We start from the raw sequence: 828,195 nt of genomic DNA, 5'->3' as shown, positions 1-828,195 counted from the left end.
GCCTGCGTTTCTCTTTCCAAATCAACAATGTCAAAGACCCGAACCGCCTCAGCGGCCCCACCGTTTAGCGCCCGGTGTCGGCGGAGGCGGCTATCTATCCAACCTCGTTTTCCGTGTCAAATCGTTTTTTCAAACTTTTTGAACCGGACCAGCGAACCCTGGAAATCCAGGAAGCGCCAGAGTGGCGAGCTTCTAGAGAAGCCAACCAAGCCAGTCAAGCAGTTATTTCGAGAAGATCTCAAAAACTCTACTTAACTAACCCTTCATCGCGCCGCTGAATTCTTTCAAAGTCTTGGCGGCGATGATCGGAGCGGCGCTTCTAATGAGGCGACATTCCGAAGTCAACCAACTCTTTTCGACTTTTTCGCACCACCGAAACCGGGAAGCGAAGAGACAAAAAGAAGACCCTCAGGGCTGCCGAAGCCGCCCTTGCGGATCCATCATCGAGTCGATTGGAGCGCGGTATCTAGCCAAGCGTCTTGAGCGATGCAAGCTCCCTTTCGGGGGCCGCGTCGTCCGGTCGCGAAGCCGTTCCGAGCGAGGCGTTGATCTAGTCTCCGCTTCCCGCTCTGGCAACCCCCTCGCGACAATATAACGACGCTCTTTTGACGGCGTGGTTAGCGCCGCCCCTAGTGCTGGCTTTCCGGCAGGCGGACCACCAGGCCGTCCAGGGCGTCGGTCACCTTGATCTGGCACGACAGGCGGCTGTTCGGCTCGACGTTCTCGGCGAAGTCCAGCATCGACTCTTCCATGGCCGACTTGTCGCCGGTCTTGGCCAGCCAGGCTTCGTCGACATAGACGTGGCAGGTCGCGCAGGCGCAGGCGCCGCCGCAGTCGGCGTCGATGCCCGGCACGTTGTTCTTTACGGCGCCTTCCATGACCGTCAGGCCCGGCTTGACGTCCAGGGCGTGCTCGGTCCCGTCGTGTTCGATATAAGTGATCTTGGCCATGTGGCTCCCTATTCCCCTTGAGCGACCTTAGGCCGCCACCTCTTTCATGGACACCGTGGTGTCGGCGAGCTTTTCGGCGTTCACCGGCGTGCGTTTGGCGATCATTTGCTTGCCGGCCATGAACTCCGGCGGCGCATTGACCGCTTCGACGGCCTGCAGCAGGTCGCCCTTCAGGTGGAAGACCGCGAACTTGGCGGCGGCGACGTCGCCGCGCACCACCTGGCGGTCGGCCTCGAATGGCAGGCCGGCGATCTGGAGCTTCAGGTCGTACTGGTCGGACCAGAACCATGGCACTTCCGGCGCGGGGCCAGGGCGACCGAGAATCGCCGACGCCGCCTGCTTGGCCTGCTCCAGGGCGTTGGGCACGCTCTCCAGGCGGAACTGACGCTCATAAAGGGGCAACGGCCGGTGGGTGACGTCCCCGATCGCGAAGATCGCCGGATCATCCGTGCGCGCCTCGAGGTCGACGACCACGCCGTTGGCGGTCGCCAGGCCCGCGTCCTTGGCCAGCTCGTCGTTGGGAATCGCGCCGACGCCGACGAGGGCGACGTCGCACGGCAGAACGCGACCGTCCGACAGGCGCACGCCGCTGATGTGCTCGCCCGCGCCTTCGAAGGCCTCGACACCGGCGTTCAGCTCGAACGCCACGCCTCGGGCGCGGTGATAGTCTTGGAAGAAGGTCGAGAGGGTTTCGCAGGCCACGCGGGCCAGCACCCGGCTCTCGCGCTCGACCACGACGACCTCGGCGCCCAGCGCGCGGGCCGAGGCCGCGGCTTCGAGACCGACATAGCCGCCGCCGATCACGGCCAGGCGCTTGCCTGGGCCCAGGGCGTTCTTAAGCAGCTCGGCGTCGGCCGCCGTCCGCAGCGCCAGGACGCCGGCCAGGTCCGCGCCCGGAATCGGCAGCTGCCGCGCGCGCGCGCCAGTCGCCAAGATGAGGAAGTCATAGGAGATGGCCTCGCCCGAGGCGAGGGTGACGGTCTTGGCTGAGCGGTTGATGCGCTCGGCGACGCCCGAGAGGCGCAGGAAGACATTGTTCTCGCCGTACCAATCCGCCGGCTTGAGCGCGAGAGAGTCAGCGTCGGCCTCGCCCTTCAGCCAGGCCTTGGACAGCGGCGGGCGCTGATAGGGCAAAAGCGGCTCGTCGCCGATCAGCACGATCCGGCCCTCGTGGCCATACTGACGCAGGAACGCGGCGGCCGAACCGCCCGCGTGACCCGCGCCGACGATGACGACGCATGCGTTCTGATTGGCTTCAGCGCTCAATGACGCCCTCCCTTTCGTCAAAAATGACGGCGGCGTCACCTATTGGCAAGCGCCTTCGATAGAGGCGGATACATAGAGGGCGGCGGTTCGCTTCCAAACCGCCGCCCTTTGGGTCGTCTGAGGAGTGCGTCAGACGACGCGCTCGACCATCATCTTCTTGATCTCTGCGATGGCTTTCGCCGGGTTCAGGCCCTTCGGGCAGACCTGGGCGCAGTTCATGATCGTGTGGCAGCGATAGAGCTTGAAGGGGTCCTCAAGCGCATCGAGGCGGTCGCCGGTGGCCTCGTCGCGGCTGTCGATCAGCCAGCGATAGGCGTGCAGCAGGGCCGCCGGGCCCAGATACTTGTCGCCGTTCCACCAATAGCTGGGGCACGAGGTCGAGCAGCAGGCGCACAGGATGCACTCATAAAGGCCGTCCAGCTTCTCGCGGTCTTCCGGCGACTGCTTCCACTCGGTCTGCGGCTCGGGCGTGTCGGTGTGCAGCCAGGGCTCGATCGAGGCGTACTGGGCGTAGAACAGCGTCAGGTCCGGGATCAGGTCCTTGACCACCGGCATGTGCGGCAGCGGGCTGATCTGAACGGCCTTGCCCGGGACCTCGGCCCAACCGTGGGTGCAGGCCAGGGTGTTGCGGCCGCCGATGTTCATCGAGCACGAGCCACAGACGCCTTCCCGGCACGACCGGCGGAAGGCCAGGGTCGGGTCGATGGTGTTCTTGATATAGAGCAGGGCGTCCAGCACCATTGGCCCCACGGCGTCCATGTCGACGTCGTAGGTGTCCCAGCGCGGATTGCCGCCCGTTTCCGGATCGTAGCGATAGATCTTGAAGGTCTTGACCTTCTTGGCGCCCGCGGGAGCCGGCCAATGTTTGCCCGACTTGATCTGCGAGTTCTTGGGGAGTGCGAGTTCGACCATCGGACCCTCAGTAGACCCGTTGCTTCGGCGGGATGTAGGCGATGTCCTCGGACATCGTGTAGCTGTGCACCGGGCGGTAATCGATCTTTACCTTGCCCGACTGGTTATCCAGCCACGCCAGGGTGTGCTTCATCCAATCGGTGTCATTGCGGTCCGGGAAGTCTTCCCGGGCATGGGCGCCGCGGCTTTCGGTGCGGTTGGCCGCGCCGTTCACCGTGACCACCGCCTGGCCGATCAGGTTGTCGAACTCCAGGGTCTCCATCAGGTCCGTGTTCCACACGAGGCCGCGGTCAGAGACCTTGATGTCGCCCTTCTTGTCCCAGACGGTTTGCAGGCGCTTCACGCCGCTGTCCAGGCTCTCGCCGGTGCGGAACACGGCGGCGTCTTCCTGCATGGCCTTCTGCATCTCGAGACGCAGCGAGGCGGTCGGGGTCGAGCCAGAAGCGTTGCGGAAGTGGTCGAAGCGGGCCAGGTGGGCTTCGGTCTGGGCGTCCTTCAGCTCGGGCTGCTTGGCGCCCGGCTTGAGGATCTCGGCGCAGCGCAGAGCCGCGGCGCGGCCGAACACCACGAGGTCGATCAGCGAGTTGGAGCCCAGGCGGTTGGCGCCGTGCACCGACACGCAGGCGGCCTCGCCCACGGCCATCAGGCCCGGGATCACCTGGTCGGGGTTGTCGCCGTTCTTGGTGACGACCTCGCCGTGATAGTTCGTCGGGATGCCGCCCATGTTGTAGTGCACGGTCGGCAGCACCGGGATCGGCGCCTTGGTGACGTCGACGCCGGCGAAAACCTTGGCGGTCTCGGAGATGCCCGGCAGGCGCTCGTGCAGGATCTTCGGATCCAGGTGATCCAGGTGCAGGAAGATGTGGTCCTTGTTCGGGCCCACGCCGCGACCTTCGCGGATCTCGATGGTCATCGCGCGGCTGACCATGTCGCGCGGCGCCAAGTCCTTCACCGACGGGGCGTAGCGCTCCATGAAGCGCTCGCCTTCGGAGTTGGTCAGGTAGCCGCCTTCGCCGCGGGCGCCTTCGGTGATCAGGCAGCCGGCGCCGTAGATGCCGGTGGGGTGGAACTGCACGAACTCCATGTCCTGCAGCGGCAGGCCGGCGCGCAGGGCCATGGCGTTGCCGTCGCCCGTGCAGGTGTGGGCCGAGGTCGCCGAGAAGTAGGCGCGGCCGTAACCGCCGGTCGCCAGGACCACCATCTGAGCCTGGAAGCGGTGCAGGGTGCCGTCGTCGAGCTTCCACGCGGTCACGCCGCGGCAGACGCCGTCGTCCATGATCAGGTCGAGGGCGAAGTACTCGATGAAGAACTCGGTGTCGTGGGCCAGCGACTGGCCATACATCGTGTGCAGCATGGCGTGACCGGTCCGGTCGGCCGCGGCGCAGGTGCGCTGGATCGGGCCTTCGCCGTAGTTCTTGGTCATGCCGCCGAAGGCGCGCTGATAAATCTTGCCGTCGGCCGTGCGCGAGAAGGGCACGCCCCAGTGCTCGAGCTCATAGACCGCCGCCGGAGCGTTGCGGGTCAGGTACTCGATGGCGTCCTGGTCGCCCAGCCAGTCCGAACCCTTGACGGTGTCGAACATGTGCCAGCGCCAGTCGTCCTGACCCATGTTGCCCAGCGAGGCCGAGATGCCGCCCTGCGCCGCCACGGTGTGGCTGCGGGTCGGGAACACCTTGGTGATGCAGGCGGTCTTGAGGCCGGCCTGGGCGGCGCCCAGCGCGGCGCGGAGGCCCGAGCCGCCGGCGCCGACGACGACGACGTCGAACTTGTGGTCGATGAACTTGTAGGCCGACATCAATGGGCTCCGGTCACGGTCAGGGCCACCTTCAGGATCGAGAAGATCCCGACGGCGCCGGCGATCACGCAGACGAACAGGTTTCCGATCACCAGGGCGGTCTTGGTCGTGAAGCGATGGATGTAATCCTCGATCACCACCTGCATCGCGCCCTGCAGGTGCACGAGGGCGACCAGCAGCAGCAGGCTCGACAGCACCGCGTTCAGCGGCTGGCCCAGCCACAGGGCGACGGTGTGCTGGTCGGCGCCGATCAGGCGGAGCGCGGCGTAGGCGCCCCACAGCAGCAGCGGAACCAGGGCCAGGCCCGAGACGCGCTCGGTGATGAAGTGGTGGACGCCATGACGGGCGGCGCCGAGGCCCCGGGCGCGCGACAGCGGCGTGCGGAACTGCTGGGGTTGATAGATGTCGTTCTTGCTCATGATCAGAACGCTCCGTTGGCGCCGGCCAGCACCCAGGTGACGATCGTCGCCACGACCGCGAAGGCGATCGACATGGCGCCGGTCATGTCGGCGGTGCGCGGCGCGAAGCCCTTGCCCGCGTCCCAGAAGGTCTGACGGATGACGTAGGCGACGGTGTAGAAGACCGCGAAGGTCTCGCCCAGCAGCACCAGCTTGCCGATCGGCGAGCCCAGGATGCTCAGATAGCCGGCGTAGACGCTCGGCCCAGCCGCCAGAGCGGCGGCCCAACCGGCCAGGATGGCGGCGCCCACGTAGAGGGCCACCAGGCAGCCGCGGTGAAGGATCGAGCAGGCCATCGTAATGTGCCAGCGCCACACCTGCGTGTAGGGCGACATCGGGCGCTCGGGCAGCCCCCGGCTCGTGTCGGTCATGGGAGGTCCAACCTCAATAGCCCTTGTGCGTTGCGGGACGCTTTTAAGCGCGGGGACTTAGCTGTCAATTAAACGACGCTCTCTTGAGAAACGTTCGCAACGCCGTCAGCCATAAACGGAGGAACCGTCAAGGCCGAGCTTGCGTTACCGTCGGTCGATTTACGGGGCGAACGGCGCGTCAGATGAGTGATCCGATCGATTTCCGCGAGATATTCGATCGCATTCCGTCCCCCTACATGTTGCTGGACCGTGAATACCGCTATGTCGCCGCCAACGCCGCCTATCTGGCCGTCGTTCAGCGCCCGTGGGAGGAATTGGACGGCGTCTATTTGTTCGAGGCCTTCCCCTCGGAGGGCGAAAGCCGCGCGCAGCTGGAGGCGTCGCTCAGCCAGGCTCGCGACAAGGGCGAGGTGAACGAGCTCCCGCTGATCCACTACGCGATCGAGCGGCCGGCCCATTTGGGCGGCGGCTTCGAGGACCGGATCTGGAGCGCCACCCACACGCCGATCCCCGACGAGACGGGGGCGACCCGCTACATCCTGCAGCACACCCAGGACGTCACCGCGATCCAGCGCCTGAAGGAGGCCGCCCTTGGCTCGCGCTCGGCCACCATGCTCGGCGATGACGTGCTACGCCGCGCCGAGACGGTGCAGTCGCAGAGCCGGCAGCTTCGCAACCTGTTCATGCAGGCGCCCAGCTTCATGGCCGTGCTGCGCGGCCCCGACCACGTCTTCGACCTCGCCAACAACGCCTATGCCCAATTGATTGGCCATCGCGAGGTGACGGGCCTGCCGTTGCGCGCGGCCCTGCCCGAAGTGGTCGAGCAGGGGTTTGCGGATCTGCTCGATCGCGTGCTGACCACTCGCGAAGCCTTTGTCGGCCGTCGCGTGAAGGTCGCTCTTCAGCGCGCCGCCGAGGGGCCGCTTGAGGAACGCTACCTAGACTTCGTCTACCAACCGATCATCGAGCCGGACGGGACCGCCTCCGGAGTCTTCGTCGAAGGCGTCGATGTGACGGACCAGGTCCAGGCCGACGAGCGCCAGCGCCTGCTGCTCGACGAGCTGAACCATCGCGTCAAGAACACCCTCGCAACGGTCCAGGCCATCGCCCAGCAGACCCTTCGCGGCGCGCAAGGCCCCGCGGCGTTCGCGGAGGCCTTCGAGTCGCGCCTTCTGGCCTTGTCGCAAACCCACAACGCCCTGACCGACAGTCAGTGGGCCGGCGCGGGCCTAAGGCAGATCCTCAGCCAGGAACTGGGGCCCTACGGCGCCGAGCGCGTCTTGATGGACGGCGACGACGTGCACCTGCCAGCGCGCGTGGCGCTGTCCTTGGGCATGGTGTTCCACGAACTGGCGACCAACGCGGCCAAGTATGGAGCGCTGTCGACGGCGGGGCGTCTGGTGTTGAGCTGGTCGGTGACCGGCGAGGGCAGCCTCGTCTTCGAATGGCGCGAGACCGGCGGCCCGCCGACGGCTCCGCCTACCCGACGCGGCTTCGGCTCGCGGCTGATCGAGCGCAGCATCGCCGGCGAACTGCGCGGCCATATCGCCTTCGACTACGCCGCCGAGGGCCTGGTGGTGCGGTTCGACGCGCCGCTGGCGCGCGACATCGCCTAGGGCTTGGCGAACACCGTCAGGGCCAGGTGCTGCAGCAGCATGATGGTCTTGGCGTCGCGGATGCGGCCATCGGCGATCATGGCAAGAGCCTCGTCGATCGTCGGTTCCAGCACCTCGATGTCCTCGCCCTCGTCGGGATGGCCGCCGCCTTCGCCGATCCGCATCGAGGCGTCATACTCGGCCACGAAGAAGTGCAGGATCTCGGTCACCGAGCCCGGGCTCATGAAGGCCTCGAACACCTTGCGAACCTCGCCCAGGCGATAGCCCAGCTCCTCCTCGACCTCGGCGCGGATGCGAACCTCGGGCTCGGCGTCGTCAAGCAGGCCCGCCGCCGCTTCGATCAGCAGGTCGTCATAGCCGTTGACGAAGGCCGGATAGCGGAACTGCTTGACCAGCAGCACGGTCCGGTTGGCCAGGTTGTACGGCAGCAGCACCGCCCCGTTGCCGCGATCGTAGTGCTCGCGGCTCTGGGTCTGCCAGGTCCCATCGCGTCGCTTCCAGTCGAAGGTCGTGGTCTTCAGGACGTACCAGTTGTCGGACAGCAGCTTGGTCTCGCGTACGCGGACACGGTCTTTGACGGACATGGGAAGCTCCTAATCGCGAACGCGCGAGACATAGTCGGCCGAGCGCATTTCCTGCAGGCGCGAGACGGTGCGCTCGAATTCGAAGGCGCCGTCGCCCTCGGGATACAGCGCCTCGGGCTCGGCCTCGGCCAGGGCGACCAGCTTGGCGTCAGCCTCGTAGAGGGCGTCGATCAGGGTGTTGAACCGCTTGGCCGCGTCGCGCCGCGCCGGCGTCAGGCAGGGCACGTCCTCGAGGAAGATCGTGTGGAAGCGCTCGGCTAGGGCCAGATAGTCCTGCGGTCCCAGCGCCTGTTGGCACAGGCTGGCGAACGAGGCGCGAACCAGGCCGCCGGAAGCGCGCGGCAGGCGCATCTTGCGGCCTAGCACCTCCAGCGTCGCCCCGGTCTCCGGCGCGCCGTCCAGCATGTCGGCCCAAAGCCGTTCGAACTCGGCCTCGCTAGCCTTGTCGATCGGCGAGAGCCAAGTGCGGGCCGCGCGCAGGCGGTCCAGGCGGAAGTCGACCGGCCCGCGCACCGCCACAATGTCCAGCGCCGACTTCAACATGTCGATGAAGGGCAGGAAGAGCTGGCGGTTCAGCCCATCCTTGTAGAGGTCCTCCGGCGGCCGGTTCGAGGTCGCCACCAAGGTGACGCCGCGCGCGAACAGCGCCTCGAACAGGCGGCCCAGGATCATGGCGTCGGCGATGTCGGTGACCTGCAGTTCGTCGAAGCAGAGCAGGCGCGCGTTCTGGGCGATCAGTTCGGCCGTTGGGGCGATCGGGTCGTCGCCCTTCGACTGGCCAAAGCGCGCCTTGCGCGCGGCCGCGTCGCCCTTGCGCCAGGCGTCGATGTCGGCGTGGACCTCGGCCATGAAGGCGTGGAAGTGGATGCGGCGCTTCTTGGCGACCGGGGCGCTGTCGAAGAACAGGTCCATCAGCATGGACTTCCCGCGTCCGACTGGCCCCCACAGATAGACGCCCCGCTGGCTCTTGGGCTTGCGGCCGAAGAACGAGAAGTTCGGCTCGCCGGCGGAGTCCAGATCGGCTTCCAGGCGGGACAGGGCCTCGACGGCGGCGGCTTGGGCGGCGTCGGGACGGATCTCGCCCTGGGCCAGGCGCTCGCGATAGGCGGTGCGGAGGGATGTCGGCATCGAGATTGCGGTTAGCGCGTGCGCGGCGCGGGGGAAAGGGCCTTGCGCCCTCAACATCGCGCAGGCGACGCGCTATGGGATGGGCATGACCACCCTTTCCCTCGCCGATGAGGCCGCGACCCAGGCGCTGGGCCGCCAGCTGGCCGCGTGCTTGCGCCCCGGCGACGCCCTCTGCCTGACCGGCCCGCTGGGCGCCGGCAAGTCGACCCTGGCCCGCGCCCTGATCCGCGCCCTGACGACGCCGGACGAGGAGGTGCCGAGCCCCACCTTCACCCTGGTGCAGTTCTACGAGACGCCCGCGTTCCCGCTGGCCCACTTCGACCTCTATCGCCTGACCGATCCTGACGAGGCCTATGAGATCGGCCTGGACGAGGCCCTGGACGGCGGCGCGGCCTTGATCGAATGGCCGCAGCGACTGGAAGGGCGTTTGCCGCCGAATCGGCTCGATATAGACATCGCCCTCGACGGCGACGCGCGACGCGCCGTCATCACGGCGCACGGTAGTTTCGAAGGACGCTCCCTTGAGTTCTGAACGTGAAGCGGCCAAGGCCGCGTTCCTGAAAGCCCACGGCTTCGGCGACGTCCGCCGCCAGCCGCTGGGCGGCGACGCCTCGACGCGCAGCTACGAGCGTCTGCATCGGGATGGCGGCCAGACTTTCATCTTCATGGACCAGCCGCCAGCGCTGGAAAGCGTTGTGTGCCCGCCAGGCGCCACCGATGCCGAGCGCCTGGCCCTGGGCTACAACGCCGCCGCGCGCTTGGCCGCCGGCTCGGTCGCCGCCTTCGTGGCCGCCGCCGACTATCTGACCCAGCGCGGCCTCTCCGCGCCGCGCATCTTCGCCTACGATATCGCGCAAGGACTCGCGGTATTGGAAGACCTCGGCGATGGCCTCTACGCCACCTTGATCGCCGAGGGGCAGGACGAGCATCCGCTCTACGAAGCGGCCGTCGACCTGCAGGTCGCCCTGCATGCCGAAACGCCGCCCGATGTTCTGGCCGTGGGCGAGATCCGCTGGCCGCTGCTGACCTACGACACCTTGGCGCTGAAATACGCCACCGACACCTTCCTGGAATGGTGGCCGCAGTTCGCCGGCATTCCGGCGTTTGGCCCCGAGGCCGTGGCCGAGTGGGACGCGCTCTGGGCCCCCGTTTGGGTGCGCGGCGAGGCTGGCGCCAGCGTCTTCACACACCGCGACTACCACGCCCAGAATCTAGTCTGGCTGCCTGAGCGCGAGGGCGTGGCCCGTGTCGGCTTGCTGGATTTCCAGGACGCTTTGCGCGCCCACCCAGCCTGGGACCTGACCCACCTGTTGCAGGACGCCCGCCGCGATGTGTCGACGAACCTGGAAACGGCCATGCTTGACCGCTACCTCGACGCTCGTCCCCACGTCGATCGTGAAGCCTTCGTCGCTGACTACCGCGCGCTGGCGGCCTCGAACGCGGCCCGCATCCTTGGTCGGGTTTTCGCCCGCCAAGCCATGCTGGGACGTCGCCAGTACGAGGCTTACATGCCGCGCACCTGGCGTTATCTGGAGCGAAACCTCTCCGATCCCGCGCTAACGGGCCTGAAGGCCTGGTTCGATCGCCACGTCCCGGCGGAGGCCCGTCGATGAGCGGTCCCAAGGTTGCGATGGTGCTGGCCGCCGGTCTCGGCACCCGTATGCGTCCCCTGACCAACGACCGCCCCAAGGCCCTGGTCGAGGTCGGCGGCAAGGCGCTGATCGACCACATGCTGGACCGCCTGGCCGCCGCCGGGGTCGAGACGGCCGTGGTCAATGTCCACTATTTCGCCGACCTGGTCGAAGCCCACCTGAAGGCCCGCGAGGCCAAGGGCCTTGGCCCCCGCATCGTCATCTCCGACGAACGCCCGCAAGCCCTGGAGACCGGCGGCGGGATCAAGCACGCCCTGCCGCTGCTGGGCGAAGGCCCGGTGTTCGTCGCCAATATCGACTCGATCTGGATCGAGCATGGCGCCGCCGCCGTCGACGCGGTTGCCGCCGCCTGGGATCCGGCCAAGATGGATGTCTGTCTGATGCTGGCCTCGACCAGCGGTTCGCTGGGCTTCCACGACAGCGGCGATGTCTTCCTGGCGGAGGACGGCGTCGTCCGCTTCAAGGACGCCGGCGAGATGGCGCCCCTGGTCTATGTCGGCGTGCATATCTGTAAGCCCGGGATCACCGCCGACGGTCCGGACGGACCATTCTCGCTGCTGCCGCTCTGGAAGACGCTCGCCGCCGACCATCGCGTCCACGGCGTCGCCCCGGATGGCCTCTGGATGCACGTGGGCGATCCCGACGCCAAGCTGGCGGCCGAGGCGAGGCTCTCTCAGGGATGAGCAGCCAGGCGCCCTTCTTCGAACGTGAGGGGCCGCGCTGGTTCTCGATCCCCGCGCACCGGCCGTTCGTCGACGACCTGGCGCGCGGCCTGCTGAACGCCCTGGAGCCGCTGGGGCCCGAGGCCCTGCCGCGCGCCACGGTCCTGACCCCGACCCGCCGCGGCGCCCGCGCCCTGGCCGACGCCTTCCTGGCGGTCGGCGGGGGCCGCGCCCTGCTGCTGCCGCAGATCCGGCCGCTGGGCGACCTCGACGAAGGCGAGCCGCCGTTCGAGCCGGGCGAACTCTCCATCGACCTGCCGCCGGCCATCGCCTCGCGCCGCCGCCGGTTCGAACTGGCGCGGCTGGTCGTCGATCACGGCAGCCTGCTGTCCTTCAAGCCCGGCCCCGTTCAGGCGCTGGAGCTGGCCAAGGCCCTGTCCGATTTCCTCGACAGCTGCCAGATCGAGGAGATCCATTTCGAAGACAAGCTGGACGGCCTGGCCGAGGGCGACCTCGCCCAGCACTGGCAGGTCTCGGCCCGGTTCCTGAAGGCCGTGCTACGCGCCTGGCCCGAACGGCTGAAGGACCTTGGCCTGATCGACGTCTCCGAGCGCCGCGTGCGGCTGCTGCGGGCCCTTGAGAAGCAATGGTCCGAGAATCCGCCGACCGAAGTCCTGGTCGCCGCCGGCTCGACCGGCACCGCCCCAGCCACCGCCGACCTGCTGCGCGTCGTCGCCGCCGCGCCGAAGGGCGCCGTGGTCCTGCCCGGCCTCGACGAGGACTTGGCCGACAGCGCTTGGGAGCGGATCGAAGGAACCCAGGGCGAGCAGCACCCGCAGGGCGCCATGAAGCGCCTGCTGGACCGCGCCGGCGTCAGCCGCGGCGACGTCCGGGCCTGGGTCCCCGACGCCGACAGCCGCGGCCGCTGGCGCCGGCGGATCGTCAACGAGGCCCTTCGCCCGGCCGAGGCCACCGCCGACTGGCTGGCCCAGATCGCGTCCCTGCGCGCCGAGGCCCCGGACCTCGACCCCATCGCCGAGGGCCTGACCGGCTTTTCCGTCATTGCCGCCCGCGCCGAGGAAGAGGCGGCCGGCGCATGCGCGCTTCTCCTGCGCGAAGCGCTGGAGACGCCGGACAAGACCGCCGCCCTCGTCACGCCCGACCAGACCCTGGCGCGCCGGGTGATGACGCGCTTGCAGCGCTGGGGCGTGATCCCCGACAGCTCGGCCGGCGCGCCCCTGGCCGCCGCCGGTTCGGCGATCCTGGCCTTGCACTTCGCGCGCCTCGTAGAAGAGCCGCTCAATCCGGTCCGCCTGCTGGCCGTCGCCAAACATCCGCTGGTGCTGGGCGAGGACGAAGCGCCGGCCGCCGCCCTCCTGGAGCGCAAGGGCCTGCGCGGCGCCGCGCCCGGCTCGGCCGAGGTTCTGCGCGCCCGCTTGAAGGATGCGCCGGAGGCTCTGGCCCTCTGCGAGCGCGTGCTGGCCGCCGTCGATCACGCCGCCAGCGTGTATGCCGACGGCTACGCGCGTCCCTGCCACGCGGCCAAGGCCCTGGTCGAGGCGCTGGAAGGGCTGATCGCGCCGCCTCGCCTGTGGGCCGGCGGCGCGGGCGAGTGCCTGGGCGCGCTGATGGCCGCCCTGATCCAGGACGGCGAGCCGCTGCCTGACGCCTCGCCCCAGGCTTTCGCCGACATTCTCGATCGGCTCGTCAACGAGGAGACCGTCCGCGTCGGCGGCGCCACCCACCCGCGCCTGCGCATCCTGGGCGCGATCGAGGCCCGCCTCGTGCGCGCCGACCGCCTGGTGCTGGCGGGTCTGGAGGAAGGCGTCTGGCCGCAGGGCGCGCCGATCGATCCCTTCCTGTCGCGGCCGATGCGTCAGCGCCTGGGCCTGCCGCCGCCCGAGCGCCGCGTGGGCCTGACCGCCCACGACTTCGCCCAGGCCGCCAGCGCGCCCGACGTCGTGCTGGTCCACTGCGAGCGGCGCGGCGGCGCGCCGGCCGTCGAGTCGCGCTGGCTGTGGCGGCTGAAGACCCTGGCCGCCGGGGCGGGCCTCGCTTTGCCCCGCCGCGACGACGTGCTGGACTGGGTCCGCGCCCTCGACGCGCCCGAACCCTATTCGCCGATCAAGCGCCCCGAACCCCGCCCGCCGGTCGAGGACCGTCCGCGCAAGATGGCGGTGACCCGCGTCGAGGCCCTGACCCGCGATCCCTACGCCGTCTGGGCGCGCGATATCCTGAGGCTCTACCCGCTGGAGCGCCCCGACGAGCCGGTCGAGGCCCGCGCGCGCGGCACCGCCATCCACGCGGCCTTCGAAAAGTTCGCCGAGACCTATCCCGACGCCGTGCCGGCCGACGCGGCCGTCGCGTTCGAGCGCTTCTATATCGAGGCCCTGGTCGGGGCCGGCATGCCGCCGACCGCTCTCACGCGCGAGAGGGCCCTGGCCCGCGAGGCCGCCCAGTGGGTCGCCGAGTGGGAGCGCCACCGCCGCGCCGGCGCTCGCAAGATCGTGGTCGAGGCCGAGGGCAAGCTGGAGCTCTCCATCAACGGCCGCCCCTTCACCCTGACCGCCAAGGCCGACCGCATCGAGGCGACGCCGGACGGAACCGCCCACATCCTCGACTACAAGACCGGCGCCGCGCCTTCGCAGAAGCAGGTCGACACCGGCTTCTCGCCGCAGCTGACCCTGACGGCCGCCATCCTGATGAATGGCGGCTTCCCGGACCTGGGCAGCCCCGCGCCGGGCGAGCTGACCTATGTCCGCGTTACCGGGCGGCGTCCGGCCGGCGAGGAGCAGGTCCGCGCCTTGGCGAACGGCGAGAGCGAGGAGGCCGCGCGCAAGGCGATGGACGGCCTGGTCAAGCTGATCGCCCGCTACGACGACCCTGACGAGCCTTACCGCTCGCGGGTCGCCCCGCAGTTCGTCAAGGAGCACCCCGGCGACTACGCCCACCTGGCGCGGGTGTTCGAATGGTCGACCAGCGGCGACGACGGAGAGGGCGAATGAAGCCGCTCGACCAAATCCTCCCCCCAGCGGGGGAGGTGTCGGCGAAGCCGGCGGAGGGGGAAGTGGGATCGGCGGGGTCTATCCCCCCTCGGGTCCTGCGGACCACCTCCCCCACGGGGGGAGGATTGTCGTGATCGATCCTCAGCGCATCGCCGCCGATCCGACCATCTCGGCCTTCGTCACGGCTAACGCCGGCTCCGGCAAGACCAAGACCCTGATCGACCGGGTCGCGCGCCTGCTGCTGGCCAAGGTCCCGCCCGAGGCGATCCTTTGCGTCACCTACACCAAGGCCGCCGCCGCCGAGATGCAGCGCCGTCTGTTCGAGCGTCTCGGCAAGTGGTCGGTGACCAGTGACGCCGACCTGCGCGCCGAGCTGGCTAAGCTGGTCGGCGAGAGTGACGACGTCTACGACGCCCGCCGCCTGTCCGAGGCCCGCGCCCTGTTCGCCCAGGCGCTGGAGACCCCCGGCGGCCTGAAGATCCAGACCATCCACGCCTTCTGCGAGAAGCTGCTGCGGCGCTTCCCGCTGGAGGCCGGGGTCTCGCCGGGCTTCACCGTGATGGACGACCAGGCCGGCGCCGCGATCGCCCGCGCCGCTCGCCGCGCGGTCGCCAATTGGGTCGACACCCACGACGACGCGTTCGCGGAGGCCTATGCCCGCTTCTCCGTGGCCCTGGACTTCCAGAGCTTCGAGGCGATGTTCGCCGGCTTCGAGGCGCGGCGCGGTCAGATCATGGCCTATGTCCAGCGCTATGGCGGCCTTTCAGAGGCGATCGCCGACGTCTGGTCGCGCTGTGGCTTCGAGGCGCCGACCTCGGCCGAAGACCTCGCCGCCAAGGCCATGGCGCGCCTCGACCTCGGCGCCTGGCGCGCGGCCGCGACCGTGCTGTTCGACGGCGGCGGCAAGCAGGACGCCAAGTACGCGGAGGCTCTCGCCGCCGTGGCCCGCGATCCGGACGCCGCCCTGGACCTGGCTCTCCGCGCCCTGTTCACCGAGGGCGGCGAAGGCACGCCCGCGACCTGGCCCGCCAAGACCTCGGGCCTGAAGAGCCGCGAGGACCTGCGCGAGGCCTTGCTGCTGGAGCAGGCCAAGCTGGAGGCCGCCCGCGAACAGGTCCGCGCCGCCAAGGTGGCCGAGGACACCGAGAGCGCCCTTCGCCTGGCGGTGCTGTACGTGACCTCGCACCAGATCGAGAAGGACGCGCGCGGGGCGCTGGACTTCACCGACCTGATCGACAAGACCCGCGTCCTGCTGACCGAGAAGGTCGAGGCCGCCTGGGTGCTCTACAAGCTGGACGGCGGCGTCGACCACATCCTGCTGGACGAGGCCCAGGACACCGCCCCCGAGCAGTGGGAGATCCTGCGCGCCCTGACCGCCGACTTCTTCGCGGGCGAGACCTCCGAGGGCTGGAGCGGCCGACGCGCCGAGCGCACCCTGTTCATCGTCGGCGACGAGAAGCAGTCGATCTACTCGTTCCAAGGCGCGGACCCGACGCGCTTGCTGGAAGAGACCCAAGGCTACATCACGCGGATCGAGGCCGTCGGCGCGATCGGCAAGGGCGTGCCGCTGACGGTCTCGTACCGCTCGACCCACGAAGTGCTGAGCTTCGTCGACGCGCTGTTCTCCGATCCCGAGACGCGCGAAGGCGTGCCGCCGCCGGTCGGACAAGACCTGGTCCGCCACGAACTGTTCCGCCACGGGCATCCAGGCTGCGTCGACCTGTGGCCGCTGACCCGCGAGCTGCCGGGCGAGGAACGCGAGGCCTGGGAGGCGCCGCTGGACGCCGAGGGCGAGCGCAGCGCCAACCGTCGCCTTGCCGAGGCCATCGCCGCCGAGACCGCCGCCATCCTCAAGCGCGGCGACGCCGTTTTCGACAAGGAGCTGGGCCGCCATCGCGCGGCGCACGCCGGCGACATCCTCGTCCTGGTGCGCCGCCGCAAAGTTCTGTTCGAGGAGATCATCCGCGCCCTGAAGCGGCGCGGCGTGCCCGTGGCCGGGGCCGACCGCCTGTCGCTGTCCAGCCACATCGCCTTCGAGGACCTTTTGGCCCTGGGGCGCTTCGTCCTGTTCCCGGACGATGACCTGACACTGGCGGCGCTATTGAAGGCGCCGTTCTGCGGCCTCTCCGACGACGATATCTACGCCCTGGCCAAGGGCCGCCGCGCCACGCTGTGGACCGAGCTCCAAAGGCGGTCCGAAGAGCGCGCCGAATGGGGCGCGGCCCGCGCCATGCTGGACTGGGCGCTGGCCGAGGGCCGTCGCCGGCAGCCGTTCGAGTTCTACGCCGCCTGGTTCGGCCTGGCCGACGAGGCTGGCCGCTCGCACCGCGCCAAGGTGCTGACCCGGCTGGGCGCGGAGGCCGAAGAGGCGCTGGACGAGTTCCTGGCCCAGGTGATGGAGGCCGAGCAGCGCGGCGTGCGCGACCTCGAGGCCCTGGTCGCCGACTTCGCGGCGCTGGACATCATCGTCAAGCGCGAGATGGAAGGCGCCCGCCGCGAGGTGCGGGTGATGACCGCCCACGGCTCCAAGGGGCTGGAGGCGCCGATCGTCTTCCTGCCCGAGACCACGGTGAAGCGTGGCGCCGGCGGCTCGCCGCTGCTGGTGACCGAAGACGGCGCCCTCCTGTGGTGCGGCTCCAGCAAGGGCGACTGCGACGCCTCGTCCAAGGCCCGTCGCCTGCGGGAGGACAAGGAAAGCCAGGAAGCGCTGCGTCTTCTGTACGTGGCGCTGACCCGGGCGCGCGACCGGCTGATCCTGTGCGGCCGCATCGACGCGCGAACCAAGGACGACAAGGTCGGCGGCTGGTACGCGGCCGTCCGCGCGGCTTTCGCCCATCCCGACATCGCCCCGCACGTGCGGACCATCGGCGAGGACGAGACCGCCTTCCTGCGCTACGGCCCCGATCCCGCGCCCGCGTCGCGCGCCGAGGAGGACGTCCGCGTCGCCGCCGCCGCGCCGAGCTGGATGACGCACGCCGCGCCGCCGGAGCCGGCCGCCGCCCGCTACGCCGCCCCGTCGCGGATCGAGGACAACGCCCGCGTGCCCGCGCCCTCGCCGCTGGCCCGCGTCGCGGGCCTGGGCCGCTATCGTCGAGGCGAGCTGGTGCACAAGCTGCTCCAGATCCTGCCCGACCTCGCGCCCGAGGCTCGCCCCGCCGCCGCGCGCCGGCTGCTGGCGGCCGAGCGCGACCTGACCGACGATCAGCGCGAGGAGATGGCGGCGGCGGCCTTTGGCGTGCTGGACGACGCGCGGTTCTCCGCCGTGTTCGGCCCGGGCTCGCGCGCCGAGGTCGCCCTGGCCGGGACCAGCGCTCATCTTCCAAAGGGCTTGGCCGTCTCGGGCCGCGTAGACCGGCTTGTGGTGGACGAGACCCGCGTCCTGGTCGTGGACTACAAGACCAACCGCCCGTCGCCCGACCACATCGAGGACGCCGATCCCGCCTACCTGGCCCAGATGGCGGTCTATGCCGCCGTGCTGCGCGAGGTCTTCCCGGGCCGCGCGATCGAGGCGGCTCTGGTCTGGACGGATGGTCCCAAGCTGATGCCGGTTCCAGAAAAGGTGATGGCGCAGGCGCTGGCCAGGCTGGCTTAATCCCGTTGCCGGACGCGCCTGGGCCCCCTACATCTTTGAGCAACCGCCCGGAGCGACTCCGGGTAATTTGGAATTCACCGCGTCCTCCGCGCCGATCATACGCCGCGCGACGCCAGACTGGAGCAAGCCATGAGCACCGTTGCGGTGACCGACGCCACCTTCGAATCCGACGTCCTGAAGGCCAGCAAGCCCGTGCTGGTCGACTTCTGGGCCGAGTGGTGCGGCCCCTGTAAGCAGATCGCCCCGGCGCTCGAGCAGCTCTCCGAAGAGCTCGCCGATGTCGTGACCATCGCCAAGGTCAATATCGAGGACAGCCCGACGACCCCGTCGCGCTACGGCGTCCGCGGCATCCCGACCATGATGCTGTTCCGCGACGGCCAGATGACCTCGATGAAGGTCGGCGCCATGCCCAAGCAGAAGATCCTGGAATGGCTGAACGAAGCCGGCGTCCAGGCCGCCTAAGCGCCTTGCGCCGCTGAATTGAAGACGCCCGCTCCGGCTTCCGGGGCGGGCGTTTTTCGTGGCCTCTACTTCTTGGGCGTCACGATGAACGGCGAGACCGAGACCGGCGGGGCCTTCTTCTCGGCCTTCGGTTTGCGGATTTCCTTGTTCGACTTCTTCTGACCCTTGGCCATCGGCGGTTCCTGCCAGGGCGGGCGCGCTCGCCGAGGATGTCCGGCGGGCCGTGCCGCCCTATCGGCGTCCCACAGCCTTACGCGTTTAAGCCGGCCACGTCTCGGGACTCATCGCCAGCACCTCGCCGGCCAGATACAGCGAACCGCAGATCAATACGTGCGGCGTCGGCTCCATCTGGAGCGCGCGGGTCAGCGCGTCCTCGACGCTGTCGCAGGCTGCGGCGCGCAGGCCTGCCAGCTCGGCGGCGGCGGCGGTCTCGGCGGCGCTGGCGGCGGCGTGGCCTTCGAAGGTCACGGCGAAGACCTTGGTCGCCACGCCCCGGAACGGCGTGAAGAAGCCGGTGGCGTCCTTGTTGGCGAGAAAGCCCGAGATCAGCGCCACGGGCCGGCCGTCGCGAGCGGCGAGGTCGGCGACCGCGCGCGAGACCGCTCGACCGGCGTGCGGATTGTGGCCGCCGTCCAGCCAGAGGTCGGCGCCGGCCGCCTTGGCCCGCTCGGCCAGCGGGCCGGCGGTCAGGCGCTGGAATCGCGCGGGCCAGACGGCGCTGGCGATCCCTCGGCCCACGGCCGCCTCGTCGATGCGCGAATCGCCCAAAGCCAGCAGGGCGGCGACGGCGAGGCCGGCATTGGCGAACTGGTGCTCGCCCGGCAGGGAAGGCGCCGGCAGGTCCAGCAGCCGATCCTGCATCTGCACCAGCAGCCGGCCGCGCTCGTTCCAGGCGTCGAAGTCGCGGCCCATCAGGGTCAGTTCGACCCCGGCCAGGGCGGCCGTGGTCTCCAGCACGTCCTCGGCGTCGCCGTGCTGGCGGGCCGAGACCACCGGGGCGTCCGGCTTGATGATCCCGGCCTTTTCCACGGCGATCTGGGCGATCGTGTCGCCCAGGAACTCGCGGTGGTCGATGTCGATCGGGGCGATGACGCTGACCGCCGGACGCTGGATCACGTTGGTGGCGTCGAGAATGCCGCCCAGGCCCACCTCGACGATGCAGAGGTCGGCCGGGACCTCGGCGAAAGCGACGAAAGCCGCCGCGGTTGTGATCTCGAAGAAGGTGATTTCCTGGCCCGCGTTGGCCTGCTCGACCCGGTCCAGCACATCGCTCAGGTGGTCGTCGGTGATCAGCGTTCCGGCCAGCCGGATGCGTTCGGCGAAACGGACCAGGTGCGGCGAGGTGAAGACGTGGACCTTCAGACCCGCCGCCTCGGCCATGGCGCGCAGATAGGCGACGGTCGAGCCCTTGCCGTTGGTGCCGGCCACGTGGATCACCGGCGGCAGGCGGTCCTGCGGATCGCCCAAGGCGGCGCAAAGCCGCCGCATCCGCTCCAGCGACAGGTCGATCAGCTTGGGATGCAGCGCCTTCAGCCGCTCAAGCGCGGCGTCGTGAGCGCGGAGATGCTCGGCCATTTTCGTCTCCTCCTCACCCGCCTAGCGGGGGAGGTGGCGCGGCGCCAATAGGCGACGTGACGGAGGGGGCGCTTTCCTTGAAGGCGGCGTGCGCCCCCTCCACCGCTTCGCGGTCCCCCTCCCCCGTTTCACGGGTGAGGATGAGAAAACTCTACGCCGCCTTGCGGTTGCGGCCCATCATCAGGGTGCCCAGGATCGAGCCCAGGACCTGCGGCAGCTCCTTGCGGTGCGTGACGCGGTCGACCATGCCCTTCTCGACCAGATATTCCGAGCGTTGGAAGCCCGGCGGCAGGGTCTCGCGGATGGTCTGCTCGATGACGCGCGGACCGGCGAAGCCGATCAGGGCGCCCGGCTCGGCCAGGTGGACATCGCCCAGCATCGCGTAGGAGGCCGTGACGCCGCCGGTGGTCGGGTCGGTGAGGACCACGACGTACGGCAGGGCCGCGTCCTTGAGCTCGTTGATCGCCAGGGTCGTGCGGGCCATCTGCATCAGCGACAGCGCGCCTTCCTGCATCCGCGCGCCGCCGGCGGCGGTGAAGGCGATCAGCGGAACCTGGCGGTCCAGGGCGGCCTTGGCGGCGGCGATGAAGCCTTCGCCCGCGGCCATGCCCAGCGACCCGCCCATGAAGGCGAAGTCCTGGACCAGCACCACGGCGTCGACGCCGCCGACCTTGCCATAGGCGATGGCCATGGCGTCCTGCTCGCCGGTCGCCTTGCGGGCGGCGGCCAGACGGTCCTTGTACGGCTTGCCGTCCGAGAACTTCAGCGGGTCCTCGACCACCGACGGGCTGGGCAGCACCTCGTACTGGCCCTCATCGAAGGTGAACTTGAAGCGGGCCTCGGGCCCGATCCGCATGTGGCGACCGGCCGGCGTGACCCACAGGGCCGCCTCCAGGTCGGAGCGGAAGATCATCTCGCCCGTGTCCGGGCACTTGACCCAAAGGTTCTCCGGCGTCTCGCGCTTGGCGAAGGCGCCGCGCACGCCGGGAGCGATCCGCGACAGCCAGCCGCCGCCTCGGCGGTCGCCGGCTTGTTTCTTGTCGCCCTTTTTCGGGTCCTGGGGTTCAGCCATAGCCATAGCCTTAGAGCCTCACTTCGTCCCGACTCGCGCCGAACGCACAGCCTTAGCCAGCTCCGACGCTTTTAGAAGAACCTTCTCGGTCACGTTTTCGTTCAACCGAGCGGCGGATTCGATTTCATCCACAAGCGCCGAGCCCACGACGGCCGCGTCGGCCACCTTGGCGACGGCGGCGGCCTGATCCGGCGTGCGGATGCCAAAGCCCACCGCCACCGGCAGGCCCGAGGCCTTGCGCAGGCGCTCGACGGCGGGCGCGACTTCGGCCGCGTCGGCCGACTTCACGCCGGTCACGCCAGCCACCGACACGTAATAGACGAAACCCGACGTGCGGCGGACCACCATCGGCAGGCGCGCGTCGTCGGTGGTCGGCGCGGCCAAGCGGATCAGGGCGATGCCTTCGGCCTCCAGCGCGTCCGACAACGGGTCGGCCTCCTCCGGCGGGCAATCGACGATGATCAGGCCATCGACCCCGGCCTTGGCGGCGGCGGCGGCGAAGCTCTCAAAGCCCCGGTGCAGCACCGGATTGAGATAGCCCATAAGGATGATCGGGGTGTCGGCGTCGCCCTCGCGGAAGGCGGCGACCAGGTCCAGCGTCCCCTGCAGGGTCATGCCGGACTTCAGGCCGCGCTGGGCGGCGCGCTGGATGGTCGGGCCCTCGGCCATCGGGTCGGAGAACGGAAAGCCCAGCTCGATCAGGTCGGCGCCGGCGGCCGGCAGGCCCTTCAGCACCGAGAGCGTCGTGGCGGCGTCGGGATCGCCGGCCATGACATAGGTCACGAAGCCGGCCCGATTCTCGGCCTTCAGCGCCGCGAAGCGGCGGTCGATACGGTCTTTGGTCACGCGGGGTCGGTCCTAGATCTTGCGCCCGAGCGCTTCGGCCACCGTGAAGATGTCCTTGTCGCCGCGACCGCAGAGATTCATCACCACGATCTTGTCCTTGCCCAGCTCCTGGGCGATCTCGCCGACGCGAGCCAGGGCGTGGGCCGGCTCCAGCGCCGGGATGATGCCTTCGAGGGTCGAGCACAGCTGGAAGGCCGCCAGGGCTTCCTCGTCGGTGCTCGAGACATATTCGGCGCGGCCGACCTCGTGCAGGAACGAGTGCTCCGGGCCGATACCCGGATAGTCGAGACCGGCCGAGATCGAGTGGGCGTCGATGATCTGGCCGTCGTCGTCTTGCAGCAGATAGGTCTTGTTGCCGTGCAGAACGCCCGGGCGGCCGCCGGTCAGCGAGGCGGCGTGCTTGTCGGTCGAGACGCCGTGGCCGGCCGCCTCGACGCCGATCAGGCGCACGCTGGCGTCGTTCAGGAACGGGTGGAACAGGCCGATGGCGTTCGAGCCGCCGCCGATGCAGGCGACCACGGCGTCGGGCAGACGGCCTTCCATCTCCAGGATCTGCTCGCGGGCTTCGGCGCCGATCACGCTCTGGAAGTCGCGGACCATCACCGGATAGGGGTGCGGGCCGGCGGCGGTGCCGATCAGGTAATAGGTGTCGTGCACGTTGGTCACCCAATCGCGCATCGCCTCGTTCATGGCGTCCTTCAGGGTGCCCGTGCCCGAGCTGACCGGACGCACTTCGGCGCCGAGCAGGTTCATGCGGAAGACGTTGGGCTTCTGACGCTCGACGTCGGTGGCGCCCATATAGACCACGCACGGCAGGCCAAAGCGCGCGCAGACGGTGGCGGTGGCCACGCCGTGCTGGCCCGCGCCGGTCTCGGCGATGATCCGGGTCTTGCCCATGCGCATGGCCAGCAGGATCTGGCCGAGCGCGTTGTTGATCTTGTGCGAGCCGGTGTGGTTCAGCTCGTCGCGCTTGAAATAGATCTTGGCCCCGCCGAAGTGCTCGGTCAGGCGCTCGGCGAAATAGAGCGGGCTGGGCCGGCCGGCGTAGTGGGTATTGTAGCTCTTCAGCTGCGCCTGGAACTCGGGGTCGGCCTTGGCGTCGGCGTAGGCCTTGCCCAGGTCCAGCACCAGCGGCATCAGCGTCTCGGCCACATAGCGGCCGCCGAAGTCGCCGAACCGGCCGTTCGCGTCGGGGTAGGCCGAGTAGTCGTTGGGTTTCGCGGGAGCGTTCACGAGAGCTTTCCAGCAGTCAGGCGCGTTTGACGGCGTCCAGGAACGCCGAGATCAGAGCGGGGTCCTTTAGGCCGGGACCGCGCTCCACGCCAGAGGAAACGTCCACGAGCGGGGTTCCCGAGACCGTGATCGCCTCGGCCACGTTCCACGGATCAAGCCCGCCGGCCAGGAAATGCGGGCGCGAAAAGCGGCGTCCCGTCAGCAGTCCCCAGTCGAACCGGGCGCCGGTGCCCCCAGGCAGGGCCGAGCCTTCCACGGGCTTGGCGTCGAACATCAGGTGCTCGGCGACGCCGTCGAAGGCGGCGGCCTGGTCGACGTCGGCGGGGCTGGAGACCGAGAAGGCCTTGATGACCCCGACCCCGGCGCGGGCGGCGATCTCGCGGACGCGCGACGGCGCCTCCTTGCCGTGGACCTGGATCAGGTCGGGCCGCATCGTCGCCATCAAGCGGTCAACCAAGGCGTCGTCGGGATCGACGGTGACGGCCACGGTCTTCACGCCGCGACCACGCACCGGTTCGACCAGCCGCGCGGCGGTTTCGGGCGTCAGGTTGCGCGGGCTCTTCGCGAAGAAGACGAAGCCCAGATAGGCCGCGCCGCCGTCGAAGGCGGCCTTGACCGTCTCGGGCGTCGACAGTCCGCAGATCTTGGCTCCAGCGCTCATCGACCGGGGAGTTACGGTCGACGAGCGCCCGAAGCAAGCCCAGCAAACCTATTGCAGGGTGAAGACCCCGTTCACGGCCCGCCATTCGCGGGGGCCGATCAGCTTGTTGTGGGCCACCCGGACCGAGTGCAGGACCCCGTCCAGCTCCCGGCTCCAGAAGTCGAGGAAGCCCTTCAAGGTCGGGAACTTCGGGGCCAGGTCGTAGTCCTGCCAGAGGTAAAGCTGCAGCAGGCCGGGATGGTCTGGCATGTGATAGTGGATCTCGGCCGTCGTCAGGCCGTAACCCATAAGCTGCTTCTCGAACGCACTGATCGCCATTGGCAACGCTCCACGCGGACGGTGATCGAAGCTTCAGTCCACTGAGCGAGTCGCTCAAGAGTCATGATGTCGCGCCGGCGCGGCGGGCCGCATCTGCCTAAGGCGTGATCTCATCGGCCACGGCGTCGGCGGGCGTGGTCAGGATCGTACCGACCGAGGCGGCGATGATCGCGACGATGGCCAGCCATTGCGAAGCGGCGAGGTGCTCGCCCAGGATCACGAGACCCGCCAGCGCGCCAACGGCCGGCTCGGCGCTCAGCACCACGCCGAAGCTGCGCTTGGGAATGCCGCGCAGGGCGATCATCTCCAGCGAATAGGGGATGGCGCTGGACAGCACGGCGACAACCAGGCCCAGCAGCACGACCTTGGGGTAGAAGAGGCTGGCGCCAGCCGAGGCGATCCCGATCGGCGCGACGATCAGGGCCGCCGTCGTCATCCCCAAGGCCACCGAGCGTCCCGCATGCAGGTGGCCGGTCCGCTTGCCGAGGATGATGTACAGCGCCCACATCACCGCCGCGGCGCAGGCGAAGCCGACGCCGACCGGATCGAGGGGCTTGGCGCCGGGGTCGATCGGCAGCAGCAGGCCAAGACCGAGCACCGCCAGGCCGATCCAGACGAAATGGATCAGCTTGCGCGAGCTGGCGACCGCCACGGCCAGCGGCCCCATGAACTCGATCGCGATCGCCAGGCCCAGCGGCACGGTGCGGATCGCCATGTAGAAGCAAAGGTTCATCAGCCCCATCACAGCGCCGTAGGCGGCGATGCGGCCAAGGTCGGCGCGCGAGAGCGGATGGCGCCAGGGCCGCCAGACCAGCAGCAGGATCAGCGCCGAGAAGCCGACGCGATAGGCGGTCGTCCCCTGGGCGCCGATCATCGGGAACAGGCTCTTGGCGAAGGAGGTCCCCACGCACAGCACGACGATGGCGCCCATCAGGGCGGCGTAGGGGATCAGGCGGGCGCGAGTGGCGGGCATGGCGCGGTGTTTAAGCGGGTCGGGCGCTGGGAGCTAGGCCGCGCCGGTCTTCAGCGCAAAGGCGGGCTGTCGGCCAGCATGGCGGCGTTCAGCGATTGCAGGCTCGATCTGAGCGCGACGATCTCGGCGTCCGACAGAGGCAGGCGCGCGACGACGTTGCGCCGGACCTCCAGCACCCGATCGCGAAGGGCCCAGCCGGCTTCGGTGAGATCGACCCACACCCGTCGCTCGTCGGCGATGTCGCGCGTCCGCCGCAGCAGGCCCGCGGCCTCCATGCGCTTGACCAGCGGCGTCACCGCGCCGGTGTCCATGCATAGGCCTCGGCGCAGGTCGCCCATGCTGCAGCGTTCGGAGCGCTCCCAAAGGGCGATCAAGACGAGATACTGCGGATGGGTCAGGCCGAGCGGCTCCAGCAGCCCCCGATAGATCTTGGTGACCAGGCTGTCGGCGATCTGGATGGCCAGGCACAGCTGATTGTCCAGGTGCAGCTCGCGGTAGCCTGGATCATCCGCCTCCAACGGGCGGGGCTTGGCGAGCGGGGCCTTGGCGTGCGCGATATCGTCGACCATGCGCGCTAAAGTCGTCTCATTTACTTAAGACGGCGTAACCAAATAAAAGTTGAAAATATCGAACTCGATATAATCAAGCCTTAAGCATCCTGTCATAGGACGTCCCTCCAGTTTGAGAGGGTACGATCATGTTTGGCATCGAGGACAAGCGCAGCAGGGCGCTGCGCACGGAAGCGGCGGAGCTGAAGGCGACGGTCACGGCGATCCATCGCTCTCAGGCGGTGATCGAGTTCCAGCTCGACGGGACCATCATCGACGCCAACGACAACTTCCTGGCCACCATGGGCTATCGGATCGAGGAGATCCGGGGACGCCATCACAGCATGTTCGTCGATCCCGCCGACGTCGCCAGCCCCGACTACGCGCGGTTCTGGGAACGGCTGCGGGCGGGTGAGTTCTTTTCGGACGCCTTCCGCCGCATCGGCGCGGGCGGCGCCGAGATCTGGATCCGGGCCAGCTACAATCCGGTGTTCGACGCCGACGGCAAGCCCTACAAGGTCATCAAGTTCGCCACCGACATCACGGCCGTGCGCCGCGAGCAGGAAGCCAGCCGCGCCGAGCGCGAACAGGCCGCCGCCGTCCAGAACCAGGTCGTTTCGATCCTGGCCGAAAAGCTGGGGCGCCTGGCCGATGGCGACCTGACCGCCGAGATCGACACCTTTCCGGACCAGTACGACCGCATCAAGGGCGACTTCAACCGCTCGGTGGAAAGCCTGCGCGGCGCGCTGAGCGCCATCGCCGACGCGACCGACAATCTCCGCTCGGGCTCCGGCGAGATCGCCAGCGCCGCCGACGACCTTTCCCGGCGGACCGAGCAGCAGGCCGCCAGCCTGGAAGAAACCGCGGCCGCGATCGAGGAGATCGCCGCCACCGTCAAGCGCAGCGCCGACGGCGCCCTCGAAGCGTCTGCCGCGGCCGCCGAAGCGCGGAGCCATGCCGATCGCTCGGGCGAAGTCGTCCGGGAAGCCGTCGCGGCCATGGGCGAGATCGAAAGCTCTTCCAATCAGATCACCCGGATCATCGGCGTGATCGACGAGATCGCCTTCCAGACCAACCTTCTGGCCCTGAACGCGGGGGTCGAGGCCGCCCGCGCGGGCGAGGCTGGACGGGGCTTCGCGGTGGTCGCCCAGGAGGTGCGGGCGCTGGCTCAGCGCTCGGCCGACGCCGCCAAGGAGATCAAGGTCCTGATCGCCAGCAGCACCAGACAGGTCGAACGCGGCGTGCGCCTGGTGGGCGACACGGGCGAGGCCCTGGCGGGCATCGTTTCGAAGGTCAGCGAGATCGATCAGCTGATCCGCGAGATCGCCGCCTCGTCTCAGGAGCAGTCCACGGGACTGAACCAGGTCAACGCCGCCATGAACCAGATGGATCAGGTCACTCAGCAGAACGCGGCCATGGTCGAGGAGACCACAGCGGCGGTGGCGAACATGAGCACCGAGGCGCGCGCCCTGGCCCAACTGGTCGGCCGCTTCAAGACCGAGCCCGGCGCGCTCTATCACGTCCGCGCCGCGGCCTGATCACTGGCGACGCGCCGGGCGCTGAGTCCCGGCGCGCGGCCTGCGAGGCCTACTTCTTCACCCAGCCGCCATCCAGCGGCTTCCAGTATTGGCCCGGCGCCAGGCGGCTGTAGAGCTGCTTGGCGGTGGCCTGGCCGGCGGCTTCGGGGGTCACGCCGGTCTTGGCGGCGATGTCCTTGTAGGCGGCGGCTCGGCCGGTGTTGATCTCGGCCACGGCCGCGCGCAGGGCGGCGTCGCCGCCCGACACGATGCCGAGATAGCCGTCAGCCTGCTCGCCGACCGTACCGGACGCCTTGCCGGCGTCCACGGCGGCCTTGGCGGCGGCCGATTGGGCCAGGGCCAGGTTCGCGCCGGCGGCGGTCATCGCCAGGCCCAGCGCCAGAACCGTCATCGTCTTGCGGATCATGTCGGTCCTCCTTGCTTAGAACAGGTTCGGGTTTTGCTGGATCAGCGACTGGACTTCCTTGTCCAGCCGCACGCGCACGTCGGCGTCCAGCTTGGCGTAGATGTTGATCGGATCGACCTTGACCCGCACCGTCGGGGTGCAGGCGGCCGCCGCCAGGGCTCCCGTCATGGCGAGGCCCAGAAAAAGGGCGCGCTGTCTCATGCGTCTAGTCTCCAATTCTTGCGCAGGATGGACGGTCACGGTTGAACCGGACCTGAACGGGGCGGTGTCTGGGATCCCTGGCGTTCGAACCAGCTGCGCCAGTCGGCCAGAAGCTCGTCGAAGTTCAAGGACGTGTCGAGGGTCAGATCGACCGGCGTCTTGGCTGGCAGGGCGATGCGCTTGTCGAAGGCGCGACCGCGGATCAGGTCTATCAAGCCGACCTTCGCCTTCTCCGGGACCTTCGGGTCGTGCTGGCCCTTGATGTGGAACAGGATTCCCAGCCGGCCCTTGTCGGTGCTGTTCACGCCGGCCTCCAGCTGGTCGAACGCCAGGTTCTCCATGGCCTGATAAGCGAAGTCCTGGATGGCGTTGACCTGAGCGGGCGGCGACGGCGGCGCGCCTGGCGCGTCGGTCGGGCTGGCGGCGACGTTGGTCAGGGCCGCGCGCGAGATTTCCAGCCGACCCGGCTGGATGGCGCTGATCTTGCCCTGCTGGAAGCGCAGCCCTTCGGGCCCGAAGGTGAACGGCAGGCGGCCGTCGACCACCGCCTGGACCTTGACCTTCTCGGCCAGGGACGAGGCGGCGATCAGTTCGCCGAGGTCCAGGTGCTCGACCACGATCACGCCCCTGATCGTCTTGTCGGCCGCCAGGGGCACGTCGGTCGGCTCGATCGAAATCCGCCCCTTGGCCGCCTCGAACGTCGCCTTGGAGATGTGCAGGGCGTCGGCGCCCAGCTGGAACACCGACTCAACCGCCGTCAACGGCACCAGGGAGTCGATGCGCACGACCTTCAGGGACTGCCCCGGCCGCGTGGTCAGCGGCGCCAGGCTGTCGAAGTCGACAGCGCCATCGAGCGTGGCGACGAAGCCGATCGGACTGGTGAAATCGATCCGGTTGGCGACCAGGCGGCCGCGGCTGGTCGCGCCCTGGCCGTCCCAGGCGAAGACCCCGGTGAAGCTGGCCGGGCCCTTGGCCTCGCGGGCGAAGCTGGCCATCGGCGAAAGATCGCCCGGCTGCAGGCCGTCCTTGGCGAACACCAGCTTGGAGGCGTCGATATCGGCCTGCCCCCGGCCCGTCGCCACGACGTGGCGCAAACGGATCTCGCCCAGCGGCGCGCCGGTCGGAGTCGCGGCCTGGAAGGTCCCGCCCCAGACGCCGCCGGTCAGAGCCAGCTGACCCTTCGCGAGGATCGGGTTGAAGCGTCGCTCGGGCGCGGCGTCGGTCGCGGCGGCTTGCTCGACCCGCACGCTGGCGCGATCGAAGCCGCCCGTCCCGCCGAAGCTGGCCTCGCCCTTGATCCCTTGCAGTTTGGCCTGGGCCACGGCCAGGGCGCCTTCGCCGTCCTCGAACATGAGGTTCGCGCTCCAGCCGCCCGCGCCGGCCAGGACTAGCGGCGCCTTGGCCGGGCACAGCTCGGCCTTGATGTCCGTGACCGGGTTGTCGCCCAGCGCATAGGCCTTGGCGGTCAGCGGCGAGCACTTGGACGCCGTCAGGGTGAAGCGCCCGCCCGCCAGCCGCGCCTGGCCGTCAACTTGGCCCGTGACGCCCTGGATCGGCGGCAGGTCGAAATTCTCGACCGCCAGAGACAGCGGCGAGGTCAGCACGCCGCCCGCCATCCGCCATTGCGGCGCCAGCGCCTTCACGGTCGGCAGTCCGCCGCCCGTCAGCGAGACCTGCAATGCGCCCCGAGCGCCCTCGGGACCGGCGTCGAGCAGCAAGCCCTTAGGCGCGGCGATCGCGACCTTCACGCCGTTCGGAGCCGACAGGGTCGCGCCTTGGGCCAGGGTCGCGCGCGTCCGGCCGCCCTTGATGTCCAGCCCAAGGCTGGGCGCGGCCAGCTCGAACGTCCGCAAGGCGCGGGATAGCGGCTTGCCATAGGCCGGATTGGGAATCAGCGCCGCCAGGCGCTCGGCGTCGGGGGCCGAGATTCCGCTGCGACCGCGCGCCGAGCCGTTCAAGGCCAGGGTCAGGCCGCCCGGCCCCTGGTCGATCTTGCCCCTAGCCTCCAACCGCGCGTCGGAGAGCGCCACGCCGCCGTTCGCCAAGCGCTGGGCGGTCGCGTCGAGCGCCAACGGGCCGCTGACCGCAAGGCCCTGGCTGTCGAACGCCATGCCCAGGTTGGCGGAGCCGGCCGAAGCCTTCAGACCCCGCAGCGCCGTTCCACCGGCCAAGGCCTGGTCCGCGACCAGACTGGACTGCATCGCCCCCCGCACGGTCGTGCGCCCCGCCTGGCGACCGATGGTGATCCGGGGCGCGTCCAGCGACAGACTGGCCGAACGGGCCTCCAGCGTCGGCGCCGACAGTCGATCGCCCCGCACCACGCCGCGCGACCGGCCGAGGAAGGCGAAGGCGTCGAGCCCGCCATCGAAGCGCCCAGCCAAGCTCAAATCGGCGGCGAGATCACGCCCCTGCGTCTCGGCGACCCGGCCGTTCCCGGCCGTCAGCGCCAGCCGAGCCTCCAGCGGCCCGTTGGCCTTCATCGCGGCAAGATCGGGATAGGGCAGGTCCGCCGACAGCTTGGCGACCGCGCCGGCGAGATCGGCGTCCCTCGCCTCCAGGCTGTCGATCGCCAGCGAGACCTCGACGGTCAGGCGATCGCCGCGCTTGCGGGCGGTCACCGTGGCGCCCTTGGTCGTCAACGCCAGGTCGGGGACGGCGTAGCGCAGAGGGGCCAGGCGGCCATCCAGGCGCAACAGCTGGCCGTCGTCGAGGCTGGCGTCGCCGGTGACGCGGACGCGGCCGCCAGGGGTGGAAAGATCCAGGCGCGCGTCCTCGACCAGGATCGCCGGGCCGGGGACGTTGGGTTTCTTGGGCGCCTTCAGGACCTCGTCGATCAGGGGCTGAAGCGCGCCAAAGCGGACGCGGCCCTTCCGATCGACGCTGGCCAGGATTCTCGGGCGAACCAGCCGCACGGCCTTGGTCTGAACGCCAAACCGCTCGCCGGTCCAGGGCGCGGCCAGGTCGTAGGCGACCTCCAGCCGATCGGCGGCGAAAACCGGGTTGTCGCGCGATCCCAGGCGGACACGGCCGGAAAAGCCCGTGGCGTCCAGGTCGTCGATCTCGACGGCGGCCTCGATCCCGTGGTCGCGCAGCCAGCTCTCGGCCAGTTCGCGGCTGATCTCGCGCCGTCCCGACCAGACGACGAGCCCGGTGGCGATGAAGGCCAGCATCGACAAGGACACGGCCTCGAGGCCGAGATCGACCAGCCGCGCGCGGCCCCACGCCTTGCGGGGCGGCTCTTTCGATGCGGCGGCGGTGGAGGGTTCGGCCATCAGATCCCGAAGTCTGGTTCCTAAGAAGCCCCCCGGCTCAGCTTTGGATCCCTACTTCTTAAAGCCGAGCACGTCCTGCATGTCATAGAGACCCGGCGGCTTGCCCTTTGTCCAGGCCGCGGCGGCCACCGCGCCCCGGGCGAACAGGCCCCGGTCGATGGCCGAGTGCGACAAGGTCAGGGTCTCGGACTCGCCGGCGAAGATCACGCTGTGCTCGCCGACGATGCCGCCGCCGCGCACGACCGAAAAGCCGATCGCGCCTTCCTTGCGGGGGCCCGTGACGCCGTCGCGGCCGCGATCGGCGACCGCGGCCAGGTCCACGCCCCGCCCTTCGGCGGCCGCCTCGCCCAGCATCAGGGCCGTGCCCGAGGGCGCGTCGATCTTGCGCTTATGGTGGGCCTCGAAGACCTCGATGTCCCAATCCGAGGCCGGCAAGGCGGCGGCGGCCTGGCGCACCAGGCCCATCAGCATGTTGACGCCCAGCGAATAGTTGCCCGAGCGAACGATCGCCACCTTGTGGGCGGCCGCCTCGATCCGGGCCAGCTGCTCGGGCGAGAAGCCGGTCGAGCCAATGACCAGGGCCGGCGCGTGGGCATGGTGGACGGCGCGGGCGGCGGCGGCTTCGGCCAGCAACGCCGAGGCCTCGGGCAGGGTGAAGTCGATGACGACATCGGCGGCGGCCAGGGCCGCGTCGGCGCTGACCAGCAGCTCGCCCTCCGCCTCTGGGCGATCGAAGCGGGCGGCCAGCACCACGTCGTGACGGCCGTCCAGCGTCTGGATGACGGCCTGGCCCATGCGGCCGAGGGCGCCGGCGACGGCGATCTTCACGGGCTGGGTCAACGGCTTTCCTCTCGCGCTCTTCGACCCTGCCAATCGCCCATCCGCCCCCTCAAGGTCAACCTCGCCCCGGGTGACGAAAGGTCAGCGAGGTTGACGCAACGCCAATTCCAACAAGCGTTTGCTGGACTTTTCGCGAGCGTGGCCTGTTGTGACGCCGGTTCCCGGTCGCTACGCTGAGCGCGCATAAGGGCGCGTTCGCATCGATCGGCGCGTCCCACGATCAACTTGCGCAGCAGGAATGGGAAACGCCGGATGAGCGACGCGGAACGCAAGACCTTCACCGATGCGGAGGCCTTGGCCTTCCACCGCCACCCCACGCCGGGGAAGATCGCCATCGTGCCGACCAAGCCGATGGCGACCCAGCGCGACCTGTCGCTGGCCTATTCGCCTGGCGTCGCCGTCCCCGTCCACGCGATCGCCGCCGATCCGGACATGGCTTACGAGTACACCTCCAAGGGCAACCTGGTGGCGGTGATCTCGAACGGCACCGCGATCCTGGGCCTGGGCGACCTGGGGGCCCTGGCCTCCAAGCCGGTGATGGAGGGCAAGAGCGTCCTCTTCAAGCGCTTCGGCGACGTCGACTCGATCGACATCGAGGTGACCTCCAAGGACCCCGACGAGATCATCACGGTGGTCAAGAACATCGGGGTGACCTTCGGGGGCATCAATCTCGAGGACATCAAGAGCCCCGAATGCTTCCGCATCGAGACCGAGCTGCAGGAGCTGCTCGACATCCCGGTGTTCCACGACGACCAGCACGGCACGGCGATCATCTGCGCCGCCGGCCTGATCAACGCCTGCCACATCACCGGCAAGAAGATCGAGGACGTGAAGGTCGTGCTGAACGGCCCCGGCGCGGCCGGCATCGCCTCGCTGGAGCTGATCAAGGCGATGGGCGTGCGGGCCGAGAACTGCATCGCCGTCGACTCCAAGGGCGTCCTCTACCAGGGCCGCACCGAGGGCATGAACCAGTGGAAGAGCGCCCACGCGGTCAAGACCGACAAGCGCACCCTGGCCGAAGCCGTGCAGGGCGCGGACGTCCTGCTGGGCCTGTCGGCCAAGGGCGCCTTCACGCCCGAGATGATCGCCTCGATGGCTCCGAACCCGGTCATCTTCGCCATGGCCAATCCGGATCCGGAAATCACCCCGGAAGAGGTCAAGCGGGTCCGCAAAGACGCGATCATGGGCACGGGCCGCTCGGACTATCCCAACCAGGTCAACAACGTCCTGGGCTTCCCCTACATCTTCCGCGGCGCCCTGGACGTGCGGGCCCGCCGCGTGAACCACGAGATGAAGATCGCCTGCGCCCGGGCCCTTGCCATGCTGGCGCGCGAGGACGTTCCGGACGAGGTCGCCGCCGCCTATCACGGCCGTCAGCTGAAGTTCGGGCCGGACTACATCATCCCGTCGGCCTTCGATCCCCGCCTGATCTGGTACGTGCCGCCGTTCGTGGCCCAGGCGGCCATGGACACCGGCGTCGCCCGCAAGCCGATCGCCGACATGGACGCCTACCGCGCGGGCCTCGCCCAACGCCTGGATCCCACCGCCGGCTTCCTGCAGAAGATCTCGGGCTCGGTCCTGGCCAATCCCAAGCGCATCGTGTTCGCCGAGGGCGAAGATCCCAGCGTCATCCGCGCCGCCTACGCCTACCAGACCGGCGGCTACGGCAAGGCCATCCTGTGCGGCCGCGAGAACCTGGTGCACGAGAACATGAAGCTGGTCGGCCTGGATCCCGAGACCGCCGGCCTCGAGATCGTCAACGCCCGCCTGTCCGACCGCAATCCCGACTATGTCGACGCGCTCTACGCGCGGCTGCAGCGCCAGGGCTATCTGAAGCGCGACGTCCAGCGCCTGATCAACCAGGACCGCAACAGCTTCGCCGCCTCGATGGTCACCCTGGGCGAGGCCGACGGCATGGTCACCGGCGTCACCCGCAGCTTCGACCAGGCGCTGGAAGAAGTGTTGCGCGTCGTCGACCCCGCGCCGGGCGGCCGGATCATGGGCATGTCGGTGGTGCTGGCCAAGGGCCGGACCATCTTCGTGGCCGACACCAACGTCACCGAGCTGCCCGAGGCCGAGGAGCTGGTCGAGATCGCCTGCGAGGCGGCCCGCGCCGTCCGCCGCCTGGGCTTCAAGCCGCGCGTGGCCTTCATGAGCTATTCGACCTTCGGCAATCCGATGGGCCTGCGCTCGGAGAAGGTGCGCGAGGCCGTGGCCATGCTCGACGAGATGGATGTCGACTTCGAGTACGAGGGCGAGATGCCGCCCGAGCTGGCGCTCGATCCCGAAAAGCGCGCCAACTATCCGTTCATGCGCCTGACCGATAGCGCCAACATCCTGATCATGCCGGCGATCCACGCCGCCTCGATCTCGACCAAGCTGGTTCAGTCGCTGGGCGGCGCCACGGTGATCGGACCGGTGCTGCTGGGTCTGTCCAAGTCGGTGCAGATCGCGCCGCTGTCGGCCTCGGTGTCCAAGATCCTGAACATGGCGATGATGGCGGCCTACGAGCAGCCGGTCGGCGAAGAGGAGTAGGTTCCAGAAAGTCGAAAGGCGCGCGCCGGGCGGGGCGCGCGCCTTCCTGGCCGCGGCTGGGAGGGGGAGGCCGCGACCGTGGCGATTAAGCGGCCTTGGTCGTGATCGCCTCGGCGGCCGAAGCCCCGGCGGTCCAGCGGACGGCGGCCTTGGCGACGCGCTCGCCCAGCAGGCGGGCGGTCTCACGGTCGCCGGCGGGCGGGGTGATCTCGGGCGAGGCGTTGTCCGACTGGGCGGCGACGCCGATGAACGAGCCGACGCGGTTCAGCGTATCCGGGCCGCGCTCGGCCGCGGTCACGTGCGGCGAGGGGACGCCGAGGTTCACCCAGTTCATGCCGTGCTGGGCGGCCAGAATGGTCAGGCTAGCCAGGGCGTGACCCTTGTCGCCAGCGAAGCTGTGCGAATTGGTGAAGCCGGCGGCCAGCTTGTCCTTCCAGGCGCCGGTGAAGAACGCCGCCGAGGTGGCGTCGGCGAACACTTTGAACACGCCCGAGACGTCGCCCATGTAGGTCGGCGCGCCGAAGATCACGGCGTCGGCCTTGGTGATCTCCTCGATGAACGGGCCGAAGTCCTGGGCGGCGCTCTCGATCTTCAGCAGCACCGGGGTCTGGCCGGCGTCGCGGACGCCCTCGGCGACCTTCTGGGCGAGAACTTCGGTGTGGCCGTAGCCCGAGTGATAGGCGATGGCGACGGTGGTCATGGGTGATCTCTCAATTAGAAACCGAAACGGTAGCGATTACGTAATAAGCGCCAGAGCATCCGCTAGAGGGATCAGCAACAAAAGTTGGTGCAATTTTTCTATGGGTGATTTTCAGACCGGCTAAAGGCCGCCGGCAAGGCCTAGTGCGCGTTGGCGAGGAGGTCGGCGACCGTGATCTGGCCCAGGCGCGCGGCGGCCGCGGCGTCGGCGGCCTCGATGGCCGAGCGGACCGCGTCGGGGATCTTCTCGCCGACCGGGCAGCCCTTGACGCCCTTGGGCGCGACGCCGAGGTGGGCGCAGCCGTTCACGGCCTTCAGCACGACGTCGAGCGTGATCGATTCGGCCGGCTTGAGCAGCCAGGCGCCGCCATTGGCGCCGGCGCGCGCGCCGATCAGCCCCGCCTTGCCCAGCATGGCGGTGACCCGGCGGACCACGACCGGATTGGTCGGGACCGACGCGGCCAGCTCGGCGCTGGCCACGGCGCGGTCGGCGGAAAACGCCTCCTTGTGCGCCAGATAGGCCAGGGCGTGGGCCGCCACGGGGAATTTTTGACTGTCGGACATCTCTACCGGGAACGTAAGGTTGTCGCAGGCGCGTTCAACTGAAAACTGCTTAATCCTAACGCCACGGCGCGATGCGACGTTAGGGGACGATTGAACCCGCCTTCAATTGGGTGTATCGCGCCGCGCTTGATCGATATGGGTCGGCCGACAGCGTTTTGCGAGGGCGGCCCGGAGGGATTGAATGGCTTCCGAAGCCTCAGGCGCATCCGCTACCGACTGCGCCCCCGCGTCTTCCGACATTCCTTCGCAGGATGGCGGCCCGCCAAATGGGGCCGGGAATGGTCATGACCTGAAGGGTCATGGCTTCCTCGCGCTGGCCCTCGGCTCGATCGGCGTCGTCTTCGGCGACATCGGCACCAGCCCGCTGTACGCGTTCAAGGAAGCGCTGGCCGCCGCCGCGCACGACGGCGTGGTGCGTAGCGAAATCTTCGGCGTTATCTCGCTGGCGATTTGGGCGCTGATCCTGATCGTCACCCTGAAGTATGTCGTGTTCATCATGCGCGCGGACAACAAGGGCGAAGGCGGCGTGCTGTCGCTGATGGCCCTGGCGCAGCACGCGATCGGCCGGCGCACGGCGCTCGTGTTCGGCCTCGGCGTCGCCGGCGCGGCGCTGTTCTACGGCGACGCCGTGATTACACCCGCCATGTCGGTTCTGTCCGCGGTCGAGGGTCTTCGGACGATCCCGGCCCTGGAGCATGCGGTCAACACCCAGGTCGTGCTGGTGATCGCCACGGCCATGCTGCTGGGCCTGTTCTTCATCCAGAGCCGCGGCACCGCCAAGGTCGGCGCGCTGTTTGGTCCGATCTGCGCCGTCTGGTTCCTGTCGATGTTCGCCCTGGGCGCCTGGCACCTGGCGCACAAGCCCGAGATCCTCAAGGCGATCAGCCCCCACTACGCGGTGCACTTCCTGGCGCATCACGGCATGGCGGGCTTCGTCGTGCTCGGCGCGGTCTTCCTGACGGTCACCGGGGCCGAGGCGCTGTCGGCGGACATGGGCCACTTTGGCCGCTGGCCGATCCAGGCGGCCTGGAACTTCTTCGTGCTGCCCTGCCTGATCGTGAACTATCTGGGCCAAGGCGCCTTCGCCCTGTCGGTGTTCGACGCCGCCCGGCGGGCTGGACGTCCGATGCCCGAGCTCAACTGGTTCTTCGAGATGGCGCCCGAGGCGCTGCGCCTGCCGCTGGTGCTGCTGGCGGGTCTCGCGACCGTCATCGCCAGCCAGGCCGTCATCACCGGCGCCTTCTCGCTGACCCAGCAGGCGATCCAGCTGGGCCTGCTGCCGCGCCTCGACGTGCGCCGCACGTCCGAGACCCAGTCGGGCCAGATCTTCGTGCCGCAGCTCAACACCATGCTGCTGGTCGGGGTCATGGCGATCATGCTGACCTTCCAGACCTCGTCGGCCTTGGCCCACGCCTATGGCCTGGCGGTGACCGGCACCATGGTGGTGACCACCTGCATGGCCTTCATCGTCATGCGGCGCCTGTGGAACTGGAGCCTGCCGGCCTCGCTGTGCTTCCTGATCCCGTTCATGGCGCTGGACCTGACCTTCCTGAGCGCCAACGCCCTGCGCTTCTTCACGGGCGGCTGGCTGCCGGTTCTGATCGGGGCGGCGCTGTTCACGATCATGGCGACCTGGGTGCGCGGCAGCCAGATCCTCAGCGACAAGACCCGCCGCGACAGCCTGCCGGTCGCCGATCTGATGGACATCCTGCGCGCCCGCGCCCCGCACCGCGCGCCCGGCACGGCGATCTTCCTGACCTCGGACCCGGACATGACCCCGGTCGCCTTGATGCACAACCTCAAGCACAACAAGGTTCTGCACGAGCGCAACGTCATCCTGACGGTCCGCACGGCCGAAACGCCGCGCGTCAACGAGGAAGACCGCGTCAAGATCGAGAAGGTCAACGACGACTTCAAGAAGGTCATCGTCAACTACGGCTTCATGGAAAGCCCGAACATCCCCAAGGCCCTGGCCGTGTGCCGCAAGCAGGGCCTGAAGTTCGACATCATGGCCACCAGCTTCTTCTTAGGGAGGCGCTCGATCGTGCCGTCGGCCAACAGCGGCATGCCGCTATGGCAGGACCGGCTGTTCATCTATCTGATGAAGAACGCCGCCAATCCGACGGACTTCTTCAAGATCCCGCCCGGCCGCGTGGTCGAGCTGGGCGCCCAGGTGACGGTGTAGGCGGTGGAAACGACCCTCCGCGTCCTGGGCGACGGCCTGTCGATCGCGGCCTTGGCGATCATCGCCGCCACCGCCCAGGGCGCGTGGAAACGCATCCCCAAGGGCGTGGCGATCCCGATGCAGTGGGGCCTGGACGGCAAGCCGATCTGGCGCGCGCCCAAGGCCGTTGGCCTGCTGCTCATCCCTGTGATCGCGATCGCCGTGCTGCTGTCCTTCACCCTGACCCAGGCGACCTTCACGACCGATCCGGTCCGCGCCACGATCATCTTCCTGGTCCGCGCCACCATCGCCGCCAGCCTGGCGCTCTCCCAGCTGTTCCACCTGCGGTTCGTCATCAAGACGCTACAGGATGAGGGTCAGCTCTAGCGGCGCTCATTAGAGCTTGACCCGCGCGTCCTGATCCCGTTGAAGGCGCGCGACTTTGTGTTTCTCTCCGGAAGGGACCCCTCATGGCCGACAAGTCCGTGAAGAAGGTCGTGCTCGCCTATTCGGGCGGCCTCGACACCTCGATCATCCTGAAGTGGCTGCAGACCGAGTACGGCGCGGAAGTCGTGACGTTCACGGCCGACCTCGGCCAAGGCGAAGAGATCGAGCCGGCGCGCGCCAAGGCCCTGGCGGCCGGCGTGAAGCCCGAGAACATCTTCATCGAGGACGTCCGCGAGGAGTTCGTCCGCGACTACGTCTTCCCGATGTTCCGCGCCAACACGGTCTATGAGGGCCAGTACCTGCTGGGCACCTCGATCGCCCGTCCGCTGATCGCCAAGAAGCAGATCGAGATCGCCCGCAAGACCGGCGCCGACGCCGTCAGCCACGGCGCGACCGGCAAGGGCAACGATCAGGTCCGCTTCGAGCTCGGCTATTACGGTCTTGAGCCCGACATCACCGTGATCGCCCCCTGGCGCGAGTGGGACTTCAAGTCCCGCGAGGCCCTGCTGGACTTCGCCGAGAAGCACCAGATCCAGATCACCAAGGACAAGCGCGGCGAGGCGCCGTTCAGCGTCGACGCCAACCTGCTGCACTCCTCGTCGGAAGGTAAGGTCCTGGAGGACCCGGCGGTCGAGGCCCCCGAATTCGTCCACATGCGCACGATCGCGCCGGAAGACGCCCCGGACAAGCCGACAATCATCACCATCGACTTCGAGAAGGGCGACCCGGTCGCCATCGACGGCGTGGCGATGAGCCCCGCGACCCTGCTGACCAAGCTGAATGAGCTGGGCCGCGACAACGGCATCGGCCGCCTGGACCTCGTCGAGAACCGCTTCGTCGGCATGAAGTCGCGCGGCGTCTACGAGACCCCCGGCGGCACCATCCTGCTGGCCGCCCACCGCGGCATCGAGAGCATCACGCTGGACCGCGGCGCGATGCACCTGAAGGACGAGCTGATGCCGAAGTACGCCAGCTTGGTCTACAACGGCTTCTGGTTCTCGCCCGAGCGCGAGATGCTGCAGGCCGCCATCGACTACAGCCAGACCAAGGTCACCGGCCAGGTCCGCGTGAAGCTCTACAAGGGCAATGTCACGGTCATCGGCCGCACCAGCCCCTACTCGCTGTACGATCAGGACCTGGTCACCTTCGAGGAAGGCAAGGTCGCCTACGACCACCGCGACGCCGGCGGCTTCATCAAGCTGAACGCCCTGCGCCTGCGGGTCCTGGCCAAGCGCGACAAGCGCGGCTAGGGGGGTGCGGAGCTAGACGGTCAAAGGGCGTCGCGGGGAAACCCTCGCGGCGCCCTTTTTCTGTTCTAGGTCGGGCGAGCGCCAGACAGACCCCTCTCTCTTTGAGAGAGGGAGGGGCCCATGCCCAGCATGGGAGGGTGAGAGGTTTCGAGGCTGGCCAAAAAGAACCGAACAGCCGCTTTCGACCCATTGCGGACGTTCCTGAGCCTGGCCAAGCTAACGCATCATGACATCGCGCCATCTGTTAAAATCACTGACTCTTTTAACGCTCATGACCCTAAGCGCATGCGGCGCACCGTCCGGACAAAGCGCCGACCCCCACCTGAGCCGATCGATGATGATTGGCTCGTGGGTCCAGCGCGGCGAGATTTGCGAAGGTGATAGTGGCGTGACCTACCGCGCCGACGGCAGCTACGGCGCTTATGACATCTCAGGTGAGTGGACGCTGAGCGGAAACCGTTTGCTGACGACGGTCACCGAGCGGGGCGAACCTTTAGAGCCCAGTGTGCGGGTCGATCCACCCGAACGCTATGAGTCGACGGTGCTCTCCGCAGCCCCCGACAACCGCAAGGAGCGATGGTCGGATGGCTCGTTGCATGAGTACCGCAGGTGCCCCGACGCCCCCTAACCACCGCCAGTTGACATTAAGCATCCATCACGTGCCACCCGCTGCTGTCCAGGGCGAGCCAGGTCGTCCGCTTGGCCCAGCCGCCTCTGATACGCTGCTGCCATTTGCACTCGAACTCGGTCGGCTCCTCATCCGGAGCAATGCAGCGCACGGCGCGAATGTCAGACGGCGACATCCTTGTCTTCCGATAGGGCACTAGCGGAGCGTCCGCCTTGTTGATTGCGGCGGCAAATTCCTTTGGCGTCACAGTTGCACGAACGACAGCCAAGGCCGGTGTGGCTGAAAACAGTAGGACGATAATAGCGGCGATTGTTCTCATGTGCTCAAGCACTCCGACGCCAAAGTGCGAGTCAACGTCGGCGACCACCCAGAACTGACTATCGGCGCGTCCGCTCTGCGCACCAGTGCCAACGTCCGATAGCGCCTACCCTCTCACCCTCCCACCGCTTCGCGGCGGGCCCCTCCCTCTCTCCATGAGAGAGGGATTTTGACGCGCTCCGCCCTACACCCGATTGTAAGGATACCGGTCCCGGATCATCCGCTGGAAGAACCGTCCCTTGGACGGCGCGCGGAAGAACGCCTTGCTCACCCGCTCGGGCACGCCGACATAGACGTACTCGTCGCCGTCGCTGAACGTGACGAACAGCTTGCCGTGCTCGGGGGCGTAGTCGATCGCTTGGATCGCGGCAGAGTCCACATGCATGGCTTCACAAGCCTCCGCAAAGGGGATCGGTCAGTCCTAGGAGCGAACGAAACCCGGCCGGGTTCCCGGCGTGCGCGCGTCTGATAGGCCTCTGATCGGCGCGTGCAAACTCCGTGCGAATACGAATAGGGTCGCTGCGGAGCGGCGCGAAGCCGCGGGGAGGAAACCAAATGCATCAGTCCCACGCCATTGTGGCGATCGTCACCCTGCTGTCCCTGCTGGTCTATGTCTGGATGATCCTGCGGATCCCCGGCGCGCGCCGCCGGAGCGGCATCGACGCCCCGGCCATGACCGGCGATCCGGAGTTGGAACGCCACATCCGCGTCCAGGCCAACACGGTCGAGTGGCTGGTCATCTACCTCCCCGCGCTGTGGCTGTTCGCCATCTACTGGAACGACCTGTTCGCCGCCGCCATGGGCGGGATCTGGATCGTCGGACGCATCGTCTACGCCCTGGGCTACGCGGCCGATCCGAAGAAGCGGGAGCTGGGCTTCATCATCCAGGCCCTGGCGACGGCGGTTCTGGTGTTCGGCGCCCTGGGCCGGGCGATCTGGGTCTACATCACCATCGGCGCCTAAAGCGCGCTTGGATCCGCATGGCGCGGCGGCCTATATCCGCGCCATGGACCACCTGCCCGTCGATCCCGCCCGCTACGGCGCCTTCCTCGTCGCCATGTTCGTCATGGCCATCACGCCCGGGCCCGCCAACCTGTTCGCCATCGCCACGGGCATGGAGCGCGGCAAGGGCGCGGCCCTGCTGGGCGTGGTCGGCATGAACACCGCCACACTGGTCTGGTTCACCGGCTCGGCCCTGGGCCTCGGCGCCCTGATCATCGCCTTTCCCAAGGCCTTCCACGTCCTGGCGCTTGGCGGGGCGGCCTATCTGGTCTGGCTGGGCCTGAAGTCGCTGTGGGCCGGGATCAAGAACCTCGAGAGCCACGCCTCGGCCACGGTGCGGGCGGGGCGCTCGGCCTTCCTGGACGGCTTCATGGTCCAGATCGCCAATCCGAAGATCCTGCTGTTCTTCTCGGGCGTGCTGCCGCCCTTCCTGGACATCAAAAGACCCTTGGCCCCGCAGCTCGTCATGTTCGCCTGCGCGACTATCGGCATGGACCTGATCAGCATGTCCAGCTACGGCCTGGGTGGCGCGGCGCTGTCGAGCCGGATGAACGAACCCGGCTTCCGGCGCGGCTTCGCGCTGCTGGTCGGCGTGCTGCTGATCACCGCCGCGGTCCTGATCGTCTCGCGCGGATAGGTGGGGGCCGGAAAGATTTCAGCGCCGTTGCAAACTGCGCCTTGGCGAAACCACAAAGCCCGGCCAGAGTTGACTCCAAACACCGAAGGACTCCGCTTGAAGGAGCAAGTCATGTCCATGAAGAAGGTCGCCGTCGCCGCGGCTCTGGCGATCGCCGCCGGTCTGTCCGCCTGCGCCACACCCACCCCGTATCAGCCCAAGGTCACCTCGGGCGCCGTGACGGGCGGCTTCTCCGAGCAGAAGCTGGAAGGCGACCGCTATCGCGTGAGCTTCGCCGGCAACAGCCTGACCTCGCGCGAGACGGTCGAGCGCTATCTGCTCTATCGGTCGGCCGAGCTGACCGTTCAGCAGGGCTATGACTGGTTCGAGACCGCCGACCACCGCACCGATCGCACGGCGCGCACCTATGTCGAGCCCGATCCGCTGGCCCGCCCGGCCTTCGGCTGGGGCCCGTACGGCTACTGGCGTCCGGCGTGGCGTTACTACGGCCCGTCCTACGGCTGGCGCAGCTGGGACCCCTTCTGGGGCGACCCCTTCTTCGCCGATCGCGCCGAGGTTCGCACCGTCGAGAAGTTCGAGGCGGCCGCCGAGATCGTGATGCACAAGGGCCAGAAGCCGCAGGGCGACCCGCGCGCCTACGACGCCCGCGAGATCATGGCCAACCTGGCTAGCACGATCCAACGTCCGGCGCCGAAGTAGCGAGATAAGATGCTCCCCCGCTATGCGGGGGAGCTGTCACGGAGTGACTGAGGGGGCTAATGCGGCATGCATCCAGCTTGCCCCTCCGGCCCTCTGGGCCACCTCCCCCGCATCGCGGGGGAGGAACTAGCGCCGCCTACCGCGGCGCCATGCGGATGCCGCCGTCCAGGCGAACGTCCTCGCCGTTGAAGTAGCCGCAGGTGATCATCGTCAGGGCCAGCTGGGCGTATTCCTCGGGATTGCCGAGACGCTTGGGGAACGGCACCGAGGCGGCCAGACCAGCCTTCACCGCTTCCGGCGCGCCGTTCATCAGCGGGGTGTTGAAGATGCCCGGCAGGATGGTGTTGACGCGGATGCCCTCGCCCATCAGGTCGCGAGCGATCGGCAGGGTCATGCCGACCACGCCGCCCTTCGACGCCGAATAGGCCGCCTGGCCCATCTGGCCGTCCTCGGCCGCCACCGAGGCGGTGTTGACGATCGCGCCGCGCTCGCCGTCCTGCAGCGGCTCCAGGTCCAGCATGCCCTTGGCCGACTTGGCGATGCAGCGGAACGTGCCGACCAGGTTGATCTGGATGATGCGGTCGAAGGCGTCGAGCGGGAAGTGCTTGGTCTCGCCGGTGGCCTTGTCGCGGCTGGCGGTCTTGGCCGCGTTGCCGGTGCCGGCGCAGTTGACCAGGATGCGCTCCTGGCCATGGGCGGCGCGGGCCTTTTCGAAGCCGGCGTCGACGTCGGCGTCGCTGGTCACGTTGACCTTGCAGAAGACGCCGCCGATCTCCTTGGCGACCTCTTCGCCGCGCGCTTCGTTCATGTCGAAGATGGCGACCTTGACGCCTTGGGCGGCCAGGGCGCGGGCGGTGGCCTCGCCGAGGCCCGAGGCGCCCCCGGTCACGACGGCGGCGACGGTGTTGTCGAGTTTCATGGGCGTTTCCCCTTAGCTTCGCGTTTGATCGGTTCGCGTTTAGGATCGCGACTTAGAATAGAGGTTTAGACCGATGAGCGGCGACGCCAAACCGTCCCCCGACGTAAACGTCAACGACGTGCTGGACCCGGCCAAGGCGCTGGTCCCCGCCACGGTGCGCGTCAACGAAGAGCGGGTCGAGCGCGGCTTCCTGCCCAAGATCCGCAAGGTCGCGGCCAAGGTCCCGTTCGCGGCCGACGCCCTGTCGGTCTGGTGGTGCGCTCGCGACCCCGAAACGCCGACGGCCGCCAAGGGCATGATGCTGGCGGCCCTGGCCTATTTCGTCCTGCCGACCGACGCCCTGCCCGACATCCTGCCGGTCATCGGCTTCACCGACGACGCGGCGGTCTTCGCGGCCCTGATGGCGATCCTCGGCCGCACGCTGAAGCCCCGCCACAAGGAAGCCGCCCAGGCCTTCCTGCGTCGCCTCTCCGACGAGAGCTGATCGGCCATGCTCGCCCTGCTGATCGCGGCCGCGCTCCAGACCGCCGCGCCGCCGCCCGCCGATGTCGAGGACAAGGCGGTGCTGGCGACCGCCCAGGCCTTCTTCGACGCGTTCGAGAAGGGCGACGCGGCGGCCATGCGCGCGACGCTGCTGCCGAACGCCCAGCTGATGTCGCTGACCAGCCGACCTGGCGGCGAAACCGCCCTGCGCCGCTTCGGCTTCGAGGAGACCTTCGGGGCCAAGCCGCCGTCCGGGGCCAAGGAGTGGATGTGGTCGCCGGTGATCATCCGCCGCGGCGGTCTGGCGACCATCTCCGCGCCCTATGAGCTCTCGATCAACGGCAAGAGCGTCCATTGCGGACTGGACGTGTTCACCCTGGTCAAGACCGAGGGCGCCTGGAAGATCGCCAGCATCAGCTGGACCGCCGAGCCGGACGCCTGCCCCGAAATCCGGGCGATGTAGGCCTCACCAGTAGGCGGCCATGATCTCGCGCGCCCAGTCCGGCTCGCGAACCTCGCCACGGGGCGCGAAGCCGCTCATCACCGGCTTGATGTCCAGCACCGGCGTGCCGTCGATGGCGTCCAGCCCCTTCACCTCCAGCGTCCGGCCGTTGACGGCCACGATCTCGCAGACCGTGACGCCGATGCGGTTGGGCCGGTTCTTGCCGCGCTGGGCGAAGATGCCGATGCGGGGCCAGGCCTTGTTGCCGCGCGGATGGCGCGCGCCGGCGACGATCTGGTCGTCGGTAACCCTATCGAAGACATAAACGATCTCGGCGTGGCTGAAGGTGTCGAGACCCATCAGCGCCTCGTCGTCGAAACGCTCCGGGTCCAGAACGATCCGAGCGCGGCTCTCGCCCCAGTCGTCGTCCTCGGGAACATCGCGGCCGCCCTCGACCCGCCCGATCGGGATCATTTCGATCGCCATACGCCTTCCTCCGTGTGCGACAGGTTGTCGCGGGGCCAGGACCGCCTAAGTTGGTCGGATGATCGAAGCTCTTCTCGCCAAGATGATCAAGACCGGCGACCTCACGGCGCATCTGCCCGGAGGCCGCGTCGTGAAGGCGGGCGACGGCTCGGGCCCGCCCGTCGTGATCCGGATCAACAATCGCGGCCTGCGACGCCTGGCCAATCCCAGCCTGGGCCTTGGCGAAGGCTATATGGAGGGCGACGTCGTCTTCGAGCGGGGGACGATCGCCGACCTGCTGACCATCGTCGGCGAGAGCGGCGGGCGAAAGCCCAAGCGCGGCTCGGCGCTGACGCGGTTTCGCAAGGCGCTGAAGCGGCGCATCCAGCAGGTCAATGATCGCGTCGCCTCGCGTCGCAATGTCGCCCACCACTACGACCTGTCGAACGACCTCTACCGGCGATTCCTGGACGCCGACATGCAGTATTCTTGCGCCTATTTCGAGCGTCCGGACATGACGCTGGAGGAGGCCCAGGCCGCCAAGAAGGCGCTGATCGGCCGCAAGCTGCTGATCAAGCCCGGCATGAAGACGCTGGACATCGGCTCGGGCTGGGGCGGCCTCTCCATGACGCTGGCCAAGGACTTCGGCGCGCGGATGACCGGGGTGACCCTGTCGACCGAGCAGCTGGCGCTGGCGAGAGAGCGCGCCGAAAAGGCCGGCCTGGCCGACCGGATCGATTTCCGCCTGACCGACTATCGCGACCTCAACGAGCCCTTCGACCGCATCGTCTCGGTCGGTATGCTCGAGCACGTCGGCGCGCCGAACTTCCAGACCTATTTCGACACCATCGCCCGCCTGCTGGACGAGGACGGCGTGGCCGTGGTCCATTCGATCGGCAAGATGCACGGCCCCGGCGCGACCAACGCCTTCACCCAGAAATACATCTTCCCGGGCGGCTATATTCCCGGCCTGTCGGAGATCGTCGCGGCGATCGAGAAGGCGGGCCTGTGGATCACCGACATCGAGATCCTGCGGCTGCACTATGCCGAGACCTGCCGGATCTGGCGCGAGCGGTTCCTGGCCGATCCGGACATCCCGCGGATGTTCGACGAACGGTTCCGGCGGATGTGGGAGTTCTACCTGGCGGGCGCGGAGCTGGGATTCCGGCACGGCGGCCACATGGTCTTCCAGATCCAGCTGGCCAAGAAGCGCGACGCCGTTCCGCTGACCCGGGACTATTTGCTGACGGCGCGCGATTGACGGCGGCGACGGCGGCGTTCATAGGCGCCGCCTGATTTTCCGTGAAGGAGCCGCCATGGCCCCGTTCCGCGCGGCCGACCTTCTGCGCCGCAAGCCCGTCGCCCAGATCGAGGGCGAGCATCCGCCCGAGAGCCTGCACCGCTCGATCGGCCTCTTCCAGCTGACCATGCTGGGCGTCGGGGCCACGATCGGCACCGGCATCTTCGTGGCCCTGACCACCGCCGTGCCCGCCGCCGGTCCGGCCGTGATCCTGTCGTTCGTGCTGGCCGGGATCACCGCGGCCCTGACGGCGCTTTGCTACGCCGAACTGGCCTCGACCATTCCCGTGTCGGGTTCGTCCTACTCGTATGCCTATGCGACGCTGGGCGAGTTCGTGGCCTTCATCGTCGGCGCGTGCCTTTTGCTGGAATACGCCGTCTCGGCCTCGGCCATCGCCGTGGGCTGGGGGCAGTATCTGAACGAGATGCTGGTCGACCTGGCCGGCTGGCGGCTGCCCGACGCCATCGCCAAGCCCCCGGGCGCCGGCGGGGTTTTCAACCTGCCCGCCGTGGTGCTGGTCGGCGCCTGCATGGTGCTGTTGCTGCGCGGCGTGAAGGAGTCGGCGACGGCCAACGCCGTGCTGGTGGTGCTGAAGCTGCTGGTGCTGCTGTTCTTCGTCGTGATCGCCTTCAGCGGCTTCCATGCCCGCAACCTGACGCCGTTCATGCCAATGGGCGTGGCGGGCGTCGGCGCGGCGGCTTCGTCGATCTTCTTCTCATATATCGGCATCGACGCGGTCTCGACGGCGGGCGAAGAGGTCAAGGACCCGCGCCGCACCCTGCCCCTGGGCATCGTGCTGTCGCTGCTGATCGTCACGGCCATCTACATCCTGGTCGCCCTGGCCGCCGTCGGGGCCCAGCCCTGGACCGCCTTCAAGGGCCAGGAGGCCGGCCTCGCCGTGATCCTGAGGAACCTGACCGGCCAGGCCTGGACCTCGCTGGTGCTGTGCGTCGGTGCGATCGTGTCGATCTTCTCGATCACCCTGGTCGTCATGTACGGCCAGACGCGGATCCTCTACGCCATGAGCCGCGACGGCCTGCTGCCCAAGGTCTTCCAGCGCCTGCACCCCAGGACCCGCAGCCCGGACCTCAACACCTATATCGTCGCGGCCTTCATCGCCGTGCTGGCGGCCTTCGTGCCGTTGGATGTGCTGGTGAACCTGACCAGCATGGGCACGCTGATCGCCTTCGCCATCGTCTCGCTGGGCGTGATCATCCTGAGGCGCATCCAGCCGGACCTGCCGCGCGGCTATCGGGTTCCGCTCTATCCGGCGCTGCCGATCGCGAGCGTAGCCTTCTGCGCCTACCTGATCATCGGCCTGCCGCTGGATACCTGGGCGCTGTTCGCCGTCTGGGTGGCGGGCGCCTGCGCGATCTATTTCGGCTACTCGCGCAAGCACTCCGTCCTGAACGGTTAGGTCACTCCACCGTCACCGACTTGGCGAGGTTGCGGGGCTGGTCGACGTCAGCGCCCTTCACCACGGCGACGTGGTAGGCCAGGAGCTGGATCGGGGCCGACATCACCAGCGTCGAGACCAGCGGGTCCGAGGCCGGGGCCGTGACCACCACCTTCGCGCCCGCCGGCGCGTGCTTCACGCCCTCGGTGTCGGTGATGAAGATCACCTGGCCGCCGCGCGCCATCACCTCGCTCATGTTCGAGGCGGACTTCTCGAAATAGCTGTCGTGCGGGGCCAGGATGACGATCGGGGTCTGGTCGTCGACGAGGGCGATCGGGCCGTGCTTCAGCTCGCCGGCGGCGTAGCCCTCGGCGTGGATGTAGCTGATCTCCTTCAGCTTCAACGCGCCTTCCAGGGCCAGGGCCGACATCGGACCGCGACCCAGATAGAGCACGTCCCGAGCCTTGGCGACGTCGGCGGCGATCTCCTTGATGGCGTCCTCAAGGCCGATGGCCTCGGCGATCAGGCGCGGGGCCTCCAGCAGCACCTTCACCAGGCGCTGCTCCTCGGCCGCGTCGATCGTTCCGCGCGCCTTGGCGGCGGCGATGGCCAGGGCGATCATCACGCTGACCTGGGCGGTGAAGGCCTTGGTCGAGGCCACGCCGATCTCGGGGCCGCAGTGGATCGGCCAGACCACGTCGACCTCGCGGGCCATGGTCGATTCCTGGGCGTTGACCACCACCGCGCTCTTCATGCCCTTGGCCTTGCAGTAGCGCAGGGCCGCCAGGGTGTCGGCGGTCTCGCCCGACTGCGACATGGCCACGACCAGGGCGTCCTTGCGGATCGCCGGCTGGCGGTAGCGGAACTCCGAGGCGATCTCGACGTCGACGGGCAGATCGGCCAGCTGCTCGATCAGGTACTTGCCGACCACGCCGGCGATATAGGACGTGCCGCAGGCCACGACCTGGATCCGGTCCAGCTTGGCGAAGTCGATGTCGCCGGGAACCGAGGCGCGCGAGGTCAGGGTGTCGACATAGGCCGAGATGGTGCGCTGGCAGCCCTCCGGCTGGTCATGGATCTCCTTTTCCATGAAGTGCCGGTAGTTGCCCTTCTCCAGCATCACCGCCGAGGTCGGCACGACACGGACCAGTCGGTTCACCGGCGCGCCCGAGGCGTCGAAGATGCGATGGCTGTCGTGGTCGAGGGCCACGTAGTCGCCCTCCTCCAGATAGATCACCCGGTTGGTGAAGGGGCCGACGGCCAGGGCGTCCGAGCCCAGGAACATCTCGCCCTGGCCCTCGCCGACCACCAGAGGGCTGCCGCGACGAGCGCCCAGGATCAGATCCTTCTCGCCCTCGATCAGCACGGCCAGGGCGTAGGCGCCGGTCAGGCGGTCCAGCGTGGCCTTGAACGCCTCCAGGGGCGCCAGACCCGTGGCCAGTTCGGCGTCGATCAGCTGGGCGATCACTTCGGTGTCGGTGTCGCTCTCGAAGGTGCGGCCGGCGGCGGCCAGTTCGGCCTTCAGCTCGGCGAAGTTCTCGATGATGCCGTTGTGGACCAGGGTCACCCGGCCGGCCGTGTGCGGGTGGGCGTTCTTGACGTTCGGCGCGCCGTGGGTCGCCCAGCGGGTGTGGCCGATGCCGGTGGTCGCCGGCAGGGGCTCGCCCTCGAGCACCGCCTCCAGCGCCTTGATCTTGCCCTGGGCCCGACGGCGCTCGATATGGTCGCCGACCACGCCGGCGATCCCCGCCGAGTCATAGCCGCGGTACTCAAGACGCTTGAGGCTTTCGATCAGACGGTCGGCGACCGGTTGCTTGCCGACAATGCCGATAATGCCGCACATGGGCCATGATCCCTTGTAGAACGCGTCACCGGATCGTGCGCGAGCGCTCGCTTTGCGACGCCGCGTTTAGCACTCGTCCGGAAGTCGCTCTGATAAATCTGCATTTCGGATCGTTTCGCGAGCCGAATTTCAGCAAGCCAATCCCTTCTGAATGGCTCAGAATTGGGGCAATGAGCGACCTAACGACTGTACGCTCGCCAAGAGACGACGAAATCACATGAGCAAGCGCGCCTATTTCGGCACCGACGGCATCCGCGGCCAGGCCAACAAGCATCCGATGACGGCCGAGGTGGCCCTGCGCGTCGGCCTGGCGGCCGGCAAGCTGTTCCGCTCGCAGGACGAGCGCCGCCACCTGGTGGTGATCGGCAAGGACACCCGCCTGTCGGGCTACATGATCGAGCCCGCCCTGGTGGCGGGCCTGACCAGCGTGGGCCTGGACGTGCGCCTGTTCGGCCCGCTCCCCACGCCGGCCGTGGCGATGATGACGCGCTCGATGCGCGCCGACCTGGGCGTCATGATCTCGGCCAGCCACAACAACTTCGCCGACAACGGCATCAAGCTGTTCGGCCCCGACGGTTACAAGCTGTCGGACGAGCAGGAGCTGAAGATCGAGGCCCTGATGGACGAGGGCCTGCAGGAGGGCCTCGCCGCGCCGCGCGAGCTGGGCCGGGTCAAGCGGATCGACGACGCCCAGGCGCGCTATGTCGAGATCGTCAAGGCGACCTTCCCGCGCCATCGCAACCTGTCGGGCCTGCGGATCGTCATCGATTGCGCCAACGGCGCCGCGTACAAGGTCGCTCCGACCGCCCTTTATGAGCTGGGCGCCGAGGTGATCTCGCTGGGCGTGAGCCCCGACGGCACCAACATCAACGAGGAGTGCGGCTCGACCCATCCCGAGGCCATGGCCAAGATGGTTCGCGAGTACCGCGCCGACATCGGCATCGCCCTGGACGGCGACGCCGACCGCCTGGTGATCTGCGACGAGAAGGGCGTCGTCGTCGACGGCGACCAGATCATGGCGATCATCGCCGGCGCCTTCGCCAAGGCCGGCGCGCTGAAGGGCGGCGGCGTCGTCGCCACCGTCATGTCGAACCTCGGCCTCGAGCGCCATCTGAACGCCCAGGGCATGTCCTTGGAGCGCACCGCCGTGGGCGACCGTTATGTCATGCAGCGCATGCGCGAGGGCGGCTTCAATGTCGGCGGCGAGCAGTCGGGCCACCTGATCCTGTCGGACTTCTCGACCACGGGCGACGGCCTGATCGCCGCCCTGCAGGTGCTGGCGGTGATGGTCGAGAGCGGCCAGCCGATGAGCGCGCTCAGCCGCCAGTTCGAGCCGGTGCCGCAACTGCTGGAAAACGTCCGCTTCGCCGGCGGCAAGCCGCTGGAGGCCAAGACGGTGAAGGAAGCCATCGCCGACGGCGAGGCCCAGCTGAACGGCTCGGGCCGGATCGTGGTCCGCGCCTCGGGCACCGAGCCCCTGATCCGCATCATGGCCGAGGGCGACGACCCGGCCCTGGTCAAGAAGGTGGTCAAGTCGATCGCCGGCGCCGTGAAGGCGGCTTAGAGGCCTCAATCGACCTAACCATCTTTCGGTCCACAAACTGGTGTCATCCCGGAAAGCCCGCAGGACTTATCCGGGACCCAGGGCGCGTGAACGCCGAGCGCGCGGCCCCTCGGTCCCGGCGCTCCGCTACGCTTCGGCCGGGATGACACGGTTTAGGGGTCTAAAAGTCCGACCTACCCGACGTCGTCGGTGTGATCAGCGCCGCCTTGGCCGCCGCTCCAGGTCTCACCCGAGCGCTCCCACCAGTACGGCTGGCGGACGCGCTTGCCCGTCACCGTCTCGTTCAGGGTCGCCGGGTCGTAGAGCCGGCCGCCCAGCATCACGCGGAACAGCTTGTCGCTGTTGCGGATGTCGACGGTGGGATCGGCGTCGAGCACCAGCAGGTCGGCCAGCTTGCCCGCCTCCAGCGACCCGACGTCCTTGGCGTAGCCCAGCGAGCGGGCCGCGTTGATCGTGCCCGCGGCCAGGGCCTCGACCGGGCTCCAGCCGCCCCGCACGAACGACCACAGCTCCCAGTGCGGGCCAAGACCCGCCTGCTGGCCGTGCGCTCCGATCGCGACCTGGACGCCGCGATCGGCCAGCTTCTTGGCCTCGCGCGCGGTGGCGGCGTCGACATAGTCCTCTTCCGGAGCGGCCTGGCGGCGCACGTTGCGGGCCGCCAGCAGGGCCGGCGGCGCGTGCTTGGACAGCAGCGGATGGGTCCAGACGTCCATGTGCTGGCGCCAGTACGGGTCGGCCGCCAGACCGCCATAGGCCACGACCAGGGTCGGGGTGTAGTTGGTCTTGGTCTGCGACCACAGGCTGACGATGTCGTCGTAGAAGCGGTCCACCGGCAGGTTGTGCTCGACGGTGGCGTTGCCGTCCTGGACCAGGGTCACGTCCATGGCGTACAGCGACCCGCCCTCGGGCACGACCTCCATGCCCTCCTTCTGGGCCGCGACCACGACCATCTGGCGCTGCTCGCGGCGAGGCTGGTTGTAGTTCTTGACGCTGTTGGCGCCTTGCGACTTCAGCCGGCGGACATGGGCCAGGGCGTCGTCCAGGCTATTGATCTCGGCATAAACGCCAGCCGCCTTGGCGCCGTAGATGATCTCGCCCGTCGAGAAGGTGCGGGGCGCCAGGATCTTGCCGGCGCGCTGCAGCTCGGCGGCGACGAAGATCTCGGCGGCGCGGGACGAGGGATCGTGGATCGTCGTCGTCCCCATGGCCAGGTTGGCCATCGCCGACCAGTTCTGCTGCGGCACCAGGTCGTCATCGCCCTGCGGCCCGTGGGCGTGGGCGTCGACGAGGCCGGGGATGATGGTCTTGCCCGCGACGTCGACCACCTTGGCGTCGGCGGGCACGGGCGTGCCGGCCTTCGGCCCCACCGCGACGATGCGGTCGCCCTTGATGACGATCACGCCGTTGTCGATGATCCCGCCGCTCTTGTCGGCCATGGTGACGATGCGCGCGCCGGTCAGGGCCACGACGCCGGTCGGCTTGTCGGCGACCGCCTCCATCGACAGCGACAGGCCGGTCTTGACCGGCTTGAACTTGCCGTCGTCCTTGCCCGCGCCGTCGGCGGCGGGGGCGTTGGCGTAGAGCGCGTCGGTCTCGGCCGTGAACAGGGTCGGCCCCATGCTCCAATGGACCTGCTTGCCGTCCTTGGACCAGTTGATGAAGTCCGCGCCCTCGGCGCTGACCCGCGTCACCGGCAGCGGACCGCCCTTCTGATCGACCGCGACCTCCTGGGTCCCGGGCATCAGCGGCATGACGAAGGCCTCGTAGTTCTGGCGGAAGGCGACGTTCCGGCCGTCGGGCGAGACCTGATAGGCGTTGACCATGTCGCCGCTGGCGTGGACGCGCTTGGCCTGGCCGTTCAGGTCGGTGCTGACCAGCTGCCGCTTGTCCTTCTCGGACATCAGCATGAACACGCGGTCGTTGGAGGCGCCGAACTGCGGATCGCCGCCGCCGCGCGAAATCCGCACCGGAACGCCGCCAGAGGCCGCCACGCGGTACACACCCGGATCCTGCGACCAGCGGGGCGAGGTCAGGCCCCCGCCGCCCCGGCGCTCGAACACGATGGTCTTGCCGTCCGGCGAAAAGCGCGGCGCGCCGTAGTGGCCCGGCTGAGCGATCACGTCCTTGGCCGCGCCGCCGCTGGCCGCCACCGTGCGCAGGCGTCCCAGGCTCGCGTCGGTCCAGCCGACGAAGACGATGGTGCGGCCGTCGCGCGACCACGACGGGTAAAGCTCGAACTCGGCCTCGTCGCTCGAGACCAGCCGGCGCGGCTCGCCGCCCGACGTGGACTTGATCCAGAGCTTGCCCAGGGTCTCGAACACCACCGACTTGCCGTCCGGCGAGACGCTGGCCCAGCGCGGCATCTTGGTGGCGAAGCGGTCGGGAGCGACCTCGACCTGCGGATGGGTCGCGTCGACCACCACGCGGGTGTCGTCGATCTTGAACGGGATCACGCTGGACGCGCCATCCGCGACGTTGACGCGCCGGATCTTGCCGCCGGCCCAGAACACCACGCTAGCGCCGTCCGGCGTCCAGGCCATGTTCGGATAGACGCCGGTGACCGCCCAGGTCTCCTGCACGTCCTGGTCCAGGGCGTCGTAGATCTTGCGCTCCTCGCCCGAGACCAGGTCCTTCACATAGAGCTTGGACTTGGTCCGCTCGCGACGCACGAAGGCGATCTTGCTTCCGTCCGGCGACGGCGTCGGGCGCACCGAACCGCCCAGGCCCGAGACGGCGGTCGTCACCTCGCCGGTCTCCAGGTCGTAGCGCTCGATGTTGAACAGGGTGGTGTTGGAGTCCTGGGCGTATTCGAAGATCGGCCCGGGCGTGACGTTGCGGGTGTAGAAGACGCTCTTGCCGTCGGCCGCGTAGATCGGCTCGCCCAGCTCCTTCTGCAGCGCCTCGCTGGCGCGCTTGACCAGCTGGACGCCGCCGCCGCCCGAGACGTGGTAGACCCAGACCTCGCCGGTGCCCAGCGAGCGACTGGTGGTGAAGTGCTTCTTGGCCACGATGAAGCGGCCGTCCGGGCTCCAGCTGGGCTGGTTCAGAAGGCGGAAGTCCTCCTTGGTCAGCTGGCGCTTGTCGCTTCCGTCGAGGTTCATCACCCAGATGTTGTCGCCGCCGCCGCGGTCCGAGGTGAAGGCGATGCGCTTGCCGTCGGGCGAGAAGCGCGGCTGCTGGTCGTAGGCCAGGCCTTCGGCGATCCGCGTCGGCGTCCCGCCCGCGATCGGCATGACATAGATGTCGCCCAGCAGGTCGAAGGCGATCATCTTGCCGTCGCGCGAGACGTCGACATTCATCCAGGTGCCGTTGTCGACCGCGATGCGCACTTCGCGCGTGGCGACGCCCTGGGGCGCGTTGACGTTCCACTTCTCGGGCTTGTCGGGCTTGGCCGCGCTCGCGGCGCTGGGCGACGCCGTCTGCGACAGGGCCATCTGCGGCAGGGCCGAGCCCGACATCAACAACAAGGCGGCCAGCGCCGTCAGCCGACGATCCATTCGATTTCCCCCGTGCCCATCCTCAGGCTCCGGACGGAACCCTAGGGGGGAAGGCGAGCGGAGTCACGGCCGCGCTTGACGGTTGCGGCTGTGGGGCGGCGGGCGCCTAGACGCCCAGCTTGGGGGACTTCAGGCGACGCTTGTTGACGTGGTGGCTGGGGGCCTCGGCCTTGATCTCCTCGGGGTATTCGCCCTTGAAGTAGAAGCGCTGCCAGGCCTCCTTGGTGGCCTCGGGGTCGCGCTTGAAGATCAGGTTGTTGAACTCGGTGCGCTTCTCGGCCCAGACGTCGTATTGGCGGCGGAGCTCCGGATTGGAGTTCATCGAGCGGATCACCGGCTGGAAGGCCTCCATCGGCTTGTCCTGGATCAGCATGATGAAACAGAAGGTCTCGCCCTTCTCGAACCGCACCGTGCCCGGGCGGGTGAACATCCAGTTCATCGTGAAGGGGAACGGCAGCCAGTCGGTCTCGATCACCCCGGCCAGGGGCTGGATGCCGTCCTTGATGTGGTTGGGCGGCCCCATGGCCATCACCGACCAGCCCGGCGGCGTGCGGAACAGATAGCCGGTGTGGAAGGTCACGACACCTCGGGTGAAGTGCGACTTCACGAAGTCCTGGAAGCCTGGATAGGGGTGGTCGGGCTGGAACTTGATGCACTCCTGGTGCGCCCCGCCGTCCCAGGTCATCGAGAAGCCGACCGGGCAGAGGATGTCCCAGCCGGTGGTGTTGGCCATGGTCAGCGGCAGGCAGCGATAGGGGTGGCGCTCGGCGAACCGGTCCATCCAGGCGCGCTGCGGCCGGCCCGGCACGATCTCGGGCGGACGGTTCTCGGTGGGATAGCACTCCAGTTCCATGCCGGTCCTTTGCTTGGCTTCCTGCCCCTTGGAATCAGGTCTAGCGCTCGCGAGTGGAGGCCGTCTAGAGAGACCGCATGAAGACCAGAGCCGACCTGTTCGCCTTCTTCGACGCCCACGGGGTCGACCACAAGACCCTCGACCACCCGCCGGTGTTCCGCGTCGAGGAGGGGCTGGAGATCAAGGCCGCCCTGCCCGGCGGCCACACCAAGAACCTGTTTCTCAAGGACGCCAAGGGCCAGCTGTGGCTGATCTCGGCGCTGGGCGAGACCAGGATCGACCTGAAGAAGCTGCATCACGTGATCGGCTCTGGCCGGCTGTCGTTCGGCCCCGAGGCGATGATGCTGGAAACCCTGGGCGTGACGCCCGGCTCGGTCACCGCCTTTGGCCTGATCAACGATACGGACAAGCGTGTCCGCTTCGTGCTGGACAAGGCCCTGGCCGACAGCGACCCGGTCAACTTCCACCCGCTGAAGAACGACGCCACCACCGCCGTCAGCCAGGCGGGCTTCCGCAAGTTCCTGGCGGCGCTTGAGATCGAGCCGATGATCGTCGATTTCGAGGCGATGGCCGTCGTCTGATCCGCCACCTGTCAAGCGATCGCATCATTGCGCCCGCGCCCGCCAAGGACCATCTTGGCGAGTAAAGCGTTTCCTGCCCCGTACCGTACACGAGAGACCCGATGTCCCTGATCGGCGAAAAGCCCGCCGCCCCCGCCTCGGGCAAGAGCGACCACATCAAGGATGGCTCGGACGCCACCTTCATGGCCGACGTCATCGAAGCGTCGAAGACCCAGCCGGTCATCGTCGACTTCTGGGCGACGTGGTGCGGCCCGTGCCGCCAGCTGACCCCGACGATCGAGAAGGTCGTCAACGCGGCGAACGGCGCGGTGAAGCTCGTGAAGATCGACGTCGACGCCAATCCCGCCTTCGCCGGCCAGCTGCGCGTGCAGTCGATCCCGACCGTCTACGCCTTCGTCGATGGGCGCCCGGTGGACGCCTTCCAGGGCGCTCTGCCCGAGAGCCAGGTCAAGGCCTTCGTCGAGAAGCTCGCCAAGGCCGGCGGCGGCGAGAGCCCGCTCGACGAGCTGATCGCGCTCGGCAAGGAATCGCTGGAGATCGGCGACGTCGGCGGCGCGGCCCAGGCCTTCGCCCAGGCCCTGCAGACCGACCCGACCAATGTGAAGGCCCTCGGCGGCATGGCCCGCGCCTATGTGATGGGCGGCGACCTGGAGGGCGCGGCCGAGGTCGTGGCCATGGCCCCCGCAGACGCCAAGGATCCCGACCTCGACGCCGCCCGCGCCGCCCTGGCCCTGGCGCAAGAGGCTCCCTCCGAAACGGCGGCCTTCGAACAGCGCCTGGCCGCCGATCCCGACGACCACGAGGCCCGCTTCGAACTGGCCAAGGCCCTGGCCGGCGCCGGGCGCCTGCAGGCCGCCGCCGACCACCTCCTGACCATCATCGCCCGCGACCGCGCCTGGAACGACGAGGCCGCCCGCAAACAGCTGCTGACCGTGTTCGAGGCCGCCGGCCCGACCTCGGAAGTCGCCAAACAAGGGCGACGGAAGCTATCCTCGATCCTGTTTAGCTAGGACTTCAAAGCCCACGGAGAGTCCATGCCGGCCGTCTATCGAAAGCTTGGCGACCTACCCCTGGTGATCCCGGTCTTTCCCTTGGACGGCGTGCTGCTGCTGCCGGGCGGTCAGCTGCCGCTGAACATCTTCGAGCCGCGCTATCTCAACATGCTGGACGACGCCATGTCCGGCGAGCGGATCATCGGCATGATCCAGACACGGCCGGGCGGCGACCACCAGCGGCCGGCCCTGGCGCCGGTCGGCTGCGCCGGACGCGTCACCAGCTTCGCCGAGACCAGCGACGGCCGCTACCTGATCACCCTGACGGGTCTCTGCCGCTTCAAGGCCGGCGAGGAGCTGCCGGTGCGCACGCCCTACCGGCAGATGCGCGTCGACTTCACGCCCTACGAGCCGGACCTGCGCGAGGACGGCGCCGGCGAGCGCACCGCCGCCGACATCGACCGGCTGCTGGTCGCCCTGCGCCGCTATCTCGACCACCGGGGCCTGGCCATCGACTGGGGCGACGCCGAGAGCGCGCCCTCCGACGCCCTGATCAACAGCCTGGCCATGGCCCTGCCCTTCGACCCGATGGAGAAGCAGGCCCTGCTGGAGGCCGAGACCATCTTCGAGCGCAAGGCGACCCTTACGGCGTTGCTGGAGATCGACGCGGCCAGCAGCGACGATGACGAACCGACCTCTATTCAATAGCCAAGAGGGCCAGTAGACAGGCGCCATGACCCAAGCCGCCCCGCCCCCCGTCGATGTCGATCCGCGCCTGCTGGAAGTGCTGGTGTGCCCCGTGACCCGCGGCCCGCTGGAATACGACCGCGCCGCCGGCGAGCTGATCAGCCGCTCGGCCAAGCTGGCCTATCCGATCCGCGACGGCGTGCCGATCATGCTGCCCGAAGAGGCGCGGGAGCTCAGCGAGTAGGGGCTAATCATGATGCTCCCCCGCGATGCGGGGGAGCTGTCGCGGAGCGACTGAGGGGGCTAACGCGGCGCGCGTCCAGCCGGCCCCCTCCGGCCCTCTGGGCCACCTCCCCCGCATCGCGGGGGAGGAACTCAAAGCCTCTGCCCCCGCAGCAGCTTCGGCAAATCCCCGACCCCGCCGCCGGCCTCGTGCATGAAGAACCGACGCGCCGGGGCGATGCGGTTGACCACCGCCAGGCCCGCGCCGCGCGCGGCGCGCAGCAGCGGATTGTCGTTCGAGAAGATCCGCACGAAGGCGTCGAAGGCGAGAGCGTTGGTGACGGTGTCGAACCGCCGCCAGCGGGCGTAGCGCTCCAGCACAGCCTCGGCGCCGATGTCCTCGCCGTTGCGGACGGCCTCAACCAGCACTTCGGCGAGCGCCGCCGCGTCCTTCAGACCCAGGTTAAGCCCCTGCCCCGCGATCGGGTGCACCCCGTGGGCGGCGTCGCCGATCAGAGCCAGGCGCGGCGCGGTCATGCGCTCGGCCAGCAGCAGCGACAGCGGATAGACGAAGGTCGGCCCCACCACCTCGACCTGACCCAGGAAATCGCCGAACCGGCGCATCAGGTGGGCGTGGAACATCTCCGGCGAAGCGTGGCGCAGGGCCTCGCCGCGCGCGGTGCTCTCGGTCCAGACCAGGCTGGCGCGGTTCTCGGTCAAGGGCAGGATGGCGAACGGTCCGCTGGGCAGGAAATATTCGTGGGCCACCCCCTCGTGGGGACGCTCCAGCTTCACCGTGCAGACCACGCCGCTCTGGCCATAGCCCCAGCCGATGCAGCCGATGCCGGCCGCCTGGCGCAGCACCGAGCCGCGCCCCTCGGCGCTGACGGCGAGCGGCGCGGTCAGGGCCCGACCGTCCGACAGGATCAGCCGCGCCGCGCCCGCCGTGACCTCCAGGTTCTTGGCCGCCATCGGGGCGATGACCGGGATGTCCTTTTCGATCACGGCCTTGGAGAGCGCCGCGCGGATCTGGCGGTTCTCGACCAGATAGCCCAGCGGCTCGCCCTCGATGCGGCCGGAGATCTCGCTGGAATCGAAGCGCAGGAACGAGGCCGACGGCTTGCGGGCCGCCGCGCCGGGCGTGCGGCCGTCGGTGACCAGGATCTGCTCGATGCGCTGGGCGTGCGGCTCCAGGCTCTCGCCGGCGCCGATCGCCCGCCACTGTCGGAACGAGGAATAGGCGATGGCCGAGCTGCGCCCGTCGAAGCTCGGCGCCAGCTGGGCGTCGAACGGCTGGGGATCGACCAGCAAGGGCTTGAGACCGCCGGACTTCAGGGCCAGGGCCAGGGTGGCGCCGGCCATGCCGGCGCCCGCGATGATCACGTCAGCATCGTAAGCGCGCATGATGGGGATATGGGCCCCGTCCCGCGAGCCTGTCCAGACGCGCGGCTACTTCTTTTCCGCGTAAGGGGCCTTGGCGTCGGCGCGGACGAGGCCGCGCGTGGCGTCGCCCACGCCGACGATGACGAACTGCACCGCCAGGGCGCAGAGGATCAGGCCCAGCACCCGGACCACGATGCTCATGCCGATCCGGCCCAGCGCCCGGCTGATCAGCGGCGCGGCCCAGAAGGCGGCCACGACGACCAGCGAGACGGCGGCGATCACCGCCACCCCGATGCCCGCCCCGGCCAGGCCCAGGGGCCTCGCCTCGGCGGCGTAGATGATCACGGTCGAGATCGCGCCGGGCCCGATCAGCAGCGGCATGGCGAACGGCACGATCAGCCGCTCGAACCGCTTGCGGGCATAGGCGCGCGGCGACTGGTCCTCCAGCCCCTCGGCCGCGTCGGCGAACATGGTGGTGAAGTCGTCGCGCACCATGTCCAGGCCCAGAATGAACAGGATGATGCCGCCGGCGATCCGGAAGGCCGGCATCGAGATGCCGAAGAAGGCCAGGAGGCCCACGCCCGTGAAATAGAAGAAGATCAGGAACGCGGTCATGAACAGGCCGATATAGACGGCCACCATCCGCCGCCCCGCCGCGGCCGCGCCCAGGGTGGCGGCGGCGAACAGCGGCACGTTGCCGATCGGGTCGATCAGGGCGAACAGGGCGACGAAGAAGTTGACGGCGAGTTTGGCCTCGGTCATTCGACGTCCCTACCTTTCAGATCGCGCCCAAGCTTCGCCTCTTCCTAGGGTGAACGGCCGCGCGCGCCAACCCCGGGGACCAAAACATGACCGCCGACCCGCGCCTGATCGTGCCGCTCGACCTGCCCACCGTCGAGGAGGCCCGCGACATGGTCGAGCGCCTGGGCGACGCGGTCAGCTTCTACAAGATCGGCCTGGAGCTCTTGGCCAGCGACGGCATGACCCTGGCCCGTGAGCTGAAGGCCAGCGGCAAGTCGATCTTCCTCGACTGGAAGCTCCACGACATCGGCGCCACGGTCGAGCGCTCGGCCCGCGTGCTGGCCCAGAGCGGCTGTGATTTGCTGACCGTCCACGCCGAGCCCCAGGTGATGAAGTCGGCGGTTCTGGCGCGGGGTTCGTCGTCGCTGAAGATCCTGGCCGTCACCGTGCTGACCAGCCTGACCGACGCGGACCTGATCGAGATGGGCTACGCCTTCGGGGCTCGCGAACTGGTCGAGCGCCGCGTGCGCCAGGCGATCGACTGCGGCGTCGACGGCATCGTCTCCTCGCCGCACGAAGCGGGTCTCGCCCGCGAGATCGCCACGGCGGCCGGCCGCCCGGACTTCCTGATCGTCACCCCCGGCGTGCGCCCCTTCTGGGCGGCCAAGAACGACCAGGCCCGCGCCGCCACGCCCGAAGCCGCCATCCGCGCCGGCGCCAGCCATCTGGTCTGCGGCCGCCCGATCACGGCCGCCAACGACCCGCGCGAGGCGGCGCTGAAGGTGATCGCGGAGATCGCGGGGGTTTGAACCAGATGCTCCCCCGCGATGCGGGGGAGCTGTCGCGGAGCGACTGAGGGGGCTAATGCGGCGTCGCTCCAGCTCGCCCCCTCCGGCCCTCTAGGCCACCTCCCCCGCATCGCGGGGGAAGAACTATTTCACCACCAACCCCACCCCGCGCGCGCGGGGATCGGGCTCGGGAACCGGCGTGCGTCCGCGCACCTGGATCGCCGCGATGTCGCCAATCCGCGAGTGCTCGACGAACTTGTAGCCCTTGCCCTCGAGCGCGCTCTTCACCCCGGCCGCCGGCGGGGCGAACTTTTCGACGATGATGGTGTTTTCCGGCAGCAGCTGGTGGTGGAAGCGCGGCTGCTTCTGCGCGTCCTGCAGCGACAGGTCGAAGTCGTAGACGTTCGCCAGCACCTGGAACACCGAGGTGAAGATGGTCGAGCCGCCGGGCGTGCCGATCACCATGGCCACGCGGCCGTCCTTGGTCAGGATCGTGGGGGTCATCGACGATAGCGGCCGCTTCAGCGGCCCAATGGCGTTGGCGCTGCCGCCCACCACCCCGAACATGTTGGGCGCGCCGGGCTTGGCCGAGAAGTCGTCCATCTCGTCGTTGAGCAGGAAGCCCGCGCCCTGCACCACCACGCCCGAGCCGAACCAGCCGTTGATCGTGTAGGTGTTCGAGACGGCGTTACCCCACTTGTCGACGATCGAATAGTGGGTGGTCTCCAGCTTCCCGAGGCCCGGCGTCACCGCCTTGGTCGCCGAGGGCTTGTCGGGATCGATCTCCTTGGCGCGGCGGGCGACGTAAGCCGGATCGATCAGGTTCGAGACCGGGACCTTCACGAAGTCGGGGTCGCCCAGATACTCGGCGCGGTCGGCGAAGACGCGCTTCTCGATCTCCGAAACCAGGTGGACGTACTTTTCGCCGTTCAGCGCCTGGCCCTTGAACAGCGGCGCGGCGTCCTGCTTCATCAGCAGCATCTGCATCAGGGCGATCCCGCCCGAGCTGGGCGGCGGGGCGGTGATCACGTCATAGCCGCGCCACTTGGCCGTCACCGGCGCGCGCCAGACGGCCTTGTAGCCGGCCAGATCGGCCTTGGTGATCAGCCCCTTGCGCTCGCCGCGCGCCATCTGGGCCACGATCAGCTCGGCGGTCTTGCCCTCGTAGAAGCCCTTATCGCCCTGCTGGGCGATCCGCTGCAGCGTCGCGGCCAGCTCGGGCTGCTTGAACATCGTCCCGGCCTTGGTTGGCGGGAAATAGGCGCGGAAATTGGTCTTCTGGAACTCGGGCGGCACCTCGCGGCTCAGCATGCCGGCGAACTGGTCGTTCACCAGGAAGCCGTCGCGGGCGTAGCGGATCGCCGGGGCCAGCACCCGCGCCCAAGGCAGCCTGCCGAAGCGCTTGTGCGCCATGGCCAGGCCCCGCACCGTGCCCGGGGTCCCCGCCGCCAGATTGCCGAACAGCGACAGCCCCTCGATCACCTGGCCGTCGGGGCCCAGGTACATGTCGGCCGTGGCCGCCGCCGGGGCCGTCTCGCGATAGTCGAGGAAGTAGGGCTTGCCGTTCATGTACACGGTCATGAACCCGCCGCCGCCCAGATTGCCGGCCTCGGGATAGGTCACCGCCAGGGCGAAACCAGTCGCCACCGCCGCATCGATCGCGTTGCCGCCGGCCTTGAGGATTTCCTGGGCCGCCAGGGCGCCGTAGCGATCCGGCGAGGCCACGGCCCCGGCGGTCAGGGCGCGAGCGGCGACGGGCCTGGCCTTCGGCGACGCGGCATGGACCGGCGGCGCGGTCAGCAGGAACGCGGCCGCGAAACTCGCGACGAGACGGGCGAACAGGCGCAAGACGAAGACCTCCCCAGGCGAAGCCAGGAGGTTAGCGGGACTTCTCTGGCTTAGGGAAGCCGCCGGACCTCAGAAGTCGACCGCGACGCCCTTCTTCTCCCAGTCGCCGAAGCGGGTCGGCTCGGGGCCCTCGCGACCGCCCTGTTCGGGCGGCAAGGACAGCGCCTCTTCCGCCGCGCGGCGGGCGGCCGCCTCTTCCAGGGCGCGACGGGCGGCCGGGCTCAAGGCCTTGCCGGGCGCGGCGCCGGGGACTTCTGGAGTTTCGGAGGGGGCGGCGGGAAGATCAGACATGACAAAGGTTTAACATCATCGCGGTTGAAGCCGCCAGCCACATGCTGTTCAACCCCGGCTCCAAGATAACAACGTTCGAATATCGGGGTAATTTAGAGATGAGCCGCAGCCGCTGGCCGCACGCTTTCTTCGCGTCGGCCGCCTTCTACGCCATGATCGGGGTCTGCTGGGGCCTGGCCATGGGCATCACCCAGAACCACGCCACCTATTCCGCCCACGCCCACCTCAATCTTCTGGGCTGGCTGAGCCTGGCGATGATGGGGACCTTCTACGCCACCCTCGGCCAGGACGTGTCCAGCAAGGTCAAGGCCGCGAACTTCGCCATCTCGAACCTGGGCGTGCTGCTGATGATCCCGGGCGTGGGCATGTACCTGGGCCAGGCCGCCCCGCCGGCGGTCTACGGCCCGATGATCACCGCCGGCTCTCTGCTGGTCGCGCTGGGCTTCTTCGTGTTCGGCGTCACCGCGATCCGGAGCCTTTTCCGCACCGTGGCCAACGCCGTCTAGCACGCGGCCCGCGTCGAATCCGCTTGCGCTCGGGCGCGCCTCTTGGCACGGCGAGGCGGTGACTCAAGAACTGAACGACGGCCTCCCCGCCCGGGAGGCCGCCCTGACCCTGATCGACGCGGCCCTGTCGCGGCGCGGCGGCCTCGACGAAGCCGCCTCGGCCAACGGCTTCCGCTTCCTGGAACCGCGCGAGCGCGCCTTCGCCCGCGCCCTGGCCATGGCCGTGCTGCGCCACCTGGGCCCCATCGACCGCGCCCTGGCCGCGCGCCTGCAGAAGGCGCCGCCGGACCGGGTCATGAACCTGCTGCGCCTCGGCGCGGCCCAGGCCTTCCACCTGGAGGTCCCGGCCTTCGCCGCCGTGGCGACCTCGGTCGAGCTGGCCGGCGCCAACAAGACCAGCCGCCCGTTCAAGGGCCTGGTCAACGCCGTGCTGCGCGGCCTGCTGCGCGACGCCCCGCCCAGCGATGATCCCACCCTCCTGGCCCCGCCCTGGCTCTATTCCCGCTGGGTCGCCGCGTTCGGCGAGACCACGGCCCGCCAGATCGCCGCCCAGATCGCCCTGGAGCCCGCCACCGACCTGTCCCTCAAGCCCGGCGCCGACGCGGCCGCCCTGGCTGAAGCGCTGGAGGGCGAGATCCTGCCCGGCGGAACCTTGCGCCTGCGCCGCAAGGGCGACGTCGCGGCCTGGCCGGGCTTCGAGGACGGCGGCTGGTGGGTGCAGGACGCCGCCGCCGCCGTTCCCGCCCGGCTGCTGGACGTCAAGACTGGCGAGGCCGTGCTCGACCTCTGCGCCGCGCCCGGCGGCAAGACCCTGCAGCTGGCCGCCGCCGGCGCGGACGTCACGGCCCTCGACCGCTCGGCCGCGCGCCTCAAGCGCCTGGAGGAGAACCTGGTCCGCACCGGCCTTTCCGCCGAGGTCGTCGCCGCCGACGGCGCGACCTGGGAGGACACGCGGACCTTCGACGCCATCCTGCTGGACGCCCCGTGCAGCGCCACCGGCACCTTCCGCCGCCATCCGGACGTGCTGTGGGCCGCGCGGCCCAGCGACGTCGCCAGCCTGGCCAGTGTCCAGGCGCGCATCCTCGACAGCGCCGCCGGGCGCCTCAAGCCGGGCGGGCGCCTCGTCTATTGCGTCTGCTCGCTGGAGCCCGAGGAGGGCGAGGCCCAGGTCGAGGCCTTCCTGGCCCGCCGCCCCGACATGACGCTGGACCGGATCCAGCCAGGAGAGGCCGGCGCGCCCCAGGCCAGCCTGACCGCGCGCGGAACCCTGCGCCTGCTCCCACACCAGCTGGACGGCGGCCAGGACGGCTTCTTCGCCGCGCGGTTTCGCAAAGCGCGCTGAACCTAAGGTCAAGCTTCCCCATTTCTACGCTTAACGAGTCCCGCCTGGGATGACAGAGCGACTCGGGCCCGCTATCCCAGGCGCATGACCGCGCCGATCATCGCCCCGTCGATCCTCGCCTCCGACTTCGCCCGCCTGGGCGAGGAGGTCGCCGCCATCGAGGCGGCCGGCGCCGACTGGGTGCATGTCGACGTGATGGACGGCCACTTCGTGCCCAATATCACGCTGGGTCCGGACGTCGTTCGGGCCATCCGGCCGCACGCCAAGATCCCGTTCGACGCGCACCTGATGATCAGCCCGGCCGACCCCTACCTGGAGGCCTTCCGCGCCGCCGGGGCCGATATCATCAGCATCCACCCCGAGGCCGGCCCGCACCTGCACCGCTCCCTCAAGCGCATCCGCGAGCTGGGCGCCAAGGCGGGCGTGGTCTTCAACCCGTCCACCAGCATCGACCATGTCGAGTGGATCCTCGAGGACGTCGACCTGCTGCTGGTCATGTCGGTGAACCCCGGCTTCGGCGGCCAGAGCTTCATCCCCGGCCAGCTGCGTAAGGTCGAGGCCCTGCGCAAGATGATCGACAAGGCCGGTCTCGACATCATTCTGGAGGTCGACGGCGGCGTCACCCCGGTCACCGCCCCGCAATGCGTGGCCGCCGGGGCCACCGCCCTCGTCGCCGGCTCGGCGGTGTTCAAGGGCGGCCGCGAGGCCTACGCCGCCAACATCCGCGCGCTGAAGGGCGGCTGACCCCTTGGCCCCAGCCGTCAAGCGTTCCGCCAACGGCTATCGTCCTCCCGCCAGGAAGCGGGCCCGGGTCTTTTGGCGAGCCCTGAAGGCCGAGCTCTCCACCCACGTCGAGCGCGAGTGGTATGGCTGCGGCCCGCACCGCCTGATCCTCTCTGGCCGCAAGGTCGAGGCCCTGGCCGCCCATCCGCGCGATCCGCGGCCGACCAACGCCGGCGCCGGCCGCCGCGTCCTGGCCGGGACCCTGGCGCTGGACGGCGGCTCTCTGCGCATCGGCGAGGCGGGCGACCCGTTCAACACCGCCAGCCCCACGCGCCGCTTCGCCGTCAGCCTGCACCGCTTCGACTGGCTGCCCGACCTCGTTTCGGCCGGCCCCGACGGCGCGCGTCGGGCGCTTCGCCTGCTCGACGACTGGCGACGGGTGTTCGGCAAGTGGAACGCCTTCTCCTGGGGCCCCGAGTGCCTGGAGCGGCGGGTCTTCCACCTGGCCTGCGCCGCCCGCCCCCTGGCCGCCGAGGCCAGCGACGCCGAGGCCGCCGACCTGCGCCGGGACCTCGCCCGCCAGGCCCGCCATCTGGCCGAGATCACCAAGATCCCCGCCCGCGCCCTGGAGCGCGCCGTCGCCGCGACGATCGCCGGCTGCGTCCTGGCCGGCAAGCCGGGCGACGTGCTGATCGACAAGGGCCTGAAGGCTCTCGCCCGCCACATCGACCGCATCGTCCTGCCCGACGGCGGCCACGCCACCCGCTCGCCCGAGGCCGGGGTCGAGCTTTTGTTCGACCTCCTGACCCTGGACGACGCCCTGCGCCAGCGCGGCAAGCCGACGCCCGAGGCCGCCGCCCGCGCCATCGACCGCCTGTCGACCGCTGCGCGCTTCTTCACCCTGGGCGATGGCCACCTGGCGGCCTTCCACGGCGGCGAGACGGTGGGGCCCACGCGCATCGCCGCGGCCCTGGCTCATGACGACAGCGGCCCGCGCCCGCTGATGAGCGCTCCGCACAGCGGCTACCAGAAGATGGTCGGCGGCTCGCTCGAACTGATCGCCGACTGCGGTCCGCCCGCCGCCGGGTTCCTGTCGATCGCCGCCTGCGCCCAGCCGGCCGCCATCGAGATCCTGTGCGCCAAGGACCGGCTGATCACCAGCTGCGGCTGGAGCCCCGAGGCCGCCGGCGCCCACGCCTTCCGCCTGTCCGACGCCGCCTCGACCGTCTCGGTCGGCGACGGCTCGGCCGGCCGGCCGCTGTCGGGCTTCCGCGCCCGCGCGCTCGGCCCCTGGCTGGTCGACGGCGCCACCCAGGTCTCGGCCGAGCGCCACGACGACGTCGGCGGGGTGTGGCTGGACATCGTCCACGACGGCTGGCGCCATGTCGGCCTGACCCACACCCGCCGCCTGTTCCTCGACGCCGTCGCCGACGAGCTGCGCGGCGAGGACAGCCTGACGCCGCTAACCGCCCAGGACCTGGGCGCCGCGTCCGGCCCGCGCCGCTACCTGCCCTTCGCCGTGCGCTTCCACCTGCACCCCGAGGCCCGCGCCTCGATCGCCCGCGATGGCAAGAGCGTGCTGATCCGGGGGCCGAACAATATCGGCTGGTGGCTGAGGAACGACGCGGTCGATGTCGAGATCGCGCCGTCGGCGCACTTCGACCACGGCCTGGCGAGGAAGGCCGGCCAGGTGGTGCTCAAGAGCCAGGTCCGCCCGGAGGTGGGGGCGAAGATCAGGTGGAAGCTGACGCGGGCGGAGGGGTAGGGGCGTGGGCCGCTATAGGCAACAGCCTAGTCGTCGTCATCCTCATCGTCATCGGCGAGAACGGCCTGCTGAGCTTTTAGCAGCTTGATCAGCTTGCCAATCTGTTTCGGCCCCATCTCGCCGCTAACCATCAGACGAACTTTAGTTTCTCCTCCAAGCCGGTTGCGCATCCACTCGACTTCACCAGGTTCGGCTGGCACTTCACGAGGCTTTTCGTCTGGTATTACGAACCGGGGCGCCGCGGCAGCGGCTCGCTCTTCAACAATCACTTCACTCATAGGAACGCCGGTATCACTGCCTTCGACGCCGACCCATAGGCCATCGTCAGAAATAAAACGAACTCGTGCCGGCTTATCGAATTGAAGGACGCCTTGCGACTCCCATTGAACCAGATCCCCGAGGCGAGCGCCGCCGAAGGTGATATTTTGTGCCTCGCTACCTTTTACCTGCGCCAAATCCTCAGCTTTTGAGGCCGCGCCGTCACCGCCTTCGAACGCCTTTTCCTGCTCCAGAAAGCGACAAGTTTCCAGGTAGGCCTTCGTAACCGGCCCAATTGCGCGATCGAGAAAATTCTCGCGCTTAAGATAGGACTCTAAGGCACCCTCGGAGACATGAGCCCCAAAACGATCATAGATATCTTTGAATATTTGCGGACTAAACGCCGCCTGAAACAATGATTTCTTTCGATCTTCTGGCTTGTCTGGATGAATAATATCGACTGCAAGCTGACTAACTCGGACTTCCCCCTTACCAACTTTCTCTGTAAGTCCAAAGTGTGCGAGCGTTGCAATAGCCTTATCAGCTGCACCGCTCGAGCCACTGTAGCCAATATGCTTCGCCGCAACCTCTCGATCAATTGGGTTACGCCGATCAGCGTCAAAAATTTGGCGGATGCTTTGGATGGCCTTCGGAAGAGAGGCGTTCGGATAACCTGGGCTCTGAGCGCGTGCCATTTTCTGATTCCCAACAGGAAGCTTTGCGCCTGAGCTATCACAAGCAGTCACGATAAGCAATTGGAGCGGAGGCACCGCAAGCAATTGAAGCAATAGAAGTTGACGACGGCGCGCGGGGATGCGACAAAGCTCCAACAAGTTCGGAGGCGCAGATGATTCTTAGGAGGGTCGCTCTCGCCGCGTTACGCTCACGAACGCGGTAGGGGCAAACGAGAAAGACCGCCAAGTCCTTCGCGGGGACCGGCGGCCTTAGGTGAGCCAAATTAGAGAGATCCAACTGGCGGGTGTGCTTCTAGCATGCCCGCCATTTTTTTGAAAATAGCACTGCCTTCGCGACCCCGGCCTCTTAGCTAGCGTCACTTTTGGCGCGGCCACCCTCACACCTCTCGAAGGCTGGAGCGTGCTGGACTGACCGGGTTGGTCAAGGACCGCCCTCCGGGCGGCCGCCGCGCGGCGGCGCTGCGCGCCGTCCTTGAGCAACCCGGTCAGTCCAGCGATCGTCTCGCCGTGAGATGTAAGGATGGCTCCCGCCCTGGGCGCTTCCCATAAAGAACCAACACCCTCCGTCATTCCCGCCCTTGTGGCGGGAATGACGGGCGCTTTTGAGTGAAGGTCTCGGCGGTCCCCCTCCCCCGATCGGGGAGGAGAGAGGGCCCCTACCCCATCGCCAGCACGACCCCCGCCAGGCCTACGCCCAGCACCACCCCGCCCGCCAGCGCCAGAAGCAGCAGGCGCTTGTGGCGCGGCGCCAGGACCAGGCCGTGGTGGTCTCGGAGGGTGGCGTAGAGGATGGCGACGGCGGTCAGGGGCGCAATGGCGGCGGCGCCGACGATGAAGCGGGGGCCCTCGTGCTGGCTGGACAGCAGGCTGGCCATGACGACCATCGCCACGCCATAGGCCAGGCACAGGATCAGCATGGCCGACAGGGCGCGGCGGCCGCGAGGCGGCGAGCTCGTCTTCATCAGGATCGTCCCGACTGGGCTTGGAGCAAGCTTGACCGTAATCAAAAGACTCAGAGTTGCATAGCCGCGACGTTCCCGCCGCTACAGCAGCCGCAGGGCCGTCGCCAGGGCGAAGGCCATGACGGCCAGGCTGAGCGTCAGGAAGGCCAGCAGCAGGCGGCGGCGGCCGGGGGTCAGGCCCAGGGTGGCGTGGCGATCGGCCAGCCGCATCAGCGCCACGAAACCCGCCGAGGCGGCGCCGAAGGCCGCGCCGACCGGCGCCAGCAGCTTCCACTGCCCCTCGCGATACAGCAGCACCGCCACCACCAGGATCGCGCCCATGCCGGCCGCGTACAGCACGACCAGGGCTCGGCGCATCCGGGAAACGGCGTGAACGGTCATGGCGAACACCGCGTGGGGCTACTCTGACGTTAGGGTAACGACGTTCGCTTGAGTCGCAAAGGCGGGGTCGGGCGGGCGCCAAGATCCTCCACCGCGATGCGGGGGAGGTGGCCCAGAGGGCCGGAGGGGGCTAGCTCGGCCGATTTCCAGTTCGCCCCCTCCGTCGGCTCCGCCGACACCTCCCCCGTGTCACGGGGGAGGATCTTCACGAGCGTTCGCGGCGCTCTGTGATCCGCGTATCCGGACTCGAAGTGAGCGATTTCAACCACTTCCCACTTTTACACCCCGCTCCATCATCCGCGTAGAAACCGCCCTTATCCTTTACCCACCTCGTCGCGGGGAAAGGGCGCATGGCCAGCGACCATCGTGGCGGCGGGGGGCGATCGAGCGGGGACAGGTTCGAGGGGGATACTCGGACGGTCCGGGGCTGAGCTTGCTGGGCTCACCCGCCCGCCGTCGGCGTGGTTGAAGGCAAAAGGGCGTGTCTGGCTGGAAGCCCGTCCTCTTCGACCGCTGGGTCTTCTGGAAACGGAAGCGCCCAGGTCCCGGTAAGGCCTGAACAGGGCCACCCGACGGGACGCTGGTGGAAAACGGTCGCGCGGAGCGTCGGGCTTCGTCGAAACGGTATTTATCAAAGTTCACCGGACGTCGTCCGGCGCTCCGCGTCCCTTTCCATCCCTTCAGCGGCCAGCCGCGTGAAGCGGCGCCCTCGCGTCTCCGCCGGACCCGATCACCCCCGCTTATTGTCCGGATCGTCCCCTTACGTCAAAGAACGACGTTCGGCAGGTTCCCGCCCCCAACCCAAGATGGAGAACCTTATGAAGAAGTACGTGATTGAGCGCGAGATTCCGGGCGTCGACCAGATGGACGCCGAGCAGCTGAAGGGCGCGGCGGCGACGTCGAACGCCGCCCTCGCCAAGCTGGCCCCTCGCGTCCAGTGGGTGGAGTCGTTCGTGACCAAGGACAAGACCTTCTGCGTGTACCTCGCGGAGGACGAGTCGGTGATCCGTGAGCATGCGGCGCTGAGCGGCTTCCCGGCCACGCGCATCACCGAGGTGGCGGGCGTCATCAGTCCCGTGACGGCGGGCTGACGTCCGTGGCGGAGCCTCGACCCCCTGCGGGGCTCCGCATCCGACTTGAGGCCTGGGAGGCCAAGCGATGCTCGATGTGACAGTGGTCGTGCTGGACGACGGCCTGGCCTCGACGGCGGTGATGCCGATGGAGATCTTCCATTGCGCGGGCCGGCTGTGGAACGAACTGATGGGCCAGGCGACCGAGCCGGCCTTTCGGGTGCGGGTGGTCTCGCCCCGCGGCGATCCGGCCAGAAGTCCGTATGGCCTGATGCTGGGACCGCAGGACTCGATCGACGCGGTCGAGCGCACCGACATCGTCATCGTGCCGACCTCGGGCCTGGAGCTGGACGAGAAACTGATCGAGAACAGCGCGCTCCTGCCCTGGTTGCGTCGCCTTCACGCCCAGGGCGCGCACGTGGCCGGCGTCTGCATGGGCGCGGCCTATCTGGCCGAGGCGGGCCTGCTGGATGGCCGGGTGGCCACCACCCACTGGGCGGTCGCCGACCAGCTGGCCGCGCGCTGGCCCAAGGTGCGCTGGCGGCCCGAGCTGTTCGTCACCGAGGACAGCCGGGTGTTGTGCAGCGGCGGCGTCTGCGCCTCGATGGACATCAGCCTGCACCTGGTCGAGAAGTTCTGCGGCCACGCCGTGGCCCTGCAGACGGCCAAGGCCCTGCTGCTGCCGATGCCGCGCGTCCACCAGTCGGGCTACGCCATGCTGCCGGTGTCCAAGGCCCACGCCGACGAACGCATCCGGGCGATCGAGAGCTTCCTGCAGGCCAACTTCCGCCACGACGTCTCGGTCGCGACCCTGGCCGACCAGGCCGGGATGGGCGCGCGCACCTTCACCCGCCGCTTCAAGGCGGCCACCGGACGGCTGCCGGCCGACTACCTGCAGGCCCTGCGGATCGAGGCGGCCAAGGCCATGCTGGAGCGCGGCGCCGATCCGGTGCAGACGATCAGCGCGGCGGTCGGCTACGACGACGTCGCCTTCTTCCGGCGGCTGTTCAAGCGCGGCTCGGGCATGACCCCAACCGAATACCGCGCCCACTTCGCGCCGATGGCGGTGCGGGGGTACTAGGGCGTGGCGTGTCTAGAACGCCGCGCTGAGGATGGTCCCGTCCGGCAGCAGGGCGGCGCGCTTGAGGCCGCTGGAGGCGAACGGCATGGCGATGTTTCCCGAGGCGTCCACCGCGATCAGCCCGCCGTGGCCGCCGAGGTCGGCGACCTCCTGGATGGCGGCCTGGGCGGCGGCCTCCAGCGCCTCGCCGCCGAAGCGGACGCGATGGGCGATCTGGGCGGCGACGGCGGCGCGGATGAAGTACTCGCCCTGGCCGGTGCAGGAGACGGCGGCATGGCCGTCGGCATAGGTCCCCGCCCCGATCACCGGCGAGTCGCCGACCCGGCCAGGCCGCTTGCCGAACACACCGGCGGTCGAGGTGGCGGCGGCCAGGCGACCCTCGGCGTCGCGGACCACGCAGCCGACCGTGCCGGTGGGCAGAGTGTCCGGCGGGTGGTTGTCCTCGAATGCTCCGGCGCGGGTGAACCATGTGTCCGGGTCCTCGACGGGCTCGAGGTTTTGGTCGCGGGCGAAGTCGATCGCCCCCTGGCCGGCCAGCATGACGTGGGGCGTCTGTTCCATCACCGCGCGGGCGGCCAGGATCGGGCTCTTGAAGCCTTGCAGGGCGGCGACCGAACCGGCCAGGCGCGTGGCCCCGTCCATCAGGCTGGCGTCCAGCTCATACTCGCCGTCGGCGTTGGGCGAGGCGCCTCTCCCCGCGATGTAGAGGCCGCTGGCCTCGAGGGCGACGACCGTCTCGACGGCGACGTCCAGGGCGCTGGCGCCGGCGGCCAGGCGGTCGCGCGCGGCCTCGACCAGGCCGCGCATGTGGGCGATCTCGCCGGCGTAGTCGTGGCCCCGTTTCGCGCCGGCGCCGCCGTGCAGGGCGAGGCTAAAACACTTGTTTGACATTCTGCTTCCTTGGCGGCGCGTCCCGCGCTAGCGTCCCGGCCTTGATTAAAGACAATCGCAGGGAGAGGCGAGATGAAGGCGGTGCTCAGCAAGTCGGTCGGCGGCCCCGAGACCTTGGTGCTGGAGGAGCTGCCCGATCCCGTCGCCGGCCCCGGCCAGGTGCTGATCGACGTCAAGGCCTGCGGCGTCAACTATCCCGACGTGCTGATCATCGAGGACAAGTACCAGTTCAAGCCGCCGCGTCCGTTCGCGCCGGGCGGCGAGGTCTCGGGCGTGATCGCCGCCGTGGGCGAGGGCGTGACCCGCTTCAAGGTCGGCGACCGGGTGCTGGCCTCGACCGGCTGGGGCGGCTACGCCGAGAAGCTGACCCTGGAAGAGGCCCGCTGCACCCACATTCCCGACAACATGCCGTTCGACGAGGCCGCCGCCTTCGTCCTGACCTACGGCACCTCGTACTACGCCCTGAAGGATCGCGGCCACCTGAAGGCCGGCGAGACCCTGCTGGTGCTGGGCGCGGCCGGGGGCGTCGGTTTGGCGGCCGTGGAGCTGGCCAAGGCGATGGGGGCCAAGGTCGTGGCCGCCGCCTCCAGCCAGGAGAAGGTCGACCTCGCCATCAAGCACGGCGCCGACAGCGGCGTCGTCTATCCGAAGGGACCCTTCGACAAGGACGGCCAGAAGGCGCTGGCCGAGCTCTTCAAGGGCGCCTGCGGCTCGGCGGGCTGGGACGTGGCCTATGACGCGGTCGGCGGCGACTATTCCGAAGCGGCCATCCGGGCCTCGGGCTGGGAAGGGCGCTTCCTGGTGATCGGCTTCCCGTCGGGCATCCCCAAGGTGCCGCTGAACCTGACCCTGCTGAAGTCGTGCGACATCGTCGGGGTGTTCTGGGGCGCGGCCGTGGCGCGCGATCCGAAGGGCCACGCGGCCAACCTGAAGGACCTGATGGACCTCTACGCCGCCGGCAAGATCCGCCCTTACGTGTCCGAGCGCTTCCCCCTGGCGCGGGCCGGCGAGGCCATCGCCCACCTCTCCAGCCGCAAGGCGATGGGCAAGGTGGTGATCACGATCGATTAACCACGTTTCGTCGGGCTTGGTTAAGGTTCGCTAATCGTCCTTCTTAGCGAAGCAGACAGGTTGCTCGGCGATTGTGCCCCCGGTCCGGTCGCCACCGCCGAAGCTCCCCCACCGAGCCGAGGCGGCGGACGTCCGGGCCGCTCACGCCCCGACGCGGGATTTTCGCGTCGAGGCCGCCTCAGGGGGCGCAAGGTGACGCTAGGCAGGCGCGGCGACGGACAGGGGCCTTTTGGCGCCGTCGCCGCGCTTGCCGAGTTGCTATTCGCCAGCCGTCTTTCGGGTATCGGCCTCTAGCCAAGACGCCCGCGCTTCGCGAAGATGATCAATGATCACCGATCCAGGAGAGGTCGGACAGCGCGGAGGGAAAACGCCATGGTCGGACGTCTGTACGGCAAGGTCGCCGTCGTCACCGGAGGTTGCTCGGGCATTGGCCTGGGCACGGTCGAACTGTTCGCGGCGGAAGGGGCGATGGTCGTCGCCGCCGACCTGCAGGACGAGAAGGGGGCGATGCTGGAAAAGCGCTTCCCCGACCGCGTCCGCTACATCCGCTGCGACGTCACCGTCGAGGCTGACATCGCCGCCGCCCTGGCGCTGGCGGACAGCGCCTTCGGCGGGCTCGACATCCTCTTCAACAACGCCGGCCACGGCGGCACCCCGGCGGGCGTCGAGGACATGACCGTCGACGGCTGGGACAAGACCTTCGCCCTGCTGGTGCGCGGTCCGGCGATCGGCATGAAGCACGCCGTCCCGCTGATGGCCAAGCGCGGCGGCGGCTCGATCATCAACACCGCCTCGATCGCGGGGCTGCAGGCGGGCTTTGGTCCGCTGGCCTATTCGACGGCCAAGTGCGGCGTGATCCACATGAGCCGCTGCGCGGCCGCCGAGCTGTCGCCGAGGAAGATCCGCGTCAACGCCATCTGCCCCGGCCTGATCGCCACCTCGATCTTCGGGGCCTCGATGGGCCTGCCGCGCGAGGTCGCCGACCAGATGGCCGCCCAGGTGGCGCAGATCGGGCCGAAGATCCAGCCGATCCCGAAGTCCGGCCTGCCCGAGGACATCGCCCGCGCGGCGCTCTACCTGGCCAGCGACGACTCCGAGTTCGTGACCGGCACGCACATCGTGGTCGACGGCGGCATCACGGTGGGCCCGCGCAGCGCGTGGGACGTCAACACGCCCTCGCCGATCCTGGCGGCCATGGGCATCACCCCCGAGCAGGCCGAGCAGATGCGGGCGAGCCTGATCGCATCCGGCGGGGCGGGGTGAGCCTCACCCCCAACCTGCGCGGCGCGCTGTGGATGCTGGCCTCGGCCATCGGCTTCACGGTGATGACCACCCTGATCAAGTTCCTGGGTCCCGGCTATCCGGCCGCCTTGCAGACCTTCTACCGCCAGCTGGCGGGCGTTCTGATCCTGCTGCCGCTGATCGCCCGCGACTGGCGCGGCGCGTTCCGGACGACACGGCCCGGGATCCTGATCTTTCGCTCCAGCGCCGGGGTGCTGGCGCTGATCATGGGCTTCTACGCCTATCAGAAGCTGCCGCTGGCTGACGCCAACGCCCTGTCCTTCACCCGGACGCTGTGGCTGGTGCCGCTGGCGGCCTTCGTGCTGCGCGAGCCGATCGGACCGTTACGGATCGGCGCGGCGTTGGTCGGCTTCGTCGGCGTGCTGATCATGCTGCGGCCGGGCGCGGGCGGAGTCGGCGCCTGGATCGGCTGGCCGCAGGCTTGCGCCCTGGCCTCGGCCTTCCTGTTCGCCCTGACCATCACCGGCATGAAGGTCATGACCCGCGACCACAGCCCCTTCGTGCTGCTGGTCTATGCGGCGGTGCTGGGACTGATCTTCGCGATCCCGCCGGCGCTGTTCGTCTGGCGCTGGCCCAGTTGGCCGGACCTTGGCCTGCTGGCGGCGATGGGCGTGATCGGCACCCTGACCCAAGGGGCCTACATCAAGGGCATGGAGGCCGGCGAAGCCGCCGTCATGGCGCCGATCGACTATACGCGCCTGGTCTTCGCCGTCGGCGCGGGCCTCGTCCTGTTCCACGAGGTCCCGAAGCCGGCCACGCTGGTCGGGGCGGCCATCGTCGTGGCCTCGACCCTCTTCATTTCCTGGCGCGAGCATCAGTTGGCGCGGCGCGCCAAGGCTCAGCCGGCGTAGGCGCGCCGCCAGGCGACGAACTTGGCCAGCCCCTCGGCCAACTTTACCTTGGGTTTGTAGCCGCAGAGGGCGTGGAGCTTGTCGATATTGGCGAAGGTGGCGGTGACGTCGCCAGGCTGCATGGGGCGGAAGACCTTTTTGGCCTCGATCCCGAGCGCCGCCTCCAGCGTCGTGATCATGTCCATAAGGCCGACCGGATCGTTGTCGCCGATGTTGTAGACCTCGTGTCCGCCCTGCACGGGCGGGTGGTCAAGCACACCGAGGACGCCATCGACGATGTCGTCGATATAGGTGAAGTCGCGGGCCATCTTGCCCTCGCCAAAGACCTCGATCGGTTCGCCCCTCAGCATCTTCTCGGTGAAGCCGTAATAGGCCATGTCCGGCCGGCCCCAGGGTCCGTAGACCGTGAAGAACCGCAGGCCCGACTGCGGGAAACCGTAGAGCCGGGCGTAGCTCTGGCTAAGCAGCTCGCAGGAGCGCTTGGTGGCGGCGTAGAGCGACACCGGGCTCTCGGCCGGATCGCTCTCCTTGAAGCCGTCGCCGTTCAGCGGGCGGTCGCCATAGACGCTGGAGGAGCTGGCGTAGACCAGATGCTCGACGTCCGCATGGCGGCACGCTTCCAGCACCGACAAATGGCCCGCGAGATTGCTGCGTTCGTAGGCGAAGGGGTTCTCAAGCGAGTAGCGAACCCCAGCCTGGGCCGCGAGATGGACCACCCGACGCGCCCCCGAGGTTTTCACCAGAGCGGCGAGGCTCTCGTGGTCGGCGATGTCCATCCGGACCATCTCGAAGCTCTCGCGTCCGACGAGGCGAGCCGCCCGAGCCTCCTTGAGGGCCGGATCGTAGTAGGCGTTGAAGACATCGACGCCGATCACCGCCTCGCCGCGTTCAAGCAGCCGCTCGGCGACGTGGCAGCCCACGAAGCCGGCGGCGCCAGTGACGATGACGGGCGGCGTGCTCATGGTCACCCGCGACCGATGCTGGCGTAGGTGAAGCCGTGGCGGACCATCTCGGCGGGCTTGTAGACGTTGCGCAGGTCGACCACGACCGGAGCCTTCATCAAGAGCTTGACGCGGTCGAGGTCCAGAGCCCGGAACTGGTCCCATTCGGTGAGGATGACCAGGGCGTCGGCGCCCTCGGCCGCCTCATAGGCGCCGGCCTTGAAGTCGATGGCGGTGAGCAGCTTCTCGGCCTCGTGGCGGCCTTCCGGATCGAAGGCCTGGACCTTGGCGCCCAGGGCCTGCAGGGCCGGGATGATGTCCAGGCTGGGGGCGTCGCGCATGTCGTCGGTGTTGGGCTTGAAGGTCAGGCCCAGGACGCCGATCGTCTTGCCGGCGAGGTCCTTGGAGCCGATCGCCGCGGCGACCTTGTCGGCCATGGCCTTCTTGCGGGCGTCGTTGACCTCGACCGTGGTCTCGATCAGCCTGGTCGGCGCGCCATAATCCTGGGCGGTCTTGACCAGGGCGATGGTGTCCTTGGGGAAGCAGCTGCCGCCGTAGCCGGGACCGGCGTTGAGGAACTTGCTGCCGATCCGCTTGTCGAGACCAATGCCCTTGGCCACCGACTGGACGTCGGCCCCCACCTTCTCGCACAGGTCGGCCATCTCGTTGATGAAGGTGATCTTCATCGCCAGGAAGGCGTTGGCCGCGTACTTGATCAACTCGCTGGTCCGACGGCCGGTGAAGACGATCGGGGTCTCGTTCAGGCTCAGCGGCCGATAGAGGTCGCGCATCACCGCCTGGGCCCGCTCGTCCTCGGTGCCCACGACCACGCGGTCGGGGCGCTTGAAGTCCTCGATCGCCGCGCCCTCGCGCAGGAACTCGGGGTTGGAGACCACCGCGAACTGGGCGTTCGGATTGGTCTTGCGGATGATCGCCTCGACCTCGTCGCCGGTGCCCACCGGCACGGTCGACTTGGTGACCACCACGGTGAAGCCGTCGATCAGCCCGGCGATCTCCTCGGCCGCGGCGTAGACGTAGCTAAGGTCCGCGTGGCCATCGCCCCGGCGCGTGGGCGTGCCGACCGCGATGAACACCGCGTCGGCGTCCTTGATCGCCTGGGCCCCGTCCAGGGTGAAGAACAGCCGGCCCTCACGGACGTTACGCGCCACCAGGTCGTCCAGACCCGGCTCGAAGATCGGGATCTCGCCCTGCTCCAGCCGCTCGATCTTGCGCGGGTCCTTGTCGATGCACGTCACCACGTGACCGAAGTCGGCGAAACACGCCCCAGACACCAGGCCCACATAACCCGTGCCAATCATCGCTACGCGCATCGAACCACCATGATCTGGGCGCCGCCGTCGTCAGCGGCGCTTCCGCCTATTCCCGTAATCCCCGTCCGGAGGCAAGCGACACGTCGAGCCGTCGTGCGTTCAGGCTTGATGATGCACAGGCCAAACCTTGCGCGTGACCGATGGGGCCGGGCAATGTCCGCCGCGTCCAGGAGAGTTCGAGATCATGCCCGCCCCCGCCCCGCCGCCCGTCACAACCCGCAACGCCGTGGTGTTCCTGGCCGTCATCGCGGGCGGCGCGGCGCTTTACTGGATGCAGGACATTCTGACGCCGCTGGCCCTGGCCGTGTTCCTGGCCGTGATGATCGATAGCTTCGCCCGGGTGCTGACGACGCGCGTGCCTGGCTTTCCGACGCGCGTGGCCTTGCCCGCCGCCGTCGTCATCTCCGTCCTGCTGTTCGGAGCTTCGTTCTGGGTGGTCATCGAGAACGGGCGCGACTTCTTCGACCAGCTCAAGGACTACGCGCCTCGCCTGAACGGGATCATCGCCAAGGCCGCCCATGCCGTCGGCATCCATGTGGCCCCCACCGTCGGCGGCCTGATCAACGAATTGAATCCGCAACGCTACATCGGCCAGGCCGCGCAATCATTCGGCAACTTCGCCTCCAGCGCCGTGCTGGTGCTGATCTATCTGGGCTTCATCATCGCCTCGCGCCGGGGCTTCGCGCGCAAGATCGTCTCGCTTTTTCCGCAACACGCCGAACGCGAGCAGAACATGAAGCTGTTCCAGCGCATCCGCGACGGAGTCGAGCAGTATCTGTGGATCCAGACGGTCACGGGCCTGATGATCGCGGTCGCCGCCTGGGTGGTGATGATGCTGGTGCGGCTGGACAACGCCTTCTTCTGGGCCTTCCTGATCTTCCTGGCCGCCTATATTCCGATCCTAGGCGGGGCGATCGGCTGCTTCATGCCGCCCCTGTTCGCCCTGGTGCAGTTCCCGGACAGTTTCTGGCCCGCGATCATCCTTTTTGCGGCCCTGCAAGGCATCTTCTTCGTCGTCGGCAATGTCATCCTGCCGCGCATGCAAGGCGACAGCCTGAACATGGACCCGACGGTGGTGCTGCTATCGCTCGCCGTCTGGGGCGCGCTTTGGGGCGTGCCCGGGATGTTCCTGTCCACGCCGCTGACCGTGGCGGTTATGCTGATCCTGGCCCAGTTCGAGGGCTCGCGCTGGATCGCCATCCTGCTGTCCGAGGACGGCGACCCCGAAGGCGAACGTCTGGGAGCGGCCAAGCCGCGTCAGGCCTCGCGTTCGCGAAAGAAATGAACGCGCCTCTTAAACGGACGCGATGAGCCCCTATCTAGGGTTAGTCCGGCTCCCCCACCCGGACCCCCCGCCGATCGCGGCCGGCAAAGCCGCCGTCATCGAAGCGGAAAACGCCCGCATCCCCCAAGCGGGCCCGCGCCGCCGGCTCCCCCCAGCCGGCGGCGTTTCCGTTTTCATTCCGCTGTTAAAGACAAGTTTTCACCCCGGCGTTAGGGTGCGTGACCGCTCAGGACGCGGAGCGGACCTGTGAGGCTGAAAGGTGGCTTATTCTCCGCATATGCGTTGAGTTTTTACCTTTCTCCGCTAGGTAGGTCGGAAAAATTTTTGAGGAAGCGGCATGAGCGGCGTAAAGATTGACCCAAATCACAACCTGGCCGCCGCCTACGCTCAGACACGCGGGAAAACGGTCCAGGAGCTCTCCCTGGCCGAGAGGGACTTTTTGGCGCAGGTCGACGCCGATTGGGCCGTCGAGGACGCGCCTGTCCTGTCGGCGCCAGCCGCCGCCGCATCGCTCGTCGAATTCTGGGATTTCGCCGTCGGCGTGACCGGCGACCAGCCGGCCGTCCGTCTCCGTTCGGTCGGCGAAGGCGCGGCTGGGCGCGACCTGCTGGAGATCGTCCAGCTGGATCGCCCGTTCCTGGTCGATAGCGTCATGGGCGAGATCACCGAAAGCGGCTTCCGCGTCCGGGCCATGTTCCACCCCGTGGTCGAGATCGACGGGGTGGCGCGGTCGCTGATCCAGGTTCACCTTGATCCCGTCGGCGAGGACCGCGCCGAGTTCCTGCTGGAGCAGGTGCGCGAGACCCTGTTCGATGTCCGCCGCGCCGTCGGCGACTTCAAGGCCATGCGCGAGCTGATGCACCGCGCGATCGGCGAGCTGTCCGCCAGCCCCGGCGTCACCAGCGAAGAAGGCCGCCAAGAAGAGCTCGCCTTCCTGCGCTGGCTCGAAGATGACAACTTCGTCTTCCTCGGCGCGCGGGTCTACGAGTATCCCCGTTCCGCGGACGGCGGCTACGCCGCCGAAGAACCCCTCTACGAAGCGGAAGCGGGTCTTGGGGTTCTGAAGGACTCGACCCGGGCGGTGCTGCGCCGGGCGCACGAACCGGCGATCCTGTCGGCCCAACTGCGCCGACAACTCGAGACGGGAACGCCCGTCGTGGTCGCCAAGTCCAACCTGCGCTCGCGCGTCCACCGTCGCGGCTTCATGGATTATGTCGGCGTGCGTCGCTACGGCTCGGACGGCAAGCCCTCGGGCGAAGTGCGGTTCGTCGGCCTGTTCACCGCCGAGGCCTATGAGACGCCCGCCAGCGAAGTGCCGCTGATCCGGCACCGGGTGGCGCGGATCATGCGCCGGGCGGCCAAGGCGCCGGGCAGCCACAACGAGAAGCGCCTGCGCAACATCCTCGAGACCTGGCCGCGCGACGAACTGTTCCAGACCAGCGAAGACACGCTGCTGTCGATGGCGCTGGGCGTCCTGCACCTGATCGACCGGCCGCGCGTGCGGCTGTTCGCCCGCATGGACCCGTTCGATCGCTTCGCTTCGGTGCTCGTCTATATCCCGCGCGAACGCTTCGACACCGAGGTCTGCGAGCGGGCCGGCGCGATCCTGGCCGACGCCTATGACGGCAAGGTGCTGGAATACTATCCGGAGATTTCGGACGCCCCGCTGGCGCGGGCCCAGTTCATCATCGAGGTCACCCCCGGCGATCACCCCGAGCCCGACCTCGGGCGGGTGGAATCCCGCATCGCCGATACGGCGCTGACCTGGGAAGACCGTTTCGAGGCGGTGGTCCGCGCCGGCGGCGCCCCGGCCGGCGGCGTTCGCGCCCTGCTGGCCAAGTACGGCCGCGCCTTCCCGCCGGGCTATCGCGACCAGTATGACGCTCAGGAAGCGCTGCTGGACATCGACGTCATCGAGACGCTGGCGCCCGACACGCAACCGCGAGTCCGCGCCTTCCGCCGGGCCGAGGACGACGCCCGCACCTTCCGCTTCAAGCTCTATCTGCGCGGCGCCGCCGCGCCGCTGGCCGAGGTGCTGCCGATCCTGGAGCGCATGGGACTGAAGGCCCTGATCGAGGACGGCTTCCGCCTCAGCATCTACGAGCTCGACGGCCCGCACTCGGTCTGGGTCCACGAGTTCGTGCTGGACGACCCCGCCGGCGAGCACATCGTGTTCGACGAGATCCGACAGGTCTTCGAGGACGCCTTTATCGCGATCTGGACCGGCCTGGCCGAGAACGACGGCTTCAACCGCATCGTGCTCGAACTGGCCGTCGGTTGGCGCGAAGCCGCACTGATCCGCGCCCTGGCGCGCTATCGCCAGCAGTCGGGTCTCGATCCGAGCCAGCAGGTGCAGGAAGCCGCGCTGCGAGATCACCCGGCCGTCACGCGCCTGATCCTCGACCTCTTCCGCGTCAAGTTCGACCCGGCCATCGCCAGCGACCTGAAGGCGCGAGCGACCCAGGCCAAGGCCGTCGAGGCCAAGATCGTCGAGGCCCTGCAAGCCGTCGAAAGCCTGGACGCCGACCGCGTCCTGCGTCGCCTGGCCGCCCTGGTGGGCGCGATCCAGCGGACGAACTTCTACCAGCCGGCGGCCGATGGCGGTCCCAAGCCCTATATCAGCTTCAAGATCGCCTCGCGCGAGCTGGAAGACCTGCCGGCGCCCAAGCCCTTCCGCGAGATCTATGTCTCGGCGCCGCATATCGAGGGCGTGCACCTTCGCTTCGGCCCCGTGGCCCGCGGCGGCCTGCGCTGGTCCGATCGTCGCGACGACTTCCGCACCGAGGTCCTGGGCCTAGTGAAAGCCCAGCAGGTCAAGAACGCAGTGATCGTGCCGGTCGGCTCGAAGGGCGGCTTCTATCCCAAGCAGCTGCCGCGCGGCGGCGATCGCGACGCGATCCAGGCCGAGGCGATCCGCGCCTACAAGACTTTCCTGTCGGGCCTGCTGGACCTGACCGACAACATCAACGCCGACAATGAGGTGGTTCCGCCGGCCTCGGTGGTCGTGCACGACGGCCATGACCCCTATCTGGTCGTCGCCGCCGACAAGGGCACCGCGACCTTCTCCGACATCGCCAATGGCGTGGCCGAGGACTACGGCTTCTGGCTGGGCGACGCCTTCGCGTCCGGCGGCTCGGTCGGCTATGACCACAAGGTCATGGGCATCACCGCCCGCGGCGCCTGGGAAGCGGTCAAGCGCCACTTCCGCGAGCTGGGCAAGGACATCCAGGCCGAGACCTTCACCGCCGTCGGCGTCGGCGACATGTCGGGCGACGTGTTCGGCAACGGCATGCTGCTGTCCAAGCAGACCAAGCTGCTGGCCGCCTTCGACCACCGCCACATCTTCCTCGATCCCAATCCGGATCCGGCGGTCTCGTGGGCCGAACGCGATCGCATGTTCAAGCTGCCGCGGTCGTCCTGGGAGGATTACGACAAGTCCAAGATCTCGCAGGGCGGCGGCGTCTTCGCCCGCAGCCTGAAGAGCATCCCGCTGTCGCCCGAGGTCCGCGCCATGCTGGACCTGAAGGCCGAGGCGGTCTCGCCGGCCGAGCTGATGACCGCGATCCTGAAGGCGCGCGCCGAGCTGCTCTATCTCGGCGGCATCGGCACCTATGTGAAGGCCAAGGGCGAAAGCAACGCCGACGCCGGCGACAAGGCCAATGACGCCATCCGCATCAACGGCTCCGACCTGCGGGTGAAGGTCGTGGGCGAAGGCGCCAACCTGGGCCTGACCCAGGCCGGCCGCATCGAGTTCGCGCAGGCTGGCGGTCACATCAATACCGACGCCATTGACAACTCGGCCGGCGTCGACAGCTCCGACCACGAGGTCAACATCAAGATCCTCACCGGCATCCTGGAGCGTTCGGGCGAGCTGACCCGTCCCGATCGCAACGCGCTGCTGGCCTCGATGACCGACGACGTCGGCCACCACGTTCTGGAGCACAATTACGACCAGACCCTGGCCCTGACCCTGCTGGAGAGCGACGCGGCCAGCGAGGTCGACGCCCAGATCCGCTACATGGTCGACCTGGAACATCGCGGACGTCTCGACCGCCGCGTCGAGGGCCTGCCGACCAATACGGCGCTGCTGGAGCGCAAGGCCGCCGGCAAGGGCCTAACCCGGCCGGAGCTGGCGGTGCTGTTGGCCTACGGTAAGCTTGATCTGTTCGACGAGATCGTCGCCTCGTCGGCCCCGGACGATCCCTGGTTCGAAGCCACCCTGCAGGGCTACTTCCCCAAGGCGCTCGGCAAGTACGCCGACGCCATGCAGAAGCACCGCCTGAAGCGCGAGATCATCGCCACCGTGGTCGGCAACCAGATGGTCAACATGTGCGGCCCGACCTTCGCCAGCCGCCTTAAGGCCGCCGCCAGCTCGGACATCGGCGCCGTGGTCGTCGGATTCACGGCGGCTCGCGAGATCCTCGGGATCGACGCCCTGTGGGATCAGGTGGGCGCGCTCGACAATAAGGCGTCCGCCGATGGCCAGACCGCGCTCTACAAGGCCCTGGCCTACGCCCTGCGCAGCCTGAGCTTCTGGCTGGCGCGTCGCGCCTTCCGCGACAAGTCCAGCGTCAAGGCGCTGGTCGAGGCCTACGGTCCGTCGGTCGCCAAGCTGCGCGGCCAGACGCCGGCGATCCTGTCGCCGTTCGAGCAGAAGGCGGTGGCCAAGCGGACCAAAGCCTACGTCGCTGACGGGGCTCCTGAAGCGCTGGCCCAGTCGGTCGCGGCCCTGCAGCCGCTGACCACCGCCGCCGATCTCGTCGACCTGGCGAACGCCTCCAGCTGGAGCGTCGAGAACGTCGCCCGCCTGTATCACCAGGTCGGCGCGGCCTTCGGCTTCGACCGCCTGCGGGCGGCGGCCGGCGCTTTCGTCGGCGGCGACAGCTTCGAGCGCCTGGCGGTCCGCCGTCTGATCGAGGACATGCTCGGCGAGCAGGCCGCGATCACGCAGACCGTCCTCAAGTTCGCGGCCAACGCCCAGGCGGGTGAAGACGAGGCGGGAGCCAAGGCGGCGATCAGCTCTTGGGCGTCGCTGCGCGGCGACCTACCTCGAACCGTCAAGCAGACGATCGAGGAGATCGAGCAGGCTGGCGGCGGCTGGACCTTCGCCAAGCTGACGATCGCCAACGCGGCCCTGCGCGAGCTTTCGGCCGCCTAACCCCGTGATTGCATCCCACGTCGCGGCAAGGCAGGCTCGCGGCGTGGGGGCTCTTCGGGGACATCGATGACCAAGGACCGGATCGTTCTGCTGGACTCCCTGCGCGGCCTGGGCGTGCTGGGCATCCTGCTGTGCAACGCGCCCGACTTCGCCGTCCCGCCGGTGCTGGCCGAGTCCGCCGCCCACTGGCCGCACGGGACCAGCGCCGCGACCCTGTCGGTCTGGGTCGTCACCCAGTGGCTGTTCCAGCGCAAGTTCGTGACCCTGTTCGCCATGCTGTTCGGCGTCTCGATTTTCCTGGTCGGCGGCGAGCGATCGGATCTGGAGCGCGGCGCGATCCTGCGGCGGCGGCTCGGCTGGATGGTCGTGTTCGGCCTGCTGCATGGCTTCGCCGTCTGGTATGGCGACGTGCTGCTGAGCTACGCCCTGGCGGGCTTCGCGGTGATGCTGGCGCGGTCCTGGTCGGCGCGGAGGCTGATCCGGACAGGGCTCGGGATCTGGATCGCCGTGAGCCTCTTGATGCTGGTGGGCATGAGCATCGCCGCCTCCATGCCGAAGGATAGCGCGCAGCAAGCCTTGGAAACCGCCCAGGAGCTGGCCAAAGCCAAGGCCGGCGAGGCCCAATACAGCGGAACCTTCCTCCAGTCGTTGATCCAGAATGGCAAGGACCGCCTGGCGTTCCTGCCCGCCGAGCCGATCATCTTCGTGATGACCTCGGCGCTGATGATGATCGGTCTGGGCGCCTTCAAGGCCGGCGTGCTGACCGGCGAGGCGTCCGACCGGCTCTATCGCCGCCTGCTGGTCGGGGGTCTGTTGGCCTCGGCCCTGGTCGGCGGCCTGTTCATCGCCGGGGCCGTCATGGGCTTGCCAAGGGGCCTGGGCCTGGTCTCGGTGGGGATCCAGTGGGCGCTGGCCCCGCCCACAACGCTCGCCTATGTCGCCCTGATGGTGTTCGCCGCCCGCTCCAAGGTCTGGTCGGCGATCCCGCGCGCCCTGGCGCCAGTCGGCCAGATGGCCTTCACCAACTACCTGGCCCAGTCGCTGATCATGACCTTCATCTTCTACGGCGGCCGGGGCCTTGGCTTGCACGGCAAGGTCGATCGGCCCGGCCTGGCGGCGATCACGGTCGGGATCTGGATCGTCCAGATCCTGTGGTCGCGCTGGTGGCTGGACCGCTTCGAGATGGGACCGCTGGAGTGGGTCTGGCGGCGGCTCTATCGCGGTCCCAGCCCGCTGCGCCGCCCCGCGCTCGCGACGGCTTAGGAGCAGGCCTTCAGCGCCGCCGTGAAATAGGCCCGCACCTGCTCGAACAGGTCAGGCCGATAGCGCGCCCTGGGATCATTGGCCTTGTCGTCGTCAAAGGCGTGGGTGGCGTCGGGCAGGAACAGCTGGTCGACGCTCAGTCCATCGCGCGCCAGCCGATCGAGGGCCAACTTGGGCGCCTTCCAGCCAACCACCTGATCCTTGCCGGCGAGCACCGACCAGACCGGCGGCGGCGCCTCTCCCCAGCCGTGGCGCGTCGTCAGGGCCGGATAGCCGGCATAGGGATAGACCAGCAGCGTCCCCTTCACCGCCGCCCGCAGCTTGTCCGGATGCGCGTCAGGCAATCGGGTGATCGCCGCCGCCCGCTCGCCCAGCGCATAGGCGTCCATGATCGTCCAGCCGCCATGGCTCCAGCCCGCCAGGAACAGCCGCGAGGCGTCCGCCCAGGCCTGCCCTTCCAGCCAGGCCAGCACGGCGAAGACGTCGCCCGCCCGCTGCGGCCCGCGCACTCGGAGACCGGTGCAGACCGTCAGCTTGGCGTCGAGGCCGGAGACCCCGCGCGGTAGGAACGAGTCGACCACCACGGCCGCCCACCCCGCCGCCACGGCGGTCTTCGCATAGACCTCAAGGAACGGCGTCTTGCCGCCGCAGCCATGCAGGATCAACGCCACCGGGAAGGGACCGGGCCCTTCCGGCTTGAACACCCGGGAGTGGCGGGCGATCCGGTCGCCCCAGGCGGCGCTGTCCATATTCACCTCATGGGGTCTAGTGCCGGAACACGCGCACGCCGGTGAAGGCCATGGCCAGGCCCAGCTTGTCGGCCGCCTCGATCACCTCGGCGTCACGCATCGAGCCGCCCGGCTGGATGATCGCGGTCGCTCCGGCGTCGGCCGCCTGGATCAGGCCGTCGGCGAACGGGAAGAAGGCTTCCGAGGCGCAGGCGCAGCCCTTCAAGTCCAGACCAAAATCAGCCGCCCGAAGAGCGGCGATCCGGGCCGAGTCCTTGCGGTTCATCTGGCCGGCGCCGACGCCCAGGGTCTGGCCGGCGCGGGCGTAGACGATGGCGTTGGACTTGACGTGCTTGCCGACCGTGAAGGCGAACAGCATGTCGCGCACCTCTTCCTCGGTCGGCTGGCGCTTGGTCACGATCTTCAGGTCCGAGGCCTTGATGCGGGCGTCGTCACGCGACTGCACCAAGAAGCCGCCGGCCACGCTCTTGAACGTGTCGCCGGTCGACAGCGGGTCGGGCAGGCCGCCGGTCACCAGCAGGCGCAGGTTCTTCTTGGCGGCGAACACGGCCACGGCGTCCTCGTCGGCCTCGGGCGCGATCACCACCTCGGTGAAGATCTCGACCATGGCCTCGGCCGCCGCGCGCGTCAGGCGCGAGTTCACCGCCACGATGCCGCCGAAGGCCGAGGTCGGGTCGCAGGCGAGAGCCCGCTCATAGGCCTCGCGCTGGGAAGCGCCGACGGCGACGCCGCAGGGATTGGCGTGCTTGATGATCGCCACCGCCGGGCCCTGGGCCGGGTCGAACTCGGCGATCAGCTCGAAGGCCGCGTCGGTGTCGTTGATGTTGTTGTAGCTAAGCTCCTTGCCCTGCAGCTGCTTGGCCGTGGCCACGCCCGGACGCGGATTGGGGAAGGTGTAGAAGGCCGCCTTCTGGTGCGGATTCTCGCCATAGCGCATGGTCTGGCGCAGCTCGCCGGCGATGCTCTTGCGGGCCGGGAAGTCCTGGCCCAGAGCTTCCGCGAACCACGCCGAGATCGCCGCGTCGTAGGCCGCCGTGCGGGCGTAGGCGCGGGCCGCCAGGGTCTGGCGCAGAGCCAGGGTCGTTCCGCCGGCCTTCAGGGCTTCGAGCACCTCGGCCAGGTCGGCCGGATCGGTGCAGACGGCGACATAGCCGTGGTTCTTGGCCGCCGAGCGGATCATGGCTGGGCCGCCGATGTCGATGTTCTCGACGCACTCGGCATAGGACCCGCCCTTCGCGACGGTGGCCTCGAACGGATAGAGGTTCACGTACAGGATATCGATGCCGCCGATGCCGTGGTCGGCCATCGCCTTGGCGTGGTCGGCGGCGTCGCGGACGCCGAGCAGCCCGCCGTGCACAACCGGGTGCAGGGTCTTGACGCGGCCGTCCATCATCTCGGGGAAGCCCGTCAGGTCCGAGACGTCCTTGACCGGGATGCCAGCCGCGGCGATCGCGGCCTTGGTGCCGCCCGTCGAAACGAGCTCGACGCCCGCCTCGTGCAGCGTCTTGGCGGCTTCGACCAAGCCGGTCTTGTCGGAGACCGACAGCAGGGCGCGCTTGGGGGCGACGAGATCGGGGGCGGACGGATAGTCGGGGGCGGCGGGCACGGCGGACTCCAGGTTTCGTGGTCGGAAAGGGAGCCCAGGCGCGCGGCTTATGCGATCGAGCTCCCCGGTGGTTTCCCACCTTCAACGCCAGTCACTCGAACGCGGCGGAAAATACGAGGGCGAGCGGGGGAGTCAATGCGGGCGCGCCGCCGCTGCTTCATGCGGCTTGGCCGCTGAAGAGATGGAAGGGATGCGGAGCGCCGGACATTCGTCCGGAGGTTTGGAGTTTGCGCGCCGTTTCAACGAGGCCAGGTCGACAATTGAGGAGGCTCGGCACGGGGCCGAGCTGTCATCGGCGAGCGCCGACGATCTGGTGAGCGGCGTCTTCGCCGTGCTGGTCTCTGCTAAAGGAAAGCGGATACTCGCCAGGATGGAACGACCGCCAGGACCATCCTGGATTGCGCACCTCTGCAAAGCCCGTGTACATCGTTGATGGGCGGCTGCTTTTGGGGCGGGAATGACTGGGCGCTCACCAGAAAAGTCGCCAGCCACAGAGCCGCGATTGGACTGGAGCACGCGCCTTGAACGCGCCTAATCCCGGTGCCGAGCGAGACCACGCGTCGCTGGCCGCCCAGCGGCGACAGCTGACGATCCTCTTTTGCGACATGGTCGGCTCGACGCCGCTCTCCGCCCGCCTCGATCCCGAGGACATGCACGACATCATCCGCGCCTATCTGAGCTGCTGCACCGACGCGATCGATGAATGCGACGGCTTCGTCGCGCGCTACATGGGAGACGGCGTTCTCGCCTATTTCGGCTATCCCACCGCGCGCGAGGACGCGCCCCGCCTCGCGATCCACGCCGCGCTGCGGATCCGCGAGCGAGTCCCGCGCATTCCCACGCCCCATGGCGAACCCTTGGCCGTTCGGATCGGGATCGCGACCGGCGTGGTGGTCGTCGGCCACTTGATCGGCGAAGGTTTGGCGCGGGAGCTGTCGGTGGTAGGCGAAGCGCCCAACCTGGCCGCCCGTCTGCAAAGCGCAGCGGCCGCCAACACCGTGCTGGTGTCGAACGCCACGCGCCGCCTGGCGGAGACGCCTTTTCAATTTCGCGAAATCGGCGCGCTGGCGCTTAAGGGCCTGACGCTCCAGGAGCCGATCTGGGAGGCGATGGGCCTCGAGACCACCACCCGAAGAGGTGGCGCCGACCAAGCCGCCTCGACTTCTCCCGTGGTCGGTCGCGCGGACGAAATGCGCCTGGTCGCCGAGAGCTGGGCGGCGCGGCGATCCGGCCATGGTCAGATCGTCGGTCTGGTCGGGGAGCCTGGCATAGGCAAGTCGCGCCTGCTGCGCGAGGTTCATCGCGACATCGCGCGGGAACCTCATCTGTGGCTGGCGGGCGGCGGCGCCCAGATTTTCAACAACACGCCTTTCCACGCCATCGCGGAGATGATCCGCGCCCGCGTCGACCCCACCGGTCGCCTGACGCCGCGGGAGCGCCTGACCCGGCTGGAGCGCCTGTTGGAGATCACCGGCCTCGACGTGGCGGAGAGCGCGCCACTGATCGCCGAGCTGATCGGCATCGAGACGCCCGACAACCAGCCCCCGATCACCCTGGCGGGCGACGCCCGGCGGGAAAGGCTGATGTCTGTCCTGATCGACTGGCTGGCGCGTGGCGCGCAAAAATGGCCGACGGTGCTGGCCATCGAGGATATCCAATGGGTGGATCCATCGACCCTGGAATTGTTGGCTCAGCTTGTCGGTCGCGCGACGACGACGCCCTTCCTCATGATCTACACGGCCCGACCAGGCTTCACGGCGCCATGGCCGGACGGTCCAGGCCAGCGACAGATCGTCTTGAGCAGATTGGACGCCGCCGAGGTCCAAAGGATGATCAGCCTGACGGCGGGGCGCGACCTGCCTCGGGACGTCCTCGAACGGGTGATCGCCCGCGCCGACGGCGTACCGCTGTTCGTGGAGGAACTAGCCAGGCTGATCGGGCGCGACAGCGCCTCTGACCAGTTGATCCCCGCGACGCTGTCAGATCTTCTGGCGGCGCGGCTGGACCAACCGGGCCCCGCCCGCGAGTTGGCCCGGATCGCCTCGGTCCTCGGCGGCGAGTTCGGCGGCGGCTTGCTGCGCGCGGTTTCCGGCCTGGATCCTGCGGATATGATGTCGGGCCTGGAGCGGCTCCTGACCTCGAACCTGATCGTCGAGAAGGCCGGATCGGCCGAACCCACCTACGCTTTCCGCCATGCCCTGATCCAGGAGGCCGCCTATGGCAGCCTGCTGAAGAGCCAACGCAGATCGCTGCACCAACAGACCGCGCGCGTCATCGCCTCCAAGTTCCCGCACGTCGCGAGCGCGAGTCCGGAGATCATCGCTCATCACTGGGCCGGCGCAGGCGAGCCTGCTCTGGCCTTCGACGCCTGGCGCGACGCTGGGCGTCTTGCGGTGGAACGGAAGGCCTATGCCGAGGCGCAGCGCTTCCATGACCTGGCGGCGGCGATGCTGGAGGAGTTTGCGCCCTCTCCCTCGCGGGACGAGCAGGAGCTGGCGCTTCGCACAGACCAGGCGGGTGTTCTTCAAATCACGCTCGGCTATTCGGCCCCCGCGACGGTGCGCGCCACCGAGCGCGCGCGGGCCCTCGCCGAGAAGGGCGGCGATCTTAAGCAGCAGTGCGCCCAGGTCGCCGCCATGTGGATGGCGGCCAGCAGCGGCGGCGATTATCGCACCGCCATCAAGCTGGCCGATCAGTTCCTGCCGCTGGCGCACGCCGCCGGCACGCCCGAGGAGCTCGGCGGCGCGCATATGATGCTGATGACCTCCTGCTATCGCACGGGCGATCTGCGGAGCGCCGAGGAGGCGTTTATCCGCGGTCGCGCTCACTTCGCGTCACCCCTCTTTCACCAGCGCCCCGGCGCGGTCGCCCAGACATTCGGCAATGCCGCGCTTCTGGCTTGGCTGATGGGCGACAGCCGCGAAGCCGATCGCCGGATCGCCTTGGTCACGGAACATGCCCTCGTCGCCGACAATCCCTACGAGCAAGCCTTCGACCGGCACATGGGGGCGATGATGGCCGTGCTGATGTCGCGGCCGGAGCAGGGCGAGCGGTGGGCGCGGGAGGCCCTGGCGATCTCGACGGAGATAGGGTTCCCGCAGTTTGTGGCCATTTCTCGCGTCCTGCTGGGGCGCGCCGAGACACAGCTGGGGCGACCGATCAGCGGTCTTGCCGGCTTGCAAGAAGGCTTGGCGCTCACCGAAGGCGTCCACTCCCGCAATGGCCGCACGATGTACAAGACCTGGCTGGCTGAGGCCCAGGCCGCCTGCGACCTGATTGACGACGCGGTGGAGACGCTGGACGAGGCCCTGTCACTTAACCCCCAGGAACGCTTCTTCCGGCCCGAAGGCCTGCGCCTGCGGGGCTATTTCAAAGGTTTGCGCGGCGACATCGAAGGCGCGATCGCCGACGGCCTGGAGGCTGTGAAGCTCGCCAAGTCCATCGGCGCTAGGACCTTGCACGAGCGCGCGGCGGCCACGCTCGCGCCTCTGGGCGATGGCGTGACCCTATAGCGGCGGTTGCGGGGGGACGGGGGGCGGCAGCTCGCCAATCCAGACGGCTTCTCCGCTCACCACCTCGTTGGCGTCCTGGTTCTCCGTCACGTTCCTGGCCCCCGTGGAGATGATCCAGAAGTGGTCCTGCGCGCCCATGGCGACGAAATCAAAACTGGCGTCCAGCGTCTGCGCGGGCTGTCCGTCGGGAGTTCGGTCCATGGAGATGAACAGAATCGTCGCGCTCCACAGGCCGTTCGGCCCCGGGAAATACCGGCCCTCAAGTGAGAAATACGTATGCTGGAGCTTGGAGTCTTGCTCCAGCAGTTCGGTGATCGTCGAGCTGTGATGTCCCGTGATCCGTTCACCGTCGATATTCATGTGGCCCAGGCCAACGATGTGGTGCGGCCGGCCAACCTTCGCCGACGCGCCGCTGAACCGGAACGCGTACCGACCATTTCGCATTTTAGCCCCCTAGGCCGGAAACCCTTCAAAGTTGAAGCTTAACGAAGCGTTAACCATAAGGTATAGCTTGCAGGCGTATGTCACTGCAACTTTTGGGGGCTAAAATGGCTGACGGTGATTTCAGCAAGAGCGCCGCCGCGCGCGCATCTAAGATTTTCTGCATGGATCCCGAGATCCAGGCCTTTCCGGAGCGGTACAAAAATGCGCTCCACATGTGCAAACATGAAATCTTGGCCGCCGTCTACCGTCTCTACCAGGTCGTTCCGCAAGCCGACGCCGACAAGGTGCTCGACAAATTCTTCACGGATCTTCCGGAAAGCCTGCCGCGCAACGGCGGCCTTACTGATGATCCGATTGCGGGCTAGATGGACCGTCCGCGCTTAGTCGCTGCACCGCGTTCTCCAGCTTGGCTAGGTCCAGGAACTCGAGGCAGCGACGGCCGCCCTTCAGGATATTGCGCTCCACCAGGGCCCGCATCTCGCGCGTGACCGCCTCGCGGTTCGCGCCGATCCGGCTGGCGAGGGCGGCGTGGGTGGGCGCCGGGCGGATCTGAACAGCGCCCGGCTGGCCCAGCGTATTCCGCGCCAAGCGCAGCAGCTCGCAGTGCAGCCGCGCCCGCACATTGAGCGCGCTCAATTCGAAGATCCGGTCGGTCTGCGCGCGGATCTGAGCCGCGAGATGGCGGTTCAGCCATGTGGCCGCCGCCGGCGTGCTGGATACGGCCGTCGCGAACGCCGTCTGACTCACGGCCAACAGACGGGAGTCGTCCTGGGCCACAATGCTGGCCGAGCGGCTCTTGCCATCGATCGCCGCCAGTTCGCCAAACATCTCCCCGACGGCCAGATCGCGCAGCGACACCTCGCGACCGTCCGATGAATAGAGCATCACGATCAGGCTGCCTTCGAGCACGAAGAACACTTCGGTCGAATGGACGCCATGGCTGAGGACCGTCTGTCCCTTGCGCGCCCGCACGACACGGGACTGCTCCAGCGTCATTCGACGGACGTCCGCCTCCAGGGCGCGGAAAAACTCGGTCTGGTCCGTCATCGCGGCGGTTCCCCCGAACGCAAGCCTTGAGACTACACAACGCCGGGTCGCGCTTCGCAACCATCGCCATAGCCCTCGACCAGCTCTCGTCGGGCGAGTGTGAGAAATCGCACATTGCGAGCGTGACCTTGCCGACCGTCAGCCCGGCGATCGCGACCGATGATCGCACCCATGCAAGGCGGCCCGACATCAGCCGCCCGGACATGGAGGCGAGCATGCAGTTCAAGCTCAAGAAAGACACGCAGTCGATCCAGGTCATCTTCAAGGCGGGCCAGGCCTTGAACGTCGGCGACCTGGAGCTGACCCGCATCAAGAATGGCCAGCTCATCGACCAGGGCCCGGCCACCCCGACCGCGACGGACTATCGCTGGAGCGGCATCACCCTCGAAGAAGGCGACACCTCCATCCAGCTCCAGATCTACTGGCGGGTCTTCGACGCGCAGGGGCGCAACGGCCCCTACGCCGCCTCGGTGACCGTTCTGGACCAGAACGGCGGGCTTCTGCCCGGCTCCGGCAACGCCAATCCCGCGCTTTGCCCCGGCCAACTCGGCGAAGGGGATCCTGCTGGCGCCGATCGTCAGTACAAAGCCATTTCGGTGTGGTGAGCGCCATGACCCAGCACGACAAGACGCTCCGTCGAGCGGCCGTCCTGGCTTTTGGCGCCCTGGCCGCAGCAGTGGCGCAAGGCGCTCCAGGGCAGGCCTTGGCGCAGGACAAGGGTCCCGCCGCGCGGGCGCTTGAGATCGACACCACGATCCCGAGCGCGCCGGGCTTCGCCGTCATCGACCTGTCCCCGACAAGCATCATCGACCCCGGCGCCGCCCGCGTCAGCTTCGCGTCCCTACTGAGCCATGTCGACGAGAACGGTAACCTGAAGCCAGGCTTCGCTGTGGGGGGGACGCCCTATTTCTGGCTGCATCCTGGCGTGAGTCTGTTGGAGTACAAGAGCGCCTCGCGCTTCGAGCGCATCCTGGCCCGCACCGAGATCAGCCTCGGCTACGCGGGCGGCCAGGCCAGCAAGCCCAACAAGATCGGCCTCGGATTCACCACCGAGCTTCTCGAAGGCCGCCGCCAGGCCGGCGAATGGCTCGATCCGACGGACTATCGGCTAGACGCCACTCTGAGCAGCTGCGTCAACAGCGCCTATCTGACGAATATCGGCAGGCCGGCCCATAGCGGCTCGACCTTCCTGGCGCAGGCTACGAGCGAATGGAACCTGCACGCCAACGGCCTGCGCCCAGGGGAGAAGGTCACCGACCTGCCGCCCACAGCCGACGGGGAGGCCGGGACTCCGCCCCTCGAACAGGATCAGCAAAGCAACTGGATCACGTCGCGCTTCAGTTTTCTGAACCAGGGCGATGACGACCAGAGAGTCGCCAGGCTGCTGAAAGGCGAAGCCGGCAAGAACTACGAAGCCGCCGCGAAGACCTGCCGCGAAACAGCCGCCACCCGCTACGCCCATCGCGACTCCTGGATATTCGCCGGCGGTTGGGCGCTCGCCGAGGAGGGCGGAGGCCTCAAGCATGTCAATTCCACCGGCGGCTCACTGTGGACGGCCTATCGCCACCCGCTGAAGGGCAAGGGACTGCCGGTCAACTACATCGCCCTGTTCGCCCGCTACGACTTCGACCGCAAGGCCGAGGTGACCGGCGGAACCCAGGACTTCGACAAGCTCTCCGTGGCGCTGAACCTTGGCTACGAGAAGTCGAAGTTCAAAATCGCGTTCCAGCCCGGCTACCAGGACATAAGCTACGGCGTTGGCCCCCTGAAGGACGACACAAGCAGCTTCTACGCCCTGACGGCCGACATGCGGGTGATGGACGGCGTCTGGATCGAGCTGAAAGGCGGATCCAGCAGCAATCCCGAGGTTCCCGCCCTCGGCAAGGACGACAGGTTCACAGTCAGCTTCCGCTTCAGCCCTCAACAGCAGCAATAGGCCGCGCCGCCGCACGGAGGTTTTGAGCCATGGGCATTTCCCAATACATCCTGCTCGCCGAAACGGGCCTCCACCCCGAGGATCGCTTCGAAACCGGCTCGGCGATAATGCTGGGCGCGCTGGCGCTTGTGAAAAGCACCGAGCCAGCCATGATCACCAGCATCAGCGCCTTGGGCGACACAGGCGTGGCCGACAGCCCGATCACGGTGATCGACACCATCTTCGAGGACGGGCCCAGGCTGGTCGAGATGGACGACACAACGGCGGCGGCGCTGACCACCGGTCCGGCCCCTGTCCGCGCCGTGAAAGTGGTCGAGTACCCGCTTCCCGAACGCCACGCCGGGCCCAGCCTGGCCGCCCAGCCCGTCGCCGCGCCCCTCGGCAGTGGCGGCCACGGTTTCACGGTCCTGTGCCGCGACGCCGTCACGGGCGACCCGCTGCCCGACTGCCGGGTCGTGGCCTACAGCAACTTCGCGAGCAAGATCGGCGGCGAGGGCGTCACCGACATGACGGGCCACGCGCTGATCTACCTCAACACCACGATCGTCGAGCGTCTCTACGTGGTCAGCCAGCCGAGCCACTGGGGCGCGTATCGGGCGAACGTACACGTGACACCGATCATGACGGTCGACATCCAGCCGGTCGACCGAACCCAGCCCGACGCCGTGCGCCACTACTACGGCGCCTCCCGCTTCGATCCGACGACGCAAGTCGTCGTAGGCGTCATCGACACCGGCGTCGGTCCGCATCCCGACCTGAACATCGTGAGCATGGACAACACCGTGACCGGCGAGGCTCGCACCGCGGGCAACGATTGGTTCGGCCATGGCACCCATGTCGCTGGCCTGGCCGGCGCCCGGGGCGGCCTGCGCGGCCTGGCGCCCGGCGTCGCGATCCGCAGCTACCGGGTGTTCGGGTTCAACGCCAGCTCGGCGACCAACTACGCCATCATGAAGGCGATGATCCACGCCGCCGCGGACAGATGCGACATCATCAATCTCAGCCTGGGCGGCGGGCAAGCCGACCCGATCGTGGAGGAAGCCGTCCGCGACGCGTGTGAACAAGGGATGTTGGTGATCGTGGCGGCGGGTAACGGCGGCCACCAGCCCGTCGCCTATCCAGCGGCCTATCCCGGCGCCCTGGCGGTGTCGGCGCTGGGCGTGCGAAGCGGTTTCCCGCCGGGCGCCCTGCCCGAGGGCGATATCGAGCCGCCAGTCTCGGCGACCTATGCGGACGAGTTTATCGCCGGGTTCTCCAATATCGGCCAGCAGATCGCGCTAACCGCGCCTGGAGTCGGCGTGCTCTCCACCCTGCCGCAAGGGCGCTACGGGCCGATGAGCGGCACCTCTATGGCCGCGCCGGTCGCCGCGGGCGCAGCCGCATGCCTGCTCTCGCGCGCGCCAGACATCTGGAACATGCCGCGCGACCGCGCCCGTACGGACGCTATTCGCGCGCTGCTGCTCGGCGCGGCCGGCAGCAGGGGTTTTGGCCGCAACTACGAAGGCCAAGGCATGCCCGACCCGGCCATGATCTGAACGTGCCGCGCTACGTGCTCAAGCGACGCGACAGTGCGCCGGCGGACCTAGAGGCCATCGCCGCGGCGTTCACCGTCATCGACAAGGTCGGCGACGTAGCGCTGCTGGTGGATGCCTCGGAAAGCCACCTGGAAGCGATGCGCCCTCGCCTGGACGGCTGGACGATCGCGGCCCTCTCCGAACAGCCGCTACCCAGCGCTGATGCATCCGCCCCAACCCCAGACCGTGAACCCGACAATGCCTAACACCCTTAAGAGCAATCTCGTCGTGATCGCCGCCCTCACCATCATGGGCGCCGTTATCGCGAGTCCGGCCTCGGGGTCTGCAGCCGATCTAGCGATCGAGGCCACGCAGAGGCCGGCGCCGACAATCGTATCTAGCGTCGATGTGGACCAGGCTTTCACCTTCTCCAACAACACCGATCGGGCCATGACCTTGGAGCTCGGCGGCCTGGTCAATGGTGAAGCCAAGCCCAAGACGACCTGGCGCTGGACCGAGTCCGGCGTCGTGCTGAACAAACCGGTTGTCGTACCCGCGCGTGGAAAGGTGTCGCTGAGCGCAACGGCCTTTGCGCCGAAGCCGGGTCTCTATCAGATCAGGGTTGTGCAGCGCCGCCGCGAGGGTGCGATCACCACGATTTTGACCATCGACCGACGGGCCGTGGCGCCGAAGATCGGCTTGCTGGATACGCCCAGCGCGCCCTTTCAGGTCGACGGCCAAGGTCCCGCTAAACTGGATTTCACGGTCTTCAATCCGACCGACAACGCCTTGTCTCTGGACGCGCCCAGGCTGAAGACGCTTTCCCGCACGATCGACAAGCAGACACGCACGCTCTCGATGGACGCCACGGGCGACATCATCTGCGCTCAAGGCGTCCTGCAGCCGCAATCAGGATGTAAGGCCCACATCGCCGTCCCCTTGGATGGACCCGGCGCATATGTCGCCAAGGTCCGCGTATCCGGCGCCGAAGGCGGCGAGGGCGTGGCGGACATTTCGATCAATGTCCGCGCCTGCTGGGGACTGGCCGTCGCCCTGGCGCTGGCCGGCTCCGTGATCGGCTGGGCGTACACCTTCTGGCGCGAGAAGGGACGCGCCAAGGTTCTGGCCATGGAAGATGTCGCCGCCCTGCGGGAACGTCTGGGCGCCCTTCGACGGGAAGCGCGGGATCTGGGCGCCGGCGAGGCGTTCGGGGTCGCCCTTGAGAAACTCAATGAGCTTTCCGCGCTGCTCCGCCGCCTGGACGGCGACGATCGTACGACCGACCGCACGAGTCTGACTAAGAGGATTGACCGCATCGAACAATGGCTCGCCCTCGCGGCCGCTGCGGCGCGCCTGACGCCCAGTTCCGACATCGTGAACGAGGCGTCCAGCGCCGTGGACAAGCTGCTTAGCGATCCTAAAGACGCCGACAAGGACGTCGAGGCGGCCCTGGCCACGCTCAAGGCGGCCATCGACAGCGCGCAAGGAAGTCAGGCCACGCCACTGAACGGCCTCATGATGGCCGACGTGCCAACCCCCTCGGCCCTGGATGTCGACATTCCATGGCCCTGGCGTCGCGATGCGAACGCCAATCAGATCGGCAAGTGGCGGCAGCGTATCGATCTAGTCGCGAACAGCGTGTTCACCGTCGTCATCGTGCTGGCGACCGTCCAATGGGTCTGGGCGCCGAACCTGACCTGGGGCGGGATGACCGACATGCTCGGCCTAGGCCTGTCCTCCTTCGCCATCCACGCGAGCGGCAGCGAAGTGCTTACCCGGGTCCGAAGCGCGTACGGTGTCTAGATCAAGGTGCGCGCGGGCCGGGCCTCGGCGTACGCCTTTGACCTCCAACGGTCACTGGAAAGCGACAACTTGGGGCCACCCCTCACACTTGACACACCGGACAGAAGAACGTCGAGCGTCCCGCCTGGACCTCCCGGGCGATCACGCCCTTGCACCCCGGCGTCGGGCACGGCTCGCCCTCGCGGTCGTAGACGCGGAAGCGGTGCTGGAAATAGCCCAGGGCGCCGTCGGCGGCGGCGAAGTCCTTGAGGGTCGAGCCGCCGACCTCCACCGCCTCGGCCAGCACCGCCTTGATCGCCGTGGTCAGCGGCCCAAGCCGCTTCCTGGCGATACCGCCCGAAGGCTTGAACGGCGAGATGTGGGCGCGGTGCAGGGCTTCGCAGACATAGATATTGCCCAGGCCCGCGACGGTGCGCTGGTCCAGCAGCAGGGTCTTGGGGCCCTGCTTGCGGTTCGCGAACGCCTTTTCCAGGGTCTTGGCGTCGAAGGCGTCGCTCAGCGGCTCGGGACCCATGGTCGCGAACCACGGATGCTGGTCGACGCGGTCGGTCGGGATCAGGTCCATGAAGCCGAAGCGGCGCGGGTCGTAATAGGTCACCACCGCGCCGGCCTCGGTCTCAAAGACCACGTGGGCGTGCTTGTCCTCGGGCGTGACGGCCCGAGCGAAGTCGCCGGGGCGCACGGTTCCTTCCGGCGCGGCGATCTCGAAGCGGCCGGTCATGCCCAGGTGCATCACCAAGGTGTCGCCGCGGTCCAGCGGGGCCAGGATGTACTTGGCCCGGCGGTCCAGGCGCAGGATCCTCGCGCCGGTCAGGCGCTGGACGAAGCCGTCGGGCAGCGGGAAGCGCAGGTCGGGACGGTTGGCGCGCACGCGAGCGAGGCGCGCATCGGACAGGACGGGCTCGAGACCGCGTCGGACGGTCTCCACTTCAGGCAGTTCGGGCAACGATCATTCCTTAAGGCGATGACGCGGCGCGTGACGCGGGCTAATAGCGGACCATCCTATAGAGAGTTCGCCCCCGGGACGTCATGAACAACACCTCCGCCAGCTTCGGTTTCAAGGATGTCGACGCCTCGCAGAAGGCGGGCCTGGTGCGCGGCGTGTTCGACCGCGTGGCCAAGAACTACGACATCATGAACGACCTGATGAGCGGCGGAGTCCACCGTCTGTGGAAGGACGCGGTGGCCGCGCGCCTGAACCCGCAGCCGGGCGAGGTGATCATCGACTGCGCCGGCGGCACCGGCGACATGGCCCGTCGCTTCGCCAAGATGGCGCGGAACGCCCAGGAGCGGCGCGGTGGTCCGGACGCGACGATCAACATCATCGACTACAACGCCGAGATGATCGCCGCCGGCATCGAGCGCGGCGGCGAGCCGGAGATCACCTGGACCGTGGGCGACGCCCAGCGCCTGCCGCTGCCCGACGCCTACGCCAACGCCTATGTGATCAGCTTTGGCATCCGCAACGTGACCGACATCGACGCGGCCCTGCGCGAGGCGCGTCGGGTGCTCAAACCCGGCGGCCGCTTCCTGTGCCTGGAATTCTCGCGGCCGGTGACCGAGGCGCTGGCGAAAGCCTACGACGCCTACAGCTTCAAGGTCATCCCGCAGGTCGGCGAGTGGGTCGCCAAGGACCGCGACGCCTATCAGTACCTGGTCGAGAGCATCCGCCGCTTCCCCGACCAGAAGACCTTCGCCGGCATGATCGAAAACGCCGGCTTCAAGCGGGTCAGCTACACCAACTTCACCGGCGGCGTCGCGGCCCTGCACCAGGGCTGGGCGCTCTGATTGCCTATGGCCTTCTCTACTCCCGACTTCCCCGGCGAATGCCGGGGCCCAGATCACAAGGCTGAGCGGCGCCAGGATTGGTCCGCGCTCGGGCTGAAGCGGGTTCCCGGCATTCGCCGGGAGGTCGGATTAAAGACACGGGGTCTTTGAAATGACCTCCCTCTCCGCCTTCTTCCGCCTGACGGGCGCGGGCTGGGCCCTGGTGCGGGCCGACGCCCTGATCCCGCGCGAGGCCGAACCGCTGCTGCCGCCCGGCGCAAAGCTGGCCGGGCGTCTGCTGCGCCTGTTCGCCGGCGGCGCGGCCAAGCGAGGCCGGCCGGGCGAGCGCCTGGCGCGGGTGCTGGAAAGCCAAGGCCCGGCGGCGATCAAGCTGGGCCAGTTCCTGTCGACCCGCGCCGATATCTTCGGGACCGCCTTCGCCGAGGACCTGTCGCACCTGAAGGACCGGCTGCCGGCCTTCCCGCTGGCGATCGCCGAGGCCGAGATCGCCCGCAACCTGGGCAAGCCGCTCGACGAGATCTTCACCGAGATCGGCGAGCCGGTCGCCGCGGCTTCCCTGGCCCAGGCCCATCCCGCGACCCTGGTCGACGGCCGCAAGGTCGCGGTGAAGGTGCTGCGGCCCGGCGTCGAGCGGCAGGTCGCCCGCGACACCGGCGTGCTGCGTCTGGCCGCGCGCCTGGCCGAGACCCTGGCGCCCGCCTCGCGCCGCCTTCGGCCCACCGAATTCGTCGAGGTGGTGATCCGCGCCCTCGAACTGGAGATGGACCTGCGCTTCGAGGCCGCCGGCTGCGCCGAGCTGGGCGAGGCCATGGCCAAGGACCCCTATATGCGCGCGCCGACGGTGTGCTGGGAAGGCGTGGGCAAGCGCGTCCTGACCCTGACCTGGGCCGAGGGCGTTCCGCTGTCCGACCCGGCCGCCCTGGCGCTGCCAGGCCTGGACCGCAAGGCCCTGGCCGAGAACGTCACCCGGGGCTTCCTGGCCCAGGCCCTCGACCACGGCCTGTTCCACGCCGACCTGCACGAGGGCAACCTGTTCGTGGCCGCGCCCTCGACGATCACCGCCGTCGACTACGGCATCGTCGGCCGCCTGGGCCCTGGCGAGCGCCGCTACCTGGCCGAGATCCTGTACGGCTTCCTGAACCGCGACTATCCCCGCATCGCCCAGGTGCATTTCGACGCCGGCTATGTGCCCGCGCACCAGGACAAGGACGCCTTCGCCCAGGCCCTGCGCGCCGTCGGCGAGCCTGTGTTCGGCCGCAACGCCCGCGACGTCTCGATGGGCCGCCTGCTGGCGCAACTGTTCGAGATCACCGCCCTGTTCGACATGGCCCTGCGGCCGGAGCTGGTTCTGCTGCAGAAGACCATGGTCACGGTCGAGGGCGTGGCCCGCCGCATCGACCCGACCCATGACCTATGGGCCGCCGCCGATCCCGTGGTCCGCCGCTGGATCGGCCGCGAGCTGTCGCCCGCCGCCAAGGTCCGCGACTTCGCCGAAGAGGCCTTGCGCGCCCTTCGCGCCATCGCCCGCCTGGCCGAGGCCCCGCCGACGACGACCGAGGTCCACGTCGAGCGCCCGCACGTCTGGCCGCTGCTGTGGTTTCTGGTCGGCGCCGCGACGGCCGGGGCGGCCTTCGTCACCGGCCTTTTGCTGTCGCGGTAGAGGTCTCCGAGAGGGTCGCCGGCTCTAGTTGGCGTCCGACGTCGGTCCCCGCGTTCGCTCCGACGTCGGCGTCGAGACCTCGATGTTGAAGCTCTCGACGATGGCGTCCAGCAACGCGCCTTCGCCGCCCAGGCCATCGGCGCTGAGCGCATCGGCGATATGACCGGCCATGTCGGCGAGGATGATGCCCCAGGCCGCGGTCTCCGTCTCGACGCCGCCCTCGGCGTACAGCCCGCACTTCAGCGAGCAGTGCAGCCCCTGCTCTGCGATCCAGACGCGCGCCAATTCGACGGCGTCGGTATCGCGAAGCGCAGCGGGCGGTATGGCGCGGGCGTCCATCAGGACCTCGTGTGAGCGAACGAAGACGGGCGGAACCTACCCTTCCGCCTCATCCCGCTCGCGCTTCTTGGCGGCGGTGGCGCGGCGGGCTTCGCGGGTCTTCTGCTCGGTCCAGTAGGCCGCGCCTTCATCGGGCTTGAACATCGTGCGCGGCGCGCCCTCGCGGGAGACCACGGCGAAGACATTGTCCTTGGGATCGTAGATCAGCAGATCGCCATTGGCCCGCTTCAGGGTCTGGGCGCCCTTGGGCGGATCGCTGACGAAGGCGTGGACCTTGGCGACATAGTCGTCGGCGGTCTTGGCGCCGAACGTCTCCCCATTGCGCTCGAACGAGCGCTGGGCGTTCTCCTCGGCGGTGCGGGTGCGGTTGGCGGCCCAATAGGGCTTGCCGGCGACCAGCTTGACCGGCGCATCGCGCGGATCGGCCCGGCGCTGGGCGTCGGCCGAAACCTCGGTGGCGGCCCCCTCGGACGCCGCGCTGGCGCGCTCGCCGCCCTTGGGCGCCTTGACCGCCGAAGCGCCGCTGTCGCAGGCGGCCAGGGCCAGCACCCCCAGCCAAGCGACGACGCCGACAGGAACCTGTCTCACAACCTTCATGATCGTATTCGCCCCATTGCTCTACCTTGACGTTTGATGAACGAAAGCGGAACGAGAGTCGAGTCCCAATCTTCGCCGTAGGATTGTCACTGGCGCTTTGGCGCGCGGATGGGCATGTGCAGGGGACGAGACGAACGCGAGAGCGGGAGCTGGGCGTGAGCGACAAGCGGGTTCTTCTGATCGTCGGCGGCGGGGTGGCGGCCTATAAGTCGCTGCTGCTGGTGCGACTGCTGCGCAAGGCGGGGATCGCCGTGCGGCCGATCCTGACCAAGGCGGGCGAGCAGTTCGTCACGCCCTTGTCTCTGGCGGCCCTGGCCGAGGACAAGGTCTATCAGGACCTGTTCTCGCTGACCGACGAACACGAGATGGGCCATATCGAGCTGTCGCGCTCGGCCGATCTGGTCGTGGTCGCGCCGGCCACGGCCGACCTGATCGCCAAGGCCGCCAACGGCTTGGCGGGAGATCTCGCCTCCACCACCCTGCTCGCCACCGACAAGCCGGTGCTGATGGCGCCGGCGATGAACGTGCGGATGTGGCTGCACCCAGCCACACAGCGCAATGTCGCGACCTTGAAGGCCGACGGCGTCTCTTTCGTCGATCCCGCCGAGGGGGCCATGGCCTGCGGCGAGTTCGGCCCCGGCCGCCTGGCCGAGCCGGAGGAGATCTTCGCCGCCATCGTCGCCATGCTTGAAGGCCCCGCCGCGAAGCCGCTGGTCGGCAAGCGCGCCATCGTCACGGCCGGCCCGACCTTCGAGCCGATCGACCCGGTGCGCGGCATCACCAACCGCTCCAGCGGCAAGCAGGGCTTCGCGATCGCCGAGGCCCTGGCCCAGCTGGGGGCGGAGGTCACCCTGGTGGCGGGTCCGGTCTTCCTGCCCACCCCGCCGGGGGTCAAGCGGGTCGACATCGAGACCGCCCGCCAGATGCTGGCCGCCAGCCAGGCGGCCCTGCCGGCCGATGTCGGCGTCTTCGTCGCCGCCGTCGCCGACTGGCGGGTCGACGAGGCGTTCGGCGCCAAGCTGAAGAAGGAGAAGGGCGGGCCGCCGGCCCTGACCTTCGTCGAGAACCCCGACATCCTGGCGACCCTGTCAGCCTCCGGGCCGCAGAGGCCCAAGCTGGTCGTCGGCTTCGCGGCCGAGACGGACCATGTCGAGGAGCACGCCCGCGCCAAGCTGGCCCGCAAGGGCTGCGACTGGATCATCGCCAACGACGTCACCCAGCCTGGCGTGATGGGCGGCGGCGAGAACGCCGTGCTGCTGGTCACCAAGGACAGGACCGAGCGCTGGGACCGCGCCGCCAAGGACGTGGTCGCGGCGCAGATCGCGGCGCGGATCGCCCAGGCGCTGGCCTAGATCGGATCGAGACGGGCCGTCTCGCCCTGCCGCGCGATCAGGCGCATCGGCCGGCCGCGCACCCAGAGCCGGTCGACCGTGACGCCGGTCCAGCCCTTGGGCAGCGTTACCGGGCGCTGGCTCCACGCTTCCGGTTCCGACGCCGACGGCATGACCCCGCTGAAGCCGAACAGCAGCGAGATCAGGAAGCCGCCGATATTAGCGAAGAACGGCCCCGCCTTCGGCTGCTCGGGGAAGCGATCGGCGCGGTATTCCAGGGTTTGCAGGAAGCGGCCGACGACGAACTGGCCATAGCCCTCGTCCAACAGCCGCAAGGCCCTGTCGCGATCGCCCAGCCGGGCCGCCCAGGCGCCGTACAGCGCCGACAGCATCGGACTGCCGATATAGTCGTCGGCGAGATCGAGATAGAGCGAGATCGTCGCGGTCTCGGCCTCCCGCGATAGCGGATAGCCGAAGGGGAACAGTCCCATCAGCGGATCGGGCGTTCCGCCCTTCTCCTCGTTGGTCCTGTAGTCGTCATGAGAGACGACGGCCTGGCCGCGCGTGGGAATTTGCAGGCCGTCCGCGATCTCCAGCCACATCGGGTCCGCCTCGAAATCCAGTGTTCGGGCGATCCGCGCGCCTTCGCGCAGCACGACCACGGCGCCCATGTTCGAGAAGGCGGCGTTGTCGACCGGCCGCTCGCGCTCGGCGATGCCCATCGAGGCCTTGATCGCGTAGCCGCCGCGCACCTTGCAGACCCGGCTGGCGATCCAGTCGCAGACGCCCGAGACGACGGGCCAGGTCCGCGTGCGCAGGAACTCCTGGTCGCCGGTGGCGTCGGCGTAAAAGACGAACGCCCGCGCCACGTCCAGCGATACGTGATCCTCGTGCCAGGCGGCCGCGCCAGGCAGCGGCGCGGCCTCCTGGCCGCTGCGCGGGGCGCTTTCCCAGGGAAATTGCAGGCCCCGCCGACCCATCAGCTGGGCGTTGCGCCGGGCGCTGTCGAGATGGGCGAACCGGTATTCAAGCATGGCCCTGGCCGCATGAGGCTGCAGCGGGCAGAGGGCGGGGATGACGAAGGCCTCGATGTCCCACATCACGTGGCCGAAGTAGTAGTGATAGTCGTGCCAAGTGGCCAAGCCGAAGATCGACGTCGAGGCGGGCGACGAGGGATGGACCGAGCTCATCAGGTAGAAGAACCCGGCGTCGACCCTTTGCTGCCAGCGCTCATCCGCCCCCTCGAGCCGGATGCGGCTCTTCCAGAGCTCGGCCCATTCCGCGCGGTTCTGCTTGCGGAGCGAGTCGAAGCCGTCGAACCGGGCCTTGGCGACCAGGCGCTCGGCCTCCTGATCGGGCAGATCATGCAGGGCGTTCGGCACAATGCTGACGATCTGGCGCAGCCGGACGGCGCGCCCGCCCCGGGCTTGGACCGCATATTCCGAGACCAGCCGGTCGTCGCGCAGCGGCGGACGGGACGGCATGACCTCGCCCGCGCCCAGGACCTCGGTCGTCAGGGCCAGGCCGCAGGTCGAGAGCTCGCCGGCCGAAGCCCACAGGACCGATCCATCCGTGGCGGGCTCTACCTCGCCGGGCGTCTCGCGCCCGTGCCGCACGGCCCGACCATCGACCCCCGCCCCGTCAATCATGGCGCGAAGGCCCAGGGCGCAGGCCTTGTCGACGGTGACCGAAATCTCCTGGCAAACCAGCGTCGGCTCTGGGCGACTGCAAAAGGCGACGACCTCCACCTGGGCCCGCCTGCCCCCGACTTCGAAAACGAAGCGAGAGGTCAGCTCGGCCGTCGAAAAATCGTAGGCCTGCTCCAGATCGGACACCCGCTGCGACGCGTCGGAGAGCCACACGCCGTCGATCGCCAGGTCGCCGGCCAGCGGATAGGGCGCCACGGCCGCCGCCTCGATCCGGCGTTCGTAGTGCTCGCCGCTGAACCCGCTGACCAGGCACATGCCCGCCTGCAGCGGCGTCTCCCGCACCCGAAGCCCGATGAGGCCATTGGAGACATAGGCCGGCAGTTCGCGCCCTCTGTGGCCCTGTTCGGTGGGCGGATTGATCGGTTTACTCATGGAACTCCGCGCCTGATTTGAAGGTATCCCTCTCAAACCAGAAGCACCGGGTCGCGGTTTCACCGCCAAACAAGGGACGGCTAGCCGTCCTACTGGCCTCGCCCCCCGCAAATCGGCTACAGCCGTTCCGTCTCTCGGAACAGGAACCTCCCATGTCCGCCATTCCCGCCGGTCTCGCCATTCGCTTCAAGCGCTGGGAAGGCAATCCCGACCTGCCGGTTCCGGCCTACGCCACGGCGGGCGCCGCGGGCTTCGACCTGCGGGCGGCGGTCCCGGAGGACGCGCCGATCGTGCTGAAGCCGGGCGCGCGCTGCATGGCGCCGACGGGCTTCTCGGTGGCGGTTCCGGACGGCTGGGAGATGCAGGTGCGGCCGCGCTCGGGCCTGGCCTTCAAGAACGGCGTCACGGTGGTCAACGCGCCGGGCACCGTCGACAGCGACTATCGCGGCCAGGTCTGCGTGCTGCTGATCAACCTCGGCGAGGAAGACTTCACGATCCGTCGCGGCGACCGCATCGCCCAGGGCGTGATCGCCGCCGCGCCACAATGGCCGCTGGTCGAGGTCGAGGACCTGGACGCGACCGACCGAGGCGCCGGCGGTTTCGGCTCGACGGGCGTTTAGACACCCGCGGCGCGCCCGGCCACGGCCAGATAGCCGCCAAAGCCCGCCGTGAAGGCGGCGGCGGCCAGCCACAGCAGCGGACGGACCAGTTCCAGACAAGAGCGCTCGGCCAATCGCGGGGCGTTCATCGGGACCTCCTTGGCCGCCGTCTTAGGGCGCCTTTTCTCTCAACGAACCCGAGGCCATTTGGTTCGACGAGCCCCGCCTGGCGGAGCTTTCGCGCGCCGCCCGCGTTTTGGGCGCGAGGCGGGACTTTCGGCGTCTGACGTAAAAACTTCTTCGGAGCGCCGTTGATTTTTGGACGACTGCGTCCATTTATCCGCTTGCCGCGCCCGCGTGATGTGACTATCGGGCGCGTTCACGCTCTGGGGATAGGGTCTTTCCGTTCATGGCGACGCCGCAAAACAAGAAGCTGGTTCCAATGATCGCGGGCGGGGTCCTCCTGGCCGCCGTCGGGGTCGGCGGGACCCTGTGGTTCCTGGACAAGCAGCACTTCGAAAGCACCGACAACGCCTTCGTCCAGGCCGACACGGTGCAGATCAGCCCGCAGGTCTCCGGCTATGTGGCCGAGGTGCTGGTGGCCGACAACCAGCGGGTCGAGGCGGGCCAGGTGCTGGCCAAGATCGATCCGTCGACCTTCCAGGCCATCGTCGACCAGGCGATCGCCAACGCCAACGCGGCGGACGCCGCCGTTCGCGCGATCGACGACAAGAACAGCCTTGAGCAGGCGATGATCGCCCAGCGCGCGGCCGGCGTGACCAGCGCCAAGGCCGACGCCAGCCGGGCCAAGGCCGACCTCGACCGCTACAACAGCCTGGCCAGCCAGGGCTGGGTCTCGCAGCAGAAGGTCCAGACCGAGCGCGCCGCCGCCACCCAGACCGCCGCCAGCGTCGCCAGCGCCCAGGCCGCCCTGGAGGCCGAACGCCGCGCCGCCGAGTCGCTGGGTTCGGCCAAGGCCCAGGCCGTGGCGCAAGCCGCCGCCGCCCACGCCGCCGTCGAGCAGGCCAAGCTGAACCTGGAGCGGACCGTGATCCGCGCCCCGGCCGCCGGCGTGGTCGGCGCCCGCTCGGTCCGTCCGGGCCAGCTGGTCCAGCCGGGCGTGGCCCTGATGTCGGTCGTGCCGCTGGGCCAGGCCTATATCGTCGCCAACTTCAAGGAGACCCAGGTGGCCCGCATCCGCGTCGGCCAGCCGGTCGAGATCAAGGCCGACGCCTTCGGCAAGGCCAAGATTGTCGGCAAGGTCGACAGCTTCGCCCCGGCCACCGGCCAGGAGTTCGCCCTGATCCCGGTCGAGAACGCCGTGGGCAACTTCACCAAGATCACCCAGCGCCTGCCGGTGAAGATCGCCGTCGACCGCAGCCAGTTGGGCGCGGCCCTGCGTCCGGGGCTGTCGGTCGAGGTCAAGGTCGATGTCCGCGACCGCTCGGGTCCGTCCTTCGCCGAGGCGGGCCAAGCCACGCCACAGGTCGCCCGCCAGGGCGTGGACCGCTAGACGGCGGACGCGTCATGACCGACGCCGCCCTTCCCGCCTCGCGGGCCGCCGCCGCTCCCAAGCCCGAAGTGGATTGGGGCAAGCTGTTCCTCGGTTTCGGGGCCATGGTCATCGGCCAGTTCATGGCCATCCTGGACATCCAGATCGTGGCGGCGTCGCTGCCGCAGATCCAGGCGGGCGTCGGGGCCAGCACCGACCAGATCAGCTGGATCCAGACCGCCTATCTGATCCCCGAGGTCGTGATGATCCCGCTGTCGGGATATCTCTCGCGCCTGTGGGGCACCCAGCGCCTCTACCTGGCCTCGTGCACCGGCTTCATCGTCATGAGCGTGCTGACGGGCCTGTCCTCGTCGATCGACATGATGATCCTGACGCGGGCGCTGCAGGGCTTCATCGGCGGGGCCATGATCCCGACGGTGTTCGCGGTCGCCTTCACCGCCTTCCCGCCGGAGCGGCGCGTGACGGCCAGCGTGATCATGGGCCTGATCGTCACCCTGGCCCCGACCGTCGGCCCGACCCTGGGCGGCCATCTGACCGAGGCGCTGTCTTGGCGGTGGCTGTTCTTCATCAACGTGCCCACGGGTCTCTTGGTGCTGTTCGGCGTGGCGCGGTGGGGCGACTTCGACAAGGGCGACCCGAGCCTCGCCAAGGGCTTCGACTGGTTCGGCCTGGCGGTGATGGCCGTCTTCCTGATGAGCATGCAGTACGTGCTGGAGGAAGGCGCCAAGGACGACTGGTTCGACGACACCGCCATCCTGTGGCTGACCGTCACCGCCGTGATCGGCGGCGCCGTGTTCATCTGGCGTCAGCTGACCTACAACAACCCGATCGTCGAGCTGCGGGCCTTCGCCAACCGCAACTTCACCGTCGGGGTCGCCATGACCGCGGTGTCGGGCGCCAGCCTGTTCGGCGGCACCTTCCTGCTGCCGCAGTTCCTGGGCCGGGTTCGCCACTATTCGGCGTCCGAGGTCGGCACGACGATGATCGTCTCGGGCCTGTCGATGTTCCTGACCGGTCCGATCGCCGGCCGCCTGGTGCGCAGAACCGATCCGCGCGTGCCGATGTGCCTGGGCTTCATCCTGGCGGGCTGGGGCATGTACATGGCCCATGGCGTGACCAAGGACTGGGGCTTCTGGGAGTTCGCCGGGGTCCAGGCCTGCCGCGGCGTGGGCGTGATGATCGCCATGATCGCCACCCAGCAGGTCACGATGAGCACCCTGCCGCCCCACATGGTCAAGAACGCCTCGGGCCTGGTCAATCTGGCGCGCAACACCGGCGGGGCGATCGGCCTTGCTTTGCTGGCGACCTCGATCACCCAGCAGACGGCGCTCTATTACGACGACATGACCTCGAAGGTGACCCAAGGGGGCCCCACGGCCAGCATGATGGCTGGCCTGACCGAGCGGATGATGCAGCTGGGCGTCACCGATCCGGCCGGCGCGGCCCGCAAGGCCATCGGCGGCATGATGGAGCAGCAGGCCACCGTCATGGCGTTCGGCGACAGCTTCACCCTGCTGGCGATCGGCTGTTTCCTCGCCGCCGCCGTCTCCCTGTTCGCCAGTCCGGCGAAGAACGCCCCGCCGCCGCCCTCGGACGTCCACTGATGCCCCGCATTCCCGGACAGATCGACGTCGCCAAGACCGAAGCCATCCTCGACGCCGCCGTCGAGGTGATTGGCGAGCGGGGCTTGGCCGCGCCGATGGAGGCGATCGCCCGTCGGGCGGGCGTCTCCAAGCAGACGGTCTACAACCACTATGGCTCCAAGGCCGAGCTGATGCGGGCCCTGATGCAGCGTCGGGTGGAGCGGGTCACCGCGCCGCTGCGCGACCGCCAGGCCGTCGACAATCCGACGGCGGCGCTGGAGGCCTACGCCCTGTCGCTGTTGGAGACAGTGATCACCAACAAGAGCTACTCGATGATGCGGGTGGTGATGATGGGGGCGGGCGAAATGCCCGACGTCGCCCAGGAAGTCTACGAAGCCGGCCCCCTAAGCGCCCGTCGCCAACTGGCCGCGTTCCTGAAGACCGAAACGGAACTGGGTCGGATGAAGGTCGCGGACTACGATCAGGCGGCGGAGTTCTTCTCCGGCATGATCATGGGCCAGAGCCAGATGCGGGCGCTGCTGCGCCTGCCGTCCGACAAGACGCCGGAGGAATTCGGCCGCTTCGCGAAGGAAGCGGCCGAACGATTCATGCGAGCCTACGCGCCTTAGACCGCTTGGAAGAGGCTTACGCCTCGTCCTGGTCGGGCATGCCCATCATGTGGAAGCCGGCGTCGACGTGGACCACTTCGCCGGTGGTCGACTTGCCGAGGTCCGAGGCCAGCCACAGAGCACAGCCGGCGACGCCTTCCATCGAGGTGTCTTCCTTCATCGCCGAGAACGCGCGGCCCTGGGCGATCATGCTTCGGCCGCCCGAGATGCCGGCCAGGGCCAGGGTGCGCATGGCGCCGGCCGAGATGGCGTTGGCGCGGATGCCCTTGGGGCCCAGGTCCCGGGCGATGTAGCGGGTCGCCGCTTCCAGCGCCGCCTTGGCCACGCCCATGGTGTTGTAGTTCGGGATGGTCCGCTCCGACCCCAGATAGGTCATGGTGATCAGCGAGCCGCCGTTCGGCATCAGCTTCGAGGCGCGCTTGGCGACGTCCACGAAGCTGAAGGCCGAGATGTTCATGGCCATCAGGAAACCCTCGCGGGTCGTGTTGTCCACGAACGAGCCCTTCAGCTCGTTCTTGTTGGCGAAGGCCACCGAGTGGACGACGAAGTCGATCGTGCCGAACACCTTCTCGATTTCCGCGAAGGCCGCGTCCATCGAGGCGTCGTCGGTGACGTCGGCCGGGATCATCGTCTTGACGCCGATGCTCTCGGCCAGCGGGCGCACGCGGCGCTCCAGCTCTTCGCCCTGATAGGTGAAGGCCATCTCGGCGCCCTGGGCGGCCAGCTGGCTGGCGATGCCCCAGGCGATCGAATTGTGGTTGGCCACGCCCATGACGAGGCCCTTCTTGCCCCGCATCAGCTCACCCTTGGGGAACGCGTAATCGTCGGCCATGTGTCGGGCCCTCTATGGCAAATCGTTGTGCGCTGGTTAGCAGGCGGGAGGGCCGCGCGGAACCCTTCAGCGTTTGGCCATGCCCTCGAAGGCGGCCTCCAGGGACCGGGCGAAGGCGGCCGGATCGAAGACTTTCGACGTTCGGATGGCCTTCCGGACACGGTCATTCAGCGCTTTGAGCGCGGCCTGATCGGCGGCCAGGGCGAGCGCCTTGGCCGTGTAGTCGGCCGACGTCCGCGCGATCAGTTCGGGCAGGCCGAGGGCGGTCAGCAGGCTGGACCCGACCCGGCTGGCGAAGCTGTGGCCCGGCAAGGTCAGCAGCGGAACGCCCATCCGCAGCGCGTCGCTGGCGGTGGTGTGGGCGCCGTAGGGCCAGGTGTCGAGCATCAGGTCGGCCAGGACGTGGCGGGCCAGGTGCTGGTCATGGGGCGCGGGCGCGGCGAAGACCAGACGTTCGGGCCCGATTCCGGCCTTGGCCGCGTGGGCCCGCAGATTGTCGGCCGCCCCGGGCGCGCCGGCGTAGAGCCACAGAACGCTGCCCGTCGCGGCCTTCAGGATCGCCATCCAGGCCTCGAACACCTCCGGCGTGATCTTGGCCGGGTTGTTGAAGCAGCCGAAGACAAACGCGCCCTCGGGCAGCCCCGCCGCGGCGCGGGAGGGCGGCGGCGGGACGGGAACCAGAGCGTCGTTCGGCTGATAGAGCGGCAGGCGCACCACCGCCTCGGACCAGTCGCCCTCGGCGCCCGGTGGGATCGTCACGGCGTCGGCCAGCACGATGTCGGCATGGACGCCCAGCGTGCCGGGATAGCCCAGCCAGCTGACCCGGACCGGCGCGGGACGATGGGCCAGGATCCCCGGCCGGCCGTCCTGGGTATAGCCTTTCAGGTCGACGGCGATGTCGACGCCGAGCTCTCGGCACCGCGCGGCGATGGCGGCGTCGGACAGGGCGCGAGCCTCGATCCAGTGCTCGCAGGCCGCCTTCAGGCGATCGCGCATCGGGCTGGAGACCTCGGGGCCGTAGGAAACGGCGAAGATCTCGAACCTGAAGCGATCGTGCGCCTCCAGCACACCCGCCAGCAGGCGGGCGGTGGCGTGTTCGTGCAGGTCGGCCGAGAGATAGGCGACGCGGAGACGCTGGCCCCCGGGCCGCTCGGGCCATGTGGGCGCCGGGACCTCCGGCGGCGCGGCCAGGGTCGCGCAGCGGCGGTGCAGGACGGGGATGTCGAAGATCGCCAGGGCCGCGAACGGGGCGATGGCGAGGCGGCCCAGCTTCAGCTCGGCCTTGACCAGCATCTCCAGCGCCGCGTCTTCGTCCCAGTCACAGGTCTGGCGCCGCGCCCACATCAGGTCGCCGGCCAGACGCGGATGCAGCGGATCGATCTCCATCACCGCCTCGAGATCCCGCGCCGCCTGTGCCGGACGGTTCAGCAGCAGCAACAGGGCCGCGCGGCTGGTCAGCGGCTTGGCGTCGCCCGGCGAAGCCTGAACGGCGCGGTCGAGGACCGCCAGCGCTTCCTCGAATCCGCCCAGCCGCTGCAGGGACGCGGCCAGGGCCCCGAGCACCGGGGGATTGTCAGGATCGGCCGCCAGGGCGGCGCGGGCGGCGGCAACCGTCTCGGCGTCACGGCCCAGGCTATGGAGGACAAGGGTCTTCGCCGACAGTAAGCCGGGCCGTCGGGCGTCCATCGCCAGTCCGGCGTTCAAGGCCGCCAACGCCTCCCAGGCCTGACCCAGGCCCAGGCGCGAGGCGCCCAGGACGTGCCAGGCCTCGACGCTGGGCGCGTCGGTGATCAGGCGCTCGCACAGGTCGGCGGCCTCGGCCAACCGGCCGGCGCGATAGAGGTCGTAGGCTTGGCGGGCGGTCGCCAAGCGGTCCGTCAGTCGACGCGGCTGAAGATCAGCGTGCCGTTGGTGCCGCCAAAGCCGAAGCTGTTGGACATCACCGTCTCCAGCGGCTTGTCGACGCGCTGGCGCAGGATCGGCAGGTCGGCGAACTCGGGGTCCAACTCCTCGATGTGGGCGCTCTCGGCGGCGAAGCCGTTGTCGAGCATCAGGATCGAGTAGATGGCCTCCTGCGCGCCGGCGGCGCCCAGGCTGTGACCGGTCAGGGACTTGGTCGACGAGATCATCGGGGCCTTGTCGCCGAACACCTCGCGCACCGCGCCCATCTCCTTGCTGTCGCCGACCGGCGTCGAGGTGCCGTGCGGGTTCAGGTAGTCGATGGTCCGGTTCCCGGCGTCGGCCATGGCGAGCTTCATGCAGCGCGCCGCGCCCTCGCCCGACGGGGCCACCATGTCGTAGCCGTCGGAATTGGCGGCGTAGCCCACCAGCTCCCCGTAGATCTTGGCCCCGCGCGCCTTGGCGCGTTCGTACTCTTCCAGCACCACGATCCCGGCGCCGCCGGCGATCACGAAGCCGTCGCGGTTCTTGTCGTAGGCGCGGCTGGCCACGGCCGGACGGTCGTTGAAGTTGCTGCTCATGGCGCCCATGGCGTCGAACAGGTTCGACAGGGTCCAGTCCAGCTCCTCGCAGCCGCCGGCGAAAACGACGTCCTGCTTGCCCATCTGGATCTGCTCGGCGGCCGCGCCGATGCAGTGGGCGCTGGTCGCGCAGGCCGAGCTGATCGAATAGTTGATCCCGCGGATCTTGAACCAGGTCGACAGCACAGCCGACGGGCCCGAGCTCATGGCCTTGGGCACGGCGAACGGGCCGATGCGCTTGGGGCCCTTCTCCTTGGTCGTGGCCGCAGCCTCGACGATGACGCGGGTCGAAGGACCGCCCGAGCCGACGATCAGGCCGGTGCGCTCGTGGCTGATCTCCCCCTCGGAAAGGCCCGAGTCGGCGATCGCCTGCTCCATGGCGATGTGGGCGTAGGCCGTGCCGGGCGCGAGGAAGCGCGCCGCGCGGCGATCGACCAGCGACTCCCAGTCGATGTGGGGCGCGGCGTGGACCTGGCAGCGGAAGCCCAGCTCGGCATATTCCGGCGCGGCGATCACGCCCGACTTAGCCTCGCGCAGGGAGGCCAGCACCTCATGGGCGTTGTTGCCGATGGACGAGACGATCCCCAGTCCGGTGACGACGACGCGACGCATTCTTTAAATCCTCTTCTCCCCCTCCGATCCGTCAGGGGCCGGTTCTTTCGCTAAACGACCGGTCTTTAACTAACGGATCAAGCCATCTGTTCAGGCGTGAACAGGCCGACCTTCAGGTCCTTGGTTTCGTAGATCACCTTGCCGTCGGCCTCCAGCACGCCTTCGCCGATTCCCATGACGAGCTTGCGCATGATGACGCGCTTCAGGTCGATCTTGTAGACGACCTTCTTCACGTCCGGAGTCACCTGGCCGGTGAACTTGACCTCGCCGACGCCCAGGGCGCGGCCCCGGCCGGGCGCGCCCGACCAGCCCAGGAAGAAGCCGACCAGCTGCCACATGGCGTCCAGGCCCAGGCACCCCGGCATGACCGGGTCGCCGATGAAGTGGCAACCGAAGAACCAAAGGTCCGGATTGATGTCGAATTCGGCTTCGACATAGCCCTTGCCGTACTTGCCGCCTTCCGACTCGATGCGGACGATCCGGTCGAACATCAGCATCGGCGGGGCCGGCAGCTGGGCGTTGCCGGGGCCGAAAAGCTCGCCGCGGCCGCAGGCCAGAAGTTCTTCGTAGGTGTAGGCGTTCTTCTGCATGGGGCACGCCCTAGCACGGCGCCGGGCCGGGCCTCAATGTTTCCCTGTCGAAACAGATCGTGAAGGGGTCAGTCCTTGCGACACTGGACAGCCGGGTCGGCGCCCCAGATGTCGCCCTCGCGCGCCCAGCCGACCGCTCCGTCGGCGCGCAGCCGGCACCAGCCCTTCTCGCACTTGTCCAGCGCCGCCACCCCGCGCGCCTTCAGATAGGCGGTCACTTTCGCCCCGTCCTTGGGCGATTTCAGCAGCGGCAGGTTGGTCGGCTGGACGCGCATGGCCGAGCGGCGGCCGTCGACCGTGCGCTTGTGCACCCAGGCCAGGCCGCCTTCGGGATCACAGATCCGCCGCCATTCGCGGGTTTCGGCGATCACCTGCACCGGCAGGCCCTTGGCGTGGTAGATCCACAAGAGCTGATGGGCCTCGTCCGGACCCTTGCGCGCATTCACTTCGGCGTATTTCAGCGAGACGTAGCGCGGCACCTCCAGCCCCGAGGGGGTGACCCTGGGGCCCTCGGCCGCCGCCGGACCGGCCGCCACGATCGCGAATCCCAGGAAAAGTCCCGTGAAACGCATCCTGGGCAAACCTTGTTCTGTTTTCGACGGCATGTTGCTTGGCCCTTCCGGGCCCCTTTGCTACAGCTTTCAAACGCCCGTCAGTGAGAGCTTTTCAGTCCGACCATGGCCGCCCGCAAGCTCAAAGTCGTCGTCACCCGCAAACTCCCCGATCCGGTGGAGACGCGGATGTGCGAACTGTTCGACACCGAACTCAACGTCACCGACACGCCGATGACGGCGGACGAGCTGGTCGACGCCATGAGCCGCGCGGACGTCCTGGTGCCAACCATCACCGATCGTATCGACTCGCGCCTTCTGTCGCGATCCGGCGATCGGCTCAAGCTGATCGCCAACTTTGGCGCGGGCGTCGACAATATCGACGTCGCCACGGCCAATGCGCGCGGCATCATCGTCACCAACACGCCGGGCGTCCTGACAGAGGACACCGCCGACCTGACCATGACCCTGATCATGGCCGCCTCGCGCCGGATCGTCGAAGGCGCCGAAGTGGTCAAGGCTGGCGGCTTCCACGGCTGGTCTCCGACCTGGATGCTGGGCCGCCGCCTTTGGGGCAAGCGCCTGGGCATCATCGGCATGGGCCGCATCGGCCAGGCCGTGGCCCGCCGCGCCAAGGCCTTCGGCATGCAGGTGCACTACCACAACCGCAAGCCCGTCAGCCCGCGCATCGCCGAGGAGCTGGGCTGCACCTATTGGGAAAGCCTGGACCAGATGCTGGCCCGGATGGACTTCATCTCGGTCAACTGCCCGCACACCCCGGCGACCTATCATCTGCTGTCGGCCCGCCGGCTGAAGCTGCTGCGGCCGCACGCGGTCATCGTCAACACCGCGCGCGGCGAGGTGATCGACGAGGGGGCTCTCGCCAACATGCTGGCCAAGGGCGAGATCGCGGGCGCGGGCCTCGACGTCTACGAACACGAGCCGGCCATCAATCCCAAGCTGCTGAAGCTGCCCAATGTCGTGCTGCTGCCGCACATGGGCTCGGCCACGGTCGAGGGCCGCATCGACATGGGCGAAAAGGTCATCGTCAACGTGAAGACCTTCATGGACGGCCACCGACCGCCGGACCGCGTCATCCCGTCGATGCTGTAGGGGCGCTCAACACCGCTACCCCGCCAGCGGATATTCCCGCTCGAGCCGATAGACCGAGCCCGCGCTGGTCTGCCAGCTGGAATAGAGCCCGAACCGGTCGACGCGGAAGCTTGGCGACTTCAAGAGGTTGTGCGCCTGGATCCAGGCCCCGACCTCGGGGACGGCGGCGCGCTTCAGATAGGCCAGGGTCACGTGCGGCGTGTAGACCCGCGTCTCGGGCTTGAGCTCGGCCGCGCGGGCGGCGCTTTCGTTGGCCTTCTGCAGGCGGCGCAGCGGCGCGCTGTCCTCGACGCCGGCCCACACCGCGTGGATGTCGGCGCCCTCGCCGAAATGGCCGGCGCCGACGAGGGTGAGGTCGAAGGCCGGGGCGTCGATCTGCATCAAAGCCTCGTCCAGATCGTCGGCCACGTTCTCCGCGACGTCGCCGATGAAGCGCAGCGTGATGTGGAACGCCTCCAGCGGCCGCCAGCGCGCGCCCTCGATCCCGTGCTGGCGCGAGAGCAGGCCCTCGCCGATTTCCGGCGGGACGGCGATGGCGGTGAACAGGCGGATCATGTCGACCTAACGCTTACGGGCACGGATTGGGGTGGCGGGCGTGGATGGCGTTGACGGCGTCTTCCAGGTCGTCGGTCCAATCGAGGTCGAAGGCGTCGATATTGGTCTGCAGCTGGGCCATCGAGGTCGCGCCGATGATGGTGGCGGTCACGAACGGCCGCGCGTCGCAGAACTTCAGGGCCAGCTGGGCGGGATCCAGGCCATTAGCCTGGGCCAGCGCCACATAGGCGTGGAAGGCCTCCTGCGAGCCGGGCCCCTCGTAGCGCTGCATGCGGTTGTAGAGCGCCTTGCGCGAACCGGCCGGCGTCGCGCCGTCCAGGTACTTGCCGGTCAGCTGGCCCTGAGCCAGGGGCGAATAGGCCAGCAGGCCCACCTGCTCGCGCATGGCGATCTCGGCCAGGCCATATTCGAAGGTGCGATTGGCGAGGTGGTAGGCGTTCTGGATCGAGGCGATGCGGGGCAGGCCTTTCGTTTCGCTCTCGGCCAGGAAGCGCATCACGCCCCAGGGGAACTCGTTCGAGACGCCGACATGGCGGATCGAGCCCTTCTTCACATGGGCGTCCAGCGCCTCAAGGATGCTGGCGAAGCTCTCGTACTCCTGGTCGTAGTCCTTGAAGGTCTGGCCGCCGAACACCCGCACCCGGCGGTCGGGCCAGTGCAGCTGGTAGAGATCCAGATAGTCGGTCTTCAGACGGCGCAGCGAGCCCTCGACGGCCTCGTCGATCTGGGCCTTGGTCTGACGGGTGGTCGCGCCGTCCTTGCGCATCCACGAGAGACCGCCGAACGCCGCGCCCTGGCCGGCGACCTTCGAGGCCAGCACCACCTCGTGGCGCTTGCCCGTCTTCTGGAACCACGAGCCGATATATTCCTCGGTGCGACCCTGGGTCTCCGGACTGGGCGGGCTGGCGTACATCTCGGCCGTGTCCCAGAAGGTCACGCCCCGCCCCAGGGCGTAGTCCATCTGGTCGTGGGCCTCGGCCTCCGTATTCTGCGAGCCCCAGGTCATGGTGCCCAGGCAGCAGCGCGAGACCGTCACATCGGTCCGACCCAGCTTGGCGTATTCCATCGGCGCGTCCCTCGTTCTTGTTCTTCGCCTTTGTTCTTAAGGGGTCGGGCGGCGGCTTGGGAAGCGTCCGGTCGGCGCGCGAGCGCATACCATGTATACTTTTCGAACAGGGATTGCGCCGGACGCGAGGACACCCGATATTTCGAGGGCGTCCACCGTGGACGCCTAGCTCAAGGGCTTAATTCGATGAACGACTTCAACCGCGGCTACGCGCGCTCGATCCCGGCGGATCGCGCCGACATGTCGGTTGACGCCGGCCTGCGTAGTTTCATGCTCGGCGTCTACAACAAGGTGGCGCTGGGCCTCCTGCTGTCGGCTGGCCTGGCCTTCCTGACCAGCGCCTATCAGCCGGTGGCCAGCCTGCTGTACGTGCTGACCCCCGACGGCCGCCTGGCCGGCTTCACGATGCTGGGCACCATCGTCCGCTTCGCGCCGCTGGTGATGATGCTGGTCGCCATGTTCGCCATGCGCAACCCGACCGCCCGGTCGTCCGGCATCCTGTACTGGGCGCTGGTCGCCTCGATGGGCGCCGGCCTCGGCGTCTGGCTGCTGGCCTATACCGGCGCCTCGGTCGCCGCGACCTTCCTGATCACGGCCATCGCTTTCGGCGGCCTCAGCCTGTTCGGCTACACGACCAAGAAGGACCTGACCGGCTTTGGCAGCTTCCTGATCATGGGCCTGATCGGCCTGGTGCTGGCCTCGCTGGTTCAGATGTTCTTCCCGATGCCGGGTCTGGGCTTCATCATCAGCATCCTGGGCGTCTTCATCTTCGCGGGCCTGATCGCCTACGACACCCAGAACCTGAAGATGACCTACTACCAGCTGGGCGGCGACCAGCAGTCGATGGCCGTGGCCACCAACTACGGCGCGCTGAGCCTCTATCTGAACTTCATCAACCTGTTCCAATTCCTGCTCAGCATCATGGGCAACCGCCGCTAAGGCCGGCGTTCCGGAACGGACAAGACGAGCCCCGGCGGGACACCGCCGGGGCTTTTTCTTTGGCCCTCGCGCGCCCACATTGATGGCGATGGAGACGACGATGATCCGGACCCTCACTCTTACCGCCGCCTTGGCGGCCGCCGGCCTCGCCCACGCCGAGACCGCGCTTCCGGCCTATCCGCCTGCGGCCAAGACGCCCAACCTGGCCCTGCCTCTGAACCTGAAGCCGGCCGGTCCGATCGAACTGCGCTACGCCCAGGCGCCGGCGCCGCTGCCGAGGGGCCTCGCGCGCACGGCGATCGAGCGCCGCGAAGGCGGCGTCTCGGGCGGCATCGGCGTCTTGTGCGGCATCCAGCCCAGCGCCGACACCAGCGGCGTCGGTACGGCGCGAGGCTATGATAACGAAGGCCGCTTCGTCGGCGCCAAGCTCGGCTTCTCGTTCTAAGCCCTGAAGTTCAGTCGACGACCGAGAACTTGCCCTTCTCGAACACCCGCAGCACCTGAGTCAGTTCGTGGCCGCGCTTGAGGATCTGGCCGCCCTGGCCGAACACCGCCCAGGCGCCCTGCTTGCGCGCCAGGGCCGGATGCTTCTCGACCCGATAGAGCGGCGCCTCGGCCGCGTGACGGAAGATCGAGAAGACGGCGCGGTCCGAGAGACCCGCGATGCCGTAGTCGCGCCACTCGCCGGCGGCGACCATGCGGCCATAGAGGCGCATCAGCTGGTCGAGCTCTCGCCGCTCGAAAAAGACGACGCCGCCGACCGGCGTGGGCTGGGAATCCAGAGCCATGAGAAGAATCTAGCCCCAAATCAGGCGATTGGAACAGCTCCGTGTCGCGACGGTCACGCCGGGCGGAAATGACACGCCATGGACACGACGCGCCGCGAAAGGACCTTATTTCGGTCCTTCGCCCGCCTGCTTGCGGGTCGATAAAGTCAGTGTCGGCTGATCGGACACCCTGTGGTCAGGATCCTGAACAGCCCCCCCAGCCCCCAGATCGCGGGCCGGTCAGCCGACAGACTTGAAATATCCCCCTCCCCCAATGAGCCCGCGCGGATCCCCCTCCCGCGCGGGCTTTTTGCGTTCGGGCCCCGGCCTGTAACAGGTTCGAGACGTTCGTCGCATGACGGTCACGCCGCGCCCTCAAAGCACCTTGGTTTGGTCCAGCGCTCGCCCGCTTGGGGGTCGATAAGGTGACTGTCGACGAAGACGGACCGGGGTTCTGTCCAGCCCCCCCAGCCCCCTCCGGTCTTCCCCCTTCGGCGACGCTTAAAGGAACCCGCGCGGCCATTCCCCTCCCGCCGCGCGGGTTTTCCTTTGTCCGGAAAGCGGCAAATCAGCGCTCGGCGGGGGACGCCTGCAGCACGCCCAGAATGCGGCCGCCCTTGGCGCCCTGCACCAACACCACGGTCACCAGATCGGCGTCGGCGGCAGGCGGCAGGCGATAGAGCTTGGGCTTGCCCGCCCAGGGGCCGAGGCGAACCAGTTCGCGCACGACATTGCGATGGACCAGGGTCTGGCCCTTGTTGTCGCCGCGCTTGACGGCGATGTCCTGTTCACGCGGATCGTAGCGCACCAGCCAGACCTCGCCGCCGCCGCGCGGGGCGGGGCCCGAGCCGATGGCGACGCGGGTCTTGCCGACGAATTCCATGTCCGGCGGATTGGCCGGCGCCTTGGCCGCCGACTTCACGAGATCCTCGATCGCCTCGGCCTTGGTTCCCGAGGCCTGGACGCGACCGCCGACCACCATCTGGGGCGTCGGCACGTCGCGCAGGGCGAACTTCTTGGCGTAGGCGCGCTGGCGCTCGGCGAAGTCGGGCTTGGCGAAGGTGTCCTTCCAGCCCAGGTAGTCCCAGTAGTCCACCGAATAGGTCAGGGCCAGGACGCCGTCGCGCTGGGACAGCTCGGCCGCCAGCTGGTTGGCCTTGCCGCAGGACGAGCAGCCCTGGGCGGTGAACAGCTCGACCACCACGGGCGGCTTTCCCGCCCACGCGGCCGGAGCCCAAGCCAGGGACGACGCGACGCCGGACAGGGCCAGGCAGAACAGAGAGAGGGCGGCCTTACGCATTGCGGGTCACTTAAGCCAAGAACGCCCAGGATAGCCGTTCACGAGGCCGTGAATAGCGGCGGTCCATGGGGAGAAACGGTGGAGACATCGTTGTCAGCCGCCCCGAAACGAGAAGCCGGAACGAAAACGGCCGGCCCCGCGAGGAGCCGGCCGTCTCGTTGAAAGCCTCGCGGCCGTCGCTTAGTCCGCGCGCGCCAGGTTGCGCAGCACGTAGTTCAGCACGCCGCCATTCTTGAAGTATTCAAGCTCGGTCGGGGTGTCGATGCGGCAGCGGACCGGGAAGCGGGCGATGCGGCCATCGGTCGGGCGATACAGCTCGACGATCAGCTGCTTGCGCGGCGCGAGATCCGTCAGACCACGGATGGAGACGATCTCCTCGCCGGTCAGCTCCAGCTTCTGCCAGCCGTCCTGGACGAACTGCAGCGGCAGGACGCCCATGCCGACCAGGTTCGAGCGGTGGATGCGCTCGAAGCTTTCGCAGATCACCGCGCGGACGCCGAGCAGCTTGGTGCCCTTGGCGGCCCAGTCACGCGACGAACCGGTGCCGTATTCCTTGCCGCCGAAGACGACCGCCGGACGGCCTTCTTCCTGGTACTTCATGGCCGCGTCGTAGATCGACATCACTTCGCCGGTCGGGAAGTGCTTGGTCACGCCGCCTTCGATGTCCGGGGTGATCCGGTTACGGATCCGGATGTTGGCGAACGTGCCGCGCATCATCACCTGGTGGTTGCCGCGGCGGGCGCCGTAGCCGTTGAAGTCCACCGGCTGGACGCCGTGGTCGATCAGGAACTTGCCGGCGGGGCTGGAGGCCTTGATCGAGCCGGCCGGGCTGATGTGGTCGGTGGTGATCGAGTCGCCGAACACGGCCAGGATCCGGGCTTCCACGATGTCGGTCACCGGAGCCGGCGTCATCGACATGTTCGGGAAGTACGGCGGGTTCTGGACGTAGGTCGAGTCGGCTTCCCAGGCGTAGGTCTGGCCGCCGGTCACCTTGATGCCCTGCCAGTTCTTGTCGCCCTTGAAGACGTCGCCGTAGCGGGTGGCGAACATCTTCTCGTTGATCGCCTTGCGCTGCAGGGCGGCGATGTCCTCGTTCGAGGGCCAGATGTCCTTCAGGTAGACGTCGTTGCCCTTCTTGTCCTGGCCGATCGGCTGGGTGGCCAGGTCGATCTTCAGGCTGCCGGCCAGGGCGTAGGCCACCACCAGCGGCGGCGAGGCCAGGTAGTTGGCGCGCACGTCCGGGTTCACGCGGCCTTCGAAGTTGCGGTTGCCCGAGAGCACCGAGCAGGCGACCAGGTCGTTGTCGTTGATCGTCTTGCTGATGGCTTCCGGCAGCGGACCCGAATTGCCGATGCAGGTGGTGCAGCCGTAGCCGACGAGGTTGAAGCCCAGGGCGTCCAGCGACTTGGTCAGGCCGGCCTTGGCCAGGTAGTCGGTGACCACCTGCGAGCCGGGGGCCAGCGAGGTCTTCACCCACGGCTTGACCTTCAGGCCCTTGGCGACCGCGTTCTTGGCCAGCAGGCCGGCGGCGATCAGCACCGAGGGATTGCTGGTGTTGGTGCACGAGGTGATGGCCGCGATGACCACGTCGCCGTGACCGACGTCGAAGTTCTCACCCTCGACCGGGGCGCGCAGCTCGGGGTTCTCGGCCTTGCCGAACTCACCGGCCAGCGACTCGGCGAACTTGGCGGCGGCGTCGGCCAGCAGGACGCGGTCCTGCGGGCGCTTCGGGCCGGCCAGCGAGGGCTGGACCGACGACAGGTCGAGTTCCAGCGTGTCGGTGAAGGTCGGCTCGGCCACGCCGGGCTCCCACCACAGGCCCTGCTCCTTGGCGTAGGCTTCGACCAGAGCGACGCGTTCCGGCGTGCGGCCGGTGCCCTTCAGATAGGCGATGGTCGAGGCCGAGATCGGGAAGAAGCCGCAGGTGGCGCCGTATTCCGGCGCCATGTTGGCGATCGTCGCCTGGTCTTCCAGGGTCAGGTTGGCCAAGGCGTCGCCGTAGAATTCGACGAACTTGCCGACCACGCCCTTCTTGCGCAGCATCTGGGTGACGGTCAGCACCAGGTCGGTGGCCGTCGCGCCTTCCGGCAGGGCGCCGGTCAGCTTGAAGCCGATGACTTCCGGGATCAACATCGGGATCGGCTGGCCCAGCATCGCGGCCTCGGCCTCGATGCCGCCCACGCCCCAGCCCAGAACGGCCAGGCCGTTGACCATGGTCGTGTGGCTGTCGGTGCCGACGACGGTGTCGGGATAGGCGACTTCGGCGCCGTCGACGGTGTTCGTCCAGACGGTTTGCGCCAGGTATTCCAGGTTCACCTGGTGGCAGATGCCGGTGCCGGGCGGCACGACGCGGAAGTTGTTGAAGGCCGACGAGCCCCAGCGCAGGAAGCGGTAGCGCTCGATGTTGCGCTCGTACTCGCGCTTGACGTTGGCGTCATAGGCCTTGGCGTCGCCGAAGTTGTCGACCATCACCGAGTGGTCGATCACCAGGTCGACGGGGTTCAGCGGATTGATCTTGGCCGGGTCGGCGCCCAGGGCGACCATGGCGTCGCGCATGGCGGCCAGGTCGACGACGGCGGGAACGCCGGTGAAGTCCTGCATCAGCACGCGCGCGGGGCGGAAGCTGATCTCGTGCTCGACCGAGCCCTTGTTCTGCAGCCAGGCGGCGACGGCCTTCAGGTCGTCCTCGGCGACCGAGACGCCGTCTTCGTTGCGCAGCAGGTTCTCGAGAAGCACCTTCATCGAGACCGGCAGCGAGGAAGTTCCGGCAAGACCGGCTTCCTCGGCGGCGCGAAGGCTGTAATAGACGTAGGTCTTGCCGCCGACGTTAAGCTCGCGACGGGCTTTCAGGCTGTCCACAGACGCCATTTCTAAGGATCCTTCTCTGTCCACGGCCGCCCGAAAACCACTCCCGGGATCACGCGCTGATCGGAAGGGACACACAGGTTCCGCCTCCGCGCCGCGTACCACCCAAACCGACTGGAGGGGGACGACCGCGCGCTTCTTAGCGCTGCGTTGGCTCAACGTCCATGTCGCGCGCGGGGTCTTGGCGTGTTGAGAGTTGTTCTCATAAAGGATTTGGCGATTACACGCGGCGAGCGCCGCCTGTTCTCGAACCTGGACTTGACGCTGTCCGCCGGCGAAGCGTCTGTTCTGGTGGGACGAAATGGCGCGGGCAAGACCAGCCTGTTGCGCGCCGTCGCCGGGCTTCTGCGCCCGGCCGAGGGGACCATCGCCTTCGAAGGCGTCAACGGGACCATGGAGGCCGACGCCGCGCGGGCCGAGCAGTTGCACCTGCTCGGCCACCAGGACGGCCTGAAATCCAGCCGCACCGCCTGGGAGGAGCTGCGCTTCCAGACCCTGTGGACCGGCGGGACCGAGGCGAGCGCCAGAGCGGCGGCCAAGCGCTTCGACCTGATGCGCCTGCTCGACCTCGAGGTCCGGCGCCTGTCGGCTGGCCAGCGTCGGCGCCTGGCCCTGGCGCGCCTGGCGGCCAGCCCGCGCACGCTGTGGCTGCTGGACGAGCCCATGGCCCCGCTCGACGCGGGACAGCGCGCGGCGTTCGGCGAGGTGATGGCCCAGCACCTGGCCGGCGGCGGCATGATCCTGGCCTCGGTCCACGATCCGCTGCCGATCCCCACGCGTTCCGTGGAGATCGGACAATGAGAGCGTTCGGCGTCCTTCTCCGGCGCGAGCTGTCCCTGGCCTGGGGCCGGGGCGGCGGTCCTCTGCTGGCCCTGACCTTCTACGCCTGCGTCGTGGTGCTGCTGCCCATGGCGTCCGGCCGCGCGCCCGAGCGGCTGGCGGCGATCGCGCCGGGCATCGCCTGGCTGGCCCTGGCCCTGGCGGCCCTTCTCTCGCTCGAAAGGCTGTTCGAGCGCGACTACGAGGACGGGACCCTGGACCTGCTGGCGCTGGGCCCCGCGCCGCTGGAGGCCGTGGCGGTCGCCAAGTGCCTGGCTCAATGGCTGGCGACCGGCGCGCCTCTGGCCTTGGCGGCGCCCGTGGCGGCGCTGATGCTGGGCGCCGACATCAAGGTCATGCCGCTGCTGGTGCTGTGCGCCCTGGTCGGGGGCCTGGCCTTCGCGTTCCTCGGCGGCCTGGGCGCGGCCCTGGCGCTCGGGAGCAAGCGCGGCGGGCTGCTGGTCGCCGTGATCGTGCTGCCGCTGTTCGCCCCGCCGGTGATCTTCGGCGCCGGCGCGCTGGACGGCTATTCGGCCGGCCTGCCCTGGACCGGCGGCCTCATGCTGATGCTGGCCTATTGCGCCGGCGCGGTGGCGTTGTCGCCGCTGGCCATGGGCGCGGCCTGCCGCAACGCTCTGGACTAAGGCGCCAAGATCAAGGGGTGGGCGGAACCGTCGCCTGCAGGTCGCCCGGCTGCGCCTGCCGCTCGCCCAGCACCACCGCCAGGCTGCCGCCGATGATCAGCGCCCCGCCGGCGAGCAGCGGCAGGGTCAGGTGGTCGCCGAACAGCAGCACGCCGCAGGCCGCGCCCATCAGGGGCTCGATGTTGATGAACACCCCGGCGCTAGCCGCCCCGACCCGGCTGGCGCCGAACTGCCAGGCGGCGGTGGCCAGCAGGGTCGCCAAGACGCCCTGGGCGACGACGGCGGCCCAGACCGGGGCGCTGAGATCCAGCCTTGGCGCGCCGTGCATGACAAAGGCGATCGGCAGGATGGTCGCGGCGGCGATGATGATCGACACGGCCGGGATGGCCATCGCATTGGGCGGGGTCGGCGCCCGACGCAGGGTCAGCAGCCAGGCCAGGAACAGGAACAGCGCCGCGATCGAGAGCGCCACGCCCCAGGGCGAGCTGGCGCCGTCCGGCTTGCCGGCGATCAGAGCCGCGCCCAGCGTCGCCGCCGCCACCCCGCCCCAGGACAATCGCGAGACCTTTTCGCCCAGCACCCGGGCGCTGACCGCGATCAGGGCCGGCATCGCCCCCACCAGCAGGGCCGCGACCGTGACGCTGACATGGGCCAGGCCCTCGAACTGGACCAGGAACGCCACGCCGTAGATCACCCCCGAGGCCAGCACGACCGGCGAGCGGAACAGCGCTCGGACCTCGGGCCGCCTTAGGGCGAACGGCGCGGCGGCCAGGGCGGCGACCGCGAAGCGCAGCAGCACCATGTGCGCGGCCTCTGTCTGCGTCAGGATCAGCTTTCCGGTGGGAAAGCCCAGACCCCAGCAGACGCCGGCAAGGGCCAGGGCCAGGAACGCGATCGACTTCATGCGGACTCCGCGCGGAAAAAGAGCGGGGGCAGGCGGGCCGCTCGGCCGACCTCATATCGACGTGTAGCGTCGCTAGGTCCCGGAAATGTCAGTGGTGATAGCGCCGGCCGGCGGATCAGCAAACCCGACTGTCTCAGCCGGGCGTCAAGTCTGTAAAATTGTTCATCTATCCTGACATTTTCGCGCCACATGGCGATGGCCAAGCTTCTCGTCAGTTCAACGACAGGAGCTCACACCATGCGTAAAAGCCTAATTCGCCTGGCGCTCGCGGGCGCCGCCGTCACCGCCCTGGCCGCCGGCGCCGCCTCGGCCCAGATTCCCGCCCCGCCCTCGCCGCCGGCTCCCTCGGCGCCGCCCCCGCCGCCGATGGACGGCATGATGGCCATGGGGCCGGGCATGATGATGATGCACCACGGCCGCGCCCCCAATCCCGAGGCGCACGCCCAGCATCTGCGCGACGTGCTGCAACTGCGCCCCGACCAGGAAGGCGCGCTGAAGGCCTATGTGGACGCGACCTCGCCCAAGATCATGGTCCGCAAGGACAATGACGACGACAAGGACGGCCCCGACCGCGCGATCGACCGCAAGCCGCCGACCACGCTGGAGCGCCTGGACCAGATGTCCAAGGTCGCCGAGGCCATGCAGAAGCGCATCGCCGCCACGCGCGCCTTCTACACCGCCCTGTCGCCCAGCCAGCAGAAGGCCTTCGACGCCCTCGACCTGGAACGCGGCGGCGACCATGTCGTCATTCGCCGCATCGAGACCCGCGGCCCCGCCCCTTTCAAGGGCGCGCGGACCACGGTGATCCAGCGCAAGGTCGGCTGACCCCGGCCGTGCGTCCGGAGGGCGGCGCGCCTGCACGCGCCGCCCTTCTTCGGCGCCTTCCACGGCTCCGTAGCGATACGGCCATTGCCCGCGCCGCCCGGCCGCTCTAGAGCGTGATCCATGGACGCGCGCCACACGTTCGATTTCCTGACCAACCCCGAGCGGTTCATGGCCTTCTCGCGATGGGCCGCCCCGCTGCTGGGCGTTCTATCGACGATCGCGGCCGTCGCCGGTCTCGTCATGACCTTCCTGGTCCCCGAGGACTATCAGCAGGGCGACACGGTGCGGATGATGTTCATCCATATCCCGGCCGCCTCATTGTCGTTGTTCATCTATCTGTGCCTGGGCGTGGCCAGCTTTCTGGCGCTCGTCTTCCGCCAAGCCCTCGCCGACCTCGCGGCCCAGGCCTGCGCCCCGATCGGCGCGGCCTATACGGCGTTGGCCCTGATCACCGGCTCGCTGTGGGGCAAGCCGATGTGGGGCGCCTGGTGGGTTTGGGACGCGCGCCTGACCTCGGTTCTGGTGCTGCTGCTGTTCTATCTCGGCTACATGGCCCTGCGCGGGGCGCTGGAGGACGAGCAGAAGGCCGCGCGCGCCGCCGCCATCCTGGCCCTGGTCGGGCTGATCAATCTGCCGATCGTCAAGTTCTCGGTCGAGTGGTGGAACACCCTGCATCAGGGCTCCTCGACCTTCATGGCCGCCAAGGGCGACGGCCTGCCGGCGATCTACGCCTGGCCGGCCGTGCTGATGGGCCTGGCCTATCTCGGCGCGTTCGGCGCCTTGTGGCTGGTCCGCATCCGCGCGCTCGTCTGGCGGCGCAAGGCTCGCAGCCTGTCGATGAAGCTGGCGGAGGGCGCGCGATGAGCTTCGACTTCGACGCGGGCAAGTATGCGATCTACCTGTGGCCGGCCTTCGCCATATCGGCCCTGGCCTTCGCCTGGATGATCACGAGCAGCCTGCTGATGGCCCGCCGCTGGCGGCGCGAGGCCGAGCGCCTGCAGGCCGAGCTGGAGACCATCAAGTCGTGAAGCGCTGGCTGGCCTTCGTTCCGCTCTTGATCCTGCTGGCCCTGGCGGGCCTGTTCGCCGGCTACGCCTTGAAGCGCGACCCGCGCGTCCAGCCCCACGCCCTGGTCGGCAAGCCGGCTCCGGCCCTGTCCCTGCCCGAACTGACCAGCGGGACGCCGGCGGCGATCCGTACGCCAGGCCAAGGTCCCATCCTGGTCAACTTCTTCGCCTCCTGGTGCGCCCCCTGCGAGGTCGAGCACCCGCAGCTGATGGCGCTGAAGGCCCAAGGCGTGACGGTGGTCGGCGTCGCCTACAAGGACGCCCCGGCCAACACCCAGGCCTTCCTGACCCGGCTCGGCGACCCGTTCGCCCTGCATCTGGTCGATCGAGACGGCCGCGCGGGGCTGGAGTTCGGCGTGACCGGCGTGCCGGAGACCTATCTGGTCGGCACGGACGGCGTCATCCTCGCCAAGCACACCGGCCCGCTGACGCCCGACGCGGCCGAAGAGCTGCTCAAGAAGGCGAAATAGGGCCTCTCACCGAAGCCAAGGTGCGCTTACAGGTCGCGGTCCAGACGCGTTAACTTTGCGTTGACCATACTCGCGCAGCTTTCGTTAACCATGCTAGACTTCGAGTCATGAGCAACGTCCGTCCCGCCGGCTGGCCCGTCGTTCCGTCGCAGACCCCGTCGGTCCCCGCCAAGACCGGCGCGGCGACTGGCGCTTCGACGCGCGCGGCCTTCTTCCAGGCGGCCCTGACCGACGCCGCGCCGACGCGTCCGGCGGTCGCCCCCTCGACGGTGCAGCTGCAGACCCAGGCCCAGCCGCAACAGCGCACCGCGCCGCAGAAGCCGTTCGTGCAGCCCGACGCCCAGCCGCAGAAGATCCTGCGGCCCGGTTCGCTGCTGAATATCCTGGTTTAGCGTCCCTCTCCCCTTGCGGGAGAGGGTGGCCCACGCAGTGGGTCGGGTGAGGGGTCGCGCTGACCCCCGCCGTTCCTCAACCCCTCATCCGGCGCTTCGCGCCACCTTCTCCCGCGAGGGGAGAAGGACTAAGCCGCCTTCTTGGCGGCCTTGTCCTTCTTCACCTTCTTGTCCTTCTTCGGCTTGTCGGCCTTTTCGGCCTTGGCCTTCTTGGACTTCGGAGCGGCCTCTTCGGGGTGCAAGTCCGCGCCGGCGACATCGGCCAGCAGGTCGAGGAAGCCCTCGCGCTTGCTGGGCTTGAGCAGCGCCAGGATCCGGGCGTCGGCCATGGCCACCATCGGGCGGACCGCTTCCAGCGCCTCGCGGCCGGCGGCGGTCAGGCGCACGCTGTTGGCGCGCGCGTCCTCGCTGGAGCGCTGGCGCTCCAGATGGCCCTTGGTGATCATGCGCGCGACCATGTCGGCCAGGGTCGAGCGGTCGATGCCGGTGGCGCGAACCAGGGCCGTCTGGGTGACGCCCTCGTTCTCGGCCACGGCGGCCAGGACGGCGAACTGGCGCTGGGTCACGCCGGCCTCGCCGCACTCCTCGGCATAGATGTCGAGCGCCAGTTGCAGGACCCGGTGCAGAAGATGGCTGGGCGAACGCTCCAGCAGGCTGCCGACCGCTTTGTCGCCCTTACTCTTGGCCATATCTCGCGCCCCCACATCGCACGGTCTTCTCGACCGACGCAGGAACGCTATCACCGGAACACGTCGATTTGACGACAACGGTCCGTGGACGGTGGAAAGCCAGCGTGACTAGAAGCCCGCGTCCGGAGGTTCGGGCGCCGCCGGCTCGTCACCCTTGGCCATGTGCTTCATCATGAAGGGGATCTGGGTCGCGACGAACACCAGGGCCAGCGGCAGAAGGCCCAGGCGGAACTTCACCCAGGTGTCCGTGCCCTGAGTATTGCGCACGATCTCGTTCAGCGCCGCGACGAGGGCGAAATAGGCGCCGTAGCGCAGGGTCAGGGTGCGCCAGGCGGCGTCGGACAGGCGCAGGGCCTCGCCCATCAGCAGCTTCAGCGGCTGGCGGCCCATCAGCGTGCCGCCCAGCAGGAAAGCCGCCAGCGACAGGTTGATCACCGTCACCTTGATCTTCACGAAGACGTCGGAGTGGAAAATCAGGCCCAGGGTCCCGAACACCAGGGCCATGCCGCCGAAGAACAGCGGCAGCAAAGCCAGGCGGCGCTCGACCGCATATCCGATCGCCAGGGCCGCGGCCGAGGCGGCCACAAGCACCCAGGTCGCCTTTTGGAAGTCCTTGGTGACGAAATAGGCCACGCCGAACGCGATGGCCGCGCCGTAGTCGACGACCGTCCGCACCCAGCCGGCGTTCTTCTTGGGGGCCTCTGAAGGCGCTTCGCTCACGGATCAGTCCTTCAGGCCGACGAGCGAGCGCGAGAAGGCCCGGGCGTCGAAGGGTTGCAGGTCCTCGATCCCCTCGCCCACGCCGATCAGCTTGATCGGGCTGTCGGAGGCTCGCGCCACCGGCACCAGCACCCCGCCGCGCGCGGTGCCGTCCAGCTTGGTCATGACAATCCCGGAGACGCCGACCTGGTTGCCGAAGATCTTCTCCTGGGCCAGGGCGTTGCGGCCGACCGTGGCGTCGAGAACCAGAAGGGTCTCGTGCGGATAGTCGGGATCGACCTTCTTCACGACACGGATGACCTTGAGCAGCTCGTCCATCAGGCCCTGCTTGTTCTGCAGGCGGCCGGCGGTGTCGATCAGGACGACGTCGTAGTGCTCGGCCTTGGCGCGCTCGACGGCCTCATAGGCCAGGCCGGCGGCGTCGGCGCCGGTGGGCTTGGACATGAAGTCGGCCCCGGCCCGGTCGGCCCAGACCTTCAGCTGCTCGACGGCGGCGGCGCGGAAGGTGTCGCCGGCGGCGATCAGCACCCGCGCGCCCTTCTCGGTCAGGTCGGCGGCGATCTTGCCGAGCGTCGTGGTCTTGCCCGAGCCGTTGACGCCGATGAACAGCACCACATAGGGGCGCGGGCCGTGCAGCGGATCAAAGCTGCCCTGGCGATCGGCCAGCTCGGCGGCGATCAGCTCGGCCAGGGCCTCCTTGACCTCGTCGTCGGTCGACGACTTGCCAAAGCGCGCCTTGCCGAACGCCTCGGTGATCCGGGCGGCGATCTCGGGACCGAGATCGGCCTCGATCAGCATTTCTTCCAGGGCGTCCAGCTGTTCCTGGTCCAGGGGCTTCTTGGTGAAGACCCCGGTGACCTGCTCGGTCATCGCCTGCGACGTCCGGGTCAGGCCGGATGTCAGGCGTTGGAACCAGCCTTTTTTCTGCTCGGGCTTGTCGCTCATCCGCGCCCCTTTAGCCGACCCGGCGAAAGTGTAAATCGGGATTTAACCGCGCACGGTTAGCGCCGGCCCTCCAAGCGTGCGATGGAAAGGGCATGGACGTGCAACTTGACCCTTTGGGAACAGCGCTTTTCTGGCTCGACTACGCCGCGGCGGCCGTTTTTGGGGCAACCGGCGCCCTCGCGGCGGCCCGGCGCAAGCACGACATCATCACCTTCGGATTTTTCGCCGCGATCACCGGCGTCGGCGGCGGGACGCTGCGCGACCTGCTGATCGGCGCGCCGGTCTTCTGGGTGCAGCGCCCCGGCTACATCGTCGCGTGCCTGGCCGCCGCCACCGTCGTGTGGCTATTGGGCAAGCGCGGCTGGCGCTTCCGCGCCCTGCTGTGGCTGGACGCCCTGGGCATGGCCGCCTATGCCGTGGTCGGCACCGCCAAGGCGCTGGGGCTGGGCGTGCATCCGTTCAGCGCCGTGGTCATGGGCGTCTTGACCACCGCCTTCGGCGGCGTGATCCGCGACGTGCTGGCCGAGGAGCCGAACCTCTTGCTGCGCCGCGAGATCTACATCACTGCCGCCCTGCTGGGCGCCAGCGTGTTCGCGGCGCTGAAGCTGGCGGGCCTGGCGTTCTGGCCGGCGGGGATCGCGGGATTTGTCGCGGCGTTCGGCCTGCGGGCCTGCGCCATCAAGTTCGGCTGGAGCCTGCCGGGGTTCATGGGGGAAGAGAACGCCGACGGGCAATAAATCCTACCCCCAGCGGGTGAGGTGGCGCGAAGCGCCGGTGGGGAAGTCCTGCTGGCCCTGCTTCTTCCCCCTCCGTCGTCTCTTCGAGCCGACACCTCCCCCGCTAGGGGGAGGATTTTGGGTTCAAGTATCGAAATCCGGATGCTGCCGCGACACCACCGTCCCACCCGGCCCCATCGGCGGCCGGACCGGCATGTCGGCGAGGTGGTCCATCCAGGCCGGCCGGCTCTCGACGGCGAGCTGAACCATCGGCTCGACCGCCGACGGATCGTCGAAGGCGAACACCGCCAAATCGATCTTGTCCGCGCTCCATTCGAAGGTCAGCGGCGTGCCGCAGGCGGCGCAGAAGCCGCGCTGGATCGTGTCCGAGCTCTGGAAGGTCGCCCGCTGGCCCCGCGTCCAGGTCAGGTCGGCCAGGTTGACGGTCACTAGCGCCCCGAACGGTCCGCCGAACGCCTTCTGGCACATGCGGCAATGGCAGATGGAGGCCCGACCGGGATCGCCATCCACCCGAAACCGCACCGCGCCGCACTGACAGCCGCCGCTTAAGCGCATGACCTACCCCTTCGGCGTCAGCCGGAACGTCACCTTATAGCCGTCATGATCCGACAGCACCGGCTCGGAAGCGCCGTCGAAGGTCGCCTCGACGGCGACGGGCGTCACCGTGACCTGTTCCCCGTCCAGGAAGCCGATCAGGTCCTGGGTGTCCAGCCAGGGCGCGTCGCCATCATACGAGATCTGGGTGTCGCAGGCGCCCGGGCGACGATGGCACCAGCGGCTGACCACCTCGAACGGATAGTCGGCCATGACATGGTCGAAGCGATCGGCCGAATGCATGACGTTGAAGTCGCCGCCGACCAGCAGCGGCGCGCCCGGCGTGCGGTCCTCCTGCATGAAGCGCTTCAGTTCGTCGGCCTGCAGATGATGGGCCTCCGTCGCCCGGCTGCGCGGCACGCCCGAGGCGCCCTTGGAATTGAGATGGGTGTCGGCGACCTCGACCGGCGTCGGCACGCCCGGAACGTCAAGGCTGACCAGCATGACGCCCTTGTTGGCCAGGCAGTCCAGGCCCGCGCAGTAATGGTAGGCGTGCGACTTGACCCAGTTGATCGGGTGGTCGCTCAGCACCCAGAGGCCGCTGGAGCCCCACTTGCCCAGGCCCTCGCCCTTGTGACGGTATTTGACGCGCCGGAAGTCAGGCCTCTGGCCGTTGAGCATGTTGGGATCGCGCTGGCCTTTGTTGGGGCCCCTCGCCACGTAGGGGTAGCCGCTCTCGTCGATCAGGTCCCAGATCTCCGAGCGGAACCCCTCCTGGAGCAAGACCACATCGGGCTCGCGACCGGCCCTGCGCATGGCGGCCAGCTCGCGACCGATCGCCTTCAGCGCCTCGCCCCGTCCGGTGCGGACAGGCCAGGGCAGACCTTCGACATTGTAGGTCATGACGCTGAACGTCACGGGCTTGGCCAGCTCGGCGCGCGCCGGGTCCGCCGCCAGGGCGGCCAGCAGCAGGACGGCCGCGAGAATCCGCCGGATCAGGCGACCCGCTCCGCGATCACCCGGGCGCCGTCATGGCCGGTGACCTTGAAGGCCACGATCTGGCCGGCCGGCGCCTCGCCCTCGAAACGGATCTCGGTGAAGTCCTCGGCCCGCGCCAGGCCGTCGCGCTCGACCAGGCCCGACAGCACGCGGCCGACCTGCCGCTGGAGATGGCGTTCCAGGCCGCGCTGACCCGCCTCGCGCAGACGGCGGGCGCGGTCCTTGACCACCGCCCCCTTCACGGGCGGCATCCGCGCGGCGGGCGTGCCGGGGCGCGGGCTGTAGGGGAAGACGTGCAGGAAGGCCAGATCCGCCTCTTCCACGAGGCGCAGGGTGTTCTCGAACGCCGCGTCGCTCTCGGTCGGGAAGCCGGCGATCAGGTCGGCGCCGAACGCGGTGTCGGGGCGCACGCGGCGGACCTCCGAGACCAGCTTCAGCGCATCCTCGCGGCTGTGGCGGCGCTTCATGCGCTTGAGGATCAGATTGTCGCCGGCCTGTAGCGACAGATGCAGGTAGGGCATCAGGCGCGGCTCGGTCTCGAGCAGGGCGAAGAGGTCCGGGTCGATCTCGGCCGCGTCGATCGACGACAGGCGAAGCCTGGGCAGGTCCGGGACCATGCGCAGGATGCGGCCCACTAGCTGGCCCAGGGTCGGCTGCTCGGGCAGGTCCGCGCCCCACGAGGTGACGTCGACGCCGGTCAGCACGACTTCCTGGTAGCCCTCGGCGGCCAGCTTTCGGACCTGCTCGACGACCTCGGCGGCGGGCGCCGAGCGCGAGTTCCCGCGGCCATAGGGAATGATGCAGAAGGTGCAGCGGTGGTCGCAGCCGTTCTGGACCTCGACATAGGCCCGGGCGCGATCCTTCAGCCCGTCGATCAGGTGGCCGGCGGTCTCCTTGACCGACATGATGTCGTTGACCCGCACGCGGCCGGTCTCCAGCAGCGCGCCGGGCGCGGCCTTCTCGGCGTTGCCGAGCACGAGGTCGACCTCGGGCATGGCGGCGAAGGCGGCCGGATCGACTTGGGCGGCGCAGCCGGTGACGATCACCCGCGCGCCGGGCCGCTCACGGCGGGCCTTGCGGATCGCCTGGCGGGCCTGGCGCACGGCCTCGCCCGTCACGGCGCAGGTGTTGAACACCACCGCGTCGGTCACCCCGTCGGCGGCGGCGCGGGCGCGGATGGCCTCGCTCTCATAGGCGTTCAGGCGGCAGCCGAAGGTCACGACCTGGACGCCGTCCGGGCCGGAGGAAACGACGGCGGGACCGCCCTCCTCCCCGACTTCGGGTTTCGGCTTGGGCGTCGCCTTGATGACGGTGTAGGTCGCCATGGCTTTAAGCGGCGACCGCCTCGGGCAGCTTGCCGGCGAAGTCCATGCTGACCGGTCCGGTCATGATCACGTGGCCGTCGCTCTCGCGCCATTCGATGGTCAGGGCGCCGCTCTCGAACTCGACCTTGGCCTTGCGATCGGTCAGGCCGCGGCGGACGGCGGCGACCTGGGCGGCGCAGGCGCCGGTGCCGCAGGCGGCGGTCAGGCCCGCGCCCCGCTCCCAGACCTTCAGCCGGATGTGATCGCGGCTTTCGACATAAGCAAAGCCGACATTGACCCCTTCCGGGAACAGCGGGTGGTGCTCGACCAGGCTGCCGGTCTTGGTGGCGAACTCATCTGTGACCGGGGCGTCGACGAAGAAGACGACGTGCGGATTGCCCATCGAGACGCAGACCGGGGTGTGGACCCACGGGGCGTCGATCGGGCCGACCTGCAGCTCGACCCGGGCGGTGTCCATGTCCTCGGCCAGCGGGATCTGGTTCCACGCGAGGCGCGGCGGGCCCATGTCGACCGTGACCAGCTTCTCGCCGGCCGCGACGCCCGACAGGCGACCCGCGACGGTGTCGAAGGCGACCTCGGTCTTGCCGGCCGACTGCATCAGAAGCCAAGCCACGCAGCGGGTGCCGTTGCCGCAGGCGCCGGTCTCCTCGCCGTCGGAATTCCAGAACCGCACATAGGCCGACGCGCCCTCGGCCTTGGGCGGGTCGATGGCGATGACCTGGTCGCAGCCGATCCCGCCGTCCCGCTTGGCGATCGCGCGGATCTCCTCGGGCGTGGGATCGAAGCTCTGGGTCAGGGTCTGGACCACGACGAAGTCGTTGCCCAGGCCGTTCATCTTCAGGAAGGTGCGGCTCATGACGGGGCTATATAGGCGAAAAGCCCGGCCAAGTCAGGGGACGCCGCGACGCGGGGCATGAACGTCTGGGTCCGGACCGATCTCAGGGCAGGATCGGACCCGAAAAGTGGGCTGGCGCGCGGCGGATTGTTCGCTACCGTCCCGGGTCATGCTCACGCTCCGTCACGGCTCGGCGGCCGCATTCGCCATCACCCTCCTCGCCTCCGGCTCGGCCCTGGCCCAGGCGGCGGATCCCCATCTGGACCTGGAAGGCGTCGAGACGCCTTCTTCGCTGGCCTGGGTGAAGGCCCAGAACGACAAGACCTTGCCGGTCCTGTCGAGCGATCCTCGCTTCGCCGGGCTGCAGGCCGACGCGCTGAAGATCCTGGCCAGCAAGGACCGGATCGCCATGCCGAACTTCGTCGGCAAGACGGTCTTCAACTTCTGGCAGGACCAGACCCATGTGCGCGGCGTCTGGCGGCGGACGAGCCTGGAGTCCTACAAGTCTGCCGATCCCCAGTGGGAGACGGTGATCGATCTGGACGCCCTGGCCGCGGCCGAGGGCAAGAACTGGATCTGGAAGGGCGCCGACTGCCGGCCCAAGACCCACGACCGGTGCCTCGTGAACCTGTCCAACGGCGGCAAGGACGCCGTCACGGTCCGCGAGTTCGACCTGACGACCAAGACCTTCGTCGACCCGTCGGCCGGCGGCTTTGTCCTGCCCGAGAGCAAGCAGACCATCGAGTGGCTGGATCCCGACACCCTGATCCTGACCCGCGACTGGGGTCCGGGCACGACCACCGACAGCGGCTATGGCTTCGTGATCAAGACGCTGAAGCGCGGTCAGGCCCTGGACCAGGCCGTCGAGGTCTATCGCGGCCAGAAGGGCGATGTCTCCGCGCGGCCAAACGTGCTGCGCGACGCCGCCGGAAACCGGGTCGTGCTGCTGACCCGCGCCACCGACTTCTTCCACGACGAGACCTATCTGTGGGACGGCCAGACGGCGCGCCTGCTGCCGATCCCGCAAAAGGTCGGGGTGCGCGGGCTGATCGACGGCAAGCTGGTCCTCAAGATCGAGGAGCCGTGGACGCCGAAGACCGCGCCGACTCCGCTCACCTATCCGGCCGGTTCTCTGGTCGCTGTGTCACCCGACAAGCTTTTTCCGGCCCAGGCCCGCAAGCCCGGCGACGCAATCACGATCAACAACGACTGTGACCCCTGCCAGCTGCTGGCCCCCGGCCCGCGCCAGTCGATCGACCAGGTCGCCGTGACCGACCACCGCGTGCTGGCCGTCGTCTACGACAACGTGCGCGGCAGCCTGGTCAGCCTGCGGCTGCGCGGCGAGTTCGGGGTCACGGCTCAGCCCCTGCCGGTCATCGACAACGCCGCCGTCTCGCTGGGATCGCACGCGGACGAGGGCGACGACGTCTTCTACACGGTGGAAGGCTTCCTGACCCCCACCCAGCTGAAGCTGGCCGACGCCACCGGGACCACCGCCCAGACGGTGAAGGCGCTGCCCGCGTTGTTTGACGCCAACAACCTGGTCGTCGAGCAGAAGTCGGCGACCTCGAAGGACGGGACGAAGATCCCCTACTTCCTGGTCCACAAGAAGGACTGGACGCTGAACGGCCAGAACCCGACCCTGCTGCACGCCTATGGCGGCTTCAACCTGTCCAAGCTGCCGGTCTATGACCCGCTGGTCGGCAAGCTGTGGCTGGAGCGCGGCGGCGCCTACGCCGTCGCCAATATCCGCGGCGGCGGCGAGTTCGGTCCCGGCTGGCACGAGGCGGCGCTGAAGGCCAACCGCCAGCGGGCCTATGACGACTATTTCGCGGTCGCCGAAAAGCTGATCGCCGACAAGGCCACCTCGCCCCGGCATCTCGGCGCCTATGGCCGCTCGAACGGCGGCCTCTTGATGGGCGTGGCGATGACCGAGCGCCCCGACCTGTGGAACGCGGTGGTGGTCGAAAGCCCCCTGCTGGACATGATCCGCTACACCCAGCTGCCGGCCGGCGCCTCGTGGATCGGCGAATACGGCGACCCGGCCATTCCGGCCGAACGCGCCTGGATCGAGAAGTACAGCCCCTACCAGAACCTGAAGGCCGGCGTGAAATACCCGCTGGCCTACATCACCACCTCGACCAAGGACGACCGCGTCCATCCCGGCCACGCCCGAAAGTTCGCCGCGCGCCTGGACGACCTCAAGGTCGACCACCTCTATTTCGAGAACACCGACGGCGGCCACGCCAACGGCGCCGACCCCAAGGCCAACGCCCGCCGCTGGGCCCTGCACTACACCTACCTGTCGCGTCAGCTGATGGATCACTAGATGAAGCGCATCGCCCTCGCCCTCCTCGCCACCACGAGCTTGATGACCCAGACCCCCGCGACCGCCGCCGACAGCGCCAAGCCCGCCGAGGCCCGCACGCCCCTGTCCGAACTGGGCAAGAACGATCCCTATCTGTGGATGGAGGAGATCGAGGGGACTCGCGCCCTCGATTGGGCCAAGGCCCAGAACACGCGCAGCCTGGGCGTGCTGCAGGGCGACGCGCGCTACGCCGACCTGGAGGCCAAGGCCCTGGCGATCCTGAACGCCAAGGACCGGGTGCCGGGCGTCTCGTTCGCCGGCGATGGAAGCTTGCGGAACTTCTGGCAGGACGCCGACCACGTTCGCGGCCTGTGGCGCAAGACGACGCTGGAGAGCTATCGCACCGCAGAGCCCGTCTGGGAGACCATCCTCGACATCGACGCCATCTCCAAGGCCGAGAACGCCAACTGGGTGTTCAAGGGCGCCAGCTGTCTGCCGCCCGAGGAGACCCGCTGCCTCGTCACCCTGTCGAACGGCGGCAAGGACGCCGTGAGCGTCCGCGAGTTCGACACCACGACCAAGAGCTTCGTCGACGGCGGCTTCGTCCTGCCCGAGGGCAAGCAGAACTATACCTGGGTGGACAAGGACACCCTGCTGGTCGGCCGCGAATGGACGCCGGGCCAGGTCACCAAGTCGGGCTACGCTTACGTGCTGAAGACCCTGAAGCGCGGCCAGGCTCTGGATCAGGCGACCGAGGTGTTTCGCGGGACCGAGACCGACGTCTCGGTCAATCCCTTCGTGCTCCGCGACGCCGACGGCAAGGCCGTGGCGGTGATGGCCGGCCGCGGGATCAGCTTCTTCGAGGCCGAGACCTACCTGCTGGGCGGCCCCCAGCCCGTGAAGCTGGACCTGCCGCTGAAGAGCTCGATCCAGGGCTATGTCGACGGCCAGATGGTCGTGCTGATGGAGCAGGACTGGCCGGCCAAGGGCTTCAAGACCGGCGACCTGATCAGCTTCGACCTGGCCAAGCTGAAGGCCGCGCCTGACAAGGCGACCGCCACCCTGGTGATGCGCCCGACCGCGCGCCAGTCCGTGGAGTCCGTGACGACCACGCGGAACAAGCTGGTCGTCGGCCTGCTGGACAACGTCAAGGGCGCGGCCCTGGTCTTCACCCACGGCGCCCAGGGCTGGACCTCGCAAAAGCTCGACCTGCCGGCCAATTCCAGCATCGGCCTGGGCTCGGCCTCGGACAAGGACGACCGTATCTTCTTCACCGTCACCGGCTATCTGACCCCGACCACCTATTGGCTGGCCGACGCCGCCACGGGCAAGCTGGAACAGGTCAAGGCCTCGCCGGCCCGCTTCGACGCCTCCACCCACGTGGTCGAGCAGTTCGAGGCGACGTCGTCGGACGGCGTGAAGATCCCCTACTTCGTCGTGCGGCCCAAGGGCGTGAAGTACGACGGCCAGGCCCCCACCCTGCTCTACGCCTATGGCGGATTCCAGGTGCCGCTGACCCCCGGCTATTCGGGCGTCATGGGCAAGCTGTGGCTGGAGCGCGGGGGGACCTATGTGGTCGCCAACATCCGCGGCGGCGGCGAGTTCGGCCCGGCCTGGCACGAGGCGGGCCTGAAGGCCAACCGCCAGAAGGTCTATGACGACTTCTTCGCCGTCTCGCAGGACCTGATCGCCCGCAAGATCACCTCGCCCCGGCGGCTGGGCATCATGGGCGGCAGCAACGGCGGCCTGCTAATGGGCGTGGCCCTGACCCAGCGGCCCGAGCTCTATAACGCCGTGGTCGTGCAGGTGCCCTTGTTCGACATGATCCGCTACAGCCAGATCGGGGCCGGCGCCTCGTGGGTCGGGGAATATGGCGACCCGGCCATCCCGTCCGAGCGGGCGGTGATCGCCAGGTACGACCCCTATTCGAACCTGAAGGCCGGGAAGAAGTATCCCGAGGTCTTCATCGAGACCTCCACCAAGGACGACCGCGTCCATCCCGCCCACGCCCGCAAGGCGGCGGCGCGCCTGATGGAGCTGGGCTATCCGGTGCTCTATTACGAGAACATCGACGGCGGCCACGCCGCCAGCGCCAACCTGGCCGAGACGGCCCGGCGGCAGGCGCTGGAGTACGTGTACCTGACCCGTCGGCTGATGGACTGACGCCGCTGCTTAGTGGACGGCGTTGATCCGGATCGCCGCCGGATCGACGCCGCCGGCGAACCAGGCTCTCGTCCAGCCGTACTTCAGCTCGCCCTCGCGGAAGGCGAAGCGGTCGAGGTGCTTGGCCACCACATCTTCGAGACGGGTCAGGCCTTCGAGGTCGGCGGCCTCGAGCGTGATGTCGAGGCCGTCGGCGTGGGCGACCATGTGGCAGGTTCCCAGCGGCAGCGGAAACAGGGCCGAGGTCTCGTCGTAGACGACCTCGAACTTGTGGCTCCAGTGCTTGGCCAGCTGGGTCATGTAGCGGGCCGCCTTGTCGGTGGCGACGCGGGCGTGGCTTTGCATCGGCGCGTCTCCCCTCAGATCGACTCGATCGCGGTCGCGGCGTCGTCCAGCGCCTTGGCCACCGCCGCGATCTGCTCGGCCGTGAGCTGACCGCCGTGCAGCTTGAGCCGCAAAGCCGTCTTCAGGTTCTCGCGGGCCCGCAGGATCTGCGGCGAGAAGGCCGCGCTGGCGGAAGCCGCCTCGGCCATGCGCTCGAACAGCGAGCGGACCGGCGCGTCGTTGCTGGCCAAAAAGGCCTCGCCTTCGGGCGTGATCGTATAGAGCTTCTTGCCGCCGCCGGCGTCGCTGGCGGTGACGTAGCCGAGCTCCTCCAGCAGCGTCAGGGTCGGATAGACCACGCCGGGGCTGGGGCTGTAAGCGCCGCCGGCGGCGGCCTCGATGGCCTTGATCAGTTCGTAGCCGTGGCTGGGCTTCTCGGCGATCAGCTTGAGCACCACGAAGCGCAGGTCGCCGTGGTCGAAGAAGCGGCCCATGCGCCCGCCCGGTCCGCGACCAGGATGGCCTCGGCCCGGATGGCCGCCGTGGAAGCCGAAGGGGTGACGGCCGCGATGCTCGTCGCCGTGGCCGTCCCAGCGGCCGCGATGGTGATGATGATGTCGTCCAAACATGAGCTTCATGTCTCCGTTTCGTTATATCGGAATTGTAGATATATCGAAATCGGCGTCGGTCAAGAGCTATTTCGATATATCTAGATTGGTCTTGCGAATCAGTCCGACGATCGGGCCGCGAAACCGCGCGGGAACGGGGGCTCGGGAGCAACCAGTGCGACTTGTCGGCCTCAGTGGGACCCCAATCGACACCCAGGAAATGCAAGGCGACCGAAATAGTCGCCCTCAATCTTGATACGGATGACGACGTGAATACATGGCGCGTGTGAGAAGCAGGAGCATGAGCTTGAGCCACCTGGACCAGAGCGCGCGCCAAGAGGCCGCCGGCGGGCGTTTTGTCGCCGGATTGACCGTGGCCGTCGGCCTGCTGGCGCTCGCGCCCGCCGCTCACGCCGCCCGCCAGGAGCCGTCCGAGGCCGGAACCGTTTCGGCGAATGATCCCCTCGAGGGCTTCAACCGCGGCTCCTTCGCCCTGAGCATGGGCGTGGACAAGGTGCTGATAGCGCCGATCACCCACGGCTACATGGCCATCACGCCGAGGCCGGTCCGCGACCGGGTCAGTTCGGCCGTCTATAATCTGGGCGAGCCCAACACGGTCATCAAATCAGGTGCTGCAGGGCAAGCCCAAGCGCGCCATGCGGGCCACCGCGCGCTTCGTCGTCAACTCGACCGTCGGCGTGCTGGGCCTGTTCGACGTAGCCGCCAAGATGCATCTGCCGCGCCGGGATTCCGACTTCGGCCAGACCTTTGGCTATTATGGCGCGGGCCCCGGCGCCTACATCTATTTCCCGCTGATGGGACCGATGAACGTTCGCGACGGCGTCGGACGGGCGCTGGACATCGCCACCGATCCCGTCGGCGCCGTGGCGGGCGGGATCAGCACCGACTTCGGCAAGGCCCGGCTGGGCGTCACGATTTTGGACGGCCGGGCCTCGGCTGATCCGGCGTTCCATGCGTTGAAGGACTCGGCCGACCCCTATGTCACGGTCCGCTCGGCCTATGGCCAGTACCGCGAAGCCTTTATCCGGCAGGCCACCGGCGAAGCCGAGGACCTGCCCGATTTCGACGCGCCGCCGCCGGACGCTTCCGCGCCGCCGGCGACGCCAAATCCATAGCGATTGGTAAGATCATGACCCAGTTCACCACCCGGCGCGGCGCCACCGCCGCGCTTTTGGCTTTCTTCGGCGCGGTCGCGGTCGGCGCGCCCGCCATGGCCCAGGCCCGCGATCCGGGCGCCGAGGCCTTCGTCCAGACCAAGGCTCAGCGCGTCATCTCGGTGCTGGCCAACAAGGGCATGAGCGAGGCCCAGAAGAAGCAGATCTTCCACCAGGCGGTGGACGAGCTGGCCGACGTGCCGCGCATCACCAACTTCGTGCTGGGCAAGTACGCCCGCACCATCACCCCCGACCAGCGCGCCCGCTTCGCCCCGGCGTTCCGCACCTATGCCGAGAACGTCTATCAGGACCGCATCGACGACTATAAGGGCGAGGTGCTGAAGGTCACCGGCTCGGTCGTCCGCAAGCCGGGCGACGTGATCGTCAACACCACCATCTCGGGCGGCCAGATCAGCCAGCCGCTGCCGGTGGCCTGGCGGGTGCTGGGCGGCGGCCAGAGCTGGAAGGTCGTCGACGTACAGTTCAAGGGCGTCTGGCTGGCCATCACCCAGCAGCAGGACTTCGTCTCGACGATCGACAACGCTGGCGGCAACATCGACGTGCTGATCAACCAACTTCAAAAGGGGCAGAGCGCCAAGAGCCGCTAAGCGGCGGGCGTTCGAGGACGGATAAGACATGGCGTTGCGCGAACAATGGGCCGAGACGGCCATGGGCGTGGTGGTGCTGGCCCTGGCCGGCGGCTTCCTGACCTATTCCCTGAGCGTGGGCGGCGTCTCGACCAAGCGCGGCAACTACGAGATCAGCGCCAAGTTCGGCGAGGCCGGCTCGCTGGCCCCGGGCGCGGCGGTCAGCGTGGCGGGCGTCAAGGTCGGCACGGTCTCGCAGGTCACGCTGGAGCCGAAGACCTATCTGGCGGTCGCCAAGTTGAGCATCGATCCGACCGTGAAGCTGCCGGCGGATTCGACCGCCAAGATCACCAGCGACGGCCTGCTGGGCGGCGCCCACATCGCCATCGCGCCCGGCGCCTCGCTGGAGGACCTCAAGCCCGGTGGCGAGATCGAGAACACCCAAGGTGCCGTCGACATCTTCGGCCTGATCGGCTCGGTGATCCGTCCGCAAGGCGGCGGGTCCAGCGCCCCGAGCGCGCCGGCCCCATCGGCCTCGCAGCCGGCCGAGAGCTACTGAGATGACGGCGGTGGAGGCGGCCAAGAAGGTCGCCGTCAATCCGATCCAAGCGCTGGGTCGCTCGACCCTGGCCGCCGTCCGCATGGTCGGATCGGTCGGGGTGTTCGCCGCGCGCGGAACGGCCGCGGCGCTCAGCCCGCCCTGGTTCACGGGCCAGCTGCTGCGCCAGTTCATGGCGATCGGCTTCTTCTCGCTGCCGGTCGTCGGCCTGACCGCCGTCTTCACCGGCGCGGCCCTGGCGCTGAACATCTTCACCGGCGGCGGCCGCTTTAACGCCGAGCAGGTGATGCCCCAGATCGTGGCCCTGGGCATCACCCGCGAGCTGGGTCCCGTGCTGGCCGCCCTGATGCTGGCCGGCCGGGTCTCGGCCGCCATCGCCGCCGAGATCGGGGCCATGCGCGCGACCGAGCAGATCGACGCCATGCGGACCCTGTCGACCGACCCGTTCCGCTATCTGGTCGCCCCGCGCCTGCTGGCGGCGGTGCTGATGCTGCCCATCCTGACGGCGGTGGCCGACACGATTGGCGTGGCCGGCGGCTGGCTGGTCGCCACCCGGGTGCTGGAGTTCAACCCGACCGTCTACATCCGCAACACCATCAACTTCCTGGAAAGCTGGGACATCGTCTCGGGCCTGATCAAGGCCGCCGTGTTCGGCTTCATCGTGGCTTTGATGGGCTGCTACCACGGCTACAACGCCTCGGGCGGGGCGCGCGGCGTCGGCCGGGCCACGACCCACGCCGTGGTGTCCTCGGCGATCCTGATCTTCGCCTCGGACTACCTCCTGACCACCTTCTTCACCCACATGCGATGACAGACACCCCGAAACTGGCCTGGAAGGGCGTCACCAAACGTTTCGGCGACCGGGCGGTCCTGGATGGCCTGGACCTGTCGGTCGCGCCTGGGCGCTCGCTGGTGATCATCGGCGGCTCGGGGCAGGGCAAGTCGGTGACGATCAAGACCGCGCTCGGTCTCATGCGCCCCGAGGGCGGCGAAATCGAGCTGGACGGCCAGAACGTCGTCGGCCTTTCCGAGGCCAAGCGCCGCAAGCTGTTCTCGCGCGTCGGCGTGCTGTTCCAGGGCGCGGCCCTGTTCGACAGCCTGAGCATCTGGGAGAACGTCGCCTTCCGCCTGCTGAACGCCGATGGCGTGCCGCGCAAGGAGGCCCGCGCCCGCGCCATCGAGGCTCTGGAACAGGTGCGCCTGGATCCCGCCGTGGCCGATCGCTTCCCGTCGGAGCTGTCGGGCGGCATGCAGAAACGCGCCGGCCTGGCGCGCGCCGTCGTCGCGCGGCCCGAGATCCTGTTCTTCGACGAGCCGACCACGGGTCTCGACCCGATCACGGCGGCCGCGATCAACCAGCTGATTTCCGATCAGGTGCGCCGACTGGGCTCGACCGCGGTGTCGATCACCCACGACCTGGCCTCGGCCCAGACCATCGGCGACGAAATCGCCATGCTGCACGGCGGCAAAATCGTCTGGCGCGGCCCGGCCGCCGACCTGCAGACCACGGATAACCCCTATGTGCGCCAGTTCGTGGAGGGGCGCGCGGACGGACCGATCGCCCATGCGGTCTAGGCGCGTCACCGTCGCTGTGCTGGCGGGCGTACTGCTGGTCGCCGGAAGCGCCGAGGCGCAGAGCTATGTCCGGCCGGACTGCCAGGGCGTGGTTCCGACACCGGCCCGCTACGACACGCCCGAGCACGAGCGCTGGTACAAGCGCTTCTGGACCGGAACCTGCGACCACCTGACCTTGTGCGTGCCCGGCGGCCCGAACTGGAACGAGATTGTCGGCAAGCTGCTGACCAAGGGCGGGCCGGCCGAGCGCCCCGCGCTGCTGCCCAAGGCCTGCCGTCTTGGCCAGATAATCGGCTTGGAATGGTCGCGCGAGCGCAATGTCCGCAAGATCACGACGGCCGACCTCAAGGTGTTCAGCACCATGCTGGAGGCGACCGGCGACACGCTGAGGGGCGTGGATCGCGTCGACGCCGCCGCCCGCGCCAAGCTGGGCGCCAGATAAGCGCTAGACCGCCTCGCGCAGCGTCTCGGCCAGCAACCTGCCCTCGACCGAGCGGCTGGAGCCCGAGCGCCAAGCCACCACGATCTCGCGGCTGGGATGCTCGGTCGCCAGAGGCCGCACGGTGACGGCCGCCTTGTCGGTCAGCCCGGCCTGGACCGCCATGGCCGGCAGGAACGAGACGCCGAGGCCCGAACCGATCATCTGCACCAGGGTCGGCAGGGACGTGGCCGCGAAGCTTTCTTCCTCGCCGACGCCTTTCGGGGGCTCAAGCCCGCAGGCGGCCAGGGCGTGATCGCGCAGGCAGTGGCCGTCCTCCAGCAGGATCAGGTCATCCCCGCGCAGGCTGTCGGGATCGACCCGGGTCGAGGCGGCCATCGGATGGTTGGCGGGCGCGGCGGCCAGCAGCTCGTCATCCTCGACATGGGCCCAGTCCAGGCCGCTCATGTCGTAGGGCAGGGCGATCAGGGCCGCGTCCAGCGCGCCGGCCTTCAGCGCCCCGATCAGCCGCTGGGTCAGGTCCTCGCGCAGGAACAGCTTCAGCTTGGGAAAGCGGTCGCGCAGCACGGGCAGGGCGCGCGGCAGCAGGTACGGCGCTACGGTCGGGATCACGCCCAGGCGGAACCGCCCCGCCAGCGGCTGGCCCGCGCCGCGCGCGGCCTGCACCAGGTCCTCGGCGCGCGTGAGAATGTCCTCGGCGCGGCGCACGGCCTCCTGGCCGGCGGCGGTCAGGATCACGCCGGAGCGGGCCCGATCGACCACCGGCGCGCCCAGGATCTTCTCCAGCTCCTGGATGCCGGCCGACAGGGTCGGCTGGGTGACGTGGGCGTTCTCGGCGGCGCGGCTGAACGAGCCGTGCTCGGACAGCAGCTTCAGATATTGCAGTTGGCGCAGGGTCGGTAGCATCAGCGGAATATAGGTGCTCTCTATCGGAAATCAAAAAACTATCGATTGGATAACTTTGCGGACAGCGCGTACCACGTCGTCATGGCGAAAGGCTTCGGGTGTCTCCCCCACCGCCCCGAAGCGCCCCGCCTTGGTCCCGGTCCGCCCAGCCCCTCCCGGCGGACCGGGACGCCGTCCCCGGACAATGCTATGCGGCGGCCGCCACGTTCGGAGCCGCCCATGTCGATCGAAGCCTTGCGCCTGCCGGCCTATGCGCGGGACATCGCCACGAACCTCGCGGTTCTCGTCCAGGAAACCGTGCTGCCGGACCAAGCCAAGTGGGGCTGTTTCGTCGCCAGCGCCCACGCGGTCGGCGAGCCGTCGACCATCCGGGCCGTCGCGGCGGCCGCCCAGGCGGCGGGCCTCTCGCCCGAAGCCTTTGAGGCCGCCAAGACCGCCGCCGCGATCATGGCGATGAACAACGTCTACTTCCGCGCCCTGCACCTGATGGCCGCGCCGGACTATCGGGACCTGCCGTCGCGCCTGCGGATGAACCGGCTGTCGCGACCGAGTGTCCCGGCGATCGACTACGAGCTCTGGTGCGTGGCGGCGTCGGCCATCAACGGCTGCGGCGCGTGCCTCGACGCGCATGAGGCGGAGTTGCGCGAACGCGGCGTGGCGCCGGTCCAGATCCAGGCGGCGCTGAGGATCGCGGCCGTGGTGAACGCCGCCGGTCGGGTGATGGCCGCCGAGTCCGCCGCCGATCCCCAGAAATGGGGCGTTTGAGCGGGGTCCGCGACGCCCGGTCGCGGTTAGGCCTACTCGACATTCATCTTGTCCGTGAACTAAGTTGTTAACCTCTGGGTAAGAGATTCGCGGCGTTCGCCGTCGTTCCTGAGGAACGCGTCGGGGCCGCATGGGGCGAAGGTGGGCGAGATGAGACTGCTGTCGAAGAACTCTCGGGATAAGAACGCCAAGCCGGCCGTCCTCTCGGACGACCGCAGCGAGGCGATGCTTCACCAGATCGAGTCCACCCAGGCCATCGGTCAGCGCTACGAGACCATCCACGGCGGCCTCGACAGCATCGGCCGGGTCATGGAGCACCTCAAGGCCATCGAGCCGCTGATCGCCGAGATCCGCGGCCCCGTCGGCCAGGAGTTCGAGGCCCGTCGCGCCGAGCACGCCGAGCTGATCGCCCTGCGCGCCAACTTCGACCAGGCCCAACGTCAGATCGCCCAGATCCAGGCCGAGGAGCGCGAAGTCAGCGCCCGCCTCGCCGCCGCCGAGACCGCCCTCGGCGAGTCCGAAGCCCGCCGCCAAAGCCAGGACGTCACGCTCGAAGACAACGCCCTCGAGATCGACCGTCTGCGCAACGCCCTGCTGCAGTCGGACCTGAAGGTCTCCAACCTCGACGCCTCCCTGCGCGACGCCAACGCCCGCATCGAGCACCTCGTGCAGGACGTCGAAGGCCTGCGCGCCCAGGCCCAGGACATCGACGCCCGTCGCGGCGACGCCGAGGCCGCCCTGGCCCGCGCCAACCAGGACAACGCCCTGCTGGGCGAGGAAGCCGCGACGCTCAAGAAGCGCGTCGACCAGGCCGGCCTCGATCTGGCCCGCCTGTCGCGCATCGAGACCGACCTGGAAGCCCAGATCGCCGCCGAACGCGCCCGCGTCCAGGCGCTCGAGAACGCCCTGGCCGCCCACCAGACCGACAGCGGCCGCATCGTCCGCGGCCTGGAAAGCCAGGTCGAGGCCAGCCGCGCCGAAATCTCGGCTCTGCAGACCCGCCTCGAGACCGCCACGGGCCGCGCCGACAAGCTGGAAGAGATGAACACCCAGCTCTCGGCTCGCCTGGCCGAGTCCAGCGCCCACCAGAAGGCCGTGGAGCGCCGCGCCGGCGACCTCAATGTCGCCCTGGAGCGCGCCCTGGAACGCATCCGCGCGCTGGAAGAAGAGGCCGAAAGCCTGCGTCAACGCCACGCCGGCGTCGACACGGCTCGCGCCACGGCCATCGAGCGCGCCGACCAGCTGGCCAAGAGCGCGGTCGCTCAGGAAAAGGCCATGAAGCGCGCCGAGGAGCGGGCCCAGCAACTGCGCGCCCGCCTGGACGCCATGCAGGAAGCCCAGGACCAGATCCGTCGCGAGCACGAGGAGAAGGTCTCCGAACTGCAGGCCACGATCGAGCGCCTCACCTCGGAGAACGCCCTGGCCGAAGGCGCCCTGGAAGCGGCTCGCCGCGACCGCTCGCGCCTGCAGATGGCCCTGCTGGGCGCCAGCGGCGACAGCGACCTGGCCGACGTGGGGTGAGGTTGACCTCCCAAGCCCCTTCCCCCTCGCGGGGAAGGGGTTGGGGATGGGGGCGCCAGCGCCGCTGCGCCGCCGAGATCTGAGCCAACACCCCCACCCCAGGCCCCTCCCCGCAAGGGGGAGGGGTGGTTTACTTCGCTTCCACCGCCGCCTTCAGCCCCGCGACCTGCTGGCCGATCACGCCGTCGACGGGACCCGCCCACTTGTCGAGGCCGCCTTTCAGATAGCCGCCGACGTCATAGGTGACGGTTACGGTCGTCTTGCCGTCCTTTTCCGTCAGCACGAAAGCCAGAGCGCCCGTCGCGCCCGAGGTCTGCAGCGGTCCGAGGGCGCCGGAGAGCACCAGCTTCGACCCCGGCGCGGCGTTGACCGTCGTCATGTGCAGCACCGATCCGCCGTTGGGCAGGCGCTCGCAGAAGCAACCGCCGGACGCCGCCGCCAGGGACAGATTGGCGGCCGAGCCGGACCAGGTGTGCGCCGCTGACCACCATTTCGAGGGCTGCACCAGGACGCCCCAGACCGTCGCGGCCGGGGCGTTCACCACCACCTCGTGCTTGACCTCAAAGCCATTCGGCTGAGCGTCGGCCACCTCGGCCCGGGCCGCGCCGGCGGCCAAGGAGGCCAGGCCCGCGACGGCCATCATCATCATTCTCATGCCGGGTTTCCCTCCCCAAAAAGGCGGGCGGAGGCTGACGGCTTCGACGCCTGGCCGTCAAGCGGGCGATCGTCGTTATTCGACCGGAGAGGTGATCGTCGCGCCGCCTGCCTTCAGCCGGTCCAGCACGCCGTTGGCGGGCAGCAGGAAGCCGAGATCCACCACCGCCACGGTGACCCCGGGCCGCTTCAGCGCTTCCGTCATCGCATCGGTCGTCAGGCCGACGCCCTTCTCCAGCAGCTCGGCGCCGCCGGGCGCGTGGACCAGGCAGCGTTGGGCGGCGCTGGCGCGGTAACGGGCGCGGACAGAACCCAGGTCGCCGTCGGCCCAGTCCTGGCCGATCGTCGTCGAATGGGCGCCGTCATAGGAGATCTCGTCCAGCGCCACGCGCAGGCAATAGAGCTGATCTTCGGCCGAAAGCTTGGAGGCGATCGTCGTCACCGCGCTCATCCGGTACTGGCCGACAGCCTTGACCTTCAGTTTGCGAGCCTTGGCCATGCGCTGGACCGTGCTGACCGGTTTGGCTTCGGACAGACCCGCCGCCTGGCGGAAGTCCGACAGCAGCAGGAAGCCCGCCACGGCCGGCTTCCAGTTCTTGTAGTCGCCCGGCCCCTTTCGGGCCTGGGTTCGGGATTCCACGAACCGGGCCTTCAGATCCGGCGGAAGCTCATTCTCCAGCGACTTGCCCAGCGGCTGGCGCAGGCCCGCGCCGAACCGAAGCACGAATCCGGCGATCTGGGTGACGCCGACCGAGGCTTCCGGCGGCACGAGGACGAGGCTGGCCTTGTCCAGCGCCTTCTCCAGGCGGGGGCTGGACCATTTCAGCTGATGGGGCAGGGGCGGGGCCGAGCCCAGGATGTAGAGCTTGGCGCCGTCCTTCTCGACCAGCCAGACCGCCGGTCCCGGCGGCTTGGCCACCACCGTGAGCTCAGCGACCACCGCGCTCTCGTCTTGAGCCGGCGCCTGACCGAGGTCGACGGTCGGCGGAGGAGCTGTTTGGGCCAGGGCCGAGGAGGAAATCGCGAGCGCGAAGGCGAAAGGGACGAGCTTGGACGCAGCCATCGGTACTCCTTCAGCCCCCGCTTCCAGATAACCCTTCTCCCCTTGGGGGAGAAGGTGTCGCCGTAGGCGACGGATCAGGGGTCGCACAATCGGAAACGCCGCGACGGCGGCTAGGCTGTCGCGGCGGTCCTGGTCTTCGACCCCTCACCCGGCCCTTCGAGCCACCCTCTCCCGCAAGGGGAGAGGGTGAACCCACTAAGCCCCCGCCGGAACGGGGAAGCCGCGCTTGCGCATCAGGGCGCCGATCTTGACGTCGCGGCCGCGGAAGGCGCGGAACTGCTCGACCGGATCGATCGTGTTGCCCTTGGACATGATGTCTTCGTAGAGGCGCTTGGCGACGGCCTTGTCGTAGAAGCCGCCGGGCGCCTCCTGGAAGGCCTCGGCCGCGTCGGCGGTCAGGGTGTCGGCCCACAGGTAGCTGTAGTAGCCGGCAGAATAGCCGTCGCCCGAGAAGACGTGACCGAACTGCGGCGTGCGGTGCCGCATGACGATCTCCTTGGGCATGTTCAGCTTGGCCAGCTCGTCGCGCTCGAACTTATCCGGATCGATATCGGCGTCGCCAGCCAGGTGCAGCTTCATGTCGATCAGGGCCGAGGCCAGGTACTCGGTCGTGCCGAAGCCCTCGCCGAACTTGCCGGCCGCCTCGATCTTGTCGACCAGGGCCTGAGGGATCGGCTTGCCGGTCTGGTAGTGCAGGGCGAACTGGTTCAGCACCTGCGGCGTCGGCAGCCAATGCTCGTTCAGCTGGCTGGGAAACTCGACATAGTCGCGCGCCACGGCCGTGCCCGACACCGACGGATAGGTGGCGTTGGCGTTCAGGCCGTGGATGGCGTGGCCGAACTCGTGGAACAGGGTGACGGCGTCGTCCCACGAGATCAGCAGGGGCTCGCCGGGCTTGCCCTTGATGAAGTTGGAGTTGTTCGAGACGATCGTCGTGATTTCGCCCTTGAACCGCTCCTGGGTGCGATAGGCGTTCATCCAGGCGCCCGAACGCTTACCCGGACGGGCGTAGGGGTCGAAGTACCACAGGCCGACGTGCTTGCCGCCGCGGGTCACCTCGTAGACGGTGATGTCCTCGTGATAGACGGGGATGCCGGAAAGCTTCTTGAATTCAAAGCCGTAGAGCTGGCCCGAGGCCCAGAACATCCCCTCGCGCAGCTTGTCCAGCTGCAGGTAGGGCTTCACCTCGTTCATATCGAGGTCGTACTTGGCCTTACGGACCTTCTCGGCGTAGTATCGGTAGTCCCAGGGCTCCAGCTTGAACCCGCCGCCCTCCTTGTCGATGATCGCCTGCATGTCGGCGACGTCGATGGCGACCTGGGCGATGGCCGGGGTCCAGACCGCCTCCATCAGGCCCATGGCGTTCTCGGGGGTCTTGGCCATCGAGTCTTCCAGTCGCCAGTGGGCGTGGGTCTTGTAGCCCAGGAGCTTGGCGCGTTCGGCCCGCAGCTTCAGGATCCTGGCGATGATGGCGTTGTTGTCGGTGGCCCCGCCGTTGTCGCCGCGATTGACGAAGGCGCGCCAGACCTTCTCGCGCGCCGAACGGACCGGCGACTCGGTCAGGAACGGGTCGACGCTGGAGCGGGTGTTCACGACGATGAACTTGCCGGGCAGCTTGCGCGACTCCGCGTTCGAGGCGGCGGCGGCCTTCAGGCCCTCGGGCAGGCCCGCGAGATCGGCGGGCGAAAGCTCGATCCAGGTGTTCTCGTCGGCCAGCAGGTTCTGGCTGAACTTGGTGTAGAGGCCCGCCAGCTCGGTGTTGATCGCGCCGACCCGGGCCTTGGCGTCGGGGCTCAGCTTCGCGCCAGACCGCACGAAGTTGGTGTAGTAGATCCACAGCACCCGCTGCTGCTCGGGCGTCAGCTTGGCCTTGTCCGGCGAGTTGTAGACGGCCTCGATGCGGGCGAAGAGCGCGGGGTTCTGGTTGATCTTGTCGAAGTGGGCCGAGAGCTTCGGATCCATTTCCTCCTCGACCTTCTGGAACTCCGGCGTGCTCATGTTCGAGCCCCAGATGTAGTAGTAGGTCTGGACCGCGTTCAGCGTCCGGCCGGCGTCTTCCAGCGCCGCGATGGTGTTCTCGAAGGTCGGCGCGGCCTTGTTGGCGGTGATCGCGTCGATCTCGGCCAGGTTCTTGGCCATGGCCGCCTCGAGCGCCGGCTTGAACTGCTCGACCTTGACCTTGTCGAAGGCGGGCACGCCGCCATAGGGACCAGTCCATTTCTGGAGCAGGGGATTGGACGCTTGAGCCATGGACACGCTGGGGCTGAGGGCGGCGGCGACCCCGGTGGCGGCCGCTGAGGCGAGGAAGGTACGACGTTGCACGGAGGGTCTCCGAAAGAAGTTTGTCCGGGACCCTAGGACACCGTGTCGAACCCGTCACATGACAGGACCGTAACCTTTCAGCTACGGGTCCGCCCTGCGTGGACGACGCCCGTCCGGAGCGCTAAAGCTGGCCCATGATCGGCGTCTTCGACTCCGGCGTGGGCGGCCTGACGGTCCACCGCGCCCTCGTGCAGCGTCTGCCCCAGGCGGACTTCACCTATCTGGCCGACCAGGCCAACGCCCCCTATGGCGTCAGGACCGGCGAGGAGATCGTCGATCTGACCAAGGCCGGCTGCGAGCGCCTGTTCGAGCGCGGCGCCAGCCTGGTTGTCCTGGCCTGCAACACCGCCTCGGCCATCGCCCTGCGCCGCCTGCAGCAGACCTGGCTGCCGGGATATCGCAAGCAGCTTGGCCGTCCGGTCAACATTCTGGGCATCATCGTGCCGACCATCGAGAAGGCCACGGGCCTGCCGTGGGAGCACGAGGCCGAGCGGCGCGGCGAGAAGGTCGAGCAGCTGGACATCCTGGGCGTTTTCGCCACCCAGGCCACCGTGCGCTCGCGCGTCTACGAGATCGAGATCGACAAGCGAAAGCAGGACCTGGCCGTGTTCTCCGAGGCCTGTCCGGAACTGGTGCCGCTGATCGAGGGCGACGCTTCCGCCGTGGATCTGGCCAAGGCGGTCGAGGGCCACGTCCAGGCGCTGAAGACCCGCATCGGCCGCTATCCCGACCGCGTGGTGCTGGGCTGCACCCACTACGAGATCATAGCCGACATCTTCCGCGCGGCCCTGCCGGCCGGCACGCCGCTGATCCAGCAGCCCGAGGCCACCGCCGACGCGCTGGAGCTCTATCTGGAGCGCCACCCGGAATACGATCCGGGGCAGGGCGGAAGCCGCGTCTTCCTGACGACCGGCGCGCCGGGCCCACAGAACGGCCTGGTCCAGAGCTTCTGGGGCGGCCCGGTGGCGTTCGAAGCGGCCTGAAATGGGCTGGCTAAAGCGGGTTCCGGTCTTCGCCTGGATCGTGGCTCTGGCCTTCCTGATCTATTCGAACTTTTTCGCGCCGGCAGCGCTGGTGGCTCAGGACTGGTGGCTGATCCTGGGGATCGTGCTGTTCTGGGCGAGCTATTTCGGCTGGCGCTGGATCGCAGGGCTTATCGCCCGCCGGCGGTCGTAGGCCGCGCCCCTTCTGAATCAAATCCTGACGAACGTCGTAAACGCCTCTTAACCCTCTTCGGCCAAAACATGTTGGTTCGACCCATTCTGGCGGGTCGCGAGATACGTTTTGAGTTCGGAGACTTTCATGGCGCGAGCGGCGCGGCGATCCCCGACGGAGCTCCTTTGGGATGCGATCCGTTTTGGCTGGGTCCAGCCCTGGACCGCCCGGTTCCGCGGCGGGGTGGTCACCGTGCTCGGCGCGGTGCTGCTGCTGGCCATCGCCACCTACAACGCCACCGATCCCAGCTTGAACGCCGCCAGCGGCGAACCGGCGCGCAACGCGCTGGGCGGCGTCGGGGCGGCGATCTCCGACCTGTTGATGCAGTCCCTGGGCCTGGCGGCCTGGGGCGTCGCCCTGCTGATGCTGGTGTTCGGCGTCACGCGCGTGGCCCAGGCCGACCCCGACGCCGAGCGCAAGTCGATGCGCCAGCGCGCGATGGTCGGCGTCCTGGGCCTGCTGGCCTTGGCCGCCGTGCTGGCCGCCCCGCCGCCGCCGGCCATCTGGCAGCTGGAAAAGGGGCTCGGCGGCTTCTGGGGCGAGGCCCTGCTGCACGGCGTGGCGGGAACGCTGCGCTTCGCCCATATCCCCGGCGCGACGGTCATCGCGTCGGTGCTGTTCGCCATCGCCGCCGTCTTCGCCCTGGGCTTCGCGATCGGCGTCCGCGACATCGATCCCGAGGTGATCCAGGCCGCCCTGCGCCCGCGTCCGCGCCAGGAACCCGCCCCCGTCCAGGCCGCTCCGGCCAAGGCCCCGCGCGCCAAGAAGGAAAAGGCCGAGACGCCTAAGCGCGCTGGTCGCCTGCCGCCGCTGGACGACGAGGATGACGCGACCGCCATCGCCGCCGCGCCGGCCACGCCCGAACGCGCCTACACGCCGCCGCCCGCCGTCCAGGACGACGAGGACGAGTTCGAGGACTCGCTGGACGCCCGCCCGATGGCGATCGCCAAGCCGAAGGTCTCGCCCAAGGAGTCCGGCCGCGAACTACGCGAACAACAGAAGGCCTTTGATTTCGAGGGCGATGGCGGCTTCCAGCTGCCGGAGCTGGCCATGCTGGCCAAGTCCAAGCCGCGCTCCTCGGAGGTCGACGCCGCCGCCCTGCGCCAGAACGCCCGCCTGCTGGAAAGCGTGCTGGCCGAGTTCGGCGTGAAGGGCCAGATCGACCAGATCCGCCCGGGTCCGGTCGTGACCATGTACGAGCTTGTCCCCGCGCCCGGCGTGAAGACCGCGCGGGTCGTGGCCCTGGCCGACGATATCGCTCGCTCGATGAGCGTGATCTCGTGCCGCGTGGCCGTGGCCCAGGGCCGCAACGCCATCGGCATCGAAATGCCCAACTCGCGGCGCGAGACCGTCTATCTGCGCGACCTGCTCAGCAGCGCCGACTACGAGAAGGCCAGCCAGATCCTGCCCATGGCCCTGGGCGAGACGATCGGCGGCGAGCCCTACGTCGCCGACCTCGCCAAGATGCCCCACCTGCTGATCGCCGGCACCACCGGTTCGGGCAAGTCGGTCGGCGTCAACGCCATGATCCTGTCGATCCTGTACAAGCTGCCGCCCGAGAAGTGCCGCTTCATCATGGTCGATCCCAAGATGCTGGAACTGTCGGTCTATGACGGCATCCCGCACCTGTTGGCCCCCGTCGTGACCGATCCGAAGAAGGCCGTCGTGGCGCTGAAGTGGACGGTCCGCGAGATGGAGGACCGCTATCGCCGCATGTCCAAGATCGGCGTGCGCAACATCGCCGGCTACAACGAGAAGGCCAACGAGGCGCTGGCCAAGGGCGAGCACTTCGAGCGGACGGTCCAGACCGGCTTCGACGAGGCCGGACGTCCGATCTACGAGACCGAGCAGATCCGTCCCGAGGCCATGCCCTATCTGGTCGTGGTCATCGACGAGGTCGCCGACCTGATGATGGTGGCCGGCAAGGACATCGAAGGCGCCGTCCAGCGTCTGGCCCAGATGGCCCGCGCCGCCGGCATCCACCTGATCATGGCCACACAGCGTCCGTCGGTCGACGTCATCACCGGCACGATCAAGGCCAACTTCCCGACCCGGATCAGCTTCCAGGTCACCAGCAAGATCGACGCCCGCACCATCCTGGGCGAGCAGGGCGCCGAGCAGCTGCTGGGCCAGGGCGACATGCTCTACATGGCCGGCGGCGGCCGCATCACCCGCCTGCACGGCCCGTTCGTCAGCGACGGCGAGGTCGAGGCGGTGGCCAAGTTCCTCCGCGACCAGGGCACGCCGCAGTACCTGGAAGAGGTCACCGCCGGCGGCGACGAGGAACAGGAAGAGGCCATCGAGGCGGCGTTCGGCGGCGAGGGCGGCAGCAACGACCTCTACGATCACGCGGTGGCCGTGGTCACCCGCGACCGCAAGGCCTCGACCAGCTACATCCAGCGCCGCCTGCAGATCGGCTACAACCGCGCCGCCTCGCTGATGGAGCGGATGGAGAAGGAAGGCGTCGTCGGCCCGGCCAACCACGCCGGCAAGCGCGAGATCCTGGCCCCGCCGCCGCCGGCGCTATAACGGGAATGCGGGCAACCTTCGCCTTGCCCGCCGCGTTCCCTGGCCTCCCAACCTGAACGGCGCTTCATCGGAGCGCCGGAAAATGGCCTCGCGCCGGCCTTCGCGCGGGCCAAGGTTGCGGCTAAGGAGTTCGCATGACCACTCGCCGTTTCCTTCTCGCGGCCGGCCTGGCCGCCGCCATGGCGTCGCCAGCCTTGGCCCAGAACGCCGCGCCGGCGCCCGCCGTCCTGAACGCCGAGCAGAAGGCGCTGCTCGACAAGGCCACCGCCTATGTCCAGGGGCTGGGTTCCGCCAAGGGCCGCTTCGTCCAGACCGACGCGCGCGGCACGCGCACGCAAGGGACCTTCTACCTGCAGCGCCCGGGCAAGGCCCGGTTCGCCTATGACGCGCCGGCCGGCCTGCTGGTCGTGTCGAACGGCAACAACGTCAACATCTGGGACAGCCGGCTGAAGACCTATGAGAGCTATCCGCTCAGCAAGACGCCGCTGAACCTGCTGCTGGCCCGCGAGGTGCGACTGGATCGCGGCGTGGTCATCACCGACGTGCGTCGTCTGGCCGACGGCTTCACGATCGTGGCCCAGGACGCCAAGCGCCAGGCGTTGGGCAAGATCGCGCTGGATTTCTCGGACGGTCCGGTCGCCCTGATGGGCTGGACCGTCACCGACATCAAGGGCGGCCAGATTCGCGTGCGCCTGACTGACTTTGGCCCGGCGTCGGGACTCGACCCCAAGCTGTTCGTCCTGACCGACCCTCGTCCGAAGGTAGGCCGGCCCTAGGCCCATTTGTGACATTCTCACAACATGCAAGAATCAACACGCGTTTCCCTTGACTAAAAATTGGGACGTGGCATATTTAACACGCATGGCGATGAGCGACCGACCCGCTCTTCGCGAACCGTGCCGGATTCTATCCCCTCCCGGCGGCGGCATGAGAGACTAGACTTTCGTCCCCCGGACACACGGTGTCCGGGGGCGTTTTTCTTTTCAGGCTCGGACAAACACCCTAAAGCCAGCTCATGCGCCTCCGTATCGCCACCTGGAACGTCAATTCCGTCCGCCTGCGCGCCGAACAGGCCGCCCGCTTCGTCGACGAGCAGGCGCCGGACGTCCTGTGCATGCAGGAGATCAAGTGCCAGGAAGGCGAATTCCCGCGCGAGGCGTTCGAGGCCATGGGGCTGAAACACCTGAAGATCGCCGGCCAGAAGGGCTGGCACGGCGTGGCGATCGCCTCGCGCCTGCCGATCGAGGATGTCCCGACGCTGATGAACTGCCGCGAGGGCCACGCCCGCTGCGTGGCGGTGAAGGTCGCCGGGGTAGAGATCCAGAATTTCTACATCCCGGCGGGCGGCGACCTGCCGGATCGCGTGGCCAATCCGAAGTTCGACCACAAGCTCGACTTCTACGAAACCCTGACGGCGGCGCTGAAGAAGCGCGACCCCAAGGATCCGCTGATCGTCACTGGCGACCTGAACATCGCGCCCGGCGAGAATGACGTCTGGAGCCACCGCCAGATGCTGAAGATCGTCAGCCACACGCCGGCCGAGCTCCAGGCCTTCGACGCCATGATCAAGTCAATGGACCTCCTGGACCTGCCGCGCCTGGCGACGCCCGAGCCGCAGAAACTGTTCAGCTGGTGGAGCTACCGCGCGGCCGACTTCCGCAAGTCGAACCGGGGCCTGCGGCTGGACCATATCCTGGCCAGCCCCGGCCTGCGCGACGCGGCGATCGTGGACGGCAGGGTTTCGTCCCGCGTCCACGACGACGTCCGCGAATGGGAGCGGCCCAGCGACCACGCCCCGGTCACGGCGGACCTGAAGGTCTAGAAGTAGCCGGCCGTCTCGATGTCCGCGATCAGGCCCGGACCGGTCGGCGTCCAGCCCAGGGTCTCGCGGGTCCAGGCGCTGGAGGTCAGGGCGTCCATGCCGGCGAACAGAGCGAACCATCCGAAATGTTCGGCTGGGCGGCTTTCGACCGGCAGGTTCAAGCCGCGTCCGATCGCGGCGGCGATCTCTCGGAAAGCCACGCCTTCTTCGGCCACGGCGTGATAGCGCTCGCCGCCGACCCCGCGCTCCAGCGCCAGGCGATAAACCCTGGCCGCGTCCAGCCGATGCACGCCCGACCATCGGTTCTCGCCGTCGCCGATATAGGCCGAGACCCCCGTGCGGCGGGCGATGTCGATCAGCATCGGCACGAAGCCGTGGTCGCCGGCGCCGTGGGTCGAGGGCGCCAGGCGCACGGTCGAGGCGCGCACGCCCTTGGCGATCAACCCGGCGGCCGTCGCTTCCGAAACGCGCGGCAGGCCGGGTCCCTCGACCGGCAGGTCGGTTTCGACCGCGGCCCGGCCCGCCGCGAGCCGCGCCGTGCCGGAGGTGACCAGGAGGGGCTTGTCGGATCCCGCCAAGCCTTCGCCCAGCGCCTCGATCGCCCGGCGGTCCAGGTCGCAGCTCTCCGCGAAGCGCGAGAAGTCGTGGTTGAAGGCGGTGTGGATCACGCCGTCGGCCGACGCGGCGGCGCGCGAGAGCGCGTCGGCGTCCTCCAGAACGCCGCGAACGACGTCGGCGCCGGCCGACTCCAGGGCCGCCGCGCCGTCGTCCGAGCGCGCCAGCCCTAGAACCTGATGGCCGTTCGACAGCAGCTCGCGGACAACCGCCGAGCCGACAAATCCGGTGGCGCCGGTGACGAAAACACGCATGGGACTGATCTCCGATCTTTACGCGGAGATCCTGACCGCTAGGGTTATCCTGTTAAAGTAGTGATCTTATACGGGTATAGAGGCTAACAGGTTGAACGCGCTGACCACCACGGAGAACCGACTAGGCGCCTATCTGCGCGATCGCCGCGCGCGGCTGGATCCCGTCGCGCTGGGGTTCGCCGGCGCGCGGCGGCGCACGCCCGGACTGCGCCGGGAGGAGGTCGCCCAACGCGCCCACATCAGCGCCACCTGGTACACTTGGCTGGAGCAGGGACGAGGCGGCGCGCCGTCCGCCGACGTGCTGGACCGTATCGCTCGGGCCCTGATGCTCACCGACGTGGAGCGCGAGCACCTGTTCCTGCTGGGCTTGGGCCGCCCGCCCGAGCCCCGCTATCGCGAGACGCAGGACATTTCACCCCGGCTTCAGCGCGTCCTCGACGCGCTGGATCCCAGCCCGGCCATGATCAAGACCCTGACGTGGGACGTGGTGGGCTGGAACCGCGCCGCCACCCTGGTCTTTGGCGACTACGGCGCGGCGGCGCCGGAGGATCGCAACATCCTGCGCCGGATTTTCTGCAATCCACGTTCCCGCGCGGCCAATTTCGATTGGGAGGCGGTGGCCCGGTTTGTGGTGTCGGCGTTCCGGGTGGATGTGGCGCGCGCCGGCGCGGGGGCCGAGGCCGCCGCCGCCGCCCTGATCGAAGAGCTCAGCCGACGCAGCCCCGACTTCGCCGCGATGTGGGCCGCCAACGATGTCAGCGCCCACCACGAGGGGGTGAAGCGGCTGCGGCATCCGCTGCTGGGCGAGGTGGCGTTCGAATATTCCGGCTTCGCCGTCGACGGTCGACCTGATCTCGGGATGATCGTCTACAACCCGATGCAGGTCGAAACCGTCGAGCGGCTCGGCGCGCTCCTCGGCGAAGCGCGGCGCTAGGCCGCCAGGGCCCGCGCCGCGCTTTCGCTGACCTTGAACTGGCTCATCAGGCGGGCCAGGTCGTCGGCCTCGGTCGCCAGGCTGTGGCTGGCGGCGGTGGCTTCCTCGACCATGGCGGCGTTCTGTTGCGTCACCTGGTCCATCTGGTTCACCGCGACATTGACTTCGCCCAGGCCGGTGGCCTGTTCGCGGGCCGAGGCGGCGATTTCGCTGACGATCCCGCTGACGTCGATCACCTTGGCGACGATGCTTTCCAGCGCCTTGCCCGTCTGACCGACCAGCTCGACGCCCGTCGTGACCTGGTTGGTCGACAGGGTGATCAGCGACTTGATCTCCTTGGCGGCGTCGGCCGAGCGCTGGGCCAGGGCCCGGACTTCCTGGGCGACGACCGCGAAGCCGCGGCCGGCTTCACCCGCCCGCGCGGCTTCGACGCCCGCGTTCAGAGCCAGCAGGTTGGTCTGGAAGGCGATCTCGTCGATCACCCCGATGATCTGGCTGATCTGGCTGGACGAGCTTTCGATCTCGCTCATGGCGGCGACCGCGCGCTCGGCGATCTGGCCGCCGCTCTCGGCGTCGGTCTTGGCGCCGCTGACGGCCGCTCGAGCGTGGCCGGCGCCTTCCGCGGTCTTGTTGACCGTGGCGGTGATCTCTTCCAGCGCCGCGGCGGTCTCTTCCAGGCTGGCGGCCTGCTGTTCGGTGCGGCGCGACAGGTCGTCGGAGGCGGCCGAGATTTCGCGCGCCCCGCCGCTGATGGTCATGACCGCGTGGCGGACGCCCGCCATCACGCTCTCCAGCTTGGCGATCGAGGCGTTGAAGTCGTCCTTCAACTGCTCGGTCTTGGGCGAGAGCTGCTCTGTGATGCGGTGCGTCAGGTCGCCGGTCGACAGGGCGTGCAGGCCCTTGCCCAGCGCCTCGATCGCGGCGCGATCCTCGGCTGCTTCCCGGGCGCGCTGGGCCTCGGTCTTGGCGCGCTCGGCCTCGCCGGCCTCGCGCATGGCGCCGGTTTCCTGCTCGAGGCGAAGGGCCTTGAGGCTGTTTTCCTTGAAGGTCTCGAAAGCCCGCGACAGCGAACCCACCTCGTCGGCGCGGTCGCGGTCGGGCGTCTCGACCTCGAAGTCGCCGTCGGCGAGGCGCAGCATCGACTGGGTCATGCGGCCGACCGGCGCGGCGACCAGGGTCGTCAACTGCCAGCCCATGCCCACGGCGATGGCCACGAGGCCCAGGCCGCCGCCGATCAGCATGGCGACCGACGAGAAGATCGCCTTGTGCTGGGCGGCCTCGCGCACGGCCATCCGGGCCTGCTCGGCCGAGCGGATTTCTCCCAGGCGCTTGATGATATGGGTCACCCGCGCCTTTTCGCCGGCCTGAGTGAGGGTCTGACGACCCTCCTCTTGGTGGGCGGGGTCGAGACCCGCGAGGGTCAGCGGCTTGCCATAGGTGTCCATCCAGGTCTGCCAGTCAGCCTTCACCTTCTTAAGGTCAGCGGCTTCCTGATCCGTCAGGTTCTGGGTGTCCAGTTTGGCGATGGCGTCGTTGAAGCCCTTCAGGCCCTCGTCGTAGGACTTCATGTACTTGACGCTGCCCGTCAGCAGAATCCCGCGCATCTGGGAATTCACGCGCAGGGCCCCCTTCTCGGCGGTGTGGGTCTGTTCGATGATCGACTTGCTCTCATCGTTCAGCTTGATGGCCGCCTGCATGCTGTTGAGCTGCAGGAAGACGCTGACGATCATCGCCACGGCCGCGGCCAGCAGAAGACCGAACGACAGCATGATCTTGTTACGGATCGAGATGTTCTTCAGGAAAGACATCCGGGGTCTCCAGACCGCGCGAAGTTGAGGAAAGATCGACCTAGAATTCGATCTGCATGCGAGCTTGAACGACTGTCACGTCGGCGTCGTTTTCAACCGTGCCGATGCGGCGATTGTTGACCTTGGCCTTGGTGACGTTCGCCATGAAGCGGACGTTGTTGTAGGGGTACCAGTTCACGCCGGCGGTCAGACCCTTGTAGGTGCCGGCCGTCGCCAGGCCCGGCTGGCTGGCCAGGGCGGTCACCGCGTTCGGGCTCATCTTGGTCAGATCCGCATAGTCGTAGCGGCCCGCCAGCTCGAAGGCGCCCATGCCGCCCTTGTCGATCGGGTGCAGGATCTTGATCTTCCCGAATTGACCGCCCGCGCTATACGGACGGGTCTCGCCGGTCGGGAACCAGCTGGCCGAGGCGTAGCCCGTGACGATGTTGAAGTCGGGACCGCCATTGGCCGCGCTTTGGGTCGTGGTCACGCGGTTGACCTTGATGCGGGCGACCTCGCCTTGCACCGAGACGTTCTTGTGGGCCCACGCCGCTTCGGCGGCCACGGTGGTGTCGCTCTTGCCGACGGCGCCGGTCGACAACAGAACCCCGCCGGCCGAGGTCTGCGGCTTGTAGGCCGTATTGGCGGTGGCCGAATAGGTGAAGCCCGTCTCGCCGCCGGAGTCGCGGTAGCGCATCGAGGCGCCCAGGTGAATGGTGTCGGTCGGGGTCATGACCGGCGCCCAGCTGCCGCGAACCGCGAAGCCCGAGCGTTCCTTGGCGTTGTTGGCGTCATAGCCGCCCGAGACATCGGCCTTGTTGATCGAGTCGCCCTGCAGCGCGCCCCGCAGCGACCAGTTCTTGCCGATCTTGGTGACCTGGGCGGCCAGCACGAAGCCGTTGTCGTTCAGGTCGCCGAACGGGCCGCGCTCCATGAACGTCATGGTCTTGATCGAGGTGAGGTTCTCCAGGCCGGCGGTCTTCTGATTGCCGACCGTCAGCAGCACGCCGTTCTTGGTCTTGTATTCAATGACCGCGTCGTCCCAGCCCCAGGCGCCGCCGTTAGCCGCGCCGCCCTCGATGCGATAGGCCCACTGGCCGAACGTTCCCTCCGCGCCCAGGAACACCTGGCGGGCGCGGTACTGGCGCGCCTTGTACGAGGCGCCGGTGTCGCGATCGACATTGACGTTGACGCCGTCGACCATCACGCGGCCGCGCAGCTTGAAGGTCGCGCCGCTGGCGTCGGTGAAGCGGGGCGAACCTTCCCATTTGATCTGGGTGGCGGTGGCCGGCGCGGCCGCGGGCTTGGCGGCGGCCTTGGTCTCCAGCGACTGCAGACGCTCCTGCATGACCTTGATCTGCGCCTTCAGCTCTTCGAGCGAGGCGGCGTCCGACGACGGCGCCTCTTGGGCGGCGGCGACGCTGGCAAGCATGGAAGCCGCCAGCAGAGTTACGGAGAATATTTTGCGCACGAGAGACGGCCCTGTTTTCTGAGAAAACCAGAATTGTTGGGCGAAGTTGATCGGCTCGGGCGGTGAATTCGTGATTAATACATCGTGAGGCGCGACAATATGACCTATCTGGCGGTCAATATCTGAAGCAGTTCCTCACATGTCTTCTGAATATCGGTGTTCTCTCAAGGATGACCTTTGAGTTGCGCGCGCAGGGGCTGGCAACCTTCCGGACGCTCGGGCGCCGATGGTGACTGGCGAGGGCCGACGGGCTTGACGCGGCCGGGGTCAGCCTTCCGCGGCGACGACCCCGAACTTGATCCACAAGGCCTGCTCCTTGAGGTTCTTGCGAACCCAGGCGGCATGGACCTCGCGCTCGGCGTCGGTCGAGCGCGGGGCGAGGGGACGGGCGCGGGCGCCGTAGGATCCCTGGACGGCGGCCGACACGGCCAGCGTCTCGACCACATGGGTCAGCTCCAGCGCGCGCTCCTTGCCGCCCTGAAGCTCGAGATAGACCTCGGCCAGCAGGTGGGCGTCGATCAGGGCGCCGTGCTTGTCGCGGCTTTCCAGGCTGATCTTGAAGCGTTTGCACAGCGCGTCGAGCGAGTTGTACATACCCGGGAAGCGCTTCTTGGCCATCGCCAGCGTGTCGACCCAGCGATCCTCGTGGATCGGGGCGCGGCCGCACTTCTCCAGCTCGAAGTTCACGAACTGCCGGTCGAAGGCGGCGTTGTGGGCGACGACCACGCTGTCGCCGACGAACTCGACGAAGCGGTCGGCGATCTCGTGGAACTTGGGCTTGCCGGTCAGGAAGGCGCTGGAGAGGCCGTGGACCTTCTCGGCCTCGGCCGGCATGTCTCGAAGCGGGTCGCAATATTCGTGGAACGAACGGCCGGTTGGCATGAAGTCGACCACCTCGATGCAGCCGATTTCAACCAGGCGGTCGCCCGTCTTGGGATCGAAGCCGGTCGTTTCGGTGTCGAGGATGATCTCGCGGGCCATGAGCCTTCTTTGCGACCGTTCGACCCCGGCTTCAAGCGGGACCGGAAGTTCTCAACAGAGTCAGAAGGTCGCGGACCTGCGCTCGAGCGGCCTCGACGCCCTGGCCGGTGTCGATGACGAAATCCGCCCGGGCGCGCTTTTCGGCGTCGGGCAACTGGCGGGCCAGGATCGCCTCGAACTTCTCGGGGGTCATTTCGGGGCGGGCCAGGACGCGGGCGCGCTGCACCTCGGGCGGGGCCGAGACGACGACGACCTTGTGAACGCTTTTCTGGCCGCCGGTCTCGAACAGCAGCGGCACGTCCAGCACGACGATGTCGTGGCCCTCGGCCTGGGCTTTCTGGAAGAAGCCGATGCGATCCGCGCCGACCAGAGGGTGGACAATGGATTCCAGCTTGGCCAGGGCCTCGGGGTTCCCGACGACCTTGGCGCTGAGCTTGGCCCGATCGATCGCGCCGTCGGTGACGACGCCCGGGAAGGCGGCCTCGACCGGCGCGACGGCCGCGCCGCCGGCGGCGTAAAGCGCATGAACGGCGGCGTCGGAATCGTAGACGGGAACGCCCTCGGCCTCGAACATGGCCGCGGTCGTCGACTTGCCCATTCCGATCGATCCGGTCAGGCCCAGGATCAGCATGATTCACCTAGAAGTTTGAGGGCCATGCCGCGCACATCGACAGCCGGCGAGGGGGCGACGCCGTAGATCGCCTCGAAGGTCGGTATGGCCTGGCGGAGCAGCATCTCCAGGCCATCCACCGTCCGACGACCCGCCGCTTCGGCGCGGCGCAAGAACTCGGTGCGCAGGGGCTTGTAGACCATGTCCATGACCACCGCCGTCTTGGGGGTGAGCGAAAGATCCGCCGCTGGACCCTCGCCCCCGCCCAGTCCCAGCGAGGTGGCGTTGATGACCAGGCCGGCGTCGGCCAGGAGGCCGGGCAGGGTGGTCTCCTCGGCCGCCAGCACCCTAGAGCCAAACGCGTCGGCCAGCTCCTGGGCGCGGGCCAGGGTGCGATTGACGATGCGGATCTCCGGCGCGCCGGCCAGCAGCAGGGCGGCCACGGCGCCCCGGGCCGCGCCGCCGGCGCCGAGGATCACGACCGGCGCGGCCGTGACGTCGAAGCCCTGCGCCTGGGCCTCGACCGCGCCGAGCAGGCCCGGCCCGTCGGTATTGTCGGCATGGACGGAGCCGTCCGCCGCGAACAGCAGGAGGTTCGCCGCCCCAGCCATCTTGGCCAGGTCGCTGGCGGTGTCGGCCATCGCCAGGGCTCGCTCCTTGAAGGGGATCGTGACATTGACCCCGCGCACCGCGCCGCCGCGCAGGCCGTCGACGAAGGTCTCGAACCGGTCGGCCGCCGGGGCGAAGGGCACATAGGCCGCGTCGAGGCCCGCCGCCGCGATCCAGGCGTTGTGGATCACAGGGCTCATCGAATGCTTGATCGGCTGACCGCAGACGCCGCCGACGACGGCCGCGCCCGAAATTGTCGAACTCATGCGACCAGGGCTCCGTGGAGACGCAGGAAGTCCAGGAGTCCGACCAGAGGCAGACCCAGTATGGCGAAGTAGTCCCCGTCGATCTGGTCGAACAGCTGCACGCCCTCGCTCTCGAGCTCGTAGCAACCGACCGACCACAGCAGGGCCTCGCCGCGGCGCTCTATATACTGGTCGAGCCAGGCCTCGCTGAACGGGCGCACCGACAGCTTGGCGGTCTCGACGATCCGCCAGATCGGCTGGCCGTCGCGCGCCACGACCACGGCCGAGTGCAGTTTGTGGACCTGCCCGCGCAGTTCCAGCAGGCGCGAACGGGCCTCGTCCAGCGTGTCGACCTTGTCGATCAGCTTGCCGCGAAGGTCGAGCGTCTGGTCCGCGCCGATCACGAGACCAGGCCGCTTGGTCGAGACCTTGACCGCCTTCATCTCGGCCAGGGCGTCGGCGACATCGCGGGGTGTGACCGCCTCGGCCAGCAGCGCCGCCTTGGCGGCGTCCTCGTCGACGCCCGAACCGACCGCCTCGAAGGCGACGCCGGCGTTCTTCAGGATCATCTGGCGGGCCGAGCTCTTGGACGCCAGGGTTACGGGAGTCAGCGTCAACGGCGTCAGGCTCCCAGGACCTCGACCTTGCCGCGACCGCCCGACAGCAGGTTGATCACGGCGGCCGCGGTCTCCTCGACCGAGCGGCGGGTGATGTCGATCACCGGCCAGCCCTGGCGCTCGAACAAGCGGCGGGCGGCGATGATCTCCTGGCGCACGGCGTCGGCGTCGACATAGTCGCTCTCGCGGTTCTCCTTCAGGGAGAGCAGGCGGTTGCGGCGGATCTGGATCAGCCGGTCGGGCGAGGTGATCAAACCGACGATCAGGGTGTTCTTGAGCTCGAACAGCTCGGGCGGCGGCGGACGTCCCGGCACCAGCGGCACATTGGCGGCGCGCACGCCGCGATGGGCCAGATAGATGCAGGTCGGGGTCTTGGAGGTCCGCGACACGCCGACCAGGATCACGTCGGCCTGGGTCAGGTCCTGGCCGCCTTGGCCGTCATCGTGAGCGATGGCGTAATCCAGCGCCTCGATCCGATCGAAGTAGTCGTTGGTCAGGGCGTGCTGGGCGCCGACCCGCGTCGAGATCCGCGCGCCCAGATAGCGCGACATGGCGCTGACCACCGGGTCGAGCGCGGCAATGCAAGGCATCTCCAGCTTACGGCAGCCTTCCTCGAGCGCGGAACGCAGGCCCGGATCGACAATGGTGTGCATGACCACGCCCGGCGCGCCGGCGATCTCTTCAAGCGCCCGGTCGAGCTGGCGTGTCGAACGCACCAGCGCATAGATATGTTCGATCGGCAGGATGTCGGTGAACCGGGCGCACACGGCTCGCGCCATGGCGTTCAACGTCTCGCCCGTCGAGTCCGACACCAGATGGATGTGGAAGTAGGTCGCGAAGCGCGGGGGCAACCGTTCGCCCTCGCCGCCGGCGCCGTGACTCTCCTGTGGATCATCCGTTAACGGTTGTTTAACCACTTGCCCTGCCTCTGGGGACGCCTGGGCGCCGAATGGTCCGCGAGGCGTCGTGACATGGCGCCGCTGTGATCAACGGTCGCATTGCTCGCGTACCATCCCCAGGCCCGACCCGCATCCCCCGAAGTCTGAATCCCGCTTATCCAAGTCGGGGGAAGAGTCCCGTGAGGGGTCTTTCGCGCACCGCCGTTAATTAAGTTTTCATTAAGACCTTCAAGGCCCTGCAAACCCTTCCACATTATTAACAGAGCGTTAAGCACATGTGCGAGGCCTTGTGGGCAAAGGCGGATCGGGTGTGGGAGTCAGCCCTTCGCGCAGGGTTTTCCACGGTTTGCAGTTGCCCTCCCTCACCCTCTTCCAAAACCTAATTTCTTATTAAGATATGTTAGAAAGGGCTTAAGGGGACTGAGGGCTTGAGCCGAAGCCCGCGCCGGGCTTTAACCCGAGCCATGACGTCGCCTTCCGAAAATCCCGGCCAGACCCCGAAGTTTCTCTCCGCGCTGTCGGGTCAATCGCACGCCCATCCGCCCATCTGGTTCATGCGGCAGGCGGGACGGTATCTGCCGGAGTATCGGGCGGTTCGCGCCACGGCCCCCGACTTCATCAGCTTCTGCTTCGATCCGGAGAAGGCCGCCGAGGTCACGCTGCAGCCGATGCGGCGGTTCCCGTTCGACGCCGCGATCGTCTTCGCCGACATCCTGCTGATCCCCGGCGCCCTGGGCCAGAAGGTCTGGTTCGAGGCGGGCGAGGGTCCGAAGCTCGGCGACATGCCCTCGGTCGAGTCCATGGCCGAAAAGGCCGGCGAGGCGGGCAAGGCCCTCTCGCTCGTCGGGGAGACGCTGACGCGGGTTCGCTCGGCGCTCGATCCGTCAAAGGCCCTGATCGGCTTCGCCGGCGCGCCCTGGACCGTGGCGACCTACATGATCGAGAAGGGCTCCAGCGATCGCAGCGGCGCGCGGACCTTCGCCTACCAGAACCCCGAGACGACCGACGCCCTGATCCAGGTGCTGGTCGATTCGACCATCGATTACCTGGCGATGCAGGTGGACGCCGGCGCCCAGGCCGTGAAGCTGTTCGAGAGCTGGGCCGAGGGCCTGTCCGAGCCGCTGTTCGATCGTCTTGTCACCCAGCCGCACAAGAAGATCGTCGAGGGCCTGCGGGCCCGCGGCGTCACCGTGCCGATCATCGGCTTCCCGCGCGGGGCCGGCGCCCTGGTCGAGGGCTACGCCGCCCAGGTTCCGGTGCAGGGCGTCGCGCTCGACACCCAGGCCAGCGCCAAGCTCGGCCAATCGATCCAGAAGACCAAGACCATCCAGGGCGCGCTCGATCCGCTGCTGCTGCGGGCGGGCGGAGACGCGCTGCTCAAGCGGGTGGACGAGCTGCTCGAACAGTGGAACCAGGGTCCCTATATCTTCAACCTGGGGCACGGGATCCTGCCGGACACGCCGATCGCGCACGTCGAGGCGGTGCTGGAGCGGGTGACCGGACAGAAGGTGGTCAAGTGAGCAGGAAGCTCGCCGTCGTCCTGTTCAATCTCGGCGGACCCGATGGCCCGCGCGCCGTGCGGCCATTCCTGTTCAACCTGTTCCGCGACCCGGCGATCATCGGCGCGCCCGCCCTGATCCGCTATCCGCTGGCCGCGCTGATCTCGACCACGCGCGAGAAGACGGCCAAGGCCAACTACGCGATCATGGGCGGCGGCTCGCCGCTGCTGCCGGAGACGAAGAAGCAGGCCGAGGCGCTCGAGAAGGCCCTGGCCGTCGCTCTGCCCGGCGTCGAGGCCAAGTGCTTCATCGCCATGCGCTACTGGCATCCGCTGACCGGCGAGACCGCGCGCCAGGTCGCGGCCTTCGCGCCGGACGAGGTGGTGCTGCTGCCGCTCTATCCGCAATTCTCGACCACCACGACCGGCTCGTCGCTGAAGGCCTGGCGCAAGACCTACAAGGGCTCGGGCGCGGAGACGACGGTCTGCTGCTATCCGACCGAGGCCGGCCTCGTCGACGCCCACGCCCGGATGATCCGCGAGACCTGGGAGAAGGCCGGTTCGCCGACCAACATCCGGCTGCTGTTCTCAGCCCACGGCCTGCCGGAGAAGGTGATCCTGGCCGGCGACCCCTACCAGAAGCAGATCGAGGCCACGGCCGCCGCCGTCGCCGCCAAGTTGCCGGCCGGGATTGACTGGACCGTCTGCTACCAGAGCCGGGTCGGCCCGCTGAAGTGGATCGGTCCCTCGACGGACGAGGAGATCCGCCGCGCCGGCGCCGAGGGCAAGGGCGTGATGATCACCCCGATCGCCTTCGTCTCCGAGCACGTTGAGACCCTGGTGGAGCTCGATCACGAATACGCCGAGTTGGCTGAGGAGGTCGGCGCCGCGCCGTACATCCGCGTCCCGGCCCTGGGCGGCGCGCCCGAGTTCATCGACGGCCTGGCCGGCGCGGTTCGGAACGCCCTGGCTGAACGCGCCGGTTCGGTGGCCCCGGCCTGCGGCTGGCGCTGCGGCGCCGAATGGTCCAAGTGCCCGCGTCGAGAGGGAGCCGCCGCGTGATGGATTTCCTGGTGGCGCACTTCAACCTGGTGCGCGGGCTTCACATCCTGTCGGTCATCGCCTTCATGGCCGGGATGCTCTACCTGCCGCGCCTGTTCGTCTATCACAGCAAGGCGGCGCCCGGCTCGGAGATGGCCGAGACCTTCGTGGTCATGGAGCGGCGCCTGCTGCGCGGGATCATCAATCCCGCCTCGATCGCCACGGCGCTGTTCGGCCTGGGCCTGATCCTCGCCGACAGCCAGATCCGCGGCTGGAGCTTTCTCCTCGAGCCTTGGATGGCCACCAAGCTGGTCGCCCTGGTTGGCCTCTACGGCTTCCACGGCTTTCTGTCGGCCTCGCGCAAGAAGTTCGAGAAGGGCGAATATCCCCGCTCGGAGAAGTTCTGGCGGATGGTCAACGAGATCCCGTTCGTGCTGGCGATCGTGATCGTCCTCTCCGTGACGACCAAGTTCCTGAACCACTAGACCGGTCGCGGCGCTTGACCCGCCGCCCGCCGCGTGATTTGCATCGCCGATAGGTTCGCTGTCGGTGAACCGCCTCCTTTCACGGACTGGCGCCCGTCCTGGCGCGCCCCGCGAGCGATCCGCTCCAAGGTCCGTCCCCCGAACGATCCGCGTCATCGTCAATCGACGCGCATGTCCCGGTCCTACCGGGCGTGACCCATGAAGTTCTACCGGCCGGACTCCGTCGTGGAGACCGCGCCCACCCTTGAGTCTTGTCATGACCGAAGAAACCGAAAACCAAATCCCGGGCGCTGAAGAAGCGACCATCGAAGACACCGTCGCTGACACCGCCGACGTCGCCACCGAAGCCTCGGTCGAAGCCGAAGCGGAAGGCGAGGGCGACGACGAAGGCTCTGGCATCGCCGAGGCCGTCGCGGCCCTGGGCCTGAAGTCCATGTCCCTGCAGGAGCTGAAGGAGAAATCCCCGGCCGACCTGCTGGCGTTCGCCGAGACCTTCGAGGTCGAGAACGCCAACTCCATGCGAAAGCAGGACATGATGTTCGCGATCCTGAAGACCCTCGCCGAGGAAGGCGTGGAGATCTCGGGCTCGGGCACCATGGAAGTGCTGCAGGACGGCTTCGGCTTCCTGCGCTCGCCGGAAGCCAACTATCTTCCGGGCCCGGACGACATCTACGTCTCGCCCTCGCAGATCCGGAAGTACGGCCTGCGCACCGGCGACAGCGTCGAGGGCGCGATCCGCTCGCCGCGCGAAGGCGAGCGCTACTTCGCCCTGACCAGCGTCTCGAAGATCAATTTCGAGAGCCCCGAGAACGTGCGCCACAAGGTGCACTTCGACAACCTGACGCCGCTCTATCCCGAAGAGCGCCTGAACATGGAGCTGCCCGATCCGACCGTGAAGGATCGCTCGGGCCGAGTGATCGACATCGTCGCCCCGCTGGGCAAGGGCCAGCGCTGCCTGATCGTCGCCCCGCCGCGCGTCGGTAAGACGGTGATGCTGCAGAACATCGCCAAGTCGATCGAGACCAACCACCCCGAGTGCTACCTGATCGTCCTCTTGATCGACGAGCGCCCGGAAGAAGTCACCGACATGCAGCGCACGGTGAAGGGCGAGGTCATCGCCTCGACCTTTGACGAGCCGGCGACCCGTCACGTCCAGGTGGCCGAGATGGTCATCGAAAAGGCCAAGCGCCTGGTCGAGCACAAGCGCGACGTCGTCATCCTGCTGGACTCGGTCACGCGTCTGGGCCGCGCCTACAACACCACCGTCCCGTCGTCGGGCAAGGTGCTGACCGGCGGTGTCGACGCCAACGCCCTGCAGCGTCCGAAGCGTTTCTTCGGCGCCGCGCGTAATGTGGAAGAGGGCGGTTCGCTGTCGATCATCGCCACGGCCCTGATCGACACCGGCAGCCGCATGGATGAAGTCATCTTCGAAGAGTTCAAGGGCACCGGTAACTCGGAAATCGTTCTGGACCGCAAGGTGGCCGACAAGCGCATCTTCCCGGCCATCGACGTGCTCAAGTCGGGCACCCGGAAGGAAGAGCTCATCACGCCGCGCGACCAGCTGCAGAAGACCTACGTCCTGCGCCGCATCCTCAACCCGATGGGCGCCTCGGACGCGATCGAGTTCCTGCTCGACAAGCTGCGCCAGTCGAAGACGAACGGCGACTTCTTCCAGTCGATGAACACCTGAGTCCAGCCAGACTCAGTCGGATACGAGAAAGGCCCCGGAGCGATCCGGGGCCTTTTTTGCTGTCTCAAGAGATCCTCCCCCGCAATGCGGGGGAGGTGGCCCAGAGGGCCGGAGGGGGCAAGCTCGGCCTGAGCAGCACTGGCCCCCTCAGTCGCTCCGCGACAGCTCCCCCGCAACGCGGGGGAGCATCTATCCTACGGCAAAAGCAACGTCGCGCCCGTCGTCCGCCGACCCTCCAGCGCCTCATGCGCCGCCCGCGCTTCGGCGAGCGGGAAGGTCTGGCCGATGTCGATCTTGACCGCGCCCGAGCCGAGCACCGCGAATAGCGCCTGGGCGCTCTCGTCCAGTTCCTCGGTCGTGGCGATGTAGTCGAACAGGCGAGGGCGGGTGACGAACAGCGATTTCGATCCCAGCTCCAGCGGCGCGAACGGCGGGACCGGACCCGAGGCGTTGCCGAAGGTGACCATCACGCCACGACGCGCCAGGCTTTTCAGGCTGGCGGCCCAGGTGTCCTTGCCGACGCCGTCATAGACGACGGCGACGCCCTGGCCGCCGGTCAGCTCGGCGACCTTGGCGGCGACATCCTCGTGGCTGTAGTCGATCACGTGATCCACGCCGAGGTCGCGGACGATCGCGGCCTTGGACTCGGAGCCGACCGTGGCGATCACCGTCGCGCCCAGGCTCTTGCACCACTGGACCAGGATCTGGCCGACACCGCCGGCGGCCGCGTGGACCAAAACGGTGTCGCCGTGTTTCACGTGGAAACATCGCCGGACCAAGAACTCCGCCGTCATGCCCTTGAGCAAGGCGGCGGCCGCCGTCTCCAGGCTAACCCCGTCCGGGACCTTCACCGCGCGATCGGCCGGGACGACCGCCGCCTCGGCATAGGCGCCCAGGGTCCCGTTGTAGGCCACGCGGTCGCCGACCTTGAACCGCGTGACGCCCTCGCCGATTGCCTCGACCATCCCCGCTGCCTCAAGGCCGATGCCGCTCGGTAGCTTCACCGGATAGAGGCCCGAGCGGTGGTAGGTGTCGATATAGTTCAAGCCGACGGCCGCGTGGCGGACCAGGATCTGGCCGGCGGCGGGCGAGGGGACCTCCACCTCGACCGCCTCCAGAACCTCCGGCCCTCCCGTGCGGGAGAACTGGATGGCCAGCATCAGGCCAGCGCCTTCTGGAAGAAGGTCAGGCTGCGGCCATTGGCCTTGGCCGCGTCGGCGGCGTCATAGTGCGCGCCGCCCTCCCGGGCGAAGGCGTGGTCGCGGCCGGCATAGGTGTGCAGCTCGATCTGCGGGTGATCCTTCAGCGCCTGCAGGATGACCTGCTGAGCCTCGGGCGGGACGAACTGGTCCTTCTCGGCGATGTGCATCAGCAGCGGGTGGGCCAATTTCTCGGCCTCGCCGACATGCTTCTCCAGACCGACGCCGTAGTACGAGACCGAGGCGTCGACGTCGGTGCGCGTCGCCGTCAGGAAGGCCAGCAGGCCGCCCAGGCAGTAACCGACCGCGCCGACCTTGCCGTTGACGCCATCGAGCTTGCGGGCGGCGGTGATGGTCGCGGCGATATCGTTGACGCCGGCGTCGACGTCGAAGGCGTTGAACAGCTCGAAGGCCTTCTTCCATTCGGCTTCCGACTGATCGGTGATGTCGATGCCCGGCTCGATCCGCCAGAAGAGGTCGGGGCAGATGGCGACATAGCCTTGGCTGGCCAGGCCATCGCAGATATCGCGCATGACCTTGTTGACGCCGAAGATTTCCTGGATGACGACGATGGCCGGCGCCGAGGCGGCCTTCGGGCGCGCGACATAGGCGCTGAATTCGCCGTCGGGCGTGGTGATGGTGAGGGTCTCGCTCATCGGGGCTCTCCGTCGTGCAGGTCCCTTGCGGGACGAATGTGACTTTCGACCAAAGCGCTCTAACCTGCGCCGACGGGCGAGGCCCATAACAATATCGTGCCCTGACCGAAGGGAACTTTTGCGATGAAGATGACGATCGAGATCGACTGCACGCCGGTCGAAGCGCGAGCCTTTCTAGGCCTGCCGGATGTCAGTGGTTTGAACGACCATCTGGTCAAGGAGATGCAGGCCCGCATGGACGCCAACATGGCCATGCTGGCGCCCGAGGAGCTGCTGAAGAACTGGATGGCGTTCGGGACCGGCGCCCAGGAGAGCTTTCGCAAGTTGATGACCGCCGCCGCCAACGCCGCGGTCGGCAAGCCGGACTGATCATGGCTGATACGATCTTCGCCCTGGCCACGGCGGCCGGGCGGGCGGCGGTGGCCGTCGTGCGTATTTCCGGCCCCGGCACTTTACGGACGGTCGAGGCTCTGGCGGGCAGGGCGCCCTCGCCGCGCCTAGCCGCGCTGCGCAAGCTGCGGCATGACGGGGCGGAGCTGGACGAGGCCCTGGTCCTGCGGTTCGAGGGTCCGGCCAGCTATACCGGGGAAGACAGCGCCGAGTTCCACGTGCACGGCGGACGGGCCGTGGTCGAGGCCTTGCTCTCCGCCTTGAGCGACCTGGGCCTCCGCCTGGCCGAACCGGGCGAGTTCACCCGCCGCGCCTTCGAGAACGGAAAGCTCGACCTTGCCCAGGCCGAGGGCGTGGCCGACCTGATCGACGCCGAGACCGAAGCGCAGCGACGACAGGCCCTGGGCCAGGTCGGCGGTGCGCTCAGCCAGCGCTATGACCGCTGGCGTGACCTGTTGGTGCAGTCGCTGGCCATGCTGGAAGCAGCGGTCGACTTCCCCGACGAGGATCTGCCCGAGGAGGTCGCCGAGCGCGCCCGACCCGGGCTGCGCATCTTGGCCGATGAGCTGGACGCGGCCCTGGCCGATGTTTCCCGCGGACGGCGGGTCCGCGATGGCTATCGCATCGCCTTGGTCGGCGCGCCGAACGCCGGCAAGAGCACGCTGCTGAACGGCCTGGTCGAGCGCGACGCGGCGATCGTGACCGACACGCCGGGAACCACGCGAGACGTGATCGAGGTTCCGTTGGTCCTTGGCGGATACCGGGTGCTGGTCGCCGACACCGCCGGGCTACGCGAAACAGAAGATGCGATCGAGGCCGAGGGCGTCCGCCGGGCGCGGCGCTGGGCCGAGGAGGCCGATCTGCGTCTCTGGGTCGTCGATGGGTTTCACGTGGAACAGGTCGAGGCCCTGGAGGCGACGGTTCGTCCAGGAGATTGGCTGGTCCTCAACAAGGCCGACATCGCCGACGCGCGGGCGCTTTCCGCCGCCCAGGCGCGATGGTCGGGGGAGGGGCTTGTCGTCCATCCGCTCTCCGCCCGTTCGGAGGGCGCTGTCTCCGCGCTGCGCGACGACCTGGCGTCTCACGTGGCCGATGCCCTTTCCGGCGCGGAATTCCCTGCCGCCACCCGGCTTCGCCACGCCGAGCGTCTGACGGAAGCCCGGAGCTATCTGGCCCGAGCGCTCTCGGATATCGGCCTGGAGGTTGAGCTGGCGGCCGAGGATGTCCGTCTCGCCGCGCGGGCGCTTGAAAAGATCACGGGACGCGTCGACCCCGAGGATGTCCTCGGGCGCGTCTTTTCGACCTTCTGCATCGGCAAGTGATGTTTCACGTGAAACCCTCCCCATATTGTCCACAGCGCGCCCACAGCTGCTGAGGGGGTGTTTCACGTGAAACGCCGTCGACTCGGATCGACCCTCTCGGCTGATTGGCGTATATGTCGAGTCCAGCGCCCCCGCTTGTCCCGGGGGCGTTCGCATTGAGGCGAGCGTCTTGTCCAAGTCCTGGGATGTCATTGTCATCGGCGGCGGCCACGCCGGCTGTGAAGCGGCGGCCGCTTCCGCGCGCACGGGCGCGCGCACCCTGCTGCTGACCCACAAGCTGGAAACCATCGGGGAGATGTCGTGCAACCCGGCCATTGGCGGCCTGGGCAAGGGGCATTTGGTCCGTGAGATCGACGCCCTGGACGGCGTCATGGGCCGTATGGCCGACAAGGCCGGCATCCAGTTCCGGATGCTGAACCGCTCCAAGGGTCCCGCCGTTCGCGGGCCGCGTTCGCAGATCGACCGCAAGCTCTATCGCGAGGCGATGCAGGCCGAGCTGTTTTCCACGGGAAACCTCGACATCATCGCCGCCGCCGCCGAGGACCTGATCGTCGAGGACGGTCGGGTCGCCGGCGCGATCGACGGGGAAGGGCGCTCGTACCGCGCCCCCCGTGTGATCCTGACCACCGGCACCTTCCTGAAGGGCGTCATCCACCGAGGCGAAGAGCGGATCCCCGCCGGCCGCGTCGGCGACCAGCCGGCTATCGGTCTGTCGGATCGTCTCTATGGTCTCGGCTTCCAGATGGGCCGCCTGAAGACCGGCACGCCTGCGCGACTGGACGGCCGCACGATCGCCTGGGATCGCCTGGACAGTCAGGCCGCCGACGACGAGCCGGTTCCCTTCTCGTATCTGAACGACAAGATCGACGTGCCGCAGATCGCTTGCGGCGTCACCTTCACCACCGAAGAGACCCACCGGATCATCGCCGAGCGGATCGGCGAGTCCCTGGTCTATAGCGGCCGCGCCACGGGTGTCGGTCCCCGCTATTGTCCGTCGATCGAGGACAAGGTCGTCCGCTTCGCCGACAAGACCAGCCACCAGATCTTCCTGGAGCCCGAGGGCCTGGACGATCCGACGGTCTATCCGAACGGCATTTCCACGTCGGTCTCGGAAGAGACCCAGCTCTTGTTCCTGCGCACCATTCCCGGCCTCGAGACCGTGGAAGTGCTGCGCTACGGCTACGCGATCGAATACGACTATGTCGATCCGCGCGAACTCTACGCCACGCTGGAGACCAAGCGCCTGCCGGGTCTCTATCTGGCTGGCCAGATCAACGGCACCACCGGCTACGAAGAAGCTGGAGCCCAGGGCTTGGTCGCCGGCCTGAACGCCGCCCTAGCCGAGCAGGGCCGGGAGCCCGCCGTCTTCGCGCGGGACGAGGCCTATATCGGCGTGATGATCGACGACCTGGTCACCCGTGGCGTCACTGAGCCCTATCGCATGTTCACCAGCCGGGCTGAGTTCCGCCTGAGCCTGCGCGCCGACAATGCCGACCAACGCCTGACCGATCGCGGGATCGCCCTGGGCGTCGTCGGCGAACGCCGCGCCAAGGCCTGGGCCGAGAAGAAGGCGCGGCTGGAAGCGGCTCGGACCTTCGCCCGCTCGGTCAGCCTGACCCCCAATGAGGCGGTGAAGGCCGGCTTCAAGGTCAATAGCGACGGCGTCCGCCGCGATGTCTTCGCCATGCTGGCCTATCCGGACGTGACGCTCGACGACCTGGGCCGCGTGTGGCCCGAGGTTTTCACGTGGAACACCGACGTCCGCGAGCAGATCGAGATCGAGGCGGCCTATGCCGGCTACCTCGACCGCCAGCGCGCCGACGCCGAGTCGCTGCGCAAGGACGAAGACCTGCGGCTGCCGGCCGATCTGGACTACGGCGACATCGGCAGCTTGTCGAACGAGGTCCGCGAGAAGCTGGCCCGCGTTCGCCCGCTGACCCTGGGCCAGGCGGCCCGCATCGAGGGCGTGACGCCAGGAGCGCTGACGGCGCTGCTGGCCCACGTGCGGCGCACCCGTGCAGCCTGACGCCCTCCTTGCAGAACCGCCGGTCCTGGACGCGGCGGGCTACCAAGCCCTGACCGGCGCTAGCGACGCCCAGATCGCCGATCTGGCCCGCTTTCAAGAGCTGTTGGCGGAATGGAACGAGGTCATGAACCTCGTTGGCCCGTTGACCATCGCCACCTATTGGACCCGGCACGCCCTCGACAGCTCCCAGCTGCTCGATCTGGCGCCGCCGGAGGTTTCCACGTGGGCGGATCTGGGCGCCGGCGCCGGTCTGCCCGGGGTCGTTCTGGCCATACTGCTGAAGGGTAGGGCTGGCGCGAAGGTCCATCTGGTCGAGTCGATGGCCAAGCGCTGCCGCTTCCTGGAGGTGGTCGCCAAGGATCTCGACCTGCCGGTCCAGATCCACAACGCCCGGGCCGAAGACCTGAAGCTGAGGGTCGATATCGTGACGGCGCGCGCCTGCGCCCCGATGACCAAGCTGCTGGGCTTCGCCGAACCCTATCTGCGCGGCGGCGCGACCGGCCTGTTCCTGAAAGGACAGGATGTCGCGACCGAGCTTTCCGAGGCCGCCAAGGCTTGGAAGTTCGACGCCGAACTGCGACCTAGCCAAAGCGACCCTCGCGGTCGGATCGTTCAAGTGAAGGGGCTGTCACGTGTCCGCTAATCCTCTGCGCGTCCTGGCGATCGCGAACCAGAAAGGCGGCGTGGGCAAGACCACGACCGCGATCAACCTGGGCACCGCCCTGGCGGCCTGCGGCGAGCGGGTCCTGCTGATCGACGCCGATCCGCAGGGCAATTGCTCTACGGGCCTGGGCATCGGCCGCACCCAGCGCCGGACCACGCTCTATGACGTGCTGATGGGCGAGTCGCCGGTGGTGGACGCCGCGGTGAAGACCGAGCTGCCGGGCCTCGACGTCATACCGGCCGACGCCGACCTGTCCGGTATTGAAATTGAACTCGGTCAGACCGCGCGTCGGTCATACCGCCTGCGCGACGCCCTGGAAGCCATCCGCGCCAATGGCCCCTACACCTATGTGCTGATCGACTGCCCGCCGTCGCTGAACGTCCTGACGGTCAACGCCATGACCGCCGCCGACGCGGTGTTCGTGCCGCTGCAGTGCGAGTTCTTCGCCCTGGAAGGCCTGACCCAGCTGATGCGGACGATCGAGCGCGTGCGCGGCAGCCTGAACCCGCACCTGGAGATCCAGGGCGTGGTGTTGACCATGTACGACCGTCGCAACAGCCTGTCGGAGCAGGTGGCCCACGACGTCCGCGCCCACTTCGGCGACAAGGTTTATGACGCGGTGATCCCGCGCAATGTCCGCGTCTCCGAGGCCCCGTCGTTCGGCAAGCCGGTGCTGCTGTACGATCTGAAGTGCGCGGGCAGCCAGGCTTACTTGAAGCTGGCCCGCGAGGTGATCAGCCGCGAACGCGACCGCCAGGCCAAGGCCGCCTGAGACTGTTCGACCCGACCTTTTAAACTAGAACCGAAGCTTGACTGAGATAGTGATGGAGTCCGCCGTGGTGGGAGAGCCGGGTATGGCCGAGGGTCGTCGGGGACTGGGACGCGGTCTGTCCGCCCTGTTGGGCGAGGTCGAGGCCGCGCCGGCTCAGGCGCCGGGCGATCAGTCCGCGGGGTCGCGGGAAGCGCCGATCGAGCTGCTGAAACGCAATCCCGACCAGCCGCGCCGGACCTTCCGCGAGGAGGACCTCGAAGACCTTTCCAACTCGATCCGCGAGAAGGGCGTCCTGCAGCCGATCCTGGTGCGGCCGTTCCCCGGCGTTCCCGGCGAATTCCAGATCGTCGCCGGCGAGCGCCGCTGGCGCGCGGCCCAGCGCGCGGGCCTGCGCAGCGTGCCGATCATGGTGCGCGAGCTGGACGACCTGGCGGTGCTGGAGATCGGCATCATCGAGAACGTCCAGCGCGCCGACCTGAACATCCTCGAAGAAGCGCTTTCGTACAAAGTGCTTATGGAGAAGTTTGAACGGACGCAGGACGCCATCGCCCAGACGATCGGCAAGAGCCGCAGCCATGTGGCCAACACCCTGCGCCTGCTGGCCCTACCGGAGGAGGTCCAGTCATACCTGGTCAGCGGCGAGCTGTCGGCCGGTCACGCCCGCGCCATCGCCGCGGCCGCCGATCCCGTCGGCCTGGCCAAGCAGATCATCGCCGGCGGTCTGTCGGTCCGCGAGACCGAGGCCCTGGCCCGCAAGGCCCCGACCGCGCCCTCGGCCAAGAACAAGGGCGGCCGCCCGCCCAAGGTCAAGGACACCGACACTCAGGCGCTGGAAGCCGACCTTTCGTCGGTGCTGGGCCTCGACGTCACCATCGACCATCGCGGCGGCGCCGGGTCGCTGACCATCAGCTACGCGACGCTCGAGCAGCTCGACGACCTGTGCAATCGCCTGACCCGCGGGGTCTGATCTCCGATCCGTTCGAACGCACCTAAAAGCGTGCGGATGAGCGGTTTTGGGGCTCCAAAAGGCGCTTCTAAAATCGCCTCTGTCGCGCACAAAGCGGCGCCTCTCCGTACTCGGGGAGGCGCCGTTTTCGTGAGGCGAGGGCGGTACACAGCGATTTCGGCCGCAAGGGCTTGTGGCGTAAGGCTTTCTTGAAAAGCGTCCACAGCGCCGCAAACGGGGTGTTTTAGGGTGATTTTCGCTGCCTTGCACGCCAACCCACCAGAACCGCCTTCCTGGGCCTTGTGCCCAGGACCCATGCGTCCGTTCGCGAGGCGCATAAGCAGTGCGCGCCGCCATCGTGGCTGTGCGTCCCCTCAAGTTCGAGCAGGCGAACCATGGGTCCTGGGCACAAGGCCCAGGAAGGCGGGCTTAATTTGTCGCGGGAAGGGCCGGGCGCCCTCTACAGCCCCAACCGCCGCGCCCGCCCGGCGATGCCGAGGGCCAGGCGTTCGGCGATCAGCTGATCCGGCGAGCCAGAGGTCTTGCAGGCGCGGTCGGCGTTCAGCACCTCGCCCTGGACCTCGAGGATCGCTTCCAGGTTCCAGGCGCGGGCTTGGCGCAGAAACTCACGCTCCTGCTTCCAGAAGACGCCGGCGGCCTTGGCGGCGGCCTGCAGGTCGACGCCGTTCTTGTGCAGGGTCAGGACGCGCCGCAGGCGGCCCAGATAATAGCTCATGGCCCGAACAGCGGCCGGACCGCCTTCGCCCTCGGCGGCGGCGCGGCGCAGGGCCGCCTGGGCCGCGCCAACCTTGCCCCCGAAAGCGTCGGCGGCGGCGTCGCTCAGCGAGGCCTCGGGCTCGACGCCCAGGAAGTCGGTGAGATCCGCGGCGGTCGCGTTAATGCCGCTGCCGGGGCCGAGATACAGCGCCAGCCGCTCGATCTCGGCGCGGGCGACGCCGCGCTCCTTGGGTAGGCGCGAGACGAAGAGGTCCAGGGCCTCGCTATTGAGGCTGACCTTGTCATTGGCGAGCGTGTCGCGGGTCAGGCGGGCCAGATCCCCGGCTTCGTCCTCGTAGCAGGGGATGACGGCGCAGCCATTGGCCTTCTCGCCGACCTTGCGGAGCTGGGAATCCCGGCCCAGCGCCCCGGCCTCGATCAGGAAGAAGGCGTCGGGATTGAGATGGCCCCCGACGTGGCGGGTGACCGCCTCGGCGGCGGCCTTGTCCGGACCGGCCTTCTCGCCGTTCAGGCGCAGGCGCACCAGGCGGCGGCCGCCCATCAGCGACATCGCCGAGAGCTCGTCTTCCAGCTTGGCCGGATCGGCCTCGACGTCGCTTTCGGTCAGCTGGGCGGTGTCGAAGGGGTCGTCCGGGCGCTCGACCACGCGCTTGGCCAGGGCGTTGGCGCGGTCGCGCACGACGCCCCGGTCCTTGCCGTAGATGACCACGGCCCGGATGTCCGGGGTCGGCTCCTTCAGGAAGCGTTCGACGTCCGGACGCTTGGAGAGGATCATCTTTAAGCCGGCTTCTTGCCCGCCAGCCAGGTGGCGAGGTCCAGCTGGATCTTGCGGGCCGCCTCGGTCGCCGCGCGTTCCTGGCCGTCCTGCTGGGCCGCGATGGCCGCGTAGGGCTGGTCGGCGGAGTCGTAGGTCACCGAGACCTCGGTATAGCCCTTGTGGACCTCGGCGCCCGTCTTGGCGTCCAGCAGGCGCCAGGTGACGCTCATGCGCAGCTCGTAGCGGTTGGCGACGTTGTCGAGGCGAACGCCGCGGGCGAAACGCGTCTCGTTGACGCCGAAGGCCAGCTTATAGGCGGCCGGCGTCCCTTGGCGGTGGGCCAGAGCGTCGTCCAGCTGCTCGCGCAGCAGATAGCCGCCGCGTCCCTCGGCCGCGATGGTCTCGATGCCCGAGAGGCCGCTCTCGACGCCCGGTCGGGCGTAAAGGGGCGTGAAGCCGCAGGCCGACATGCCAAGGCCCGAGAGCGCCAGAAGCGATGTTCTAAGGGCGCCGATCAGCAGGAAGCGTTTCATCGGTCTCAGTTGGCCACGATGTTGACGATGCGGTCCTTCACGACGATCACCTTGCGAACCGTCAGGCCCTCAAGGTGGGCCATGACGTTGGGATCCGCCAGTGCGATTTTCTGGACCTCGTCCTCGGCCGCGCCGGCCTTGACCTTCACCTCGCCGCGACGCTTGCCGTTGATCTGGATCGGCAGGACACGCTCGTCGTCCGCGGCCAGGGCCGGGTCGGCCTTGGGCCAGGGGGCGTTGACGACCATGCCCTCGCCGCCGATGCGGGCCCAGGCCTCCTCGGCCAGGTGCGGGGTGAACGGGGCGACCAGGCGGGCCAGGATGTTCAGGGCCTCGGCGCGGGCCGCCAGGACGGCCTCCGAAGCGCCTTCGGCGGGAGCCGCCTTCAGAGCGTTCAGGAACTCGTACAGGCGCGCCACGCCGCTGTTGAAGCGGAAGCCCTCGATGCTGTCGGTGACGAAGCCGATCAGCTTGTGGGCCGCTTTGCGCAGGGCCAGGGCGGCCTCGTCGCTGTCGTCGTGGGCGAAGTCGCCGGCCGGTTGGCTGTCGAACTCGTTCCACAGGCGGTGCGTGAAGCGCCAGCTGCCCTCGACGCCCGAGTTCGTCCACTGGACGTCCCGCTCGGGCGGGCTGTCGGACATTACGAACAGGCGGGCGCTATCGACGCCGTAGGCCTCGAAGATGTCCTCGGGGGCGACGACGTTCTTCTTCGACTTCGACATCTTCTCGATGTCGCCGATGATGATTGGCGCGCCGGTCTTGGCATGCGTGGCCGAGCGGCTATTGCCTTCGACCTTGATCACCACGTCCGAGGGCTCGACCCACTCGCCGGCCTCGTTCTTGTAGGCCTCGTGGGTGACCATGCCTTGGGTGAACAGGCCCGCGAACGGCTCCTCGACCGACACCAGGCCCTCGTCCTTCAGGGCGCGGGTGATGAAGCGAGCGTACAGCAGGTGCAGGATCGCGTGCTCGACGCCGCCGATATACTGGTCGACGGGCAGCCAGTAGTCCGCCGCGGCCTTGCCGACCGGCTCGGCGGCTTTCGTGTCGGCGAAGCGGGCGAAGTACCAGCTGCTGTCGATGAAGGTGTCCAGCGTGTCGGTCTCGCGCTCGGCCTTGCCGCCGCAGGACGGGCAGGTCGTGTGACGCCAGGTCGGATGACGCAGCAGCGGGTTGCCGGGCTTGTCGAAGGTGACATCGTCGGGCAGGGCGACCGGCAGCTGGTCTTCCGGCACGGGGACGACGCCGCAGGTCTCGCAGTGGATCACCGGGATCGGGCAGCCCCAGTAGCGTTGGCGCGAGACGCCCCAGTCGCGCAGGCGATAGACGGTCGCGCCCTGGCCCTGGCCGGCGGCCTCGATGCGCGCCACGGCCTCGGCCTTGGCGGTCTCGACGTCCATGCCGTCCAGGAACTGGGAGTTGAAGATCTTGCCGGGGCCGACATAGGCCTCCTTGCCGACCTGGAAGGTCGCCGGGTCCTCGCCGTTGGGCAGCACCACCGGCTTGACCGGCAGGTCGTACTTGCGGGCGAAGTCCAGGTCGCGCTGGTCGTGGGCCGGGCAGGCGAAGATCGCGCCCGTGCCGTAGTCCATCAGGATGAAGTTGGCGATCCAGACGGGCAGGGTGATCGACGGGTCCAGCGGGTGCTTGACCCGCAGGCCGGTGTCGTAGCCCAGCTTCTCGGCGCTCTCGATCTCGGCTTCCGAGGTGCCGCCCTTGCGGCATTCGGCGATGAACGACTGGATCCGCGGGTTCTCGACCGCCAGCTGCTCGGCCAGCGGGTGCTCGGGCGCGATGCCGACGAAGCTGGCGCCGAACAGCGTGTCGGGACGGGTGGTGTAGACCTCCAGCCCCTCGGCCAGGCCGTCGGGCGCCTCGCCGTCGAACTGGAACTTGAAGCGCAGGCCCTTGGAGCGGCCGATCCAGTTCTCCTGCATCAGGCGAACCTTGTCGGGCCAGCGGTCCAGGGTCTTCAGGCCGTCGATCAGGGCGTCGGCGTAGTCGGTGATCCGCAGGAACCACTGGGTCAGCTTGCGCTTCTCGACCGTCGCGCCCGAGCGCCAGCCCTTGCCGTCGATGACCTGCTCGTTGGCCAGGACGGTCATGTCGACCGGGTCCCAGTTGACCGAGGCTTCCTTGCGATAGACCAGGCCGCGCTTCAGCAGGCGCAGGAACCAGGCCTGCTGCTTGCCGTAGTATTCCGGGTCGCAGGTGGCGAACTCGCGCGACCAGTCGACCGAGATGCCCAGCGACTTCAGCTGCTCGCGCATGGCGGCGATGTTGTCGTAGGTCCAGCCCTTGGGGTGGACGCCGCGCTCCATGGCCGCGTTCTCGGCCGGCATGCCGAACGCGTCCCAGCCCATCGGGTGCAGGACGTTGAAGCCCTGGGCGCGCTTGTAGCGGGCCACCACGTCGCCCATGGCGTAGTTGCGCACGTGGCCCATGTGGATGCGGCCCGACGGGTACGGGAACATCTCGAGCACGTAGTATTTCGGACGGCCGTCGTTGATCTCGCCGGTCTTGAAGACGTCGGCCTTCGCCCAGGCTTCACGCCACTTAGGCTCGGTGTCTTTGGGATTGTAGCGGGCCATCGGAAACCAGGTCTTGGATGCAGGAACGCGCCCCGAAGGCGACTCCGCGACAAGACTATGCGGTTTCGCGGCCGGAGCGCGCAGGAATATGGGAACTCGGAGCCCTCTTCGCCGGGAAGAGGGCCCCGCCGGGCCTTAGCCCTTGATGTTCGAAAGTCGAAGCTGACGCGCGCGGGTCAGGATCGCGTTCTCGATGTCGGTGGCGGTCTGGTCGGAGACCGGCGCGTCGATCCAGTTGCCGTTCACGTCCTTGGACTGCTTGAACACCGTGACGTTCAGGCCGTCGGCGCGCAGGCGGGTGTCCAGGATGTAGACCGTCGCCTTGAAGCGCTCGGCCGGAGTTTCCGGGTTCACGTACCAGTCGGTGATGATCACGCCGCCGTACGGATCGGCCGAGGCCAGCGGCATGAAGGCCAGGGTGTCGAGGCTGGCGCGCCACAGATAGCCGTTCACGCCGATCGAGCCTTCGCTCGCCGGACCCTTGTTCCCGCCGCCGAAGCGCTTGAACGGGTTCAGGCCGGGTTCGTCGCTTTGTGTCGAGAACGTCTTCGGGGGCTTGTTGCTGCTGCAGGCCGACACGCCCAGCATCGACAGAGCCAGGACGCCCGCGGCGACGCCGCGCATCACAGACCCACGCTCAAACGCCATAGTACCTCGCTCCAATGTCTCGCCGGCGCGACTTGCGCACTCCTGGCGCGCCCCCGCGGCCGGGAGCCGGTCTATAGCATGGCCGCGCCGCCTCAAAACAGGAATCGCGTGACCTCGCCGCCACACGAGTCGATTGAATCGTACAATACGGCCGTAAGTGCGACCAAAGGCCGGTTGACCGCGTTTCGGCCAAGCCTTTAATCGAAATTCAAAGGGGCCCTTCCTATATGGAGGGGCGGGGACAACTGAGTACAGGCGGCAAGTAGCGATGGTCGCGAAGCGTTTCTTCCTGGCGGGGACTGCCGCGCTGATCCTGACGGGATCGGCGTCGATGGCGTTCGCCCAGGCCAAGCCGCACGCGGTCGCCCCTGATTTCAGCGCCAAGAATGACTTCACCAGCGCCGCCGCCGGCGTCCAATACCCGCAGGATGACAAGCGCACCCTGCGTTGGGACGCCAAGAAGGGCCGCTGGGGCCTGAAGCTGGACCTTGACCAGCCTTCCAGCCGCGAAATGCAGATGCAGGACGTTCAGGCCGGCGCCTACTTCAAGGTCACGCCGTCGATCCGCGTCGGCGGCGCTGTCAGCCTGGGTGAATCCAACCCCGCCCTGGCCGCTCGCAAGGCCCAGCAGCCCGAGGCCGCCCCGCGCGTCCGCCTCGAGACCGCCTTCAAGTTCTAAACGGGTCTAGCCCGCGAGGGCTTCGACCGCCGCGATCCCGACGATCCCGCTGCCCGCGAGCTGGCCGACCGTGGCCGCGCGCACGCCGCCCAGCGCGTAGACGGGCAGGGGCGTCGCCTCGACCATTTCCTTCAAGCCCTCGACGCCCAAGGGCTGTCCGGCTGACGGGCTGTTGCTGGGAAAGATGGGCGAGACGACCACGGCGTCCGCCCCCGCCCGCTCGGCGGCCCGAACGGCCGCGAGGTCATGCGCGGCGACGGTGATGAGATAGCGGCTGTGTTCGGCCCGCAGCTTCGGGATTTCGCCGGCCAGGCGTTCGGGCATGTGCAGGCCGTCCGCCCGAACGCCCTCGGCCAGGCCTGGATGAGCGCCGACCAGCAGCAGAAGTCCCCGCGCGTCGGCGATGGCGCGTAGGCGGCGGCCCTGCTCGACGGCGTCCTCGGCCCCGAAGGCCCGAAAGACGATCCCCGCGCCGGCCGGCAGACGCTCGGCGACCGCCTCCGGCGCGGCGACGCGGGCGGGATCGGTGAAGAACAGCAGGTTCGGCAGGACGCGGCCGCGCACGGTCCTTGGCGGAAAGCCCGCCGCCGTCCTAGACAGGACGTCCCGTTCGCCATCGCCTCGCAAGGCCATTCCGTCCATGTCACCCAACCTCGCCGACATCCAGAGCCGCATCGCCGCCGCCGAGGCCCGCGCCGGGCGGGCGCCGGGCTCGGTCACGCTGGTGGCGGTGTCCAAGACCCAGCCCTGGGAGCATATCGCGCCCGTGCTGGAGGCGGGACAGAAAGTGTTCGGCGAAAACCGCGTCCAGGAGGCCATGGAGCGCTGGGGGGAGCGTCGCGAGGGCCTGGAGCTGCGCCTGATCGGCCCCTTGCAGACCAACAAGGCGCGCGAGGCCGTGGCCTTCTTTGACGTGATCGAGACGGTCGACCGCGAGAAGCTGGCTCGGGTGCTGGCCGAGGAAATCCAGCGCGCCGGCAAGGCCCCGCGCCTCTATGTCCAGGTCAATACCGGCGAGGAGCCGCAGAAGGCCGGGATCGCGCCGGGCGAGGCCGACGCCTTCATCGCCGCCTGTCGCCAGACCTATGACCTGGCGGTCGAGGGGCTGATGTGCATTCCCCCCTTCGACGCTGATCCCGCGCCGCATTTCGCGGCGCTGCGCGCGATCGCCGCGCGCAACGGCGTTGAAAGGCTGTCGATGGGCATGAGCGACGACTTCGAGATCGCCATCGCCGAGGGGGCGACGTCGGTGCGGGTGGGCTCGGCCCTCTTTGGGGTGCGGGGATCGGGGCGCTAGGGTTCCCCCTCCCGAAAAGCCAAAATGACGCTAGGCTAGCGTGTCGCCGCAGGGAGATTTCGTGATGAACGCCTTTCCTCAGGGGACTGTCCACGAAGCCGCTGAAGATCTCCAGACAGCGGTGCGGTCGGATCAGAAGGTCCTTGAGCTGTGGGCTGGCCTGACGCCGCTCGGGCGAAACGAGTTCATTTGCTGGGTCGATGACGCCAAACAAGCCGCAACACGCCAGCGCCGAATCCAGCGAACCCTGGAGGAACTGTTGGAGGGCAAGAAGCGGCCCTGTTGCTGGGCGGGCTGCATCCATCGCACCGACAAGGCGCCGGGACGTTGGCAGCAGGCCGTTCTGATCGACGGGAAAGGCAAAGGCGATCGATAGGTCGCCTTTAGCCCACGATCTCCACCGCATCGCCCGGCTTGGCCACCGCCAGCACCGCCTCCAGGTCCGCCCGCGCCAGGGCCACGCAGCCCTCGGTGCCGGGATAACCCTCGCGCGCCAGGTGCATGAAGATGGCCGAGCCCATGCCGGGAACCGGCGGATCGTCGTTGTGGCCCAGGATCACCACCAGGTCGTAGACGGCGTCGTCGCGCCACATGCGCTCGGCGCTGGCCGGATAGGGCAGTCTCACAGGCCTATTATAGTTCGGGTCGCCCGGGGCGTCGCACCAGCCGTCCTCGGGCCGCGTCGCGCGGACGGGCAGGGCGGTCGTGGGGCCCTGCGTATAGACGTCCGGCCGATACCAGACTTCACGAATGGCCCAGACGCCGACAGGGCTCTTGCCGTCGCCCTCGCGCTTATCTTTCGCCGAGATCGCGCCGGCCTTGCCGATCGCGCAGCGCAGGACCTTGCCATCCAGTTCGAAACGACCATCGGCGTGAGCGCGGAACAGCATGGAGACGTCGACTCCCGGACTTAAGGCCTCGCCCGGGGTTGTCCCCGAGGGCCGCAGCGGTGCATGTTTCCCCTTATGGCGCAACGCAAGACTCTTCTGCTGATCGACGACGACGACGACCTGCGCGGCGCCCTGGCCGAGCAGCTGGCCCTGCACGAGGAGTTCGCGGTCAACGAGGCCGCCAGCGCCGGCGAGGGCGTGCGGATGGCGCGCGAGATCAAGCCTGACCTGATCCTTCTGGACGTCGACCTCCCCGACATGGACGGCCGCGAGGCCTGCCGCCTGATGCGCAAGAACGGCGTCACCGCGCCGGTGATCATGCTGACGGCCGCCGCCAGCGACAGCGACACGATCCTGGGCCTGGAGTCCGGCGCCAACGACTATGTCACCAAGCCCTTCCGCTTCGGCGTGCTGCTGGCCCGCATCCGCGCCCAGCTGCGCAGCTATGAGGCCTCGGAAGACGCGCTGTTCCGCATCGGTCCGTACGAATTCCGCCCCTCGGCCAAGCTGCTGGTCGACGAAAAGCAGAAGAAGGTGCGGCTGACCGAGAAGGAAACCAACATCCTCAAGTACCTCTATCGCGCCGGCTCCAAGCCGGTGTCGCGCGAGGAGCTGCTGACCGAGGTCTGGGGCTACAACGCCGGGGTCACGACCCACACGCTGGAGACCCACGTCTACCGCCTGCGCCAGAAGATCGAGCCCGATCCGGCCGTCGCGCGGATCCTGATCACCGAGATGGGCGGCTATCGGCTGCAGCCGTAAGCCGATAAGCCAGCAAAATCCGTGTCATCCCGGGCGGCGGCGTCGACCCGGGATGACACGCGAGATTTTGGGCAAAGAAAAAGGGGCTCAGCCTCTCGGCGAGCCCCTCTTCCAAAATTCTGACGCCAAACGCTTACGCGTTGCCGACCTGCTGGCCTTCGGCCTGGGCCTTGCGCGCGGCGTAGACGCCGGCGAAGTCGATCGGGTCGATCAGGAACGGCGGGAAGCCGCCCTCGGCCGTCACGTCCGAGATCAGGCGACGGGCGTAGGGGAACAGGAAGCGCGGGCACTCGATCAGCAGCACCGGCTCCAGGTCTTCCTCGGAGACGCCGGCGATGTGGAACAGGCCGCCATAGACCACTTCGACGTGGAACACGGCTTGCTCGTCGCGCAGAGCGCGGGCCGAGAGCTTCAGGTCCACTTCGAACAGGCCGTCGGGACGACCGCGGGCGTTCATCTCGACGCCCATGTCGATGGCGGGCTGGGCGGCGCCGGCGCGCAGGCTGTCGGGGGCCAGCGGGTTCTCGAACGAGAAATCGCGGACGAACTGGGCCAGGATGCGGACGCCCGCTTGGCCGGCGGCGTCTTCCGGAGTCCCCTCGGGGGCGCCATTGGGGGCGGTGGTGTCGGTCATTAGGACAAAATCCGTGATCGGCGCCTAAAAACGCCTGGAGTAAGGTGGGCGCTGCTACCATGAGGGCCCGTCTGGCGCAACGTCAGGCGCCTGACGGGAGAGCGCGTCTCGCCTATATAGGCATGACACGGGGCGTTCGCCCGGTTCGGAAGGCCTTTCCGAAGCCGACGGACATTTCCCGACCTTTGAAATCCCCTGGGCCCAAAAGCCCGTCGCCGGACCCTGAAGTGCTCCAGATCCTGTTCCTCGCCGCGGTCGCCGCCATCGTCCTCTACCAGCTCTACGCCACCCTGGGTCGCCGGGTCGGCCGCCAGCCGGAGGATACGACCGTCAAGGCCGGCGCCGCTGGCCCCGCGCCCGTCGCCACCGACCCTCACCCCGTCCTGCGCTCGGAAGGCCTGGCCGCGCTGAAGGCCCGCCAGCCCGACTTCGATCCCGCCAAGTTCATGACCGGCGCCCGCACGGCCTACGAGCAGATCGTCACCGCTTACGCCGCCGGCGACCGGGAGACGCTCAAGCCCCTGCTGGCGCCCGAGGTGATGGCCAATTTCGAGCAGGCGATGGCCGCCCGCGAGGCCGCCGGACGCACCGAGAAGGTCGAGTTCATGGCGCCGCCGCGCCTGGATCTGGAAAGCGTCGACCTGGTCGGCGACACCGCCAAGGCGGTGGTTCGCATCCTGGCCGAGGTGCGCACCCGCACCAAGGACGAGCGTGGCGAAGGCGTCGATGACCGCCGCACCGCCGAGCTCTGGACCTTCGAGCGCGAGGTCAAGAGCGCCAATCCGAACTGGCTGCTGTCGTTCGTCGCCGCCGCCGAGGCGTGATGACTACGGCCCGGACCGCCTCGCGCGCCATCGCCCCGCTCGCGCTGGCGGCCCTGCTGCTGAGCGCTTGCGCTAGCGTCGTGACGCCCCCGCCGCCGATCGCTCCGCCCGCATCGCCGCCAGTGCAGACAACGCCTCAGACGCCAACGCCCCCGGCTCAGCCGCCGGCCGCCCAGCCAACGACCGTTCCGGTCTCGGACCTGCCAGGCTGGGCTCAAGAAGATCATCTGGCGGCTCTGAAGGCCTTCCAGGCCGGCTGCGGCGTTTCGAAAGAAGCGGCCATGATCCGCGCTTGCGGCCAGGCCCGGGCGATGAGCGCTACGGACGCCGCCTCGGCCCGCGCCTTCTTCGAAACCAACTTCCAGGCCCAGTCGGTCGGCGAAGACGGCCTGCTGACGGCCTATTTCGCGCCCCGGTACCAGGCCCGCATGTCGCGCAACGCCGAGTTCACGGCGCCGGTGCGCGGCCTACCCGATGACTTGGTAGTCCTGGACCTGGGCCCCTTCGAGCCGGCCCTGGTCGGCAAGAAGATCACCGGCCATGTCGAGGGTAAGACCTTCGTCCCCTATCCCGACCGCGCCGAGATCGAGGCGGTCCCGACCGACAAGCCCCTGGCCTGGATGCGGCCCGAGGAGCTGTTCTTCCTGCAGATCCAGGGCTCGGGCGTGCTGGTCCTGCCCGACGGCCGCCGGGTGCGCGCGGTGTTCGCCGGGACCAATGGCAAGCCGTTCGTCGGGATCGCCAGCCCCATGCGCGACAAGGGGCTGCTGCCGGACAACAACACCTCGGGCGACGCGATCCGGACCTGGCTGGCGGATCATCGCGGGCCCGAGGCCGACGCGATCATGCGGCTGAACCCGCGCTATGTGTTCTTCAAGATGGCCGAGGACGACGGCAAGGAGCCCGTGGGCTCGGCGGGCGTGTCCCTGCCACCCGGCCGCGCCATCGCCGTCGATCCCAGCCGTCACGCCTATGGCGCGCTCTACTGGCTGGACGCCAGCGCCCCGGCCCTGGCGGGCGCTTTCCCGGCCTATCGGCGCCTGGCGGTGGCGCTGGACACCGGCGGGGCGATCAAGGGCGAGGTCCGCGCCGACCTCTACATGGGGACCGGACCCGACGCGGGCGCCGAGGCCGGCCGCGTGCGCCACATGCTGCGGCTCTACCGCCTCGTCCCGAAGCCGTAAGGTGAGCAGGAAGCCGCCACCCGGACCCGAGGACGACAAGCGCCTTTGGCGGCTGGTCGCCTCGACGGTGACGCCGCGCGCGCCGGAGAGGCCCGAGAAGATGCGGTCCAAGGCGCGGATTCGGCCCTCGTTGAAGTCCGACACCGCCTTGCCGGCCGAGCCGCCCACGCGTCTGGCCTCGATCGCGCCGCTACGCCTGCATCCGGAGGACCTGAAGCCCGCGTTCGCGAAGGCGATCAAGGGCCCGGCGGGGACCATCGAGCCCAATCGCAAGCTGCGGATCGTCAAGGAGCGCGACCCGATCGGCGCGCGGCTCGACATGCACGGCCTCGACCAGGACCAAGCCCGCGCCACGCTGGAAGCCTTCATCCGCCGCTCGTTCAGCCAGGGTCACCGGGCGGTGCTGGTCATCACGGGCAAGGGCAAGGTGGGGCAGGGGGTCCTGCGCACGCGCACGCCCGAATGGCTGGCCGACCCGTCCCTGCGCGAGATGGTCGCCGGCGTCTCCACCGCCGACCGCCGCCACGGCGGCGAGGGGGCGCTGTATGTGGCGCTGAAGCGGCGGGTCTAGCCCTTCCGCGCCGCCTTCTCGGCGATGCCCGAAGTTCCCTCACGGGCTTCCAGCTTCTCGGCCACGGCGTCTAGCGAGACGCCCGAGGCGGCCATCAGCGCCAGCCAATGGTAGAGCAGGTCGGCGCTTTCCGCCGCCAAGGCGTCGGGACCCTGAGCAACAGCGGCGATCACCGTCTCGACGGCTTCCTCGCCCAGCTTTTTGGCGGCCAGGGCCGGGTCGTTCAGGAGCTTGGCCGTATAGGACACCGACGGATCGCCGCCCTTGCGGGCCTCGATCGTCGCGGCCAGGCGTTGCAGGACATCGGTCAGGCGCTGGCTCATGCCACTTCCTTCAGCTTGTCCAGGCGCACGGGGATCCCGGCGTCGGCCATGGCCTGCTTGGCCTCGCCGATCGAGATCTCGCCGAAGTGGAAGATCGAGGCGGCCAGTACGGCGGCGGCGTGACCGTCGCGGGCGGCTTCGACCAGGTGTTCGGTCTTGCCCGCGCCGCCCGAGGCGATCACCGGAACATTGACCTCGGCCGTCACCGCCTTCAGCAGCGGGATGTCGTAGCCGATCTTGGCGCCGTCGCGGTCCATCGAGGTCAGCAGGATCTCGCCCGCGCCGCGCTCGACCACCTTGGCGGCCCATTCGACCACGTCGATCCCGGTGTCCTTGCGGCCGCCATAGGTCCAGACGTTCCAGCCCGAGCCGTCCTCGCGCGCCTTGGCGTCGATCGCCACGACCACGCACTGGGCCCCGAAGGCGTCGGCGCCCCCGGCGATCAGGTCGGGGTTCTCCACGGCGGCGGTGTTGACCGAGACCTTGTCGGCGCCGGCCAGCAGCAGGCGGCGCATGTCCGAGACCTGCCGCACGCCCCCGCCCACCGACACGGGCATGAAGCAGACCTCGGCGGTGCGCGAGATGACGTCCAGGATCAGGCCCCGGCCTTCGCTCGACGCGGTGATGTCCAGGAACATCAGCTCGTCGGCGCCGGCGGCGTCATAGGCCCGGGCCTGCTCCACCGGATCGCCGGCGTCGCGCAGGGAGACGAAGTTGACCCCCTTGACCACCCGCCCGTCCTTCACGTCGAGGCAGGGAATGATCCGGGTCTTCAGCATCAGGCGGCCGCCGCGATCAGGGCTTCGGCCGGGCGGATCGTGCCGGCGTAGAGCGAGCGGCCCAGGATGGCGCCGGCGATCTCGACGCCCTCGCGGGCCTTCAGCCGCTCGATGTCGGCCACCGAGGCGACGCCGCCCGAGGCGATGACGGGAATGGAGACGGCGTCGGCCAGCTCGCCCACGCCCTCGACATTGACGCCGGTCAGGGCGCCGTCTCGGCTGATGTCGGTGACGATCAGGGCGGCGACGCCGACGTCCTCGAAGCGCTTGCCCAGGGTGATGGCGTCGAGGTCCGAGAGGCCCGTCCAGCCGTCGACGGCGACCTTGCCGTCACGCACGTCGACGGCCACGGCGATCTGCTCGGGCCACAGGCGGGCGGCCTTGCGGACCAGGTCCGGATCGTGGACGGCCACGGTGCCGAGGATCACACGGGACACGCCCGCCTCGATCCAGGCCTCGACGCCTTCCAGCGTGCGGATGCCGCCGCCCAGCTGCACCGGGATCGAGATCGACTCCAGGATCGTCTCGACGGCGGCGGTGTTGACCGACTTGCCCTCGATGGCGCCGTTCAGGTCAACGACGTGCAGCCACGAGAAGCCGTCCTTGACGAAGCGCTGGGCCTGGTCGGCGGGCGAGGTGTTGAAGACCGTGGCCTTCTCCATGTCGCCGTGCAGCAGGCGCACGCACTGGCCGTCCTTCAGGTCGATGGCGGGATAGAGGATCATGGGCGCCATTCCAGGAAGTTGGCGAGCAGGGCGAGCCCTGAGGCTTGTGACTTTTCGGGGTGAAATTGTACGCCCGCGACGTTGTCCTTGGCCACCGCGGCCGTGAACGGTCCGCCGTGGTCGGTCGTCGCGACGACGTCGGCCGGATCGGTCGGCGTCAAGGCGAAGGAGTTGGCGTAGTACATGTGGGCGCCGTCCTCGATGCCCTTGAACAGGTCATGAGCGCGCGTGAAGGCGATCGCGTTCCAGCCCATGTGCGGGATGGTCAGGCGCGGGTCGTCGGGCTCGAGCTTCCTCACCTGGCCCTTGATCCAGTCCAGGCCCGGGGTCACGCCAAACTCCAGGCCCTCGGTGGCCAGGAGCTGGTGGCCGACGCAGATGCCCATGAACGGCACGCCCCGGCCGTGGACGGCCTGGTTCATCGCCTCGTAGACGCCCGTCGCGTCCAGGCCCGCGCGGCACGAGGCGAAGGCCCCGACGCCGGGCAGGAAGACGCGATCGGCCTTGGCGACAAGGTCGGGATCGGCGGTGACGACGATGTCGGCGTCGAGCGCGCGGCGGCGGGCCGCCTCACGCAGGGCCTTTTCGGCCGAACGCAGGTTGCCCGACCCGTAATCGATCAGGGCGACGGTCTGCATGGAGTGTCCTTACAGCACGCCCTTGGTGGACGGAGCCTGGCCGCCGGTCTTCGGGTCGATCTCGACCGCCTGACGCAGCGCCCGGGCCAGGGCCTTGAAGCCGCTTTCGGCGACGTGGTGGGTGTTGTCGCCGTACAGGGTCTCAAGATGCACGCACGCCCCGCAGTTCATCGCGAACGCGTGGTGGAATTCCTTGAAGAGCTCGGTGTCCATCTCGCCGACCTTGGGCCGCTTGAAGTCGACCTTCCAGACCAGATACGGCCGGTTGGAGAGATCGATGGCGCAGCGCGTCAGGGTCTCGTCCATCGGGATATAGGCCGAGCCGAAGCGGCGGATGCCCTTGAAGCCGTCCAGCGCCTTGTTCACCGCCAGGCCCAGCACGATGCCGGTGTCCTCGACGGTGTGGTGCATGTCGATGTGCAGGTCGCCCTTGGTCTCGACCTTCAGGTCGAAGCCGCCGTGGCGCGCGAAGCTCTCCAGCATGTGGTCGTAGAAACCAATGCCGGTCGAGATCGTCGAGGCGCCGGTCCCGTCGAGATCGATCCAGACCCGGATCTGGGTCTCCTTCGTCTCGCGGACCACTTCAGCGGTGCGGGCCATCTGAATCCTAAAGTCCGTTCTTTTCGGCCAACTCGCGCAGGGACACCTGCGGACGCGGACCGTAGTGGTCGATCACCTCGGCGGCCGCCAGGCTGCCCAGCTGGCCACAGATAGGCAGCGGGCGGCCCTGGGAAAGGCCGAAGAGGAAACCCGCCGCGTATTGGTCGCCCGCGCCGGTCGTGTCCACGACTTTTTCCACCGGATAGGCCGAGATTTCGTGCAACTGCCCGCCCGAGGCCACGACCGAGCCCTTTTCGCTGCGCGTGACGGCGGCGATCTCGCAGCGGTCGGCCAGGGCCTTGACGGCCTCTTCGAAGTTCGTGGTCTCGAACAGCGAGCAGACTTCGCTCTCGTTGGCGAAGACGATGTCGCACTGGGTTTCGATGAAGCCCAGCAGGGCCGAGCGGTGGCGGTCGACCATGAAGCTGTCGCTCAGGGTCATCGAGATCTTGCGGCCGGCTCCATGGCACAGGGCGGCGGCCTTGGCGAAGGCGCGGCGGGCTTCCGGCGGATCGAACAGATAGCCTTCGAGATACGAGATCTGGGCGGCTTCGATGATCTCGGGATCGACGTCCGCCGGGTTCAGCTCCACGCAGGCGCCCAGATAGGTCGACATGGTGCGCTGGGCGTCGGGGGTGACGTTGATCAGGCTCTGGGCGGTCGCCGGGCCGTCCGCCAGCGGCGGGGTGGTGAACACACAGCCGATGGCGTTCATGTCGTGGCGGAAGACGCGGCCAAGCTGGTCGTCGGCGACCTTGCCGATGAAGGCGGCCTTGCCGCCGAAGCTGGCGACGCCGGCCACGGTGTTGGCGGCGCTGCCGCCCGAGGCCTCGATGGCCGAGGACATGACGTCGTACAGGCTGGCCGCCCGGGCCGGATCGATCAGGGCCATCGAGCCCTTCACCAGGCCTTCGCGCGCGAGGAAAGCGTCGTCGCACTGGGCGATGACGTCGACGATGGCGTTGCCAATGGCGGCGACGTCGTAGAGCGCGGTCATGGAGCGGAGCAAACCTTTGAAAGAACAGGGCGGTGGGCCCAAGTAGAAGGGCGATTAAAGGAAGTGCGGCCTCAAGGCAACGCGAGCCTTGCCTGGCGGCCTGCGACAATCTAACCGCCGATGTTGAAGCAAGCGTGAGCAAACCGATGGTCGACGTCCTGATCCTGGTTCCGGCCCGAGACGAGCCGAGGTTCGCCACGACCTGGACGCCGCTGTTCGAGCGCCTGGCCGCGCCGCTGCGCGCCCACGGCCTGCTGGTCGGCGCCCAGCCCTGGACGGATCCGATCGAGCGCGGCCGCGCGCGCCTGGTCATGCCGTCCCTGGCCTGGGGCTATCACCACCGCCAGGCCGAGTGGTTCGCCCTGCTGGACCGGCTGGAGGCCGACAGGATCCGCGTCGCCAATCCGGCCTCGGTCATGCGCTGGAACGCGACGAAGACCTATCTTCTGGAGCTGGCCGGCAAGGGCGCGCCCGTCGTTCCGACCCACGCCCATGATCGCCTGACGATGGAGGCGGTCGAGGCCGCCTTCGACGCGTTCGGGGTCGACGAGGTGGTGGTCAAGCCGCAGGTCTCGGCCGGCTCGCAGGACACCATCCGCGTCAAGCGCCACGGGTCGCTGGACGGCGGTCCCAAGGGCCCGGCGCTGATCCAGCCCTTCCTGCCGGCGGTCGGAGAGGAAGGCGAGCTCTCGCTGTTCTATTTCGACGGCCAGTTCAGCCACGCCGTGGCCAAGGTGGCGGTCGACGGCGACTTCCGCGTCCAGCCGCAGTTCGGCGGCCAGGTCAGCGAGATCGCGCCGGAGCCCGAGGCCCTGCACGCGGCGGAAATGGTGCTGAACGCCGCGCCGGGGAACCTGACCTACGCCCGCGTCGATCTGATCCGCGGCCTCGACCACACGCCCCAGCTGATGGAGCTGGAGGTCATCGAACCCGACCTCTTCCTGGAGCACGCCCACGACAAGGGCGCGGCCTTCGCGGCGGCGGTGATGCGGGCGATTGGCTAGCGAGGTGAAAGATGCTCCCCCGCGATGCGGGGGAGCTGTCGCGGAGCGACTGAGGGGGCGAACACGGCTTAGGCCCAGCTTGCCCCCTCCGGCCCTCTGGGCCACCTCCCCCGCGACGCGGGGGAGGAACTTGGCGCGCGTCACGCCCCCAAAAATAGCTCCCGCGACGGACACAGATCGCTGATCTTGCAGATCTCGCACTTCGGTTTCCGCGCCACGCACACATACCGACCGTGCAGGATCAGCCAGTGGTGCGCCCGCGTCTGATACGGCGCGGGCACGACCCGCATCAGGTCCTGCTCGACCGCGTCGGGGGTCTTGCCGGCCGACAGCTTCAGCCGGTGCGAGACGCGGAAGACGTGGGTGTCGACGGCGATGGCGGGCTCAATGTCCAGCTCGTTCAGCACCACGCTGGCGGTCTTGCGGCCGACGCCGGGCAGGCTTTCCAGCGCCTCGCGGTTCAGCGGCACCTCGCCGCCGTACTGGCTGACCAGGATGTTGGCCGTGGCGATGACGTTCTTGGCCTTGGTCCGGTAGAGGCCGATCGAGGCGATGTAGGGGATCAGGCCGGCCTCGCCGAGGTCCAGCATGGCCTGGGGCGTATTGGCGACCTTGAACAGCTTGTCGGTGGCCTTGTTGACGCTGACGTCGGTGGCCTGGGCCGAGAGGGCCACGGCCGTGACCAGCTCGTAGGGGTTGGAGTAGTTGAGCTCGGTCTTGGGCCGCAGCTCCAGGCTCTCGAACCGCTCGAACAGAATCTCGACGCGCTCGCGTTCGGCGGGAGAGATCACGGGCTTGGCTTGGGCGGGTTTGGCCATGGCGCGGACCATGCCGTGATGCGCCCCTCTCGCCAAGCGGGCCGGCCGCGCCTAAATTCTCCGCCCATGGCCTCGCCGCTCTACATGGACCGGGTGATCGCGCCGCACCGCTCGTTGACGCCGCAGGGCGCGGCGGTGCTGCTGGCCGTGGTCATGGCCTTCAACATCCTTGTCGCCATCTTCCTGCTGGTGGTCGGCGCGCCGCCGGTGCTGCCGTTCTTGGGCCTAGACGTCCTGGCGCTGTGGATCGCCTTCCGCGCCAGCGACCGGGCCGCCAAGCGCGTCGAGCGCGTCCAGGTCACCGCCGAGGCCGTGACGGTCAGCCGCGAGGATGAGAAGGGCGCGCGGACGGTCTGGACCTCGCCGACCGCCTTCACCCGGGTGGGCGTCGATCTCCCCGGCGAGCACGACGCCCGCGTGCGGCTAATGATCCACCGCAAGCGCCTGACCCTGGCGCGCTCGCTCAGCCCCGACGAGCGGATCAGCTTCGCCAACGCGCTGCAGGACGCCATCCGCGCGGCGCGGAACGAGCGATGGTCGTGAGCGGCGCAAGAACCGGGCGGACGGCGTTATCCGACGGGACTAGCGTGTCGGACATGGCATACGACGCATCACCCCTTTCGACGGGCCTTTCGGAGGCCGCCAGCCAAGAGCTGGCGCGTCTGGCCGAACGCTCGGTCGACTACCACCGCATGGCCAAGGCGCTCGACTGGCTGGCCGAGCGGTGGTCCGATCATCCCTCGCTGGACGAGGCCGCCCAGGCCGTGGGCCTGTCGCCGTTCCACTTCCAGAGGATCTTCACCCGCTGGGCGGGGGTCAGTCCCAAGACCTTCGTCTCGGCCATCGCCCACGCCGAGGCGCGGCGGTCCTTGGAAGCCGGGGGCACGGTGCTCGACGCGGCTTTCGACGCGGGGCTGTCCGGACCGTCACGGCTGCATGACCTGTTCATCGCCCAGGAGGCGGCGACGCCGGGCGAGGTCCGGCGCCGCGGCGCGGGCATGCGCCTCACCTGGGGCTGGGCCCCGACGCCGTTCGGCAAGGGCCTGTTCGTGATGGCCGAGCGGGGCCTGGCGGGTCTCGCCTTCTCCGACGGCGACGATGAGATGAGCTTCGCCGACATGCACCGCCGCTTCCCGGCCGCCGACTGGGTCCGCGACGACGCGGCCGCCCAGGCCATGGCCCTGCGCGCCTTCGCGGGCGGGGAGGGGCCCTTGCCGGTGGTGCTGATCGGCTCGCCGTTCCACATCCAGGTCTGGAAGGCCCTGCTGACCATCCCGACCGGCGCGACGGCCACCTACGGCCAGGTCGCCGCCTGGGCCGGCAAGCCCGGCGCGTTCCAGGCGACCGGCGGCGCGATCGGGGCCAACCCGATCTCGCTGCTGATCCCCTGCCACCGCGCCATCGCCAAGAGCGGCAAGCTCACCGGCTACCACTGGGGCCTGGCGCGGAAGGCGGCGATCCTGGGGATGGAGGCGGTCCAACGACACCCTCTCCCAGCGGGAGAGGGCGGGGCCCATCGCGACGCGATGGGAGGGTGAGGGGATAAGGCGTCGGCCGTCGTAATCCCTCATCCCCCCACGCCTGCGGCGCGGGTCCCGCCTTCTCCTTGAGGGAGAAGGTGTCCGTTTAAAGGATAAACCGGCTCAGATCCGCGTTCGCGGCCAGAGCCCCGACGCGCTCGTGCACATAGGCGGCATCCACCGTTACCGTCTCGCCGCCGCGATCGGCGGCCGTGAAGCTGATGTCCTCGACCACCTTTTCCAGGATGGTCTGCAGACGCCGCGCGCCGATGTTCTCGACCGAGGCGTTCACGGCCACGGCCGCGTCGGCCAGGGCGTCGATGGCCTCGTCGGTGAAGACCAGGGTGACCTCTTCGGTCGCCATCAGGGCCTGGTGCTGGCGGATCAGGTTGGCTTCCGGCTCGGTGAGGATCCGCCGCAGGTCGTCGCGGGTCAGGCCCTTCAGCTCCACGCGGATCGGCAGGCGGCCCTGCAGTTCGGGCAGCAGGTCCGAGGGCTTGGCGACGTGGAAGGCGCCGGAGGCGATGAACAGGATGTGGTCGGTCTTCACCGGCCCGTACTTGGTCGAGACCGTCGTGCCCTCGATCAGCGGCAAAAGGTCGCGCTGCACGCCCTCGCGGGAGACGTCCGCGCCCGAGCGCTGCGAGCTGCTGGCGACCTTGTCGATCTCGTCCAGGAAGACGATGCCGTGGTTCTCGGCCAGCTCCAGGGCCTCTTGCGTGAGGGCTTCCTGGTCCAGCAGCTTGTCGCTCTCCTCGGCGATCAGCGGGGCCCAGGCGCCGGCCACCGTGGTCTTGTGGGTCTTGGTTCGACCGCCGCCGAACGACTTCATCATGTCGGACAGGTTGAACACCGCCGCGCCGGGCTGGCCGGGGATCTCGAAGGTCTGGCCGCCGGTGTCGGCCAGTTGCAGCTCTATTTCCTTGTCGTCCAGCTCGCCGGCCCGGATCTTCTTGCGGAAGGCCTCGCGGGCGGCGGTCGAGCCGGGACCGGTCAGGGCGTCGAGGATGCGCTCCTCGGCCGCGCCCTCGGCCTTGGCCTTCACGGCGGCGCGGCGCTTGTCGCGGACCATGGCCAGGGCGCTCTCGACCAGGTCGCGGACGATCTGGTCGACGTCGCGGCCGACATAGCCGACCTCGGTGAACTTGGTGGCCTCGACCTTGAGGAACGGGGCCTGGGCCAGCTTGGCCAGGCGCCGGGCGATCTCGGTCTTGCCGACGCCGGTGGGGCCGATCAGCAGGATGTTCTTGGGGGTGAGCTCGTCACGGATGTCGGCCGGCGCGCGGCGCCGCCGCCAGCGATTGCGCAGGGCGACCGCGACCGCCTTCTTGGCCTCGGTATGGCCGACGATATAGCGGTCCAGTTCGGAAACGATCTCGCGGGGGGAAAACTCGGTCATCGGTCGTTGATCAGGGCCTCGAAGATCAGGCGCCACCCTTCGGGGCGCTTCTGCCAGACATGCATATAGTGAGCGTGCTCGATGATTTCCTGGTGGTCGGCCCAACCGGTTTCGCCGTGGGTCCAGACGAAGTCCCCGGCCTTGGAGGCGCCGCCGCCGCGCAGGGTCAGCGCCATCCGCTCCGGGCGCGCCGCCACCCGCTCCGTCACGGCGGCGGGGGCCAGGCCCTCGGCGCCCTTGGGCCCCAGCAACCAGGCGTCGGCGGCGAGGACCTTGCGATAGGCGCCTGGCGCGTCGCGCTCGGCCGCCGCGGCCAGGGCGGACTCGGCGGCCCTGACCTTGTCGAAGGCGATCGCCGCCGAGGCCTCGCCGGTCTTGGCGGGGGCGTCGAGCCGGGCGGGCGCCTGCGGGCCCGGCGCGGGCGCCGGATCGGCTGCCGCCCCGCCGTCATAGATCCACTTCCAGCCGCCGTTCGGCTCGCGCCGCCAGATCGTGGCATAGTAGCCGCCGCGCTTGCCGTTGATCGCCCACGGGCCGACCGAGAGAGCAAGATCCCCCGACCGCGCCGCCACGACCCTCTGCGGCCACCATTCCAGCTTGGGCTTCTTGCTGGAGGGCCGCTGTTCGTACAGCGCCCTGGCGCTGACCGGGCCCGGGGCGAAGACGATCGCGTCGTCGGCCATGTGCTTGAGGAACGAGTCCCGCACCCCCAGCGCCAGCCCGTCGGCGGCGAAGGCGCGCTCGGCGGCCTCCACCTGGGCCGCCGGGGTCTGGGCCTGGGCCGAGACAAAAAGCGTCGAAGCCAGGCCGACGCCGAGCAAGATCTTGAGCATGCGGAAATCCTCCCGGCGGGAGTAAAGCCTACAAGCTTTCGACGGTCAGGTTACCGTTCGTATAGACACAGATCTCGGCCGCGATGCCCATGGCCTTGCGGGCGATCTCCTCGGCGGTGAGGTCCTGGTCGATCAGGGCCTTGGCGGCCGCCAGGGCGTAGTTGCCGCCCGAACCGATGGCCGCCACGGCCCCGCCGCCGGCGCTCTCGCCCGGCTCCAGCACGTCGCCGACGCCGGTGACGGTGTAGATGGCGGTGTTGTCGGCCACCAGCAGCATGGCCTCCAGGCGGCGCAGGTAGCGGTCGGTCCGCCAGTCCTTGGCCAGGTCCACGCAGGCGCGGGCCAGCTGGTCGGGATACTGCTCCAGCTTGGCCTCGAGCCGCTCGATCAGCGTGAAGGCGTCGGCCGTGGCCCCGGCGAAGCCTGCGACGACCTTGCCGCCGGCCAGGCGCCGCACCTTGCGGGCGTTGCCCTTGACGACGGTTGGGCCCATTGACACCTGTCCGTCGCCGGCGATCACGGTCTGGCCGTTCTTGCGCACCGCCAGGATGGTCGTGCCGTGCCAGTCGGGGAAGTTTGAAGAATTGCCTTGCATGGCTTCGCATGTGGCGAGGCGAAGGCGGAGGGTCAAGCGCGTTGGGGTTTTCGCAAGACGAGGTCGAACGCTACGCCCGCCACCTGGTGCTGCGCGAGGTGGGCGGTCCGGGCCAGCAGAAGCTGAAGGCCGCGCGGGTGCTGATGGTCGGCGCCGGCGGCCTCGGCGCGCCCGCGGCGCTGTACCTGGCGGCCGCCGGGATCGGGACCATCGGCCTGGTCGATCCCGACGCGGTGTCGCTGTCGAACCTGCAGCGCCAGGTGCTCTACGCCGGGTCCGACGTCGGCCGGCCCAAGGTCGAGGCGGCCAAGGAACACCTGGGCGCCCTCAATCCGCACGTGACCGTCGAGACCCATCCGGTCTGGCTGGATCCCCAGAACGCCGGCGATCTTGTCCAGCAATACGACCTCGTCCTGGACGGGACCGATGACTTTTCCACCCGCTTCGCCGTCAGCGACGCCTGCCTGGCGCACGGCAAGCCGCTGGTCAGCGGGGCGCTGGGCCGTTGGACGGGGCAGGTGGGCGTGTTCCACGGCAAGCCCTGCTATCGCTGCCTGGTGCCCGAGGTCCCGCCCGACGCCGAGACCTGCGCCCTCGTGGGCGTCGTCGGCGCCCTGGCCGGGGTGATCGGTTCGATGATGGCGCTGGAGGCGATCAAGCTGATCGCCGGGGCCGGCGCGCCGCTGTCGGGCAAGCTCTTGATCTACGACGCCCTGGCGGCCGAGACGCGAACGGTCAGGATCGGGGCGGATCCCGCCTGTCCTGCTTGCGGCGCGCGCTGACAAGACGGATCGTCGCGTCCGGGCTCTTACGGAAGGGACGCGGAGCCGGCCATCGGCTAAGGCGGGCCCGCGTAATGCTGGAGTAGCAAAGCCATGAGCGCTGGACGGATCGCCCTCGCAAGCCTGCAAGCCAAGGTGATGTCGGCGGAAGACGCCGCCGCCCTGATCGATCCCGCCAGCACGGTGGGCATGAGCGGCTTCACCGGCTCGGGCTATCCCAAGGCCGTGCCGCTGGCCCTGGCCAAGCGGATCGAGGCCGAGCACGCCGCCGGAAACAAGTTCCGCCTGCGGGTCTGGACCGGCGCCTCGACGGGTCCGGAGCTGGACGGCGCCCTGGCCAAGGCCGACGGCATCGAGTTCCGCCTGCCCTACAACTCCGACCCCATCGCCCGCGACAAGATCAATCGCGGCGAGATGGACTATTTCGACATGCACCTGTCCCAGGTCGCGCCGATGGCGTGGCAGGGGTTCCTGGGGCCGCTGGACACCGCCATCATCGAGGTCAGCGGCGTCCGCGCCGACGGCTCGCTGATCCCCTCGTCCTCGGTCGGCAACAACAAGACCTGGATCGACCGCGCCTCGAAGGTGATCCTCGAGGTCAATCGCTGGCAGAACCCGGCGCTGGAGGGGATGCACGACATCTATTACGGCACCGCCCTGCCGCCGAACCGCGTGCCGATCCCGCTGACCCGCCCCGACCAACGCATCGGCGAGCCCTATTTCCGCTGCGACCCGTCCAAGGTGGTCGCGGTGGTCGAGACCGACTCCCCCGACCGCAACCTGCCGTTCGACGCGCCGGGCGAGGACCACAAGGCCATCGCCGGCCACCTCCTGGAGTTCTTCCGCCACGAGGTCGCCAAGGGTCGTCTGCCCTCGTCCTTGCTGCCGCTGCAGTCGGGCGTGGGCAACATCGCCAACGCGGTGATGTTCGGCCTGGTCGACGGGCCTTTCGACAAGATGACCGCCTATACCGAGGTGCTGCAGGACGGGATGCTGGAGCTGATGGAGTCCGGCAAGCTCTTGACCGCCTCGGCCACCGCCTTCTCGCTGAGCCCCGAGGCCGCCGCGACCCTGAACGCCGACATGCACAGGTTCCGCGACCGCCTGGTGCTGCGCCCGCAGGAGATCAGCAACCACCCGGAAGTGATCCGGCGCCTGGGCTGCATCGCCATTAACGGCATGATCGAGGCTGACATCCACGGGGCGGTGAACTCGACCCACCTGATGGGCTCGCGCATCCAGAACGGCATCGGCGGCAGCGGCGACTTCGCCCGCAACGCCTATGTCTCGATCTTCATGGCCCCCTCGACGGCCAAGGGCGGCAAGATCTCGACGATCGTGCCCAAGACCCCGCACGTCGACCACATCAACCAGGACGTCCAGATCCTGGTCACCGAGCAGGGCCTGGCCGACCTGCGCGGCCTGTCGCCCCGCCAGCGGGCCGAGGTGATCATCGAGAACTGCTCGCACCCGGACTATCGCCCGGCCCTGAAGGACTATCTGGCCCGCGCCTGCCGCGACTCCTACGGCCAGCAGTCGCCGACCCTCTTGATGGAGGCCTTCGCCTGGCACCAGCGGTTCGTCGAGACCGGGGACATGAGGCCGAAATGAGCGGCGCCGCCGAAGCTCAAGCCGCCGAGACCGCGTTCGACCAGATCGGTGGCGCGAGCCGTATCCAGGCGGTGGTCGACGCCTTTTACGACCTGATGGACACCGATCCGGCCTATGCCCGGCTGCGGACCGTCCACGCGCCGGACCTGACGCCGATGCGCGCCTCGCTGGCGGGCTTCCTCACGGGTTGGCTGGGCGGGCCGAGAGACTGGTTCGCCGCGCGGCCGGGCGTCTGCATGATGTCGCTGCACAGGTCGATGCCGATCGACGCGGAGCTTGCGCGGCAGTGGACCGACGCCATGGGCCGGGCGCTGGATCAGGTGGGCGTGGGGGCGGAGATGGCGCAGGCGCTGCGCGAGGTGTTTGGGCGGATGTCGGGGAATATGACGACGCGGTGAGGGCGGCGGGACATTTCGGGTGGTCGTTACTCGCGGCTCAACCTATCAATCATGCATGCCACGAACGACAGACACCCAGATGTTTCTATCGAAGGTCGTTGCCGAGCTTGGAAACGTGCCTCGACTCGGCCTTCTGTGCTTTTCCGCGTTAGGCCTCTTATCTGGGGCGCTGGATTTCCTGTTTTGGCTCCATAGACCAGGCCTTACAGCTTGGGATTACACGGGTTCCGCGTTTCTGATCGCGGGGTCTGTTCTGTCTACCTACTATGTTTGCACGGCGATGGTTGAGCATCGCCCGTCTTGGAGCGGACTAGGCCGCTTTTTGGCGACCCTGCTAGCGATGGCGTCGCCGGTGCTGCTTGCCATAGCTCTCATGATCTGGCGTCCCGCCAATCTTTCCGTGCTGCCGATATCGCTGATGTGCCTGCTCACGGGCTGCGCCATGCTAGCGTTCCTGCCTGGATGGCCCCTACTGCAAGCCACGTCAGCCTCGCTGGTGGGGCCGTGGAAAGCATTCAAATCGACCCGAGGGTTGCGCTGGCAGCTTTTTCTCGCGTCGTTCCTAGCTAGCGGCTTGAACAAGGCCATACCGAAAGTGTCCTCAACCGAGAGCCTGGCCGGCGCCAGTGTTCTGGCGCTCCTTGGTGGGGTGGTTACCTGTTTTAGCTTGATGCTCGCTGCCGCCATCGGGGTTTCGGCCTGGAGGCATATGACTTCCGATTGAAAGGCAACGGAGTAGCAAATCCAAAGGTCCGCTCAGGGGTCGAAAGCCGACCTCGCGAGGTCGGTGCGAACCTTACATCTCTTGGAGGCTGCAGCGTGCAGGGCTGACCGGGTTGGTCAAGGACCGCCCTCCGGGCGGCCGCTGCGCGGCGGCGAAGCCGTCCTTGAGCAACCCGGACAGCCCTGCGATCGTCTCGCCGTGAGATGTAAGGATGGCTCCCGTCGCGGGGCACGGGTTTCTGACAGCAAGGTCGCGCGTTCCAAGTTCCTCCCCCGCGATGCGGGGGAGGTGGCCCAGAGGGCCGGAGGGGGCTAGCTCGGCCGATTTCCAGTTCGCCCCCTCCGTCGGCTCCGCCGACACCTCCCCCGTGTCACGGGGGAGGAACTTTCACGAGCGTTCGCGGCGCTCTATCATCCGCGTATCCGGAATCGAACCCAACGATTTCAACCACTTCCCACTTTTGCACCCCGCTCCATCATCCGCGTTGAAACCGCCCTTATCCTTGAACCACCTCGTCGCGAGGAAAGGGCGCGTGGCCAGCGACCATCGTGGCGGCGGGGGGCGATCGAGCGGGGACAGGTTCGAGGGGGATACTCGGACGGTCCGGGGATCTGGTTGCTGGCCAGACCCGCCCGCCGTCGGCGTGGTCGGGGGAAAGGGTTCGTCCCTCTCCGATCCCCGGGCGCTTCCGGAAACGGAAACGCCCGGTTCCCGGTAAGGCCCGAACAGGGCCACCTTCCCGGGACGCTGGCGGATAACGGTCGCGCGGAGCGTCTGGCTTCGTCGAAACGGTAACCACTACTCAAACCTCCGGACGTCGTCCGGCGCTCCGCGTCCCTTTCCATCCCTTCAGCGGCAGGCCGCGTGAAGCGCTCGCCCCATGGCTAACGCGACGGCAGGGCTCCCCAACGTCGCGCGGCCCTCTATAAAAGCGCCAACCCTTCAGGAGACCCCGATGGCCGACTACCAGACCCTGATCGTCGAAGCGCCGCAAAGCGCCCCCGGCGTGGCCCTGATCCGCCTCAACCGCCCCGAGGCGCTGAACGCGCTGAACACCCAGCTGCTGGGCGAGCTGGCCCAGGCCCTTGGCGCGGCAGAGGCCGACGACGCCGTCGGCTGCATCGTGCTGACCGGCTCGGCCAAGGCCTTCGCCGCCGGCGCCGACATCAAGGAGATGTCGGACAAGACCTACGCCCAGATGTTCAAGGCCGACTTCTTCACCGCCGGCGCGCGGGCCATCGAGCAGTGCCGCAAGCCGATCATCGCCGCGGTGTCCGGCTACGCCCTGGGCGGCGGCTGCGAGCTGGCGATGATGTGCGACTTCATCCTGGCCTCCGACACGGCCAAGTTCGGCCAGCCGGAGATCAATCTGGGCGTCGCCCCCGGCATCGGCGGCACCCAGCGCCTGACCCGCCTGGTGGGCAAGTCCAAGGCCATGGACATGATCCTGACCGGCCGGATGATGGATGCGACCGAGGCCGAGCGCGCGGGCCTGGTCTCGCGCGTCTTCCCGGCCGACAGCCTGGTCGACGAGGCCCTGGCCGTCGCGGCCAAGATCGCGGCCCAGTCGCCTCTGGCCGTCGCGATGAACAAGGAGCTGGTCGAGGCCGCCTATGAAACGACCCTGACGACGGGCGTGGCGCTGGAGCGGCGCCTGTTCCACTCGCTGTTCGCCTTCGAAGATCAGAAAGAAGGCATGGCGGCCTTCGTCGAGAAGCGAAAGCCAAGCTTCAAGGGGATGTGATCGGGCCTGAAACGATTGCGTCATTCAGGTCCTCAGGAATCCGCCTGTGGACCGTTGACCCCGGGCGCCGCTTCCCGTATATCCGCGCGCTCTGTTTTCCCTGCTTCGCGGCCGCCCGCGCGGCTGTCCGTTTGAAGGTCCGATCCATGGCCAATAATCCCGGCGCCAAGAAAGCGATCCGCAAGATCGCTCGCCGCACCGAAGTCAACACCGCCCGCCGCTCGCGCGTGCGCACCTTCCTGCGCAAGTTCGAAGACGCGATCGCCAAGGGTGACGTCGCCGTCGCCAAGGCCGCTTTCGTCGAAGCGCAATCGGAACTGATGCGCGCCGTTTCGAAGGGCGTGGTTCATCCGAACACGGGTTCGCGCAAGGTGTCGCGTCTGGCGGCCCGTCTGAAGAAGCTGGATAAGGCCGCGGCCTAGTCCAGATTCTGGACGAACGCTGTTCGTTCAAGAAATTCAAGTATTTACGAAAGCCGGTCAGGTTCGCCTGGCCGGCTTTTGCTTTGAATCAAACGTTCTTTTCCTGACGTTGCAAACTGTGATCTGAGACCCCTTTACGGGTATTCCCTTGCGGGGCGAGGCCCTCTCGCGAGTCAACAGAAATATCCGCGACCGGACGCAAGTTTTCCGTTTGACCAGCCTCCGCCGCTGGCTAGTTTAAGCGTCTCAACGCTTCTCCAGTCTTGAACAAACAAGGCGGCGGCGGACCGATTGCGTTCGCCGAGTAAGAACCTGTGTGCGTTGAGGCTAACCGGTCGCGCGCCATGGGGGGCGGCGGCTGAAAGTGTGCGGCGGTTACTTTTTTGCGAGGCGGTGGACGAATGACGATGAAGGGTGGGGTGGCCAGCCAGGACTTCTCGGCGGCGATCGCGGCGGCTTGCGAGCCCGCGACGGCCGTCTGGTCTAAGGTGTGCGTGGCGTTGAAACGCGAGCTGGGCGACGCGGCCTTCGGGTCCTGGATCGCGCCCGCCGTTCTGCGCGAGGCCGCCGCCGGCGATGTCGTCCTGGTGACTCCGACGGGCATCGCCCGCGACTGGATCCGCCGCAGCGCCTGGCGTCGCATTGGCGAGCTGTGGGCCGCCAACGACGCGACGGGTCGTCGCATCGACCTGAAGTCGCGTCTGGAATTCGAGGCCCTGGCCGGCGCCTATGTCGAGGCCGCCGCCAAGCCGGCCGCCGTCGCCGAGCCTTTCGAGATCGTGCTGCCGGTGTCGACCGACGCCCCGGCCGTGGCCCCGACCAGCGCCAAGTCGCCCCGCACCCAAGGGCTGCAGGAGCGCTTCACCTTCGAGACCTTCGTCCCGGGTCCGGCCAACGAGTTCGCCCACGCCGTGGCGCGCCGGATCGCCAACTGGGCCGACGGCCACTTCAATCCCGTGCTGTTCCACGGCCCCTACGGCTTCGGCAAGACCCACCTGCTGAACGCCCTGGCCTGGGAAGCCATGCGCAACGCGCCGGAAAAGCGCGTGGTCTATCTGACCGCCGAGCGCTTCCTGTCGACCTTCGTGCGCGCCGTGATGGATCGCCAGACGGCGGCCTTCAAGGAAGAGCTGCGCGCCGCCGACCTCCTGATCATCGACGACGTCCACTTCATCGCGGGCAAGCAGTCGACCCAGGAAGAGCTGTTCCACACCCTGACCGCCCTGGTCGAGGAAGGCCGCCGCGTCGTGTTCTCGGCCGACCGTCCGCCGTCGGCCATGACCGAGATGGACGCCCACCTGCGCTCGCACTTGTCGGCGGGCCTGGTCTGCGGCCTCGAGCCGGCCGACCGCTCGCTGCGCCTGGGCATCCTGGAGCGCAAGATCCAGACCCTGTCGGCCGCCCACGGCTTCGAGCCGACCATGCGTCCGGACGTGCTGCAGTTCCTGGCCGACCGCTTCACCGACAGCGTCCGGGAGCTGGAAGGCGCCCTGAACACCCTGTCGGCCCGCGCCGGGGAAGGGCTGTCGCGCATGACCCTCGACGAGGTCCAGGCGATCCTCCGTCCGCACCTGCGGTCGGGCGAGAAGCGCATCACCATCGACGACATCCAGAAGGCCACCGCCGAGCACTACGGCATGAAGCAAGCCGACCTGCTCAGCGAGCGGCGCAACCGCGCCGTGGCTCGTCCGCGGCAGGCGGCCATGTGGCTGGCCAAGCAGCTGACCACTCGCTCGCTGCCGGACATCGGCCGTCGCTTCGGCGGTCGCGACCACACCACGGTCCTGCACGCCGTGCGCCGCATCGAGGCCCTGCGCGCCGAGGACAGCGCCTTGAACCAAGACCTGGAGACGATCACGCGCAAGCTGCGCGGCTGATCCGGGCGACGTCGGGACACCGGTTTCCGGTAACGATATCAAGAGGGCCGCTCCGGAAGGGGCGGCCCTTTCTCTTTGGCCTCAGCGCGCCCGCCTCAGGGTCAGATTGATCCGGCCGCCGCCCGGAACCAGGCTGGACGAGCCCGGCAGGATCCGGTCGACGCCATGGAACGCCAGCCGCGCGGGGCCCGAGAGACGGCAAACGTCGCCCGAGCTCAGCTTCAGGCTCCGGGTCGGGTCCTTGCGGCGGGTCCCGCCTATCCGGAACACCGCCGTGTCGCCTAGCGAGACCGACAGCACCGGAAAGCGCGGGTCGGCCTCGTCGCGGTCCTGGTGCAGGCCCATGCGGGCGTCGTCGCGATAGAGATTGACCAGGCACGAGTCCGGCGGCGTCTCCGGATCGCCCAGCCGCGCCCACAGATCGAGCAGCGCCCGCGGCATCGCCGGCCAAGGCCGGTCCGTCCCCGGATGACGGTCGGCGTAGCGATAGCCGGCCCGGTCGCTGACCCAGCCCAGCGGCCCGAACGCCGTCATGGCCGCGCTCATCGCCTTGCCCTGCGGGGTCTCGTACTGGGCGAACGGCGCGGCCTCGGCGGCCTCCAGGATGGCCGCCACCAAGGCCGTCTGGGCCTCGAGGTCCAGCAGACCGGGCCACAGGTCGAACCCGGGCGTGACGGACAGCGGCTGTAACATTACCGATAATTAACGCGCGACGCAGGGACGGAAGGTGTTGGTTTGCGCCGCCGGCTGAGGGGGCCGGATGAAAATTCCAATCTGGAAGCCAACATGCGTCGTCTCTTGTCCTCTACGGCCGCGGCCGTGATCCTTTTGGCCGCTGGAGGCGCTTCCGCCGCCGTTCCGGCCGCGTCCGCCGGTTCGAAGGGCGCGACCTTCGCGACCGTCACCACCCAGCTTCCGCGCAACGTCCGGCCCTCGCACTATGATCTGGCCTTCACGCCGGACGCCGACAAGATGAGCTTCAAGGCCCGCGTGAAGATTTCCATCGAGGTGGTCGAGCCGACCAGCACCGTGACGCTGCAAGCCGCCGACCTGACCTTCGACAAGGTCGAGATCGCCGGAATCGGTCAGGCCAAGGTCAAGGTCGACGACGAGGCCCAGACGGCCAGCTTCACGTTCGCCAAGCCGCTGGCCAAGGGCAAGTACGTCCTGTCGATCGACTACGCCGGCAAGATCTACACCCAGGCCGCGGGCCTCTTCGCCCTCGACTACGAGACCGAGGCCGGCAAGAAGCGGGCGATCTACACTCAGTTCGAGAACTCCGACGCCCGCCGCTTCATCCCGTCGTGGGATGAGCCGTTCTACAAGGCCACCTACAGCGTCCAGGCGACCATCCCGACCGGGCAGATGGCCCTGGGCAACATGCCGATCGCCTCGTCCAAGGACATCGGCGGCGGCAAGACCGTCGTGACGTTCGCGACCTCGCCGAAGATGTCGACCTATCTGCTGTTCTTCGGCCTGGGCGAGTTCGACCGCGCCTCGGTCAAGGCGGCCGGCGTCGATGTCGGCGTCGTGACCAAGAAGGGCGACACCCCCAAGGCCGAGTTCGCGCTGAAGTCGGCCGCGAAGATCCTGCCCTGGTACAACGACTATTTCGGCACCGCCTATCCGCTGCCGGCCCTGGACAACATCGCCGCTCCGGGCCGCAGCCAGTTCTTCAGCGCCATGGAGAACTGGGGCGCGATCTTCTACTTCGAATACGCCATGCTGCTGGATCCGAAGATCTCCACCGAGACGGACAAGCAGAACGTCTTCGTCACCGTGGCCCACGAAATGGCGCACCAGTGGTTCGGCGACCTGGTCACGATGGCCTGGTGGGATGACCTGTGGCTGAACGAGGGCTTCGCCTCGTGGATGGAAGGCCGGGCCACCGAGCATTTCCACCCCGAATGGAACTCGGCGCTCGCGGCGGTCGGCGGCCGGGAATACGCCATGGGTCTGGACGCCCTGTCGACCACCCACCCGGTGGTGCAGCACGTCGAGACCGTCGAGCAGGCCAGCCAGGCCTTCGACGCCATCACCTATCAGAAGGGCGAGGCCGTGATCCGCATGCTGGAAAGCTATGTGGGCCACGACGCCTGGCGCGACGGCGTGCGCGCCTACATGAAGAAGCACGCCCACGGCAACACGGTCAGCGATGATCTGTGGCAGGCCGTCGAGACGGCGGCCAAGAAGCCGATCAAGGCGATCGCCCACGACTTCACCCTGCAGCCCGGCGTGCCGCTGATCACCGTCGACAGCGCGACCTGCGCGGCGGGCAAGACGACCCTGGCCCTGACCCAGGGCGAGTTCAGCAAGGACATGCCGAACAAGAAGCCGCTCACCTGGCGCACGCCCGTGACGGTCAGGGCGCTGGGCGGCGGCGAGGCCAAGACCCTGGTGACCGGCGGCAAGGGCTCGGTGACGGTCGAGGGCTGCGGTCCGGTCGTCGTCAATGCCGGTCAGAACGGCTACTTCCGCGTCCAGTACGGCCCCGAGCGCTTCGCGGGCATCGCCAGCAACTTCGCCAAGCTGCCGGCGATCGACCAGCTGGGCGTGATGAGCGACGCCTGGTCGATGGGCTTGGCCGGCTACCAGCCCGCCACCGACTTCCTGGATCTGGCCAAGGCCGCGCCGGCCGACGCCGATCCGCAGGTGCTGTCCAAGATCGCCAGCGTCTATTCGACGATCGACGCCTACTATGAGGGCATGCCCGCCGAGCGCGCCGCGTTCCGCAAGCTGGCGATCGCCAAGCTGCGGCCGCTGCTGGCCACGGTCGGCTGGACCGCCAAGGCCGGCGAGCCGGACACGATCGCCATCCTGCGGGCCAACCTGATCGGAACCCTGGGCGGCCTGGGCGACGCCGACGTGGCGGCCGAGGCGATCCGCCGCTTCAACGCCGACAAGACCGATCCGACCGCCATTCCGGGGCCTCTGCGCAAGACGATCCTGGGCGTCGTGGCCAAGCAGGCCGACGCCGCCACCTGGGATGCGATCCACGCCCAGGCCCAGGCCGAGAAGACGCCCCTCATCAAGGCGCAGCTCTACTCGCTGCTGGCCTCGGCCGAGAACGAGGCCCTGGCCAAGAAGGCGCTGGAGCTAGCCCTGACTCCCGAGCCGGGCGAGACCCTGTCGAGCACGATGATCTCGCGCGTCGCCGGCAATTTCCCGGACATGACCTTCGACTGGGCGGTGGCCAACAAGGACGCGGTCAACGCCAAGGTCGACACCAGCTCGCGCACCCGGTTCATCCCGGGCCTGGGCTCGGGCTCGTCGAACCCGGCCATGGCCGACAAGATCAAGGCCTACGCCGCGGCCAATCTGGCCGAGGGCTCGCGCAAGGAAGCCGAAAAGGCGGCCGCCTCGGTGCTGAACCGCGCCAAGATCCGCCAGGATCGCCTGCCGGCCATCACCGCCTGGGTCGCCAAGGCTGGCTAAGGCGATAAGCGCCTAAATCTTCGAGACTTTTCGTGGCCGCGTCCTCTGGGCGCGGCCATTTTCATGTCCTGTCGGGCCAGATTCCCCCTTGTCTCGAGGGGTTATGGCCTTGCGCGCCGCTGGCTATCCCCCATATCCGGCTTCGAAGCGGGGTTGACGGGCTCGTCAACTTCGCACAACGCATTTTGCCCGTTCGACTTTCGTCGGTCGGGCAGGATGTGGAACCTAAACCCGAGAGAGTGCGAACCACGGGGACGGTACGAGAAAAACCGGGGCGCTTCTGAGAAGGCCCTTGTCACCGCCGTCCGCCTAAAGGAGCGACAGGTACGAAGATGAGCAAGATTATCGGCATCGACCTTGGCACCACGAACTCGTGCGTCGCCATCATGGACGGCAAGAACCCCAAGGTGATCGAGAACGCCGAAGGCGCTCGGACCACGCCGTCGGTTGTGGCCTTCCTGGAAGACGGCGAGCGCCTGATCGGCCAGCCCGCCAAGCGCCAGGCCGTGACCAACCCGACCAACACGCTGTTCGCGATCAAGCGCCTGATCGGCCGCACCGCCAATGACCCGGTGGTCGAGAAGGACAAGGGCATGGTGCCCTACGAGATCGTCAAGGGCCCGACCGGCGACGCCTGGGTCAAGGCGCATGGCAAGGACTACAGCCCGCAGGAAGTCTCGGCCTTCATCCTGCAGAAGATGAAGGAAGCCGCCGAAGCCCACCTGGGCGAGCCGGTGACCAAGGCGGTCATCACGGTTCCGGCCTACTTCAACGACGCCCAGCGTCAGGCGACCAAGGACGCCGGCAAGATCGCCGGCCTGGAAGTCCTGCGGATCATCAACGAGCCGACCGCCGCGGCCCTGGCCTACGGCCTGGACAAGGACAACAACAAGAAGATCGCTGTCTACGACCTGGGCGGCGGCACCTTCGACGTGTCGATCCTGGAGATCGGCGACGGCGTCTTCGAGGTGAAGTCGACCAACGGCGACACCTTCCTGGGCGGTGAAGACTTCGACCTTCGGATCGTCGACTACCTGGCCGACGAGTTCAAGAAGGAGCAGGGCGTCGACCTGCGCAAGGACAAGCTGGCCCTGCAGCGCCTGCGTGAAGAGGCCGAAAAGGCCAAGAAGGAACTGAGCTCGACGGCCCAGTACGAAGTGAACCTGCCGTTCATCAGCATGAACGCCTCGGGTCCGCTGCACCTGAACATCAAGCTGTCGCGCGCCAAGCTGGAAGCCCTGGTCGACGACCTGATCGCCCGCACCATCGGTCCGTGCGAACAGGCTCTGAAGGACGCCGGCCTGAAGAAGAGCGACATCGACGAAGTGATCCTGGTCGGCGGCATGAGCCGCATGCCCAAGGTCCAGCAGGCGGTGCAGGACTTCTTCGGTCGCGAACCCCACAAGGGCGTGAACCCCGACGAAGTCGTGGCGCTGGGCGCGGCGGTCCAAGCCGGCGTTCTGCAAGGCGACGTCAAGGACGTGCTGCTGCTGGACGTGACCCCTCTGACCCTGGGCATCGAGACCCTGGGCGGCGTGTTCACCCCGCTGATCGAACGCAACACCACGATCCCGACCAAGCGCTCGCAGACCTTCTCGACCGCCGACGACAACCAGTCGGCCGTGACGATCCGCGTGTTCCAGGGCGAACGCCCGATGGCCGCCGACAACAAGATGCTGGGCCAGTTCGACCTGGTCGGCATCCCGCCGGCGCCGCGCGGTGTGCCACAGATCGAGGTCACCTTCGACATCGACGCCAACGGCATCGTCCAGGTCCACGCCAAGGACAAGGCGACCAACAAGGAGCACTCGATCCGCATCCAGGCCAACGGCGGCCTGTCGGACGCGGACATCGAGCGCATGGTCAAGGAAGCCGAGGCCAACAAGGCCGCGGACGAGAACAAGAAGAAGCTGGTCGAGGCCAAGAACCAGGGCGAGGCGATCGTGCACTCGACCGAGAAGGCCCTGGCCGAGCATGGCGACAAGGTCGGCGCGGCCGAGAAGACCGCGATCGAGACCGGCATCGCCGATCTGAAGTCGGCCCTGGAAGGCGAGGACGTCGAGGCCATCCAGGCCAAGACTCAGGCGCTGATCCAGGCCTCGATGAAGCTGGGCGAAGCCATGTACGCCGCCCAGCAGGGCTCGGCCGAGGGCGGTGACGCCCAGGTCGCGGACGATGGCGTCGTCGACGCCGAGTTCGAAGAAGTCGACGACAACAAGCCGGCGGCTTAAGCACGCCATGCGCGCGCCGCGGAACATTCGCCAAAGGATCGTTCCGCGGCCGCGACCTTCCGCCTCAGGACCTGAGAGCGCCTTGCGCCGGGTCACGGGCCATCCCACCTCTTCCTGTATCAACGCCACTTTCGTGGGCCATTTGGGCGCCAGACGCTGACAATGCGCGACTATTACGAAATTCTCGGCGTGACCCGGACCATCGACGAGGCTGGTCTGAAGTCCGCGTTCCGCAAGCTGGCGATGGAACACCACCCCGACCGCAATGGCGGCTGCGAGAACGCGGCCGGGCGGTTCAAGGAAATCAACGAAGCCTATTCGGTCCTGTCGGACCCCCAGAAGCGCGCGGCCTATGACCGCTTCGGCCACGCCGGCGTCAATGGCCCGCAAGGCGGTCCGGGCGGGTTCGGCGGCCAGGGCTTCGACGCCAGCGACATCTTCAACGACGTCTTTGGCGACGTGTTCGGCGAAATGTTCGGCGGCGGTCGTCGCCAGTCGAACGGCCCCCAGCGCGGCCAGGACCTGCGCTACGACCTCGAAATCTCCCTCGAGCAGGCCTATGCGGGCGCCGAGGTCGAGATCACCGTCCCCGCCGCCATGACCTGCGAGGTCTGCGAGGGCTCGGGCGCCAAGCCGGGCACCAGCCCCACGGTCTGCGGCACATGCGGCGGCGCCGGCCGCGTCCGCGCGACGCAAGGTTTCTTCGCGGTCGAACGCTCCTGCCCGCGCTGCGGCGGCTCGGGCCGTCTGGTGCTGGATCCTTGCACCAGCTGCAACGGCCACGGCCAGGTGCGCCGCGAGCGCGTCCTGTCGGTCCGCATCCCGGCCGGCGTCGACGACGGCGCCCGGATCCGCCTGGCGGGCGAGGGCGACGCGGGCGCGCGCGGCGGTCCGCGCGGCGACCTCTACATCTTCCTGTCGGTGACTCCGCACGAGCTGTTCGAGCGCGACGGCCTGGACCTCCTCTGCACCGTGCCGGTGCCGATGACGACGGCGGCCCTCGGCGGCGAGATCGACGCCCCGTGCCTGCTGGGCGGCGAGAACTGCGACGGCAATTGCAAGGTCAAGGTTCAGGTGCCGGAAGGCGCCCAGACCGGCAAGACCGTGCGCCTCAAGGGGCGCGGCATGCCGTCCCTCCGCAGCCGCCAGCGCGGCGATCTGGTGGTCGAGCTGTTCGTCGAGACCCCGACCCACCTCTCCGCGCGCCAGAAGGAACTGCTCAAGGAGCTGGCCGGCCTGTGCGGCGAGAAGCAGAACCCCAAGTCCGCCAACTTCGTCGGCAAGGCCAAGCGCTTCTGGGAAGAGGTCACGGGGAATTAACCGTTCCCCGTCGACGTCCCCGATTTTTGGGCCCTCCGTCCCCGGAAAACCTTAACGCCGCCCCTTAACGGGAGTCGCGACGCTCTGTAGTTTCCCGGGCGATGAACGCCCACGCCTCTCCTCCTGCCGCCACGCTCGACCCCACCGGCGCGACGCCGGTGATGGCTCAATTCTTCGAGATGAAGGCGCGCCAGCCCGATGCGCTGATCTTCTTCCGCATGGGCGACTTCTACGAGCTGTTCTTCGACGACGCCTACAAGGCCGCCGCCGCCCTCGGCATCAGCCAGACCTTCCGGGGCACGCACAACGGCCAGCCGATCCCGATGGCGGGCGTGCCGCAGCACGCGGCAGAGGCCTATCTGTCCAAGCTGATCCGCATGGGCTTCAAGGTCGCCGTCTGCGAGCAGATGGAAGACCCCGCCGAGGCCAAGAAGCGCGGCTCCAAGTCGGTGGTCCGCCGAGACATTGTCCGGGTGGTGACGCCCGGCACCCTGACCGAGGACGGCCTGCTGGACGCTCGCGGCGCCAACCGCCTGGCGGCCGTCGCCATGCGCGCGGGGCAGGCGGCCGTGGCGTCCGTCGAGCTCTCCACCGGCGAGGTCGAGGTCTTCGCCCTGACCAAGGAGGCCGTCGCGCCGATCCTGGCGGCGCTCGCGCCGTCCGAGACCCTGGTCGCCGACCGCCTGCTGTCCGACGACAGCCTCTCACAGACCTTGAAGATCTGCGGCGGCCTGGTGCAGCCAATGCCTTCGGCCCTGTCCGAGCCGCAGGCCTCCGAGACCCGCGTGAAGCGCCTGTACGGCGTCGAGACCCTGGACGGCTTTGGCGGCCTGTCGCCGGCCGAGATCGGCGCGCTGGGCCTGATCGCCGCCCATCTGGAGATGACCCAGGCCGGCAAGCTGCCGGCCCTGCGCGCGCCGCGCCGCGCGGCCGACGCCGATGTCATGGCCATCGACCCGGCCACCCGCGGCAGCCTCGAGATCGACCGCACCCAGACCGGCGACCGCAACGGCTCGCTGCTGGCCGCCATCGACCGCACCGTCACCGCCGGCGGCGCGCGGATGCTGGCCTCGCGCCTGGCGCGTCCGCTGCTGGACCCCGCCGCCATCGACCAGCGCCTGGACGCCGTCGAATGGTTCGTCGAGCACCGCCAGCTGCGCCAGCGCCTGCGCGAGGTGCTGAAGGGCGCCGGCGACATGGCCCGCGCGCTCTCCCGTCTCGCCCTCGGCCGTGGCGGCCCGCGCGACCTCGGCTGCATCCGCGACACCCTGAAGGTCGGCGAGCGCCTGGCCGGGATGGCGGGCGGCTCGCCCGACCCTCTGTCGCCGCCGCCGTTCGAGCTGGAACACGCCTTCAAGGCCCTGACCCCGTCGCTGCACGAGGGCCTCTCGCAGTTCCTGAACACCCTGGAGCAGGGCCTCGGCCCCGACCTGCCGGCCCTGGCCCGCGACGGCGGCTTCGTGGCGGCGGGCGTGCGGCCCGAGCTCGACCAGGCCCGCACCCTGCGCGATGACAGCCGCAAGGTCATCGTCGCCATGGAGGCCCAGCTGATGGCGGAAAGCGGCGTGCCGCTGAAGATCCGCCACAACGGCGTGCTCGGCTATTTCGTCGAGGCGACGGCCGGCAAGGCCGACCCGCTCTTTCAACCCCCGCTGAATGCCATCTTCATCCACCGCCAGACCCTGGCCAATCAGGTGCGCTTCACCACGGTGGAGCTGGCCGATCTCGACGCCCGCATCGCCCAGGCCGCCGAGCGGGCGTTGGCGATGGAAGTCGCCGCCTTCGAGGACTGGCGCGAGCAGGCGCGGATGCACGCCGACGCCATCCAGATCGCCGCCGAGGCCTTGGCGCGGATCGACGTCGCTTCGGCGCTCGCCGAATGGGCCGAGGACGCCGGCGCGGTGCGGCCCATCGTCGACCGCTCCTACGCCTTTGACGCCAAGGGCGCCCGCCACCCGGTGGTCGAGGCGGCCGTCAAGCGCGCCGGCGAGCCCTACACGCCCAACGACTGCTGCCTCGATGCTTCGGGCGAGGGCGGCCCGCGCCTGTCGATCGTCACCGGCCCGAACATGGCCGGTAAGTCGACCTTCCTGCGCCAGAACGCCCTGCTGGCGATCCTGGCGCAGTCGGGCTGCTATGTGCCGGCCGCCAGCTTCCGACTGGGTGTGGTCGATCGCCTGTTCAGCCGCGTCGGCGCGGGCGATGATTTGGCGCGCGGCCGCTCGACCTTCATGATGGAGATGGTCGAGACCGCCGCCATCCTGACCCAGGCCGGGCCGCGCAGCCTGGTGATCCTGGACGAGATCGGCCGGGGCACGGCGACCTACGATGGTCTGGCCATCGCCTGGGCCTGCGCCGAGGCCCTGCACGACGTCAATCGCTGCCGGGCCCTGTTCGCCACCCACTATCACGAGCTGGCGACGCTGGAGGAGCGGATGAGCTTTGTCTCGAACCTCAGCTTGCGCGCCAAGGAATGGAACGGCGATCTCGTCTTCCTGCACGAGGCGGTGTCGGGCCCGGCCGACCGCTCCTACGGCGTCCAGGTCGCCAAGCTGGCCGGCGTGCCGATGCCGGTCGTGGCCCGCGCCCGCGAGGTGCTGGACCGCCTGGAGACCAAGGACCAGTCGCCGGCCAAGCTGGACGACCTGCCGCTGTTCGCCATGAGCCAGGCCGTCGCCTCGACGTCCATGGGGGCGCCCGCCAAGGCGGCGCCCAGCGCGGTCGAGACCACGCTGGAGGACCTCGATGTTGACGGCATGAGCCCGCGCGAGGCCTTGGAGGCGCTTTATCGTCTTAAGGGTCTGCTCAAGGCCTAGCGGGTAAACCATATAACCAACATGCCCCGTCGCCTTCGCCCCACCCGCCTGGAACACGTCGTCGACGGTCACGCCCTTCGGGCGCGCCTCTCGGCCGCCGCCCTCGACTCGATCGGCAACGAGACCGAGCAGCGGGCCCGCGCCATCGAGATCCTCAAGCAGGCGTTGTTTCGCGGCCGGATGATCGCCAAGGAGCGGCTGGAGAACGGCGCCAGCGGCGTCGAGACAGCGCGGCTGCTCAGTGGGGTCACCGACGAGGTGATCACCGCGCTCTACGACTTCACGACGGTGCACATCTTTCGGGCCCGCAACCCGACCGAGGGCGAGCGCCTGTGCCTGATGGCGGTGGGCGGCTACGGCCGAGGCACCCTGGCGCCGTTCAGCGACATCGATCTTCTCTTCCTGCGGCCCTACAAGCAGACGCCGCACGCCGAGAGCGTGATCGAGTACATGCTCTATGCGCTGTGGGATCTCGGCTTCAAGGTCGGCCACGCCTCGCGCACGATCGAGGAGTGCGTGCGCCTCTCGAAGGAAGACTACACGATCCGCACCTCGATCCTGGAGGCCCGCCGCCTGACCGGCGACGAGCGCCTGGCCGAGGATCTGAAGCGCCGCTTCCGCGACGAGGTGATGAAGGGCACGGGCGCCCAGTTCGTCGCCGCCAAGCTGAAGGAGCGTGACGACCGCCAGGCCCGCGCCGGCGCCAGCCGCTACATGGTCGAGCCCAACGTCAAGGAAGGGAAGGGCGGCCTGCGCGACCTCCACACCCTGATGTGGATCGCCGAGTACCTGCATCCGGTCGACCGACCCGAGGACGTCTTCAAGCTGGAGGTGTTCTCGACCCGCGAGACCAAGGCCTTCATCCGCGCCTTCGATTTCCTGCACGCGGTGCGCGCCCACCTGCACTTCACGACCGGTCGCCCGGAAGAGCGCCTGACCTTCGACCTGCAGCCCGAGATCGCCCGCCGCATGGGCTATGGCGACCGGGGCGACGCCCCGGCGGTCGAGCGGTTCATGCGCCGCTACTTCCTGATCGCCAAGGAGGTCGGGGCCCTGACCCGCGCCTTCTCGGCCAAGCTGGAGGCCGAGCACTTCAAGCACGAGCCCAAGGGCATTTCCCGCTTCCTGCCCGGGGCCAAGCCCAAGCGGAAAGCCTTGGAGGTCAAGGGCTTCTTCGAGGACAACGGCCGCCTGAACATCGAGGGGCCCGAGATCTTCGAGGCCGATCCGGTCAATCTGATCCGGCTGTTCAAGATCGCCGACGAGCGCGACCTCGATTTGCATCCCGACGCCTTCACGGCGGTGACGCGCGGCCTGCACCTGATCACCTCGAAGGTCCGCCGTGATCCCGAGGCGTGTCGCGCTTTCCTGGACCTCTTGGCGCGCGGCAAGCGCAGCTACCGCACCCTGACCCTGATGAACGACGCCGGCGTTTTGGGCCGGTTCATCCCGGAGTTTGGCCGCGTCGTCGCCCAGATGCAGTTCAACATGTACCACTCGTACACGGTGGACGAGCACACCCTGCGGGCGGTCGGCATCATCGGCGACATCGCCGCCGGACGCCTGGCCGACGACCACCCGCTGGCCGTCTCGATCATGCCGCTGATCGAGGACCGCGAGGCCCTGTTCCTGGCCATGCTGCTGCACGACACCGGCAAGGGCGGGGTGGGCGGGCAGGAAAAGGCCGGCGCCCGCTCGGCCCGCAGCGCCTGCGAACGCCTGGGCGTCGAGCGCAGCAAGGTCGAGCTGGTCGCCTGGCTGGTCGAGAACCATCTCGTCATGAGCGACTTCGCCCAGAAGCGCGACGTCTCCGACCCCGGCACCGTCGCCGCCTTCGCGCGCATCGTCGAGAACCCCGAGCGCCTGCGCCTGCTGCTGGTCATCACCGTCGCCGACATCCGCGCCGTGGGGCCGGGGGTCTGGAACGGCTGGAAGGGCCAGCTGCTGCGCGAGCTCTACAACGCCACCGAGGCGGTGTTCCGGGGCGGTCGCGGCAGCGACGCCGCCGCCAATGTCCAGCGTCACCAGGAGGCCGCGGCCGAGACGGCGCGCGCGGCGCTGCTGGAGGCCGACCCCGACGCCAGAAGCTGGGTCGCGGCGATGGAGAACGCCTATTTCAGCGCCTTCTCGCAGGACGACCTGCTTGAGCACGCCATCCTGGCGCGTCGGGCGGCCGCTCAGGGCGGCGCGGCGGCCGAGGGGCGGGTGCGCTCGGGCCACAACGCCTCCGAGATCGTCGTGGCGGCCAAGGACCGCCAGGGCCTGTTCGCGGACCTCGCCCTGACCATCTCGTCGCTGGGCGGCAACGTGGTGGGCGCTCGCGTCTTCACGTCTCGCCAGGGCCAGGCTCTGGACGTCTTCTATGTGCAGGACGCCACTGGCGCGCCGCTGGGCTGCGAGAACCCGCGCGCCCTACGCCGTCTGGCCGACGCGCTGGAAGCCGCCGGCCGGGGTGAGCCCATGACGGTCGAGCCGCGTCGCGGCGCCGACCAGTCACGCGCCGCGGCCTTCGCCATCGCGCCCAGCGTCACGGTCGACAACGAGGCCTCGGACGACGCGACCGTGGTCGAGGCCTCGGGCCGCGACCGTCCCGGCCTGCTGCACGCCTTGGCCAAGAGCCTGGCCGACAGCGGGCTGTCGATCCAGTCGGCCCATATCGACGGCTATGGCGAACGGGCGGTCGACGCCTTCTATGTCCAGACGGCGGACGGCCAGAAGGTCACCGACACGCGCCGGATCAATGCGCTGAAGGTCGGCCTGCTGGACGCGCTGGAGCAGAACGAGGCCGGCGCGCCCGCCGCCCGGCCGGGCCTGCGCCGCGCCCGAGCCAGCGTGGCGCGCTAGGGCGCCAGCCTACTTGCCGGCGGCTTCGATCGCCGCGTCGATCTCGGCCAGCGAGTGATAGCCCGGCTCCATCTTGCGGCCGTTGATCTCGAAGGTCGGGGTGGCGTCGACGCCATGATCCCGGGCGTTGCGCTCGACCCGTTCGTTCAGAGCCTTCAGCTGGGCCTCGTCGGTCACGCACTTGGTGAACTGGTCCTCGGTCATGCCCGACGACTTGGCGATCTCGAGCAGGGTCTCGCGGGGGGTGTCGAACACGCCCGGCTGGCTGGCGAACACCGCGTCGACGACCGGGAAGTACTTGTCCTTGCCGGCGCAGCGGGCCGTCAGAAAACCTGCCGTGGCGATCGTCAGCTCCGGACCCTGGCCGACCAGCATCTCGCGGAACACGTAATGCACCTTGCCGGTGTCGATATATTTGGCCTTGAAAGCCGGATAGACCTCCGACTGCCACTTGGCGCAGACCGGGCAGCCGACCGAGGCGTACTCGACCACCGTGACCTTGGCGTCCTTGTTCCCCAGGCTCATGTCGTCGGCCAGAGCGCCCGGCGCGGGCGTCTTGTTGCAGGCGGACAGGGCCAGGCTGGCGAGCAGGGCGGCGGCGAGGGCGAGACGGCGCATCGAGTTTCGAACCTTTGGTTTAACTGCGCGCCATCAAAAGGAGGATCGCGCGCGGGGTCAACATCCGCCACGGCAATCCTCCCCCTGTGGGGGAAGCGGCCGAAGGCCGGAGGGGGGAGGGACAAGATCAGCAGGACTTCCCCCTCCGTCCGCTTCGCGGACACCTCCCCCGCGAGGGGGAGGATTGGGCCGCCGCCCTTGACGCCTTCCCCCCAAACGCCCAGAAGCCGCTCGTGACCGACGCCGCCAATCCCGCCCCCGCCGAACAGCCAAAAGCCCCCAAGAAGGGCGGTCTGCTGAAGTCCTCGGCGATCTATTCGGGCCTGACCCTGGTCAGCCGGTTCATGGGCTTCGCGCGCGATCTGGCCGTCTCGTACCGGATGGGCGCCAGCGCCACGCCGGCGGCCGACGCCTACAACGCCGCCCTGGCGTTCCCGAACCTGTTTCGCCGCTTCTTCGCGGAGGGCGCCTTCGCCGCGGCCTTCGTGCCCGCCTACGCCAAGTCGCTGCAGCGCGACGGCGAGGAGACCGCCGACATCCTGGCCGCCGACGCCATGGCGACCCTTGCGGCCTCGACCATCGTCATCACCGTCGTCTGCCAGCTGGCCATGCCGTGGTTGATGATGCTGATCAGCCCGGGCTTTGGCTGGGGCACCGAGAAGTACAAGCTGGCGGTGCTGCTGACCCAGATCACCATGCCCTACCTGCCGTGCATGGCGATCGTGGCGCACCTGTCGGGCGTGCTGAACGCCCGCGACCGCTTCATCCTGTCGGCCGGCGCGCCGATCCTGCTGAACATCTTCACCCTGGCCTTCATCCTGCCGCAGAACACCGCGATCGACGCGGCCCGCTGGGGCTCGATCGGCGTGGTCGCAGCCGGCGTGGCGCAAGCGGCCCTGCTGACCTGGGGCGTCAACAAGTCCGGCGCCAAGGTCCACTGGCGGCTGCCGCGCCTGACGCCGGAGGTGCGCGAGCTGATCGGCAAGGCCATTCCCGGCGCCCTGGCGGCCAGCGCCACCCAGGTCAACATCTTCATCTCCGGGAACCTGGCCAGCCACGTGCCCGGCGGCCGGACCTGGCTGGCGACGGCCGATCGCCTTTACCAGCTCCCGCTGGGCCTGGTGGGCGTGGCCATCGGCGTCGCCCTGCTGCCGCGCCTGTCGCGGGCGGTGAACTCCGGCGATCGCGAGGACGCGCAGAGCGCCATGGACCAGGGCATCACCCTCGCCATGGCCCTGACGCTGCCGGCGGCCGCGGCCTTGGTCGCCATGCCGGGCTTCCTGTCGGACGGCCTCTACACCCGGGGCCAGTTCACGGCCTTCGACGCCAGCCAGACGGCGGCGGCGCTGTTCTTCTACGGCCTGGGCACGCCGGCCTTCGTGCTGCAGCAGCTCTATTCGCGGGCCTTCTTCGCGCGCGGCGACACCAAGAGCCCGATGCGTTTCGCCCTGGTCTCGGTGGCGGTGAACATCGGCTTGGGCGTCCTGCTGTTCAATCTGATCGGCGTGAAGGGCATCGCCGCCGCCACCGCGGTGGCCTCGTGGACCAATGTCGCCCAGATGGCGGTGGTTCTGGGTCGCAAAGGCCACTACGGCCCCTCGGCCCAGACCTGGTCGCGCCTGTCGCGCATCCTGCTGGCCAGCCTGGGCATGGGCGCGCTGATGGCGGCGGCCTCGCACTATCGCGACCTGATCGAGGCGCCGCTGCGGAGCCTGGGCCTGACCGGCCACGCGATCGGCGCCAAGGAGTTCGCCCTCGCGCTCACCTGCTTGGCCGGCGTGGCGGTCTATCCGCCGCTGCTGTTCCTGTTCGGCGGGGTCAAGCCGGCCGAGCTGAAGGCGGCCTTAAGGAGGGGCAAGGCTTGATCCATGCGGGCGAGGGCGCTAACCAGCGGGCCATGGCTCCGATCGGTCTCCTCGCGCCGCGATGGCGCGGCTCCCACTGACCCTGATCCCCGCGCCCTCCTTTTCGGGTTTGGCGCGCGGTTCGCGCCTCCGCGCGCCCGCCATCCTTCTCGCATTCGACAGCAAGGCTTAGAGCCATGACCGACCAAGCTCCCGTCGCCTATACGGGCCCCTCGCGCGTGCTTTCGGGCGTCCAGCCCTCCGGCGCCCTGCATCTGGGCAACTATCTCGGCGCGCTGGTGAAGTTCACCCGCCTGCAGCACGAGATCGACACCTTCATCTTCGTGGCCGACCTGCACGCCATCACCGTCTGGCAGGACCCGGCGGCCCTGGCCCAGCAGACCCGCGAGATCGCGGCGGCCTACATCGCCTCGGGCCTGGATCCCGACAAGGCGACGATCTTCCCGCAGTCGGCGGTGCGCGAGCACGCCGACCTGGCCTGGATCTTCCAGTGCGTCGCCCGCCTCGGCTGGCTCGACCGCATGACCCAGTTCAAGGAGAAGAGCGGCAAGCACAAGGAGCGCAGCTCGGTGGGCCTCTACACCTATCCGGTGCTGCAGGCGGCCGACATCCTGGTCTACAAGGCGACCCACGTGCCGGTCGGCGAGGACCAGAAGCAGCACCTGGAGCTGACCCGCGACATCGCCGGCAAGTTCAACCACGACTTCAATGCGCCGGGCTACTTCCCGCTGCCCGAGCCCCTGATCCAGGGGCCGGGCGCGCGGGTCATGAGCCTGCGCGACGGTTCGGCCAAGATGAGCAAGTCCGATCCTTCGGACTATTCGCGGATCAACCTGACCGACGACGCCGACGCGATCGCCGCCAAGATCAAGAAGGCCCGCACCGATCCGGAACCGCTGCCGGAGACGATCGAGGAGCTGGCCGCTCGCGCCGAGGCCGACAACCTGGTCGGCATCTTCGCGGCCCTGGCCGGCAAGACCAAGGCCGAGGTGCTGGCCGAGTACGCCGGCAAGGGCTTCGGGACCTTCAAGCCGGCCCTGGCCGAGCTGGCGGTCGAGAAGCTGTCGCCGGTCGGCGAGAAGATGCGCGGCCTGCTGGGCGATCCGGCGGTGCTGGACGCCATCCTGGCCAAGGGCGCGGAAAAGGCCCGCGAAGCCGCCGCCCCGACCCTGGCCGAGGTCAAGAAGCTGGTCGGCTTCTGGGGGGCGTAAGCCGCCACGCCGAGGCTAAAAGGAAAGCCCCGCGCCAGAGGTCTGGCGCGGGGCTTTTTCATGGTCGTCGCAGGGGATCAGATCCGTTCCGGGATCCGAACCATCATCCGCTCATAGCCCTTCACGAAGGTCGAGTAGACCCGCTTGGGCTCTTCCAGCACCTCGATCCTGGGGAAGCGCTTGAGGGTCTCCTCCCAGACGATGCGCAGCTGCATCTCGGCCAGGCGGTTGCCGACGCAACGGTGGATGCCGAAGCCGAACGACAGGTGGCGACGGGCGCCGGGGCGGTCGATGATGAACTTGTCGGCGTCCTCGATCACCGTGTCGTCGCGGTTGCCCGAGACGTACCACATGACGACCTTGTCGCCCTTCTTGATGGTCTGGCCGGCGAGCTCGTAGTCCTCCAGCGCCGTGCGGCGCATGTGGGCCAGCGGCGTCTGCCAGCGGATGATCTCCGAGACCATGTTCGGGATCAGGCTGGGATCGGCGCGCAGCTTGGCCTCTTCCTGCGGGTTCTTGCTCAGGGCGTAGAGGCCGCCGGTGATCGAGTTGCGGGTTGTGTCGTTGCCGCCGACGATCAGCAGGATGACATTGCCCAGATACTCCATCGGCGGCATGTCGCGCGTGGCCTCGCCGTGGGCCAGCATCGAGATCAGGTCGCTGCCGGGCTCGGTCTGGTTGACCCGCTCGTTCCACAGATTGGTGAAATAGGAGAGGCACTCCAGCAGTTCGGCCCGGCGGGCCTCCTCGCTTTCGACGATGCCGCTCTCGGGCGAGGCGGTGGCGACGTCCGACCAGCGGGTCAGCTTGCGACGCTCTTCCCAAGGGAAGTCGAACAGGGTCGCCAGCATCTGGGTGGTCAGCTCGATCGAGACGCGGTCGACCCAGTCGAACGGCTCATTGATCGGCAAGCTGTCGAGGATGCCCTGCACCCGTTCGCGAATGATCCCTTCCAGCTTGGCCAGATTCTGCGGCGAAACGATCGGGCTGACCGTCTTGCGCTGGATGTCGTGCTTGGGCGGGTCCATGGCGATGAACATCGGCAGGACGAAGTCCTCGTCGAAGTTCCGGATCGTGATGCCGCCGAGGTGCGCGTCGGACGAGAACACCTGGTGGGTCGTGTCCACCGTCATGATGTCGTTGTAGCGGGTGATCGACCAGTAGGGTCCGGTCTCCTCGTCCCCCTTCGAATAGTGGACGGGCGCCTCTTTCCGCAGGCGTTCGAAATAGGGCCACATGGCGTCGGCCTGGAACAGGGCCGGGTCGGCCACGTGCATCTCTTCCAGCGGCGTGGCGTAGGCCCTCGCTCGCGCGGCTTCCTTCAGGTCCACCGAACCGTCGCTCATCTGATCCTCCCGAAGATCATTGTTCTGCGCATCACGCCAGAAAATGACGCCTGTGTCACTTTCTTTATTGGCGGGCGGGCCGGTCTTGCGTCACGAGGCCGCGAGGTCCATTTCAGGCTCATGTTCATTCAGACCGAAACCACGCCCAACCCCGAGGTGCTGAAGTTCCTGCCTGGCCGCGAGGTCCTGGGGGAAGGCGCGCGCGAGTTCCGCACGGCCGAGGAGGGCGACGCCTCGCCCCTGGCCAAGGCTCTGTTCGACCTCGGCGACGTCACCCGCGTGTTCTTCGGGCCTGACTTTCTGACGGTGACCAAGGGCGAGGACGCCCAATGGCCGCACCTGAAGGCGCCGATCCTGGCGGCGATCATGGACCACTTCACCAGCGGCCGGCCCCTGCTGCTGGACGCGGAAGCCGCGGGCGGTCACGACGAAGGCGACTATGACGAGGAGACCTCGCAGATCGTCGCCGAGATCAAGGAGCTGCTCGACACCCGCATCCGCCCCGCCGTGGCCCAAGACGGCGGCGACATCGTCTTCTCGCGCTTCGAGCCCAAGACCGGCGTCGTCTGGCTGCACATGCGCGGCGCCTGCTCGGGCTGCCCGTCCTCGTCTGCGACCTTGAAGTCCGGCGTCGAGAACATGCTCAAGCACTATGTGCCGGAAGTGACCCGCGTCGAGCAGACGCTGGGTTGATCGCCTGCTTGCGCCGCGCCTCGGAAGCTCATATTGTAACTATAGAAGTTGCAAATTGTCTTCTTGAGGATCGCTGATGTCCAAGCTCGACACGCCCGCGCTCGCCCAACTGTTCACCGAGGCGCGCACGCGCAACGGCTGGAAGACCGATCCGCTCCCCGAGAGCCTGCTGCGCGAGCTGTATGACCTGGTGAAGTTCGGGCCGACGGCCGCCAATTCGACTCCGGCTCGCTTCCTGTTCGTCACGAGCCCGGAGGCCAAGGCCAAGCTGGCGGCTCTCTCGTCGGGCTCGAACGGCGCGAAGATCCTGCAGGCGCCGGTGACGGTTATCGTCGGCTATGACCTCGACTTCCCGGAGACGCTTCCCAAGCTGTTTCCGCACGCGCCGGGCGCCAAGGACTGGTTCCCCGATCCGGTGGCCAAGGAGTGGGGCGCGCTGCGCAACAGCTCGCTGCAGGGCGGCTATCTGATCCTCGCCGCGCGGGCCCTGGGCCTGGATGTCGGGCCGATGTCGGGCTTCGACAACGCGGGCGTGGACGCGGCCTTCTTCGCCGGCACGAACATCAAGTCCAACTTCATCGCTTCGATCGGCTATGGCACGGACGAGGGCCTGTTCCCCCGCAATCCGCGCCTCGACTTTGATGAGGCGGCGAAGATCGTCTAGCGAAACAATACAGCGTCATCCCGGACGGCCCTTGGGGTCGTCGGGGGGGGGGGCCAGGACCAGGTTCACCGCGGTTGCCCCTGGGTCCCGGCTCTCCGTTCGCCGCGGCGGGGATGGCACGCTTGTTTTGTGCATGTGACGCACATTGGCTAGAAGGAGGGTCATGACCCTCCGCGACGCCCTCCTTGCCCTGCCGCTCATCCTGCTGACCGCCTGCGGTCCGGCCAAGAAGGACGAGACCGCCTCGACGGCGAAGTCCGCCGCCAAGGCGCCGGTGGCGGTCGCGGTGGCGCCCTATGCCGGCGGTCCGCTCTCCGTGACCAAGGACGGGGTCGGTCCGATCGCCCAGGCGACCGCCTTTGATCTGCCGACCCTGAAGGCGCTGTTCCCCAAGGCCAAGGTCGAGCAGGCCTTCCTGCATTTCGGCGAGGGCCCGGCCCAGCCGATCATCAATATCGAACAGGACAACACCCCGCTCCTCGAGGTCGGCAAGACCGACGAAGGCGCGATCGCCTATGTCGCGGCGTCGGGCGGCGACATCCGCGGCCCCAAGGGCGAGCAATTGCTGGCCAAGTGGGCGGATCTGGACTTCACGGTCGAGCAATGTCGCGCCGGCCAGGGCCGCGAGATCAACCAGGTGATCTGCGTTCGGCCCGAGGCGACCGCGGTGTCCTACGTCTTCGGCGTCCCCGGCTGGACCAAGGGCGGCGTGCCGCCCGAGGCCGTGCTGAAGGCCAAGGGTCAGCTGAACGCCCTGGTCTGGCGTCCCGCAGAGGGCGCGGCGGTCGGCGCGGCCTGAGCCATGATCCTGTCGATCGACACCTGCCTCGGCGCCAGTTCGGTCGCCATCGTCGAGGGCGAGCGCGTGCTGGCCGCCCGCAGCGAGCCCATGACCCGCGGCCACCAGGAGCGGATCGGCGTCATCGCCCGTGAGGCGGCGGCCGAAGCGGGCGTCGCCTTCACCGACCTTGACCGGATCGGCGTCACCGTCGGTCCCGGCTCGTTCACCGGCCTGCGCGTGGGCCTGGCCTTCGCCAAGGGCCTGGCGACGGCGCTATCGATACCCTGTGTCGGCGTCACCACGCTGGAAGCCATGGCCTACGGTGTCGAAGGCTTCGTGGCGGCGGTGCTCGATGCGCGTATGGAACAGGTTTACATCCAGGTCTTCGCCGACGGCGCGGCCTTGATGGCGCCGGACGCCCTTGGCTTGGGAGAGGCCGCCGCGCGGCTGGCCGAGCTCTATTCGGGCGGCCCGGCGACGTTGGTCGGCTCGGGCGCTCCGTTGTTGGCTGATGTGCTGGGCGGCGCGAAGCTGCTTACCCCCGCCGCGCCCGACCCCGTCGCGATCGCCAGGCTGGCCGCGTCTCGGCCCGCGCCGACGCATTCGCCCCGGCCGCTTTATCTGCGCGCGCCCTACGCCACTCTGCCGGCGGCTTGAGCGTCATGAACCTGCGACCCGTCGGGGCCGAAGCCTCGTTCGATCTCGCCGACCTGCACGACAAGGCCTTCGACCGGCCCTGGACGGCGCTGGAATTCGAAGAACTCCTGAAATCGCCGGGCGTCTTCGCCGTGCTGGGCGAAGCGGGCGAGCCGGCGGAGGCCAAGGGTTTCATCCTGTGCCGCTCGATCGCGGGCGAGGCCGAGATCCTGACCATCGCGGTGGATCCCGCCGCCCGCCGCCGGGGCTGGGGCGCGGCCCTGGTCGAGGTCGCCGCCGGCGTCGCTTCAGAAACCGGCGCCGAGGCGCTGTTCCTGGAGGTCGCGGTCGACAACACCGCCGCGATCGCGCTCTATCAGGCGACCCGTTTCACCAAGGTCGGCCTGCGGAAAGGCTATTATCCCCATCCGGATGGCGCCAAGGACGCGGTGGTCATGCGCCGGGCGCTTAACACTTAAGGGCTGATTGCCTATCTTGCGCCGACTCAGACGGAGGCTCCGCCTTGGATCGACTCGAAAAGGCCTGCATCGAAAAGGGCATGCGCATGACGGACCAGCGCCGCGTGATCGCGCGCGTGCTGTCGTCGGCCGAGGACCATCCCGATGTCGAGGAGCTGCACCGCCGCGCCCACGCCATCGATCCGCACATCTCGATCGCCACGGTCTATCGCACCGTGCGCCTGTTCGAGGAGAGCGGCATTATCGAGCGCCACGACTTCCGCGACGGCCGTTCGCGCTATGAAGAGACCCCAACCCATCACCACGACCACCTGATCGACATGAAGACCGGCAAGGTCGTCGAGTTCGTGGACGAGGAGATCGAGGCCCTTCAGAACGCCATCGCCCGCAAGCTCGGCTACAAGCTGGTGGATCACCGGCTCGAGCTCTACGGGGTGCCGCTGGAGGAGTGATCCAGATGCTCCCCCGCGATGCGGGGGAGCTGTCACGGAGTGACTGAGGGGGCGAGCGCCGACTAGGCCGAGCTAGCCCCCTCCGGCCCTTTGGGCCACCTCCCCCGCATTGCGGGGGAGGAACCCGCCCTTGCGGAACGGGCCTCTCGACCCCATAACCTCGCCGGATGAGCGAGACCCCGCAAAAGCGCCTCTTTATCAAGACCTACGGCTGTCAGATGAACGTCTATGACAGCGAGCGCATGGCCGATGTCCTGCGCCCGCTGGGCTATGGCGTCGTCGATGATCCGGAAGGCGCCGACCTCGTGGTGCTGAACACCTGCCACATCCGCGAGAAGGCCACCGAGAAGGTCTATTCCGAGCTCGGCTACATCAAGCAGATGAAGGACCGGAAGGCCGAGGCTGGCGGCCGCATGACCATCGCCGTGGCCGGCTGCGTCGCCCAGGCCGAGGGCAAGGAGATCATGCATCGCCAGAAGGCGGTCGATCTGGTCGTAGGTCCCCAGGCCTATCACCAGCTGCCCGAGCTGATCGCCCGCGCCCACCGCGCGACCGGCGAGCGCCTGGCCGCCGACTTCGCCGCCGACGAGAAGTTCGACGCCCTGCCGGCCGAGCGCCACGTGACCGGGGTCACGGCGTTCCTGACCGTGCAGGAGGGCTGCGACAAGTTCTGCACCTTCTGCGTGGTGCCCTATACGCGCGGCGGCGAATGGTCGCGGCCGGTGAACGACATCGTCGAGGAGGCCAAGCGTCTGGCCGGCCAGGGCGTGCGCGAGGTCACCCTGCTGGGGCAGAACGTCAACGCTTATGACGGCGACGGCCAGACTCTGGCCAAGCTGGTGCGCCAGCTGGCCAAGATCGATGGCCTGGACCGCATCCGCTACACGACCAGCCACCCGCGCGACATGGGCGACGACTTGATCGAGGCGCACGGCGAGCTGCCGGAGCTGATGCCCTATCTGCACCTGCCGGTGCAGGCGGGTAGCGACAAGATCCTCAAGGCCATGAACCGCGACCACACGGCCGAGAGCTACGTCCGCTTGATCGAGCGTATCCGCGCCGCGCGGCCGGACATCGCCATGAGCGGCGACTTCATCGTCGGCTTCCCCGGCGAGCGGGACGGCGACTTCGAGAAGACCCTGGATCTCGTCCGCGAGGTCGGCTTCGCCAGCGCCTTCTCGTTCAAATATTCGCGCCGCCCGGGCACGCCGGCCTCGGCCATGCCCGGCCAGGTCGAGGAAGAGGTCAAGGCCGAGCGCCTGGAGCGTCTGAACCAGCTGCTGGACGACCAGCAGCGCGCCTTCAACGCCGCCCAGGTCGGCAAGGTGCTGCCGGTGCTGTTCGAGAAGCCCGGCCGCCACCCGGGCCAGATCGTGGGCCGCAGCCCCTATCTGCAGGCCGTCCATTGCGAGGGCGGCGAACAACTCATCGGGAAGATCGTTCCCGTCCGTATCGAGAGCGCCGCCAAGATGAGCTTGGGCGGGGCGCTCGACCCTGTCCTGGAGACCGCTTGAGCCGTACGCCTGAGTTCCTGCCGCTGTCGGATGACGCCGTCCACGCCGTCTCCGGTCCGTCCGGCCGCCACGCCGCCCTGATCGAGGACGCCTTCAAGGTGTTGATCGAAACGCCGGGCGGCGGCGTCACCATCACCGGAGACGCGCGCGGTCGCACGGGCGCCAAGCGGGTGCTCGAGGCCCTGGCCCACCGCGCCGACGCCGGCGAGGAAGTGGTCGAGGCCGATGTGCGTATCGCCCTGGGCGTTGCTCAGCAGGCCGGCGGCCAGGCCTCGCCTCGCGCTGTGCGCAAGGGCAATGTCTCGCCCAAGACCAAGGGTCAGGCCCGCTACATGGAGGCCATGGCCAGCCATCCGCTGAGCTTTGGTCTGGGTCCCGCCGGCACCGGCAAGACCTTCCTGGCCGTGGCCCACGGCGCGGGGATGCTGCTGCGCGGCGAGGTCGACCGGCTGATCGTCACCCGTCCCGCCGTCGAGGCCGGCGAGAAGCTGGGCTTCCTGCCGGGGGACCTGAACGAGAAGGTCGACCCCTACATGGCCCCGGTCTGGGAGGCCCTGACCGACATCATGGGCGCCGACCAGCTGCGGCGGCGTCGCGAGAAGCTGGAGATCGAGGTCGCCCCGATCGCCTTCATGCGCGGCCGCACGCTGAGCCACGCCTTCGTCATCGTCGACGAGGCCCAGAACTGCTCGCGCCTGCAGATGAAGATGGTGCTGACGCGTCTGGGCGAAGGCGCGCGGATGGTCGTCACCGGCGACCCGACGCAGGTTGATTTGCTGAACCCTCGCGACTCCGGTCTCGCCCACGCCGTCTCGATCCTTGAAGGGGTCGAGGGCGTCGCCGTCTCGCGCTTCACCTCGGCCGACGTCGTGCGCCATCCGCTCGTCGAGCGGATCGTAAAGGCCTATGACGCGGACGCGGCGCAGAATACACCGCGCTAAATGACCATCACCGTAGACATCGAGATCGAGGACGAGGCCTGGACGACGGCGGCCGAGGACGCCGAGGCCCTGGTCTGGCGCGCCGCCCAGGCCGTGCTGGACGCGCATGAGGACATCGAAGGGCAGGGGATCGTGATCCTGCTGACCGACGACGACAGCGTGCAGGCCCTGAACCGCGACTTCCGCCAGAAGGACTATGCGACCAACGTCCTGTCCTTCCCGTCACCGCCCAATCCGGAAGGCCAGATCGGCGACATCGCCTTGGCCTATGGCGTCTGCGCGCGCGAAGCGGCGGAGCAGGGCAAGCCGCTGGCCCATCACCTGCAACATCTGGTGGCGCATGGCGTGCTACATCTCCTAGGATATGACCACGAGCGTGACGACGAGGCGGAAGCCATGGAGGCGCTCGAACGCGAGATCCTGGCGGGGCTGGACGTTCCTGACCCCTACGCCAGTGACGAAGAGGGACGCTGACCGGGGCCATGCCCAGCGACGAGCCTAGTCAACAGCCCGCCGCGCCGGCGCGAAGAAGCCGGGGCGTGCGGGCGTTCCTGAGACGTATGCGCAAGCGGCTGACCGTCGGCGGCGGCGAGTCGCCACGCCCGCCCGAGCCGCCGCCCCAGACCGGCGAGGTCGACATCGTCGACCAGGCCGAGGCCTTCCAGACCCTTCGCGTCGCTGACGTGATGACGCCGCGCGCCGACATCGTCGCCGTCGAGCTTTCCACGCCCTTCGAGGCCCTGGTCGCCCAGTTCGTCGAGGCTGGCCATTCGCGGATGCCGATCTACCGCGAGACGTTGGACGACCCCGTGGGCGTCATCCACGTCAAGGACGTGTTCCGGCTGATGGCCGAGGACGAGAAGCGCCCCGGCGGCGCCGACCTTGTACTGAACAAGCTGCGCCGTGAGGCGTTGTACGTGCCCGCCTCGATGAAGGCCGCGGATCTCCTGCTGCGCATGCGCACCAGCCGGATTCACATGGCCCTGGTCATCGACGAGTTCGGGGGCACGGACGGCTTGGTGACCATGGAAGACCTGATCGAGGCGGTGGTCGGCGAGATCGACGACGAGCATGACGACGCCGCGGCCGCGTCGATCGTGGCGCGTCCCGGCGGGGTTTATGACGCCGACGCCCGCGCGCCCCTCGAGGAACTGGAGGCCGCCCTAGGCCGCGAGCTGGCGCCCTCCGACATGGAAGAGGACATCGACACGGTCGCGGGCCTGGTCGTCGCCCTGGCCGGCCGCGTGCCGCAAAGGGGCGAAGTGATCGCCCATCCCGACGGCTATGAGTTCGAGGTGGTCGAGGCCGATCCCCGACGCGTGCGCCGCGTACGCGTGCGCGGCGGTCCAGCGCCGCAAGCGGAGGAGGCCGAGACGGTTTCCGAGGACCTCGGCGCTTCGTGACCGCCTGGAGTCGTTTTCGTCGGCGCGCCTGGAGCGGGCCGTTGCTGGCCCTGGCCGCCGGTCTCGCGGCGGCGCTGGCGCATCCGCCGTTCGGTCTTTTGCCTGGCCTGCTGGGCTACGCGCTGCTGCTCCGCCTGTTGGATGTGGTCGACGAGGCCAAGCCGCTGCGCTCGGCCTTCTGGCGCGGGTGGCTGGCGGGCGTGGGCTATTTCGGGCTCGGCACCTGGTGGATCGGCGAGGCCTTCCTGGTCGACGCGGCGAACCAGGGCTGGATGGCCCCGTTCGCGATCGCCGCCATGGCGGCCGGCCTGGCGCTGTTCTGGGGCTTGGCGGGGCTGGTCTATAGGCTTCTGCGTCCGGCGAGCGCCTGGCGGGTCCTGACCTTCGCCGGCGCGTTGGCGGCCCTGGAATGGACGCGCGGCCATGTCCTGACCGGCTTTCCGTGGAACCTGCCGGGCGAGACTTGGCGCGCGGGCTCCGCGCCGTCCCAGGCCGCCGCCCTCGTCGGCGCCTACGGCCTGACCTGGATCACCCTGGCGATCGTCGCGGCCCCGGCGGTGTGGCGCGACAGGCGCGGCGGCCGGATCGCCCTGGCCTCGGCGGTCGTGGGGCTGGCCGGGCTCTATGGGTATGGCGTCGCGGCTCTGCACAGGCCCGAGCGCCAGGAGCCGCCGGTTTCGGTCCGGATCGTCCAGGCGGATATCCAGCAGGACGCCAAGTGGGACGCGGGCCGCTTCGCTCAGATCGTTCAGGCTTATGTCTCGCTCACCGCCCAGCCCTATGCGGGTAAGCCCGCCGACCTGGTGATCTGGCCCGAAGGCGCCCTGCCGGCGGCGGTCAACGACTATCTCGCGCCGGGAACCTGGGTGCGCCAAGCCATTCTCGACAGCGTCCAGCCCGGCCAGACCCTGCTGATCGGAGGCTATCGTTACGAAGGCCCGATCGAGAAGCCGGTCTATTACAACAGCCTGATCGTTCTGCGCCGGACCGACACCGACCTCGCGCTCGTCGGCGTCTATGACAAGCACCGGCTGGTGCCGTTCGGCGAATACTTGCCCGCGGAGGCGTTTCTTACCCAAATTGGGTTTAAGAGCTTGGCCCATCTTGGGGATGGTTTCGCCACGGGGCCGCGTCCCGCTCCGTTGCGAGTATCGCCCGACCTGCTGACGCAGCCGCTAATCTGCTACGAGAGCCTCTTTCCGGGATTGGCGAAGAAAAACAACGACGTCCGGGTGCTGATCAACATCTCGAACGACGCCTGGTTCGGCGTGACGTCCGGCCCCCTTCAGCATCTGAACCTGGCCAGCTATCGCGCGATCGAGCGCGCCACGCCCATTCTCAGGGCCACGCCGACGGGTGTTAGCGCTGTCATACGTGCAAATGGTCAAGTTGCGGACGGTGCGCGCCTCGGGCTAGGACAACACGGAGTCATCGATGCGCAAATACCAGGCCGAGGCCAGGTCACGCCCTTCGATAACTTCGGGGAATTCCCCTTTTGCGTGCTTCTACTGATATCTATGGTTGCGTCAGTTCGCCTACGAGCAGGTAAATCCTTGTGGACTATTGCGCCATCGAAAGACTCGGGCTGAATTAAAACCGCAATTTCAGCTATCAAGCGTGGGCATGAGCGATTTGTCGGGCGCCGAACGCCATCCCAATCCGGTCGATCTGCACGTGGGTGCGCGCATTCGAATGCGTCGCAAGATTCTTGGCGTGAGCCAGGAGCGTCTCGCCGAGGACCTGGGCCTCACCTTCCAGCAGATCCAGAAGTACGAGCGCGGCGCGAACCGGGTCAGCGCCAGCAAGCTCTATGAGATCGCCAAAAGCCTGCAGGCACCGGTCGCCTATTTCTTCGAGGGCTTGGAATCGACGGCCGACGGCGTGTCGGAAGGCGGAGAGCCGTTCGTTCACGATTTCCTGATGACCTCCGAGGGGCTTGAGCTGGCGACCCAATTTCCGCGCATCACGCGGTCCAGGGTTCGCCGACGGATTCTCGAACTGGTCCGGTCGATGGCCGAAGAGGAGGCCAGCGAAGACGATTGATCGTCAGGTTCGCTTGCCCGCATAAACATATCTTTATATGGTTCCGGTCTAACTGAACGCCGAAATGGCGCGCGTGCGTCCGCGCGCCTCCCATGGCCGGAGCTGTCTCTTGACCCGTTCGTCCTACATCTTCACCAGCGAGAGCGTTTCCGAAGGCCATCCCGACAAGGTCGCCGATCGCATCAGCGACACCGTCGTCGACGCCTTCCTGAGCGTGGATCCCGAGGCCCGCGTCGCCTGCGAGACCCTGGTGACCACCAACCGCATCGTGCTGGCGGGCGAAGTCCGCGCCGGCAAGCCGGGCGGCGACAAGAAGACCAACAAGCAGCTGACCAAGGACATCCTCCATTCGCTGGAGCCGAAGGTCCGCGAAGCCATCAAGGACATCGGCTACGAGCAGAAGGGCTTCCACTGGCAGAAGGCGAAGTACGCCAACTACCTGCACGGCCAGTCGGCGCACATCGCCCAGGGCGTGGACGCCACCGACAAGAAGGACGAGGGCGCCGGCGACCAGGGCATCATGTTCGGCTACGCCAGCACCGAGACCCCGGAGCTGATGCCGGCGACCCTGCAGTACAGCCACAACATCCTCAAGCGCCTGGCCGAACTGCGCCACTCGGGCGAGCTCTCCGAGCTGGAGCCGGACGCCAAGAGCCAGGTGACCCTGGAATACGACGGCGCCGGCCGCCCGCAGCGCGTCGTCTCGATCGTCGTGTCGCACCAGCACAAGAAGAAGATCGACGGCAAGGCCGCGACCTCCAAGCGTGTGCTCGACCTGATCAAGCCGCACATCTTGCCGATCTTCCCGGACGGCCTGATCACCAAGAAGACCCAGTGGCTGGTCAATCCGACCGGCCGCTTCGAGATCGGCGGTCCGGATGGCGACGCCGGCCTGACCGGCCGCAAGATCATCGTCGACACCTACGGCGGCGCGGCCCCGCACGGCGGCGGCGCCTTCTCGGGCAAGGACCCGACCAAGGTCGACCGCTCGGCCGCATACGCCTGCCGCTACCTGGCCAAGAACGTGGTGGCCGCGGGCCTGGCCGACCGCTGCACGATCCAGATCGCCTACGCCATCGGCGTGGCCCAGCCGGTCTCGTTCCACGTCGACCTGCACGGCACGGGCAAGGTGGATCCGGCTGTGCTGGAAAAGACCCTGCCGCAGCTGATCGGCGGCGCCACGCCCCGCGCCATCCGCGAGCACCTGCAGCTGAACCGTCCGATCTACGCCCGCACCGCCGCCTACGGCCACTTCGGCCGCACGCCGGACAACGAAGGCGGCTTCTCGTGGGAGAAGACCGATCTCGTCAGCGAGCTGAAGGGTCTGGCGTAAGCCTCAGCCCCATCGTCTGTGAACGGGCTCCGATCCAGCCGGGTCGGAGCCCGTTTTCATTTCGCCCTCAAAAGTTCTAAGACCCCCGCCCATGACCAATCCTCAACAACCCCACGGGCCGCTGCGCTCGTTCGGCCGGCTGAAGTCGCGCCCGGTGAAGCCGCGCCAGCAGGCGCTGCTGGACACCCTGCTGCCGAGGATCGCCGTCCCGCAGTGGCCCTTCCAACCGTTGGACCTGATGCCGGAGGCCAAGTCGGTCTGGCTGGAGATAGGCTTTGGCGGGGGCGAGCACATGGCCGCCCAGGCGGGCCGCCATCCCGAGACGCTGGTCATCGGCGCCGAGCCGTTCGTGAACGGCGTCGCCAGCGCGGTGCGCCACGTCGAGGAGCAGGCGCTGGAGAATGTCCGCATCCACGAGGGCGATGCGCGCGATGTCGTCGACTGGCTGCCCGAAGCGTGCCTGGACCGGGTCTTCATCATGTTCCCCGATCCCTGGCACAAGGCGCGGCACAACAAGCGGCGGCTGATCCAGCCAGAGTTCGTCGCGAAGCTGGCGCGGGTGATGAAGCCGGGCGCCGCCCTGCGCTTCGCCACCGACTGGGCCGACTACGCCGAATGGACGACCGAGCGGGTGCTGGCCGATCCGAACTTCCGCTTCGCCGATGAGGCGGCCGACCGCAACGCGATCCCGGCCGACCACGTCACCACGCGCTACGAGGAAAAGAAGCTGGGCGACTGCGCGCCGGTGTTCCTGGACTTCGTCAGGGCCTGAAGGAAGAAAGGCCGGCGCTGGGCGCCGGCCTTATTCGTATCAGTAGGTCTCGTTGTAACGCTTGATCGCCGCGCGGATGATGTCGGCGGTTTCGTCGATATCGGCCCAGCCGGTGATCTTGGTCGACTTGCCCTTCTCCAGGTCCTTGTAGTGCTGGAAGAAGTGGGCGATCTGCTCGGTCAGGATGGTCGGCAGGTCGCGCCAGCTGGAGACGCCCGTATAAAATGGGTGCAGCTTGTCGACCGGCACGGCCAGGATCTTCTCGTCCGAACCGGCCTCGTCGACCATCATCAGGGTGCCGATCGGGCGGCAGCGGATGATCGCGCCGGGCACCACCGGGGTCGGGCCCACGACCATGATGTCGGCCGGGTCGCCGTCATCGGCCAGGGTGTGCGGAATGAAGCCGTAGTTGGCCGGGTAGAACATCGCCGTGTGCAGGAAGCGGTCGACCATCAGGGCGCCGCTCTCCTTGTCGATCTCGTACTTCACCGGCTCGCCGCCCTGCGGGATCTCGATGATGGCGTTCAGATCGTAGGGCGGGTTCGCGCCGGTCGGAATCTTGGAGAGGTCCATTGTGACTCTTTGAATATTTGAGGTCCGCGAGGAGGCGGCCTGCGCGGACGGGCTTATAGGCCGAAATTGCTGCGGCGCGGAAGGGCCGAGCGTCGTCGGAGTCGACAAGCCTCCCCAATTCGCCTATAAACCATCCCACATCGTCCGTTAGCGCTAGATGGCGCTTTCGAGCGGCGGCCCGAAAGGCTGCCGCTTTTTGTTTGGCCGGTCGGCGACCGGCGAAGAGTTCGAGAGACACGTGCGCGGTAAGACGCAGGAAGACCGAGAGCTGATCGAAATGCTCGATCCCGTCGCCGAGAGCCTCGGCTACGAGATCGTCCGGCTGCGTCTGATGGGCGGCGCCGAGCAGCGCCGTCTGCAGATCATGGCCGAGCATCCGCTGCTGGAAGACGGCACGGGCGGCGACATGAACGTCGAGGACTGCGCCCGCCTGTCGCGCGCGATCTCGGAAGTGATGGACGCGGCCGATCCGATCGCCGGCGAATATACGCTGGAGGTGTCCAGCCCCGGCGTCGACCGCCCGCTGACCCGCCTGAAGGACTTCGAGGACTATGCCGGCCTTGAGGCCCGCATCGAGCTCGACCGCGTGGCCGAGGGCCGCAAGCGCTTCAAGGGCGAGCTGGCCGGGATCGAGGACGACCAGGTCGGTCTCAATATCGAGGGCGAGGACGACGTCACCGTCTACTTCCCCTTCGCCTGGATCATCGACGCCAAGCTCGTCATGACCGACACCCTGATGGAGCGGGGCGCCAAGCAGCGCGCCGCCCGTCTCCAATCCGACAACGACGACCTGTCCGAAAGTGAAGAGGACTGACCATGGCCATCGGCATCGCCGCCAACCGGCTTGAACTCCTGCAGATCGCCGACGCGGTCGCCCGGGAAAAGGGCATCGAAAAGGAAGTCGTCATCGAGGCCATCGAGGACGCCCTGCAGAAGGCCGCCCGCGCCCGCTACGGCGCCGAGCACGACATCCGCGTCAAGATCGACCCGCGCACGGGCGAAACGACGCAGAAGCGCGTGATCGAGGTCGTCGCCGACGACGCCGAGTTGGAAGGCGAGATCGGCAAGATGCCGCTGGCCATCGCCAAGCGCACCTGGCGCGACGCCGAGATCGGCAAGGTCTACGAAGAAGCCCTGCCGCCGTTCGAGATCGGCCGCGTCCAGACCCAGATGGCCCGCCAGGTCGTCATGCATAAGGTCCGCGAGGCCGAGCGCGAGCGCCAGTACGACGAGTACAAGGATCGCGTCGGCGAGATCGTCAACGGCAGCGTCAAGCGCGTCGAATACGGCAACGTCATCGTCGACCTGGGCCGCGGCGAAGGCATCATGCGCCGCGACCAGTCGATCCCGCGCGAGAACTTCAACGTCGGCGACCGCATCCGCGCCTACATCTACGACGTCCGTCGCGAGACCAAGGGCCCGCAGATCATGCTGAGCCGCGCGCACGGCGGCTTCATGGCCAAGCTGTTCGCCCAGGAAGTGCCGGAGGTCTACGACGGCGTCATCGAGATCCGCGCCGTGGCCCGCGACCCGGGCTCGCGCGCCAAGATGGCCGTCATCTCGAACGATTCGAGCATTGACCCCGTCGGCGCCTGCGTCGGCATGCGCGGCTCGCGCGTGCAGGCGGTCGTGGCCGAGCTGCAGGGCGAGAAGATCGACATCATCCAGTGGTCGGAAGACGAAGCCACCTTCATCGTCAACGCTCTGGCCCCGGCCGAAGTCTCCAAGGTCGTCATGGACGAGGAAGACGAGCGCGTCGAAGTCGTGGTGCCGGACGAGCAGCTGTCGCTGGCCATCGGCCGTCGCGGCCAGAACGTCCGCCTGGCTTCGCAGCTGACCGGCTGGCAGATCGACATCATGACCGAAAGCCAGGAGAGCGAGCGCCGTCAGCGCGAGTTCGCCGAGCGCACGGCCCTGTTCCAGGAAGCCCTGGACGTCGACGAAGTCATCGCCCAGCTGCTGGTCACCGAAGGCTTCGCCGCGGTGGAAGACGTCGCCTATGTCGAGCCGCACGAGATCGCCGCGATCGAGGGCTTCGACGAGGAAACCGCCGAGGAGCTGCAGGCCCGCGCTCGCGAATTCCTGGAAAAGGAAGCCGCCGAGCTTGACGCCAAGCGCAAGGCTCTGGGCGTCGAGGACGAGGTCCTGGCCATCGAGGGCGTGACCCTGGCCATGGCGGTCGCCCTGGGCGAAGGCGACGTGAAGACGGTCGAGGATCTCGCCGGCCTGGTGCCGGACGACATGCGCGGCTGGTTCGAGAGCAAGAACGGCGAGCGCGTGCGCGAGCCGGGCATCCTGGAAAGCTTCAACCTGTCGCCGGAAGACGCCGAGGCGCTGATCATGCGCGCTCGCGTCGCCATGGGCTGGGTCGAGGCGCCGCCGGAGCCGGAATACGAAGAAGCCGAGGGCGAATTCGATGGCGAGGCCGAAGAGGCTGTCGCCGAGGAAGCCGTCTCGGAAGAAGAGGCTTAAGCCTCTTCGGAGTTTGAAACGACGGCCTCGTGGAGCGATCCGCGAGGCCGTTCGCTGTTTGAGGATCATGACGGACCAACCGCCCAAGACCCACGCCGAAGCTAGCCGCCAGCGCAAGGACATCGTCCTGGGCGAGGCGACCGACGAGGCGCGCCTGATCCGCTTCGTGGCTGGGCCTGACGGGGCGGTGGTCCCGGACCTGGCGCGCAAGCTGCCGGGGCGCGGGATCTGGGTCGGCGCTGACCGCGACTCCGTTACGGCCGCCGCGAAGAAGGGCCTCTTCTCCCGCGCGGCCAAGGCCAAGCTGACCGCCGCGCCGGATCTCGCCGATCAGGTCGAGGCGCTGTTGGCCCGCCGCGTTCTGGACGGCCTGGGCCTTGCGCGGAAGGCGGGCGGCATTATCTCGGGTTACGAGAAGGTGGTCGCCGCCCTGGCTACGGGCAAGGTCGCCTGGCTGATCGAGGCGTCGGACGGCGCCGAGGACGGTCGCCGCAAGATTCTAGCCGCCGCTCGCAGGGCCGCCGTAGCGCCCCGTTTGCTGGGCGCGTTCAATTCAGACGAATTGGGTTTGGCCTTGGGCGGGGAGAATGTGATACACACCGCTCTCCTTGCCGGGCGCGGCATCGATCGCTGGACACAGGATGTCGAGCGTTTGTCAGGCTTCCGCCCGCTTTCGCCGCCCGAATGGTCGGTGAACGGACGCGGGGAAGGCTAGAGGTCTTCCGCCTTCGGCGGTCAAGAAGACCTCTAAGGACAGAGGCCAGCCTGTCGCCTTGATCGGCGCGCCGATCAAGACAGGCTCTAGGGCTTTTGCATCTCACCGGAGCTCTCCGGTGGAATGGAAAAGCTCTAGAATCTTTGAAGTCGGGCGCGGCTATTCGGGTCGCGCTCGTGAGTGAAGGGTCGGGAAACGCGCCTCCTTTTGGGGGTACGTCCAGGCCCCTTTCTCACATGGAAACATCGGTTTTTTAGCCAGGTACCGCCTGGCGGAAGTACAAGCGAGCGCATGAGCGACGAGAACGAAAACGGCCGACCCGGCGGACGAGCCCCGATCACGCTGAAGCCCCGCCAGGGCTCGGTGAGCGCCGGGGTCGTGAAGCAAAGCTTCAGCCACGGCCGGACCAAGACGGTGGTGGTGGAAACCAAGCGGACGCGTCCCCACGCGCCCGCGGGCGGCAATCTCGCCGCGCCGTCTTCGGCGGAACGTCGCCAGACAACGGACGCCCCGGCGCCGCGCTCGGCCCCGCCGCAAGGCGGTGGCGGCGGCGGTTCGACCGGCGGCCTGTCGCAGGAGGAGCTGCGCGCGCGTCAGCGCGCCATCGAGAGCGCCCAGGCCCGCGCCGCCGAGCAGGCGGCCGCCGAGGCCCGCGCTCGTCAGGCTCAGGAAGCCGCTCAACGCGAAGCGGCCGCCAAGGCCGCCGCCGAGCGCGCGGCCCAGGAAGCGGCCCGCGCCGCCTCGGCCCCGGCCCCGGCCCCGGCTCAGCCCGTTGCTCCGCCGCCGGTCGCTGCGGCCCCCGCGGCTCCGGCGCCCCAGGCTCCGGTCGCTCCGGCTCCGGCTCCGGTCAGCGCCGCGCCGACCGCGCCGCGCGCCGAAGCGCCGCGCCAGGACGCTCCGCGTCCGGCTCAGGGCCAGACCCGCACCTACGAGCCCAGCCGCGACCGTCGCGACGATCGTCCGACCACGACGACCTATCGTCCGGCTCCGCAAGGCGACCGCCCGTTCAATCAGCGCGCCCCGCGTCCCGACGCCGGCGCCAACTTCGGCCAGCGCGCGCCGCGTCCGGAAGGCGACCGCCCGCGCGGTCCGCGCCCCGACGGTGATCGTCCGCAAGGCGATCGCGGCGGCTATCGCGGCGACCGTCCGCAAGGCGATCGTCCGCAGGGCGACCGCCCGCAGCAGACTGTCCGCTACTCGGCCCTCGCGCCGCGTCCGGCGCCGGGCGCTCGCGGCCCCGGCGGTCCGCCGCGCGGTCCGCGTCCTGGCGTTCCGGCCTCGGCTCCCGCCACGCCGGAAATCCAGCGCGCCACGCGCTCGGCTCCGCGCCCCGGCGGCAGCGTCATGGATCGCCGTCCCGACGAGGACGATGATCGTCGCAAGAGCGCCGCGCCGAACAAGGCCGTCTCGCGCGTCAAGGGCGCGCCTCAGCGCCGCGAAGGCCGCCTGACCATCCAGGCCGTCGCCGGCGACGGGGATTCCGCCGACCGCATGCGTTCGCTCGCCTCGGTTCGCCGGGCCCGGGAGCGCGAAAAGGAAAAGCGCCGCGGCGGCGTGACCGAACAGGCCCGCGTTTCGCGCGAGGTCGTAATCCCGGACGTCATCACCGTGCAGGAGCTGTCCAACCGGATGGCCGTGCGTGGCGTCGACATCATCAAGTTCCTGATGCGTCAGGGCGTGATGCTGAAGATCAACGATGTCATCGACAACGACACCGCCGAGCTAGTGGCCACCGAGTTCGGCCACACCGTCAAGCGCGTGTCGGAAGCCGACGTCGAAGAGGGCTTCATCGGCGCCGACGATCACGACGACCACATGGAGCCCCGGCCCCCGGTCGTCACGATCATGGGTCACGTCGACCACGGCAAGACCAGCCTGCTTGACGCGCTGCGCTCCACGGATGTGGCGGCGGGCGAAGCCGGCGGCATCACCCAGCACATCGGCGCCTATCAGGTTCGCCTGAAGGACGGCCAGCGCGTGACGTTCCTCGACACGCCCGGCCACGCCGCCTTCTCGCAGATGCGCGCTCGCGGCGCCAACATCACCGACATCGTGGTGCTGGTGGTGGCCGGCGACGACGGCGTGATGCCCCAGACGATCGAGGCGATCAAACACGCCAAGGCCGCCGAGGTGCCGATCATCGTCGCCGTCAACAAGATGGACAAGCCGGGCGCGGACTCCACCCGCGTGGTCAACGAGCTGCTGCAGCACGAGATCGTCGTCGAAAGCCTGGGTGGCGACACCCAGCTGATCGAGGTCTCGGCCAAGGCCCGCACCGGCCTCGACGAGCTGCTGGAAGCGATCCTGCTGCAAGCCGAAGTCCTCGACCTGAAGGCCAACCCCGACCGCACCGCCGATGGCGTGGTGATCGAGGCCAAGCTGGACAAGGGCCGCGGCGCCGTCTCGACCGTCCTGGTCAACCGCGGCACGCTGAAGCGCGGCGACATCGTCGTCGCCGGCGCCCAGTTCGGTCGCGTTCGCGCGCTCCTCAACGAGCGTAACGAGCAGCTTCAGGAAGCGGGCCCCGCCACTCCGGTCGAGATCCTCGGCCTGGACGGCGTGCCCTCGCCGGGCGAAGCCTTCGCCGTGGTCGAGAACGAGGCTCGCGCTCGCGAGCTGACCGAATACCGCATCCGCCAGAAGCGCGAGAAGTCGATGGCCCCCGTGGGCGCCGGCGCCTCGATGGCCGACATGATGGCCAAGCTGCAGGACAAGAAGCTGAAAGAACTGCCGCTGGTCATCAAGGCCGACGTGCAGGGCTCGGCCGAAGCGATCATCGGTTCGCTGGACAAGATGTCGACCGACGAGGTCCGCGCGCGGATCATCCTGTCGGGCGCCGGCGCGATCAGCGAAAGCGACGTCATGCTGGCCAAGGGCGCTGGCGCGCCAGTCATCGGCTTCAACGTCCGGGCCTCGGCCCAGGCGCGCGCCCTGGCCGAACGCGAAGGGGTCGAGATCCGCTACTACGCGATCATCTACGACCTGCTGGACGACATCAAAGGCGTGCTCTCGGGCATGCTGGCCCCGATCCAGCGCGAAACCTTCCTCGGCAACGCCGAGGTCCTGCAGGCCTTCGACATCAGCAAGGTCGGCAAGGTCGCCGGCTGTAAGGTCACCGAGGGCGTGGTCCGCAAGGGCGCCAAGGTCCGGATCGTCCGTCAGGACATCGTGGTCCTGGAACTGGGCACCCTGCAGACCCTCAAGCGCTTCAAGGACGAGGTCAACGAAGTCCCCGTCGGCCAGGAATGCGGCATGATGTTCGCCGGCTTCCAGGACATCAAGGTCGGCGACGTGATCGAGTGCTTCACCGTCGAAGAGATCAAGCGCCAGCTCGACTAGAGCTGGTCGCGAGATCGGAAATGCCGAAGGGCGCGGATCGCAAGGTCCGCGCCCTTTGTTTTTGGCGGTCGTCGCAGACTGGAAATCGCCCCAATCCGGCGCTACGCCTTTGGCATGCGTATCAAGGCCCTCCTTGCTCTGACCGCCGTCGCCGTGTCCTTGACCGCCTGCGCCACGGCCGACCGCTATGACGCCGCAGGCGACGTCCACGACCTCTTGGTGGCGATCCGCGACAACGACCGGGCGCGGTTCGACGCCCATGTCGACCGCCGGGCCCTGAAGGGGCAGATCGAGGCCAGGCTGATGGACGAGGCGCGTCGGCGCGGCGGGTCCAGCGACGCCGTCGCCGCCCTGACCGCCCTGGCGGCGGGGCCGATCGCCGACGTTGCGGGCGAGGCCCTGATCCGGCCCGAGACCTTTCACGCGGCGGCGACCTATTACGGCTATACGCCCGACCGCCCGATCCCGGGTCGGGTCGCGATCGCCAGCGCCCTGCGGCCCGTGGGCGACGGTCGGGTCTGCGCGGCCAAGAAGGACGGGCCCTGCCTGCTGACCTTCACGCGCGAGGGCGCGACCTGGCGCCTGACCGGCTTTGACCCGCAGGCGGCGAACCTGCATTTGCGGCGATGATCAAGGCCGGCTGGGCCGGGGCGGCCCTGATCCTGATGTCGGCCTCGGCGGCCCACGCCGAGACGCGGATGTTCTCATACGACCCGATCTCGCCGGACGCCAAGCGGCTGACGGGCGCCGGGGTGACCATCCTGTTCAACCAGGGCCTGCTGGGCGGCGGGCGACCGATCAAGGTGCTGGCCACTGGCGTCCCGGCCGAGGCGCGGCTGAAGGATGGCCGCCAGAAGGACCTCGGTCCGGGCGGTCTCGGCGGCATTGAAGGCGTCGACACCGACGTCATGCTCTACGAGGTCGACGCCAGCGCGGCCCAGGGCAAGATCTATGTTCGGGCCTTCTGTCCCGGTTCGACGCGGCTTTGGCTGTCGTTCAGCACCATCGTGGTCCGGCGAGACCTGCGCATCCAGGCGTTCGGCGATGATCCCAAGGCGGCCGGCAAGGCGCGTCTGTGCGGCACGCTGGACTTCTCCTATCGCGGCGAGTGGCGCCTGCCCAAGGGGCGCGCCCCCGACCCGATGCAGGACTGGACCGACAACCCCCAGCATCCCGACACGTCGAACTGATCTGGCCGTCCAGGCGCATTCCAGTCTAGCCTTCGAGCGGGGCAGGGAGGGCGACACGATGCCGAACGATCCGCTGGCGGGGTTCGAGCGCTTCGACTTCGACGACGGCCGCTGGACGCGCGAGGTCTATCGCATCGGCGAGGGGCCGGCCGTGATCGTCATCCACGAGGTCCCCGGCCTGCATCCCGGCGTCCTGGCCTTCGCCCGCGACCTGGCGGACGCGGGCATGACCGCCTTCTGCCCCAGCCTGTTCGGCAAGCCTGGCAAGATCGTGACCCAGGGCTATGCGGCCCTCGAGATCCTCAAGAACATGTGCGTGCGCCGCGAGTTCAGCGTCTGGAAAGGCGGCCGCTCCAGCCCGATCGTCGACTGGCTGCGGGCCCTGGCGCGCGAGGTCCACGCCGAGTGCGGCGGCAAGGGCGTCGGGGCGGTGGGCATGTGCTTCACGGGCGGCTTCGCTCTGGCGATGATGACCGAGCCGGCCGTCGTGGCGCCGGTCATGTCCCAGCCGTCTCTGCCGTTCGCCGAGCGGGGCGGTCTCGACTGCTCGGCCGACGAACTGGCCTGCGCCAAGCGTCGGTTCAGGGACGAGGACCTGTCGCTGATCGCCATGCGCTTTAAGTCCGACAAGCTGGTGCCCGACGCCCGCATCGCCCGCCTGAAGGCCGAGTTCGGCGACAAGGTCGAGGTCATCGAGCTGGAAGACCACGACGCCGCGCCCGGCGTGCCGATGGCGCCGCACTCGGTGCTGACCCTGCACTTGCATCGCTCGATTCCCGACTGCGGAACGATGAAGGCCCGCGATCGGGTGATCGCGTTCTTCCGGGAGAGAACGGGAGCTTAATCCCCTCTCCCCCCTGCGGGAGAGGGTGGCTCGCGAAGCGAGACGGGTGAGGGGTTGAAGGGCCTGTCCGAATGAGCCGGCGCGACCCCTCATCCGGCCCTTTGGGCCACCTTCTCCCGCAGGGGGAGAAGAATGCCGTGCTGGACTTCCGCCCTCGACAGGCCTAGACACCGCGCCTTCCGATTTTCCCCGCGCACCGGCGTTCGACCCGCCGGCCGGGCCGCAAGGACGATCGCGCCATGAAGCGCCATGCCGACACCAAGAAGGGCGCCGCCGCCGGCCCCTCGCAACGCCAACTCCGCGCCGGCGAACTGATCCGCCACGCTCTCGTGGAGATCCTCCGCGAGGAGGAGCTGCAGGACGAGGCGCTGCACAACATCTCGGTCACCGTCTCCGAGGTGCGGATGAGCCCGGACCTCAAGCACGCGGTCTGCTTCGTCGAGCCGCTGGGCGCGGGCCTGACCGGCGAGGACACAACCGAGGTGATCAAGGGCCTGAACCGGGTCTCGAAGTTCCTGCGCGGCCGCCTGGGCCGCAGCATCGACATGAAGTTCACGCCGGATCTGAAGTTCATCCACGACGAGAGCTTCGGGACCGCCGCCTATATGGACAAGCTGTTCCTGGACCCGCGCGTTCAGCAGGATACGCGTCGCCTCTCGGACGTCCTCGACGAAGACGAGGACTAAGCATGGCGCGCCGCAAGAAGGGCGACGCCGTCTCGGGCTGGATCTGCCTGGACAAGCCCTACGACCTGACCTCGACCACGGCCGTCTCCCGGGTGCGCCGCGCGTTCAACGCCCAGAAGGGCGGCCACGCCGGCACGCTGGATCCGCTGGCCACCGGCATCCTGCCGATCGCGCTGGGCGAGGCGACCAAGACCGTCCCGTTCCTGATGGACGCCGACAAGGCCTATCGCTTCACGATCGCCTGGGGCCGCGACACCACCACCCTCGATCGCGAAGGCGAGACGACCGCGTCGTCAGACGTGCGCCCGACCCGCGAGCAGGTCGAGGCGGCGTTGCCGGCCTTCATCGGCGAGGTCGACCAGGTCCCGCCGAACTTCTCGGCCATCAAGGTCGACGGCGAGCGCGCCTATGACCTGGCCCGCGACGGGGTCGAGTTCGAGCTGCCGACCCGCAAGGTGACGATCTTCGACCTCAAGGTCGTGGACCAGCCGGACGCCGATCACATCACGCTGGAGATGGAGTGCGGCAAGGGCACCTACGTCCGCGCCGTGGTCCGCGACCTCGCCAAGGCGCTCGGCGCGTGCGGTCACGTGGCCGACCTGCGCCGGACCCGCGTCGGCGGCTTCTCGGAGGCCGAGGCGATATCGCTGGAAACTCTCGAGAATTTGAGCTATGAGGCCCGGCTGTCGGAGGCATTGCTTCCGGTCGAGACCGCGCTGGACGACATCCCGGCGTTGGCCGTGACCGATGAAGACGCCTTCCGGCTTGCACAGGGACGCGCCATCGTCCTGCTCCCAAGGCAGGTTGAAACGCTGAAAGCCGAGCTTCCGCCCGGCGATCGCACCGTTTCCGCCATGTCCGGCGACAGGCTGGTGGCCCTGTGCGAGATGCGCGCCGGGCGGCTCAATCCGGTGCGGGTCTTCCAACTCACCTGAGCGGAGACTAACCGATGTCGATCACTGTCGAGCGCAAGGCCGCTCTCATCGCCGAACACGCCCGCGGCGCGGGTGACACCGGCAGCGCTGAAGTCCAGGTCGCGATCCTCTCGGAACGCATCTCGAACCTGACCGAGCACTTCAAGACGCACAAGAAGGACAACCACAGCCGTCGTGGCCTGCTGAAGCTGGTTTCCCAGCGTCGCCGGCTTCTCGACCACCTGAAGAAGTCCGACGCCGGTCGCTATCAGTCCCTGATCGAAAAGCTGGGTCTGCGTCGCTAAGGCACAAGGTCCGCCGCCCCGCGAAAGCAGGGCGGCGGATCGCGTATTGGGAGCCCGGCGGCCGAGACAGGCCGTACGCCAGGCTCCAAAGGCCGCCCGCTCCAACTGGGCGTCCGATTGTCCGAGGGTTCACGTCCTCAAACCCGCCTGTCACACTGGATGAGGATCATCGGGCCGGCTTCCGTTAGCCGTCCGCCCCTGTCCGCCCCCGACGGGAATCCGCCCGCGGGAACCGAAAGAAGAAAAATGTTCGATATCAAGCGCAAGACGATCGAGTGGGGCGGCAAGACGCTGGTCCTCGAAACCGGTCGCATCGCCCGTCAAGCCGACGGCGCCGTCCTGGCCACCATGGGCGAAACCGTCGTCCTGGCCACCGCCGTGTTCGCCAAGACCCAGAAGCCGGGCCAAGACTTCTTCCCGCTGACGGTCAACTATCAGGAAAAGACCTTCGCGGCCGGCAAGATCCCCGGCGGCTATTTCAAGCGCGAAGGCCGTCCGTCGGAAAAGGAGACGCTGGTCTCCCGCCTGATCGACCGTCCGATCCGCCCGCTGTTCGTCAAGGGCTTCAAGAACGAAGTCCAGGTCGTCGTCACCGTGCTGCAGCACGACCTCGAGAACGATCCCGACGTCCTGGCCATGGTCGGCGCCTCGGCCGCCCTGTGCCTGTCGGGCGCCCCGTTCATGGGCCCGATCGGCGCCGCGCGCGTCGGCTGGATCAATGACCAGTACGTGCTGAACCCGACGCTCGACGAGCTGAAGGACAGCAAGATGGACCTCGTCGTGGCCGGCACGTCCGACGCCGTGATGATGGTCGAAAGTGAAATCCAGGAGCTCTCGGAAGAGATCGTGCTGGGCGGCGTCAACTTCGCCCACAAGGAAATGCAGCCGGTGATCGACGCGATCATCGAGCTGGCCGAGCACGCCGCCAAGGAGCCCTTCGCGTTCGAGCCGGAAGACACCGACGCGATCAAGGCCAAGATGAAGGACCTGGTGGGCGCGGACATCGCCGCCGCCTACAAGATCCAGAAGAAGCAAGACCGCTACGAAGCGGTCGGCGCGGCCAAGAAGAAGGCGGTCGAGGCCCTGGGCGTCTCGGAAGCCAATCCGACCGGCTACGACCCGCAAAAGCTGGCCGGCGTCTTCAAGGAGCTGGAAGCCGACGTCGTGCGTCGCGGCATCCTCGACACCGGCCTTCGCATCGACGGCCGCGACGTGAAGACCGTCCGTCCGATCCTGGGCGAAGTCGGCATCCTGCCGCGCACCCACGGTTCGGCTCTGTTCACCCGCGGCGAGACCCAGGCGATCGTCGTGGCGACCCTGGGCACCGGCGACGACGAGCAGTTCATCGACGCCCTGGAAGGCACCTACAAGGAATCCTTCCTGCTGCACTACAACTTCCCGCCCTACTCGGTCGGCGAGACGGGCCGCATGGGCTCGCCGGGTCGTCGCGAGATCGGTCACGGCAAGCTGGCCTGGCGCGCCGTGCGTCCGGTCCTGCCGACCAAGGAAGAGTTCCCCTACACGATCCGCCTGGTCTCCGAGATCACCGAGTCGAACGGCTCGTCCTCGATGGCCACGGTCTGCGGTTCGTCGCTGGCCATGATGGACGCTGGCGTGCCGCTGAAGCGTCCGGTTTCGGGCATCGCCATGGGCCTGATCCTGGAAAAGGATGGCTTCGCGGTCCTGTCGGACATCCTGGGCGACGAAGACCACCTCGGCGACATGGACTTCAAGGTGGCCGGCACCAGCGAAGGCATCACCTCGCTGCAGATGGACATCAAGATCGCCGGCATCACGCCCGAGATCATGAAGCAGGCCCTGGCTCAGGCCAAGGAAGGTCGCGCGCACATCCTCGGCGAAATGAACAAGGCCATGGACGCGCCGCGTGACGACGTCGGCGACTTCGCTCCGAAGATCGAGACGATCAACATCCCGACCGACAAGATCCGTGAAGTGATCGGTTCGGGCGGTAAGGTGATCCGCGAGATCGTCGCCACCACCGGCGCCAAGGTCGACATCAACGACGACGGCGTGGTCAAGGTCTCGGCCTCGGACGGCGCCAAGATCAAGGCCGCGATCGACTGGATCAAGTCGATCACGGACGAAGCGGAAGTCGGCAAGATCTACGACGGCAAGGTCGTGAAGGTCGTCGACTTCGGCGCCTTCGTGAACTTCTTTGGCGCCAAGGACGGCCTCGTCCACGTCAGCCAGATCAGCAACGAACGCGTCGCCAAGCCGTCGGACGTGCTGAAGGAAGGCCAGATGGTCAAGGTGAAGCTCCTGGGCTTCGACGACCGCGGCAAGACCAAGCTGTCGATGAAGGTCGTCGACCAGGAAACCGGCGAAGACCTGAGCAAGAAGGAAGCTCCGGCCGCTGAAGAGGCGTAAGCCTTTAAAAGCGATCGGTCTTTCCGAAGCGAACACAGGCGGGCGGCTCCGAAAGGGGCCGCCCGTTTTGCATTTCCGCCGTGACTTGTATTCCCCAATATGCAATCAATAGATGCATAGCAGGGGAGACTCGTCTAATGCGTAAGCACGCTCTCGTCGTCGCGGCGCTAGCCGCCGTCACGATCGCTTCGCCGCAGGCCCTGGCCTTCGGCACCATCCACGCCTTGGGTCAGAACGCCGAGCACGAGCGGATCACCCGCCAAGCCTTGGCGGGCCTGGGTTTCGGCGGCGACAGCCTGTCCGAACTGGCCGGCAAAACCGGAACCTTCGGCGCCGTCGGCGCGCCGGACAACCCGGCCCGCGGGCTGATGAGCAACAAGGCCGCCCATTGCGACGGCGGCGATTTCTTCAACAGCCCCGGCTACGCCCAGAGCCAGGGCGCCGCGCAGGCCCAGCTGACGGCCTGCCGCGACTGGATCATGTCCAACATCAACGCGGCGGTGAATGACGCCTCGGGACTGGTGAAGCCCAACCTGTCGCTGGACAGCACGAGCATCTTCGGCGGATGCACCTATAACGGCGTCAAGGGGCGAGCCAAGTGCAACGTCTTTGAGGACCTTGGTCTGGTCTTCCACGCCTCGCAGGACTTCTACTCGCATAGCAACTGGATCGACGCGCCGCGCCCGAACCCCAGCATCGCCAACCCAGCGGGACTGAACAACGCCGCGCCGGCCCCGTGGTTGTCGCCGGCCGGGGCGGCCTTCCCGGCCGGGCTGATCACCGGCTGCTATGACGGCTTCCCGGAGTCGGCCTACTGCAACGGCCGCATCAAGCACGCGGTGCTGAACAAGGACACCGCGGGGACAACGCGTGGCGACTATGTCAAGGCGATGAACGTCGCCGCTCAGGACACCCGCGCCAAGTGGTCTTACTTCGAAAGCCAGCTCGTGGCCCGCTACGGCCCGGCGCGGGGCCAGAAGATGATCTGCGTGATCAAGTCCGACAATCCTGGCGGCTGCTAACCGCGCCGGGCGTCTCCAGGGCCCTTCGAAGGTCCTGGAGACCGGATGGCTGGACCTGTGCAATCGGTACGCTCGCGGCTTTAGCGTGTGAAAGAATGGAAACAATGAGTTTCCATAGTTTCCGTATTCAATGTGATCTGCCGCGGGCATCTTCTGGTCATCGGAGCAACGGGACGGGCCGGAAGGCCTTCCGAACGAAGGGATCAGGATCATGAGCAGCGGCTTCTTCACCACCAACGACGGCGCGCAGATCTTCTTCAAGGACTGGGGTCCCAAGGACGCGCAGCCGGTCGTCTTCCACCATGGCTGGCCCCTGTCGTCGGACGACTGGGACGCCCAGATGATGTTCTTCCTGCTGAAGGGCTACCGGGTCATCGCGCATGACCGTCGTGGTCATGGCCGCTCCAGCCAGACCGACACCGGCAATGAGATGGACACCTACGCCGCCGACGTCATCGCCTTGGCGCGCCACCTCGACCTGAAGAACGCGGTCCACATCGGCCACTCCACCGGCGGCGGCGAAGTCGCCCGCTACGTGGCCCGCGCCGAGCCCGGCCGGGTCGCCAAGGCCGTGCTGGTTGGCGCCGTGCCGCCGATCATGCTGAAGACCGAGGCCAATCCGGGCGGCCTGCCGATGGAGGTCTTCGACGGCTTCCGCGCGGCGCTGCTGGCCAATCGCGCCCAGTTCTTCCACGACGTGGCGGCCGGCCCGTTCTACGGCTTCAACCGCGACGGCGCGAAGGTCTCGCCGGCCACCGTCGAGAACTGGTGGCGCCAGGGCATGATGGGTGGCGCCAAGGCCCACTACGACTGCATCACCGCCTTCTCGGAAACCGACTTCACCGAGGACCTGAAGGCGATCGATGTTCCGGTGCTGATCCTGCATGGTGAGGACGACCAGATCGTCCCGATCGCCGACAGCGCCGAACTGGCCATCAAGCTGGTCAAGAACGGCAAGCTGATCACCTATCCGGGCTTCCCGCACGGCATGGCCACGACCGAGGCCGAAACGATCAACCGCGACCTCTTGGCCTTCATCGAGGGCTAATCAGCCAGGATCCGTCATCCCGCGAACAGGTTGCGGGATGACGATCTTTTATGAGGGGGCGACTCTATTCCCGCTTGGGCGTCACCTTCACCACCGCCATGTCGGGGACGCCGTTCCCGCCGCGACAGGCGGCCCATTTGAACTTCAGGTCCATGCAGACCCACACCTCGGTCAGCCGTCCGTCCTTGACGCGGACATTCAGGTCCTCCGGCGCGAGCTTGCGGTTGCGATCGAGGAAGGCTTTGCGGATTTCGCCCGCGGTCATGATCCCGTCGGCGCCGGGATCCAGGTCCGGCACGTTCAGCTTCTCGCGGATCTTGCGGGCCTTCTTGAAATAGGCCTCGGGCGTGTCCCACTGGCACGTTCCATGCGCCTGCCATTCGTGCTGCAGCAGCCAGGGCGAAGGCGTCATGCAGAGATTGGCCTTCACCGTCGCCGGACTCATCGGCGGGCTGGGGCGGCAATAGCGGGGATGAACCCTGTCCGGTCCATTGGGCCACAGACCATGCACCGTGAAGCCGAAGCTGTTGGCCTGGCACTGAATGGCCTTGTCCGACTCCGGGATGCCCGCGCGACACGACTCCGGCGACCAGAACAGCGCCAGCAGATAGGCCGCGATCGGCACGTCGGTATGGATCTCGTTCGGCGGCGGGACCTCGGACGGGGCGGGCGTCACCGACACCGGAATCGCGCAGGACTTCAGGTCGGAGGCCTGGGCGCCGCCCGCCAGGACCAGGAATGCGGCGGCGGCGAGGGCGGTCTTCATGCGTGACTCCGTTGAACGCGCGATAGGAACCGCGCGTCGCCCCTTGCGTCAAGAAAACCACAGAAGCGGCGCCATTTTTCAACACGGCCGCAATTGCGAACTATTATCATTGCGACTGCGTCTCAAGGTCGCTAAGAACGCCTCGCAATTTCAGGAAGGGCGAGTGAGCGCCCTCTGGGGAAAGACCAATATGCGTAATCCGACCTTCGCCGGCATTGTGAGCCGGCCCCGCCGCGCGCTGAGCGCCGCCGCCGTCGCCGGCCTCGCGGGCCTGGGCCTGCCTCAAGCCGTCGCCGCCGCCGGGCTGGACGCCGCCGCGCCGATCGCCACCGCGCCCGCCGCCGACAGCACCGAGGTCTCGGGCGTCCGGATCGACGCCAAGCGTGTCGCGGATCCCTCGTCGAGCAAGTTCACCGCGCCGCTGGTCGACACCCCCAAGTCCGTGACGGTCATCCCGTCCAAGATCATCGAGCAGACCGCCGCCACTTCGCTGCAGGACATCCTGCGCACCTCGCCGGGCATCACCTTCGGCGCGGGCGAGGGCGGCCAGCCCCTGGCGGACCGTCCGTTCATCCGCGGCCAGAGCTCGGGCAACAACGTCTTCGTCGACGGCGTGCGTGACAGCGGCGGCCAGGTCCGCGAAGTCTTCAACCTGGAACAGGTCGAGGTCGTGAAGGGCCCGGACAGCGCCTATAGCGGCCGCGGCTCGGGCGGCGGCAGCATCAACCTGTCGTCCAAGACGCCGAAGGCCGACAGCTTCGCGCGCGGCTCGGTCGCGATTGGCACCGACGAATATGTCCGCGCCACCGCTGACGCCAACTACGCGGTCAATGACAGCGTCGCCCTGCGCATCAACGTGATGGGCTCGCAAGGCAACACGCCGGGCCGCAAGTCCGTGGACTTCGACAAGTGGGGCGTGGCGCCCTCGCTGGCGATCGGCCTGAACGGCGACACCCAGCTGACCGTCAGCTACTACCACCTCGACAGCAACCAGACGCCCGACTACGGCATCCCGCTGATCACCAAGACGACCCAGCCGCGGACGGAGTCGGGCATCCTGGCCGTCGATCGCCGCAGCTTCTACGGGGTCAAGTCGCGCGACTATCAAAAAACCAAGTCGGACATCGCGACCTTCGCCATCGATCACCGGATCAATGACGAGCTGAACGTGCGCCAGGTGGTGCGCTATTCGAAGTCGCTGAACGACTACATCGTCACCAATCCGGGCGATGGCGGCGCGGCCCAGTTCGTCCAGGGTCAATGGTGGATGAAGCGCGGCACCAAGACCCGCTGGAATCCGACCGAAAGCGTCGCGGCCGTCACCGACATGCACGGCAAGAAGACCGTCTTCGGCCTGGAGCACAGCTTCGACGTCGGTATCGAGCTGAGCCGCGAAGAAAACCGTAACGCCACCTACTCGACCTACACCACCTCGGGCTCGGCCTGCCCGACGGGCTTCACCATCGCCGCCAGCACGCTGGCCAGCCTTGGCGCGGGCGACTGCACCCTGGTCTACGCGCCGAACGACAAGGACAGCTGGACGGGCGTCATCAACCGCAGCCCCGCGTCGCGCAACGTCGCCAAGACGGTGGCGGTCTACGGCTTCGACACCATCAAGTTTGGCGACAAGTGGTTGCTGAACCTGGGCCTGCGCCACGACAGCTACGACAGCTCGGGCGTCGATGTCTCCGCCACCCAGTCGCAAGGCGTCTTCACCTCGGCGACCTACACCCCCCGCAAGGGCTCGTGGGACTTCACCAACTACCAGGCGGGCCTTGTCTACAAGCCCACCGCCAGCTCCAGCCTTTACGTCTCGTACGGCACGTCCTCGACCCCGCCGGGCATCTCGGCCGGCGACCAGAACAGCAACACCGCGACGGGCACGGGCAATCTGGCCACGACGCAGCTCGAACCCGAGGAAAGCGAAAGCTTCGAGGCCGGCGCCAAGGCCAATGTCTTCCACGACACGCTCGCCCTGTCGGCGGCGGCGTTCAAGACCACGCGCAAGAACGCCCAGATCCAGATCGACGCCAACACCTACGCCCAGGTCGGCGAGGTCGAGGTCAAGGGCTTCGAGCTCGGCTTCTCGGGCAATGTCACGCCCAAGTGGCAGGTGTTCGGCGGCTACACCTATATGGACAGCGAACTGGTCCGCGGCGCCTACACCAGCGTCAACCAGGGCGATCCGCTGGCCAACACGCCCAAGCACAGCTTCTCGACCTTCACGACCTACAAGGTCCTGCGGAACGTCTCGCTGGGCGGCGGCGCCTACTACGTCTCCAAGAGCTTCGGCGGCAACCAGGGCGGCGCCGGCGGCGGGACGAACCGGATCTACGCGCCGTCGTACTGGCGCTATGACGCCTTCGCCTCGTGGGCCATCAGCAAGACGGCCGACCTGCAGCTCAACGTCCAGAACCTGACGGACGAGCGCTACATCCTGCGGACCAACGGCGTCCACCACGCCGATCCGGCTCCGGGACGCCAGGCGCTGCTGACCCTGAACGTGAAGTACTGATCCTCCCCTTGAAGGCTTCACGCCAACGCCCCGCCCGGCTTTCGTCGGTCGGGGCGTTTTTCCTTTTGATCCGGGCGATGATCTGATGCGGATCAAGGGAAAGGCCGGCCGATCCAGCTAGGAATGGTTCGCAAATAGGATGTCTCTCATGATGCTGCAGATCCCCGAAGTGCTGACCAAGGCCCAGGTCGCCGAATGCCGCGCGATCCTCGACGCCGGTCCGTGGGTCGACGGCAATGTGACCTCCGGCTTCCAGGCCGCCATGGCCAAGAATAACGAGCAGCTGCCGCAGGAGAGCGCCGAGGCCCGCCATGTCGGGGCGATCATCGTCCAGGCGCTGGAGGCCAATCCGCTGTTCGTTTCGGCCGCTCTGCCGCGCACCATCCTGTCGCCGATGTTCAACCGCTATGGCGAGGGCATGGGCTTTCGGGACCACGTCGACAACTCGATCCGCCGCGATCCGGTGACCGGCCTGAAGCTGCGCACCGACCTGTCGTGCACCCTCTTCCTGGCCGAGCCGGAGGACTACGACGGCGGCGAGCTGGTCGTGAACGACCTCTATGGCGACCACGTCGTCAAGCTGGGGGCCGGGGACGCGATCCTCTATCCCAGCACCAGCCTGCACCACGTCACGCCGGTCACGCGCGGCGCGCGGGTCGCCAGCTTCTTCTGGATCCAGAGCCTGGTGCGCGACGACGTCAAACGCAGCCTGCTGCTGGACATGGACGTCGCCATCCAGCGCCTGTCGCGCAAGACCGGTCAGGACGAGGAGGGGATTCTCTCGCTGACGGGCGTCTATCACAACCTGCTGCGGCAATGGGCCGAGGTCTGATTTTTCGGGATGACAGCTGCAAGAACAGCGGTATCGCGAACCTAAAGTTTACGGTTGCGCCGCACGATCCGCCAAACCTTGCGGAGATTGGATGCCGGAGCCGGCGAACAAAGGGGTGGGTGTCGATACGACGGCTCAAACGTCCTCGTCTTTTGACGAGGGCGAGGCGGCGCGTTGGTTCTTCGACAACGCCAGCGACCTCTTCGCCATCGTCTCTCCGGAAGGCCGCTTTATCAGGGTGAACGGCGCCTGGACCACGCTTACCGGCTGGTCCGCCGACGAACTGGTGGGGCGTCCGACCATCAAGTTCGTGCATCCCGACAGCCACGCCGAACTGATCGGCTCCTCGCGCCGCCTGCGCGAGGTGGGCTGGGCGATCAACGAGGTTCGCTTTGTCTGCAAGGATGGTCGCTCGGTCTGGCTGCAAGGCCGCTCGCGCCTGGGGCCAAACGGCGAGATGATCGGGTTGATGCACGACGTCTCCAGTGAGGTGGAGGCGCGGACCGAGCTGGAGACCGCGCGGCGGACACGCGAGATGCTGGCCGAGGCCGCCGGGATCGGCGTCTGGACCTATGAGCCCGAGACAGGCCACGTCGATTGGACTCCGGACGCTCTGGCCCAGCTGGGCCTGACGCCCGCCGACATCGCCACGACCGCGCTGTTTTTCGAACGCGTGGCGCCCGAACAGCGCACCAAGGTGAGCGACGCCTTCAAGCGGGCCATCGCCACGGGCGAGGGCGGAACGATGGAGTACCGGCTGCGGGGCGATCACGGCCGCTGGCTGACCTTCCGCAGCACCTACCGCACCGAGCCGCGCCCGGGCGGGATCTACGCGCTCAAGGGCATTTCGCAGAACATCACCGACGTGGCGCGCAGCCGGGACAAGGCGATCTGGAGCGAGCGTCGCGCGCGCCGGCTGATCGAGGACGCGCCGTTCGCGGTCGGCGTCTACGACGTGGACATGCGTCTTCGCCTGGTCAGTCCCAAGTTCCTCGAAATCTTCAAGGCGTCCGAGGCGGACGTGATCGGCAAGTCGCTGGACGAACTGACCAACGGCAGTCGCCGCCGTTTCGTCGCTGGCGTTGCTCGGGCCTTGTTGGGCGAGACCGTGACCCGCCGCGAGGATCGCCTGCTGGACGCCGAGGGCGGCGAGCATTGCCTGCGCTGGGAGGCGCGGCCCTGGCGTGACGTGAATGGCGAGATCGTCGGCGTCATCACCTATATGGACGACGTGACGGCCCTGGCGGCGGCGCGGCGGGAGGCCCGCATCAATGCGCGGCGCCTGAAGGTCGCCCTGGGCGCGGCGCGGGCTGGCGTCTACGAGATCGACCACGAGCGAGAGAGCTTCTGGGGCTCGCCCGAGTTCCATCGCATGATGGGCCGGCGGGTGGGCTATGAGGATGTCCGCGAAGCCATCTGGCCGATGATCCACCCCGAGGATCGGGCGAGGCTCTACGCCGTCGCCGCCGAATGGCGCCTTCAGGGCGACCATGGCGCCCGCGAATACGACGTACGGCTGTCGCCGTCCGAGGGCGAAACCCGCTGGATCCGGGTGTTCCACGAGGTGCGTCGCGACCCCAGCGGACGGCCTCGCAAGGCCTTTGGCCTCGTGCTCGATATCGATGAGCACAAGCGGGCCGAACTGGCCCTGATGGCCGCCGAACGCGCGGCCCAGGCGGCCAGCGAGGCCAAGGCGCAGTTCCTGGCCAATATGAGCCATGAGATCCGCACCCCGATGAACGGCGTGCTCGGCGTCCTGCATGTGCTCAAGCGCGAACTGCCCGACGGCGAGAACGCCGAGCTGCTCGGCGAGGCCCTGGCCGCGGGCCAGATGCTGTCGACGCTGCTCGACGACGTGATCGACATTTCCCGAATCGAGGCGGGGCGGCTGGAGCTGAACCGCGAGGCGGTCGACCCCGCCGAGCTGGCGCGCGGGGTCGTGCGCCTGCTGGCGGGACCCGCGTCCGAGAAAGGGCTGCGGCTGGAGCTCGACATCGTCCAGAACCTGGGCTGGATCGAGACGGACGCGACCCGGGTGCGTCAGGCTTTGTTCAATCTGATCGGCAACGCGGTGAAGTTCACCGTGAAGGGCTCTGTCACGGTGCGGGTGCGCCGGCTGGGCGCGCCGGATGACCAGCGGCTGGTGTTCGACGTGATCGACACCGGCGTCGGCGTGCCGCTGGCGGCGCAGGCGCGTCTGTTCGACCGCTTTCAGCAGGCCGACGCCAGCACCACGCGTCGCTTTGGCGGGTCGGGTCTGGGCTTGGCGATCAGCCGCAATCTGGCGCGCATGCTGGGCGGCGACATCACCCTGCTTTCGAAGCCGGGCGTGGGCTCGACGTTCAGCCTGACCATCGCCGCGCCGCCGGCGCTCGCGCCCGTCGGGACGGGGCTCGAGACCGAGGACCTGCTGGCGGGGCTGCGGGTGCTGGTGGTCGAGGACAATGCGACGAACCAGCTTGTGGCCCGGCGCATCCTCGAGCAGCTGGGCGCGGCGGTCTCCGTGGCCGATGACGGCGCCTCCGGCGTCGCCGCGGCGCGAGACGGCGCCTTCGACCTGATCCTGATGGACGTGCAGATGCCCGGCATGGACGGGCTGGAGGCGGCGCGGCGGATCCGCGCCTTGCCGGGCGAGGCCGGGCGTGCGCCGATCATCGCCCTGACCGCCAATGTCATGGCTCACCAGCGCGCGGCCTACCAGGCCGCCGGCATGGATGGAGTCGCCGCCAAGCCGATCTCGCCGACCGCCCTCGTGACCGAGATTCTCCGCCTGTCGAATGAAGCGTCGTCTGGCGCGAGCGCCGGGCAAGGCGCTCTGGCCTAACGACGTTCCGCCTCTTTCCCCCGCGGCCGGAAGCACGCTAAAGCAGGAGAAAACCGGGGGAACATATGGCTGACCAGGGTCAGGAACGCGCCTCGATGCGCACCGTGGTGGCGGCGTCTTCGGCCGGCACGGCGTTCGAGTGGTACGACTTCTTCATCTTCGGCAGCCTGGCCCAGGTCATCTCCAAGACGTTCTTCGCCGGTCTCCCCGAGACCGCGGGCTATATCGCCGCCCTGGCGCTTTTCGGCGTTGGCTTCGCGTTCCGGCCGTTGGGCGCCTTGGTGTTCGGCAAGATCGGCGACCAGGCCGGCCGCAAGGGGGCGTTCCTGGCCACCGTGCTGCTGATGGGCGGCGCGACCTTCGCCATCGCCTTCCTGCCGACCTATCAGCAGGCGGGGATCCTCTCGCCGATCCTGCTCGTCCTGATGCGCTGCGTGCAGGGCTTCGCCTTGGGCGGCGAGTATGGCGGGGCGGCGATCTACGTCGCCGAGCATTCGCCGCCGGATCAGCGCGGCTGGTCGACCTCGTGGGTGCAGACCTCGGCCGCGTTCGGCCTGTTCGGCGCGCTGCTGGTCATCCTGCTCACCCGTTGGATCCTCGGCGTACATGTCGGACCCGAGGCTTTCGACGCCTGGGGCTGGCGCGTTCCGTTCGCCGTCTCGATCGGCCTCCTCGGCGTCTCGGTCTGGATGCGGATGAAGCTGACCGAAAGCCCAACCTTCGCGGCGATGAAGGCCGAGGGCGAGGCCTCCAAGGCCCCCTATGCCGAGGCGTTCGGCCAGTGGAAGAACCTGAAGCTCGTCCTGCTGGCCTTCTTCGCCATGATGTCGGCGCAGGGGGCGGTCTGGTACACCAGCTTCTTCTACGTCCAGACCTTCATGGAGAAGTTCCTGAAGGTCGATCCGGTCGACATCAACGGCCTGATGATGACGGCCACGGCGATCAGCGCCATCTTCTATGTCGTGTTCGGCTGGCTGTCGGACCGCATCGGCCGCAAGCCCGTGATGCTGGGCGGCATGACCCTGGCGCTGTTGTTCTACTTCCCGGGCTTCCACCTCTTGGAGAAGGCCGCCAACCCGGCCCTCGCCGAGGCCAGCGCCCGCGCGCCCGTCGTGGTGGTCGCCGACCCTCAGGACTGTTCGCTGCAGTTCGATCCGGTGGGCAAGGCGGCGTTCGTCACCGCCTGCGACATCGTCAAGGGCGCCCTAGCCAACGCCGGCGTGTCCTACGTCAACCAGAAGGCCGCCCCCGGAATGGTGGCGAGCATGAAGGTCGGCGGCGTCGAGGTGGCCTCGCAGAGCGCCAAGGGCCTGCCGAAAGCCCAGGCCAAGGCCGTGAAGACGGCGGTCGAGGCCAAGATCAAGGCCGCGCTGGCCCAGGCCGGCTATCCGGCCAAGGCCGATCCGGCGCGGATGAACCGGCCGATGATGCTGGCGGTGCTTCTGGTGTTCGTCATCGGCGCCACGGCGCTGTTTGGCCCGCTGGCGGCCTGCCTGGTCGAGCTGTTCCCGACCCGGGTGCGCTACACCGCCCTGTCGCTGCCCTATCATATCGGCACGGGCTGGGTGGGCGGCTTCGTGCCCTTCTTCGCCTTCGCCATCGTGACCGCCGTCGGCGATATCTATGCCGGTCTCTGGTACCCGGTGGCCTTCACCCTGCTGAGCGTCCTGACCACCCTGTTCTTCCTGCCCGAGACCAAGGGGCGGCCGCTGGACTAGCCTTCCGCCCGCGCCACGGGCAGGACTTCGACGGCGACGCCAGCCTCCGCCAGCGACCCTAGCAGGGCCGGCGCCACGGGCCGCGCGTGCAGCCAGACCACCTGACGCCCCTCGCGCGCCAAAATCGTCAGGTGGGCCGCGTCAGCCTCGTCGGGCGCCAGGCGTTCGACGTCGCGGCGGGCCAGCTTGACGACCTCCGGATCGGCGTCCGGATCGATCACCGCGACATCGGCGGTTCCGAGAGCGCGAACGGCGCGCAGGCTCAGGAGGTCGACCGGCCCGTCGGCCGCCAGGAGCTTCACGCCGCCGGCGCGCGCCTCGCCTCGGGCCAGGGCCTCGCGCAGCAGCGCCTCGGCCCGCGCCATGTCGCCGGCCAGGGCGGCTTCCGCCGCGGGACCCCGCACGGCCGCGCGTAGGAACGCCCGCCGCTCGTGCAGGACGGGCAGGGCGGCGCGCACCTCGTCTTGGAATCGGGCGAGCAGGGCGGCGACGCGTCCGATGCCTTCCGGGACCTGGGTCTCGATGGCGTTGCGCAGCAGGGTCGCCATCACCGGCGCCGAACCGCCCGTGCCGACCGCCGCCACCACCTGTCCCCGGTCGATGATGGCGGGGGTGTTGAAATCGCAGAGCGCCGGGCGATCGACGACGTTGAGCAGCGCGCCGGCCGCCCGCGCCGCCGCGACGGCGGCCTGGACGAAGGTCTCGTCGGCGTCACCCACGAACACCAGGATCGCGCCCTCGTAGGCGGCGGGCGAGAAGGCCTCCGGCGCCCGCAGGCGCACGACTTCGGCGGGAGAGCCCTCGAACAGCCGCGCCTTGGCCTCGGCCGGTTCGCCCGACCCGGCGATCACGACCTTGCGCCCGGCCAGCGGGAAGTAGGCGGGAAAGGAATCCACTCGGGTCCTCGCGCTATTGCGAACTGCAGTCCAGGTAGGGACCGCCCGGAAAGCCTTTGAGCGTGGCGGCGGGGCCCTTGCCCCAGATTTCGGCGTTTCCGGCCGTATAGCGCGCGCCGGAGCCCGAGCGCGCCAGTTTCAGCGTCCGGGTGACCCCGCCGGCGGTCACCACGACCCGCTTGCCGTGCAGCGCATAGGCGGCCGTGAAGCCCTTGCCCGCCTGGCAGCGATAGCGGATCGGCGCGTCGGTGGCGTCCGGCGCCAGGGTCGCGCAGCCCGCGGCCGTGAGGGCCAGCAAGGCCAGTGGGACTAGGGCGCGCCGCATGAGAGGGCCTCCGGTGGTCGAGGCGGGCAGCATAGCGGGTTTGGGTCGCGGCGATCCAGGCGATCACGATTTACTCTGGTCAAGCCGGATGTGAACGGTGTTAGCTTTTCCGCAAAGCTTTGCACGGGGAGGAAATCGGGCATGGCGACGACGCTCGACATCAATGGCAAGCCGGTGACGGCCCAGGCCGCGCCCGACACGCCGCTTCTGTGGGTCCTGCGCGACGAGCTGGGACTGACCGGAACGAAGTTCGGCTGCGGCATGGCCCAATGCGGGGCTTGCACCGTCCATCTGGACGGCCAGCCGATCCGCTCGTGCGTGACGCCGATCGCCGCGGTCGGCGCGGGCAAGATCACCACCATCGAAGGTCTGGGCGGCGCTCACCCGGTGCAGCAGGCCTGGGTGCGCCATGACGTGCCCCAGTGCGGCTACTGCCAGTCCGGCCAGATCATGTCGGCCGCCGCCTTGCTAGCCGAGAAGCCCAAGCCCTCGGACGAGGACATCGACGGCGCCATGGCCGGGAACATCTGCCGCTGCGGCGCCTATCAGCGCATCCGCGCGGCGATCAAGGACGTCGCCGAGGGAGGCGCCCAATGAACGCGCCCTTCAAACCCGAAGCGCCCAGCCGCCGCGACGTGATCGTGGCCGCCTCGCTGGTCGGCGGCTCGCTGCTGGTCGGCTGCTCGCCGGCCGATCTGATGAGCATGGGCTCCAAGGTCGAGGTCGGCGCCTTCGGTCCCTTCATCAAGATCGCGCCCGACGGCGCGGTGACCGTGATCTCCAAGCACATCGAGTTCGGCCAGGGCAATCATGCCGGCCTCTCGGCCATCGTCGCCGAGGAGCTGGACGCCGACTGGAGCCGCGTGCGGGTCGAGCAGGCCCCGGCCAACGCCAAGCTCTATGCGAACGGCGCGCTTGGGGCACAGCTGACGGGCGGCTCGTCGGCGATCTCGAACTCGTGGGAACAGCTGCGTAAAGCCGGCGCGACGGCGCGCGCCATGTTCGTCCAGGCCGCCGGCAACCGCTGGAACGTCCCGGTCGGCGAGATCACCGTCAAGGACGGCGTGCTGACCCACGCCTCGGGCAAGACCGCCGCCTTCGCCGACCTCTTGGCGGACGCCGCCAAGGTCCCGCCGCCCAAGGACGTCAAGCTGAAGGACCCCAAGGCCTTCACCCTGATCGGCACGGACCGCGTGCGCCGCAAGGACTCCCAGGCCAAGAGCGACGGGACGGCGCGCTACACCCAGGACGTCCATCTGCCGAACATGCTGACCGCCATGGTCGCGCACCCGCCGCGCTTCGGCGCCAAGGTGAAGAGCTTCGACGCCGCCGAGGCCAAGAAGGTCCCCGGCGTGGTCGACGTCTTCCAGATCCCGACCGGCGTCGCGGTGGTCGCCCAGAACACCTACGCCGCCAAGCTGGGCCGCGAGGCCCTGAACATCACCTGGGACGAGGCGGAGGCGGAAAAGCGCGGCTCGGCCGCCATCACCCAGTTGTTCAAGGACGTGGCCGCCGGCAAGGACGCCTCGGCCAAGTGGGAGCCCTTCGACCAGCGCGGCGACGCTACGTCCCTGGCGGCGGCCAAGGGCGACGGCGTGTTCGAGGCGACCTACGAGTTCCCCTACCTGGCCCACGCCACCATGGAGCCGATGAACTGCGTCGCCTCTGTGGACGGATCCAAGGTCAAGCTGACGTTCGGCTCGCAGGGCCAGACCCTGGACCAGCTGAACGCGGCCAAGATCGTGGGTTGCCTGCCTGGATCGGTCGAGATCGAGACCCTGTTCGCCGGCGGCTCGTTCGGCCGCCGCGCCAACTTCCAGTCCGACTATGTCGCCGAATGCGTCCACATCGCCAAGACGGTCGGCGACGGCCGGCCGGTGAAGCTGGTCTGGACGCGGGAGGACGACATGCGGGCGGGCTACTTCCGGCCGATCGTCGTCCACGCGGTCAAGGTCAAGCTGGACAAGGACGGCTATCCGGCCGCCTGGCGCCACCGCATCGTCACCCAGTCGATCATGAAGGGCTCGCCCATGCCGGCGGGCAAGGGGCCGGACCAGACGGCGGTCGAGGGCGCGGCGGGCTCGCCCTATCTGAAAGCGACGCCCGTGGTCGACGCCCAGGTCGCTTGCCCGGATGTCGGCGTGCCGGTGCTATGGTGGCGCTCGGTCGGCGCGACCCACACGGCCTTCGTGATGGAGCACACGATTGACCAGCTGGCGCGCCAGGCCGGCAAGGACCCGATCGACTACCGGCGGGCGCTGTATCGCAAGGCCGGGGCGGATCGGCATCTGGCGGTTCTGAACCACGCGGTCGAGAAGGCCGGCCAGGCCGTGACGCCGGGCTGGACGCGAGGCGTCGCCGTGCACGAAAGCTTCGGCTCGGTCGTGGCCCAGGTCGCCGAGGTCAAGGTGGAGAACGGGGTCCCGCGCGTCGGACGCGTCGTCACCGCCATCGACTGCGGCGTGGCGATCTCGCCCGACCAGATCGCCGCCCAGATGGAGGGTGGGACCTGTTATGGCCTGTCGGCGGCGCTGTTCGGCGAGGTGACCCTGACCGACGGCAAGGTCGACCAGGGCAATTTCGACGCCTACCGCGTGCTGCGGATCAACGAGGCGCCGACGGTCGAGACCCATGTCGTCCCCTCGGGCAATCCGCCCAGCGGCGTGGGCGAGCCAGGCACGCCGGTGATTGGGCCGGCCGTCGCCAACGCCCTGTTGGCGCTCGACCAGCGCGTCACCCACCGACTTCCCCTGATCCGGGGCGCCTGACGACGCGGCAAGCTGGACGGAATCGACCTATCCGAGCATTGTGACCCTGTTCGCCAAAGCGTGGGGTGTTCATGGCCGAGCTGTCGGGGTCCTCGGAAGACCATATCGAGGACGATATCGCGGAGTTCCGCGAAGCTCTGTCGCGCATCCGCGAGGACCATCGCAGGGTCTTGCTGATCCTGGTGCCGCGCCTGGCGGCGATGCAGGAGCGCGGCGACACCGAAGGCGCCCTGGCCCTGGTCGCCAGGATCCAGGAAATCCTCAGCGATCCCGAGCGCCCGCTTCAGTAAGGGGCTCCGCGAGTCGGGCCAGGTCCTCGGGCCGGTCGACGTCGAGCAGCACGCCCAGGTCGTCGACCTCGACGGCGACGAGGCGCGGGCCGGCCTCGACGACCAGCTTGCGCGCGCCCTCGTCGCCCGTGCGCGTCCTGAGGGCGGCCAGCCAGTTCGCGCCGAACAGGACCGGATGGCCGCGCCGCCCGTCGTGGACGGGAATGACGATGCGGTCGGGCCCATACAAGGCGGCCGTCAGGCGCGCCGGCGTCTCCGGCCGGATCGCCGGCATGTCGCCGAGGAAGACGAAGACGCCGTCCACATCCTCTGACACCGCCGCCGCGACGTCGCCCAAGGATGCTCCCATGCCGTCGGCGGCGTTGGGCGCGGGGACGAGCACAAGGCGCTCCTGGGCCTTCAGACTTGTCGCCTCGGCCCTCAACGCCGCGACCAGGCGCGGATCGTCTCCGACCGCGACCAGAACCCGTCGCGCGGGCGCGGCGAGGGCGGTTCGCAGGGCCCAGGCGACGAGCGGCGCGCCGTTCAGATCGGCGAGCAGCTTGTCGCCGCCGAACCGGGCGCCGCGCCCGGCCGCCAGGACGATCGCCTCCAAGACCGGGGTATGGCTTTGCGTCATCTGCTCTAGCGCCTATCTTCCAGTCAGACATGACGCCCTATGACGACAGCCCCGCGCAAGCGGTCTTGGCCTCGACCAGCCCGCCCGCCCTAGTGGACGGCTTCGGGCGCGCCGTCACCTATCTGCGCGTCTCCGTCACCGACCGCTGCGACCTGCGCTGCGTCTATTGCATGGCCGAGCACATGACCTTCCTGCCGAAGGCCGACGTGCTGACCCTGGAGGAGCTGGACCGCCTGGCTTCGACCTTCGTGGCGCTGGGCGTGCGCAAGCTGCGCCTGACCGGCGGCGAGCCGCTGGTGCGGAAGGGTTTCATGACCCTGGTCGAGCGCCTGTCGCGGCACCTCAAGTCCGGCGCGCTCGACGAGCTGACCCTGACCACCAACGGCGCCCAGCTCGAGCGCTACGCTAGCGAACTCGCCCAGCACGGGGTGAAGCGGATCAACGTCTCGCTCGACACCCTCGATCCGGTCGTCTTCCGCCGCTTGACCCGAGGCGGCGACGTCGCCCGCGTGATCGCCGGGATCGACGCGGCTCAAGCGGCTGGCATGATGGTCAAGATCAACGCCGTGGCGCTGAGGGACGACAACGCCAAGACGCTTCCGGACCTGATCGCCTGGGCCCACGCCCGCGGCTGCGACGTCAGCCTGATCGAGACCATGCCGCTGGGCGAGGTGGAGCAGGATCGCACCGACCAGTTCCTGTCGCTGGCCGAGGTGCGCCGGGATCTGGCCTCGTTCTGGACGCTGGAGGACATCCCGCTCGTCACCGGCGGGCCGGCCCGCTACGTGCGGATCGCCGAGACGGGCGGACGCCTCGGCTTCATCACCCCGCTCAGCCACAATTTCTGCGACGCCTGCAACCGCGTGCGCCTGACCTGCACCGGCACCCTGCACACCTGCCTGGGCCGCGAGGACGCCAGCGACCTGCGGGCCGTGCTGCGGTCGGGCGCCGACGAGGCCGGGCTGCGCCGGGCGATCTTCGCGGCCATCGGCGCCAAGCCTGAGGGCCACGACTTCCAGATCGCCGCCGCCCGGCCGGCCGTGGCGCGGCACATGTCGACGACGGGAGGCTAGCCGATGGCGCGCGTGTTGCTGTTCGGAAGGCTGGCCGACCGGGCCGGCTGGCGCGACCGCCTGATCGAGGCGGGCGATCTTTCCGCCCTGCGCGCGGCGCTCGCCGCCGAGGACGCCGATCTGGCCGAGGCCCTGGCCGGGCCCGGCGTCCAGGTCGCGGTCGACAAGGTGCTGGTCCGGGGCGAGACGGCGCTGGCCGCCGGCGCCGAGGTCGCCTTCCTGCCGCCGATGAGCGGCGGATGACGGTCGCCCTGACCGACCAGCCGTTCGAGCCGGGCGCCCTGGTCACGGCCTTCTGCGCCAATCGCGCCGAGACCGGCGCCGTGGCGACCTTCGTGGGCCTGGCTCGCGCCGAGCGGGGCGCGGCCGCGGCGTTGGAGCTCGAGGCCTATCCCGGCTTCACCGAGGCGGCGATCGGGGAGATCGCCGACCAGGCCACGGCGCGTTTCCAGCTTCAGGATGTCCAGATCGTCCATCGCATTGGCCGCATCGCGCCTGGGGAGGCGATCGTCTTTGTCGCCACCGCCGCCGGTCATCGCCGCGAGGCGTTCGAGGCCTGCGACTTCCTGATGGATTATCTGAAGAGCCGCGCGCCCTTCTGGAAGAAGGAGCACGGCCAGGACGGCGCGCGCTGGATCGAGCCGACGGACCGCGATAGGACCGACGCGCAACGCTGGGATTGAATGGAGACACGGATGTCGGACGCGGGCCTCAAGCCGGGCGGCGGAATCAAGCCGGAGCTGCCGTTCAAGCCCGTGCGCGTCGCGGTGCTGACCGTCTCGGACACCCGCGACGAGACGACCGACACCTCGGGCCAGATCCTGGTCGAGCGCATCCAGGCCGCCGGTCATGAGCTGGCCGGCCGGGTCGTGGTCCGCGACGACATCGAGAAGATCCGCGCCCAGGTCCGGGCGTGGATCAGCAGCAAGGGCGTGGACGCCATCGTCACCACCGGCGGCACCGGCCTGACGGGTCGCGACGTCACGGTCGAGGCGCTGGAGCCTCTGTTCGACAAGAAGATCGACGGCTTCTCGGTGGTGTTCCACCTGGTGTCCTACGCCTCGGTGGGCCTCTCAACCCTGCAGTCGCGCGCCACGGCCGGGCTGATCGACGGCGTCTTCGTCTTCTGCCTGCCGGGCAGCAACGGCGCGGTGAAGGACGGCTGGGACAAGCTCATTTCCGCGCAGTTGGACAGCCGTCACAAGCCTTGCAACATGGTCGAGCTGATGCCCCGGCTTCTCGAAAAATGAGGCTGTTGGAACAGTGAGCAAGCTGACCCACATCGACGACCAGGGCCGGGCCCGCATGGTCGACGTCTCGGACAAGGTCTCGACGGCGCGCGAGGCGGTCGCCGCCGGGTTTGTGCGGATGAGTCCCGAGACCCTCGCGCTGGCGGTGTCCGGCTCCGGCCGCAAGGGCGACGTGCGCGCCGTGGCCGAGCTGGCCGGGGTGATGGCCGCGAAGAAGACCTCGGACCTGATCCCGCTGTGCCATCCGCTGGCGCTGTCGAAGGTCGAGGTGTCGGTCGAGCCCGCCGACGGCGGCCTCGCGGTCACCGCCCGGGTCAAGACCACGGGCCCCACCGGCGTCGAGATGGAGGCCCTGACGGCCGCCTCGATCGCCTGCCTGACGATCTACGACATGCTGAAGGCCGCCGAGAAGGGCATGGTCATCGAGGCCGTGCGCCTGCTGGAGAAGACCGGCGGCAAGTCGGGCGACTGGTCGGCGGAAGCCTAGGGAGCGGGGTCAGGCCGCCGCCGCGCTCCGCGCCTCGGCGCTGATGCGCAGTTCGCCCATGCGCTGGGCTAGGCGGGTGGCTTCCTGGGCCAGGGCGTGGCTGGCGGCGGTGGTCTGCTCGACCATGGCCGCGTTCTGCTGGGTGACCTGGTCCATCTGGGCCACGGCGCCGTTGACCTCGACGAGGCCTCGGGCCTGCTCGGCCGCGGAGGCGGCCATGTCGCGCACCAGGCTGTCGATCTGCTGGACCTCGGCGGCGATGGCGCGCAGGACCTCGCCGGTGCGGCCGACTTGCTGGACGCCGTGATCGACCTCGGCCGAGCTGGTGTCGATCAGGTCCTTGATCTCCTTGGCGGCGTCCGCCGAGCGCTGGGCCAGGGCCCGCACTTCCTGGGCGACGACCGCGAAGCCGCGACCGGCTTCGCCCGCCCGCGCCGCCTCGACCCCGGCGTTCAGCGCCAGAAGGTTGGTCTGGAAGGCGATCTCGTCGATGACGACGATGATCTTGCCGATCTGCGACGAGGACTTCTCGATCGCCTCCATGGCCCCGACGGCCTGGTCGACGATGTCGCCGCTGGCGTTGGCGGCCTCGCGGGCCCGTTCGACCACCGAGCGCGTACGGCCGGTCGTCTCGGCGGTCTGGCGCACCTTGGCGGTGATCTGGTCCAGCGCGGCGGCGGTCTCTTCCAGGCTGGCGGCCTGCTGTTCCGTGCGCCGAGCCAGGTCGTCGGCGGCCGAGGTGATCTCGCGCGAGCCGCCGTGGATCATGTTGGAGGCCTCGAGCGAGGCGGCGATCACGGCCGACAGCTTCTCGACGGCGGCGTTGAAGTCGACGCGCAGCCGCTCGTAGCCTTCCGGGAAGCGGCGGTCGATCCGATGCGAGAGGTCGCCGTCCGACAGGTGGTCGAGCGCTTCGGCCAGGCTGCTGACGACCGCCTTCTGGACGGCGTCGGCCTCGTCGCGGCGGCGCTCGGCTTCACGACGCTCGATTTCCAGCGCCTCCCGCACGTCGGCGGCCTCGAGGTCCTTCTGGCGCGCTTGGATCGTATCGTGGAAGGCGCGCAGGGCGTGGGTCATCTCGCCGATCTCGTCGCGGCTCTTGATCACCGGCAGGACGACGTTGACGTCGCCGTTCGCCAGAGCGCGGAGCGCGCGGGTCACCGTCTTGAGCGGCAGGACCAGGCCCTGGCGGGCGGCGAAGATCAGCAAGCCGGCGAAGACGGCGGCGGTCAGAAGCAGCGCGCCCATCACCGCCTGGCCGATGAGGCCGAGGGATTTGGCGGCGTTGGCGTCATGGGTGGCGGCCGCTTCGATCTTGCCTGACGCCGCCTCCATCTTGTCTTCCAGAGCCGAGAACTGCGTCGCGAAGCCCGCCAACCGGGCGCGCGCGCCGGCGGGGTCGCTGTCGGCGATGGCGACGATGCCGTTGGCGGCGGCGATGTAGGCGGCCAGCGGCGCCTTGACCTCGGAGAGGGCCACGCTCACCGCCGGATCGTGGGCCAGTTGGCCGCCCTCGGCGATGTCCTGCTTGAAGGCGGTGGTGTGCTCGGCCAGATCAGCGCGGACGGCCTTCAGATCGACGCCGAGCGCCGGATCGCTGGACATGATCGCGCCCATCACATCGGCGCGCAGGGCGTCATGCATCATGTCGCCGTGCATGTGCAGGCGCAGGATGCGTGCCGAGCCTTCCGCGCGGACCAGGGCTAGGTCGAGGCTGTGGGCCACCCAGAGCCCCGTGCCAGCCGTCGCCGCGCACAACAGGGCCGCGCCCGCCGCCGCGCCCATGACTTTCCGCCCGAGGGACGCCATGCCGATCTCTCCGCCTTCGCTTGAACGCGAGGAGGATGCGGGATGATTTGGCTAACGGCGCTTAACCACGTCGTCCAACCGACAGTGGCATAGTGTCGCGGCGATCTCGGAATGGGTGTTGTTCAGGTAACGAAGACCTGCCCGTCGCGAACGGCGACCGGCCAGGGCGCCAGGGCCTGGTTCGGACAAGGACCAGCGACACAGGCGCCGTCCTCGATCTTGAACAGCGCGCCATGCCCCGCGCACAGGATATAGTCGTTTTCGCGCGTCAGATAGCGACCCGCGAACCCCGCCAGCGGCCAGCCGGCGTGGGGGCAGCTGTCGACATAGCCGACCAGCGTGTCGCCTTGACGCACCACGAAGCCGGCGAACAGGGCGTCGCCCTCGCGGAACCGGAAGCCCTTCGAGCCGGACGAGGGGATCTCGTCCAGCGCGCACAGCAGGGTTCCGGCCGCGGGCCGGGCGGGATTGTCGAGGTCGCCGCGCAAGCTTTGGCCTAGAGCGAGCCGATCGCCACGCGCCAGGGCCGCACCTCGACGCTCTCGAACACGCCGGCGGCGGTGAAGGGATCGTTGTCGGCCTGGGCCTGGGCGGCGGCCAGGTCCTCGGCCTCCACGATCAGCAGCGAGCCCATCGGATTGCCGTCGTCGCCCAGCAGGGCGCCGGCCAGCTTCAGGCCCTTGGACTGGTTCAGATAATCGAGGTGGGTGGGACGCGTCGCCAGGCGGGTGTCCAGCGCGCCCGGCTTGTCCTTGCAGATGATGGCGAAGAGGGCCATGCGGCGATCCTTGTTCTAGAAGCCTTCGGATTTCAGGGGACGCGCCAGCAGGGCGGCGATGGCGGCGTCCACCGCCAGCTCGCCGTCGAGGATGGCGGCGACCGCCTCGCAGATCGGGACCTCGACGCCCAGCTTGCGGGCCAGGGCGCGGACGGCGGGGGCCGAGGCGACGCCCTCGGCGACCGACAGCTTCCCGGCCAGCGCCTGCTCCAGGGTCAGGCCCTGGCCCAGGGCCAAGCCGACGCTCATGTTGCGCGACTGCGGGCTGGAGCAGGTGAGCACCAGGTCGCCCAGGCCGCACAGGCCGTTCAGCGTCTCGGCCCGGGCGCCGAGCGCCACGGCGAAGCGGGTCAGTTCGGCGAAGCCGCGCGTGATCACCGAGGCGTGGGCGCTGCGACCCAGGCCCTTGCCCTCGACGACGCCGCAGGCGATGGCCAGGACGTTCTTCACGGCGCCGCCGGCCTCGGCCCCGATCATGTCGCCGGCGACATAGGGGCGGAAGGTCGGGGTGGCGATGGCGTGGGCGATGGCGCGGGCCAAGCTCTCGTCGTCGCAGGCCAGGGTGACGGCGGTTGGCAGCCCCCGGGCCACCTCGCCCGCGAAGCTGGGGCCGGACAGCACCGCGATCGGCGCGCCGGGAATGGTCTCGGCCGCGACCTCGGTCATCAGCTTCAGCGAGCCCTGCTCGACGCCCTTGGCGCAGAGCACGACCGGGACGCCCGGCTTCAGGTGCGGCGCCAGGGCGCCCAAGGCCGAGCGCAGGTGCTGGGCCGGGGCGACGGCCAGGATCAGGTCGCAGGCGGCCAGGGCGCTCATCTCGGCGGCGGCGTGGATCGCCGGCTCCAGCGTCACGGCCGGCAGGAACAGGGCGTTCTCGTGCGCGTCGTTGATCGAGGCGACCACCTCGGCCTCGCGGGCCTGCAGGGTGACTTGAAGACCGGCGCGCGCGCAGACCTGGGCCAGGGCCGTGCCCCAGGCGCCGGCGCCGATCACGCCCGCATGGTGGAAGGTCATGCCTTGGCTCCCTTGCGGCCGTAAGCGTTGGCGGGATTGGCGAGCGCGGCGGCCTCGTCCAGCGGCCAGCGCGGACGGGCGACGGCGTCGAGATCGTCGGAAATGCCCAGGGCCAGCCGCTCGGCGCCGGCCAGGGCGATCATGGCGGCGTTGTCGGTGCAGTAGGCCAGGGGCGGGGCGGCGAACGAAAAGCCGTTCTTCTCGCAATTGGCCAGCAGGGCCGCGCGCACCGCGCCGTTGGCGGCCACGCCGCCGGCGACGACGAAGCGCAGGTCGTCCGCTCCGTGGCTTTCCTTGTAGAGCTTCATCGCCCGATCGACCCGCTCGGACAGCTGGCGGGCGATGGCGGCCTGGACGCCGGCGGCCAGGTCGCGGCGCTCCTCGCCCGTGGTCAGGGTCTCGGCGATCCGCGCGGCGGCGGTCTTCAGGCCCGAGAACGAGAAGTCGCAGTCCTTGCGGCCGAGCAGGGCGCGCGGCAGCGGATAGCGGTCGGGATTCCCGCCGACGGCCAGTTTCTCCAGCGCCGGACCGCCCGGATAGGGCAAGCCCAGGCTCTTGCCGATCTTGTCGAAGGCCTCGCCCGCCGCGTCGTCGATCGTGGTGCCCAGCCGCTTGCAGGCGCCGACCCCGGCCACCTCCAGGAGCTGGCAGTGGCCGCCAGAGACCAGCAGCAGCAGGAACGGATAGCCGACGTCCGCGCCCAGGCGGGCCGAGACCGCGTGGCCTTCCAGGTGGTTCACCGCCACCAGCGGCACGTCGCGCGCCAGCGACACCGCCTTGCCGAACGCCAGGCCGACCATTACCCCGCCGACCAGGCCGGGGCCCGCCGTGGCCGCCACGCCGTCGAGGTCTTCGAAGCCGAGACCCGCCGCCCGCATGGCCTCGGCGGCGATGGCGTCGATCGACTCGACATGGGCCCGGGCCGCCAGCTCTGGCACCACCCCGCCGAACGGCGCGTGCTGCTCGAATTGGGTCCCGATGATCGAGGACAGCACCTGGACCGTCCCGTCCTCGTCCCGGCGCACGACCGAGGCCGCGGTCTCGTCGCAGCTGGTCTCCAGGCCAAGGATCGTGAGCCCCGAGGGCTTAAGGGAGGTCATTGGTTGCGGGCCTTTCGCCGCTCCTGTAGCAGCGAGGATGAATTTCGCATCCGCAGGTAACGTTCCGACCGTGTCCCGGCAACCTCCCATCCGCATCGGCGCGCGCGGCTCCAAGCTCTCGCTGGCGCAATCTGGACTGATGCAGGCCCGTATCGCCGCCGCGCTCGGCGCCCCGGCCGGCGCCTCCAAGGACGAGATCGAGGCCGTGGCGCCCCTGATCCCGATCGTCACCAGCGGCGACCGCATCCAGGACCGCCGCCTGATGGAGATCGGCGGCAAGGGCCTCTTCACAAAGGAGATCGAGGAAGCCCTGCTGGACGGCCGCATCGACTGCGCGGTCCACTCGCTGAAGGACATGCCGGCCGAGCTGCCGCCGGGCCTCGTCCTGGCCGCGACGCCAGAGCGCGAAGACCCGCGCGACGCCTTCATCAGCCACATCTGCGAGCGGCTGGAGGACCTGCCCAAGGGCGCGCGCCTCGGCACCGCGTCCTTGCGTCGCCAGGCCCAGGCCCTGCACGTGCGGCCCGATCTCGAGATCGTCATGCTGCGCGGTAATGTCGACACCCGCCTGGCCAAGCTGGAGCGCGGCGAGGCCGACGCCATCCTGCTGGCCCAGTCGGGCCTGAACCGCCTGGGCCTTGGCCACCTGACCAAGAGCTGGATCGACCCCGACGCCTGCCCGCCCGCGCCGGGCCAGGGCGCCCTGGTCATCGAGACGCGCGCCGAGGATGTCGGCGCGCCGTGGCTGGACGCGATCCGTTGTCGCCCGACCACGATCGCCGTGGCCGCCGAGCGCGGGGCGCTGCTGGCCCTGGAAGGCTCGTGCCGCACCGCCATCGGCGCCCGCGCCACCCTGGACGGCGCGCGCCTGTCGATGATCGTCGAGGCCTTGACCCCGAACGGCGCCCAGCGCTTCCGCCGCCACGGCGAGATCACCTTGTCGGGCGCCGACGACGCGGGCGAGGCCCTGGCGCTGGGCCTGAAGCTGGGCGGCGAGGTGCGCGCCGAGGGCGGCGACGCCATCCTGCTGCCGGAATAGGGCATGGCGAAGGGCGCGCCGGTCTGGATCACCCGCGCCCGTCCCGGCGCCGAGGCGACCGCCGCCAAGGTCGCGGCCCTGGGTTTCACGTCGATTATTGACCCCCTGCTGGAGGTCGCGCCGATCGCGGCCTCGATCGACCTTGGGGGCGTTTCGGCCTTGGCCTTCACCAGCGCCAATGGCGTCCAGGCCTTCTCGGGACTCACCGACGCGCGGAGTCCGCCCGTCTTCACGGTGGGCCGCGCCACGGCGTCGGCGGCGCGGGAGGCGGGCTTCGCCCAGGTCTCCAGCGCCGACGGCGACGTCGAGGACCTGGCGCGGCTGATCAGCGAGGTTTCGCCCGGTCCCATCCTCTGGGCGGGCGCGCGAGAGCCGGCGGGCGATCTCGTCGCGGCGCTGAACCAGGTCGGCGTCGCCGCGCGCGGCGTGGCGGTTTACGAGACGGTCGAGCGTACGCCATCGGAGGCGACTCTGGCTCTTCTGGATCAGCCTTTGACCGTGCTGCTGCATTCGCCCCGCGCGGCCCGCCGTCTGGCTCAAACCCTGCATCGCCGACCGGCCCGCGCCTTGCGGGCGCTGTGCCTGTCCGAGGCCGTCGCGGCTGGGCTTCCGCGGCTGGACGACCCGAGTTCTGTGGCCTGCGCGCCGCGCCCGGACGAAACCGCGCTGCTCTCCCTGCTGACAGCTTAAGCGCAAAGTTGCGCGGCGCGGCGGCGTGGGGCACGAATGGCGTATGAACGCCGCACCCGATCCCGCTGAAATCGTCGCCCCCAGCGATCCGGCGCTGTACGCGCGCAAGAGGGTGATGGGCCCCAGCGTCTGGGTCTGGCTGTTCCTCTGCCTGCTTTGCGCGGTCCTGGGCGCCGGCGTGGCCTGGTTCGGGCCGACGCTGTTCCCGGCCAAGTCGACGCCAACCGCGCCCATCTCGGCCGCGCCCAGCCCCAAGCCGATCGCCGAGCGCCTGGCGCCCGTTCCGGCTCCGACCGTCGAGACCAGCGTCGCCGCGCCGGTCGCGCCCGCCGCCGACGTCGAGCGTCTGGATGGCCGGGTGACCGCCCTGGAGACGACCCAAAAGAGCGTCGCGGACGCCGCCGCCGCCGCCCTGGCGGTCTCGACCATGGCCGAGGCGGCCAATAGCTCGCGGCCCTTCTCGGAGGAGCTCGCCGGCCTGCAACGCGTCCTGCCCGGCTCGCCCAGCCTGCGGGCCCTTGAGCCGCTGGCCCGTCTGGGCGCGCCGACCCGCGCCGGTCTCGCCGTCCAGTTCGGCAATCTGGCGGGCCGCGCCGCCAGCGCCGCGCGCAATCCGGGCGCCGACGCCGACCTCTTCGCGCGCATCCGCTATGCGCTGTCCAGCATCGTCTCCATCCGCCACGTCGGTTCGATCAAGGGCTCGACGCCGGATGCGATCCTGGCCCGCGCCCAGGTTCTGTTGGACGAGGGCGACATCGAGGGCGCGGTCGCCGCGCTGGAAGCGCTGCCAGACCCTGCTCGCGAGGTGCTGGCGCCGTGGTTCGCCGCCGCCAACCGCCGCGTCGAGATCGACCGCCACGTGGCCTCGGTCCGCGCCGACGCCCTCGCGGCCCTGGCTCGCATCACGCAGGCCGCCCCATGACCCGCGTCGTCTTCGCCCTTTTCCTGGTGGCCGCCGTGGCGGTCAGCGTGCTGGCCCTGACCGGCGAGCCGGGCCGCGCCTCGCTGGAGTGGATGGGCTGGCGAATCGAGATGACGGCCGCCGCCGCCGCCCTGCTGACCCTGTTCTCGGCCCTGCTGTTCACCGTGCTGTGGCGCGGCGTGATCTGGATCGTCGAGGCGCCGCGCCGCGCCGCCCGCGCCCGCGCCGAGGCCAAGCGCAAGCAGGCGATCGAGGCCCTGACGCGCGGCTTCCTCGCGGTCGCGGCCGGCGATGGCTCCGAGGCTCGCCGTTTGGCTCAGAAGTCCGCCGAACTGGCCGAGGACGCGCCCGGCCTGGTCCGCGTCCTGGCCGCCCAGGCCGCCGAGGCGGCGGGGGATCGCGGCGCGGCCGCCAGCGCCTACAACGCCATGCTGGGCTTTCCCGAGATGCGGCTGGCGGGCCTGCGCGGCCTGATGCAGGCGGCCCTGGCCGACGGCGACAAGCAGGCGGCCCTGCGCTACGCCGAGACCGCCTATGGCCTGGCCCGCACCGCCCGCTGGGCCTGGCGCGCCCTGCTGGAAGCGCGGCTGGAGGCTGGCGACTGGGCCGCGGCCCTGCAACTGGTCCAGGGCGCCCTGGACCGCAAGATCGTCTCCCCGGCCGTGGCCGAGCGCAGCCGCGCCGCCCTGCTGGCCGCCTCGGCCGCCAGCCTCGAGGACTCGCCGGACCCGAAGATCCGCGCCCAGGCGCTCGATTTCGCCAACCAGTCGGTGAAGCTGAAGCCCGACTTCGCGCCGGGCGTGATCATGGCCACCCGCCTGCTGGCCGACGACGGCAAGACGGCCAAGGCCGGCCAGTTGATCGAGACCGCCTGGAAGGCCCAGCCGCACCCGGCCCTGTGGCTGGCCTATCGCGACCTGAAGACCAACGAGACGCCCAAGGCCCGGGCCCAGCGCCTGGCCGCCCTGGCCGCCCTGCGTCCCGAGGTTCGCGAGAGCCTGATCCTGCGCGTCGAGGCGGCCCTGATCGGCGGCGACCCGATCGCCGCCCGCGCCGCGGCCCGCCTGCTGGACGACGAGGCCCCGACCGCGCGTTTCGCCGGCCTCATGGCCCGCGTCGCCGCCGCCAACGGCCAGCCCGACGAGGCCCGCGCCTGGATCGCGCGCGGCATCGACGCTCCGCGCGAGCCCGACTGGTCCGACCTCGACCCCGAGGGCCGCGCCTTCGCCTATCAGCGCGAGGACTGGGCGCGCCTGGCGGTCAGCTACGCCGAGACCGGCCAGCTGATTCATCCGCGCCACGAGCGTCGCGAGCGCACGATGAGCGATTTGCCCGAGATTCCGTCGGCCTATGTCGAATCAACGCCGTTCATCCGCGCGGCCGAGACCGGCGGCGCCCTGTTGCCCATTCCGGACGATCCCGGCGTGTTCGATGCGCCGCCGCTTCCGGACCCGCCGGAACCGGCTCCCGCGCCTCGTCGCAATTCTGGTGCAAGACGGCGCTTGGCAAGCGGCTCGCGCCCCGCTAAATAGGCGCTCCCTCCGCTCCGGGATCGCTCCCGAAGCGTCCGTGGGCCGCCTTAGCTCAGCCGGTAGAGCGGCGCATTCGTAATGCGTAGGTCAGGTGTTCGAGTCACCTAGGCGGCACCACTCTCTCCTTCTTTCTGGAATTGCCGGCGCCGACCGGCGAGTTCGCCTTGACGCCTAGGTCGTCGAGCGAGCGGGACCGGCTGTCTCGGGCCACGCGGCCGGCGGCGCGGTAGCTGGGACGGCGGCAAGGCGCCAGCCGTTCACCCTGATAGGCCAAATCTTTCCAGGACTTGCCGGCCGCGCATGTCTCGCTCGCCAAGGTTGTTAACCTTACGCTCTACGTAGGGAAGATTACTATCCACAGATAAATCCTAGGTAGATTACGGCCAAATCTAGGCGCCCTGGTTTCCCTATGCGTAGCTCGACTTCTCAACCTCCGGGCGTGCGCCCGTCAGCAGGGAAGTGCGGTCATGTACGTGAAGACTCTCAGCGCGGGCGACGACACCTATGCCGGCGACGAAGGCGCGCCGGACCTGGTCGATCTGGTCAATGGCGGGGCGGGCGATGACGACCTGTCGGGCGGCCAGGGCGACGACACTCTGAACGGCCAGGACGACAACGACCTGCTGAACGGCGGGGCGGGGAACGACATCCTGGATGGCGGCGCGGGCGACGACACGGCGGCGTTTTCGGGCGCGGCCGGCGACTATGTCTGGAGCGGCGACAGCCATTCGGCCACGATCACCGGCCCCGACGGGACCGACACCCTGATCGACGTCGAGCATCTGAAGTTCGGCTCGACCGTCATCGACCTTCCCGCGCCCAACACCGCCCCGACGGCGCCGGCCGATGGCGACGCGGCGGCCAACACGGTGTCCGAGGGCGCGGCCGCCGGGACCGTGGTGGCGGGCCTGACCTTGGCCTCGACCGATCCCGACGCCGGCCAGACCCTGACCTGGTCGTTGCTGGACGACGCCGGCGGCCGGTTCGCCATCGACGCCGCCACCGGCGTCGTCACCGTGGCCGACGGCTCGAAGCTGAACTTCGAGACCGCGACCTCGCACCAGATCACGGCCCAGGTCAGCGACGGAACCGCCGTCGCCTCGGCCAGCTTCACGATCCAGGTGGCCAATGTCGCGGTCGGCGCGCCGGCGGATGGCGAGGCGGCCGCCAATACGATCTCCGAGGCCGCCGCCAACGGGACGATCGTGTCGGGTCTGACGATCACCGCGGCCGATCCGAACGGCGGGGTGACCTATAGCCTGGTCGACGACGCGGGCGGACGCTTCGCGATCAACGCGGCGACCGGCGTGGTCACGGTGGCCGACGCCAGCCTGATCGACTTCGACGCGGCGAGCTCGCACCAGATCACCGTGCGGGCGAGCGATGGAGAGGGCGCGGCCGACGCCAGCTTCACGATCGATGTGGCCAACGTCCCGCCCTCCGTCCCGAGCGACGCCGACACGACCGCCAACCTGGTCTCGGAAGACGCCGCCAACGGCGCCCTCGTCGGGATCACCGCCTCGGCCGCGGAGCCCAAGACCGGAACGGTCAGCTACAGCCTGTCCGACGACGCCGGCGGGCGCTTCGCGATCGACGCGGCGACCGGCGTGGTCACCGTGGCCGACGGCTCCAAGCTCAACTTCGAGGCCGCGTCGTCGCACCAGATCACGGTCCGGGCCACCGACGGCCAGGGGGCCTTCAGCAGCCAGACCTTCACGATCGCCGTCGCCAATGTCGCCAATGGCGCGCCGCAGGACGACAACAGCGCCGCCAACACCATCTCGGAAGGGGCGGTGAACGGCGACGCCGTCCAGGGCCTGTCGATCTCGGCGCCCGACATCAACGGCGGGCCGCTGGTCTACAGCCTGCTGGATGACGCCGGCGGGCGCTTCGCGATCAACGCCACGACGGGCGTGGTCACGGTCGCCAACGCCACCCTGCTGAACTTCGAGGCGGCGACCTCGCACCAGATCGTCGTCCGGGCCGCCAGCGGCGCGGAGAGCGCCACGGCGGCCTTCACCATCGGCGTGCTGAACGCCGCGCCCGTGACGCCCTTCGACGCCAATCCGGCCGCCACCACCGTGATCGAGGCGGCCAACAACGGCGCCGCCACCGGCCTGACCGTCTCCGCGCCGGATCCGCACGGCGGGACGGTGACCTACAGCCTGACCAACAACGCCGGCGGCCGGTTCGCGATCAACGCCACGACCGGCGTGGTCACCGTGCTGAACGGGTCCTTGCTGGACCACGACATCCAGTCCAGCCACACCATCACCGCCCAGGCCAGCGACGGCCTGCTGACGAGCAGCGCCGACTTCGTCATCACCCTGATCGACAAGATCGACAGCTACTGGACCGGCACGACGGCGGCCAACACCTACACGGTCACCGCGACCGACGTGCAGGACTGGCAGCTGGATGGCCTGGCCGGAAACGACACCCTGACGGGCGGCGCCGGCGACGACGTGATCATCGGCGGCGCGGGCGACGACATCCTGGCCGGCGCCGGCGGCAATGACACCTTCTATGTCGCGACCGGCGAGGGCAGCGACACCTTCGACGGCGGCGCGGGCTACGACACGATCAAGGCCTCGTCCGACAATGTCACCATCACCCTCAAGGCGATGACGGGAATCGAGGCCTTCGCGCTGAACGGCTTCATCAACGTCAACATCGCCGGCACCAGCGCCGCCGATACGCTGGACTTCACCAACGTGACCATCCCGTGGACGCCGACCATCAGCATGGGCGCGGGCAATGACGTGGTCTACGGGACGGCCGGCGCCGACAATATCAAGGGCGAGGCGGGCGCCGATGACCTGCGGGGCGGCGCGGGGAACGACATCCTCGACGGCGGGGCCGACATCGACAGCCTCAGCGGCGGCGACGGCAATGACACCCTGATCGGCGGCGCCGGCAACGACAGCCTGTCGGGCGGCAATGGCGACGACCTGTTCCTGATGGGCGTCGGCTCGGGCACGGACTGGGTCGAGGGCGACGCCGGCTACGACACCGTCCAGGCCAGCGCCGATAACACGATCTTCAGCTTCAGCATGCTGCGCGCCGTCGAGGTTATCTCCAGCGGCGGCTTCGCCAACGTGACCCTGCCTGGCACCAGCGGCGCCGACAACCTGGACTTCGGCGGCTACATCTTCGTCGGAACCGTCACCATCACCGGAGGGGCGGGCAACGACTGGCTTTTCGGCTCGGCCAGCGATGACAGCATCAAGGGCGAGGCGGGCGAGGACTGGATCCGCGGCCAAGCCGGAAACGACACGCTCGACGGCGGCGACGCGCTCGACAACCTCGAGGGCGGCGACGGCGCCGACACGCTGATCGGCGGCGCCGGCAACGACCTCCTGTACGGCGGCAATGGCGACGACGTCTTCCTCATCGGCCTCGGCGCCGGCTCGGACACCTTCGACGGCGGCGCGGGCTTCGACGAGATCCGCGCCACCGCCAACAACGTCGCCATCAGCTTCGCCAGCCTGTCGGGCGTCGAGTCGATCTCGGCCAACGGCTTCACCGGCGTGACCATCGCCGGCAGCTCGGGGGCGGACAATCTCAATTTCCTCGGCGTCCAGCTCAATGGCATGGCGATCAACGCCGGCGCCGGCGACGACGTGATCACCGGCACCAACAACGCCGACGTCATCAACGGCGGGACGGGCAATGACACGATCTATGGCCTGGACGGCAATGACGTGATCGATGGCGGGACGGGCGCCGACACCCTGTACGGCGGCGCGGGCGACGACACCTTCCTGGTCGCCACCGACGCGTCCGCCTACGCCGACAATTTCGACGGCGGCGCGGGCGTGGACACCGTCCAGGCCACGGCCAACAACACCGTCATTGGCGTCACCGGCATGAACGGGATCGAGGTCTTCTCCAGCGGCGCCTTCAGCAACTTCACCGTCGGCGGCACCAGCGCCGCCGACAATCTGGACTTCACCGGCAAGACCCTCCTCGGCTCGGTTGTCCTCAACGGCCTGGCCGGCAACGATGTCATCACCGGGACGGCGGGCGACGACACGATCCGGGGCGGGGACGGCGTCGACACCTTGAATGGCGGCCAGGGCGGCGACAGGCTCTACGGCGACGCCGGGGCCGACACCCTGAACGGCGGGGATGGCGCCGACATCCTGGACGGCGGCGCGGACGTCGACACGCTGAACGGCGGCGCGGGGGACGACGTCATGCTGATGTCGTCCGGCACGGGCTACGACGTCTACAACGGCGGCGATGGCTTCGACGAAATCCGCAGCAACGGCGCCACGCTCATCGCCTGGTCCAGCATCTCCGGCGTCGAGAAGATCAGCGGCGGCGGCTTCGCCAATGTGCAGATCGGGCCGCAGTTCACGGGGTTGGCCTGGACCTTCGACTTCACGTCTTACCAGCTGGAGGGGATCGCCCAGATCAGCGGCGGTCTCGTCGGCGACAACATCACCGGCACCGATGGCAACGACGTCATCTATGGCGGGCCCGGCGCGGACATCCTGAACGGCGGGTACGGCGACGACACCTTCACCTATACGGGCCCCAATGGTCAGTTCGACACGGTGGATGGCGGCGGGGGCTGGAACAAGCTGGTCGCCGCGGCCGCGAACGCCGTCATCGAGGTGGCTTCGATGACCGGCATCCTGGAAATCTCTTCGGGCGGCTTCTCCGGCGTCTCGTTCGCCAGCTCGAACCTGGCCGACACCATCGACCTCCGGAACGTCCTGGTCGTCTCCGGCATCACGCAATTCAACCTGAACGGCGGCGCCGACTTCTTCTGGGGCACGGACGGCGCCGATGTCGTCGACGGCGGAACGGGCGACGATTTCATCTACACCGCCGGCGGCGACGATATCATCCGGGTGTCGTTCAACAACGGGGTGGACGAGATCCACGGCGGCGACGGCTACGACAAGATTGTCTACGGCGGCGGCGGCAATGTGAACATCCTCTTCAACTTCGATGGGATCGAGGAGGTCCAGGGCTCGACGATTTCCTTGGTGAACATCGTCGGCACGACGGGCGGTGATTTCATCGACATGAGCAGCATCGTCCTCAAGAACATCCACTACATCGACGGCGGCGCAGGCGAGGACGTGATCCACGGCTCGGCGGGGGCTGACACGATTGTCGGCGGCGCCGGCGTCGATGAGCTCTTTGGCGGCGATGGCGACGACCACTTCCTGTTCGGCGCGGAGGATGTCGCCGATGTGGTTCATGGCGGCGCCGGATATGACACCATGATGAGCATCGCGGCCATCTCCGTCAGCGCCTTCGATGGCATCGAAGCCATCGCCTGGACGGGCACTTCGGGTTATGGCGTGAAGGTGTTCGGCGGCGATGGCGTCAACACCTTCGACCTGACCAATGTCACCGTTTCCAACGTCTATTACTTCTCCCTGCAAGGCGGCGACGACACGTTCATCGGGTCGGCCTCCGCGGATTACATCTTCAGCGGCTTGGGCGCTGACACCCTGAGCGGCGGGGGTGGCGCGGACAAGTTCGCCTACTGGTCGACTCAGGAGGCGGTCGGCGACGTGATCGTCGATTTCGTCAGCGGCCAGGACAAGATCGACGTCTCGCTGATCGACGCCGTCATAAGTGGCTCCGGCGGCGACGACGCTTTCACCTTCCTGGGGACCGGCGGCTTCACCAGCCGCCAGGGACAGCTGCGGTATGAAGCGGTGTCGGACGGCGTGGTGGTCCAGGGCGACACGAACGGCGACGGCGTGGCGGACTTCAACATAAAGGTGCTAGGCGTCTCGTCTCTGAGCGCCTCGGACTTCGTGCTGTAACGGGCTGGGGCCAGAACCGCTCGCCGGGGCGGTTCGGAACCCTCGCCTCCGCGTGTTCGTTGCTGCGAGACCACGGAGGCCGCCATGTTTGATCCCGTCGACGACGAAACCGCCCTCGAGCAAGTGCTCGCCTTCCTCAGCGCGCCGCCGGCGGCGGGGACGGCGGACGACGCGCGGTTCGGGGCGCGGTTGCGTCAGGTGATCGCCGCCTCGATTCCGGCCGCCGAGGGGGATGATCCCGAGGACGCGCCCCGGCTTTCGCTGGATGACGACCTGCGGCGTCGCCTGGACGCCTTGGCGCGCCGGCGGGCCGAGGACCATCCGTTCGGCGACCATCCCGATGGCATCGGTCCGACCCTGGGCATGGATCTTGGCGCGCCGACGACGCGTCGCGATCCTTAGGTTGAGGCCCGCGAGCGGCTCATCCGAAGCGGAAACTTGCCACTCATTTCAGGTTTGAAACGCGGGGCGCGACAATCTGTCCCGTTCCGGGACTTGGGTTGCGCGCCCGATTGATTTGGCGCGGCCATACCGACCTTGTGTACCGGCCATACCGCTGTAAAGGCTGGCTAAGCCGTAGGCGCTAGAAGAAATCGATGTGTATGCTGAAGGCGCGCCTCGTCGCCATTTCAGTTATTATATGAAATACTTAATGCATGTCGCTATTATGGATATATGATAAGCGTAAGTAGTTCCGCATAAATACATGAATTGTATTGAAAGATAGGCTGCGACAATCTGTCATTGTCCGCAGCGATTTACCTTCTATTCAGAAATAAAGCCCGATCTCCATGCGCATCAGCTCGACATAACGAGCGGGGGATAGGCTGAATGTTGAACAAGACCAAGAGTGGCGCGATTGCGCTGATCATCGCGGCGTCCATGACGCCCCTGGCGGCGCACGCGGATGCGGCCAAGGATATCGTGATCGCGGGCCGCGCCCTGACGTTCCTTGAGAATGGTCCCACGGGCAAGGTCGTGATGGGCGTCGTCTTCGATCCGTCGAAGCCGGGCTCGGTGGCCGAAAAGAACGCGGTGATGGCCGCGATCGGCGGCGGCCTCAGCGCCGGCGCCGTGACGATCACGGGCAAGCCTGTCGAAGCCGGCGACGCGGGGGCCCTCGGGGGCGTCGGCGCGCTCTACGTGACGACGGGCGCCAACGGCGCGGCCGTGGTCGGCGCCGCCAAGGGTAAGAAGATCATCACCATCGGCTCGGACGTGTCGTGCGCCACCAGCGGCGCCTGCGTGATGAGCGTGTCGGGCGATCCGAAAGTGGAAATCGTCGTGAGCCGCTCGGCGGCCGCGGCGGTCGGCGCTGTCTTCAAGGCCGCCTTCCGCATGATGATCCGTGAAGTCTGACCCTAGCGAACGAAAGAGACCCACCATGAAGACGACTCTCTTCGCCGGCGCTTCGGTCGGCCTGTGCCTGATGGCCTTCGCCGGCGCGGCCAACGCGCAATCCATCGACTACGGCGCGATGGAGCAGCTGTTCAACGAACCGGTCACCACCTCGGCCACCGGCTCGCCGCAGCGCTCCACGGAAGTGCCGGTCGACATGACCATCATCAGCGCCGCCGACATCAAGCGGTCGGGCGCCAATGATCTGCCCACGATCCTGAGCCGCGTCGCCGGCGTGGACGTGCTGAACTTCGCCGCCGGCCAGTCGGATGTCGGCATCCGCGGCTACAACCAGGCCCGCTCGCCGCGCCTGCTGGTCCTGATCAACGGCCGCCAGGTCTATCTGGACCACTTCGGCTACACCGACTGGGCCTCGCTGCCGATCCAGCTGAGCGAAATCCGCCAGATTGAAGTGGTGCGCGGCCCCAACAGCGCGATCTTCGGCTTCAACGCCGTGTCGGGCGTGGTCAACATCATCACCTTCAACCCGAAGTTCGACGACACCAACGTCATCGAACTGAAGGCCGGCACCAATTCGAGCACCAGCGTCTCGATCGTGAAGACCCTGCGTCTGGGCGAACGCCTGTCGGTCCGCCTGTCGGGCGGCGTCGACCATGAAGACGAGTGGAAGAACACCTCCACGGGTACGGGCGCCATCGTCGCCTCGCAGATCCACAACCCGTCGACGGCTCGCGCCAACATCGACGCCGTGGCCCAGCTGACCGACAAGGCCACGCTGCGGGTCGAAGGCTCGATGTCGAACGGCTCGTCGACCCAGGTGATCTCGACCTTCGCCTACGCCGCCCACCGGGTGAAGACCGACTCGATCAAGGCGACCCTGAACGCCGAGACCAAGTTCGGCCTGCTGCAGGCTCAGGCCTACCGCAACAATCTGGACGCCTTGACGCCCGGTCGTCGTTACCTGAACGACATCACTGTCTACAGCCTGGAAGACCTGTTCAAGATCGGCGCGGCCCACACGATCCGCGTCGGCCTGGAATACCGCGACAACCAGCTGGACACCGCGTCCTACGCCGGCGCCAAGGTCAGCTACACGGTGCTCGCGCCGTCGGCCATGTGGAACTGGGTCGTCAATCCGAAGCTGTCGGTGACCACGGCCGTCCGTCTGGACAAGCTGAGCCTGAAGCGCACCGGCACCTTCCCGGTTGGCGCCCCGCAGACCAACAACGCCCTGTGGGACCGCGACATCACCGAGACCAGCGTCAATGTCGGCGCGGTCTACAAGGTCACCGACCACGACACCGTGCGCGCCACCTTCGCGCGCGGCGTGCAGGCCCCGACCCTGCTGGAGCTGGGCGGCCTGCTGATCCCGCCGGCCACCACGGCTCCGACGGGCGCGCTGATCACCGGCAACCCGCAGCTGGATCCGGCCATCGTGACCAACTACGAGCTGGCCTATGACCGCAGCCTGCCGGCTCTGAAGGCCAAGATCGGCGTCAAGGTCTTCGCTCAGCAGACCAAGGACGTGAAGGGTCAGTTCAGCACCGCTCAGGTGGACTTCGCTCCGACCTCGACCACCTGGGCGACCTACACCTACAAGAACGTCTCGGACTCGAAGATGAAGGGCGTCGAGCTGTCCGCCTCGGGCAAGCTGGACGGCGGCTTCCACTGGAGCGCCGACACGACCTACACCGACGTGAAGGACACCCCGTTCACGACCGTCTCGACGATCGTGCTGCGCAAGGTCAACTTCGCGGCCACCTCGCCGAAGTACCGCAGCAACCTGGCCGCCGGCTGGGCGAACGACAAGTGGGCCGTCGACGGCTACGCCCACTTCGTCAGCAAGTTCGACTCGTACAACGGCAACGTCCTCGAGCCGGTGAAGGGCTACACCGCCATCGGCGGCCGGGTCGCCTACACCCTGGCCAAGGGCACCGATATCGCGCTGAACGGTCAGAACCTGACCACCAGCCGCCAGTCGCAAGCCAAGGGCCCCAGCGGCCTGCAGGCCGAGCGCCGGGTGATGCTGTCGCTGACCAAGACCTGGTAAGCGTCCGCACGGACTAAAGGAGAGGGCTCCGCCGCGAGGCGGGGCCCTTTTCACGTTGGGACGTCAGTCGTCCCACCCCTTGCGCTTCTTCTTCTTGCCCAGGGCGAAGATGCCGGGATAGGGCCCCTTGCCGACCCGGTAGAGACACCAGTCGTCGTCCTTCTTGCAGTCGCCGTCGAAGGCCGCCTTCTTGTCCGGATCGATCGCGGCGTACATCGGGGCGGTCAGGGCGCGTTTGCCGTCGGCCTCGGCGCAGGCGGCCTTTTCGTCGCGGGTCAGGGCCGTGACCTTCTCGTGCCGGCAGCCAAGGCTGTCGCGCAGGCTCTTGCGGGTCCCGTCGCTCTCCTCGACCAGCTTGCGGGCGGTGAAGCCGGGCGGGGCGACGATCGCGGGCGCGCCGACCGGCTCGGCGGCGGGCGCCGTCGGCGCGGCGACCGAGGGTGGAACGGCGCGTCGCGCGGCGGGGCGGGCGGAAGGTTGGGCGAGCGGCCTGGCGATCGGCGGCGCCGGCGGCGCCTCGACCAGTTCGGCCTCGATGGTCGGCGGTTCGACGAGGTTGGGCATCCAGCGCGCGCCGGCGACCAGGGCCAGCAGCGCCAGGGCGTGGGCGGCCAGCACCGCGGCCCAGGCCGCCAGGGTGCGCCGCAACGCTCGCCGCGAGGGCTCTCGCCAGGTTCCGATGGCGATCGCCGTACTCATGGTCTCTCCGGGCGCTGCGGCGCGCCGTGTGGTTAGGCCGGCGATGCGGCGCAAGCGTGGCCATGCGGGACAACAAAAAGGCCCGGCGTCGCCGCCGGGCCTTTCCGTGTTTCAAGCTTGAAGGCCAGGCTTACGCCGCGGCCTTCGCCTTGGCGCCGAAGCGACCGTAGAAGGTCTCGCCCTTCTCGGCCATCTCGCGCAGCAGGGCCGGCGGGGCGAAGCGCTTGCCGTACTTCTGGGCGAGGCCGTCGCAAGCCTCGACGAAGGCCTTGGCGCCGACCGCGTCGATCAGGCTGATCGGACCGCCGGTCCAGGGCGCGAAGCCCCAGCCCAGGATCGCGCCGACATCGGCTTCGCGCGGATCGGTGATGACGCCTTCCTCGAAGCAGCGGGCGGCTTCGACGGCCTGGCGATACAGCAGCCGGGTGCGGATCTCCTGGATCAGCGCCTGGTCGGCCTCGGCGATCTTCACCGGAGCCAGGTCCGACAGGCCCTTCCACAGGGTCTTGGGGCCGTTTTCCGGATAGTCGTAGAAGCCCTTGCCGTTCTTGCGGCCAAAGCGCTGCAGTTCGACCACCATCTTCTCGATGATCGGGGCGAACGGACGGTCCTCGAACTTGTCGCCGAGGTCCTTCTTGGTCTGCTGGGTGACCTTGTAGCCAAGGTCCAGGGCGACGTCGTCGTTCATTTCCAGCGGACCGCGCGGCATGCCGGTGGCGCGGCCGACATTGTCGATGATGGCCGGGGCGATGCCGTCGGCCAGCATCTCGAGGCCCTCCTGGACGAAGGTGCCGAAGCAGCGCGAGGTGTAGAAACCGCGGCTGTCGTTGACGACGATCGGGGTCTTCTTGATCTTCAGGACGTAGTCGATCGACTTGGCCAGGGCCTCGTCGGACGTCTCTTCGCCCATGATGATCTCGACCAGGCCCATCTTGTCGACCGGCGAGAAGAAGTGGATGCCGATGAAGTTCTTCGGACGCACGCTGGCCTTCGACAGGCCGGTGATCGGCAGGGTCGAGGTGTTGGAGCCGAAGATGGCGGTCTCGGCCAGTTGGGCTTCGGCCTTCTTGGTCACCTCGGCCTTGATCTCGCGGTTCTCGAACACCGCCTCGATGACGAGGTCGCTGCCCTTGACGTGATCATAGTCGGTGGTCGGGGTGATCAGGCCAAGGACCTTGTCGGCCTTCTCCTGGGTCATCTTCCCGCGCGACACGGCCTTCTTCAGCAGGCTTTCGGCGTAGGCCTTGCCCTTCTCGGCGGCTTCTTGCGACTGGTCGATCAGGACGGTCTCGATGCCGGCCATGGCTTGGACATAGGCGATGCCCGCGCCCATCATGCCCGCGCCCAGCACGGCGACCTTCTTGGCCTCCGACGGCGGGACGTTGGCCGGACGGCCCGAACCCTTGCCCAGCTCCTGCAGGGACAGGAACAGGGTGCGGATCATGCCCTTGGCCTGGGGCGACATCATCGTCTTCAGGAAGTAGCGGGTCTCGATGCGGATGGCCGCGTCGAACGGCACCTGCGTGCCCTCATAGACCGCCTTCAGGATGTTCAGCTGGGCCGGATAGTTGCCATAGGTCTGCTTGCGCAGCATGGCGTTGCCCATCACGAAGACCTGGCTGCCGGTCGGGGTGTAGGGACCGCCGCCGGGCAGCTTGAAGTCCTTCTTGTCCCAAGGCGCGACAGGGTCGCCCTTGGTCTTGACCCAGGTCTTGGCCGCCTCGACTTCCGCGCCCGGGGCGACCACTTCGTGGACGACCTTCAGGGCCAGGGCCTCCTGCGGCTTCATCGACTTGCCTTCCAGCAGGTACGGCGCGGCGGCCATCACGCCCATCAGACGCGGCAGGCGCTGGGTGCCGCCGGCGCCCGGCAGCAGGCCGACTTTGGCTTCCGGCAGGGCCAGCTGGGTCTTCGGATTGTCGCCGACCACGCGGTAGTGACAGGCCAGGCAGATCTCGAGACCGCCGCCCATGGCCAGGCCGTTGATCGCCGCGGCGACCGGCTTGCCGCAGGTTTCCAGGCCGCGGAAGGCCTTGTTCAGCGCGAAGCCGGCGTCGAACGCCGCCTTCAGGCCGGCTTCACCGCCGCCCGCGCCGCCGCCCAGGCCGCCCGAGCCGCCCAGTTCGCCCAGGTCGGCGCCGGCGCAGAAGCCGCTGGCCTTGCCCGAGGTGATGACCGCGCCCTTGATGGCGTCGTCGGTCTTGATGCGTTCGACGATCTCACCGATTTCCTTGATGACCGAAGCGGTCAGGGTGTTCATCGAACGGCCGGGCACGTCGAAGGTGACGAGGGCCACGCCGTCGGAATCGACCTCGATCTTGAAGTTTTCCATGTGACTAGTTCCTGATCGAGAGGGTTAGACGCGTTCGATGACCGTGGCGGTGCCCATGCCGGCGCCGACGCACAGGGTGATCAGGGCGGTTTCCTTGTCCGAGCGCTCCAGCTCGTCGACCATGGTGCCCAGGATCATCGCGCCGGTGGCGCCCAGCGGGTGGCCCATGGCGATGGCGCCGCCGTTCACGTTCATCTTGTCGTGCGGGATGTCGAGCGCCTGCATCATGCGCAGGACGACGGCGGCGAAGGCCTCGTTCAGTTCATAGAGGTCGATGTCCTTGACCTCCATGCCCAGGCGCTTGAGCAGCTTCTCGGTCACCAGCGAGGGGCCGGTCAGCATGATCGAGGGCTCCGAACCGATCGAAGCCGCGCCCTTGATCTTGGCGCGAGCCTTCAGGCCCAGGGCCTCGCCCATTTCCTTGGTGCCGATCAGCACGCCGGCGGCGCCGTCGACGATGCCCGAGCTGTTGCCGGCGTGGTGCACGTGGTTGACGCGCTCGACCTGCGGATAGCGCTGGGTCACGACGGCGTCGAAGGCCATTTCGCCCATGCCGGTGAACGACGGGTTCAGCGCGGCCAGGGTCTGCATGGTGGTCGAGCCGCGCACGGTCTCGTCATGATCCAGGATGGTCAGGCCCAGCTGGTCCTTCACCGGGATCACCGACTTCTTGAAGCGACCGTCGGCCCACGAGGCGGCGGCGCGCTTCTGGCTCTCGACGGCGTAGGCGTCGACGTCGTCGCGCGAGAAGCCATAGAGCGAGGCGATCAGGTCGGCCGACACGCCTTGCGGGGCGAAATAGGTCTTGAAGGCCGAGGACGGGTCGGTCGGCCAGGCGCCGCCGTCGCTGCCCATCGGCACGCGGCTCATGCTCTCGACGCCGCCGCCGATCGCCAGCTGGGCTTCGCCCGAGGCGACCTTGGCCGCGGCCATGTTCACGGCTTCCAGGCCCGAGGCGCAGAAGCGGTTGATCTGCACGCCGGCGACGCTTTCGGCGTAGTCGGCGGTCAAGACGGCGGTGCGGGCGATGTCGCTGCCCTGCTCGCCGACCGGGGCGACGCAGCCCAGGACGACGTCGTCGACCTTGCTGGTGTCCAGGTTGTTGCGGTCACGCAGGGCTTCCAGCACCTGGGTGGCCAGGGACAGCGAGGTGATCTCGTGCAGAGACCCGTCCTTCTTGCCCTTGCCGCGCGGGGTGCGCACGGCGTCGAAAATGTAAGCGTCAGCCATGGAATGGCTCCTTCCTGCGAAGCGTTGTTCGTGTCTTTTGGCGGCGCGCCGGCCCCGCGGGGCCAGGCGTCGTTATTGTTTCCAGTTCCCGATCGGGTACTTGCCGATCGGCTCGCACTTGAGGCCGCGCGCCGAGACCTTGGCGCGGTAGTAGAGGCGCGATCCGAACTCGGGCGGCGGCAGCTCGCACGCGGTGAAGCCCGAGGTGGTCACCTCCAGCTTCCACTCGGCGATCTTGGAGCGCAGCAGGGTCTGGCAGATGTCCTGGCCCGCCGGCTGCAGCGGCAGCTTGAAGGCGCCCGGCTGCGGCGTCTTGCCGACCAGGGCGCCGGAAAAGGTGAGCGGCCGAGGGCTTTGCACGGCGCGCACGCAGACGACGGCCGAGCGGGCGTCGTTCGCGGGGGGCGCGGCGGCTGGGCCCGCCAGCAGCGCGATCAGCGGCAGCGTGATCACAGGGTCCTCGCGATCAGCAGTTTCATGATCTCGTTGGTGCCGCCGTAGATGCGCTGGATGCGGCTGTCCTTGTACATGCGCGCGATCGGGTATTCGTTCATGAAGCCGTAGCCTCCGAACAGCTGCAGGCAGCGGTCGACGATCTTGTTCTCCAGGTCGCTGACCCAGTACTTGGCCATCGAGGCGGTGGCGGCGTCCAGCTTGCCTTCCAGGTGCTGGCCGATGCAGTGGTTGACGAAGACCTTGGCGACGGTCGCCTCGGTCTTGCACTCGGCCAGGACGAACTGGGTGTTCTGGAAGTCGAGGATCGCCTTGCCGAACGCCTTGCGGTCCTTGACGTAGGCGATGGTCAGCTCCAGCGCCCGTTCGATGGTCGCCATGCCCTGCACGGCGATGTTCAGGCGCTCCTGCGGGAGCTGGCTCATCAGCTGGAAGAAGCCCTGGCCCTCGTCGGTCCCCAGCAGGTTCTCGGTCGGCACCTTCACGTCGTTGAAGAACAGCTCCGAGGTGTCCTGGGCTTCCTGCCCCAGCTTGTCGAGGTTGCGGCCGCGTTCGAAGCCTTCCGCGCCGTCGGTCTCGACGAAGATCAAGGACGTGCCGCGCGCGCCGCCGGCGGGATCGGTCTTGGCGACCACGCAGATCAGGTTGGCGGTCTGGCCGTTGGTGATGAAGGTCTTGGAGCCATTGATGACGTACTGGTTGCCGACCTTCTTGGCGGTGGTCTTGATGCCTTGCAGGTCGGAGCCCGCGCCCGGCTCGGTCATGGCGATGGCCGAGACCAGCTCGCCGGTCGCCATGCGCGGCAGCCAGCGCCGCTTCTGCTCCTCGGTGCCGTAATGGAAGATGTACGGCATGACGATGGCGTTGTGCAGGCTGGCGCCGAAGCCGTCGACGCCCTTCTTGCCCAGCTGCTCCATCAGCACGACCTCGTGCCGGTAGTCGCCGCCGGCGCCGCCGTATTGCTCGGGCGTGGAGAGGCCGAGCAAGCCCGCCTCTCCCGCCTTGGTCCACATGTCGCGGTCGACGCAATGGTTCTTGCGCCACTTGGCGACGGTCTCTTCAGGGGCGTGCTCGTCGAAGAATTTGCCGACCGCGTCCTCGAAGATCGCGATGTCTTCCTCGGCCATGAAGGCCGGCTTTTCAACGTTGAGCACGCTCATGATCAGAAAGCCTCCGCGGGCAGCGCCATCAGGGTCGCCGAACCGGTCTTCAGCTTGGCCAGATGCGACGCAGCGTCAGGCAAGATGCGTTCGATGAAATATCGGCCGGTCGTCAGCTTGGTCGAATAGAACGGGTCCGACGAGCCGGCGGCGATCTTGGCCTGGGCGGCCTTGGCCATCAGCGCCCACATGTACGCCAGGCCCGTCAGGCCAAAGAGGTGCATGTAGTCGGTCGAGGCCGCGCCGGCGTTGTCGGGGTTCTGCAGGCCGTTCTGCATCAGCCACATCGTGCCGTCCTGCAGCTGGGCCTTCACGCCGGCCAGGGCCTCGATGAACGGCTTGATGGACTCGTCGGCGTCATTCTCGCCGATGAACTGGTCGATCTCCTGGAAGAAGGTCATCACCGCGCGGCCGCCCTTGGCCGCCAGCTTGCGGCCGACCAGGTCCAGGGCCTGCACGCCGTTGGTGCCCTCGTAGATCAGGGCGATGCGGCAGTCGCGCATGAACTGGCTGACCGGGAAGTGCTCGGTGAAGCCGCTGCCGCCGTGCACCTGCACCGCGTTCGAGCAGACCTGGAAGCCCTTGTCGGTCAGGTAGCCCTTCAGCACCGGCGTCATCAGGCCCATGTAGTCGGCCGACTTCTCGCGGACCTTCTCGTCCGGATGGACGTGCGAGAGGTCGCCGTGCAGGGCGGTCCAGAACAGGAAGGCGCGGCCGCCTTCGATCAGGGCCTTGCTCTCCAGCAGCATGCGGCGGACGTCCGGGTGGACGATGATGGGATCGGCGGGGCCGTCGGCGTTTTTCGGGCCGGTCAGCGAGCGGCCTTGCAGGCGGTCCTTGGCGAAGGCGACGGCGGCCTGGTAGGCGGCCTCGCCCTGGGCCACGCCTTGCATGCCGACGCCCAGGCGGGCCTCGTTCATCATGACGAACATGATCTTGAGGCCGGCGTTCTCCTCGCCGATCAGGTAGCCGACGGCGTCGTCATACTGCATCACGCAGGTGGCGTTGCCGTGGATGCCCATCTTCTCTTCCAGGCCGACGCACTTGACGCCCTGGTTGCGCTCGCCGACCGAGCCGTCGGCCTTGGGGAAGAACTTCGGCACGATGAACAGGCTGATGCCCTTCACGCCGGCCGGGGCGCCCTCGATGCGGGCCAGCACCAGATGGATGATGTTGTCCGACATGTCGTGTTCGCCGGCCGAGATCCAGATCTTCTGGCCGGTGATGCGATAGGTGCCGTCGGCCTGCGGGACGGCCTTGGTGCGCAGCAGACCGAGGTCCGTGCCGCAGTGCGGCTCGGTCAGGTTCATGGTGCCGGTCCATTCGCCGGTCACCATCTTGGGCAGGTAGGTCTGCTTCTGCTCGTCGGTGCCGCCGGTATGAATCGCCGAATAGGCGCCGTGGGCCAGGCCCGGATACATCGAGAACGCCATGTTGGCCGAGCTCGACATCTCGCTGAAGGCCAGGTTCACGACGTGCGGCAGGCCCTGGCCGCCATAGGCGGGATCCGAGCCCAAGCCGGTCCAGCCGCCTTCGCACAGTTGCTTGTAGGCGTCCTTGAAGCCGGGCGGGGTGGTGACGGTGTTGGTGGCCGGATCCAGGTGGCAGCCGTTCTTGTCGCCGACCGTGTTCAGCGGCGCCAGGACCTCGCCCGTGAACTGGGCGGCGGCGTCCAGGATCTGCTCGACGACGTCGAAGGGCGCGTCGGAGAAGCCGGGCAGGTCGCCATGCTGATCGATATTGAGCACGTCGCGCAGAATGAAAGCGTGATCGCGAACGGGCGGCTGGTAGGTCATGAAACGGTCCTGGGAGGAACGGAGAAGGAAAGGGATGCGGCGCCGCCCGAGAGCGACGCCAGGGTCTTACTTGCCCAGCATGGCCTCGGCGTGACCGTCGAGGCGGGCGCGCAGCACCTGCTCGTAGTCGGCCGCGCGCGGCAGCAGGTCGGGGCGGATCTCGGCGAGGCGGCGTTCGAGGCGGTCGCACGCCTCGCGCAGCTCGACCAGAGCGTTGTCGATGTCGTCGCGCTGCTGCTCCAGCGCCGTGGCGCGTTCGCGGAACTTCTTCAGCGAGCGGGCCATCTGGGCCGCGCCCTGGTCGTTCTCGTCATAGAGGTCCAGCAGCTCGCGGATTTCCGACAGCGACAGGCCCACGCGCTTGCCGCGCAGGATCAGCTGCAGGCGGACGCGGTCCTTGTGCGAATAGACGCGGTTCAGCCCTTCGCGCGCGGGGCTCAGCAGGCCCTTGTCCTCGTAGAAGCGCAAAGCGCGCGGCGTGGCTTTGAATTCGTTGCAGAGCTGGCGGATCGTGAATGTCCGCTCGGGGCGACGCAGGTCGGCCATGGTTTAAACCTCCCGGTGAAGAGGGCCTGGCTACTGCGGCCGGGCCGCTTGGTTATCGTCGATCACCCTAAACCCGATCCCGGGGCAGCGTCAACGCTTACGTAAACGTCAATCTATGCTGTCGCCATAGGTTTACTTTCCTAGGCCGGCGGGCGTATTTTCCCGTCTCGAAGGCCACGATCGTCAAAGGAGACGCCGGATGGCGACCCTCTCTCACGGCGAAATCTGGCGGGCCATCGACGCCCTGGCCGAGCGCTTCGACATGACGCCGTCAGCCATGGCCCGGATGGCGGGCCTGGATCCCACCAGCTTCAACCGCTCCAAGCGCGGCTCGACCGAGGCCGACGGCCGGGCGCGCTGGCCCTCGACCGAGAGCCTGGCCAAGCTGCTGGAAGCGACGGGGGTCAATTTCTCGGAGTTCGCGGCCCTGACCGAACAGTCCGGCGGCGCGAGCGCAAGGCGGGGCGCGCCGCTGATCGGCCTGGCCCAGGCCGGGCAGGAGGGCTTCTTCGACGCGGCGGGCATGCCCGTGGGGGCGGGCTGGGACGAAGTCGCCGCGCCGGATCTCGGCGAGGGCCTGTTCGCGCTGGAGGTGTCGGGTGACGCCCTGACGCCGGTCTATCGCGACGGCGACCGCCTCCTGGTCTCGCCCACGCTCGAGCCGCGCAAGGGCGACCGCGTGGTGGCGCGGACCCATGCGGGCGAGGTTCTGGTGCGGGAGCTGGGCCGGGTCACGGCCAGGACGATCGAGTTTTCGGCGCTCGGGCGCGAGGGCGACCGCCTGCTGTCGCGGGACGAGGTCGCCTGGATCGCGCGGATCGTCTGGGCCAGCCAGTAGCCGGCCTAGAAGACTTTACGTGCGCGGGCAGTCGCCGTGGGTGTCGAGCAGCCAGGCGATCAGGGGGCCGGCGGCCGGATCGGCGCACGACACGTCGACGCGATACGACTGCCAGGTGTCGTTGTGCGCGGCCTCGACGTGGGCGTCGGGGAACTGCTGAACGATGCCGCCGAGCAGAGAATCGAACTTCTGTCGATCGGTGGGGCGGAGGGTGAACGAAGCCATTGGTCTGACCTTGAAGACTGTCCTGGTCCTGAAGATCGGACCTTAGACTCACAAAAGTGGTCAGACCCTTAATACCGAATTCAGTCTTCGTTCATCTGCCAGGCAAGGTGTCGCTGGGCGGTTTCGTCGCACCGATACTCAGCCCAGCTTCTCCTCGATCAGCGCCACCGTGCGATCGACGCCGAAGATGGCCGCGAACGAACCGAAGCGGGGACCCTGGCTCTGGCCCAGCAGCACCTCGTAGAGGGCCTGGAACCAGGCGCGCAGCGGGTCGAAGCCGTGCGTCTTGCCCACCTCGAACACCTCGTTCTGGATCAGCTCGGCATCCTGGGTTCCGGCCGGCATGGCCTTCAACTTGGCCAGGAGGTCCAGCATGGCCACGCGTTCCTGGGCGCTGGGCGCGCGGAACACCTTCGAGGGCTTCACGAAGTCCTCGTAGTAGTTGATCGCATAGCCGGCCAGACGATCCAGCAGCGGCTGGCTTTCCGGCGTCGCGCCCGGGATGTAGCGCGACAGGAAGCCCCAGAGGATCTCCTTGGTCGAGGCGTCGGCGGCCGAGACCAGGTTCAGCATCAGGCTGAACGACACCGGCGAGCCGTGCTGCGGCGGGCGGCCCGTGTGGATGTGCCAGACGGGGTTGTCCAGCTGCTTGGCCGGCTCCTGGCGCGGATAGGCGTCCAGCTGCTGCAGGTACTCGTCCGTCGCCTTGGGGATGACGTCGAAATAGAGCTTCTTGGCCGACTTGGGGCTCTGGAACATGTAGTACGACAGGCTCTCGGGCGCGCCGTACCGCAGCCAGTCCTCCATCGAGAGGCCGTTGCCCTTGGACTTGGAGATCTTCTGGTTGTTCTCGTCCAGGAAGAGCTCGTAGTTGAAGCCCTCCGGCGGAACCCCGCCCAGCGCCTTGCAGATCGCGCCCGAGGCCTTGACCGAGTCGATCAGGTCCTTGCCCGACATCTCGTAGTCGACGCCCAGCGCGGTCCAGCGCATGGCCCAGTCGGGCTTCCACTGCATCTTCACGTGGCCGCCGGTGACCGGGACCTCGACATTGCGGCCGTCCTCGTCCTGGAAGACGATCGTGCCCTTCTCGACATTGCGCTCCAGGGTCGGGACCTGCAGCACGCGGCCGGTGGTCGGGCTGATCGGCAGGAACGGCGAATAGGTCGCGCGGCGCTCCTCGCCCAGGGTCGGCAGCATGACCTTCTGGATCGCGTCGAAGCGCTCCAGGGCCGTCAGCAGGGTCGCGTCGAACATTCCGCCCTTGTAGCAGGCGGTCGAGCTGACGAACTCGTACTCGAAACCGAAGCCGTCCAGGAACGCGCGCAAGCGGGCGTTGTTGTGGGCGCCGAAGCTGTCGTGGGTGCCGAAGGGGTCGCGGACCACGGTGAGCGGCTTGCCCAGGTCCTCGATCAGCGGCTGCTTGTTCTCGATGTTCTCGGGAACCTTGCGCAGGCCGTCCATGTCGTCGCTGAAGGCGATCAGGCGCGTCGGGATGGCTTCGTCGGTCAGGGCGCGGAAGGCGCTGCGCACCATCGTGGTGCGCGCGACCTCGCCGAACGTGCCCAGATGCGGCAGGCCCGACGGCCCGTAGCCCGTCTCGAAGATCACGGCCTTGGCCAGGGCCGGATAGGCTTTCACCGCCTCGTCGGTCTTGCCGGCGTCGATCAGGGCCTTGGCGGCCTCCTGGTCGGCGCGGTCGGGGAGGCGCACGCGCAGGACGCGGGCGATCGTGGCGCGCGCCTGCTCGAAGGGCCAGGAGCGGGCGTCACGGGCGAGGGGGGAGAGGCCTTCAAACATGGCGCGGCGTATAAACCGTGCGAAGGCGGAGGGCTACCCCGCCAGCGCGCCCGCCACCACCTCGCGCGCCTCGGCCTGCACCTGCTTCAGGTGATCCGGACCCAGGAACGACTCCGCATAGACCTTGTAAACGTCCTCGGTGCCGGACGGCCGGGCGGCGAACCAGGCGTTCTTCGTGCAGACCTTCAGGCCGCCGATCGCCTCGCCGTTGCCGGGGGCGGCGGTGAGGATGTCGGTGATCGCCTCGCCGGCCAGGGTCTTGGCCGAGACGTCGCTGGGGCTGAGCTTGGACAGGCGCGCCTTCTCCTCGCGGCTGGCCGGGGCGTCGACGCGGGCGTAGGCCGGCGCCCCATATTGTTCAGTCAGGCCGGCGTAGAGCTGGCTGGCGCTCTGGCCCGTCACCGCCTGGATCTCGGCGGCCAGCAAGGCCAGCTGGATGCCGTCCTTGTCGGTGGTCCACACCCCGCCGTCGTGGCGCAGGAAGGCGGCGCCGGCCGACTCCTCGCCGCCGAAGCCGACCGAGCCGTCCAAGAGGCCCGGCACGAAATATTTGAAGCCGACGGGCACTTCGAGCAGGCGGCGGCCGAGGCCGGCGACCACGCGGTCGATCATCGAGGACGAGACCAGGGTCTTGCCGACCGCCGTGTCCGCGGCCCAGCCGGGACGATGGCTGAACAGGTACGAGATCGCCGCGGCCAGATAGTGGTTGGGGTTCATCAGCCCGCCGTCGGGGGTGACGATCCCATGGCGGTCTGCGTCGGCGTCATTGCCGGTGGCCACATCATAGGCCGCGCCGCCCTTCATGATCCCGATCAGATTGGCCATCGCCGAGGCCGACGAGCAGTCCATGCGGATCTTGCCGTCGGTATCGAGCGGCATGAACGCCCAGCGCGGGTCGACGGCGTCGTTGACCACGGTCAGGTCCAGGCCGTGGCGCTCGGCGATCGCGCCCCAATAGGCGACGGCCGCGCCGCCCAGCGGGTCGGTGCCGATCCGCACCTTGGCCGCGCGGATGGCGGCGATGTCGATCACCGCCGGCAGGTCGTCGACATAGCGGCCCAGGAAGTCGTAGTCGCCGACGGTCTTGCGGGCGGTCTCGAACGGGACGCGCTTCACGCCCGACAGGCCCTGGGCGAGGAGCTCATTGGCGCGGGCGGCGATGGCCGAAGTGGCGTCCGAACCGGCCGGACCGCCGGAGGGCGGGTTGTACTTGATGCCGCCATCGCGCGGCGGATTGTGCGACGGCGTCAGCAGCAGGCCGTCGGCTTGCGCTCCGCCCTGACGATTGTGGGTCAGGATGGCGTGCGACACCGCCGGGGTCGGGGTGAAGCCGTCGCGGGAGTCGACCAGGGTCTCGACGCCGTTGCCCGCCAGCACTTCCAGCACCGAGCGCCAAGCGGGCTCGGACAGGCCGTGAGTGTCGCGGCCGACGAACAGCGGGCCGGTCACGCCCTGGGCGGCGCGGTATTCGACGATCGCCTGGGTGACCGCCAGGATGTGGGCTTCGTTGAAGGCGCCGTCCAGACTTGAGCCACGGTGGCCCGAAGTGCCGAACACGACCTTCTGCGCCGGGCTCGAGATGTCCGGCTTGATCTCGTAATAGGCGCCGATCAGGGCGTCGAGATCGACAAGATCTTCCGGAAGAGCGCGAAGGCCGGCGCGGTCGTGCATCAAGTCACCTGGTAGAGTTTGGACAAGGCTCGGAAGCCGAACTCCTATAAGGGGTGGAAGACAATTTCACGAACTATTCCGTGTCTGTTTTCCGCTGTTCTGGGGCGCTTGCCGCCGCCGAGGGCCCCCACGCTTTGCGTGGTCGTCCGCCCCCGGAGGGGGCAGAAGGACGCCCTGCCTTCTTCCCCCTCCGGGGGAGGAGCGCGTCAGCGCGGAGGGGGCAAGTACGGGGATTGGAGCGCCTGTATGCTCGGCATATCCGGAATCGAAGTGAGCAAAATCAATCCCTTCTCACTTTTACACGCCGCTGGATCATCCGCGTTGAAACCGCGCGCACAATCAAAGCCGTCCCCGTCGCGGGGGAGGGCGCTTGGATCCGGCCCAACGGTCTGCTCGCAGACCGGTCTCTCGCAAGGAGTCGCGGCGATGGGGATAGGTTGAGCGGGGCCGCTTTTCGGTCCCCGTCCGGCTCGGCGGGCCGCGCGGCTTACTCTTCAGGAGCGCGCGCGGGTGACGGGGCGGTTCGGGATCAAGGCCAAGAGCGGAGCGACAGGGCGGTGATCGTACAAGCCGCCTATCGCGGATCGTCGGGCTGGACACGGATGTAGCCGCTCCAGTTGGTCCGCGCCCGTCCGGGGGCTAGTGGGGTCCCGAGCTGAAACACGCTCACGCCCCCCATCCTTACGGGCAAGAACAGCCTGACGGAGCGGTCGTCCGAGCCGAAACGCAAATCACACTCACGGTCTCCAGGTTCGCCCGGCCGCTCCGTCGCCTCCCCCAGCACCTTCAGCGAGCGATCGCGTGAAGCCGAGACGCCGTGTCAGGCGGCGGCGTGATCCTTCAGCACGCCCAGCGGCGCGACGGCCAGCATCTCTTCGTGGGTCGCTTCCAGCACCACCTGGGGCGCCATGCCGGCTTCGAGGGCCTCGGTCCAGCGGCCGGCGCACAGGCACCAGCGGTCGCCGGCCTTCAGGCCCGGGAAGGCCAGGTCGGGGCGGGGCGTCGAGAGGTCGTTGCCGCGCGACTTCGAAAAGGCCAGGAACTCGTCGGTCATCACCGCGCAGACGGTGTGCAGGCCCAGGTCGTGCGGCCCGGTTTCGCAGCAGCCGTTGCGATAAAAGCCGGTCACCGGGTTCAGGGAGCAGGGGACGAGTTCGCCGCCCAGCACGTTCTTGGCGTTCTTGTCGTACCGCATGGTCATGGTCCGATCCTATCCCCAATGCGGGAGGCGCCAAGACCGTATTCCGCCGCCTACCCCAAGCGGAAGGCTTTTGCTGCGGCGCAGCAATGCTAAGCTGCGGCCAACACAGAAAACCGATCCGGGGAGCACCATGACCATCGACTTGCCGAGCCGTCCGCGCCGCAGCGCCCTCTACATGCCCGCCTCCAACGCCAAGGCGGTCGAGAAGGCCCGCACCCTGCCCGCCGACGTGATCATCCTGGACCTGGAGGACGCGGTCGCCCCGGAGTCCAAGCCGGCGGCGCGCGAGGCGGCCGTGGCGGCGGTGCGGGCAGGGGGCTTTGGCGATCGCGAGGTCGTGATCCGGGTCAACGGCCTCGACACCCCTTGGGGAGCCGAGGACCTGGCCGCCGCGGCCGAGGCTGGCCCCGACGCGGTGCTCGTTCCCAAGGTCAATGACGCCGGCGACGTGCGCCTCTACGACCAGCGCCTGCACGCCGCTCCGCCGGCCACGCGCCTGTGGACCATGATCGAGACCGCCAAGGCGGCCTTCCATCTATGGGAGATGGCCGAGGCCTCGCACGGCACGCGCCTTTCGGCCTGGGTGATGGGCGTCAATGACTTCGCCAAGGAGATGCGGGCCCGTCAGACGCCCGACCGCGCGCCGTTTCTGCCGCTGCTGACCCTGTCGGTGGCGGCGGCGCGGGCGCACGGCCTGGCGATCCTGGACGGCGTCCACAACGACATCGAGGATCTCGAGGCGCTGGAGGCGGTCTGCGTGCAGGGCGTCGACTTCGGTTTCGACGGCAAGACCCTGATCCACCCCAAGCATCTGGAGATCTGCAACCGGGTCTTTTCGCCCTCGCCCGAGGACATCGCCTGGAGCCGCGCGGTGATCGCCGCCTTCAACGCGCCGGAAAATTCTGGCAAAGGCGCCTTGCGGGTGGACGGCAAGATGGCCGAACGTCTGCATCTGGCGCAGGCCGAGCGGCTGGTGGCGGTGGCCGAGGCGATCGCCGCCAAAGGGTAGTCGGGCGGGTCATCAGAAGGTTGCGAATGCGGGCTATCGTCTTCTCCGTCGTCCTGGTCGCCAGTCCCGCGCTGGCCCAGCAGAGCCCGGCGACGACCCCGCCCGCTTCGCCCGCGCCGGCCGCGGCCGAGGTTCCCCAGGCGCTGGACCCTTTGGGCGACCTGATCTCGCAGTCCGGCCAGGACATGGACGAGGACCAGGCTGAAACGGTCGCCAGGCCCGCGCCGCGCCGCAAGCCGAACATCCTGCCGATCCCCGCTCCGGGCGAGGCCTCCCCCGCGGCTCAGGTCTACGAGCTGCGGGTGCGCGGCTCGATCGCCGCCGCCCAGAACCTGCAAGGCCCGCTGGACGGCCAGTGGCGCGTGAACGGTCCGGACGGGACGCCGCTCTACGCCCTGCAGATCGTCGACAAGGCCGGCGGCGCCGCGCCGCTGGAGGGGGCCTGGCGCGACCTGCGCCGGACGGGGGCGCCGGGCTCGACCGGCCTGATCGATGACCTACAGCGTGAGGGCGATGGCCTTTCGGCGCGATTTTTGGCCCACGAAGGCGGCCAGCCCTCCACCCTGACCCTGCGTCCCGACGCGGACGGCCGCTGGTCGGGCCAGCTGGTCGAGGAGGGCGTGACGCGGATTGTGGCCGCCGAGCACCTGCTGCCCGAGGCGCCGCCCGGCTACGAGGCGCGGGGCGCGCGGCCCTATGTCTGGCCGGCCGGCGCGGCGCCCGCCAAGGCGGCCGTCTGCTCGACGAAAGGCAAGAAGGGCAAGGCGCTGAAGGCCGCCAAGGCCAAGTGCGCGGCGGCCGCCCGCAAGGCCAAGGCGCCGGCGGTCAAAAAGAGCAAGGCCACCAAGGCCAAGGGCAAGAAGGTCTCGTCGCGCAAGAAGAAGCGCTAGTTCTCGAGGACTTCCTCGGCCGCCGTGATCGCGGCTTCCAGCGCATCCTGGCCGTACGGCATGGCTGGGCTGTGGCCCCAGACGGGACCCGGCCAGGCCGGATCATCCCGCCGTCGACCGACGACATGGACGTGCAGCTGGGCCGTGACATTGCCCAGGGCGCCGACATTCAGCTTGTCGACGTCCAGGCCGAGCGCCGCGCCGATCGCCCGGACGGCGGCTCCGGCCAGGACGATCTCCTCCATCAGCTGCAGCCGATGGCCGACGTCTAGCTGCTCGATCTCGGTCCGGCCCGCCTGGCGCGGGATCAGGACCAGCCACGGATAGCGGACGTCGTCCTGCAGTCGGACCTCGCACAGGGGAAGATCGGCGACCAGGTGCGAGGTCGCCACGAACGCCGGATCAAGAACAAAGTCAGCCACGCTTGGGAACCGCCGCCCAGTAATCGAAGTCGAGGACCACGCTGGAATCGTAGACCCCTTCGCCGCCCTTGTCCGGGAATTCCGCGCAGGGCGCGTCCTTGGTCGCCACCAGCCGCAGCCGCAGGGCGCCGGCGGATCCCAGATCGGCCTTGTCCAGCACCTCGCTCCAGGCGAACACCGTGCCGCCGGCGAAGAACGGGGCGACGTGGCGGCCGCCGTTGATCGCCAGGATCAGGCCGGCGTTCTGCAGGCCGTTGAACGACAGCGCCTTGGCCGTCGAGATCACCACCCCGCCATAGACCAGGCGTCGGCCGGACGGGTCCTTGGACCGCTCGAACTGGTTGAAATGGACCTTGGCCGTGTTCTGCCAGAGGCGGGTGGCCATCTGGTGCTCGGCCTCCTCGACCGCCATGCCGTCGACATGGTCGATCTTCTCGCCGATCTCATAGTCCTCGAAAGCGTGCGGCGCGCCGGCCAGCGCCCAGTCATAGCCGGAGAAATCGAGGCCCGGCGGCAGGACAAGGTCGGCGGGGGCGACGGCGGACGACAGGGTCGGCGTGGCCTGCTCGGCGATCTCGGCGGCCTCGTCGCGCTTGCGGACCATGACCCAGCGCACATAGCTCAGCACCGCCTCGCCGCGCTGATTGGTCCCCGTCGTGCGGACATAGACGACGCCGGTCTTGCGGTTGGAATTCTCCTTCAGCCCGATGACGTCTGAGACGGCGGTCAGGGTGTCGCCCGGGAACACCGGGGCCAGGAACCGACCCTCGGCATAGCCCAGGTTGGCGACGGCGTTCAGGCTGATGTCCGGCACGGTCTTGCCGAACACGACGTGGAAGGCGATCAGCGGATCGACCGGGGCGGACATAAGGCCGCACGCCTTCGCGAACTCATCGGACGAGAACAGCGAAAAGCGAGGACCGTAGAGGGCCGTATAAAGCGCCACGTCCCCCGCCGTGACCGTCCTCGGCGTGGCGTGGACCAGTCGCTGGCCCAGCCTGAAGTCCTCGAAGAAGTTGCCCGGATCGGTCTTGGTCGCCACGGCTTTCATCCCCTGCGCTGCTTATCATTGTTCACGCATCTTTGCCGCAGTGCAGCGAAACGGGAAAGGGGGCTTGAGGCCGGGCCGCGACAGGTCTAGACCGCGCGCGACATTTCACTGTCCACAGCCTTGATGGAGACCCCATGGCTCGCGCGAAGATCGCCCTTATCGGCGCCGGCATGATCGGCGGCACCCTGGCCCACATCGCCGCTCGCGAAGAGCTGGGCGACGTGATCCTGTTCGACATCGCCGAAGGCACCCCGCAGGGTAAGGCGCTGGACATCGCCGAAGCCTCGGCCGTGTTCGGCAAGGACGTCGCCCTGAAGGGCGCCAACGACTACGCCGACATCGCCGGCGCCGACGTCTGCATCGTGACCGCCGGCGTGCCGCGCAAGCCGGGCATGAGCCGCGATGACCTGCTCGGCATCAACCTGAAGGTCATGAAGGCCGTCGGCGAGGGCATCAAGGCTCACGCCCCGAACGCCTTCGTCATCTGCATCACCAACCCGCTCGACGCGATGGTCTGGGCCCTGCAGCAGTTCTCGGGCCTGCCGAAGGAAAAGGTCATCGGCATGGCCGGCGTCCTCGACTCGGCCCGCTTCGCCTACTTCCTGGCCGAAGCCACCGGCGTCTCGGTGGAAGACATCCACGCCTGGACCCTGGGCGGCCACGGCGACGACATGGTCCCGATGGTCCGTCACTCGACCGTCGGCGGCCTGCCTCTGCCGGAATTGGTCAAGCAAGGCTGGCTGACCCAGGAAAAGCTGGACGCCATCGTCGAGCGCACCCGCAAGGGCGGCGGCGAGATCGTCGCCCTGCTGAAGACCGGCTCGGCCTTCTACGCCCCGGCCGAGAGCGCCATCGCCATGGCCACCTCGTACCTGAAGGACAAGAAGCGCGTCCTGCCGTGCGCCACCTACCTGACCGGCCAGTACGGCCTGAAGGACCTCTATGTCGGCGTTCCGGTGGTCATCGGCGCCGGCGGCGCCGAGAAGATCGTCGAGTTCGAAACCAACGACGACGAGAAGGCCATGTTCGCCAAGTCCGTCGAGTCGGTGAAGGGCCTGATGGAAGCCTGCAAGGCGATCGACAGCTCGCTGGTCTAAGCGACTTTCGATCCTAGAACGACAAAGGGCGGCTCCTCGCGGGGCCGCCCTTTTTCGTTCCTAGTGCGCCGCGTCGCCCGGCTCCTGGGAGATTTCCTCCAGCGTCTTGCCGACCTGCTTGGCGCCATAGTCCTTGGCCACGTCGCCCAGCGAGAGAATGCCGCTGAGCGCGCCGGCGTCGTTCAGCACGACTAGGCGGCGGACTTGGTGATTGGCCATCTTGGCGGTGGCGTCGGCCAGGATGTCGTCTTCCTTCACGCTGAGCACCTCACCGTCGGACATGGCCTCGGAGACGGGGCTGTCGAAGCTGCGACCCTCGGCGACCACGCGCAGGACGATGTCGCGGTCGGTGACCAGGCCGACGACCTTGCCGTCGTCGACGACCGGCACGACGCCGCTGTCGACCTTGGCCATGGTCTCGGCGACCTGGCGGATCGTGTCGGTGGGGCGGGCGACCGAGACCTGGCTGGTCATGGCGTCGCTGACTTTCATGGCGGGACCTCGTCGGTTGCGGGCTTCGAGCCCCTAGAACCCACAGCTTCCGCCGACCGTTCCGCTTTCGGTCGTCATAGCCGCTTCCTATCTAGGCGCATCGTCCAAGCGGAGCTTTCGATGTCGATCTCGATCCACCAGGCCAGCGTTCCCGTGTTCATCCAGGGCCTGAAGGGGCTGAAAGGCGTGCTGACCAAGGCCGCCGCTCATGTCGAGGCCAAGGGCCTGGACCCCGAGGCGCTGCTGAGGGCGCGGCTCTATCCCGACATGTTCCCGTTGATCCGCCAGGTGCAGATCGCCACCGATTTCGCCAAGGGCGGCGCGGCGCGCCTGGCCCAGGCCGAGGTCCCGGCCTGGGACGACGTCGAGACCTCGTTCGCCGAACTGATCGCCCGCGTCGAGCGCGCCATCGCCTTCGTCGAAGATCTGGACCCCGCCGCCTTTGAAGGCGCTGAGGCCCGCGAGGTCACGCTGACCCGTCGGGGCGAGACCCACGTCGTCAACGCCATTGCCTATCTGCAAGGCCAGGCGATCCCGAACTTCTACTTCCACCTCGCCACCGCCTACGCGATCCTGCGCCACAACGGGGTCGAGATCGGCAAGCGCGACTTCCTGGGGACGGCGTAACCGCCCGCCTGCTGGACTCTTCCACCCTTTCCGTGCATAAGCCCCGGCTTCCGGCGCTTTATCAGCAGCGCCTCCACCGTCACGACCCCGGCCTGGTAGCCCAGGATCCATCCGGACGAGGACGGCGAGGACCCCCGTCGACGTGATCGTCCACGGGAGCTGATCGCGTTTGGAGCCGAGTTTTCAACCAGGGTTCGACATGTTCGACGGCCTTACAGAGCGACTTTCCGGCGTCTTTGAACGCCTCGGCGGTCGCGGCGTGCTGTCCGAGAAGGACATCGACGAGGCGCTGCGCGAGGTCCGCGTCGCCCTGCTTGAGGCCGACGTCGCCCTGCCGGTCGTCAAGGACTTCATCAGCAAGGCCAAGGATCTGGCGTCGGGCGAGGCGGTCATCCGCTCGGTCAAGCCGGCCGACCAGGTGGTCAAGATCGTCTATGACGGCCTGGTGGACATGCTGGGCGGCGACGTTCCGACCGGCCTGAACCTGGCGCTGAACCCGCCCAGCGTCATCCTGATGGCTGGTCTGCAGGGCTCGGGCAAGACGACGACCACGGGCAAGCTGGCCCTGCGCCTGTCCAAGTCCGAGCGTAAGAAGGTGCTGGTCGCCTCGCTCGACACCCGCCGCCCCGCCGCCATGGAGCAGCTGGCCCTGCTGGCGACCCAGGTCGGCGTCGAGAGCCTGCCGATCGTGCCGGGCCAGAGCGCCGTCGACATCGCCAAGCGCGCCGTCACCGCCGCCAAGCTGGGCGGCTATGACGTCCTGATCCTCGACACCGCCGGCCGCACCACGCTGGACGAGGCGATGATGAGCGAGGCGGCCGAGGTCGCCCGGATCGCCAATCCGTCCGAGACCATCCTGGTCGCCGACAGCCTGACCGGTCAGGACGCCGTGCGCACCGCCAAGGCGTTCCACGAGCGCCTGCCGCTGACCGGCCTGATCCTGACCCGCGCCGACGGCGACGGCCGCGGCGGCGCGGCGCTGTCGATGCGCCACGTCACCGGCCTGCCGATCAAGTTCCTCGGCGCCGGCGAGAAGATCGACCAGCTGGACGTGTTCGACGCCCGCCGCGTCGCCGGCCGCATCCTGGGCCAGGGCGACGTCGTGGCCCTGGTCGAGAAGGCCGCGGCCGACCTCGACCACGCCGAGGCCGAGCGCATGGCCAAGAAGCTGGCCAAGGGCAAGTTCGACCTCGATGACCTCTCGGCGCAGCTGAAGCAGATGCAGAAGCTGGGCGGCATGGAAGGCATCATGGGCCTCCTGCCCGGCGTCCAGAAGGTCAAGAAGCAGATCTCCGAGAGCGGGATCGACGACAGCATCTTCCGTCGCCAGCAGGCGATCATCAGCTCGATGACCAAGGAAGAGCGCAAGAAGCCCGACATCCTGGCCGCCTCGCGCAAGCGCCGCATCGCGGCCGGCGCCGGGGTCGACGTGGCCGAGGTCAACCGCTTGCTCAAGCAGCACCGCCAGATGGCCGACATGTTCAAGGCCATGTCCAAGGACGGCGGCAAGGGTCTGGCCCGCATGGCCCAGATGATGGGCGGCGGCGACATGGCGCGTCTCAAGAATTTGGGCGGGGGAAAGATGCCCCAGCCCGACCCCAATGCAGCGGGGGGCCAAGGCCTCTCGGGGCTGCCCGGCCTGCCGGGTCTCGGGAGTGGCGGCGACGCCAAGCCCAATCCTCTCTCCGGCCTGGGCCTGCCCGGCTTCAACCCGTTCAAGAAATAGAACTTTAGACCAAGGACTACCGAAATGCTGAAGATCCGTCTCGCCCGTGGCGGCGCCAAGAAGCGTCCGTACTACTCGATCGTCGTCGCTGACAGCCACTCGCCGCGCGATGGCCGCTTCATCGAGAAGGTCGGCACCTACAACCCGCTCCTCAAGAAGGACGACGCCAACCGCGTCACCCTGAAGGTCGAGTCGATTCAGGAGTGGCTCAAGAAGGGCGCCCAGCCGACCGACCGCGTCGCCCGCTTCCTGGCCGCCCAGGGCCTGACCACCTGGACCGCCGGCAACAACCCGCAAAAGGGCGCTCCGGGCAAGAAGGCTCAAGAGCGTTCGGCCGAGCGCGCTCAGCGCGAAGAAGACCGCAAGCAAGCCGAAGCCGACGCCAAGGCCGCCGCTGAAGCCGAGAAGGCCGCCGCCGCTGAAGCCGCCGCCGCCGCGGCCGCTGCTCCGGCCGTGGAAGAAGCTCCGGCTGAAGAGGCTCCGGCCGCCGAAGCCGCCGAAGCCCCGGCCGCTGAAGAAACCACCGAAGGCTAAGGGTTCCCGCGCCGCCGATCCTTGTGGGTCGGCGGCGCGACTCTGTCTGCGCGATGGCCGCCTCGAACGATGATCCGCTGATCCTGGTCGGCCGCGTGGCCGGCGGCTTTGGCGTGCGCGGCGAGGTGCGGATCTCGACCTATACCGAAGACCCGATGAGCATCGCGGCCTTCAAGAGCCTGAAGCGCCAGGACGGCTCGCCGGCCCTGACCATCGCCTCGGCCCGCAAGACCAAGGACGGCGTCGTCTGCCGCTGTCCCGGGATCGAGACCAAGGAAGCCGCCGACGCCTTGCGCGGCCTTCGTCTCTATGTCCCGCGCTCGGCCCTGCCCGAGCCTGACGAGGACGAGTTCTACCTGACCGACCTGGTGGGCCTGGCGGTCCGCCATATCCAGACCGACGTCCTGCTGGGCCGCGTCAAGAGCGTCCAGAACTTCGGCGCCGGCGACATCCTCGAGATCACCCCGGACCTGGGCGGCCCGACCTGGTACCTGCCGTTCACGCGGGCCGCTGTCCCCGAGGTCAAGATCGGCGAAGGCCTGATCCTGGCCGATCCCCCCGCCCTGGTGGGCGAGCAAGAAGGTCCTTCCGAAGAGGACTAGAAGGAGCGCCTGGTGACCTCGGACGGAAAATGGCGGGTCACCGCCTCGCGCCAGATTCACAAGGACCGCTGGATCAGCGTCCGCGCCGACGACTGCGTCACCGACGAGGGCGCGGTGATCGCGCCCTATTACATCCTGGAATATCCCGACTGGGTCGAAGTGGTCGCGCTGGACGCCGACAACAACGTCCTGCTGGTCAAGCAATACCGCCACGCCCTGGGCGACATCTCCATCGAGCTGCCCGCGGGTGGCATGGATCCGGGCGAGACCGATCCCGTCGAGGCGGGCCGGCGCGAACTGCTGGAGGAGGCGGGCTGCGCGGGCGCGTTAACGTTGGTGGGCGAGACCCGCCCCAACGCTGGCACCCATACGAACCGCACCCACATCATCCTGGCGCGCGACGTCGTGAAGGTCGCCGAGCCTCAGGACGAGCCCAGCGAGCGGATCGAGAGCGTCTGGGTTCCGCTCGCGGAGGCGATCCGCATGGCCTTGGCCGGCGAGATCACCGTCGGCATGCAGGCGGCCTCGCTGCTGCGCGGCCTCGCGGCGGCCGGCGTCGCGAAGATCGAGCCTGTCTAAAGGCCTACTTCCGCACCCGCATCAGGCATTCCTGGGCCACCGAGGCCAGGAGCTTGCCGTCCTGGCTGAACATCTGGCCGCGGACCAGGCCGCGCCCTTGCGAGGCGCTGGGGCTGTCCTGGGCGAACAGGGTCCAGTCGTTGAAGTTGAACGGGTGGTGGAACCACATGGCGTGGTCCAGGCTGGCGCCCTGCAGGCCCGGCGTCGTCCAGATCAAGCCGTGCGGGCGCAGGGCGCTCTCCATGAACGCCATGTCCGACGCGTAGGCGAGGGCGGCCTGCTGCATCTTGATATCGTCGCCCAGCGGGGCCTTGGCCCGCATCCAGACGTTCTTGGTCCCCGACTTCTGGACCGGGGAGACCGGGTTCTGGGGATCCTCCCAACGCACGTCGACCGGGCGCGGCTTCCTGGCGTGGGCCAGCATCTTCGGGTGGATCTGATCTCCCAGGCTTTCCAGGAACTCGACCTCAGTCATCAGGGTCTCGGGATCGGGCGCGTCGGGCATCTCCGACTGGTGCTCGAAGCCCTCTTCCGGCGTCTGGAAAGAGCACGCCAGGTTGAAGATCTGCTCGCCATGCTGGATCGCGGCGACGCGGCGCGTCGTGAAGGTGCCGCCGTCGCGGGCCCGCTCGACGTCGTAGAGCACAGGCGCGTTCACATCGCCGGGGCGGATGAAATAGGCGTGCAGCGAGTGGCAGACGCGTTCCGGCACCGTCCGGTAGGCCGCCAACAGCGCCTGGGCGATGACCAGGCCGCCGAAGATGCGCGGGAAGCCGTCGTTGGGGCTGGTCCCCCGGAACAGGTTCACCTCGATCGGTTCGAGGTCGAGGATGTCGGCGAGGTTCTCGGTCGTCTGCATGGCGCAGTGCGATAGGCGCAGCGGCGCCGCGCCGCAAGTCGTCTCCTTGCGTCAGGCCGTCGCGGCGCCCATCGTCTCGCGATGTCTCGCTGCCCGCCGATCGTCCATCACCCCGCCTTCCACGCCGAAATGCCGGCCGGGCATCGCTTCCCGATGGACAAGTTCTCGCGCCTGGCCAGCGTTCTGGAAGCCGAGGGCGTTCCGGGGGCCGACGGCTTCGCGCGTCCCGAACCTGCAGATATTGAGACTTTGCGGCTGGCCCACACCGAGGACTACGTCCGCGGCGTGATCGAACTCTCCCTGCCGTCCGACGTGGTGCGGCGGATCGGCATGCCCAACACCGAGAGCGTCGCGACGCGGGCGAGGGCCGCAACCGGCGGCACCCTGCTCGCGGCGCGCCTTGCTCTGGAGCACGGGATCGCCTGCAATACGGCCGGCGGCAGCCATCACGCCTCGGCCGAGGGCGGGGCGGGCTTCTGCGTCTTCAACGATGTGGCCGTGGCCGCGCGGCGGTTGCAGGCGGAGGGGGCGGTCAGCCAGGTGCTGGTCGTCGATCTCGACGTCCACCAAGGCGACGGCACGGCGCGGATCTTCGAGGGCGACCCCAGCGTCTTCACCGTCTCGATGCACGCCGAGAAGAACTTCCCGCACCGCAAGGCCGCGAGCGATCTCGACATCGAGCTGGCCGACGGAACCGGCGACGAGGCCTATCTGGCGAAACTGGGGGAGATCGTGCCGGCGCTTCTGTCCAGCGTCCGGCCGGATATCGTCTTCTTCAATGCGGGGGTCGATCCCCACGCGGACGACAAGCTGGGCCGGTTGTCGCTGACCGACGAGGGTCTGGCGCGACGGGAGGCCCTTGTCCTGGGCGCTTGTCTGTCTCTTGAGATCCCCGTGGTCGGGGTTATCGGCGGCGGCTACGACGCGGATATCGATCGTCTGGCGGGCCGCCACGCCATCCTGCATCGGACGGCCAAGTCTCTGTATTCTCGTTAGTCTTCTGGGTCGCCATCTCCGTCGAGGCGGCTCGTGTGAGCGGCCCGACGGAGGCTAAGCGGCGATCACTTACAGGCTCTGGGCGAGCGAGCCGGCGATGATGACGAGCGGCAGAACCGCGAGAACGAGCGAGGCGAGGCCGGACACGGCGGTGGTCTTCATGGTCATGGTCTTGATCCCTTTTTTCTCCGGCCGCCCCGTTGGCGTCCGGTGATCAGGGATATAGGCCCGCCCCTTGGTTACTGCACGTTACCTTTGCTTCATTACGCCGATTTTAAGAAGGTTATCGCGCTCAATTCGCATTACATGGGTGTAATTTTACGTGATCGGCACATATCGGAACAATATTTCACCGTCTCCCAGTCCTTCGCCCACTTCTTTCGCCATGTGAACGGCCGGCCGCAGGTCAAGCAGGTCTTTGACGGCAGATCACCTTTGGCGACCGCCTTTCCGCCCTTGCGGGACAGCTTCAAGCGCTTTCCTCGCTGGGCGCGACCAGAAAGAGGCCGCGCAGGGTGGCGATCGGGGCCGAGCGGGTCTCCTGCCAGGCCTCGACATGGACGTTGGCGATCCGGCGGCCCAGCTTCTTGATGCTGGCGCGGGCGTAGGTGGTCAGCGGGCGTCCCGAGCGCAGATACTCGATCGAGACGTCGATCGTGCGCGGCTGGCGCCTCATCGGCGCGGCGGCCGACAGCTGCGCCAGGGCCGTCATCTCCATGAAGGCGCCCAGAACGCCGCCGTGGATGGCGGGCAGCATGGGATTGCCGACGATGTGCTGGGCGAAGGGCAGGATGGCGGTCATCTCATCCCCGGCCAGCTCGGCGCGCACGCCCAGGAAGCGGGCGTAGGGGATGGAGTCCAGCATCGAGACCAGGCGGCTGTCGGCGTCGCTCATTGGTCGGCTCCCTTGGTCTGGGCGCGGCCGGACCGCGAGGGTTTGAGATTGGCGCCGGGCTTCTTGCCGGCGCTGGAGTCGAGCATGAAGGTCGCCTGGGCGGTCGCCACCGGATCCTCCGGATCGCGGTCGTAGGCGACGGCGCGGACGAAGGCGACCGATCGGGTCAGCTTGTAGCAGTGGGCGCGGGCCAGGATGTCCAGCCCCGGCTCGGCGGGGCGCATGTAGTCGATGCGCAGGTCCAGGGTGGCGATCGAGGTCCAGGCCTCCAACGCGGCGTGCACGGCCTGGCCGCTGGCGTGGTCCAGGAGCGTCGTCACCACGCCGCCGGCGATCACGCCCGTCTCGGGATCGCCGACGATCTCCGGACGGTAGGGGACCTTCAACAAGGCCGTGGCCTCGCCGATCTCCAGCGTCGAGAAGCCCAAAGCTCGGGCCTGGGGGCTGCCTTCGTTCATCGCCGTGGCGATCAGGCGGCTCTGTTCATTGTCGCTCATGCCGTCTCCCTCGATGGGATAGGCTTACCGCTTGATGCGTTGTCATATCCAGTCGTGATCAAGCCCGAAGATCTTCTCTGTCCCCGGCCAGGAGGCCTGTACTGCCCGCCGGGGGACTTCTACATCGATCCGGTCCGTCCCGTGGACCGGGCGGTGATCACCCATGGCCACTCGGACCACGCTCGCGCGGGCCACGGCGTCGCCGTCGCCACGCCCGAGACCCTGGCGATCATGGCCGCCCGCTACGGCGAGGATTTCGCAGGTCGGCGCGAGGCGATCGCCTACGGCCAAACCTATGCCCGTGACGGCGTCGAGGTGACCCTGGTCCCGGCCGGCCACGTGCTGGGCTCGGCCCAGGCCGTGGTGCGCTGGAAAGGCCTGACCATGGTGGTGTCGGGCGACTACAAACGCCGGCGCGACCCGACATGCGCGCGCTTCGAGCCCGTGCCCTGCGATGTCTTCATCACCGAGGCGACCTTCGGCCTGCCGGTCTTCCGCCATCCCGATGACGCCGGCGAAATCCGCAGCCTCTTGGCTTCGGTCGAGCAGTTCCCCGAGCGTTGCCACATCGTCGGGGCCTATGCGCTGGGGAAGGCCCAGCGGGTGATCCGGCTGCTGCGTGAAGCGGGCTGGGACAAGACGATCTTCGTTCATGGCGCTCTGGAGCGGCTCAACGCGCTCTACGAGGCGCATGGCGTCGAGCTGGGGCCGCTGGCGCCGGCGACCGCATCGGGACCCAAGGAGGCCTTCGCGGGCCAGATCGTCATTGCGCCGCCCAGCGCCGTGGCCGACCGCTGGTCGCGCCGCTTCCCCGATCCGGTCGACTGCTTCGCCTCGGGCTGGATGCGGGTGCGAGCCCGGGCCCGCCAGCGCGGCGTCGAACTGCCGCTGATCCTCTCCGACCACGCCGACTGGGACGAGCTGACGGGCACGCTGGCCGAGCTGCGCCCCGGCGAGGTCTGGATCACCCATGGCCGCGAGGAGGCGCTGGAGCGCTGGTGCCAACTGGAAGGCTTGCCGGCGCGGGCGCTGCGGCTAGTCGGTTACGACGAGGAAGGGGGCGAGTAGCTTTCCGGCGCGGGGCCGATGTAGCGCGCCCGAGGACGGATCAGCCGGCCGCTCTGCAATTGTTCGATCGCGTGGGCGGTCCAGCCGGCGCTTCGCGCCGTGGCGAACAGGATGAACGGCGCATCGGCGGGCAGGTTCAGAGCGTGGGCTAGGCTGACCAGGGCGAAGTCGATGTTGGGCGACAGGCCGGTGGCCGCTTCGGTCGCGGCGCGAAGCTCGGTCAGCAGGGGCGGGGGCTCGAAGGCCGCCAGCAGCGCCGCGGCGCGAGGATCGCCGTCCGGATAGAGCGGATGGTCGAACCCGGGCATCAACGCGCCGCGCGACAGGCGCGCAGCCACGGCCTGGGCGGGATCGCGACGCTCGGCTTCCTCGACAAAGGCCTCCACCCGCGCGGCCATGCCGCCGTGCAGCGGTCCGGAGAGCGCCGAGAGTCCTGCGAGGCACGCCGCCGACAGGGAGGCGCCGGTCGAGGCCGCGACCCGCGCCGCGAAGGTCGAGGCGTTCAGCTCGTGATCGGCCAGCAGCACAAGAGCGCGCCTGATGAGACCAGCGCCCCCGGCGTCTAGGCCCCAGGCGGCGGCGAAGCGCAGATGGGCCGCGCCTTCGCCGGCCTGGCCGGTCGCGGCGTCGACGATCGCTTCCAGGAGATCGGCCGCCTCCATGGCCAAGGCCAGCGGCGCGCGACCGCGGGCTGGAGGTTCGCGGCCCGCCCTTGTCGCCAGAGTCATGAAGAGCCGCTGGCGCGCGGTGTCGCCCATCAACGGCTCTGCCTGACGCGCGGCTTTCAGGGCGACGCCATGCCCTCGGCGCAGCAGGCGGGCGACGTTCTCCAGCGTCAGGCCGTGGTCCGCGAGTTGGACGGCGTCGCGGCCGCGATACCAGAGGCGTCCGCCGGCCACCGTCGTGATCGCGGACGGAAGCACCGGTTCGCCCCAGGCGATGGCCTCTGCGGCGACATCGGCGGCGCGACGACCGCGCGCCTTCTTCTGGGCCAGGGCGGCGACGTCCGAGGCGCGATAGAGGCTGCGGCGGGGGTCCTGCGGATGGGCCGTCGCCTCGATCCGACCCCGGCTGACATAGGCGTAAAGAGTCTGCGGCCGGATGCCGAGCCGTTCCAGAACCTGATCCGCGTCCATCCAATCGGCCATATAGATTGATTATATTGATCAAGATTGACGATCAAGCTGTGTAAGCGCCTTTTCGCGGTGAAAGGAGACCGCACATGTCCGATGGTCTTGAGGGCGTTATCGCCGCCCACACTGTCCTGTCCGATGTCGATGGCGCTCGGGGCCGCTTGGTGATCCGAGGCTACGCCGTCGAGGATCTTTCGGGGCGGACGCGTTACGAGGACGCCGCGCACCTGCTGTTCGACGGCTTCTTCGAGGATGCGCCCAGCGATCTTTCGCCCGCCGTGGGCCAAGCGCGGGTGCGCGCGTTCGCGGAAGTCGCCGCCCTGGACGAAGGCCTCGCGCGCCGCGACCCGGTGGAGGCGATGCGCGCTTTGCTGGCGCGCCTGCCCGATGGCGACGACCTTTCGACCGCCCTGCTGCTGATCGCCGCCCCGGCCGTCTTCACCCCCGCCGTGCTGCGCGTCGCGGCCGGCCAGAGCGCCGTCGCGCCGGACCCGTCCCTGTCCCACGCCGCCGACATCCTGCGCATGACGCGCGGCGCGCCGGCGTCGGACGCCGAGGCCGCCGCGCTGGACGCCTACCTCGTCACGGTTTGCGACCACGGCCTGAACGCCTCGACCTTCGCCGCCCGCGTCGTCGCCTCCACCCGCGCCGGCCTGACCTCGGCGGTGCTGGCGGGGCTTTCGGCGCTGAAGGGGCCTCTGCACGGCGGCGCGCCGGGTCCGGTGATCGAGATGCTCGACGCCATCGGGACGCCGGCCAATGCGCGGCCGTGGCTGGAGAAGGCTCTGGCGCGCGGAGACCGGCTTATGGGTTTCGGGCACCGCATCTACCGCGTCCGCGACCCGCGCGCCGACGCCCTGAAGGCCGCCGTGCGCAAGCTCGCCTCGGCGTCCAGCGCCCTGCCGGGACGGCTAGCCTTCGCCGAGGCGGTCGAGCAGGCCGCGCTGGAGATCCTGCGCGAGCACAAGCCGGACCGGCCGCTGGACACCAATGTCGAGTTCTATACGGCTCTGCTGCTGGAGGCCCTGGGCCTGCCGCCGTCCAGCTTCACCTGCGTCTTCGCCATGGGGCGGGTCGCCGGATGGATCGCCCACGCGCGCGAGCAGCTGGCGGGCGGACGTCTGATCCGGCCGCAGTCGGTCTATGTCGGCCCCGAGCCGCGCATCGCCGCCTGAGCGTCGCGAGTCGTTCGCGCTGGGGCTTGGCGGACCGCCTTGCTAAAAGGCGGCCATGTCGCTCTCCGCCGCCTCTCCCGAAGTTCGCGCCGCCACTCGCCGGGTCGCCCTGCTGTCCGTGGCGACGGCGTCGATCCTGATCGTGGTCAAGGCGGTCGCCTGGGTCGCCAGCGGCTCGGTCGCGATCCTGGCCTCGTTGTCGGACTCCGCGCTCGACTTGGTGGCCTCGCTGATCACCGTCTACGCCGTGCGCTACGCCGCCGAGCCGCCGGACGCCGAGCATCGCTTCGGTCATGGCAAGGCCGAAGCCTTTTCCAGTCTGATGCAGGGCGGGCTTGTGTTTTCGTCAGGCGCGCTGATCGGACGGGAGGCGATAAACGCCCTGCTGCACCCGCGCCCGGTCGAGCACGGCCTGGCGGGCGTCGCGGTGATGCTGATCTCGATCGGCCTGACCCTGGCCCTGATCACCGCCCAGACCCGCGTCGTGAAGGCCAGCGGTTCGATCGCCATTTCCGGCGACCGCGCCCACTATGCGGCTGACCTCGCCTCGAACATGGTCGCCCTAGTCGGCGTCGGCGCGGCCGCGTGGCTCGGCCTGCCCTGGCTGGACGCGGCCGCCGGCCTGCTGGTGGCGCTGTGGCTGATCTGGGGCGCGATCGGCGTGTTCCGCGAAGCCTCGGCCCAGCTGATGGACCAGGAGCTGCCCGAGGAGGAGCGCACCCGGATCGTGCAGCTGGCCACGGTCGACCCGCGAGTCCTGGGCGTCCACCAGCTGCGCACCCGCGCCTCGGGGCCTTACGTCCACATGCAGATGCACGCGGATCTGCCGTCCGACATCTCGCTGGCCGAGGCGCACACGATCATGGTCGCCGCCGAGAACCGCCTGCTGGAAGCTTTCCCATCGGCCGACATCATCATCCATCCCGACCCGCGCGGACTTGCCGAAAAGCACGGCGGCGTCTTCGCCGAGAGCGTCGAGGGTTGAGTTTTCGGGGCGGGGCGGTACGGAACTCCGCATGAACGACACCCTCGCCCATCTGCCCCGCGCCTTCGCCGGCAAGACCGTGCTGGTCCTCGGCGACGTGATGCTGGACCGTTTCGTCTATGGCGCGGTCGACCGCATCTCGCCCGAAGCGCCGGTGCCGGTGATCGCGGTCGAGAAGGAAACCGCCATGCTGGGCGGGGCGGGCAATGTCGCGCGCAACGTCGCCGCCCTCGGAGCCAAGGCGGTTCTCGTGGGTCTGGTCGGCCAGGATGACGCCGGCGCGGCCCTGCGCGGCATGATCGACGCCGAGCCGGGCCTCGAGGCCGAGCTGATCGCCGACGCCAGCCGTCGCACGACCGAGAAGGTTCGCTACATCTCAGGCTCGCACCAGATGTTGCGCGTGGATCGCGAAGACCGCGCGCCGGGCGATGGCGCGGCGCTGCTGGCGGCCTTCAAGGCCCGGCTGGCGACCACCGACGTCGTGGTGCTGTCTGATTACGCGAAAGGCGTCCTGACCGACGCGGTGGTGCGCGAAGCGATCGCCGCCGCCCGCGCCGCCGGCAAGCCGGTCATCGTCGATCCCAAGAGTCGTGACTTCGCCCGCTATGACGGCGCGACCCTGATCAAGCCCAATCGCAAGGAAGCCGCCGAGGCGACGGGCGTCGTCGACAACAGCGACGAGGCCTCGGAAGAGGCCGGCGCGGCGATCCTGGCCATGGCGCCGACGCTGGAGGCGGCCCTGATCACCCGGGGCGGGGCCGGCATGACTCTGTCGGTGCGCGGCGAGACGCCCGTCCATCTGCCGGCTACGGCGGTGGAGGTGTTCGACGTCTCGGGGGCCGGCGACACCGTCGCCGCGACGCTCGCCCTGGCCGTGGCGGCCGGCGCCAGCCTGGTCGAGGCCGCGCATCTGGCCAACCTCGCCGGCGGCCTGGTGGTCGCCAAGCTCGGCACCGACGTCGTCACCGCCGCCGAGTTGACGGCGCGGGCGGGGTCCGATCAAGGCGAGCCCGGCGAGATCAAGATCGCCGACCTCTCTCAAGCACGCGACATCGTCGAGGGCTGGCGGGCGCGGGGCCTGAAGGTCGGCTTCACCAACGGCTGCTTCGACCTTTTGCACCCCGGCCACGTCTCGCTCCTCTCGCAAGCCAAGGCCGCGTGCGACCGGCTGATCGTCGGTCTGAACACCGACGCTTCGGTCTCCAAGCTGAAGGGCCCGACGCGCCCCGTGCAGAAGGAGCAGGGCCGCGCCACGGTGTTGGCTTCGCTGTCGTCTGTCGATCTGGTCGTGCTGTTCGACGAGGACACGCCGCTGGCGTTGATCAAGGCCTTCAGGCCGGACGTGCTGGTCAAGGGCGCGGACTACACCGTCGAGACGGTGGTCGGCTCGGATGTCGTGCTGGGCTATGGCGGCAAGGTGCTTCTGGCCGACCTCAAGCAAGGCCAGAGCACCACAGCCTTGATTGGGCGAATGAACGCCAAGATCTGACCGAAATCGCCGCGCAAAAGCCTGGTTTTCCTGAGTAATCGCGGTTCAGCAATCTCTTGTTAAGCAAAACGGCGCATCGCTCTTTCGATGCAGCCTGAGCGCACCTAAGGCATGAGCGTCGAACGCACCCTTCACCATTTCCCCCTGGATCCCGCCTCGCGACAGGTGCGTCTGGCGCTGGGCGAGAAGCGTCTGCCGTTCGTCGAGGTCCAGGTCCGCTACTGGGAAATGCCGCCGGAGTTCTCGGCGCTGAACCCGTCGGGCCTGCCGCCGGTGCTGGTCGAGACGCGCAACCAGCGCACCGTGACCGCCTGCGAGACCCGCGCCATTCTCGAGCACATCGAGGAGACCGAACCGGAGCCGCCGCTGCTGGGCCGCGATCCGGCCGAACGGGCAGAGGCGCGCCGCCTGTTGCAGTGGTTCGATCGCAAGTTCGACAATGAGGTCAACGGCTTCCTGCTGCACGAGAAGATGGAGAAGCGCCTGCTGCGGATGGGCGCGCCGGACCTCGCCGCCCTGCGCCAGGGCCGCGAAGCCTTGCGCATGCATCTTGGCTATATCGAGAGCCTTCTGCAGACCCGCGACTGGCTGGCGGGCCGCCGCATGAGCCTGGCCGACTTCGCCGCCGCCGCGCACCTGTCCGTCATCGACTATTTCGGCGACGTGCCGTGGAAGGACTTCCAGGCGGCCAAGACCTGGTACATGAAGCTGAAGTCGAGGCCGGCCTTCCGGCCCATCCTGGCCGATCGCTGGCCCGGCCTCGCGCCGGCCGCGCATTATGACGACCTCGACTTCTGAGCTGACTCCTCTCGAAAGCCTTTTGGCGATCAAGGACGAAATCCGCGCCGAGGCCCTCGCGCTGGGGTTCTCGACCTGCGGCTTCGCCGACGCGGCGGCGGCCTGGCCAAACGGCGAATGGCTGCGGGAGTTCGTCGAGGCCGACCGACATGGCGCCATGGGCTGGATGGAAGAGACGCTGGACCGGCGCTCGCATCCGACGGCGATGTGGACCGAGGCGAAATCCGCCGTGGTGCTGGGCGTCAACTACGGCCCGGACATTGATCCTTTGGAGCAGCTGGCCCGGACTGATCGCGCGGCGATCTCGGTCTACGCCCAGGGCGACGACTATCACGACGTCATCAAGAAGCGGCTGAAGGTGTTGGCGGGCTGGATGCACCGTCGCTTCGGTCGCGACGTGAAGGTGTTCGTCGACACCGCGCCGTTGATGGAAAAGCCGCTGGCCCAGCGGGCGGGTCTCGGCTGGCAGGGCAAGCACACCAACCTCGTCTCGCGCGATTTCGGCTCCTGGCTCTTCCTGGGCAGCGTGCTGACCACCCTGGACCTGCCGCCGGACGCTCCGGAGACGGACCACTGCGGCCGGTGCAGCGCTTGCTTGGACGTCTGCCCGACCAACGCCTTCCCCGCGCCGCGTCAGCTGGATGCGCGACGGTGCATTTCGTACCTCACCATAGAGCTCGCGGGTCCGATCCCGGCTGAGTTCCGGCCCGCCCTTGGCAATCGTATCTACGGCTGTGACGACTGCCTGGCCGTCTGCCCGTGGAACAAGTTCGCCTCGCTGTCGAACGAGGCCAAGCTGCAGGCGCGCGAGGCCTTGAAGCAGCCTTCGCTGGCCGACCTCGCGCGGCTGGACGATGCGGAATTCCGGACGCTGTTCTCGAAGAACCCGATCAAGCGGATTGGCCGCGATCGCTTCGTGCGCAATGTACTGTACGCCATTGGCAACAGCGGCGACGCCAGCCTGATGGCGGTGGTCGAGCCGCTGCTGGCCGATCCCGCGCCCGTGGTGCGCGGCGCGGCGGTCTGGGCCGCGCGCCGGCTCCTGGGAGACGCGGCGGCGGCCTTGAAGCAGGACGAGGACGACGCAGAGGTCTTGGCGGAATGGGAAATCCTCCCCCCAGCGGGGGAGGTGGCGCCGCAGGCGACGGAGGGGGAAGAAACCGGATAGCCCGAAACTTCCCCCTCTGGCCTTCGGCCGCCTCCCCCGCTGGGGGCAGGGCTTATTCTTAAGCCTTCAGAGCCGCTTCCACCGCCGCGCGGGCCGCGGCGCCGAGGTCGGGGCGCTTCAGGGCCAGGGCGACATTGGCGCGCAGCAGGCCGATCTTGTCGCCGCAGTCGTGGGTCACGCCGTCATAGACATAGGCGTGGAACGGCTGTTGCTGCATCAGCTTGGCCATCGAGTCCGTCAGCTGGATCTCGTTGCCTGCGCCCTTCTCCTGGCTGGCCAGCAGGCCGAAGATCTCGGGCTGCAGGATGTAGCGGCCGGCGATCGACCAGTTCGAGGGGGCCGTGCCCTGCGGCGGCTTCTCGACCATGCCGGTCATGGTGGCGACGCGGCCGTCGACCTTGCCTGGCGCGACGATGCCGTACTTGTGGGTCTCGCTGGCCGGGACTTCCTCGACGCCGATGACGTTGCCGCCGCCGACCTTGTTGTAGACCTCGATCAGCTGATTCAGGGCCGAAGGCTCGGCGTCGACGATCACGTCGGGCAGCATGACCGCGAACGGCTCGTCGCCGATGATGTCGCGGGCGCACCACACGGCGTGGCCCAGACCCAGCGGAGCCATCTGACGCACGAAGCTCATCTCGCCGGGCTTCGGCAACTCGGCCCGGAGCTGATTGAGGATGTCGGTCTTGCCCTTGGCTTCCAGCTGGGCTTCCAGCTCGACCTGGTGGTCGAAATAGTCCTCGATCGCGCCTTTCGAGCGGCCGGTGACGAAGACGAAGTGCTCGATGCCGGCCTTGCGGCCTTCCTCGACGATGTAGGACAGGATCGGCCGGTCGACGACGTTCAGCAGCTCCTTCGGCGTAGTCTTGGTGCCGGGCAGAACGCGGGTGCCCAGGCCGGCGACGGGAAGGACGGCTTTACGAACGGGTTTCATGAGCGGCTCGTCTAATGTTGGGACGCCGTTTCTAGAAAAGCTGGCGGCCGAAAGCCACCACTGTTCCGTGAAATCGTTGGCGGAAAGGCTCGGAGATGGAATCCCGCGCTGTCCGTGCTAGCTGAAGGGCCAGCTTCGCCTGAGGTTTCTCCATGCTTCGTCGTTCTCTGCTTCTCACCCTCGCCGCCGCCGGCCTGACGCTCGCCGCCTGTGGCCCTAGCAAGAAGGCGCAGGAGAACCTGGCGGCCGCCGACGCCTTCATGGCCAAGAACGCCAAGGAGCCAGGCGTCGTCACCCTGCCTCAGGGTTTGCAGTACAAGGTCGTGCGCGAGGGGCCTCCGGGCGGCCTGCACCCCACGACCGCCGATGAGGTGAAGGTCCATTACGAAGGCAAGCTGCTGGACGGCACGGTGTTCGACAGCAGCTATGAGCGCGGCGTGCCGGCGGTGTTTCCGCTGGACGGCCTAGTCCCGGCGTGGGTCATCGCGCTTCAGCGCATGAAGGCCGGCGACGAGTGGATCCTCTATGTGCCGCCGGCGCTGGGCTATGGCGCCCAGGACAAGGGCCCGATCCCCGGCAACAGCGTGATGATCTTCCGGATCGAGCTCTTGGACGTGAACCGGATCGGTCCTGGCAAGCCGAAGGAATAGGACTCTAGACGGCGCGGGGCGGGTAACCGCTCTCGCGCAGGGCGTCCATGACTTCCTGGGTGTGCTGGGCGTCGCGGGTTTCGATCGTGATGTCGAACTCAGCGCCCTTGGCCGGGACGTCCAGCGCCAGGCGATTGTGGTTCACCTCGATGATATTGGCGCCCATGGCGCCGATCACGCTGGCCACGGTCGAGAGAAGCCCCGGGCGGTCGTCGCCGATGATGCGCAAACTGGCCAGGCGCTGGGCGCGGACCAGTTCGCGGGTCAGCACCGAGGCCAAGAGGCGGGTGTCGATGTTGCCGCCGCACAGGATCAGGCCGCACTTCTTGCCCCGGAAGCGTTCCGGATAGGCCAGCAGGGCGGCCAGCGAGGCGGCCCCGGCGCCCTCGGCGATGGTCTTCTCGACGTTGCAATACAGCGAGACGGCCTGCTCCAGGTGCGGCTCTTCCAGCAGCAGCACGTCGTCGATCAGCGGACGCACGACGCCGTAGGTCAGGTCGCCGACCTGCTTGACGGCCACGCCCTCGGCTATGGTCTGGCCGCCGCAGTGGGCCGCGACACCGCGCATGCGGGCGGTGAAGGACGGGTACATGGCCGGCTCGCAGCCGATGATGCGGATGTCGGGCTTGAGAGCCTTGGCCGCCGTGGCCACGCCGCTGATCAGGCCGCCGCCGCCGATCGGCACCGGCAGGACCTCCAGGTCCGGCGCGTCCTCCAGCATTTCCAGGGCGATCGTGCCCTGGCCTGCCATGATGTCGTAGTCGTCGAACGGATGGACGAAGGTCAGGCCCTGCTCCGCGCACAGCTTGCGGGCGTGGGCGTTGGCGTCGTCATAGGTCTCGCCCTCGATGACCACGGTCGCGCCGAAGTCGCGAGTGTGCTGCACCTTCACGAAGGGCGTGGTCTTGGGCATGACGATGGTGACCGGCACACCCAGGCGCGCGCCGTGATAGGCCAGGCCCTGGGCGTGGTTGCCGGCGCTGGCGGCGATGACGCCCTTGGCCTTCTCGGCCTCCGACAGCAGCATCAGCTTGTTCAGCGCGCCGCGCTCCTTGTAGGCGGCGGTGAACTGCAGGTTCTCGAACTTCACCCACACCTCGGCGCCGGTGATCTTCGACAGGGTCTTGGAGTGGCGGCACGGCGTGCGCTCGATCTGGCCCTTCAGGCGGCCGGCGGCGGCTTGGATGGCGGCGAGGTCGAGGGTCATCGGATCAGCACTCTGTCGCGGCGAAGAACGGGCCGTGGCGGGGCTCTAACACGGCCAAGCCATCCGGGCCCACCCCTTTAGGGCGCCGTTTCGAGGAGCTTTTCTATCGCCGCCCAGGCTTCCGGCTCGGTCAGCATCGGCGCATGGCCGACGCCAGGGACCTCGGCATAGGCCATGTCCGGCGCGGCGGCGCGCATCCGCTCGGCGATCGCGGGGTCGATCAGGTCGGAGATCGCGCCGCGGATCAGCAGCAGCGGGCGATCCTTCGCCAGGGCGCTGAACAGCGGGTACATGTTGGGCGGCGGCGGCGCCTGTCCCGTCTCGGCCTGGACCTTGGCGGCCGCCTCGGCCGCGGCCCGGATGGGTGCGGCGATGTCGGGATCGTAGGCGGCGACGAAGCCGCCGTCCTGGGCGTCGAAGGTCCGGCGAGCGGCGCGATCCCAGTCCTCGGGGCCATAGCCGGGAAAGGCGGCCTGGTTGATGTCGCGGACATAGGCCGCCGCCTCGTCCCAGGTCTCGAACCGTCCGGCCCGGCCCGTATAGCCGGCGATCCGCGCCAGCCCGACCGGCGAGATCTCCGGGCCAACGTCGTTCAGCACGGCCGCGGCGATGGCTTCGGGCTTGAACGAGGCCAGGACCATGGTGATCAGACCACCCATGCTGGTGCCGACGAACACCGCCTTGTCGATCTTCGCGGCGTCCAGCAGGGCCACGATATCGGCCGCGTATGTGCCGGGCTGGTAGTTCATCGGGTTCGGGTCCCGCGCCGACAGCCCCCGGCCGCGGACGTCGACCGCCAGGACACGGCGGCCCTTGGCGGCGATTTTCGGGGCGAGGTCTTCGAAGTCGCGCGCATTGCGGGTCAGACCATGGATGCAGATCACCGGCGCTTTCTGGTCCCCGCCGCGCGGCGCGTAGTCCCGGGCGTGGAGCGGCAGGCCCTCGGGCGAGGTCCAGAAGAAATCGGTGAAATCCTGCATCATCAGCCCTCGTAGACAAATGGCGAGTCGATCTCGGCCAACAGCGGCGCGGCGTTGTCGCGGTCGTTGGCGGTGATCTCCGAAACCTGGATCGGCCAGTCGATGCCGATCGCCGGATCGCTCCACCGCACCCCGCCCTCTGCCTGAGGCGCGTAGTAGTCGGTGACCTTGTAGAGCACCTCGCAGGCGTCGGTCAGGGTGACGTAGCCGTGGGCGAAGCCCTTGGGGACCAGCAGTTGCTGGCGGTTCTCGGCCGACAGCTCGGCCCCCACCCACCGGCCGTAGGTCGGCGAGCCTTTGCGGATGTCGACCGCCACGTCGAAGATCGCGCCGACCACGCAGCGCAGCAGCTTGTCCTGGGCGTGTGGCGGCTTCTGGTAGTGCAGGCCGCGCTGGATGCCGCGGGTCGTCGAACGGACATGGTTGTCCTGCACGAAGGCGGCCTTGAATCCGGCTTCCTCCAACGCCGCTTGGCGGAAGGTCTCGGAAAACCAGCCGCGCTCATCGCCATGACGCGCGGGCGTGATAAGCAGCACTTCGGGGATCGCCAGCGGCGTGATCTTCATGACGCGTACTTCGATTTGAGAAACGACTGGCCACCGATGCCGCCTGAGACGATGGAAGACAAGAGCGGCCCGGCGGTCACGGTGGTGATCGTGTCGTATCAGAGCGGCCCGACCCTGGCCGAATGCCTGTCGCGGCTGGAGGCCCAGACCTTCCGCGATTTCGAGACGATCCTGATCGACAACGCCTCGACCGACGGCGCGCCCCAGGCGGCGGCCAAGGCCCATCCGTGGGTCGATTTCGTCGAGGCCGGCGCCAATCTGGGCTTCGCGGCCGGCAACAACCTCGCCGCCCGGCGCGCCAAGGGGCGGTGGCTGGTGCTCCTGAACCCCGACGCCTATCCGGAGCCGGACTGGCTGGAGGAGCTGATGGCGGGCGTAACGCGCCACCCGTCGGTGAAGAGCTTCGCCTCGCTGCAGCTGTCCGCCGACCAACCCGGCTTGCTCGACGGGGCGGGCGACAACCTGACCAGCGCGGGCATTCCGTTCCGAGGCGGCTACGGTCGGAAAACGCCGCCGGTCCTGCCCGAGGGCGAGGTGTTTTCGGCCTGCGGCGCGGCCATGCTGATCGATCGCGCGCTGTTCCTCGAGGTCGGCGGCTTCGACGAGCGCTACTTCTGCTATTGCGAGGACGTCGACCTGGGCTATCGCCTGCGGCTTCTGGGCCAGCCGACCCTGCTGCTGCCCAAGGCCAAGGTCGCCCACGTTGGCTCGGCCAGCACGGGCGTGCGCTCTGACTTCGCCATCTTCCATGGCTCGCGCAATCGCGTCTGGACCTTCCTGAAGAACACGCCCGGCTGGCTGTTCCCGGTCACCCTGCCGCTGCACGTCGCCGTGACGGCCGGCCTTCTGCTGCTGCACTGGCGGCGCGGCGACGTCGCCCCGGCCATCCGGGGGATCAAGGCGGCGCTGAAGCGCGACGACCTTGACGCGGTCATGGCCGATCGCCGCGCGATCCAGGCCATGCGAAAGGCCTCGCCGAGCGCGATCCTGCGGGTGATGTCGATCGATCCGGCCGCCTTCATCGGCCGGCGGCTCGTGATCCGCAAAGCGCGCGGGATCTAGACCGACAGGTCCTCGATCAGGCGGCGCATGAAGGCCGCGCCGCGCTGCATCTGGCTGATCTCGACATACTCGTCGGGCTGGTGGGCCTGGTCGATAGAACCGGGGCCGCAGATCACGGTCGAGAAGCCCGCGCCCTGGAACTGCCCGGCCTCGGCGGCGTAAGGCACGACCCGTGGCGGGCCGTTGTCGCCGGCCAGCCTGCGGGCGAAGGCCTCGGCGACGCCGTCCTCCTCCGGTGCGAAGGCGGGCGTCAGGGAACGACGCTCGACCTTCACGCCGCCTTCCGGCGCCTTGGCCTTGATCTCGGCGTCCATCCGCTGGGCGGCCGCGAAGAAGTCAGCCAGCAGCGCCTCGGGGTCCATGCCGGCGGGCGTACGCAGGTCGAAGACGAAGACGCACTCGCGCGCCAGGATGTTTACGGCGGTGCCGCCATTGACCTGGCCGATGGTCAGGGTCGCGCCCTTGGGCGTGAAGGGCGAGTTGGGATCGGCCTCGCGCTCCAGCCGCTCGGACAGCAAGACCAGCATCGCCATCAGCTTGATGGCCGCCATGTTGGCCGAGACGCCCAGGTGGGTCAGGCTGGAATGGGCTTCGCGGCCGGTGACGGTGACGATGAAGCTGGCGATGCCCTTGTGCGCGCGCACCGCGACCATGTCCGTCGGTTCGCCCACGACGACAAGCGCGGGGCGGGGCGCTTCGCGGGCGATGACGTCGATCATGGCGGGCGCGCCAAGACATCCGACTTCCTCGTCGTACGAGAAGGCCAAATGGACGGGCTTCCTCAGCGTGGCCTTGGCGAGGTCCGGCGCAGCGGCCAGGGCGAGCGCGAGGAAGCCCTTCATGTCGCAGGTCCCACGGCCATAGAGCCGGCCGTCGCGCTCGGTCAGGGTCCAAGGATCGCTGGACCAGGGCTGACCATCGACGGGAACGACATCGGTATGTCCAGAGAGCACGACCCCGCCCTCGATCGCCGGGCCGATCATGGCCATCAGGTTCGACTTGGAGCCATCGGCGTTCGGAACGCGCCGCGAGGGGATGCCCAGATCGGCGAGATAGCCCTCGACCCATTGGATCAGCTCCAGGTTCGAGCGCCGCGAGGTGGTGTCGAAGGCCACCAGCTTGGCCAGGATGTCGATGGCGCGTTCGGACAAGACTTCTGAGGAGGAAATCATCGGATGAGCCTAGACCCGTTCCCCCCGCGACGACTACCCGGCTCGGTTCTTCCGCCTTCCAATGATCTTTGGCGGGGCATGGCCGTGCGCTCGGAGACGCTCCAGGGCCGTTTGACGAGCGATTTCATGCCCCCTCGCCGCCACTGCGGGCTTTTCTTGACGTGCGCGGTTCTCTAGAGGGAGCGGACCATGATCCTGACCCTCTCCTGCCCCGACCAGCGCGGCATCGTCGCCAAGGTTTCCGCCTTCCTCTTCGAGCGCGGCTGCAACATCCTGGACGCCCAGCAGTTCGACGACCAGGAGACCGGTCAGTTCTTCATGCGCGTGGTCTTCGACGCCGATGGCGCCGACCGCGCCGCGCTGCGCCAGGAGTTCGGCGCTCTGGCCGAGCCGCTGAAGATGAAGTGGACGCTTCGGAACCGCACCGACCGCTATCGCGTGCTGCTGCTGGCCAGCAAGTTCGACCATTGCCTGGCCGACCTCGTCTATCGCTGGCGCATCGGCGAGCTGCCGATGGACATTACCGGCGTGGTCTCGAACCACCCGGCGGAGACCTATGGCCACATCGACCTGTCGGATCTGCCTTTCCATCACCTGCCGGTGACCAAGGAGACCAAGTTCGAGCAGGAGGCCGAGCTCTGGAAGCTGATCCAGGAGACCAAGACCGACATCGTCGTGCTGGCCCGCTACATGCAGGTGCTGTCGGACGGGCTGTCGGCCAAGCTGCAGGGCCGCTGCATCAACATCCACCACTCGTTCCTGCCCGGCTTCAAGGGCGCAAAGCCCTACCATCAGGCCCATGCGCGGGGCGTGAAACTGATCGGGGCCAGCGCCCACTACGTCACCGGCGACCTCGACGAGGGGCCGATCATCGAGCAGGACGTCGAGCGGATCAGCCATCGCGACACGCCGGAAGACCTGGTCCGCAAGGGCCGCGATATCGAGCGCCGGGTGCTGGCGCGGGCCCTCCGCTATCGCCTGGAAGACCGGGTGCTGCTGAACGGCCGCAAGACGGTGGTGTTCACCGACTGACCGCCCGCTTCGGCCTCGACGGTTGCAAGTACACTAAAAACTGGAGTACGGGCTGGCTCTTGGATGGCCGAGGGCTTTGCAGCGCATGTCGCAACAGAATCTCCGCGTGATGGTGACCGGCGGGTCGGGCTTCATCGGCTCGGCCGTATGCCGCCATCTGGCCGGCCAGAACGATGTCGCGATCCTCAACTACGACAAGCTGACCTACGCCGCGTCGCCGGCCAGCCTGGCGATGCTGGGGGGCAAGGCCGACTATCAGTTCGTTCAGGGCGATGTCGCCGACGCCGCGGCGGTCTCGGCGACGATTAAGGCTTTCCGGCCCAACGTGATCATGCACCTGGCCGCCGAGAGCCATGTCGACCGCTCGATCACCGGGCCCGGCGAGTTCATCCAGACCAACATCGTCGGCACGTACGTCATGCTGCAGGCCGCGCTGGAGCACTGGCAGGGCCTGACCGGCGAGGACAAGGATCGCTTCCGCTTCCACCACATCTCGACCGACGAGGTGTTCGGCAGCCTGGGCGCGGACGGCCTGTTCAGCGAGACCACGCCCTATGACCCGCGCTCGCCCTATTCAGCGTCGAAGGCCTCTTCGGATCACCTGGCCCGCGCCTGGCACCACACCTACGGCCTGCCGGTCGTGGTCTCGAACTGCTCCAACAACTACGGGCCCTATCACTTCCCCGAGAAGCTGATCCCGCTGGTCACGCTGAACGCTCTCGAGGGCAAGCCGCTGCCGGTCTACGGCAAGGGCGACAACGTCCGTGACTGGCTGCACGTCGAGGACCACGCCCGCGCCCTACACCTGATCGCGACCAAGGGCGTCCCCGGCGAAAGCTACAATGTCGGCGGCCGCAACGAGCGCACCAACCTGCAGGTCGTCGAGGCGATCTGCGATGTGCTGGACGAGCTGCGTCCGCTGCCAGGTCGAACCCGCCGCGAACTCATCACCTTCGTCGCCGATCGCCCGGGTCACGACGCTCGCTACGCCATCGACGCCACCAAGCTGGAGACGGAGCTGGGCTGGAAGGCGCAGGAGACCTTCGAAACAGGCCTGCGCAAGACAATCCAGTGGTACCTCGACAACGAGGCCTGGTGGACGCCGCTGCGCGAGCGCTACGCCGGCCAGCGCCTGGGCCTGAAGACCGCCTGATGGCCGGCCCGCGAATCGCTCTTTTCGGGGCCAACGGGCAACTGGGCTCGGACATCAGAGCGCTCGCGGCCCAGCGGGGGCTCGACCTCGTCCTGGTGACGCGCGCCCAGCTCGACGCTTCCGACGCCGCCGCCAGTTTTGATGGCCTGTCCTTCGACGTCGCCATCAACTGCGTGGCGATGACGCGGGTCGATGACTGCGAGAAGGACCCCACGCCCGCAGTGGCGATCAACGCTCATTTCGCCGGCCGCCTGGCCAGGGCCTGCGCCGCCAAGCGCGCGCGGCTGATCCAGGTCTCGACCGACTATGTCTATGGCGGCCAGGCGCAACGCGAGCCCCTGTCGGAGACCGTCGGCCGGGCGCCGGTCAATGTCTACGGCGCGACCAAGGCGCTGGGCGAGGACCTGGCGCGGCTGGAGCATGACGACGTCATCGTCGCGCGCGTGGCCTCGCTGTTCGGCGTCGCCGGCGCCAGCGGCAAGGGCGGCAACTTCGTCGAGACCATGCTGCGCTTTGGCCAGGAGCGAGGCCGCCTGACCGTCGTCGCCGACCAGGTCATGTCGCCGACCGGCTCGTGGGACGCCGGCGAGGCGATCCTTGACATGATCGCGGCCGAAGCGCCTTCAGGCGACTATCACGTCGTCAATTCCGGCGTCGCCAGCTGGTGGGAGTTCGCCGCGCGGATCATCGAGCGCGCGGGAATCGCGGCGGAGGTCGCGCCAATCCCGACCAGCAATTTTCCGACGCCGGCGCGGCGTCCGCCCTACAGCGCGTTATCCAACGCCAAGCTGGCGGCCGCGATCGGCCGGCCGATGCCGCCCTGGACCGACGCCCTCGACCGCTACCTTCGCGCCAAGGGACGGCTTTGAGCGCGCCTCAAATCCTCCACGATCATCGCGTTGAACCGCCAGCCCGCGCGCGAAAGGCTTCACGCTTCGCGCAAATCCGCTCTAGGTTCGGGCGTCAGGACTGAAGAAGAAGACGTATGAAGGGTATCATCCTCGCCGGCGGGTCGGGCACGCGTCTCCACCCGGTGACCATGGCGATCAGCAAGCAACTGCTGCCGGTCTTCGACAAGCCGATGATCTACTATCCGCTGTCGGTCCTGATGATGGCCGGCGTGCGCGACGTCCTGATCATTTCCACGCCGCGAGACTTGCCATTGTTCGAGGGACTCCTCGGCGATGGCGCGCGGTGGGGGATCAACATCAGCTATGCCGTGCAGGCCAATCCGAACGGGCTGGCCGAGGCCTATCGCATCGGCGCGGACTTCGTGGGCGATGAACCCAGCGTCCTCGTGCTGGGCGACAACCTGTTCTACGGCGCGGGCCTGGGCCGGATCCTGCAGGGCGCCAAGGAGCGCTCTAAGACCGGGGCCAGCGTCTTCGCCTATTTCGTCAACGACCCGCAACGCTATGGCGTCGTCGAGTTCGACGCGGACGGCAAGGCCATCTCGATCGAGGAAAAGCCCCAGAAGCCCCGCTCGAACTGGGCGGTCACCGGCCTCTACATGTACGACAACCGCGTCGTCGACTTCGCCCGCGACCTGAAGCCCTCCGCGCGCGGCGAGCTCGAGATCACGGACATCAACCGGCTTTATCTGGAAGCCGGCGCCCTGTCGGTCGAGCGGATGGGACGCGGCTTCGCCTGGCTGGACACCGGCACCCACGACAGCCTGCTGGAGGCCTCTGAGTTCGTCCGTACGTTGGAGCACCGCCAGGGCCTGAAGATCGGCTGCGTCGAGGAAGTCGCCCACCAGAACGGATGGATCTCGAGCGAGCAGTTGCTGGGTTTGGCCCACGACCTGAAGAACTCGCCCTACGGGGCCTATCTGAAGATGATCGCCTCGCAGGGCTGATCTACGACCTCGACCGGCTGGAAAACGACCTCGGCGTCGGCGACAGTCCGCGAAAGTTCGCCGGGAGGTCCTTAGTGTTCAGGAAGATGATCCACGTCGCTTTGGCGGCGATGCTGCTGGCCGCCCCGGCGGTCCCCGCGCTTGCGCGGCAGATCTCCGCGCCGGCCCCTCAGTCCGCCGACGTGAAGATCGACAGTGCGCGGATCGACGCGGCGCTGAAGGCCATGGTCGACAGCGGCCGGGCGGTCGGCGTCTCGGCCCTGGTCTGGCAAGACGGCCGCGAGCGCTACTTCGGCGCCGCCGGCATGGCCGACCGCGAGGCTGGCAAGCCGATGCGCCGCGACACCCTGGTGCAGATCTATTCGATGACCAAGCCGGTCACGGGCGTCGCCCTGATGCAGCTGTGGGAGCAGGGCAAGTTCGGCCTGGACGATCCGCTGTCGCGCTACCTGCCTGAGTTCGCCGACATGAAGGTGATGGACACGCAAGGCCAGACGCGTCCGGCCAGCCGACCGATCGTCATCCGCGACATCCTGCGCCACACGGCGGGGTTCTCGTACGGCGGAACGGCGACGCCCGCCGACGCGGCCTTCACGGCCCTCGACCCGCTGAACCTGACCAATGACCTTTCCGAGTTCGGTCGCCGGCTCGCCAAGGCGCCTCTGCTGTTCGATCCCGGGGAGCGTTGGAGCTATAGCGCCGCCGTCGATGTCCAGGCGCTGTTGGTCGAAAGGCTGTCCGGCCAGCCTTTCGAGGCCTATGTGAAGGCGCATATCCTTGATCCGCTGGGCATGAAGGAGACCGCCTGGACCCAGCCTGAAGCGGCCTTTCCACGGCTGGCCGCCGTCTACAACAAAGGCCCTGACGGCCAGCTGACCAAGGAAGATCCCGCCGAGACGCGGCGCATGAATTTCGATCCCGCGCGTCGCATGACCATGGGCGGGGCGGGGCTTGTCGCCTCGATTGACGACTATGCCCGCTTCTCGCGGATGCTCCTGGGCGGCGGATCGCTGGAGGGGGTGAAGATTCTCAATCCCTCGACCGTGCGCCTGATGGCGACCGATCACCTGGATGCGCGCGTGACAAACCGGTCGTGGCTGCCCAGCAAGGGCTCCGTCGGCTTCGGCTTCGACTTCGCCGTGCGGGTGAAGCAGCCCCAGACCCCGGCCGAGAACCGCGGCGCGGTGGGTGAGTTCTTCTGGGACGGCCGCGACAGCACGCTGTTCTGGGTCGATCCCGTGAACCGGCTGACGGCGGTCTTCTTCGTCCAGACCTTTCCGTTCGATGGCGCGCTGCACCACGACCTGCGGGCGGCAGTCTATGGCGCGGACTATCTGGGGCCGAGGGGGGACTGAGCGGGCGCGCGGCCCTGGCGCGGCGGCGCGAACAGGCTAGTCTCCGGCCGATGACTCGCGCGCGTCCAAGCTTTCTGGAATTCTTCGCCGGCGGCGGCATGGCCCGCATCGGCCTGGGTGATGGCTGGACCTGCGCCTTCGCCAACGATTTCGATCCGGTGAAGGCGTCGACCTATCGCGCCAACTTCAGCGACGCGGACGAACACCTCCACCAGGGCGATGTCTTCGCCCTGACCGCCGAGGCCCTGCCGACGGCGGACCTCGCCTGGGCCTCCAGCCCCTGCCAGGACTTCAGCCTGGCCGGGGCTCGCGCGGGCCTGACCGGCGGCAAGTCCTCGGCCTTCTTCGGCTTCTGGACCTTGATGAAGGCGCTTTCGGCCGAGGGGCGCGCGCCGCCTGTGATCGTCATCGAGAACGTCGTCGGGCTGCTGACCTCGCACCACGGCGACGACTTCACCGCGCTCTGCGGCGCCTTGAGCGAGCAAGGCTATCGCTTCGGCGCCCTTGAGATCGACGCCGCCGCCTTTGTCCCGCAGTCCCGTCCGCGCGTCTTCGTGGTCGCCACTCGCCTGCCGACGGCCGGCTTGGAGGGGAGCAGCGCCTTCCATAGCCGCGCCATCCGTGAAGCGGCTGCTCGGTTGCCCGAGGATCTTCAGGCGCGGTGGATTTGGTGGGGCGTTCCCAAGCCGCCGGCGCGCAACACCGACCTCGCGGCCATGCTCGAGCCCGACGCGGCGGTGACTTGGCATCCTCCGGAAAAGACCGAAGCCTTGCTGGACCTTATGGCGCCGGCGCATCGTCAGGCGGTCGAGGCGCGGATGAACGCCGGCGGGCGCTCCGTGGGCGCCGTCTTCCGCCGGATGCGCGGCGGTCAGCAGCGCGCGGAGGTGCGGTTCGACGGCCTCGCCGGCTGCCTGCGTACGCCGCGCGGCGGCTCGTCCCGACAGACCCTGCTGGTGATCGACGACGGTCACGTCCGCTCGCGTCTGCTCACGCCCCGTGAAGGCGCGCGCCTGATGGGCTTGCCCGACAGCTATCAGCTTCCGACCTCGCAGACCTCGGGCCTGCAGGTGGTTGGCGACGGGGTGGCGGCGCCGGCGGTGCGATGGCTTGCCGAAACGCTTCTAGAGCCGCTCGTCTATAGCAAAACTGCAAGCCTTGCCGCCGAATGACCTCCTGACAGCGGGGGGATAGGGGGCTAGGGTGCGCCGCTTCCCGCAACCCCACGGCTCCGAGGTGTTCCGATGGACGACGCTTCCTCCCTCTATGACGCCGCCCGCTTCAAGCGCGCCGGTCGCGGCAAGATCTACGACTCGATCATCGATACGATCGGCGACACGCCGCTGGTGCGCCTGCCCCGGCTGTCGGCCGAGCTGAAGCCCAAGGCCGAGGTTCTGGCCAAGCTGGAATTCTTCAATCCGATCTCCTCGGTCAAGGACCGCATCGGCGTCTCGATGATCGAGTCGCTGGAGGCCCAGGGCATCCTGAAGCCCGGCGCGACGATCGTCGAACCCACCAGCGGCAACACCGGCATCGCCCTGGCCTTCGTGGCCGCCGCCAAGGGCTACAAGCTCACCCTGGTCATGCCTGAGAGCATGTCGATCGAGCGCCGCAAGATGCTGCTGCTGCTGGGCGCCAAGCTGGAGCTGACTCCCGCCGAGAAGGGCATGCGCGGCGCGGTCGCGCGGGCCCAGGAGCTGATCGAGGCCACGCCCGGCGCGGTCATGCCCCAGCAGTTCGAGAACAGCGCCAATCCGCTGGTCCACCGGGTCTCGACGGCCGAGGAAATCTGGAACGACACCGCCGGCGCCGTGGACGCGGTGGTCTCGGGCGTCGGCACCGGCGGCACGATCACGGGCGTCGGCCAGGTGCTGAAGGCCCGCAAGCCGTCGCTGAAGATGGTCGCGGTCGAGCCCGAGGCTTCGCCCGTCCTGTCGGGCGGCGCGCCGGGACCGCACAAGATCCAGGGTATCGGCGCCGGCTTCGTGCCGGGCGTGCTGGATCGCGGCGTGATCGACGACATCGTCCAGGTCAGCAACGACGACGCCTTCGCCATGGCCCGCCGCGCGGCGGCCGTCGAGGGCCTGCCGGTCGGCATCAGCTCCGGCGCCGCCTTGGTCGCCGCCTTCGATCTGGCCCTGCGCGACGAATATAAGGGCAAGACGATCGTCACGATCATCCCCAGCTTCGCCGAACGCTATCTGTCGACGGCCCTGTTCGACGGGCTCTAGGAGCATTTTCCGATAAGTGTGAAGCGGTTATCGGATCGGAAAATGCTCTAACCTACGAGGAGCCGGGCGGGCGCTTGACCGACGTCTACGACAAGGAAAAGCGCTCCGCCGTCATGGCGCGGGTCAAGAGCAAGGACACCTCGCCGGAAAAGGCGGTGCGCCGCATCCTGACCCGGCTGGGCGCGCGCTACCGGCTGCATCGTAAGGACCTGCCCGGTAATCCCGACATCGTCATGCCGGGAAGGAAGCTGGCCATCTTCGTTCACGGCTGCTTCTGGCACGGCCACGACTGCGCTCGAGGCGCCAGGGTGCCAAAGGCCAACCGCGACTATTGGCTGGCCAAGGTCGCGCGCAACAAGGCGCGTGACGAAGCGGCTCAGCAAGCGCTGCGCGCCGGCGGCTGGACGGTGGAGACGATCTGGGAATGCAAGCTCAAGGATGAGCCGGTCCTGACGGCGAGGTTAGCGCGGCGGCTGCAACGACCGGCCTCGGACGACAGCGCCGTGCGCTAGGCGGTGGTCCGCGCCTGGGCGTCGGGCTTGCCGGCGGATGACGCCCGCGCCAGGGCCGCATAGAGCTCGAAAGGGTCGATCGGCTTGGAGACGTGGTCGTTCATGCCCGCGGCGGCGAAGGAGTCCCAGTCCTGCGGCGCGGCGGAGGCGGTGACGGCGATCACGGGAATGTCTCGGTTAGGCCCGCCGCCAGCGCGGAGGATCTGGGTCGCGGCGCGGCCATCCATGCCGGGCATGTAGACGTCCATCAGCACCACGTCGAAGGCTTCGGTTTGCAGAAGCTCCAGGGCCTGGTCCGCGGACTCCGCGAGGGTGGCCCTGACGCCGAACGGCTGCAGCACCAGTTCCAGCGCCCTGCGATTGACCAGGTGGTCGTCGACGACCAGCACCCGAAGATCGGCAATGGGCGGCGTCTCGGGGGCGTCCGCCGGCGCTTCGGCGATCTCCAGCTTGGCGCTGAAGGTGAAGCGCGCGCCTTGGCCGGATGGGCTGCTGCTGGCCGACAGATCGCCCCCCATCAGACGCGCCAACTCCCGGCTGATCACGAGTCCAAGGCCCGATCCGCCGTGGTGCCGGGCGACCGCGTCGTTCAGCTGGTCGAAAGGCGTGAAAAGACGCGAAAGCGCGACTTCCGGGATCCCGGGGCCGGTGTCGGCGACATCGATCGACAGCCGGACCGTGGAGCCCTCGGTGTCGGAGCGCAGAACGACCGTAATCTCGCCGCGCGTCGTGAATTTCAGCGCGTTGGACAACAGGTTGTTGAGCACCTGTTGAAGCCGCATCGCGTCGCCCATGACCCAACGGGGCAGGGTCGAAGCGCCCTTGACCCGCAGGCGCAGGCCTTTGCGCATCGCTTCGGGGCGCCAGAGCCTGACCGTGTCGGCGATCGTCTGGCGCAGATTGAACGGCGCCCTCTCCACCGACATCCGCCCGGCCTCCAGCCGCGAGAAGTCGAGCAGATCGTTCAACAGGCCGCGCATCATTCCGCCTGCGTCGGCGATGAGCTGTGCTTGAACCTTCGACTTGGCGTCTGGAACGTCGCTGTGCAGCCGAGCCGCGCCCGCCAGGATCGCGCTGATCGGCGTACGCAGTTCGTGGCTGATCATCGCGACGAAGGCCGACTTGGCGGCCACGGCTTCCTCGGCCTCGTGACGCCGGCGCTCAGCCTCGTCCTTGGCCTTGGCCTCGGCCTTGAGCGCGGTGTGCAGCGTATGCGCCGCGATCGTCACCGTGGCGATCAGCAGCAAGGCGCCGAACCATAAGGCGTTGGCCAGCGGCGATCCCGGATTGGCCGCGCGCGCGACGAGCGGCACGATCAGCAGATAGAGCACGTAGGGCGTGGCGGCCGAGACGATCGCGGTCCGCCGGCTTCCGTTGATCACCACCACGTTCAGCAGCGCCCCCGCCAGCAACATGGCGCCCAGCGTGGGCGCGAACCGCGCCTTGGAGGCGAACAACGGCAGCGAGAGATAGCCAAAGACCGTCGAGGTCAGCAGGGGCAGAACGGTCACGGTGAGGCGTCGCCACACGGCCTGGACCTGCTCCGAGCGATGGCGAACCCATTCGGCCCCGCCAATTTCGACAAACTGCAAGGCCGCGTAGATCGCCGCCCAAATCCAGACCCAGCGCAGGTGGATGTAGACGCTCAGGATCAGCGCGATGGAGAAGGCCGCGACCAGGCGCAAAACCATGTTCGCGCGCCGTGAAGCGAGCACGTGGGCGGCCTGCCTTCTCTCCCTCGCCGCGCTCATCCGCGCCATTCCCTTGAAGGCCCGACTGAGGACCTCAACAGGAGATTAAGCTCGAAGGCCTAAGAGGGTGTGAAAAGAAACATGGTTGATCAATGACTTGGCCCAAAGCGGCCGCTTCCGCGCATTGAGCGCGTAACGATCAGGCGCCAAGCTCCGGCGGGCGTGGGCCGAACACGCGCTCAAGTCCGGCCTGATCGACGCCATCGAGCTCCAGCCGTTTGATCCTCGCGGTTTCGCCAGACGCGAGCCTGACGGCCGAGCGCGGGATCTTCAGGGCCTTGGCCAGGAAGGCGATGAGGGCCGCGTTGGCGGCGCCGTCCACGGGCGGGCTGGAGACGCGCACCTTCAGATAAGGTCGACCGTCCGCGTCGAGCGCCCAGCCGTCCGCGGCGTCGCGACCGCCGCGGGGCGTCAGCCGTATGGCCAGGATCTCAGCCAACGACGCCGAGAAGGCTATATTTCAGGGCGGGCAGAAGGATATTTTTCACGCCCGAGATTATGAGCAGTACGATAATCGGGCTGATGTCCACGCCGCCGATGGCTGGGATAATGCGTTGGAACGGACGCAGGATCGGGTCCGTGATCCGATCGAGCACGGTGGCGACGTTGTAGACGAACTGGTTGCGACGGTTGATCACATCGAAGGCGAAGAGCCAGCTCAGAATCGCCGACACAACTATCGCCAGCCAAAGGAGGCCCAAAAGGCTATCGGCGATAAAAAAGACAAATGTGATGATCGCGGCCATGAGTTCCCATCCAGAGGCTCAAGCTTCTTGCCCCGCCAGAACGATGCTGACAAGGCGGTGTGATAACCCCGCTTGACGTGACGGCTCAGGGGCCGTATCTCCGCCGCTCCTTGGGGCCGTAGCTCAGATGGTAGAGCGCCTCGTTCGCAATGAGGAGGTCAGGGGTTCGATTCCCCTCGGCTCCACCAAGGACCTTCCCGAAATCGTATTGTGTCGCGCTGGGACCAGCTAGCAGGCGCGATCGTGGTCAACTCGGCCCAAAGGCTTGTTCTGCCCTGGAGGTCTGCCCTGGAGGTCTGCGACGACGCGCCACACGCGCGTTTAACAGGATTGCGGCGATCGCGACCTAGCATCCTCGTCTGCGCCCAAGGGGTCGGAGCCGTGGATCGGAATGCGCCAGCACAACCATATCACGCTCGGGATAGGAGCTGTCGCCGGCGCGCTGGCGATCAGCGCGAGCGCCGGGGCGACGGAACAAGCTTCGTCCGCTGTCGCCTTCAGCGGCGGCTATACCGTGGACGTGGCGGGCGTGGTCAGCGGCGGGCTCGCCAAGCGCGGTCGGGTGCTGGATGATCTCCAGATCGGCGCCGACGTCGATCTGGAGAAGGCGATCGGCTGGAAGGGCGCCAGGGCGCACGCTCTGCTGCTGAACAACAGCGGCGGCATGCCCAACGATGACGCGGGTACGCTGCAGGGCGTGAACAACATCGAGGTGTCGCGCCAGCGCGCTCGTCTGTTCGAGGCCTGGGTCGAACAAGGCTTTGGCGACAAGGCCTCGGTGCTTGTGGGGCTCTACGACCTGAACAGCGAATTCTACGCCAACGACAGCGCCGGTCTGCTGCTGGCGCCGGCCTTTGGCATTGGCTCCGAGCTGGCGGCCACGGGGCCGAACGGACCATCCATTTTCCCATCGACGGCCCTCTCGGCGCGCGTTCGCTGGACGCCGAACGAACACGTCTATGTCCAGGCCGCGGCGATCAACGCCCATGCGGGGGTGCTTGGCGATCCAGGCGGCGTCTGCACCGAGTTCGAGCACGGTTTGCTGACCATCGCCGAGGCGGGCTGGCAGGGGCGCGGCAAGGTGGCGTTCGGCGCCTGGCGCTACACCAAGAAACAGCCAGACCTCCGAGATGTGACCGCCGCCGGCTATCCGGCCGCCAAGACGGCGCAGGGCGCCTATCTGCTGCTGGAGCGCCAGCTGAGCGGACAGGACGAAGATGCGGCGCGCAAGACGACCGCCTTCGCGCGCCTCGGCCTTTCCGATGGCGACACCACCGCCTTCCGGGGCGGCTGGCAGGCGGGTCTGCTGGTCGAGCGCGTCTTCGAAAGCCGACCGGACAGCGCCTTCTCGATCGGCGTCAACCAGGCCTTCCTGACGGGCAAGTTCCGAGCCAACACGCTCGATGAAGGGCAAGACCTGACGCGCGCGGAGAGCGCCATCGAGGTCACCTATTCCGACAAGATTGGTCCGGTCACCATCCAGCCGGACCTTCAGTACGTTCGCAATCCGGGCGCCGACCGTGGCGTCGGCCACGCCCTGGTCGCCACGGTGCGGTTCGGGGTGGCGTTCTGACGCCACCCCGTCCGGAGCTTAGCTCAGCGCGGCTTCAGCCACGGCTTCGGCGGTGATGCCGAACTTCTGGTAGAGCACCTCGAACGGCGCGGAGGCGCCGAAGCTCTTCATGCCGACGAACTTGCCATCCTCGCCGATGAAGCGCTCCCAGCCCATGCGCACGCCGGCCTCGACGGCGATGCGCACCGGGGCCTTGCCGATGACGGCCGCCTGGTAGGCGGCGTCCTGCTTGTCGAACAGCTCCCAGCAGGGGGTCGAGACGACGCGGGTCGGCTTGCCCTTGGCCTGCAGGATGTCGCGGGCGGCGACGGCGACGCCGACCTCGGTGCCCGAGGCGAAGATCGTCACCTGCGCCTCGCCGCCGTCGGCCGCCAGCAACTCGTAGGCGCCCTTTGCGGAAAGATCGCCGCCCTGGGTGCGCACGTGCGGGGTCTTCTGGCGCGACAGAGCCATGACCGACGGCGTGCGCTGTTGTTGCAGGGCGACCTTCCAGCACTCGGCGGCTTCGACCGCGTCGGCCGGGCGGAAGACCAACAGGTTCGGAATGGCGCGCAGTGAGGCGACGTGCTCGACCGGCTGGTGGGTGGGGCCGTCCTCGCCCAGGCCGATGGAGTCGTGGGTCATCACGTGGATGACGCGGGCCTCCATCAGCGCGCCCAGGCGGATGGCCGCGCGGCTGTAGTCGGCGAAGGCCAGGAAGGTGCCCGAGTAGGGGATCACGCCGCCGTGCAGCGACATGCCGTTCATGGCCGCGGCCATGCCGAACTCGCGGACGCCATAGTGGACGTAGCGACCCTTGTAGTCAGGCGTGTCGAACGCGCCCATGCCCTTGACCAGGGTGTTGTTCGAGCCGGTCAGGTCAGCCGAGCCGCCGATCATCTCGGGGATCACGGGGACCAGGTGATCCAGGGCCGAGCCCGAGTGAACGCGGGTGGCGTTGACCGGCTTGGTCTCGAGGGCCTTGGCGATGTGGGCGTCCAGCGCCTCGAAGGCGTTGGCGGGCAGCTCGCCCTTCATGGCGCGGGTGAAGTCGCTGGCATACGCCGAGGCCGAGAGTTTGGCCTCCCAGGCCTTGCGGACCTTCGCGCCGCGGCGGCCGACGCTCTTCCAGGCCTTGGCGATGTCGTCCGGCACGGTGAACGGCGCGGCGTCCCAGCCCATGGCCTCGCGGGCGGCTTTGATCTGGTCGTCGAACAGGGTGTAGCCGTGGCTGTGGGGGTCGCCTTCCTTGGGACCCGCGCCCTTCGAGATCAGCGTCTTGCACGCGATCATGGTCGGGCGGTCCTGCTTGGTGGCCCAGCGCAGGGCGGCGGCGATCTTGCCGTGGTCGTGGCCGTCGACGACCTTTACGGCCCAGCCGGCGGCCTTGAAGCGGGCGACCTGGTCGCCGGTCTCGGAGATCGTGGCCTCGCCGTCGATCGTGGTGTTGTTGTCGTCGAACAGCACCGTCAGCTTCTTCAGGCGAAGGCGGCCGGCGATGCTGATCGCCTCGTGGCTGACGCCCTCCATCAGGCAGCCGTCGCCGGCGATCACCCAGGTGCGGTGGTCGACGAGGTCATGGCCAAAGCGGGCGGCCAGATGGGCTTCGGCCATCGCCATGCCGACGGCGGTCGCCAAGCCTTGGCCCAGCGGACCCGTGGTGGTCTCGACGCCCGGGGTGTGGTGGACTTCCGGATGGCCGGGGGTCAGCGAACCCCACTGACGGAAATTCTCGATCTCCTTCATCGTCACGGCCTTGAAGCCGGTCAGGTGAAGCAGGGAATAGAGCAGCATCGAGCCGTGGCCGGCCGACAGGACGAAGCGGTCGCGGTCGGCCCAGTCGGGCTTGGACGCGTCGAACTTCAGGAACTTGCTCCAAAGCACCGTCGCCACGTCGGCCATGCCCATCGGCATGCCTTGGTGGCCGGACTTGGCCTTGTGCACGGCGTCCATGGAAAGGACGCGGATCGCGTCGGCCATCTTGATGGGCGAAACGGGCATGGAAGTTCCGTCTTTATCGTTGTTTTGCGGGGCTGCGCGATCGGCGCAGTCGCATGGGAACCCGGAGGGGTCAACCCGCGACAGGGGCTCAAGAGGGGAGCCGATCGCCCGCCGTGGGCGCTATGCAACATGCTCCGCAGGCGTTATAGCTGGAGCGCGCCTTATGCTCACTTTCAGCATAAGGCGGCCGCAAGATGGGAAAGGCCGGTCGCTTGGGTAGTCCGTCGTTCTTCTCGCCCTACCGCCACGGCTTCGTCCGGGTGGCGACCGCCGTGCCGAAGGTGAAGCTGGCCGATCCCGTCAGGAACGCCCAGAGCGTCCTGGCCCTGGCGCGCGAGGCGCACGACGCCGGCGTCGCGGTCATCGTGTTCCCCGAGCTGGGCCTGACCGGCTACACGATCGATGACCTGCTGCAGCAGGAGGTGCTGCTGGACGCCGTCGAGGCCGCGATCGCGACCTTGGCCGAGGAGAGCCGCGCGCTCTCGCCGATGATGGTCGTGGGCGCGCCGCTGCGCGATGCCGGCCGCCTCTACAATACGGCCGTCGCGATCCAAGGCGGTAAGGTGCTGGGCGTCGTCCCGAAGAGCTTTCTTCCCAACTACCGCGAGTTCTACGAGCGCCGCTGGTTCACGCCGGGCGCGGGCGTTGCCGGCAAGACCCTGAACCTCGCAGGCCAGTCTGTTCCGTTCGGGACCGACGTCCTGTTCCGCGCCAGCGGCGCCACGCCGTTCACCGTCGGCGTCGAGATCTGCGAGGACGTCTGGACGCCCAATCCGCCCAGCACGGCTCAGGCCCTGGCCGGCGCCGAGATCCTGCTGAACCTGTCCGCCAGCAACATCACCATCGGCAAGTCCGAGACCCGCCGCCTGCTGTGCGCCAGCCAGTCGTCGCGGGCGATCGCGGCCTATGTCTATTCCGCCGCTGGGGCGGGCGAGAGCTCCACGGACCTGGCCTGGGACGGCCATGTCGACATCCACGAGATGGGCCAGCTGCTGGCCGAGACCACGCGGTTCTCCACCGGGCCGGCGTGGACCTTCGCCGACGTCGACGTCGAGCGGATCCGGCAGGAGCGGATGCGGGTCGGCAGCTTCGGCGACTCCATCGCCCTGGCTCCGCCCAAGGTTCCGTTCCGAGTGATCCCGTTCGATTTCCACGCGCCCGCCGGTGACCTGACCCTGGCGCGCGGCGTCGAGCGTTTCCCGTTCACGCCGTCCGATCCCGCCAAGCTGCGCGAGAACTGCTACGAGGCCTACAACATCCAGGTCCAGGGCCTGGCGCGCCGTCTGGAGGCTTCGGGTCTCAAGAAGCTGGTGATCGGCATCTCGGGCGGCCTCGACTCCACCCAGGCGCTGCTGGTGGCCGCCAAGGCCGTCGATCAGCTCTCGCTGCCGCGCGAAAACATCCTGGCCTACACGCTGCCGGGTTTCGCGACGTCCGACCGGACAAAGTTGAACGCCTGGGCGCTGATGAAGGCCATGGGCGTGACCGCCGCCGAGCTCGACATCCGCCCGGCCGCGACCCAGATGCTGAAGGATCTAGACCACCCGTTTGGCCGGGGCGAGGCGGTCTATGACGTGACATTCGAGAACGTGCAGGCGGGTCTGCGCACCGACTACCTGTTCAGACTGGCGAACCACAACGCCGCGCTGGTCGTCGGCACGGGCGACCTGTCGGAGCTGGCCTTGGGCTGGTGCACCTATGGCGTCGGCGATCATATGAGCCACTACAACCCCAATTGCGGGGCGCCCAAGACGCTGATCCAGCACCTGATCCGCTTCGTGGCTCACTCCGGCGATGTCGACGCCAGCACGACGGCGCTGCTGGAGGACATCCTGGCCACCGAAATCTCGCCGGAGCTGGTCCCCGGTGAAGAGGTGCAGGCGACCGAGAGCTTTGTCGGTCCCTACGCCCTGCAGGACTTCAACCTCTACTATATGACGCGTTATGGCATGGCGCCGTCCAAGATCGCCTTCCTGGCCTGGAGCGCTTGGCATGACATAGACAGGGGCGGCTGGCCGGTGGGACTGCCGGAAAACGCCCGTCGCGCCTACGACCTATCCGAGATCAAGCGCTGGCTGGAACTGTTCCTGAAACGCTTCTTCGCCAATCAGTTCAAGCGTTCGGCCGTGCCGAACGGGCCTAAGATTTCATCCGGCGGCGCCCTGTCTCCGCGCGGCGATTGGCGGATGCCGTCCGACGCCACGGCCGACGCCTGGCTGGCCGAACTGCACGCTGGCGTTCCAGGCTGACGAAAACTCTTCGTTACTGGCGGCTTTCCCTTTAAGCACCCGTCGCAACAACGCCCTATCAGAGGCGAAAGACTAAGGTGTGGGGATATAAGTCTTGGCTGCGATCTATCCGGTAATCCTATGTGGCGGTTCGGGCACGCGTCTGTGGCCCGCCTCAAGAAGCGACCAACCCAAACAGTTCCTGAAGCTGGTCGGCGATCGCTCCTCGTTCCAGGAAACGGTGCTGCGGGTGAAGGATATCCCGGGCGTCGCCGAGGTGGTGGTGGTCACTGGCGAGGCCATGGTGGGCTTCGTCGCTGAACAGACGGCCGAGATCGGCGCCTGGACCACGATCCTGGTGGAGCCGGAAGCGCGGGATTCCGCGCCCGCCGTGGCCGCGGCGGCCGCCTATGTCGAGCGGCAGGATCCGGACGGCGTCGTGCTGATGCTGGCGGCCGATCACCACATTTCCGAGCCAGAGATCTTTGAGCGAGCGGCGCTGGCGGCGGCGCAGGCGGCTGAACAGGGGCTGATCGTCACGTTCGGCGTCCAGCCGACCGTCCCCGCCACCGGCTTCGGATACATTCGTCCTGGGGAGGCGCTGCTGGACGGTTCGGTCCGCGCGGTCGCCGCCTTCGTCGAGAAGCCCGATCAGGCCACCGCCGAGCGCTACCTGCTCGAGGGCTATCTGTGGAACAGCGGCAACTTCGCTTTCAAGGCCGCGACCCTTCTCGGTGAGTTCGAGGCCTTCGAGCCGACCGTCGCGGCCGCCGCCAAGGCCTGCGCCGCAGCCCTTGAGCTCGAGGCGGGCATCGGCCGGCTCGATCGGGAGGCCTTCGCTCAGGCCAAGAAGATCTCGCTGGACTACGCGGTCATGGAGCGGACCCAGAAGGCCGCCGTGGTGCCCGCCGCCTTCGCCTGGTCCGACCTCGGAGCCTGGGACGCGATCTGGGAGGCTTCGGTTCGCGACGGCGAAGGCAACGCCCGTGCTGGTGACGTGGACCTTCATGGCGCGACGGGCGTGCTCGTACGCTCGACCGGCCCCTATGTCGGCGTGATCGGCGTCAGCGACATCGTCGTGGTGGTGGAACCGGACGCCGTGCTGGTCTGTCATCGCAAGGATAGCCAGTCGGTCAAGACGCTGGTCGACGGTCTCAAGGCCAAGGGACGCTCGATCGCCTCGCGCCGCAGCGCCTCGCCGAATGGGACCGAGACCCTGGTCTCCACGGACGGCTTCGACGTCGAGCTGCGGCGCGCCTCGGCGGGCCAGACCTTCGATCTGCCCGCATCCACGGTCCAGCTGCTCGAAGGCGTTCTGGAGATGGACGGCGACGTCTACGCCGCCGGGGCCGTCATCCCGCTGGAGGCCGAGGTGCGCGCTCGCGCTATCGGGGCGGCGACCCTGCTGGTCACCCGCCCGCGATAGTCTCGCTTACGCCCGCGCGCTGATCGTCCTGTCGAGCTCCAGGATCGCCAGGACGATGTGGTAGAAGGAGCTGGCTGGCGCCGGCTCCTCCACGAAGGTCTCGTCGGGCTGGTATTTGTCACGCCATAACCCGGGGACCGGGGTGCGCAGGTAGGCCAGCAGACCCTCCGCGCCAGCGGCGGCCATGTCCCAGTACCTGGCCTCGCCGGTGATCTCGGCGGCGAGCACCGCGGCCTTGATCCGTTCGGTCTGCGGCCACAGGCGCGCGCCGTTGTCGTGGATCGAGAAGTCGTCGAGCAGGGCGTTGATCGCCACGCCGCGCGCCAGATCGACGCCCTTGGCTTCGGCGTCGTCGATCATGCGCAGCGCCGCCTTGGTCGCATCGGCCCGGCCTGCGAGCTTGCCCCAGCGCAGCAGCAGCCAGCCCCACTCGAACTGGTGCCCCGGTTCGCAGATACGACCTTCGACGCCTGGCGCCGCGCTCCAGTCCAGGTCGAAGAATTCGCGAAGCTGGCCGCTTTCGGCCTGGATGAACTTCGACAGGGCGAGTTCGGCGATCTCGTCGGCCAGCGCGCGCCAGGCCGGATCGGCGTCGACCTCGTTCCAGGCCAGCATCGCCTCGAACAGGTGCATGTGAGGGTTCGACTGCAGCGGCGAGGTCGGAGGATTGAAGTTGTGAAAGCCGGCGATCGGGTGCTTGCGCTCCGCGATCAGCTTTTCCCGCACCTCGATGGCGATCGCCCTGGCTTCGGCGGCCCGGGCTGGAAGCGCTTTCGCGACAGCCGCCAGGGCGAACATGGCGAAGGCCTGATCGTAGAGTTCCGCCGTCTCGTCCAGGCTCTCGCCGTTGGGACCGATCAGGGTCCGGAATAGGCCATCGGGGCGCCGGTAGGCGGAGAGGTAGAAGGACAGGCCGTGTTCCACCGCTTCTCGCCAGGGCCCTGTCCAGCCGAGCTCTCCGGCGATCGAGAACGAGAAGATCTGGCGCGGCAGGACCCGACCGCGACGCGGACCGTCCACCGGCGCGCCTTCGAGGTCCAGCTTCTCGAAAAAGCCGCCCTTGTCTTGGTCCGCCCCAACCGTCCACCAAAGTGGGTAGGCCGCCTCGGTCGCCCAGGTCTTGAGGCGGTCGCGCAAGCGGGCGGCGTCGGCGAAGGCGTTCGTCATCGAGGAATTCCCCTGGGAGATACGCCCTTCTAGAGCGCAATCCGTGTCGAGGCCAAGACAGTGGTCTGGCGAATTCCTCTCGCGCGCGGTACTGCTCAAGGCATGACCGGCGCCTCTGATCTTCCGCCCCTGAAGGCTGTTTTCCTGGACCGCGATGGCGTCCTGAACATCGATCACGGCTATGTCTTCGATCCGGCGCGGCTGGACTGGATCGAGGGCGCCCGGGAAGCCGTGGCGGCGATCAGCAAGGCGGGCTTGAAAGTCCTCGTCGTCACCAACCAGTCTGGCATCGGCCGCGGCTATTTCGACGAGGCGGCCATGGACCGCTTTCACGACGCCATGCAGGACCAACTGGCCGAGCTGGGCGGTCAGATCAACGCCTTCTACTATTCCCCCTTCCATGAAGCGGCGATCGTCGAGGCCTATCGCGTGGCTGACCATCCGGACCGCAAGCCTAATCCCGGCATGATCTTGCGGGGTCTGGCCGATTGGAACCTGAAGCCGGAAGAGGCCGTGATCATCGGCGATCGCCACATCGACGTGGAGGCGGGTAACCGCGCCGGCATGCCCGGCTATCTGTTCAAGGGCGGCAATCTGCGGGCCTTCGTCGCCCAGGTGCTCGGCGATCGCGTTCCAGAACTGAAATGAAGATCCTGCAGTTCGGCGGGACCGGGCAGGTCGCCACCGCCGTCCGGGCGGCTGCCCGGGATGGGGTCGAGATCATCGCCCTGTCCCGCGCCGAATGCGATCTTGAGAACGTCAGCCAGATTCGGAAGGTGATCGAGGCGGCGGACTGCGATCTCGTCCTCAATACGGCCGCCTTCACCCAGGTCGACCCCGCGGAGTCTCGGCCCGATGAAGCCTTCGCGGTCAACGCGACCGCGCCGGGCGTGATGGCGGAGGCCTGCGCGGCGCGGGGTCTGCCGTTCGTCCATCTCTCGACCGACGCGGTGTTCGATGGGCGGACCGACCGCCCCTATGTCGAGACCGACGAGGCGCGGCCGATCAATGTCTACGGGCGCTCCAAGCTGGCCGGGGAGCAGGCGGTGCGGGCCCATCCCCGCACGGTCGTGCTGCGCGTCTCCTGGGTCTTTTCCCGCTACGGCCGCAACTATGTCAGCTTCATGCTGCGGCTGGCGCGGGAGCGTGACGTTCTGAAGGTCGTCGCCGACCAGTTCGGGACGCCGACCGATGGCGAGGCCCTGGCCGCGTTCCTGGTCGCGACCGCGCCGCGCTGGGCGGCCGCGCCGTCGGGCGATCCGGCGTTCGGCCTCTTTCACTTCGCCAACGCCGGCGAGACCAGCCGTTTCGACTTCGCCAAGACGGCGATCGATCGCGATCCGCGGGCGCGCGCCCAGATCGAGCCGACGACCCAGGCGGCCTTCGCCGAGCCCGCGCCAAGGCCGCCCCGTTCACCGCTCGACACCGCCAAGTTGCGGGAGATGTTCGACTTCGAGCCGGAACCCTGGCGCGTGGCGGTCGAACGTACGGCGGATCGACTGATCGCGTCGGATCTGACCGTCTAGCGGCTGGCGTCCCGCCCGCGCGCGCGATAAACCCGAGGCGAGTTCTCCAAGAAAATCCAGCGCGAGCGACCATGCAGATCTTCCTCGACAGCACCGACACCAAGGTCATCGCCGACCTGGCCTCCACCGGCCTGATCGACGGCGTGACCACCAACCCGACCCTGATCGCCAAGTCGGGCCGGCCGATGCTGGAGGTGATCGCCGAGATCTGCGACATCGTCCCAGGCCCGATCAGCGCCGAGGTCGCCGCGACCACCGCCGACGCCATGATCGCCGAAGGCCAGAAGCTGGCGAAGATCGCCCCGAACGTCGTGGTGAAGATCCCGCTGACGCGCGACGGTCTGATCGCCTGCGCCGCCTTCGCCGACGAAGAGATCAAGACCAACGTCACCCTATGCTTCTCGCCCACTCAGGCGCTGCTGGCCGCCAAGGCCGGGGCGACCTTCGTCTCGCCGTTCATCGGTCGCCTGGACGACTACGGCTTCGACGGCATGGACCTGATCCGCGACATCCGCACGATCTATGACAACTACGGCTACGAGACCGAAATCCTGGCCGCGTCGGTGCGCAACGCCAGCCACGTCAAGGAAGCCGCCATCGTTGGCGCCGACGTGGTGACGATCCCGCCGGCCGTGTTCACGGATCTTTACAAGCACCCGCTGACCGACAAGGGCCTTGAGCAGTTCCTGAAGGACTGGGCCTCGACGGGACAGTCCATCCTGTAAGGCGTTGTGTCGCTTCCGGGCGGGCGTTTCGCTCGCCCGTGAGGCGATCAAGTGATCACAGTTTATTTCGCAATGGCGAAGCTGGTTCGCAGTGGCGAGTTCGCGCGTTAAAAGTGGTCCGCTCACAGAGGGCCACGCTCATGGTTCCCCATATCGCCGAGACCGAAGTCCGCCTTGCCGGCCCCGAAGAGGCCGATCGGTTCTCGCGCTTCCTGCACGACTTCCTGTCCGACAACGGCTTTCCGTTCGTCATCATCCACGACGCGCCCGAGCGTCTGGGACAGCTTCGGCGCGTGGTGTTCGAGGAGGCGGCCTTGAGTTTGAAGTTCGCGCGGGAATGGACCGACTGCCACGGCGCGGCCTGACGCTTAAGCCTCGCGCGGCCCGGACCGCGTCGACCGCTTCCGGCGCGTCTTGATCAGGCCCAGCAGGTGATGCTCGCCCTCGCCGGGCATGGCGGGAGAGGGGTCTGTGGCTCTGGAAGGGCGCGGGGCCGGCAGGTCGACGCGCTCGGGGTCTTCGGCCAGCAGGTGGGCCGAGAGCATCAGATCGGTCTTCACGGGACCGAAGTCGGCCGCGGAGGTCCAGACCCTGATCGCCGCCTGGGCGAAGACCTCCGAAAGGTCGGTCACCTCGATCATCGGCGCGGGCTCCTTGCGGATGCGAGGATCGTTCTCGGCGCGCTCGCGCAGACGCTTGAGCACCATCATGAGGTCGGTCTTCAGCGGCACCTTGAACAGGACATCGGCCCGGCGATGACGGTGGGTCGAATAGTTCAGGATCACATCCCCGAACACCTTGCTGTTGGGGATCATCACCTTGACGTTGTCCGGCGTGGCGATCTCGGTGAACAGCAAATCCAGCGACTTGACCGTGCCCTGGCGGGTCGCGGTCTCGATCACGTCGCCGACGCGATAGGGCCGGAACAGCAGGATCATCACGCCCGCCGCCACGTTCGACAGCGCCCCTTGCAGCGCCAGGCCGATCGCCAGAGAGGCCGCGCCCAGCACCGCCAGGATCGAGGTGGCCTGAACGCCCAGCTGCTGCAGCACGGCCACAAGGCCGACCGCGATCACCGCATAGCGCGCCAGCGAGGCGCTGAAGCTTTCCAGCGTGGGGTCCGGCGCGCTCCGGTGTACGCGGCTGAGCGTCCGTCGCATGAACCGCGCCGCCCAGCCCGCGACCCAGAAGGTGACCGCCAGGATCAGGCCGGCCACCACGAGATTGACGGCCAGCTTGCCCAGCCAATCCAGGAAGTGGCCGAACATGGTCTCGTCCGCCTTGACGTTCATCAGCGACGGCAGCGGCGTGGTGGCCGGGATCGGGCTAGGCTTGGTCTGCATGAAGGTCTCGATAGGCGCCCCCGCGCGTCCAGGTCAACGGCAGGGCTGGTCTATGGTTCCGCTTCGGAGGGGCGGGTCAAGCCAGTGGAAACAGTCGGTTACATCAATTGGCTCGAATTCGTCATGAACGAAGACTAAGAGCGCCGCCCATGAGCATGCCCTTCATCGACCTCGGCGCGCAGCAACGCCGGATCCGCGACAAGATCGACGCCGCCATCGCCAAGGTGCTGGATAGCGGCGCCTATGTCATGGGCCCGCAGGTGCGGGAGTTCGAGGCCAAGCTCGCGGAGTTCGGCCAGGCCAAACTGGCCCTGTCCTGCGCGAACGGCACCGACGCGATCGCCCTGCCGCTGATGGCGTGGAACATCGGCCCCGGCGACGCGGTGTTCTGTCCGTCCTTCACCTTCGCGGCGACGCCGGAAGTCGTGCCGTGGGTCGGAGCCACGCCGGTGTTCGTGGACGTGCTGCCCGACACCTACAACCTCGATCCGGCCAAGCTTGAAGCCGCCATCGCCGGGGTGAAGGCCGAGGGCAAGCTGACGCCCAAGGTGGTCATCGCCGTCGACCTGTTCGGTCAGCCCGCCGACTATCCGGCGATCAAGGCGATCTGCGACCGCGAGGGCCTGAAGCTGATCGCCGACAGCGCCCAGGGCTTCGGCTGCACGCTGGACGGCAAGCATCCGCTGCACTGGGCCGATGTGGCCACTACCAGCTTCTTCCCGGCCAAGCCGCTGGGCTGCTACGGCGACGGCGGCGCGGTGCTGACCAACGACGCCACGCTATGGGACCTGATGGACAGTTACCGCGTCCACGGCAAGGCGGTCGGTCCTGATCTGGCGGGCAAGACCTTCGACCACGACCCCAAGTACCTGAACACCCGCATCGGCATGAACTCGCGCCTGGATACGATCCAGGCCGCGATCCTGATCGAGAAGCTGGCCATCTTCGCCGAGGAGATCGCGCTGCGCCAGGCTGTGGCCAACCGCTACGCCGAGGGCCTGAAGGGCGCGGTGATCTCGACGCCCGCGGTGATCGAGGGCGGGGTGTCGGTCTGGGCCCAGTACGTGATCGAGCATCGCGATCGCGACGGCTTGGCCGCGCACCTGAAGGCCCACGGCGTTCCGACGGCGGTTTACTACCCCGTCCCGATGCACGTTCAGGCGCCCTACGCCGCTTTCCCGCGCGGCGCGGGCGGCCTGCCGGTCACCGAAGCCAAGGCCGAGACCGTGCTGGCCCTGCCGATGCATCCCTATCTGGGCGAGGCCGACCAGCAGAAGATCATCGACGCGATCCGGTCGTTCGGAGCCTAGGCAGCCTTCAGCGTGCGGCGGCGAGCCAGGTTGACCAGCTGAAGGACGGTCGCCGCCGCCGTCAGGCCTACGCCCAGGGCGCAGACGCCGGTCCATCCGGCGCTCTTCCAGGCGAAGGCCGCCGCCGCCGAGCCGGCCGCGCCGCCCAGGAACATGCCGCCCATGAAGACGGTGTTGATCCGCGAGCGGGCTTCGGGCCGCAGCGCGTAGACGACGTGCTGGTTGGAGACGAGGGCGCTCTGCACCGCGAAGTCCAGCAGGATGACGCCGGCGATCAGGCCCGGAATGGCGTTGCACAGGCCGAACACCAGCCATGAGATCAGCGCCAGACCCGCCCCAAGCGCGATGATCGGGCGCGGGCCCCGCTTGTCGGCGATGCGGCCCGCCAGGGGCGCGGCCAGGATCCCCACGGCGCCGATCACGCCGAACAGACCCGCCACGTCGGCGCCGAGGTGGAAGCGCGGCTCCTGCAGGTGCAAGGCCAGGGTGGTCCAGAAAGCCGTGAAGGTGGCGAAAAGCAGAGCTTGAGTGGCGACGGCCAGGCGCAGTGATCCGAATTCCCCCCAGAGCCGTCCTAGCGACGCCAGCAAGCCGCCATACGATAGGCCAGCCTGCGGATGGCTGCGAGGCAACTTCAGCGCCATCCAGCCGCCGGCGGCCAGGGCCATCGGCGCGCCAAGCCAGAACATCGCACGCCAGCCGGCGTGCTCGGCGACGAAGCCGGCCAGCGTCCGGCTCAGCAGGATGCCGCACAGCAGGCCAGCCATCACCGCGCCGACCGTGGCTCCGCGACGGTCCGGCGAGGACAGGTGGGCGGCGAACGGCACGATCTGCTGGGCCACGGTCGAGGCCGCGCCCACGAAAAGCGAGGTGACGATCATCAGGCCGGCCGTCGGCGCGATGGCCGCCGCGACGAGCGCCGCCGCCAGCGCCAGGAACTGCAACACGATCAGCCGCCGGCGCTCGATCAGGTCGCCTAGAGGCACGAGCAGGAACAGGCCCGCTGCGTAGCCCAGCTGGGTGGCGGTCGGCACCATCGCCGTCAGTCCGCTGGGAACGTCGCGCAGCATCAGACCCAGCATTGGCTGGTTGTAGTAGATGTTGGCGACGCCGATCCCGGTGGCCGCCGCCATGGCGAGGGTCAGGCCACGGCTTAGTCCGCCGGCTTCCGAAGCTTGGGTCATGCGAGACTCCCAGCGAACGCCCAAGGCTGACCGGGCTATGGGTCGAGGCGACGCTTGGCGGCCTATATAGGCGCTCGCGCCGCAACGCCTAGTCGAGCATGGCTTCCAGCGTGGCGAGCTCGTCGGCTTCGCGGGACGGCTTGTCCCAGCGGATGCGGTTGATGCGCGGAAAGCGCATGGCGACGCCCGACTTATGCCGGGTCGAGCGTTGCAGGCCTTCGAAGGCGACCTCGAAGACCAGGCCGAACTGGAGATCGGCCCGCACCGAGCGCACGGGGCCGAAGCGCTCGATCGTGTGGTCGCGGACGAACTTGTCGATCTGCTTCAGCTCCTCGTCCGTGAAGCCGAAATAGGCCTTGCCGACGGGAGTCAGGCTGCGCCGCCCCTCCTCGTCCTCGCGCCAGACGCCGAAGGTGTAGTCGGAATAGAAGCTGGAGCGCTTGCCGTGGCCGCGCTGGGCGTACATCAGCACCGCGTCGATCAGGTGCGGGTCGCGCTTCCATTTGAACCATGGCCCCTTGGGACGGCCGGGCTCGTACACGCTGTCGCGGCGCTTGAGCATCAGGCCTTCGGAGAGACGCGCGTCGCCTTCGGGCGGATCGAGGCGCAGGGCGGCCAGTTCTTCCCAGCTCGCGAACGGCTGGAGGGGAGACAGGTCGATCCGTGTGGTCTTCAGCCGGCCGACGAAGGCCTCCAGCCGGGCGCGCCGCTCGACGAAGGGCAGGGCGCGAAGGTCCTCTTCGCCGTCCAGCAGCAGGTCGTAGGCCCTAATTCCGGCTGGAAAGTTCGCCAGTTGCTTGCTGTCCACGGTCTTGCGGTTCAGACGCTGCTGCAGGTCGCCGAATGGCGCGAGAGCGCCGTCGCGCAGCACCAGCAACTCGCCGTCGATCGCACCTTCGAAGTCGAGAGCGTCGAGCACATCGGGGAAACTGGCCGAGATGTCGTCGCCGGTGCGGGTGTAGAGCCTGCGCTCGCCCCGTTCGCTGACCGCCTGGACGCGAATGCCGTCCCACTTCCATTCGGCGACATAGTCGGCCGGGTCGAGCTTGGCGAAATCGACGGCCTCGTCGATCGGCTGGGCCAGCATCACCGGCCGGAAGCGACCGGGGGCGTCGGGCGAGGGCCGTTCCGAGCGCCCTTCCAGCCAGGCGAAGAGGTCGCCATAGGGCGGCTCCATCGCGTGCCAGACCTCCTCGATCTCGCCGATCTCGACGCCGCCGAAATTGGCGCAAGCCTGCTTGGCGAGCCGCGAGGAGACGCCGACCCGCAGGCCGCCCGTCATCAGCTTGAGCAGCGCCCAGCGGCCGTCCGGATCCAGAGCGTCGAGCCAGCCCTCGATCAGCCGCTGGACCTGGGCGCGAGACGCAGAGTGCAGGGCGTCGATCACCTCGGAGAGCTCCGGCGGACGGTTGGCCCCCGGTTTCGCGGGCCAGACCAGGGCCACGGTTTCGGCCAGGTCGCCGACATAGTCGTAGGACCAGCCGAACAGCTGGGCGTCCATCCGAGCCTCGACGGCCTTGCGGATGAAGGTCGGCTTGGCGGCGTTGAACGACAGCGCCCCCGTCAGCGCCGCCAGGGCGTAGCCGCGATCCGGGTCTGGCGTCTGGCGCAGATGGTCCTCGATCAGGGTCAGCTTGGCGTTGCGCGAACTGGTCAGGGACAGCCGGTCGAGCAGGTGGGCGAAGGCGCGCATGGACATGGAATGTCGGACGGCTCCGTTCGTTCAGCTCGCCGCATAACGCGGGTTCAACGCTCCGTACGCAAGGACCTAGCTACGTCGGCCAGCGCTTGCCAGATGCTCAAGCTTGACCTGTAGTTCGCACAACATGGGTCGGAGGTCGTTATGCTCAACCTGTCCGCCTTGCCGCTGCCGTTTTTGGGAGCGGCCTTGGCCGCCGCTCTCCTGCTGTCGCAGGAAATCGGCTACCGCAGCGGTCAGCGCATAGGCGCGCGCGATGAGACCGCGGGCGCTGGGCACCTGCTGTCGGCGGCGCTGGCGCTGCTGGGCCTGCTGATCGCCTTCACCTTCTCGATGGCGTCCGATCGCTACGAGGCGCGCCGGGCGCTGGTCCTGGCCGAGGCCAACGCGCTGTCGACCACCTATCTGCGGGTCCAGGCGCTGGACGAGCCGTACCGCGGCCGGCTGAGCCAGGGCGTCGTGGCCTATGGCCAGGCGCGACAAGATTTCTTCTCGGCGGGCGAGGACGCGCGCAAGCTGGCCGCCGCCAGCGCCGAAACCGACGCTCTGCAGGCGCGGCTCTGGGCGGATCTGATTCCGGCCCTGCGCGCGGCACCGACCGCCACGATCAATCCGCCGATTCTGCAGACCACCAATGAGCTGTTCGATTTGGCCGCCTCACGCCAGGCGGCGCTGGAGGCCCACGTGCCGGACGCCATCCTCCGTTCCCTGATTGTCTACGCCTTGGTCGCGGCGGCGATGCTGGGCTACGGGATGGCCTCGGCGGGGCGGCGGCACATGGTGGCGTCGCTGGCGCTGTTTATCCTGGTCTCCCTGGCGGTCACGCTGATCATCGATCTCGACCGGCCCCGCGCGGGATCAGTGACCATCTCCCAGGCGCCGTTCGCCCGCACCCTCGAAGGCTTGAAGACGCTGGAAGCCGCCGGGCTTCGCGCGCCGCGCTGAAACGAGAACCGCCGCGAGAGCGATCAGACTCTCGCGGCGGCTCGGGTCTTCAAGTCTTCAACGATCAGGCGCGTTGGTGAACCGCCTCTTCCGCCGCCAGAGGCTGGGGTAGGCGATTGACCATCTCTTTCGGGCAGACCTGCCAGAACTGGTCGCGGACGCGGTCCCAGTCGCGCAGCAGGGTCGCGGCGAACACCGAGTCGGTCTCGCGGGCGTGCTCGGCGATCAGCGAGCGCAGCACGCCTTCCCAATAGGGCGAGGCCAGGCGCTGAACGAGGATGCTGTCCGGGTTGATGTTGGCCTGGAAGCGATCGTGCTGGTCGAGCACGAAGGCCATGCCGCCGGTCATGCCGGCCCCGAAGTTGTTCCCCGTCGGGCCCAGGATCACCACCTGGCCGCCAGTCATATACTCGCAGCCGTTGGCGCCGCAGCCCTCGACCACCGTGACGGCGCCCGAGTTACGGACCGCGAAGCGCTCACCGGCCTGACCCGCCGCGAACAGCCGGCCCGAAGTGGCGCCGAACAGCACGGTGTTGCCGATCAGGGCGTTGGTCTCCGGCGCCGCGAGGCCGCGTGCGGGCTTGATCACGATCGTCGCGCCCGACAGGCCCTTGCCGACATAGTCGTTGGCCTCGCCGGTCAGCTCGATGCGCAGGCCCTGGACGGCGAAGGCGCCCAGGCTCTGGCCGGCCGAGCCCTTGAGCTGGACCGTCAGGTGGCCCGAGGGCAGGCCCTTCATGCCGAACTTGCGGACGATGTGGCTGGAGGTGCGCGTGCCGATGGTGCGAGCGGTGCTGCGGACCGTGTAGGTCAGCTGCATCTTCTCGCCACGCTCCAGCAGCGGGGCGGCGTCGCGGACAATCTGGGCGTCCAGCGTGTCCGGCACCGCGTTGCGGCCCTCGACCGTGCAGTACGGCTTGTTCGCGCCTGGATCGGCGCGGACCAGCAGCGGGTTGAGGTCGAGGTCGTCGAGGTGCTCGCCGCCGCGGCTCACCTGGGCGAGCAGGTCCGTGCGGCCGACGATTTCCTGCAGGCTCTTGAAGCCCAGGCCGGCCAGGATCTCGCGCACCTCTTCGGCGATGAACGTGAACAGGTTGATGACCTTGTCCGGCGTGCCGGTGAACTTGGCGCGCAGGGCCTCGTCCTGGGTGCAGACGCCGACCGGGCAGGTGTTCGAGTGGCACTGGCGCACCATGATGCAGCCCATGGCCACCAGCGAGGCGGTGCCGATGCCGAACTCCTCGGCGCCCATCATGGCGGCGATGACGATGTCGCGGCCGGTGCGCATGCCGCCGTCGGCCCGCAGGACGACGGAGTGGCGCAGGTTGTTCAGGGTCAGCACCTGGTTGGCTTCCGACAGGCCCATCTCCCAAGGACCGCCGGCGTACTTCACCGAGGTCTGGGGTGAGGCGCCGGTGCCGCCGACGCCGCCGGCGACCAGGATCACGTCCGCTTTCGCCTTGGCGACGCCGGCCGCGATCGCGCCGATGCCGGTGGCGGCCACCAGCTTCACCGTGACCCGGGCGATCGGGTTGATCTGCTTCAGGTCGTAGATGAGCTGGGCCAGGTCCTCGATCGAGTAGATGTCGTGGTGCGGCGGCGGGCTGATCAGCATCACGCCCGGCGTCGAGTGACGCAGGCGGGCGATCATCTCGGTGACCTTGAAGCCGGGCAGTTGGCCGCCCTCGCCGGGCTTGGCGCCCTGGGCGACCTTGATCTCCAGCTCGACGCACTGGTTCAGGTACTCGGCCGTGACGCCGAAGCGGCCTGACGCCACCTGCTTGATGGCGCTGTTGGGGTTGTCGCCGTTGGGCAGCGGTTTGTAGCGCGCGCTGTCCTCGCCGCCCTCGCCCGAGACCGAGCGGGCGCCGATGCGGTTCATGGCGATGTTCAGGGCGCCGTGGGCCTCGGGGCTGAGGGCCCCCAGGCTCATGCCGGGCGTGACGAAGCGCTTGCGGATCTCGTTCACGCTCTCGACGTCGTCGGTCGAGATCGGGTTGCGGTCCGAGCGCCAGTCCAGGAGGTCGCGCAGCTGGATCGGCTTCTGGGTCCGCAGGCCGTTGGACCAGCGGCGATAGAGCTCGTAGTCGCCGGTGTCGCAGGCCGTCTGCAGGGTGTGCATCAGGCGGGCTTCGAAGGCGTGGGCCTCGCCCGAGCGACGGGCCTTGTAGAGACCGCCGACCGGCAGGGTGACGGCGGGCGTCCCCCAGGCCTTGCGATGCAGCTCCACCGCCTTGCTTTCGATGCCGGCTAGGCCGATGCCCGAGATGCGCGAGGGCATGCCGGGGAAGAACTCGGCGGCCAGGGCCCGCGACAGGCCGACGGCTTCGAAGTTGTAGCCGCCGCGGTACGAGGAGATGACGCTGATGCCCATCTTGGAGATGATCTTCAGCAGGCCGCCCTCGATGGCCGTCTTGAAGTTGATGCAGACGTCACGCAGCGTCTTTTCGCCGACCAGGCCCCGCTCCAGGCGGTCCTGGAAGCTTTCCTGGGCCAGGTAAGCGTTCACGGCCGTGGCGCCGACGCCGACCAGCACCGCGAAATAGTGCGTGTCCAGGCACTCGGCCGAGCGGACGATGATCGAGACGTACGAGCGCAGGCCCTTGGCGACCAGGTGAGCGTGGACGCCGCCGGTGGCCAGGATCATCGGCAGCGCCACGCGGTCGGCGGCGCTGTTCTCGTCGGTCAGCACGATGGCGCCGCAGCCGCGCAGGACGGCGTCCTCGGCTTCGGCGCGGATGCGGTCGAGGTTGGCGCGCAGGGCGTCGCCGGCGCGGGCCTCGGCGGCCGGCAGCGGCATGGTGCAGTCGATGACCGCGACGTTCTTCTCGCCGAGCAGCGCATGGACGCGCTCGTACATGCCGGTGGTCAGCACGGGGCTTTCCAGCACGTAGACGTCCGCCTGGGCCGCGTCCTGGGCGAGGATGTTGCCGAGGTTCTTGAAGCGGGTCTTCAGGCTCATGACGCCGGTCTCCCGCAGGGGGTCGATCGGCGGGTTGGTCACCTGGCTGAAGTTCTGGCGGAAATAGTGGCTGAGTGGACGGTACTTCTCCGACAGCACCGCCAGCGGCGTGTCGTCGCCCATCGAGCCGACGGCTTCCTTGCCCTCCTCGACCATGGGGGCGAGGATCATCTCCAGGTCTTCCAGGCTATAGCCGGCGGCGGCCTGGCGACGGGTCAGCTCCTCGCGGCCGTACTTGCGCGGCTCGGGGCCGGGGCCGATCTCCTTCTCGAGATCGACCATGTTGCCCAGCCACTCGGTGTAGGGGTGGCGGCCGGCCAGTTCGTCGATGATCTCGTCCTCGCCGTAGAGGCGGCCCTCGGCCAGGTCGATGGCGATCATCCGGCCCGGCGAGATCGCCAGCTTGCGGGTGATGCGGCTTTCCTCGACGCCGCACATGCCGGCTTCCGAGCCCATGATCACCAGGCCATCGTCGGTATAGGCCACGCGCAGCGGGCGCAGGCCCGAGCGGTCCTTGCCGGCCACGACCCAGCGGCCGTCGGTGGCGCACAGGGCGGCCGGACCGTCCCACGGCTCCATCACGGCGTTGCAGTAGGAATAGAGCGCCTTGTGGGCGTCCTTCATCTTCGGGTTGGAGGCCTCGGGCACCAGCAGGGCCTTGGCCATCGGCGCGTCGCGGCCGGCGCGCACCAGCACCTCGAAGGTGTTGTCGAGGTTGGCGCTGTCGGAGCCGCCCGGCTGGATCACCGGCTTCACGTCGTCCCCGAACTCGCCGAAGGCCTGGGCGGCCATCTTGATCTCGTGGGACTTCATCCAGTTGATGTTGCCCTTGATCGTGTTGATCTCGCCGTTGTGGGCGAGCATTCGGAAGGGCTGGGCCAGGCGCCACTGCGGGAAGGTGTTGGTCGAGTAGCGCTGGTGGAAGATCGCCACCGCCGCGGCGAAGCGTTCGTCCTTCAGGTCGGGATAGAACTCGTCGATGTGTTCGGCCAGGAACATGCCCTTGTAGATCAAGGACTTGGCTGAGAACGAGCAGATGTAGAAGTCGGTGATGTTCTGGCTGTGGACGCGCTTTTCGATGCGCTTGCGGCACAGGAACAGGGCGCGTTCCAGCGCCTCGCCTTCAAGGCCGGCCGGACCGGCCAGCATGATTTGCTCGATTTCCGGACGCGTGGCGTTGGCCTTCTCGCCGATCACGGCGGTGTTCACCGGCACCTGGCGCCAGCCGTAGATGTAGAAGCCGAAGCGCAGGGCTTCCGCCTCGACGATCGTGCGGCAGGTCTCCTGGGCGCCCAGGTCTGTGCGCGGCAGGAACACTTGGCCGACGGCGATCGGCCCCGGACGCAGGGCGTGGCCGGTGCGGCGCACCTGATCGACGAAGAAGTCCTGCGGGACGCTGACCAGGATGCCCGCGCCGTCGCCGGTCTTGCCGTCGGCGTCGACCGCGCCCCGGTGCCAGAGGGCCTTCAGGGCCTTGATCGCCAGCTCGACGACCTCGCGACGCGGCTGGCCGTCGATGGCGCAGACCAGGCCCACGCCGCAGGCGTCGCGCTCGGTCGACGGATCATAGGCGTGGCCGTCGATCAGGGTCTGGCGGTTCTTCAGATAGAGGTCCATCGCGGTCATGGTCTTGGTTCCTCTCTCTTATTCCGCCGCGATCAGCGCGGGCGCGCCGACCTTGGCCTGCAGGTAGCGGTGGATGGCGTCTGCGGCGTCGCGGCCGTCCTTGATCGCCCAGACGACCAGCGAGGCGCCGCGCACGATGTCGCCGGCGGCGAACACGCCGTCGAGATTGGTCATCTGGTTGCGGACGTCGGCCTTCACGGTGCCCCAGCGGGTCACCTTGAGGTCCGGCGCCGACCACAGTTCGGGCAGGTTCTCGGGCTCGAAGCCCAAGGCCTTCACGACCAGCTGGGCCGGGCGATCGAAGTCGCCGCCGGGGATTTCCTCAGGGCTCTGGCGGCCCGAGGCGTCCGGCGCGCCCAGGCGCATGCGGATGGCGCGCACGCCCGTGACGGCCTCGGCCTCGCCCGACAGGGCGCGCGGGGCGGCCAGCCATTCGAAGGTGACGCCTTCTTCCTCGGCGTTGGCCACTTCGCGCATCGAGCCGGGCATGTTGGCCTTGTCGCGGCGATAGAGGCAGGTGACCGAGGCCGCGCCCTGACGGATGGCCGTGCGCACGCAGTCCATGGCGGTGTCGCCACCGCCGACCACGACGACGTCCTTGCCCTCGGCGTTCAGCTCGCCGGAGTCGTAGGCCGGCACGCTGTCGCCCAGCGACAGCCGGTTGGAGGTGATGAGGTAGTCCAGCGCGGGCACGACGCCTTTGCTGCCGCCGCCGGGCACGGTCAGGTCGCGCGCGGCGTAGACGCCGACGGCGATCAGCACCGCGTCGTGCTTCTCGCGCAGCTCTTCCAGGGTGGCGTCCTTGCCGACCTCGAAGCCCAGCTTGAACACGACACCGCCATCGGCCAGGCGCTTCGTGCGGCGCTCGACGACGTCCTTCTCCAGCTTGAAGCCGGGGATGCCGTAGATCAGCAGGCCGCCGGCGCGGTCGTGGCGGTCATAGACGGTGACATCGTAGCCGGCTTCGCGCAGCTTCTCGGCCGCAGCCAGGCCCGCGGGGCCCGCGCCGATCACGCCGACCGACCGGCCGCGCGGCTCGCCGGCCGCGAGCGGCTTCACCCAGCCGTTCTCCCAGGCCTTGTCGGTCAGGTAGCGCTCGACCGAGCCGATCGTCACGGTGCCGTGACCCGACTGCTCTATCACGCAGTTGCCTTCGCACAGGCGATCTTGCGGGCAAATCCTGCCGCAGACTTCCGGCATGGAATTGGTCGCCTGCGACAGGGCGTAGGCTTCTTCCAGGCGGCCCTCGGCCGTCATCCGCAGCCAGTCGGGGATGTTGTTGTGCAGGGGGCAGTGGGTCTGACAGAAGGGCACGCCGCACTGCGAGCAGCGCGAGGCCTGCTCAGTCGCCTTGGCGTCGATGAAGTCGGCGTAGATCTCGTGGAAGTCGCCGGAACGTTCGGCGGCCGCGCGCTTTTCGGGCGTCTTGCGGGGCACCGTGATGAATTTCAGCATGCGCTCGGCCATGCGACTTCCCTCGTCATCCCTGGCGGGAGAAAAATTGCTCTGGCGGGCGTCTTACGGACTCTTTAGGGCAATAAGAATGTGTTGGTCAAAAATATAGACTTATATATCCCTGGGGAAGGTGGGGATTTTGAGACCAAGTCGCATCTGACCTGAAAAATAGTCTACTTTGTGGATTTACGACCTGTTTACCGTGTCGGGCGCACGCCGGACGCTTACTTGGAGCCGAAGCATGCCTGACTGGTTGAGCGCCATTATCCTGGGTCTGGTCGAAGGCCTGACGGAGTTCATTCCCGTCTCGTCGACCGGCCATCTGCTGCTGACCAAGACGGCCATGGGGCTGAAGGATCCGTCCTGGGACACCTTCATCGTCCTGATCCAGCTAGGCGCGATCCTGGCGGTCGTGGCGCTCTACTTCCAAAGGCTCTGGAACGTGGTCATCGGCCTGCCGACCCGACCCGAAGCGCGGCGGTTCGCGCTCAGCGTCATCATCGCGGTCATCCCGGCCTTCGCGGCGGGTCTGCTGCTGCACGACGTGATCAAGACGCTGCTGTTCGAGAGCCCCTTGCTGATCTGCTGGTCGCTGCTGATCGGCGGGGTGATCCTGCTGGTCATCGACAAGAAGGCCCCGCCGGCCGTCGATCACGACGCCATGGCGCTTCCGCTGCACAAGGCGCTGATCGTGGGCCTCTTCCAGTGCCTGTCGCTTGTGCCAGGCGTGTCGCGCTCGGGCTCGACGATCGTCGGGTCGATGCTGTTCGGCATCGAACGGCGCGCGGCCGCCGAATTCAGCTTCTTCATGGCGATCCCGATCATGGTCGGGGCCTTCGTCCTCGACGTCTACAAGAACCGCGACGCTCTGGACGCCGGCCACGTCAGCATCGTCGCCATCGGCTTCGTCGTCTCGTTCCTATCGGGCCTGGTGGTCGTGAAGTACATGCTGGACTTCGTCGGCAAGCGGGGCTTCGCGCCCTTCGCCTGGTGGCGGATCGTCGTCGGCCTGGGCGGCCTGGCGGTGCTTTACCTGCGCCACTAGGGCAGGCTTTTCCGGAAACAAAAAGGGCGGGCGCCGCGCGGCGCCCGCCCTTTCTTTTGTCTCGGCCTTAGAGTCTAGAACGCGCCCGCCGGGGTCTCGGCGTACTGGCCGCCCTTGCGATAGCGATAGAGATAGGTCGGGACCACGGCTTCGACGGCGGTCGCGGCGACGCCGGCCTCGGCGAGGCCCGGCAGGCCGTGGGCGGCGACGTTGTCGTTCTTCAGCATCTCGACCTGATCCGTCGTCAGCGGCGGGGCCAGCGGCAGGATCGAGGCTTGCAGGTCGCCCAGCGTTCCGATCAGGCCGGCTAGCGGCCACGGCACGGGGAGCAGCGGACGATTGCGGCCCGTCTCGGTCAGGATCAGCTCGAGGATCTCGCGCATCGTGTAGACGGTCGGACCGCCCAGCTCATAGGTCACGCCGACGGCGGCCGGGCTGGCTACGGCCTTGGCGATCACCGCGGCCACGTCGCCGACAAACACCGGCTGGAACTTCGTGTCGCCGCCGACCAGCGGCATCACCGGCGCCAGGGCGGCCATCTGGGCGAAGCGGTTGAAGAAATCGTCCTCGGGGCCGAACACGATCGAGGGGCGCACGATCGTCGCGCCCGAGAAGGCGGCGCGGACGATGGCTTCGCCCTCGCCCTTCGAGCGGGCGTACTTGGCCGCGGCGTTGATGTCCGCCCCGATCGCGCTGACGTGGACCAAGCGCTTCACCCCGGCCTTGGCGGCGGCTTCGGCGACATTGCGCGCGCCCATGGCGTGGACCGACTGGAACTTCTGGCGGCCGCTCTCCCAGAGCACGCCCACCAGGTTCACGCAGGCCTCGGCGCCGTCCAGCGCGCGCGCCACCGAGCTCGGCACGCGGACATTGGCCTGGACCACCTCGATCTGGCCGACATCGCCCAGCATGCGCATGCGATAGGCGAGGTTCGGCTGGCGCACGGCCACCCGCACCCGGTAGCCCGCCTTGGCGAGCGCCCGCACGACCTGGCCGCCCACAAAACCGGAGCCGCCGAACACCGTGACAAGACCCTGCATCTTCATTCCTCGTCGCATGCGATGACGCGGGAATTAGACGACCGAGCGCGGCGACGCAACGAAATCACGATTTGTCGTTTTTTCGCTGTTGACGCGGCCGAACGCTTTCCCTAAACGTCCCGGCCTCGCGGCGACCTAACCGGTTGCTACCGCGGGCCCAGGTGGCGGAATTGGTAGACGCGCTGGCTTCAGGTGCCAGTGACCGAAAGGTCGTGGAGGTTCGAGTCCTCTCCTGGGCACCACCCCTTGTTCAGCTTCTTCAGAGAAGCGAGGGGTGGCGCCAAAATCCTCCCATAATCGAAAATCTGGGCGGATAGATATCCCATTCATCGTGAGTATATGTAACGCGCGCCTATGTCGGGCGCGTGGTCGAACGCGTCGCGCGCGCGGCTCTCGCCGGAGATTTCTGAGACTTGGCCAATTTCGTTCACGAGGGCGACCTGCCCAATGGCGTGTTCGCGGGCGCGAGCATCGTCGCGATTGATTCGGAGACCATGGGCCTGCGCCTGGGGCGTGACCCTCTATGCGTGGTGCAACTGTCGTCCGGCGACGGCGACGCCCATGTCGTGCGCCTGAGTCGGCCGGGTTACGACTGTCCGAATCTGAAGGCCCTGCTGACCGATCCGACCGTCCTGAAGCTTTTTCACTTCGGCCGCTTTGATATCGCCATGTTCGAACTCCATCTGGGAGTCGTGACCGCGCCTGTCTATTGCACCAAGATCGCCTCGAAGCTGGCCCGCACCTACACCGATCGCCACGGCCTGAAGGACGTGACGCGCGAACTGCTGGGCGTGGAGCTTTCGAAGGCGCAGCAGTCTTCGGACTGGGGCTCGCCCTCGCTGAGCGCCGACCAGGTCGCCTATGCGGCCTCGGACGTGCTGCACCTGCATGCGTTGCGCGAGAAGCTCAACGCCATGCTCGAGCGCGAGGGCCGCATGGCCCTGGCCCAGGCCGCCTTCGATTATCTTCCCCACCGCGCTTCGCTCGATCTGGCCGGTTGGGAGGACGTCGACATCTTCGCGCACAGCTGACGGACGGACGATGCAGCCAGCCGCGGTCATGACCGGACGAGCCATCAGCGCCGATCTCGCGCGCTGGCGCCGCCGCTCGCGCCGCGTACTGATGGCGCGCATCATCCTGCCGATCGCGATTGGGGCTCTATTGCTGGTGGTGGTTTCGCAGGTCGGTTGGCGCACCTACATGGCGGCCACCCATCCGCCCGTCGAGGCCAAGACCGAAATCCGCCTGATCACGCCGCGCTTCTACGGCCAGTCGACGGACGGCCGCAGCTTCATGATCACCGCGCGCTCGGCCATACGCGACGACGCCGATCCGCGACGGATCCTGCTGGATGAGCCGGCCCTGACCCTGGATCTCGGATCCCCGACGCCCACGCGAATGACCGCCAAGAGCGGCGTTTATCGTCAGGATGACTTCGGACTGACCCTGAAGGACGATGTGCGGCTGGACGATGGCACGGGCTATCGCTTCGCCTCGGAGGAATCTTTCGTCGATACGCGCACGGGCGATGTGACCGGCGAAAGCACGCTTAACGGCGAAGGGCCCAGCGGACAGGTGCAATCGCGCGCCTACTCCGTATATGACAAGGGCGACCGCATCGTTTTCCGGGGCGGGGTTCGCGCGCGGCTAGAACGGCAGTAAAGAACGTAAATGGCGCAGGTTCGCTGACGCGGCCGCGACGGATGAGGACATGGTTCTGATGAAGCGATGGACGGCTGCTGCGGCGACCGCGTTGGTCCTGTCTGGGTTTGGAGCCGTTGCGGCTCATGCCCAACAAGGCGACTCGAGCGCGCCGATCGACGTGTCCGCTGATCAGCAGGAAACGATCAACAGCAAGTGCATCACCATCTTCCGCGGCAACGTCGAGATCCTGCAGGACCGCTCGCGGATGCGCGCTCAGCAGGTGACGGTGTACAGCGCCAAGCGCGCGGGCTCCGAGAACGGTTGCGGCAACGCCCAGCGCCTGGAAGCCGAGGGCGACGTTTATGTCGTCAGCGAGAACCAGAAGGCTCGCGGCGACCGCGCGGTCTACACGTTCAGCGACAACATCGCGGTCCTGACCGGTGACGTCATCCTGACCAAGGGCAAGGACGTGGCGCGGGGCGACCGCCTGACGGTCAACACCAAGACCAACGACGCCAAGCTGGAGTCCAGCGCCAAGGGGCGCAGCGCTCCGCGTCGGGTCCGCGCGGTGTTCTATCAGGACGACAGCAAGAAGACTGACGCGCCCGCCGCGTCCGACCAGCCGGCCCAGCGCTAGGATCGTTTCATGACCCTGACCTCCGCCGAGATGGACGGCCTCTTCGTCGATTCCGTTGGCAAGTCGTTCGGCGACCGTCCCGTCGTCAAGAACGTCTCCCTGCGCCTCAAGCGCGGTGAAGTCGCGGGCCTGCTGGGTCCGAACGGCGCCGGCAAGACGACCTGCTTCTACATGGTCACGGGCCTGATCGCCGCCGACTATGGCGCGATCTATCTGGACGGCGAGAACATCACCGCCCAGCCGATGTTCCAGCGCGCCCGCCTGGGCGTGGGCTATCTGCCGCAGGAAGCCTCGATCTTCCGCGGCATGACGGTCGAGCAGAACGTCATGGCGGTGGTCGAGATGCGCCAGAAGGACGCCCGCAAGGCGCGTGAGCAGGTGACCAGCATTCTGGAAGAGCTGCGCATCACCCATATCCGCAAGTCGCCGGCCGTCGCGCTGTCGGGCGGCGAGCGTCGTCGCGTCGAAATCGCCCGGGCCTTGGCCAGCGAGCCGTCGTTCATGCTGCTGGACGAGCCGTTCGCCGGTATCGACCCCCTGGCGATCGCCGACATCCGCGAGGTGATCGGCTATCTGAAAAGCCGTGGGATCGGCATCCTGATCACCGACCACAACGTGCGCGAGACGCTCGACATCATCGACCGGGCCTCGATCATCCACGCGGGCGAGGTGCTGTTCGAAGGCTCGCCGCGTGAGATCGTCGATAACCCGGAAGTTAAGCGGGTCTATCTGGGCGACAGCTTCTCCGAACCCAGGTTGGGCGCCTGATAGAAGCCTCGAGCGTCCAAAATGGCCTCTCAAGGGGTCCTTTGAGCGTAAGAAGCTCTTTCAAAGCAGAGCCTTACCCTCTGGCATGATATTTTCCCGAGGCGGAAGGTCGCACCGGCCCGATATTTGCAGGCGTTCGCAAGCCGTTAACCAAACCAGCCCTTCAATGACGGTCGAGATTGGTTCGTTCGTCAGGAGGGCGCATTGGCGCTCAGCCACAGACTTGAGCTCCGGCAAGGCCAGGGCCTCGTCATCACCCCCCAGCTGCAGCAGGCGATCAAGCTGCTGCAGCTGTCGAACATCGAGCTCGACGCCTTCGTCGAGGCCGAGCTCGAACGCAATCCGCTATTGCTGCGCGATGAAGGCGAGGCCGAGCCCGCCTCCGACGGGGCGGTGGAGCGCGACCCCAGCCTGACCCAAGTCGACGTCGTGGCCGACACGGCCGCCGGGCATGAGATGGACGCGCCCGCCGAGGATGTCTCACCGGGCGAGCGCGCCACCGGCGACGGCGCGGAGGCTGAGCATGCCGGCGGTCAAATCGACTGGTCGCGCGCCGGCTCCGGCGGATCCTTTGACGGCGACGAGGGCTATGAGAGCGTTCTGGTCGACGTTCCGACCCTTTCGTCCCACCTGCGGGCGCAGCTCGTGCAAGCGGCCCTGTCGCCGGCCCACAACGCCATCGCCGAGATCCTGATCGACGCGGTGGACGAGGGCGGGTACCTGCGCCTCGACGTGATCGAGCTGGCCGCTCGCCTCGGCTGCCCGCTGGATATGGTCGAGGGGGTTCTCACCGTTCTTCAAGGCTTCGAGCCGGCTGGAGTCTTCGCCCGCGACGTCCGCGAGTGCCTGGCGCTGCAACTGAAGGACCTGAACCGCTACGACCCGGCCATGGCGGCGATGCTCGACCACCTCGAGCTGCTGGCCAAGCGCGACCTGGCGGGTCTGCGGCGGGTGTGCGGCGTCGACGACGAGGACCTGCGCGAGATGATCGCCGAGGTCCGAGCGCTCAATCCTCGTCCCGGCGCGGCCTATCACAGCGAGCCGGCCGAGACCCTGGTGCCCGACGTTATGGTCCGCGAGGGTCTGGGCGGCATGTGGCATGTCGAGCTGAACACCGACACCCTGCCGCGCGTGCTGGTCGACCAGCGCTATCACGCCCGTGTCGCCAAGGGCGCGCGCAGCGACCAGGAGAAAACGTTCGTCGCCGACTGCATGGCGTCGGCGAACTGGCTAGTGAAGAGCCTGGATCAGCGCGCCAAGACGATCCTGAAAGTCTCCAGCGAGATCGTGCGCCAGCAGGACGGCTTCCTGGCCTATGGTGTCGAACACCTGCGCCCTCTGAACCTGAAGACGGTCGCCGACGCGATCGGCATGCACGAGAGCACCGTCAGCCGCGTCACCTCGAACAAGTACATCGCTACGCCCCGCGGCGTGTTCGAGCTGAAATTCTTCTTCACCTCGGCCATTCAGTCCTCGGAAGGGGGCGAGGCCCATTCCGCCGCCAGCGTCCGGCACAAGATCAAGGGCCTGGTCGATGCGGAGAAGACCGAGGCGGACGTCCATTCGGATGACCGCATCGTGGAGATCTTGAAGGCCGCTGGCGTCGACATCGCCCGCCGTACGGTCGCCAAATATCGCGAGGCCATGCGCATCCCGTCATCGGTTGAACGTCGACGCCTGATGAAGGAAATGGCCTGAGCCCTCCTATATGAGGCTTGAACACCGCCCGCGCCTGTCGGCCGCGCGGCCTGATCGGCTCCCGCGCGTTCCCGTGCGGGCGTGACGAGGATCCGATGAGCGAGAAGAGCCTGGCGGACGTGATCGAGGGGTTCGGCGAGGACCAGCGTCCGACCCTGACCGTCGGCGAGATGCTGGACGCGTTCGACAGCCGAGCCTTCGGCGCCATGCTGCTGGTCTTCGGCCTGCTGAACACCCTGCCGTTGCCGCCGGGGTCGTCGACGATCCTGTCACTGCCCATTCTCTTGCTGGCGCCGCAGATCGCCATGGGCGCCGATCATCCCTGGCTGCCGAGGAAGCTCACCGAAAAGCCCCTCAAGCGTGATGACATGCGCGGTCTCTTCCGCCGGCTGGCGCCGATCGTGCGGAGCATGGAGTTGATCACGCGTCCCAGGCTGCGGCCAATGTTCGCACCAATGGGCGAGCGCGCCATCGGCGTGGTCTGCACCTTGCTCGCCTTGGTGCTCGTCCTGCCAATCCCGTTGGGCAACCTGGCGCCCGGCGCGACGGTGGCGGTCCTGGCCCTGGCCCTGCTGCAGCGGGACGGAATCCTGGCCTTGGCGGGCTATCTGATGGCCCTGTTCAGCGGGGGACTGCTGTTCGTCAGCGCGCATGTGGTGATCATGGCCGTGCGCAAGCTCATGACCGTATTTTCGGGCCTGTTCTGACGGCTCCTTAAGGACCGTTTCGACCGCTTGACACCCGTTCGAGACAGGCGCGTTGTATCGATATGCAAGTCCAAGTTTCCGGCAAGCATGTCGACGTTGGCGAGGCTCTGCGAGCGCGAGTCTCCGACGAAATCGCCCAAAGCATCGGCAAATACTTCGACCGAGGCGGCGCCGCCGAGGTCGTGGTCAGCAAGGAGGGTTACGCCTTCCGTGTCGATTGTTCGGTCAAGCTGGCCTCTGGCCAACAACTGATCAGCCATGGTTCGGGAGGCGACGCTCACGCCGCCTTCGACGCGGCCCTGGCCAAGATCGACACGCGGATCCGACGATATAAGCGACGCCTCAAGAGCCATTCGCCGGCGGCGACGGCCAAGCAGGTCGAGAACGCGGCCATGTTCGTCCTCCGCGCGCCCGACGCCGAAGACGCTGAGGATCATGACTGGGATGTGGATGCCGACCACCCGACGGGCGCGCCCGCGGCGATGGTCATCGCGGAAACCCAGGCCGCTTTGAAGACAATGACCGTTTCCATGGCTGTCATGGAACTGGACTTGACCGGCTACCCGGCAATCGTGTTTAGGAACGCCGCCCACGGCGGATTGTCCGTGGTCTATAGGCGTCCAGACGGAAATATCGGCTGGATCGATCCCGAACGCACGAAGTCGCTGAACGGGCACGGGTCTACCGCGAGCTAACCGGACCGTGTCACGGCCGGTGGCGCCGTCGGCGGATCTGCGGCGACGGCGCCAAGGCGGTCGACAACGAGCGAGCGTTAGAAGTCCATGACCATTGGCGACCTTCTGGACCCGGGGGCGGTGGCGTTGCGCGCCGGTGCGCCTGGCAAGCGCCAAGCGCTTTCGCTCGTCGCTGACGTCGCCGCGCGCGTCCTTGGCGTCGACGCCGACGCAACGCTGGAAGGTCTCTTGGAGCGCGAGGCCGCCGGATCGACGGGCGTGGGCGAGGGCGTGGCCATTCCGCATGCCCGCGTCGAAGGCGTGGACCGGGTGCGCGCCGTGGTCGTCCGGTTAGACACGCCGGTTCCCTTTGACGCCCTCGACGACAAGCCTGTCGATCTGCTGGTGGCGCTGTTCGCTCCGCTGGACGCCAGCGCTCAGCATCTCCGCGCCCTGGCGCGCGTGGCGCGCGTCCTGCGTCAGCCGGAAACGCGCGCCGCGCTACGCCAAGCCAAGTCAGCGGACGCCATTCACGTCCTGCTGACCCAGGAAGCCGCCAGCACGGCGGCTTGATCCCTCTCGCTAGTGCACAGAGACCGGCGCCAGTTCGTGCGCCAAGGCGGCCGCGATCGCGGTGTCGCGGTCGATCATGACGGCCAAGCGCGCGCCGTCCGCGCGGCACACAGCGTATAGCGTCTGGTCAGGCGAGAGATTGAAGTCGTCCACGCCCTCCGGCGCGTCGGCGAGCACTTCGGCGGCCTTGATCGGCCGCACATAGACAAGGTCAGGGGCGCCAAGGGCCGCGAAAGCTTCGCTCGTGAAGAGCGGGCTGTGATGAGTGTTGGGCGTCATGATGACCACCTCCTTCAATGAGGGAACGCGCCTTTCTCCGGCCGGTTCAGCCCGCGCCGGGAGCCGCTCGTTCCGCGCGGCCGCTCGGCCCGCGCTAAATTGCGTTCAAGGGCGCGGTCAGCCCGCGCTGCGGATAGGGATGCGCTTGACCAGGCGCTCGGGTTCCGGACGCGCCAGATCGATGTGCAGGAGGCCGTGCTCAAGGGTTGCGGCCTGCACCTCCATGCCCTCGGCGAGGACGAAGGTGCGCACAAAGCCTCGGGCGGCGATGCCGCGGTGCAGGAAGGCTCGCTCGGCCTCGCCGCGCGCATCGGCGTCGCGCTTGCCGGCCACGATCAGTTGGCCGCCTTCGACCGTCACCTGCAGTTGCTCGGGCGAGAACCCGGCCACGGCCAGGGTGATGCGCACGCCGCCGTTCTCGGACTGCTCGACATTGTAAGGCGGATAGCTTTCGGACGCGGCCTTGGCGGCGCGCTCGATCAGGTCTCTGGTGTGCTCGAAGCCCAGCAGGAAGGGGCTGTCGAACAGGATCGTCCGGGTCATCGCGAAGTCCTCGCTTAAGCGACTTCGTTCGCGGCGACAAACCCGTGGGTCGGCGCTTGTCCCCGCGACACGTGGCTAGACATGGCGAGCACGGATGAAGGGTTCAAGAGGGAAGAGCGCGGGTCGAGCCCGCTTTAGCTCAAGCCAGGAATCTTACGCCCGGAAATGGACAAGGCCCGGACGTTTCCGTCCGGGCCTTGATGGTGGAGCTAAGCGGAGTCGAACCGCTGACCTCTTGAATGCCATTCAAGCGCTCTACCAGCTGAGCTATAGCCCCGAGTTTTCAGAGAACACCTAGCGGTAACTCTCGGAAATCCTTGGTCTCTTCGGCGTTTCGACTGGTGTCGCTCCCCGAAGAGGCGCGGAACCTAGTCCGGGATTTTCCGGGGATCAACCCTCCCTGCGAACTTTTTTCGAGAAAAATGTCGCAGGCCCGAAAACGCCTGTGGAAAGCCGGTCGCGGCAAGACCGAAACCGGCTTTCCGCTGGATCAGTCGTCGTCGCCCTCGCCGGGCAGACCTTCGATCTCCTCGTCGAGGATATCGTCGTCGTCCTCGTCCTCCAGGAACGGCACGTCGTCGGCTTCGTCTTCGGCGAGATCGTCGTCCTCGGCGAAGTCCACGCCCAGGTCCGCGTCGCCGGCGGGCGTCGCGCCGGGCTCGGCGTCTTCGTCGTCCGTTTCGACGACGTCGGCTTCGGCGGCTTCGTCGATTTCCGGAGTCTCGTCGACTTCATCCTCGAAGCCGTCCTCCTCCTTCGGGGCGACCGACTCCTTCTCATCGTCGGACTCGTAGTCCGGCGTGATGGCGCGGGCGCGGACGCGCCGCGACTTCAGGGCCTCTTCCGGGTCGAACTGCTCGCCGCATTTGGGGCAAACGGCCGGACGGCGGTTGAGGTCATAGAACTTCGATTGGCAGTTGGGGCAGATTTGTTTTGCGCCCAGGTCGGGATTGGCCAAGGTGGCGACCCTTTGATCCGGATGGGAAAAGCGGCGGGTCACTTGCCATGACGAGAGCCCGCTGTCAAAAGCAAACCCCTTCGCGAAAACCACCAAGTACTAAGGAGCCGGTTTCGGCATGTCGTCGGCTGGATTGAAGAGCGCCCCCGGAAGCGCTCTGCGAGGGATCGTGCGCGCTCCGGGAGACAAGTCCATTTCTCACCGTTCGATGATCCTGGGCGCGCTGGCGACCGGGACGACGACGGTCGAGGGCCTTCTAGAGGGCGACGACGTGCTCGCCACCGCGCGGGCCATGCAGGCCTTCGGCGCGCGGGTGGAGCAGGAGGGCGTCGGTCGCTGGCGCATCGAGGGCCAGGGAGGGTTCTCCGAGCCCTCGGACGTCATCGACTGCGGAAACGCCGGCACTGGCGTGCGCCTGATCATGGGCGCGGCGGCCGGCTTTCCAATGTGCGCCACCTTCACCGGCGACAGCTCGCTGCGCGGACGGCCGATGGGCCGGGTCCTGGATCCGCTGGCCCGCATGGGCGCGACCTGGCTGGGCCGCGACAAGGGGCGCTTGCCCCTGACCTTGAAGGGCGGCGCCCTGCGCGGCCTGAACTACACCCTGCCGATGGCTTCGGCTCAGGTGAAGTCGGCCGTGCTGCTGGCCGGCCTGCACGCCGAGGGCGGCGTCGAGGTGATCGAGCCGGAAGCCACGCGCGACCATACCGAGCGCATGCTCCGGGCTTTTGGCGCGGAAGTGATCGTCGAAGACCGCGTCGTCGGCGAAAAGACTATCCGCCACATCCGTCTGCCCGAGGGGCAGAAGCTCACCGGAACCCATATCGCCGTGCCGGGCGATCCGTCTTCGGCCGCCTTCCCGTTGGTCGCAGGCCTGATCGTCCCGGGCTCTGAGGTCACGGTCGAGGGCGTGATGCTCAACGAACTGCGCACGGGCCTTTTCACGACCCTGCAGGAGATGGGCGCGGATCTCGTGATCTCGAACCAACGCCTGTCCAGCGGCGAAGAGGTCGGCGACATCACCGCCCGTTATTCCAAGCTCAAGGGCGTGGTCGTCCCGCCCGAGCGCGCGCCGTCGATGATCGACGAATATCCGATCCTGGCGATCGCGGCGGCCTTCGCCGAGGGCGACACGGTGATGCGCGGCGTTGGCGAGATGCGGGTCAAGGAAAGCGACCGGATCGCCCTGACCGCCGCCGGCCTGGAAGCTTGCGGCGTCGATGTCGAGGAAGAGCCGGAAGGCTTCATCGTCCACGGGACGGGCCAGGCCCCGCGCGGCGGCGCGACGGTCGAGACCCATGGCGACCATCGGATCGCCATGAGCCACCTGATCCTGGGCATGGCCGCCCAGGCGCCGGTCGCCGTCGATGAGCCGGGCATGATCGCCACGAGCTTCCCGGGCTTCGCCGACCTCATGCGCGGTCTCGGCGCGACGCTGGCGGAAGCCTGAGCCATGGCGTTCGTGATCGCCGTCGATGGTCCCGCCGCGTCCGGCAAGGGCACCATCGCGGGGCGCCTGGCGGCGCTCTATGGCTATCCGCTGCTGGACACCGGCCTGCTCTACCGGGCGGTCGGCGTGGGCGTCCTGGCGGGCGCCGGCGATCTGGACGACCCGATCGCCGCCGAGGCCGTGGCGCGTACGCTCGACCTTTCGGATCTGGACCGGGCGGAAGTGCGCACGCGGGCGGCGGGCGAGGCGGCCAGTCGCGTCGCCGTGCATCCTGGCGTGCGCGCGGCCCTGTTCGACCTGCAGCGCGACTTCGCCCAGCGTCAGCCCGGCTCCGTGCTGGACGGGCGCGACATCGGCACGGTCATCGCGCCTCACGCGCCGGCCAAGCTCTATGTCACCGCCCGCCCCGAAATCCGCGCCGAGCGGCGCTGGAAGCAGCTGGTTGGCCAGGGCGAGGCGGTCGATTTTGAGGATATCCTGGCCGATATCCATAAGCGCGACGCCCGCGACGGCGGTCGCAAGGACGCCCCGATGACGCAGGCGCCCGACGCCGTCTTGCTCGATACGTCGGAAATGACTATAGAGCAGGCCTTCGATGCGGCCCGCCGTATCGTCGAGGACGCGCGCGCCCGTCACCGGCTCTAGCCGGAGGGCAAATCCACCGCCGTTCTCGCCGCGATGAAGACCATCGCGGGCCGTCTTATCAAACTCACTTCATCCGGAATCCCGAGGACCGTTTCATGACGGTGCTCGTTTCAGGGGTTCCCCCAACCTAGAGACCAAAGATCAGCATGGCTGACGATATGAGCTTCAACCCGACGCGCGACGATTTCGAAGCGCTCCTCAACGACTCGATGGGCGGCCGTGACTTCGCCGAAGGCACCGTCGTCAAGGGCAAGGTCGTCGGGATCGAAAAGGACTTCGCCATCATCGACGTCGGTCTGAAGACCGAAGGCCGCGTCCAGCTGAAGGAATTCGGCGTCGACGAAGCCGGCAAGCCGACCGTCAAGGCCGGCGACACCGTCGAAGTGTTCCTGGAACGCCTCGAAAACGCGATGGGCGAAGCGGTCATCAGCCGCGAAAAGGCCAAGCGCGAAGAAGCCTGGACCCGTCTGGAAGGCGTCTACGCCCGCAACGAACCCGTCATGGGCGCGATCGTCGGCCGCGTGAAGGGCGGCTTCACCGTCGACCTGGGCGGCGCCTCGGCCTTCCTGCCGGGCTCGCAAGTCGACATCCGTCCGGTCCGCGACGTCGGCCCGCTGATGGGCAAGGAACAGCCCTTCGCCATCCTGAAGATGGACCGTCCGCGCGGCAACATCGTCGTCTCGCGTCGCGCCATCCTGGAAGAAGCCCGCGCCGAGCAGCGCACCGAACTGGTGTCGCAGCTGCAAGAGGGTGAAATCCGCGAAGGCGTCGTCAAGAACATCACCGACTACGGCGCGTTCGTTGACCTGGGCGGCATCGACGGCCTGCTGCACGTCACCGACATGAGCTGGAAGCGCGTCAACCACCCGAGCCAAGTGCTCGCGGTCGGCGACACCGTGAAGGTCCAGATCGTCAAGATCAACCCGGACACCCAGCGCATCTCGCTCGGCATGAAGCAGCTGCAGTCGGATCCGTGGGACGGCGTGGAAGCCAAGTACCCGGTCGGCGCCAAGTTCACGGGCCGCATCACCAACATCACCGACTACGGCGCCTTCGTGGAGCTGGAAGCCGGCGTTGAAGGCCTGGTGCACGTCTCGGAAATGTCCTGGACCAAGAAGAACGTCCACCCCGGCAAGATCGTCTCGACCTCGCAAGAAGTCGACGTGGTCGTGCTGGACGTCGATCCGTCCAAGCGCCGCGTCTCGCTGGGCCTGAAGCAGGCCCTGGCCAACCCGTGGGAAGCCTTCCTGGAAGCGCACCCGGTCGGCTCGACCGTCGAAGGCGAAGTCAAGAACGCGACCGAGTTCGGTCTGTTCATCGGCCTCGACAACGACATCGACGGCATGGTGCACCTGTCGGACATCGACTGGAGCGTCCCGGGCGAAGAAGCCATGGCCCGCTACAAGAAGGGCGACATGGTCAAGGCGAAGGTTCTCGACGTCGACGTCGAGAAGGAACGCATCTCGCTGGGCATCAAGCAGCTGGCGGGCGACCCGATGTCGGGCGACACCTACCGCAAGGGCCAAACCGTGACCGTCACCGTCACGGAAGTGACCTCGGGCGGCATCGAAGTCCGCTTCGGTGAAGACGACGCTCCGATGTCGGCCTTCATCCGCAAGTCGGACCTGTCGCGCGACCGTCAAGAGCAACGTCCGGAGCGTTTCGCCGTGGGTGACCGCGTCGACGCCCAGATCACCAACATCGACAAGGCCGCGCGCCGCGTCTCGTTGTCGATCAAGTCGCTGGAAATGGCCGAAGAGAAGGAAGCCATCGAGCAGTTCGGCTCGTCGGACTCCGGCGCTTCGCTGGGCGACATCCTGGGCGCCGCTCTGCGCGAGCGCGCCAGCAAGGAATAGGCTTCCGCTCCATAGGCGTTGAAGTTGGCGGCGGCTGGAGCGATCCAGCCGCCGTTTTCTTTTGCGCGAAAGCCTGCCACAAATCCCGAGGGTTGAGTTGTGGGGGATGTTCGTGCTGTTCAGCGGGTTCCGAGGCGTCCGAGGCGCGGTGATCGCCGTCGCCTCCATCACGGTCATGGCCAGCGCCGCTCAGGCGGACGAAAAGCCCAGCTACGGGCCGCCGCCCAAGTGGGTTCAGGTTGCGGACGTTCCCCCGCCGCCCGCCGATGATCAGGCGCCATCGACCCAGCTGCTGCTGAACGACAATCAGTCCCAACACGACAATACGGGCTCGGCCTACTACAACCGCCGGATCGTCAAGGTGCTGAAACCCGAGGGGCTGCAGGGCGGGTCGCGGTCGGTGACCTGGGACCCCGTGCGCGACAAGGTCACGCTCCACACCCTCGCCATCATCCGCGACGGACAGCGGATCGACCTGCTGAAGCAAGGGCAGGACGTCCTGGTCCTGCGGCGCGAGAAGAACCTCGAGCGCGCGATGCTGGACGGGCGCATGACCGCCTCGATCCAGATCAAGGATCTCCAGGTCGGCGACATCGTCGACTGGGCCTTCACCCAGGAGCACAAGGAAGCTCTGCTGGGCGGCCGCACCAATGATTTCGAGACCATGGCGTGGAGCGGCGTCGCGGGCCGATATCGCGCCCGACTGCTGTGGCCCGATGGAACGCCCCTGACTTGGCGGATCACACCGGGCTTTCCGCAGCCCAAAGTCTCCAAGGCGGGCAAGATCAACGAGCTGCTGGTCGACGTCGCGAACGCCAAGCCGCCAAAGCCGCCGATCGGCGCGCCCATCCGGTTCCAGCGCGTAGGGATGCTCGAGGCGACGACCTACACCGGTTGGGAAGACATCTCCCGCCGCATGGCGCCGCTTTTCGCCGAGGCTTCGAAACTGTCGGCGGACTCTTCGCTGCGAGCGGAAATCGCCGCCATCGCGCAGGCGAGCGCCGATCCGAAGGCGCGGGCTTTCAAGGCTTTGCAGCTGGTCGAGGACAAGACCCGCTATCTGTTCCTGGGCATGGGCGATGGCGGCTACAAGCCCGCGCCCGTCGACGAGACCTGGTCGCGGCGCTTCGGCGACTGCAAGGGCAAGACCGCGCTGCTGCTGGCGATCCTGCGCGAACTCGGCGTCGAGGCCGAGCCGGTGCTGGTGTCGACCACCAGCGGCGACGGCATGGAAGAGCGGCTTCCATCGGCGGCGCTGTTCAACCATGTCATCGTTCGCGCTCGCATCGGCGGCAAGAGCTATTGGCTTGACGGTACGCGCTCGGGAGACGTCGGCGACATCGATGGATTGCGGCCGCCGCCGTTCCGCTGGGCTTTGCCGCTGCGGACGGATGGGGCGTCGCTGGAAGAGATCGTCCAGCCCTCGCTCAGCCGCCCCGACAGCGAGGGCGTGGTCCGTATCGATGCGTCGGGCGGCCTCGACAAGCCCGCGCCGATCATCATGACCAACGTGCTCCGCGGCGACGCCGCCCTGGGCTTGGCCCGCGCCCTGCGCACCGCGCCCCGAGCCGATATCGAACGTGGCCTAAAGCAAAACGCTTCCGCCAGCCTGAGCTGGGTGAATATCGAGACGATCGACTTCGACGTGTCCCCCAGCGGCGAGGCCAGGATCAGGATTGGCGGAACAGCCGACCTCGACTGGCGCTTGAACGACGACCTCGGGCTTCGAGAGTTCCGCATCCCGGGATCCGGTTCGGGCAAGGCGACGGCCTTCCCCCGACGCGAGCCAGGTCCGAACGCCGATGCGCCCTACGCGACCGGCTTCCCAGCCTACGCGACATCGACCACCGAAATCGTCCTGCCCAACAAGGGCGCGGGCTTCGCGGTCAAGGGGCCTAACTGGACGGGTCGCATCGCCAATCGAGAGATCGTGGCGACCGCGGAGCTGAAGGACGGCGTGGCGAGGTTCGCCGAATCCAGTCGAAGCGTCGGCCGGGAACTGCCCTACGCCGAGGCCGAAGAGGCCAACAGGACGGCTCGCCGCCTGGCCTCCGAGCCGCAGATCGTCCGCGCGCCTAAGGGTTCATAGCCGTGCGCATTAACCGAACCCCGTTCGTGAATCGCACGCAACCCCTTGAAGACTCAGCCATCGTTGGGCAAAGGTCCGGTCGCGCCTTGTTAGTCTTGGGGCGTTCCGGGGATTTCGATGATCAAGTCTGAACTCATCGCCAGGCTCGCGAATGAAAATCCGCACCTGACGCAGAAGGACGTCGAGCGCGTCGTCAGCGTGATCCTGGAACGCATGATCGGCGCTCTAGAGGACGGCGGTCGCGTGGAGCTGCGGGGCTTCGGGGCTCTGTCGGTGCGTTCGCGTCCCGCCCGAACCGGCCGCAATCCGCGCACCGGCGAGGCGGTCGAGGTCCGCGCCAAGCACGTGCCATTCTTCAAAAGCGGCAAGGAGCTCCGGGCTCGGCTGAACGCTGACGGCGACGAATAAGGCGACTAGGCCGGGGCTTGACCCGGCATCGCGAACGACGCCAGCCTCGCGGTCATTCTGAACAGGCGAGGAGGCCGTCATGAGCGTCGTCAAGGAGTTCCGCGAGTTCATAGCCCGCGGCAACGTGATCGACCTGGCCGTCGGCGTGATCATCGGCGCGGCCTTCAACAGCATCGTCAAGAGTCTGGTCGATCAGGTGGTCATGCCGCCAATCGGCCTGCTGACCGGCGGCCTTGACTTCTCGAAGCTGGAATGGGTGCTGCGATCCGAAGATCCGGCGACCGACGCGGTCGAGAAGGTGGCGATCCAGTACGGCGCCTTCATCAACACCTTGATTCAGTTCTTCATCGTCGCGGTCGTGGTGTTCCTGCTGGTCAAGCTGGTCAACGGAATCCGCCGCAAGGACGCCGAGACTCCGGCGCCGGCCGCCCCTCCCGCCCCGACGCCGGAGGAAAAGCTGCTGACCGAAATCCGCGACTTGCTCGCCAAGTCGAAGTAGCGCGCCGATCAGCCTGGAGCGCCGCGCTGATGCGACGCCCCAGGCCTTTCGTCACTTGCCCAGCGTGGGGCTGTCGAGGTCGAGCTTGGCGGCCGGGATCACCGTGGCGTTGGGCGCGACCTTGGTGAGCTCTTCGCCCATGGCCTTGGCGTCGCCCGCCACGATCACGCTCATCTGCGCGGGGTCCAGCTGCGCCTTGGCGAAGGCCTGGACCTGGTCCGGTGTCACCGCCTCGACCTTGGCGGCGTAGGTCTGGATTTCCGTCAGCGGCACGCCGTAGACGGCGAGGTTGCCCAGGATGTTGGCCAGGCCCTCGGAGGTGCCGAGATCGCGGCCGAAACCGCCCACCAGCACGGACTTGCGCGCGGTCAGCTCGTTCGCGGCGGCGGGCTCGGACGCCAGACGCGTCAGTTCCGCACGCGTCAGGGACACGACCTCGGCCGCCGACGGGTTCTTGGTCTGCACCCGCGCGGAGAAGCCGCCGAAGCGGCCCTGAGGCGTCAGGCTGGAGCCGGCGCCGTAGGAGAGGCCGCGCTTGATGCGGATCTCCTGGTTCAGGCGCGACGAGAAGCCGACGCCCAGCACCGTGTTGGCCACCAGGCCCTGATAATAGTTCGGGTCCGTGCGGGTGATCGCCGGCTTGGCCAGAACCACGGCCGCCTGGCCCGTGCCCGGAAGGTCGATAACCACGTTGCGGGGCTGGTAGCCGGTCGGGGCGGCGGGCGGCGCGGGCGGCGGCGTGGCGGGCTTCTTCCAGCCGCCGAAGGCCTTCTCCGCCAGGGCGAAGCCGGCCTCGGGCGTCAGATTGCCGGTCAGCACCAGCACGGCGTTGTCAGGACGCCAGTAGGCTGCGTGAGTCTTGGCGAGGTCAGTCCGCTTGATCTTGGGCAGCGAGCCCGGCGTTCCGCCCGCCACATGTCCATAGGCCGAGCCGGCGTACAGCACCGGCGCGGTGGCGAAGCCGGCCAGGCTGCCGGGGCGTTGGTAGGCGACCGACAGGCTGTCCAAGGTCTCGGCGCGGACCCGATCCAGTTCCGCCGTGGCGAAGGCGGGATTCTCCGCGACATCGGCCATGATGGCCATGGCCGGCGCGGCGTTGTTCTGGGTGACGCTCAGGGTCAGGGAGGCGGCTTCCCAGCCGGAGCCGGCCTCGAGATTGGCGCCCAGAGCCTCCGTCTCGCGCGCGACCTGGGTCGCCGAGCGGGTGGCCGTGCCCTCCGTCAGCAATTCGGCGGTCAGGCTGGAGACGCCCGCCAAGCCCTTGGGGTCCGAGCTCGCGCCGCCGCGCACCGTCAGGTCGGCGGTGATCAGGGGCAGGTCGCTGGACTTGGCGACGATGACGCGCAGGCCGTTGGCCAGGATCTTCTCGGCCGGTGTCGGCAGCGCCGCCGGGACAGGCGCGGCGATCGGCGGCGGCGCCTGGCGCTCGCCTTCCGGCGCGAGCGTTGTGACCGGGCCGTCGTACTTGACCGAGGCCACCTTGGGGATCGGCGGCGTTGCGTCCTTCTCGCCGGCCGGACGATCCTTCTCCGGCAGGTAGCGGATCACGGTGCGCTTGTCGTCGGCGAGGTACTTGCGGGCCACGCGCTGGACATCGGCGGCGGTGACCGCCTGCAGGGAGGCGAGGTTGGTGTTAGCCCGGGCGGCGTCGCCCTCGGTCATCAGGGCGTAGCCGATGGCGAAGCCGCGACCGTCGATCTCTTCGCGGCGGCGCACCGCGTCGGCCAGCAGGCCGGCCTTGGCTTCCGAGAGCTCGGCGGGCGTGACGAGACCGTCGCGAAGCCGCGCGACCTGGGCGCGGAGCGCCGTCTCGCCCTGCTGGACCGTCTTGCCGCCCGCCATGATCGCGCCGACGTAGAACAGGCCCGGCTGGGCGTTGTTCGGCGCGCTGGAGAACACCGACTGGGCGATCTTTTGCTCGTAGACGAGGCTGTCATAGAGCCGCGAGGACTTGCCGGCCGACAGGATGGCGTCCAGCACGGTGAGGGCCGGCGCGTCCTTGTCGGCGGCCGCCGGCGCCAGCCAGGTGATCGCCAGCGCGGGCAGCGGCACGTTCGGTCCGTAGGTGTTCACGGTCTTGGGGCCGGAGCGAGCCGGCTCGACGACGGAGACCTTCGGAATGTCGCCCGCCGGCTTGGCGATGCCCGCGAAGTACTGGTCGATCATCGCGTCCAGCTTGGCCTGGTCGAAGTTGCCCACGACGATCAGGGCCGCGTTGTCGGGCCGATAGTAGGTCTGGTGGAAGGCGCGAACGTCATCGACCGTGGCGGCGTCCAACTCCTCGATCGAGCCGATGCCAGGGCGTTGGTACGGATGGGTCGTGAACGACTGCTGGGGGATCGAGAGCGCGAAGAAGCGGCCGTACGGATCGGCCAGAACGCGCTGGCGCAGCTCTTCCTTCACGACGTCGCGCTCGGAGGCGAACACGCTCTCGTCGATCACCAGCGACTTCAGGCGATCGGACTCCGCCCAGAGCAGGCGCTCCAGGTGATTGGCCGGCGCGACCTCGTAATAGTTGGTGAAGTCGTCCCAGGTGGAAGCGTTGTTGAAGCCGCCGACATCCTCGGTCAGGCGGTCCAGCGTCTCGCTGGGCATGTTCCGCGTGGCCTTGAACATCAGGTGTTCGAAGAGGTGCGCGAAGCCCGAACGGCCACGCGGATCGTCCTTGGAGCCGACACCGTACCAGACCTGCACCGAGACATTGGGCGTCGTGGCGTCGCGCGAGGTGAAGACCTTCATGCCATTGGGCAGCACGCGCTGCTGATAGACGATCGGCGGCGCCTTGATCGCCGCGACGCTCGCGACCTTGGGCGCGGCTGGGGCGACCTTCGCCTTCGCGGGTGGGGTGGCCGCCAACGCCATCGGCGAAAGCGCCGTGGTTGAGAGGGCGGCCGCGACAAAGGCGAACTTGGCGGTGCGGATCATGCGCGAGAAACTCCTGAACAGTCGCGCCGAACCCTAGCACTCCCCGTTTCGAGATAAACCTTACCGAGCTGTCATCTGCCGGGAACAAAAACGGCCAATGGCCGTTAAAAACGCTCGTCTCGGCTCCCCGCTCGCGGGTCGCGCGCGTGGGGCCCTGATTGACTGCACCTTTGCTTCGTGACCGCCTGCGCGCGGCGACCGCTCAAGACCATGCGGCGCTGGACGCTGTCGCGGCGGCCTTCGATTTTGAGAGCATCTCTGGATATGGGCGGTTCCTCTCAGCGTCCGCCGCCGCCCTGACGCCCTTGGAGCTGGCCCTGGAGCGGGCCGGCGTCGGGACCTGGCTGGACGACTGGCCCGACCGGAGCCGACGCGCGGCGGTGTCGCGCGATCTCGCCGCCCTGGGTCTGGCGCCTCCCGCCATGGCGGCTCAGCCCACGCCGTCGCGAGGGTTCGCCGTCGGGCTCCTCTATGTTCTCGAGGGTTCAAGGCTGGGCGCGCGTTTCCTGGCGCGCCGCGTGCGCGGGGCGGCGCCCGGCTTGCCGACCAGCTACCTCAGCCATGGCGACGAGGCCGATCTCTGGCGCTCCTTCCTGGCGTGGTTGGAAGCGCAGCCGAAAGTCGGCTTGCGGACAGACGAGGCCATCGCGGGTGCGCGATATGGGTTTCAGTGTTTCTCGGCCGCGTTCGAGACCGCCGCCTCGCCTGGAGTCCCGAATGTCCGAGCCGGCGCCCATGTCCGGATTTGAGGTCGATCTGACCAACTGCGATCGCGAGCCGATCCATATGCTCGGCGCGATTCAGCCCTTCGGCTTTCTGCTCGCCGTCGACACCGACTGGCTGGTCGTCCACGCCTCGACCACCACGCTGCGGTTTCTGGGCCTGTCGGCGACGGATCTCATTGGCCGGCCCCTGACGCAGGTCATGAGCGGTCATGCCATTCACGCCATCCGCGGGCGATTGCAGATCATGCGCGGGGCCGACGCGGTCGAGCGGATGTTCGGCCAGCCGTTGGTCGATGGCGGCGAGGACTTTGACCTGGCGCTGCACTATTCCGGCCGCATGCTGATTATCGAGGGGGAGCCAAGCCAGGCCGAAGCCTTGATCGAGGCGGCCTCGGCGGTGCGCTCCATGACCATGCGGATCGCCGCGCGTCCGGGCTTCGAGGACTTCTGCCACGAGGCCGCGCGCCAGGTTCGGGCGCTGACGGAGTTCGACCGGGTCATGGTCTACCGCTTCAGCCACGACGGCGCCGGCGAGGTGATCGCCGAGTCGGTGCGCCCCGGCGTCGGATCGTTCCTGGGGCAGCGCTATCCCGCTTCCGATATCCCGGTCCAGGCGCGGGCCCTGTACGAACGCAACTGGCTGCGGATCATCGCCGACGTCGATGCCGAGGTCTCACCGATCGCGCCTCAGGTCAGCGTCACCGGCGAGCCCGTGGACCTGTCGATGAGCATGTTGCGGGCCGTCTCGCCGATCCATATCGAGTATCTGCGCAACATGGGCGTCGGAGCCTCGCTGTCGATCTCGATCCTGCGCGATGGCAAGCTTTGGGGCCTGTTCGCCTGCCATCACTACGGGCCCAAGCACATCAGCTACGAACGCCGGACCGCCGCGGAGCTGTTCGGACAGCTGTTCTCCCTGACGCTTGAAAGCCGCGAGCGGGAGATCGAGATGCGTCGCCAGGCCGAGGCGCGCGCCTTGCACGATCGGATGATGGCGGCGGTCGTGGGCGCGCCCCAGGGGACGGACACGCTCAGTCCCTACCTCGACGACCTGTGTCGCCTCATCCATTGCGACGGCTTGGCGCTGTGGCTGGACGGGCGGCTGACGCTGCGGGATTCGACGCCGGACGCCAGCAATGTGCACGCCCTGATCCGTCTGCTGCGCGAAAAGGACACCCATACGGTCTTCGCGACCAATGAGATCGCTGGGCTGTTGCCGTCGGCCGCGTCCTGGGCCGGCAAGGCGGCGGGCATGATGGCGGTGCCGTTGTCGCGGGCGCCGCGCGACTATCTGATCTTCTTCCGCAAGGAGGAGGCCCAGACCGTCGTCTGGGCAGGGCAGCCCGCGAAGCTTGTACAGGTCGGACCCCTGGGCGAGCGGCTGACGCCCCGCAAGAGCTTCGAGGCGTGGGAAGAGACCGTGCGCGGCCATAGTCGACCCTGGACGCAGGCCGAGCGCTTCCTGGCCGAGAGCATGCGGGTCAGCCTGCTGGAGATCGTCTTCCGCCTGACCGACCTCGCCGACGAGGAGCGGCAGCGCGCCAACCAGCGGCAGGAGTTGCTGATCGCGGAGCTGAACCACCGGGTCCGCAACATCCTGGGCCTGATCCGGGGGCTGATCAGCCAGAGCCGCGCGGGGGTGTCGACGGTCGAGCAGTTCGCCGAGGTGGTGGGCGGCCGCGTCCAGGCCCTGGCGCGGGCGCATGATCAAATCACCCGCCACCAATGGGGGCCGGGCGCGCTGAGCGACCTGATCACCGCCGAGGCGGAAGCCTATCTGAGCGCCAAGGCCGACCGTGTGCGCCTGACCGGCGCGCCCACGGCGCTTGCGCCTGACGCCTTCTCGCTTCTGTCGCTCGTCATCCATGAGCTGATGACGAACTCCGCCAAGTATGGAGCCCTTTGCGATCAGCGTGGGTATGTGACGGTGGACTGGATGCGTGACGCCCAAGGCGACCTGATCATCGACTGGCGCGAGCGCGACGGTCCAATGGTCAGGCCGCCCACGCGCCGAGGGTTCGGTTCGACCATCATCGAGCATTCCATTCCGCACGACCTGGATGGCGAAGTGACCCTGGACTACCGTCCCGAGGGGTTCCAGGCGCGGATTCGCATCCCGGCGCGCTACGTGACCACCGAAGGAGTCGAGGCGACGATCGCCAAGGCCAAGCGCGCGGAGACGCCCGTCCGGGCGCCGGACCGTATGCTGGTCCTTGAAGACAACATGATCATCGCGCTCGATCTTGAGGACATGCTGACGCGCCTGGGGGTCAAGCAGGTGACGGTCGTCTCCAGCGTCGGCCAAGCTCTGGAGGCGCTGGCGGAGGCTGTGCCGCCCTTCGCGATCCTGGACGTGAATCTCGGATCGGAGACCAGCTTCCCGGTAGCCCAGGCGCTGCAGGAGGCGGGCGTGCCGTTCGCGTTTGGCACCGGCTTTGGCGACAGCGCGGCCTTTCCCGACCGCTTCCGGGATACGCCGGTGCTGCAGAAGCCCTACAGCGCCGAGAGCGTCGCGGCGTTGTTCTAGGGCGCTTCGGTGATGAACCGGGCGCGCTGGTCCTCGGTCGGGACCATGCAATGCTCGCGCCGTCCAAAGAGCCGATAGCGGTTGCGAGCGATCGCGTCATAGATCTGGTCCGTGAGACCGCGCGGCAGGCGGTCGAGGATCGCCAGCCACCGCCAGGGCTGGGATGAGCGACGCAGGATCGCCGCGACCGCCGCCGTCTTGATGAGCGCCCGGCCCTGGTCAAGAAAGACGAAGCTGTCAGGCGACTCCGGGTTCAGGCCGTGCCGCGCGGCGAGCGCCTGGCCATAGGGCGACTGCAGAGGCGTGAAGCGGATGGCGCCTTCGCGGTCGATCGCCAAGACCGCCTGAACCGCGCCGTGGCACAGGTTGCACACCCCGTCGAACAGCATCAGGCCATCGGGCTCGTGGGGCGGGCGCGATGTCATGGCCGCTCGCACTCGCGACGCAGGGCCTGCAGCGCCGCTGGCGCATCACGCCGCATCATGCGCCCGACCAGATCGATGGGCAGGCCGAACGGCGCGCTGGCCCAGAAATCATAGTCCACCTGCGTCCGTCGCCCGCCGTCCAGAGGCGTCAGCCTCCAGGCGCCATCACAGGCGCGGATGTCGCCGCGGATGCAGGTGAAGCGGATCAGCCGGTTCGGCTCCAGCGTCACCCGCGAGGTCGAACGCACCGGCGGGAGGAAGAAGCTGAACCGCACCACATGCTCGCGGATTTCTCCGGCCGCGTCCTTGGATACGATCTTGCAGCGCCGGACCCCCGGCATGATCCGCGCTGCGCGGTCACAGTCGAGCAGGGTGCGATAGACCACCTCTGGCGACGCGGCGATCTCGGTGTGGGCGCGGACGACCCCGTGTCCTTGATCGTCGAGCCGCATCGACACGTCGACGCCATCGCTGCGTTCGCCATCTTCCGCGCGCATGGCCGATGAGGCCATGGCGAGAGAGAGGCTCAGGGCGAGGGCGATCGAGTGCATCACGCCGAAGCTAACGCCTCGGCGCGACTTTCGTCAGGCCTCACGCGCCGGCGCGGTTCTGGACGAGATCGTCCACGACCGACGGATCGGCCAGGGTCGAGGTGTCGCCCAGGCTCTCCAGCTCGTTCTCGGCGATCTTACGCAGGATGCGGCGCATGATCTTGCCCGAGCGGGTCTTCGGCAGGCCCGGCGCCCACTGGATGACGTCGGGGGTCGCGATCGGACCGATCTCGCGGCGGACCCAGTCGGTCAGCTCCTTGCGCAGCGGTTCGCTGGGCGCCACCCCGGCGTTCAGGGTGACGTAGCAATAGATGCCTTGGCCCTTGATCTGGTGCGGATAGCCGACGACCGCCGCCTCGGCGACGCGGGGGTGGGCGACCAGGGCGCTCTCCACCTCGGCCGTGCCCAGGCGGTGGCCCGAGACGTTCAGCACGTCGTCCACGCGCCCGGTGATCCAGTAGTAGCCGTCGGCGTCCCGGCGGCAGCCGTCGCCTGTGAAATACTTGCCGGGATAGGTCGAGAAGTAGGTCTCGAAGAAGCGGCGGTGGTCGCCATAGACCGTGCGCATCTGGCCGGGCCAGCTGTCGGTGATCACGAGGTTGCCCTCGGTCGCGCCCTCCAGCACCCCGCCTTCGGCGTCGACCAGTTCGGGGTTCACGCCGGGCATGGGCCCGCACGCCGAGCCGGGCTTCAGCGCGTCGGCGCCGGGCAGCGGCGTCATCAGCGTGCCGCCGGTTTCCGTCTGCCACCAGGTGTCGACGATCGGGCAGCGGCTCTCGCCGACCACGCGGTGGTACCAGAGCCAGGCTTCCGGGTTGATCGGCTCGCCCACGCTGCCCAGCAGGCGCAGCGAGGCGCGCGAGGTGCGCTCCACTGGAGCCTCGCCCTCGCGCATCAGGGCGCGCAGGGCGGTCGGGGCGGTGTAGAAGATCTCGACCTTGTGCTTGTCGATCACCTGCCAGAAGCGGCTGTTGCAGGGATAGTTCGGCACGCCTTCGAACATCACGCTGGTCGCGCCGTTCGCGAGCGGTCCGTAGACGATGTAGGTGTGGCCGGTGACCCAGCCCACGTCGGCCGTGCACCAATAGATTTCGCCGGGCCGGTAGTCGAACACCACCTCGTGGGTCCAGCTGGCCCAGACCAGATAGCCGCCGGTGGTGTGCAGCACGCCCTTGGGCTTACCCGTCGAGCCCGAGGTGTAGAGGATGAACAGCGGATCCTCGGCGTTCATCGGCTCGGCGGCGCAATGGATCGAGGCCTTGGCGGCGGCGTGTTCGTAGATGACGTCGCGCCCGGCGGTCAGCGGCACGCTGGCGCCGGTGCGGGTGACGACCAGGACCTTCTCGACGCCGGGGCAATGGGCGAGGGCCGCGTCGACATTGACCTTGAGCGGGATACGCTTGCCGCCCCGAACGCCTTCGTCGGCGGTGATCACCAGCTTGGAGTCGCAGTCGTTGATGCGGCCGGCCAGGCTGTCGGGCGAGAAGCCCGCGAAGACCACCGAGTGCACCGCGCCGATGCGGGCGCAGGCCAGCATGGCGTAGGCCGCCTCGGGGATCATCGGCAGGTAGATCGTGACCCGATCGCCCTTGGTCACGCCGTGCGCCTTGAACACGTTGGCCATGCGGCAAACCTGCTCGTGCAGCTCGGCATAGGTGATCTTGCGCGAGGCGGCGGGATCGTCGCCTTCCCAGATCAGCGCGACCTCGTGGGCGCGGTGGGGCAGGTGGCGGTCGATGCAGTTAGCCGAGACGTTGAGGACGCCGTCCTCGTACCAGCGGATCCGGAAGTCCTCTTCGTGGAAGGAGACATCCTTGATCTTGGTCGGCGGCGTGATCCAGTCCAGGCGGCCGGCTAGGTCTTTCCAATACCCGTGCGGGTCCTCGTTGGCGCGTCGTCGCGCGGCCGCCAGGGCTTCGGCGTTGAGGTGGGCGCGTTCGCCCCAGGCCTTCGGAACCGGAAACAGCATGCCGTCGCTCACCCGCCTAACTCCCTTGTATTATTGCCGCCGGAATAGGCGAAGCCAAGCGCCGGGCGCAAGAAGACCATTGCGGTTTCTCGCGCCCGGGCTTGTCGCCCAGAGATCAGTGTTGGATCAGAAGAAGCCCAACGCTTTCGGGCTGTAGCTGACCAGCAGGTTCTTGGTCTGCTGATAGTGGTCCAGCATCATCTTGTGGGTCTCGCGGCCCACGCCCGACTGCTTGTAGCCGCCGAAGGCTGCGTGGGCGGGATAGGCGTGGTAGCAGTTGGTCCACACCCGGCCCGCCTCGATGCCTCGACCGAAGCGGTAGCAGCGGTTGGCGTCGCGGCTCCACACGCCCGCGCCCAGGCCAAAGGCGGTGTCGTTGGCGATCGCCAACGCCTCTTCCTCGGTCTTGAAGGTGGTCACGGCCAGAACCGGACCGAAGATCTCCTCCTGGAAGATCCGCATCTTGTTATGGCCCTCGAAGACCGTGGGCTCGACATAGTAGCCGTCGGCCAACTGCCCTGGCAGGACCTTGCGGTGGCCGCCGGTCAGCAGCTTGGCGCCCTCCTGCCGGCCGATGTCCATGTAGCCGAGGATCTTGTTCAGCTGCTCCTCGGACGCCTGGGCGCCGATCATCGTCGCCGGATCCAGCGGGCTGCCCTGGACCACCGCGTTCACGCGCTTGAGGGCGCGCTCCATGAACCGCTCGTAGATCGACTCCTGCACCAGGGCGCGGCTGGGACAGGTGCAGACTTCGCCCTGGTTCAGGGCGAACATCGTGAAGCCTTCCAGGGCCTTGTCCAGATAGTCGTCGTCCTCGCGGACAACGTCGTCGAAGAAGATGTTCGGGGACTTGCCGCCCAGCTCCAGGGTTACCGGGATCAGGTTCTGGGCGGCGTACTGCATGATCAGCCGACCGGTGGATGTCTCGCCCGTGAAGGCGATCTTGGCGATGCGGGGGCTGGACGCCAGCGGCTTGCCCACCTCGATCCCGAAGCCGTTGACGATGTTGAGCACGCCGGCCGGCAGCAGGTCGCCGATCAGCTCGGCCCACACCATGATCGAGGCGGGGGTCTGCTCGGCGGGCTTCAATACCACGCAGTTGCCGGCCGCCAGGGCGGGCGCGAGCTTCCAGCAGGCCATCAGCAGCGGGAAGTTCCATGGGATGATCTGCCCCACCACGCCCAGCGGCTCGTGGAAGTGATAGGCGATGGTGTCGTGGTCAATCTCCGAGATCGAGCCTTCCTGGCTGCGCAGGCAGCCGGCGAAATAGCGGAAGTGGTCGATCGCCAGCGGAATGTCGGCGGCCAGGGTCTCGCGGATGGGCTTTCCGTTGTCCCAGGTCTCGGCCGTGGCCAGGACCGCGAGGTTCTCTTCCATCCGGTCGGCGATGCGCAGCAGGATGCGAGAGCGATCGGCCGCGCTGGTCTTTCCCCAGGCGGCCTTGGCGGCGTGGGCGGCGTCCAGGGCGCGCTCGATATCGACATCCTGCGAGCGGGCGATCTCGCAGATCTTCTGGCCGTGGATCGGCGAGCTGTTGTCGAAATAGCGTCCGTCAGCCGGAGCGACCCACTGGCCGCCGATGAAATTGTCATAGCGAGCCTTGAACGGCGGGCGCGCCAGGGACTCGATGAATTCGGGTTTGGTCATGGTTTCCTCCATGCCGCCTTCTCGGCGGGCTTCTGGAGGAAGTGTGCGACTCGGGTTCCCGCTCGGCGAAGCTGGCCCGAGGCGAGGCGGGGAGGATGTGTCTCAGATCTGAGACAGGTTCAGTGGAATTCGCGACCGCGCTCCAGGCCAAGCCGCCTGAGTTTCCGGTTCAACGTCGCGCGCGACAGGCCCAGGAGATTGGCGGCCGCCGAGACATTGCCGCCAGCCTGGGTCAGGGCGCGGCGGACGGCGGCGCGCTCGGCGTCGTCCAGATCGGTCGAGCGGTCGGGTGAAGCCAGCCCGCGCCGCAATGTCTCGTCGGTCAACCTCAGTGCCTGGCGCGCCGCGCGGGTGGCGCCAATCACCAGGTCGTCGCCATCGACCGCCAGCATCGGGACGGAGGCCCGTTCCGCCCCGGTTTCCGGCAGCAGGACGATCCGGGCCGTCGGGAAGGCCTCGCGAAAAGCCTTGGCCTCGATCCTTCGGGCCGCGTCGGTGACGATGCGCTCGACCATTCCGGTCAGGGCTTCGTGTCCCTGACGACAGGAGGAGACATCTAGGGCCCCCGCAATGCGTCCGGTCGGGTCGAACAAGGGCGCGACGGTGCAGGAGAGGCCGATGTTTCGGGTGTGGAAGTGTTGGTCGCGATGAACCGTCAGCACGCGCTGCTCGGTCAGGCAGGTGCCTATGCCATTGGTGCCCTCGCGCGCCTCGCTCCAGACCGCGCCCTGCCACAGACCCCAGCGGCGAAAGACCGCGTCGTCGCTCTCCACGCCTCGACGATCGACCGGCACGCCATCGGCGTCGGTCAGCAGAACGCAGCAGCCGGCGTCGCCGACCGCCTGGAACAGGGCGTCCAGATTGTCCTGGGCGGCGGCCAGCAAGGGGCCCATCCGCTCCTGCGCCAGACGCAGCTCCCCGCCGGTGAGCGTCTCGGGCGGCTTTCGGTTCTCCGGATCCAGGTGATGTTGGGTCAGGCAGCGCCGCCACGAGGCGGCGATCGGCGACAGGGCCGGCGCGGCGCCGTCGCGCAGCACCGAAAGAACCCTTTCGGCATGGCCGTCGGCCATAGCGTTTCCTCCGCGGATGAGTGTCCCCCCATCCAGACCCTCAGCATGACGTGACGTCAGCTGATGACGCAATACGGGATTTTACGTGTGGTCACCCCGCTTTGGGCTTAAACGGACGCGAGGTTTCTCAGGAGTTCCCCATGCTGCTCGCACTGTCCACCTGGGCCGAGATCGAGGCCTATCTGAAGACGAACCAGACGGTGGTGGTGCCGATCGGCTCCAACGAGCAGCATGGTCCGACAGGCCTTTTGGGCACCGACTGGCTGTGCCCCGAGATCATCGCCCACGAAGCGCACAAGCGCGCCGACAAGGTGCTGGTGGCGCCGACCTTCAATATCGGCATGGCCCAGCATCACCTGGCCTTTCCGGGCACCATCTTCCTGCGGCCATCGACTTTCATCGCCGCGATCGGCGACTGGGTGCGGTCGCTGGGCGCTCATGGCTTCAAGCGGATCTATTTCCTGAACGGCCATGGGGGCAATGTCGCCTCGATCGAGGCCGCCTTCTCCGAGATCTACGCTGAGTACAGCTTCCGCAAGGAGCGCGCGCCGTTCGCGCTGAAACTGAAGAACTGGTGGGACCTGGCTGGCGTCAACGCCTTGGCCAACAGCCAGTTTCCGACCGGCCACGGCAGCCATGCGACGCCGTCCGAGATCGCCGTGACCCAGTGGGCCTACCCAGAGACGATCAAGACGGTCGCCTATGAGCCCAAGATCGCGCCGACGGGACCGATCCGCGAAGCGCTGGATTTCCGCGCGCGCTACGCCGATGGCCGCATGGGCTCGGACCCGGCCCAGGCGACGCCGGAGAAGGGCGGCGCGCTGGTGGACCTGGCCGCCAGGTCGCTGATCGAGGACCTCGCGGCCTTCTCGGCCGAGGCCACCCCCGCCTAGGCGTCCGCGGGCCGTCGCGCCAGGACCGGTTGGCCGTGGCGCGCGGCCATCACCTCGCCGATCACCGCCACCGCCACCTCGAACGGCGCCTTGCCGCCCAGGTCGAGGCCGATCGGCGCGCGCAGCTTGGCGAGCTCGCGATCCGAAAGGCCTTCGGACCTGAGACGCGCGAGGCGCTCGGGGAGCCGACGCCGGGCGCCGAGCAGGCCCACATAGGGCGCATCCGAGGGCAAGGCCGCCTTCAAGGCCGCATGATCCTGTTCAGGCTCGTGGCCGCAGGCCGCGACCGCCGTCCAAGCGTCCAGGCCGATGTCGGCCAAGGCCGTCTCGACGCTGTCGCGACGATAGGCCACGCCGGCGAGCGGCGGCGGCGTGGAAGGACCTTTCGGTCTGATCAGCGTGGTCTCGAATCCCGATTGAGCGCCCAGGCTCGCGACAGCAAGGGCCGTCGGATCGGCGCCAACGACGATCAAGCGCGGCGGGGGATCGTAAGCGCGCTCGAAGGCGCCCGGCCAAATCGCTTGCGGCTCCTCGGCGCAGAGGCGGCGCGCGCCGTCGCTGACCCAAAAGGCTGGGAGCCTCCGCTGGGCCAGATCGAGGAGAGTCAGCACGGCCGGGTCATCCGGCATGATCCGTTCGATCAGGACTTCAATCCGCGCCCCGCACAGCAGGCGGATATCCGGCCAAGGACTGTCCTCGCCATAGACCAGGCGGCGAGGCTGTCCATCCAAGAGACACGCCTGTGCATGCCCTTCGACGTCGGCCTCGATGCAGCCGCCGGACAGGAAGCCGGAAACGATTTGCGCGCCAAACACCATCTGCGTCCCGATCGGACGGGGGCCGCCGCCGCCCAGCGAAACGATCGTCGCCAGGACCGCCGGGCCTCGCGAAAGCGCGTCGGACAGGGCCGGACGGGCGTCATCGGCCATGCCGTGCGTCGGCCAATCCGCATCGGAGCGATGGTTCATCATTGGGACCAACTTTAACCCCTCGGCAAGGTTCCAGAAACCTGATGTTCAAACCTTGGCGCGTAGCGTCGGTCTTCGATTAGTGATTTCCCGCACGGATGGCATGTCCATTTCGGTCTCAAAATTGGGTCTCGCGGCCGCGCAGTTCGGCCTCGACGGCAGCGGTTCCGCGCCGCGCGGCCGCTCGCCCGAAGTCGAGACCCGCGAGATTCTGAATATCGCCGCCCGCGCCCGTCTGTCCGTGCTGGACGCCTCCGGCCTGTTTGGCCGCGCCGAAACCATTCTCGGCGAGCTCCTGCCGCGTCCGACGCCGTTCCGCGTCACCCTGGCCGCCGGTCGCGCCGATCGCGGCCCGGACTATGTCGAGGCCGAGGCTCGCGCCACGCTGCGCCGCCTGGGCGTTGAGCGCGCGGACGCCATCATCGTTCATTCGCCGTCGGAACTGTTCGGCGCGCATGGTCCGGCGCTCTGGGAGCGTCTCCAGCGCATGAAGGACCAGGGCTTGTTCGCCAAGATCGGCGTCGCCGCCCACGCGTCCGACGATCCGGTCGGCGTCGCCAAGCGCTTCAAGCCCGATATCCTGCAGGCGCCCGCCAGTCTGCTTGACCAGCGCCTGCTGGCCGACGGTTCGCTGCAGCGTATCGCCGGCATGGGGGTCGAGGTGCACCTGCGCTCGATCTTCCTCAATGGCCTGCTGTTCCTGCCGCCCGATCGCGTGCCGGCCCAGCTGAAGGGCGCCTCTGGGCGTCTGTCGCGCGTGCGCCGCATGATCGCCGAAGGCCGCTCGGATCCGCTTCAGGCGGCGCTGGGCTTCGCGCTCTCGCGTCCGGAAGGCTCCGCCGTCCTGGTGGGCGTCAACTCGGCCGCCGAACTGTCGGCGGTGGTGGCCGCGGCCTCGAGCCCGCCGCCGGATCTGGATTGGGACGAGATGGCGATCGACGATCCGGTCGCGCTCGACCCGCGACGTTGGGTCGCCTGACAGAGGTCTCGCCGACGCGCCGGTTTCTCTGGCGCGTTCCTAGAATCACTTCGGACAATGATCCCGTCGAAGGTCGCGGACGCGATCTCCGGCCGAAGACCGTCAACGCCTATTAACCCTATGGTTCACTCGGATTTTAAGACTTCCAGCCTAGCTTGATCCCAACTGAGGGAGAGACGCGACATGATCCTCGCCGTGCTGCAGGCCCGCATGGGGTCCACTCGACTGCCGGGCAAGTCGATGGCCACGCTTCGCGGCGAGCCGATGATCATCCGCCAGCTGGAGCGCCTGCGCGGCGCGCGCTGCCTTTCCAAGATCATTGTCGCGACCAGCGCCGACACCGTCGATGACGCCCTGGCGGGCTTTCTGGTGTCGCGCGGCTACACGGTCCATCGCGGGGCGGGCGCGGATATCCTGGCGCGCATCGCCCGCTGCGCCGAGACGATCAGTTCGGTCAGCCACGTGGTTCGTCTGAAGGGCGATGCGCCGTTCGTGGATCCGGGCGTCATCGACGAGGCCATCCGCCTAGCCCTGGCCAGCGGCGCGGACTACACGTCCAACCGCGTCCAGCGCACCTATCCGGCCGGTCTCGAGGTCGAGGTGATCAAGGCTGGCGCACTGCAAGCGGCCGCGGCCGAGGAGCGTGATCCGATGGCGCGCATCTCGCCCACCGCTGCAATCCGCAATCAGCCCGGCCGCTGGAGCCAGGCGCACCTCACCGCACCCCGCGATTGGTCGCGCCTCGACTGGCGGGTCAAGACGGCCGCCGACCTGGCCTTCGCCCGCTCGGTCTACGACGCCCTGCATCCCGTCGATCCGGGCTTCCGGATGAACGACGTGCTGGACATGATCGGCAGCCGCCAGGACATCGCCCGCTTCGCGGCGTGATCGCTCCCCGGCCTGAGCCGGGGAGACGTTCTTCGAACTACTTCCAGGCCCCGTAGGGGTCGATCGACGTCTTGCCCAGCGCCTCGGCGACGGCCGGGTGAGTCAGCTCTCCCTTCAGCACGTTGAGGCCGCGCGCCAGGTGGACATTGGCCTTCAGCGCGTCGAGGCCCTTGTCGGCCAGCGCCAGACCGAACGGCAGGGTGGCGTTGCCCAGGGCTTCGGACGAGGTGCGCGGCGCGGCGCCCGGCATGTTGGCCACGCAGTAGTGCACGACGCCGTCGACCACATAGGTGGGCTGGGCGTGGGTCGTGGGCTTGCTGGTCTCGAAGCAGCCGCCTTGGTCGATCGAGACGTCGACCAGCACCGAGCCTGGCTTCATTTGCTTCAGGTGCTCGCGGCGCACCAGTTTCGGCGCGGCCGCGCCGGCGGTCAGCACCGCGCCGATCACGACGTCGGCCTTGAGGATCTCGTCCTCGACGGCGGCGAAGGTCGAGTAGCGGGTCAGGATGCGGCCTTGATAGAGGTCGTCCAACTCGCGCATGCGCGGGATCGAGCGCTCCAGCACCACGACCTCGGCGCCCAGGCCCGCGGCCATGCGGGCGGCGTTGCTGCCCACGACGCCGCCGCCCAGGACGGCCACGCGCGCTGGGGGCACGCCCGGTACGCCGCTGAGCAGCAGGCCCATGCCGCCATTGTGCTTCAGCAGGGTTTCGGCCGCCGAGAAGACGGCGATCCGCCCGGCGACTTCCGACATCGGCGCCAGCAGCGGCAGGCCCCCGCGCGCGTCGGTGACGGTCTCGTAGGCGATGGCCGCGCAGCCGCTGTTCAGCAGGCCCTCGGTCTGAGCCGGATCGGGCGCCAGGTGCAGGTAGGTGAAGAGGATGTGGCGCGGTTCGAGCTTTTCCCACTCGACCTTTTGCGGTTCCTTGACCTTCACGATCATGTCAGCGCCCGCGAACACCGCCGCGGCGTCGGGGGCGATGGTCGCGCCGGCCTTCACATAGGCCTCGTCGGCGTAGCCGGCGCCGAGGCCGGCGCCCGACTGGACCAGCACGGTATGGCCGTGGCCGACATATTCACGGACGGCCGTCGGCGTCAGGCCGACCCGGTGCTCGCCCGGTTTGATCTCTGATGGGACGCCAACCCGCATGATGCTTCCTCCAAAAGCGCTTTCCTGGAATTCTGCTCTTCGGACCGCGCAGTTTCCTTGGTGATTTCGTGCTTCGGCGCTATATTGATGCAGGATTCCTGCGCCGGATGGGCGAAGCATGACGAAACCCGCCGCCAATCTCGATGGTTTTGACCGGAAGCTCCTCAACCTGCTGCAGAGGCGGGGGAGAGCCAGCTATGTGGAAATGGGCGAGGCGGTGAATCTATCCGAGTCCGCCTGTCTGCGTCGGGTCAGGGCCTTGGAAGAGTCCGGGGTGATCAGTCGATACGCCGCCGTGATCGACGAGCGCGCGGTCGGCCTGCCGCTCAGCGTCTTCGTGACCGTGACGCTGTCGTCCCAGGCGGAGTCGGCGCTGAGCGCGTTCGAGAAGGCCATAGCGAGCGTGCGCGAAGTCGCCGAATGCTACCTGATGACCGGCGGGTCGGATTATCTGCTGCGGCTGGTGGTTCGGGACGTGGACGATCTTGAACGGGTCCATGCGCAGGAGCTGACCCGTATTCCCGGGGTCGTCCGGGTCAGCTCCAGCATCGCGATGCGCACGGTGGTCAAGCGCGTTGAATTGCCGCTGTAGGGCGCGGTTAACGTTCCTTAGAGCCGTTCTGGTCTAGCTGTTCTCCGACATTGATCGACGTCGGGGGACGAGATGGTTTCGAGACGACTGCTGCTGGGCGCGCTCATCGGCGTTGCGGCGCCGGCCCTGGCCTTCGCCGAGGGCGAAGGCGGCTCGCCCAGTCTCCTGACCAAAAAGGGCCGGCGCACGCGGCGCGCGATCAAGCACCAGTCGACCGACAAAGCCGCGCTGGACAAGGCGCTAGCGACGGTGAAGCCGATGGAGCCGGAGCCGGCTCACGCGCCTGCGCCCGCTGACATGGCCATCAGCCCGGACGAGGCACTCGGTCGCCTGAAACAGGGCAACGCCATCTTCGCCCGAGGCGGCGCCAACATCTCCCTGCCCTCGATGGCCCGCGTGGCCGAGCTGTCCAAGGGCCAGAAGCCGTTCGCCGTGATCATCGGATGCTCGGACAGCCGCGCCGCGCCGGAACTGATCTTCGACTGCAATCTGGGCGAACTCTTCGTGGTCCGCGTCGCCGGCTCGACCGTCAGCCGCGAAGGTCTCGGTTCGATCGTCTATGCCGTGGAACACCTGGGCGCGCCGCTGGTCGTCGTCCTGGGTCACACCAAGTGCGGGGCCGTGGGCGCGGCGGTGGACGTCGCCACCAAGCACGCCGAGCTGCATGGCGCCCTGCATGAAATGGTGCTGCCGATCCTGCCGGCGGTGATCGAAGCCGAGGAGCAGCATCCGGCCGACCTGCAGGACGCCGCGATCCGTCAGAACGTTCGCGACATCGCCCGCCGTCTGAAAGTGTCTGACGGCGTTCTGGCCGAGCGGCTGGAGGAAGGGCGCTTGAAAATCGTCTCGGCCTGCTACGATCTCAGCACGGGCACGGTCGCCTTCGACGCCTGACGTCGAAGGCCCCGCGTTCAGCCGGCCATCGACTCGGCGACGACGCGCTCATAGTCGGCCAGGCTGGCGATGCCGATGTCGAGGTCGGTGACCAAGCCGTCGTGCAGCGAATAGACCCAGCCGTGCACGGCCAGCTGCTGGCCGCGCGCCCAAGCGTCCTGCACGAAGACGTCGGCGGCGACGTTGCGGACCTGGCGGGCGACGTTCAGTTCGGTCAAACGATCCAGCATGGCGCGCTTGTCCGGGATCTGCGCCAGCTCGTGCTTGTGCTCGGCGCAGACTTCGCGGATCGGATGCAGCCAATGGTCGACGAGGCCGCGGCGCTGACCATCGATCGCCGCCGCCACGCCGCCGCAGCCGTAGTGGCCGACGACCATGATGTGCTTGACCTTCAGCACGTCGACCGCGAACTGCAGCACGCTCAGATAGTTGGCGTCCTGCGGCGGAGCCAGGTTGGCGACATTGCGGTGGACGAACAGCTCGCCGGGGTCCAGGCCGACGATCTCGTTGGCCGGCACGCGGCTGTCGCTGCAACCGATCCACAGGTATTCCGGGCTTTGCTGGCCTTCGAGGCGCTTGAAAAAGTCGGGATCGACCTGGGTCTTGCTCTTCGACCAAGCGGCGTTCTTGGCTTTCAGATCCTCAAGCATCTAGCGCTCCGGATGGTGGTCGGGGTGTGCGGCCGCGATGGCCGGGTGCCGCGCCGCGCGGGCGGCGGCGGCTTGGATCGCTGGGAAGGGCGAGAGGTCGACGTTGAAGCGGCCGGCGTTGAACACTTGCGGAACCAGAAGACAATCCACGAGACCCGGCGTGTCGCCGAAGGCGAAAGCGCCGCCATGACGGGCGACCATCGGCTCCAACGCGGAAAAGCCATCCGAGATCCATCGCGTGACCCATGCGTTGCGCTGAGCCTCGTCGATCTCCAGGGCCGTCAAAGCCCGCAGGATGCGCAGGTTGTTCAGCGGATGGATGTCGCAAGCGATGATCTCGGCCATGGCGCGCACTGCAGCCCGGTCGAAAGGATTGGTCGGCAGCAAGCGGGGCTCCGGAAACGCTTCGTCCAGCCATTCCAGAATCGCCAGGCTCTGGGTCAGCGGTCGCCCGTCGACCTCCAGCGTGGGCACCAGGGCTTGGGCGTTGAGCGTGCGGTAGGCGTCAGTCTGGTGCGCGTTCGTCACCAGATCGACCGGCCGCAGCTCGAAATCCAGGCCCTTGAGATTCAGGCCGATCCGAACCCGATAGGGCGCGCTGGCGCGCTTGGCGCTGTGCAGGACGAGCTTCATGGGGACCTCAGACGAGGATGAATTCCAGCCGGCCGACGCCGTCGATCTCGCCGACCACCCTATCGCCGCGCGTGATGGCGGCGACGCCTTCTGGCGTGCCGGTGAAGATCAGATCGCCAGCCGCCAGGGTCCAGAGCGAAGAGGCCTTGGCGATGACTTCGGCGACACTCCAGATCATATCGCCGATCTGGCCGCGCTGGCGTTCGCCGCCGTTGACGGACAGCGTGACGGCGGCTTCGGGCAATGGCTCGCCCATGACGCGGATGGCGCTGATCGGCGCGCTGGCGTCGAAGGCCTTGCCGGCTTCCCAAGGCTGGCCCTTGGCCTTGGCCGCGCCTTGCAGGTCGCGCCGCGTCAGGTCCACGCCCACGGCGTAGCCGAAGACGCAGTCCAGCGCCTGTCCCGGCGTCAGGTCTGATCCGCCGGCCTTCAGCGCCACCACCAGTTCGATCTCATGGTGCAGGTCGCTGGTCGCGGGCGGATAGGGGATTTCAGCGCGCAGCGGCGCGATCGCGTCCGCGGGCTTGGCGAAGAAGAACGGCGGATCGCGCTCGTCGCCACCCATCTCGCGCCGATGCGCGGCGTAGTTTCGGCCGACGCAAAGGATCCGGCGAACGGGAAATACCGCGTCCGATCCCTCCACCGGGACCGTCGGAAGGGCGTGCGGGGGAAAGGCGTAAGTCGTCATGGCGCTTCCTGTAGACCCAAACCGCCCCCGCAAAAACCCTCGTCGCACGTTCGGAGGCGCCAGCTCGAAAGTGAGAGCTTTCCAGAATCCCTGGGTTGAAGGTCTCGCCTAAACGTTCTTTCACTTGCCCCTATCCGCGCCGCCGAGTCATGACGGTGTGGGGATATTTGGGCGGCATTCGGGGGCGACGGAACGTTCATGCTGATCATCGAGAACCTGACCCACGTCTATGGCAACGGCGTCAAAGCCTTGGACGAGGTCAATCTGACGATCCCGCGCGGGATGTATGGCCTTCTGGGGCCGAACGGCGCGGGCAAGTCGACCTTGATGCGCACGATCGCCACCCTGCAGGCGCCGACCTCCGGCCACATCCGTTTCGGCGACATCGACGTCCTGAAGACCCCGGAACTGCTGCGCCGCACGCTGGGCTATCTGCCGCAGGACTTCGGCGTCTATCCGCGGGTGTCGGCCTACGACATGCTGGACCACATGGCCGTTCTGAAGGGGATCGCCAACGCCAAGGACCGCAAGGAGACGGTCGAGCACCTGCTCAATCAGGTGAACCTCTGGAATGTGCGCAAGAAGGCGATCGCCGGCTTCTCGGGCGGCATGCGCCAGCGGTTCGGTATCGCCCAGGCCCTGATCGGCGATCCGCGCCTGATCATCGTCGACGAGCCCACTGCTGGCCTCGACCCCGAAGAGCGCAATCGCTTCCTGAACCTGCTGGCCGAGATCGGCGAGAACGTGGTGGTGATCCTTTCCACCCACATTGTCGAGGACGTTTCCGACCTCTGCCCGGCCATGGCGATCATCTGCGATGGCCGCATCGTCAGCGAGGGCGCGCCGGCGGACCTGGTCGCCAAGCTGCAGGGCCGCATCTGGAAGAAGACCATCGAAAAGAGCGAGCTCGAGGCGGCCAAGGCTCGCTACAAGGTCATCTCGACCCGTCTCCTGGCGGGACGCACCATCATCCATATCGAGTCCGACGACAATCCGGGCGACGGCTTCACGCCGGTCGAGGGCGGGCTGGAGGATGTCTATTTCTCCACCCTCTCGACCACGCGGCGCGCGGCCTGACGGAGGGCGGCCAATGTTTCGCAAGATCGCGGGCTTCGAGCTCCGCTACCAGCTGAAGTCGCCTGTCTTCTGGGTGGTCGCGACCATCTTCTTCCTGCTGACCTTCGGGGCGGCGACGATCGACCAGATCCGCATCGGCGGCGGCGGCAACATCCACAAGAACGCCCCGTTCGCCATCGCCCAGACGCATATCATCCTGTCGATCTTCTACATGTTCGTGACCACGGCCTTCGTGGCCAATGTGGTGGTCCGCGACGACGAGACCGGCTTTGGACCGATCCTGCGGTCCACCCGCGTGCGCAAGTTCGACTACTTGTATGGCCGCTTCACCGGCGCCGTTCTGGCCGCGGCGATCTCGTTCCTGGTCGTGCCCTTCGCCATCTGGCTGGGCTCGTTCATGCCTTGGATCGATCCGGAACGGCTGGGCCCGAACGATCTCCACGCCTACCTCTTCTCCTATTTCGTCCTGGCCTTGCCGACGATCCTGCTGACTTCGGCGCTATTCTTCGCCCTGGCCACGGTCACGCGGTCGATGATGTGGACCTATGTCGGCGTCATCGCCTTCATCGTGCTCTGGATCGTCGCGGGCATCGCTCTGCGTCGGCCGGAATACGCCAAGATCGCGGCCTATTGGGAGCCGCTGGGCGCTTCGGCGTTTGGCCAGGCGACGCGCTACTGGACCGCCAGCGAACGCAACACCCTTGTGCCGCCGCTCACGGGCGCGTTGCTGTTCAACCGCATTTTCGTGAGCGCCTTGGCGGTCGGGTTCCTGACGCTGGCCTACGGCCTCTTCCGGTTCCAGTCCGCTGACCTCTCGGGTCAGCGTAAGATCAAGGCGACGAAAGGGGCGGCTGATGAGGCGCCTCCATCCGCCCTGGCCGGACCTCTGCCCACGCCCCGCTTCGATCGCCAGACCGCCTGGGCGCAGCTGGTGGTTCGCACGCGGCTGGACATGGGCCAGGTATTCAAGAGCCCGGCCTATTTCGTGCTGCTGTTTCTGGGCCTCGCCAACGCCATGGGTTCGCTGTGGTTCGCGACCGAGGCAGGGACCTATGGCGGCGTCATCTATCCCGTCACGCGCGTTCTTATCGAGCCTCTGCTGGGCTCGTTCAGCCTGATCCCGATTATCATCGCCATCTACTACTCGGGCGAGTTGGTCTGGCGCGAACGCGAGCGCAAGACCCACGAGATCATCGACGCCACCCCCGTTCCCGACTGGGCGTTCGTCGTTCCCAAAACGCTGGCGATCAGCCTAGTGCTGATCTCGACCCTGCTGATCAGCGTGCTGGCGGCGGTGCTGAGCCAAGCCCTGCACGGCTACTTCAATTTCGAGTTCGAGAAGTACCTGCTCTGGTACCTGCTGCCGCAGTCGGTGGACTGGATCCTGCTGGCGGCGCTGGCCGTCTTCCTGCAGGCGGTGAGCCCGCACAAGTTCATCGGCTGGGGGCTGATGGTGATCTATCTGATCACCACCATCACCTTCGTGAACCTGGGCTTCGAGCACAAGCTCTACAACTACGGCTCGGTCACATCGACGCCGTTCTCCGACATGAACGGCCAGGGCAAGTTCTGGATCGGCGCCTGGTGGCTGCGGGTCTACTGGAGCGCCTTCGCGCTGGTCTTGCTGGTGCTGGCGCATGCTCTGTGGCGCCGTGGGACCGAGAGCCGGCTTCTGCCGCGCCTGCGCCGCCTCCCCGAGCGCCTGAACGGCGGAGCGGGGATCCTGATGACCCTCTCGCTGGCCGTCTTCGCGGCCGCCGGCGGCTACATCTACCTGAACACCAACGTCTGGAACCCCTACCGGACCAAGATCGACAACGAGAAGTGGCAGGCCGATTACGAAAAGACCCTGCTGCCGTTCGAGAACACGCCTCAGCCCAAGATCGTGGCGATGACGCTTGACGTCGACCTGCGTCCGCACGCGCCCAGCATCGAGACCAAAGGCTCTTATGTCCTGGAGAACAAGACGGGCGCGCCGCTGAAGGAAATCCACGTCCGCTTCGATCGCGACCTGCAGGTCAAGGGCCTGTCGATCGAGGGGGCGCGGCCCAAGAAGACCTTCGAGGCCTTCAATTACCGCATCTTCGCCTTCGACACGCCGATGCGCCCGGGCGAACGCCGCAAGATGAGCTTCATCACCCTGCGCGCCCAGCGCGGCTTCCCCAACAGCGACCAGGAGCGCCGGATCGTCGACAACGGCTCGTTCGTGAACAACCTGGAGATCGCGCCGCTGCTGGGCATGTCGCGCGAAGGCCTCCTGCAGGATCGCGCCAAACGCCGGAAGTACGGCCTGCCGCCCGAACTTCGCATGGCCAAGCTGGGCGATGTCGCATCCCGCCAGTTCAATGGCCTGCGCAAGGACGCCGACTTCATCAGCTCCGACATCACCGTTTCGACCGAGGCCGATCAGACGCCGATCGCGCCGGGCTACAAGGTCTCGGATACGGTCAAGAATGGTCGCCGCATCGCGCGCTTCGTGACCGAGGCCCCGATCATGCCGTTCGTGTCGATCCAGTCGGCGCGCTATCAGGTCTCGCGCGAGACCTACAAGGGCGTCGAGCTGGCGGTCTATTACGACGCCCAGCATCCCTGGAACATCGAGCGGATGAAGACCGGCATGAAGCGGTCGCTGGACTACTTCCAGGCCAATTTCAGCCCCTACCAGTTCCGCCAGCTGCGCTTCCAGGAGTTCCCGGACTACGCCCAGTTCGCGCAGTCCTTCGCCAACACCATCCCGTGGTCGGAAGGGCTGTTCTTCATCTCCGACTATCGTGATCCGTCCAAGATCGACATGGTCACCTATGTCGGGGCGCACGAGATCGGCCACCAATGGTGGGCCCACCAGGTGATCGGCGCGGACCAGCAGGGCGGCGCCATGCTGAGCGAGACCTTCGCTCAGTATTCCGCCCTGATGGTCATGAAGCACGCCTATGGCGAGGACCAGATCCGCAAGTTCCTGAAGTTCGAGCTGGACAGCTATCTGCGGGCCCGCGGCGGCGACGTGATCGACGAGCAGCCCTTGGCCAAGGTCGAAGGCCAGCCCTACGTCTATTATCGCAAGGGTTCGCTGGTCATGTACCGCCTGCAGAACGAGGTCGGCGAGGAGGTCGTCAACCGGGCGCTCCGCAAGCTGATCGCCCAGTACGCCTTCAAGGGCGCGCCCTATCCGATCACGACCGACTTCCTGACCTTCCTCCGCGCCGAGGCGCCGGCGGACAAGCAGGCCCTGATCACCGACCTGTTCGAGAAGATCACGCTGTACGACCTGAAGGCCAAGACCGCTTCGGTGAAGGCGCGGCCTGATGGGAAGTTCGACGTCACGGTCACGGTGGACGCCCAGAAGAAGTACGCCGACGGCAAGGGCAAGGAGACCTCCGCCGCCCTGAACGAGACCATGGACGTCGGTGTCTTTACCGCCAAGCCTGGCGACAAAGGCTTCAACGCCAAGGACGTGTTGCTTTACGAGCGTCGTCCGATCCGTTCGGGCGTGCAGACCTTCACCTTCACGGTGGCCAAGAAGCCGAAATTCGCGGGGATCGATCCGTACAATACGGTGATCGACCGCAACAGCGACGACAACACGGTCGCGGTCGGCAACTGACGCGAAAAAGCCCGCCGTCTCGATGACGGCGGGCTCGTTCTCGCAAAGCGACGCAAGCCTTAGTGCTTGGCGTTATCCTTGGCGACGTCCTCGCCGGTGTCGAAGCCCTTCTTCAGGCCTTCGGCCATGTTCAGGTGCTCCTGGACCTTCGGGGCGGTGGCTGCGGCGAACGACTTGAGGGCGGGCGTGTCGCCGTCCTGGGCGTAGCGCTGCAGCAGGTTCAGGGCGGCCTGGTGGGCGTCGACCTGGCTGTCGGCGTACTTCTTGTCGAAGTCCTTGGCGTCAGCCTTGTTCAGGTCGTCCAGCTTGTCCTGCAGGTCTTGCGGCAGCATGGTCGGCGGGGTGAGCGCCGCGCCCGACGCGGCGATCGCGGCCTTCAGCTCATCGGTCGTCTTGGTGTGCGCCTTTTGCATGTCGGCGGCGAATTTCTTGACCGACGCATTGGTCGAGCGCTTGGCGGCGATCTTCGCGGCCTCGATCTCGAACATGTCGCTGGCGGCGGCCTTGGCGACGAAGACGTCCGCCTTGGTCTCGTCCGACGGCGTGGGAACCGTTGCGGCGGGATTGGCGTCCGGCGTGGCGGCTTGCTCGGCCGGCGTCGCGGCGCCCTTGGTTTCGTCGGACTTCTGGCCGCAAGCGGCGAGGCTCAGCGCCGCCACGGCGGCGCTGACGATCATCAGGTGACGGGTCATGGCTTTGTCTTTCCCTGGGTTCTTTTTTGTTAGAGAGGGATCAAACTTCGGCGCCGCGGTTCGCCGTCGTGCCAAAAGAACATCACGGGGCCGTGATCGGTTCCCGTGGAGCTGGGGAACATGTTGATGACCGAAGGCCCGCTTGCCGGATTGCGCGTGATCGAGATGGGCTCGCTGATCGCCGGTCCCTTTTGCGGACAGGTGTTGGGCGACTTCGGCGCCGAGGTGATCAAGCTCGAGGACCCCAAGGTCGGCGATCCGATGCGTCAGTGGGGGCGCTCCAAGCCCAAGGGCCTGTCGCCCTGGTGGCCGGTGATCGGCCGCAACAAGAAGTCCGTGACCATCGACCTTCGCACCGAGGAAGGCCGCGACATCGCGCGCACGCTGATCGCCAAGGCGGACGTGGTCGTCGAGAACTTCCGGCCCGGCACGCTTGAGAAGTGGGGCATGGGCTATGAGGCCCTGGCGAAGACCAATCCGGGCCTCGTCATGGCGCGCGTTTCCGGCTTCGGCCAGACCGGCCCCTATTCGAGGCGCGCCGGCTATGCGCTGGTCGGCGAGGCGATGGGCGGCCTGCGCCATATCACCGGCGAGCCCGATCGGCCGCCGGCGCGAGCGGGCATTTCGATCGGCGACAGCCTTTCCGGCCTCAATGCGGCGCTCGGCGTGATGATGGCCCTGCACGCTCGCCAGCGGACCGGCAAGGGACAGGTGGTCGACGCGGCGATCTACGAGAGCGTTCTGACGGTGATGGAGAACCTGATCACCGAATACGACCTCACCGGCTATATCCGCGAGCGCTCGGGCGCCGTGCTGCCGGGCATCGCGCCGTCGAATGTCTATCCGACCAAGTCGGGCGAGCTGGTGCTAATCGGGGCCAATCAGGACACGCTGTTCAAGCGGCTCTGCGATTTGATGGGCCGCCCCGATCTCGCCGATGACCCCCGCTATCGCGATCATGCGGCGCGCGGCGCGCATCAGGCCGAGCTCGACGCGCGCATCGCCGCATGGACAGCGGACCAGGACATTGAAGAGCTGTTGCCGAAGCTGGAAGCCGCGGGCCTCGCCACGGGGCGGATCTACCGCGCGCCGGACATGCTGAAGGACCCCCAGTTCCAGGCCCGCGAGTCCATCGTCACGGTGCCGCATCCGGTGTTCGGCGAAGTGAAGATGCAGAACGCCTTCCCTCGCCTGACCGAAACCCCTGGGACCGTGCGCTGGCCGGGCCCCACGCTCGGCGAGCACACCGACATCGTCCTGGCCGAGCTGGCGGGTCTGGACGCCGAGGCCCTGGCGGATCTGCGGGCGCGGAGCGTGATCTAGGACGCTTCAGAGCGCCTTGCGGAAATAGACCACCCGTTCGGTCTCCTCGAAGCCTATCGCTTGATGGAAGGCGTGGCTTTCGAGGTTGTCCGCCAAGGCGTCCGACGCCAGCTCCGTGCAACCGCGACGACGCGCCCAGTCAGCGACCGCTTCACACAGCGCGCGCCCGACCTGGGCGTTGCGGAACTCGGGGCGCACGTACAGTCCCTCGACGAACGCGACGGGCGAGGTTTCGCAGCCGTTGATATAGTCGTGGCGCAAGGCCGCCTCGACGAAGCCCGCGAGCCGGCCGCCCGGCGCTTCCGCCAGAAAGGCGATGATGTCCTTCTCCGAGGCGAGCGCCTCGGCGACCTCCTCGCGGTGGTCGGCGATATCATCATCCGGCCAGAGCGCGACGCGGAGCGCGGTCCAGGCGTCCAGGTCTCGCGGCGCGGCGGCGCGGATCAGCATGGCTCAGGCCCGACCCGTGACCCCGGCCACGGCGCGGGCGATCTGGTGAACGTTGTACGGCTTGCGCACGATCGGGGCGTCGAAGCCCATCGGCGCGGCCTTGTCGGCATAGCCCGTGGCGAACACGAAGGGACGACCCATGCTGCGCAGGATCTCGGCGACGGGGGCGACCGACTGACCGTTCAGGTCGGCGTCCAAGACCGCGACGTCAAAGTCCTTCTCGACCATCGACAGCGCCTCGCCCAATTCGGCGGCGCAGCCCACGACCTCGACGCCGGCGTCCTCCAGGCCCGCTTCCAGCTCCAGGGCCAGCAGCAACGAATCCTCGACGATAAGCACCTTGAGTCCGGCGATGGCGCCCGGCCTCACGGTCTCGTCGGCGGCCACCACGGTCTCGACGATCCGTTCGGGAGCGGCGCTGACCGGTTCGACCGGCGGCGCGTCGGCCAGAGCCTCGGCCGCGCCGACGATCATGGCGGTGACGCCGCTTGAGCGATAGTTGATCTTGGCCGAGCCGCCCAGCTCGCGGCCGGCGACATCCTCGATCAGCGTGGCGCCAAAACCCTTGGTCGCCGGCGCCGCCGCGGGCGGCCCGCCGGTCTCCAGCCACTCAAGGGCGAAACCGCCGTCCGGCGTCCGCCGCCAGACCACCTCGACCTTGCCGTTCTCGGTCGACAGCGAGCCGTAGCGCACGGCGTTGACCGCCAGTTCGTGCAGCGCCAGCGACAGCGCCGCGGCGGCGCGCGGCGTCAGGAACAGCTCCGGGCCGTCCCAGCGGGTCTGGGTGGGGGCGAGACCGCCGAGCTCGGCGGCGGCGATCCGCGCCAGGGTCGCGCCGCGCCAGCGGGCGGCGCTCAGCAGGTCGTGCGCCGAGCTCATCGACTTCAGGCGCGCGGCGAATGTCTTGAGGAAGACGTCAAGCGAGGCGGACTTGCGCGCCGACTGGGCGGCGACCGACTGGACGACCGCCAGCAGGTTCTTGATCCTATGATCCAGCTCGGCGACGAGGGCTTCGCGTTGCTGTTCCTCGGCCTTCCGCTCGCTGATATCCTGGACAACGCCGATCAGATAGGTCGGCTCGTGGTCCGGGCCGAACAGCATGACGCCCGACCCGTGGTACCAGACCGCTCGGCCGTCCGCGTCGGGAAGACGGCGATATTCAAGGCTGTAGCGGCCGGTCTCGGCGAGCTGCCTGTTGATTGTCTCGCGGGCGATCTCACGATCTTCGGGGTGGATGTAGGGAAACAGCGCCGCGCCGTTTTCGGACGGGATCACGCCAGGCGCAATCCCGGCGACCTTGGCTAGGCGAGGGCTGATCTTGAAGACGTCGCGCTTGATGTCCCATTCGAACTCGCCAAGCGCCGCCGCGGTGATGGCGAGGTTGAGGCGTTCGCCCTCCAGCGTTCTGTCGCCCTCGGGCTTCGCCGTCAGGACCTCGGCCGCCAGGTCCGCTAGATCCTCCAGCGCCTGAAGGTCTTCAGCGGCGGTCAGGCCATGCGCGCCCGGCCCCTCGACGACCAGCGCGCCCAGGATGTGGCCTTGGCTGTCGCGGATCGGCGCGGCCAGATCGATTGTTCTGCCGGTCGAGACCACCTTGTCGGCGAGGTCGTTGCACCGAGGGGCTTCCGGACCCGCATAGCCGACGAACGCCTTGCGCCAGATGCGGTCCTGGTCGACCAGCGCGACGGCGGCCTTAGGCGCGTCGAACAGCCGGGAGGCAAGCCGCGCGACCCGCAGGAGGCGCGGCTCATTCACCTCGCCATCCAGAATTCCAAGCGCGCGCAAAGCCTTGAGGCGGGCGGTTTCCTGGCGGTCGTCGCTGACGATTGGGGCGTCGTCCATGATTCGACCTTAAACTTGGTTCGCGTCCGGCGCGAGCGCCTTTGAATCAGGGCCCTTAAGCAGGCGGATTCGAGTGGTGAAGCTTGGGGTCCTTGAGTATCGTGGAACCGCAGCGACGAGTGCGGCGTTGTCGGGACGCCGCTTCCCGCGTCCCGGTCGGTCGCGTCGCGAACAGGAGATGACCATGCCCGCCAATTCTCTGAATCCCGCCGCCAAGGAAGCCGACAAGGCCAAGGGCGCGACGCTGGAAGCCGTGGAACACGCCGAGCGCAGCTTCGCCGAGGCCGCCAACGCCGCCCGGGTCTCGTTGACCGAGGCCGCCAAGCGCGTTGAGAAGTCGGTCGCCGAAGGCTTCGAAACCCTCCGCGCCCAAAGCCGCGCCTATACCGACACCGCCGGCCAGCAGATCGAGGAAGCCCAGCGTTACGTTTCCGAGCGCGTGCGTGAGCGCCCGATCACCGCCACCCTCGCGGGCGTGGGCGTCGGCGTCCTGATCGGCCTGCTGATCGCTGGCGGCCGTAGCAACAACCGGTAATGTTCGAGAAAACCCTCATGACCCTGGCGGCGGCCGCGGCGATCGCCGCCGCCGCCGCTGTCAGCGTCGTTTCCGCCGCCTTCGCGCTGTACGCGATCCTGCTGCCGCGGGTTGGCGCCGCCGGGGCGTCAGCCATCGTCGCCGCCGTCGCGGCCCTGATCGTCGCGATCGCCGGTATGATCGCCGCGCGCAAGGTCGAGAACCGTCGCACCAGCCAGCAGGAGATTCCGCAAGGCGGATTCGACCTGACCGGCAAGGTTGTCGATATCGTCCGGGAACGTCCCCTGATGTCGCTGGGCATCGGTCTGGCGGCCGGCATCATCGCGCTGAAGAATCCGACGCTCACGGCGTCGCTGGCGAAGGCCTTCCTGGATCCCAAGCCGCCGCAGCGCTGAAGATATTGACCCGAGCACAGCATCGCCGCCGCCGGTACCCTCTGGCGGCGGCGATGTCTTTTTGAGGCGCCGGAAACCCCAAGTTTCAAAGGGAATTTATCTCTAAAATTTGACCAAGATCATGCGTCTGGCGACTTACACTTTCGCGCCGGCGCCTCTAGATGCCTCGTCGCGTTCCCGCTCCTCCCTTCATGGGAACGCCTTCCCATGGAGTGAACATGTACAAGCTGCCGGACCTGCCCTACGCCTACGACGCGCTGGAGCCGACCATCTCCGCCAACACGCTCCACTTCCACCATGACAAGCACCATGCCGCCTATGTCACGGCCCTGAACGGCCTGCTGAACGGCGACGACCAGGGCTCGCTGGAAGCGGTGATCAAGTCCGCCGGTCCGGGCAAGGTGTTCAACAACGCCGCGCAGGCCTGGAACCACGCCTTCTTCTGGGACGGCATGAGCCCGACCAAGACCGCGCCGGGCGTGGAACTCGCCGCGGCCATCGACAGCACCTTCGGCGGCCTGGCCGAGCTGAAGGAAAAGTTCGTCGCCGAAGGTATCGGCCACTTCGGCTCGGGCTGGGTGTGGCTGGTCTCGGACGCCTCGGGCGCGCTGAAGATCATCTCGACCCACGACGCCGAGAGCCCAGTGACCCAAGGCCTCACGGCGCTGCTGGTCGCCGATGTCTGGGAGCACGCCTACTATCTGGACTATCAGAACCTGCGGAAGGCCTTCCTGGAAGCCTTCTTCGACAACCTGGTCAACTGGACTCTGGCCGACAGCCAGTACGCCGCCGCCAAGGCCGGCGCCCAGGGCTGGGCTTATCCGGCTCCGGAATAGTCGATCTCGCCGGAACGTCCGGCGCGCCGGGCGCGTTGTCAGGAAGCGAGGCCATAAGGGCTCGATGACCGACAATCCGCCCCGGCGATCCGCCGGGCCAATCCGGAGAGGCCAATGCTGAACTGGGCTCTGACCTTCCTGGTGATCGCCCTGATCGCCGCCCTGCTGGGCTTCACCAGCATCGCGGGCGCGGCGATGGGGATCGCCAAGATCCTGTTCTATGTTTTCCTGATCCTGTTCCTGGTGTCGCTGGTCAGCCACCTGTTCAGGGGACGGCGCGCTCCCTAGCGAAGACGCCTATCAAGCATTCGACCGGCGCGGCCTTCGGGTCGCGCCGTTTTGCTTTTTAGCGCCGATCGAACGCCCAGGTGCGCCAGACCTCGAAGCGGCCGCGCTCATAGGCCAGGGCCGTCACCCGGACGCAGCCCGAATCCGCGTCGATGACGTTGAAGCCCGGCGCGGCGCCGCGCTCGCGCAGGGACAGGGTGCCGGAGCCGACCAGCTGAGCCTTGCCGTCGCCGAATGGAATTGCGGTCACGAACGGCAGGTGAATGTGACCCGACAGCACGATGTCAGCGCCGGCCTCGACGAGGCGGTTGGCGGCGTCGACGCCGCCGCGGACCCTCGCCGTCATCGGTCCGCCCAGGACCTCCATCAGCGGATGATGGCAGACCACCACCTTCAAATCGTTCGAGGGGGCGGCCTTCAGGACGTCAACGACGCGGCGGATCTGGCTTCGCGAAACCGCGCCCTTGGACCAGTTCCAACGCAGCTGGGCGGCGCGCGCCGTGTTGAGGGACGTGACGGTGAGGCCGGGTCCGCGCCAGTCCACACCGTCCTCCGGTCCGAACCGATCCTTGAACCGCCGCCAGGGACGCGTGAACCGGACCCAAAGTTCGCTTGGCCCCACGAAGGGCGTGTCGTGATTGCCGGGAACGACCAGCGTCGGTCGCGGAAGGCTATCGATCCACGCCGCCGCCGCATTGAACTCCGATGTCTTGCCATCGAGCGTGAGATCGCCGGCGACGACGACCAGATCGGGCGCCTCTTCGTGGATCCGCTGCGTCGCGGCCTCCACGGCCTTGCGGTTCTCGCCGCCGAAATGGATGTCCGAGACCTGGACCAGCTTCATGCGGGAGGAACCAGAGCGCGGAACGCCTTCGGACGGAAGCGGATCGAGACCTTGGGATCGAAACGCGCCGGCTCGCCGTCCAGGATCGCCGGAATGCGCCCGCCCGCCCAGACCCGGCCGGTTCGGCAACGGCCGACGGAGACCGACGGGTCTTCGCGCCACTGGCCGCGGGCGGCGTTGAAGCCGAGGCGAAAGACGTCCAGCGCGCTTGAAGGATCCAGGGCCGCGGCTTCCAGAGCCCGTTCTTCCGCGTCCAAGGCGGTCGACACTAGCGGACACATCAAGGTGAGCGCCTCGGCCCGCTGCTTGGGGCGTCCGTCGAGTACAAAGCGCAGCCGGCCCGAAAACGCGCGCTGGAATGCTCGTCGCGCCCGGGCGACCGCCAGGTCAAAGCGGCCTTCGCGCGCGGCCTCCCGCGCCGTCGCCCACAGGGCGGGGCTGCCCAGGATGGCGGCGACAAAGAACAGACGGCCGCCGACTTCGCCGCCCGAGATCATCCGCGCCTCGCCCGCCGTCAGGCAGTCAGCCATCACATCTCGCCATGGTCGCTCGCCGTAGAGGGCGTGGGGCAGCATGTTCATGGTCCCGCCGGGCAGGGGCGCGATCATCGGTCCATCCGGCCCGGCCAACTCGGCCGCGGCGCGCGCGGTGCCGTCGCCCGCGAGGACCAGGACGGCGTCCGGCGCGGAGTCGATGACGTCCCGCAGGCACATCGCCAGCTCATGGGTCTGAGGGGCGTGGACGCGCCCGTTCACACCATGCTCGGCGAGCATGCGCTCGGCTACGGCCGGCGCGTCCGGGCCGACCGACCCCGAGGCGGTGTTGACGACGATATCGATCCGCCGCACGGGCGCCCCCTGTCTCGCGAAACTCGCCGACCCAACGGCCTGGAAGCGGCCATGGTTCCGCTTCGCACGGAACCCTCCCGGACGGTGGCCGTTTGTCGGGCAGGGGACAAGCTCGGAACGGAGAGCCAAGATGAAGACGACCATGATCGCCCTGATGGGCGTGGGTGTGCTCGCCGCGGCGTGCACCTCGACCGGCAATGTGGAGCGCAACGCCGCCGGAGGCGCGGCGCTCGGCGCGCTCGCGGGCGCGGTGATCGGCAACAATGTCGGCGGCGGCAGCGCCAGCACCGGCGCGGCCGTGGGCGCGGCCCTGGGCGGCACGGTCGGCGCGGTCAAGGGCTGCCGGGAGGACGGCGGCTGCGGCGCCAATTCGGTCAATCGCCGCCAGTATTATGACGAGCGCGCGGGGCGCTATTACTACTACGACTCCCGCAGCGGCCGTTACTATTGGGAAGACGGCGCCCCCCGCTACTAGGGCGGGGCGGCTTGGTTCATCGAAAGGCGATCGGTCCGGCCGGTCGCCTTTTTCGTGCTCGCGCATCTGGAGGAGGGAACCATGAAGACGACGAACGCCGCCATTTTGATCGCCGCCGCTCTGTCGCTGGCGGCCTGCGCCGAGACCGCTGGCCCTTGGCGGAACCTGAAGAAGCCTGTCGCGGCGGCGGGCCCGAGCTGCGCTGGCTTCACGTCATCGATCTATTTCGACCAGGACAGCGCCGCCCTGACGCCTGAGGCTAGAATGGTCCTGGCCGGCGCTCGAGCGCAGGCTCGGGGCTGTCAGGTCCGCGGCGTGAGGGTTGTCGGACTGGCCGATGCGGTGGGCGCGTCGCAAGCCAATCTGGCGCTTTCCAAGCGCCGGGCCGACACCGTGTCCAGCGCCTTGGCGGCGCATGGATTTGGCAAGGCGGATTTCGATCTCGCGGCCTTGGGCGACGTGGGCGCTGCGTCTTCGGGCGTCGCCGCGCCATTGCGCCGACGCGCTGACATCATCTTCGATCTCGCGCCGCCCACCCGCTGAGTTGAACGAAGAAGGGCGGGCCGGATAGCCGGTCCGCCTGAGTTCGCATCAACAAAGGGGGGTGCGAAGGCGGCAGGCTGGCTTGCGCCAGCCTCAAGTCGGGGGGGCGTCGCCGCCTTCGCGAAGATGAAAACGGCGCGTATCAAAAAGAGTTCCCGCTAGGCGCGATTTTTTTCGCATTCCCCCGCACGGCCGCCGCGCGGGAACAGCTGGGTAGGGGAGGCGTTGACTTTCCAGGCGGCGAGAGGGCCGTCGCATTTGGGGAGCTGCGTCGTGATCCGGACCTATCAGGCCCAGCATGGCGGAACGGTTTTTGTCCAAGCGCTCACCGAGCGTCAGCGCCGCACGCGTACGCGGCTCATGGCCCTGGCCGTGATCGCCGCCAGCGCGATCTCCGCCGCCACCGTGATGGGCTTCAATCATCGCGCCGCCGCATTGGCCCGCGCCGATATCACCACGTCCTGGGCTCCCTAGGACTTTTCAGGAGGTAGGACACCATGCCCACCGACATCCATCATCACGCCGAACAGACGTCCTCCGGTCCTCGCGTCAGCGCCACGCGGGCGCGGCAAGGGCGCTTTGGTCGCCACATCTTCTGGATCCTCATCGTGTCGACCGTGCTTGCCGCCATGGCGTTGTTCGGCGCCTGGAGTTTCCGCGCCAAGGATCTGGCCGCCGTGGACGCCAACACGGGCGCCACGACGCCGGCTGAGGCGCAGTCGGGAACGACGGCGCAGCAGCCGGCGCGCCAAACGCCATAAACGCCGGGCGATCGACCAAAGAAAAACGGCCTCCCGATCGGGAGGCCGTTATCATTTGGAAGTCTTGCGTCGTTAGGCGGCCTTTCGGGTCCGTCGCGGATGGAAGAACAGCGCCTGGCCGATCGCCGCCTTCACCGTTTCCGGCTGGAAGGGCTTGGTGATTAGGAAGGTCGGCTCCGGACGCTCCCCCGTCAGCAGGCGTTCCGGGAAGGCCGTGATGAAGATCACCGGCACGTCAAGGCGACCCAGGATGTCCTTGACCGCATCGATGCCCGATGAGCCGTCGGCCAGCTGGATGTCGGCCAGCACCAGGCCAGGGGTGCGGCGCGCGACGGCGTCGACAGCCTCGCCACGGGTGGCGGCGATGTCCGTGACGTCGTGGCCCAGCTCCCGGACCAGCGCCTCGATGTCGGCGGCGATCACCGGCTCGTCCTCGATGATCAGGACGTCGGTCGCCAGTTCGGCGTCGATCTCGGCCTGGGCGTCGGCGATGAGGCGTTCGATCTCGCCAAAGTCGCAGTCCAGGATCTGGGCGGCTTCGGTCGGGGTGAAGCCTTCCAGGGCGGTCAGCAGGAAAGCCTGGCGCGAGCGCGGGGCGATACGCATCAGACGTTGAGCGGCGTCGTCCGCCGACGAGATGCTTTCGTCACGACGGGCCTCAAGCTGGGCGCCGGAGCTCAGCCAGATGGCGTGGAACACGCGATAGAGCGCCACGCGCGGCGAAAGGTCGGCGTCCAGGGAACGCTCGCCGGCCGCGAGGGCCTCAAGCGCCACACGGACATAGTGATCGCCAGTGGTCTGGTCGCCGGTCAGGGCGCGAGCGTAACGGCGGATGTAAGGCAGATGCGGCGCCAGCCGAGCTAGAAGACTCATGACCCCTCCCGATGCGGTGTCTCGAAAACCGTAGAACGCACGGCAAAGCTGCGCCGTTCCGTCGAAGGCCCATAACGCCTCCTCAACTCACCGGTTCCGTCAGTCGAGGATTTTTGACATCTTATGCCCAAGCTTATGGAACCCGGTACGGAAAAGCACGTTGTCATCCGGCGGAAAGACATTCGGCCAAAGGGGGCGGACGCCGATGCACTTCGGTGTCGAGGACATGATCGAACACGTACCCATGGAAGACAAACGCAAGAGCGCCGCGGCGCTTGATGAGGCGCGTCTGCGCCAACAGGCCATCGGCGTGAAGCTGCGCCAGATGTTCGACGAGGTCGTCAACGAGCCCGTGCCGGACGAATTCCTCGATATTCTGCGCAAGGCAGAGCCGCCGACGGGAGGCCAATGAGCATGGCCGAAGAAAAGGTGGGGCGTTCGGCGCCCGATCCCGCGCGCGACGCGCTGTTCAAGCGCGAGCTGGTCACTCTGATCCCGCATCTGCGCGCCTTCGCCCGGACTTTGACGGGCGATCCGACCGCGGCCGACGATCTGGCGCAGGACGCCATGATGAAGGCCTGGGATGCGCGCGCCAGCTTCCAGTTGGGCACGAACATGAAGGCGTGGACCTTCATGATCCTGCGTAACCAATTCTATTCCGAGAAGCGCCGCAGCTGGCGCCAGAGCCAGCTCGACCAGGAAGCCGCTGAGCGGACCTTGGTGGCTGTCGATGACCCTGAAGCGCCGGTGGCCCTCGACGAGCTCCGCCTCGGCCTCGCCATGCTGCCCGCCGAGCAACGCGAAGCGCTGATCCTGGTGGGCGCCGGCGGGTTCGCCTACGAAGAAGCGGCCGATATCTGCGGCTGCGCGGTGGGTACGGTGAAGAGCCGTGTCAGCCGGGCTCGTCGCGCCTTGCAAGCCATCCTTGAAGCGGGCGCCTACGACCGCGACGGCGCGGCCGCCGGCGATGCGATGCACGCCATTCTGGCCGACGCGGAGCGGCTGAGCTCCCTGCGGTGAATGCGCTCGCCGGCCGCGCCACGCAGGCCGTCACATCGATCCGGGTTCGTCTCGCCATAGCCTTGTGCGTGGCGCTGCTGCCTGTGCTGCTTCTTGGCGGCCTGCAATCCGTCTTCGCGTTCCGCGCGGAGGCGGACTCGCGCCGCCAGAGCCTGGAGCTAGCCGCGGGACGCAGCGCGGCCGTCGCTCGCGCGCGGATCGAGTCGGCGGGCGTGCTGCTGCAGACCCTGGGTCCGGGCACGGTCGGGCTGGAGTGCGCCCAGCGTCTGGCCGACATGCGAGCCCGATTGCCTGGCTACGCGAACCTGATCCGCTTTGACGCTCGCGGGCGGGTCGCCTGCGCCGCCGCCACGACGCCCTATGACGCCCAGCGCGGCGCGCGAAGCTGGTTCCAGTCGCTTCGAGGCGGCGCCAATCTGGTCGTCGCCGCCGAGCCTGGCGCGGTCTACGCCAACGAACCGGCCGTTCTGGCCGCAGTTCGCGCGGGCTCGCCGGAGCGGTTTGAAGGCGCTATGGCCGCGGTGCTCACGCTGGACGATCTCAAGCTGGAGACCGCCAATCGCTTCCTGCCTGGCGGCGCCGAGGTGGCCTTGGCGGACTCGCGCGGACGGGTGTTCGCGGCGACGAATTCGGCCGCTTTCAGCGCGCCGCCCAGCGGTTGGCGCGCGGTCGCCAAGCAGCGGGGCGCCGCGCTTTGGAGCGCGCGAGACGCTCAACGTCGGGATCGAACATTCTCGGCCGCGCCCTTGGTCGATGACAATGTCTTCGTCATCCTCTCGGCGCCGGCGCCGCGGCTGTTGTCCTGGGCGTGGATCAATCCGATCTCGCGCTTGCTTCTGCCCTTGCTGGCGTTCGTCCTGGGTCTGGCGGCTGTGTGGTTCACCGCCGAGCGAGGGGTGATCCGCTGGATCGTCTATCTGCAACGCGTCGCCGCGATCTATGCGCGTGGACGCTTCACGGTGCGGCCTCTTCAGGCCGAGCGCGCGCCGCCCGAGATCCGTGAACTGGCCGCTACGCTGGACGCCATGGCCGGCGCCATCGTCGCCCGCGACGCCTCGCTGATGGACAGCCTGGCGGAGAAGGACGCGCTGATGCGCGAGATCCATCACCGGGTGAAGAACAACCTGCAGATCATCACCTCGCTGCTCAACATGCAGCAGCGCGCCCTGGCCGATCCGGCGGCGAAGGCGGCGATGAACGATACGCGGCAGCGGATCACGGCCTTGGCCCAGATCTATCGCGCGCTCTATCAAGGGCCTGATCTGAAGCGGGTGGACCTGCGTCCGTTCCTGGAAGAGCTGACCGCCCAGCTGCTGGCGAACGACATGGGGACGTCCAACCTGGTGCGGACCGAGGTCCATGCCGATCCCCTAGTGATCGATCCCGATCGTCTCGCGCCGATCGCCTTGTTCGCCGTCGAGGCCATCACAAACGCGCAGAAGCACGCCTTCGGCGCGACGGGAGGGACGCTTCGGGTCAGCTTTCATGTGCGGGGCGAGGAGGCCGAGCTTTCGATCAGCGACGATGGGCCGGGGGCCGCGGACAGCCTGGGGGGCGGCGTCGGTCGAACCTTGATGACCGCCTTCGCGCGCCAGCTTCGCGGCAAGGTGTGCTTCGAGACGCAGGATCCCCGGGGCCTCACGGTTCGGCTCATCTTCCCCACGCCGCTCGCGGTCGGATCGGCGACCTGAATCTGCGAACCTGCGCCGGAACCGAGCTTCGCCGCTCACGTTCTCTCCGGGCGATGAAGTCACAGCCTTCCCATGGTGACCTGGGGGGCAACAGCGGAGAAGAGCATGCGTAAACTGGTGATCCTGGCCGCCCTCGCCGCCAGCCTGTCGGTCGCGGCCTGCAATACGGTCGAAGGCGCCGGCAAGGACGTCTCGTCGGCCGGTCGCGCCGTCAGCGACACGGCCAAGGACGTCAAGAACAACTGACGTTCAAAGTCTTTTGAGACAGAGGCCCGCCGGCGACGGCGGGCCTTTTTCTTTCAGCTCCAAGCTAAGTGTTACGGCATCGCAAACGAGAAGCGCTCGCGAGAGATACCCCTGAAAAACAGCCGGTGAATTTTGGCCCCTCCGGAAGAGGGACCGATTGATTGTCGAACGGCGTTGTCTTTGTTCATAGCGGCTGGCGGTGTTCCAGCACGTACATCTGGCATCGCTTTCGCGCGGCGCCGAATGTTCGAGCCTATTATGAGCCTTGGCATGAGCAACTGGCCGGTGTGACGGCAGAGACGATCCGCGCCGAGACGCCCGCCAACAGCGGCCTGAGACACCCCGGCGGCAGCGAGCCCTACCTCAAGGAGTTCGAGGTTGTCCTCGACGAGAACGGCGGCGTTCAGCGCTTTGACGCCAGCTTCGCCTTGGATCGTTTCTGGATCGAACCTGAAGCCAGCGATCTGGCCCAGCAGGCCTATGTCGAGCGGCTCATCGAGGCCGCGCGGATCCGCGGCGAGACGCCAGTTCTGGCCTGTTGCCGGACGCTTGGGCGCGCGGGATGGCTCAAGAAACGATTTGGCGGCTTTCACATCGTCCTGGTGCGCGATCCCGTGCAGCAGTGGCTATCGTTCTATTCGTTGCGCCGTCGCCCCAGGCCCACCTATTTCGAGCTTTGCCACTACGTCCTGTTGTCGGAGATGGCGGTCTGGCGCGACGCCGCCAGACAGATTCTGGGGCGCGCGTTCGACGGTTCCGGAGCGTTGTCCCAGCGTCTGGCGGCGGTGCGCCGAGCGCTCAAGCGCCGGCCGGCGACGCTTTCCTTTCAAGCCTTCCTGGCCGTCTGGCTGGCGTCTCACCTCAAGGCGCTGCCCTACGCCGATCTGGTGATCGACGTGGATCGATTGGCGCGGGACCAAGCTTATGCGCGTGAGATCGAAGCCGCGATCGCCGCCGGCTGTGGCGTGCGGCCTGATTTCTCGGACTGCCGCGCGCCGGCCCCTCACGGCGTGGCGCCGCCGATCGAATGGCGCAAGGCCGCTCGCGCCGTCGTGGACGCCATGGGGCTGCATGAGGCCATCGTCGGGGTCGACGCGCACCCGATCTTGTTTCGCAAGCTCGCGCCAGCCTTCGCGGCCTTGCCGCCGGCGCGAGCCGGCGTGTTGGCCCGGGTCGGCGAGATGCTGGCCGGGGTCGCGGGCGGCGCGGCCCTCGCTCGTCTGCAGACGAAATTCCGCAGGGCTTGAAGGCGTTACGCGGCCGCGGCCGTTCCGATCGTCGGGTCGCGTAGGTAGAGGCCGGCGCCGCCAGGCGCGGCGACGAGAATGTCGCTGAGGCCCGCGACGTCGTCCTCTGGATCCAGCGCCAGCACGCCATCTGGGGCGAGCCGGCCGGCAAGGCTGCGGATGACCTTGTCGCGCAGCGCCGGCGTCATGTTGCGCAGGACATTGCGCAGCAGGATCACGTCGAACACGCCCAGCGCCGAGAGGTCGGACAGCAGATTGATCCGCCGCCAACGCACCATCTGCCGGATGCGCGGCGAGATCGTCCAGGTGTCGTCCTGGTTCTCGAAATACTTGACCAACATGCGGATCGGCAGGCCGCGCTGGACTTCGAACTGGGTGTAGAGGCCGCTTTGGGCCTTCTCCAGGCACCGTTCGGAAAGGTCGGAGCCGAAGAATTCGAACCGCGTCCCCGGCGCCAGCCCGGTCGCCTCGGCGGCGGCCATCGCCACCGAATAGACCTCTTGGCCCGTTGCGCAGGCCGCGCTCCAGATCCGCAGCGGCGCGTCGCGACGATGAGACAGGGAGGGCAGCACGCCATCGCGCAGGGCCGCGAAGGCTTCCCGTCCGCGGAAGAAGGTCGTCTCGGTTCGACAAAGCGACTCGACGACCGCCCAGATCAGCCGCTCCTCCCGCTTCGCGCGCAGTTCGTCGATCAGGGCTTCGATGCTCTCGAAGCCCTCGCGCCGCACCAGCGGCGTCAGGCGGCTTTCGATCAGGTAGGGCTTTTCGACCTCGACGCGCAGGCCGGCGCGGGCGCGCCCCAGCGCGGCCAGAAGGTCGATATGCTCAGGGGTCACAGCAGGCCCGCCTCGGCGAACTTCGCCTGGATGATGTCCCCGTCGAACGGCTTCATGATGTACTCGTCCGCGCCGGCGTCCAGCGCCTCGCGGATGCGGTCGATGCTGTTCTCGACCGTGCAGAAGATGACCTTGGGCGTGTCACCGCCTCGCTCCTTGCGCAGGTGGCGCAGGAACTCGAGGCCGTTCATGACCGGCATGTTCCAGTCGAGCAGCACCGCGTCAGGCATGGCCGCGCGACACCAGGCCAGGGCTTCCATGCCGTCGGAAGCCTCGGCGATGTCGAAGCCGATGTCCTCGAGGACTCGGCGGGCGACCTTGCGGATCACCCGGCTGTCGTCGACCACCAGGCAGGTCTTCACGGCGTGCTCCAATCCAGAGGGCCAAGATGGAGGCTTCTGGTTAAGGACCGGTTTGCCGAATTTTCCAGCGCGATGAAGGCGCTAGGCGGGCACCCAGGCCGCGATCGAGGCGCGATCCTCGCCAACCTCGCACGCAATCTGTCCGCCGGCCGCGCGGACCAGGGCGTTCAGATAGGCCGCCTGCACCCACGGACCGCCCAGGCCCTCGGCCAGGGGCTCGCCCTTCAGGCCGGCCAGCACCTCGGGGCGCAGGCGGGCGCGCGGGCCGACCGCCTCGGCGATGATGGAGAAGCGACCATCGGCCGCGACGCCCTTGACCGTCGCCACGCCGCCGGCCGGCAGGGCGCTGGCGGCGATCTGGGCGATGTTGAGCACGGCCCGCGCGGACGGCTTGTTCATGGCCTGGGGCTCGATCGCCCAGTTCAGGGTCGGGCGCACATGAGCGAAGACGCCTTGCGCCAGCTTTTCCAGTTCGCGGCTGTCGAAGTTTTCGGCCGAGGCCGAAGCGCCGAAAGCCACGCGGGTGAATTGCAGCAGGTCCGCCAGCTTGCGGGCCGACGAGGCGATCAGGTTCATGGCGTCGTCGCGCATGTCCTGGGCGGCCGGGTCTTCCAGCAGGTCCAGGCCCGAGACGATCGCGCTGGCCGGGCTGATGAAGTCATGGCACAGGCGCGCGGCCAGCATGGCGGCGAAGTCGGGGCCTTGCACGTCCGTTTGCGCTGGCGCTGGGGTCGCGGGAACGGTCTCGGGGACGATATCGGTCATAGAGCCGGACTCTGCCGTGATTTGAGGCTTTGGCAAACTGGGCCAAGCCTCTACAGGAAGGCCGTTATGGATCCGTTTCTAGAGCCGGGCGTCCTGGTGCGCCATCCCGACCAGCCCGACTGGGGTCTGGGTCAGGTTCAGTCCATGATCGGACATCGGGTCACCGTCAATTTCGAAGAGGCGGGCAAGCAGACCATCGACGGCCGGCGCGTCCGGCTGGAGTTCGTCGGCGACGATCCCCGGGGACAGGCATGAGCGAAACGACCAAGACCCTGGCCGACTGGGGCCGACCCCTGGCCCGGATCACCGAGGAGGCGGCGACGGTCATCCTGCCGTTCTGGCGGACCGAGCTGGCCGTCGCCCAGAAGGCGGACGAGAGCCCTGTCACCGAGGCCGACCGGGCGGGTGAACGCCTGATCCTGCAGCGCCTGTCCGAAGCGTTTCCCGCCGTTACCGTGATCTCAGAGGAGCACGCCAGCGAGTTCGGGACGCCCGACGCCGTCGGTTCGCGCTTTTTCCTGGTCGATCCGGTGGACGGCACGAAGGCCTTCGTGCGCGGCGACCCGAACTTCACCGTTAATATCGGCCTGATCGAGAACGGCCTGCCGGTCGCGGGCGCCGTCTGCGCGCCGGCGACCGGCGAGGTCTGGTACACGACGGCCGCCGGCGCGATGAAGCGCATGGGGCCCGATGCGCCAGAGGTTCCGGCGCGCGTGCGCCCCTGGCCGACCGGCAAGGCCTTGGGCTTGATCAGCCACACCATGCGCGAGGAGAAGGCCGCCGAACTGGCCGCCGAGTATGGCTTTGATCTGCGGGCGGCGATGGATTCCTCGATCAAGATGTGCCGCATCGCCGAGGGCTCGGCGGACATCTATCCGCGCCACGGCCCGACCTCCGAGTGGGATACCGCCGCCGCCCACGCGGTGCTGGTCGCCGCCGGAGGGACCTTCACCCAACCCGACGGCTCGCCGTTCATCTACGGCAAGGCCGACCAAGCCTTCCGTAACGGCTGGTTCGTGGCGCGCGGCGGCGCGGCTTGAACCAAATCGTCGGCCGTGCTGCTGTCCGGCGACGTTTTTTGCTTTGATCGGATGACCGCATGGCTCGTCGTCTCGCCCTGATCACCGGCGCTTCCGCCGGCATCGGCGCCGCCTCGGCCCGCATCTACGCCAGCCATGGCTATGACGTGGTGCTGACCGCGCGGCGCGCCGATCGGCTCGAGGCGCTGGCCGCCGAGATCAAGCTCCGCTCGGGCGTCGAAGCCTACGCCGTCGCCGCGGACCTCGCCGAGCCGGCGGGCGCCGATACGGTCTTGGCCGCCATCGCCGAGCAGGGGCGGGTGGTCGACGCCCTGGTCAACAACGCCGGCTACGGCCTGCCTGGGACCTATGCGACGACGAGCTGGGCCGACCAGGCGACCTTCCTGCAGGTGATGCTGACCTCGGTCTGCGAGATGACCCACAAGGTGCTGCCGGGCATGGTCGAGCGCCGGTTCGGGCGGATCACCAATGTCGCCTCGCTGGCGGGCCTGGTTCCCGGCGCGGCCGGTCACACGCTCTACGCCGCCACCAAGGGCTTCCTGGTGAAGTTCTCCCAGAGCCTGCATCTGGAAAACCTGTCGACCGGCGTGCATGTCAGCGCCCTGTGCCCCGGCTTCACCTATTCGGAATTCCACGACGTCAACGGCACCCGCGCCCAGGTCAGTCAGGGCGTGCCGGACTGGATGTGGCTGGGCGCCGACGAGGTCGCGGCCGCCGGCTACGAGGCCGCCGAAGCCAACCGCCCGATCTGCGTGCCGGGCTCGCCCAACAAGGCGATCGCCGCCGTGGCCAAGGTCCTGCCCGACGACTGGGCCCTGGCCCTGATGGCCAACCAGGGCGGGCGCTTCCGGAAGGTCTAAGGGCCCGCGGCGCCCGGCCCTTTTGGAAAACCGGCCCGGACCTGCTATATGTCCGCCTCAGCCCCGAAGATCCGGACCCCCCCTTGAGCGTCACCCTCGACCTGTCGCGCGTCTCGTCCGACGCCGCGCCCGCAACCCCCGTCACCAAGCCGCTGGTCAACCTGTCGGGCCTCACGCGCCCGCAGCTGGTCGCCGCCCTGGTCGAGAGCGGCGTGGTCGAGCACGGCAAGGCCAAGATGCGGGCGACCCAGATCTTCCGCTGGATGCACCATCGCGGCGTCACCGACTTCGCGGCGATGAGCGACGTCGCCAAGGAGACCCGCGCGCGTCTCGCCGAGGCCTTCACGATCGCCCGTCCCGAGATCGTCGAGCGCCAGGTCAGCCAGGACGGCACTCGCAAGTGGCTGATCCGCATGGCGCCCGGCATCGAGGTCGAGAGCGTCTTCATTCCAGGCGTCGGCCGCGCCGGCGCCCTGTGCGTCTCCAGCCAGGTCGGCTGCACCCTGAACTGCAGCTTCTGCCACACCGGCACCCAGCCGCTGGTCCGCAACCTGACGACCGCCGAGATCGTCGCCCAGGTGCAGGTCGCCAAGGACGACCTGGGCGAATGGCCGTCGGACAAGGAGGATCGCCAGCTCTCGAACATCGTGTTCATGGGCATGGGTGAGCCTCTGTACAATCTGGGCCAGGTCGCCGACGCGATCGAGATCATCAGCGACAACGAGGGCATCGGCATCTCGCGTCGCCGGATCACGGTCTCGACCTCGGGCGTGGTCCCCATGCTGGGCAAGTTGGGCGAGACGACCCAGGCCATGCTGGCGATCAGCCTGCACGCCACCAACGACGCCCTGCGCGACGTGCTGGTGCCGCTGAACAAGAAATATCCGATCGCCGAGCTGATGGCCGGCATCCGCGCCTATCCGGGCCTGTCGAACGCCCGCCGCGTGACCTTCGAGTACGTGATGCTCAAGGGCGTGAACGACAGCCCCGAGGAAGCGCGCGCCCTGGTCAAGCTGATCAAGGGCATTCCGGCCAAGATCAACCTCATCCCGTTCAATCCCTGGCCGGGCAGCGACTATCAATGCTCGGATTGGGCGACGATCGAGGCCTTCGCCGCGATCCTCAACAAGGCCGGCTATTCCTCGCCGATCCGCACCCCGCGCGGCCGCGACATCCTGGCCGCCTGCGGTCAGCTGAAGAGCGAGAGCGAGAAGGTTCGCGCCAGCGCCCTGCGCAAGCTGTCGCTGGCCGCGATGGCTGGCGTGCTCAGCGAGGATGACGACGAGGCGGCCTAAGCCTCCTCGCTCGCCTCCACCGTCTTCTTTAGCCGGCTCAGCATGCTCGCCGCATAGGCCGCGTAGGGGCCGATCCAGCGCTCGTGAATGGCGTGGATCGGTAGCGCGTCCAGGTGGTTCCAACGCTCGCGTCCGCGCCGCTCGGCGACGACCAGACCGGCCTCCTCGAGCACGCCCAGGTGCTGCATGACCGTGCAGCGGTCCAGGTCGGGAAACCGCGCGCACAGCATGCCGGTCGTCAGCGACTCGGCCTTCAGCAGATCCAGGATCCGCCGCCGCGCTCGGTGGCTCAGGGCCTTGAAGATCAGGTCGGCTTCGTCTTCGCTTGACATGTTATAAAATTATAACACATGGTCGCGCTCATCAAGGATGGAGAGGCTCCATGTCTCACGAATTCACCGTCAGCGGCCGGATCGCCAAGCCCGTCGCCGAGGTCTTCGAGGCCGTCGTCGATCCCAAGAAGCTGTCCGGCTATTTCACGACAGGCGGCGCCCAGGGGCGGCTCGAGACTGGAGCGACCGTGACCTGGGACTTCCATGACTTTCCCGGCGCTTTCCCGGTCGAGGTGATCGAGGTCATCTCAAACGAGAAGATCGTTCTTCGCTGGGGCGCTTCGGAGCCCGGCGCGACCTACAAGACGACGGTCACCATGACCTTCGCCGACACCGGCGACGGCCGCACCCTGGTGAAGATCCACGAGGCGGGCTGGAGCGACACTCCGGCCGGAGAGAAGGCCGCGTTCGGCAATTGCGAGGGCTGGACCGGCATGCTCTGCGCCCTGAAGGTCTTCGTCGAACACGGCCTCAATCTCAGAGAGGGCTTCTACAAGTAATTCGGTCGCGCACGCGCCCCCTACGCAAGCCTCCGCTTGCCGTGTTAGTCAGGAGATCGCACCTTTCCGGGGGTAGTTCGCGTCCATGCCGTCCCAGCTCCAGTCGCCCGAGGTCCAGGCCTTCGCCACCGGCTTTCCGATCACCCTCCTGCATGCGGGGGTGACCTTGATCATGCTGATCCTGGGCACCACGCTTTATGCGCTGATGACGCCGCACAAGGAGATCACCCTGATCCGCGAGGGCAACTCCGCGGCCGCCCTGTCGCTGGGCGGGGTGATGGTCGGCCTTGCCGTTCCTCTGGCTGTGTCGCTGAGCGCGGCGACCTCCGTGGTCGAGATCGTCATCTGGGGGGCGGCGACCACGGCTGTGCAACTGCTTGTCTTCCGTTGCACCGACATGGTCCTGAAAGGTTTGCCCGAACGCATTCAGGACGGCGAGATCTCGGCCGCGGCCCTGCTGGTCGGCGCCAAGCTCGCCACGGCCCTGATCCTCGCCGCCGCCGTGGCCGGCTGAGCGGACGCGGAGCGTCCCCGTGCATTTCCCCAAACTCCCTGACTGGCTGGTCTATGCGGCGGTGGTCAGCGCCCTGCTGATCGTCGCCGTCGGACGCCAGGAGCGATCCGACGCGCCGCCGCCGCCGCCGCCCGTCCCTGGCGAGGAAGGGCTGCCGCTGGGGCCGTCCTCGCCGTTTGATCCGTCCATCGTGGTGCAGGTGCCCGAGCGCCCCGAGCCGGGATCGGGCACCGCCTTCTCGATCGGCGACGACGGCGCCTGGCTGACGGCGCGCCACGTGGTCGATGGCTGCAAGCAGGCGGCGATCGTGGTCGCCGACGGGCGCGGGGTCGCGGCCAGGGTGCACGTGGATCCCCGCGCCGACGCGGCGCTCCTGACCACCGAGGGCGGCGCGCCCGCCGTGCCGCTGGGTATCGATCAACCGTTGAGACGCGGCGCGCGCGCCTATCATCCCGGCTTCCCGCAGGGCCATCCAGGCGAAGCGGCCTCGCGGTTGCTGGGGCGCGAGAACCTGGTGGTTCACGGCCGAGGCGCGCGCACCGAGCCGGTGCTGGTGTGGGCCGAGGTTGGCCGCACCGACACCTTGAAGGGCACGCTGTCGGGTCTGTCCGGCGCGCCGGCGCTGGACGCGGCCGGCCGGGTGATCGGCGTCACGGTGGCCGAAGCCCCGCGGCGCGGGCGCATCTACACGACCGCGCCCGAGACCCTGAAGACGCTGCTGGGCCCCCGCCGTCATCCCTCGCCATCGGAATTCGCGCCGAGCGAGCCGATCACCACCGAGAACTACGGCCGCGTGGCCGACGGCCTGCGCCGCGACCTGCGGGTCGCCCAGGTGGTGTGCCTGGCGGTCTAGGCTTAGGCTGGTGTCTCGTCTGGCTTCTGGCGCGCCGCGACCATGAACGACAGGACGATCGCCACCAGGCCGATCAACGCCGTATAGATGAAGAAGGTCGTGTAGCCCGCCGCCATGGCCTGGGCGCTGACGCCGAGCTTGGCGCCGGCGGCGGTGAAGCTCTCGGGCGGCAGGCGCGTGAACAAACCCTTCAACACGCCGATCGGACCGCCGTGCTCGGCCGCTTGTGCCGACGCCTCGACGATGCGTCCGGACTGCGAGGCGATCAGCTTGCCGGGCAGGGCGTAGAGCGACGAGAACAGCGCATATTGAGTGGCGGTGAAGCCCGCCGAGGTCAGGCTCGACATGTAGGCGATCAGGGCCGTGCCCGCGACGCCGCCGGCGATGTTGTCCAGGCAGATCGCCGTGAACAGCATCGGGATGTTGTGACCGCTCATGGCCAGCAGGGCGAACATCAGATTGCTGATCGGCTGGGCGAAGGCGCCGATGACCAGCGCCTTCATCAGGCCCAGGCGCGCCACGACCACGCCGCCCAGGAACACGCCGATCATGGAGGCGATGATGCCGAATACCTTCCGGATCTCGGCGATCTCGGTCAGAGAAAAGCCCATGTCCCGGTAGAACGGGTTCATGATGTTCAGCACGAAGTCCGAGACGCGATAGACACAGATCGCCGCCAGGATCAGGCCGGCGACGCCTTGGAAGCGGGTGAGGAATTCGCCTAGCGGCTCGCCGAACGCTTTCGACATGTAGACGCCGGGCTTGGTGCGCACCTTCGGGATCGGCCAAGCGGCGATCACGACGATGACGAGGCCAGCCGCCACGCCCAACAGCTGAAGCCAGACGCCGTTCGGCTTGGCGGTCCAGGCGTCCGCCAGCGCCTGTCCGCCGATCAGCTTGGAAAGCAGGGTGGCGTCGCCGGCGAGGCCCGACCCCAAGGCCAAGGCGCCGAGAACCAGGACCCCCAAACGGGCCAGCCATTCCAGCACTTCCAAGGCGCGGGGCTGGACGACGTCGTCGGTCGGGATCGGGCGGATGCTGTGCTCGGCCTCGCGCGGCGCCCACAGGGTGGCCAAGATGCCAATCCCGACGATCACCCCCATGGCCGCATACGAGAGGTTCCATCCGTAGCGCTCGGCGAGCAGCAGCGGCACGGCCCCTGCCGCGATCATGGCGACGCGATAGCCCCACTGGTAGGCCACGACCATCGGGCCCTGTTCCTCCTTATCGGCGACCTCGATCCGCCAGGCGTCGATGACGATGTCATGTGAAGCGGTGGCGAAGCCGACGGCGACGGCCGTGGCGGCCAGGACGCCCAGTTGATTGGCGGGGTTCATGGTCGATATGGCCCAGAGGCCCAGGACCATCGCGCTCTGGAACACCAGCATCCATGCTCGTCGATGACCCAGCAGGCGATGCAGAACGGGGACCTTGGCCCGGTCGATCAAGGGGGCCCAAAGAAACTTGAAGGAGAAGGATAGGGTCGCGAGGCTGAAGAAGCCGATCACCGCCAGCGACAGCCCCGAGTCGCGCAGCCACAGCGACAGGGTGTCGAAGATCAGCATGAAGGGCAGGCCGGACGCGAACCCCAGACCCAGCATCACCAGGCTACGGCGCTCGCCGAAGAAGGCGAGGGTTTGCAGCAGGCTCTTCTTCTCGGGCTTGGTCTTGGCGCCCTCGGTCTGCTCGGTCATGCGGCGGAATCCTCGGCGAGGGAACCGCCCCCGCTTCAGCCGGCGACCTTGGATCGCGTCGCGCTTTTCGTCCAGCCGGCGACGCCAGACGTCGTCCAGCGGGTCAGCACGTCGCGCAGGGCTTCCTGAGTCAGCGGCTTGACCAGGAAGTCGTCCATGCCGGCGGCCAGGCAGGCGCGCTTGTCCTCGTCGAAGGCGTCCGCCGTCAGCGCGGCGATCGGGGCGGCGACACCCTTGGCGCGGAGCTTGCGAGCGGCGTCGACCCCCGACATGCCGGGCATGCGCAGATCCATCAGGATCAGATCGTAGGACCCGGCCACGGCGGCCGCGATCGCCTGTTCGCCGTCGGCGACGCGGTCGACCTTGCAGCCCTCGCGTTCCAGCAGGGTGCGGGCCAGCAAGGCGTTGATCGGATTGTCCTCGGCCAGCAGCACCCGCACCCCGTGGGCCACGGCGCCGACGATGCGGTCGTCGTCATGGTGACCGTTCGGACCGGGCGCGGCCTCGGCGGTGTCGGCCTGCAGCACCTGGGCGACCAGAGAGGCGGTTCGTAGTGGCTTGATCAGATAACCGCTGAAGCCCGTGGCCTTCAGCGGATCTATGCGGTCGCGCTGCTCGGGCGTCAGCAGCACCACGGCCTTGCGGCCCGCGGGCGGCTTGAACGCGCCGCGCGATCCGGACAGGGCCGCGTCGATCAGCAGGACGGCGTCGGCGGGCGCGCCGGTCAGGGCGGCGTTGACGTCGACGGCGGCGTAGGCGCGCCCTCCGGCCGCCTCGATCTGGCGGGCCGTGGCGATGCGGACGATGGCGTTGGGCGAAATGATCGCCACGCTGCGACCGGACAGCGGCGCTTCGCGAGGCGCGGGCGTGACCGTCTCAAAAGGCGCTTCAAACCAGAACTCGGCGCCATGGCCCACTTCGCCGCCGACGCCCACTTCGCCCCCCATGGCCGAAGCCAGGCGCGAGACGATGGCGAGACCCAGGCCCGCGCCGCCAAGCTGGGTGCTGTGGGTGATGTCCGTCTGGACGAAGGCCTCGAAGATGCGAGCCCGCGCTTCGGGCGCGACGCCAGGCCCGGTGTCGGCCACCGAGAAGCGCACGCGGCCGTTCTCGCCGGCCGAGGCCGACAGCAGGACGCCGCCGGCTTCCGTGAACTTCACGGCGTTGCCTGCGAAATTGAGCAGGATCTGGCGCAGACGGCCCTCGTCGGCCTGTATCATCGGCAGCGGCGCGGTCAGGGCCCAGGCGATCTCGACGCCCTTTTCGTGCGCGCGGGGGCTCATCAGTTCGGCGACCTGGCGCAGCAGGCTTTCGATATCGACCGGGCCGAGGCTCAGCTCGATGGAGGCCGCGCCCAGCCGCGCGAAATGCAGGACGTCATTGACCAGCGAAAGCAGGTGGTCGCCGCTTTCCCGCAGGGCGGTGACATAGGCCCGCTGCTCGGCCGTCAGCTTGGTGTTCTCGAGCAGGCGCGCCATGCCCAGCACGCCGTTCAGCGGCGTGCGGAATTCATGGCTCAGGGTGGCCAGCTGCTCGGGCGTGACGCCGGGTCGCCCACTCGTCGCTTGGGGGTCGCTCATGAGACGCGACCTTAGCTGGAGCCCATTAACGGGGGGTCAACCCTGTAGCGCCGCCTCGCCGACGCTAGCCGTGCGGCGATAGGCCAACGCCTCGGCGACGTGCACGCGGCGAACGGCGTCGACGCCTTCGAGATCCGCGATTGTCCGCGCCAGGCGCAGGACGCGAGTCCAGCCTCTAGCGCTGATGCGTCCCGCCTCGGCCGCCCGCGCCAGCAGGGCCCTGCCGGACTCATCCAGGGCGGTGATCCGCTCAAGAAAGGCGCCCTCCGCACGGCCGTTCAACGCTTCGCCGCCATCCAGTTCAGCGGCGCGGTCCGTCTGCAGGCGACGGGCGCGGGCGATCCGGGCGGCGACCTCGGCCGTACCCTCAGACGGGGGCGGCAGGGAAAGGTCGGCCGCCGTCACGGCCGGCATGTCGATCGCCAGGTCGATCCGGTCCATCAGCGGGCCGGAGACGCGGCCCTGGTAGTCCTTCTGGCAACGGGGGGCCTTGCCGCACGCGCCGCGACCCGCGCCGCCATGGCCGCAGCGGCACGGGTTCATCGCCGCGACTAGCTGAACACGCGCCGGATAGCGGATGTGAGCGTTGGCCCGGGCGACCATGACCTCGCCGGTTTCCAGGGGCGCGCGCAGGCTGTCCAGCGCCTGGACGCCGAACTCGGGCAGTTCGTCCAGGAACAGCACGCCATTGTGGGCCAATGAGACTTCGCCCGGCTTGGCGCGATGGCCGCCGCCGGTCAGAGCGGCCATGCTGGCGCTATGGTGCGGCGCTCGGAAAGGCCGAGAGCGGCTCAGCGTCCCGCGCGCGATCAGCCCGGCCACCGAATGGACCATCGAGGTCTCCAGCAATTCCGCGGAGGTCAGCGGCGGCAACAGGCCGGGCAGCCTTTGCGCCAGCATCGACTTGCCAGAGCCTGGCGGGCCGCAGAACAAGAGATTGTGGCCGCCAGCCGCGGCGATCTCCAAGGCCCGCTTGGCGTGCTCCTGGCCCTTCACGTCGCGGAGGTCCTTGGGGCGTTCGCCCTCGACGATGGGGCCGGGCGTGGGCGCCGAGAGGACCTGGCTGCCCCGGAAGTGATTGATCAGCGACACCAGGGAGCGCGGCGCCAGGATTCGGGTTCCGCCGGCCCAGGCGGCTTCAGGGCCTGACGCCTCCGGGCAGATCAGGCCCAGGTCCATGGCTCCCGCCGCCATGGCGGCGGGAAGCGCGCCCGCGGCGGGGACAATGCGGCCGTCTAGCGAAAGCTCGCCCATCGCCGCCCATCCATCCAGGGCGTCCAGCGGAATGACGCCGAGCGCCGCCATCACCGCCAGGGCGATCGGGAGATCAAAATGGGTGCCCTCTTTGGGCATATCCGCCGGCGCGAGGTTGGCGACAATACGCTTGCCGGGCAAGGAAAGGCCCAGGCCCGCGAAAGCGCCGCGCACCCGCTCCCGGCTCTCGGCCACGGCCTTGTCGGCGAGACCAACGACGACGAAGGCGTGCTGCCCTGTCGTTAGTTGGACCTCGACATCAACCCTTCGCGCCTCGACCCCTTCGAACGCCACCGTGACGACTTTGGCCGCCATGCTCCTGCCTTGCGGATGATCAATTTATCCACAACTTGCAGCATAGGCCGTGGGAAGGAGCAAGAACGAAAAACGAACGTTTCAGGAAAATCCGAGAGTTGGGAAAAGTTACCCACGGACTTGGCGAATGTCCTCGATGCGCTCCCAAAGTACAGCGGCGGCGTTGACGCCGCTGAAACGCAGCAGCTGTTGGGCGCCCGTGGGCGACGTGACGTTGATTTCCGTCAGGTACTCGCCAATGACGTCGATGCCGACAAAGATCAGTCCACGGCGCTTTAGTTCGGGTCCGATGATCTTGCAGAGCTCAAGGTCGCGCGCGGTCAATTCGACCGCCTCGGCGCGACCGCCGACCCGCAGGTTGGAGCGCACCTGGCCGTCGGCGGGCACCCGGTTGATCGCGCCGACCGGCTCGCCATCGACCAGCAGGACGCGCTTGTCGCCCTTGCTGACCGCCGGCACGAATTTCTGGGCGATGACCTGCTCGCGGCCGATCATGGCGTGCAGTTCAAGCAGCGCGTCGAGGTTCGGATCGTCCTTCAAAAGGCGGGCGACCCCAGAGCCGCCGCCGCCATAAAGCGGCTTCAGCACGATATCGCCGTGGCGGGCCCGAAAGTCGTAAATGGCCTCGTGATCGCTGGTGATCAGGGTTGGCGGCTGAACGCCGGGGAAGTCGGTGACGAACAGCTTCTCGGGCGCGTTGCGCACCTCGGCGGGATTGTTCACCACCAGGGTGTGGGGGTGAACCTTCTCCAGGAAGTGGGTCGCGGTGATGTAGGCCATGTCGAACGGAGGGTCCTGGCGCATCAGCACCACGTCGACGTCGTCCTTCATGTCGAGCAGGACAGGCTCGCCCAGCTTGGCGTGGGCGCCCTTCTCCGCGAAGACCTCCAGGGGCTGGGCGCGGGCGAAGACGCGGCCGTCCTCCAGCGACAGCTTGTCCGGGGTGTAGAACCACAGCCGGTGACCCCGGCTCTGAGCCTCCATCATCATCAGGAAGGTCGTGTCGGTGTCGATGTTGATCCCCAGGACGGGATCCATCTGGACGGCGACTCGCAGCGACATGGGGGCTCCTGGGGTTCTTTCGGCGTCTGGGCGCGACGGCTTAGTTAGGCGTTCTTGCGCGCGGCTCCAACTTCGGAAGCCGACAAGTCGTCAGTTCAGGCGCATCCGCATCCGCTCGCGCGCCGCCCGGGCCGCCATCGCCGCGCCGCCATCGAGGACCTGGGCGCGGGACAAAGCCTGGAGCGCGCCGGCCAGGGCCCCCTGACCCTCGCGGGCGGCCGCGACGTCCAGCCAAGGGCGGTGGTCGTTGGGATTGAGCAAAGCGCGACGCAGGGCCGAGCGTTCGGCCCGCACCCAGTCCTTGGCCTGCTGGGCCCGAGCGAAGATGTTGTTCTGCAAGCGGATCAGCACGGCGCGATCCGAGATCGGGGCCATCAGCAGTTCCAGCCGCGCGGCGACATCCGGCATCAGGCCGGTGCGAAGCGCGCGCCGGGACAGTTCCGAGGGCAGGACCACGCGGCCTTCGCTGAAGGGATCCAGCGCCAGCGGCCCTTCGTCGGTCTCAATCCGCAACAGGAAGTGCCCCGGGAAGTCGACGCCGTGAACCTCCAGTCCGACGGCGCGAGCCGCGTGCAGGTAGAAGACGCCCAGCGCCACGGGCAGCCCCTTGCGCCGGTGGGCGATGGCGATCACGTCGGCGTTGTCCGGGTGATCGTAGGTCAGAACGTCGCCCGTCAGGCGCAGGTCGCCCGCCAGCGCCTCGGCGATCGCCTCCTCTGGCGACTCCGTTTCCAGTCGCCGGCGCAGGCGCTCGATCGCCTCGGCGGCCAGAGCCTCGGCCGGGGCGGTGTCGCGGCTGGGATCGTCGTGCACGGCGCAGGCCAGAGCCGCTTCGAACAGTGGGAAACCCTCGTCGGACCCCTGGCCGGCTCGGGTGAGGATGTCCTCGGCCTCGTCGCGCGTCATAGGCAACCGCCTTGGGAGAGCTCGGCTCCCCACGCGTCGGGCAGATGGCGCGGCGCCCGGCCGGGCGACAAGGCGATCAGGTCGAGACGTGTTTCAAGCGCGCGCAGGCCGGCCCGGTGCGCGGTTAGATGAGCGGCGGCGCGGCGTAGGCGATCGCGCTGGGTGGGCGTCACGGCGTCCAGAGCGTCCTCGATGGTGGCCCGTTGCTTGACCTCCACAACGGCCAGGACGCCGCCGCGTTGCGCCAGAAGGTCGATTTCGCCCAGAGGCGTCGCCAGGCGGAAGCCTAGGATCCGATAGCCCTTGGCCATCAGCCACAGCGCGGCCAGGACCTCGGCGCGCCGGCCGAGCTTACGCGCCGCCGCGCCCCGGATCTGGCGCGCGCTGGCCGTCATCCCGCGGCCTCCTTGAGGGCGAGCGCCTGACGATAGAGGTCCTTGCGCGACAGGCCAAAGGCCTTGGCGACCTCGGAGGCCGCCTCGCCGAGCGGGAGCCTGGAGAGCGCCTCCCGCAGGGCGGCGTCGACGTCATCCGCGCTGGCGGCCTTCTCGACCCCGGGGCCGACCAGGATGACGATCTCGCCCTTGGGCGCGTCGAACCGGGGATCAGCGGCCAGCTCCGCAAGGCTTCCGCGTACGCAGGTCTCGTATAGCTTCGTCAGCTCCCGGCACACTGCGGCCGGCCTTGGGCCGAATACGGCCGCCATGTCGGCAAGGGAGTCGGCGACCCGGGACGCGCCTTCATAGAAGATCAGGGTCGCGCGGACATTGGCGAACTCTTCCAGGAAGGTGCGGCGCGCGGCGCTCTTGGGCGGCGGGAAGCCGGCGAACAGAAAGCGGTCCGTCGGCAGGCCGGCGAGCGTCAGGGCCGCGAGCGCCGCCGAGGCGCCGGGGATCGGGATCACCGGATGGCCGGCCGCGATCGCCTCCCGGGCCAGGCGATAGCCAGGATCGGACACCATCGGCGTTCCAGCGTCGGAGACCAGCGCGACGCGCTCCCCCGCTTCGAGGCGCTCGAGGATGCCAGGAATGGCGCGCTCGGCGACATGTTCGTCATGGCGCTCCAGCCGCGTCCGGATTCCGTAGGCGGACAATAGCTTTCCGGTGACCCGGGTGTCCTCGGCCAGCAGCACGTCGCAGCCCGCCAGCACGTCCAGGGCGCGCAAGGTGATGTCGCGCAGATTGCCGATCGGCGTCGCCACCAGGTAGAGCCCCGGCGCGAGCGGCGCGTCTGACAGGGCGGGCGGGGGAGGCTGACGGCTCAAACCAGGCGTCCTTCGGATGTCGCTCAATCTTAGTTGGTAGCACTCGCCCGCGCTAAACCTTCGCGGGCCATCCTCATATCAGGTCGCAAGCAGGCCTGTCAGCCGATCCAGGACAAGACGACCCGCCCTTGTCGCGCGCAAACGATTGGGGTCGTCGACCAGCAGGCCCGCCTCTACGAGATCGCGCACCTTGGGCGTGCCTGGTCTTAGATCCAGCGGCGTCATTTCGTCGAACGAAACGCCCGCGTCGATTCGCAAGCCCAGCACCAGCCGCTCCTCGGCGGCCTCTTCTGGCGTAAGGATTTCCTTCGCAAAGCCAAGTCCCGTCCGTTCAACGGCGGCGACATAGTCGCCGATCGCGCGGTGGGCCGCGGTGGCCGCGCGTCCCTCGGGCAGGGCGAGCCGTCCGTGCGCGCCCGGGCCCACGCCGACATAGTCCACGCCCCGCCAGTAGACGAGATTGTGCCGGGAGCGGGCCGCCTCGCCCCGGGCATGGTTTGACACCTCGTAGGCGTCGAAGCCCGCGGCCTCCAGAACCTCCTGCGTCGTCTCGAACAGCGTGGCGGCGAGGTCTTCGTCCGGGACCTTCAGCGTTCCCCGACCCACGGCCCGGTCGAAGGCTGTTCCCGCCTCGATGGTCAGTTGATAGGGCGAGACGTGTTCCGGCTCCGCCGCCAGGGCCTCCGCCAGCTCGGTCCGCCAGGCGGCGTCGGATTGTCCCGGGCGCGCGTAGATCAGATCGATCGAGAGGCGCGGAAACGCGCGACGAGCCGCCGCCATGGCCCGCCGCGCGGCGCCGGCGTCGTGGTTGCGGCCCAGGGTCTTGAGCGCGGCGTCGTCAAGCGCCTGGACGCCAAGCGACAGCCGTTGGACGCCTGCGTCGGCCAGAGCGGCGAAACGGTCGGTCTCCGCGTCGGTCGGATTGGCCTCAAGACTGATCTCGAGGTCATCCGCTGGCGACCAGAGGCGCTTGGCCGTCTCGATCACCCGGGCGACCTGCGCCGGATCCATCAGCGAGGGCGTGCCCCCACCGAAAAAGATCGACAGGAGGGCCCGTTCGCCGGTCAGGGCGCGCTGGGACTCAAGGTCCGCGACGATGGCGTCGGCGAGCGCCGCCTTCTCTTCGGACCGGCCCCGGTCGCGGACGACGTTGAAGTCGCAATAGGGGCAGATGCGCGCGCAGTAGGGCCAGTGGACGTAGACGCCCAGTTCCGTCCGGTCACTCAAACAGCGCCGCCTTCAGCTTGGCGAAGGCGCGGGCGCGATGACTCATGGCGTCCTTCGCCGCGGGCTCCATCTCGCCGAAGGTCGTCTCGTGACCTTCGGGAACGAAGATCGGGTCGTAGCCGAAGCCGCGGTCGCCGCGCGGCGGGAAGGTCAGGGCGCCGTCGATGCGGCCTTCGACGACGACGGCCGGGCCGTTCGGCCACGCCACGGCCAGGGCCGAGGTGAACCAGGCCGAGCGATCGTCGGAGCTCGTCTCTTCCAGCCGCTCCTCGACCTTGCGCATGGCCGCGGCGAAGTCCTTGCCAGGGCCCGCCCATCGGGCCGAGTAGACGCCGGGAGAGCCGCCGAGCGCGGCGATCGAGAGGCCCGAGTCGTCGGCCAGGGCGACAAGGCCCGACCGGTCGGCCGCATGGCGGGCCTTCAGCAGGGCGTTGCCGACGAAGGTGCTCTCGGTCTCTTCGGGCTCGGGCAGACCCAGCTGGCCCGCCGTGACGATCTCGAAGCGGCCGTCCAGCAGGGCCATGATCTCGGGAACCTTGCCAGGATTGTGGGTGGCGGCCACAAGCTTCATTCCCATCTCAAGCTTCAGCGCCATTCGTCCCTCCGGGCAGCTAAGGAAAACAGTTCGATGCGGCTCCTTTACTCCGCCCTGTCGCCATTTGCGCGCAAGGTTCGTGTCCTGGCTCTCGAAAAAGGCCTCGCCGACCGCATCACGCTTGAGCCAGCTTCGCCGTATCAAGACGAGGCCGTCCGCGCGTTGAACCCGCTGAACAAGATCCCGACCCTGGTCACCGACGACGGCGAGGCGGTCTATGATTCCGCGGTGATCTGCGACTATCTCGATGGACTGGCCCAGCCCCGCCTGATCCCCGAACGCCAGCCCGAGCGCCACCGCGCCCTGACGCTGGAGGCCGCCGCTGACGGCATGGGCGACGCGGCCCTGCTGGTCGTCCGCGAACGCATGCGACCCGAGGGCGAGCACCGTCAGGACGTGTTCGATCGCCAGCTGAAGGCCATCGCGGCGGCGTTGGACCTGTTCGAGCGCGCGGCCCTGTCGGCTGATCGATTCTGCATCGGCGAGATCGCGGTCGCGGCCCAGCTTGGTTATCTCGACGCGCGGAAGGTCGTCGACTGGCGCCAAGGGCGGCCCGCGCTCGCGGATTGGTTCGAGGTTGTCTCGAAGCGGGGCTCGATGGTGGCCAGCGACCCCAGCGCCAGCTGATTGTGTCTCCTGGGACACGCCGCCGGGCCACGACGCAACATTACTATAGTTTAATATCGTTTTTCGATAATCGTGATTGGCGGAACGGAAATCGGGTCCTATTTGTTGATCGTGGACAGCGCCGGATCGTTCGACGCCCGTCCATCTCTTGAACCGGAAAACCCGATGTCCGCCGCCCGCCTGTTCCGCCTCGCCGACAAGGTCGTCATGACCGCCATCACCGCCGCGTTGATCGTGGCCGTGCCGGTCTCGGCCGTGGCGTTCGTGGCGCAGACGCTCTAGGGCCAAGTCCGGCGAAGGTCGCCGTTTGACGTCTTCCGCGAAGCGGGGCGTCCTGTTCAGCGTCGCTGTCGGGGAGCAGCCATGCGCGCCTTGGGGCCAGGCTCCGTTTCGAGTTTCCTGAAGATCATCCTGGACGTGATCTACGTCGGGCTTTGGATCTTCGTCAGCCTTCTGTCGCTGTTCACGCTGGTCGCCCTGCTGTTCAGTTTCAATCCAGAACTGCTGGCCTCGATGTTGCCGATCAGCGATGCGGTCGAAGCCGTCAGTCGCGACGGTCCGCTGTTCGCCGGCGCCCTGGCCGCCTGGGCGCTGCTGCTGGGCGGCTGGATGGTGATCGTCGAGCGCCTGCGCAAGATCTTCGCGACCCTGACCGCCGGCGACCCCTTCCACCCCGACAATGTCGTGCGGCTGCGCCTGATCGGCCTGGTGCTCGCGGGGCTCGAGGTCGGCCGCTACGTCTTCTCAGGCATGGCCCGCTGGCTGGCCCCCAAGACCAAGGTCATCGACGACAGCTTCACCCTGACCGCCTGGTTCTCGGTGCTGGTGGTGTTCGTGCTGGCCGAGGTGTTCCGCGAAGGCGCGCGCCTTCGTCGCGAAGCCGAACTGACGATCTGACCCGGAGCGATTTTTCTATGCCCGTCCGCGTAAACCTTGACCGCGTGCTGCTGGACCGCCGCATGTCGCTGACGGAACTGTCTGACCGGGTGGGTGTAACGATCGCCAACCTGTCGATCCTGAAGACCGGCAAGGCCCGGGCGGTGCGGTTCTCGACCCTGGACGCCCTGTGCCGAGAGCTGCAATGCCAGCCGGGAGACCTGCTGACTTTCGAAAGCGGCCCGCCCGCCGGTTATGAGGAAGACTAGTTCAGCCGTCGTTTCTTCAGCAGGCTGTTGCGGTCCATCGACCGGACTTCCACCTCGAAGGCGTCGCCCTCACGCAGAATCTTGAGGGGCACGGTCACGCCAGCTTCGCCCAGGCTCCACATGACGGCGTAGAATTCGGTCAGATCCGAGACGGGCTTGCCGTCGACAGCCAGGATCAGGTCGCCGGGCTTGATCTCGGCGCGCGCCGCGGGACCCTTGGGCGAGATGCCCACGACCACGACATGGTTCTCCATTTCCTGCGCGAAGACCCCCAGCCAAGGCCGGGGCGGGTGCGGCGAGCGTCCGCGCGCCAAGTCGTCGAGGATCGGCGGCAGCAGTTCTGCGGGCACGAACATATTGAGCGGGCGCGTGTCGCCGTTCTGGTCGCGGCCCTCCAGCGTCAGTGAACCCAGGCCAACGAGGTCTCCCTTGGGGCCGATCAGCGCCGCGCCGCTCCAGTGCGGATGCGCGGGCGCGGTGATGATCGCCTCGTCCAGCAGGTACTCCCAGTAGCCGGCGAACGGGATGCGGGCCAGGACCTTGCTGGCGGCGGCGTGGGCGCGACCGCCCGCGCCGGCGGCGATGACGGGCGCGCCCGCTTCGAGATCCTGGGCGCTTCCCAGGGTGATGACCGGCAGGTCCAGCGGCTCCAGCGCCTGAACCAGGCCAAGACCCGAACGACTGTCGAGGCCCAGCACGTGAGCCGGAACACGGCGGCCGTCATTGCGGGTCAGCACGACCTCTTCGGCCTCTGTGATCAGATAGGCCATGGTCAGCACCAGTCCCGAGGGCCCGATGACGACGCCGTTGCCGACACGCTCGGTCCCCAGGATCGCGGCGGTGTAGGCGTCGGCCGGGACCTTCGCCTCAAGCGCCACGACGCTGGCCAGCGTCTGGTCGAGGTCGAACCGATAGGCTTCGGCCGACGGACGCAGGCGCGCTTCGACTTCGTAACCTTCGAACGGGGTGGGCAAGCAGAACTCCTGATCTTCAGGATTTGAATCTGGGTCCTGGCGCCTTTCCCGACAAGAGGGGCCCGACGAGAGGGGGTTAGCCCTCGATCGCCGCGCGCTGCAGGGTGAACAGCTCGCCAATGCCCTTTTCAGCCAAGCCGTACAGCGCCTCGAACTCGGCGCGGGTGAAGCCGCGCTTCTCGCCGGTCGCCTGGATTTCGACGATGTCGCCGGCGTTGGTCAGCACGAAGTTGCTGTCGGCCTCGGCGCTGGAGTCTTCTTCGTAGTCCAGGTCGAGGACAGGCGTGTCATTGAAGACGCCGCACGAGACGGCGGCCACCTGGCCGATGATCGGGTCGGTCTTCAGCACGCCCTCGTCCAGCAGGTACTTGGTCGCCAGGCGCAGGGCGACCCAGGCGCCGGTGATCGAGGCGGTGCGGGTGCCGCCGTCGGCCTGCACGACGTCGCAGTCCAGCGTGATCTGGCGCTCGCCCAGGGCCTTGAGGTCGACGACCGCGCGCAGGGAACGGCCGATCAGGCGCTGGATTTCCTGGGTGCGGCCGCTCTGCTTGCCGGCGGCGGCCTCGCGGCGACCGCGGCTGTGGGTAGCGCGCGGCAGCATGCCGTACTCGGCGGTGACCCAGCCCTGGCCCTTGTTGCGCAGCCAGCCCGGCAGGTTCTCCTCGACCGTGGCGGTGACCAGCACCTTGGTGTGGCCAAACGAGATCAGGCATGAGCCTTCGGCGTAGCGGTTGACGCCGGTTTCCAGCGTGACGGCGCGCATCTGGTCGGGGGCGCGTTCGGACGGACGCATGGGAAACTCCGGGATTTGAATAGGTCGATGGGGCCGCTTATCCTATTGAAGGCGGAACTTGAAAGGGGCCGACTTCTTTTGTTCGCTGACCGGGTCCCAAACGACACGACTCGAGACGACACGCTCAAGATGACTTCGTCATGACGCAGCTGTTTCCAGGGGCGATCGTCCGCACGCCGGGGCTGGCCGATCTGGACGCCCGCGCCCGCGACATCTTTCGGCGGGTGGTGGAGTCTTATCTCGAGACCGGCGAGCCCGTGGGGTCGCGCACCATCTCCAAGGGCGGGGTGGCGCTGTCGCCCGCGTCGATCCGCAACACCATGCAAGACCTGGCGCAGCTCGGCTTGCTGGACGCGCCCCACACCAGCGCCGGCCGCATGCCGACCCATGCCGGGCTGCGAATGTTCGTCGACGGCTTCCTGGAGGTCGGCGACATCGCCGAGGCGGAAAAGCAGGCGATCGAGGCCCGGCTGGCTGTGAAGGGGCGATCCTTCGAGGAGGCCCTGGCCGAGGCCTCGGCCGTGCTGTCGGGCTTGGCTGGCGGCGCCGGGATCGTCGTCACCCCGGTCCGCGAGGGCGGGGTCAAGCACGTCGAGTTCGTACCGTTGGGCGGCGGCCAGGTGCTGGCGGTCATGGTGTTCGAGGACGGCCAGGTCGAGAACCGTCTCATGCGCCAGGCGCCGGGCGTGACGCCGTCGGCCCTGCAGGAGGCCGGCAATTTCCTGAACGCTCGCCTGCGCGGTCGCACTCTCAGTGAAGCGCGCGCCGAGATGGGCGCTGAACTGGACTTCGCCCGCCGCCAACTAGACGAAACGGCCGCGCGCCTCGTCGAGGATGGCCTCGCGGCCTGGAGCGGCGGCGAGGGCGACGCGCGGTCTTTGATCGTGCGGGGGCAGGCGAACCTGCTGGCCGACGCCAGGGCCCGCGAGGACATCGACCGGGTCAGGCAACTGTTCGACGACCTCGAGCAAAAGGGGCAGCTGATCGGCCTGCTCGACGATGTGCGCGACGCCGAGGGCGTGCGCATCTATATCGGTGCCGAAACGCGCCTGTTTTCGCTTTCGGGTTCCTCCGTGATCGCGGCGCCCTATATGACAGGCCGGCAGAAGGTGCTGGGCGCGATCGGCGTGATCGGGCCCGCCCGCTTGAACTACGCACGGGTCATCCCGCTGGTGGACTACACCGCCCGGGTGCTCGGACGCATGATGGATGGATAAGGACCTTAAGAGATGACCGACGAGCAAACGCCGGCTGAAGATACGCCGTTCGAGACCGAGGACCTCGCTCAAGAGGTCGAGGCGCTGAAGGCCGAGGTCGCCGCCCTGAAGGAGCAGGCCCTCCGCTACGCCGCCGAGGCCGAGAACACCAAGCGCCGCGCCGAGCGCGAGATGAACGACGCGCGCGCCTACGCGATCCAGAAGTTCGCCCGCGACCTGCTGGGCGCCGCCGACAACCTGGCCCGCGCCACGGCCCACAGCCCGCGCGACTCGGCCGATCCGGTCGTGAAGAACTTCGTCATCGGCGTCGAGATGACCGAGAAGGAGCTTCTGACGGCCTTCGAGCGCAACGGCCTGAAGAAGATCGATCCGGCCAAGGGCGAGAAGTTCGATCCGCACCTGCACCAGGCCATGATGGAGCAGCCGTCGGACGAGGTCGCCGCCGGCGGCGTCGTCGCGGTGCTGCAGGCTGGCTATGAGCTGATGGGACGTCTGGTGCGTCCGGCCATGGTCGCCGTGGCGGCCAAGGGCTCGACTGGTCCGGCCCCGTCGGACGCTTCGGTGGGCGGCAATCCCTATGCCGAGGCGGCCGCGGACGGCGATGGTTCGGGCGGCGCCTTCGACACCAAGGCCTAAGACCCGCGATTTTGCCTCTTGGGGCGCGCAAATGAGCGGCGCGCCCCCTTTCCCCCTTCGCGCTTTGCGATAATGTCGGCGGTCCATTCATCGCGGGGGTAGCGGGCGATTCTGCTGTGAGCGCCCGCACGATCTGGATCGGACTATGAAGCTTACCATCGAACGGGCGGCGCTCCTGAAGGCGCTGGGGCACGTGCAGAGCGTCGTCGAGCGGCGCAACACCATCCCGATCCTGTCGAACATCCTGTTGTCGGCCGAACGCGACCAGCTGTCGTTCTCGGCGACCGACCTGGATATGGAGATCATCGACGAGGGCCTGGCCCAGATCGACATCCCCGGCCAGATCACGGCTCCCGCCCACACGCTTTATGAGATTGTCCGCAAGCTCCCGGACGGCGCCGATGTCTCGCTGAGCTTCAGCGGCGATGATCCGCGCCTGGTGATCCAGGCGGGCCGCTCGCGCTTCAATCTACCGGTGCTGCCGGCCGGCGACTTCCCGGTGATGAGCAGCGATGGCCTGTCGGGCCGGATCGCGGTGGACACCAACGAGCTGATCCGCCTGATCGACAAGACCCGCTTCGCGATCTCGACCGAAGAGACCCGTTACTATCTGAACGGCCTCTATCTCCACACGGTCAACGACGGCGGCGAGACCAAGTTGCGCGCCGTGGCCACCGACGGTCACCGCCTGGCCCTGGCCGAGATGCCGGCGCCCGAAGGCGCGGTCGGCCTGCCGGGCGTGATCGTGCCGCGTAAGACGATCGCCGAGGCTCGCCGCCTGATGGAATCGGCCGGCGAGACGGTCGACCTGCAGGTTTCGCCCCAGAAGGTCCGCTTCGAGTTCGGCGCGGCCGCCCTGACCTCCAAGGTCATCGACGGCGCCTTCCCGGACTACATGCGCGTGATTCCGCGCGACAACGCCAAGATCCTGACGCTGGACAACGACCTGTTCGCCAAGGCCGTCGACCGCGTGGCCACCATCTCGGCCGAGAAGAGCCGCTCGGTGAAGCTGGCCGTCGAGCCGGGCCGCATCACCTTGACGGTCCGGAACATGGAAGCCGGCCAGGCCGTGGAAGAGGTCGAGGTCGACTACGACGGCGAGCCCTTCGAGATCGGCTTCAACGCCCGCTATCTGCTCGACGTCTGCGGCCAGATCGCCGGTCCGCAGGCCGAGTTCCGCTTCGCCGATCCGGCCAGCCCGACCCTGGTGGTCGATCCGGTCGATCCGGGCGTGAAGTACGTGCTGATGCCGCTGCGGGTCTGATCCGCGGCGTTTTTGGGTTCAATGAGCGGGCGCTTTGGGCGCCCGTTCTGCTGTTCGGGGTCTCGTATGAAGAAGCTGTTCGTCGCCTCCGCCGCCATCCTGGCCCTCGCCGCCGCCGCGCCGGCCTTTTCCCAGGCCGTGGAGCGCCGTGAGATCGGCAACCAGATCCTTGAGAACGTGCCCGTCGCCCCGTCTTCGATCCGCGAAGGTCTGGCGCGTTACCAGAACGCCCGCTCGGCGTCGTTCGGCGACTGGCTGCCGGGCGGCGGCATGATCATCACCACGCGCTTTGGCAACACCAACCAGCTGCACGTCGTCGCCGCGCCGGGCGCGGATCGCAGCCAGATCACCTTCTATGATGAGCCGGTGTCTTCGCCGCACGTGCTGCCGAACGGCCAGATCCTGTTCTCGAAGGACACCGGCGGCGACGAATGGTTCCAGCTCTTCCTTCGCGACGCCGACGGCAAGACCGTCCAGCTGACCGAGCCGGGCACCCGCAATGGCTCGCCGGCCTGGTCCAAGGACGGATCGACCCTGGTGTGGTCGCGGGCGGTCAAGGGATCGGCGGACTATGACGTGCTGATGCGCGACGCCTCCGGCGCGACCAAGGTCATCTTCAAGGGCGAGGGGCAGGTTTCGCCGCTTGCGGTGTCGCCCGACGGCAAGACGGTGCTGCTGGGGCGCTACTACTCGATCTCGGAATCCAAGCGCTGGCTGCTGGACGTCGCCACCGGCAAACTGACCGAACTCAATCCGCCCAAGAAGGGCGCGAGCAAGATCGCCTATGGCGGCGGGTCCTTCACGCCCGACGGCAAGTCGGTGTTGCTCCTGTCGGACGAGGGCTCGGACTTCCTGCGGCTCGTCCAGATCGACCTGGCGACCGGCGCCAAGGTCAATGTCTCGGGCGAGCGGCCGTGGGATATCGAGGACTTCGCCCTGTCCGACGATGGGCGGATCCTCGCCTATGTCGTCAACGAGGACGGCTATTCGAAGCTGGTGGTCCAGGACTTCCGCACCCGCCGCGCCTTGCCGCAGCCGGAGCTGCCGGCCGGCGTGGTCAGCGGCGTCGCCTTCTCGCCGGACGGCGGCAAGCTGGGCTTCAGCCTGGCGACCCCGACCTCGGTCAGCGACGCTTGGAGCTGGGGTGTGAACGACGGCAAGCTGGAGCGTTGGACGGCCTCGGAGTTGGGCGGCCTCGATCCCAAGGCGCTCGCGACGCCGGCGCTGATCCGCTATCCCTCGTTCGACAAGCGCTCGATCCCGGCCTTCGTCTACAAGCCCAAGCTGGCGGCCGGCCAGAAGGCGCCTGTGATCATCGACATTCACGGCGGTCCCGAGGGGCAGTCGCTGCCGACCTTCAACCCCTTCCATCAGCACAGCGTCGCCGAGCTGGGCGCGGCGGTGATCGTCACCAACGTCCGGGGCTCGACCGGATATGGCCGGACCTTCCACAACCTCGACAACGCCGAGAAGCGCGAGGACTCGGTCAAGGACATCGGCGCGCTGCTGGACTGGATCAAGACGCAGCCCGACCTCGATCCGAACCGCGTCGTCGTCTATGGCCAGTCGTACGGAGGCTATATGTCCCTGGCCGTCATGACCCACTATTCGGACCGTCTGGCCGGTGGGATCGAGCGCTACGGCATCAGCAACTTCGTCTCGTTCCTGCAGAACACCGAAGCCTACCGCCGCGACCTGCGCCGCGCCGAATATGGCGACGAGCGCGATCCCAAGATGCTGAAGGCCTTCGAGACGATTTCGCCGCTGAACAATGTCGGCAAGATCAGCAAGCCGATGCTGGTCATGCAGGGCTGGAACGATCCGCGCGTGCCCAAGTCCGAGTCCGATCAGGTCGTCGCCAAGCTGCGCGAGAAGGGCGTCGAGACCTGGTATGTCCAGTTCAAGGACGAGGGCCACGGTTTCCTGAAGAAGGCCAACAACGATCGCCGTCGCGAGGTCGAAACCCAGTTCCTGCGCAAGGTGCTCGGCCTGGGTCAGTAGCGCTGGTTGCGGTTGCGCGGCGGCCGTGCTCAGGTCCGTTTTCTAAGAAAATGGGAGGTGGCCATGGCCAAGGTGAACTACGTGACGGTTGGCTCGAACGATCTGGAGAAGGCTAAGACCTTCTACGACGCCCTATTGGGCTCGATCGGCTTCAAGCCCCTGTTCGACCACCCCTCTGGCGGCCGTCTCTATCGCGGCGACGGCTGCATGTTCGGCGTGCTGGGCCCGTATGACGGCAATCCGGCCTGCGTCGGCAACGGCATGATGGGCGGCTTCGCCTTTGATACGGTCGAGGAAGTGGACGCGTTCCACACCAAGGCGCTGGAGCTGGGCGGCAAGGACGAGGGCGCGCCTGGCGCGCGCATGCCCAAGGCCTATTTCGCCTATTTCCGCGATCTCGATGGCAACAAGCTCTGCGGGTACAAGCTAGGCTGATCCGGGTCGCCGGTCCGCTCCGCTCTCCGGGGGGAGCGGGCCGTCTTACGCCAGTAGCCGCGGCCGCCGACACCGCTTAAGAACGCCGCATGGCGTCGGCCGCACTGCTTTCCCTGACCCTGACGGATTTCAGATCCTATGAGCGCGCGCGCCTCGAGACGGGCGGGCGGAGCGTCTATCTGTTCGGCCCGAACGGCGCCGGGAAGACCAACCTCCTAGAGGCGATAAGCCTGCTGACGCCCGGCAAGGGTCTCCGGGGCGCGAGCCTTGCCGAGGTCGGCCGGCGGCTGCCGGGGGAGGCGGTCGGCAGAGCCTGGGCCGTGGCCGCGGAGGTCGAGAGCGGCCTGGACGCGCCCGTGCGGATCGGCACCGGCGTCGAGCAGGGCGGCGCCAGTCGTCGAACGGTGCGCCTCGACGGCGAGACCGTATCGCCCGGGCGCCTGGCCGATCATGTCCGGCCGATCTGGCTGACGCCCGCCCAGGATCGTCTGTTCTTGGAAGCCGCGTCCGAGCGGCGGCGCTTTTTCGATCGGCTGGTCTTCGCGGGCGAGCCATCGCACGCGGCCAACGCCAACGCCTATGACAAGGCGCAACGCGAGCGGATGCGTCTGCTGACCGAGGCCGTCGAACGCGGCGCGGCGCCGGACGCAACTTGGCTCGACGCGCTTGAGGCGCGCCTGGCCGAGAGCGGCGCGCTGCTGGCCCAAGCGCGGGCGCGGACGTTGCTGGCCCTGCAGGCCGAGATCGACGGGCGCGGCGATCGACCGTTCCCGCAAGCGCGTCTCACCCTGACGGGGGAATGGGAGGGGCTTGCTCTGGAGGCCGTTCCGTTCGCCGAGATCGAAGGGAAATTGGCCTCCGCGCTTTCCGCCGCCCGCGCTCGGGATGGCGCCGCCGGACGAGCCTTGACCGGCCCTCACCGCGGCGATCTGGCGATCTTCCATGTCGAGAAGGACCGTCCGGCGGCCGAATGCTCGACCGGAGAGCAGAAAGCTCTGATTTTGAACCTCGTTTTGGCCCAGGCCGCGCGACTTTCGCGTGCGGAATCCGCGCCGAATCCTGTAATATTGCTCGACGAAGTCGCCGCGCATCTCGATCTTGCCAGACGAGCCGCATTGGCCGACGAACTCACGGCGCTCAAGCTCCAGGCCTTCCTCACCGGCACGGACGAGTCGCTGTTCGACCATCTCAAGGGTCGGGCGCTAGGCGTTCGCGTGGGCGACGCCGGCCTGGCTACTCTGGAAGACGAATGACCGAGAACACCGAAGACCAAGTTCCCGAAGTGTCGCCCGAAATGACCACCGAGGAAGCCGCCGCCCAGTACGGCGCCGACTCGATCAAGGTGCTGAAGGGCCTGGACGCCGTTCGTAAGCGCCCCGGCATGTACATCGGCGACACCGACGACGGCTCGGGCCTGCACCACATGGTCTATGAGGTGGTCGACAACGCTATCGACGAGGCCCTCGCGGGCCACGCGACCAAGGTGCAAGTGATCCTGAACGCCGACGGTTCGGTGACGGTCACGGATGACGGCCGCGGCATTCCGGTCGACATGCACGAGGGCGAAGGCGTCTCGGCGGCCGAGGTCATCATGACCCAGCTGCACGCCGGCGGTAAGTTCGACCAGAACAGCTACAAGGTCTCGGGCGGCCTGCACGGCGTGGGCGTCTCGGTCGTCAACGCGTTGTCGGACTGGCTGGAGTTGCTGATCCACCGCAACGGCAAGGTCCACCAGATGCGCTTCGAGCGCGGCGACGCGGTGACCTCGCTGAAGGTGACCGGCGATTCTCCCGTGCGCACCGAAGGTCCCAAGGCCGGCGAGACGCTGACTGGCACGGAAGTGACCTTCTTCCCGTCCAAGGACACCTTCGCCTTCATCGAATTCGACCGGAAGACCCTGGAGCACCGCCTGCGCGAGCTGGCGTTCCTGAACTCGGGCGTGACGATCTGGTTCAAGGATCACCGCGACGCCGAGCCGTGGGAAGAAAAGCTCCACTACGAAGGCGGCATCGAGGCTTTCGTTCGCCACCTCGACAAGGCCAAGACGCCGCTGCTCAAGGCGCCGATCGTGGTTCGTGGCGTGAAGGACAAGGTCGAGGTCGACCTCGCCGTGTGGTGGAACGACAGCTATCACGAGCAGATGCTGTGCTTCACCAACAACATCCCGCAGCGGGATGGCGGCACGCACCTCTCGGCCTTCCGCGCGGCCCTGACCCGTATCATCACCAATTACGCCGAAAGCTCGGGCATCCTGAAAAAGGAGAAGGTCAACCTGGGTGGCGAGGATGCCCGCGAAGGCCTGACCTGCGTGCTGTCGGTCAAGGTGCCGGACCCCAAGTTCAGCTCCCAGACGAAGGACAAGCTGGTTTCGTCCGAAGTGCGCCCGGCCGTGGAAGGCCTAGTGTCGGAAGGGCTTTCGACCTGGTTCGAGGAGCATCCGAACGAGGCCAGGGCGATTGTCTCCAAGATCGCCGAAGCCGCCGCCGCGCGCGAAGCCGCCCGCAAGGCGCGCGAGCTGACCCGGCGCAAGAGCGCGCTCGATATCACCTCGCTGCCCGGCAAGCTGGCCGACTGCTCCGAGCGCGATCCGGCCAAGTCCGAGATCTTCATCGTCGAGGGCGACTCGGCTGGCGGGTCGGCCAAACAGGCCCGCAACCGCGACAATCAGGCGGTGCTGCCTCTGCGCGGCAAGATCCTGAACGTCGAGCGTGCCCGTTTCGACAAGATGCTGTCGTCCGACCAGATCGGCACCCTGATCACCGCCCTCGGCGCGGGCATCGGTCGCGACGACTTCAATCCGGACAAGGTGCGCTACCACAAGATCGTGCTGATGACCGACGCTGACGTCGACGGCGCGCACATCCGCACCCTGCTGCTGACCTTCTTCTATCGCCAGATGCCGGAGCTGATCGAGCGCGGCTACATCTATATCGCCCAGCCGCCGCTTTATAAGGCCAGCAAGGGCAAGTCCTCGCGCTACCTGAAGGACGACGCCGAGATGGACGCCTTCCTCGTGGACGAGGGCGTTGATGGCGCCGAGCTGGATCTGGCGTCCGGCGAGCGCCTGATCGGCCAGGATCTGCTAGCCTTGGTGCAGACCGCGCGCTCGGCCAAGGCCAATATCGACCGCTTGGCCGCGCGAGCCCCCGCCACGGCGATCGAGCAGGCCGCATTGGCGGGCCTGCTGGGTGAAAGCCCCGATCCGGCGGCCGCGGCCAAACGCTTGGATCTCTATGCCGAAGAGGGCGATGGCCCTTGGAGCGGCGAGCGCGGCGACACCGGCTTCGTCTTCAGCCGCGTGCGGCGCGGCGTTTCCGAGCGCGTGGTTCTCGACGACATTCTGATGCATGCCGCCGATGCTCGCCGCCTGGCCGAACGCGCGGTCAAGCTGGCTGAGATCTTCTCGGGCAGGGCGGTCTTCCGCCGCAAGGACAAGTCGACGACCGTTCGCGGTCCGCTCGATCTGGTGAACGCCGTGCTCGACGCCGGTCGCAAGGGGCTGACCATCCAGCGCTACAAGGGTCTTGGCGAGATGAACCCCGAGCAGTTGTGGGAGACGACGCTGGACGCCGAGGCGCGCACCCTGCTGCAGGTCCGCGTCAATCACGCCGACGACGCCGATGACATGTTCAGCCGACTGATGGGCGACCTTGTCGAGCCGCGTCGCGAGTTCATCCAGGAGAACGCGCTCGACGCGGAGGTCGACGTCTAGTCCCTGGCGGGAAATCCACCGCAAACGATTGTTTTCTGAGCGCCGGGCGCCCGTTTCGAGGGCGTTCCGGCGTTTTCACATCGTGGAGGCGACGAGAACCCCAAACGGCCCTGTCATGTCGTCGCGCGTTCATGGCGAGGGCGTCATCTTCCTGAGTGCAGGTGATTCGCTTAGGTGTGCGTGGGGGCGCGTCAGGTATGGAACAAGACTCCAGTTTTCGCCCAGAACGGATCCTGGACTTGTCTGAACGGCTTTCGAGCGTTGCGGGCGAGAAGATTGGCGAGATCGCGAGAGTCAATCGCGCGGCCAAGATGCTCTCGATCAACGCTCTGATCGTCGCCGCGCGCGCCGGAGAGGCCGGCAAGGGCTTCGCCATCGTCGCCGAGGAATTCAAGAAAATCTCCACCGAGATCGATGCGGTCGCGGCGGCGCTCGAAAGCCAAGTCCGCGCTGACCTGGACGAGCTTTCGGCGATCGGGGGGGCGATCCTTTCCCACATGCGCGGCCAAAGGCTGGCCGACCTGGCGCTCAACGCCATCGAGATCGTCGACCGCAACCTTTATGAACGGACCTGCGACGTACGCTGGTGGGCGACGGATTCGGCTGTGGTCGCCTGTCTCGGCGAAGAGGACGAGGGCGCTCGCCTTCATGCAAGCAACCGTCTGGGCGTCATTCTCGACGCCTACACCGTGTATCTGGATCTCTGGATCTGTGACGCGCGGGGGAGGGTTGTCGCCAATGGCCGACCGTCTCGCTATCCCAACGTCGTTGGGCAGTCCGTCGCCGACACGCGTTGGTTCCAGGAGGGGCTGCGCACAGCGAGCGGAGACGATTTCGTCGCCTGCGATATCGAGCGCTGCCGGGCTCTGGGCGACGCGCCCGTCGCGACCTACGCCACGGCCATTCGCGCGGGCGGGGAGGCCAGCGGCAAGCCGCTTGGCGTCCTGGGCGTACACTTCGACTGGAGGCCGCAGGCTCAGGCGGTCGTCGATGGTGTTCGCCTGACAAGCGAAGAGCGGGAACGTTCGCGGGTCATGCTGCTAGACCAGAAGGGGCGGGTTTTAGCCTCGTCCGACAATCAGGGTGTTCTCAGCGAGATCTTTCCGCTCGATACATCGGCTGGCCCAATGGGAAGCTACGCCGATGGCGAGGTGACAGTTGGCTATGCCTTGACCCCCGGATACGAGACCTATGCCGGTCTTGGCTGGTACGGCTGCCTCGTTCAGCGTCAGCAAGTTCCGGGATTAACCACGGTCGCGGCCTAATCTTAACCAAAACGCTTGCTGATTAACCGAACTATTTACCTGCTAGCAGGCGAAAACGACTAGATTCTTGGCATTTCATATGGATTTTCCAGCGACGGCGTTGCATTGCAAAGCCGCGCGTGGTTTTTTTAGGCCTAACGAGCCCGATGACGAAGTCTGATAGTTCTGCCGGGGGCGGAGAGACGCGTCATATTCTTAGTCTAAGGCTCGTTCGCGTGTTTCTTTCGCGGGGATCTGCACGAAAAGTGTGATCTCCGGGGAACGCTTCCGTCGAGAAATCGACAGGGGCGCGCGTTCTGGGCTAGAGAATTCGTTTACATTGTCCTAAAGGGACGCCGTTAATTTGGAGGGAGCAGTTATGGCTTCTCATCGCGTTCGGGCGATCGCTATCAGCTTGGCCGTTGCGCTGGCGCCGATGGGCGCTGGTCAGGTCTGGGCTCAAAACGCTCCGGCTACGGCCGCTTCGCTGCAGACCACCATCCAGGCCGCTGCTCGGGCGGCCGCCGCGCAACCCGGCTTCGCTCGCCTTTCATCCCAGGCGAAGCTGGCGGCTATCCAGGCCGCGGTCACCGCCGCTCTGGCGGCCACTGGCGCTTCGCCGACGGTAGTCGCCGCGGCGCTCGTTCAGGCGGTTGGGTCAGGCACGATCTCGGCCGGCGTCGCCATCCAGGTGGCGTCCGTGGTCGCTCCGGAAATGACCCAGACCGTGGCCTCGGCTCCGGTTGTGACTCAGCAGTTGGCCCAGACGGGCCAAGCGGCGACGGTTACCCAAACCGCTACGACCGACACTGCTGGCGCGCCGAGCGTTCTGGTCAATCTGCAAGGTGCTTCGCAGACCTCGGGCGACGCCGGCGCTGGCGCCGGCGCTGGCGCGGGTGGCACGACCACGACGACTCCTGCGCCGTACGATCCGTGCGCGGGCGTGGTCGCTGCCTACTGTGGGTAGAGAATAGCAATAAGTCTCGGGGCGGACCGACGCGTCACGACGTGCGTCGGCCGCTCCTTTCTGGTGGGGATAAACATGCGACTCCTTATGTGCTCGGCCGCTATGGCCTGCATCGCCTTGACCGCGCCTCAGGCCGTTCAGGCGCAAGACCTCGGTTCCAACTTCAAGCGTGACAAGAACGTCAGCGTCCGTCAGCGCCCGCGCCCGGACTACGAGGCGACCGGCCAGAAGGCTGGCGGCTTCACGCTGTATCCGCGCATCACCGCTGATGTTGAACGCAACGACAATATCTATGCCGTCGCGGCGGGCAAGGACAGCGACACCATCTGGCGCGTGAAGCCCGAAGTGGCCGTGCGCTCGAATTGGTCGCGTCACGCTCTGGGCCTGTTCGCCGGTGGCAACATCATCCGCTACTCGGACAACAGCTCCGAAAACGCCGAAGAATATACGGTCTCCGCGAACGGCAGGCTCGATATCGAGCGCGGCTCCAACCTGACGGGCTCCGTCCAGACCCAGCGCTTGGTCGAACCGCGTACGGCGCCGACCTCGCCGACCGCCTCGGGCAAGCCCGTGAAGTACGACCTGACGCAAGGCACGGTTTCCTACGTCAAGGAATTCAACCGTCTGCGCGTTACGGGCCGCCTGGACGACAAGGACTTCAACTACAAGGACGTGCCGAACGTCGCTGGCACGAGCATCGTCGACCAGGACTTCCGCGATCGCAACGAATTCTACTACGGCGCCAAGGCCGAGTATGCGGTCAGCCCCGACACGGCCCTCTATCTGTCGGCGACGGGCAACAAGAAGGACTATGACTCGAAGGCTGCGGCGACGAACCGTACGTCGGACGGCTATGTCGTCGGCGTCGGCGCCAACTTCGACGTCTCCGAGCTGGTGCGCGGTGACGTACAGGTCGGTTACATGTCGCAGTCCTACGACAATCCGGCTTTCGCCAAGATCGACGGCTTCAATGCCATTGGTCGCCTGGAGTGGTTCCCGACCCAGCTGACCACGGTCGGCCTGAACGGTTCGCGGACCATCGAAGAATCGACCGCGCCCGGTTCGCCTGGCTACGTCTCGAACAACCTCGGCGCGTCGATCGACCATGAGTTGATGCGGAACGTGCTTCTGTCGGCCGCCTACACGCATGGCAAGGACAACTACAAGGGTATTGATCGCGACGACAAGCGCGACAACTTCTCGGCGACGGCGACCTATCTGCTGAACCGCCGCGTGGGTCTGTTCCTGACCTATAACTACCTCAAGCAGGACTCGTCGGGCGCCGCGAAGGGCGCCTCGTTCAAGGACAACAAGGTGATCGCTTCGGTCGCGCTTCAGTTCTAAGAAAAACGTCCACGAAACGGCAAGCATTGCCGATTACTGAGAGTGGTTATGGACGGCTCCGGTTATGAAACTTCGAGCGCTCCGGTGAATGACACCGGAGCGTTGTCTTTTGACCTGAATATCGCGATCGCGACCTTCAGGCGTCGCTTCCGCTTGTTCGCGGCGGTGGCCGTGGTGGTGTTCGCCGCGGTGGTTCTGTTCACTTTGCAGCAGACGCCGCGCTATACGGCGACGGCTCAGGTTATGCTGGACGTCCGCAAGGAGCAGGTGACCGACATGAGCGCGGTTCTGTCGGGTTTGCCCGCGGACTCCGCCGTCGTCGACACCGAGGTCGAGGTTCTGAAGTCCCGCTCGCTGGCCGCGCGGGTCGTCAAGGATCTGAAGCTCGAGCAAGACCCCTACTTCAACCCGTATCTGCCGAAAGCCAAGGGCGCCACGGCCTGGTTCTCTTCGTTGAAGAAGGCGGCCGCGCCCGTGGCGGTCACCGACCCGGCGGAGCTGCAGCGACGCCGCGAGCGGATTGTCGACAATGTGCTCGGTGGGCTGAAGGTTCGTCGCGCGGGCCTGACCTATCTGATTTCGATCGAGTACACCCACACCGACCCCCGGCGTGCGGCGGACTTGGCGAATGCCTTTGCCAACCTCTACTTGACCGAGCAACTCGAGGCCAAGTTCGACGCCACGCAAAAGGCCAATGAATGGCTGGATACGCGCGTCGCCGAGCTTCGTGACCAGGTCGCGCAGGCCGACGCCGCGGTTCAGCAGTACAAGATCGCCAACAACCTGCTCAGCGCCGAAGGCGCCACTCTGACCGAGCAGGAAATCTCGGGGTTAAACCAGCAGCTGGCGCTGAGCCGCGCGGCTCAGGCCGAGACCGATGCGCGCCTCGCCATCGCGCGTCAGCAGTTGGCGCGTGGCAGCACCGGCGAGGACGTCGGCGAGTCCCTGAACTCACCGGTCGTGCAACAGCTACGCAAGCAGCGCGCCGAGAAGAGCGCCCAGGTCGCCGATCTCAGCGGCCGTTACGGCGACCGTCACCCTGACCTGCTGAAGGCCAAGCGCGAGCTGGCCGACATCGATACTCAAATCCAGGCCGAAATCCGCCGCATTATCTCGAACCTGGAAGCCCAGGCTCAGGTGGCGCGTCAGCGGACGGGCTCGGTCGCCGCGAGTGTTTCGCAGTCCAAGGGCACGCTCGCCGGCAATAACCGCGCCGCGATCGGCCTGGCTGAACTGGAACGCAAGGCGCAGTCCGTGAAGACGCTGTACGAGACCCTGCTGTCTCGTTTCAAGCAGACCACGACGCAGGAAGGTATCGAGCAGGCGGACGCGCGAGTCGTTTCGCCCGCCAAGATTCCGACCCGCGCCAGCTATCCCAAGCCGTCCTTGAACCTGGCCCTGGGCCTCGTTCTGGCGCTTGGCGCCGGTCTGGCTTCGATCGTTCTGGCCGAGATCCTGATGGCCGGCCTGTTCACCGAGGACGAGGTCGAGCGTCGCCTCGGCCTGCCCTATCTGGGCGCCGTGCCGTCGCTCGACACCACCGTTGACGACGCCAAGACCCTTCGGGGCGTGACGCCGCCGGAATACCTGATGGCCAAGCCGCTTTCGAGCTTCGCCGAAAGTCTCCGGAAGCTTCGCGCGTCGATCCTGTTCTCCAAGGTCGGCGAGACGGTCAAGGTGATCGCGGTGACCTCGTCCCTTCCGGGCGAGGGCAAGACGACGACCACCTTCTCATTGGCGCGCACCCTGGCGACGTCTGGCGCCAAGGTTATCGTCGTCGACTGCGACCTTCGTCAGAGCGCCATCAGCCAGTTCCTGAAGGAGCCGGCGCAGGTGGGCTTGCTGGAGGTCCTCAACGGCGTCTCCACTCTGGATCAGGCGCTGATCAACGACGAGAGCGGCGCGCAGATCCTGCCGCTGGCGAAATCGGCCTACACGCCGCGTGACGTGCTGGGCTCGGCCGCCATGCACCGCCTGTTGCAGGAGCTCCGTAACCGTTACGAGATCGTGCTTCTGGACACCGCGCCGCTGCTGGCGATCGCGGACACGCGCATCCTCGCGCCGCATACCGACGCGGTGGTGATGCTGGTGCGGTGGAAGAAGACGCCCGTGAAGGCGGTGCAGTCGGCCCTGGCCCTTCTGCAGGGAACGCGGGCGTTCATCGCCGGCGTCGCCCTCACCCAGATGGACCTCAAGGCCCAGTCCCGCTACGGCTACGGCGACTCCTACTACTACTACGCCAACTATCGAAAGTACTATGCGGACTAGGACCAAGTCGGGCGAGGGCACACCATCGCCCGGCGCTGCTAGAACCCGAAAGTTGCAGGCTTCCGAGGGCGCCGCGATCGGCGCCCTCGTTGCTTTGGTCATGTCGGAAGTCGTCGTGTTCGGCGCGAGCGATGTGGCCGTGGCCGCGGTCTTCGGCGTTCTGCAGTCCTTGTTCCTGCTGGTCTTGTTAAGCACGTGCGCCTGGGCGCGGCGCGTGCCGAGCATTCTGACGGCGCCTTGGCCAGGCTTGATGTTTCTGGCCGTATTGATCGCGACGGCCTGGGCGCTGACGCCCTTTGGTCCCGGCGGGCCGCATCCTGTCTGGGCCTATGTCGGCGGGGGCGGTTCGATCACCGTGGATCGTTCCTCTCTCGTCTTGAGCTTGCTGCGCCTTCTGGGACTGGCCTGCCTCTTCTATGGCGCATGGATCGTCGGCGCCTCAGAGACGCGCCGTCGAGCGTTGATCTGGTGGCTGCTGCTGGCCTTGAGCGTGTTCGCCGCGGTGGCCATCGTCGATCACGTCACACTTCGCGGCGGTCGGCGGCTTACAGCGACCTTATTGAGCCCGAATAGCGCCGCCACCCTGATGGGGATTGGCGTGGTGTTCGCCTTGGGGTTCTTCTCGCAGTCTATCCAGCGCGCGGGTGGGAAGCTGCGCATCGAAAGGCTGGGCCTGGACGCCAGTCTCGCCCTCGGCGCCGCAGCCGTCTTCGCCGTGGCCCTGGCTCTGACGGCTTCTCGGGCAGGCATTTTCTCCACCGTGGTCGCCTTGGCGGTTCTTTTGACCTGGCAGGTCTTGGCTCAAGGGCGGAAGCCGAGCGCGATCGCGATTGTTGGCGGCGCCGCGGCCCTGCTTGTCGTTGTCGGCGTCGCGATGCAAAGCGCCGATCTGACGGCCGCTCGCCTCGACAACCTGCAGAGCGACATCGTTGTGCGACGGACCATCTTCGACGCGCACTGGGAGGCGTTCGGGGGTTCGCCCTGGTTCGGGTTCGGGCTTGGCTCGTTCCCGCTCGTCAACCAACTGATCACCACTAGCGAGACCTTGGGCGCTCTGTTCGACGTGCGGGCGACCCATAACCTTTATCTTCAATGGCTTGAAGAAGGCGGGGTGGTCGGGACGATCGTCATGGCGGCCTGGGCTCTGGTCGCTCTGGGACGCGCCTCGAGGGAGGGGCTAAAGCCCGGGACGGCCGGAATGCTGGCGCGGGCCACCGTCGCCGCCGCCGTTCTGGTGCTTTTGCACGGTCTGTCGGATTTCGCTGTTCAGGTGCCGGCTCTGCAGGCCTTGTTCGCCGTCGGCCTCGGCGCCGTGACGGCTGTCGCGCCATCGCGCCGCGCGCCGCCCGCCATTAAGGCGGGCAGTTTTGCTTTCGCCGGAGGTGTTTTCTTCGCGTCGCTCCTGTTCGCGACGCCTCTGGCCGTTTCACGCTTCGGCGGCGATATGGCGTGGGCCCCGACCGCATCGGCGGAGGTCCTCGCCGTCGCCATCGAAAAGGATCTGGCGCGCGAGACCAAGGATCCCGACGTCCAGGAGCGCATGCTGGCCCGCGCCAAGCGCGAGATCGCCTTGAGGCCCGCCGCGGGCGGCGCTTGGCTACGGATGGCCGCCGTGCAGTTCCAACGTGGAGACATCGCGGCGGCGAACGCTGCGCTCGATCATTCCTTCGCGGTGGCGCCGTTGCAGACCAGCCTCTTCGAGAGTCGCGCGCGCTTGGCCTACGAGCACTGGGCGGTCCTGACTCCGGCTGTTCGCCAAGTGGTGATGTATCAAGTGCGCATCGAGTTCAGGCGTCCAAACGGCCTTGGGCGGCTGATTGCGCTGGCCAACAGCATTCGCGATCCGGCCGGTCGGGTCGGTCTGGCCCTGCTGATCGGATCCGAGCGCATTCAGCAGCAGCAGGCCGCGGCTCAATAACGCCTTCTGCGAAGGAAACCCCGTCTTCTCCATAGGAGGGGACGGTGCGCGCCGCAGGATGTTTAATTCAAGTAAACCTAGATTTTTCACAGGGCATTACCTTCGCCGCGATACTCCTTCGACAAGCAGGAGTTGTGGCCGATGGTCGACGCCGAAATCTCTTTCTCGCCTACGGATATCGCGCTGTCGCCGCAGAATCCGCGGATGGCTCCGCTGGCCGGCCTGGGTCTCGCGGTGGCGACGTCGGCGAGCCTCTGGGCCCTGCTCGCGCTGGGTCTCGCCTGGCTCCTGTAGGCTAGCGCTCTCCGCGCTTTTCGATCGCACAAACGAAACAACGCCCGCTCCGCTTGTCGGGGCGGGCGTTTCGTCTTTCTCCGCCGCCGTTTTCAACAAAGCGGCGCTAATGAGAAAAGCCCCGAACTCAGTTCGGGGCTTCTTAGGCTCTCAGCCGATCAACCTCAGGCCGCCGCGCTGGTCCACAACGCCGTGCCCGGCACTTGGCGCTCGACCCAGCGGTAGTTGAGGTCTTCCCAGGGGGTCGCCCATGGCGTCAGGTTATCCAGAACCCAGTCGCCGCTCTTCAGCGAAATCATGAGCACGGCGTGGCCTTCGCCGCGGGCGGTGACCGCCACGGCCAGGGACAGCGCGCTTTCAGGCACGCCGGCGGCGATCAGCTGGCGACGCTTCTCCAGCGCATAGTCCTCGCAGTCGCCGTAGAGCTTGCCGTCGACCATGCGCGGCAGGGCCCAGTATTCCGGCTGACCATAGAGATCGAGATCGCTGGCCTTTTTGACGTCCCGGTTGACCGCTTGGTTGATCTGGTTGAGCAGTTTCAGTTGCTCGCGTTCGCCGCGGGCCAGCCAGGCCGAGACAGTCGCCGACGCGGGCGTCTGATCGGCGGAGGCATTCACATCCGGCTGCGCCGCTACGGCGACAGCGCTTTGAGCGGCGGGCGCCGCGACTTCGGACGCGACGATCGGAGCCAGCTCGGCGGCTTGATCTTGAGATGGCGCGCTGGCGCCCAGGAAAGCATGGGCGGGCGACGCGCCGACCGACGAGGTGAGCGGCTGGACCGAAGGCGTCTCAAGACCCATCAAGGCCAGCTGGCTCTGAGGTAGGCCGCAGGTGGCGAGATCGCGGCGGCACAGCTCGGCGAAGCCCATCGGCGCGCTCATGCCCCCACCACGCGGCATGAAGGGCATCGAACCGGCGTGAGCATTAACGCCAGCCATCAGGGCGACGGCGCTGATCAAGCCGCTAACAATGTTCCGCGTGTTGAGCATGGTGTCCCCGCTGTGTTCACGAGGGCACTATTCATTTGCGCAACGAATTTGAGCTGAATTTAGATGGTATAATTCGAATTTAAGGTGAAGGTAATTTTGATATTAACTGTAATGACGTGCGTATTTATTTGGTAAATTCATTGAGAATGGGTTTGCTAAATTCAGGGTTAACCGCCACGAGCGCCGTTGAACTAGCTGGCCGCCTGGGGCAAAATTGAACGATCTTCCCGGCGCCCGTCGCCGACCTGGCGAGCCCGATGTTCAAGTCCCTCTTTCGGTCCAAACAACAACCCGAGCGCGCCGCGTCTACGGATGGACGCCTGCTCTACGCTATCGGTGACGTGCACGGCCGGCTGGATCTTCTGGATGGTCTGGTCGAGCGCATGACCGAGGACTTCCGGACGTTGGGTCGCCAGGATCAGCCAGTTCTGATCATGCTGGGTGATTACATCGACCGGGGGCCGCAGTCGGCGGCGGTGATCGATCGCCTGATCGACCTGCGTCAACAATCGGCCGAGGGGCGGTTTGAGTTTCGGGCCTTGATGGGTAACCACGAGGAGACCCTGCTGCACTTCCTCGACGACCCGATGGCCGGGCCGTCCTGGGTGGAATATGGCGGCGGCGAGACCCTGGCCTCGTACGGCGTGCGCAGGCCCGTGGGACGCGCCGAGCCCGAAGCCTGGGAGCAGACCCGCTTGGCTTTCCGCGAAGCCTTCCCGCCGACGCACGAGACCTTTTTGCGCCAGCTCGAGCTGAGCGTGGTTTACGGCGATTACGTCTTCGTCCACGCGGGCGTGCGTCCAGGCCTGCCCCTGGAGCGCCAAGTGGCTGCGGACCTCCTCTGGATCCGCAACGAGTTTCTGGACAACCCGCATGGGTTGGACGCCACGGTGGTGCATGGACACACGCCCGTAGAGCAGGTCTTCCTCGGCCGACGGCGGATCAATGTCGATACCGGCGCCTATGCGACCGGGGTCCTGACCGCCGTTAGACTTGATGGTGGCGAGCCCACGATCATTCAGTTCAGTAAAGCGCGCGCGGCGTAAGGCTTCGCCTTGTTCATCAGCCGGTCACGTGCGATGTGCAATTGCAATCTCCGCGTCCTGTAAGTCTCAAGGTGAGAAGCTTCGCAATGATCGGTGTTCCGAAACTCTCTCGCGCCCTCTCGCTGTTGGCGCTGGCGGTTTTCATGACGTTTGGCGCCATGACCGGCGCGGCGCATGCTCAGACCATCACCCCAGGGGCGCCAGCCGTCACGCCGGCTCAGTCCATGGACTATCTGCTGGGGCCGGCGGACAAGGTCCGCGTCACGGTCTATGGCGAACCCTCGCTGTCGGGTGAGTTCTTTGTCACGGGCAGCGGTCTGATGTCCCTGCCGCTGATCGGCGAGATCAAGGCGGGCGGCATGACCGTCGGCCAGTTCCAACAGGCTGTGCAGAAGGCCCTTAGCGACGGCTATCTGAAGGACCCGCGCGTCAGCGCCGAAGTCCTGACCTTCCGCCCCTTCTACATTCTTGGCGAAGTCGAGAAGCCTGGAACCTACCCCTACACCTCGGGGCTGACCGTGCTGAACGCGGTGGCCACCGCTGGCGGCTTTACCTATCGCGCGGACAAGAAGAGCGTCTGGATCAAGCACAACGGCGAAACCACCGAGAACAAGAGCGAGCTGACGCCTTCGACGGTCGTCGCTCCGGGCGACACGATCCGGATCGGCGAGCGCTTCTTCTGATCCTGGCGGAAAGCCTAGGAAACGAGGCGTGGCGAGTGATCGCCACGCCTTTTTTCTTGGTCTGCTCGCGGAACGTCGATCTCTGAAATTGAGACGCCATGTCAACAGAATGAGACGCCGCGCCGTCTCCGCCGATGGCGACGAATGGTAATGTCCAATTCGAGAGCTGTTATCGCCACCCGTCTCGGCGAGGCTCTCCAGGCTTGTCCGCCATCCCTAAGGCGCATGGCGACACGCAAGCCGAACCGGTGGCTGAGGACGGTGGATCATCACCGCCGTCCCGCCCCTCAGCCACAGGTGGGGGATTCCGTCCGTGAGCCATGGCGCTCGCGGACGGATGTCCGCCCGAGCCGCTCAAGTCTCAGAACTTACGAGAAGGCCGCTGGCGCACCCGACACGATTCGAACGTGTGACCTTTGCCTTCGGAGGGCAACGCTCTATCCAGCTGAGCTACGGGTGCATCCCTTGCGGGAAGCGGGTCTTAGCCGAAAGGCGGCCGTGGCGCAAACGGTCTTGCGGGGGGCGGCCTAGGCCGCCCCCATGTAGATGAAGCGAGCGACGAATAGCGCCGCCAGCACGAACAGCAGCCAGTCGCTCGTTTGGGCCTTGCCTCGGATCAGCTTCAGCCCAGCATAGGCGGTGATGCCGAACGCCAGGCCGTTGGCGATCGAGAAGGTGAGGGGGATGGCGATCACGGTCAGGAAGGCCGGGATGGCGACGCCCGGGTCCTCCCAGTCCACGTCGACCAGCGCTCCAATCATCATCGAGCCGACGATGATCAGGGCCGGCGCCGTGGCGGCGGCCGGAATGGCCTGGACCCACGGCGCGAAGAACAGCGTGGCGAGGAACAGCAGGCCGACCACGACCGCCGTCAGGCCCGTGCGGCCGCCGGCGGCGACGCCCGAGGCGCTCTCGATATAGCTGACCACGGTCGAGGTGCCGGCCAGGGAGCCGCCGATGGTGGCGATCGAGTCGGCGGTCAGGATGCGGTTGAGGCGTGGGATCGTGCCGTCCGGCTGGACGAGGCCGGCCTTCTTGGTCACGGCGACCAGGGTGCCGACATTGTCAAACAGGTCGACGAACAGAAAGACGAAGATCACCTCGGCCAGCGCCATGCCCATGCCGCCGTTCAGGTGCAGGGCGGCGGGGACGTCGAGCTTGAAGGCCGTGGCGGTGAGGGCCGCCAGGCCGTATTCACCAGGGACGATCTTGGCGAGGCCCAGCGCCCAGCCAGCGACCGCGGCGACCAGGATGCCGATCAGGATCGCGCCCTTGACCCGCCAGACCATCAGCCCGCCCATGACGAGAAGGCCCAGGATGGCGAGGGCGGCGTTGGGCTTGGTCAGGTCGCCGAGCGCCACGGTCGTGGCTGGATCGGCGACGATGATGCCGGCCTCCTTGAGACCAATGAAGGCGATGAACAGGCCCACGCCGGCGGCGACGGCCGAGAACAGCGGACGCGGGATCGCGCCGACGATCAGTTGCCGAATGCCCGCGACCGTCAGGACCAGGAAAGCCACGCCGGACAGGAAGACGCAGCCGAGCGCGGTCTCCCACGGCAGGCCCATGCCCTTGACGACGGTGAAGGTGAAATAGGCGTTGAGGCCCATGCCCGGCGCCAGGGCGATCGGATAGTTGGCGATCAGGCCCATCAGGATGCTGCCGAAGCCGGCGGCGAGGCAGGTGGCGGCCGCCACCGCCGCGATGGGCATGCCCGCCTGGCCCAGGATCGTCGGATTGACGATCACGATGTAGGCCATGGTCAGGAAGGTGGTGAAGCCCGCCAGCACCTCGGTGCGCACCGAGGTCCCTTGCGCCGACAGCTTGAACATCCGCTCGATCATTTCACCGTCCCCCCAATGGACGCCGCGCTAGGCGTATTGGCCTCATAGCGATCCCAGCGGCTGGTTAGCTCACGCACCACGACCGAACCGACACGGTAGGCCGAGTCGAACGCCGCCTGCGCGCCCTCGCCATGGAAGGCGCGCGGGAACTCCGGAGCGCCGGTGGGCGCGCGCGAATAGTTGCTGGCCGTCCGCAGCACCAGGACGCGCGAGAAGTCGACCTTGCCGGCCTTCGCGTAGAGGTCGAGCACGTCCATGACGCCCTGGTCCTCGCAGTCGGTCATCGTGAAGGTCCCCGCGCCGTCGGTCCAAAGGCGGACCCAGTCCTCGGCCCATTGGGTGCGACGCGCGCCATGCCAGAACCGGGTGGCGCCCAGCGCCTCGCCCTTCAGGACGAACGGTGGCTTGGTGGCGTTGACGTCGCTGGCGTAGGGCGCGCGCAAGCCCGCCAGGGCGGGATTGTCGGGGATGGGGGTCTTGGCGGTGAGGCCATAGGCCCAGTCCACGAGCCGCCAGTTCAGCGCCCAGACCATGCCGGACGACCCTTGAGCGGAGCCTTTCACGTTAGGCCTGTCGGTTTCCAGCGAGTAGAGGCCATAGGGCCAGTCGGCTGGGATCTCGCGGTCGTCGACTTCAAAGATCGGGTCGGCGTCCACGACGTAGCGCGCCCAGGCGGCGCTGCCGATCGAGGCGACCTTGGGATCGACGCCGGCGATGCCGGCCACGATCCAATAGGTCTTGGAGAAATCGAACTGCTTGGAAAGGATCAGGGCGGCGACGCTCTCCCGCGCACGCGCGCGCATGTCGGTCATCACGCCCAGCACGCCGGTCTCGGGCGACCAGCGGGCGGCGTGGCGCAGGCCGGGAACAGCGATGGTCTCCTTGAGCGGCAGGCCCTCGACCCAGGGCTGGAACTCGCCGGGCCTGTCGCCGGTCACCTCGCCGATCTCGAAGGTCGTCAGCACCACGACCTTGACGGGGATAGGCTTGGTCTCCCGCGCCTGGGCAAGGCCCGATAGGCCTAGGCACAACGCCACAACAAGTCCCAGAAGCCGCATCGCCAAACCCCTCGCGCGCAAATCGCGGCGAAGCTGGCGCGGTGCGGCAAGCCTGGCAAGCGCGTTTGTCGCCGGCGGCCAGGTGTGAGGCGAGCTGACTAGTCCTTGGTCGGGTCGGCCGCGTTCGGATCGCCATAGGTCAGAGCGACGAAGACATCTTCAAGGTCCGGATCCTCGGTGGCGATGTCCTTGATCAGAACGCCGCTGGCGCGGACGGCCGCCAGAACCTGTTCAACGCTGGATTGGCCGGTGCGATAGCTGACCGAGAAGGCGCCGCCCGCACGCAGCTTGGTGTCAAATCCCGCCAGGGCTGGTGCGGCCGTCACGGGCTGTTCCGGTGTGACCACGACGTTGCGGCTGTCCATCCGGCGCAGCAGGGTCCCGGTCGGCTCGCAGGCCACCACCTCGCCGCGATTGATGATGGCGATCTGGTCGCAGAGCTCCTGGGCTTCTTCCAGGTAGTGGGTGGTCAGAACGATGGTGACGCCCAGCTCGTTGAGGCCCGTCACGTACTGCCAGAGCTGGCGGCGCAGCTCGACGTCAACGCCGGCGGTGGGCTCGTCCAGGATCAGCACCGGGGGCTGGTGGACCATGGCCTTGGCCACCATCAGGCGACGCTTCATGCCGCCGGATAGCTGTCGGACATAGGCGCCCGCCTTGTCGCCCAGGCCCAGAGCGTTCAGCAGTTCGTCGGTGCGCCGCTCCCGCTTGGCCACGCCATAGAAGCCCGCCTGGACCTCCAGTGACTCGCGCGGTGTGAAGAAGACGTCGGCGGCCAGCTCCTGGGGCACGACGCCGATCGCCGCGCGGGCGTCGCGAGGACGCTGGTCGATGTCGCGGCCCCAGATCCGCACCGTGCCCGAGCTTTTGCGCACCAGGCCGGCCAGGATGTTGATGAAGGTCGACTTGCCCGCGCCATTGGGGCCCAGGAGGCCGAAGATCGAGCCGCGCGGGACCTTCAGGTCGATGCCGTTAAGCGCCCGCTTCTCGGGCGAGGTCTTGGTGGCGGCGTAGGTCTTGTAGAGGCCTTCGGCTTCGATGGCGTAAGCGGGCAGGTCCATGGATCGTCCAGAATGCAAACGGCGAGGCCGGAAACGCCGCGAGAAGGGCCCCCGGAGGCGCGCGTCGATTGACGGCGCCTTTCGGCGTCGCATAGGTATGCCTCGTTCGCGGCGACGCCAAGGCCGCGATCCGAATTCGAGGACTTCCGAAGATGGCCAAGGCCAAGACCCCGACCGCCAAAGCGACCGTTCCGACCGCCATGGATCCGGCGGCGATCGCCGGTCCCGCGCCGGAGACGATCATCGTCCGCTCGCACCGCATCGCCTGCGACGGCGTCGGCGGCGCTCTGGGTCATCCGCGCGTCTGGCTGGAGATGGGCGCGGCCGGCTTTGTCGACTGCCCCTACTGTGACCGTCGCTTTGTCGCGGCGACGGGCGAGGGCGACGAGGACGAGCAACTCGCGCCCGGCGTCTATGAAGGCGCCGGCGGCCACTAAGCCGTGAACGACAGCGTTCCGACGGACCAGCGGGCCGAGACCCTCGCCAAGGCCTGGGAGAAGGCCGAGTGGCCGCACGAGGCGCCGGTGCTGCGCGCCATCGCCATGCCGTCCGACACCAATCCCGAAGGCGACATCTTCGGCGGCTGGCTGCTGTCGCAGATGGACTTGGCGGCGGCGTCGATCGCCTTCCACCGCGCGGCGGGTCGCTGCGCCACGATCGCCATCGACGGCATGACCTTCATCAGCCCCGTCTTCGTGGGCGACGAGGTCAGCCTGTTCGCCAAGGTGATCCATACGGGCCGCACCTCTCTCAAGGTCGCCGTCGAGGCGTGGCGTCGCCGCCGGGACGGAGAGCAGGCGCACAAGGTGACCGAAGGCGTCTTCACCTTCGTGGCCATCGATGAGCACCGCAAGCCGCGACCCTTGCCGGTTTAAACGACCGCGCCGAACACCTTGCCGATCAGGGCCGTGGCCGCCAGGGCCAGGACTCCCCAGAAGGTCACGCGGATCACCGACTTGAGCCGCGGCGCGCCGCCTGCCCACGCGCCCAGCCAGCCGAGCACGGCCAGGGCCGCCAAGGTCGCGACCGTCACGACCGGGATCATCACCTGAAGCGGCGCGATCGCGGTGACCGCCAGGGGCATGGCCGCGCCCACCGCGAAGGTCGCCGCCGAGGTCAGGGCGGCCTGGACCGGCCGGGCGGTCAGGTGCTCGGAAATGCCCAGTTCGTCGCGCGCATGGGCGGCCAGCGCATCGCCCGCGTTCAGCTGCGCGGCGACCTGGCGGGCGAGGTCTGGCGTCAGACCGCGCGAGACATAGATCGCGGTCATCTCATCCAGCTCTTCTTCCGGCTTGGTCGCCAATTCTTGGCGTTCACGCGCCAAGTCCGCGGCCTCGCTGTCGGCCTGGGAGCTGACCGAGACGTACTCGCCAGCGGCCATCGACATCGCGCCAGCGACCAGACCTGCGCCCGCGGCCAGCAGGACCGCGCCGCGCGAGGTCTCCGCCGCCGCGACGCCGACCACCAACGCCGCCGTCGACACGATGCCGTCATTGGCGCCCAGGACGGCGGCGCGCAGCCAGCCGATCCTCGACACCGCGTGTCGTTCGACATGCGCCTTCAACCGAGCCATGGCCGTACCCCTTGATCGAATTCGACCAAAGGAGGACCCAGGCGGCTGCGTCGGGTCAAGCTTGGCGGCGGCTTACGGGGCTAGTGCGACAGGTCGAACTGGGTCGGCGCGACGTCGAGCCAGGCGCAGATATCCAGGATGACCTGGCGTTCCTCGGCCTGAAGGCCGCCGTCCGCGATCGAAACCGCCACCGCCGCCGCCGCGACCTCCACGGCCTCCGCCCGTCCTTTGAGCTGGCGGATCATCATCTCCGCCTCCGCCCGAGCCTCCTCCGGCCGTGTCTCGAACCGGGCGTCAAGGGCCTCGAAGGCTTCGAGCACATCGTCGACGCCGAACGGGATCAATCCCGCCTGACCTCGGATCCGGTCCAGCATCCGCCCACGCTCTTCGGTCGAGACCTCGCCGTCGGCGTGGGCGATCAGGGCGCAGGCCGCCACCACGGCGTCGAGCTGCTCCAGTTGGCGGGGTGTCCAGACGTCGGTCGGCGCCAGCGCCTTGCGCAGGGCGTTGTTCATGAGCGTTTCCTCGTTGTCGTTATCGTTGACGGCCTTGGACATGATCTCAGGCCCACCGCGCGGTGGCGGCGTTCAGTTCAATGGTCCACAGACGTTCCTGCAGGCTTTGCCGCCGCAGGCTCCAGATCTGGATCTTGGCCTTGTCCGGGTTGGGCTGTGCGCTCTCCTCGCGCATGGCCGTGCTCAGCCGGGCGATCTCCGCGCGAAGCTGCTGAGCGTTCATCAAGGGCATGTCCTCGCTCTCCTCTGTTCGGGGGAGTGCGCCGATGCTGGGCGATGGGGCTCAGAGGGGGGAAGCGGCCTCCAGGACCCGGCATCGAGCGCACTCGATGCGGTCCGACATCACGCCCGACGCTAAGCGTCGAAACGTCAGAGGGGCCCGGCCCGCACCTAAGACTTTGGGAGAAATGGGACGGGACACAAGAGGGGCGATGAAATTTTTCGGCGTCTATCCGGCGACGGGCGTCCAGAGGACGTCCTCGATCCGGCGCGCGCCGGTCGCCAAGAGAACCAGGCGGTCGAAGCCCAGGGCCGACCCTGACGCTTCCGGCATGTGGGCCAGGGCCGCCAGGAAGTCCTCGTCGATGGGATGGCGTTCGCCATAGACGCGAGCCTTCTCGTCCATCTCCAGCCCAAAGCGGCGGCGTTGCTCCACGGGGTCGGTGAGCTCGCCAAAGGCGTTGGCCAGCTCGACGCCGCAGGCATAGAGCTCGAAGCGCTCGGCGACGCGCGGATCGGAAGCCTTGGGGCGCGCCAGAGCCGCCTCGGGGATCGGATATTCGCAAAGGATCGTGGGGCGGCCTTCGCCCAGGCGCGGCTCGACCTTTTCGACGATGATCCGGCTGAAGATGTCGGCCCATGTGTCGTCGTCGGCTACGCGGACGCCCGCCGCGGCGGCTTCGGCGACGAGAGCGTCGCGGTCCGTGACGCCGTCGGCCGCCACGCTGGCCAGCAGATCGACGCCGGCGTGGCGGCGGAAGGCCTCGGCCACCGACAGCCGCTCGGGCGATGCGAAGGGGTTACAGACCATGCCCCGGAATTCGAAACTTTGTGTTCCCGCCGTCTCAGCCGCCAAGGCGAGCAGAGCCGCGCAGTCGTCCATCAGAGTCTCGTATGGCGCCTCGGCGCGGTACCACTCTAGCATCGTGAACTCGGGATGGTGCAGGGGGCCGCGCTCGCGATTGCGCCAGACCTTGCCCAGGCTGAAGATCCTTTCCTCGCCGGCCGCCAGCAGCTTCTTGCAGGCGAACTCGGGTGAGGTGTGCAGGTAGAGCGGCGCGGCCTCGCCGGCGGCGCTCAGCGACTCGGTGGCGAAGGCGTGCAGGTGCGCTTCGGCGCCGGGCGAGACCTGCAAGGCGGCCGTCTCGACCTCCTCGAAGCCCTGAGCCTCGAACCAGGCGCGAAAGGCCTTGGTGATGCGATTACGCGCCAGCAGGAAGGGGCGGCGGTCTTGGTGGACGTCCGTGCGCCACCAGGTCGAGGAAGAGTGCGGCAAGGGCTCTAAACCGAAGAGACTGGAGATTTCGGCCCTTTCGCTATAGGAGGGCGCTCACGGATCAATAGCACGAACGCGCCCGCGGCCTCGCGCGCGCTTTCCACCAAGGACGGTAACTACGTGAAGGTCGCAGCCAGCTCGCTCCGCAAAGGCTCCGTCGTCGATCTCGACGGCAAGCTCTATGTCGTCCTGAGCGCCGAGAACATCCACCCCGGCAAGGGCACCCCGGTGACCCAGCTGAACATGCGCCGCATCTCGGACGGCGTGAAGGTTTCGGAACGCTATCGCACGACCGAGCAGGTCGAGCGCGCCTTCGTCGACGACCGCAACCACACCTTCCTGTACCAGGACGGCGAGGGCTTCCACTTCATGAACCCCGAGACCTACGACCAACTCGTGGCGACGGAAGAGGTGATCGGCGACGCCGCCCCGTACCTGCAGGAAGGCATGACCGTCATCCTGTCGACCCACAACGACGTGCCGATCGCCATCGACCTGCCGCGCACCGTGGTGCTCGAGATCGTCGACACCGAACCGTCGGTGAAGGGCCAGACCGCCAGCTCGTCCTACAAGCCCGCCGTGCTGAGCAACGGCGTGAAGACGACGGTCCCGCCGTACATCACGTCCGGCACCAAGGTTGTGATCCTGACCGAAGACGGCTCTTACGTCGAACGCGCCAAGGACTAAGCGTTCCTCGGGCGCTGAAACAGGAAAGGCCCGGCGGGAGACCGCCGGGCCTTTTGTCTTTTGGTATGCTGGCGGACTAGAAGTCCGCCGACACCGTCACGAAGCCCATGCGCGGCGACTGCGGGAAGGCCGTGTAGCCGCCCGAGTTGCTGGTCACGCCGGCCGTCGAGACGCCCTTCTTGTCGAAGAGGTTAGTGACGTTGGCGGTGATGCGCAGGCCCTTCACGAAGCCCTTATCGGCCATGTCGAAGGTGTAGCCGGCCTGTAGGTCGACCAGCATCATCGACTTGACCGAGAGGTCATTGAGATAGGTGACGAAGCGCTTGCCGACGTAGTCGCCGCTGATCTGGGCGTCGAAGGCGCCGTAGTTGAAGCGGGCGATCGTCTTGTTCATCCACTTGGGCGTCAGCGGCACGTACTTGCCGCCGGTGGCCACCGTGACCGGGGTCGAGACGCCGTTCACCAGGGTCGTGCCGCTCTGGTAGTTCTGGTCGTACTTGGACTCGTTATACGAGACCGCGTTGTAGAGCTGGAAGTGCTCGCCGAACTTCAGCGTTCCGGCGATGTCGACGCCCTTGGTCGTCACGCCGCCGACGTTGGCCAGGATGGCTGGCGCCGGGTTGATGAAGTTGTAGGGCGCGATGTTCAGCAGGCGGTTGCTGAACTTGACGTCATAGGCGTTGACCTGGCCCTCGATCCCGGTGACCGGCCCCCAGGCCACGTCGCGACGCGAGCGCAGGCCGATTTCATAGGTCCACGAGGTTTCCGGCTTCACCGTCGACTTGAACAGCTCGAAGGCCGCCTGGGTGCCCAGGCTCCAGGCCGAGAAGCCGTAGAAGCCGCTGCCCGCGCCGTACGGGATGAACTGGCGCATGTTCTGCTGGACGTTCACGAACAGCTGGTCGCGGTCGCTGATGTCCCACAGCACGCCCACCTGCGGCAGGAACCACTTGTTCGACTCGATGCTGCCGGTCGGATACTGCACCGGCACGGCGACGGTCGGCAGGTTCTTCTGGTTGATCGGGAACTTGCCGGTGGCGTCCTGCAGGCTCGACTTGAAGCCGGCTTGCAGCAGCAGGTTCGGACGGATCCGCCACTGATCCTGCAGGTGCAGCTGGATGTCGTTGGTGAAGAACTCGGCGGCGTACTGGGTCAGCACCTTCTTGCCGCGCGGCACGTCGTACGGCGACAGGTCGTTGTTTTCCTTGGTCATCGGATACCAGGCGCGTTGCTGCGCCGGTTCGTTGTGCTCGAACCAGACGCCGCCCTTGATCTGGTGATCGCCCAGGGTCCACTCGACCGTCGACAGCGCGCCCGGGCGGTTAATTCTGTACTCGGTGGTGCGCACCGCGTAGCCGCTGCCGCCGAACAGGTTGACGATGTTGGTTAGGGTGGCGGTGCTGGTGGTCGAGCCGACGACCAGGTTCGGATAGTAGGTCGCGAACAGGCCCGGCAGGCCGGCGGTGTTGACGGGACCGGCCACGATGCCACGGCCGAAATTGTAGTGATAATAGACCTGGTTGGTCCAGGTCAGGTTCTCGGTCGGGCGCCAAGCGTACTTGATGTACGACAGGATGTCCTCGCGCTGGGCGGCGCTGAAGCAGTTCGAGAAGTTGTTGCCCTGCGACGGCGGCGGAGTGCCGGGACCGCCCGTCAGGTTGGCCTTGCAGGCATCCAGGTCCGGATAGATGAAGGCGCGGGTATAGGGCGTGAAGCCTTGCCCGGCGGCGGTCTGCTGGTTGCCAAAGGCGGTGGCGTCTTCGTTCGGCTCCACCTTCATCTGCCAGTCGGCGTAGAAGGTCAGCTCGCCCTTCTCGCCTTCGCGGATCAACTTCAGGTTCACCTGATGGCCGCGCTGGTGACCGTCGAAGTCCCAGGCTTTCGCGTCATGGCGCAGGTACGAGATGTAGCCCTTGAAGCCGCCGGCCATTTCGCCGCTGTCGAGGCGGACGAAGGTGCGGGTGGTATCGTAGCTGCCCAAGGTCTGGCGCAGGTTGAGGCCGCGCTCGGCCGACGGATCGCGGCTGAAGGTTTCGATGGCGCCGCCCAGGTTGCTGGTCGAAGCCACGCCCAGCGAGCCCGCGCCCGACGACAGGGTGACGCGCGAGACGTTCTCGCTGGTGATGGCGCGCGAGACCGACAGGCCGTTGTAGTTGCCGTACTGCTGGTCTCCCAGCGGAACGCCGTCCAGGGTATAGCCCAGCTGCTGGGTCGAGAAGCCGTGGACGAACAGCGACAGGTTCTGCTCGTTGTTGCCCCACGGGTCGGCGGTCCGATAGACGACGCCGGGCAGGAACTGGATGGCCTTCAGCGGGCTCGCGCCGGGCAGGACGCGCTGGATTTGCTGGGCTTCCATCGCCACCGCCGAGCGCGTTTCACGCTGGCTGGTGATGATCAGCTGTTCGACGGCGGTGTTGTCTTCCGTCGTCGTGGCGGCGGCCGGAGCCGGGGCGGCCGCCGTGTCGGCCGCGTTGGCGCCGGTGGCCAGCAGCGCCGCGCAGGCCGCGCCGCACCAGAGCGCGGCCTTCCGACCACTGAACGCCTGGAAAGTCTTCGATTGCATCATACCCTATCCCCCAAACGCAAATGCGATGGGGCGGGCATAGGCGCCCTCTAAGACGAGTCCGCGACAGGCGCGCGACTGGCATGTGACGATGCGCCGGCGCCACAGCCTAGAGGCCGATCGCCTCCAACTGGCCAGGCGCCATCGCGTCGAGCTGCGCGGCGGTCAGCTTGTTGATCTGCGCCCGGGACAGGCTGCTGAGCTGGCTAGGCTTGAAGGCGGCGATCTGGACGGCCGTGAAGCCAGGAATCTGGCTCGGCATGATCTGGCCGACCTGCGTGGCGTTGAGGGCTTCGATCGAAGCGGCGGGTAACTGACCCACCTGGGTGGTCGTGAGCGCGCCCAATTGCGCGCCGGAGAAGCGCGCCAGCCCGCTCGCGCCCAGGGCGGTCAACTGCTCGGCCGTGAAGCCGCGCACCTGGCTGGCGCTGAGATTGCCGAACTGGTCTTCCGACATCGCGCCGATGGCGCTCATCGACAGGGCGCCGATTTGGCTGGATGTCAGACCGGCGATCTGCGTCCGGCTCAGCTCCGCCATGTCGGTCGGGCTGAGGCCGCGCACCTGGACCGGCGTCAGCGCCGAGATCTGCGCCGCGGTCAGAGCGGCGACCTGCGTCGCCGTCAGGGCGGAGATGTCGGCCGCTGAGAAATTCTCCATCTGCTGCGGGCTCAGCCCGCCGATCTGGGTGACGGTGATTTCGCCGATGTCGGCGGCGCTGAACTGCTCGATCTGGGTGGCGGTCAGGCCGCGCACCTGACTGGCCGTCAGCCGGGCGAATTGCGTCGCGTTCAAGGCCGAGAGAATTTCTCCGCGCACCGCGCCGATCTGCGCGGCCGACAACGAGGCCACCTGGGTCTCTGACAGGCTTCCAAAGCTGCTGGCGTCGAGACTGGCGACCTGCGTCGTGGAAAGCCCGGTCACCTGGGTCGAGGTGAGGCTTGCCAGCCCGCTGGTTCCCAGCGCCCCAAGGGCCGTGGCGGAGAGCGCGCCAACCTGGCTGGCGCTGAGCGCGGCGACCTCGGTGGTCGACAGGCTGGCGATCAGTGTGGCGGAGACGCCGGCGATCTGGCTGGGGGTCAATTGTCCGATGCGCGTCTTTACGGCGCTGTCGGGCAGGGCGGCGAGCTGGGCGCTCGTCAGGCCGCCGAACTGGCTCGTCGACAATCCGGCGAGCGCCGTGGTGGAAAGCGAGGTCAGGTTCGTGACCGACAGCGCCGCGATCTGCGAAGGCGCAAGGCCGCTCACCTGTGTCGTCGAAAGCTCGGCGAAGTCGCTTGTCGACAAGGCGCTGACCTGAGTCGTGGTCAGGGTCTGAAGCTGTGTCGTCGACAGGCGTGCGACCTGCGTCGCCGTAAGCGCAGAGAAGGCTGTCGGCGTCAGCGCGGCGAGGAAGCCTCCGCTCAGCCCCCCCACTTGCGTGCTGGACAGGCCGGCGAGCTGTTCGCCTGTCAGGTTGGCCGCTTGCGTGGCGTTCAGGCCCGCCATCTGGGCGGCGGTCAGCGCGCCGACCTGCGTCGCGGTCAGAGCCGCCAAGGCGTCGGTCGTTAGCGCCCCCAACTGGACGGAGCTCAAGGCGGCCAATTGGCTGCTGGACAGGCCGCTGAGCTGGGGCGGGCGCAAGGCCGAGATCTGCGACGGCGCCATGGCCCGGATCTGGTTGGCGCCCAGGGCCGCCACCTGGCCTGAGCTCAGCGCGGCCACGTTCGTCGAAGGGAGGGCGGCCACCTGCGAAGCATTGATCGCGCTGATCTGCGTGGCGCTAAACTCGGCCATGTCCTCGGGCGAGAGGCCGCGGAGCTGCGTCGCCGTCAGAGCCGCGATCTGACCTGTCGAGAGGGCGGCGACGCGAGCGGCGTCGAGCGCCGAAAAGGCGTTGGGCGCAAGACCCGCCAGTTGGGTCGGCGTCAACTGGGCTAGGCGGTCTGCGTCGAGAGCGGCGACCGCCGTGGCGGAGAGGCCCGCGATCTGGGTCGATCGCAACGCCGTCCATTGCGTGGCGGACAGCTTTCGCAGGTCGTCGGCGTCAAGGCCCGCGAGCTGGGTCTGGGTCAGGCCCTGGGTTTGGACGGTGCTGAGGCTAGCCCACTGCGTGGCCGAAAGGTCGCCCACGACATTGGCCGACAACGCGCCGATCACGTTGGAGGTCAGCGCGGCGATTTGTGTTCCATTGAATGCGCCGAGCTGGACTGACGTCAGGCTTCGGCCTTGGGTGGGGGTGAGGCCCCTCAACTGGTTTGCGTCCAGTCGCGCCAGGCCGTCGAGAGACAGGCGGCCGAAATTGTCCGGCGAAAGGGCGCCGAGTTGCTGCGCCGTGAGCGCGGCGATCTGGGTGGCGTTGAGCGCGGAGGGGATGTCGGACGGCAGCTTGCCGATCTGATCGGCTGTCAGGGCGCGCAGCTGGGTTGGTCCGAAGGCCGCGAGCTGCGTCTGCGAGAGCGCGTCCAGCGCGGTCACGGACATCTTCGAGACCTGCGTCGCGGTGAGACCGCCGATGATCCCGGTCGACAGGTGCGGCGCCATCGCGCCGATCTGGGTTCCGTCCAGCAGCGCGATCTGGGTGGGACGCAGTTGCCCGACCTCGGTGTCGTCGAGACCGCTCAGCTGGGTGGCCGTCAACCCGCGCAACTGGTTTCCGGTCAGGCTGTCCACCTGCTCCTGGCTGAAGGCGGCGATGGCAGTCGATGTCAGGCCGCCGACCTGTTGACTGTTGAGCCCTCGGATCTCCGCCGTGCTGAGGCGGGCGATATCGGTCGGCGTGAAGGCGCGCAGCTGAGTGGCGGTGATGCCGTAGAGCTGCCCCTGGGAGAGCGGCCCGGCCTGTCGCAACGCGGCCAACTGGGTTCCCGAAAGCGCGGCGACCTGCACCGCGGTCAGCGCCTGGGCTTGTTCCGTCGACAGGGACGCGAGATCGCTACGCGACAACGCCTTCAGCTGCAGCGGCGTCAGCGCCTTGAGCTGGGAGGGCGTGAAAGTCGCGAAGGTCTCGTCGGTCAGGGCCGCTAGCCGTTCGGGAGGTAGGTCGCGGATCTGGCTGGCCGTAAAGGCCTTCAGCTGGGCGCGGGTGAATTCGTTGAAGTCGTCGCCGTTCAAAGCCTTCAGTTGCTCGCCGCGGAGGCGGGCGATCTGGCTGGCGCTGAGCGCGCTGACCTGGGTCGCGTTCAGGGCCGAGAAGGCGCTGGGCGACAACCCGCCCAGCGCCGCGGGATCCAGCGCCGCCAGCTGCGGGATGTCGAGACTGGTGATCGCGGTGATGGACAGCGCCGCGCCATGGCCGGCGCCCAGGCCCTTCAGCTGAGTTGGCGTCAAGGCGGCCAGGAACGCGGGGCCCGCGCGGCCCAGCTCTGTCGCCGAAAGGGCGCGAATCTGGGTCGCGCTGAAGGCGGCCTTGCGGTCCCCCAGGGCATTCATCTGGGTCGAGGTCAGGGACGAAAGCTGGCCGGGCGTAGCCGCGGACCACTGGCTCGCCGAGGTCAAGGCGATGGTTTCGGGCGGCATGGCCCTAATGGTCGGCGCCGAAAGACCGGCGAACTGGGTCGGGGTCAGGGCTCCGATCTGGCTGCTTGAAAGGCTTACGACCTGGGTCGGGCCCAGCATGCCAAGTTGAGCGGGGGTCAGGCTGGCGACCTGATCCACGGTGAACTCCGCCATGTCGGCGGCCGAAAGACCGCGCAGCTGAGCCGCGCTCAGCGCGCGTAGCTGAACCGCCGACAGGCTCTGGACCTGGGTCGCGTTCAGGGCCGAGACGTTCGCGGCGCTGAGGACCGCGATCTGGGTCATGCGCAGACCGTCGAGCGCCTCGGTGCTCAGCGCCTGGATCTGCGTGCGCGACAGCGACGACACCTGCGCCTGGTTCAGGACCATCAGCTGGGTGCTGCTGAAGGCCACGGCCGGCAGTCGGGGCAGCTGGGCGGCGGTCAGGCCCGCCAGCTGGCTGGCGCCGAACCGGGCGAACTGTTCGGGAGTCAGGGCGGCGATGGCGGTCGCGGAGATCGCCGCGACCTGCTGCGAAGTGAGCCTGGCGAATTCCGAGGGCGGCGCGGCGGCGATGGTCGCGCTGCTGAGGGCGGCGATCCGGCTCGGCGCCAGGCTGGACAGGGCCGACGGATCGGAGCTGACAACCGCCATCGCTACTCCAACAACTCACCGCGGCGTTGGCCGCAACCTTTGCGAATCGCTAGACGACTTTAGGTGGAGTTTTGTTTAGTTCAAACTGTATTAACCATAATTCCGCCGTCATCGCTCTGACTTCAGGAAATCCACGAACGCGCGCAGAGGCGCGGGCATGTGGCGGCGACTGGCGTAGTAGAGGTAGGGACCAGAGAACGGCGGCAGCCAGTCGTCGAGCGCCGTCTCCAGCCGACCCGCGGCCAGGGCTTCGGCGACGAAGTCCTCGAAGGTGGCCATCAGGCCGACACCGGCTTCGCAGGCCGCCAGCTCCAGATCGATATTGGTCGAGGTCAGCCGGGCCGTGGGGCTGATGCGGACCACCTCGCCGTCCTTCTCGAACTCCCAGGCATAGGATGAGCCGCTGGCGAAGCGGTGGCGGATGCAGGCGTGGTCGAGCACGTCGCGCGGATGGGCGGGGCGTCCGTGGGCGGCGAAATAGGCGGGCGAGGCGACCAGGACGAAGCGCTGCGGCCCCGACAGCGGTACGGCGATCATGTCCTTCTCAAGCCGCTCGTCGTAACGAACGCCGGCGTCGAACCCGGCCGCCAGCACGTCGATGAACGCGTCGTCGGCCACCACCTCCACTGAGACGCCCGGATGCAGCGCCAGGAAGCGCGGCAGCAGGCGCGGCAGGACGACCTTGGCCACCACGCCCGGAACATTCAGGCGCAGCGTGCCCGTCGGGCTGTCGCGGAAGGCGTTGACCTCGTCCAGCGCCAGGGCAACGTCGGCGAGGGCGGGAGAGAGGCGCTCCAGGAGCTTCTGGCCAGCCTCGGTGGGCGTGACGCTGCGCGTGGTGCGATTGAGCAGGCGCACGCCCAGCCGCGTTTCCAACCGCCGCACCGCTTCGCTGAGCGATGAAGGCGAGACGCCGCGCAAGGCCGCCGCAGCACGGAAGCCGCGGGCGCGGGCCACCGCCGTGAAAGCGTCGAGATCGGCGAAGTCGGCCTGCTGCATTGTGCGTTTATCCGAACAGGTCGTGCGAACCTTGTCGGATTATCGCACGAAATGCGCTGGCGCATAACAGCTCCGCCAACCGCATGGAGACATCAGATGAAGACGCGCCAATTGGGAAAGACGGGGCCCGTCGTCTCGGCCTTCGGCCTGGGTTGCATGGGCATGTCCGACATGTACGGCCCTGCTGACCGGACCGAGAGCCTAGCCACCTTCGACGCCGCCGTGGAGGCCGGGATCACGCTGATCGACACTGGCGACTTCTACGGCATGGGCCACAATGAGATGCTGATCGGCGAGGCGCTCAAGAGCCACAAGCGCGACCGCCTGGTGCTCAGCGTCAAGACCGGCGCCTTGCGCGATCCGATCGGCGGTTTCCTCGGCTATGACGGCCGACCCAAGGCCATCAAGAATTTCCTCGCCTATAGCCTCAAGCGCCTGGGCGTCGATCACATCGACATCTACCGGCCCTCGCGCCTGGATCCCGACGTGCCGATCGAAGACACCATCGGGGCCATCGCCGAGATGGTCCAGGCCGGCTACGTCCGCCACGTCGGCCTTTCCGAGGTCGGGGCCGAGACGATCCGCCGGGCGGCCAAGGTCGCGCCGATCGTCGACCTGCAGATCGAGTACTCGCTGGTTTCGCGGACCGTCGAGGCGGAGATCCTGCCGACGCTGCGCGAACTCGGCATCGGCATGACGGCCTATGGCGTGCTCTCGCGCGGCCTGATCAGCGGGCATTGGACGCCGCAGACCGGTCAGGGCGGACGCGACTTCCGCGCCCACAGTCCGCGCTTCCAGGGTGAGAACCTGACGGCGAACCTGAAGCTGGCCGAAGCTCTTCGCGCGGTCGCCGAAGCCAAGGGCGTGACGACGGCCCAGGCCGCCATCGCCTGGGTGGCCTCGCGGGGCGACGATATCGTCCCGCTGATCGGCGCGCGTCGTCGTGACCGCCTGTCCGAGGCCTTGGGAGCGCTGGAAGTTTCCCTGACCGCCGAGGACCTGGCGGCGATCGAGGCGGCGGTCCCGGCTGCCGCCGTGGCGGGAACGCGGTACGCGGAGGCGATGATGGCCCACCTCGACAGCGAGCGCGGTTCACACTGACGCTTGCATCCGGGGCGGAGGCGGGCGTCAGATGCCGTCATGAGCACGCCCGTCTTCGATCTCGCCCTTCTGCCGTTCGCCGCTCTGATGGGCGTCGAGATCGTCCACGCCGCCCCCGATTGCGTCGAGGGACGGCTGCTGGTCCGGCCTGATCTGTGCACCGCCGGCGGAATCCTGCATGGCGGCGCGGCCATGGCCCTGGCCGACACGCTGGGCGCCATCGGCGCGTTCCTGTCGACGCCGGAAGGCAAGCGAACCACGACGCTGGAGAGCAAGACCAACTTCATCGCTCCCGCCGCTGTCGGAACGACGGTGAAGGCCGTGGCGACGCCGTTGCATATCGGTCGGCGCTCCAGCATCTGGGTCACGCGGATCGAGGGCGAGGACGGCAAGCTGGCGGCGGTGGTCACCCAGACCCAGATGACGGTGGAGTAGGCGCGTGCTCGGAACCCGGCGCATAAGCATTCAAGGATCGACGGTCATGACGCGCGATCTGGCCGGGCTGAAGGCGTCGTTGGAAGCATGATCGCGCTGCGTCCGCCCGCGCCTGGCGACCTGGGCTGGATCGTCCAGCGGCACGGCGAGCTCTACGCCGCCGAACAGGGCTGGGACCATCGCTTCGAGGGCGTGGTGGCGGGGGTCGTGGCCGACTACGTCAAAACGTTCGACGCGAGCCGCGAGGCCTGCTGGATCGCCGAGCACGAGGGGCGCAAGGTTGGCTCGATCATGCTGGTCAAGGAGAGCGAAACGGTCGCCCGCCTGCGCCTGCTGCTGGTCGACCCATCAGCGCGAGGACTGGGCGTTGGCGAGGCCCTGATCGGCGCGTGCCTGGGGTTCGCGCGGGCGGCGGGCTACGCCGAGGTCATCCTCTGGACCCAGAGCAACCTCCTGGCGGCCCGTCGCCATTACGCCCGCTTCGGCTTCGTGTTGGAGGACAGCTGGCCCTACGACGGCTTCGGCGAAGGGCTGGTGTCCGAGAGTTGGCGTTTGAAGCTCTAGCCCCCCAAATGTCCCCGCCAGGCTTGGCGCAGCACCTTCTTGTCGATCTTGCCCGTAGCGGTCAGCGGCACCGGCGCGAAGACCACATCGTCGGGCGTCCACCACTTGACGATCCTCGGCGCCAGATAGGCCAGCACGGCGGCCTTGGTGACGGCGGCGCCCTCGTGCGGCTCGATAACCAGCAAGGGGCGTTCTTCCCACTTCGGATGCGGCACGCCGACGACCGCGGCGATCTTCACGCCGGGGCAGCCGACCGCGACGTTCTCCAGGTCGATCGAGCTGATCCACTCGCCGCCGGACTTGATCACGTCCTTCTGGCGGTCGGTGATCCGCATGAAGCCGTTGGCGTCCAGCGTGGCGATATCGCCGGTGTCGAACCAGCCGTCATCGTCGGTGGCGTCGTGGTCCTTGCGGAAGTAGCGCTTGACCACCCACGGGCCGCGCACCTTCAGCGCGCCGGAGGTCTGGCCGTCCCAGGGCGCGTCGTCGCCGTCCTCGGTCTCGACCTTGAGCTCGATGCCGAACTGCAGCCGGCCTTGGCGCGTCCAGATCGCCTCGTCCATGGCGTCCTCGCCGAGCGCGGCCAGGGCCGGTGTCGGCGTGGCGACGACGCCGATCGGGCAGGTCTCGGTCATGCCCCAGATCTGCAGCGTCTGGACGCCGTAGCGGCGCTTGAAGGTCTCGGCCATGGCGCGCGGCACGGCGCTGCCGCCGATCACGACCCGCTGGAGCGTGCTCGGCGCGGCGTGGTTCTTCTCCAGCCAGTCCAGGTACATGGTCCAGATCGTGGGCACGCCGCCGGTGAAGGTGACGCCTTCGCTCTCGATCAACTCGTGCAGCGACGCGCCGTCCATGCGGTCGGCCGGCAGCACCAGCTTCGCGCCGCAGATGGGGGCGCTGAACGGCACGCCCCAGGCGGTGGCGTGGTAGAGGCTGGAGCAGGGCATGGCGACGTCGAACGCCGTGAAGCCGAACGCGCTGTTGAGGCCGCCGGCCATGGCGTGCAGCACCACGGCGCGGTGCGAATACAGCACGCCCTTGGGGTCTCCGGTCGTGCCGGAGGTGTAGCAAAGGAAGGCGCCGGCGTTCTCGTCGAAGGATGGCCAATCGATCGTCTCGGGCTCGCCGGCGATCAGCGCCTCGTGGGAGATCGCGCCGACCGCGCCCGGCTCGGTCCGCGCCTCGTCCGACAGCATGACGAATGTGGTCACCGACGCCAGGCGCGGCGCGATGCGCTCGACCAGCGGCAGGAAGTTGCGCTCGAAGAACAGGACGCGGCTGCCGGCGTGGTCGATCGTATAGGCGATCTGCTCGTCCGAAAGGCGCGGATTGGCCGTGTGCAGAACCGCGGCGACGCCGGGAACGGCGTAGAACAGCTCGAGGTGGCGGTGGGTGTTCCAGGCCAGCGAGGTGACTCGGTCTCCCGGCGCGACGCCGAGGCGGTGCAGGGCGTGGGCGGCCTGGGCGGCGCGGCGGGCCAGCCCCGCATAGTCATAGCGCCAGATCGGCTCGTCGATCAGCCGAGAGACGATCTCGCGCGCGCCATGCGCCTGGGCCGCGTAGGCGAGAATGCCGCTGATCATCAGCGGCGCGGTCTGCATGAGCCCCGGGATCATCGGCTCCTCCCAACTCTTATCGTTGGAAGGAGCCTAGAACCTTATCGGCGTTCAGGGGAAGCGGTCAGGCCGCTCGGGCGCGCGGGGCCGCCGAAGCTTTCTCCTCGCCGACCTGGAAGCGGCCGACCAGCGTGGCCAACTCGCCGGCCTCGCCCTTCAGCGAGTGGGTGGCGGCCGTGGCTTCCTCGACCATGGCGGCGTTCTGCTGGACGACCTGGTCCATCTGGTTCACCGCGACATTGACCTGGTGCAGGCCGGTGGACTGCTCTTGAGCCGAAGCGGCGATTTCCTTGACCAGGGTGTCGATCGAGGCGACCTGATCGACGATGGCGCGCAGCGCATCGCCGGTCTGGGCCACGAGATCGACACCGGTTTCGACCTGCTCGCTGGAGGTCGAGATCAGCTGCTTGATCTCCTTGGCGGCCTCGGCCGAGCGCTGGGCCAGGGCCCGCACTTCCTGGGCGACGACCGCGAAGCCCTTGCCCGCTTCGCCCGCCCGCGCGGCTTCGACGCCGGCGTTCAGGGCCAGCAGGTTCGTCTGGAAGGCGATCTCGTCGATCACGCCGATGATCTGGCTGACCTGGCTGGACGAGGTCTCGATCTCGCTCATGGCCGAGACGGCTTGGCTGACGATCGCGCCCGACCTTTCCGCGCCGGCGCGGGCCTGGGCGACCAGGGTCGAGACTTCCAGGGCGCCGGAGGCGGTCTTGCGGACCGTGGCCGTAATCTGGTCCAGCGCCGCGGCGGTCTCTTCCAGGCTGGCCGCCTGCTGTTCGGTGCGGCGCGACAGGTCGTCGGAGGCCGAGGCGATTTCCTCCGAACCGGCGCGGATGCCGCCCGTGGCGCCGTTGATGCCGCGCAAGGCGTCGCGCAGGCGGTCGGCGGCGGTGTTGAAATCGCGCTTCAGGCCTTCGGCCTTGGGCGTCAGCTGGGCGTTGATCCGATAGGTCAGGTCGCCGGAGGCCAGGTGATCCAGCGCCTTGGCCAGGGTGCTCATGGCGAAGGCGTCGGCCTCGGCTTCCGCGGCCTTTTCGCGCTCGCGCTGCTGGCGCTCGGCCTCGACCTGGGCGCGCTGCTCGGCCGCTTCGGCTTCGAGGCGGATCTTCTCGATCGCGGCGGTCTTGAAGTGGACGACAGCGTCGGCCATGTCGCCGATCTCATCCTTGCGTCCCATCGCCGGGACCTCGACGGTGTTGTCGCCGCTGGCGAGGCGACGCATGGCGGAGGTCATCTGCGCGACGGGCGCGCCAATAGCGCGCGAGAGCAGCCAACCCATCAGCCCGGCCGTAACCAGCGACAGCGCGCCGCCGATGATCAGGGCGAGATTCGCGGTGGTCTGGGCGGACTTGGCTTCCTTCGCGCGGATCGCGACGCGTTCCTTGGCCGCCGCGACCAGTTCGCCATGGATGGCGCGGATCTTGGTCAGGCTCTTCTTGCCCAGGAGTTGCCCAGCCTGCTCTCGGCCGGCCGCCGGATCCGCCATCAAGGTCAGGGCCGGTTCGCCGATGGCGCTCCGCCAGTCAGCCATCGCGCCGCGGAGGGCGGTGATGCGAGCCTTCTGCGCGGGAACGGTGGTCTTGGCCTCGAACGCCTCAAGGCTGGCGTCGAACTTCTCCTTCGACTCCGCGTAGGTCTTGGCGAACTTTGGATCGCCCAGGATGACATAGCCGCGCAGGGCGTTCTGCTGTTCCAGGACCAGCGTCATGATCTGTTCGGCCTGGGCCACTAGCGCGAGGCTGCGCTGGGAGGACACGGAGGCGTCTTCGATCTTCTTGAGGCTTGCGAACACCGTCGCCGATGAGATCGCCGAAATGACGATTAGGGCGATGAATGCAACGCCCAGTTTTATTGATATTCTCAAATCTCGGTAACGCATGTCCCCGAATCCCGCAGCCCTGTGGAATGGACCTGCAGAATTCGGGGAGATATTTTAAAATCTTATTGCCGCTTAACCATATAACGTCGGTATTCGGCGGTCCTTATATATTGGAGATAACAGCATCTCCCATTTGAACAGTGTTAAGTGATCCGCCAAGATCCCTCGTTCTCGCGCCTTGATCTAGGGTTTTCTTGACCGAGGTCAAAAGACGATCGGCCGCCTCCACCTGGTTCAGTGACCAGCGCAGCGCCATTTCGAACGACAGGATGGCCGCCAGCGGATTAGCAACGCCCTTGCCGGCGATATCCGGCGCCGAGCCGTGGATGGGCTCGTAGAGACCCGGCTTGCCCGGCGCGCCCAGGGCGGCCGAGGGCAGCATGCCCAGCGAGCCCGTCAACATCGCGGCCGCGTCCGACAGGATGTCGCCGAACAGGTTGTCGGTGACGATCACGTCGAACTGCTTGGGCGCGCGGACCAGCTGCATGGCGCAATTGTCGGCCAGGATGTGCTCCAGCTGGACGTCCGGATATTCGCGGGCGTGAAGCTCGGTGATCACCTGCTTCCACAGCAGCCCGGACTCCATGACGTTCGACTTCTCGGCCGAGTGGACCTTGTTGGTGCGGCCGCGGGCCAGTTCGAAGGCCACGCGCCCGACGCGCTCGATCTCGCTGGTCGTGTAGACGGCCGTGTCGAAACCTTTCTTCTGGCCGTCGGCCAGGGTCTCGATGCCGCGCGGCTGGCCGAAATAGACGCCCCCGACCAGCTCCCGGACGAACATGATGTCGAGGCCCGAAACCAGTTCCGGCTTCAGGCTGGAGGCCCCGGCCAGGGCTTCGAAGCAGTAGGCCGGACGAAGGTTCGCATAGACGTCCATCGCCTTGCGCAGGTTCAGCAGGCCAGCCTCTGGGCGCAGGTGGCGCGGGGCGTCGGCCCACTTCGGCCCGCCGACGGCGCCCATCAGCACCGCGTCGCTGGCGATGGCCTGGTCGCGCACCTCGTCCAGCAGCGGCGTTCCATAGGCGTCGTAGCTCATGCCGCCATAGGGCGCTTCCTCGACCTTCAGGTCCGGGGTGAGGGCGGCGGCCACGCGGCGCACCTCGGCGCAGACTTCCGGGCCGATGCCGTCGCCGGGCAGGAGCAGCAGGGTGGACATGGAGCTTCTCTCTTGGATTTTCGCTTAGATTTGGCGGTAGGCGGAAACGTCGAAGGACTGCAGGTCGCGGCCATGCACCCCCAGCGCGGCGCAGGCGGCGCGCCAGGCGGCCATGTGCGGCGTGGCGCGATGGAATTCCAAGGCCGCTTCGTTCTCGAAATGCTCGTAGACCCGGATCAGGCCGGGGTCGAGCGGGTCCTCGGTCAGGGCGTAATCCAGGCAGCCAGGTTCGGCCCGCGTGCCCTCGACCTGGGCGCGGAGATGGGGGCGCAGGTCCGCCAGGCGCTCGGGAGCGATGCGGATCGTGCCGGCGAGGATCAGGGTCATCTCAACATTCTCCCGCTTCCCCTTGATGGGGAAGGGTTGGGGATGGGGTGACAGCCTGTCGGGGCTTGGCGCGGTTGAACCGCCGCGCTTAAGCCTCCAGCCAGGGCTGGCTGATGGCGCGCTTGCTTTCGAAGACGTCGATGTCGGTCGCGTGCTGCATCGTCTCGCCGATGGCGTCGAGACCCTTCAGCATCTTCTCCTTGCGGACCGGATCGATCTGGAAGGTGAAGGTCTTGCCCGACGGCGAGACAACGGTCTGGGCCTCGAGGTCGACGCTGACCATGTGGTTGCCGCCCTTGGCCTCGTCCATCAGGACCGCCAGCTCCTCCGGCTTCACGATCACCGGCAGCAGGCCGTTGTTGAAGCAGTTGTTGAAGAAGATGTCGGCGAAGCTGGTCGAGATCACGCACATGATCCCGTAGTCCATCAGGGCCCACGGCGCGTGCTCGCGCGAGCTGCCGCAGCCGAAGTTGTCGCCGGCGATCAGGACGCTGGCGCCCTTGTATTCCGGCTTGTTCAGCACGAAGTCGGCGATCTCGTCGCCGTTGGCGTCGAAACGGAAGTCGTAGAACAGGCCCTTGGCCAGGCCTTCGCGTTCCACGGTCTTCAGGAACTGCTTGGGGATGATCTGGTCGGTGTCGATATTGGCCAGCTCCAGCGGCGCCGCGCGGCCATCGAGGCGGGTGAAGGCCTTCATTGGGCGGTCTCCGAGAGCAGGGCGCGGACGTCGACGAGGTGGCCGGCGATCGCCGCCGCCGCCGCCATGGCGGGCGAGACGAGGTGCGTGCGGCCGGCGCGACCCTGGCGGCCCTCGAAGTTGCGGTTGCTGGTCGAGGCGCAACGCTCGCCCGGCTGCAGCTTGTCGGGGTTCATGGCTAGGCACATCGAGCAGCCGGGCTCACGCCAATCGAAGCCGGCGGCCTTGAAGATCGCGTCCAGGCCCTCGGCCTCGGCCTGCTCCTTGACCAGGCCCGAGCCAGGCACGACCATCGCCTTGACGTGCGGCGCGACGAGACGCCCGTGCAGGAAGGCCTCCTGCACCACGGCGGCGGCGGCGCGCATGTCCTCGATGCGGCTGTTGGTGCACGAGCCGATGAAGACGCGGTCGATCCTCGCCTCGGTGATCGGCTGGCCGGCGGTCAGGCCCATATAGTCGAGGGCCCGGTGGGCGGCGGCGCGCTTGTCGGGCGTGGCGAAGCTCTCCGGATCCGGCACCGTGCCGGTCACCGGGATGACGTCCTCGGGGCTGGTGCCCCAGGTGACCATCGGGACCAGGGCCGAGCCGTCGATCACGACCGTGCGGTCGAAGACGGCGTCCTCGTCGGTGAAGAAGGTCTTCCAGTGGCTCAGCGCCATGTCCCAGGCCGCGCCCTTCGGCGCGGCCGGCTTGCCCTGGATATAGGCGAAGGTCTTCTCGTCCGGCGCCACCAGGCCGGCCTTGGCGCCGCCCTCGATGGTCAGGTTGCAGAGGGTCATGCGGCCCTCCATCGACAGGCCGCGCACGGCCTCGCCGGCGAACTCGATGACGTAGCCGGTGCCGCCGGCCGTGCCGATCTCGCCGATCACGGCCAGGGCGACGTCCTTGCCGGTCACGCCGGGCGCTAGCTGGCCGTCGACGCGGACCAGCATGTTCTTGGCCTTCTTCTGGCGCAGGGTCTGGGTCGCCAGGACGTGCTCGACCTCGGACGTGCCGATGCCGTGGGCCAGCGCTCCGAAGGCGCCGTGGGTCGAGGTGTGGCTGTCGCCGCAGACGATGGTCATGCCCGGCTGGGTGCGGCCCTGTTCAGGACCCACCACGTGGACGATGCCGTTGCGGATGTCGCCCATCGGGAAGAATTCGATGCCGTTGTCGGCGACATTGCGGGCGAGGGTCTTGAGCTGGAGGCGCGCTTCCTCATCCTTGACCGCATCGACGCCGAGCGCCTGGCCCTCGGTCGGGATGTTGTGGTCGGCCACGGCCAGCGTGCGGTCGGGACGGCGCACCTTGCGGCCGGCCGCGCGAAGGCCGGCGAAGGCCTGCGGCGTGGTCACCTCGTGGATCAGGTGCAGGTCGATGTAGAGGATGGCCTCGCCGTCGGTTTCGCTGACGACGTGGGCGTCCCAGATCTTGTCGTAAAGGGTTTTACCGGACATGGCGGGGATATAGGGCGGATCGTGCGCCAAAATCCAGTGGGGCCTAGCCGGCGCGACAAATTCTTGCGTTCTGTGGCCGTGGGGCGGCTAGAAAAGCAAAGGGCGCGCCCGTCTTGCGACCTGTCGGCGCGCCCTAGCATCGTTTTCTGCCTTCGGGGGCCGATGGGCTCCGCCCGAAGAGGGCCGTCCGCTAGAAAGAAGACGGTCTGGAAGCCCGGGCGACGAGCGCCGGGGGTGAGCGGATCATCTCACGGAACGGCGGTTTGTCAATCTTAGTGCGAACGCACGCAAGCTTGGCCGTCTATTCGTTAGCGCGCGCGAGCGGCGACGCCTTCGAAGCTCCCAAGGGCTCCATCGCGGCGTATCGCGCGATCAGAGGATCAGCGGCCGCCTGGGCCAGGACCCAGTCCCGGAAGGCGGCGATCTTGCGAACTCGCGCGCGCTCGCTGGGGTAGGCCAGCCAGTAGCCGCCGGAATAGCGGGCCACCACATCGAACGGCATGATCAGGCGCCCTTCCGCCAACTCGCGGGCGAAGAAGATCGGAGAGCCCAGCGCCGCGCCCTGATCCGCCAAGGCGCTTGCGACCTCCAGCGTCTGGGCGTCCGAGGTCAGGCGCGGCGCCAGGCGGTCGGAGATCCCGGTGACGCCGGCGGCATGGAACCACTCCTCCCATTCGCGCGCCACGCCGACGCGCGGCGCATCCAGCAGATCTTCGGGACGGGAAAGCCCGCCGATGCGCTCCAGGAACCGAGGAGAGACCAGGGGCGTCTGGACCGCCGGGATCAGGAAATGAGCCGCCATGCCCGGCCACTGTCCCTGACCCCCGCGCAGCGCGACATCAAGGCCCTCGCGCGCCAGGTCGGCGACCCGGCTTGAGGCCTCCAACCGCACGGCGATGCGCGGGTGCGCGATCTGGAACTCACCCAGGCGCGGCGCCAGCCACTGGCCGCCCAGGCTCTGGACGGTCGTGATGGACAGCACCCCCTCCTCGGTCTCGACCAGATCGGAGATGGTGGAGCGCAGCAGCGACAGCGCCTCGGTCGCCGCCCGGGACAGGCGCTCGCCGGCGGGGGTCAGGGTCACCTCGCGCGGCAGGCGGTTGAACAGCGGCTGGTCCAGCCTTTGCTCCAGAGCCTTCACCTGCCAGCTGACGGCCGCCTGCGTCATGCCCAGCTCGCCTGCGGCGCGGGTGAAGCTCTTCAGGCGAGCGGCCGCCTCGAACACGCGGATCGCGCTGAGGGGCAGGCGGGCGAGGATGTCTGACATAAGCGTAGCCTATGGATAGCCAAGGAAGCCGCGTTTGTCATCCGTTCGTCGAACGGCGAAATTCCGATGCGTTTCAAGCAAAGGAAGACGGCGATGATGGACACCGCCCTTCAGACCCATAAGCAAAGCTCTTTCGGCTGGCTGGCGGCGCTGCAGGCCTTCTGGCGCGCTCTGCGAACGCCTTGCCCGGCCCGTAAGTATCCCCGCCTGATCGCGCCTCGATAAGCTTCAAGCCAAAGAAAAGGCCCCGGCGTCACCGCCGGGGCCTCGATCTTTCGCGATGCGCTGAAGATTACTCTTCGGTCGCGGCGGCCTTCGGGCCACCGGCGCGCTCGGCGATACGCGCCGACTTACCGCGGCGGTCGCGCAGGTAGTACAGCTTGGCGCGACGGACGACGCCGCGACGCTTGACTTCGATGCTTTCGATGCTCGGCGACAGCAGCGGGAACAGACGCTCCACGCCTTCGCCGAACGAAATCTTACGGACCGTGAAGCTCTCGTGGACGCCAGCGCCTTGACGGGCGATGCAGACGCCTTCGTAGGCCTGAACGCGCTCGCGCTCGCCTTCCTTGATCTTCACGTTGACGCGCAGGGTGTCGCCGGGACGGAAGTCCGGGATCGCGCGGGCGGCCAGCAGACGGGCCGATTCTTCTTGCTCGAGCTGAGCGATGATATTCGCAGCCATGATCTAGTCTCCTTGGGGCTTTCCCCCTTTGGGGGCGCCTTTTGCCTGTTGATTGGCGAGGTGGGCCTCCCAGAGATCCGGGCGCCGCTCGCGGGTCGCTTCTTCACGCATACGCTTGCGCCATTGGTCGATCTTCTTGTGATCGCCCGACAGCAGCACCTCGGGGATGTCGAGCCCTTCGAACGTCCGCGGCCTGGTGTACTGCGGATGCTCGAGGAGACCGTCCTCGAAGCTTTCTTCCAGCGTGCTCTCGATGTTCCCCAGAACCCCCGGGGCAAGTCGAACACACGCCTCGATCACGACCATCGCCGCCGCTTCGCCACCGGCGAGCACGGCGTCTCCGACCGAGACCTCCTCGAACCCTCGGGCGTCGAGCACCCGTTGGTCCACCCCCTCGAAGCGGCCGCACAGCACCACGATACCGGGGGCCTTGGACCACTCTCGAACGCGCGCCTGGGTCAGGGGCCTGCCCCGGGCGCTCATGTACAAAAGCGGCCGCCCGCCGAGGTCCACGCTGTCCAGCGCAGAGGCGATAACGTCCGCTTTGAGCACGGCTCCCGCGCCGCCACCCGCGGGGGTGTCGTCGAGGAAGCCGCGCTTATCCTTGGAAAAGGCCCGAATGTCCAGCGTTTCCAGACGCCAAAGATCCTGTTCCTTCCAGGCGGACCCGATCATCGAGACGCCAAGCGGGCCCGGAAAGGCCTCGGGGAACATGGTCAGGACGGTGGCGGTGAACGGCATGGGCGCTGTTTAGCCGCAGCGGGCGCGAGAGTCGAAGGTCCGCTTATTTACCCAAGGGGTTACCGGCTTGTTCACCAGGGGCGTTCAAGGTCGCCAGACCCTGGTTGGATTGCCTGATGTCGCGTCTTCTCCGCTTTTTCCGCCGTCTCGGGCGTGATGACCGGGGGGCGATCGCCATCCAGTTCGCGCTGCTGGCCATCCCGCTGTCGATCCTGGTCTTCGCCCTGATCGATCTTGGCCGCATCAGCCTGCAACGCCACCAGATGCAGGACGCTCTGGACGCGGCGACCTTGATCGCCGCGCGATCCACGGCGGTGACGGACGCCGAGCTGGAAGCGGTCGGCGACCCGGCCTTCCTCGCCGAAGCCGCGGGCCTGAACCTTAGCCTCTCGGCGTCGAACGCCAGCTTCAAGGCCGGGACGGGCAATCACATCCTGGGGACGGCCAGCGCCACGGTGAAGCCGATCATCGCCAACCTCTGGACCAAGGCGGACTTCAACGTCACCGCCACGTCCGACGTCATCCGGTCGTCGAAGAACCTGGAGGTCGCGGTCGTCCTGGATATCACCGGCTCGATGAGCGGGACGAGGATCGCGGACCTGAAGACCGGGGCTTCGGATCTCGTGGACATCGTGGTCAAGGACGACCAGACGCCGTTCTATTCGAAGGTCGCCATCGTCCCCTATTCGGTCGGGGTGAATGTCGGGAGCTATGCCGACGCCGTGCGCGGCGCCGTGACCGCCCGCGCCATCACCAATGTCAGCAAGGCCAACCCCGCCGTCGTCACGTCGGCCAGCCACGGGTTCATCGTGGGCGACAAGGTGACCATCAGCGGCGTTTCCGGTCCGACCATGCTGAATGGGACCACCTACAGCGTTACGTCGGCGACGACGAACAGCTTCACGATCAATGCGAACACCTCAAGCGCCCCCAGCTATGTCTCCGGCGGCGTGGCGACCTGCAACACCAGCACCAACCCGGGGTGCCTGAACTTCACCTTCACCAGCGCGAACTTCACGACGGAGACTCGGGCGCTCAGCACCTGCGTGACCGAGCGGACGGGGACCTATGCCTATGCCGATATGGCGCCGAGCGTCGCGCCGGTGGGGCGAAACTATCCTACGCCCAGCTCCAACCCCTGCCCATCGGCCACCATCACGCCGCTGTCCAGCGATCGCACGGCGCTGAAGGGCCAGATCAGCGCCCTGGCCGCCGCCGGTTCCACGGCCGGTCAGGTCGGCTTCGCCTGGGGCTGGTACATGGTCTCGCCGACCTTCGGCTATCTGTGGCCCAGCGCCCCGCAGCGTCCCGCGCCCTATGGCGCCAAGGATCTCGTGAAGGTGGTGGTGCTGATGACCGACGGCGCCTTCAACACGCCCTATTGCAAGGGCGTGATCGCCAAGGACGCAGGGTCCGGTAGCGGCTCGGCCAGCGATCACATCAATTGTACGGCCACCAACGGCGATGCGTTCACCCAGACCCGCAAGCTGTGCGACGCCATGAAGGATCCGGCGCTGAAGCTGACCATTTTCACCGTGGGCTTCGACGTCGGCGGCGACGCCAACGCCGTGAACATGCTGAAGTACTGCGCCACCGACGCCCAGCACGTCTATTTCCCGGCGACGGGCTCGGAGTTGAAGACGGCCTTCAAGTCCATCGCCCAGGAGATCTCGTCGCTGCGGATCGCCAAATAGAAAAGGCGGCGACCGGATGGCCGCCGCCCTTGATGGCTCAGCTCGGCTCGGGCCTAGGCCAGCTTGATCTCGCGCAGGCGCTGCTGGAGGAACTCGTCGGCGGTGATCGATTCCGGATAGCGGTCCGGGTTCTGCGCCGTGACGCAGTTGGGCAGCGTCTTGATCTCGTAGTCCGACGCGAAATGCAGGAAGAACGGCGTCGAATAGCGCGCGAAGCCCCGGCGCTCCGGCGGCGGATTGACCACGCGGTGCACGGTCGACGGCAGGACGTGGTTGGTCAGGCGCTCCAGCATGTCGCCGATGTTGATCACTAGGCAGCCGGGCGGCGGGTTGATCGGCAGCCACTGGCCGTCGCGGTCCAGCACTTCAAGCCCGCCTTCCTCGGCGCCCAGCAGCAGGGTGATGGTGTTGATGTCGCCATGGGCGCCGGCGCGCACGCCGGTCGCATCCATCGGGATCGGCGGATAGTGCAGCAGGCGCAGCACGCTGTTGCCGTCCTGGATGGTCGGATAGAAGAAGTCGCGGTCCAGCTTCAGGTACGCGGCGATCGCCTCCAACACCTTGCCGCCCATGCCGTCCAGAGCGTTGTACAGCCAGCTGACGTCATGCTTGAACGCGGGGATCTCGGCCGGCCAGACGTTGTCGGCCATGTGGGCGCGGAAGCGGTGGCCGGGCGGCAGCTCGCGGCCCATGTGCCAGAATTCCTTGAGGTCGTAGTGGTCGGCGCCCTTGGCGGTCTCGACCCCGAACGGGATATAGCCGCGCGCGCCGCCCTTCACGCCGGCGTAGTGCTTCTTGGTCTCGACGGGCAGGGCGAAGAAGGCCTTGGCGGCGTCGACGGCGGCGTCGATGCGCGCTTGATCCAGGTCATAGTCCGACAGGACCGCGAAGCCGTAGCGTTCGAAAGACGCGCCGAGCTCTTGGGAGAAGCGCGTGAAGTCCTTCGCATACAGCGAGAAGGAAACCGGAGCGATGGCGGAGTTGGACACGTCGACGAGCCTTGGGTCTGCAAGCTTCTGAATGAGTAAGTTCCTTCTTACTACACCGCGCGGCGACGGACGCGAAGGGCGTTCGTTTCGCCGACGGCGCGGGAGGGGAACTTGACCATAAGTCGGGCGTTTGCCCGTCGGACCTTGATCTACAACAAACCAGCGAGGGTTGCGATGACGCGCAAGTTTGCTTTGGCCGCCGTTCTTGTGGGCGCGGGCGCGCTGGCCGCCTGCACGACCACCGACCCCTATACCGGCATGCCGGTCCGCAACAACACCGGCACGGGCGCGCTGGCCGGAGCCGGCGCTGGCGCGTTGCTTGGCTATCTGACCAACACCAACAAGGGCGAGCAGGGCCGCAAGAACGCCCTGATCGGCGCGGGGATCGGCGCTCTGGCCGGCGGCGCGATCGGCAACTACATGGATCGCCAGCAGGCTGATTTCCGCCGCAGCCTGGAAGGCTCGGGCGTGATGATCCGCCGCAACGGCGACCAGATCGTGCTCGTCATGCCCAGCGACGTCACCTTCGCCGTCGATCGTTCCGACGTGCAGCCGCAGTTCACGCGCGTGCTGGACGACGTGGCGCGCACGCTGAACGCCTATCCCCAGACCACGATCGACGTCGTCGGCCACGCCGACTCCAGCGGCCCGGACGACTACAATCAGGTTCTCTCGGAGCGCCGGGCCAGCGCCGTGGCGGGCTACCTGACGAACGAAGGACGGGTGATGCCTGACCGCGTCTTCGTGGCCGGCATGGGCGAGCGCCAGCCGATCGCCGACAATTCCACCGCCGCGGGCCGCGCCCAGAACCGCCGGGTGGAGATCGTCCTGCGGCCCCTGACGCGCTAGCCTGGTCCGCTTCGGGGCCCTTACGGGCACGAAGCGGTTGCTTTTCGCCGCTGTCGTCGCCAAGTCGTCACCTTCGAGCAATGCGAGGGCGAAGTGGCCAAGACAGCGAGCGATAGCGTCAGCCTGACGCGGCAGGCCTACGCCCTGACCGATGACCTGATGACGCCGAACGCGGCCGTCTACTGGGTCGACCTACTGATCTCGGCCGCTCTGATGTGGGGCGGCTTCCTGCTGGCCGCGACCACGTCGAGCCTTCCGGTCGGCCTGGTCGCCGGCTTGATCAGCGTGCTGGCGCTTTATCGCGCGCTGAGTTTCATCCACGAACTGACTCACATCCGCGACGACGAGGCGCCAGGCTTTCGCGTGGGCTGGAACGTGCTGGTCGGCGTACCCTTGATGACGCCGTCGCTGATGTACGAGGGTGTGCACAACGTCCATCACGTCAAGGATCGCTTCGGCACGGCGCTGGATCCGGAATACCTGCCGCTGTCGCGCTACACGCCCCTGTCGCTGGCTGGCTTCCTGTTCGTCGCCCTGCTGGCGCCGATCGGCGTGCTGATCCGTTCGGCCATCGTCATCCCGCTCTCGTTCTTGGTCCCGCCGCTGCGCCGTGTCCTCAAGCAGCGCCTGTCGGCGCTGGTCATCAATCCCGACTTCGTGCGCGAGGACATGGCGAAGATGCGCCCGGCCTGGCTGGTCCAGGACATCGCCTGCTGGCTCTGGTCGTGGGGGCTGATCGCCGCGACGGTAGCCGGCGTGCTGCCGATCCGTTTCGTGCTGACGGGCCTGGCGATCTTCTCGCTGGCCACCTTCGTCAACCAGGCCCGGACCCTGGTCGCGCACCACTGGGACAATGACGGCGGCAAGATGAGCCTGGACGAGCAGTTCCTGGACTCGGTCAACGTCCCGCCGCCGAACCTGGCGTCCGAGCTCTGGGCGCCCGTGGGTTTGCGCTACCACGCCCTGCACCATCTGCTGCCCAAGCTGCCCTACCACAATCTTGGCAAGGCCCATGCTCGCCTGGCCCAAGCCCTGGCGCCAGATTCGCTCTATCATCGCGCTTCCCAGAAGGGCCTGTTCGAAGCTCTGACGGCGCTGTTCCGTCGCGTGGCGCAAAAGCCCGCCGTAGTTTCCCGAGGGCCGAGCGCCGCCGAATAGTTGTGAGCGCTCGACAAGGCCAAGTTCTAACGGCATGAGAACTCTTCGGCGGCGAGGCAATGTTTGTCCGTCGCCATCATGTTTGAGCGTCCTATGTCGCTTTCCTTGTCGCTTCCTCGGCACCAGGCTGGCACCCGATTATCGCCGGGGCGGCAAGGCGTCGCCGACTTCGCCGAGGCGATCGCCCCCGTCTTCGACACCCGCCTGAGGGACGTCGCCGCCTCCGGTCCCGATCTGTGGATCAGCAGCGTCAATGTCGGCCCGATGCTTCTGGGCTACGCTCACATGAGCGGCGGGACCTACAGCTATGGGCGCGACCACAGGAAGGTCGCCGCGACGGGGCTCGACCTCATCCTGGTGCAGATCATCGCCGAGGGCGGCGATCGCCGGGAGGCCTATCGCGGCGAGGTGGAGGCCTCGGTCGGGGACGTCTGCCTGCTGGATCTCACGCGACCGTTCCGCTCGGAAGCTCAGACTTGCGGAAATTTCAGTCTGGCCATTCCTCGCGAGGCGTTGGCGGCGCGCGATCGTGACCTCGATGACCTGCACGGTCGCGTCCTGAGGCGCGACACCGCCGCGGCTCGGCTGTTCAAGAGCCATGTCGAGACGCTGTGGAGCGTCGCCGGACAGCTCTCCGTGGCCGACGCGCCCATCGTCGGACGAACCACCATCGATCTGCTCGCCGGGCTGGCCATGCCGGCCTCGGGCGATCCAGCGGCCCGGGCGGCGATCGCGGAATCGCAGCTTGGCCGTATCCGGCGCTTCATCGACGCCAACCTGGACGATCCGTATCTGGGGGCCGAGGTGCTGTGCCGGCGGTTCGGTCTTTCGCGGGCCTCGCTCTATCGCCTTTTCGCGCCGCTGGGCGGGGTCCGCGAGCACATCCAAAACCGACGCCTGCGTCGGGCGTTCGACGCGCTGACCGACCCGTCGCTGAGCCACCTGTCGCTGAGCCAGGTTGTCGAGGGCCACGGCTTCTCGGCCTGGTCCAGCTTCGCGCGGGCGTTCAAGACCAGGTTCGGCCTTGCGCCCGGCGAGGCGCGCGAGATCGGCGCGGCGGCGGCTCTGCACGCCAGCGCCGCCGAGGCGCGAGGCCAGGGTCTGCCCGATTGGCTCCGCGCCCTGGATGGCGCAGACCTCTAGGCCCTATTCCGCGCCTTCCTGCTGGGCCCGCTCGCGCAGCTCCTCGTCGAGACTGGCGGTGTCCCACGCGCCGCCGGCGTCCCCGGGGCGCATGCGGTGCAGGTCGGCGTCCAGCAACCGATCCATGGTCTGGGCCGCGTCGCGCGAGGCCAGGATATAGGCCTCCTCCTGGCCCCACATGGGGCGCAGCTCCTCGAACATCCGGCGATCGTGGCGGCGGAAGAAGGCGGCCGCCCGATGCGCGCGGTGGGCGCGGAAGCCCAGCTTCTGCAGCGCCGTCGCGCCCAGCGCCAGAGCGGACTCGAAGGTCTCGCGCTCCACCGCGTCGGCGCCGTTGGCCAGCAGGTCGTAGGCGTGGCGGCGGTCCCAGGCCCGCGCCAGGATGATGAGGTCGGGGAAGGCCTTGCGCGCGGTCTCGACCAGTTCGACCGTCTTCTCGCGGTCGTCCAGGGCGACGATCAGCATCCGCGCGCGGTCCGCGCCCGCCTGCCTCAGCAGGTCGAGGCGCGTGGCGTCGCCATAGTGCACGCGGCGCCCAAAGCGGCGCAGCAGCTCGATCTGCTCGATATCGCTGTCCAGAACCGTCGACTTGAAGCCGTTGGCCGACAGCAGGCGACCGGTGATCTGGCCGAAGCGGCCGAAGCCGGCGATGATGATATCGGGCTCGCCCTCGTCGAAATCGCCAGTGTCGGGGACCACGTCGGGGATGGCCGCGTCCATCAGGGCGGCGACGCGCTCGTAGAGGATCATGGCGACGGGGGTCAGGGCCATCGAGACGGCCACGGCGGCGGTCAGCAGCGCCGCCAGCGACGCGCCGATCACGCCGGCGCCGACCGTGAAGCTCAGAAGAACGAAGGCGAACTCCCCGCCCTGGGCCAGCGCCGCGGCCACCGCCATGGCGCCGCGCTTGGGCGCGCCGAATAGTCGGGCCAGGCCGTAAAGCACCAGGAATTTCAGGGCCATCAGACCCAGGACCAGCCCGGCCAGCAGCAGCGGCTGGCGCGCGATCAGCGGCAGGTCGACGCCAGCCCCGACTGTGATGAAGAAGAGGCCCAGCAGCAGGCCGCGGAACGGCTCGATGTCCGTCTCCAGCTCGCGCCGGAACTCGCTTTCGGCCAGCACCACGCCGGCCAGGAAGGCGCCGAGGGCGGGCGAGAGGCCGACGATCTGCATCAAGCTGGCGACCGCCACGACGATCAGCAGAGCCGAGGCGGTGAAGATCTCGCGCAGGCGCGCCTTGGCGATGAAGCGGAACACGGGCCGCACCAGATAGCGACCGCCGCCGACCACGGCCGCGACCGCCGCGAACACCGAAAGGCCCTGGGCCCAGGCCGGCAGGTGGGCGATCAGGCTGGCGCCGCCGTGCCCGCTCGCGTCGCCATGGGTCTGGGGCGCGACCGTGGCCAGCAGCGGCAGCAGGGCGAACATCGGTATGACTGCCAGGTCCTGCAGCAGCAGGATCCCGAACGCCGCGCGGCCAACCGGTCCTTGCCGCAGCCCCTTCTCGTCAAGGGTCTGCAGCACGATGGCCGTCGAGGACATCGCCAACACCATGCCGACCGCCAGAGCCGTCTGCCAGGGCAGGCCCAGCAGCATGGCCGCGCCCGCGATCGCCAGCGAGGTGCAGACCACCTGGGTCCCGCCGAAGCCGAAGATGGCCTTGCGCATGTCCCACAGCATCGTGGGACGCACCTCGAGGCCGATCAGGAACAGCAGGATGACGACGCCGAACTCGGCGAACTTCATGACGTCGGCCTGGGCGCCGACCAGCGACAGGGCGTAGGGACCGATGACGACGCCGGCGATCAGGTAGCCCAGCACCGAACCGAGACCGAGCCGCTTGGCGATCGGCACCGAGACGACCGACGCGCCCAGATAGACCAGAGCCTGGGTGAGGAAGTTTTCCATCCGTCCTTAGGCCTCCGTGCGCCCAGAAACGCGAGAGACCGGAAGCAGCGAGGCGATCCGCGCCTTGTAGCGCTCGGCTTCCGCCTTCAGGGCCGCGTCGTCCTTGACCGACGCGCCATGCACGACGAAGGGCGTCTCCCATTCCATGCCGCACAGGTGGGCGGTCTGCTCCAGCGGGCGTAGAAACTCGTCCATGCTGAAGCGGTTGTAGCCGTGGGCGTGATAGGCCTTGGCCGAGCCGCCGGTGGTGCAGGTCACGAACAGCTTCTTGCCCTTCAGCGCCTCGCCGCCCTCGCCATAGGCGAAACCGTGCAGCCAGACGATGTCCAGCCACTCCTTCAGCAGGGACGGCGTCGAGTACCAGAACAGCGGGAACTGCAAGGCCACGACGTCGTGAGCTGTCAGGGCGGCCTGCTCGGTCTCGATATCGACCACGAAGTCAGGATAGGTCTCGTACAGGTCCTTGAAAGTGACCCCGGAGAGGCTCTTGGCCGCCTTGGCCAGGGTGCGATTGGCGCGTGAGCGTTCAAGCGCGGGGTGGGCCAGCACCAGGAGCAGGCCGGAGGTGGCGGGTGTCACCGAGCCGGTGTTAGCGTCAGGCATCTGGGGCCCTTCCGGAAAAAGAATTCATCAAGGGTTGAATTTCTTCGTGGCTCGGGCGACACGGTTCGCCAAACACCCGACTAGCAGGTTGGGACAAGGGAGACACCATGGTCGACAAGGTGAAGAAAGACGCCGTCGAGGCCCTGGCCGGGCTGCTCAAGGACGGCATGACCATCATGGCCGGCGGCTTTGGCCTCTGCGGCATCCCGGAGAACCTGATCGCGGCGATCCGCGAGGCGGGGGTGAAGGACCTCACGGTCGTCTCCAACAATTGCGGCGTCGACGGCTTCGGCCTGGGCATCCTGCTGGAAAACCGCCAGATCAAGAAGATGGTCTCGTCCTATGTGGGTGAGAACAAGCTGTTCGAACAGCTCTACCTGAGCGGTGAGCTGGAGCTGGAGTTCAATCCGCAGGGTACGCTGGCCGAACGCATCCGTGCGGGCGGGGCGGGCATCCCCGCCTTCTTCACGCGCACCGGCTACGGCACCCTGGTCGCCGAGGGCAAGGAGGTCCGCGAGTTTGACGGCGAAATGTACGTGATGGAGCGCGGCCTGACCGCCGACCTCGCGATCGTCAAGGCCTGGAAGGGCGACGCCGAGGGCAACCTGATCTACCGGAAGACCGCGCGGAACTTCAATCCGATGATGGCGACGGCTGGCCGGGCCACCGTGGTCGAGGTCGAGGAGCTGGTCGAGATCGGCGCCCTGGACAAGGACGCGATCCACACCCCCGGCATCTATGTCGACCGCATCATCAAGGGCGCGAAGTTCGAAAAGCGCATCGAGCGGGTCACCACTCGCCAGAAGGAGACCGCGTAATGGCCTGGACGCGCGACGAGATGGCGGCCCGCGCCGCCAAGGAGCTGCAGGACGGCTTCTACGTGAACCTCGGCATCGGCATTCCGACCCTGGTCGCCAACTACATCCCCGAAGGCATGCACGTGACGCTGCAGAGCGAGAACGGCATGCTGGGCATGGGCCCCTTCCCCTATGAGGGCGAGGAGGACGCCGACCTGATCAACGCCGGCAAGCAGACGATCACTGAACTCGACAGCAGCTCGTACTTCAGCTCGGCCGACAGCTTCGCCATGATCCGCGGCGGGCATATCGCTCTCTCGATCCTGGGCGGCATGCAGGTGGCGCAGAACGGCGACCTCGCCAACTGGATGGTGCCGGGCAAGATGGTCAAGGGCATGGGCGGGGCCATGGACCTCGTGGCTGGCGTCAAGCGCGTGGTGGTGGTCATGGACCACTGCGAAAAGTCCGGCGCGCCCAAGTTCCTGAAAGCCTGCACCCTGCCGCTGACCGGCGCGGGGGTGGTCGACCTGCTGATCACCGAACTCGGCGTCTTCGAGATCAATCGCGGCAAGACGCCGGTCCGGCTGATCGAGCTGGCGCCAGGCGTGACGGTCGATGAGGTCAAGGCCAAGACGGAAGCGGCGTTCGAGACGGCGCTGTAGCGCCGTCTCTTCCCAGACTACTTGCGCTTCGGCTCCGGCGGCAGGCCGGTGACCGGGTCGCGGGGCAGGGGCGCGAAGCCTTCGGCGATGAACAGGTCGATCCGGCGCGAGCGCTTCTTATCGAGGCGCACGCGCGAGATCTCCAGGCCAGACGTCGCCTTGAAGTCCTGTTCGATCTCGGGGCGATAGCCGCCCTCAAGGCTGACGATCAGGGCGCGGCGGCCATAGGCGGCGTCGAGCGGCGCCTCGGTCTCGGCCTGGTTCTGCGGCGCGATCTCGTGCACCCACATGCGCAGCGGCGGCGCGCCAGGCTGGCCGAAATAGTCGCGGCCGTAATAGGCGGCGGCGTTGTAGAGGAAGCGATCGTCCATCGCGACGGCGCTCACCCCGCCGCGCAGGGCCTGCTCCTCTCGGGTCCGGTCGATGATCGCCTGGACGGTCTGGTCCCAGCCGCGCACGCGCTTGAAGCCGTTGGCGAGCCCGACGGCGTCCGCCGCGCGCGGATTGACCATGCAGACCACGAAGAAGGCCGCGAACAGCCCTTGCAGGGCCAGGCCGCCGACCAGCCAGCGACGGGCCTTCCAGCGCAAGAGCCAGCCGGCGGCCAGCACCGAGCCCGCCACGAACGCCGCTCCGGCCCAGTTGGCGTTGGCGCGCGAGACGAAGGCCTCCCCGGCGACGATGATCAGGGGCGGCGCGCTGAAGCACAGCAGCAGAAGGTCCGGCGACTGAATCTTCTTCTTCGCGCCCAGCCAGATCGCGCCGCCCAGCAGCACGCCGAACGGAACCGGGCCGAAGACGCCGAACTGCGAGAGGACGAACTCGCTCAGCTCACGGACATTGAAGAGGTGCGCGCCCCAGTTGGCGTTCGAGGCGGTGTGCTTGACGGTCGAGAAGTGATGGCTGGCGTTCCAGGCGAAGTTCGGCGCCAGGGTCAGGACGAAGGCGAAGGCGAACAGGACGATCGCCGCCGGACACCAGCGGTGGCGCGCCTCCCGCGAGATCAGCGCGTGCAGGACGATGCTGCCCAGCGCGTAGATGGCGGCGTATTTCGACAGGAACGCCAGGCCCAAAGCGACGCCCATGCCCGCCGCCACGAAATAGCGGCGCGGCGCATAGGCATCGGCCAGGTCGACATAGGCCCAGATCGTCAGGGACAGGAAGAAGAGCAGGGGCGCATCGGTGGCGATCAGGCCCGAGGACAGCACGACGCCCGGCATCAGGCTGTAGATCATGGCCGCCACGAGGCCAGACCATCCGCCGTAGAGGCGCCGAGCGATCCGATGAACCACCAGAGCGGTCGCACCGTGCAGCAGCGGCGCCGACAGCCGCACCCAGGCCTCGGCGTCGCCGCCGATCTTGGTGGTCAGCCAGATCAGCCAGGCGATCATCGGCGGCTTGGAGAAGTAGCCGAAGGCCAGCTCCCGCGACCACAGCCAGTACTGGGCCTCGTCCGGATAGAGTTCCAGAGGCGTCGCGAACAGCGCCGCCAGACGCAGAATCGTCAGCCCCGCCACCATCAGCAGGGTCAGCCGCCAGGCGCGGATTTCGGCGGATTTCGGGGCCGAGTCGGGTCGAGGTGTCATGACGTCCGATTAAACAAGTAAGAAAAATCTGACCAATTCTTCCGCGTTTCCGGGGCTTTGTGACAGTTTCTGGGCAGGCGTGGCGTTTCCGTCACCAAACCTTCGAAAACTTTCTGTAAACGGCCGGAAACGACGCGAGACCGTGCTTTCAGGCCTGGGCGCTTCGAAGAATGAGGGGATCCTTCCGCATGAAAATGAAAAACTTCGCCCTGGCGACCACCGCCCTGGTCGGTTGTCTGATGGCCGCCGGCGCCGCGATGGCCCAATCGTCGGGTACGACGGAAGTCGACAAGGTCGTCGTCACCGCGACCGGCCAGAAGTCGATCGACGGCGCCGTCGTCGCCGAGACCGCGCCGAAGTCGCGCTCGACCATCACTCAAGAGTACATCGGCCGCCAGGCCGCCGGCCAGACGATCGTTCAGACGCTGAACAACGTGCCGGGGTTGAACTTCACCAACAACGACCCGTATGGCAACAGCGGCGGCAACATCCGTCTGCGCGGCTTCGATGGTAATCGCATCTCGCTGACCTTCGACGGCATTCCGACGAACGACACCGGCAACTATGCTCTGTATTCGAACCAGCAGCTGGATCCGGAACTGATCGAGCGCGCCAACGTCACGACCGGCCAGACCGACGTCGACACCCCGACCATCTCGGCCACCGGCGGCGTGATCAACTATACCACGCTGAAGCCGACGACCGACATGGGCGCGACCGTCGACGCCTCCTACGGCAGCTTCAACTACCGCCGCTTCTTCGGCCTGATCCAGACCGGCGAATTCGGCCCCTGGGGCACCAAGGCCTGGGCCTCGGCCTCGTACACCAAGTACGACAAGTTCAAGGGCGAGGGCGACCTCGAGAAGAAGCAGTTCAACGCTCGTATCTGGCAGGATATCGGCACGAAGGGCGACTATATCGCTCTGTCGGCCCACTGGAACGAGAACCGCAACTTCAACTACAACTACGCCCAGCTGGGCACCGCCGACGGCACGATCCTTCCTGAAACCGCCGTCTACGGCTGGGACTGGGATTACCGCAACAACACCTCGGCCACGACCGGCATCTACGACTGGATCAAGCCGACCGCCGTCGCCGGCTCGCGCGACACCGATCCGAACGGCAGCAACTGGTGGGGCGGCCGCATCAATCCGTCGAACACCGGCAACATCCGCCTCAAGTCGCGCTTCACCCTGGCCGACAGCCTGATCTTCACGTTCGACCCGTCGTTCCAGTACGTGATGGCCAACGGCGGCACCCAGCAGGTGGCGATCAACGAATACGACGCCAAGCTGGTCGGTACGGCCACCAGCTTCCCGACCTGTAAGGTGGGCGCGATCTCGTCGACCAACCGCGGCGTCGACCTGAACGGCGACGGCGACTGCATGGACTCCGTCCGTTACATGTCGCCCTCGAACACCAACACCCGTCGCTATGGCCTGAACACCTCGCTGATCTGGCGCCTGAACGACGACAACACCTTCCGCCTGGCCTACACCTTCGACCGCGGTCGTCACCGTCAGACCTCGGAAGCCGGCTACGTCGATCAGTCGACGGGCTTCATGAAGAATTGGTTCGGGGGCAAGGAAACCTGGGGCGGCGATCGCATCGTCGGCGCCGACGGCGCTCTGCTCCGCTTCCGCGACCGTTTTTCGATCGCCGAGCTGCAGCAAGTCGCGCTTGAGTATCGCGGCCGCTTCATGGACGACAAGCTGAACGTCACCATCGGCGTCCAGCACAAGGAGTTCACGCGCGAGCTGAACCAGTACTGCTACACCTCGAACGGCACCAGCACCGTGCTCTGCACCACCCAGACGCCGAACGCTGCGCTTGCCAACGGCAACGTGACCTTCGGCACGTCGTCGACCCAGTACATCCCGCCGTTCGCCTATAACGCCAAGGTCAAGAAGACCCTGCCGAACGTCGGCCTGTCGTACACGCTGGACACGCACAACACGTTCTACGCCAGCTACTCGGAGCAAATCTCGGCTCTGCGTACGGACAGCTACTACACCGTCCAGCGTCAGACCGACGGCTCGATCGCTTCGCTGAGCGCTAAGCCGGAAGCGACCAAGACCGGTGAAGTGGGTTGGCGTTTCAACGCCCAAGGCTACTACGCCACGGTCAGCGCCTATAAGACGCAGTTCAAGAACCGTGTCGTCAGCACCTATGACCCCGACTCCGACACCTACCGCGAACGCAACGTGGGTTCGGTCGACATCAAGGGTCTGGAAGGTCAAATCGGCGGCCGTATCACGCCGGAATTGTCGGTGGCCGCTTCGGCGACCTACACCGACGCCAAGTACCAAGACCCGCTCCTGGTCGTGAAGCCGAACGTCTACGCGCCGATCAACGGCAAGCAGCTGGTCGAAACCCCGAAGGTCATGTTCGGCGGCCGGATCAACTACGAAGAAGGTCCGTTCTCGTTCGGCATCCAGGGCAAGTACACCGGCAAGCGCTACGCCACGGACATGAACGACCTGGCCGTGGACGGTTACGCCCTGTTCGACCTGGACGTCCGTTACAAGCTCGACGCCGTCCTGAAGGGCTCCTACGTTCAGCTGAACGTCTGGAACATCTTCGACAAGGAATACTACGGCAGCCTGGGCACCCAGGTGACGGCCGCCTCGGCCGCCACCAAGACCCTGTACGGCATCACGAACCAGCCCTACGGCTACATCGGTGCGCCGCGCACGGCTCAGCTGACGTTCCGCGTCGACTTCTAAGCTGATCTGACTTCCCGTCAGCAAGAGAAGGGCGGCCCGCTTGGGCCGCCCTTTTTCTTTGTCACAGGGGTTTGCTAACTAGGCTCCGCTTGACCCAGGGGCCCGGAAGGGCCATCTGCGCCCCCTTTGTTTTCCACACCCTGCCATCGGGTTTTCGAATGACCGTGATCGTCCCCGCCGAGTGGGCTCCGCACCGCGCCATGTGGGTGGGTTTCCCCAGCCACGCCGAGCTGTGGCAGGAAGACCTGGAACAGGCGCAACAGGAAGTGGCCGACCTCGCGCGCGCCCTGGCCGGGCCGGGCGGCGAGCGCGTGCGCCTGATGGTGGTCGGCGACGAGGCCGAGGCCGCCGCCCGCGCCCTGCTCTCCGACACCGCGGTCGAGATCGTTCGCGGCCAGTTCGGCGACATCTGGCTGCGCGATACGGGCCCGATCTTCGTCGACGACAACGGCAAGGCCGTCGCCGCCGGCTTCCAGTTCAACGGCTGGGGCGGCAAGTACAGCCTGGAGGGCGACGACATCGTCGCCGAGCAGATCGCCGCCGCTTCGGGCGCGCCATTGGCCCGCAACGGCTTCATCCTGGAGGGCGGCGCCCTGGACCATGACGGCCTGGGCACCATCCTGACGACGCGCCAGTGCCTGCTGAACGCCAACCGCAACGCCGGCTGGGACGAGGCGTCGGCCGCCTCCGCCCTCGCGGGCGCGCTGGGCGCCAAGAAGGTGGTTTGGCTGGGCGATGGCCTGTTGAACGACCACACCGACGGCCATGTCGACAACCTGGCCCGCTTCGTGGCGCCTGGCGTCGTCGCCTGCCCGATGGCTTTCGGCGCCGATGATCCGAACGCGGAGGTCTATGCCGAGACCGCCCGCCTGCTGGCCGGCATGACCGACAGCCGCGGCTCGCCCCTGCAGGTCGCCCGCATCCCCTCGCCGGGGAGGATCCTGGACGAGGACGGCGAGCCGATCCCGGCCTCGCACATGAACTTCCTGATCGCCAACGAGGCGGTCATCGTGCCGATCTACGCCGAGGAGTCGGGCGCCTTCGCCGTCGAGGTGATCAAGGGCCTGTTCCCCGAGCGCCAGGTCATCGGCCTGCCCTCCACCGCCATTCTGACCGGCGGCGGTTCGTTCCACTGCATCAGCCAGCAGGAGCCCGCATAATGGCCCGCACGCTCAGCGTCGCCGCGATCCAGACCTCGTACGGCATGGATCTGCAGGCCAATATCAAGAAGACCGAGGGCTTCATCCGCGAGGCCGCGTCCAAGGGCGCTCAGGTCATCCTGCCGTCGGAACTGTTCCAGGGGCCGTACTTCTGCGTCGCCCAGGAGGAGCGCTGGTTCGCCGAAGCCCATCCGTGGCGCGAGCACCCGGTCGTCAAGGCGATCGCGCCGTTGGCCGGCGAGCTGGGCGTGGTGCTGCCGATCTCGATCTTCGAGCGCGAGGGCCCGCACTACTTCAACAGCCTCGTGATGGCCGACGCCGACGGCTCGCTGATGGGCGTCTATCGCAAGAGCCATATCCCCGACGGCCCGGGCTATATGGAGAAGTACTACTTCCGGCCTGGCGACACCGGCTTCAAGGTCTGGGACACGCGTTTCGGCCGCATCGGCGTCGGCATCTGCTGGGACCAGTGGTACCCGGAGGCCGCCCGCGCCATGGCGCTGATGGGCGCCGAGGCCCTGTTCTATCCGACCGCCATCGGCAGCGAGCCGCATGACCCGAGCCTGGACACCGCCCTGCCGTGGCGACGGGCCATGCAGGGCCACGCCGTCTCGAACGTGATTCCGGTGATCGGCGCCAATCGCATCGGCTTCGAGCCGTGGGACGGCTATCCGAACGGCGGCCAGACCTTCTACGGCTCGTCCTTCGTGGCCGACCATCGCGGCGACCTGGTCTCTGAGCTGGGGCGTGCGGACGAGGGCCTGGTCAGCGCGACGTTCGACCTCGATTTTCTGACGACGCACCGCGCCGCCTGGGGCTTCTTCCGCGACCGCCGGCCGGAGTTCTACACGGCCCTGTCGAGCGGCCGCCCGGCGTGATCACGACCGACCGCCTGACCCTGCGACCGGCGGTCGACGCCGACCGTGACGCCGTCGCCGCGCTGAACGCCCATCCCCGGGTGGGCGAGTGGCTGGGCGGCGTGCGCGATCGCGCCGAGAGCGACGCCTTTGTCGATCGCGTGCAGGCTCACCAGACTGAGCACGGCTTCGGCTTCTGGGTCGTCGAGCGGCAGGCCGACGCGTCCGTCGTCGGCATGACCGGCATCTGGTGGACGCCGGATGACGTAGGCCTGGGCCGCGTCGTCGAGATCGGCTGGCGTTTCCTGCCCGAGGCTTGGGGCCAGGGCTACGCCACCGAAGCGGCCAAGGCGGCCCTCGCCTACGGTTTCGAGACCGTGGGCCTGCCCGAGATCATCGCCTTTACGGCGCGCTCGAACCTGGCGTCGCAGAGCGTCATGCGTCGGATCGGCATGCGCCATGATCCGGCGCGCGACTTTGATCATCCGAAGTTGGCGGAGGATCACCCCCTCCGTCCGCATGTCGTCTACGTCGCCCGGCCCTAGGCGCCGCAACCCGCCGGCGGGCCGCTGGCCTTCGACGCCGCCACTTCCGCGCGCGCCTTGGCCAGGTCGGCCATGAAGGCGGGATCGTCGTGCAGTCGCGTGACCAAGGCCGAGCCCAGATAGCGGCCGGCCTCGACATCGCTCTGGAAATGGACTCCGCAGATGATCCGGCTGTCGCCGAACGCCTTGCCGCGCGCCAGGATCGGGCTGGCCTTCTCCGGGACCAGCTCGGCGATCACCGAGGCCCAGGCCCAGCCGATCAGGCCGTGGCCCGAGGGGTAGGACCCGTCCGTGTTGATCCAGGGCTCGCGCGGCACGCAGATCGGCGCCTTGTTGCCGACCGGCGGGCGAGGGCGCTGGTATACGCTCTTGGCGGGCTGGTAGATCTTGGCGGCGTCATCCGTCATCCGCAGCAGCATGGACGCCAAGGTCGGCGTCGCTTCCGCGCTCAGCGTTACGCCCGCGGCGCAGGAGAAGCTCCGAAGGCCGTTCTTGCCGGACAGGTCGGCGTCGGCGATGGCCTGGGTCCAGGCCGGCGTGTTCGCCAGCTTGCGGGTCTCGTCGAATTGGGCGCGCTCGGCCTTGCCGCGGGGAGAGGTCGGCGCGGGCGGCGGGCCGATGATGGCCGCCGCGTCGAGGCCGCCGTTCCCGTTCAGATAGCCTGGCGGCGGCTTGGTCCATCCGGCGGACGGCGGCGTCGTCGCGACCATTCCCGGGGGGCTCGGCGCGTCGAAGCGCGCGCAGCTGGCGAGCAGGACGGTGGTGGCGATGAGCACCAGACGGGGCATGATTTGCGTCTTGGAAGTCATCCGCTCACAGAGCGGGCGAGAAGTGGCCCGTCAAGCGTTGCAGCGCGAAAAGCGGATTGACGGTGAGATATGTTATTTCATAACAAATTCGCCTCAAGCCTCTTCTTCGGCCTGGTCGCATCTGTTCAGGACTCTCCATGCTTCGTCGCGCCGTCCTTTCCGCCGCGAGCCTCCTGGCTCTCGCCGCCGCCGTTTCCGCCCATGCCGAGACCCCGGCCGCGCCGGCGCCAAACCCGCAAGACACCGAAGTCTCCAAGGTGGTGATCACGGCCGCGCCCTACGCCATTTCGCTCGATACGGTGACCAGCAGCGTCAACATCGTGACCCGGGAAAAGCTCGATGTCGCGCCGCCCGCTGGTCTTGGCGACATGTTGAACGGCCAGCCGGGTCTGCGCTCGACCGCCTACGGTCCCGGCGCCAGCCGTCCGATCATCCGCGGCCTCTCCGGTCCCCGGGTGATGGTGCTGGAGAACGGCGTCGGTCAGGTCGACGCCTCGTCGCTGTCGCCCGATCACGCCGTGGCCTCTGACCTTGGCGAGGCCGAGCGCGTCGAGGTGCTGCGCGGCCCCTCCACCCTGGCCTATGGCGGCTCGGGTATCGGCGGGGTGGTGAACATCATCGACGATCGCGTGCCGTCCAGCCCCGCCCATAACGGCTTCGAGGGCCGTGTCGCCGGCTCGATGTCGTCGGTCGACGACGGCAAGTCGATCAACGGCTCGGCCAAGTTCGGCAAGGGGCCGCTGGTCTTCGCCATCGACGCCGATCACCGCAAGAGCAGCGACTACGACGTGCCGACCACGCCGGTCTCTCCGCGCCTCGCCGCGCGCGACGGCCTGACGCCCGATCCGGACAAGACGGTCAAGAACACCGGCGTCGAGGTGGACGCCTATGGCGCTGGCGTCTCCTACGTCCGCGACAGCGGCTATCTCGGCGTTTCGGTGAAGAAGACGGATACGACCTACGGCGTACCTTACCTTCAGATCCTGGCGCCGATCGATCCGAACGCCGAAGGCCCCGTCTCGATCCACCTGCAGCAGACCCGCTATGACCTGCGCGGCGAGCAGGACGTCGACCTTGGCCCGTTCGCCAAGATCCGTCTGTCCGCCGGTTATGCGAAGTACGAGCACGCAGAGGTCTCGGTCGACAGCGGCGAGGTCGGCACGCGCTTCCTCTCCGACGGCGCCGAAGGCCGGCTGGAGCTGGTGCAGAAGGAGCGCGACGGCTGGCAGGGCGCCGTGGGCTTCCAGGCCCTGGAGCGTCACTTCGAGGCGATCGGCGACGAGGCCTTCGTGCCGTCGACCGACATCAAGGAATATGGCGTCTTCACCCTGCAGCGCCTGGACAAGGGCGACTGGGGGATCGACGCGGGCCTGCGCTTCGACAGCCGCGAGCTGAAGACCGACTTCGCCAAGCGCTCGTTCGACAACGTCTCGGCCTCGTTGGGCGTGTTCTACAAGCCCGCCGACCACCAGTTCGTGGCCCTGACCTTGTCGCGCAACGGTCGCGCGCCGACCGAGTTCGAACTGTTCGCCGATGGTCCGCACCCGGGCACCGGCGGCTATGAGGTTGGCGACGCTGCGCTCGACTCCGAGAAGGTCACCTCGCTGGAGGCGACCTATCGCTACACCGGCGATCGGTTGCGCGTCGAAGGCCACCTCTGGGGCGCGCAATACGACGGCTTCATCGAGGAAAAGCCGACGGGCGCGGTCGAGGACAGCCTGCCCGTCTTCCAGTATTTCCAGACCGACGCCAAGTTCCACGGCGCCGAGCTGGAGACCTCCTACGTCGCCTGGCGCGGCGGCGAGAACGCCCTGAAGCTTGAAGGCGTCTATGACTGGGTGCGCGGCTCGACCGACCTCGGCATTCCGGCCCGCGTGCCGCCGTGGGCCCTGACGGGCCGCGTCGTCTGGAGCGCGCCGCGTCTGGAGGCCCAGGCCGAGGTCCGCCGCGTCGCCAGCCAGGATCGCGTGTCGACCTTCGAATTGCCGACCGACGGCTACACCCAGGTCAACGCCATGGTCACCTACAAGCCGTTCCAGGATCCGGCGCTGCGCCTGTTCGTCGATGGCCGCAACCTGACCAACGAGACCATCCGCGAGCACGCCTCGTTCCTGAAGGACTTCGCACCGGCGGCCGGCCGATCGGTCCGCGCCGGCTTCGCCTGGCGCTTCTAGCGCCGACGGAAGGCGGGCGCGCGAACAGCTCCTAGCGAGCCCGCATGCGCCGGGGCCCGGAACCCCTCGGGGCCGCAGACTCGCCTACGACGGCGGCCAGATTGCCGCATCCCGCTGGATCGGCTAGAACCGCGAGCCTTTGCGGTCGTCTTCGAAGCGTTCGAGCGTCCGTTTCCAATTTCTGTCGTAGAGCTCTTCATGACAACGACCCAGTCCGCCGGCGAACTCACCGGCAACGTTCTGTTCTACACCTCGCCCGAGCCGCTGAACCGCGAGCAACACGCCAAGCTGGCGCTGGTGCACAAGGACAAGCCGTATGCGTTCGCCGCCGCCGGCACCGCTGTCCCGCTGACCGTCTCCGAGTTCGCGCCGGCCGCCCTGACCTTCCCGGTGATCTTCGCCGGCGAAGACAAGGTTCCGCTGGCCGTGATGGGCCTGAACCAGCAGGAAAACCTGTTCATCGGCGCCGACGGTTCGGTCGAGCCGAACGTCTACATCCCGGCCTACATCCGCCGCTATCCGTTCGTGCTGGCCAATGACGACACGCAAGACCGCCTGATCGTCTGCATCGACCGCGGTTCGGACCTGCTTGCCGAGAATGGTCAGACCCCGCTGTTCGACGCCAAGGGCGAGCCGACCGAATACACCCAGAACTGCATCAAGTTCTGCGATGACTTCGAGCTGGAGCGCCGCCGCACGGACTCGTTCGTCCAACTGCTGAAGGACCTGGACCTGTTCGAGCTGAAGAAGGCCATCTTCCAGCCGCAGGACGAGACCGGCGCCGCCGCTGGCGAGCCCGTGACCGTCGCCGAATATTTCGGCGTCTCGGAAGAGAAGCTGAACAATCTGTCGGCCGACAAGCTGAAGGAGCTGCAGCAGAACGGCGCCCTGGCGCAGATCTATGCGCACCTGGTGTCGCTGCTGGGCTGGGACCGCCTGATCAACAAGACCGTGCTGAAGCAGGCCGAAGCCGCGAACCTGAACTAAGGTTCGGCGTCAGCTGAAAATGAAGAGGGCGGCGGGGCTTCGGCTCCGCCGCCTTTTTCTTATCACCGGGCGAAGATGCTGCGGGTCAGGCAGGAAAAGACAAGCCGACCGGCCTCGTCGAGCAGGTCATGCTGGGCGATGACGATGCCCTTGCCCTCGCCGACCGGGTCCTTGCCCATCACCGTCATGCGACCGCGCAGCAGCTCGCCGACGGGCGGATTGCGCATCCAGCGCAGGGCGTCGACGCCCAGACGCTTCGTCTGCGGCCAGGCGGCGGTGGCCTCGGTGTCCAGGCGGGTCCAGATCGAGAAGATCATCGCATCGGGCGCGCCATTCTCGACGGGCCAGCCGGGGGTGAACGCGGCGATGAACGCCTCCAGCGCCTTGGCGTCGACGGCCCGTGTCCCCAGCGAGACGACCTGACCGATCTCGATATCGTCGAACGCGGCGGGCATGGGCGGCTCCAGGATGATTCCTTCGCCGACTGTCAGGCGCGTCTTGACCATTGTCGAGAGCGCCTAGCCGGGCCATGTGTGCTGGCGCTGTCGTTTTCACAAAGTCCGGTCGCCGATGTTCCTCAAGAGAGCCGTCCTCGCCCTGCAAGCCTTCGTGGCGGCGACTGTGTTGGCGGGCGCCGCCTTCGCCGGACCGGTGGTCAATTCCGGCCATATCGAGTCCGAGCTTGTCCCGCAGGAGAGCGGCGTCGCGCCTGGCGGCACGATCTACGTCGCCCTGCGCCAGAAGATCCAGAAGGACTGGCACACCTATTGGCGCAATCCGGGGGACGCGGGCGAGCCGACCAAGATCGCCTGGACCTTGCCGGCCGGCTGGACCGCCGGCGACATGGTGTGGCCGACGCCGATCAAGGCCAAGCTGGGTCCGCTGCTGGACTACGCCTATGAGGGCGAGGTGCTGATCCCCGTGCCGATCAGCGCGCCGGCCAGCGCCCAGGTCGGGACGACGGTCTCCCTGACCGCGAAGGTCTCCTACCTCGTCTGCGAGCAGGTCTGCGTGCCCGAGGACGCCGAGCTGTCGCTGCTTCTGCCGGTCGTGGCGGGGGCGGCGAGCGCCGATCCGAAATGGGGCGGCAAGATCGCGGAGGTTCTGGCCAAGGCGCCCAAGCCCGCCGGCCTGAAGGCGGTCTTCAAGCTGGATGGCCAAGTCTTGAAGCTGGCGGTCACCGGCGGCCCGCTAAAGGGCGCCGACATGGCCGGCGCGTATTTCTTCCCCTATTCGTCCAAGTCGATCGAGCACGCCGCCGAGCAGACGATCGATCGCGGGCCCGAGGGCCTGACCCTGACGTTGAAGCCCGGCCGCGACTTCGCGGGCGACGGCGCGACGCCGGCCGAGTTGGCGGGCGTCCTGGCCTTGGCCGACGGCTCGGCCTGGGAGGTCGCCGCGACCCCGGGCGAGCTTCCCGCCGCGGCCGCTGGTCTGGGCGCGCCGCCCGTCGAGACCCGGGCGTCGACCGCTAGCGTTCCCGGCGGGCTGATCGGCGCGCTGGCGTTCGCCTTCCTCGGCGGCCTGATCCTGAACCTGATGCCTTGCGTCTTCCCGGTGCTGTCGATGAAGGCGGCCAGCCTGGCCGGCCACGCCCACCACGAAAGCAAGGCGCGGACCCAGGGCTTGGCCTTCCTGGCGGGCGTGCTGGCGACCTTCTTGGCGCTGGCGGGCCTGCTGCTGGCCGTGCGCGCCGGCGGCGCGGCGGTCGGCTGGGGCTTTCAGCTGCAGTCGCCGCTGGTGATCGCGGCCCTGGCCTTGCTGATGCTGCTGGTCGCGCTGAACATGTCGGGCGTCTTCGAGATCGGGACCTCGATCCAAGGCGTCGGCGCCGGCGCGTCCTCTCGCGATGGCGCGCTGGGAGCTTTCTTCACCGGAGCCCTGGCCGTGGTGGTGGCCGCGCCCTGCACCGCGCCGTTCATGGCGGGCGCGCTCGGCTACGCCCTGACCCAGCCGGCCGTGGTGGCGCTCGGCGTGTTCGCGGCGCTGGGCCTTGGCTTCGCGGCGCCGTTCGTGGCGGTGGCGTTCATTCCCGCTGTCCTGCACCGCCTGCCGCGTCCCGGCGCCTGGATGGACATCCTGAAGAAGGGCCTGGCCTTCCCGATGTACGGCGCGGCCCTGTGGCTGACCTGGGTGTTCGCCCAGCAGGCCGGTCCGATCGCACTGGGCCAGGTGCTGGGCGCGGGCGTGCTCGCCGCCTTCGGCGCGTGGGTCTACGGCCTGTCGCAAGCTCGCCGCGCGGCGGGCAAGGCGTTCCTGGGTCAGATGTTGGTCGGCCTGCTCTGCGTCGGCGCCGCTCTAGCGCTTTCCGTCTCCGCCGCCCTCGCCGCCAAGATCCCGGCCAGCGCGGACGCCGCCGCGCCGTCCTCGGGCCCGGGCCTGGTCGCTGAAGCCTGGTCGCCCGAGCGTGTCGCCGCGCTGCGGGCCGAGGGCCGTCCGGTGCTGGTCGATTTCACCGCCGCCTGGTGCGTGACCTGTCAGGTCAACGAAAAGGTCGCCCTGTCCGGCGGCAAGGTCGCCGAGGCCTTCAAGGCGACAAACGCGGTCTATCTGAAGGCGGACTGGACCAATCGCGATCCGGTCATCGCCAAGGCCCTGGCCGAATTCGGCCGGGTGGGCGTGCCGCTCTACGTCGTCTATCCGAAAGACGGCGGCGCGCCGGTGGTCCTGCCCCAGCTGCTGACCGAGGGTATGGTGATCGAGGCGATCGAGAAGGCAGGCGGCTAGGCCTGATCTACTTCTTCTTGTCGCCGCCGCCGAAGGGCAGCCTGGCCTTGACCTGGTCCAGCGGCGTCTTGGTGATCACGACAGGCGGCGGGGCCACGACCGGCGCGGTCGGCAGCGGATAGGCCCGCCACCCCGTCTGGATCAGCGCCTTGAAGCCCTGGCATTTGGGCAGGTAGCGGACCATGCCCGTGCGCGGCTTGGGGAAGGGCGCGGGCTGAGCGAAGTCCTGCCGCTTGGGGTCGACGAACCGCCAGTCGGTCGGCAGGCCGTAACCCTTCTCGCCGCCCAGCCGCACGGCCTTGTAAGCGATGTTGGCCTGGAAGGGCGGCACGCCGTATTTCAGCATCGCGCGCAGGAAGATGTTGTCGGCCTCCTCGCGCTTGCCCGGTTCGCCGATCGTGTAGAGCCAGTCGTGGACGATCGCCGCCCGCGCCGTCGGCCCTTGCGGGTCGATGAAGGCCTGACCGTACCAGGGCACGCTGGCGAAATCGGTGACATACCAGCGCGGCACGACGATCACCTTGCCTGTCTCGACGTCGCAATAGGGGAACTCGGCGTCCAGGGTGAACAGCTTGCGGCCGTCCTTGGTCTGGTTGAACAGCATGATCGGTTGCGGCGTCAGCGAGCTGGGCGGCGTCGGGGCGACGACCGGCACGAAGACGGTGGTGTTCGTCTGCGTCGCGCAGGCGGCGAGGATCAGGCTGGCGCCGGCGAGGGCGGCGAAGGTCTTGAGGCGGGACATCGGGCGGGGAGGCGGGGGTGGAGACTGTGCGCGTTCTTCTGGGCGCGAGCGGACACGGGAGCAAGCAAGAATGGCGAAGTTTCGGCGCACGCGACGATTTTGCGACCGTTTCGCATAACCACGATCTGTGGCAGCTTCAGGTCGGGGAGGAATTCATAGCTGGAGACCCGACATGTCGATCACCCGCCGTCTCGTCGCCGCCGCTCTGCCGCTGGCCGCCCTGGTTCCCGCCGTCGCCCACGCCCGTCTCGCGCCTGACTTCACCGCCGTAGACGCCGACGGCAAGACACGCTCGCTGTCCGAGTTCCGCGGCAAGACCGTGGTGCTGGAGTGGACCAACGAGGGCTGTCCCTATGTCCGCAAGCACTATTCCGGCAACATGCAGGGTCTGCAGCAGGCCGCTCGCGCCGACGGCGTGGTCTGGCTGACCATCGCCTCCTCGGCGCCGGGCAAGCAGGGCCATTTCGCCAACGGCGCCGCCGCCAAGGCCTGGATGGCCGCCAAGGGCGCCAAGCCCACGGCGCTGCTGCTGGACCCGGAGGGCAAGGTCGCCACCGCCTATAAGGCCAAGACGACGCCGCACATGTTCGTCATCGATAAGGCCGGTCAGGTCGTCTACGACGGCGCGATCGACGATCGGCCGACCAGCAAGGTCGAGGACATCGCGGGCGCCAAGAACCTGGTCGCCGCCGCCCTGTCCGACGTGAAGGCGGGCCGCAAGGTCGCCACGCCTTTCGCGACGCCCTATGGCTGCTCGGTCAAGTACAAGGACGCCTAGGAGATTTTCAGGGGGCGAACTCCTGAAAAAACGTCATTGGTCCGCCATGACGCGGCGGCGGCCGTTTGCTAAGCCCGGAAGGAAAGCTCCGACCTCTTACGCAAGGACGCCGCCTCATGGCCGATCTCGACGCCGCCTGGACCCGCCTGGAAACCGCCGCCAAGGCCGCGGGCGCCCAGCGCATCGTCGACTTCTTCAAGGACGAGCCCGGTCGCCTCGAGGCGCTGACCCTGGACGTCGCCGGCCTGCACCTGGACTTGTCCAAGCAGGCTTGGGACGAGGCCGGTCTCGAAGCCGCTCTGGATCTCGCCCACGCGGCCGACGTCGAAGGCGCCCGCGCCCGGATGTTCGGCGGCGAGGCGATCAATTCGTCCGAGGGCCGCGCCGTGCTGCACACCGCCCTCCGCGCGCCGGCCGACGCCGACGTCAAGGCGCTGGGCCAGCCGGTCATGGCCGAGGTCGAGGCGGTCCGCCAGCGGATGAAGGCCTTCGCGCAGGCTGTCCGTTCCGGCGCGATCAAGGGCGCGACGGGCAAGCCGTTCAAGGCCATCCTGCACATCGGCATCGGCGGCAGCGACCTTGGTCCCCGCCTGCTGTGGGACGCCCTGCGGCCGATCAAGCCGTCGATCGACCTGCGCTTCGTGGCCAATGTCGACGGCGCCGAGTTCGCCCTGACGACGGCCGATATGGATCCCGAGGAGACCCTGGTCATGGTGGTCTCCAAGACCTTCACGACCCAGGAGACCATGGCCAACGCCGGCGCGGCGCGGGCCTGGCTGGTCGCGGCCCTGGGCGAGCAGGGCGCCAATCAGCACCTGGCCGCCATCTCGACCGCGCTGGACAAGACCGCCGCCTTCGGCGTGCCGGACGAGCGGGTGTTCGGCTTCTGGGACTGGGTCGGCGGCCGCTATTCGCTGTGGTCGTCGGTCAGCCTGTCGGTGGCCGTCGCCGCCGGCTGGGACGCCTTCGAGGGCTTCCTGCGCGGCGGGGCGGCGATGGATGAGCACTTCAGGACCGCGCCGCTGGAGGCCAATGCGCCGGTCCTTGTCGCCCTGGCTCAGATCTTCAATCGCAATGGGCTGGACCGCCGGGCCCGCTCGGTCGTGCCGTACTCGCACCGCCTGCGCCGCCTGGCCGCGTTCCTGCAGCAGCTGGAGATGGAGAGCAACGGCAAGTCGGTCCGTCCCGACGGCAAGCCCGCCCAGCGCGGCACCGCCACCGTGGTGTTCGGCGACGAAGGCACCAATGTCCAGCACGCCTATTTCCAGTGCATGCACCAGGGGACCGACATCACGCCCATGGAGCTGATCGGCGTCGCCAAGTCCGACGAGGGCCCGGCCGGCATGCACGAGAAGCTGCTGTCGAACCTCTTGGCCCAGGCCGAGGCGTTCATGGTCGGGCGCTCCACCGAGGACGTCGTCGCCGAGCTGAAGGCCAAGGGCGTCTCGGACGCGCAGATCGCCACCCTGGCCCCGCAGCGGACCTTCGCCGGCAACCGGCCCTCGACCCTGGTGGTCCTGGACCGCCTGACGCCCGAGACCTTCGGCGCCCTGATCGCCCTCTATGAGCACAAGACCTTCGTCGAGGGCGTCATCTGGGGCATCAATTCCTTCGACCAGTGGGGCGTCGAGCTGGGCAAGGTGATGGCGAACCGCATTCTGCCCGAGCTGGAAAGCGGCGCGACGGGCGACCACGACCCGTCGACCACGGCGCTGATCCAGCGGCTGCGCAAGTAGCCGCTAGAAGGTCTTCCTCACCCGCAGCTGGACGAAGGTGCGCGGGTCGATCGCGCGGTCCTCGACGAAGGCCACGGTCCGGTCGGGCCCGCGGTTGGCGAAGACCGTGCGGCGGATCGTGAAGTCGTCCCAGATGTTCAGCTGCGCCCGGATCGCCAGGGTCGGGGTCGGCTTGTACTCGGCGAAGGCCTCGTAGTAGCGCGAGCCGCGCCAGACGCTGGTCTGGTCGACGTCATAGGTGCCCTGGCCCAAGAGCGGCAGCCAGTTGATCCCCCACTGGGTCTTCCACGAGACGATGTCTTGCTGGAAGCCGATATTGGCCTGGGTCGGGCGGACCTTGGTGATCGGCCGGTCGCGGCCGGTCGTCGGGTCCTTCACGTGGCTTTCGTTCCAGTCGTTCTTGAAGGTGAAGCGGCCGCCCTTGATCCCCAGCTTGTCGGTCGGCACCACGATGTTCAGGCTGAGGCGGTCCAGCGTGCCGTCGCCGATATTGCCGACCGCCGACAGGCCGCCCGGCAGCGGCAGGCGGTCGATCACGCCGATGATCTCGTCGTGGCGATAGCCGATCGACACCACGCCCTGGCCCCAGAAGCGGCGCTCGTAGGTCACTTCCGAGATCCAGCGCTGCTCGGGCTTCAGCTCGACATTGCCGCCATAGACGGTCCCGTCGTCCAGGTCCGATGAGGCGGCGAAGTCGTCGAAGTCCAGCTGGCCCAGCTCGCGCTCGAAGCGGAAGCGCACCTGATTGTCGGCCATCGGCGTCCAGGTCAGCAGGAAGCGCGGCTTGGCGTAGAAGAAGCTCTTCTTGTTGTCGGCGTCGCCCGACTGCTTGATCGTCGAGGTCTCCAGCCGCAGGCCGCCCTCGGCGGTCAGCTTGGGGTTCAGGCGCCAGGTGGCCTTGGCGAAGGCCTCGCCGCGCAGCTCCTCGACCTTGACCGAGGCGCTGGGCAGCGGCACGCCGACCCCGCCCACGCTGTAGGCCTGGGTCACGTCCAGCATGTTGTAGGCGCCCTCGCCGCCGGCTTCCAGCGTCAGGGCCGCCGAGAGGTCGTGGCGCAGCAGGGCGCGCAGGATCGACTCCGAGCTGTCGCCGTCGGCCACGAAGCGCTGCTGGGGCGAGGCCACGCCGTTCAGCCGGTCGTCCCCGGTCGAGACGTTGTCGAAGTCCTCGAACGAGTGGATCAGCCGCGTCTCCAGGTTCCACGTCGGCGCCAGCCGCCGGGTGTAGGTCAGGCCCAGCTCGCCCGAATGGCTCTCCTCGTCATAGGCGCTGCGGCGGAACGACGTGGGCGAGGTGAGGTCCGTCCACTCGTGCCAGTCGTTGCGGCCCACGCGCGCTGTGGCCTCCAGCTTGCCGCCCAGCAGCGGACCCGACCAGTTGCCGCGGAGCCCGCGCCCGCCGCCATAGCCGTCGTCCCGATAGGCCTCGTCGCGGGTCAGCTTGCCCGTCCCGTCATGGCGCACGCTGCGGCCCGCGCCGTTGGAGTCGCTGGTCGAGGTGCCGTCGCTGAGCAGCACGCCCCAGCTGCGGTCGCCATTGGTGGCCGTGAACTGATAGCTGCCGCCATAGACGTCGTGGCCGCCGTCGAACAGCGACGCGTTCCAGGTGGCGATCTGCTGATGGCTGACGCCCTTCTTCAGCACCACGTTCACGACGACCGAATAACCCTGCATGTCGACGCCCGGCGCCCCGCCGCGGATCAGCTCGATCCGCTCGACCCGGTTGGCCGGCGTGCGCGACAGGACGTTGCTGCCGGTGTCGTTCTTCGAGGCCGGGCGGTTGCCGTTGATCAGCACGTTGCCGACCGCGCCCTCGAAGCCCCGCGTGCCCGCGCCGTCCTGGATGGTGAAGCCCGGCACCCGGTTGACCATGTCTTGCGCCGTGTTCGGACGATTGGCGGCGAAGAAGTCCGGGGTGAAGACCAGCACGCCCTTCTGAGCCTGGTCGTCCATCGGGGCCTGCGAGGTCGGACCGGTCGGGACCGGGGTCACGGCGGCGGCCTGGTCGGCGGGCTTGGGCGTCTCGCCGGCCTGGACCGCGCCGGCGGCGGCGAGCAACACGGTGGCGGCGGTCGCCAGAAGCGCGGTCTTGGTCATGGACTTTCCCCTCACGAGGAAAGCAGTGGCCGCCGGCCCTGTTCATCTCAAGTTACAAGCCTGAAAGGTGGATTACTTCTCTGAAAGATTACATCGGCGTCATGTTTATACGGGGCGGGGCTGTGGATAAGTCTGGGCCGCCAACCGTAAAGACTTAAGGCTTCGTGTATAGGCCATGCGGCTCAGCCGTCGTTGGCGGGCGGAGGGTGGGGCTCGGGGACGGGCGGGGTCTCGTCCAGCTCCGCCCGCAGCATCTGGAGGTACTCGTATTCCTTCCGGCGCTGCAGCTCCTCGGCGACCCGCATCCGCTCGGCGCGGATGGCGTCAACCGGGCTGTCAGCGGTGACGGCGCCCGTCTGAAGCGCGGGCTGGAACGTGGCCTTGGGCGGTCTGTGCTTGGACATCGAAGGTCTCCATCGGTTTGGACATGCGGCGACGGTCTTCCGCCGGAAAAGCCGGCGGGCTGGGGAGGCGGCGGAGCTCCGGGGCGCGCCCGGAAGGATGTTGGAGTTACCGTTTCGACGAGACCCGGATGCTCCGCGCGATCGTTTGGACGAAAGCCCTCGGGGCGCGGGGTTTTAACCCGCTTCCGAAAAGAGGCCCTCGGCGGGCGGGAGGGAAAGCGACCCTCCCGGACCGCGCGGGCGATTTCAGCCCGCGCCTGGCGCGATCCCGTCAACGTCGCGAGCATGGCCCACGGCCCGGCCTGGGAGAGGGAGCCGCCCCGTCCGGAGCTGTCGCCCTTCCCCAAGGCCCGCCGGGCCCCGCGACGCCGAGCCGGACCGCATCCCGCTCGACCACCCCCGCCGCCCGTTCGGTCGCCAGCTGGACGGCCTCCCCCGCGACGGGGCGAGGACAAGTATGGGCACCGTTCCAGAGGGGGAGGACAGATTGGCGTGTAAAAATGAGAAGCCGTTGATTTGGTTGGATTCGATTCCGGATACGCGGCTGCGTATAGGGCATTTTGGAATCCCTCTCTCATGGAGAGAGGGAGGGGCCCACGCGCAGCGTGGGAGGGTGAGTGGGTAAGCCCTCTCCGGACAAGGCGGTGACTGAAAGCGGCTGATGGGCGGAGGTTTCGACGGCCAGCCCCGAAACCACTCACCCTCCCACCGCTTCGCGGCGGGCCCCGCCCTCTCTCCAAAGAGAGGGATTCTTAGAGCCCCCTGTCGGCCCGCGCCCCGCTCATCCGTCCTTGCCCAAACGGAGGGACCTCACACATGCGCGAGAAGATCACGACCTGGGCCGGGTGGATGCTGTCGGGGGCGTTTTCCCTGTTCATCGCCGCCGCCTCGGTGGGCCCTAAGCTGGCCCAGCACCCGGCGGCGACGGGGACCCTGGAAAAGCTGGGCTGGGACCCGCGCCACACCCTGACGATCGGGGTGATCGAGGCCGCGTGCCTGGCGCTCTACCTGATCCCGCGCACCCGCCTGCTGGGCGCGGTGCTGTTCACGGGCCTGCTGGGCGGCGCCCTGGCCACCCAGATGCGCGCCGAGAGCCCGCTGGTCAGCCACACCCTGTTCAGCGTTTATCTGGGCCTCTTCCTCTGGGGCGGCCTCTGGCTCCGCGACCCGGCGCTGCGGGCGCTGTTCCCGGTGCGGCTGGGGAGGTAGGGGCGTTGTCGGAAACCCTCTCCTTCAGGGAGAGGGAGGGGCCGCGCAGCGGCGGGAGGGTGAGGGGTTACGGGGTCTGACGCCGCGCCGGCCCGCCGTCGGACGCCGTACCCCCTCACCCCAACCCTTACATCTCTTGGAGGCTGCGGCGTGCTGGACACTCGCCCGCCAATGGCTGACCTTCCGATGCATGGATAAGCGTATGAAGCAGCGTCTCACGGCTCAGTACATCGCGGTCTGGTCGGTCGGTGCGCTGTTGGCGGTGGTCTTCGCGGGGAACGGGTTCGTCTTGGTCGCGCCCGCCCTGTGGCTTTGGGCGATGTTCAACATCGTCCAGACCTGGCGCGGCAAGCGCCGGAGCTTTTGGGGTTAGATCATTCTCCTCCCCCATCGGGGGAGGGGAACCGCCGAACGGCGGTGGAGGGGGCAGCCGACCGGGCCGCGCCCCCGCCCGCTCAAGACCGCGCACATTCCGCCGCCCACAGTATGTAGCCCCGCCGCACGAGGCCCCCTCCACCCGCGTTCGCGGGTCCCCCTCCCCCGATGGGGGAGGAGAGGGTCGCGTCGCGTCCAGCGATCGTCTCGCCGTGAGATGTAAGGGGAGAAGCGATCTCAGATCGTCAACTGTTTGAGCTGATCGAATAGAGCTGGGAGTGCCTCTGCGGCGCTCGGCTCTTCGGATATGATGGTGCGAATTCCCCAGCTATCAAGAACGCGTTCCTGAACGGGGTCGGGGCGCAGCATGAACATGTATAGGGGGGGCTTATGCTCCATAACGCCCGATTCTTTCCACATTTGCTTCATCTTGTACAGAATAAGTCTTATATTTATATCGGAAAGGCTGTAGCCGACAAACAAAATGCTCCTTCCAAGTGTATCTGATCTAAACTTTATATCTAGAGGAGATTCAAAATTTAATCTTTCATAATAATCGGATTCCGTTAATACGATAGATTTGTCGTCATCAAAATCTCCGTGAAATTTTACAATTTGCGTCTCGCTTCCGGTTGTTCGGGATATATCTTTCACCGATGCAATTTTGAAGAATTTCTTTCCTCTAATCCTGTGTATTTCTTCAATATTTCTGTCATAATTTGTCGTGTATATAAAAGAAAAGTCAAGATCAACTATTTGATTAAATACTTTTGAATTGCGGAGGCTGTCTTCGCTAACCGCCCAGTTTCTGTCCATCCAGCTACGTAATGGGCCAATAGAGGACATTTCCAGTCTATAAAACTCAGCCATGGTGAGGTAACTAGTGCTTGGACGTATTAATACTTCAGGGTCATACCCTAGTTGTTTTGCCATTTCATGAGTGAGTTGCTGCCATGTTGGTAGGCCAAGGGATACTGATAGGCCGGCTCCTGCAAATAGAATTACACTTCTCTCCCTAATTCTTCTGGCAAGATCTTCAATCATCGATTGTTTGTCCTCAGGTGCTTCGCGAAGGCATCAAGAGCTCTTCGTCTCATTGATATCTCGTTCTTTCGTCCTGTACCCATTTCGGCAAAAGTCTCCGTGCCTCCCTCGGGGACGAATATACAATCCCATTGAAAGCTACGATCTCCCCTGGGCGTTGGAGCAATATGGCCGCGAACTTCCCCAGAGAACGGCCAGATCTTCTTGCCGTCACAATATCCGATGTGCGTCGTTGCTGTTACGCCTGTATTGTTTCCCTGTCCAAATAGCTCTGAGACTCGGTCTGCTTCCAGTGTGTCCCAAAATATTTGCGTTAGACCGCCTGGAAAGCCGTTGATGCTATCTATAGAAAGGCTTGTGTGTTCCACAAATATTGGGCGACCAATTTGATAAAATGCCTTAAGGAGCTTGTGACGAATAAGGTCGTCGATTTTTGAGGTCTGTATCTCGGCGATAGATGTACGCGTCGGGGCTATCTCGAAACCCAGGGGTTCGAGTATCGCCTTCGACTCAGCGATCTTGTGTGGATTGCTTGAGAGGAAATGTATCTTCATCGCTAAGCGCCACCATTGGGGGAAACGTGAAACTTTGCAATCGTCAGTGATGCGGGTGCATTGAGTAGGGGTATCGAGAGCGCATTTTCACTCCCTCGTCTTTTTGATTGTGAGTTGCGTCCCCCTTTTCTCCCCCCTTCCCCCGCCGCCCCATCTCCGCTACACCGCCCCCCCAATGACCCGCACGCCGCACCATCACGGCCACCACCACCATCCGACCTCGCCTCGCGGGATCGGCCGGGTCCGCTCGCTCTAGAAGCAAGCCCCCAGCCAGAGCCCCCGCCTAGCGGATGGGGCTTGGCTCAAGCGCCATCCGTCGAAGCCTAGAAGACCTTAGGACCGACGCCGATGACCGACTCCACCGAAACGCCCGCCGACTTCCGCCCCGAGGCGCGCAGCCCGCGCGGCTTCGCCGACAAGCGCGCGCGCGACCTGCGGGCCGAGCGGGCGATCCTGGAGGCGGTGTCGGCGGTCTATGAGCGCTACGGCTTCGAGGCGCTGGACACCGGGGCGTTCGAATATGCCGACGCCCTGGGCAAGTTCCTGCCCGACAGCGACCGGCCCAACGAGGGCGTCTTCGCGCTGCAGGACGACGACGACCAGTGGATGGCGCTGCGCTATGACCTGACCGCGCCCCTGGCCCGCTTCGCCGCCCAGAACTGGGAGACCCTGCCCAAGCCGTTCCGCCGCTACGCCTTCGGGCCGGTGTGGCGCAACGAGAAGCCGGGGCCGGGGCGCTTCCGCCAGTTCATCCAGTGCGACGCCGACACGGTGGGCTCGGCCCGTCCGGAGGCCGACGCCGAGATCATCGCCATGGCCGTCGAGGGCCTGGAGGCCGCGGGCCTGCCGCGCGGGGCGGCGGTGCTGAAGATCAACAATCGCAAGCTCCTGAACGGCCTGCTGACCGCCGCGGGCGCCGACAGCGCCGGCCAGAAGCTGGCCGTGCTGCGCGCGGTCGACAAGCTGGACCGCCTGGGCGTCGACGGCGTGCGGCTGCTGCTGGGCGAGGGCCGCCTGGACGAGAGCGGCGACTTCACCAAGGGCGCCGGTCTCAAGGGTAAAGCGGTCGACCAGGTGCTGGACTTCGTCCAGGCCGGCTCGACGGGTGGTCGCGCCGCGACGCTGGACAACATCGCCAAGGTGATCGGCGGCTCGGCCGAGGGCGACGAGGGCCTTCTGGAGCTGTCGCGGATCGACGCGGCCCTGACCAGCCTGGGGATCGCCGACGACCAGGCCTTCATCGATCCCTCGATCGTGCGCGGGCTGGAATACTACACCGGCGCGGTGTTCGAGGCCGAGCTGTTGCTCTCCACCACCGACGAGAAGGGGAACAAGGTCACCTTCGGCTCGATCGGCGGCGGCGGGCGCTATGACGACCTGGTGGCGCGGTTCACCGGCAATGTGACGCCGGCGACGGGCTTCTCGTTCGGGGTGTCGCGCCTGGCGGCGGCGCTGCGGGCGGCCGGGCGCGAGCCGGGCGGGGCGGCGCGCGGGCCGGTGGTGGTCATCGCCTTCGACGACGCGCACATGCCGGAATACTTCTCCGTGGTCGGAGAATTGCGCGCGGCGGGCATCCCGGCCGAGGTCTATCTGGGGACTTCCGGCATGCGGCCGCAGATGAAGTACGCCGATCGGCGCCTGTCGCCCGCGGCCATCATGCTGGGCGGCGACGAGATCGCGGCCGGCACGGTGACGATCAAGGACCTGGACCTGGGCCGCGAGCTGGCCTCGGGCGTGGCCGACAACGCCGCCTGGAAGGCCGAGCGTCCCGGCCAGCAGACCATTCCGCGCGGCGAGCTCGTCGCCGCTGTGCGCAAGATCATTGGGGGCTAGTTCGTGAGGCTCGAGCGTTCCATTCCGGCGGAGGCGCTCGACGCCATCCGCGCTCCGCTTCTGGCCGCCGGCGCCGCGCCGACCGACGCGCCGGTGCTGCAGCCGCTGGGCCTGCTGCTGGATTTGGCCGGCGAGGCCATGCGCTCGCGATTGTTCGTCGTCTCCGGCGACGGCGGCGAGGAGGCGGCCCTGCGTCCCGACTTCACCGTCGCGGTGGCGCGCCAGCACTTCGCCGGTGGTGAAGGGGCGGGCCGTTACCGCTACGAGGGCAAGGCCTTCCGCGTGGCCCCGCGCGGGTCTGATCGCGCCGAGGAGTTCCTGCAGATCGGCATCGAGGCCTTCGAGGCCGGAGACCCGGTCGCCGCCGACGCCGAGATGGCGGCCCTGGCCTGGGCGGCCTCGGCGGCCGGCGGGCGCGGGGACCTCTCGCTGATCCTCGGCGACGTGTCGCTGTTCGCCGCCTTCGTCGACAGCCTCGATCTCGCCGCGCCCCTGGCCGCCCGCCTGAAGCGCGCCTTCGCCAAGCCGCGCCAGCTGAAGGCCGAGCTGGAAGGGGAGGGCGCCGCGCCCGACGCCGACCAGAGCCGCATCGCCGCCTTGCTGGCCGGCTTGCCCGAGGCCGAGGCCTCGGCGGTGCTGCAGGAGCTGTGGTCCCTGGCCGGCATCGAGCCCGTCGGCGGCCGCCGCCCGGCCGAGATCGCCCGCCGCCTGGTCGAGAAGGCCGAGACCGCCAAGGCCGGCCGTCTCGATGCGGAGCAAGCCGCCAAGGTCCGCGCCTTCCTGGCCGTCTCGGATCGTCCGGAGGCCGCGCTGGACGCCATCGCCGCGCTGGCGGGTCCGAACGATGGAGCGTTGAAGGCCGCCATCGCCGGCTGGCGCGCGCGCCTGTCGGGTATGGCCGCCCGAGGCGTTCCGCTGGACAAGGCGACCCTGGCCGCCGCCTTCGGCCGGGCCTTCGGCTATTACGACGGCTATCTGTTCGAGGTCCGCTCGGCGGGCCTGGGCGACGAGCGGCCGATCGCGGCCGGCGGCCGCTACGACGGACTTCCGGGCAAGCTCGGCGTCTCCACCACCAACACCGGCGCGGTCGGCTTCATGGTCCGTCCCGCGCGCGCCTATGCGGGAGGCGGCGAATGAGCTCCGCACCGATGATCTTCGCCATTCCGTCCAAGGGTCGGCTGAAGGACCAGGTCGAGGCCTGGCTGGCCGAGTGCGGCTTCAAGCTGGAAATGACCGGCGGCGCGCGCGGCTATTCGGCCGAGCTGTCGGGCCTGCCCGGCGTCTCGGTGCGCCTCTTGTCAGCCGGCGACATCGCCGCGGGCCTCGACAGCGGCGACCTGCACCTGGGCGTCACCGGCGAGGACCTGCTGCGCGAGCGCGGCGACGACATGGACAGCCGGGTCATGCTGCTGCGGGCCTTAGGGTTCGGCCGCGCCGATCTGGTGGTGACCGCGCCCAAGAGCTGGCTCGACGTCGACACCATGGCGGACGTGGACGAGGTCGGGCACGCGCATCTGGCCCGCACCGGCCGGCGCCTGCGCGTGGCGACCAAGTACGTGACCCAGACCCGCGCTTTCTTCGCTCGCCACGGCGTCGCCGACTACCGCATCGTCGAGAGCAGCGGCGCCACCGAGGGGGCCCCCGCCGCCGGCGCGGCCGAGCTGGTCGTCGACATCACCACCACCGGCGCGACCCTGGCGGCCAATGGCCTGAAGATCCTGTCCGACGGCGTGATCCTGAAGAGCCAGGCCCAGCTGACGGCCTCGCTGCTGGCCGGCTGGAACGGCGAGCAGCTGGACGCCCTGCGCCGTCTCTTGTCGGTGGTCGAGGCCAAGGGCCGGGCGGGCAAGCTCGCGACCCTGGTCTGGCCGGCCGAGCAGGACCGCGCCGCCCAGGACGCGGTGGCCGCCTTCGTGGCCCGTGGCGGCTCGCGCCGGGCCAACGGCGCCCTGCTGGCGACCGCCGACCTGTTCGACGCCGCCGCCGCCCTGGCCGAGGCCGGGGTCGAGCCGGTGACCGTGTCGCGTCCGGACTATGTGTTCGAGTCGCGCTCGGCGGTGCTGGACCGTTTCACGGCGGCGCTCGGAAAGTAAATTTTGACTGCTTCGTCAAAAATGACGCCGGAATCCGGGGGTAAAACCGACTTTTCAGTCCAAGATACGCCGCCGGCGTCAAAAATTCGTCCAAACCTTTGCAGAAAACGGCTTTGACGCGTTGACACCGTCACGAATTTGACGTTTCTACACACTGCAAGGACGAAACGAGCCCACCAGAGAGCTCCCGTTCTTCGGCGTTTCGGGGAGGAAACGCCCGCCTAGATCGAATGATCGAGAAAATAGCCAGCCCGTCGCGATTATCCCCCGCGACGGGTTTGGTGTATCTGGGCCCTGGTTTTTCTTTTTGACGAGATCGTCAAAACTTTGGTGAGAGCTGCGCGCCGCCGTCAGCGATAGCCCAGCAAGGCCCTCAGGCCCGGGGCGTGGAAGTCGACCACCTGCCGGTGGATCTCCGACAGCACTTTCGGCACCTCGGCCGTCACGCTGAGGTTCTCGCGCGCCGTGCGGCTCTCGCGCGGATCGGCGCCGGCCTCGACGCGCGCGCGCCAGTCCTGGGGCAGGGCCAGGCCGCAATCGGCCAGCAGCCGGCCAAAGAAGGCCTCGGCCCGCCTGGAGCCCAGGTCCTTGAGGTTCTCGACGATGTCCTCGTAGCGGACGATGATGGCCTTGGAGCCCATCCAGGCCACGGCGTTCATCGTGAAGATGTCCTTGAGGTCCGGGATGCGGCCGTGCGCGCCCAGGATCATCATCATGATGACGTCGTCGATCGCCGCGCCGCCGTCCTTGATGTGGTTCAGGTTCCCCTGGAACTCGTCGGAGAGGTAGAAGCGGGCCCGCGCCAGCACCCAGTCGTAGGGGTCGCGGACCAGCACGATGTGGCGCACGTCGCGCAGGGCCACCGCCGCCTCGTCCGAGAACAGCATGTGCCCCCAGCTGATCATCGGGGCGTCGGGCTGGAAGGCGTCGCGGCTGCGCGCCAGCAGGGCGTGCTGGATGTACTCGCGCCGCCAGTGCTGATCGGGAGCGACGAACATCCGCATGATGTTGCGGATCAGGTGGGTGCCGGCTTTCGGCACGCTGTTCAGGAAGACCGGCTGGTCGAGCCGCGCGCGCTCGAAACGCTCGCCGATCGCATCGAGATTGTCGGGCTTGCCGCGAATGATGGCGTTCACGCTGAGAGAGCCTCGGGACTGAAGGAGCCGGACAGAAAAACGGCGGCGGATCGCTCCGCCGCCGTGATCTTAGAGGATCGTGTGGCGCTTAGAAGTGCGCCTTGATGTTCACGAAGACGCGACGGCCCAGGTAGTCGTACTGCGAGGACTGCACCGAGGTCCCCACCGTTTCGTACTTGCCCTGGCTGAGCGTGAGCGCCGGAGGGTGTTCGTCGAACAGGTTCGAGACGCCGCCCGTGATCGACCAGTCCTCAAGGTCCCGCCGCAGCGACACGTTGTGATAGGCCGTGAACTCGGTGTGGATCTTGTAGAAGGTGGTGCCGGCGACGTTGCGGTCGCGCTCGGTCTCGGCGTCCGAGGCCTTGCCGATCATGTCGATGCCCCAGAAGCCGGTCCAGTCGCCCTTCTGGAAGCTGATGTTCAGCTGGCCGGTCCAGTCGGGGTCGCCGACGAAGCCGTTCTGATCGATGATCGTGTCGGCGAACTTGGCCTCGGTGTCCTTCAACTGCCAGGTCGACTGCAGCTCGGTCACCATCTTCACGTCCCAGGGCAGGTCTTGGCCGTAGCGGACCGTCAGGTCGATGCCGCGGTTAATCTGCTGGGCGATATTGATGTAGTTGTTGGTGATGTTGGTGATCAGGTGCGAACCCGGGTTCCGGGTGAACAGGCTGCACAGCTTGTCGTTCGGGAAGTTCAGCGACTTCAGGCACTGGCCCACGATGGTCGCCGCGCCGAGCTGGGTCACCTCGTTCTTCACGTTGATGTCGAAATAGTCGACGGCCAGCTGCAGGTCCGCGAACTTCGGTGTCCAGATGACGCCATAGGTCTTGGCCAGCGACGTCTCGGCTTCGAGCAGGCCCTTGCCGCCCGACGAGACGACGGTGACGCTGGCGCCGGCGCCCGTATAGGTGTCCGGAACGCCCGACGCTCGGCAGTTGTCGGCGACGCGCTGGGTGATGTTCCCCTGGGCCAGGTTCTGACCCCAGCGGATGCACGGATCGACCGAGCGCTGGTTCACGAACGCCGTCTGGGCGTTCTTGTACAGCTCGAACAGCGCAGGAGCGCGGAACGAGGTGCCCCGGGTGGCGCGCAGGCGCAGCGACGGGACGATCTGCCAGTTCAGGCCGATCTTGTAGGTGTCGTCCTCGCCGTAGGAATTGACCTTGGTGTGACGGCCCGACAGCGACAGCTCGACGTTCTTGGCCAGGAACATGTCGCGGAAGATCGGGATGCTGAGTTCGCCGTACACTTCGCGCGCCAGGTCGTCGCCCTTGGTGACGCCGGCGACCGACGAGTTCCAGATGTTGCCGGCCAGGGTGATCGGGCCGGGCGTGTCGTTGATCGAGTCCTTGCGATAGTGGAAGCCCAAGGCCATGCCCACGTCGCCGGCGGGCAGCTTGAACAGGTTGCCCGACACCGAGCCTTCGAAGACCAGCTGCTTGTAGACGGTCTTGCCGGTTTCGGTGTCGAACAGGAACGCCTCTTCCTCGGGCGTGTACTTGCCGGCCAGGAAGTCAGGCGACACCCAGGCGACGTCGACGCACTGCCTCTTGCTGATCGGCGTCACCGTGCCAACGCACGAACCGGTGCGGAAGGCGTTGCTCTGGACGGCGTCGTTCAGGATCACGTCCTGCGAATAGAGGCCCTTGCTGTGGCTGTACTGGGTGAAGATGTCCCAGTCCCAGCCCTTCAGGAAGTCGATGGACCCGAAGTCGCCGCGCAGGCCGCCGACATAGCGCTGGTAGTCGACGCGCTGGCCGTCGCGGGCGTGGTTGGTGACCGGGGTCGGCGACAGGATGTAGTCGCCGCTGAAGCCCACGCTGAACGGATCGGCGCCGGTGTTGGGGCCGCCGGTCTCGGTGTAGAAATAGCTCCAGAACTGACGATAGCCATTGGTCTTGGTGGCGCGGCGGTTCAGCAGCGCCTCGCCATAGGCCTCGATGCTGTCGTTGATCTTGAAGGCGCCCTGGGCGAACACCGTGTTGCGCTCGGTGCGCGGGCTCAGCGACGTCGCCAGGTTGAAGGGGCTGTTATAGTCCAGCACGCCGCGGTCCGGCGCGGACGGGTCGTCGCTGTAGCCGACCACGTAGAAGCCCGCCGGCGCGCCCGGATAGCCGCCGCCCGCCGGGGCGCGAGGGATCAGGCCGCCGATCTTGCCGGTGTAGTCGTACTGCAGCTTGCCGGCCAGGCCCGAGAAGCTGGCGTCGTACAGCCAGATCTGATCGTACAGCAGGTCCTGGCACTGGATCTGGCCGGTGCGCGGATCGATCGTGTCCTTCCGCTTGCCGTTAGAGTCGGTGATGTACTGACGGCCGCAGTTGGTGTAGCTGCGCTGGCCGCGCGTCTGCTCGGCCTTCTTGAAGTACTCGTACGACAGGCTGAAGAAGCCGCGGTCGAACGTCTTGGCGAAGCTGGCGCTGGCCGAATACTGCTCGCCGCCGTGCTTCTGCGGCTGGCTGTAGAACATCGAGGCGTCGATGCCGTCGGTGTTGCGCTTGGTGATGATGTTCACCACGCCCGCCACGGCGTCCGAACCATAGATCGACGAGGCGCCGTCCTTCAGGATGTCGACGTGGTCGATCACCGACAGCGGCAGGACGTTCAGGTCGAAGGCCGAGACGCCGCCGCGCGTGCCGGCGGGGCCGGCGCGTCGGCCGTTCAGCAGGACGAGGGTGCGGTTGGGGCCCAGGCCGCGCAGCGACACGGTCTCCGAACCGGGACCGCCGTCGGTGACGAAGGCGCTGGAGATGTCCGAAGTAACCTGCGGCGAACCCGACGCGATCGTCGAGGACTGCAGCAGGCCGGTCGCCGAGGCGATGCCGCGCAGCTGACCTTGCTCGGCGGAAATGACCTGGATGGGGTCCGGGCTGTTGAAGGCCGAGCGCTTGATGCGCGAGCCGGTCACCACCACGGCCTCGACCTCCGCGCTGTCCTGCGCAGAAGCGCCCGCGGGCGCCGCCGTCTGGGCCAGCGCCGGCAAGGCGGCGCTAGTCGCCAAGCCGGCGATGATCGTGGAGGCTAGAAGACGTCCTCGTTGGTTCAGCATGAAATGAACTGGCCCCTCAATAGTGAAGCTTGCGGTGCTGCGCGCGCAGGCGACTCAACTCGCACGCGACGTTTCGCGTTGGCCTAACGAAGCTCTTTCAAGAAGTAACCGCAATATTTTCGCCGCCAAACCGTCATATTTGCGCCGGCTGTGACATCTTCCGCGCACTCTTGGGTCAGATTGGCCGCCGGAGGGCGGTGTTCCGACCTGATCTATGATGATGTCGCCCCGGCCTGCGGCGTCGGGCCGCAGCGCGCGTCCCGGAATCTGGGGTCATTCTGCCCGGGCTTGGGGACGGCTCTGGGAGGATGGCCATGGACGAGTTCATTCGCCGCAAGAATATCGAGCTGTTCCGGGCGAAGCTGAAACGCGAATGCGATCCGGAACTGCGCGAGACGCTCGAGCAGCTTCTCAAGGAATACGAGGCCATTCCGCTGGGCGGCGGCACGCCGCCCATGGCGGCCTAACGCCAAGACCTAGTGTTGGGCGGGTTTCGTCTCCGTCCACCCGCCGCCCAGGGCCTGGTACAGCGCCACGGCGTTCTGCAGCCGGGCCTCGCGAACCTGTGACAGCGCCAGGTCCGTGGCCAGCAGGCCGCGCTGGGCGTCCAACTCCTCCAGATAAGCGACATAGCCCGCCTGATAACGCTTGCGCGCGTGGTTCAGGGCCGAGGCGGCGGCGGCGCGCTGGCGCACGGCGGCGGCTTCCTGCTCGGCCAGGCGGCCGGTGCCCTCAAGCGCGCTCTCGACCTCGCTGAACGCGGTCAGCACGGCCTTGCGATAGGCGAAGGCGGCCTGGTCGCGGCGGGCCGCGGCGGCGTCGGACTGCGCGCGCAGGCGGCCGCCGTCGAAGATCGGGGCGAGCGCGCTGGCGCCGAGGCTCCAGGCGGTGATGGAATCCACGTGCTGGACGGAAAGTCCGCCGCCTGCCGCCGACAGGCGGACCTGGGGTAGGAAGGCCGCGCGGGCGGCCGCCAGGCTGGCGTCGGAGGCGGCCAGGGTCGCCTCGGCCTGGGCGATGTCGGGGCGCCGGTTCAGCAGCGTCGACGGCAGGGGCGCGCCCGGCTGCGGGATGACGAGGGCGGCCAGCGTCCCGCGTGCGATCGGCTGCGCGGTCTGGCCGACCAGCAGGGCCAGGGCTCCCTCCTGGCGGCGGATCGCCAGCTCCAGGGCTGGTACCCGTTGGGCGGCGGCCTCCAGCTCGGCTTCGGCCTGGCGGAGCTCCAGATCGGAGGTCACGCCCCCCTGGGCGCGACGGCGAGCCCGGACGGCGGACTCTTGGCGCGAGGCCAGGGTGGCGCGGGCGGTGGTCAGCTGGGCGTCCAGCGACAGCAGCGCCACATAGGATCGCGCGACGGCGGCGGAGACCGACAAACGCGCCGCGTCGCGGGCGTCGCGGCTGGCCTGCAGGCTGGCGCGCGCGGCGGCGTCGGCCGCCCGCACCCGGCCCCAGAGATCGACCTCGTAGGCGACCTGAACCTGGGGTTGGGTCGTCAGGGTCGTGCTGGGTCGACCGAACGCGTTGATCGTATGTTGCTTCACCACCCCCGCCGAGAGGTTGACCGAGGGCAGGAGGGTGGCGCTGGCCAACAGGCTCTGCGCCTCGGCTTCGCGCACCCGCGCCTCGGCCGCGCCGAGGTCGGCGTTGTAGGCCAGGGCGGCGGCGACCAGGTCCGACAGGCGCGGATCGCCGAACGCCTTCCACCACTCGGCGGCGGCCGCGTCCTGGGACGACGGCGCATCGGCGCGCCAGGTCGCCGGCGGCGCGACGGCGGCCGAGGGCGGCGGGGCGGTCTTGGGCCCCGGCGTCGCGCAGGCGGCCAGCGCGCCAAGGCTGACCAGGCCGATCAGGGCGCGGCGCATCAGCGGCGGCCCTTGCCGGCGGTGTCGACCTCGGCCTGCACCGACATGCCCGGACGCAGGCGGGCCAGGTCCTTCTGCCCGGCGTCGAGCACAATGCGCACCGGCAGGCGCTGGGCGATCTTGGTGAAATTGCCCGTGGCGTTCTGCGGCGGCAGGATGCTGAATTCCGAGCCGGTGGCGGGCGAGACCTGCTCGACGCGCCCCGTGAAGCGCTGGTCGCCCAGGGCGTCGACGGTGACGCTGGCCGTCTGGCCCGGACTCATCCGGCCGGCCTGGCGCTCCTTGAAGTTGGCGATCACCCAACGCTGCGGCGGGACCAGCGAAACCAGCTGGCTGCCGGCGGTCACCCACTGGCCCTGGCGCACGCCGACCTGACCCAGCTGGCCGTCGGCGGGGGCGGCGACGATGGTGTTGGAAAGGTCGATCTCGGCCAGGCGCAGGGCGGCCTTGGCGGCGGCGACGGCGGCTTGCAGGCCTTCGCGCGACACGCCGACCGAACGGATGTCCTGGCGGGCGATCTCGCGGCCGGCCTTGGCGGAGGCCAGCGTCGCCTCGGCGGCGCGCAGCGCGGCGCGGGCCTGGTCGCGTTCCCGCAAGGACACCGAGCCGTCGGTGGCGAGGTCGGCGACGCGGGCCATGTCGGCGCGGGCCCGCTCGACCTGGGCCTGGGCCGAGCCGATGTCGGCCTCGCGGCTCTTGAGAGCGGCCTCGCGCGAGGCCTGGGCCTGGGTCGAGTTGGCGAGGTCCGCCTCTCGCGCGGCCAGGGTGGCGCGGGCCTGGTCGACGCGCTGGGCGTAGATGCGCTGGTCGATCTCGAACAGCGGCTGGCCCTTGCGCACGGTCTGGAAGTCCTGGGCCATGACCTTGACGACATAGCCGCTCAGTTGCGGCGCCACGACGGTGACCTGGCCGCGGACATAGGCGTTGTCGGTCCGCTCCACCGAGCCCCCGAACGGCGGAAGCTTCCACAGGAACAGGATCAGCAGGATCACGGTCAGGGTGACGGCCGCGGTGATCAGGATCGCATAGGCGCTCGGCGGCTTGGGCCGGGCCGGCGGGGCCGCGGCCGATGCGGCGCGGTCTTCGGGCTGGGGCGCGGGGCCGGGCGGCGGGGAGGTCGCGTCGGTCATGCGGTCTCTCGGGCTGGAATGGTGGAAGCTGGCGCGGCGGGCGCGGCGCCGGCCTGAGCCTTCATGCGCAAGGCCAAACGCGCGAACAGGAAGCCGGCGTAGAGAAACTGGAGCAGGGCCGCGACGCCGATCACCAGGAAGACGTCGTTGAAGGCCAGGATGCTGGCCTGCTGCTGCACCTGCTGGGTCAGCAGCACGCTGGCGTCGGCGGCGCGCAGCGCCGGGTCGGTCTGGGTCGAGGCGTAGACGCCGCCATAGGCCTGCAGCGTCGCCGCGACGGCGGGATCCGCGCCGGTCAGGCGCTCGGCCAGGCCCACGGCGTGCTGCTGGGTCCGCACGGTCTGCAGGGTGCCCAGCATGGCCGCGCCGAACAGACCGCCTAGGTTCTGCGCCACGCCGAACATCACCGAGAAGGTGATGATCGAGCCTAGGCCTCGGGTCAGCAACTGGCCGATGCCGAACATGAACGACGGGCCCAGGAACATGGTCGCGGCGAAGGCCAGCAGGGCCTGGCTGAAATAGAGCTCGGCCGGTCCCGTCTGGGGCGTCGATCGCGCGTCCAGGAAGGCGGCGATGGCGATCAGCAGGATCGAGCCCAGGAACTGCGCCGGCAGGGTCTTCTGGGTCAGGGTCGCGGCGCTGACCACCAGGCCGGCGGCGGTGGCGGCCAGGACGATGGCGTACAGCAGGCGCTGCTGCTCGGCCGCGAAGCCGAGAGCCTGCATCAGGCCCGCCGCCCCGACGGTCTGCTCCGACAGGATGACCCGCACCAGGGCGACGTTCAGGCAGAAGCGCAGGAACACTCCGGTGGCGACCCAGCGGGTGTCGATCAGCGGGTGCGCGCGGCGATGCTCGAGCGCGCCGCCCGCGACCAGCAGCAGGACGGCGGCGATCAGACACCAGCCGATCCACGGCGCCTCGAACCACCAGACGATGCGCCCCAGGCCCAGCACGGCGACGATCAGGCCCATGCCGCCGCCCAGCAGGGCGAAGCTGAGGGCGTCGACGCCCTCGAACACATGGATGCGGACGCCGATCGGCAGACGGAACAGCCAGACGGCGGCCAGGCACAGGGCCGCCAGGCTGGCCTCCAGCGCATAGAGGCCGTGCCAGTAGGCCGCGTCCAGCAGGCTGGTCGAGATCACGCGCGCGAGGGGGGAGCCCAGCTGCGAGACTCCGACGCCCAGCACCAGGGCGCCGATCCGGAACGAGGCGGGAAAGGCCTGCAGCATGTAGAACATGGCCAGGGCCGTCAGGGCCGCCGCGCCGACGCCGCTGATCGCCCGCAGGATCAGGGCCATGGCGAAGTTGTCGAGCGCCAGGTGGGCGAAGGCCGCCACCGTGTAGAGGCTGAGAAACACCAGGGCGAACCGGCGGATGCCGAACTGCTGGCGGTACTTCACCAGCAAGAGGTTCATCGAGATGTTGGTCATGATGTAGACGGTGGTCAGCCACGCGCCCTGGGTCGGGGTCAGGCCCAGCGAGCCCTGGATGGCGGGCAGGTTGACCTGGACCAGCGCCTGGCCCAGCGAGCCGGTCACCCCGATCAACAGGCTGATCAGTCCGTGGATGATCCGGAAGCGCGTCGGGAAATGCGGCGTCGACGGCGAGCCGGGCAGGAAGGGCCGCTCGTGCGGAAGCCAGTCCGGCGTCTGTCCGATCTGTTGGCCGTGCTGGGGCATGGGGCCTCGACTGTGAGCCGGTCTTTTACCGCGCGGCGCGTGCGCGGCAAGGTTTAGTCTGCGGCCATGACGTCTCAACCTTGACGGGCCGCCGAGCGTATCGGCAGCTAGGCGTCGAAAATGTACACGGGGGGAGACTGTCTTGGCGAACCCGCACGACTTTCACGCGCCAAAGGATCTCTATGACAAGGCGGATCTGCTGAAATCAGGCCTGGGCGGCTATTTCGGGCCAGGCAATGCGCAATTGCCGGCGCCGCCGATGCTGATGATGGACCGGATCACGCAGATCAGCCTGGACGGCGGCGAGTTCGGCAAGGGTTTCGTCGCCGCCGAGCTGGATATCACGCCGGATCTCTGGTTCTTCGGCTGCCACTTCATCGGCGACCCGGTGATGCCGGGGTGTCTGGGGCTGGACGCGATGTGGCAGGTGATCGGCTACTGGCTGGGCTGGTCCGGATCCCCCGGCAAGGGCCGCGCCATCGGCGTGGGCGAGGTGAAGTTTCGCGGCCACGTCACGCCCGAGGTCAAGGTGGTGCGCTACGAGATCAGCCTGCGGCAGGTCCGACGCGGCAAGCTGGCCCTGGGCCTGGCCAATGGTCGCCTCCTGGCGGATGGCGAATGCGTCTACACCGCCACCGATCTCAAGGTCGGCATGATCGCCGGATAAGAACGAAAAGGGCCGCCGGCGTCCCGGCGGCCTTGGCGTTAGTCGGTCCATCGACCGTCAGGTCTTCGGCGCGAAGACGATCGGGATCGTGACTTGGCCGCCCGCGACAGGCTTCCCGTCCAGGGTCTTGGGCCGCATCTGGAAGGTTTCGGCCAGTTGCAGGGCGGCCGCCCCGAAGCCGAGATCGCCGGGGCTCTCCTGCAGGACCTTGCACTTGGTCAGCCGGCCTTCGACGGTGACTCGGCAGTCGATGGTGGCTCGGCCGCCGGCGTTCGCCGCGACGGCGCCGGCCGGGTAGAACCGCGCCAGGTCGTCGGCGGTGGGCTTGGCCGCCCAGTCGGGCTTGACGATCGCGTGCGCCGGGCGCGCTTCCGCGGCCCAGACCGCGCCGGCGCCGGCGAGGCCGACGAGCGCGGCCAGGGCGAGGCCGGCGGCCTTCCGCGCGGGGCTTCTGGCGGGGATGTTCAGCATGACCAGTCTCTCCTTCAGGGGATGAGCGCCACCGGCCGGCCAATGGCAGCCGAACGGAACGACGCGGGGAACAAGAAGCGTGTCGAGCAGGGTTTCCGCGTACAGCCGGCGGGCTTGCGGGCGGCGGGCGAGCACGGCCTCGTCGCAAGCCATCTCCTGATCCAGGCGCAGGCGATGGGCGCCCAGGTGGACCAGCGGGTTGAACCAGGCCAGGCATTGCGCCGCCGCGACCAGGGCGTTGATCAGGGCGTCGCCGCGTTCGAGGTGGACGCGCTCATGCGCCAGGACCAGGTCGCGCGCCTCGCCCTTGAAGCGGACGTCGAAGTCCGCCGGGACGACAATGCGCGGCCAGGGACTGGCCAGCACCATGGGGCCGGACCCGACATGGCGGCCCTGCAGCAGGCTGGGATCCTGGGCGTGCGGCGTCAGCGGCCCCATCGAGCGCGTGAACCGGACCTGGCGGATCGCGAAGGCGGTCGCCATGGCGATCGCGCCGAGCGCCCACGTCAGCAAGGTCAGGGTGGTCGCGGCCTGGCTCGCCAAGGCCGCGGGGACAGCGTCGCGGATTGCCTGACTGGTCGACACGACGATCGGGGCCAGGGGCGCGGCCTTGATCGGCGCGGGCGACAGCGCCGCCAGGGCGCAGAGCGGCGGCGTCAGCCACAGCAGATAGGCGGCCAGCGCCCCCAGGCGTCGACGGACCGGTCCGCGCAGGACCATCACGCCCGCGACGCCGGTCGCCAGGGCGAGGTTGGCGCCGATGATCTCGGAAAGGACGCCGGCGCTCATTTGCCGATCCTTTCGACCAGGGCCTTCAGCTCGGCGATGTCTTGGTCGCTAAGCTTGTCGCTCTGGGAAAAATGCATGACCAGCGGAGCCAGACGCCCGTCGAACAGGCGATCCAGCAGGCCCTGGCTCTCGGCGCCGACATAGGCCTCGCGGGTCAGCAGGGGCGAGTAGTGATAACGCCGCCCCTCGGCCCGGGCGGCCAGCGCCTTCTTCTTGACGAGGCGGCTGATCAGCACCTTCACGGTGCCCTCGGTCCAGCCCTGGGGCTCGCACACCTCGGCCATGATCGCCTCGGAGGTCAGCGTTCCCCGCCGCCACAGAGCCTCCATGACCACGCTCTCGGCCGCGCTGATCTTCATACCGCATCCTCTCGATGACAGTTGTCAACGAGTCGACGTTGACACTTGTCATCGAAGTCGTCAACCGGTGTTCGACGATGTCGCCAAATCATGACCCCCGAGTCGGCATAACGATGATATGCCAGATGAATTGGCCCGAGGGGGGCCGCGCAGCGCGGGGGACATGCATGAGCACCACCGAAATCCGGACGCCGCCGAACGACCTGGCGTTCCTTCGAAACCTGATCACGGTCATGGCCGTGGTCGAGGTCGCGGGCTTTGTCCTGCAACTGGCCATGGGGCGGTCGAGCTTCGGCGCGCCGTTGATCGTGCACCTGCACGCGGTGACGTTCATGGGCTGGGTGGCGATCGTCGTCGCCCAGGCCTGGCTGGCGAGCGGCGGGGCTCTGCGCCTGCACCGGACGCTGGGCGGGCTGGCGCTGGTCTGGATGTTGGCGCTGATCGTTCTGGGACCGCTGGTGACCCTGGCGGCGGTGCGCGCCGGCCGCACGCCGTTCTTCTTCCAGCCGCAGCACTTCGTGGTCGCCAATCCGGCCACCCTGCTGGGCGCGGTCGGCCTGTTCGTCGCCGCCGTCGCCCTGCGGCGCAACCGCGACTGGCACATGCGCCTGCAGGTCGGAGCGTTCACGATGCTGATGGGGCCGGGCCTTGGCCGCATCCTGCCGCTGCCGTTCCTCAAGCCCTACGCGTTCGAGGTCGCGGCCGGGGCGGCGGTGATCTTCCCGCTGATCGGCCTGGCGCGCGATTGGCGGGTCCGGGGGCGGCCGCATCCGGCCTGGCTGTGGACGCTCGGCGTGCTGGCCGCGTCCCTGATCGGCGCGCGCGTCCTGGCCCTGTCGCCGACTGGAGACGCGATCTACGCCAATGCGGTCAAGGGCGCGCCGGCCGCCCAGGCGGACGGCCGGGCCTTCCCCAAGCCGCCCTTCTAAAGAGCCTGAAACGGAAAAGGGCCGGTGATCGCTCACCGGCCCTCTAGCGCAACGCGTCAGGCTCTGGAGACTACCAGATCTTCACGCGGTCTTCCGGCGCGACGTACAGCTTGTCGCCCGGCTTGACGTCGAAGGCCGAGTACCAGCCGGGCTGGTTCCGGATGGTGCCGTTGACGCGATAGTAGCCCGGCGAGTGCGGATCGCTGGCGATCTGCTGCTTCAGGGCGTCTTCGCGCGACTTGCCGCGCCACACCTGGGCCCAGCCCAGATAGATGCGCTGGTCGCCGGTGAAGCCGTCCAGCACCGGGGCCGGCTGGCCGTGCAGCGAGACGTGATAGGCCTCGAGCGCCAGGGTCAGGCCGGCCATGTCGCCGATGTTCTCGCCCATGGTCAGCTTGCCGTTGACGTGCACGCCCGGGAAGGGCTCGAACGCCGAGTACTGGGCGCCCAGCTTGTCGGCCTGGGCGTTGAACTTGGCGGCGTCTTCCGCCGTCCACCAGTCGCGCAGCACGCCGTCGCCGTCGGACTTGCGGCCCTGGTCGTCGAAGCCGTGGCCGATCTCGTGGCCGATCACGCCGCCGATGCCGCCGTAGTTGATGGCCGGATCGGCGTCCGGGTGGAAGAACGGCGCCTGCAGGATGGCGGCCGGGAACACGATCTCATTGTTGACCGAGTTGTAGTAGGCGTTGACCGTCTGCGGGGTCATGCCCCACTCGGTCTTGTCGACCGGCTGGTTCAGGCGCTCGACGTCGTGGCGGTAGTCCCACGCGCCGGTGCGGATCATGTTGCCGTAGGCGTCGTCTTCCTTGATCTCCAGCTTGGAGTAGTCGCGCCACTTGTCGGGATAGCCGATCTTGACGGTGAACTTGCTGAGCTTGTCCTGGGCCTTGACCTTGGTCTCGGCGCCCATCCAGTCGAGGTTGTCGATGCGGGTCTTCAGGGCGGTGCGGATGTCGCCGACCAGCGACAGCATCTTGGCCTTGGACTCCGGCGGGAAGTAGGCGGCGACATATTCCTTGCCGACCGCCTCGCCCAGCATGCCGTTGACCTGGGCGACGGCGCGCTTCCAGCGCGGACGCTGCTCGGGCTGGCCGGCCAGGGTCTTGTTGCGGAACTCGAACTGGGCGTCGGCGAAGCGCTTGGACAGCATCGGGGCGGCGCCGTCGGTCACCTTGAACGCCTGCCAGGCCTTCAGGGTCTCCAGCGGGGTTTCCGCGTAGATCTTGGCGTACTTGGGGAACGAGGTGTTGGTCGTGACGATGACGCGGTCCAGCTTCGGCAGCTCGGTTCCGACCAGGTAGCGGTTCCAGTCGTAACCCGGCGTCATCGCCTGCAGCTCGGCCAGGGTGGCGGGATTGTAGGTCTTGTCGCGGTTGCGGCGCTCGACGCGGGTCCACGAGGCCTCGGCCAGCTTGGTCTCGAAATCGACGACCGCCTTGGCGTTCTCGGCGGGCTTGGGCCAGCCGGCCAGGGTCAGCATCTTCTCGACATAGACCAGGTAGGCGGCCTTCTTGTCGGCGAACTTGGCGTCCAGATAGTAGTCACGGTCGGGCAGGCTGGTGCCGCCGGTGCCGGCGTAGACGGCGTAGCGCTGCGGGTTCTTGGCGTCGACCGAGATGCCCAGGCTGATCAGGTCGGCGTAGGGCGTGGTCGAGCTCTTGCCCATCAGGGCGGTGAACTCGTCCTTGGTCTTGACCTTCTTGACGCCGTCCAGCCACGGCTGGATCGGCTTGGAGTCCAGCTTCTCGATCGTGGCCTCGTCCATGAAGGCGCGATAGGCGGCGCCGATCTTGGCCTTCTCGCCGGTGGCGGCCTTGTCGGCGGCGGCGGACTCGATGATCGCGCGGGTGCGGAGTTCGGAGAGTTCGGCCAGCTTGTCGAAGTTGCCGTAGCGGGTCCGGTCCGAAGGGATCACCGTCTTGGCGTCCCACGTCCCATTGGCGAACTTGTAGAAGTCGTCGCCGGGCTTGGCGGTGGTGTCCATGCCCGAGATATCAAAGCCCCAGGTCCCGTAGCGCGGGGACTCCAGCGACGTCGCGTCGCCAGCGGCGGCGCCCTCGGCCGCGCCATTGGGGGCGAAGGGCAGGATGGACTGCATCACGCAGGCGTCGTCGATGCAGGCGTGCTGTTCGTGGGCCTGCGCCCCGAAAGCCGACAGAGACAGGGCCGCAATCGCCGCAGCGCCGAACAAAACTCTTTTCATGGAAATCGCATCCGTTGGTGTGAGCCGGCGGCAATCTGCAACGGGGTGAAATTTTTGCTCCCTTAAAAAAAGTTCATGTTCGGCGATAGCCGGTCTTCGCATGGATATGCGGCGCCCGCCACGCTCGCGCGGGCGTTCGCGTCGACAGGGATTCCGACGATCGTCGTTACGGAAACTTTTGCCCCTGGGCGCCCCAATCCGGGGAGAGCGTCAGGCCTTGGCGGGGCGCCGGCGGCGGGGGACGCGGACGATCGCCTCGCCGTCCATGATCAGGTCCTCGCCGACCAGGGCCTCGCAACGCAGGGTGACCCGGGCGCTGACCTCGTCGATCGCCGCGACGGTGGCGCGGGCGGTGACGACGTCGCCGATCCGCACCGGCCGATGGAAGGCCAGGGTCTGCGACAGATAGATCGAGCCGGCGCCCGGCAGGATCGTTCCGACCACGGCCGAGCCGAACGAGGCCGACAGCAGCCCGTGGGCGATCCGGCCGCGGTAGGCGGTCTTGGCGGCGTAGGCCTCGTCGATATGGACGGGGTTGAAGTCGTCCGACGCCTCGGCGAACAGGCCGATGCGCTCCTCGGTGACGGTCACGTGCTTCTCGGCCGTCATGCCGACCGACAGTTCTTCAAGGATGTAGCCGCCCGAGGCGTGTGGCTGGATCATGACGCCGCGTTAGCGGGCGAGGGGCGTCATGACCAGCAAAATTCACATCCTCAGTGGCCGCCGGCCGTGGCCGCCGCCGCTTTGCGCGGCGCTCTGGCCAGCATGCCCTTGGCGATTTCCTCCTCGCCGATCAGGGCGTGGGCGGCGCCCATCTGCTTGAGCAGGGCGACGTCGTTGTCCGTATAGGCGCGGGCGACGATCAGGGCTTTCGGATTGGCGGCGCGGGCTTGTTCGATGATCCGCGCGGCCTCGAACGGGTTGGGCACGGCGACGAACAGGTGGGTGGCCTTGTCGAGTCCCGCCTGGAGCAGAACCTCGGCCTTCACGGCGTTGCCGCCGACGGTCTCGAAGCCGGCGCGGCGCAGGTCCTCGGCGCGCTCGACGTCGTCCTCGATCACGACCAGCGGCGTGCGGCCCTTCAGGCCCTCGGCCACGGCCTTGCCGACCCGGCCGTAGCCCACCAGCACCGCGTGCGGCTGGGCGGCGGCCGAGGCCGGGGGAGCCTCGCCCCGGGCCTTGGCCTCCTTGGCGATCATGCCCGGCAAGACCTTGTCGAGGATGGCGAACAGAAGCGGGTTGACCAGGATCGACAGGATGGCGCCGGCCAGCACGAGGTCGCGGCCGGCCTCGGGCAGCAGCTTCAGCGACACGCCCAGGCCCGCCAGGATGAAGGAAAACTCGCCGATCTGGGCCAGGCTGACCGAGATGGTCAGGGCCGTGCTCATCGGCCGCTTGAAGGCGCGGACGATGATCAGGGCGGCGATCGACTTGCCCACCACGATGATCAGCAGGGTCGCCAGCACGGCCAGCGGCTCGCGCAGCAGCACCATCGGATCGAACAGCATGCCGATCGAGACGAAGAACAGCACCGCGAAGGCGTCGCGCAGCGGCAGGGTCTCGTTGGCGGCCTGCTGGGAGAGCTCGCTCTCGGCCATGATCATGCCGGCGAAGAAGGCCCCCAGCGCGAACGACACGCCGAACAGGGCCGCCGAGCCGAACGCCACGCCAAGCGCGATCGCCAGCACGCCCAGGCGGAACAGCTCGCGCGAGCCGGTGTGGGCGATGCGGTGCAGGATCCAGGGGATCACCCGCCGGCCGACGATCAGCATCAGGGCCACGAACGCTGCGACCTTGCCGATGGTCAGGGCGAAAGCGCCCAGCACCCCGCCGCCGCTGGTCGTCGCCGCCTCGCCGCCCAGCACGCCTGACAGGGCCGGCAGCAAGACGAGCGCCAGCACCATGGCCAGGTCCTCGACGATCAGCCAGCCCACCGCGATCTTGCCGCGTCCGGTCTCGATCAGCCGACGCTCCTGCAGGGCCCGCAACAGCACCACGGTCGAGGCGACCGACAGGGCCAGGCCGAACACCACGCCCGCGCCGACGCTCCAGCCTAGGGCCACCGCCAAGCCGAGGCCCATCGCCGTCGCGGCGCCGATCTGCACCACCGCGCCGGGGACGGCGATGTTTTTCACCGCCATCAGGTCCTTCATCGAAAAGTGCAGGCCAACCCCGAACATCAAGAGGATCACGCCGATCTCGGCCAACTGCGGGGCCAGCTCCTGATCGGCCACGTAGCCAGGCGTGAACGGCCCCACCAGCACCCCGGCCAGCAGATAGCCGACCAGCACCGGCAGCTTCAGCCGGTTGGCGACGGCGCCGAAGACGAAGGCCAGTCCCAGGCCCGCGACGATGGTGGCGATCAGCGAGGTATGGTGCAAACGTCCTCCTTGACGGTCATGCTTTTCGGGCGTACTCAACCAATATGGGTGACGATGCCCGAGGCCGCTAGATGCCGCACGCAAAAATTCTCCTTCCGGCGCAATGCCGGGCCGCCCGCGGTCTGATCAACTGGTCGCAGGGAGAACTCGCCGACCGGGCGGGCGTTTCGCGCAGCACGGTCAAGGACTTCGAGACCGAGCGCCACGCCTTGCATCATAGCACCGAACGGCTGCTGATCGACGCGATCGAAGCGGCCGGCGTGAGCCTGATCATGGCGGACGAGGCCGGGCCCGGCGTCCGGTTCAAACGGCCAATCTAAGAGAGGCGAGGGGCGGGCGCATGGAGCACGAGGTTTCGGCGGCGAACTACAAGGACCTGGTCCTGTTCCTGGCGACCGCCGGCATCGTCGCGCCGATCTTCAAGCGCCTGAAGATCAACACCATCCTGGGTTATCTGCTGGCGGGGGTGATCCTGGGACCGTTCGGCCTGGGCCGTTTCATCCACGCCGCGCCCTGGCTGGACTACGTCACCGTCGACAAGCCCGACGAGATCGCCCAGCTGGCCGAGTTCGGGGTCGTCTTCCTGCTGTTCATGATCGGGCTGGAGCTGTCGTGGGAGCGGCTGCGGCTGATGCGCAAGCTGGTCTTCGGCCTGGGGGCGGCCCAGGTGATCGGCTGCTCGCTGGTCCTGGCGGCCGGCGCCATGCTGCTGGGCCAGCCGCCGGCGGCGGCGCTGGCCATCGGCGCGGCCCTGACCCTGTCGTCCACCGCCATCGCCGTGCCGGTCCTGGCCGAGCGGCGGCGACTGCATTCCGAGGGCGGCCGCGCCACCTTCTCGGTGCTGCTGTTCCAGGACCTGGCCGTCGCGCCGATCCTGATCACCCTGGCGATCGTCGGACGCGGCCACGGCGACTTCAAGCTCACCGACCTGCTGTCGCTGGCGCCCGCCGCCCTGGGCCTTGGCGTGATCGTCCTGGTTGGCCGCGTGGCCCTGCGGCCGATGCTGAAGTCCGTCGCCAAGGCCAAGAGCGAAGAGATGTTCATGGCCGCCTGCCTGCTGGTGATCATCGGCGCGGGCCTGGTCAGTCAGATGTCGGGCCTGTCGATGGCGCTGGGCGCGTTCGTCGCCGGCATCCTGCTGGCCGAGACCGAGTACCGCCACGAGGTCGAGGTCAAGATCGAGCCGTTCAAGGGCCTGCTACTCAGCCTGTTCTTCGTGTCGCTGGGCATCCGCCTCGACCTGTCGCTGCTGGTGGTCAAGCCGGCGGTGATCCTGGGGACGGCGGTTGGCCTGCTGGTGGTCAAGGCGGTCGTCGTGTTCGGCATCGGGCTCTTGATGGGCCTGGGCCGCAAGGCGGCGATCGAGGCCGCGCTGATCCTGGCGGCCGGCGGCGAGTTCGCCTTCGTGCTGTTGGACAACGCCATGGGGGCCAAGGTCGTCTCGCCGGCCATCGGTCAGGCGGTCCTGGTCTCGGCGACCCTGACCATGTTCCTGATCCCGGGCCTCGCGGCCCTGGGGGCGCGCCTGGGACGCAAGGGCGCGCCGCCGCCGGTCAACGAAGCGCCGACGGGCGAGCCCGATCGCGTCGGTCCCGAGCCGGCCGGCCAGGTGCTGGTGATCGGCTATGGCCGGGTCGGCAAGCTGGTCGGCGACATGCTGGGCCGCCACGACCTGCCGTGGATCGCGATCGAGCGCGACGCGCGCCTGGTCGAGCAGGGCCGCCGCGACGACCGCCGCATCTATTATGGCGACGCCGCCCGCGTGGAGCTGCTGGAGCGCTGCGGCCTGGCCACCGCCCGCGCGGTGGTCGTGACCATGGACGCGCCCGAGGCGGCCGAGGCGGTGGTCGCCGCCGCGCGCGGCGCGCGTCCGGACCTGGCGATCGTCGCCCGCGCCCGCGACGCCCGCCACGCCGCGCGCCTCTACGAACTGGGCGCCACCGACGCGGTGCCCGAGACTATCGAGGCCTCGCTGCAGCTGTCCGAAGCCGTGCTGGTCGACATCGGCGTGCCGATGGGCCTCGTGATCGCCTCGATCCACGAACGCCGCGACGAGTACCGCAAGAAGCTCAATCGCCCCGACGCCCTGGGCGGCAAGCGCCGGCGCCTGCGGGACGCGTCGCTGCGGTAGGTCTCACACCGCTTCGGGCGCGAGGAGAAGACGATGAGCACGAGCGCCGAACGCGACATGGCGGCCTATTGGGACCGCGCCGGTCAGGTCTGGGTCGAGCATCAGGCGCTGCTGGACCGGGTGATGGCGCCGATCGCGGAGGCGGTGGTCGAGGCGGCCAAGCTGGTCAATGGCGAGTCGGTGCTGGATGTCGGCTGCGGCGCCGGCGCGACGACCTTCGCCGCCGCTTGGCGGACGGGACCGACGGGGCGCGCGGTCGGCGTCGATATCTCTGGCGCCCTGACCGAACTGGCCCGCCGGCGGGCGGGAGAGGACGGCCTTGAAGGCGTCGAGTTTCTACTGGCCGACGCCCAGACCCACGCCTTCGATCCCGTGTTCGATGCGGTCATCTCGCGGTTCGGGGTGATGTTCTTTCCTGATCCCGTCGCCGCCTTCGCCAACCTGCGTCGGGCGCTGAAGCCGGGCGGACGCCTAGCCTTCGCCGCGTGGCGCTCGCCCGAGGACAACCCGCTGGCGCTGATCCCGCTGCGGGCGGCCGCGCCATTTCTCGCCGAGCCGCCGCGCTTCCAGAAGGACGCGCCGGGCCGCTTCGCCTTCGCCGATCCAGACCGCATCCGGACGGTCCTGGCCGCCAGCGGCTGGCGAGAGGCGGCGATCACGCCGCTGGACGTCGCCAGTCCGCTGTCGTTCGACGAGCTGATGACCATGAGCCTGCGGGTCGGGCCCCTGAATCCGATCCTGAAGACGGCGGACGAGGGTTTACGGCGCCAGGTCGAGGCCGCCGTCGCGGAGGCGCTCGCTCCCCTCGCCCCGAACGGCGCGGCGACGATGGCGTCCGCCTGCTGGCTCGTGACGGCGAAGGCCTAGCGAGGGGGCGGTCCTGGCTGTTCGCATTTCCTGAGCTCGGCTCCGGCGGGGATCGCGAAGAGTGAGGATTTTGGGCGACGATTTGCGAATGCTTGGTCTTTTCCTGTCCGCGAACCTTGCGCGCAATCGTTTCACGTGCGAACCCAGCAAAAGCTGACGCTTCACATCCGTGGAGTCCGGCGGACATGCTCGGAAGCGATTCTGAGGGGCGGTCTTGTGGAGCTTTCCCTTGAAAAATCAGGGGGGGCGAAACCTGTCGAGTGTGTCTTCGCCGACACTTTCCCGTGGCGTTCGCCTTGGTATAACAGCGCTAGGCTCGGGTTACCGAGCCTGGGCAGGGCAATAGAGGGCTCTTCAAAAATGAAACTCAACCTCCTGGCGGGAGCTGCTCTGGCCGCGGTGTTCGCCGCGTCGGGCGTTTCGGCCCAAGAGACCGGCTGGTACGGCGCGGTCGACCTTGGTTATCACTCGCCGCAATCGCTGAAGACCGAGTCGGACGCGGCCGTCGTCGACGGCGTTCCCGCGCACTGGGCGTGGAAGACGGACAGCGACTGGACCGGCTTCGTGCGTCTGGGCTACCAATTCAACCCGCACTGGCGCGCCGAAGTTGAAGGCGGCTACCGTCCGGGCGACCTGAAGGGCGTCCGCGGTCCTGGCGTCCGCACGCCGACCGCCCTCTGCACGCCGGGCGTGACCCGCACCCTCCAAGCCCCGACCTGCGGCGCTCCGGATGGTTCGATCGATTCCTGGACCCTGATGGCGAACGTCCTGTACGACTTCGCGCCGGGCGCCTGGTTCAACCCGTTCGTCGGCGCTGGCGTCGGCATCAACCGTCTCGACGTCAAGACCCTGGGTCAGTTCAGCAACGTCGGCGTCGTCAGCGCGTCGAACGCCGCCGTCCAGAACCTGACGGTGGACGATGACGATCTGGCCGTCGCTTGGCAGGCCATCGCCGGCGCCTCGATCAAGGCGACCGACAAGCTGAAGATCGACTTCACCTACCGCTACATCACCGGCGCCGAGCATGCTTGGCAGTCGACCGGTTCCAGCGGCATTCAGCCGGGCGCCTTCTCTGGTCAGTACAAGGACCAGTCGGTGACCGTGGGCCTGCGCTACTCGTTCGCGTCGCCCCCGCCGCCTCCCCCGCCGCCGCCGCCGCCCCCGCCGCCGCCTCCTCCGCCCCCGCCGCCTCCCCCGCCGCCGCCGCCGCCTCCGCCGCCGCCGGCCTTCGAGGCGCGTGAGTTCATTGTGTACTTCCCGTTCGACCAATCGGTCCTGACGCCGGAAGCGCAATCGGTGGTCACGGAAGCCGCGAAGTACGCCAACGATGGTCACGCGACCAAGATCATCGTTGTCGGCCACACCGACACCTCGGGTTCGCCGAAGTACAACATCAAGCTGTCGGAACGCCGCGCCAAGGCCGTCGCCGACGCTCTGGTCTCGCAAGGCGTCGCCAAGGACGTCCTGGGCGTCGACTGGAAGGGTGAAAGCGCTCCGGCCGTCGCCACCGGCGATGGCGTGAAGGAACCGCTGAACCGTCGTTCGACGATCTCGATCAACTTCTAAGATCGACGACGACTGTAAGACTTGGGAGGGCCCGGCGGCGACGCCGGGCCCTTTCTCTTTGGCGTGATGTCTTGGGCCCAGGAAGCGGAGGCTGTAACACCGCCCCATGCTGACCGATCCGCTGTTCTACGCCGTGGCCATTCCGGCCGTGATCCTGCTGGGCCTGGCCAAGGGCGGCTTCGCGGGGATCGGCGTGGTCGCCGTGCCGCTGATGGCCCTGGCGGTCTCGCCGGTCATGGCCGCCTCGATCGTGCTGCCGATCCTGCTGATCCAGGACGTCGTCAGCGTCTGGGCCTTCCGGAAAAGCTGGGACAGGGGGCTGCTGGTCCTGATGCTGCCCGCCGCCGCGGCGGGCATCTTCCTGGGCTGGGCCCTGGCCGCTTTCGTCAAGGAGGCGGCGGTCGAGCTGGCGGTGGGGGTGATCTCGGTCGCGTTCGCCCTGCAGCGCCTGTGGGCCGAGCGAGCGGTCAAGGTCGCCGAGCAGGTCGAGGCGACCCCGGGGCGGCCCTGGTTCGGGGCTCTGTGCGGCGCGGCGGCGGGCTTCACCAGCCAGATCGCCCACGCCGGCGGTCCGCCGTTCCAGATCTACGTCCTGCCGCGCCGCCTGCCGCGCGACGCCTTCATCGGCACCAGCGCCATCTTCTTCGCCGTCGTGAACTGGATGAAGGTCCCGGCCTATGTCGCCCTGGGCCAGTTCACGCCCAAGGTCCTGGCCACCGCCGGCGTGCTGGCGCCGCTGGCGATCGCCTCGACCTGGGCCGGCGTCTGGCTGGTGCGGCGCGTGCCGGCCGAGGGCTTCTACAAGGTGATCTACGTCCTGCTGGTCGTGGTCGGCGGCAAGCTCATGTTCGACGGCGCCCGCGGCCTTTTGACCTGAAGCGCGTTTTCGTGGCCGATCGTGTCGCCGCGGCCCTTTCGCGGCCACAGTGATCGACGCTTATATGTCACGGAACGAACTTACCGTTCGGGCGTACTGCATCCGGACAGAGCGGGGCCATGGACACGACCACCCAAACGACCGACCTCGTCGCGCGCGAGCCGGCGGCGACGCATTATCCGACGCCAGGGGCCAAGTGCGCGGACCTGATCGTGCACCTGGCGGGCCTGGCTTGCGCCCTGCTGGGCGGCGGCATCCTGCTGGGCCTGGCGTTCGGGCTCGGCAACCTCAAGCAGGTCGCGGCGGTCAGCATCTACACCGTCGGCCTGATCCTGATGCTGTCGCTGTCGACGGCCTACAACTTCGCCAAAGCCCGCTGGCGCCCGCTGCTGCGCCGCTTCGACCACGCGGGCATCTTCGTGATGATCGCCGCCTCGTACACGCCCTTCACGACCCAGAACCTGCATGGCTGGTGGGCCATCGGCATGACCACGGCGGTGTGGACCGTCGCCGGCGTCGGCGTGCTGGCCAAGCTGTTCCTGCCGGGCCTGGACAAGCGCTTCTGGGTCGGCCTGTACCTGGCCCTGGGCTGGCTGGTGCTGGTCGCCATCAAGCCGATGATCGACGGGCTGTCATGGGTGGCCCTGCTGCTGCTGGCCATCGGCGGCCTCGTCTATTCGACCGGCACAATCTTCTACCTGATGCGGCGGCTGAAGTTCCGGCGCGCCATCTGGCATGGCCATGTCATCGGCGGCGCGGGGCTGCACTACGCCGCGGTGCTGGTGGGTGTCGTGCTGGCCGGCGCGCGGTAAGGCCTGGAGAGCGGCGTGGACAAGGATCTTTCCGGCAAGGCCAGCCTACAGGGCTTCTTCCGGACCGATCCTCTGCGCGGCAAGCGGCTGCCGGCTCCGCCCAACGACCGTCACGTCGAGGCCGTCGGCTTCCCGGGCGTGCGCCTCAGCGTCGACCAGGCCGACGACGCCCTGCGCCAGGCCGCCGATCGTCTGGCGCCGATGCGCTCGCTGCTCAGCCGGGACGAGTTCAACATTCTAGCGCTGTCCGGCGGCGCGGCGGGCGGCGCCTATGGCGCGGGCGTGCTGACCGGCCTTTCCAAGGCGGGACGCCGCCCCGGCTTCGCCATCGTCACCGGCGTCAGCACCGGCGCGTTGATCGCCCCGCTGGCCTTCCTGGGCTCGGCCTGGGACGAGCGCCTGACCGACGCCTATGTCGGCGGCCACGCGGCCGAGCTGCTCAGCCTGCGGCGGCTGAATTCGGCGCTTGGGCCCAGCATCTTCAAGGGCGAGTCGCTGGACCGCCTGGTCGAGACCTTCGTCGACGGCGAGATGGTCGAGGCGGTGGCGGCCGAACACCTGAAGGGCCGGCGGCTGCTGATCGCCACGACCAATCTCGACAGCCAGCGGGCCGTCGTCTGGGATCTCGGCGAGATCGCCGTCCGGGGCGGCGAGGAGGCCCTGAAGCTGTTCCGCACCCTGCTGGTCGCCTCGTCCTCGGTGCCCGGCATCTTCCCGCCCAAGCTGATCGACGTCGAGGTGGACGGCCGGCCGCACCAGGAGATGCATGTCGACGGCGGCGTCGCCGCGCCGCTGTTCCTGATGCCCGACGCCCTGCTGCACTGGCGCAACCTCGGCCCCCGTTTCCGGCGCGGCCGGGTGCATGTGATCGTCAATACGGTGCTGGATCCGGCCACCCAGTCGACCCCGCCGGGCGTGGCCTCGATCATGAGCCGCAGCTTCGACACCATGCTGCGGTTCTCGTACCGCCAGGCCCTCAGCGTGGCGGCCGGTTTCTGCACGCGTCACAACCTGCCGCTATCGGTCGCCTCGATCCCGGGCAGCTTCGAGGGCTTCAACATGATGAAGTTCGACACCGGCCTGATGAAGGGCATCTATGACGCCGGCGTCGAACAGGCCATGGCCGGAACCGCCTGGACCAGCGCGGTGGAGGAGCAGAGTCTGTGGCGCGGCCTGTTCAAGAAGCCGCTGGCCGCCTCGCCGACGGCTGGCACGGGCGTGATGATCCGCGAAGAGCCGATCAGCGCCGGAGCACAGCTCGAGCCTTAGGGCGTGCTTGGCTTGGCCGCGATACTCTCGGTGGGGGACCAGTAGAAGCGGGCGTAGTGGAACAGTCCATCCGGATCGAGGCGGACAAGCACGATGGGCGCGCCTTGTTCGTGGATGATGGGTTCCGACCCGATCAAGTCGAACCGGTAGTTCACTGTCGCGAGAAGACGCGCTGGCGACCATCCGCCTTGGGGGCGTGGGTCCGCTATAGCGATTTGAGCCTGGTTGGACGCCCCGCATCGCCAAGCTCCGATGAAGTGACCTCGTGTTTCGACGCCGCTGAGCAGCTGGCCGCCCTTGAATTCCGCTTCTGCTGCGTCGTCGGAAGGCGCATTCGCTGGAACCTGCCAGGCGCGCTCGGCGTCTTCTGGCGAGGCGGGCGGCGCGAAGGTCAGGCTCTCGATATGGCGCAGGTCGCCCCGCACCGACCAGTGGAGCACACGGCCGTTCTCCAGCCGAGCCGATTGCGTGCGCACGAGCGTCTTGATCTTCAATCCGCGCAGCGCGGGCGCATCAACGACGACGCCGTCGAGATATTGGACCGCCTTCGAGCTCTCGACGGCTAGGCCTAGTTCCGACGGCGCGATATGCCGTAGCGGTGCCGCTTGAACTAATTGTACTTCAGTCTGTGGGGCTGTAGGGGGCAGCATTGATCACCACCCGTAAGTTGGATCTTGATATACTGGAAGGCCGACATAGTTAGCGATATTGATGCCGATATTATTCACTATATGTTCTACCTGCTCGCGCCAGGGGTTTGCTGGCTCATTGTTCCAGTTTGCGACCGTATTTTGCCCCCCCCAACGCTTAGATAGGCGCCGAAGTAAGTGTTGAATGCTTGGTTGCCGGGGGGTGTCATGTGGCCAATCTCGTGCGTCAATAGGTAGTTAATCCCGCTATCGCCCGAGAAGCTTGGGCCGGCATATGTATTCAGTATATTGGGCGTTATTAGCATTGTAGGCCCGTAGGTGCCGTCTGGCTGGGTACCCCAAACCATTGCGGCATCGGCATTGGCCGTTCGTGCGATATTATCCACGATTTTGATGTTTATCTCATTCCATATGGACTGGACCTCGCCGGTCCTCACTTGGCCGTAGCTGGTATTGATTTGCTGTGTTTCGCCGATGTAGCTGATCTTGTAGCTGAGCAGCGCAACGGCGGGAGCCAGTCGAAGAAGCGTAAGAACCGCAGCCGGTGTATTGGCCGCACTCACATCAATGCTGATAATGTGGTCGTTCTGCTCTTGGTACGAGAAGTTGGGATTTGGTGTTCCATCCGGCAGCGTCCGAAAAATTCCGTAGTAGCCGTCTTCGAAAGCAATACTCCCCACCGGGAGGTTTGTGCTCGGCCACTCAGGTGGTCTTCAACCTATAATTACGATTTCTGAAACTACAGTTGATGATGTGGCTTGAGTTTCGTACTGTTCGTATGATGATTTATCGAGCCCGTTGTAATTTAGCGTGCCAATATCGATATACGTATAATCTAGGAAGACATCTAGCGCGGCTGCGGCTTTGAGCATTTTGGTCTCCCTAAGTGATTAATCGAGAGTGTCGATCAATTTTAGGTGGAGTCAATACGTAAAAAGCTCCAGATTGAGCCGGGCTCTGCTAGGCTTCCGCGCTGTAGGGGCGTCGTTCCGTAGAGTGATAGCGCATCATTGCTCCTGAGCTATCAGGAAGGGGACGCGATAGGAGTGCTTGTCGCGAAGCGAGCACCCCTTAAGCCTTTTTCAGCCAGCGCGCGCGCAGCTTGGCGACGTTCGGCGGGTCGGCGCGGAAGTCGGACGCTAGGCCCAGGCGCGCGTTGCACGAGGGGCAGCGGACATAGTCCTCGTCGGCCAGCTCGGCGGGCGGGTCGAAGCGCGTGCCGCACGGCTTGCACTTCCAGTCGCCGACGGGCGCGGGGGGCGGTGCTGGCGGCGGCGGGGCGGCCGACGGCGTGAACACGGTGGTGCGGGCCGACGGCTTGACCATGCGCTCAAGAGGCGGCGGTCCGCCGGGGGCGGCGACCGGGCTCTTGAGGCTCAGGGTCTTGCGGCGCGGGGGCTCGCTCTCGCTCATGGTCTCGCTGGGGCAGTGGACAGGTGGGGCGCTTGCTGCATGAAAGCGGCCGGAAACACAAGCCTAATAGGCGTTTTGGCCCAATAGACGCGGGTCTCTACCAGTGAGGCTTCAGGCTGAACGACAGGGCGACCACGTCGTCCTTCTGGGTCGCCAGGCCCATGATGCCTTCCTTGGCCTTGATCTCGCGGTGGATATAGCCCAGCGAGGCCTGCATCGGCCCCTTGCGCCAGGCGACGCCGGCCTGGCTGTCGCCGATCAGGCGGCTGGTCGCATCCTGGGTCAGGCCCGCGCGGCTCCAGTCGCCGTTCTGGCCGCGCAGCATGTTGAAGCCGACGGCCCGGCCGCTGGCGGCGGCGTAGATGTACCAGCGTCCGCGCGTCCCGAAGGCCGTGTCGCCTTCGCGCACGCCGAGCGCGTCCGTCACCCGGTCGCCCATGTTCTTCTTCTTGCCCAGGCGCACCGTGGCGCCGGCCTCGGCCGAGCCGCCGGCGCCGCCGAAGCCCAGGCCCGCGTGCGGCGTGACATCCAGGGCGTACTTGCCGCCCGACAGCATGACCGCCGAGGGCCAGCCGCGCGTGACGGTCACATCGACCTCGCGCAGCTCATAGGCGTCGGGGCGGGAAAGGGTCAGCGGGGCGTAGGCCGCGGTCGGCGCGGCGCCGGCCATCGAGACGCGCACCGAGTCGATCGGGCCGCCCGGCTGGGCCTGGTGGCTGAAGGCGTTCGAGCGCCAGCTGACGGGGCCGACGCCCTCGTAGTAGCGGTCGGCGTCCAGGAGGCGGACATCGCCGCCGGCGGCGCTCGGCGGCAGGGCGAAGCCGCCCTCCAGAGCCAGCTCGATCGCGTCGCTGTCGTAGGCGATGAAGCCGGCGGCGGGGTTCAGCGGGCGCAGGCTTTCGGGCTTGACCTGGAAGCTCGGCGCGGCGGCGGGGGAGGCGTACTTGTCGACGGGCGCCTTGCCAGCCTTCTGGGCCGCGCAAGCGTTTCCGGCATAAGCCAGTCCCACGGCCAGAAAGGCCGTTAGACACAGGACGGTACGCTCCCCAGCGGTCCGCATCCTCGGATTCCCCAATCCTCACGGAAGATCAGCCTACGCGCTTCCTGCGGTCTGTCCACCGTGACGAAAGCGCACGTGGTGAACCGCCGGGGGATGGTCGGGTTCCGCGCAGCGGAAATGAAAAACGGCGGCGCGATCCGCATCGCGCCGCCGTCTTGGTCTTTTGAGGAGGCCGGCTAGCCTTACTGGCAGGCCAGGCACTCGTCGTAGTCGGTCTTCTCGGGAACGTCGAAGCCCTCGGCGGTCTTCTCGGCCTTGTCCTCGGCGCCGGCGTAGGCCGCGCGCTGCACCGACTTGGAGCGCAGGTAGTACAGCGACTTCACGCCGCGCTCCCAGGCGGTCCAGTGCAGCATGTGCAGGTCCCACTTGTCGACGTCGCCCGGCAGGAAGACGTTGACCGACTGGCTCTGGCAGATTTCCGGCGTGCGGTCCGCGGCCAGTTCGATCACCCAGCGCTGATCCAGTTCGAAGGCGGTCTTGTAGACGTCCTTCTCGTCCTGGGTCAGGAAGTCCAGGTGCTGGACCGAGCCTTCGTGCTCCAGGATCGAGCCCCACACCGTGTCGGTGTTCTGGCCCTTCTCCTCGAGCAGCTTCTCCAGATAGGGGTTCTTCACCGCGAACGAGCCCGACAGGGTCTTGTGGGTGTAGATATTGGCCGGGATCGGCTCGATGCCCGCCGACGTGCCGCCGCAGATGATCGAGATCGAGGCGGTCGGGGCGATGGCCAGCTTGTGCGAGAAGCGCTCCATCGAACCGCGGTCAGCTGCGTCGGGGCAGGGGCCCTTCTCCTCGCCGATCGCGATGCTGGCCTTGTCGGCCTCGCGGCGCAGGTGCTTGAACATCCGCATGTTCCAGCTCTTGGCCAGGGCGCTCTCGAACGGCACGTTCTGGCTTTGCAGGAACGAGTGGAAGCCCATCAGGCCCAGGCCCACCGAGCGCTCGCGCATGGCGGCGTAGGCGGCCGTCGAGGCCGCGTCCGGCGCGCGATCGATGAAGTCCTGCAGGACGTTGTCGAGGAAGCGCATGACGTCCTCGATGAACGTCGGGTGGTCGCGCCACTCCAGGAAGGTCTCGGCGTTGACCGACGACAGGCAGCAGACGGCGGTGCGCTCGTTGCCCAGGTGGTCGGTGCCGGTGTGCAGCATGATCTCGCTGCACAGGTTCGACTGGCGCACCTTCAGGCCCAGCTCGCGCTGGTGGGCCGGCATGGCGCGGTTCACGCTGTCGGAGAACACCAGATAGGGCTCGCCAGTCTGCAGGCGCAGCTCAAGCACCTTCTGCCACAGGGCGCGGGCGTCGACCTCGCGCAGGACCTCGCCCGTCTTGGGCGAACGCAGGCCGAACTTCTTGCCGTCGCGCACCGCGAACATGAATTCGTCGGTGATGTTGATGCCGTGGTGCAGGTTCAGGGACTTGCGGTTGAAGTCGCCCGACGCCTTGCGGATCTCGAGGAACTCCTCGATTTCCGGGTGGTGGATGTCGAGATAGACGGCGGCCGAGCCGCGGCGCAAGCTGCCTTGGCTGATCGCCAGGGTCAGCGAGTCCATCACGCGGATGAAGGGGATGATGCCCGAGGTCTGGCCCTGGCCCTTGACCTTCTCGCCGATCGAACGGACGCCGCCCCAGTAGGTGCCGATGCCGCCGCCGTTGGCCGCCAGCCAGACGTTCTCGTTCCAGACGCTGAGAATGCCGTCGAGGCTGTCGTTCACGGCGTTCAGGAAGCAGCTGATCGGCAGGCCGCGGTCGGCGCCGCCGTTGCTCAGCACCGGCGTGGCCGGCATGAACCACAGGCGGCTCATATAGTCATAGACGCGCTGGGCGTGGTCGGCGTCGTCGGCGAAGGCCGTCGCGACGCGCGCGAACATGTCCTGATACGACTCGCCCGGCAGCAGGTAGCGGTCTTCCAGCGTGGTCTTGCCGAAGTCCGTCAACAGAGCGTCGCGCGAGCGGTCGACCTGGACCTTGCGGACCAGGGCCAGCTGCGGACGCTTGGCGGGCTTGATCGCCGCCATTTGCGCCTCTCTACGGATGGTCGTCTTCGCCGCTTCACTGCCGTTCATGACCAAATTCCATTGCTCAATCAGCGTGTTCCGGAGAAGGGGTTAACCCCGCCCAGCCGCTATATCTTGTGGCCGAGGAGCCCCCTCAGCCCAGATATGGGGCCACAGTGGTGAATGACTCGTCAACGGTGTTGGGGCCAGTTTTTCGTTAACAAGCTGTGAACGGCTGGAACTTGTGAGGCAGGATCAAGGAGTTGCACGAGCGAACTTTTTTCACCCGCGACGGACGGTCGCAAGGCGCCCCTGGAGCTCCGTCCCCGGACAACGACGTTCGCTCACAGGGGCGCCCACAAGATATGGGGTCGGGTAACGTTAACCCGTGTCATCCCGGCCGTCGGCCGGCCGGGATGACACGAGAGAGGCGTCGCTAGCCCAGCATGACCTCGGCGATCTGCACCGCGTTCAGGGCCGCGCCCTTGCGCAGGTTGTCGCCGACCACGAACAGGGCCAGGCCATGCGCGACGGTCGGGTCGGGACGCACCCGGCCGACGAAGACCGGGTCCTGGCCGGTGGCCGCCAGGGGATTGGGCACGGCGTCCACGACCACGCCCGGCGCCTGGCCCAGCAGGTCGAGCGCCTCGGCGACCGAGACCGGCCGCTCGAACTCGGCGTTGATCGACAGCGAGTGGCCGGTGAACACCGGCACGCGCACGCAGGTGCCCGAGACCGGCAGGCCTGGGATCTCGAGGATCTTGCGGCTCTCGTCGCGCAGCTTCAGCTCTTCCTCGGTGTAGCCGTCCTCGCCCAGCACGTAGTTCAGCGGCACGACGTTGTAGGCCAGGGGTACGGCCCACTTGCGCGGCTCGGGCAGAGGCGCGGCGTCGGGCGAGCGGGCCAGGCCGTCCAGGTCGCCGGCCGCGCCGGCGCGCAGCTGCTCGGCCAGGACCTCGATGCCCTCCATGCCGCCGCCCGAGGCCGCCTGGTAGGTGCTGACGGTCAGGCGCTTCAGCCCCGCCTTGTCATGCAGGGGCTTGAGCACCGGCATGGCGGCCATGGTGGTGCAGTTGGGGTTGGCGACGATGCCCTTGGGGATGGTCGCCAGGGCGTGCGGGTTCACCTCGGCCACCACCAGCGGCACGTCCGGGTCCGAGCGCCAGGCCGAGCTGTTGTCGATCACCACGGCCCCGGCCGCGGCGGCCTTGGGGGCCAGCGCGCGCGAGGTCGAGCCGCCGGCCGAGAAGAACACGATATCCAGGCCCGCGAAGTCCGCCGTCGCGGCGTCCTCGACCACGATCTCCTGGCCCTGGAACGCGACCTTGGTCCCGGCCGAGCGCGCCGAGGCGAACAGGCGCAGGCTCGCCAGCGGGAAATCCCGCTCGGCCAGCAGCTCGCGCATCATGCCGCCGACGAGGCCCGTGGCGCCGACGACGCCGACGTGGGGCGGATGGGAACGGGAAAACTTGAAGCTCACGGTCTTGCGTCTCCTGAAGATGCGGAGCGCGGGGAGCTAGAGGTCTCTGGTGATGAGAGCCGCCCCGCGCATCGGCGGGGCTGGTTGCGGGATGCTCGCTAGTGCGCGCGCACGCCCGACCACGCCCCGCCGCGGCGGGTCGTTTTCGGGGTGGTAATTTTGGTCGCGCGAACTTGCATCGGCGGCGCTTCTAGCGAGGAAGCGCCGCCGCGTAAAGTCGGTTTAGAGGAACAATGATGCCGCATTGCCGAAGTTGTGCATCAGGATCGGCAATAAAATGCTTCCGGTGCGCAGGCGGAGCCAGACGGCGATCAGCGACGGACCGGCGGTCAGGGCGAAGTACAGCGGCTCGAACGAGACCCTGCCGTGCGAGATCCCGAAGGCGTGGGCCAGGCCGAACAGGGCGCATGACAGCACCGCGCCCCAGCTCCAGTCGACGCCGAGGAACCGTGTCCGGCCGGTGAAGGCGCGGTCCAGGACCAGCAGCAGCAGGCCGCGATAGAAGGCCTCCTCCTCCAGCCCGGGCAGGGTCAGCTGGAAGGCCATCGTCTCGGGCGTGGCGGGGGCGTTTGGGAAGGCCAGGGCCAGGCCGACGAACAGCAGGGCGTAGAGGCCGGCCACGACCAGCGGCGCCTTGAGGTCCGCCTGGCGCAGGGTCAGGCCGCTGGCGCGCCAGCCGAAGGCGGGCAGGGCGGCGATGGCCAGGGTGGCGGCGAGGGCCAGGATCTTGCCCTGCCAGTTCCACTCGCCGCCGATCAGGTCGGGGAGCAGGCGGTAGGCCCGCGTCAGCAGGGCGTCGTTCAGCAGGACAAGGCCCGCCGCGACGAGCAGCCAGCGGAACGAGACCCCCTCGCCCTTGCCCAGCAGGGCGATCACCCCGCCCGCCGCCAGGAGCAGCGCGATGATCGCGCCGATGGTGAAAACGCCGTCCATGACCATAACCTCGAAACTGGAAGATCGAGGCTTGGCCTTAAGCGCCGCGCTGACAGCCCGCTCCTCAGAAGACGGCGGAGCGTTCCTCAACATCCGGCGCCAGGCGGAAGGCGCTGGGCGGCCGGCCCTCCACCGCCTGGAAGGCGCGGTTGAACGAGGCCAGGGAGGCGAAACCGCTGTCCAGGGCGATGGCGATCAGCTTGTCGTTCGTCCGGGCTGGATCGGCCAGCAGACGCCGCGCCTCGGCCACCCGGCAGGCGTTCAGGAAGGCGCGGAAGTGGTCGTGGCCCAGGCGGTGGTTGATCAGCCGGCGCACCGTCCGCTCGGGCGCGCCCATGCGGCGCACGAACTCGGCGAAGGTCAGGTCGGGTTCGAGGTGGACCTTCTCGACCTCGACCAGCACCCGCAGGCGCTCGGTCAGGCGGGCTTCCTCGCCCTGGGCGGGCAGGGCGGCGGGCGTCGCGGCGGTCGCGGGCGCGGGGACCGGCAGCAGGCGCAGGGCCAGCCAGGCGGCGAAGGCCAGCAGGGCCGTGTTCTGGACGATGGTGAAGCCCTGCGGACCCCAGTCCAGCCCCATGACGAGGTCCACCAGGAAGTCCGCGCCCAGCTGCCCGGCCAGCAGGACGACGACCAGGATCCGCGCCCGCCGCCGCTCGTCGACGAGATCGCCGGCCCGGTCGCGGACCAGCCGCCAGAAGAGGTGGCCGATCATGCAGAGGCCCAGGGCGATCAGCGCCCAGGACAGGCCCTTGCTCTCCAAGGCCGGCCCCAGCAGGCCGCGATCGGCGCTGGCGATGACCAGCCAGGCCAGGCCCGCCGCAAGGACCCCGCCGCGCGGTCGGAACGTGGGATCGAAGCTCGCCAGGCAGAACCACCACAGGAAGGGGACGGCGTAGCCGGCGGCGATCACGGCGGCGTGGCCCAGCGGTCCGCCGAGGCGCAAGGACGGCTCGGGCGTGTTGCCGGCCAGGAACCCGGCCAGGCACAGGGCCATCGGCGCGAAATAGGCCGCCAGCCGCAGCGTGCGCGGGTCCCGCGCCAGCAGCGCCGCCAGGGCCAGCAGCAGGGTGGCGCCGGCGACCCGCGTGATCACATCCAGCTGGCTGAGGTCCATGGCGCTCCCAGGCGTAGAAACCCTCTCCCGACGGGAGAGGGTGGGGCCCACGCCAACGGCGTGGGAGGGTGAGGGGTTGTAGAGCGTCCGGGGCGCGTTCCGCCAGTGTGTGGCGGGGCCTTCCCGGTTATGGCCCGTGTCTTTTCCGGCGGAGGGTGAAGTCCCTCACCCTCCCACCGCTTCGCGGCGGGCCCCGCCCTCTCCCGAGGGGGAGAGGGTTTTCGCGCGTCGACCCACTCTTCTCCCCCGGAGAAGGAGCCCTCCCTAAATCTCACGGCGAGACGATCGCGGGGCTGGGCGGGTTGGTCAAGGACGACGCTCCGCGTCGCCGCGGCGCGGCCGGCCGGAGGCCGGTCCTTGACCAACCCGCCCAGCCCTGCACGCTGCAGCCTCCAAGAGATTTAAGGATCGCACCCGACCGGGTGCGGTCGGGCGGCGGAACGATGCCTTCCATCTTTAAGTACGTTGGCGCTGAGAGCTATGCGCGTGCCTTAATCGAGAAGGGGCAGCTCTATCTTCAATCTCTAGCCCACTTCCGAGCCTACGAAGACGGCTTGGTCAGAGGCGACCCCGATGACGGAAAGCTACGCTATCAGCCAGCTGAGGGATTGACCCTAACAAAGGCTGATGGGGAGGTGGTCGTTCTACCCGCAGGGTCGCGATTTCGTTCTTCCGTCAATGCTGAGGACGTCTTCGTCTACTGCCTGAGTTCGGAACGTTCTGAGGCTCTAGCAGAGAAGTTTCGAAGCCCGTTCTGCGTTGAGATAAGGGACGCCGGAGCGCTGTTCGCCAAGATCAAAGGGAGCGTAAAGCTTAGGTCTAAGCTGGATTCTCGAAACGTGTACCGAGGGGCCGTTGAGTACCGGGCCCTGTCGGCTTTGCCCGGGGGCGATTGGGCTCTTCCCGAGAAAGTCGCGTTTATCAAGCCGCCAGATTGGTCGTGGCAGGCTGAATATCGGATCGTCATAGGACGCAAAGGGACATTTCGGGCCGAGAACGTCAGCCTTGCTTTGGAAATTGGGCCGGGCGAATCCAGCGTGGCCATGCAAAGGGAGCCACTAGTACTGAATGTGGGCAGCCTTTCACCCATAGCTCAGCTGCATCGCTTCTAGCCCTCACCCCTGCTGCCCCAACCGCTCCCACCCGTCAAAGAACGGGAACCGCTTCGCCCAGAAGTCCGCCAGCCTCGGATCGGCGTCCACCCGCTTCACCACCTCGGTCATCTTCGGCGCGGCCTCGTAGAACCGCACCCGCCTCGGCCCCCAGCGGCTGAGCACCGTGACGTAGAGGTCGAGCACCGTCAGCTCGTCGCCCAGCAGGTAGCGGCCGGGCGTGATCTGGCTGTCCATCATCCGCCAGCAGTCGACGATGCGCTCCTTGATCGCGGCCTTGACCTGGGCCTGGAGGGCTTCGTCGTCGCCGACCAGGCGCGAGGGGGCGTCGCTGATCCAGTACAGGGAATAGATCGAGGCGGGGATGAAGGTCATCCAGCGCAGGTACTGGGCGCGGACGGGGCCGTCGATGGCGGGGGCCAGGCGCGCCTTCGGATAGCGGTCGGCCAGCCACATCAGGATGGCGGCGCTTTCGGTGATCGTCTCGCCCTTGTGGGTGACCAGGGCCGGAATCTGCTTAAGGGGATTGATCGCCGCGACCTTGGCCTGCTGCGCCTCGCCCTCCCAGGTCGGAGCCTCGACCACTTCATAGGTCAGGCCGATCAAGGACATAGCGGCCTCGACGGGCACGCCGCCGGAGCCGAGCGCGCTGAACAGCGTGTACTTCTTGTCCACAGGTCCTCCTCTATCTTGTGGCTGAGGCCCATTGTCACACCAGATGTAGTGGGGCACTCTTGGGCGTGCGTCGGGCGCCGGCCTGCCGTACCTTACCTAACCCGTCCGCTCGATTCTCGCTCCGAGGCTCTGTCATGTCCGCTACGTCGTCGCTGATCCTGCCTGGCCTTATGACCCCGTCGGGCGGCTACAAGCCGTTCCGCTATCCCTGGGCCTACGACTTCTGGAAGAAGCAGCAGCAGGTCCACTGGATGCCGGAAGAGGTGCCGCTGGGCGAGGACCTCAAGGACTGGGCCGTCAAGCTGAACGACAAGGAACGGAACCTGCTGACGCAGATCTTCCGCTTCTTCACCCAGTCCGACGTCGAGGTGCAGGACAACTACATGGAGCGCTATGGTCGGGTGTTCAAACCGACCGAAGTGAAGATGATGCTGGCCTCGTTCGCGAACATGGAGACGATCCATATCGCGGCCTACGCCCTGCTCCTCGAGACCATCGGCATGCCCGAGACCGAGTTCTCGGCGTTCATGGAATACGAGGCCATGAAGGCCAAGCACGACTACATGCAGACCTTCGGCGTCGACTCGAACGCCGACATCTGCCGGACGCTCGCCATGTTCGGCGGCTTCACCGAAGGCCTGCAGCTGTTCGCCTCGTTCGCGATGCTGATGAACTTCCCGCGCTTCAACAAGATGAAGGGCATGGGCCAGATCGTCTCGTGGTCGATCCGCGACGAGAGCCTGCACTGCGACGGCATCATCAAGCTGTACCACGCGTTCAACAAGGAAACGAACGCGGTGACCAAGGCCGTGGCCGACGACATCGTCGACTGCTGCAAGCACGTGGTCGGGCTGGAAGACAAGTTCATCGACCTGGCCTTCGAGGCCGGCGACGTCCAGGGCATGACCCCCGACGACATCAAGCAGTACATTCGCTTCATCGCCGACTGGCGCCTGCGCCAGCTGCAGCTGCCGGAAGTGTACGGCGTGAAGGAAAACCCGCTGCCCTGGCTGCAGTCGCTGCTGTCGGGCGTCGAGCACGCCAACTTCTTCGAGGCCCGCGCGACCGAATACTCCAAGGCCGCCACCAAGGGCTCGTGGCACGGCGCCGAGGGCGTGTGGACCAGCTTCGACGAGATGATGAAGAAGCGCTCGGACCAGGTGCTGCCGGCGGAATAGGATCTAGACCCCCTCTCCCAACGGGAGAGGGCGGGGCCCGCCGCGTAGCGGTGGGAGGGTGAGGGTTTCCGGCGTGGGCTGACGTCCGCGCCGGCCCCGCACCTCGCAGCCTCACCGTCCTATCACCTCACCCTCCCATGCTTCGCATGGGCCCCGCCCTCTCCGTCCGGAGAGGGTGTTTTTCTGTGGAGCCTGCCATGACCAGCATCGCCGTGATCGGCCCGGGCGCCGTCGGTGGAACCGTGGCGGCTTGGCTGGCGCAGAAGGCCGAGCACGCTGTGACGGTCTGCGTCCGCACGCCGTTCGAGACCCTGGCGGTCGAGACCCCCGAGGGGACGATCACCGCGACGCCGCGCGTGGCCGCCTCGCCCCAGAGCCTTGAGGATGGGGGCCTGTCGCCCGTCGACTGGGTGCTGGTGACCACCAAGACCTACGACACCGATGGGACCATGGCCTGGCTGGACGCCCTGGTCGGTCCCGAGACTCGCGTCGCCATCCTGCGCAACGGCGTCGAGCATGCCGAGCCCTTCGCGGGCCGGATCGACGCCGAGCGGCTTGTCCCGGCGGTGGTCGACATCCCGGCCGAGCGCTCGGCCCCAGGACGGGTGCTGCAGCGGCGCAACGGCTGGATCAAGGTCCCGGCGGGCGCGGCTGGCGAAGCCTTCGCGGCCCTGTTCGCCCACACGCCGATCGCGGTCGAGACGGTCGCCGATTTCACCACCGAGGCCTGGAAGAAACTGGCGCTGAACTGCGCCGGGGCGGTCAACGCCCTGATCCTCAAGCCCGCCGGGGTCGCCCAGGACGAGGGCGCGGCCGAGGTCATGCGGACCCTGGTGCGCGAGTGCGTGGCGGTGGGCCGGGCCGAGGGGGCGGAGCTTTCCGACGACCTCCCCGACCAGGTCATCGCCGGCTATCGCGCCGCCGATCCGGGTTCGGTCAATTCGCTGCACGCCGACCGCGCCGCCGGCCGGCCGATGGAGCTGGACGCCCGCAACGGCGTGATCGTCCGCAAGGGCGCGGCCCACGGGATCGCCGCGCCCGCCAACGCCATGGTCGTGGCGCTGCTGAACGCGGCGGCCCTTTAAGCCTTACGGCTTATACTTCTTCGGGATCAGCGCGATCTGTTCCGGGGTCAGCTTGGTGATGGTCTTGGCCCGGATCGGGATCGCCATGCCAAAGCCGTCCGACACCCGCAGGTCCAGGTCCAGCGGACCGCAGACGCTGTCGACGCCTCGGACGATCGAGACCAGGTGCGTGCCCGGCCAGGTCAGCTGGTTGGAGCCATAGGCCAGGTCGACCTTGTAGACGTCCTTGCCCCGCACCTTCAGGTACAGGGTGTCCTTGTCCGGGGCGGTCCAGCCGCGCCAGTCGGACAGGTAGAAGCACTGCCGGGCGGGCTTGGCCGCCTTTTCGGCCGGGGCCGGGGTCGTGTCCTGGGCGGCCGCCGCGCCGCTCAGCGCCAGCGGGGCGGAAATGGCGAGCCCGACCAGGGCCGCGCGCGCGATGTGAGCGATCTTGCTCATTGACGTCGTCCTTCTAGTCCCTCCCGCTTGAGATTGGACCTCGGGCGGGTGGTGTCAAGTTTTTACTGTACAGTATCAACTGGACACGAAAACGGCCCGCGCCGAGCTTCGATGCGGGCCGTTCGATAGGCGTATCAAAAGGCGGCTTAGATCGTGGCCCCTTCGGCCTCGGGATCGATCTCGTCCAGCTCGCCCTCCCACTTGGCGACCACGGCGGCGGCGACGCTGTTGCCGACGACGTTGGTGGCGCTGCGGCCCATGTCCAGCAGGTGGTCGACGCCGAGCACCAGGGCGATCCAGGCTTCCGGCAGGCCAAAGTAGGTGAGGGTGGCCATGATCACGACCAGCGAGGCGCGCGGCACGCCGGCGATGCCCTTGGAGGTCACCATCAAGAGCAGCAGCATGAAGATCTGCTGTTGGACCGTCAGATGCACGCCGTGGGCCTGCATAATGAACATGGTCGCGAAGGTGCAGTACAGCATCGAGCCGTCGAGGTTGAACGAATAGCCCAACGGCAGGACGAACGAGACGATGCGGCGGCGCACGCCCACCTTGGGCAGGCTGTCGAGGATGCGCGGATAGGCGGCTTCGGAGCTCGCGGTCGAGAAGGCCAGCAGGGCCGGGTCGCGGATCACGCCGAACAGCGGCAGCACCCGCTTGCCCAGCACCGCGGCGCCGGCCAGGAACAGCAGGCCCCACAGCACGCCCATGGTGGCGTAGAAGCCCAGCACGAACTTGCCGTAGACGGCCAGCATCGAGACGCCCTGGGTGGCGATGGTCGAGGCCAGGGCCGCGAAGATGGCCAGCGGGGCCAGCTTCATGACGAAGCCGGTGACCTTCAGCATGACCTGGGCGGCCTGTTCGGCCAGCTCCAGGATCTGCGGGGCCTTGTTGTCCAGCGAGGCGACGGCGGTGCCGACGAACAGGGCGAAGACGACGATCTGCAGGATCTCGTTCTTGGCCATGGCGTCGAAGATCGAGGTCGGCACCAGGTGGGTGATGAAGCCCTTCAGGGTGAAGGCGTCGGTGGTCGCCGTGGTCTTGGCGCCCTCGATGTCCATGTGCGTCAGGTTCAGATTGGCGCCCGGATCCAGCAGGTGGACCATCAGGAGGCCCAGCAGCAGCGAGACGGCCGAGGCGGTGATGAACCAGGCCATGGTCTTGGCGCCGATCCGGCCGACGGCGGCGGCGTCTTCCATGTGGGCGATGCCGGCCACCAGGGTGGTCAGCACCAGCGGCGCGATGATCATCTTGATCAGGCGCAGGAAGATGTCGGTGACCAGTGACAGGCTGTTGGCGGCGGCCTTGGCCTGGGTCGGGTCCATCGTCTGGTTGATGGCCCAGCCCACGGCGACGCCGAGCACCATGGCCGCGACGATCAGTAAGGCGAAGCGTTTGTTCATTCAGTCCCCCTGGCGCCAGATGCGGCGTCGACGGCGTCGTCTGGTTTGCAGAAGACATGACGCGCGAGAACGCCCGCGCCGCCATCCATGCCTTCCTTGATCATTTCCGCCCTTTTGGCCGACCGGCGCGGGTTCGTCCATGCCCTTCGGTAGGGCGAGGGTGGGTCGTTTGCGGGCAAAGCGCGAAAACAGGCTCAGTCTGTAGAGACGGAAGGCGCCGAGACTTCCTCATCTCGGATAAGTAATAAATCATTCCCCTGAACAGGTCCGGTGTCTCGCCATTGTCGCGGAACGCCGCTATAAGGCGTCATGTCAAACCAAGAAAAAGCAATCGCCGTCGTCGAACGGCTCAATGACGAATACGAACGCGCCGTCGACGCTCTCCGGACCGCCCTGCGCGCCTATCTCGAAAATGGAACGCGTCCCGACCCGCAAGCGCGGTTCGACGGGACCTTCGCCTATCCCGAGCTGCGGCTGACCTACGATCCCGAGGCGCTGCCGCCCAAGCTGGCCCGCTCGTACGCCCGCGTCAGCCGTCCCGGCGTCTATTCGACGACCGTGACCAAGCCGGCCCAGTTCAAGGACTATCTGGTCGAGCAGCTGACCCTCTTGATGGACGACTTCGACGTCGAGATCGAGGTCGACCGCTCCCGCCAGGAAATCCCCTATCCCTACGTACTGGACGCCACGATCGACCTGAACCAGGCCGACGTCCGCAGCGAGGACATCGCCCGCTTCTTCCCGACCACGGACCTGGCCTTCATCGGCGACGAGATCGCCGACGGCGTCTGGAGCCCGGCGCTGGAGGAGACCCGCCCGCTGTCGCTGTTCGACGGCCTGCGCACCGACTTCTCGCTGGCGAGGCTCAAGCACTACACCGGCGCCCCGGCCGAGGACGTGCAGCAGTTCATCCTGTTCACGAACTATCACCGCTATGTCGACGAGTTCGTGCGCTGGGGCATCGCCCAGCTTAAGGCGCCCGACAGCCCCTACACGGCCCTGTCGTGCTCGGGCGGCGTGACGATCACCGCCAACACGGTCAATCCCGAGATGGCGGTGGCGGAGTCGGCCTGGCGCAAGCACCAGATGCCGGCCTATCACCTGATGGCGCCGGGCGGCTCGGGCGTGACCCTGGTCAACATCGGCGTCGGCCCTTCCAACGCCAAGACGATCTGCGATCACCTGGCGGTGCTGCGCCCTCAAGCCTGGCTGATGATCGGCCACTGCGGCGGCCTGCGCGACACCCAGACGATCGGCGACTACGTCCTGGCCCACGCCTATCTGCGCGACGACCACGTGCTGGACGCCGTGCTGCCGCCCGAGATCCCGGTCCCGTCGATCGCCGAGGTGCAGCGCGCCCTCTACGACGCGGCCAAGGCGATCAGCGGCGATAGCGGCGACCAGCTGAAAAAGCGCCTGCGCACCGGCACCGTCGTCACCACCGACGACCGCAACTGGGAGCTTCGCCACAGCCTCTCGGCCCTGCGCTTCAACCAGAGCCGCGCGGTGGCGATCGACATGGAAAGCGCGACGATCTCGGCCCAGGGCTATCGCTTCCGGGTGCCGTACGGGACGCTGCTGTGCGTGTCCGACAAGCCGCTGCACGGCGAGATCAAGCTGCCCGGCCAGGCCAACGCCTTTTACGAGCGGGCGATCAGCCAGCACCTGCAGATCGGCATCATGGCCTGCAAGCTGCTGCACGCCGAAGGTCCGAACCTGCACTCGCGCAAGCTGCGCGCGTTCGACGAGCCGCCGTTTAGGTGAGGTGAGCTCTCCACTAGATCCTCCCCCGCGATGCGGGGGAGGTGGCCCAGAGGGCCGGAGGGGGCTAACGCGGCAAACGTCCAGCTTGCCCCCTCAGTCGCTCCGCGACAGCTCCCCCGCATCGCGGGGGAGCATCTTTGGCGTCTCGCCTACCCCTCCGCCCAGGCCTTGATCAGCTGATGGGCGATGGCCAGGGCCGGCGGGGCGAAGAGGCCGCCTTCGAACTCGCCTCGCATCAGGCGCAGCGCCTCTTCCTTGGTGAACCAGCGGACTTCCTCGAGCTCGGTCTGGTCCGGCGCCGCCTCGTCGCTGTCGACGTCGGCGATCATGCCGATCATCAGCGAGCTGGGCCACGGCCAGGGCTGGCTGGAGTGGTAGCGGACGGCCGTCGCCTTCAGGCCGGCCTCCTCCTGCAGTTCGCGGGCGCAGGCCTCCTCCATGGTCTCGCCGGGCTCGATGAAGCCGGCCAGGGCCGAGAACATTCCGGGCGGCCAGGCGGCCTGGCGGCCCAGAAGGCATTTGCCGTCGTGGACGGCCAGCATGATGGCCACCGGATCGGTGCGGGGGAAGTGCTCGGCGCCGCAGGCGGTGCAGACGCGCTTCCAGCCGCCGTCGGCGACCTCGGTCTTCTGGCCGCAGGCGCTGCACCAGCGATGGCGGCGACGCCATTCGAACATCGACTTGGCCGTGGCCAGGATGCCGGCGTCGGCCGGCGGCATGCTCGCGGCCGCCCCGCGCAGCTCCTCGAAGCGGCCCAGGCCCTGCAGCGGCCCCTCGGCTGGGTCGGCGGCGCCCTCGATATCGACGGCGAAGACCGCGATGTCCTTCCAGAGGCCCATGTACAGCAGCTTCTCGTTCCCGCCCGCCAGGTCCTGAGCCATGTCGGCGCGGAGATAGGCGATCTGGACGCCCTTTGGCTTGCCGTCGGCGTCCAGGATGTCCTCGACCAGCGGCTTGCCGTTCCACAGCGCCACGGCCAGCGACTCCGGATCGGCCAACTTTTCGGCGATGAACGCCGCGTCGCCCCGACGCTCGCTGTCGCGGTTCAAGGGGTTGCCGGCGAAGGTGTTGGTGATGATCGAAAGGGCCATGCGTCACTGTTTAGCGTGAGCGGAATGACTCGTCAGCCTTGCATCCTGCGCGATGAGTCGCGATATAGGCCTCGGAGATCGGCTCGGACGAAGTCCTCGCCAACCTGGTCAGGGCCGGAAGGCAGCAGCCACAACGAGATCCCCTTCGGGTCGCTGTCCGGTCTCCACCTTCCCCCAAAATCGCGAAATCTGTCAGCAGATGGCTGGTCCGCTCCGAGCGGGTCTTTTGCCGCGCCCTTCGCCCCACTACACTGAAGGCCATGGCCGACCACGACGACCTTTCGCCTGATTCCGCGCCGCCGTGGGACGAGGCTCCCGCCGAACGCGACGAGAACACCGCCGACATCTTCGGCGAGGCCCCCGCCGCGCCGGCGGATGAGGCTCGCCCGGTCGTCCAGGATCCGCCGGCCGAGACCGGCGACGCCTACACCGTGCTGGCGCGCAAGTACCGCCCGCGCACCTTCGAGGACCTGATCGGCCAGGAAGCCATGGTCAGGACGCTCGCCAACGCCTTCTCGACCGGCCGCATCGCCCACGCCTTCATGCTCACCGGCGTCCGGGGCGTCGGCAAGACCACGACCGCGCGCCTGCTGGCTCGCGCGCTCAACTACGAGACCGACACCGTCAAGGGCCCCTCGGTCGACCTGACCACCGAGGGCTACCACTGCCGCGCCATCATCGAGGGCCGGCACATGGACGTGCTGGAGCTGGACGCCGCCTCGCGCACCAAGGTCGACGAGATGCGCGAGCTCTTGGACGGGGTGCGCTACGCCCCGGTCGAGGCGCGCTACAAGGTCTACATCATCGACGAAGTGCACATGCTGTCGACGGCGGCGTTCAACGCCCTGCTGAAGACGCTGGAAGAGCCGCCGCCGCACGCCAAGTTCATCTTCGCCACGACCGAGATCCGCAAGGTCCCGGTGACGATCCTGTCGCGCTGCCAGCGCTTCGACCTGCGCCGGGTCGAGCCGGACGTGCTGGTCAAGCACTTCGACCGCATCTCGGCCAAGGAAGGCGCGCGGATCGAGATGGACGCCCTGGCCCTGATCGCCCGCGCGGCCGAGGGCTCGGTGCGCGACGGCCTGTCGCTGCTGGACCAGGCCATCGTCCAGACCGAGCGCGGCGCGACGGTCTCGGCCACCGTGGTCCGCGACATGCTGGGCCTGGCCGATCGCGGCCAGACCATCGCGCTCTACGAGCACGTGATGGCCGGCAAGACCAAGGACGCGCTGGAAGCCTTCCGCGCCCTGTGGGGCTTCGGCGCCGATCCGGCGGTGGTGATGCTCGATGTCCTCGACCACTGCCACGCCTCGGCCGTGTCCAAGGCGCTGGGCCCCGACGCCCTGTCGATGCCCAAGGAGCAGGCCGCGCGCCTCGCGGCCATCGGCGCTCACACCTCGGCCGGCACGCTGTCGCGCCTGTGGCAGATGCTGCTGAAGGCCCATGAGGAGGTGCGCCGCGCGCCTGACGCCATGGCCGCGGCCGAGATGGCCCTGATCCGCCTGTGCTACGCCGCCGACCTGCCCGGTCCGGAAGAGGCGTTGAAGGCCCTGCGCGACGGCGCCCCCGTCGGCGGCGGTGGTCCTGGCGGCGGCGTCTCGGTCGGCGGCGGGGCGGGCGGAGCGACCGCCTCGGCCCACGCGCCCATGACCATGGCCGCGCCGGGCGCCCAGGCCATGCCGGTCCTGGCCTCGTTCGACGACGTCATGGCCCTGATCGCCGCCAAGCGGGACATCGGGCTTCGCCTGGACGTCGAGCAGTACGTCCGCCCGATCAACTTCCGGCCCGGCGCCATCACCTTCGAGGCCGCCCCGGGCGCGCCCGGAAACCTGGCCGGTCGCCTGGTCCGCTTCCTCAAGGAGCACACCGGCCAGCCCTGGCTGGTCGCGGCCGAGGGCGGCGGCGGGGCCGAGAGCATGATGGAGCGCCAGAAGCGCGAGGAGCGCGAGGCGCTGGAGCAGATCAAGAAGGATCCGTTCGTCGCCTCGGTCCTGTCGGCCTTCCCCGGCGCCGAGATCGTCGAGATCCGCAAGGTCCTCACCCCCGAGGCCGCGCCGCTGGAGCCGGACGAGGAAGAGGGATAGGAGCGGAATTCTCCCTTCCCCCTTTGATGGGGGAAGGGCGGGGATGGGGGTGACAGCGTGTCAGGACGGAGCTCGTCTTCGCCGCCGTATCACCCCCACCCCTACCCCTCCCCCATCAAGGGGGAGGGAAGTCAGATTGGAGACCAAGACCATGAAAGACCTCGGCGGCCTGATGAAGCAGGCCCAGGCCATGCAACAGAAGCTCCAGGACGCCCAGGCGCGCCTGGCCGAGAGCACGGTCGAGGGAACCTCGGGCGGCGGCATGGTGACCGTGACGCTGAAGGGTACGGGCGAGCTGGCCAAGGTCGTTCTGGACGACAGCCTGATCGAGCCCGGCGAGGGAGAGGTCATCGCCGACCTGATCGTCGCCGCCCACGCCGACGCCAAGAAGAAGCTCGACGCCAAGCAGGCCCAGTTGATGCAGGAAGCCGCCGGCCCGATGGCGGGCCTGATGGGCGGTCTGCCCGGCATGAAGTTCTAACCACCCTTTCCGCTGGAAAGGGACGAAGGAAACAGAGTGGCCGCCTCCGCCGGACCCGAGATCGAGCGCCTGATCGCCCTGCTGTCCAAGCTGCCGGGCCTGGGACCGCGCTCGGGCCGCCGGGCGGCCCTGGCCTTGCTGAAGAAGCGCGACACGCTGCTGGCGCCGCTCGCCGCCGCCATGGCCGAGGCCCAAGCGAAGGTTCGCACCTGCTCGGTCTGCGGCTCGCTGGACGTCACCGATCCCTGCGCCGTCTGCGCCGACGCCACCCGCGACGCTCGCCTGCTGTGCGTGGTCGAGGAGGTCGGCTCGGTCTGGGCCATGGAGCGCGGCGGCTCGTTCAAGGGCCGCTATCATGTGCTGGGCGGCCTGCTGTCGGCGCTGGACGGCGTCGGTCCCGACTCCTTGCGGATCGGCGAGCTGGTCGCGCGGGTCGGGGGCGGCGAGGTGGCCGAGGTGATCCTGGCCCTGCCGGCCACGGTCGACGGCCAGACGACCGCCCACTACATCGCCGACCGCCTGGGCCAGACCAACGTGCCGGTGACCATGCTGGCGCGCGGCGTGCCGGTCGGCGGCGACCTCGACTGGCTGGACGACGGCACCATCGCTCAGGCCCTGCGCGCACGGCGACCGGCCTGACGAAATCCGCGCCCTTCGTCGGAAATCCGGCTGACAGTCGCGCTTTCCCGCGCCAAGCTCCGCCAGCTCGCTCCCGGACCGCCGGGGCGATAGTGGAGGGACTGATTTCATGAGCACGCCCGAAGACAAGGCTCCGGAAGCCGAAACCGAAGCCCCGCACCCCGCCAAGGTTGGCGTGGTCGATCGCGGCCACAACGTCACCGGCTTCGGCGGCGAGCCCATCAGCGGCATGATCGCCGACCTCGCCGACGGCGACGACTGATCAAGAACGGCGGCGGCCTTTATGCCGCCGCCGACTCCCGGTAGGAACGGAGCATGAACTTCTCCGATCCTTATCCGATCCTGGCCCTGGTCTTCGCCCTGGCCGCCGCGGCCCTGGGGCTCTGGGCCGTGACGGCGCAACGCCGGGCCGCCAAGGCCGAGGCCGAGAGCTGGCTGCTGAACGAGCGCCTGGCCCAGGCCGAGGAGCGCCATCGGCTGCTTGAGGACCAGAGCGCCACCCAGATCGAGCTGATCAAGGCCCAGGCGGCCCAGAGCGCCAACGCCATCGCCGAGCAGCTGATCAAGCGCGCCGACGAGAACGCCAAGAGCCGCGAGCGCCTCGCCGAGGCCCGGCTGGAGGCCCAGCTGAAGCCGGTCGCCGAGACCCTGGCCAAGTTCGAGGCCCAGGTGAACGCGGTCGAGAAGGTCCGCGCGGAAGAGACCGGCGGCCTCAAGGCCCAGATCGCCGCCCTGTTGGAAGCCTCCACCGCCACCCAGGCCGAGGCCCGCAAGCTGTCGGCCGCCCTGCGTCGCGGGGCCGGCGTCCAGGGCCGCTGGGGCGAGCAGACCCTGCGCAACGTGCTGGAGGCCGCCGGTCTCAACAGCCGCTTCGACTTCCAGGAGCAGTTCAGCGTCGACAGCGACGAGGGCCGCCGCCGGCCCGACGTCAAGGTCACCCTGCCGGGCGGCGGGGTGTTCGTGATCGACGCCAAGTGCTCGCTGAACGCCTTTCTGGAAGCGCAGGAAGCGACCGACGAGGTCCTTCGCGAGGCCGCCATGGCCCGCCACGCCCAGAGCGTGCGCGCCCACATGCAGGGCCTGTCGTCCAAGGCCTATTGGGACCAGTTCGCGGGCGAGGGCTCGCCGGATTTCGTGGCGATGTTCGTGCCGGGCGACGGCTTCCTGGCCGCGGCGCTGGACCGCCTGCCCGAGCTGATGGCCGAGGCCATGGACCGCCGGGTGGTGCTGGTCACGCCCACGACCCTGTTCGCGCTCTGCAAGGCCGTGGCCTATGGCTGGCGGGCCGAGGACCAGGCCAAGAACGCCGCCCGCATCGTCGAGGTCGGCCGCGAGCTCTACAAGCGCGTCTCGGTGATGGGGGCCCACGCCGGCGCCATGGGTAAGGCGCTGGAGAGCGCGGTCGGCAAGTACAACCAGTTCGTCGGCTCGCTGGAGAGCCAGGTCCTGACCCAGGCCCGCCGCTTCGAGGACCTCTCGGTCGACCACGAGGGCAAGGAAATCCCCGAGCCGCCGCTGGTGGATCAGGCGGTTCGACCCCTGACCAAGCTCGCGGCGGGACAATCTCCCACCTTGACCCTCGGAAATGACGCGCCTACCTGACGAGCATCATGGCTATCCGTCGCATCCTCACCGTCGATAACGCCGCCGACCTGGCGGTGCTGAAGAAGATCTCCACGCCCGTGGAGGCCGTCACCGACGAGCTGCGCGCCCTGATGGATGACATGCTGGAGACGATGTACGACGCGCCGGGCATTGGCCTGGCCGCCGTGCAGATCGGCGAGCCGGTGCGGGTGATCACCATGGACCTGGCCCGGGAGGGCGAGGAGCCGGCCCCGCGCTACTTCGTCAATCCCGAGATCCTGGCCAGCTCCGAGGAGATGTTCGTCTACGAGGAAGGCTGCCTGTCGGTGCCGGAGTATTTCGACGAGGTCGAGCGCCCGGCCAAGGTCACCCTGCGCTACATGAACTACCAGGGCGAGACGGTCGTCGAGGAGGCCGAGGGCCTGTTCGCCGTCTGCATCCAGCACGAGATGGACCACCTGGAAGGCGTCCTGTTCATCGACCATCTCTCGCGCCTGCGCCGCGACCGCGCCATCGCCAAGGTCAAGAAGGCGCGCCGGGCGGCCTAGGGGCTGTCGCCACTTCCCAAGACCAATACCGCCGTCATCCCGCGACGTGTTCGCGGGACCCATCCGTCCGCCGCAGGTGCGGAGCAGGATGGGGCTCTCACGTGGAAGCTGAACCATGGGTCCCGCGCATAGAGCGCGGGATGATGGGGTGTGTGGCGGTGGTTTCGAGCTTCCATCCGCCCAGAAGGAAGCCCTCCTTACATCTCACGGCGAGACGATCGCAGGGCTGATCAGGTCACTCAAGGACGACGCTGCGCGTCGCCGCGCGCGGTCGCCGGAGGCGATCCTTGACTGACCTGATCAGCCCTGCACGCTGCAGCCTCCAAGAGATTTAAGGATCACACCCGCCCGGCGGTCGGCTTTCGACCCGTAGCGGACAAATCCTCTCCCTGTGGGAGAGGTGTCGGCCCGAAGGGACGACGGAGAGGGGAGCGCAGCCGAATCTCAGCTCCACGCCCCCCTCCGGTCGCTGGCGCGACCACCTCCCCCACAAGGGGAGGATTTGAAGCGCGTCTGCTCCCCACCCATCTCGGACCTTCATCCATCACCGCGTCCGCCCAGTCTCCGTCTCATACGGCGTCCCATCCCGGTGGCGGTAGCCGCTCTCGCCCTCCCGCAGCACCAGGTCGATATCCGGATAATCACACCCGTCCTCGTGCGGCCGCCGCGACCCCACCTCCAGCAGCAGCACATCCCGGTCCGAGCGGTTCTGGAAGCAGTGCCCGTTGGCCACTCCGGCCTTGAAGCCCGCGCAGTCGCCGGCCCGCAGCACCGTCTCGCCGTCGTTGTCGACCAGGACGACCTCGCCCTCGACGACCCACGCAAACTCGTCCTCGGCCGTGTGCCAGTGGCGCTGGCTGGACCACTGGCCCGGCGGCAGGCGCAGCAGGTTGACGCCGAACTGGGTGAGGCCGACCGCGTCGCCCAGCTTGGTGCGATGGCGACCCTCGCAGGGCGCGTTGAAAGGCGGCGGATAGCCCGTGCCGACACGGGTGGGGGCCGAGGCGAGATCGATCTTGGGCATGGACAGTCCGTGTAAGAAACTTGCGGGTTTGCGTCGCGACGGAGGGAAGCCTAAAGGCAAGATCATGAACAGCCCCGCGCCCGTTTCCGTCAGCATCGACCCCGTCGACCTCGCCCAGGCCCTGATCCGCCGGCCCTCGGTGACGCCGGCCGACGCCGGCGCGATGGATACGCTGCAGCGCCAGCTGGAGGCCCTGGGCTTCGCCTGCCGCCGGATGAAGTTCGGGGAAATCGAGAACCTCTACGCCCGGCGCGGGACGGCGCGGCCGAACCTCTGCTTCGCGGGTCATACCGACGTGGTGCCGGTCGGCGACGACGCGGCGTGGACCGCCGGGCCCTTCGAGGCCGAGATCAAGGACGGCGTGCTATACGGCCGCGGCGCGGTCGATATGAAGTCCGCCATCGCCGCCTTCGTCGCCGCCGTCTCCAACATCCCCGAACACCCGGGCTCGATCAGCTTCCTGATCACCGGCGACGAGGAGGGCGTGGCCGAGGACGGCACGGTCAAGGTCGTCGAGGCCCTGGCCGCCGAGGGCGAGATCATCGACCACTGCATCGTCGGCGAGCCGACCAGCGCCAATATCCTGGGCGACATGGTCAAGATCGGCCGGCGGGGCAGCATCAACGCCTGGATCGCCGTGGACGGTAAGCAGGGCCACGTGGCCTATCCGCACCGCGCCGCCAACCCGATCCCGGTGATGGTCGACATCCTCTCGCGCCTGCAGAGCCGGGTGCTGGACGAGGGCTATACCGGCTTCCAGCCGTCGAACCTGGAGGTGACCACGGTCGATGTCGGCAACACCGCCACCAACGTCATCCCGGCCTCGGCCAAGGCGCGGGTGAACATCCGCTTCAACCCCGCCCACAAGGGCAAGGACCTGGCCGCCTGGATCGAGGCCGAGTGCCGCGAGGCCGCGGAAGGCTTCTCGGGCCGGGTCGAGGTGCTGTGCAAGATCAGCGGCGAGGCCTTCCTGACCGAGCCGGGCGCCTTCACCGACGTGATCGTCGAGTCCGTGCGGGAAGCCACCGGCCGGGCGCCCGAGCTGTCGACGACCGGCGGCACCAGCGACGCCCGCTTCATCCGCGCGCTGTGCCCGGTCGTCGAGTTCGGCCTGGTCGGCTCGACCATGCACCAGGTCGACGAGCGGGTCCCGGTCGAGGAGGTCCGTCAGCTGGCGGGCGCCTACCAGGCCCTGATCAAACGCTACTTCGCGGCCTTCGCCTGAAGCCGGACGGGGACGAGGATGAAGGCGCTCTCGATCCCCGACGTCCTGGCCGAGGTGGCCGTGCTGGTGAAGCCGCACTTCGGCAAGGGCAAGCCCGCCGACTACATCCCGCAACTGGCCGAAGTGCCGGGCGACAAGTTCGGCATGGCCGTGCGCACGGTCGACGGCGGCGAGCACGTGATCGGCGACGCCGACGAGGCCTTTTCGCTGCAGAGCATCACCAAGGTCCTGGCCCTGGGTCTCGCTCTGAACCGGATTGGCGACGAGATCTGGACCCGGGTCGGCAAGGAGCCGTCGGGCACGCCGTTCAATCACCTGTCGCTGCTGGAGGCCGAGCGAGGCGTGCCACGCAATCCGTTCATCAACGCCGGCGCCCTGGCGGTGACCGACGTGCTGATGAACGTCACCCGCGACCCGGCCGCCCTGGTCCGCGACTTCGGCGGCTTTCTCTGTGGCGAGCGGCTGGAGATCGATCCGGCCGTCGCCGCGTCCGAGCTGGCCCATGCCTGGCAGAACCGCGCCATCGCCAGCCTGATGCGCGGCCAGGGCACGATCGATCACGAGCCCGAGGCGGTGGTCGCCGCCTACAGCCGCCAGTGCGCCCTGACCATGAGCTGCCGCCAGCTGGCGCGGGCCTTCCTGCCCCTGGCGGCGGGCGGCTTCTCGCCGGTGGCGCAGGAGACGATCTTCCCCGACCGCCTGACCCGGCGACTGAACGCCCTGCTGTTGACCTGCGGCATCTATGACAGCGTCGGCAGCTTCGCCTATCGCGTCGGCCTGCCGGCCAAGAGCGGCGTCGGCGGCGGCATCGTGGCGGTGGTTCCGGGTAAGGCGACGGTGGCGGTCTGGTCGCCGGAGCTGGATCGGTTCGGCACGAGCGTGGTCGGCACGGCGGCGCTGGAGGCGTTCAGCCAGATCACGAACTGTTCGGTGCTTTAGACTAAGATCCTCCCCCGCGATGCGGGGGAGGTGTCGGCGGAGCCGACGGAGGGGGCAAGCTGGAAGTCGGCCGAGCTAGCCCCCTCCGGCCCGCTGGGCCACCTCCCCCGTGTTACGGGAGAGGAACTTGGCGCTAGTCCCCATACCCCACGCCCACCAGATAAAGCCCATCCGCCGGCGCCACGGGCCCGCATTCCCGGCGATCCTTGGCCTCCAGCGCCGCCTTGACGTCGTCCACCGCCCAGCGGCCCGCGCCGACCTCGACCAGCGTCCCCGTCATCGAGCGGACCTGGCGATGCAGAAACGACCGCGCTTCGAAGTCCAGGTGGATCTCCTCGCCGACCCGGCGCACGCGGGCGACGTCCAGGGTCTTCACCGGGCTCTTGGACTGGCAGTGCATGTCGCGGAAGGTCGTGAAGTCGTGCAGGCCCACCAGGTGCTGGGCGGCGGCGTGCATGGCCTCGTGGTCGAGGTCCTTCTTCATGTGCCAGACCCGGCCCTTGTCGAGGGCCGGCGGGGCGCGCCGGTTCAGGATCCGGTAGAGGTAGCGCCGCTCGTTGGCCGAAAACCGCGCGTGCCAGCCTTCCTCCGCCACCTCGGCCGAGAGGATCGAGACCGCCTCGTGGGTCAGGTGGGCGTTGAGGGCGTTGAACACCGTCTGGGCCGGCCAGTCCTTCTCGAGGTCGACATGGACGACCTGGCCGGTGGCGTGGACCCCGGTGTCGGTGCGGCCGGCGGCGGCGATGCGCACGTCCTCGCCGCAGAAGGCCTTCACCGCCGCCTCGATGGCCCCCTGCACGCTGGGCAAGGTCGCCTGGGCCTGGAACCCCGCATAGGGGCGGCCGTCATACTCGACGAGGAGGCGGTAGCGGGGCATCAGGAAAGGACCGTCCCCGCCGGGATCGGGAAGCCGCGCGTGAAGGTCTCGGCGTCCTGGACGCCCTTGCCCTCGCGCTGGGCCTTCAGCAGGCGAATGGAGCCTTCTCCGCAGGCGATCAGCAGGGCGTCGTCCAGGGCGGTTCCGGCCGCGCCAGAGGCCGCTTCCACGCGCGACAGCAAGGCCTTCACGCGCACCGGTCCCTTGTCGGACGGGGCCTCGAACCAGGCGCCCGGGAAGGGCGAGAGGCCGCGGATGTGGCGGTCGACCTCGACGGCCGGGCGGGTCCAGTCGATGCGGGCCTCGGCCGACTTGATCTTCTTGGCGTAGGTGACGCCGTCCTCGGCCTGCGGCGTCTCGTGGACGACCTGGCGCTCGATGGCGGCCAGGGCGACGGGCAGCAGGCGGGCGCCGGTGGCAGCCAGCTTGTCGTGCAGGGTGGCGGCGGTGTCGTCGTCGGCGATGGCGACCTGCTGCGACATCAGGATCGGGCCTTCGTCGAGGCCTTCGCTCATGCGCATGACCTGGACGCCGGTGACCGGATCGCCGGCCATGATCGCCCGCTGGATCGGCGCGGCGCCCCGCCAACGCGGCAGCAGGCTGGCGTGCAGGTTGAAGCAGCCGAACTTCGGGGCGTCCAGCACGTCCTTCACCAGGATCTGGCCGAACGCCACGACGACAGCGGCGTCGAGGTCCAGGGCCTTGAAGGCCTCGATCTCTTCCGGGGTCTTCATCGACACTGGCGTGCGCACCGGCAGGCCCAAGCCTTCGGCGAAGGCGTGAACTGGCGAGGGCTTCAGTTCCTGGCCGCGACCACGTGGGGCGGGCGGCTGAGAATAGACGGCGACGATCTCGTGGCCCGAGGCGACGAGTTCGGCGAGGCACGTGACGGCGAAATCGGGGGTGCCGAGGAAGGCGATGCGCATGGCGGGGGTTTAGACGTCTCGCGGCCTTGGGGAAAGCCGGACTCGGAACCGGCGCCGTGGCGCTCCGTTATCCAGCCGACGAAAGAGGAGCCAGACCATGCGTTCCACCCTGATGCTGATCGCCGCCGGGGCCGCCGCCCTCTCGCTCGCCGCCTGTTCGCAGGAGCACGCCACGGAGGTGAAGGAAGGCGCCAAGGCCGCCGCCGCCGACGTCAAGGACGCGGCTCACAACATCGCCAACGATCCGGACGTCAAGGAAGCTGGCACGGCGATCAAGGAAAGCGCCAAGGAGACCGGCGCGGAGCTGAAGGAAGCCGCCGGAGATGCGGGGCGGGAGCTCAAGGAAGCCGGCAAGGACCTGAAGCAGGACGCCAAGGAAGGCGCGGCCGACAGCAAGCGGCAGCTGAACGAGGCGACGAAGTAGGGGGGCGGCCCTAGTTCCTCCCCCGCGATGCGGGGGAGGTGTCGGCGGAGCCGACGGAGGGGGCAAGCTGGAGATTGGGCCGAGTTGGCCCCCTCCGGCCCTCTGGGCCACCTCCCCCGTTGCACGGGGGAGGAACTACGCCGTCATCAATCCCGCAGCAGGTCGTTGATGCTCGTCTTCGACCGCGTCTGGGCGTCCACCGTCTTCACGATCACCGCGCAGTAGAGGCTCGGGCCGCCGTTCGGGTCGGGCAGGCTGCCGGGGACCACGACGCTGTAGGGCGGGACCTTGCCGATGTGGACCTGGCCGGTCTTGCGGTCGACGATCTTGGTCGAGGCGCTGATGAAGACGCCCATCGAGAGCACCGAGCCTTCGCCGACGACCACACCCTCGACCACTTCCGAGCGGGCGCCGATGAAGCAGTTGTCCTCGATGATGGTCGGATTGGCTTGCAAGGGCTCCAGCACGCCGCCGATGCCGACGCCGCCCGACAGGTGCACGTTCTTGCCGATCTGGGCGCACGAGCCGACCGTGACCCAGGTGTCGACCATCGTGCCTTCGTCGACATAGCCGCCGATGTTCACGAACGAGGGCATCAGGATCACGTTCTTGCCGATGTGGGCGCCGCGACGGACGATCGCGCCCGGGACCGCGCGGAAGCCGCCGGCCTCGAACTGCGGGGCGTCCCAGCCGTCAAACTTGTTCGGCACCTTGTCCCACCAGGGACCGACGCCGCCGCCCAGCGTGCCAGCGCGCATCACGGTGTTGGGGTTCAGGCGGAACGACAGCAGCACGGCCTTCTTCAGCCACTGGTGCGTCACCCACTCGCCATCGACCTTTTCCGAGACGCGGGCCTTGCCGCTGTCGAGCAGCAGGAGGGCTTCGTCCACGGCGGTGCGGACCGGGCCCGTGGTGGCGGCCGAGACGTCGGCGCGGGCTTCCCAGGCGGCTTCGATCTCGGTCTGGAGGTCGGCGAGGCTGACGGCGGTCATTGCGGGCTTCCTTGCAGGCGGGCCGAGCTGAGGAACTCGGCGAGGTCGGGAGTGCGGAAATGGACGTGTTCGGAGGTCGACGCCGCCGCATGCGGGCCGACCAGCACGGTGGTCATGCCCAGCCGCGCGGCCGGTACGAGGTTCTTCTCGCTGTCCTCGAAGAAGGCGGTCATCGGCGGGTCGATGGCGTGCAGCTTGGTGATCTTGTCGAAGGTCGCCAGCGCCGGCTTGGGCACATAGTCCGCCGTCTCGATCGCGAAGACCTCCGAGAAGAGATCGCGCAGCTCAAGGTGCGTCAGCACCCGCTCGGCGTGGCCCAGCGAGCCGTTGGTGAAGATCAGTCGACGGCCCGGCAAGCGGGCGATCGCCGCGCGCAGGGCCGGGTTGGGCGTCAGCCGGTCCAGCTCGACGTCGTGGACCTCATCGAGAAAGCGCTTGGGCTCGAGGCCGTGATTGATCATCAGCCCGGCCAGGGTCGTGCCGTGCTCCTTGAAGTACCCATGCTGCAGCGCCCGGGCCTCTTCGTAGGGAAGGCCGGTTTCGCGCTGGACGAAGGCCGTCATCTTGGCCTCGATCAGCCCCATGAACTCGCTTTCCAGCGGGTACAGGGTGTTGTCGAGGTCGAAGAGCCAAGTGTCGACGTGGGTAAGGTCGGCGCTCATTTCGAGATGAGCGTGCCCGCGCCGTGTTCGCTGAAGAGCTCGACCAGCATGGCGTGCGGACGGCGGCCATCCAGGATGACCACGGCCTCGACGCCTGATTCCACGGCGTGGATGGCGTTCTCGAGCTTCGGGATCATGCCGCCGGTGGCGACGCCCGTGGCGATCAGGTCGCGGGCCTCTTCGATTGTCATCTGGCGGATCAGCTCGCCATTGGCGTCGAGCACCCCCTTGATGTCGGTCAGCATCAGCATCCGCTTGGCCTTCAGGGCGCCCGCCAGGGCGCCGGCGACCGTGTCGGCGTTGATGTTGAAGGTCTCGCCCTCGGTCGAGACGCCGATCGGCGCGATGACCGGGATGTAGTCGGTCTCGGAGCTCAGCAGCGCCTGGATCAGGTGCGGATCGACCTTGGTCGGCTCGCCCACGAAGCCCAGGTCCACGACCTGCTCGATGTTGCTGTCCGGATCCTTGCGGGTGCGGGTCACCTTCTCGGCGGTGATCAGGCGGGCGTCCTTGCCCGACAGGCCCACGCCGCGCACGTCGGCCTCGGCGCCGGCCTGGGTGATCCAGTTGGCGATCTCCTTGTTGATCGCGCCGGACAGGACCATCTCGGCCACTTCCATGGTGGCTTCGTCGGTGACGCGCAGGCCGTCGACGAAGGTCGACTTGACGCCGGCCTTGTCGAGCATGCGGCTGATCTGCGGGCCGCCGCCGTGGACGACCACCGGGTGAACGCCCAGAAGCTTCAGCAGCACGGCGTCGGCGGCGAAGACCTTGGCCACCTCTTCCTGGCCCATGGCGTGGCCGCCGTATTTGATCACCACCGTCTCGCGGTCGTAGATCTGGATGTAGGGCAGGGCCTCGGCCAGGGTCTTGGCGGTGGCCCAGCCAGCTTCCTCGGCGACGTCGGTCAAGGCGGCGATCCTCGAAGGGAAAATAGGCGGGCCTCGATAGCGGACCCCGCCCCCCCTGTCATCAAAAACGCTGAGTTTAGCCGCGCTGCTCGAACCGCCACTTCATCAGCAGCACCGCGCCCGACATCAGCAGGCAGGCGATGTTGGAGGCGATGACCGGCCAGGCTTTGATCGTGATCCCGTAGACGATCCAGCAGGCGAAGCCGGTGACCGTGACGACATAGGTCCGCAGCGAGACGGCCGAGGCGTCCTTTTCCTTCCAGATCTTGAGGATCTGAGGCGCGAAGCTGGTGATCGACAGCAGGGCCGCGATCGTCCCGATCGTCGCGGCGACCGGCGTGACGGCCATCTAGGCTGTCTGTCCGACGGCCTGGTCCAGGCCCCACAGCGCGGCGTAGCTCGGCGCCAGGGTCAAGCCCACCGGCGTCGGACCCGGCGCGCGGCCTTCGCGGAGGCAATGGGCCAGATAGGACAGGGCGGTCTTCACCCCGTGCTCGGAATAGGGCTTGCCGATCACGCCGCAGGCGCCGGCAAAGTCCTCGGGCAGACGCTTGACGTTGGCGGTCATGAACAGCGCCACGCCGCCGCAGTCCTGAGAAATCTTGCGGGCCACGTCGACGCCGGTCGGGCCGTCGCTGAGGTGAACGTCGACCAGGGCCAGATCGGGATGAAGCTGCTGGGCGAGGGTGACCGCCTCGTCCGAGCTCATCGCGCAGCCCAGCGGATGGCAGCCGACCTCTTCGATGAGGTGCTCCAGCTCGATGGCCAGAAGCATCTCATCCTCGACGATCAGCACCTCGAGCGCACGACCGCTCATTGCCAAAGCCTTGTCCTTCACTCAATGCGCGCCATTCACAGGCAGCAGAACGACCACGCGGGTTCCAGGTTCCGCGTCGGTGGTCTCACACTTGGCTTTCAGCTGCTGACAGAGCAGCTGAACGATGGTCAGGCCAAAGCCGGTGGCCTGCTTCTCCATTCCAACGCCGTTGTCGGTGATTTCGATCCGGAAGTCGCCGTTCAGGCGGCTGACCCCCACGAAGATCCGGCCGCCGCGTCCTTCCGGGAAGCCGTGCTTGAGCGCGTTGGTCAGCAGCTCGTTGACCACCAGGGCGAACGGGGCGGCCTTGGCGGCGGGGATTTCGACGCGCTCCAGGTCCAGCTGCATCTCGATGTCGTCACGTCCGGCCGAACCCATCAGGTCGGCGACCATGTCCCGGATGAAGGCCGAGACGTCGAAGCGCTCGACGTCCTCGCTCTGGAACAGCCGGCGGTGAACGGTGGCGATGGCGTTGACCCGGCCCAGCATGCCCTTCAGCGAGGTCTTCAGGGCCGGATCGGGCACGCGGCGGGTCTGCAGCAGCAGCAGGCTGGAGATGAGCTGCAGGTTGTTCTTCACGCGGTGGTCGACCTCGTGAAGCAGGGCGGTCTTCTGCTCCAGGGCTTCGGTCAGTTCGCGTGTCCGATCCTCGACAACCTGCTCCAGGTCGTCGCGATGCTCGCGCACCTTGGCTTCGGCGGTCTTCTTGTCGGTGACATCCAGCTGCGAGCCGAAGAAATAGACGATCTCGCCGGCGTCGTTGCGCACGGGGGAGATGTAGAGGGCGTTCCAGAAGGTCGACCCGTCCTTGCGGTAGTTCAGCAGTTCGACCTTGGCGTCCTCGCCCGCGGCCACGGCCTTGCTCAGGATCTCGATGGCCGCGCGGTCGGTATCAGGGCCCTGCAGCATGCGACAGTTGCGGCCGATGATCTCGTCGCGCTCGTAGCCGGTGAGCTTCAGGAAAGCGTCGTTGGCGAAGATGATCGGATTGTCGGCCTGGCTGGCGTCGGTGACGATCATCGCCATTCGGGTGGCGCGGATGGCGGCCGCGAATGGGTCGTCGATGCCGTGCCCGGCGGCCAAGCGGTCGCCGGCGCGTCGCGATTCCGAATAGTCGTCCATGCCTGCAATCAGCTCCACCGCCCCGTGGACGCTCAACGTACTCGATCGTGTCGGGTTCCAAACACAGGTTCAATCCCAAAAAGGAACGGCGGGAGCCTCGCGACCCCCGCCGTGGAGCGCGCCCGGGGGAGGAAGGCTGTCCCCGCCGTCGCGCCATGAGGAGGTCCAGACCGCGCTTCCCGGTGCGGCTGGGCCTCGAAACGCCCCTACTTGGGCTGGTAGATCTTGTCGAACACGCCGCCGTCGGCGAAGTGCGTGGCCTGGGCTTTTTTCCAGCCGCCGAAGGTGTCGTCGATGGTCACCAGCGGGATCGACTTGAACTTGCTGGCGTATTTGGCGGCCGCCGCGGCGCTGCGCGGGCGGTAGTGGTTCTTGCCGATCAGGTCCTGGGCCAGGGGGCTATAGAGGAAGTTCAGATAGCCCTCGGCCACGGTGCGGGTCTTGTGGCGGTCGACGTTCTTGTCGACCAGGGCCACCGGCGGCTCGGCCAGGATCGAGATCGACGGATAGACGATGTCGAACTTGCCCGGCAGTTCCTCCTGGGCCAGGAACGCCTCGTTCTCCCAGGCCAGCAGCACATCGCCGATGCCGCGTTGGGTGAAGGTGGTGGTTGCGCCGCGCGCGCCGGTGTCCAGCACCGGCACGTGATCGAACAGGCTGCGCAGATAGGCCTCGGCCTTGGCGGGGTTGCCGCCCGGCTGCTTCAGCGCCCAGGCCCAGGCGGCCAGGTAGTTCCAGCGCGCGCCGCCCGAGGTCTTGGGGTTGGGCGTGATCACGTCGATGCCCGGCTTGATCAGGTCGCCCCAGTCCTTGATCTTCCAGGGATTGCCCTTCCGGACCAGGAACACGATCGTCGAGGTGTAGGGCGTGGAGTTCTGCGGCAGGCGCGACTGCCAGTTGGCCGGCAGCAGCTTGGCCTTGGCGGCGATCTCGTCGATGTCATAGGCCAAGGCGAGCGTGACCACGTCGGCCTGCAGGCCGTCGATCACCGACCGGGCCTGCTTGCCCGAGCCGCCGTGGCTCTGGTTGATCGTCAGGGTCTGGCCGACCTTTTCCTTCCAGTACTTGGCGTAGGCGGCGTTGATGTCCTTGTAGAGCTCGCGCGTCGGGTCATAGCTGACGTTGAGCAGGGTGACCGGCTTGGCCTGGGCGTGGGCCAGGCCCCCCGCCATCAGGGTCGCGGCCCCGGCGCCCGCGCCGGCCATCAAGCCGCGTCGGGTGGGAGCTTTGCGGGTGTCGCTCATGGGCGCGATCCTTTCTGTAGACGTGGATGACGTGAGGTGAGGGGCCGCCCGCTCCGGGCTCTTCGTCTTGCGGGGCGGGCGGCCTGTTAAGCTAGAACGCGAACTGGCTGCGGAAGTTGATCGCCTGGTAGCTCTGGCTGAGCGGCAGCAAGCCGCCGGCCGGATCCTTGCGGTCGATGTCGACATCCAGATAGTCGAGCGAGAACTTGGTGACCGAATTGGGGAACCAGTTCAGGCCGGCTGTCCAGATGGTCTGCTCGCCGCCGCGCACGCGATCGGCGGCCAGGACCGCGTTCTCGTGGTGGTTCAGGTCCAGCACCGAATAGCGCGCGGCCAGCTCCCAGGCGCCCCACTTGCCCTTCTTCGGGTCGAAGGGGTTGGCGATCGTCGGGGCGTCGAAGGCGAAATTGGCCGCGTTGTACTTGCGGGCCTCGCCCGTCAGCACCCAGCCGCCTTCCACATACCAGCCCTTGAACTTGGGATCGCTGACCCCGGCGGCCGGATTGCGGCGGTCGATCTTGTAGTCGAAGACCTCGCCCTGGATCAGCAGGTTGGACTTCTGGGCCGCCAGTTCCAGGCCGTAGTGGCGTGCGCCCTTGGCGTCGATCGCGCCCGTGCCGATCAGCTGCTGGCCGTCGACGCGGAGCTCCGGGCGATCCTGGATGGTGATCGGGTAGGCGCCGCTGAGGGCGGTGGTCTGGGCGGGGGTGGCCACGACGCTGGCGTTGGCCCCGACATGGACCAGCCAGTCCTGGCCGCGCAGCGGCGTCCCGGCGACCCGCGCCACGTAGCCCAGCTGCTCGTCGAAGGTCTGGCCGTCGCCCGCCTTGGCCCCGGTCACGGCGCCGGAGAGGATCCAGCGCTCGCCGACCGCCTGGGCCTGCAGGGCGATCCGGCGATCGGCGCCGGCCAGGCCGCGCGCGGCTTCCGCGGGCGAGGGGCGTTCGGGGAACAGCGAGCCGTTGGTCGAGGCGGCGTCTTCCAGGCCAAGGTTCGGCGCGAAGGCGCCGACGCGGACCTTGAACGGGGCGTAGTTGTACTGAAGGTAGATCTCCTGCAGCACGCCCGAGCCGTCCGTGCCCGCGCCGCCGAAGTCCAGCAGGATCGAGTAGTCGAAATTCTTGGCGAACTTGCCGTCGACGCCCAGGCGGGCGCGGCGGAAGTTCGTGCCGTTGTTCAGGTCGCGGCCGTTGCCGATCACCGCCGGCAGACCCTTGTCCTGGAAGTAGTGGGCGGTGTCGAGCTGCATGACGCCATGCAGGGTGGCGCTGTAGGCGCCGTCGCCGGACGCAATGGTCGGCTTGCCGCCGGCGATGCTGACGGTCGTGGCGGCCTGGGTCGTGCGCACGTCCTTGAAGCTGGCGGCGGTGGCGGCCTTCAGGTCGGCGACCTGCTGCTGCAGCGCAGCCAGCTGGGCCTCGAGCGCGGCGATGCGCGCGGCGGCCTCGTCCGGGCTGGGCGGCGTCGTCTGGGCGGACGCCGCGCCGGCGGTGGCCAGCAGGGAGACGCCGGCGATCAGCGCGGCGCGGAAGACGATCTGCTTTGACTTGATCATGTTAGTCCCCTCTCGGCGCCGCGGGGCGGGCCGACCTGCCGAGCTAGGGAAGACTATTATCCCTAGTTACGGAATCGAGATTTGGGAAAGCCGGCCATGAGTTTTTCTGCAAGGCGCGGCCACGCGGTGCGGAAGATCCTTCGAACCTTCCTTGGAAACCAAACGCCCAAAGACGAAAAAATCCGTTTACGGATTAAAGCGCTGCGCGTCGATCGGGCGCGGAAATGGCCCAGGTCGCGCCGGGGTTCATAAGGTTTCAAACGCCATCCATGCAAAAGGGGCCCGCGGCATGCCGCGGGCCCCTTGAAGCTGATCAGGTAAGGCGTCGACCGCCTTAGAACATCGCGCGTCCGGCCAGGCGCAGATTGTAGCGCTTTTGCTTCTTGGTGGCTTCGACGCCGCCTTCCAGGGCCAGGTAGGACATCGGCGTGCCGGCGCGCAGGGCGAAGCCCGCGGTGACCGCGCCGTCCTTGTCGTTCAGGGCCGCCAGGGTGAACGGATTGCCGCCCTTGAAGCTGGCGACGGTGTCGCCGACCGAACCGGCCAGGGTCTGGCGGTAGCCGACGCGGATTTCCGGACGCCACCACACGGTCTTGCCGTAGTCGGCGCCCAGGACCAGGCCCAGTTCGCCGCTCAGGTTGCTGGAGGTGCGCTTGTCGACGGTCAGGTCGAAGCCCGAGCCGCCGCCGCTTTCGGCGCGCTTGCCTTCACGCAGCCAGACATAGTCCACGCGGCCTTCGGGACGGGCGAAGAAGCGGCCCATCTTGGCCTCGTAGGCGACGCCGGCGTAGGCGGTCGAGGTCAGGCCATTCCAGTCGGCGTTATTCTTCAGGACCAGGTCGGCCACGCCGTCGGCGTTGACGTCCGGGGCGATGAAGCTGCGCTTGCCATTGAAGAAGCCATAGCCCACGCCGCCGCCGGCGTTGAAGCGCCAGCCGCCGACCGAACGACGCCAGTAGGCGCCGGTCTGGATGAACGAAGCGGTGGTGTGCTCGCCGACCTTGGCGACGGTGTCGTGCTCTTCGAGGCTGGCGTAGGCCAGGGTCACGCCCAGGGCGCCGCCCGCGTCGCCCATGGCCTCGTAGCCGGCGACGAAGCCGAAGGCCTGGGTGTCGGAACCCAACGTCTGGTCGGTGTCGCGACGGGTCAGCGAGGTGATTTCCTGGACCCACAGGCTGTCGGGGCCGTAGCGATCGCCTGGATCGGGGCGGAACATGGTCGCCGCCGAGATCTGCTGGTTGACCGACTGCAGGGCCGAGAACATGCCCTCGCCCTGGTCGGGCAGCATCTGATCGTAGACGTCGCGGAAGCCATCGCGCGTGCTCTGGTTCAGGAAGGCGCTGGCCAGCGTCGTGTCCTGGCCTAGAGCCGCGAACACGGCGTCATAGGCCGAGGTCTCGGCCTTGTTGAAGCCGATCTCGGCGGCCGAGCGGCGGCGCACGTCGATATAGACGTTGTTGGCGTCCGCGCGGCTGGTGGCGACATACAGGTAGGGCGATTGGGCCAGCAGGCTGTTGCCGAACGCGCCCGCGCTGATGTTCGAGCCCTGGATCACCGTGAAGGTGGTCGGCTGCTTGACCAGATTGGCCAGGCGGATGCCCAGCTCGGCGCCCGAGGCGATGGTGGTCGCGCCGGAGACGACCAGCTTCGTGCCGGTCCCGGCGCTCGGATCGGCCGAGAACAGGATCTTGCCGGTCGAGCCGATGTTCAGGCTGCTGACGTTGATCGTCTCGCTGTTCAGGATGCCCAGGCTGCCGTTGGCGACCGAGATGTCGAGCTTGCCGTCGCTGTCGGTCAGCTTGCCCAGGGCCACCGCGCCGTTGGTGATCGACAGGCGGTCTTGGCCCGCGCCGAACGACATGGCGCCCACCAGGGTGCCGCTGTTCAGGTTCAGGGTGTCATTGCCGCCGCCGAACAGCACGTCGCCGACGGTGGTCGGCGTCGACGTGACGGTGGTGGTGTCCGTGCTGGTGACGGTGTCCGTGCTCGGGAAGGTGGTCGTCGAGGTGAAGCTGGACGCTCCCGTCTGGGTGTAGGTCACGCCGACGTTGTTGGCGCGGAGGTCCAGGGCGATCGCCTGGCCGCCGGCCGTCACCGTCGCGGTCGTGCCGTCAGCCTTGAACTGGGGGGCGGTGACGGCGGCGCGGATCGCGCCCGTATTGGTGATCGTCTTGAGCGTGCCGCCCTGGTCGAGCACGGCCACGGCGTCGCCGGTCTCGCCGACGCGCGTGGCGCTGATCGTGCCGTAGTTGTTCAGCGTCGAGGCGGTGGAGCCGGCGCCCAGCACCAGGCCCCGGGCTGAGGCCGTGACGCCAGAAGCCGCGTACGACGAGGCCGTCGACAGGATCGAGCCGCGGTTCAGCAACTGGTCGGCGATCGCGCCGCTGTTGAGGATGGCGCCGGTGGCGTTGGCTTCGTACGCGCTGGCCGAGATCTGGCCGTCGTTGCGCAGGCCGCCGACCAGCGTGGTCGTACGCCCGCCGCCCGCGCCGACCGAAAGCGCCGTCGCCGCGACGCCGTTATAGACGCCGCCGGCGGTGATCGAGCCCTTGGCGATCAGGCCGAAGGCGTTGTCGCCGGTTCCCACCGCGCCCAAGGTGACGTTCTGGCTGGTCGAGCCGATCTGCAACGCCGGCGACGCGCCGAAGGCGCTGATGCTCGACGTCCCGGTGGTGCTGGAGGCGATCGTGGTGAGCACGGTGTTGCCGTCCGCGCCGACCTTGCTTGAATAGTTGGGGCCCTGCAGCAGGACGCCGCCCGTCACATCGCCCGCGACCCGCACGGCGGGCCCGCCTTGGAGCAGGTCGTCGGCGTCCAGCTTGTTGAGGGCGTCCACCGTGGTGGGGCGGGAGGTCGAGCGGTAGCCGGTGGCGCTGGTCGCGCCTTGCAGCACCAGGGCGCCGTTGATGTTGGCGTCGATATCCTGGGCGATCGCGCCGACGCCCTGGACGTTGACCGAGCCGCCGAGAGTGACCTTGCCGGTCACCGGCGCGGCGATGCGCACGCCCCGGGCGTTGTCGCCGATGATGCTGATGCTGCCCAGGTTGGTGACGTTCCCGACGACGGGACCTTCCAGCAGCACGCCCGCGGAATTGTTGCCCTCGATGGTGATCACGCCGGCCGCGTCGTTGACGATATCGCCGGTGAAGGTCCCGGCGTTGGTCAGGCGCACGCCGAAACGGTTCGAGCCCTGGGCGAAGGCGCCATCCAGATCGCCGTCATTATCGCTGTCGGTCGGGGTGTAGTCCTCGAGCAGGGAGATGGTCGCCGAATTGGTCAGGCCGCCCGTCTTGCCGCCGATGATCAGCACGCCGACGCTGTCGTTCACGTTGTTGGTCGACAGGGTCCCGGCGTTGGTCACCTTGTTGTTGCTGTCGATCGTGACGATGGCGCCCGCCGCGGTCGGCTTGATCGAGCCGTCGGCCGTGATCTTGATGTCGTCCGCCGCCGAGCCGGTGGCCGTGCTCGTGGCAATCGGCGTCGTGCGCGCGGTGGAGACCGAGGTTTCCGCCGACGCGGCGAAAGCCATGGCCAGAAGAGGAGCGGCCGCGACCGTCGCGACCAGGACCTTGCGCTGCATTACGAACGACACCTCGATAGAAACCGGCGCACCTAATTCGGGTCACGTTGCGGCGAAAATGCGGTGAGTCTCGCTCGCGACACGTACTAAGGCGCCAACCGTCTATCGCATGGCTTGGCGGGGCGCCATATCTGCTTCGTCGAATCGCTTCACGCTCTGGACCATGAGCCCCCACATGCCCCTGGCGAACACGTCCTCCGCAGGACCGGAAAGTCGCCGCTCCAGCGCCTTTTGGCCCATTCTGGTGGGGCCCGGCGCGATCCTGGGTCTGATGGTCGTCGGCGTGGCCCAACCGTTCCCCGCCGCGCTCGCGGCCGCCGGCGCGGCCGGCGCCGGCTACTGGCTGGCCAAGCGCGACCAGGCGCGGCAAGCGCCTGTGAAGCCCGGCGCGCCGCTTGCCCCCGTCGCGGCGACCGAGGAGATTCCGCCCTTCGCCGCGATTCTCGACCGCCTGCCCGATCCCCTGATGGTGATCGCGGCCGAGGAAGCCGACGACCTGACAGGCCGGCGCTTCCTGTTCGCCAACGCCGCCGCGCGCGAGCTGTTCAAGATCCAACATCCCGGCCAGCTGCTGGTCACGGCGGTGCGTAACCCGCGCGTGCTCGAGGCGGTGGACGAAGCCTTGTTCGGCGGCCTCGAGGGCGTGGTCGAGTTCGAGACGGGCGGGACCCAGGGCCGCGCCTGGCTGGCCTATGTCCGGCCGCTCAAGGACGCGCCGGGCCGCTCGCGCCTGGCCTTGCTGGCCCTGCGCGACGAAACCGACGCCCGACGCAGCGAGCGGACCCGCGCCGACTTCCTGGCCAACGCCAGCCACGAGCTGCGCACGCCGCTGGCCTCGCTGTCGGGCTTCATCGAGACCCTGCGCGGCCACGCCAAGGATGATCCGGGCGCGCGCGACAAGTTCCTGGCCATCATGCTGGCCCAGGCCGAGCGGATGTCGCGCCTGATCGACGACCTGATGAGCCTGTCGCGGATCGAGCTGAACGAGCACATCGCGCCGCTGGGACGGGTCGACCTGGCCATGGCCGCCATCGACGTGATCGACGCCCTGGCCCCGCAGGCCAAGGACAAGGCCGTGACCTTCGATCCCGTGCTGCCGCCGCGCGGCGGGGCGGTGGTCGACGGCGATCGCGACCAGATCATCCAGGTCATCCAGAACCTGGTCGACAACGCCATCAAGTACACGCCCAAGGGCGGGACGGTGCGGGTCGAGATCTTCCCGGGCCTGCCGGCCGAGGCGGCCGCCGCGCCGCGCGATTCGGCCGCCGCCCGCATGTCGCTGCTGACGCCCGACCACGACCCGGCCGAGCGCTACGCCGTCCTGCGGGTCACCGATCGCGGGCCGGGCATCGCGCGCGAGCACCTGCCGCGCCTGACCGAGCGCTTCTATCGCGTCGAGGGGCAGAAGAGCGGCGACCGGTCCGGCACGGGCCTTGGCCTGGCGATCGTCAAGCACATCATGAACCGCCACCGAGGCGGCCTCACGGTCGAGAGCGTTCAGGGCGAGGGGGCGACCTTCGGCGTCTACCTGCCCATGGCCAAGGCCGAGGCCTAGGTCAGGGCGCCGGTCCGCGGCGTCAGCTTGGCCGCGATCTTGCGAAGCCGCCGCCGGTCATCTATCTTTGGTATGCGAGCCGGGCCCCTCTGACGATCGGCGCTGACAGCGCGGTCGTGATGTCGGAACGCATCGGGTGTGCTCGATGCCGGGTCCGAGGGACGTCCCCCCACAGCCCAGCAAGCCCGACGTCGGGCCGCCCTCCCAACAGAGGAGAGCGTCGATGTTTCTGAGTTCCATTTTTTCCAAGTCCGCTCACAGTGGTCGGTCTTCGCCTGACCGTCGCGAACGACCGGCTCCGCCCGCCGGGCCAGCCGATCGGGCGCCGCCGCGGCCCTTCCTGCTTGATCTTGTCGATCGTTGGGGGCGGCGATGAGGATCGGCGCCCCCTCTGGCTCCGGGGCCTGGCTGCCGCTACGACTGACGCAGCAGACCCTTGTCCAGGCGGCGTCCCACGCCAGCCAACCGACGAGCAAGCCCGTGACGCCGCCAGACCGGATCGAGACTTCGCCAACGGCGCGATCCGCCCGTCGCAGCGTGCTCGACATCCGCGTCTGACCCTTTCGGGCTAGCCGACTTCCTTTCAACCTCAAGTCCCCCGGCGGCCGCGACCACAGCGCGGCCGCCGAAGGATGGATCGCGACCTCACCATGGATTTCCTGACCCTGCCGCTGATCGGCAAACCCCTTTGGATGTGGGCCGGCTTCGTTCTGGCCGTCGTCGCGCTGCTGGCGTTCGACCTTGGCGTCCTGCACCGCAAGACACGCGAGATCGGCATCCGCGAGAGCCTCGTCATGTCGATGGCCTACATCGCGCTGGGCCTTGGCTTTGGCGGTCTGGTCTGGATGCAGCTGGGCGCTGCGGCGGGGGTCGAGTACCTGACCGGCTTCGTGATCGAGAAGAGCCTGGCGATCGACAACGTCTTCGTCATCGCCCTGATCTTCGGCTTCTTCGCCATTCCGCCCGCCCTGCAGCATAGGGTGCTGTTCTGGGGCGTGCTGGGCGTGATCCTGATGCGCGGCGTCATGATCGGCGTCGGCGCGGCGCTGGTCAGCCAGTTCGGCTGGGTGCTCTATATCTTCGCCGTCTTCCTGATCCTGACCGGCCTGAAGATGCTGTTCTCCAGCGGCAAGCCGATCGATCTCAACGAGAGCGCCACGCTCAAGCTCATCCGGCGGGTCCTGCCGGTCACCGAGCGGCTGGAGGGCGAGAAGTTCTTCGTCAAGGGCGCGGACCCACGCACAGGCAAGGCCGCCCTGCTGGCGACGCCGCTGTTCCTGGCCCTGGTGCTGGTCGAGGTCGCTGACCTGATCTTCGCCGTCGACTCGGTCCCGGCGATCTTCGCGATCACCACCGATCCCTACATCGTCTACACCTCGAACATCATGGCCATCCTGGGCCTGCGCGCCCTCTACTTCGCCCTGGCGGCCGTGCTGCACCGCTTCGCCTATCTCAAGCAGGCGCTGGCCGTGCTGCTGGTGTTCATCGGCGGCAAGATTTTCATCGCGGACCTGCTGGGCTGGGCCAAGTTCCCCGCCAGCCTGTCGCTGTCGATCACCTTCGCCATCCTGGCGGCCGGCGTGTTCTGGTCGCTATGGCGGACGCGAAAAGCCGGTTCTTCGAGCGCGTGAGCGCGTTAACCGAGCGCTGTCGTCAAACTGTCATGCAACTGTCGCATAAGCACAGCGCCGGCCGGTCATAGATCTGGCCCGGGGGAAGGCCGCGATCCTGCGGAGCCTTCGACACTTCTGGCGCAAGATTAGCTTCACGCATGCTGACCTGGCTTTCGCTCCTTGTCCTGGCGCTGTTCTCCGGCGCGGCCTTCATGGCCGGCCGCCGTCGCGCCGTGGCCGCCGCCGGAGGCCGCGCGCGCGTCCTCCATTCCCTGCCGGACTACTACGGGACCTACGCGGCCCTGTGGGCCGGCGTGCCCGCCGCCTTGCTGCTGCTGCTGGGCGTGATGTTCGGCGGCCGCGTCGAGGACGCGATCCTGCAGTCGAGCCGTCCGGCCGCCGTCCAGGCGCTGGAGCCCGACCGCCAGGACGTCTTCTACAGCGACGCCCACGCGATCGCCGCCGGCAAGTCGCCCAGCGAGGTGACCTACGAGGGCGAGCTGAAGGCCGCCCTGGACGTCAAGGTCGCCGAGGCTCGCCGCATCGAGACCCTGCTGAAGGTCGGCGTCCTGGCCGCCGCGGGCGTGCTGGCCCTGGCCGGCTTCCTGCTGGCCTTCCCGAAGATCTCCGCTGAATTCCGGGCCCGCAATCGGGTCGAGGGCTGGATCGGCATGCTGCTGATCGGCTGCTCGGTCGCCGCGGTGCTGACCACCCTGGGCATCGTGCTGTCGCTGGTCTGGGAAAGCTGGCGCTTCTTCCAGAGCGTCAATCCGATCTCGTTCCTGTTCGGCACCGAGTGGAGCCCGCAGATCGCCATGCGCGCCGACCAGGTGGCCTCGGCCGGCGCCTTCGGAGCCGTGCCGCTGTTCGCCGGCACCTTCCTGATCATGCTGATCGCCATGCTGGTCGCCGCGCCGATCGGTCTCTATTCGGCGATCTACCTTTCGGAATACGCCAACCGCGGCGTGCGCGGCGTGGTCAAGCCGCTGCTCGAGGTGCTGGCCGGCGTGCCGACCGTCGTCTACGGCTTCTTCGCCGCCCTGACCGTGGGCCCGCTGTTCCGCGCCGGCTTCAACGCCCTCGGCGCGGCCCTGCCGCCGGGCCCGATCGCCACCTACCTGATGGAAGTCCAGAACCAGATGGCCCTGGTGGCCGGGGTGGTGATGGGGATCATGCTGATCCCGTTCGTCTCCTCGCTGTCGGACGACATCATCAACGCCGTGCCGCAGTCGCTGCGCGACGGCAGCTACGCCATGGGCGCGACCAAGTCCGAGACGGTCAAGAAGGTCGTCCTGCCGGCCGCCCTGCCGGGCATCATGGCCGCCATGCTGCTGGCCATGTCTCGCGCCGTCGGCGAGACCATGATCGTCACCATGGCCGCCGGTCTGCAGGCCAAGCTGACCGCCAACCCGCTGGACACGGTGACCACCGTCACCGTCCAGATCGTCACCCTGCTCACCGGCGACCAGGAATTCGACAGCCCCAAGACGCTGTCGGCCTTCGGCCTCGGCCTCACCCTGTTCGTGGTGACGCTGTGCCTGAACATCATCGCCCTGCGCATCGTCCAGAAGTACCGGGAACAATATGACTGACGCGACCCTCGGCGCGGCCGCCCCGCGCTCGGCCTTCTCGGCCGCCGACGACCGTCTGAAGAAGCGTCACCGCGCCGAGCGCCTGTTCAAGGCCCAAGGCATGGCGGCGATCATCATCGCCATGATCTTCCTGGTGGTGCTGGTCGGCCGCATCGTGGCGCAAGGCTACACGACGTTCGAAACCCACACCCTGAGCGTGCCGGTCTATCTGAACCCGGACCGCATCGACACGTCCGACCTCTCGGGGGTCAACTACGACTACATCGTCGCCGAGGCGGTGATGAAGAAGCTGGGCGTGCAGGACGACGACCTGGGCACGACCTCGACCAAGGTCCAGGACCTGGTCTCGCGCGACTTCGGCTTCCAGCTGCTGAACAAGATCAAGGCCGACCCGAAGCTGATCGGCCAGACGATCACCGTCTCTGGCCCGCTGAAGGCCGACGCCGACCTCTATTTCAAGGGCGAGCTGAAGCGCTCGACCGCCGAGGGCGACCGCAAGCTGGACAACCAGCAACTGGATTGGCTGGACCAGCTGAAGACGGCCGGCGCGATCAAGTCGGGCTTCAACTTCGCCTTCTTCACCAACTCCGACTCGACCGAGCCTGAGCAGGCTGGCGTGCTGGGCGCGGTGGTCGGCTCGGCCATGATGCTGATCATCACCGCCCTGATCGCGGTGCCGGTCGGGGTGATGGCCGCCGTCTATCTGGAAGAGTTCGCCCCGAAGAACCGCTGGACCGACATCATCGAGGTCAACATCAACAACCTCGCGGCCGTGCCGTCGATCGTCTACGGCCTGCTGGGCCTGGCCTTGTTCATCAACTGGCTGAACGTGCCGCGCTCCTCGCCGCTGGTCGGCGGCCTGGTGCTGGCCCTGATGGCCCTGCCGACCGTGATCATCGCCACCCGCTCGGCGCTGAAGGCCGTGCCGCCCTCGATCCGCGAGGCCGCCCTGGGCGTCGGCGCGTCGAAGACCCAGACGGTCTTCCACCACGTGCTGCCCCTGGCCATGCCCGGCGTGATGACCGGCGCCATCCTGTCGCTGGCCCACGCGCTGGGCGAGACCGCTCCGCTGCTGATGATCGGCATGGTCTCGTTCGTGCCTGGCGTGCCGGAAGGCTTCACCGGCGCGGCCACCGTCCTGCCGGTCCAGGTGTTCATCTGGGAGAACGCGTCGGAACGCGCCTTCCACGAGCGCACCGCCGCCGCCATCATCGTCCTTCTAGTCTTCATGATCGTCATGAACGCCGCGGCCGTGATCCTGCGCCGCCGCTTCGAGCGCCGCTGGTAGGTTTCACATGACCCTGATCCTGAACCCTCTCGCCCATCCTCTCCTGCGCGGACACGCCATGACCGTCCAAAGCCCCGACGACACCGCCGGAACCCCGGTGATCCAGACCGCCGTGCCGCCGGCCAGCGCCGCCGCCCCGGTCGGCGAGCCCAAGATCAAGGCTCGCGACGTCAAGGTGTTCTACGGCGAGAAGCAGGCGCTGTTCGACGTGAACCTGGACATCCCGGCCAAGTCGGTCACCGCCTTCATCGGCCCGTCGGGCTGCGGCAAGTCGACCTTCCTGCGCTGCATCAACCGCATGAACGACACGATCCCCTCGGCCCGCGTCGAGGGCTCCATCGAGATCGACGGCGCCGACGTCAACGCCAAGAGCGTCGACCCGGTGGTGCTGCGTTCGCGCGTCGGCATGGTGTTCCAGAAGCCGAACCCCTTCCCGAAGACGATCTTCGAGAACGTCGCCTACGGTCCGCGCATCCACGGCCTGGCCTCGCGCAAGGACGAACTGGAAGCCATCGTCGAGAGCAGCCTGAAGAAGGCCGGCCTCTGGAACGAAGTCGCCGACCGCCTGCACCAGCCGGGCACGGGCCTCTCCGGCGGCCAGCAGCAGCGTCTGGTGATCGCCCGCGCGATCGCCGTGTCGCCGGAAGTGATCCTGATGGACGAGCCCTGCTCGGCCCTGGACCCGATCGCCACCGCCAAGATCGAGGAGCTGATCGACGAGCTGCGGACCCAGTTCTGCATCGTCATCGTCACCCACTCGATGGCCCAGGCCGCCCGCGTCTCGCAGCGCACGGCCTTCTTCCACCTCGGCAAGCTGGTCGAGAGCGGCCCGACCGAGGAGATGTTCACCAATCCTCGCGACAGCCGCACCCAAGACTACATCACCGGCCGCTTCGGCTGATCCGGCGGGGAAGGACACCGACATGACCGAACACACCGTCAAATCCTACGGCGAAGAGCTGGCCCACCTGACCGCGGAAGTCACCCGCATGGGCGGCATCGCCGAGAGCCAGGTCGCCGACTGCATCGCCGCCATCGCCCGCCGCGACGGCCCGCTGGCCCAGGCCGTGGTCGCCGGCGACGAGCGCCTGGACGCCCTGCAGGGCGAGATCGAACGCAAGGCCTTCCGCCTGATCGCCCTGCGCCAGCCGATGGCCGTGGACCTGCGCCACGCCGTCGCCGCCTTGAAGATCTCGATGAGCCTGGAACGCTGCGGCGACATGGCCAAGAACATCGGCAAGCGCGCGCTGATCCTGAACGACGCCGATCCGATGACCGCCCTGACCCGCTCGATCGAGCGCATGGGCAAGCTGGTCCAGGGCCGCCTGAAGGACGTGCTGGACGCCTACACCACCTCCGACCTGCAGCGCGCCATCGGCGTGTGGAGCCGCGACGAGGAGGTCGACGAGCACTACAACTCGATCTTCCGCGAGCTGCTCACCTACATGATGGGCGACCCGCGCACGATCAACGCCTGCGCCCATCTGCTGTTCGTGGCCAAGAACCTGGAACGCATCGGCGACCATGCGACCAACATCGCCGAGATCATCCACTTCGAGCTGACTGGCGAGGAACTGACGTCCCAGCGCCCCAAGCTCGACGTCGTTTCGCAGTAAGGCTGGAGGCGATCTGAAGTGACACCCTACGTTCTGGTGGTCGAAGACGAAGACGCCCTGGCCACCCTGCTGCACTACAATCTCGACAAGGAAGGCTACCGCGTCGCGGTCGCCGGCGACGGCGAGGAAGCCCTGACCCTGGCCAGCGAACGCGCGCCGGACCTGGTCATCCTAGACTGGATGCTGCCCAAGGTTTCGGGCATCGAGGTCTGCCGTCGCCTGCGCGGCCGGGCCGAGACCCGCAACGTGCCGATCATCATGCTGACGGCGCGCGGCGAAGAGAGCGACCGCATCCGCGGCCTCGACACCGGCGCCGACGACTATGTGGTCAAGCCGTTCTCGATGGTCGAGCTGACCGCCCGCGTCCGCGCCGTGATGCGCCGCATCCGTCCGGGCCTGGCCGACGACCGCATCACGGTCGGCGACATCGTGATCGACCGCGTCGCCCACCGCGTGAAGCGGAACGGCAAGGAGATCCACCTGGGCCCGACCGAGTTCCGCCTGCTGGACTATCTGATGCAGCATCCGGGCCGGGTGTTCAGCCGCGAGCAGCTGCTGGACGCGGTCTGGGGCTCGGACGTCTATGTCGAGGCCCGCACGGTCGACGTCCACATCGGCCGCCTGCGCAAGGCGCTGAACGGCTCGTCGGACGGCGACCCGATCCGCACGGTGCGTTCGGCCGGCTATTCGCTGGACCTGGACGCGGCCTGAGACTCTACAGCCCCAGCCGCTCCAGCAATTCCCGGCGATAGGTGCGGCTGGTCACGACCTCCGCGCCGCTCTCCATCGTCAGCCGCCACGAGCCGTCCGACAGGGGGGCGAAGGCGGTGACCCGCGCCAGGTTGACCAGGGCCGAGCGGTGGCAACGGGCGAAGAGTTTGGCGTCCAGCCGCGCCTCCAGGGCCTGCAGCGTGCTGCGCAGAAGCCCCTCGCGGTCCGACCAGTGGACGACCACGTAGTTGTCGGCGGCGCCGAACCATTCGACCTCGGCCGTCTCGACCGGCACCCGCCGCGCGCCGCTCGTCACGATCAGCCGCTCTTCCGGGGGCGGCGGCGTGGCGGTCGCCTGCGCCAGCGCCTGACGGGCGTCCTCCAGCGCGATCTCCAGCGCATGGGCGCGGTCCCTCTCGTCGCCGGCCTGGCTGTAGCGCCCCGCGGCCAGCCCCACCGCGGCCATGGCCGTGTACAGCAGCAGGCTGACCGGCAGGCGCGCCAGGGTCCGGGCTGGGATATCGGCGCCCGCGCCATGGGCGGCGTCGATCGTGGCCGAGATCAGCGACTCCGCCGGGATGATCAGGGCGCCGGCCAGATAGAGCGCCAGAAGCCCGATCGCGCCCAGGCCGAACCGACGGATCAGCAGCCATACGACCAAGGCCGCCGGCAGCCAGGCGGTATAGATCGCGCCCTGCCAGATCAGCGAGTCGACGACGCCGAGCTCCCGGCCGCGGAGCGCCGCCAGCCGTCGCGCGAACCAGGCCGCCGATATCGTCGTGGCCAGCCAGCCATAGGCGGTGAACGCCAGGACCCAGACGCGGGTCTGACGACGGCTCAGGCGGGCTCCGGTCGGGGCGCGCTCTTCCGCCCCCGGACCAGGACGATGATCCAGATCACGGCCATCGGTTGGAACAACAAGGTCGGCCAGAGCTGACTCCACGGCTTGGGCAGGAACGTCACGAAGTTACCTGAGAACGCGCTGATCACGGCGCCATAGGCCGAAAGCATTTTTAAGACGTGCTCGTAGCGCCAGAGAGACGGGCTGAAAGGCCATGACAGCGGCCGCAAGAAACGCCAGACGTCCCAGCCGCCGTAGGTGAAGGCGGCGTAGACCAGCGCGGCGCTGACCGCCGCCTTCCCGCCGGTGCGGCCCTGTACGACCAGCAGCAGGATCCAAGCCCCGATCGCCAGGACCGCCAGTGTGGCGATCCAGTCCAGAGGCCGGGCGCGCTGGCGCGGATCGAGGTCCGGCCGCTTGCGGCCCAGGACCCGCGCGCCCGAGAAGAGCGTGATCGTCGCGGTGGCCGACAAGGCGGCAAAATAGGCGTTGAAGCGCAGCACGGTCATCACCCAGGCGGCGGCCAGCAACACGCCCATCAGCGCCACGAACAGACGGCCCGACCAGCGGTGAAGCCGCGCGCCCTTGCGGCTCAGGATCGGGACCAGGCCGACGGCGACCAGCAGGAAGCCGGCGGACACATGCACGGCGAGCGCGGGGGAGAAGATCAGCTTGTCCATGCCCTCGGCTTAGCGGCGCGTGGGCCGGACGCGAGCCGATTGGGGCGAATGACGGCGGGCGGGGGCGAGCGATGGCTTGACCCGCCGCCGCCCGCGCGTCACACCCCGCGCTCATGGAAAAGCTGACCATCCTCCTCGTCGGGTCCGGCGGGCGCGAGCACGCCCTGGCCTGGAAGATCGCCCAGTCGCCGCTGTGCGGCCGCCTCGTCGCCGCCCCGGGTAATCCCGGTATCGGCAAGGTCGCCGAGCTCAAGGCCGTCAAGGCGACCGACGCCGACGGCCTGGTCGCCCTGGCCCAGGAGATCGGCGCGGACCTGGTGGTGGTCGGTCCGGAATCGGCGCTGGAGGTCGGCCTGGCCGACAAGCTGGCGACGATTGGCATCCCGTGCTTCGGCGGCAGCCAGCGCGCGGCGCAGTTGGAGACCTCCAAGGCCTTCACCAAGGACTTCTGCCAACGCCACGGCCTGCCGACGGCGGCCTATGGCGTGTTCGAGGACGCCGCCTCGGCCGGCGCCTTCCTCGACACCCTCGCCGCGCCGTTCGTGATCAAGGCCGACGGCCTGGCGGCCGGCAAGGGCGTGGTGATCGCCGCGACCCGCGCCGAGGCCGACGCGGCGGTGCTGGACATGCTGGGCGGTCGCTTCGGCTCAGCCGGCGCGCGCGTGGTGATCGAGGAGTTCATGCACGGCGAGGAAGCCTCGCTGTTCGCGGTCTGCGACGGCGAGACGGCGATCTTCTTCGGCGCGGCTCAGGACCACAAGCGCGCTTATGACGGCGACGAGGGCCCCAACACCGGCGGCATGGGCACCTATTCGCCGCCGCCGGTGCTGACCCAAGACCTGATCGACCAGGCCTGGCGCGAGCTGATCGTCCCGACCGTCGAGGGCATGGCCGCCGAGGGCAATCCGTATGTCGGCGTCCTCTATGCCGGCCTGATGCTGACGCCCACGGGCCCGAAGCTCGTCGAGTACAACGCCCGCTTCGGCGATCCCGAGTGCCAGACCCTGATGCTGCGCCTCGAGAGCGACATCGTGCCGATCCTGCTGGCGGCGGCGAAGGGCGAACTCGCCTCCATCGAAGCGCCGAAGTGGCGCGACGAGGCGGCGATCTGCGTGGTGCTGGCCGCCGAGGGCTATCCCGACGCGCCCAGGACCGGCGGCCGCATCCAGGGCGCCGACGCCGACTTTGGCGAGGCGGTCGTGGTCTTCCACGCCGGCACGACGCGCGAGTTCGAAGGCCGCCTGGTGGCGTCCGGCGGCCGGGTGCTGAACGTCTGCGCCCTGGGCGCGACGCTGAGCGAGGCCCGGGATCTCGCCTATGCGGCCCTGGGAAGCATCAGCCTGGAGGGCGGCTTCTACCGTCGCGACATCGGCTGGCGGGCGCTGGCCGCAAAGAGCTGAACACCGTGCCTATCTGCTTGCCATGGCATTGGCGAGCGCCTTCATGATTTCAGGGGCCACAGTCCAAACAGTCCAGATTGCCATCCCTATTAGAGGGAGCTGAATTGCGAATGACAGGGCATCTCTAAATTTGTGCAGACGATCCGAAGTGCCTCTTTGCGCGATGATTTCTCCACTGCGAAAGAGAACCCACATGCTCAACCAACCGAAGAATACTGTGGTTGCGACATAGGCTGTCACAACGATCCAAACGTTGTGTGTGTTTCTGCCTAGTTCAAGAAGAACACTCACGGCGGTGATGCGCGCAAGGACGTCGAAGAAGCGCTTAGCTGCGCTGTCCGCTAAGTCGATGACTTCTCGCAATTCTTCCGGCTTTCTCACAGTGTTACCTGCCCAAATAGCTACAGTTGATGCACATTTAGGTTGCATAGCTATGAATAAACTCTTAGCGGGTATCTGATCTGCGCTTGCCTCCGCCGCTTCACCCTCTAAACTCCCTTTCAAACAAGTGTTGGGGAGAAGCGCGCCATGGCCCAAGCCGCCGAACAGTCCGCCCAGGACCTGAACTCGGGCACCAAGCCGGTCGACCCGCGCCACGCGATCGACGAGGTCAAGCTGGCCGCTTGGCTCGAGGCGAACGTCGAAGGCTACGCCGGTCCGCTGGAGGTGCGCCAGTTCAAGGGCGGCCAGTCGAACCCAACCTATCAGCTGGTCACGCCGGCCCGGAAGTACGTCCTGCGCCGCAAGCCGCCGGGCAAGCTGCTGCCCAGCGCCCACGCGGTCGACCGCGAGTACAAGGTGATCTCCAGCCTGAACAAGGCGGACTTCCCGGTCGCCAAGGCCTACGCCCTGTGCCTGGACGAGGACGTCATCGGCACGATCTTCTACGTGATGGAGAACGTCGAGGGCCGCATCCTGTGGGACGGAACCCTGCCCGACTACCAGCCGGCCGAGCGACGCGCGATCTACGAGGCGCAGATCGACACCCTGGCGGCGCTGCACAATGTCGACTACGCGGCCGTGGGCCTTTCCGACTACGGCAAGCCCGGCAACTATTTCGCGCGCCAGATCGACCGTTGGACCAAGCAGTACAAGGCCTCCGAGACCACCCCGATCCCCGAGATGGACCGGCTGATCGAGTGGCTCGCCAAGACCGTCCCCGCCGACGACCAGACCTCGATCGTCCATGGCGACTACCGCCTCGACAACATGATCCTGCATCCCACCGAGCCGCGCGTGATCGCGGTGCTGGACTGGGAGCTGTCGACCCTGGGCAATCCGCTGGCCGACTTCAGCTACTTCCTGATGAACTGGGTGATGCCGTCGGACCAGCGCGGGGGTCTGGCCGAGATCAAGGACCTGGAAGCCTACGGCATTCCGACCATCCCCCAGGCGGTGGCGCGCTATTGCAAGGCCACCGGCCGCGACGGCCTGCCCGAGCTGGACTGGTATTTCAGCTACAACCTCTTCAGACTGGCCGGCATCTGCCAGGGCATCGTCGGTCGCGTCCGCGACGGCACGGCCGCCAGCGCCCATGCGCAGCTGATGGAGGCGCGCGTGCCGGTCCTGGCCAAGGGAGCCTGGGACTTCGCGCGCAAAGCGGGGGCTTGAGGGGTTAGATGAGGAAACTGCTGTCGGGCGCTTGCGCCCTGGTTCTGGCCGGGGCGCTGAGCGGCGTCGCCTGCGCCGAAACCGTCTTTGTCCAGGCCGGCCGCCTGCTGGCCGATCCCGCCACGGGCAAGGTCGAGACGGCCAAGACCCTGGTGCTGGAAAACGGCAAGGTCGTCCGCATCGTCGACGGCTATGTCGTCGAGAAGGGCGGCAAGGTCGTCGATCTGAAGGACAGCTTCGTCCTGCCCGGCCTGATCGACAGCCACGTGCACCTGACGGGCCAGCAGGGGCCGACCTCGCGCCTCGACGAGGTGACCCAGTCGTCCGCCGACCAGGCGATGGTCGGCGCCGGCTATGCGCGCAAGACGCTGATGGCCGGCTTCACCACCGTCGCGGACCTGGGGGCCGAGAACCAGGCGATCTTCGCGCTGCGGGCGGGGATCAAACGCGGCGACGTGCCGGGCCCGCGCATCATCGCCGCCGGTTCGGCCGTGTCGATCCACGGGGGCCACGGCGACGTCAACGGCTATAGCGACGAGGTGATGCACGTGCTGCGGCCGACCTCGGTCTGCTCCGGCGCCGATGACTGCCGCCGCGCCACGCGCGAGCAGGTCTGGCACGGCGCCGACATCATCAAGATCACGGCCACGGGGGGCGTGCTCTCCAACACCGCCGCGGGCCTGGCCCAGCAGTTCTCCGACGACGAGCTGAAGGCGATCGTCGACGCCGCCCACAAGATGGGCCGCAAGGTCACCGCCCACGCCCACGGCGTCGACGGCATCAACAGCTTCCTGCGGGCCGGCGGCGACTCGATCGAGCACGGCACCTATCTCGACGCCGAGAGCATCGCGCTGTTCAAGAAGAACGGCGCCTATCTGGTCCCGACCCTGATGGCGGGCGATTTCGTCTATCGGATCGCCTCGGGGCCGAACAACTTCCTGACCCCCGCCCAGACCGCCAAGGCGCTGGACGCGGGGCCCAAGATGCTGGCCATGGCCCGCCGCGCCCACGAGGGCGGGGTCAAGATCGCCTTCGGCACCGACACCGGCGTCTCGGCCCACGGCGACAACGCCGGCGAGTTCGCCTTGCTGGTCAAGGCGGGCCTGACGCCGCTGGAAGCCATCCAGACCGCCACGGTCAACGCCGCCGACCACTTCTCGCTGTCCAGCGAGATCGGCAGCCTGGCCCCCGGCAAGGCCGCCGATCTGATCGCCGTGAAGGGCGACCCTCTGAAGGACGTCACCGAGCTGCAGCGCGTGACGTCGGTGATCAAGGGCGGGGTGGTTTACAAGTAGGGAGCCGGATAGATGCTCCCCCGCGATGCGGGGGAGCTGTCACGGAGTGACTGAGGGGGCAAGCTGGAGATCGCCCGAGATGCCCCCTCCGGCCCTCTGGGCCACCTCCCCCGCATCGCGGGGGAGGATCTTCGGCTTTCTACAGCCCCGCCTTCGCCAACAATTCCTCCAGCGCCGCCTCGTCGTCGAAGCGGGCGCGGACCGGCCAAGGCGTCACCCGCGCGCGCCAGGCGGGCGGCAGGCGGATCCAGTCCTTCTCGGTGGTGACCAGGCCCGCGTCATAGGCCTTGGCCCGATCGGCCAGCATCTTTAGCGTCGCCTCGTCATAGGCGCCGTGGTCGGGGAAGGGCGCGAAGTCCACGAGCTGGCAGCCGGCGGCGGTCAGGGCCTTCTCGACTTTCCAGGGCTTGCCGACGCCGGCGAAGCCGACCTGCGGGCCTTCCGGCACGGGGGCGGCGGACTCCAGCCGCGCGACCAGCACGGGCATGTCGCCGAACGTGACCAGCAGGTCGAAGTCGGGCTGAGGCATGTCGATCGGCAGCAGTACGATGACCGCGTCGGCGCGCGCCAGGCCCACCTTGAGCGGCTCGCGCATGGGACCGGCGGGGAAGACCCGGCCGTCGCCGAACGGCCACTCGCCGCCGCGCGTCTCGCCGTCGACCACCACCAGCGACAGGGCCTTGCGAACGCTGGGGTTTTGGTGGCCGTCATCCATGACGATCGCGCCGGCTCCGGCGGCCGAGGCGGCGATCGCGCCGGCGGCCCGGTCGCGGGCCACCCACATCGGAAAGTCCTGGGCCAGCATCAGCGGCTCGTCCCCGACCTCGGCGGCCGTGTGCTGGGCGGGATCGACCCTCACGGGCCCCTTCAGCTTGCCGCCATAGCCGCGCGACAGGCCATGGGCCTCGACGCCCCGGCGGGTCAGGGTCAGCAGCAGCTCGCGGACGATCGGCGTCTTGCCCGCCCCGCCCATGGTGACATTGCCGACGCAGATCACCGGCGCGGCGACCTCGGTCGGGATCGTCTTGGCGATGCGGCGCGCGGTGGACGCCGCCCACAGCCACGAGATCGGGGTCAGCAGGGCGCGGGTCAGCGGGGCGGGGCCGCCGCTCTTCACGTACCACCAGCGGGGCGTGCCGAGTTTCATGAGGCTATCTTGGGGACCAGCTCGAGAATACGGGAAAGACCCGCGCGCGCCTCGGCGTCGCGGGAGTCGACGAAGCTACGAGCGCGGGCGGCGCGGTCGCGCGCGGCGGCGGGATCGGCGAGATCGGCCGCCAAGGCCTCTCCCAAACCGTCCGGCGAGGTCATCACGACGCCGCCTGCCGCCTCCAGACCCGCGAAGGCCGAGGCCCAGTTCTCGACGAACGGGCCGCTGATCGCCGGACAGTCCAGCCGCGCGGCCTCCAGCGGATTGTGGCCGCCGATATCCGGGACCAGGCTGCCGGCGATGACGGCGGTTCCGGCCAAGCGGAACCACAGGCCCATCTCGCCCAGGGTGTCGGCGACCACGATGTCGGCGCTTTCTCCGGGCGCCTGGCTACGCAGGGCGGCGGAGAGGCCACGCGCCTGGGCCAAGGCCACGATCGCGGGGCCACGCTCGACATGGCGCGGCGCCAGCACCACCGGCGGCCGGTCGGCCAGGGCGGCGATGGCGTCTAGCGCGATCGCGTCCTCGCCCGGATGGGTGCTGGCGATCAGCACAGGCGGACGCGGGAAGCGCGCGCGCTCAACGGTCAGAGCCGGTTCATCGACCGGCAAAGGCGCAGCGCCGAACTTCAGGTCCGCCTCGCCGGCGACCTTGCCGCCCAGGGCCTCGAAGCGTTCGTGGGCGCGGGCGTCCTGGGCCAGGATCAGGTCGAAGGCCGACAGCAACTGGCGGGCGGCGTCGGGGCGCTGGCGCCAGCGCGCGAAGCTGCGATCCGACAGCTTGGCCGAGACAAGCGCCAGGCGCGTCCCGGCGACCCTGGCCTCCAGCAAGAGGTTGGGCCACAGCTCGCTCTCGACAAAGACGGCGAGGTCGGGCTTCCAGCGGGCGATGAAGCGCCTGGCCGCGCCGGGGGCGTCGACCGGGACATACTGGTGGATCGCGCCGGCCGGCAGGCGCTTGGCCAGCAGGACGGCGGACGTCGTGGTGCCGGAGGTGACCAGCACCGTGACCTCCGGCCGCTCGGCGCGCAGGCGCTCGACCAGCGGCAGGATCGACAGGCTCTCGCCCACGCTGGCGCCGTGCAGCCAGACCAGCGGGCCGGCGGGCCGTGCGCGTTCGCTGCGTCCCAGGCGTTCGGACAGCCGCGCCGGGTCTTCCTTGCCCTGGCGGGCCCGGCGGGCCAGCAGCGCGGGCGCGATGGGTTCGAGCAGGCCCGTGGCGGCCCGGTAAAGTTTGAGGGCGTCCGGCCGGATCACACGACGCCCGCCGGCGCCAGGCGGCAGGCGTGCGCCCCGTGGCTGGTCTCGACCTGGATGGTCACGTGGCCGATGTTGAACTGGCTGGCGAGCTCCGCGCAGGCGTCGTGCAGGAACTGGTCGTGACCCTCGTCCAGCGGACGGACGACGTGGGCGGTCAGGGCGTTCTCGGTCGTGCTCATCGCCCAAATGTGTAGGTCGTGCACCTCGGAGACGCCCGGGCGCGTGGCCAGCCAGTCGCGGACCTTGGCCGGGTCGATACCGCGCGGCGTGGCGTCCAAGGCCAGATCCAGCGAGTCGCGCAGCAGGCCCCAGGTGCCCAGCACGATGACCGCGACGATCGCCAGGCTGACCACGGGGTCCAGCCACAGCCAGTTCGTCAGGCTCATGGCGAAGGCCGCGACCACGACGCCGGCCGACACGGCCGCGTCGGCGGCCATGTGCAGGAACGCGCCCCGGACGTTTAGATCCTCCTTGGAGCCGCGCATGAACATCAGCGCCGTGGCCGTGTTGATGGCGATGCCGACGGCGGCGACGATCATGACCGGACCGGTCTCGATGGCTTGCGGATCGGCGAAGCGGCGGACGGCCTCCCACGCGATCGCGCCGACGGCGACCAACAGCAGGGCGGCGTTGGCCAGCGAGGCCAGGATCGTGCCCTTGCGCAGGCCGTAGGTGCGGCGAAGGCTGGGCGCGCGCTTGGCCATCACCGCCGCGCCCCAGGCCAGCAGCAGGCCCAGCACGTCGGACAGGTTGTGGCCGGCGTCGGCCAGCAGGGCGAGGGAGCCGGTGATCAGGCCGGCGGCCGCCTCGACCACCACGAAGCCCATGTTCAGCGCCGTGCCGATCGCGAAGGCTCGCCCGAAGTCCTTCGGCGCGTGGCTATGGCCGTGGTGACCGTGGTGGTGATGGCCGTGACCGTGCGCGTGATCATGATCGTGGTGATCATGGTCGTGCCCATGATCGTGATTGTGCGCGTGTCCGGGGTGATCGTGAGCCATGGCCCTACATCCCACCAAGCAGGGGCCGGATCAATCTTCGACCAAGGCTTCGGCGCGGCGGGTGACCGCCGAGAGGCGCGCGGCCCAATCCTCGGCCAGCTGGTCGGGGTCGTCGCCTCGACCCGCGCCGGTCGGTCCGTCCCAGACCATGGCGGCCTTGGCGAAGGGGAGGGGGATCATGGTCTGGTCCCACGAGCCCAGCCGCAGGCAGGGCTTGGCGGCCAGGCCTACGAAGATCACCGGCGCGCCGGTGACGCGGGCGAGGGAGGGCGTGCCCTTCTCCATGTGCTCGGCCGGGCCGCGGGGGCCGTCGGGGGTGATGGCGACGCCGCCGCCGTCCTTCACCCACTTGACCATATCGCGGAAGGCCTGCTCGCCGTGCTTGTTCTTGGCCAGATCGGTCTTCTTGGCTGACGAGCCCCGGATCGCGGGGAAGCCCAGCTTCTCGACGGTGCGAGCGATGAACTCGCCGTCGTTGGAGCGCGAGATCAGGGCGCGCATGTCCTGGCGGCGCGAGAGATCCTGCGGCCAGCTCAGCGGCGACATCGGGATGCGCGAGTGCCAGAAGCACAGGATCGCCCCGACGCCGGTCTCACGACCCTGGGCCCAGACAGCCTCGGCCTGCTCACGGCCTTCCTCGGTCATGCGCAGGGTTTTGAAGACCAGCTTGGAGTAACTGGCGAAGATCGAGGACAGCAGCCAGATCACGAACGGCGAACGCAAAGGTCTCAAGCGTCACCTTCCAAAAGCGGCGCGTCGGGGGCGTGGTCGAGGTCCTGGGCCTTGGCGAGCCGCGCATAGAGGCCGCCGGCCTGGACCAGCTCGGCGTGCGACCCAGTCTCGACCACGCGGCCCTTGTCGATGACATAGATGCGGTCGGCGTTCTTCACCGTCGACAGGCGGTGGGCGATCAGGATGGTGGTCCGGCCGGCCATCAGCCGCTCCAGCGCCGCCTGCACCTGGGCCTCGCTCTCGGTGTCGAGGGCGCTGGTGGCCTCGTCCAGCAGCAGGATCGGGGCGTTCTTCAGGAAGGCGCGGGCGATGGCGATGCGCTGGCGCTGGCCGCCCGACAGACGGGTTCCCGCCTCGCCGACGGGGGTGTCGTAGCCCTCGGGCAGGGCCAGGATGAAGTCGTGGGCGGCCGCTTGGCGGGCGGCGGCCTCGATCTCCAGCTGGCTGGCGCCGGGGCGGGCGTAGGCGATGTTGGCGCGGACGGTGTCGTCGAACAGGAAAGGCTCCTGGGTGACGAGCGCGATCCGGTCTCGCAGCGAGGCCAGGGTCACGGTCCGCACGTCGTGGCCGTCGATGGTCACCGCTCCGCCGTTCACGTCGTAGAAGCGCGGGATCAGGTTCAGGATCGAACTCTTGCCGCCGCCTGACGGGCCGACCAGGGCGACGGTCTCGCCTCGGCGGGCCTCGAGGCTGACGTCGGACAGGGCCGGGATGTCGGCGCCATACGAGAAGGTGACGTGGCTCAGCGCGACGGCGCTGTCGCCGGCCGGCAGCGGCTTGGCGTCGACTGGATCGACGATGGTCGGCTCGACGTCGAGGGCGGCGAACAGGCGCCGGGCGCCGGTGAAGCCCTCGCTGAACACCGTCTGCAGGTTGGCGACCTGGCGCAGGGACTGCAGGGCCATGGCGAGAGCCGCCAGGAAGGCCGAGAAGTCCCCGGCGCTCATCTGGCCCATCGTCGCCCGCCAGCCCGCATAGGCCAGGACGCCGGCGGTGATCAGGGCGCCGAAGGTCTCCGTGGCCGGGGCGGCCATGGCCTTGGCGTTCGAGCCCTTGACCAGGTGTCGCTGGCGGCGCTCGATCACGGCGGCGACGCGGCCTTCCTCGTAGGCCTCGCGGTTCTCCATCTTGACGATCTTGACCCCGTCCAGGCTCTCCATGATCGCCGTGGAGAGGTTGGAGGTCTCGCCCATGGCGCCCTTGGCCGCCTTGGTCGTCTTCTTCGAGAAGCGCCGGATGAACAGGCTGGAGACGGGGCCGATGATCAGGACGCCGCAGGCCAGCGGCCAGTCCAGCTGGAACATGACCACCAGGGCGCCGACGACAGTCAGGAACTCGCGGGTGTAGTTGACCACCCCGCTGGTCGCCGCCTCGCGGATCAGGGTCGCGTCATAGAGCATCGACGAGACGTACGAGCCCGAATGCGCGCCACGCAGCCGCGCCAGGTCCGAACGCATCAGCTTGCCGAACAGTCGCAGTTGCATGTCGCCGACGACGCCGTTGCCGATCCGATTGATCGAGGTGGTCTGCAACACCTGGAAGACGCCGCGCGAGATGGCGATGACGGCGATCAGCAACGGAATGCGCCACAGCGCGCCGGGCTGGGGGTGCGAGATCAGATGATCGACCGCGGGCTTCAGCACATAGGCGAGGGCCGCGCTCAGTCCGGCGACCGCGACCGCGCAGAGCAGGGCGGCGACCAGCCGGTTGCGACGGGGCCGCAGATACTCGCGCCAGATCCGCGCGGCGATGACGCGGTTCGAAAGTTCAGGCGTGTCCTGGGCGGTCATGCGGGAGGGGTCGGATGTCGCGTGGAGGCTGTCAAGGACGCGAGAGACGCACTGGCCGGTAAAAGCGACAGCATAAGGGCCGGTTTTGCCTTTCCGGGCGCTCTATCCTACTTAGACCTCGCAATTCGCAAGGATCGTCCCCGCTTGGCCAAGTTCGACCTCACCACGCCCTGGGGCCGGTTCAAGACCTATCTCCACTATCTGTGGAACGACCACGCCTATCTGCGCCTGGGCTTTTCCAACGCCCATTGGATCAGCCCGGAGATGGTCCGCGCCAACCAGCCCTGGCCGTTCCAGCTGGCCTGGTGGAAGAAGCAGGGGATCAAGACGATCGTGAACCTGCGCGGCGGCTTCGACGGCAGCTTCTATGCGCTGGAGAAGGACGCCTGCCAGCGCCTGGGGCTGAATTTCGTCGACTTCACCATCACCTCGCGCGAGGTCCCGATCCGCGAGCGGGTCCGGGGCGCCAAGGAACTGTTCGAGACGATCGAATATCCGGCCCTGATGCACTGCAAGTCCGGCGCGGACCGGGCGGGAATCATGAGCGTCTTCTACGCCCACTATCGGCTGGGTCAGCCGATCCGCGAGGCGATGAAGCAGCTGGGCCCGCGCTACCTGCACATCAAGCACGGCAACACCGGCGTGCTGGACTATGTCTTCGAGCAGTATCTCGAGCGCGGCGAGCCCAAGGGGCTGACGTTCAGCGAATGGGTCGAGAGCGAGGACTACGATCCCGTCGCGATGAAGAAGACCTTCCGGGCCGGGATGCTGGGCAAGGTGCTGACGGACAGGATTTTGCGGCGGGAGTGATAGATGCTCCCCCGTGATACGGGGGAGCTGTCGCGGAGCGACTGAGGGGGCTAACACAGCTTACGCAAAGCTCGCCCCCTCCGGCCCTCTGGGCCACCTCCCCCGCATCGCGGGGGAGGAACCTGTCCAATCAACCCTCGCTCGGATCCAGCAGCTTGTGGGCGTGGATGATGAAGTAGCGGGCGTGGGCGTTGTCGACCGTGGCCTGGGCCTTGGCCTTCCAGGCCTTGTGGGCCTCGTCGTAGTTCGGATAGGCGCCGACGAATTCGACCTTGTCGAGGTCGCGGAATTCGATGCCGGCGACGTCCTTCAGTTCACCGCCGATGACGATATGAAGAAGCTGCTTATCGGGCATTTGGGGCAAGTTCCTGCGAGGAATTGGTTTTATGGCAGCTCGATATGCCCGACGCGGTTAAGGATCAATGGCGCTAGCGCTTGATTGGCGCAAACCAGGCTCGGAACCTGCGGAACGGGGCGATTATAGGCGAAGTCTCGTCCTTTATGGTCGCTAAGCGTGGCGCCCGCGCGACGGACGATCAGGTCTGCGGCCGCGAGATCCCACTCGCTCTTGGGCGACAGGGCCACCGCGGCGTCGAAGGCGCCCGAGGCCACCAGGCACATGCGGTAGGCGATCGAGTTGCGGCTTTCGATCCGCATCTCCGGCCAGGGCTCGCGCCAGGCCGGGTGAGCGAACATCTTGGCGTCGCCCAGCATGGCCGCGCCGAACAGCTGGTCAGTGGCGCTGGGCGCGATCGGGACGCCGTTCAGGGTGGCGGGGCCTTCCAGCGTGGCGGCGTAGGTCTCGGACAGCGCCGGGGCGTGGACGACGCCGGCGATCGGCCGCCCGTCCTCGACCACGGCGATCGAAACCGCGAACCACGGCTTGTTCTTCATGAAGGCGACGGTGCCGTCGATCGGGTCGACGACGAACTGGCGGCGGGTGGCGAGGCGGGCCGGATCGTCGGCGGTCTCCTCCGACAACCAGCCATAGTCGGGGCGCGCCGACTTCAATTCCAGCTTCAGCAAGGTGTCGACCGCGAGGTCGGCGTCGGTGACGGGCGAGCCGCCGGACTTGGACCAGATCTTCAGGCCGCTTTCGCGCGCGGTGAGCGCCAGCTCTCCGGCCTTGCGCGCGGCGTCGAGGATCAGGTCCAGGTCGTTCATTTGCCCGCGATCGCCAGGGCGTCGACCAGCAGCGACGGGCTGTTGCTGGCGCCGCGCAGTTCCAGGTCCGAGCCGGGGACCAGGCGCGCATAGATGTCGATCAGGTTGCCGGCGACGGTGATCTCGGTGACCGGACCGGTGCTCTCGCCGTTCTCGAACCAGTAGCCCGAGCAGCCGACCGACCAGTCGCCGGTGTTGCCGTTCAGCGAGGGGCCGAACATCGAGGTGATGACGAGGCCGCTCCCGGCGTCCTTCATCAGGCCGTGGATGTCCTTCTCGCCCGGTTGGAGCGTCAGGTTATGGGTCGACACGCCGGAGGGACCGGCGAGGCCGCGAGAGGCGTGGCCGGTGGTCGCCATGCCCAGCTGCTTGGCCGAGCTGGTGTTGAGCAGCCAGGTGGTCAGCACGCCGTCGTCGATCAGCGCGCGCGCCTCCGTCGCCACGCCTTCGTCGTCGAACGGCGCCGAGCCGAGGCCGCGGATTCGGTGCGGGTCCTCCAGCAGGTGGACGCCCCGGGCGAAGATCTGCTGACCCAGCTTGTCCTTCAGGAACGACGTGCCTCGCGCGATCGACGGGCCCGAGATCGCGCCCAGCAGCGGGCCGATCAGGCTCATGGCCAGGCGGTTCTCGAAGATCACCGGGGCGGTGGTCGAGGCGATCTTGCGCGGGTTCAGGCGCGCGACGGCCTGGCGGCCGGCCTCCATGCCGATGTCGCCGGCGGCGGGCAGGTCGCCGAAGTGGCGGGTCGAGCGGCCTTCGCCGCCGCGCTCCATGCCCGCGCCTTCGCCGGCGATGGCCGAGGCCGACACCGAGTGGCCGGTCGCCGCATGGCTGGCGTGGAAGCCCTCGCTGGTCACCATCGCCCAGCGGGACGACGACCAGGCGGCTGAGCCGCCATCGGAATTGGTCACGCCCTTGACCGCGCGGGCGTGCTCCTCGGCGGTGCGAGCTTGGGTCTCGAGCGTCTCAGCCGTGGGCTCGTAGGCGTCGACGAGGTCGAGCTCCGGATAGGGCGCGCGCGCCAGGCGGTCGGCGGGCGCGAGGCTGGCGTAGGGATCCTCGGGCGCCAGGCGGGCCATGGCGATGGCGCGCTCGATCAGCTTGGCGCGGGCCTCGGCCGAGATGTCGGAGCCGGAGACCGTCGCGCTGCGCTGGCCAATGAAGACGCGCAGGCCCAGGTCGCGGGCTTCCTCGCGCTCGACCTCTTCCAGGTCGCCCAGGCGGACGCTGACGGAGAGCGACTGGCGCTCGGCGAAGACAGCCTCGGCCGCGTCGGCCCCGGCCTTGCGCGCGGCGGCGACCACGTCATGCAGCAGGTTTTCGTCCATGCGGTCTTATGGACGACGCGCACCGGCCGGGGCAAGCGGCCGCAGAGATTTAGGCGATGGCCGAGATCAGCAGGGCCACGCCGGCGAAGATGTAGGCCAGCCAGGTGGCGATCATGCCCGCCGCGCGGGGGATCGAGACGCCGCCGCTGTTCGAGAGCCCGATGGCGTGGGTGACGCGGCCGGCGAACAGCAGGAAGCCCACAACGTGGATGGTCAGGCTCGATGCGCCGGCGACGGCCAGCACGGCCAGGGCCGCGACGCCGGTCGGGACATATTCGGTGGCGTTGCCGAAGGCGCGGATGGCCCGCGCCAGTTCCGGAATGCCCTCGTCGCCCAGCGCCACCTTGTGTTTCTGGCGCAGGCGCACGACCAGCACCGACAGGATCAGCAGGAGGAAGAGGTGCAGGCCGGCCCAGAGGGCGGCCGCGTGGCCGGAAACAATCGTATCCATGACTTACAAGACCTTATGGCGCCGCCCGCCCCCGAGCGGTCGGCCATATGAAGCCTTCCGCCGGGTCTGGGCAAGTCGCGCTACTTCGCGAGCTCGCGGGCGATCGGATACAGCAGATGATGGTCGTCGTAGAACGGCGTGCGCTTGTAGAACCAGGCCAGGCGCGCGTCGGGATCGGCGGCGAACTTGGGCTCGGCGGCCAGCTTGGCCTCGAACTCGGCCTTCAGCGCCGGATCGGCGGCCAGCATCTTCTCGGCCAGCGGGGCGATCGCGTAGGGCTCGATGTACTCCACGCGGCTCAGCACCTCGGGGACCATGCCCCAGGCGAAGACGCTTTCGTTCGACTGCGGCTCCAACAGCAGGACCACGAGGTCGCCCAGCGGCTGGTCGGTAGGCACGCGGACCGAGCCCTTGGGGAAGGTCCAGTCGCGGGTCTCGGTGGTGACCTTGTCGACGCTGATCTGCACATGGCCTTCGTTGGCGCGCGTGGCGATCTTCGGATCGACCAGGCGGATCATCTCGACCTTCAGCGTCTTGTCGGCGCTCAGGGTCTCCAGCGCCACGCCGTGCAGCTTCAGGCGCTCGATGATGTCGGCGCGGTAGCTCGGCACATAGTAGGCCGCCGGGCGCTTCAGGGTCAGGGAGGGCTTGGAGCCATAGAACGGGACGTTCCAGATCTCGGGATCGGCCTCGCCCAGCCACCGCACTTCCTTCCGGCCGGAGGCGGGGCTGTCGTAGTACTCGTAACGGATGCCCTTGAAGGCGCGCATGTAGGCGGGCTTGTCGTCGGACACGAAGTTGGCCGGGATCTCAGCCGGGCGCAGGGCGCTGTCGGCGGCGATGGCGGTCCGCAAGGTCTCGCCCTGGTCGGCCAGCAGCTTCATCGCCGTCTCGATGAACACATAGGTCCCGAGCACGCGCTGGGCGTGGGGCTTGAGGCTATGGTTCTCGATCAGGATGGTCGGGACGTGGGCCGCCGCGCCCCAGCCGTTCGAGAAGCGCTCGCCCAGGCCCCCGTCCGAGAAGCCGGCCTTCGGATTATGCTCGTCGATCCCGAACACCAGCTCGCCCGGGATGTGGCCCTCGGCCTCCAGGCTCTTGTTCATGACGGGTTTCAGCACCCCATCCAGCCACTGGGCGATCGCCGGCGAGCGGTTCCAGACGCCGTTCTCGCCGTTGAAGCCGTAGGTGACGTCGTACTGGTAGTCCATGCCGTCGGTCACGTGGACGTCGACATAGAGATCGGCCTTGTACTTGGCCTGCAGCCGCTTCAGCGCCCGCATCTCCGGCTGGTCCAGCTTCATGAAGTCGCGGTTCAGGTTCTGGTTGGTCGCGGTGTTGCGCCAGCCCTGGATGCGCGGGCCCCGCTGGTTGGGACGGGAGTAGGGGCCCGAGCGCTCGTGGCCGTCGACCGACAGGATCGGGATCAGGACCAGATTGACCTTGTCCAGCAGGCCGTCCTTGCCGTGGAAGGCCATGTCCCGCAGCAGCATCATGCCGGCGTCCTTGCCGTCGATCTCGCCGGGGTGGATGCCGCACTGAACGAGCAGCAGCGGCTTCTTCGGATCGAGCTTGTCGCCGTCCTTGGAGGCGATGACCGCGAAGATCGCGCGGCCCTGCGGCGAGACGCCGAAGTCCTCGACCCGGATCAGCTTGCTGGCCTTGTCCAGGCGGTCGAACCAGGCGCGGGTGTCGGCGTAGGTCGGCGAGAAGTTATGCTCGGCGTCGGCCTCGAACGGCGTCACCCACGGATCGGCCTTGTCGCGGAGCAGCCCTTGGCTGGCGCCCTGCCAGTGCGGCGCCGGCGGCAGGAAGGCTTCGTCCCAGGGGGCTTTCGGGGTCTGAGCCATGCTCGTACTCGCTGTCAGGGCGACGACCAGCGCCGTCAGGGTAAGGCGTTTCATCCTAGGGCTTCTTCCAGATCGGCGTCCCGTCGCCGGGCAGGCCGAGGCGGGCCCACTTCTCACTGACCGCGTCGACCACGGCCTGGTCCATGCGGATCTCCTGGCCCCACTCGCGCTTGGTCTCGGGCGGCCATTTGTCGGTGGCGTCGAGGCCGATCTTGGAGCCGAGGCCGCTCTCGGGGCTGGCGAAGTCCAGATAGTCGATCGGGGTGTGTTCGATCACCGTGATGTCCCGCGCCGGGTCCATCTTGGTGCTGATCGCCCACATCACGTCCTTCCAGTCGCGGGCGTTGATGTCGTGGTCCACGACGATCACCCACTTGGTGTACATGAACTGGCGCAGATAGCTCCAGACGCCCAGCATCACGCGCTTGGCGTGGCCGGGATAGGCCTTCTTCATCGACACCACGGCGATGCGGTAGCTGCAGCCCTCGGGCGGCAGCCAGAAGTCGACGATCTCGGGGAACTGCTGGCGGATCAGCGGGATGAACACCTCGTTCAGCGCCTCGCCCAGCACCGACGGCTCGTCCGGCGGCCGGCCGGTGAAGGTGGTCAGGTAGATCGGGTCCTTGCGCATGGTGATCGCCGTCACCTGGAAGACCGGGAACTTCTCGACGCTGTTGTAGTAGCCGGTGTGGTCGCCGTAGGGGCCCTCGTCGGCGAACTCGTCGAGCAGGACGTGGCCTTCGAGGACGATCTCGGCGTGGGCGGGCACCATCAGCGGCACGGTCTTGGCCGGGACGAGGTCGACCTTGGCCCCGCGCAGCAGGCCGGCGAACTGGTATTCCGACAGGGTGTCAGGCACCGGCGTCACGGCCGCCAGGATCGTGCCGGGATCCGCGCCCAGAACGGCGCAGGCGGGCAGGGGCTCCTTGGCGCCCGCCTTCTTGTGGCGAGCGTAGTGCTGGGCGCCGCCGCGATGGGCCAGCCAGCGCATGATGCACTTGTCCTTGCCCAGCACCTGCATGCGGTAGATGCCGAGGTTGAAGTCGTCCTCGCGATCCTTGCCCGGGCCCTTGGTCACCACCAGCGGCCAGGTGATCAGCGGCGCGGGCTCGCCCGGCCAGCAGGTCTGGACCGGCAGCTTGGTCAGGTCGATCTGGTCGCCGGTCAGGACGACCTCCTGCACGGGGGCCTTCTTCACCGCGCCCGGGCGCATGCTCATGACCGTCTTGGCCAGGGGCAGCATGTCGAGGGCGTCCTTGATCCCCTTCGGCGGCTGCGGCTGGCGCAGGAAGGCCAGGAGTTCGCCGACCTCCCGCAGCTCGCCGGCTGTCTCGCGCGGTTCGCCGCCCAGGGTCACGCCCATGGCCACGCGCTTGACCGTGCCGAAGAGGTTCGCCAGCGCCGGCATCGCCGAGCGCGAACCGTCGGGCAGCAGCACGTTCTCGAACAGCACCGCCGGACCGCCGGTCGCCAGGAGGCGCGTCTGGATCTCGGTCATCTCGAGCACGCTGGAGACCGGCTCCTTGACCCGGACCAGCTCGCCCTTGGCCTCCAGGACGTCGATGAACTCGCGAAGGGAACGGTAGGCCATGGGATGCTCGTACGGAGAAAAGTCTAGTTGGCTACGGCCAGGTCGTCGGCGTGGATCATCGGGCCCTCGGTGAAACCGAGTTCGGCCTCGATGGCGTCGGAGCGCAGGCCCGCGATGCGCTGGGCGTCGGCGCTGTCATAGCGGACGATGCCGCGCGCGACCTCGCGGCCGGTCTCGTCGCGGACCCGGACCGCGTCGCCCTTGTCGAAGGGGCCCTCGATGGCTCGCACGCCCGCCGAAAGCAGGCTCTTGCCCGCTTCCAGCGCCTTGGCGGCGCCGGCGTCGACCGTCACCCAGCCCTGGGGCGCCAGCGAGCCGGCGATCCAGGCCTTGTAGGCGGCGGCGGGCGACGCGCCGGCCTCGATCAGGGTCGCCTTCTCGCCGTCGGCGATGGCGGCCAGCGGACGCGGGCGCGAGCCCAGGGTGATCAGGGTGGCGCAGCCGGCGGCCCGGGCGATGCGGGCGGCGGCGATCTTGGTGGCCATGCCGCCGGTGCCGACTCCGGCCTCGGCGTTGGCGCCTTCGGCCATGCCGGCGATCTCGGCGGTGATCTCGCTGACCAGCGGGATGTGCTCGGCCTTGGGGTTCTTGCGCGGGTCGGCGGTGTAGAGGCCGTCGATGTCCGATAGCAGCACCAAGAGGTCGGCGCCGGCCATCTGGGCGACGCGCGCGGCCAGGCGATCGTTATCGCCGTAGCGGATTTCCTCGGTGACCACCGTGTCGTTCTCGTTGACCACCGGCACGACGCCCAGGCTCATCAGGGTCTCGGTCGTGGCGCGGGCGTTCAGCCAGCGGCGGCGGGTCTCGGTGTCGTCGCGGGTCAGCAGGATCTGGGCGACGCTGAGGCCATGCGGCTCGAAGGCCTCCTCCCAGGCGCGCATCAGCAGCGACTGGCCGGCGGCGGCCGCCGCCTGCTTTTCGGGCAGGGTGGCCTTCTTGCCGCTCAGGCCCAAGCGCCGTCGACCCAGCGCGACCGCGCCCGACGAGACGACCAGAACCTGCTTGCCAGCGGCGCGCAGGGCCGCGGCGTCGGCGCAGAAGGCCTCCAGCCAGGCGCGGTCGGCCGCGCCCGTCGCGTCATCGACCAGCAGGGCCGAGCCGACCTTGAAGACGATGCGACGCGCGTTCCGGTATGCCTGCGCCGTCTGGCTCACGGCGTCCAGCCTCCGGGGGTCTCGTCGACGTGATCCTCGTCGTCCTCGATCTCTTCCTCGAGATCGCCGCGACGGATGCGCACCTGCTTGTAGGCCGCGCGCAGCAGTTCCTTCACGCCCTGGCCCGAGACGCCGGACACCAGGCGCGGCTTCACGCCGGCCACGGCTTCCAGCTCGGCGACCTTCTCCGCGAGGGTCTCCTCGTCGAGGGCGTCGATCTTGTTCAGCGCCAGGATCTCGGCCTTGTCGGCCAGCTCGTCGCCATAGGCTTCCAGCTCGCCCCGGATCGTCTCATAGGCGCCCACGACGTCGTCCTGGGTGGCGTCGATCAGGTGGATCAGGGTCGCCGAGCGCTCGACGTGGCCCAGGAACCGCGTGCCGAGGCCCGCGCCCTCGCTGGCGCCCTCGATCAGGCCGGGGATGTCGGCCAGCACGAAGCGCTCACTGCTGGACAGGTCCACGACGCCCAGGTTCGGGGTCAGGGTGGTGAACGGATAGTCGGCGATCTTGGGCTTGGCGGCGCTGGCGGCGGCCAGGAAGGTCGACTTGCCCGCGTTGGGCAGGCCGACCAGGCCGACGTCGGCGATCAGCTTCAGCCGCAGCCAGATCCAGCGCTCCTCGCCCTCCTGGCCGGGATTGGCGTATTTCGGCGCCTGGTTGACCGGGCCCTTGAAGTGCAGGTTGCCCCAGCCGCCGTTGCCGCCCTTGGCCAGCAGGATGCGCATGCCGGCGTGGTCGAGGTCGGCGATCAGGGTCTCCTTGTCCTCCTCCAGCACCTCGGTGCCGACGGGAACCTTCAGGACCACGTCCTCGCCCGCCGCGCCGTGGCGCGCCCGGCCCATGCCGTGCACGCCCGTGCCGGCCTTGAAGTGCTGCTGGTAGCGATAGTCGATCAGGGTGTTGAGGCCTTCGACGGCCTCGATCCACACGTCGCCGCCGCGGCCGCCGTCGCCGCCGTCCGGGCCGCCGTACTCGATGTACTTCTCGCGGCGGAACGACACCGATCCGCCGCCGCCGTTTCCGGAGCGGATGTAGATCTTGCATTGGTCCAAGAATTTCATGGGGTCCTTTTGTCCCAAGGCGTCCCGCGCGTCGAGCCAAAACCCCGTTCTCGCGTGACGCATGGCCACAGCCGTTAACCTCAAGAAACTGGTGACGAGGGCGCGGCGTCGTGACGAAATGTTAAAACACGCCATGCGACAAGGTGTCATGGCAGCGAACCGCCTTTGTCTTCGCGGCGGAACGGGAGGCTGACCTTGGCGACCGAAGTAGAAGTCGATGATGTGCTGGCGAAGGACCTGGTCGAGCTCTCGACGCAGGAAATCCATCGCAAGTACAGCGCCGAAGCCTCCGTCCATCGCAACATCCTGATCGGCCGCGGAACCGGCGTCGCGCCGCAGTGGCGCGACTTCAAGACCTTCCTCGGCGAAGTGGGGCGTCGCCCCTCGACAGACCACACCCTCGTTTTGCTGAACCGTTACGAGCGGACCTACGGCCCGGGCCGCGCCCGCTGGATGACGGCCGAGGAGCAGGCGGCGCACGAGGAGGAATTCGACCGCCAGCGCGCCGAACAGCAGCGCGAGGAGCAGCTGCTGCTGCACAAGGCCGCCGCGACCAAGCGGGCCGGCACGCCCGGCGCGCCGTCGTTTGGCCAATGGACGCCGATGGCTGGCAAGCAGGTGGCCTATACCGACGTCGCCAAGAAACTGGCCATTCCGGTCAACGCGCTGTCCAAGACCATGCCGGCCGGCACCAGCGCCGACGAGCTGGTCAAGCGTTCGGCCACCGCCAACGACCTGATCAACGAGAACGCCTCCTGGCTGCCGCCGGACCCGGCGCGCAAGGCGGGCTTCTTCGAGGCCTACCGCATCTGGCACCTGCAGGTGCAGCCGCAGTTCGCCAAGGCCGCGACCCCGACCTTCCTGTTCCTGTACATCGCCCTGCCGGTGATGAAGCAGTGCCGGGACGATCTGATCGATCTGGACCTGTGGAATCCGCTCGGCCAGCGCGCCCTGAACGCGCGCGACAGCCATGTGGCCTGGAAGAAATACACCGAGTTCATGCCGCGCGCGCAGGTGGCGATGATGGAGATTCCCATCTACGCCACCTATTCGCTGCTGACCGACCTGGACGCGCTATGCGAGCGGATCGTGACCGCCGAGAAGCGCTTCCGTGAAGGGCCGCAGAAGGTGATCCACACCCACCGCGCGGCCTAGGATGCTCCCCCGTGATACGGGGGAGCTGTCGCGGAGCGACTGAGGGGGCTAATTCGGCCCCGATCCAGCTTGCCCCCTCCGGCCCTCTGGGCCACCTCCCCCGCATCGCGGGGGAGGATCACTAAGCCAGCCACACCATCATGCGGGTGGCCGCAACCGCGCCCCGCGCGATTGACGGCTTGTGCTCCACGACGCCGGTGTACAGAAAGCCCGCCTTCACCAGCACCCGGCCCGACGCGTCGTTGTCGGCGAAGTGGCCGGCCGTGACATAGCGCTTGTTCCAGACGCCGCGCGCCCAGTCCAAGGCGCCCTTGGTCGCCTCGGTGGCGTAGCCGCGCCCCCAGTAGGGTCGGCCGATCCAGTAGCCCAGCTCGACCTGGCCCTCGAGCGTGGTGAAAAGGCCGACAACCCCGATCAGCCCCTCGTCCGCCAGCTCGATCGCGAAGGTGTTGTCGCGCGCGCGGTCCTGAGTCCCGCAGCGGGCGACGAAATCCTCGGCGTGGCCGCGGGTATAGGGCGAGGGCATGCGCGTGGTCATGCGCGCCACGTCATGATCGACGCAGAAGGCCGCCACGCGCTCGACATCGGCCATGGCCGGAACGCGCAGCGTCAGCCGCTGGGTTTCGATGACGGGTCTTTCTTCGATGACGCACATCGGCGCCTCCCAAGGTTCCTCCGGTCCTCTTTCATCCGGGACCGTGACGCCGCCGTGGCGATCGGTGTTGCGGCGGCGAGACAAAACAAAAGCGGGGAGCCCGGCGTTCCGGACTCCCCGCTAGAGATCGTCTGTCCGGATCGTCTTCTGAAGGAGAAGCACGATCCGAAGAAACCTTGGTTCGCGCTTACTCGGCCGGCTGAGCGGCCGGGGTCACGGTCACGTAGGTGCGGTTGTGCTTCTTGGTCACGAAGCCCACCGCGCCCTGCACGAGCGCGAAGAGGGTGTGATCCTTGCCCATGCCCACGCCCGAACCCGGGTAGAACTTGGTGCCGCGCTGACGCACGAGGATGTTGCCGGCGAGAACCTTCTCGCCGCCGAACTTCTTCACGCCAAGGCGCTTCGACTCTGAGTCGCGGCCGTTGCTGGACGAACCGCCAGATTTTTTGTGAGCCATTGTGCTCTCCTATCCTCTGGGGGCGTCGCCTTAGGCTTCGCCGTCTTCCGTCTTGGCGGCCTTCTTAGGGGCGGCCTTCTTCTTGGGGGCGGCTTCGGCGGCCGGCTCGGCGGCGGCTTCAGCAGCCTTCGGAGCCTTGGCCTTCTTCGGAGCCGGAGCGGCTTCCGCGGCGGCCGGGACCGAGAACGGCACGGCGGCGTCGCCGAGACCGCGAGCGCGGGCGTCCAGGATGACCTTCGGGGTCAGGTCGATCGAACCTTCCCACTTGGCTTCCTTGCCGGCGCCGGCGACGGACGTGACGCGCACGACCGACTCGAGCTGGCGGTGACCGCGGGTGCGGCGGTAGCCCTGACGGCGGATCTTCTTGAAGATCTTCACCTTCTCACCCTTGCGGGTTTCGATCAGGGTGCCGGAGACGACAGCGCCGTCCACGGTGGGGGCGCCGACCGTCACGGCCTCGCCTTCGCCAAGCATCAGGACTTCGCCAAAGGCCACGGCAGCGCCGGGTTCACCTTCGAGCTTTTCGACCACCAGCAGGTCGCCGGCTTGAACCCGGTACTGCTTGCCGCCGGTTTTGATCACCGCGTACATAGGTTAGCGCCTTAAAAACGTGCGTTCGCAAAATAGGGAACGCCCGCTCGGAAACCCGGCGGGCGAAGAGGGCGCGACTTATACAGCCGCGAGCCCGAGAGTCAACGGCGTCGCCACGGGAATCCGGCCTGGATTCCGCTAAATGCGAGAAGTTCGCGATGACCCCTGGTGTGTTATTTTATAACACGCTATATCGCTGATCGTGAACCTGACGCTTCTCGCCCCCATCGCCGCCACCGGTTTCGCCGTCGCCTTCCTGCACGCGGCGCTGCCCACCCACTGGCTGCCGTTCGTCCTGGTCGGGCGCGGCCAGCATTGGTCGGCGGGCAAGACGCTGAGCGTCACCGCCCTGGCCGGCCTGGGGCACGTGGCCTTCACCATCCTTCTGGGCGTGGTCCTGGTCGGCGCGGGCCTCGCGGTACAGCCGCACATGGGCGCGGTGTTCGGCTGGGCGGTCGGCGCGCTGATGGGCGTGCTGGGACTCTTCTATCTCTGGCGCGGCCGCCATGATCACGGCGAGGGCGATATAGAGACTCGTCGCTACGCCTCGGACCGCGCCGCCATCGTCGCCCTGGTGGTGCTGCTGACCCTGTCGCCCTGCGAGGCCTTCCTGCCGATCTATCTGGCGGGGGTGAAACACGGCTGGACCGGCTTCATGGCGTTGAGCGCCGTGCTGATGGCCGCCACCACGGCCGGCATGCTGCTGTTCACGACCCTCAGCCTGGCCGGCGTCAAGCGCCTGGGGTTGGAGCGGATCGCCCGCTACGAATCGACCATCCTGGGCGTGGCCCTGATCGCGATGGGCCTCGGGGTCGCGTTCCTCGAACTGTAGGGACGCCCCGGCTTTTGTTTGCGGAGGCGAGCGCCTAAATAGCGCTCCATGACCCAAGCCTCCTCCGCCGCTTCCGGCAAGATCCCCGTCACCGTGCTGACCGGCTATCTCGGCGCCGGCAAGACCACCCTGCTCAATCGCATCCTCACCGAGGAGCACGGCAAGCGTTACGCCGTGATCGTCAACGAGTTCGGCGAGGTCGGCATCGACAACGACCTGGTGGTCGGCGCCGACGAGGAAGTGTTCGAAATGAACAACGGCTGCGTCTGCTGCACGGTGCGCGGCGACCTGATCCGGGTTCTGCAAGGCCTGATGAAAAGGAAGGGCGGCTTCGACGCGATCATCGTCGAGACCACCGGCTTGGCCGATCCCGGCCCGGTGGCCCAGACCTTCTTCGTCGACGAGGACGTCAAGGCGCGCACCGCCCTCGACTCGGTGACCGCCGTCGTCGACGCCAAGCACATCATGCTGCGCCTGGGCGACAGCAAGGAGGCCGTCGAGCAGATCGCCTTCGCCGACCAGATCGTGCTGAACAAGACCGACCTGGTCTCGGAGGACGACCTGCGCCACGTCGAGGCCCGCATCCGCCGGATCAACCCGCTGGCCCCGATCCACCGCGCCCAGCGCTCGAACGTTCCGCTGGAGGCGATCCTGGGCAAGCACAGCTTCGACCTGGACCGGATCACCGAGCTGGAGCCGGACTTCCTCAATCCCGCCCACGGCGAGCCGGGCCACGTGCACGACGAACACTGCGGCCACGACCACCACCACCACGATCATGATCATGTGCATGACGAGCACTGCGGTCATGACCACCACCACCATCATCACCACGACGCCAAGAGCGACGTGCACGACGACGGCGTGAAGGGGATCTCCCTGACGCTGGACAAGCCCGTCGACGGCCAGAAGATCACCGCCTGGCTCAACGACCTGCTGGCTCGCCGCGGCCCGGACATCCTGCGCGCCAAGGGCATCATCGACGTGAAGGGCGAGAACAAGCGCCTCGTCTTCCAGGCCGTCCACATGATCCTGGAAGGCGACTTCCAGCGCGAGTGGACCGACAAGGACAAGCGCTACAGCCGCATGGTCTTCATCGGCCGGGATCTGGACGAAGCCGAACTGCGCGCCGGCTTCGAAGCGACGGCGGCTTAACGACCCTAAATCCTCCCCCTAGCGGGGGAGGCGGCGCGAAGCGCCGGAGGGGGAAGTCTCCAGAGCCTGCTTCTTCCCTCTCCGTCATCTCTTTGAGCCGACACCTCTCCCTTGGGGAGAGGATTTCAGACAAACAAAAAGCCCCGGAGCCTGAGCTCCGGGGCTTTCGTGTTCTTGGCTGTCGCCGAGGATCCTTAGTGGATGTCCTCGTTGATCAGGCCGACCTTGTACCAGCCCGAGGTCTGCAGCTGGTTCAGCACGCCCATGAAGTCGGCGTACATCACGTCGGCGTCGGCGCGGATCATGATGCGCTGGTCGTCCTTCGGGCCGGCTTGGCCGTTGGCGGCGAACTTGGCGTCCAGATCGGCTTCCAGGCCATCCAGGCTGGTCTGCTTCTCGGCGATGAAGATCGCGCCAGACTTCTGGATCGAGATGAAGACCGGCTCCTTCGGCTTCGGCGCGTTCGGGGGCGGCGGAACCGCCGGAGGAAGGTCGATCTTGATGGAGGTCACGGCCATCGGCACGGCGACCATGAAGATGATCAGCAGCACCAGAAGGATGTCCACGAAGGGCGTGACGTTGATTTCGGAATTTTGGCCCAGCGAATAACGGCCACCGCCGCCGCCAGCAAGTTTAGCCGCCATGCCTGACTGTCTCCCAGAAGGCCACGCGCCCCGCGCGCGCCTGAAAATGTCATTACCGCGCCACGTCTGGCGCAGACGGGCGCGGAAGTAAAGCCCGACGACGCGGCGCAATAGCAAGCCCCTTTTTTCGACTTTTCGCCGAACGCCGTTCGAACGGGCGCCTGGCGCCAAACGCGCCTGGAAACGCATCGCCTTGAAAGAGTCTGGCCGTGGAGGCCTCGGCGCCTTATCTCGCGCGCATGATCTTTTCCTTCGACGCCTTCGTCACCGACGTCCTTTTCGACCGTTCCGGCCGCGCCGCCTTCGCCCTGGGCGACGGCACGGTGCGCCTGCAGACGCAGGATGGCTTCGTCACGGTGGAAGCTCATGGCGGCCCCCTCGGCGGCGCTGTCCTGGCCGCCGCCGCCCATCCCAGCGGCGCCGGAATCGTCACCGGCGGCGATGACGGCCGCGTGGTCTGGAGCCGAATCGAGAACGGCGAGGTTGTCGCGACCCTGCTGGCCGAGGTGAAGAACAAGTGGATCGAGCACGTGGCGACCAGCGCCGCCTCGGGCCTGATCGCCTTCGCCGCCGGCAAGGAGGTCCATGTCCGCGACGCCGCCGACCCGGCCTTCGCGCGCGCGTTCGCGCACGAGAGGACGGTGTCGGGCCTGGCGTTTGAGCCCAAGGGGCGGCGCCTGGCCTCGGCCACCTATGGCGGCGCCTATCTGTGGTACGCGCGGATCGCCGACCAGAAGCCCCAGCTCCTGAAGTGGGCCGGCAGCCACATCGCCGTGGCCTTCAGCCCGGACGGCAAGTTCCTGATCTCGTCGATGCAGGAGAACCAGCTGCACGGCTGGCGCCTGTCGGACGGCAAGGACATGCGGATGGGCGGCTATCCGGCCAAGATCAAGAGCCTGGCCTTCTTCGACAAGGGCAACCTGCTGGCCACGGCCGGCGCCAATGGCGCGGTCATCTGGCCGTTCGCCGGCGCCAGCGGCCCGATGGGCAAGGAGGCCGCCGAGATCGGCTTCTCGCGCGATTCGATGGTCGTGCGGGTCGCCGGCGTCGATGCGCACCCCGTCTGCCTGGCCGGCCAGGACAACGGCAAGATCTGGGCCGCCCATATGCGCAACGGGCGCATCGAGACCCTGAAGGCCGAGAAGGGCGCCCCGATCAGCGCCCTGGCCGTCAGCGCCGACGGCAAGCTCATGGCCTGGGGCGACGAGAGCGGCGAGGCCGGGGTCCTGGAGATCCCGGACATCAGCGGCCCTCGCCAGTTCGCGGGCTAGAACCCCTTCAGCTCGCCCCACTCCTCGAACGGGGCGCGGCGGGAGCGGAAGTTGTTCACCGGGGCTTCGGCGTCGCGGTAGCCAAGGGCCATGCCAGAGAACAGCATGTGGCCCTCGGGCAGGCCGACATGCTCGTCGACCAGCTTGTTGTAGTGCGACCAGAACTCCTGCGGGCAGGTGTCGAGGCCTCGCTCGACGGCCAGCAGCATGAAGGTCTGCATGAACATGCCGACGTCGCTCCACTGCGGCGGGCCGCAACGGCGGTCGATCGAGAAGAACAGCTGCACCGGCGCGCCGAAGCCCTGGCCGTTTATGGCGAACCACTGCAGGCGGGCCATCTTGTCCTCGCGCGGGATGCCCAGCGCCCCGTACATGTCCTCGCCCACCTGGAAGCGACGGCTGCGCAGCGGCTCCCACAGGTTGGCGGGATAGACGTCGTACTCGGTCGGATCGGGCGAAGCCACGCGGGTCAGCATGGCGTCGGTCAGGGCCTTCAGCGGCGCGCCGGCCACCACCTGCACCCGCCAGGGCTGGAGGTTGCCGCCCGAGGGCGCGCGGGACGCCGCCTCCAGCAGCTCGCGCACCAGGGCGGCGTCGACGGGATCAGGCTTGAAGGCGCGCACCGACATGCGGCGGTTGACGGCGTCGATCACGTCCATCGAAGGCTCCCTTGATTGTCTCGCCGCTATGCCCGCGACAGCGACTTTTCCTCTGGCTAGCATCCCGCCGCAGCGTAAAGACAAGTCTGTTCGAGATTCTCTTCCTGGTCTCTTTGGGGGCGTTCCTTGCGGCGGCTTCTGCGCAATATCGCTTTGGCTCTGTTCATCGTCCTGGTCGCGGGACCGATCGTGACCGTGCTGATCTACCGCTTCGTCCCGCCGCCGATCACGCCGCTGATGGTGATCCGTGCGGTCGAGGGGAAGGGGCTGGACCATCGCTGGCGGCCGATCGACGAGGTCGCGCCCGCCCTGCCGCGCGCCCTGATCGCCGCCGAGGACGCGCGGTTCTGCGAACACCACGGCTTCGACTTCGACGCCCTGCAGAAGGCCTACGCCAACAACGAGGCCGGCAAGAAGATCCGCGGCGGATCGACGATCAGCCAGCAGACGGCCAAGAACGTCTTCCTGTGGCCGGGCCGCTCCTATGTCCGAAAGGGTCTGGAAGCCTGGTTCACGGTGCTGATCGAGGTCGGCTGGGGCAAGAAGCGGATCATGGAGGTCTATCTGAACTCCATCGAGTTCGGCCCGGGCATCTATGGCGCGGAGTCGGCCTCGCGCCGCTATTTCGGCGTCGGCGCCGACAAGCTGACCCAGGCCCAGGCCTCGCGCCTGGCCGCGATCCTGCCCAGCCCGCTGAAGTGGCGGGTGATCAAGCCGGGCAAGTACGTCGCCAAGCGCACGAAGAAGATCGGCAAGGCCTCCGGGACGGTGCGCCGCGACGGCCTCGACGACTGCGTAGGCTAGCTATTCCACCACTGGCGCGTGGCGGGGCAGGCGTCGAGCGCCCGCTCATAGCCGTCCCGCTGGCGCAGTCGCTTCACGTAAGCCATCTCGGCCTCGCCCAGCGGAAAGTCGATGTTCTTGCGCGCCATCTCCAGCGCGTAGCCGACCGAGATGTCCGCCGCGGTGAAGGCCTCGCCCGCCATGTAGGGCGCCTGCGCCAGCCGACGGGCCACCAGGCCTAGGCGGCTGGTGAACACGTGCATCGCCTGGCGGACGGTCCAGTTGTCACGGTCGGTCTCGGGCGCGAAGTGCTTGGCGCCCGTCAGGAAGAAGACCGAGGCCGCCAGTCCGGCCTCGCCCAGGTGCAGGAACTGCTGGTAGGCGGGGAAGGCGGCGTCTCGAGGGGCCGGCGCCAGGGGGGAGGGCCCGTAGCGGCCGAGCAGGTACTCCATGATCGCGATCGACTCGACCATGACGACCTCGCCGTCCTGGATCGCCGGGATGAAGCCGCCGGGATTGACCGCCAGGAACTCCGGATCGTTCTCCACCCCCGCCAGCATGTCGACTCCGCGCAGACGATAGGGCAGGCCCATCTCCTCCAGCAGCCAGACGACGCGAAAGCCCCGACCTTCTCCGAAGACGGTGATCATCCGCGCATGCCCAGCAGCGCGAACATCCCTCCCTGCGGGTCCGTGGCGTTGACGACCCAGGCCCCGCCGGGGACCTCGACCGGACCCATCAGGACCTGGCCGCCGTTCGCCTTCACTCGCTCGACGGCGGAGTCGATCCCTTCGACGCCGAAATAGTACAGCCAGTAGGGCGTCGGCGCCGGGGCGTGGTTGCTGAACATGCCGCCGATCGCCGCCGTGCTGGGCCCAAAGGTCTGGTAGACGCCCATCTCGCCCATCGGCACGGTGTCGTGCTTCACCCAACCGAATAGCGGGGCGTAGAAGGCGAAGGCCTTCTCCCAGTCGGCCGCGTGCAGCTCCGACCAGCCCAGCGAGCCGGGCGACATGGGCTCGGGCCGGGGCGGCGGCGTCTCGAGCGAGCCCCGGAACAGGATGAACATCGCGCCTTGCGGATCGGCGACGACGGCGAAGCGGCCGACGCCCGGAATATCCTGCGGCGCCTTGTGGACGGCGCCGCCGGCGGCCTCGACCTTCTCGGCGTAGGCGTCGACGTCATCGACGCCGACATAGCCCAGCCAGCCCGGCGGAACGTCCTTCATCTCCAGCATGCCGCCAACGGCGAGCTCGCTGGCCTTGAAGATCGTGTACGGACCATTCGGACCGGAGGAGGCCTCGGTCGTCCAGCCGACGACGGTCTTGTAGAAGGCTTCGGCGGCCGCCGCGTCGGGGGTGACCAGTTCGAACCAGACGAAGTCGCTAGCCATGAGGGTCTTCCTTTGGGCGGGGGAGGGTGTTGAAGGGGCGAGCGAGGGCATGGCCTCGACGAAGGCGTTCCAGGAACGGATCATGGGCCAGGAGCGTGTCAGTCGGCGCCGGCGCAGCAGGCGGATTTGGGCTGGACGTCCTCGTACTCGTCGTGGCGGCGGATGAAGTTCATTGTCTCGCCCTCATTGCGTCCCAGCGGCGCGCGGTCGAGCAGCATCAAGGTCCCGAGCGCCTCTTCCGGCCCCCGGGCGTAGGTCGAATAGGTGTGGAACACCTGACCCTCGGCGTCGCGATAGAAGGCCGAGAGGCCCGGCAGCTCATCGTGGCCCTGGGCGGACGGCAGATCGGTGAAGTTGTAGCGGATCGTCTCGCCGGCCAGCTCCTCGGGCGTGAACGAGACATGGAAGTCGCGGTTGAAGTCGCTGTCGCGCGCCGACACCCACGGAAACTTCCAACCCATGCGACGCTTGTAGGCCTGGATCTTCGCGAGAGGCGCGCGGGACACGGCGACCAGGGTCACATCGTGGTGGTTCAGGTGCGGCAGCGTCCCGTCGAAATGGTCGGCCATGAACGAGCAACCCTCGCAGCCCGCGTCCCAGTCCGGGCCCAGCATGAAGTGATAGACGAGCAGCTGGCCGCGCCCGTCGAACAGCTGGTCCAGGGTCTGGCGGCCGCTGTCGGTGTCGAAGGCGTAGGTCTTGTCCAGTTTCACCCAAGGCAGGGCCAGGCGCTCGGCGTTCAGGGCGTCGCGGGCGCGGGTGTGGGCCTTCTCCTTCAGCAACAGGGCGCGGCGCGCTTCGAGCCATTCCTCGCGGGAGACCACGGCGTGCGACATCACGTCCTCCGTAAGCTGAGCAGTATTTCCTTGACTAATAACGTTGATATCAACATAAATGGATCATGTCAAAGCCGGTCGTGATTCCCTTCGAGACGACGATCCATGTCCGCGACACCTGCCTGTGCCTGCACGTCCAGCGCGCGGCCCGGGCGCTGGCCCGCCGCTTCGACGAGGCCCTGCGGCCTCTGGGCCTGACCAACGGCCAGTTCTCGCTGCTGATGTCGCTGAACCGGCCCGAGCCGGCCGGCATGGGCGGCGTCGCCAACCTGCTGGCCATGGACCGCACGACCCTGACGGCGGCGCTGAAGCCGCTGGAGCGCCGGGGGCTGCTGACGGTGGCGCCCGATCCCAAGGACGGCCGCGCCCGGGTGCTGAGCCTGACGCCCGACGGCCGCGCGCTGCTGGCGCAAGCCCTGCCGATCTGGACGCGCGAGCACGCGGCGCTGGACGCGGACCTGGCCGGCGGCGGCGATGCGCTGCGCGCCGGCTTGAAGGCGATCGCCTAGAGCCCGACCTTGGCCAGATAGGCCTCGACCGCCGCCGCGTCGCCGGCCCGGCCCACCGTCGCCACATAGCCGTCCGGGCGCACCAGCACGAAGCCGCCGGGCGGCAGGCCGTAGGCGTCGGCGAACCAGCCGTCGGCGTCGACCAGGTTCGCGACGACGAGCCCCGGCCGGGGCGCAATGTCGGGCCCGGCGCCCAGCAGCGTCCAATGCGGGCCGCGTAGGAGCTCGAACACCCGGACCGGCCGGCCATCGCGGTCGCGGCACGGGGCGTCCGGGGCGCGGTCGCCGGGCGCGATCTTGGCGGCGAGGCCCAAGTCCAGCGACAGGCTCGAGTCCTCGTAGCCGAGGTCCAGCTGCCGGGCTTCGCGGCCGCGCTTGATTTCCTTCTCGCCCAGCAGGCGGACCGACAGGCCCAACACCCCGGCGGCGATCGGTTGGCGCTCGGCCTCGTAGGTGTCGATCAGGCCTTCCGGCGCGCCGGCCAGCGCGGCGGCCAGCTTCCAGCCGAGGTTGTAGCTGTCCTGCAGGCTGGTGTTCAGGCCCTGGCCGCCGGTCGGCGGATGCACATGGGCGGCGTCGCCAGCCAGCAGCACGCGGCCCATGCGATAGCGCTGGGCCAGGCGGGCGTTGATCCCGAAGGTCGAGGCCCAGGTGACCTCGGTGACGACGATGTCGTCGCGGTTACTCCGTTCGCGGATCAGGGCGTTCAGGGCCGCGATCGAGAAATCCTCGATCTCCGGCGCGTGGCCCTGCAGCTGGAAGAGGTCGGTTCCGGCCAGCGGGCAGAAGGAAACCCGCTGTCCGTCCGGCGCGGCGAAGTGATGCCAGACCTCGCGCGACAGACCCGTCAAGCGGACGTCGGCGACGAGGCCCCGGCCGGGCTTGGTCTCGCCGGGAAATTTGACGCCCAGGGCCTGACGCACGAAGCTGCGGCCGCCGTCGGCGCCGACCATCCATTTCGCACGGATTGTCTGGCCAGAGGCGAGAGTCGCGGTGACGCCTTGGCCGTCCTGTTCGAAGCCGGCGAGGGCGGTTCCGAAGCGCGGGGCGTGACCCAGGAGGGCCAGCCGGTCGCGCAGGGCCCGCTCGGTCAGGAACTGCGGCGCCATCAACGGTCGGGCCCAGGGCTCGGCCGGGGTCGGCGTGACATCCTCGGTCAGGGCGGTGTCGGCGAAGGTTCCATCCTGGGCGTAGGTCCGCAGCGGCGGATAGGGTCCCGCGCCCAGGGCCATCAGGCCGTCCAGCACGCCCAGGTCCTCGAACACCTCGACACTGCGAGGCTGGATCCCCTTGCCGCGCGAGCCCTGGAACGGGCCGTTGGCCTTGTCGATCAGGATGAAGTCGACGCCCCGGCGGGCCAGGTCGATCGCCAGGGTCAGGCCGGCCGCGCCGGCGCCGCAGATCAGGACGTCGGTCGCCCGAGGAGCTTCAAGTGTGGTGGTCATGCCTGCCTCCTATGTCTGTGCGTTATGCACATAAATCGCGTGCAAAAGGCACATAATTAGGAGGCTGGACGGCGTCAATGAAAAATGTGCAAAATGCACATATGGACGCCGACCTGCGAGACATTCACCTGGCGATGATGGACCTGGCCGGGTTTCTGAACCGGCCCCAGGCCGACGACATGCTGATCCGCGAGGCGGGGATCACGCTGGACCGGGCGCTGTTCCCGCTGCTGGTGCGCATCGAGCGCAAGGGGCCGATCGGCGTGGTCGAGCTGGCCGACCTCGCCGGGCGCGACCACTCGGTGGTCAGCCGTCAAGTCGCCAAGCTGGAGAGCCTGGGCCTGGTCGAGCGTCGGCCGGGCGCGACCGACAAGCGCGTGCGCGAGGCGGCGGTGACGGATAAGGGCCGCGAACTGACCGACGCCCTGGACGCCGCGCGCCAGCGGCTGGCCGGGCCGATGCTGGAGACATGGAGCGCCCAGGACCGCAAGGACCTGGCGCGGCTGCTGCGCAAGTTCGTCGACGAGGCGACGAAGGCGCTGAAGGGCTAGCGGGACCTCAGTCGACCGCCAGGATCACGTCGGACGCGGCGACCCGCGCCTCGACCTTCGCGCCCACCGCCAGTCCCCAGGCAGGATTGCCCGGCTTCAGCGTCGCCACCAGCGTCTTGCCCGCCGATAGCGCGATGGTCACCTCGGCCGAGGTTTCGCCGGCCTCGCGGTCGACGATCTCGCCGGAAAGGCGGTTTTCGCTCTCGCCCCCCTGGGCCGCTTCGCCGAGCCGCACGAAGCTGGACTTGATCAGGGCGATGGCCGGGCGGCCGGGGGCCAGGTCCAGGTCCTCGACGCTGCGCCGCGTGATCGAAGCGCGCAGGGAAAGCGCCTCTCCCAGCGACAGGGTCACCAGCGCCGTGACGCCGTCGCCCTCGATGGCTGTGACAACGCCCCGTAGCGCGTTGCGGGCGCTGGTGCGCAGGCCCAGGCTCCACAGCAGGTCGGCGTCGTCCGAGAGGTCCGCCTCCAGTCGCGCGAAGGCCGCGCCAACCTCGCGCTCGGCGGCGCGGAAGGCGCGGACCACGGCCTGGCCGCGCGCCGTGACCTGGGCGGCGCCGCCGCTGCGGCCGCCGGGCGCGGCGCTGACCAGGGGCGCGTCGAACAGGTTGTTCAGGGCCTGCACCCCGTCCCAGGCGCCCTTGTAGGAGAGGCTCGTCGCCTTGGCCGCGGCGCTGATCGAGCCCAGCCGCGCGATCGCTTCCAGAAGCGCGATGCGTTCAAGCCCGACGCGCGCCAGACCGCCACGCTTGAGGATCAGGGAGGCGCTGAAGTCGGCGTCGCTGCTCACTGGCCGGGGTCCTGTTTCATCGTTATGTAGTTCAGCTGCATAACCGCAGCGCCAAGCCAGGATTACCAGATGATCGCTCGCCGTCCGATGCTGATCGCCGTGTTCGCCGGAGTCTTGTCGCTGACGCTGGGCGGCGCGGCCCTGGCCGGCGAGACCAAGGTCGCCGTCGCCGCCAACTTCACCGAGGCGGCCAAGGAGATCGCGGCGCGGTTCAAGGCCAGGACCGGCCACGACGCGACGCTGAGCTTCGGCTCGTCCGGCCAGTTCTACACTCAGATCGCCAACGGCGCGCCGTACGAGGTCTTCCTGTCCGCCGATGTCGAGCGGCCGCGGAAGGCCGAAGCCGAGGGTCTGTCGGTTCCTGGCTCGCGCTTCACCTACGCCACGGGCCGGCTGGTGCTGTTCAGCAAGACGCCGGGTCTCGTCGACGCGAAGGGCGCGGTGCTCGCCAAGGGCGGGTTCGACAAGCTGGCGATCGCCGATCCCAAGGCCGCGCCCTACGGCCAGGCCGCCGTCGAGACCTTGACCAAGCTCAAGCTCTACGACGCGCTGAAACCGAAGGTCGTCACCGGCGCCTCGATCACCCAGGCCTTCCAGTACGTCCAGACTGGCGCGGCCGAGCTGGGCTTCGTGGCTCTGTCGCAGGTGATCGACGAGAAGGGCGGCTCGCGTTGGGTCGTCCCCGCCGCCGACCACACGCCGATCGAGCAGCAGGCCGTGCTGCTGAAGACCGGCCAGAACAGCGAGGCGGCCAAGGCGTTCGTGGCCTTCCTGAAGAGCAGCGAGGCCAAGGCGATCATCCGGCGCTACGGCTACGAGGTCCGCTGACCATGGTCGAGGTCCTGTGGCTGACGGCGAAACTGGCGGGGATCACCACCCTGCTGCTGCTGGTCCTGGCCACGCCGCTGTCCTGGTGGCTGGCGCGCGGACGCTCGTCGCTGCGCACGGTGGTGACGGCGGTGGTCGCCCTGCCGATCGTGCTGCCGCCGACGGTGCTGGGCTTCTACCTGCTGATCGCCTTGGGGCCGAAGAGCCCGCTGATGATCCTGCTGCAGCCCTTCGGCGTGCGGACCCTGGCCTTCACCTTCGAGGGGCTGGTCATCGGTTCGCTGATCTATTCGCTGCCGTTCGCGGCGCAGCCGCTGCGCAACGCCTTCCTCGCCGTGGGCGACGAGCCGCTCGAGGCCGCCGCGACGCTGGGCGCTTCGCCGTGGGACCGCTTCTGGCGGGTGGCCTTGCCGCTGGCCCTGCCGGGCTATGTCGCCGCCGCGATCCTGACCTTCGCCCACACGGTCGGCGAGTTCGGGGTGGTGATGATGCTGGGCGGCAATATCCCGGGCGAGACCACCGTGCTGTCGACCGAGATCTATCGCCTGGTCGAGGGGCTGGAGTGGAGCCAGGCTCACCGCCTGTCGCTGCTGCTGCTGGTCTTCGCCTTCGCCGTCTTGTTGGCGCTGCTGGCTCTGGAGAGCCGCTCCAAGGTGCTGCTGCGCGCGCGATCCGAATAAGAGAGGAGCGCGGCTTGGCGGCCGCGCTCCAGTTACCGAGATTGTGATGGCGGGGGAGGATTGCGCGCCGACGGCCATCACGCCGGCGCGCGCCGACGCGCCTAGAACTTCCAAGTCAGGGACGCGCCGTAGGTCGTGGGCTTGCCGGGGAAGCGCACCACCGTGTTGGCGTTGCTGCTGACGGCGCTCCAATAATATTCGTCGGTGATGTTGCGGCCCCAGATCGAGAGCTCCCAGCCCTTGTCCGGCGCGCCCAGGCCGACGCTGGCGTTGAGCATGCCGTAGCTGTCGATCACGAACAGCGGATTGCCCTCGAGGTCGGCGTAGGACTTGCCTTGCCAGCGGCCGTTCAGAGCGGCGTTCAGCTCCAGCCCGTCGCCGACCGGATGGTGGAACAGGGCGGTTAGACCGCCCTGGAACTTCGGGCTGTACAGGAACGGACGGCCATCGAAGTCCTGCGGCTTTCCGGCGGCGTTGATGCCCGTGTAGCCCTTGACCTCGGTGTGCAGCAGGGTCGCCGAGGCGATCAGGGTCAGCGACCGCGAGGCGCGCCAGGTGAGATCGCCGTCGAGGCCATAGGCTTCGCCGTTCGGCACGTTGGCCAGGCGCGACAGCGCCGTGTAGATCGGGTCGGCGAAGTACACCGACAGCTGCTTGTCGGTGTAGTCGTAGTAGAAGCCGCTGACATTGGCCTGCACGCGCCGCTGGAACAGGCCCGCCTTCACGCCGATCTCGTAGGCGGTCAGCATTTCCTGCGTGGCGGGCGCGTTCTGGGTCGAGATGTTGGCGGCGTTGATCGGCGTCGCCCCGGCCTTGGCCCCGCGCGAGATCGAGGCGAAGACCAGCACGTCCTGGGCCGCCTGCCAGTCGAGCGCCACGCGCCAGGCGATGTTGTCCTCGTCCAGCTTGGACTTCACGAAGCCGAAGCTCTTGGTCGCCGGGTCGAAGGTGTTGCAACCGCCCTGGGTGATCGGCGCCACCAGGCCATAGGCGGCGGCGAACAGCGCCCGGTTCACGACATTGACGTTCGGCAGCATGGAGCCGCCGACGTCGCGCGAGCATCCGACATAGTCCTGTTTGTCCTGGCTGTAGCGGACGCCCAGCGTCAGCTTCACGCTGTCGGTCAGGGCGTGGTCGGCGTTGGCGAACAGGCTCCAGGTCTTGGTCTCGATGTTGCCGACGTCCTCATACGTGCGGAACGCCTGGCTCATCTGCAGGGCGGTGTAGCCGAAGCTGTTGAACGGCGAGGCCAGCAGGGTCGAGCCGACATAGCGGATCGTGCCGACATTGGCGTTCTGGCCCAGCAGTGTGCGGTTGCTGTCATAGATCTTGTCGCGCGCGACATAGGCCCCGACCAGCCACGAGCCCTTGTCGGTCTTGCCTTCCAGATGCAGTTCCTCGGCGGCCGACTTTATGTCGCCATGGGCCTTCTGGATCAGGATCTCGTAGGGCGCGCCGCTCCAGTCGAACACGGCCTTGCGGGTCAGCCGGTTGAAGCTGGACAGCGAGACCAGGGTGACGTCGTCGCTGAGGTTCCAGGCGACCTTCAGCTTGCCGGCGTGGAACTGGTCGTTCTCGCGCAAGGGATCGCTGATCCCCAGGCCCGCGCCGATATCGACGCCGCGCGTGGACAGCGGAGCCCAGTCGGCTTGCGTGGCCTTGGTCGGGGCGTGGGTCGCGACATAGTTGACGACGCCCGGGGCGTTGAACGGGCTGGCGGCGGTGGCGGGCGTGAAGCCGATGGCCTGGGCCGCGACGGTGTCCGACTTGTTGCGCCAGCCGGAGTAGGAGGCCTCGACCTCGACCGTGTCGGTCGGCTGCATGGCCAGAGACAGGCGCCAGCCGTCGCGATCGACCTTGCCCAGGCGCTCGTCCCGGCTGTTGCTGACCTGCCAGCCCTTGTCGCTGTTCTCCATCCGGAACGCCGCGCGGCCTTGGACGCGGTCGCCCAGCGGCCCGCTGACGACGCCTTCGAGGTTGTAGGTCTTGTAGTCGCCGGCCTCGGCGGTCAGCGAGCCCTCGAACTGCTCGGTCGGCTTGTTGGTGACGAAGTCGATCAGGCCCGCGGTGGTGTTGCGGCCATAGAGCGTGCCTTGCGGGCCTTTAAGCACCTCGACCCGCTCGAGGTCGAACACCGGGCCGGTGTTCATGAACGGATAGGCGTAGGCGACCTCGTCCCAATAGGTGCCGACCGTCGAGGTGGCCGACAGGTTGATCGTATTGAAGCCGATGCCGCGCAACGTATAGGTGGGCACGCCCTGATAGCTCTGGCTGACCGTAAAGCTGGGGGCGACGGTGGTCAGGTCCTTGGGGTCGGTGACCCGCAGCTGCTGCAGGGCCTCGCCGCTGAAGGCCTGGATCGGCATGCCGACGCTGTTGGCGGTCTCCTCCCGACGCTGGGCCGTCACCACCAGGGTGTCGATGGTCAGGCTCTCGTCCGGCTTCTGCGGCGCCGCGCTCTGGGCCATGGCGGGGGGCGCCATCAGCAGGGCGAGCGCCGACACGCTCAGGCTCAAGGTCAGGCGCGTAGGTCCTGGCATCCGTCTTACCTCCCTTTGGCCGCGCCTGCATTGGGCGCGCGCTCTGGAGGCAGCCTGGGGTTGGGCTGCTCGCGTAACAAGCTATCGGAAATGATAGGGGCGCCGTCACAACCCCAGGACCAGCCTGGCGATGATGTCGCGCTGGATCTCCTTGGAGCCGCCATAGATCGAGGCCGCGCGGTTGTTGAGATATCGCGCCATGGTCGTCAGGCCGTGCTCGGGGCCGATTGGAGACTCGTTCGAGCCGGCCTCCCGCGCCCTGGGCTGGTGCGGGGCGACGTAGGGCCCCAGCGCGTCGACGCCGAGTTCGTCCAGGCGCTGCATCTGCTCGGAGCCCTGAACCTTGAGGATCGACGAGGCGGGGCCTGGCTTTCCGCCCGTCGCCAGGGCGCTGAGCACCCGTCGCTCGGTGATGTCGATGGCGAGGGCGTTGATCTCGGCCGCCGCCAGGCGACGCCGATGATGAGGATCGTCGAGGATGTTCTCGGCGCGCGCCATGTCCCGCAGGCGTTCAAGCCCGGCGTGGAGGCCCGCCGCGTAGCCGCCGCCTCGCTCGAACTCCAGCAGGTGCTTGGCGACCGTCCAGCCCTGGTTTTCCTCGCCCAGGCGGTCGGCCTTGGGCGTGCGGACGTCGTCGAAGAACACCTGGTTGACCTCGTGTTCGCCAGCCAGGGTGACGATCGGGTCGACGCGGATCCCCGGCCGGTCCATCTCGATCAGCAGGAAGGTGATGCCCGCCTGCGGCTTGCCCTCCGTCGAGGTGCGGACCAGGCAGAACATGTGGGTCGCCCAATGGGCGTGGGTGGTCCAGATCTTCGAGCCGTTCAGCACATAGTCGTCGCCGTCGGCGATCGCGCGCATCTGCAGCGAGGCCAGGTCCGAGCCCGAACCCGGCTCGGAATAGCCCTGGCACCAATAGTCCTCGCCCGACAGGATGCGCGGCAGGTAGCGGGCCTTCTGCTCGGCCGTTCCGAAGCCCATGATCGCGGGCGCGACCATCCGCAGCCCCATCGGCGCCAGGTTCGGCGCGCCCGCGCGGGCGCACTCGGCGAAGAAGACATGGCGCTGGATCTCGCTCCAGCCCGGTCCGCCGTATTCGACGGGCCAGGTCGGCGCGGCCCATCCCCGTTCATGCAGGATCTTCTGCCAGGCCAGGCTGCGGGCCTTGTCGCAGAAGACGCTGGTCATGCGCCTGCCGGCCTGGCGAAGCGCGGGCGTCAGCTTGGCGTCGAGGAAGGCGCGCACCGCGTCGCGAAAGGCCAGGTCGGCCTCAGACAGTTCCAGATCCACGCGCGCGCTCCCTTGTTCGGCGTCGTCGGGGAAACTTGCGAAGGGGCGACGGGGGCGCGCAAGCTATCGGAACCGATAGGGAGAGCGGGCGAGCTCAATGGCCAACGGGACGGACGACAAGGCGCGTCTGGCGCGGGTCACGGCCCTGGCCGAACGCGTGGCCGCGCTGGGCCGCGAGATCGGCCTGCCCTATGTCGCCGCCAGCGCCGACATTTCCAGTCCCGAACCGATGCTGGGCGCCGACGGCAAGCCGCTCGCCGAGACGACGTTCGAGTGGCTGGACAGCGCGCTGCGCTATTGGCGCGACCGCGCCTTCGCCCTACGGGCGCCGTTCATCCTGGCCGCCCGCTACACGGCCGAGCCCTTCTTCTACCATCAGGGCCGCTTCGCGAGCTGGCGCCCCTTGCCCCGGCTGGAGACCATCGCGGTCGCCGAGGCGGCGGAGTCGTTTGGCGTCCGGTCGGCCATCATCGCGCCCGCCTATCTGACCGGCGGGGTGATCGGGGCGGTGGTCTGGGCCGAGGCGAAATCGGTGGAGGGGCTGCCGGCGCTCTACGCCGCCCGCGCCGACGAGCTGCACGGCGCGGCCCTGCGGTTGGTTTCGGCCTATCGCGACGGTTTCGACGACGACGCGCCGCCCGTGCGGCTGACCAAGCGCGAAATCCAGTGTCTGAAGTGGGCGGCCGCCGGCAAGACGGACGCCGACATCGCCCAGATCGTCGGCATCTCGGGACCCACGGTCCGCTTCCATGTCCAGAACGCGGCCCTGAAGCTGCGGGTCGCCGGCCGCGCCCAGGCGATCCATCGGGCGACGGGCCTGGGCTATATCGGCGGGGGGGCCGTCTAGAGCATTTTCCGATAAGTGTGAAACGGTTATCGGATCGAAAAATGCTCTAAACTTTTGAATTAGAGCCCTTTTTATCCGATCTGATTGATTCAATCAGATCGGAAAGGGCTCTAGCGGCTCAGCAGCCGTCCAGGTGGTAGCGGATCAGCGCCCGGGCCGAGCGGGCCACGGCGCGGGAAGGACCGTCCGCCCCCAGGGTGACCCGGGCGGTGTAGGAGCCCTCCATCAGCAGCATCAGGGCGTCGGCCAGATCGTCGTCCTTGGCCCCGGCGCGGCGCGCCAGGTCGGTGAGCCGCCGGTGCAGCTCCTTCTTGTAGTTGACCGAGACGACCTGGGCCGGGTGGCCTTCCTCGTGCAGCTCGATGGCGGCGTTGGACAGCGGGCAGCCGTGAACGTCCTTGTTGCAGGCCTTGGTCTCGAAGGCGTCGAAGATCGCCTCGAGCTGGGCGCGAGGATCGGTGCAGCAGACGGCGGTGACGCTTTCCCACCACGCCCAGTATTCGCGCTCCTGCTCGCGCAGGACCTCGGCCACCAGCTCGTCCTTGGACGGGAAGTTCCGATAGAGCGTCATCTTGGTGGCGTCGGCCTCGGCGGCGATCGTCTCGACGCCGACGGCGCGGATGCCGTGCTGATAGAACAGCTCACGGGCGGTTTCGAAGATCCGGTCACGCGCCGGACGCTTGGACGCGGGCGTACAAACGGCCGCTTCCTTATCGCCCATAACCCCGTCCCCAGAATTTCTTGGCGCCATTTTGGCGGACCTCTCCTTGACGTGCGAGTTACCGGTCAGTATCTCTCGCCTGGAGCGATGATACCGAACGGTCTCGTCACATCCTAAATCGTCATTCCGGTCGCCCGGGTCAAGTAACCGTCCCTGCGACATTTGATCCCTTAAACCCCTAAGGAGCGCGCGCCAATGCCCCCGCAAACAAACGTTTACGTCACCGCGCCCCGCGCCGTGCCCTCAACGGCAAAGGCAAAGGGTTTCATGGGCTTCTTCAAGTCCAAGACCGAGGCCGCCCACGACTGGACCACGGTCCGCGCTCTTGGCCAGTCCACGCGCCGCGTCCCGCGCTCGCCCGTCCTCGAATAGCCGCCGTCCTCCGTTTCCTCCCCCGACAGGTTCCTCCCCCATGCGTCTCCAACCCGTCATCACGTCCTTCGCCGGCCTCGCGGCCGTGGCCGTGCTGGCCGCCTGCTCGGCCCAGGCCAAGCAGGACGCCGCCGCGGCGCCGCCGCCCGCCCAGGTCACCGTCACCGACGTCGCCTTCAAGTCCCTGCGCCAGTGGGACGACTTCACCGGCCGCTTGGAGCCGATCGACACCGTCGAGATCCGTCCGCGCGTCTCCGGCTATATCGACGGCGCCCAGTTCGCCGAGGGCGCCCGCGTCCACAAGGGCCAGGTGCTGTTCCAGATCGACCCGCGCCCCTACAAGGCCGAGGCCGACCGCGCCGCCGCCGAGGTGGCGCGCGCCAAGGCCCAGCTGGATCTGGCGGTGGTCAATCGCGAGCGCGGCCGTCGCCTGATCGAGCAGAACGCCCTGGCCCAGAGCGAATTCGATCGTCTGGCCTCGGAAGAGCGCGCGGCCCAGGCCAACCTCGCCGCCGCCCAGGCCGCCCTGCAGACCGCTCGGCTGAACCTGGAATGGACCCGCGTGACCTCGCCGATCGACGGCCGGGTCTCCAAGGCCATCATCACGCGCGGCAACCTCGTCACCCAGTCGAGCCTGCTGACGACCGTGGTGTCCGACACCCCGATCTATGCCGAGTTCAACGCCGACGAGCAGACCTTCCTGAAGTACGCCTCGGCCGAGCGCGGCAAGGGCGGGCCGGTCTATATGGGCCTGATGACCGAGGACGGCTATCCGCACGTCGGCAAGCTGGCCTTCATCGACAACGCCCTGGACGCCAAGAGCGGCACCATCGCCGGCCGGGCGATCTTCGCCAACGCCGACGGCCGCTTCACGCCGGGCCTGTTCGCCCGCATTCGCCTGGTCAGCGCCGAGACCCAGACCGTCGCCCTGGCGCCCGATCGCGCCGTCGCCACGGACCTCGGCAAGCGCTTCGTCGTGGTGGTCGACAAGGCCAACAAGGCCGAGTACCGCCCGGTCGAGATCGGTCCGCTGGCCGGGAACCTGCGCATCATCCGCTCGGGCCTGAAGCCCGGCGACCGGGTGATCGTCGGCGGCCTGCAGAAGGTCAAGCCCGGCGACACCGTCGCGCCGGTGCCGGTCAAGACCGAGAAGGCCGACCTGGACCAGCTGGCCCAGATCGAAAGCCCGGTCCGCCAGAACTGAGATCTCTCCCTTCCCCCTCGATGGGGGAAGGGCGGGGATGGGGGTGACCTCGGCGCTTGGACCCTGCGCCGCGTTCGCCATCACCCTCTGCAATCACCCCCACCCCTGCCCCTCCCCCATCCAGGGGGAGGGGAGTGACAAAACACGCTTCCTCCCCGGAACGCCTCCTCCCCAGGACGACCCGCATGTCCTTTTCCAAGTTCTTCGTGAACAGGCCCCGCTTCGCGGCGGTGCTGTCCATCATCATCTTCATCGCCGGCCTGGTGTCGCTGCCTCAGCTGCCGATCAGCGAGTATCCGGAAGTGGTGCCGCCGACCGTGGTCGTGCGCGCGGCCTATCCGGGCGCCAACCCGTCCGTCATCGGCCAGACCGTCGCCGCGCCTCTGGAGCAGGCGATCAACGGCGTCGAGGGGATGATCTACCAGTCGTCCCAGTCGGCCGCCGACGGGGCCATGGTCCTGACCGTCACCTTCGCGCTCGGCACCGACCTCGACAAGGCCCAGGTGCAGGTCCAGAACCGCGTCGCCCAGGCCCTGCCGAAGCTACCGCAGGAGGTGCAGCGGATCGGCGTGACGACCGACAAGGCCTCGCCCGACCTGACCCTGGTCGTGCATATGATCTCGCCGAACAACCGCTACGACATGCTGTACCTCAGCAACTACGCGCAGCTGAACGTGCGCGACCGGCTGAAGCGCATCGACGGCGTCGGCGACGTGCAGATCTTCGGCGCGGGCGCGTACTCGATGCGCGTCTGGCTGGATCCCGAGAAGCTGGCCGCCCTGTCGATGACCGCCGGCGACGTCGTGCGGGCTCTGCGCGAGCAGAACGTCCAGGTGGCCGCCGGCCAGCTGGGCGCGCCGCCCAACGCCGGCTCCGGCGCCGACTTCCAGCTGTCGATCAACGCGCCTGGCCGCCTGACCGACGAGGAGCAATTCCGGAACGTCATCATCCGCTCGGGCGAGGACGGCCAGATCACCCGCCTGGGCGACGTCGCCCGCGTGGAGCTGGGCGCCAATAACTACGCCCTGCGCAGCTTGCTCGATAACAAGTCGGCCGTCGCCATGCCGATCTTCCAGCGTCCCGGCTCCAACGCCCTGCAGATGGCGGCCGAGGTCAAGAAGACCATGAAGGAGCTCAAGAAGGAGTTCCCCGAAGGCGTCGACTACGAGATCATCTACGACACCACGGCCTTCGTGCAGGAGAGCATCGACTCGGTGGTTCACACCCTGATCGAGGCGATCATCCTGGTCGTCATCGTGGTGGTGATCTTCCTGCAGGGCTGGCGCGCCTCGGTGATCCCGCTGATCGCCGTGCCCGTGTCCTTGATCGGCACCTTCGCCGTGATGCTGATGCTGGGCTTCGGCCTCAACGCCTTGACGCTGTTCGGCCTGGTGCTCGCCATCGGCATCGTCGTCGACGACGCCATCGTCGTGGTCGAGAACGTCGAGCGGAACATCACCCTGGGGCTTGCTCCGGCCGACGCCACCCGCAAGGCGATGGGCGAGGTGACCGGACCGATCATCTCCACGGCGCTTGTGCTGTGCGCGGTGTTCATTCCGACCGCCTTCATCAGCGGCCTGTCGGGCCAGTTCTACCGCCAGTTCGCCCTGACCATCGCCATCTCGACGGTGATCTCGGCGATCAACTCCCTGACCCTGTCGCCGGCCCTGGCCGCGGTGCTCCTGAAGTCGCATGACGCGCCCAAGGACCGCTTCCAGAAGCTGATCGACGCGGCCCTGGGCTGGCTGTTCAACCCGTTCAACCGCTTCTTCGCCAAGGCCTCGAACGGCTATGTCGGCGGCGTCGCCAAGACCCTGGGCCGCTCGACGGCGGGCCTGGTGGTCTATGGCGTGCTGCTGGCCCTGACGATCTTCGCCTTCGCCAAGACCCCGACCGGCTTCGTGCCGCAGCAGGACAAGGCCTATGTGGTCGCCGTCGTGCAGCTGCCCGACGCCGCCTCGTTGGACCGCACCGAGGCGGTGATCCGCCAGATGGGCGAAATCGCCAAGTCCGTGCCCGGCGTGAAGCATTCGGTGGCCTTCCCCGGCCTGTCGGTGAACGGCTTCATCAACAGCCCCAACTCCGGCGCGGTGTTCTACCCGCTGGACGACTTCAAGGATCGTCGTGACCGCGACAAGCAGGCGGGCGCGATCGTGGCCGCTCTGAACCAGAAGTTCGGCGCGATCCCCGACGCCCAGATCGCCGTCTTCCCCCCGCCCTCGGTGCAAGGCCTGGGCACGATCGGCGGCTTCCGGATGCAGATCGTCGACAAGGCGGGCCTGGGTCCGGACGAGCTGAACAAGGCTACCCAGAACCTGATCGACAAGGCGCGCAAGGACCCGGCCCTGGCGGGGGTCTTCTCGACCTACCAGGTCAGCGTTCCAAAGATCCAGGCCGACATCGATCGCGAGAAGGCCCGGGCCCAGGGCGTGTCCCTGACCGACCTCTTCGAGACGATGCAGGTCTATCTGGGCTCGCTGTACGTGAACGACTTCAACCGCTTCGGGCGGACCTACGAGGTCAACGTGCAGGCCGACCAGCGCTTCCGCCTGCAGCCCGAGCAGATGCTGCGCCTGCAGACCCGCAACGGCCAAGGCCAGATGATCCCGCTGGGCGCCTTTGTCAGCTTCCACGAGGCCACCGGTCCCGACCGCGAGAGCCACTACAACGGCATGCTGACCGCCGAGATCAACGGCGGCCCCGCGCCCGGCTACTCGACCGGCCAGGCCCAGAAGGCGCTGGAAGACCTCGCCAAGAAGGAGCTGCCCAACGGCATGGGCTATGAGTGGACCGAGCTGACCTACCAGCAGATCCTGGCGGGCAACACGGCGGTCTTCATCTTCCCGCTCTGCGTGCTGCTGGCCTTCCTGGTTCTGGTCGCCCAGTACGAAAGCTGGAGCCTGCCGCTGGTCGTCATCCTGATCGTGCCGATGACCCTGCTGTCGGCCCTGGCCGGCGTCTGGATCAGCAAGGGCGACAACAACATCTTCACCCAGATCGGCCTGATCGTGCTGGTGGGGCTGGCCTGCAAGAACGCCATCCTGATCGTGGAGTTCGCCAAGGAGCGCGAGGAGCACGGCGACAGCCCGCTCCAGGCGGTCCTGGAGGCCTGCCGCCTGCGCCTGCGCCCGATCCTGATGACCTCGATCGCCTTCATCATGGGGGTCTACCCCCTGGTGGTGTCGCACGGGGCCGGGGCCGAGATGCGCCGCGCCATGGGCGTGGCGGTGTTCTCGGGGATGCTGGGCGTGACCGTCTTCGGCCTGATCCTGACGCCGATCTTCTACTACGTCATCCGTCGCTTCACGGCCCGCAAGGCCGTGGCGAAGACGGCTCCGACCTCGCCCGTGGAGGCGCACTGATGTCTGTCTTCAAGCAAACCCTGCGCGCCGTGCTGATCGCCGGCGTCGCGACCACCGCCGCCGCCTGCGCGGTGGGGCCGAACTACAAGGCGCCGGCGACCCCGCCGGCGGCCTTCCAGAACGCCGACCCGGCCGTCTTCACCGCCGCCAATCCCGAGGCGCAGTGGTGGAAGGCGTTCGGCGACCCGGTGCTGGACCAGCTGGTCGGCCAGGCCCTCTCCGCCAATCTCGACCTGAAGATCGCCCTGGCCCGCGTCGCCGAGGCTCGCGCTCTCTTCACCGAGCAGAAGCTTGACGTGCTGCCCCACGTCACGGCGGACGGGACCTATACGAAGAGCAAGCAGCAGCAACCCGGTCTCACCACCGACCGCGTCGAGAGCCAGACCTACCAGGCCGGCTTCGACGCGCGCTGGGAGATCGACCTGTTCGGTCGCGTCCGGCGCGGCGTCGAGGCGGCGGGGGCGGAAGCTGGCGCGGCCCAGGCCGACCTGCGCGACGCCCAGGTGACGGTCGCCGCAGAGGTGGCCCGGAACTATCTCGAACTGCGCGGCGCCCAGGCCCGCCTGAAGGTCGCCCAGCGCAACCTCGAGACCCAGCGCGAGACCCTGCGCCTGACCAAGGTGCGGTTCGACGCCGGGGCGGGCAGCCCGATCGACGTCGCTTCGGCCCAGGCGCGCCTCAACGCCACCGAGTCGGCGATCCCGGGACTGATCACCGCCGCGACCCGCGCCAACTATCGGCTGGCGGTCTTGACTGGGCAGCGGCCGGGCGCGCTGGACGCCCTGCTGGCCCCGCGCCAGGACGACACCCCGCCGCTGGTCGCGGCCCTGCCGATCGGCGAGGCGGGTCAGTTCCTGCGGCGTCGTCCCGACGTCCAGGCGGCCGAGCGGCGTCTGGCGGCCTCGACCGCGCAGGTCGGCGTCGCTACGGCCGACCTGTTCCCGCGCGTCTCGGTGACCGGCTTTGTCGGCTTCCTGTCGGGGACCTCGACGGGCTTCGGCAACAGCGCCAGCCAGGCCTGGTCGGTCGCGCCGACGGTCAGTTGGCCGGCGCTCGATCTCGGCAGCGCTCATGCCCGCCTCCGCGCCGCGAGAGCTCGCGACGACGCGGCGCTCGCGGCCTATGACAAGGCGGTGCTCCTGGCCCTCGAGGACCTGGAAAACGCCCTGGTCGCCTACCGCCAGCAGCAGGCCCAGCTGAATAGCCTGGCCGACCAGGCCGCCGCCTCGCGTCGCGCGGCCGAGCTGGCCCGCATCCAGTACCGCGAGGGCGGCATCGACTTCCTCGTGCTGCTGGACGCCGAACGCACCCTGCTGGCCGCCGAGGACGCGCTGACCGTCGCCGAGACCGGCGTCAACACCGACGTCGTGGCGATCTACAAGGCGCTGGGCGGCGGCTGGACAAGCTGATCAGAACGCATCGCCTTTACGCACGTTGTCGAAACCCGGCCTCTCGCGGCCGGGTTTCTTTTTTTTCACAGCTACGCTTGCGTGTGTACAGCAAATACCATACCCCTTTGCCCAGCACATGCCGGAGGTTGAGTTATGGCCACGCTTCAAGTCCTAGGGTCGGCCTATGCCGATGTCGCTCGGATTAAATACGCGAGCATATCCACGGCCGATCTGGCCAAGCTGCAGACCCTCGCGGACCAGGTCGACGCCGCGACGATGACCCTGACCGCGGCGCGCGCCGAAATCGGCAAGATGGCGATCGCCTCGACCTCGGTCGCGAACCTGTCCTACGCCTTCTTCACGGGCGTGACGCCCAAGATGGCCGGTCTCGACTATCTGGTGTCGCCGACGGGCGGCAACGCCAACAACCTCAACTCGGCCTACTATACGTCGTTCAGCGCCGAGAACCGCTACATCAATTTCTCGGTCAATCTGGGCAAGACGGGCGAGGGGGCGGCCAAGTTCCAGGCCGCCTATGGCGCGCTCGATCTGACCGCCGCGGCGACCAAGGCCTATACGGAAATCTTCGGCTTCGCGCCGGCGGCCGGCAAGATCGACGCCATCCTGAACGACCAGGTGCCTAACGGGCAGGGCGGGACCTATACGCGCGGCGAGTACTTCGCCTCGTTCGGCGGCGATGGCTTGAACGGGCAAGGAACCAAGGCGGCCATGGTCGGCTGGCTGCTGAACGAGGCGGCCAAGGCCGATCTTGGGGTCTACGCCAAGGCCAATGACGCCTTCCTGGCGGATCTCGCGGCCGACGGTCAGGCCTCGTTCAATGTCGACCTGCTCGGCGTCTACGGCCAGCAGACGACCTTCGGGACCGGCGCGACGATCACGGTGACCTCCAGCCAGAGCGTCGCGCCTGACGCGGCGACGCCGAGCCTGCGCTCCACAGGCGACAACGACACGGTGACCGGGACCGACAGCAACGCCTCGCAGTCGATCCTGACCGTTGGCGGTCATGACGTGATCACCTTCTCGGGCGCGGTCGGCGGCTATGTCGACGGCGGCGATGGCAACGACACCATCAGCGCCGGCCAGCTGAACGCCGCGGTCGAGGTGCTGGGCGGCGCGCCTAACGGCAAGATCAGCGGCGGCGCCGGCAACGACCTGATCACCATCAGCAAGGTGATCAACGGCGCGATCATCGACGGCGGCGCCGGTGACGACACCTTGGTCATGGGGGCCGACACCGACACGTTCGACAAGACCAAGGTCACCAATGTCGAGCACCTGGCGCTGAACAATTTCAAGCTGTCCTTCACCCTGCCGGCGACCGGCGTCACCACGCTCGTGCCGCTCGATGTCGGCGGATACACGGGCCTGCAGGACATTACCTTGAAGTCCGCCGACTCGGTGAGGATTACCCAGATCGCCGATGGCGTGGCGCTGAAGATGGACGGGGTCAGCGGCGCGACGCTGTCGGCCAGCTATCACACCGACCTGGTGATCAGCGGCATGTCGTCGACCCAGGTCGGCGTCAAGGGCGTGCACGCCTATCTGAGCGGCGTCACCAGCAACGGCGCGACCAAGAGCAACCTCTACGTCACCGGCAATGACGGAGCGCTGACCCTGCACGTCCAGAGCGACAGCGTGCTGGGGACCATCAACTCCCAGACCGCCACCGGCGGCGTCGGCGCGGTCATCGTCACGGGCGTGGGTCGTCTGACCGCCGGCTTTGTCAGCAATGTCAGCGGCGCGGACTACACGACCTACAATCTGGACGCCTCGGGCTCTGGCGGGATCGACATCACGGGGATCGGCGCGGACGCCCCGGACAGCCGGGCGGTCACGGTCGTGCTGTCCAGCTACAACGACAGCGTCGCCGCCGATCTGCGGGGGCAGTCGGTCTCCACCTACACCCTGGGCGCCGGCGCGGACGTCTTCAAGCTGTATCAGGACGGTTTCGCCGCGCCGCGCTTCTCGAACCTCTCCATCCAGGACGGCAAGGTCGCGACCTATTCCACCATCACCGACTTCGCCAAGGGCGTCGATCACGTCAATCTCGGCGTCGAGATTCCGGCGGTGGTCACGGGGCTGAGCGCGGGCTCGGCCACGACGCTGGAGCAGGCGCTGATCAACGTCTCGGGCCAGGTCGCGGCCAACGCCACGGCGGTCTTCGAGTATGCCGGCGACACCTACATCTACCACCAGGACGCGACGGTGGCGGTCAACGCCGGCGACGGCCTGATCCGCCTGGTTGGGGTGACGGGCCTCACTGTCGGGACGGGCGCGGCGAGCGCCGACATTCACTACGGCTGATCAGAACCAGCCCGCCTCGCGCAGCGCCTTGGCGTAGGCGCGGCTGACGGGCGCTTCGACGCCGCCCTTCAGGGAGAGGACCGCTCGGCCGTCGCCGCGCCGGGCGTCCTCGACCGCGCCTTTGGCCACCCACCACGAGCGGTGGGTCTGGGCGCCTTCGATGCCCTCCAGCTCGGCGATGGCGTCCGACAGGCGCATCAGGATCAGGTCCTGGCCGCGCGAGGTGTGCAGGCGCAGATAGTGATCCTCGGCCTCCACGGCGTGGAGCTCGGCGCCGCGCAGCTTGGGCGGCAGCCGGTCGAGGAAGCGCGGGGCGGGGGCTCCCTTCGGCGCCGCGTGGGTCTCGACCGGCCGGCGCTGGACCAGAAAGTTCAGGGCGGTCATCGCCACCGTCATGATCAGCACGGGCAGCAGGTAGCGCGGCAGGGCGTCTAGCCGCAGACCGCGCGCGAACAGCATCTCGCTGACGAACCAGACCACGCCGGTGAACGGCAAGGTGATCAGCACCACCGTCATGACGCCATAGAGCCAGGGGTGATTGTCGGCGCGGCCTTCGCGGCCGATCAGCTGGGTGACCCCTGTGCCGACCACGGCTCCCGCGAGACAAAGGCCGACCCAGTAGGCCAGGCGCGTCGCCATCGGCACGTGATACGAACCCATGGCGCCGATCAGCGCCAGAAACACGCCGGCTCCGCCCGACACCAGATAGCCGCGCATCGCCTCCGGTCCGAACAGCGCCATTCGCGAAGCGTGAATGGCGTCGCCCAGCCGCTCACGAAACGAGGGCGGCGATTGACGCAAAGACGATTGAGACACGAGGCCGCCCATTCCAACACCGACGTCGACGGCGAGGCGATCGGTCGCCCCGCTCGAACCGGGAGTGAAGGAAGATGGATGCGAACGCCAAGTCAATCGGTCGCCGGGTTCTGGGCGACGACGCCCTGAGGAATGCGATCCTGGGCGTGGTGCTGGCGATCCTGATCGTGGTCGTCGCCGGGCCCAAGATGTTCACCGGCATGGGCGCTTTCCTGGTCGAGCGCGGCGTCCACCCGCATGCGCCGAACCTGTCGCTGCTGGCGGCCCAGCCGCTGGCGATCCAGATCCACCTGACCGCCGCCGTGACCGCCCTGCTGGTCGGGATCGCCCTGATGATGCGGGTGAAGGGGACGAGCCTGCACAAGACGCTGGGCTGGACATGGGTGATCGCCATGGGCGTCACCGCCGTCAGCTCGCTGTTCATCCGTCAGCTGAACCACGGCCACTTCAGCTTCATCCACCTGCTGTCGGGCTGGACGATCGTCGGCCTGCCCGGCGCGGTCTACGCCATCAAGCGCGGCAAGGTCGCGACCCATCGCAAGGCCATGACCGGCATGTTCGTCGGCGGCCTGCTGCTGGCCGGCTTGTTCGCCTTCATTCCCGGTCGCCTGCTCTGGGCCCTGTTCCTGGGCTGAGACCGCCTTCCCAACACATCGAAAAGGAGTTCGCCATGACCCTCTCCAAGACCCTGCTCGCCGGCCTCGCCTTCGCCGCCTTGGCCGTCGCCCCCGCCGCCCGCGCTCAGGAGGCGCTTGGCGACCTGACCCTGAGCTTTCCCGGCCTGGCGACGAAGTCCGGCAAGGTGATGATCGCCGTCTATGACAGCGCTCAGGGCTGGGCCGCCGGCAAGGCCGTGCGGGTCGCCGTCGCCAACGCCTCGGACGCCGAGCCGAGCGCCAGGATCCCGGCCCTCCCGACCGGGACCTACGCCGTCCGCGTGTTCCAGGACGTGGATGGCGACGGCAAGATGAGCAAGAACCCCTTCGGCCTGCCGACCGAGCCCTACGGCTTCTCGCGGGACGCCATGGGCGCCATGGGCCCGCCGAGCTTCGACGACGCCGCCTTCGAGGTGAAGGCCGGCGCCAACGTCCAAGCGCTGCACCTGAAGTAGGGGGAGGGGACCATGAACCGACGCGACATCCTGCGCGGCGCGGCCCTGATGGGCGGGGCCGCCCTGCTGACCCCCGAGACGGTGTGGGCCGGCGCCGCCAACGCCTCGGCCGGCGACTGGGCCCTGGGCCTGGCCGACGTCGAGAGCGACGTCGCGCCGACCGGCATGAGCCGCCTTCACGGCCGCGCGCCGGCCGAGCTGAAGGGGACGCTGTTCCGCAACGGGCCGGCCAAGTTCCGCCGGCCGGGCGGCTCGGTCGGCCACTGGTTCGACGGCGACGGCATGGTCCGCAAGTTCCAGATCGCCGATGGCGAGGCGAGGATGACCGCCCGCTTCGTCGACACGGTCAAGCGCCGCAACGACACGGCCGCCAACGCCGTGATCACGCCGGGCTACGGCACGGCGCCAGGACCTGGCGCCCGCCTGACCGGCCCCGACGACGCCAACGCCGCCAACACCTCGGTGATCATGGCCGGCGGCGAGCTCTGGGCCCTGTGGGAGGGCGGCTCGCCCACGGCGCTCGATCCGGTCAGCCTGGAGACGCGCGGCTTCAAGACCCTGCGTCCAGACCTCAAGGGCATGCCGTTCCTGGCTCACCCGCGCGTCCAGCCGGACGGGACGACCTGGAACCTCGGCCTGTCGGGCCGTCACGCCATCGTCTGGAAGCTCGCCCCCGACGGCGCCCTGCAGAAGGCCGAGATGATCGAGCTGCCGCGCGCCAGCTACATGCACGACTTCACGGCGACGTCTCGCCACCTCGTCATCGTGCTGCAGCCCTGGGTGGTCGACTGCTTCCGGATGCCGATCTCGACCGCCATGGTCTGGAAGCCGGAGCTGGGAACCCAGGTGCTGGTCATCGACAAGGACGACCTGTCCAAGCGCCGCGTGTTCGAGCTGCCGCCGTTCTTCTTCTTCCACCTGGGCGACGCCTGGGAAGAGCGCGACGGGACCATCCGCTTCGACGCGTGCGTCGACGAGAACCCGTTCGGGACCGCCCAGAACGCGGGCGTGTTCCTGCAAGGCAAGCACATCCCGGGCGCCCCGCCGCGCCGAGCCCTGATCACGCTGGGCGCCGACGGTCGCGGCGCGCTGACCAGGGAGGCGACCTCCGCCGAGTTCCCGCGCGGCGATCCGCGCTTCGCCGGCGAGGTCCGCCAGTACTCCGTCCACGTCACCAACGAGCAGCCCGACCGGCCGCTGTTCCAGGGCGTGGCGGTCCGCGACTGGAAGCGCGATCGCGAGCAGATCTACGGCTTCGGTCCGCGCCACATGGTCGAGGAGATGGTCTTCGTCCCGCGGCCTGGCTCCAGCCAGGAGCTGGACGGCTGGATCGTGGGGACGACGTTGAACCTGGACGCCAAGGCGACCGAGCTGCACGTCTTCGACGCCCGCCACGTCGACAAGGGGCCGATCGCCGCGTGGCGCGCGCCCGTCGCCCTGCCGGTGACCTTCCACGGGGTCTTTGTGCAGGCCTGAGAGAACGCTGGTCCTTGCCAGGCCCGCCGGGTTGCGCCTATCCGGGGACGCAGCGCAACCAAGGCGGGCCCTTCCTCATGACCGCAGCCAAGACGCCGTCTCGCTCTGGGGCCCGCCCCGGCGGGCGGGGCCGTCCGTCCAAGGCCAAGGGCCTGGACCTGAAGGAGACGATCCTCGACGCGGCCGAGGGTCTGTTCGCGCGCCACGGCTTCTACGGCGTCACCACCCGTCAGGTGGCGGCGGAGGCGGGCGTCGATACGGCCCTGATCCACTACTATTTCGGGGCCAAGCGCGAGCTGTTCGACGCGGTGTTCCTGCGCCGGGCCGAGATCCTGAACCAAGCCCGCGAAGCCTCGATGGACGCGTATCTGCGGGACCATGGCGGCGCCATGACGGTCGAGGGGGTGATCGAGGCCTTCATCGACCCGCTGCTGCGCATCTCGCAGGACGGCGGGCCCGGCTGGAAGAGCTACTTCGCCCTCGTCGCCCAGGTGAACAACACCCCGGCCTGGGGCGGCGAGACCATGACCCGCTTCTTCGATCCGGTGGTCCACCGGCTGGTCGAGACGCTGAAGACCGTCCGGCCCCAGGCCGAGTATCGCGACCTCTACTGGTGCTACCAGTTCCTGACCGGCTCGATGATGCTGGCTTTGTCCGAGACCGGACGGATCGACTCGCTGTCCGAAGGCGAGTGCCACTCCAGCGACCTTGAGGCCGTGCGAGCCCGACTGTTCGCGTACTGCGCCGCCGGCTTCGAGGCGGTGATCGCCAAAGCGGGCGCTTAATATCCTCCCCCGCGATGCGGGGGAGGTGGCCCAGAGGGCCGGAGGGGGCTAATGCGGCAAACGTCCAGCTTGCCCCCTCAGTCGCTCCGCGACAGCTCCCCCGCGTCGCGGGGGAGCATCATTTTCATCACCTGATGAAAAAGGGCTGGCGCGCGGCGCCGGTTCGGGTGATGGTGTCCGCAATTCGCTGTTCGATGAATTGGCGAACCCCGAGCGCGCGTCCGCGAAGACGGACCGGTCGGGACGGGCGGAAACCAGGGAGGGGAAACCCATGAATTCGATGTGGAAGGCCGCGTTGCTGGCCGGCGCGGCGTGGAGCGGCGTGGCGGGCTCGGCTTGGGCGCAACAGGCTCCGGCCGCCAGCGACAGCGTTGGCGTCGAAGAGGTGGTTGTGACCGCCCGCCGGCGCGAAGAGAATCTCAAGGACGTGCCGGTCGCCGTCTCGGCCTTCTCGGCCGACAAGCTGGAGCGCGCCGGCGGAACCGACATCACCGTCCTGCAGCAGACGACGCCGAACATCACGGTCCAGACCGCCCGCGGCTCGAACTCGACCCTGATCAGCTACATCCGCGGCGTCGGCCAGCAGGATCCGCTGTGGGGCTACGAGCCCGGCGTCGGCCTCTATGTCGACGACGTCTACATCTACCGCCCGCAAGGCGCGGTGCTGGACATCTTCGACATCGAGCGCATCGAAGTGCTGCGCGGTCCGCAAGGCACGCTGTACGGCCGCAACACCATCGGCGGCGCGATCAAGTACGTGACCAAGCGCCTGGGCGACGAGGCCGGCGCCAAGATCAAGGCGACCTACGGCAGCTTCAGCCAGACCGACGTGCTGGTCACGGCCCAGACCCCGATCGCCGACACCGGCCTGTCGGTCGGCGCCGCCTACGCCCTCTACAAGCGCGACGGCTACGGCAAGAACCTGACCACCGGCGCCGACCAGTACGACAAGGACGTCCACGCCTATCGCCTGAGCGCCGAGTACAAGCCGACCGAGAACCTGTTCTTCCGCCTGGCCTATGACCGGGTCGAGGACAATTCCAACCCGCGCCACGGCCACCGCGAGCTGCCCTCGCTGACGGGCGGCTATCAGGTGCTGGACGTCTATGACACCCAGGCCGGCCTGGGCGACAAGAACCACGTCCTGACCAAGGGCGTGTCGCTGACCGGCCAATGGGACGTCACCGACAAGGTCACGCTGAAGTCGATCACCGCCAACCGTCGCGGCCATACCGACACCCTGATCGACTTCGACGGCACGCCGCTGCCGACGCTGGACGTTCCGGCCACCTATGACGACCGGTCGTTCTCGCAAGAGCTGCAGGCGGTCTATGCGGACGACAACGTCCAGGGCGTCTTTGGCCTCTACTACATGAACAGCCAGGCCTCGGGCGAGTTCGACACCATCGCCGGCAACCTCGGCGTCTCGATCGCCGACGGCGGCAAGGTCAGCACCCAGAGCTTCGCGGCCTTCTTCGACTTCAGCGCCAACCTGACCGACCGCCTGAAGGTCTCGATGGGCGCCCGCGCCACCCGCGACGCCAAGCGCGCCAACGTGTTCCGCTTCTTCTATCTCGGCGCCACGCGCTCGCCCTACCAGGGCGGGACGCCGCGCGCGATCCTGCAGACGCGCACCAACTACAGCGCCGACAAGACCTTCGAGCAGTTCACCCCGCGCCTGTCGGTCTCGTACGAGCTGAACGACGACCTGACGACCTACGCCTCGTTCTCCAAGGGCTACAAGTCGGGCGGCTGGGATATGCGCGGCGACGCCTTCATCACCCCGCAGACCGTCAATGGCTACAAGCCCGAGATCGTCAAGACCTACGAGGCCGGCCTGAAGGGCTACGCCCTGGAGCGCCGGGTGTCGTTCTCGTCGGCGATCTTCCTGTCGAAGTACACCGACCAGCAGGTCACGACCCAGGTCGTGGTGCCCTCGGGCATCGCCAGCTCGGTCGACAACGCCGGCGCCTCGACGCTGTACGGCGCCGAGTTCGAGGCGAACGCCAAGCTGAGCCGGAGCCTCTCGGCCAATGTCGCCCTCGGCTACATCCACGCCAAGTACGACACCTTCAGCCGCTTCGTGCCGGCCGGCGCGCCCAACCCGCTGAACCCGTCGCAGACCCTGGCGACCGGCCAGGTGATCAACGTCGCCGACCTCTACGGCTTCCAGAACACCCCGCAGTGGACCGGCAATGTCAGCCTGACCTGGCGCGGCGAGCTGGCGGGCGGCGACATCGCCATCACCCCGATGGTCAGCTACCGCGACAAGTACCAGCAGTTCGAGCAGCCCCTGCCGGCCCTGGACCAGAAGGCCTTCACCCTGGTCGACCTGACCGCGATCTGGACCGCCCCGGGCGGCAAGTACAAGCTGGCCCTGACCGGCAAGAACCTGACCGACGAGCGCTATCGCACGGGCGGCTACAACTTCGCCGGGGCCACCTACAACAACTCGGTGATCGGCTTCTACGGCCCGCCGCGCACCATCGCCGGCTCGATCGAGGTGGCGTTCTAATCCTCTAGGCGAAAGCTGGGGCGGGGCTTGCTGCAACAAGTCCCGCCCGTTTTTTATGTAACCGTGGCGTAAGGTGGGGCAGTCGATGAGCGGGAACGGGAACGAGGCGCTGGAGACGGCCCCGAAGCAGGCGTCCGGATATCGCTATGTCGTCCTGGCCATGCTTGTGCTGGCCTACACCTTCAATTTCCTGGACCGGCAGATCCTCGGCATCCTGGCCAAGCCGATCAAGGACGAGTTTGGCCTGACCGACGCCCAGTTCGGCCTGATGGGCGGCCTGGCCTTCGCGCTGCTCTACACGACCCTGGCCATTCCGATCGCCTGGCTGGCCGACCGCTTCAGCCGCGTCTGGATCATGACCGCGGCCCTGACCCTGTGGAGCGGGTTCACCGCCCTGTGTGGCGTCGTCGGCAGCTTCGGCCACCTGTTCCTCGCCCGCATGGGCGTGGGCATCGGCGAGGCGGGCGGCGTGGCGCCGGCCTATTCGCTGATCTCGGACTATTTTCCCAAGGCGCAGCGCGCGCGGGCGCTGGCGGCCTATGCGTTCGGCATTCCGCTGGGCACGGCGGCGGGCACCCTGGTCGGCGGCCTGCTGGCGGTTCACTACGGCTGGCGGACCGCGTTCATCGCCGTCGGCCTGCTGGGCGTGCTGCTGGCGCCGGTGTTCCGCCTGGTCGTGCGAGATCCGCCGCGCGGCGGGGCGGACCGCGCGCCCGGCGAGGCGCCGCCGGCTCCCGCGCCGGCCGCGCCGCTGGGCCAGGTCGTGCGCCTGTTGGCGGCCAAGCCCAGCTTCTGGCTTCTCTCGCTGGGCGCGGCCTCGTCGTCGGTCTGCGGGTACGGCGTCGCGGCCTGGCTGCCGTCGTTCTTCATGCGAAGCCTCGGCCTGACCCTGGCGCAGACCGCCTGGTACTATTCGGGCATCGCCTTCCTGGGCGGCGTCGTCGGCATCTGGCTGGGCGGGGCCATGGGCGACAAGCTGGGCGCAAAGTCCAAGGGGGGCTATCCGCTGACGCCGGCCGTGGCGTTCCTGATCTCGGTGCCCTGCTTCCTGCTGGCGATGAACAGCGGCGCGCTGGTCGGCGGTCTTGGCCCGCAAGCGGCCCTGGCCGTGGCGTTCGTGATCTTCCTGATCCCGACGGGCCTGAACCTGACGTGGCTGGGCCCCATCACCGCCGCCGTCCAGCACCTGGCGCCCGCGCCGATGCGCACGACGGCCTCGGCCCTGTTCCTGCTGATCAACAACCTCCTGGGCATCGCCGTCGGGCTCTACTATTTCGGCAAGGTCTCGGACGTGCTCAAGCCGGTGTTCGGCGCGGAGTCCCTGCGCTGGGCCATCTACACCGGCATGAGCTTCTATCTGCTGGCCGCGCTGCTCTTCTTCCTGGCCTCGCGCCGCCTGGAACGCGACTGGGTCGACTAGAAGGGGAGGGCGGCGGAAGGTCGCGGTATCGCAACCGCCACGCTTCGGACAATTTCAGGTATCAAAGCCGCGACAAATCGCGAGCGACCTGAATGATCCCCGAAGACCGCCACATCTTTCACGACCCCACGGGCAAGCGTGAGCGGCGGGCGAAGCTTGTCCTCGGGATCGTCATCTCGCTGATCGCCGCCCTGGTGGCGGGCTTCGTGGCGACCCTGGCCTTCGCGCCGCGCCTGCCGGACGCGCCGCTCAAGGACCCGCACGCCCTGACCGCCCTGCACCAGGAGACGCCGCGCAAGACCAAGCCGGTGACATCCTGGAAGCGGGTTCCCCGTCCCAAGGCCACGCCGAATGGCGCGGCCGCCCGGCCGCTGTCGGTCGGCTTCTATGTCGACTGGGATCAGGACAGCCGCGAGTCCCTGCGCCGCAACATCGACAAGCTGGACGTCGTCTCGCCGCAGTGGGTCGCGATCAAGGGCTCGGACGGCGACATCGTCGTGACCGACGATCCGGAAGGCGCGGCGCGGATCGCCAACGCCCCCAACCACCCGGCCGTGCTGCCGCTGGTGCACAACTCCGCCAACGCCGCGTTCAACGGCCCGCTGGCCGACGCCCTGCTGACCGCTCCCAAGGCGCGAGCCAGGCTGATCGCCAACCTCAAGGACCTCGCCGCCCAGCGCGGCTATGGCGGCTATGTCTTCGACTTCGAGGCGCTGTCGGACAAGGGCCTGGCCGCCTATCCCAAGTTCCTGGCCGAAGCCCGCGCCGCCTTCGATCCCGTGGGCCGGGAAGTCTGGGTCACCGCGCCGTTCGACGAGCAGGGCTGGCCGCTCAAGCGCCTGGAGCAGGCCTCCGACACCCTGGTGCTGATGGCCTATGACCAGCACTACGCCGGCGGCGATCCGGGGCCCAACGCCGGTCAGGACTGGTATCAGCACGAGCTGGCCAAGCGTTTCGCCAGCCTGGATCCGACTCGCACCGTGCTGGCCCTGGCCGCCTACGGCTACGACTGGACGCTGAACAAGGACGGCAGCCGCTCGTCCGGCGCGCCCGCCACCTTCCACGAGGCCATGCGCAACGCCCAGGACGCCGGCGCGGCGATCCGCATGGACCCGGACGTGCTGAACCCGACCTATGAGTACACCGACGACAACGGCGACAACCACGTCGTCTGGTTCATGGACGCCGTCACCCTGTTCAACGAGGTCAAGGTCACCGACCCGTGGAAGCCGCGCGGCTACGCCCTCTGGCGCATGGGCATGGAGGATCCGGGCGTCTGGTCGCTGCTGGGCAAGCCCTATGGCCAGACCTCCACGACTGGCCTGATGACCCTGGCGAATGGCCAGGGCGTGGACTTCGACGGCGGCGGCGAGGTGCTGCGCGTGGCGGCCTTGCCGACGCCCGGCAAGCGCAGCCTGCAGGTCGATCCCGCCACCGGCCTGATCTCGAACGAGACCTACGACATCATCCCCAGCTCCTACGTCATCGAGCGTTACGGCCAGCGCAAGGGCATGGTCGCCCTGACCTTCGACGACGGCCCCGACGGGCGCTGGACGCCGAAGATCCTCGACATCCTCAAGGCCAAGAACGCGCCGGCGACCTTTTTCGTGATCGGCCAGAACATGCAGCGCCGGCCCGACATCGTGCAGCGCGAGGTTGCCGAGGGGCACAATGTCGGCGGCCACACCTGGACTCACCCCAATATCGGCGAGACCCCGCTGCCGCAGGTGCAGGTCGAGTTGAACGCCACCCAGCGCCTATTCGAGGTGCTCACGGGCCGCCAGATGCGCCTGTTCCGGCCGCCGTTCTTCGGCGACGCCGAGCCCTCGACCCCGCACGAGGTCGCTCCGCTGGTTATCGCCCAGACCCTGGGCTACACCACCGTCGGCCTGCGGATCGACCCGGACGACTGGAAGAAGCCCGCGCCGCAGGAGATCATCGACAAGACGCTCGACCGCCTGGACAATCCCGGCAACCGACCGGGCCAGGTGGTGCTGCTCCACGACGCTGGCGGCGACCGCAGCCGCACCGTCGCCGCGCTGCCGGGCCTGATCGACGCGATCCGGGCGCGCGGCTACAAGCTGGTCACGATCGGCGAACTGGCCGGCATGACGCCCGAGCAGGCGATGCCGCCAACCTCGCGCACGGCTCTGGACCTGGCGATCGATAGCCTGGGCTTCGATTTTTTCCGCTGGACCCAGACCGGCATGGGCGCCCTGTTCATCCTGGCGATCTTCCTGGGGGTGGCGCGGCTGGTGTTCCTGGCGAGCCTGGCCCTGGTCCACCGCTTCTGGACGCACGAGGAGCCGGCCGACCTCGATCCCGAGACCGGCCCGCTGGTCAGCGTCCTGATCCCTTGCTTCAACGAAGAGAAGGTGATCGCCGCCTCGGTGGCGCGGATCCTGGAGTCGGACTGGAAGAATCTGGAGGTCCTGGTCCTCGACGACGGCTCCAAGGACGGCACGGCCGACGAGGTGCGCAAGCACTTCGCCAATGATCCGCGCGTGACGCTGCTGTCCTTCGAGAACGGCGGCAAGGCGCGGGCGGTCAATCGCGGCCTGGCGGTGGCCAAGGGCGAATATGTCGTGGCGCTGGACGCCGACACCCTGTTCCCGCGCGAGACGATCGGCCGCCTGGCGCGCTGGTTCCAGGATCCGGACATCGGCGCGGTGGCCGGCAACGCCATCGTCGGCAACCGCGTCAACATCGTCACCCGCTGGCAGGCGCTGGAATATGTGACCGCCCAGAACCTGGAGCGCCGCGCCCTGTCGGCCCTGGGCGCGGTGACGGTGGTGCCGGGCGCGGTCGGCGCCTGGCGCAAGAGCGTGCTCGACGCCCTGGGCGGCTATCCGGCCGACACCCTGGCCGAGGACCAGGACCTGACCATCGCCTGCCAGCGCGCCGGTTGGAAGGTCGCCTTCGACCCCGAGGCTCGCGCCTATACCGAGGCTCCGGACACGGTCGGCGGCCTGCTCAAGCAGCGTTTCCGCTGGTCGTTCGGCACGCTGCAGTGCGTGTGGAAGCACCGCCGGGCCATGTTCAGCCGCAAGGCGCCGGTCCTGGGCTTCGTCGCCCTGCCGCAGATCTGGCTGTTCCAGATCATCCTGGCCGTGGCCGCGCCTCTGGTCGATCTGGCGGTGGTCTGGAGCCTGATCAGCGGCCTCTACGGCGCCCTGGCTCACCCGGTGGAGTGGCGGCCCGACGACATGCTGCTGGGCCTGGTCTACTGGGCCATCTTCATCGCCGTCGACCTTTCGGCCGGCGCCCTGGGCATGGCGCTGGAGAAGCGCGCGCCGTGGGCCGACCTGCCGTTCCTGCCCGTCCAGCGCTTCGGCTATCGCCAGCTGATGTACTATGTGGTGGTCAAGTCGGTGGTCATGGCCATCCGCGGCGGTCGCGTCGGCTGGGGCAAGCTCGAGCGGCGGGCGACCGCTTCCGTGGGAGCGGACGCATGATCCCATGCGCCCGGCGAATGGAAAACGTTGTCATCGCGCGAAAAGAGTGTGACCGGTAACAATTCCGCAACGTCAAGGCTTTCTCTTGCCTGGCCGGGGCAGGGGATGCGTGAGGACCTCTCATTGGGGAAGATAAGCGCGCAAGCCTTCACCTTATCGTCCACACGCGGTTGCGCCTGCGAAATAGCGCTCCTATAACCCCGCCACATTTCAGAAAGCCGTCGTCGAGACCGGGCCCTCATGAACATCCACGAACATCAAGCCAAAGCCGTACTCGCCGAGTTCGGCGCCCCCGTGCCGCGCGGCTTCGCCGCCTTCACGCCCGATGAAGCCGCCGCCGCCGCCGAAAAGCTGGGCGGGCCGGTCTTCGTCGTGAAGAGCCAGATCCACGCCGGCGGCCGCGGCAAGGGCAAGTTCGAGGGCCTCGGCCCCGACGCCAAGGGCGGCGTGCGCGTCGTCAAGTCGGTCGAAGAGGTCCGCACGAACGCCGAGGAGATGCTCGGCCGCGTGCTGGTGACCCACCAGACGGGCCCCAAGGGCAAGCAGGTCAACCGCCTCTACATCGAAGAAGGCGCGGCGATCGCCAAGGAATTCTACCTGTCGCTTCTCGTTGACCGCGCCTCGAGCAAGGTCTCGGTCGTCGCCTCGACCGAAGGCGGCATGGACATCGAGGACGTCGCCCACTCGACGCCCGAGAAGATCCACACCTTCACCATCGACCCGGCGACGGGCGTGTGGCCGACCCACCAGCGCGCCCTGGCCAAGGCTCTCGGCCTGACCGGCGGTCTGGCCAAGGAAGCCGCCTCGCTGCTGACCCAGCTCTATACGGCGTTCATGGCCAAGGACATGGCCATGCTGGAGATCAACCCGCTGATCGTGACCGCGGATGATCACCTGCGCGTTCTCGACGCCAAGCTGTCGTTCGACGGCAACAGCCTGTTCCGTCACCCGGACATCAAGGCGCTGCGCGACGAGAGCGAAGAAGACCCCAAGGAAATCGAAGCCTCGAAGTACGACCTGGCCTACATCGCCCTCGACGGCGAAATCGGCTGCATGGTCAACGGCGCGGGCCTGGCCATGGCCACCATGGACATCATCAAGCTGTACGGCGCCGAGCCGGCCAACTTCCTGGATGTCGGCGGCGGCGCTTCCAAGGAAAAGGTCACCGCGGCCTTCAAGATCATCACCGCCGATCCGGCCGTGAAGGGCATCCTGGTCAACATCTTCGGCGGCATCATGCGCTGCGACATCATCGCGGAAGGCGTCATCGCCGCCGTGAAGGAAGTCGGCCTGAAGGTTCCGCTGGTCGTCCGTCTGGAAGGCACCAACGTCGAACTCGGCAAGAAAATCATCTCGGAAAGCGGCCTGAACGTCATCGCCGCCAACGATCTGTCTGACGGCGCCGAGAAGATCGTCGCCGCTGTGAAGGGCGCCCGCTAAATGTCGGTTCTGATCGGTTCTCACACCAAGGTCATCTGCCAGGGCATCACCGGCGCTCAAGGCACGTTCCACTCCGAGCAGGCCATCGCCTACGGCACCAAGATGGTCGGCGGCGTCACCCCGGGTAAGGGCGGTCAAACGCACATCGGCCTGCCGGTGTTCGACACCGTCGCCGAAGCCAAGGACGCCACCGGCGCCGACGCCTCGGTGATCTACGTCCCGCCGCCCTTCGCGGCCGACTCGATCCTGGAAGCCATCGAAGCCGAGATCCCGCTGATCGTCTGCATCACCGAGGGCATCCCGGTGCTGGACATGGTCAAGGTCAAGAAGGCCCTGCAAGGCTCCAAGTCGCGCCTGATCGGCCCGAACTGCCCCGGCGTCCTGACGCCGGGCGAGTGCAAGATCGGCATCATGCCGGGCTCGATCTTCTCGAAGGGCTCGGTCGGCGTCGTGTCGCGCTCGGGCACCCTGACCTACGAAGCCGTGTTCCAGACCACGAACGCGGGTCTTGGCCAAACGACCGCCGTCGGCATCGGCGGCGACCCCGTCAAGGGCACCGAGTTCATCGACGTCCTGGAGATGTTCCTGGCCGACGAAGCCACGAAGTCGATCGTCATGATCGGCGAGATCGGCGGCTCGGCCGAGGAAGAAGCGGCGCAGTTCCTGAAGGACGAAGCCAAGCGCGGCCGCAAGAAGCCGATGGTCGGCTTCATCGCCGGTCGTACGGCTCCTCCTGGCCGTCACATGGGCCACGCGGGCGCGATCGTCTCGGGCGGCAAGGGCGGCGCCGAAGACAAGATCGCGGCGATGGAAGACGCGGGCATCCGCGTTTCGCCTTCGCCGGCCAAGCTGGGCGAGACCCTGCTTGAAGTGCTCAAGGGCTAACTAGAACACCGAAACCCCGCCTTGGCGGGGCCCAGGTTTTTTGCGACCGCCAGTCGACGATCCGAAAAAATCACCTGGGCCCCGCCAAGCGACGGGCGCCCGGGCGATTGAGAGACTATATTTACGGGCTTGCGGTAGCGCTCCCGTAAGCAAGCGGATCTGAAGGCGACAAATCCATGGCGGACGACGCAGGCATCATCAACCAGGTCTTGACCGAGACCAGCTTCCTCTACGGCGCCAATGCGGCGTTCGTTGAGGACCTCTACGCCCAGTGGGCGGAGAACCCCGCTTCGGTCGAGCCCTCGTGGAACGCCTTCTTCGCCAGCCTGGCCGAACAGGCCGACCAGGTGAAGCGCGCGGCCCAGGATCCGGCCTGGACGCCCAAGAAGGTCCAGACCGTCCGTCCGGACTGGCTGTCGGCCCTCGACGGCCAGTGGGCCACCGTCGCCCCCGCCGTCGAAGCCAAGATCGCCAAGGCCGTCGAGGGCAAGGCCCCCGGCGCCTCCGCCGAAGCCGTCCGCGCCGCCACGCTGGACAGCCTGCGCGCCATCATGATGATCCGGGCCTACCGGATGCGCGGCCACCTCGCCGCCAACCTCGACCCGCTGGGCCTCGAGCCGCCGAAGCCCGCCCCGGAACTGGATCCGGCCACCTATGGCTTCTCGGACGCCGACTACGACCGTCCGATCTTCCTCGACTTCGTGCTGGGTCTCGAGACCGCCACGATCCGCGAGATCCTCAACATCCTGCGCCGCACCTACTGCGGTAATGTCGGGGTGCAGTACATGCACATCTCCGACCCGGCCGAGAAGGCCTGGCTGCAGGAGCGCATCGAGGGCCGCGACAAGGAAATCACCTTCACCAAGGAAGGCAAGGTCGCCATCCTGAAGAAGCTGATCGAGGCCGAGGGCTTCGAGAAGTTCCTGCACAAGCGTTTCCCCGGCACCAAGCGCTTCGGCCTGGACGGCGGCGAAGCCATGGTTCCGGCCATGGAGCAGATCATCAAGCGCGGCGGCGCGCTGGGCGTGAAGGACATCGTCCTGGGCATGCCGCACCGCGGTCGCCTGAACGTGCTGGCCGCCGTGATGGGCAAGCCCTACCACGTGATCTTCCACGAGTTCCAAGGCGGCTCGTCGGTCCCCTCGGACGTCGAGGGCTCGGGCGACGTGAAGTACCACATGGGCGCCTCGTCGGACCGTGAGTTCGACGACAACAAGGTCCACCTGTCGCTGACGGCCAACCCGTCGCACCTGGAAATCGTCAACCCGGTCGTGATCGGCAAGGCCCGCGCCAAGCAGGCCTTCACCCTGCGCGAGCAGCCGGACGCCGGTCGCGGCCACGTCCTGCCGCTGCTGCTGCACGGCGACGCCGCCTTCGCCGGCCAGGGCGTGGTGGCCGAGTGCTTCACCCTGTCGGGCCTGAAGGGCTACCGCACGGGCGGCACCATCCACTTCATCGTCAACAACCAGATCGGCTTCACGACCAGCCCGCGCTATTCGCGCAGCTCGCCGTACCCTTCGGACGTCGCCCTGATGGTCGAGGCCCCGATCTTCCACGTGAACGGCGACGATCCCGAAGCCGTCGTCTTCGCCTCGAAGGTCGCGACCGAGTACCGCCAGAAGTTCGGCAAGGACGTGGTCATCGACATGTTCTGCTACCGTCGCTTCGGTCACAACGAAGGCGACGACCCGACCATGACGTCGCCGCTGATGTACGCCAAGATCAAGGGTCACCCGCCGACCCGCGAGCTGTACGCCAGCCGTCTGGTGGGCGAGGGCGTCGTGACTCAGGCGGAAGTCGACGGCTGGGTCTCCGAATTCGAGACCTTCCTCGACAAGGAATTCGAAGCCGGCAAGGCCTACAAGCCCAACAAGGCCGACTGGCTGGACGGCAAGTGGGCCGGTCTGACCCTGCCGGGCGACGAGGATCGCCGCGGCAAGACCGCCTTCCCGAAGACCCGCCTGCTCGAGCTGGGCCGTCTGATCACCACGATCCCGGACCGCATCGACGCCCACAAGACCGTGCGCCGCGCCATCGAGAACCGCCGCGACGCGTTCGAAAAGGGCGAGGGCATCGACTGGGGCGCGGCCGAGCACCTGGCCTTCGCCACCCTGCTCGACGAGGGCTATCCGGTCCGCCTGTCGGGTCAGGACTCGGTGCGCGGCACCTTCACCCAGCGCCACTCGGACATCATCGACCAGAAGACCGAAGAGCACTACACGCCGCTGAACAACATCCGTCCGGGCCAGGCGCACTATGAAGTGATCGACTCGGCCCTGTCGGAAGAGGCGGTGCTGGGCTTCGAATACGGCTTCTCGCTGGCCGACCCGAACACCCTGACCCTGTGGGAAGGCCAGTTCGGCGACTTCGTGAACGGCGCCCAGGTCGTGATCGACCAGTTCATCAGCTCAGGCGAGCGCAAGTGGCTGCGGATGAGCGGCCTCGTCATGCTGCTGCCGCACGGCTACGAAGGCCAGGGCCCCGAGCACAGCTCGGCCCGCCTCGAGCGCTTCCTGCAGTCGTGCGCGGAAGACAACATGCAGGTGCTGAACTGCACCACGCCGGCCAACTACTTCCACGCGCTGCGTCGCCAGATGAAGCGCGAGTTCCGCAAGCCGCTGATCGTCATGTCGCCCAAGAGCCTGCTGCGCCACAAGCGCGCCGTCTCGAACCTGGCTGACTTCGCCGAAGGCTCGAGCTTCCACCGCGTGATGGTGGACGGCGCCGAGGCCGGCTGCGACGTCGGCGGGATCACGCTGAAGAGCGACGACAAGATCAAGCGCGTCATCGTCTGCTCGGGCAAGGTCTACTTCGACCTGGTCGACCATCGCGCCAAGACCGGCCGCGACGACGTCTATCTGCTGCGTCTGGAGCAGTTCTATCCGTGGCCGATGAAGTCGCTGATGAACGTGCTGTCGCGCTTCAAGAACGCCGACCTGGTCTGGTGCCAGGAAGAGCCCAAGAACATGGGCGGCTGGACCTTCGTCGATCCGTGGATGGAGCTGACGCTGGACAAGCTGGACATCAAGGCCAAGCGCGCCCGCTATGTCGGTCGTCCCGCCTCGGCCTCGACGGCCGCTGGCCTGATGAGCCGCCACCTGAAAGAACTCGAGACCTTCCTCAACGAGGCCTTCGCGTAAGCGAAGGCTCCCGTTACCAAGAAACCCGCCGGACCAAGCAAGAGAGACTCGGAAAGCCCCATGGCCGACATCAATACGCCCGCCCTCGGCGAATCCGTCACCGAAGCCACGGTGGCGCGCTGGACCAAGAAGGTCGGTGAGGCCGTGAAGAAGGACGAGATCCTCGTCGAGCTGGAAACCGACAAGGTTTCGCTGGAAGTGGCCTCGCCCGCCGACGGCGTCCTTTCGGCCATCGGCGCCGCCGAAGGCGCGACGGTCGTCCCGGGCACGGTCCTGGGCGTGGTGACCGAAGGCGCAACCGCCTCGGCCGCTCCGGCCGCGCCCAAGGCCGCCGAGGCGCCGAAGCCGGCTCCGGCTCCGGCCGCCGCTCCGGCCCCGGCTCCCGCGCCCGCCGCCGCCCCGGTCAGCCCGGCTCCGGCCCGCATCGCCGCCGAGACCGGCCTTGACCTGTCGAAGGTCGCGGGCACCGGCAAGGACGGCCGCGTGACCAAGGGCGACGCCCTGGCCGCTCTCGAAGCCCGCGCCGCCGCTCCGGCCCCGGCCGCCGCTCCGAGCGCGCCGCGTCCGATCCATGAGCGCGAAGAGCGCGTGAAGATGACGCGCCTGCGTCAGACGATCGCTCGTCGCCTGAAGGAAGCCCAGAACACCGCCGCCATGCTGACGACCTTCAACGAGGTCGACATGAGCGCCGTGATGGCCCTGCGCGCCCAATACAAGGACGTCTTCGAAAAGCGTCACGGCGTGAAGCTGGGCTTCATGTCGTTCTTCACCAAGGCCGTCGTGGCCGCGCTGAAGGCGATCCCGGACGTCAACGCCGAGATCGACGGCCAGGACATCATCTACAAGAACCACTACGACATCGGCGTCGCCGTCGGCACCGACAAGGGCCTGGTGGTTCCGGTCGTCCGTGACGCCGACGTGCTGAACCTGGCCGAGATCGAAAAGACCATCGGCGACCTCGGCAAGAAGGCTCGCACCGGCGGCCTGGCCATCGAGGACATGCAGGGCGGCACCTTCACGATCACCAACGGCGGCATCTATGGCTCGCTGATGTCGACCCCGATCCTGAACGCGCCGCAGTCGGGCATCCTGGGCATGCACGCCATCAAGGAACGCCCGATGGTCGTCAACGGCAAGATCGAGATCCGTCCGATGATGTACCTGGCCCTGTCCTACGACCACCGCGTCGTCGACGGCGCCGGCGCCGTGACCTTCCTGGTCAAGGTCAAGGAAGCCCTGGAAGACCCGCAGCGCCTGCTGCTGGACCTCTAAGAACCACGAGAAGCCCGCCTCTTCGGCGGGCTTCTTTGCATTCGCGGCCCCGGCGTCCTACGTCGGGGCCGTTCGCATTTCCGGGACCCCGTCATGGCCAAGGACACGCTCTATCTGCTGAAGCCGCATTTCGAAAAGGACGGCGCCCAGCGTTTCTGCCCCGACTGCGCGATGATGGAGGGGTATCTGGCGACCTATCCCGCGCTGCGCGAGACGCTGGAGATCGTCTATGTCGACTACCTCCGCCCGCGCGCGGCCCTGGTCGAGCGGCTGGGCGAAGGCCACCAGAACGCCCCGACCCTGATCCTGGCGGAAGCCTCGGCCGACGCCGGCCCGCACGGCGAGATTCACTCCGCGAACGGCCTGTCGTTCCTGACCGACGCGCGGCCGATCACGCGCTATCTGGCAGCCAAGCACGGCCTCGCCGCGCCGCTCTAGATCCCGGGCGTGTTTGAGCTGCCGTCCCGGATGCTGTATGTATCCGATCGTAGATAGGACAGCCCTATGGGAAAGTTCGAGATCGCACCGGCCAGGGCCAAGCTCTTCACGCACCGAGGCGGCCAAGCTGTTCAGCTGCCCGAGGGCTTTGCGTTCGAAGGCGCGGAAGTGGCCCTCCGCCGGCAGGGAAACGCCGTTATTCTGGAGCCACTGCCGGTGAAGCCTCCGCGAACGCGCGCCGAACTAGAAGCCATGTTCGCGCGTATCGACGCCGAAGGCGGCGCCGACTTTCCCGATCGTGATCAGCCGCCCATGCAAGAGCGTGACTTCGACTGGTGACCCTGGCGCTCGATACGAACGTCTTTGTCGATCTGACTCAAGGACGACGCCCCAAGGTTCGGGAGCGCTATATTGAAGCCGTGCTCGCCGCCGAGGTTATGCTGGCCTCGGTGATTGTGCACCACGAACTGCAGTTCGGCGTATTCGCGAGCCGTGATCCCCAAGCGGCGGCCAGGCATCTTGCCGATTTCGTGCGGGATGTCGTCATTGAGCCGTTGTCCCGCGAAGATGTGGAGGTCGCCGCTCGCATACGCGAAGCGCTCAAGCGAGCAGGCACGCCGATCGGTCCTTACGACCTTCTAATCGCCGGCCAGGCCTTGAATCGCGGCTGGACCTTGGTCACTTCGAACACGCGGGAATTCTCTCGGATCCAAGATCTCTCCCTGCAAGACTGGTCGGCCTAACGCGCGGCCTTCAGCACCGCGTCCCCCAGCGTGGCATAGTCGCCATCGAAATGGTGACCGCCGGGCAGGCGGATCTTGGCGACCTTGTCGTCCGGCAGGGTGGGGCAGATGTCGCGCCGCTCCTTGTCGCCGTAGACGCAGGTGATCTTCACGTCCTGCAGCGCCGCGATGGCCGGGGCGACGGGGAACGAGTCGCGCGGGGCCAGGTTCAGCCAGCTTACCGGATGAAAGCGCAGGTCGCCGTCCGGGCCGGTCCCGATCAGCACCACGCGGCTGACCTGGGCGCGGACGTCCTCGGGCAGCTTCGGGATGATCGCCGGCAGGGCGTCGGCCCCGAACGAATAGCCGATCAGCGTCACCTTGCTCCGGCCCCATTGATGCTCGTAGGCGCGCAGGGTGCGGGCCAGATCGGCCGCCACGTCGTCGGCTGTACGGCTGGTCCGGAAATAGGCCAGCGAGTTGACGCCCAGGGTCGGCACGCCGTTATCGGCCAGGCGCCGCGCCACCTTCTGGTCCAGCGGGCCCCAGCCGCCATCGCCTGAATAGAGCACCGCCAGGGTGTCGCCGCCCTGAGCGCTGGGCACGACGACCGGACCGCTCCAGGTCGGGGTCGACCGCGCGAAGGCGGCCGAGAAGGCGCAGACGGCGGCGACGGAGGCGAGGGCGGCGGAGAGGCCGAAGAGGCGCGGACGGGTCATCATGACTCTAAGGACGACACGGCCCGGTGACCCTCTCCAGGCGCTCTAGTGTCAAGCTTGTGGCGATCCTCGCAACGGGGAGAGCGACGCCGCGCGCTTCCCGCCTTCTCCTTGATTTTCAAGGGCGCGGACGGCGAAAGGTTGTTTCGTTTTTAACAGTCTGGTTCTAAGGAACACCCGCCTCCAAAGGTCTGACAAAACGGCCGGCGAGGCCCCATATCTTGTCCGGCGCCGATCCCGGCGCGTCCTGAAGGCGATAGACCCATGGCTCAGTACGACGTCGTCATCATCGGTGGCGGTCCTGGTGGCTACAACGCGGCGATCCGCGCTGGCCAGCTGGGCCTGAAGGTCGCGATCATCGAAGGCCGCGGCAAGCTGGGCGGCACCTGCCTGAACGTCGGCTGCATGCCCTCGAAGGCCCTGCTGCACGCCTCGGAGCTGTACGCCGCCGCGACCGGCCCGGAATTCGCCAAGCTGGGCATCGAGGTGAAGCCGAAGCTGAACCTGGCCCAGATGATGGCCCAGAAGGCCGAGAGCGTCGAAGCCCTGACCAAGGGCGTCGAGTTCCTGATGAAGAAGAACAAGGTCGACTACGTGAAGGGCTGGGGCCGCATCGAAGGCGTCGGCAAGGTGGTCGTGAAGGCCGAGGACGGTTCGGAAACCACCCTCGAGACCAAGAACATCGTGATCGCCACCGGCTCGGAGCCGACCCCGCTGCCGGGCGTGACGATCGACAACAAGCGCATCATCGACTCCACCGGCGCCCTGTCGCTGCCGGAAGTGCCCAAGCGCCTGGTCGTCGTCGGCGCCGGCGTCATCGGCCTGGAGCTCGGCTCGGTCTGGAAGCGCCTCGGCGCCGAGGTCACCGTGGTCGAGTACCTGGACCGCATCCTGCCGGGCACGGACACCGAAGTCGCCAACGCCTTCCAGAAGATCCTGACCAAGCAGGGCTTCACGTTCCAGCTGGGCGCCAAGGTCACCGGCGCGACGGCCTCGGCCAAGGGCGTCAAGCTCAGCTTCGAGCCGGTCGCCGGCGGCGACGCCCAGACGATCGAGGCCGACTACGTGCTGGTCGCCATCGGCCGCCGTCCGTACACCCAAGGCCTGGGCCTGGAGACGGTCGGCATCACGCCGGACAAGCGCGGCATGATCGCCAACGACCACTTCAAGACCGGCGTCGCCGGCGTGTGGGTCATTGGCGATGTGACCTCGGGTCCGATGCTGGCCCACAAGGCCGAGGACGAAGGCGTGGCCTGCATTGAGATGATCGCGGGCAAGGCCGGCCACGTGAACTACGGCATCATTCCGGGCGTCGTGTACACCAGCCCCGAAGTCGCCACGGTCGGCCAGACCGAGGACGAACTGAAGGCCGCGGGCGTCGCCTACAAGGTCGGCAAGTTCCCGTTCCTGGCCAACAGCCGCGCCAAGATCAACCACGAGACCGACGGCTTCGTGAAGATCCTGGCCGACGCCAAGACTGATCGCATCCTGGGCGCCCACATGGTCGGCCCGAACGTCGGCGACATGATCGCCGAGTACTGCGTGGCCATGGAGTTCGGCGGCGCCTCGGAAGACGTGGCCCGCACCTGCCACCCGCACCCGACCCGCTCGGAAGCCCTGCGCCAGGCGGCCATGGGCGTCGAAGGCTGGACGATGCAGGCCTAACGGCTTCCTGTCCGAGAGTTAACGTGCGGCCCGTTTCGACGGGCCTAAAGTGGCGGGGTTCCCTTTCAGGAGCCCCGCCATGCTTTTGTCTGGACTGCTTCTGGCCGCCGCGCTTCAGGCGCCGCCGCCGCCCCCCGCGTCCATGCCGGCAGGCCCGCCCTCACGGGTCGTCGCGCCGTTCAGCCAAGCCCCACGCATGAAGGGGCAGCGGTCCGCGTTGGAATGCCGGCAGCGCGCCACCCTCGCCCGCAAGACTGAAGACGGCGCCGCCAAGCCGCTGAACCGCATGCGGACGGGCGTCGGCGAGCGCGCGGTCATGCGGATGGTCGACGGCTGTCCCGTGCGGACGCCCCTCATCCCGCCGCCGCCCCAGCGTTGATCCAAGAAAAAGGCCCCGTCGGGGGACGGGGCCTTGAAGTCGCTTAGGGGAGGACACGCCCCGCCGCATGAACGGGGCGCTACGCTTACTGGAGCTTAGAATTCTTCCCAATCGTCAGCCGAGGCGGCCGGCGCGGCCGAGCTCTTGGCGAAGCTTGCGACCTTGGCCTGGGCGGCGGCCACCGGGTTCAGGCCCGGGCGGCTGCTGGCCGAGGCCGGCGCCGGGCCCCTGGCCGGCGCGGGGGCCGGACGCGAGGGGGCGGGGGCCGGACGGGTCGCGGCGCGGGCCGAGCTGGCGCTCGAGGACGGAGCGGCGGCCGCGGCGCCGCCGACGCGGAAGCGGCCGATCATCTTCAGCAGGTTGCCGGCCTCGCCCTTCAGCGAGTGGGCGGCGGCGGTCGATTGCTCGACCATGGCGGCGTTCTGCTGGACGGTCTGGTCCATCTGGTTGACGGCGGCGTTGACCTGGTTCAGGCCCGTGGCCTGCTCCTGGCCCGAGGAGGCGATCTCGCCGACCAGCGCGTCGATCTCGCCGACCTTGGAGACGATGGCCTGCAGAGCCTCGCCGGTCTGGCCGACCATGCTCACGCCTTGGTTCACTTGCTGGCTGGACGTCGAGATCAGGGTCTTGATCTCCTTGGCGGCGTCGGCCGAGCGCTGGGCCAGGGCCCGCACTTCCTGGGCGACGACCGCGAAGCCGCGGCCCGCTTCACCAGCCCGCGCGGCTTCGACGCCGGCGTTCAGGGCCAAGAGGTTGGTCTGGAAGGCGATCTCGTCGATCACGCCGATGATCTGGCTGATCTCCTGCGACGACTTTTCGATCTCGTTCATGGCGTCGACGGCGTTGCGCACGACCACGCTGGAGCGTTCGGCGTCGCCGCGGGTCGAGCCCACGACCTTGGCGGCTTCCTGGGCGCCGGCCGACGAGCGGCGCACGGTGGCCGTGATCTCGTCCAGGGCGGCGGCGGTTTCTTCCAGGCTGGCGGCCTGCTGCTCGGTGCGACGCGACAGGTCGTCGGAGGCCGAGGCGATCTCGTCCGAGCCAGCGCCGATGCTGCTCGCGGCGTGGACGATGGTGCGCATCGTCTCTTCCAGCTGCGTGACCGCGCCGTTGAAGTCGGTCTGCAGACGCTTGTAGCTCTCGGGGATATCCTGATCCAGGCGGTAGGTCAGGTCGCCCTCGGCCAGGCGGTTCAGGCCCGCGGCGATGATCTCCATGACCTGGGCCTGCTCCTTGGCGGCGGCCTCGGCCATTTCCTGGTTGCGGCGGCGTTCGGCCTCGGCCTCGGAATTGGCGCGGGCCTGGGCGGCCTCGGCCGTGCGCAGGGCCACCGCGTTGTCCTTGAACACCTGGACCGAGCGGGCCATGGCGCCGACTTCGTCCTTGCGCTCCGCGCCCTTGACCTCGACGTCCACCGAGCCGTTGGCCAGGACTTCCATGGTCTTGGCGGTGTCGGCCAGCGGAGCGGCGATCTTGCGCGAGCCGATCCACAGGGCGAACAGCAGGGCCGAGCCGGCGGCGATCACGCCGAACAGCACCGAGATGAGGGTGTTGGTCTTGGCTTGGTTGGCCGAGGCGGCCACCATCACATCAGTCTCTTTCGAGTGAGCCGAGACGAACTTGTTGACGTCCTCGTTCAGGCTGGTGATGTCCGGGTCGATGATCGCCATGATCATGACCGCCGCCTCATTGGCGTTCTGCAGGCCCATATCGGCGCCTTGGCGCGCGTTGGTGTAGATCTTTTCCAGGCGTGCGGAGAAGTCGGCGACCTGTTTGGCGGACGTCGGATCGGCTTCCTTGATGGCGGCGAGATACTTCTTGCCGTCCTTGTAGGCCTTATCGACGTCGTCGCTGGCGCTCTTGGCTTCGGGCGAGGTCCCATCGTACGACACCGTCCGATAGGCGCCGTAGCCGATCGCGGTCACCCGACGATTGAAGCGAGCAGCCGCGAGTTCGGCCGGCGCGCGCTGTTCGACCAGCACCCGGGTCGCCTGCTCGGCTTGGCGCGCCTGCCAGGCGCCCATGCCCACGATCGCCAAGGCCACCACCGTCAGAATGACGGCGGGCAACGCGACTTTCGTGGAGATTTTCAGGTCGTCGAACTTCATGATGGCCTCTCGGGGGCTGCGTCCTCCGCAAGGGCGGAAAGGCGCGCTTCTCGCGAGGAGGAAGCTCCGCCCGACGTAAAATCGCGGTTAATTTCGGCGGACCGGGCCGTTAACGCGACAGTCTGTCGCAGATAACCCTACGTAAGGTGTGGCTTTTAGGCCTTGGGATGCGCGGCTTGGTAGGCCGCCAGCAGGCCGGCGGCGTCCACCTGAGTGTAGCGCTGGGTCGTGGACAGCGAAGCATGACCCAAGAGCTCCTGGATGGTCCTCAGATCGGCGCCGGCGCCCAGCAGGTGGGTGGCGAAGGCGTGACGGAAGGCGTGCGGCGTCACCCGGTCCGAGAGCCCGAGCCGCCCGCGCAGGGTCTGGACCAGGCCCTGGACATGGCGCGGCGACAGCGGTCCGCCGCGCTTGGCCCGGAACAGGGGTTCGTCGGGACCCAGCACGAACGGCAGCTCGTCGGCATAGACCGCGATGGCGTCGCGAACGGCGTCCAGCACCGGGGCGATGCGGGTCTTGCCGCCCTTCCCGGTGATGCGCAGCGCCGAGCCCAGCGGGACGTCGCTCCAGGTCAGGGACAGCGCCTCGGAGATCCGCAGGCCGCAGCCCCACAGCAGGGTCAGCACCGCCTCGTCGCGGGCGGTCTCCCACGGCTCGCGCTCGGTGTCGCCCGAGGCCTCGGCGATCAGGTCGCGGGCCTGGTCCTCGGAGACGGGGCGGGGCAGGCCGATCTTCAGGCGCGGGCCGCGCACCAGGCCGATGGCGGCGTTGGCGACGCCGTGACGCTGGTCGACATAGCGATGGAAGGCGCGGATCGACGACAGGGCCTGCGAGATCGAGCGCGGGGCCAGGGCGGCCTCGCCCTGCCTCCGGAAGGCCAGGTAGCCGCGCAGGTCGGCGGCCGAGATCTCGCCCAGGGCCGCGACGCTCAGCGCCTCGCCCCGATGACGCTCCAGGAAGTTCAGATAGGCCAGGACATTGTCGCCATAGGCCCGCACCGTGCGCGGCGAGGCCCGGCGCTCCAGCGTCAGGTAGTCGAGCCAGGCGGCGAGAGCCTGGCGAGCCGTCATAGGACTGGCCAGCGTTCGGCGGTGCGCTCGACCACCCGGCCCAGGAAGTTCACCAGCTCGGTGCCCATGTCGGGCATGAAGGCCTCGGGATCGGTCGAGCCGAAGGCCAGCACCGCCTCGCGGCGCGGCTCCCAGATCGCCATGCGCACCAGGGCCATGCTGCGGATCAGCTCGGCCTTGTCGCCGAACAGCGGCAGGGCGGGGGCGAAGAAGCCCATGCGGGCGATCGGCGCGTCGCCGACCAGCATGTCGGCCTGACCCTCGGCGAGGGCGCGCCAGCCCGCCGGGACGCGGTTTGGTCCTTCCAGGGCGATGACCCCGGCGGCGAGGCCAAAGCGCAGCACCGACAGCTCGTCCACGCGGCGCGCGAGGTCGGAGTGGTTGCGGGCGTCGAGCATATCGATCACCGCCGCGTGGGTCTGGGCCTGGGCGGAGTAGTTGGCGCGGGCGTTGGCCTCGATCGCCTGGCGGGCCAGGGCCTCGCGCTTGTGGGCGGCCGCCACCTTGGCCAGGGCCGCCGGGCCAAAGTCGAGGACGTTGCTGGCGTCGATCTTCAGGCCCAGCTCCCCCAGCAGGTCGTCGTCCTGGCGCAGGAACTGCGGCTGGGTGCGCAGGAACGCCCGGACGCTGTCGGCGTCGACCGTCGTCTTCTTGGCCGCGCGAGTCGCGTCGCTCATGGATGCCCCGAGTCTGGTGAAATGACGCGTCGATGAAGCCCCAAGACGGTTAACGGCGTCTTGATAAGCTTGGCCGGCGGACCTCTCGACCTGGGGAGCGTTTCGCGGCAGAAGCTTGGGCCCATGCCGCGTATCGCTTCCGTCCTGCTGCCGATGCCCTTGCCGGAGGCCTTCGACTACGCCGAGCCGGAAGGGCTGGACCTGGCCGTCGGCGACCATGTCGCCGTGCCGCTGGGCCCGCGCGTGATCCGGGGCGTGGTGACCGCTCTGCGCGACGGGACCGGCGGCAATCGGCCGCTGAAGGTGGTGCAGGGCAAGGTGGACGATCCGCCGCTGCCGCCGGGCGTCCTGACCTTCGTCGAGTGGGCGGCGCGCTATTCGGTCGACGTCCCCGGCTGGCCCCTGGCCATGGCCTTGCGCGGCCTGCGCCATCCGCCGCCCAAGCCCGACAAGGTGCTGATTCTGACCGGCGTGCAGCCCGCGCGCATGACCCCCGCCCGGCTGAAGGTGCTGGCCGCCGCCGAGGGCGTGAAGCTATCCGGCGCGGCCTTGGCCTCGGCCGCGGGCGTCTCGGCCGGCGTCGTGAAGGGTCTGGTGGACGAGGGCGTGCTGGCCGTCGACTTCGTCGAGCCCGAGCGCGGCCTGCCCCAGCCTGATCTTTCCCTGCCGCCGCGCGCCCTCAATCCCGGCCAGGCGGCGTGCGTCGGGGTGCTGAAGGAGATGCTGGACGCCGGCGGCTTCCAGGCGGCGTTGCTGGACGGGGTGACCGGCTCGGGCAAGACCGAGGTCTATCTGGAGGCCGTCGCCGAGGCGCTGAAGGACCCCGAGGCCCAGGTCCTGGTCCTGCTGCCCGAAATCGCCCTGACCCAGGCGGTGATGGCCCGCTTCGAGCAAAGGTTCGGCGCGGTTCCGGCCGAGTGGCACTCGGGCGTTTCGCCACCGCGCCGCCGTCAGGTCTGGGAAGCCGTGGCCAGCGGCAACGCCCGCATCGTCGTCGGCGCCCGCTCGGCCCTGTTCCTGCCGTTCCGCAAGCTGCGCCTGCTGGTCGTCGACGAAGAGCATGACGGCTCGTTCAAGCAGGAAGAGGGCTTCATCTACCAGGCTCGCGACCTGGCCGTGGCGCGCGCCAAGATCGAGGGGGCGAGCGTCTTGTTGGCCTCGGCCACGCCGTCGCTGGAGAGCCTCTACAACGCTCAGATCGGCCGCTATCGCTGGCTGCGGCTATCGGCCCGCCATGGCGCGGCCCAGCTGCCCGATATCGACCTGATCGACATGCGCCAGACGCCGCCGGAGCCCGGCCGCTGGCTGTCGCCGCCGCTGATCAAGGCCATGGCCGTGACGCTGCAGCGCGGCGAGCAGGCCATGCTGTTCCTGAACCGGCGCGGCTACGCCCCGCTGGTCCTGTGCCGGGCCTGCGGCGAGAAGATGAAGTCGCCCGACACCGACAGTTGGCTGGTCGAGCACCGCTATACCGGCCGTCTGGTCTGCCACCTGACCGGTTTTTCGATGAAGAAGCCCGAAGCCTGCCCGCATTGCGGGGCCAAGGACTCGCTGGTCTCGATCGGTCCGGGCGTCGAGCGGGTCGAGGAGGAGGCGCGGCACATCTTCCCCGACGCGCGGGTGGCGGTGTTCTCGTCCGACACGGTGATGGACGCCGAGGCGGCCAAGGCGCTGGTCGCCAGCATGGCGGCCGGCGAGATCGACATCCTGGTGGCGACCCAGGCGGCGGCCAAAGGCCACAACTTCCCGAACCTGACCCTGGTGGGCGTGGTCGACGCGGACCTCAGCTTGCGCGGCGGCGACCTGCGGGCCGGCGAGCGGACCTTCCAACTGCTGGCCCAGGCCGCTGGTCGCGCCGGACGTCATGAGAAGCCCGGCCGCGCCTTGCTGCAGACCTACGCCCCGGAGCACGCGGTGATGCAGGCCCTGGCCGCCCAGGACCGCGACGCCTTCGTCGAGGCCGAGATGGCCATGCGCCAGGAGGCCGGCTTGCCGCCGTTCGGACGCCTGGCGGCCCTGATCGCTTCAGGACCCGACGCCGCCGCCTTGGAAGCCTATGTCGAGGCCCTGGCGGCGGTGATCCCGAACGCAGAGGGCGTGGAGGTGTTCGGCCCCGCCGACGCGCCGCTGTCCCTGGTGCGCGGCCGTCGGCGCAAGCGGTTCCTGGTCCGGGCCGAGCGCAATGTCGACCTGCAAGGCTTCATGGCCGCCTGGCGGGCGCGGGCGAAGATCCCGAACTCTGTCCGCGTGGTCATCGACGTGGACCCCTACAGCTTCCTCTAGGGGGAAAGCGGCGGGTCCAATTCTTGGTAAAAAGAAAATAAAAACAGAGGTCTACCTCAAGCTTCGCTGCGGCTACGGGTCACATTCCGTGTCTCTGCGCACTCCTCCAATGTCTGGTTGCCGACGGCGCGAGGAACGCGCCGCGAGAGGAGGGCTATCGCCCTCCGTGCAGGAGGAAATTCGAAATGAGATCGCTCGGTATTTCGGTGGCGTTCGTGCTTGGTTTGGCCGTGGCGGGTTCGGCCGCGGCCCAGTCCGCCGCGCCGCTGTCGGGCTCGGGTGGTTCGATCCAGGCGCCGCTGTTCAAGGCGTGGATCGCCAACTACCAGAAGGCCGGGGGCGAGCCGATCGCCTACCAGGGCCAGAATTCCGCGTTCGGGATCAGCCAGATCGAAGCCAAGGCCGCCGACTTTGGCGTCACCGCCATGCCGATCTCCGACGCCGACCTGAAGACCAAGGGCCTGTCGCAGTTCCCGTTCGTGATCAGCGGCACCGTTCTGGTGACCAATGTGCCGGGCCTCGAGAGCGGCAAGCTGAAGCTGGACGCCAAGGCCCTGGCCGACATCTTCATGGGCAAGATCACGAAGTGGAACGACCCGGCCCTGAAGGCGCTGAACGCGGGCCTCGACCTGCCGGATTGGCCGATCACCGTCGCCCACCGCACCGACCCGGCCAGCATGACCTTGCTGCTGACCAGCTATCTCTCGTCGGTCAGCCCCGAATGGAAGGCCGGCCCCGGCGCGGGCGAGACCGTCAACTGGCCCACCGGTCTGGGCGGCAAGGGCAACGCCGGCATCAGCGAGATCATGTCCGGCACCATGGGCACGATCAGCTATGTCGAATACGCCTACGCTCTGGACCACAAGCTGGACCTGGTTTCGCTGAAGAACCGCGATGGCGCGTTCGTCACGCCCTCGCCCGCCGCCTTCTCGTCCTTCGCCGCTTCGGCGCCGTGGACGGCCACCAAGGGCTTCGGCGTCCAGACGCTGGACCAGCCGGGCAAGGGGACCTGGCCGCTGGTGCTGGTCAGCTATGGCCTGCTGCGCGACGACGCCGACGCGGACCGCGCCAAGCGCGTCCGCGACTTCTTCACCTGGGGCTACAAGAACGGCGACGCGGACATCACGGCCCTGGGCTACGCCCCGGTTCCGGCCTCGGTGAAGGCCGCCGTCCAGGCCAAGTGGAAGTAGGCGCCTCAGCCGCACCTCTAGAGAACCGAAGGCCCCGGGGTTCGCGCCCCGGGGTTTTTCGTTGGGCGTCAGTTCGTGGGTTCGGCCTTCTGAAGCACCGGCGCGTCGCCGATGGGCTGGCGCGAGCGCAGGGGCAGGGCGGGGATGAACAGGATGGTGATCAGCGCCAGGATGATGACCGCCAGGGCCGCGACCATCACGCCGCTGACGGCGTCGACCAGAGCCTTCTGCAGAACCGGATCGGCGTGGGCGGCCTGACCCTGGGCGGCGGCCTTGACGGCCATGCCTTCCAGCGCTCCGAGATCGAGGCCGCCGCCGGGCAGGCTGGCCAGCCGCGCCGTCAGCAGGGTTCCGGCCAGGGCCGCGCCGACCGTCGAGCCAATCTGCCGGAAGAACTGGTTGGAGCTGGTGGCCACGCCGATGTCGCGCGGGTCGACCGCGTTCTGGGTGGCGATGTTGAACAGGCTCTGACCCGGTCCCAGGCCCAGGCCCACGAAGGCCAGCAGCCCGCACAGCAGGGCCAGGCCGTGGATCTTCGACAGGTCATGCAGCAGGAACACCGAGACCAGCAGCAGGCCCGCGCCCACCAGCATCAGCGGCTTGTACTGACCCGTCTTGGTGACCAGCTGGCCCGCCACGGCGCTGCCGACGATCAGGCCGGCCATCAGCGGCAGCATGGTCATGCCGCTGATCGTGGCCGGCACGCCGCGCCCCAGCTGCAGGAACAGCGGCAGGAACATCACCACGCCCATGAAGGCCATGGAGATCAGGAAGCCAGCCAGGTTGGCGGTGGTGAACACCCGGTTCTGGAACAGGCGCATCGGCAGGATCGGGTTGGCGACCTTGGTTTCGGCGATCACGAAGCCCGCCAGCGACACGGCTGACAGGGCGAAGAGGCCCAGGCTCCGCGGGTCGCTCCAGGCGAAGTTGTGCCCGCCCAGGCTCAGCGCCAGCAGCAGCGGCACGAAGGCGCAGATCAGCAGCGCCGCGCCCAGAAAGTCGATCCGCCCGGCCTGACGATGCTCCAGCGGCGGCATCTTCACGATGACCATGAAGAGGGACAGCAGGCTGAGCGGCAGGTTGACGTAGAACACCCAGCGCCAGCCGGCGACGGTGTGGGTCCCGACCTGCACCGCGCCATGATCGGTGAAGTAGCCGCCGATGATCGGTCCCAGCACGCTGGCCAGGCCGAACACCGAGCCGAAGATGCCGGCGAACTTGCCCCGTTCGCGCGGCGGATAGAGGTCGGCGATGATCGCGAAGGCGGTGGTGAACAGCGCCCCGCCGCCGATCCCCTGCAGGGCGCGGAAGACGATCAGCTGGACCATGCCCGGCACGCCCAGCACGGTCCCGAACTCGCCGGAAATCCCCGAAAGGAGAGATCCCGCGAGGAAGATCGAGATGCCGGTGATCAGCACCGGCTTGCGGCCGTAGATGTCGCCCAGCTTGCCCCAGATCGGCACCATCACCGTCGAGGTCAGCAGATAGGCGGTGGTGATCCAGGAATAGAGGTTGAGGCCGTTCAACTCCGAGATGATCCGCGGCATGGCCGTGGAGACAATCGTCTGGTCCAGGGCGCTGAGCAGGAACACGATCATCAGCGCCGCCAGGGTCGTGCGGCGCTCGGTGTCGGTAAAGGTCTGGGAGGTCATCGGGGCCTTGGTAAGCGTGACAGCCGGTTATCCCCGACTATCACGCTCCCAACGCCGGAAGTAGGCGGCGTATCCCGCCTATCCGCTTTTCTTGGCGTCGCGCTTGCGGGCCAGCATGTTCAGGCCCTCGACCCCGGCCGAGAAGGCCATGGCCGTGTAGATGTAGCCCTTGGGAACATGGGCGCCGAAGCCCTCGGCGATCAGCACCGTGCCGATCATCAAGAGGAAGCCCAGCGCCAGCATCACGACGGTCGGATTGTTGTTGATGAAGTTGGCCAGGGGATCGGCGGCCAGCAGCATGACCGAGACGGCGATCAGCACCGCGACGACCATGATCGGCAGGTGATCGGTCATGCCGACGGCGGTCAGGATCGAGTCGATCGAGAACACCAGGTCCAGCAGGATGATCTGGAAGATCGCCGAGCCGACGTTCGAGATGACGACCGTGGCCTTGTCCTTCTCCAGCACGTCGTCGCTCTTCCCCGGATCGACGGTGTGGTGGATCTCCTTGGTCGCCTTCCAGATCAGGAAAGCGCCGCCGGCGATCAGGATCAGATCACGCCACGAGAAGGCGGTCTCGAAGCCGGGGTCGCCATGCGATCCGACCGGGCCGGTGACGCCGAGGTCGAAGACCGGGGCGGTCAGGCCGACGATGAAGGCGATGGTCGACAGCAAAACGAGGCGCATGATCAGCGCCAGGGAGATGCCGATCCGGCGCACCTTCTGGCGATGCTCGGGCGGCAGCTTGTTGGACAGAATTGAGATGAAGACGAGGTTGTCGATCCCGAGGACGACCTCCATGACGACAAGCGTGACCAACGCGGCCCAGGCGGCTGGGTCGGCGAGCAGGCTGAGTATTTCGTTCATCGATCCCCACAGAGGATGTGGCTCCGCGCCTCCCCGCGCGAAACCGCCAACGCCGTCAAATGGGGGCGAACACCGTTCTTGTCGAGGCCGGGCGGGAGAAAAAGCCGCCAGCCTTGGTCAACGATTCGCCGGGTCTCCGGGCGCTTCCGACCAGCGACGCCGATCAATTGATCAACGTGGTTTTTTTGGCCGCGGCCGTCTGCTTTCGAGACCATTTTCGAAGGGCGATTTCGTCTTGGGTCTTCAAGATGATCAAGGACGTCGCTGAGATCAGCTGTCAGTCTCGCAGGTCACCGAGCTACGCGTACGCGCGGTGGAAAGGACGTATGATGGGGCGTTCAATATCATCAGAGATGACACCGATATTTCCAGAGTGGTCTTGATTGCGGTCGGGGTTCGCGAAGCTGCCGAGCCGCGTCCGCATGTCGAGGCGGAGGCGGCGTCGCGGGGCGATGAAACTTGCTCGCCCTGCGTCAAATGGCTCCGCTCGCGGATGACATCCGCGACATAAAGACTCTTTTCACACGTCCATGGGAAGGTTATCCCTTAACCCAGTAACGCGGGGGAGTACCCAAGCATGACGAAACGGACGAGGGCCCTTCTGGGTTCCCTGGCCGCTGCCGCCATGATCAGCCTGGCGCCGGCGGTGGCAACCGCCGACGGCTATTGGCAATGCGTTCCTTTCGCGCGCCTGATGTCTGGCATTCAGCTGTTCGGCGACGCGCGCACCTGGTGGTCGCAGGCCGCCGGCAAGTACGAAACCGGTTCGGTGCCGAAGATCGGCTCGGTCCTTTCCTTCAAGCCGACCGCCCGGATGAACCTGGGCCACGTCGCCTTCGTGAGCCAGGTGCTCACCGACCGGGTCATTCAGGTCACCCACGCCAACTGGTCCGTGATCGAGGGCGATCGCGGCCAGATCGAAAAGGACGTCACCGTCGTCGACGTGTCGGCCAATGGCGACTGGAGCCAGGTCAAGGTCTGGTACGATCCGATCCGAGACCTGGGCAACACGGTCTATCCGACCAACGGCTTCATCTATCAGGACGCCCAGGCGATGAAGATCGCCATGGCCACCAGCAAGATCGCCATGGCCCAGAACGCCGTCGTGTCGGCCGCCAAGCAGGCCGCCAACCAGGTGGCTTCGTCGGTTCGCGCCTCGCCGCTGGACATCATCAGCCAGGCCGCCGACTCGACCGATCGTATCGCGGCCCTGATCGAGGCGGCCACGGGCGGCGGTTCCTCGTCGACCGACTCCAACAAGCAGAACGCGCCGCGTTGACCTGAAGCGCGGGCCGGGGCACACCCGACCCGCAGCGCTTCGCGCGAGGCCTTCCGGACCTCGCGCGACGCCTGCTTCTCCAAAGGGGCGAGTCCGCCGAGCAGCGGGCTTGAAGGGCCGCGTCCATGCTGAGAATCCTCCGACACGGCGCTCCGGGTTTCGAGGCCGGCGGCCTGTCCCCGGACTGGCGCGTGCCCCCCGACACCGTCTGGATCGAGCTGGTCGACCCCACCCGCGCCGAGGAAGTCGCCGTCGAACAATCGATCGGCCTGCTGCTGCCCACCCGGGAAGAAATGGCCGAGATCGAGGCCTCGTCGCGCCTCTATCAGGAGGATGGCGGGACCTTCATGACCGCCACCGTGCTGGTCAACGCCGACGGCGACCTGCCGACCGCCGCGCCGGTCACCTTCGTCCTGGCGGGCGCGCGGCTGATCACCATCCGCTATGTCGAGCCCCGCGCCTTCTCGATCTTCGCCGCCCAGGCCGAGCGCCAGCCCAGCCTCTGCCCCAACGGCCTGCAGACGTTCCTTGGCCTGCTGGACGCCATCGTCGACCGCACCGCCGACATCCTCGAGCGCACGGCCGCCGAGGTCGAGGTGCAGTCGCGCGCCATCTTCGGCCGCCCGCGCGGCGCGGCCTTCGAGCAGATCCTGAAAAGCCTGGGCCGCGCCCAGAACATCAATTCCAAGGCCCGCGACAGCCTGGTCAGCCTGGCCCGCCTGATCAGCTTCGCCGCCCTGGCCGAGCAGTTCGACGGCGAGCGCGAGCTGCGCGATCACCTGAAGTCGCTGCAGCGCGACGTCCAGTCGATCACCGACCACTCCAGCTACCTGGCCGGCAACATCACCTTCCTGCTCGACGCGGCCCTGGGCCTGATCAACATCGAGCAGAACTCGATCTTCAAGGTGTTCTCGGTCTTCTCGGTGATCTTCCTGCCCCCGACCCTGATCGCCGGGATCTATGGCATGAACTTCGAGCACATGCCCGAACTGCGCTGGATCGAGGGCTATCCGATGGCCATCGCCCTGATGTTCGTGGCGGCGGGCGCGCCCTTGCTGTGGTTCAAGCGCAAGGGCTGGCTGTAGACGAAACGCGACTTTTCGTCGCGGTTTTGACCTTGCCTTAAGCCTACGGGGCCATGTTCGGATTTCAACGATCTCCCGAACAGAACACGCCCTCGCACGATGCGTCCCGCATCTTCCCGACCCAGCCTGATCCGCAATCTCCACCCTTCGGTGGTGCGCGAAGCCGTGGAGGCGCACGGCCGCTTTCTGAAAGGGCTGCCGGCCGGCCGCCGGGCCGTGCTGTCCTACGTCAACCTGAACAATTACGAGCTGGACGGCGCCGAGCTGTCCGAGGCCGACCTGACCGGCGCCCTGCTGGGCGGGGCGTCGCTGCGCGGCGTCCGGCTGGTTCGCGCCACGCTCTACGGCGCGGATCTGCGCGACTCCGATCTGCGCGAGGCCAATCTGTCGCGCGCCGACATGCGCGGGGCGTGCCTGCGCGGCTGCAATCTGGGCGGCGCCGACCTTTCCGGCTGCGATCTGCGCGAAGGGCTGACCGCCGTGCAGGACGACAGCAAGGGCCTGCGGATCCTCGACCACACCAAGCGCCCGGGCGAGCTCGACTACGCCCTGCTGCAGGGCGCCAATCTCAGCGGGGCGCAAATGTCGGGCGCCTTCGCGCGCAAGGCCGACTTCACCGACGCCAACCTCTCGAACGTCAGCCTGCAGGGCGCCAAGCTGGCCAACGCTTGCCTGGACGGCGCCGACCTCTCCGGCGCCAACCTGCAAAGCGCGGACCTGACCAAGGTCTCGCTGCGCCGGGCCGTGATGGTGGGGGTCGACATCAGCGGCGCCGACCTGACCGCCGCCGACCTGAGCGAGGTGCTGCGCGCCCCGCCGCCGCTGATCTATATCGACGACCTGCCCCTCGACGAGGTGATCGAGGCGCACGAGCTGTACTGCCGATCCCAGGGCGCCGAGGGCAAGGCGGCCAAGGCGCGCGGCGTCGACTTCCGGCCCCTGAAGCGGTTGAAGGGGCGCCGCCTCAGCGGACTGGTCGCGCCGGAGGCGGTGTTCTTCGGCATGGACCTGGAAGGCGCGCACCTGCAGGGCGCCAATCTGGTCGGGGCGGACCTGCGCGGAGCCAAGCTGCGCGGCGCCGACCTTCGCGGCGCGCGGCTGATGGACGCCCAGCTGTCGCGGGCCGACCTGTCGAACGCCAAGCTGGGCCCGTTGAAGATCGGCGAGGACCGGGTCCTGCGCACCGACCTGACCCGCGCGGTGCTGCGCGGCGCGGACCTGCGCGGCGCCAGCGCTCCGCGCGTGCGGCTGCTGGAGGCCGACCTGACCCGCGCCAAACTCGCCGGCGCGGACCTGCGCGGCGCGGAACTACCCGCGATCTTCGGCGTCTGAGTCCGTCTCTCGCGCGTCAGGGCTTCAGGGGTCGTGCCGACATGATCCCGCCAACAGACGTGGCCATGCGGCTTCCACCCCGAGGGCCGCCAGATACGGAGCCGACCGCCTCATGATCCGCCCCGCCACGCGCCGTCTTCGCCGGCTTCAGTGCGGCGGCCCATCCCGCCCTGGCCCAGGATCGCGACCAGAACCGCGCCGTCGTGGGTCTGTCCGCCATCCACGCGCCCGCCTATCAGGGCGCCGACAAGTACCGCACGCTGCCCTTTCCGGTGATCGATCTGAGCTATGGCCGGTTCTTTCTCAGCGGCCGAGCGGGCGCCGGCGCCAAGGTGATCGACGGCCTCGGGGCTGCCCGCCTTCCGGCCCGGCGGCGGGGTCAAGGGCGTCGCGGCCTCTCTGACCGCCAGCTACCGCGTATCCGACCGGGTCGGCCCTGGGGGCCACCGGGGTGGTCAGCACGCTGACAGGCGACGCCAAGCGCAGCCCCATCGTCGTCCACGCCACCCAGCCGGCGGCGTTCGTTTCGGCGTCCTACGCCTTCTCGCGAGGCTTGCGGACCCCGGCGGCCTTGGTGTTGATGGGCGCAAAGCTGGAGTTTGCGATGTCGTCCAAATCCCTGATCGCCGCCGCTGTCGGCGCCCTGAGCCTGACGGCCGTCTTCGTCGGAATGGGCGGCGGCGCGGCCCACGCCGCCGCGCCCCCGTTCAAGCCCACGGCCTGCGTCGGCGACTACAAGGGCGTCGATCTCAAGGTCCAGTGCGGAAACCTGATCGTCGACGAGACGCGCGGCGATCCCAAGAGCCGCCGGATCAGCGTGGCGATCGCCATCGTCAAGGCCTCTGCGCCCAAGCCGGGCCTGCCGCCAGTCGTCTATCTGCACGGCGGTCCGGGCGGTTCGGCGCTCGCCAATCTTCCGCGCATGCTCAAGAGCAAGGGCCCGCGCGAGTACGTCGCCATCGACCAGGACTGGATCTTCATGGACCAGCGCGGCGGCGGCCAGTCGAAGCCGAACCTGAACTGCCCCGGGACCAATCTGACCGACGCCGGGCCGCCTTCCGACAAGGACAAGGACGGCATCGTCGCCTGCCTGAAGGCCTTCCAGGCCCAGGGCGTGAACCTCTCGCGCTACAACGCCGTCGAGGTCGCCAAGGACGTCCAGGACCTGCGCCAGGCGCTGAAGCTGCCGATGATCGACCTGTTTGGCGGCTCGTACGGCACGCGCATCGAGGCGGCGATCCAGACCCACGCGCCGCGGGGCGTGCGGGCGGTGGTGCAAGACTCGCCCTGGCCGCCGGAAGCCGACTGGACCGTCGGCGGGCCGGCCATGGTCTCCAGCTCGATCGACATCGTCATGGCCAAGTGCGCCCTCGTCGCCGAGTGCGCCCAGCGCTATCCGGACCTGAAGGCCAAGCTGGCCGTGGTCGCCGAGCGGTTCTTGGCCGGGCCTCAGACGGTGGGCGGCAAGACCTACACGGCCGATGACCTGGGCGGCTATCTGATGGACGCCAGCTACTTCACCGCCGGCGTGCTGCCGCGCGACCTCTGGAAGATCATCCAGGGCGACCTGTCGCCGGTGCAAGAGTTCGTCGAAAGCCGTGACTACTACAGCGAGGGCCAGTTCATGACCCACCTGTGCAAGGAGGAGATCCCGTTCGAGAGCCGCGCCGCGGTGGCGGACGGAACCGAGAAAGACCCGGTCGCGCGCCTGATGGTCGTCTCGATGCAGCGTATCCACGACGTCTGCGCCGCGATCGACGTTGGTCCCATCTCCAAGGCCGAGCAGGCCCCGGTCAAGACCGCCATCCCGACCCTGTTCCTGGCCGCCGAGATCGACCCCGGCTGCCCGCCGGAACTGACCAAGGCCGCGTCGAAGGGTTATCAGGGCTCGCAGGTGGTCATCGTCACCAACGCCACCCACGGCGTCTCGCGCAGCAGCCCGTGCGTGCGCAAGATGATCCGCGGCTTCTTCCAGGACCCGACGAAGGCGGTTGATCGCTCGTGCCTGCCGGCGGCGGATACGCCGATGACGTTTGTTTATGAGGGCGAGTGAGAGGCGGCCTAACTGGCCAAACCTAAAATTTTTCTCCGCTTGCCCTGCGCGGGCAAGCGATCAACCGAACAGAGCGGTTGCTCGTGCCATATTTCCGGAAATTTGTCAACTCGAGTCCCCGTTGACGGAGCCGTCAACAGCATCCAGATATGCACCATTACTCCTCCGGGGGCTTCGGCCAACGGACGCGCGGCGGGCCCTTAAAAGCCCGCCGTAGCATTTCTAGGGTGGGGCGCATCCGAACTAACGTCTATATCGACGGGTTCAATCTCTATTACGGCTCCCTAAAGGGCGGGCCGCACAAGTGGTTGGACATAGACGCGCTTTTTGCCTTCCTTCTTCCGAAAAACGACATTCGAAAAATCCGATACTTCACCGCTAGAGTCGAAGCTCGGAGCAATGACCCAGATTTGCCCGTTCGGCAGGATACCTATCTCCGCGCCCTAGCAAGTAGGTCGAAAGTCGAAGTGCATTTCGGCTCCTTCATGAGCAATTGCGTACGCGCTCCCATAGTTGAGCAAGACCCCGCTGGAAGGCCGATAAGGCAGAATGGAAAGCCAGTCGTAGCGCTAAAGCCAAACGGCACAGCGAAGATGGAATGGGTTCACAAATCCGAGGAAAAGGGCTCGGATGTGAATTTGGCGTCATATCTTTTGCGCGATGCCTTCAAAGGTGAATGCGAGTGTGCAGTCATTGTCTCGAACGATAGCGACCTGCTGACGCCTATACGTATTGCTAGGGAAGAGTGTGGCCTGACAATCGGCCTTGTACTCCCCCGCCCGAATGGAAGCATTGCATTGAAGCAGCTGGCGCATTTTCAAAAGCCGCTTCGTGTTCACGCGCTCGCCGCCTCGCAATTTCCGGAAGTCTTCAATGACAGCGTAGGCACGGTTAGCAAGCCGGCTGGCTGGTAGCGGTTGGACTGCCGAGAGATATCTCGAGGCCCTCACATCTTCTTCTTCAGCGGCAGCAGGTCCGGATAGACCGCGTCGCGCTTCTGCGCCTTGGCCGCGAACGCCTCGGCCATGTGCGGGCCCGAGAACATCCCCGTCTGCCAGGTGGCGATGTAGTCGAGGCCGTCGGCGATGGAGTGGTCGCGGGCGTAGTTGATCATCACCTTGCTGCCGGCGACGGCCAGGGGCGACTTCTCGGCGATCTCGCGGGCGGTGGCGAGCGCGTGCTCGACCAGGGCCTCGTGGGTGTCGAAGAGCTCGTTGACCAGGCCGATGTCGCGGGCCTTGGCGGCGGGCAGGCGGCGGCCGGTGTAGGCCAGTTCGCGCACCCAGCCCTCGGGGATCAGCTTGCACAGGCGCGGGAAGGTGCCGACGTCGGCGGTCATGCCGATGTTGATCTCCTGGATCGAGAAGAAGGCGTCGGTCGTGGCGTAGCGGATGTCGCAGGCGCTGACGAAATCGACGGCCCCGCCGATGCAGCCGCCCTGGATGGCGACGATCACCGGCATGCGCGCCCGGTCCAGGCAGCTGAAGGTCTCCTGCAGGTGATGCACGAAGCGGCGGAAGCTCTCGGCGGCCACCCAGCGGTCGGCGTCCTGGCGGGCGGTGACGCCCTCGTCGTCGGTGAAGACGGAGAGGTCCATGCCGGCGCTGAAGTGCTTGCCGGTCGAGGAGATGACGATGCAGCGGGCGCGGGCGTTGTCGTCGATGTCGCGGACGATGGCCGGCAGCTCGTTCCAGAACGGCCGGGTCATGGTGTTCATGGCCTCGGGGCGTTTCAGCTGGATGTGGGCGACGCCGCCTTCGATCTCGACCTTGAAACAGCTGTAGTCCGTCTGGCCGCTCATGACCGCCTCCCTTTATGCCTGGCCCGACTATCGGCCGGGCGACGGGCGGCGACAACGATGACCCTACGGAAGAGCTGCTAGAGGTCGATAACCTCACACTTCAGGCTCGCGCGGATGCGGTCGGCGACGATCTGGCGGTGGCAGCAGTTGGGATCGTCCTCGTAGCAAAGCAGGGCGATCCGCTTGTCCTTGGCCAGCTCGGTCGCCTGGGCCAGGGCCAGCTGGGCGTCGGGCTCCTCAAGATGCGCGTTGAAGATCTGGCGCATTTCGTCGGCGCGGCCAGCCCGGGCGGCGTCGCGGCCCGCCTTGGGCGTGCCCAGCGGGCGCAGGTGCAGATAGTCTACGCCCTCGGCCTTCAGGCTGTTTCCCAGCAGGGTCTTTGAGAAGCCGGCCTTGCGCGAGCTCGCCACCGCGCGGACGTCGACGACCAGCTCGACGTCGGCCGCCTTGAGCCGCTGGATCAGCCCGGCCTGCGTGTCGGTCTCGTAGCCGATGGTCGCCAATCTGTTCATCTCTCGCCTCTCCATGGACGCGCGCCGATCGCGAGCCTACCTTAGTCGCGTCTGGACCACAGGAGCCCGCCGATGGACGCGGCCGTCTTTCGCGAACCGCGCAAGCGCGCCACCCCCGTGGCGGGCGGCGAGATCGCGGGCCTGGAGTTTGGCCCGACCGATCGGCCGATCGACATCGTCTTCGTCCACGCCAACGGCTTCAACGCCCAGACCTACCGAACGCTGCTTTCGCCCCTGGCCGCCGGCCTGCGCATCCTGGCGATCGACCAGCGCGGCCATGGCGAGACGACCCTGCCGGCCAATCCGGAGGGGCGGCGCTCGTGGCGGGATTTGCGCGACGATTTGATCGGCCTGCTCGACGCGCTGGACGGGCCGCCCGTGGTTCTGGCGGGCCACTCGATGGGGGGCACCGTCGGCTTGCTGGCCGCCGCCGAGCGACCAGAGCGGGTCAAGGGTCTGGTCCTGCTGGATCCCGTCGTCATGCCGTGGCTGGCGATGCTCTACGCCAAGGCGCCCTGGACCTCGGGCCGGATGTGGCGGCGCATGCCGATGGTCCAGGCCGCCCTGCGTCGACGCGCCGTCTTCGACAGCCGCGAAACCGCCTTCGCCGCCTACAAGGGGCGCGGCGCCTTCAAGACCTGGCCCGAGACCATGCTGGCCGACTACGTCGCCGGCGGGTTCGTCGAGCGGCCGGAGGGCGTGGTCGAGCTGGCCTGCGCGCCGGCGTGGGAGGCCTCGAACTACGCCGCCCAGGCGCACGATCCTTGGCGCGCGGTTCGGCAGGCCAAGGCGCCTGTCCGAATCTTGAAGGCCGAGAAGCACTCGACCTTCCGCGCCGGCGACGGCTTCGCGCGCCGCGGTCGCGACGTGCGGATCGAGACCGTGCCGGGGACCAGCCACTTCCTGCCGATGGAGCGCCCGGACGTGGTGCGCGACGCCCTGTTCGACATGGCGACGCGGTAGAGGCGCTATAGCGCCAGACCCGGAACCTCGAACCGGGCCAGCGCCGCCCGGGCGGCGTCGCTGACTGGCACGACCTTGCGCGCGTCGAGGTCGAAGGTGATGGCGACGGCCTCCGAGGTCCCCCAGGGCTCGCCCGTGGCGGGGTCCAGCATCCAGTGGACGACCCGCATGGTGCGCGCGTCGGTCCCGACCAGACCCGAACGGATGTCGATGCGGTCGCCGATCCGGGGCCAGGCCAGATAGGCGATCCGATATTCCAGGACCGCGCCGCCCATGCGCTGGGGCCTGTGCTCTGCGTGCTCGACGACGAGATCGCGGAACGGGTGGATGAAGGCGCCGATGCCGTCCGACACGCGGCCGATGAACTGCTCGGCGCGCATTCGTCCGTATACGTCGCAATCGGTCGGCAGCAGTCCGCCGAGGCCGATGCGGGGCAGCTTCAGGGCGTCCGCCCGCGCCAGGCTGGCGGTCGGCGCGAACGGCGAAAGGTCGATACTCCGCGCCCGCGCCTTCTCTGGAACCTCGACCATCAGGGCCTCGGCGCGCTCGCGGGCGATCCTGGGCCAGGGGAAGGGCTGGCCTTCGCGCGGCGTGGCGTGGATCACGGTGGTCTGGAAGGTCGCCGCGAGCTCGCCGGTGGCCGGATGGATCAGAAGCTGCAGCAGTCGCGCGTCGGTCTCGCCCATCTCGATGACGCCGCCCAGCATGGTCAGGGGCGCCCCGGCGTGGGCCTCGCGCAGGAAGCGGATGTGGTGCTCCTTGACCAGCAGGGTGGCGTTGGCGTGGGGCGAGAAGGCGCCGGGCAGGCCCAGCTCCGCCGCCAGGCCGATCAGCCCTTCCTGGGCGCGGACCACGTAGTGGCGCACGTTCATGTGCCCCATCTCGTCGCAGTCCCAGGTATTGACGCCACCGCGCCAGATCTCGACGCCTGGAAGACCCTCGGCGGCCGTCATGGCGCGGTTCCTTGAAGACAGGAAGGGGGCCAAATCTCGACGCCAGGAAGCGGCTCTGCGATCGTCATGGCGGCGCAACTCGAACGGCGGTGAACGGTCGTTCGAGTCTAGCGGCTGCGGCGAGCTTGGCTAGAGGGCGCTCAGCACTTGCCTTCGGCGGGATCGCCGGCCGGGCCCTTGAAGGTGTTCCCGATCTCCTCGGCGTCCGGACCGTCGGGACCCGCGCGCTTGCGCGATTCCTCGCCGGTCTTCTGGACGCTGTCCTTGCCGCCGAGCGCGGTGAATTCGCCCAGCGGCTCGGCTTCGTTGGCCTTACGGCCGTCGGTGTTGGGTTGCTCGTCCATGATCGTTCTCCTTGGGTGACCCAAGGAGAACAGGAGGCGAGGGCGGTTGTTCCGATCAGGCGCCCTTGCAATCGGCGCAGAGGCCGTGGGCCTCGATGGTCACGCCGGTCAGGGCGTAGCCGGCCGCGGCGCCGGCGGCGATGATCTCGGCGCTGGCCTTGGGCTCGATCTCGCGGGTCGCGCCGCAGCAGTCGCAGATCAGGAAGGCGGCGGCGTGGCCGTCGGCCTCCTTGCGGCAGGCGACGTAGGCGTTGAGGCTCTCGATCCGGTGCGCGAAGCCCTGCTTCTCCAGGAAGTCGAGCGCGCGATAGACGGTCGGCGGCTTGGCTGGCGGGCCCGCGCCTCCGAAGGTCGAGATCAGGTCGTAGGCTTTCACGGGCTGGCCGGCCTGCAGCAGCAGTTCCAGCACCCGTCGGCGGGGGGCCGTGAGCCGCTGGTCGGCGGCCGCGCAACGGGCCTCGGCCGCGTCGAGCTCGGCGGCGAGCGCGGCGCCGGCCACGCCGTGGTGATGATGTTCGTGTCCGCAGGAAGCGCCTTGGGCCATGTCCAAGAGGTAGAGGTCCGGACGCGCTCGCGCAACCTTGGCCTTATGACGCGGAGTCTCAGAACAGCGGCGCGCTGACCAGGTTCGCCTCGGCGGTGCAGCGGGCGGGATCCAGCGGGGCGGCCTTGGCGCGGACCTCGTCGGACTCGGCCCGGACGGCCGCGAGGTCCGCCTTGAAGGCGTCCGAGCTCCACAGGGCCGCGAACAGGGTCTCGGCGTTATGCTTGCCCGCCTCGACCGAGCTGGCGTTGTGCACGCCGCAGATCACCCGGCTTTCGCCATAGGCGCGGGCGCGGGTCAGGATGGCGTTGGAGCGGTCGGGCGCGACCTCGGCTAGCAGCAAGCCCACGGTCCAGCCCCAGGTGGCGTGGCCGGAGGGATAGTCGGGCGAGAACCGGAAGCCGAAGCCTGGCTTGATGCAGATGGGCGCGCTTTCGGACAGATAGGGCCGCGGCCGCATATACTTGAGCTTCGGCCCCGCCACCGCCGAGCGGACGTCGCGGCTCATGCGCATCAGCATCGCCGCCAGCTTCGGGTTGGTCTCGCGGGTCGGCGTGTAGCCCAGCGCGCAGGCGTAGGCGTCGAGCACCTTCTCCTCAGCGTTGTCGGCCTGGGCCAGGGACCAGCGCGGGGTGTCCTTCAGCGCCCGGGTGGTCAGGAAGATCTCGCGATCCTTCTCCGCCTGGGGCGAGCCCTTGGCGGGCGGCGGCGGGACGTGGTCGCGGGCGTCGAAGGCGCTCTTGGGCAGGTAGCGCGGATAGGTCCCCGCGTCGCCGCTCAGGGTGGCGCAGCCCGATAGGGCCAGGAGGGCGACGACGGCCAATGCGCGCATGAAAAAGGTCCCCGGAATTTCTTCCGGGGACCCTGCATTCTCAGCGGAGGCTGATCAAGCTTACTTGCCGAACAGCTTGTTCCAGCGCGGCTTTTCGCGGCCTTCCCAGGCCTTGCGCCAGTAGGCGTCCGAGGCGATCAGCGGAACCACCGTGGTGGCTTCGGCGAACACCATCTGCTCGTAGGTGGTCGAGACCTTGCCCCACGAGGCGGCTTCCTTCAGCGTCGAGCTGCTGCAGGCGCCATCGCGGACGTCGGCGACCGTGATCTGGATGGCGTACTTGTGCATGTCGGCCTCGACGCCGAGGATCTCGGCGCAGACGACGGTGTCCTGGGCGAAGTTCTTGGGAACGCCGCCGCCGACCATGAACAGGCCCGTGGTGCCGGCCGCGATCTTGATGTCGGTCAGTTCGCGGAAGTCGGCCACGGCGTCGATCATCAGGTAGGGCTGCTTGGCGGCGGCCCGTTCCTTCTGGTGCTTCACCAGGCCAAAGCCGGCCGAGCTGTCGACGAAGGCCGGGCAGAAGATCGGCACGCCTTCTTCATAGGCGGTCTGGATCAGAGAGCCCGGCTTCTTGGCGTTGCCTTCGGCCAGCCACTTGCCCATCTCCCAGATGAACTCGCGCGAGGAATAGCCGCGCGGCTCCAGGCGGTTGGCGATCTCGAGGATCGTGTGGTCGCAGGCCTGCAGCTCTTCTTCGTCGATGTAGGTGTCGTAGATGCGGTCGATGTAGTTGTCGCGCAGGACGTTGTCGTCGACCGGGCCGGCGGCCTGGTAGTGCTTGAAGCCGAGGGCTTCGAAGAAGTCCATGTCGACGATGCTGGCGCCGGTGGCGACCACGGCGTCGATCATGCCGTTCTTCACCATGTCGCGGTAGACGTGCATGCAGCCGCCGGCCGAGGTCGAACCGGCCAGGATCAGCCAGGTCGAGCAGCCCTTGTCGGCCAGGGCCATGTTGAAGATGTCGGCCGCGCGGGCGGTGTCGCGCGAGCTGAACGACATCTTGCGCATGGAGTCGATGATCGGGCGGGCGTCGTAGGAGGTGATGTCGACGTGCTCGACGGTCTTCTGGAGCAGTTCGGCCTTCGTATTCGGAACGGGAGCGTTCATGACAGAGAGTCCTCTGAAGGTGAGCGCCCGTCGTGACCCTAGGACCCGCCGGGACGGAGCGACCGGCGAGAGGGTTTCGTCAATGGAGGCGGCTATATAGCGGCTTTGCGACGATTATCGAGTCCTACCTCGAAGAAACGCGGGAAAGCGGTTCTCAGGGCTGTTCCGTCGTCGCTTCAGGCTGGCGAGGCCGATCAGGCCGACGACCAGCAGCGAGGCGAGCGCGACGCCGTCGCCCAGTTTTTCGATCGGCGTGCGCACGATGTGCAGGCGATAGACGTGGTCGCCGGGCCGGGCGGCGAACGTCAGGATGCGCGAGGGGCCGGTGGAACTGGTCGGGACCGACGGGTCCTTGCCGGCCTGGACGATGTCGGCGCGCCAGGCCGGGAAGTAGAAACGGCGGACGACCACCCGGGTCGGCGCGGGCGCGTCCAGCCGCACGGCCAGGCTGCCGTCGGGATAGGACGTCGCGGCCAGGACCTTGGCGGCCGGATCGAGCGGGCGGACCAGCGGCAGGCGCTCGTAGCCGGTCAGGTAGGCGCGATCGACCAGGATCGCCGGATCGAAGAAGAAGTCGCCCGGCAGATGCTCCTCGGGCAGGCGGCCCACGCGGATGCGCTCGGTGATCACCGAGTCCTTCATCGCGGGATAGAGCCGCGCCCGCTCGAACGCCGGGAGCACGGTCTGCCGGACCGGCGTCCAGAGGCTGACGGCGATGACCGCGGCCAGCAGGGCCGTCCATCTCGGGCGGTGGCCGAAGGCCAGGCAGAGGGCGGCGATCAGGGCGAACTCGACCATGACCAGCATTCGGAACGGGAACTGCATCTTGCCCAGGATCGGGGCGAGCGGGCCGTGCCAGACGGCGGGCGTGGCGTAGGCGGCGATGGCGACCAGGCAGACCGCCGCCCAGACCCGCGCGAGCGCCGCGCGCGGGCCGGGTGTCGCGCCCAGGAGAACGAGGACGCCCAGCGCCGCGGCGCCATAGGTCCAGCCCAGCCAGGCCATGGCGCCGGGCAGGGGCGGCGGCGGCCAGTGCCTGGCGTTCAGCAGGGTCCAGGCGGCGGGATCGGCGGGCGACAGCGGCGGGCCCCACATAAACTTCATCGAGGCGGCGCTCTGCAGCGCCAGGGCCGGCAGCAGATAGGTCGACGCCAGGCCCAGGCCCAGAACTCCGCCGGCGGCCAGTCGGGCGGCGACGGCCGCGCGGGCCTTCGGTTCGGCGCGGATGATCAGCCAGAGGGCGGCGATCGGCGCGGCGATCAGGCAGATCGGCAGGGCGACGGCGATATGACCCAGGATCAGGCCGGCGAGACAGAGCGCCAGCGGCGCGATCCAGGCGGAGCGGCTGGCGGCGCGCTCCAGAGACAGGGCGAAGAAGGGCAGAACCGCATAGACGGCAAGCTCGCCCAGCGAGCCGCGCGAGACCGCGTCGAGCAGATGGTAGGGCGCGATCGCATAGACCACGCCCGCGACCAGCGCCGCCCGTCCGCCCGCGTGAGGGCGCAGCCAGGCGTAGAGGCCGAGGCTGCCGGCGAACGACAAGGCGAGGCACGTCCAGGCCGTCACCTGCTCGGCGTTCAGCAGGCCGCCGGTCAGCAGATCGACGGCGGCGGCGACGTAGAAGAACAGCGGCGGATAGAAGTAGAACGACGACCCGCCCAGGCCGTGGAAGCCTTCGGGAACCCAGCGCGGCGGGAACGCGCCGCGGCGCAGGGCGGCGCCGAACGACTCCACCCAGATCGAATTGTAGCTGTCGATGGGGGCCAGGCCCGCCCACAGGGCGTGGGACAGCGGCGCGAGGCTGGCGGCCAGCAGCAACAGGACGGCGAACCAGATCGGCGGATCGTTCGTCGGAGCGGAGACGCGTGTCGTCATGGCCTGTGAGGTCTGCCGCCGGCGAGGCGCTTCGGATCGCGAAACGAAAAAGGAGGCGGACATCCATCCGCCTCCTCCCCGTTGATCGCAGGATTTCCGGCGCCGGTCTAGCGACGGCGCTTGCGCTTGCCGGCCGCGCCCTTGGGACGCGAGAAACGGACGATCTTGCGCTCTTCCGCCTCTTGGCGAACCAGCGGGATCGAACGCTTGGCCAGGCCGTACATCGAGGCCATCGGCGCGTCCTGCACCAGGGCGGTGTCGGTCTCGCCGAAGCCGTTGAAGCGGGTGTTCATCGCCACGCCATAGGCGCCGAGCATGCCGATCTCGATGTAGTCGCCTTCGTCGACGCTTTCCGGCAGGTAGAACGGGCCGGGCATGTGGTCGACGCTGTCGCAGGTCGGGCCATAGAAGCGGAAGGGCTTGAGGCCTTCTTCCACGACTTCGCCGTTCTTGCGGTACAGCTTGACCGGGAAGGGCCACTTCATGTGCGCGGCGTCGAACAGCGAGCCGTACGACCCGTCGTTCAGGTAGAGCGCGTCGCCCTTCTTCAGCTCGACCTTGACCAGCAGCGACGAGGCTTCGGCCACCAGGGCGCGGCCGGGCTCGCACCAGAGCTCGGTGGTCTCGTGGACCATCATCTCGGCGAAGCCGCGGTCGATGGCCGCCAGATACTCGGAGAGATCCGGCGGGACCATGCCCGGATAGATCGACGGGAAGCCGCCGCCGACGTCGACGACATCGGCCAGCACGCCGGCGCGCACCAGGGCGCGGCTGGCCTGGGCCATCGCCGCCTGGAACGCCGTCGGACGCATGCACTGGCTGCCGACGTGGAAGGACACGCCCATCAGGTCCTGGGTGGCGCGACGGGCGGCCAGCAGCAGGGCGGGGGCGTTGTGCATCTCGACGCCGAACTTGCCCGACAGGCTGTAGGCCGCGCCTTCCGCCTGCACGCCCATGCGGACGATCAGGTTCAGGTCCTTGGCGTTACCCGTGGAGTCCAGGATCTTGGCCAGCTCTTCGTGGGTGTCGAACGAGAAGGTCTTCACGCCGTGGTCGAAATAGGCGGCGGCGATCGCCGCCCGGCTCTTGACCGGGTGCATGAAGGCCATGCGCGAGCCCGGGGCCTGCTCGGCCACGAGTTCGACTTCGTTCAACGACGCGACGTCGAAGGACCGCACGCCGGCCTGGGCCAGCTCACGGATCACCCACGGCGAAGGATTGGCCTTCACCGCGTAGAAGACGTCGCCTTTAAATTCGGACTGGAACCAGCGCGCAGCTACGGAAACCGCGTCGGGCCGCACGAGTGCGACGGGACGTTCCGGTGACCGCTCACGGACCAGGTCCAGGGGAGAATGGTACGTGTGCAATTCACGTAACCCCCTGTTGGAAGTTAAACCCAGGCCGGCGTTAGCAGCGTTTAGAGGACTTCGGGTCCGCCGGAGCCGTGCGAAATAGGGGCATTGATCCGGGATGTAAAGACCCTTTTGCGGCCCCGTTTCGGGACGAATTGTTCCACCGGGGCGCGTGGGCCGGAAGGGACGGCGGATTCCCGGCCGCAAAGCGCTCCGCGTCCGGAAATTAAGCGCGCCTCTCGCGGGGCGCGGGTCCGTTCGAACGCGATTAGGGGCGCGGATCGTCACAAATCCATTGCGAACCTGCCCCAAACCGGTGATCGCATTCCCCAAGTCGTGAAACCACGTTAAGGATTCGCCCCGACCATGACGTCGGACCCAGTTCTCTCGATCCGCGCCGCGTCCAAGACCTTCGGGCCTCGTCGCGCGTTGGACGCCGTCTCCCTCGACGTCAATCGAGGCGAGATGATCGCGCTCATCGGCCCGTCGGGCTCGGGCAAATCCACCCTGCTGCGCTCGATCGACGGTCTTCAGACCATCGACGCGCCTGGCGAGAACGGCGGCGAGGGCGTGATCACCGCCTTCGGCGGCCCGGTCCAGGCCAAGGGCAAGGTGTCCAGCGAGGTGCGCAAGGCGCGCGTCCGCATCGGCTTCATCGCCCAGCAGTTCAACCTGGTGGGGCGGCTGTCGTTGTTCAGCAATGTCGCCCTCGGCTCGCTGGGACGCATTCCCGTGATCCGCGGACTGTTCGGCGCCTGGCCGAAGGAGACGCGCGAGGCGGCCATGGCCGCGCTCGCTCGCGTCGGCGTCGCCGACTACGCCGCCCAGCGCGCCAACACCCTGTCGGGCGGGCAGCAGCAGCGCGGCGCCATCGCCCGGGCCCTGGTCCAGAAGGCCAAGATCATCCTGGCCGACGAACCGGTCGCCTCGCTGGATCCGGTCTCGGCGCGCAAGGTCATGGAGATCCTGCGTGATCTCAATCAAACCGATGGCCTGACGGTCGTCGTAACCCTGCACCAGGTGGACTACGCTCTGCGCTATTGCGATCGGGTCGTGGCCCTTAAGGCTGGTCAGAAGGTCTATGACGGTCCGGCGTCCGGCCTGAATCGCGAAAAACTCATCGACATCTACGGCCCGGAATTCGAGGACGTGTTCTGGGAAGGAGCCCCGCAATGATCAATCGTCGTTCGGCCCTCGTGATCGCCGCCGGCATCTCGGCCCTGGCGCTCGCCTCGTGCGGCAAGGCCCCGCAGACGCCGGCCGCCAAGGACACGATCACCTTCTCGATCCTGTCGACCGAGTCGGCCCAGAACATGGAAAGCTACTGGAAGCCCATCCTGGCCGACATGGAGAAGCAGACCGGCCTCAAGGTGAAGCCGTTCTTCTCGTCCAACTATTCGTCGCTGATCGTGGCCATGGGCGCCAAGCAGACGGATGTCGGCTGGTTCTCGAACCAGTCGGGCCTGGAGGCCGTGCGCCGCTCGAACGGCGAGGTTTTCGCCCGCACCTTCGACCCGTCCGGCACCGACGGCTACAAGTCGGTGATCATCGTCCCCTCGAACAGCAAGATTCAGACGGTTCAGGACCTGCTGAAGTGCGACAAGTCGCTGAACTTCGGCATCGGCGACAAGAAGTCGACCTCGGGCACCCTGGCCCCGATGACTTACGTGTTCATCCCGGCCAACAAGAAGCCGGAAGAGTGCTTCAAGACCGTGATCAGCGCCAACCACCAGGCCAACCTGTTCGCGGTGGCCAACGGCAAGCTGGACGCGGCGACCAACAACTCGACCGCCATCGGCCTCTCGAAGGCGCGCGGCGAGGGCGTCACCGACAAGGTCCGGATCATCTGGCAGTCGCCGACCTTGCCGGAAGACCCGATCGTCTGGCGCAAGGACCTCGACCCGGCGATCAAGGAAAAGCTGCGCCAGTTCTTCCTGACCTACGCCCAGGGCGACACGCCGGAGGCCGAGCAGCAGCGCGGCTATCTGAAGAAGCTCAGCATCGGCGGCTTCAAGCCGGCCGACGACTCGCACCTGCTGGTCGTGCGCGAGATGGAGGCCACCGAGCAGCTGGGCCTGGCCCGCGAGGCCGGCGACCAGGCCAAGATCGCAGCCGCCCAGACGGCGCTGGACAAGATCAAGGCCGAACGCGTCGCCGCCGAGGGCAAGGCCGGCCTTGCCTCGACCCCCGCGAACTGAGGCGGCCTGGATGAGCGACGCGACCATTCCAGCGCCGCCCAAGCGCTCGACCTCGGCCCTGGCCTTCGACACCCTGCTCTGGGGCGGGGTGATTCTGCTGCTGGTCGTCAGCTTCAAGCCGGCCGAGATCGACAAGTTCCCGCAGCTGTTCACCGACACCGAGCGGACCGGGAACTTCGCCAAGCTGTTCTTCAAGCCGTTCACCGACCCGGCGCTGTTCCTGTCGATGGATTGGGGTCTGTTCATCGGCAAGATGTGGCAGACCATCCAGATGGCGCTGTGGGGCACGGCCCTGGCGATCATCGTGGCGATCCCGCTGGGCCTCCTGGGCGCGCGCAACATCGCCCCGGTCTGGATCCAGCAGCCGGTGCGCCGGGTGCTGGACCTGATCCGCTCGATCCCCGACCTGGTCGTGGCGCTGATCTTCATCACCGCCGTGGGCCTGGGGCCGTTCGCCGGGGTCATGTCGATCATGTTCAACACCGGCGGCGTGCTGGCCAAGCTGTTCGCCGAGGCCGTCGAGTCGATCGACAAGGGGCCGGTCGAGGGCGTGCGGGCGACCGGCGCGGTCAAGCTGCAGGAGATCGTCTGGGGCGTGATCCCGCAGGTCGCGCCGCTGTGGACCAGCTACGCGCTCTATCGCTTCGAATCGTCGAGCCGCGCGGCCACGGTGCTGGGGATCATCGGCGCGGGCGGCATCGGCCAGATCCTGTTCGACTCGATCAACGCCTTCCAGTTCGACCAGACCGGCTGCATCGTCCTGGTCATCGTCGTGGCGGTGTCGATGATCGATCTGCTGTCGCAGATCATCCGTACGCGGCTTCTCTAGAAACGAATATCCCGGCCCAGCGCGCGGCGCGCCGAGCCGGGATCACGCAAAGCGCCGAGAAGGCCGTCTCCATCAGCGCCTCCTTCGCCATCCGGCGGGGGAGGCGCTTTCGGTTAGCGTTCCCACTGTCGGTGAACGGACGTTTCCCGCCGAGTCTTGTTGCCGGAACGCCACAGCTTAAGACCTTGAAAACACTTGTCGCTGTGCTGTCACAAATCGGTGGCGGAAGCGTCACGGACCCCCGGTAAGCCCGGCTTCAACCTGATCCACCTCGAGACGGGTGAGAGGACAGGGGCGCCTTTCAAGGGGAATTCTCAAATGAGCATCAAGACCTCGCTGGTCGCCGGTTCGGCGCTGGCCGTCGCGCTCGCGATCGGCATGGGCGCGACCGCCCAGGCCCAAGACATGAGCTACAAGTGGAGCGGCGCTCCGCAGTTCAGCAATGACGACACCGCGTTCAAGGTCCGCGGCCGGATCCTGTTCGACTACGTCGGTCAGGACATCAAGCGCGATGGCCCCGGCGGCGACTTCAAGACCAGCAACGCCCGCGGCCGTCAGGCCTTCCTCGGCGTCGAAGGCAAGCTGAACAGCTACTTCGCCTACAAGCTCGAAGGCGGCGCTGTGAACGGCGGCTCCTGGGGCTGGGATGACGCGGTCATCGAATACAAGCCCAGCGAGCCGGTCTCGATCCTGTTCGGCAACGTCAAGGTCGCCGGCCTCGAGAACCTGACCTCGACCCGCTTCACCACCTTCATGGACCGCGGTCCGTACGGCGACTTCGGCGTCGACAGCTATCTGCTGGGCGTGGTCGGCAAGTATAGCGGCTACAACTACTCGATGTCGCTGGGCGTCCAGGGCGCCAGCCTCAACAGCACCGACGTCGCCAACGCCAGCGCCGACTCCAAGGAGCGCCTGACGATCACGGCCCGCGGCCACTACGCGCTGCTGAACGACGACGCCAACAAGCTGCACCTGGCCGTCTCGTACCGCTACCGCAACCGCGGCGACGAAGGCGCCTTCGCCTACACCGGCCGCACCAACACCGCCTACAGCAACGCCACGTTCTACACGACGGGCGGCATCGGCAACCGCGACAAGACCATCGCCGTCGAAGGCGCCTGGGTGCACGGTCCGCTGTCGGTCCAGGCCGAGTACTCGAGCATCGACGTGACCCGCGCCGGCACGGCGGGCGATGATCCGACGATCAAGGTCGGCTACGCCTTCGTCAGCTTCTGGCCGACGGGCGAGACCCGCAACTACGACGCGGCCGCCGGCGAGTTCAAGCGTCCGAAGATCCTGAACCCGGTCACGGCCGGCGGCTTCGGCGGCGTCGAACTGGCCGTCCGCTACGACATGGCCGACACGACCGACGCCTACAAGACCCTGAAGGTGAAGCCCGCCACGTCGCAGGCGGGCGAGTACACCGGCTGGACCCTGGGCGTGAACTACTACCCGACGTCGTACGTCCGCTTCATGGCGAACTACACCGACGGCAAGGTCGACAACTACGGCCCGAACCAAGACTTCGACGTCAAGCAGTTCCAGCTGCGCGCTCAGCTCGACTTCTAAGCGTCGTTACCGATCCGGGCGGGCCGCGCGGCGGTCCGCCCCTACCCCTCTCCTCTAGGAGTTCGTCATGAAGAAGCTTCTGTCCTGCGCGGCCGCCGCCGTGGCCCTCTCGGGCCTGGCCGCCGCCCCCGCCCACGCCGCCCGCGACTACGTCTGGGCCGCCGGCTCCTCGACCGTGTTCCCGTTCGCCACCCGCACCGCCGAAAACTTCGCCAAGAAGTCCGGCAAGAAGGCTCCGAAGGTTGAAAGCCTCGGCACCGGCGGCGGCATCAAGCTGTTCTGCTCGGGCACGGGCGAAGGCTTCCCGGACATCGCCAACGCCTCGCGTCCGATGAAGAAGGCCGAGTTCGATCAGTGCGCCGCCAAGGGCGTCAAGGACATCATCCAGATCAAGATCGGCTTCGACGGCATCGTGATCGCCACCGACAAGGACGGCGCCGACTACAACTTCAAGACCGAGAACCTGTACATGGGTCTCTCGAAGACGGTCCTGAAGGGCGGCCAGTTCGTCGCCAACCCGAACAAGAACTGGGATGACGTCGCCGGCGGCCTGCCGGGCAACCGCATCCAGGTCTACGGCCCGCCGCCGACCTCGGGCACCCGCGACGCCTTCGTCGAGCTGGCCATCGAGGCCGGCGCCCGCAAGTACCCGACCCTCGACGCGATCCGCTCGGACAACGAGAAGAAGTTCAAGTCGCTGGTCGACCCGCTGCGTAACGACGGCTGGATCGACGCCGGCGAGAACGACAACGCCATCGTCGGCACCCTGACCAAGACCCCGGGCTCGCTGGGCGTCTTCGGCTGGTCCTACCTCGAAGAGAACATGGACAAGATCAAGGGCGCTTCGGTCAACGGCGTGCGTCCGTCGCCGCAGACGATCGCCGACGGCAGCTATCCGCTGTCGCGCTCGCTGTTCATCTACGTCAAGAAGGCCAACATCGGCGTCACGCCGGGCCTGGAAGAATTCCTGAAGGAGTTCACCTCGGACGCCGCGACGGGCCGTGGCGGCTACCTGCAAGGCCGCGGTCTGATCCCGCTGCCCCCCGGTCAGCACGACGGCCAGAAGCAGATCCTGAACAACAAGACCGTGATGGGTCGTCCGGCCGCCTAAGCGACCGTTCGAGCCTCGGCTTGGAGATCGACGCCGTGGTCCTATGGGCCACGGCGTTTTTCTTTGTATAGTAGCGGGGCCGGGCCCCTTTGCGCGCCCCGCCGCGGCCGCCGTCCGGCGACGCGCCCCCGACCCTGAAGGGCCATGATTCTCGTCGCGCTCGCCGTCGTCCTCCTCCTCGTTCTGTTGAACGGGGTTTTCGCCATGTCCGAACTGGCCGTTGTCTCGGCCCGCAAGGCCCGCCTGCAAGGCTTCGCCGATCGGGGCGACAAGGGCGCCAAGCTCGCCCTCGACATGGCCGAGCACCCGACCCGGTTCCTGTCCGCCGTCCAGGTCGGCATCACCCTGATCGGCATCTTCGCCGGCGCCTACGGCCAGGCCACGATCGCCGGGGCGCTGGACGCCTGGCTGGAGCACAGCGCGCCGGCCGTGGCCAAGTACTCCGAGGCCATCGCCACGGGCGTCGTCGTCGTCGGCCTGACCTATGTCTCGGTGATCCTGGGCGAGCTGGTGCCCAAGCGCCTGGCCCTGATGTTCCCCGACGCCATCGCCCGCCGCATGTCGCCGTTCCTGGCCGTGATGGCCACGGTGCTGCGCCCGTTCGTGACCCTGCTGACCGTCTCGACCGCGGCGGTGCTGAAGCTGATGGGCGTGCGGGACGAGCGCAACAGCGGCATCACCTCCGAGGAGGTCGAGACCGTCCTGGCCGAAGGCGCCGACGCCGGTCTGATCGAGCCCGAGGAGCGGGCGATGATCAACGAGGTCCTGCGCCTGGGCGACCGCCCCGTTCGCGTGGCCATGACCCCGCGCCGCGACCTCTTCTGGGTGTCGCTGGCCGACGACACCGAGACCGTGCTCAAGGAAATCCGCGCCAGCGCCCATTCGCGCATCCTGGTCGCCACCGAGGACGACCTGGACGGCGACATCGGCGTGGTCCTCAAGAAGGATCTGCTGGACGCCTGCCTGTCCGACGGCCCGCTGGACCTGAAGGCCCACGTCCAGCAGCCGGTCGCCATCCCCGAGACCATGTCGCTGCTGAAGGCCCTGGCGGTCTTCAAGCAGACCAGCCTGCACATGGCCCTGGTCGTTGACGAGTTCGGCTCGCTGCAGGGCGCGATCACGCCGCTGGACCTTCTGGAGATGATCGCCGGCGACTTCCCGGAAGATCACGACGACGACGAGACCCGCATCATCCGCCGCGACGACGGCAGCTGGCTGATCGACGCCCGCCTCGACATCCAGGAGCTGAACGATCACCTCGGCGAGAACTTCGAGGCCGACGGCGGCTATCACACCGTGGCCGGCCTGATCCTGGATCGCCTGGGCCGCATCCCCAGCGAGGGCGAGCATGTGGCCATGGGCGGCTTCGACATCGAGATCGTCGACATGGACGGCTCGCGGATCGACAAGGTCATCCTGAAGGCCGGCAAGCGGAAGAAGGACGAGACCCAGGGGTAGGGGGCGGCGGAGTGAGTAGCGGACCTTGGCAAGGCCCGCCATGGATGGGGGCGCCCATAAGGAATCCCTCTCTCTTAGAGAGAGGGATTTCGCGCTACGTCCGCCCAGGGTCGCAAGCCGACTGTCCAAGGTCGGTGCGAAACTTACATCTCTTGGAGGCTGCAACCTGATCAGCCCTGCGATCGTCTCGCCGTGAGATGTAAGGATGGCGCCCGTCCGGGGAGACGGAACAGCCAACCCTTCTCCCGCAAGGGGAGAAGGAGCGTTCGCGGCGCTCTATGATCCGCGTGGACGGAATCGAACCCAACGATTTCAAAGACTTATCATTTTTACACGTCGCTGGATCATCCGCGTTCAAACCCCGCCCATACTCTTCCTCACCCGATGGCTTGGAAGGGACGTCCGGCCGGCGATCGTGACGGCTGTCGGGGGTGGTCGAGCGGGACAAGGTTCGGGCTGAAATCGCCCGGACGGTCCGGGGACCGGGTCGCCAGCCCGGCCCGCCCGCCGGGGGCCTCTTTCGGAAGCGGGTTAAGACCCCGCGCGTCGAAGGCTCACCGGATAACGATCGCGCGGAGCGTCCTGGCTTCGTCGAAACGGTACTCACTATCCATACTCCGGACGAACGTCCGGCGCTCCGCGTCCCCTTCCGTCCCTTCAGCGAGCGATCGCGTGAGGCGGCGTAGGCGTGTTCAGAGCGGAAAGATCCTCCCCCGCGATGCGGGGGAGGTGGCCCAGAGGGCCGGAGGGGGCTAGCTCGGCCGACCTCCAGCTTGCCCCCTCCGTCGCTCCGCGACACCTCCCCCGTATCACGGGGGAGGAACACCCAATTGAACGCCCGTATGACCCGCGACATAACTAGGATCATGAACGCGCACCACACCGCTCCCTTCCGCGACGCCCGCTACGCGCCCCGCGCGCTGGACGTGGAGCGGCGGGACGAGACCTTGATCCTGCGCAACCCCAACCCCTATTCGGACGCGGTGCGGACCACGACGCAGCCCCTGGCGCGGTGGGCGGCCGAGGCGCCGGATCGGGTCTGGCTGGCCGAGCGGATCCCGGGCGCCGAGGGATGGCGGACCATCACCTATGGCGCGGCCAAGGCGAAGATCGAGGCCCTCACCGGTGGTCTCGCCGAGCTCGGCCTCCAGCGCGGCCAGCCGCTGCTGATCCTGGCGCGCAACGGGATCGACCACGCCCTGATCGCCTACGCCGCCATGAGCCTGGGCGCGCCGGCCGCGCCGGTCTCGCCGCAGTACGGCCTGAAGGGCGCGGACCTGACGCGCCTGGCGCACGCGGTCGAGCGGCTGAAGCCGGCCGCCGTCTATGCCGACGACGCCGAGGCGTTCGGCGAGGCCCTGGCCGCGCCGTTTCTGGCCGGCCTGCCGACGATCGTCAGCGGCAACGCCCGTCCTGGCGACATCGCCTTCGCGAACCTGCTGAAGAGCTCGCCGCGCACCCCGGTCGCCCAGCCCGACGACATCGCCAAGCTGCTGCTGACCTCCGGCTCGACCGGCAAGCCCAAGGCGGTGCTCTGCACCCACGCCAACATCGCGCTGAACGCCGCCCAGATCGAAGCCTGCTACGCCGACCCAGAGCCGCCGGTGCTGGTCAATTCCGCGCCGTGGAGCCACAGCCTGGGCGCCAACGCCATCCTGCATATGGTGCTGCACCGGGGCGGGACGCTGTACATCGACGCCGGCCAGCCCGTCCCCGGCCGCTTCGATGAGACGGTGCGGAACCTGCGCGAGGTGGCCACGACCTATCACAACATGGTGCCGGCCGGCTGGGCCATGCTGATCGGCGAGCTGGAGCGCGACGAGGCCCTGGCCGCCAAGTTCTTCGAGACGGTGCGGGTGCTGCAATATGGCGGCGCGTCCATGGCCCAGTCGATCCTCGACCGTGTGCAGGCCGTGGCGGTGAAGACCGTCGGTGAACGGATCACCTTCGCGGCCGGCTATGGCGCGACCGAGACCGGGCCGACCGCCTGCAACATCCACTGGCTGAACGCGCGCTCGGGCATGGTCGGCCTGCCGACGCCTGGCACGGCGGTCAAGCTGGTCCCAGCCGGCGAGGGCGGCAAGTTCGAGATCCGCGTGAAGGGACCGCAGGTCTCGCCCGGCTATCTCGATCAGCCAGAAGCGACGGAGCAGGCCTTCGACGAGGACGGCTTCTATCGGCTGGGCGACGCCGCGCGGCTGGCCAATCCCGAGGATCCCTCGGCGGGGCTCGTCTTCGACGGCCGCCTCGTGGAGAATTTCAAGCTGGCCAGCGGCGCCTTCGTCGCGGCCGGGGCGCTGCGGGTGGCGGCGGTCTCGGCCCTGGGCGGCCTCGTCTCCGACGCCATCGTCTGCGGCGAGGGGCGCGAGGGGATCGGCTTGATGCTGTTCCTCGACGCCAAGGCTTGCGCGCGGCTGGGCGATGAAGCGGCCGTGCGGGCGGCGATCGCCGAGCGGCTGGCGGCCTACAACCAGCAGGCCAAGGGCGGTACGGGCCGGATCGCCCGCGCCCTGATCTTGGACGGCGCGCCGGACGCGGCCAGCGGCGAGCTGACCGACAAGGGCTACATCAACCAGGCCCTGGCCCGCGAGCGCCGGCCCACTGAGCTGGAGCGGCTGTTTTCGGAGACGCCGGATGCGGGGGTCATGTGCTTCTAGGTTCGAGGGCGCGGGCGACCCCCAGGCAGATCAGCAACTGGCCGGCGTAATAAAGTCCCCATACCGCCAGGCCGGTCGCGAAGCCCTCGGGCAGCAGACCGCCGCGCGCGAAGATCAAGAGGTCCGAGACCAGGAACATCAGCGCGCCGAGCGCCACTTGGCCGCGCGGGAAGCGGCTGAGCCAGGCCGACGCCGCCATGGCTGAGAGGCCGGTGGCGTACAGCGCCACGCCCGGGGCTCCGGCCCGATCGGCGGGCAGATGGAAGGCTATGCCGACGACCACGGGGATGAAGACGGCGGCGGCCAGCAGAGCTGGGGTCGAGGCCCTCCGTCGGTTGCGGGCGTAGAGCCCGATCGCGGTCAGATGTCCGGCCAGGAAGGCCAGGGCGCCGATGGTCAGGCCCGACGTCACCAGCAGGATGTCGCCCAGCGCCCCCAGCGCCATCACCGCCGTCAGCAGCCAGCCGTCCGCGGAGCGCGCCTTCAGCCCCGCATACAGGGCCAGCAAGCCGACGCCGGAGCCTTTCCAGAGGACCTCGGCCGGCGTCGAAAGATGCAGGCTCCAACTGGCGATATAGCTGACGCCGCCGATGATCGATGCGATCAGCGCCCAACGGGCCATCGTGGCCTTCGGCATGTGCGATTCCCCCCAAACACGGCTCGCCCTGTCGGCGATGCTCGCGGGACCACGATGCCTCGCGGCGGCTTGGTCGCGCAATGCTGTTGCGTGACTTGGCGGAAATGTCGGAAGGATGGGCGACGGTACGGAGAAGACCATGAACGGCGCGGACGCCCTGATCACCACCCTGGCCGACAACGGCGTCACCGCCTGTTTCGCCAATCCCGGCACCAGCGAGATGCAATTCGTCTCGGCTCTGGACCGCGAGCCGCGCATGCGCTCGGTGCTGTGCCTGTTCGAGGGCGTGGCGACCGGCGCCGCTGACGGCTATGGCCGGATGGCCGGCAAGCCCGCCTGCACCCTGCTGCACCTGGGCCCCGGCTACGCCAACGGCGCGGCCAACCTGCACAACGCCCGCCGGGCCTTCACGCCGGTGGTCAATGTGATCGGCGACCACGCCACCTATCATCGCGGCTTCGAGGCGCCGCTGAACAGCGACATCGCCGCGCTGGCCGCGCCGAACTCCATCTGGGTCAAGTCGGCCGAGACCGCCGACAGCGTCGGACCGCTGGCCTCCGAGGCGATCGTCGCCAGCTACGGGACGCCCGGCGGCAACGCCTGTTTGATCCTGCCGGCCGACGCGGCCTGGAACGAAGCGACCGTGAAGGGGCCGGTGATCGCGCCGCCCGCCTTCGCCGCGCCGGACCCCGCCGCCATCGAGGCGGCGGCTAAGGCCCTGGGCTTCGCCAAGAAGCCGGTGCTGCTGCTGGGCTCGGGCGCCTGCGGCGAGGCCGCGCTGGCGGCGGCCGGACGCCTCGCCGCCCACGGCGTCCGGGCGCTGACCGACACCTTCACCGCCCGCCAGGCGCGGGGCGAAGGCCGCTTCCGGCCCGACAAGCTGCCCTATTTCGCCGAGCAGGCCCTGAAGGACCTCGACGGCGTCGACCTGATGATCCTGGTCGCGACCCAGGCGCCAGTGGCCTTCTTCGCCTATCCGGATCGGCCCAGCGTGCTGACGCCGGAGGGCTGCTCGGTCGAGACCCTGTGCGGCCGCGAGGTCGACGCGGCGGCGGCGCTGGCGGCGCTGGCCGACGCTATCGGCGCACCGGCGGCGGGACCGGTCGAGGCCTACGCGGCGCCCGCCGCGCCAGCGGGCCGGCTCGACGCCTGGGCGATCGGCGCTTCGGTGGCGCGCCACATGCCGACGGGCGCGGTGATCTCGGACGATGCGGTGACGGCGGGCCTGCCGATCTTCACCCAGACCCGAAGCGCCCGGGCCCACGACTGGCTCTCCCTGACCGGCGGGGCTATCGGCCAGGGCATACCGCTGGCGATCGGCGCGGCGGTGGCCTGCCCCGATCGCAAGATCCTGGCCCTGACCGGCGACGGCGCGGGCATGTACACGGTCCAGGGCCTCTGGACGATCGTCCGCGAGAAGCTGGACGTCACCGTCATCGTCTTCGCCAACCACGCCTACCGGATCCTCGGCATCGAGCTGGGGCGGACGGGGGCGGGCAATCCCGGGCCGGCGGCCTCGAAGCTGTTGGACCTTGGCGATCCGCGCATCGACTGGGTTCAGCTGGCCCAGGGCATGGGCCTGAGCGCCGAGCAGGCGGAGACGGCGGAGGCCTTCGACGACGCCCTCGCCCGGGCCATGGCGACGCCGGGGCCGCGCCTGATCGAAGCGGCCATGGGCTAACCCAAAAGAAAAGGCCCGCCGGGATCGCTCCCGGCGGGCCTTCCTCATTCAGGCGAGAGGGCTGGGATCAGCCCTTGACCTTGTTGGTCGGCAGCTTGCAGCCGCCGCCGATGCCCTTGGCCTGCACGCAGGACAGGAACTCCTTGGCGGCCGGCTTGGCGACGCCGGTCGGATAGCCCAGCACCCAGCCCGGCAGGCCGTCCGAGCAGGCCACTTCGACGAAGCCTTCGGTCTCGGTCGCGCCGATGATGCGGGCGTCCGAAACGGTGCACGACGACTTGTTGAAGCCGACCAGGTCCTTGGTCAGGCGAGCGTACTGCGTGTCCTTCTTGGTGAAGGAGCAGCGATAGCCGTTCAGCTCGGCGGTGACGCAGTCATAGACCTTGCCGTCGGTGGCGGTGAACACGGCGATACCGCCGACGTCGCTGCCCTTGCACTTCAGCTCGACGATTTCCTTCTTCGGGTCGTTCGTCGGCAGCATGCCGTACTTCTCGACGTCGCAGGGGAAGCCGGCCTTGGTGGCGAGCTTGGTGTAGAAGCCGGCCTGTTCGGTCTGAGCCGCGACCGCGTCGGTCATGGTGCAGCCGCCGCCGACGAAGCCGGCCTGGGCGCAGGGGATCGCGCGGGCGAAGGCGCCGGTGGCGGCCGTCTGCTGGTAGATGTAGCCCTTGCCGTCCTGGCAGGCGACTTCGAAGTAGTTGTCGCTCTTGGTGCTGAGCACGTAGCGGCGATCCTTGACCGCGCAGTTGGTGTTCGCCGCGCTGTTCAGCGTGTCGACCACGTTCAGCTGGGTCTGACGGGTGGTCAGCTTACAGCTGACATTGCCGCCTTCTTCATAGAGCAGGCAGCTATTGACCGAGACGTCGCCATTGATGTTCAGCGGCGCGACCGTCTGGACGATGTAGCCCGAGCCGCCCTTACAGGCGACTTCGAAGTACGAGTTCTTGGCGCCCGAGCCGATGGCGCGGGTGTTCTCGATATCGCAGTTCACGCCGCCCTTCTTGACGTAGGGCGAGAGCGCCGCGCCCTGGTTGGCGTTGCCGGGCAGGATACAGGCCAAGCCGCCGACCTTGCCGTCCGGACCCGGCTGGCTCGATTCGAGGCAGGTGTAGACCTGGGGCGCAGCGTCCTTCTTGGCGATCGCCGCGAAGCCCATGCCTTCGCTACAGGCGACTTCGTAATACTTGGCGCCGGCCTTCTTGTCCTCGCCGATGAAGCGAGCGTCCGAAACCGTGCAGCTCGCGCCGCTGGCCTGGATGACGGCCGGGGCTTCTTTCATGCCGATTTCGCGCGCCTTGGCGTCGATGGCGGCGGGCTTGCCCTTCTCTTCCTTCGGCGCCGAAATGACGGCGGCCGGCACGAGAATGGCGACCGCGAGGGCGGCCGACAGGCCGATCGCGAAAGGCCTCATGGGAAACATCTCCTGGGTGGATTCCTCGCGCGGACATAAGCGCGTGCTTGCATCGGGGGTCAAGATACCGTCCGACCTAGGCGCGATCTTGACAGCCCCCGCGGGCAAAAAATGGGTTAGGGAGCGGAATGCGCGACGGGTTTGAAGACGAAACAGGAAGCGAGGCCGAGGCGCCCAAGAAGGCTGGGCGACTGGTCTATCCGTTCGAGACGGCGCCGGAGCAGGGCTCGGGCGAGGCGGTCGAGGTCGCGCCGGGCGTGCTGTGGCTGCGTATGCCGCTGGGCGGTTCGCTGCAGTTCATCAATGTCTGGGCGATCGAGGACGGCGAGGGCTGGGCGGTGGTCGACACCGGCGTCCAGACCAAGGAAACCAGCCAGGCCTGGCGCGCGGCCTTCGCCGGGGCGCTGGGCGGGCGACCGGTCACGCGGGTGATCGTCACCCATCTGCACCCGGACCATATCGGCCTGGCCGGCTGGATCACCCGCAAGTTCGACTGCCGCCTGTGGATGACGCGTCTGGAGTACTTCCAGTGCCGGATGCTGGTCGCCGACACCGGTCGCGAGGCGCCCGAGGACGGGGTGAAGTTCTTCCGCGCCGCCGGCTGGGACGAGGACGCGATCGAGAACTACAAGGCCCGCTTCGGCGGCTTCGGCAAGGCGATCTACGCCCTGCCCGACAGCTATCGCCGTCTGAGCGACGGCGAGGACTTCGAGATCGGCGGCCGGACCTGGACGGTCGTCACCGGGCAGGGCCATTCCCCGGACCATGCCTGCCTCTGGTGCCCCGAACTGAACCTGTTGATCTCGGGCGACCAGGTGCTGCCGCGCATCTCGTCCAACGTCTCGGTGTTTCCCACCGAGCCGGACGCCGACCCGCTCAGCGACTGGCTGCGCTCCCTGGCCAAGGTCAAGGCGACCGTGCCCGACGACGTGATCGTCCTGCCGGCCCACAACGATCCCTTCGAGGGGCTACACACGCGGATCGACGGCCTGATCTCGGGCCACGAGCGCGGCCTGGCGCGGCTGGAGAAGAAGCTGGCCGAGCCCAAGCGGGTGGTCGACACCTTCGGCGCCCTATTCGCCCGCCCGATCGGACCCGACCTGCTCGGCATGGCGACCGGCGAGGCGCTGGCGCACCTCAACTGCCTGATCCGCCGGGGACGCATCGCGCGGACGACGGACGGCGAGGGTGTCGCCTGGTACGCGGCATTTTCTAGCGGCGACTAGAAACGTGCGTTTGACATTTCGCGTGCGAAGCATCACGCTCGGCCCATGCCTGTCGCGCAAGACCGCCGCCTGATCTTCCTGCTCAACGCCGGCCACCGGCGCGTGCAGCGTTGGCTGGAAGCCAGGATGGCGGCCAAGGGCGGCCTGACCGCGGCGCAGTCGGGCGTGCTGTTCTTTCTCGGCGAGAAGGACGGCGCCCTGATCGGCGAGGCGGCGGACGCCCTGGACCTCGCGCCCTCGGCCATGACCGGCCTGATCGACCGCATGACCAAGGCCGAGCTGGTCGAGCGCCGCGCCGACCCCAACGACGGCCGGGCCATGCGCCTGCACCTGACCGACAAGGGCCATGCGGCGCGGGAAGAGGCCAAGACCGGCCTTCAGGGGATCAAGGCCCAGTTGGTCGAAGGCTTCACGGAAGACGAAATCGATGTGGTCGCGCGCTGGCTGGCCAGCCTGCAGACCAAGTTCCCCAAGGGAGACGCCTGACATGACGGACCTCGTGAAGGTCGAGATCGACGCGGGGGTGATGACCCTCACCCTGGCGCGACCGGAGAAGAAGAACGCCCTGTCGAACGCCATGTACGGCGCCCTGGCCGACGGCCTGGAGCGGGCGGAGAAGGACCCGGCGATCCGCGTCGTGGTCTTCCAGGCCGACGGCGACAGCTTCACGGCCGGCAACGATCTGCAGGACTTCGCGGCGCAGGCGACCGGCAGCTTCACCGGCGAGCGCCACGTGTGGCGGTTCCTGAAGGCGCTGGCTCACGCGACCCGACCTCTGGTCGCCGCCGTCCAAGGGCAGGCGGTCGGCGTCGGCACGACCATGCTGCTGCACTGCGACCTCGTCTATGTGACCCCGGACGCGCGGTTGACCGTCCCGTTCGTCAACCTGGCGCTGGTGCCGGAGGCGGCCTCCAGCTGGCTGCTGCCGGCGCGCATCGGCCACGCCCGCGCCTACGCCATGTTCGCCTTGGGCGAGGCGGTGGATGGCGCGACGGCCGTGGCCTGGGGTATCGCCAACGCCGCGGTCGAGGCTGGCGACCTGAGGGCCAGAGCGCGCGCCGCCGCCGATCAGTTGGCCAAGCGTCCGCTGGGCGCGCTGACCACCACCAAGCGCCTGATGCGCGACGCCGAGAAGATCGCCGCCCTGATGGACGTCGAGGGCGCCGAATTCGCCGCCCGTCTGCAGACCGCCGAGGCGCGCGAGGCGTTCATGGCCTTCATGGAACGCAGGCCTGCGGACTTCACAAAGGTGAGCTAAGCTCGCCACAACAACACGATCTGGGAGGATCGCATGGCGGACAGGATCACCTCGCCCTTCGGGGCCAAGTCGACGGCGCGCGAGGTGGTCGCGGGCCATGATCTCTCCGGCAAGGCGGCCATCGTCACCGGCGCGGCCACCGGCATCGGCGTCGAGACGGCGCGGGCCCTGGCCGAGGCGGGCGCGGAGGTCATCATCGCCGCCCGCAAGCCGGAGCTGGGCGAGGAGATCGCCAACCAGATCAACGAAGACGTTGGCATGAAGCGAGTCAGCTTCGGCATGCTGGATCTCTCCAGCCTGGAAGCCATCCGCCACTTCGCCCACCGCTGGGGCGACCGGCGGCTGAACCTCCTGATCAACAACGCCGGTGTGATGGCCTGCCCGCTGGCGCGGACGGTCGACGGGCTGGAGATGCAGATCGGCACCAACCACTTCGGCCACTTCCTGCTGTCGGTGCTGCTGGCCCCGAACCTGGTCGACGGCGCCGCCCATTCGGGCCATCGCTCGCGGCTGGTGTCGCTGTCCTCGATCGGCCACCGCCGCTCGCCGGTGAACTTCGAGGATCCGAACTACCTGACCCGGCCCTACGACAAGTGGGAAGCCTACGGCCAGGCCAAGACCGCCAACAGCCTGTTCGCGGTCGGCTTCGACAAGCGGTTCAGGGATAAGGGCGTCAACGCCAACGCCGTCATGCCCGGCGGCATCATGACCCCGTTGCAGCGGCACCTGCCGATCGAGGAGCAGCGCGCGCTGGGTTGGCTGGACGAGAACGACCAGCCGCGCGAAGGCTTCAAGACGACCGAGCAGGGCGCGGCGACCAGCGTCTGGGCGGCGGTCGGCGACGAGCTGGAAGGCGTTGGCGGCCTTTATCTCGAGGATTGCAATCAGGCGGTTCCCTGGAGCAAGGAAGCGCCTTGGGTCGGCGTCATGCCTCACGCCCTCGATCCCGAGGCGGCCGAGCGACTGTGGGCCCTGTCGGTCGAGACGACCGGCGCGGGCGCGTAATTCGGAGTTTTAAGCCATGAGCCTCAAGGGCAAGACCCTGTTCGTCACCGGCGCCTCGCGCGGCATCGGCCTGGCCATCGCCCTGCGGGCGGCGCGCGACGGCGCCAATGTCGTGGTGGCGGCCAAGACCGCCGAGGCCCATCCCAAGCTTCCGGGCACCATCTACACGGCCGCCGCCGAGATCGAGGCCGCGGGCGGCAAGGCCCTGCCGCTGGTCGTCGACGTTCGCGACGAGGCCAATGTCCACGAGGCGGTCGAGAAGGCCGTCGCTGCGTTCGGCGGCATCGACATCTGCGTGAACAACGCCTCGGCGATCTCGCTGACCGGGACGCTGTCGACCGACATGAAGCGCTACGACCTGATGCACCAGATCAATACGCGCGGCACGTTCCTGACGACCAAGACCTGCATCCCGTACCTGAAGAAGGCGGAGAACCCGCACGTCCTGATGCTGTCGCCGCCGCTGGACATGTCGCCGCGCTGGTTCGGACCGCACGTGGCCTACACCATGGCCAAGTTCGGCATGTCGATGTGCGTGCTGGGCATGGCCGAGGAGTTCAAGAGCGACGGCGTCGCCTTCAACGCCCTGTGGCCGCGCACCGGTATCGCCACCGCCGCCATCCAGTTCGCCCTGGCCGGCGAGGAGGGCCTGCGCCACTGCCGCACGCCGGAGATCATGGCTGACGCGGCCTATGCGATCTTCAACAAGCCGGCGCGCGCGTTCTCGGGCCAGTTCCTGATCGATGACACCTTCCTCTACGGCGAGGGCGTTCGCGATTTCGATCACTACAAGGTCGATCCGGCGGCGACGCTGATGCCGGACTTCTTCGTGCCCGAGGACAGCGTCCCGCCGCCGGGGGTGAAGATCGGCTGATTTTGAACCCTCTCCCATGGGGAGAGGAGGGACCCGCCGTGCAGCGGTGGGAGGTGACGGGTTTCGCTGGCTGACGTTTTACCCTCACCCTCCCACGCTTTCAGCGCGGCCCCGCCCTCTCCCCCTGGGAGAGGGTTTTTGTTTTCGCGCCGCCACCTCGAGCGACTTCCTCGCCCAGTCCAGCAGGATGTCCTGGTCGTCCAGCGCTTCCGTCGGCGCGGTCCAGTAGCTCATCGGCTTGTCCGCGCCGAACGGGGCGAAGGCCTGGCAGCCGGCGGCCTCGAACTCCGGCCTCAGCGACTCGTCGGTCTTCAGGTAGAGGACATCGTCGTCGATCAGGGCGAAGAACAGGCCGTTGGCGTAGATCCCCACGCCGCCGAACATCCGGCGGGCGGTGACCTGGCCCAGCGGCGCCAGTTGCTCCAGAACAAAGTCCCGATAGTCCGAAGAGACCGCCATGTCCGTTTCAGTCCGCCCCGCCACGCCCGCCGACGCAGGCCTGATCCATCAATTCATCCTCGATCTGGCGGACTATGAAAAGCTGCTGGACACGGTCGAGGCGACGCAAGCCGACACCGAGGCGGCGCTGTTCGGCGCTCAGCCCCGCGCCTTCGCCGATATCGCCAAGCTGGACGGCCAGCCGGTGGGCTTCGCCCTGTGGTTCTACAACTACTCGACCTTCGTCGGTCGCCACGGGATCTATCTCGAAGACCTGTTCGTGCGGCCCGCCGCGCGCGGCGCCGGTGCGGGCAAGGCCCTGCTGGCCAACCTGGCCAAGCGCTGCGTCGACGAGGGCCTGGGCCGCCTGGAGTGGTCGGTCCTCGACTGGAACGCGCCGTCGATCGCCTTCTATGACAGCCTGGGCGCAGCCTCGATGGACGAGTGGATCATCCGCCGCCTGACGGGCGAGGCGCTGCGCAAGCTGGCCGAAGCCTGACGCTATTCCAGCTTGTCGGCCTTGCGCAGCTCGGGGAACAGGAAGGCCCACAGCCCGGTGACGGCCATGGCGCCGACGCCGCCGAACACCGCCGCGCCCACAGGGCCCATCAGCCAAGCCGCCGCGCCGCTCTCGACCTCGCCCAGCTCGTTGGAGGCGCTGATGAACACGCCCGAGACGGCGGCGACCCGGCCGCGCATGGCGTCGGGCGTCACGATCTGCACCAGGGTCTGGCGGACATAAACCGACAGCATGTCGGCCCCGCCCAGCACCGCCAGAGCCGCCACCGACAGCCACTCCAGCTTCGAGAGGCCGAAGATCACGGTCGCCAGGCCAAACACGGCGACGCCCGCGAACATGATCTTGCCGGCGTTGCGGCGGATCGGATTGGCGGCCAGGTAAAGCCCGACCAGCGTGGCCCCGATCGCCGGCGAGGCGCGCAGCAGGCCAAAGCCGCCGGGGCCGATGTGCAGAACATCCTTGGCGAACACCGGCAGCAAGGCCGTGGCGCCGCCCAGGATCACGGCGAACAGGTCCAGCGAGATCGAGCCGAACACGATCTTGTTGTTCCAGACATAGGACAGACCCTCCTTGATCAGCTCCATCCGCGAGCCGGACTGCTGCTCGGGCTTGGTCGGCTTGCGGATAAGCAGAGCCAGCAGGGCGGCGAACAGGTAGAGGCCGAAAGAGGCGCCGAAGGCCAGGGCCGGGGAGTGGATCAGCAAGAGGCCGCCCAGGGCCGGGCCGACGATCGAGCCGGCCTGCCAGGACAGCGAGTTCCAGGCGATGGCGCGGGGCAGAAGCGGACGCGGCACCAGCATCGGGCCCATGGCGCTGCTGGCCGGCGACAGGAAGGCGCGGCTGGCGCCGAACATCACCGAGATGGCGAAGATCGGCCACAGCTGGTGCGAGCCCATCAGGGCCAGGACCAGCAGGACGCCGGCGCTGACCGCGTCCAGCGCCAGGGTCGCGGCGACGATCAGCTTGCGGGTCCGGCGGTCCGCCGTCTCGCCGGCGACCAGGGTCAGCAGAAACAGCGGCAGGAACTGCGCCAGGCCGATCATGCTGACCATGAAGGCCGACTCGCCGACCGACTTGGTCATCCGGGCGATGGCGTAGACCTGCCAGCCCAAGGCTACCGACTGGATCTGCACCCCCAGGGTGGAGCTGAACCGCGCCACCCAGAACAGGAGGAAGTCACGTTCCCGCAACAGGGCGCGGGTAGACGTATCGGCGGCGGGGCCAGCGTCGGCTGAAGCGGGGTCGGACATCGGGTCGCAACATAGGGCGAAGCTCCCACGCCGCAACGTTATTGACCTGAGAAACGCTTGGCCCTACAGCGCGCGCATCTTTTGGAGCCTTCGGAGCGTGGCGACGCCGCGATCCGAACCATCGAGGAAGGCCAGGCATGCGACGCCTGCGACGAATGCCGCGCGAACGCGCCACGATCTGAGCCTCTCCCATCGCGCCTTCGCGTCGGGAGCCCCCGACGTTCTTCCGCATTTCCCGAAGGCCGATGACCTCCGTTCCAAAGACCCTCGACCCCTCGCCCGCCTATCCGCCGCTGGTCCTCGAGACCCCGGCGATGGAGGCGTCCGTCACCGCCCTGATCGACCGGGTGTTCGGCCCTGGCCGCTTCGCCAAGTCGTCCGAGCGTCTGCGCGAGGGCAACACCTTGCTGGCCGACTGCTCGTTCGTCGCCCTGCGCGATGGCCAGCCGGTCGGCTGCTGCCGCATGTGGCCCGTGACGATCGGCGGCGAGGCCGTGGCCTTCCTCGGCCCGTTGGCGGTCGATCCCGACGAGCGTAGCGCGGGCCTGGGCCAGGCCCTGGTCGAGAGCGCCTGCGAGGCCGCCCGCGCGGCCGGCTGGCGCGCCGTGCTGCTGGTCGGCGACGGCCCGTACTTCGGCCGGATCGGCTTCACCAACGCCCATACGGCCGGCGTGACCATGCCGGGCCCGGTGGATCAGCGCCGGGTGCTGCTGCTGCCGCTGCGCGAAGGCGGCGACGAGGGCCTGGCCGGCCTGGTCGCCATCGCGCCCGGAGCCCGCGCGACGTCATGATCGCTTGAGCCGGACGGCGGGACGGCCTAACTGATCGGTATGACCGACGCGCCCGCCAAACCCGGCCTGGAAGGCGTCGCCCAGGCCGCCAAGAACGCGCAGGCCTCCGGCGAACGCGGACTGCCGCCGGTATGGCTGTGGAATCCGCCCCATTGCGGCGAGATCGACATCCGCATCGCCAAGGACGGGACCTGGTTCCACGAGGGGACGCCCATCGGCCGCGAGGCGCTGGTGCGGCTGTTCTCGACGGTCCTGCGGCTGGACCCGGACGGCTATCACCTGGTCACGCCCGTCGAGAAGATGAAGATCACGGTCGAGGACGCGCCGTTCATCGCCACCCGCGTCGATCGCGAAGGGGACGCCCTGGTCTTCCAGACCAATGTCGGCGACACCGTCGAGGCGGGGCCCAACAACGCCATCCGCGTCGAGATCGACCCGGCGACCGGCGAGCCGCGCCCCTATGTCCACGTCCGGCGCGGCCTCGAAGCCCTGATCGCTCGACCGGTCTTCTACGAGCTGGCCGAACTGGCGACGCCGAAGGACGGCGTCTGGGGGGTCACGTCGAACGGCGCCTTCTTCCCGATCGCGCCTCCGGGGTCAGCGCCGGCATGACGCGAGACGAACGCCGCGCCTGGATCACGAGCCGCCTCGACCCGATCGACAGCTACGATCCCAGCCTCGCCAATCCGCTGCGCTCGGACTTCGATCTCAATCCGGGCATGAAGTTCGACAATCCTCACGCCTTGCGCCCCGCCGCCGTGCTGGTGGGCCTGATCGAGCATGAGGAGGGGCTGACGGTCCTGCTGACCCGGCGCTCGGACACCTTGCGCAGCCACACCGGCCAGATCGCCTTTCCGGGCGGTCGCTGCGATCCGGGCGAGACCCCCTGGACCACGGCCCTGCGCGAGGCCAACGAAGAGGTGGGCCTGGATCCGGCCTGCGTGACCCTGGCCGGCCTGCTGCACGGCTACCAGACGGTGACCGGCTTCCACGTGACGCCGGTGGTCGGCTTCATCGACCCGCGCGCCACCTTCACGCCGAGCCCGGAAGAGGTGGCGGACGTCTTCGAGACGCCGTTCGACTTCCTGATGGACCCGGCCAATCACCAGCGCCAGCATCGCGAGACGCCCGGCGGCGAGCGGCGGCACTTCTACGCCATGCCCTGGAACGACCGCTTCATCTGGGGCGCGACGGCGGGCATGCTGCGGTCGCTGTATGAGCGGCTCCATGACGACGCGCCGGCGGCGCGGGCGGGCTGAGGGGGAACGGGTTTGAGCGGCGTATCGATCGGCGTGACCAGCTGGATGGCGCTGCCGCAGACGCGAGCGGTGATCGCGGCGCTGGAGGCCAAGGGCGGGGCCGGCTGCGCGCGCTACGTCGGCGGCTGCGTCCGCAACGCTCTGATGGGCAAGCCGGTCGATGACATCGACATCGCCACCATCCTGACGCCCGACCAGACGATCGAGGCGATCGAGCAGGCGGGCCTGCGCGCCGTGCCGACCGGCGTCGAGCACGGCACCGTCACGGCGCTGTCGGGCGGCCGGCCCTACGAGGTCACGACCCTGCGCCGCGACGTCGCCACCGACGGCCGCCGGGCGGTGGTCGCCTTCACCACCGACTGGGCCGAGGACGCCCAGCGCCGCGACTTCCGCTTCAACGCCCTCTACGCGGACGCCGAAGGGACGGTTTACGACCCGGTCGGCCAAGGGATCGAGGATGCGCGCGCTGGGCGCGTGGTTTTCGTCGGCGATCCGATGACCCGGATCCGCGAGGACTATCTGCGGATCCTGCGCTTCTTCCGCTTTCAGGCCTGGTACGGCCGGGGCGAGCCGGACGCCGAGGCCCTGGCCGCCTGCGCGGCGCTGAAGGACATGCTGCTGGGCGGCACGGCCGAGCGCATCCACAAGGAGCTGATGAAGCTGCTGGCGGCGGACGATCCGCGGCCGGCCCTGCGCCTGATGGCCGCCACCGGCGTGCTGGGCGCCATCCTGCCGACCGTGGCCTCGCTGGCCCGTTTCGACGCCCTGGTCGCCATCGAGACCGAGCAGCTGTTCGAGACCGACGCTCTGCTGCGTCTGGCCGCCATGACGCCTGATAACAGCGACGCCAAGGCGCTGGCCGAACGCCTGCGCCTGTCCAACGCCGACCGCGACCGCATTGTCGAGGCCAAGACCGAAGGCCCGAGGATCGTCTCGTGGATGAGCCCGCGCGAGGCCCGCCGGGCGATCTACGCGATCGGCCCGCGCGCCTTCCGCGACCAGGTCAAGCTGGCCTGGGCCGGTTCGGAGCGCGCTTCCACCGCCCCGCAATGGCGCGCGCTGTTGGCCCTGGCCGAGACCTGGACGCCGCCGGCCCTGCCGCTGACCGGCGAGGAGATCCTGAAGGCGGGCGTGCCCAAGGGGCCGATGGTCGGCAAGGTGATGCGCGAGGTCGAACTCTGGTGGATCGACCAGGACTTCATCGACGACAAGTTCAGCGTCATCGAGCGCCTGAAGGCCGTCGCCCAGGGCATGGTCTACTGAGCCAGATGACGGAGGCGCGCTTGAAGATCGGCCTGCTCGAGACTGGCGAACCGCCGGGCGACCTGCTGCAAGCCTACGGCGGTTACGGCGCGATGTTTGAGGCGCTGCTGGGACCCGGCCATGTCTATCGCACCTACGACGTTCAGCGCGGCGAGCTGCCCCAGGATCTGGCCGAGAACGACGCCTATGTGATCACCGGCTCGGCCGCGGGGGTCTATGACCCGCTGCCCTGGATAGAGCCGCTGAAGGCGTTTTTGCGCCAGGCCAAGGGCGAGACGCCGCTGGTCGGCGTGTGCTTTGGCCACCAAATCATGGCCGAGGCGTTCGGCGGCAAGGTCGTGAAGTCGGAGAAGGGCTGGGGCGTTGGCCTGCACGCCTATGAAGTAACCGACCCCGCCCCGTGGATGGACGGCGCCGACGCCGTCGCCGTGCCAGCCTCGCACCAGGACCAGGTCGTCGAGCCGCCGCCCGGCGCGCGGGTCCTGGCGGGCAGCGCCTTCACGCCCTACGGCATCCTGTCCTACGACGAGGCCAAGGCGATCTCGATGCAGTTCCACCCGGAGTTCGATCCGGCCTACGCCACGGCCCTGATCGAGGCCCGGCGTGGGACGCGGTTCTCCGAGGAACAAGCCGATGCGGCGATCGCGAGCCTGGCCCAGGCCAACGACCGGGCCCGCATGGCCGAGTGGATCAACCGCTTCCTGGCGCAGGCGGCGGGCGCCTAGGCGAGCTCGCGCTTGGGCCACAGCAGGACCAGCGCCGCCATGACCAGGTGTGCGCCGGCCGACAGCCAGGGCGAGCCCGCCGGGTGGGCGGCGTCGATCGTGACGAAGCCGTCCAGAACGGCGTTGGTCAGGTTCCAACCCCAGTGCAAGCCGACGGCCGCCCACAGGCTCTTCCACCGCCAGGCCGCGCAGGCATAGGCCAGGCCGAAGCAGAACAGCCGTATCCACTCGACCGGTCCTTCGCCCAGGCGGAAAACGTGGTTCAGGACATAGATCGCACTGGTCGCCAGGATGAAGGCCGGGCCGGTCCAGGCGAGCCCCGCCGCCTTCAGCCAGAAGCCGCGGGTCAGGATGTCCTCGGCGACCGAGGGGACGAGGGTCGATAGCGCCGCGCCCAGGATGAAGCCGATCCCGAAGATCGGGGTGTGCGACGCGGGCGGCGCGCCCAGCACGAACGTCCCGTTGGCCAGGCCCCAGAAGATCGTCGCGAGGCGGGCGAGCGCCGCCAGAAGCAGCCCGGAAGCGACCAGTCGCGGCCAGCCGGGCTTCAGGTCCAGGGCGTAGGCGTCATAGCCGCGATAGCCGAGCAGCCAGCGCCCGACCGGCCAGCCGACCAGCAAGGCCAGGATCATCAGGACCGCCTGAGCCGCGCCGTTGTGGAGCAGCAGGCCGCCGACGCCCTCCGCCGACTGGTAGAGGGCGAACAGGATGACGAAGGACGCAATCCTGCGGCCCAGCGACGCCTGCGCTACGGCCATTTCACCGCCGGGGGCATGGAGCTGAGGATCGACTCGACATTGCCGCCGGTCTTCAGGCCGAAGGTCGTGCCGCGGTCGTACAGCAGGTTGAACTCGACATAGCGGCCGCGCTGGACCAGCTGCTGCTCGCGCTCTTCCGGCGTCCAGGCCTCGCCCATCCGGCGACGCACCAGGGTGGGATAGATCTCGAGGAAGGCGCGACCCACGTCCTGGGTGAAGGCGAAGTCGCGCGCCCAGTCGCCGCTGTCGTGGTGGTCGTAGAAGATGCCGCCGATCCCGCGCGGCTCGTTGCGGTGCGGCAGGAAGAAGTACTCGTCGCACCAGGCCTTGTACTTGGCGTGCCAGGCCGGATCGTACTTGTCGCAGGCGCGCTGGTAGGCGGCGTGGAAGTCGATGGCGTCGGGGAAGTCCTGCTGGCGCTGGTAGCCGAGCAGGGGCGTCAGGTCTCCGCCCCCGCCGAACCAGCTCTTCGTCGTGGCGATGAAGCGGGTGTTCATGTGCACGGCTGGCACGCGCGGATTGGTCATGTGCGCGATCAGGCTGATGCCGGTGGCGAAGAAGCGCGGGTCCTGGTCGGCGCCTGGCATGTTCTTGGCCATCTCGGGCGTAAAGGTCCCGTGCACCGTCGAGACGTGGACGCCGACCTTTTCGAACAGGCGCCCGTGCATCATGCCCATCACCCCGCCGCCGCCGGCCTCGCGGGTCCAGGGCTTCTTCTCGAAGCGGCCAGGCGCGCCGGGATAAAGGTCCGCCGGGGCCTCGTCTTCCAGGCGTTCGAACTCGGCGCAGATCTGGTCGCGCAGGCTTTCGAACCACGCCCGGGCGCGGGCCTTCTTGGCGTCCAGGCTTTGGGCGTCGATGTCTTGTTCGGTGCTCATGATCGCCGATTAAGCCGCCGGGCGCGCGGCGCCAAGGATTTGTGCGGTCCAGGCGTCCGCGCCGGCGAAATTCGACAAGCGCCGCATCGCGATCCCATATAGGGCGGAGACCCTTCCCTCTCCGGAGCTTTCGCATGGCCGCCGTTTCTTCTTCCGCCTCTGGCGTGTGGCTCGCGGCCGGTGTCCGCACCCCGTTCGCCAAGGTCGACGGCGCCTTGGCCGGTCATGACGCGATCGGCCTGTCGGTCCCGGTGGTCAAGGCGATGCTGGCCAAGGCCAAGCCGGACTTCGCCATCTGGGGTACGGTCATCCCGAACCTGACCTGGAGCAACCTGGCGCGCGAGGTGCTGTTGGATGCGGGCGGCGATCCCACGATCCCGGCCTTCTCGACCGTGATGGCCTGCTCGACCAGCATGATCGGCGCGATCGAGGCGGCTGGCATGGTCGACGGTCGCGGCCGCGATCTGGCCCTGGTCGGCGGCGTCGAGAGCATGAGCCGGGTGCAACTGGGGCTGTCGGTCGCCCTGTCGGACTGGATCCGCAAGTTCCAGAACGCCAGGACCGGCCAGCAACGGCTGGCGGCGTTGGGCGCGCTGAACCTCAAGGACGTGCGCCTGTTCATCCCCAAGGTGGTCAACCGAGTCACCGGCCTCTCCATGGGCGAGCACACCGAGATCACGGCCAAGGAGTGGAGCCTGTCGCGCGCCGACCAGGACGCCATCGCCCTGGCCAGCCACCAGGGCGCGGTGAAGGGTTGGGAGAACGGCTTCTTCGACGATCTGGTCATCCCCGTCGGCGAGGCCAAGCGCGACAGCATCCCGCGCAAGGACACCTCGCTGGAGAAGCTGGCCAAGCTGGGGCCCGCCTTCGACAAGACCAGCGGCAAGGGCACGCTGACCGCCGGCAACTCCTCGCCCCTGACCGACGGCGCGGCGGCGGTTTGGGTCGGCTCGGCGGCCGGCATGTCAAAACTGCCCGGAGAGACGCCCAAGGTGCGGCTGGTGGACTACGAGGTCACCTCGATCGACCTGCGCCATGAGGGGCTGCTGATGGCGCCGGCCTATGGCGTGCCGCGCATGCTGGCGCGCAACGGCCTGACCTATGCCGACATCGGTCTGTGGGAGATCCACGAGGCCTTCGCCGCCCAGGTGCTGTCGCACATCGCCGCCTGGGAGAGCGCCAAGTTCCTGAGTGAGAAGGCCGGGGTGACCGCGCCGATGGGGGCCTTCCCGCGCGAGCGGATGAACCCCAACGGCGGCAGCCTGGCGCTCGGCCACCCGTTCGGGGCCACAGGCGCGCGGATCATCAGTCAGACGGTGAAGGAGCTGGCCGCGCGTCCGAAGGGCGAACGCGCCATCGTCAGCATCTGCGCCGACGGCGGCCAGGGCACGATGATGCTGCTGGAAAGCGCCTAGGTTAGGGCTAGGTCTTAGGTCAAGGCCGTGAAGATCAGGGCCACGACCGTGATGTCGAAGATGCGAATGGCGAGGGGCAGCATGACGGGCTCGCGACGTTGAATTCCCCAGCGGTTAAGCAAGTTTCGCGCCAAGGCGGCCGCTGATGGCCCTGTTCTTCGACCAGGCCTGGTACGACGCGCGCCTGGCCGAGCGCGGGCTGGACCGCGCCGTCCTGGCCGCCGCGGCGGGCTTGAGCCCGGCCGAGTTGGCCCTGGCGTTCAAGGATCAGCGCGAGCTGTCGATGCGGGAAGTCTCTGTTTTCGCGGAGCTTCTGGGCGTTTCGGCGGCCGAGGCGGCGTCTCGCGCGGGCGTGCGGCCGCCGCCGATCAGCGACGCGCAGCGGATCGCGGCGTTGGAGACGCGGGTCGCGGTTCTGGAGGCCGAGCTGGCCGCCCTGAAGCGCTAGATATTGGTCTTCTTGATCAGGCCGGCCTTGGGGCGGCGGTCGGCGGGACCGGAATATTCCGTGCCGAGATAGGTCGATCTGGCCGTGTTGAGCACTTCCTGCCCACCGCGCAGGCCGCGCTTTTGGCCGACTTGGCCCATCAGATGGGCGGCGAAGGCGGCGAAGCCCTCGCGGCGCGGCGGCGCGGGGGCGGGGCGCTCGTCCTCGTCCTCGACCGTCGGCACGACCTCTTCCTCGTCCTCATGACGGCTGGCGTCACGCGGCGCGGGCAGGGCGCGTCGCGTGGGGCCAAGGCGTCGAATGGGGTCAATCGGGCCGTTCATGCAAGGGACGGTAGAGAGAGGACGGTTAAGAACGTCTCGCCAGGCGTGGTTAAGACTTGGTGGCCAGTTTGGCGATCTGCTCCTGCATCGCCGCCAGCTGACGCTTGAGGTCGGCCAGCGAGTCGTCGGTCGGCGCGGCGGGCTGCGGCGCCGGAGCGGGCTCGGGCGTCGGGGCGGGCGCGTCCTCGGGACGGACATAGGCGAACGGCGAGAACATCTTCATGGCGCGGTCGAACAGCGCCATGTTCTGGCGGATCTGCTCCTCATAGACGCCCATCCCCGGCATCTTTCCCGGCGCCATGTTGGCCAGCTGGCCGCGCAGGCGCTCCTGCTGCTTGGTGAAGCTCTCCAGCGACATCTCCAGGTACGAGGGCAGGAAGGCCTGCATGGAGTTGCCGTAGAAGCCGATCAGCTGACGGAGGAACTGGATCGGCAGCAGGTTCTGGCCGCCGCCGCGGTTTTCCTCTTCGAAGATGATCTGGGTCAGCACCGAGCGGGTGATGTCGTCGTTGGTCTTGGCGTCATAGACCACGAAGTCGACGCCTTCCTTCACCATCTCCGAGAGGTGTTCCAGGGTGACGTACGAGGAAGACGCTGTGTTGTAGAGGCGACGGTTGGCGTATTTCTTGATGATCACGCGCTGGCCGGCCGTTTTTTCGGTCCCGGCGGCCGTTTCGCCTTTTTCAGGGTTCTCGGACATTTCGTTCCCTAGACAGCGGTTACGTCCGCTTTTCGCATCGCACTATCGCGAATGCAAAGGCATGGCGCCAGTGGTCTGATGACTTGGAGTCGTCATCAAGCCATGAAAATGTGCTGATGACGAAGGCGTTAGTGATGTGCAAGGTGGTGTTGCACTCAAAAACAACGGCGCCGCACTCGCGAAAGCGCCGCTTCGGATCGTTACGGGAGCTATCGCATGAGCGACGTCGTCATCGTTTCCGCCGCCCGCACGCCGGTCGGCTCATTCAACGGGGCGCTGTCCAGCCTGCCCGCGTCGGACCTGGGCAAGGTCGCCATCGAGGCCGCCATCTCGCGCGCCGGCCTTCAGCCGAATGACGTCGACGAGGTGATCCTGGGCCAGGTGCTGCAGGCGGGCGCGGGCCAAGGGCCGGCGCGTCAGGCCTCGGTCAAGGCCGGGATCCCGGTCGAAAGCCCAGCCTGGAGCCTGAATCAGCTGTGCGGCTCGGGTCTGCGCGCCGTGGCGCTGGCGGCTCAGCAGATCGCGGCCGGCGACGCCAAGGTCGTCGTGGCCGGCGGGCAGGAAAGCATGAGCCAGGCGCCGCACGCCCAGAACCTGCGCGGCGGCCAGAAGATGGGCGACCTGGCGTTCGTCGACACCATGATCAAGGACGGCCTGTGGGACGCCTTCCACGGCTATCACATGGGCCAGACGGCCGAGAACATCGCCTCGCGCTGGCAGATCACTCGCGAGGACCAGGACAAGTTCGCCGTCGCCAGCCAGAACAAGGCCGAGGCCGCCCAGAAGGCTGGCAAGTTCGACGACGAGATCGCGCCGGTCACGATCAAGGGCCGCAAGGGCGACACGGTCGTCGACAAGGACGAATACATCCGCCACGGCGTGACGCTGGAGAGCATCTCTGGCCTGAAGCCAGCCTTCACCAAGGACGGCTCGGTCACCGCCGCCAACGCCTCGGGCCTCAACGACGGCGCCGCCGCCCTGGTGCTGATGAGCGCCGAGGAAGCCAAGGCGCGCGGCCTGAAGCCCCTGGCGCGCATCGCGTCCTGGGCCAACGCCGGCGTCGAGCCCGAGATCATGGGCACGGGGCCGATCCCCGCCAGCAAGAAGGCCCTGGAAAAGGCCGGCTGGACGGTGGCCGATCTCGACCTTGTCGAGAGCAACGAAGCCTTCGCCGCCCAGTCGCTGTGCGTGGTCCGCGAGCTGGGCCTCGACCCGGCCAAGGTCAATGTCAACGGCGGCGCCATCGCCATCGGCCACCCGATCGGCGCCTCGGGCGCGCGGGTGCTGACCACCCTGCTGCACGAGATGAAGCGTTCGGGCGCCCAGAAGGGCCTCGCCACGCTGTGCATCGGCGGCGGCATGGGCGTGGCCATGTGCGTCGAGGCGGTCTGACCGTCTGAAGTCACCGGGGACGCGCGTCCGTCCGGCCAAGGGGCGGACGCGTGGTGACGACGAACCAAAAACAATAATCGGGAGAGAGAAATGACGAGAGTTGCGTTCGTGACGGGCGGGACCCGCGGTATCGGCCGGGCGATCTGTGAGCGCCTGATCGCCGACGGTCACAAGGTGGCCGCCGGCTACTCCGGCAACGAGGCCGCCGCCGAGGCCTGCGCCAAGGAGCTGGGCGTGATGGTGGTGAAGGGCAATGTCGGCTCGTTCGACGACTGCCAGGCCGCCGTGAAAAAGGTCGAAGCCGAGCTTGGGCCGATCGACATCCTGGTCAACAACGCCGGCATCACCCGCGACGGCATGCTGCACAAGATGACCTATGATCAGTGGTCGGAAGTGATCCGGGTCAACATGGACTCGGCCTTCAACATGACCCGCCCGGTGATCGAGGGCATGCGCGAGCGCAACTGGGGGCGGATCGTCAACATCAGCTCGATCAATGGCCAGAAGGGCCAGATGGGCCAGACCAACTATTCGGCGGCCAAGGCCGGCCTGATCGGCTTCACCAAGGCCCTGGCGCTTGAGAACGCCAAGAAGGGCGTCACCGTCAACGTGATCTGCCCCGGCTACATCGACACCGAGATGGTGGCCGCGGTGCCCGAGAACGTGCTGGCCGGCATCATCGCCGGCATCCCCGTCGGCCGCCTGGGCAAGGGTGAGGAGATCGCCGACATGGTCTCGTTCCTGGCCGGCGAGCGGGCGGGCTTCGTGACGGGCGCCACGCTCAGCCTCAACGGCGGTCAATACATGGCCTGATCGGCCGCTCCGTATCGACCGCGTCCCCCGAACTCGGGCTTGACGGCGACTGTGGCGTTTTGGCCTCATGCGCCCGTCTTCGGGGGAACGACGCTTTGCCGTCCAAGATTCGCCCCAGTCGGCGGGCAGTACGGATCGCATGAAATTCTGTAAGGCGGAGTTGAGCGTGAGCGGGGCGAAAGCGGCCCTGTCGATCCTCGCTCTGATGCTCATGGCGGGGGCGGCGAACGCTCAGCAGCTGCCGCATTCGCTGCGGGACGCTTTGCTGGGGCATCGCGGCGCGGCCGAGGCGCGGCGCGTGGCGGCGCCGCCGGTCGCGCGCTATGTCTCCGAAACGGGCGGGACCTTCGTCTTCGACAAGGCCGCGCCCCAGCCTCTGATCAAGTTCGACAACAGCACCGAGGTCTGGGTGCTGTCGCCCCAGCCAGCCTCGCGCGGCGACGTCATCTATCGCAACGACCTGGGCGAGCCGGTCCTGCGGGTCACCAAGCTGGGTGGGGTGATCCTGTTCACCGACGACGTGCCGATGGGCGCGGCGGCCGCCCTGTCCGGCCGGGCGTCCTCGATCCAACCCCCGGCGGTCCTGTCGGTCGCCGCCTTGTTCCAGCGCCTCGTCATCGCGGCCAATCGCGCCAGTCGAGCCGCCCAGCGCCAGATCGAGTTCGCCACGCTGGAAGACGCTCGCCCCGAGACCTCCGTCCTGATCGCCGATTCCGCCATCGTGACGGCCGAGGCGTTCGAGGCGGCGGCGCGCAAGGGCGACCGATCGCTGCTCTCGAAGGTCGGGCGCGTGCTGCTGACCGAAGGCCGAAAGCCCGGCGCGCAGTTGAAGGACGGCTCGCTGATCGTCACCTACGCCCCTGGGAACGGCCTGGCGGGCCGCCCGTCGTCCAAGCGCATCATCAAGGTGATGGACCGCTAGGACCTAAGATCGCGTCGGCGTAACCATAAAGCCTTAGGTCGTGTTTACCCTCGGCCGATACCAGCGTTCTTGAAAGCATGTCCGTGCGCGTCCCGCCTGGCCGGCGGCGGCGTTCGCGCGGGCGTTTCTCGTGCGCAAGGTCTCTCTGGTCGTCATGGATAGCCCCGATCTCGTTCTGGCTCCCGAGCGCGGCCGCCTGAAGATGGCCGACATCGCTCGTATGGCGGGGGTGTCGATCTCGACGGTCTCGCGGGCTCTGGCCGGCAATCCGCTGATCCCCAAGACCCTGCGCGACCAGATCGTCGAGATCGCCCAGACTCACGGTTATGTCGTCAACCAGTCGGCCCGCAGCCTGCGCCTGCGCAAGACCGACACCATCGGCGTCATCATTCCCCTGGCCCACGAAGCCGGGCAGATGATCTCCGATCCGTTCTTTCTGGAGATGGTCGGTCGCCTCGCCGACGAGATCACGCGCCGCGACTATCTGGTGCTCTTGAACAAGGTGATCACCACCGAGCCGGGCTGGCTGGACAGGATCATTCAGTCACACCGCGCCGACGGCCTGCTGATCATCGGCCAGAGCACCCAGCATGAAGCGCTCAACAGCGTCGCCGACACCTATCGCCCGATGGTTGTCTGGGGCGCTCCGATGCCGGGGCACCGCTACTGCCTGGTCGGCAGCGACAATCGCGAGGGCGGCCGCCTGGCCGTGTCGCATCTGATCGCGCGGGGGCGGCGCCGGATCGCCTTCCTGGGCGAGATCGACGCGCCCGAGGCGACTCAGAGGTTCGAGGGTTACCGCAAGGGCCTTGAGGAGGCAGGCGTGGCGTTCGATCCCGCGCTGGTGATCCGGTCGCACTACACCCGCTGTGACGCGCAGAGAGCGATGGAGGGCCTTCTGGCCTCGGGCGTCGCTTTCGACGCCGTGTTCGCCTTCTCCGACGTCCTGGCCCTGGCCGCGCTGACGACGCTGCAGCGGGCGGGCAAGAGCGTGCCAGGCGACGTGGCGGTGGTCGGGTTCGACGACATCCTGCTGGCTCAGCACAGCACGCCGCCGCTCACCACGATCCGTCAGGACCTGGAGGCGGGCGCGCGGATCATGGTCGATCTGCTGTTCCGCCGCATGGAGGGCGTGGCCTCTCCATCGACCATCTCGCCGGTTGAGCTGGTTGTCCGCGAAAGCGCTTGAGAGAAGGGCGGTCAGCCGGCGTCCACGCCGACCGACTTCAGCTCTTTGAGGAAGCGCATCAGGCTCTGGTGCGAGCGGCGCAGGCTGTGCATGAACTCGGGCTTGGCAAACACTTCCTGCGGCACGATGAAGCCTTCGCGGCCCACGCGCTTGGCGACGCCGCGATCCAGCATCTCGACGAACCGGCGGCGGACGGTCTCGTAGGGGAGGCCGAGCGAGTCCGCGACCTGGCGCACCGTCAGCGGGCGACGCTCGTGATCGGGCGGCACGTCCTCAAGTTCGGAATAGACCGAGCCGCGCAGGTGCGAGGTGTTGCCGGCCCAAAGTGTCGTGAAGACAAGGCTGTACAGAATGTCCGCGTGATGGACTTCATTCGCGATCTCCACCCAACGCAACATGTAATCGGTCGCGTAGCGATGGACAGCACGAACGTTCACGAACTCTTCGGACATCTTTAAAGCAACTCCCCCTGCGTCAGCCTTTGGGCTGACTTGAAAAGGATTGCACGCCTGCAATGGCAAAGCCATGCGACTAAGTTGCCCAGTTTGGGTATTAAAAAGAAGCTCTGCGGCGAAAAGTCGCGGCCTGCGCCCGGGATTTAGGCGCGGGACGGCGCCCAGTCCGGCGCGGCCATTTCGAAGCCTTCGAACCTGAAGCCCGGCGCGACGGTGCAGCCGACCAGGGTCCAGGCGCCCAGGCTGACGGCGGTCTGCCACCAAGAGGTCGGCACGACCACCTGGGGACGGCAGCCGGCCCGCAGATCCGGCCCCAGCACATAGGCGGTGACGCCCTTGCCGTCGGGCGGCGACAGGCTGATCGAGATCGGCGCGCCCGCGTACCAGTGCCAGGTCTCGACCGCGTCGACGCGATGCCAGACCGAGACCTGATCGGCCTCGAGCAGGAAGTAGATGCAGGTCGACTTCGCGCGCCCGTCGGGGCCCGGCTCGTCCTGGAAGGTTTGGCGGTACCAGCCGCCTTCCGGGTGCGGCTGGAGGTCCAGCATCCGGATGATCTCCTTGGCGCCCAGGTCGCCCGCGACAGCTCTATCCATCACGCTCTCACTCATCCCTTGAAGCTGTCCTTGGCGGCGCGGATCTCGGCGAAGGCCTCGGCGGCCGAGGCCTTGTCGGGGCGTAGCAGGGGCGCGCGCAGGAACGGATTGGTCGCCTTCTCGGCGGCGATGGTGGTGGGTACGGTCGGCTCGCCCCGCTCGCGGGCGGCGAACACGGCGTCGGCCCGCGCCTTCAGCGCCGGGTCGCTGTCGACCGACAGCGCGAAGCGGGCGTTCGAGGCGGTGTATTCGTGCGCGCAATAGACGGTGGTCTGGTCGGGCAGGGCGGCCAGGCGCGACAGCGACGTCCACATCTGCTCGGCCGTCCCCTCGAACAGGCGGCCGCAGCCCAGGGCGAACAGGGTGTCGCCGACGAAGGCGATCCCGTCGGCCGCGTCGTGATAGCTGATGTGGCCCAGGGTGTGGCCGCCCGTGTCCAGCACGTCGAAGCGGGTCTCGCCCAGCATGATCACATCACCGTCCTTGAGCGCGCGATCCAGCGGCGCGATCCGGGTCACCTCCTCGGGGCCCGCGATCGTCGCGCCGGTCGCCGCCTTCAGCGCCGCGTTGCCGCCGGCGTGATCCGGGTGCCAGTGGGTGTTGAGGATCAGGTCCAGCGTCCAGCCCAGCTCGCCCAGCTTGACCAGGATCGCCTCGGCGTCGGGCGTGTCGATCGTCGCGACCTGGCCGCTGGCCTCGTCGCGGACGAGAAAGCCGTAGTTGTCGGACAGGCAAGGGAACTGGTGGACGGTGATCGGCATGGCGCAAGCTCTATCGCCACGACGCGGGCGCGAATACAAGGATGACCTCCAAGCTCGGGAGACTCAATGCGCCGCGACGTGCTCGATCTCAGGGCCTTCTACGCCGCCCCGCTGGGGCGCGCGGCCCGGACCATGCTCACGCGAAAGGTCGAGGAAGCCTGGGGCGACACCCGGGGCCTCGACGTGCTGGGTCTTGGCTACGCCACGCCGTTCCTGGACGCGGCCCGGGCCAACGCTCGTCGGGTGGTGGCGGCCATGCCGGCCCAGCAGGGCGTCGAGGTCTGGCCGCACGGCGCCCGCAACCAGGCCTGCCTGGTCGAGGAGACGGCGCTGCCGCTGCCCAACGCCCTGTTCGATCGCGTCCTGGCCGTCCATGCGCTGGAAGAGGCCGATGATCCCGCCGCCCTGTTGGCCGAGATCGGGCGGGTCATGGCCCCGACCGGCCGCCTGATCGTGGCGGTCTCGTCGCGCGACGGCGTCTGGACCGGCGCCGAGGGCACGCCCTTCGGGCACGGCCGTCCCTACAGCCGCGGCCAGCTGGAGAGCTTGATCCGCGAGGCGGGGCTGGAGCCAGCCGGCTGGACGCGGGCGCTCTACGTGCCGCCCTTCGCCGCCATGTCGGGCTGGGCCGAGGGCTTCGAGCAGGTTGGGGCGCGCCTCTGGCCGCGCTTCGCCGGCGTGATCCTGATGGAGGCGATCAAGCAGACCTTCGCCGTGAAGCCGCAAGGGCGTAAGGCGCCGGCGCGGGTCTTCGCCCCGGGCGTGCTGCTGCCCAGTCCCGCCGGCCCGGCCCCCGTGCGCCACGGCAAGGAGCGTCCGGCGCCCGTTCATAAGGCGCCGAGCAAGCCTTGAGCGCGAACGGGCTTGGAGCCGGGCCTCCGGACGCCTAGCTTGGAGTCGCAACCACCTGTTGTTCGCGAGAGCCCGCCATGAAGATGATCGTCGCCGTGATTAAGCCGAGCCGCCTGGACGCGGTGCTCGAAGCGGTCACCGAGGCGGGGGCGTCGGGCCTGACCGTGACCGAGGTGCGCGGCTATGGCCGCCAGAAGGGCAAGACCGAGGTCTATCGCGGCGCCGAATACGAGGTGAAGCTGCTGCCCAAGGTGAAGCTGGAAATCGCCGTGCCCACCGACGTCCTCGAGCCCGTGATCGAGGCCCTGCAGCGCACGGCCAACACCGGCAAGATCGGCGACGGCAAGGTCTTCGTCATGGACCTGGAACAGGCCCTGCGCATTCGCACCGGCGAGCGTGACGCGGCCGCCATCGCCGGATAGCGTCCGGACGTCTTTCGACACGACCTCGCCTTGAAGCGGAGCCATAGCTAGGCTCCGCGCGTTGTCCAGGTTCACGGCGTTCAGGGCGACATGGATTCAGCTTCTTCCGTTTTTGAGCCGGGCCAGACCTGCTGGCGCGTCGAGGCCGCCGACCGCGTGGCCCTGATGATCGACAACGACGAGACGTTCGACGCGCTCAAGCCGCTTCTGCTGTCGGCCAGGAAGTCGATCTGGATCCTGGCCTGGGTGTTCGATCCGCTGACGCGGCTCGACCCCGATCGCGTGCGCAAGAGCCGCGATCCGACTCAGGCCGACCGTGTCGGCCTGATCCTGCGTCGGCAGGCGGCGCTGAACCCGGCGCTGGACGTGCGGGTGCTGACCTGGGACATGCCGTTCCCGATCGCCGCCTCACAGCTGTTCGGCCCCCATCGCGGCGCGGCCTTCTTCGCCGGCTCGCGGGTCAAGTACCGCCTGGACGCCACCCTTCCCGCCAGCGCCTGTCACCACCAGAAGGCGGTGATCATCGACGGCGTCACGGCGCTGGTCAGCGGCGGCGACATCGGCGTGGATCGCTGGGACGACTGTCGGCACCTGGACAATAATCCCCTGCGCCGCCTGCCGACCGGCCGCCACTACCCGCCGCGCCACGAGGTTTCGATGCTGGTCGACGGCCGCGCCGCCGAGGCGATGGCCGACCTGTTCATCGATCGCTGGCGGGCCTCGGGCGGCGATACGATCGAGCGGCCGCACCGGCCCGGGGTCACCCCCTGGCCCGATCACCTGACGCCGGACCTTCGTCGGCTGCCGGTCGCGGTGGCCCGCACCTCGGCGGAGTGGCGGGGGCGTCCTGAGATCACCGAATGCCTGCTGCTGCACCTGGCGGCGATCCGCAGCGCGCGGCGGCTGATCTATCTTGAGAACCAGTACCTGACCTCGCCGATCATCGTCGAAGCCCTGGCCGAGCGCCTGTTCGAGCCGGACGGGCCCGAGGTGGTCACGATCGGCCCGGCGCGCAGTCCCAGCTATTTCGACCAGATGACCATGGACAGCGCCCGGACGGCGGCGATCAACCGCTTGCGCGAGGTCGATATTCACCATCGTTTCTCGGCCTTCTCGGCCCATACGCCGCAGGGCGGGCCGATCATCGTCCATTCCAAGGTCACGATCATCGACGACCGGCTGCTGCGGATCGGTTCGGCCAACCTCAACAATCGCTCGATCGGCCTCGACAGCGAGTGCGACCTGGCCTTCGAGGCGCGCACCGATCTGGAGCGCGAGACCGTCAGGGCGTTCCTCGGGCGGCTGGTGGGCCACTTCATCGACCGCTCGGCGACCGAGGTGCTGGAGGCCATGGAGCGCGAAGGCGGTCTGGCGGCGGCGATCAACGCGCTGGACGTCCATGGCGGCCCGCCCCGCCGCCTGCGGCCGGCGCCGGTCCGCAAGCTGGGCCGCATCCAGAAGTTCATCGCGGACTGGAGCCTGGGCGACGCCATCGCGCCCGACGACGCCTGGCGGCCGTGGGGGCGCCGCGCCCGCCTGAAACGTGATCTGGCGCGGCTTACCGCTCCGCCCCCTGCGCCGCCGGAGCGTCTGCAGCCGTGATCTCCAGCTCGACCACCAGCGGAAGGTGGTCGGAGGCGACGCGGGCGCGGGCGTCGTAGGGCGAGCGTACGCCGCGTGTTTCCAGACCCTTCGTCAGAAAGACGTGGTCAATCCGCATGAACGGAAAGCTGGATGGGAAGGTCGCGGTCGCCGGGCGCGGCCAGGCCGGCGACGGCGCCTGGGCGTCGCGCAAAGCGGTCCTCAGCATCCGGTAGGTCGCCGAATAGGGCGTGGCGTTGAAGTCGCCCAGCACCACCCCTGGCGCGACCCAGGCGTCATCGCCCATCCAGTCCGGGCCCAGCAGGGCGGCGGCCTGGCGCTTCTGCTCCTGGGGCACCAGGCCCAGGTGCGTGTTGATGATCTGGACCTTGGTCCCGCCGACCTCGACCTCGACCCACAGCGCGCCGCGCGGCTCCAGGCCCGGCACGCGGCGATAGAGCGGCAGGCCCTTGGCCTTGATCCGGCGCTCGGGCAGGGCGGTGAGGATGGCGTCGCCATAGAGCTCCTCCTCCACGGCCATGGCCGGGTGGAAGTGGAAGCTCATCTTCAGCAGCTCCGCCAGGCGATGGGCCTGGTCGACCCCGCGCGTGCGGGCGCGACGGACGTCCAGCTCCTGCAGAGCCACCACGTCCGGCTTCTCGGCGGCGATCACCTCGGCCACACGCTCGACGTCAAGCTTGCGGTCGGCGCCCACGCAGCGGTGGACGTTGTACGTCATGAGACGAAGCGTCTTCATCCGCCGAAGAGATCGCCCGAGCCCGGCGAAGGTTCCCGTATCGCGGGTCCGCCGTTGCGGCTGAGCATGAAGAGACAGCTTTCCGAGCGCCAGTTCTCGATCGCCTTGGTCGGGTCGATCGGCCGCGCCGCGCCCTTGCCGGCGAAGGCGGCGCAGGCGTCCACGCGCAGGTTCAGGTCCTCGGTCAGGGCCATGAAGTCGGCCAGGGTGCACAGGTGGATGTTCGGCGTCGACCACCAGGGCAGGGGCAGGGCCTTGGTCTCGGGCATCCGGCCCCGGCTCAGCAGCGACCAGCGCACCCGCCAGTGGCCAAAGTTCGGGAACGAGACGATGGCCCGTTCGGCGATCCGCAGCAGCTCGTTCAGCACATGGCGCGGATTGCGCGTCGCCTGCAGGGTCTGGGACAGCACCGCATAGTCGAACGAGCGATCGGGGAAGTGATCGAGGTCCTGGTCGGCGTCGCCCTGCACGACGGACAGCCCGCGCGCCATGCAGGCCGCCACGCCGCTGGCGCTGAGCTCCAGGCCGCGGCCGTCGATCTGCTTCTCGTGCGCCAGGAGATCCAGCAGCGCGCCCTCGCCGCAGCCCACGTCCAGCACGCGTGAGCCAGGCCGCACCAGGCGCAGGATCTCGCGGAAGTCCTCGCGGATGATCGTCACGCCAGCCCCCGATCGCGCTCGGCCGAACTGATGAACCCGGCCAGGGCCGAGTCCATCACCGGCTCATCCAGCAGGAAGGCGTCGTGGCCCTTGTCGCTCTCGATCTCGACGAAGGCGGCCTTGGCGCCGGCGGCGGTCAGGGCGCGCACCAGATGGCGGCTCTCGGCGGTCGGATACAGCCAGTCGCTGGTGAAGCTGAGCACGCAGAACCGCACGTTCCGCGCCCCGGTGAACGCTTTGGCCAGCACCCCGCCATGGGCGGCGGCGATGTCGAAATAGTCGGTGGCCCGGGTGATGTAGAGATAGCTGTTGGCGTCGAAGCGATCGACGAAGCTTGCCCCCTGGTGGCGCAGGTAGCTCTCGACCTGGAAGTCGGCGTCGAAGCCCCAGGACAGGCCGTCGCGCTTCAGCTCGCGGCCGAACTTCCGCTGCAGGGCCGGCTCGGACAGATAGGTGATGTGCGCGGCCATCCGCGCGACGGCCAGGCCTTTGCTAGGCTGGACGCCGTGCTCGGCATAGGCGCCGCCGCGCCAGTCGGGATCGGCCATGATCGCCTGGCGGCCCACCTCGTGGAAGGCGATGTTCTGGGCCGAGTGGCGCGAGGCCGAGGCCAGCACCACGGCGCTGAACAGGCGCTCGGGATAGTCCACCGCCCACTGCTGGGCCTGCATGCCGCCCATCGAGCCGCCGATCACGGCGAACAGGGTCTCGACGCCCAGCGCCTTCACCAGCATGGCCTGGGCGCGGACCATGTCGGCGATGGTGATGACAGGGAAGGTCAGGCCATAGGCCTTGCCGGTCGCCGGATTGATCGAGGCGGGGCCGGTCGAGCCCATGCAGCCGCCGATCACGTTCGAGCAGATGATGAAGTGCTTGTTCGGGTCCAGCGGCTTGCCGGGCCCGATCATGCGCAGCCACCAGCCAGGCTTGCCCGTCGTCGGATGCGGCGAGGCCACGAACTGGTCGCCGGTCAGGGCGTGGCAGATCAGGATGGCGTTGGACTTGTCGGCGTTGAGCTGGCCGTAGGTCTGGTAGCCGATCTCCAGGCCTTCCAGCACCGCGCCGGAATCCAGCCGCAGCGGTTCGTTCGCGGGAAACCGCCAGGTTCCCCCGCCACTAGGCGGAGCGGCGGGCGTGATCGGATCGAGCGCAGCCATGCCCGCCTTGGAGCGCTTGGCGAAGAAGGTGTCAACCGCCCGCTTCCTGCCAAGCCAAGGTGCGGCTATGGAGGACGCCATGGACCGACTGATCCTGATGCGCCACGGCAAGGCCGAGCGGCACGCCCAAAGCGGCGGCGACTTCGAGCGCGCGCTGGTCGACAGCGGCCGCGCCGACGCCGCCGTCATGGGGCGGATCCTGGCCGAGGCCGGCATCGCGCCCGACCTGCTGCTGGTCTCCTCGGCGCGACGCACGCGCGAGACGGCCGAGCGGGTGCTGATGGCTCATGACCAGAAGGCGCGGGTCGAGCATCTGCGCGATCTCTATCACGCCGATCCGGAAGACATCCTGCAGACGCTGGACGACCACGGCGACGGCGCCGGGACGGTGATGGTGGTCGGTCACAATCCGGGCCTGCACGAAATGGCGCTCCGGCTCGCGGTCCAGGGCGGCGCCTCGCCGATCCAGACCAACAAGCTGCGCGGCCGCTTCCCGACGGCCACGGTCGTCGTCTTCGGCTGGAATGGACAGAGCGCGCCGGTGCTGGAGCATCTCTTCTACGCTCATGAGAACGGCGGAGCCGGCGGCGAATGACCCTGATCTACAAGATCCTGTCCCGGGCCGAGTGGGCGACCGCCCAGGCCGCCGGCCGCTTCGAGGGCTCGGCCGTTGATCTGGCCGACGGCTTTATCCACCTCTCCGGCGCCGACCAGGCGCAAGAGACCGCCGCCAAGTGGTTCAAGGGCCAGGCCGGCCTCGTCCTGCTGGGCGTCGAGGCCGAGGGGCTGGGCGAGGCCCTGAAATGGGAAGCCTCGCGCGGCGGGGCGCTGTTCCCCCACCTCTATCGGCCGCTGCTGGTCAGCGAGGTCGTCAGCCAGCGTGATCTTGATCTGGACGCCGACGGCGTGCCGCAGTTGGGCGTTCTTTCCGCATGAGCCTTCACGACGTCGCCGCCCGCGCCCTGCACGCCTTCGATCCCGAGGACGCGCACGGCCTGGCCATCAAGGGGCTGAAGCTGGGGCTGGGACCGCGCGACGCCGGCCCGGATGATCCGATCCTGGCGATCCAGCTGGCGGGCCTGTTGCTACCCAACTGCATCGGCCTGGCCGCCGGCTTCGACAAGAACGCCGAGGTTCCCGACGCCATGCTGGCCGCGGGCTTCGGCTTCGTCGAGGCGGGCACCGTTACGCCCTTGGCCCAGGCCGGCAATCCGCGCCCGCGCCTGTTCCGCCTGACCGAAGACCAGGCGGTGATCAACCGCATGGGCTTCAATAATGGCGGGCTGGAGCCGTTCGCCCGTCGCCTGTCCGTCCGCAAGGGCCGCGGCGGTGTCGTGGGCGCCAATATCGGGGCCAACAAGGACGCGACCGACCGCATCCAGGACTATGTCACCGGCCTGACGCGCCTGTGGGGCCTGTCGGATTATTTCACCGCCAACATCTCCTCGCCCAACACCCCCGGCCTGCGCGCGCTGCAGACCAAGGCCGCGCTGGAGGAGCTGCTGGGCCGCCTGGCCGAGGCGAGGGCGGGCCTGAAGGCTCAGTCAGGCAGCGACTATCCGATCTTCCTGAAGGTCGCCCCCGACCTGGAAGACGGCGAGGTCGAGGCGATCGTCGAGACGGTGGTCGACGCGAAACTCGACGCGATCATCGTCAGCAACACCACCATCGCCCGCCCGGAGACCCTGAAGTCGCCTCTGGCCGGCGAGAGCGGCGGCCTGTCGGGCGCGCCGCTCCTGGAGGCGTCGACCGCTGTGCTCAAGCGCTTCCACGCCGCCTCGGCGGGCCGCGTGGCCTTGATCGGCGCCGGCGGCGTCGCCAGCGGCGCGGACGCCTACGCCAAGATCCGCGCCGGCGCCCAGGCCGTGCAGCTTTATTCGGCGCTGGTCTATGGCGGGCCGGGCCTCGTCACGCGGATCAAGCGCGAGCTGGCCGCGCGCTTGCGGGCCGACGGCTTCGCGGCCGTGCAAGACGCGGTCGGCGCCGCATGACGCGCGACCGGGCCCTGACGCTGCTGCGCCGTTTCGGGCCCCTGGCGCTGATCGTCGTGCTGTTTGTCGTCGCCTTCGCCAGCGGCCTGGCCGACCACATCTCGCTGGAAGAGCTGCGCGCGCGCGGCGCGGCGCTGCAGGCCTTCGCCCACGAAAAGCCGCTGCTGTGCGCGGCAATCTATCTGGCCATCTACGTCAGCTCGGTGGCGATCTCGCTGCCGGGCGCGCTGATCCTGTCGCTGACCGGGGGCTTCCTGTTCGGCCCGATCGGCGGCGGCTTCGCGGCCGTGACCGGCGCCACCGGCGGCTCGACCATCACCTATCTCGTCTTCCGCACGGCCTTTGGCGACATGCTGCGCAAGAAGCCGACCGCGTTTCTGGCCAAGGTCGAGGCGGGCTTCAAGGGCGACGCCTTCAACTATCTGCTGACCCTTCGCCTGATCCCCGCGTTTCCCTTGCTGGTGGTCAATGTGGCGGCGGGCGTCATGAACATCCGGGCGCGAACCTTCATCCTGGCCTCGATCCTGGGCATGATCCCAAGCTCGTTCGTCTATGCGGGGATCGGCGCGGGGTTGGGCCACATCTTCGCCAAGGGCGGGCCGGTGACGCTGGAGACCCTGTTCTCGCCGCGCATCTATCTGCCGATCATCGGCATGGGCGTGCTGGCCTTTCTGCCGCCGTTGTGGCGCCATTGGCGTAACGGGCGCCTGGCCGCGCCGCTGGACGAGAAGTAGCCGCCCCGGATGGTCGAAACGGTTTCGCCGTCAGAGACTGAGACCGCCGCGCCCCGGAAACGTTTTCCGTGGCCGGGCGGCCTGTCGGCGCGCCTGCTGCTGTTCACCCTGGTGGTGGTCGCGTTCGGCGGCTTGCTGATCCTGCCGCCGGCCCTGGCGGCCTATGAGGAGCAGTGGCTGCTGGACCGCGTGCGGGCCGGCGAACTGGCCTCGACCATCGCCGAGTCCGATCCGGAGCTGCGGGTCAGCGACGCTGTCGCCAACCAGATGTTCGACCAGGCCGGGGCGGTGACCGTGGCCGTGCAGGTCGACGGCGCCCGGCGCCTTGTTTTGCCGCCCAAGCAGCCGTTCGAGACCACGCCGTACCTCGTTGACCTGCGCCGCCAGAACCCGGGTTCGTGGCTCGCCGCCCCGTTCTTCACCTTGACCAGCCCCAAGGGCAGCATGGTCCGCGTGATGGCCGAGCCGCGCTACCGCAAGGCCGAGTTCGTCGAGGTGGTGCTGCCCGACGCCCCGCTGAAGGCCAAGCTGGTGGGGTATCTCTGGCAGCTTGCTGGGGTCACCCTGTTCGTCGCCAGTCTGGCGGGCCTCCTGGTCTACGCCTTCCTGAACATCTTCCTGGTCCGGCCGATGCAGCGCATCACCCGGGCGATGGAGGCTTTCCGCGGCGATCCGGACGATCCGGCCGCGCGTCTGGTTCCCTCCAATCGCCGCGACGAGATCGGCCGCGCCGAGCTGGAACTCGATCGCATGCAGTCCGACCTGCTGGCGGCGCTGGCGTCCAAGGCGCGCCTGGCCGCGCTGGGCGAGGCCGTGGCCAAGATCAATCACGACCTGCGCAACATGCTGACCAGCGCCCAGATGGCTTCGGATCGTCTGGCCGCCTTGGGCGACCCGAAGGTGGCCCAGGCCCTGCCGCGCCTGGAGCGCGCCTTGGACCGCGCCATCACCCTGGCCTCGGATGTCATGGCCTATGGCAAGTCCAAGGAGCCCGCGCCGGTGGTCCGCCCGACGCCGCTGCGGCCGGCGCTGGACATGGCGGCCGAGGATGCGGGCCTGACCGCCAAGGGCGTGACTCTGGAGACGGTGATCGATCCGCGCGAGCAGGTGCTGGCCGATCCGGACCAGCTGCACCGCATTCTCACGAACCTGCTGCGCAACGCCCGCGAGGCGATCGAGGGCGCGCCGGATCGGGGCGGCAAGGGCAAGGTGTTCGTCGAGCTGCGCCGCGCCGACGGCGCCAGCGTGCTGCGCCTGTCGGATGATGGCCCCGGCGTTCCCGAGCGGGCGCGGGCCAACCTGTTCCAGCCGTTCGTGGGCTCGGCGCGGCGCGGCGGCACGGGCCTGGGTCTGGCCATCGCGCGCGAGCTGGCCCAGGGTCATGGCGGAGACTTGGTGCTGGTGGAAACCGGACCGGGCGGTTCGGTGTTCGATCTGACACTGGCCGGCGTTCCCGAGCCGCTGCCCGAGCCTGACGATCGCGCCGACGCCTCGGCGAACTGATCCCTAGGAGCCTTGCGATGACGACCACCTGGACCATCGCGGTGAAGCTGGGCGCTTCGCCCGACCTCGCGCCCATTCACGAGATCACGGTCGAGGCACCCGACGCCCCGACCGCCTTGCGCCGCGTGGCGGCCATGGTCCAGGTCCAGGAAGCCGCCGACGCCGAGCTGCTGATCGACGGCCAGGAGGAGGTCTTCTCCCGCGCCGAGGTCGAGGCGGGCCTGGAAGAGCACCAGGCCCGCACCTGACTTTAGCGATTAGAGCCCCTTCGCCACGCCCTCGCGGCGGGGGTCGGCGCCGCCTTCCAGCATGTTGCCCGGGCGAACGATCACGCCCTGCAGGCCCGAGCCCTCGATCTGGCCGACCTTGACGTTGACGCCCCGCGCGTTCAGCGCCGCCAGCATCTCAGGACCGAACAGGTCGGCGTCGCCCGAATAGGTCTCGCCCCGCGCCACGACGTTTGGCAGCGAGACAGCCTGTTGCATGTTCAGGCCCCAGTAGAACACGCCGACCATGGCCTTCAGATTATAGGACAGGATGGCGTTGCCGCCCGGCGAGCCGACGGCGGCCAGGAACTTGCCCTTCTTGTCCAGCACGATGATCGGAGCCATCGAGGAGCGCGGCCGCTTGCCCGCCGCGATGGCGTTGGCCGCCGGGGCGCCGTCCTTCTCCTTCGGCGAGAACGAGAAGTCGGTCAGCTGGTTGTTCAGGAAGAAGCCGCCGACCATCCGGCCGTTGCCGAAGATGCTCTCGACCGTCGTGGTCATCGACACCACATTGCCTTGCGGGTCGACGACGACGAGGTGGGTGGTGCCGCCGGGCTCGTGGGTCATGTCGATCCCGACCTTCGGCGCGCCCTTCGGGTGGCCGAACGGCGGCGCGGCGCCGGCCTTGTCGGTGATCAGCTTGGCGCGCTCGGCGACGTACTGGGGATCCAGCAGGCCATCGACCGGCACCGTCACGAAGTCCGGATCGCCGACATAGCGATCACGGTCGGCGTACATGACGCGTTCGGCCTGGGCCAGCAGCGTCCAGGCCACGGGGTCGGTCGGGCCGCGCTTGCCAATGTCGGTGTGCTCCAGCATCCGCAGCGCCTGGATCACGGCTAGGCCGCTGGACTGCGGGTTGGGGACGCAGACGGTGTAGACTTTCCACGGCCGGCACAGGGCGGGCGCGACACGCGGCTTGTAGCTCTTGAGGTCCTGCAGGGTGATGCTGCTGGGCAGGTCGCCCTCGTGCAGGCGGTCGACGATCGCCTGGGCGATCGGGCCCTCCAGCAGGGCCGCCGGGCCCTTGGCCGCGATCTGGCGCACCGTCTCGGCATAGGCCGGGTTCTTCAGCACGTCGCCCGCCTGGTAGCGCGTTCCGTCGGGCTTGGTGAAGTACTTCACCGCGTCGGGCTGCGAGGCCTGCGGCGCGCGGCTGCTGATCATGCCCGCTAGGCGCGGGCTGACCACGAAGCCATCGTCGGCCAGTTTCTCGGCGTCCTTGAACAGCGTGTTCCAGGCGACCTTGCCGTGTTCCTTCTGGGCCACGGACAGCATGGCCACGGCGCCGGGCACGCCGGTGGAGCGGCCGGACAGCAGGGCCTTCACGAACGGCAGCGGTTTGCCGTCCGTATCCAGGAACATGTCGGGGCCGGCGCCGCCGGGGGCCTTTTCGCGGCCGTCATAGGCGGTCACCTTGCCGGTCTTGGCGTCGTAGAAGACCAGGAACGAGCCGCCGCCTAGGCCCGAGCTCTGCGGCTCCACCAGACCGAGGACCGCCTGGATCGCCACGGCCGCGTCCACCGCGCCGCCGCCGTCGCGCAGGACCCGCAGGCCCGCCTCGACCGCCAGAGGATTGGCCGCCGCCACCATGCCCTTCGAAACGGGCGACGTCGCCACGGGCCTGGGCGTGGGCATGCCCAGCGCGATGGACTCCGCGTTGGCGGCCAGCGGCGCGAAGGTCAGCTGAAGGGCGGCGGAAAGGGCGAGCAGGGAAGCGAAGCGACGCATACGGATCCTCAGGCAGACGAAGAGGGACGACCTGCCCGCCGTCCCGGAGGACTCCATGGACACCAAGGATGAGGCGCTGTCACGCCCAGATAAGCTGAGAAGGGCTTCATCGATCGCGCTTTGAGCGCCGCCGGGGCAGTCCATGCGCGAGACCGAACGCCGTTGCGCCAACTTTTCGAAATTATCCGTCAAACCGGGCTTGCGTCCCCCGAACGGCTGGGCTATCTCCCCCGCCTCGCCGCAAGGCAGTGCGCGCCCGTAGCTCAGCTGGATAGAGCATCAGACTACGAATCTGAGGGTCGGACGTTCGAATCGTTCCGGGCGCGCCATTTTCCTCCCAGCCTTTATTTTCAATGGGTTGGCGAGGGGCGCGGCAAGTTCTCGATCAACATTCGCATCGATTTTCCTCGCGCCTGATTTGCGTCGAGAGGCGGCCCCTGGGCGTTGTGATCGCGCGACCAGCCGCGGCGAATTTCCATCCTTGCCGTCCCGCCAGCTTCATGCCGCCGCGTCTTGGAGACGATCTCCAGGCATGAGCGACCGCGCGCACGCCGTCGGCGCGCCGCCGCCGGGAGGCCCCGTGTCTGGGCCACGTAGCGCGTAAGGCCCAGCTAAGCGACCGTGGCCCAAACGCTCCAGTACCTATTTTGAGTTTAATAAACTTAAGGTTGGCATTTAGAGTTTCTGCTACTGATACAGGTGTCTAACCGTAGATTGTTGGCGCCAAATAACAACCTCCGGAAGAGTGATTTGAGGTTCGAAGCTGTTCGCCCGTAGGCGCGGCTTCTGTGTGGCTTTCGGAAGCACGGCTAGGCCGCTTCCCCACGATTTTCTCGATCCGCTTTCGCCTCTTCAAGGAGAAATCCATGACTTTCAATCTCGTGCAGACGGTCTTCGCGCTGAATATGGCCGCCAACGCGGTGGCGGGCATCGACGACACGCCGCAAAATCTTCAGAGCCTTTTCAGCGCCTATCTCAATGGCGGACCTCTTCCTTCGCCCTATGGCGTCTACGAGCCCAATACCGACACCTTCACCACGACCGCGCCTGGCTTTTTCAACAGTCTTGACGGCTCCCTTCTCGGCGATTGGGAAGTCGTCTGGGGACCGGCGGTCTATGTGGATCTGGCGAAAAACATGACGACCGGCGAGGCGACCAATTCCGCCTTTGTCGCCAAGAGCGTGTCGAACAACGCCTATGTCGTCGCGATCGCCGGCACCAACTTCAAGTCTGTCGAGGACTGGCTGGCCGAAGACGTGAGCGTCGATCCGGCCCAGCGCGTGGCCTGGACCGACTTCAACCCGGCGGGGCTTCAGATTCTGACGGAGCAGGAGAAGGACAACCCCATACGCGCCATGATCGACGCGGGATCGGCGCTCGGCGTCAGCAATCTGGTCACCCAACTGACCGATCCCAACCAGCAGCAAGCCGACATGCGGACCTTGACCGGGTTTCTGCGGCAGCTTCCCAGCACGGATGGCTACCTGCAGGGCTCGACCCTCTATTTCACGGGGCATAGCCTGGGCGGCGCGCTGACCCAGGTCATCGCCCTCTATCTCTTTGCGCAGCTGGAGGCGAATGGCTGGGCGAAGATTCGCACCTTGCCCACGGCGGGCCCGACGCCCGGCAACCTGGGCTTCCAGATGCTGTACGACCACACATTCAAGCCTGGCTTCGATCCGACCGGCTTCGCCGCAGTCCCCAACTGGAGCGCCGACGTCATCAGCAGCGGCGACGTCGTTCCGGCGGCGTGGAACAATCTCACCAGCGCGTTCACGCTCAATGTCGACCAGGCGGGCAACTACGCCTCGTTCTATGGAGAGCTGTCGCCCAATCCGATTGATTTCAAGGTTCTCTGGCTGAACTTCGAGGTTAAGAAGGCGCCGTTCGGCAAGGTGATGGGCGACCTGATGCTGGCGATCACGGCCTTCGTCGGCGAGTTCTATTGGCCAGTCTTCCAGACCGCTTTCACGCCGACCCCCGGCTTCTATCAACGCACCGACGGCTATGTGACGTGGCAGCCGTTCCCGCTCGCCACGGACGCCGACCCCATTCTCGATCTGAAGGCGCTGGGGCCTTATGTCCTTCACGCCCACACGTCCCAGTACAACTACTACTTCGGGATCGGCGTGGTGCCGCAGTTCCCGACTGTGCAGGGCGGCTAGGACTTCAAGCGATCGATGCGGCGCGATCAGGCGTTGGTCCTATCAACGTCGGGTCGCGTCACGTTGTCGGGGGCGTCTCCAGGCCTCGCCACCGCATCCGAATGTGGCTGGGGAAGGCGGATGGCTCCTCCTCAAAGCCCAGTCGGGCATAGAGGCGGCGGGCGCCGTGATTGGTCTTTTCGACGTACAGGCTCAGGGCGTCGGCGCCGGCCTCGACGGCCGCCGTCTGAATCGCCCGGATCAGGGCGCCGCCAAGCCCCGCGCCGCGCGCCTTGGCGAGCAGGCTCAGATCGATGGCCTTCCACTCGCGGTCGCTGCGATCAAGGTACAGGCGACCGATCGTTTCGCGGCGACCGTCGGGATCGATCCGCTCGATCACCCAGAAGTCCGCGGTCGGGTTGCGCTGCAGATAGTGCAGGTGCTGCAGGCGGAACTGGTCCTTGATGAACGCCTGCTTTTGGGCTTCCGGCCACGGCGCGACGCCCAGCTCGACCGCGCGCGTCTCGCCGTAGAGCTTGAGCAGGAATGGAAGGTCGGCGGACCGCGCCGGACGCAGGGCCAGACCCGGGACGACGGGCAGGGCGCGCGCGGCGCCTCTCGGAAAGGGAGGGAGGGCCGAAAGCGGCGCCGAAGCCAACGTGGGATGGCTTGCGCCCGTCAGCGCGACATGGTGACCTTGCGCGCCAGGGTTTTTCCTCATCGATTTTCGCGCCTAGGGAGAAGGTCTTGCGATTGCTGACGCCTGAAGATTTCGAGCCATGGGTTGGCCGCCAGGTGCGTATCAATACACTGCCTCGCCCGGTCGAGGTGCTGCTGGCGCGCATCGAGCGGATGCCCCGACTGCCCGGCCTCGATATCCGCGACCGTTTCAGCCTGATGTTCGAGGCGCCGCTCAACGTCATGCTGATGGACGCCGCCTATGAGTTCGACTGTGGGCGAGGCGGTCCGTATCAGATCCACATCAATCAGCTGATACCGACGCCTCAAGCGCGCCGATATCAGGCGATCTTCACCTGACCCGGCGCGCGCCTCGGCGTGGCGTCTAGTTGGGGTTTTCCGGCCAGATGCCGACGGAAGCGATGATGGTGGTCACCGCCAGGAACGGCGGCATGGTGGGGAAGGGCGCGCTATTCCCCGTATTCTGTATGGTGATCGTGGGTCCGCTGTAGTGAGCGTTGACCTGGAAGCCGCCCAGGGGAACCGGCGTGCCAGAGGTATTGGCCGGGACATAAAGCACAGGCGAGGTGTCTGTTTCGAGGGCCGTTCCCAGATACGCCCCGGGCGTGGGTTGGGGCGTCTCGTCCGTCGCGCTCACGCCGCTCATCGCCACCATGCCCCCGGTAATGGCCACGCCGCCGCCTGAAACCGTTGGCGTATGCGAGTGCGTAGGCAAGTTCGCGAGGCCCAGGGTCTGCTGCTCGAAGCCGCCGTTCGCGGCCAGCTGGCGAGGCGTCAGCCCCGGGCCCGCGCCCGTGCCGATCAAGGTCCGTCCCCGCGCGTCGGGCAGGCCGAAGGTCGATGTGCCGTTGCCGCCATAGCGATTGCCGAGCAGGGCGAACAGCGCGTTGTTCTGGCTGATCTGCAGGATCTGCCCCTGGCAGGTCATCCAGTTGACCGGGGCGTAGGCGAAGCCGACCTGCATGATCTGGCCGATGAATGGATCCGACATGAGAACCTCCCTGTGGGTTGTCTAAAGGCCTCGTCCCCAAAACGGGGACGCGCCTGACGGCGTCTCTCTGGAGGTCTGGAAGAGGCCGAAACACCACGCAGCGCTTGTCCAGGGGTCTCCTGTGTGCGAGCTTGACTGCAACCGTGGGGCGAATTTTAGCTTCGGTATGTGATTAAATGCACATCACGGCCAGGGCGCTACCATAATAAGTAGAGCCATCGCGCCGAGGCGGAAAAGAGCGCCTCCCCGCGACAGTTGCTGATTGAGTTCCAGCGTTTGGCGCCTCAGCGCCGACAGTATCCAGTCAAAATTCGCGCGATCGCCGACCACCTTTTATTCGGTGTCGCGCGTCCGGGGGGAAGCGATGTTCGCGAAGATCGGTCGCGGGCTTGGCGCGGCGTGCGCGAAGTCCGTTCGTCATGTCCACGGCGTCGGCGTCGCCGTGATGCTGATGGCCGCTGGCTTGGCGCCGTCCATCGCCCAGGCGCAAAGCGCTGGTTGTATGGCCGTCAATGACGGTTCGATTGACTTCACGGCAAAGATTGTGGCCGGCGACCCGAGACAGCCGGAGACGACCTCGGTCGCCACGTCCAACTCGTATGCGCTGTCGATGATCAAGGTGACGGCGGGATACACGGACAATGTTGCGACCACGTTCGTCCCTGGCGTGCTGCCCTTCACCATCGGCGATCGGATCGATTTCACCGCCAACGTCACCCAGTTTTCCAGCTCCTCGGGCGGCGTCCGTATTCGCTTCCGGATCAATAACAGCGTGATCGGTCTTCCCACCGGAGCGCGGGTCACTCCAGACGCGCCCGGCATCGGCACCTACACCGGCTATTACACGGTGGCGTCGGGGCTGACCGGCATCGGGCTGTCGATTGACCATCCGACCCAGAGCTCCACCACCAGCATCACCGCCACCTGCACGCCCTATGTGGACGCCGGGCTCACGCTCGGGGTTTCGATGTCGCACAGCGGCACGCCCCAGCAGGGCGGCACGGTCGACTACACGATCACGCCTAGCGCGAGCGGGGCTGGTACCGGCTCAAATCTATCACTGACGTTCAGCCTGCCTTCCGGTCTCAGCTACAATTCCGGCTCCGGTTCGGGCTGGAGCTGCACGTCCACGCGCTGCGTCTATTCGAACACCATCGCCAACGGCGCCAGCGGCAACCCGCTGACCTTGCGCCTGAACGTCGCCGCCAACGCCGCGTCAAGTCTGACGCCTAGCGTCACGCTTTCGGGGGGGAACGCGGGCAGTTCCGCGAACGCCAGCGACCCGACGACAATCTCCGTGGTTCAGACACCGGCGTCGGTGACGGTCGCCGGCGGCAACAGCCAGAGCGCATCGGTCAATGCGGCCTTCGCCACCCCGCTCAGCGTGACGGTGCGCGATGGCTCGAACGCGGTGATCCCGAACACCTCGGTGACCTTCACGGCGCCCGCCTCCGGCGCCAGCGGGACCTTCTCGAATTCGAGCAACACCATCACCGTGACCACCAATGGCTCGGGCGTCGCGTCGGCGGGAACGTTCACCGCCAATGGGACGACCGGGAGTTATTCGGTGACGGCGACGGCCGGCTCGGCGTCGACGACCTTCAGTCTCACCAACAGCGCGGCGGCGACGCCGCCGACGGTGACGGGGATCTCGCCCACCTCCGGCTCGACCGCGGGCGGGACGTCGGTGGTCATCACCGGGACCCATTTCACCGGCGCGACGGCGGTGACTTTCGGGTCTACCGCCGCTTCCAGCTTCACGGTCGACAGCGCGACCCAGATCACCGCGACCTCCCCGGCGGGCGCCGCGGGGACCGTGGACGTCTCGGTGCAGACCCCATCCGGAACCAGCGCGACCGGCGCGGCCGACCAGTTCACCTATGTCGCCGCGCCGGCGACGCCCACGATCACCAGTTCGCCGCCGTCGCTGACCAACAGCGGCAACGCGACCTTCCAATTCAGCCTCGCCTCCGGGACGGCGGAATGCGCGATCGACGGCGGCGGCTTCTCTGCCTGCACAAGCCCGAAATCGTACGCGGGCCTGGCGGACGGCAGCCGCACCTTCCAGGTCAAGGCGGTCAATTCGGGCGTCTACAGCAGCGCCGCCAGCTACAGCTGGACCGTCGACACGACCGCGCCGAGCGCGCCCGCGGTCTCGTCGCCCGCCAACGCCTCCTCGCGCGGGGTCTCGCAGAAAGGCGTCTCCGGGACCGCCGAGGCCAATAGCACGGTGACGGTCTATCTGGACGGCTCCAGCGACGGCGCGACCACGGCCGACGGCGCGGGCGCGTGGAGCTATACGCTCACGGCGCTAACGGCCGGATCTCACACGGTGAAGGCGCGCGCGACCGACGCGGCCGGCAATACGTCGTCCGATTCCGCCTCGAACACCTTCACGGCGGTGGCGGCGTTGACCGCGACCCAGGCGGTGTCCTCGATCTCGGCAACGATCAACACCGCCCTGACGACCGTCCAGCCGGTCACCACCAGCGGCGGCCTGGCCCCGATCACCTATGCGCTGAGCGGCGGGTCCCTGCCGACCGGCGTGTCGTTCAGCACCTCCACCGGCCAGTTGTCCGGCACGCCCACCACGACCCTGTCGAGCACGACCTTCACGGTCACCGCGACGGACGCCCTGTCGCAGACCGCCGCCCAGACCTTCAGCCTGACGGTCGCCAACGCGACCCAGACGATCAGCTTCCAGTCCTCGGCGCCGTCGTCGGCGGTGGTGGGCGGGGCGACCTATACGCCCTCGGCGACCGCGACCTCCGGCCTCAGCGTCTCGTTCAGCATCGACAGCGGCAGCAGCGCCGTCTGTACGATCTCGGGCGGCGTCGTCAGCTTCACCGGCGTGGGGACGTGCCGGGTCAACGCCGACCAGGCGGGGAATGGCGCCTACAGCGCCGCGCCTCAAACGCATCAATCGTTCTCGGTCGGGGCGGGAACCCAGACCATCAGCTTCACCTCGACCGCGCCCGCAGCCGCCAAGGTCTCGGGAGCGACCTATACGCCCACCGCGACGGCGACCTCGGGATTGTCGGTGACCTTCAGCATCGACAGCGGCAGCAGCGCGGTCTGCGCGCTCTCCGGCGGCGTGGTCAGCTTTACGGGCGTTGGAACCTGCCTGGTGAACGCCAACCAGGGCGGCAACGGCGCCTATGGCGCCGCGGCCCAGGTTCAGCAGTCCTTCAGCGTCGCCAAGGGCGACCAGACGATCAGCTTCAGCGCCTTGTCCAATGTCGCCATCACGGCCTCGCCCGTGACCTTGAGCGCCACCGCGGGGTCCGGTCTGGCGGTGGCCTTCACCAGCACCACGACCAGCGTCTGCACCGTGTCGGGAACCACCTTGACCCTGGTGGCGCAAGGAACCTGCTCGGTCGACGCCAACCAGGCCGGCAACACGAACTGGAACGCCGCGCCGACCGTCAGCCGCAGCTTCACGGTGCTGCCGGCCACCCTGGCGCTGTCGACCGGGGCGGCCGGCACGACCAAGGTCGGCGTCGCCTTCAGCCAGGCGAACACGGCGACCGGCGGCGTCACGCCCTACCACTTCACGGTCAGCGCCGGCGCCCTGCCGGCGGGGGTCAGTCTTGACGCGAGCACCGGAACCGTCAGCGGGACGCCGACGACCGCGGGGGCGTTCAGCTACGCCGTTTCGGTGACGGACTCGAATGGTTCGCCCGGAACGGTCGCCGGGACGACGGTCTCCGGAACGATCGCCAAGGGGACGCAGACCCTGACCTTCACCTCGACGGCGCCGACGAACGCCAGCGCTGGCGGCGCGACCTACACGGTCGCCGCGACGTCCAGCGCCAGCCTGACGCCGACCTATTCGATCACGGGGGGCGGCGGCAGCGTCTGCACGATCAGCGGCGCGACGGTCAGCTTTGTCGCGACGGGCAGCTGCGTGGTGGCCGCCGATCAGGCCGGGAACGCCAATTACGATCCGGCTGCGACCGTGACCCAGACCATCAGCGTGGCCAGCCCGCCGACCGCCGCCGCCAAGTCGGGTGTTGTCGTTCCCTTCAACAGCCCGGGTCTGGCTATTGATCTAAGCGCCAGCATCACGGGCGGCGCGCATACCTCGATCGCCGTGACGACCGCGCCCGCCCATGGATCGACGACGATCGCGGGCGACGTCGTCACCTATGTTCCGGCCGACGGATATTTTGGCGCCGACAGCTTTGCCTATACCGCGACGGGCCCAGGCGGCGCGTCGGCTCCGGCCACGGTAAGCCTGACGGTGGAGACGCCGAACGCGCCCATCGTCGCCGACCTCTCCGCGGAGGTCGCCTTCAACTCGACCGGCCAGGCGATTGGTCTGCAGGTGACGGGCGTCTTTACGACCGTGAGTCTCGCGGGCGGAGCGGCCCATGGCGCCGTTTCTCTCAGCGGAAACACCGCGACCTACGTTCCCGAGCCCGGCTATTTCGGCGCGGACGGCTTCACCTATACGGCGACCGGTCCAGGCGGCGTCTCCAAGCCCGCCACGGTGTCGTTGACGATCGCATCGCCTAGCGCGCCCACCGTCAGCGGCGTCAGCGCCGAAGTGTTCTCCAACGACACGGGCCAATCGATCGGTCTGTCGGTGTCGGGTGTCTACACCAGCGTGGTCCTGGTCTCGGGACCCAGCCACGGCTCGGTGACCATCAGCGGCGCGACGGCGATCTATACGCCCAACAGCGGCTACGCCGGGGCCGACAGCTTCAGCTTCGCGGCGGTCGGTCCGGGCGGAACGTCGGCGGCCGCCGGGGCCAGCATCACGGTCTTGGCGCCGCCGCCGCCGCCGACTCCGCTGCCCACCAACGTCAACGCGGCGGGCGCCTCGGTCGAAGGCGGCTCTTCGGTCGACGTCAATCTCTCGACGCTGGTCGTGGGCGTCTACAACGTCCTCGAAATCGCCGCGCCGCCCCGCAACGGCACGGTGACGCTGATCGGCCCGGGAGGGACTTCGATCGCCTCTCCGCGCGCCGCGCGCGCCGCGCCGACCGAGGCCAGCGGAGGGTGGACCGCCGTCTATGCCCCTAATCCTGGCTTCATCGGCAAGGACTCCTTCCAGTTCGTGGCGATCGGGCCGGGAGGCCGCTCCGAACCGGCGACCGTAACCATTCTGGTCGGCGTGAGCCTGCCGGTCGCCCAGTCCAAGACCGCCCAGGCCGTCGACGGCCAGACGGTCTCCGTCGACCTTCTGGCCGGCGCGACGGGCGGCCCGTTCACGGGCGCCGAAATCCTGTCAATCACGCCGGCCAGCGCGGCCAGCGCGAAGATCGTCAAGGGCGGAACAAGCGACGCGCCGACCTACAGCCTGGACGTGACGGCCCGGACGCATTTCTCCGGCGACGTGGTTGTTGGCTATCGCTTGCTGAACCCCTTTGGCGAGTCGGCGCCGGCGACGGTGACCGTCACCGTCATCGCGCGACCCGATCCGTCGCTGGACCCCGCGGTGCGCGCGCTTTCCGATACGCAGGTCGAGGCCGCTCGCCGCTTCGCGCGCTCCCAGACGGCCAATTTCATGGATCGCGCCCAGCAGCTGCATGGCGGCGGAGGCGGCGACGCCATGGCGATCCGGATGAACCCCCGCGATCTCTCCGACCCGCATCACGACGGTCTGTTGGCGGCTCGCGACGACCAGTTCGGGCTTACCGATTGGCGGCGCGGACCGGGCGCGAGCGATATGGCGGCGGGTCAGGACGAAGGGCGGGGTGCGGCGGGGCGCCGTCTCGCGTCGCCCCGTGCGGGCGCAGCGCTCGGACGAAGCAACCTGGCGGCGCCGGCGTCCGACGACTCCGACGACGGCGATGGCGACGGGCGGGGCGGTCCGCGCGCGGTCGGAAAGGTCGCGCTCTGGACCGGCGGCGCGATCGAGGTCGGGACCATGGATCGCCGCAAGGGGCGCGCCAAGATCACCCTGTCCAGCTCGGGCCTGTCGGTCGGCGCGGACGTCAAGCTCGCTGAATGGGCGACGGTCGGCGTCGGCGGCGGATATGGCGAAGACATCAGCCGCATCGACTCGGGCGCCGCCCGGGTGCGGAGCGAAAGTCAGGTGGCGGCCGCCTATGGCAGCTTCGAGCCGCTGCAGGGCGCCTTTGTCGACACCGTCATTGGCCACGGAAAGCTCGACTATCGCACCCGCCGCGCCGTCGAGGCCAACGGCATGACCGCGCTTGGCCGACGCAAGGGCGATATGACCTTCGGCGCCTTGTCCTTCGGCGTGGATCGACAGGACGCCGGGATCCATTGGTCGAGCTACGGTCGCTTCGAGTGGCTGAAGGGCGACCTGAACGCGTACGCCGAGACCGGCGCCGACCGGTACGGGCTCCGCTTCGACGCCCGCGACGTTCAGTCCCTGACGGGGGCGCTGGGGGCCAAGCTCGAATTCAAGCGCGATCTCCGCTTCGGCGTCGTCACGCCGAGGATCGGCGCTGAGTGGCTTCACGAGTTCCGCGGCGTCGGAGCGCAGGGACTGGACTACGCCGATGTCGAAGGCCCTTCGAGCTATCGGATCTCCACGGTCGACTGGCGTCGCGAGCAATACCATCTTTCGCTCGGCGGGCGCCTTGTGACGCCATCGCGCTGGATGGTGGACATGGAGGTCGGGTATCGCGGCTCGGCCAGCGAGGGCGTCGGACAGCTGCGACTGCGGGTCGTAAAGCCGCTGTGAGGCTGGCGAGGAGGCTGGCAGGACGGTCTCCTCGCCGCGCCGGAGCCGCCTCGTCGCGCGCCATTTTCCTGGCCTCTCTTGCGGCTCAGGGGCGCGCTCGACGTGGTCGCGCGCTCGGGGGCGTCACCCTGTTACCGATTTTGAGTATCGAGCGACGACTGGCGCAGCCGAGCGCTCTCGCTCCGCCCAAGGATGATGCTCGCCCAGGCTGTATGGCCCTTATGCCTTGGAGATTGCAGGGTTTCTTGGCGAAGAGCCCGGCCTGATTGACTCCATATGCCGAGGACCTTGTCCGCAGGGTCTGTGACAACACGTCGCGCGTGACGCAATGTCACCGTCCTGTCGGCTGATAAATTTACCTCAATTTAAGGCTGGATCTCGCAGGTTAAAACCTAGAATTACACCCGTATACATAACACGGTTACATTTGCATAGGTGCGAGGGCTTTGTGTCAAATATCTCCGAATATTCGGTCCGTCTCTCAGGAGATGTGACAGTTTCGAGTATATCTGACGCCTACGCGGCCCTGGTCGCGGGGATGGAACGCGGCGGCCCGGTCGTCGTGAACCTCGATGAGGTCGAGGACGCGGACCTGACGCTCGCTCAACTTCTGGAAGCGGCGCGCCGCACGGCGGCGGCCAAGGGCCAGGAGATCCGTCTGGAGAAGCCCGCCGAGGGCGCCTTGCTCCAGGTTCTGCAACGCGGCGGCTTTCTGGAGCCGGACGACTCCGACCGCCTGAATTTTTGGTCTGGGGGAAAGACACAGCCATGAGCGCCATTCTCACCGTCGACGACTCGATCAGCATCCGCGCGGCCATCAAGATCGCCCTGAGCAGCGAAGGCTACGCCGTCTCGGAGGCGGGCAATGGGGCCGAGGGCCTGGAGAAGGCCTCCGCCGGCGGCTTCGACCTGATCATCACCGATCTGAACATGCCGGTGATGGACGGTCTGACCATGATCCGTGAGCTGCGAGGCCGCCCGGCGGGCGCCGGCGTGCCGATCGTCTTCCTGACCACCGAGTCCGACGCCGACGTGAAGGCCCAGGCCAAGGCGGCCGGCGCCACGGGTTGGCTGACCAAGCCGTTCGAGCCCGACCAACTGGTCCGGGTCGTCAAGAAGGTCCTCGCCAAGTGAGCAGCCTAGATCCCATCGAGACGTTCCGTCAGGAGGCCCAGGAGCTTCTGGAGCAGGTCGAGCAGGGCCTGCTCGACCTGGCGCATCGTCCGGGGGATCGCGACCTGATCGACGCGGTCTTCCGCGGATTGCACACCCTGAAGGGCTCGGGCGCCATGTTCGGCTTCGACGCCCTGGCCGCCTTCACCCACCATTGCGAAACGGCCTTCGACCGGGTTCGCAAGGGCGAGGTTCCGGCCTCGCCGCGTCTGGTCGCCTGCGTTTTGGCCGCCCAGGATCACATGCGGGCCCTGGCGGAGGGCCGTCCGGTCGAGCCGGGCGCCGACGAGGCGCTGCTGGCCGACCTGCACGCCGCCGTCGAGGGCGGCGACGCCCCGGCCGCGCCGGCCAAGCCCGCCGCCAGCACCTGGAAGATCCGTTTCAGCCTGCCCGCCGACGCCCTGGTCAACGGCGCCCGTCCCCTGCCGCTGCTCGACGAGCTGCGCGAACTGGGCGATTGCCAGGTCCGGGTGATCACCGACGACGTGCCGATGCTGGAGGAGCTGGTCCCCACCGAGTGCCGTCTGGCCTGGGAGGTCCTGCTGACCACCCCGCACGGCCGCGACGCCATCGATGACGTCTTCATCTTCGTGATCGACGAGATGACCCTCGAGGTCGAGGAATTGACCGCGTCCGGCGACCTCGGGTCGCCTTCGGACGACGCCGAGCCGGCCGTGACGGGCCAGGCCGACAAGCCCGTCGAGACCGCCGCCCAGGACACCCGCGCCGCCAAGACCGGCGGCGAGACGGTCCGCGTCCCCGCCGAGCGGCTGGACGAGATGATGGACCGCGTCGGCGAGCTGGTTATCGCCCAGTCCCGCCTGAAGCAGCTGGCCTCGTCCAGCCTCGACACGGCCCTGCGCGCCGTCGCCGAGGAGATCGAACGCCTGGCCGCCGAGATGCGCGACACGATGATGGTCGTGCGCATGGTGCCGGTGATCCAGCTGTTCGGCCGCTTCCGCCGCCTGATCCACGATCTGCAGCACGACACCGGCAAGAAGATCGACCTTCAGATCGAGGGCGAGACCACCGAGCTCGACAAGACCGTGATCGAGCGTCTGGCCGACCCGCTGGTCCACCTGGTCCGCAACGCCGCCGACCACGGCCTGGAGGCGCCCGAGCAGCGCCTGGCCGCCGGCAAGCCCGAGGCGGGCCTGATCCGCCTGTCGGCTGTCCAGTCCGGCGCCGAGGTGCTGATCACCATCACCGACGATGGTCGCGGCGTCGATCGTGATCGCGTGCGAGCCAAGGCCGAGGAGAACGGCTTGATCACGCCCGGCCAGGCCCTGACCGACAATGAGCTTCTGAACCTGATCTTCGCGCCGGGCTTCTCGACGGCGGCGACGATCACCAACCTCTCGGGGCGCGGCGTCGGCATGGACGTCGTCAAGAAGACCATCGAGGGCCTGCGCGGTTCGCTGGAGATCACCAGCAACCCCGGCGAGGGCTCGGTGGTGTCGCTGCGCATCCCGCTGACCCTGGCGATCATCGACGGCCTGCTGGTCCGCGTCGGCGCCAGCCGCTTCGTCATTCCGCTGGCCAATGTCGAGGAATGCGTCGAGCTGTCGCCGGCCCAGGACCTGCGCTCCACGGGCCGCAGCCTGATCACCCTGCGCGACGAGCTGGTGCCGTTCATCCGCCTGCGCGAGGAGTTCAAGACCGGCTCACCGCCCGATCCGCATCAGAAGATCGTCGTGGTGGCGACCGGCCAGGACCGCGTCGGCCTCGTGGTCGATCAGATCCTGGGCGACCACCAGACGGTCATCAAGCCGCTGTCCAGCTTTCACGCCGACATCGGCGCCTTCTCGGGCGCGACGATCCTGGGCGACGGCGGCGTGGCGCTGATCCTCGACATCCCCGCCCTGGTCCATCTGGGCCAGCGGCATGACGCGCATCTGCGCGCGGCTGGTTAGGAGCGCCGCCATGAGCACGCTTGAAGCCCTGACCTTCGATCTGCAGGGCGAGACCTTCGCCCTCGAGGCCAACCTGGTCCGGGAGGTCCTGGACCTCCTGCCCGAAACCGAGGTGCCCGGCGCGCCGCCGTTCGTCGGCGCGGTGATCAATTTCCGTGGTCGGATCATTCCGCTGGTCGACCTGCGCGTCGCGTTCGAGATGGAGCGCGGCGAACCCACGATCGACACCCGGATCGTCGTGATCGAGCATCCGCTGGACGGCGAGCCCGCCCTGATCGGCCTGCGCGCCGACAAGGTCCACGAGGTCACCGCGATCACCGAAGAGACCACCGAGGAAGTTCCGCGCATCGGCCTGCGCTGGCGGACCGACTTCATCCGGCGGCTGGCCCGGCGCGATGGGGACCTCATCGTCCTGCCCGACCTGGACCAGATTTTCGCCGCTCGGGGCCAGACGGCCTCGGTCACGCCCCTCCATCAGACCCAAGCCCGCTGAGCGGCCGGAGTACCCCCATGCGTCTCACCATCAAGCTGCAACTCGCCGCCGCTTTCGGGCTTCTGATCCTCCTGCTGGTGGGCGGAAACCTGTTCGCCATGCGCGAGCTGAACAGCGCCCAGGACAGCCTGGAAGGCGTGCTGGCCGCGCCGGTTAAGCGCATGGAGCTCGCCCAGGAGATCAACATTCACCTGCTGAACATCGTCCGGGCCGAAAAGAACATGGTCCTGTCGGACGACGTGGTCGAGATCCGCAAGTTCGAGGGCTCGATCCAGAAGGAGAAGGCGACCGTCGAAGGTCTGCTCGAGAAGGCCAAGAGCCTCGCCTCGGCCGAGGGCAAGCCGCGCTGGCTGGCGCTGGAAGCCGCCTACAACACCATGGCCGAGGTCCATACCCGGGTCTTCGCCTTCGCCATCGAACACAAGGATGCGGAAGCCACCGTCCTGACCATGGGCGAGAGCCGCAAGGCCATCACCGAGGCCGTCGCCAAGGTCGACGAGCTCGTCGCGCTGTCCAATGATCAATTGGCCCAGGCCACCGATGAGGCCGACAAGGCCTCGAAGAGCGCGCGCAACCTGCTGATCACGGTGTCGGTCATCTCGCTGCTGATCGCCGTCGCCGCAGCCGTCTACATATCGACCATGGTCAGCAAGGGCCTGGCCCGCGCGTCGGAAGCGGTTCGCACCGTGGCCGAAGGCGACCTGACCAAGACCGCCGAGGTCACCACGCGCGACGAGATCGGCGATCTGCTGGGCAATGTGAACGTCATGATCGAGCGCCTGCGCGGCATCGTGGGCGACGCCATCGCCGCCTCCGAGAACGTCTCGTCGGGCAGCCAGGAGCTGTCGGCCACGGCCGAGCAGATGAGCCAGGGCGTGACCGAGCAGGCCGCCGCCGCCGAGCAGGTCTCGGCCTCGATGGAAGAGATGGCCGCCAACATCAAGCAGAACGCCGACAACGCCAACCAGACCGAGAAGATCGCCCGCCAGTCGGCGATGGACGCCGAGACCTCGGGCCAGGCGGTCAACAAGGCCGTCGACGCCATGCAGACGATCGCCGAGAAGATCACCATCGTCCAGGAAATCGCCCGCCAGACCGACCTGCTGGCCCTGAACGCGGCCGTCGAGGCCGCCCGGGCTGGAGAGCACGGCCGCGGCTTCGCCGTGGTCGCCTCGGAAGTCCGTAAGCTGGCCGAACGCAGCCAGACGGCCGCCGCCGAGATCAGCGCGGTCTCCAGCGACACCGTCAAGGCGGCCCAGACCGCCGGCGAGATGCTGACCACCCTGGTGCCGAACATCCGCAAGACCGCAGAATTGGTCTCGGAGATCAGCGCCGCCTGCCGCGAGCAGGACATCGGCTCCAGCCAGATCAACCAGGCCATCCAGCAACTGGACCAGGTCACCCAGCAGAACGCCGCCGCCTCGGAAGAGATGTCGGCGACCTCCGAGGAACTGGCCGCCCAGGCCGAGGAGCTGCAGACCTCGATCTCCTATTTCCGCACCGACGGCGGTCATGGCCGCCGCCCGGCGCCGCGTCCGGCCGCCCGCCGTGCGGCGCCCGTCGCCAAGTCCGCCGCCAAGGCGCCGGCGCGCAGCCCGGTCGCGGCCCAGCAGGCCCGCGCGGCCGGCTTCGCCCTGGACCTGACCAGCGGCGGTCCGGACGCCGACGACGCCGATTTTCGTGAGTACGCGTAAAGCGATCACCCTGAACATTCGCCCGAAGGGGGCATGAGATGCGTCCAACCATCAAACTGAAGCTAGCCGGCGCGTTCGCCGCGGTCCTGGCGCTCTGCGCCACCCTCGGCGTCGTCGGGGTCCTGAAGATGTCGACGGTGAATGACCAGTCGACCATCATCGCCGAGAACTGGATGCCGAGCATCGACGCGGTGCATCGCATCAACACCGCGACCTCCGATCTTCGCGCCGAGCACTACGCGCACGTCGCCTCCACCGATCCCGCCGACATGGCGGCGGTGGAGAAGCAGATCAACGAAACCGTGAGTCTGATCGCTCAGACGCGGAAGACGTACGAGCCCCTGATCTCCTCCAACGAGGAGCGGGACATCTACAATTCCTTCGCCCGCAAGTACGACGCGTACCTGCGCGAGGCCGATAAGGCCCTGGTCTTTTCCCGTCAGAACAAGAACGTGGAAGCCGCGGCGATGCTGAAGGATAGCAAGGCGCTCTACGACGACATGTCGAACGACGCCGTGCGCCTTGTGGATCTGAACGTGGCCGGCGGCAAGGACGCCAGCGCGACCGGCGACAAGGTCTTCGCCGACGCGCGGACGATGTTCATCGGCGTCATCGCCCTGGCGCTGATCGTCGGCGTCGCGGCGGCCCTGTGGATTTCGCGGACGGTCACGACGGGGCTGCGTAAGGCTTCGCAAGCCATCGAGGCGGTCGCGATCGGCGATCTCAACCACGAAGTTTCCGTCACGACCGACGACGAGATCAAGGATCTGGTGACGACCGTCAACCAGATGACGTCCAATCTGCGCGACACCGCCGGGCTGGCCGATCGGATCGCCGATGGCGATCTCACCGTGCGGCCCCAGCCGCTGTCGGACAAGGACACCCTGGGCATCGCGCTGGAGCGGATGGTGGATCGCCTGCGTGGCATCGTCGCCGACGCCATCGCCGCCTCGGAGAACGTCTCGTCGGGCAGCCAGGAGCTGTCGGCCACGTCCGAGCAGATGAGCCAGGGCGCGACCGAACAGGCCGCCGCCGCCGAGCAGGTCTCGGCCTCGATGGAGGAGATGACGGCCAACATCAAGCAGAACGCCGACAACGCCTCCCAGACCGAGAAGATCGCGCGCCAGTCCGCCCAGGACGCCGAGACCTCGGGCCAGGCCGTCAACAAGGCCGTCAGCGCCATGCAGACGATCGCCGAGAAGATCACCATCGTCCAGGAAATCGCCCGCCAGACCGACCTGCTGGCCCTGAACGCCGCCGTCGAGGCCGCCCGGGCCGGTGAGCACGGCCGCGGCTTCGCCGTGGTCGCCTCGGAAGTGCGCAAGCTGGCCGAACGCAGCCAGACGGCCGCCGCCGAGATCAGCGCGGTCTCCAGCGACACCGTCAAGGCGGCCCAGACCGCCGGCGAGATGCTGACCACCCTGGTGCCGAACATCCGCAAGACCGCCGAGCTGGTCACGGAGATCACCGCGGCCTGCCGCGAGCAGGACATCGGCGCCAGCCAGATCAACGACGCCATCCAGCAGCTGGACAAGGTGACCCAGCAGAACGCCTCGGCCTCGGAAGAGATGTCGGCGACTTCGGAAGAGCTGGCGGCCCAGGCCGAAGAGCTGCAGACGTCGATCTCCTACTTCCGCATCGACAGCAGCGGTCAGGATCGTCGCGCGCCCGCTCGCGCGCCGGCCCGGCGCGCCGCGCCTGTCGCCAAGGCGCCAGCCAAGGCCAAGGCTCCGGCGCGCGCTCCGGTCGCGGCCCAGCAGGCCCGCGCGGCCGGCTTCGCCCTCGACCTGACCAGCGGCGGTCCCGACGACCAGGACGGCGAGTTCAGGGAGTATGTCGCGTGAGCGAGGTCTTCCTGGAGCGGCAGTGCGTGACGCTGGGCCTGGGCGCCGAGGTGTTCGCGGTGCCCGTGGCCTTCGTCCGCGAAATCCTGGACTACAGCGCGCCCTCCGCCCTGCCGGAAGGCCCCACCTATCTGCTGGGGCTGACCGACGTGCGGGGGCGGGGCACGCCGACCCTGGATCTGCGGACCAAGCTGGGCCTGCCGCGCGTGGAGCCCAATCTGGCGACGCGGATCCTGGTGCTGGACGTGCCGATCGAGGATCGGATCCTGTCCCTCGGCCTCGTCGCCGATCGGGTGATCGAGGTGGCGACGTTCGAGCCCGAGCAGATCGAGGCCGCGCCGGACATCGGCGTGCCGTGGCGGTCGGACTACATCAAGGGCGTCGTCCGGCGGGATCAAGGCTTCGTCGTGATCTTCGACCTGCCCAGGCTGCTGACCAGCCAGGACGCCGCGCTGATCGCCCAGGCCGCCTGACGCGTCAGCATCCGAAACGAGAAGGCGCGTCGGCGCCCGACGAAAGCAGAACCCTTGTCTCACGCCTCTCTCGCGCAGCCGATCGACCCGCACCAGGACCTGCTGTCCGCCAAGAACTTCGCGCGCCTGTCGGCCTTCATCCATGACTACAGCGGCATCAAGATGCCGGCCAACAAGAAGACCATGCTTGAAGGCCGACTGCGCCGCCGGATGCGGACCTACGGCCACAGCAACCTGAATGACTATTGCCGGTTCCTGTTCGAGGACGGCGGCCTGGAGGCCGAGACCGTCCACCTGATCGACGTCGTCACGACCAACAAGACCGAATTCTTCCGCGAGCCGTCCCATTTCAGTTTTCTGGAGGCGAAGGGCCTGCCGGCGCTGGCGAACGGACGTCGCAAGCCGCTCCGGATCTGGAGCGCGGCGGCGTCGATCGGCGCCGAGGCCTATACCCTGGCCATGGTGCTGGAGGACTTCGTCGCCGACCAGCGCGGCCTCGACTACTCCATCCTGGCGACCGATATCTGCACCGACGTCCTGGCCAAGGGCGTGGCTGGCCGCTATCCGGAAGCGATGATCGAGCCGGTCTCGATGGACCGCCGCCGTCAGTACCTGATGCAGTCCAAGGACCGTTCGCTCGGCGAAGTCCGGATACGGCCGGACCTGCGCTCCAAGGTCGCTTTCGCGCGCCTGAATCTGATGGACGAGACCTATCCGGTCGAGCGCGACTTCGACATCATCTTCTGCCGCAACATCCTGATCTATTTCGACAAACCGACCCAAGCCAAGGTGCTGGGGCGGCTCTGCGACCATCTGGTCCCTGGCGGCTATCTATTTCTGGGTCATTCTGAGTCGATCGTCGGACTGGATCTTCCGGTTCGGCAGGTGGCCAACACCGTGTTCCAGAAGCCCTAGCCGTGCCCGCTGGTCGAAAAGTCAGAGTCCTGATCGTCGACGACTCCGCGACCGTGCGGCAGACGCTGGCGGCCGTGCTGAGCGCCGATCCGCAGATCGAAGTGATCGGCGTCGCCTCCGACCCCTTCGTGGCCGCGCGCCGCATCCGTGACGAGATTCCCGACGTCATCACCCTGGACGTCGAAATGCCGCGCATGGACGGCATCACCTTCCTGCGCAAGCTGATGGCCCAGCATCCGGTGCCGGTGGTCATGTGCTCGTCGCTGGTCGAGGAGGGGGGCGAGACCCTGATGCAGGCGCTGGAGGCCGGCGCCGTCGACATCGTGCTGAAGCCCAAGGTCGGGGTCGCCGAGCACCTGATGGAGTCGCGCATCCGGATCTGCGACGCGGTCAAGGCGGCGGCAAGCGCCAAGGTGTCGGGCGCCCGCCGTCCGCCGGTCTCGGTCGACCGTCCGCTCTACGAGCCCGAGCGCAAGCTGACCGCCGACGCCATGCTGCCCCCGCCGCCGAAGGCGGCGCCCGGCGCCAAGGCGATGGCCCGAACGACCGAGACGATCATCTGCATGGGCGCCTCCACGGGGGGCACCGAGGCGCTGCGGGCGGTGCTGGAGACCCTGCCGCCGGATTCGCCCGGCATCGTCATTGTCCAGCACATGCCCGAGCGCTTCACCGCCTCGTTCGCCCAACGCCTGGATGGGATCTGCGCCGTTTCGGTCAAGGAGGCCGAGGACGGCGACACCGTGTTGCGCGGCCGGGTCCTGATCGCGCCCGGCAACAAGCACACCCTGCTGGAGCGCAGCGGCGCGCGCTACTACGTCTCGGTCAAGGATGGCCCGTTGGTCACCCGGCACCGCCCGTCGGTGGATGTGCTGTTCCGCTCCGCCGCCCGCTCGGCCGGCTCCAACGCGGTCGGGGTGATCATGACCGGCATGGGCGACGACGGCGCGCGCGGTCTCGACGAGATGAAGCAGGCCGGCGCCTTCGCGATCGCCCAGGACGAGGCGACCTCGATCGTCTTCGGCATGCCCAAGGAGGCGATCGCGCGCGGCTGCGTCGATCGGGTGGTCCCGCTGCAGCAGATCGCGGCGGAAATCCTGAAGGCTTCCAAGCGCTAGAGCGTCCACGCAGGGCGCCCGAGCGCTGGGCCCTGACGGACTTAGAACCCGGATCTAGAGGAAGATGTCGTCGTCGCTTTGCGCGGCGGGCGGCTGAGCGTGCGGGTTCAGCTCGGGAACCTCGCCGACCAGATCGGCGAAGGGCGCGTGGACCTCGCGCTCCTGGGCCATGGTGTAGGTGCGCGACAGCCTGGCCATCAGCGGCGCCAGGATCTCGGCGAGGTCGTCGATGCGGTCGTCGTCGCCGACGTCCCGGGCCAGAAGCTCCAGCGCTTCATCGAGATAGCCGCCGACCTGACGGTCGAAATCGAAGCGCGTGGCGGCCTGCTTCAGCATGGCCACGACCTGCCCGCCCTGATCGGCCGCCTCGGCCAGATCGCCGTCCACCTCGTCGCCGGTCTTGCGGATGCGCTCGACCGCCTGGCGCAGAGCCTCGGCCGCGGCCGAGGCCGCGCTGACCTGCGGCGCCAAGTCTTCGGTTTCGGGGACCTCTTCGTCCGTCGTCGATCCAAACAGCGACTCCAGCGCCGCCAGCGTGTGGCCGGCGGAAGTCTCAAGATGGGTCGCGTGCTGGCGGAGCTCGATGGCGATGACGCCCAGCGGCTTTCCTGTCTCGCCGATGCGCGAGCATTTCAGCGTCGTGTTCATCGCCATCATCTGCACGTCGGCGCGCATGTTCTGGATGGCGGCGACCTGGGCCGCGAGATCCCGCGCCGAGCGGCTGGCCGAGCGGCTGACGGCCTCGGCGGAACGCTCGCCGGCCTCGATGTCGTCGACCAGGGCGAAAGCCTTGCCGACATTGGCTTCCAGACCGCGCAGGAAATTGCCCTCGCCGCCTTGGCCTTCGGCGTGGTCGCGCAGGCGCAGGATCTCGCTGGCGTCAGCGGCCATGGCCCCGACATTCAGGCCGATGCGGGAGACGTCGCGGCGGAAGTCGCGCGTGGTGGCGTCCAGCTGCGCGATCAGCAACCGGCGCATGAAGGTCTCGAGCCGCCCGCGCGCCTCTGCCGGCAGGGCGCGCACTTCCGGCGCGTCCAACAGGGCTAGTCCGAACTGGACATGCTCGATGCGTTGACGGGTGATGTCGCCGATCTGCAACGCCGCGAGCGCCGAGGCGACCTTCTTGCGCACATCGCGGGCGAGGCCGGCGACCTGCTCGCTGATCTGGCCGATCCGCGCCTGGTGGGCGGTGATCGCCGCGACCTGGGCGACCAGGGAGTCCGGCACGGCGGGCAGGAGCTCGTCGCAGCGGCGGGCGAGATCGGCCTCTTGGCCGAGGGCCTGGCGCAGATCGCCGTCGAGCGCGCCAAGATCGGCGCGGAACGTGTCGAGCTGCGTGCGGCCCAGTTCGATGCAGTCGCAAATCTCCTGGGCGAAGATCGCGAACTCCGGACCCGCCGCCGCGATGCCGCCCGAAGTGATCTTGATGTTGACGCCGAACACCCGGAGGTAGGCCAGGTGCTTGTGCATGTCCTCGATGCACTTGGTCAGGTCGGAGCCGACCTTGACGAGACCGCTCAGCTTCTCGAGGCGGCCCTCCAGGCTCTGCGGCAACTGGCGCAGGGTGTCGGAGGCCTGGCCCAGTTCACGCGCGGCGGTCGCGACGCTGTCGCCGTCCAGGCTTTCCTTCATGCGGTCGAGCGCGGTGATCAGCGCGTTCATGCCGTCGACGGCGCGTGACAGAACGTCGCCCACCTCAAGGAAGCGGCCCTCGATCGCGCTGCGCGCCGCTTCGAGGCAGGCGCCCGTGCGGTCGTCGGGGGTGGCGGAAGACGCTTTGAGCGCCACAGAAGAAGAGGCCATGAAATCGCCGCTGAGGATTACGCGCCATCATGGCTCGAATGTGCGAATTTGCCGTAAAGGCGGGACGCAATTTCTCGAAGACCCGTGGTCGGCGACGCGCCGAACCATTGTCGCGCGACGCGGCGCTCTGTAAGCAGGCGCCGAAAGCTGGCGAACGGCGGCCTCGGCCCTGATTTCGTCGCGATGATGTTGAATTCGGGCCCGTCTATGGCCGCCGAGGAAGGAATTGTATGCCGAGCCCCGTGATGGCGGCCCTCAAGGACGTTGCCGACGGCGTTCGTCTGGCGCCCCTGTGGTGGCGGCTTGGCCTGGACCAGACGGCCTCGCGCTTCCAGCGCTCGGTGCTGGGGCCGTTCTGGATGGCCTGCAATCTGCTGGTCGTCGCCTTCGCCCTGGCCTTCCTGGTCAGCACGCTGATGGGCGTGGACATGTCCAAGAGCTACCCGCAGGTGGTCGCCGGACTTCTGGCCTGGTCGCTGGTGGGCACGACAATCGCCGAAGCCCAGGCGATCTTCCTCTACAATTCCGGCCTGATGCAGAGCCAGCGCTTGCCGCTGAGCTTCTACGTCTTCCTGCACGCCCAGAAGGCCGCGACCAATTTCCTCTTCCAGCTGATCGCCTTCTGGGCGGTCATGATTGTGCTGCACAAGTTCGTCATTCCCCACTGGACGCTGATCCCGGCGATGGCCGTGATGCTGCTGATCGTCTGCTTCCAGGGCTTCATCATCGCCATCCCGTCCACCCGTTTTCGGGACGTGGCCTACATGATGAGCTACGTCGTGCAGCTTTTGTTCTATGTGACGCCGGTGTTCTGGATGGCCGATCATGTCAGTCCCCGGAACCGTTGGGTGGTCGAGTTGAACCCCTTCGCGCACCAGGTCGACCTGCTGCGCGCGCCGCTGTTGGGACACGCTCCCGCCGTCAACGACTGGGTCTGGGCGCTGGGGACGACCGGCGTCTTGGCCCTGGTCGCCTTCGCGCTGCTGGCCATGTTCCGCAAGCGCGTGGTCTTCTGGCTTTAGGAGACGGCGATGACCCACCAGATCAAGCTGACCCACGTCGATCTCGACTACTTCGTCTACAGCCTGCGCTCGCAGTCGCTGCGCAGCGCGGTGTTCAATCTCGCGGTCGGCGGCAAGATGTACAAGGCGGCCGGCGACGTGGCCGCGGTCAAGGCGCTGTCGGACATCAACCTTGAGATCAACGAAGGCGACCGCATCGCGCTCGTGGGTCACAACGGTTCGGGCAAGACCACCCTGCTCAAGGTGATCGCCGGCATCTATCACCCGACGCGCGGCGAGCTGCATATCGACGGCGACATCACCTCGATGATCGCCATCAACGCCGGCATCGACATGGAGGCCACGGGCCTTCGCAACATCCATAAGCTGGGCCTGATGCGGCGGCTGCCGCGCAAGGTGATCGACAGCCGCGTGGACGCCATCGCCGAGTTCTCGGGCCTGGGCGACTTCCTGCACCTTCCCGTGCGGACCTATTCGGCCGGCATGCTGGCGCGCCTGATGTTCTCGGTCGCGACCGAGTTCGAGGCTGACATCCTGGTGCTGGACGAATGGCTCAGCGCCGGCGACGCCGACTTCGTCAAGAAGGCCGGCCAGCGCATGCAGAAGATGGTCGAGGAGGCCAAGATCGTCGTCCTCGCCACACACGACCACGACCTGGTCCAACGCGTCTGCAACCGCGTTTGCGAACTTCAGGCCGGCCGCATCGCCTTCCTCGGCTCCACCGAGGACTGGCTGGCCTATCGGGAAACCCACGCCGCATGACCGACGCCGTCCGTCCCCTCGCGCACGAGGACATCAAGGACCTCCCGCTGGACGCTTGGATCGCCCGTCTGAAGAGCTCGGTGTCCGAGCGTGTGCAGGACGGGTGCGTCTTTCCGGACTTCCCGTCGGCCGAGGTCCAGCGGCAGTTCGTCGGCTCGGCCTATGAGGACGCGCTGGACGAGGCTGGCAAGTTCTACGCCTTCGCCCAGGAGAGCATGGGCGACAAGGCCTACAAGCGCTCGGCCGGCAAGGGTTATCTCGACTTCGGCGTGGGCTGGGGGCGGATCGGGCGGTTCTTCCTGCGGGACTTCCAGGCCGAGAGCATGGTGGGCGTCGACATCGACCCCGACATGGTCGCGTTCTGCAGCGGCGCGAACCTGCCTGGACGCTTCGAGACGATCGCCAATGGCCAGCCTCTCGCCTTCGAGGACGGCGCGTTCCGCCTGATCACCGCCTATTCGGTGTTCACCCACCTGCCGCCGCATCTGTTCCGCGCCTGGCTGGCCGAGTTGCTGCGCGTGCTCGCGCCCGGCGGTCTGCTGGTCTTCACCGTCGAGCCGCCGCGCTTTCTGGATTTCCTGGAGGCCACCGACGCCAGCTCGCCCAACGCCTGGCTGGCGGCTCTGGCCGTCTACAAGGACCTCCTGCCCGGCCTGCGCGAAGACCTGGCGCGCGAGGGCATCGCCTATCTGGCGTCGGGCGGCGGCGCCTATCGCGAGCGCGACGTCTATGGCGAGACCGTTGTGACCGCCAAGTTCGTGGCCAAGGAAGCCGCGCCGCACGGCGGCGAGGTCGTTCGCTATGTCGACGATCCCGCCCAGTTCTGGCAGGCGGCGGTGGTTATCCGCAAACGCGCCGCCCAGAAGCCCGGCTTCCTGACGCGACTGCTGTCCGGACTGACGGGCAAGGCATGACGGCGCTTCCCTCCGGACTCAAGCCTGGCCGCGATGTCGCGATCGACGGCGTCGACGCGCAAGGGCGCGTCGTGCTGGTCGGAACCGGCGATGATCCGCAACTGATCTGGACGCCGTCCAAGACCGAGCGCGCGGCCCTGCGCGCGGCCCGGACCGTGCGGGTCGACGTGAAGCTGGAAGCCTTGGAAGGCGAGCTGGTCGGTCCCGCCCTGTTCGCCGATTGGGGCGACGGCTTTTCCGAAGACTCCTATGCGCGGCTGAAGGCCGGTCCCGACGGCTGGTTCGCTTCGCTGCCGGCGCGCAGCCGGCAGCTGCTGCGCCTGCGCCTCGACCCGTCCGAGGGACCGTGCCGCTTCGCCGTGCTCGACATCGCGGTCAAGCCGGCGGGGCATCTGGGCAAGGATCCGCGCGGCTGGAAGGGCGTGGCGATCCAGGCGATCAAGCCGGCCCTCGGTCCGCTGCGCCAGCCGGTCGGCGCCGTCTGGCGCAAGGGCCGCGCGGTCGTCGAACAGGCCCGCGCCAGCCGCGCCAAGACCCATGACGCCGGCCCGGTGCGCGCGACCTACACGCACGCCATCCAGGTCTCCAAGAACCTGCGCAGCCCCCACTTCGCCGCCCCGATCGCCGCGCCGATCGCCCTGCCGGCGGACGCGCCGAAGGTCGTGGCGTTCTATCTGCCGCAATTTCATCCGTTCCCGGAAAATGACGCCTGGTGGGGCAAGGGCTTCACCGAGTGGACCAACGTCTCCAAGGCCCAGCCGCAGTTCCTGGGCCACTACCAGCCCCGTCTGCCGGGCGATCTGGGCTTCTACGATCTACGCCAGCGCGAGGTGCTGGCCCAGCAGGTCGACCTGGCCAAGGGCGCGGGCGTCCACGCCTTCTGCTTCCACTACTACTGGTTCGCCGGCAAGCGCCTGCTAGAGAAGCCGATCGAGCTCTATCTGGCCGATCCGACTCTGGACCTGCCGTTCGCGCTCTGCTGGGCCAACGAGAACTGGACCCGCCGCTGGGACGGCGACGAGACCGACGTCCTGATGGCCCAGAAGCACTCGCCCGAGGACGACGAGGCGGTCTTCGAGGACATGGCCCGCTACATCCGCGACCCGCGCTATCTGCGTGTGGGCGGCAAGCCGGTGCTGGTGCTCTATCGCCCCGAGATCCTGCCCGAGGCCAAGGCCACGACCGACCGCTGGAGAGCCAAGGCGCGGGCCATGGGCCTGGGCGAGCTGCGCCTGCTGTGCACCACGGCGTTCGGGTTCCAGGACTACGCCGGCCATGGCTTTGACGGGATCATCGACTTCCCGCCGCACGCCATCGTCGAGGGCGAGATCACCAAGGCGGTCACCCCGCTGCACGAGAACTTCACCGGCAAGGTCTACGATTATCCGGCCGTGGTCCGGCACAAGCTGTCGGAGCTCTCGCGCGTCGACGCGGCCTATGTCCCGGGCGTCATGCCGGGTTGGGACAACCAGGCGCGCAAGCCCTGGGCCGGCCACGCCTTCCACAACGCCGATCCCGAGAGCTACCTGACCTGGCTGTCGGGCGCGTTGACCCACGCCGTCGCGCGCCATCCCAAGGGCGAGGCGATGGTGTTCGTCAACGCCTGGAACGAGTGGGGGGAGGGCGCCTATCTCGAGCCCGACCGCTGGTTCGGCCACGGCTATCTGCACGCCACCCGCGCCGCGCTCAGCGCCTATCAGCCGCGCCTGACGAACGCCCATCCGCTGGTGGCGCAGGCTAAGGCGGCGTTCGTCAAGCGCGCCGACGCGGTGACCTTGCTGCACCTCTTCTATCCGGAGTTGATCGACTGGTTCGCCGAGCGCCTGTCCGCGACGGCCGACGTCCTTGATCTGATGATCACTGTGCCGGAGACGTGGGATCAGGCCGATCTCGTCCGCGTTCGCGCGGCCTTCCCGACCGCTCACCTGGCGATCGCCGAGAACCGGGGCCGCGATATCCGGCCGTTCGTCGAGACCCTGCGACGCGCGCGGGCCCTGGGTTATTCGGTGTTCTGCAAACTGCACTCCAAGCGCTCGCCGCACCGCGCCAAGGGCGACGAATGGCGCGCCGAGCTGGTCGACGGCCTGCTGGGCGGCGAGGCGGCCGCCCTGGCCCTGCGCGCCTTCGCCCAGGACCCGAAGCTGGGCCTGCTGGCCTCGTCGGGATCGCGCATGCGGATCGGCGATCCCGACGTGATGGACAACAACCGCGAGGCCGTCGATCGGCTGTCGCGGCGCATGGGGCTGAAGCTGGCGCCCGAGACGCCGTTCGCGGCGGGCTCGATGTTCTGGGGGCGGACAGAGGCCTTCGCGCCGCTCGCCGGCCTTAACGACGTCGAGATCGCCTTCGAGCCCGAGCTGGGCCGCGTCGACGGCACGACCGCCCACGCGATCGAACGCCTGACCGCCGCCATCGTCGCCAGGGCGGGGTATCGCGCGAGCTTCGAGCTGTGAGACGGGCGGCGAACCTCGCACGCCGAGCAGCGCGCCGCCTCAAGGCGATGCTGCCGAAGCGCGCCCCGCCCGCCGGGTCGCCCTTGACGGTGGTGTTCGAGGAGGACGTGCTGCCGCGCGTCGAAAGCGTGCTGGCCGACCGGCCGCGAGCGCCAGGCGCGATCTCCCAGGCCATCGCGCAAGTCATTGTCGACGAGCCCGAAGCGCGCGCGCTGCTGGGCGGCCGCAGCGGCGGCGTCGATGTCCCCCCCTGGGCGTTCGGCGCCAATGGCGTGCTGCGCTCGCGTGTCGATCTGGTGAGGGCGCCGGACGTCTGGCACGCTCCGGCCTACGGCGCGTTGTTCAATGACCAGGGCCAGGTCTTCCACAAGGCGATCCACGAGGCGCTGTATCTGACCCCGACCCTGGGGCTGCTGCCGGGGGTGACGCTTGAGGGCGAGGGCGGGGATGTCAGGCCGATCTTCCGCGCGCCGGAGGACGTCCCGACGTTGGAGCGCGCGACCGTCTTCATGGCTTGGGGCGGCCTGCACAACTACGGCCACTTCCTGATCGACTGCCTTCCGGCCCTGGTCACGGCCATCCAGGCCGGGGCGACAGAGCGCTTCCCGGCCATCGCCCCGCCCATGCTGCCCTGGCACCAGGAGCTGCTGTCGCTGATGCTGGGCGAGACCCAGCGGCCGCGAGTGATCGAAGCGCCCCTGGTCCGGATCCAGGACGCGGTCTTCGCCACGGCGATGGACCACTTTCTGCACGCGCCCAACGCGCCGCTCGATCAGGTGCGCGAGCGCATCCTGGCGACCGCGGCGGTCGACCCCGACGCCGGCGCCAAGAAGATCTATGTCAGCCGGCTCGGCTCTCTGAAGAGGATCCTCGTCAACGAGGCCGAACTGGAGGCCGAACTCACCGCGCGCGGCTTCACGATCGTCAAGCCGGAAACGCTGTCGGTGCGAGAACAGGTCGCCCTGTTCCACCAGGCCGAGGTGATCGTCGCCCCCGCCGGCGCGGCCCTGGCCAATGTCCTCTTCTGCCGTCCAGGCGCGAAGATCATCGAACTGCAGCCCAGCAACTTCATCGGGGTCTGGGTGCGCAATATCGCGCTTATGGTCGGCGTCGATTGGCGGGCCTTCTTCGCGCCGTCTCCGCTGAGCGAGACCGAGGTGTTTCTGGAGGGGCATCACCGTCCGAACGCGGAGTTCAGCTGGCGGCTTGATCTCGCGGCGTTCCTGGCTTTCCTGGACGCCAGTCTCTAGCCATGGTCGCGTCGGTCGATATCTCGGGCTGCGACCGGGTTTCGATGTCAGAGGCGTTGTCCGGCGCGCACCGCGCCGCCCGTGTCCTTCTGATGGGCTCCAGCGGCCGTATCCCGGCCAGACCCATGCTGTGGCCCTGCGCGGGCGACCTGCTGAACACGCTGCATGATCTCGACCCGGCGGTCGCGCCGGAAATAGACCTGCTCGTCGTTCACCGCGCCGTCATTGGCGGCCGGGGCGCGCATATCAAGCTGGACGGTCGCCTCGTCCATGCCGAGGGGCCTTATCCCGCCTACATCAAGCACTGGTACGAGCACAACATCACGCCCCAGGCCTGGGACTTCCAGGCGCGGGCCCGGTTGAGCCTGCCCAAGGCCTTCGTGATCACGCACTTCAACTACGTCTGGGGTCACTGGCTGACCGAGATGTATCCGAAGCTCTTTCTGATCCGGGCCCTGATCGAGGCGGGGATCGTCGCGCCGCTGCTGCTGCCGGCCTCGGTCCCGGGCTACATGACGGCGATCGCCCGCTCGCTGATCCCGGATATCGAGATCATCACCTACAACTCCGCGCACGAGGCGGTGGAGGTCGGCGCGGTCCTGCTGCCGCACATGCTGCAGAAGGACTATTACTTCCACGACTTCCTGCGCTGGGAGCTGGAGCGGGAGGCCTTGGCCTGGCCCCGTGGCGGAGACATCGACAAGGTGTTCGTCAGTCGCGGCGGGGTCCGCACGCCCCAGTCGTTCCGTGAGATGGAGAACGAGGCCGAGATCGAAGCGATCGCCCAGTCGCTGGGCCTGACCCTGCTGCGTCCCGAGACCCTGAGCTGGGATCAGCAGGCGCGGATCTTTTCGCGCGCGCGGGTCGTGGCCGGCGAGTTTGGCTCGGGTCTGCACAATACGCTGCTGTCGCCGCCCGGCTGTCAGGTCGTGTCGCTGAACTGGCTGGTGGAGGTGCAGTCGCGGATCGCCAATTTCCGCCGTCACGACGTCGGCTACATCCTCCCCGACGACGGTCGCGCCCGGCTCCATTCGATCGAGCCTCGGAAGCAACCCTTCCGGATCGATCCCGAGGACTTCCGCCGCAAGCTGAGCATCGCCGTGGAGCGCGCCGACGCCGGGGCGGAGATGGCCGGCTGGGACGACGGCCCCGTCTTGGCGACGGCGTTGCGCCTATGAGGGGCGCCTTTCTCGCTCTGCTCCTGCTGACCGCCGCGCCGGCCGTCGCCGCGCCGCGCGCGACCCTGATCAAGGCTTGCGAGACACCCAAGGGCCTCGTCTTCGACGGCGGCGGCTACGGCGGGATTTCGGGGATCGACCACGACCCGCGCACCGGTCTCTGGGCCTTCATCAGCGACGACAAGTCCGAGCGGGGCCCCTCCCACGCCTTCCTCGGCCGGCTCGACCTGCGCCCCGGCGCGCCCTGCGGCCCGACGCTGGAGGCCATGATCCCCCTGCGTCGCGAAGACGGCTCGACCTTCCCCGATCGCAAGGCCGGAACCGAGGCCGCCGACGGCGAGGCGATCCGCTTCGATCCCAGGGGGCAGGATCTTCTCTGGACGACGGAAGGCGACTTCGAACACGGCGATCCGCCGGCGATCCGACGCCTGAGCCGCGACGGTCGTCCCGTCGCCCGCCCCATCGCCCGCGTCGTCGCGCCCGACAATCTTCGCTTCCAGCCCGATGGCCGGACCGGCGCGCGCAAGAACGCGACCTTCGAAGGCTTGTCATGGTCCGTCGACGGACGATCTATCTGGGTTTCGATGGAGTGGCCGCTGATCCAGGACGGTTCGGTCCCTTCTGTCGCCGCAGGCGGCCTGACCCGTCTCAGCCGTCTTGATCGTTCAGGACGTCTGCTGGCCCAGTACGCCTATCCTATCGACCCCGTGCAGGCCGCTTCGCCGGTGGGCGTCGGCGACAACGGCGTCAGCGAGATTCTCGCCTTGGACGCCCGGCGGCTTCTGGTGCTGGAGCGTTCGGGGATCAAGGGCGCGGACGGCGGCTACGCCTATCACGTGCGCCTGTATCTGGCCGATCTGTCGCGAGCCGAGGACGTCTCCCGGAGTCCCAGCCTCGCGGATGGCAAGGTCCGCGCCGTGCGCAAGCGGCTGCTGCTCAATTTCGACAGTCTCGGAATCCGGATCGACAATCTGGAGGCCATGGCGTGGGGGCCGCGCCAGAAGGACGGCGCGCGCACCCTGGTGCTGGCCTCCGACGACAACTACGACGCCCGGCAGATCAACCAGATCCTGGTCCTTCGCGTCGCGCCGTAGGTCGAAGAGGCTTCGCGCCCTCCCGGGGGTTCGCACGCCCGTCAACTTACGCTATGCACCCTGACCCGCACGCGCCGCGGCCCGGTAGCTCAGCAGGATAGAGCAGCGCTTTCCTAAAGCGAAGGTCGGGGGTTCGAGTCCCTCCCGGGCCGCCAGCGCCATGTCGGCACAACTTAGAACCGCCCTCAATCCAAGCTAAGACTGTCAACAATGCGACTTAGTCGCAGTCGCCTCATTTTCGGGCTTGGGTTCACGTTGCGCCAGAAGCAGAACTCGGCACACCCAGAGGCGACATTCAGATGATATGTTCCGCTGCAGGGGGACGCGACTGCGGAAACTGTATATTACTAGATTAAAGGGCCGATGCCTCGTCGCCCGTAACTCGACGCTAGCTATCGATAGCTTTCACGAAGATAAAAACGTTATCCTCACTCAGGCGGCACTTAGCAAACATAGCATTAGCAAATTGCGCATCCAGTGATGTGATAGGCTCATCGTGCTACACAGAAGCGGCCATCTCCCCGCCTTCGCCTGCCTGTCGATCCTGATTGCGGGCTGGGGGATCGCCCATGCCGCGCCCGTTAGCGTCGATATCCGCGCGGGAGCCCTTCAAGACGCGCTGTCGGAACTGGCTCGCGAAAGCGGCGTCGACATTCTCTACACAGCGGATCTGGTCCGCGGGCTCCGGGGTCAAGCGGTGAAAGGACGGCTCTCCAGCGAGCGCGCGCTTGCTCAACTGCTGGCCGGATCGGGGATCGACTATCGGATCACGTCCGACGGCGTCTTCGTGCTGTTTCCGAAGCCGACGCGGCCAATCGATCCTGGCGATGGCGCCATTTCGGAGGTTCTGGTCCTTGGCCGGCCGACACAGAACACCGACATTCGGCGTTCGGAGAACGACATCCAGCCTTACAAGGTGATGGGCGCGCGAGACTTGCGCTTCGCCGCGCAGGACAATGTTGGCCAATATCTGCGCGAGCGGCTGCCGTCCGACGGCCAGGTCGTGTCGCCCGCACAGCAGGTGGCCGGCAGCGGGGCGACAACTTCGGCGATCGATGTACGGGGCATAGGGCAACAGAGGACGCTGGTGCTGATCGACGGCCGGCGGATGCCCGGCATACCAACGCTGAGGTTGGGCCTCGCCCAGAGCGACATCAACGCGCTTCCGTTGGGCGCCATCGAGCGCATCGAGACGCTGACCTCGACGGCGGGCGGCATTCACGGACCAACGGCGCTCGGCGGCGTGGTCAATATCGTGCTGAAACGCGACTACCAAGGCGCCGACCTGACCGTGGCCTCCGGCCTGACCAGCCGCGGCGACGCCGGCCGCGCGCGCATCGAGGGGCGGATCGGTTTCTCGCCCGACGGCGGCGCGACCTCGATCATGCTGGCGGGATCCTATACGGCCGCCCAACGCTTGACGGTTGGCCAGCGGAACTATGCGCGGCGCTCCCTCGAGCGGCAGGCGCGGTACAATCCGGATGGTTATCTGGTCCAGGCTCGGCCGGTCAACGCGATCACGGTGCGTAGTGTCGGCGGCGACGCCCTGCGCTTGGACGACGGGACAGCGCTCAATAGCTATTTCACCTTCCTGCCGCTCGACTTTCAGGGCGCGGCGTCGGCGAGAAACGCCGTTCTGGCGGCCAATGCCGGTCAGCTTCCGACAACGCCCCCGAAGGGACTGGCCGGCGATGACACGACCCTTGTCGCGACGCCGAGTACGCGCTCGATCTTCTTCAGCGTTCGCCGCCCGATCGGAAGTCGGTTCGAATTGTTCGCCGACGGCTGGTCGCTCTACAACAAGGGTGAAGCGACGTTCCCGAAGGACTCAGGCCAGTATCGCACGGCCGTCGTGGCCGACGCGCCGACCAATCCGTTCGCCAATCCCATCTATATAAACTTCCCCTTGGCGGGCCTTGTCGACGTGAAGTCGGTCGATACGAACACGCGCCGGGTAACGACGGGATTGATCGCGACCTTGCCAGGACGCTGGCGGATTTCGACGGAATATACGATTGGCCGGACTTCCCAGGTCATCGACAGCGAAGGGTCGGTTCTCGCGACCACCTTCCTGCAGCCTTACCTAAACGGTGTGGTCGGCCCGCAGGGACAAGCGCCGATGCCTCCGTTCGGCGGCTTCGCGAACCTCGAGGCCGCCGTGATGGCCTACGCCGTTCCCAGCTACGAGCACTATCTCCTCAAGACCCAATTCAGCAGTGGGGTCGTTCGCGCCGCCGGACCGGTGATCGATCTTCCTCAAGGCCCGTTGACCGCGACCTTGCTGGCCGAAGTCCGGCGCGAGCGCATGCCCTCAGCGAACCGAGCTCAGGGCGGCGCCGGCGGGCCCGGCAGGGACTTCACGCCCGATCGGGTGCAATTTGTGAAATCGGGCTACGCGGAAATCCGCGCGCCGTTGCTGGGCCGCCAGGCACCGATCGCGCCCGCGCGAGGGCTCGAGCTTCAGTTGGCCGTACGACGCGACGACGTGCGAACGACGTTCCCCGACATGGCCTACACGGGCGCGGCCATGGTCAGGACCCGGGCCACCACCCACCATGACGCCAATGTCTTCACGATCGGCCTGCGGAGTTTCCCGCTCGAAAGGGTGATGGTGCGCGCGAGCTTGGCGACGGGCGAGACGCCGCCGGACATGAGCCAGCTTCAAGAACTGGGGATCGTGGTCACTTCCGCGGGCCTCAAAGACCCGCGGCGCGGCGGGCGATTGGTCACCGCTGATGGTCCTTTCCTGTGGGGGCGTACGGGTCGACATGACGTGGGGCAGGAAAGAGGCCTGACTCAGTCGGTCGGCTTGGTTTTCAACCCGTCGGAAGGCGACGGCCCTCGCCTTTCGATCGACGTGTCACGCGTTGATATCCGCGACGAGATCGGCAACCTCAACCTCGGCTATCAGGAGGTCCTCAACGACGAGGCGCGTTACGGCGATCAGGTCAAGCGCGAGCCCCTGTCGGCCGCCGACGCGGCGCTGGGCTATACGGGCGGACGCATCCTCGCCGTCTATACCGGCGCGAGCAACGTGGGGCGCACCGTGGCCGAGACCGTCGATCTCCAGCTCGACTGGCGAGCGCCTCGGCTGTGGGGCGGTGAGACGCAGGTCTACGGCGCCGCCACCTGGCAGCCGACGCTCAGGACCCGACGGCGCCCCGACGCCGACTGGCTGAACCGCGTCGGCTACCGCGACGGTCCGCTCAGGTGGCGAGGCAACGCCGGCGTGCAGTGGACGCGAGGGTCCACGGCGCTGGACTTGAACGCGCAGTATCTCGGCCGCTCCAGTCCGCTGTGGTCGCCGTACAACGGAACGATCCAAACGACCGCGAAAAACCAGGGACGGAGCTACATCCCATCGCGGGTCTATTTCGATCTTGCGGTCCGCCGACAATTCGCGTTCTCGGCGAGCCAGGCGCTCCGGACGCTGGAAATGCGGCTGGCCGTGCAGAACCTGTTGGACACCAGCCCGCCCATCGTCGCCGACCCAAGCCAGATGGGGTATGATTATCGTAGCGACCCGCGTCGTCGTCGCTTCGAGCTCAGCCTGTCCGGCCGTTTCTAGGGCGTGGTCGCCGAAAGTGTGGTCGGTTTCGGCGGCTGTCACCCTCTAAGTATCTGATTTAAAACCTGTCAGATTCAAACAATTCCATCTGAGGCTGACAGGCTCTGGGCGCGTGAGGGTTCGTCGCAAGCGTGCGTTCCCCCTTCCTAGGCGCGGTGGTTCCGCGCGATCCTGGAGGACAGCAGGTGTTCAAGCTCGCCCCGGTCGCCTTGGCGGCCCTCATCCTTTCGGCCTCGGCCTTGGGCGCCCCGGCCCAGGCGCAGGTCAAACCCTTCCCCGCCGACTTCAAGGTCCAGGACATCGCGACCAACGGCGCGAAGATCCACGTGCGCGTCGGCGGACAGGGACCGGCGGTCGTGCTGCTGCACGGCTATGGCGAGACCGGCGACATGTGGGAGCCGATGGCGGTCGAACTCGCCAAGACCCACACCGTCATCGTGCCCGACCTTCGAGGGCTTGGTCTGTCGTCCAAGCCGGCCTCCGGCGGCTATGACAAGAAGACCCAAGGCCAGGACGTGGCCGGCGTGCTCGACGCCCTAAAGGTCGGTCAAGTCGATCTCGTGACCCACGACATCGGCAACATGGTCGGCTACGCCTTCGCCGCCGAGCATCGCGACCGCGTCCGCCGCTTCGTGCTGATCGACGCGCCGCTGCCTGGCGTCGGGCCCTGGGAGGACATCCTCAAGAACCCGCTGCTTTGGCACTTCCGCTTTGGCGGGCCGGACATGGAGCGCCTCGTCGCCGGCCGCGAGCGCATCTATCTGGACCGTTTCTGGAACGAGTTCTCGGCCAATCCCTCGCGCTTCACCGAGGCCTCGCGCGAGCACTACGCCAAGCTTTACGCCCTGCCCGGCGCCATGCATGGCGGCTTCTCGCAGTTCGCCGCCTTCGACCAGGATGCGATCGACAACAAGGCGTTCATGGCGCAGGGCAAGCTGACCATGCCGGTCCTGGCCCTGGGCGGCGAGAAGTCGTTCGGACCGATGATGGCGACGGTGATGCGCTTCGCCGCCAGCAACGTGACCGAAGGCGTCGTGCCCGACTCCGGTCACTGGATCATGGAGGAGAACCCGAAGGCCACGGTGGCGATGGTCCGCGACTTCCTGGACGCCAAGCCGTGAGCCGCCGCCTCGCGCTCGTCGCGGCTGCGTTGCTGGCCCTGCCCGGCGCCGCCTTGGCCCAGGAACGCCAGCTGCGGCTGACCCCGTCCGAAGTCGCCGCCCTGACCGCCGGCGGCGCCACGGCGGGCACCTCGGGGGTCGCCGGCATCCGCACCACGGTTCTCTACGGCGACCCGACCAAGGCCGGTCCCTATACGATCGCCCTGCGGGTGCCGCCCAACATGCGGATCGCCGCGCACAGTCACCGCGACGACCGCACCGCCGTGGTCGTCTCAGGGGTCTGGAAATTCGGCTACGGCCGCAGGGCCGACGCGGCTCTGGTCAAGACCCTGCCCCCCGGCAGCTTCTACAGCGAGCCGGCAGGCGTGGATCACTTCGCCATGACAGGTCCCGAGGGCGCCAGCGTCTACATCTCGGGCTTTGGCCCCACCAGCACCGACTATGTCGAGGCGGCCAACGCGCCCAAGCCCTGACCTCATCGGCGCAATGGCAAGCAAAGGGAGCAAGGCGATCAGCCCTGCTCCCTTTTTTCGGCTTAGTGCCCGACCGCGCGCAGCACGATGTCCGCGAAGCCCTCGGCGGTCGCCTGGCGGTTCCAGTCGCGCTGCAGCTCGCAAGCCACCTGGATCCAGCTGACCGGCTTGCCGCCCGCCTGGACGACACGGTCGATACCGGCCTGGTGCGCCAGCGCCGAGGTGCCGCCCACGGCGTCCACGACCGCGAACACGTCATAGCCTTCGGCCAGCGCGTCGAGGGCTGGGAAGGCCAGGCAGACCTCGGTCCACAGCGCCACCATGATCAGCTTCTTTCGGCCGGTGGCCTTGACCGCCGCGACGAAATCCTCGTCCTCCCAGGCGTTGATGGCGGTGCGGTCGATGGGCCGGGCGTCAGGCAGCACGTCGGCGATCGGCTTGATGGTCGGCGTATTGAGGCCGGTGGCCACGTTGACCGTGGTCAGCACGACCGGAAGGTCGTAGAGCCGCGCGGTCTTGGCCAGGTTGACGACGTTGGCGATCAGCAAGCGCTTTTCCATCGTGACGATGGACGAGACCTGGACGGGCTGGAAATCGATGATCAGCAGAGCGGCGTTTCGCGGCGTCAGCAGATGATCGGCCAGCGGGTCGCGGATGGTGTTGGGCGATGTCATGTGGGTTCTCGCTCTTAGGGGTGTCGAGCGACGGCAGCTGTCGACAGGCCGAGCCCCTCGAGCCCGCGGCGCTCTGCTAGGGAAAACGCCGACTTTTTGAAAATCCTCAGCGAAATGCTGGTCTAGCGATGCGTCGAAACCAGCTCGTAGGTGTCGGCGTCGCGCGCGATCATGCGCACCGGCAGCACCTGGGAGATCGAGCGGCCGAACCGCCTGACGTCCCCGGTCTTGAAGACCCCGGTGATGCGCAGGGCGGCGACCTTGGGATCCCGGATGACGATCTTGACCCGCGTGTAGCGGTTCAGCAGTTCGACCGCTTCGGACAGCGGTTGATCATGAAACTCGACGACGTCCTGTTTCCACGCGAGCGCCTTGTCCAGATCGGTCGTTGTAACCTTGCCGGCGCCCGCCTTCGGCGCGGAGAAGGCCTGGCCAGGCTTCAGCTTGACCGCCGTAGTCGCCTTCCCTCCGGACGCCATGCCGACCGAGACGCTGCCCTCGGCGAGCACCACCTGGAGCCCGCCCGACAGCAGGCTGACGTCGAACTGAGTGCCCAGCGCCGTGATGACCCGCTCGGCAGCCTGGACCGCGAACGGATGCTCGCGATCGTGCGCGACGTCGAAGAAGGCGCGGCCGTTCAGGAGGCGGACATCGCGCCGCCCGTCGGTGAAGGCCACGTCGATCGCGCTGTCGGCGTCCAAGGTCAGACGCGTTCCATCGGGCAGATCGACGATGGATCTTTGGCCCGCGCCGGTGATGTAGTCGGCGCGTCCGAACGCGGCGAGCGATGGCGCGGCGGTGATCGCCACCGGGGCCGGCTCTCCGGGCGCGTCGAACCATCCTTGTTTCAGGCCGGCGAAGAGGGCGGCGGAAACGACCATGGCCGCGATCGACGCGGCGATCAGCCTGGGGCGGAGCGGCCCGAACCTCGGCTCGGGTCTCGCCCGCCGAGCGGCGCGCGTCAGCGCGGCGATCAGGTCGTTGTCGTCGGCGTCGTCGAACACATCCCAGACGCGATGCGCCTGGATCCAGGCCTCTCGGTTTTCCTCGCTCGCCTCCAGCCAGGCGGCGAACTGTTCGCGCTGCGGCGAGCGATCCAGGTCATCGCGCGCCAGCCATCGCGCGGCGGCCTGGGCGGGCGTCACGGCGTCGCGGCTCATCGGGCGCCTCCCACATGGGCCATCAGGTGCTCGATGGCGCGGGCCATGTGCTTCTCCACGGCGCTGACGGACAGCCCCAATTGCTGGGCGATGGCCTGATGGCGAAGGCCGTCGATCCGGCGAAGCAGGAAGATGGTCCGGGTGCGTTCGGGCATGGTCATCAGAGCTGCCGCCGCCGCATTCAGGGCCTGCTTGCCGGCGTAGATGCGCGCCGGGTCGAAATCCTGCTCGCCATGAAGTTCCGGGTCCAGCGCGACATGCTCTTCGGCCCGCCGGACCGTACGCCGTCGGTAGCGGTCGGCCAGCACGCTGGCGGCGATCTGGAAGATGTAGGCGCTGGCGTGATCGGCGTTGTCAGGGGTGCCTCGTACAGTCAGGCGCAGGAAAACCTCCTGGACCAGATCCTCCACCTCGCCCGCGTTGCGGATCCGCCGGCGGAAGTAGGAGGCCAAGGGGCCTCGCATCGCCGCGGCCTGCCGCGCGAAGGCGTCCGCGCGCGCCGCGACGTCCGAAGCATCCCTCATGGGCCCCTCTCGCGCCATTCCCATCAGAGACTCCGCCGCCTGTCCAACGACCAGGAGAGATGCGTGGTCATAAGGGCGGAACGCAGCCGCGCGCGAAGCCCTCACCTTCGCCGCAAGACGGTGAGGAAATTTCAGCGACCTGCGTTCGACCGGGAGGAGGGGCGCAGAGATTGGGGATGTAGGATGGGTATTGTCGACAAAGGCCGGGACGCCGTCGGCGGACGGACATTGGCGCTCACCCCGTGGCAGGAGCGCAAGGTGCTGCGATACGTCGAGGAACATCTCGGCCGGCCGATCAGGACGCCGGAGCTGGCCAGTCTGGTCGGTCTCAGCATCAGCCAGTTTTCTCGTCGCTTCAGGGGCAGCTTCGGGCTCCCGCCGTGCGAATACATGATCCGCACCCGCCTCGATCGCGCCAAGGCCCTGATGCGGCAGAGCCGCGCGCCGCTCTGCGAAATCGCCCTGGACAGCGGCTTCTGCGACCAGGCCCACATGTCGCGGCTTTTTCACGCTTTCGTCGGCGACACGCCTCGCCGGTGGCGTCGCGAGAACATGATTGCGATTTGACTGCTCACCCCTCCATCGAAAGGCTCCCAAGATGACCGTGAACACGCTCTTGCCCAGCAAGCTTGGATTTGGCGCCGCCCCTCTGGGCAACATGTTCCGCGACATTCCCGACCAGGAAGCCCTGGCGACGGTGGAAGCCGCCTGGAACGATGGCATCCGCTACTTCGACAATGCCCCCTTGTACGGGGCGGGCCTCGCCGAATTGCGCATGGGCGAGGCGCTGGCGGACAAGCCTCGCGACCAGTACGTCATCAGCACCAAGGTGGGCCGGATCATTCTGGACGAAGTCGAGTCCCCGCAAGACCGCGATCTCGGCGAAAAAAGCGGCGTCTTCCAGCATGGCCGTCCGAACAAGGTCGTGAACGACTATTCCGAGGACGGAACCTACCGCTCGATCGAGGGCAGCCTGAAGCGGCTGCGCACCGATCGCATTGACCTCGTTTTCGTCCACGACCTGGCGCAGGACTTCTATGGCGACGCATGGCTCGGCGCCTTCGAGACCGCGCGCCTGGGCGCCTTCAAGGCGCTGGATCGGCTCAAGGACGAGGGCGTCATCAAGGGCTGGGGTCTCGGCGTCAATCACGTCGAACCGATCGAGCTGTTGCTGGCTCTGGACGCGCCCCGCCCGAACGTCTTCCTGCTGGCCGGACGCTACACGCTGCTCGATCATGACCGCGCCCTGCAACGGGTGACGCCCAAGGTCGCCGAGCGCGGCCTGGGGATCGTCGTCGGCGGCCCCTATAGCTCGGGCGCTCTGGTTGGCGGACCGAACTTCGAATACGCCCCCGCCGGCCCGGCGATCCTCGACAAGGTCGCCCGCATCAAGGCCATCGCCGATCGATACGGCGTCAGCATGAAGGCGGCGGGTCTGCAGTTCTCGCTGGCCAATCCCGCCGTCGCCGCCGTCATTCCGGGCGCGAGCCGCCCCAGCCGCATCTCCGAGGATCGCGCTGCTCTGGACGCCGTCGTCCCTGCTGACTTCTGGCGCGAGCTCCGTCAGGCTGGCTTGGTCCACCCGGCCGCGCCCTTACCGAGAGGCGCATGATGGCTAGGTTTAGCGGTCCCAGGGCGGCGCGCCCTTGAAAGCGTCCGCGAGGAAATCGGTTGAAGCGGAAATAGAGCCAGATCGCGTGCCGGATGATCTCAGGCGGAAACCGATGACGCTTGAACGAGAGGCGCTTCAGGCGGGCTTGGGGTTCGAGGACAGCGTCAGCTTGTCGGGTGGGGTTTCTGGGCCAGCGTTAAGTTGTGGCCCCAAGTTGGCGAATTTGCCACTTCGTTCCGTTTCAATGGGTTAGCCACACGGCGTTAAGTTGTCGCGACACGCCAGAAGTTTCTCTGTCCATTCGCTCCGGTTCGATTGGCTACCTAACGCCTTCGCGGTCGGTTCTTGATCGGCTGACAACCTGAAAATTCCATTCTTCGTTCTTGCAACTTATGGCGTTAATTTTACCCTTGGTTCGCAGTGTCGACGGGGCGCTCGCCGACTTCGAGGCTGAGGGGTGTGGGTGGACCAGAACGGAGATCCTTCCGCGGAGGACAGCCAAACCGGCGAGGTTTTTGAGGCCGCCGGAAGACTGGCCAGGGCCGGCCGTTGGGACGAGGCTCTCACGCTCTATGAGCGGGCGGCGCTCGAGACTCCGGATATCGCGGGCCTCTTCCAAGCGCTCGGCGACGCCCGCGCGCGCGCCGACCAGGCCGTTCCGGCGGCTCAGAGTTATCTCGCAGCGCTGGAACGCGAGCCGCTGAACACCATTCTGCTCGACAAGCTGGCCGATCTCCAACGGCGCAGCGGCGATCCCGCCGGGGCCGAAGAGACCCAGGCTCATGCGCGAGCGCTGCGGGCCGCCGGAATTCGCCGAGACTTCGATACGCCTCTGCCTCTGGTCGGGGTCGAGGACTTACCGTCCATCTATCTGGACCTGGTTCGCAAATGCCTGACCTATCTGTTGTGGGACGGCGCCGATGGTCCGGCGCTTGAATTGCATCCGCTGCGGCCGGCCGTAAGCCTGGCCCGGCTCTTCCAAAAGCTGACCGGCCGGGCCCGAGAGCCTTCGATCGAGGCCCGCCGGCAGGGCCAGGACTGGCCCGCGCGCGCGCTGACCATGGTTGGCGAGGCGCGTCTTGAGAATATCCAGGCGTGTGTCGAACGGGCGATGCGCGACGGCGTGCCGGGCGACCTGATCGAGGCGGGCGTGTGGCGCGGCGGCGCCGCCATCTTCATGCGCGCGATCCTGAAAGCCTATGGCGAGCCGAACCGTACGGTATGGGCGGCCGACTCCTTCCAGGGATTGCCCCGGCCGGACCTTGATCGGCACCCGGCCGACCGGGGCTACGACCTTTCGGTCTGGCGGACCCTGGCGGTCGACCTGGAGGAGGTGCGCGGTAATTTCGCGCGTTTCGGTCTGCTCGACGACCAGGTTCGGTTTCTGCCGGGCTGGTTCGCCGAGAGCCTTCCGTCAGCGCCGATCGAGCGTCTGGCGGTGATGCGGCTGGACGGCGACCTCTACGGCTCGACCATGGACGCCTTGACCGCCCTCTATCCCAAACTGTCGCCGGGCGGCTTTGTGATCTTGGACGACTATTACAACTCTCCCCCCTGCGGCCAGGCGGTCAACGACTTCAGGGCGCGCGAGGCGGTGGACGCCCCCTTGATCAAGGTCGACTGGTCCGCCGCCTACTGGCGCAAGCCCTAGCTCCCACCCGATTGACGGATCCCAGGCCTTGCCCGTTTCCCCTCCCGTCCGTGCTATCGAAGCCTGGCTTCAGGACCTCGCGGCGGCGCCGTTCGAAGACGACGCGGCGCACACCCTGTTCATCCTGGACAACGACTTCGGAGAGTTGACCACCGTCATGTACTGGGTGCTGGGGCAGCCCGGCTTCCACAAGGCGCGCGTTCTCGTCAGCCAGCGCCTCTATGACACCAACGCCGACGTGCTTCCGGGCCGATTGTCTCTCTGGAGAAGCGAGCAGGATCTCGTCGAGGCGATCCATCGTCACCGTCCTCGGCTCGTCGTCCTGGCCTCCGGTTATCTGATGCCCGTCCACGGGCTGCTCTCGCCCGAGGCCTTGCAACGCATTCTGCTTGTCGCGGAGACGCAGGGCGCGACCACGATCACCGCGGATCCGTTCATGGGAGTCATCACTCGGCCGCCGGGGCAGCCCATCGAAGAGCTGATCTCGATCCAGATCCCCGAGAACGCCCCCGCCCAATTGCGCGCGGCCAAGAAGCTGGGCGACGACATGCTGCGCACCAGACTTGGCGGAGCCGAGGCGGTGCTGCGCGATCTTCCCCATCTGTACCCGTCGCACACTGACATGAGCGGCCTGGAAGCGCGTTCGCACGACGACCGCAACCTATCGTTCTTCAACGCCGCTCTACGGGCCCCCGCCGAATTGCTCGAGGCTGCGCGGATGGGCGAGCCTTCCTACTGGATGTTCCTGATCGCTCAGGCCGACCACCAGACCCAATGCATGTTCATGGGCCCCAGCGCCTTCGCGCGCGTCGTCGCCGACCGGTTGGAGGACGCCACGCGCTTGGGACGCCGCGCCATACTTCTGGGGCCGTCCGAACTGCTCAGCGATGTTCGCCTGTTGGTGGGCGAAAATCGCGATGTCGAACTCTTGCCGTTCTGCGCCTTCAGTCGCGCGATGGCGCTGCTGCTGGCGGCGGAGTACTGCTTCTACTGGAACCTGGTTTCCCACTCGATCATCATGCAGCTGTGGAATGGCCGGCCGATCATCCTGTTCGATCAGGGGCATCTGGTCCGGGCCGCGCCGACCATCCGCGAGCGCATCATCGCCTGGTATTACCAGGGCTGGGATCCGCCGCAGATCGACCAGACCGAGCCCCTGTCCCTGGAGCGGCTGGCGACGGCTCTGGATGGATACGCCGACCGCCGCGAGGGCTTGATGGCCCGCTATGGTCGGGCGCCCTCATCCGAGGCCCTACTGAACAGCTTGCTCGCGGGCCGTCGACCGGCGGCCTGACCCAAACGCCTCGGCGAGCAGGCGATCCAGACCGGCCCATTTGGCCCTTATCGGCGCCAGGTCTTCTTCTCGCCAGGCCGGGCCAACGGCGCGCTCCAGCCCGGTGGCGACGATCGCCCCGCCCGAGAAGTCTCGCCGACGCGCATGCAGCCAGAGATCCGCCAGCCGCAAGGGCGGCGGAATCCAGGGATCCAGCCCGCCGGTCGCCAGCAGCACCTCTCGGCGCATCAGCAGAAGGTCCGCGCGGGCGGGCGGGGTCGTCTCCGCGGCCAGGGCCGCGACCAGATCCAGCCGTTCGGCGTTCAGCCTGGCGATCGCCGCTTCCACCGCCGTCCGATCGCGCGGGACCGCGTCGGCGCCCAGAAGGCACACGCCCGCCTTGCCAGAAGCCCTGACCTTGGCGACGGCCTCTCCCGGATCGTCGGGCGACCGGGTCGTCTCGACCTGGAAGCCCAGCGTGGTCAGGGCGGCGACCGCCTCGTCTCCAAGGGGGCCGAGAAAGAGAAAATCTTCCGGGGAAAGCGGCGACCGCGCCAGCGGTTCATATTGGAAGGGCGGCAGCGGACCCGTGCGACGCAGCGGCAAGCCCATGCGCTCAAGGGCTTCGTCGGCCAGGCGCCGCCACATGTCGAAGGCGGCCGCGGGCGTCAGGTCCTCGCTCGCCCGGTCGCCGTGGAGGCGATAGCGGTAGAGGACGGCGTCAAGCAGCGCGAAGGGGCCCGTTTCCTCGAGCTGAAGGAACATGTCGCAGTCTTCGCCCGCGCCCATGAACTCCGCATAGCCTCTCCAGCCTTCGGTGCGCTGATAGGCCGACCGACGGATCATGTAGGGCTGGGCCTGATTGAAGACGTCCGCGACCATGCCTTGCTGATAGGCGCGCGGCGCGAAGGGGAACCACTGCGGCTGGTCCACGGGCGCGCCGACGCCGTCGATGAAGCACCGACGCGCTCGGATCAGGCTGGCCCAGGGGTTTTGCCGAGCACAGTCCAGAAGCCGTTCGACCGCCTCCGGCGCAAGCTCGTCGTCGTCATCGAGCGGCAGGATGTAGTCGCCCTCGGTCCGGGCGCTCAGGAAATGTCGGGCCTTGGCGATGCCCTGGTTCTCGGTGAACCAGATGCGGATGCGCGGATGATGGTCCGCTTGCAGAGCCAGGAGGATCTCGCGCGAATCCTGGTCGCCGCCGTCCCAGACCAAGGACAGGCGCCAGCGGTCGGACGTCTGCGCCAGCACCGAGCGGATGCAGGGTTCAAGATAGCGACCCTTGAAGACGGGCACTTCGACGGAGACCATCATGGGGGCCCGCCTCTCGGATCGTCGCGCAGGGCGGCGAGATTGTTCAGATCGATCAAGGGCGAGGCCAGGCGGGGATCGCGTAGCGTCTCCAGGAACGCCGCGTGGCGCGGATGACTTGGAAAGTGCACGGCGCGTTCCATGAAGGCTTCGCGCGAGAAGGTCCCCCAGTTCACGAGTTGCTGGAAGAAGACGAAGTCGGCGCCCACCTCGCGTCCCAGCTCGGCGAAGGCTGGCATCTCCGCGAAATTGTTGTCCTGGACCACGAAATTCAGCGTGTAGAGCTTGAGCTGTCCCTCGGCGCGCAGCCGGCCGATGAACTTCAGGTTCGTCAGCAGCAGGTCGAAGTCGCCGCCCCGGTTGAGAGCGTAGGTTTGGGGCGAGGCCGCGTCGACCGAGACGCAGGCGACCTCGATCGCGGCTCCGCCCAGCTGGTCCCAGGTCTTGCGGGTGAACAACAGGCCATTGGTGCCCAGTCCTATGCGCAGATTGGGATGATCGTTCGCGTTCAGCCCTCGCAGGAAGTGCTGGAATATGCTGCTGGCGAAGGCGTCGCCGCTGCCCGTGAAGTGGAGGACGCCGACATGCGCTAGATGATCGCCTCGCGTCGCCCAGTCCTGGATCGCCAACGCCGCGGCCTTGGCCTGGCCCTTCAGCGTGATGAGCTCCACGCGGCAGGTCGGGCAGGCCAGGTTGCAGGAGCGATCATAGTTCATGGTCAGGCTGGTCGGCCCGCGCGGCAGATGGGTCACCCGGCCGTGGATGATCGCCCGCAGGTAGGGATCGGTGATGTCGGAGCGCCGGGGAAGCTTGCGGGTCCGCAATGCGCCGCACGTGCGCTCGCGGCAGTGTGAAAAGCTGCCGTCCAGGATCGAGGCGCGGACAGCCTGGGCCTGGGGTGAGTTCCAGACATCCATGAACTCGCCATCCGCGGCGTCGCCCACGGCGGTCGGGAGTTGCAGGGGGCAGCAGAGAAAGGTGCGCCCGCCTTGGGCGATCTCCGCCGTCAGGAACGGCTTCTCGCAGAAGAGGTCCGAATAGTCGCCCACATTGGGCGTGGAGACCTGCAGGTCGTTTATGCGTCCCAAGAACTCCGCGACGATCGGGTAGTCGCGAATGGCCAGCAACGAGCGCACGCCTTCGCGCTCGAAAGCGACCTTGTCTTCGCCTTTCAAGAGCGCGGCGAGGTCCGTCTCGAGCCTGGCCAGCAACACCGCGACGCGTCGCGCATGACGTTCGGAAAGCGCCTCGGCGATATCCTGGTCCAGGCGCAGATAGGCCTCCAGGAACGCCATGTCGTCGCCGCCTCGCCGCGCGGCGTACGGGCCCGGCAGGAGTCGCAGGGGCGCCACGTCCCGCGCATCGGCGTCCTCGAGATACGCCGCCAACAGGTCGTCCTTGCAGGCGTGGACGAGGCGCGTGGCGGATGGCGGCAGCGTGGCCGCGTGACTGAAGGGCGCGGCTTCGGGCGGCGCTTCGCTCGTCGTCGAAGCGCTCCTTCGCCCACGCCCTTCGGCGCTGATCGGCCCCCGCTTGAGGTGATCCGTGGGGCGCGTCCCGTCCATGTTCCAGCTCCCTGACCGCGCGCTCTACACCCGAATAAGTGGATAAATCTGGATTTACAACCAAGAATAATGTGCTTAAGCTTTACGGGTCGTGGAGAGGTTTCGGGGGCGAGGCTCAAGCGCGACTGCGGGCCAGGCGTCCGTCGGGTTGATCCCGTGCAAGGTCTGGCCGCTCAGCCGAATGCCGTCTTGCTAGGCTCCCAACTCCTGAAGGCGGCGGCGCTCCGGCGCTGACCTGTCCGCCTCTGCGAACCGGTATCGCGTCCTTCACGAACCTCCACAAAGGCCTTCAAGCCATGAGCGCTACTGACACCTTCATCGCAACGCTAACCCAGACACCGCAGGACGCTCAGGCGCTGCTGACGAGCTTGAACCAGCTGAACGGCGACCTCTCGGAGATCATCAAGGTCCTCGGCTATTCAAAGACCGTCGACGACGACCTGGCCAAGCTGGATCAAGCCCTGACGGTCACCATCGAGGCGCTCGAGATCGTCTCCGTCGTCCCCGAGGTCGGCGAGGCCGCCGCTGGCCTGAAGACCGCCGTGACGGCGCTCAGCGAAGAGGTCAAGCCAGCCCACAAGGCCGCCGACGAGATCGAGGCCGAGGTGAAGCCGCTGCGCGATGGGCTGCAGACGATCCAGAAGTATCTGCAGGACCTGATCGACGCGGTCGCCAAGGTGCAGAAGGAATCGACGACGTTCCTGCACGACTTCACCGCCGTCGTCTCCTGCATCAATAGCCTGCCGGACGGCGCCTACAAGACCCAGGGCCTGGCCTATCTGGACAGCTTCTCCGCGGCGGCGCAGCCCGTCGTGGCCACCCTCAACACCGCCCTCGTCGACGCCAACAGGGTGATCGCCGAATTCTACGGCGCCTTGAAAGCCATTGAGCAGGCCCTCAATCCGCTTTCGGCCATCGCGTCGGCGATCGAAGACGTGTTGAGCGTGCTGCAGCCGGTCACCGACTTGCTGAGCCAGCTCGAGAACGACCTGATGAACATCAAGATCACGGTGCCCGTGCCCTATCCCGTGACCATCAGTCTCTATGACATCTTCAAAGACGCCTCGGTCTTCATCTTAGAGGCCTTGGCGCCCATTCAAGACCTCGTCAACGAGGTGCTCAGCGCCCTGAATATCTCGCTGCCGAGCATTCCGGGCCTCAGCGACCTGCTCAATCTGACGATCCACATTCCCGACATCCCGGACTTCAGCGCCCTGCTGAAGGCGATCGACGATGCGCTCAATTCACTGCTCTCGCTGATCCCGAAGTTCTCGTTGACCTGCCCGCCGAGCGGTCCGGACGCGCAAGTCCCCAACGGCGGCGTCTTCGAGGTCTAGACGGGGAGCGCCCCGAAGGGATACGGCGACGGGATCCTTTCGGGGCAAGCACCTTTTGGCGAAGATACTTCTCTTTCCCTTGAGCAACGTCTTGGGCCACCTGGGGCGAACCCTGGCTCTCGCGGAGGCGCTGGCGGCGCAAGGTGATGAGGTTTGCGTCGCGCTCTCTCGGACGCATGCGCGCCTCCGCCAGGTCCTCCCGGCGCGGGTGCGCGTCGCGCCGACGCTGGAACTTCCCCCGGCGCACACGCCTCGCGGCGGACTCTTGGCGTCTCTTGGCGAGGGAGGCGCGGCGGATCAGGAGAACCTCGCAAGGTCTGGCCAGACGCCCAGGCGCGAGTGGGCGCGTCGCAACGAGCGTCTGAAGGCGATGCTGGCGCGAGACGCCGAGATCCTGGCGGCGGAACAACCCGACGCCATCGTCGTCGACGGTCGGGCCACGCCCGTGCTGCTGAAGGCGCGACAGCCCCTGTTCCATCTCGCCAACTGGCTTGGCTACGCGTCCTTCATGCAGAGGGTCCGTGGCGCGCCGCCCTTTCCGCTGGGCGAAGGTCAGCTGCTCATCCCGGGCGTGGAGGCGATAGAGGGCAGGGCGGATCGGCCGGGGATGTTCTTTGGGCCGATGGTCTGGGCCGGATGGACGCGGCTTTCCAGCGCGTCTCCTCCTGGACCGTCGGACATCCTGCTGTCCTTCGGCAGCACGGGAGAGGCCGGGCGTCTGGCGCCCTGGCTGGCGCGAAACCTTCCGGGCCGCTATCGCGTCTCCGCCCTGGGCGCCGTCTCGCTGGAGGGGCGCCCCGACGCGGCCGTCTTTCCGGCCGGGCCCTTGGCGCCGCACCTGGCGCTCACGCGCGTGGTGCTGTGCCACGGCGGCCATGGCACGGTGATGGAAAGCCTGCTTAACGGCCGTCCGCTGATCGTTTTCCCCCGCAATATCGAGCAGTTGGAAATCGGCCGACGCATTCAGCGCCTGGGGCTGGGACGACTGGTCGACCGCCCGCGTAATGAGCTGGAGCCCGCGCGTCTGGAGGCGATGATAGAGAGCCTGGTCGCCGATCCTCGCGTCCACGCCGAACTCGCCCGCGTTTCGGCCCTGTTGCGCGCGCAGTCCGGCGCCGCCGGCGCGGCGGCCGCTCTCCGCGAGGCCCTGCCGTCGGCCTAGAGGCGTTCGTGAATGAATCCCCCGACCCTAAGACCGTTGGCGGCCACGGTCAGGCTGGGATTGATCGCGCCGCTCGACGGGAAGAAGGACGCATCGACGACGTAGAGATTATCCAACTGGTGAGCGCGGTTGGACGGGTCGAGGACGCTGGAGCTTGGATCTTCGCCAAACCGGCAGGTGCCGCATACGTGGCCGTAGTTCAGGTTGTCGTCGCCCAGGGGGACGACATGCACCCTCATGCGAGGGGACAACACCTCGGTCAGCCGGCGGCGAAACCTGTTGGCGCGATCAGCCAGTTCCGTGGGATAACGGTATTCGAAGCGGAAGCCCCCGGGACTTGCGCCATCGAGAACCACCCGGTTCTCGACATAGGGCAGGTCCTCCATGATCGTCGCCATCAGCGTCGCCCCGCGCAGGTCGCGGGCGGCCATCCGCGCGGCCCGCTTGGCGAATCCGGAGGTCTTGCGACGCCAGCGGACAGGATCGCGATCCGCCGCCGCCATCAGGAGGGATTCGATGATCGGAGCCTCCAGCCGCCGACCAACCGCCTGGAAGGAGCCGAGCTTGAAGCCTTCGTCGTCATAGAAGTCGTTCAGGGTCAGTCCCTTGCGCGGCCCATCCGACGAACGCCATTCGCCTGGATCCACCGCCACCAGATCGGTGGCGTGCAGCATGAGATTCCGTCCAACCATGCCAGAGCCGTTGGCAAGGCCGTCCGGGTGTTCCGAAGACCGCGACCGGAGCAGCAGCGCCGGCGTCATCCAGGCGCCGGCCGCCAGTACGAACATCCGCGCCTTGAGGGTCTTCCGCTCGCCGCCCCTGTCCACGACCACGCCGACCACGCGCCGGCCATCGGCCTCGAAGCCCACGGCTTCGCACTCGGGAAGAATTCGGGCGCCGTATCGCTTCAGGGCCGGGGCGACGAAGCGATTGCCCGCGTCGCTCTTGCAGCCGGAAATGCAGATCTCATCGCAGTCGCGACAGCCCGGAATGTCCGCGAGGCCGACGTGCGAGCGATAAGGATGCAGGCCGAGGTCTTCGAACGACTCGAAGAGCGACCTGTCTCGATCGCTCATCGGGGCCGGCGTTCGGAGGGGAGCCTCAAGGTCCGGCTCCAGGGGGTCGGGCGATCCCGACACGCCAAACAGCGCCTCCACGCGCCGATAGAATGGGACCATTTCAGCCAGGTCGACTGGCCAAGCCTCAGGCAGATTGGCGTCCGCGGCGTTCGGATACCAGGCGCGCGGCGCGAAGTCCGACGCCCGAAAGCGCTCCAGCTGGGCCGAATAGAGGCCGGTTGATCCTCCGGTGCCACAGCCCATGGGCCCCATGAAGTCGAGGTCGCCAAAGCTGGCTCGACCTTTCAGCCGATCCGGCCAGCGCCCGGAGCGCATCAGGCCTTCCCTGAGGCTCTTCGGAGGCTTGTCCCAACCCGCCCGAGCATGCGGTCCGTGCAGAAGCTGGCCGCGCTCGACGAACAGCACGCTCCTGCCCATGCGCGCCAGTTCGTGTCCGACGGCGCCGCCTCCCATGCCGGCGCCCACCACGATGACGTCCCAGAGGTCTCGCTCTGGCTCGGACGGGATCGGACTGGAAGATGACAAGCAGGACTCTTTGGAGCTTGGGCTTCTGTAAGGCCTAGCTGTACCTTGTCGAGCATATTAGCGCATAGCTACCAGGAGTAGTTTTTCGCCGGGCGCGCCTCGGCGGAGCTTCGATCGGGGCTGGAACGTCAACGCCCCAGATCGCGTGAGCTCCTAAGGCGCGGGACGAGGTCGCCGCCATGGCGGCGGCTCAGGCGGGGTGGGCGGCAAGCGCCTGATCACGCCGATGCCTGATCATGTCGAAGCCCGATCAAGCCAATGGACAGCGCCAGGCCATGTGGACGGCCCGGCGCGCCGGCGAGAAGTCCCAGCCCCGGCCTGACCTGGTCCGGGGCTGGGGCAGGGTCGGTCTAATTCTTCGTGACCGGCGGGGGTTCCGCCTGCAAACCATTCGAGGTCGGTTGAATGTAGCGCTTTGCGGTGAGCCGCGCCGCGGCCGCCGCCGGCGACACGATGCCGACCGTCTCCGGGGAGAAGCCGCCGCCGCCCGCGCCGAAGAACAGGAAGCTGAAATCGAACCCGTTCTGTGTCTGGGCGACGCCGTGACAACCTTGGCAACCGCCCATCGAGAAGTTCTGGCCTCCGGAGAAGTGATAGTCGATCACGTTGACCTGGTTTCGCAGGTTGGTGAGCGTCCCCTTGGTGATCGGGGGGAAGCCGCGGAACAGCTGAATGCCCGGTTGGCTGCTCTCGACGACGATATTGGCCAGGTAGAAGTCCTTGGTCGTCTCGTCGTTGGTCGGGATCGCCTGCACCCCGGCGAGCCTGTAATATTGCCAGACAAACTGGTTGTTGAAGCCTGGAATACCTTGCATCGCGGCCAGCGCCTGGGCGTTGACCCTCGCGACATCGGGAACGAGCTTCACCGGTTGGGTGACCGGGATCGTGACCAGATTGTTGACGACCTTGGCGCCCGGGAAGCCGGTCGTCGCGCCCAGCGGAAGCGGCGTCGAAACGCCGTTGGGCTTGGCGACGGGGGCGGTGACGGAGAAGCCGATGTTAGGGTTCTGCACGGTGGTCCCGCTTGGCGGGAAGGTCGTCGTGCTCGGCGTGGCGTAGGCGACCTTATTGTAGGACGGCACATAATAGACGCCCGATGGCTGCTTGGTCGCCTGATTGGTGAGCGTGTCGACCTGCTCGAACGTCGCGAAGATAAACGCGGGATAGTTCTGCGTCTTGTGGATCAGGTGCAGGGCGATCAGCGCATAGGTCTGGGTTTGCGCGACCGGGGCGGTGTCAGTGCCGCCATACGTGATCACCGTCGCGGTGTGATAGCGATAGCGCTGAGCCTGAGGGATCGAAGAGATCGGGCGCCACGCGGCCTTCACCTCGACCGTGCCGGTCGGCAGGGTGATGGCGGGCGAGAAGTGGAAGGGCCCGAACTGCGGCTTTAGCGAAGCGTAGTTCTGGTTGACGAAGTTCCACTCATATTGATTGGCGCGGGCTTCGAACAGCACCTGGGCGTCCGTGGCCGGGTTTGGGCGCCCGGGCGTGGTCGGATAGAAGAGGCTGTTCTGGCCAATCTGGGTGGCCTCGTCGAGATTGTTGTAGGGCAGCGACGGCGCCCCCTGGATCGAGACCTTGCTGCAGGCTGTGCCGCCACTGTTGGCGATGACATAGGTGGGCGGAGCGTTCCAGGGCTGCGGCGGCGTCGGCGACGCATTGCCGCCGCTGATACTGCACGGCAGCAGCTCCGTGCGGTGCTGGTAGGTCTCCCACACCAGCGGACCGGCGGCGCTGCTCGCGCCGGAAGTCGAGAAGCTGCCGCCGGGGACCCCGCGGTTGCTCGATGAGGCGGGAGAGACCGCCGAGATGAACGACAGCCAAGCGAAGGTGGCGAGATCGCCATGGCCTACCGTGTTGGCCGGGGTGCGATAGATGTCGGCCGGGATCAGCGGGTTGGCCGCGGTCATGTCCGCGGTGCTGAGCGTTCGTCCCGCGGCGACCGGCGGCCCGAACGGCGGAAGCAGGGGCGCCGAAGCTGACGCGGCGGCCTGGGATGAGTCTGGCGGGGGCGCGGTTTGCGGCGTCGCGCTCCAGAGCGTGGTGCCCACGGTCGTGATGGCGCCGGCCATCACCAATAGAGACGCTGCCTTCAACTCGACCTCCTGAAATTAGACGTGTGGTTGCTCCGATAAAATAATCACGCATGAAGTGTATCATTGGCCTAGAGCCGCCGCAATGCGCGTCCAGGTGTTATTTCGCGGTTGGTCGTCCCTACGGACCTATGCCGTCGACGGCGGCGACCCAGCGTCCGTCGGCCATGCGCCACGCATCGACATGGTGCATGCCCTTGGCGTTCCAGCCCGCGCCGGAAGCGCCGAGGATCGCGCTTTCAGCGGCCTCGCGCTCGCTGAAGCGATCGACGCCAAGCTCCGCGATCTCGAAGGCGCGGACGCCGCCGCCGTAGCGCGCGCCGCAATCCTGGGCGAAGCGGAGCGGCCGGCCGCCGGACAGGACGACGCGTCCGCCAGGGCGCGCGCGGCGCTTGTCGGCGCGGATCAGCGGGCTGGAGGGATGCTGAGCCCAGGGACCTTCGAGGGCGTCGGCATGGAAGAGCGCGAGCATGTCGTGCCGCGATGGCGACGGACAGGCGAACATCCACCAGCGCTCCTCGAAGCGGAACGGGGTCGGATCGGCCAGTTCGCCCAGGACCAACTCGGCGACCGGCGTCCAGCGGCTGGGAAAGGGATCGGCGCGGTACAGGCGCACGGCGCCGGCGCCCAGCGTCTCCGGCGTCATGTAGATCTCCCCGCGATAGGCGAAGACATGCGGGTAAGAGAGGTGGAACGGTTCGCGAAGGACGATCCCACCATAGCGCCACGCGCGCAGATCGCGGCTGCTGGCCCAGCCGATTTCGCCCACGCCGCGGCCATGGTGGAGAACTTCGAAGAACAGATGCCATTCGTCTCGATGCGGCAGCAGGAACGGATCGGCGACGAAGGCGGCGGGGACGTCGGTGACCTGCTCGCGCGTCAGGATCGGGTTCGCAAGGCCAGGGATCGGCGCGAGGTGAAGCGGATCGGGTCCGGCATAGAGACCGATCGACCAGGGATCCCCGGGAAGCGGCGACAGGGTCATGCGAGCGCGCCGATCTCACGCGCGTCGGCGCACCAGCGCGCCTTGTAGGCCTCATCGCCGCGCAGGAAATCCAGTTCGGCGAGGCCCCGCGCGCAGGCCTCGCGCAGCGCGGCGTGGATCATCAGGGCGCCCGGAGAGAAACCGGCGAACGCGGCGTCGAAGCCCGCGTTCCAATAGCCCAGACTGTCGGCGCCGAGCATGCAGAGGTTGAGGCCCACGATGCGGTCTTCGGCGCGCAGCGCGAAGGGAATGACGACGCCCGCCTGACAAAGTCCAGGCAGCGCCCGCTCGACGAAAGCGCGCGCGGCGGGATCGCGCGCGAACAGGCTGCGCTCGCCGAACCGGTCCTTGTGGAGATCAATAAAGCGCGCGGCGAGATCGGGGGGTGCGTGCTCCGGCCGGGCGACGCTCAGCCCCGCGCGGGCGGCGCGGCGCTCGAGCTGGGCGAGGTCGCGACGGAAGCGCGGCGTGCGCGCGGCCAGCCAGGCGTCGTAGCCGGACGATAGGTCGGCGAAGGGGCAGGTGAACGTCTTTTCGGTCAGCACGGCGCCGGGCTCGGCGCGCAGGCATTCCGCGTCGGGACGGACGCAGCCCAGTTCAAGGGCGGAGAAGCGGCGGCGGGCGAACATCATCAGCCGCCGCGCGGCCGCCAGGTCGTCTCGGGCGACGACCGCGTCGTTGTAGTCGGCGAGCCGCGTCGCGAAGCCCACGGTTCCGCGCGACGTATCGGTTGCCAGCGGCAGGACGCCGACCAACTGGCCCCCGCGCGAGGCGACGACCAGCTGCGGAGAAAGCTCGCGCGTCGCGCCAAGCGCCGCGAGATACCAGTCCGGACCGCTGAAGGCGCGGTTGGCGCGCGAGCGGCCAAGCAGCGCCCGCCATTCGGGGGCGAGCGCCTCGATCGCGTCACGATCGGTGATCAGCCGGCAGGCGACGCCGCCGACCGCGATTTCGAGATCGGCGGCGATCTGCGCCGGATCCGCATGGACCAGCGTGGCGAGGCCCGCGACCGGCGGCTGGGGCGCGCCAGGAGGGGCGTTCCAGACAAGATGGCGCATCGAGGGCAGGGTTTCGATCTCTCCCCGAAGCCCGTCGTCGCGCAGCAGCGCCATCGCGGCGCCCGTCTTCAGGCCAGGGCGCGAGGCGACATCGACGGCGAAGCGCTCGGGATCGACCAGGCAGTCCGCCAGCAGGTCGAGCTGGCTGGTCCCCGTGGCCGCGCGGGACATGAGGTGCGCCGGCGGGCCGCCGTGGAGCCGCGCGCCGATCTCGACCAGCGCGGGACCATCCTCGTCGACGATGATCTCGCAGTGTCCGGCGCCGTGGCGGATCCCCAGCGCGTCGAGCACCCGCGCCGCGAAGCCGAACAGCATGTCCGCGAGCGGTCCTTCGGGGGGCAACAGTTGCTTGGTCGAGAGCAGTCCAACGGCCGCGAAACCGGGCGGGGGCTTGCCATAGGCCCAGAGCGCCGCGAGGCGGTGGCGGCCGTCGAGGCTGACGGTGTCGACGACATACTCGCGCCCCTTCAGAAACTGCTGGGCCAGCACGGTCTCGTTGGCCGATCCCAATCGATCGACGGCGCCGTGGATCGCGGCGAAGGCCCGCGCGGCCTCGTCGGGCGTTGCGCATAGCCGCACGCCTTCCGATCCCTTGGCGCGACGGGGCTTGAGAACCGCCGGCCAGCCCCCCTCTGCCTCGATCCAGGCGAGCAGTGTTTCGAGGGTGTCGGAGGCGATCTGGCGCGGCGTGCGAATGGCTTGCGCGGCCGCCGCCTGGCTCATCATCAGCTTGTCGCGCCGCGCCGGACTCAGCGACACGCCGTTGCCGGGCAGCCAGAGCGCCTCGGCCAGCTGGTCGGCGAGCTCCACGCCGCGTTCGGAGCCGGCGACCACCTGCTCCACGCCCAGCCTGCGCAGCGTGGCGGCGGTCTCGGCGATATCCGCCGACCAAGGGGCCAGATGCGCGAAGTCCGCGGGATCGAACGACACCGCTTCGCTTGCCGGAACCTCGGGCGTGCTTCCCACCATCACCGCCGCCGCGCCACGGTCGGCCAGGGCGGGCGCGAGCATGGATCCGGCGTCGTACGGGTCGACGATCGCGATGATCCGCATTCCAGATCAGCGGGCCTGGACGGCGACGCGGCGACGCGTACGCCCGGCGCGTCGGAAGCTGACCTCAGTATAGTGCCCGTCTGACGCCATTAAAATCTCGGTTTCTGTCCTGTTGTCTGGGCGCGGACTAGAATTGCCGTGTGAAAGAGTTACGCTTCCACTGGCGCTCTATCAATGGAATGACGAATGGCGGAACTCAAGGCCCCGGTTCGTTTTGTTATCCTGCACGCCACGCGTACGGGCAGTAACTATCTGTGTACGGTGCTCAACTCGCACCCGGATATCCTGTGCCACCACGAGATATTCAATCCGCATGTCGTCGGCGTCGCGCGGCATCTCCAGGAAAGCGGTTTCACGCTCGGCGCGATCGACGAGCGCGACCGCGAGCCCGAGGAATTTCTTCAGCGCGTCTGGCGAACGCCCCTGGGGCGCGCGGCCGTGGGTTTCAAACTGTGCCTGTGGCAGCACGAGCCGGCGTGGCGCGCGGTGCTCGCCGACACGTCGGTGCGCAAGATTGTGCTCAAGCGCCGTAACCGGGTGAAGGCGTTCGTGTCGCTGCTGCTGGCGCGTCAGACGGGCGAATGGGTGGTCTACGACGATCGCGGCGCGCCGGCGCCGCGGCCCAAGGTGACCGTGGATCGCGACCTGTTGCTGGAGAACATCGCGCTGCACGAGCGCTTCTACCGCGAGACCGAGGCGTGGCTGACGGAGACGGGGCAGGACTACGCGCAGCTCTGGTACGAGGATCTGTTCGCGCCTGGCGGGATAGACCCGGCGCTCGCGATGCTGGGCCTCGAGGGCGAGCCCGCGCGACCGGAGGGGCAGACCTGGAAGCTGGCCCCGGAGTCGCTGCGCGATACTGTGGCGAATTTCGACGATCTCAGCCGCGCGCTGCGGGGCGGCGATCTGGAAGCGGAGCTCCACGCGTTGGGGCGCTGAGCGCGCCGAGATAGCGGATGAAATGGTCCGCGTCGGTCTCGGGCAGAAAGCGCTGCGCCGCCGCGCGCGACTGCTCGGACAGGCGCCGCCAGGCCTGCGGATCGGCGAGCAGTGTCTCAAGCGCCTCGGCCCAGGGCTCTATCGCGCCGTTGACGGGCAGCACGAAATCCACGCCCAGCTTTGCCTCGGGCTGCCCGCCAAGATCGCCGGCGAGCACCGGGACGCCGCGCAGCATCGCGTCGATCGCGACGTAGCCGAACGTCTCGGGCGTCATGGACGGCGCCAAGAGAACACGCACGCGCGCCAGCAGCGCGCCGATGTCGTCGGCGGGATCGAGGATCGTCATGTTGGGCAGCCGCGTCAGCGCCTCAAGCACCGCGGCGTCCGCGCCCCAGGTGGGCGCCGCGGCGAAGGGCGTTTCGGGGAAGCGTTCGGCGAGCGCCAGAAAGATCGGCAGCCCCTTGGCGTGGCAGGGATTGATCATCGCGACGAAGCCGCCGGGCGGCGCTGGCGGCGCGAACGAGCTGGAGCCGAACACGGGAAAGCGCAGCAGCTTGGACTCGATCCCGCCCCATTCGCGCAGATAGCCGCGGCTGTATTCGCTCACGGCGACGACACTCCGCGCGCGCCTGAGTTGGTCATGCCGGACGGGATCCGGCCGCTCGGCCTCGGGACCGAAGGGCAGGTGGTAGTGGGTGTGGACCAGGGCGATGGTGCGCTCGGGCGCGTGGCGGAGCCCGGCGCCGAGGAACAGGGCGGGGCGGTCGTCCGAGGCGAGGATCCAGTCAGGATCGAAATCAGCGACCAGTGCGGCGAGGCGGGCGCCGGCGTCGGGCGCGGCGAAGTCCATCGGCGTGACGCCCACGCCGCGAAAGCGATAGCCGCCGTCGGCCTCGACCGACACGCCTCGCGCCGCCAGTCCCCGCGCCCCGAATTCATGGGAGAGCGCCCCGCGATCGCCCGGCGCGCGCGAGACCATCCGGCAGTCGAATCCGCGCGCCGCCAGCGCCTCGAGCAGCAGCCGGTTCGCCTTGTTGCCTCCGCCGAACGACGGCAGATGGGCGGCGTCCTGAAGAAGAAGCACTCGCGTGGCCATCGTCGCGATAAGGCGCCGTGGCGCGATCCGCCGTCAAGACGGCGCTCAATTCTTGGTTGACGCCTGTGGACCTCACCACTCTCGCGGAATAGGTTTTCGCGTCGGCAGGGGAGATGAGCGTGCTCGATATCGTCTGTGGATTGCTGGGGGACCGCGCCGAGGCCGGCGCGGGGACGGCGACGGGGCGCGCGCGTGACCTCAGCGTCGCCTGGCTGCGCTGGCACTATTTCGGCGAGATCATCGAGGAGCCCGATGTCGCGCGCATCCTCAGGCGCGCACAGGCGACCGGGCGTCGCTACTGCCTGATCCAGGGCTATGGCCACATCGTCGCCGAGCATGCGGGCCCTGACGGCGGCAAGGCGCGCGGCTTCTTCGAGGCGCTCGAGCCATGGGTCGGCGCGCATGATTTCATCTTCGCGGGCGTCGCCGGCCGCTGCGTGCTGGTCGACCTGGCGGCGTGGTCGCGCGCGGGCGAGCCCAGACTGGGGCAGCTCGCGCCGTTCGGACCCGCGCTTGAAGGGCATCTGATCGATCTGGGCGCCGATCTTTCCGCCGCCGCGCCCTTCGAGGCGTTCCTTGACGAGATGTGCGACAAGGCGGGACGCGGCGTCTTCGTGCTCAACTATGAATCCTATGACGACGTCGCCGAGCCCCCGCCGGGTTTCGCCGGACCAGTCTCGACGCTCTATTGCGTCGCCGCCGGCCTCAAGCCCAACCGCATCCTGGCGACGCACGGCATGGGCGCGGACAGTCGCGTGGTGTTCTTCGACTACAGCGCCGACGCGCTGGACTTCCGGCGCAAGCTCAACAGCGAATGGGACGGTCGGGACTATCCGCGCTATCTGCGCGCGCTGTTCGAGCGCGGCGGGAGCACCCACTACTATCTCTGGCCCGGCGCCACGCCCGAGAACATGGACTGGCGCGAACTCGAACGCCTGTGGGCGGCCGAGCTGGCGCGCTGGGGCGGCGAGGCGGCTTTCGCCGAGCATTGGCGTGCGTTCCAGGCGATCGGCCACGAGTACCTGGCGTGCAACATCCTGGAGCCGGATGCGCTGATCGCGCGGATCGAGGATGCGCCGGGCGGCGTGATCTGGTGGAGCAACGCCTTCTCGACGATCTACAGCGCCGCGCATCACAGCCTGGAGGAAAAGCGCCGGATCTACGCGGACTGGATCGAGGCGCTGGCCGAGCGGGCGCCGAGCGTCTTCCTGTACGGATCGGATCACAGCAACAGCAGCGTCAATGCGATCACCGCGGGCGAGTATCGCGCCCGCTATGTCGCCGAGGGCGGCGACCCGCTGAGCGCGCGAGCCTTCCACCGCCAAGCGATCCGCTTCTAGAAGTTGCCCCCTCCCCGCGGGCGGGGAGGGGGCAATATCCTAGTCCTACTTCTTCGCCGGCTTCGAGGCCGTCGATGACGTCACGTTCGGGAAGACGTGGCTGACCCCGGTCCCCGCCGAGGGCGGCGACATGGGCTTGTTGGCGGCGATGCTGTGACAGCTGAAGCAGTTGTTCGCGGTGGCGTTGGGATCGCTATTGTTCGGCGAGACCTGCTGGAACGTCTCCATGGTCGTGTTCGCCGCGAACAGCGAGCCGAACTGCTGGGCGCCGGTCTGGTTGGGGATCAGATTGTTGCTCCACACCGAGGCCGACTGGAAATAGTTGGCGAGCGTCAGGCCCCGACCGCCCGTCGACTTGAGCTGCGGATTCAGCGTCTGCATCAGCGAGAGCAGCATGGTGTTGTTCTGGATCACCGGGTCGTTCACCGTCGGGGTCGCCGGCTGCTGGTTGCCCCAGGGATTGTAGCGCACGACGTTGGTCGCCACGAGCTTGGCCGACGTCGAGTTGATCGCGGTGTTGTAGTCGCTCGACGTCGCCGTGGTCACGATCGAGGTCGGCAGCGTCGAGGTCCCCGCCTGGCCGTTATAGAAGATCGTCGGGGTGCTGTTGCTGGTGCTGAACGCCACGGTCGACAGGCAGTTGGCGCCGGTCGGGCAGCTGTTGTTCTGCGTGTTGTAGTTGCTGTTGATGTACGAATAGGTGTTGTCGGGCGAGTTGAACACGGTCTCGAAGGTCGACCAGACCATGCCCGGACGGCCCGGAACCGTGCCGACCACATGGATGCCGACCAGGGCGAGCGTGCGCGTCGCGGTGGTCACGCCGTCCCAGCTGAGCGTGAGCACGCCGTTGGGCCCCGTGCCCTGCGTGAAGGCGGGAACCTGACCCTGGATCGTGATCAGCCCCTGCGCCTGCTGGGGCGTCAGATAGGCGGTGTCGACCCAGCTGCTCTTGAGCTCGAGCGCCAGTTGGTTGATGTCGGCGAAGGTTGTCCCAGAGGCGGTCTGGACCTGCTGCGCCTCGGTCAGCGTGGTCGGGAAGGTCTTGGTCGAGTTGGGCGTGTTGTAATACGGCACCTTGGCCTGGTTGGCCTGCAGGCCGGCGAACACGTCGTTCACCTGGATCGTGTAGTAGGTCACCGGATAGGTCGCGTAGCCCGCCTTGCCGGGCACGGGGACGGGGGCGCCGTCGAGCACCAGAACCCCGCCGCCGCCCGCCTGACCGGTCGAATCGTTGAGATTGCTGGTGTCGGCCCTCGCCGCGGCGAGTTGCGCCGGCGTGTGGGTCTTGAGGATGACCGGCTTGTTGACGCGCGCGCGGAACACGATCGTCGCGGGCCCATTGGACTTGAGCGCGTTGACGGTCCCGCCCGGATTGCGGACCAGTTCGAAGCTGCCCGTCTCCGTCGATTCCACGGCGGTGTAGAACGTCGGCGAGAACATGTTCATCGTTCCCGTCGAGTCCGTGCTGGTCAGCCACAGGAACATCTGCGAGCCCCATTTGAAGAACCCGCAACTGGTGTTCAGCGTGGACCCCGCGCTGTTGGGCGCGACGAAGCCCCCGCCGCCGGACGCTTGCCAGCTGCTGAATTCGGACGCGCTCAAAGCGCACAACGGCGCTGCGCTGTCGGAGCTGCTGACTTGAACCTTTTTCGCCGTGCATCCGGCGCCGGCGAGCGCCAGCGACAGGCTCAAAGCGATCATCCATGACTTGCGTGCCATCGCGCGCTCTCCCTTTTAGTTGTTTGTCTTCAGCCCTTTGTCATTTCACGGCGGCCGCCGGGACCAGTCTCTGGGTCATGGCCCGATAGACCCCCGTGACTTCGAGATCGCGCACGGACACGCGATAGACGCCGCCGTCGTACGAGGTCGCGACAAGCGCTTGCCCGCAGCGGGTCAGCGAGCTCAGCCCGTTGGCGGCGATCGTCCGGCGCGAGACGCCGCCGGTGGCCAGATCGACCTTCACCAGCGCGCCCCAGTAGTCGCCGACGATCACCGTGTCGGCGTCCCAGAAGCACACCGACTTGGGCGAGCGCCGCCCCAGCTCGATCGACTGGACCAGCCGCGCGTCGGCGAGGTCGTAGATGTTGAGGGTGAAATCGCGCGAGGCGCTGGCGATGCGGTCGCCCGCGGGAGCGATGTCGACGTCGTCGACGATCGCGGTGTGGCCCGGGAAACGGTGGATGATCTCGCCGTCAAGCGTCCAGGACAGCAGGCCGCCGTCGGCGCTGCAGCTCACGCCCAGGGTCGCGTGCGGGTGAAGGCGCAACGCCTTGACCGCGCCATCGTGCAGGGGGTGCGCGCGGGCGTCCCGTCCGTCCGGCGAGACGCGGACGATCGCGCCGCTGTAGCAGGCGACAAACGCGGCGCCTTCGTGGCCGGGGCAGGCCGCGACTCGGATCGAATTGATCGGACCCTGGCCCAGCGCCAACCGCCCGACAGCCTCCAGGTCCTGGCCCGCGAAGATGTGGAGCCCGTGGTCATGGGCGCCTCCGAAGACGCGGCCGCGGTCTTCGTCGCGGGCGACCGCGTTCATCAGCACGCGGCCGCCTGGCGGCTCGACGGAGGCGATCAGCCGCGCGTCATCGTCGGTGAAGCGGATCATCCGCACCAGCCCGTCATCGGCGACCAGGGCGACGCTGCCGTCCGCCGCGCCCGCGCTGTCGTTGAAGCAGGCGTTGCCGCGCTCGCCGGGCCCGCCGCCGATTTCGGCGATCAGCCCGCCCGACGCCGCGTCCCACCGCACCACCGTTCCATCGAACGTTCCGGCGACGATCGTCTTGCCGTCGGGCGACCAGCCGAACGAGCGCTCCCACTTGGCGGCGTGCCCCTCGAGCGCCACCTTGCGAGCGAAGCTCAGCGCGTCCCAGACCAGGATCTTCTGGTCATAGGCGCAGGACAGGATGTCGCCGGTGACGGGCGAGACCGCCACCTTCTTGATCCCGGACCCGTGCGCCGCGATCTCGGCGACGAAGGCGCCGCTCTGGCTGTCGAAGATGCGGATCACGCCGTCGTCGCAGCCCAGCACGACGCGATGGTTGCGCCCGTCGATCGCGCAGGTGTCGGTCTCGGTCTCGAACGGGCCCCAGGTGCGAAGCAGCTCGCCGGTGGCGAGGTCCCATTGGCGGAGCGTCATGTCGTCGCCCGACGAATGGATCAGCCCGTCATGGACCGCGACCGACAGCACATCCTTCTCGTGGCCCTCGATCACGCGTCGGATCGCGCCGGTCGTCAGATCCCAGACGAGGATCCGCCGGTCGCGCGACGCGGAGACGCCGGTCTCCGCGTCGACGAAGGCGAAGCACTCGACGTCGTCGCTGTGCCCGCGCAGCACCCGCGCCAGGCGGCGTTCGCGCAGATCCCAGATGCGGATGTCGTAGTCCGACGACGATGACGCGGCGAGGCCGCCGTCGGCGCTGACGGTGACGTGATTGACCAGGTGCCCGTGGTAGCCGAGCAGATCGACCGCGCCGGCGTCGAGATCGAACAGCGAGACGGCGCCGTCATAGGCGGCCGCGACGGCCGCCGCGCGCCCGGGGACAGCGGCGACCGAGGTGACCGGACCGCGATGGCGCGTAAAGCTGTCGGCGGGGGCCAAGGCGAGGGCGAGAGGCGTATCGAACATCGGCGGCGCCTAGGACAAGAGGAGCGGAGAGCGGAGGTTGGGCAGGTCGCGCTCGAACAGCTCGGCCGCGAACGGCGTGTCCGCCAGCGCCGCGGCGAGCTCTTCGAAATTGGCCACCACGGCGCCGAGATCGTCCGGGGCGCGCTTGCTGGACGCTGGCGCGAGCGGGGCGCGCGAACCGACGTCCAGCCAGGCCAGGACGCGCCGCAGTTCGCCGGGGTTCGAGAGCGCTTCATAATCGATCTCGAGCCAGTCCTGCCCGGTCGCGATCAGGGTGGACTCGAGCCCTGCATAGTAGGCGGCGTTGCGATCCGCATGGCGCACGAGGTCGCCGATCGCCACGCGGATCACGGGGAGCCCGACCTGGATGGGCGGGTCGTAGCTCTCCCACACGCCGGTGCGCGCGGCGATCTCTTCCGAGACAAAGGTGCGGACGCGGTTGCGGCGTCGCAGCAGCAGCTTGCGCACCGAGGCGTCGCGCAGCAGGGCCGTCGACGCCGCGTCGTTCTCGCCCAGGTTCATCTTGAAGCCGACCGCCCGCGCGTCGCCGGCCGCGCTCCAGACACGCTCCAGGAACGCTACCGGGTCGCGGTCGCGCTCCGCCGCGTCGCCCAGCGGCCCGCGAGGCCAACCTCGCGCCGCGTGGACGCCGGCGGGATTGAACAGCCCGTGGTGGCAGAGGATGTCTGGATGGGCGCCCAGCAGGCTGCACAGCAGATTGCTGCCGGTTCTGGGCGCCGCGAAGATGACGAAGCGGATGGCCGGCGCGGTCATGACGGCGTCGCCTCGATCCGCCCCGCCTCAAGCAGGAAGCCCTCGCCAAAGGCGCTGACGCGGCTGTTCCCTGGCAGGGGGCCTAGGCTTTCGCGCACGCCGCGATCCGCCGCCTGGGCGCTGCCGGCCCGCACGAACACGGTGATCAGATCGACCATGCCCTGGTCGAGGAACGATCGCAGCAGCGTCGGCCCGCCTTCGACAAGCAGGCTCTCCACCCCGTGGTCCCGCAGGTCAGCCAGCGGCGCGCGCAGATCGCGCCCGTTCATCGCCAAGGTCACCACATCCCGCCCGGTCGGCGCGCTGGAGCCGACGACGAACACCGAGGCGCCGGGTTGCGGGGCCGCGCACGGATGCGCGCCCGCGAAGATCACGCGCCGCGGCTGGCGGCGAGGCTCGCGGCCGAGCCGATCGGCCCGGGCGGTGAGGCGCGGCTGGTCGGTGTTCCAGGTTCTTACGCCTACCGCGATCGCGTCATAGCGCTCGCGCAGCGTGTGGACGCGCTTCCAGTCGGCGGAGCAGGAGATATTTCCGGCATAGCTCAGCGCCTCGCCGGAAACGCCAGCGTCGCTCGCGGCGAAATTGACGTGGATGAAAGGCCGTCCCATTCGCCCCGTCCACTCCCCATGGCTCAGGTTTGAAGCGATGCGATCTCGATACCGACGATGAAACTGTACATGGCGCTATGTACAGCATAATTTGTATTTCGCTACAAGCTCGCGTCAGGGTGGTATGAGGCCGGGCCTCGAGAAAGATGTTCGATAAGCACACGGGCTAACTGGGAAGAGATCGCCATGATTAATGAACAGTATCGGCTGGATAGATTGTGCGATGCCGGAATACCGACCGAAGAGGGAAGGTATTCGATGGTCGTTTATCTGGAGCGGAGAACCGGGCGCGAGCATGTGGCGATGGTGATGGGCAATGTTGTCGCCGCGCCGCCGCTGGTTCGGATCCATTCGGAGTGCATGACCGGCGATCTATTTGGTTCGCTGCGTTGCGACTGTGGCGATCAACTCGCCGCCGCGCGCGCGCGGATCGGCCGGCAGGGCGCGGGGATCATCCTCTATCTCCGGCAGGAAGGGCGCGGCATCGGGCTGGCCAACAAGCTGCGGGCCTATGCGTTGCAGGACCGCGGGCTCGACACGGTGGAGGCGAACCTCCAGCTGGGCTTCGCGGCGGACCTGCGCAGCTTCGATATCGCCGCGGAGATGCTGGCCGATCTCGGCGTCGCCGCGGTGCGTCTGATGACCAACAATCCCAGCAAGGTGGACGCGCTGAAGGCCGCGGGGATCCGCGTCGTCGAGCGCGTGCCGATGCGCAGCGTGCCGCGGCCCGAGAACCGCGGCTATCTCTCGACCAAGGCCGCGAAGATGGGTCACGCCATCGACTGGCTGGAAGCCGCGCCGGCGGGTCTGGCCGCGTCGGAGGATCCGATCTGAAGTTCAGCGCGCGGGGTCTTGCGGCGCGAAGATCTGGGAGCCGGCCCGCGCGGGCCGTCGCGATCTGATCAGGCGTTGACGCCCGTCGCCCAAACAAGCGCGCAATCGCCGTTCTGAAGGGGCGCGGCGATTCAAACCCTTAACCTCGCGCCCGTGGTCGTGGTTTAATGTCGCGATCATGAACCCGCTTGCCGCCACGACGCCGCTCCCGGAAATTCTCCTCGTCGAGGATGACGTCGAGCTCCGTCGCGAGATGGCGACCTATCTTCGTGACAACGACCACCTGGTGCATGAAGCCGGCGACGCGGCCAGCGCCCGGCGGATCATGGCCGAGCGCGCGATCCAGGTGGCGGTTCTGGACATCAACCTGCCGGGAGAGGACGGCCTGTCCCTGTGCCGCGCCTTCGCGGGCGGCGGCGGCCCCGCCATCCTGATGCTGACCGCGCTGGGCGACCCGATCGATCGGATTCTGGGCCTGGAGCTTGGCGCCGACGACTATGTCGTCAAGCCGATCATGCCTCGCGAGTTGCTGGCGCGGGTGAAGGCGATGTTGCGGCGCAGGCCGCTTGGGCCGACGGCGCGCAAGACCAACATCTATCGCTTCGCCAATTTCCGGCTGGACCTCGCCGCGCATCAGTTGCGGGCGCCGAACGGAGCGGTGTTGTTGTTGACGCGCAGTGAGCTCGCGATCCTCGGCGTCCTTCTGGAGCGAGGGCGGCAGGTCGTCCCTCGCGAGGACCTGATCGCGCTGCTGCGCGCCGAGGACGAGGCCGGCCGCGCGCTGGACCTTCATATCAGCCGGCTGCGGCGCAAGATCCAGGACCAGACCGACCGCGAGTTGATCCGCACCCATCGCGGCGTGGGCTATATGCTGGACGCCAGCGTGCTGGTCGGAGACTGACGGGGTGAGCTGGGTCGGACGCATCCATCTTCCGCTTTGGGCGCGCATTCTCGCGGTCGTCGTCGGAGCCTTGATCGCGGCGCAAGTCGTCACCCTGGCGCTGACCGTCTTCTTCCCGCCCGCGCCGCCCAGCCAGTACAGCCTGTCCGACATCGAGGCCGCCCTTCGCGGCCGCGAAACGCGCCACGATCGCGAGCGCCCCTTGGTGCGCACCCTGGAGGCCTCGCCGCCCAGCCTGGACAGTCCGGGGTGGGTGGTGTCCCAGCCGGCCACCCGCGACCTCGCCAAACTGCTCGGCGCGCCGGAGAGCGATGTGCGGCTGCTGTTCTACGCGCCGCCGCCCCTGGCTGGCGCGCCCATGCCGCCCCCAAGGCGGGCCGAGAACGCTCGAGGCTATGTGCTCGCGGGAATGATCCCGCCCGGCGGCGGCGGCGGCGGCGGCGGCGGCGGCATGGCGCGGCCCGGCCCGGGCGGCGCCTTCCCAGGACCGGTTGGCGACCCCAGGAGCGCCGGAGGCCGGTTCCCTTCGTTTCCGATCCAGGGCGCGTTTCCGGCGCGGGATTTTCGGTCCGTCGCGCGCGACAGCGAGGCTCGCGCGGCGATCCGGCGATCGATGACCTCGCAGAACGCTCCCATGGGCAATGTGCGGCCCTCTCGCCCGCCCGGAACGGACGCGGGGTCCTTTGCGAGGCCTCCGGGCAGGGGCGCACCGGGCGGCGGTCCGGATTCGACGGCCCCCGCGGCTCCGGGCGCTCCGTTCGGCGGCCCCCAGGCCATCGCGGCCGCGCGGCCCAGGGGACCGATCATCCGCACGCCGTTGGACGCCGCCGTCTTTGGCGTGCGGTTCTCCAGCCAGACCCAGACCCAGACGTCGAGCGCGGCGTCGCCCCCGCCCTCGTCCCCGTCCGAGACCGAGGTCTCGACCGCGCCGCTGCGCGACTCGTCCCTAGTCGCCACGCCCACGCCGGTCGAGCCCCTCGTCGCGTCCAAGGTCGAGCCCATCGCGCCGGCGCCGCGCCTGAAGATCGCCGCGCCGCCCACGGTGGCGCGCGTCGAAGACGCCTCGTCCGGACGCACGCTGGCCGCCCCCAGCACCCGCTTCGGCTTCGCGCCGGCGGCCTATATCGAAGGGGAGTTCGTCGCGGCGCTCCGGCAGGCCGATGGGCGCTGGGCGACGGTTCGTCCGCGTCCGGAAGGTTTTCCCAACAGCTGGCAGCGCCGGGTGATGCTGTGGTTCGGCCTGTCGGTGGCGCTGGTCACGCCGCTGGCCCTGCTGTTCGCCAAACGTCTAGCCGCGCCGCTGAAGGCGTTCGCCGAGTCGGCGGACCGCTTGGGGCGCGAGCCTGCCGCGGAGCTGCCGCCGCTCACCGGGCCGGCCGAGATCGGCCTCGCCGCCGAGGCCTTCAACCAGATGCAGCGACGCATCAAGCGCTATGTCGAGGACCGCACCGGCATGGTCCGGGCGATCTCCCACGATTTGCGCACGCCGCTGGCGAGGATGCGCTTCAAGCTGGAGCGGGCCCCGCCGTCGCTGCGCGCGGCGATCGGGCGCGACATGGATCAGATGGAGCAGATGATCGCCTCGGTCCTCAGCTTCATGCGCGACGAGATGGACGGACGTCAGCGTCAGGTGGTCGACCTGCGCTCGGTGCTGGAGGTCGTGGTCGATGACGCCGCGGGCCCGGTTACGCTGGAGCCGGGGCCGGCCGTGCTGATCGAGATCGACGTGGTCGCCATCCAGCGGGTGATGGAGAACCTGATCGACAACGCCGTGAAGTACGGCTTCGAGGCGCGGCTGAAGCTGGAGGCGTTCGCCGGCGAAGCCTGCGTCACCGTCGCCGACTCCGGTCCGGGCATTCCGCCGGAGGAGCTGGAGGACGTGTTCAAGGCCTATCATCGCGGCGCCCAGGCCCTCGCCTCCGGCAAGGCGGGCGTGGGGCTGGGCCTTGTGGTGTCGCGCTCCACCGTGCGCGCGCATGGCGGCGAGCTGACCTTGCGCGCCGCCGAGCGAGGGCTGGTCGCGGAAGTCCGGTTGCCGGGCGCGCGAACCGTGGAGGCGGCGGCTTAGAGGTCTGCCCGGCTTAGTCGCTCGCCAGGCTTTCGACCGCCGCGGTCAGCAGGTAGCCCTGGCCGCGCACGGTCCGGACGAGGTCGGCGCCGCCCTGAACGCGGGCCAGCTTGGCGCGCAGGCGACTGACGATCACGTTGATCTGGGGCGAGTTATCACGGCGCTTGCCGGAGCCGGAACTCTGCGCGAGCTGCGCTCGCGGCACGATCTGCTGCGGATTTGAGACCAGCGTCTTCAGGAGATTGAATTCGCCGGACGATAGCTCGACGGGACGATTATAGGGGTCGAACAGCTGGCGCGTGACGACGTTCAGTCGCCAGCCGTCGAAGCGATAGACATTGGCCTTATCGTCGTCGGGGTTGGGTCGCATGCTGGCCTGGCGCCGTCGCAGCACGGCGCGGATCCGGGCCAGAAGCTCACGCGAGCGGTAGGGCTTGGCGACATAGTCATCCGCCCCGATCTCCAGGCCCACCACCACGTCGCTTTCCTCGGCCATGGCGCTGACCACGATGACGCCGGGAGCGGGGCTTTGGTTGCGCAGGCGGTTGCAGACGGAAAAGCCGCCTTCGCCTGGCAGCATGATGTCGAGCACGACGGCGTCGACGGGCGTCGTCGTCAGGATGCGGTCCATCTGCTGGCCGGACGAGGCCGTAACGACCTCGTATTCATGGCGAGAGAGCAGGTCGCACATGAGCGACCGCGCTTCGAGGTCGGCGTCGAGGAGAAGGATTCTTTGCTGCACGCCACAAGCTCCTGGGTCCGAGAACCCTTGAAGCTGTACCGGCGCGTAGCGGCGGAAATACCTTCGCAGTGTATTGAAACAATCGCGATTAAGGCGGCTTTGTGGTCGAGTTTTGCGGGCGTTAGAACATGGCCCGACCCGAGAACCGCACATAGTATCGGTTCTGTTTCTTGGCCGCCTCGGCGCCGCCTTCGAGCGCCAGATAGGACAGGGCAGAACCGGCGCGGATCGCGAAGCCCAGGGTGGCCGCGCCCTGCTTGTCGGCCGTCGAGGTCAGGGTGAACGACTCGCCGCCGCGGAACCGCGCGACCGTGTCGCCGATGTCTCCGGCCAGGGTCTGGCGATAGCCGACGCGGATTTCGGGACGCCACCACACCGCCTGACCGAACTGCGCGCCGAGCACGATCCCGGCGTCGCCGCTGAGGTTGCTGAAGCTGCGCGCGTCGCGGATGAGGTCGAAGCCGTCCCCGCCGCCCGTTTCGCTGCGCTTGCCTTCGCTGAAATAGACATAGTCGAGGCGCGCTTCCGGCCGGACGAAGTAGCGCCCGATCGATTGCTCGTAGGCCATGCCCGCGAAGGCGTTGGTGGTGAAGCCGTTCCAGTGGGCGACGCTGGTGGCCGAGGCGTCGGCTTCGCCGTCCGCGTCGACGTCCTCGCTGTAGAAGCTGCGATCGCCGGTCAGCCAGCCATAGCCGGCGCCGCCGCCCAGGTTGAAGCGCCAGCCGCCGATCGAGCGACGCCAGTAGACGCCGGCCTGGACCAGGGCGTTGGTGGTGTGCTCCCCGACCTTGGCGGTGGTGTCGTGCTCCTCGATGCTGACGGCGGCGAGCGTCACGCCCAGGGCGCCGCCCGCGTCGCCCATGGCCTCGTAGCCGGCGACGAAGCCGAGCGCCTGGGTGTCCGAGCCCTGGTCCTCGCCGTCCTCGCGGCGGATCAGGGTGTTGATCTGCTGCACCCAGACACTGTCCGGGCCGTAGCGGTCGCCCAGGTCCGGCCGGATCATGGTCGCCGCCGAGATCTGCTGGTTCACCGCCTGCAGGGCCGAGAACATGCCCAGTCCCTGATCGGGCAGCATCTGGTTGTAGAGGTTGTAGAAGCCGTCCTTGGTGTTCTGGTTCAGGAAGGCGCCGGCGATGTCGTCGTTCTTGGACAGGGCGGCGAACACCGCGTCGTAGGCCGAGGCCTGGTTGCGGGTCATGCCGGCCTCGGTCGCCGTCCGGCGGCGCACGTCGATGTCGATGCTGTTCCCGGACTGATAGGCCTTGGCCACATAGAGGTAAGGGGCGTCGCCCAGCAGGTCCTGGCTGATGTCGCCCGCCGTCAGGGTTCCGGCCTTGATCACCTCGAAGGTCGACGCCGTGGTCAGCAGGTTGTTGATCACCAGGCCCAGATTGGCGCCTGAAGCGATGGTGGCGGTGTCCGCCACCAGGCGGGTCGCCGTCCCCGCCGCCGGATCGACGCTGAAGATCAGCTTGCTGCTGGCCCCCAGGGTCAGGTTGCTGACGTTCAGGTCGTTGGTGTTGAGCAGACCCAGCGTGCCCGAGCCGACGCTGATGTCCAGCCGCCCGTCGGAGTCCGACAGGGTGGTGAGGACATAGCCGCCGCCGTCGATGGTCAGGCTGTCGGCCCCGTCGCCGAACGAGATCGCGCCGATCACCGTGCCGTTCAGGACGTTCAGGTGGTCGTCGCCAGAGCCCAGCAGGATCTTGCCGAGAATCGCCGGTTCGTCGGCGTCGTCGACGCCGTCGCCATCGGTGTCGGTGTCCGCGACATCGTCATCGCCGTCGTCGCCGTCATTGACGCCGGTCTGGGTGATGGTCACGCCGGTGGTGTTCTTGGAGACGTCGATGGCGATCGCCTTGCCGGTGACCGTCTCGTCGCTGGCGTCGTCATTGTCGTCGTCGGTGTCGTAGTCGTCGTCCGTCGCCGTGACATAGGCGGCGATGGTGCGGGTGTTGTTGATCGTGCTCAGGGTCCCGGAATTGTCGAGGACGGCGTAGGACGTTCCCTTCTCGCCCAGCACCGTGGCGGTGATCACGCCGTCGTTGTTCAACGTGCTGGTCTGGGCCCCGGAGTCGATCACCAGGGCGCGCGCCGAGAAGTCGCCTTCCGAGGTGGTCGAGGCGGTGATCGAGCCGGCGTTCCAGATCGTGTCGGCGATCGCGCCCGACTTCAGATGCAGGCCGTTCGTTTGGGCCTCGTAGCCCGAAGCCGACACCGCGCCCGTGATGCGGACGCCGCCGGTGATCAGGGTCTCGTATCCCGCGTCGCCGCCGATCTGGACGCCGGTGGTCTCGACGCCGTCATAGGGGCTGTAGGCGCTGACCGAGCCCTTGATGATCAGGCCATAGGCGTTGTCGCCGGTTCCGACCGCGCCTAGGGTCACGGTGTTGCTGTTGGAGCCGATCTTCAGCGCCGGCGCGCCGCCATAGGCCGAGATCGAGGCCGAGCCCTCCGAGCTGTCGGTGACGCCGTCGCCGTCCTCGTCGTCGCTGGTGTCGTCGTTTGTGTCCGTGGGCGGAACATCCAGCAGCACGCCGCCGGACACGTTCGCGGCGATGTTCACGCCGCCGTCGCCTTCCAGCATGTCGTCGGCGTCGAGCAGGGCCCGGTCGTCGGGGTCGCTGTAGCGCGAGGTGATGCGATAGCCGGTCGAGGAGACCGAGCCCTGCAGCACGAAGGCGCCGTCGATCGCCGAGTCCACCGCCACCCCGACCGAGCCCTGGCCCAGGACGCTGGTCGAGCCTTCGATCGTCACGTTCCCGGTGACGGGCGCGGCGATGTGAATCCCGTAGCCGCGATCGCCAGTAACGCTGATCGAGCCGGAGTGGACGAGGTTCCCGACCAAGGGCGCCTCGAGACTGATGCCCGCCGAATCCATGCCCTCGATCGTGATCGAGCCGGAGTTGGTGATCGTGCCGGTGAAGGCGTCGCTTCCGGTCAGCCGGATCCCGTAGCGGCGATAGCCCTTGGCGAAGAGGCCGTCATAGTCGCCGTCGTCGTCGGTGTCCTCGTAGTCGTAGTCCTCGGTGAGGCTGATCGAGCCGGCGGTCGTCGCCGAGCCGGTCTTGCCGCCGATGACCAGCACGCCCACGGAGTCGTCCACCCCGACGCTGGCCAGGCCGCCATTGATGGTGACGGTGTTGTCGCTGTCGAGCGTGACCATCGGGCCCGCCGCGCTGAGGGTGATGACGCCGTCGTCCGTGACCTTGACGTCATCGGCCGTTCCGCCGTTCGGGCTGGCCGTGGTGATCGCGGTGGTCCGCGAGCTGCTGGTGACCTGCACTTCGGCCAGGGCGTCACCGGCGGCGAGCAGCATCGGCGCGGCGGCCGCCGTGACGATCAGAAACTTGTGCGGCATGAGGACCTTCGAGGGACTATCCCCGCGAGCCCTATCCGCTGGCCTTGACCGCTCCGTGGCCGGGTTGTTTCCGCCGCGCGGCGCCCTGTAATCTGGCGTAGCTAGGCGTTACGGGGCGCAAGACTAGTCCTTGGGGCGTCCCAGCGCGGCGTCCAGGACGGCGTCCGTCAAAGCGGAGTCGAGGGCGTCGGAGCCGGTGTCGTCGCTCTTGTCCAAGGCGGCGGCCAGCAGGGCGACGGCTTCGTCGGAAGCGGCGAGCAAGGCGACCGCTTCGTCCCCGTCGGGCCAGCGCGCGATGTCAGCGCCCAGTATCGACAGCCGCTGACGAAAAACCGAAAGATCCATGGGCGGCAAGGCTCTTCTGCCTTTGAATGAGGAGGCGCAACGCCTGCTTACCCCGCTTGAGGAGCGAGCGCACGGCCTGTTCCGTGGTGTCGAGGACGCCGGCTATTCTGGCGACGTCCAGGTCTTCGAAATAGTAGAGCGTCAGCGCCTGGCGCTGGCTGGCCGGCAGGCGTTGCAGGCAGTCGCGCAATGAGCGGGCGCTCTCGCGACGCTCCAGGGCCTGCTGCTGATCCTCGACCGGGGCGGCGGGCGCGGCGTCGGCCAGGCGCGTGATGACCTCGGCCGGCTCGGGCGTGGCGCGACGGGCGCGATAGCGGTCGATGGCCTTGTTGACCGCGATCCGGTGCAGCCAGGTCGTGAAGCGCGCGTCGGGCGTCCAGTTCTCCCGGGCGCGCCAGGCGGCGACGAAGGCTTCCTGCGCGATGTCCTCGGCCTCGTGGGCGTCGCCCAGGATGCTGAGCGCCAGTCGCCGCACCACGCGGGCGTGCCGGTCGACCAGGATGCGGAAGGCCTGTTCGTCGCCGGCGCGCGCCGCGGCGAACAAGGTCTCGTCCGACCAAGAACGGCGATCGTTTTCATCCGCCTTCTCAAATTGATTGAGCATGTCTTTGGCCCGAGTTCGCGATTTTCGTCGAACTTGGCAAAGCAATCGACGTGCCAGTCACAAATATTCATGCCGGAAACGCCTTGATATTTTGCGTTATTGAATTGAATTGTTCTTACGGAACTTTTCGAAACTCTTGGCATAGGGGGCGCAATAAATCCATCGCCTCCTGATATGATACGGATCGGTTCAGGCCCTTTTCGTTCCGATTTAGCAAGTTCAGCAACCTTAGGTAATATCGCTGGAGGTGCGCTCCATCTCCGCCCACTGCGGAAAAATTCAAAGTTGTTGCAAGAACGGTGAGTATCTGTACGGCCTTGGCGAGGCGCTCGCACATTTGGTCGAGCTTATTTTGCTCGTAGGCATATTTTACCGACGCTATGGCGCTATAGAGCTCCTCATGAACGGCCGTGAGGACGTCACGAGGATTTTCGTTGAGCTGCTTTGAGGCCCGGTAGGCCTGGATGGCTTGATTGCTATTCATCGCTGTTGCTCGAGCTACCTAGTATGGCTTTGATCTGTTCCTGCAGGACCTGAGCGGCGTAGAGCTCTTGCTCCATGGCCGAGTACTTGGCGATCAGCGTGGTCCTGTAGGTCTCGGCGTTGTCCCGGATCGCCGTCGACTTGTCCGAGAGCGCGGTGTTGGAGTCGTTCAGGCGCTCGATCTCGCCTTGGATCAGACCCGTCGACGCGTTGGCGTAGCCGTCGAGCTGGGTGGTGATCAGGTCCGCGAAGCCCTGGGTCAGCGTCACGTCGATCGAGGCGCTGGCCTGGGTCACCAGGGCGAACGACAGGCCTTCGTAGATCGTGCCGGCCGCGCCGACGATGCGGCTGCCCGAAACGGTGAACAGGCCGCTCTGGCCATCGACGGTCACGTCGCTGATGGAGCCGTCGGTCACCGTCACGTCCAGGGTGAAGTCGAACGAGGCGGTGCTGGCGTTCTTCAGCAGCTTCAGCGCGCTGTCGCTGGTCGTGAACTTGCTTTCGAAGAAGCCCCGCAGGCTGTCCAGATCCGACAGCAGCAGGTTGTCCAGCGTGGTCTCGTCGGAGAGCTCCAGCTGGTTCTCGGCGTTCAGCGTAATGCCCAGCGCCGCGAGATTGTCCACCCCGTCCGCGGCCGAGCCGGCCTTGCCGCCGACGGTGGCGGACAGCTGCTTGGTCACGCCGCGCAGCAGGGAGTCGGCGAACAGCACCGCGTCCTCGTCCACGGTCCCGTCGGCGGCGACCTCGGAATTGGTGTCCACGAAGTCGCGCAGGGCGTTGTAGGCGTCGATGAAGGCGGTGATCGCGGTCTTGATGTCCGAATAGTCCGCCTCGATGTCCAGGGTCACGGTCTGGTCGGTCCCGGTCGTCTGGAGAAGCGAGATCGACAGGCCCGGAATGGTGTCCGTCAGCTGGTTGCTGTCGCTGGTGATCTCGACGCCGTCGATGGTGGCGACGGCCGGCTGGGCCGCCTGGAGCACATTGGCGAAGTCGCCGTTGTCATCCACCAGGCCGATGGCGGCGGCCGCGCCGCTGGCGTCGGAGACCTCGATGTCGACATTGGTGTCAGCGGCGGACAGCACCAGCTTGTAGGCGCCGCTCGAGACTTTCAGCAGGGTGGCGCTGACGCCGGTCGCGTCGCTCTGTTCATTGATGGCGTCGGCCAGGTCCGACAGCGTCATGTCCGCGGTGACCGAGATGGTCGCCGAGGCTCCGTCCGCTACGCCGATCGTGAAGTCGCCGCTCTGGCCCAGCGCGGTCGTCGTGTCGTGGCTGTCGGAGGCGACCTTCATCGCCTTGGCCAGCTGGGTGACGGTCACCGAATAGCTGGCCGCGACCGCGTCCGAGTCGGCGCTGACCGCGATGATGTCCGTGGCGTCCGACCCGTCGGAGGCCGTGAGATAGGCGCTCTTGTCGTCGAACGCGTTGCCCGTGCTGGTCGACAGGCTGCTGTAGGCCGTCGACTTTAGAGACGACATGGCGCTGGTCACGTCGTCCAGCAGTCCTTGCAGCGTCTGGTAGGCGCTGATCTTCGTCGTGTTGGCCGTGACCTTGGCGTCGAGCGTGTCGGCGCGCGCGGTCTTCTGGCTCACCGCCGCCTCGATCAGCGCGTCGGTGTCCAGGCCCGAGATCGTGCCGGTCAGATAGGTGGTCGAGCCGCTGCTCGAAACCGTGCTGGTGCTGGTCATGGGGGCGCCGAAAGTGCGGCGGGAGAACCGTCAGGCCCTCCCGCCAGTTGAGCCGACTACTGCAGCAGCTTCAGAAGCGACTGGCTCATCGAGTTGGCCTGCGAGAGGGCCGAAATCGCGGCGCTGGTCAGCGTCTGATAGTTGGTGAAGTTGGTCTGCTCGGTCGCGATGTCGACGTCCGAAATCGCCGACTTGGCCGACTGCAGGTTCTCCAGCGAGGTGCTGATCACGTCGCCCCGGAACTCGAACCGCGACAGGGTCGCGCCGACATTGGCCCGCATTTCCGAGACCTGCGTGATGGCGGTCTGGATGAGGTCCATGTTCGAAGCGGCCGAGGCCGCGTCCGTGATCGAGGTGCCGTTGATGCCGAGGTCCGTCGAGGTGGCGCCGTCCAGCTTCACCGTGATGGTGTCGGTGCTGGCGGTGCCGACCAGGAAGTCCACGCCGGTCGAGTAGCCGCTGGTCCCATCCAGAAGAGCCACGCCGTTGAAGTTGGTCGTGGTCGCGATGTCGTCGACTTCTTCCAGCAGCTGCTGGTACTCGGCGTCGATGTAGCTGAGATCATCGACGCTCGAGCTTCCCGACTGGGCCTGGGCCGTCAGGGAGTTCATCCGCTGGAGGATGTCGGCGATGTTGGACAGCGCGCCGTCGGCCGTGTTCAGCACCGAGGTGCCGCTGGTGACGTTGGTGGCGGCTTGGTTGAGCACGGTGATGTCGGCGTTCATGGACGTGGCGATGGCGAGGCCTGAGGCGTCGTCCTTCGCGCTCACGATCCGCGAGCCGCTCGACAGCTTGGCCAGGGATTCGCTCTGCGCCGTCGAATTGTTGTTCAGATAGCGCAGGGCGGTGTTGGCCGCCGTGTTGGTCGAGATAACAGGCATTTTCTAATCCGCTTCTCTTCGGAAGCCGGGCGGGGAAAGTCCCGACCGGGAAGCGTCGCCTGCGGTTCTTCGCGGACGGGCTTCACGACTTGAACGGCGCGGGCCGCTCGGATGGGGCGGTGTTTTTTCGTCGGCGATTTTCGAAATTTTCCGCGCCCCATCCGACGGGGAGCCTCCGTTCAAAAGGTCATCGGCGCCGGCAAGGCGTCGCACCTCTGGAACCCTCGAGGCCTCCGATGACCGCCATCACCTCCGCGACCAGCGCCGCGACGACGACCACTGCGACGTCGTCCTCGTCCAGCTCGCTGAAGCTGGGCACGACCGACTTCCTGCAGTTGCTGATGACCCAGCTGACCAACCAGAACCCGCTGGATCCGACCGATCCCAACGAGTTCACCAGCCAGCTGGCGACCTATTCGTCGCTGGAGCAGCAGATCAACATGAACGACACGCTGACGACGATGTCGGACACGATGTCGAACGTGCTGACCCAGGTCTCGCTGCTGGCCTCGGGGAGCTGATCGATGTCGCTTTCCGCCGCCCTGTCGACCGCCGTTTCGGGCCTGACCGCCCAGAGCCGCGCCCTGTCGGCCATCTCCGAGAACATCGCCAACTCGTCGACCACGGCCTACAAGACCACCGACGTCTACTTCCAGGCCCTGGTCAGCGGGGGAAGGGGTTCGGCCACCTCGACCAGCGCGGTCACCGCTAAGTCGAGCCAGGCCATGTCGGTGCAGGGGACGGTCACCTCGACCAGCGTCGCCACCAACGTCGCCATCCAGGACGCCGGCTTCTTCGTCGTCACCAGCGACCCGACCGCCGCCGCCTCGGCGGACATGTACACCCGCAACGGCAGCTTCGAGACGAACGCCGACGGCTATCTGATCAACACCGAAGGCTTCTACCTGATGGGGTGGCCGACGAACGCCGACGGCGACGTGCTGGCCTCGAACACCAACGACCTGACGGGTCTGTCGGCCATCAACCTGTCCTCGATCGGCGGCACGGCCAAGGCGACCACCCAGATCGAGATGAGCGCCAACGTCCCGGCCGACGCCGAGGTCGGCGCGTCGCTGACCACCAGCATGCAGATGATCGACTCGCTGGGCGTCAGCCACACGGTCGGCCAGACCTGGAGCAAGACGGCCGACAACACCTGGACGCTGACCTTGTCCGATCCGGTGCTGACCTCCGACGGGACGACCCAGTCGGGGACGATCAGCGGCGGCCCGTACACGGTGGTCTTCAACACCGACGGCTCGCTGGGCTCGGTGACCCCGGCCCTCGACTTCACCGTGACGGGTTTCAGCAGCGGCGCGGCCGATAGCGCGGTCACGCTGGACATCGGCGAGGTTGGCGGCACGGACGGGGTGACGCAATACGCCTCGACCTCCTCGACCATCGGGCTCGAGGACGTCCAGACCGAACAGGACGGCGCGCTGTATGGCGAGCTGTCGGGGATCAGCATCGACTCCGACGGCCTGGTCACCGCCAATTTCGACAACGGCATCAGCCTGGCGATCTACCAGATCCCGATCGCGACCTTCAGCAACCCCAACGGCCTGACCCTGGTCTCGGGCACCACCTATGACGAGAACAGCGCCGCGGGCCAGGTCCACCTGAACCTGCCGGGCGAGGGCGGGGCCGGCTCGCTGGTGGCCAGCGCCCTCGAAGGCTCGACCACCGACATCGCCACCGAGTTCAACAAGATGATCATCGCCCAGCAGGCCTATTCGGCCGCCTCCCAGGTGGTCAGCACCGCCGGCGACATGTTCGACTCCCTGATCCAGGCCGTGCGCTAGCCATGGAGACGTTCGAGAAACTCGCCGCCAGGGCGCAGGCCTCGCGCGAGGCCGAGGGGCGCACGCCCGTGGTGGAGACCGTGGCGGACGCCATCGCTCTGGCGCGGTCCATCGCCGAAACCCTGGACGGACTGTCCGGCGACGCGCGCCTGCTGATGCTGTCGAACCTCGACGACGTGCGTCGCGCGCTTGAGGGGCGGGCGGCGAGCCTGTCCGGCGAGATGCAGGTCCAGCGCGCCCAGATCACGGCGATGAATCGCGGGCTTCGCGCGATCGACGGCTATGGCGGACGCGCCGGGCGCGGGGAGCGCTAGCGGTCATGTCGCTGACGTCGATCCTGTCCTCGGCCGGCGCGGCCCTGACGACGGCCCAATATCAGATCGCCGTCTCGCAGACGAACGTCGCCAACGCCGACGACGCCAGCTACAGCCGCAAGACCGTCACGACGACCGCGACGACCCAGACCCTGGCGGTGTCGTCCGCGACGGTGACCCGCGCCGCGGACGCCTATCTGGCCAGGACCGTCGACAAGACCGCCGCCGCCGATGGCCGGGACGCGATCATCGACACCTATCTGCAGTCCTACGACGCCAGCCTCGGCTCGGTGGATGGCGGCGACGACGTCTCCAGCCTGCTGACCGCGTTCCAGACCGCCCTGACCAACCTGGCCTCGTCGAGCACGGCGGCGACCAAGGCCTCGGCCGTTTCGGCCGCCAGCGGCCTGGCCTCGTCGATCCAGTCCCTGTCGGCCGATATCCAGTCCCTGCGCAGCCAGGCCAATCTGGAGATCAGCGAGACCGTCGACACCATCAACAGCACGCTCGACACCATCAAGACGCTGAACGACCAGATCGTCAGCACGACCGCGTCGGGCGGGGACATCAGCGATCTGGAGGACCGGCGGGCCGCGGCCGTGACCACCCTGTCCTCGCTGATGAGCGTCTCGACCTACAAGACGGCCGACAATCGGGTGATGGTCTACGCCTCCGGCGGCGAGCAGCTGCTGGGCGCCTCGGCGGCCAAGCTGTCCTATGACGCCTCCAGCAGCCTGTCGGCCGACGCGGTCTATCCCGGCGCGATCGCCGGCGTGACGGTCAACGGCAAGGACATCACCACCTCGATCACCTCGGGCAAGCTGGGCGGCTTGATCACGCTGCGCGACGACACGCTGGTCGGCGAGCAGGCCGCCTTGGACCAGTTGGCCTCGACCCTGATCGACCAGGTCAACACGGCCGCCAACAGCGGCTCGGCCGCGCCGGCCCCGAACAGTCTGACCAGTTCGTCGGCCGTGTCGGGCGGCGACGCTCTGGGCGCGACCGGCTCGGTGCGCGTGGCGGTGACCAACTCGAGCGGAGCGGTGGTGTCGACCCAGGACATAGACCTGTCGGCCTATGCGACGATCGATGATCTGGTCGCGGGGCTGAATTCCATCAGTGGACTGAGCGCCTCGGTTTCCGGGGGCAAGCTGACGATCGCCGCCACGTCGTCCAGCAACGGCGTCGCCCTGGCCGACATCGACGCCTCGATCGGCGGGCAGGGATTTTCGGCCTATTTCGGCTTCAACGACATCTTCACGGGCGAGTCCGCCACGGACATCGCCGTCTCCGCCGCGCTGACGACCGACGCGTCGCGCTTTCCCACCACCACGATGGACGTTTCTGGAAGCCTCGCGGCAGGCCAGGTCGCCATCGCGTCGGGCGGGGCGGGGGCGGCCAGCGCGATCGCCTCGGCCCTGTCGGCGTCGACCAGCTTCGCGGCGGCGGGAAATCTCACGGCCGGTCAGTCCAGTCTTCTGACCTACGCCGCCGCGTTCGTGTCGACCGCCGCGACCACCATTTCGGCCGCCTCCAGCCAGGCCGAGACCTCTGGCGACGCCCACGACGCGGCGGTGGATCGCCTGGCCAATCTCACCACCGTCAATCTCGACGAGGAGCTGGCGCTGCTGGAGACCTATCAGCAGGTCTACCAGGCCAACGCCCAGCTGACCTCGATCGTCCAGGACCTGTTCGACGTCTTGATGAACATGGTCAATTGAGGCGTCGCGATGATCACCCGGATCGGCACCTTCTCGCACGCCAACGCCCTGATCGCCGCCAGCCTGCGCACCCAGGCCAAGCTGGCCGACCAGCAGACCCAGGAGTCCACCGGTCTGAAGTCGACCTCGTTCGGCGGTCTGGGCGCTGACGCCGCCTCTCTGCTGCGGCTCTCCAGCCAGTCGACCCGGCTGGCGGCCGACAACGCCGCCGCCCAGAGCGCGTCGGCCTATGTGCAATCGGCCTATGCGGCGGTGGGCGACATCGCGGACCTGGCTGATACGATCAAGTCGCAGCTGGCCGCCCAGATCAGCGGCGCCAACCTGGACGCCGACAGCCTGGAGGCCTATGCCCGCGGCTGGCTGGACGATCTGCAGACCCAGCTCAACAGTCAGGTGGGCGGCGTCTATCTGTTCGGCGGCGAAGCGGTCGACGCCGCGCCCGTCGACTTCTCTTCCGCCGACTACGATCCCGCCACGGCCGGGAATACGGGCTACTATCAGGGGGCTTCGGCGCCGCGGACGTTCGCCAGCGTCGACGGCGCGAAGATCTCCCTGTCGGTGACGGCGCAGGCCGGGGGATTCGAAAAACTGGCGCGGGCGCTCTCGATGGTGATCGCGGACCCGGGCGACGGGGATACGCTGTCGGCCGCTTTCGATCTGGTCGGCGAGGCCGTCTCGGGCGTCGGCTCGGTCCAGGAGGGCCTGGGCGTGCAGGCCGATCAGCTGGCGAGCCTCATCAGCCGCAACGAGACCAAGATCGACACGCTGGACGACCTGGCGTCGCAGCTGAAGGGCGCGGACCTGGCCCAGGCCGCCGTGCTGGTCACCAACTACCAGACCCAGCTTGAGGCGCTCTACTCGACGATCGGCGCGCTCTCCTCTTCGAGCCTGTTGAAGTATCTGGGCTAGAGGCGGGCGGCGGCTCTAGTCGGCCGCCGCCGGCCCTCCGCCGCCCAGGGCCTTCCGGGTCAGCCAGATCAGCGGGATCAGGATCACGCAAAGCCAGGCCGAGACCCGGAAGAAGTCCAGGGCCGCCAGGAGATAGGCCTGGTTGATCACCTGCTGGGTGATCGCGCCGACCGCCTGGAGGTGGGTCATGCCCGCCGCCTGCAGCTTGTTCACCGCGTCGATCCAGGCCGGGCTGCCCGAGCTCATGGTCTCGGCCAGGCGCGTCTGGTGCACGGCCTCGCCGCGGTCCCAGATCGTCGTGGCCAGCGAAGCGGCGAAGCTGCCGGCGGTGATCCGCGAGAAGTTCGACAGCCCCGAGGCCTGCGGCGTCTGCTGGGGCGGGATGCCGTTCAGCGAGATGGTCACCATCGAGATGAAGAAGGTGCTCATCGCCACGCCCTGCACCAGCATCGGCATGACCAGCACCCGGAAGCTGGCGTCGGGCGTGTAGCCCGAGCGCATGTAGAATGACAGACCGAAGGCCGCGAGCGAGACGGTCGCCAACCAGCGCGCGTCGATCTTGGTCATCAGGCGGGCCGTGAACGGCGTGAGGAAGACGGCCACCACGCCGCTGGGCGCCGCCACCAGGCCGGCCCAGGTGGCGATGTAGCCCATGCGCGTCTGCAGCCACAGCGGCAGCAGCAGGTTGTTGCCGAAGAACACCGCATAGCCCAGGCAGAAGGCGAGGGTGCCGATCGCGAAGTTGCTGGACCGGAACAGGGTCAGGTCGACGATCGGGTGCTTCTCGTTCAGCTCCCAGATCACCCAGGCGACGAAGAAGATGATCGCCACCCACATCTCGACGACGATGGCGGGCGAGGAGAACCAGTCGGCCTCCTTGCCGGTGTCCAGCATGACCTGCAGGGCGCCGACCCAGATCAGCAGCAGCATGAAGCCCGTGCGGTCGATCGGCAGCTTGCGGGTCGGGGTCTCGCGACTGGCCATGTTCCGCCAGCAGATGACGGCGCACAGGATCCCGACGGGCACGTTGATCAGGAAAATCCACGGCCAGGAGATGTTGTCGGAGATATAGCCGCCCAGGATCGGGCCGCAGATCGGCGCGACCAGGGTGGTCATCGACCAGATCGCCAGGGCCGTCCCGCGCTTGGCGGGCGGGAAGATCATGATCAGCAGCGCCTGGGAGCCGGGGATCATCGGCCCAGACACCGCGCCTTGCAGGATCCGGAAGAAGATCAGGGACGAGAGATTCCAGGACACGCCGCACAGGAACGAGGCGATCGTGAACAGGATCACCGAGGCCACGAAGGTCTTCACCACCCCGTAGCGGCCCATCAGCCAGCCCGTCAGCGGCACCGACACGCCATTGGCGACGGCGAAGGCGGTGATCACCCACGTCCCCTGGCTGGAGCTGACGCCCAGATTGCCGGCGATGGTCGGGATCGAGACGTTGGCGATGGTGCTATCCAGCACCTGCATGAAGGTGCCCAGCGCCAGGGCGATCGAGGTGATCGCCAGGGTCAGGCCCGTCATGGGCGGCGGGCCGCCCTCTGCTTGTTCGGACGCCATGCCGGCGGCTCCTTACGCGGATCTATTGCTTGGCGACGTCGATCTTGGCCTTCATCGACAGGCCGACGCGGAGCGGGTGCTTGGCGAGGTCCGCGGGGTCCAGGGTGATCCGCACGGGCAAGCGCTGGACGACCTTGATCCAGTTGCCCGAGGCGTTCTGGGCGGGGATCAGCGAGAAGGCCGAACCCGTGCCGCCAGCCAGACCCTTGACCTTGCCGTGGAACTTCACGCCGCCGCCGTAGAGGTCGGAGGTCAGCACGACCGGCTGGCCGGGGACGACCTTGTCCAGTTGCACTTCCTTGAAGTTGGCGTCGACATAGGCCTCGTGCGTCGGCACGACCGCCATCAGGGGCGCGCCGATGGCGACCTGCTGGCCGACCTGCACCGACTTGCGCGCGACGACGCCGTCGGTCGGGGCGCGCACCACTGTGCGGGCCAAGGCGAGGCGGGCGGCGTCGAGGCGGGCGCGGGCGGCCTTCACCTCGGGGTTCTCACCGACCGAGGCGCCGGAGATCAGCACCGTATTGGCCTCGCGCGAGCCCAGCGCCGCGTCGCGGCTGGCCAGGGCCTGGGCGCGGGCGGCCTGGGCGGCGTTCAGCGCGGCCTGGGCGTTGGCGAGGCGGTTCTGGGCCGCCGTCAGCTCGTCGCCGGAGACGGCGCCTTCGCCGACCAGCGCCTTGCGGCGGGTGAAGTCGATACGGGCTCGCTCGACGTCGGCCTTGGCGGCGGTGATCTGGGCGTCGGCGCGGGTGACGTCGGCCTGGCGGGCTTCGAACTGGCCGCCCAGGGCGGTGTCGTTGGCGAAGTAGCCCTTCACCTTGCGCTCGGCCTGGCCCAGCGCGGCCTCGGCCTGGGCGACGGCGATGCGGGCGTCGGCGTCGTCGATGACGACCAGCGGATCGCCCTTCTTCACGGCCTGGGTCTCGGAGACGAAGATCTTGGCGACCGGACCGGGCGACAGGGCGGTCACCTGGGCGGTCTCGGCCCCGACATAGGCGTCGTCGGTCTCGACGAAGTGGCTGTCGAAGGCCAGCCACCAGGCGCCGTAGCCGACCACCCCGACGGCGACGACGCCGGCGAGAAGGGTCAGCTGGCGGCGGCGGTTGCCATTCGCGGCGGCTTGAGGGGCGGTTTGCGGAGCGGAATCGGACATGGGCGAAGTCCTAGGAAGCGATGGGGTCAGGCGCCGGTGAAGCCGCCGCCGAGGGCGCGGATCAGGGCGATGTCGAGGGCGAAGGCGCGGCTTTCGAGGTCGGCGACGGTCCGGCGCTGGGCCAGGACCGACTGCTCGGCCAGCAGGACCGACTGGTAGGTCGACAGCTGGCCCTCGTAGCGCAGGCGGGCGATGCGATAGGCGTTCTCGTTGGCGGTCAGGGCCGCGCGGGCGTCGGCCAGGCGCGAGGCCAGGGCCTTCTCGCTGGCGGTGACGTCGGCGACCTCGCGCAGCGCCTGGGTCAGGGCCGCGTCATAGCTGGCGACGGCCGCGTCGCGATCGGCCTCGGCGCCCCGCAGGCCGGCGCGCAGGGCGCCGCCTTGGAAGATCGGCAGCCGCAGGGCGGGGCCGACCTGGCCGATGTCGGAGCCGCTGGACAGCAGCTTGTCCAGATACAGCGACTGGGCGCCGACGAAGCCTGTCAGGTTGATGTCGGGATAGAAGGCCGCCTTGGCCTGGCGCGTGCGGGCGGTGGCGGCTTCGGCCCTCCAGCGGGCGGCGACCACATCGGGCCGGCGGCCGATCAGGTTGGCCGGCAGGTTCTGGGGCAGGCCGAACGGCTTGATCGTCGCGGCGGCCGGACGGGCGATGGCCAGGCCTCGGTCGGGACCCGCGCCCAGCAGCGCGGCCAGGGCGTTGCGGGTCAGGGCGATCTGCTCGTCGAGGGCCGACAGTTCGGCGCGCGAGGCCGGCGGCCCGGCCGCGGCCTGCTCGCTTTCCGCCCGGGTGTCGAGGCCGTTGGCGACGCGCCGCGAGACGAGCTTGGAGGTCTCCTCGCGCAGCCGGACGGCCTGCTCGGCCACGTCGCGCTGGGCGTAGAGCCGCGAGAGTTCGGCATAGGTCGAGGCGACGGCGGTCGACAGGGTCAGGCGGGCCTGGGCGGCGTCGGCCTGGGCGGCCTTGGCTTCGGAGGTCGCGGCCGCGACCGCCGCGCGGTTCTTGCCCCAGAAATCCAGCTCCCACGAGAAGTCGAGGGCGATGCGGCCGACGTCGTTGTAGCCGTGGGGCACGAAGGCCGGCGGGATGCCGTTGTTGTAGCTCTGCTTGCTCTCGCCGACCTCGGCGCCGAGGCCGACGTGCGGCAGGTCGGCCGACTTGGCTTGAGCGATCAGGGCCTGAGCGCGGCGCAAGCGCGCCTGAGCGGCGGCCAGGGTGGGCGAGTCCTTCAGGGCCTCGTCCTCCAGAGCGTTCAGCTGGGCGTCGCCATAGCCGGTCCACCAGGCGTCGGCGGGCCAGTCGGCCGATGGGGCGGCGAGGCTCTGGGCCGCGGCGTAGGCTTCTGGCGCCTTGGCGACCCGTTCGGCCTGGGTGGGCGGCAGGCTGGCGCAGGCCGCCAGGACCAGGGCGCTGGCGGCCGCCACGTAGGGTCCGCGACGGCGGAGGGCGGCGATCGGGAAGGTCGGCATGAGAAGCGCCTTGATGTGACCGTACGGTATAGTCATATGGTGGCGTGCAGGTAGGCTCATCTTGGCGTATAGTCAAGGCGACCGTACCGTACGGTCTGGAACAAAAAGTACGATGATCGACGTAAAAAATCGCCCGGATCGCGACACCCGACGCGAGGCCATCCTCGACGTCGCGGCCGAGGTGTTCCTGGACGAGGGCTTCGACGCGGCCTCGATGTCGACCATCGCGGCCAAAGTCGGCGGTTCGAAGAGCACGCTCTACAACTACTTCAAGAGCAAGGAGGAGATCTTCCAGGCCCACATCGAGCGCTATTGCGGCTGGCAGGGCGCGGAGATGTTCCAACTGCTGGACGACGAGGTCGACGACGTTCGGGCCGCCCTGACGCGTCTGGGCGGCCGTTACCTGAGTAACGTCATGTCCGAGCGCAACATGCGCCACTTCCGCCTGATCGCGTCGGCGTCGGAGCGTTCGCCCGACCTGGGCCGGACCTTCTACGAGGCCGGCCCGCTACGCGGGGCGCGGCTGCTAGGCGGCTTCCTGGCGCGCATGAAGTTGGAGGGACGGATCGCGGTCGATGACCCCATGGTCGCCGCCCACCACTTCATCGGCCTGTGCCAGAACCGCATGCTGAAGGCGCGACTGGTCAACTATGTCGGCGAGCCGACCGCCGAAGAGGTCGCGGCGGAGGTCGACGCGGCCGTCGGCGTGTTCATGGCCGCCTTCGGACCAAGCCGGGACAAGGTCGCAAGATAGGTCTCGGCGGCCTCTTCCAGCGTGAAGCGACGCGCCTGTTCGAGGCTTCGCCGCGGGTCCTGCGATCCCGGCCGGGCAGCCGCGATCGCCTGGGCGAACGCGCTCTCATCGCCGGTCGGAACCAGGGCGCCCAGCGCGCCGTGGTCCAGCAGGGTCGCCATGCTGCGGCTGCAGTCGGTGGCGATGATCGGCAGGCCCGCGGCCAGGGCCTCGAGGATGACCGCCGGCACGCCTTCGTAGTTCGAGGACAGCAGCAGGATGTCGAACGACGGCAACTGGGCGGCCGGCTCGGGGACGTAGCCCTTGAAGATCACCTGGCGCCCAAGTCCGAGGTCCTTCGCCAGGCTCTCCAGCTTCGTGCGTTCAGGCCCCTCGCCGATCACCGTCAGCGTGTCGCTCGTCTGGGCGCCGC

Annotated in this window: 767 protein-coding genes, 7 tRNA genes, 1 other RNA gene, 13 pseudogenes and 1 riboswitch (1 of these 789 only partly in view); of the genes and pseudogenes, 445 read left to right on the top strand and 343 right to left on the bottom strand. The window is 68.1% G+C overall.

Annotated elements, in window-relative coordinates; genetic code table 11:
- Positions 1-629 precede the first annotated feature (629 nt).
- The 6 genes from CSW60_RS12260 to sdhC all read right to left on the bottom strand — a co-directional run bounded on the left by CSW60_RS12260 (position 630) and on the right by sdhC (position 5,752).
- On the bottom strand, positions 630-950 hold the full coding sequence (locus tag CSW60_RS12260; RefSeq protein WP_066680320.1) for a 2Fe-2S iron-sulfur cluster-binding protein: 321 nt from the start codon (positions 948-950) through the stop codon (positions 630-632).
- Positions 951-977: 27 nt separating this feature from the next.
- Positions 978-2,216: an NAD(P)/FAD-dependent oxidoreductase gene (locus tag CSW60_RS12255; RefSeq protein ID WP_099537499.1), complete on the bottom strand. Its 1,239-nt coding sequence runs from the start codon at positions 2,214-2,216 to the stop codon at positions 978-980.
- Between the two features lie 129 nt (positions 2,217-2,345).
- Positions 2,346-3,128 carry a succinate dehydrogenase iron-sulfur subunit gene (locus CSW60_RS12250; protein ID WP_066680323.1) on the bottom strand — a complete coding sequence of 261 codons (783 nt, stop codon included), beginning with the start codon at positions 3,126-3,128 and terminating at the stop codon, positions 2,346-2,348.
- Positions 3,129-3,135: 7 nt separating this feature from the next.
- The gene (gene sdhA / locus CSW60_RS12245) at positions 3,136-4,923 is read right to left on the bottom strand and encodes a succinate dehydrogenase flavoprotein subunit (protein WP_099537498.1); all 1,788 of its coding nucleotides are present in this window, start codon (positions 4,921-4,923) and stop codon (positions 3,136-3,138) included.
- Entirely contained in the window at positions 4,923-5,378 is a 456-nt protein-coding gene (gene sdhD / locus CSW60_RS12240) for a succinate dehydrogenase, hydrophobic membrane anchor protein (protein ID WP_201723048.1), read from the bottom strand. The genes sdhA and sdhD overlap by 1 nt, the downstream gene beginning before the upstream one ends.
- The gene (gene sdhC, locus CSW60_RS12235; RefSeq protein ID WP_099537497.1) at positions 5,345-5,752 is read right to left on the bottom strand and encodes a succinate dehydrogenase, cytochrome b556 subunit; all 408 of its coding nucleotides are present in this window, start codon (positions 5,750-5,752) and stop codon (positions 5,345-5,347) included. Before sdhC ends, sdhD begins: the two co-directional genes overlap by 34 nt.
- Before the next feature lie 182 nt (positions 5,753-5,934).
- Between sdhC and CSW60_RS12230 the strand changes: the two genes are divergently transcribed.
- Positions 5,935-7,368: a sensor histidine kinase gene (locus tag CSW60_RS12230; RefSeq protein WP_099537496.1), complete on the top strand. Its 1,434-nt coding sequence runs from the start codon at positions 5,935-5,937 to the stop codon at positions 7,366-7,368.
- On the opposite strand, the gene CSW60_RS12225 is transcribed toward CSW60_RS12230, so the two are convergent.
- Positions 7,365-7,952 (bottom strand): NUDIX domain-containing protein, encoded by a 588-nt coding sequence (locus CSW60_RS12225; protein WP_099537495.1) that lies wholly within the window; start codon positions 7,950-7,952, stop codon positions 7,365-7,367. The two genes, CSW60_RS12230 and CSW60_RS12225, sit on opposite strands and share 4 nt — an antisense overlap.
- 9 nt (positions 7,953-7,961) lie before the next feature.
- The gene (gene zapE, locus CSW60_RS12220; protein WP_099537494.1) at positions 7,962-9,080 is read right to left on the bottom strand and encodes a cell division protein ZapE; all 1,119 of its coding nucleotides are present in this window, start codon (positions 9,078-9,080) and stop codon (positions 7,962-7,964) included.
- Between the two features lie 85 nt (positions 9,081-9,165).
- Between zapE and tsaE the strand changes: the two genes are divergently transcribed.
- The 6 genes from tsaE (at position 9,166) to trxA (CSW60_RS12190) (ending at position 18,453) form a co-directional block, all read left to right on the top strand.
- Positions 9,166-9,612 (top strand): tRNA (adenosine(37)-N6)-threonylcarbamoyltransferase complex ATPase subunit type 1 TsaE, encoded by a 447-nt coding sequence (gene tsaE / locus CSW60_RS12215; protein ID WP_099537660.1) that lies wholly within the window; start codon positions 9,166-9,168, stop codon positions 9,610-9,612.
- A complete protein-coding gene (gene amgK / locus CSW60_RS12210; RefSeq protein ID WP_099537493.1) occupies positions 9,602-10,693 on the top strand; it encodes an N-acetylmuramate/N-acetylglucosamine kinase AmgK in 1,092 nt (363 codons plus the stop codon). The genes tsaE and amgK overlap by 11 nt, the downstream gene beginning before the upstream one ends.
- Positions 10,690-11,415 carry an N-acetylmuramate alpha-1-phosphate uridylyltransferase MurU gene (murU, locus tag CSW60_RS12205; RefSeq protein ID WP_099537492.1) on the top strand — a complete coding sequence of 242 codons (726 nt, stop codon included), beginning with the start codon at positions 10,690-10,692 and terminating at the stop codon, positions 11,413-11,415. Before amgK ends, murU begins: the two co-directional genes overlap by 4 nt.
- A complete protein-coding gene (gene addB, locus CSW60_RS12200; protein WP_099537491.1) occupies positions 11,412-14,399 on the top strand; it encodes a double-strand break repair protein AddB in 2,988 nt (995 codons plus the stop codon). Before murU ends, addB begins: the two co-directional genes overlap by 4 nt.
- A 130-nt stretch (positions 14,400-14,529) precedes the next feature.
- Positions 14,530-17,991 carry a double-strand break repair helicase AddA gene (addA, locus tag CSW60_RS12195; protein ID WP_099537490.1) on the top strand — a complete coding sequence of 1,154 codons (3,462 nt, stop codon included), beginning with the start codon at positions 14,530-14,532 and terminating at the stop codon, positions 17,989-17,991.
- A 129-nt stretch (positions 17,992-18,120) separates the two neighbouring features.
- Positions 18,121-18,453, top strand: coding sequence for a thioredoxin (gene trxA / locus CSW60_RS12190; protein WP_099537489.1), 333 nt, complete (start codon positions 18,121-18,123; stop codon positions 18,451-18,453).
- A 65-nt stretch (positions 18,454-18,518) separates the two neighbouring features.
- Here the strand turns inward: trxA (CSW60_RS12190) and CSW60_RS12185 are convergent, their stop codons facing one another.
- The 10 genes and pseudogenes from CSW60_RS12185 to CSW60_RS12145 form a co-directional block, all read right to left on the bottom strand.
- Entirely contained in the window at positions 18,519-18,626 is a 108-nt protein-coding gene (locus CSW60_RS12185) for a hypothetical protein (RefSeq protein ID WP_004617960.1), read from the bottom strand.
- Positions 18,627-18,711: 85 nt separating this feature from the next.
- Positions 18,712-20,028, bottom strand: coding sequence for a folylpolyglutamate synthase/dihydrofolate synthase family protein (locus tag CSW60_RS12180; RefSeq protein ID WP_099537488.1), 1,317 nt, complete (start codon positions 20,026-20,028; stop codon positions 18,712-18,714).
- Between the two features lie 21 nt (positions 20,029-20,049).
- A pseudogene (locus CSW60_RS23150) lies at positions 20,050-20,170 on the bottom strand (hypothetical protein).
- A 9-nt stretch (positions 20,171-20,179) separates the two neighbouring features.
- Entirely contained in the window at positions 20,180-21,106 is a 927-nt protein-coding gene (locus CSW60_RS12175; RefSeq protein WP_099537487.1) for an acetyl-CoA carboxylase carboxyltransferase subunit beta, read from the bottom strand.
- A gap of 12 nt (positions 21,107-21,118) precedes the next feature.
- Positions 21,119-21,946, bottom strand: coding sequence for a tryptophan synthase subunit alpha (gene trpA / locus CSW60_RS12170; protein WP_099537486.1), 828 nt, complete (start codon positions 21,944-21,946; stop codon positions 21,119-21,121).
- Positions 21,947-21,958: 12 nt separating this feature from the next.
- Positions 21,959-23,179, bottom strand: coding sequence for a tryptophan synthase subunit beta (trpB, locus tag CSW60_RS12165; RefSeq protein WP_099537485.1), 1,221 nt, complete (start codon positions 23,177-23,179; stop codon positions 21,959-21,961).
- A 16-nt stretch (positions 23,180-23,195) separates the two neighbouring features.
- Positions 23,196-23,840 carry a phosphoribosylanthranilate isomerase gene (locus CSW60_RS12160; protein WP_099537484.1) on the bottom strand — a complete coding sequence of 215 codons (645 nt, stop codon included), beginning with the start codon at positions 23,838-23,840 and terminating at the stop codon, positions 23,196-23,198.
- A 48-nt stretch (positions 23,841-23,888) separates the two neighbouring features.
- The gene (locus CSW60_RS12155) at positions 23,889-24,158 is read right to left on the bottom strand and encodes an usg protein (protein ID WP_099537483.1); all 270 of its coding nucleotides are present in this window, start codon (positions 24,156-24,158) and stop codon (positions 23,889-23,891) included.
- Between the two features lie 97 nt (positions 24,159-24,255).
- Entirely contained in the window at positions 24,256-25,131 is an 876-nt protein-coding gene (locus tag CSW60_RS12150) for a DMT family transporter (protein WP_099537482.1), read from the bottom strand.
- 50 nt (positions 25,132-25,181) lie between these two features.
- Entirely contained in the window at positions 25,182-25,700 is a 519-nt protein-coding gene (locus CSW60_RS12145; protein ID WP_099537481.1) for a MarR family winged helix-turn-helix transcriptional regulator, read from the bottom strand.
- A 128-nt stretch (positions 25,701-25,828) separates the two neighbouring features.
- On the opposite strand from CSW60_RS12145, the gene CSW60_RS12140 reads away from it, so the two are divergent.
- The gene (locus CSW60_RS12140) at positions 25,829-27,217 is read left to right on the top strand and encodes a PAS domain-containing methyl-accepting chemotaxis protein (protein ID WP_099537480.1); all 1,389 of its coding nucleotides are present in this window, start codon (positions 25,829-25,831) and stop codon (positions 27,215-27,217) included.
- Positions 27,218-27,266: 49 nt separating this feature from the next.
- Here the strand turns inward: CSW60_RS12140 and CSW60_RS12135 are convergent, their stop codons facing one another.
- From CSW60_RS12135 to dapB, 4 genes are read right to left on the bottom strand one after another with little or no spacing between them, the layout of a single operon-like run.
- Positions 27,267-27,623, bottom strand: a complete 357-nt coding sequence (locus CSW60_RS12135; protein WP_099537479.1) for a YdbL family protein — start codon at positions 27,621-27,623, stop codon at positions 27,267-27,269.
- A gap of 15 nt (positions 27,624-27,638) precedes the next feature.
- Positions 27,639-27,824: a YnbE family lipoprotein gene (locus CSW60_RS12130; RefSeq protein ID WP_099537478.1), complete on the bottom strand. Its 186-nt coding sequence runs from the start codon at positions 27,822-27,824 to the stop codon at positions 27,639-27,641.
- Positions 27,825-27,859: 35 nt separating this feature from the next.
- Positions 27,860-31,096, bottom strand: coding sequence for a YdbH domain-containing protein (locus tag CSW60_RS12125; protein WP_099537477.1), 3,237 nt, complete (start codon positions 31,094-31,096; stop codon positions 27,860-27,862).
- A 51-nt stretch (positions 31,097-31,147) separates the two neighbouring features.
- Positions 31,148-31,936, bottom strand: a complete 789-nt coding sequence (gene dapB / locus CSW60_RS12120) for a 4-hydroxy-tetrahydrodipicolinate reductase (protein WP_099537476.1) — start codon at positions 31,934-31,936, stop codon at positions 31,148-31,150.
- Between the two features lie 252 nt (positions 31,937-32,188).
- On the opposite strand from dapB, the gene CSW60_RS12115 reads away from it, so the two are divergent.
- A complete protein-coding gene (locus CSW60_RS12115) occupies positions 32,189-34,471 on the top strand; it encodes an NADP-dependent malic enzyme (protein ID WP_099537475.1) in 2,283 nt (760 codons plus the stop codon).
- A gap of 85 nt (positions 34,472-34,556) precedes the next feature.
- Here CSW60_RS12115 and CSW60_RS12110 read toward each other — a convergent pair whose 3' ends face one another.
- Together CSW60_RS12110 and CSW60_RS12105 are read right to left on the bottom strand one after the other, a co-directional pair.
- On the bottom strand, positions 34,557-35,171 hold the full coding sequence (locus CSW60_RS12110; RefSeq protein WP_099537474.1) for a flavodoxin family protein: 615 nt from the start codon (positions 35,169-35,171) through the stop codon (positions 34,557-34,559).
- 140 nt (positions 35,172-35,311) lie between these two features.
- Positions 35,312-35,734 carry an Rrf2 family transcriptional regulator gene (locus CSW60_RS12105; RefSeq protein ID WP_099537473.1) on the bottom strand — a complete coding sequence of 141 codons (423 nt, stop codon included), beginning with the start codon at positions 35,732-35,734 and terminating at the stop codon, positions 35,312-35,314.
- Positions 35,735-35,915: 181 nt separating this feature from the next.
- Between CSW60_RS12105 and CSW60_RS12100 the strand changes: the two genes are divergently transcribed.
- From CSW60_RS12100 to CSW60_RS12085, 4 genes are all read left to right on the top strand, one after another.
- Positions 35,916-37,919, top strand: coding sequence for a potassium transporter Kup (locus tag CSW60_RS12100; RefSeq protein ID WP_099537472.1), 2,004 nt, complete (start codon positions 35,916-35,918; stop codon positions 37,917-37,919).
- Between the two features lie 3 nt (positions 37,920-37,922).
- Complete coding sequence (locus CSW60_RS12095; RefSeq protein ID WP_099537471.1) at positions 37,923-38,285, top strand: hypothetical protein; 363 nt, start codon at positions 37,923-37,925, stop codon at positions 38,283-38,285.
- 83 nt (positions 38,286-38,368) lie between these two features.
- On the top strand, positions 38,369-39,595 hold the full coding sequence (locus tag CSW60_RS12090) for an argininosuccinate synthase (protein ID WP_099537470.1): 1,227 nt from the start codon (positions 38,369-38,371) through the stop codon (positions 39,593-39,595).
- 226 nt (positions 39,596-39,821) lie between these two features.
- Entirely contained in the window at positions 39,822-40,223 is a 402-nt protein-coding gene (locus CSW60_RS12085) for a hypothetical protein (RefSeq protein WP_143324164.1), read from the top strand.
- 502 nt (positions 40,224-40,725) lie between these two features.
- On the opposite strand, the gene CSW60_RS12080 is transcribed toward CSW60_RS12085, so the two are convergent.
- Positions 40,726-40,926 carry a KTSC domain-containing protein gene (locus CSW60_RS12080; protein ID WP_099537468.1) on the bottom strand — a complete coding sequence of 67 codons (201 nt, stop codon included), beginning with the start codon at positions 40,924-40,926 and terminating at the stop codon, positions 40,726-40,728.
- A 170-nt stretch (positions 40,927-41,096) separates the two neighbouring features.
- Here CSW60_RS12080 and CSW60_RS12075 point away from each other — a divergent pair, with 170 nt between their 5' ends.
- From CSW60_RS12075 to CSW60_RS12065, 3 genes are all read left to right on the top strand, one after another.
- Positions 41,097-41,504, top strand: coding sequence for an MAPEG family protein (locus tag CSW60_RS12075; protein ID WP_099537467.1), 408 nt, complete (start codon positions 41,097-41,099; stop codon positions 41,502-41,504).
- A 43-nt stretch (positions 41,505-41,547) separates the two neighbouring features.
- Positions 41,548-42,180 carry a LysE family translocator gene (locus tag CSW60_RS12070; protein ID WP_369801028.1) on the top strand — a complete coding sequence of 211 codons (633 nt, stop codon included), beginning with the start codon at positions 41,548-41,550 and terminating at the stop codon, positions 42,178-42,180.
- Positions 42,181-42,291: 111 nt separating this feature from the next.
- The gene (locus CSW60_RS12065; RefSeq protein ID WP_099537465.1) at positions 42,292-42,879 is read left to right on the top strand and encodes a hypothetical protein; all 588 of its coding nucleotides are present in this window, start codon (positions 42,292-42,294) and stop codon (positions 42,877-42,879) included.
- A 136-nt stretch (positions 42,880-43,015) separates the two neighbouring features.
- Here CSW60_RS12065 and CSW60_RS12060 read toward each other — a convergent pair whose 3' ends face one another.
- On the bottom strand, positions 43,016-43,798 hold the full coding sequence (locus CSW60_RS12060; RefSeq protein WP_066687434.1) for an SDR family NAD(P)-dependent oxidoreductase: 783 nt from the start codon (positions 43,796-43,798) through the stop codon (positions 43,016-43,018).
- 73 nt (positions 43,799-43,871) lie between these two features.
- Here CSW60_RS12060 and CSW60_RS12055 point away from each other — a divergent pair, with 73 nt between their 5' ends.
- Both CSW60_RS12055 and CSW60_RS12050 read left to right on the top strand, forming a co-directional pair.
- Entirely contained in the window at positions 43,872-44,282 is a 411-nt protein-coding gene (locus tag CSW60_RS12055) for a YkvA family protein (protein ID WP_099537464.1), read from the top strand.
- A gap of 6 nt (positions 44,283-44,288) precedes the next feature.
- The gene (locus tag CSW60_RS12050) at positions 44,289-44,744 is read left to right on the top strand and encodes a nuclear transport factor 2 family protein (protein WP_099537463.1); all 456 of its coding nucleotides are present in this window, start codon (positions 44,289-44,291) and stop codon (positions 44,742-44,744) included.
- 3 nt (positions 44,745-44,747) lie between these two features.
- Here the strand turns inward: CSW60_RS12050 and CSW60_RS12045 are convergent, their stop codons facing one another.
- Entirely contained in the window at positions 44,748-45,209 is a 462-nt protein-coding gene (locus tag CSW60_RS12045; protein ID WP_099537462.1) for an SAM-dependent methyltransferase, read from the bottom strand.
- A 58-nt stretch (positions 45,210-45,267) separates the two neighbouring features.
- Here CSW60_RS12045 and CSW60_RS12040 point away from each other — a divergent pair, with 58 nt between their 5' ends.
- Positions 45,268-46,449, top strand: a complete 1,182-nt coding sequence (locus CSW60_RS12040; protein ID WP_099537461.1) for a cyclopropane-fatty-acyl-phospholipid synthase family protein — start codon at positions 45,268-45,270, stop codon at positions 46,447-46,449.
- A gap of 55 nt (positions 46,450-46,504) precedes the next feature.
- Complete coding sequence (locus CSW60_RS12035; protein ID WP_099537460.1) at positions 46,505-47,905, top strand: amino acid permease; 1,401 nt, start codon at positions 46,505-46,507, stop codon at positions 47,903-47,905.
- Position 47,906: 1 nt separating this feature from the next.
- Here CSW60_RS12035 and glmS read toward each other — a convergent pair whose 3' ends face one another.
- Positions 47,907-49,727 (bottom strand): glutamine--fructose-6-phosphate transaminase (isomerizing), encoded by a 1,821-nt coding sequence (glmS, locus tag CSW60_RS12030; RefSeq protein WP_099537459.1) that lies wholly within the window; start codon positions 49,725-49,727, stop codon positions 47,907-47,909.
- Between the two features lie 217 nt (positions 49,728-49,944).
- Here glmS and glmM point away from each other — a divergent pair, with 217 nt between their 5' ends.
- Positions 49,945-51,291 (top strand): phosphoglucosamine mutase, encoded by a 1,347-nt coding sequence (gene glmM / locus CSW60_RS12025; protein ID WP_099537458.1) that lies wholly within the window; start codon positions 49,945-49,947, stop codon positions 51,289-51,291.
- A 173-nt stretch (positions 51,292-51,464) separates the two neighbouring features.
- Here glmM and CSW60_RS12020 read toward each other — a convergent pair whose 3' ends face one another.
- Complete coding sequence (locus CSW60_RS12020; RefSeq protein WP_099537457.1) at positions 51,465-54,788, bottom strand: amidohydrolase family protein; 3,324 nt, start codon at positions 54,786-54,788, stop codon at positions 51,465-51,467.
- Between the two features lie 106 nt (positions 54,789-54,894).
- On the bottom strand, positions 54,895-55,641 hold the full coding sequence (locus CSW60_RS12015; RefSeq protein WP_099537456.1) for a DUF6065 family protein: 747 nt from the start codon (positions 55,639-55,641) through the stop codon (positions 54,895-54,897).
- Between the two features lie 77 nt (positions 55,642-55,718).
- On the opposite strand from CSW60_RS12015, the gene CSW60_RS12010 reads away from it, so the two are divergent.
- The 4 genes from CSW60_RS12010 (at position 55,719) to CSW60_RS11995 (ending at position 58,145) form a co-directional block, all read left to right on the top strand.
- Positions 55,719-56,222 (top strand): prolyl-tRNA synthetase associated domain-containing protein, encoded by a 504-nt coding sequence (locus CSW60_RS12010; protein ID WP_099537455.1) that lies wholly within the window; start codon positions 55,719-55,721, stop codon positions 56,220-56,222.
- A gap of 101 nt (positions 56,223-56,323) precedes the next feature.
- Positions 56,324-57,232 carry a thioredoxin gene (gene trxA / locus CSW60_RS12005; protein WP_099537454.1) on the top strand — a complete coding sequence of 303 codons (909 nt, stop codon included), beginning with the start codon at positions 56,324-56,326 and terminating at the stop codon, positions 57,230-57,232.
- Between the two features lie 24 nt (positions 57,233-57,256).
- Positions 57,257-57,922, top strand: coding sequence for an LON peptidase substrate-binding domain-containing protein (locus CSW60_RS12000; RefSeq protein ID WP_099537453.1), 666 nt, complete (start codon positions 57,257-57,259; stop codon positions 57,920-57,922).
- Positions 57,923-57,947: 25 nt separating this feature from the next.
- A complete protein-coding gene (locus CSW60_RS11995; protein ID WP_099537452.1) occupies positions 57,948-58,145 on the top strand; it encodes a Trm112 family protein in 198 nt (65 codons plus the stop codon).
- Positions 58,146-58,276: 131 nt separating this feature from the next.
- Here the strand turns inward: CSW60_RS11995 and CSW60_RS11985 are convergent, their stop codons facing one another.
- Together CSW60_RS11985 and CSW60_RS11980 are read right to left on the bottom strand one after the other, a co-directional pair.
- Positions 58,277-59,527 carry a UbiH/UbiF/VisC/COQ6 family ubiquinone biosynthesis hydroxylase gene (locus tag CSW60_RS11985; protein WP_201723021.1) on the bottom strand — a complete coding sequence of 417 codons (1,251 nt, stop codon included), beginning with the start codon at positions 59,525-59,527 and terminating at the stop codon, positions 58,277-58,279.
- Positions 59,528-59,572: 45 nt separating this feature from the next.
- Positions 59,573-60,268 carry a MarC family protein gene (locus tag CSW60_RS11980; RefSeq protein WP_099537451.1) on the bottom strand — a complete coding sequence of 232 codons (696 nt, stop codon included), beginning with the start codon at positions 60,266-60,268 and terminating at the stop codon, positions 59,573-59,575.
- A gap of 86 nt (positions 60,269-60,354) precedes the next feature.
- On the opposite strand from CSW60_RS11980, the gene pyrF reads away from it, so the two are divergent.
- Positions 60,355-61,056: an orotidine-5'-phosphate decarboxylase gene (pyrF, locus tag CSW60_RS11975; RefSeq protein WP_099537450.1), complete on the top strand. Its 702-nt coding sequence runs from the start codon at positions 60,355-60,357 to the stop codon at positions 61,054-61,056.
- Between the two features lie 123 nt (positions 61,057-61,179).
- On the opposite strand, the gene ggt (CSW60_RS11965) is transcribed toward pyrF, so the two are convergent.
- Both ggt (CSW60_RS11965) and CSW60_RS11960 read right to left on the bottom strand, forming a co-directional pair.
- The gene (gene ggt / locus CSW60_RS11965; protein WP_099537449.1) at positions 61,180-62,883 is read right to left on the bottom strand and encodes a gamma-glutamyltransferase; all 1,704 of its coding nucleotides are present in this window, start codon (positions 62,881-62,883) and stop codon (positions 61,180-61,182) included.
- A 69-nt stretch (positions 62,884-62,952) separates the two neighbouring features.
- Positions 62,953-63,174, bottom strand: a complete 222-nt coding sequence (locus tag CSW60_RS11960) for a DUF1674 domain-containing protein (RefSeq protein WP_099537448.1) — start codon at positions 63,172-63,174, stop codon at positions 62,953-62,955.
- Between the two features lie 98 nt (positions 63,175-63,272).
- Here CSW60_RS11960 and CSW60_RS11955 point away from each other — a divergent pair, with 98 nt between their 5' ends.
- From CSW60_RS11955 to CSW60_RS11940, 4 genes are all read left to right on the top strand, one after another.
- Positions 63,273-63,680 carry a hypothetical protein gene (locus tag CSW60_RS11955; protein WP_099537447.1) on the top strand — a complete coding sequence of 136 codons (408 nt, stop codon included), beginning with the start codon at positions 63,273-63,275 and terminating at the stop codon, positions 63,678-63,680.
- A 58-nt stretch (positions 63,681-63,738) separates the two neighbouring features.
- Positions 63,739-65,022, top strand: a complete 1,284-nt coding sequence (locus CSW60_RS11950) for an RsmB/NOP family class I SAM-dependent RNA methyltransferase (protein WP_099537446.1) — start codon at positions 63,739-63,741, stop codon at positions 65,020-65,022.
- An 84-nt stretch (positions 65,023-65,106) separates the two neighbouring features.
- On the top strand, positions 65,107-65,766 hold the full coding sequence (gene rpe, locus CSW60_RS11945) for a ribulose-phosphate 3-epimerase (RefSeq protein ID WP_099537445.1): 660 nt from the start codon (positions 65,107-65,109) through the stop codon (positions 65,764-65,766).
- Between the two features lie 4 nt (positions 65,767-65,770).
- Positions 65,771-67,510 carry a heparinase II/III family protein gene (locus CSW60_RS11940; RefSeq protein WP_099537444.1) on the top strand — a complete coding sequence of 580 codons (1,740 nt, stop codon included), beginning with the start codon at positions 65,771-65,773 and terminating at the stop codon, positions 67,508-67,510.
- A 26-nt stretch (positions 67,511-67,536) separates the two neighbouring features.
- Here the strand turns inward: CSW60_RS11940 and CSW60_RS23145 are convergent, their stop codons facing one another.
- From CSW60_RS23145 to CSW60_RS23475, 4 genes are all read right to left on the bottom strand, one after another.
- Positions 67,537-68,463 (bottom strand): hypothetical protein, encoded by a 927-nt coding sequence (locus CSW60_RS23145; RefSeq protein ID WP_143324162.1) that lies wholly within the window; start codon positions 68,461-68,463, stop codon positions 67,537-67,539.
- 421 nt (positions 68,464-68,884) lie between these two features.
- Positions 68,885-69,010, bottom strand: a complete 126-nt coding sequence (locus CSW60_RS23140; RefSeq protein ID WP_143324160.1) for a hypothetical protein — start codon at positions 69,008-69,010, stop codon at positions 68,885-68,887.
- 109 nt (positions 69,011-69,119) lie between these two features.
- On the bottom strand, positions 69,120-69,425 hold the full coding sequence (locus CSW60_RS11935; protein WP_099537443.1) for a hypothetical protein: 306 nt from the start codon (positions 69,423-69,425) through the stop codon (positions 69,120-69,122).
- A gap of 81 nt (positions 69,426-69,506) precedes the next feature.
- A complete protein-coding gene (locus CSW60_RS23475) occupies positions 69,507-69,806 on the bottom strand; it encodes a hypothetical protein (RefSeq protein WP_099537442.1) in 300 nt (99 codons plus the stop codon).
- A gap of 500 nt (positions 69,807-70,306) precedes the next feature.
- Here CSW60_RS23475 and CSW60_RS24015 point away from each other — a divergent pair.
- The 3 genes and pseudogenes from CSW60_RS24015 to CSW60_RS11915 form a co-directional block, all read left to right on the top strand.
- Positions 70,307-70,387: pseudogene (locus tag CSW60_RS24015) on the top strand (hypothetical protein); the annotation flags it as partial.
- Positions 70,388-70,624: 237 nt separating this feature from the next.
- Positions 70,625-70,897, top strand: a complete 273-nt coding sequence (locus tag CSW60_RS11920; protein ID WP_099537441.1) for a DUF4242 domain-containing protein — start codon at positions 70,625-70,627, stop codon at positions 70,895-70,897.
- 67 nt (positions 70,898-70,964) lie between these two features.
- On the top strand, positions 70,965-71,957 hold the full coding sequence (locus CSW60_RS11915; protein WP_099537440.1) for a GlxA family transcriptional regulator: 993 nt from the start codon (positions 70,965-70,967) through the stop codon (positions 71,955-71,957).
- A gap of 12 nt (positions 71,958-71,969) precedes the next feature.
- On the opposite strand, the gene CSW60_RS11910 is transcribed toward CSW60_RS11915, so the two are convergent.
- A complete protein-coding gene (locus CSW60_RS11910) occupies positions 71,970-72,848 on the bottom strand; it encodes an isoaspartyl peptidase/L-asparaginase family protein (protein ID WP_099537439.1) in 879 nt (292 codons plus the stop codon).
- 72 nt (positions 72,849-72,920) lie between these two features.
- On the opposite strand from CSW60_RS11910, the gene CSW60_RS11905 reads away from it, so the two are divergent.
- The 3 genes from CSW60_RS11905 (at position 72,921) to CSW60_RS11895 (ending at position 76,072) form a co-directional block, all read left to right on the top strand.
- On the top strand, positions 72,921-73,919 hold the full coding sequence (locus CSW60_RS11905; protein WP_099537438.1) for an NADPH:quinone oxidoreductase family protein: 999 nt from the start codon (positions 72,921-72,923) through the stop codon (positions 73,917-73,919).
- A gap of 372 nt (positions 73,920-74,291) precedes the next feature.
- Positions 74,292-75,182 (top strand): SDR family NAD(P)-dependent oxidoreductase, encoded by an 891-nt coding sequence (locus CSW60_RS11900; RefSeq protein WP_099537437.1) that lies wholly within the window; start codon positions 74,292-74,294, stop codon positions 75,180-75,182.
- On the top strand, positions 75,179-76,072 hold the full coding sequence (locus tag CSW60_RS11895) for a DMT family transporter (RefSeq protein ID WP_099537436.1): 894 nt from the start codon (positions 75,179-75,181) through the stop codon (positions 76,070-76,072). Before CSW60_RS11900 ends, CSW60_RS11895 begins: the two co-directional genes overlap by 4 nt.
- Here the strand turns inward: CSW60_RS11895 and CSW60_RS11890 are convergent.
- Together CSW60_RS11890 and CSW60_RS11885 are read right to left on the bottom strand one after the other, a co-directional pair.
- Positions 76,060-77,034, bottom strand: coding sequence for an NAD-dependent epimerase/dehydratase family protein (locus CSW60_RS11890; protein ID WP_099537435.1), 975 nt, complete (start codon positions 77,032-77,034; stop codon positions 76,060-76,062). The genes CSW60_RS11895 and CSW60_RS11890 overlap by 13 nt on opposite strands.
- 2 nt (positions 77,035-77,036) lie before the next feature.
- Positions 77,037-78,344, bottom strand: coding sequence for a UDP-glucose/GDP-mannose dehydrogenase family protein (locus CSW60_RS11885; protein ID WP_099537434.1), 1,308 nt, complete (start codon positions 78,342-78,344; stop codon positions 77,037-77,039).
- 184 nt (positions 78,345-78,528) lie between these two features.
- On the opposite strand from CSW60_RS11885, the gene CSW60_RS11880 reads away from it, so the two are divergent.
- The 3 genes from CSW60_RS11880 to CSW60_RS11870 all read left to right on the top strand — a co-directional run bounded on the left by CSW60_RS11880 (position 78,529) and on the right by CSW60_RS11870 (position 86,050).
- Positions 78,529-79,629 (top strand): AI-2E family transporter, encoded by a 1,101-nt coding sequence (locus CSW60_RS11880; RefSeq protein ID WP_099537433.1) that lies wholly within the window; start codon positions 78,529-78,531, stop codon positions 79,627-79,629.
- 337 nt (positions 79,630-79,966) lie between these two features.
- A complete protein-coding gene (locus CSW60_RS11875; protein WP_099537432.1) occupies positions 79,967-84,787 on the top strand; it encodes an NAD-glutamate dehydrogenase in 4,821 nt (1,606 codons plus the stop codon).
- 66 nt (positions 84,788-84,853) lie between these two features.
- Positions 84,854-86,050, top strand: coding sequence for a DUF418 domain-containing protein (locus CSW60_RS11870; RefSeq protein WP_099537431.1), 1,197 nt, complete (start codon positions 84,854-84,856; stop codon positions 86,048-86,050).
- On the opposite strand, the gene CSW60_RS11865 is transcribed toward CSW60_RS11870, so the two are convergent.
- Both CSW60_RS11865 and purH read right to left on the bottom strand, forming a co-directional pair.
- A complete protein-coding gene (locus CSW60_RS11865) occupies positions 86,047-86,799 on the bottom strand; it encodes a dienelactone hydrolase family protein (protein WP_099537430.1) in 753 nt (250 codons plus the stop codon). The two genes, CSW60_RS11870 and CSW60_RS11865, sit on opposite strands and share 4 nt — an antisense overlap.
- A gap of 16 nt (positions 86,800-86,815) precedes the next feature.
- Entirely contained in the window at positions 86,816-88,405 is a 1,590-nt protein-coding gene (gene purH, locus CSW60_RS11860; protein ID WP_099537429.1) for a bifunctional phosphoribosylaminoimidazolecarboxamide formyltransferase/IMP cyclohydrolase, read from the bottom strand.
- 25 nt (positions 88,406-88,430) lie between these two features.
- Positions 88,431-88,510, bottom strand: a riboswitch (ZMP/ZTP riboswitch).
- A gap of 416 nt (positions 88,511-88,926) precedes the next feature.
- Here purH and CSW60_RS11855 point away from each other — a divergent pair.
- Positions 88,927-91,917 carry an AAA family ATPase gene (locus tag CSW60_RS11855; protein ID WP_099537428.1) on the top strand — a complete coding sequence of 997 codons (2,991 nt, stop codon included), beginning with the start codon at positions 88,927-88,929 and terminating at the stop codon, positions 91,915-91,917.
- On the opposite strand, the gene CSW60_RS11850 is transcribed toward CSW60_RS11855, so the two are convergent.
- Positions 91,912-92,361 carry a hypothetical protein gene (locus CSW60_RS11850; protein WP_099537427.1) on the bottom strand — a complete coding sequence of 150 codons (450 nt, stop codon included), beginning with the start codon at positions 92,359-92,361 and terminating at the stop codon, positions 91,912-91,914. The two genes, CSW60_RS11855 and CSW60_RS11850, sit on opposite strands and share 6 nt — an antisense overlap.
- Positions 92,362-92,465: 104 nt before the next feature.
- On the opposite strand from CSW60_RS11850, the gene CSW60_RS11845 reads away from it, so the two are divergent.
- A complete protein-coding gene (locus CSW60_RS11845; RefSeq protein WP_143324158.1) occupies positions 92,466-92,726 on the top strand; it encodes a hypothetical protein in 261 nt (86 codons plus the stop codon).
- Here the strand turns inward: CSW60_RS11845 and CSW60_RS11840 are convergent.
- Entirely contained in the window at positions 92,701-93,408 is a 708-nt protein-coding gene (locus CSW60_RS11840; RefSeq protein WP_099537425.1) for a Crp/Fnr family transcriptional regulator, read from the bottom strand. The genes CSW60_RS11845 and CSW60_RS11840 overlap by 26 nt on opposite strands.
- A gap of 122 nt (positions 93,409-93,530) precedes the next feature.
- Between CSW60_RS11840 and CSW60_RS11835 the strand changes: the two genes are divergently transcribed.
- Genes CSW60_RS11835 through CSW60_RS11815 form a run of 5 tightly spaced genes read left to right on the top strand, consistent with a single transcriptional unit; the run spans position 93,531 to position 98,661 of the window.
- A complete protein-coding gene (locus CSW60_RS11835; protein WP_143324157.1) occupies positions 93,531-94,013 on the top strand; it encodes a hypothetical protein in 483 nt (160 codons plus the stop codon).
- Positions 94,014-94,018: 5 nt separating this feature from the next.
- Positions 94,019-95,344 (top strand): hypothetical protein, encoded by a 1,326-nt coding sequence (locus CSW60_RS11830; protein WP_143324156.1) that lies wholly within the window; start codon positions 94,019-94,021, stop codon positions 95,342-95,344.
- 29 nt (positions 95,345-95,373) lie between these two features.
- Entirely contained in the window at positions 95,374-96,879 is a 1,506-nt protein-coding gene (locus tag CSW60_RS11825) for a S8 family serine peptidase (protein ID WP_099537422.1), read from the top strand.
- Positions 96,880-96,881: 2 nt separating this feature from the next.
- Positions 96,882-97,124 carry a hypothetical protein gene (locus CSW60_RS11820; protein WP_099537421.1) on the top strand — a complete coding sequence of 81 codons (243 nt, stop codon included), beginning with the start codon at positions 96,882-96,884 and terminating at the stop codon, positions 97,122-97,124.
- Entirely contained in the window at positions 97,117-98,661 is a 1,545-nt protein-coding gene (locus tag CSW60_RS11815; protein ID WP_143324155.1) for a hypothetical protein, read from the top strand. The genes CSW60_RS11820 and CSW60_RS11815 overlap by 8 nt, the downstream gene beginning before the upstream one ends.
- Before the next feature lie 82 nt (positions 98,662-98,743).
- Here the strand turns inward: CSW60_RS11815 and mutM are convergent, their stop codons facing one another.
- Entirely contained in the window at positions 98,744-99,607 is an 864-nt protein-coding gene (gene mutM / locus CSW60_RS11810) for a bifunctional DNA-formamidopyrimidine glycosylase/DNA-(apurinic or apyrimidinic site) lyase (protein WP_099537419.1), read from the bottom strand.
- A gap of 83 nt (positions 99,608-99,690) precedes the next feature.
- Between mutM and CSW60_RS11805 the strand changes: the two genes are divergently transcribed.
- Both CSW60_RS11805 and ubiB read left to right on the top strand, forming a co-directional pair.
- Complete coding sequence (locus CSW60_RS11805) at positions 99,691-100,449, top strand: class I SAM-dependent methyltransferase (protein WP_099537418.1); 759 nt, start codon at positions 99,691-99,693, stop codon at positions 100,447-100,449.
- A gap of 151 nt (positions 100,450-100,600) precedes the next feature.
- A complete protein-coding gene (gene ubiB / locus CSW60_RS11800; protein ID WP_099537417.1) occupies positions 100,601-102,109 on the top strand; it encodes a 2-polyprenylphenol 6-hydroxylase in 1,509 nt (502 codons plus the stop codon).
- A gap of 24 nt (positions 102,110-102,133) precedes the next feature.
- Here ubiB and CSW60_RS11795 read toward each other — a convergent pair whose 3' ends face one another.
- Entirely contained in the window at positions 102,134-102,448 is a 315-nt protein-coding gene (locus CSW60_RS11795; RefSeq protein ID WP_099537416.1) for a DUF5076 domain-containing protein, read from the bottom strand.
- A 36-nt stretch (positions 102,449-102,484) separates the two neighbouring features.
- Positions 102,485-103,045 carry a hypothetical protein gene (locus CSW60_RS11790; RefSeq protein ID WP_161495642.1) on the bottom strand — a complete coding sequence of 187 codons (561 nt, stop codon included), beginning with the start codon at positions 103,043-103,045 and terminating at the stop codon, positions 102,485-102,487.
- A 155-nt stretch (positions 103,046-103,200) separates the two neighbouring features.
- On the opposite strand from CSW60_RS11790, the gene coaBC reads away from it, so the two are divergent.
- The gene (gene coaBC, locus CSW60_RS11785) at positions 103,201-104,397 is read left to right on the top strand and encodes a bifunctional phosphopantothenoylcysteine decarboxylase/phosphopantothenate--cysteine ligase CoaBC (RefSeq protein WP_099537415.1); all 1,197 of its coding nucleotides are present in this window, start codon (positions 103,201-103,203) and stop codon (positions 104,395-104,397) included.
- On the opposite strand, the gene CSW60_RS11780 is transcribed toward coaBC, so the two are convergent.
- Entirely contained in the window at positions 104,394-106,457 is a 2,064-nt protein-coding gene (locus CSW60_RS11780) for a glycoside hydrolase family 65 protein (protein ID WP_099537414.1), read from the bottom strand. The genes coaBC and CSW60_RS11780 overlap by 4 nt on opposite strands.
- A 152-nt stretch (positions 106,458-106,609) precedes the next feature.
- Here CSW60_RS11780 and dut point away from each other — a divergent pair, with 152 nt between their 5' ends.
- The gene (gene dut, locus CSW60_RS11775; RefSeq protein WP_099537413.1) at positions 106,610-107,077 is read left to right on the top strand and encodes a dUTP diphosphatase; all 468 of its coding nucleotides are present in this window, start codon (positions 106,610-106,612) and stop codon (positions 107,075-107,077) included.
- Here the strand turns inward: dut and CSW60_RS24010 are convergent.
- Entirely contained in the window at positions 107,074-107,205 is a 132-nt protein-coding gene (locus CSW60_RS24010; protein WP_236634247.1) for a hypothetical protein, read from the bottom strand. The two genes, dut and CSW60_RS24010, sit on opposite strands and share 4 nt — an antisense overlap.
- Before the next feature lie 260 nt (positions 107,206-107,465).
- Between CSW60_RS24010 and CSW60_RS11770 the strand changes: the two genes are divergently transcribed.
- The 3 genes from CSW60_RS11770 to CSW60_RS11760 are packed head-to-tail and all read left to right on the top strand — an operon-like array spanning position 107,466 to position 110,781.
- The gene (locus CSW60_RS11770; RefSeq protein ID WP_099537412.1) at positions 107,466-108,569 is read left to right on the top strand and encodes an HlyD family secretion protein; all 1,104 of its coding nucleotides are present in this window, start codon (positions 107,466-107,468) and stop codon (positions 108,567-108,569) included.
- A 14-nt stretch (positions 108,570-108,583) separates the two neighbouring features.
- Positions 108,584-110,173 (top strand): DHA2 family efflux MFS transporter permease subunit, encoded by a 1,590-nt coding sequence (locus CSW60_RS11765; protein WP_099537411.1) that lies wholly within the window; start codon positions 108,584-108,586, stop codon positions 110,171-110,173.
- Positions 110,173-110,781 (top strand): TetR/AcrR family transcriptional regulator, encoded by a 609-nt coding sequence (locus tag CSW60_RS11760; protein ID WP_099537410.1) that lies wholly within the window; start codon positions 110,173-110,175, stop codon positions 110,779-110,781. Before CSW60_RS11765 ends, CSW60_RS11760 begins: the two co-directional genes overlap by 1 nt.
- A gap of 16 nt (positions 110,782-110,797) precedes the next feature.
- On the opposite strand, the gene CSW60_RS11755 is transcribed toward CSW60_RS11760, so the two are convergent.
- From CSW60_RS11755 to CSW60_RS11735, 5 genes are all read right to left on the bottom strand, one after another.
- Positions 110,798-111,613: an enoyl-ACP reductase gene (locus CSW60_RS11755; RefSeq protein WP_099537409.1), complete on the bottom strand. Its 816-nt coding sequence runs from the start codon at positions 111,611-111,613 to the stop codon at positions 110,798-110,800.
- 66 nt (positions 111,614-111,679) lie between these two features.
- A complete protein-coding gene (locus CSW60_RS11750; protein ID WP_099537408.1) occupies positions 111,680-113,482 on the bottom strand; it encodes a tetratricopeptide repeat protein in 1,803 nt (600 codons plus the stop codon).
- 8 nt (positions 113,483-113,490) lie between these two features.
- Complete coding sequence (gene fabB, locus CSW60_RS11745; protein WP_099537407.1) at positions 113,491-114,705, bottom strand: beta-ketoacyl-ACP synthase I; 1,215 nt, start codon at positions 114,703-114,705, stop codon at positions 113,491-113,493.
- Positions 114,706-114,782: 77 nt separating this feature from the next.
- Entirely contained in the window at positions 114,783-115,295 is a 513-nt protein-coding gene (gene fabA / locus CSW60_RS11740; RefSeq protein ID WP_099537406.1) for a 3-hydroxyacyl-[acyl-carrier-protein] dehydratase FabA, read from the bottom strand.
- A 68-nt stretch (positions 115,296-115,363) separates the two neighbouring features.
- A complete protein-coding gene (locus CSW60_RS11735) occupies positions 115,364-115,900 on the bottom strand; it encodes an SH3 domain-containing protein (RefSeq protein WP_099537405.1) in 537 nt (178 codons plus the stop codon).
- Between the two features lie 72 nt (positions 115,901-115,972).
- Here CSW60_RS11735 and CSW60_RS11730 point away from each other — a divergent pair, with 72 nt between their 5' ends.
- Entirely contained in the window at positions 115,973-116,959 is a 987-nt protein-coding gene (locus CSW60_RS11730; RefSeq protein ID WP_099537404.1) for a D-glycerate dehydrogenase, read from the top strand.
- A gap of 15 nt (positions 116,960-116,974) precedes the next feature.
- Here the strand turns inward: CSW60_RS11730 and thpR are convergent, their stop codons facing one another.
- Together thpR and CSW60_RS11720 are read right to left on the bottom strand one after the other, a co-directional pair.
- A complete protein-coding gene (gene thpR / locus CSW60_RS11725) occupies positions 116,975-117,514 on the bottom strand; it encodes an RNA 2',3'-cyclic phosphodiesterase (RefSeq protein WP_099537403.1) in 540 nt (179 codons plus the stop codon).
- A 13-nt stretch (positions 117,515-117,527) separates the two neighbouring features.
- Positions 117,528-118,580 carry an aldo/keto reductase gene (locus CSW60_RS11720; protein ID WP_099537402.1) on the bottom strand — a complete coding sequence of 351 codons (1,053 nt, stop codon included), beginning with the start codon at positions 118,578-118,580 and terminating at the stop codon, positions 117,528-117,530.
- 186 nt (positions 118,581-118,766) lie between these two features.
- On the opposite strand from CSW60_RS11720, the gene CSW60_RS11715 reads away from it, so the two are divergent.
- Both CSW60_RS11715 and CSW60_RS11710 read left to right on the top strand, forming a co-directional pair.
- Complete coding sequence (locus CSW60_RS11715) at positions 118,767-119,519, top strand: Bax inhibitor-1/YccA family protein (protein WP_099537401.1); 753 nt, start codon at positions 118,767-118,769, stop codon at positions 119,517-119,519.
- Between the two features lie 100 nt (positions 119,520-119,619).
- Positions 119,620-119,964, top strand: a complete 345-nt coding sequence (locus CSW60_RS11710; protein ID WP_236634246.1) for a hypothetical protein — start codon at positions 119,620-119,622, stop codon at positions 119,962-119,964.
- 10 nt (positions 119,965-119,974) lie between these two features.
- On the opposite strand, the gene CSW60_RS11705 is transcribed toward CSW60_RS11710, so the two are convergent.
- The 3 genes from CSW60_RS11705 to acnA form a co-directional block, all read right to left on the bottom strand.
- Positions 119,975-120,307, bottom strand: coding sequence for a DUF2794 domain-containing protein (locus tag CSW60_RS11705; RefSeq protein ID WP_099537399.1), 333 nt, complete (start codon positions 120,305-120,307; stop codon positions 119,975-119,977).
- Positions 120,308-120,854: 547 nt separating this feature from the next.
- Positions 120,855-121,586, bottom strand: a complete 732-nt coding sequence (locus tag CSW60_RS11695; RefSeq protein WP_099537398.1) for a thioredoxin family protein — start codon at positions 121,584-121,586, stop codon at positions 120,855-120,857.
- A gap of 180 nt (positions 121,587-121,766) precedes the next feature.
- Positions 121,767-124,454, bottom strand: a complete 2,688-nt coding sequence (gene acnA / locus CSW60_RS11690; RefSeq protein ID WP_099537397.1) for an aconitate hydratase AcnA — start codon at positions 124,452-124,454, stop codon at positions 121,767-121,769.
- 183 nt (positions 124,455-124,637) lie between these two features.
- On the opposite strand from acnA, the gene ccmA reads away from it, so the two are divergent.
- On the top strand, positions 124,638-125,252 hold the full coding sequence (gene ccmA, locus CSW60_RS11685) for a heme ABC exporter ATP-binding protein CcmA (protein ID WP_099537396.1): 615 nt from the start codon (positions 124,638-124,640) through the stop codon (positions 125,250-125,252).
- Positions 125,249-125,914 carry a heme exporter protein CcmB gene (gene ccmB, locus CSW60_RS11680; protein WP_099537395.1) on the top strand — a complete coding sequence of 222 codons (666 nt, stop codon included), beginning with the start codon at positions 125,249-125,251 and terminating at the stop codon, positions 125,912-125,914. The genes ccmA and ccmB overlap by 4 nt, the downstream gene beginning before the upstream one ends.
- Positions 125,915-125,924: 10 nt before the next feature.
- Here ccmB and CSW60_RS11675 read toward each other — a convergent pair whose 3' ends face one another.
- Complete coding sequence (locus tag CSW60_RS11675) at positions 125,925-126,818, bottom strand: DMT family transporter (protein ID WP_099537394.1); 894 nt, start codon at positions 126,816-126,818, stop codon at positions 125,925-125,927.
- A gap of 237 nt (positions 126,819-127,055) precedes the next feature.
- Between CSW60_RS11675 and CSW60_RS11670 the strand changes: the two genes are divergently transcribed.
- From CSW60_RS11670 to CSW60_RS11650, 5 genes are all read left to right on the top strand, one after another.
- A complete protein-coding gene (locus tag CSW60_RS11670) occupies positions 127,056-127,643 on the top strand; it encodes a Spy/CpxP family protein refolding chaperone (protein WP_099537393.1) in 588 nt (195 codons plus the stop codon).
- Positions 127,644-127,763: 120 nt separating this feature from the next.
- Positions 127,764-128,507, top strand: a complete 744-nt coding sequence (gene ccmC, locus CSW60_RS11665) for a heme ABC transporter permease CcmC (protein ID WP_099537392.1) — start codon at positions 127,764-127,766, stop codon at positions 128,505-128,507.
- Positions 128,504-128,671: a heme exporter protein CcmD gene (ccmD, locus tag CSW60_RS11660; protein ID WP_099537391.1), complete on the top strand. Its 168-nt coding sequence runs from the start codon at positions 128,504-128,506 to the stop codon at positions 128,669-128,671. Before ccmC ends, ccmD begins: the two co-directional genes overlap by 4 nt.
- Positions 128,668-129,180, top strand: a complete 513-nt coding sequence (locus CSW60_RS11655) for a DsbE family thiol:disulfide interchange protein (protein WP_099537390.1) — start codon at positions 128,668-128,670, stop codon at positions 129,178-129,180. The genes ccmD and CSW60_RS11655 overlap by 4 nt, the downstream gene beginning before the upstream one ends.
- 107 nt (positions 129,181-129,287) lie before the next feature.
- A complete protein-coding gene (locus CSW60_RS11650; RefSeq protein WP_099537389.1) occupies positions 129,288-129,572 on the top strand; it encodes a hypothetical protein in 285 nt (94 codons plus the stop codon).
- 128 nt (positions 129,573-129,700) lie between these two features.
- Here the strand turns inward: CSW60_RS11650 and CSW60_RS11645 are convergent, their stop codons facing one another.
- The 3 genes from CSW60_RS11645 to ftsY all read right to left on the bottom strand — a co-directional run bounded on the left by CSW60_RS11645 (position 129,701) and on the right by ftsY (position 131,926).
- Positions 129,701-130,261, bottom strand: coding sequence for a MarR family winged helix-turn-helix transcriptional regulator (locus CSW60_RS11645; RefSeq protein WP_099537388.1), 561 nt, complete (start codon positions 130,259-130,261; stop codon positions 129,701-129,703).
- 108 nt (positions 130,262-130,369) lie between these two features.
- Positions 130,370-130,981: an inner membrane-spanning protein YciB gene (locus CSW60_RS11640; RefSeq protein ID WP_201723020.1), complete on the bottom strand. Its 612-nt coding sequence runs from the start codon at positions 130,979-130,981 to the stop codon at positions 130,370-130,372.
- A 3-nt stretch (positions 130,982-130,984) separates the two neighbouring features.
- Positions 130,985-131,926: a signal recognition particle-docking protein FtsY gene (ftsY, locus tag CSW60_RS11635; protein WP_099537387.1), complete on the bottom strand. Its 942-nt coding sequence runs from the start codon at positions 131,924-131,926 to the stop codon at positions 130,985-130,987.
- 92 nt (positions 131,927-132,018) lie between these two features.
- On the opposite strand from ftsY, the gene CSW60_RS11630 reads away from it, so the two are divergent.
- Positions 132,019-132,663, top strand: coding sequence for a trimeric intracellular cation channel family protein (locus CSW60_RS11630; protein WP_099537386.1), 645 nt, complete (start codon positions 132,019-132,021; stop codon positions 132,661-132,663).
- 123 nt (positions 132,664-132,786) lie between these two features.
- Here the strand turns inward: CSW60_RS11630 and CSW60_RS11625 are convergent, their stop codons facing one another.
- The 4 genes from CSW60_RS11625 to dapF all read right to left on the bottom strand — a co-directional run bounded on the left by CSW60_RS11625 (position 132,787) and on the right by dapF (position 136,377).
- Positions 132,787-133,218, bottom strand: a complete 432-nt coding sequence (locus CSW60_RS11625) for a GFA family protein (protein WP_099537385.1) — start codon at positions 133,216-133,218, stop codon at positions 132,787-132,789.
- A 3-nt stretch (positions 133,219-133,221) separates the two neighbouring features.
- Positions 133,222-134,115 carry an endonuclease/exonuclease/phosphatase family protein gene (locus CSW60_RS11620; protein ID WP_236634245.1) on the bottom strand — a complete coding sequence of 298 codons (894 nt, stop codon included), beginning with the start codon at positions 134,113-134,115 and terminating at the stop codon, positions 133,222-133,224.
- Between the two features lie 77 nt (positions 134,116-134,192).
- A complete protein-coding gene (mtaB, locus tag CSW60_RS11615; RefSeq protein WP_099537383.1) occupies positions 134,193-135,521 on the bottom strand; it encodes a tRNA (N(6)-L-threonylcarbamoyladenosine(37)-C(2))-methylthiotransferase MtaB in 1,329 nt (442 codons plus the stop codon).
- A 4-nt stretch (positions 135,522-135,525) separates the two neighbouring features.
- Positions 135,526-136,377, bottom strand: coding sequence for a diaminopimelate epimerase (gene dapF, locus CSW60_RS11610; RefSeq protein WP_099537382.1), 852 nt, complete (start codon positions 136,375-136,377; stop codon positions 135,526-135,528).
- A gap of 11 nt (positions 136,378-136,388) precedes the next feature.
- On the opposite strand from dapF, the pseudogene CSW60_RS11605 reads away from it, so the two are divergent.
- Both CSW60_RS11605 and CSW60_RS11600 read left to right on the top strand, forming a co-directional pair.
- Positions 136,389-138,685, top strand: a pseudogene (locus tag CSW60_RS11605) (prolyl oligopeptidase family protein).
- The gene (locus CSW60_RS11600) at positions 138,686-140,827 is read left to right on the top strand and encodes a prolyl oligopeptidase family protein (protein WP_099537380.1); all 2,142 of its coding nucleotides are present in this window, start codon (positions 138,686-138,688) and stop codon (positions 140,825-140,827) included.
- 9 nt (positions 140,828-140,836) lie between these two features.
- On the opposite strand, the gene CSW60_RS11595 is transcribed toward CSW60_RS11600, so the two are convergent.
- Positions 140,837-141,172: a DUF2218 domain-containing protein gene (locus CSW60_RS11595; RefSeq protein WP_099537379.1), complete on the bottom strand. Its 336-nt coding sequence runs from the start codon at positions 141,170-141,172 to the stop codon at positions 140,837-140,839.
- Between the two features lie 14 nt (positions 141,173-141,186).
- On the bottom strand, positions 141,187-141,780 hold the full coding sequence (locus CSW60_RS11590) for a PadR family transcriptional regulator (protein WP_201723047.1): 594 nt from the start codon (positions 141,778-141,780) through the stop codon (positions 141,187-141,189).
- A gap of 256 nt (positions 141,781-142,036) precedes the next feature.
- Between CSW60_RS11590 and CSW60_RS11580 the strand changes: the two are divergent.
- The 6 genes and pseudogenes from CSW60_RS11580 to CSW60_RS11555 all read left to right on the top strand — a co-directional run bounded on the left by CSW60_RS11580 (position 142,037) and on the right by CSW60_RS11555 (position 146,097).
- Positions 142,037-142,895, top strand: a pseudogene (locus CSW60_RS11580) (VacJ family lipoprotein).
- Between the two features lie 14 nt (positions 142,896-142,909).
- Positions 142,910-143,542 carry a phospholipid-binding protein MlaC gene (locus CSW60_RS11575; protein ID WP_099537376.1) on the top strand — a complete coding sequence of 211 codons (633 nt, stop codon included), beginning with the start codon at positions 142,910-142,912 and terminating at the stop codon, positions 143,540-143,542.
- A gap of 28 nt (positions 143,543-143,570) precedes the next feature.
- Positions 143,571-144,080: an outer membrane lipid asymmetry maintenance protein MlaD gene (mlaD, locus tag CSW60_RS11570; protein WP_099537375.1), complete on the top strand. Its 510-nt coding sequence runs from the start codon at positions 143,571-143,573 to the stop codon at positions 144,078-144,080.
- Between the two features lies 1 nt (position 144,081).
- Positions 144,082-144,891 (top strand): ABC transporter permease, encoded by an 810-nt coding sequence (locus CSW60_RS11565; protein WP_099537374.1) that lies wholly within the window; start codon positions 144,082-144,084, stop codon positions 144,889-144,891.
- Positions 144,888-145,655: an ABC transporter ATP-binding protein gene (locus CSW60_RS11560; RefSeq protein WP_099537373.1), complete on the top strand. Its 768-nt coding sequence runs from the start codon at positions 144,888-144,890 to the stop codon at positions 145,653-145,655. The genes CSW60_RS11565 and CSW60_RS11560 overlap by 4 nt, the downstream gene beginning before the upstream one ends.
- Positions 145,645-146,097: a hypothetical protein gene (locus CSW60_RS11555; protein WP_099537372.1), complete on the top strand. Its 453-nt coding sequence runs from the start codon at positions 145,645-145,647 to the stop codon at positions 146,095-146,097. The genes CSW60_RS11560 and CSW60_RS11555 overlap by 11 nt, the downstream gene beginning before the upstream one ends.
- A gap of 3 nt (positions 146,098-146,100) precedes the next feature.
- Here the strand turns inward: CSW60_RS11555 and CSW60_RS11550 are convergent, their stop codons facing one another.
- Positions 146,101-147,003 carry a hydrogen peroxide-inducible genes activator gene (locus CSW60_RS11550; RefSeq protein ID WP_099537371.1) on the bottom strand — a complete coding sequence of 301 codons (903 nt, stop codon included), beginning with the start codon at positions 147,001-147,003 and terminating at the stop codon, positions 146,101-146,103.
- Positions 147,004-147,219: 216 nt separating this feature from the next.
- Between CSW60_RS11550 and CSW60_RS11545 the strand changes: the two genes are divergently transcribed.
- Entirely contained in the window at positions 147,220-147,765 is a 546-nt protein-coding gene (locus tag CSW60_RS11545; RefSeq protein ID WP_099537370.1) for a carboxymuconolactone decarboxylase family protein, read from the top strand.
- Between the two features lie 150 nt (positions 147,766-147,915).
- Positions 147,916-149,286 carry a crescentin gene (gene creS / locus CSW60_RS11540; RefSeq protein ID WP_201723018.1) on the top strand — a complete coding sequence of 457 codons (1,371 nt, stop codon included), beginning with the start codon at positions 147,916-147,918 and terminating at the stop codon, positions 149,284-149,286.
- A 130-nt stretch (positions 149,287-149,416) separates the two neighbouring features.
- Here the strand turns inward: creS and CSW60_RS11535 are convergent, their stop codons facing one another.
- The 3 genes from CSW60_RS11535 to CSW60_RS11525 all read right to left on the bottom strand — a co-directional run bounded on the left by CSW60_RS11535 (position 149,417) and on the right by CSW60_RS11525 (position 153,325).
- Positions 149,417-149,935, bottom strand: a complete 519-nt coding sequence (locus CSW60_RS11535; protein ID WP_099537369.1) for an SRPBCC family protein — start codon at positions 149,933-149,935, stop codon at positions 149,417-149,419.
- Positions 149,936-150,016: 81 nt separating this feature from the next.
- Entirely contained in the window at positions 150,017-151,003 is a 987-nt protein-coding gene (locus tag CSW60_RS11530; protein WP_099537368.1) for a TraB/GumN family protein, read from the bottom strand.
- Between the two features lie 195 nt (positions 151,004-151,198).
- The gene (locus CSW60_RS11525) at positions 151,199-153,325 is read right to left on the bottom strand and encodes a M3 family metallopeptidase (RefSeq protein ID WP_099537367.1); all 2,127 of its coding nucleotides are present in this window, start codon (positions 153,323-153,325) and stop codon (positions 151,199-151,201) included.
- A 134-nt stretch (positions 153,326-153,459) separates the two neighbouring features.
- Between CSW60_RS11525 and murI the strand changes: the two genes are divergently transcribed.
- The 5 genes from murI to CSW60_RS11500 all read left to right on the top strand — a co-directional run bounded on the left by murI (position 153,460) and on the right by CSW60_RS11500 (position 158,891).
- Positions 153,460-154,308: a glutamate racemase gene (gene murI / locus CSW60_RS11520; RefSeq protein ID WP_099537366.1), complete on the top strand. Its 849-nt coding sequence runs from the start codon at positions 153,460-153,462 to the stop codon at positions 154,306-154,308.
- 1 nt (position 154,309) lies between these two features.
- Positions 154,310-154,501 (top strand): hypothetical protein, encoded by a 192-nt coding sequence (locus CSW60_RS11515; protein WP_099537365.1) that lies wholly within the window; start codon positions 154,310-154,312, stop codon positions 154,499-154,501.
- A 108-nt stretch (positions 154,502-154,609) separates the two neighbouring features.
- The gene (locus CSW60_RS11510) at positions 154,610-157,069 is read left to right on the top strand and encodes a DNA translocase FtsK (RefSeq protein ID WP_201723017.1); all 2,460 of its coding nucleotides are present in this window, start codon (positions 154,610-154,612) and stop codon (positions 157,067-157,069) included.
- Positions 157,070-157,203: 134 nt separating this feature from the next.
- Positions 157,204-157,845: an outer-membrane lipoprotein carrier protein LolA gene (locus tag CSW60_RS11505; RefSeq protein WP_099537363.1), complete on the top strand. Its 642-nt coding sequence runs from the start codon at positions 157,204-157,206 to the stop codon at positions 157,843-157,845.
- A 239-nt stretch (positions 157,846-158,084) separates the two neighbouring features.
- Positions 158,085-158,891 carry an exodeoxyribonuclease III gene (locus tag CSW60_RS11500; protein WP_099537362.1) on the top strand — a complete coding sequence of 269 codons (807 nt, stop codon included), beginning with the start codon at positions 158,085-158,087 and terminating at the stop codon, positions 158,889-158,891.
- Here the strand turns inward: CSW60_RS11500 and CSW60_RS11495 are convergent.
- A complete protein-coding gene (locus CSW60_RS11495; protein ID WP_099537361.1) occupies positions 158,888-159,760 on the bottom strand; it encodes an SDR family oxidoreductase in 873 nt (290 codons plus the stop codon). The two genes, CSW60_RS11500 and CSW60_RS11495, sit on opposite strands and share 4 nt — an antisense overlap.
- Before the next feature lie 91 nt (positions 159,761-159,851).
- Here CSW60_RS11495 and CSW60_RS11490 point away from each other — a divergent pair, with 91 nt between their 5' ends.
- On the top strand, positions 159,852-160,694 hold the full coding sequence (locus tag CSW60_RS11490) for a helix-turn-helix transcriptional regulator (RefSeq protein ID WP_099537360.1): 843 nt from the start codon (positions 159,852-159,854) through the stop codon (positions 160,692-160,694).
- Here CSW60_RS11490 and CSW60_RS11485 read toward each other — a convergent pair.
- From CSW60_RS11485 to CSW60_RS11455, 7 genes are all read right to left on the bottom strand, one after another.
- On the bottom strand, positions 160,691-162,502 hold the full coding sequence (locus CSW60_RS11485; protein WP_099537359.1) for a methyl-accepting chemotaxis protein: 1,812 nt from the start codon (positions 162,500-162,502) through the stop codon (positions 160,691-160,693). The genes CSW60_RS11490 and CSW60_RS11485 overlap by 4 nt on opposite strands.
- A 40-nt stretch (positions 162,503-162,542) precedes the next feature.
- Entirely contained in the window at positions 162,543-163,913 is a 1,371-nt protein-coding gene (locus CSW60_RS11480) for an OprO/OprP family phosphate-selective porin (RefSeq protein ID WP_099537358.1), read from the bottom strand.
- 306 nt (positions 163,914-164,219) lie between these two features.
- Positions 164,220-164,933 carry a DNA polymerase III subunit epsilon gene (gene dnaQ, locus CSW60_RS11475; protein ID WP_099537357.1) on the bottom strand — a complete coding sequence of 238 codons (714 nt, stop codon included), beginning with the start codon at positions 164,931-164,933 and terminating at the stop codon, positions 164,220-164,222.
- 31 nt (positions 164,934-164,964) lie between these two features.
- Positions 164,965-165,564 (bottom strand): dephospho-CoA kinase, encoded by a 600-nt coding sequence (coaE, locus tag CSW60_RS11470; protein WP_099537356.1) that lies wholly within the window; start codon positions 165,562-165,564, stop codon positions 164,965-164,967.
- Entirely contained in the window at positions 165,558-166,418 is an 861-nt protein-coding gene (aroE, locus tag CSW60_RS11465; RefSeq protein WP_099537355.1) for a shikimate dehydrogenase, read from the bottom strand. The genes coaE and aroE overlap by 7 nt, the downstream gene beginning before the upstream one ends.
- Positions 166,415-167,014: a Maf family protein gene (locus tag CSW60_RS11460; protein WP_099537354.1), complete on the bottom strand. Its 600-nt coding sequence runs from the start codon at positions 167,012-167,014 to the stop codon at positions 166,415-166,417. Before CSW60_RS11460 ends, aroE begins: the two co-directional genes overlap by 4 nt.
- Before the next feature lie 5 nt (positions 167,015-167,019).
- Positions 167,020-167,931, bottom strand: a complete 912-nt coding sequence (locus CSW60_RS11455; RefSeq protein WP_099537353.1) for a pyruvate, water dikinase regulatory protein — start codon at positions 167,929-167,931, stop codon at positions 167,020-167,022.
- Positions 167,932-168,377: 446 nt separating this feature from the next.
- On the opposite strand from CSW60_RS11455, the gene hemE reads away from it, so the two are divergent.
- The 4 genes from hemE to rho all read left to right on the top strand — a co-directional run bounded on the left by hemE (position 168,378) and on the right by rho (position 172,627).
- On the top strand, positions 168,378-169,433 hold the full coding sequence (gene hemE, locus CSW60_RS11450) for a uroporphyrinogen decarboxylase (RefSeq protein WP_099537352.1): 1,056 nt from the start codon (positions 168,378-168,380) through the stop codon (positions 169,431-169,433).
- Positions 169,430-170,473: a ferrochelatase gene (gene hemH / locus CSW60_RS11445; protein ID WP_099537351.1), complete on the top strand. Its 1,044-nt coding sequence runs from the start codon at positions 169,430-169,432 to the stop codon at positions 170,471-170,473. Before hemE ends, hemH begins: the two co-directional genes overlap by 4 nt.
- The gene (locus tag CSW60_RS11440; protein ID WP_201723045.1) at positions 170,422-170,937 is read left to right on the top strand and encodes a CopD family protein; all 516 of its coding nucleotides are present in this window, start codon (positions 170,422-170,424) and stop codon (positions 170,935-170,937) included. Before hemH ends, CSW60_RS11440 begins: the two co-directional genes overlap by 52 nt.
- A 256-nt stretch (positions 170,938-171,193) precedes the next feature.
- Complete coding sequence (rho, locus tag CSW60_RS11435; RefSeq protein WP_099537349.1) at positions 171,194-172,627, top strand: transcription termination factor Rho; 1,434 nt, start codon at positions 171,194-171,196, stop codon at positions 172,625-172,627.
- A gap of 194 nt (positions 172,628-172,821) precedes the next feature.
- Here the strand turns inward: rho and CSW60_RS11425 are convergent, their stop codons facing one another.
- A complete protein-coding gene (locus CSW60_RS11425; RefSeq protein ID WP_099537348.1) occupies positions 172,822-173,787 on the bottom strand; it encodes a quinone oxidoreductase in 966 nt (321 codons plus the stop codon).
- A complete protein-coding gene (locus tag CSW60_RS11420) occupies positions 173,787-174,482 on the bottom strand; it encodes a dienelactone hydrolase family protein (protein WP_099537347.1) in 696 nt (231 codons plus the stop codon). The genes CSW60_RS11425 and CSW60_RS11420 overlap by 1 nt, the downstream gene beginning before the upstream one ends.
- A 123-nt stretch (positions 174,483-174,605) precedes the next feature.
- Between CSW60_RS11420 and CSW60_RS11415 the strand changes: the two genes are divergently transcribed.
- The 6 genes from CSW60_RS11415 to CSW60_RS11390 all read left to right on the top strand — a co-directional run bounded on the left by CSW60_RS11415 (position 174,606) and on the right by CSW60_RS11390 (position 180,623).
- Positions 174,606-174,851: a DUF6489 family protein gene (locus CSW60_RS11415; protein WP_099537346.1), complete on the top strand. Its 246-nt coding sequence runs from the start codon at positions 174,606-174,608 to the stop codon at positions 174,849-174,851.
- A 2-nt stretch (positions 174,852-174,853) separates the two neighbouring features.
- Complete coding sequence (gene mnmE, locus CSW60_RS11410; protein ID WP_099537345.1) at positions 174,854-176,194, top strand: tRNA uridine-5-carboxymethylaminomethyl(34) synthesis GTPase MnmE; 1,341 nt, start codon at positions 174,854-174,856, stop codon at positions 176,192-176,194.
- Positions 176,195-176,363: 169 nt separating this feature from the next.
- Entirely contained in the window at positions 176,364-178,220 is a 1,857-nt protein-coding gene (gene mnmG / locus CSW60_RS11405; protein ID WP_099537344.1) for a tRNA uridine-5-carboxymethylaminomethyl(34) synthesis enzyme MnmG, read from the top strand.
- A complete protein-coding gene (gene rsmG, locus CSW60_RS11400; protein WP_099537343.1) occupies positions 178,210-178,863 on the top strand; it encodes a 16S rRNA (guanine(527)-N(7))-methyltransferase RsmG in 654 nt (217 codons plus the stop codon). The genes mnmG and rsmG overlap by 11 nt, the downstream gene beginning before the upstream one ends.
- Entirely contained in the window at positions 178,853-179,656 is an 804-nt protein-coding gene (locus tag CSW60_RS11395; protein WP_066730459.1) for a ParA family protein, read from the top strand. Before rsmG ends, CSW60_RS11395 begins: the two co-directional genes overlap by 11 nt.
- Positions 179,657-179,708: 52 nt before the next feature.
- On the top strand, positions 179,709-180,623 hold the full coding sequence (locus CSW60_RS11390) for a ParB/RepB/Spo0J family partition protein (protein ID WP_099537342.1): 915 nt from the start codon (positions 179,709-179,711) through the stop codon (positions 180,621-180,623).
- 439 nt (positions 180,624-181,062) lie between these two features.
- On the opposite strand, the gene holA is transcribed toward CSW60_RS11390, so the two are convergent.
- The 4 genes from holA to CSW60_RS11370 form a co-directional block, all read right to left on the bottom strand.
- Entirely contained in the window at positions 181,063-182,115 is a 1,053-nt protein-coding gene (gene holA, locus CSW60_RS11385) for a DNA polymerase III subunit delta (RefSeq protein ID WP_099537341.1), read from the bottom strand.
- A gap of 2 nt (positions 182,116-182,117) precedes the next feature.
- Positions 182,118-182,567, bottom strand: a complete 450-nt coding sequence (gene lptE, locus CSW60_RS11380) for an LPS assembly lipoprotein LptE (protein ID WP_369801027.1) — start codon at positions 182,565-182,567, stop codon at positions 182,118-182,120.
- A gap of 68 nt (positions 182,568-182,635) precedes the next feature.
- Complete coding sequence (leuS, locus tag CSW60_RS11375; protein WP_099537339.1) at positions 182,636-185,221, bottom strand: leucine--tRNA ligase; 2,586 nt, start codon at positions 185,219-185,221, stop codon at positions 182,636-182,638.
- A gap of 135 nt (positions 185,222-185,356) precedes the next feature.
- A complete protein-coding gene (locus CSW60_RS11370; RefSeq protein ID WP_099537338.1) occupies positions 185,357-185,884 on the bottom strand; it encodes a DUF3576 domain-containing protein in 528 nt (175 codons plus the stop codon).
- Between the two features lie 253 nt (positions 185,885-186,137).
- Between CSW60_RS11370 and CSW60_RS11365 the strand changes: the two genes are divergently transcribed.
- Positions 186,138-186,548 carry an NtrZ family periplasmic regulatory protein gene (locus CSW60_RS11365; RefSeq protein WP_099537337.1) on the top strand — a complete coding sequence of 137 codons (411 nt, stop codon included), beginning with the start codon at positions 186,138-186,140 and terminating at the stop codon, positions 186,546-186,548.
- 6 nt (positions 186,549-186,554) lie between these two features.
- On the opposite strand, the gene CSW60_RS11360 is transcribed toward CSW60_RS11365, so the two are convergent.
- Complete coding sequence (locus tag CSW60_RS11360) at positions 186,555-187,181, bottom strand: thiamine phosphate synthase (protein WP_099537655.1); 627 nt, start codon at positions 187,179-187,181, stop codon at positions 186,555-186,557.
- Positions 187,182-187,188: 7 nt separating this feature from the next.
- On the opposite strand from CSW60_RS11360, the gene CSW60_RS11355 reads away from it, so the two are divergent.
- Both CSW60_RS11355 and CSW60_RS11350 read left to right on the top strand, forming a co-directional pair.
- The gene (locus tag CSW60_RS11355) at positions 187,189-187,845 is read left to right on the top strand and encodes a YggS family pyridoxal phosphate-dependent enzyme (RefSeq protein WP_099537336.1); all 657 of its coding nucleotides are present in this window, start codon (positions 187,189-187,191) and stop codon (positions 187,843-187,845) included.
- Positions 187,846-187,909: 64 nt separating this feature from the next.
- Positions 187,910-188,221, top strand: coding sequence for a YdeI/OmpD-associated family protein (locus CSW60_RS11350; protein ID WP_201723016.1), 312 nt, complete (start codon positions 187,910-187,912; stop codon positions 188,219-188,221).
- A gap of 7 nt (positions 188,222-188,228) precedes the next feature.
- Here CSW60_RS11350 and CSW60_RS11345 read toward each other — a convergent pair whose 3' ends face one another.
- Positions 188,229-188,735 carry a L,D-transpeptidase gene (locus CSW60_RS11345; protein ID WP_099537334.1) on the bottom strand — a complete coding sequence of 169 codons (507 nt, stop codon included), beginning with the start codon at positions 188,733-188,735 and terminating at the stop codon, positions 188,229-188,231.
- A gap of 75 nt (positions 188,736-188,810) precedes the next feature.
- On the opposite strand from CSW60_RS11345, the gene CSW60_RS11340 reads away from it, so the two are divergent.
- Entirely contained in the window at positions 188,811-189,497 is a 687-nt protein-coding gene (locus CSW60_RS11340; RefSeq protein ID WP_041538401.1) for a response regulator transcription factor, read from the top strand.
- A 133-nt stretch (positions 189,498-189,630) separates the two neighbouring features.
- Here CSW60_RS11340 and secB read toward each other — a convergent pair whose 3' ends face one another.
- Positions 189,631-190,131 (bottom strand): protein-export chaperone SecB, encoded by a 501-nt coding sequence (gene secB / locus CSW60_RS11335; RefSeq protein WP_099537333.1) that lies wholly within the window; start codon positions 190,129-190,131, stop codon positions 189,631-189,633.
- A 185-nt stretch (positions 190,132-190,316) separates the two neighbouring features.
- Here secB and timA point away from each other — a divergent pair, with 185 nt between their 5' ends.
- Genes timA through CSW60_RS11320 form a run of 3 tightly spaced genes read left to right on the top strand, consistent with a single transcriptional unit; the run spans position 190,317 to position 192,710 of the window.
- On the top strand, positions 190,317-190,955 hold the full coding sequence (gene timA, locus CSW60_RS11330; protein ID WP_143324154.1) for a TIM44-related membrane protein TimA: 639 nt from the start codon (positions 190,317-190,319) through the stop codon (positions 190,953-190,955).
- The gene (locus CSW60_RS11325) at positions 190,955-192,139 is read left to right on the top strand and encodes a murein transglycosylase A (protein WP_099537331.1); all 1,185 of its coding nucleotides are present in this window, start codon (positions 190,955-190,957) and stop codon (positions 192,137-192,139) included. The genes timA and CSW60_RS11325 overlap by 1 nt, the downstream gene beginning before the upstream one ends.
- 1 nt (position 192,140) lies before the next feature.
- Positions 192,141-192,710 carry a Smr/MutS family protein gene (locus CSW60_RS11320; RefSeq protein WP_099537330.1) on the top strand — a complete coding sequence of 190 codons (570 nt, stop codon included), beginning with the start codon at positions 192,141-192,143 and terminating at the stop codon, positions 192,708-192,710.
- Here the strand turns inward: CSW60_RS11320 and CSW60_RS11315 are convergent.
- From CSW60_RS11315 to CSW60_RS11290, 6 genes are read right to left on the bottom strand one after another with little or no spacing between them, the layout of a single operon-like run.
- Positions 192,707-193,033, bottom strand: coding sequence for a phosphoribosyl-ATP diphosphatase (locus CSW60_RS11315; RefSeq protein ID WP_099537329.1), 327 nt, complete (start codon positions 193,031-193,033; stop codon positions 192,707-192,709). The genes CSW60_RS11320 and CSW60_RS11315 overlap by 4 nt on opposite strands.
- Positions 193,030-193,812: an imidazole glycerol phosphate synthase subunit HisF gene (gene hisF / locus CSW60_RS11310; RefSeq protein WP_099537328.1), complete on the bottom strand. Its 783-nt coding sequence runs from the start codon at positions 193,810-193,812 to the stop codon at positions 193,030-193,032. Before hisF ends, CSW60_RS11315 begins: the two co-directional genes overlap by 4 nt.
- Positions 193,812-194,546, bottom strand: coding sequence for a 1-(5-phosphoribosyl)-5-[(5-phosphoribosylamino)methylideneamino]imidazole-4-carboxamide isomerase (gene hisA, locus CSW60_RS11305; RefSeq protein WP_201723015.1), 735 nt, complete (start codon positions 194,544-194,546; stop codon positions 193,812-193,814). The genes hisF and hisA overlap by 1 nt, the downstream gene beginning before the upstream one ends.
- Positions 194,534-195,175: an imidazole glycerol phosphate synthase subunit HisH gene (hisH, locus tag CSW60_RS11300; protein WP_099537327.1), complete on the bottom strand. Its 642-nt coding sequence runs from the start codon at positions 195,173-195,175 to the stop codon at positions 194,534-194,536. Before hisH ends, hisA begins: the two co-directional genes overlap by 13 nt.
- A 9-nt stretch (positions 195,176-195,184) precedes the next feature.
- On the bottom strand, positions 195,185-195,775 hold the full coding sequence (gene hisB, locus CSW60_RS11295; protein WP_066681513.1) for an imidazoleglycerol-phosphate dehydratase HisB: 591 nt from the start codon (positions 195,773-195,775) through the stop codon (positions 195,185-195,187).
- A 7-nt stretch (positions 195,776-195,782) separates the two neighbouring features.
- Positions 195,783-196,772: an adenosine kinase gene (locus CSW60_RS11290; RefSeq protein ID WP_099537326.1), complete on the bottom strand. Its 990-nt coding sequence runs from the start codon at positions 196,770-196,772 to the stop codon at positions 195,783-195,785.
- Positions 196,773-196,918: 146 nt separating this feature from the next.
- On the opposite strand from CSW60_RS11290, the gene CSW60_RS11285 reads away from it, so the two are divergent.
- Positions 196,919-197,776, top strand: a complete 858-nt coding sequence (locus tag CSW60_RS11285; protein WP_099537325.1) for a RimK family alpha-L-glutamate ligase — start codon at positions 196,919-196,921, stop codon at positions 197,774-197,776.
- A gap of 140 nt (positions 197,777-197,916) precedes the next feature.
- Here CSW60_RS11285 and nth read toward each other — a convergent pair whose 3' ends face one another.
- Positions 197,917-198,606, bottom strand: coding sequence for an endonuclease III (gene nth / locus CSW60_RS11280; protein WP_099537324.1), 690 nt, complete (start codon positions 198,604-198,606; stop codon positions 197,917-197,919).
- A gap of 54 nt (positions 198,607-198,660) precedes the next feature.
- Here nth and CSW60_RS11275 point away from each other — a divergent pair, with 54 nt between their 5' ends.
- Both CSW60_RS11275 and CSW60_RS11270 read left to right on the top strand, forming a co-directional pair.
- Complete coding sequence (locus CSW60_RS11275; RefSeq protein ID WP_099537323.1) at positions 198,661-199,137, top strand: DUF2244 domain-containing protein; 477 nt, start codon at positions 198,661-198,663, stop codon at positions 199,135-199,137.
- Between the two features lie 53 nt (positions 199,138-199,190).
- Entirely contained in the window at positions 199,191-200,132 is a 942-nt protein-coding gene (locus CSW60_RS11270; protein ID WP_099537653.1) for a methylated-DNA--[protein]-cysteine S-methyltransferase, read from the top strand.
- Between the two features lie 88 nt (positions 200,133-200,220).
- On the opposite strand, the gene hslU is transcribed toward CSW60_RS11270, so the two are convergent.
- Genes hslU through hslV form a run of 3 tightly spaced genes read right to left on the bottom strand, consistent with a single transcriptional unit; the run spans position 200,221 to position 202,977 of the window.
- Positions 200,221-201,513, bottom strand: coding sequence for an ATP-dependent protease ATPase subunit HslU (gene hslU / locus CSW60_RS11265; protein WP_099537322.1), 1,293 nt, complete (start codon positions 201,511-201,513; stop codon positions 200,221-200,223).
- Entirely contained in the window at positions 201,510-202,346 is an 837-nt protein-coding gene (locus CSW60_RS11260; protein ID WP_099537321.1) for a DUF4440 domain-containing protein, read from the bottom strand. Before CSW60_RS11260 ends, hslU begins: the two co-directional genes overlap by 4 nt.
- Positions 202,347-202,374: 28 nt before the next feature.
- Positions 202,375-202,977, bottom strand: a complete 603-nt coding sequence (gene hslV, locus CSW60_RS11255; RefSeq protein ID WP_201723014.1) for an ATP-dependent protease subunit HslV — start codon at positions 202,975-202,977, stop codon at positions 202,375-202,377.
- Positions 202,978-202,982: 5 nt separating this feature from the next.
- Between hslV and CSW60_RS11250 the strand changes: the two genes are divergently transcribed.
- From CSW60_RS11250 to dnaA, 8 genes and pseudogenes are all read left to right on the top strand, one after another.
- Positions 202,983-203,723: a molybdopterin-synthase adenylyltransferase MoeB gene (locus CSW60_RS11250; RefSeq protein WP_201723013.1), complete on the top strand. Its 741-nt coding sequence runs from the start codon at positions 202,983-202,985 to the stop codon at positions 203,721-203,723.
- A gap of 93 nt (positions 203,724-203,816) precedes the next feature.
- Complete coding sequence (locus CSW60_RS11245; RefSeq protein ID WP_099537318.1) at positions 203,817-205,334, top strand: acetyl-CoA hydrolase/transferase family protein; 1,518 nt, start codon at positions 203,817-203,819, stop codon at positions 205,332-205,334.
- Positions 205,331-205,732 carry a group II truncated hemoglobin gene (locus tag CSW60_RS11240; RefSeq protein WP_099537317.1) on the top strand — a complete coding sequence of 134 codons (402 nt, stop codon included), beginning with the start codon at positions 205,331-205,333 and terminating at the stop codon, positions 205,730-205,732. The genes CSW60_RS11245 and CSW60_RS11240 overlap by 4 nt, the downstream gene beginning before the upstream one ends.
- Positions 205,733-206,072: 340 nt before the next feature.
- Entirely contained in the window at positions 206,073-206,456 is a 384-nt protein-coding gene (locus CSW60_RS11235) for a hypothetical protein (protein ID WP_099537316.1), read from the top strand.
- Between the two features lie 498 nt (positions 206,457-206,954).
- A pseudogene (locus CSW60_RS23660) lies at positions 206,955-207,174 on the top strand (hypothetical protein).
- 237 nt (positions 207,175-207,411) lie between these two features.
- The gene (locus tag CSW60_RS11225) at positions 207,412-208,200 is read left to right on the top strand and encodes an enoyl-CoA hydratase (protein WP_099537315.1); all 789 of its coding nucleotides are present in this window, start codon (positions 207,412-207,414) and stop codon (positions 208,198-208,200) included.
- A gap of 146 nt (positions 208,201-208,346) precedes the next feature.
- A complete protein-coding gene (gene rpsT / locus CSW60_RS11220; protein WP_004617408.1) occupies positions 208,347-208,622 on the top strand; it encodes a 30S ribosomal protein S20 in 276 nt (91 codons plus the stop codon).
- A gap of 401 nt (positions 208,623-209,023) precedes the next feature.
- A complete protein-coding gene (gene dnaA, locus CSW60_RS11215; RefSeq protein ID WP_099537314.1) occupies positions 209,024-210,499 on the top strand; it encodes a chromosomal replication initiator protein DnaA in 1,476 nt (491 codons plus the stop codon).
- Between the two features lie 81 nt (positions 210,500-210,580).
- On the opposite strand, the gene CSW60_RS11210 is transcribed toward dnaA, so the two are convergent.
- Positions 210,581-211,192, bottom strand: a complete 612-nt coding sequence (locus CSW60_RS11210) for an alpha-ketoglutarate-dependent dioxygenase AlkB (RefSeq protein WP_099537313.1) — start codon at positions 211,190-211,192, stop codon at positions 210,581-210,583.
- 93 nt (positions 211,193-211,285) lie between these two features.
- Here CSW60_RS11210 and CSW60_RS11205 point away from each other — a divergent pair, with 93 nt between their 5' ends.
- The 5 genes from CSW60_RS11205 to CSW60_RS11185 all read left to right on the top strand — a co-directional run bounded on the left by CSW60_RS11205 (position 211,286) and on the right by CSW60_RS11185 (position 223,145).
- Entirely contained in the window at positions 211,286-213,934 is a 2,649-nt protein-coding gene (locus CSW60_RS11205; RefSeq protein WP_099537312.1) for a M1 family metallopeptidase, read from the top strand.
- Positions 213,935-214,266: 332 nt separating this feature from the next.
- On the top strand, positions 214,267-216,165 hold the full coding sequence (gene dnaK / locus CSW60_RS11200; RefSeq protein ID WP_099537311.1) for a molecular chaperone DnaK: 1,899 nt from the start codon (positions 214,267-214,269) through the stop codon (positions 216,163-216,165).
- 162 nt (positions 216,166-216,327) lie between these two features.
- Positions 216,328-217,485 carry a molecular chaperone DnaJ gene (gene dnaJ, locus CSW60_RS11195; protein WP_099537310.1) on the top strand — a complete coding sequence of 386 codons (1,158 nt, stop codon included), beginning with the start codon at positions 216,328-216,330 and terminating at the stop codon, positions 217,483-217,485.
- 101 nt (positions 217,486-217,586) lie between these two features.
- Complete coding sequence (mutS, locus tag CSW60_RS11190; protein WP_099537309.1) at positions 217,587-220,301, top strand: DNA mismatch repair protein MutS; 2,715 nt, start codon at positions 217,587-217,589, stop codon at positions 220,299-220,301.
- 21 nt (positions 220,302-220,322) lie between these two features.
- Positions 220,323-223,145: a [protein-PII] uridylyltransferase gene (locus tag CSW60_RS11185; RefSeq protein ID WP_099537308.1), complete on the top strand. Its 2,823-nt coding sequence runs from the start codon at positions 220,323-220,325 to the stop codon at positions 223,143-223,145.
- Positions 223,146-223,154: 9 nt separating this feature from the next.
- Here CSW60_RS11185 and CSW60_RS11180 read toward each other — a convergent pair whose 3' ends face one another.
- Positions 223,155-223,763 (bottom strand): thioredoxin domain-containing protein, encoded by a 609-nt coding sequence (locus CSW60_RS11180; RefSeq protein ID WP_099537307.1) that lies wholly within the window; start codon positions 223,761-223,763, stop codon positions 223,155-223,157.
- A 233-nt stretch (positions 223,764-223,996) separates the two neighbouring features.
- On the opposite strand from CSW60_RS11180, the gene murJ reads away from it, so the two are divergent.
- The 3 genes from murJ to trpS all read left to right on the top strand — a co-directional run bounded on the left by murJ (position 223,997) and on the right by trpS (position 226,839).
- Positions 223,997-225,628 (top strand): murein biosynthesis integral membrane protein MurJ, encoded by a 1,632-nt coding sequence (murJ, locus tag CSW60_RS11175; RefSeq protein ID WP_099537306.1) that lies wholly within the window; start codon positions 223,997-223,999, stop codon positions 225,626-225,628.
- 32 nt (positions 225,629-225,660) lie between these two features.
- Positions 225,661-225,708: a hypothetical protein gene (locus CSW60_RS23125; protein ID WP_143324172.1), complete on the top strand. Its 48-nt coding sequence runs from the start codon at positions 225,661-225,663 to the stop codon at positions 225,706-225,708.
- Between the two features lie 96 nt (positions 225,709-225,804).
- Positions 225,805-226,839, top strand: coding sequence for a tryptophan--tRNA ligase (gene trpS / locus CSW60_RS11170; RefSeq protein ID WP_099537305.1), 1,035 nt, complete (start codon positions 225,805-225,807; stop codon positions 226,837-226,839).
- A gap of 77 nt (positions 226,840-226,916) precedes the next feature.
- Here the strand turns inward: trpS and CSW60_RS11165 are convergent, their stop codons facing one another.
- Positions 226,917-228,185 carry a cytochrome P450 gene (locus CSW60_RS11165; protein ID WP_099537304.1) on the bottom strand — a complete coding sequence of 423 codons (1,269 nt, stop codon included), beginning with the start codon at positions 228,183-228,185 and terminating at the stop codon, positions 226,917-226,919.
- 120 nt (positions 228,186-228,305) lie between these two features.
- Here CSW60_RS11165 and CSW60_RS11160 point away from each other — a divergent pair, with 120 nt between their 5' ends.
- The 14 genes from CSW60_RS11160 to trmB all read left to right on the top strand — a co-directional run bounded on the left by CSW60_RS11160 (position 228,306) and on the right by trmB (position 239,896).
- The gene (locus tag CSW60_RS11160) at positions 228,306-228,878 is read left to right on the top strand and encodes a NifU family protein (RefSeq protein ID WP_099537303.1); all 573 of its coding nucleotides are present in this window, start codon (positions 228,306-228,308) and stop codon (positions 228,876-228,878) included.
- A 76-nt stretch (positions 228,879-228,954) separates the two neighbouring features.
- Positions 228,955-229,542: a malonic semialdehyde reductase gene (locus tag CSW60_RS11155; protein WP_099537302.1), complete on the top strand. Its 588-nt coding sequence runs from the start codon at positions 228,955-228,957 to the stop codon at positions 229,540-229,542.
- Between the two features lie 163 nt (positions 229,543-229,705).
- The gene (locus tag CSW60_RS11150) at positions 229,706-230,341 is read left to right on the top strand and encodes a DUF1131 family protein (protein WP_099537301.1); all 636 of its coding nucleotides are present in this window, start codon (positions 229,706-229,708) and stop codon (positions 230,339-230,341) included.
- Between the two features lie 3 nt (positions 230,342-230,344).
- The gene (tsaB, locus tag CSW60_RS11145; protein ID WP_099537300.1) at positions 230,345-230,980 is read left to right on the top strand and encodes a tRNA (adenosine(37)-N6)-threonylcarbamoyltransferase complex dimerization subunit type 1 TsaB; all 636 of its coding nucleotides are present in this window, start codon (positions 230,345-230,347) and stop codon (positions 230,978-230,980) included.
- 5 nt (positions 230,981-230,985) lie between these two features.
- Positions 230,986-231,438, top strand: a complete 453-nt coding sequence (gene rimI, locus CSW60_RS11140; RefSeq protein WP_099537299.1) for a ribosomal protein S18-alanine N-acetyltransferase — start codon at positions 230,986-230,988, stop codon at positions 231,436-231,438.
- Positions 231,439-231,482: 44 nt separating this feature from the next.
- Complete coding sequence (locus tag CSW60_RS11135; protein WP_013077224.1) at positions 231,483-231,890, top strand: Fur family transcriptional regulator; 408 nt, start codon at positions 231,483-231,485, stop codon at positions 231,888-231,890.
- 167 nt (positions 231,891-232,057) lie between these two features.
- Positions 232,058-233,404: a tRNA (N6-isopentenyl adenosine(37)-C2)-methylthiotransferase MiaB gene (gene miaB / locus CSW60_RS11130; RefSeq protein ID WP_099537298.1), complete on the top strand. Its 1,347-nt coding sequence runs from the start codon at positions 232,058-232,060 to the stop codon at positions 233,402-233,404.
- Positions 233,401-234,345: a PhoH family protein gene (locus CSW60_RS11125; protein ID WP_099537297.1), complete on the top strand. Its 945-nt coding sequence runs from the start codon at positions 233,401-233,403 to the stop codon at positions 234,343-234,345. Before miaB ends, CSW60_RS11125 begins: the two co-directional genes overlap by 4 nt.
- An 18-nt stretch (positions 234,346-234,363) precedes the next feature.
- Positions 234,364-234,819 carry an rRNA maturation RNase YbeY gene (gene ybeY, locus CSW60_RS11120; protein ID WP_201723042.1) on the top strand — a complete coding sequence of 152 codons (456 nt, stop codon included), beginning with the start codon at positions 234,364-234,366 and terminating at the stop codon, positions 234,817-234,819.
- 8 nt (positions 234,820-234,827) lie between these two features.
- Complete coding sequence (locus CSW60_RS11115; protein ID WP_099537295.1) at positions 234,828-235,748, top strand: hemolysin family protein; 921 nt, start codon at positions 234,828-234,830, stop codon at positions 235,746-235,748.
- On the top strand, positions 235,745-237,337 hold the full coding sequence (gene lnt / locus CSW60_RS11110) for an apolipoprotein N-acyltransferase (RefSeq protein ID WP_099537294.1): 1,593 nt from the start codon (positions 235,745-235,747) through the stop codon (positions 237,335-237,337). The genes CSW60_RS11115 and lnt overlap by 4 nt, the downstream gene beginning before the upstream one ends.
- 34 nt (positions 237,338-237,371) lie before the next feature.
- Positions 237,372-237,791, top strand: a complete 420-nt coding sequence (locus CSW60_RS11105; RefSeq protein ID WP_099537293.1) for a helix-turn-helix domain-containing protein — start codon at positions 237,372-237,374, stop codon at positions 237,789-237,791.
- A 109-nt stretch (positions 237,792-237,900) separates the two neighbouring features.
- Entirely contained in the window at positions 237,901-239,124 is a 1,224-nt protein-coding gene (gene metK, locus CSW60_RS11100; RefSeq protein WP_099537292.1) for a methionine adenosyltransferase, read from the top strand.
- A gap of 91 nt (positions 239,125-239,215) precedes the next feature.
- On the top strand, positions 239,216-239,896 hold the full coding sequence (trmB, locus tag CSW60_RS11095) for a tRNA (guanosine(46)-N7)-methyltransferase TrmB (RefSeq protein WP_099537291.1): 681 nt from the start codon (positions 239,216-239,218) through the stop codon (positions 239,894-239,896).
- A 39-nt stretch (positions 239,897-239,935) separates the two neighbouring features.
- Here the strand turns inward: trmB and ppa are convergent, their stop codons facing one another.
- Entirely contained in the window at positions 239,936-240,469 is a 534-nt protein-coding gene (gene ppa / locus CSW60_RS11090; RefSeq protein ID WP_099537290.1) for an inorganic diphosphatase, read from the bottom strand.
- A 238-nt stretch (positions 240,470-240,707) separates the two neighbouring features.
- Between ppa and rimP the strand changes: the two genes are divergently transcribed.
- The 13 genes from rimP to CSW60_RS11025 all read left to right on the top strand — a co-directional run bounded on the left by rimP (position 240,708) and on the right by CSW60_RS11025 (position 255,392).
- Entirely contained in the window at positions 240,708-241,283 is a 576-nt protein-coding gene (gene rimP / locus CSW60_RS11085) for a ribosome maturation factor RimP (RefSeq protein ID WP_099537652.1), read from the top strand.
- A 2-nt stretch (positions 241,284-241,285) separates the two neighbouring features.
- Positions 241,286-242,941 (top strand): transcription termination factor NusA, encoded by a 1,656-nt coding sequence (nusA, locus tag CSW60_RS11080; protein ID WP_099537289.1) that lies wholly within the window; start codon positions 241,286-241,288, stop codon positions 242,939-242,941.
- Positions 242,942-243,008: 67 nt separating this feature from the next.
- A complete protein-coding gene (locus CSW60_RS11075) occupies positions 243,009-243,656 on the top strand; it encodes an RNA-binding protein (protein ID WP_099537288.1) in 648 nt (215 codons plus the stop codon).
- A gap of 291 nt (positions 243,657-243,947) precedes the next feature.
- Positions 243,948-246,995: a translation initiation factor IF-2 gene (infB, locus tag CSW60_RS11070; protein WP_201723012.1), complete on the top strand. Its 3,048-nt coding sequence runs from the start codon at positions 243,948-243,950 to the stop codon at positions 246,993-246,995.
- A gap of 114 nt (positions 246,996-247,109) precedes the next feature.
- Positions 247,110-247,625, top strand: a complete 516-nt coding sequence (locus tag CSW60_RS11065) for a DUF2939 domain-containing protein (protein ID WP_099537286.1) — start codon at positions 247,110-247,112, stop codon at positions 247,623-247,625.
- A complete protein-coding gene (locus CSW60_RS11060) occupies positions 247,622-248,185 on the top strand; it encodes a hypothetical protein (protein ID WP_099537285.1) in 564 nt (187 codons plus the stop codon). Before CSW60_RS11065 ends, CSW60_RS11060 begins: the two co-directional genes overlap by 4 nt.
- Before the next feature lie 58 nt (positions 248,186-248,243).
- Positions 248,244-249,029, top strand: a complete 786-nt coding sequence (locus CSW60_RS11055) for a dienelactone hydrolase family protein (protein ID WP_099537284.1) — start codon at positions 248,244-248,246, stop codon at positions 249,027-249,029.
- 239 nt (positions 249,030-249,268) lie between these two features.
- Positions 249,269-249,715 (top strand): 30S ribosome-binding factor RbfA, encoded by a 447-nt coding sequence (gene rbfA, locus CSW60_RS11050; RefSeq protein ID WP_099537283.1) that lies wholly within the window; start codon positions 249,269-249,271, stop codon positions 249,713-249,715.
- 2 nt (positions 249,716-249,717) lie between these two features.
- Positions 249,718-250,650: a tRNA pseudouridine(55) synthase TruB gene (truB, locus tag CSW60_RS11045; RefSeq protein WP_099537282.1), complete on the top strand. Its 933-nt coding sequence runs from the start codon at positions 249,718-249,720 to the stop codon at positions 250,648-250,650.
- Positions 250,651-250,664: 14 nt separating this feature from the next.
- Positions 250,665-250,934 carry a 30S ribosomal protein S15 gene (gene rpsO / locus CSW60_RS11040; protein ID WP_099537281.1) on the top strand — a complete coding sequence of 90 codons (270 nt, stop codon included), beginning with the start codon at positions 250,665-250,667 and terminating at the stop codon, positions 250,932-250,934.
- Positions 250,935-251,180: 246 nt separating this feature from the next.
- Positions 251,181-253,322, top strand: a complete 2,142-nt coding sequence (gene pnp, locus CSW60_RS11035; RefSeq protein ID WP_099537280.1) for a polyribonucleotide nucleotidyltransferase — start codon at positions 251,181-251,183, stop codon at positions 253,320-253,322.
- Positions 253,323-253,459: 137 nt separating this feature from the next.
- Complete coding sequence (locus CSW60_RS11030) at positions 253,460-254,344, top strand: hypothetical protein (RefSeq protein ID WP_099537279.1); 885 nt, start codon at positions 253,460-253,462, stop codon at positions 254,342-254,344.
- A 211-nt stretch (positions 254,345-254,555) separates the two neighbouring features.
- The gene (locus CSW60_RS11025; protein WP_099537278.1) at positions 254,556-255,392 is read left to right on the top strand and encodes an alpha/beta fold hydrolase; all 837 of its coding nucleotides are present in this window, start codon (positions 254,556-254,558) and stop codon (positions 255,390-255,392) included.
- A gap of 64 nt (positions 255,393-255,456) precedes the next feature.
- Here the strand turns inward: CSW60_RS11025 and CSW60_RS11020 are convergent, their stop codons facing one another.
- The gene (locus tag CSW60_RS11020; RefSeq protein ID WP_099537277.1) at positions 255,457-256,158 is read right to left on the bottom strand and encodes a ribonuclease T2; all 702 of its coding nucleotides are present in this window, start codon (positions 256,156-256,158) and stop codon (positions 255,457-255,459) included.
- Positions 256,159-256,348: 190 nt separating this feature from the next.
- Here CSW60_RS11020 and CSW60_RS11015 point away from each other — a divergent pair, with 190 nt between their 5' ends.
- The 4 genes from CSW60_RS11015 (at position 256,349) to CSW60_RS11000 (ending at position 264,047) form a co-directional block, all read left to right on the top strand.
- On the top strand, positions 256,349-258,673 hold the full coding sequence (locus tag CSW60_RS11015) for a TonB-dependent siderophore receptor (protein ID WP_099537276.1): 2,325 nt from the start codon (positions 256,349-256,351) through the stop codon (positions 258,671-258,673).
- A gap of 148 nt (positions 258,674-258,821) precedes the next feature.
- Positions 258,822-259,505, top strand: a complete 684-nt coding sequence (locus CSW60_RS11010) for a Fe2+-dependent dioxygenase (protein WP_099537651.1) — start codon at positions 258,822-258,824, stop codon at positions 259,503-259,505.
- A gap of 91 nt (positions 259,506-259,596) precedes the next feature.
- Positions 259,597-262,329: a PAS domain S-box protein gene (locus tag CSW60_RS11005; RefSeq protein WP_099537275.1), complete on the top strand. Its 2,733-nt coding sequence runs from the start codon at positions 259,597-259,599 to the stop codon at positions 262,327-262,329.
- Between the two features lie 65 nt (positions 262,330-262,394).
- The gene (locus tag CSW60_RS11000; protein ID WP_099537274.1) at positions 262,395-264,047 is read left to right on the top strand and encodes an MFS transporter; all 1,653 of its coding nucleotides are present in this window, start codon (positions 262,395-262,397) and stop codon (positions 264,045-264,047) included.
- On the opposite strand, the gene CSW60_RS10995 is transcribed toward CSW60_RS11000, so the two are convergent.
- Positions 264,044-264,943, bottom strand: coding sequence for an NAD(P)-dependent oxidoreductase (locus CSW60_RS10995; RefSeq protein ID WP_099537273.1), 900 nt, complete (start codon positions 264,941-264,943; stop codon positions 264,044-264,046). The genes CSW60_RS11000 and CSW60_RS10995 overlap by 4 nt on opposite strands.
- A 13-nt stretch (positions 264,944-264,956) precedes the next feature.
- Positions 264,957-265,268 (bottom strand): MliC family protein, encoded by a 312-nt coding sequence (locus CSW60_RS10990; RefSeq protein WP_236634244.1) that lies wholly within the window; start codon positions 265,266-265,268, stop codon positions 264,957-264,959.
- 141 nt (positions 265,269-265,409) lie between these two features.
- On the opposite strand from CSW60_RS10990, the gene CSW60_RS10985 reads away from it, so the two are divergent.
- The 3 genes from CSW60_RS10985 (at position 265,410) to CSW60_RS10975 (ending at position 268,326) form a co-directional block, all read left to right on the top strand.
- Positions 265,410-265,865: a (2Fe-2S)-binding protein gene (locus tag CSW60_RS10985; protein WP_099537271.1), complete on the top strand. Its 456-nt coding sequence runs from the start codon at positions 265,410-265,412 to the stop codon at positions 265,863-265,865.
- Positions 265,862-268,036: a xanthine dehydrogenase family protein molybdopterin-binding subunit gene (locus tag CSW60_RS10980; protein WP_099537270.1), complete on the top strand. Its 2,175-nt coding sequence runs from the start codon at positions 265,862-265,864 to the stop codon at positions 268,034-268,036. Before CSW60_RS10985 ends, CSW60_RS10980 begins: the two co-directional genes overlap by 4 nt.
- 71 nt (positions 268,037-268,107) lie before the next feature.
- Positions 268,108-268,326, top strand: a complete 219-nt coding sequence (locus tag CSW60_RS10975) for a hypothetical protein (RefSeq protein ID WP_099537269.1) — start codon at positions 268,108-268,110, stop codon at positions 268,324-268,326.
- Here the strand turns inward: CSW60_RS10975 and CSW60_RS10970 are convergent.
- Positions 268,298-268,945 (bottom strand): NTP transferase domain-containing protein, encoded by a 648-nt coding sequence (locus CSW60_RS10970; protein WP_099537268.1) that lies wholly within the window; start codon positions 268,943-268,945, stop codon positions 268,298-268,300. The genes CSW60_RS10975 and CSW60_RS10970 overlap by 29 nt on opposite strands.
- Positions 268,946-268,974: 29 nt before the next feature.
- Between CSW60_RS10970 and moaA the strand changes: the two genes are divergently transcribed.
- The 5 genes from moaA to moaC are packed head-to-tail and all read left to right on the top strand — an operon-like array spanning position 268,975 to position 271,755.
- Complete coding sequence (gene moaA / locus CSW60_RS10965; protein WP_099537267.1) at positions 268,975-270,018, top strand: GTP 3',8-cyclase MoaA; 1,044 nt, start codon at positions 268,975-268,977, stop codon at positions 270,016-270,018.
- A 3-nt stretch (positions 270,019-270,021) separates the two neighbouring features.
- The gene (locus tag CSW60_RS10960; protein ID WP_099537266.1) at positions 270,022-270,261 is read left to right on the top strand and encodes a MoaD/ThiS family protein; all 240 of its coding nucleotides are present in this window, start codon (positions 270,022-270,024) and stop codon (positions 270,259-270,261) included.
- Entirely contained in the window at positions 270,258-270,701 is a 444-nt protein-coding gene (locus CSW60_RS10955; protein ID WP_099537265.1) for a molybdenum cofactor biosynthesis protein MoaE, read from the top strand. Before CSW60_RS10960 ends, CSW60_RS10955 begins: the two co-directional genes overlap by 4 nt.
- 12 nt (positions 270,702-270,713) lie before the next feature.
- Entirely contained in the window at positions 270,714-271,268 is a 555-nt protein-coding gene (gene moaB / locus CSW60_RS10950; RefSeq protein WP_099537264.1) for a molybdenum cofactor biosynthesis protein B, read from the top strand.
- A 13-nt stretch (positions 271,269-271,281) separates the two neighbouring features.
- The gene (gene moaC / locus CSW60_RS10945) at positions 271,282-271,755 is read left to right on the top strand and encodes a cyclic pyranopterin monophosphate synthase MoaC (protein ID WP_099537263.1); all 474 of its coding nucleotides are present in this window, start codon (positions 271,282-271,284) and stop codon (positions 271,753-271,755) included.
- Positions 271,756-271,764: 9 nt separating this feature from the next.
- On the opposite strand, the gene CSW60_RS10940 is transcribed toward moaC, so the two are convergent.
- The 5 genes from CSW60_RS10940 to tsaD form a co-directional block, all read right to left on the bottom strand.
- On the bottom strand, positions 271,765-273,564 hold the full coding sequence (locus CSW60_RS10940; RefSeq protein WP_099537262.1) for a methyl-accepting chemotaxis protein: 1,800 nt from the start codon (positions 273,562-273,564) through the stop codon (positions 271,765-271,767).
- A 122-nt stretch (positions 273,565-273,686) separates the two neighbouring features.
- Complete coding sequence (locus CSW60_RS10935; protein WP_099537261.1) at positions 273,687-274,052, bottom strand: Rieske (2Fe-2S) protein; 366 nt, start codon at positions 274,050-274,052, stop codon at positions 273,687-273,689.
- A gap of 8 nt (positions 274,053-274,060) precedes the next feature.
- Positions 274,061-274,342, bottom strand: a complete 282-nt coding sequence (locus tag CSW60_RS10930) for a YciI family protein (protein WP_099537260.1) — start codon at positions 274,340-274,342, stop codon at positions 274,061-274,063.
- A gap of 15 nt (positions 274,343-274,357) precedes the next feature.
- Entirely contained in the window at positions 274,358-275,356 is a 999-nt protein-coding gene (locus tag CSW60_RS10925; protein WP_099537259.1) for an NAD(P)H-dependent glycerol-3-phosphate dehydrogenase, read from the bottom strand.
- Positions 275,353-276,456, bottom strand: coding sequence for a tRNA (adenosine(37)-N6)-threonylcarbamoyltransferase complex transferase subunit TsaD (gene tsaD / locus CSW60_RS10920; protein ID WP_099537258.1), 1,104 nt, complete (start codon positions 276,454-276,456; stop codon positions 275,353-275,355). Before tsaD ends, CSW60_RS10925 begins: the two co-directional genes overlap by 4 nt.
- 70 nt (positions 276,457-276,526) lie before the next feature.
- On the opposite strand from tsaD, the gene hemC reads away from it, so the two are divergent.
- The 9 genes from hemC (at position 276,527) to CSW60_RS10875 (ending at position 289,843) form a co-directional block, all read left to right on the top strand.
- Positions 276,527-277,495, top strand: coding sequence for a hydroxymethylbilane synthase (gene hemC, locus CSW60_RS10915; protein ID WP_066682412.1), 969 nt, complete (start codon positions 276,527-276,529; stop codon positions 277,493-277,495).
- 3 nt (positions 277,496-277,498) lie between these two features.
- Positions 277,499-278,185 carry a uroporphyrinogen-III synthase gene (locus tag CSW60_RS10910; RefSeq protein WP_099537257.1) on the top strand — a complete coding sequence of 229 codons (687 nt, stop codon included), beginning with the start codon at positions 277,499-277,501 and terminating at the stop codon, positions 278,183-278,185.
- Positions 278,186-278,228: 43 nt separating this feature from the next.
- Positions 278,229-279,107, top strand: coding sequence for a COG4223 family protein (locus tag CSW60_RS10905; RefSeq protein ID WP_099537256.1), 879 nt, complete (start codon positions 278,229-278,231; stop codon positions 279,105-279,107).
- Complete coding sequence (locus CSW60_RS10900; RefSeq protein ID WP_099537255.1) at positions 279,104-280,639, top strand: heme biosynthesis protein HemY; 1,536 nt, start codon at positions 279,104-279,106, stop codon at positions 280,637-280,639. Before CSW60_RS10905 ends, CSW60_RS10900 begins: the two co-directional genes overlap by 4 nt.
- Before the next feature lie 41 nt (positions 280,640-280,680).
- Positions 280,681-280,756: transfer RNA gene (locus CSW60_RS10895), tRNA-Thr, on the top strand.
- Positions 280,757-281,106: 350 nt separating this feature from the next.
- Positions 281,107-286,434: an S-layer family protein gene (locus tag CSW60_RS23470; RefSeq protein ID WP_099537254.1), complete on the top strand. Its 5,328-nt coding sequence runs from the start codon at positions 281,107-281,109 to the stop codon at positions 286,432-286,434.
- Positions 286,435-286,518: 84 nt separating this feature from the next.
- Complete coding sequence (locus tag CSW60_RS10885) at positions 286,519-286,836, top strand: hypothetical protein (RefSeq protein ID WP_099537253.1); 318 nt, start codon at positions 286,519-286,521, stop codon at positions 286,834-286,836.
- Between the two features lie 429 nt (positions 286,837-287,265).
- Entirely contained in the window at positions 287,266-287,793 is a 528-nt protein-coding gene (locus CSW60_RS10880) for a hypothetical protein (protein WP_099537252.1), read from the top strand.
- A gap of 25 nt (positions 287,794-287,818) precedes the next feature.
- Complete coding sequence (locus CSW60_RS10875; protein ID WP_099537251.1) at positions 287,819-289,843, top strand: TonB-dependent siderophore receptor; 2,025 nt, start codon at positions 287,819-287,821, stop codon at positions 289,841-289,843.
- Positions 289,844-289,906: 63 nt separating this feature from the next.
- Here the strand turns inward: CSW60_RS10875 and CSW60_RS10870 are convergent, their stop codons facing one another.
- The 7 genes from CSW60_RS10870 to CSW60_RS10840 all read right to left on the bottom strand — a co-directional run bounded on the left by CSW60_RS10870 (position 289,907) and on the right by CSW60_RS10840 (position 298,059).
- Positions 289,907-290,542 carry a hypothetical protein gene (locus CSW60_RS10870; protein WP_099537250.1) on the bottom strand — a complete coding sequence of 212 codons (636 nt, stop codon included), beginning with the start codon at positions 290,540-290,542 and terminating at the stop codon, positions 289,907-289,909.
- Positions 290,543-290,672: 130 nt separating this feature from the next.
- The gene (locus CSW60_RS10865; RefSeq protein ID WP_099537249.1) at positions 290,673-292,874 is read right to left on the bottom strand and encodes a 3-hydroxyacyl-CoA dehydrogenase NAD-binding domain-containing protein; all 2,202 of its coding nucleotides are present in this window, start codon (positions 292,872-292,874) and stop codon (positions 290,673-290,675) included.
- Positions 292,875-292,898: 24 nt separating this feature from the next.
- Complete coding sequence (locus CSW60_RS10860) at positions 292,899-294,104, bottom strand: acetyl-CoA C-acetyltransferase (protein ID WP_099537248.1); 1,206 nt, start codon at positions 294,102-294,104, stop codon at positions 292,899-292,901.
- A 72-nt stretch (positions 294,105-294,176) separates the two neighbouring features.
- Positions 294,177-294,557, bottom strand: coding sequence for a hypothetical protein (locus CSW60_RS10855; RefSeq protein ID WP_099537247.1), 381 nt, complete (start codon positions 294,555-294,557; stop codon positions 294,177-294,179).
- Positions 294,554-295,717 (bottom strand): acyl-CoA dehydrogenase family protein, encoded by a 1,164-nt coding sequence (locus tag CSW60_RS10850; RefSeq protein WP_099537246.1) that lies wholly within the window; start codon positions 295,715-295,717, stop codon positions 294,554-294,556. Before CSW60_RS10850 ends, CSW60_RS10855 begins: the two co-directional genes overlap by 4 nt.
- A 2-nt stretch (positions 295,718-295,719) precedes the next feature.
- Positions 295,720-297,513: an acyl-CoA dehydrogenase C-terminal domain-containing protein gene (locus tag CSW60_RS10845; RefSeq protein WP_099537245.1), complete on the bottom strand. Its 1,794-nt coding sequence runs from the start codon at positions 297,511-297,513 to the stop codon at positions 295,720-295,722.
- Between the two features lie 66 nt (positions 297,514-297,579).
- Entirely contained in the window at positions 297,580-298,059 is a 480-nt protein-coding gene (locus CSW60_RS10840) for a MerR family DNA-binding transcriptional regulator (protein WP_066687615.1), read from the bottom strand.
- A gap of 199 nt (positions 298,060-298,258) precedes the next feature.
- Here CSW60_RS10840 and CSW60_RS10835 point away from each other — a divergent pair, with 199 nt between their 5' ends.
- Entirely contained in the window at positions 298,259-298,897 is a 639-nt protein-coding gene (locus CSW60_RS10835) for a helix-turn-helix transcriptional regulator (RefSeq protein ID WP_099537244.1), read from the top strand.
- A gap of 15 nt (positions 298,898-298,912) precedes the next feature.
- On the opposite strand, the gene CSW60_RS10825 is transcribed toward CSW60_RS10835, so the two are convergent.
- The 4 genes from CSW60_RS10825 to CSW60_RS10805 form a co-directional block, all read right to left on the bottom strand.
- Entirely contained in the window at positions 298,913-299,122 is a 210-nt protein-coding gene (locus tag CSW60_RS10825) for a hypothetical protein (protein WP_099537243.1), read from the bottom strand.
- A gap of 138 nt (positions 299,123-299,260) precedes the next feature.
- Positions 299,261-300,919, bottom strand: a complete 1,659-nt coding sequence (locus CSW60_RS10820; protein WP_099537242.1) for a lysine--tRNA ligase — start codon at positions 300,917-300,919, stop codon at positions 299,261-299,263.
- Positions 300,920-300,952: 33 nt separating this feature from the next.
- Positions 300,953-302,593, bottom strand: a complete 1,641-nt coding sequence (gene pgm / locus CSW60_RS10815; protein WP_201723011.1) for a phosphoglucomutase (alpha-D-glucose-1,6-bisphosphate-dependent) — start codon at positions 302,591-302,593, stop codon at positions 300,953-300,955.
- Positions 302,594-303,410: 817 nt separating this feature from the next.
- The gene (locus CSW60_RS10805; RefSeq protein WP_099537240.1) at positions 303,411-303,791 is read right to left on the bottom strand and encodes a DUF2237 family protein; all 381 of its coding nucleotides are present in this window, start codon (positions 303,789-303,791) and stop codon (positions 303,411-303,413) included.
- 130 nt (positions 303,792-303,921) lie between these two features.
- On the opposite strand from CSW60_RS10805, the gene CSW60_RS10800 reads away from it, so the two are divergent.
- Positions 303,922-304,800 carry a CoA ester lyase gene (locus tag CSW60_RS10800; protein WP_099537239.1) on the top strand — a complete coding sequence of 293 codons (879 nt, stop codon included), beginning with the start codon at positions 303,922-303,924 and terminating at the stop codon, positions 304,798-304,800.
- 26 nt (positions 304,801-304,826) lie between these two features.
- Complete coding sequence (locus CSW60_RS10795) at positions 304,827-305,690, top strand: hypothetical protein (protein WP_099537238.1); 864 nt, start codon at positions 304,827-304,829, stop codon at positions 305,688-305,690.
- Here the strand turns inward: CSW60_RS10795 and CSW60_RS10790 are convergent.
- Both CSW60_RS10790 and CSW60_RS10785 read right to left on the bottom strand, forming a co-directional pair.
- Complete coding sequence (locus CSW60_RS10790; RefSeq protein WP_099537237.1) at positions 305,687-306,112, bottom strand: HIT domain-containing protein; 426 nt, start codon at positions 306,110-306,112, stop codon at positions 305,687-305,689. The two genes, CSW60_RS10795 and CSW60_RS10790, sit on opposite strands and share 4 nt — an antisense overlap.
- Complete coding sequence (locus CSW60_RS10785; protein ID WP_099537236.1) at positions 306,105-307,163, bottom strand: MaoC family dehydratase; 1,059 nt, start codon at positions 307,161-307,163, stop codon at positions 306,105-306,107. Before CSW60_RS10785 ends, CSW60_RS10790 begins: the two co-directional genes overlap by 8 nt.
- A gap of 134 nt (positions 307,164-307,297) precedes the next feature.
- Here CSW60_RS10785 and mdh point away from each other — a divergent pair, with 134 nt between their 5' ends.
- Positions 307,298-308,260: a malate dehydrogenase gene (gene mdh, locus CSW60_RS10780; RefSeq protein ID WP_099537235.1), complete on the top strand. Its 963-nt coding sequence runs from the start codon at positions 307,298-307,300 to the stop codon at positions 308,258-308,260.
- A 60-nt stretch (positions 308,261-308,320) separates the two neighbouring features.
- On the opposite strand, the gene CSW60_RS10775 is transcribed toward mdh, so the two are convergent.
- Positions 308,321-308,752, bottom strand: a complete 432-nt coding sequence (locus CSW60_RS10775) for a CBS domain-containing protein (RefSeq protein ID WP_099537234.1) — start codon at positions 308,750-308,752, stop codon at positions 308,321-308,323.
- Between the two features lie 120 nt (positions 308,753-308,872).
- Here CSW60_RS10775 and CSW60_RS10770 point away from each other — a divergent pair, with 120 nt between their 5' ends.
- The 5 genes from CSW60_RS10770 to CSW60_RS10750 all read left to right on the top strand — a co-directional run bounded on the left by CSW60_RS10770 (position 308,873) and on the right by CSW60_RS10750 (position 312,820).
- Positions 308,873-309,379 carry a DUF1993 family protein gene (locus tag CSW60_RS10770; RefSeq protein WP_099537233.1) on the top strand — a complete coding sequence of 169 codons (507 nt, stop codon included), beginning with the start codon at positions 308,873-308,875 and terminating at the stop codon, positions 309,377-309,379.
- Between the two features lie 199 nt (positions 309,380-309,578).
- Positions 309,579-311,105 (top strand): signal recognition particle protein, encoded by a 1,527-nt coding sequence (gene ffh / locus CSW60_RS10765; protein WP_099537232.1) that lies wholly within the window; start codon positions 309,579-309,581, stop codon positions 311,103-311,105.
- Positions 311,106-311,129: 24 nt separating this feature from the next.
- Positions 311,130-311,639 (top strand): 30S ribosomal protein S16, encoded by a 510-nt coding sequence (gene rpsP / locus CSW60_RS10760; RefSeq protein WP_099537231.1) that lies wholly within the window; start codon positions 311,130-311,132, stop codon positions 311,637-311,639.
- Between the two features lie 53 nt (positions 311,640-311,692).
- Complete coding sequence (rimM, locus tag CSW60_RS10755) at positions 311,693-312,241, top strand: ribosome maturation factor RimM (protein WP_099537230.1); 549 nt, start codon at positions 311,693-311,695, stop codon at positions 312,239-312,241.
- A gap of 12 nt (positions 312,242-312,253) precedes the next feature.
- Positions 312,254-312,820, top strand: coding sequence for an NUDIX hydrolase (locus tag CSW60_RS10750; RefSeq protein WP_099537229.1), 567 nt, complete (start codon positions 312,254-312,256; stop codon positions 312,818-312,820).
- Between the two features lie 4 nt (positions 312,821-312,824).
- Here the strand turns inward: CSW60_RS10750 and CSW60_RS10745 are convergent, their stop codons facing one another.
- Positions 312,825-313,679: an acyl-CoA thioesterase II gene (locus CSW60_RS10745; protein ID WP_099537228.1), complete on the bottom strand. Its 855-nt coding sequence runs from the start codon at positions 313,677-313,679 to the stop codon at positions 312,825-312,827.
- Between the two features lie 81 nt (positions 313,680-313,760).
- Between CSW60_RS10745 and CSW60_RS10740 the strand changes: the two genes are divergently transcribed.
- Complete coding sequence (locus CSW60_RS10740) at positions 313,761-314,675, top strand: histone deacetylase (RefSeq protein WP_099537227.1); 915 nt, start codon at positions 313,761-313,763, stop codon at positions 314,673-314,675.
- A gap of 69 nt (positions 314,676-314,744) precedes the next feature.
- Here CSW60_RS10740 and CSW60_RS10735 read toward each other — a convergent pair whose 3' ends face one another.
- The 4 genes from CSW60_RS10735 to CSW60_RS10720 form a co-directional block, all read right to left on the bottom strand.
- Positions 314,745-314,843, bottom strand: a complete 99-nt coding sequence (locus CSW60_RS10735) for a hypothetical protein (RefSeq protein WP_099537226.1) — start codon at positions 314,841-314,843, stop codon at positions 314,745-314,747.
- Positions 314,844-314,977: 134 nt separating this feature from the next.
- Positions 314,978-315,148, bottom strand: a complete 171-nt coding sequence (locus CSW60_RS24240) for a DUF2256 domain-containing protein (RefSeq protein ID WP_099537225.1) — start codon at positions 315,146-315,148, stop codon at positions 314,978-314,980.
- Positions 315,145-315,570: a PaaI family thioesterase gene (locus CSW60_RS10725; RefSeq protein WP_099537224.1), complete on the bottom strand. Its 426-nt coding sequence runs from the start codon at positions 315,568-315,570 to the stop codon at positions 315,145-315,147. The genes CSW60_RS24240 and CSW60_RS10725 overlap by 4 nt, the downstream gene beginning before the upstream one ends.
- Complete coding sequence (locus CSW60_RS10720) at positions 315,567-316,067, bottom strand: PaaI family thioesterase (protein ID WP_099537223.1); 501 nt, start codon at positions 316,065-316,067, stop codon at positions 315,567-315,569. The genes CSW60_RS10725 and CSW60_RS10720 overlap by 4 nt, the downstream gene beginning before the upstream one ends.
- Positions 316,068-316,106: 39 nt before the next feature.
- Between CSW60_RS10720 and CSW60_RS10715 the strand changes: the two genes are divergently transcribed.
- On the top strand, positions 316,107-317,135 hold the full coding sequence (locus CSW60_RS10715; protein ID WP_099537222.1) for a ligase-associated DNA damage response exonuclease: 1,029 nt from the start codon (positions 316,107-316,109) through the stop codon (positions 317,133-317,135).
- Here CSW60_RS10715 and CSW60_RS10710 read toward each other — a convergent pair.
- Complete coding sequence (locus CSW60_RS10710; RefSeq protein ID WP_099537221.1) at positions 317,111-318,283, bottom strand: citrate/2-methylcitrate synthase; 1,173 nt, start codon at positions 318,281-318,283, stop codon at positions 317,111-317,113. The genes CSW60_RS10715 and CSW60_RS10710 overlap by 25 nt on opposite strands.
- 74 nt (positions 318,284-318,357) lie before the next feature.
- Between CSW60_RS10710 and CSW60_RS10705 the strand changes: the two genes are divergently transcribed.
- From CSW60_RS10705 to queG, 5 genes are all read left to right on the top strand, one after another.
- On the top strand, positions 318,358-319,443 hold the full coding sequence (locus CSW60_RS10705; protein ID WP_099537220.1) for a citrate synthase/methylcitrate synthase: 1,086 nt from the start codon (positions 318,358-318,360) through the stop codon (positions 319,441-319,443).
- Between the two features lie 55 nt (positions 319,444-319,498).
- Positions 319,499-320,428, top strand: a complete 930-nt coding sequence (locus CSW60_RS10700) for a cation diffusion facilitator family transporter (RefSeq protein WP_099537219.1) — start codon at positions 319,499-319,501, stop codon at positions 320,426-320,428.
- Between the two features lie 31 nt (positions 320,429-320,459).
- Entirely contained in the window at positions 320,460-321,917 is a 1,458-nt protein-coding gene (gene rfaE1, locus CSW60_RS10695; protein WP_099537218.1) for a D-glycero-beta-D-manno-heptose-7-phosphate kinase, read from the top strand.
- Between the two features lie 111 nt (positions 321,918-322,028).
- On the top strand, positions 322,029-322,715 hold the full coding sequence (fzlA, locus tag CSW60_RS10690; protein ID WP_013081179.1) for an FtsZ-binding protein FzlA: 687 nt from the start codon (positions 322,029-322,031) through the stop codon (positions 322,713-322,715).
- Positions 322,696-323,883, top strand: a complete 1,188-nt coding sequence (gene queG, locus CSW60_RS10685; protein WP_099537217.1) for a tRNA epoxyqueuosine(34) reductase QueG — start codon at positions 322,696-322,698, stop codon at positions 323,881-323,883. Before fzlA ends, queG begins: the two co-directional genes overlap by 20 nt.
- A 58-nt stretch (positions 323,884-323,941) precedes the next feature.
- On the opposite strand, the gene CSW60_RS10680 is transcribed toward queG, so the two are convergent.
- A complete protein-coding gene (locus tag CSW60_RS10680; RefSeq protein ID WP_099537216.1) occupies positions 323,942-324,817 on the bottom strand; it encodes a UTP--glucose-1-phosphate uridylyltransferase in 876 nt (291 codons plus the stop codon).
- Between the two features lie 152 nt (positions 324,818-324,969).
- On the opposite strand from CSW60_RS10680, the gene CSW60_RS10675 reads away from it, so the two are divergent.
- Positions 324,970-325,467 carry an FKBP-type peptidyl-prolyl cis-trans isomerase gene (locus CSW60_RS10675; RefSeq protein ID WP_099537215.1) on the top strand — a complete coding sequence of 166 codons (498 nt, stop codon included), beginning with the start codon at positions 324,970-324,972 and terminating at the stop codon, positions 325,465-325,467.
- Positions 325,468-325,471: 4 nt separating this feature from the next.
- Here CSW60_RS10675 and CSW60_RS10670 read toward each other — a convergent pair whose 3' ends face one another.
- From CSW60_RS10670 to rfbC, 3 genes are all read right to left on the bottom strand, one after another.
- Entirely contained in the window at positions 325,472-326,674 is a 1,203-nt protein-coding gene (locus CSW60_RS10670; RefSeq protein ID WP_099537214.1) for a threonine ammonia-lyase, read from the bottom strand.
- Positions 326,675-326,751: 77 nt separating this feature from the next.
- Positions 326,752-327,654: an alpha/beta fold hydrolase gene (locus tag CSW60_RS10665; RefSeq protein WP_099537649.1), complete on the bottom strand. Its 903-nt coding sequence runs from the start codon at positions 327,652-327,654 to the stop codon at positions 326,752-326,754.
- A 2-nt stretch (positions 327,655-327,656) separates the two neighbouring features.
- Positions 327,657-328,220, bottom strand: coding sequence for a dTDP-4-dehydrorhamnose 3,5-epimerase (gene rfbC, locus CSW60_RS10660; RefSeq protein WP_099537213.1), 564 nt, complete (start codon positions 328,218-328,220; stop codon positions 327,657-327,659).
- Between the two features lie 36 nt (positions 328,221-328,256).
- Between rfbC and CSW60_RS10655 the strand changes: the two genes are divergently transcribed.
- Complete coding sequence (locus tag CSW60_RS10655; protein ID WP_099537212.1) at positions 328,257-329,282, top strand: glycosyltransferase family 2 protein; 1,026 nt, start codon at positions 328,257-328,259, stop codon at positions 329,280-329,282.
- Here CSW60_RS10655 and argE read toward each other — a convergent pair.
- Positions 329,279-330,454, bottom strand: coding sequence for an acetylornithine deacetylase (gene argE, locus CSW60_RS10650; RefSeq protein WP_099537211.1), 1,176 nt, complete (start codon positions 330,452-330,454; stop codon positions 329,279-329,281). The genes CSW60_RS10655 and argE overlap by 4 nt on opposite strands.
- A 189-nt stretch (positions 330,455-330,643) precedes the next feature.
- Here argE and purU point away from each other — a divergent pair, with 189 nt between their 5' ends.
- From purU to CSW60_RS10610, 8 genes are all read left to right on the top strand, one after another.
- The gene (purU, locus tag CSW60_RS10645) at positions 330,644-331,486 is read left to right on the top strand and encodes a formyltetrahydrofolate deformylase (protein WP_099537210.1); all 843 of its coding nucleotides are present in this window, start codon (positions 330,644-330,646) and stop codon (positions 331,484-331,486) included.
- An 85-nt stretch (positions 331,487-331,571) separates the two neighbouring features.
- Complete coding sequence (gene rfbB / locus CSW60_RS10640; protein WP_099537209.1) at positions 331,572-332,639, top strand: dTDP-glucose 4,6-dehydratase; 1,068 nt, start codon at positions 331,572-331,574, stop codon at positions 332,637-332,639.
- The gene (gene rfbD, locus CSW60_RS10635; protein ID WP_099537208.1) at positions 332,639-333,508 is read left to right on the top strand and encodes a dTDP-4-dehydrorhamnose reductase; all 870 of its coding nucleotides are present in this window, start codon (positions 332,639-332,641) and stop codon (positions 333,506-333,508) included. The genes rfbB and rfbD (CSW60_RS10635) overlap by 1 nt, the downstream gene beginning before the upstream one ends.
- Positions 333,509-333,624: 116 nt before the next feature.
- A complete protein-coding gene (gene rfbA / locus CSW60_RS10630; protein WP_099537207.1) occupies positions 333,625-334,497 on the top strand; it encodes a glucose-1-phosphate thymidylyltransferase RfbA in 873 nt (290 codons plus the stop codon).
- A 74-nt stretch (positions 334,498-334,571) separates the two neighbouring features.
- The gene (locus CSW60_RS10625) at positions 334,572-335,852 is read left to right on the top strand and encodes a serine hydrolase (protein WP_099537206.1); all 1,281 of its coding nucleotides are present in this window, start codon (positions 334,572-334,574) and stop codon (positions 335,850-335,852) included.
- A 50-nt stretch (positions 335,853-335,902) separates the two neighbouring features.
- Positions 335,903-337,024 (top strand): DNA cytosine methyltransferase, encoded by a 1,122-nt coding sequence (locus CSW60_RS10620; RefSeq protein WP_099537205.1) that lies wholly within the window; start codon positions 335,903-335,905, stop codon positions 337,022-337,024.
- A gap of 72 nt (positions 337,025-337,096) precedes the next feature.
- Complete coding sequence (cysK, locus tag CSW60_RS10615) at positions 337,097-338,083, top strand: cysteine synthase A (protein ID WP_099537204.1); 987 nt, start codon at positions 337,097-337,099, stop codon at positions 338,081-338,083.
- Positions 338,084-338,157: 74 nt separating this feature from the next.
- On the top strand, positions 338,158-338,595 hold the full coding sequence (locus CSW60_RS10610; protein ID WP_099537203.1) for a very short patch repair endonuclease: 438 nt from the start codon (positions 338,158-338,160) through the stop codon (positions 338,593-338,595).
- On the opposite strand, the gene CSW60_RS10605 is transcribed toward CSW60_RS10610, so the two are convergent.
- The 3 genes from CSW60_RS10605 to CSW60_RS10595 all read right to left on the bottom strand — a co-directional run bounded on the left by CSW60_RS10605 (position 338,592) and on the right by CSW60_RS10595 (position 341,092).
- A complete protein-coding gene (locus CSW60_RS10605; protein WP_099537202.1) occupies positions 338,592-340,355 on the bottom strand; it encodes an ATP-binding protein in 1,764 nt (587 codons plus the stop codon). The two genes, CSW60_RS10610 and CSW60_RS10605, sit on opposite strands and share 4 nt — an antisense overlap.
- Positions 340,356-340,485: 130 nt before the next feature.
- Positions 340,486-340,785, bottom strand: a complete 300-nt coding sequence (locus CSW60_RS10600; protein ID WP_099537201.1) for a DUF167 domain-containing protein — start codon at positions 340,783-340,785, stop codon at positions 340,486-340,488.
- Positions 340,778-341,092: a YggT family protein gene (locus tag CSW60_RS10595; RefSeq protein ID WP_099537200.1), complete on the bottom strand. Its 315-nt coding sequence runs from the start codon at positions 341,090-341,092 to the stop codon at positions 340,778-340,780. Before CSW60_RS10595 ends, CSW60_RS10600 begins: the two co-directional genes overlap by 8 nt.
- A gap of 112 nt (positions 341,093-341,204) precedes the next feature.
- On the opposite strand from CSW60_RS10595, the gene CSW60_RS10590 reads away from it, so the two are divergent.
- Positions 341,205-341,280 (top strand) — tRNA-Ala (locus CSW60_RS10590).
- Positions 341,281-341,483: 203 nt separating this feature from the next.
- On the top strand, positions 341,484-342,665 hold the full coding sequence (locus CSW60_RS10585; protein ID WP_099537199.1) for a carbohydrate porin: 1,182 nt from the start codon (positions 341,484-341,486) through the stop codon (positions 342,663-342,665).
- An 18-nt stretch (positions 342,666-342,683) separates the two neighbouring features.
- Here the strand turns inward: CSW60_RS10585 and tkt are convergent, their stop codons facing one another.
- Entirely contained in the window at positions 342,684-344,645 is a 1,962-nt protein-coding gene (gene tkt / locus CSW60_RS10580; protein ID WP_099537198.1) for a transketolase, read from the bottom strand.
- Positions 344,646-344,857: 212 nt separating this feature from the next.
- Here tkt and CSW60_RS10575 point away from each other — a divergent pair, with 212 nt between their 5' ends.
- Positions 344,858-346,894 carry an NAD(+) synthase gene (locus CSW60_RS10575; RefSeq protein ID WP_099537648.1) on the top strand — a complete coding sequence of 679 codons (2,037 nt, stop codon included), beginning with the start codon at positions 344,858-344,860 and terminating at the stop codon, positions 346,892-346,894.
- 94 nt (positions 346,895-346,988) lie between these two features.
- The gene (locus CSW60_RS10570) at positions 346,989-348,299 is read left to right on the top strand and encodes a mannose-1-phosphate guanylyltransferase/mannose-6-phosphate isomerase (RefSeq protein WP_099537197.1); all 1,311 of its coding nucleotides are present in this window, start codon (positions 346,989-346,991) and stop codon (positions 348,297-348,299) included.
- Positions 348,300-348,305: 6 nt separating this feature from the next.
- Here the strand turns inward: CSW60_RS10570 and CSW60_RS10565 are convergent, their stop codons facing one another.
- Positions 348,306-349,466 (bottom strand): AGE family epimerase/isomerase, encoded by a 1,161-nt coding sequence (locus CSW60_RS10565; RefSeq protein WP_099537196.1) that lies wholly within the window; start codon positions 349,464-349,466, stop codon positions 348,306-348,308.
- Positions 349,467-349,568: 102 nt separating this feature from the next.
- Here CSW60_RS10565 and CSW60_RS10560 point away from each other — a divergent pair, with 102 nt between their 5' ends.
- The 4 genes from CSW60_RS10560 to CSW60_RS10545 all read left to right on the top strand — a co-directional run bounded on the left by CSW60_RS10560 (position 349,569) and on the right by CSW60_RS10545 (position 352,082).
- A complete protein-coding gene (locus CSW60_RS10560) occupies positions 349,569-350,114 on the top strand; it encodes an HAD-IIIA family hydrolase (protein ID WP_066687978.1) in 546 nt (181 codons plus the stop codon).
- Positions 350,111-350,992 (top strand): dTDP-4-dehydrorhamnose reductase, encoded by an 882-nt coding sequence (gene rfbD, locus CSW60_RS10555; protein WP_099537194.1) that lies wholly within the window; start codon positions 350,111-350,113, stop codon positions 350,990-350,992. Before CSW60_RS10560 ends, rfbD (CSW60_RS10555) begins: the two co-directional genes overlap by 4 nt.
- 71 nt (positions 350,993-351,063) lie before the next feature.
- Positions 351,064-351,717 carry a fructose-6-phosphate aldolase gene (fsa, locus tag CSW60_RS10550; RefSeq protein WP_099537193.1) on the top strand — a complete coding sequence of 218 codons (654 nt, stop codon included), beginning with the start codon at positions 351,064-351,066 and terminating at the stop codon, positions 351,715-351,717.
- A gap of 140 nt (positions 351,718-351,857) precedes the next feature.
- The gene (locus tag CSW60_RS10545; RefSeq protein WP_099537192.1) at positions 351,858-352,082 is read left to right on the top strand and encodes a hypothetical protein; all 225 of its coding nucleotides are present in this window, start codon (positions 351,858-351,860) and stop codon (positions 352,080-352,082) included.
- 3 nt (positions 352,083-352,085) lie between these two features.
- Here the strand turns inward: CSW60_RS10545 and CSW60_RS10540 are convergent, their stop codons facing one another.
- Positions 352,086-353,060, bottom strand: coding sequence for a mechanosensitive ion channel family protein (locus CSW60_RS10540; protein ID WP_099537191.1), 975 nt, complete (start codon positions 353,058-353,060; stop codon positions 352,086-352,088).
- A gap of 149 nt (positions 353,061-353,209) precedes the next feature.
- On the opposite strand from CSW60_RS10540, the gene CSW60_RS10535 reads away from it, so the two are divergent.
- Complete coding sequence (locus CSW60_RS10535; RefSeq protein ID WP_099537190.1) at positions 353,210-354,370, top strand: DegT/DnrJ/EryC1/StrS aminotransferase family protein; 1,161 nt, start codon at positions 353,210-353,212, stop codon at positions 354,368-354,370.
- Here the strand turns inward: CSW60_RS10535 and CSW60_RS10530 are convergent.
- Positions 354,367-355,554: an MFS transporter gene (locus CSW60_RS10530; RefSeq protein WP_099537189.1), complete on the bottom strand. Its 1,188-nt coding sequence runs from the start codon at positions 355,552-355,554 to the stop codon at positions 354,367-354,369. The two genes, CSW60_RS10535 and CSW60_RS10530, sit on opposite strands and share 4 nt — an antisense overlap.
- Positions 355,555-355,642: 88 nt before the next feature.
- Positions 355,643-357,253, bottom strand: a complete 1,611-nt coding sequence (locus tag CSW60_RS10525; RefSeq protein ID WP_099537188.1) for a cisplatin damage response ATP-dependent DNA ligase — start codon at positions 357,251-357,253, stop codon at positions 355,643-355,645.
- A gap of 144 nt (positions 357,254-357,397) precedes the next feature.
- Between CSW60_RS10525 and CSW60_RS10520 the strand changes: the two genes are divergently transcribed.
- Complete coding sequence (locus CSW60_RS10520; RefSeq protein ID WP_099537187.1) at positions 357,398-358,198, top strand: DUF4239 domain-containing protein; 801 nt, start codon at positions 357,398-357,400, stop codon at positions 358,196-358,198.
- Positions 358,199-358,262: 64 nt separating this feature from the next.
- Here the strand turns inward: CSW60_RS10520 and gltB are convergent, their stop codons facing one another.
- Together gltB and CSW60_RS10510 are read right to left on the bottom strand one after the other, a co-directional pair.
- The gene (gene gltB, locus CSW60_RS10515; RefSeq protein WP_099537186.1) at positions 358,263-362,786 is read right to left on the bottom strand and encodes a glutamate synthase large subunit; all 4,524 of its coding nucleotides are present in this window, start codon (positions 362,784-362,786) and stop codon (positions 358,263-358,265) included.
- 18 nt (positions 362,787-362,804) lie between these two features.
- A complete protein-coding gene (locus tag CSW60_RS10510) occupies positions 362,805-364,253 on the bottom strand; it encodes an NAD(P)-dependent oxidoreductase (RefSeq protein ID WP_099537185.1) in 1,449 nt (482 codons plus the stop codon).
- 229 nt (positions 364,254-364,482) lie between these two features.
- Between CSW60_RS10510 and CSW60_RS10505 the strand changes: the two genes are divergently transcribed.
- A complete protein-coding gene (locus CSW60_RS10505; RefSeq protein ID WP_099537184.1) occupies positions 364,483-365,286 on the top strand; it encodes an undecaprenyl-diphosphate phosphatase in 804 nt (267 codons plus the stop codon).
- A 74-nt stretch (positions 365,287-365,360) separates the two neighbouring features.
- Here CSW60_RS10505 and CSW60_RS10500 read toward each other — a convergent pair whose 3' ends face one another.
- Positions 365,361-366,326 (bottom strand): complex I NDUFA9 subunit family protein, encoded by a 966-nt coding sequence (locus tag CSW60_RS10500; RefSeq protein ID WP_099537647.1) that lies wholly within the window; start codon positions 366,324-366,326, stop codon positions 365,361-365,363.
- A 155-nt stretch (positions 366,327-366,481) separates the two neighbouring features.
- On the opposite strand from CSW60_RS10500, the gene CSW60_RS10495 reads away from it, so the two are divergent.
- The 9 genes and pseudogenes from CSW60_RS10495 to ptsN all read left to right on the top strand — a co-directional run bounded on the left by CSW60_RS10495 (position 366,482) and on the right by ptsN (position 373,027).
- Positions 366,482-366,568 (top strand) — tRNA-Leu (locus CSW60_RS10495).
- A gap of 171 nt (positions 366,569-366,739) precedes the next feature.
- A complete protein-coding gene (locus CSW60_RS10490; RefSeq protein WP_099537183.1) occupies positions 366,740-367,357 on the top strand; it encodes a ribonuclease D in 618 nt (205 codons plus the stop codon).
- Positions 367,324-367,988: pseudogene (gene lptC / locus CSW60_RS10485) on the top strand (LPS export ABC transporter periplasmic protein LptC). Before CSW60_RS10490 ends, lptC begins: the two are co-directional and overlap by 34 nt.
- Positions 367,989-368,046: 58 nt before the next feature.
- A complete protein-coding gene (locus CSW60_RS10480; protein ID WP_201723010.1) occupies positions 368,047-368,607 on the top strand; it encodes an LptA/OstA family protein in 561 nt (186 codons plus the stop codon).
- Positions 368,608-368,616: 9 nt separating this feature from the next.
- Positions 368,617-369,375 carry an LPS export ABC transporter ATP-binding protein gene (gene lptB / locus CSW60_RS10475; protein ID WP_099537180.1) on the top strand — a complete coding sequence of 253 codons (759 nt, stop codon included), beginning with the start codon at positions 368,617-368,619 and terminating at the stop codon, positions 369,373-369,375.
- Between the two features lie 204 nt (positions 369,376-369,579).
- Positions 369,580-371,073, top strand: a complete 1,494-nt coding sequence (rpoN, locus tag CSW60_RS10470; protein WP_099537179.1) for an RNA polymerase factor sigma-54 — start codon at positions 369,580-369,582, stop codon at positions 371,071-371,073.
- Between the two features lie 95 nt (positions 371,074-371,168).
- Complete coding sequence (locus CSW60_RS10465) at positions 371,169-371,780, top strand: exopolysaccharide biosynthesis protein (protein ID WP_099537646.1); 612 nt, start codon at positions 371,169-371,171, stop codon at positions 371,778-371,780.
- Between the two features lie 62 nt (positions 371,781-371,842).
- Positions 371,843-372,475, top strand: coding sequence for a ribosome hibernation-promoting factor, HPF/YfiA family (hpf, locus tag CSW60_RS10460; protein ID WP_099537178.1), 633 nt, complete (start codon positions 371,843-371,845; stop codon positions 372,473-372,475).
- A gap of 87 nt (positions 372,476-372,562) precedes the next feature.
- Positions 372,563-373,027 (top strand): PTS IIA-like nitrogen regulatory protein PtsN, encoded by a 465-nt coding sequence (ptsN, locus tag CSW60_RS10455; RefSeq protein WP_099537177.1) that lies wholly within the window; start codon positions 372,563-372,565, stop codon positions 373,025-373,027.
- Between the two features lie 9 nt (positions 373,028-373,036).
- On the opposite strand, the gene CSW60_RS10450 is transcribed toward ptsN, so the two are convergent.
- The 4 genes from CSW60_RS10450 to CSW60_RS10435 all read right to left on the bottom strand — a co-directional run bounded on the left by CSW60_RS10450 (position 373,037) and on the right by CSW60_RS10435 (position 374,807).
- Positions 373,037-373,306, bottom strand: coding sequence for a DUF1150 family protein (locus CSW60_RS10450; protein WP_099537645.1), 270 nt, complete (start codon positions 373,304-373,306; stop codon positions 373,037-373,039).
- Positions 373,307-373,423: 117 nt separating this feature from the next.
- On the bottom strand, positions 373,424-373,849 hold the full coding sequence (locus CSW60_RS10445; RefSeq protein ID WP_099537176.1) for an Hsp20 family protein: 426 nt from the start codon (positions 373,847-373,849) through the stop codon (positions 373,424-373,426).
- 201 nt (positions 373,850-374,050) lie between these two features.
- Positions 374,051-374,126 (bottom strand) — tRNA-Ala (locus CSW60_RS10440).
- Positions 374,127-374,339: 213 nt separating this feature from the next.
- On the bottom strand, positions 374,340-374,807 hold the full coding sequence (locus CSW60_RS10435) for a TIGR02300 family protein (RefSeq protein WP_099537644.1): 468 nt from the start codon (positions 374,805-374,807) through the stop codon (positions 374,340-374,342).
- 118 nt (positions 374,808-374,925) lie between these two features.
- Here CSW60_RS10435 and aroA point away from each other — a divergent pair, with 118 nt between their 5' ends.
- From aroA to mscL, 6 genes are all read left to right on the top strand, one after another.
- Positions 374,926-376,257, top strand: a complete 1,332-nt coding sequence (gene aroA / locus CSW60_RS10430; protein WP_099537175.1) for a 3-phosphoshikimate 1-carboxyvinyltransferase — start codon at positions 374,926-374,928, stop codon at positions 376,255-376,257.
- 3 nt (positions 376,258-376,260) lie between these two features.
- Positions 376,261-376,902 (top strand): (d)CMP kinase, encoded by a 642-nt coding sequence (gene cmk / locus CSW60_RS10425; RefSeq protein WP_099537174.1) that lies wholly within the window; start codon positions 376,261-376,263, stop codon positions 376,900-376,902.
- A 146-nt stretch (positions 376,903-377,048) separates the two neighbouring features.
- Entirely contained in the window at positions 377,049-378,758 is a 1,710-nt protein-coding gene (gene rpsA, locus CSW60_RS10420; RefSeq protein WP_099537173.1) for a 30S ribosomal protein S1, read from the top strand.
- Positions 378,759-378,864: 106 nt separating this feature from the next.
- On the top strand, positions 378,865-380,847 hold the full coding sequence (locus CSW60_RS10415) for a DUF3857 domain-containing transglutaminase family protein (RefSeq protein WP_099537172.1): 1,983 nt from the start codon (positions 378,865-378,867) through the stop codon (positions 380,845-380,847).
- A 117-nt stretch (positions 380,848-380,964) separates the two neighbouring features.
- Positions 380,965-381,255 carry an integration host factor subunit beta gene (locus CSW60_RS10410; protein ID WP_066687914.1) on the top strand — a complete coding sequence of 97 codons (291 nt, stop codon included), beginning with the start codon at positions 380,965-380,967 and terminating at the stop codon, positions 381,253-381,255.
- A gap of 79 nt (positions 381,256-381,334) precedes the next feature.
- The gene (mscL, locus tag CSW60_RS10405; RefSeq protein WP_099537171.1) at positions 381,335-381,754 is read left to right on the top strand and encodes a large-conductance mechanosensitive channel protein MscL; all 420 of its coding nucleotides are present in this window, start codon (positions 381,335-381,337) and stop codon (positions 381,752-381,754) included.
- A gap of 51 nt (positions 381,755-381,805) precedes the next feature.
- Here mscL and CSW60_RS10400 read toward each other — a convergent pair whose 3' ends face one another.
- Positions 381,806-384,679, bottom strand: a complete 2,874-nt coding sequence (locus CSW60_RS10400; protein WP_099537170.1) for a pitrilysin family protein — start codon at positions 384,677-384,679, stop codon at positions 381,806-381,808.
- Between the two features lie 158 nt (positions 384,680-384,837).
- Here CSW60_RS10400 and CSW60_RS10395 point away from each other — a divergent pair, with 158 nt between their 5' ends.
- Positions 384,838-385,428: a biliverdin-producing heme oxygenase gene (locus tag CSW60_RS10395; RefSeq protein ID WP_143324153.1), complete on the top strand. Its 591-nt coding sequence runs from the start codon at positions 384,838-384,840 to the stop codon at positions 385,426-385,428.
- Entirely contained in the window at positions 385,397-387,931 is a 2,535-nt protein-coding gene (locus tag CSW60_RS10390; protein WP_099537168.1) for an HWE histidine kinase domain-containing protein, read from the top strand. The genes CSW60_RS10395 and CSW60_RS10390 overlap by 32 nt, the downstream gene beginning before the upstream one ends.
- Here CSW60_RS10390 and CSW60_RS10385 read toward each other — a convergent pair.
- From CSW60_RS10385 to CSW60_RS10365, 5 genes are all read right to left on the bottom strand, one after another.
- On the bottom strand, positions 387,928-388,356 hold the full coding sequence (locus CSW60_RS10385; RefSeq protein ID WP_236634242.1) for a thiol-disulfide oxidoreductase DCC family protein: 429 nt from the start codon (positions 388,354-388,356) through the stop codon (positions 387,928-387,930). The two genes, CSW60_RS10390 and CSW60_RS10385, sit on opposite strands and share 4 nt — an antisense overlap.
- The gene (locus CSW60_RS10380) at positions 388,353-388,907 is read right to left on the bottom strand and encodes an SRPBCC family protein (RefSeq protein ID WP_099537166.1); all 555 of its coding nucleotides are present in this window, start codon (positions 388,905-388,907) and stop codon (positions 388,353-388,355) included. The genes CSW60_RS10385 and CSW60_RS10380 overlap by 4 nt, the downstream gene beginning before the upstream one ends.
- Before the next feature lie 40 nt (positions 388,908-388,947).
- A complete protein-coding gene (acs, locus tag CSW60_RS10375) occupies positions 388,948-390,876 on the bottom strand; it encodes an acetate--CoA ligase (RefSeq protein ID WP_099537643.1) in 1,929 nt (642 codons plus the stop codon).
- Between the two features lie 126 nt (positions 390,877-391,002).
- Positions 391,003-392,523, bottom strand: a complete 1,521-nt coding sequence (gene adh / locus CSW60_RS10370; RefSeq protein WP_099537642.1) for an aldehyde dehydrogenase — start codon at positions 392,521-392,523, stop codon at positions 391,003-391,005.
- A 119-nt stretch (positions 392,524-392,642) separates the two neighbouring features.
- A complete protein-coding gene (locus CSW60_RS10365) occupies positions 392,643-393,593 on the bottom strand; it encodes a GAF domain-containing protein (RefSeq protein ID WP_099537165.1) in 951 nt (316 codons plus the stop codon).
- A 140-nt stretch (positions 393,594-393,733) separates the two neighbouring features.
- On the opposite strand from CSW60_RS10365, the gene CSW60_RS10360 reads away from it, so the two are divergent.
- Positions 393,734-394,486, top strand: coding sequence for a creatininase family protein (locus tag CSW60_RS10360; protein WP_099537164.1), 753 nt, complete (start codon positions 393,734-393,736; stop codon positions 394,484-394,486).
- On the opposite strand, the pseudogene CSW60_RS10355 reads toward CSW60_RS10360, so the two are convergent.
- Positions 394,483-395,506: pseudogene (locus CSW60_RS10355) on the bottom strand (XdhC family protein). The gene CSW60_RS10360 and the pseudogene CSW60_RS10355 overlap by 4 nt on opposite strands.
- A gap of 51 nt (positions 395,507-395,557) precedes the next feature.
- Here CSW60_RS10355 and CSW60_RS10350 point away from each other — a divergent pair.
- Both CSW60_RS10350 and CSW60_RS10345 read left to right on the top strand, forming a co-directional pair.
- Entirely contained in the window at positions 395,558-396,433 is an 876-nt protein-coding gene (locus tag CSW60_RS10350; protein ID WP_099537162.1) for a bifunctional regulator KidO, read from the top strand.
- 183 nt (positions 396,434-396,616) lie between these two features.
- Positions 396,617-397,321 carry a glycosyltransferase family protein gene (locus tag CSW60_RS10345; protein WP_099537161.1) on the top strand — a complete coding sequence of 235 codons (705 nt, stop codon included), beginning with the start codon at positions 396,617-396,619 and terminating at the stop codon, positions 397,319-397,321.
- A gap of 37 nt (positions 397,322-397,358) precedes the next feature.
- On the opposite strand, the gene ald is transcribed toward CSW60_RS10345, so the two are convergent.
- On the bottom strand, positions 397,359-398,471 hold the full coding sequence (gene ald / locus CSW60_RS10340) for an alanine dehydrogenase (RefSeq protein ID WP_099537160.1): 1,113 nt from the start codon (positions 398,469-398,471) through the stop codon (positions 397,359-397,361).
- A 118-nt stretch (positions 398,472-398,589) separates the two neighbouring features.
- On the opposite strand from ald, the gene CSW60_RS10335 reads away from it, so the two are divergent.
- Positions 398,590-399,063, top strand: coding sequence for an Lrp/AsnC family transcriptional regulator (locus tag CSW60_RS10335; RefSeq protein WP_066687871.1), 474 nt, complete (start codon positions 398,590-398,592; stop codon positions 399,061-399,063).
- Positions 399,064-399,135: 72 nt separating this feature from the next.
- Complete coding sequence (locus CSW60_RS10330; RefSeq protein WP_099537159.1) at positions 399,136-399,957, top strand: carbonic anhydrase; 822 nt, start codon at positions 399,136-399,138, stop codon at positions 399,955-399,957.
- A 17-nt stretch (positions 399,958-399,974) separates the two neighbouring features.
- On the opposite strand, the gene CSW60_RS10325 is transcribed toward CSW60_RS10330, so the two are convergent.
- From CSW60_RS10325 to CSW60_RS10315, 3 genes are read right to left on the bottom strand one after another with little or no spacing between them, the layout of a single operon-like run.
- Positions 399,975-400,607, bottom strand: a complete 633-nt coding sequence (locus CSW60_RS10325) for a carbonic anhydrase (RefSeq protein ID WP_099537158.1) — start codon at positions 400,605-400,607, stop codon at positions 399,975-399,977.
- Positions 400,608-401,240, bottom strand: coding sequence for a maleylacetoacetate isomerase (maiA, locus tag CSW60_RS10320; protein WP_099537157.1), 633 nt, complete (start codon positions 401,238-401,240; stop codon positions 400,608-400,610).
- 7 nt (positions 401,241-401,247) lie between these two features.
- Positions 401,248-401,928, bottom strand: coding sequence for a fumarylacetoacetate hydrolase family protein (locus CSW60_RS10315; protein WP_099537156.1), 681 nt, complete (start codon positions 401,926-401,928; stop codon positions 401,248-401,250).
- A 198-nt stretch (positions 401,929-402,126) separates the two neighbouring features.
- On the opposite strand from CSW60_RS10315, the gene CSW60_RS10310 reads away from it, so the two are divergent.
- Positions 402,127-403,005: an ABC transporter ATP-binding protein gene (locus tag CSW60_RS10310; RefSeq protein WP_099537155.1), complete on the top strand. Its 879-nt coding sequence runs from the start codon at positions 402,127-402,129 to the stop codon at positions 403,003-403,005.
- Positions 403,006-403,018: 13 nt separating this feature from the next.
- Positions 403,019-406,606, top strand: coding sequence for a M1 family aminopeptidase (locus CSW60_RS10305; protein ID WP_099537154.1), 3,588 nt, complete (start codon positions 403,019-403,021; stop codon positions 406,604-406,606).
- A gap of 59 nt (positions 406,607-406,665) precedes the next feature.
- Here CSW60_RS10305 and CSW60_RS10300 read toward each other — a convergent pair whose 3' ends face one another.
- On the bottom strand, positions 406,666-407,298 hold the full coding sequence (locus CSW60_RS10300; protein WP_099537153.1) for a DUF4142 domain-containing protein: 633 nt from the start codon (positions 407,296-407,298) through the stop codon (positions 406,666-406,668).
- Positions 407,299-407,418: 120 nt separating this feature from the next.
- On the opposite strand from CSW60_RS10300, the gene CSW60_RS10295 reads away from it, so the two are divergent.
- The gene (locus tag CSW60_RS10295) at positions 407,419-408,621 is read left to right on the top strand and encodes a CaiB/BaiF CoA-transferase family protein (protein WP_099537152.1); all 1,203 of its coding nucleotides are present in this window, start codon (positions 407,419-407,421) and stop codon (positions 408,619-408,621) included.
- A 6-nt stretch (positions 408,622-408,627) separates the two neighbouring features.
- Here CSW60_RS10295 and aac(6') read toward each other — a convergent pair whose 3' ends face one another.
- Positions 408,628-409,071 carry an aminoglycoside 6'-N-acetyltransferase gene (gene aac(6'), locus CSW60_RS10290; protein WP_099537151.1) on the bottom strand — a complete coding sequence of 148 codons (444 nt, stop codon included), beginning with the start codon at positions 409,069-409,071 and terminating at the stop codon, positions 408,628-408,630.
- 3 nt (positions 409,072-409,074) lie between these two features.
- Positions 409,075-410,913, bottom strand: coding sequence for an HWE histidine kinase domain-containing protein (locus tag CSW60_RS10285; RefSeq protein WP_099537150.1), 1,839 nt, complete (start codon positions 410,911-410,913; stop codon positions 409,075-409,077).
- Between the two features lie 184 nt (positions 410,914-411,097).
- Here CSW60_RS10285 and CSW60_RS10280 point away from each other — a divergent pair, with 184 nt between their 5' ends.
- The 4 genes from CSW60_RS10280 to CSW60_RS10265 all read left to right on the top strand — a co-directional run bounded on the left by CSW60_RS10280 (position 411,098) and on the right by CSW60_RS10265 (position 412,967).
- Positions 411,098-411,448: a hypothetical protein gene (locus CSW60_RS10280; protein ID WP_099537149.1), complete on the top strand. Its 351-nt coding sequence runs from the start codon at positions 411,098-411,100 to the stop codon at positions 411,446-411,448.
- The gene (locus CSW60_RS10275; protein ID WP_099537148.1) at positions 411,448-411,843 is read left to right on the top strand and encodes a hypothetical protein; all 396 of its coding nucleotides are present in this window, start codon (positions 411,448-411,450) and stop codon (positions 411,841-411,843) included. Before CSW60_RS10280 ends, CSW60_RS10275 begins: the two co-directional genes overlap by 1 nt.
- A gap of 218 nt (positions 411,844-412,061) precedes the next feature.
- Positions 412,062-412,679 carry a superoxide dismutase gene (locus CSW60_RS10270; protein WP_099537147.1) on the top strand — a complete coding sequence of 206 codons (618 nt, stop codon included), beginning with the start codon at positions 412,062-412,064 and terminating at the stop codon, positions 412,677-412,679.
- A 114-nt stretch (positions 412,680-412,793) separates the two neighbouring features.
- Entirely contained in the window at positions 412,794-412,967 is a 174-nt protein-coding gene (locus CSW60_RS10265) for a DUF1328 domain-containing protein (RefSeq protein WP_013081098.1), read from the top strand.
- A gap of 58 nt (positions 412,968-413,025) precedes the next feature.
- Here the strand turns inward: CSW60_RS10265 and CSW60_RS10260 are convergent, their stop codons facing one another.
- The gene (locus CSW60_RS10260; RefSeq protein ID WP_099537146.1) at positions 413,026-413,811 is read right to left on the bottom strand and encodes a metallophosphoesterase; all 786 of its coding nucleotides are present in this window, start codon (positions 413,809-413,811) and stop codon (positions 413,026-413,028) included.
- Positions 413,808-414,659 (bottom strand): diacylglycerol kinase family protein, encoded by an 852-nt coding sequence (locus tag CSW60_RS10255; RefSeq protein ID WP_099537145.1) that lies wholly within the window; start codon positions 414,657-414,659, stop codon positions 413,808-413,810. Before CSW60_RS10255 ends, CSW60_RS10260 begins: the two co-directional genes overlap by 4 nt.
- A gap of 130 nt (positions 414,660-414,789) precedes the next feature.
- On the opposite strand from CSW60_RS10255, the gene CSW60_RS10250 reads away from it, so the two are divergent.
- From CSW60_RS10250 to CSW60_RS10235, 4 genes are all read left to right on the top strand, one after another.
- Positions 414,790-415,134, top strand: a complete 345-nt coding sequence (locus CSW60_RS10250) for a YMGG-like glycine zipper-containing protein (RefSeq protein WP_099537144.1) — start codon at positions 414,790-414,792, stop codon at positions 415,132-415,134.
- Between the two features lie 81 nt (positions 415,135-415,215).
- Complete coding sequence (locus tag CSW60_RS10245) at positions 415,216-415,677, top strand: OmpA family protein (RefSeq protein WP_099537143.1); 462 nt, start codon at positions 415,216-415,218, stop codon at positions 415,675-415,677.
- Between the two features lie 273 nt (positions 415,678-415,950).
- Positions 415,951-416,151: a hypothetical protein gene (locus tag CSW60_RS10240; protein ID WP_099537142.1), complete on the top strand. Its 201-nt coding sequence runs from the start codon at positions 415,951-415,953 to the stop codon at positions 416,149-416,151.
- Positions 416,152-416,174: 23 nt separating this feature from the next.
- Positions 416,175-416,438: a hypothetical protein gene (locus CSW60_RS10235; RefSeq protein ID WP_099537141.1), complete on the top strand. Its 264-nt coding sequence runs from the start codon at positions 416,175-416,177 to the stop codon at positions 416,436-416,438.
- A 72-nt stretch (positions 416,439-416,510) separates the two neighbouring features.
- Here CSW60_RS10235 and CSW60_RS10230 read toward each other — a convergent pair whose 3' ends face one another.
- Positions 416,511-417,311, bottom strand: coding sequence for a response regulator (locus CSW60_RS10230; RefSeq protein WP_099537140.1), 801 nt, complete (start codon positions 417,309-417,311; stop codon positions 416,511-416,513).
- Positions 417,312-417,537: 226 nt separating this feature from the next.
- Between CSW60_RS10230 and CSW60_RS10225 the strand changes: the two genes are divergently transcribed.
- The 5 genes from CSW60_RS10225 to CSW60_RS10205 all read left to right on the top strand — a co-directional run bounded on the left by CSW60_RS10225 (position 417,538) and on the right by CSW60_RS10205 (position 421,515).
- Positions 417,538-417,723: a NepR family anti-sigma factor gene (locus CSW60_RS10225; RefSeq protein WP_167535166.1), complete on the top strand. Its 186-nt coding sequence runs from the start codon at positions 417,538-417,540 to the stop codon at positions 417,721-417,723.
- A gap of 2 nt (positions 417,724-417,725) precedes the next feature.
- A complete protein-coding gene (locus CSW60_RS10220) occupies positions 417,726-418,331 on the top strand; it encodes a sigma-70 family RNA polymerase sigma factor (RefSeq protein WP_099537139.1) in 606 nt (201 codons plus the stop codon).
- Positions 418,328-420,022 (top strand): sensor histidine kinase, encoded by a 1,695-nt coding sequence (locus CSW60_RS10215; RefSeq protein ID WP_304441753.1) that lies wholly within the window; start codon positions 418,328-418,330, stop codon positions 420,020-420,022. Before CSW60_RS10220 ends, CSW60_RS10215 begins: the two co-directional genes overlap by 4 nt.
- Positions 420,023-420,127: 105 nt before the next feature.
- Complete coding sequence (locus CSW60_RS10210) at positions 420,128-420,268, top strand: entericidin A/B family lipoprotein (RefSeq protein ID WP_099537138.1); 141 nt, start codon at positions 420,128-420,130, stop codon at positions 420,266-420,268.
- A gap of 287 nt (positions 420,269-420,555) precedes the next feature.
- Positions 420,556-421,515 carry a hypothetical protein gene (locus tag CSW60_RS10205; RefSeq protein WP_236634241.1) on the top strand — a complete coding sequence of 320 codons (960 nt, stop codon included), beginning with the start codon at positions 420,556-420,558 and terminating at the stop codon, positions 421,513-421,515.
- Positions 421,516-421,520: 5 nt separating this feature from the next.
- Here the strand turns inward: CSW60_RS10205 and CSW60_RS10200 are convergent, their stop codons facing one another.
- The 3 genes from CSW60_RS10200 to chpT form a co-directional block, all read right to left on the bottom strand.
- Positions 421,521-422,351, bottom strand: coding sequence for a protein-glutamate O-methyltransferase CheR (locus CSW60_RS10200; protein WP_099537136.1), 831 nt, complete (start codon positions 422,349-422,351; stop codon positions 421,521-421,523).
- Positions 422,348-422,725: a PleD family two-component system response regulator gene (locus CSW60_RS10195; protein WP_201723009.1), complete on the bottom strand. Its 378-nt coding sequence runs from the start codon at positions 422,723-422,725 to the stop codon at positions 422,348-422,350. Before CSW60_RS10195 ends, CSW60_RS10200 begins: the two co-directional genes overlap by 4 nt.
- A gap of 69 nt (positions 422,726-422,794) precedes the next feature.
- A complete protein-coding gene (chpT, locus tag CSW60_RS10190) occupies positions 422,795-423,478 on the bottom strand; it encodes a histidine phosphotransferase ChpT (RefSeq protein WP_099537135.1) in 684 nt (227 codons plus the stop codon).
- A 66-nt stretch (positions 423,479-423,544) separates the two neighbouring features.
- Between chpT and CSW60_RS10185 the strand changes: the two genes are divergently transcribed.
- From CSW60_RS10185 to rlmN, 4 genes are all read left to right on the top strand, one after another.
- Positions 423,545-423,733 carry a DUF3553 domain-containing protein gene (locus CSW60_RS10185; RefSeq protein ID WP_099537134.1) on the top strand — a complete coding sequence of 63 codons (189 nt, stop codon included), beginning with the start codon at positions 423,545-423,547 and terminating at the stop codon, positions 423,731-423,733.
- Positions 423,730-424,518, top strand: a complete 789-nt coding sequence (gene cysQ, locus CSW60_RS10180) for a 3'(2'),5'-bisphosphate nucleotidase CysQ (RefSeq protein WP_099537133.1) — start codon at positions 423,730-423,732, stop codon at positions 424,516-424,518. The genes CSW60_RS10185 and cysQ overlap by 4 nt, the downstream gene beginning before the upstream one ends.
- A gap of 59 nt (positions 424,519-424,577) precedes the next feature.
- Positions 424,578-425,378 carry an SDR family oxidoreductase gene (locus tag CSW60_RS10175; RefSeq protein ID WP_099537132.1) on the top strand — a complete coding sequence of 267 codons (801 nt, stop codon included), beginning with the start codon at positions 424,578-424,580 and terminating at the stop codon, positions 425,376-425,378.
- A gap of 83 nt (positions 425,379-425,461) precedes the next feature.
- Positions 425,462-426,673: a 23S rRNA (adenine(2503)-C(2))-methyltransferase RlmN gene (gene rlmN, locus CSW60_RS10170; RefSeq protein ID WP_099537131.1), complete on the top strand. Its 1,212-nt coding sequence runs from the start codon at positions 425,462-425,464 to the stop codon at positions 426,671-426,673.
- On the opposite strand, the gene CSW60_RS10165 is transcribed toward rlmN, so the two are convergent.
- Positions 426,670-427,005: a helix-turn-helix transcriptional regulator gene (locus CSW60_RS10165; protein WP_099537130.1), complete on the bottom strand. Its 336-nt coding sequence runs from the start codon at positions 427,003-427,005 to the stop codon at positions 426,670-426,672. The genes rlmN and CSW60_RS10165 overlap by 4 nt on opposite strands.
- Positions 427,006-427,055: 50 nt before the next feature.
- Here CSW60_RS10165 and CSW60_RS10160 point away from each other — a divergent pair, with 50 nt between their 5' ends.
- From CSW60_RS10160 to CSW60_RS10150, 3 genes are all read left to right on the top strand, one after another.
- Complete coding sequence (locus CSW60_RS10160; protein ID WP_099537129.1) at positions 427,056-427,505, top strand: SRPBCC family protein; 450 nt, start codon at positions 427,056-427,058, stop codon at positions 427,503-427,505.
- A gap of 85 nt (positions 427,506-427,590) precedes the next feature.
- Positions 427,591-428,019 (top strand): DUF350 domain-containing protein, encoded by a 429-nt coding sequence (locus CSW60_RS10155; RefSeq protein WP_066687768.1) that lies wholly within the window; start codon positions 427,591-427,593, stop codon positions 428,017-428,019.
- Between the two features lie 19 nt (positions 428,020-428,038).
- The gene (locus CSW60_RS10150) at positions 428,039-428,872 is read left to right on the top strand and encodes a serine protease (RefSeq protein WP_099537128.1); all 834 of its coding nucleotides are present in this window, start codon (positions 428,039-428,041) and stop codon (positions 428,870-428,872) included.
- A 2-nt stretch (positions 428,873-428,874) separates the two neighbouring features.
- Here the strand turns inward: CSW60_RS10150 and CSW60_RS10145 are convergent, their stop codons facing one another.
- The 9 genes from CSW60_RS10145 to rdgB form a co-directional block, all read right to left on the bottom strand.
- Positions 428,875-430,566 (bottom strand): MFS transporter, encoded by a 1,692-nt coding sequence (locus CSW60_RS10145; protein ID WP_099537127.1) that lies wholly within the window; start codon positions 430,564-430,566, stop codon positions 428,875-428,877.
- 35 nt (positions 430,567-430,601) lie between these two features.
- Positions 430,602-432,146, bottom strand: coding sequence for a response regulator (locus tag CSW60_RS10140; protein WP_099537126.1), 1,545 nt, complete (start codon positions 432,144-432,146; stop codon positions 430,602-430,604).
- 36 nt (positions 432,147-432,182) lie between these two features.
- Positions 432,183-433,715, bottom strand: a complete 1,533-nt coding sequence (locus CSW60_RS10135) for a YifB family Mg chelatase-like AAA ATPase (protein ID WP_099537125.1) — start codon at positions 433,713-433,715, stop codon at positions 432,183-432,185.
- 108 nt (positions 433,716-433,823) lie between these two features.
- Complete coding sequence (gshB, locus tag CSW60_RS10130) at positions 433,824-434,777, bottom strand: glutathione synthase (protein ID WP_099537124.1); 954 nt, start codon at positions 434,775-434,777, stop codon at positions 433,824-433,826.
- Positions 434,778-434,867: 90 nt separating this feature from the next.
- Positions 434,868-435,683: a SirB1 family protein gene (locus CSW60_RS10125; protein ID WP_099537123.1), complete on the bottom strand. Its 816-nt coding sequence runs from the start codon at positions 435,681-435,683 to the stop codon at positions 434,868-434,870.
- A complete protein-coding gene (locus CSW60_RS10120) occupies positions 435,680-436,078 on the bottom strand; it encodes a YraN family protein (RefSeq protein ID WP_099537122.1) in 399 nt (132 codons plus the stop codon). Before CSW60_RS10120 ends, CSW60_RS10125 begins: the two co-directional genes overlap by 4 nt.
- On the bottom strand, positions 436,075-436,947 hold the full coding sequence (gene rsmI, locus CSW60_RS10115; RefSeq protein WP_099537121.1) for a 16S rRNA (cytidine(1402)-2'-O)-methyltransferase: 873 nt from the start codon (positions 436,945-436,947) through the stop codon (positions 436,075-436,077). Before rsmI ends, CSW60_RS10120 begins: the two co-directional genes overlap by 4 nt.
- Before the next feature lie 78 nt (positions 436,948-437,025).
- Positions 437,026-438,174 carry a radical SAM family heme chaperone HemW gene (gene hemW / locus CSW60_RS10110; protein ID WP_099537120.1) on the bottom strand — a complete coding sequence of 383 codons (1,149 nt, stop codon included), beginning with the start codon at positions 438,172-438,174 and terminating at the stop codon, positions 437,026-437,028.
- Entirely contained in the window at positions 438,167-438,769 is a 603-nt protein-coding gene (gene rdgB, locus CSW60_RS10105; protein ID WP_099537119.1) for an RdgB/HAM1 family non-canonical purine NTP pyrophosphatase, read from the bottom strand. Before rdgB ends, hemW begins: the two co-directional genes overlap by 8 nt.
- A 33-nt stretch (positions 438,770-438,802) precedes the next feature.
- Between rdgB and CSW60_RS10100 the strand changes: the two genes are divergently transcribed.
- The 4 genes from CSW60_RS10100 (at position 438,803) to CSW60_RS10085 (ending at position 440,541) form a co-directional block, all read left to right on the top strand.
- Positions 438,803-439,396, top strand: coding sequence for a glutathione S-transferase N-terminal domain-containing protein (locus tag CSW60_RS10100; protein ID WP_099537118.1), 594 nt, complete (start codon positions 438,803-438,805; stop codon positions 439,394-439,396).
- A 165-nt stretch (positions 439,397-439,561) separates the two neighbouring features.
- Positions 439,562-439,678 (top strand): hypothetical protein, encoded by a 117-nt coding sequence (locus CSW60_RS10095; protein ID WP_082769557.1) that lies wholly within the window; start codon positions 439,562-439,564, stop codon positions 439,676-439,678.
- Between the two features lie 81 nt (positions 439,679-439,759).
- Positions 439,760-440,293 carry a DUF2975 domain-containing protein gene (locus CSW60_RS10090; RefSeq protein ID WP_013081064.1) on the top strand — a complete coding sequence of 178 codons (534 nt, stop codon included), beginning with the start codon at positions 439,760-439,762 and terminating at the stop codon, positions 440,291-440,293.
- Between the two features lie 17 nt (positions 440,294-440,310).
- Positions 440,311-440,541, top strand: a complete 231-nt coding sequence (locus tag CSW60_RS10085) for a helix-turn-helix transcriptional regulator (RefSeq protein ID WP_099537117.1) — start codon at positions 440,311-440,313, stop codon at positions 440,539-440,541.
- Here the strand turns inward: CSW60_RS10085 and CSW60_RS10080 are convergent.
- A complete protein-coding gene (locus CSW60_RS10080) occupies positions 440,538-441,515 on the bottom strand; it encodes a S1C family serine protease (protein WP_099537116.1) in 978 nt (325 codons plus the stop codon). The two genes, CSW60_RS10085 and CSW60_RS10080, sit on opposite strands and share 4 nt — an antisense overlap.
- A gap of 76 nt (positions 441,516-441,591) precedes the next feature.
- Complete coding sequence (rph, locus tag CSW60_RS10075) at positions 441,592-442,308, bottom strand: ribonuclease PH (RefSeq protein WP_099537115.1); 717 nt, start codon at positions 442,306-442,308, stop codon at positions 441,592-441,594.
- Positions 442,309-442,448: 140 nt separating this feature from the next.
- Between rph and hrcA the strand changes: the two genes are divergently transcribed.
- The 13 genes from hrcA (at position 442,449) to CSW60_RS23655 (ending at position 459,608) form a co-directional block, all read left to right on the top strand.
- Positions 442,449-443,525, top strand: a complete 1,077-nt coding sequence (hrcA, locus tag CSW60_RS10070; protein ID WP_099537114.1) for a heat-inducible transcriptional repressor HrcA — start codon at positions 442,449-442,451, stop codon at positions 443,523-443,525.
- A gap of 12 nt (positions 443,526-443,537) precedes the next feature.
- Positions 443,538-444,161 (top strand): nucleotide exchange factor GrpE, encoded by a 624-nt coding sequence (gene grpE, locus CSW60_RS10065; RefSeq protein WP_099537113.1) that lies wholly within the window; start codon positions 443,538-443,540, stop codon positions 444,159-444,161.
- 145 nt (positions 444,162-444,306) lie between these two features.
- Positions 444,307-445,425: a DNA polymerase III subunit beta gene (gene dnaN / locus CSW60_RS10060; protein ID WP_066682885.1), complete on the top strand. Its 1,119-nt coding sequence runs from the start codon at positions 444,307-444,309 to the stop codon at positions 445,423-445,425.
- A 66-nt stretch (positions 445,426-445,491) separates the two neighbouring features.
- Positions 445,492-447,426, top strand: coding sequence for a S9 family peptidase (locus CSW60_RS10055; RefSeq protein WP_099537112.1), 1,935 nt, complete (start codon positions 445,492-445,494; stop codon positions 447,424-447,426).
- Positions 447,427-447,489: 63 nt separating this feature from the next.
- Entirely contained in the window at positions 447,490-447,861 is a 372-nt protein-coding gene (locus tag CSW60_RS10050; RefSeq protein WP_201723008.1) for a VOC family protein, read from the top strand.
- 89 nt (positions 447,862-447,950) lie between these two features.
- Positions 447,951-449,114, top strand: a complete 1,164-nt coding sequence (recF, locus tag CSW60_RS10045) for a DNA replication/repair protein RecF (RefSeq protein ID WP_099537111.1) — start codon at positions 447,951-447,953, stop codon at positions 449,112-449,114.
- The gene (gyrB, locus tag CSW60_RS10040; RefSeq protein ID WP_201723007.1) at positions 449,111-451,573 is read left to right on the top strand and encodes a DNA topoisomerase (ATP-hydrolyzing) subunit B; all 2,463 of its coding nucleotides are present in this window, start codon (positions 449,111-449,113) and stop codon (positions 451,571-451,573) included. Before recF ends, gyrB begins: the two co-directional genes overlap by 4 nt.
- A 197-nt stretch (positions 451,574-451,770) precedes the next feature.
- Positions 451,771-452,838, top strand: a complete 1,068-nt coding sequence (locus CSW60_RS10035) for a methyl-accepting chemotaxis protein (RefSeq protein WP_099537110.1) — start codon at positions 451,771-451,773, stop codon at positions 452,836-452,838.
- Positions 452,839-453,196: 358 nt separating this feature from the next.
- Positions 453,197-453,784, top strand: a complete 588-nt coding sequence (locus CSW60_RS10030) for a hypothetical protein (RefSeq protein WP_099537109.1) — start codon at positions 453,197-453,199, stop codon at positions 453,782-453,784.
- Positions 453,785-453,859: 75 nt separating this feature from the next.
- Entirely contained in the window at positions 453,860-455,128 is a 1,269-nt protein-coding gene (locus CSW60_RS10025) for an outer membrane beta-barrel protein (protein ID WP_099537108.1), read from the top strand.
- Between the two features lie 48 nt (positions 455,129-455,176).
- Complete coding sequence (locus tag CSW60_RS10020; protein ID WP_099537107.1) at positions 455,177-457,396, top strand: polysaccharide biosynthesis tyrosine autokinase; 2,220 nt, start codon at positions 455,177-455,179, stop codon at positions 457,394-457,396.
- Positions 457,397-457,448: 52 nt separating this feature from the next.
- Complete coding sequence (locus tag CSW60_RS10015) at positions 457,449-459,314, top strand: O-antigen ligase family protein (RefSeq protein ID WP_236634240.1); 1,866 nt, start codon at positions 457,449-457,451, stop codon at positions 459,312-459,314.
- A gap of 141 nt (positions 459,315-459,455) precedes the next feature.
- Positions 459,456-459,608: a hypothetical protein gene (locus tag CSW60_RS23655; protein WP_201723006.1), complete on the top strand. Its 153-nt coding sequence runs from the start codon at positions 459,456-459,458 to the stop codon at positions 459,606-459,608.
- Positions 459,609-459,772: 164 nt separating this feature from the next.
- On the opposite strand, the gene CSW60_RS10010 is transcribed toward CSW60_RS23655, so the two are convergent.
- Entirely contained in the window at positions 459,773-460,597 is an 825-nt protein-coding gene (locus CSW60_RS10010; RefSeq protein WP_099537105.1) for a transglutaminase-like cysteine peptidase, read from the bottom strand.
- Between the two features lie 257 nt (positions 460,598-460,854).
- On the opposite strand from CSW60_RS10010, the gene CSW60_RS10005 reads away from it, so the two are divergent.
- Positions 460,855-461,643: a metallophosphoesterase family protein gene (locus tag CSW60_RS10005; protein ID WP_099537104.1), complete on the top strand. Its 789-nt coding sequence runs from the start codon at positions 460,855-460,857 to the stop codon at positions 461,641-461,643.
- 86 nt (positions 461,644-461,729) lie between these two features.
- Positions 461,730-462,326, top strand: a complete 597-nt coding sequence (locus CSW60_RS10000) for a polysaccharide biosynthesis/export family protein (protein WP_099537103.1) — start codon at positions 461,730-461,732, stop codon at positions 462,324-462,326.
- 383 nt (positions 462,327-462,709) lie between these two features.
- Here CSW60_RS10000 and CSW60_RS09995 read toward each other — a convergent pair.
- The 4 genes from CSW60_RS09995 to CSW60_RS09980 all read right to left on the bottom strand — a co-directional run bounded on the left by CSW60_RS09995 (position 462,710) and on the right by CSW60_RS09980 (position 466,289).
- Positions 462,710-462,786, bottom strand: a tRNA-Arg gene (locus CSW60_RS09995).
- 67 nt (positions 462,787-462,853) lie between these two features.
- Positions 462,854-464,170, bottom strand: coding sequence for an NCS2 family permease (locus CSW60_RS09990; protein ID WP_099537102.1), 1,317 nt, complete (start codon positions 464,168-464,170; stop codon positions 462,854-462,856).
- Entirely contained in the window at positions 464,167-465,228 is a 1,062-nt protein-coding gene (locus CSW60_RS09985; RefSeq protein WP_099537101.1) for a purine nucleoside permease, read from the bottom strand. Before CSW60_RS09985 ends, CSW60_RS09990 begins: the two co-directional genes overlap by 4 nt.
- A gap of 98 nt (positions 465,229-465,326) precedes the next feature.
- Positions 465,327-466,289: an ABC transporter ATP-binding protein gene (locus tag CSW60_RS09980; RefSeq protein WP_099537100.1), complete on the bottom strand. Its 963-nt coding sequence runs from the start codon at positions 466,287-466,289 to the stop codon at positions 465,327-465,329.
- Between the two features lie 152 nt (positions 466,290-466,441).
- Between CSW60_RS09980 and CSW60_RS09975 the strand changes: the two genes are divergently transcribed.
- Together CSW60_RS09975 and CSW60_RS09970 are read left to right on the top strand one after the other, a co-directional pair.
- Entirely contained in the window at positions 466,442-466,726 is a 285-nt protein-coding gene (locus tag CSW60_RS09975; protein ID WP_099537099.1) for a zinc-finger domain-containing protein, read from the top strand.
- Between the two features lie 3 nt (positions 466,727-466,729).
- On the top strand, positions 466,730-467,164 hold the full coding sequence (locus CSW60_RS09970) for an acyl-CoA thioesterase (protein ID WP_099537098.1): 435 nt from the start codon (positions 466,730-466,732) through the stop codon (positions 467,162-467,164).
- Here CSW60_RS09970 and CSW60_RS09965 read toward each other — a convergent pair.
- The 4 genes from CSW60_RS09965 to epmA all read right to left on the bottom strand — a co-directional run bounded on the left by CSW60_RS09965 (position 467,161) and on the right by epmA (position 469,899).
- Positions 467,161-467,862 (bottom strand): VIT family protein, encoded by a 702-nt coding sequence (locus CSW60_RS09965; RefSeq protein ID WP_099537097.1) that lies wholly within the window; start codon positions 467,860-467,862, stop codon positions 467,161-467,163. The two genes, CSW60_RS09970 and CSW60_RS09965, sit on opposite strands and share 4 nt — an antisense overlap.
- A gap of 80 nt (positions 467,863-467,942) precedes the next feature.
- A complete protein-coding gene (locus CSW60_RS09960; protein WP_099537096.1) occupies positions 467,943-468,419 on the bottom strand; it encodes a tellurite resistance TerB family protein in 477 nt (158 codons plus the stop codon).
- 4 nt (positions 468,420-468,423) lie between these two features.
- Positions 468,424-468,609 (bottom strand): hypothetical protein, encoded by a 186-nt coding sequence (locus tag CSW60_RS09955; RefSeq protein WP_099537095.1) that lies wholly within the window; start codon positions 468,607-468,609, stop codon positions 468,424-468,426.
- Between the two features lie 216 nt (positions 468,610-468,825).
- The gene (gene epmA, locus CSW60_RS09950) at positions 468,826-469,899 is read right to left on the bottom strand and encodes an EF-P lysine aminoacylase EpmA (RefSeq protein ID WP_369801026.1); all 1,074 of its coding nucleotides are present in this window, start codon (positions 469,897-469,899) and stop codon (positions 468,826-468,828) included.
- A 93-nt stretch (positions 469,900-469,992) separates the two neighbouring features.
- Here epmA and efp point away from each other — a divergent pair, with 93 nt between their 5' ends.
- Positions 469,993-470,559, top strand: a complete 567-nt coding sequence (gene efp, locus CSW60_RS09945; RefSeq protein WP_066687129.1) for an elongation factor P — start codon at positions 469,993-469,995, stop codon at positions 470,557-470,559.
- 76 nt (positions 470,560-470,635) lie between these two features.
- Here efp and CSW60_RS09940 read toward each other — a convergent pair whose 3' ends face one another.
- The 3 genes from CSW60_RS09940 to CSW60_RS09930 form a co-directional block, all read right to left on the bottom strand.
- Positions 470,636-473,122: a TonB-dependent receptor gene (locus tag CSW60_RS09940; protein WP_099537638.1), complete on the bottom strand. Its 2,487-nt coding sequence runs from the start codon at positions 473,120-473,122 to the stop codon at positions 470,636-470,638.
- A gap of 109 nt (positions 473,123-473,231) precedes the next feature.
- Positions 473,232-477,248, bottom strand: a complete 4,017-nt coding sequence (locus CSW60_RS09935; RefSeq protein WP_099537093.1) for an ice nucleation protein — start codon at positions 477,246-477,248, stop codon at positions 473,232-473,234.
- A gap of 108 nt (positions 477,249-477,356) precedes the next feature.
- Positions 477,357-478,247: a LysR family transcriptional regulator gene (locus CSW60_RS09930; RefSeq protein WP_099537092.1), complete on the bottom strand. Its 891-nt coding sequence runs from the start codon at positions 478,245-478,247 to the stop codon at positions 477,357-477,359.
- Between the two features lie 96 nt (positions 478,248-478,343).
- Between CSW60_RS09930 and CSW60_RS09925 the strand changes: the two genes are divergently transcribed.
- The 3 genes from CSW60_RS09925 to CSW60_RS09915 all read left to right on the top strand — a co-directional run bounded on the left by CSW60_RS09925 (position 478,344) and on the right by CSW60_RS09915 (position 480,347).
- Positions 478,344-479,348, top strand: a complete 1,005-nt coding sequence (locus CSW60_RS09925) for an aldo/keto reductase (protein ID WP_099537091.1) — start codon at positions 478,344-478,346, stop codon at positions 479,346-479,348.
- 39 nt (positions 479,349-479,387) lie between these two features.
- Positions 479,388-479,783 carry a PaaI family thioesterase gene (locus CSW60_RS09920; RefSeq protein WP_099537090.1) on the top strand — a complete coding sequence of 132 codons (396 nt, stop codon included), beginning with the start codon at positions 479,388-479,390 and terminating at the stop codon, positions 479,781-479,783.
- A gap of 87 nt (positions 479,784-479,870) precedes the next feature.
- Positions 479,871-480,347, top strand: a complete 477-nt coding sequence (locus CSW60_RS09915) for a GNAT family N-acetyltransferase (protein ID WP_099537089.1) — start codon at positions 479,871-479,873, stop codon at positions 480,345-480,347.
- Here CSW60_RS09915 and CSW60_RS09910 read toward each other — a convergent pair.
- From CSW60_RS09910 to trmD, 9 genes are all read right to left on the bottom strand, one after another.
- Positions 480,344-481,963: a long-chain fatty acid--CoA ligase gene (locus CSW60_RS09910; protein ID WP_099537088.1), complete on the bottom strand. Its 1,620-nt coding sequence runs from the start codon at positions 481,961-481,963 to the stop codon at positions 480,344-480,346. The two genes, CSW60_RS09915 and CSW60_RS09910, sit on opposite strands and share 4 nt — an antisense overlap.
- A gap of 64 nt (positions 481,964-482,027) precedes the next feature.
- The gene (locus CSW60_RS09905; RefSeq protein WP_099537087.1) at positions 482,028-483,839 is read right to left on the bottom strand and encodes a methyl-accepting chemotaxis protein; all 1,812 of its coding nucleotides are present in this window, start codon (positions 483,837-483,839) and stop codon (positions 482,028-482,030) included.
- A 103-nt stretch (positions 483,840-483,942) separates the two neighbouring features.
- Positions 483,943-484,995: a 3-isopropylmalate dehydrogenase gene (gene leuB / locus CSW60_RS09900; protein WP_099537086.1), complete on the bottom strand. Its 1,053-nt coding sequence runs from the start codon at positions 484,993-484,995 to the stop codon at positions 483,943-483,945.
- A gap of 24 nt (positions 484,996-485,019) precedes the next feature.
- The gene (locus tag CSW60_RS09895; RefSeq protein ID WP_099537085.1) at positions 485,020-485,322 is read right to left on the bottom strand and encodes a putative quinol monooxygenase; all 303 of its coding nucleotides are present in this window, start codon (positions 485,320-485,322) and stop codon (positions 485,020-485,022) included.
- Between the two features lie 88 nt (positions 485,323-485,410).
- Positions 485,411-486,019 carry a 3-isopropylmalate dehydratase small subunit gene (leuD, locus tag CSW60_RS09890; RefSeq protein WP_099537084.1) on the bottom strand — a complete coding sequence of 203 codons (609 nt, stop codon included), beginning with the start codon at positions 486,017-486,019 and terminating at the stop codon, positions 485,411-485,413.
- Positions 486,016-487,455: a 3-isopropylmalate dehydratase large subunit gene (leuC, locus tag CSW60_RS09885; protein WP_099537637.1), complete on the bottom strand. Its 1,440-nt coding sequence runs from the start codon at positions 487,453-487,455 to the stop codon at positions 486,016-486,018. Before leuC ends, leuD begins: the two co-directional genes overlap by 4 nt.
- Before the next feature lie 301 nt (positions 487,456-487,756).
- Positions 487,757-488,722, bottom strand: a complete 966-nt coding sequence (locus CSW60_RS09880; RefSeq protein WP_099537083.1) for a LysR substrate-binding domain-containing protein — start codon at positions 488,720-488,722, stop codon at positions 487,757-487,759.
- A gap of 292 nt (positions 488,723-489,014) precedes the next feature.
- Positions 489,015-489,407, bottom strand: coding sequence for a 50S ribosomal protein L19 (gene rplS, locus CSW60_RS09875; RefSeq protein ID WP_066681315.1), 393 nt, complete (start codon positions 489,405-489,407; stop codon positions 489,015-489,017).
- 3 nt (positions 489,408-489,410) lie between these two features.
- Entirely contained in the window at positions 489,411-490,148 is a 738-nt protein-coding gene (gene trmD / locus CSW60_RS09870; protein ID WP_099537082.1) for a tRNA (guanosine(37)-N1)-methyltransferase TrmD, read from the bottom strand.
- A 116-nt stretch (positions 490,149-490,264) separates the two neighbouring features.
- Here trmD and CSW60_RS09865 point away from each other — a divergent pair, with 116 nt between their 5' ends.
- The gene (locus CSW60_RS09865) at positions 490,265-491,842 is read left to right on the top strand and encodes a ubiquitin-activating E1 FCCH domain-containing protein (protein ID WP_099537081.1); all 1,578 of its coding nucleotides are present in this window, start codon (positions 490,265-490,267) and stop codon (positions 491,840-491,842) included.
- A 53-nt stretch (positions 491,843-491,895) separates the two neighbouring features.
- Here CSW60_RS09865 and CSW60_RS09860 read toward each other — a convergent pair whose 3' ends face one another.
- Complete coding sequence (locus tag CSW60_RS09860) at positions 491,896-492,831, bottom strand: isopenicillin N synthase family oxygenase (protein WP_099537080.1); 936 nt, start codon at positions 492,829-492,831, stop codon at positions 491,896-491,898.
- Positions 492,832-493,005: 174 nt separating this feature from the next.
- On the opposite strand from CSW60_RS09860, the gene CSW60_RS09855 reads away from it, so the two are divergent.
- The 3 genes from CSW60_RS09855 to CSW60_RS09845 all read left to right on the top strand — a co-directional run bounded on the left by CSW60_RS09855 (position 493,006) and on the right by CSW60_RS09845 (position 495,981).
- Complete coding sequence (locus CSW60_RS09855; RefSeq protein WP_099537079.1) at positions 493,006-493,680, top strand: OmpA family protein; 675 nt, start codon at positions 493,006-493,008, stop codon at positions 493,678-493,680.
- A 93-nt stretch (positions 493,681-493,773) separates the two neighbouring features.
- Complete coding sequence (locus tag CSW60_RS09850; RefSeq protein WP_099537078.1) at positions 493,774-494,838, top strand: fatty acid desaturase; 1,065 nt, start codon at positions 493,774-493,776, stop codon at positions 494,836-494,838.
- 93 nt (positions 494,839-494,931) lie between these two features.
- Positions 494,932-495,981, top strand: a complete 1,050-nt coding sequence (locus tag CSW60_RS09845; RefSeq protein ID WP_161495641.1) for a helix-turn-helix domain-containing protein — start codon at positions 494,932-494,934, stop codon at positions 495,979-495,981.
- Positions 495,982-495,984: 3 nt separating this feature from the next.
- Here CSW60_RS09845 and CSW60_RS09840 read toward each other — a convergent pair whose 3' ends face one another.
- From CSW60_RS09840 to CSW60_RS24000, 3 genes and pseudogenes are all read right to left on the bottom strand, one after another.
- Entirely contained in the window at positions 495,985-497,889 is a 1,905-nt protein-coding gene (locus tag CSW60_RS09840; protein WP_099537076.1) for a monovalent cation:proton antiporter-2 (CPA2) family protein, read from the bottom strand.
- Between the two features lie 6 nt (positions 497,890-497,895).
- Positions 497,896-498,492, bottom strand: a complete 597-nt coding sequence (locus CSW60_RS09835) for an NAD(P)H-dependent oxidoreductase (RefSeq protein ID WP_099537075.1) — start codon at positions 498,490-498,492, stop codon at positions 497,896-497,898.
- Positions 498,465-498,697, bottom strand: a pseudogene (locus tag CSW60_RS24000) (hypothetical protein). Before CSW60_RS24000 ends, CSW60_RS09835 begins: the two are co-directional and overlap by 28 nt.
- On the opposite strand from CSW60_RS24000, the gene CSW60_RS09830 reads away from it, so the two are divergent.
- Positions 498,600-499,310 (top strand): CoA transferase subunit A, encoded by a 711-nt coding sequence (locus CSW60_RS09830; protein ID WP_099537074.1) that lies wholly within the window; start codon positions 498,600-498,602, stop codon positions 499,308-499,310. The pseudogene CSW60_RS24000 and the gene CSW60_RS09830 overlap by 98 nt on opposite strands.
- Positions 499,310-499,951 carry a 3-oxoacid CoA-transferase subunit B gene (locus tag CSW60_RS09825; RefSeq protein ID WP_099537073.1) on the top strand — a complete coding sequence of 214 codons (642 nt, stop codon included), beginning with the start codon at positions 499,310-499,312 and terminating at the stop codon, positions 499,949-499,951. The genes CSW60_RS09830 and CSW60_RS09825 overlap by 1 nt, the downstream gene beginning before the upstream one ends.
- A 17-nt stretch (positions 499,952-499,968) precedes the next feature.
- Here the strand turns inward: CSW60_RS09825 and CSW60_RS09820 are convergent, their stop codons facing one another.
- The gene (locus tag CSW60_RS09820; protein WP_099537072.1) at positions 499,969-501,537 is read right to left on the bottom strand and encodes a glycosyltransferase family 39 protein; all 1,569 of its coding nucleotides are present in this window, start codon (positions 501,535-501,537) and stop codon (positions 499,969-499,971) included.
- Between the two features lie 188 nt (positions 501,538-501,725).
- On the opposite strand from CSW60_RS09820, the gene CSW60_RS09815 reads away from it, so the two are divergent.
- The 4 genes from CSW60_RS09815 (at position 501,726) to CSW60_RS09800 (ending at position 506,825) form a co-directional block, all read left to right on the top strand.
- Positions 501,726-504,263 carry a TonB-dependent receptor domain-containing protein gene (locus CSW60_RS09815; RefSeq protein WP_099537071.1) on the top strand — a complete coding sequence of 846 codons (2,538 nt, stop codon included), beginning with the start codon at positions 501,726-501,728 and terminating at the stop codon, positions 504,261-504,263.
- 158 nt (positions 504,264-504,421) lie between these two features.
- Positions 504,422-505,423, top strand: coding sequence for an agmatine deiminase family protein (locus tag CSW60_RS09810; RefSeq protein WP_099537070.1), 1,002 nt, complete (start codon positions 504,422-504,424; stop codon positions 505,421-505,423).
- Positions 505,423-506,301 carry an N-carbamoylputrescine amidase gene (aguB, locus tag CSW60_RS09805; protein WP_099537069.1) on the top strand — a complete coding sequence of 293 codons (879 nt, stop codon included), beginning with the start codon at positions 505,423-505,425 and terminating at the stop codon, positions 506,299-506,301. Before CSW60_RS09810 ends, aguB begins: the two co-directional genes overlap by 1 nt.
- Positions 506,298-506,825 (top strand): GNAT family N-acetyltransferase, encoded by a 528-nt coding sequence (locus CSW60_RS09800; RefSeq protein WP_099537068.1) that lies wholly within the window; start codon positions 506,298-506,300, stop codon positions 506,823-506,825. The genes aguB and CSW60_RS09800 overlap by 4 nt, the downstream gene beginning before the upstream one ends.
- On the opposite strand, the gene CSW60_RS09795 is transcribed toward CSW60_RS09800, so the two are convergent.
- Positions 506,822-507,613: a phosphatase PAP2 family protein gene (locus CSW60_RS09795; RefSeq protein WP_099537067.1), complete on the bottom strand. Its 792-nt coding sequence runs from the start codon at positions 507,611-507,613 to the stop codon at positions 506,822-506,824. The genes CSW60_RS09800 and CSW60_RS09795 overlap by 4 nt on opposite strands.
- A 158-nt stretch (positions 507,614-507,771) precedes the next feature.
- On the opposite strand from CSW60_RS09795, the gene CSW60_RS09790 reads away from it, so the two are divergent.
- Together CSW60_RS09790 and CSW60_RS09785 are read left to right on the top strand one after the other, a co-directional pair.
- Positions 507,772-509,808: a TonB-dependent receptor gene (locus CSW60_RS09790; RefSeq protein WP_099537066.1), complete on the top strand. Its 2,037-nt coding sequence runs from the start codon at positions 507,772-507,774 to the stop codon at positions 509,806-509,808.
- A 198-nt stretch (positions 509,809-510,006) separates the two neighbouring features.
- Positions 510,007-510,795: a SapC family protein gene (locus tag CSW60_RS09785; protein WP_099537065.1), complete on the top strand. Its 789-nt coding sequence runs from the start codon at positions 510,007-510,009 to the stop codon at positions 510,793-510,795.
- Positions 510,796-510,857: 62 nt separating this feature from the next.
- Here the strand turns inward: CSW60_RS09785 and CSW60_RS09780 are convergent, their stop codons facing one another.
- Positions 510,858-511,250, bottom strand: a complete 393-nt coding sequence (locus tag CSW60_RS09780; protein ID WP_099537636.1) for an acyl dehydratase — start codon at positions 511,248-511,250, stop codon at positions 510,858-510,860.
- A gap of 115 nt (positions 511,251-511,365) precedes the next feature.
- On the opposite strand from CSW60_RS09780, the gene CSW60_RS09775 reads away from it, so the two are divergent.
- Positions 511,366-513,522 (top strand): protein-disulfide reductase DsbD, encoded by a 2,157-nt coding sequence (locus tag CSW60_RS09775; RefSeq protein ID WP_099537064.1) that lies wholly within the window; start codon positions 511,366-511,368, stop codon positions 513,520-513,522.
- A 7-nt stretch (positions 513,523-513,529) separates the two neighbouring features.
- Here the strand turns inward: CSW60_RS09775 and CSW60_RS09770 are convergent, their stop codons facing one another.
- Complete coding sequence (locus tag CSW60_RS09770; RefSeq protein WP_201723005.1) at positions 513,530-514,264, bottom strand: DUF1353 domain-containing protein; 735 nt, start codon at positions 514,262-514,264, stop codon at positions 513,530-513,532.
- A gap of 172 nt (positions 514,265-514,436) precedes the next feature.
- Here CSW60_RS09770 and CSW60_RS09760 point away from each other — a divergent pair, with 172 nt between their 5' ends.
- Positions 514,437-515,042: a thioredoxin family protein gene (locus tag CSW60_RS09760; RefSeq protein ID WP_099537063.1), complete on the top strand. Its 606-nt coding sequence runs from the start codon at positions 514,437-514,439 to the stop codon at positions 515,040-515,042.
- 116 nt (positions 515,043-515,158) lie between these two features.
- Complete coding sequence (pgi, locus tag CSW60_RS09755) at positions 515,159-516,778, top strand: glucose-6-phosphate isomerase (RefSeq protein WP_099537062.1); 1,620 nt, start codon at positions 515,159-515,161, stop codon at positions 516,776-516,778.
- A gap of 3 nt (positions 516,779-516,781) precedes the next feature.
- Here pgi and CSW60_RS09750 read toward each other — a convergent pair whose 3' ends face one another.
- Both CSW60_RS09750 and CSW60_RS09745 read right to left on the bottom strand, forming a co-directional pair.
- Positions 516,782-518,875: a TonB-dependent siderophore receptor gene (locus tag CSW60_RS09750; RefSeq protein WP_099537061.1), complete on the bottom strand. Its 2,094-nt coding sequence runs from the start codon at positions 518,873-518,875 to the stop codon at positions 516,782-516,784.
- A gap of 182 nt (positions 518,876-519,057) precedes the next feature.
- Positions 519,058-519,279, bottom strand: coding sequence for a hypothetical protein (locus CSW60_RS09745; RefSeq protein WP_099537060.1), 222 nt, complete (start codon positions 519,277-519,279; stop codon positions 519,058-519,060).
- Between the two features lie 739 nt (positions 519,280-520,018).
- Here CSW60_RS09745 and CSW60_RS09740 point away from each other — a divergent pair.
- Positions 520,019-520,488: pseudogene (locus CSW60_RS09740) on the top strand (DoxX family protein); the annotation flags it as partial.
- A 202-nt stretch (positions 520,489-520,690) separates the two neighbouring features.
- A complete protein-coding gene (locus tag CSW60_RS23465) occupies positions 520,691-520,861 on the top strand; it encodes a hypothetical protein (RefSeq protein WP_161495640.1) in 171 nt (56 codons plus the stop codon).
- On the opposite strand, the gene CSW60_RS23995 is transcribed toward CSW60_RS23465, so the two are convergent.
- Positions 520,858-520,947, bottom strand: a complete 90-nt coding sequence (locus CSW60_RS23995; protein ID WP_236634270.1) for a hypothetical protein — start codon at positions 520,945-520,947, stop codon at positions 520,858-520,860. The genes CSW60_RS23465 and CSW60_RS23995 overlap by 4 nt on opposite strands.
- Positions 520,948-520,996: 49 nt before the next feature.
- Here CSW60_RS23995 and CSW60_RS23990 point away from each other — a divergent pair.
- Positions 520,997-521,086 (top strand): annotated as a pseudogene (locus tag CSW60_RS23990) (hypothetical protein); the annotation flags it as partial.
- A 14-nt stretch (positions 521,087-521,100) separates the two neighbouring features.
- Here the strand turns inward: CSW60_RS23990 and CSW60_RS09735 are convergent.
- Together CSW60_RS09735 and CSW60_RS09730 are read right to left on the bottom strand one after the other, a co-directional pair.
- Positions 521,101-521,907, bottom strand: a complete 807-nt coding sequence (locus tag CSW60_RS09735) for an SIR2 family protein (protein ID WP_099537059.1) — start codon at positions 521,905-521,907, stop codon at positions 521,101-521,103.
- A complete protein-coding gene (locus CSW60_RS09730) occupies positions 521,904-522,461 on the bottom strand; it encodes a non-canonical purine NTP pyrophosphatase (protein WP_099537058.1) in 558 nt (185 codons plus the stop codon). Before CSW60_RS09730 ends, CSW60_RS09735 begins: the two co-directional genes overlap by 4 nt.
- Before the next feature lie 348 nt (positions 522,462-522,809).
- Between CSW60_RS09730 and hisS the strand changes: the two genes are divergently transcribed.
- The 3 genes and pseudogenes from hisS (at position 522,810) to hisG (ending at position 526,387) form a co-directional block, all read left to right on the top strand.
- Positions 522,810-524,294: a histidine--tRNA ligase gene (gene hisS, locus CSW60_RS09725; RefSeq protein WP_099537057.1), complete on the top strand. Its 1,485-nt coding sequence runs from the start codon at positions 522,810-522,812 to the stop codon at positions 524,292-524,294.
- Positions 524,269-525,431 (top strand): annotated as a pseudogene (locus CSW60_RS09720) (ATP phosphoribosyltransferase regulatory subunit). Before hisS ends, CSW60_RS09720 begins: the two are co-directional and overlap by 26 nt.
- Positions 525,428-526,387 (top strand): ATP phosphoribosyltransferase, encoded by a 960-nt coding sequence (hisG, locus tag CSW60_RS09715; RefSeq protein WP_099537055.1) that lies wholly within the window; start codon positions 525,428-525,430, stop codon positions 526,385-526,387. Before CSW60_RS09720 ends, hisG begins: the two are co-directional and overlap by 4 nt.
- Before the next feature lie 350 nt (positions 526,388-526,737).
- On the opposite strand, the gene CSW60_RS09710 is transcribed toward hisG, so the two are convergent.
- Positions 526,738-527,523: a hypothetical protein gene (locus tag CSW60_RS09710; RefSeq protein WP_099537054.1), complete on the bottom strand. Its 786-nt coding sequence runs from the start codon at positions 527,521-527,523 to the stop codon at positions 526,738-526,740.
- Positions 527,524-527,611: 88 nt separating this feature from the next.
- A complete protein-coding gene (locus CSW60_RS09705; RefSeq protein WP_099537053.1) occupies positions 527,612-530,569 on the bottom strand; it encodes a TonB-dependent siderophore receptor in 2,958 nt (985 codons plus the stop codon).
- A 314-nt stretch (positions 530,570-530,883) separates the two neighbouring features.
- Here CSW60_RS09705 and CSW60_RS23460 point away from each other — a divergent pair, with 314 nt between their 5' ends.
- Positions 530,884-531,036 (top strand): hypothetical protein, encoded by a 153-nt coding sequence (locus tag CSW60_RS23460; RefSeq protein WP_161495639.1) that lies wholly within the window; start codon positions 530,884-530,886, stop codon positions 531,034-531,036.
- 9 nt (positions 531,037-531,045) lie between these two features.
- Here CSW60_RS23460 and CSW60_RS09700 read toward each other — a convergent pair whose 3' ends face one another.
- The 3 genes from CSW60_RS09700 to CSW60_RS09690 are packed head-to-tail and all read right to left on the bottom strand — an operon-like array spanning position 531,046 to position 535,243.
- Positions 531,046-532,431 (bottom strand): efflux transporter outer membrane subunit, encoded by a 1,386-nt coding sequence (locus CSW60_RS09700; RefSeq protein ID WP_099537052.1) that lies wholly within the window; start codon positions 532,429-532,431, stop codon positions 531,046-531,048.
- Positions 532,431-533,561 (bottom strand): HlyD family secretion protein, encoded by a 1,131-nt coding sequence (locus CSW60_RS09695; protein ID WP_099537051.1) that lies wholly within the window; start codon positions 533,559-533,561, stop codon positions 532,431-532,433. The genes CSW60_RS09700 and CSW60_RS09695 overlap by 1 nt, the downstream gene beginning before the upstream one ends.
- Positions 533,558-535,243 carry an MFS transporter gene (locus tag CSW60_RS09690; RefSeq protein ID WP_099537050.1) on the bottom strand — a complete coding sequence of 562 codons (1,686 nt, stop codon included), beginning with the start codon at positions 535,241-535,243 and terminating at the stop codon, positions 533,558-533,560. Before CSW60_RS09690 ends, CSW60_RS09695 begins: the two co-directional genes overlap by 4 nt.
- A 142-nt stretch (positions 535,244-535,385) precedes the next feature.
- Here CSW60_RS09690 and fabA (CSW60_RS09685) point away from each other — a divergent pair, with 142 nt between their 5' ends.
- Positions 535,386-535,910, top strand: coding sequence for a bifunctional 3-hydroxydecanoyl-ACP dehydratase/trans-2-decenoyl-ACP isomerase (fabA, locus tag CSW60_RS09685; protein WP_099537049.1), 525 nt, complete (start codon positions 535,386-535,388; stop codon positions 535,908-535,910).
- A 57-nt stretch (positions 535,911-535,967) separates the two neighbouring features.
- Here the strand turns inward: fabA (CSW60_RS09685) and CSW60_RS09680 are convergent, their stop codons facing one another.
- Together CSW60_RS09680 and CSW60_RS09675 are read right to left on the bottom strand one after the other, a co-directional pair.
- Positions 535,968-537,170, bottom strand: coding sequence for a TonB family protein (locus tag CSW60_RS09680; protein WP_099537048.1), 1,203 nt, complete (start codon positions 537,168-537,170; stop codon positions 535,968-535,970).
- A complete protein-coding gene (locus CSW60_RS09675; protein WP_099537047.1) occupies positions 537,167-537,529 on the bottom strand; it encodes a BlaI/MecI/CopY family transcriptional regulator in 363 nt (120 codons plus the stop codon). The genes CSW60_RS09680 and CSW60_RS09675 overlap by 4 nt, the downstream gene beginning before the upstream one ends.
- A gap of 167 nt (positions 537,530-537,696) precedes the next feature.
- On the opposite strand from CSW60_RS09675, the gene CSW60_RS09670 reads away from it, so the two are divergent.
- The gene (locus CSW60_RS09670) at positions 537,697-538,458 is read left to right on the top strand and encodes a hypothetical protein (protein WP_369801017.1); all 762 of its coding nucleotides are present in this window, start codon (positions 537,697-537,699) and stop codon (positions 538,456-538,458) included.
- Between the two features lie 70 nt (positions 538,459-538,528).
- Here the strand turns inward: CSW60_RS09670 and CSW60_RS09665 are convergent, their stop codons facing one another.
- The 3 genes from CSW60_RS09665 to ybaL all read right to left on the bottom strand — a co-directional run bounded on the left by CSW60_RS09665 (position 538,529) and on the right by ybaL (position 543,042).
- Entirely contained in the window at positions 538,529-540,661 is a 2,133-nt protein-coding gene (locus tag CSW60_RS09665; RefSeq protein ID WP_099537046.1) for a M13 family metallopeptidase, read from the bottom strand.
- Positions 540,662-540,871: 210 nt separating this feature from the next.
- Positions 540,872-541,324, bottom strand: coding sequence for a MaoC family dehydratase (locus tag CSW60_RS09660; protein ID WP_099537045.1), 453 nt, complete (start codon positions 541,322-541,324; stop codon positions 540,872-540,874).
- 50 nt (positions 541,325-541,374) lie between these two features.
- A complete protein-coding gene (ybaL, locus tag CSW60_RS09655) occupies positions 541,375-543,042 on the bottom strand; it encodes a YbaL family putative K(+) efflux transporter (protein WP_099537044.1) in 1,668 nt (555 codons plus the stop codon).
- A gap of 71 nt (positions 543,043-543,113) precedes the next feature.
- Between ybaL and CSW60_RS09650 the strand changes: the two genes are divergently transcribed.
- From CSW60_RS09650 to CSW60_RS09620, 7 genes are all read left to right on the top strand, one after another.
- Entirely contained in the window at positions 543,114-543,362 is a 249-nt protein-coding gene (locus CSW60_RS09650; protein ID WP_099537043.1) for a helix-turn-helix domain-containing protein, read from the top strand.
- 20 nt (positions 543,363-543,382) lie between these two features.
- On the top strand, positions 543,383-545,173 hold the full coding sequence (locus CSW60_RS09645) for a cation:proton antiporter (RefSeq protein ID WP_099537042.1): 1,791 nt from the start codon (positions 543,383-543,385) through the stop codon (positions 545,171-545,173).
- A gap of 33 nt (positions 545,174-545,206) precedes the next feature.
- Positions 545,207-546,040, top strand: a complete 834-nt coding sequence (locus CSW60_RS09640; protein WP_099537041.1) for a class I SAM-dependent methyltransferase — start codon at positions 545,207-545,209, stop codon at positions 546,038-546,040.
- A gap of 360 nt (positions 546,041-546,400) precedes the next feature.
- Positions 546,401-547,606 carry an OmpA family protein gene (locus tag CSW60_RS09635; RefSeq protein WP_099537040.1) on the top strand — a complete coding sequence of 402 codons (1,206 nt, stop codon included), beginning with the start codon at positions 546,401-546,403 and terminating at the stop codon, positions 547,604-547,606.
- Between the two features lie 106 nt (positions 547,607-547,712).
- The gene (locus CSW60_RS09630) at positions 547,713-548,483 is read left to right on the top strand and encodes a sulfite exporter TauE/SafE family protein (protein ID WP_099537039.1); all 771 of its coding nucleotides are present in this window, start codon (positions 547,713-547,715) and stop codon (positions 548,481-548,483) included.
- A 119-nt stretch (positions 548,484-548,602) separates the two neighbouring features.
- Complete coding sequence (locus CSW60_RS09625) at positions 548,603-549,295, top strand: hemolysin III family protein (RefSeq protein ID WP_099537038.1); 693 nt, start codon at positions 548,603-548,605, stop codon at positions 549,293-549,295.
- A gap of 15 nt (positions 549,296-549,310) precedes the next feature.
- A complete protein-coding gene (locus CSW60_RS09620; protein WP_099537037.1) occupies positions 549,311-550,564 on the top strand; it encodes a patatin-like phospholipase family protein in 1,254 nt (417 codons plus the stop codon).
- Here the strand turns inward: CSW60_RS09620 and CSW60_RS23120 are convergent.
- From CSW60_RS23120 to CSW60_RS09585, 8 genes are all read right to left on the bottom strand, one after another.
- Positions 550,561-551,058, bottom strand: coding sequence for a hypothetical protein (locus CSW60_RS23120; RefSeq protein ID WP_143324150.1), 498 nt, complete (start codon positions 551,056-551,058; stop codon positions 550,561-550,563). The two genes, CSW60_RS09620 and CSW60_RS23120, sit on opposite strands and share 4 nt — an antisense overlap.
- 242 nt (positions 551,059-551,300) lie before the next feature.
- Positions 551,301-551,894 (bottom strand): hypothetical protein, encoded by a 594-nt coding sequence (locus CSW60_RS23115; protein WP_143324149.1) that lies wholly within the window; start codon positions 551,892-551,894, stop codon positions 551,301-551,303.
- A 391-nt stretch (positions 551,895-552,285) separates the two neighbouring features.
- Positions 552,286-552,627, bottom strand: coding sequence for a hypothetical protein (locus CSW60_RS09610; protein WP_099537035.1), 342 nt, complete (start codon positions 552,625-552,627; stop codon positions 552,286-552,288).
- 97 nt (positions 552,628-552,724) lie between these two features.
- Positions 552,725-553,687, bottom strand: a complete 963-nt coding sequence (locus tag CSW60_RS09605; RefSeq protein WP_099537034.1) for a lipid A-modifier LpxR family protein — start codon at positions 553,685-553,687, stop codon at positions 552,725-552,727.
- Positions 553,688-553,869: 182 nt separating this feature from the next.
- Positions 553,870-555,753 carry a ribonucleoside-diphosphate reductase subunit alpha gene (locus CSW60_RS09600; RefSeq protein ID WP_099537033.1) on the bottom strand — a complete coding sequence of 628 codons (1,884 nt, stop codon included), beginning with the start codon at positions 555,751-555,753 and terminating at the stop codon, positions 553,870-553,872.
- Between the two features lie 361 nt (positions 555,754-556,114).
- A complete protein-coding gene (locus CSW60_RS09595) occupies positions 556,115-557,158 on the bottom strand; it encodes an aspartate-semialdehyde dehydrogenase (protein ID WP_099537032.1) in 1,044 nt (347 codons plus the stop codon).
- A gap of 222 nt (positions 557,159-557,380) precedes the next feature.
- Positions 557,381-558,091, bottom strand: coding sequence for a CPBP family intramembrane glutamic endopeptidase (locus tag CSW60_RS09590; RefSeq protein WP_099537634.1), 711 nt, complete (start codon positions 558,089-558,091; stop codon positions 557,381-557,383).
- A gap of 64 nt (positions 558,092-558,155) precedes the next feature.
- Positions 558,156-559,205: a helix-turn-helix domain-containing protein gene (locus CSW60_RS09585; RefSeq protein ID WP_099537031.1), complete on the bottom strand. Its 1,050-nt coding sequence runs from the start codon at positions 559,203-559,205 to the stop codon at positions 558,156-558,158.
- A gap of 268 nt (positions 559,206-559,473) precedes the next feature.
- On the opposite strand from CSW60_RS09585, the gene CSW60_RS23110 reads away from it, so the two are divergent.
- Together CSW60_RS23110 and CSW60_RS09580 are read left to right on the top strand one after the other, a co-directional pair.
- Entirely contained in the window at positions 559,474-559,566 is a 93-nt protein-coding gene (locus CSW60_RS23110) for a hypothetical protein (RefSeq protein ID WP_143324171.1), read from the top strand.
- A gap of 82 nt (positions 559,567-559,648) precedes the next feature.
- Entirely contained in the window at positions 559,649-560,317 is a 669-nt protein-coding gene (locus tag CSW60_RS09580; RefSeq protein ID WP_099537030.1) for a hypothetical protein, read from the top strand.
- A 3-nt stretch (positions 560,318-560,320) separates the two neighbouring features.
- Here CSW60_RS09580 and CSW60_RS09575 read toward each other — a convergent pair whose 3' ends face one another.
- On the bottom strand, positions 560,321-560,992 hold the full coding sequence (locus CSW60_RS09575) for a glutathione S-transferase family protein (protein ID WP_099537029.1): 672 nt from the start codon (positions 560,990-560,992) through the stop codon (positions 560,321-560,323).
- A gap of 134 nt (positions 560,993-561,126) precedes the next feature.
- Between CSW60_RS09575 and CSW60_RS09570 the strand changes: the two genes are divergently transcribed.
- Together CSW60_RS09570 and CSW60_RS09565 are read left to right on the top strand one after the other, a co-directional pair.
- Positions 561,127-562,170 carry a ribonucleotide-diphosphate reductase subunit beta gene (locus CSW60_RS09570; protein WP_099537028.1) on the top strand — a complete coding sequence of 348 codons (1,044 nt, stop codon included), beginning with the start codon at positions 561,127-561,129 and terminating at the stop codon, positions 562,168-562,170.
- 197 nt (positions 562,171-562,367) lie between these two features.
- A complete protein-coding gene (locus tag CSW60_RS09565; protein ID WP_099537027.1) occupies positions 562,368-563,255 on the top strand; it encodes a 2-dehydropantoate 2-reductase in 888 nt (295 codons plus the stop codon).
- 3 nt (positions 563,256-563,258) lie between these two features.
- Here the strand turns inward: CSW60_RS09565 and CSW60_RS09560 are convergent, their stop codons facing one another.
- Both CSW60_RS09560 and CSW60_RS09555 read right to left on the bottom strand, forming a co-directional pair.
- Positions 563,259-563,693, bottom strand: coding sequence for a DUF6491 family protein (locus tag CSW60_RS09560; RefSeq protein WP_099537026.1), 435 nt, complete (start codon positions 563,691-563,693; stop codon positions 563,259-563,261).
- Between the two features lie 146 nt (positions 563,694-563,839).
- Positions 563,840-565,096 carry a dicarboxylate/amino acid:cation symporter gene (locus CSW60_RS09555; RefSeq protein WP_099537025.1) on the bottom strand — a complete coding sequence of 419 codons (1,257 nt, stop codon included), beginning with the start codon at positions 565,094-565,096 and terminating at the stop codon, positions 563,840-563,842.
- A 309-nt stretch (positions 565,097-565,405) separates the two neighbouring features.
- Here CSW60_RS09555 and CSW60_RS09550 point away from each other — a divergent pair, with 309 nt between their 5' ends.
- Positions 565,406-566,860: an AMP nucleosidase gene (locus CSW60_RS09550; RefSeq protein ID WP_099537024.1), complete on the top strand. Its 1,455-nt coding sequence runs from the start codon at positions 565,406-565,408 to the stop codon at positions 566,858-566,860.
- Positions 566,861-567,009: 149 nt separating this feature from the next.
- Here CSW60_RS09550 and nudC read toward each other — a convergent pair whose 3' ends face one another.
- Positions 567,010-567,951 carry an NAD(+) diphosphatase gene (gene nudC, locus CSW60_RS09540; RefSeq protein WP_099537023.1) on the bottom strand — a complete coding sequence of 314 codons (942 nt, stop codon included), beginning with the start codon at positions 567,949-567,951 and terminating at the stop codon, positions 567,010-567,012.
- A 72-nt stretch (positions 567,952-568,023) separates the two neighbouring features.
- On the opposite strand from nudC, the gene ffs reads away from it, so the two are divergent.
- From ffs to def, 7 genes are all read left to right on the top strand, one after another.
- Positions 568,024-568,121: signal recognition particle sRNA small type (gene ffs / locus CSW60_RS09535), an RNA gene on the top strand.
- 90 nt (positions 568,122-568,211) lie between these two features.
- Positions 568,212-570,035 (top strand): DNA polymerase III subunit gamma/tau, encoded by a 1,824-nt coding sequence (locus CSW60_RS09530; RefSeq protein WP_099537022.1) that lies wholly within the window; start codon positions 568,212-568,214, stop codon positions 570,033-570,035.
- Positions 570,036-570,186: 151 nt separating this feature from the next.
- Positions 570,187-570,516: a YbaB/EbfC family nucleoid-associated protein gene (locus CSW60_RS09525; RefSeq protein ID WP_099537633.1), complete on the top strand. Its 330-nt coding sequence runs from the start codon at positions 570,187-570,189 to the stop codon at positions 570,514-570,516.
- A gap of 36 nt (positions 570,517-570,552) precedes the next feature.
- Positions 570,553-571,155: a recombination mediator RecR gene (gene recR / locus CSW60_RS09520; RefSeq protein ID WP_099537021.1), complete on the top strand. Its 603-nt coding sequence runs from the start codon at positions 570,553-570,555 to the stop codon at positions 571,153-571,155.
- 109 nt (positions 571,156-571,264) lie between these two features.
- Entirely contained in the window at positions 571,265-571,417 is a 153-nt protein-coding gene (locus CSW60_RS23650; RefSeq protein WP_099537020.1) for a hypothetical protein, read from the top strand.
- Positions 571,418-571,470: 53 nt separating this feature from the next.
- A complete protein-coding gene (gene rmuC / locus CSW60_RS09510; RefSeq protein WP_099537019.1) occupies positions 571,471-572,757 on the top strand; it encodes a DNA recombination protein RmuC in 1,287 nt (428 codons plus the stop codon).
- 8 nt (positions 572,758-572,765) lie between these two features.
- Positions 572,766-573,287 carry a peptide deformylase gene (gene def / locus CSW60_RS09505; RefSeq protein ID WP_099537018.1) on the top strand — a complete coding sequence of 174 codons (522 nt, stop codon included), beginning with the start codon at positions 572,766-572,768 and terminating at the stop codon, positions 573,285-573,287.
- A 544-nt stretch (positions 573,288-573,831) separates the two neighbouring features.
- Here def and CSW60_RS09500 read toward each other — a convergent pair.
- Complete coding sequence (locus tag CSW60_RS09500; protein ID WP_099537017.1) at positions 573,832-574,311, bottom strand: cupin domain-containing protein; 480 nt, start codon at positions 574,309-574,311, stop codon at positions 573,832-573,834.
- A 64-nt stretch (positions 574,312-574,375) separates the two neighbouring features.
- Between CSW60_RS09500 and dapE the strand changes: the two genes are divergently transcribed.
- Entirely contained in the window at positions 574,376-575,536 is a 1,161-nt protein-coding gene (gene dapE / locus CSW60_RS09495; protein WP_099537016.1) for a succinyl-diaminopimelate desuccinylase, read from the top strand.
- 18 nt (positions 575,537-575,554) lie between these two features.
- Positions 575,555-576,475: a glutaminase gene (locus tag CSW60_RS09490; RefSeq protein WP_099537015.1), complete on the top strand. Its 921-nt coding sequence runs from the start codon at positions 575,555-575,557 to the stop codon at positions 576,473-576,475.
- 133 nt (positions 576,476-576,608) lie between these two features.
- Here CSW60_RS09490 and truA read toward each other — a convergent pair whose 3' ends face one another.
- Both truA and fmt read right to left on the bottom strand, forming a co-directional pair.
- Positions 576,609-577,352: a tRNA pseudouridine(38-40) synthase TruA gene (gene truA, locus CSW60_RS09485; protein WP_099537014.1), complete on the bottom strand. Its 744-nt coding sequence runs from the start codon at positions 577,350-577,352 to the stop codon at positions 576,609-576,611.
- A complete protein-coding gene (gene fmt / locus CSW60_RS09480) occupies positions 577,352-578,278 on the bottom strand; it encodes a methionyl-tRNA formyltransferase (protein WP_099537013.1) in 927 nt (308 codons plus the stop codon). Before fmt ends, truA begins: the two co-directional genes overlap by 1 nt.
- 97 nt (positions 578,279-578,375) lie before the next feature.
- On the opposite strand from fmt, the gene CSW60_RS09475 reads away from it, so the two are divergent.
- Positions 578,376-578,702, top strand: a complete 327-nt coding sequence (locus tag CSW60_RS09475) for a cell surface protein (protein WP_099537012.1) — start codon at positions 578,376-578,378, stop codon at positions 578,700-578,702.
- 146 nt (positions 578,703-578,848) lie between these two features.
- Here CSW60_RS09475 and dapD read toward each other — a convergent pair whose 3' ends face one another.
- The 9 genes from dapD to CSW60_RS09430 form a co-directional block, all read right to left on the bottom strand.
- On the bottom strand, positions 578,849-579,694 hold the full coding sequence (gene dapD, locus CSW60_RS09470; protein ID WP_099537011.1) for a 2,3,4,5-tetrahydropyridine-2,6-dicarboxylate N-succinyltransferase: 846 nt from the start codon (positions 579,692-579,694) through the stop codon (positions 578,849-578,851).
- A complete protein-coding gene (locus CSW60_RS09465; RefSeq protein ID WP_099537010.1) occupies positions 579,691-580,356 on the bottom strand; it encodes a pyrimidine 5'-nucleotidase in 666 nt (221 codons plus the stop codon). Before CSW60_RS09465 ends, dapD begins: the two co-directional genes overlap by 4 nt.
- Positions 580,353-581,267 carry an acetylglutamate kinase gene (gene argB / locus CSW60_RS09460; protein WP_099537009.1) on the bottom strand — a complete coding sequence of 305 codons (915 nt, stop codon included), beginning with the start codon at positions 581,265-581,267 and terminating at the stop codon, positions 580,353-580,355. The genes CSW60_RS09465 and argB overlap by 4 nt, the downstream gene beginning before the upstream one ends.
- A 76-nt stretch (positions 581,268-581,343) precedes the next feature.
- Positions 581,344-581,616, bottom strand: coding sequence for a SemiSWEET family sugar transporter (locus tag CSW60_RS09455; protein ID WP_099537008.1), 273 nt, complete (start codon positions 581,614-581,616; stop codon positions 581,344-581,346).
- Positions 581,617-582,084 (bottom strand): response regulator, encoded by a 468-nt coding sequence (locus tag CSW60_RS09450; protein WP_099537007.1) that lies wholly within the window; start codon positions 582,082-582,084, stop codon positions 581,617-581,619.
- A 21-nt stretch (positions 582,085-582,105) separates the two neighbouring features.
- Positions 582,106-583,206 (bottom strand): histidine kinase dimerization/phosphoacceptor domain -containing protein, encoded by a 1,101-nt coding sequence (locus tag CSW60_RS09445; RefSeq protein WP_099537006.1) that lies wholly within the window; start codon positions 583,204-583,206, stop codon positions 582,106-582,108.
- Between the two features lie 206 nt (positions 583,207-583,412).
- The gene (locus tag CSW60_RS09440; RefSeq protein WP_099537005.1) at positions 583,413-584,450 is read right to left on the bottom strand and encodes a sulfate ABC transporter substrate-binding protein; all 1,038 of its coding nucleotides are present in this window, start codon (positions 584,448-584,450) and stop codon (positions 583,413-583,415) included.
- Between the two features lie 91 nt (positions 584,451-584,541).
- The gene (locus CSW60_RS09435) at positions 584,542-586,005 is read right to left on the bottom strand and encodes an OprO/OprP family phosphate-selective porin (protein WP_099537004.1); all 1,464 of its coding nucleotides are present in this window, start codon (positions 586,003-586,005) and stop codon (positions 584,542-584,544) included.
- Between the two features lie 334 nt (positions 586,006-586,339).
- The gene (locus CSW60_RS09430) at positions 586,340-589,597 is read right to left on the bottom strand and encodes an autotransporter outer membrane beta-barrel domain-containing protein (protein WP_099537003.1); all 3,258 of its coding nucleotides are present in this window, start codon (positions 589,595-589,597) and stop codon (positions 586,340-586,342) included.
- A gap of 163 nt (positions 589,598-589,760) precedes the next feature.
- Here CSW60_RS09430 and CSW60_RS09425 point away from each other — a divergent pair, with 163 nt between their 5' ends.
- From CSW60_RS09425 to phoB, 7 genes are all read left to right on the top strand, one after another.
- Positions 589,761-591,140: a cell wall metabolism sensor histidine kinase WalK gene (locus CSW60_RS09425; protein ID WP_099537002.1), complete on the top strand. Its 1,380-nt coding sequence runs from the start codon at positions 589,761-589,763 to the stop codon at positions 591,138-591,140.
- A 650-nt stretch (positions 591,141-591,790) separates the two neighbouring features.
- The gene (locus CSW60_RS09420) at positions 591,791-592,771 is read left to right on the top strand and encodes a TerC family protein (protein WP_099537632.1); all 981 of its coding nucleotides are present in this window, start codon (positions 591,791-591,793) and stop codon (positions 592,769-592,771) included.
- Positions 592,772-592,911: 140 nt separating this feature from the next.
- Positions 592,912-594,345, top strand: coding sequence for a phosphate ABC transporter permease subunit PstC (pstC, locus tag CSW60_RS09415; protein WP_099537001.1), 1,434 nt, complete (start codon positions 592,912-592,914; stop codon positions 594,343-594,345).
- Entirely contained in the window at positions 594,338-595,633 is a 1,296-nt protein-coding gene (gene pstA, locus CSW60_RS09410; protein ID WP_099537000.1) for a phosphate ABC transporter permease PstA, read from the top strand. Before pstC ends, pstA begins: the two co-directional genes overlap by 8 nt.
- A gap of 58 nt (positions 595,634-595,691) precedes the next feature.
- Complete coding sequence (gene pstB, locus CSW60_RS09405) at positions 595,692-596,534, top strand: phosphate ABC transporter ATP-binding protein PstB (protein ID WP_099537631.1); 843 nt, start codon at positions 595,692-595,694, stop codon at positions 596,532-596,534.
- Between the two features lie 22 nt (positions 596,535-596,556).
- Positions 596,557-597,249, top strand: coding sequence for a phosphate signaling complex protein PhoU (gene phoU / locus CSW60_RS09400; RefSeq protein ID WP_099536999.1), 693 nt, complete (start codon positions 596,557-596,559; stop codon positions 597,247-597,249).
- A gap of 18 nt (positions 597,250-597,267) precedes the next feature.
- Complete coding sequence (phoB, locus tag CSW60_RS09395) at positions 597,268-597,960, top strand: phosphate regulon transcriptional regulator PhoB (RefSeq protein WP_013080924.1); 693 nt, start codon at positions 597,268-597,270, stop codon at positions 597,958-597,960.
- 4 nt (positions 597,961-597,964) lie between these two features.
- Here phoB and CSW60_RS09390 read toward each other — a convergent pair whose 3' ends face one another.
- On the bottom strand, positions 597,965-598,903 hold the full coding sequence (locus tag CSW60_RS09390) for a LytTR family DNA-binding domain-containing protein (protein WP_236634239.1): 939 nt from the start codon (positions 598,901-598,903) through the stop codon (positions 597,965-597,967).
- Positions 598,798-599,481, bottom strand: a complete 684-nt coding sequence (locus tag CSW60_RS09385) for a hypothetical protein (protein ID WP_099536998.1) — start codon at positions 599,479-599,481, stop codon at positions 598,798-598,800. The genes CSW60_RS09390 and CSW60_RS09385 overlap by 106 nt, the downstream gene beginning before the upstream one ends.
- Before the next feature lie 113 nt (positions 599,482-599,594).
- Between CSW60_RS09385 and purD the strand changes: the two genes are divergently transcribed.
- On the top strand, positions 599,595-600,881 hold the full coding sequence (gene purD, locus CSW60_RS09380; RefSeq protein ID WP_099536997.1) for a phosphoribosylamine--glycine ligase: 1,287 nt from the start codon (positions 599,595-599,597) through the stop codon (positions 600,879-600,881).
- 9 nt (positions 600,882-600,890) lie between these two features.
- Here the strand turns inward: purD and CSW60_RS23105 are convergent, their stop codons facing one another.
- The gene (locus CSW60_RS23105; protein ID WP_143324148.1) at positions 600,891-601,262 is read right to left on the bottom strand and encodes a hypothetical protein; all 372 of its coding nucleotides are present in this window, start codon (positions 601,260-601,262) and stop codon (positions 600,891-600,893) included.
- Between the two features lie 147 nt (positions 601,263-601,409).
- Between CSW60_RS23105 and CSW60_RS09375 the strand changes: the two genes are divergently transcribed.
- A complete protein-coding gene (locus CSW60_RS09375) occupies positions 601,410-602,492 on the top strand; it encodes a phosphotransferase family protein (protein WP_099536996.1) in 1,083 nt (360 codons plus the stop codon).
- An 8-nt stretch (positions 602,493-602,500) separates the two neighbouring features.
- Entirely contained in the window at positions 602,501-603,787 is a 1,287-nt protein-coding gene (locus tag CSW60_RS09370; RefSeq protein ID WP_099536995.1) for an amidohydrolase family protein, read from the top strand.
- Positions 603,788-603,926: 139 nt separating this feature from the next.
- Here CSW60_RS09370 and lpxK read toward each other — a convergent pair whose 3' ends face one another.
- Genes lpxK through CSW60_RS09345 form a run of 5 tightly spaced genes read right to left on the bottom strand, consistent with a single transcriptional unit; the run spans position 603,927 to position 609,716 of the window.
- Positions 603,927-604,934, bottom strand: a complete 1,008-nt coding sequence (lpxK, locus tag CSW60_RS09365) for a tetraacyldisaccharide 4'-kinase (RefSeq protein WP_099536994.1) — start codon at positions 604,932-604,934, stop codon at positions 603,927-603,929.
- On the bottom strand, positions 604,931-606,220 hold the full coding sequence (locus CSW60_RS09360) for a 3-deoxy-D-manno-octulosonic acid transferase (protein WP_099537629.1): 1,290 nt from the start codon (positions 606,218-606,220) through the stop codon (positions 604,931-604,933). The genes lpxK and CSW60_RS09360 overlap by 4 nt, the downstream gene beginning before the upstream one ends.
- Entirely contained in the window at positions 606,190-607,194 is a 1,005-nt protein-coding gene (locus tag CSW60_RS09355; protein WP_099536993.1) for a cation diffusion facilitator family transporter, read from the bottom strand. The genes CSW60_RS09360 and CSW60_RS09355 overlap by 31 nt, the downstream gene beginning before the upstream one ends.
- 30 nt (positions 607,195-607,224) lie before the next feature.
- Entirely contained in the window at positions 607,225-607,926 is a 702-nt protein-coding gene (locus CSW60_RS09350; protein ID WP_099536992.1) for a lysophospholipid acyltransferase family protein, read from the bottom strand.
- A complete protein-coding gene (locus tag CSW60_RS09345) occupies positions 607,923-609,716 on the bottom strand; it encodes an ABC transporter ATP-binding protein (RefSeq protein ID WP_099536991.1) in 1,794 nt (597 codons plus the stop codon). Before CSW60_RS09345 ends, CSW60_RS09350 begins: the two co-directional genes overlap by 4 nt.
- Before the next feature lie 144 nt (positions 609,717-609,860).
- Between CSW60_RS09345 and CSW60_RS09340 the strand changes: the two genes are divergently transcribed.
- A complete protein-coding gene (locus tag CSW60_RS09340; protein ID WP_099536990.1) occupies positions 609,861-610,526 on the top strand; it encodes a tyrosine-protein phosphatase in 666 nt (221 codons plus the stop codon).
- 130 nt (positions 610,527-610,656) lie between these two features.
- On the opposite strand, the gene CSW60_RS09335 is transcribed toward CSW60_RS09340, so the two are convergent.
- From CSW60_RS09335 to obgE, 8 genes are all read right to left on the bottom strand, one after another.
- On the bottom strand, positions 610,657-610,890 hold the full coding sequence (locus CSW60_RS09335) for a DUF4170 domain-containing protein (protein ID WP_201723003.1): 234 nt from the start codon (positions 610,888-610,890) through the stop codon (positions 610,657-610,659).
- A gap of 20 nt (positions 610,891-610,910) precedes the next feature.
- The gene (locus tag CSW60_RS09330; protein ID WP_099536988.1) at positions 610,911-611,690 is read right to left on the bottom strand and encodes a 3'(2'),5'-bisphosphate nucleotidase CysQ; all 780 of its coding nucleotides are present in this window, start codon (positions 611,688-611,690) and stop codon (positions 610,911-610,913) included.
- A complete protein-coding gene (locus tag CSW60_RS09325; protein ID WP_099536987.1) occupies positions 611,687-613,018 on the bottom strand; it encodes a TldD/PmbA family protein in 1,332 nt (443 codons plus the stop codon). The genes CSW60_RS09330 and CSW60_RS09325 overlap by 4 nt, the downstream gene beginning before the upstream one ends.
- Before the next feature lie 49 nt (positions 613,019-613,067).
- Positions 613,068-613,469 (bottom strand): MAPEG family protein, encoded by a 402-nt coding sequence (locus tag CSW60_RS09320; protein WP_099536986.1) that lies wholly within the window; start codon positions 613,467-613,469, stop codon positions 613,068-613,070.
- 80 nt (positions 613,470-613,549) lie between these two features.
- On the bottom strand, positions 613,550-615,373 hold the full coding sequence (locus CSW60_RS09315; RefSeq protein ID WP_099536985.1) for a M14 family metallopeptidase: 1,824 nt from the start codon (positions 615,371-615,373) through the stop codon (positions 613,550-613,552).
- 1 nt (position 615,374) lies between these two features.
- Positions 615,375-616,910, bottom strand: a complete 1,536-nt coding sequence (locus CSW60_RS09310; protein WP_099536984.1) for a UbiD family decarboxylase — start codon at positions 616,908-616,910, stop codon at positions 615,375-615,377.
- 23 nt (positions 616,911-616,933) lie between these two features.
- Positions 616,934-618,064, bottom strand: coding sequence for a glutamate 5-kinase (proB, locus tag CSW60_RS09305; RefSeq protein WP_099536983.1), 1,131 nt, complete (start codon positions 618,062-618,064; stop codon positions 616,934-616,936).
- The gene (obgE, locus tag CSW60_RS09300) at positions 618,061-619,125 is read right to left on the bottom strand and encodes a GTPase ObgE (RefSeq protein ID WP_099536982.1); all 1,065 of its coding nucleotides are present in this window, start codon (positions 619,123-619,125) and stop codon (positions 618,061-618,063) included. Before obgE ends, proB begins: the two co-directional genes overlap by 4 nt.
- Before the next feature lie 195 nt (positions 619,126-619,320).
- Between obgE and CSW60_RS09295 the strand changes: the two genes are divergently transcribed.
- On the top strand, positions 619,321-620,280 hold the full coding sequence (locus tag CSW60_RS09295; RefSeq protein ID WP_201723002.1) for a hypothetical protein: 960 nt from the start codon (positions 619,321-619,323) through the stop codon (positions 620,278-620,280).
- 121 nt (positions 620,281-620,401) lie between these two features.
- Here the strand turns inward: CSW60_RS09295 and CSW60_RS09285 are convergent, their stop codons facing one another.
- The 3 genes from CSW60_RS09285 to rplU all read right to left on the bottom strand — a co-directional run bounded on the left by CSW60_RS09285 (position 620,402) and on the right by rplU (position 621,983).
- On the bottom strand, positions 620,402-620,935 hold the full coding sequence (locus tag CSW60_RS09285) for a GNAT family N-acetyltransferase (protein ID WP_099536980.1): 534 nt from the start codon (positions 620,933-620,935) through the stop codon (positions 620,402-620,404).
- 187 nt (positions 620,936-621,122) lie between these two features.
- Complete coding sequence (gene rpmA, locus CSW60_RS09280) at positions 621,123-621,392, bottom strand: 50S ribosomal protein L27 (RefSeq protein WP_004615680.1); 270 nt, start codon at positions 621,390-621,392, stop codon at positions 621,123-621,125.
- A 30-nt stretch (positions 621,393-621,422) separates the two neighbouring features.
- Positions 621,423-621,983, bottom strand: coding sequence for a 50S ribosomal protein L21 (rplU, locus tag CSW60_RS09275; RefSeq protein ID WP_099536979.1), 561 nt, complete (start codon positions 621,981-621,983; stop codon positions 621,423-621,425).
- Between the two features lie 202 nt (positions 621,984-622,185).
- Between rplU and CSW60_RS09270 the strand changes: the two genes are divergently transcribed.
- Positions 622,186-622,815: a hypothetical protein gene (locus CSW60_RS09270; protein WP_099536978.1), complete on the top strand. Its 630-nt coding sequence runs from the start codon at positions 622,186-622,188 to the stop codon at positions 622,813-622,815.
- A 48-nt stretch (positions 622,816-622,863) separates the two neighbouring features.
- On the top strand, positions 622,864-623,970 hold the full coding sequence (locus CSW60_RS09265) for a GTP-binding protein (RefSeq protein ID WP_099536977.1): 1,107 nt from the start codon (positions 622,864-622,866) through the stop codon (positions 623,968-623,970).
- A 194-nt stretch (positions 623,971-624,164) separates the two neighbouring features.
- On the opposite strand, the gene CSW60_RS09260 is transcribed toward CSW60_RS09265, so the two are convergent.
- The gene (locus tag CSW60_RS09260; RefSeq protein ID WP_099536976.1) at positions 624,165-624,614 is read right to left on the bottom strand and encodes a biopolymer transporter ExbD; all 450 of its coding nucleotides are present in this window, start codon (positions 624,612-624,614) and stop codon (positions 624,165-624,167) included.
- A 239-nt stretch (positions 624,615-624,853) separates the two neighbouring features.
- On the opposite strand from CSW60_RS09260, the gene CSW60_RS09255 reads away from it, so the two are divergent.
- Positions 624,854-625,885: a WD40 repeat domain-containing protein gene (locus CSW60_RS09255; RefSeq protein ID WP_099537628.1), complete on the top strand. Its 1,032-nt coding sequence runs from the start codon at positions 624,854-624,856 to the stop codon at positions 625,883-625,885.
- Here CSW60_RS09255 and CSW60_RS09250 read toward each other — a convergent pair.
- Positions 625,882-626,544, bottom strand: a complete 663-nt coding sequence (locus tag CSW60_RS09250) for a nitroreductase (protein WP_099536975.1) — start codon at positions 626,542-626,544, stop codon at positions 625,882-625,884. The two genes, CSW60_RS09255 and CSW60_RS09250, sit on opposite strands and share 4 nt — an antisense overlap.
- A gap of 126 nt (positions 626,545-626,670) precedes the next feature.
- On the opposite strand from CSW60_RS09250, the gene mtgA reads away from it, so the two are divergent.
- Positions 626,671-627,348: a monofunctional biosynthetic peptidoglycan transglycosylase gene (gene mtgA / locus CSW60_RS09245; RefSeq protein WP_099536974.1), complete on the top strand. Its 678-nt coding sequence runs from the start codon at positions 626,671-626,673 to the stop codon at positions 627,346-627,348.
- Here the strand turns inward: mtgA and CSW60_RS09240 are convergent.
- The 3 genes from CSW60_RS09240 to CSW60_RS09230 all read right to left on the bottom strand — a co-directional run bounded on the left by CSW60_RS09240 (position 627,345) and on the right by CSW60_RS09230 (position 629,556).
- A complete protein-coding gene (locus CSW60_RS09240; RefSeq protein ID WP_099536973.1) occupies positions 627,345-627,977 on the bottom strand; it encodes a glutathione S-transferase family protein in 633 nt (210 codons plus the stop codon). The two genes, mtgA and CSW60_RS09240, sit on opposite strands and share 4 nt — an antisense overlap.
- Positions 627,974-628,720: a VOC family protein gene (locus CSW60_RS09235; RefSeq protein WP_099536972.1), complete on the bottom strand. Its 747-nt coding sequence runs from the start codon at positions 628,718-628,720 to the stop codon at positions 627,974-627,976. The genes CSW60_RS09240 and CSW60_RS09235 overlap by 4 nt, the downstream gene beginning before the upstream one ends.
- A gap of 98 nt (positions 628,721-628,818) precedes the next feature.
- Positions 628,819-629,556 (bottom strand): thioredoxin family protein, encoded by a 738-nt coding sequence (locus tag CSW60_RS09230; protein ID WP_099536971.1) that lies wholly within the window; start codon positions 629,554-629,556, stop codon positions 628,819-628,821.
- A gap of 65 nt (positions 629,557-629,621) precedes the next feature.
- Between CSW60_RS09230 and CSW60_RS09225 the strand changes: the two genes are divergently transcribed.
- Positions 629,622-630,065, top strand: coding sequence for a MarR family winged helix-turn-helix transcriptional regulator (locus CSW60_RS09225; RefSeq protein WP_099536970.1), 444 nt, complete (start codon positions 629,622-629,624; stop codon positions 630,063-630,065).
- Here CSW60_RS09225 and CSW60_RS09220 read toward each other — a convergent pair.
- Entirely contained in the window at positions 630,062-631,510 is a 1,449-nt protein-coding gene (locus tag CSW60_RS09220) for an FAD-dependent oxidoreductase (RefSeq protein ID WP_099536969.1), read from the bottom strand. The two genes, CSW60_RS09225 and CSW60_RS09220, sit on opposite strands and share 4 nt — an antisense overlap.
- Before the next feature lie 77 nt (positions 631,511-631,587).
- Between CSW60_RS09220 and CSW60_RS09215 the strand changes: the two genes are divergently transcribed.
- On the top strand, positions 631,588-632,061 hold the full coding sequence (locus tag CSW60_RS09215; protein WP_099536968.1) for a MarR family winged helix-turn-helix transcriptional regulator: 474 nt from the start codon (positions 631,588-631,590) through the stop codon (positions 632,059-632,061).
- 7 nt (positions 632,062-632,068) lie between these two features.
- On the opposite strand, the gene CSW60_RS09210 is transcribed toward CSW60_RS09215, so the two are convergent.
- Positions 632,069-632,851, bottom strand: a complete 783-nt coding sequence (locus tag CSW60_RS09210; protein ID WP_099536967.1) for a TOBE domain-containing protein — start codon at positions 632,849-632,851, stop codon at positions 632,069-632,071.
- A gap of 69 nt (positions 632,852-632,920) precedes the next feature.
- Here CSW60_RS09210 and modA point away from each other — a divergent pair, with 69 nt between their 5' ends.
- Together modA and modB are read left to right on the top strand one after the other, a co-directional pair.
- Complete coding sequence (modA, locus tag CSW60_RS09205) at positions 632,921-633,679, top strand: molybdate ABC transporter substrate-binding protein (protein WP_099536966.1); 759 nt, start codon at positions 632,921-632,923, stop codon at positions 633,677-633,679.
- Between the two features lie 2 nt (positions 633,680-633,681).
- Positions 633,682-634,359: a molybdate ABC transporter permease subunit gene (modB, locus tag CSW60_RS09200; protein ID WP_099536965.1), complete on the top strand. Its 678-nt coding sequence runs from the start codon at positions 633,682-633,684 to the stop codon at positions 634,357-634,359.
- A 101-nt stretch (positions 634,360-634,460) separates the two neighbouring features.
- Here modB and CSW60_RS09195 read toward each other — a convergent pair whose 3' ends face one another.
- Together CSW60_RS09195 and CSW60_RS09190 are read right to left on the bottom strand one after the other, a co-directional pair.
- On the bottom strand, positions 634,461-636,899 hold the full coding sequence (locus CSW60_RS09195) for a TonB-dependent receptor (RefSeq protein WP_099536964.1): 2,439 nt from the start codon (positions 636,897-636,899) through the stop codon (positions 634,461-634,463).
- 105 nt (positions 636,900-637,004) lie between these two features.
- On the bottom strand, positions 637,005-638,189 hold the full coding sequence (locus tag CSW60_RS09190; protein ID WP_099536963.1) for an acyl-CoA dehydrogenase family protein: 1,185 nt from the start codon (positions 638,187-638,189) through the stop codon (positions 637,005-637,007).
- A 97-nt stretch (positions 638,190-638,286) separates the two neighbouring features.
- Between CSW60_RS09190 and CSW60_RS09185 the strand changes: the two genes are divergently transcribed.
- Positions 638,287-639,036 (top strand): LuxR family transcriptional regulator, encoded by a 750-nt coding sequence (locus CSW60_RS09185; protein ID WP_099536962.1) that lies wholly within the window; start codon positions 638,287-638,289, stop codon positions 639,034-639,036.
- A gap of 118 nt (positions 639,037-639,154) precedes the next feature.
- On the opposite strand, the gene CSW60_RS09180 is transcribed toward CSW60_RS09185, so the two are convergent.
- Entirely contained in the window at positions 639,155-639,787 is a 633-nt protein-coding gene (locus tag CSW60_RS09180) for a TetR/AcrR family transcriptional regulator (protein ID WP_099536961.1), read from the bottom strand.
- 382 nt (positions 639,788-640,169) lie between these two features.
- Here CSW60_RS09180 and CSW60_RS09175 point away from each other — a divergent pair, with 382 nt between their 5' ends.
- The 4 genes from CSW60_RS09175 to CSW60_RS09160 all read left to right on the top strand — a co-directional run bounded on the left by CSW60_RS09175 (position 640,170) and on the right by CSW60_RS09160 (position 648,411).
- On the top strand, positions 640,170-641,333 hold the full coding sequence (locus tag CSW60_RS09175; protein WP_099536960.1) for an efflux RND transporter periplasmic adaptor subunit: 1,164 nt from the start codon (positions 640,170-640,172) through the stop codon (positions 641,331-641,333).
- Positions 641,334-641,518: 185 nt separating this feature from the next.
- Positions 641,519-644,695, top strand: a complete 3,177-nt coding sequence (locus CSW60_RS09170) for an efflux RND transporter permease subunit (protein WP_099536959.1) — start codon at positions 641,519-641,521, stop codon at positions 644,693-644,695.
- Positions 644,695-646,104 (top strand): efflux transporter outer membrane subunit, encoded by a 1,410-nt coding sequence (locus tag CSW60_RS09165; protein WP_099536958.1) that lies wholly within the window; start codon positions 644,695-644,697, stop codon positions 646,102-646,104. The genes CSW60_RS09170 and CSW60_RS09165 overlap by 1 nt, the downstream gene beginning before the upstream one ends.
- A 135-nt stretch (positions 646,105-646,239) precedes the next feature.
- Positions 646,240-648,411: a hypothetical protein gene (locus tag CSW60_RS09160; RefSeq protein ID WP_099536957.1), complete on the top strand. Its 2,172-nt coding sequence runs from the start codon at positions 646,240-646,242 to the stop codon at positions 648,409-648,411.
- Here the strand turns inward: CSW60_RS09160 and CSW60_RS09155 are convergent, their stop codons facing one another.
- The gene (locus tag CSW60_RS09155) at positions 648,412-649,239 is read right to left on the bottom strand and encodes a LytTR family DNA-binding domain-containing protein (RefSeq protein WP_201723001.1); all 828 of its coding nucleotides are present in this window, start codon (positions 649,237-649,239) and stop codon (positions 648,412-648,414) included.
- Positions 649,240-649,301: 62 nt separating this feature from the next.
- On the opposite strand from CSW60_RS09155, the gene CSW60_RS09150 reads away from it, so the two are divergent.
- The 14 genes from CSW60_RS09150 to CSW60_RS09080 all read left to right on the top strand — a co-directional run bounded on the left by CSW60_RS09150 (position 649,302) and on the right by CSW60_RS09080 (position 667,907).
- Positions 649,302-649,862: a DUF2306 domain-containing protein gene (locus tag CSW60_RS09150; RefSeq protein WP_099536955.1), complete on the top strand. Its 561-nt coding sequence runs from the start codon at positions 649,302-649,304 to the stop codon at positions 649,860-649,862.
- Between the two features lie 35 nt (positions 649,863-649,897).
- Positions 649,898-650,338: a DUF2141 domain-containing protein gene (locus CSW60_RS09145; protein WP_099536954.1), complete on the top strand. Its 441-nt coding sequence runs from the start codon at positions 649,898-649,900 to the stop codon at positions 650,336-650,338.
- A 12-nt stretch (positions 650,339-650,350) separates the two neighbouring features.
- Positions 650,351-651,814: a carotenoid oxygenase family protein gene (locus CSW60_RS09140; protein ID WP_099536953.1), complete on the top strand. Its 1,464-nt coding sequence runs from the start codon at positions 650,351-650,353 to the stop codon at positions 651,812-651,814.
- 77 nt (positions 651,815-651,891) lie between these two features.
- Positions 651,892-652,599, top strand: a complete 708-nt coding sequence (locus CSW60_RS09135) for a TetR/AcrR family transcriptional regulator (RefSeq protein ID WP_201723000.1) — start codon at positions 651,892-651,894, stop codon at positions 652,597-652,599.
- A gap of 271 nt (positions 652,600-652,870) precedes the next feature.
- The gene (locus tag CSW60_RS09125; RefSeq protein ID WP_099536951.1) at positions 652,871-655,114 is read left to right on the top strand and encodes a TonB-dependent receptor; all 2,244 of its coding nucleotides are present in this window, start codon (positions 652,871-652,873) and stop codon (positions 655,112-655,114) included.
- 85 nt (positions 655,115-655,199) lie between these two features.
- A complete protein-coding gene (locus tag CSW60_RS09120) occupies positions 655,200-656,534 on the top strand; it encodes an MFS transporter (protein WP_099536950.1) in 1,335 nt (444 codons plus the stop codon).
- Positions 656,535-656,626: 92 nt separating this feature from the next.
- Positions 656,627-659,989 carry a glycosyltransferase gene (locus CSW60_RS09115; protein ID WP_099536949.1) on the top strand — a complete coding sequence of 1,121 codons (3,363 nt, stop codon included), beginning with the start codon at positions 656,627-656,629 and terminating at the stop codon, positions 659,987-659,989.
- A gap of 240 nt (positions 659,990-660,229) precedes the next feature.
- On the top strand, positions 660,230-661,429 hold the full coding sequence (gene sucC / locus CSW60_RS09110) for an ADP-forming succinate--CoA ligase subunit beta (protein ID WP_099536948.1): 1,200 nt from the start codon (positions 660,230-660,232) through the stop codon (positions 661,427-661,429).
- Positions 661,430-662,314 (top strand): succinate--CoA ligase subunit alpha, encoded by an 885-nt coding sequence (gene sucD, locus CSW60_RS09105; RefSeq protein WP_099536947.1) that lies wholly within the window; start codon positions 661,430-661,432, stop codon positions 662,312-662,314.
- Between the two features lie 176 nt (positions 662,315-662,490).
- A complete protein-coding gene (locus tag CSW60_RS09100) occupies positions 662,491-665,454 on the top strand; it encodes a 2-oxoglutarate dehydrogenase E1 component (RefSeq protein ID WP_099536946.1) in 2,964 nt (987 codons plus the stop codon).
- Positions 665,455-665,514: 60 nt separating this feature from the next.
- Positions 665,515-666,726, top strand: coding sequence for a 2-oxoglutarate dehydrogenase complex dihydrolipoyllysine-residue succinyltransferase (gene odhB / locus CSW60_RS09095; protein ID WP_099536945.1), 1,212 nt, complete (start codon positions 665,515-665,517; stop codon positions 666,724-666,726).
- Between the two features lie 93 nt (positions 666,727-666,819).
- Positions 666,820-667,164 carry a DUF3088 family protein gene (locus CSW60_RS09090; RefSeq protein ID WP_099536944.1) on the top strand — a complete coding sequence of 115 codons (345 nt, stop codon included), beginning with the start codon at positions 666,820-666,822 and terminating at the stop codon, positions 667,162-667,164.
- 66 nt (positions 667,165-667,230) lie between these two features.
- Complete coding sequence (locus CSW60_RS09085; RefSeq protein WP_099536943.1) at positions 667,231-667,503, top strand: antitoxin; 273 nt, start codon at positions 667,231-667,233, stop codon at positions 667,501-667,503.
- Positions 667,500-667,907, top strand: a complete 408-nt coding sequence (locus CSW60_RS09080; RefSeq protein WP_161495638.1) for a type II toxin-antitoxin system VapC family toxin — start codon at positions 667,500-667,502, stop codon at positions 667,905-667,907. The genes CSW60_RS09085 and CSW60_RS09080 overlap by 4 nt, the downstream gene beginning before the upstream one ends.
- Here the strand turns inward: CSW60_RS09080 and CSW60_RS09075 are convergent.
- A complete protein-coding gene (locus CSW60_RS09075; RefSeq protein ID WP_236634238.1) occupies positions 667,904-668,605 on the bottom strand; it encodes a virulence factor in 702 nt (233 codons plus the stop codon). The genes CSW60_RS09080 and CSW60_RS09075 overlap by 4 nt on opposite strands.
- A 264-nt stretch (positions 668,606-668,869) precedes the next feature.
- Here CSW60_RS09075 and lpdA point away from each other — a divergent pair, with 264 nt between their 5' ends.
- Both lpdA and CSW60_RS23100 read left to right on the top strand, forming a co-directional pair.
- On the top strand, positions 668,870-670,270 hold the full coding sequence (lpdA, locus tag CSW60_RS09070; protein WP_099536940.1) for a dihydrolipoyl dehydrogenase: 1,401 nt from the start codon (positions 668,870-668,872) through the stop codon (positions 670,268-670,270).
- 79 nt (positions 670,271-670,349) lie between these two features.
- Entirely contained in the window at positions 670,350-670,649 is a 300-nt protein-coding gene (locus CSW60_RS23100) for a hypothetical protein (protein WP_143324147.1), read from the top strand.
- Between the two features lie 95 nt (positions 670,650-670,744).
- Here the strand turns inward: CSW60_RS23100 and CSW60_RS09060 are convergent, their stop codons facing one another.
- The 3 genes from CSW60_RS09060 to CSW60_RS09050 all read right to left on the bottom strand — a co-directional run bounded on the left by CSW60_RS09060 (position 670,745) and on the right by CSW60_RS09050 (position 674,504).
- Complete coding sequence (locus tag CSW60_RS09060; RefSeq protein ID WP_099536938.1) at positions 670,745-672,757, bottom strand: methyl-accepting chemotaxis protein; 2,013 nt, start codon at positions 672,755-672,757, stop codon at positions 670,745-670,747.
- A gap of 155 nt (positions 672,758-672,912) precedes the next feature.
- On the bottom strand, positions 672,913-673,827 hold the full coding sequence (locus tag CSW60_RS09055; RefSeq protein WP_099536937.1) for a tyrosine recombinase XerC: 915 nt from the start codon (positions 673,825-673,827) through the stop codon (positions 672,913-672,915).
- Positions 673,824-674,504, bottom strand: coding sequence for a DUF484 family protein (locus tag CSW60_RS09050; protein ID WP_099536936.1), 681 nt, complete (start codon positions 674,502-674,504; stop codon positions 673,824-673,826). Before CSW60_RS09050 ends, CSW60_RS09055 begins: the two co-directional genes overlap by 4 nt.
- Positions 674,505-674,627: 123 nt before the next feature.
- On the opposite strand from CSW60_RS09050, the gene CSW60_RS09045 reads away from it, so the two are divergent.
- The gene (locus CSW60_RS09045; protein WP_099536935.1) at positions 674,628-676,787 is read left to right on the top strand and encodes a primosomal protein N'; all 2,160 of its coding nucleotides are present in this window, start codon (positions 674,628-674,630) and stop codon (positions 676,785-676,787) included.
- A 185-nt stretch (positions 676,788-676,972) separates the two neighbouring features.
- Positions 676,973-677,977 (top strand): phosphate ABC transporter substrate-binding protein PstS, encoded by a 1,005-nt coding sequence (gene pstS / locus CSW60_RS09040; protein ID WP_099536934.1) that lies wholly within the window; start codon positions 676,973-676,975, stop codon positions 677,975-677,977.
- A gap of 68 nt (positions 677,978-678,045) precedes the next feature.
- Here the strand turns inward: pstS and CSW60_RS09035 are convergent, their stop codons facing one another.
- Together CSW60_RS09035 and CSW60_RS09030 are read right to left on the bottom strand one after the other, a co-directional pair.
- Positions 678,046-679,629: an MDR family MFS transporter gene (locus tag CSW60_RS09035; protein WP_099536933.1), complete on the bottom strand. Its 1,584-nt coding sequence runs from the start codon at positions 679,627-679,629 to the stop codon at positions 678,046-678,048.
- A 78-nt stretch (positions 679,630-679,707) separates the two neighbouring features.
- Positions 679,708-680,496: a TerC family protein gene (locus CSW60_RS09030; RefSeq protein ID WP_099536932.1), complete on the bottom strand. Its 789-nt coding sequence runs from the start codon at positions 680,494-680,496 to the stop codon at positions 679,708-679,710.
- A 577-nt stretch (positions 680,497-681,073) separates the two neighbouring features.
- On the opposite strand from CSW60_RS09030, the gene CSW60_RS09025 reads away from it, so the two are divergent.
- The 6 genes from CSW60_RS09025 to CSW60_RS09000 all read left to right on the top strand — a co-directional run bounded on the left by CSW60_RS09025 (position 681,074) and on the right by CSW60_RS09000 (position 687,159).
- On the top strand, positions 681,074-681,775 hold the full coding sequence (locus tag CSW60_RS09025) for a CHAP domain-containing protein (RefSeq protein ID WP_099536931.1): 702 nt from the start codon (positions 681,074-681,076) through the stop codon (positions 681,773-681,775).
- Between the two features lie 125 nt (positions 681,776-681,900).
- Positions 681,901-682,860: a magnesium transporter CorA family protein gene (locus CSW60_RS09020; protein ID WP_099536930.1), complete on the top strand. Its 960-nt coding sequence runs from the start codon at positions 681,901-681,903 to the stop codon at positions 682,858-682,860.
- A 99-nt stretch (positions 682,861-682,959) separates the two neighbouring features.
- Complete coding sequence (locus tag CSW60_RS09015; RefSeq protein ID WP_099536929.1) at positions 682,960-684,192, top strand: pentapeptide repeat-containing protein; 1,233 nt, start codon at positions 682,960-682,962, stop codon at positions 684,190-684,192.
- Positions 684,193-684,395: 203 nt separating this feature from the next.
- Positions 684,396-684,659, top strand: coding sequence for a MipA/OmpV family protein (locus tag CSW60_RS24365; protein ID WP_161495637.1), 264 nt, complete (start codon positions 684,396-684,398; stop codon positions 684,657-684,659).
- Positions 684,660-684,796: 137 nt separating this feature from the next.
- Complete coding sequence (locus CSW60_RS09005) at positions 684,797-686,245, top strand: alpha/beta hydrolase (protein WP_099537627.1); 1,449 nt, start codon at positions 684,797-684,799, stop codon at positions 686,243-686,245.
- Positions 686,246-686,394: 149 nt separating this feature from the next.
- A complete protein-coding gene (locus tag CSW60_RS09000; protein WP_099536927.1) occupies positions 686,395-687,159 on the top strand; it encodes an NYN domain-containing protein in 765 nt (254 codons plus the stop codon).
- A gap of 32 nt (positions 687,160-687,191) precedes the next feature.
- Here CSW60_RS09000 and CSW60_RS08995 read toward each other — a convergent pair whose 3' ends face one another.
- Entirely contained in the window at positions 687,192-688,046 is an 855-nt protein-coding gene (locus tag CSW60_RS08995) for a crotonase/enoyl-CoA hydratase family protein (protein WP_099536926.1), read from the bottom strand.
- 77 nt (positions 688,047-688,123) lie between these two features.
- Complete coding sequence (locus CSW60_RS08990) at positions 688,124-688,558, bottom strand: DUF488 family protein (protein ID WP_099536925.1); 435 nt, start codon at positions 688,556-688,558, stop codon at positions 688,124-688,126.
- A gap of 72 nt (positions 688,559-688,630) precedes the next feature.
- On the opposite strand from CSW60_RS08990, the gene CSW60_RS08985 reads away from it, so the two are divergent.
- The gene (locus CSW60_RS08985; protein WP_099536924.1) at positions 688,631-689,521 is read left to right on the top strand and encodes an alpha/beta fold hydrolase; all 891 of its coding nucleotides are present in this window, start codon (positions 688,631-688,633) and stop codon (positions 689,519-689,521) included.
- Between the two features lie 5 nt (positions 689,522-689,526).
- Here the strand turns inward: CSW60_RS08985 and CSW60_RS08980 are convergent, their stop codons facing one another.
- The 7 genes from CSW60_RS08980 to CSW60_RS08950 all read right to left on the bottom strand — a co-directional run bounded on the left by CSW60_RS08980 (position 689,527) and on the right by CSW60_RS08950 (position 696,546).
- Positions 689,527-690,474 carry a thioesterase family protein gene (locus CSW60_RS08980; protein ID WP_099536923.1) on the bottom strand — a complete coding sequence of 316 codons (948 nt, stop codon included), beginning with the start codon at positions 690,472-690,474 and terminating at the stop codon, positions 689,527-689,529.
- A gap of 140 nt (positions 690,475-690,614) precedes the next feature.
- Positions 690,615-690,818, bottom strand: coding sequence for a hypothetical protein (locus CSW60_RS08975; RefSeq protein WP_099536922.1), 204 nt, complete (start codon positions 690,816-690,818; stop codon positions 690,615-690,617).
- A gap of 55 nt (positions 690,819-690,873) precedes the next feature.
- A complete protein-coding gene (locus CSW60_RS08970; protein WP_099536921.1) occupies positions 690,874-691,362 on the bottom strand; it encodes a Fur family transcriptional regulator in 489 nt (162 codons plus the stop codon).
- Between the two features lie 58 nt (positions 691,363-691,420).
- Entirely contained in the window at positions 691,421-692,194 is a 774-nt protein-coding gene (locus CSW60_RS08965; protein ID WP_099536920.1) for a phosphatase PAP2 family protein, read from the bottom strand.
- A gap of 60 nt (positions 692,195-692,254) precedes the next feature.
- Positions 692,255-693,304, bottom strand: a complete 1,050-nt coding sequence (locus CSW60_RS08960) for a deoxyhypusine synthase (RefSeq protein WP_099536919.1) — start codon at positions 693,302-693,304, stop codon at positions 692,255-692,257.
- 114 nt (positions 693,305-693,418) lie between these two features.
- Positions 693,419-695,179 (bottom strand): 6-pyruvoyl-tetrahydropterin synthase-related protein, encoded by a 1,761-nt coding sequence (locus tag CSW60_RS08955; protein WP_099536918.1) that lies wholly within the window; start codon positions 695,177-695,179, stop codon positions 693,419-693,421.
- A gap of 107 nt (positions 695,180-695,286) precedes the next feature.
- Positions 695,287-696,546: a type III PLP-dependent enzyme gene (locus CSW60_RS08950; RefSeq protein WP_099536917.1), complete on the bottom strand. Its 1,260-nt coding sequence runs from the start codon at positions 696,544-696,546 to the stop codon at positions 695,287-695,289.
- Between the two features lie 351 nt (positions 696,547-696,897).
- On the opposite strand from CSW60_RS08950, the gene phnC reads away from it, so the two are divergent.
- The 7 genes from phnC (at position 696,898) to CSW60_RS08910 (ending at position 706,353) form a co-directional block, all read left to right on the top strand.
- Positions 696,898-697,707 (top strand): phosphonate ABC transporter ATP-binding protein, encoded by an 810-nt coding sequence (gene phnC / locus CSW60_RS08945; RefSeq protein WP_099536916.1) that lies wholly within the window; start codon positions 696,898-696,900, stop codon positions 697,705-697,707.
- Positions 697,704-698,729: a phosphate/phosphite/phosphonate ABC transporter substrate-binding protein gene (gene phnD, locus CSW60_RS08940; RefSeq protein ID WP_099536915.1), complete on the top strand. Its 1,026-nt coding sequence runs from the start codon at positions 697,704-697,706 to the stop codon at positions 698,727-698,729. Before phnC ends, phnD begins: the two co-directional genes overlap by 4 nt.
- A 10-nt stretch (positions 698,730-698,739) precedes the next feature.
- Positions 698,740-699,558 carry a phosphonate ABC transporter, permease protein PhnE gene (gene phnE, locus CSW60_RS08935; protein WP_099536914.1) on the top strand — a complete coding sequence of 273 codons (819 nt, stop codon included), beginning with the start codon at positions 698,740-698,742 and terminating at the stop codon, positions 699,556-699,558.
- Between the two features lie 318 nt (positions 699,559-699,876).
- Positions 699,877-701,127, top strand: coding sequence for an OprO/OprP family phosphate-selective porin (locus tag CSW60_RS08930; protein WP_099536913.1), 1,251 nt, complete (start codon positions 699,877-699,879; stop codon positions 701,125-701,127).
- 67 nt (positions 701,128-701,194) lie between these two features.
- Positions 701,195-702,238, top strand: a complete 1,044-nt coding sequence (locus tag CSW60_RS08925; protein WP_099536912.1) for a substrate-binding domain-containing protein — start codon at positions 701,195-701,197, stop codon at positions 702,236-702,238.
- Positions 702,239-702,382: 144 nt separating this feature from the next.
- The gene (locus tag CSW60_RS08920; protein WP_099536911.1) at positions 702,383-703,696 is read left to right on the top strand and encodes a hemolysin family protein; all 1,314 of its coding nucleotides are present in this window, start codon (positions 702,383-702,385) and stop codon (positions 703,694-703,696) included.
- A gap of 866 nt (positions 703,697-704,562) precedes the next feature.
- Positions 704,563-706,353, top strand: coding sequence for a feruloyl-CoA synthase (locus CSW60_RS08910; protein ID WP_099536910.1), 1,791 nt, complete (start codon positions 704,563-704,565; stop codon positions 706,351-706,353).
- Here CSW60_RS08910 and CSW60_RS08905 read toward each other — a convergent pair.
- Entirely contained in the window at positions 706,340-706,990 is a 651-nt protein-coding gene (locus CSW60_RS08905) for a lysoplasmalogenase family protein (protein ID WP_099536909.1), read from the bottom strand. The two genes, CSW60_RS08910 and CSW60_RS08905, sit on opposite strands and share 14 nt — an antisense overlap.
- A gap of 139 nt (positions 706,991-707,129) precedes the next feature.
- On the opposite strand from CSW60_RS08905, the gene CSW60_RS08900 reads away from it, so the two are divergent.
- Complete coding sequence (locus tag CSW60_RS08900; RefSeq protein ID WP_099537626.1) at positions 707,130-708,671, top strand: acetolactate synthase large subunit; 1,542 nt, start codon at positions 707,130-707,132, stop codon at positions 708,669-708,671.
- Between the two features lie 67 nt (positions 708,672-708,738).
- Here the strand turns inward: CSW60_RS08900 and CSW60_RS08895 are convergent, their stop codons facing one another.
- Positions 708,739-710,091 carry a hypothetical protein gene (locus CSW60_RS08895; RefSeq protein ID WP_099536908.1) on the bottom strand — a complete coding sequence of 451 codons (1,353 nt, stop codon included), beginning with the start codon at positions 710,089-710,091 and terminating at the stop codon, positions 708,739-708,741.
- A gap of 119 nt (positions 710,092-710,210) precedes the next feature.
- Here CSW60_RS08895 and CSW60_RS08890 point away from each other — a divergent pair, with 119 nt between their 5' ends.
- Genes CSW60_RS08890 through CSW60_RS08870 form a run of 5 tightly spaced genes read left to right on the top strand, consistent with a single transcriptional unit; the run spans position 710,211 to position 714,445 of the window.
- Positions 710,211-711,308 (top strand): MBL fold metallo-hydrolase, encoded by a 1,098-nt coding sequence (locus CSW60_RS08890; protein ID WP_201722999.1) that lies wholly within the window; start codon positions 710,211-710,213, stop codon positions 711,306-711,308.
- A gap of 45 nt (positions 711,309-711,353) precedes the next feature.
- A complete protein-coding gene (locus CSW60_RS08885) occupies positions 711,354-711,794 on the top strand; it encodes a MarR family winged helix-turn-helix transcriptional regulator (protein WP_099536907.1) in 441 nt (146 codons plus the stop codon).
- Between the two features lies 1 nt (position 711,795).
- Positions 711,796-712,566 carry an enoyl-CoA hydratase gene (locus CSW60_RS08880; RefSeq protein WP_099536906.1) on the top strand — a complete coding sequence of 257 codons (771 nt, stop codon included), beginning with the start codon at positions 711,796-711,798 and terminating at the stop codon, positions 712,564-712,566.
- A 33-nt stretch (positions 712,567-712,599) separates the two neighbouring features.
- Complete coding sequence (locus CSW60_RS08875) at positions 712,600-713,571, top strand: SDR family NAD(P)-dependent oxidoreductase (RefSeq protein WP_099536905.1); 972 nt, start codon at positions 712,600-712,602, stop codon at positions 713,569-713,571.
- A 16-nt stretch (positions 713,572-713,587) separates the two neighbouring features.
- On the top strand, positions 713,588-714,445 hold the full coding sequence (locus CSW60_RS08870) for an NAD(P)-dependent oxidoreductase (RefSeq protein ID WP_099536904.1): 858 nt from the start codon (positions 713,588-713,590) through the stop codon (positions 714,443-714,445).
- A gap of 84 nt (positions 714,446-714,529) precedes the next feature.
- Here the strand turns inward: CSW60_RS08870 and CSW60_RS08865 are convergent, their stop codons facing one another.
- Complete coding sequence (locus CSW60_RS08865) at positions 714,530-714,904, bottom strand: TfoX/Sxy family protein (RefSeq protein WP_201722998.1); 375 nt, start codon at positions 714,902-714,904, stop codon at positions 714,530-714,532.
- Between CSW60_RS08865 and CSW60_RS08860 the strand changes: the two genes are divergently transcribed.
- Positions 714,903-715,382: a GNAT family N-acetyltransferase gene (locus CSW60_RS08860; protein ID WP_099536903.1), complete on the top strand. Its 480-nt coding sequence runs from the start codon at positions 714,903-714,905 to the stop codon at positions 715,380-715,382. The two genes, CSW60_RS08865 and CSW60_RS08860, sit on opposite strands and share 2 nt — an antisense overlap.
- Positions 715,383-715,384: 2 nt before the next feature.
- Here CSW60_RS08860 and CSW60_RS08855 read toward each other — a convergent pair whose 3' ends face one another.
- On the bottom strand, positions 715,385-716,653 hold the full coding sequence (locus tag CSW60_RS08855) for an MFS transporter (protein WP_099537623.1): 1,269 nt from the start codon (positions 716,651-716,653) through the stop codon (positions 715,385-715,387).
- Positions 716,654-716,790: 137 nt separating this feature from the next.
- Between CSW60_RS08855 and CSW60_RS23645 the strand changes: the two genes are divergently transcribed.
- The 6 genes from CSW60_RS23645 to CSW60_RS08825 all read left to right on the top strand — a co-directional run bounded on the left by CSW60_RS23645 (position 716,791) and on the right by CSW60_RS08825 (position 720,691).
- Positions 716,791-716,835, top strand: a complete 45-nt coding sequence (locus tag CSW60_RS23645; RefSeq protein WP_197056745.1) for a hypothetical protein — start codon at positions 716,791-716,793, stop codon at positions 716,833-716,835.
- A 63-nt stretch (positions 716,836-716,898) separates the two neighbouring features.
- Positions 716,899-717,444 (top strand): GNAT family N-acetyltransferase, encoded by a 546-nt coding sequence (locus tag CSW60_RS08845; protein WP_099536902.1) that lies wholly within the window; start codon positions 716,899-716,901, stop codon positions 717,442-717,444.
- Between the two features lie 39 nt (positions 717,445-717,483).
- Positions 717,484-718,056: a DUF1285 domain-containing protein gene (locus tag CSW60_RS08840; RefSeq protein WP_099536901.1), complete on the top strand. Its 573-nt coding sequence runs from the start codon at positions 717,484-717,486 to the stop codon at positions 718,054-718,056.
- Entirely contained in the window at positions 718,053-718,703 is a 651-nt protein-coding gene (locus CSW60_RS08835) for a CoA pyrophosphatase (protein WP_099536900.1), read from the top strand. The genes CSW60_RS08840 and CSW60_RS08835 overlap by 4 nt, the downstream gene beginning before the upstream one ends.
- A gap of 45 nt (positions 718,704-718,748) precedes the next feature.
- Complete coding sequence (locus tag CSW60_RS08830; protein WP_099537622.1) at positions 718,749-719,966, top strand: CCA tRNA nucleotidyltransferase; 1,218 nt, start codon at positions 718,749-718,751, stop codon at positions 719,964-719,966.
- 20 nt (positions 719,967-719,986) lie between these two features.
- Positions 719,987-720,691 (top strand): GMP synthase, encoded by a 705-nt coding sequence (locus tag CSW60_RS08825; RefSeq protein ID WP_099537621.1) that lies wholly within the window; start codon positions 719,987-719,989, stop codon positions 720,689-720,691.
- Here the strand turns inward: CSW60_RS08825 and CSW60_RS24310 are convergent.
- Both CSW60_RS24310 and hemF read right to left on the bottom strand, forming a co-directional pair.
- Positions 720,688-721,449, bottom strand: coding sequence for a CPBP family intramembrane glutamic endopeptidase (locus tag CSW60_RS24310; protein ID WP_201722997.1), 762 nt, complete (start codon positions 721,447-721,449; stop codon positions 720,688-720,690). The two genes, CSW60_RS08825 and CSW60_RS24310, sit on opposite strands and share 4 nt — an antisense overlap.
- Positions 721,440-722,327: an oxygen-dependent coproporphyrinogen oxidase gene (gene hemF / locus CSW60_RS08815; protein ID WP_099536899.1), complete on the bottom strand. Its 888-nt coding sequence runs from the start codon at positions 722,325-722,327 to the stop codon at positions 721,440-721,442. The genes CSW60_RS24310 and hemF overlap by 10 nt, the downstream gene beginning before the upstream one ends.
- A gap of 134 nt (positions 722,328-722,461) precedes the next feature.
- On the opposite strand from hemF, the gene CSW60_RS08810 reads away from it, so the two are divergent.
- Entirely contained in the window at positions 722,462-723,742 is a 1,281-nt protein-coding gene (locus CSW60_RS08810) for an acetyl-CoA C-acyltransferase (RefSeq protein ID WP_099536898.1), read from the top strand.
- A 14-nt stretch (positions 723,743-723,756) separates the two neighbouring features.
- Here CSW60_RS08810 and CSW60_RS23095 read toward each other — a convergent pair whose 3' ends face one another.
- On the bottom strand, positions 723,757-723,822 hold the full coding sequence (locus CSW60_RS23095; RefSeq protein ID WP_143324170.1) for a hypothetical protein: 66 nt from the start codon (positions 723,820-723,822) through the stop codon (positions 723,757-723,759).
- 65 nt (positions 723,823-723,887) lie between these two features.
- Between CSW60_RS23095 and CSW60_RS08805 the strand changes: the two genes are divergently transcribed.
- Positions 723,888-724,190 (top strand): helix-turn-helix transcriptional regulator, encoded by a 303-nt coding sequence (locus CSW60_RS08805; protein ID WP_099536897.1) that lies wholly within the window; start codon positions 723,888-723,890, stop codon positions 724,188-724,190.
- Here CSW60_RS08805 and CSW60_RS08800 read toward each other — a convergent pair.
- Both CSW60_RS08800 and phaR read right to left on the bottom strand, forming a co-directional pair.
- Positions 724,187-724,513 (bottom strand): hypothetical protein, encoded by a 327-nt coding sequence (locus CSW60_RS08800; RefSeq protein ID WP_099536896.1) that lies wholly within the window; start codon positions 724,511-724,513, stop codon positions 724,187-724,189. The genes CSW60_RS08805 and CSW60_RS08800 overlap by 4 nt on opposite strands.
- A gap of 49 nt (positions 724,514-724,562) precedes the next feature.
- The gene (gene phaR, locus CSW60_RS08795) at positions 724,563-725,213 is read right to left on the bottom strand and encodes a polyhydroxyalkanoate synthesis repressor PhaR (RefSeq protein WP_099536895.1); all 651 of its coding nucleotides are present in this window, start codon (positions 725,211-725,213) and stop codon (positions 724,563-724,565) included.
- A gap of 216 nt (positions 725,214-725,429) precedes the next feature.
- Between phaR and CSW60_RS08790 the strand changes: the two genes are divergently transcribed.
- The 5 genes and pseudogenes from CSW60_RS08790 to CSW60_RS08775 all read left to right on the top strand — a co-directional run bounded on the left by CSW60_RS08790 (position 725,430) and on the right by CSW60_RS08775 (position 729,529).
- Positions 725,430-726,605 (top strand): acetyl-CoA C-acetyltransferase, encoded by a 1,176-nt coding sequence (locus CSW60_RS08790; protein ID WP_099536894.1) that lies wholly within the window; start codon positions 725,430-725,432, stop codon positions 726,603-726,605.
- Between the two features lie 90 nt (positions 726,606-726,695).
- Entirely contained in the window at positions 726,696-727,418 is a 723-nt protein-coding gene (locus tag CSW60_RS08785; protein ID WP_099536893.1) for a beta-ketoacyl-ACP reductase, read from the top strand.
- 139 nt (positions 727,419-727,557) lie between these two features.
- Positions 727,558-728,340 (top strand): DUF4908 domain-containing protein, encoded by a 783-nt coding sequence (locus CSW60_RS08780; protein WP_099536892.1) that lies wholly within the window; start codon positions 727,558-727,560, stop codon positions 728,338-728,340.
- Positions 728,341-728,494: 154 nt separating this feature from the next.
- Positions 728,495-728,665: pseudogene (locus CSW60_RS23975) on the top strand (LacI family DNA-binding transcriptional regulator); the annotation flags it as partial.
- Complete coding sequence (locus CSW60_RS08775) at positions 728,639-729,529, top strand: LacI family DNA-binding transcriptional regulator (RefSeq protein ID WP_255408999.1); 891 nt, start codon at positions 728,639-728,641, stop codon at positions 729,527-729,529. The pseudogene CSW60_RS23975 and the gene CSW60_RS08775, both read left to right, overlap by 27 nt.
- Before the next feature lie 11 nt (positions 729,530-729,540).
- On the opposite strand, the gene CSW60_RS08770 is transcribed toward CSW60_RS08775, so the two are convergent.
- The 3 genes from CSW60_RS08770 to gloB all read right to left on the bottom strand — a co-directional run bounded on the left by CSW60_RS08770 (position 729,541) and on the right by gloB (position 731,341).
- Complete coding sequence (locus CSW60_RS08770) at positions 729,541-729,981, bottom strand: hypothetical protein (RefSeq protein ID WP_099536891.1); 441 nt, start codon at positions 729,979-729,981, stop codon at positions 729,541-729,543.
- A gap of 146 nt (positions 729,982-730,127) precedes the next feature.
- Positions 730,128-730,595, bottom strand: a complete 468-nt coding sequence (locus tag CSW60_RS08765; RefSeq protein ID WP_099536890.1) for a cupin domain-containing protein — start codon at positions 730,593-730,595, stop codon at positions 730,128-730,130.
- Positions 730,592-731,341, bottom strand: a complete 750-nt coding sequence (gene gloB / locus CSW60_RS08760) for a hydroxyacylglutathione hydrolase (RefSeq protein ID WP_099536889.1) — start codon at positions 731,339-731,341, stop codon at positions 730,592-730,594. The genes CSW60_RS08765 and gloB overlap by 4 nt, the downstream gene beginning before the upstream one ends.
- A 66-nt stretch (positions 731,342-731,407) precedes the next feature.
- Between gloB and CSW60_RS08755 the strand changes: the two genes are divergently transcribed.
- The 3 genes from CSW60_RS08755 to CSW60_RS08745 all read left to right on the top strand — a co-directional run bounded on the left by CSW60_RS08755 (position 731,408) and on the right by CSW60_RS08745 (position 734,217).
- Complete coding sequence (locus CSW60_RS08755) at positions 731,408-732,193, top strand: class I SAM-dependent methyltransferase (RefSeq protein ID WP_099536888.1); 786 nt, start codon at positions 731,408-731,410, stop codon at positions 732,191-732,193.
- A gap of 77 nt (positions 732,194-732,270) precedes the next feature.
- Positions 732,271-732,615 (top strand): P-II family nitrogen regulator, encoded by a 345-nt coding sequence (locus CSW60_RS08750; protein WP_010918409.1) that lies wholly within the window; start codon positions 732,271-732,273, stop codon positions 732,613-732,615.
- 90 nt (positions 732,616-732,705) lie between these two features.
- The gene (locus CSW60_RS08745) at positions 732,706-734,217 is read left to right on the top strand and encodes a phospholipase D-like domain-containing protein (RefSeq protein ID WP_099536887.1); all 1,512 of its coding nucleotides are present in this window, start codon (positions 732,706-732,708) and stop codon (positions 734,215-734,217) included.
- On the opposite strand, the gene CSW60_RS08740 is transcribed toward CSW60_RS08745, so the two are convergent.
- From CSW60_RS08740 to CSW60_RS08730, 3 genes are read right to left on the bottom strand one after another with little or no spacing between them, the layout of a single operon-like run.
- On the bottom strand, positions 734,174-734,953 hold the full coding sequence (locus tag CSW60_RS08740) for an endonuclease/exonuclease/phosphatase family protein (RefSeq protein WP_099536886.1): 780 nt from the start codon (positions 734,951-734,953) through the stop codon (positions 734,174-734,176). The two genes, CSW60_RS08745 and CSW60_RS08740, sit on opposite strands and share 44 nt — an antisense overlap.
- Positions 734,950-735,612, bottom strand: a complete 663-nt coding sequence (gene metW / locus CSW60_RS08735) for a methionine biosynthesis protein MetW (RefSeq protein WP_099536885.1) — start codon at positions 735,610-735,612, stop codon at positions 734,950-734,952. The genes CSW60_RS08740 and metW overlap by 4 nt, the downstream gene beginning before the upstream one ends.
- On the bottom strand, positions 735,609-736,769 hold the full coding sequence (locus CSW60_RS08730) for a homoserine O-acetyltransferase (RefSeq protein WP_099536884.1): 1,161 nt from the start codon (positions 736,767-736,769) through the stop codon (positions 735,609-735,611). Before CSW60_RS08730 ends, metW begins: the two co-directional genes overlap by 4 nt.
- A 79-nt stretch (positions 736,770-736,848) precedes the next feature.
- Here CSW60_RS08730 and CSW60_RS08725 point away from each other — a divergent pair, with 79 nt between their 5' ends.
- The 6 genes from CSW60_RS08725 to CSW60_RS08700 are packed head-to-tail and all read left to right on the top strand — an operon-like array spanning position 736,849 to position 741,245.
- Positions 736,849-737,364, top strand: coding sequence for a histidine phosphatase family protein (locus tag CSW60_RS08725; RefSeq protein ID WP_099537618.1), 516 nt, complete (start codon positions 736,849-736,851; stop codon positions 737,362-737,364).
- The gene (locus CSW60_RS08720) at positions 737,361-737,705 is read left to right on the top strand and encodes a DUF952 domain-containing protein (protein WP_099536883.1); all 345 of its coding nucleotides are present in this window, start codon (positions 737,361-737,363) and stop codon (positions 737,703-737,705) included. The genes CSW60_RS08725 and CSW60_RS08720 overlap by 4 nt, the downstream gene beginning before the upstream one ends.
- Positions 737,702-738,760 (top strand): quinone-dependent dihydroorotate dehydrogenase, encoded by a 1,059-nt coding sequence (locus CSW60_RS08715; RefSeq protein WP_099536882.1) that lies wholly within the window; start codon positions 737,702-737,704, stop codon positions 738,758-738,760. The genes CSW60_RS08720 and CSW60_RS08715 overlap by 4 nt, the downstream gene beginning before the upstream one ends.
- The gene (locus CSW60_RS08710; protein WP_099536881.1) at positions 738,757-739,494 is read left to right on the top strand and encodes a TVP38/TMEM64 family protein; all 738 of its coding nucleotides are present in this window, start codon (positions 738,757-738,759) and stop codon (positions 739,492-739,494) included. Before CSW60_RS08715 ends, CSW60_RS08710 begins: the two co-directional genes overlap by 4 nt.
- A 9-nt stretch (positions 739,495-739,503) precedes the next feature.
- Positions 739,504-740,997 carry a HAMP domain-containing sensor histidine kinase gene (locus tag CSW60_RS08705; RefSeq protein WP_099536880.1) on the top strand — a complete coding sequence of 498 codons (1,494 nt, stop codon included), beginning with the start codon at positions 739,504-739,506 and terminating at the stop codon, positions 740,995-740,997.
- A 17-nt stretch (positions 740,998-741,014) separates the two neighbouring features.
- Entirely contained in the window at positions 741,015-741,245 is a 231-nt protein-coding gene (locus CSW60_RS08700; protein ID WP_099536879.1) for a hypothetical protein, read from the top strand.
- 9 nt (positions 741,246-741,254) lie between these two features.
- Here the strand turns inward: CSW60_RS08700 and ggt (CSW60_RS08695) are convergent, their stop codons facing one another.
- The gene (gene ggt / locus CSW60_RS08695) at positions 741,255-742,994 is read right to left on the bottom strand and encodes a gamma-glutamyltransferase (RefSeq protein ID WP_099536878.1); all 1,740 of its coding nucleotides are present in this window, start codon (positions 742,992-742,994) and stop codon (positions 741,255-741,257) included.
- Between the two features lie 252 nt (positions 742,995-743,246).
- Here ggt (CSW60_RS08695) and CSW60_RS08690 point away from each other — a divergent pair.
- Together CSW60_RS08690 and CSW60_RS08685 are read left to right on the top strand one after the other, a co-directional pair.
- A tRNA-Arg gene (locus tag CSW60_RS08690) sits at positions 743,247-743,323 on the top strand.
- Between the two features lie 537 nt (positions 743,324-743,860).
- Positions 743,861-745,159 (top strand): hypothetical protein, encoded by a 1,299-nt coding sequence (locus CSW60_RS08685; RefSeq protein WP_099536877.1) that lies wholly within the window; start codon positions 743,861-743,863, stop codon positions 745,157-745,159.
- 58 nt (positions 745,160-745,217) lie between these two features.
- Here CSW60_RS08685 and CSW60_RS08680 read toward each other — a convergent pair whose 3' ends face one another.
- The gene (locus CSW60_RS08680; RefSeq protein WP_099536876.1) at positions 745,218-745,859 is read right to left on the bottom strand and encodes a GNAT family N-acetyltransferase; all 642 of its coding nucleotides are present in this window, start codon (positions 745,857-745,859) and stop codon (positions 745,218-745,220) included.
- 26 nt (positions 745,860-745,885) lie between these two features.
- On the opposite strand from CSW60_RS08680, the gene CSW60_RS08675 reads away from it, so the two are divergent.
- A complete protein-coding gene (locus CSW60_RS08675; protein WP_099536875.1) occupies positions 745,886-746,176 on the top strand; it encodes a hypothetical protein in 291 nt (96 codons plus the stop codon).
- 25 nt (positions 746,177-746,201) lie between these two features.
- Here the strand turns inward: CSW60_RS08675 and CSW60_RS08670 are convergent, their stop codons facing one another.
- A complete protein-coding gene (locus tag CSW60_RS08670) occupies positions 746,202-746,828 on the bottom strand; it encodes a phage tail protein (RefSeq protein WP_099536874.1) in 627 nt (208 codons plus the stop codon).
- 364 nt (positions 746,829-747,192) lie between these two features.
- Between CSW60_RS08670 and CSW60_RS08665 the strand changes: the two genes are divergently transcribed.
- From CSW60_RS08665 to CSW60_RS08620, 10 genes and pseudogenes are all read left to right on the top strand, one after another.
- Positions 747,193-753,489, top strand: coding sequence for an autotransporter domain-containing protein (locus tag CSW60_RS08665; RefSeq protein ID WP_099536873.1), 6,297 nt, complete (start codon positions 747,193-747,195; stop codon positions 753,487-753,489).
- 328 nt (positions 753,490-753,817) lie between these two features.
- Positions 753,818-754,261: an STAS domain-containing protein gene (locus CSW60_RS24235; RefSeq protein ID WP_099536872.1), complete on the top strand. Its 444-nt coding sequence runs from the start codon at positions 753,818-753,820 to the stop codon at positions 754,259-754,261.
- Positions 754,258-754,623: a response regulator gene (locus CSW60_RS08655; protein ID WP_066684967.1), complete on the top strand. Its 366-nt coding sequence runs from the start codon at positions 754,258-754,260 to the stop codon at positions 754,621-754,623. The genes CSW60_RS24235 and CSW60_RS08655 overlap by 4 nt, the downstream gene beginning before the upstream one ends.
- Positions 754,620-756,575: a chemotaxis protein CheA gene (locus CSW60_RS08650; protein ID WP_099536871.1), complete on the top strand. Its 1,956-nt coding sequence runs from the start codon at positions 754,620-754,622 to the stop codon at positions 756,573-756,575. The genes CSW60_RS08655 and CSW60_RS08650 overlap by 4 nt, the downstream gene beginning before the upstream one ends.
- Before the next feature lie 10 nt (positions 756,576-756,585).
- Positions 756,586-757,068, top strand: coding sequence for a chemotaxis protein CheW (locus tag CSW60_RS08645; protein WP_201722996.1), 483 nt, complete (start codon positions 756,586-756,588; stop codon positions 757,066-757,068).
- A gap of 17 nt (positions 757,069-757,085) precedes the next feature.
- Positions 757,086-758,762, top strand: a complete 1,677-nt coding sequence (locus CSW60_RS08640) for a methyl-accepting chemotaxis protein (protein ID WP_099536869.1) — start codon at positions 757,086-757,088, stop codon at positions 758,760-758,762.
- 38 nt (positions 758,763-758,800) lie between these two features.
- Positions 758,801-760,345, top strand: a pseudogene (locus CSW60_RS08635) (methyl-accepting chemotaxis protein); the annotation flags it as partial.
- A 257-nt stretch (positions 760,346-760,602) separates the two neighbouring features.
- Positions 760,603-761,079: a chemotaxis protein CheW gene (locus CSW60_RS08630; RefSeq protein WP_099536867.1), complete on the top strand. Its 477-nt coding sequence runs from the start codon at positions 760,603-760,605 to the stop codon at positions 761,077-761,079.
- 54 nt (positions 761,080-761,133) lie between these two features.
- Entirely contained in the window at positions 761,134-761,994 is an 861-nt protein-coding gene (locus tag CSW60_RS08625) for a protein-glutamate O-methyltransferase CheR (RefSeq protein ID WP_099536866.1), read from the top strand.
- 2 nt (positions 761,995-761,996) lie between these two features.
- The gene (locus tag CSW60_RS08620) at positions 761,997-763,109 is read left to right on the top strand and encodes a chemotaxis response regulator protein-glutamate methylesterase (RefSeq protein WP_099536865.1); all 1,113 of its coding nucleotides are present in this window, start codon (positions 761,997-761,999) and stop codon (positions 763,107-763,109) included.
- A gap of 54 nt (positions 763,110-763,163) precedes the next feature.
- Here the strand turns inward: CSW60_RS08620 and CSW60_RS08615 are convergent, their stop codons facing one another.
- Positions 763,164-764,912, bottom strand: a complete 1,749-nt coding sequence (locus CSW60_RS08615) for a hypothetical protein (RefSeq protein WP_099536864.1) — start codon at positions 764,910-764,912, stop codon at positions 763,164-763,166.
- A 230-nt stretch (positions 764,913-765,142) separates the two neighbouring features.
- Between CSW60_RS08615 and CSW60_RS08610 the strand changes: the two genes are divergently transcribed.
- The 11 genes from CSW60_RS08610 to CSW60_RS08560 all read left to right on the top strand — a co-directional run bounded on the left by CSW60_RS08610 (position 765,143) and on the right by CSW60_RS08560 (position 778,747).
- Complete coding sequence (locus CSW60_RS08610) at positions 765,143-765,934, top strand: ABC transporter permease (protein WP_099536863.1); 792 nt, start codon at positions 765,143-765,145, stop codon at positions 765,932-765,934.
- Positions 765,935-765,943: 9 nt separating this feature from the next.
- Positions 765,944-766,696 carry an ABC transporter ATP-binding protein gene (locus CSW60_RS08605; RefSeq protein ID WP_099536862.1) on the top strand — a complete coding sequence of 251 codons (753 nt, stop codon included), beginning with the start codon at positions 765,944-765,946 and terminating at the stop codon, positions 766,694-766,696.
- Positions 766,693-767,610: a class I SAM-dependent methyltransferase gene (locus CSW60_RS08600; RefSeq protein ID WP_099536861.1), complete on the top strand. Its 918-nt coding sequence runs from the start codon at positions 766,693-766,695 to the stop codon at positions 767,608-767,610. Before CSW60_RS08605 ends, CSW60_RS08600 begins: the two co-directional genes overlap by 4 nt.
- Positions 767,607-770,063 (top strand): glycoside hydrolase family 99-like domain-containing protein, encoded by a 2,457-nt coding sequence (locus tag CSW60_RS08595; protein ID WP_099536860.1) that lies wholly within the window; start codon positions 767,607-767,609, stop codon positions 770,061-770,063. Before CSW60_RS08600 ends, CSW60_RS08595 begins: the two co-directional genes overlap by 4 nt.
- A 47-nt stretch (positions 770,064-770,110) precedes the next feature.
- Positions 770,111-771,313, top strand: a complete 1,203-nt coding sequence (locus tag CSW60_RS08590) for a DUF563 domain-containing protein (RefSeq protein ID WP_099536859.1) — start codon at positions 770,111-770,113, stop codon at positions 771,311-771,313.
- A gap of 2 nt (positions 771,314-771,315) precedes the next feature.
- Complete coding sequence (locus CSW60_RS08585) at positions 771,316-772,491, top strand: DUF563 domain-containing protein (RefSeq protein WP_099536858.1); 1,176 nt, start codon at positions 771,316-771,318, stop codon at positions 772,489-772,491.
- Positions 772,488-773,585 (top strand): esterase-like activity of phytase family protein, encoded by a 1,098-nt coding sequence (locus CSW60_RS08580; RefSeq protein ID WP_099536857.1) that lies wholly within the window; start codon positions 772,488-772,490, stop codon positions 773,583-773,585. Before CSW60_RS08585 ends, CSW60_RS08580 begins: the two co-directional genes overlap by 4 nt.
- Positions 773,586-773,663: 78 nt before the next feature.
- Positions 773,664-773,740 (top strand) — tRNA-Arg (locus CSW60_RS08575).
- A gap of 341 nt (positions 773,741-774,081) precedes the next feature.
- Positions 774,082-777,153, top strand: coding sequence for a TonB-dependent receptor (locus CSW60_RS08570; RefSeq protein ID WP_099536856.1), 3,072 nt, complete (start codon positions 774,082-774,084; stop codon positions 777,151-777,153).
- A 185-nt stretch (positions 777,154-777,338) separates the two neighbouring features.
- A complete protein-coding gene (locus CSW60_RS08565; RefSeq protein WP_099536855.1) occupies positions 777,339-778,274 on the top strand; it encodes an alpha/beta fold hydrolase in 936 nt (311 codons plus the stop codon).
- Entirely contained in the window at positions 778,271-778,747 is a 477-nt protein-coding gene (locus CSW60_RS08560) for a cupin domain-containing protein (RefSeq protein WP_099536854.1), read from the top strand. Before CSW60_RS08565 ends, CSW60_RS08560 begins: the two co-directional genes overlap by 4 nt.
- A 62-nt stretch (positions 778,748-778,809) precedes the next feature.
- Here the strand turns inward: CSW60_RS08560 and CSW60_RS08555 are convergent, their stop codons facing one another.
- The 3 genes from CSW60_RS08555 to CSW60_RS08545 form a co-directional block, all read right to left on the bottom strand.
- The gene (locus CSW60_RS08555) at positions 778,810-779,421 is read right to left on the bottom strand and encodes a hydrolase (protein WP_099536853.1); all 612 of its coding nucleotides are present in this window, start codon (positions 779,419-779,421) and stop codon (positions 778,810-778,812) included.
- A gap of 122 nt (positions 779,422-779,543) precedes the next feature.
- Positions 779,544-780,581 (bottom strand): FecR domain-containing protein, encoded by a 1,038-nt coding sequence (locus CSW60_RS08550; RefSeq protein ID WP_099536852.1) that lies wholly within the window; start codon positions 780,579-780,581, stop codon positions 779,544-779,546.
- Positions 780,578-781,105, bottom strand: coding sequence for an RNA polymerase sigma factor (locus CSW60_RS08545; protein WP_161495634.1), 528 nt, complete (start codon positions 781,103-781,105; stop codon positions 780,578-780,580). The genes CSW60_RS08550 and CSW60_RS08545 overlap by 4 nt, the downstream gene beginning before the upstream one ends.
- 183 nt (positions 781,106-781,288) lie before the next feature.
- Here CSW60_RS08545 and CSW60_RS23090 point away from each other — a divergent pair, with 183 nt between their 5' ends.
- The 4 genes from CSW60_RS23090 (at position 781,289) to CSW60_RS08525 (ending at position 785,662) form a co-directional block, all read left to right on the top strand.
- On the top strand, positions 781,289-781,672 hold the full coding sequence (locus CSW60_RS23090; RefSeq protein WP_143324144.1) for a helix-turn-helix domain-containing protein: 384 nt from the start codon (positions 781,289-781,291) through the stop codon (positions 781,670-781,672).
- A 31-nt stretch (positions 781,673-781,703) separates the two neighbouring features.
- Complete coding sequence (locus CSW60_RS08540; RefSeq protein WP_099536850.1) at positions 781,704-782,717, top strand: aldo/keto reductase; 1,014 nt, start codon at positions 781,704-781,706, stop codon at positions 782,715-782,717.
- Between the two features lie 463 nt (positions 782,718-783,180).
- The gene (locus CSW60_RS08530) at positions 783,181-784,368 is read left to right on the top strand and encodes a TylF/MycF/NovP-related O-methyltransferase (RefSeq protein ID WP_201722995.1); all 1,188 of its coding nucleotides are present in this window, start codon (positions 783,181-783,183) and stop codon (positions 784,366-784,368) included.
- A 28-nt stretch (positions 784,369-784,396) separates the two neighbouring features.
- Complete coding sequence (locus tag CSW60_RS08525) at positions 784,397-785,662, top strand: hypothetical protein (protein ID WP_099536849.1); 1,266 nt, start codon at positions 784,397-784,399, stop codon at positions 785,660-785,662.
- On the opposite strand, the gene CSW60_RS08520 is transcribed toward CSW60_RS08525, so the two are convergent.
- Entirely contained in the window at positions 785,621-786,955 is a 1,335-nt protein-coding gene (locus CSW60_RS08520; RefSeq protein ID WP_099536848.1) for a glycosyltransferase family 2 protein, read from the bottom strand. The genes CSW60_RS08525 and CSW60_RS08520 overlap by 42 nt on opposite strands.
- The gene (locus CSW60_RS08515) at positions 786,952-788,517 is read right to left on the bottom strand and encodes an SPASM domain-containing protein (protein WP_099536847.1); all 1,566 of its coding nucleotides are present in this window, start codon (positions 788,515-788,517) and stop codon (positions 786,952-786,954) included. Before CSW60_RS08515 ends, CSW60_RS08520 begins: the two co-directional genes overlap by 4 nt.
- 296 nt (positions 788,518-788,813) lie before the next feature.
- Between CSW60_RS08515 and CSW60_RS08510 the strand changes: the two genes are divergently transcribed.
- The gene (locus tag CSW60_RS08510) at positions 788,814-789,854 is read left to right on the top strand and encodes a hypothetical protein (RefSeq protein WP_099536846.1); all 1,041 of its coding nucleotides are present in this window, start codon (positions 788,814-788,816) and stop codon (positions 789,852-789,854) included.
- Positions 789,855-790,119: 265 nt separating this feature from the next.
- Positions 790,120-791,016: a glycosyltransferase gene (locus CSW60_RS08505; RefSeq protein WP_143324143.1), complete on the top strand. Its 897-nt coding sequence runs from the start codon at positions 790,120-790,122 to the stop codon at positions 791,014-791,016.
- On the opposite strand, the gene CSW60_RS08500 is transcribed toward CSW60_RS08505, so the two are convergent.
- The 4 genes from CSW60_RS08500 to CSW60_RS08485 all read right to left on the bottom strand — a co-directional run bounded on the left by CSW60_RS08500 (position 791,013) and on the right by CSW60_RS08485 (position 797,812).
- Positions 791,013-792,620 carry a GMC oxidoreductase gene (locus CSW60_RS08500; RefSeq protein WP_143324142.1) on the bottom strand — a complete coding sequence of 536 codons (1,608 nt, stop codon included), beginning with the start codon at positions 792,618-792,620 and terminating at the stop codon, positions 791,013-791,015. The two genes, CSW60_RS08505 and CSW60_RS08500, sit on opposite strands and share 4 nt — an antisense overlap.
- Before the next feature lie 350 nt (positions 792,621-792,970).
- Positions 792,971-794,719: an exo-alpha-sialidase gene (locus CSW60_RS08495; protein WP_143324141.1), complete on the bottom strand. Its 1,749-nt coding sequence runs from the start codon at positions 794,717-794,719 to the stop codon at positions 792,971-792,973.
- Positions 794,720-794,837: 118 nt separating this feature from the next.
- Entirely contained in the window at positions 794,838-795,701 is an 864-nt protein-coding gene (locus CSW60_RS08490) for a hypothetical protein (RefSeq protein ID WP_099536842.1), read from the bottom strand.
- Entirely contained in the window at positions 795,698-797,812 is a 2,115-nt protein-coding gene (locus tag CSW60_RS08485; protein ID WP_099536841.1) for a GNAT family N-acetyltransferase, read from the bottom strand. The genes CSW60_RS08490 and CSW60_RS08485 overlap by 4 nt, the downstream gene beginning before the upstream one ends.
- Before the next feature lie 186 nt (positions 797,813-797,998).
- Here CSW60_RS08485 and CSW60_RS08480 point away from each other — a divergent pair, with 186 nt between their 5' ends.
- Entirely contained in the window at positions 797,999-798,751 is a 753-nt protein-coding gene (locus CSW60_RS08480) for a hypothetical protein (RefSeq protein WP_143324140.1), read from the top strand.
- Here the strand turns inward: CSW60_RS08480 and CSW60_RS08475 are convergent.
- A complete protein-coding gene (locus CSW60_RS08475) occupies positions 798,693-799,847 on the bottom strand; it encodes a glycosyltransferase family 4 protein (protein ID WP_099536839.1) in 1,155 nt (384 codons plus the stop codon). The genes CSW60_RS08480 and CSW60_RS08475 overlap by 59 nt on opposite strands.
- Positions 799,848-799,966: 119 nt before the next feature.
- On the opposite strand from CSW60_RS08475, the gene CSW60_RS08470 reads away from it, so the two are divergent.
- Entirely contained in the window at positions 799,967-801,187 is a 1,221-nt protein-coding gene (locus tag CSW60_RS08470) for a hypothetical protein (protein WP_161495633.1), read from the top strand.
- A 45-nt stretch (positions 801,188-801,232) separates the two neighbouring features.
- Here CSW60_RS08470 and CSW60_RS08465 read toward each other — a convergent pair whose 3' ends face one another.
- Complete coding sequence (locus CSW60_RS08465; protein ID WP_099536837.1) at positions 801,233-802,627, bottom strand: hypothetical protein; 1,395 nt, start codon at positions 802,625-802,627, stop codon at positions 801,233-801,235.
- Between CSW60_RS08465 and CSW60_RS08460 the strand changes: the two genes are divergently transcribed.
- The gene (locus CSW60_RS08460) at positions 802,626-802,829 is read left to right on the top strand and encodes a hypothetical protein (RefSeq protein ID WP_099536836.1); all 204 of its coding nucleotides are present in this window, start codon (positions 802,626-802,628) and stop codon (positions 802,827-802,829) included. The genes CSW60_RS08465 and CSW60_RS08460 overlap by 2 nt on opposite strands.
- Positions 802,830-802,946: 117 nt before the next feature.
- On the opposite strand, the gene CSW60_RS08455 is transcribed toward CSW60_RS08460, so the two are convergent.
- The 3 genes from CSW60_RS08455 to CSW60_RS08445 are packed head-to-tail and all read right to left on the bottom strand — an operon-like array spanning position 802,947 to position 806,191.
- Complete coding sequence (locus tag CSW60_RS08455; protein WP_099536835.1) at positions 802,947-804,809, bottom strand: WD40 repeat domain-containing protein; 1,863 nt, start codon at positions 804,807-804,809, stop codon at positions 802,947-802,949.
- 9 nt (positions 804,810-804,818) lie between these two features.
- Positions 804,819-805,583, bottom strand: coding sequence for a hypothetical protein (locus CSW60_RS08450; protein WP_099536834.1), 765 nt, complete (start codon positions 805,581-805,583; stop codon positions 804,819-804,821).
- Positions 805,580-806,191, bottom strand: coding sequence for a dihydrofolate reductase family protein (locus tag CSW60_RS08445; RefSeq protein ID WP_099536833.1), 612 nt, complete (start codon positions 806,189-806,191; stop codon positions 805,580-805,582). Before CSW60_RS08445 ends, CSW60_RS08450 begins: the two co-directional genes overlap by 4 nt.
- Positions 806,192-806,377: 186 nt before the next feature.
- On the opposite strand from CSW60_RS08445, the gene ribA reads away from it, so the two are divergent.
- From ribA to CSW60_RS23085, 3 genes are all read left to right on the top strand, one after another.
- A complete protein-coding gene (ribA, locus tag CSW60_RS08440) occupies positions 806,378-807,025 on the top strand; it encodes a GTP cyclohydrolase II (RefSeq protein WP_099536832.1) in 648 nt (215 codons plus the stop codon).
- Positions 807,026-807,203: 178 nt separating this feature from the next.
- Entirely contained in the window at positions 807,204-807,926 is a 723-nt protein-coding gene (locus CSW60_RS08435) for a response regulator transcription factor (protein WP_099536831.1), read from the top strand.
- A gap of 4 nt (positions 807,927-807,930) precedes the next feature.
- Positions 807,931-809,994, top strand: a complete 2,064-nt coding sequence (locus CSW60_RS23085; protein ID WP_143324138.1) for an ATP-binding protein — start codon at positions 807,931-807,933, stop codon at positions 809,992-809,994.
- A 13-nt stretch (positions 809,995-810,007) separates the two neighbouring features.
- Here CSW60_RS23085 and CSW60_RS08420 read toward each other — a convergent pair whose 3' ends face one another.
- The 7 genes from CSW60_RS08420 to CSW60_RS08395 form a co-directional block, all read right to left on the bottom strand.
- The gene (locus tag CSW60_RS08420) at positions 810,008-810,736 is read right to left on the bottom strand and encodes a response regulator transcription factor (protein ID WP_161495632.1); all 729 of its coding nucleotides are present in this window, start codon (positions 810,734-810,736) and stop codon (positions 810,008-810,010) included.
- A 121-nt stretch (positions 810,737-810,857) separates the two neighbouring features.
- Positions 810,858-814,097 (bottom strand): autotransporter outer membrane beta-barrel domain-containing protein, encoded by a 3,240-nt coding sequence (locus tag CSW60_RS08415; RefSeq protein ID WP_099536828.1) that lies wholly within the window; start codon positions 814,095-814,097, stop codon positions 810,858-810,860.
- Positions 814,098-814,220: 123 nt separating this feature from the next.
- A complete protein-coding gene (locus CSW60_RS23450; RefSeq protein WP_161495631.1) occupies positions 814,221-814,358 on the bottom strand; it encodes a hypothetical protein in 138 nt (45 codons plus the stop codon).
- A 37-nt stretch (positions 814,359-814,395) separates the two neighbouring features.
- Positions 814,396-815,046 carry an RNA polymerase sigma factor gene (locus tag CSW60_RS08410; protein ID WP_099536827.1) on the bottom strand — a complete coding sequence of 217 codons (651 nt, stop codon included), beginning with the start codon at positions 815,044-815,046 and terminating at the stop codon, positions 814,396-814,398.
- A gap of 115 nt (positions 815,047-815,161) precedes the next feature.
- Complete coding sequence (locus CSW60_RS24360; RefSeq protein WP_099536826.1) at positions 815,162-815,530, bottom strand: flagellar protein FliS; 369 nt, start codon at positions 815,528-815,530, stop codon at positions 815,162-815,164.
- Positions 815,523-817,217 carry a flagellar filament capping protein FliD gene (fliD, locus tag CSW60_RS08400; protein ID WP_099536825.1) on the bottom strand — a complete coding sequence of 565 codons (1,695 nt, stop codon included), beginning with the start codon at positions 817,215-817,217 and terminating at the stop codon, positions 815,523-815,525. Before fliD ends, CSW60_RS24360 begins: the two co-directional genes overlap by 8 nt.
- Positions 817,218-817,273: 56 nt before the next feature.
- On the bottom strand, positions 817,274-818,098 hold the full coding sequence (locus CSW60_RS08395) for a flagellin (RefSeq protein WP_099536824.1): 825 nt from the start codon (positions 818,096-818,098) through the stop codon (positions 817,274-817,276).
- Between the two features lie 236 nt (positions 818,099-818,334).
- Here CSW60_RS08395 and CSW60_RS08390 point away from each other — a divergent pair, with 236 nt between their 5' ends.
- From CSW60_RS08390 to CSW60_RS08370, 5 genes are read left to right on the top strand one after another with little or no spacing between them, the layout of a single operon-like run.
- Positions 818,335-818,619 carry a flagellar hook assembly protein FlgD gene (locus tag CSW60_RS08390; protein ID WP_099536823.1) on the top strand — a complete coding sequence of 95 codons (285 nt, stop codon included), beginning with the start codon at positions 818,335-818,337 and terminating at the stop codon, positions 818,617-818,619.
- Between the two features lie 3 nt (positions 818,620-818,622).
- Positions 818,623-819,900: a flagellar hook protein FlgE gene (flgE, locus tag CSW60_RS08385; RefSeq protein WP_099536822.1), complete on the top strand. Its 1,278-nt coding sequence runs from the start codon at positions 818,623-818,625 to the stop codon at positions 819,898-819,900.
- 2 nt (positions 819,901-819,902) lie between these two features.
- Positions 819,903-820,214 (top strand): hypothetical protein, encoded by a 312-nt coding sequence (locus tag CSW60_RS08380; RefSeq protein ID WP_099536821.1) that lies wholly within the window; start codon positions 819,903-819,905, stop codon positions 820,212-820,214.
- Between the two features lie 5 nt (positions 820,215-820,219).
- On the top strand, positions 820,220-821,935 hold the full coding sequence (flgK, locus tag CSW60_RS08375; protein WP_099536820.1) for a flagellar hook-associated protein FlgK: 1,716 nt from the start codon (positions 820,220-820,222) through the stop codon (positions 821,933-821,935).
- A gap of 9 nt (positions 821,936-821,944) precedes the next feature.
- The gene (locus CSW60_RS08370) at positions 821,945-822,844 is read left to right on the top strand and encodes a flagellin (RefSeq protein WP_099536819.1); all 900 of its coding nucleotides are present in this window, start codon (positions 821,945-821,947) and stop codon (positions 822,842-822,844) included.
- 15 nt (positions 822,845-822,859) lie between these two features.
- Here CSW60_RS08370 and CSW60_RS08365 read toward each other — a convergent pair whose 3' ends face one another.
- Genes CSW60_RS08365 through CSW60_RS08355 form a run of 3 tightly spaced genes read right to left on the bottom strand, consistent with a single transcriptional unit; the run spans position 822,860 to position 827,029 of the window.
- Entirely contained in the window at positions 822,860-824,410 is a 1,551-nt protein-coding gene (locus CSW60_RS08365; protein ID WP_099536818.1) for a DHA2 family efflux MFS transporter permease subunit, read from the bottom strand.
- Positions 824,411-824,432: 22 nt separating this feature from the next.
- Positions 824,433-825,563: an HlyD family efflux transporter periplasmic adaptor subunit gene (locus CSW60_RS08360; RefSeq protein WP_099536817.1), complete on the bottom strand. Its 1,131-nt coding sequence runs from the start codon at positions 825,561-825,563 to the stop codon at positions 824,433-824,435.
- A gap of 26 nt (positions 825,564-825,589) precedes the next feature.
- The gene (locus CSW60_RS08355; protein ID WP_099536816.1) at positions 825,590-827,029 is read right to left on the bottom strand and encodes an efflux transporter outer membrane subunit; all 1,440 of its coding nucleotides are present in this window, start codon (positions 827,027-827,029) and stop codon (positions 825,590-825,592) included.
- A gap of 112 nt (positions 827,030-827,141) precedes the next feature.
- On the opposite strand from CSW60_RS08355, the gene CSW60_RS08350 reads away from it, so the two are divergent.
- The gene (locus CSW60_RS08350) at positions 827,142-827,783 is read left to right on the top strand and encodes a TetR/AcrR family transcriptional regulator (protein WP_201722994.1); all 642 of its coding nucleotides are present in this window, start codon (positions 827,142-827,144) and stop codon (positions 827,781-827,783) included.
- On the opposite strand, the gene CSW60_RS08345 is transcribed toward CSW60_RS08350, so the two are convergent.
- Positions 827,678-828,195, bottom strand: partial view of a glycosyltransferase gene (locus CSW60_RS08345; RefSeq protein WP_201722993.1) — the final stretch only. The gene runs 697 nt beyond the window's last position; the window shows 518 of its 1,215 coding nt (coding positions 698-1,215); its start codon lies off the right edge, out of view — the gene reads right to left on this strand; the stop codon is at positions 827,678-827,680. The genes CSW60_RS08350 and CSW60_RS08345 overlap by 106 nt on opposite strands.

It is taken from the genome of Caulobacter sp. X, assembly GCF_002742635.1.
In the GTDB taxonomy this organism is placed as follows: domain Bacteria; phylum Pseudomonadota; class Alphaproteobacteria; order Caulobacterales; family Caulobacteraceae; genus Caulobacter.
This window is presented reverse-complemented; position numbering and strand designations above follow the sequence as displayed.

What these genes read in the sequence shown, in the direction of transcription:
- CSW60_RS23145 (WP_143324162.1), bottom strand. Translation starts at nt 68,463, where the DNA reads ATGGCACGCGCTCAGAGCCCAGGTTATCCGAACGCCTCTCTTCCGAAG.
- CSW60_RS12160 (WP_099537484.1), bottom strand. Translation starts at nt 23,840, where the DNA reads ATGAGCGCTGGAGCCAAGATCTGCGGACTGTCGACGCCCGAGACGGTC.
- nth (WP_099537324.1), bottom strand. Translation starts at nt 198,606, where the DNA reads ATGGTCCGCGCCATGGCCAAACCCGCCCAAGCCAAGCCCGTGATCTCT.
- pgi (WP_099537062.1), top strand. Translation starts at nt 515,159, where the DNA reads ATGGCCGATCTCGACGCCGCCTGGACCCGCCTGGAAACCGCCGCCAAG.
- CSW60_RS09930 (WP_099537092.1), bottom strand. Translation starts at nt 478,247, where the DNA reads ATGCAGCAGGCCGACTTCGCCGATCTCGACGCTTTCACGGCGGTGGCC.
- rpsT (WP_004617408.1), top strand. Translation starts at nt 208,347, where the DNA reads ATGGCCAATAATCCCGGCGCCAAGAAAGCGATCCGCAAGATCGCTCGC.
- CSW60_RS10465 (WP_099537646.1), top strand. Translation starts at nt 371,169, where the DNA reads ATGAGCGAGAAGAGCCTGGCGGACGTGATCGAGGGGTTCGGCGAGGAC.
- CSW60_RS12015 (WP_099537456.1), bottom strand. Translation starts at nt 55,641, where the DNA reads ATGGAACTGGAGTGCTATCCCACCGAGAACCGTCCGCCCGAGATCGTG.
- obgE (WP_099536982.1), bottom strand. Translation starts at nt 619,125, where the DNA reads ATGAAATTCTTGGACCAATGCAAGATCTACATCCGCTCCGGAAACGGC.
- CSW60_RS24010 (WP_236634247.1), bottom strand. Translation starts at nt 107,205, where the DNA reads ATGAACGCCCCGCGATTGGCCGAGCGCTCTTGTCTGGAACTGGTCCGT.
- CSW60_RS09235 (WP_099536972.1), bottom strand. Translation starts at nt 628,720, where the DNA reads ATGGCTAGCGACTTCGTCTGGTTCGAACTGGTCACCCCCGACGCGGCG.
- CSW60_RS12085 (WP_143324164.1), top strand. Translation starts at nt 39,822, where the DNA reads ATGACATCGCGCCATCTGTTAAAATCACTGACTCTTTTAACGCTCATG.
- CSW60_RS09960 (WP_099537096.1), bottom strand. Translation starts at nt 468,419, where the DNA reads ATGTCCAAGGCCGTCAACGATAACGACAACGAGGAAACGCTCATGAAC.
- fsa (WP_099537193.1), top strand. Translation starts at nt 351,064, where the DNA reads ATGCAGATCTTCCTCGACAGCACCGACACCAAGGTCATCGCCGACCTG.
- CSW60_RS08665 (WP_099536873.1), top strand. Translation starts at nt 747,193, where the DNA reads ATGTTCGCGAAGATCGGTCGCGGGCTTGGCGCGGCGTGCGCGAAGTCC.
- CSW60_RS11915 (WP_099537440.1), top strand. Translation starts at nt 70,965, where the DNA reads ATGCTCGATGTGACAGTGGTCGTGCTGGACGACGGCCTGGCCTCGACG.
- CSW60_RS11935 (WP_099537443.1), bottom strand. Translation starts at nt 69,425, where the DNA reads ATGAAGACGAGCTCGCCGCCTCGCGGCCGCCGCGCCCTGTCGGCCATG.
- CSW60_RS10910 (WP_099537257.1), top strand. Translation starts at nt 277,499, where the DNA reads ATGGCGAAGGGCGCGCCGGTCTGGATCACCCGCGCCCGTCCCGGCGCC.
- murU (WP_099537492.1), top strand. Translation starts at nt 10,690, where the DNA reads ATGAGCGGTCCCAAGGTTGCGATGGTGCTGGCCGCCGGTCTCGGCACC.
- rmuC (WP_099537019.1), top strand. Translation starts at nt 571,471, where the DNA reads ATGAACTTCTCCGATCCTTATCCGATCCTGGCCCTGGTCTTCGCCCTG.
- CSW60_RS09100 (WP_099536946.1), top strand. Translation starts at nt 662,491, where the DNA reads ATGGCGGACGACGCAGGCATCATCAACCAGGTCTTGACCGAGACCAGC.
- leuS (WP_099537339.1), bottom strand. Translation starts at nt 185,221, where the DNA reads ATGGCCCGCTACAATCCCAAAGACACCGAGCCTAAGTGGCGTGAAGCC.
- CSW60_RS11530 (WP_099537368.1), bottom strand. Translation starts at nt 151,003, where the DNA reads ATGGCTGCGTCCAAGCTCGTCCCTTTCGCCTTCGCGCTCGCGATTTCC.
- CSW60_RS09580 (WP_099537030.1), top strand. Translation starts at nt 559,649, where the DNA reads ATGCCTTCCATCTTTAAGTACGTTGGCGCTGAGAGCTATGCGCGTGCC.
- CSW60_RS10775 (WP_099537234.1), bottom strand. Translation starts at nt 308,752, where the DNA reads ATGAAAGTCAGCGACGCCATGACCAGCCAGGTCTCGGTCGCCCGCCCC.
- CSW60_RS10410 (WP_066687914.1), top strand. Translation starts at nt 380,965, where the DNA reads ATGATCAAGTCTGAACTCATCGCCAGGCTCGCGAATGAAAATCCGCAC.
- CSW60_RS08645 (WP_201722996.1), top strand. Translation starts at nt 756,586, where the DNA reads ATGAGCACGCTTGAAGCCCTGACCTTCGATCTGCAGGGCGAGACCTTC.
- CSW60_RS11650 (WP_099537389.1), top strand. Translation starts at nt 129,288, where the DNA reads ATGAGCAACGTCCGTCCCGCCGGCTGGCCCGTCGTTCCGTCGCAGACC.
- ggt (WP_099536878.1), bottom strand. Translation starts at nt 742,994, where the DNA reads ATGCGTCGCTTCGCTTCCCTGCTCGCCCTTTCCGCCGCCCTTCAGCTG.
- CSW60_RS08615 (WP_099536864.1), bottom strand. Translation starts at nt 764,912, where the DNA reads ATGGCCTCTTCTTCTGTGGCGCTCAAAGCGTCTTCCGCCACCCCCGAC.
- CSW60_RS11830 (WP_143324156.1), top strand. Translation starts at nt 94,019, where the DNA reads ATGACCCAGCACGACAAGACGCTCCGTCGAGCGGCCGTCCTGGCTTTT.
- CSW60_RS09610 (WP_099537035.1), bottom strand. Translation starts at nt 552,627, where the DNA reads ATGAGCGAGAGCGAGCCCCCGCGCCGCAAGACCCTGAGCCTCAAGAGC.
- hemE (WP_099537352.1), top strand. Translation starts at nt 168,378, where the DNA reads ATGACGTCGCCTTCCGAAAATCCCGGCCAGACCCCGAAGTTTCTCTCC.
- CSW60_RS11885 (WP_099537434.1), bottom strand. Translation starts at nt 78,344, where the DNA reads ATGCGCGTAGCGATGATTGGCACGGGTTATGTGGGCCTGGTGTCTGGG.
- pstA (WP_099537000.1), top strand. Translation starts at nt 594,338, where the DNA reads ATGACTGACGCGACCCTCGGCGCGGCCGCCCCGCGCTCGGCCTTCTCG.
- creS (WP_201723018.1), top strand. Translation starts at nt 147,916, where the DNA reads ATGAGACTGCTGTCGAAGAACTCTCGGGATAAGAACGCCAAGCCGGCC.
- CSW60_RS11485 (WP_099537359.1), bottom strand. Translation starts at nt 162,502, where the DNA reads ATGTCTTTCCTGAAGAACATCTCGATCCGTAACAAGATCATGCTGTCG.
- CSW60_RS08685 (WP_099536877.1), top strand. Translation starts at nt 743,861, where the DNA reads ATGACTTTCAATCTCGTGCAGACGGTCTTCGCGCTGAATATGGCCGCC.
- CSW60_RS09770 (WP_201723005.1), bottom strand. Translation starts at nt 514,264, where the DNA reads ATGTCCCGCCTCAAGACCTTCGCCGCCCTCGCCGGCGCCAGCCTGATC.
- dnaJ (WP_099537310.1), top strand. Translation starts at nt 216,328, where the DNA reads ATGCGCGACTATTACGAAATTCTCGGCGTGACCCGGACCATCGACGAG.
- rpe (WP_099537445.1), top strand. Translation starts at nt 65,107, where the DNA reads ATGACCGCGCCGATCATCGCCCCGTCGATCCTCGCCTCCGACTTCGCC.
- CSW60_RS09170 (WP_099536959.1), top strand. Translation starts at nt 641,519, where the DNA reads ATGTCCTTTTCCAAGTTCTTCGTGAACAGGCCCCGCTTCGCGGCGGTG.
- CSW60_RS09845 (WP_161495641.1), top strand. Translation starts at nt 494,932, where the DNA reads ATGTCGCTTTCCTTGTCGCTTCCTCGGCACCAGGCTGGCACCCGATTA.
- CSW60_RS10845 (WP_099537245.1), bottom strand. Translation starts at nt 297,513, where the DNA reads ATGACCTACCAGCCGCCCGTTCGCGATCACGCTTTCATTCTGCGCGAC.
- ppa (WP_099537290.1), bottom strand. Translation starts at nt 240,469, where the DNA reads ATGGACCTCTCCAAGATTCCGACCGGCGCGAACCCGCCCTACGATCTG.
- queG (WP_099537217.1), top strand. Translation starts at nt 322,696, where the DNA reads ATGACGACCTCGACTTCTGAGCTGACTCCTCTCGAAAGCCTTTTGGCG.
- CSW60_RS10875 (WP_099537251.1), top strand. Translation starts at nt 287,819, where the DNA reads ATGAAGACGACTCTCTTCGCCGGCGCTTCGGTCGGCCTGTGCCTGATG.
- addB (WP_099537491.1), top strand. Translation starts at nt 11,412, where the DNA reads ATGAGCAGCCAGGCGCCCTTCTTCGAACGTGAGGGGCCGCGCTGGTTC.
- CSW60_RS24310 (WP_201722997.1), bottom strand. Translation starts at nt 721,449, where the DNA reads ATGGCCGTAGCGCAGGCGTCGCTGGGCCGCAGGATTGCGTCCTTCGTC.
- CSW60_RS09500 (WP_099537017.1), bottom strand. Translation starts at nt 574,311, where the DNA reads ATGCCCAAGATCGATCTCGCCTCGGCCCCCACCCGTGTCGGCACGGGC.
- CSW60_RS09330 (WP_099536988.1), bottom strand. Translation starts at nt 611,690, where the DNA reads ATGAACGACCTGGACCTGATCCTCGACGCCGCGCGCAAGGCCGGAGAG.
- CSW60_RS10315 (WP_099537156.1), bottom strand. Translation starts at nt 401,928, where the DNA reads ATGACGACTTACGCCTTTCCCCCGCACGCCCTTCCGACGGTCCCGGTG.
- CSW60_RS10345 (WP_099537161.1), top strand. Translation starts at nt 396,617, where the DNA reads ATGATCCTCGCCGTGCTGCAGGCCCGCATGGGGTCCACTCGACTGCCG.
- CSW60_RS10510 (WP_099537185.1), bottom strand. Translation starts at nt 364,253, where the DNA reads ATGGCCGAGCGCATGCTGAAATTCATCACGGTGCCCCGCAAGACGCCC.
- CSW60_RS12100 (WP_099537472.1), top strand. Translation starts at nt 35,916, where the DNA reads ATGGCTTCCGAAGCCTCAGGCGCATCCGCTACCGACTGCGCCCCCGCG.
- CSW60_RS09465 (WP_099537010.1), bottom strand. Translation starts at nt 580,356, where the DNA reads ATGAGCGCCGACCTTACCCACGTCGACACTTGGCTCTTCGACCTCGAC.
- CSW60_RS09525 (WP_099537633.1), top strand. Translation starts at nt 570,187, where the DNA reads ATGAAAGACCTCGGCGGCCTGATGAAGCAGGCCCAGGCCATGCAACAG.
- CSW60_RS11735 (WP_099537405.1), bottom strand. Translation starts at nt 115,900, where the DNA reads ATGCCGTCGAAAACAGAACAAGGTTTGCCCAGGATGCGTTTCACGGGA.
- CSW60_RS08990 (WP_099536925.1), bottom strand. Translation starts at nt 688,558, where the DNA reads ATGAACAGATTGGCGACCATCGGCTACGAGACCGACACGCAGGCCGGG.
- CSW60_RS09145 (WP_099536954.1), top strand. Translation starts at nt 649,898, where the DNA reads ATGACCCTCTCCAAGACCCTGCTCGCCGGCCTCGCCTTCGCCGCCTTG.
- CSW60_RS08370 (WP_099536819.1), top strand. Translation starts at nt 821,945, where the DNA reads ATGATCACCCGGATCGGCACCTTCTCGCACGCCAACGCCCTGATCGCC.
- CSW60_RS11365 (WP_099537337.1), top strand. Translation starts at nt 186,138, where the DNA reads ATGGTCGCGAAGCGTTTCTTCCTGGCGGGGACTGCCGCGCTGATCCTG.
- CSW60_RS12050 (WP_099537463.1), top strand. Translation starts at nt 44,289, where the DNA reads ATGCTCGCCCTGCTGATCGCGGCCGCGCTCCAGACCGCCGCGCCGCCG.
- CSW60_RS11645 (WP_099537388.1), bottom strand. Translation starts at nt 130,261, where the DNA reads ATGGCCAAGAGTAAGGGCGACAAAGCGGTCGGCAGCCTGCTGGAGCGT.
- glmM (WP_099537458.1), top strand. Translation starts at nt 49,945, where the DNA reads ATGAGCAAGCGCGCCTATTTCGGCACCGACGGCATCCGCGGCCAGGCC.
- CSW60_RS09775 (WP_099537064.1), top strand. Translation starts at nt 511,366, where the DNA reads ATGTTCCTCAAGAGAGCCGTCCTCGCCCTGCAAGCCTTCGTGGCGGCG.
- CSW60_RS09155 (WP_201723001.1), bottom strand. Translation starts at nt 649,239, where the DNA reads ATGGGCGGCCTCGTGTCTCAATCGTCTTTGCGTCAATCGCCGCCCTCG.
- gshB (WP_099537124.1), bottom strand. Translation starts at nt 434,777, where the DNA reads ATGTCGCTGCGAGTCGCCGTCCAGATGGATCCCGTCCTGGGGATCAAC.
- CSW60_RS11020 (WP_099537277.1), bottom strand. Translation starts at nt 256,158, where the DNA reads ATGAAGACCGCCCTCGCCGCCGCCGCATTCCTGGTCCTGGCGGGCGGC.
- CSW60_RS09570 (WP_099537028.1), top strand. Translation starts at nt 561,127, where the DNA reads ATGTCCGCTACGTCGTCGCTGATCCTGCCTGGCCTTATGACCCCGTCG.
- CSW60_RS08880 (WP_099536906.1), top strand. Translation starts at nt 711,796, where the DNA reads ATGACGGACCTCGTGAAGGTCGAGATCGACGCGGGGGTGATGACCCTC.
- CSW60_RS08855 (WP_099537623.1), bottom strand. Translation starts at nt 716,653, where the DNA reads ATGTCCGACCCCGCTTCAGCCGACGCTGGCCCCGCCGCCGATACGTCT.
- CSW60_RS11150 (WP_099537301.1), top strand. Translation starts at nt 229,706, where the DNA reads ATGACCCTCCGCGACGCCCTCCTTGCCCTGCCGCTCATCCTGCTGACC.
- CSW60_RS11010 (WP_099537651.1), top strand. Translation starts at nt 258,822, where the DNA reads ATGATGCTGCAGATCCCCGAAGTGCTGACCAAGGCCCAGGTCGCCGAA.
- CSW60_RS08455 (WP_099536835.1), bottom strand. Translation starts at nt 804,809, where the DNA reads ATGTTCGATACGCCTCTCGCCCTCGCCTTGGCCCCCGCCGACAGCTTT.
- CSW60_RS09815 (WP_099537071.1), top strand. Translation starts at nt 501,726, where the DNA reads ATGAAAATGAAAAACTTCGCCCTGGCGACCACCGCCCTGGTCGGTTGT.
- CSW60_RS08845 (WP_099536902.1), top strand. Translation starts at nt 716,899, where the DNA reads ATGACCTCCGTTCCAAAGACCCTCGACCCCTCGCCCGCCTATCCGCCG.
- rimM (WP_099537230.1), top strand. Translation starts at nt 311,693, where the DNA reads ATGGCCGCCTCGAACGATGATCCGCTGATCCTGGTCGGCCGCGTGGCC.
- CSW60_RS09120 (WP_099536950.1), top strand. Translation starts at nt 655,200, where the DNA reads ATGAGCGGGAACGGGAACGAGGCGCTGGAGACGGCCCCGAAGCAGGCG.
- CSW60_RS11880 (WP_099537433.1), top strand. Translation starts at nt 78,529, where the DNA reads ATGCCCGCCCCCGCCCCGCCGCCCGTCACAACCCGCAACGCCGTGGTG.
- CSW60_RS11630 (WP_099537386.1), top strand. Translation starts at nt 132,019, where the DNA reads ATGGACGTGCAACTTGACCCTTTGGGAACAGCGCTTTTCTGGCTCGAC.
- CSW60_RS09265 (WP_099536977.1), top strand. Translation starts at nt 622,864, where the DNA reads ATGACCCAAGCCTCCTCCGCCGCTTCCGGCAAGATCCCCGTCACCGTG.
- ccmD (WP_099537391.1), top strand. Translation starts at nt 128,504, where the DNA reads ATGAGCTTCGACTTCGACGCGGGCAAGTATGCGATCTACCTGTGGCCG.
- CSW60_RS08860 (WP_099536903.1), top strand. Translation starts at nt 714,903, where the DNA reads ATGTCCGTTTCAGTCCGCCCCGCCACGCCCGCCGACGCAGGCCTGATC.
- hisS (WP_099537057.1), top strand. Translation starts at nt 522,810, where the DNA reads ATGACCGACTCCACCGAAACGCCCGCCGACTTCCGCCCCGAGGCGCGC.
- CSW60_RS11505 (WP_099537363.1), top strand. Translation starts at nt 157,204, where the DNA reads ATGACCACTCGCCGTTTCCTTCTCGCGGCCGGCCTGGCCGCCGCCATG.
- CSW60_RS11760 (WP_099537410.1), top strand. Translation starts at nt 110,173, where the DNA reads ATGCCCCGCATTCCCGGACAGATCGACGTCGCCAAGACCGAAGCCATC.
- CSW60_RS09440 (WP_099537005.1), bottom strand. Translation starts at nt 584,450, where the DNA reads ATGAGCGACACCCGCAAAGCTCCCACCCGACGCGGCTTGATGGCCGGC.
- hisA (WP_201723015.1), bottom strand. Translation starts at nt 194,546, where the DNA reads ATGGCGCCCATGATCCTCTATCCCGCCATCGACCTGAAGGACGGCCAG.
- CSW60_RS08510 (WP_099536846.1), top strand. Translation starts at nt 788,814, where the DNA reads ATGAGCGCTACTGACACCTTCATCGCAACGCTAACCCAGACACCGCAG.
- CSW60_RS11055 (WP_099537284.1), top strand. Translation starts at nt 248,244, where the DNA reads ATGCCGAACGATCCGCTGGCGGGGTTCGAGCGCTTCGACTTCGACGAC.
- ccmB (WP_099537395.1), top strand. Translation starts at nt 125,249, where the DNA reads ATGAGAGCGTTCGGCGTCCTTCTCCGGCGCGAGCTGTCCCTGGCCTGG.
- CSW60_RS12225 (WP_099537495.1), bottom strand. Translation starts at nt 7,952, where the DNA reads ATGTCCGTCAAAGACCGTGTCCGCGTACGCGAGACCAAGCTGCTGTCC.
- CSW60_RS11980 (WP_099537451.1), bottom strand. Translation starts at nt 60,268, where the DNA reads ATGACCGAGGCCAAACTCGCCGTCAACTTCTTCGTCGCCCTGTTCGCC.
- CSW60_RS11845 (WP_143324158.1), top strand. Translation starts at nt 92,466, where the DNA reads ATGGCTGACGGTGATTTCAGCAAGAGCGCCGCCGCGCGCGCATCTAAG.
- CSW60_RS12125 (WP_099537477.1), bottom strand. Translation starts at nt 31,096, where the DNA reads ATGGCCGAACCCTCCACCGCCGCCGCATCGAAAGAGCCGCCCCGCAAG.
- rph (WP_099537115.1), bottom strand. Translation starts at nt 442,308, where the DNA reads ATGCGTCCGTCCGAACGCGCCCCCGACCAGATGCGCGCCGTCACGCTG.
- phnD (WP_099536915.1), top strand. Translation starts at nt 697,704, where the DNA reads ATGATCAATCGTCGTTCGGCCCTCGTGATCGCCGCCGGCATCTCGGCC.
- CSW60_RS10880 (WP_099537252.1), top strand. Translation starts at nt 287,266, where the DNA reads ATGTTGAACAAGACCAAGAGTGGCGCGATTGCGCTGATCATCGCGGCG.
- CSW60_RS10720 (WP_099537223.1), bottom strand. Translation starts at nt 316,067, where the DNA reads ATGAGCGACAATGAACAGAGCCGCCTGATCGCCACGGCGATGAACGAA.
- CSW60_RS09285 (WP_099536980.1), bottom strand. Translation starts at nt 620,935, where the DNA reads ATGTGCGTCATCGAAGAAAGACCCGTCATCGAAACCCAGCGGCTGACG.
- CSW60_RS09215 (WP_099536968.1), top strand. Translation starts at nt 631,588, where the DNA reads ATGAAAAATGTGCAAAATGCACATATGGACGCCGACCTGCGAGACATT.
- CSW60_RS09025 (WP_099536931.1), top strand. Translation starts at nt 681,074, where the DNA reads ATGACGAAACGGACGAGGGCCCTTCTGGGTTCCCTGGCCGCTGCCGCC.
- CSW60_RS08605 (WP_099536862.1), top strand. Translation starts at nt 765,944, where the DNA reads ATGACCCACCAGATCAAGCTGACCCACGTCGATCTCGACTACTTCGTC.
- CSW60_RS10155 (WP_066687768.1), top strand. Translation starts at nt 427,591, where the DNA reads ATGCCGTCCCAGCTCCAGTCGCCCGAGGTCCAGGCCTTCGCCACCGGC.
- CSW60_RS11290 (WP_099537326.1), bottom strand. Translation starts at nt 196,772, where the DNA reads ATGACCGCGCTCTACGACGTCGCCGCCATTGGCAACGCCATCGTCGAC.
- CSW60_RS11345 (WP_099537334.1), bottom strand. Translation starts at nt 188,735, where the DNA reads ATGCTGTTCCGCGCTCACGCCGATGGTCGTTTCGAACTGGATGGCAAG.
- holA (WP_099537341.1), bottom strand. Translation starts at nt 182,115, where the DNA reads ATGATCCTCTCCAAGCGTCCGGACGTCGAACGCTTCCTGAAGGAGCCG.
- trxA (WP_099537489.1), top strand. Translation starts at nt 18,121, where the DNA reads ATGAGCACCGTTGCGGTGACCGACGCCACCTTCGAATCCGACGTCCTG.
- hpf (WP_099537178.1), top strand. Translation starts at nt 371,843, where the DNA reads ATGCAAGTCCAAGTTTCCGGCAAGCATGTCGACGTTGGCGAGGCTCTG.
- CSW60_RS09700 (WP_099537052.1), bottom strand. Translation starts at nt 532,431, where the DNA reads ATGCGCCGCGCCCTGATCGGCCTGGTCAGCCTTGGCGCGCTGGCCGCC.
- coaE (WP_099537356.1), bottom strand. Translation starts at nt 165,564, where the DNA reads ATGCTGATCCTGGGCCTGACCGGATCGATCGGAATGGGCAAGTCGACG.
- CSW60_RS11075 (WP_099537288.1), top strand. Translation starts at nt 243,009, where the DNA reads ATGACGGACCAACCGCCCAAGACCCACGCCGAAGCTAGCCGCCAGCGC.
- CSW60_RS09140 (WP_099536953.1), top strand. Translation starts at nt 650,351, where the DNA reads ATGAACCGACGCGACATCCTGCGCGGCGCGGCCCTGATGGGCGGGGCC.
- CSW60_RS10925 (WP_099537259.1), bottom strand. Translation starts at nt 275,356, where the DNA reads ATGACCTTCCACCATGCGGGCGTGATCGGCGCCGGCGCCTGGGGCACG.
- CSW60_RS11795 (WP_099537416.1), bottom strand. Translation starts at nt 102,448, where the DNA reads ATGGACGCCCGCGCCATACCGCCCGCTGCGCTTCGCGATACCGACGCC.
- tsaE (WP_099537660.1), top strand. Translation starts at nt 9,166, where the DNA reads ATGACCACCCTTTCCCTCGCCGATGAGGCCGCGACCCAGGCGCTGGGC.
- thpR (WP_099537403.1), bottom strand. Translation starts at nt 117,514, where the DNA reads ATGATCCGCCTGTTCACCGCCATCGCCGTCCCGCCGGAAATCGGCGAG.
- CSW60_RS09735 (WP_099537059.1), bottom strand. Translation starts at nt 521,907, where the DNA reads ATGATTGAAGATCTTGCCAGAAGAATTAGGGAGAGAAGTGTAATTCTA.
- CSW60_RS11235 (WP_099537316.1), top strand. Translation starts at nt 206,073, where the DNA reads ATGGCGTCGCCGGTGCTGCTTGCCATAGCTCTCATGATCTGGCGTCCC.
- truB (WP_099537282.1), top strand. Translation starts at nt 249,718, where the DNA reads ATGGCGCGCCGCAAGAAGGGCGACGCCGTCTCGGGCTGGATCTGCCTG.
- moaA (WP_099537267.1), top strand. Translation starts at nt 268,975, where the DNA reads ATGACGCCCTATGACGACAGCCCCGCGCAAGCGGTCTTGGCCTCGACC.
- acs (WP_099537643.1), bottom strand. Translation starts at nt 390,876, where the DNA reads ATGCTGTTTCCGGTTCCGAAGGCCTGGGGCGAACGCGCCCACCTCAAC.
- hisB (WP_066681513.1), bottom strand. Translation starts at nt 195,775, where the DNA reads ATGGCCCGCACCGCTGAAGTGGTCCGCGAGACGAAGGAGACCCAGATC.
- CSW60_RS09745 (WP_099537060.1), bottom strand. Translation starts at nt 519,279, where the DNA reads ATGTCCAAGCACAGACCGCCCAAGGCCACGTTCCAGCCCGCGCTTCAG.
- CSW60_RS10955 (WP_099537265.1), top strand. Translation starts at nt 270,258, where the DNA reads ATGACGGTCGCCCTGACCGACCAGCCGTTCGAGCCGGGCGCCCTGGTC.
- CSW60_RS09175 (WP_099536960.1), top strand. Translation starts at nt 640,170, where the DNA reads ATGCGTCTCCAACCCGTCATCACGTCCTTCGCCGGCCTCGCGGCCGTG.
- CSW60_RS23140 (WP_143324160.1), bottom strand. Translation starts at nt 69,010, where the DNA reads ATGGGAAGCGCCCAGGGCGGGAGCCATCCTTACATCTCACGGCGAGAC.
- CSW60_RS09760 (WP_099537063.1), top strand. Translation starts at nt 514,437, where the DNA reads ATGTCGATCACCCGCCGTCTCGTCGCCGCCGCTCTGCCGCTGGCCGCC.
- CSW60_RS11710 (WP_236634246.1), top strand. Translation starts at nt 119,620, where the DNA reads ATGATCCGGACCCTCACTCTTACCGCCGCCTTGGCGGCCGCCGGCCTC.
- CSW60_RS09035 (WP_099536933.1), bottom strand. Translation starts at nt 679,629, where the DNA reads ATGACCTCCCAGACCTTTACCGACACCGAGCGCCGCACGACCCTGGCG.
- CSW60_RS09015 (WP_099536929.1), top strand. Translation starts at nt 682,960, where the DNA reads ATGCGTCCCGCATCTTCCCGACCCAGCCTGATCCGCAATCTCCACCCT.
- CSW60_RS08540 (WP_099536850.1), top strand. Translation starts at nt 781,704, where the DNA reads ATGACCGTGAACACGCTCTTGCCCAGCAAGCTTGGATTTGGCGCCGCC.
- CSW60_RS10560 (WP_066687978.1), top strand. Translation starts at nt 349,569, where the DNA reads ATGACCGGCGCCTCTGATCTTCCGCCCCTGAAGGCTGTTTTCCTGGAC.
- CSW60_RS12080 (WP_099537468.1), bottom strand. Translation starts at nt 40,926, where the DNA reads ATGCATGTGGACTCTGCCGCGATCCAAGCGATCGACTACGCCCCCGAG.
- def (WP_099537018.1), top strand. Translation starts at nt 572,766, where the DNA reads ATGGCTATCCGTCGCATCCTCACCGTCGATAACGCCGCCGACCTGGCG.
- CSW60_RS09985 (WP_099537101.1), bottom strand. Translation starts at nt 465,228, where the DNA reads ATGCGGCTTCTGGGACTTGTTGTGGCGTTGTGCCTAGGCCTATCGGGC.
- CSW60_RS11890 (WP_099537435.1), bottom strand. Translation starts at nt 77,034, where the DNA reads ATGAGCACGCCGCCCGTCATCGTCACTGGCGCCGCCGGCTTCGTGGGC.
- CSW60_RS11285 (WP_099537325.1), top strand. Translation starts at nt 196,919, where the DNA reads ATGGTCGACGTCCTGATCCTGGTTCCGGCCCGAGACGAGCCGAGGTTC.
- CSW60_RS11535 (WP_099537369.1), bottom strand. Translation starts at nt 149,935, where the DNA reads ATGATGATGATGGCCGTCGCGGGCCTGGCCTCCTTGGCCGCCGGCGCG.
- dnaK (WP_099537311.1), top strand. Translation starts at nt 214,267, where the DNA reads ATGAGCAAGATTATCGGCATCGACCTTGGCACCACGAACTCGTGCGTC.
- CSW60_RS10365 (WP_099537165.1), bottom strand. Translation starts at nt 393,593, where the DNA reads ATGGCCGACGGCCATGCCGAAAGGGTTCTTTCGGTGCTGCGCGACGGC.
- CSW60_RS09450 (WP_099537007.1), bottom strand. Translation starts at nt 582,084, where the DNA reads ATGAGCGGTCGTGCGCTCGAGGTGCTGATCGTCGAGGATGAGATGCTT.
- CSW60_RS10900 (WP_099537255.1), top strand. Translation starts at nt 279,104, where the DNA reads ATGACCCGCGTCGTCTTCGCCCTTTTCCTGGTGGCCGCCGTGGCGGTC.
- CSW60_RS10020 (WP_099537107.1), top strand. Translation starts at nt 455,177, where the DNA reads ATGGACGGCTCCGGTTATGAAACTTCGAGCGCTCCGGTGAATGACACC.
- CSW60_RS11985 (WP_201723021.1), bottom strand. Translation starts at nt 59,527, where the DNA reads ATGCGCGCTTACGATGCTGACGTGATCATCGCGGGCGCCGGCATGGCC.
- CSW60_RS08450 (WP_099536834.1), bottom strand. Translation starts at nt 805,583, where the DNA reads ATGACCGCGCCGGCCATCCGCTTCGTCATCTTCGCGGCGCCCAGAACC.
- CSW60_RS09135 (WP_201723000.1), top strand. Translation starts at nt 651,892, where the DNA reads ATGACCGCAGCCAAGACGCCGTCTCGCTCTGGGGCCCGCCCCGGCGGG.
- CSW60_RS11030 (WP_099537279.1), top strand. Translation starts at nt 253,460, where the DNA reads ATGCGTAAGCACGCTCTCGTCGTCGCGGCGCTAGCCGCCGTCACGATC.
- CSW60_RS11015 (WP_099537276.1), top strand. Translation starts at nt 256,349, where the DNA reads ATGCGTAATCCGACCTTCGCCGGCATTGTGAGCCGGCCCCGCCGCGCG.
- dapF (WP_099537382.1), bottom strand. Translation starts at nt 136,377, where the DNA reads ATGAGCCGCACCTTCCTGAAGATGAACGGCCTGGGCAACGACTTCGTC.
- mnmE (WP_099537345.1), top strand. Translation starts at nt 174,854, where the DNA reads ATGGCTGATACGATCTTCGCCCTGGCCACGGCGGCCGGGCGGGCGGCG.
- CSW60_RS09475 (WP_099537012.1), top strand. Translation starts at nt 578,376, where the DNA reads ATGCGTTCCACCCTGATGCTGATCGCCGCCGGGGCCGCCGCCCTCTCG.
- CSW60_RS08670 (WP_099536874.1), bottom strand. Translation starts at nt 746,828, where the DNA reads ATGTCGGATCCATTCATCGGCCAGATCATGCAGGTCGGCTTCGCCTAC.
- CSW60_RS09835 (WP_099537075.1), bottom strand. Translation starts at nt 498,492, where the DNA reads ATGCCTGACGCTAACACCGGCTCGGTGACACCCGCCACCTCCGGCCTG.
- CSW60_RS10135 (WP_099537125.1), bottom strand. Translation starts at nt 433,715, where the DNA reads ATGGCGGCCAAAGTCGTCACGGTGGCGTTCGAAGGGGTCGAGGCGCGA.
- lptE (WP_369801027.1), bottom strand. Translation starts at nt 182,567, where the DNA reads ATGTCGGCCTGCGGCTTCACGCCCCTTTACGCCCGACCGGGCGTCGAG.
- rbfA (WP_099537283.1), top strand. Translation starts at nt 249,269, where the DNA reads ATGAAGCGCCATGCCGACACCAAGAAGGGCGCCGCCGCCGGCCCCTCG.
- CSW60_RS09315 (WP_099536985.1), bottom strand. Translation starts at nt 615,373, where the DNA reads ATGAAACGCCTTACCCTGACGGCGCTGGTCGTCGCCCTGACAGCGAGT.
- CSW60_RS11180 (WP_099537307.1), bottom strand. Translation starts at nt 223,763, where the DNA reads ATGCGCCGTCTCGCCCTCGCCGCCGCCCTGCTCGCCAGCCTGGCCCTG.
- CSW60_RS10165 (WP_099537130.1), bottom strand. Translation starts at nt 427,005, where the DNA reads ATGTCAAGCGAAGACGAAGCCGACCTGATCTTCAAGGCCCTGAGCCAC.
- CSW60_RS10210 (WP_099537138.1), top strand. Translation starts at nt 420,128, where the DNA reads ATGCGTAAACTGGTGATCCTGGCCGCCCTCGCCGCCAGCCTGTCGGTC.
- CSW60_RS23650 (WP_099537020.1), top strand. Translation starts at nt 571,265, where the DNA reads ATGAGCACGCCCGAAGACAAGGCTCCGGAAGCCGAAACCGAAGCCCCG.
- CSW60_RS10120 (WP_099537122.1), bottom strand. Translation starts at nt 436,078, where the DNA reads ATGACGGCCAGCGCGCGCCAGATCCGGGGCGCGGCGGCGCGTAAGCTC.
- trpS (WP_099537305.1), top strand. Translation starts at nt 225,805, where the DNA reads ATGACCGACCAAGCTCCCGTCGCCTATACGGGCCCCTCGCGCGTGCTT.
- CSW60_RS10335 (WP_066687871.1), top strand. Translation starts at nt 398,590, where the DNA reads ATGACGAAACCCGCCGCCAATCTCGATGGTTTTGACCGGAAGCTCCTC.
- CSW60_RS11715 (WP_099537401.1), top strand. Translation starts at nt 118,767, where the DNA reads ATGAACGACTTCAACCGCGGCTACGCGCGCTCGATCCCGGCGGATCGC.
- CSW60_RS10480 (WP_201723010.1), top strand. Translation starts at nt 368,047, where the DNA reads ATGAAGCGATGGACGGCTGCTGCGGCGACCGCGTTGGTCCTGTCTGGG.
- grpE (WP_099537113.1), top strand. Translation starts at nt 443,538, where the DNA reads ATGACCGACGAGCAAACGCCGGCTGAAGATACGCCGTTCGAGACCGAG.
- CSW60_RS11240 (WP_099537317.1), top strand. Translation starts at nt 205,331, where the DNA reads ATGAGCGGCGCCGCCGAAGCTCAAGCCGCCGAGACCGCGTTCGACCAG.
- CSW60_RS10835 (WP_099537244.1), top strand. Translation starts at nt 298,259, where the DNA reads ATGGCGACCCTCTCTCACGGCGAAATCTGGCGGGCCATCGACGCCCTG.
- CSW60_RS11960 (WP_099537448.1), bottom strand. Translation starts at nt 63,174, where the DNA reads ATGTCTGATCTTCCCGCCGCCCCCTCCGAAACTCCAGAAGTCCCCGGC.
- CSW60_RS09530 (WP_099537022.1), top strand. Translation starts at nt 568,212, where the DNA reads ATGGCCGACCACGACGACCTTTCGCCTGATTCCGCGCCGCCGTGGGAC.
- lpdA (WP_099536940.1), top strand. Translation starts at nt 668,870, where the DNA reads ATGGCTCAGTACGACGTCGTCATCATCGGTGGCGGTCCTGGTGGCTAC.
- CSW60_RS09560 (WP_099537026.1), bottom strand. Translation starts at nt 563,693, where the DNA reads ATGAGCAAGATCGCTCACATCGCGCGCGCGGCCCTGGTCGGGCTCGCC.
- gyrB (WP_201723007.1), top strand. Translation starts at nt 449,111, where the DNA reads ATGACCGAGAACACCGAAGACCAAGTTCCCGAAGTGTCGCCCGAAATG.
- rfbC (WP_099537213.1), bottom strand. Translation starts at nt 328,220, where the DNA reads ATGAAGATCACGCCGCTGGCGATCCCCGAAGTGCTGCTTATCACGCCC.
- CSW60_RS10310 (WP_099537155.1), top strand. Translation starts at nt 402,127, where the DNA reads ATGCTGATCATCGAGAACCTGACCCACGTCTATGGCAACGGCGTCAAA.
- mlaD (WP_099537375.1), top strand. Translation starts at nt 143,571, where the DNA reads ATGGCGTTGCGCGAACAATGGGCCGAGACGGCCATGGGCGTGGTGGTG.
- CSW60_RS10030 (WP_099537109.1), top strand. Translation starts at nt 453,197, where the DNA reads ATGGCTTCTCATCGCGTTCGGGCGATCGCTATCAGCTTGGCCGTTGCG.
- CSW60_RS09935 (WP_099537093.1), bottom strand. Translation starts at nt 477,248, where the DNA reads ATGGCGGTTGTCAGCTCCGATCCGTCGGCCCTGTCCAGCCTGGCGCCG.
- CSW60_RS11565 (WP_099537374.1), top strand. Translation starts at nt 144,082, where the DNA reads ATGACGGCGGTGGAGGCGGCCAAGAAGGTCGCCGTCAATCCGATCCAA.
- CSW60_RS10520 (WP_099537187.1), top strand. Translation starts at nt 357,398, where the DNA reads ATGCTCAACCTGTCCGCCTTGCCGCTGCCGTTTTTGGGAGCGGCCTTG.
- CSW60_RS11670 (WP_099537393.1), top strand. Translation starts at nt 127,056, where the DNA reads ATGCGTAAAAGCCTAATTCGCCTGGCGCTCGCGGGCGCCGCCGTCACC.
- CSW60_RS10175 (WP_099537132.1), top strand. Translation starts at nt 424,578, where the DNA reads ATGGCTCGTCGTCTCGCCCTGATCACCGGCGCTTCCGCCGGCATCGGC.
- CSW60_RS12055 (WP_099537464.1), top strand. Translation starts at nt 43,872, where the DNA reads ATGAGCGGCGACGCCAAACCGTCCCCCGACGTAAACGTCAACGACGTG.
- CSW60_RS10390 (WP_099537168.1), top strand. Translation starts at nt 385,397, where the DNA reads ATGTCCGAGCCGGCGCCCATGTCCGGATTTGAGGTCGATCTGACCAAC.
- CSW60_RS11720 (WP_099537402.1), bottom strand. Translation starts at nt 118,580, where the DNA reads ATGGAATACGCCAAGCTGGGTCGGACCGATGTGACGGTCTCGCGCTGC.
- CSW60_RS09250 (WP_099536975.1), bottom strand. Translation starts at nt 626,544, where the DNA reads ATGGACGTGATCGACGCCGTCAACCGCCGCATGTCGGTGCGCGCCTTC.
- nudC (WP_099537023.1), bottom strand. Translation starts at nt 567,951, where the DNA reads ATGGCCCTTTCGATCATCACCAACACCTTCGCCGGCAACCCCTTGAAC.
- CSW60_RS10305 (WP_099537154.1), top strand. Translation starts at nt 403,019, where the DNA reads ATGTTTCGCAAGATCGCGGGCTTCGAGCTCCGCTACCAGCTGAAGTCG.
- CSW60_RS09915 (WP_099537089.1), top strand. Translation starts at nt 479,871, where the DNA reads ATGATCGCGCTGCGTCCGCCCGCGCCTGGCGACCTGGGCTGGATCGTC.
- modB (WP_099536965.1), top strand. Translation starts at nt 633,682, where the DNA reads ATGGTCGAGGTCCTGTGGCTGACGGCGAAACTGGCGGGGATCACCACC.
- CSW60_RS10235 (WP_099537141.1), top strand. Translation starts at nt 416,175, where the DNA reads ATGCCCACCGACATCCATCATCACGCCGAACAGACGTCCTCCGGTCCT.
- CSW60_RS09670 (WP_369801017.1), top strand. Translation starts at nt 537,697, where the DNA reads ATGAGCACCACCGAAATCCGGACGCCGCCGAACGACCTGGCGTTCCTT.
- truA (WP_099537014.1), bottom strand. Translation starts at nt 577,352, where the DNA reads ATGCCCCGCTACCGCCTCCTCGTCGAGTATGACGGCCGCCCCTATGCG.
- aroA (WP_099537175.1), top strand. Translation starts at nt 374,926, where the DNA reads ATGTCGTCGGCTGGATTGAAGAGCGCCCCCGGAAGCGCTCTGCGAGGG.
- CSW60_RS09925 (WP_099537091.1), top strand. Translation starts at nt 478,344, where the DNA reads ATGAAGACGCGCCAATTGGGAAAGACGGGGCCCGTCGTCTCGGCCTTC.
- CSW60_RS10930 (WP_099537260.1), bottom strand. Translation starts at nt 274,342, where the DNA reads ATGGCCCTCTTCGCCATCATCTGCAAGGACAAGCCGGGCGCGCTGGAC.
- CSW60_RS10025 (WP_099537108.1), top strand. Translation starts at nt 453,860, where the DNA reads ATGCGACTCCTTATGTGCTCGGCCGCTATGGCCTGCATCGCCTTGACC.
- sdhA (WP_099537498.1), bottom strand. Translation starts at nt 4,923, where the DNA reads ATGTCGGCCTACAAGTTCATCGACCACAAGTTCGACGTCGTCGTCGTC.
- CSW60_RS11840 (WP_099537425.1), bottom strand. Translation starts at nt 93,408, where the DNA reads ATGACGGACCAGACCGAGTTTTTCCGCGCCCTGGAGGCGGACGTCCGT.
- CSW60_RS08380 (WP_099536821.1), top strand. Translation starts at nt 819,903, where the DNA reads ATGGAGACGTTCGAGAAACTCGCCGCCAGGGCGCAGGCCTCGCGCGAG.
- CSW60_RS09060 (WP_099536938.1), bottom strand. Translation starts at nt 672,757, where the DNA reads ATGAAGTTCGACGACCTGAAAATCTCCACGAAAGTCGCGTTGCCCGCC.
- CSW60_RS10360 (WP_099537164.1), top strand. Translation starts at nt 393,734, where the DNA reads ATGCTGCTCGCACTGTCCACCTGGGCCGAGATCGAGGCCTATCTGAAG.
- CSW60_RS10710 (WP_099537221.1), bottom strand. Translation starts at nt 318,283, where the DNA reads ATGGCCGATTGGATGGACGCGGATCAGGTTCTGGAACGGCTCGGCATC.
- purU (WP_099537210.1), top strand. Translation starts at nt 330,644, where the DNA reads ATGATCCTGACCCTCTCCTGCCCCGACCAGCGCGGCATCGTCGCCAAG.
- CSW60_RS08955 (WP_099536918.1), bottom strand. Translation starts at nt 695,179, where the DNA reads ATGACGACACGCGTCTCCGCTCCGACGAACGATCCGCCGATCTGGTTC.
- purD (WP_099536997.1), top strand. Translation starts at nt 599,595, where the DNA reads ATGGAAAAGCTGACCATCCTCCTCGTCGGGTCCGGCGGGCGCGAGCAC.
- CSW60_RS10940 (WP_099537262.1), bottom strand. Translation starts at nt 273,564, where the DNA reads ATGGCGTCCCTCGGGCGGAAAGTCATGGGCGCGGCGGCGGGCGCGGCC.
- CSW60_RS08890 (WP_201722999.1), top strand. Translation starts at nt 710,211, where the DNA reads ATGCGCGACGGGTTTGAAGACGAAACAGGAAGCGAGGCCGAGGCGCCC.
- ptsN (WP_099537177.1), top strand. Translation starts at nt 372,563, where the DNA reads ATGACCATTGGCGACCTTCTGGACCCGGGGGCGGTGGCGTTGCGCGCC.
- CSW60_RS11420 (WP_099537347.1), bottom strand. Translation starts at nt 174,482, where the DNA reads ATGAGCGAGACCCTCACCATCACCACGCCCGACGGCGAATTCAGCGCC.
- CSW60_RS23465 (WP_161495640.1), top strand. Translation starts at nt 520,691, where the DNA reads ATGAAGCAGCGTCTCACGGCTCAGTACATCGCGGTCTGGTCGGTCGGT.
- CSW60_RS08415 (WP_099536828.1), bottom strand. Translation starts at nt 814,097, where the DNA reads ATGCCGCACAAGTTTCTGATCGTCACGGCGGCCGCCGCGCCGATGCTG.
- CSW60_RS09045 (WP_099536935.1), top strand. Translation starts at nt 674,628, where the DNA reads ATGCCGCGTATCGCTTCCGTCCTGCTGCCGATGCCCTTGCCGGAGGCC.
- CSW60_RS11025 (WP_099537278.1), top strand. Translation starts at nt 254,556, where the DNA reads ATGAGCAGCGGCTTCTTCACCACCAACGACGGCGCGCAGATCTTCTTC.
- rfbB (WP_099537209.1), top strand. Translation starts at nt 331,572, where the DNA reads ATGTCGCAACAGAATCTCCGCGTGATGGTGACCGGCGGGTCGGGCTTC.
- hisG (WP_099537055.1), top strand. Translation starts at nt 525,428, where the DNA reads ATGAGCTCCGCACCGATGATCTTCGCCATTCCGTCCAAGGGTCGGCTG.
- cysK (WP_099537204.1), top strand. Translation starts at nt 337,097, where the DNA reads ATGGACGACGCTTCCTCCCTCTATGACGCCGCCCGCTTCAAGCGCGCC.
- CSW60_RS09125 (WP_099536951.1), top strand. Translation starts at nt 652,871, where the DNA reads ATGAATTCGATGTGGAAGGCCGCGTTGCTGGCCGGCGCGGCGTGGAGC.
- CSW60_RS10230 (WP_099537140.1), bottom strand. Translation starts at nt 417,311, where the DNA reads ATGAGTCTTCTAGCTCGGCTGGCGCCGCATCTGCCTTACATCCGCCGT.
- CSW60_RS08980 (WP_099536923.1), bottom strand. Translation starts at nt 690,474, where the DNA reads ATGACGGCCGCCGAGGGTCTTCCAGGCGTCGAGATCTGGCGCGGTGGC.
- mutS (WP_099537309.1), top strand. Translation starts at nt 217,587, where the DNA reads ATGAACGCCCACGCCTCTCCTCCTGCCGCCACGCTCGACCCCACCGGC.
- miaB (WP_099537298.1), top strand. Translation starts at nt 232,058, where the DNA reads ATGAGCGAGACCCCGCAAAAGCGCCTCTTTATCAAGACCTACGGCTGT.
- CSW60_RS09750 (WP_099537061.1), bottom strand. Translation starts at nt 518,875, where the DNA reads ATGACCAAGACCGCGCTTCTGGCGACCGCCGCCACCGTGTTGCTCGCC.
- sucC (WP_099536948.1), top strand. Translation starts at nt 660,230, where the DNA reads ATGAACATCCACGAACATCAAGCCAAAGCCGTACTCGCCGAGTTCGGC.
- CSW60_RS12010 (WP_099537455.1), top strand. Translation starts at nt 55,719, where the DNA reads ATGAAGACCAGAGCCGACCTGTTCGCCTTCTTCGACGCCCACGGGGTC.
- CSW60_RS08590 (WP_099536859.1), top strand. Translation starts at nt 770,111, where the DNA reads ATGCTGCCGAAGCGCGCCCCGCCCGCCGGGTCGCCCTTGACGGTGGTG.
- CSW60_RS11495 (WP_099537361.1), bottom strand. Translation starts at nt 159,760, where the DNA reads ATGCGTGTTTTCGTCACCGGCGCCACCGGATTTGTCGGCTCGGCGGTT.
- CSW60_RS09665 (WP_099537046.1), bottom strand. Translation starts at nt 540,661, where the DNA reads ATGAAAAGAGTTTTGTTCGGCGCTGCGGCGATTGCGGCCCTGTCTCTG.
- CSW60_RS09050 (WP_099536936.1), bottom strand. Translation starts at nt 674,504, where the DNA reads ATGAGCGACGCGACTCGCGCGGCCAAGAAGACGACGGTCGACGCCGAC.
- CSW60_RS10860 (WP_099537248.1), bottom strand. Translation starts at nt 294,104, where the DNA reads ATGGCTGACGCTTACATTTTCGACGCCGTGCGCACCCCGCGCGGCAAG.
- ftsY (WP_099537387.1), bottom strand. Translation starts at nt 131,926, where the DNA reads ATGAGCGACAAGCCCGAGCAGAAAAAAGGCTGGTTCCAACGCCTGACA.
- rpmA (WP_004615680.1), bottom strand. Translation starts at nt 621,392, where the DNA reads ATGGCTCACAAAAAATCTGGCGGTTCGTCCAGCAACGGCCGCGACTCA.
- CSW60_RS08585 (WP_099536858.1), top strand. Translation starts at nt 771,316, where the DNA reads ATGGTCGCGTCGGTCGATATCTCGGGCTGCGACCGGGTTTCGATGTCA.
- gloB (WP_099536889.1), bottom strand. Translation starts at nt 731,341, where the DNA reads ATGCCGATCACCGTCCACCAGTTCCCTTGCCTGTCCGACAACTACGGC.
- CSW60_RS09435 (WP_099537004.1), bottom strand. Translation starts at nt 586,005, where the DNA reads ATGATCAAGTCAAAGCAGATCGTCTTCCGCGCCGCGCTGATCGCCGGC.
- CSW60_RS11815 (WP_143324155.1), top strand. Translation starts at nt 97,117, where the DNA reads ATGCCTAACACCCTTAAGAGCAATCTCGTCGTGATCGCCGCCCTCACC.
- CSW60_RS08745 (WP_099536887.1), top strand. Translation starts at nt 732,706, where the DNA reads ATGGATTCAGCTTCTTCCGTTTTTGAGCCGGGCCAGACCTGCTGGCGC.
- CSW60_RS09785 (WP_099537065.1), top strand. Translation starts at nt 510,007, where the DNA reads ATGACAACGACCCAGTCCGCCGGCGAACTCACCGGCAACGTTCTGTTC.
- CSW60_RS11995 (WP_099537452.1), top strand. Translation starts at nt 57,948, where the DNA reads ATGACCCAAGCCGCCCCGCCCCCCGTCGATGTCGATCCGCGCCTGCTG.
- CSW60_RS10380 (WP_099537166.1), bottom strand. Translation starts at nt 388,907, where the DNA reads ATGCACTCGATCGCCCTCGCCCTGAGCCTCTCTCTCGCCATGGCCTCA.
- phaR (WP_099536895.1), bottom strand. Translation starts at nt 725,213, where the DNA reads ATGTCCGAGAACCCTGAAAAAGGCGAAACGGCCGCCGGGACCGAAAAA.
- CSW60_RS10280 (WP_099537149.1), top strand. Translation starts at nt 411,098, where the DNA reads ATGCCCGCCAATTCTCTGAATCCCGCCGCCAAGGAAGCCGACAAGGCC.
- CSW60_RS09090 (WP_099536944.1), top strand. Translation starts at nt 666,820, where the DNA reads ATGGCCAAGGACACGCTCTATCTGCTGAAGCCGCATTTCGAAAAGGAC.
- tsaB (WP_099537300.1), top strand. Translation starts at nt 230,345, where the DNA reads ATGATCCTGTCGATCGACACCTGCCTCGGCGCCAGTTCGGTCGCCATC.
- CSW60_RS09830 (WP_099537074.1), top strand. Translation starts at nt 498,600, where the DNA reads ATGGTCGACAAGGTGAAGAAAGACGCCGTCGAGGCCCTGGCCGGGCTG.
- CSW60_RS10090 (WP_013081064.1), top strand. Translation starts at nt 439,760, where the DNA reads ATGCGCGCCTTGGGGCCAGGCTCCGTTTCGAGTTTCCTGAAGATCATC.
- CSW60_RS12130 (WP_099537478.1), bottom strand. Translation starts at nt 27,824, where the DNA reads ATGAGACAGCGCGCCCTTTTTCTGGGCCTCGCCATGACGGGAGCCCTG.
- CSW60_RS09230 (WP_099536971.1), bottom strand. Translation starts at nt 629,556, where the DNA reads ATGTCGCACGCCGTGGTCTCCCGCGAGGAATGGCTCGAAGCGCGCCGC.
- CSW60_RS08720 (WP_099536883.1), top strand. Translation starts at nt 737,361, where the DNA reads ATGACCCTGATCTACAAGATCCTGTCCCGGGCCGAGTGGGCGACCGCC.
- murI (WP_099537366.1), top strand. Translation starts at nt 153,460, where the DNA reads ATGATCGGCGTCTTCGACTCCGGCGTGGGCGGCCTGACGGTCCACCGC.
- CSW60_RS10705 (WP_099537220.1), top strand. Translation starts at nt 318,358, where the DNA reads ATGTCCGATGGTCTTGAGGGCGTTATCGCCGCCCACACTGTCCTGTCC.
- CSW60_RS23460 (WP_161495639.1), top strand. Translation starts at nt 530,884, where the DNA reads ATGGACGAGTTCATTCGCCGCAAGAATATCGAGCTGTTCCGGGCGAAG.
- CSW60_RS09630 (WP_099537039.1), top strand. Translation starts at nt 547,713, where the DNA reads ATGCTGACCGATCCGCTGTTCTACGCCGTGGCCATTCCGGCCGTGATC.
- CSW60_RS10125 (WP_099537123.1), bottom strand. Translation starts at nt 435,683, where the DNA reads ATGACGCGCGACGAGGCCGAGGACATCCTCACCCGAGCCGGCCAGGGG.
- CSW60_RS08785 (WP_099536893.1), top strand. Translation starts at nt 726,696, where the DNA reads ATGACGAGAGTTGCGTTCGTGACGGGCGGGACCCGCGGTATCGGCCGG.
- CSW60_RS12230 (WP_099537496.1), top strand. Translation starts at nt 5,935, where the DNA reads ATGAGTGATCCGATCGATTTCCGCGAGATATTCGATCGCATTCCGTCC.
- CSW60_RS10350 (WP_099537162.1), top strand. Translation starts at nt 395,558, where the DNA reads ATGTCCATTTCGGTCTCAAAATTGGGTCTCGCGGCCGCGCAGTTCGGC.
- CSW60_RS10000 (WP_099537103.1), top strand. Translation starts at nt 461,730, where the DNA reads ATGATCGGTGTTCCGAAACTCTCTCGCGCCCTCTCGCTGTTGGCGCTG.
- CSW60_RS09005 (WP_099537627.1), top strand. Translation starts at nt 684,797, where the DNA reads ATGTCGTCCAAATCCCTGATCGCCGCCGCTGTCGGCGCCCTGAGCCTG.
- CSW60_RS11515 (WP_099537365.1), top strand. Translation starts at nt 154,310, where the DNA reads ATGGGCTGGCTAAAGCGGGTTCCGGTCTTCGCCTGGATCGTGGCTCTG.
- CSW60_RS08355 (WP_099536816.1), bottom strand. Translation starts at nt 827,029, where the DNA reads ATGCCGACCTTCCCGATCGCCGCCCTCCGCCGTCGCGGACCCTACGTG.
- CSW60_RS10850 (WP_099537246.1), bottom strand. Translation starts at nt 295,717, where the DNA reads ATGAGCGTGCTCAACGTTGAAAAGCCGGCCTTCATGGCCGAGGAAGAC.
- CSW60_RS10500 (WP_099537647.1), bottom strand. Translation starts at nt 366,326, where the DNA reads ATGCAGGGTCTTGTCACGGTGTTCGGCGGCTCCGGTTTTGTGGGCGGC.
- CSW60_RS09240 (WP_099536973.1), bottom strand. Translation starts at nt 627,977, where the DNA reads ATGATCACCGTCTTCGGAGAAGGTCGGGGCTTTCGCGTCGTCTGGCTG.
- CSW60_RS08460 (WP_099536836.1), top strand. Translation starts at nt 802,626, where the DNA reads ATGTTCATCGTTCCCGTCGAGTCCGTGCTGGTCAGCCACAGGAACATC.
- CSW60_RS10670 (WP_099537214.1), bottom strand. Translation starts at nt 326,674, where the DNA reads ATGACCCTCGACCTCGCCGCCATCCAAGCCGCCGCCGGCCGCCTGAAG.
- CSW60_RS10400 (WP_099537170.1), bottom strand. Translation starts at nt 384,679, where the DNA reads ATGATCCGCACCGCCAAGTTCGCCTTTGTCGCGGCCGCCCTCTCAACC.
- CSW60_RS11600 (WP_099537380.1), top strand. Translation starts at nt 138,686, where the DNA reads ATGAAGCGCATCGCCCTCGCCCTCCTCGCCACCACGAGCTTGATGACC.
- CSW60_RS09810 (WP_099537070.1), top strand. Translation starts at nt 504,422, where the DNA reads ATGACCGTGATCGTCCCCGCCGAGTGGGCTCCGCACCGCGCCATGTGG.
- CSW60_RS08910 (WP_099536910.1), top strand. Translation starts at nt 704,563, where the DNA reads ATGAACGCGCACCACACCGCTCCCTTCCGCGACGCCCGCTACGCGCCC.
- CSW60_RS10295 (WP_099537152.1), top strand. Translation starts at nt 407,419, where the DNA reads ATGTTGATGACCGAAGGCCCGCTTGCCGGATTGCGCGTGATCGAGATG.
- CSW60_RS12145 (WP_099537481.1), bottom strand. Translation starts at nt 25,700, where the DNA reads ATGGTCGACGATATCGCGCACGCCAAGGCCCCGCTCGCCAAGCCCCGC.
- cmk (WP_099537174.1), top strand. Translation starts at nt 376,261, where the DNA reads ATGGCGTTCGTGATCGCCGTCGATGGTCCCGCCGCGTCCGGCAAGGGC.
- CSW60_RS12040 (WP_099537461.1), top strand. Translation starts at nt 45,268, where the DNA reads ATGATCGAAGCTCTTCTCGCCAAGATGATCAAGACCGGCGACCTCACG.
- CSW60_RS12135 (WP_099537479.1), bottom strand. Translation starts at nt 27,623, where the DNA reads ATGATCCGCAAGACGATGACGGTTCTGGCGCTGGGCCTGGCGATGACC.
- CSW60_RS11825 (WP_099537422.1), top strand. Translation starts at nt 95,374, where the DNA reads ATGGGCATTTCCCAATACATCCTGCTCGCCGAAACGGGCCTCCACCCC.
- CSW60_RS08610 (WP_099536863.1), top strand. Translation starts at nt 765,143, where the DNA reads ATGCCGAGCCCCGTGATGGCGGCCCTCAAGGACGTTGCCGACGGCGTT.
- CSW60_RS11560 (WP_099537373.1), top strand. Translation starts at nt 144,888, where the DNA reads ATGACAGACACCCCGAAACTGGCCTGGAAGGGCGTCACCAAACGTTTC.
- CSW60_RS10675 (WP_099537215.1), top strand. Translation starts at nt 324,970, where the DNA reads ATGCTTCGTCGTTCTCTGCTTCTCACCCTCGCCGCCGCCGGCCTGACG.
- CSW60_RS11905 (WP_099537438.1), top strand. Translation starts at nt 72,921, where the DNA reads ATGAAGGCGGTGCTCAGCAAGTCGGTCGGCGGCCCCGAGACCTTGGTG.
- rfbD (WP_099537208.1), top strand. Translation starts at nt 332,639, where the DNA reads ATGGCCGGCCCGCGAATCGCTCTTTTCGGGGCCAACGGGCAACTGGGC.
- CSW60_RS11425 (WP_099537348.1), bottom strand. Translation starts at nt 173,787, where the DNA reads ATGCTGGCCATCCAGTTCTCCCGCACGGGAGGGCCGGAGGTTCTGGAG.
- CSW60_RS08960 (WP_099536919.1), bottom strand. Translation starts at nt 693,304, where the DNA reads ATGAACGCTCCCGTTCCGAATACGAAGGCCGAACTGCTCCAGAAGACC.
- CSW60_RS10825 (WP_099537243.1), bottom strand. Translation starts at nt 299,122, where the DNA reads ATGGCTTCGTTCACCCTCCGCCCCACCGATCGACAGAAGTTCGATTCT.
- CSW60_RS11790 (WP_161495642.1), bottom strand. Translation starts at nt 103,045, where the DNA reads ATGAAGGTTGTGAGACAGGTTCCTGTCGGCGTCGTCGCTTGGCTGGGG.
- fabB (WP_099537407.1), bottom strand. Translation starts at nt 114,705, where the DNA reads ATGCGTCGCGTCGTCGTCACCGGACTGGGGATCGTCTCGTCCATCGGC.
- CSW60_RS10800 (WP_099537239.1), top strand. Translation starts at nt 303,922, where the DNA reads ATGACCATCGACTTGCCGAGCCGTCCGCGCCGCAGCGCCCTCTACATG.
- CSW60_RS08465 (WP_099536837.1), bottom strand. Translation starts at nt 802,627, where the DNA reads ATGTTCTCGCCGACGTTCTACACCGCCGTGGAATCGACGGAGACGGGC.
- CSW60_RS09640 (WP_099537041.1), top strand. Translation starts at nt 545,207, where the DNA reads ATGAGCACGAGCGCCGAACGCGACATGGCGGCCTATTGGGACCGCGCC.
- CSW60_RS12115 (WP_099537475.1), top strand. Translation starts at nt 32,189, where the DNA reads ATGAGCGACGCGGAACGCAAGACCTTCACCGATGCGGAGGCCTTGGCC.
- aroE (WP_099537355.1), bottom strand. Translation starts at nt 166,418, where the DNA reads ATGAGTTCGACAATTTCGGGCGCGGCCGTCGTCGGCGGCGTCTGCGGT.
- CSW60_RS10885 (WP_099537253.1), top strand. Translation starts at nt 286,519, where the DNA reads ATGTTTGATCCCGTCGACGACGAAACCGCCCTCGAGCAAGTGCTCGCC.
- secB (WP_099537333.1), bottom strand. Translation starts at nt 190,131, where the DNA reads ATGACCGACACCACCGCCCCCAATGGCGCCCCCGAGGGGACTCCGGAA.
- CSW60_RS11115 (WP_099537295.1), top strand. Translation starts at nt 234,828, where the DNA reads ATGCCCAGCGACGAGCCTAGTCAACAGCCCGCCGCGCCGGCGCGAAGA.
- phnE (WP_099536914.1), top strand. Translation starts at nt 698,740, where the DNA reads ATGAGCGACGCGACCATTCCAGCGCCGCCCAAGCGCTCGACCTCGGCC.
- CSW60_RS10530 (WP_099537189.1), bottom strand. Translation starts at nt 355,554, where the DNA reads ATGACCCAAGCTTCGGAAGCCGGCGGACTAAGCCGTGGCCTGACCCTC.
- CSW60_RS09075 (WP_236634238.1), bottom strand. Translation starts at nt 668,605, where the DNA reads ATGACCCGTCCGCGCCTCTTCGGCCTCTCCGCCGCCCTCGCCTCCGTC.
- CSW60_RS10185 (WP_099537134.1), top strand. Translation starts at nt 423,545, where the DNA reads ATGGATCCGTTTCTAGAGCCGGGCGTCCTGGTGCGCCATCCCGACCAG.
- CSW60_RS08920 (WP_099536911.1), top strand. Translation starts at nt 702,383, where the DNA reads ATGATTCTCGTCGCGCTCGCCGTCGTCCTCCTCCTCGTTCTGTTGAAC.
- CSW60_RS10330 (WP_099537159.1), top strand. Translation starts at nt 399,136, where the DNA reads ATGGTTTCGAGACGACTGCTGCTGGGCGCGCTCATCGGCGTTGCGGCG.
- rplU (WP_099536979.1), bottom strand. Translation starts at nt 621,983, where the DNA reads ATGTACGCGGTGATCAAAACCGGCGGCAAGCAGTACCGGGTTCAAGCC.
- dut (WP_099537413.1), top strand. Translation starts at nt 106,610, where the DNA reads ATGTCCGCCATTCCCGCCGGTCTCGCCATTCGCTTCAAGCGCTGGGAA.
- rfbA (WP_099537207.1), top strand. Translation starts at nt 333,625, where the DNA reads ATGAAGGGTATCATCCTCGCCGGCGGGTCGGGCACGCGTCTCCACCCG.
- dnaA (WP_099537314.1), top strand. Translation starts at nt 209,024, where the DNA reads ATGACGATGAAGGGTGGGGTGGCCAGCCAGGACTTCTCGGCGGCGATC.
- CSW60_RS09325 (WP_099536987.1), bottom strand. Translation starts at nt 613,018, where the DNA reads ATGGACGAAAACCTGCTGCATGACGTGGTCGCCGCCGCGCGCAAGGCC.
- CSW60_RS09115 (WP_099536949.1), top strand. Translation starts at nt 656,627, where the DNA reads ATGATCCCCGAAGACCGCCACATCTTTCACGACCCCACGGGCAAGCGT.
- CSW60_RS08930 (WP_099536913.1), top strand. Translation starts at nt 699,877, where the DNA reads ATGAGCATCAAGACCTCGCTGGTCGCCGGTTCGGCGCTGGCCGTCGCG.
- CSW60_RS08830 (WP_099537622.1), top strand. Translation starts at nt 718,749, where the DNA reads ATGGCGCTGCCGCAGACGCGAGCGGTGATCGCGGCGCTGGAGGCCAAG.
- CSW60_RS09840 (WP_099537076.1), bottom strand. Translation starts at nt 497,889, where the DNA reads ATGGAAAACTTCCTCACCCAGGCTCTGGTCTATCTGGGCGCGTCGGTC.
- hisF (WP_099537328.1), bottom strand. Translation starts at nt 193,812, where the DNA reads ATGCTGAAGACCCGGATCATTCCCTGCCTCGACGTGAAGGACGGGCGG.
- CSW60_RS09345 (WP_099536991.1), bottom strand. Translation starts at nt 609,716, where the DNA reads ATGACCGCCCAGGACACGCCTGAACTTTCGAACCGCGTCATCGCCGCG.
- CSW60_RS10745 (WP_099537228.1), bottom strand. Translation starts at nt 313,679, where the DNA reads ATGCAGACGACCGAGAACCTCGCCGACATCCTCGACCTCGAACCGATC.
- CSW60_RS11480 (WP_099537358.1), bottom strand. Translation starts at nt 163,913, where the DNA reads ATGCTTGCCAGCGTCGCCGCCGCCCAAGAGGCGCCGTCGTCGGACGCC.
- sucD (WP_099536947.1), top strand. Translation starts at nt 661,430, where the DNA reads ATGTCGGTTCTGATCGGTTCTCACACCAAGGTCATCTGCCAGGGCATC.
- CSW60_RS10820 (WP_099537242.1), bottom strand. Translation starts at nt 300,919, where the DNA reads ATGTTTGAAGGCCTCTCCCCCCTCGCCCGTGACGCCCGCTCCTGGCCC.
- CSW60_RS09965 (WP_099537097.1), bottom strand. Translation starts at nt 467,862, where the DNA reads ATGGCTCGGTTGAAGGCGCATGTCGAACGACACGCGGTGTCGAGGATC.
- CSW60_RS10680 (WP_099537216.1), bottom strand. Translation starts at nt 324,817, where the DNA reads ATGAAACCCGTTCGTAAAGCCGTCCTTCCCGTCGCCGGCCTGGGCACC.
- CSW60_RS09905 (WP_099537087.1), bottom strand. Translation starts at nt 483,839, where the DNA reads ATGCGTTACCGAGATTTGAGAATATCAATAAAACTGGGCGTTGCATTC.
- CSW60_RS09490 (WP_099537015.1), top strand. Translation starts at nt 575,555, where the DNA reads ATGAAGGCGCTCTCGATCCCCGACGTCCTGGCCGAGGTGGCCGTGCTG.
- CSW60_RS10415 (WP_099537172.1), top strand. Translation starts at nt 378,865, where the DNA reads ATGTTCGTGCTGTTCAGCGGGTTCCGAGGCGTCCGAGGCGCGGTGATC.
- ald (WP_099537160.1), bottom strand. Translation starts at nt 398,471, where the DNA reads ATGCGGGTTGGCGTCCCATCAGAGATCAAACCGGGCGAGCACCGGGTC.
- CSW60_RS10795 (WP_099537238.1), top strand. Translation starts at nt 304,827, where the DNA reads ATGCGGGCTATCGTCTTCTCCGTCGTCCTGGTCGCCAGTCCCGCGCTG.
- CSW60_RS11780 (WP_099537414.1), bottom strand. Translation starts at nt 106,457, where the DNA reads ATGAGTAAACCGATCAATCCGCCCACCGAACAGGGCCACAGAGGGCGC.
- CSW60_RS10620 (WP_099537205.1), top strand. Translation starts at nt 335,903, where the DNA reads ATGACTCGCGCGCGTCCAAGCTTTCTGGAATTCTTCGCCGGCGGCGGC.
- CSW60_RS08545 (WP_161495634.1), bottom strand. Translation starts at nt 781,105, where the DNA reads ATGAGGGATGCTTCGGACGTCGCGGCGCGCGCGGACGCCTTCGCGCGG.
- CSW60_RS10050 (WP_201723008.1), top strand. Translation starts at nt 447,490, where the DNA reads ATGGCCAAGGTGAACTACGTGACGGTTGGCTCGAACGATCTGGAGAAG.
- CSW60_RS10970 (WP_099537268.1), bottom strand. Translation starts at nt 268,945, where the DNA reads ATGACGCAAAGCCATACCCCGGTCTTGGAGGCGATCGTCCTGGCGGCC.
- CSW60_RS10145 (WP_099537127.1), bottom strand. Translation starts at nt 430,566, where the DNA reads ATGACCGAGCAGACCGAGGGCGCCAAGACCAAGCCCGAGAAGAAGAGC.
- CSW60_RS10985 (WP_099537271.1), top strand. Translation starts at nt 265,410, where the DNA reads ATGGCGACGACGCTCGACATCAATGGCAAGCCGGTGACGGCCCAGGCC.
- mtaB (WP_099537383.1), bottom strand. Translation starts at nt 135,521, where the DNA reads ATGGCGACCTACACCGTCATCAAGGCGACGCCCAAGCCGAAACCCGAA.
- CSW60_RS10085 (WP_099537117.1), top strand. Translation starts at nt 440,311, where the DNA reads ATGCCCGTCCGCGTAAACCTTGACCGCGTGCTGCTGGACCGCCGCATG.
- CSW60_RS08515 (WP_099536847.1), bottom strand. Translation starts at nt 788,517, where the DNA reads ATGGACGGGACGCGCCCCACGGATCACCTCAAGCGGGGGCCGATCAGC.
- CSW60_RS11755 (WP_099537409.1), bottom strand. Translation starts at nt 111,613, where the DNA reads ATGGCCGACGATTACGCGTTCCCCAAGGGTGAGCTGATGCGGGGCAAG.
- CSW60_RS08835 (WP_099536900.1), top strand. Translation starts at nt 718,053, where the DNA reads ATGACGCGAGACGAACGCCGCGCCTGGATCACGAGCCGCCTCGACCCG.
- CSW60_RS09375 (WP_099536996.1), top strand. Translation starts at nt 601,410, where the DNA reads ATGGCCCAAGCCGCCGAACAGTCCGCCCAGGACCTGAACTCGGGCACC.
- CSW60_RS08800 (WP_099536896.1), bottom strand. Translation starts at nt 724,513, where the DNA reads ATGAACGGCCCGATTGACCCCATTCGACGCCTTGGCCCCACGCGACGC.
- CSW60_RS10840 (WP_066687615.1), bottom strand. Translation starts at nt 298,059, where the DNA reads ATGGCCGACCTGCGTCGCCCCGAGCGGACATTCACGATCCGCCAGCTC.
- CSW60_RS09855 (WP_099537079.1), top strand. Translation starts at nt 493,006, where the DNA reads ATGACGCGCAAGTTTGCTTTGGCCGCCGTTCTTGTGGGCGCGGGCGCG.
- CSW60_RS12150 (WP_099537482.1), bottom strand. Translation starts at nt 25,131, where the DNA reads ATGCCCGCCACTCGCGCCCGCCTGATCCCCTACGCCGCCCTGATGGGC.
- CSW60_RS10960 (WP_099537266.1), top strand. Translation starts at nt 270,022, where the DNA reads ATGGCGCGCGTGTTGCTGTTCGGAAGGCTGGCCGACCGGGCCGGCTGG.
- CSW60_RS08985 (WP_099536924.1), top strand. Translation starts at nt 688,631, where the DNA reads ATGGACGCGGCCGTCTTTCGCGAACCGCGCAAGCGCGCCACCCCCGTG.
- CSW60_RS08410 (WP_099536827.1), bottom strand. Translation starts at nt 815,046, where the DNA reads ATGCTCAATCAATTTGAGAAGGCGGATGAAAACGATCGCCGTTCTTGG.
- CSW60_RS10770 (WP_099537233.1), top strand. Translation starts at nt 308,873, where the DNA reads ATGTCGATCTCGATCCACCAGGCCAGCGTTCCCGTGTTCATCCAGGGC.
- phoU (WP_099536999.1), top strand. Translation starts at nt 596,557, where the DNA reads ATGACCGAACACACCGTCAAATCCTACGGCGAAGAGCTGGCCCACCTG.
- CSW60_RS10585 (WP_099537199.1), top strand. Translation starts at nt 341,484, where the DNA reads ATGCGCCAGCACAACCATATCACGCTCGGGATAGGAGCTGTCGCCGGC.
- CSW60_RS10700 (WP_099537219.1), top strand. Translation starts at nt 319,499, where the DNA reads ATGTCGCTCTCCGCCGCCTCTCCCGAAGTTCGCGCCGCCACTCGCCGG.
- rho (WP_099537349.1), top strand. Translation starts at nt 171,194, where the DNA reads ATGACCGAAGAAACCGAAAACCAAATCCCGGGCGCTGAAGAAGCGACC.
- CSW60_RS08480 (WP_143324140.1), top strand. Translation starts at nt 797,999, where the DNA reads ATGGCGGAACTCAAGGCCCCGGTTCGTTTTGTTATCCTGCACGCCACG.
- CSW60_RS08715 (WP_099536882.1), top strand. Translation starts at nt 737,702, where the DNA reads ATGAGCCTTCACGACGTCGCCGCCCGCGCCCTGCACGCCTTCGATCCC.
- hisH (WP_099537327.1), bottom strand. Translation starts at nt 195,175, where the DNA reads ATGCAGACCGTCGCCCTGATCGATTACGGGTCGGGCAACCTGCGTTCG.
- recF (WP_099537111.1), top strand. Translation starts at nt 447,951, where the DNA reads ATGGCGTCGGCCGCACTGCTTTCCCTGACCCTGACGGATTTCAGATCC.
- CSW60_RS10505 (WP_099537184.1), top strand. Translation starts at nt 364,483, where the DNA reads ATGCCTGACTGGTTGAGCGCCATTATCCTGGGTCTGGTCGAAGGCCTG.
- CSW60_RS08350 (WP_201722994.1), top strand. Translation starts at nt 827,142, where the DNA reads ATGATCGACGTAAAAAATCGCCCGGATCGCGACACCCGACGCGAGGCC.
- CSW60_RS08805 (WP_099536897.1), top strand. Translation starts at nt 723,888, where the DNA reads ATGGCCCTGTTCTTCGACCAGGCCTGGTACGACGCGCGCCTGGCCGAG.
- rpsP (WP_099537231.1), top strand. Translation starts at nt 311,130, where the DNA reads ATGCTGAAGATCCGTCTCGCCCGTGGCGGCGCCAAGAAGCGTCCGTAC.
- CSW60_RS09975 (WP_099537099.1), top strand. Translation starts at nt 466,442, where the DNA reads ATGGCCAAGGCCAAGACCCCGACCGCCAAAGCGACCGTTCCGACCGCC.
- tsaD (WP_099537258.1), bottom strand. Translation starts at nt 276,456, where the DNA reads ATGACCTCCCTTAAGCCCTCGGGGCTCACGATCCTTGGCCTGGAGACC.
- CSW60_RS11805 (WP_099537418.1), top strand. Translation starts at nt 99,691, where the DNA reads ATGAACAACACCTCCGCCAGCTTCGGTTTCAAGGATGTCGACGCCTCG.
- CSW60_RS09825 (WP_099537073.1), top strand. Translation starts at nt 499,310, where the DNA reads ATGGCCTGGACGCGCGACGAGATGGCGGCCCGCGCCGCCAAGGAGCTG.
- CSW60_RS10220 (WP_099537139.1), top strand. Translation starts at nt 417,726, where the DNA reads ATGGCCGAAGAAAAGGTGGGGCGTTCGGCGCCCGATCCCGCGCGCGAC.
- CSW60_RS10725 (WP_099537224.1), bottom strand. Translation starts at nt 315,570, where the DNA reads ATGAGCGACGCCGACAGCCGCCTGGTCTCGATGCTGGACTCCATCCCC.
- CSW60_RS08395 (WP_099536824.1), bottom strand. Translation starts at nt 818,098, where the DNA reads ATGCCTGTTATCTCGACCAACACGGCGGCCAACACCGCCCTGCGCTAT.
- fliD (WP_099536825.1), bottom strand. Translation starts at nt 817,217, where the DNA reads ATGACCAGCACCAGCACGGTTTCGAGCAGCGGCTCGACCACCTATCTG.
- CSW60_RS11225 (WP_099537315.1), top strand. Translation starts at nt 207,412, where the DNA reads ATGGCCGACTACCAGACCCTGATCGTCGAAGCGCCGCAAAGCGCCCCC.
- CSW60_RS09680 (WP_099537048.1), bottom strand. Translation starts at nt 537,170, where the DNA reads ATGAGCGCCGGCGTCCTTTCCGAGATCATCGGCGCCAACCTCGCCCTG.
- nusA (WP_099537289.1), top strand. Translation starts at nt 241,286, where the DNA reads ATGGCCATCGGCATCGCCGCCAACCGGCTTGAACTCCTGCAGATCGCC.
- CSW60_RS09990 (WP_099537102.1), bottom strand. Translation starts at nt 464,170, where the DNA reads ATGATCGAGCGGATGTTCAAGCTGTCGGCGCAAGGGACCTCGGTGCGC.
- CSW60_RS09160 (WP_099536957.1), top strand. Translation starts at nt 646,240, where the DNA reads ATGGCCACGCTTCAAGTCCTAGGGTCGGCCTATGCCGATGTCGCTCGG.
- pnp (WP_099537280.1), top strand. Translation starts at nt 251,181, where the DNA reads ATGTTCGATATCAAGCGCAAGACGATCGAGTGGGGCGGCAAGACGCTG.
- CSW60_RS23475 (WP_099537442.1), bottom strand. Translation starts at nt 69,806, where the DNA reads ATGACCGTTCACGCCGTTTCCCGGATGCGCCGAGCCCTGGTCGTGCTG.
- CSW60_RS09940 (WP_099537638.1), bottom strand. Translation starts at nt 473,122, where the DNA reads ATGCAATCGAAGACTTTCCAGGCGTTCAGTGGTCGGAAGGCCGCGCTC.
- CSW60_RS09625 (WP_099537038.1), top strand. Translation starts at nt 548,603, where the DNA reads ATGGACACGACCACCCAAACGACCGACCTCGTCGCGCGCGAGCCGGCG.
- CSW60_RS11185 (WP_099537308.1), top strand. Translation starts at nt 220,323, where the DNA reads ATGCCCCGTCGCCTTCGCCCCACCCGCCTGGAACACGTCGTCGACGGT.
- CSW60_RS11415 (WP_099537346.1), top strand. Translation starts at nt 174,606, where the DNA reads ATGAAGATGACGATCGAGATCGACTGCACGCCGGTCGAAGCGCGAGCC.
- CSW60_RS09355 (WP_099536993.1), bottom strand. Translation starts at nt 607,194, where the DNA reads ATGGCTCACGATCACCCCGGACACGCGCACAATCACGATCATGGGCAC.
- CSW60_RS23470 (WP_099537254.1), top strand. Translation starts at nt 281,107, where the DNA reads ATGTACGTGAAGACTCTCAGCGCGGGCGACGACACCTATGCCGGCGAC.
- CSW60_RS08755 (WP_099536888.1), top strand. Translation starts at nt 731,408, where the DNA reads ATGCGCCGCGACGTGCTCGATCTCAGGGCCTTCTACGCCGCCCCGCTG.
- CSW60_RS11575 (WP_099537376.1), top strand. Translation starts at nt 142,910, where the DNA reads ATGACCCAGTTCACCACCCGGCGCGGCGCCACCGCCGCGCTTTTGGCT.
- moaB (WP_099537264.1), top strand. Translation starts at nt 270,714, where the DNA reads ATGTCGGACGCGGGCCTCAAGCCGGGCGGCGGAATCAAGCCGGAGCTG.
- CSW60_RS10100 (WP_099537118.1), top strand. Translation starts at nt 438,803, where the DNA reads ATGCGGCTCCTTTACTCCGCCCTGTCGCCATTTGCGCGCAAGGTTCGT.
- CSW60_RS23090 (WP_143324144.1), top strand. Translation starts at nt 781,289, where the DNA reads ATGGGTATTGTCGACAAAGGCCGGGACGCCGTCGGCGGACGGACATTG.
- ubiB (WP_099537417.1), top strand. Translation starts at nt 100,601, where the DNA reads ATGACCTCCCTCTCCGCCTTCTTCCGCCTGACGGGCGCGGGCTGGGCC.
- CSW60_RS10535 (WP_099537190.1), top strand. Translation starts at nt 353,210, where the DNA reads ATGAGCATGCCCTTCATCGACCTCGGCGCGCAGCAACGCCGGATCCGC.
- CSW60_RS09730 (WP_099537058.1), bottom strand. Translation starts at nt 522,461, where the DNA reads ATGAAGATACATTTCCTCTCAAGCAATCCACACAAGATCGCTGAGTCG.
- CSW60_RS12185 (WP_004617960.1), bottom strand. Translation starts at nt 18,626, where the DNA reads ATGGCCAAGGGTCAGAAGAAGTCGAACAAGGAAATCCGCAAACCGAAG.
- CSW60_RS09790 (WP_099537066.1), top strand. Translation starts at nt 507,772, where the DNA reads ATGCTTCGTCGCGCCGTCCTTTCCGCCGCGAGCCTCCTGGCTCTCGCC.
- CSW60_RS10975 (WP_099537269.1), top strand. Translation starts at nt 268,108, where the DNA reads ATGGCCGAGCTGTCGGGGTCCTCGGAAGACCATATCGAGGACGATATC.
- CSW60_RS09645 (WP_099537042.1), top strand. Translation starts at nt 543,383, where the DNA reads ATGGAGCACGAGGTTTCGGCGGCGAACTACAAGGACCTGGTCCTGTTC.
- CSW60_RS08925 (WP_099536912.1), top strand. Translation starts at nt 701,195, where the DNA reads ATGAAGAAGCTTCTGTCCTGCGCGGCCGCCGCCGTGGCCCTCTCGGGC.
- CSW60_RS12175 (WP_099537487.1), bottom strand. Translation starts at nt 21,106, where the DNA reads ATGGCTATGGCTGAACCCCAGGACCCGAAAAAGGGCGACAAGAAACAA.
- CSW60_RS10285 (WP_099537150.1), bottom strand. Translation starts at nt 410,913, where the DNA reads ATGGACGACGCCCCAATCGTCAGCGACGACCGCCAGGAAACCGCCCGC.
- CSW60_RS11245 (WP_099537318.1), top strand. Translation starts at nt 203,817, where the DNA reads ATGAGCGCTGGACGGATCGCCCTCGCAAGCCTGCAAGCCAAGGTGATG.
- CSW60_RS09085 (WP_099536943.1), top strand. Translation starts at nt 667,231, where the DNA reads ATGGGAAAGTTCGAGATCGCACCGGCCAGGGCCAAGCTCTTCACGCAC.
- argE (WP_099537211.1), bottom strand. Translation starts at nt 330,454, where the DNA reads ATGATTTCCTCCTCAGAAGTCTTGTCCGAACGCGCCATCGACATCCTG.
- CSW60_RS09455 (WP_099537008.1), bottom strand. Translation starts at nt 581,616, where the DNA reads ATGGCCGTCACGCCGGTCGCCGCGACGATCGGGACGATCGCGGCCCTG.
- CSW60_RS08520 (WP_099536848.1), bottom strand. Translation starts at nt 786,955, where the DNA reads ATGATGGTCTCCGTCGAAGTGCCCGTCTTCAAGGGTCGCTATCTTGAA.
- CSW60_RS08970 (WP_099536921.1), bottom strand. Translation starts at nt 691,362, where the DNA reads ATGGCCCAAGGCGCTTCCTGCGGACACGAACATCATCACCACGGCGTG.
- CSW60_RS09195 (WP_099536964.1), bottom strand. Translation starts at nt 636,899, where the DNA reads ATGCCAGGACCTACGCGCCTGACCTTGAGCCTGAGCGTGTCGGCGCTC.
- CSW60_RS10450 (WP_099537645.1), bottom strand. Translation starts at nt 373,306, where the DNA reads ATGACGCCCAACACTCATCACAGCCCGCTCTTCACGAGCGAAGCTTTC.
- CSW60_RS09920 (WP_099537090.1), top strand. Translation starts at nt 479,388, where the DNA reads ATGAGCACGCCCGTCTTCGATCTCGCCCTTCTGCCGTTCGCCGCTCTG.
- CSW60_RS09585 (WP_099537031.1), bottom strand. Translation starts at nt 559,205, where the DNA reads ATGGACCTCAGCCAGCTGGATGTGATCACGCGGGTCGCCGGCGCCACC.
- CSW60_RS10665 (WP_099537649.1), bottom strand. Translation starts at nt 327,654, where the DNA reads ATGCAGGATTTCACCGATTTCTTCTGGACCTCGCCCGAGGGCCTGCCG.
- odhB (WP_099536945.1), top strand. Translation starts at nt 665,515, where the DNA reads ATGGCCGACATCAATACGCCCGCCCTCGGCGAATCCGTCACCGAAGCC.
- trmD (WP_099537082.1), bottom strand. Translation starts at nt 490,148, where the DNA reads ATGCCGTTCACCGCCACCGTCCTGACCATGTTCCCCGAGGCCTTTCCG.
- CSW60_RS08365 (WP_099536818.1), bottom strand. Translation starts at nt 824,410, where the DNA reads ATGGCGTCCGAACAAGCAGAGGGCGGCCCGCCGCCCATGACGGGCCTG.
- CSW60_RS11870 (WP_099537431.1), top strand. Translation starts at nt 84,854, where the DNA reads ATGACCAAGGACCGGATCGTTCTGCTGGACTCCCTGCGCGGCCTGGGC.
- CSW60_RS08555 (WP_099536853.1), bottom strand. Translation starts at nt 779,421, where the DNA reads ATGACATCGCCCAACACCATCCGCGACCCGCTGGCCGATCATCTGCTG.
- CSW60_RS08780 (WP_099536892.1), top strand. Translation starts at nt 727,558, where the DNA reads ATGAAATTCTGTAAGGCGGAGTTGAGCGTGAGCGGGGCGAAAGCGGCC.
- CSW60_RS09555 (WP_099537025.1), bottom strand. Translation starts at nt 565,096, where the DNA reads ATGAACAAACGCTTCGCCTTACTGATCGTCGCGGCCATGGTGCTCGGC.
- CSW60_RS09425 (WP_099537002.1), top strand. Translation starts at nt 589,761, where the DNA reads ATGCCCCTGGCGAACACGTCCTCCGCAGGACCGGAAAGTCGCCGCTCC.
- CSW60_RS09310 (WP_099536984.1), bottom strand. Translation starts at nt 616,910, where the DNA reads ATGGCCTACCGTTCCCTTCGCGAGTTCATCGACGTCCTGGAGGCCAAG.
- CSW60_RS09865 (WP_099537081.1), top strand. Translation starts at nt 490,265, where the DNA reads ATGTCGCGTCTTCTCCGCTTTTTCCGCCGTCTCGGGCGTGATGACCGG.
- CSW60_RS08740 (WP_099536886.1), bottom strand. Translation starts at nt 734,953, where the DNA reads ATGAAGACGCTTCGTCTCATGACGTACAACGTCCACCGCTGCGTGGGC.
- CSW60_RS11875 (WP_099537432.1), top strand. Translation starts at nt 79,967, where the DNA reads ATGAGCGGCGTAAAGATTGACCCAAATCACAACCTGGCCGCCGCCTAC.
- CSW60_RS11900 (WP_099537437.1), top strand. Translation starts at nt 74,292, where the DNA reads ATGGTCGGACGTCTGTACGGCAAGGTCGCCGTCGTCACCGGAGGTTGC.
- CSW60_RS09695 (WP_099537051.1), bottom strand. Translation starts at nt 533,561, where the DNA reads ATGACCGACGCGACCTCCCCGCCGCCCGGCCCCGCGCCCCAGCCCGAA.
- CSW60_RS10565 (WP_099537196.1), bottom strand. Translation starts at nt 349,466, where the DNA reads ATGACGAACGCCTTCGCCGACGCCGCCCGCTTGCGCGACCGCCTCAAG.
- CSW60_RS10270 (WP_099537147.1), top strand. Translation starts at nt 412,062, where the DNA reads ATGTACAAGCTGCCGGACCTGCCCTACGCCTACGACGCGCTGGAGCCG.
- CSW60_RS11865 (WP_099537430.1), bottom strand. Translation starts at nt 86,799, where the DNA reads ATGGACAGCGCCGCCTGGGGCGACCGGATCGCCCGCCACTCCCGGGTG.
- ffh (WP_099537232.1), top strand. Translation starts at nt 309,579, where the DNA reads ATGTTCGACGGCCTTACAGAGCGACTTTCCGGCGTCTTTGAACGCCTC.
- CSW60_RS11005 (WP_099537275.1), top strand. Translation starts at nt 259,597, where the DNA reads ATGCCGGAGCCGGCGAACAAAGGGGTGGGTGTCGATACGACGGCTCAA.
- CSW60_RS09020 (WP_099536930.1), top strand. Translation starts at nt 681,901, where the DNA reads ATGCTGAGAATCCTCCGACACGGCGCTCCGGGTTTCGAGGCCGGCGGC.
- CSW60_RS12070 (WP_369801028.1), top strand. Translation starts at nt 41,548, where the DNA reads ATGGACCACCTGCCCGTCGATCCCGCCCGCTACGGCGCCTTCCTCGTC.
- lptB (WP_099537180.1), top strand. Translation starts at nt 368,617, where the DNA reads ATGACCCTGACCTCCGCCGAGATGGACGGCCTCTTCGTCGATTCCGTT.
- dapE (WP_099537016.1), top strand. Translation starts at nt 574,376, where the DNA reads ATGAACAGCCCCGCGCCCGTTTCCGTCAGCATCGACCCCGTCGACCTC.
- CSW60_RS11160 (WP_099537303.1), top strand. Translation starts at nt 228,306, where the DNA reads ATGTTCATTCAGACCGAAACCACGCCCAACCCCGAGGTGCTGAAGTTC.
- CSW60_RS09650 (WP_099537043.1), top strand. Translation starts at nt 543,114, where the DNA reads ATGCCGCACGCAAAAATTCTCCTTCCGGCGCAATGCCGGGCCGCCCGC.
- CSW60_RS23100 (WP_143324147.1), top strand. Translation starts at nt 670,350, where the DNA reads ATGCTTTTGTCTGGACTGCTTCTGGCCGCCGCGCTTCAGGCGCCGCCG.
- CSW60_RS12045 (WP_099537462.1), bottom strand. Translation starts at nt 45,209, where the DNA reads ATGGCGATCGAAATGATCCCGATCGGGCGGGTCGAGGGCGGCCGCGAT.
- CSW60_RS09690 (WP_099537050.1), bottom strand. Translation starts at nt 535,243, where the DNA reads ATGCCCCAGCACGGCCAACAGATCGGACAGACGCCGGACTGGCTTCCG.
- rdgB (WP_099537119.1), bottom strand. Translation starts at nt 438,769, where the DNA reads ATGGCGCTGAAGCTTGAGATGGGAATGAAGCTTGTGGCCGCCACCCAC.
- CSW60_RS10035 (WP_099537110.1), top strand. Translation starts at nt 451,771, where the DNA reads ATGGAACAAGACTCCAGTTTTCGCCCAGAACGGATCCTGGACTTGTCT.
- CSW60_RS12110 (WP_099537474.1), bottom strand. Translation starts at nt 35,171, where the DNA reads ATGACCACCGTCGCCATCGCCTATCACTCGGGCTACGGCCACACCGAA.
- CSW60_RS10010 (WP_099537105.1), bottom strand. Translation starts at nt 460,597, where the DNA reads ATGCTCAACACGCGGAACATTGTTAGCGGCTTGATCAGCGCCGTCGCC.
- CSW60_RS12075 (WP_099537467.1), top strand. Translation starts at nt 41,097, where the DNA reads ATGCATCAGTCCCACGCCATTGTGGCGATCGTCACCCTGCTGTCCCTG.
- CSW60_RS08750 (WP_010918409.1), top strand. Translation starts at nt 732,271, where the DNA reads ATGAAGATGATCGTCGCCGTGATTAAGCCGAGCCGCCTGGACGCGGTG.
- CSW60_RS09385 (WP_099536998.1), bottom strand. Translation starts at nt 599,481, where the DNA reads ATGGACAAGCTGATCTTCTCCCCCGCGCTCGCCGTGCATGTGTCCGCC.
- CSW60_RS09605 (WP_099537034.1), bottom strand. Translation starts at nt 553,687, where the DNA reads ATGCGGACCGCTGGGGAGCGTACCGTCCTGTGTCTAACGGCCTTTCTG.
- sdhC (WP_099537497.1), bottom strand. Translation starts at nt 5,752, where the DNA reads ATGACCGACACGAGCCGGGGGCTGCCCGAGCGCCCGATGTCGCCCTAC.
- CSW60_RS11625 (WP_099537385.1), bottom strand. Translation starts at nt 133,218, where the DNA reads ATGCGCTTAAGCGGCGGCTGTCAGTGCGGCGCGGTGCGGTTTCGGGTG.
- CSW60_RS10785 (WP_099537236.1), bottom strand. Translation starts at nt 307,163, where the DNA reads ATGAAAGCCGTGGCGACCAAGACCGATCCGGGCAACTTCTTCGAGGAC.
- CSW60_RS09180 (WP_099536961.1), bottom strand. Translation starts at nt 639,787, where the DNA reads ATGGCGCCAAGAAATTCTGGGGACGGGGTTATGGGCGATAAGGAAGCG.
- CSW60_RS08700 (WP_099536879.1), top strand. Translation starts at nt 741,015, where the DNA reads ATGACGACCACCTGGACCATCGCGGTGAAGCTGGGCGCTTCGCCCGAC.
- CSW60_RS11275 (WP_099537323.1), top strand. Translation starts at nt 198,661, where the DNA reads ATGGCCTCGCCGCTCTACATGGACCGGGTGATCGCGCCGCACCGCTCG.
- hslU (WP_099537322.1), bottom strand. Translation starts at nt 201,513, where the DNA reads ATGACCGAGTTTTCCCCCCGCGAGATCGTTTCCGAACTGGACCGCTAT.
- CSW60_RS11340 (WP_041538401.1), top strand. Translation starts at nt 188,811, where the DNA reads ATGGCGCAACGCAAGACTCTTCTGCTGATCGACGACGACGACGACCTG.
- CSW60_RS08870 (WP_099536904.1), top strand. Translation starts at nt 713,588, where the DNA reads ATGAGCCTCAAGGGCAAGACCCTGTTCGTCACCGGCGCCTCGCGCGGC.
- CSW60_RS11675 (WP_099537394.1), bottom strand. Translation starts at nt 126,818, where the DNA reads ATGAAGTCGATCGCGTTCCTGGCCCTGGCCCTTGCCGGCGTCTGCTGG.
- CSW60_RS11770 (WP_099537412.1), top strand. Translation starts at nt 107,466, where the DNA reads ATGGCGACGCCGCAAAACAAGAAGCTGGTTCCAATGATCGCGGGCGGG.
- CSW60_RS08840 (WP_099536901.1), top strand. Translation starts at nt 717,484, where the DNA reads ATGACCGACGCGCCCGCCAAACCCGGCCTGGAAGGCGTCGCCCAGGCC.
- CSW60_RS11590 (WP_201723047.1), bottom strand. Translation starts at nt 141,780, where the DNA reads ATGTTTGGACGACATCATCATCACCATCGCGGCCGCTGGGACGGCCAC.
- cysQ (WP_099537133.1), top strand. Translation starts at nt 423,730, where the DNA reads ATGAGCGAAACGACCAAGACCCTGGCCGACTGGGGCCGACCCCTGGCC.
- CSW60_RS10595 (WP_099537200.1), bottom strand. Translation starts at nt 341,092, where the DNA reads ATGGCCGCGATCATCACATTTGTCTTTTTTATCGCCGATAGCCTTTTG.
- leuC (WP_099537637.1), bottom strand. Translation starts at nt 487,455, where the DNA reads ATGTCCGGTAAAACCCTTTACGACAAGATCTGGGACGCCCACGTCGTC.
- CSW60_RS11060 (WP_099537285.1), top strand. Translation starts at nt 247,622, where the DNA reads ATGATCAAGGCCGGCTGGGCCGGGGCGGCCCTGATCCTGATGTCGGCC.
- CSW60_RS11155 (WP_099537302.1), top strand. Translation starts at nt 228,955, where the DNA reads ATGTCCAAGCTCGACACGCCCGCGCTCGCCCAACTGTTCACCGAGGCG.
- mscL (WP_099537171.1), top strand. Translation starts at nt 381,335, where the DNA reads ATGAGCGTCGTCAAGGAGTTCCGCGAGTTCATAGCCCGCGGCAACGTG.
- CSW60_RS11205 (WP_099537312.1), top strand. Translation starts at nt 211,286, where the DNA reads ATGCGTCGTCTCTTGTCCTCTACGGCCGCGGCCGTGATCCTTTTGGCC.
- CSW60_RS10545 (WP_099537192.1), top strand. Translation starts at nt 351,858, where the DNA reads ATGGTTCCCCATATCGCCGAGACCGAAGTCCGCCTTGCCGGCCCCGAA.
- CSW60_RS12250 (WP_066680323.1), bottom strand. Translation starts at nt 3,128, where the DNA reads ATGGTCGAACTCGCACTCCCCAAGAACTCGCAGATCAAGTCGGGCAAA.
- adh (WP_099537642.1), bottom strand. Translation starts at nt 392,523, where the DNA reads ATGACCAAACCCGAATTCATCGAGTCCCTGGCGCGCCCGCCGTTCAAG.
- chpT (WP_099537135.1), bottom strand. Translation starts at nt 423,478, where the DNA reads ATGACCGATATCGTCCCCGAGACCGTTCCCGCGACCCCAGCGCCAGCG.
- CSW60_RS12155 (WP_099537483.1), bottom strand. Translation starts at nt 24,158, where the DNA reads ATGGCGATCAGTGCGTTCGAGAAGCAGCTTATGGGTTACGGCCTGACG.
- CSW60_RS09910 (WP_099537088.1), bottom strand. Translation starts at nt 481,963, where the DNA reads ATGATCCCGGGGCTCATGCAGACCGCGCCGCTGATGATCAGCGGCATT.
- CSW60_RS10005 (WP_099537104.1), top strand. Translation starts at nt 460,855, where the DNA reads ATGTTCAAGTCCCTCTTTCGGTCCAAACAACAACCCGAGCGCGCCGCG.
- CSW60_RS10055 (WP_099537112.1), top strand. Translation starts at nt 445,492, where the DNA reads ATGAAGAAGCTGTTCGTCGCCTCCGCCGCCATCCTGGCCCTCGCCGCC.
- pstB (WP_099537631.1), top strand. Translation starts at nt 595,692, where the DNA reads ATGACCGTCCAAAGCCCCGACGACACCGCCGGAACCCCGGTGATCCAG.
- CSW60_RS11500 (WP_099537362.1), top strand. Translation starts at nt 158,085, where the DNA reads ATGCGCCTCCGTATCGCCACCTGGAACGTCAATTCCGTCCGCCTGCGC.
- CSW60_RS09220 (WP_099536969.1), bottom strand. Translation starts at nt 631,510, where the DNA reads ATGACCACCACACTTGAAGCTCCTCGGGCGACCGACGTCCTGATCTGC.
- CSW60_RS11390 (WP_099537342.1), top strand. Translation starts at nt 179,709, where the DNA reads ATGGAGTCCGCCGTGGTGGGAGAGCCGGGTATGGCCGAGGGTCGTCGG.
- CSW60_RS08475 (WP_099536839.1), bottom strand. Translation starts at nt 799,847, where the DNA reads ATGGCCACGCGAGTGCTTCTTCTTCAGGACGCCGCCCATCTGCCGTCG.
- CSW60_RS09705 (WP_099537053.1), bottom strand. Translation starts at nt 530,569, where the DNA reads ATGCTGAACCAACGAGGACGTCTTCTAGCCTCCACGATCATCGCCGGC.
- CSW60_RS12260 (WP_066680320.1), bottom strand. Translation starts at nt 950, where the DNA reads ATGGCCAAGATCACTTATATCGAACACGACGGGACCGAGCACGCCCTG.
- CSW60_RS09165 (WP_099536958.1), top strand. Translation starts at nt 644,695, where the DNA reads ATGTCTGTCTTCAAGCAAACCCTGCGCGCCGTGCTGATCGCCGGCGTC.
- CSW60_RS09780 (WP_099537636.1), bottom strand. Translation starts at nt 511,250, where the DNA reads ATGCCCGCCGCGTTCGACGATATCGAGATCGGTCAGGTCGTCTCGCTG.
- CSW60_RS08995 (WP_099536926.1), bottom strand. Translation starts at nt 688,046, where the DNA reads ATGAGCGGCCAGACGGACTACAGCTGTTTCAAGGTCGAGATCGAAGGC.
- CSW60_RS09445 (WP_099537006.1), bottom strand. Translation starts at nt 583,206, where the DNA reads ATGGACGACTATTCGGAATCGCGACGCGCCGGCGACCGCTTGGCCGCC.
- rplS (WP_066681315.1), bottom strand. Translation starts at nt 489,407, where the DNA reads ATGGCTGCGAATATCATCGCTCAGCTCGAGCAAGAAGAATCGGCCCGT.
- CSW60_RS10990 (WP_236634244.1), bottom strand. Translation starts at nt 265,268, where the DNA reads ATGCGGCGCGCCCTAGTCCCACTGGCCTTGCTGGCCCTCACGGCCGCG.
- CSW60_RS09000 (WP_099536927.1), top strand. Translation starts at nt 686,395, where the DNA reads ATGCACCATTACTCCTCCGGGGGCTTCGGCCAACGGACGCGCGGCGGG.
- CSW60_RS10265 (WP_013081098.1), top strand. Translation starts at nt 412,794, where the DNA reads ATGCTGAACTGGGCTCTGACCTTCCTGGTGATCGCCCTGATCGCCGCC.
- CSW60_RS11315 (WP_099537329.1), bottom strand. Translation starts at nt 193,033, where the DNA reads ATGAGCCAGCGCCTGACCGATGTCCTGCAACGCCTGGCCGCGACGATC.
- CSW60_RS10245 (WP_099537143.1), top strand. Translation starts at nt 415,216, where the DNA reads ATGAAGACGACGAACGCCGCCATTTTGATCGCCGCCGCTCTGTCGCTG.
- CSW60_RS08680 (WP_099536876.1), bottom strand. Translation starts at nt 745,859, where the DNA reads ATGAGGAAAAACCCTGGCGCGCAAGGTCACCATGTCGCGCTGACGGGC.
- CSW60_RS10325 (WP_099537158.1), bottom strand. Translation starts at nt 400,607, where the DNA reads ATGCTTGAGGATCTGAAAGCCAAGAACGCCGCTTGGTCGAAGAGCAAG.
- CSW60_RS12035 (WP_099537460.1), top strand. Translation starts at nt 46,505, where the DNA reads ATGGCCCCGTTCCGCGCGGCCGACCTTCTGCGCCGCAAGCCCGTCGCC.
- CSW60_RS11910 (WP_099537439.1), bottom strand. Translation starts at nt 72,848, where the DNA reads ATGTCAAACAAGTGTTTTAGCCTCGCCCTGCACGGCGGCGCCGGCGCG.
- CSW60_RS10385 (WP_236634242.1), bottom strand. Translation starts at nt 388,356, where the DNA reads ATGACATCGCGCCCGCCCCACGAGCCCGATGGCCTGATGCTGTTCGAC.
- CSW60_RS08595 (WP_099536860.1), top strand. Translation starts at nt 767,607, where the DNA reads ATGACGGCGCTTCCCTCCGGACTCAAGCCTGGCCGCGATGTCGCGATC.
- CSW60_RS23655 (WP_201723006.1), top strand. Translation starts at nt 459,456, where the DNA reads ATGGTCGACGCCGAAATCTCTTTCTCGCCTACGGATATCGCGCTGTCG.
- CSW60_RS08900 (WP_099537626.1), top strand. Translation starts at nt 707,130, where the DNA reads ATGAACGGCGCGGACGCCCTGATCACCACCCTGGCCGACAACGGCGTC.
- CSW60_RS12000 (WP_099537453.1), top strand. Translation starts at nt 57,257, where the DNA reads ATGCCGGCCGTCTATCGAAAGCTTGGCGACCTACCCCTGGTGATCCCG.
- CSW60_RS08435 (WP_099536831.1), top strand. Translation starts at nt 807,204, where the DNA reads ATGAACCCGCTTGCCGCCACGACGCCGCTCCCGGAAATTCTCCTCGTC.
- CSW60_RS10300 (WP_099537153.1), bottom strand. Translation starts at nt 407,298, where the DNA reads ATGACCCGTCACCTGATGATCGTCAGCGCCGCCGTGGCGGCGCTGAGC.
- CSW60_RS12060 (WP_066687434.1), bottom strand. Translation starts at nt 43,798, where the DNA reads ATGAAACTCGACAACACCGTCGCCGCCGTCGTGACCGGGGGCGCCTCG.
- CSW60_RS11955 (WP_099537447.1), top strand. Translation starts at nt 63,273, where the DNA reads ATGAGCCGCAGCCGCTGGCCGCACGCTTTCTTCGCGTCGGCCGCCTTC.
- dnaN (WP_066682885.1), top strand. Translation starts at nt 444,307, where the DNA reads ATGAAGCTTACCATCGAACGGGCGGCGCTCCTGAAGGCGCTGGGGCAC.
- CSW60_RS10805 (WP_099537240.1), bottom strand. Translation starts at nt 303,791, where the DNA reads ATGACCATGCGGTACGACAAGAACGCCAAGAACGTGCTGGGCGGCGAA.
- maiA (WP_099537157.1), bottom strand. Translation starts at nt 401,240, where the DNA reads ATGAAGCTCGTCCTGCACAGCGCCAAGCGCGCCAGCGCGCCCTATCGG.
- CSW60_RS11165 (WP_099537304.1), bottom strand. Translation starts at nt 228,185, where the DNA reads ATGAGCGACGGTTCGGTGGACCTGAAGGAAGCCGCGCGAGCGAGGGCC.
- CSW60_RS08725 (WP_099537618.1), top strand. Translation starts at nt 736,849, where the DNA reads ATGGACCGACTGATCCTGATGCGCCACGGCAAGGCCGAGCGGCACGCC.
- CSW60_RS08640 (WP_099536869.1), top strand. Translation starts at nt 757,086, where the DNA reads ATGCGTCTCACCATCAAGCTGCAACTCGCCGCCGCTTTCGGGCTTCTG.
- fmt (WP_099537013.1), bottom strand. Translation starts at nt 578,278, where the DNA reads ATGCGCATCGCCTTCCTCGGCACCCCCGATTTCGCCGTCACGTGCCTC.
- CSW60_RS08490 (WP_099536842.1), bottom strand. Translation starts at nt 795,701, where the DNA reads ATGACCCTGTCGCCGCTTCCCGGGGATCCCTGGTCGATCGGTCTCTAT.
- CSW60_RS11000 (WP_099537274.1), top strand. Translation starts at nt 262,395, where the DNA reads ATGGCTGACCAGGGTCAGGAACGCGCCTCGATGCGCACCGTGGTGGCG.
- CSW60_RS09880 (WP_099537083.1), bottom strand. Translation starts at nt 488,722, where the DNA reads ATGTCAGACATCCTCGCCCGCCTGCCCCTCAGCGCGATCCGCGTGTTC.
- CSW60_RS11695 (WP_099537398.1), bottom strand. Translation starts at nt 121,586, where the DNA reads ATGCGTAAGGCCGCCCTCTCTCTGTTCTGCCTGGCCCTGTCCGGCGTC.
- CSW60_RS08770 (WP_099536891.1), bottom strand. Translation starts at nt 729,981, where the DNA reads ATGTCCGAAGAGTTCGTGAACGTTCGTGCTGTCCATCGCTACGCGACC.
- CSW60_RS10735 (WP_099537226.1), bottom strand. Translation starts at nt 314,843, where the DNA reads ATGACCATGAAGACCACCGCCGTGTCCGGCCTCGCCTCGCTCGTTCTC.
- CSW60_RS09055 (WP_099536937.1), bottom strand. Translation starts at nt 673,827, where the DNA reads ATGACGGCTCGCCAGGCTCTCGCCGCCTGGCTCGACTACCTGACGCTG.
- CSW60_RS08905 (WP_099536909.1), bottom strand. Translation starts at nt 706,990, where the DNA reads ATGCCGAAGGCCACGATGGCCCGTTGGGCGCTGATCGCATCGATCATC.
- CSW60_RS08730 (WP_099536884.1), bottom strand. Translation starts at nt 736,769, where the DNA reads ATGGCTGCGCTCGATCCGATCACGCCCGCCGCTCCGCCTAGTGGCGGG.
- CSW60_RS09565 (WP_099537027.1), top strand. Translation starts at nt 562,368, where the DNA reads ATGACCAGCATCGCCGTGATCGGCCCGGGCGCCGTCGGTGGAACCGTG.
- CSW60_RS08790 (WP_099536894.1), top strand. Translation starts at nt 725,430, where the DNA reads ATGAGCGACGTCGTCATCGTTTCCGCCGCCCGCACGCCGGTCGGCTCA.
- CSW60_RS12090 (WP_099537470.1), top strand. Translation starts at nt 38,369, where the DNA reads ATGGCCGACAAGTCCGTGAAGAAGGTCGTGCTCGCCTATTCGGGCGGC.
- CSW60_RS11355 (WP_099537336.1), top strand. Translation starts at nt 187,189, where the DNA reads ATGTCACCCAACCTCGCCGACATCCAGAGCCGCATCGCCGCCGCCGAG.
- CSW60_RS08550 (WP_099536852.1), bottom strand. Translation starts at nt 780,581, where the DNA reads ATGAGCCGCGACGCCGTGACGCCCGCCCAGGCCGCCGCGCGATGGCTG.
- CSW60_RS11765 (WP_099537411.1), top strand. Translation starts at nt 108,584, where the DNA reads ATGACCGACGCCGCCCTTCCCGCCTCGCGGGCCGCCGCCGCTCCCAAG.
- CSW60_RS11555 (WP_099537372.1), top strand. Translation starts at nt 145,645, where the DNA reads ATGCGGTCTAGGCGCGTCACCGTCGCTGTGCTGGCGGGCGTACTGCTG.
- rpsA (WP_099537173.1), top strand. Translation starts at nt 377,049, where the DNA reads ATGGCTGACGATATGAGCTTCAACCCGACGCGCGACGATTTCGAAGCG.
- CSW60_RS09820 (WP_099537072.1), bottom strand. Translation starts at nt 501,537, where the DNA reads ATGACACCTCGACCCGACTCGGCCCCGAAATCCGCCGAAATCCGCGCC.
- CSW60_RS08445 (WP_099536833.1), bottom strand. Translation starts at nt 806,191, where the DNA reads ATGGGACGGCCTTTCATCCACGTCAATTTCGCCGCGAGCGACGCTGGC.
- CSW60_RS09370 (WP_099536995.1), top strand. Translation starts at nt 602,501, where the DNA reads ATGAGGAAACTGCTGTCGGGCGCTTGCGCCCTGGTTCTGGCCGGGGCG.
- CSW60_RS10605 (WP_099537202.1), bottom strand. Translation starts at nt 340,355, where the DNA reads ATGGCGCGGATGAGCGCGGCGAGGGAGAGAAGGCAGGCCGCCCACGTG.
- zapE (WP_099537494.1), bottom strand. Translation starts at nt 9,080, where the DNA reads ATGCCGACATCCCTCCGCACCGCCTATCGCGAGCGCCTGGCCCAGGGC.
- acnA (WP_099537397.1), bottom strand. Translation starts at nt 124,454, where the DNA reads ATGGCGTCTGTGGACAGCCTGAAAGCCCGTCGCGAGCTTAACGTCGGC.
- CSW60_RS10980 (WP_099537270.1), top strand. Translation starts at nt 265,862, where the DNA reads ATGAACGCGCCCTTCAAACCCGAAGCGCCCAGCCGCCGCGACGTGATC.
- rimI (WP_099537299.1), top strand. Translation starts at nt 230,986, where the DNA reads ATGAACCTGCGACCCGTCGGGGCCGAAGCCTCGTTCGATCTCGCCGAC.
- CSW60_RS12065 (WP_099537465.1), top strand. Translation starts at nt 42,292, where the DNA reads ATGTCCATGAAGAAGGTCGCCGTCGCCGCGGCTCTGGCGATCGCCGCC.
- CSW60_RS09260 (WP_099536976.1), bottom strand. Translation starts at nt 624,614, where the DNA reads ATGGCGGCTAAACTTGCTGGCGGCGGCGGTGGCCGTTATTCGCTGGGC.
- gltB (WP_099537186.1), bottom strand. Translation starts at nt 362,786, where the DNA reads ATGACCGCGATGGACCTCTATCTGAAGAACCGCCAGACCCTGATCGAC.
- CSW60_RS10865 (WP_099537249.1), bottom strand. Translation starts at nt 292,874, where the DNA reads ATGGAAAACTTCAAGATCGAGGTCGATTCCGACGGCGTGGCCCTCGTC.
- CSW60_RS09590 (WP_099537634.1), bottom strand. Translation starts at nt 558,091, where the DNA reads ATGGACGGCGTTTTCACCATCGGCGCGATCATCGCGCTGCTCCTGGCG.
- CSW60_RS10655 (WP_099537212.1), top strand. Translation starts at nt 328,257, where the DNA reads ATGCCGCCTGAGACGATGGAAGACAAGAGCGGCCCGGCGGTCACGGTG.
- CSW60_RS10445 (WP_099537176.1), bottom strand. Translation starts at nt 373,849, where the DNA reads ATGACCCGGACGATCCTGTTCGACAGCCCCTTCCTGCTGGGCTTCGAG.
- CSW60_RS08600 (WP_099536861.1), top strand. Translation starts at nt 766,693, where the DNA reads ATGACCGACGCCGTCCGTCCCCTCGCGCACGAGGACATCAAGGACCTC.
- pstC (WP_099537001.1), top strand. Translation starts at nt 592,912, where the DNA reads ATGCTGACCTGGCTTTCGCTCCTTGTCCTGGCGCTGTTCTCCGGCGCG.
- CSW60_RS09030 (WP_099536932.1), bottom strand. Translation starts at nt 680,496, where the DNA reads ATGAACGAAATACTCAGCCTGCTCGCCGACCCAGCCGCCTGGGCCGCG.
- CSW60_RS10870 (WP_099537250.1), bottom strand. Translation starts at nt 290,542, where the DNA reads ATGAGTACGGCGATCGCCATCGGAACCTGGCGAGAGCCCTCGCGGCGA.
- CSW60_RS09320 (WP_099536986.1), bottom strand. Translation starts at nt 613,469, where the DNA reads ATGGATACGATTGTTTCCGGCCACGCGGCCGCCCTCTGGGCCGGCCTG.
- CSW60_RS11210 (WP_099537313.1), bottom strand. Translation starts at nt 211,192, where the DNA reads ATGTTACAGCCGCTGTCCGTCACGCCCGGGTTCGACCTGTGGCCCGGT.
- CSW60_RS08885 (WP_099536907.1), top strand. Translation starts at nt 711,354, where the DNA reads ATGCCTGTCGCGCAAGACCGCCGCCTGATCTTCCTGCTCAACGCCGGC.
- CSW60_RS10250 (WP_099537144.1), top strand. Translation starts at nt 414,790, where the DNA reads ATGAAGACGACCATGATCGCCCTGATGGGCGTGGGTGTGCTCGCCGCG.
- CSW60_RS08875 (WP_099536905.1), top strand. Translation starts at nt 712,600, where the DNA reads ATGGCGGACAGGATCACCTCGCCCTTCGGGGCCAAGTCGACGGCGCGC.
- CSW60_RS08485 (WP_099536841.1), bottom strand. Translation starts at nt 797,812, where the DNA reads ATGCGGATCATCGCGATCGTCGACCCGTACGACGCCGGATCCATGCTC.
- dnaQ (WP_099537357.1), bottom strand. Translation starts at nt 164,933, where the DNA reads ATGGCCCGCGAGATCATCCTCGACACCGAAACGACCGGCTTCGATCCC.
- phnC (WP_099536916.1), top strand. Translation starts at nt 696,898, where the DNA reads ATGACGTCGGACCCAGTTCTCTCGATCCGCGCCGCGTCCAAGACCTTC.
- CSW60_RS11730 (WP_099537404.1), top strand. Translation starts at nt 115,973, where the DNA reads ATGGCCGCCCGCAAGCTCAAAGTCGTCGTCACCCGCAAACTCCCCGAT.
- pstS (WP_099536934.1), top strand. Translation starts at nt 676,973, where the DNA reads ATGAGATCGCTCGGTATTTCGGTGGCGTTCGTGCTTGGTTTGGCCGTG.
- CSW60_RS11850 (WP_099537427.1), bottom strand. Translation starts at nt 92,361, where the DNA reads ATGCGAAATGGTCGGTACGCGTTCCGGTTCAGCGGCGCGTCGGCGAAG.
- CSW60_RS11105 (WP_099537293.1), top strand. Translation starts at nt 237,372, where the DNA reads ATGAGCGATTTGTCGGGCGCCGAACGCCATCCCAATCCGGTCGATCTG.
- CSW60_RS08710 (WP_099536881.1), top strand. Translation starts at nt 738,757, where the DNA reads ATGACGCGCGACCGGGCCCTGACGCTGCTGCGCCGTTTCGGGCCCCTG.
- aguB (WP_099537069.1), top strand. Translation starts at nt 505,423, where the DNA reads ATGGCCCGCACGCTCAGCGTCGCCGCGATCCAGACCTCGTACGGCATG.
- trmB (WP_099537291.1), top strand. Translation starts at nt 239,216, where the DNA reads ATGACCAATCCTCAACAACCCCACGGGCCGCTGCGCTCGTTCGGCCGG.
- flgE (WP_099536822.1), top strand. Translation starts at nt 818,623, where the DNA reads ATGTCGCTTTCCGCCGCCCTGTCGACCGCCGTTTCGGGCCTGACCGCC.
- CSW60_RS09420 (WP_099537632.1), top strand. Translation starts at nt 591,791, where the DNA reads ATGGATTTCCTGACCCTGCCGCTGATCGGCAAACCCCTTTGGATGTGG.
- modA (WP_099536966.1), top strand. Translation starts at nt 632,921, where the DNA reads ATGATCGCTCGCCGTCCGATGCTGATCGCCGTGTTCGCCGGAGTCTTG.
- CSW60_RS10275 (WP_099537148.1), top strand. Translation starts at nt 411,448, where the DNA reads ATGTTCGAGAAAACCCTCATGACCCTGGCGGCGGCCGCGGCGATCGCC.
- CSW60_RS11705 (WP_099537399.1), bottom strand. Translation starts at nt 120,307, where the DNA reads ATGGCTCTGGATTCCCAGCCCACGCCGGTCGGCGGCGTCGTCTTTTTC.
- mdh (WP_099537235.1), top strand. Translation starts at nt 307,298, where the DNA reads ATGGCTCGCGCGAAGATCGCCCTTATCGGCGCCGGCATGATCGGCGGC.
- CSW60_RS09225 (WP_099536970.1), top strand. Translation starts at nt 629,622, where the DNA reads ATGTCAAAGCCGGTCGTGATTCCCTTCGAGACGACGATCCATGTCCGC.
- CSW60_RS09550 (WP_099537024.1), top strand. Translation starts at nt 565,406, where the DNA reads ATGTCAAACCAAGAAAAAGCAATCGCCGTCGTCGAACGGCTCAATGAC.
- CSW60_RS08865 (WP_201722998.1), bottom strand. Translation starts at nt 714,904, where the DNA reads ATGGCGGTCTCTTCGGACTATCGGGACTTTGTTCTGGAGCAACTGGCG.
- flgK (WP_099536820.1), top strand. Translation starts at nt 820,220, where the DNA reads ATGTCGCTGACGTCGATCCTGTCCTCGGCCGGCGCGGCCCTGACGACG.
- CSW60_RS10095 (WP_082769557.1), top strand. Translation starts at nt 439,562, where the DNA reads ATGTCCGCCGCCCGCCTGTTCCGCCTCGCCGACAAGGTCGTCATGACC.
- trxA (WP_099537454.1), top strand. Translation starts at nt 56,324, where the DNA reads ATGTCCCTGATCGGCGAAAAGCCCGCCGCCCCCGCCTCGGGCAAGAGC.
- CSW60_RS10160 (WP_099537129.1), top strand. Translation starts at nt 427,056, where the DNA reads ATGTCTCACGAATTCACCGTCAGCGGCCGGATCGCCAAGCCCGTCGCC.
- CSW60_RS11350 (WP_201723016.1), top strand. Translation starts at nt 187,910, where the DNA reads ATGAACGCCTTTCCTCAGGGGACTGTCCACGAAGCCGCTGAAGATCTC.
- ribA (WP_099536832.1), top strand. Translation starts at nt 806,378, where the DNA reads ATGATTAATGAACAGTATCGGCTGGATAGATTGTGCGATGCCGGAATA.
- CSW60_RS12140 (WP_099537480.1), top strand. Translation starts at nt 25,829, where the DNA reads ATGTTTGGCATCGAGGACAAGCGCAGCAGGGCGCTGCGCACGGAAGCG.
- CSW60_RS10225 (WP_167535166.1), top strand. Translation starts at nt 417,538, where the DNA reads ATGATCGAACACGTACCCATGGAAGACAAACGCAAGAGCGCCGCGGCG.
- CSW60_RS12105 (WP_099537473.1), bottom strand. Translation starts at nt 35,734, where the DNA reads ATGTCCGACAGTCAAAAATTCCCCGTGGCGGCCCACGCCCTGGCCTAT.
- CSW60_RS09795 (WP_099537067.1), bottom strand. Translation starts at nt 507,613, where the DNA reads ATGCCCCGTCTGGTGCTCATCGCCACCACCGTCCTGCTCGCCAGCTGC.
- CSW60_RS10260 (WP_099537146.1), bottom strand. Translation starts at nt 413,811, where the DNA reads ATGAAGCTGGTCCAGGTCTCGGACATCCATTTCGGCGGCGAGAACCGC.
- rfbD (WP_099537194.1), top strand. Translation starts at nt 350,111, where the DNA reads ATGAAGATCCTGCAGTTCGGCGGGACCGGGCAGGTCGCCACCGCCGTC.
- fabA (WP_099537406.1), bottom strand. Translation starts at nt 115,295, where the DNA reads ATGCAGAAGAACGCCTACACCTACGAAGAACTTCTGGCCTGCGGCCGC.
- ccmC (WP_099537392.1), top strand. Translation starts at nt 127,764, where the DNA reads ATGGACGCGCGCCACACGTTCGATTTCCTGACCAACCCCGAGCGGTTC.
- CSW60_RS09185 (WP_099536962.1), top strand. Translation starts at nt 638,287, where the DNA reads ATGGCCAACGGGACGGACGACAAGGCGCGTCTGGCGCGGGTCACGGCC.
- CSW60_RS11920 (WP_099537441.1), top strand. Translation starts at nt 70,625, where the DNA reads ATGAAGAAGTACGTGATTGAGCGCGAGATTCCGGGCGTCGACCAGATG.
- hrcA (WP_099537114.1), top strand. Translation starts at nt 442,449, where the DNA reads ATGACGCAGCTGTTTCCAGGGGCGATCGTCCGCACGCCGGGGCTGGCC.
- glmS (WP_099537459.1), bottom strand. Translation starts at nt 49,727, where the DNA reads ATGTGCGGCATTATCGGCATTGTCGGCAAGCAACCGGTCGCCGACCGT.
- CSW60_RS09675 (WP_099537047.1), bottom strand. Translation starts at nt 537,529, where the DNA reads ATGAAGATCAGCGCGGCCGAGAGCGTGGTCATGGAGGCTCTGTGGCGG.
- tkt (WP_099537198.1), bottom strand. Translation starts at nt 344,645, where the DNA reads ATGCCCGTTTCGCCCATCAAGATGGCCGACGCGATCCGCGTCCTTTCC.
- CSW60_RS09255 (WP_099537628.1), top strand. Translation starts at nt 624,854, where the DNA reads ATGATCTTTTCCTTCGACGCCTTCGTCACCGACGTCCTTTTCGACCGT.
- CSW60_RS11595 (WP_099537379.1), bottom strand. Translation starts at nt 141,172, where the DNA reads ATGCAAAGCCACGCCCGCGTCGCCACCGACAAGGCGGCCCGCTACATG.
- CSW60_RS09660 (WP_099537045.1), bottom strand. Translation starts at nt 541,324, where the DNA reads ATGATCCAGCCACACGCCTCGGGCGGCTACATCCTTGAAGAACTGTCG.
- CSW60_RS11270 (WP_099537653.1), top strand. Translation starts at nt 199,191, where the DNA reads ATGGCATACGACGCATCACCCCTTTCGACGGGCCTTTCGGAGGCCGCC.
- CSW60_RS10740 (WP_099537227.1), top strand. Translation starts at nt 313,761, where the DNA reads ATGTCTCGCTGCCCGCCGATCGTCCATCACCCCGCCTTCCACGCCGAA.
- CSW60_RS10140 (WP_099537126.1), bottom strand. Translation starts at nt 432,146, where the DNA reads ATGAGCGACCCCCAAGCGACGAGTGGGCGACCCGGCGTCACGCCCGAG.
- CSW60_RS08975 (WP_099536922.1), bottom strand. Translation starts at nt 690,818, where the DNA reads ATGGACGAGCAACCCAACACCGACGGCCGTAAGGCCAACGAAGCCGAG.
- leuD (WP_099537084.1), bottom strand. Translation starts at nt 486,019, where the DNA reads ATGAAGGCCTTCACCCGCCTCGATGGCCGCGCGGCGCCGCTGGAGCTG.
- pyrF (WP_099537450.1), top strand. Translation starts at nt 60,355, where the DNA reads ATGACCGCCGACCCGCGCCTGATCGTGCCGCTCGACCTGCCCACCGTC.
- rfaE1 (WP_099537218.1), top strand. Translation starts at nt 320,460, where the DNA reads ATGAACGACACCCTCGCCCATCTGCCCCGCGCCTTCGCCGGCAAGACC.
- CSW60_RS11360 (WP_099537655.1), bottom strand. Translation starts at nt 187,181, where the DNA reads ATGGCCTTGCGAGGCGATGGCGAACGGGACGTCCTGTCTAGGACGGCG.
- CSW60_RS09955 (WP_099537095.1), bottom strand. Translation starts at nt 468,609, where the DNA reads ATGCCCTTGATGAACGCTCAGCAGCTTCGCGCGGAGATCGCCCGGCTG.
- CSW60_RS10525 (WP_099537188.1), bottom strand. Translation starts at nt 357,253, where the DNA reads ATGTCCATGCGCGCCTTCGCCCACCTGCTCGACCGGCTGTCCCTGACC.
- hemF (WP_099536899.1), bottom strand. Translation starts at nt 722,327, where the DNA reads ATGAGCACCGAACAAGACATCGACGCCCAAAGCCTGGACGCCAAGAAG.
- CSW60_RS08655 (WP_066684967.1), top strand. Translation starts at nt 754,258, where the DNA reads ATGAGCGCCATTCTCACCGTCGACGACTCGATCAGCATCCGCGCGGCC.
- lpxK (WP_099536994.1), bottom strand. Translation starts at nt 604,934, where the DNA reads ATGAAACTCGGCACGCCCCGCTGGTGGTACGTGAAGAGCGGCGGCCCC.
- CSW60_RS08390 (WP_099536823.1), top strand. Translation starts at nt 818,335, where the DNA reads ATGACCGCCATCACCTCCGCGACCAGCGCCGCGACGACGACCACTGCG.
- CSW60_RS08810 (WP_099536898.1), top strand. Translation starts at nt 722,462, where the DNA reads ATGGCCGCCGTTTCTTCTTCCGCCTCTGGCGTGTGGCTCGCGGCCGGT.
- CSW60_RS11545 (WP_099537370.1), top strand. Translation starts at nt 147,220, where the DNA reads ATGTCGATCGAAGCCTTGCGCCTGCCGGCCTATGCGCGGGACATCGCC.
- CSW60_RS09150 (WP_099536955.1), top strand. Translation starts at nt 649,302, where the DNA reads ATGGATGCGAACGCCAAGTCAATCGGTCGCCGGGTTCTGGGCGACGAC.
- CSW60_RS09895 (WP_099537085.1), bottom strand. Translation starts at nt 485,322, where the DNA reads ATGACCCTGATCCTCGCCGGCACGATCCGCATCGCTCCCGAGCGCCTG.
- CSW60_RS08895 (WP_099536908.1), bottom strand. Translation starts at nt 710,091, where the DNA reads ATGTTTCCCATGAGGCCTTTCGCGATCGGCCTGTCGGCCGCCCTCGCG.
- CSW60_RS11065 (WP_099537286.1), top strand. Translation starts at nt 247,110, where the DNA reads ATGCGTATCAAGGCCCTCCTTGCTCTGACCGCCGTCGCCGTGTCCTTG.
- CSW60_RS24360 (WP_099536826.1), bottom strand. Translation starts at nt 815,530, where the DNA reads ATGAATAGCAATCAAGCCATCCAGGCCTACCGGGCCTCAAAGCAGCTC.
- CSW60_RS10540 (WP_099537191.1), bottom strand. Translation starts at nt 353,060, where the DNA reads ATGCAGACCAAGCCTAGCCCGATCCCGGCCACCACGCCGCTGCCGTCG.
- dapD (WP_099537011.1), bottom strand. Translation starts at nt 579,694, where the DNA reads ATGACCGCCGTCAGCCTCGCCGACCTCCAGACCGAGATCGAAGCCGCC.
- rpsO (WP_099537281.1), top strand. Translation starts at nt 250,665, where the DNA reads ATGTCGATCACTGTCGAGCGCAAGGCCGCTCTCATCGCCGAACACGCC.
- CSW60_RS08580 (WP_099536857.1), top strand. Translation starts at nt 772,488, where the DNA reads ATGAGGGGCGCCTTTCTCGCTCTGCTCCTGCTGACCGCCGCGCCGGCC.
- fzlA (WP_013081179.1), top strand. Translation starts at nt 322,029, where the DNA reads ATGAGCGTCGAACGCACCCTTCACCATTTCCCCCTGGATCCCGCCTCG.
- CSW60_RS08965 (WP_099536920.1), bottom strand. Translation starts at nt 692,194, where the DNA reads ATGCGCGCATTGGCCGTCGTCGCCCTCCTGGCCCTATCGGGCTGCGCC.
- CSW60_RS08360 (WP_099536817.1), bottom strand. Translation starts at nt 825,563, where the DNA reads ATGTCCGATTCCGCTCCGCAAACCGCCCCTCAAGCCGCCGCGAATGGC.
- CSW60_RS12020 (WP_099537457.1), bottom strand. Translation starts at nt 54,788, where the DNA reads ATGGATCGTCGGCTGACGGCGCTGGCCGCCTTGTTGTTGATGTCGGGC.
- CSW60_RS09635 (WP_099537040.1), top strand. Translation starts at nt 546,401, where the DNA reads ATGAAACTCAACCTCCTGGCGGGAGCTGCTCTGGCCGCGGTGTTCGCC.
- CSW60_RS08705 (WP_099536880.1), top strand. Translation starts at nt 739,504, where the DNA reads ATGGTCGAAACGGTTTCGCCGTCAGAGACTGAGACCGCCGCGCCCCGG.
- CSW60_RS08765 (WP_099536890.1), bottom strand. Translation starts at nt 730,595, where the DNA reads ATGAGTGAGAGCGTGATGGATAGAGCTGTCGCGGGCGACCTGGGCGCC.
- CSW60_RS10905 (WP_099537256.1), top strand. Translation starts at nt 278,229, where the DNA reads ATGAACGCCGCACCCGATCCCGCTGAAATCGTCGCCCCCAGCGATCCG.
- infB (WP_201723012.1), top strand. Translation starts at nt 243,948, where the DNA reads ATGAGCGACGAGAACGAAAACGGCCGACCCGGCGGACGAGCCCCGATC.
- CSW60_RS11325 (WP_099537331.1), top strand. Translation starts at nt 190,955, where the DNA reads ATGACTACGGCCCGGACCGCCTCGCGCGCCATCGCCCCGCTCGCGCTG.
- leuB (WP_099537086.1), bottom strand. Translation starts at nt 484,995, where the DNA reads ATGTCCACCCTGCTGCTCCTGCCCGGCGACGGCATCGGCCCGGAAGTC.
- CSW60_RS11260 (WP_099537321.1), bottom strand. Translation starts at nt 202,346, where the DNA reads ATGCTCAAGATCTTGCTCGGCGTCGGCCTGGCTTCGACGCTTTTTGTC.
- CSW60_RS09980 (WP_099537100.1), bottom strand. Translation starts at nt 466,289, where the DNA reads ATGGACCTGCCCGCTTACGCCATCGAAGCCGAAGGCCTCTACAAGACC.
- CSW60_RS12180 (WP_099537488.1), bottom strand. Translation starts at nt 20,028, where the DNA reads ATGGCCGAGCATCTCCGCGCTCACGACGCCGCGCTTGAGCGGCTGAAG.
- CSW60_RS24235 (WP_099536872.1), top strand. Translation starts at nt 753,818, where the DNA reads ATGTCACCGTCCTGTCGGCTGATAAATTTACCTCAATTTAAGGCTGGA.